Genomic DNA, 922,746 nt, shown 5'->3' on the forward strand with positions numbered 1-922,746 from the left:
GAGCGCTCTTTAATATCTCTAGATACTTGGCTGTAGTTTCTAGATACAGGCGCATCAATTCTGCTTGCTTTAGTCCAAGACTGGTCATCGAACTGACATAAATTTCACCCAAGTCCTTAAAAGACTCAGAGGTTGCCTGTAAATTCACCAGCTTCAGTTGGCTTTGAAATAGTTCATTAATACTATCAGTATAAACTTCCCCCAATTCTTTGGTCAAGCTTAGATAACCCTTGCTTAGTTCAGCGAAAGCACTGGGGTTAACAAAACTTGTTAACATGGCATCGATCGCGTTCACATTAGTGGCCGTAATATTCTTGAAGGACTCTATTGCCAACTTGTTCGAGTCAATCCACTGTTTAACTAGCTCGTTTTGCATGGTAGTTTCCTCGTAAACTGCTTAATGTATTTCTCTGTCTGTGCCAGCAAAAAGATTAAATTATTGAGGGCGCGGTTGGGCTAACCGTTCCAACATAGCGACAATTGCCCTCATCTGGGGAGACTCTCTAGTATAAAAGACAGGATTATCTGGATCTGCACTGGAATATCCCCAAAAATCCCAGCATCCCTGGGGATTGTAAGGGATTAATGCTGACGGTTCAACCTGGGGATATAAGACAATTATCCTGTTGGTATCAGCTATTTCATTGTAACCGGTTTTAGTGTAGTAAGTATCATCAATTTCCGTTGCCCCCTGTTTGCAACCATGAATAGCTACATGAACTTTGCAGCTTTCTTTTTTACAGGCTTCAGGCACATAAACATAAGCCTCCCGACTCATACTCGTCTTTTTACCCTCAATAAACTCACTCTGGTCAAACCGAATAATCTGGCCACTTAATCTATTAGAATCAACTGCTGGATTCAACTTGCCATAAATATGCCCTAAAATCCGATGGGATTGCATGAAATCGCAGTCGTTTATAAAGGGTGACTTAGTATCTGAACATGACACCCTAGACTCCTCGACAATTATGGCATGACCGGCATTGATATTCTTGTCGTATTTAATATTCTCTGAGGGCAAGCCGGCAGCTTGATAAAAATCTTCTACTTTGTCAACGACGACAGTTGTAACTACGCGATCACTTGAACCACTGAATAGATAGACTCGATCATCTTTTAAATTGTTGAGATCGGCAATTTTGTTAGCCTTGGCCAGTTCTTGAGCTTTTTTAAATAATCTTTTCCCATCCGGTCCTACTGCCTCAGTCAGAGGATTCATGCAAGTTGATGTCGCTTGCTCGAAAAATTGCTCTGGATCCGTCTCGTAAGAACCTACACAAAAAAAAGGACCGCCAGCAATTATACCTGCTCCCACCAGCCTATCTGAGTAGGCCACATGGAATTGAGCCGTCATGAAGGCCCCTGATGAAAGACCAGAAACAGATGTTTGGCTTAAATCTGCCTGATAACCAGATAGCTTGGGTGCTTCCTCGCCTAAGACCGCTCCATGGAAGATAAAAATACTAAAAATCAAAACAGCCAGTAGTTTTAATCCTGCCTTAATCATAAGACCTCTTGCAAAAATCGGAACCTATGATATTAAGATAAAGTAAAACAGATCGAATGATATTAAGATAAAGTAAAACACATCGAACTTTGAAAACCCACTTGCCACTTCCCACTTTCCCGTACTTTTTCAACAGGATTTGGTATAACATATCTGGCTAATCTCTGGCAAGAGTGCCTCTCTTAACTAGGAAATCACCATGGAACTTGATCAACGAATAGCCGATTTTTATGACTCCTCTAGTGGACTGTGGGAAAGGATTTGGGGCGAACATATGCACCATGGTTACTACGGTCGCGGTGGCAAGATTAAACTCGATCGCCGTCAGGCACAAATTGATTTAATAGAAGAATTATTAACTTGGGGAAATGTCACCAGTGCTAATCAGATTCTCGATGTCGGTTGTGGCATTGGTGGCAGTAGTCTTTATCTGGCCGAAAAATTTCACAGCCAAGCGGTGGGGATTACTCTATCCCCGGTACAAGCCGCTAGAGCCAGCCAAAGAGCGCAAGAGTTCAATTTAGAAGAAAAAGTCAGTTTTTGTGTAGCTGATGCCCTAAAAACCCCCTTTCCTGAGAATAATTTTGATCTGGTCTGGTCTTTGGAAAGTGGCGAACATATGCCCGATAAAAGGCAATTTCTGCGGGAATGTTATCGGGTTTTGCAGCCCGGGGGGACTTTTTTGATGGCTACTTGGTGTCATCGTCCCACCACTTCCCTGGCCGGTAATTTAACGGAAGGAGAGATTAAACTATTAAACGAGATTTATCAGGTTTATTGTCTGCCATATGTGATTTCTTTGCCAGAATACGCCGATATTGCCCGTGAAGTTGGCTTTCAAGACCTAAAAACCGATGATTGGTCCCTATCGGTGGCTGCTTTTTGGGATGTGGTGATTGATTCGGCCCTAACCACAGATGCGATCGCAGGTTTGTTAGCAAGCGGTTATACTACTATCCAAGGGGCCTTATCTTTAGGGTTAATGCGGCGCGGTTACGAGTCGGGTTTAATTCGTTTTGGTTTACTGCAAGGGAAAAAATAATCGGCGTTGTCAGATCAGAAGAGGAAAGATGGTGCGAAACGTTTAGGAATGAAATAAGGTTGAAATACCTGAAATAACCGCCTAGTAAAGTCTTCAGTCCCCTGACTGAATCTAATAGGTCAACCCTGACCAACCTTATAACTGTTTATATGTCCCGACGTTTAGTATCACATCGATACCAAACTAGGCAAGGGGACTCAAGGTCAATACACTTTGTAACAATTATCTACAATTGTAGGACTTACGCATTGACAAAAAGGCTCAAATTTGCATCCTCTAATTTTGGTAGCTAAGGATACAATTTATCGCCTGACCTCTTGACAAAACCCTCTCAGATTTGATTTCCTCATCGAAGAGAGTCTCTTCTGACAAGACAGCTCATGAGAACGATTACCAAGCCAAGTACCGCCAAGTGCAATCTCCAAATTTACACCTTATTTTTGCTCTGTGAGCCTAAATATATAAGCTGTGTTCGGTGAGCTTCGGATTTTGGAGGACTTGTCCCATGACAGCGTCAATCGTTTCTTGTGGCGGGAGAACTATACCTCCAAGGATTTGTTTGATGAAGTAGCTTCTCAAATCGAGCTTGAAGGGGGGACACTCAGTGTCGATGACATGGTAGTTGACAAGCTTTATAGTGACCCGAAGAAAGCTGAGTTAATCGATTATTTTTGGTCAGGCAAACCTAAAAAAACAGTCAAAGGAATTAACGTTGTTACCTTATATTATACTGACCTTAAGGGGGTGTCAGTTCCTGTCAATTACCGAATTGTTAATAAACAGGAAGGAAAGACAAAACATGAATATTTTTTAGAGATGTTGGCAGAAGTAAAAGCTTGGGGACTGAAGCCATCGATAGTTACTGGAGACAGTTGGTACGCTTCTAAAGAAAACCTGAATGTTCTTAAAGACAAGGAATTTGGGGGTCTATTTGCTCTGGAGGCGAATCGGTCAGTCTCGGTTGAACGAGGAGGAAAATATGTTCAAGTTCAAAGCTTAGATATTCCCACCGATGGATTAATTGTTTACCTGAAACAAGTGGGGCAAGTCAAGGTATTTAGAACGGTCTTCAAAAACGAATTTCGTTACTATACTATGTTCGTTCCGAACCTTCAGGAACTATCCTCAATCGATTGGTCAGAATTTAAAAAGATTCACGACCAACATGGGGGAATTGAGCAGTACCATCGAGCGTTAAAGCAAGTGTGTAATATTGAGCGCTTTCAAGTGAGAGAGAGTCAGGCCATAAGAACTCACATATTTTGTGCCATTCGGGGATTCGTACAATTAGAATTACTCCGATTTAAAGCGCAAATTGTCAATTGGTATTCTTTACAAAGGGAGTTATTTACTGAGGTCATCCGCTCTTTTATTGTTAATAATTTAGAGTCCAACTTCCTTGACCTCAATAATTTGGCAAGAATAGTCTGAAGTTCAAATGCATATTACGAAAATCCTGTCAATGCGTAAGTCCTAAATTGCTACAAAGGTGAGAGTAACGGCGATAGCCACCCCTAGATTCAGAAGTCACAACTCTGGGACTGAAGCGGGGAACGGAAGGCGAGAGATGTGTTACCTAACATCCATACCGAGACCACTGCCAACCATCCATGATTAGGCGTGAGCCAAATGTCCGACCTGAACCATCGTTATCATTGAGTAGTGAAATAGGTTGACACACTGCGTTCAAAAGAACAAGGGGAAAAGTAAGGGTTTTTGAATCCACACCCACACAGACCTTTAAAGTACCCCGGTGGATAGGACAAATCTAAAGATGGAATGCCCATATAAACGGAACGTAATAAACCCTTTTAGGCTCTGAGTATCGGTCGAAATACTCAGTAGTAATAAGTGTAAGCGCAAGCCTTCAAGGGTGTGAGATGTAACCAAAAGCCAACGCCTGACAGTAATAGTCAGAATATGCTAACAGGTTACGGTTTGATTGTAAGGATAGAGTCTAGTAGGAGTCTATATGACGAAAGCGAGAGAAAGTAAAGGGTTCGGGAAACCGAAAACCACTAAGACTACGAATGTATGGAAAGCTATCAATTGGGCGAAAGTCCAAAGATACGTTTTCAAGCTCCAAAAGAGGATATACCAAGCGGCTAAATCGGGACAGGGTGCAAAGGTTAGAAAGTTGCAACGTCTATTAGTGAAATCATACTACGCTCGTCTATTAGCAGTACGCAAAGTAACCCAAGACAATCAAGGAAAGAAAACAGCAGGAGTCGATGGAATGATAGCAGTATCCCCAGAACAAAGGCTAAATCTAACCGAAGAAATCAAAGGAACACTTAAAGCAAAACCGTTAAGAAGGGTATGGATTCCTAAACCCGGCAGGGATGAAAAACGTCCACTAGGAATACCAACCATCAAAGACAGAGCTAGACAAGCGTTAATTATACTTTAGACGTTCATAATCTGAGATTTATTAAACTTCTGAAATCGTAGAGTCAGCAAGGAATCCAGTTCTTTTTTATGTTTCAAATGGGCATCATTCAAACATTCATAAATGGCTGAAGAAAAGTCAGAAAAGTTTTCATAATATTTACCATATAAACATTTCTTTTTGACCAATTTCCACAGCCTTTCAATTAAATTTAGATTAGGTGAATAAGACGGCAGATAGAGCAGTTCTATTGACAAAGAAAGAGCCAATTCTTCAACAATTTTACATTTTTGATAGCGGGCATTATCTAAGACTAGAGTGATGGGAATCATTAGTCCTAAAGCAGCTATTTTTGACCGGAGTTCACAGACTTAATTTGCCGTAATATAAGTTTCATATGTTACCAGAATAACTTCATGAGTTATTGCATTTAATGCTCCTAAAACATTGAAGCGTTTACGCCCGCTCGGTGACTTAACAAAAAGTCTCTCAAAACACCAAACAAAACCGAGAAATGCTCCCATGACGAAGTGAGCGGCATCAACAAAAAAAACAGCCCTTTTTCCTTCTTTAGCCTCATTTAGTCTGGGTTCTAGCTTTTTTTCTTTGTAGTCCTCTTGTTCATCTGGGTCAGCTTTAGAAGGAAGAGAACCTACTTTTAAACATTTCATTCCCATTGATTTTAAAAATTTTCTCACTTGGGTAGGACTTCGTTTTATTCCCGTCAATTCTTCTATCCTATATACAGCTTCATTTATTGTGGCTGGTGGATTTTTCTCGAAGTATTTTTTGAGGGTTTCTTTTTGAGACTCTAATTCACTTTTAGGGCGATAGAAGTTGATTTCTTTTAATTTTTCTATTCCGCCCTCTTGCTCATCTCGAAGATAGGTTAATAAGGTATTTGGCGAGATTCCTGCTAACTGACAAATTTTTTGGTGCGGTATCTTTTGGCTTTTTAACCAGAGAACTTCCATCTTCAGTTGAACCCGGGGATGGGGATGATGAAATCTTTCATAATACAGTGAGTTCTTTTCTTCTTCCGTGAATTCTAGGTTAATCATGTTTTTAATGAGTGCTTTGCTTCTAATTATGACTCTTAAACTATATTATTGTCCTTGAGTAAAAAATGCAAGTTGTAGCCGTGCAAAGTATAAATCGGCACTCGAACCAGAATGGGAGTCAAAAATGGAAGGAACCAGCTACGGTTTCCGACCCGGAAGGTCTGCCCAGGACGCAATATCAAGGATATTCTCAACCATCAATAAAGGTAATTACTTTGTATTAGATGCTGATATTGCCAAATGTTTTGACCGAATTAATCACGACCTTTTACTGTCCAAAATTCATTGTCCAAGTTCCTTGAAAAGAGATATTAAACAATGGCTTAAAGCAGGAGTATTGGACAACGGCGTATTTGAAGAAACAGAAACAGGGACACCTCAAGGAGGGGTAATAAGTCCACTACTTGCCAACATCGCACTGGATGGAATGGCAAGATTAATTGAAATACTATTCCCTAAAAAGAGGGATAGAAATCAAGCTTTTTTAATAAGATATGCCGATGATTTTGTAGTGATTTCACCATCACTCGAAATCATTGAACAGTGCCAAACTGCCATTTCTGAATGGCTAAAGCCTATTGGATTAGAACTCAAACCAGAAAAAACCAGAGTGTGTCACACACTCAAACCCATTGAATATAATGGGCTCTTCGGTTTGTGTTATGCAATGGACGGGGGATATAAGGGATGGAACCCTTATGTAGAAAAGCATTTGGCCATTTTTGTCAATTGTTTTTGATCTAGAGCGAACTAATCAATTAAATCTCTTACCAGATAAGGATTTAGTCGATTTATGCCCCCATATCGAATCATACCAAGTAACGAAGAACCATATAATGGGAAAACGGAAGAACCCGGTTTTGACTTTCTAGGATTCAATATCAGACAATACCCAGCCGGAAAATACAAATCTGGGAAAATAACGAAAGGAATACCTAAAACATTCCTAACCCACATTAAACCTAGCCAAAAAGCAGTTAAAGCCCACACAGAAGCGATAAAAGGTGTAATCAAAAAACACAAAACAGCACCTCAATCAGCCCTGATTAGACACCTAAACCCAATCATTAGAGGTTGGGCTAACTACTACTCAGGAGTAGTAAGTACCTAGGCAAAATTAATTACATACTCGCCTCCAAAATTGTCCAGCACTTTTTTAACGTAAGCGAGGAGGCTCTTTCGGTCTTTATAGGCACTAAATTCAATCCATTCATATTTTAAAAATCTCCATAATATTTCAATTAAATTTAAATGAGGTGAATAAGTTGGCAACCAAAATATTTTCAAGTTTTTCTTTTCCCATTCCTCAAGTTTCTCCATAAATGCATCGCTGGTATGAATGGAAGCTTGGTCAATTATTATGACAGTTTTTTTGGCTCTTCGGTTTGTGTTATGCAATGGATGGGGGTTATAAGGGATGGAACCCTTATAGAGAAAGGCATTTAGCGATTTTTGTCAATTGTTTTTTATCTAGAGCGAACTAATCAATTAAGTCTCTTGCCAGATAAGGATTTAGTCGATTTATGCCCCCCTATCGAACCATAACAAGTAACGAAGAGCCGTTTTTTTCTGTATATTTTGGCAATATTTATCCAGAAAATTGATAACTATCTCGCTAGTAACTGTTCCCACCTGTGTCTCATAAAATAATTGATTATCTCGTTTCATTATTCCTAAAATATTTAGTCTTTTACCTTCAATTGGTGGTAACTTTATTGTGGTTTTTTCTTCTTGCCAAGCGTAAGGAATGCAAGGCTTTGAATCCCATCCCATTTCATCCAAATATCCTATCTCAATCTCTCCTCTTTTTTCCTGTTTTTTGAGTTCTTCTAAAATAGGTAATTTGACCTCAAGCTCCCACTCATCAGGGGTTTTGCCCACCCCTCTTCTCACCCTTTTCCACCTCATGTTGATTTTTTTTATCAGTCTTTTTATCGTGTCTTTGCTTACGGTTAATTTCCATTCTTCTACAATTTTGATCTGGATTTTTTTTAAGCTTTTTGGTTCTTCTTTTACCCAGTCAATAACTTGTTGGCTTTGTGCTTCTGTCAATTTAGGTTTTCTCCCTCTTCCTCGACGATTATAAAAACCAATTAGTTTTCTATCTTCCCAAGCCGTCAACCAATTATAGATGGTCTTTCTCGTAACTCCAAATATTCCGCTCAATTCTTCTATCGTGGTTCCCTGAAAACTTAAGAGTATACATTTCGCTCGCTCTCTTACTTGATGATGTTTACTAGCTCGATAAATTCTCTCTAGCATTTTCTGGCTCTCGGGGTTTAGGTCTCTAATAAATCTCATTGTATTTTCCTGCTACTTCGTTTCTTCATGTATTATACTTCTTAATTTTTTATTTGGGTAATTAATTTTGCATGACTACTTATCGTCAGATACCTTCAATAAATTAGACCATACAGTCTGGTTAATGTTAAGGGCATGGACAGTATCAAGATGCGGTAAAACGAACTACGAAAAGCTGAGAAAATATTTTAGACCGGGTACAGTTAAACTCAGCAATGGGAAAGAAAGACACGAATCTTGGTTATTCAAAACCAAAGACGGTTTCTATTTATGGAAACATAATTGGACACCAATTGTCAGACATACCTTAGTTCGCCCCGACGCTTCACCCTACGACGGAAATTGGACTTACTGGGCGACCAGAAGAGGACAAGCAATTGACACACCGACTAGAGTAGCCAAACTACTTAAGAAGCAACAAGGCAAGTGTAGCCGATGTGGGCAGTATTTTACCCCATCGGATTTAATTGAAGTTGACCACATTCACCCTCTCAGCTTAGGCGGGAAGGATGAATATAAAAACCTTCAATTACTACACCGCCACTGTCACGATGATAAATCGGCATCTGATGGAAGCCTAAAATCATCTAATTCGACATCACCCGATGTTAATGCAGATAATACAAGGTCAACAAAAAGATGTCAAGTTGTATCCTTAACAAGGGAACAGTCAAACTAGGAGCCGTGTGAGGTGAAAGTCTCATGCACGGTTCTGAATGGGAGGGGAGGTCGGTGACGACCTTCTCGACCCCTAATAGTATGACTCATAGCTGTTATAATTAGATCAATGTCCCAGCCAGGGGAAAAACTATGACAACTCTCGACATTTTACCAGAAGTCACCTGTCCCCCCACCGATTTATGGAGTGATGAACCACCCTTGGAAAGTGATTTACACCTGCAACAGATCATAATTCTCCTCAGTTGTCTAGAATTATTATGGCAAGAGAAAAACGATTACTACGCTTCCGGTAATCTGACTATCTACTATAACGAAGAACAACTGAAAAAGCGGGATTTCTGCGGTCCTGATTTTTTTGTGGTTTTAGATACAGAAAAACGTCCCCGCAAAAGTTGGGTGGTTTGGGGAGAACAGGGAAAATATCCCAATGTAATCGTCGAGATTCTCTCCGATTCTACGGCCAATATTGACCGCAATAAAAAGAAAATTCTCTACCAAAATACTTTTCGCACTCCTAATTATTTTTGGTTCGATCCTAATACCTTAGAATGGCAGGGATTTAGACTAATTGAGGGACAATATCAAGCTATTTCTGCCAATGAGCAGGGTTATCTATGGAGTGAACAGTTAGGATTATATTTAGGCATATTTGACGGGAAACTGCGTTATTTTACCGTCGATGGTCAACTGGTTCCCACTCCCCAAGAAGCTGAATTACAGCAAAGACAAGCAAAGGAACAGATTCTTTTAGAAAGGGAACAGGAACGACAGGCAAAAGAACAGGCTCTTTTAGAAAAAGAACAAGAACGACAGGCAAAGGAACAAGAACGACAAGCTAAGGAAAGATTAGCGGCAAAATTACGAGAATTAGGCATCAACCCCCAGACAATTTAGCCAGTTAAAATTCCCCATTCCTAATTCCTAATTCCTAATTGATAATTTCTCATAGCTGTTATAATTAGATCAATGTCCCAGCCAGGGGAAAAACTATGACAACTCTCGACATTTTACCAGAAGTCACCTGTCCCCCACCGATTTATGGAGTGATGAACCACCCTTGGAAAGTGATTTACACCTGCAACAGATCATAATTCTCCTCAGTTGTCTAGAATTGTTATGGCAAGAGAAAAACGATTACTACGCTTCCGGTAATCTGACTATCTACTATAACGAAGAACAACTGAAAAAGCCGGATTTCTGCGGTCCTGATTTTTTTGTGGTTTTAGATACAGAAAAACGTCCCCGCAAAAGTTGGGTGGTTTGGGGAGAACAGGGAAAATATCCCAATGTAATCGTCGAGATTCTTTCCGATTCTACGGCCAATATTGACCGCAATAAAAAGAAAATTCTCTACCAAAATACTTTTCGCACTCCTAATTATTTTTGGTTCGATCCTAATACCTTAGAATGGCAGGGATTTAGACTAATTGAGGGACAATATCAAGCTATTTCTGCCAATGAGCAGGGTTATCTATGGAGTGAACAGTTAGGATTATATTTAGGCATATTTGACGGGAAACTGCGTTATTTTACCGTCGATGGTCAACTGGTTCCCACTCCCCAAGAAGCTGAATTACAGCAAAGACAAGCAAAGGAACAGATTCTTTTAGAAAGGGAACAGGAACGACAGGCAAAAGAACAGGCTCTTTTAGAAAGGGAACAGGAACGACAGGCAAAGGAACAGATTCTTTTAGAAAAGGAACAGGAACGACAGGCAAAAGAACAGGCTCTTTTAGAAAAAGAACAAGAACGACAGGCAAAGGAACAAGAACGACAAGCTAAGGAAAGATTAGCGGCAAAATTACGAGAATTAGGCATCAACCCCCAGACAATTTAGCCAGTTAAAATTCCCCATTCCTAATTCCTAATTGATAATTTCTCATAGCTGTTATAATTAGATCAATGTCCCAGCCAGGGGAAAAACTATGACAACTCTCGACATTTTACCAGAAGTCACCTGTCCCCCCACCGATTTATGGAGTGATGAACCACCCTTGGAAAGTGATTTACACCTGCAACAGATCATAATTCTCCTCAGTTGTCTAGAATTATTATGGCAAGAGAAAAACGATTACTACGCTTCCGGTAATCTGACTATCTACTATAACGAAGAACAACTGAAAAAGCGGGATTTCTGCGGTCCTGATTTTTTTGTGGTTTTAGATACAGAAAAACGTCCCCGCAAAAGTTGGGTGGTTTGGGGAGAACAGGGAAAATATCCCAATGTAATCGTCGAGATTCTTTCCGATTCTACGGCCAATATTGACCGCAATAAAAAGAAAATTCTCTACCAAAATACTTTTCGCACTCCTAATTATTTTTGGTTCGATCCTAATACCTTAGAATGGCAGGGATTTAGACTAATTGAGGGACAATATCAAGCTATTTCTGCCAATGAGCAGGGTTATCTATGGAGTGAACAGTTAGGATTATATTTAGGCATATTTGACGGGAAACTGCGTTATTTTACCGTCGATGGTCAACTGGTTCCCACTCCCCAAGAAGCTGAATTACAGCAAAGACAAGCAAAGGAGCAGATTCTTTTAGAAAAGGAACAGATTCTTTCAGAAAAGGAACAGATTCTTCTAGAAAGGGAACAGGAAAGACAGGCAAAAGAACAGGCTCTTTTAGAAAAAGAACAAGAACGACAAGCTAAGGAAAGATTAGCGGCAAAATTACGAGAATTAGGCATCAACCCCCAGACAATTTAGCCGGTTAAAATCTGCAAACAGCGATCGATAACCCCTTGAGTTACAATTATCTTGATTTGACTGGACAGACCCGAATGCAACTAACTCCCGAACAATACAAAGAAAAAATGCAGCGCCGCAAGGTTATCCAAGAGGAACGTTTAGCCGAAAAAATTGCTGAAAAAGGTTTAATTATCGTTAATACTGGCGATGGTAAGGGAAAAACCACGGCAGCCCTCGGTATGGTTTTACGTTCCCTCGGTCATGGTTACAAAGTGGCGGTGGTACAATTTATCAAAGGTGCTTGGGAACCTGCCGAACAAAAGATTTTTAGTGTTTGGGGGGAACAAATCGAGTTTTATGCAATGGGGGAAGGTTTCACCTGGGAAACTCAAGATAGAGAAAGAGATATAGAGAAAGCCCAAGAAGCATGGCAAAAAGCCCTAACTTTTCTCGAAAATCCCCAATATAAATTAATTTTACTCGATGAGATCAATATCGCCCTTAAATTCGGCTATCTGGATATTCAGGAAGTTATCGCTGGTTTAGCCCGAAAACCCGCTAATTGTCACGTTATTCTCACTGGTAGAGGAGCTTTACCCGAATTAATCGAGATAGCGGATTTAGTCACGGAAATGAAGTTAATTAAACATCCCTTTCGTCAACAGGGAGTGAAAGCGCAACCCGGCATCGAATTTTAACTACTGCTTAAGCGTTGTACCGTCTCTCCCGACAATAATCGATGAGTTTCGGCGAGAAGATAGGGAATTTTATCAGCGTGGGGACTAGCGGCTAAACAGGCAGTTAAATCGAGTTTTTCCACCTCTTTTGCCTGTTGACCGGGGAACCAATGACCCCCATTCCCCAAGAGATTGTATCTGGCCTTGGCAAAGTCAATCATATCGTAGGCGATAGCGAGATTGCGTAACCAGAGGATAGAACGAATATTGATGTGATTGGGGGTATTTTCCCAGCTAGGTAAACCCAAAGACCAAGTTTTTACCCAATTATCGCCTAAACAGTTGATCATCTCTCCTTGCAATCTCTCGATAATTGCCGGTAAAATCTCCTCGGATCGATCGAGTAAGGGTAAAGTTTTCAGGTGTTCATCAAAATCTCTGGCTTGCGCAGTACCGATACTCAGGGTATGAACGGCCCGATGACTGAGACAGAATAGGTCATTAAAAACCATCGGACTGAGAGGAGAACAGAGCGCGACGAGCTTAGGGGGAGGATTGTAGAGATGGCCGCCCTTATCGGAGGGACTAATGATAAAAACGCCCATATCGTGCTGTTTTGCCGCTTCTATGGCTGGCCAGTTATTCTGAAAAATATAGTACCAGTGCAAATTGACGTAATCATAACAATTTGTTGCAATAGTCTTGACAATTACATCAGTTGGTGCATGGGTGGAGAAACCGATAAAACGAACTTTTCCCTGTTGCTGTAATTTTTTCGCCCCTTGCCAACAACCGCCCTCGGCCATAGTGTCATCGAGAATTTCAGCCGTGTTGATGCCATGGATACCCAACAAATCCACATAATCTAACCGTAAAAATTGCAGGGATTGCTCAAATTTACGGCGAAATTCCCGCACATCTTGACTAGGAGAAACTTTCGTCTGCACGATAATCTTTTCCCTCGGTAGTTGCGGCAAAATTTTGCCCAATTGCATCTCGGAAGTGCCGTAACCCCTAGCGGTTTCGATGTGATTAATCCCCACTTCCAGAGATTTATTAATGATTGCCTCTAAATTGCCTTGATTCTCGTCGGGAATTTGCGACATTGGCAAATCCTGCCACTGAAATTGATAGCGCATTCCCCCACAGGAAAACACCGGCATTTGTAGATTAGTGCGACCGAAACGACGATACTGCATATATTCAGTTATCAGTTATCAGTTATCAGTTATCAGTTATCAGTTATCAGTTATCAGTTATCAGTTATCAGTTATCAGTTATCAGTGGGGAGGTGGGTGACCACTTCGTGCGCGTTGCGGGGGGTTTTGGGGTATTAGTTGAAACTGGGAGCATCTCATTTATACAAGTGAGTAATTATACTTATCCATAAAACTGGTTTCTAGCAAGGCTTTCAAAATAGCTTGACATAAAAACCTGATTTAGGGGTTACAAAGGTGAGATGCTCCCGTTGAAACTTCCCTATTTCCCCATTCTCCCATTCCCTGTTTCCTGTTCCCTAAATTTAATCGGGTAAAGTGAGGATTTCGACACCAGTTTCGGTGACGGCGATGGTGTGTTCAAATTGGGCCGAAAGCTTACCATCTTTAGTAATAGCAGTCCAACCGTCTTTTAAGACAATATGTTGCCAGGTTCCCTCATTAATCATTGGTTCAATGGTGAATACCATGCCGGGGCGAATTGTTTTGCCTTTGCCGCGAATGCCGTAGTGGGGAACCTGCGGACCGGTGTGAAAAACATTACTGATACCATGACCGACAAAATCTCTAACCACTGAAAATCCCTCTCCTTCGGCGTATTCTTGGATAGCGGCGCCGATATCGCCGATTTTACCCCCCGGCTGCACCGCATCTATGCCTCTTTGCAGACATTCTCTAGTCACTTCCACTAACTTTTTGGCCAAGGGGGAGGGAGTACCGACAAAGAAAGTCTGGGAGGTATCGCCGTGATAACCTTCTAAAATCGGGGTGACATCAATGTTAATAATATCGCCGTCTTTGAGGATTTGATCGGCGCTGGGGATGCCGTGACAGATAACCTCGTTAATGCTAGTACATATGGACTTAGGAAAGCCATGGTATCCTAGGGGCGCACTTTTGGCTCCATGGGCGCAGGTCCAACGTTCTGCCTCGTCATTGATTTCTAGGGTACTTACCCCCGGTTTAACCATATCGGCCAGATGGTCTAACAGTTTAGCCGCTAATCGTCCGGCTCGACGCATTTTTTCAATTTCCCGGGGAGAGAGTAAGGTGATGGTATCGTTGCCCATGAATTATCCGACTGTTAAGAAAGATTCTTGTTACATTTCTTATCCTAGCAAAATCGGGCAGCGTTATGGTTTAGGGGGTTGGGTTATAGGAGCGGGAAGTGGGGAAGTAGGGTGTGGGGAAGTGGGGAAGTGGGGAAGTGGGGAGAACAAAGCTGCCTTTTGCCTTTTGCCTTTTGCCTTTTGCCTTTTGCCTTTTGCCTTTTGCCTTTTGCCTTTTGCCTTTTGCCTTTTGCCTTTTGCCTGTCCTGATATGTAGCGCATACTCAACGGATTTAGTATCAGACCCTACAGATAAACGTTTTTGTTGTCCTTTTGTCCATCAGTTTGATGTATTTTCGATAACATTCAACTTTAGAATTCTTAATTATATATATCAACTTTTTTTGAAATGATATTATGTAGTTATTGACTGATAACGGGGACAGAGACAATGAGTAAAAGCGACAAAAATTCTGTGAAAATGGTATTTTCTGCGTTAAGTATTTTGATAATTAGCCTACTGCCGGCCTGTGGCATAGGGGAATCTCCAGCTAATAAATCAATTAAAATTGATGGTTCTAGTACCGTATACCCGATTACCCAGGCCGTGGCCGAGAAATTCAAAAGCAGTCAACCGGGTACAGCAGAAGTGAGCGTAAAATTTTCGGGAACCTCAGGGGGATTTCGGGAATTCTGCGAAGGAAAAACTGATATTAGTAATGCCTCTCGACCGATTCAAGCCGATGAGATGTCCCTGTGTAATCGCTATGGCGTAAGATATATTGAATTACCCGTGGCTTTTGATGCCTTAACTGTAGTCGTTAATCAGGAAAATAACTGGATTGATAGCATTACCCTAGAAGAATTAAAGAAAATGTGGGAACCGGCTGCTGAGGGTAAAATTACCAATTGGAATCAAATCAGACCGGAATTCCCCAATAAACCCCTAAATCTCTTTGGTGCAGGCCAAGATTCCGGAACTTTTGACTATTTTACCGAAGCTGTGGTCGGTAAATCCGGTGCTAGTCGTAAGGATTATGTAGCCAGCGAGGATGATAACACTTTAGTCCAGGGAGTCAGTCAAGATCCGAATGCTCTTGGTTACTTTGGACTAGCTTATTATGAACAAAATCCCCAAAAATTGAAAGCTTTAGGCATTGATAGCGGTAAAGGGGCGATTGTACCCTCTAGAGAAACCGTAGTTAACTCCCAATATCAACCCCTTGCTCGACCTTTATTTATCTACGTCAATGCGGAGAAAGCGCAAAAAAGCCGAGCTTTACAGGAATTTGTGGAGTATTACCTCGATAATGCCGAGAGTATTGTTAAAGAAGTCGGTTATATCCCCCTAACGGATGAACATTACCATTTAGCCACAGTCACCTTCTTTAACGGTGAAGTGGGAACGGTTTTCGGAGGACAATCGCAATTTGATGTCACCCTAGCGGAATTATTGCGGCAAAAAGCCAAGTTTTAGAGGAGAGCGTTGGGGAGATAATTGCTTTCTCTCCCCAAACAATTGCGATTTTTTAACCAAATCGACCGCTAATATATTCTTTTGTTTTCTCGTGAGTTGGTTCTTGAAACATAATTTTAGTTTGTCCAAACTCCATCAGTTCACCCAAATACATAAAAGCTGTGTAATCAGAAATCCGGGCTGCCTGTTGCATACTGTGGGTGACGATTAAAATGGTAACTTTTTCCTCTAATTTACCAATTAGTTCTTCTATACTATTAGTGGCGATTGGATCGAGAGCGGAAGTGGGTTCATCAAAGAGGATAATTTCAGGATCTGTAACTAAAGCGCGGGCAATACAGAGACGTTGTTGTTGTCCCCCCGATAAATCGTAGGCACTGGTGTTGAGACGATCCTTGACTTCATCCCACAAAGCGGCACCGCGCAAAGCTTCTTCTACTTTATAATCGATAAACTCCCGTTTTTTTTCGCCCCTAACCCGCAAACCGTAGGCGACATTTTCGTAAACAGATTTCGGGAAAGGGTTCGGTTTTTGGAAAACCATACCAATCCGCATCCGCACCTCGATCGGATCGACCTTGTGATCTAAAATATTGACGGTATCGATATAAATACCCCCTTCGTAGCGATTAGCGGCATAAAGGTCGTGCATTCGATTAAAACAGCGCAAAAGCGTCGTTTTACCGCAGCCAGAGGGGCCAATTAGAGAGGTGACTTGTCTTTCGGGAATGGTGAGATTGATACTTCGCAAAGCGGGTTTATTGGTGCCAGCGTAGTAAAAGTCAAGGTTTCTCACCTCGGCTTTTGGTTGAAATTCTTTGATATTAGACATCATCGAGGGAAAAATAGAGTTTACCATTTGATACCTTTGCGGAAACGATAGCGGAGATAGATAGCTACAGCGTTCATCCCGAGAGTCATCACAATCAACACTGTACCAGCGGCGGCTGCATTGACTTCAAATTCTGGCTCTGGACGAGAAACCCAGTTAAACATCTGGATAGGCATAACTGTAAAGGGTGCTTTTAGCCAATTAAAGTTAATAAAGGGAAAATTTGCTTGTAAAGGAGCATCGGGTAGAAAGGCAATAAACGTGAGCGCACCAATAGTAATCACGGGAGCCGTTTCTCCAATCGCTCTGGAAAGTCCGATGATCACACCGGTTAGGATACTACCGAAGGAGTAGGGAAGAATATGATCGGCGACTACTTGCCATCTACTTGCTCCCACGGCATAGGCCGCTTCCCGGAGACTGTTGGGTATTGCCCGAATTGCCTCTCTGGTGGTGACAATAACCACAGGTAGGATCAGCAAAGCTAGGGTTAAACCGGCGGCAATAATACTTTGTCCGAGATTGAATTGATAGACAAATAAACCGAGGGCGAGTAAACCATAGATAATTGAGGGAACACCCGCTAAATTAGTGACGTTAATCTCAATAATTGCTGAAAGCCAATTTTTCTTACTATATTCTTCCAGATAAATTCCCGCCGCAATACCGAGAGGAATCGCAATCAAGGCTGTTACCAACATCACTAGCAAGGTTCCCACCCAAGCGGAAAGAATACCAGCTTCTTCAGGGTGACGACTAGGAAAAGAAGTAAAAAACTGGGGGGTAATGCGCGGCAACCCTGCCATCATCATCTGGGCAATCAGGATAAAGAGAATTAGGGTAGAAACAAAAATAATCAACAACCCTAAGCCAGAAAATACAGTGCTAATCAGCTTGCGCCTTTCAATATTAGCTCTTAAATTCGATAATTGTTCTTTTTCCATGATTAGTAAACCTCCCGATATTTTTTGGCGAGGAAATAACCGATAATATTAAAGATTAAAGTCAAAATGACTAGCATAATACCGGCGGCAAAAATTGATTGATACTCGATCGAACCGTGGGGTAAATCGCCTAAACTAACCTGAACAATATAAGCGGTAATGGTGGCCGCTTCACTAAAGGGATTGAAGGTTAAATTTGGCTGTAATCCTGCGGCGATCGCTACAATCATCGTTTCTCCCACGGCCCGGGAAACTCCTAAAATATAAGCGGCACTAATACCAGAAATAGCGGCAGGCAAAACCACATTTAAAGCAGTTTGTAAACGAGTTGCTCCGGTAGCGTAGGAACCTTCCCGGAGGGTCAAAGGTACGGCACGCATGGCATCTTCACTGATGGAACTAATCAGGGGAATAATCATTAATCCCATGACCAAACCAGCACTGAGCATATTAAATGAAGGCAAGTCAGGCAAAAAAGTTTGTAGGAAAGGTGTGACATTTAAAAAGGCAAAATAACCATAAACTACTGTCGGTATAGCCGCTAATAATTCTAGACAAGGTTTAACCACTTCTCGCAGACGCGGGGGGGCAAATTCACTGAGATAAATAGCGGCAATTGTTCCCAAAGGAACAGCGACAAACATCGCCACGATCGAAGTGGTTAAGGTTCCCGAAAGTAGCGGTATAATACCATAACGAGGATCGGCAAAAAGCGGACTCCAAACCGTATCGGTTAGGAATTGAATCAGGGGAACTTTCTCGAAAAAATGCACGGATTCTAGAATCAAAACCTCCATAATGCCGATAGTGGTGGCCACAGAGGAAAAAGCCGCCAAAAATAGAATAACTTCAATAATAGTCTCTTTGAGGTTGCGAATCTTTTTGGGAGTAGCTGCCTGAATCCAGACACTCTCTGATTTAATTGCTGGTTTAGTCATGCTTTAAATATCTAGTTGCTGGGTTTTTTAATTCAACTCCAAAAATGGGGAAGATAATCGCTTCCCCATTCCATTTATTGGCAGATAAGCAACTATTCTTTAGCTTCTAGCCGAACAATATCTTGGATGGTTAAACCCACCACATCTCGGCCAACGAATACACTCCCTGTTTTATTATTTCTAAAGTTTCTCATTACCGATTGATAGACATTAGCGGGTAAAGGAACATACTTAACTTCCCGGACTAATTTGGGAGCATTGTTGATGAAAAATTCGACAAAACTTTTTACCTCTGGACGTTTAGCCGCATTAGCATTAACGTAGATAAAAACAGGACGGGAGAGGGGATTATATTTGCCGTTGTTGACATTTTCTGCTGAGGGAGATATGGCTCCTTTGCCGTTATCAATGGCTAGGGCTTTCAGACGACCTTTATTTGCTTCATAATAGGCATAGCCAAAGTAACCTAAAGCGTTACGATCTCTGATAACTCCCTGCACTAGAACGTTATCATCTTCACTGGGGGTAAAGTCGGTGCGACTTTTCTTCGATTCACCGACAATTGCCTCGGTAAAGTAATCGAATGTTCCCGAATCAGCACCTGGTCCGAACAGTTTTAGGTTGGCATTAGGCCATTTAGAATTAACTTGATTCCACTTAGTGATCTTCCCTTGAGCAGCGGGTTCCCACATTTTTTTCAGTTCAGAAACCTTGATGCTATTAAGGGGATTTTGTTTATTGACTACCACTGTTAAAGCATCAAAAGCGATCGGCAATTCTAAGAATTTAACGCCATTTTTAGCGCACAATTGACGCTCAGAATCCTTAATTGGACGAGAAGCATTAGAAATATCCGTTTCACCAGCACAGAATTTTTTAAAACCGCCACCTGTTCCCGAAATACCGACAGTTACTTGTGTCTGACGATTTATCTTTTGAAATTCTTCCGCTACTGCTTCTGTAATTGGGTAAACGGTGCTAGAACCATCAATTTTGATAGTATTGCGGCTTTGGGAATTAACCGCCGGGATGGTGAGAGCTAGGGCTGCTCCTACTGCCGCTAAACCAGCGCTGATTGTCCATCGATTTAGTTTGAATTGGAAATTCTGCATACTCATTTCGCTAATTATTGCTGGTTCGGGAATCAAAAAATTAACTTTTAGGTTGGATTGTACATAAAACCCTAAAATTATGATCAATTATTTTAGTTAATTTAAGGTTAAGGTTAAGATTTGGTTTGGTTAAATTCAGTTTAAGCTTGGGTTAATTAAGCTTAACTTAAACAAATATCTCTCACATTTTTGGTTATTTAAATTAGTTGATGACCACCCTATTGCAAATTAAAGTCAGTCAAAACGCTCAATAATGTAGTTTTATTAGATAATAACAAGAAAAAATCAGAACAAGTTGATTAACTCATCCCGATAATTGATCTCAAAAAGACTAAAGTAATTAACCAAAACGACCGCTAACATAATCTCTAGTGGACTCTTGAGCAGGATTTTGAAAGATAACCTCGGTGCGATCATATTCCACTAAATAACCCACTTTACCGCCTTTTGGGGTCGGTTCAGCATTATAAAAAGCCGTTAAATCAGAAACCCGCGACGCTTGTTGCATATTGTGGGTGACAATAACTATAGTATATTGGGTTTTTAATTCGTGAATTAATTCCTCAATTTTTAGGGTAGAAATTGGATCGAGTGCCGCACAGGGTTCATCCATTAAAACAACTTCCGGTTTAACCGCAATAGCGCGGGCAATACATAACCTTTGTTGTTGTCCCCCCGATAAAGCTAAACCACTTTCTTTGAGTTTATCTTTAACATCATCCCAGAGAACGGCTTTTTTTAAAGATTCCTCTACTAATTGATCCATATCGCCGATGTAACCATTTAAGCGCGCCCCAAAAGCGATATTTTCATAGATAGATTTAGGGAAAGGATTCGGTTTCTGAAAAACCATACCAATACGACTGCGTAACCCGATAGGATTAACGGAATTACCATAAATATCTTGACCGCGAAAGGTAACTTTTCCCTCAATTTTGGCACTTTTAACCAGATCATTCATGCGATTAAAACAGCGCAAAACCGTACTTTTACCGCAGCCAGAAGGACCGATAAAAGCGACCGCTTTTTTCTCAGGAATATCAAGGTTAACATCACGAACAGCGAGATTAGAACCGTAGTAAACATTTAAGTTTTTGGTTCTCAAAACCGCATCGGTAACAACATCGGTACTATACATAATTTTCAAAGGAATAGGTGTTGGGTGTTTTTTTCAGTGACCAGTGAACAGTAAACAGTAATCAGTGAAAAGAAAACTCCAAACTTGCCACTTTATACTGATAACTGATAACTGATAACTGATAACTGATAACTGATTACTGATAACTGATAACTGATAACTGATAACTGATAACTGATAACTGATAACTGATAACTGATAACTGATAACTGATAACTGATAACTGATAACTGATAACTGATAACTGATAACTGATAACTGATAACTGATAACTGATAACTGATAACTGATAACTGATAACTGGATTTAGCCAAAACGTCCACTAACATAATCTTTAGTTGCTTGTTCTTGAGGATCACCGAAGATTTTGTTCGTATGATCAAACTCGACTAAATAACCAATTTTGCCACCTTTATCGGTGGGTTCAGCGTTATAAAAGGCCGTTAAATCTGCTACTCTAGTAGCTTGTTGCATATTGTGAGTAACAATAATAATTGTATAACGTTCTTTTAATTCGTGCATTAATTCCTCAACTTTTAAAGTTGAAATTGGATCAAGTGCTGAACAGGGTTCATCCATTAATAATACTTCTGGTTGAGCGGCAATAGTTCGAGCAATACATAATCTTTGTTGTTGTCCCCCCGATAGGGAAAAACCGCTTTCTTTCAGTTTATCTTTTACTTCTTCCCAGAGAGCTGCTCGACGCAAGGAAGTTTCTACTAATTCATCTAAATCGCCTTTATAACCATTTAATCGCGCTCCGTAAACCACATTATCATAGATGGATTTGGGAAAAGGATTAGGGCGCTGGAACACCATACCGATATATTTTCTGACTTCGACAGGATCCACCTCTTGAGAGTAAATATCCTGGTTATGGTAAAAAACTTTGCCGTCAATACGAAAACCGTGAATTAAATCATTGAGACGATTAAAACACCTGAGAATGGTACTTTTTCCGCAGCCAGAGGGTCCGATAAAAGCGGTGACTTTATTTTTGGGAATATCGATGGAAACGTCTCGTACTGCCCGATAATTACCATAGTAGATATCAGCCTTATCGACCTTTAAAACGGTTCCTGTAGAATGGGGGTTAGAGTTAGTTAGCATAAATTATTTCCCTTGAATTTGACTAATTGATGAATTGGAAAGATAGGTGGATTTTTACTTAAATATCCCTTTTTGCTTTTCACTTTTTCCCTGACTTAAGTAGAGAGGCACAATTATTTGTAGGATGGGTTAGCGGGAGCGTAAACTATGCGGGCGTTGGGTTTCATGCTTCAACCCAACCTACGTTCTTTTTCCTTGACTTAATAGGTTTTCTGGCGCGTGGCTAAACGGGATAAAATGTTAGTTAACAACACCAAAAGCACCAGAATTAAAGCACCTGCCCAAGCTAATTGCTGTTGAGGGGCAAAAGGGGCAGTAGCAAAGTTGAAAACTAAGACCGAAAGGGTGGCAATCGGTTCAAAGACACCCCGAGGCCAAAAGTTAGAGAATAATGCCGTAAAAATTAAGGAGGCGGTTTCCCCGGCAGCCCTAGCAATTGCTAAAGTCACACCGGTTAAAATAGCGGGAACTGCGGCAGGAAGGACGATTTTTAGGACGGTTTGGTAGTTATAGGCCCCTAAACCCATGGCTGCCCAGCGGATGTCTTGGGGAACGATTTTTAAAGCCTCATCGGTGGTTCTAATAATAGTCGGTAACATTAACACCGCTAAACCGATCGAACCAGCTAGGGCAGAAAAGCCTAAAAGGGCTGTTCCTTCGCCAAATAAGGGCGCAACTAACAAACCGAAGGCGAAAACCCCGACAATAATCGAAGGGACACCCGCTAAAACGTTGGTAGCAAAGCGCACACCCTGGGCAAGTTTGTTATCACCGCTAAATTCCGAGAGATAAACCGCCGCTAAAACGCCGATGGGAACTGCGATCGCTGTGGCTAGGGCAACGACGATAATTGTGCCTAAAATGGCGTTAGCGATGCCTCCTCCTCCTAACCCCGGCGGTGGCGGTAATTTAGTAAAGAGATTAGCGTTTAAACGACCCACCCCTTGCACAAAAACAAAGCCTAGGACGGCAAAGAGAGGAATCACAGTAACAGCTAAACATAAAGCCGAGAGAACGGTCATAATTGTCCCCAATAGCGATCGAGGACTACTCGGTTTCTTTTTGAGATTATTGCCTAAATTCGCACTATCCATATCAGTTATCAGTTATCAGTTATCAGTGAACAGTAATCAGTGAACAGTAATCAGTAATCAGTGAACAGTGATTAGTAAACAGTGAAAAGTGAAAAGACAGCAGTAAACTGCCATTTGATGATGAACACTTAATACAAACTGCTCACTTAATACTCAAAACTTAAAACTCAAAACTGATAACTGATAACTGACGACCGACGGCTTAATACTTAGCTTTGACGCGATTAACGATTAATTCTGCGAAGATATTGACTACTAGGGTCAAAACCAAGAGAACAAAACCCGCATACATTAAAGCTGATACTTGCATTCCCGATGCTTCGGCGAATTGGTTAGCCAATAAGGAAGCGATCGTGTTAGCAGGGGCGAGAATAGAGGGACTAATGCGGTTAGAATTGCCGATAATCATCGTTACTGCCATGGTTTCCCCTAAAGCGCGCCCTAAAGCTAACATAATCCCCCCGACAATCCCGGAAAAAGCGGCAGGAATTAAGACTCGAAAAATTGTTTCCCAACGGGTGGCCCCCAAACCTAGGGAAGCTTGCCGCAAATCCGGCGGTAAAGCGGCCAAAGAGTCACGAGAGATAGCGATAATAATCGGCAGGATCATAATTGCTAAAATAACCCCCGCCGGTAACATTCCAGGACCCCCTAAAGGAGTACTAAACAGAGGAATCCAACTAAAATTAGCATTTAACCAGTTACCAAGGGGTCTGAGGATAGGAATCAATACAAAGATACCCCATAATCCGTAAACAACACTGGGAATAGCGGCCAAAAGTTGTACGAGAAAAACCAAAATTGTTCGCGCATTTAAGGGAATAAAATCTTCGCTTAAAAAAATGGCTGAACCGATACCGAGGGGAACAGCAATCAGGAGGGCAATCAGAGAACTCACGAGAGTTCCGTAGATAACCGGCAGAACTCCGAATTCTTCCCGACCGCGCACGGGATTCCAAGCGCTACTGGTCAAAAATCCCAGACCAAAGGTTTGAATCGCTGGTAAGGCCCGAATAAAAATAACTAGGGCAATTAGGAGCAAAATTACCCCAATAGCGATGGCAAAGGCGGTGGTTAATCCAACAAAGCCTTTATCGAGGATTTTTTCCGATTCTGGACGTTCTTTGAAAGTTGAGTCGGGCGAAACTGTGGGCGCACTCATGATTAGGGTTAAAATCCAGCTAGTTTGCGGTAGCTAAGGTCGAAATTGGCCTTTCTACACTATTGTAACTTTGAATACATTTTTTCGGCGACTAATCCACCCTGATCGTGTAATCAGGATAGATGACATCGGCGGCGGCGGCTACTCGTTCCCGGACGTTTTTCGGTAGGGGAATATAACCAAGGGGAGCTGCTTGTTCTTGTCCTTGGTTAAGTCCAAATTCGATCATCGCCTCCATTGCTAAAGCTTTTTGGGGATCGTCGTATTTTTTATAAACTAACATCCAACTATAGGTGACAATGGGGTAGGAATTTTCCCCCGGCGGATCGACGATAAAAGCGCGTAAATTTTCAGGCAGTTCAACGTTAGCGAGGGTAGCAGCGGCGTTGGTTTCATCGGGGGCGACAAATTTACCCGCCTGGTTTTGTAGAGCGGCCATGGGCAGGTTATTATTTTTAGCGAAACCGTACTCAATATAGCCGATCGAGCCTTGATTTTGTTGAATTAGGGCAGTTACACCCTCATTGCCTCTACCGCCAAGAAATTTACCTTTTTTGGTCGGCCATTGTACGGCTTTTCCGTCACCGATGCTTTTCTTCCATTCGGGACTAACGGCGCTTAAAAACTTGGTAAAAACCCCCGTTGTTCCGCTACCGTCTGCCCGGTGAACTACGGTAATTTCTTGATCGGGTAGTTTTAAATCGGGGTTATCGGCGACAATTTTGGCATCGTTCCAACGGGTAATCGTGCCTAAAAAGATGCCTACATATGCTTCCCTACTTAGTTTCAGCCCTTCTACTCCGGGCAAATTATAAGCCATAACGATGCTTCCCGCCGTCATCGGTAGCAGTAAAACCCCGCGGCTAACTCTGGCCATATCTTCGTCAGTCATGGCTACGTCGGAAGCGCCAAAATCGATCGTACCTTGGATAAATTGTTCGACTCCCGCCCCGCTACCGGTAGATTGATAGTTAATTAGCAGTTTAGAAAATAGTTGATTGATGGTGACAAACCAGTTTTGATATAGGGGTGCAGGAAAAGAAGCGCCCGCACCATTGAGGGCGACCTCTCCTTGCAGAGGAACCTGGGCGATTCTATTGCTTCCCTCTCCGCTGGTTCCCGCCGTATCGCCGCCACCACAAGCGGTTAAAGTCGCTGTTAGAGTCGCTAGGGATAAGGATGTTAGTAAATGGGTTCTATTTTTGTTGAGCATAGGATTAATTTTGATCCGTAAACTGCCTTAAATCTTACGCTAGAATTTACCACTGCTTGGTAAAGAATAGGTTAAGAAGTGAATAAAAGAACGTAATGTATTGTCAATAAAAATTTTCTCGATAACTAGACAAAAATCTCCACTTCTTTTACCATTTGTTTTGACTAAACATTAGTTTTAAGTCGCGGGTAAAGCCACTAACTTTTCCTGTCTAGATAGGGGGTTTCTCTTTCCCTACCATTATAGTGACGTAAAAACAACAAAGAAAAGATTAAGGTTTTTATCCATCATCCCTCAGCTTTTTTCTTCCCACTTCCCTACTTCCCCAGTGATAACTGAAAAGTCTCCCCAATACCCGTTTTTACTTTCTCCTTTTGACACCTATGCTAGAAATCTTTACTCAGCTATCTCGTCCCACCAAAGTAGTGGCAACCATACTAGGAACTGCTCTACTTTTCCCCGCTTGTGCCAATATTAATCCTCAAGACCTAAAACCAATTAAAATCGATGGTTCGAGTACCGTAGCACCAATTACCGATAAAGTTCTCGAAGATTTTAAAGCCAATCCTCCCCACAAAGCTTTGGCTGATGTTAAAGTTGACGCTAATATTTCAGGAACCGGCGGCGGTTTTAGAAAATTTTGTGCGGGAGAAACCGATATTAATAATGCTTCTCGGCCGATTTCTGTGGAAGAATTAAAAAAATGTGATGCTAATAAGATAAGATTTATTGAACTACCGATCGCTTTTGATGCTTTAACCGTGGTAGTCAATCCCCAAAATAACTGGGTTGATGATATTTCCACCACAGAATTAAGAACTATTTGGGAACCAGCGGCCGAGAATAAAATCAAACGTTGGAATCAAATTAATCCCGCTTGGCCCGACCAACCGATTACCCTTCATGGGCCGGGTAAAGATTCCGGAACCTACGATTTTTTTAGTGAGGTAATTAACGGCAAAGATGCCAGTCGTGGGGACTTTAATTTTAGTGAAGATGACCAAGCTTTAGTTAATGCCGTCAGTCAAGATGCCAACGCTTTAGGCTATTTTGGCCATGCTTACTATGAACAAAATCGGGATAAATTAAAAGCTTTGAAAGTTAACGGTATTGAACCAACTCGCGGCAATGTCGAGGATAGTAAATATCAGCCTTTATCGCGTCCTTTGTTTATCTATGTTAATGCCCAAAAAGCCCAAGAGAATCCCGCTTTAGAGAAATTTGTTAAATATTATCTCGATCGAGTTCCCAATTTATTAGATAGTATTGGTTATATTCCCCTACCCGATGAGGCCTATCATTTGGCAAGGGTACAGTTGCAAAAATTTGAGGTAGGAACGGTTTTTGATGGCCGACCCCAACCCAATTTAACCATCGGGGAATTACTTCGTAAACAAGCTCAATTTGAAGCGAAGTAACGATTCCCATCTGATACTAAATCCGTTGACTATAGGCTACATATCAGGACAGGCACTCCTGCAAGGGGAGTGACTCTTAAATTATTACAGATGCGTCAGCAGCTGCGTGTAAGCATCCCACCGAAAAACTAATGCGCTCCGGGGTTTGGGGGCGGCACTTCGACAGGCTCAGTGACCGCGCCACGCCCCCAACGGGGGGTTTGGGTAGGGTTGATTCATGAATCAACCCTACATCGAGAAACTTGTTAATTAACCCTTCGGTGTCGCCCCAAATTGCTCGATGAGGATAGAAGTTAACACCGATTTTAGGTCTTCACAGGGAATCCCTTTTTGTACACAGCTTCCCAGGTGAGCATCTTTACCCACTTTACCCCCCATGTAGAGGTCAACTCCCTCCACGGTTTTGCCGTCTTTGCGCGCTTTTGTCCCCATCAAACCGATATCGGCCACTTGGGGTTGTCCGCAGGAGTTAGGGCAACCAGTCCAGTGCATACGCACACCCCGGGGGATATTTAATTCGGCATCTAACTGACTAATCAAGTCCACAGCCTTATTTTTGGTTTCAATCAGGGCAAAATTGCAGAATTGCGCCCCCGTGCAGGAAACGAGCGCTCGTTGTAAAGGAGTGGGATTGGGGGTAAACTTAGCCAGTAAAGGCTCGGTTAAAAGAGTCGCCATATTTTCAGCCGCTATATTGGGAATAATCACGTTTTGTTCCACGGTTAAACGCAATTCTCCGCTGCCATACACTTCGGCAATCCGGGCCAAATCGAACATATCATCGGCAAATAGACGACCAACGGGAACACAAAGACCGATATAGCTCAATCCCTCCTGTTTTTGCGGAAAAACTCCCAAATGATCCCGTTTTTCCCAGTCGATTGCGTCTTTTTCGGCGGCCGTTGCCAAGGCATAACCTAAGTGATTAGCCACCCGCGTGCGGAATTCCTCGATTCCCCACTCATCAATTAACCACATTAAACGGGATTTTTGACGATTGGCGCGCAATCCATTGTCGCGGTAAACTTCCAAAATTCCTCGGCATAAATCCACCACTTCCTGATTCGGTCTCACCCAAACATTCATAGGAATTGCCGCTTCACAGCGTTTAGCCGAGAAAAAGCCACCCACCACGACATTAAAGCCTAATTCTCCCTCTTTATAGCCAGGAACAAAGGCAATATCGTTAATTTCCGCATGAACCGAGTTATCCCGTCCCCCCTCGATGGCAATATTAAATTTGCGGGGCAGATTGCTAAATTGATAATTACCTTGACCGCAGTTGGTAATCATATCTTGGACTTTTTGGACTAATTCCCTGGTATCAATTAATTCATCCGCGTCTAGTCCTGCCATGGGTGAACCGGTAATATTTCTGACATTATCCATGCCCGATTGTACCGAAGTCATACTCACGGATTTTAGTCGTTGGAAAATATCAGGAAGATCTTCGATGCGAATACCGCGTAATTGTAGGTTCTGACGAGTAGTAATATCGGCATTACCATCATCGCCGTAACGCTGCACGATTTCCCCTAAAACGCGCATTTGCTCACTGCTAATAATGCCGTTAGGAACCCGCAAACGCATCATAAATTTGCCCGGGGTGACGGGACGATAAAAGACCCCCACCCATTTTAAGCGATATTCTAAATCGGTTTTATCCATCGCTTCCCAACCGATTTGGGCAAAATGGTCTAGTTCATCTTTAATGGCTAATCCGTCTTTTTCTGCTTTAAATTTCTCGAATTTATTGAGAGTTGTTCCATCTTTTTCAGGTGCTTGTACCACGAATCTATCTCCTTTTGGTTTGTGGGTGTAATTGTTCTAGTTGGTGCGGGTTAGAAATGAAGAAATCGGGATTTAACAATAAGTATTCTTTAAAATACCGTCGTCATTAGCAAAAATTTAGTAATTTACCTAGTCTCTATTTGTTATTTAATTATTTTTAACTTGGATAATTTTGTATTGTTTGTAACAGAAATCCGTTAACCATCGTGTTTAAGGATTTATATCATGCAGTAAGTGCATTGAGATGGGGTGTGGGGTGTGGGGTGTGGGGTGTGGGGTGTGGGGTGTGGGGTGTGGGTGTGGGGTGTGGGTGTGGGGTGTGGGGAGAATAAATAAAGGCAATCTCCCGACTCCTGAATACTGGCTCGGAGTCTCTTGCCCTTACCTAGCGGTTCAGGGGGTATTGTGTAAAAATAAGAAAAGATCGGTTTTTTTTTACTAAACCTATGGCCACTTCTTCCATTGCCGTTAGAGAATTACCTCTCTTTCCCCTACCCGAAGTTGTTTTATTCCCGGGTCGTCCTCTGCCCCTGCACATCTTCGAGTTTCGCTATCGGATTATGATGAATACGATATTGGAAGAAGATCGCCGTTTTGGGGTCTTAATGGTAGATCCAGCCACGGGAGAAATCGCTAAAGTCGGCAGTTGTGCGGAAGTTGTCCGTTGTCAACGTCTCCCGGATGATCGCTTAAAAATTCTCACCATCGGTCAACAGCGTTTCCGTGTCCTAGAATACGTCCGGGAAAAACCCTATCGTGTCGGTTTGGTGGAGTGGATTGAAGATGTCCCCACCATCCAAGATCTGCGACCTCTGGCCAAAGAAGTGGATCGACTGCTGCGGGATGTGGTCCATCTATCAGCCAAATTAACCGCTCAAAAAATTGAACTCCCCGACGATTTGCCTAGTCTTCCCCTGGAATTATCCTACTGGGTGGCGGGTAATCTCTACGGTGTGGCCGGGGAACAACAAGCTTTATTAGAAATGCTCGATACAGTCAGTCGTCTCCAACGAGAATCGGAAATTCTCACCTCAACCCGCAATCATCTGGCCGCTCGCACGGCTCTTAAAGATGCTTTAAATTAATAATCTGTAGGTTTTTCAGCTGCGGGAGAGGGAAATGGGGGACATGAGCAGAAAACGGGTTTCTCCGAGAAACCCGTTTTCTGTGCGTTACTCAACGGATTTAGTATTATTTCAGTGAACAGTGAACAGTAATCAGTGAACTGATAACTGACCCACTGATAACTGATAACTGATAAATGATAACTGTTAATCTGGGGATTACCTAATGTTTACCTTGATACCGTAGAGTGGGGTTAAAATTGTTAGCCCCTCACCTAGGAGAACTTTGATCATGTTGCTGACCTATAATCCCAACTCCTCACCCTTCCGAGAAGACTATAGCGAGAGTCGTCGGCTCCATTTTTATGATCGCGGGGAAAATATTCCTCTGGTGGTTGATGGAGTCTGGCAAGTTTATCGGGGTATGGCGCAACTAAGTCAAGTATCTGAGAGTGGGGAGGAAATTTTACTAGGCTGGGTTCATTCATCCCACTTTTTTGGCTTAAATTTGACCCATCTGGAATCCTATCACGCCAGAGCCTTGTCGGAACTGTACCTAAAGTGGTACACGATCGCCGAAGTGGAAAATTCGGCGGAATTAACCAGGATGATGTTAAATCAAATGATCCGTCGTCAACAACAAACGGAATCCCTACTTGCGATCGCAGGAATCAAACGAGTCGAGGAACGTCTCCAGCAGTTACTACAGCTATTAAAGCGGGAAATGGGAGAACCAATCGCCCAAGGCAGTCGTTTAAAGATCCGTTTAACCCATCAAAATCTCGCCAATGCTATCGGTACTACAAGGGTAACGGTGACGCGTTTATTAGGCGAATTTCAGCGTCAGGGAGCGGTGAGCAGCGATCACGATCGCCATTTAATCATTCACGATTAACTCAGTCCTGTTGACATCCTCGCCCCCCTAAAAGTGCGGCGATTCCTAAACCTCACGATTTAAGTTTCTGCTTCCACCACCGTCGCATACCACAGTTAAAAAACCATGTACTGTCTTACACAGAGTCCACAGACTTTCGCCCCATTTCAGAAGCCCGATTCCTTGTGTCCCACGGTACGTTGACCGCCTATAGCTTCTTGTACTTGTTGCGCGCGACTTTTTACCCGGCCAAGCTTTTCTGGTCGGAACCCCCTAAGTCTAGTTTTCAAGGTGCTGCGCCGTCCACTTGGTTTTCGAGACTGGCCTTTTAATTCTAACGTAAAGCCAACCTAGAACGGCGGGGTTTCAGACCCAAAATTTCCGATGAAAAAATTTTCACCCCCACAGATGAAAGAGGTTTCTTTCCCTACACCCCACACCCTACACCCCACACCCTCTTTCAAGTCAGACAATTTTAGTCAGATCCTGCCATAATAGAATCCCCGCGCAAGTCCACTAATTGCCAAGCTAATTTAGCAGCCCCCACCATGCCGGCGCCATTACCTAACTCGGCCGTTAATACCTCTAATCCTTCTCTGGAACTAGGTAAAACCCGTCTTTCGATTTCTGTGAGGAGAGAGGGAAAGAAAAACTTAGCACTGGCGCTAATACCGCCGCCGATAATTACCGCCTCTGGGGTGAGAACATAGAGTAAACTGGCGATACCAGCCCCCAGTAAACAACCGTAACCCTGCCAGAATTGTAAAGCCCCTTGATCGCCTTTTTCGGCCAATTCCGCCAATTGCTTCGGTTCTTTGCCGGTCATCCGGCGAATAGCTTGCAGGGAGACGTATTGTTCTAAGGAACCCTGATTACCGCTATTGCACAAGGGACCGTCAAAATTGAGGGTTATTAAGCCTAATTCGGCGGCCGTTCCCTTGCTGCCGACAAATAAGTTACCATCAAGGATAATTGCCCCTCCTACTCCCGTCCCCAAGGTCAACAGGATCAAGTTTTGAAACCGTTTGCCCGCTCCTAACCAAGCTTCCCCCAAACCGGCACAATTGGCATCATTGGCTAAAATTGTCGGCATTCCCGTACTTTCTTCTAACCAATCGGCGAGGGGAATATCCCGCCATCCTGCCAAATTAATCGCTATTTTGACAATTCTTCCCTGAGCATCCGCCGGACCTGGCGTTCCCACACCGAGCGCTTGACAACTTTTATCTAAATTTACTTGACAAATGCCTTGATGTATGGTATGGGCGACTTCTTTGGGTGTAGCGGGTTGGGGAGTGGGTAAGGTGAGAGATTCGAGACAATTGCCCTCTTGGTCAAATTTACCAATTTTAATAGCGGTTCCACCTAAATCGACACCTATGACTGTTTTCACCATCGGGCTTTCCTTGTTACTCTGGGAATAGCTAAGTAGGGAGGCATAATTATTTGTAGGATGGGTTAGCGGTAGCGTAACATAATCGTAGGTTGGGTTTCATGCTTCAACCCAACCTACGTTCATCTTATATTTAATTCCACCCACCCACTTAGGTTTATTATCACTCTTTTTGGCGGTTTTTTTCGCAGTTAGATGTGATCGAGAGGATAATTCGGCTAAACTGGCAAAACTAGCTGATTGATTAGCCCCAAATTTCTTCTATACTTTGGACACCGGCAGCTTAACTCCTGATTTTTCTCCATTTTTAAGTAGGTAGGCGTTAAAAATTATCAGATGCCCCCCTTATCAAGCTATCCATTAGTCGGATCTTTCTTAACAAAAAGAGAAGAAACTTAAAAAAAGGGGAAACGATTGATAGGTATAGTTTTGAAAGAAGGAATTAAGGTGGAGGTAAGCAAAAAAATGGAGAAATGGGCAGCCCAAGAATTACAATATGCAGACCTAGGGGACACCAGAAGAAAGAAAAGGTTAATCAGTATCGTAGAAAACTTGGCCAGCCAACCTAGTACAAGTGTGCCACAAGCTTCGGGAAATCTAGCCGCAGCGAGTGCCACCTACGACTTTTGGAATTCCCCCTATTTTCACCCATCAGATATAATTGCCGCCCAAGCCAAAAGTACAGTAGAAAGAATCAAAGAACATCCAATAGTTTTGGCAGTGCAAGACACAACAAGTTTAGACTTTACGACGCAAAAAGCCAAAAAAGGAATGGGTTATCTAGATTATAAAAAATCCTTTGGTCTCAAAGTTCATACCACATTAGGAGTGTCACCGCAAGGAATACCTTTAGGACTGATTAATCAATATGTCTGGGCAAGAGAAGAAAATAATTTAGGGATTGCCAAGCAAAGAAAAAAAAGAGAAACCGAAGAAAAAGAAAGTCAAAGATGGTTAGATTCTTTATCAGAAACACAACAACAAATACCCGAAGATATTCAAGTAGTAACAATCGGAGATTGTGAGGCAGACATATTTGATTTATTTGCCCAATCAAGAAGTCCTAACTCTCATTTATTAATCCGAGGAACTCATAACCGAAAAGTTAACTATCTCGAAGATAAGCAAAGGTCAGGGCATCCAGAGACTAAATATTTACATCAATCCATCAGAGAAATCAAAGCCTGTGGTAGCCTAGATGTGCAAGTAAAACGCAATCCTAATCACGAGGCTAGACTAGCTAAACTAACAGTTAGATTTGCCAGTTTTGAAATACAAGTACCTAAGCATCACTCGAAAGCGAACCCTCGTCAACCGGTCAAATTACAGGTAATTTTAGCTGAAGAAGAAAATCCGCGTCCCGGGGTTAATCCTATCAGTTGGCTCCTCTTAACTAGCCTAGACATTAGTAGCTTTGAATCAGCGATAAACTGCGTGCGCTGGTATAGTTATCGCTGGTTGATAGAACGCTATCATTTTGTTTTAAAAAGTGGTTGTGGACTAGAAAAACTGCAATTAGAAACGGGTCGGAGAATTGAGATGGCCTTAGCTACCTATTCAATTGTAGCTTGGAGATTACTTTGGTTAACCTATCAAGCACGCTTACACGGAGAGGAGAGTTGTGAAAGTTTTTTGGAAGAACATGAATGGCAATCTTTGTGTGCCACTATTCATAAAAAGAGTCCGCCCCCTGAAAAGCCGCCCTCCTTTAGGGAAGCGGTCAGAATGATTGCTTCTCTTGGGGGTTTTTTAGGTAGAAAAGGCGACGGTGAACCAGGTGTTAAAACTATTTGGTTGGGACTGCGAAGGTAACATGATATCAGCCAGACTTGGAAACTATCTCATCAAATTAGTCCCCCCATAGAACCTCCTTGAGCCATATTGCACACTTTTCTCTTTTTGTCAAATTTTATGTTAAGAAAGATGTGACTAATGGATAGCTTATTAAGGGGGGATTAAGGGGGGATCTATCTTCAATTTAATTATAACCAGCTACTTAACCGTATAAAACAATATCCCCGCGAGCAAAAATGAAAGATCAAGAAGTACAACCAACACATCTAAATCATTATTATCCTATGGGTGACTTATTATCCCTCAAAGGTTGGCTCGATTTAGCCATAAGTTTAGGAAGAAAAACTTTCCCTAAATTTCTCCGCCATTGGTTGTGGGAGAAAATTGGCAGACAATTGTATTATCATTCCTTAAAAAAAAACATCCACCAGCAAGAATATTATGGTAATCCTCTCAATATTGTTCAAGGGATTAATTGGATTAAATGGAGATTTCCTGAAATCACCACAAGCGATATTCAAGAGATAACTGAAAAACCAATTTTTATATTTTCTGCTGGTATGCGTTCTGGTTCAACTTGGATTCAGCGATTGATGATGAGTTCATCAGAAACTGTCATTTGGGGCGAACCCTACGCTCGTTCATTTATTATTCAGAATATGGCTAAACAAATCGAGCCATTTTCCCAAGATTTTCCAAAAAAAGACTTCATATATCGTCAAAAATTTGAAGATATTAGTAATCAATGGGTTGCTAATTTGTATCCAGATTTAAGTTTTTTTCAACAAGCTCATCGTCTTTTTTTTATTAATCTTTTTGCTATCCCTGCTAGGCAAAAAGGCGCAAAACGTTGGGGCATAAAAGAAGTCCGATTAACGGGAGACCATGCAGTTTACTTACAATGGCTGTTTCCTGAATCAAAATTTATTTTTTTAATAAGAAATCCCTATCATTCCTATCAATCTTATAAAATTTTTACCTATCTTGATCAACAACAGATGACTACTAAAAACTTTGGATATATTTGGAGAAACTTAAGCGAAAGCTATGTTTTGTATCATGAAAAACTGAATGCTAAACTCTTAAAATATGAAGATGTAGTTAAGGGAAATTTTGAGTTAAAAGAACTAGCATCTTATTTAGAAATCGACTTAAAAGATCCCAATCAATTAATAAAAATTGCTAATAAAGATGATTTACCTAAAATTGATCAATTTACAAAAATCACTCTAGATGAAATTAACATTCTTAAAAATATTGTTAATCCCCTAGCGGAACAACTGGGATATTATCCCGAAGATTAGTTCTAATTAGTAGCTAAACATGAAAAATCAAAATTTAGTTTCAGTCATAATTATTTTTTGGAACGAAGAAAAATTTATTACCGAAGCCATCGCTAGTGTTTTTGCTCAGAATTACGAACATTGGGAACTTTTATTAGTTGATGATGGCTCAACAGATAATAGTAGCGATATTGCCTTAAATTATGCTCGGAAAAATCCTCACAAAGTCTATTATATTGAACATCCCCATCATGAAAATTGCGGTATGAGTGCGTCTCGTAATTTAGGAATTGAACAGGCTAAGGGTGAGTTTATTGCTTTTTTAGATGCGGATGATATTTGGCTACCTCATAAATTAACAGAGCAACTTGCTATTTTTGCATCTTATCCAGAAGTAGCAATGGTTTATGGGTGGGTGCAATTTTGGCATAGTTGGACGGGAAAAATAGAAGATATAAATCGAGATTATTTTGTATCTTTAGGAATAGAATCAAATACTATTATTTACCCTCCTAATTTATTACCTATTTTATGGAAACAAGGAAAACAAAAACCTGTTCCCAGTAATGTTATGCTACGCCGTGAAGTATTAATTCAAGTAGGAAAATCTGCAGCACAGTTTCGGGGTTGGGCTGAAGATACGGTGCTTTTTACAAAAATTGGTTTAAATTTCCCAATTTATGTTTCTCAAAGTTGCTGGATTAAACATCGAGAAAAGCCAAGTGATGCTCATTTTATCGCTATAAAATATCATCAAAGATATTGGGAAAATCGAGCTTATTTGGACTGGACAGAACAATATTTTATTGCTCAAGGGATAAGTAATAGTCAGATTTGGAAAGAATTTAAAAAGGTCAGATTTTTGTATGATAATTATTTTTTACATTATTTATTTGAAGGGTATTTCAGAGATTTAGTTATGAATATCTGTAGAAAAACTTTACCTAAAGTGATTAGAGATTGGCTATGGATACACATAGGCAAAAACGCTAAGTAATATACCTATTTTTGTTCTGTACAGAATGACAACTAATAATTTTGGCTAAGGTTTTAGCCCCTTCTTTCCAAGTAGGAATATTTTGATGATTTTGATTAACAAAAGATTGACTTAAACCTGTTAAAATTCCTTGTCTAATACCTAATTCTGTTGGCTGAATATAGATAACATCAGAGCCACCTGCTTCCCTTAATTCAGGAATATCAGTTGTCACCACTTTGGTCCCACAAGCTCTCGCTTCTAATACAGGTATGCCAAATCCTTCATGAATAGAAGGAAAAACAAATAAATCAGCACCACTATAAAGGGCGGGTAATTGCTCATCTGGAACGTAACCAAGAACCATTATATCATTTTTTCCCTCATTAGCAATCAAGGTTTCTATCCCTTCATATTTCCACCCCTTTTTTCCGACTAAAACCAGTTTATGATCAGGAATTAAACCTTCTTTTTTCAGATTAATAAAAGTTTTAACTAATAATTCGACATTTTTTCTAGGTTCCCAAGTAGCTACATTCAAAAGATAGGGACTAGAAATTTGATAATTTTCTAATTCACTCTTGACTATATCCCTTGATAAAGGTTTAAATATCTCACTAACTCCGGGTTGAATAATAATAGAATTACGACCAGTATAATTGAATAGTTGCCTATCGGTTTCTTGAGAGTTTGTAATTATGGTATTGGCTCGTTTTACATCATTTTTAAGAAATAGGTAAAAACCTTGAGTATGAAACCAATCCATACCTGTGGGATCTATGTCAAACCAAAAATCATGAACAGTCAGAATTGTTTTAGTTGATTGATCAAGATAGGGTAGAAAAAAATAGGTTCCCCAGAAGATATCTAACTGATCTTTTCTACAAATCCAACTACCAATAATTTTTAACCACAATATTGGTGAGACTGCTAATATTTTTCCCTGAGTCCTTAGTTTCCATCGAGGAGAGATAACCGGCATTTCTATTGGTAATGGACTATAAACAAAGAAATTGGCATTAGGTAAATATTTGTCTAGTTCACGACAAAGCTCAAAAGAATAACGAGCATGACCCCGTTTCTGACCTGATAAAAAACTACCATCTATACCTATTTTAATTTGATAATTCTGGTTCATTTTTTTAGTTATAGCAATTTATAGAGCTAAATATTTTGCCTTTAAAAATCCCCAAATATTGGCTAATTGTGAGATTAATAACAAGCCAAAAAGAAATATTTTTGATCGTTGCTCACATTTTTTTGAAAATGGATAAGTTAGTAGTTGAAAGTAAAAGCTTAATGGCTCAAATTTTAGGGCTGTTTGATGGCGGTGAGAACGAATTTGATGAAAATAAAATGCAGCACAACCATAGTTAAAATGTTGTTGCCAAAATCTCCGTAAACTGAGATCATGACCATGGTAAATTATCGCTTGGGGAAGATAATGTAAAGAATATCCAGCAAATAGCCAGCGATCGCAAAACTCCCGATCTTCTCCGAAACGAAAATAAATATCCAATTGTCCTACCCTGTTAAACAATTCCCTCGAAAGAGCAAAATTATTAGTTGTAAAAAAACGAGTTTGAACAAAGTTACTATTGTAATAATCATAAAGATAATCAAACAGTACTTGACTAGCAGTGGAATAGGGATTATCTGGCAGGGCGTTGATCGTTTTTCCCCCTAAGAGGGCATTCGGTGTCTCTAAGAAGCCTTTTTCGAGGGATTGGAGCCATTTTGAGTCGAGGGTACAGTCATCATCGGTAAAGGCTAAATATTCACCTTTGGCCCTGTTAGCGCCGGTATTTCTGGCTTTGGCCGGTCCAGCATTTTCTTGGCGAATGAGAGTTAAATTTAATTGGTTTTGGTAGGGTTTAATCAGGGGATCAAGGGGTTGATTACTGCCATCATCGACGATAATAATTTCAAAGTTATCTGGGGGATAATCTAGATTTAGGAGAGAGTCTAGACAAGTTTTGAGTCTTTCGGGACGGTTATAGGTGGGAATAATAATGGAAAAAGTGATTAGTTTTTCTGTCATCATAAACCTGAAATAATTATGTTATTTATGGCTAGTTTTAGTAGATTCTCGTAAGAGACTAAACATCGTAAAAAGTTGTGAAAATAATCGAGGGAAAGCGAGGCGGAGGGTGGCAGTATAGATGATTATTCCCAAAAGGGAACAAATTATCAAACGACCTTGAGGTTCTAGCCAAAGGGTGAGCAATTGTTGACTGATGAAAATCGTTAAACCCATTATAACTGTGCCAGTGATGGCAGGGATAAATTGAGATAGATAGGTTTTCCAAGAAAGGGAAATTAATTGACTTAATAACCATTGTCCGAGGGGAAAAACTAGATAATCACTGAGGACATAAGCTCTAGCTACGGCCACAATTCCCCACTGGACAGCGATGAGGCAAGCGATAATATTTAAAGTAGCGTTGAGAAGACCTAATTTAAACTGTAACACGGGTTTACCGAGGGCGACAAACGTAGATCTTTGAAAGACAGTGATAGCCCGAAGTATTCCCACAAGGGGGATAATTTGGAGAATAGGAATAGCGTCAGTCCATTTTTGACCGAACAAAACAACTACTAATTCTGGACTAAGAATCATGAAGGCAAAGAAGACGGGAAAAGCAATTAAGCTAGTAAATTGAGTGACTCGATAAAATGCCTCGATCAATTTTTGAGAGTTGTCTTGTAAACGAGAAAAAGTGGGTAAAGCAACTTGATTTAAAGTTCCTATCAGTAATTGACTCATTACTTCTAAAATTCGATGGGAAATTGCATAATAGCCCAGGGCAGCTTCTCCTAGAAAATAACCGATGAGTAGATTATCGCTTCGCTGATTAAAAAATTCAACTAACTTATATCCTAAAACATTGATACTAAAATGCAGTACTGACCTTAAAACTGCTAGAGAAAATTCTAATTTTGGTCGCCAATTACTGGCTGTCCAGAGAACAACAACTCCCGTCAGTTCGTAGGTTAATTGTTGACCGACTAAACTCCAAACTCCGTATCCTAAAAGTGCCATTCCTACGCCCACAATACCAGCAATGAGAATCCCTAGTAAAGAGCGGATTGTCATGATTTTAAACTTAAAATCTCGCCTTAATAAAGCTACTTGAGTTTGACTTAAAGCATTAATAACAAAAACTAAGGAAAGAACTTGGAGAATAGGAATTAAAAATGATTGCCGAAAAATTTTAGATATGAGAATAGCAGAAGTAAAAGTGATAGTTGTTAAAAAAAAACCAGTAAACACCTGTGTCCAAAAAACTGTATTTATATCTCTCGATTTTAAGTCCTGTTTTTGAATCAATAATTGAGCAAAGCCTTGATTTAAGAAAATCTGCATGAAGTTAATTAATACATTAGATAATGCCACTAATCCAAAAGCTTCTGGAGTTAGTAAACGAGCGAGAATTAGAAATATTATCAATGAACCTGCTTGACTGCCCCAGTTTTGCAGTCCTGACCAAAAAACACCTTGAATAGTTTTATTTTTAATGCTCATTTTTTAATATTTTTTAATTTCAGCTTTCATTATAGATCAAAATTTTGCTATAATTAGAAAACAACCATCTCATCTATTAAAATTAAAAGACAATGGTTAGTTATCTTGATATTGACGAAGATCTTCTTTTCCCGGATAGCGATGGTCAAGCGATGGCAGATAATACCGAACAATACGAGTGGATTGTCAAAATTAAGGAGAATTTAGAGATTATCTTTGCGGATGACCCTAAGGTATTTATTGCGGGGGATTTACTCTGGTATCCTGTGCGTTCTACTTTAGTTTCACCCGTTGCTCCTGATGTTATGGTAGCTTTTGGCCGTCCCAAAGGACGGAGGGGTTCCTATCGTCAATGGAATGAAGAAAATATCTCTCCTCAAGTGGTTTTTGAAATTCTATCACCTAAGAATACAAAAGCAGAAATGAGTCGAAAATTAGAGTTTTATGACACATATAGTGTAGAAGAATACTATTTATATAACCCGATGCGCTGTCGTTTACAAGGATGGCAAAGACAGGGAGAAAATTTAGGAGAAATTATCCCCATAAATGATTGGATAAGTCCCCGTCTAGGAGTGCGTTTTATCTGGGATAAATCGAGTTTAGAATTGTATCGTCCTGATGGAGAGAAATTTTTAACAACTGTTGAGTTAGAGTCTCAAATGCGTCAAGAAAAACAGCGTGCCGACAAAGAAAAGAAACGTGCTGATAAAGAAAATAAACGCGCCGATAAAGAAAAGAAACGTGCGGATCGACTAGCGGAACGTTTACAGGCGTTAGGATTAAGTTTAGAAGAAGAATGAGTGATTAAAAAGGTGATTTTAGACCCTGGGATTAAGGCGATTACATCGTCTTTTTAATAGCTTTTTCATACTTTATATGAAGAAAGAATTAGCCTTTCAGAGAAGGATAGCTTGGCCGCTAAAATTTATTTAGAAAAAGAAGTTTCAAACGCCATCCAAGAAGTCAAAAGGAAACAAGAAAATGAATAAACTCAAATATACAATAATCATTCAATGGTCAGAAGAGGACAACTGCTATCTAGTAGGATTTCCAGACTTTATTGGTCAAAAATGGCGAACTCATGGCGATTCCTATGAAGAGGCTATTACCAATGGTGTAGAAGTATTAGAATTATCAATCGAAAATTATCCCAAAGTGTATCAGGATGAAGTTGCTTAAAGCTTACTTAAGTAATAAATTTGTGCTTAGGTTACAAAGGTGAGATGCTCCCTCAGATTTCGTCATAAATTCCTCATGGTAAGAACGCTCAGTATTGACTTTCCAGAGGTTATGATTCGCTCCCATAATATTCTCGACAGCCAGGATAGCCGATAACATGGAATGGTCTTGATTATTATAGCGGTGCATCCCATTTCTGCCCACAGATTGCAGATTTTCCAAACTATCGACATAGTTTTGCAGCACCAGTAAATGTTGTTGGTATTCGTCATCATAAACGGGGTAGGCTTTCTTTTGTCGAATCACCGTTCCGTCTTCCACTTTATTGATGTCATCGACTAACCCGAGATTAACTATTTCTTGACTAGCCAAACGAATCAAACTCTGATTATCCATTTCCCATAATTTATCACCCTCGCTACAAAAATACTCCATGCCTAAGCAAGTTTTCTTCGGGTCGGGAACCATTTTCGGACTCCAGTTTTTAAAATTCTGAATGCGTCCCACTTGAAATTCGGGACTGTGAATATAAATCCAGTTATCTGGAAATAGGTGTTCTTGGTTAACCACAATGGGAACAATCAAAAAATCCCGATATTTTAATCCTCTTGCCGCTTGTAACACTTTTTCAGGTGGTAAGGGGTCTAAACGGTGCATCAGGGCAGTAATTGGCATCGTGTTGATAAAATGATCCCCAGTAATCTCGGATATTTCCTCGCCTTTTTTGATGATAATACTGGTAATTTTTTGAACCTTTCTTTTGACTTTAATGACTTCCGTATCTAGCCACACAGGACAACCTTGTACTTCTAATTTTTCTTGAAAACGCTCCCACATCATCCCCGGTCCAAGCAGCGGATAATCAAACTCTTTGATTAAAGTTTTAGTGTCATTGTCACCAAAAACGGCGTTAATGACGGCTTTTTTTAAGGATAATCCTTGAATACGTTGTGCCGCCCAATCGGCACGAATTTGGGTGCAGGGAATACCCCAAACTTTTTCGGTATAACTTTTAAAAAAAGTTTCATACAACCGTTGACCAAAGCGATTAGTCACCCATTGTTCAAAATTTTCTTCTAGGGGTAAAGGATAAAATTTAACTTTGAAGTAACTATAAACAATTAATAGACTTTGGATAAACCCTAAATTACTAACAGCATTCATGGGTTCCAAGGGATAACTAAAAAATTTACCCTGATAGTAAATCCGTGATAAACGGGGAACTTTGATAAAATCATCCCCTAACACTTCCCGCCACAAATGTTGCACTTCGGGAACTTTGGTAAAAAAGCGATGACCACCGATATCGAAGCGATAATCCTTGTAGGTTTCGGTGCGGGAAATGCCCCCAACTCGATCGCCTTTTTCTAGTACAATTGAATGTAGTTCGTGTTTGGCTAGACAATAGGCGGCCGTTAATCCGGCCGGACCGCCACCAATGACGACGGTATGGGGAGAATTGAGTTGATTTACTGTTTTCATAGTTTATATGAATCAGGAATTTGTCGTTTATTTTGTCAAAATGCCTGTCAACTCAAGCCAGACGTTGCAGCCAATAGCGTCCCGTACCAAGGACGAAAGCCAGACCACTGTAGAGATAATATAACCAGTGCCAAGGCAAAGTTAGCATAGCAAAAGATAATCCTCGCTTTTGTCGAAAAAACTGATAAACAGGTAAGTTTAAGAGAATTAAGCCCAATGCTAACACAGCCACGCCCAAAAGCAAATAATAATACCATAAACTGGCCAGCAGTAAAAATAAAAGTGTATAAACCAATACCACACTCCAACGACTAGACCATTGTAAATTAAGGTCATTAACAAAATTTTGCTGACGGTGAATTAATTCTGTCCAGGGTAGGGCGCGATAGAAAAAATCGGCTCTCAACAGGGAAGAAACCGTCCAATGTTTGAGATGTTTAACGTAGATATCTTTACACAAACGAATCCGGCAGCCGTGAGCTTTGAGACGATAACCCAGTTCGATATCTTCAATAGAGGGATAAAGATAACTTTCCTCAAAACCGCCTATTTTCTCGAAAATATCCCGTTTAATCGCTCCACAAGCTCCCCAAAAAGTGGAAGCCTCCTCGCAACCAATTTGATGATTGTAATGATGAAAAAGGTTTTTATACTGGGAAAGAAAATTGACCGCCCCAGGTTGGTCATCGTAGGAACCAATCAGCGCCGCTAGGGTAGAATCTTGATGGAATACTTGGGCGATTTTTGCTAAAGTATCGGGATGAATAGTCACATCTGCATCCATAAAAAAGAGAATATCACCCCTAGCCATGGCCGCCCCTTGATTTCTTGCCACTGCTGGCCCTTGATTGCTTTCTAACTGTAAGACTTCTGCTCCAAAACTGACCGCAGTTTCATAGGATTGGGGGTCATTTCCATCAACCACGACAATAACCTCCCTGGGGGCGAGTAAACTGGTGGATAAGCTGGCTAAACAGTTATTAAAGGCTTCTCCGCCTCTATAGACTGGAATAATGATAGAAATTAAGGAATTATTAAAAAACTCATTCATCGTTTTTTGGTCAAGTTCAATGTATATTGAGGCTCAGATTTGCTATCTTGTCAAGGAGTTGCTGATTTTTGCGAAGTATGTTCCTGAATAAAGCCATGATTTTTGCCAAAAAACAGCCAATTTTATCGATTCTTACGCTTATTTTTGCTTGGCTGGCTGTTGCCTACTTAGCTAAAGGATTTTATACCCTAGCTTTTGATAGTAGTCCCTCTGGTGCCAGAGATTTATTAGAACGTTGGCAAGAACAACAGTATATTTATCTGGGAATTTATCCCTATCGCATGAATCCCGCCGATATTAATGCAGAATTGGGGAGAATTCGCTCCGGTGGCTATCCACCCTGGGCTTTTTTGACGGGATTTTTCATGTTTCCCCCTATTTCTTCGACTTTAACCCGTTTCTATCACGTTTTTTTAAATCTGATTTCTCTGGGCATTTTAAGCCGTTTTGCCTATCAATTAGGTTTGCCTTTTGGCCGAATGGCTGCCTATTTTTTTGTGTTTACTTCTCTGGCCATTAGTAGTAACTGTACCACCCTTAATAATGGGCAATATGGTTTAATTGTCAATGCTTTGTTAATAATTGTTTACTGGTTATTACAAGCCAATAAAAATTATCTAGCGGGGATATTTATGGGCATTGCTCTCGTTAAACCTAACATCTCGGCACCCTATCTTTTGAGTTTAGTAATTAAGAGAAAGTTTAAAACGGTAATTCTCGCTTTTGTCTATATTATCTCGGCTACTTTTGCTATCGCTCACACCACTAGATTAAACTTTGAGAAAGTAATCGGTAGCTTTTTAAATCAGATCAAATATGTGGCAGATGATGGTGTTTCAAGTATTAATATTATCATGAAATTCGGAATTAGTACAGAAATAACTCTTGTTTTATTAACCACAATTGGCCTAGTTCTAGGTATCGTGATTTTCCAAAAATTACAGCATACTTCTCTATTAACCCTGTTTGCCTGTGCTGCAGTTATTGGTCGGGTTTTCACCTATCATCGCCCCTACGACGATCTGATGTTAGTTTTTTTACTCTTGGCTTTACTAACCCTAGCTTTTAGTTACCCATCTCGCTTAAATATAATTATTGTGTCTTTAGTGGGATTAACTCTTTGGCTTCCCCTAAGTATTCAAAATTTAGCTAGTCCTTACTGGTCAATTTTTCAAAATACAATTTGGTTAATTGCCCTTGTTTATCTATTAGTTAATTCTTGGGAAAGGGAGAATAATGCCGATGATTGACTATTTCTGAGATAGGTTTGCCAGTTCGAGTCAGGGTTCATATTTGGGCGTTGCTGATTTTAAGTATAAATTATCCTCTAGGCAATTTTTAAAATCTAGAACTAAGCTATAGCAGTTATCTTAATATTGAGGTAGGAAGTTTTCGTTTTGGGAAGTCGATCATCTCCGAGTCAGGAGTCAGGAGTCAGGAGATAGGAGTCAGTTATCAGTTATCAGTTATCAGTTATCAGTTATCAGTTCACTGAGAAAACTCCCCACACCCCACACCCCAAACCCTAACACCCCACTCCCCTAAACTTCTAATAAATTTTCTAGGCGATCGAGAACTATATCGGTGATACACTTAATCCGGTATAAACAGGCTTTAGTATCTGTGGAGTTGAAAGTGCCATTTTCCCAATATTTGTTACTACCGGCACCACCCCCACAAACCCCAAAATAATCGCATTTTTGCCGACATAAATCGACTCCACCGCGCATATCAGCGTAAATTTGTTGAAATTTCTCGGTTTCACAGATAGATTCTAGGGAATCGGTCAAAACATTACCAAAGATAAAATCGCCGTAGGGTTGGGTTTTAATCGATAGTAATTCAGGATCAAAGGTGGAAAAATTACCTTGATTATCAAAATTGACAATCATAAAAGGTCGATTCATATCGGTATTTTCTAAGCGTTCATCGGCATAAATCAAACTACAGATCGATTCAAATTCCCGCAGCTTAAATTCTCCTTGTTTGGCCGTGACTAACTCCCAAAATCTGTCGATAAACTGGCGATAACGTTGTTCAATACCTAATTTATCTAAGGAAGATTGTGAATGAATACCCTCGGTTTCTTCCATATTAAAAGCCACATCGGTAAGGCCATGATCCCAAAAAAAGTTAAAAATTTCGTCGGGATAGTCGAGGGAATCTTCTGTTAAAACAGCGATGATACTGACATCAATTTCATGTTTTTGCAAGAAAGAAATCCCCCGCATTGTAGCAGCATGACTGCCAGTTCCCTTGCGGTTTTGCCGGTGGATGTCGTGAATAAAGGCCGGTCCATCAAGACTGACTCCCACATAAACATCATGCTTTTTAAATAATTGACACCAAGCATCGTTAATATAAGTGGCGTTAGTTTGTACTGAATGACGAAAACAGTAACCCTGCTGATTATATTTCTCGCTAACTTCCGCAATTTTGGCGAAAGCACTTTCATAAAAACTGATGGGAACTGCTAAGGGTTCGCCGGCGTGCCAGCAAATGGTAAAATCATCTTGGAGAAAACGACTACTAAAAACCCTCTGAAAAATCGGCTCGATTAAATCTAAGGATAAGGTATTTTTTAAGTGGCGATCGGGTAAATAACAGTAATCACAATTGAGATTACAAAAAGAAGTCGGCTGCACGACTACTAAAGTAATTGGACCACAATCCGACCAATCTATATTTATGGTTTTTTTCATGATTCTATTGTTTAAATTCTCCCTTAAGTGGGTGGGTGGAATTAAATATAAGATGAACGTAGGTTGGGTTGAAGCATGAAACCCAACGCCCGCATAGTTGACGCTACCGCTAACCCATCCTACAAATAATTGTGCCTCCCTACTTAACTATGATAACTGATTCTGGGAAGTCTATCTTAATTCTACCTATACTATGGCTCTTCTGGTTTCTTTGTGGAAACGAGGTCTATACCGATAGAATATCCGCAAAATAGTCCTAAAAGTTTTGCCCAATAAGCACTTCAGGGTTCCATAAGCAAAAATTATCACACAAAGTCGAGAAGAGCCATACTATTTCCTATTCCCTCAATAATAAATAATATAATTGACCCGGAGTATTAATTAAACCGGCTCTCTCGCCAGCATTTTTTCCTGTTCCCATAAAAATATCTACCCTCCCAGTACCTTTAATCGCGCTGCCAGTATCTTGATCGAGAACATAGCGACTAACTAATTTTTTATTAAGATTTCCCTGGGGAATTTCTGTCTCAATTACAGCTAAAGCACCGGGGGGAAAAATACTTTTATCTGTAGCGATCGATCTTTCTGGTAAAACTGGAACTCCAATACTACCAGTGGCAGCTGCGCCGTGGGTTTCTCGAAAGAAAATAAACCGATTATTGCGGGGAATATAATTCTTTAATTGCTCAGGATTACTTCTGAGAAAATCCAAAACCATTGGCAAGGTTAAACCCTCGGCAGGAAAAATACCATCAGCAATCATTTCTTTTCCCAGACTGGTGTAGGGATGCTCGGTATTGCCATCAAAACCAATGCTCATAATTTGACCATTAGGTAAACGTAATTTCGCCGAACCTTGCACATGAACTAAATAAGCTTCTAAGCGATCTTTTAACCAGACTAATTCGTATCCCGCTAGACGGCTATTTTCCCCCAGTAAACCATCTTTTCCCTCTAATTCTACCCTAGCTGGATGGGGTTTAGACCAGCGAGAAAAGTTAGCAGGTCGGCGATAGAGAGGATATTTATACTCGGCGGTTTTTTGCCGACTTGCTTGATAAATTGGCTCAAAATAACCAGTAAACTTAACATTTCCCTGACTATCATTACCCAAAGAACGATACCAAATAAATTCTTTTTTAACTGCCTTTTGTAGAGCTGCGGGAGTGGGAGAATTCTGCACTAATTGACGAAAACGTACTAAGGAACGCTGCACTCGCTGACGAGTTATTTCTGAAATAGTATAGTTTTGATAGGCGCGGATTGCTGCCGAGCTATTCAGATAACGTAAACTATGATCGATCGCTTGTAGTAGGGTTTTTTTGTCCGTTAGCAGTCGTTCATCGTATCCCGTAGATGTTCCTAATTGTGAGATTTCAAGGCGTTCTAGGGGCAAATTTGCGGGGGTGAGGGCAATTAATCCCAAGCTGAGGGGGATGAGTGTCAAAAGGTGTTTCATGGTGATAGGAGTGGGCAGCTATTGACGCGATTAACAATCAAGAAGGATCAATGAGAAAAGTTGTTTCTTATTTATATCATGAGGATAATTGTTGTCGATAAATTTTAATTTGTTCCAAGCGAGGGCCGACCTTAGAAATAATGGTAAATTCTAAATTTTGGTAATATAATTGTTCTCCCACCCTCGGTATTTTTTGCCAATGATGGAGGATAAAACCAGCTAGGGTTTGGTATTCATCGGCCAAGGGTAAGCTTAAATTTAATGCTTTGTTCACGTCCTCTAAATTCATTTGTGCTTGTACGAGAAAAGTTGATTCATCGAGGAGTTGGTATTCCAATGTTCCTGATTGATCACTAGGGGGAAAAGTTCCTAGAATCTCGCCGATTAAATCTTTGAGGGTTAATAAACCGGCTGTTCTGCCAAATTCATCCACAATGATAACCATCTTTAAGAATGATTCCTGCATCACTGTCAGTAATTCATTTAAAGGGGTAGTTTCGGGGAAAAAACGCACAGGTTTTAACCAAGGTTTAATCGGGGTTGTTAAATTTAACTGACCTTCGGCAAGGGGTAAAGCTAAATCTTTAAAATCGATCAGACCACGGATATCATCACCAGAATCTCCTGCCACAGGATAGCAAGAATAGCCACTGTTAACCACGTTGAGCAATAATTCCTGAAAAGTTGCGGTCGAGGGAATAGCTATTAAACGGTTATGGGGAACCATAATTTCTGAGGCAGTGATTTCGCCAAACTGGAAGACATTATTTAAAATTTTCCTTTCCGCTGCTTCTAATCCCGTTAATTCCCCTTCCATGCTGATAATTAATTGTAATTCCTCGCAAGTTACCCGATTAGAACGCTGTAGATCCACTTCGGGGATACGGGTTAAAACCAATAAAAAACGAGTTGATTGGTTCAGAATACCGATAAAAGGCTTAAAAATCTGGGAAATAACGCCAATAGGTGCTGCTAATAATCGCGCCATCGGTTCGGCATAAATTAAAGCTAGGGATTTGGGATAAAGTTCCCCAAAAACTATCTGGAGATAGGCAACAATTAAAAAAGCTAGACAAAGAGAGAAACCATGGGAGAGAAGATTTTGCCAGTTTAAAGAAAAGGGTAAAAAACTTAGTAATTTCCTCACAAAAACGGTCATGGTACTCTCCCCGATCCAACCTAAAGCTAAACTAGAAAGGGTGATGCCTAGTTGGGTAGTGGAAAGTAAGCGATCGAGACTTCTTTGTAGAGATTGTACCGTCTGCGCTGGCACATCTCCCGCGGCCACTAGCTGACTGATGCGGGTACGACGGACAGACACAAGCGAAAATTCCGCCGCTACGAAAAAAGCATTGAGGACGATTAGTAAAAAGACTAAAATTAAACGAGTCAATAAATCCTGATTATCCATAGCGAAAAGGCAAAATTCGCCTTTTTTAAAGCCTATCCTTTGGTTTCGTCCTTTGATTGCGGTTGGTTTTTCTGTTGTTGCATATAAACTCTCACTCTTTTAATTACTTCTTCTTCTTTCACGGGGATAAAAGTTTGATTGCGACCATAACTGGTGCGATCGTTGGTAAACTTTTTAGCGGGGTTGATATCCGGTTGACTGACTCCCTTCAGGGAGGCGATTCCCAATTGATAGGCTACCCAACCGCTACCGAAGCCGGCGGCTAACATGGCTACCATCAAAAGGAGACCTAACTGCAAGGAGGTGCTGATTGAAAAATTTTTCATCTTGGTGGGGCTGAATTTTCACGTTCAGAGTAATTACCGATCTATAATGAGTTAATAGTATAACCCAGGGTTGGCCGAGCGGTTGAGGCAACGAACTCATAATTCGTGCTAGGCAGGTTCAACTCCTGCACCCTGGATAGTTTTGATGGCTTCAGGCGATCAACTTTGACTGTACTAGAGCAAGTGCAGAGTGTAGGGTGCGTGTTTGCGGTTACTAATTTGGTCAAAAAACCAAAACTAACAAGCCGCCGTAACGCACCACTTGCTCAGAATTGCAAATCGTATCAATGATAACTTATCGAGAAATATTTAGAGTGTAGGGTGCGTGTTTGCGGTTACTAATTTGGTCAAAAAACCAAAACTAACAAGCCGCCGTAACGCACCACTTGCTCAGAATTGCAAATCGTATCAATGATAACTTATCGAGAAATATTTAGCCCGTGATTAGCAATAATGTCGATTTTAAATTTCCCATAATCGCTAAATCAAATCTCTTTCATAATTCATCATTCATAATTTATCTCAGATATCGAGTTCCGCCAAATGCGATGTTATTGACAACCCTGTTGACTGAGATAACGCAACAAATCTCGACGCTTCATGAGGCGATCAAAGTCGGTACAATTTGGACATGGGTTGATGCGGAAAAGATTAGATAAATTGGTTCTTCTAAATCCGCTTCTGGGTCTGTTAACAACTCATTAGGCAAGGGTAAAGATTCCCCCCTAGATAAATTAACTTCTGCCATGTCCACCAGCGCACTAGCTAAGGAACGGCGGACTGCTGCTAGATCATTTCCCCAGGAAATCACGCCAGGAAAATCCAAGACTTCTCCATGGACTCCCTGTTCCAGAAATTTATACATTGCTTTGTAGGTAAGCATCCAATTTATGCTCCTTTCTTTCACCGAATTTTTTGATTAATAGATTAAGAACTGAACAAATTGGGAAAAAGCCCATGAAGTCGTAGAGAAAGTACCCAATACTAATTTTTATCCCTGTATCTACCCAAGAAGAGCATTTTACCATATTTGTTTGTCTGTAATCATATTGACCTCATGTTAGATTTAAGTGGGTGGGTGGAATTAAATATAAGATGAACGTAGGTTGGGTTGAAGCATGAAACCCAACGGCCGATTATGTTACGCTACCGCTAACCCATCCTACTGGACTGTTTCCTGTTTACGGGAGCATCTCACTTACGCGATGAGTAATTATACTTAGCCTAAAAGCCACTCTTAATCGTGTCTTGGAACGAAATAGAGGCTTTTAAAGACCGCGTACATGGAGAATTAAAACAAGAATTACCCTCGAAAAGCCTATTTTTCTACTAAGTATTTATGCTCATTGCAAAGGTGAGATGCTCCCCCTGTTTAACTGTTTACTGTTTCAGCTAAAATAGGGCAATAGATTTCGGCTTAAAGTCTTAGATTATAGAATTTATAGCATTTTTCTAATACACCAAATTAACTGAAACAAACCACTACAAATAATTGTGCCTCCCTACTTAAGGTTAGTTTTATTAACCAGAATATCCCTTGCTGGGGGAACAGACATTGCAGCAGTTGGTGGCAGCAATTCCTAGCTTGGGGCAGCGGGCTGTTAGTCAGATTCCGCCAGTCCAGCAGTTGTTGGCAGCAGCAGGCTTGGCGGCTGGCGATCGCAGCTTGGGCGAGATTTTAGCTGAAAATCCCCTTGTCGGTAACTGGCAATTGAATGGGATTGACCTGTCTCAGTTCCCTATCAGCGCCATTCCGGGCATTTCTCAAGCCGCGATCGGCAATTTTGCTGATTGGGGCAGCAGTTTTGTGGCTGACATCCCCGGTTTGGGCAATGTACCCTTAAGACAGATGCCTAACCCCGCAACCCTAGCAGGGACGGCGGTAGTGCGGATTGATGGCATTTGGGGGGCGGCGGAGTCGTACCGCTATCAGACGGTGACGGGCAGCTATCAGGATGGTTTCAGCGTCCCCTGCGAGGAGAATTGTGCCTATCTGGAATTGGATGACTTGGAGAATGCTGGGAGGTGGATTAGTGGCAAGTACCAGCAGATGAATGGGGGTGAAGGTTGTTTGCGCTTCCTCAATGGGGGGAAGGAACCGACGGGGCGGCATCCTGGCTCTTCTCGACTTTGTGTGATAATTTTTGCTTATGGAATCGTGAAATGCTTATCGGGTAACACTTTTAGGACTATTTTGTCGAAGAAACTATCAGTATAGACCTCGTTTCCACACAGAAACCAGAAGAGCCGCATCCTTTTGGCAGCGGCTTTAAGGTGGTGATGATGGAACCGGATGAGGCGACTGATTTGGTTGATACTGCCCTCTATTTTCGGATTACATCTTTTTGTGGGAAAAGCCCCTATTTTATTAGTCCGTTTCCGTTTTTGGATTACCGCCGCAATGATTGGATTTTTCTGGGAGGGTAGGGATTCATGGGGAAAGGATAATATATAATGATGATCTATGACAGAGACTTCAAATACTGGTTGATAGGCAGGTGGACAAATTCAATTAGACACGAGGAGCATTGGAACCCACAACCTGTGGTGATGTAGAATCAAATTTATAATATTCACCTGCTTATAAATGGGCAAAAGGATAAGAATATACGAGGTTTTAATATGCCAACAATTAAACCACGTTCTCAGATTGGTAGAGATGGAATCTTACATTTAGATATACCGTCCGATTTTAAAGAAACTGAAGTAAATGTTACAGTAACCGTTGAAGCGGTTCAAGAAGTCAGTGAAGATTTAGCAAGTAGAAAAGAGGAAAGAAAACCTCGCTATAATGCTTGGGGCAACCCAGTAGTAGAGCAATCTATTACCCAAGCTATTTCAGGAATGCGCCACCTTCAAAAAACTGTAGCTTTACCTAAAAGTGAAATTCGTGCCATGCGAGAAGAAGGGAGACGGTTTTGATTGAGTTCGTTTTAGATTGTTCGGTAGCAATTAGCTGGTGTTTGGTCGATGAAGATAACGATTATGCTAACGCAGTATTAGACATAATGCCAAACGCCGAAGCATTTGTTCCCGAAATTTGGTCTTTAGAGATTGTCAATACTCTCCTAGTCGCAGAAAGAAGAAATCGGATGACGGTCGAGCAAACTCAAGCATCGATTAATTGGTTACAGTCTTTACTTATTACTATTTTTGGATTACCGCCGCGATGATTGGATTTTTCTGGGAGGTTAGGGATTCATGAGGAAAGGATGATATATAATGATAGTCTATGACAGAGAGAGACATTAAATACTGTTTGGTATTAGGAGAAAAGCTGTGCCACTGATTAAAATACCAAGGAATTATCTGATTGCTGAAGATGAAAATTTCATTACAGCAGATGTGCCAGATTCACTGCTTCAGCTTTGGCAAAAAGATTATCAAAAGGTGGTTAAAGCCAAAGGTATTCTTAAGGAGCAAAAGGCGGCAATGCTATCTCATGTGGAGTCTCTTCGTCGGGAGTGGGATGGATGAAATACGTCTATGATACCAATATTTTTATTTATTATTTAGCCGATGACGATCTAGTTACTTCTTTTTTCTCCCAAGCTTTTTTGAGTTTGCATCAGATTTTTATCTCACCAATTGTCAGAATTGAGTTACTCAGTTTTCCTACTTTATCTAAGGAAGAAGAGCAGATAATTGAAGATTTACTCTCACAGTTTGAATCAATTCCCATATTGAGAGAAATTGAAGATCTGACTATTCAACTGAAACGACAGTATAAAATCAAGATTCCCGATGCCATTATTGCCGCGACAACATTGAGCCAAAATGGATGTTTGGTCACTAGAAATGTTGATGATTTTAAGGGGATTTCCGGTTTAAATATTAAAAATCCGTTTATTGATCAGGGGTAAAGAATAGTAGAAGAGCGAGAATTAAAAGTTGACTTATCTGCAAAGTAGCTTACTACTGGAAATCGATAGCTTGATGACAGCAACCAGTGCCAGGTATTGAAGTAGGAAAAAGCCTATGTTTTCGTTCTAGAAATCTCCAAAACTAAGCTTGACAAATTGCCTCAAGTTGTTATATCCTACAGCTTACAAGTCTTTGCGCGAGAAAAGGCACACCACAAGCAGCAATACCCAGTAACACACTTTTCTCCCCGCCGAAAACCCCAGGTACGGGTAGGTGCCTCTTGGGGACTGCTGAATTAAAGACTGCTGAATTAAAAGTCAACTGTCGGCCTGTCAAGCACCTACCTCCTTGTCTCCAGCCGACGCTATCGGCGAACTTTTCCAATACTTCCACTTCCAGTTCACTATTATACTTTCTCGTGCCACCAAGACTCTCATAGATTTCTTTCTGGACGCTGAAGCCAAACTTACCGCTACTATAGTTTAGCCAAAGTTGGTTAATAGTTCGTAAATCTTCACAGGGGAAATTATCAATGTCCTCTTCTCTCAACCATCCTTCGCTTTCCCTTCCGGCGACCCGACACATCACTTCCCCTGTTTCTTTATCTGCTTCTTTCCAGTTTTCTGCTGCTAAGTAGTCATGCAAAATTAATTACCTGCCCGATCGAGCTAAAACCCTTACGGGGCAATGATCGTCATGTGTAAATAATTTTGCCTAGGTACTTAAGTAGGGAGGCACAATTATTTGTAGGATGGGTTAGCGGTAGCGTAACATAATCGGCCGTTGGGTTTCATGCTTCAACCCAACCTACGTTCATCTTATATTTAATTCCACCCACCTACTTAAGAGTTGCTGTAATTGAGAATAGTTAACCTCCCTAGCACTTTTAAGCACAATATTAGCAGCAACTTTAGGCGGTGGTGGTGTTTGAATAACGGGAGTTTTTGGTATTTATATAGAAGTTGCTGGTGATTGTCCCGTCAAATCTTGTAAAATCTCCCGCGCTGATTGATAACGCTTTCTTGTCCCAAATTCGATCATTTTATCAAGAATGCGTCCTAAATCATCCCGAACATTATTTTTGACTAAAAACTGTCGCCAAATCCATTCATGGTCACTGGTATCAAATAAATCAAAGGGTTAAATCTGAGTCAACAAATAAATACAAGTGACCCCTAAACTATACAAATCACTGGGATTATTCGCCTTACCGTTAGCTTGTTCTGGGGCGATATATTCCGCTGAACCGATTACCGTACCAGTAACAGAACGGTTAAGAGGTGTAACAACTTTAGACGCGCCAAAATCTACTAAAACCGCCTTCTTGTCTGAGTTACGTCGAATAATATTTTCTGGTTTAATGTCTCGGTGAACTACTCCCTGACTATGAATAAAATCTAAAACGGGCAAAATATCTGTTAATAAAGCTTTAATCTTGGCTTCATTAAATACCCCTTGACTTCTTAATTCTTGTTCTAAATTCTGTCCTTCAATATATTCTTGTACCAAATATTGACGGTCATCATCATGATTGAGATAAGCGAAAAGTTCAGGAATTTGGGGATGTTTTCCTAACTTCTCTAATTGGATTGCTTCTTTTTCAAACAATTCTGAGGCTTTCTCAATTGTATCAGTCCCTTGAACCGAAGGAAAAAACTGTTTAATCACACAATAAGGTCGAGAAGGCTTACTATAATCTACCGCTTTAAAAGTGCAACCAAATCCTCCTTGACCAATTAATTTAATTGCTTGATAACGCTCCTGTAAAAACAATTTAGAGCGGCATTTTTCACAGAATTTATTGCCATCTGGATTGGCGGCGGAACAATTAGGATTGAGACACAGACTCATGGTTTTTACTCCTTTAAGTAGTTGGGTTGACGTTAAAAAAGTAGCTGTTGGTTATGTTGGGTTTCCTGTCTTAGCTGTTGGTTGTGTTGGGTTTCCTGTCTTAGCTGTTGGTTATGTTGGGTTTCGTGCCTCAACCCAACCTACGGTACTTTAGACGCGCCAAAATCCACTAAAACCGCTTTCTTGTCTGAGTTACGTCTAATAATATTTTCTGGTTTAATATCTCGGTGAACTACTCCCCGACTATGAATAAAATCTAAAACTGGCAAAATATCCGTTAATAAAGCTTTAATCTTGGCTTCATTAAATACCCCCTGGCTTCTTAATTCTTGTTCTAAATTCTGTCCTTCAATATATTCTTGTACCAAATATTGACGGTCATCATCATGATTGAGATAGGCGAAAAGTTCAGGGATTTGGGGATGTTTTCCTAACTTCTCTAATTGGATTGCTTCTTTTTCAAATAATTCTGAGGCTTTCTCAATTGTATCAGTCCCTTGAGCCGAAGGAAAAAACTGTTTAATCACACAATAAGGTCGAGAAGGCTTACTATAATCTATCGCCTTAAAAGTGCGACCAAATCCTCCTTGACCAATTAATTTAATTGCTTGATAACGCTCCTGTAAAAACAATTTAGAGCGGCATTTTTCACAGAATTTATTGCCATCTGGATTGGCGGCGGAACAATTAGGATTGAGACACAGACTCATGGTTTTTACTCCTTTAAGTAGTTGGGTTGACGTTAAAAAAGTAGCTGTTGGTTATGTTGGGTTTCCTGTCTTAGCTGTTGGTTGTGTTGGGTTTCCTGTCTTAGCTGTTGGTTATGTTGGGTTTCGTGCCTCAACCCAACCTACGGTACTATTATTGATTCTACTGTGTTCGGTAATTCGATTTGTAATTTTCCTGCGCGAGAATGGGTATTTTTTAAAAAAGATCAAGTTGAACTTCAAAAAAAGGTTTTCTAATTATTAAAGGCGGATCACCGATTTCTCCAGAGAGTTTCAGCAAGCCATCATCAAAAGTATCTAAAACATCCACTCTGGCTTTAATTGCCGTCGCCACATGAGTTGCATCTTTAGGTTTTAGTGCCTGATATTGCCACATCAATTCTCTGGCTAGTTCACCAACTTTTCTGTCCACATCATAAATATAAATCCACTCATGTCGGAAAAAATCTCTGATTTTTTCCTCACTTTCTTTAGGTAATTTTGGCTGTCCTTTTTCTAATTTCACCACTTCAATAAAAGTAAGAGCAGAAGTCACGATTATTACCTGACCATTTTCAGCTGCTTTGAGAACAGAAATACAATCATTAATTTTATCCTTTTCATTTTTCAGGAAAGCTAAAAAAACACAAGAATCCCAGTAGTGTAGCTTTTTTGTTGGACAAATCAATTACTTTCTCCCAAAATTCCGATCATTTCCTCAATGCTAGGTAAATCTTTTTCCTGAGGAAAAAGATCAATTGACTCAACTTGAATCCCGATTTTTTCCCCATCTTCTCTAGAGGTAACTATCCCCGATACAGAGACTCTTTTTTCTAGATATTCTTTGATATTATCAAGTAAATTTGGTTCAAAGTAACATTTAACACTTTTATTAGTCAATAAATTGTAAACTCTAAAAATAGGTTGACGACTTACATCAATAGCTTTAAGCACACCTTCTACAGTACCAAAACTTTGATATTTTCCCCCGATAATTTCATCAACATTAGCAATCAAAGCTTGATTCAAGTCGATACACCTCGAATCAAAGCCCAATTGCACCAAAAACTCATCGGTTTTTGCCAAAAACTCATCGGTTTTTACCAATATTGCTAATGCTCGCACACTTTCTAAAGCTCGATCAGAAAAATACTTAGGGCGAATCGGATGTTCTAAAATTGTTACTATTCCCCTTTCTACAGTCTTAATAACTTCAGAAATTTGACTAGGTGTAATCTGATCTTGAGGCATTCCTTCTAAAGTAAGATGAATGCTGCCACTATGAACTTGAGAGATTCTCCAATTTATCAGGGGGCGATTTTTGTTAGCAAGGGTTTTATCTACTTCATGGAGTAGTATTGCTAATTGTTCTTGAGCCTTGATAAATTTATCAAAAGACAACAGTGAGCCTTCTATATCTAATGTTAGGCTCTTGATTGTTTCCTTCGATATAGGGCTTTCCCCTTTAGTCATGGCTCTAGGAATCGTGATAATTATCTCAAGTGTAAAGGTTTTGGCTAACTACTAAAGCTTCCTACTTTACATTTTTACATGAACTAAGCCTAAAGCCTAAACTATGTTGACCTATAATCACAAAAAAACCCGCTGGCGCGGGCTTTTTTCACAAAACCAAAGTTTTAATTAACCTAACAACGCTTTTGCCTTCGCTACCACGTTATCCACGGTAAAACCGAACTTCTCTGACATTCCTAGAGAAAATATCGTAATTTTGTTAAAATAATCTCAAAGAAAAGCCTCTAAAATCGAAGGTAATGTCCAAAATCGCTAAAAAACTTAGTAATTCTCCTTTTCGTTATCCTGGCGGTAAATTTTATGCCCGTAAGCTAATCTTAGCTTGTCTTCCCAGTCACCATAAGTATTGTGAACCTTTTGCGGGGGGAGCATCTATATTCTTTGCTAAGGAAAGTGTAGCAGAGAATATTCTCAATGACAAAGATGAAGAATTAATCAACTGTTATCGACATATCAAAGATTATCTTGATAGTCTAATTGAATTATTAAAAGATCTAAACGCTACCAAAGAACTACACAGTTATTATAAAAATGAATTTCAACCAGCCAATGACCTAGAAAGAGCCATGCGTTGGTATTATCTAAATAGAACTTCCTACTCAGGAATTATGAAACTTGAAAATTGTTATTGGGGCTATGGTGATAAGTATTCTATGCGTCCTGAAAACTGGCCTTCTCACCTAAAAACCACTTCGGAAAAACTGCAAAATGTCAATTTATCTTGTTTAGATTTTGAAGATTTAATCAATCAATTACCCGATGATTACTTTTTATTTGTCGATCCTCCTTACTTTCAAGCAGATCAAAATAAATTCTATTCCTGTTTCTTCAGTCTAGAAGATCATGAAAGGTTATGTAAGACGTTGAAAAAACATCAACATCGATTTAAATTTCTTTTGACTTATGATAATTGCTCCGAAATTAGAGAAATGTATGATTGGTGTATTTCTTTACAAGAGAATGAATGGAATTACACTATTAATCGAACTGATGATCAAAAAAATGGTTTAAAATTGGAACATGGTTATCAGAGTGAAAGACGCAAGGGCAAGGAGGTATTTATTGCTAATTATGATCTTCAGAAACCCGCAAGATTCACACCTCTACAATTAAGTTTATTCGATATATCTTGATTGCTAATTTTAATCAAGTGAATCCTCTATTTTTTCGATCGGGAGCCATGGTTGTAGAGGTTCAGCCGTATTAACATCAAAGAAAATTTTGGGATAATTAGGGATGAAATTACAGTTGTGATCCTGGCATTTCTGGCGAGAACACTTGATGTTATTGGTTTGATTTGCTGTTAAATCTTTACTCCTGGCAACGTACATTTTTAAAAGGGCTTCTTCTTGATTATTAATATTAATTTTGCTTAAAAATATTTGCTCTTTTGGTGTGGGCTTCCAAACAAATAGTCCTGTTTCTAAATTGGTCTGAAAAAAAGCATTGGCAAGAGATGTAATTACTAAATCAAAATCTGTTTCAATATATTGATCTTTGTGAATATTTAGGCTTGTTGAAGGTATTCCTATCAATTTAGACCTTTGTTCTGCCGCTTTGTCTCCTAATGTTCTTGATCTCATACATTTGACTTCAATAAAAGGTCTGATACCTCCCTGAAGACGGAAACTACCTTTTTGGGCTAACTTACATTCAGCAGAGTATTTTTTGGCGTTTTTTTGATTGATAATAGCTACGTCTATATCGTGAGAACCAGCTTGAGGATTTAAGCGAGGATTAGTAACTAAATAATTATTCGAGAGTATTTTTGACAGTTCATCTTGTACAGTGAACTCAAAAAACTTGCCACGAATCATAGGAATAACTTTTGGATCATTGAGAACTTCTGTAATATATTTGATATTCAAACTATAACTCTTACAAAAACTTTCTATTTTTTCAAACCATTCCCATTCAAGCTCGTTATCATGCAAAAACTGCTCAAGCAATTTAATCAAATCTTCTGACATCATTAGTATTTACATCGGAATTTATAGACATAGTGTTAAAAAGCTCCGAAAGACTTATGTTTAATGCTCTACATAAAGAAATCAAGCATAGTAAAGAAGGATTCCTTTTACCACGTTCAAGAAGACTGATGTAAGTTCTATCCAAATTGGCCGCTTCGGCCAACCTTTCTTGGGATAAACCCTTTTGAATACGAGCATTATGTAAACATCTGCCAAATTGAGCTAAATTGTCCTTTGCCATGCTTCGATTAAACTGCCTGACGTGACCCCTAGTCCACTGACTGACAGTCACAATAGAAAAACAAAAAAATGAGCCAGATTTTTCTGACTCATTACAGCTAAGATTTCAGGTAATTAACCTAACAACGCTTTTGCCTTCGCTACCACGTTATCCACGGTAAAACCAAACTTCTCTAGAATCACACCCCCCGGAGCAGAAGCGCCGAAGGTATCAACCCCCAACACATCCCCCTCATCGGTGATGTAACGATGCCAACCCATGGTTGAACCCGCTTCCACTGCGAGACGTTTTTTCACTGCTTTCGGCAATACCGATTCTTTGTATTCTGCCGATTGTTCCTCGAATAGCTCCCAACAGGGCATAGAAACGACGCGAGCTTTAATTCCTGCCTCTTTTAACACCGCAGCCGCTTTATCGCAGAGATACAACTCGCCCCCCGTACCGATGAGAATGACATCGGGAGTACCTTCACAATCGGTGATAACATAAGCACCTTTAGCCACACCCGCAAGGGAAGTTCCCGCTAAATTGGGCAGATTTTGACGGGAGAGAGCCAATAAAGTCGGGCGTTTCTTTTCGCTCACCGCTACTTTATAAGCACCGGAAGTTTCCGTACCATCTCCCGGACGCATGACTAACAGGTTAGGAATAGCGCGCAGAGAAGCAACGTGTTCCACGGGTTGGTGAGTCGGTCCATCTTCCCCTAAGGCAATGGAATCGTGAGTCATTACCCAGATGACGCGGGTTTCTGACAAGGCCGATAAACGGATAGAATTCCGCATATAGTCGGTGAAAATCAGGAAAGTCGCCCCGTAGGGAATCAATCCCGTGTTATGGAGAGCAATCCCGTTACAAATCGCCCCCATCGCGTGTTCTCGCACGCCAAAATGGACGTTACGCTCCTGATAACTGCCTTTTTGGAAATTACCAAAATGCTCTAATTCGGTGTAGTTAGAGTGGGTTAAATCCGCCGAACCACCGATTAAACCGGGTAAAACCCCCGCAAGGGCATTTAAGCAGATTTCCGAGTGTTTACGACTAGCCAGCGCCTTATCTTCGGGTTTATAAACCGGTAAAGCTTGCTCCCAACCTTCCGGCAGTTGACCGGTGGTTAACTGTTCAAATAAAGCCGCTTCTGCGGGATATTTAGCCTGATATTCGTTAAATAACTTATTCCAGTCCGTTTCTGCCGTCGTTCCCTTGTCCACTGCTTGCCGGAAACGATTTAACACCTCATCGGGAACCACAAACGGCTCGTATTGCCAACCCAGGGCCTTCCGGGTTAACTCGATTTCTGTTGCTCCTAAGGCTGCCCCGTGAACATCGGCGGTATTAGACTTATTGGGGGAACCATAACCGATGGTGGTGGTGATTTTAATCATCGAGGGTTTATCGGTGACAGCTTTGGCAGCCGCAATCGCATTGGCAATGGCATCTAAATCGGTGTTGCCATTCTCGACGTGCTGAACGTGCCAACCGTAGGCTTCAAAACGCTTGCTCACGTCTTCGGTAAAAGCGATATCGGTGGAACCATCGATCGAGATATGGTTATCATCATAGAGAGCGATTAACTTGCCTAAACCCCAGTGACCGGCTAAAGAACAAGCTTCCCCGGAAATACCCTCCATATTGCAACCATCACCCAAAATCACATAGGTGTAATGGTCGATAATTTTGGCATCCGGTTTGTTGAAACGGGCCGCTAAATGGGCTTCTGCTAGGGCCAAACCCACACCATTGGCAATCCCTTGACCCAGCGGACCGGTGGTCACTTCTACCCCTTCCGTGACGAAATTTTCGGGGTGGCCGGGGGTTTTCGATTTCCACTGCCGGAATTGTTTAATTTCCTCGAGGGGAACGCTATCGTATCCGGTCAGGTACATCAAAGCGTACTGCAGCATACAACCGTGACCGGCGGAGAGAACAAAACGATCGCGATTGACCCATTGGGGGTTTTTCGGGTTAAAACGCAGGAATTGATCCCAGAGGACAAAGGCCATGGGTGCGGCCCCCATCGGCAGTCCGGGGTGTCCCGATTTAGCTTTTTCCACGGCATCCACCGCTAAAAAACGCACGGCATTAATACAAAGTTCTTCGAGGGATTGGGAGGCGACAACCATAATGTTTTTTAGAATGAACTACAAAAATAAGACCCAGTTAAAGAGGGAGCCACTCACAGATTACTCTTTCAGGGGCATCGACTCAAGCATATTTTCTAAAAGCTAAGGTGACGTTATGGCCGCCAAATCCAAAAGAGTTGGAGAGGGCAGCGTTAACTATCTGCTGACGACTTTCGTAGGGGACGTAATCAAGATCACAATCGGGGTCAGGATTGTCAAGGTTGAGAGTCGGGGGAATCCGATCATTAGCGATCGCCATGACCGTGGCCACGGCTTCAATGCCGCCAGAACCGCCTAAAAGGTGGCCTGTCATCGATTTGGTGGAACTGACGGGGATTTGGTAGGCCGATTCTCCTAAAGCTTTTTTAATCGCCTTGGTTTCCGTGGGATCATTGGCCCCTGTACTGGTGCCGTGGGCGTTGATATAGCTAATTTCCGGCGGAGTTAAACCGGCATCTTTGATCGCTAATTCGATCGCTCTGGTGGCTCCACGACCATCGGGAACCGGTGCAGTCATGTGATAGGCATCGCAAGTCAGACCATAACCGATCATTTCGGCGTAAATCCGCGCCCCACGGGCTAAGGCCGTTTCTAATTCCTCTATAATCAAAATTCCTGCCCCTTCCCCCATGACAAAACCATCCCGGTCCTTGTCAAAGGGACGACTGGCCCGGGTGGGGTCATCGTTGCGGGTGGACAGGGCCTTAGCGGAGGCAAAACCAGCCAATCCTAGGGGGGTAACGGCGGCCTCCGTCCCACCGCAGATCATCCCTTTGGCCAAACCCCTTTGTACTAGACGAAAAGCATCGCCGATGGCATTGGAACCGGCGGCGCAAGCGGTCACGGTGCAGTTACTCGGTCCTTTGGCCCCCGTGTGGATAGCGGTTAAACCAGCGGCCATATTGGCAATCATCATCGGGATCATGAAAGGACTACACCGGCTCGGACCTTTTGTCAAGTAAATTTCCTGTTGATCCTCAAGCACTTTTATGCCACCTACGCCCGTACCAATTAGTACGCCTATATCATCGGCATTGAGAGCGTCGATAACTAATCGAGAATCTTGCAGCGCTTGCAAACTGGCGGCGACGGCAAATTGAGCGAAACGGTCCATGCGCTTTGCCTCTTTGCGATCCACATATTCGTGGGGGTCAAAACCCCGCACTTCCCCAGCAATGCGACAAGCGTGACGGGAGGCATCAAAGTGGGTAATTAAACCAATGCCACTTTTGCCGTTGATTAAGCCTGTCCAATAGTCTGCTAGATTATTGCCGAGGGGAGTGATCGCACCCATCCCCGTGATGACAACCCTTTTTAATGGCAATTCTGTCATGTTTGTTCAAAAATAAGGGCAGATTTTGCCCCAGATATTTAATCCTAATTGTCAATTTTCCCGCAATAATTAGGCGGTTGCTCCTACTTTCTCGCTAATATGGTCAACAGCTTTGCCTACAGTGTCAATTTGTTCGGCCGCTTCGTCGGGAATTTCAATATCAAATTCTTCCTCTAAAGCCATCACTAACTCGACCACATCGAGGGAATCAGCTTGCAGATCATTAGCAAAGCTTGCTTCGGGGGTAACTTTTTCCGGCTCTACTTCTAATTGTTCTACAACAACTTTTTTAACTCGATCGAAGATGTCTGCACTCATGGATGTCAATTTTTATCCGCTGGTTTACCGGACTCTAGCCTCTAGAGTCTGGGGAAATGGGGCGGTGTTACCATTTCCGACAATAAATTTCGGTTAGCTTTTTCACTGACCATTTTTCATCTTACTGGAAGTTGTTCCCCTCTTGATGAAGTTTTTTCGCGATCATCAGGGAAGTGAGGTGTGGGGTGTGGCAATTATGAATTATGAATTATGAATTGGGGAGGTGGGGAAGTGGGGAAGTGGGGTAGTTGGGTGTGGAGTAGTGGAGTAGTGGGGTGTGGGAATTATGAATTATGAATTATGAATTGGGGAGGTGGGGAAGTGGGGAAGTGGGGTAGTTGGGTGTGGAGTAGTGGAGTAGTGGAGTAGTGGGGTAGTGGGGTAGTGGAACATTTGGAGGAAATTTCCCTAAACCCCTAAATCCCTATCACCCCAAAACCCTATCACCCTGACTCCTATCTCCTGACGACCGAATAAAAAGCAAAAATATAACGGATAACTCCGAAATTCGGATAATAATCACCGGAAATTTTGGGTCTGAAACCCCGCCGTTCTAGGTTGGCTTTACGTTAGAATTAAAAGGCCAGTCTCGAAAACCAAGTGGACGGCGCAGCACCTTGAAAACTCGGCTTAGGGGGTTCCGACCAGAAAAGCTTGGCCGGGTAAAAAGTCGCGCGCAACAAGTACAAGAAGCTATAGGCGGTCAACGTACCGTGGGACACAGGGAATCGGGCTTCTGAAATGGGGCGAAAGTCTGTGGACTCTGTGTAAGACAGTACATGGTTTTTTAACTGTGGTATGCGACGGTGGTGGAAGCAGAAACTTAAATCGTGAGGTTTAGGAATCGCCGCACTTTTAGGGCGGCGAGGATGTCAAGGCTGACCATTACCCAAATTCTAGAATTTCCGTTTTTTTGGTTTTCTTGACTACTATTCGGCGGTAGCCAATCCAGTTTCGGTGCTGCCGGTGCTGCGACGACGGGTGAGAGTATTAAAGAGCATAATTCCGATCGCTTTGATCAGATTACCTTCCAACTCTTGGAACATTCTCATGTTCAGGCCAAAAGCGGCGTTAGCTTCGGCGACAATGCGATCGGCCATGGCTTGATCTACCGGTAACTGGTCGAGGGTTTGACGATAGTGGTTTTTATAGGCTTTTTCGTCGGGAATATCTTTGAAATCATAGAAAGCAGTGCCACCAGTTTCCAGATTCATCGCTTTTTCGGCGATTTTTTTCAAGATTTGCCCCCCAGACAGATCGCCGAGATAACGGGTATAGGAATGAGCAACTAATAATTCGGGTTCTGTTGTGGCGATTTCCCGAATCCGGTCAACGTAGGCCTGACCTGCGGGAGATAAAGCGATCTCGTTGCGCCAATTAGGACCATAATAAAAATATAAATCCTGTTCGAGCGCATTTTTGCGATTGAGTTCAGGAAAACAGATTTTAGAAACGACGGGATGACTGGAAAGTTTTTCCATCTCCTCCTCCATGGCCGAATAGACGAAGTAGAGGTTAGCCACCAGTTTGCGATAGGAAGTTTTTTCCACCACACCTTTGAGAAAACACTTGACAAAACCGACGTTTTCTGCCATGGTATGGGATTTTTTCGTGCCTTCTCGCAGTTGAGTTGATAAATTAACGCTCATATTATGATCACCTGTTGGGATGAGTAGAATGGATCGGGTTCGTTACAGATGCTTACTAAAACCGCCTATTTTGGTAGATTAAACTGAATCGATCGCTAATTTTATTAAGAATTTTTACAGTGCCGCCAGGGGAGCTTAGGGGGGAAAAGTTAGCTCTAGCAGGACTTGACCGCCAGTTGAAACCGGTATCCATCGAGATGGCGCAATTGTAAAGATTAGTGAAAAACTGCTCCCTAGTTGATCTTTGGGCAGGAGAGGGTACAATCTGGCACCAATATCAATTTTCGACCAACACTGTTTACACTTCTTAAAAACTCTTAACATTCAGGAGACTTATATAGGCAAAATTTCACAAATTGAAACCGAATTTAGCAATCATGCTTATAATCAGTACAGGATTCTTTATGTTGTGCTAAACTCAGGCCCTTGAGAGACAAAGCCATAGTTGCGATGTCAGCGAGAACACATTGAGCAACCCCCTACCCAAACCCTTAGTCATAACACTCTGGTAATGCCCCGAATACTTGTAATCGATGATGATCCTGCAATCGCGGAATTAGTCTCCATCAACTTGGAGATGGCGGGTTATGACGTTAACCCCGCAGAGGACGGGATTAAAGGCCAGGCCTTGGCCGTCCAGTTACAACCCGATTTAATCATGCTGGATTTAATGTTGCCCAAAGTGGATGGTTTTACCGTCTGTCAGCGTTTGCGACGAGATGAACGCACGTCCGACATCCCGATTTTGATGCTCACGGCCTTGGGGCAAACCCAAGATAAAGTGGAAGGTTTTAACGCCGGTGCCGATGATTACCTGACCAAACCTTTCGAGGTGGAGGAAATGTTAGCTAGGGTGCGCGCTCTCCTGAGACGCACTGATCGCATTCCCCAAGCCGCTAAACACTCAGAAATACTCAGTTTTGGACCTTTAACCCTGGTTCCCGAACGTTTTGAGGCGGTCTGGTTTGAAGGTGTGGTCAAGTTAACCCATCTAGAATTCGAGTTACTCCACTGTCTTCTCCAACGTCACGGTCAAACCGTTTCCCCTAGTGATATTCTCAAGGAAGTCTGGGGATATGATCCCGATGATGATATCGAGACTATTCGCGTTCATATTCGCCATTTGAGAACGAAACTAGAACCCGATCCCCGCCACCCTCGCTATATTAAAACCGTTTACGGTGCGGGTTATTGTCTGGAGTTACCCACCAATGAACAGGTGGTGCTTGATTCATCGGTGGCAACAGTTTAAACAGGGAGCGGATAGGCAATAGGGACAATTGTTTCCTCGCTCCTCCTCCTCTTCAGATTGAGAAGGTTTGACTCGCGGTTGGGTTTTGATGGCTATGGCTGAGGCCTCTTTTTGTCCCTGACGATAACGAGGGGAAAACACCCCCAGCAAGTCAGGACAATGGTGGGAGTAACTACTGGTTTACGGTAAATCCGTCGCCCCCATCAAAAAGCGATCGCATTCCCTGGCGGCCCCGCGGCCTTCATTAATCGCCCAAACCACCAAACTTTGACCACGACGACAATCCCCCGCTGCAAAGACTTTCGGTAAGCTAGTGGCAAATTGACCGTGTTCGGCCTTGATATTGCTGCGGGCATCCTTTTCTAAGCCTAAATCATCGAGTAAAGGCTGTTCTGGTCCCAAAAATCCCATGGCCAATAGAACTAATTGCGTCGGGATGACTTTTTCTGTTCCTGCCACTGGTTGGGGGATAAACTGTCCTTTTTCGTTGCGTTGCCATTCCACTTGTACCGTGTGAATCCCTGTGACGTTACCCTGGCTATCCCCCTCGAATTTGGTTGCTGTGGTGGTATAAACCCGGGGGTCATCGCCAAAACGGGCGGCCGCTTCCTCTTGTCCATAGTCCAGACGGTAGATTTTCGGCCATTCGGGCCAGGGATTATCGGCAGCCCGTTCTCGGGGCGGTTGCGGCATAATTTCTAATTGGGTGACGCTATGGCAGTTATGACGCAGGGAAGTCCCCACACAGTCGGTTCCCGTGTCGCCACCGCCGATAATTACCACGTCTTTACCCGCAGCCGAGATAAAATCTTCCCCGGGCTGTCCGTCTAATAGTGCTTTTGTATTAGCGGTGAGAAACTCCATGGCGAAGTGAATACCCTTTAATTGGCGACCTTCGATGTTTAAATCCCGGGGTTTGGTGGCTCCGGTACAGATAACCACGGCATCATATTCGTTTAATAGGTCTTGGCTGCTGATATCCTTGCCCACTTCTGTGTTACAGACCATTTTTACCCCTTCCTGTTCGAGCATCTGGAGACGACGCAGAACCACTTCTTCTTTATCTAACTTCATGTTGGGGATACCGTACATTAATAGACCCCCGGGACGGTCGGCCCGTTCGTAAACCGTCACCCAGTGACCGGCTTTATTTAACTGGTCGGCGGCCGCTAATCCAGCAGGTCCAGAACCGATCACGGCCACTTTTTTGCCGGTACGGATTGCGGGGGGATTGGCAGTAATCCAACCGGATTCCCAACCTTTGTCGATAATTGAACATTCAATATTTTTGATCGTAACGGGGGATTATGAATACCGAGAACACAGGAACCCTCACAGGGAGCGGGGCAGACTCTACCGGTAAATTCGGGGAAATTATTGGTTTTATGGAGGCGATCGAGGGCTTCTCTCCACAATCCTCGATAGATTAAATCATTCCATTCGGGAATCAGGTTATTAATCGGGCAACCACTGGCCATGCCACTAATTAGGGTTCCCGTGTGACAAAATGGTGTACCACAATCCATACAACGGGCAGCCTGATTGCGGAGTTTATCTTCTGGCATGGGAAGATGAAACTCATCCCAATTATGAAGGCGATCGAGAGGGGTAAGTTCGGAAGGAAGTTCACGCAGGAATTCGATAAAGCCAGTCGGTTTGCCCATAGTCTTTTTTATCTCTGTCGTTTATCCCCTATCTTCCTTCACAGTTCGATCGATCCCGCAACTTTACCGATTTCTTTAATCTTATCGGCAGCTCAGTGGACTAACAGGCGGTAATTTTGACAAATTGGGTAATTAACTATTGAGTTAAAAACAGGCGATTTCAAGAGGAAGGGGGCAATTCTAACGGGATAGCCCCGATTATTCCCTTACGAAAATCATTGAGTAACTGCATGGCTGCCCTTTCTTTATCTTCTTGATATTTGAGATCGGCCAATTTTTCGATAAAATCCTCCCCGGTCATGTCTAGGGTATTCAACCCGTAACGAGATAGTAAAAGTCCTTCATACTGTAATTCTCTTAATAAATCAACAAAAGCCGCCGCTATCCTTTGTTTATCATAACCAGCATCCCCAATATCCTCACAGATAGCTAATTTCACCGCATCCTTTTGATTATCTAAACGGGAAGGAATCACCCCCGGCGCGTCTAATAATTCTAAGGTGTCGGAAATTCGTACCCATTGTAATTGTCGCGTTACTCCAGCCCTGCGGGCGCTGGCGACGACTTTTCGCCCTAATAAACGGTTAATCAGGGCAGATTTGCCCACATTGGGAAACCCAATCACCACAGCCCGCACTGGACGCGGTAACATTCCTCTTAGTTGACGTTTTTGGTTAATTTCATCGCCAATTTTTTCCGCCGCTTTGATAATTGCTTTAACTCTTTCTCCCTGTTTAGCGTTAGTAAAATAGACGGTTTCTCCTTGACTTTTAAACCATGTTACCCATTGTTGATAGGCAGATTCGGGAATCATATCGAGACGATTTAAGATTAATAAGCGCGGTTTATTGCCAATCCAATCGTCCACCTGCGGATGATGGGAAGCTAAGGGGATGCGAGCATCGCGCACTTCTAGGATCACATCCACGAGTTTAAGATGTTCCTTAAGTTTTCTTTCCGCTTTGGCAATATGACCGGGATACCATTGAATTAACGACATGGGAGATGGGAGTATAAAATTAGATCTTATCAGGAATAGTCCCTAGATAGCTATAATTATCTGAGAAAGAGTTTAGTAATTTCACTGCAATTATAACAGGATTATCGATGACTAATTTAAAAAAATGGCAAATTGTTAAATCTGAGCTAGTTTTTCAGAATCGTTGGTGTCAAGTCCGTCAAGACGCGGTGAAGTTATCCTCTGGACAAGTTATCGATGATTATTTCGTTAATATTCGTCCTGAAATTGTTTTAGTTGTTCCAGTTACTGAGGATAATCAATTAGTTTTTGTCCGTCAATATCGTCACGGAGTTAAGGAAATTTTATTGGAATTTCCCGCTGGATCAGTGGATGCGGGTGAAGATAATATTACCACAGCAGCGCATCGGGAATTCGAGGAGGAAACTGGTTATCACAGTGATTCTCTAATGCCTCTAGCTGTTTTGTACGATAATCCTGTTAAAGATACTAACAGAATTCATATTTTTTTGGCTCTTAATGCTACCCCCACAGGTCAACAAAAGTTAGATGTTACCGAGGAAATCGAAGTTATTCTGCGACCTTTACAGGAAATTAATCCGCAGGAAATTACTGTCTCTGGTAGTTTAGCAGCTTTCTATCTGGCGAGGGATTTTTTAAAGCAAAATTAAGTAATTCTAGCGATTATATTAATAGAGAAGTAGGAAGTTTTCGTTTTTGGGAGCCAGTTGTCAGGATTCAGAAGATAGGGTGGTCACTGCGTGCGCGTTGCGGGGGGTGTTGGGGTGTTAGGGTGTTAGGGTTTTAGTTGAAATTCCCCCACTTCCCCACTTCCCCACTTCCCCACTTCCCCACTTCCCCACTTCCCCACTTCCCGCTCTCCTACCTCTGCGCTTTTCTCTACTGTTTGAACAGGATTTGTATTACTTTAAGTTTTATTTTTTTCACTTGTCTATGAGTAATTTTTTTATGATTGCTGGCTTTATTCTATCAGCTTATGCAATCGTTGCCAACGATTCCCTACAGACTTTAGGGACTTTTTTAAGTGCCAATGAAGAACGTCCCTGGTGGATTTTATGGCTGTATTCCAGTATAATCTTAGCCTCAATTTTTATCGCTGGTTGGTACATTAATCAGGGAGATGTGGCTTATAATCGACTAGAAATGATTCCCTTCCCAGAAAATTTTACTTGGATTTATATCGTTCCTCCCCTGGCAATTTTAATTCTCACCACTTGGGGAATACCTGTGAGTACAACCTTTTTGGTTTTAACAGTTTTTGCTCCCCAATCTCTAGATGAAATGTTAGTTAAATCCGCTTGGGGTTATGCTATTGCTGTTATAGTGGGGTTAGTAATCTATCGAATTATTTATCGATTAGAAAACTTTTTCCTAGAAACAGTTAATAAAGAACCTCAAAAAATCTGGGTAGTTTTACAGTGGTTATCCACCGGGTTTCTCTGGAGTCAATGGTTAATGCAAGATTTTGCAAATATTTTCGCCTATCTTCCCAGACAGTTAGCGGCAACATGGTTAGTTTTATCTCTAACAGTTATGCTACTCCTGCAAACCATCATTTTTATTAATCATGGTGGTCAAATCGAGAAAATTGTCACTAGCAAAACTAACGCCCATGATCCGCGTTCTGCAACAATTATTAACTTAATTTATGGCTTAATTTTACTCTTTTTTGTTGGCTATAATCATATTCCCATGAGTACCACTTGGGTATTTTTAGGTTTATTAGGAGGTCGAGAAATTTCTCTGACTTTAACCAGAGAAACCCCTAATTTAGCCGCCACGGGTAAATTGGTTTTAGGGGATGCCTTGAAAGCTTTTATCGGTATGATTGTTAGTGTTGCTATCGCTCTTGCTTTACCTCTAATCGCTCAAAAACTTAACTATCTATAGGAAATTATAAATTATAAATTATGAATTATAAATTATAAATTATGAATTATGAATTATGAATTGGGAAGCTTTTTTTAGTAATCAGTAATCAGTAAACAGTTAACCGAAAACTGATAACTGATAACTGATAACTGATAACTGATATTAGTGGTTGTACCGCATAAGATTAAGAAAAGGTCTATTGTCAAAACTTAAGAATAACAAGATTGGGGAGATAGGCGATCGATTGACGACCCGGAGTGATAAAGTTTTCTATTACTGATAATCTCGAAATTATCGTTCAACCAGATTAAAGATGCTTCTGTGACTAGACCTTCTTCAAGAGTGACTAGGGAAAAATTGCGAGATTTACCCCTATCAGAGTGGAGAATGCGAGGGACACTAGCAGCATTCAGATAAACAGTTCCCATCTCGGAAGTGACCACGGGATTGCGTAAACGGGAAGTAGTATGACGGAGACGGTGGTGCATATGACCGAAACTGACGAGAGGAACCTGTTTTCCTAATAGCTGTGCTTGTTCGATGGCCGCTGCTAAATCTGGGTCCCCGTGGTCCCCTCCCAAGGGTTGCCAATCGCGACCACAGATAGCTTCCGCTTCCTTTCCCAGTCCGGCTGGACCATTGTGACCTAAAAAAATCAGGTTATTATAGGCAGTATCTTGAATATTAGCGATAATTTTGGCAGTAGATTCGGCAAAACTGCTGATATTATAGCGTTCTTGAAAAAATTCTCCATTTTTCCACTCGGAACCTCCCCAAGTAAAGGGACGACCCCCAACAATCGAAAGCTGTAAACTGGGCAGGTCTAGTTTTGAGTAACCCACATGAGCAACCCCTAATAATTCTAACTGGGCGGTGACACGATCTTCTTGATTGCGATCGTAGGGACATTTTTTTCGTCCCCAGGAGGTGGCACTATACCAAGCGTCATGATTACCGAGAATAACGGCTTTTGGTAAGGACAAACTAGCAATCCGGCCGACAATTTCTAGGGATTCATTGCCAAAATCCCCCACAAATAGGGCTAAATCCACTTGTAAAGCTTCTAGAGCTAAATTATCTTCTATTTCCCATTGGTCGTGAACGTCACCGATGACGGCGATTTTATAGGTGCGAGGGAAAGAACTTACCATTACCAGTTATCAACTATCATTTACCAATAATGATCATAACTAGGATTGGCTGAAAAAGTACGGGCGAAGCATTCGGTTAGAAAATCTCCGGTTTCAGCGATAGGTTATTGCCCGAATGCTTCGCCCCTACAGGACGCGGGCCGATGAAGACGCAAGGTTTTGAACCACGATTCTCTCAAAATCTTGCATCTGTGGGAGCGAAACAGAACCCTAAAACCCTTACCTCGTCTATATTTCACATTTATTCAGCAAACCCTAACTAGGATTGGTAGTCGAAAACCGTGGGCAAGAAAGAGAGATTTTTTCTCAAATTACCAATGAAAAGGTAAAGATTTAAAACAAAGTTATCCACAGTCATCGGTTTGTTTGTAAATTTAGATACAGAATTATCAGGGTGATCTGTGTATGTCCTTACTACAATCTCGCACTACTGCTGTTGTTACCTGTCCCCAAGCAAATACATGGGTACGACTAAGAATGCTTCCCTCTCCATACAGCTTTGATGAAGCGCTACTACTCTGTGAACAGGATCAGGGCCGTTGGGTGGCATGGATCCCCGATTTTGGCGAAATTATCTTGATTGAAGGACAATTTGAGGCATAAACTAACTCTTGCTTACAATTAAAGCAGATAAACAGCGATCGATCACTTGTTTTAATACTAGAGCAGTCCAATCAATATCGGCTGCGCTGGTGTCCCTTCCCAGGGTTAAACGAATTCCCGCTAATGCTTCTCGATCGCTGTAGCCCATAGCTTTTAAAATTGGACTGGGGGAAAGTTTGCCACTATGACAGGCGGCTCCAGAACTAATACCGATTCCTGCTAAATTAAGCTGACGAACTAGCTGTTTTCCCGTGATGTGACTGTTATCGTCTGGACGGACAATAAAGCTGACGTGGTGGGGTAAACGATAGAATCGGTCTCCCGTGGGTAGCAGATAAGGATAATCAGCTAAGAGGTCAAATAATCGATCTCGCAAGGCCATTAAACGCATTTTTTCGCTAATTAAGTCTTTTTGGGCTAATTCGGCCGCTAAACCAAAAGATGCGATCGCTGGCACAGATTGGGTTCCCGATCGCAGACCTTTTTCCTGACCACCGCCCCGCAGTAATGGTAAAATATCGACACCCGCTCTGATGTATAAAGCTCCCGATCCTTGCATTCCATAAATTTTATGGCTAGAAAGAGATAATAAATCTACGGGCAGTTTCCGCACATCAATATCGCATCTTGCCGCCACCTGCACCGCATCGGTGTGAAAAAGAACACCCCTTTCTCTGGCAATGCTGCCCAATTCTTCAATCGGTTGTAGGGTTCCCACCTCACTTTGTCCGTAAATAATGGAAATTAAGACCGTATCGCTTTGAATTGCGGCTTTTAGGTCTAAAGGATTCACCCTACCTTGACGATTGACGGGAAGACGAGTAATTTGCCAACCTTGCTGCTCTAATTGTTTACAGGGTTCAGCGATCGCCGAATGTTCCACACTAGAAATAATTATATGACGGGGGCGGTTATACTGTTGAGCAACCCCGATAATCGCTAAATTATCGGCTTCTGTGCCGCCAGAAGTGAAGATAATCTGGTCTGGATTGGCATTAATTAACCCTGCTACCTGTTCTCTAGCCATTTCGATGACTGTCGCCGTATCCTGTCCCCAACTGTGTAAACTGGAGGGATTACCCCAATGATGCCGCAGAATAGTGGCAACCCGATCGATTACTTGGGGATGAGTGGGGGTAGTGGCACTATAGTCAAGATAAATTTGCATTATTTTACAATCTGAGAAATGAGAGCCAAGGACAAGCAGCTATTTTCAGTTTAGCGGCTTAGGTTTAACACTCGATCGATTGTCGGGGCAGTTAAATCTTCCCCTGTCAAAAAACAGAGATGCCGGTTAAAGCATCCCCACAGAGTCGATTTTACCTCTCTTGTGTCAATCTCGGCAGCAGACCAGCAAAAGTCATCCCAAAGACAGAGCAAATATCGTCAACAATCAAAGTCATAAAACCGTTCTAAAAGCCTAGTAAACCCGAAAGATAGTCAGGAACGGGGAAACTTTGAGCCATCTTAAAATGAAATGAAAACAGATAAAACGCTGTAGAATAATTGAAGGTTATTTAAGAGATTTTTTCGGCTCTTTCCTGAATCCCAGACAGCCAGTTTTTGATCAGAGTCTGGGATAGGTGCGACAGTAAGGATTAAAAGTATCGTGATCAAGACAAACGATCAAATAGGCACAGATGACTAACTCCCACTATTGACAATATCCCTAAGCATCTAATCAAGGGGAAACATCGATCGATAATAATATGCTTTTGCCCTTGGCAAGTTCCAAAGCATAACAGAGATTGTCTCAAGCTGGTCCCGTTGCTAATACTTGCGGCGATTTTTCAGTAATCGGTAAAGATTAACCGGTAATCAGTCAACGGCAAACTCAAATCTGATCCTAAATCCGTTGAGTATAGGCTAGTTATCAGGATAGGCAAGAGGCAAGGGGCAAGAGGCAAAAGGAGGAATAGATAATCAGTCTTTAATAACTGGATTTAGTATGATAACTGATTCAAGATAGCTAAAAAAAACCCATCGCTCTACCATGCGTTTCAGACAAATTTTTATGCTCTTATTACATGACTGACAATATTTTGTAACAATCTATACTATCTTTCCCGTTGAAGACTGTAAATTTAAGTTAATTGCTTCGGTGATAACCCTGAAATAAAGTGATCTTTCTAGCCCAGATGACTAAAAACCGCCCCTATCTATCGACTCCTCAAAACTGTTATGCTTCTAGAAAAAATCTCTTAGACAAAAACTACTGCTAAATCTCCCCAGATGGAGAAGCAAAAGCGATCGAGAGATAAAAATAGTTAAAGCCTCCTTACTGAATCAACAGTTACTTGCAAGAAATCTTCTCGGTTATCACCGCGGGGGAAATAATGAGAATTTTTCACCGTTTCATCACCTTTGTTTAGTTTCTAATCACGATTTTTTAGTCCATGAGTAAACTTTCCAGACGTAGATTTATCTTCACTGCCGGGGCAACTGCCGTAGGAACAGCAATTCTCCACGGTTGCGCCACTCCCAATAATACCGCGACCAGTCCCTCCCCGGCCGGCAGTCCTGCCGCTTCCCCCGTTGTCAGTGGAGAAACCCCCGAAGTCACCACCGCTAAACTAGGTTTTATTGCCCTCACCGACGCTGCCCCCTTAATTATCGCCAAAGAAAAAGGTTTATTCGCTAAACACGGGATGCCCGATGTACAGGTGATGAAACAAGCCTCTTGGGCTGCAACCCGGGATAACCTCGAATTAGGTTCGGCGGGTAACGGTATCGACGGGGCGCATATTTTATCCCCCATGCCCTACCTAATGACCTTGGGCAAAATCACCAAACAGCCAGTACCGATGTATATTCTGGCGCGTTTGAATACCAATGGTCAAGCGATTTCTGTGGCTAACGAATACATGGATCTAAAGGTTGCCCTCGATAGCGGTGTACTGAAAGAATCCTTCGCTAAAGCTAAATCTGCGGGCAAAGAAGTTAAAGCCGCCGTCACTTTCCCCGGTGGTACTCACGATCTCTGGATGCGCTATTGGTTAGCCGCCGGCGGCATCGATCCGAATAAAGATCTATCCCTAATTGTTGTTCCTCCGGCACAAATGGTGGCTAACATGAAAGTCGGCACGATGCAAGCTTTCTGTGTGGGGGAACCTTGGAACGCCCAATTGGTTAACAAAAAACTCGGTTATTCGGCCCTGATTACCGGGGAACTTTGGAAAGATCACCCCGAAAAAGCCCTAACTATGCGCGCCGATTGGGTGGATAAAAATCCCAAAGCGGCAAAAGCTTTAACCATGGCTGTTTTGGAAGCGCAGCAATGGTGCAATGATCCCGCTAATGTTAAGGAAATGTGCGAGATTATTTCAGGACGGGAATGGCTGAAAATTGACCCCGCCGATATCTTGGGAAGAATGCAGGGTAATATCGATTTCGGTGATGGTCGCAAAATCGAAAATAGCCCCGTAGCCATGAAATTCTGGGCTGATAACGCTTCCTATCCCTACAAGAGTCATGATACTTGGTTTGTGACTGAAGACATCCGTTGGGGCTATATTCCCGCCGATACGGACATCAAAGCTTTAGTTGATAAGGTTAACCGGGAAGATATCTGGAGAGAAGCCGCCACAGCCCTCAATGTTCCGGCTGATCAAATTCCCACCTCTACCTCTCGCGGTGTGGAAACTTTCTTTGATGGTGTTACTTTTGACCCTGAAAATCCCACCGCTTATCTGAAATCTCTCAAGATTAAAAAGGTTTAAATCAGTGTTCAGTGATCAGTAATCAGTTAAAGATGATTTTCTGATAGCTGATAACTGAACCACTGATAACTGAACCACTGAACCACTGACAACTCAACCACTGATAACTGATAACTGATAACTGATAACTGATTATGGCTGTTTCTATTTCTCGTCGTTCTCAAGGTCAGAAATGGGTAAAAGACCTGAAAAAAAAATTATCCAAACTAGCAACTTCGGCGATTGCTTTATTAATTTTCCTTCTCCTCTGGCAAATTCTCTGTTTTAGTCCCGATGCTCCCCTTCCTAGTCCCACCAAAGTGGTTAGCGAGACCTGGGAATTAATTATTAATCCCTTCTTCAATAATGGTGGCACGGATGTGGGGTTATTCTGGCAAATTTTAGCTAGTTTACAACGGGTGGCCGTCGGTTTCACCCTTGCCGCTATTGTTGGCATCGCTGCGGGTATTTTAATCGGTAGTAGCGCCCTAATTTATGATGCGATCGATCCGATTTTCCAAATCCTGCGTACCGTTCCCCCCCTAGCTTGGCTACCCATCTCCCTAGCGGCTTTTCGTAATAACGAACCTAGTGCCATATTTGTAATTTTTATTACAGCAATTTGGCCAATTATTATTAACACGGCCGTGGGAGTACAGCAGGTTCCCCAAGACTATAAAAACGTCTCTAGAGTGTTGAAATTATCCAAAGTTGAATACTTTTTCAATATTCTTTTTCCCGCCACCGTTCCCTACGTTTTCACCGGATTAAGAATCGGTATCGGTTTATCTTGGTTGGCGATTGTAGCGGCAGAAATGCTGATCGGTGGCGTGGGAATTGGCTTCTTTATCTGGGATGCTTGGAATAGTTCCATGATCAGTGAAATTATCCTCGCCCTGATTTATGTGGGTATTGTTGGTTTCTTACTCGATCGCCTCATGGCCTACATCGCTAAATTAGTTGTACCCGAAGAAAATAAATAGGGTTTGCGGCAAAAAGTTTTTCGGTGGGGGCAGGGTGTGGGGTGTGGGGAGCTTTTGGTTCTTCGTTACTTGGTATGATTCGATATGGGGGCATAAATCGACTAAATCCTTATCTGGTAAGAGATTTAATTGATTAGTTCGCTCTAGATCAAAAACAATTGACAAAAATGGCCAAATGCTTTTCTACATAAGGGTTCCATCCCTTATATCCCCCGTCCATTGCATAACACAAACCGAAGAGCCGAGCTTTTTAAGTAAACAGTAAACAGTAAACTAAAAACTCACATCTGATAACTGACAACTGATAACTGATAACTGATAACTGATAACTGAAAATGTCTGCATTTATTGAAGTCGATCACATTGATAAGGTTTTCCCTCTGCCCGATGGCCGTCAATATATCGCCCTAAAAAATATCGATCTCAGCGTTACTCAAGGGGAATTTATCTCTTTAATCGGTCATTCCGGTTGCGGGAAATCCACCCTCTTAAATATGGTCGCTGGACTCGATCGCCCGACGGTGGGAGGGGTGATTTTAGAGGGAAAAGAAATTAAAGGTCCCGGTCCCGATCGCATGGTGGTCTTCCAGAATTATTCTCTGCTGCCTTGGTTAACCGTCCGAGAAAATATCGCCCTAGGAGTTAACCGCGTGCTGCGTCATCTACCGGCTGCTGAACGCAAAAGTGTCATCGAACATAGTATCGATATGGTACACCTGCGCCATGCGGCCAACAAACGACCGGGAGAATTATCGGGAGGCATGAAACAAAGGGTAGCGATCGCCCGCGCTCTAGCCCTACGGCCGAAAGTCCTGCTACTCGATGAACCCTTTGGGGCGCTGGATGCGTTAACCAGAGGCAATTTACAGGAACGTTTGATGGAAATCGTCGAAGAAAGCCACGTTACCTGTATCATGGTCACGCACGATGTGGATGAGGCCCTATTACTATCCGATCGAGTGGTGATGTTAACCACCGGTCCGGAGGCCCATATCGGTCAGATTCTCGATGTTCCCATTCCCCGGCCCCGGCATCGTTTAGAAGTAGTTAACCATCCCAGTTACTACTCCCTCCGTAACGAGATCGTTTATTTCCTCAACCAACAGAAGCGATCGAAGAAAGTCGGTCAACCCACCGGACCGGTGACAGTGATCGGTCAAGCTACCAGACTGAAAACCAATCCCACCATCGGTTTTATCCCCCTCACCGATTGCGCTCCGATTATTATCGCCAAAGAGAAAGGTTTCTTCGCCGAGGAAGGATTAGAGGATGTTATCCTGCAACGAGAACCCAACTGGAAAGCACTCGCCCAAGGGGTGGCCACCGGTCGTCTCGATGCGGCCCAGATGGTGGCGGGAATGCCCCTCAGCATGACCATTGGCGCTGGCAATAAGCCCTCTGTCCCCGTCATTAGCGCTTTGGTACTCAGTCGCAACGGTAACGCCATCACCCTCAGCAATAAATACAGGGAATTGGGGGTAGAAAAACTGGAGGACTTAAAGGATGCCCTCCAGCAAAGTCCCGATAAAATCGCCACTTTCGGCATGGTTCACCCCGCTTCCATGCACAATCTGCTGTTACGCTACTGGTTAGCTAGTGGCGGCATCGATCCCGATAGTGATGTGAATTTAGCCGTAATTCCGCCGCCTCAGATGGTTTCCCTGCTAAAAGCGGGTAAGATCGACGGTTATTGTGTGGGGGAACCCTGGAACTCCTACGCCGTTCACGAAAAATTAGGCTACGTTATCGCCACCGATCTTGATATTTGGCCCGGACACCAAGAAAAAGTTCTCGGAGTCAAGGAAACTTGGGCAGCGAAACATCCCGAAACCCATATCGCCATGGTGAAAGCTTTAATTAAAGCCTGCGAATACTGCGATGATCAGCGTAATCGAGAAGAAATCGTCAATATTCTCAGTCAGCCCCAGTATGTGGGCGTGGATAGGACAATTATTCGGCCTGGTTTCCTCGATGGTTACGATCGCGGTTTAGGAACCGCCCCCGAACCCCTATTCCGATTTAACCAGTTTTACGTCGATCAAGCTAACTGTCCGGGCCGCAGTGAGGCGTTATGGACCCTAACTCAGCTTGCCCGTTGGGGTTACGCGCCTTTCCCCCGCAACTGGGTAGAAGTGATTGAACGCGTCCGTCGTCCCGATCTGTTTGGTGAAGCTTGCCGGTCCCTGGGCCTTCCCGATTTGGAACCCAATCGCCACAGTTTTGCCCTCTTCGATCATCTTATTTTCAATCCCGACGATCCGATCAGCTATCTGGAACGTTTCTCGATCCGTCGCGATTATCGCGTCTCAGAAGTTCTCCTCGATGATACCGTCGCTAATTAATGGTTGTGGTGGGCTTTGCCCACCTTAAAATAAATCTAGGACGAATTATGCAAACTTTTACCGATAAGACCGTGAATTCCACCACTACTACCCAGCCTTTTTTATTAGTTAGTAATGTTGCCAAAGAATACCCCTCCCCCGAAGGGGTTTACACCGTTTTAGATGGTGTGGAGCTGCAAGTTAATGAGGGGGAATTTGTCTGCATTATCGGTCACTCCGGCTGCGGTAAATCGACCCTTTTAAATATGGTGGCGGGGTTTTCTTCTCCTAGTCGTGGGCAAGTGCTGCTACAGGATAAAGAGGTTAAGGAACCAGGACCGGACCGGATGATGGTATTCCAAAATTATTCGCTTCTGCCCTGGAAAACTGCCTTTGAGAACGTTTATATCGGGGTTAGTTCGGTTTATCCCCAAAAATCTCACGCTGAGAAGGTGAAGATTGTGGAAGAAAATCTATCCTTAGTGGGATTGACAGAAGCAGCCCAGAAAAAACCCCCCCAATTATCGGGAGGCATGAAACAACGGGTTGCGATCGCCCGCGCCCTGGCCATTCGTCCCCAAGTCCTCATCCTCGATGAACCGTTTGGGGCCCTAGATGCGATCACTAAAGAAGAATTACAGGAAGAATTGCTGAAAATCTGGCAAGAACACCAGTTAACCGTGTTGATGATTACCCACGATATCGATGAGGCTTTGTTCTTGTGCGATCGCTTGGTGATGATGACCAACGGCCCAAGCGCTAAAATCGGGGAGGTGTTAAAGATGCCTTTTGCTCGTCCCCGGGTTCGTTCCCAAATTACCGAGGATCCCCGTTACTACGAACTTCGCAATGAAGCCCTCGATTTCCTCTACAATCGTTTTGCCCATTCGGAGGATCCCAACGAGGATGCCCCCGAACAACCCCGCACAGAAAATCTCGTGGGTAAAATTGTTACTGCTATTGGTGGCATAGCTTTACTCGCTTTTGTCGGTTTTAGTCTGATACAAATGTTCACTAGCAAGACTGCCAATACTGCTAATCCGGCTACCATCGAGGACTCCAGATAAGTAACAGTTATCAGTTATCAGTTATCAGTTATCAGATTTGAGTTTTAAGTGACAGTATTAAATATAAGTTTCTTACTATCTTTTCACTGATTACTGTTTACTGATTACTGACCAAGAATAAACCAGAAAGAGACAAAGAACAAAAAGCTGAAACCCGATCAGTTTAACTTATATAGTAGTGATCGATCTTTGTATCCTTTGTGTCTGGAGTGGTTCGTTCCACTCACTTGCCCGCAAGACTGTATCTTAGAATAGATTTTAATCTCTGGAGAGTTTATCAATGATTAAGATGTTCAAAGACCGATTTATCACCGATATCGTTGGGGAGAGGTTGGCTTAACTTTCTCAGAGCAAAGATAACGAATAAAGTCGCCCAGAGAATTAATAGCCCCTTTTCCCAATTTAAGGGCAATATCCCCAAAAGATGACCGAGTAAAAGGGTGGGAACTAGAGGGGTTAAAAACTTGGTTTCTAGACGATTAAAACAAAAAGCTTCTTTGAAATAAATCCCCGTGAGACTAGCAAAAATAAAGCCGACACCGAATAAGCTCACCGGGTGGTTATAGACAAATTCTAGGGGAGAAAGGTGAGAATAGAGGCTGAAAATTAGGGAAGTAATCGCCCCGATTAGCCAAAAAAATTGCAGGAGACGATGGAGGGGAATTAAATATATATGGATAGTCAATAAACTGATGCCTAACCCCAGACAAAAACCCATGTATAAAAGGTTAGTCAGGGGCAGTAATTGCGGTCGGGTGAGAACTATAATTGTAGCGACAGCGAAACTAAAAGCCGCTAAATTTAAACCCAGACGGTAGAGACGCACCCCTAGGCGATCACTATCCGTAATCGTAAACTCTCCGAATTGACCTTGATAAACTCGATCGACAGCAGGGGAAGTCATAATGCTCTAAAGAAAAAGGGAAGCTTAGAAAAGATCGACTACAAATTATCTTAAGCTTAAATTATGCCAGTAGCCTCACTTCTCCCTCCTCTCGGCTGACTAATTGCGATTTTAGTAGTCAATCAAGCTAAAAATTATGATTAATTGGGATAAAAAGACTATATATGTTATTTTACTACGTCTTTCTTGTTTTAACTTCTAATTGCTTGTCATTTCAGTAATTCTCTTTGGTGCCAGAGACTTTTATGAACTCAACTAGCGAAATTTTGATCGTGGGCGGTGGTATCATCGGATTAGCGATCGCCGTCGATTTACAATTGCGCGGGGCAAAAGTTACCCTCCTAGTTCGAGATATAGCTCAGGCCGCTAGTCGTGCGGCTGCGGGAATGTTGGCCCCCCATGCGGAGGGAATTCCCCCGGGTCCGTTTCTCGAGCTTTGCCTGCAATCGCGCTGGCTATATCCAGAATGGATCCGCAAAATCGAGGATTTAACGGGGATAAACACCGGTTACTATCCCTGTGGTATTCTTGCTCCCGTTTACGAGCTAGATCAGCCCGTTACTACCGAGGAAGTTAATAAAATTTGGTTAGACAGCAATGCAGTTCACCTCTACCAACCCGGATTAGGTAAAGATGTGGTCGGTGGTTGGTGGTATCCCGACGATGGACAAGTGGATAACCGGCAGCTAGTGACTGTCCTGCAACAAGCGGCCGAAAATTTAGGGGTAGAAATTCGCCAAGGGGTAGAAGTCCACGCCATACAACAAAAGCAGGGAAAAGTCAAGAGTATTTATACCTCAATTGGGGAATTAGAAGCAAAAATTTACATTTTAGCGGCGGGATCCTGGGCCAGTCAACTTTTACCCCTCCCTATCCATCCCGTCAAAGGCCAAATGGCAGCGGTAAAAATGCCCCCTAACCAGACCTTAGCGAGGGTTTTATTCGGTCCGCAAACCTATCTGGTTCCCCGTCGCAATGGTCGTTTAATTATCGGGGCCACTTCCGAAAAAGTCGCCTGGCAAACGGGCAATACACCCCAAGGACTACAAACCCTTTTTGCGCGTGCTACCCGTCTCTATCCCCCTTTAGCTGACTGGGAAATCGAGGAGATGTGGTGGGGATTCCGTCCGGGTACAGCGGATGAATTACCTATTTTAGGCCGCAGTAGCTGTGATAACCTGATTTTAGCCACCGGTCACTATCGTAATGGCATTTTACTCGCTCCTGTTACTGCTTCCTTGATTGCCGACCTGGTGATTAATGACAAAGTTAATCCCATTTTGACCCATTTTAGCTGCGATCGCTTTAATCAACCATCACCCGTTACTATTCCACCTATGTCCTTAACTATTATTGAGAATAAACCCCAAGCGCTTTTATCGCCCCAAAATGATCGCCTCACCATTGCTGGGAAAACCTTTCACTCCCGCTTGATGACTGGGACTGGCAAATATGCCAATCTGACGACTATGCAGGAAAGTATTAGTGCCAGTGAATGTCAGATTGTCACCGTTGCCGTTAGACGAGTACAAACGAACGCACCCGGTCATGAGGGATTAGCAGAGGCGATCGATTGGTCTAAAATTTGGATGTTACCCAACACTGCCGGTTGTCAAACGGCCGAAGAAGCGGTTCGGGTGGCCCGTTTAGGGCGAGAAATGGCCAAATTATTGGGACAGGAAGACAATAACTTTATTAAACTCGAAGTTATTCCCGATCCTAAATATTTATTACCCGATCCGATCGGAACTTTGCAAGCGGCGGAACAATTAGTTAAAGAAGGTTTTGCCGTACTGCCCTATATTAACGCCGATCCTCTCTTAGCCAAACGTTTAGAGGAGGCCGGCTGCGCCACGGTTATGCCCCTAGGATCGCCGATTGGGTCGGGACAGGGGCTGAAAAATGAGGCAAATATCGCGATTATCATCGAATCGTCCCAAATTCCCGTGGTGGTAGATGCCGGGATCGGTACACCCTCAGAAGCAGCCCGGGCCATGGAAATGGGGGCCGATGCTTTATTAATTAACAGTGCGATCGCTATGGCGGCCAATCCGGCTATGATGGCCCAGGCCATGGCAATGGCGGCAAAAGCGGGACGTTTAGCCTATTTAGCGGGAAGAATGCCGATTAAGTCCTATGCTAGTCCTAGTTCCCCCCTGACGGGAACGATCGCCTAACCGATTAAGCTAGGAATGGGCTGTTTTCAGCTATTAGAGCCAGCAAAAATCTCTATGACTACAGACAATCAAACTGAGTATGTTGCCGCTTTAACTGATTTACACCGTGGACTTGACCGTAAAGGGCCTGGCGACTCTGACTTCTCCCTAAAAATTTTGAGTAATCTCTCTATTTTGCCCCTCAAGCCACGAATTGCCGATCTAGGATGTGGAAGTGGTGCTAGTGCTTTACTGCTGGCACAATACTACCAAAGCCCTGTCATGGCAGTGGACTCCTCATCGGTTTTTATCGACGAACTCAAAACCCGAGCAAAACAGCTTGGTCTTGAGCATTTAATCATTCCAATTCATGGTGACATGGCTAAACTTGATTGGTCAGTGGGTTCAGTTGATCTACTTTGGTCTGAGGGGGCTGCTTATAATCTTGGGTTTGAGCAAGCTCTTAAAATCTGGCGACCGCTTGTTTCTAACAACGGGATCGCCGTCATCTCGGAGATGAGTTGGTTTACTGATGAGCTACCAGAGCCGGCTGTGGCCTATTGGCAAAACGCCTATCATACAATGGGTAATGAGTTTGAGAATATCGTTCGGGCTAATAGGTCTGGTTTTAAGGTACTTTCTACCCAGAGGCTGCCCAGTCAGGTTTGGTGGCTCAATTATTATCAACCTCTCCGTGAGCGAATCGGGCAGCTGGAAATCAGCCCCAGTAGCCCATCGGTTATTCGTGAAACTGAAGAAGAGATGAAACTTTTTGAGAAATTCAGCAACTTCTATGGTTATACCTTCTATGTTCTGCAAGCGGCCTAGAAAAAAAGCCGTCCAATTTATGATCAGCTTTGTTTCGCAGTAATTCCTATTGTTTTAATCATCTGCGTCCGCAGGTGCAAAAACTACAGGAAACTCCCACCCTGCAGCGATTGCGGGAACAACAGATTAGAATTATCCAAACTCGTTAAAATAGGGGAGATTTGGCTATCTCCCCCCACACCACACCGGGATAAATCCCACAATTAACGCACTTCAAACAAACGATTGTCTGGTAAATTACTAATCGCTCGCTGGAGACTATTTAAGGATTTATTGTAATCAACGATCGCCTGTAGATAACGACTTCTGGCATCGGTTAAATCCCGTTGGGAGTTGATCACGTCCGTTTGGGTTCCCACACCGGCCTGAAAGCGTAAACGGGCTAATCGCAGACTTTCCGTGGCGGATTCAATGCTTTTTTGCGAAGTTTTAATGTTTTCTTGGTTAGAAATCAAATTATAGTAGGATTCCTCCACCTGAAGGCGAATTTCATTGCGACGGAGGGAGAATTCCGTATCGGCGCGATCGATGTTTCTTTCCGCTTGACGGGCGCGAGCAAAAGCACGACCACCATCAAAGAAAGTCCAACGAATCCGGCCGCCGACGCTAAAACCATCGCCAAAACCGGCATCATCACTGAGATCGTTAAGAACATTATACTCGCCCAAAAGGTCCACTTGGGGAATCACCGCCGAAATGGCGATCGAGCGATCCTCTTCGCTAATTTCCCTCTGTAAGAGTTGTTGTTCTAATTCGGCGCGATTTTTGTAGGCCAAAACGATACTATCATCAAGACTTAAGCCCCAAGTTCCCGCCTCGCGAATCTCATCGGCAGCGGTTAACTCGATGTGCTGACCGACACTCAATATCTGTGCCAGTCGCCGTCGGGAAATACGCTGGGTAGAAATCGCCCGGGTTAAGTCTTGGTTAGCGTTAGCGAGGTCAACTTCCGCCTGTAGGACAGCAAATCGGGTTCCTAGTCCCGCTTGCTCCAATAATTGTGCATCCCGTAAACTTTGACTAGCATCTTCGATCGCAGCTTGGGAGATCGCTACCTGAGCATCACCCCTCTGCAATTCATAATAGGCATCGGTGGCATCAAAACGAGTTTGTTCCGAGACTCGTTCCACCTCTAATTCCCGTTGCCGGATCACTTTTTCGGCCCTTTTGATCTGGGCTGTCCGTTCACCCCCTGTATAAACCCCATAGACAATCCGAACACTACCCTGAAGGTTGGTACTATCTTCTGGTGTAACTGCTGGGATTCCCTGTTGACGAGCCAAATTATTCTGTCTTTGGGCCGCTGCCGATTGATCTTGAGTGAGACTGGTTTCCGCTTCGGCCGTGGGTAATAAGGCCGCCTGTTGTTCCTTTAATTGGGCGCGAGCGATTTCTAAATCGACCCGGGCTGTCTGTAAGGTCTGATTATTTTTTAAAGCTAATTCGATCGCTTGATTTAAGGTGATCGGTTGTACTACCCTAATTCCCACCTCATCTGGTTTGGTGGGAAAAATTAGGGGATTGCCACTAGGATTAAGATAATTGGGGGCTTTGGGATCCGCTTCCGTGGTTGCCGGTGCCGCCGATGGACCGGGTAATTGAGAAACTGGATTGGCAGTAGGTCGGGGTTTCTTCAATAAATCGGCAGCGGACTGAGTTTGTGCCTTAACCGAGGATTCAGCCAAGAAAATCAACCCAAGCACCGCACTCACGGTAATACCATAACGCAAGAGCAACATGAGTATCTCGAAAGTAAACAGTAAACGATAAGAAGTAAATAAGCTCACACCACTATGTTGGCCGATTACTAATTACCGATAGTAACACGGGAGCATGAAAGCCACCGTCTTTTAAGCACCGGCTAAAATGAGATTCGATTGATTTTGAACGGGACATCAAAACAGCATTAGATTTAGCCCAAGACTTATAGGAGGTTCTCTATGGCTACAATTCAGACTTATCCTTGGGATGCAGCAGATCACTTGAAAACAAAAGAAGATATCGCCGCTTATCTGGAAGCTGCCCTCGAAGATGGCGATCCTAGCTTAGTAGTGGCAGCATTAGGCGATATTGCTCGTTCTCAAGGGATGACTCGTATTGCTCGTGAGACGGGTTTGGGACGGGAGAGTCTCTTTGACATCCTCGCCGCCGTAAAACGGACGGCGATTCCTCACCACGCCACTTTTTTAGGGTGGTCGCGTCAATGGGGTTGACGCAGATAGCGAAAAACGCTTAATTGCTTAAGTCTGACTCTTTCGACCCGTCCGTTTTGAGTGTCCGGATGCCGGACGGCCACTTTGAACAAGTCGAAAAAATCTCATGTTCAACCTTATTTCCTAGAAAGTTTTACTCGTTCAAGGCCGAATTTGAATTCTTTTCTGAACAAAACCCCCTACTATCTGTTGTCAAGGTTCAGTTTTTAGCTTGGTTATCGCTTTTTCCGTTGTAGCTTAAAGCCGTCCTAAAAGGACGGGGTTTTAACCCAAATTTTCGATAAATCTTTGTCGAATCAGGGTAATCCAGAGTTTGCTAAAGTTCTTAAGGTTTTGCAAGCACTTGGGTTACGCCTGCAAGTTGTACCCATTATCTAAAAATCCCCCATCACTAAGCCTACTCCATCCCGACGCGGATCGCCCGTAGCGGTTAACTCCCCCCAATCATTCACTGCCACCCCATGCACACCCCCAAAAAACATATTTTGTTCTTGCCACCGGGATACTTGAGTATTTGCGGGTAAAACCAGATTTTCGAGCAGATTTTCCCGATCTTCTAGGGGTTCAATCCCTAATTGTTGATTTTCCCAATGTATGCGCGAGGCAGCGATCGCATAGGGTAGAGATTGCCGAAAATCGATTAAATTGCTAATAACCTGTAAAATAGCGGTGCGAATGCGATTGGAACCCCCAGAACCGAGAACAAATCGCGGCTTTTCTTCCTCTAAAATCATCGTCGGCGACATCATTGAGGATAAACGACGATCAACGGGCCAATTGTGAAAACCAAAGGGATTTAAGTCCGCTTCCCCGATCATATTATTGAGCATAATTCCCGTCCCCGGCACGGTATAAGCCGATCCTTCGCCGTTGGAAAAGGTGGCACTGGCGGCGTTACCTTCCCCATCGATAACACTAATATGGGTGGTACTGCCCCATTTATTGGGATATTTGCCTAAAAATTCCGGTGAGAGGAACTTATCTTCGATTCCCTCCTGATGGATAAAATTATCGTAGCCTTGGGCCCGAGCTTGATTGGTTAAGGCCATCACTTCGGTTAAAATTTGCAGATGTTTGGCTCCTAGATGCTCTAAAGCCGATAAATTGACTCTTTCCAGTAATTTTAGGGCAAAAGCCAGGAGAATTCCTCCAGAACTAGGAGGCGGATTAGTCAGGATTTCGTACCCGCGATATTGGGTTTTTAGGGGTTTTCTCTCAAGGACTTGGTAATGACTTAAATCCTCTAGGGTAAGATAACCGCCCTCCTGCATATCCTTGGCGATTTGGTGGGCGATTTCTCCCTCATAAAAGTCTTTTACGCCTTTTTTGCTTAATTCCTCTAAGGTGTTGGCAAAATCCCTCATCACACAGCGATCGCCTGTCTGGAGGAGTTGGCCCTGGGGAGCATAGACTTTGACACCCTCTCTATCTTTAAGCAGGATAGAAGATAGTAAGCGCAAGCAAAAGCCGTTATATTGGCTCAAAATGTAGCCTTGTCGAGCATATTCGATCGCTGGCTCCGCTACCACGGTAAAGGGTAATTTTCCTAGTTTTTTCTGCACTATTTCCAATCCCCGTAATGCTCCGGTCGTTGCGATCGCACCTCGGCCAATGTGAAAATCTTGACTAGCACCACCAAAATCGATCGCCACTGGGTAAAAGTCGATATTTGTCAAGGGTTTTTTATATTTTGGAGTTTGACAAAAAAAATCAAAAAGGGTATTGACTTTTTCTTTGGTATGTGCTAGTAAAAAACCGCCGCCCCCCGCCGAAGCGAGGGTGAATTCGACCACGCAAGCCGCTAAAATCGAGCCAACTATCGCATCGAAGGCATTTCCGCCCATTTCTAAGATTAATTGTCCAGCTTCGGCAGTTTTTGGATGTCCTGCGGCGATAGCGCCCTTGCTTTTGCGAGTCACTTTGATTCAGTTATCAGTTATCAGTTATCAGTTATCAGTTATCAGTTATCAGTTATCAGTTATCAGTTATCAGTTATCAGTTATCAGTTATCAGTTATCAGTTATCAGTTATCAGTTATCAGTTCAGTTATCAGTTATCAGTTATCAGTTATCAGTTATCAGTTATCAGTTATCAGTTATCAGTTATCAGTGGGGAGATGGGGAAGTGGGGAAGTGGGGAAGTGGGGAAGTGGGGAAGTGGGGAGAAGGGAGAATAAATAAAAATAATCTCCTGACTCCTGTCTCCTGACTCCTGAATAGGGCTATTTTTTTAATTGCTTAACCGCTTGATAGATTTCGGGTAAACGCTTGTAAGCGGCTGCTACCTTGAGGAATAGTTTATGCGGCATAGCGGGAGAGCCAGAAACCACTTCTCCTGCCCCGATATCGTTGTGAATGCCGGTTTGGGCTGTTGCGATCGCACCGTCCCCGATCACGGCTTGATTGGCAATGCCCACCTGTCCTGCTAAAATAACGCGATTGCCCAATTTTACGCCTCCTGCCATGCCCACCTGTCCTGCTAGGGCGCAAGCTTGGCCAATTTGGCAATTATGGGCAATATGGACGAGATTATCGATCTTAGTCTGGCTACCGATGCGGGTTTCTCCCACTGCCGGACGATCAACCGTGCTATTACAGCCAATTTCTACCCCATCTTCTAAGACCACGATACCCGATTGTTCCATCTTAAACCAGCCTTCGGGAACTGGCACAAAACCGAAGCCCTCCGCACCAATAACAGCGCCACTGTGGATAACGCAATCATTGCCGATTTGTACCCGTTCATGGATGGTACAGTTAGCGTGGAGAATTGTGCGATCACCAATATGCACTCCGGGGTAAATAACGGCGTTAGGATGAATGCACACCCCATCACCGAGGGTGACATTGGCTTCTACCACGGCATGGGCCCCGATGGCGACTTTATGGCCGATTTTAGCCGATGGATGCACCACGGCGGTGGCGTGAATGTAGGGTTGGGGCTGAAAGGGTTGATAGAATAATTTGATGGCGTGGGCGAATAAAAGTCGGGGATTGGCACTAGCTAACCAAGCGATGCCGCGTTCGTCGGCCTGTTGTTGTAAATTGGTATCCAGGGGCAGAATTAGGGCAGTAGCGTCAGTTTTGGCGACAAAGGCAGCAAATTTTCCCCCTTCGATATAGCTAATGGTATCGACTAGGGCGGTTTCGATGGGAGTTATGGCTTTAATTTGGGGATTTCTGTCGGGATAGGCGGTCAAACTCTGGGATTGTACTAAAGGACTTAATTTTTGGGCAATTTCACTAAATTTCATAAATATATATTGCGATCGAGATAGGGCTTATCCTAGGATAGTTTAAAACTATACTGATAATCTTGTCGTTATTATAGTCAAAAAAGTTGCCAGTTTTTTAGGGAATAATTCCTGTTTTCCATTTCAACAAAGCCGATGTCGATCTGGAGCGGTTTTGGGGATAATTTTGCTCTCTCCAAAACCGATTGGTTTTAGTTTTTACTACTCGATCGAGTTAATAAAACTGACCCGAACAGTATTAAGGCGATCAGAGTTGATGGTTCGGGAACTGTTTGAAAATCTAGGTTAAAAATTCCTGACTCTCCCCAAGAAAGGCTAAGATCTACCAGCTTAAAACTGGCTGAATATTTTCCCGGTCGAGAGGCAAGAAACTTCGGTAAAAAGGAGAAGTTATCACCAGTCCCGATCGCATAGATATCGCCAGCATTAGCTAAAATTGTCTGTCCTAAAGAGTTAGCTACGGTTAATCCATCACTAATCTCTAACAGTTGTAAGGATAGGTTGGCATTACCTAAAGACCGATTCCACCGTCCCCCAGAACTGTTAAAAAGAGCTTGTTCTCCCAAGTCAGAGGAATTATTAATAGTTGCCACTGATTGCATCAGTAGATTGCTATATTCCTCCCCAGTGGCACCACTAACAAAACTATTCTGAAAAATTCCTTTTCCTGCAATTAAGGAGAGAGGAGGCAATAGAGACCTGTAGAACCATGATTTCTCTCTTTAATTAGAACAATAATCATTATCATCTTAGCGGAAAACCCTTGTTCCGATTCACTTTTGCCAACAAAGTTAATTTAAGTTAACAGGAACAATGCTGTCTGAATAAGTTGCCCGCGCATCTAATATGGGTCTAGGTCGATAAGTACCTAGGCAAAATTATTTACACATGACGATCATTGCCCCGTAAGGGTTTTAGCTCGATCGGGCAGGTAATTAATTTTGCATGACTACTTAAAAGAACAGGCAACAAACAAAGCTGTAAGTAGGGAGGCACAATTATTTGTAGGATGGGTTAGCGGTAGCGTAACATAATCGGGCGTTGGGTTTCATGCCTGACAGGGGGACAAGCAAGCTGAAAAGCTTATGTAGCATGGAATACAGACACAGACTCCCAAAAAAGATAAGTCATATTTACCATATATGACCTAAATAACGAAAATGATAAGTGAACTATACCAGAAAGTGTTAGAAAATGAACTGGGGCGAGCCAGATATCTACTGTTGTTAATGGTAGTTGGAACCTTGCAAATATTGAAGCAAGCAAAGTTAGAGATATTAGCTGAAGCCTTACCAATACCAATCCTGTTTGAGAGTCGGAGAAAAAAACTAAAAAGATTTTTAAAGCTGGAAATTCTGAATATTGAAAAAATCTGGTTTCTCTGCTTAAAAGAGATGTTAAAACAGCAGGAGAGATTCACAATAAAAGGATTAGTATATATTGCCATAGACCGAAGGAGTTGGGGAGCAATTAATATCTTGATGGTGAGTCTAATTTATGACAAGAGAGCCATGCCAATCTATTGGGAGATATTGGATAAAAAAGGAAGTAGTAATCTCGAAGAACAGCAGCGAGTATTGGGGAAAATATTGACGGTGCTATTAGGTCATAAAATCCTGGTGTTAGGAGATAGAGAATTTTGCTCGGTCAGTCTAGGAAAGTGTCTTCAGAAGCAGAGTTTGTACTTTTGCTTAAGACAAAAACAAAGTACAAATGTGAAGACAAAAGAAGGAATTTATCAAGAAATGAGAGAGTTAGGTTTAAGTCCAGGAACTAAACTATTTTTGAATGATGTCAATATGACAAAAGAGCAGGGATTTGGCCAGTTTAACTTAGCTGGTAAGTGGAAAAAAAACTATCGGGGTTTTCAAACAAAAGAACCTTGGTATATTCTGACAAATTTTGGGGATTTAGAGACGGCAATAATTGCCGATCAAAAAAGATTTGATATTGAGGAAATGTTCCGAGATTTTAAGTCGGGAGGCTATAGCTTAGAAGGTTCTCAATTAGCACCGCAATACTTATCAAAGCTGATAATTGTTATAGCTATCGCCTATACAAGTGCCACAATGCAAGGTAAAAAAATTAAGGATATGGGAATCCAAAAATATGTCACAAGACCTGAAAAAAGATATAAAGGTCAACGCAGACACAGCAGTTTTTATGTGGGTCAACATCTCTATCATTGGCTACAGCTACATCAAATGTTCCCAAAAAATATAGAAGAGCTAATGCAAATTAGCCGCTATCGGTTGAAGGATTACATCAAAGGACAAAGAGCGATATCGCTTGCCCTATCTACCTTCTAGCTCGCTTGTCCCCCTCTCAGGTTTCATGCTTCAACCCAACCTACGTTCATCTTATATTTAATTCCACTCACCCACTTACTAGATTTTGCAGTGGGGAATCTGGGTTAAAATAGACCGAGAAAGTTAACCAAAAAATTGTCTCGCTCAAGTGGGCGAAAATCAGCTTATGACCCTTGCGGTGGCGATCGAAAAGTTAAAAAAATCCTACGGTCAGACAGCAGCGGTTAAAGATATCTCCTTTACCGTGGCAGCGGCAGAAATCTTCGGTTTACTCGGTCCCAATGGTGCGGGGAAAACCACCACGATTCGCTGTCTTTGCACCCTTGCTAAACCCGACGGCGGCAAAATCGAGGTGGGGGGTGTCGATGCCCTGAATAACCCCAAATCCGCCCGTAAACGCCTGGGTTACGTTGCCCAAGAAGTCGCCCTCGATAAAATGCTCACGGGCCGGGAACTGTTGCAACTACAAGCGGCTCTCTATCACATTCCCGCTCAAAAGTCAAGAGATCGAATTAAAGAATTAATAAATCTTTTAGGATTAGAGGAATACGCCGACAAAAAAACGGGGACCTATTCCGGCGGCATCAAAAAACGGCTGGATTTAGCAGCGGGATTACTGCATCAGCCGGAAGTTTTGGTACTGGATGAACCGACTGTGGGCCTCGATATCGAAAGTCGTTTGATTGTCTGGGATTTTCTGCGACAATTGCGGGCGGCCGGAACCAGTGTATTAATTACCAGCCATTATCTCGAAGAAATCGACGCTTTGGCCGATAACTTGGCAATTATCGACAATGGTATCGTCATCGCTCGCGGTACCCCCTCACAACTGAAGGAGCAACTGGGCGGCGATCGCATTACCCTAAAAGTGCGAGAATTTTCCCCCGAGGAAGAGGCCTTGAAAGCGAAAGAGTTATTATCCCGTCTGCCTTTTGTCGAGGAAGTGATCGTTAATACCGCCCAGGGTAACTCCCTTAATCTTATCGTCACGGCCAATAGCAATCCTTTAAGCAAAATTGAACAAACCCTAGCCGAATCAGGATTACCCGTGTTTAGCATGGCCCAATCCCGTCCTAGTCTCGATGATGTCTATCTGGCGGCCACCGGACGCACCCTGATGGATGCGGAAATTGCCGCCGCCAGCAGTCGCGACCTCAAGGCGGAGAAAAAACAAGCGATGAAGGAATCCTAGTCCGGCGAGAAAAGCTGTAATATTGCCCAATTGCCCGGTTAAATCATCTATCTCAATGGAGCGATCAATTATATATCAATCATTATGAAAGATAAACGGGTATTGCTGACCGGCGGTACGGGAGGACTGGGTTTAGGAGTCACTCCGGCGGTTTTACACCATGGCGGTCATCTAACCATGACCTATCGGGAGGAAAGGGAGGTAGGTCGTCTGAAATCTCGGCTGAGTGCGGCGGAATTTGAGCGTATTCGCTTTGTCAGGGTGGATTTAACCCAAGAAACTGCCGTGGCTAGATTAATTGATGATCTCGGTCGGGTCGATGTCTTAATTCATCTAGTCGGGGGTTTTACCATGGGGGCGACGGAGGAGTTTAGCTATGAAGATTGGCTAAAAATGTTCGATTTAAACCTCCATAGCACTTTTTTACTGTGTAAACACTGTTTACGCTCGATGAAACTTCATAATTATGGTCGTATCGTCACTATCGGTTCTCGTGGTGCCGTACAACCGGGGGCAAATTTGGCCGCCTATTGTGCCTCGAAAGCGGCGGTAGTGGCTTTAACCCAAGCGATCGCAGAAGAAACCAAACAGACTAATATTACCGCTAACGTGGTTTTGCCAAGTGTTATCGATACTCCGGGCAACCGGGAAGCGATGGGAGAGGCAAATGCCAAGGACTGGGTAAGTCCCCAATCTCTAGCCGAGGTGATCTGTTTTCTGGCAGGGGAAGGAGCTAAGGACTTGCGCGGGGCGGCAATTCCCGTCTATGGTTCCCTGTGAGTGGTTTTTGTCTTCAGGCTGATACACTGATAACGGCGCTCGCTCTTGCTAAAAATTGGGTTTAATTTATGCTTATTCCGATTCTTATCAGTGTTACTATCTTACTTTTATCCTATCTGCTCGGTTCAATTCCCACGGGTTATTTAATCGGTAAATACAGCAAAGGTATCGATATTCGTGACTATGGTTCCGGTTCCACTGGAGCCACCAATGTGCTAAGAACTCTGGGAAAAACTGCCGGGGCGACGGTGTTATTAATTGATATGTTAAAGGGAATGGTGGCGGTGGCCCTGGTACGAGGACTATATTTTATTGATGTCAATCCTCTCCCAGAAAGTTGGTATTATTGGTTAATTATCGGGGCAGCATTGGGGGCAATCATCGGTCATAGTAAATCGATTTTCTTGAATTTTAGCGGTGGTAAATCCGTCGCCACCAGTTTAGGGGTTTTATTGGTGATGAATCCCCTAGTGGCTTGCGGAACTTTGGCGAGTTTTTTAGTTATTCTGGCACTTTTCCGGATTGTTTCTTTAGGTTCGATTATCGGGGCGCTGGTGGTGAATATTTTAATGGTTGTTTTCGATCAACCTCTCCCCTATATTTTATTTAGTTTGATGGCAGGAATCTATGTGATTGTTCGTCATCAGGGTAATATTAAAAGATTGTTGGCAGGGACGGAACCGAAAATAGGTCAGAAAGTACAGCAATCATCGGAAGTAAGTTAATAACTTTCTCAAGTCAGAATAACCACTGTGAAATGAAGTTGACGGCTCATCAGTTCTTTTATGACTAAGCTAAGACGCATTTTAACCGCCTATCCTTAGATTAGCTAAATCTCCCCCCGACGTCGGGTAGGGTTGGGGGGGTGTTGCCTCTTTCCCCATCTCAACAAGCAATCTTGTCTTTGAGGTTTAATTAAGACTGTCTGCTGTGGTTTTTAACCAAAGGATAAAACTATTAATATCTTCTTGGACTTGTAGCCATGTATTATAATAGTTATTAACCAGATTTTCTAGTTTTTGTTTTTCCAATTCAAAACCGTAGATATTGCGAACAACGTGCCGAAAGCTTAGGTATTCATTAAGTTTATGCACGGTATCTTCTCGTAATACAGCAGGACGATAATCTTGAGGTTTGCTCATACGATTTAATAGCCTTCTATGCCAGTCATAACTAGATGGTAAGCCACCATTTAACTCAGAAGCGATAATTTGAAAAATTCGTTCACATCCTGTATAGAAGTTATGGAGTTTTAGGGCTAAACTTTCGGCACAAATATGGGCTAGTGCCGGGTTGGTTAGCATTTCCGCTTGAACTAAACGCATTTGGCTTTCTAGCCGATTTAATCTATTAACTTCAGTGGCAATATCAAGGGCGATTTCTTGTAATTCACTGGCACTCATCGGACGCATAAAGACATTCTCCTGTTTGCAAAACTCTGTTAAGAAAATGAGGTTCTAAGTCTTCTATAGGCTTTAAATCAATCCAGCGAGTGCTAATTAAATTAACTTTTCCTAAAGCTTGAAAAAAACTTTCTGGGGGTATGCCAGCCACTGCTAGATCAATATCAGAAGTTTCCTGAAATTTACCTTTAACTAGAGAACCAAACAGGATAATTTTTGTAATTGGGAAATTTTCTTTTAAATAATCAATAACTGGCGGAAGATTTTTCCTTGCCTCTTGAGCTAATTTTTGATTATATTCCTGCTGTTCTTTTTGGCGTTTTTGCCAGTATTCAAGATAGGGATTATTAACCGACATAATCATTATAATATCGAGGATTTAGCTTAACTTTCTGCCCATTGTTCAAAGAAAATTTGAATATCTTTTTCTAAGTTTCTGTAGATTTTTCTTGCCCTGTCTAAATTAACTTTCAATTGCTCATAATCAATATTTGTGCCGTAGGCATGACGAAAAAAGTGCCGAAATCCTCGCAAACTATTTAACAAAGCGGCGGTTTCTGAAGAAATAAAAGCAGGACGAATTCCGGGGATAGGGACAGTCATTCTGTTTAATAAGGCTGTATGCCATTGCCGAGTATCGGCAATATGATTTTCAAAACAGGTAGCCACTATTTTAAGTAAATCCTCAGTGGCACTGTATAAATTATGGATTTGATAGGCAATGCTTTCCAGGCGAATGACATCATCGGGATTAACACCTTCGGCTCTAACAGCTAGTTTACCATCGATCGCTTTGATTAACTGTAATTGAGCATTTATATCAGCTTTCAACAGGATTAGTTGTCGGTTGTCCATAAAATTCCTTCTTCCCGAATTCGGTGGGCAAAATGACAGTTTTTCAGCAGAATAATATCCACCTCTCTCCCCAGATAATAGGACAGAATACTAATAGCCTCAAAGTGCAGTGCGGGATTGATATTTTCGACGGCAATATCCACATCAGAACCGGGGTGAAATTTATAGGGACGAGTCACGGAGCCAAAGATATAAGCTCGATTAATTCCGTATTTTACAGCATTTTCATGAAGCCATTGTTGAGTTTTCGCCAGCAGGGTTTGTCTTTGCTGTTCTCTTTGAATATCTTTTTCTTTGAGGATTTTATCGAGTTCTGGGGTAGGAAAAGCGCTCATGGGCTTATTTTACCATTGAGTTTAAGTAAGTGGTTCTAATTAAATAGAAGATAGATTGTGCCTTCGATCCCCCCTAACCTTGATCAGGGGGGTGCCGAACTGTTTGGTACTTTATTGATGACGACAATGCCCAATTAGCAAAGGTTTGAGCTATTACCACTACCATAAAATCACTACCTATCTTGATTTAGAGGATTTTTTCTAAACCGTAGACGAGGGATTGCAGCTGAGTAACTTTGCGGATAGAGAGGAGAACCCCCGGCATATAACAGGAGCGATCGCTGGTATCATGACGAAGGGTATAGATTTCCCCGGGGGAACCGAAAATGACTTCCTGGTGGGCAATTAAACCGGGTAAACGCACGCTATGAATACGGATGTTCTCAGCAGTTAAACCGCCTCTAGCGCCGGGGATAGTTTCTTTTTCGGAAACTTGGGCAGCATTAAAGGTTTTACCTAATTCGGCCAGTAATTCGGCGGTTTTGAGGGCCGTTCCACTGGGTGCGTCTGCTTTTTGATTGTGATGCAGTTCGATAATTTCCAGATGATCAAAGTAGCGGGATGCTTGCAGGGCAGCCTGTTGTAGTAAAACCATGCCAATGGAAAAATTGGGGATAACTAAACAGCCGGTGCTGGCTTTTTCGGCAAATTCGGCTAAATCTTGTAGTTGTGCCGGCGATAATCCCGTAGTTCCCACCACGGGACGCACTCCATAGGCGATCGCACTGCGGGTATTGTCATAAACACCGTCGGGATGGGTAAAATCCACCATCACCCCTTGCACTTTTTCCTGAGTTGCCAGGACTAAAACACTCTGCAAATCCTCGAGAATCGGCACTTCTAGGGGTTCACAACCGGCCACTTCCCCCACATCTTGACCTCGAAAAGCTGGATTTCGATCCACTGCACCCACTAAGATCATATCGTCGGCACGAGCAACGGCTTTAATGACTTCCCGTCCCATTTTACCGGCTGCACCGTTGACAACTACAGGAATCGGTCCTCTATTTTCGGTCATGGTTAATTATTCTCCTTATATATAACCTGAGTTCGGGATAAGAAAAGGGAGAAGTGATCTGCTGAAAAACAGAAAACCATTCAGCCACCTTGCCCTAGAGTTAGTATAGATGCTTTATTCTGTCCTGTCGATGATTTTTGCCAATAATTTGCACCTCAATGCTCAAAAAGCTTACTTGCTTATGGACTGAAGACTCGACAACGAAAAATAAGCTTATGTCTGGGGGAAATTATGACGATTTTAATCGCTTTTCATACGGCGGATTCAGGCTCAGTCTGGTACATCTTCTCAGTGGAAAGGCTTATCCAATAATACTAAATCCGGTTATTAAAAACTGATTATTTATTCTCCCCTTTGCATGAGTGCCTCTTGCATGAGTGCCTCTCCTCATAACTAGCCGATACTCAACGGATTTAGTATAAGGAGTTGTCTGTGCCAGATGGATAGAGGAACCGCCGTAGTAATCATTACAGAAACTTCAAATCCTAATTATTGGGACTATGTAGCTGAATACTGGAGCGATGCTTGTGCCAATTTACCCAGTTATCAGCACTTTGTTGAGTGGATTCCTGTAACTTTGATTCCTTTTTGCCTCTATCTCAAACATTGCTGCTGATGCGTTTCAAATTTGAATTGGCGTACCAAGATTGGCCATCTCAAAACTTTGAAAACCGCGAAAGCCTTCAATTTTTTTTAGGGATTGTAACATGAGTGATTACCCCGGATTTTCAGTTATTAAATCTAGTTTATCTCAACCCCAGAAAACACCTCAATTAACGACAGAGCATCACGATGGCGATACCGATACCTAAACTTAAACCGACCAGCACTTGAAAAGGAGTATGACCAATTAATTCCTTTAAACGTTCCTCGTTAAATTCCTTGCCCCCCTGGAACATTTCATCGATAATTTGATTGAGAATCCGGGCCTGTTTTCCTGCTGCCTGACGCACTCCAGCCGCATCATACATAACAATAATCGCAAAAAGCGCAGCGATGGCAAATTCGGGACTAGACCAACCCATCTGTAATCCTACCCCAGTAGCCAAGGCCCCCACCAGCGCCGAGTGAGCGCTAGGCATTCCTCCCGACGAGACTAGATAGCGCAGACTCACCTTACCATCGCGGATTAACTCAATCAGCGCTTTTAGTCCCTGGGCAGTGAAACAAGCTAAAAGAGAGACTAGCAGTATTTGATTGTGTAACACCTGCTCGAAGTCCTGCATAATCTCATTCGTTTAATTTAATTTTTACGATTAACAATATACTCGGCGATGGCCCGTAAAGGTTCAGCGGCCTCATCGTAGCCACTCAATTCATTGATGGCACTATCTATTAACTGTTGAGCTTGCTGGCGAGACCCCTCTATCCCCAGAGACTGGGATAGGTGGCTTTTTGTGCCTGTAGATCCTTACCGGCGGTTTTGCCCAATTCCTCCTTTGTCGCCGTGATATCGAGAACATCATCGATAATTTGGAAAGCCAAGCCAATATTTTGAGCGTAACGGGCTAATTTAGCTATATCTTCCGCTTTTGCCCCCGCTAAAACTGCCCCCGACACCACAGAAGTCTCCAACAGGGCCCCCGTTTTCTGAGTATGGATAAAACCGAGAGTTTCTGCCGAAATATCCGGTTTTCCTTCGGATTCCAAGTCTAAAACCTGACCTCCCACCAAACCCGCTGCCCCGACCGTGCGACCTAAACGGGCAATTACCTCTAAAATCTGTACAGGAGGTACATTACGAGTCTGGGTAGCCACATACTCGAAAGCATAGGCCAGGAGACCATCCCCAGCTAAAATAGCGATATCTTCGCCAAAAACCTTATGATTGGTTAATTTCCCGCGTCGGTAATCATCGTTATCCATGGCGGGTAAATCGTCATGAATTAATGACATAGTGTGAATCATTTCTAGGGCGCAAGCGGTGGGTAAAGCCATTTCTAGGGAACCCCCCATCAATTCACAGGTAGCCAGACATAAAATCGGCCGCAGCCGTTTGCCACCGGCGAGGAGAGAATAGCGCATCGCCTCGTAGATTTTGGCGGGATTGCCGATAACTAAAGAGCTATCCAAAGCTGACTCGACAATTAACCGCTTTTCCTCCAGATAGGAAGCCAGAGAAAATCTCTCGTTTTTCCTCACTTCTACTCCTCGTTCGCCCCTAGTAACCATGTCTTTTTGTCTTGAACCGACTGCTTTTAAAACTATATCAGGAAACTCCCCCTCGATCGGAATTAAACTGACCGCTCCCTTGTCCCCTAAGCTGTTGACTGTCTAAATTACGCCTTCAGACTGCATGGGAGTGCCAGAATTGACATTCTGAACACTTGTACTATATTTTCCCAGACGGAGAGGGTCTAATTTTCTTTTCTGATGCCTATTTTCTCTTTTAACCTGAAAAAATACCTCCCTCAGCAGCCCAGTCTAGGGATTAGCGAAAAACGGGCGATACAATTGAATTTCGCCGCAGTTATCATCGGAGATGCTAAAGTTTTGATGATTCGGTCAAACTTCCGTTTTCTTAGCTTGCAGTTTAGAAATTTCTCGATTAGCCTAGAAGTAGGATTATCCTAGGAATATATTGTATGCTGCCAGGGCAAATTTTAGGCGATCGATACCAAATTCAAAGTCAGTTAGGTAAACAAACCGGAAGACGCACTTTTCTCGCCCAAGATCTAAAAACGGGCGCTACTGTTGTCGTCAAATTATTAATCTTCAGTACCGATTTTGAATGGACAGATTTAAAACTTTTTGAACGGGAGTCCGAAACTCTTAAACATCTAGATTGTCGCTCGATTCCCGAATATATCGACTATTTTGAAGTTCGCACCGATACCTATCAAGGTTTCGCCCTTGTTCAGAGTTATATCGAGGCTAAATCTCTCAAGGAACAGATAGAAAATGGTCGCAAATTTAGTGAATCAGACCTGCAAGAATTAGCTAAATCTATCCTAGGTATTTTAATTTATCTCCATGGACTTAACCCGCCAATTATCCACCGGGATTTGAAACCTAGTAATATTTTACTAAAAGATCGATCGGGCCATAGTATCGGCAATGTCTATTTAATTGATTTTGGTTCTGTCCAGACTGTTGCCCAACAGGAACAGGCCACTTTAACTATCGTCGGAACCTACGGTTATATGCCCCCCGAACAATTTGGTGGTCGCACTGTTGCCGCTTCTGATTTATACAGTTTAGGAGCCACTTTAATCTATCTAGCTACAGGCATTCATCCCGCAGATTTACCCCAAAAAGATGGCAAGATTCAATTAAATAATTTAGCCAATTTAAGCCCTGCTTTTGTTCATTGGTTAGGGCAGTTAATCGAACCTAGTCTCGAGAAAAGGTTTGTTTCAGCACAGGCGGCAAATCAAGCTTTAAATACTCTCCACGAAATTCAATTAACTTCCTCGAACCTTGAAAAACCCGCAGGGAGTCGGGTACAATTGCAAAAAAACGAGGAGAAAATTAAAATATTTTTACCCCCCGAAGGTTTTACCCCTAAATTAATTTATCTTGGAACCTTTGCCATCGCTTGGAACGCTTTTTTATTAGTATGGACAGGAGGAGCCATTTCTATTCCTCTGTGGATAAGTTGGTTTTTTCTGCTCTTTTCCTTGCCTTTTTGGTTTGTGGGTTTAGGAATGCTTTACCAGATTATTTATTGTCTCAAAGGGGAGGAAATTATCACTATTGATAGTCAAGAAATTGTTACCATTCAGCGAATTTGGTGTTTGACACTTCCGGGCAAAAAGAAAATGGCACGGGAATATATTAATAAACTGGTCAAAGCTGATAGTTATCATACCAAAGATGGCGATGGTGATCGAGTTTATGTACCGATGGCTTTAACTATTTGGGCGGGGACTAAAGAATATACTATTAGTAATAAGACAAAAGCCTATCTGAGTCAACCCGAAATTGAATGGTTAGCGGCGGAATTAAGTCAATGGTTAGGAATACCAATTACTAATAAGTAGCCGTGCAAAATTAATTTCCTGGTTAGGAAAGGCAAAAGGCAAGAGGCAGTTAGATATGTGTAATTAATTTTGCTTAGGTACTTAATAAGTAATCTTACAGCCATCAGCCTTGAATCAGTTATCAGGTGTCAGTTACCAGTGATCAGATTTTAGTTTTTAGTTCATTGATTACTGCTTACTGATAACTGAAAAATCTCCCCTCTCCCTCACTGATTACTGCTTACTGATAACTGAAAAATCTCCCCACTACCCCACTGATTACTGATTACTGATAACTGATAACTGAAAAATCTCCCCACTTCCCACTCCCTGATATGGACGAACTGTCTGTGATCAGTGTAAAATTTTATGAAGGGTCTGGGTTTTTTTCTCCCTTGTCCTGAGAAATGCCCCAGCGCCAGTGACTAAAATCAAAATTGTGCATCCCATCGATAATTAAGTTTATGAGCGCCACTATTACCGTAGAAAAACGCAAATTAGAAAAACCCCCTTTAGAACTGCATTATCTCGGCGATCGAGTCCTGCGTCAACCGGCCAAGCGGATTGCTAAAGTCGATGACAGCATCCGCCAATTAGCCAGAGAAATGCTGCAAACTATGTATAGTTCCAATGGTATCGGTTTAGCGGCTCCGCAAGTGGCAGTCAATAAACAATTGATTGTCATCGATTGTGAACACGATAAACCCGAAAATCCGCCCCTAATTCTGATTAATCCCCAAATTATCGGTTATAGTCGGGAATTGTGCAAAGCGGAAGAGGGTTGTTTGAGTATTCCCGATGTGTTTTTAGATGTCATCCGTCCCCAGGCGATCGAAGTGAGTTATAAAGATGAACAGGGGAAACCGCGAAAACTGCAAGCTAACGGTTTACTAGCGCGGGTAATTCAACACGAAATGGATCATCTTAATGGTGTCATGTTCGTGGACAGAGTAGATAACGATTTGGCACTCAATGAAGAATTAAAAAAACACGGTTTTTCCGTGCAAGCGGTGAAACCCGTCGAGAAAGTGACAAAATAAAGGCATTAGTTAATTGAGGTGAGGAGTGAAGATGACCCCAAAAAGCGGCGTTTTATTGTTATTATCCTGTATTGCAGCGATCGCTGGTGTGGGTTGTGTCTTTGAAATTAGTTCAGGAGAACCGGATTTAGGCAATACCACCACTGGCTTAATTCTAGCTGCAAGTGTGCCACTAACAGCCCTATTTTTTTGGGCGGCGGTTAAAGACACGAGAGCCAATTACAAATAGAATAAATTCCCCTCGGTTGCAGAAGAGAGAATTTATTTCTCTCTTTTGTTTGTTTTAACTACAGGACAAATTGCCAGAAAAAGTTACTACTTTTGAGGACTTTAAGTAGCTGGTTATAATTAAATTAAAAATAGTTTTTAGGTTCGATACCCCCTTAGTACTAGGGTTGATTCATAGTAGGGTTGATTCATGAATCAACCCTACCCTTAGTCCCCCGTTGATAAGGGTGGTGTCTGATAATTTTTAACGCCTACCTACTTATCATCTTTCATGACAATCAATTATCTGCCGATCGGTGAAAATCTGATTAGGTAAAGATTTCCCCCCTCTCTCCTCTATCCGCAATCTAGAATGATAAAATAGGTGAAGTTCAAAGCATCATTCATTAGCTATGACCACAACCTACAAAGTAGAAATTTCCCATTTAGGAACAACACAAACGATCGAAGTTAGGGAAGATCAAACTATACTAAAGGCAGCCTACGATGCGGGGATTGACTTACCCAGTTCTTGCAATGCGGGCGTATGTACTACCTGCGCCGCTCAACTTTCCCAGGGTAGCGTCGAACAAGGAGAGGGCATGGGATTATCCCCCGACCTGCAAAAAGAAGGCTATGCTTTGTTATGTGTGGCCTATCCTCGCTCGGATATTAAACTGGAATCTGGCAAGGAAGAAGTAGTTTATCAACGTCAATTCGGAAAACCCTAGGCCAAACTGGGGTTAAGATGACAAATTTTCGGGGGTTTCCCCCCAAAAAACCAGATTTTGAGCCAATAGAACCAGCAAACCCTAACTAATAGCTGAATGCTGACTACTCAGGGAAAACTTTTCCTCTCTACCCTTAAGGGCCGCTTTCATGAAACCAGAAAAGAGAGGATGAGCTTTATTGGGACGAGAGCGAAATTCGGGGTGAAATTGGGTAGCAATAAAGAAAGGATGTTTTGGTAGTTCGATAATTTCCACCAAACGACCATCGGGGGAAGTGCCACTCACCAGATAACCAGTCTCGAAAAAGAGACTACGATAGGCATTATTGAACTCGTAACGGTGACGATGGCGCTCATAGATAACCTCCTGACCGTAGAGGGAGAAAGCTAGACTATCGGGATTTAAACGACAGGGATAGAGACCTAAGCGCATTGTTCCCCCTAAATCCACCACATCTGCCTGTTCTGGCAGTAAATTAATCACCGGATTGGGTGTATCCTCTTCAAATTCGGAACTATTGGCCCTTTCTAATCGGGCCACATTGCGACCCCATTCGATAATCGAACACTGCATCCCTAAACAGAGACCCAAGAAAGGAATATTATTGACCCTAGCATACTCGATCGCCTTAATTTTGCCATCCACACCCCTAATACCAAAACCACCTGGTACCACAATACCGTCAACACCGCTTAAATGAGCTTCGGCCGAATCGTTATCCACATCTTCAGCACTTACCCAACGCAATTCTATCTCGCTATCAAGGGCAATAGCAGCGTGTTTAAGGGCCTCCACCACCGAGAGATAAGCATCACCCAACTGCACATATTTCCCGACGATAGCTATCTCTAATTTTTGACTGGGGGATTGCATCTGTCGGATGAGATTTTCCCACTCCTCCAGATGGGGGTATCGGGGACCCAGGTTTAATAATTCTAGGGTTTGTTGCGCTAATCCCTCTTTTTCCAGATTAAGAGGCACTTCGTAGATACTGCTGGCATCCTGAGCAGTAATCACCGATTCCACCGGCACATCACAGAAAGCTGAGAGTTTTTCTTTTAATCCCGGTTGTAGGGGTAGATGACAACGACAGACTAACACATCCGGTTGAATACCGATCGATCTTAATTCCTTGACCGAGTGTTGCGTCGGTTTAGTTTTCATCTCCTTCGCGGCCGGAATCCAAGGAATTAGGGTAACGTGCATATAAATCACGTTATTTCGACCCACATCCTTCCTAAATTGCCTAATTGCTTCTAAAAAAGGCAAGGATTCGATATCTCCCACCGTACCACCAATTTCTGTGATGACAATATCGGGGTTGGTATCTTTGGCCACCCGAAGAATCCTTTCCTTGATTTCGTTGGTAATATGGGGAATTACCTGCACAGTTCCCCCCATATAAGCACCACGGCGCTCTTTATTCAATACAGCTTGATAAATCGAGCCAGTAGTCACGCTATTGAGACGGGAGAGTTCCGTATCGGTAAAACGTTCGTAGTGGCCAAGGTCGAGGTCGGTTTCGGCCCCATCATCGGTGACAAATACCTCTCCGTGTTGAAAAGGACTCATTGTACCCGGATCCACGTTGATATAGGGGTCTAATTTCAGAATTGAGACGGAATAATCCCGACTTTTTAACAATCTTCCCAAACTAGCAGCGACAATTCCTTTCCCAATACTGGAGACGACTCCCCCGGTGACAAAGACAAATTTACTCATAAAATTTTTCCTGCGATCGATTATACCTAGCAAGGGGTGAGAGTTTTCGGGATGGGGCGGTGTCATTTTCCCAGATTTCATTATAACCGGAGGATCTATACCCCGATCCTCGTTTTAGCTCCCTCTCGAAAATCTATTAGACCACAGCCTTCAGTCACCTTCATCCCAATCATCTAAATTTTCCGCTACAATCGAGAGTACTAAGACTCAGGGATTTATAAACTACTATTCATGATAGATTTTAATACTCTCGCTGAATTTTCCCGCAACTATTGCGTCTCGATTTGTGCCTTTTTAGTCCCCGCTAACTTAGTAACCACCGTTTTAACCCTTCTTTTTCTCTATTTCGGTCGTCCTACCCGTCAAGTCTTCCCCATTGCTTCCCTAGCTTTGTTGTTCGCTGTCACTATGTTTCTCCACGTCGCCACCTGGTTAATGATTGGTGTGGTTATGGCCCCCACTTTTATCCTCTTTGGACTGGGTTTAACCTGTTTTGTGATCAATCTTCAAGCCATCAGCGATCGCCAAAGCTTGGAACAGTTATTACACACCGGGGTTAATCGTCTGGCCCGCTCTTTCAACTAAAAAAAGCACCGAGACTTCCTACCCCACCATTAAGATAACCGCCCTTATCTGGCTGAATTTTTTTCAGCCAAAGACTTGACAAACTCCAAAATTTCTGCTAACCTTGTAGTATAATGGGAATCCGTGTCAGCCTACGACCCCCCTCTTTAACTCTTTCTTAAGAATAAAAATTTTAACCCGAATTGCAGGTAGTAGCTAAACTAAGAGCAGTACCACGGGAAACGGTGATTATGGAAGTTATTTGTACGCGTCCCCACTGTCCGAAACCGCGTAATCAGTGCCTAGACCTAGACGATAGCAATCTTTTAACCTCGATCGAACAGAAATATTGTACTACTTGCGGGATGCCATTAATTTTAGGGGGACGTTATTTGCCAGAACGTCTATTGGGACAAGGAGGATTTGGGGCGGCATTTTTAGCGCTAGATCGTTATAGTCCCAAAAAAGCTAAATGTGTACTCAAACAATTTCAACCTTCCTGTAATTTAAGTCCGCAAGCTTTAGAAAAAGCGAAAAATTTATTTTTTCAAGAAGCGCGGGTTTTAGAAGATTTAGGACGAGAACATCCCCAAATCCCCGATCTCTATGCTTTTTTCCCTTTAACAGTCAAGAATCAATTAACGGGAGAAGAAGAGCAATTTTTCTATCTGGCCCAGGAATATATCGATGGTAAAAACTTAGAAGAAATTCTCCAACAGCAACAAAAACCCTTTCAAGAAAGTGAAGTTAAAAACATTCTCAAAGAACTACTTCTTATCCTCAAATTTATCCATGAAAATGGTTCCATTCACCGGGATATAAAACCATCTAACATCATGTTATCCAAAAATGGCCGCCTCTATTTACTCGATTTTGGGGCAGTAAAACAGGCGACTAATAACCCTAGTAATACACAACAGAAATCCACAACAATTTACTCAGCTGGATTTGCTCCTCCCGAACAACAATTAGGCAATCAGGTATCGGCATCCACAGATTTATATGCCCTAGCAGCTACCTGTGTTATACTCTTAACTAATCGCGATCCTGATGATCTATACGATCCGCAAAAACAGGTCTGGAATTGGCAAAATTATGCCCCTAATATCAGTGCAGATTTAGCCCAAGTATTCAATAAAATGTTACTAGCAAATCCCCTGGATAGATTTCAATCCTGTGGAGAAGTTTTAACCGCTTTAAATACACCTCCCCCATCTCCACCACCTTCTCCAATTCCTCCATCCCCTCCAGCTTCTCCAGTTTCTCCAGTGATTAGAAAACCTTCCCGCTTTTCTCTTGGGGAAACTTTCGCTAATGCTGCCTTTACAGGATTTGAGGGGACATTATTAGTAATTGCCTTAAATAGTTTAGTTCCCTCGGCAGGAATTGTCATTGCCTTTATGATCTTAGGTGGCTTAGTTTTGGCATTATTTAAAAAAGTGATTGAGGGGAAAGATTTACCGATTCTAGCAGCAATTACCCTCGTTTTCCTGTTAATTCCGCAGCTGCAAGGAACTCTAAGTTTTCCTGAAATTGCTATCATTGCCGTGATGGCAGCCATTGGAGCCATTGCTATTACTGCCTTTTTCCGGTTAATATATCAGATAATTTTGCGTTTATTTTAAAACCCTGAAAGTTGCCAAATTATCATCACTACCGCCGGTAATCGTGCCACCGAGGTCTAAAATAGTTTGCAGATAGTCGAGGACTTCCTGAGAAATTAACTCACCCGGCATCAAAACGGGAATACCGGGGGGATAGGGACAGATAACATCAGCACTAAGACGATCGAGGGCATTTTTCCGGGATACTATCTCTGTAGGGGCAAAAAAAGCCTTTCTAGGAGAAATAGCCAAATTTCCCGTGACTGGGGGAGGAGTCAGGGGTAAACTGGTAGAGGAAGGGGATTGAAGGGATTGAAAAGCAGTAATGAGGCGATTAATGTGTTCGCGATGATTGCCGATGGAGATGATAAAAGTAAGTTGACTGAAAGTCGGTAATTCTGCCGTGACAGCGTATTTTTCTCGCAAAATATCGTCTATTTCGTAACCGGTTAAGCCAAAATTTTTGACAATTACCGTTAAACGAGTGCGATCGAACCAGTGACAACCCGGGATAGAATGGGGAAAGTCCAAAACAGAGATATTAGGAATTTTATCGAGTTCTTTTCGGGCAGTAGCAGCTAAATCGAGGGTTTTGGTCAGTAAATCTAGGCCTTGCGTCGCCATTTGCTTTCTAGCACTATCAAGGGAAGCGAGAAGCAAATAACTAGGGCTAGTGGTTTGAACTAATTGTAAGGCTCGATCGACTTTTTCGGAACTAATGCGATCGCTTTTTAAGTGTAACATTGATGCTTGAGTTAAGGCCCCTAAAACCTTATGGGTGGACTGAATAGCCATATCAGCGCCGAGAGACAGGGCAGCCGGAGGTAAATCGGGATGAAAGGCAAAATGCGCCCCGTGAGCCTCATCGACGAGCAGCGGGATAGAATAATGATCGGTAATCTGGGCGATAGTTTCTAAGTCACAGCAAACCCCTTGATAGGTGGGAGAGACTACCATCACCGCTTTGGCGTCGGGATGAAGTTTCAGGGCATTTTCGAGGGATTGGGGGGTTATATTTAAATTTAGATCGATAGTGGGATTATATTCGGGATTGATAAAGATAGGCTGCGCCCCAGAGAGAATTAAGCCCGAAATTGCCGATTTATGAATATTTCTCGCCAAAATAATTTTATCTCCCTCGCCGCAAGTGGCTAAAATCGCCGCAATAATGCCACAACTGGAGCCATTGACTAAAAACCAGCTTTTATCTGCCCCAAATGTCTCGGCTGCTAAAATTTGCGCTTCTTTAATCACCCCCGTCGGGGCAAACAAATTATCAAGGTCGGGTAATTCGGGTAAATCGGCTTTAAAGACGCTTTTTCCCAGTAAATTACTTAAATCTTCCCCGATTCCTTCCCCCTGCTTATGCCCTGGTGCATAAAATGGTACATCTAAACTATTGACTTTTTTTTGCAGTTGTGATATCAACGGAGCGGATTCTGGCGAAGGCATTTTGGGAAGGGAGTGGGGGGTTTGTCATTAACTATCTGTGCCTAACATTTGCAGTTTATATAAACTAGCGTAGAGGCCGTCTTTAGTTAATAAATCTTCATGGGTTCCCGATTCGACTAATTCCCCGCGTTTAAGGACAAGAATTCGATCGACATCGCGAATAGTGGAGAGACGATGGGCGATAATAATAGCGGTACGATCGACTAAAATCTGTTCTAAAGCTTCTTGAATTAATACCTCTGTTCCCACGTCTAAACTAGCGGTAGCTTCATCTAAAACTAGAATTTCGGGGTTACGAATAGCGACTCTTGCAAAAGCGAGTAATTGTTTTTGTCCTCCCGATAAATTTGCGCCCCGTTCCCGTAAAAGAGTATGATAACCGTCGGGTAACTCCTCGATAAAGTGATCGATATTAGTTAATTTAGCCGCTGCCTTAACTTGCTCAAAATCATAATTTTCTCCTAAAGTAATATTGCGAGTAACATCTCCAGCAAAGAGAAAAGTTTCTTGGAGAATGACACCGATATAACGTCTTAATTCCGCTTGGGGAAGATAACGGATATCGATACCATCCACTAGAATTCTGCCCTTACTCGGTTCATAAAGACGACAGAGAAGACGAATAATCGAACTTTTTCCTGCACCAGTGGGACCGACTAAAGCGACTTTTTCCCCGGGATTAATGGTAAAATTAAGACCTTTAATAATATATTCATCAGGTTTATAACCAAACCAAACATTTTCAAAAATAATCTCGCCAGTTTGACGTTTTTCTGGGAAAGAAATCTCTTTATAATTGTTAGAATCTTTGATTTCAATGGGAATACTAATTAATTCCCCAATGCGCTCAATAGCAGTAAAACCCGATTGAAACATGGTAAATTTTTCGGCAAACTGACGCAGGGGATTAAAGAGACGTTGGGAGAATAAAATAAAAGCCGATAAAACCCCAAAATCAATGGTTTTCTGGAGAACCAAAATCCCGCCTAACCATAATACTCCTGCCACGGCAATTAATCCGATCCATTCCAACGTAGCTGAGACGGCCGAATCATAAAAAATTGTTTTATCTAGGGAGCGACGATACTGAGTATTGATAGTGCGAAACATTTCAGCGTTAAAGCGTTCGCGGCGAAATAATTGAACAATATTAACTCCGACTACATTTTCCTGTAATTGGGCATTAAGTTTTGATAATTGCTCGCGTACTTGATAGTTAGCGCTGCGATATTGTTTTTGAAAAAAGATAATTAAAGCAGTGACAGGAAATAACATCAACACCAACAATAGAGCTAATTGCCATTGCAGGGTAAACATGGTGAGGATAATAACTAAAATATTAACCAGATCACTGACAACTCCGATCGCCCCACTAGCAAAAACTTCTCCTAATGCTTCCACATCGCTGGTTAAACGGGTGACTAAACGTCCCACGGGAGAGCGATCAAAAAAACTAGAGGAAAGGGAGGTAACATGGCTAAATAAATCTTCCCGGACATTAGCAGTAATTGACTGACCGACTTTCTGTACTAGATAACCTTGTGTTGTCCCTAAAATCAGTCGTAAAATAATCGAAACCGACAGGATAATAATTAGGGTGTTAATGGCTGCTGTTAAGGGCATTTGAGCCAAAAAATCCCAAGTTTGTTCCTTTTGCAAAAGGGAGACCGCTTGACCGATAATTAAGGGTTGGACTGCCCCCGTGAGAGATAGGGGAAAAAGAAGTATTAATGACCAAAATAGCAGAGCTTTTTCCTTTTTTGCGTAGGGAAATAATCTTAATAATAAGCTCCAGTCATTTTCTTTGACCGGAGGGGACACAGGGGAGGATGATAGACTCATGAAGTGATTTCCCATGAAATTCTGGGCAGCTGGGGAGAAATTACGCCCCTATTGTTAACTTTTCTAACAGGCGATCAATCTGAAAATGTTCCCCCATTAATTCTCGAATACCAGCGACTTTTACCTGTTCCTGTAAGCGAATCTTCCCGAAGGCCTGATCGACGATTTCCACGGTACTGAGAGTATCTAAATTTACCGAGAGAATCGGTACTTCTAAATCCTCGGCCCGGCCCAAAATCAGGGGATCTGGAGAGATGGAACCGGTTAAAATTAAACAGGTGGTGGAAGTTTCTAGGGCAGCTAACTGGAGGTCTGTGCGATCGCCACCCGTAATCACGGCCATATTTTCCCCCTTGCGAAAATATTCTAAAGCGGCGTTGACATTCATCGCCCCGATCGCTAAACTTTCTACCATCCAATCTAAACGATCGGGCCGACATAATACTTTGGCCCCCAAAAGATGGACAATTTCCCGAACACTAATACTACGCAATAATTTACTAGCGGGTAACAGTCCTAAAACTTCCACGCCTTGGCCCGCGAGATAGGGTTTCAGGAGGGATTGTACTTCCTCCCAATCATCGGTGGGAATATCGCTAATTACTACCCCCAGCAGCTGATTATTTAATTCCCGTTGCGCTTTCAGCAGACTATCGGCAATCAGGGGAGAACTATAGCGGGCCACCAATAGGATCGGAGTCTGGAGAATTTTGGCCATTTCCCCCATCGATAGCTGAAAAATACTGCCTTCCCAGAGAGTCCCCGGCCCTTCGAGGAGGGTAATATCACTGTTAACTCGATCGAGATAACCAGTAAGAATATTGCCGTAGTCCTGTTGATCTGCACCTTGCAGACGTTTAGCAACGGAATCCACATCTGTATAGATCAGGGGTAAGCGCAGCTGTTCGGGGGATAATTCTAATAATTGCCGAATAAATTCTACATCCTCATCGACCAATTGCCCATCGACGTAGCCCGGACAATTGCCCACTGGTTTGCCGTAACTTATCTCTAGTCCTTTTTGCCGCAAGAGATGCGCTAAACCGACGATAGTTCCCGATTTACCACTGAGGGGTTCCAGGGAAGAGATAAGTATAGATTTGGCTGATTTCGCCACGATTTGCTCCTTTTTAACCCGTAAAATCCCGAATTTTATTCTTCAAATCGCAGCAGTTTCCGATAAAATCCCTGCGAAAAGTCGGCTGAACCTAGCTGCTTAAAGGTTTTAATCGCATCGATAAGATATTCGATCAACTCGGCGTTAATAATCGTCATCTCATAGCTTAGGTCGGCCTGTCCTTCAAATTGTAAACGACAACGGGTCAATTCCGAGGGCAATTTTGATACATACCAAGATGCCACAAAGGGAATCCCTTGACTGTTTTCTATGCGACGACGACCTTCTAAAGATCCGGCTTGATACAAAGCGATCGCATAGGGCAGGATACTATGTTTGTCCTTGGCATAGTAGGGCATATATACTACCACATCGGCCTTATCGGCGGGTTCTAATTGTTCGATAGTTGGCATAATTTACTTAATTCTCTGCTTCACGGCCAAGTTACCATTGACACTGATATTTTCCATATATTTTAACCGATCGCCCCAGGAATCTCCTGAGGGAGAAAATAGGCAGAATTGACCACCAGATCATCCTTCTATACTAAGATGTCTATCGGCTATAACCGGCATACTAACCCGAAAAACCGTGCCGGGGTAGGGGGAACTTGTTGGCTCGGGATTGGGACTGATAAATTCGATCGTCCCCCCATGCTGGTAATTAATTCTTTGGCGATCGCTAAACCTAATCCTGTACCCGGTATATCTCCCCCTGCTTGCACTCCCCGGTAGTGACGTTGAAAAATTCTTTCTTGATCGCTCGTCGGAATACCATAACCCGTGTCTTTAAAAACAATTTCTACACTATTCTTAACATTATGCACCTCGACGGTGACTTTTCCGCCAGCAGGAGTATATTTGAGGGCATTATCAATTAAATTACTGAATACTTCCCGCAAACCAGGGATATTGGCCCGAATAAGTGGTATATCTTCCCCGTGAATCGTTTCTAGACTGAGATTTCTCTCTTTGGCTACCGCTTGGGCCGAAAGGAGCAGCGGATCGAGAAGATCATGGAGATCGATCGGAGTTAGTTGGCCGCTGCCAGCAGGTAAGAGAAAGGCGGTGGGGGAAGATTGCGCTTGCAGGAGAGGAATATCGACGGTGGGGTAATTTTCGCTTTCTTGCTGAATTTGTGCCTCAAATTCGGCGATTAAGTCGCGAACTCGATCGCTTTCTCTCAGGATACCAGTAATGGCGGGATCGTTACCCTCTTCGGCTAAAAGCCTTTTGAGTAGAAGTTTACCAAAGGTTTTTAAAGCGGTGAGGGGATTGCGGATTTGATGGAGAAAGGTATCGAGGCGCTGTCGTTGCCATTGTCGATAATAACGTTCTTCTCCCAATTGGCGATCGAGTACACAGGCTAAAGCGAGGGTTTGGGTGATTTTTTCCATCTGGGTTAATTCCCAACTTTGCCAAGGTCGTTTTTCTCGGGTTGTCACCAATAATCCGATCATGCCCTCTTCATACATTAAGGGTAAAAACAAGCGATGACCGCTGACGCTCTCCTGATTACCCCAGAGGTGGGATAAATCTTCTAACTTAACCGCAGTTAACAAGTCGGCTGCTGGTTGCTCTGGTTGTAAGGAAAGCCGCTTTTTTTGGGGAGAAGGGGGGTTAAAAGGCGGATAAACAACGACTGGGATTAAATTACTCGATAAAGGTTCAGTTAAATAAACTGCACTTCTGTCCGTTTTCATTTGCTCCCGCAAAAGTTCCATCTGTGCCTGACACAGGGCAATAAAATCATCACTCAGGGGAGTCCGGGAGGGGGAGGAGAAGGACATACTAAGAAAGTAAAAAGTAAAAAATCAGAAAACCTTGATCAAGCTAGGGTTGCCAGTTTTATTTCCCAGTTGACAGGGGAGAGAATGTCCCTCCCCTTGGGTCGAGGGCAACCGGCAAAAAGCAGTTAGAACAAGGGTTTGGTCACTATTTTCGGGGTGGATCACGGTATATATTAAAAAAAGTTTAAAAATAATAAGTTTTGTATCGGGATTTGGGGCTGTGTTTTTGTCAGAAAAACTTAAACCTAGTCTCAGTCTAGCTTCTAGTCAAACTTGTCTGTAATTGGGTTTGTGAGAGACACTTGATTTCTTGGTCTAGAAGGGATATAATCGCTACGGCTTTTGTAACTATCATTACAACGATTAGCCAGAACAGGAGGTAATTGGGTTGGCCAGAAAACGGAAACGTAAGAGTCGCCGTCGTCAAGAAGGACGTAAGATACTTGAACTTGTACCCCAGTATAGTATTGAAAGTGGCGAGGATAAACCCGTAACTGCGGCGCGTAAGTATATTCAAGCTATAGGCATTAGCCCACCAGCTTTATTGATTGTTAAGCGTAACGAGCATACAACCGATCGCTATTTCTGGGCTGAAAAAGGACTGTTTGGAGCGCAATATGTGGAGGAAAACCACTTCCTTTTCCCAAGTTTGCGCGACCTGCAGCCCCAGCCCCAGCCCGTCAAAGCACCGGTAGCAGTTGCTAAATAACTCAAAGGACTATTGATCATATCATGGAAAGTAAACTCGTTTACGGAAAAGTAAACGAGTTTTTTTTGTGCATAAGTAGGGTTTGCGGCAAAAAGCTTTTCGGTGGGGGCAGGGTGTAGGGTGTAGGGTGTAGGGTGTAGGGTTTTAGCGATTTTGAGGGGGTCAATTACCTAATTTTCAGGGAAAAAGTCCCGGAATTTTCCCCCCGATCACTCCCAGATCTGGTACTTTTTGGAAACCAAAAAGTCTAAAAGTTTTACCCAACAAGGTTTTTAGATTTTTTCGGCAACCCCTAAATAATCAGTTTTTAATAACCAGATTTAGTATAAAAATAATCTCCTGACTCCTGACTCCTGACTCCTGACTCCTGACTCCTGACGAATGTTACGATTGTTACAACATCTTGACATTAATTCTGATACCCTGACAATGTGTCAATCTGTGCAGTAATGGGGCAGAAACTCAAGTGGTATCGATCCATATTTCTATTGTTGAGGGCAACCCGCACTTGCGATCGCTATTAGCTTGGCATCTGCAACAGGCCGGTTATTTGGTTAACCAATCGGCAACCCTGCAAAGTGCGCGTCAAGCTTTCCTTCATCGTCAACCAACCTTAGCAATTATCGATTCCGACTTGCCGGACGGGGATGGAATCGAACTCTGCCGTTGGCTTTATCAACAAAAACAGTCTTTAATACTGATTCTCTCGGCCCGCAATAGCGAAAAAGACGTGGTCAATGGTTTAAAAGCCGGGGCCGACGACTACCTGAAAAAGCCCTTTGGAATGCAAGAATTTATGGCTAGGGTAGAAGTGTTAACTCGTCGTTTAGGCAGTAGGGCTGCTCCCCTACACTTGGATTATGGGCAATTAAAAATAGATTTAGCCCAACGACGGGTACAATTTCGCGGGGAGTATATCGAATTAACGCCCCAAGAATTTAGCCTACTCTACGTTTTAGCCCAAGCGGAGGGAACACCCCTATCAAGAGCCGATTTACTGCGTCGCGCTTGGCCTGAGGAAATTGATAATCCCCGGACAATTGATACTCATGTTCTCTCTCTGCGGAAAAAAATCGAAACCGATCCCAGACAACCTAATTTAATTCAAACCGTCCGCAACGTTGGCTATCGTTTCAATCTAGAAATGTTGGCCGAGATGACTTCAGCTTTAGAAGCTAATATTATTGCCTCCACCAAAGGCAATCATAACGGCCATTCCATTAATAAAATTCCTGCTCACAACGTTAGTCGTTAATTCTGGCTTTGTCCGACTGATTAGCAGATTGTCTGCTGAAATCGTCTCCTAACCACTTAATCGAAGCGAGGAGACGAAGGGCAAATTAAACCGTAGTCACCATTGACCGATCCGCTTGTTGCTGAAATTCCGTCAATAAACGCCGGAATTCGTCGCCGTCAATGGTTTCCTGTTCAATCAGTATATCCACCAAGCGATCGATCGCCACACGATTGTCAAGGATAAGTTTTGTTGCTAAATCGTGGCATTGCTTGACAAGTTCCCGTACTTGTGCATCAATTTTCGCCATCATCGCGAAAGAATGGTCGGCATGATAACCAGCAGCAGCACCACCGAGATAGGAATTGCCCTCCTCCTCTAGAGCAATCAATCCCAATTCCGACATTCCCAGACGCGTTACCATCTGTCGGGCCAGATAGGTAATTTTTTCAATATCATTACCGGCCCCGGTGGTCACTTCATCCTCACCGAAGACACATTCCTCCGCCACTCGTCCCCCTAATAATCCCGCAATTCGGGCTAATAACTGGGAACGACTGGTTAAACCCTGTTCTTCATCGGGAGTGAACCAAGTTAACCCCAGCGCTTGCCCCCGGGGAATCAGGGTGACTTTTTCCACCTGGTCGTGGCCGGGACAGAGAGTACCGACAATCGCATGGCCGACTTCATGATAGGCGATCAAACGCTTGGCTTTACTATCCACTAAAGCACGCCCTTCCATACCGGCCACAATCCGATCGATCGCATCGTTGACCTCCTCCATGGTAATCGCCTCTTTCCGCCGTCTAGCAGTAAAAATCGCCGCTTCGTTGAGCATATTAGCCAAATCTGCCCCAGTAAAACCCGGTGTGCGCCGGGCGATCGCCTCCAGAGCCACATCAGCAGCCACCTTTTTATCGCGAGAATGGACCTCCAAAATGCCCAAACGTCCCTTAAAATCTGGATAATCCACCACTACCTGTCGATCGAAACGACCCGGACGCAGCAGGGCCGAATCCAAAACATCGGGGCGGTTGGTGGCGGCAATGACGATAATGCCGGTATTTCCCTCAAAACCGTCCATTTCCGTCAATAATTGGTTCAGGGTTTGCTCCCGTTCATCATTACCTCCCCCATAACCGACCCCTCGTTGACGACCAACGGCATCAATTTCATCGATAAAAACCAAACAAGGGGCATTTTCCTGGGCTTTTCGGAATAGATCTCGCACTCGCGACGCACCAACCCCGACAAACATCTCCACAAATTCCGACCCAGAGATGCTGAAAAAAGGCACTCCCGCCTCTCCTGCGATCGCTTTAGCCAGTAAAGTTTTCCCCGTCCCCGGTGGCCCGATTAACAGGACTCCTTTGGGGATTTTTGCGCCAATAGCCGTAAATTTTTCGGGTTGTTTGAGGAATGTCACCACTTCCTCTAGATCTTCCTTGGCCTCATCCACACCCGCCACATCATTAAATTCTATGCCAGTTTTCGCCTCCATCTGAAACCGCGCCCTTGATTTACCGAAGTTCATCGCTTGACCGGAAGCATTAGCAGAACGACGGATAATAAACACCAATAATCCCAAGACGAGAATAATCACTAACAGGTTAGTGAGAACATTGATCAAGGCCGAATTGTCAGTGCTGGGGAGAATGCCGTACTCAATTTTTTTAGCATCGAGTCTCTTGATTAATTCGGGATTTTGGTCAAATAAATTGACTTCCTTCGGGGGATCCTTGTCCGTTTGACCGACGAGGGTAACTGCTGCCTGCTGCAAAGAAGGATTGATTTCCACCTTTTTTACCTTGCCTTGCTCGATTTTCTCTAACAATTCACCGTAGGTGAGGGTATTGGGTTTTTTTTGACTCCAAGCAGGATTGACATGGCCAAAGGTTTGCAGAATCATCCAAGTGGCGACAATCCCTTTCCATACTGGCCGATGACCACGATTCTTAGCTGACTTGGCTCTAACTACGGTGAGCGGAGATTTTTGATCCATAATTGACTCTATATCTAGTTACCCTGTATTCATTGTGACAGATCGACTCGATCGTGACCACTGTTCTGTTTTCCCCCAAGCACGACCCTGAGGGCAAATAGTGATGACGGTTTTTTGCTATATTGTATTCAGCTAGGTAGTCTAACAACTGCCTATCCCAATCACTAACAGTTTAGGGAAGTGGGTTTCGCCCGCTTTTTTTATTGTCCAAATCATGACTCATCCGCTCATCCCCGACCTGCTGCACCTAGCCACCCCTATCGCTGAAAACTTGGGGCTAGAAGTGGTCGATATCGTTTTCCAAACCAATAAAAGGCCTCCCGTCCTGCGCGTCGATATTCGCAATCTTGCGGGAGATACTGGTTTAGAGGACTGTGAGCAGATGAGTCGGTCTTTAGAAACCGCCCTCGACAGTCAAGAAATCTTACCCGGGGCCTACGTTTTGGAAATATCTAGCCCCGGCATTTCTCGACAACTGAGCAGCGAACGCGAATTTCAGTCTTTTAAAGGTTTTCCCGTCATCGTTACCGGCCAGGATAGCCAGGGAAAACCAAAAGAATGGCGCGGAAAACTGCAAGGTAGAGATGAGCAATCTATTTATCTTAACCAAAAAGGTCGCTCCCTGACCATTGATCGCACTACCGTCATCAGCGTCCGTTTAGATGAGCAGCGCAGTAATCAGTGATCAGTAATCAGTAATCAGGGATAAAGATGAAGATAACTAACTAACTGATTAACTTAAAACTTACATCTGATAACTGATAACTGATAACTGATATAAGGCTAAAAAAATAATGACTCAAAAGTAAGGAGAAAAAATAATTATGGCTACTGTTAATTTGCCTGGTTTAAAAATAATGCTCGAAGAAATTAGCCAACGACATAATCTGCCCAAAAATGCCGTACAGGAAGCCTTGCGTGAAGCACTTCTCAAGGGGTATGAACGTTATCGACGCGCCCAAAGTTTAGAAAAAGCCGCTCAATTTCATGAAGATTATTTCAATAACTTTGATGTGGAATTAGACGTAGAAGAAGAAGGGTTTCGCATCCTTTCGACTAAAACTATTGTGGAAGAAGTGACCAATCCCGACCATCACATCGGTCTCAAAGAAGTGCAAGAAGTGGCCGATGAGGCCCAATTAGGGGATGAAGTAGTTCTTGATGTCACCCCCGACCAAAGAGAATTTGGTCGCATGGCGGCAATTCAAACTAAACAGGTTTTACTGCAAAAACTGCGGGATAACCAACGCAAAATGATTCAAGAGGAGTTCCAAGATCTGGAAGGAACGGTTTTACAGGCCCGAGTCGTCCGTTTTGAAAGACAGGCCGCTATTGTCATGGTACAAAGTACCTACGGTCAACCAGAAGTGGAAGCAGAACTACCCAAACGGGAACAGCTGCCCAACGATAACTATCGCGCCAACGCCACCTTTAAAGTTCTGCTCAAAAAAGTCCTAGAAGGTTCTCACCGCGGCCCGCAATTAATTGTTTCCAGAGCGGCGGCGGGCTTGGTAGTATATATGTTCGCCAACGAAGTTCCCGAAATCGAAGAGGAAATCGTGCGTATTGTCGCCGTCGCCCGGGAAGCCAATCCCCCCTCCCGTCACGTTGGTTCGCGGACAAAAATCGCCGTCGATACCTTAGAGAGAGACGTGGATCCGGTTGGGGCTTGTATTGGGGCTAGAGGTTCCCGGATTCAAGCCGTGGTTAACGAATTGCGGGGGGAAAAAATCGACGTGATTCGCTGGTCTCCAGATCCCGCCACCTACATCGCCAATGCCCTTAGTCCCGCCCGTATCGACCAAGTTTTGTTCACTAATGCCGAAGAAAGACAAGCATTGGTACTGGTGGCACAGGATCAATTAAGTTTAGCGATTGGCAAAGAAGGGCAGAACGTGCGTCTAGCCGCCCGTCTGACGGGCTGGAAAATCGATATTAAGGATATAGTCCTCTATAAAGGCGAACAAGAGGTAAAAACCGATGAAACCGACCCAGAAGCGCAGGATTTAGACCAAGAATGAACCCCTTCGTCAATTATCGACGCTGTATTAGCTGCCGTCTCTTCGCCCCGAAAGAATCCTTTTGGCGAATTGTCCGACTACACCCGTCCGGACAGATACAATTAGATCAAGGAATGGGAAGAGCTGCCTATATCTGTCCGCAACCTAACTGCCTGCAATTAGCCCGGCAAAAAAATCGTCTCGGACGGGCCCTAAAAGCCAATATTCCCGAAACGCTCTATGAATCCTTGCAAGAGCGCCTCGGGACTGCCAAGCAAGGTCGTTCAAATCAGGATTAAAATTGACGATCATAGCCACAAAATCGTTAGCATGGAAAGGGGGCAGTCCTGACAGGATCAAAAAATCAGCCAACTTATAGGATCACTAACACTTTAGCCGGGGGATAATGGATGAGTAACGCGAAAGTCAGAATTTACGATTTATCAAAAGAATTGAATCTAGACAACAAAGACATTTTGGACATCTGTGACCAGTTGAACATCGAGTACAAGAGCCACAGTAGCACGATCAGCGAAGAGGATGCCCAACGCATCAAAGCAATCGCTGCGAAGGGATTGGCCTCGAGTACCAGTAAAAATAGCACGGGTCAGCGAGAATCGGCTAGTCCTGCCGAAGAAAAAAAACAAAAGATTTTAGCCCTGCATAAACACAACCGCCCCGAAACTGGCGAAGAAGGGGAAATCTATCCCGGGCCTGCCGGGTCCTCAGCTAAACCGACTTTAATCAGTCCTCCCCGTCCCCCAGTTAAACCCCTCGTTGCTCCCCCAGGGCGCGACGGTGCGGCCGAAAAAACTCCCCCCACCGAGCAGAAAAATGGAGCTACCGCCACTGCTGCACAGATGCTATCTCAGTCCGCCAGTGTGAAAGAAACCCCGACCGAAACCCCGCTAGTGCCAGAAGCAGCCCCCACCTTAATCGCCCCACCTAATCGACCTTCCCTCACCCCGAAACCACGCCCGGGCAGCACCTCGGGCCGGCCAGAACCCCGATCTAAAAATGCCCCCGGCGGTAACGACAGGCCCCGGGGAGAAAAACGCGAGCGCGGCGAGAGCGAAAACGCCCCTAGCCCTGAGCGCAGGGCTGGCTTGGTTAAACCAGAAAAACCGACCCTCAACCGCAAACCCGACGGAAAAAGCCCGAAACTGGCGGAACCAACTAGAGAAGTGCGGGAGACGGTGGAATTGAAGCGCCCGGTTCGCCCTGGTATGCCCGCTAAAATCTCGGCTACTGGCGAGGAAGAAACCGACACCACCAAGAAATCTGGTGTTGATGGCACAGAAATCGATACAGATACCGGATTGCTCGGAGCAGACGGGCCCAAAAAACTCAAACGACCGACCATGCCCCCTCGCATGGCTAAAAAATCTAGCTGGGAAGAGGAAGAAGAAGAAGAGAAAAAAGCGGCCAAAACTGCCAAAACTGCTGGCAAAAACAAACGCCGCACCCAAGCTCTCTTTGAAGATGATGATGATCTAGAATCGGAACTATCCGGGTTAATCAATAGCCCCAGTTTTACCCTTTCCACTGCTCGTCCCCCCAAACCGCCCAGCGCTAAAGCTGCCACCCCTGGCACCCCAACAGCAGTCAAAGTTAAGCGGCCCAGTAAACCAACCGCCCACACCGGCAGTCCGAAAAGCGAGCGCCAAGAACCCCAAGAGGAAAAACGCCCAGAAAGCATCATCATCACCGGCAGTCTCACCGTGCGCGACCTCTCGGAATTGATGAAAGTCCCGGAAACCGAGATCATCAGAACCCTATTTTTTAAAGGGATGGCGGTGAATATCACCCAAACTCTCGACGTGGACACGATCGAAATGATCGCCAGGGACTTCGAGATGACCGTGGAAACCCCCAGCACCCAGTCGGCGGCGATCAAAACCACGGAGATGATCGATGTCTCCGACTGGGAAAGTCTCCAGCGTCGTCCCCCCGTCGTCACCATTATGGGTCACGTTGACCACGGCAAAACCACCCTCCTCGACTCGATCCGCAAAACCAAAGTCGCCCAGGGGGAAGCCGGCGGCATCACCCAGCACATCGGTGCTTACCACGTCGATGTGGAACATAACGGCAAACCGGAACAGATTGTCTTTTTGGATACCCCCGGTCACGAAGCTTTTACCGCCATGCGCGCCCGTGGGGCGAGAGTCACCGATATAGCGGTACTGGTGGTGGCCGCCGATGATGGTGTACAACCCCAAACGAAAGAGGCAATTAGTCACGCCAGGGCCGCCGAAGTCCCCATCGTGGTGGCGATTAACAAAGTCGATAAACCTTCTGCTAACCCCGACCGGATTAAACAGGAATTGACCGAACAGGGACTGGTGGCCGAAGATTGGGGCGGTGAGACGATCATGGTTCCCGTTAGCGCCCTGCGGGGTGAAAATCTCGATAATCTGCTGGAAATGATCCTCTTGGTGGCAGAAGTGGAGGAATTGGTCGCTAACCCCGACCGCTTGGCGAAGGGAACCGTCATCGAAGCTAACCTCGATCGCACCAAAGGCCCCGTGGCTACCCTGCTCGTCCAGAATGGCACTCTCCGCGTCGGTGATAGCATCGTCGCCGGTTCCGTTTTCGGCAAAATTCGGGCTATGATCGATGATCGCGGTCAAAAAGTCGAAGCGGCCACCCCCTCCTTCGCCGTGGAAATCCTCGGTCTCAGTGATGTGCCGGCCGCTGGCGATGAATTCGATGTCTATGAAAGTGAAAAAGAGGCCCGGGCGATTGCCGATCAACGGGCGATCGAACGACGCAACACCCGTTTACAACAGGCCCTCTCTTCTCGTCGCGTTAGCCTTAGCACCCTCTCTATCCAAGCTCAAGAAGGACAACTCAAGGAACTTAATCTCATCCTCAAGGCAGATGTGCAAGGTTCCGTCGAGGCCATCCTCGGTGCGCTCAAACAGTTACCCCAAAACGAAGTGCAGATTCGCGTTCTCCTCGCCTCTCCAGGGGAAATCACCGAAACCGATGTGGATCTGGCCGCCGCTAGTGGTGCGGTGGTGGTGGGCTTTAATACCACCCTTGCCAGTGGTGCGCGCGCATCCGCCGATCGGGAAGGGGTCGATATCCGCGATTACAATATCATCTACAAGCTTCTCGATGATATTCAAGGGGCGATGGAAGGTCTTCTCGACCCCGAAGAAGTGGAAGAACACCTCGGTTTTGCCGAAGTGCGTGCCGTCTTCACCGTCGGTCGTGGGGCCGTGGCGGGCTGTTATGTCCAATCAGGTAAACTGGTGCGGAATCGCTTCCTGCGGGTGCGTCGCGGCAAGGAAATTGTTTATCAGGGAGTTCTTGATTCCCTCAAACGGATGAAGGAAGATGCCCGGGAAGTAGCTACCGGTTTCGAGTGCGGTGTCGGTGTTTCTAAATTCAATGACTGGAAAGAAGGCGACATTATCGAAGCCTACGAAATGGTCATGAAACGTCGCACTTTATCCAGTTAATTAGACTTGAACCGTCGGGAGTCGGGAGTCAGTTATCAGTTATCAGTTATCAGTTATCAGTTATCAGTTATCAGTTATCAGTTATCAGTTATCAGTCATAATTCATAATTCCCCCACTCCCCCACTCCCCCACTCCCCTGCTCCCCCACTCCCCCATCTCCCCACTTCCCTCTATGAAATCAGAACCTTTTTTGTGGATTCATCTGGCGGGGTTAGCGGCCTTGCCAATCTTTTTACAAATCGCTTGGATTGGTTTAGCTGTGGGCGATCCCTTGCCTTTTCTTTGGCTAGAATGGCTATTTCTAGGAGCGATCGCTATCATACCCGTCTTTTGGATGCAGTGGACAAAACCTTTTGATATTTTTAGTCTTTTGTTGGTTGCTCTGAAACCGAGTCAACTCACCCCCGAACAGTTAAAAATTCTCTCTCTTTTTAAACGTCCTCGCCATCGTCTTCTTACTCTTTTGGGAGTCGTCCTCTTAATTCTCATCACTTGGCCAATCTACAATTTTGCCCCTCTAGCGGCTGCCGTGGCCGCCTATCTCCCCCAATGGCGGCTTTTAGGTTTAGTAATCGCTGCGATCGCTCTCCTCTTAAGTCACCTATTTCTACAGGTTCCTCTGAGTGTTCTGGGGGTTTTAGCCACTAAGGAAAGTGACTGGACAGCCACCGAAGCTTTAGTTATTGAGCGCATTCCTGAGTTATTTACCATTGTTGGTCTAAAAGTTAATAAAATTATCTAAATTAGCTAAAATGCCGCCAATTTATGCTAGGAATGTAGGATCGAGCGCCCGTTTAAGGGTTGAATATTCCTCGCATTACTCGGAAAAATCGCGACCAATTGTTGCAGTTGTTGGGGAGAAATTTCGATCGCATTTTGCCAGACTAACCAGAGAACATCCTCGCTACAGGGAGGAGTGGACAAAGACCCCCGATATTCATAGAAACCGCTATTTTCTGGCAGTAAAAGCCCAGCATTGACCCAAGTATCGGGGATAATCATTTCAGGAGAAGGTTCTTGGGGCAAATAAGCCCAAATCGTTTGTAAATAGGGATTAAAAGCGCCGATTTCGGCTAAGATACCCACAACTGCTAAATTTCCCTTCCCATTTCGATGCACTAAATGAATTTCTAGAGGGAAAGACTGACCTTTAATCTGATGTTCGCTGGGATGATGAAAATGAAACTGCAACAAATCCCAGTTTTCGCCGTGAAAACTCATGTTTCCACCTTTTTCGGTCTGAACTAAGATTGTACGACCGTTATGGCGAATTTTTAAGGGTACAGGACGATAATTAAAGGTGGGTTGGTATAGCTCTTTTTCAGTCACTATACTCAGATCGATCGGTGTTTGTTGCTTTCCCGTGGTGCAGAGACAATAATTCCTTGATAATTCGCCCCAATGGTCAATATTTTGATAATTCCAAGTAAATTCTGGATTAATAGCCCCAAAAAGAGCGTGAGAGCCAATAAATTGCAGTAATTCTCGTCTATACATGGTATTAAATCCAGCAATCATCAGATAATTAGGGTTTGCTGAAAAAGTTTTTCCTGGGGGCAGGGTGTAGGGTGTAGGGTGTAGGGTGTAGGGTGTGGGGTGTGGGGTGTGGGGTGTGGGGTGTAGGGTGTGGGGTGTGGGGTGTAGGGTGTAGGGAGAATAAATAAAATAATCTCCTATCTCCTGACTCCTGACTCCTGACTCCTCAAAACCTAAGACTCTGTACCTCACAACTATGGAAATTGCTATAATCGGCTCACATCAGACTTTAAACCTCTAGCTTGATGATGAGTTTTCTGATCAATATCTTTTTGTGGTTCGTGTCCGACTTACTCAAATATCAGTGTAACACAGAACAAAATCACCTCTGCGCCTGTATTGCCTTGTCCTAGTTGTGGTTCTCACCATACCATCAAGAATGGTTCTATTGATAAGGGGAAACCCAAACGTTAATGTTAAGAATGTGGTGGCCAGTTTGTCAGCAATCCCACTACTAAAACTTTATGAACACACCCGAATTAGCCATTGCTACCGTTGGTTTAACCAAACAATTTGACCGCCATGGGGCTGTTAATCAAGTGGATTTACAGATTGAAGCGGGGGAAGTTTACGGGTTAATCGGTCCAAATGGAGCGGGAAAAACCACTTTAATTAGGATGTTAGCGGCAGCGGAAGAACCGACAACGGGAGAAATATATCTGCACGGAGAACGTCTTTTAAGAGATGAGAGTAATCCCCGTCTGAAAAGAAATTTAGGTTATCTACCCGATAATTTTCCCCTCTACGATGACCTAAATGTCTGGAATTATCTGGATTATTTTGCCCGTCTTTATCATATCCCTCGCTCCCAACGTCATCGCCGCATTTATGAGGTTCTAGAACTGGTACAATTAACCAATAAAAGCCATAATTTGATCGCTACTTTGTCCCGGGGGATGAAACAACGTTTAAGTTTAGCCCGAACGATTATTCATGAACCTTTAATTTTACTTCTCGATGAACCAGTTTCTGGATTAGACCCGATCGCTCGCCTACAATTTCGTGAGATTATTAAAGTCTTACAATCGGCAGGTATGACTATTTTAATTTCTTCCCATGTCCTTAGTGATTTAGCGGAACTTTGTAGTTCTGTGGGTATAATGGAATTAGGTTATCTAGTGGAAAGTACCTCTTTAGAGGAATTAAATCAACGTCTAGCCGGTCAATACTTGCAGATTACGACTCTAGGCAATTTAGAAGCCTTAGAAACCGCTCTTAAGCAATGTGTTTTTGTGGAAAGTTGGCAAAGAATTATTAATACTAATACTCTCCGGGTTAAATTTACGGGAACCCTAGAAGATAGTGCCGAATTGTTGAAATCTTTAGTCGTTTCTGGTCTGAACTTAAGCGAGTTTTATACTTGCCGCGAAGATTTAGAAACTATTTTCCTAAAACTGGGACATCGACAGGCATCTTAAGGGGAAATAATAATTTTAAATCTGGGATAGTAACTTTTCGACTAATTTAATTTGCTCCTGACTAAAACCAGCTTCCTTCAGGTGTGCCAGAAACCATTTTTGTCGATAACGACTGTCTAAATTCCTAGCCTTTCTATAGGTATCCTGCGCTTTTTTACTATCACCTTTATCTAAATAAATCATTGCCAAAGCCACAAGAGGATGGGGATTATTTGGCTCTAATTTAACTGCTTTTTTAGCGTTATTAATAGCTGAATCAAAATCTTTGAGGCGATGATAGGCGAGGGATAAATTATAGTAGGCGATTTCATTATCGGGTTTTAAATTAGCGGCTTTAGTATGAGTGACTACGGCTTTTTCAAGATGACCACCGACAAGATAAACAATTCCTAAAGCATTATAAGCAGCCACATGATCGGGAGCAATTTTAATCGTTTCCTCTAGGGTTGTTTGTGCCGCTAAAGGTTGTTTAGCGAGGTGTTGTGTCCAACCTAAAATTACTCTCCCGTCTAGATGATTGGGGTTTAACTGTACCGATTTTTTTAAAGCCTCAATACTTTTGACAAAATCTCCCTGTTGACGATACTGTAATCCCAATTGACGATAACGATTAGCAGCTTTAATGTCTGATGCGGAAATAATCGGACTGGGAGAAGGAGAAATGATTATCTTAGCCGTCGGTTCTTTTTTAATAGGAGAGGGGGGACTACAGCCCCAAAAAACCGGGGAACTAAAGATGATCAAGATAGTCAGGATTCGATAACTATTCATGGGACAATTAATACCAGTCCAATTGTTAAGGGTGTCATCAAATTATGAATTATTCCCCTGAATCCGTGCAACGGCTGCTCGATTCCAATGATTATGGCGATCGCTTATCGGGAGTTAATCAACTGCGTTATTTAGCCCCAGAAATCGCCTTCGAGATGTTACAGCCTTTGATTAACGATAGTAACGCCAGGGTGCGTTATTCGGCGGTAAGTCAGTTAGATATCCTCGGTCGTCAGAATCCTGATCTGGCCTTAACTATTCTACGCGATCGTTTGTTGCATGATCCGGAAGCAGATGTGAAAGCGGCCGCGGCCGATGCGATCGGGGGGTTAAAATTAACGGCAGCCTACGATGATCTGGTGGCTGTCTATCAACAATCCTCCGACTGGTTAATTCAATTTAGCATTGTGGCCGCTTTGGGCGAATTGGGGGAACCCCGGGGCTTTGAACTGCTGGAAATCGCCCTTAACTCCGATAATGAATTGGTAAAAACGGCCGCCGTCAGTGCTTTTGGGGAACTAGGCGACCCTCGCGCCGTCTCTTTACTCGTTCCCTTGGCTAATGATGATGACTGGCAACTGCGCTATCGTCTCGCTCAAGCTTTAGGCCGCTTAGGGGGGCAAGATGCGATCGCTGTTTTGACCCAGTTAACCGGCGACAAGAGCGCCCAAGTCGCCCAAGAGGCCCGCAATAATCTCGTTCAAGGGTGATGCAGAATAGTTGATTTTTGTCAATACCATTTACAATAAATTTTAATTAAGAATCGTTAACAAAGGTAAAGCGATGAAACAATTTACCCGTTTAATCTTGCTCGTCGGTCTTCTCGCGGGGGGCTGTTTCTCTGCATCAATTGCGATCGCTGATAATCCGGCGGGGGCAATCGTGAGCAAGGATTCACAGGTTAACGAACTACTGCGTCAAGCGCGGCAATTGGTCAAAAATGGCAATTATGGGGAAGCTATAGCCATTTACGAGCGGGCGGCAGCCCTTGATGGCAATAATGCCAAAATTTTCTCTGGGATTGGCTTTTTACAAACGCGGCAAGGGGATTATAACGCCGCCGCCCAAGCATACCAAAAAGCTTTAAGTCTCGATCCGAGTAATCCCGACTTTTTCCATGCTCTCGGTTATAGTTTGGCTAATATCGGCGATTATGACAATGCAGCCACCGCTTACTACTACGCTATCCAAATAGAACCGAAAAACGTCCAACACTACCTCGGTTTAGGGGTGGTATTATTACGGCAAAAAAACTATGCAAAAGCGGGCGAAGTTTACCAATGGGTTTTAGCTCTCGACCCCAATAATCAGCAAGCCCACGAAATCATGGGTAAGGCTTTGATTGAACAGAATAAAACCAGCGAAGCCCTCGATTTTCTCCAAAAATCCCTGCAAAGATTCCCTAACAATAGTGAATTAAGATTGCAACTGGCCAGCCTTTTGCTTAAACAGGGCGATTTAAATGGCGGAACCCAAATTTTAAAAGAAATAGAGCGACAAAGTGCCGGAAATTTTTTAATTCAGCTAAAAATAGGGATTTTACTTGAAAAACAAGAGCGTTTTGACGAGGCTCTTCCCTTTTATCGTCGGGCTGTTTTCCTACAACCCCAATCGTTGGAAGCACAAGCGGGAATCGGTCGCATCCATCTGGCCAGAAAAGATTATCTTGCAGCAATTATCGCCTATCAAGATTTGGCCGAAATTGCCCCCAATAACGCCGATGTCTATCTTAATCTCGGTCGGGCCTACGCGGGCCGGGGACGAAAAAGAGAAGCGGAGGAAGCTTTTAAGCAAGCGCGAGCGGTTTATGTGCTGAAAAATAATCAATCCGGCCTGGAGGAAGTGGATGCCCTGCTGAAGAAGTTGCTTGAGTAAAACCAGATCAGTGATCAGTTTTCAGATTTGAGTTTTCAGATTTGAGTTTTCAGATTTGAGTTTTTAGTTCACTGATGCGATCACGGCAAAAAGCTCTTTTCTCCCAACTCTAGCCCAGTCTTAAGGAGTGATTTAGATAGTCAATAGTTTATTCCCAATCGATCGGCAGCCATTGATTATCTAAAACCTGTTCGAGATTAAAAATTATCTGACTGGGTAAACCGCCAGGGGATAAACCCATTTTTTTCCGGACGGCCTCTAAAGCTGTATGGTAGGATGGCTCAAAAATCTCCCGAAGATAGGGCTTTAAACTAGGGCTATCCTCCAGTAAATCTTGAATTTCTGCCCGAAAATTATTGATTTCTCCATTCCAATGATTGCCATTCCGGTCTCTTTCCGATTGCCAGTAAGTTAATTTTAGTAAATGTTCTAGGAGACGAGTTAAAAGACTTTTGAGCGCGTGTCTTTCACTTCTCCCCATCGATTCAATCTCCTCAATTAAGTTGTCTAAATCCACCTCGGCAAACTGGCCTTTTTTTAATTGTTCTGCCGTGGTTTTTAGCCAGAGATAAAAATCTTCTTCGTATAATGTTAGGGTCGCTGTTTCTGTCGCTCTAGTCATGACGGAACTGCCACAGATGAAAAGTAATCGGGATTCTATATTATACAATTTTCAGACTGGTGAGGTACAAAGTCTCTCAAGGCTGAGGACTGACGTTCAAAAAGATCGCACTGCATTGATTGAGTGCGATCGCTTTTAGTGATCGATTTTTAAGTAGCGAATTTCTGAGTCAGATTCCTACTTTAATAATTTGCGCGTCAAAGCCGAACCTGCACCCAAAACACCGATGGCAAGTAAGCCTAAGACGGAAGCTGGCTCAGGAACACGCCCTGTATCAGGACGCTGAAGGTAATCTACAGAAAGAGCCTCAATCAAGAAGGTGTCCCCTGGTGTCTTGGGAATCAAGTTGATAGTCGATTTCAGTGTCCCTAGTACCCCATCATAAACTCCAATTGATGAGTTATAGACATTTGAGACGTAAAAATCGGTACCATCGTAGGCAATACCAGTTGCAGCAGCTGGAGCAGTAATGAAAGCTGCTTGCAGGAGATTGCCATTAGTATCGTAAATATCATAGACACCGCAGGCATCGCAGCGGTTGCTAATTAGTTTGCCATTGAAGTACTCCAGACCATCCATATAGTCGGCGAGTAGTATGGGTAAACGTGGCACTATGCCATAGTCAATAATTTTTTCCGTGGTTGGCTGCAGTTGAATTTTGGCTAAACAATGAAACCAAATTTGACTAACTAAAACTATTAAGGCCCCCCATCCTATCCAGAGGACGGCCAAATAAAAGCCCGATAATTCTAAAACAATTGTACTAACTGTGACAATAAAAAAGCGATCGAGGCGAGGATCGCTGATTTTTTGCTGAAATTGGGCAATTTCTGCCAAGTCCACCGCCGCCATGCGTGCCTGTTCCATACACATCCCCAGGATACCTAGGGCAAGAATGGGAGCGGATAGGTTTTCCGGTGGGAAGATTTGGGAGATTATGCCTAAACTAGCCGGAAAAAACAGATGAACGTAGGTTGGGTTGAAGCATGAAACCCAACGCCCGCATGGGTTACGCTACCGCTAACCCATCCTACAAATAATTGTGCCTCCCTACTTAGGGCAAGAATAGCAGCGGATAGGTTTTCTGGTGAAAAGATTTGGGAGATTATGCCTAAACTAGCCGGAAAAAACCGTAAAAAAAGGATCGTTCGTCTCATCTATTCGGGGTGGGGTCAGATTAAGATAAGAAATGCTCTTGACTTGATCATTTCTGTAATGTCTTGTTTGCCTCCTTTTCAAAATGCTCTCCTTCTCACCCAAGCTTTAACCCATCGTTCCTATGTCAATGAACAGTCCCAATTGACGGAAAATAACGAGCGCCTAGAATTTTTGGGCGATGCGATTTTAGCTTTTTTGGTGGGCGAACTATTGTATCAAAAATATCCCGCCATGAACGAGGCCGAATTAACTCGTTTGCGGTCAAATTTGGTCAAAGAAGAACAATTAGCGCAATTGGGCATTGAAATCGGCCTGGGGGAGTTAATGCGTTTGGGTAAGGGGGCAATTAAAGATCGGGGGCGATCAAATCCTACCCTATTAGCGGACACTTTTGAAGCGATAATTGGGGCTTATTATCTAGATTCGGGGTTAAATGCGGTTAAAAACTATCTGCACGGGCTTTTTATCCCTGTAGCCTCTCATTTAGTCTCTCAACAATCGGAATCGCCATCTTTTATCGATGCCAAAAATCTCTTTCAACAGTGGGCGCTGGCTAATTTCGCCTCTAATCCAGAATATGCGATCATTGATGTTACAGGACCGCCCCACGCTAGGGAATTTACTGCTGAAGTGCGGGTTAATAACCTTCTCTACGGTACAGGTAAAGGTAAACGGAAACAGGATGCCACCAAAGCGGCTGCCGAAGATGCCTTAAAGCGCTGTCAATGGCAATAATAAATAGGGCCAAACCTACTTATCTTAGGGGCCACCAATTAACTTTATCTCTGGTGGCACTGTAAACTTCTTTTAAACCCTCGGCATCCAGTACCCGAATTAAATCCCCCGTCGATTCTGAGGCAATTAATCCCACGGTTTGCAATCCTTTTAATACCTGTTCGACGGTGCGTTGATTGAGTTGACAAGCGCGAGCAATCACATCGACGGATAAATCAAAAGTATAGATATTTTCGGCACTCGGTTGACTGCCTAATTCTCTTTCTTGATAGATTAAAGCTCTCAGTAAAGTGGCTACAGCTTGGGGTGGATAGCTACTGCAATTAAGCAGATGATACTCGAATTTTTGCTGTAATTCAAATAAAAAACAGTACCGTTGACGAAAACTTTCGTTATCGTTGTAAATCTTTTCTAGTGCCGATAAGGGAATTTTCAGGACGTGGGTAGTTTTATAGGATTCCACCAAACAGGGAAAAGCGCGACTGGCTAAACCATAACTAAAGGGTAAACTCCTCATACCAAAACAGCCACCGGGGTAGGTAATGGCAATAATCCGGTCGAGGGGAGTGCTGCGGACGACGATTACACCCTCATCCAAAATCACATACAAAACATCTAGAAATTCATCGGGTAGAAAAGCCGTATAGACGGGACGATTGGAAAATAGCGTCTCTAGCTTGAGATTGTCGGCATCGAGATACTGACTTAACCAAGCTTCCTCTAGTCCGCGAAAGAGAAAACTCTGGTTAATCAGTTGTTGTAGGAGGGTTGTTTTTTTGGCCTTGACGCTCTTGCCCATAGTCTCAAACCTAGATGTAGCACTGATTTTATCTTCTCACAGTTTCCCTTGTTATCGCCTTATTCCCAATTTGTTTTATAAATGTATTGAAATTTTATTTCCTGTGCTGTAAGATTAAAGCAGACCTGAAAACAGATACAACCTCAGAGTAAAGCTTAGGAGTGCCGCCGATGCAGTCATCCCAGTCTTGTTTATCCCTACTCATGGCAACTGTCTTGACGGGAGGAATGCTGGCATCTTGTACCTCATCCCCCACCAATAGCGGCAATGACAGCCAAAAACCCGTGACTGTGACGCTTGTTTCCTATGCTGTTACCCAAAGCGCCTACGAAAAAATCATTCCCAAATTTGTCGAGGAATGGCAACAAAAAACGGGGCAAAAAGTAACTTTTGAACAGAGTTATGGTGGTTCCGGTTCCCAAACTCGCGCCGTTATCGATGGTTTAGAAGCGGATGTGGTAGCGTTGGCTTTAGCTTTGGATACCAAGAAAATTGAGCAAGCGGGATTAATTCAACCCGGTTGGGAAAAAGAAGCTCCTAATGACTCTATTGTTCATAAATCTGTGGTGGCTTTTGTTCCTCGTGATGCCAATATTAAAATTAATCAATGGTCAGATTTAGCCAAGGATAATATTAAAGTTATTACCGCTAATCCCAAGACTTCCGGCGGAGCGCGCTGGAATTTTCTCGCTCTTTGGGGTTCGGTGACGCAAGCGGGAGGCAGTGAACAAGCGGCGGAAACTTTTGTCGAAAAAGTGTTTAAAAATGCGCCAGTTTTACCTAGAGATGCTCGCGAATCTAGTGATGTATTTTTTAAACAAGGTCAGGGAAATGTGCTAATTAATTACGAAAACGAGATGATTCTCGCTAACCAAAAAGGTGAGAAGTTAGCTTATACTGTTCCCACCGATTATAATATTTCTATTGATAATCCCGTGGCGGTTGTTGATGCCAATGTGGATAAAAAGGGTACGAGAAAAGTGGCCGAAGCTTTTGTGCAGTTTTTATTTACCCCAGAGGCACAAAGAGAATTTGCTAAAGTTGGTTTTCGTCCCGTTGAACCGACTATAGTTAAAGAGTTTGAGAGTAAATTTCCTCAGATAAAAAATCTCTTTACCGTGCAGGATTTAGGCGGTTGGGATCAGGTACAAAAGCAATTTTTTGATGATGGAGGCTTGTTCGATAAAATTCTGACTAAAGCTGGTAAATCTTAAAGGAGAAAAACCATGGATAATCAACCTCAATGGCAAACTATTAATCATCCCCAAAGTGACTTACATCTCGATCAATCAGGACTTGATCGCCCCACTTCCCGAAGAATAAAAATTCGGATTCCCAAACAATATGTTAACGAGCCGATTATAGCACGTTTGGGGTCTTTTCCTGGTCTAAAAGTGAATATATTTTCTGCTTTGTTAGCTGCCAATAATAATCAAGATGGCTGGTTCGATCTACAACTGCAAGGCAACTCTCAAGGGATAGAAAATGCCCTTTCCTATCTGGCAGATTTAGATGTAGAAGTTTGGTATGATTCAGCACAAGTTCTTGAAGAAGCGGACAATTGGTAATCTCTAGCAATAATTAACAATGGCTAACCCACAATTATCTTTATCTCCCAGTCAACCCCTGAAAAAAGTTTCTATTCCTTGGGTAATTACCATTAGTTATCTAGTGGTTTTGTTGGTTTTACCGGCGGCGGCACTATTTGCTAAATCCCTAACTCTTGGTTTTGCCGAATTTTGGCGCATTGCCACTTTACCGATTTCTTTATCCGCTTACCAAGTCACTTTTTTTACTTCCTTAATTGCCGGATTAATTGACGGAGTTTTTGGCACTATTATCGCTTGGGTGTTAGTGCGGTATCGATTCCCGGGTAAAAAAATTGTCGATGCTTGTGTAGATTTGCCCTTTGCTTTACCCACTTCTGTTGCCGGTTTAGTCCTAGCCACAGTTTACAGTGATAACGGTTGGCTCGGTCAATTTTTTGCCCCCTTTGGCATTAAGATATCCTTTACCATTTTAGGGGTTTTTGTGGCGATGTTATTTATCGCTTTACCCTTCATTGTCCGCACCTTACAGCCAGTTTTACAGGAAATGGAAAAAGAAGTAGAAGAAGCGGCTTTATCCCTCGGCGCTTCCTCTTGGCAAATCTTCTGGCGAGTTATTTTTCCCACAATACTACCCGCTATTTTAACAGGAGTTGCCCTCGGTTTTGCCAGAGCGATCGGTGAATATGGTTCTGTAGTTATTATCTCCTCTAATATCCCCTTTAAGGATTTAATTGCCCCAGTTTTAATCTTCCAAAGACTAGAGGAATATGATTACACAGGGGCGACAGTAATCGGCATGGTTTTATTACTGGTTTCTTTGTTCATGTTAGTAGTAATTAATTTCCTGCAACAATGGGGGCAAAAATACAGAGTTAAGTAAAGAGTAAAAAACCTTAGAGTATGACTGGAGACAGATCAAAAATGCAGAATCCAAAAGCCTTAACTAAAACGAAAGAATGGGATTACAAACCCCTACTGATTATCATTGCCCTTGTTTATCTTGCCTTCTTGCTTTTTATTCCAGCAGCGGCAGTATTTTACTATGCTTTTCGCAATGGATTCCAAGCTTTTTTAGAAGCGGCGGGAACTTCTGACTTTATCGAAGCGGTAAGATTAACAGTAATTATTGCCCTAATTACTGTACCCTTAAACACAATTTTTGGACTTTGTGCAGCCTGGGTAATTGCTCGCAATCAATTTCGTGGCAAAACGTTATTAATTAGTTTAATTGACTTACCTTTTGCCGTTTCTCCTGTGGTAGCGGGTTTAATGATTGTACTGCTCTATGGGCGCAATGGTTGGTTAGGTTCTTTCCTAGAATTTTTCGATATAAAAATACTTTTTGCTTTACCCGGAATGGTATTAGCAACTATATTTGTTACTATGCCTTTTGTCGCTAGAGAAGTTATCCCAGTCTTAGAAGAAATTGGCTTAGAACAAGAGGAAGCGGGGCGCACTTTAGGGGCAAGTGATTGGCAGATTTTCTGGCGCATCACTTTACCCAATATTCGTTGGGGATTGATGTACGGAGTGCTGTTAACTAATGCCCGGGCGATGGGAGAATTTGGGGCGGTTTCTGTGGTTTCTGGCAGTATTTTAGGGAGAACTGCTACCCTGCCAATTTTCGTAGAACAGGCCTATAAAAATTATCTCACTCCTGCTGCTTTTAGTGCGGCAGCTATCCTAGCTTTACTAGCGGGAGTTACTTTAATCATCAAAGAAATTCTTGAACGTAAAACCGCCCACAAAATTCACACTACATAACTACAAAAAACCTAAAAATTATGAGGGCGTTGGGTTTCATACTTCAACCCAACCTACGTTCGTCTTATATTTAATTCCACCCACCTACTTACTTAACTACAAAAAACCTAAAATATGAGTATTACCATCCAGCAAGTTTCTAAACGTTTCGGCAACTTTCAAGCTTTAGATAATATCAATTTAACCATTCCTGAAGGTAAATTAGTCGCCCTTCTTGGACCATCGGGATCGGGAAAATCCACCTTATTACGTTCAATTGCGGGATTAGAAACTCCCGACAGTGGTGCGATTATTATTAACGGACAAGATACCACCCATCTGGAGCCTAGACGGAGAAATATCGGCTTTGTTTTTCAACATTATGCCCTATTTAAACATTTAACTGTTCGTCAAAATATTGCTTTTGGTCTAGAAATTCGCCAGCAAAAATCGCCAGTAATTAAGAAAAAAGTTGAGGAATTATTAGAATTAATTCAATTACAAGGATTAGGCGATCGCTATCCCGCCCAATTATCGGGAGGACAACGGCAGCGAGTAGCTTTAGCCCGCGCTTTAGCCATTCAACCGAATGTATTATTATTAGATGAACCCTTTGGAGCTTTAGATGCAAAAGTTAGAAAAGAATTAAGGGTATGGCTGAGAAATTTACACGAAGAAGTTCACGTTACCAGTGTTTTTGTTACCCACGATCAAGAGGAAGCAATGGAAGTAGCCGATACGATTGTCGTGATGAATCATGGTAAAATTGAACAGGTGGGTTCTCCCGCCGAAATTTACGATCATCCTGCCACACCTTTTGTGATGCAATTTATTGGGGAAGTGAATATCTTACCCAGTTTAGCAGGATTAGGAAATGGACATCATCCGGGTGATAATTCCACCGTTTTTATCCGTCCCCACGACCTGGAAATTATGCCCGAACAAGATGGTTTGAATAGTTGGGCAGTGGTAAAAAGAGTTATTCATTTAGGCTGGGAAATACAAGTAGAATTAATGTTAGCCGATGGGGAAATGGTGGTGGCTTATCTCAATCGTGAGGAATACAAGCAATTACAGTTACAACCAGAACAAACGGTACATTTAAAACCAAGAAAAGCGACTTTACTCACTGATTTTGACAATAAAAGTGAGAAAGTTATCGATTACTCAATTTAAAAACTCCAGGTTTATTAAAGAGTTTTTCATAAAGCTATAAGTGACCTTCACCGCTGCCACTTTCTCAGCACTGATAGAGTTAGAGCAACTTCTTTACCTTTCTCCTCAATAAAATCTAGCAATTCCTTGGCGGTGCTTTTATCTTCATCTACTTTGGTGTTAAGATTGACAGCTTTGAGGTCAAAGTTTTTGGCTTCGATTTCTTCACGGGTGATTGTCCAACTCCTCTCACTATCTTCTCGGTTGGGTAATAGTTCTATAAACTCCTGAAAGTGATTCATCATCAGGGGTTTGCGCTTGGTAACTTTGACATCGGACAGGTCATAATACCAGATTTTTTCAGTGGGTTTGCCTTTAGTAAAAAAGAGGATGTTAGCTTTAACACCCCCACCGGCAGCCACAAAAGTCCCCGCGGGCAAACTAACGATACACCAGAGATTACAGTCGTTTAATAGTTTTCGTTTGCTCTGGACAAAAGCATTTTCATTGGTGCGAAATAACACCCCTTCATCTAGGACGATGCCGCAGCGTCCCCCCGGTTTCAAACTATCGATAACGTGCTGTAAAAATAGGACTTGAGTGGCACTGGTTTTATAGGCAAATTGTGCCTGTACGGTCCTGTGTTCTTTGCCGCCAAAGGGGGGGTTAGTGAGGATAATATCGAACTGGGGCGGAGCATCTTGGAACAGGTCGCCATAGATGACTTCTCGGTTTAAGGTGTTGCCGTGCCAGAGGTGGGGGTAATCGATGCCGTGTAGGACTAAATTAGCGAGGGCAATGGGGTAGATGAGGTTCTCTTTTTCCCTTCCGTAAAAGGTTTTTAGTTTGATGGTTTCTAGCTGTTCGGGGGTGATGTCATCTGCTAGGAAATCGCGGATGTATTCGTAGGATTGGGCCAGGAATCCGCCCGTACCGCAGCAGGGGTCATAGATGGTTTCTCCTACTTGGGGGGCGATGGCTTTGACCATTGCCCGGATGACTTCTCGGGGGGTAAAGAATTGACCGCCATCGTTGTTTTTTTCTCCCATTTTCAACAGCAATCCCTCGTAAACTTGGGAGATGGGGAAGATGTGGGTAGGGTCAATGTAGTCGATTTCGTGGATTTTATCGAGGATGTCTAACAGGTTGGTTTCGGTGTCGATGCGGACTCGTTCGACACTGGATATGACCTCACTGATAATTTTTTGGCGGGGGGTGGCTTGGGGTTTGTTTTTGAGGCTTTTGAGGTAGGGAATGACTTCTTCATTGACAAAGGGCAGAAATTGACCCATTTGCCCCATTTGCAGGTTAAGGCGGCGGTTGCCTTCAGGGTTGGCCCAATCTCGCCAACGGTAGGGTTCGGGGATGGAATCGGCAAAAGAGTCCCCCACGGCTTCCGCTTCTTCCGCTTCTCGCTGTTCGGTGTCGTCAAGGATTTTGAGGAACAGTAGCCAACTGAGTTCGGGGACGTACTGTAAAGCACCGGCACAGTTGGAACGCCGCATGATGTCGCAGATGCCTTTGATGTAGCTGTTAAGTCCCTGTTGGGTGGTGAAGGTTTTACCGTTGTCGTTGCTGTTTTTTTTAGCCATTGAGTTTACCTAATTTGTCTAACCTGCCAAGCGGAGATTGGCAATGAGGGGGAGTTGGAGTTCGTTTTTTTCTTGCAGTATTTGAGAAAAGAATAGGATTTCTAGGTTTTCGATTTCTTCGGTTTGGGGGTTGACTCTCACAATAATATCATCTCCTAATTCTTCTGATTCTTGTTCGGGATAGGGAGCGCATTTATTGATATAGAGAATGTCTCCCGTTGGGTCATATTTGATAATTAGGTTTTCTGTCATTTAGTAAAATAATAGCGATTTTCTTCTGATTCGGCACGAGGTATGAACAGTATTTGGTTTAAATCTGTCCATGCTTGCTGTGTTTTTTCTATGTCTATTGTTTGCATAACTATAATTCTCCCTTAAAGGCGCGGCGCAATAAGACGGCGGGGAGTTTATTAATGGTGTCGAGTTGCTCTTTTAAGTTCTGTTTCAGTCGTTCCACTTCTTGCATTTGTTCGGTTAGAGTTGAGGCGATTTGTTTTTGTTTTTCAACTGTTGGAAAAGGGCATTCAATATTTGAAATAACTCCTTTTTTAATGTTGGGATCTCTTCGGTTGCCGCTACTATAGTCCATCCATTTAGGTCTAAAATTTAATACCCATGCGTGTAGGAACTCAGGAATAAAAACATTATAGTTTGGCAAAATCGAACAAATTGCTTGATTAGTAACAGCAGGTAAGCCTAAGATTCCAGATTTTCCAATAGTTCCACCACCACCATACATGGCAATCATCACAGAGCCAACTGGCAGCATTTCCCCTCGAATTTCATCAAAAGCAGTTTCAGAAATATATTCTTCTGTTTCTTTAACAACCTCACAATTAAGATCTAAAGTTTTAACCCAAGCTATAGTGCCTTTGAAGCTTGAGGAATTGTTTCGTGAGGGTGTACCACCACTAATAAGACGAGCAATATCCCCTAACTTTCTCCTCTCCCAAGAATTAGCCTCCTCACTTTCAAAAACAGCCCGAAGATAGGCAGCAGGTAAAGCCTTGGCAGCTTCTAACTGTGCTTCTGTTGCTTTTCGTGCCTTTTCTACCGCTTCCATCTGTTCATTAAGAATGGCGGCTATTCGCTTTTGTTCGCTTAGGGGTGGGAGAGGGATTTTTAATGTTTTTAAACTCTCTTGATTAATGTTAGTAATCGTTCCTCTTGTAGATTTATTTACTAAAAAATTACGAATAGCTTCTGAACGGCAATAATAAACAAAATACTCAGGTGATATTTCTGGATTTAGAAATCTAGCACGGATAATAAATCCACAGAAAGTTACAGGCTCAGTATGTCCAGAAAAAAGAGTTGTCCATGCTACTCCTTCTTCTTTAACTGATGATCTAACAAATAAAATGTCATTTGTTTGTAACATATATTCGTTATTAGATTTAATGTCAACTCTATATAGATCATTGACTTCGAGATAAATACCGTTAGGGTACATATTCAAAACATCAACAGTCAATATTCCAGAGCCTTTCTGATTGCTAGTAAAATTAATGCCGTTTTTCAAATCAGCAACATCCCCCAACTTTACCCACTGCCAACCATCGGGCAACTGCCGATCATTTTCCTGACTCATAATAACTCCCTTGCCCAATCATAAACATTCAAATACCAATCCCCAATTAAAAACCCTAAGCGGCAAACAATCTTATCTTAGTTTCCTGTATGATCTCAGAGGGTTTACCTACTAACTTTAACGCCGACAAACCCCCAGCCTTAGTCACTTCCGGCACTTGAAAAATGAGCTTATTTTCTAATCCTTCCGTCCCCGTTAGCAAACTGAGAAGCGATCGCCCTAACTGTTGCCGCCGTTTCTTCTGGCATTTCGCGTAACCAATCCTCCTGTTTATAACTAAAAGCTTCCGCTCTTTCCAGACGAGTCAGACGGTGCAAACCATAACCCAACTCTCCCAAAACATCAAATAAATCGCAAGCTTCCAACTCATCTAGTGTCCTAATTATACTTGCCGATCGCCCCCCATCGGGCAGTATTTGTAATAACCTCCCCCGCTCCTCCGGCTGAACCCAAATTGAACGAAATAAGGTCAAATTAGTCACCTGATTAACCAAGGATTCCGCCAGCCTCTCTCGATACTCTTCTACCGTTATCGGCTTCGTTTCTCCGCCTACCGTCGTCAGAATATAGCGCCCCACCGGAGTAATATTTACCTCGAACCCCTCAACGGAGATAACCTGGCGTTGCTGCCTTTCCTTTGGTTCCGCCGCCGTCCCCTTTTTGGTGGCTAACTTATCGAGAAACTTCTCCCCAAATAAACGGGTAGCATTAGTGTAGTCATACACCCGAAACATTAACTTATTAGTGGGTAGATCCAACCGCGTCCCCCGCCCTACCATTTGATAAAAACTAATGGGAGAATTGACATATTTAAAAAAGACAATATTTCTCACATTGGGGACATCAACACCGGTGGTTAAAAGATCTACCGTCGTCGCGACAAAATGGGAACGGGAACTGCCCTTTAAATCCGGCAAATAGTCATTACCCGAAGATTTGGCCGTACACTTGAAGGCATAATAATCCTTCGGCTTTTCCCCCTTAGCGGCACACCAACGAGCATAGAGATTATTCATCTCAATGGCTACAGCATCAGCATGGCGGTCATTAACACAGAAGATAATCGTTTTCTGTTCCACTTCCCCCGTTGTTAACAAATGATTGAATAAATCCCCCGCCATCGCCATCACACGGTCAGGGAGCAAAATTAACCGCTCATAACTGGTTTTCTCGTACATTTCCCTAATTTCTGCCTCTGGGATGGGCTGTCCCGTGTTGGCATCAAGGGGATTTCTGCTGATGACCTCCTCCACTGTAATGCCCGTGTCATCGAGGTTGATGGCACTCCTAACAATTTCGCAGGCGGCAAGATAGCCATCCTCTATCCCTTGTCCGATGTCGTATTCATAGACGGGTTCGCCAAAATAGGCCATATTATCGGCGGTGATTTGTCTATCGGCTTCTGATTCGGGCGAGTCTTCTGTAAACTCCAATTCCCGGGGAGTTGCCGTCAATCCCACCTGTACCGCCTCACTGTTGCGGGTGAGAACTTGCGACCACTTACCCCATGCGGAACGGTGACACTCATCGATGATGATATGGCTGAAGTAATTTTCTGGGTAATGGGTGGTTAAAAAATTCCCCATGTCCTCTTCCTTGTCCACATTCAGGGTTTGATAGGTGGCAATTAAAACACGGGCATTCTTGTGGGGTTGGTTCTTTTCTACTTCCGCCGCATCGGAACCGAAGGCAATTTGCAAAGCCGCCGCCCCCTGGGTTCTCAACTCATCGCGATCGCAGACAAATAACGCCCGCCGCAACTGTCCGGCATCTGCTATTTTTCGCAGTAGGTTACAGGCAATAAAAGTCTTACCCGCGCCCGTTGCCAGGGTTAGAAGGACTCGCGCCGGGGAGCCTGTTTGCTGGCAGCGGGCAATTTTTTCCAAAGCGGCGCGGATGGCAGCATCTTGGTAGTAACGCCGTCCTCCTTCTCCCCCCTTATAAGGAGTCAGCAGGGGACGGGCGACCTCCTCTGCTAGGCTGAAGCCTAGATACTGCTCGTATCTCCCCCTCAGTTCGGCCGGGGTGGGAAATTGGCTGAGGGGTTGAGGGGGTGAAGTTATATCCGTCGTGCGATCATATTCGACAAAAAGATGACCGTTACAGGAGTACACAAACGGTACATTTAACCCTTTGGCATAGCGTTTAACCTGTTCTAAGCCTTCAGTGGGGGGCGCATCTTCCTTTTTTGCTTCTATTAGGGCGACGGCTAAGGGTTGGCTGTCGCTACTGACGGCCACTCGCAGGGTATAATCAATCCTTCCCTAGCGCGTTCGGCTTCCCCATCGATAATTTGAATGGCCCCCGGGGTTTCTTCTCGCTTGAGACAATCCTCGGTCCATCCTCTTTGATGCAGGACGGGGTCAATTAATTTGGCTCTTGTGTCTGTTTCTCCTAATCCCATGGTTCTCTCAAGACAGTAAACAGATAACTGATAAGTAGCTGGTTATAATTAAATTAAAAATGGATTTTAGGTTCGATCCCCCCTGCCCCCTTGATAAGGGGGGTGCCGGTAGGCGGGGGGATCCCCCCTTAATCCCCCCTTTGATAAGGGGGTGTCTGATAATTTTTAACGCCTACCGACTTAACTGATAACTGATAACTGATAACTGATAACTGATAACTCAGGTTAACTAACTATTTTTCGCCTCTAATTTGGTCAAACGACTTTTAAGTTCCTGATTTTCCTGTTTCATTTTTTCTAATTCCTCGCGAATTTCCTGAATTGCTTTCTCGGAACCCAATTTTTTCTGGACTTTTTGTACTGCTTCCTCGGCTACACGACGGACACGACCATCGGGAGTTCGATCGCTCAAAGCTTGTAAAATAGCGATAGCTTTGGCATTTTCTATCTGTCCTAAAGCGTTACACAGTGCCACCTGCGTCAAGAAAAAAGTTTCCTTGGCAATAGTTTCTAAACGTTCCAAAATTACGGTTAATTTATCCGTGGTTTGTCCCGAAGAAATCGCTCCCAGGGCGCGGATAGCTCCTAATCTCAGGGGTTGAGGCGTGCCTAAAGCCGTGTAGGTCAAAATTGACTCTAAAGCCGCTGGCGAGGTTTTTAACTGGCTTAAACCCCCAATTGCGCCCGCTCTTACTACCTCATTCCACCCCTTTCTTAACTGTAAAATATGATTGAGCAGGTCAATAATTTCCCCTTCTTGATCTTGCAATTGTCCCACGGCCATGGAGCCTAATCCTCGCGCCGCGGCCGCTTCCACATAATAACTAGCATCTCCGGCTTCTAGTAGGGATTTAAGCGCGTTATAACTATCTAAGGTTTTAATTTCACTTAATCCCTCGACCACTGCCCGACGTACTTGTGCTTTTTCATCGTTTAAACCTTTAATTAAAGCAGTAACCGCCTGATCTAAACCAAGAGTCGCTAACTGTTTGACCACCTCCACACGCACCCCCCAAAAAGGCTCATTTTCTAGGGATGTCCCTAAAGCTTCGATCGCTTCTAAACCGCCTTTTTTAGCAATGGCTATGGCTGCATAGATACGGGAAATCGGATCTGGATCCTGTTGTAATTGCGCTTTTAATTCACCGATGGGATACTCAAGAGTGACGGTTTTGAGGAAATTATTACCCCGATCGAACTTGACAAAATCGGGCTTTTGTGCTAGGGGAAAATAGAAAGTTTGTTCTTTTTGGTGAATCCGCAGATTGTAGGTAATATCCTCAGAGTTGAGATAGGCAAAAGCGACGGGAATTTTCAAGTCGAATAGTTCTTTTTTGTCCTGGGTTTGGGTGACAGTTAATTGGGCTAAATTATTCTGATTGTCCCAACTGTAGGCCACCTTATAATCGGGATGACCACCGCGATAAACGTACTGATCAAAGAGGAATAATAAATTGTACCCGGTCGCTTTTTCGATCGCCCGTAATAAGTCCACAGTTTCCACGGTTTTATGGGCATTATCCCGCACAAAAGTCTGAATCGCTTTTCCGAATAAATCTTCCCCTAAAATAGAGCGGATCATGTGATAAACACAAGCACCTTTTTCGTAGAGATGACGATCATAAAGTTCGATCGCTTCTCGATAAACATGAGTAACAATCGGACGACGATAGCGGGAAGTATCTTCTTCTAAATAACTTCTTGCTTCCCCTAATAAATAATAACTACCAGCAGCTTTTCCGTATTCCGATTCTGTCCATAAAACCTCAGAATAGGAGGCCATTCCCTCTTTAATCCAAGCGTGAGACCAGTGTTTAATTACCACTAAATCACCGAACCATTGATGAGCTAATTCATGGGCAACTAAGCTTTCTGTCCAAGTATGATCGATGCTGGCTCTTTGATCAATTAAACAGCGATCGGTTAAAATTGTGGTGGAGGTATTTTCCATCCCACCAAAAATAAAATCATCTACACAAACTTGCGCGTATTTGGGATAGGGATAGGGATAACCAAACTTTTGGCTAAAAAACTCGATCATGCGGGGAGTTTTACCCATACTTCTTTGGCCCTCTTCTTCCCGTCCTTTTTCCACATAATAAGTGACAGGAACACCATTCCATGAGTCGCATAATTCAGCAAAATCTCCCACCGCAAGAGTCATTAAATAGGTGGGATGAATTTGCTTTTGTGACCAGTGATAAATTCTGTCCTCACCAACGGTTGCCACCGAGATTAATTCCCCGTTAGAAATAGCGATATAGGGTTGGGGAATTTTCACCCGAATTTCGGAGGTAGTTAATTGGCCAGGGTAATCAAAACAGGGAAACCAAAAGCGAGAATCTTCATCTTCTCCCTGGGTCCAAACTTGCATCGGTTTATCGGGATAATATTCATCGGGGCCGATAAAATATAACCCCCGTTGTGGTTGCTTAACCTGATAGTTAATCGTCAGGATAATCGGTTTATCGGTGGTGGGTTGTAGCAGATGAATGGTCAGCAGAAAACGATCATAGTCAAAGGGTTGACTGATACCTTCAATGAACACAGAATCAATATTTATATCCACCGCATCCAGAGTTAAACTGCTAATTCCCCGACGAATGGGGGTGAGGGTAATCTGACAGCTGCCCTGAAAACTTTGTCGGGGAATATCAATAATTAAATCGAGAAAAATATGATTAACTTGTCCGGGTCGATCGGGGTTATAATGGGGTTTAGCCCCGGGTAACTCAAAGGGTTGACGCTGATTATTTTCTGTGTCGATGGTGAGATGAGACATATTAGCCCTAACTTGCTGATTTTTGTCCGGTAAACTTAAATTAACACGATCGGTCGTCCCTTTCCTTGCTAATAATAATCCCACCCCTATGAATCTCCCTTCCTTTCTCTGGTTATGGAAAATTGCCGCTTGGTCGATGGGATTTACCCTCTTTGCCTATTTTTTACTAGCGGTTTCGGGGGTAAACATGGGTTATCGACGACTTGCGGGCCAATCTCGACCAAAATGGTTAAGACCCTTTCATCTCCTCAGCGGCCTGATCATGGTTACTTTGGTCTTAATTCTGCTGGGAATCGGATTAGTGGGAACAATCGGTCATTATGGCAGTTTAGGTCACTCTTCCCACCTGATAGCGGGTTTATCGGTGGTTTTTCTGGTTTTTGTTTCGGCAATTAGCGGCCTGAACATTACAACTCATCCACCTCTAGCGCGGTCTCTCCACATCGGCACTAATCTTTTATTGTTTCTGGGTTTTCTTTTTGTTACCCTAACAGGATGGGATGTGGTCCAAAAATATCTACAATAAAAATAGTCGGCGATCGAGTGGAGACTGTTCGATCGAGAAAAACTAGCTAAGTAAGTGGATGTTAAAAATTGTCACATCCCCCCCCCTTATCAAGGGGGAATTAAGGGGGATCCCCCCGCCTATCGGCACCCCCCTTATCAAGGGGGGCAGGGGGGATCAAAGACAAAATCTATCTTCAATTTAATTGAAACCACTTACTTATCTCATCCCGAAAAATCGCTTTTTAGTGACAGAATACTCACCCCCAAATCATTATGCAAACCGTCGAATCACAAGCTATTAACACGATGTCAGTGCCAAAAAAAGGGCTACCGGTAACAATTATTACTGGGTTCCTTGGTAGTGGTAAGACTACTCTACTCAATCATATTCTCAGCAATCAACAGGGATTAAAAACTGCTGTTCTTGTCAATGAATTCGGTGAAATCGGTATCGATAATGAACTGATTATCAGCAGTGATGACAGCATGGTAGAATTAAATAATGGCTGTATTTGCTGCACGATTAACGAGGATTTAATTCAAGCAGTTTATAAAGTTCTCGAACGTCCCGAAAAAATCGATTATTTAGTCGTAGAAACCACAGGATTAGCCGATCCTTTACCAGTAGCTTTAACCTTTTTAGGAACGGAATTACGGGAAATGACTCGTTTAGATTCCATTGTCACTATGGTGGATTGTGCCAATTTTAGTCTCGATTTATTCAACTCGCAAGCGGCCTTAAGTCAAATCACCTACGGTGATATTATTGTTCTCAATAAAACCGATCTAGTGGATGAAGCGGATGTGGATTCTTTAGAAATAAGAATCCGGGACATGAAGCAAGGAGCGAGAATTCTTCGTACTAGCAAAAGTCAAGTCCCTTTACCCTTAATTCTCAGCGTCGGACTATTTGAATCGGATAAATATTTCGACACAGAGGAAGAACACCACGACCATCATCACCACGACCACGATCACGACCATTGCGATCATGATCACCACCACGATCACGATCATGATCATGATCATCACGACCATTCCAATCATTTAGAGGTGGATGGATTTACTTCTATTTCCTTTGCTAGTGACCAACCTTTTTCGATTCGGAAGTTCCAATATTTCCTCGATAATCAGTTACCAGAAAGCGTTTTCCGCGCTAAGGGTATTCTCTGGTTTGATGAAAGTCCTAAACGTCATATTTTTCACCTCAGTGGCAAACGTTTTACTCTCGAAGATGACGAATGGAAAGGTACTCCGAAAAATCAGCTAGTTCTTATCGGTCAAAATCTCGATCATGAAACCCTAAAAGAACAGATTAACAGTTGTCTCATTTTACCTGCTGTCAATCACGGTAAAGGATTTGGGAAATAGATAACCATCTCTTGCGGGGGTGTTAGCCTAGGGTAACACACCCCCATCACCTAAATTCCCCACTTCCCCACTTCACCTAATTATTTATTTTTATTCGGGTACTTTTCCCCCTAAAGATTCCACGATCGATCGAGTATTTTCTTTCAGCATTTTTACATAACTATCCCCCCTAGTACCCACCGCGCCGATCGAATCAGAATATAATTGTTGTGGTGCTAATTTCACCCCCGCTTCTTCGGCTACAGTGGTAATTAAAGCGGGATTAATAGTAGTCTCGGCAAAGATAGCAGGAACCTGGAAATTTTTAATAGCATCGGCTAAATTTTTCACCGTTTGGGCGCTAGGTTGTTCTTCGGTACTAATGCCAATTAAAGTTCCCGCAACTTTTAAACCGTAGGCATGAGCATAATACTGAAAAGCGTCATGAGTGGTGACTAATTGTCTTTGGGAAGGGGGGATAGTTTCAATAGCCGCAGTAATCCAGCGATCAAGATTTTCTAATTCTGCGATTAATTGGGCGGCATTTTGGGTAAAAATCTCTTTATCTTCGGGACTTAATTTAATCAGTTGATCTCGGATTTTTTCCACCATAATTATCCCATTTTTCGCCGAACCCCAAACGTGGGGATCGGGTACTTTCTGCCCCTCTTTTTCTAGTTGTAACGGCTTGATTGCTTCCCCCACGGCCACTTTTTTAGCTTTAATTCCCGTAGAATTGATCATTTTAATTAACCCCGGTTCGAGATTATAACCGTTATAGAGAATTAAATCGGCTTTTTCTAAAGCCACACTATCGGCGGGAACCGGTTCATAAACGTGGGGATCATCCCCTGGTTTTAAAATGTCTTGATGGTCAATTTCTTCACCGCCCACTCGTGCGGTTAAATCGGCGATAATTGTGCTGGTGGAGATTACCTTGGGTTTTTGGTTATCGGTGGTGTTAACTGAGGGATTACAAGCAACCAATCCCAAAAATAAACAGGATAAAATTAGTTGTTTCATCGAGAAATAGAGATGAGGGGTTAGAGGTTAGAGATGGGGGGAAATGGCATTGATATCTATCCTGATTTTTTTCCTGACTAAAGACTCCTTTTACCATTAAAATAGAGAATAGAGAAGGTGTAAATTGAAGAGATATGGATAACCAAGCCCCGATTAAACTACCGAAAACCAGCGAATCCGACCACCTCAAGCGCATTCGTCACACCACCTCCCATGTTATGGCCATGGCGGTGCAGAAATTATTCCCGCAAGCCCAAGTTACTATCGGGCCTTGGACTGAAACCGGATTTTACTACGATTTTGATGTGCCGGAACCTTTTACCGATAAGGATCTCAAGGACATCAAAAAAGAGATGGTCAAAATTATCAATAAAAAACTGCCGGTGATTCGCGAGCAAGTTTCTCGGGAAGAGGCGGAAAAGCGCATTAAAGCGATTAATGAACCCTATAAGCTGGAAATTCTGGCGGGAATTCAAGAACCCATCACCCTTTATCATCTTGGGGACGCTTGGTGGGATTTGTGCGCCGGTCCGCACCTAGATAATACAAGTGAACTAGACCCGAAAGCGATCGAATTAGAGACGGTAGCGGGTGCTTATTGGCGCGGGGATGAGAATAAAGCCCAATTACAGCGCATTTACGGCACGGCATGGGAAAATCCCCAACAATTAGCCGAATACAAGCGCCGTAAGGAAGAAGCACTCAAACGCGACCATCGGAAATTAGGCAAAGAATTAGGTTTATTTATTTTCTCTGATTCTGTCGGGCCGGGGTTGCCTTTATGGACACCGAAAGGAACTTTAATTCGTTCTTTGTTAGAAGATTTTCTGAAAAAAGAACAGTTAAAACGCGGTTATTTACCCGTAGTTACTCCCCATATTGCTCGCGTCGATTTGTTTAAAATTTCCGGTCACTGGCAAAAGTACAAAGAAGATATGTTTCCCATGATGGCAGACGATGAGGAATCTGCTAGTAAGGAAATAGGATTTGTCCTCAAACCGATGAACTGTCCTTTTCATATTCAAATCTATAAAAGTGATTTGAGATCCTATCGGGAATTGCCGATGCGTTTGGCGGAATTCGGGACAGTTTATCGTTACGAACAATCGGGAGAATTGGGCGGGTTAACTAGAGTTCGCGGTTTTACCGTCGATGATTCCCATTTGTTTGTCACTCCCGAACAATTAGACAAGGAATTTTTAAGCGTTGTTGATTTAATTTTGACGGTGTTTAAGAGTTTACAATTAAAGAATTTTAAGGCGCGATTGAGTTTTCGTGACCCCGAATCGGATAAGTATATCGGTTCCGATGACGCTTGGGAAAAGGCACAATCAGCGATTAGAAAAGCGGTGCAAACTTTGGGGATGGATTATTTTGAAGCCCCCGGAGAAGCGGCTTTTTATGGTCCCAAATTAGACTTTATTTTCCAAGATGCCCTCGAAAGAGAATGGCAGTTAGGAACGGTACAGGTAGATTATAATTTACCCGAACGTTTTGAATTAGAATACGTTGCCGAAGATGGTAATCGTAAACGTCCGGTAATGATTCATCGCGCCCCTTTTGGTTCTTTGGAACGTTTAATCGGTATTTTAATCGAAGAATATGCGGGGGATTTTCCTCTTTGGTTAGCCCCTGTCCAGATACGATTATTACCGGTTAGTGATACTCAATTGGATTACGCTAAAGAGGTGACAGTGAAAATGCAGTTGTTAGGAATTCGCGCCGAAACCGATACCAGTGGCGAACGTTTGGGTAAAATGATTCGCAATGCTGAAACCGCAAAAATACCCGTGATGGCAGTGGTGGGGGCAAAAGAAATGGAAAGTAATAGTTTAAGTATTCGCACCCGTGCCACGGGCGATTTAGGAGTAATTAGCGTCGAGGAAGTGGTGGCAAAATTAGAAACTGCCATCCAAAATCACGGTAATTTTTAAGCGTTTGCTCATCTAATTCTATGGGGCAGAAAATATTTCTGTCCCAGCATTTTTTTCCTTTAGGTATCATCATCTTTTTGAAAGGGATTTTCCCCAATGCCTAGGCCTTTTTTGCTCTGTTTTAAGTCTTTCCAGAGGGCTTTAATTTTTTGGTAGGCTTCTAGAGAACTGATTTTGCCCCCCGTTTCCAGATTACAAATAAAACTGACTTTTTGGGCAAATTCCTGTAAATTAGCGTTAAATAGCAAGTTTTCTGGCTTAAATTCCCCATAGTAGGGCGCGCGAGGATAGAGAAAATCCTCCTTGCGGCGATCGGGGAGATTCGGGTTATCATCGTTAGGAGGATTCTGATTCATAGGGCGACGGCGGGTAATTTTGCGGAATTTCTTTAGATTTTTCGGTAATGGTAATGGGAGATAATATCAACTGTTGGCTATGATTGAGGATTTAAGTAAAAACTTGACTGATTCGCCAAAAGTTGACCCCTGGTATCGTGACACTTTTTGGTTATAGGTTAAGGTTCGATCGTCAAATGTTGGCATTTATCTTTAAGCAGCAATTATACATTATTTTTTCTCAACGATCATCCCCCTGATGATGGAGATTTTTTGTCTAGGTTGATCGCCAAAATTTGCTGCTGCCACTATCTGATTAACCATCGATTTTCGTTTATCAATTGCCGAGGATGATAACTATGGAAAAACTCTATGAAGGTAAGGCCAAAATTCTCTATCAAACCGATGATCCCGATATTCTCCTCACTTATTACAAAGACGATGCCACCGCTTTTAATGCCCAAAAACGCGGGCAAATTGTCGGTAAAGGGGAAATTAACTGTACTGTCTCCACTGCCCTATTTCAATGGTTAGAATCCCTAGGAATACCTACCCATTATATCGATCGCCCTAGTTCTAGGGAAATGCGCGTCAAGGCGATTAAAATTATTCCTTTGGAGGTAGTAGTCAGAAATATCGCCGCCGGGAGTTTGTGCAAGCAAACGGGATTAAAGGAGGGGAAAGTTTTACCTTTTCCTCTTGTAGAATTTTACCTCAAGGATGATGCTTTAGGCGATCCTTTGTTAACGCCCGATCGCATAAAAGTGATTGATATTGCCAGCGAGGAGCAAGTCAATCAGTTACGAGATTTAGCCCTGCAAATCAATCAATATCTACAAGAATTTTTTGATAAGTGCCAGATTATTCTCGTCGATTTTAAGTTAGAATTTGGAGTTGATAAAACGGGCAAAATTTATCTAGGTGATGAAATTAGCCCCGATACCTGTCGTCTCTGGGATAAAACCCAAGAGGATGCCCAAGCGCGCATTCTCGATAAGGATCGTTTTCGTCGCGATTTAGGAGATGTGGAAACTGCCTATCAACAAGTACAAGCAAGAGTTTTACGACAGATAGAGAGTTTATAACTTTAGGGTGTGTTAGCGAGCGCGTAACGCACCTTAATTGAGATTAGCAATTTAATAATTTATGTCGAGAAGAATTATCGGGTTAACAGGGGGAATAGCCTGTGGTAAATCCACGGTTTCTCATTATTTGGAAAATATCTACAAAATTCCCGTCCTTGATGCGGATATTTATGCCCGGGAAGCAGTGGAAAAAGGTTCGGAAATTTTAGAGAGAATTTTTGTGCGTTATGGCAGAAAAGTTAAAACTGAGGATAATTCCCTTAATCGCCAACAGTTAGGAGAGATTATTTTTAATAATCCCCAGGAAAAAATCTGGTTAGAAAGTCAGATTCATCCCTACGTTAGAGAATGTTTCAAGCGGCATTTAGAGCAGTTAGAAGCCCCGATAGTTGTTTTTTCCATCCCTTTATTATTTGAAGCCAAATTAACCCATTTAGTCACAGAGATTTGGGTGGTTTCATGCGGTTTCGAGCAACAAATTCAACGCTTAACGACTAGAAATAACTTAACTAGAGAACAAGCGATCGCTCGGATTAATAATCAAATGCCTTTAGCCGAAAAAATTGCCTTAGCTGATATTGTTTTGGACAATTCCGGGGATTTAGAAGCTTTATATACTCAGATCGATCGAGCTATACAATAGGGATTGAGCTTAAAACAACCAGGCAAATTTTCCCACCCCGAATTTTACATAGAGAATGATTGCCAAAACCAATAAAAATAGAAAGCCAATAATTAATAAATAGTCTTTATTGGTTAAGATTGATTCCTGTAAAAATGTGCGATCGGGATCACCAGAGAAAGCTTTAGCTTGTAAAACTACCTCTAATTTTTGCGATTTAGCCATAGCGTTTAAAATTAAAGGTACAGCGATGGAAGCATAAATTTTTCCTTTTTGCAGCCAACCCATTTTTTCTATTGCTAATCCTCGTAATCTTTGAGCAGAAATAATCGAGCGAGATTCTTCTACTAGGAGAGGAAATAAACGCAGGGTAGAGGAAAAAATAAAGACTATTTTGTAGGGAATTCTGGCTTTAGTTAAACTCACCATCATCTGATTTATATCGGTGGTAAAAATAGCGAGGGGAATAATTAAAACCATCGTGAGAGTTTTAAAGATCACATTTAAACCGTAGAGGGTTCCCTCCACAGTCATTTTAGTAGAACCGACAGTTAATAAGGGAGTTAATTCAGTTTTTCCCGTTAAAGTTTTTACCTGTTCCACATTAAAAAATCCCATGGTAATTAATAAGAATAGATAAAAAGGAGCCATGAATTTTAAAATAGTGAGAAGATAAGACCATTTTACCCCCGCCCAGAGACAAGCTAAAGCGACAATAAGAGTTAGAAAACCGCCAGCGAGGGGACTTTCCCAAGTAAAAGCGATGAGAGTAACCACGATCATCATGGTTAATTTTGTCCGAAAATCTAGGCGAGTAAAAGGAGAATCTCGATCGACGGTTTGCCAGTTAAATGATTGCATAATTAGGAAAAAAGTTAGTAAGTAGCTAGGTGTTAAAAACTGTCAGATGCCCCCCTTATTAAGCTGTCCTTTAGTCACATCTTTCTTAACATTTCAAACCTTTGTAGCACAAGGCTTTCAAGACTCGGTTAACAATTTGTAATATTCCTTGTTGACACCCTTACTGACAAAGAAAAAACTGAAATCAAGTCAGGCTAAGGGTTGGAGTGCTTACTGCAAAAATTGTTAAGAAAGATCCCTATAAGGGATAGCTTATTAAGGGGGATCCCCCCGCCTATCGGCACCCCCCTTATCAAGGGGGGCAGGGGGGATCTATCTTCAATTTAATTATAACTTTAAGGGAATGAGTTAATCACCCATCCCCATTAATCAACTAGGAAGGGTTAGCAACTCTCTTCATTTGCTCTTGAATTTCGGGGTTATAAATCTGGAGATAATTCCAATAATTACCAAACACCGATTCTATATAACCCTTAGTTTCTCTAAAGGGAATATTCTCGACAAATTCATCGGGATCGCTAAAATCGAAACGCTGTCTCCATTTAGAAACTGCCCCCGGTCCAGCGTTATAACTAGCCACAGCAAAAAGTGAATTTCCAGCGAATTTGCCATGGGTATAATCGAGATACCATGTCCCCATCATAATGTTATCTTCGGGATTAGTTAAAGAATAACTTTTATTGCCAGTATTACCCGCGATATATTTACCGGTATCGGGCATAATTTGCATTAATCCCACTGCCCCCACAGGAGAACGAATTTCTTTTTCAAAGCGGGATTCTTGCCGGATTAAAGCCGTCACTAGCAGGGGATTTAATTGTCTATCTTTTGACCATTCCAGGATGCTATCGTAGTAGGGGAAAGGGAATAAAGCGTGCCAGTATTTATCATTTTGTCGCAGGACTTTCCATGCTTCCCTTTCCTCTGGGGTATCTCTTTCTCGCAAGCGCCAAATCAGGTTAATTCCTTCTAAATTTTGATTGCGAGAGAGTTTATAGACACCGAGGTTAAATTGTTCGTCAACGGTTAAATTCCAAGGATCGACAATTTCTGCCTGGAAGAGATTCCACGCGTCCGTATCTTCACCAATGCGATATAGTTCCTTGAAAGCTTCCGAGCCAGCGGGAGTATCGTTACGGGTGGCGGGTTTGACGGTGGTAGGATTATAGGAGCGGACAGTGGTAAAATCCCCCACGTCCCAACCTAATAAAACCGCCGAGCGCCAAGCATAATAGGAATGGGGATGACGAGAAATAGTGTAGGTAAAAGCTTGTTTTGCTTCTTGGTTTTTGCCCAGTTTTTGCGCCCATTTTCCCACCCAAAAGGCCGCTTTCGGGGCAATTTGACTATCGGGATTATTAACCGCAATTGGCTGCGCCCACTGCCACGCCTTGGCGTAATCGCCGGATTTAGCGGCTCTTTGGGCCATTAACCAGCGATAATCGGCGGCTTCGTCAGATTTTGGGTATTTATTTAACAGAGTCTGCCATGTTTGACTAGCGGCCTGGGCATTAGTTGAGTCCAGTAATTTGGCTTTCGCTTCCAAAGCTTCCGGAGCGCGATCGGGAAATTGCTTGACAATGCGATCGAGATATGCTATAGCATCGCGGTTAGGAGAAATTTGGGCGAGTCGCAGTAATCCTAACCCGGTTTCTGAGGCCTGGGGATAGGTTTTAATTAATTTTTGGTAAGCGCTGCGAGCTTCTGGCAGTTTTTTGGCAATTTGTAGCCCGCGGGCGTAACGATAGGCTTGTTCGGGGCTAGGAGTGGCTTTAGCATAGGCTTTATAGGCTTTTTCGTACAATCCCGACTGCCAATAACCTGCCCCAATCATTGCCCAATCCGCCGGAGTTAACTGCTCGGCGTAGTCTTTCACCAAACGATTGCGGGCCTGATTGAGGGTAGGATCAAAAGGATTAGCCTTGGCTAACTGTAACCATAAGGGAAATTGATCGGGATTTTCTTGAAGACGTTGGCGAATTAAAGCCAAAGTACGCGGGTGTCGGGGGTATTCCTTAAGCAATTTCTCATGATAACTGGGGTCGTATTTGCCCAAAGAGTAGTAAGCTTCCGCCACTACGGGCGATTGGGGATAGGTTTCCAGTAATTTTTGCCAAATTTCTTGCGCTTTTTCACTATCGTTGGTTAATTCGTGGGCGCGTCCCTGTTTGAGGAGAATCTGGGGAGCGAGGACAGGATATTGTTTTTCTAAGCCTTCTAATTGTTTTAAAGCCGGACCCCCTTCATATTTTCTCAATAAATCCATAGCCAAGAGATAGCGGGCGCGACTACGCTCTAAAGAGGGCGCATTGGCATCAGCAACATCTCTTAACTTGACATCTCGCTCGGTTTGTGGTAAGGAAGCGCTATCAACTACGGCAGAGGGTTGGTTAGGATCTTGGCTAGGAAGCGAAGCACTATTGCGATCGAGCCAAGCGAGGATTTTCGGGTGAAAGAGAAAGAGACTGGTGAGAGTAAAAAGCGCAACCCCAGAACCTAGTCCAAGAATGAGCGGGGTGTGAGGGGGGAATTTCTTAAACATTACCTTATTAAAGACAGCAACTCAACATACATTATCAATGATCGTGGTGACAGGTTGTTTGTTTCAATCAGGTTGGGGGTTGTTCAGTTATCAGTAAGCAGTTATAGTCATTTCAATTAAGATTGAGAATATCAATGCCAGAGTTCATAAGGGTTTAACCGGTCTAGAGTGTATCAGACTTATCTGAAATGACTATATCAGTAATCCGTGAACTGAAAACTCCCATCTGATCACTGGTAACTGGTAACTGATCACTGAGATATGGTACGCTAAACAGGATTTAAGTATTATTAATGATTGCTATGAAACAGCGCGGCGTGACGGTTTGGTTAACAGGATTGAGCGGTGCGGGGAAAAGCACGATTACCGAGGCATTACAGGCAAAATTAATCGCTGAAGGTTATTCCATTGAAGTTCTCGATGGCGATATAGTGCGGACGAACCTCACCAAAGGTTTAGGATTTAGTAAAGAGGATCGCGATGAAAATATCCGTCGCATTGGTTTTGTGTCTAATTTGCTCACCCGTCACGGTGTGATTGTCCTAGTTTCGGCTATTTCTCCCTATCGCGAGATTCGCGAGGAAGTACGGGGAAAAATCGGCAATTTTGTCGAAGTTTTTGTTAATGCTCCCTTAAACGTCTGTGAGGAGCGCGATGTGAAAGGATTATATAAAAGAGCGCGTGCTGGCGAAATCAAGTCTTTTACGGGAATTGATGATCCCTATGAACCACCTTTTAACCCAGAAGTGGAATGTCGCACTGATTTAGAGACTTTAGAGGAAAGTGTCGCCAAAGTCTGGAACAAATTGAGGGAATTAGGCTACATTAATCAAGCTGTGGCGGTTTAATCGCATAATAACTTTGTATTATTGGAAAACATCGTAGGGACGTGGACTAAAAACGTCTCTACACCCCGATTAACCCCTTAGGCAAATTTGTTAGTTAATCTCCTTTTCTTCAGTACCTAAGCAAGGTTAATTATACCTCTCAGTTAACCTCTGGCCAAAGTGCAAGAGTCCCTAAACAGTGATCAGTAAACAGTAAACAGTGAAAAGACAGTAGGAAACTTCTATTTAATACTGCTCACTTAAAACTTAAAACTTAAAACTTAAATCTGATAACTGATAACTGATAACTGATAACTGATAACTGATAACTGATAACTGTCTCGACTAGCAAATTAATTTTGCAGGAATACTTAATATTTAAAGGTGCTAAATTATTTTGAAATCTCGCTCTAGTTATTGGAACCTCATTCCCTATCTCCGTCCCCAAACCCAAACAATTATTTTGGCGTTCATCTGTACGATCGGATTTACGGTATTTTGGCCGATTTTAGCCTGGTTAGCTGGACAAATGGCCAGATATATCGGTGAGGGAAATGTGCAAGCATTGGCGACACTTTCGGGGGTGGGGGCAGTGGTTTTTTTACTGCGGGGAATGTCTCAGTATGGGCAAGATTCCCTGATGGCAAAAGCTTCTTTAAAAATTGCCCTCGAATTAAGAAAAAAAGTTTATGCACACCTGCAAACCCTCGGCTTAAATTACTTTGAAACGGCGAAAACTGGTGATTTATCCTATCGTTTAACGGAAGATATCGATCGCATTGGGGAAGTAATTAATAAATTTTTCCATGATTTTATTCCCTCAGCCTTACAGTTAATTGTCGTCTTTGCCTATATGTTTATTGTTAACTGGCAATTGACGATTGCTGTCATTATTATCGCTCCTTTGTTGGGAGTTTTGGTGGGATTTTTTGGTGAAAAATTATTACAGTATGCTCGTCGCGCCCAAGCGAAAATATCTAACCTTTCTGCGTTATTAACCGAAGTTTTTGGCGGTATTCGCGTGGTGCAAGCTTTCGCAGCTGAAGATTATCAAACCGAGCTTTTTGCCCAAGAAGCGGAGGAAAATCGCCGCGCTCAATACCTATCGGAATCCACCAAAGCTTTACAATACGTCGTGGTGGGATTTTTGCAAGCGATGGGAGTTATCTTTTTATTCTTCCTTGCGGGTTGGCAAATTTCCCAAAAGAATTTAACTGGTGTTGACTTTGTTAGTTATGTGGCGGCGGTGGCAATGTTAATCGATCCTATCGCCCATATTACCAGTAATTATAATCAATTTAAACAGGGTCAAGCCTCCATGGATCGGATTTTTGAATTGTTAGCTATTTTGCCAACAATTACCGAAAAACCGAAGGCGATCGAGTTGCCACCCCATAGCAAAGAAGTTGAATATTGTCAAGTAAATTTTTATTACAACCAGGACAGACAGGTTTTAAAAAATATTAATTTTACTGCACACGCTGGCGAAATGATTGCTTTAGTGGGAGCATCGGGAGCGGGAAAAACCACTTTAGTTAATCTTTTATTGCGTTTTTATGACCCCACTTCCGGCAAGATTTTAATCGATGGGGTGGATATTCGTGATGTGACTTTAAAAAGTCTCCGGCGACAAATTGGCGTAGTTTTGCAGGAAAATATTCTCTTTTCTGGCACTATAGCCCAAAATATCGCTTTTGGTCAGGGAGATTTTAATCTGCAAGAGGTGGAAAAAGCGGCAAAAATTGCCAACGCTCATCAATTTATCAGTGAACTTTCCCAGGGTTACTATACCTATGTGGGAGAAAGGGGTGTTAATTTATCGGGTGGACAAAGACAAAGAATCGCCATTGCGCGAGCAGTTTTATCTAATCCGAGGATTTTAATCTTAGATGAAGCAACTTCAGCGCTCGATTCGGAATCGGAAGCTTTAGTGCAGGAAGCTTTAGAAAGAATTATGACGGAGCGCACAGTATTTGTTATTGCTCACCGATTAGCAACTGTCAGAAAAGCTAACCGTATTTTAGTCTTAGAAAAGGGTGAAATTATCGAGGTGGGTAATCACGAGGAGTTATTAAATCTTAATGGTCGTTACGCTCAATTTCATGCTAGACAATTTCAAGATTAGTCCATTTGGCGTTAAGAGTTGGGCGTTATTTCTGATTTTATTACTCAAGCCAAGTTTTTGGGGGGTAGAACCCCCCAAACCCGTAGGGTTGATTCAAGGTAGGGTTGATTCAAGGTAGGGTTGATTCAAGGTAGGGTTGATTCAAGTAGGGTTGATTCATGAATCAACCCTACCCGTCGGGGATGAAGTGCCTCCCCCAAACCCCGGAGCGCATTAGTTTTTCGGTGGGATGCTTACACGCGGTTGTTTGTACGTTTGTACTAATTTAAGAATCACCGATATAGCAGTTATCTTAATGGTGAGGTAGGAAGTTTTCGTTTTGGGGAGTCAGTCGCGGAATTAGGTTAGACTTCATCTTTAGGGAAAACGCTGTAAGTATGATTACTGTTTACTGATAACTGAAAGGTTTCCTGTCTTCAGGTTAAGCTCCCAAAAAAAGGCTATTCTTTACCTTGATATCCCTCGGCGAAAATTTGATGACTTCCTTGTTGGTTCACACTTACCCTTCTCTTGTCAAGGGTATTTTAATTAAACGTTACAAACGCTTTTTTGCCGACATACAACTGGACAACGGAGAATTAATTACGGCCCATTGCGCTAATACCGGACCGATGACAGATGTATGCGTAGAGGGTCAACCGGTTTATCTTTCTCGTAGTGATAACCCGAAGCGAAAATTAGCTTATACCTGGGAGATGATTCAACTGGGGGAGACTTGGGTGGGAGTTAATACCAATCTTCCCAATCAGGTGGTGAAAAATGCCCTGTTGTCAGGAGTTTTTCCCGATTTGCTCAAAAATGACACCGAAGTGCGATCGGAAGTGGCCTACGGTCAAAATAACGGCAGTAGAATTGATTTTCTTTTGACCCATGGTGATAATTCCCTCACCTATATCGAGGTCAAAAATACCACTTGGAATCAGGGAGAAACGGCACTTTTTCCCGATACTGTCACCACGCGAGGACAGAAGCATTTACAGGAATTAATGGCTTTATTGCCGGCAGCGGAAGCGATTATGCTCTACTTTATCAATCGCGGTGATTGTGACCGATTTGCTCCGGGGGATAGTAAAGATGCTAAATACGGGCAGTTATTGCGTCAAGCAGTGGCTAAAGGAGTCAAGGTTTTACCCTGTCGCTTGCAAGTGACACCCACGGGAATTTATTATTTAGGTTTAGCAGAATTGCAACTGTGAAACCCGTGGTTTAGAGGGGCCAGCTTGTGACAAAATCCCCCAGACCGCAACTGACCTTGAAAAGCTTAGAGACACAGTTACCTGTGCCTCTAATGGGGATTTTTGTCGATACATATTTGGGGTAATTTGTCAAGGTTTTTGATAACTAATTCCGTGGCGCATTTTCTCTAATTTCTGTTGCACCTGAGCATCGAGAGAATGGAATAAAAAACGCCCTTTGGGACTTTGAGAAGAACTCTGGGATTTTCTCAGACGACGACCGGTTAAATCCACCTCGACTTCCAGACGTTGAGCGGAAATCCACTGGGCCCCATAACCCATAACGGTCATTTTTTGGGCATTATCAGAGGTAGCGACGATAATCCGTCCGATAGCTGGGGCGCGATCGTGCCAAAAATCAGCGCAGGTTTTCTCGATATAGGTGTCGGCGGTTTGAGCGTGAGCGGTAAAATAAACCGATAAATGGTTAGTGTAGCGTTCTTGGCTGCCGGGGGTATCTTGAAGGTAGGAATCGAAGACGATTTGGGTTTGATAACCCTGATGGTGGGTGTAACCGATTAGGGTTTCAATTAACTTGTCTCGCGCTGGTTCGAGACCTTGGCGATCGCTAATTTTTTTCAGGGACGGCCAAGCGCCGATGACGTTGTAGCCGTCAACCAGCAGAAGGGAACGATCAGAAGAATTAAGCATGGCTTTGAGAGTAATTCGTGTGGCATTAAGGGCAGTTCTAAAAAACAGCATCTTAATGATATTAACAAAAAATTTAGGATTCTCCCGCCGCACTGGCCAATAATCTCGCTTTTAATTCTAGGGGATTTCCCCGATCCGTTACCTTGCCCCCCTCTAATAAAAATGCTCCATCGCTGTAATCCAATTCATCAAGGCGGTGCGTCACCCAAAGGGCTGTAATCCCTCGGTTTTTGACCAATTTCTGCACTTGAGAGACTAATTCTAACTGAGTATCCCCATCCAAAAGGGCGGTGGGTTCATCAAAGAGCAAAACCCCGCAATGACGAGCTAAAGCACCTGCAATGGCGATTCTTTGCTTTTGTCCGCCACTGAGAGCATAGATCGGTCGTTTTTCCATTTCTAATAAATTCACCGCCCCTAGGGATTCCCGCACCCGGGCCCGAATTGCCGGCGTGGATAAACCCTCGGATACCAACCCAAAAGCCACATCTGCCCCCACTGTTGGCATAACTAACTGATGGTCGGGATTTTGGAAAACAAAACCGAGGGGGTTAGGTATCTCTATCTCCCCGCGACTAGGTTTTAATAATCCCGCTAAGAGCCGCAGCAGGGTTGATTTACCGCTGCCATTTGTCCCCAACAACATCCAAAATTCCCCTCTGGGAACTTGCAAAGAGCAGCCATTTAATACTGATTTCCCATTCGGCCAGCTAAAGCAGAGGTCTGTTACTTTTATAGTCATGAATTATCAGCCTTTTCAGTTATCAGTTATCAGTTATCAGTTATCAGTTATCAGTTATCAGTTATCAGTTATCAGTTATCAGTTATCAGTTATCAGTTATCAGTTATCAGTTATCAGTTATCAGTTATCAGATTTGAGTTTTTAAGTGTGCAGTATTAAATAGAAGTTTCCTACTGTCTTTTTACTGCTCACTGATTACTGTTTACTGTTTACTGCTCACTGCTCACTGATAACTGATTCAAGAACTATTCTGTGGCTAAGGTGACAAACCCCGGCACTCTGCCGGTGGAGGCAGCCCCAGATTTTTGTGACACAATCACCGCACTGATCTGATCGCTCAAAACCGCCACCTTTTTATCGGTTTGTTTTTCGCAGGTTAATTCTAATAATTCGGGATTCGGCGATCGCATAGCGTTAATAATTGTTTGATACAAAGCGTCTGCTGCTGCTTCTTCCTTGCGCTGCACGGAAATGGGGATGGGCGAGAGTTTCAGGGTAATATCGATCGAATACATAGTTTAGCGTTCCCTTCCAAAAAACAAGTCAAAAACCATTGTATAGCAGGGGTTGGGAAGTCAGAGATCAGATGTGAGTTTTCAGTTCACTGATTGCTGTTCACTATCACCGATTAACTCCGGGCAGTCGCTGTGCAGAGGCGTTGTTAGCTGGTAATCACTTGCTTCAATGAATGTGCATGGTGCGTTCGCCAAAATCTATCGGTGCAGCGGTAGGAGTTGCATCAGGGAACGCACCCTACAAGATCGGCGATCGCACTAGGAAAACATTGTTAATATTTTAGAAGTCAGGAGTCAGTCCTGATGAAAAAATTTTCACCCCCACAGATGAAAGAGGTTTCTTTCCCTACACCCCACACCCTACATCCTTTTTCTACAACAGCAGTAAATGTGTTCATAACCGATACATCGGCCCGCGTCCTGTAGGGGCGAAGCATTCGGGCAATAACCTATCGGTGAAACCGTAGATTTTCTATCCGAATGCTTCGCCCGTACTTTTTCAGCAAACCCTAATCAGGAGTTGTCTTGGGGAATGCAGCCTATACTTTGCACGGCTACAACTTGCATTTTTTACTCAAGGACAATAATATAGTTTAAGAGTCATAATTAGAAGCAAAGCACTCATTAAAAACATGATTAACCTAGAATTCACGGAAGAAGAAAAGAACTCACTGTATTATGAAAGATTTCATCATCCCCATCCCCGGGTTCAACTGAAGATGGAAGTTCTCTGGTTAAAAAGCCAAAAGATACCGCACCAAAAAATTTGTCAGTTAGCAGGAATCTCGCCAAATACCTTATTAACCTATCTTCGCGATTATCAAGAAGGCGGAATAGAAAAATTAAAAGAAATCAACTTCTATCGCCCTAAAAGTGAATTAGAGTTTCAAAAAGAAACCCTCAAAAAATACTTCGAGAAAAATCCACCAGCCACAATAAATGAAGCTGTATATAGGATAGAAGAATTGACGGGAATAAAACGAAGTCCTACCCAAGTGAGAAAATTTTTAAAATCAATGGGAATGAAATGTTTAAAAGTAGGTTCTCTTCCTTGTAAAGCTGACCCAGATGAACAAGAGGACTACAAAGAAAAAAAGCTAGAACCCAGACTAAATGAGGCAAAAGAAGGAAAAAGGGCTGTTTTTTTTGTTGATGCCGCTCACTTCGTCATGGGAGCATTTCTCGGTTTTGTTTGGTGTTTTGAGAGACTTTTTGTTAAGTCACCGAGCGGGCGTAAACGCTTCAATGTTTTAGGAGCATTAAATGCAATAACTCATGAAGTTATTCTGGTAACATATGAAACTTATATTACGGCAACTCAAGTCTGTGAACTCCGGTCAAAAATAGCTGCTTTAGGACTAATAATTCCCATCACTCTCGTCTTAGATAATGCCCGCTATCAGAAATGTAAAATTGTTGAAGAATTGGCTCTTTCTTTGTCAATAGAGCTGCTCTATCTGCCGTCTTATTCACCTAATCTAAATTTAATTGAAAGGCTGTGGAAATTGGTCAAAAAGAAATGTTTATATGGTAAATATTATGAGAACTTTTCTGACTTTTCTTCAGCTATTTATGAATGTCTGAATGATGCCCATCTGAAACATAAAAAAGAACTGGATTCCTTGCTGACTCTACGATTTCAGAAGTTTAATAAATCTCAGATTATGAACGTCTAAAGTATATAAGATCGGCGATCACACTACAGAATCAGCGATCGCAATAAAGTTAACAATGTTGACGCTCATCAGAGTTGTACATGGTTAAGTACAATTGTTATTATAGTTCTGTCCAAATCTGGTTTGCAAAACCCGAAAGCTTCGGGGAACGCACCCTCAAGCTGCGATCGCTTGCTCAAAGTCCATAATCTTGGTGCGTTCCCAGGAATTTATTGGCGGAGTAATTAGGAATTGCATCAGGGAACGCACCCTACAAGATCGGCGATCGCCCTCTTGACTACAGCGATAGCGATCAAACTTAGGCTGGGTTAGATTTGGTTAATGCACCCGACCATATCTGCGATCGCTCTAAAGTAACCACCCCCGCTCTAATCCTTGTTCTACCCCACCTTCCCAATCTTTTGTAAGGTGATTGCGGACAGTTTGATACAGATGCCATACGACATTGGGATCAATAGGTTTCTTGTGGTAACTGTCAGCAAATCGAAATTCCCTGTCTATGTTTTTCTGTTTCCGAAAAACGTATATTTGATCAACCTCATACTTGCGGAGATTGACAGCACTGGTAAGCTTAAGCCATTCCATGACAACTATGTACAAAGAATTAGGGTTACGAGCTTTCAATTGTTCAGCAGCACGCGATGACCCTTCAAGCATTGTCTTATCCAGATACGTTTTGCATTCAATAGCTACAGCAGCTATATCAAAGTAGTGTATTTCAGAGTTTTCTTGCCAACGCGCAGTATATTCGCCCGGTTCCTCTGCAATTCTCAATTGCCCATCCTTTTCATGGTCGCGATTTGTCTTCAAATCAAGGTTTGCCGATATGGTTACCCCAATTACAAAGTCATGATCTTTGATCTCAATGCGAGCATGAGCACGTTCCATCATGCCTTGATAATTAGGTGGGGCAAAAAATATGTCCTTGAAGGCATGGGATTTGCCGATAAGTGCGTTTTCCCCAAAGTCTGCTACTAAATCACGGAACAAGTAGTACAAAAATTCTTCCAGAACAGAGGAATGAAGATTAGAGCGAGAGTCAAACTTTTCTGCATAATGTTGTTGATCAAGAAAATCTTTATACTCTTCAAGCAGAACAACACGTTGTTGAACTATTTCTTGATCCTGATCTAGGCACTTCGCAGACGGCCCAATTAACTGGGCATTGGCTAGATGCCAAGCATTGTATTTTTCTCTAATCTCAGCGAGATATTGACGGCTCTCTGCGTCCAAGTATTTCGTCTGATGTGCTTCTTTTTGAAGCAGATTGGAACCGTGTACTAACATCAAACAACTCCTTGCGTAAATGAATTGCTATCGCTCTGGCTAACAAAGGTGGAACGGCATTGCCTATTTGGTTATATTGGCATAAATGGGCATCTTCCAACCGCCCTTCGCGTTTTAGTAATTTATGGGAAGGAGTTGTTTTCTTGCCCATAAATCTGTACCAATCAGGGAATGATTGAAGGCGTGCTCCTTCTCGTGCCGTAATATTTCTGTGCTGAAAAGGATGTATAAAGTTGGCATAGAAAGAAGCGGCAATGGTATGAGACGGTTTATAAGGATGTAACCTGCGATTGTTCTGGTCATAAGCCTGATGAGACAGATTGCCATTGCCGTTACGTGTGCGTGGCATGTGTTCTGGAGGGACATCTGCGCTTGATTCCCCCCATCCTATATGTTTGAATCTTTCGACCAGACGAGGTGAATGATTCATTGCTACATGATTGAACAGCGCATTAGAATTTTCTCTTGCCCATTCCTGATAAGAATTTGTCGGTCTATGCAAATATGCCTGCACCTCGCACCCTTCACTAGCTTGTAGATTTGGCAAGTCAGATATTGCGTCCCACAAAGTTATCGCGGGGACAAGAGAAAATTCTCCCTTTGGGAATGATGATAATTGTTCATTTTGTTCTGGATAACCTGTGATATCTAGATTATGGTTTATTTGGGGTTCCCCGATTTTATCTATACCTAAATTGTTTCCGACAATGAATATTCTTTCCCTAGTTTGAGGCACACCGAAATTGGCGGCATTCAATACCCAAAGTTCTACACTGTAACCAATATTTTCAAATGTGTTTTGGATAATGTCTATCACGCGCTCATGTGCCGCATTTTTTCGTGACAATAACCCTTTTACATTCTCCATTACAAAGGCTGTAGGTTGTAAATACTCAACCCATCGAGCAAAATCAACAAACAAGCTGTTTCGAGGATCCTTTGGATCTTTTTGCGCTGGACCAGCAATACTAAAGCCTTGACAAGGTGGCCCTCCAATGATTAAGTCAGGCTTAATAGAACAAACAGACTTGATTTCATCAGGTGCTTGGAAATCACGAATATCTTTCTCTACAACAACGTGCTGTTTATCATTCTCTCTTAAGGTATCACAAGCCCATTGATCAAATTCCAGCGAGCATAATAAATCATACCCAGCCAACTTAAACCCTAGACCAAACCCACCCGCACCCGCAAAAAGGTCGATCACCTTTAACTGCTTTACATCCATTCTCAATCCCTTTTCATTTTCACCTAAAACACAACCATAATTAGAACGTGTATTCTACCACTTAAGAAGGGATTGTGGGAAGACATGGCTGCGCTAACCATCAATTATACCGCCTCCTGCGATCGAGCAACCCCCTCCATCCTACTATCCCACTTCCATCGGTCTAAAACCCCCTAAATAAAACCTAAATACCGCACTGTGGGGTTTAATCACCTCAATTTGGGCATAATTACCGCACAGAGAGGTCTAGCATTCCACTCAAGACGTGAAGACGACAATACCAAGCAATTGAGGGGGAATATCTCCCCATCTCCCCAAATCCCCATCTCCCCCCGCAACGCCCAGCAACTGGTCTCCCGAAAAAATTTTAGATTTTTTTAAGATCGACCTAAAAAATCTTGGCCATTTTTCCCAATATAGTGTAAGTTAAGAAAAGTAAAGATTTCTCACAATTCTTCTACACATCTGCTGGCCTGCTCGGATAGATGGAGAAGAGAGCGCGGAATCTTAGCAATAATATACATTTTTCGGAGAAAACCCCCATGACCATTGCTGTCGGACGCGCCCCAGAAAGAGGGCTGTTTGATGCTCTCGATGACTGGCTCAAAAGAGACCGTTTCGTCTTCATCGGTTGGTCTGGTTTACTACTCTTCCCCTGCGCCTTCATGGCCCTAGGTGGATGGTTAACCGGCACCACCTTCGTCACCTCCTGGTACACCCACGGGTTAGCCAGTTCCTATCTGGAAGGCGGCAACTTCCTGACGGTTGCCGTCTCCACCCCCGCCGATGCCTTCGGTCACTCCATCCTCTTTCTCTGGGGACCAGAAGCCCAAGGTAACTTCACCCGTTGGTGTCAAATCGGCGGTTTATGGCCCTTTGTCGCTCTCCACGGTGCTTTCGGCTTGATTGGCTTCATGCTACGTCAGTTTGAAATCGCCCGTTTGGTCGGCATTCGTCCCTACAACGCCCTCGCCTTCTCTGGCCCGATTGCGGTGTTCGTCAGTGTCTTCCTGATGTACCCCCTCGGTCAGTCTAGCTGGTTCTTTGCCCCTAGCTTCGGCGTGGCTGGTATCTTCCGTTTCATTCTTTTCTTCCAAGGCTTCCACAACTGGACTCTCAACCCCTTCCACATGATGGGTGTAGCTGGTATCCTCGGTGGTGCGCTTCTCTGTGCTATTCACGGAGCGACGGTAGAAAATACCCTGTTTGAAGACGGTGAAGGTTCCAACACTTTCCGAGCTTTTGAACCCACCCAAGCGGAAGAAACCTACTCCATGGTCACTGCGAACCGTTTCTGGTCGCAAATCTTCGGCATCGCTTTCTCCAACAAACGTTGGTTACACTTCTTCATGCTCTTTGTCCCCGTGACTGGTTTATGGATGAGTGCTGTGGGTGTGGTTGGATTAGCGCTTAATCTACGGGCCTATGACTTCGTTTCTCAGGAATTGAGAGCGGCCGAAGACCCGGAATTTGAAACCTTCTACACTAAAAATATTCTGCTTAACGAAGGTCTGAGAGCTTGGATGGCTCCCCAAGACCAACCCCACGAAAACTTTATCTTCCCTGAAGAAGTATTACCTCGCGGTAACGCTCTCTAAAGATGGCAAGAAAATTTACCGAATAGGGGGAAGGGTGAAGTTAAATCACCCTTCTTTTTTGTTGATTAAGGCATTTCAGGCAACTACTACTCATTTTCTTGATACCCCTGTAAGATAAACTAGAGAATTTCTGGGAGATAAAGACAATGTTTCGCCAAATTTTATTATCTAGTCTCGGTTTATTGCTAATTTGTCCCTTGGGGAGCGAGCCAGCAGCGGCCAGAACCACGAGAATTAATTGTGAAAGTCAAAACGGTCGCACTACTCGCTGTCCCGTCAACGCTAGATGGGCCCAAATAAGATTAATCCGTACTCGCTCCGCTGCTCCCTGTGAGGGTAATTGGGATTTCCAAAACGGCAATATTGTGGTCAGAAATGGTTGTCGGGGCGAGTTTGAGGTACGCACCGACGACCATCACGGTAATGTTGGTGGCGGTTGGGAAGGTAATGTTTACGAAGAATTTCGCCTCCCCAATATCGGTCGTTTTGTCGTTGATCGCCGCAGTTATTATGATAGTGGCAGAATTAGAGAATTTGATGCGATTGTTAATGGCAGTCGCGAGCGTTGGTGGGCCAATTGTCGTGGTGGCGAACTCGGCAGCGGTAGTCGTCGCATCCGCTCATCCCGGGAAATCGATCGAGTAGTGGACTTTGTTTGTGAGGATCGGGGTTAAATATAGAAACCAAAACTCTATCTAAAACCTTTTAAAGTTATAGTCATTTCAATTAAGATTGAGAATATCAATCCCAGAGTTCATAAGGGTTTTGTCGGTCTAGACTGTATCAGACTTATCTGAAATGACTATACTCATTTATATAGCTAGATAGCTAAAATGAGTAACTTTTGCTGAAGATAGATGGCTCTTCTAGGTTCTGTGTGAGCATGGTATAATAGTAACACAGAACAGGAGGTGGGTTATGTGGATAAATTTTGATCAACTCCTCGATTTACCAAATGTAACAGTGGTCAATTATCAAAAAATTGCTCAGACAATTTTCCTAAAGCTTGCTCTTTTAAATGAAACAATTGAATGTCCGAATTGCCATCAAACCTTAGACAGAATCAATCAGACAGAGTATAATCTAGTCAGAGACTTGTCAATATTAGGTAATCCAGTATATTTAGAAGTACCACGCCGTCAGTTTCATTGTCAAAAGTGCCAAAAGTATATCAGCGAAAGACTGAGTTTTATGAGATTAAGACAGCATCATACAATTCGCTATGAATCGATGATTTATGAGAGAGTAAAAAATTGTAGCATCGAAGAAATAAGTCGAGAAGAAGGGTTAGGATGGTCAGAAGTTGAGTTAATATTTAATCACTGTGCTAAAGAACTAGAAAAGGAAGAGTGGGAAGCACCAGAACGAATAAGCTTAGATGAATTTAGTAACTTAAAAGGACATAAAGATTTCATCACAACGGTCGTAGATATGGACAAGAAAATTTTACTAGATGTGATTAAAGGACATAAGCAAGAAGAATTAATGGAAGCCTTAAAAGCACAGCCAGACGCAGTTCGGGAGAAAGTGAAAGAAGTGAGCGTCGATATGTGGTCAGGATTTACAGCAGTGATCAAGGAATTATTTCCCAATGCTAAAATCATCTATGACCGTTTTCATGTAATGGCTATCATCAATGACGAGCTTAATAAATTGAGAAAGTTAATGGGGGTGCATGAAAAAGGATTACCTCATTTATTATGGAAGAATAAAGAGGACTTAAAGGACGAGCAAAAACAACAACTAGAAGTTATTCTGAAAGAACATCCATGCTTAGGAATAGCCTGGGAAATGAAAGAAGAAATTAGACAAATTTATCAAAGTAGTAGAACGTTCAGAGGTGCTGAGAGAAAATTGGAAAAATGGATAAGAATAGGCGGGATATTATATGAAAGTAGTGCCAGGATGATCCAGAAGCATTTGCCAGGTATTTGTAATTACTTTGAAAATCAGACAACCAACGGATTAATTGAGGGAATGAATACCAAAATAAAGCTTATTAAAAGAATGAGTTATGGATTTACCAATTTTGAACATCTTCGACTTAAGCTGTTTGCTTGCTTTAATTCATAACAAAAATTAACACACGAAAACCAGAAGAGCCGATAGATTTTAAGAACGCTATCAGGTAAGCTAAGAGGCACTTTAACCGCCTATCCTCAGATTACCTGAATCTCTCCCAATCTCTTTAAGTACCTAGGCAAAATTATTTACACATGACGATCATTGCCCCGTAAGGGTTTTAGCTCGATCGGGCAGGTAATTAATTTTGCATGACTACTTACTTTCCTCGAACAGTAGCTTGAGAAAACTAAAATCCTGAAGATAACTGCTGTAAGAAACCCGTTTTCTTGATCTGCTGCTAGAATTCAAGTAGATTGGAGGAAAATATATGGAGCCGGCAAACACCTTAGATGCTCTAATGCTCAAAACCATCATCAAGGAAAGCGTCCGCGAAGTTATGCGGGAAGAATGGTTTAAATTCTTCGAGATGCTGATTCCCTATGTGGATGATATAGAACAAGCTGACATAGAAGCAACCTTTAATCCTGTTGATTACAAAGACGACAGCTTCGTTGATGTTACAGGCTGGTTTAATCGTGAAGATCAGGATCAGTAGATCAGCCAATAAATTTTTGGAGAAACTAGATGCTAATAGCCGAAAATCTGTTTTGACTAAAATTGGTATTCCCAAAACCTGCCTTGAAACTCAAAACGTTTATCCCCCTGAAGAACTTGATATCAAAAAACTTAAAGGTGAGTTAAAAGGATTCTCCAGAATTCCTGTTGGCAAAATGCGAGTTATTTTTGAAATCGGCAAGAAGACAGACGAAATCTTTATTTATGAGATTAACTTTAGAGGCAATATTTACGATTAATTAAGCGATTAGCAACGTTCGCATTTACCAATTATTTTCGATACTTCTTTCCGCAGCTATCTAACTTTCATAGGTTAATTTAGCCAATACTGCTTCTTCTTCGTCAGCAAAGTCTCCAGCTTCAACTTGGGCCACTGCTTTCTTAGTTTTCTCGCCAGCAGCCAGAATAATCAACCGATCTGGACGATTACTAGGCTTCTGGCATAATTGACTTTTGAGAGTTCAAAAATGGGAAAATAGGGATGAAGTTGCCTAAAATCTCTTTATGCTTAGTTCTCCTGACTACTGGCTCCTCTCTCTGAGGTTTACTGGTCACTGATCACTGATTACTGATTACTGATTACTGATTACTGATTACTGATTAGAGAATACCCGCGTTAGAAAGACCGAGAACCAGTCCCGCACCGAGAATATGGCCAAAACTCATGGTAGCCAATAATTCCGGCAGACCGAAGCTTTTTTTCGAGGCTAACTGCGGCAAGGGTAAAGCAGGACCTGCTCCGGTATTTTGGATGGCAAAATAACCGATAACGAACGCTACTAGGTTAGCTAACGTCATGGTAATGCCGACGGATAAATTCCAGGGAATGGTTTGAGCGGTGGCTAAAAGTAAGGTGGAAGGGATCATTGGCGCTCCAGTCTTGATAAAATTTTGTTAACCACAGGGCATTATAAAAAGCTCTTGACCCGAAACTGTTTTTTGTTTGAATACTTAACAGTTTTTGTAACGTTTTGCGAATAAGATTAAATGCGAATTAAAATTTGCGGCATTACCCAACCAGACCAAGGACAAGCGATCGCTAATTTAGGAGCTACGGCTTTAGGTTTTATACTCGTACCTAGTTCGCCTCGTTACGTCAAAATCGAGCAAATTAACGCTATTACCGCCGCAATACCCGACAAAATTGATTTTATCGGTGTTTTTGCCGACGAGCAACCGGAAATTATTCAGCAAATAATTGTTAAAACCCCCTTGACAAGTGTGCAGTTACATGGTAGGGAATCTCCCGAATATTGCCAAAGGCTGCGGCAATTATTACCCGACCGGGAAATTATCAAGGCTTTGCGGATCAAAGACAGAGAAAGTTGGGAAAAGTCGGCAATTTACTTCAATAGCGTCGATACTTTGCTTTTAGATGCCTACCATCCCCAATTACTCGGCGGTACGGGACATACCTTAGACTGGCAAGCCTTAGCCAGTTTTTCGCCCCCCTTGCCCTGGTTTCTGGCCGGAGGACTCAACCCCGATAATATTAGTGAAGCTTTAACCAGGCTGCACCCCCAGGGTATTGATGTGTCTAGCGGCGTTGAGCGATCGCCTGGTGATAAAGACCTCAAAAAAGTCGCCCTCTTGTTAGAGCGACTGCAAAAAATCAGTGATCAGTGATCAGTTAGAAGGTTTTGGGTGTTGGGGTTTTAGGGTTTTAGGGTGTTGGGGTGGTCACTGCGTGCGCGTTCTGGGGGGTTTTGGGGTTTTAGTTGAATTCCCCCATTTCCCCATTCCCCCATTTCCCCATTCCCCCATTTCCTCATTTCCCCATTCCCCCATTTCCCTGACTAGAAGAAATTAGGTTTATGACGGATCAGGTTAAGATACTCCTCGCGGGTTTTCTGCTCGTCTTGGAAGACTCCTAACATGGCACTGGTGACAGTCCAAGATCCCGGTTTCTGCACCCCGCGCATCACCATGCACATATGGGTTGCTTCCATGACTACCGCAACCCCTTGGGGGTCGAGAATTTCTTGAATCGCTTCGGCAATCTGACGGGTGAGGCGCTCTTGGACCTGTAAACGACGGGAATACATTTCCACAATGCGGGCCAATTTACTTAATCCGACCACCTTTTGGTTAGGAATATAGGCAACGTGGGCCCGCCCCATGAAGGGTAACATATGATGTTCACAGAGACTAAAGAAGTCAATATCGCGCACTAACACCATCTCATTATGACCTTCATCGAAGATCGCACCATTAACGAGGGTTTCTAGGGATTGTTGATAGCCTTGGGTGAGAAACTGCATCGCTTCGGCCACCCGTTTGGGGGTTTTTAATAAACCTTCTCTTTCGGGATCTTCTCCCACCGAGATCAGGATATTTCTGACCGCATCCATCATCTGTTCTTTGTTTTCGTCGGAAGTCGGATGAATTTGAGCGGTTTTGCCATTGTGGGTGTTGCGATCGGGGCGAGTGGTCACGCGTGCTTGAATAGCGTCGGTTAGATTACCGTTTAAACCGTTAGAAGAAGCTATGGTCATAATGAAGAGGCCTGTAGGCGAATTGATCGATAAATAGAAGTATTTTGGGTTATAATGCCCCCGCACTGGGCATAATGGTCATCGTTTCCACTACAGCCTGTTTGGGCAGTAACACCGCTTGCAGAATGGCCTGAGCGATGATATCTGGGGTTAACATGGCCGAGCGATCGAAATCTGCTTTGACGCTATCGCTGTCCCAGATGGGAGTATTGACAGCACCGGGGGTGATAATCGTGACGCGAATGGCGTTGACCCGCTCCTCGATCGCTAAAATGCGAGAAAATGCCACTAATGCCGCTTTGCTGACACTATAGGCCCCCCAATCAGGAAAAAAATTATCGGCGGCGATCGAGGAAACGTTAATAATCGTGCCTCCTCCCTGTTGACGCATGGCAGGTAAAATCCCCTGCACACACTGGTAAACACTGGTTAAATTCAGGTCGATCACCCGCTGCCAGTCTGACAAAGGTGTGTCAGCTAAGGGATTTGTGTAACCCATGCCAGCATTATTGATCAGGATATCGATCGGTCCGGATTCTTGGGCGATTTTAGCGATCCTAGAAGCTACTTCCGGTATATCTGCCAAATCTAAGGGGTAAGCTTGGGCTGATACGCCTAAATCTGCCGCCATTGCCGCCACGGCTGCCAATTTTTGCTGATTGCGACCGATTAAAACCAGATTAATTCCCGCCTTGGCGAAAGCGAGGGCGGTTTCTTTGCCGATGCCGCTACTGGCTCCAGTGATCAGCGCTCGCTGTTGACGAATAACAGAGTTCATGGTATAATCTGAAATCTCTTAATTCCGGGTAGTTAGGGCAAAATTTTGGCGGTTAGGGGAACCCTAGAAAGGTTTAAGGCAGTTGGGTTGGATCGGAGCAATTTTTCTCGCACCAAAATTGCCGCGTCCACCTGGGGCGGGGGGAAGCATTGACTATCGGGTAGGTTCAAGATTTAAGAATCGTTACAAAATTTTACCTAGCCAATTATAGCACTGTTAAGTCAGGGATCACTAATCTTTGTGTATATTCAGATATCTAACCAGCGAGGGGAAAAAGCGGACTGGTTGGCGAGAATTCTTGAGGCTGCCTTGAAACTCCCTCCTCCTGCGCTGAAAACTACTCACCGGAGGAGATGGCAGCGGTGGGTTGAGTGCGATTGACAATTACCACTCGATCGCCGACAACGGGACTTCTAGCGAGGAGAATTCCCTCGTTATCCTTCATTTCCAAGCGACGAAAATCAAGACTTTGGCAACGTTGAAAAACCGAATTAGCCAATTTATCCTGTTGTGATGCCTCCAGACTATACCAATTATCGCCCAAAATAACTACTAGACGACTAGCCAAAAAATCCGCTTCTACGGTAGAAATAATCCCGGCGGGATAACGAGTAGTTAAATCGGTAATTTCCGCTTGAATGGCTGCGACTAAACTTTGTTCGGGAGTTAATCGCGGTTTTGCTTTGGTAATCGGGACGGGAATCGGTGCCTCTGGTGCGATTAATTCTGGGGGAGTTTCGATAATTTCCCCGGCTGCCGGGGAAGGACTAGAGACAACTTCAGGCATATTTTCGGCAATTTCCGCCGGATTTTTCGGTAAACTGACCACAGCTACTAATAGGATAGTGACTAAACTTCCTGTTAACAAGCCGGTAATTAACCAATCGGGAATTTTTTCGCTAATTCCCCCAGGTAAAAGTCGGCGAATTTTGCTCAAAATCGTCGTCCACCACCCTTCCACCTGCTCGAAATCTGGTAAAATATCGTCGATTCCCTCCGCTGCTTCGATTGGAGAATCTGCGGTTAAACTTTGCTCAACTCCTGCGAATTCGTCTGGTTTTAAAGCAGCGGCTAACTGTTGCGTTGAGTTAAGAAGATTATCAACAGCAACTTTTGGGGGTAACACTATCCCCGTTCCCGTGTTAAGTTGGGAAACGATCGAATTTAACTGCTCGATCGCCTCTTGTAGCCGGATCACCGTTTCTGCTTGGCTGAAATTCTCTCGCTCATTTGGTTGAGTCATAATTAATTCTTCTTAACCCGCTGCCATTCTTTTTCAAAATATCATTCTATGCGCCGTTTTCTCGGTTTTTTAACCAGTATTTTCCTTGTCTTCCTGACTGCTTGTGGTAGTGTCACTCCCCCGCAAGAATTTGCCCCCGACGGAGAAATCGTCGCCAAAGCCCTTTTATTACAATTTCGTCACACATCCGATCGCCTTAGTCAATCTTTACATATCGATGATCCGCAGGTAAAAATTGCTAAAATTAATGTCACCAGTCTGGAACCGCTTTATGTGGGCAATTTGCCCGCTTATCACTTGCAGGGAGATTACGATCTAACTCTACAATTGCCCCATCAAAAAGATACCAAACAACACAACAATTTTGATCTTTATTTACAAAGACAGATCGAGGGTAAAACTTGGCGTTTACTGGAAGAAGTTGCCTCACAATGGCGCAGCTATTTAGTGAAATAACCGGAAAAAGCCCGGGGGTTTTGCTATAGTCTATGATCATCGAAAATTTTGGGTCTGAAACCCCGTCGTTCTAGGTTGGCTTTACTGTTAAGTAGTCGTGCAAAATTAATTTCCTAGTGAAGAAAGGCAAAAGGCAAAAGGCAAGAGGTGGTTAGATATGTGTAATTAATTTTGCTTAGGTACTTACCAGTAACAGATAAAGCCATTGGAATTGACTTAGGAATTAGTAGCCTCGTGATTACCAGCGATGGCGACAAAGTATCTAATCCTAAGCATTTTTAAAAGCATTATCGGAGACTGCGAAAAGACCCAAAAAGCCTTTCTAGGAAGAAAAAAGGCTCAAAGAATCGAGAAAAAGCGAGAATCAAAGTAGCCAGAATTCCCGCTCAAATCACCGATAGCAGAAAAGACCATTTACACAAGCTAACCACTCAATTAGTTCGGGAAAACCAAACTATTGTGGTTGAGAATTTAGCCGTCAAGAATCTGGTCAAAAACCCGAAATTATCTCAGGCAATATCTGATGTAAGCTGGGGAGAAATCACCCGACAATTAGCCTATAAATGCCGTTGGTATGGGAGAAACTACATCGAAATAGATAGGGTTTGCTGAATAAATCTAAAAACCTTGTTGGATAAGGCTTTTAGACTTTTTTGACCTCAAAAAGTCCCGACCCTTGCAGTGATTGAGGGGAAAATTTCGGGACTTTTTCCCTGAAAATTAGGTAATTGACCAGGTGAAAATGGGTAAAACCCCACACCCCACACCCCACACCCCACACCCTGCCACCAGGAAAAACTTTTTCAGCAGACCCTAGATAGATGGTTTCCTAGCTCTAAAAGGTGTAGTAATTGCGGGTATATTGCCCTTGAAAATGCCGTTAAATATTCGAGAGTGGGATTGTCCAGACTGTGGGACTCACCATGACCGAGATATTAACGCTAGTAAAAACATTTTGGCCGCAGGGCTTGCGGTGTCAGTCCGGGTCGCGACCTGATGACCAGAACAGAGTAAAACTGGGGCGGCAGGTGCGGAACCCCGCAAGGGAAAGAAGCAGAAACCCAAATCGTGAGGTTTGGGAATCGCCGTCCGTACCACGCCACTTTTTTAGGGTGGTCGCGTCAATGGGGTTGACGCAGATAGCGAAAAACGCTTAATTGCTTAAGTCTGACTCTTTCGACCCGTCCGTTTTGAGTGTCCGGATGCCGGACGGCCACTTTGAACAAGTCGAAAAAATCTCATGTTCAACCTTATTTCCTAGAAAGTTTTACTCGTTCAAGGCCGAATTTGAATTCTTTTCTGAACAAAACCCCCTACTATCTGTTGTCAAGGTTCAGTTTTTAGCTTGGTTATCGCTTTTTACATTGTAGCTTAAAGCCGTCCTAAAAGGACGGGGTTTTAACCCAAATTTTCGATAACCGAAGTAGATTGCATTGTTGCGGCTCTTCTCGACTTTGTGTGATAATTTTTGCTTATGTAAGGTTAAATGCTTACTGGGCAAGACTTTTAGGACTATTTTGAAAGAAGAAACTATCAGTATAGACCTCGTTTACACACAGAAACCAGAAGAGCCTTGTTGCGATTGCGTTATGCTTCTAGTAGTTGGGTAGGGTGCGTTAGGCAATCCCTTGTTTTTAGGGCAAAAATCAAGCTCTGAATATTGCCGTAACGCACCACAAAGAAAGGTTTTTGGTGAGTTACGCTAACGCACCCTACTGGGGAGCATCTCACTTTCTTTTCATCGGAAATTTTGGGTCTGGAACCCCGCCGTTCTAGGTTGGCTTTACGTTAGAATTAAAAGGCCAGTCTCGAAACCCAAGTGGACGGCGCAGCACCTTGAAAACTCGGCTTAGGGGGTTCCGACCAGAAAAGCTTGGCCGGGTAAAAAGTCGCGCGCAACAAGTACAAGAAGCTATAGGCGGTCAACGTACCGTGGGACACACGGAATCGGGCTTCTGAAATGGGGCGAAAGTCTGTGGACTCTGTGTAAGACAGTACATGGTTTTTTAACTGTGGTATGCGACGGTGGTGGAAGCAGAAACTTAAATCGTGAGGTTTAGGAATCGCCGCACTTTTAGGGCGGCGAGGATGTCAATAACTTGACATTTCATCTGGCCGAGGTTATAACTATACTAGAGTGCGTAGTGTACGTACTTTGCCCTAATAAAAAGTAACAAACCACTTAAAATGATCACCAACATCTCTAGACAACTAACCACTGGTGCTCTTGCCATCGCTGGCAGCGTTGCCGCTTTCGGCTTTGCCGGTGCTGCCCAAGCGCAAATTTCCGGTACTTTATCCATCACTGGGACTGCAGACATCGACGCGTGGGGAACTGCTAACCCAATGCTTAAACCCTTAAACGTCACCGCAATCAACGGTGCTACGGGTCAATTTGCGGGTGTGATGCTGGGGGACGTTTCTACTCCTGCTTCTTTTGCATTAACTGGCACTGGTAGTGGTGGGATGAGCAGTTTTGGTTCTCCTTCTTCTCTAGCTAATTTTATTAACATAGCTGTGACCCAGGGTCCTCCCGACGGTCCGGGTTCTGGTATTGTGATCGGTAATATCACTAGCAGCATGGCTATGGGTACATTTGCCGGTACTATTGGTGGTGACGGTACTACAACCTACACTGTAACTGGCACCATGACTTTTGATGAGCCTAATGGTTTTCCCGATCTTCTCGGAACTTTCAGCATCGGCTTCACCAGAAGCGTTACTGGTGGTCAGGTTTCCGAAAGCTATAATTTATCTCTCCAAAAAAGCTCTGTGACTGTAGATATTCCCGAACCCTCTGCTATCCTGGGTATCTTAGCCGTTGCCGGTGTTGGTGCTTTCGCTCGTCGCAAGAGCTAGTCGCTGCCATTAATTAAATCAAAGGCAAGCGTTAAGGTTAAGCTTAACGCCTTTTTTGTGGCTAGATAAGTTGGGTAGGGTGCGTTAGGCAATCCCTTGTTTTTGGGGAAAAAATCAAGCTCTGCATATTGCCTTGACATACTCCCACCGTCAAGCTACGCTGTGACGGGGGATTCTTTCCACATCGCTGTTAGAAATTCCTTGTTCAACGAGACAGCTTGGATTCTCAATGTCTCCACTGAAAATCCAGAGACTGGACTCTCCCAAGGCGTTTGGGTCGGTTTCTGTTTGCCCAACAGTACCGTTGAGATGATTTCCCAAATATTGTAACCCTTTTTTAAGAATATTTATTGCTGCATTATGATCCCTATCTAAGACTGTTTGACAATTAGGACATTGATGAGTTCTAGTGCTTAAGGTTTTTTGAACTCTCGTCCCACAAACTGAACAATCTTGAGAAGTCAAATGCGGTGGTACAGCAACACAGACAATCCGATAAATCTTAGCAAGATAATTCAACCATTCGGTGAATTGATACCAAGAAGCATCGGAAATTGACTTGGCAAGCTTACGGTTTTTGACTAAGTTTCTTACCTTTAAAGCTTCATAGACTACCAGATCATTAGACTGGACTAACGCCAAAGCGTCTTTAATTGCTTTGTCTTTACGTTGTCTTGATACTTTCAAGTGAAGTTTAGCTACTTTTATCCGTTGCTTGTGATAGTTTTTAGACTGTTTCTTTCCTTGACGAAATCGTTTTGATAATCTCCTTTGTGCTTTTTTAAGTCGTTTTTCTGACTTGCTTAAATAACGTGGATTCTCTACAGTATTACCTTGAGCATCGGTATAAAACTCCGGTGGTGATTCGGTAGTAGTGATGGCGGCTTAATCCTTTGCTTTGCTGTGCATTGTAGTCATGGATAAAATACCAAAGGGTTCCCCAACGTGATTCTCCATTTTTTTAGAGAAAGATAGACTCTCTCTCACCAGCCGAGAAATCCTTTGTCGAAAGGTATTATTTAATCTTTCAATAGGATTAGTTTGACCAGTTTCTTTTCCGACCGGTCGATGACGTTTACTAGGAATTACTGTCTTATAGGACTCCCAAAAGTCTGTGTAAGCAACCGCACATTGTCGGTAAACACCGGGTAAACTGGCCCCAAAGTTTTTTGGCTGATTGACGACTCCTATCTCCGCGCATAGCAACCAATAATTTCCCTTGTCTTTCTATCAATTAACCGCCAAATATAAACCTTTATTATCTTAGAAAAAACCAAAGACCACATCTCATCACATTCTCTAACCAATTTACCTTTTGGTTTGTCCGAAACCTTTATTTGACGGGGGACAGCTGCCAGTTTATTGTTGACATAGTTTTGTTACCATGACCAACTTACCCCTGTTACTCTGGCAATTCCTCGTCAGGAAATTCGTTCGAGTAAGAGTTTGTCAATTAATTGTTTGGTTTCGTCAGAGACGGTTTTATTAGTGGGATTGCTCACAAACTGACGACCACATTCTTTACCTTGACGTTTGGGTTTTCCATTATGAATAGAACCATTCTTGATCCTATGGTGAGAACCACAATTAGGACAGGGGAACGGAGGTGAAGGGGGTATTTTGTTCGGTGCTAGACTGATATTTGAGTAAGCCAGACAGGAGCCAGAAAAAGATATTTATCAGAAAAGTCATGAGCAAGCTAGAGGTTTAAAGACTGAGCGGGTTCCAATTATTTTTATTAATAAATATTTTACACAATTCATACCAGGTAAGCAAGAGAGCTACGCCACTACTACCGAATAATTACCCAGACTTTTTTGTTGTTTCATTAATTCTTTTAAATCTTCTACTGACTCAACAATATCAATTTTGGGTACGACTGGCATCGCTAATTTATCCACTTAATCATCTTTTCTATAAGTATGCCATAGTTTTTGAAATTTGGTATAAGTAGCTGGTTATAATTAAATTAAAAATAGATTTTAGGTTCGATTCCCCCTGTCCCCCTTGATAAGGGTAGGGCTGTTTCATTCTCCCATCAGAATATCAAAAGTAAAAGCGATCACTGTCTTTGTAAAATGAGAAGTGAACGCGAACTTTTGAAAGATATGTTGAGCTTAATAGAAAAACTAAAACAAGTCAAGGACTTTCGGAAAGATCAAGGAAAAAGACACCCTTTATGGATAGTATTAGTAGTAATAATACTGGGAACAATGCTAGGATACTCAGGTTAGAGAGAACTAGGAGAGTTTGCTAAAAATAATCGGCACAGGCTCAGTCAAGAATTTAACATAATTCCAGAAAGAGTCCCGTCCTATTCAACAATTAGAAGGGTAATGATGGGAGTTGACTGGCAGAGTTTGTTAAAAATGTTTAATGAATGGGCATTAGAAGAATATGGACAAAGAGATGACATAAATTGGCTAGGGATGGATGGAAAAAGTCTCAAAAACACCCTAAAGAATCCTAATAATGAACAACAAAATTTTATCATGTTTGTCTCATTGTTTAGTCAAGAAAGTGGCTTAGTATTACACTTAAAAAGAATCGAAAACAAAAAAGGGTCTGAAATCAACGAAGGTCAAGCTATAATTGAGGATTGCTCTCTCCAAAATAAAGTTTTTACCGGGGATGCTTTACACTGTCAGAAAAAAACAATCAGCTTAATAGCCAAGACTAAAAATGATTATGTTATCACCGTTAAAGGAAATCAGAAAAATCTTGATCAGCGAATACAAGACCTGAGTAATTCCTCAAAGCCAGAAAGTTGCTTTCTCGAACAAGATAATAGTCATGGACGAAAAATATCAAGAAAAATAGAAGTTTTTAAAGTGAGGAAAGATGAAAGACAGGGGTTTGAAAATCTGCGAAGAGTTATTAAAGTAGAAAGAAGGGGTAGTCGCAGGGATAAAACCTATGAAGAAACAGCTTACTATATCAGTAGCCTAACTGAATCCGCTCAAGTATTTGCTAAAATTATTCGAGGACATTGGAAAATAGAAAATCAGTTACATTGGGTAAAAGATGTAATTTTTGAGGAAGATAAAAGCGAGATAAGTGATTTTCAAGCGGCCAGCAATTGGTCAATTCTCACAACTATAGGATTGAATCTTTTCGGCTCTTCGGTAACTGTTATGCAAATAATTAACTTAAAATAAAATTCGATGAGACTGCCTACGCCTAAAAGTAGCTGAAACCCATACAGGGAAAAACTTAAGGTACAAACAGGTTAATGCCAAAAGATAGACAATTGAGTTAAGATTTGATATAATAGCCAAAAACCAGAGTATTTTACTTATGATACTTGACAAATTTTTGAACCTACAAGGAACGTCTATTCAAGGCTATCGACACCTAGAAAATATCGGTATAGTTTGACGAATCGAATCGAAAAATCAAAAAGCAACCTGTCCTCGTTGTGGGTTAGAGAGCGATAAACTACACCAAAATCATCGACATTTAGTCAAAGATTTACCAATTTCAGGACAACCAGTGTACCTACAAGTTAATCGTCGTCAATTTAAGTGCGATAATTGTCGAAAACCCTTTAGCGAAGAGTTAGATTTTGTCGCCAAGAAACGAACCTATACGAAAAGACTAGCCGAGAATATACTCGAACAATTAAAATCAGGAGATATTTTAAATTTTAGCCGAAGAAATGACGTAACGGAAGAAGAGATTCAAAGAATGATAGAGGACATAGCTGAAGAAATTACAGAGACAGACCTATCGAAATTAAAAAGGCTAGGAATTGACGAAATCGCTCTAGTCAAAGGACAAAAAAATTACTGTGCAGTTTTAGTAAATTTAGATACGGGAAAACTAATAGCTATTCTAGAGAAGCGAACACAAGAAGAATTGAGGGAAACGCTTACAGGGTGGGGAAAAGAGGTGTTAGAGCAAATTGAAGAAGTCAGCATAGACCTTTGGTTGCCCTATAAAAATTTGGTGAAAGAATTGATGCCATCGGCCGAGGTAGTCGCCGATAGATTTCATGTAATGAAACAAATTAATCAAGAGTTAGACGAACAGAGAAAAGCAGAAAAAAGAGCGGTAGAAGCGCAGAAAAATAAAAAACAGAAAGCGTAAAAAGAAGCAAAGCTAGAAGTTTTAAAGCGAAGTAAATATAGTCTGTTAAAAAATGAAGAAGATTTAACGGAAACTCAAAAAATCAAACTAGAAGCTATCAAAGAAAAATTCCCAAATTTGAAAAAGATGCAGGAATTAAAGGAAGAATTTAGAAAGATTTATGAAACCTCAGAGAATTCGACAGAGGGAATGCTATCTATCTCAGAATGGTTGGCAAAATCCTCCAGTGTTTTTACCAAGAGTTGTCAAACAATCCGAAACTGGTTTGGAGAAATAATTAGTTATTTCGAGCGAAGGACAACGAATGGGGTGGTCGAGGGAATCAACAATAAACTTAAACTAATAAAACGGAGAGCCTATGGCTTGAGAAACTTTCGTAATTTTTGGGTTAGAAGTATGTTATCTTGGCATCTTGTATGTTGATTTAGCATAAAGAGTAACGAAGAGCCATCTTTTCAGAGGTTTGGGTTTTCTCTCAATAACAGAGGGACAGAGGTGGTTAGCTGAACGTTGGGAAAAACTGATAGTTTTATCGACGTAAGAAGCAGAAAAATTAGCTAAGTTAACAGGATGTACTCTCGGACAATTTCAAGAGAGATAGGCTTTTAGTGGCTTGGGAACAAGCTTTATCAATTTATTCATAATAAATTTGGCAGAGGATTAAAGATTAGTTATTGTGACTAACTCTTTTGGTTAGAAAAAGATAAACTTGAGAATCTTCGGTCAAATTTATTGACTCAAAATCAGCTATACTTAATTTAAATGAAACAGCCCTACTTGATAAGGGGGGGTGCCGATCCCCCCTGCCCCCCTTGATAAGGGGGGTGCCGATAGGCGGGGGATCCCCCTTGATAAGGGGGGTGCCGATAGGCGGGGGGATCCCCCTTGATAAGGGGGGTGCCGATAGGCGGGGGGATCCCCCTTGATAAGGGGGGTGCCGATAGGCGGGGGGATCCCCCTTGATAAGGGGGTGCCGATAGGCGGGGGGATCCCCCTTGATAAGGGTAGGGTTGATTCATTTAAATTAAGTACAGCTAATTTTGAGTCAATAAATTTGACTGAAGATTCTCAAGTTTATCTTTTTCTAATCAAAATAGTTAGTCACAATAACTAATCTTTAATCCTCTGCCAAATTTATTATGAATAAATTGATAAAGCTTGTTCCCAAGCCACTAAAAGCCTATCTCTCTTCAAATTTTCTGAGAGTACATCCTGTTAATTTAGCTAATTTTTCTGCTTCTTACGTCGATAAAACTATCAGTTTTTCCCAACGTTCAGCTAACCACCTCTGTCCCTCTGTGATTGAGAGAAAACCCAAACCTCTGAAAAGATTCAATCCTATGGTTGTGAGAATTGACCAATTGCTGGCCGCTTGAAAATCACTAATTTCGCTTTTATCTTCCTCAAAAATTACATCTTTTACCCAATGTAACTGATTTTCTATTTTCCAGTGTCCTCGAATAATTTTAGCAAATACTTCGGCGGATTCGGTTAGGCTACTGATATAGTAAGCTGTTTCTTCATAGGTTTTATCCCCGCGACTACCCCTTCTTTCTACTTTAATAACTCTTCGCAGATTTTCAAACCCTTTTCTTTCATTTTTCCTCACTTTAAAAACTTCTATTTTTCTTGATATTTTTCGTCCATGACTATTATCTTGTTCAAGAAAAAAACTTTCTGGCTTTGAGGAATTACTCAGGTCTTGTATTCGCTGATAAAGATTTTTCTGATTTCCTTTAACGGTGATAACATAGTCATTTTTAGTCTTGGCTATTAAGCTGATTGTTTTCTTCTGACAGTGTAAAGCATCCCCAGTAAAAACTTTATTTTGGAGAGAGCAATCCTCAATTATAGCTTGCCCTTCGTCGATTTCAGACCCTTTTTTGTTTTCGATTCTTTTTAAGTGTAATACCAAGCCACTTTCTTGACTAAACAATGAGATAAACATGATAAAATTTTGTTGTTCATTGTTAGGATTCTTTAGGGTGTTTTTGAGACTTTTTCCATCTATGCCTAGCCAATTTATATCATCTCTTTGTCCATATTCTTGTAATGCCCATTCATTAAACATTTTTAACAAACTCTGCCAGTCAACTCCCATCATTACCCTTCTAATTGTTGAATAGGATGGGACTCTTTCTGGAATTATGTTAAATTCTTTACTCAGCCTGTGCCGATTATTTTTAGCAAACTCTCCTAGTTCTCTATAACCTGAGTATCCTAGCATTGTTCCTAGTATTATTACTACTAATACTATCCATAAAGGGTGTCTTTTTCCTTTATCTTTCCGAAAGTCCTTGACTTGTTTTAGTTTTTCTATTAAGCTCAACATATATTTAAAAAGTTGGCGGTCACTTCTCATTTTACCTGATAGTGATCGCTTTTACTTTTGATATTCTGATGGGAGAATGAAACAGCCCTACTTGATAAGGGGGGTGCCGATAGGCGGGGGGATCCCCCTTGATAAGGGGGGTGCCGATAGGCGGGGGGATCCCCCTTGATAAGGGGGGTGTCTGATAATTTTTAACGCCTACCTACTTAACTACCTCCTGCCTCCTACCTCCTGCCTCCTGCCTCCTGCCTCCGTTAACAGTTCCCATCTGTTGCCCCTAAGCTTTCTGTTCCTGTTTAGATTTATGTAGGGGATCCATATAAATCTCTAAGCGCTTAAATACCACAGAGGAAAGGGTAGTTAAAACCAAATAAACTAAAGCAACAGCGATATAAATCTCGAAAGCTTTATAGGTAGTGGCTACCATTAATTGACCTTGCCGGAATAATTCTTCAAAACCGATTACTGCCGCTAAACTGGTATCTTTAATTAGGGTAATAAATTCATTCCCCAAGGGTGGCAACATCCGGCGAAAAGCTTGGGGAAAAATCACCTCGCGCATGGTTTGCACTGGGGACATTCCTAAACTAGAACAAGCTTCCCATTGACCATTATCGATCGATTGAATACCGCCGCGCATAATTTCAGCTAAATAGGCCGCCACATTTAAACTTAGGGCAAATAGGGCCGCCGGTAAACGATCTAAGTCGATATTTAAGCCAATTTCTCGGAACAACCCGGGCAAACCAAAATAGATCAAGAATAATTGCACCAGCATCGGTGTTCCCCGAAAGAAATCCACATATATGCGGCAAATTATTTTTAACCATTTGTAGGGAGAAATCAGGGCAATAGCCACTAAAGTTCCACCGATTAACCCGAAAAGAAAAGACAGAACCGTTAACAGAATTGTCCAGGGAACCCCTTTCACAATCAGGTTATAGAATAATTCTCCCCAGTTAAACCTCGATTCCTGTAAATTCTTTAAAGCTGGGGCAACTAAGGGTAAGACCGGCGGTTTTTCTCCAAACCATTCCCGAAAAATAACATCGTACTGACCACTTTCTATAACTCGACCGAGAGCATCATTAATTAATTGGAGATAGGGGGAATTTTTGGGTAAAGCAATCCCGTAGAATTCCTCCGTTAATAATTCTCCGACTACTTTTACTCCCCGTAAACCCGCTTGTTTAATTGCATACAAAGTCACGGGTTTATCGTTAACTACCGCCTCAACTCGACCATTAATTAATTCCTGCAAAGCTAAAGCCGCCGAGTCAAATTGACTAACTGTTGCCCCCGGTATTTTTGTCGCTTCTAAGGCTCCCGTAGTGCCAATTTGGACGGCAATTTTTTTGCCTTTTAAGTCTTCAAAATTTCTAATCGTCTTATTATCTTCCCGAACAGCGATCGCTAAACCAGCCCTAAAATAAGGTCGAGAAAAAGAAATCGCTTGGGCGCGTTCGGCGGTGATTGTCATGCCACTAATAGCGGCTTCCACTGTTCTTGCTTGTAGGGCCGGAATAATACCATCAAAGGGTAAATTTCTAAAGTCAATGTTGAGATCAGCTTCCTTGCCAATTGCCCGCATTAAATCGATATCAAACCCGGTTAATTGTCCCCCTTGTTGAAATTCAAAGGGTGGAAAAGTCGCTTCTGTGGCGACTCGAAAAGGATTAGGAGGAGTCTGAGAAAAAGCGGGAATAACAGTTAATCCGAGCGCCAAGACTAATCCTAACAAGGCAAAGATGACTCTCTGCACCGCCCGCCCTCGCCAAAATTTAATCATTTTTTAATTGTTTCTCCTTGATTTTTTTACTCAATTAAGTTAAGGATTTGGTCTTACTCCTCACCTAAGACAGATGTAGAGAGACTATTTGAGTATTATGATTATTCCTCTTGATAAAATGTCGTCAAGGATACAATCTAGCAGAAACTAATCTCGATACCTTTATACAGAATGTAAAATTTTTTACGAGAGGACATCATGACCACTACCACCCCTGTGATTGTTAGTGAAGGTTTACGCAAAAGTTACGGCTCTTTAGAGGTACTTAAAGGAGTTACAGGCACTCTTTATCAAGGGGACGTGGTATCGGTAATCGGTCCCTCTGGCTGCGGCAAAAGTACCTTTTTACGCTGTCTCAATCGTTTGGAAACAATTAACGGTGGCCGCTTGGAGGTGATGGGAATTGACATCTCTTCCCCGAAGTTAAATCAATCAGTCCTCCGCAATTTACGCAGCCGGGTAAGTATGGTGTTTCAACACTTCAATCTTTTTCCCCATCTCACCGTTTTACAAAACTTGATGTTGGCCCCCAAGCAAGTGTTACACCACTCGGAAAATGAGGCTAAGGATACGGCAATTCATTATCTGGAAAAGGTGGGTTTGGCCCCAAAAGCCGATGTTTATCCCGACCAATTATCGGGAGGCCAAAAACAACGGGTGGCGATCGCTCGCAGTCTCTGCATGAAACCAGAGGTGATTTTATTTGATGAACCCACTTCGGCCCTGGATCCGGAATTAGTCGGGGAAGTGTTAAACGTTATGCGTCAATTGGCCGATGAGGGGATGACTATGGTAGTCGTCACCCACGAAATGCAGTTCGCTAAGGAGGTCTCTAACAAGGTTTTGTTCTTTAATCAAGGTGTCATCGAAGAAGCAGGTGATCCCGACACCTTCTTTAATAATCCCCACAGCGAGCGCTTACAAGCCTTTTTAAGTCGCATCAATAGTAATTAGGGTTTGCTCAATTCAGGAGATAGGAGACGGTCGATAGGAGACGGTCGACAGGAGACGGTCGACAGGAGACGGTCGACTATTTTTATTTATTCTCCCATCTCCCCTTCTCCCGTTACAGTAGAGCAGGAAGTCGCCTTCCCACCCCCCGCTTCAAAACCGGACTTACGACTTTCGCCGTATCCGGCTCCCAGCAATTCTCATTTTGAAATAAATAGGGTTTGCGGCAAAAAGTTTTTCGTGGGGGTAGGAGTCGGTCGTCAGTAGCCGGTCGTCGGTCGTTTCAGGCTTTGTTGCCCTCTTTTTTTGTACCAGTTTATATACTATAAGAAGGATAATGCAAGGTTTTTGGTAATGATTTGGTAGTAGTGCCGTAGCCCTCTTGCTTCCCTGGTATGAATTGTGTAAAATATTTATGAATAAAAATAATTGGAACCCGATCAGTCTTTAAACCTCTAGCTTGCTCATGACTTTTCTGATAAATATCTTTTTCTGGCTCCTGTCTGGCTTACTCAAATATCAGTCTAGCACCGAACAAAATACCCCCCCCTAGTTCACCTCTATTCCCCTGTCAAGCGTTGTGGTTCTCACCATACTATCAAGAATGATTCTATTCATAATGGAAAACCCAAACGTCAAGGTAAAGAATGTGGTCAACCGTTTGTGATCAATCCCACTAATAAAACTGTCTCTAACGAAACCAAACAATTAATTGATCAACTCTTGCTCGAACGAATTTCCTGACGAGGAATTGCTAGAGTAACAGGGGTAAATTGGTCATGGTAACAAAATTATGTCAACAATAAACTGGCGGCTGTCCCCCGTTAAATAAAGGTTTCGGACAAACCAAAAGGTAAATTGGTTATAGAATGTGATGAGATGTGGTTCTTTGTTTTTTCTAAGACGATAAAGGTTTATATTTGGCGGTTAATTGATAGAAAGACAAGGGAAATTATTGGTTGCTATTTATAGGCCTTCCTTAGAAAATACTTCGTCTTTAATGACTTCTAAATAAGCTTTTCCCCATTTTTGATCGGGTTCTAAATAATTGCCCTCTGCCCATTCATTCCAAGCTTTTATAAAAATAATTCTTTTTTCATGACTTTTAGAAGCAACTTGTTTTAAAGCATCTAAGAGATGAAGCCTAAATAATTCTGGCGTTGAATCAAGGAACACTCTACCATTCACTCCGCTTCTTGGCGAGTTATCCCAATTGGGAAATATGCAAGGATAATTTTCAAACTCTAAATTATTTTTAATGAAGGCACATTCGATAGCTTTTTCATAGGAAAATAGCGTAGGTAGCTTGGGATATTTTTGATCATGTAACTCTTTATTGAGTAATTTTAAAGCTTTCTTATATATTTTTTCAGGCAAAGTTCTTTTAAGACTTATTCTAATACTACGTTCACTAAAAAGATAATCTGGATTGGGAATGGTAGAAGCATCAAATCCATTGGCTTCAGGATTCCAGGAAGGATCTTTAGTCATCCCAACTATATATAGCCCTTTCAGCCCAGATTGAGCAGCTAAATCTCGCCAACAATCGGTGAATTCTCTTGGTATTGGCAAAGCAAGGGGAGAATAAACCACAAAGAGAGGTTTTCCCTCAACAGTAAGATAACGATGATCGCCAAAAGCCTCCAGAAGTGCATAGAAATGATTTTGATAATCTTCGATACCAGGATAGGTTTGACGAATCAGAACTTTATCCGGAGAACCATGCCAAATGCCACTCCAAGTTTGGTTAGCCCAAGCTAGACAGAAAGGGAAATTTGGTTCTTTATCCTGCAAAACTTCATTAAAAGGCTTTTCTAATAAACGGCGGCCACCACCAAACCAATAATGCCAATAACAAAATGCTTCAACTCCATATTTTTGAGCTAATTCTGCTTGAGCAATACGAGTTTCTTGAACACGCAAATCATAATAACCTAAATCAGCAGGAACACGAGGTTGATCGTGACCGGGAAATAAAGGTTTAGCCTTACCTACATTTGTCCATTCTGTAAAACCTTTACCCCACCACTGATCATTTTCTGGAATAGGGTGAAATTGAGGCAAGTAAAAAGCAATAAGTCTAGCTTTAATACTACAAGGTAAACTAGATTGACTGATACTCATAATTAAAAGTTTTTATTAGACTGTAGAAGGTTGAACCTTTTTGGTTAGATTCCCTGGACATTGGGGGGTAATAACAGTTGAAGTTTGCTCTGTTTGAATCGAGTTCCGGTTAATCAGCCGGGGATTGACGTTCTCGTTAATCCAGCTACAAGCCGACGCAAAATCCGAACAGGTATCGGACAACAATTGTTGCTGTTCGCTACCCACTTGAAGCTTTACTACTAGAGTCAGGACTTGTTCCACGGTTGCAGAAAACTCACCACGATGAAGCATAACATATTTAGCGTTGATGCGCTACGCACGTTTTATACTGGCCAACATTCCTCTCCGGCTAACCCTACGGGTCTAACGGGGGCATCCTGCCGACATCTAAGGTGAAAACCGCTATAGATACCAAGGTAACACCATATTGAATGAACTGTATAATTCTGAGGAGTTGGTCTAAAATTTGATGACTGACTTAGCCTTTGAATTGAACAAAGCTCCATAATTCCAGTTTTTTGACTACATCTCTCCAGCCCGTTCATTCTGGGAAACTATTGATTAATTATAAGCCTAACATCTACTTCACCTTTAAGTCAACCTCACGCCTCTGCTAGGATTTTTACCATGAAATTATCATCCATGCTGGCCAAGACTGCGTTTCATCTTCAGGCTCAATAAATTCACAATCTATACGGCGTAGCCGCCCCAAGTTTTCCGCCCCATAACCTCGGCGAACCCGACTAGCATCTTTATTAAAAGTCACATCCAGCACCTAGGGGCGACTATGAGTCAATCTGAAGGGATGACAACCTTAGTTTTCCCGTTAAGTCTGAAAACCATGGCTGGGTCGGGGGCTATCCATAAGTTCTGGCTCAACGGGTTTCTGATTTAGGCTATCAGATACCGCTTTTTTTCCTCGCTCACTACCTCAGATGTACCACGTCTAAAGCAGCAGGAAATGCCGTCACTCTAAGCATCTAGAGGACAGGACTAAGGTTATTACTAACCCGCACCTGTAGGGTTAACGCTCTTCTGGGACTTTCGGAAATCCCCGACGGAATCCAGATTCTGAAACCCTTGGTTGACAAGTGATCGCTAACTTTTTTTCTAATAAAAACTCAAATTTCGGCTCTTCTGGTTTCTGTGTGTAAACGAGGTCTATACTGATAGTTTCTTCTTTCAAAATAGTCCTAAAAGTCTTGCCCAGTAAGCATTTAACCTTACATAAGCAAAAATTATCACACAAAGTCGAGAAGAGCCAAATTTCGGGTTTCTGTTAGTTAGCGATAGCTTGAAGGCTTACCCCATAAGAGAGCTAGAGTTTAGAGACTGTAAGACTTTTGCCAGACTCCCTCCAAGAGCGATATAGCGGTTCTCGCATCTGTGCGGCACACTTAAACCTTTGCTGATTAAGCTGTTCAGGATCGCGAATGTACCTCTTGTGAATCAGAAACGCTATAAAGTTATCAAGGTACTACATTTACCAAGCGGCTAATCCTCTAAACGTCTTACTGTCTAGTTTCTAGCCAACGAATCGCACCACACCCCATCACCCCACACCCCATCACCCCAACAATTGTAAAGAAATATTACAATTATGCCGTTATAACAGCTTACCATCTTGACAGGAGAGAAAGACAGTGGTTATAGTAGAGACACATACCCGGGTAAACCAATTTAGTGATATGCAAGACAAGCAAAAAGTCACACTGTACCTTCCCCCTGGAGTCCATCGTCAACTAAAGATAAAAGCCGCGGTCGATGAAGAATCGATGTCAGGGCTGGTGGAAAAAGCGATCGCTTTTTACCTGAAATACCCCGAAAAGGTAGAAGAAATCGAAGCCGCCGCCTATGGCAAAACCTATCAGGTTCATGTCTGTCCCGAGTGTGATGCCGCGTTAGTGATGAAAGAAGATCGGCTAAGGTCGATCAAACGCCAGCCCGCAATAGTGGGCGACGAGTTCCCGCTCGAAGTTCCCGAACCCGTTGGCGCCCAAGGAACCACAGAGGGAGAAGCAGCCTTAGTTCCCTGCTAAACTCTCAGTAGCCGAACAAGGCAGCCACAGCCATCAGCCGCCCAAGGTCAAAACCGTTACCACAAATAGGGTCGATGTTATGAAAGAAGAGCTAGAAATTCTCGTCAAGGCTCAGTATCCCCTGATTTACCTCGTCACCTCCGAGGAGGAAAGGGCGGAAGAAGCCATCAGCAAAATAGCCCAACTAAATACACAACATCGACGGGTGTTTGTCTGGACTGTCACCCACGGCATGATCGAACTGGGTCAACCGCGCCAAACCAGTCAACATAATACCGTGTCGCCAGAAGCGGCGATCGAATGGGTAGTGCGTCAACGGGAAGCGGGCATCTACATCTTTAAAGACCTGCATCCGTTCATCACTTCTGCTCCGGTGACTCGCTGGTTAAGAGATGCGATCGCCAGCTTTAAAGGAACCGAAAAAATCATTATTTTAATGTCTCCCCTGCAAGAAGTCCCCATAGAACTAGAGAAAGATGTGGTAGTTCTGGATTTTCCCCTGCCCGACATGGGAGAGTTAGATACGGTTCTCTCGCAACACCTAAGCAAAAATCAAAATCGTCGTACCACCACAGAGGTCCGGGAAAAACTCCTGAAAGCGGCCTTAGGTTTAACCAAAGATGAAGCCGAAAAAGTTTACCGCAAAGCCCATGTAAAAGCGAACAGACTCACGGAAGACGAGGTGGAAATCGTCCTTTCCGAGAAAAAACAACTGATTCGCCGCAACGGAATCTTAGAATACATTGAAGAGGACGAGACCATCAATGCCGTCGGCGGTCTGGAAGAACTAAAAAAATGGTTAAAACAGCGCTCGAACGCCTTTACAGAAAGAGCCAGAGGTTACGGACTCCCCCAACCGAAAGGGATGCTAATTTTAGGAGTACCCGGCTGTGGTAAGTCCTTAATCGCTAAAACCACCTCGCGCCTCTGGAGTTTACCGCTCCTGCGCTTAGATATGGGACGGGTTTACGATGGTTCCATGGTGGGACGTTCCGAGGCTAACCTGCGTAATGCCCTAAAAACTGCCGAATCCATCTCTCCGGCCATTCTGTTCATCGATGAATTAGATAAAGCTTTTGCCGGTGGTACAGGATCCGCCGATTCCGATGGGGGAACCTCTAGCCGCATCTTCGGCTCCTTCCTGACTTGGATGCAGGAAAAAACCTCGCCCGTCTTCGTTATGGCCACAGCTAACCGGATTGAACGGCTACCGGGGGAATTTCTCCGCAAGGGGCGCTTCGATGAAATCTTCTTTGTCGATTTGCCCAATTCTGAAGAAAGACAAGATATCTTTAATATTCACCTGACTAAACGACGCTCCGACATTTCTCGCTTCGATTTGGAGCAGTTAGCCAAGGTATCCGATGGGTTTTCCGGTGCGGAAATAGAACAGGCGCTGATTGCCGCCATGTATGAGGCCTTCGCCCAAGATCGCGAATTCACGCAATTAGACATTATTGCGGCGATTAAGGCGACTCTGCCCCTATCTCGCACCATGACCGAACAGGTGACAGCCCTGCGTGATTGGGCCAGACAACGCGCCCGACCTGCTTCGGCCTCCGTCGCTGAGTACCAGCGATTGGAGTTCTAACAGACTTTCGCCCGCTCCCAACGGGATGAAAGGCTAGTTCTCAGGGACTAGCAATGCCTCGAAAAGCCGCTTGGCGGCACTCTTTAACTCTCAATCTGTTGTTGTTAATTCTTAATCTACAAAGAGGAAATTCCAATGTCTCATTTTAGCACTCTCCGGACCAAAATCACCGATGCCGAAATCCTCAAAGCTTCTCTCCGCGACCTCGGCATCAGCGTGAAAACCGAAGCCGATGTTCGTGGTTACAACGGTCAACGGGTTCGCTCCGACATCGTTGCTGTTCTCGATGGCGAATATGATCTCGGTTGGTCTCGCAATACCGACGGCAGTTTCGATTTAATCGCTGACCTCTGGGGTGTAGCCAAAAAACACAATCAAACCGAATTGATCAACTCGATCAACCAAAAATACGCTGTGAACAAAACCCTATCCGAAGTGAAACAGCGCGGTCTGCAAAACGCTAACGTTAAGCTAGTCGTTCAAAGCTAAGATTTACAGCGCGTTCCCAAGCCTAGGGGTTGACCAGTTCGGTTAACCCTTTTTTCTGTCTGTGGGGTATGTTAAGAATAGTAAAATTAACTTGACAAAAATGCTCCGACCCGAAGAAAGAACTAAACTCGATCCGACGAAAGACAGCGATTTTTATGCTTTTCCCCGCTTTGTCACCCACGTGGATGAGGGTTTTATCGATCGATTAACCGCTCTCTACCGAGAGATCTTATCGCCGAATACGCGCATTTTAGACCTGATGAGCAGCTGGGTGTCCCATTTACCGGAGGAGATGGAATTTGAGCATATCGAAGGTCACGGGATGAATGGGGAGGAGTTAGCCAAAAATCCCCGCTTGCATAGTTATTTTGTCCAAGACCTGAATGCACAGCCAAAATTGCCCCTAGAGGATAGTTCTTTTGATGCGGTGTTAATCACGGTGTCGGTGCAGTATTTGCAGTATCCAGAGGCGATTTTTGCGGAACTGTATCGCATTTTAAAGCCTAATGGTCTGGTGGTGGTTAGTTTTTCCAATCGGATGTTTTACCAAAAAGCGATCGCTGCTTGGCGCGATAATAGCGATTTAGGCCGGGTAGCGTTAGTGAAATCCTATTTTAAATCGGTGGCGGGATTTAGGGAAGTACAGGCGATCGTTCGTCCTGCTACTACCCCCAGTTTCCTGCAAATGTTAGGAATTATGGTTGCTGATCCCTTCTATGCAGTCATAGGAAAAAAAGAATCCTCTCTAGGATTATAGTCATCGTTAAGTAGGTTGACTATCTAAATTGCTCGTTAAGACTGTCTATGGGAAGGGAGCCTGGAGAGAGGAATTCTAAGCATTTGTAGTAATATTTCTAATATGCAGTTTAGATGCAGTACAGCTTAGAACCTTGCCAGGAGACAAATGGGAGAGGAGAAGCAATTTCATCCCAAAATAGTTGTGCTAGAATGGCGAAAAATTCTCGCCATTGATAATTATGTTAGCCGAATTAGCCGCCGCCGAAATCGCTAAAATCGCCTTTGAAGCTGTTATCGGTAAATTAACGGAAGGAGCAATGGATAAAGGTGTAGAATTGTGGCAAAAAATTAAGCAAAAGTTACAAAAGGAACCCTCCGCAGCACAGGTTTTAGCGGCAGCCGAACAAACCAAATCCGAGGCGATGATTGAACAGCAAGTGGTTCCTTTTTTACAGGTAGAAATGCTCAAAGACCCCAATTTTGCCCAAGAAATCCAAACCCTAGCACAACAAATTATGACAATTAATCAGAATCAAACAGAAACGAAAACTCAAATTGGTACACAAATAAACAAAGATATTAAACAACAATTGAACATTCAAGAAGTTAAGGGTGATTTAAATCTAGGAATCCCTCCTGAATGACTGGCGGATCTGCACGCAACAGCAGACGCAATAGAAAATAATCGCAGTAGTCAAAGGAGTATTTTCAAGGGAGGAAATGCTCGAAAAAGTCTCGTACATTGGCAGGGAAGGGAGGAGGAAATCACCCAAATTAAGCAGTTATTTAACTATCAAAATGTTGCGATGATTGGCATCAAAGGAGTTGGAGGAATTGGAAAATCTACCCTAGCTAGTAAAATTTTTGAAGAGAAAATTACCCTCGATCCTTCCCTAGGAGACGATGAAGATTTATTCCCAAAACGCTTTTGGTGGGAAGCGGGAAATCTGGGCGGATTTAGTGGTTTAGCTCGCCAATTCCTGACGGACTTTGGTTATCCTGTCCCCGAAAAAGAAATAGATTTACAGGAAGCTTTAATCAGACAACTGCAACGCCATCGCCACCTAATTATTATTGATAATCTAGAGAGTTTATTAGGGGAAGATGGTTCTTGGAATAATGAATTTTATCAGCAGTTTTTCACTGCTTGGATAGAAAAAGGTGACACTAGCAAAATTATAGTCACCACCAGAGAAAAGCCAAAAACTAGGGGTTTTAACCGTTGGATTGAGCTAAAAGGTTTGAAACCTCCTGAAGGGGCGCAATTGTTAGCGGAATCGCAAATAACAGGGGATCTAGAGAACTTTTCTCGACGGGTGGATGGTCATCCATTACTCCTGCGATTGGTGGCGGATTTAATCTTAGCAGAATTTCCGCAAAACCCCAGTTTAGAAAGGTTAGCGGATTTAGGATTAGGAAATTTATCGCAACTTTTGAGCGATCCGCAGGTGGTGGGGAGCCATCGTCAAGAGACAGTGGGAATTGCTTTAGTTTTAGATGCTAGTTTTCAGCGACTTAGCCAAAGACAGCAGGAATTATTCACTAAAACCAGCATTTATCGCCGAGAATTTGATTCTCTGGCAGCCAAAGCGGTGATGGATAATTACCCGGAGATCGCACTATCCGAGATCACGGCAGATTTGCGAGAATTGCAGCGACGATCATTATTAGAAGAAAAAGAGGAAAATCGCCAGCGAATTTTTAGTTTTCAGCCTTTAGTTTGGGAATATGCACAATACAAAGCCGGCGATCAAAGGGAATTACACCAAAAAGCGATCGCCTATTATCTTTCTATTGCTCAACCCGACTCCTGGGAAATCCTCAACGATGTGCAACCTTACCTAGAAATTTTCTATCATCGCTATCAGTTAACCGAGTACGACAATGCTTTTGATATTCTCCGTGCTATCGATGATTTTATCACCCGACGGGGTTATTATCAAACCCTAGCGGATTATTACCTTGAATTAGTCACTGTTTACCAACAACAGCAGGAGCAAACCAACTGGAAATATACCGCATCCCTCACCAGTTTAGGCATTGTTTACTATTTTCTAGGAGAATACCAAAAAGCGATCGAGTTTCATCAACAGTCCTTAGCAATCACACTGGAAATCGGTGATCGGGGGGGTGAAGCGAATTCCTACAATAATTTAGGCAGTGTTTACAAATCCCTAGGAGAATACCCAAAAGCGATCGAGTTTCATCAACAGTCCTTAGCAATCAAACGGGAAATCGGTGATCGGGGGGGTGAAGCGTATTCCTACGGTAATTTAGGCATTGTTTACGATTCCCTAGGAGAATACCAAAAAGCGATCGAGTTTCATCAACAGTCCTTAGCAATCACACGGGAAATCGGTGATCGGGGGGGTGAAGCGAAATCCTACAATAATTTAGGCATTGTTTACGATTCCCTAGGAGAATACCAAAAAGCGATCGAGTTTCATCAACAGTCCTTAGCAATCACACTGGAAATCGGTGATCGGGGGGGTGAAGCGTATTCCTACAATAATTTAGGCATTGTTTACAGATCCCTAGGAGAATACCAAAAAGCGATCGAGTTTTCTCAACAGTCCTTAGCAATCACACGCGAAATCGGTGATCGGGGGGGTGAAGCGTATTCCTACAATAATTTAGGCATTGTTTACAGATCCCTAGGAGAATACCAAAAAGCGATCGAGTTTTCTCAACAGTCCTTAGCAATCACACGCGAAATCGGTGATCGGGGGGGTGAAGCGTATTCCTACATGGGTTTAGGCAATGCTTACGGTTCCCTAGGAGAATACCAAAAAGCGATCGAGTTTTCTCAACAGTCCTTAGCAATCACACGCGAAATCGGTGATCGGGGGGGTGAAGCGAAAGCTTGGTTTAATCTGGGACTTACCTACTATAAACTCAAACGTATATCGGAAGCGGATGATGAAATTCGGCAATTAGAAACCCGAAAATATCCCTTAATCGTTGCTTTCTTTCTGGGGGTGATTAAGTTTCCTTTAGTTTTAATTGGGGGGATAATAGTGGCATTGTGGCGATTGTTAAAAAGATGGTTGAGGAAAGCATAATTAGGGGTAGGATGGGTTAGATATCCCTTATTTTTAACCTGAGTTTGACATCTGCTAATTTCCCCTTATAACTACCCTAAAGTGAGAAATTATAGTAATATTTCTAAGGATTACCAGAAAAGAAAGAGCGCCACGCTGCTGTGCCGATCGCTCCTCCTAAAAGAATAATTAACGTCCAAACTTGATTTTTTTGGGTTCCTTCCAGCTTTTCTAGTCTTCTATCCATCCCATCGACTTTCTCAGTTAGTTTTGCCTGTCCTACCTCTAGCTTAGTTAGCCGTTCGTCGATTTTGTCAAATTTCTGGTTAAAATCCTTCTGTAGGCTGTCAAATTTCTGGTTAACATCCTTTTGTAAGCTATCAAATTTCTGGTTAACATCTTGTTGCAAGGTATCAATTTTTTGGTTAACTTCCTTGATGCTGTCTTTGATTTCCTTGAGGACGGATTCAAGACTATAAGTAACGGTTTCGTTAGACATTTTGGTAACATCCTTGGGAGTAATGATAGTACAATAATTTTATTTTAATCCTAAATCTGGTTATTAAAGACTGATTACCTAGCATTTATTATTATGGTAATATTTCTAAGGATTACCAGAAAAGAAAGAGCGCCACGCTGCTGTGCCGATCGCTCCTCCTAAAAGAATAATTAACGTCCAAACTTGATTTTTTTGGGTTCCTTCCAGCTTTTCTAGTCTTCTATCCATCCCATCGACTTTCTCAGTTAGTTTTGCCTGTCCTACCTCTAGCTTAGTTAGCCGTTCGTCAATTTTCTCAAATTTCTGGTTAAGATCCTTCTGTAGGCTATCAAATTTCTGGTTAACATCCTGTTGGAAGGTATCGATTTTTTGGTTAACTTCCTTGATGCTGTCTTTGATTTCCTTGAGGACGGATTCAAGACTATAAGTAACGGTTTCGTTAGACATTTTGGTAACATCCCTGGGAGTAATGATAGTACAATAATTTTATTTTAATCCTAAATCTGGTTATTAAAGACTGATTATTTATTGCCTGTCCTGATAAGTAGGGAGGCACAATTATTTGTAGGATGGGTTAGCGGTAGCGTAACCCTTGCAGGTGTTGGGTTTCATGCTTCAACCCAACCTACGTTCTGATTATCTATTGCCTCTCCTGATATGTAGCCTATACTCAACGGATTTAGTATAACTATCTCTGCCATTAATTTTGAAAAATGCTATAAATTTCCTCGGCAATATTTCTGCTACCTCCGGACTCTCCCACTCTAATTTTGCCATTTTCTAAACATCTGTGTAAATAAGGAGAATCTGTCAAAATATCAATAATTTTAACCGCGGCATTTTTAAATAAATTTACCTCCGTGGGTTTCTGTCCAATAGTTATCACCGATTCCCCTAATAAGCGCATTTGTGCCTCGGCAAAAGGGTAGGTAAATTGGGGACCAAATCCGGGTATTTGTAGGACGGGTTTTCCTAATCCCACCGCTTGTTCTACTGCTGTCCCCGCCATGGCTAAACAAGCGTCACAATGGTGTAGAATATCGGCAAAAGCATCACGATAACAGCACAATAAAGCCCCATTTTTCTCTAATTTTCCCGCTCCTAAATAATGCCATCCCTCTTGTTTAGCTAAATTTTCTAAGTCGGTTTCTCTGATACTAGGAATGATAGCAGCCCGAAACTGCATCGGTTTAATTTTAACTATTTCCTCACAGACTTGTAACTGTAAAGCCAAATTACTCAAAGCTTCGGGTAAACGACTCCCCGCTAATAAAGCAATCATGGGAATTTGACTATCTAATTCTAAATCTTTACCCGTTGGTGTTAAGACATCCATAATCGGATAACCGGCAAAAATCGCTTTTTTAATACCCCGATTTTGTAGGTCTGTTGCTGTATATTTATCCCGGGTAAAAACTCTTAAACAATTCTTCGATCTTAAACATAATTCTGTCAGTAAAGGTAATTTAATTGTGCCTTCGTAATAACTGGAAGTAGAAACAATAAAAGCCACAAAGGGACGACCGGTTAAACGAGCGATCGCAATCGGCACGATATCCCCCACTGCTATCAATAAATCACAATCCTTGCTAACTTTAAAAGCTGCCTGAATTTGTTTAATAGTTAGACCGATTAATCCCGCACCAATATCCTTAATCCAATTCAAAGGATTGGTATAAATAATTCCCCCCGATGGCATAGTGGCAGTGGGGGCAATAATTGGTACTGACAATTTTTGATAAGCTTTTCCCTCTCCCACTAAAGGCAAAGCAGCTATAGATAATTGGGGCTGAATTTTTTGTAATTCCCCCAGAATTAAACTAGCATTTAAATCCTCACCATGACCATTACTAAGAAATAAAACCTGTTTAAGCATCGATTTGTTATCCTCTATATTCCCTTGCTGCCAAAGAAACCGCCACCGTCACCGATTTTGCTTCTATTTGCTTGCTGACTAGCAAAGTATCGCCCATTTTTAAAGCGGCAGCTTCAGCGACGCTAGGGGTTCCTTCTTTCTTGTGGACAATAGCTGAGGGATTGGGGACATTAATATCTCTCAACTCCTCAGCAGTAAAGGTTTTTAGTGGCAATCCTTGCTCTTGACAATAGGCAATTAAACCCCGTTCATTAGCTTTGATGTCAAGGGTGGCGATACCAGCAATAGCGGCTAAAGAGAGGTGATAACGCTTAAAAACATCCCTAATTGCCCTATCTATGATCGTTTTCTCCGTCCCACGGATGCAACCTATTCCTAGCCATAATACTCGTCCATGGTACTGCACTTTTGGCCCGGAAGGATCGGGGTAAAAACCAGGTTGGCTAAAACCAGTCCACAGGGGACCTATCCCAATTAAATCGATTGCGGGTGAGTGGAAAGCGGGGGAAGCGCTAGTCATACAAGACTACAATATTTTTACCGGTTGAAATTGTTCGCCTTCGTCCAGTTGCCAAGCTTGTAAATCGATCGCTCGTCCTGAAACGACGGAGACAATTAAATAAGTATATCCTGACCAGGCTAATTGGCGATCGATTTCCGAGGGAATGGCGGCATGATCGGGATGGGAATGATAGATACCAATAATTTCTAGCTGGTTTTCCCGCGCCGATTTTTGAGCTTGTAAAAGCACTTCTGGAGCAATACTAAAGCGGTTTTTCCTATTACCTGACCAGTTATTTTCTGTGGTTTGCACGGTGATCACTTGGGCTGCGGTTTCGGTAATTTTTCCCAAGAGTAACCCACAACATTCTTCGGGATAGGTGGATTCTGCGTGGGTGAAAATACGCTGGGAAATTTGGTCTGTAATCAGGATCATAAGGGAAAATTTTCAAAACCTATTGATGTTAGTTTGCTTTGGCTATAGGGAACTTGAAAACTGGGTGCATCTGAATTTGGTCGAAATATCTATAGGACATTTTGTCCGTACGCGATGCGCCCTTACCATTGGCGCAATAATATTATTGTAGGGACTAATTGCCTTCGCTCTCTTTTAGTAACTTCTGCATCGCTGACTTAGGAATAACTTATTCTTGGCCGGTTCCAGCCAATGTTAAATTTATCTTATTGTCCCCTAACCTTTGCACTGAACTGATAAATGTCGATCGATTTTCGCAATCTTAATACACTTTGGGGTTCTATTTTAGTCGAAACATTGGCCCGTTTGGGATTGAAGATAGGGGTGGTTTCTCCCGGATCGCGATCGACTCCTTTAACGATAGCCTTGGCAAGACATCCCCAGATTGAAGCTATTCCCATCTTAGACGAGCGCTCGGCCGCTTTTTTTGCCCTAGGATTAGCCAAACAATTGTATCAACCGGTGGTTTTAGTCTGCACTTCTGGCACTGCCACGGCTAATTTTTATCCCGCAGTCATTGAAGCAAAAGAAAGTCATGTCCCCTTATTAATTCTAACCGCCGATCGCCCCCCAGAATTGCGTCATGCTCACGCCGGTCAGACTATCGATCAAGTCAAACTCTACGGTAATTATCCAAATTGGCAAGCGGAAATTAGCTGTCCTAGTGCCAATATCGAGCGTTTACGCTATCTCCGTCAAACTATCATCCACGCGTGGTGGCGCTGTCTCGATCCTGTCCCCGGAGTGGTGCATCTGAACTTACCATTTCGGGATCCCCTCGCACCAACTCCCGATCTAGAAATTAACAATTTAGAGGCTAATTTTGACCAAGAGGCTTTTTTTAGCCATATATCTCGGCAAAATATGCCAATTAACCACTCAATTCTCGAAATTCCTTCTTTACCCCCCCAAGGAATTATCATCGCGGGATTAGCTTCCCCGCAAAACCCTGAAAGTTACTGTCAGGCGATCGCTGATTTAGCCCGATCGCAACAATATCCCGTCTTAGCGGAAGCTTTATCTCCTCTGCGAAACTATGCAGGGTTAAATCCCCATCTGATCACCACCTATGATTTATTATTGCGGAATCCTGCCATTAAAACCCAATTAACCCCCGATGTTGTCCTGCAAATTGGCGAATTACCCACCAGCAAAGAATTACGGACGTGGTTAGAAGAAATCGACTGTCCGCGCTGGATTATCGATCCCCATCCCGATAATTACGATCCTCTACAGGGAAAAACCGGACATCTCAGGGTAAATATCGAGCAATTAGGGGATTTATTCCCAGATAAAACCGATAATAACCAAGAATATCGGCAATTATGGCAAAAATTCGACCAGCAAGCTCGATTAACCATCGATCGCCTTTTGGCAGCAGAAACTAAACTGATTGAAGGTAAAATCCCCTGGCTGCTCTCCCAATACCTCCCCCCCCGCACCCCGATCTTTATCTCTAATAGTATGCCTGTTCGCTATGCCGAGTTTTTTAACCCGCCTAGCGATCGCCAAATTCGTCCCTATTTTAATCGCGGGGCCAATGGCATCGACGGCAACCTCTCCACTGCTATAGGAATAGCTTATAAAAATGTCCCTAGTCTGCTATTAACGGGAGATTTAGCCCTATTACACGACACAAATGGTTTTTTAATCAAAAAATATTTTGTTGGCTCCTTGACCATAATTTTAATCAATAACAAGGGGGGAGGTATTTTCCAGATGTTGCCGATCGCCAAATTTGACCCTCCCTTTGAAGAATTTTTTGCCACTCCCCAAAATATCGACTTTTGCCAACTCTGTCACACCTACGGTATCGATTACCATTTAATCAGTGATTGGACTGATTTTCAGGAAAAAATCGCAGTTTTACCAGAATCAGGTCTAAGATTACTAGAAATATCCTGCGATCGAGCTTTTAATACTCAATGGTTCCTCAGTAATTATGTGTAGGTTGTGGGGTGTGGGGTGTAGGGAGTGGGGTGTAGGGAAGTGGGGTGTGGGGAAGTGGGGAGAATAAAGCTGCCTATTGCCTATTGCAAGAGTGCCTATTGCCTATCCTGATAGGTAGCCTATGCTCAACGGATTTAGTATTAATTCCCTTTTTCGAGAAAGTGAATACAATGGGTGGAAAGCGCGTAAAAAAGGCCCGATGAATCGACAAAGACGGCAAAAATCCAGACAAATTTCTCTCCCTAGATATTCTATCTTTCCCCCGGAACAATGGCGATGGGGAGTGACTTCTTTGGTGATTAGTTTGGTCTTGTCCCTACTGATTTTAAAACTGAATAGCTCTAGTCTCTCCACTGCAACCATAGATATTTTTAATCCCTCCACTGTGGGGGAGAATTTAGCCGGTAAGAGTCTAGATGAGTTAGAAAAGCAGAAAATCGCCGAATTTTTGCAAATTGCCCCGCCAGAAACCGAATTAACCCTCGAACGCTCTCCCTTGTTTATTCTCCACGATACAGCTTGGAGTATGACTGCGGGTAACATCGAAGAACAGAAAAAATATGCTCGCGGTCCGATGAAATTGGGTCCGAATGTTTACATCCCCCGCAAACCGAATTCCAGGGATAGAGATATTTTAGACTCGATCGCCCGGCCTTTTTTTGAACGTCACCGTCCCACGGCCACTTTTTATGAACAAGCAGCCGAAATGCTGCCCGCAGACACCAGAGATCAATTAGTGCGTCAACTGTGGCAACTTACCCCAGAAACCATCCGCGTCAAGGGTTTTGCTCTTGCTTTAGAGGGTGTTCCCTTGAGTACGCGATCGGCCCCTGAGTTAGAAAAAAGGGCGAGAATTTGGTTAAATACGCCTTCAGAAGCCGTCTTTAAGCGTTTAGTCAAGCAATATCCCATAAATTACTTTGATGGGGCAAAAACTACCGCATTATGGGCAACAGAAGCGATTTGTCAGCAGCTATCCCACCCTAATTGCGATCGCTTGCGACCAATTTTTGCCGAAAGAAATCGTCGGGTTATCTCCAGCGTTAACATTGAACTGGTACAAGCGCCGGGATCCCACTGTTTGACCAAAGGACGCTTGCAACCCCTCCCCGGTTACAGCGATTTTCAATACCAACAAACGGCGAAATATTATCTCCTCGCAGCCTTACAAACGGGACAATTACCGCAAATTGTCAGCCATTTTGCCGTAGATAGTTTTCTGATTAATCAAGGAAAATATCCCCATTGTGACCCCCGGGGTTTTGATCTACAACGTCTCTACAATCTCATCAGTCAAGCTTTGGATTATGACCCCGGCACTGTTTATGGCATCGTTCCCCGTTACGGCACAAATATTCTAGCCGGTGATAATATTTGGTGGCATAATCGAGTTTTTGACCAAGCAAATTTACCCACAACTTTAAATTAGACCTGATCATTTAGAAATGTCCACTTCTCCCAAAGCTTCTAGATAAGTAATCGCCGCTTCTAAAGGAGAATCGTAGCTATATGAAAACTCCTCAAACCAGCGTCCTTCCTCCGATTTGGCATCTAATTTATCTAACCATTGCTTTGCCTTTCTAGTTAAAGCTTCTCGCTTACGCTGCTTTTTTAATGCCGCCGCTTTTTCTTTTTCCGCTGCCTCCTGTTGTTGCCTTGCTTGGTTTTCTAAGGCTAAAGCTTTTAAAAGCGCATCGGTAGCAGAATCGCTGGCATAATTAACCTTAAATTCGGCCGGGGAACGATCTTTTTCTTGGCGAGAAGAAGGGGACGGCATCGGTTTTTCCTGATCCCGTTTCTGGTATTCTGCCTTCATTTGTGCCAGTAAATCTTCTATTTCTCCCATAATGATCAAGTTAGAAAGTAAAAAGTTAAAAAGATAATTGCTCTGATTGCCTCTGCCTTAATAACTAAGTAACTGGTTATAATTAAATTGAAGATGGATCCCCCCTTAATCCCCCCTTGATAAGGGGGGTGTCTGACAGTTTTTAACACCTAACTACTGAATAACGGGTTTCCTTATTTTTCCAAACGGACCACATACCATTGTAGATAACCCTCCTCACCCAGGTCTAACTCGCAGTAATTATCGCGCAGATAGAGAGATTTTTCCTCAAAACTAGAGAATTTCGCCAATTGTCGGGGACAAATCTCTGGTTTTGCGGTGATTAAATCTTTTAACTTATCCCGCAACTGGTCGGGAGTCTGGAATTGTTCAGGTTGATCGGCCTCAAGGACAAGAAAATAGTCCCCTTGATACATAATAGAATCGGGCATCGCTGTTTGATAGTCTCAGTAGGAAAATTTTTTGGCTATCTTTATCACTTTATCGCCTCAACGCTCGATCGACACCACCACTATGACAGACCATCTCACCAATCCCTTTCTCAGTCTCCCTTACGAAAGCGCCATGCAGGACTTGGGGGACCAATACTATGATCAAGTTGCAGCCGCGGATTTTCCCAGTCATATCCTTCGTTTTCGCAATGATGCTTTATTACCTTTGGTGGGAATTCAGCCAGAATTAACCTTAGATGAGCATTTTATCGAGGCTTTTGGTAAATTTCAATCCCTGACCCCCTTTTTGGCCCTGCGTTACCACGGTTATCAATTTGGCGAGTATAATCCTTTCTTGGGAGATGGTCGCGGTTTTCTCTACGGTCAAGTTAGGGGTATTGATGGCAAATTATACGATTTTGGTACGAAAGGATCGGGACGGACTCCCTATTCCCGTCATGCGGACGGTAGGTTAACTCTCAAGGGTGGAGTCAGAGAAGTCTTAGCTGGGGAAGCTTTACGCGGTTTAGGGGTGAATACCTCTCGCTGTCTCAGTTTGGTGGAAACGGGGGAATCCCTCTGGCGCGGTGATGAACCTTCCCCGACGCGATCTTCGGTGATGATTCGAGTTAGTAATTCTCATATTCGTTTCGGGACTTTTGAGCGTTTATTTCATATTAAACGTAGCGATTTAATTAAAAGACTCCTCGATCATGTGATTATTTATTATTATCCTGAAATCAATCCCCAAGATAGCGATCGCTATTTAAAATTTTACGCCGCTTTAATCGAAAGAACCGCTAAATTAGCGGCCCAATGGATGGCCGCAGGTTTTTGTCATGGGGTTCTCAATACCGATAATATGTCAATTACCGGGGAAAGTTTCGATTATGGTCCCTACGCTTTTATTCCTTCCTATAACCCCCAATTTACGGCGGCCTATTTCGACTACGGTGGCCGTTATAGTTATGGCAATCAGCCTTTTATCTGTCGCTTAAATCTAGAGTTACTGCAATCTCCCCTGGCCATGGTCGTCTCCTTGTTAGAGTTAGATCTGGCTTTGGCTAACTATGACCAGCATTACAATTTTTATTATCAAAAAATGATGCTCAAAAAGTTAGGTTTTGAGGATATTTTTACTCCCGAATCTGCTTTACTGGTCAGCAAAACCCTGGAAGTTCTCCAAGAAACTGGCCTCGGTTATCACGACTTTTTCTATCAATTAAGTGAACAATTTAATTACGGTTGGCGAGAAAATAGTTCTCTAATTCTTGAAAATATGGATTTACCGAAAGCTGATTGGCAACGTTGGCGAGAATTATATAGTTTGGTCTTAAATCAATTACCCTCAGATTCTTTGGTTCAAATTGGGAACACCTTAACGCATTATAATCCTAAAACTGCTTTACTTAGACCGCTAATCGAATCGGTTTGGGAGGCAATTACCTATAAAGATGATTGGCAACCTTTCCAAGAATTAGTGATAAAATTACAAAATAAACAGTAATTAAGTAATAAGTAGTGGTGCAAAATTAATTTCTTGGTTAGGAGAGGCAACAGGTGATTAAATATGTGTAATTAATTATCTCTAGCTACTTATTCAGGTCATTTCCTGAAATGCGTTGGACAAAAATTGACCAGACTTGGCGATCAATGTTTCCGCTCCAACTATTAAAAGTGTCAAAATAATAGTGAAGTTTTGTGACAAAGTGCAGTCAGATCTAAGAATCTTTGCTAGAACTCTAGAAAGCTTCTGTGATAAGTCTCTTGAAAAGAGATTGTTTGCAGTAAGCTCTTCTGGCTAACACGCTTTTGGGTGTGATATGGGGAAAGTTTCTTGCAATTGCGCCTAAATCGAGTGATATACAGAAAGTTGACCCATATCGTTACTCTGGAGAGTGTTATGCAGAAAGTTGACCTGTAATATGTAGTTATGCGGCAAGTCCTCGGTTAGGACAGTGGCTTGAAGTTGCTTGCGGGGCATTCATTCACGATAAAAATTGCTTGGCATGGATAGCTGTAACGACAATTTATAACTACAATTGGTTATTGTAGCTGTCGTTCGGTTATGGAATATGAATGGGATGAAGCAAAACGTCTTGCTAATCTTCGTAAGCACGGAATAGATTTTACCGATGTTCCAGCCGTGTTTGATGGGGATATTGTAACGGTTGAGGACGATCGTTACGGTTATGGAGAGCAGCGTTTTGTCACATTCGGTTTGTTGCAAGGGCGAGTGATTGCCGTTGTCCATACAGAACGTGAGGATTGCACCCGTATTATTTCTGCAAGAAAAGCGACGAAATATGAACAACGAACCTACTTCGAGCAACTCTCAAACTGATTGGCAACGATTGGATGCGATGAGCGATGAAGATATTGATTTATCAGATTGTCCAGAGATTACGCCAGAAATGTTTGCTAAGGCGGTAGTGCGGCGGGGTTTACCTGCTACAAAAGCCAAGGCTCAAGTTACACTCCCCATTGATAGCGATGTATTAGAGTGGTTTAAGTCTCAAGGGCGTGGCTATCAAACACAGATCAATCAATTGCTACGAGCGTATATGGAGGCACATCAATAACAGGCAGATTCATATTTTTGTATTTGAAAACAAGGATTGCAGCGGCATAACAAGGGATTTACCATACCTTATTAGACTGAAAACCGCTATAACAAATCACCGCACCCGAAATAATAGTGAAATTTTGTGACAAAGTGCAGTCAGATCTAAGAATCTTTGCTAGAAGTCTAGAAAGCTTCTGTGATCAGTCTCCTTAAAAGAGATTGTTGGCAGTACCCTAGTAGATATCCGAACAAACGGTTAAGGGTTTTAATCATCAAGGTCGGGGATTATGAAAATCTATCAAATTTTATTCCAATCCCGACTTCTAATTCTTCCAGTTTGGTAATAAGTTGAAACTAGCTCAATATAATCTTTAAAATCATCATTTTCAACCACAATACGATTCACTGATTGCCAGTCAATTTCTGCCCTAGATTTTGCTGGTAAAAATATCTCACTTTCAGAAGGGTTTTCCGTATCTAGAATAATGACTCCAATTCCATGAAGTGCAGACAACATACGCAGTGCGATCGCCGATCTTGTAGGGTGCGTTCCCTAATGCAACTTCTACCGCTCCACCGATCGATTTTTGGGGAACGCACCATGCCCATGGATTGAAACTGTGAGTTTAGGTGCGATGCCGCTCTGGTCGGACCAGTTGAGGAATGTTAGCGAAGATTCCCAATGTTTGGTTAAAATAGAGGGGCAAAAGTCGCCACAGGGTCGCTTCAATGACAGTTCGACAACCCCGCTACAGTAAAGAAGAATTTGCTCGACGTGGTAATGAGATTTATCAATCTCAGGTACGTCCCCAAGTCGAGGAGGGTAATCAGGGGAAAATTGTGGCAATTGACATTGAAACAGGGGCTTTTGAAGTAGCGGATGATTTGGTAAGCGCAGCGAAGCAACTTTCTGCACGAGTGCCTGATACTCAGACATGGTTTGTTCGCATTGGGCATTCAGCCGTCGATCACTTTGGTGCACGGAGCCTGAGAACAAAGCCATGATGCAAGGTCGTGTAAATCAAGGCTGTGAGGCGACGTTAGCGATCGCAGTCAGAAACAATGAAACAACGCAGATAGTAGATGCTGTAATTGATACAGGATTTTCGGGTTTTCTCACCTTGCCGTCTGACATAATTGCTAGGTTAGGGTTTATTTGGGAGGGTCGAGATCTTGCGACGTTAGGCGATGGGACTTTCTGCACGTTTGAAGTTTACATCGGGCTTGTGATCTGGGACGGGCAATATCGTGAGATTTACATCAACGAATCAGAGACGGTTCCGTTGATTGGGATGCAGCTATTACGAGGATACGATTTGCGAATTCAGGCAATTGAGGGTGGTTTAGTTACGATCGAAGCGTTGAAGTAGAGTGCGATGCTGAAGGCACTGGGTAACAGTACGCCATCGCTGTAGCAACGTGAAAGCTAGAATATATTAAGCCCTATACGTTAGATGTTGTCTATGATACGGTGATTTGGTTCTGGGTTGGTTCCCATGCAGAGTACGATATGCTGCTGGAGCAATTGTAGTGCGATGCCGAAGGCACTGCGTAGTGCGATCTTGTAGGGTGCGTCCCCTAATCTGGCTCCCACTGCTCCACCGATCGATTTTTGGGAACGCACCATGCCCACTCAAAATCGGTAAAACCCTACACCCTACACCCCACACCCTGCCCCCACGAAAAACTTTTTGCCGCAAACCCTAATCAATTAACGCTCATTCTTAATTCTCCTGGCTACTGGCTCCTTACTCCTCACCTAAAGGAAGATTTTTGATTTTTGCAAGAGGTCTCTTGTTTGAGTATGGGACTGACTTCTTTGCTTCAGGATCAAATCCCGTCAGTACCGCTCGCTCAATCCTTGACGGGGTGAGCTTTTCCAACTCTTTGACCCCATCTTGCTCCCAAAAATGAGCGAAGGATGAGTCCCATTAGAGGAAACTTTGCCCTTACCAGTGCGTCTTTAGCCTCTAAGCAAACAAGTGTCACGCTTGCGATAGAATAGATCGGACTTAGCCTAAATGGGGTCAGGGAAAGAATGTGCGGAATTGTTGGCTATATCGGAACCCAAACAGCGATCGATATTCTCCTAGCTGGTTTGGAACGTTTAGAATATCGGGGTTATGATTCGGCAGGAATTGCCACAATTCTCGAAGGTGAATTACATCGAGTCCGCGCCCAGGGAAAACTCTACAATCTGCGGGAAAAATTAGAACAGGAAGTTAATCCCTCCCAAATTGGCATCGGTCACACCCGTTGGGCAACCCACGGCAAACCCATAGAAAGTAATGCCCATCCCCACACCGATAATAGTCAACGGGTGGCAGTGGTACAGAATGGCATTGTCGAAAATTTTCAGGTATTAAGAACAGAATTAAAGGAGAAAGGCTGTATATTTGACTCGGAAACCGACACAGAAGTTATTCCCCATCTAATCGCCAGTTATCTACCCAAACCTACCGATGAAGACTACTTGGGGGTGAGTCCTTTCCTCAAGGCAGTTTTAAGGGCAATTGAACGTTTAGAGGGGGCCTTTGCCCTAGGGGTGATTAGTCCCGATTATCCCGATGAATTGATTGTCGTGCGGCAACACGCCCCTTTAATCATCGGTTTTGGTCAAGGGGAGTTTTTCTGTGCCTCCGATGTTAGTGCTTTGGTTCCCCATACCCGGGCGGTGCTGTCCCTGGATAATGGCGAAATCGCTCGGTTAACACCCTTGGGAGTAGAAATTTATAATTTTGAGGGCAAAAGAGTCCGTAAAAGCCCCAGAGTCCTCGATTGGAGTCCGACGACCGTAGAAAAACAGGGTTATCGTCACTTCATGCTCAAGGAAATCTACGAACAACCCGGAGTGGTGCGCGACTGTTTAGGAACCTATCTGCATCCCCATTGGACAGCACAAAATGAGGATAATGTCAACCCAATAAATATTAATTTTTCTGAAGAAATTTACGATAATTTAGAACATATTCAGATTTTAGCCTGTGGAACCAGTTGGCACGCTAGTTTAGTCGGTAAATACTTGATCGAGCAGTTGGCAGGTATTCCCACCAGGGTACAGTACGCCTCGGAATTTCGCTATGCACCCACGCCCCTGATGCCCAATACTTTAACTATCGGGGTGACGCAATCGGGGGAAACAGCCGACACTTTAGCGGCTTTGGAAACGGAAAAACAGCGTCGTTTAGGATTAGAAAAAAAATATCAGGCCCGGATTATCGGTATTACTAATCGCCCCGAAAGTACCCTAGCACAAATGGTCGATCAGATTATTAATACCCAAGCAGGAATCGAGATCGGGGTGGCGGCAACTAAGAGTTTTACGGCACAATTATTGGGTTTTTATCTCTTAGCTTTGGATTTATCCTATCGTCGTCAAACTTTGTCTTTAGAGAGAATCGAGCAAATTATTAATAAAATGCGATCGCTGCCAAGATCGATCGAAACTGTCTTAGAAACACAGGAAAAAGCGATCGAAGAATTGGCCCATGAATTTAATGACACCCAGGACTTTATTTTCTTAGGACGGGGGATTAATTTCCCCATTGCCCTAGAAGGAGCCTTAAAACTCAAAGAAATCAGTTATATTCATGCGGAAGGCTATCCAGCCGGAGAAATGAAACACGGACCAATCGCGCTTTTAGATGCAAAAGTTCCCGTAGTAGCGATTGCTATGCCGGGGATAGTTTATGATAAGGTTCTCTCCAATGCACAGGAAGCAAAGGCAAGGGATGCGCGGTTATTGGGAGTAGTTGCCGACAGCGATACGGAAGCACCAAAAGTCTTTAATGATTTGTTGTATGTGCCGGAAATTGAGGAATTATTATCGCCAATTCTAACAGTAATTCCCCTACAATTGCTCTCCTATCATATCGCAGCCCGTCGCGGTCTAGACGTGGATCAGCCGCGCAATTTAGCCAAAAGTGTCACGGTGGAGTAAAGTTCCTTAGGTTGAAAGTGCAGTTCACAAGTATATCTAAATTGGAGCAAGAGGACTCCCGTTACACCGCGAAGCGGTTGATCGCGAGAGTATCATCCCTTCGGTAAAATCGAGGGTCTTCCCCTGACATTTATGGTAGAATCAAGAGGCCGACTGACATCTGAGAAGCGATAGCAACCATGACGGGTGTGGACTTACAGCAATTATTACTAGAAAAGTGGGGTCGTTCCTACGATATCCAGCTGCGACGCATCAAAGATAAGGTTCATGTCCAGGTAATGTGGAAATATCTCGAACAAGCGTCTTTTCCCCTCTCCGAGTCTGAATATCTGGAACATCTCAATGCGATCGCTAATTATCTCCACGAATGGGGTGGTTTTAGTCAATTTCAAGCTTTTATCCGCGAAACCCGCGAGCGTCCCCGTCTCGGTAAAGCGGTTAGTCTGGCCTTAGATTTAGGTGAAAGGGCCTCGGAATGGCTGATCAGTGATCAGTGATCAATTATCAGTAACCAGTGGGATTGTTAAGTGAACATTATACTGCATTTAAATTGCGTATTGGATATACAAATGCTCGAACTCCCCACTTCCCCACTCGCCCATCCCCTTCTCTAGACACAAAAAAATGCGTTAAGCTTAGCCTTAACGCTTGCTTTTGATTTAATGGCAGTGACTAGCCCTTGCGACGAGCGAAAGCACCAACACCAGCAACGGCTAAGATACCGAGGATAGCAGAAGGTTCGGGGGTTTTAACAATGCGTTTTTGTCTGAAATCGTTGGTGATACTGTTAAGTGATCCGTTAATACTAGAGACAGAGAAAGTGTCTCTGACGTAAAGTTTCTGGATATTCGGAGCAATTTGAACCGTTAGGCCAGGAGAGCCTATGCCACCAATATCCAGGCTTCTAGCCTCTGAGGTTCCGACCAAACTCGACCCGCCGAAAGCATCTGACCAAACCGTCTTGTTCAGAGAGACACCGGAGTCAGTCTGGCCAGTTGTGGTATAGCCAGCGCTGAATGCTTCGAACATCTTCGTCAAAAGTTCGTTGTCGGGAGTGTTGGGGTTATCAACGATCTCGATCGTGTAATCTATGACATAAGTACCAGATGAACTTAGCAGAGGGGTAGCTGGGGTGAAGGTGAAGGTGTGCAAATCGCCCAAGGGCAGCACGGTTTCCGTAATGGTCAGAAAATTGTTCGGGTCATTTATACCCATGCCAGATGAGTTGATGTGTGTAAACAACTTGTCCCCTTTTCGGCAAGGATTGGTCTTGAAATTGTTGAAACTTTGTGGTAAACAATCCACCTGCGCCTGGACGGGGGCAGTATTGGCAAAGCCGAAAGCGGCAACGCTGCCAGCGATAGCAAGAGCGCCAGTGGTTATACTTTGCACGGCTACAACTTGCATTTTTTACTCAAGGACAATAATATAGTTTAAGAGTCATAATTAGAAGCAAAGCACTCATTAAAAACATGATTAACCTAGAATTCACGGAAGAAGAAAAGAACTCACTGTATTATGAAAGATTTCATCATCCCCATCCCCGGGTTCAACTGAAGATGGAAGTTCTCTGGTTAAAAAGCCAAAAGATACCGCACCAAAAAATTTGTCAGTTAGCAGGGATCTCGCCAAATACCTTATTAACCTATCTTCGCGATTATCAAGAAGGCGGAATAGAAAAATTAAAAGAAATCAACTTCTATCGCCCTAAAAGTGAATTAGAGTTTCAAAAAGAAACCCTCAAAAAATACTTCGAGAAAAATCCACCAGCCACAATAAATGAAGCTGTATATAGGATAGAAGAATTGACGGGAATAAAACGAAGTCCTACCCAAGTGAGAAAATTTTTAAAATCAATGGGAATGAAATGTTTAAAAGTAGGTTCTCTTCCTTCTAAAGCTGACCCAGATGAACAAGAGGACTACAAAGAAAAAAAGCTAGAACCCAGACTAAATGAGGCAAAAGAAGGAAAAAGGGCTGTTTTTTTTGTTGATGCCGCTCACTTCGTCATGGGAGCATTTCTCGGTTTTGTTTGGTGTTTTGAGAGACTTTTTGTTAAGTCACCGAGCGGGCGTAAACGCTTCAATGTTTTAGGAGCATTAAATGCAATAACTCATGAAGTTATTCTGGTTACGAATGACACTTATATTACGGCAACTCAAGTCTGTGAACTCCGGTCAAAAATAGCTGCTTTAGGACTAATGATTCCCATCACTCTAGTCTTAGATAATGCCCGCTATCAAAAATGTAAAATTGTTGAAGAATTGGCTCTTTCTTTGTCAATAGAGCTGCTCTATCTGCCGTCTTATTCACCTAATCTAAATTTAATTGAAAGGCTGTGGAAATTGGTCAAAAAGAAATGTTTATATGGTAAATATTATGAGAACTTTTCTGACTTTTCTTCAGCTATTTATGAATGTCTGAATGATGCCCATCTGAAACATAAAAAAGAACTGGATTCCTTGCTGACTCTACGATTTCAGAAGTTTAATAAATCTCAGATTATGAACGTCTAAAGTATAGTTGTCTAGATATGTTGGTGATCATTTTAAGTTGTTTGTCAATTTATTAATTAGGGCAGTAATGCGGAGACATCCGTAGTCTAGAATAGTTATGACCTGGGAGCATCTACCCTTTGACATAAGTAGAAATGCTTAATGATCTCAATAAAAAAGTTAAAAAAGGCAACCATTTAGATAAGCACAGCGATGACGAAGGACTTGCGGTACATTACCAGATTCCCAACTTGCACCAGTCAAGTTAATGAAATGAAAAGAAAGTGAGATGCTCCCCAGTAGGGTGCGTTAGCGTAACTCACCAAAAACCTTTCTTTGTGGTGCGTTACGGCAATATTCAGAGCTTGATTTTTGCCCTAAAAACAAGGGATTGCCTAACGCACCCTACCCAACTTTAGATGGGTCTTAGCTTGTCAGTGACCAGTGGGATTGTTAAGTGAACAGTATACTGCATTTAAATTGCGTATTGGATATTTTAATACAAATGCTCGAACTCCCCACTTCCCACTTCCCCATCTCTAGACAATAAAAAATGCGTTAAGGTTAACCTTAACGCTTGTTTTTTCCATTATTTTTGCTCTGATGACAGTGACTAGCTCTTGCGACGAGCGAAAGCACCAGCACCAACAACGGCCAAGATACCCAGGATAGCAGAGGGCTCGGGAACTGCTAAACTGCTTTTTTCGAGAGATAAAGTATAAATCCATCCCGAACCAACGGACACGACGTTCAGGCTGAAAACTCCAGAATAATCGAGACCGGTAGTCGCATCAAAAAACGCTGTACCCATTACAGTGTAAACAGTAGTACTCATACCACCAGAAGTATTAAACGTACCCGAAGCCACTGTAGGAGTGATATTAACTGTCGTACCACCGCCAACATTTATCTGAGCAAAAGAATTCACGGTACCACCAGGAGTAAACATGGTGGACGCTCCCGAGCCAGTGCCAAAAATCTGAATAGGCTGAATAGCACTAACGTCCGTGTAGCTCAGACCGGCAAAGCCATCCGTAGGCGTCCCAGCCAATCCGGTGGGCGCTCCAGGAGTGAGGGTCGGGTTGAGGGTTCCCCACGAACTGGCCGTTGCACTCCCCGTTACGGCTATCATACTCGCTGCTTGGGCAGCACCAGCAAAGCTGAGAGCGGCAACACTGCCCGCGATAGCAAGAGCGCCAGTGTTTAGTTGTCTAGAGATGTTTGTGAGCATTTTTTTGGCTCTTCGGGAATTGTTATGCAAATAATTAACTTCAAATAAAATTCAATGAGAGTACCTAGTCTCAAAAATAGCTGAAATCTATACAGGAAGACACTTACGGCACAAACAGGTTAATACCAAAAGATAGACAATTGAGTTAAAATTTGATATAATGGCCAAAAACGAGATTATTTTACTTATGATACTTGACAAATTTTTGAACCTACAAGGAACCTGTATTCAAGGCTATCGACACCTAGAAAATATCGGTATAGTTTGACGAATCGAATCGAAAAATAAAAAAGCAGTCTGTCCTCGTTGTGGGTTAGAGAGCGATAAACTACACCAAAATCATCGACATTTAGTCAAAGATTTACCGCTCTCAGGTCAACCAGTGTACCTACAAGTTAATCGTCGTCAATTTAAGTGCGGTAATTGTCAGAAACCCTTTAGCGAAGAGTTAGATTTTGTCGCCAAGAAACGAACCTATACGAAAAGACTAGCCGAGAATATACTCGAACAATTAAAATCAGGAGATATTTTAAATGTTAGTCGAAGAAATGACGTAACGGAAGAAGAGATTCAAAGAATGATAGAGGACATCGCCGAAGAAATTACAGAGACAGACCTATCGAAATTAAAAAGACTAGGAATTGACGAAATCGCTCTAGTCAAAGGACAAAAAAATTACTGTGCAGTTTTAGTAAATTTAGATACGGGAAAACTAATAGCTATTCTAGAGAAGCGAACACAAGAAGAATTGAGGGAAACGCTTACAGGGTGGGGAAAAGAGGTGTTAGAGCAAATTGAAGAAGTCAGCATAGATCTTTGGTTGCCCTATAAAAATTTGGTGAAAGAATTGATGCCATCGGCCGAGGTAGTCGCCGATAGATTCCATGTAATGAAACAAATTAATCAAGAGTTAGACGAACAGAGAAAAGCAGAAAAAAGAGCGGTAGAAGCGCAGAAAAATAAAAAACAGAAAGCGGAAAAAGAAGCAAAGCTAGAAGTTTTAAAGCGAAGTAAATATAGCTTGTTAAAAAATGAAAAAGATTTAACGGAAACCCAAAAAATCAAACTAGAAGCTATCAAAGAAAATTGACCAAATTTGAAAAAGATGCACGAGTTAAAGGAAGAATTTAGAAAGATTTATGAAACCTCAGAGAATTCGACAGAGGGAATGCTATCCATCTCGGAATGGTTGGCAAAATCCTCCAGTGTTTTTACCCTGACTGACGGACACAAGTGGGTCAAAACCTGACAAGACAAGGGTTGCCAAAAAGAAAAATATCTGGGTAGATAGGGAAAAAGCAAGAATCCCTACAAGATGAAAACCGAGAACAGAATCTTCTCCCAAGTTTATTCCTATCTAGAACAAGGAAGCCGATTTGTGGATAAAAGACATTTAACCGTCCTCAGTTGGATGGTGACAGCCTGACTGACGGACACATTTTTCAATACAAAGACAAGTACTGTTATGTGAAAGCCTCAAACTCCTGAATAAAAGAAAAGGTAATTTTGCCATAATAATCCTGACGAGCTTTGCGAGAAGCAAAACAGGGAAAAGGGTCAACAGAAAATAAGTGGTCAAGTCGCAAGAAGGGACGCGCCTTATGAACAACTCCCGCCAGCCAACGTCAACCAATTTTCAAATAACTCAAACCACGCCGAAAATGAGCATCAACCTGACGGCGAGAGCCAGATTGTTGAACCGCCATGCCAGTTAAAGTAGCAAAGAGAATAGAAATGGCAACAATGAGATAGAGACGTTCTAAACAAGCAGCAGAGCGAACACGAGAATGTTCCCAGTCAAAAACGCCCGATTTACTGCCCTTGAAAGAGATGTTCAATGGGAAAACGAAGACCATACTGCCAGAAGGTGTCAAGGGTAGGAGGTTCATCGCTCAGAATTGCCCAATTATCCTTAACCCCTGGAACAGAGGCTAAAGCAAGATGAGCAGTGATTCTAGCCTCCTGCCAGACTTGAACGTTGCGATCAAAGCAGGCTTGCCGTTTGGGAGGATAGAGTTCTCTGACCTCATAGCCAAAACCCCGACGGCGAACACCGTAAATGAGGGTATCGCAAGGTAAGCGAAGACACCAATGCCAAGTATTTTTCCTGAGCCATTGAATTAATTGCTGATTGGCAAAGCCTCGGTCGGCTAACAGCATGACATTCTCAAAGCCCTGAAGATAGCCTTTGGCTCTGTCCAACAAGGGTTCGTATTTCTCAAAAGCTAGGCTGGCACTACCATGTTCTAATCCCATCCACATCAAGGGGACGGCTCTCCCCCCGCAGACCACCGCTAGATAGACAAAGCAGTATTGATTCCACAACAGAGTGGTATCTATTGCTAGATACAGTCTTTCCCCCTTCTCCTTCCAAGTCTCGATGGCTTTCAATATTAAGGGGATGTATATCTTTTCCACCGCTACTCTTCCATTCTGGCAAAAGCGATTCCACCGTCTCTGATAACTATTGGCTTGTTCGGCTCTGCTTTGTACAAAGGGTTCCCATCTGGCTTGATTGAGACTTTGACTACTGAGTAGGGCTGTCACCATCCAACTGAGGACGGTTAAATGTCTTTTATCCACAAATCGGCTTCCTTGTTCTAGATAGGAATAAACTTGGGAGAAGATTCTGTTCTCGGTTTTCATCTTGTAGGGATTCTTGCTTTTTCCCTATCTACCCAGATATTTTTGGCTCTTCGTTACTTGTTATGGTTCGATAGGGGGGCATAAATCGACTAAATCCTTATCTGGCAAGAGACTTAATTGATTAGTTCGCTCTAGATAAAAAACAATTGACAAAAATCGCTAAATGCCTTTCTCTATAAGGGTTCCATCCCTTATAACCCCCATCCATTGCATAACACAAACCGAAGAGCCATATTTTTCTTTTTGGCAACCCTTGTCTTGTCAGGTTTTGACCCACTTGTGTCCGTCAGTCAGGTGATGAGGATTTACCGAGCGAGGAAACTATTCGGGTTAAATTAAATAACTTAGGTTATCGTCTGAAAAGAGTCGCTAAAGTTTTACCTCAAAAAAAATTCCAGAAACCGAGGCAATCTTTGAGGAATTAGCTAACATTAATCGGGAAGCGGATGAAGACCCTACGATGTTACGTCTTAGTTTGGATGCCAAAGCCCGTGTTAATATTGGACTATTTGATCGAGGAGGTAAGAATAGAATAACTGTCGAAACAAACGATCATGATTTTAATCCGAAAACAACCCTAACCCCTTACGGAATATTTATTCCAGAATTTGATGAGTTGTTTTTGTATTTCACTGCCTCCACAGTCACCAGTGACTTTATTGTTGATATATTAGAAGATTTCTGGGAGTCGGAAAAATCTCGTTTTGAGAAAATTAAAACTTTGATAATTAATCAAGATAATGGACTAGAAAATAATTCGAGACGAACTCAGTTCATGAAACGTATAGTTGAGTTTTCCCAAAAATATCAAGTTAATATACGTTTAGCTTACTATCCCCCTTACCATAGTAAATATAATCCTATTGAACGAACCTGGGCTGTGTTAGAAAACCATTGGAATGGGAGTATTTTAGATGAAATCGAAACGGCTTTGAAATTCGCCCAAACTAAGTAGTCGTGCAAAATAAATTTCCTAGTGAAGAAAGGCAAAGGGCAAGAGGCAAGAGGCAAAGGGGTGGTTAGATATGTGTAATTAATTTTGCCTAGGTACTTATGACTTGGAAAGGAAAACACCCGATTGTTAAGTTGATTACTGAAACTTACGAAAAAGGAGTAAAGCTTACTAAAAAAGCCAGGGAAAAAATCGAAGAAAAAATCGAACGTCTCACAGAATCAACGAATCAAGACTTTCCCGATTTGGGGCAATGGTTTATTGATATTTATTATGATAAGACCTAGTTTGTAGTTAACTAAGATGGTTAGCTAAAAACTGTATTTGATTCTTTAACTTGTCCTTGTTATACTCGAAAAAGCTCGGAAGTATAAAAGTTTATGCTGCTATTTTTTTTCGGAAAAATAGGTTGTAATGGGAGACTCTTTGTTTTCCTAGACAAAAATAATTACTTTTTCAAAAAAACACTTTTCTATTTTTTTGTTGGGTATTTTATTCTCTGGAAGTCCCTAGACCGAGAGGGGAACCGAGGGGCGACCAGTGCAACTCTGGGGTACTTGGGCGGAAATACGCGGCGTAGTGGTCATGAATTGACTAATTTAGGGCTTTTAAAGAGTAAAAATGACCCACTGGACCGGTTCCGCGACCGATAGCGAGGGAATGCTCAAGGGCGTTAGTAACGTAATCCTTGGCTTTTTTCACCGCTATTTTCAGGTCATCACCCAAAGCGAGGTTAGCAGCGATCGCTGCCGATAGGGTACAACCAGTCCCGTGAGTGTTATTGGTTTCGACGCTTCTGGTCTTAAAAGTTTCCCATTCCTCCCCATCAAAGTAGATATCAACCCCACGCAGCCGGCCTTTCATACCTCCTCCTTTCACTAATACCGGTGTGGCCGACTTCTGGAAAATAATTTCGGCGGCCGCTTTCATCGTCTCAAAATCATTGATCTCGATGCCACTTAAAAGCTGTGCTTCGTAACGATTAGGGGTAACAATCGAAGCCAGAGGAATTAAACTATTAAAAAGACTATCTATAGCCCGATCATCAATTAATTTGGCTCCTACCCGCGAAACCATAACCGGATCCACCACTAAACTGATTAAACGCCAGCGCTCGATCGCCTCGGCCACTGCTTCGATAATCTCGCTGCTGAACAGCATTCCCGTCTTAACCGCTGACACAGACAGATCCCCGACCACGGCATCGATTTGGGCCGTTACCATTTCTGGACTTAGGGACTCGACGCGCTCAACCCCTAGGGTATTTTGGGCGGTAACGCAGGTAAGGGCGCTGGTGCCGTGAACTCGGTGGAAGGCGAAGGTTTTCAAATCAGCTTGAATTCCCGCGCCGCCACCACTATCGGAACCGGCGATGGTGAGGGCAATGGCAGTCATCGAAAAATTGGGTCTGAAACCCCGCCCTTTAGCGATAGCGGAGGGCGGCTTTACATAAGTCAGTGAGAAACAATTAAACCGTTAGAACGACGAATTAACTGAATCTTGCTAACGGCTATCTGTCCCAATCGTTGACCATTGGCATCGCTTACAGATAGCTGTTTTTCGGTATCTCCACTGACATAACCAATTCCTTTGGAAGAAGAAACCAAATCTCCTTTACGGAACCCATGTCTTGTGGTAGAGCCACCATATTTACGTCGTTTACCACCTTTGGAAAAAACCATCAGGTGAAGTTGACGACGACTAATAGGAGGACGTTTGATGACAGCAAAGGAAGCGTTTGTTACTTTAACAGAACCCTTCCAATCGTATCCATGTCCATTATAATTGTGAAATGGCAAATAATCTAAAAACTGAAAACAGGCAAGAGCAATGCCATCGTTAGCATGACTTTCTGGTGATTGTTCTGCTTTATTTTTGGACTTTTCTAAGCGCAAATATTTTCTAAGATTAGAGGTTTGCCAACCAAAGCGAGTATGGACTGTTGCCAATCAGCAATTCTCATTTTAAAAAGTAACAAGTGATACAGACAGAAACAAAGCTTTAAGCAAGCTACAAAATGCGCTCCCGCGAGTGCGACTGCATCGCAGAGAAGTGAGTATATAGAGTATTTATACTCAAAATATTTGAAAGATGGGAGAAATCTAGAACAAAAGTTCTCTACATCAGAAAGAGAACCAAATAAAAATTGATGATTGTTGTCTGTTGAGGTAAAATTATTAAGTTGGAAATATTAATTAATCAAACTGTTCTGCGATGACGAAAAAGGCTGTGACTTGAGAAATTCCTGAATTAAGACAATTTTTAGTTCAAGAATTACATGACTTACCCGATGACAGAAAACCAGGAAACAATACCAAATATCAGGTAGAAGATGCAGTTAAGGCGGCTTTTTCGGTTTTTTTTACTCAGTCACCTTCTTTTTTAGAGCATCAACGTTTGATGAAAAGTAGTAAGGGAAAAGATAATGCTTCAAGTTTATTTGGTATCAAAAAAATACCTGGTGATAATCAAATCAGAAACCTGTTAGCTCCTATCCCAGCTGCCACAATATTTGGCTCTTTTCAACAAGTCTATCAATGGTTAAAAAAACCGGGAGTTATTAAAAAATTTTTCTACTTAGATGAGGAAATTTTAATAGCTTTAGATGGTACGGAATATTTTTCTTCAAAGAAAATTAGTTGTCCCCATTGTAATTGCCGCAATCCTCGTAATGGAACGACAACTTATTTTCATGGTTGCGTCACGCCAATTGTGGTTTCTCCTGAGCAAAAACAAGTGATTAATTTAGAACCAGAATTTCTTAAAAAACAAGATGGGCAGCAAAAACAAGATTGTGAAAATGCGGCTGTTAAAAGATGGTTAGATAAGAATCATCAAAAGAAGTATGGTTATCCTGTAACCCTGTTAGGAGATGACTTATACTCTCGCCAACCTATCTGTGAGTTAGCTCTAAAACAAGGTTATAATTTTATTTTTGTTTGTCTTGAAACTTCTCATAAAACCTTATATGAATGGCGAGAATTTTTAGAAAAAAGTGGCGAAGTTAAAACCGGAGAAAAGAAACAATGGGATGGACGAAAGAATCTCATTTATCGTTATCGTTATGTTTCTAGAGTTCCTCTGAGAGAGGTCGAGTCAAGTCTCGAAGTTAATTGGTGTGAAGTCACGGTCATTAATGAAAAAACACAGAAAATTATCTATCAAAATAATTGGATTACCAATCATCAAATTACTGAAAATAATGTTGAAAAAATTGTCAAAGCTGGACGCAGCAGATGGAAAGTTGAGAATGAAGGAAATAACGTTCTTAAAAATCACGGTTATAATTTAGAACATAATTTTGGTCATGGTCAAAGTCATTTATGCGAGTTCTTGTTGTCTTTAAATTTACTAGCTTTTTTATTTCATACCGTTTGAGATTTAGTTAATCATACTTATCAAAAGATTCGTGAGTTATTAGTTACTCGCACCAGTTTTTTTAATGATATTCGTACTTTATTAAAATATTTTTGGTTTAAGAATTGGTCAGAGTTTTTCTTGTTTATTCTTACCGAATATGTCCCGCTCAAAAAAATAAATTCTCGTTAAAAATGTCAATTTTTCGAGAGAAGGAAAGATTATTTTATTCATTGAAAAAACCACAAATTAGGTCAGAATTTCAGCTAAATTTATGAGTTGAGATAAGTTTTTTATGGGCAGATATTTTAAAACTGTCTCTTGAAGCTAATTATGATGATTATCTTGAAAAAAAATGATAATTAGACAGAAGTTCTCTTGTTCACATAGAGAACTTTATCTTCTTTTGTTTTCAAAATGAGAATTGCTGGTTGCCAATTGAGACAGTTGCTCAATAGCCCATTTCTGTCCGACCATAACTGGCGAGAAACCTTTTCCAGACTTAGCTCCTTTTCTCCTGGAAGTTAGATCAACATCGGCTTTGATGTACTCAAAGTAAATATCGGTAATTGGATAGATTTTGGTGAGTTCAGAAACGACTCGAAGTTCAAGTTGACGATTAGCTCTGATTGAGGGAGCTAATTTTCCTTGTTTTCTATTTGAAAATCGTTTTTGTCGATGCGCTCTTAGATTAAAAGGAAGTTGACGGTTAATCCGTCTTCCTCTACGTCCTTTTCGCATTAACCGTCTATTGTCCATGCGCTCTCTTACTCGTTTAAAAGGAAGTTCTAAGTGAGCCTTCCAAAGAGTAAAAAGAGAGGATTGAACGCCAATTCCAGAGAATAATTTACCTGGGTCAATACCAATAGCAATCGGTTGGGTTTTACTATCGGAAGGTTCATCGATTAGCTGGACATAGAAAATACCTAAGTCGTTGAATTTGCCGATAGCTTTTCCTTCTTTAATCCACCGTCTAGCCCGACTGGGTTTGGTGGGCATTAACGGTTTTCCGTCTTTTGAAATAACAGGAACTCTTGCCATGGAGATAATCCTTAAGAGTAAAGTTAAAGTCCCTTACCGCAACACCATCAAGATGTCTTGTCTAACAACGCTTTACCAATAAAGCTGAGAGGGAATCCGAACTAGGGAAGTATTCGGAGGTCTGTACCAGATTGTGTCTCGATGCGGTAGTCTCTACTTGCGTCGCCTAAATTGGTTTAGGCAAGCTCCGTCCCTTTTAGGGCGGGGTTAGTGACAGGAGGTTAGCGATCAAAAGGACGACGACGTTGCAAGAATTCGGGGATATCTAACCCCGCGGGTTTTGGTGGTTCGGGAGTGGGTGCCGGACTGGGTGCGGGGGTATTGATCACCACCTTGCTACCGGTGGGACGAGAGGGGGAATCGCCGGAAAAACCGGTGGCAATGACGGTAATTCTGACTTCTCCCTGCATTTTCTCGTCAATTACTGCCCCAAAGATGATATTAGCGTTGGGATCCACCACTTCATAGATAATTTCGGCGGCGGCATTGACTTCGTGTAGGGTTAGATCTTGACCGCCGGTGATGTTAAAGACTACGCCTTTCGCCCCTTCGATCGAGGATTCCAGTAACGGTGAGGATATAGCCGCGATCGCGCCTTCCTTAGCCCGAGATTTTCCCGAACCGATGCCGATGCCCATTAGGGCCGAACCCGCATCGGCCATCACTGCCCGCACATCGGCGAAATCCACATTTACCAGACCGGGGATAGTGATAATATCCGAGATACCCTGTACCCCTTGCCGCAGCACATCATCAGCGACCCGAAAAGCCTCCTGTAGGGGAGTGTCGGCGGGTATCACCTGTAATAACTGGTTATTGGGGATAATAATCAGGGTATCGACCCGACTTTGTAAACCCCCCACCCCCTCATCGGCCTGATTAGTGCGACGACGACCCTCGAAGGTAAAGGGACGAGTCACAACTCCCACGGTCAAACAGCCGATTTCTTTGGCAATTTCGGCCACAATTGGAGCGGCCCCTGTTCCCGTGCCGCCGCCCATGCCGGCGGTAATAAAGACTAGATCGGTTCCTTCCAATGCTTGGGCTATTTCATCCCGAGATTCTTCCGCCGCTTTCTGTCCGATCGCCGGATTGCCCCCGCCCCTAGGCCGCGGGTTAATTTTGTCCCGATTTGTAACCTCTGGGGGGCGGAGGAGTGGGCCAGGGCTTGGGCGTCGGTGTTAATTGCCCAAAATTCGATTCCAGTCACGCCACTGGCGATCATGCGGTTAACGGCGTTACAGCCCCCACCGCCGACCCCGATCACCTTGATCTTGGCGACATTACTTGGCACGATGCGATTACTACGACTTTCTTCTCGGGGTGTCATCTGTGATTCATGGGGGCGAGTAAATAATACTCCAGCATTATTCTGAGAGTAATGATTATCTTCGCTCATAGCTGAACTGGCATAATCGTTACTGTTCAGATTGGGATAGGTGGGAACGATTTCATTAATCGATGTCATTGGAATTGGAACACTCTTAGTACAAGCTTCTGTTATTGGTTTGATGAATCAGAGATGCAATGTTAACACTATCACTAATATTATGTCGGTTCCAGTATCTACATTATCAGTTTCTGGTTCAGAAAATCATAATTTGGGGTTTTTGGCAATACCTAAAGGGAATAATTGCGGTTATTTGCTGATCAATTCCAGTTAATCCCTAGGAGTTGCCGTTACTTTGGCAACCATAGGGGCTGGCTGCGGTTTTAATTGTACAGTGGGAGCATCGGGATTACTCAGGTCAATGTAGAGAATTCGCGCTAGAGGTATCTTGGATGACAATGGCCGCGATTGTACGAGAGCGGTTAATTTTTCGGGCAATCTATCTTTATAAAAACCTAAATAGACCTGTCCCAGTTCGGTTTTTAGTACAAGATTACTAGGGTTGCGCCAATCGATGGCGGTAACTTGAATCGATAAGTTATCAATTAAGGGATAAATTTTTTGCCACTGTTGTTGATATTGTCGGTCGTAACCAAGCACTTCTAGGCTAGGTAATTGGTTTTTGGGCAGAGTTCGACCATAATAGCTTTGAGGAATTATCGTTCCGGTGGCATCTAAAAAGCCTTGCTGTTGATGGGAACGCCAACGGGCAACAGGTTTTCTTTCTTGAATAGAAACAATCACTTTCGGGGGTAATAATTGCCGCTCGATCTTAACGTCGGCAATAGCGGGAATAGCCGCTAATTTTTCTCGTAATTGATGGGTGGGTAATTCCCAGAGAGACAGGGGATAGCTTAATTTCAGCCAAGCGCGAATCGACTCGGGGGACATTAATTCCGTACCTGCGATTTCCACCTGTCCGGCCTTGGTAATTGTCCAATAGGGCGAAGTCATCCCCCAAGCTAATCCCGTCGCTAAACCACTAACCACCAGAAAGCGACCTAGGGCTTGCCACACCTTTGATCGCCTTTGGTGGCGCAGGTTTTGTCGTTTTTGTTCTAGGGAGAGGGAAGAAAGGATTTGATCGCTCATAGGGAAAATCCAGGACAGTTTTGCTGTTATCTTAGGTCGCGAGGTGGGCTGCTGGCAACCCGATCGCTACTCAAGTAATCAGTTTGACAAAGAAAGAGATAATAAATGTTATAACAGTAGTAGTCTACAGGCGTTCTTTTGTCTGTCTCCAGTAAACCTAAACGCTCCTTTTTGCCAAGATATTTCGACGGTCAGCCAGAAAGAGCGTTCCGGCAAGAACAGCCTAATTTATCCGAAAATTACCTATGGTTATCAACAAACGCGGACTTGTTCTCGGTGCTACAGCAGTGGTCCTGTCTACCGTCGCCGTCACGGGGGCGGGATTCCGTCTCTCCCAAAGTCAAGCTTTTTTTCAGGAAAGTCCCAAGGAAACCGTTGATGAGGTTTGGCAGATCATCAACCGCACTTATTTAGATGGCACTTTTAATCAATCGGACTGGAACGCCATCCGCAATCAGTATTTAAATCGTTCCTACAAAAATCAAGAGGAAGCATACACCGCTATCCGCGAGATGTTGAAAACTCTCAATGATCCCTATACCCGTTTTATGGATCCCAAAGAGTTTAACAATATGAAGATCGATACATCGGGAGAATTGACCGGGGTAGGGATTCAACTGACCAAAGATGAGAAAACTAAGCAGTTAGTCGTGGTTTCACCCATTGAAGACACTCCCGCTTCTAAAGCTGGTGTGCTGCCTAAAGATGTGATTATCGCTATCGATGGTAAATCTACCGAAGGTATGGAACTGGAGCAAGCGGTGAGCATGATCCGCGGCAAAGTGGGGACAAGCGTTAAGATCACGATTCAACGGGGTGAGGAGAAGAAAGAATTGACTCTTACCCGGGCCAAAATTGAAATTCACCCGGTGCGCGCCCACACGGAAAACACCCCGATCGGTAAAATCGGTTATATCCGTCTTAATCAATTTAGCGCCCAAGCTAGTGGCGATATGAGTCAAGCGATTCGCGAATTGGAAGCTGAAGAGGTGAAGGGTTATATTCTCGATCTGCGTTCTAACCCCGGCGGTTTACTCTACGCCAGCATCGAAATCGCTCGGATGTGGATACCCGATGGTTTAATTGTCTCTACGGTCGATCGCAAAGGGGTGACGGAACGTCAACGGGCCAACAATCAAGCTTTGACTAATAAACCGCTGGTTGTTCTCGTCGATGGTGGTTCCGCCAGTGCCAGTGAAATTCTCTCCGGAGCTTTACAGGATCATAATCGGGCGGTTATTGTCGGTACGAAAACCTTTGGTAAGGGATTAGTGCAATCGGTACGCAATCTCAGTGACGGTTCGGGATTAGCGGTGACAATTGCCAAGTATCTTACCCCCAAAGGACGCGACATCAATAAAGATGGTATTCATCCGGATGTGGAGTCGGAACTGAGCGAGGAAGATCGCAAAAATCTTCAACAGGAACGGGATCGTGTGGGAACCTTCCAGGATCCTCAATTCAAGAAGGGTTTTGAAATCTTGGAAAAAGAAATCACTGAAGGCAAGAAAACGCCCACCAATACCGCTAAACAATAGGTTGACATTTGCCCGCTCGAATTAAACCCACCCGACGGGCGATCGCTTCTCCCCGCTCGGCAAAAGGACCCCAGTATTGACCATTAACTGGGGTTTTTCCGTTTTCTAGGGCTATAATCTGACAAATTCCCGTATTTTCCTGGACAATGTACCAGTTTTGTTCGCTATTATCCATAGATTTTTCTCCTTATACCCCAAACCCTAGGGTTGATTCATCGTAGGGTTGATTCATGAATCAACCCTACCCCAAACCCCACACCCCAAACCCCACACCCGAAACCCCACGAAAAACTTTTTGCCGCAAACCCGAAGTAAAAAATTTTTATCAACTTCTTGACAAAACCGGGGAGATAAATGCTAATATTAAAAAGGTCTGTCCAATGGGGATTAGCCAAGCGGTAAGGCAGCGGGTTTTGGTCCCGCCATTTCCTAGGTTCGAATCCTAGATCCCCAGTTTAAGATTTTTTATTCCCAGTCCGCCAATGATTGAGAATATCCTCGATCAAAGCTTCCTTGAGCCAAATGCGAGCGATAAGCGTCAGGGGGACCGCCAGAAATAGCCCTAAAAAGCCAAAAATCGAGGCAAAAAACAACTGGGCCAACAGGGTAAAAGCGGGTAAGAGCTTGAGCGACCGCACTGTTAAAATGGGCAGCGGTGAATGATGGTCGAAATATTGAATGAACAGATAAATACTGCTGTAGAGTAGTAAAACCGCCCAGGGTTGCCAGGGAGCTTCCAGAAGGGCGATAGAAAAGGGTAAAATCGTGCTTAGAACCGGCCCGAGGTTGGGGATAAAGGTGAGAAATCCTGCCAGAATAGATTGGGAAAAAGCGAGGGGAATGCCAATCAGGGATAGACCCAAGCAACTGCCCAAGGTCATAATCAACATATGACAGAAAATCCCTTTCAGCCAAGCTTTTAAATCTCGATCGCACTGTTCTAGGATCGATCGTACTCTAGGACGGTAGAAAGCGGGAAATAAACGCAGAAAACAACGGTGGTAAGCGGCAGGATCGGCGAGAATCATCAAGCTCAGGGCAATAATTAGCAGTAAGCTGAGGATAATGCCGAAAGTACCGTAAAAAATGCTCAAACCCCGGCCGGCAATTTGGTTAATCAGGGGTTGTAATTGAGCCAGCAGGGTTTTAAAGTCTGGAAAGACACTGGCCAAACTAGGATCGAGATAATCCTCAAGACGATGCACTTGTCCCCAGAGTCTTTCTATAGCTTGGGGAAGTAAACTAAATAATTGGCGAAATTGTTTGACTAAAGCGGGTATAATTCCCACAAAAATACCGATAATACCAATAAAGAAGCTAAAAAGAGTGATAATTAGGGCGTGGGAACGCTTGAGGTGATGACGCTGCCACCAAGTCACGGCTAAATTTAAAATCTGCGCCAGAAGAATCGCCATCAATAATAATAAGAGAATCTGTCGAATCTGCCAGAGAATCAACAGACAAAAGACTAACAGGACTAAACCGAGGCTGCTGCCAAAAGTCATGATGAGTAAGGAGAAAAATTCCTAATCAGTTATTGTCCGTCTCCAGAGGGCAAAAACCGTGAGCAGAAAAGGAGTAAAAACCAGAATTAAAGTGTTAAGAGGACTGGGAGCGATCGATAATAAAGGGGCAAGATATTTAATTCCCAGGGAAATCAAAGCCGATATCAAGATTATTTTGATAATAAAGCCGCTCATAGATCAATGTTTAGATGGCATAAGCACTATCTTATCCCTGAAGAGGTTAAAAATTGCTCAAAATGTGGAAATCATACCCCATCAGTTTTATTAATACTAGGGCGAAGGGGCTAGATTTTCTGGGGGAGGTCGGTTCTGAGGGAACGGGAAAGTGTGAGACAATGGAAAGAAAAGGCTTAGTCAATTAACTAGAGATATTCATTGCTAAGTGGGTGGGTGGAATTAAATATAAGATGAACGTAGGTTGGGTTGAAGCATGAAACCCAACACCTGCATGGGTTACGCTACCGCTAACCCATCCTACAAACAATTTTGCCTCCCTACTTAGGACTTAAGACTTAATGGCAAGGATGAATCTTGACAGCAAATAAGATTTACCCTGTCCACCGTCCCTATCGTGCCGCCAATAGTCACCGTGATCACTTTAACTCTTTTACACCCCAGCCAGGCCACGCCCCTACAACATTGGCAATTTGACAATGATCAATCAACCATTCTCATCGGCAGGGCGCTGGATAATCATGTAGTTCTCTATAGTGCTGTGGTTTCGAGGCGGCACTTAGAAATCCGCCATAATAATGATCACGATGATTGGGAATTGGAAAATTTAGGGGCAAATGGGACGTTTCTCAATGGCAAACCGGTCGAGAAAACCGTCGTCGTTGATGGTATGGTGGTTCGTTTAGCCGCCTCCGGCCCGCAAATTCAAATTCGTCTCATCAATGAGGACGAGCAACCAAAATTAATCCTCAAACCCCTAGAGGCTCCTTTGGTGGGCGACCAAACCCAGCCGGAAAAGGATACTATAGCCAGCTAGAAAATATTAAATTTTTATAAAGTTTTTTCAATTTCCTTAACAAAATGTAAAAATAGATACAGAATAAGAAATAAAATCTTCTAACTTGTTGTCCCTAAATAGAGACGACAAGAGAGATTAAAGTCACTTTAAAGCATTGCAGGGAGTCGGTGATATGACGTTAGCCTATCGAGGAGTTAAGTACGAAAGGGATTCTCTCCCCTTGGAGATGAAGACCGGAGATATCGGGGGTAAATACCGAGGTCAAGACTGGAATCACCATTATCCTCGCCATATGCTCCAATTAGAACCGAAACTGCATCGTCAGTATCGTGGAGTTGCCTACAGCACCCGTCCTCATCTTACCGGGCAAGTCATCCCAAGCACTTGTCCGTTGCCTGTTGTCAAACCCCCTGTTGTTGTCCAAGAGGAAACCCTTTCTAGCATCCATCTGAACAATATTCGTCTTCGTCTGGAACGTCGTTTACAAATCGCTCAAGAGAATGGTGACGAAACCCTCGTTAATCTCTTGAAAAAAGAATCCCAAGACTTAGCCTTAAACTGCTAATCTAGCAGTTTTTTTGCCACTTTCCCCTCGGTTCTGCCGGGGGGAATATTTTTGGGACTAAAAATGACACCCAGAGAAATTATCACCCTGGTTAGGAGTTTACAGGCTTTTAATTATATTAGGTCGAGGTCTATTTTAGTTCGGGTTCGGATGGGGGCGTTGTATCATTTCCACAACATTTTTGATACCTTGGATAAAAGTTTGAAAACTACGGGATTTATTTTCAGTTAGGGAAAGATGGGGGGCAATCTGTTTAGAGTGGGTTCCTGCATAATACTCTTTCACTAGCTTTTTTAATTCTTGTTTGGCCGAGTTAAGCAGGTCTGGTTCTCTGTATTTACTTTTATTTTGTTTTTGGCCGAGACTATTTAAATTATACGCCTTGGCCACCGCTGCTAAATCTCCCAGAAACCAAGATTCTAATTCATGGCAAATAATCCGAATTAAGACTTGAGCATCACTGGCATTTTGACAAATTTTCCCTAGTTCTTTTTTGAGTTTTTGACAATCGTGGGAATCCTGATCATGGACAATAATAAATTTGGTATTGGGACTAGATTTCTTGAAAGCTTTGAGTTTTATAGGAATAGATTTGGCTAGGTCTTGTTTACCTTGATGACTAATACATATATAGCTTATTTCTGGGGGAATAAGTTTAGGCAAAAGTTCTTCTAACACATTTTTTATAGATGACTCTTCTAGCAAAAATACGATATCATAGTTCATTAGGGTTCTACTCCTTCAAACCAGCCTTGATTCCAAAGATAGCCGGGTAAATCGCCTTCCGCTACTAAGTTTTTGAGGATTTCGTTATCGGCAGCCCTATGGATTTGGGTGATACCTTGGGATTTAATTAGCCAGAAAATACTAGCTAGTGGAACCGCATTGAGAAAATCGGGAGAGTGGCTAGAAACAAATACCTGACCCCCCTGATCGCTATAGTGGGCGAATTCTTCGGCTAGTTCTTTTAATAAAGTAGGATAAAGTTGGTTTTCTGGTTCTTCGACACAGAGTAGGGGATGAGGATTGGGATCGAATAGTAATATTAAATAAGCGAACATTTTCATAGTCCCGTCAGAAACATAGCGATCAATAAAAGGGTCTTTAAAGGCCTGATCTTGAAAACGTAAAATCAAGCGACCGTCTTCGGTTTCTTTGGCTTCCACAGAAGAAATACCCGGAACTCGTTGTTTCATTTTTTCGAGAATTTGCTGAAAAATTTCGGGATATTGTTGATAAATATATTGAGCAACTGTAGCTATATTGTCGCCAGTGGTGGATAAGTGTTCAGCATAAGATATTTCTTTACTTCCTCTAGCTTCGCTAATATGAAAGTCAGAAACGTGCCAATTTTCAATCAGAGAACGAAAGGCTGTAGCGGCTTTAAAACGTTGAAATTGTCCTAATCCTTTGATTGCTAGTATATCGTTAGATTCTAGCTGTTGTTCTTCTCGATCGAGTTCTTTATCCGGTTTACTAAAATCTTCTTCGTTGGTGATAGCATATCCTTGACCAAGTTGAAAATCTAAAAAATGAAAAGGTTTACCGTGTTCACCCCGTTTATAGCGAAGTATTTCGCGTTTGATAACGGGGCGATTATTGTTTTGTCCAATTATGATTTGATAAGTAACCAGACGTTCTGTATCTAAGATTTTCATGCGAAATTGCAGCTCGATTTCAATATCTTCCTGTTCCTGACCTCTAGTGATAATTTCTCTATAACCGCCGCGAATTTGTAAGGCTTGGCGAATGTTGTTTTTGAGGGCATCTCGCAGAAAACCAAAAATATCAAATAGAGTAGATTTTCCCGTGCCGTTAGCTCCAATAATCACACAAAAAGGGGGAATATCTCTTATGTGTATGTTTTTAAACATACGATAGTTTTTTATTTTAATAGAAACAATTTTCATGATATAATCGAGTCATTATAGTTTTTTTGATTATACGATTGATCAGGTGAAGATAAGTAGGTAGGCGTTAAAAATTATCAGACACCCCCCTTATCAAGGGGGATCCCCCCGCCTATCGGCACCCCCCTTATCAAGGGGGATCCCCCCGCCTATCGGCACCCCCCTTATCAAGGGGGATCCCCCGCCTATCGGCACCCCCCTTATCAAGGGGGATCCCCCCGCCTATCGGCACCCCCCTTATCAAGGGGGGCAGGGGGGATCGAACCTAAAATCCATTTTTAATTTAATTATAACCAGCTACTTAATTGATCAATTAGCTAAAAAAGCCAGAGATTAGGCTCTCTGGGAAATTGGGGGATAAATCAGCTAGAAACTAGAGAGGCAAGCTCAACCGCCTGAGAAAGGGACAAGAAACCAGACTAAACATAAGTTGCCCAAAATAGCGTAAATTGTCTATAAATTTGTTCAACGACTTAAATTAATACAAATGTTCGACTGTATTATCATCGGTGCGGGACCAGCAGGAGCGACGGCGGGTTATCATCTAGCTAAAAAGGGACGAACGATCCTGATCCTCGATAAAGCGAAATTACCCCGTTATAAACCCTGTGGTGGGGGGGTATCCCCGGCAATTAAGCAGTGGTTTGATTTTGACTTTACCCCCGTGATCGAGAATACCGTCACGCAAGTACAGTTTACTTGGAAACAGGGGGATACCGTCACCACTAAGTTAAATATGCTAGAACCGATGTGGATGGTACAAAGGGATCGTTTCGATGATTTTTTAGGTCAACAGGCGATCGCAGTCGGGGCAACCATCCAAGATAACAGCGAAGTTACCCAGATCAAATTCGTCCAAGATCACTGGCAAGTTACCACATCCCAAGGAACATTTTCAGGCAAATATCTGATTGCTGCCGATGGTGTTAGGGGCAATACCAGTCGCTGGTTGGGATTACCAGCGAAAAACGAAGCGATCGGTGCTACTCTCGAAATTACTAACGCAGAAGCGACTATTCCACCCCAAAAAGCTTTTTTTGATTTTGGTTCCCTAAAAAATGGTTATATCTGGGCTTTTCCCAAGTCTAATGGTTACACAATTAGTGGTGCTTGTTTTAAGGGCAGCATCAAATCCGAGGATCTGAAAAAACAACTGTTAAATTATGCCCGTCAAAAGGGCTGGAATTTAGAGGATTATCGCTATGGTGAGTATGCTTTAGCCCTTTGGAACGGAAATCAACCGCTACACGCCCAAAATGCCCTAATTACAGGGGAAGCGGCGGGGATTCTCGATCCGCTCATCGGTGAGGGTATCCGTCCGGCAATTTTGACGGGAGTTAAGGCAGCCGAGGCGATCGATCGAGCTTTAGCCGGAGATAATCAGGCTTTAGCGGGCTATAGTCGGATAATTCGGGAAGAATGGGGTGAAGATATGGCTTTAGCGGCCAAATTGGCTGGTTTATTCTATCAATTTACCCAAATCGCCTATAATGTCGCCGTTAAACGTCCGATCGCCGGTCAACTGATGGGACGGATTCTCGTGGGAGATTTAAAATACCGGGATGTTACGGAACAAGCGATGCAACAATTGAAAAAGCTTTTACTGCCCGGATTCGGTTGGTGATAACACCTCCCGCACCAGGGTGGGGGTGACTCGATCGCTAATGGTGACTTGGCCGATTGCCGTTGGTAAAATAAATCTAACCTTGCCATCTTTAACCTTTTTATCGGCAGTAAGAGCATTAACCATCTCATCGGCATTTAAAGGCGGCATATGGGTTTCTAAGGCCGCTTTTTCGATTAAATCGGTTTGACGTTGATTTTCCCCGGCGGTCCACATTCCCAGTTTAACTGCGATCGCTCCTGCCGCCACCATCCCCAGGGCCACCGCTTCCCCGTGGTTAACGCTAGTATATCCCGTTAAACTTTCAATGCCGTGGGCGATCGTGTGACCATAGTTTAAGATCGCCCGCAAACCCGCTTCTTTTTCGTCTGTGCATACCACATCTGCTTTCGCTTGGCAAGACTTTGTAATAATTGTTTGCAATAGCTCGCCATCGATCTGAGAAAAACTAGCTAAATTGTCCGAGTCTTCTAACTGTTGAAATAACTCGGCATCCCAAATTACACCGTATTTAATCACTTCTGCCATTCCAGCCCGAAATTCTCGCACGGGTAGGCTTTTAAGCACGTTAGGATCGATCAGAACTAATTTCGGTTGATAAAACGCCCCGATCAGATTTTTGCCCTGGGGATGATTAACACCAGTTTTACCCCCGATGGAAGCATCTACCATGGCTAACAGGGTGGTGGGAACCTGGACAAAATTAATGCCCCGTAACCATGTGGCTGCCGCAAATCCCGTCATATCCCCGATCACACCACCACCGAGGGCAACCATAGTCGAGGAACGTTCCAAACGGTGAGCGAGGGCGCTATCATAAACTTCGGCGATCGAATCGAGGGTTTTATAATTTTCGCCGGCGGGGATCAGATGAGTAAAAACGACAAATCCCGCTTTTTCTAGGGAATTAACGGCTGTATGTCCGTAATAGTCAAAAATTTCGGGATTAGAAACCAATAAAACCTTTTTACCTAAGTTTAACTGGCTCATTTCTGCACCGAGATTAGCTAAACTGCCCTTCTCGATCAGAATATTATAGGAGCGATCGGGTAAATTAACGGGAATGCAAATAGCCATAGGGTGTGGGGTGATGTTTCAGTGATCAGTAATCAGTAAACAGTAATCAGTAAACAGTGATCAGTAAACAGTGATCAGTAAACAGTGATCAGTAAACAGTGATCAGTAAACAGTGAAAAGACAGTGGGAAACTGCCATTTAATGCTGCTCACTTAATACATACTGCTCACTGAAAACTTAAATCTGATAACTGATATACTTTAGACGTTCATAATCTGAGATTTATTAAACTTCTGAAATCGTAGAGTCAGCAAGGAATCCAGTTCTTTTTTATGTTTCAGATGGGCATCATTCAGACATTCATAAATAGCTGAAGAAAAGTCAGAAAAGTTCTCATAATATTTACCATATAAACATTTCTTTTTGACCAATTTCCACAGCCTTTCAATTAAATTTAGATTAGGTGAATAAGACGGCAGATAGAGCATCTCTATTGACAAAGAAAGAGCCAATTCTTCAACAATTTTACATTTTTGATAGCGGGCATTATCTAAGACTAGAGTGATGGGAATCATTAGTCCTAAAGCAGCTATTTTTGACCGGAGTTCACAGACTTGAGTTGCCGTAATATAAGTGTCATTCGTAACCAGAATAACTTCATGAGTTATTGCATTTAATGCTCCTAAAACATTGAAGCGTTTACGCCCGCTCGGTGACTTAACAAAAAGTCTCTCAAAACACCAAACAAAACCGAGAAATGCTCCCATGACGAAGTGAGCGGCATCAACAAAAAAAACAGCCCTTTTTCCTTCTTTTGCCTCATTTAGTCTGGGTTCTAGCTTTTTTTCTTTGTAGTCCTCTTGTTCATCTGGGTCAGCTTTACAAGGAAGAGAACCTACTTTTAAACATTTCATTCCCATTGATTTTAAAAATTTTCTCACTTGGGTAGGACTTCGTTTTATTCCCGTCAATTCTTCTATCCTATATACAGCTTCATTTATTGTGGCTGGTGGATTTTTCTCGAAGTATTTTTTGAGGGTTTCTTTTTGAAACTCTAATTCACTTTTAGGGCGATAGAAGTTGATTTCTTTTAATTTTTCTATTCCGCCTTCTTGATAATCGCGAAGATAGGTTAATAAGGTATTTGGCGAGATTCCTGCTAACTGACAAATTTTTTGGTGCGGTATCTTTTGGCTTTTTAACCAGAGAACTTCCATCTTCAGTTGAACCCGGGGATGGGGATGATGAAATCTTTCATAATACAGTGAGTTCTTTTCTTCTTCCGTGAATTCTAGGTTAATCATGTTTTTAATGAGTGCTTTGCTTCTAATTATGACTCTTAAACTATATTATTGTCCTTGAGTAAAAAATGCAAGTTGTAGCCGTGCAAAGTATAACTGATAACTGATAACTGATAACTGATAACTGATAACTGATAACTGATAACTGATAACTGAGTCGGTTATTGACGCAGCTTAGTCAACTCTAAGAGCAGACGACAGGATAAAAAACAGATAAAGCTCTCTCCCAGAAAGAGACTTAATTGCCAAGCGTCAGCGATCAAGTCTGTGGATAATTGTAGGGGAACTAGGCCGCGGACTAGGGCAAAAGCTGCCACTGTACCATCTTTGAGATGGGGATTATCATCGTTGCGGACGACATAACGATAGGTGACACCGAAGAGAAACCCGCTAATTATCGCCCCGGATATCTTGACAAAAGCGCCAATTAATGTGATCGATTCCCCTAAAAATAGTCGATCAACAGTTAAAAATAGCAGATAGGGAACCAGGAAAGCCAGCGCCGAGATACTCCCCACCTGTATGGATTCGATTCTTTCCTTGAGCGTAATTTGCACGATCGCCTCTCTAAAACGGAGTCACTGATGAAGTATTATAAGTTGAGTAGTTATCTTCTAAGTATTTCGTTTAACAAAGGCAATTATGGATATTTTGACACTTGGTTGGGTTAGCATTCTCGCCCTGTTCACTTGGTCGATCGCCATGGTGGTTTGGGGTCGTAACGGTTTCTAGGTAATCTATAGATACCATGGAAACATCTCTGATTCTCAACACTCTCTTTCTAGTCGCCTTAATTCTCCTCGTTATCGTCAGTGGTGGCATTCTCTACCTGACGACTACAGAATGGCGCGATCGCCGTCGTCAAGATGGCGATAAAAAATTAGGAAAATAATCCTGAACAGGTGTACTTAATTACGCCTGTTTTTCCTTTACTATGATTAAAATACTGCACTTATCGGATATTCACATGGGGAGCGGTTTTTCCCATGGACGTTTAAATCCAAAAACGGGATTAAATACTCGTTTAGAGGATTTTATGGGCAGTTTGAGCCTCTGTATCGATCGGGCTATTGCCACCCCTGTGGATCTAGTGCTTTTTGGGGGAGATGCCTTTCCCGATGCCACTCCTCCTCCTTTTGTTCACGAAGCTTTTGCCAGTCAATTCCGTCGTCTTGCCGATGCTAATATCCCAACAGTGTTATTAGTGGGTAATCACGATCAACATTCTCATGGTAATGGCGGTGTCAGTCTCTCCATCTATCGTACCTTAGCGGTGCCGGGGTTTATTGTTGGCGATCGCTTGACCACCCATCGCATCACCACCCGCAACGGCGATATCCAAGTAATTACTTTACCCTGGTTAACCCGCGCCACTCTCTTAACCCGTCCCGAAACCGAGGGTTTATCCTTGAGTGGGGTAAATGAATTGTTAATTAACCGTTTGGAACCGGTTTTAGAAGGAGAAATTCGCCAATTAGATACAAGTTTACCAACAGTTTTATTAGCCCATTTAATGGCCGATCGAGCTAGTTTAGGAGCAGAAAGATTTTTAGCGGTTGGTAAAGGTTTTACCGTACCTTTATCGCTGCTAAATCGTCCACAATTCGAGTACGTTGCCCTCGGTCATGTTCACAAACATCAAAATCTTAATCCTAGCAATGATCCGCCCATTGTCTATCCAGGGAGCATCGATCGAGTGGATTTTAGCGAGGAAAAAGAAGATAAGGGCTATGTTCTAATAGAAGTGGCTAAAGGAGAGGTTAAATGGGAATTTTGTCCTTTACCCGTGCGTCCTTTCCGTTCCATCGAAGTGGATGTTTCTGAGGCAGAAAACCCCCAAAAAGAATTGCTAAAAGCTCTCAAAAAACACGATATTCAGGAAGCAGTTATCCGCTTAGTTTATAAAATTCGCAGTGAACAATTAGAACTAATCAACACCAATCAGCTTGACGAAGCGTTAAAAACTGCCCATAGTTATAGTATTCGGGCTGAGTTAATTAGTCAATTAACCCGTCCCCGTTTACCGGAATTAGGGGTGGGTAATCAATTAGATCCGATGGAAGCGTTAAAAGCTTATATCGATAATAAGAAAGATTTGCGGGATATTGTTGATGATATGTTAGAGGCAGCCCAGCTTTTATTAAATCAACAGCCAGAAATTTGGCTAGAGGAAGAAACCTCGATTTAGTTATCAGTTATCAGTTATCAGTTATCAGTTATCAGTTATCAGTTATCAGTTATCAGTTATCAGTTATCAGTTATCAGTTATCAGTTATCAGTTATCAGTTATCAGTTATCAGTTATCAGTTATCAGTTATCAGTTATCAGTTATCAGTTATCAGTTATCAGTTATCAGTTATCAGTTATCAGTTATCAGTTATCAGTTATCAGTTATCAGTTATCAGTTATCAGTTATCAGTTATCAGTTATCAGTTATCAGTTATCAGTTATCAGTTATCAGTTATCAGTTATCAGTTATCAGTTATCAGTTATCAGTTATCAGTTATCAGTTATCAGTTATCAGTTATCAGTTATCAGTTATCAGTTATCAGTTATCAGTTATCAGTTCACTGAAACAGCTTCCCTATCCCTGTTTAAACCAGCCATGAGTTTATGTCTTAATCCCGATTGTCTATATAACAATGACCCTACAGATAAATTCTGTAAAAAATGTTGCTTTCAATTATTACTAAAAGATCGTTATCGTGCTATAAAATTAATTGGTCAAGGAGGTTTTGGTAAAACTTTTCAAGCAATTGATGAGGATAAACCTTCTAAACCTTATTGTGTGATTAAACAATTTTTTCCTAGCGCTCAAGGCAGTAATGCTCTCAAGAAAGCGGCGGAATTATTTAAAGAAGAAGCGATTAGTTTAGATAATCTCGGTCAACACCCACAAATTCCCTCCCTCTATGCCTATTTTACTGGCAATGATGGGCGACAATATCTTGTGCAAGAATATATTGAGGGAGAAAATCTAGAACAAGAATTACAAAGCGAGGGAGTTTTCAATGAAGAAAAGATCAAACATCTTTTATTAGAAATTTTGCCAATTCTTGATTTTATCCATGCTAAAAGAGTCATTCATCGAGATATTAAACCTGCTAATATAGTTAGGAGACGCAGCGATAATAAAATAATTTTAGTTGATTTCGGTGCCTCTAAATTTATGACCATTGCTAATCTTTCCCTAACAGGAACAGTGATCGGTTCGGCGGGATATATCTCCCCAGAACAAGGCAATGGCAAAGCAATTAATAGCAGTGATTTATATAGTTTGGGAGTCACTTGTATCTATTTATTAACGGGAATATCTCCCTTTGAATTATTCGATGTGAGTGAACATGAATGGGTATGGAGACAGCACCTGATTAATAATCCTGTTAGTGGTGGATTAGGTAAAATTTTAGATAAATTAATTGAATTTGGCACCAAAAAACGTTATCAATCAGCCGGGGAAGTCCTGCAAGAGTTAGCAGTCAAATTAGCCTTCGTGATTCCGCCAAAACCCCGATCACAGAATACAATTCAAGAAACGGTTTTGCCAGTTTTTCCAGCCGCCACCAGGGAGGAAATTAACCTCAAAAGTGCCAAGGAAATTGATTACACTAACCTACGGGATTTCTTAGCGCAAGAAAAATGGCAAGAGGCAGATCAAGAAACGGCTAATCTCTTCTTAAAAGTTGCCGATCGAACTAAAGAAAAATATCTTAAGATAGAAGACATAGATAACTTTCCCTGTGAAGATTTAGCCACTATCAATCAACTCTGGTTAAAATATAGCCAGGGAAAATTCGGTATATCTGTTCAGAAAAGAATCTATGAAAGTTTGGGAGGAAGCAGCAATTATGATCAACAAAAATGGAACGCTTTTGGAACAAAAGTCGGTTGGCGAGTTAATAACAAGTGGTTATACTACGATCAAATTACTTTCTCTCTCAAAGCACCCTGGGGACATCTCCCCACCCTTGTGTGGGGTGTGGGGGGTGGGATAATTCTTTTTTCTCGTCTGGAAACCTGTGCTATGGACAGAATTTCTAGCAAGGGATAAATTGGCTTAAAAACTTTTCTGGAGAATTAAACAATTTCTCCCTTCGCCAGTGCGGATATATTGTAAAGTATCAGTAAGAGAACGCATGAAAAGTAATCCTCGATCGCTTTCCATTTCCAAAGGTGCGAGGGGACGTTGTTGTAGAGAATCAAGTTTTGCTTGCAGATCAAAATATTGACCGTGATCCCATATTCTTATTTCTAGAGAATGGGAATTTAAAGTTAATTCTAGATCGATCGGTGTGGTTGGTGGTAAATGTTGGTGAGCGTAACGGACAGCATTAGTAAATCCTTCGGCTAAAGCCACCTTACACTGCCAAAGCACCGAGTCGGGTAGAAAAGAGCGGCCGTGAGATTCAAACCATTGTAGGACTGGGATTAAAGCTGCCAATTCCGTCCAGACTTGTAGATGGAATTGGAGGGGGAAAGAAGGGGAATTTAAGACTTCAGAAGGCACCACTGTTTTTTTGAAAGAGAATCAAAATTGTTTTAAAAATCAGTTGTAGATCGTAGCCTAAACTCCAATTTTCTTGATAGCGCAAATCTAGTTGAATTACCTCTTCAAAATTACGCACCTGAGAGCGACCATTCACCTGCCATTCTCCCGTCATACCGGGTTTTACATCTAAACGTTGCCATTGGGGAACATCGTAGCGTTCCACCTCATCGGGGGTGGGAGGACGAGTGCCGACAAGACTCATTTCACCGGTGATCACATTCCAAAACTGGGGCAATTCGTCTAAACTGGTGCGACGTAAAAATTTTCCTACCCGGGTAATCCGGGGATCATTTTTATTTTTAAAAAAAGCTCCCTGCGCTTGATTGGGGATTTTATCTTTGAGTGCTTCTGCATCCACACACATGGAACGAAACTTAAGAATCTTAAATTCCTTTCCCAACCAACCGCAGCGGGTTTGACTGAAAAAAATTGGACCGGGACTGTCTAACTTAATAGCGATAGCAATGGGGACAAAAATAACCCCCGTGATTAATAAACCCACGATGCCACCAAGAATGTCAAGACTGCGCTTTAACCAACTGCGAATCGAGGGATGGGTTTCCGGTAGATGGTTTTCAGTGGCAGTAAAGCCATTTTCTTGGGCTGCTAGGGGAGGGTTTGAAAGGTGAATAATTGATCTAGTCCCGTAATCGATAAAACCCCCATCACCGGGGGATGGACGTTAGCCAGCACTAACTCGATATTTTTTTCCCTAGCCGCTTTGAGATTATGCACTAAAGCACCCACACCACTACTATCCATAAATTGAGTGGCATTCAGATCAACAATGAGTTTTTCGGGAGTGGGTGTTTGGGCGATGAGATGGTGAAAGATATCCTTAAACTGTACTGCTTCCAGGACAGTCAAGCGATCCGGCATCCGCAAAACCGGATACTCCATCGGAATGATCAGAAAACGTGTTTCAGGGATTTGGGAAGTCATCGACACAAAGACGTGGTTTGATAGATGAGCAAGGCCTGATGACCTACTTAAATGTTTACTACACTTTTCCGCAAATACCAATGGGTAATGTCAAAGATTACCTGTAATTATCGGCTAACGAATCTCTCCTAGGGGCGGACGGCCTTGGGTTTGGGCTTTCGCTTTGGCTGCACTCTTTCTCAGGGCATCTAAACGGGTCTCATAACGCTTACGCAGACGACGGTTAGGTGTTTGTTCGATTAGGGTTTTAAAGGCACTGCCTAGGCTCTTGTAGGCGTTGGGGAGAGAGTAACCGAAACGAGTGGCCAAGGCGATCGCTTTTTCATCGGCTTCGATCGCTTCTTTGAGAATTTTATCACCGTTATTTTTGCGCCAGAGACGATAACCGGAAATCCCACATAATCCCATAGCCAAAAGCAATAATAACCCGTCCTGTACCCATAATTCCCCCACTGCACCACCTAAGCCAATAGCGAGGGCGGCCATTTCCCAGCCTTCCCGGGGAATACTATCATTTTGAATCCTGGCCACTTCATGCCAAAAGAGCAAATTACGCTGATCAATGGCTAAATTTTCCCATTTGGCTAAATCTATCTGAATTTCTACCTCATCTCTGCCAATTTCTTCACAACGGATCAGGGGGGATTAATCTCTGTGGAACCTTCTACCGTTACCCAACTTTGTAATTCTGGCGGTAGTAGGGTTTTTAGGCGCCGAAGTTCGCTCATTTCGGCTCGTGCAGAGGAGGCCGCATAAGATGTCATAGATTTTTTACCTATTCTCTACCAATGACGATGATTTCTATTTTCGATCATAGCGGTCTTTTTTGTGATCTTGGCAGCTTTGGGCAGTAGGAACTATTTTCAGTGATCAGTGATCAGTGATGGAAGTGGGAAGTGGGAAGTGGGAAGTGGGGAAGTGGGGAAGTGGGGAGAAACAATCCATAACTGGGTTTTTAAAGTTCGATTGGGAGTCAATCATACTAAGTAGGTGGGTGTTAAAAATTGTCAGATCCCCCCCCCTTATTAAGGGGGGATCAAAGACAAAATCTCTCTTCTATTTACTTATTAAATAGACCGTAACTTTTGCTGGCTAATGCTCAAATATATCTTTGTATTGCTGTAAATCTAAAGCGGTAAAAATGGGGATACAACTAAAGCATTTTTGGGCTAATTCCCATCTTTCTTCTCTTTGCAACATCACAATTAGTTTATCTCGCACTGACAGTAAATAGCGCACATCGTTAGCAGCATAACTCAGTTGTTTTGGAGTAAGATTAGCGGCATTTCCCCAATCAGAACTTTGAGCGGTTTTGTCTAATTCTATGCCTTCCAATTCCTGCACGAGACTTTTTAAACCGTGACTGCTGGTATAAGTCCGAGCGAGTTTACTGGCGATTTTGGTGCAGAAAATCGGTTGAGTGGCAATGGCAAAAGTATGGGACAGTTGAGCCACATCAAAACGGGCGAAATGAAAGACTTTTTCTATCCGCTCATCCTCCATGACCTTTTTGAGATTAGGAGCCTCTGTTTGCCCCCTAAAAACGCGAATAGCGGTGACAAAACCACTGGGATCACAGAGTTGAATTAAACACAGTCGATCGCGCCCCGGGATTAATCCCATAGTTTCTGTATCTACAGCGATCGAATTAACCCCTAGATAACGGGATAATAGGTCATCACTTAAATCTCGATCGCACACTTGAAAATTGTCTAAGTTCATATAGTTAGGAGTTAGGAGAGCTTTTTTCAGTTATCAGTTATCAGTTATCAGTTATCAGTAAAAAGACAGCACTGTTAATGCGATTTAATACTCCTTACTTAAGACTGTTCACTGAAAACTCAAATCTGATAACTGACAACTGAAAAGGCTGATAGTTAAAAACTGATAATTAAATTTAAATATTATCATGGTCATTTTGTCAACGCTTTTTAACAAAAAGTTGTGTAAAATAATATTCACCAGCATTATTTTTAGCGATACCGATACCAGTGAGATTATAATCACCAACCATATTTTTTTGATGGCCGGGGCTATTAATCCAACCCTTGACGGCAACGCTAACGGGGTCAGGATATCCCTTCATAAAAGCCAAATTTTCGCCCATTTTTTCTAAAGGGATCATCATTTGTACTGCCTTGACTCTTCCCTCAAAACCATGATGACTAAAAGGAGCCTGTTTATTGGCCATTTTTTGACTAAATAAGCGAGCTTCATGACTAACGCGAGCATCGAGACGTAGGGGCGGTAAATTTTGAGAAATTCGGTAGCGATTAACTTGATAATTAGTATTCTCTTCGAGGGTAATAAAAAAAGATTGATTCCCGATAAGATCGTAGCTAAGAGGATTAGTAGAAACGGGAGCGGATTGACGTTTTAGAAATATTTGAGTAAAGTATAATTTCCCTTGATTATCCGTCGCTACTCCAATCCCAGTACTATCAAAATCTCCCTCCATATTTTCCCGATGACCTTGACTTTTAATCCAGCCATCCACAGCCATCATTACTGGGTCATCATAACCTTGATTAACTGCCAGATTTTCCCCCACCGCTTGATAGGGAACCGAAACGCCAATAGTTTGCGCTCTTTTGTCAAAATCTTGATGACTAAAAGGAACTAAACCCGCAGCCATGCGTTGGCTATGTAATCTTGCCTGTTGAGAAATTGCTCGATTTAACAGTAGGGGAGATAAATTACGAGATTGACGATAGCGATTTACCTGTTGATAGATTTTATTCTCTAAAACAAGTAAAGTTGCCGCATCTAAAGGGGAAGGAGAGGGAGAAGGAGAGGGAGAGGGAGAGAAAGATGATAGGAGTTCCGCAAAAGAGCTATAGTTTAAGGCACTACAGGCCATTAAACTTGTCGAGACAAGCATCAAAATTCCTAACCGATAAGGTTTCTTAAAAAAACTTTTCATCAAAAAAATTGGGTCTGAAACCCCGCCGTTCTAGGTTGGATTTACTGTTAAATACTAGCGCATTTACAGGATATATGCCAGAACGTGAGACATAGAAAAGCTATCGCTACCGATTTTATCCAACACCAGAACAAGAGTCGCTATTGCGGCACACCTTGGACTGTGTAAGATTAGTTGACAATAAAGCTCTCCATGTCAGCACACAGAGAAATCACGGGGAAGGGGTTGGAGTTGGATTTCCCTATTTCCCCATTTTCCCAGTCCTGGTGGCGACCTGTTGACCAGAGGGGGTAAATCTGTTAAGGCAGCTGCGAAACTAGGCAAAGGACAGCAAGCAGAAACCCAAATCGTCAGGTTTGGAAATCACCGTCCGGCCCCAGCGGTGAGATAAGTACCTAAGCAAAATTAATTACACATCTAAGCCACTACTCCGTCAGACTTCTGGTGTGAGGAAACAGTGAACTGAAAACTCAAATCCGATCCCTAATAGCTGTCTCCCGTCTCCTGTCTCCTGTCTCGGAGTCTCCTGTCTCGACTAGGAAATTAATTTTGCACGACTACTTATCAACTTTTTGGTGCCAGGGTCAAGACTTGTTAAGATTGATCAAGCCGCTCGCTCAAATTTACCACTTCTGTGGCTCTCATTTATGGTAATCGACTTTCTGCCCTTCACTATCAATATTTCCCCGGCCTTTATTGCCGGTAGCTGTCTCTGGTCTTTAGCATTGTATCTGGGGTTAGCTGGGGTGCGAAATTGGTTTATAGAAATTTTCTATCGCTGGTTTAATTTTGCCGAGCGTTTCCTCTATACTTCCCTAGAGGAGTTTGAAAAAACTCGCATCGCCAGAGAATCACAAAATGCTTTTTATGCCTCTATCTTTAGTATTATTCCCTTTCTCATTCTCGGGGGTTTCTCCGATTGGTTAATCGAGATTAGTTTAGGAAAAAGTTGGCCGATTAGTGTCGGTATTCTCGCCTGTGTTGCCTCTGGTGTCTATGAATTAGGACGGCAGGATGGCAGCGGTAATCAGTAAACAACGGTCAATTAAGCTGTTAACTATCTCAATTACTCCTTCGGACTGCACCGGAGGGGCAAGTTAGTTGATTTTAACCCTTGACTAGCGCTTAATCTTTTCCTTCCAGACGATTTTTATGTTTATTAAGAGTCTTTTGTAGTAAATTCAAAACCTCATTAGCAATCTCAATAACTTCATGAGTTCCAAAACCAGCCTGAGTTAATTCTTTAAAAAAAGCCTTAGCGACAATTTTGGCTAATTTCGGGGGATAAGGATGGACCGCGATCGAATGTTCGGACTGAATTTCTGCTATTTCTCTAGTCACTGCCATCGCCACAAAACGAGATTTTAACATCCCTTGCAAATGAAAAATTTGCAGGGATTGGGCAGCCTGTTGAGCGAATAACTGCAAGATTTCTAAATCTAATGGTTCAAAATGTTTTTTGTCTAGGGGAAAACTGAGATTAATTACCCCGATTACCTGCTGATTGAGGATAATCGGTACGGAGATAAAACTATTATTATTTGATCTTTTGGGATAACGGGCTGCGCTGGCAAATGGCGATCGAGTGATATCCTTAATTAGTAAAGGTTTTACCGTAGTCGCTACAGTATCGGCAATAACTTGATCGAGTTTAATTATTTCTTGATCAGCTAAAGGTGATAGCTCATCATAATGGGCAAAAACTTCTAGATAATCGGTAATTTCCCCCTTTAATTGCTGTGGAGAGCTTAACATAATTGAACAGTGCTGCGCTCGCAATTGATGAGCGCTCATACTAGCTATTTTCCCAAAAATATCTTCGAGATTTTCCTCAACATTCAAGACAAGAGCCAGAGTAGCTATTTTGGGGTTAAAATTATCCATGTATTCAATCACTTATTCAGTCCGAGTTTAGGCTTTCAGGGTGAGGGTGACATTCCTCATCTCTGTGTTTGTCTGAGTCTATAGCTTGCCATAGCATCTGATCGAGGGGCTTTTTTACTCGCTAACTGATCTATTGTAGATGTGCTGAAAAACTTCTGTGTGTCTCTTGTTTTTTGTCTTCCCTCTAGATGAACGTAGGTTGGGTTGAAGCATGAAACCCAACGCCCGCTCATGTTACGCTACCGCTAACCCATCCTACAAATAATTGTGCCTCCCTACTTAGCATCTGATCGAGGGGCTTTTTTACTCGCTAACTGATCTATTGTAGATGCAGCCAAAACTTCTGTGTCTCTTGTTTTTTGTCTTCCCTCTAGATGAACGTAGGTTGGGTTGAAGCATGAAACCCAACGCCCGCTCATGTTACGCTACCGCTAACCCATCCTACAAATAATTGTGCCTCCCTACTTAGCATCTGATCGAGGGGCTTTTTTACTCGCTAACTGATCTATTGTAGATGTAGCCAAAACTTCTGTGTGTCTCTTGTTTTTTGTCTTCCCTCTAGCTACTCTGATCTAGTAGGTCAGAGGAGTTTAACCTGACTGGAGTGAAAGATGGTGCGTTTTCTCTGGGCAATTTTGGCCGGTGTGGGGATGGGGTTAACAGTGGCGCCAGTTTCTTGGTGGTTACTCGCTTGGATTTCTCTCGTCCCCCTGTGGATTATTGTGAGATTAGCGGAAAAATCCCTAAAAAAACAGCTTTTATACGGTTTTGGCTGGGGTTTTGCCTACCATGGCCTCGCTTTATTCTGGATCACGGGAATTCACCCGATGACGTGGATGGGTGTCCCCTGGTTAGCGAGTTTGTTAATTGCCCTATTTTGTTGGTTGTTTATCACTTTTTGGGGAACGGCGATCGTGCTAACTTGGACGTTAGTTATGTTTTATGTCAACAAAAGTGTTAATCAGTCATCTTTTCGGGATGCTCTCCTACGGGTTTTCATCGGCACTGCCCTCTGGTGTGGGTTAGAATCTCTCTGGAGTCAATCCCCTCTCTGGTGGACTACCCTTGCTTATAGTCAAAGTCCCCATAATTTATTGATTCTGCAATTGGGCAAATTATCGGGTTTTACGACGGTAACGGCGGCAATTGTGGCAGTTAACGGTTTAATCGCCGAAAGCTTGCTCCTAATCCGTCAATCGCGGCAAAATCTCGCTTTTCTCTCTTTACCCCTGCTTATTTGTTTTAGCCTCCATCTCTGGGGATGGAACCTATACCATAAACCGATCGAAAAGTCAAGGGATTTAGGGATAAAAATTGGCGTAATTCAGGGCAATATTCCCAACACGATTAAACTTTCGCCCCTAGGATTTCAAAGGGCGATCGAAGGTTACACCTCTGGTTATCAAATTCTCGCCGATCAAGGAGTAGATACCGTCTTAACTCCTGAAACCGCCTTACCCTACTATTGGGAGAACTTAGTCAATAATAGCTCGATTTATTCGGCAATTTTAGCCAAAAAAACGCCGATCTGGTTGGGTGCATTTGGCAAGGTGGACAAGGGTTATAACAATAGTCTCTTGACCATTGATGGCGAGGGACAGGTGATTAGTCGGTATGATAAAGTAATTCTCGTGCCTTTAGGCGAATACGTTCCTTTTCAGGAAATTTTGGGCGGAATTGTTGATCGCCTTTCTCCCTTGCAAGCGCACTTAATCCCGGGAGATGCCGCTCAAATTATTGACAGTCCTTTCGGTAAAATCATTGTGGGCATTTGTTACGAATCGGCTTTTTCCGAACATTTTCGCCGTCAAACTGCTAGAGGAGGCGAATTTATTATTACTGCTTCTAATAACGCCCATTATAGCCACGCCATGCCCGCTCAACACCATGCTCAGGATACCATGCGAGCGATCGAAACCGATCGATGGATGGCCCGGGCCACCAATACAGGTTATTCTGCTTTTGTCGATCCCCACGGTAATCAGCTTTGGCTATCGGATCTGGATAGATATCAAATCCATAGCGAAACAATTTATCGACGGGATACGAGAACTTTATATGTGCGCTGGGGAGATTGGTTAACTAAAGTTTTAATCATTACTGCCGGACTAGCTTGGCTCTGGAGAGCTTGGGATTAAGGTGACAGTGCTATACTTTTTCGTGAATAAACTGTATAAATAACCTAAGTTTTTGATGCAATGAAAGATCAATTTGTCAAGTGGTTGAATAGAATCTTAATATTTGATGTGTTTTTGGTAATAGCGGGTTTTCTCTGGTTTGCCGTGGCTGTTATCGGTGAATCCACAGGAATTCCCCTAGGATTTAAACTTTTTCAGCGTCTTTGGCTGCCCTTATTCAATCCTGCTATTAGTATTTTAATTGCGGGGGCGATTTTAAGCTGGGCAATTAATCAAATTCAAGAACGCTTGTCCCCTAAATAGTAGGGTTGATTCATGAATCAACCCTACCCTTGATAAGGGGGTATCTGATAATTTTGGCTCTTCGGTTTGTGTTATGCAATGGATGGGGGTTATAAGGAATGAAACCCTTATAGAGACAGACATTACCGCAATTTTTGTTAATTGTTTTTTTCTAGAGCGAACTAATCAATTAAATCTCTTGCCAGATAAGGATTTAGTCGATTTATGCCCCCATATCGAACCATACCAAGTCCCGAAGAGCCATAATTTTTAACGCCTACCTACTTAGGAAAAATAATCCCAATATTTTCATCCTTGGCGGTGCCAACTTTGGCATCGGGACTGACTTGAAAGAGGGTGTGGGGAGTGGGGTAGTGGGGAGAATAAATAAAATAATCTCGGCTCTTCGGTTTGTGTTATGCAATGGATGGGGGTTATAAGGAATGAAACCCTTATAGAGACAGACATTACCGCAATTTTTGTCAATTGTTTGCGATCTAGAGCGAACTAATCAATTAAGTCTCTTGCCAGATAAGGATTTAGTCGATTTATGCCCCCCTATCGAACCATACCAAGTAACGAAGAACCATAATCTCCTATCTCCTATCTCCTAACTCCTGTCTCCTGACGACCGACTCCTAACCCCACCAATAAACTTTTTGCCGCAAACCCTACTTAGATGATAAAAATCGGGGTTGAACATTTTTCAACCCCGAAAAAAAGCAATTTTTGAGCGGATTAACCCACTGGTTGTAACTGTAATTGCGAGAGAATATTGTTCTGCTCGGAGCGCTGATGACTAGAGACTGTCACCACGGTTTCAGCAGTTACATCTAATAGCGCATGGTCTCCAGAATTGACTTTTCCCGATAACATCGCCTCGGCTAAACTATCCTCTAAGCGTCGAGTTAAAGCACGACGTAAAGGCCGCGCACCGTAGCTAGGATCATAACCCTCATTGATGACCAAATCCTTAAAAGCGGCGGTAACTTCCACAGAAATGCCTTTTTCTGTCAATTGTTTGCCTAGATCCGCGATAAGAATATCAGCAATCTGGGTAACTTCTTCGCGAGTTAACTGTCGGAAAACGATAATTTCATCGAGACGGTTGAGAAATTCGGGACGGAAATATTGTTTTAACTCGTCTGTCACCCGACTAGAAATCTGTTGGTAACGCGATTGAGCAAAATCGTCAGCCATCTCGAATCCTAAGCTATTACCGCCTTTTTCGATGACTTTTGAGCCAATATTCGAGGTCATGATAATTAGGGTATTCTTAAAGTCCACCCGACGACCTTGGGAATCGGTCAAACGACCATCTTCTAACAGTTGCAGGAGAAGATTAAAAACATCGGGATGTGCTTTCTCGATTTCGTCAAACAAAACTACTTTATAGGGTTGACGACGCACAGCTTCCGTTAACTGACCACCTTCATTGTAACCGATGTATCCGGGAGGCGCACCAATTAACTTAGAAACCGTGTGGGATTCCATAAATTCCGACATATCTAGGCGAATCATACTGGATTCCGAGCCAAAGAGCAACTTAGCTAAGGCTTTCGTTAATTCAGTTTTACCCACTCCCGTGGGACCGGCAAAAATAAACGAGGCAATCGGACGATTAGGATTCTTTAAATTTACTCGCGCTCGACGAATAGCACGAGAAACGGCATTTACTGCCTCCTGTTGACCAATAATCCGCTCATGCAGTTGATATTCCAGATTTAAGAGCGATTCCGACTCAGTTTCAGTTAATTGGGTAACGGGAATACCTGTCCAAGCGGCGACAATTTGGGCGATTTCCTCCGCATCCACCACCGGAATTAAAGATTCGGGGTTAATTAGGGGTGATTCTTCGCTAACCTCCGCAGGACTTTTACTTTGCAGGGAATAGCGTAGATGGGTGCGGGATCCCGCTTCATCGAGAAGATCGATCGCTTTGTCCGGTAAAAAGCGATCATTGATATAGCGAGAGGATAGATTAACGGCAGCTTCGATCGCTTTTTGATCGTATTTTACCTGATGGAAATCCTCGTAGGTGGCTTTTAAACCGCGTAAAATCTCGATCGCTTGCTCTTTAGTCGGTTCTCCCACCATAACTGGCTGAAAACGTCTTTCTAGAGCCGCATCTCGCTCAATATGCTGTTTATACTCATCGAGAGTGGTGGCCCCTAAACACTGTAACTCGCCGCGAGCTAAAGCAGGTTTAAGCAAGTTAGAAGCATCCATGGCTCCTCCCATGCTACCAGCACCCACAAGAGTGTGAATTTCATCAATAAACAGGATAATACTGCCCGATTTGCGAACTTCCTCCACAATACCCTTTAAACGTTCCTCAAAATCGCCGCGAAAACGGGTTCCCGCCAGTAAAGACCCCATATCGAGGGCAATTACCTGTTTATCCCGCAAAAGTTCGGGAATATCGCCATTATAGATGCGTTGTGCTAACCCTTCAGCGATCGCAGTTTTGCCCACCCCCGGCGCACCGAGTAAAATCGGGTTATTCTTGCCGCGACGGCCTAAAATTTGGATAACTCGCTGGATTTCTGGCTCTCTACCGATTACAGGGTCAATTTTGCCATTTTTGACCTCTTGGCTTAAATTACGACTATATTGGGCTAAAATACCGCCTTGGGGAGCATTTTTCTGGTCTTCATAGTCACTGCTTGCCGTGAAGCGACCACTAGCGACTTTTTCCCCAGCATTTTTCAGTAAAAGGGCGCGAAGTTTGATCAAATCAACACCCTGCATAATTAAAATTTTAGCGGCTAGGGATTCGGGATCGGTGGTGATAGCGAGTAATAGATGTTCAGGTGCGATCGCCTGTTCCCCCAATTGTCGAGCTTCCTGAAATGCTTGCTCGAACATCTTTTTCGCTTTCGGGGTAAAAGGGATATTAACGGGACTGTAACCCGTGCCGCGGCCAGTCATTCCTTCAATCACGCGGCGACTTTCGTGCAGGGTGACTTTTAAATCCTTGAGAATTAAGGCTGCGGCGGCGGTGGCTTCTCCTATCAATCCTAACAGTAAATGCTCCGTACCGACGACACTGTGACCGGTACGACGGGCTTCTTCTTGGGCGAACATCACCGCTTTGATAGCTTTTTGGTTAAAGTATTCAAACATGATCGACGGCTTCCTGGCTACTGGGCTTTACCTGTTACTGTAACGTTTTCTTTACATTAGCCGGAAGGGGGATATCCGTATCAGCAGGGTGGGTTAGGAGATAGGAGTGGGGAGTAGGGGCAATTCATCGAAAATTTGGGTCTGAAACCCCGTCGTTCTACGACGGCTTTACTGTTAAATACTAGCGCATTTACACGATATATTCTAGAATGTGAGGTATGGAAAAAGCCTATTATTACCGATTTTACCCCACACCCGAACAAGAGTCGCTATTGCGGCGCACTTTGGGCTGTGTAAGATTGGTTGACAATAAAGCTCTCCATCTCAGAACACAAGCTTGGTACGAAAGACAAGAAAGAGTAGGATATACTGAAACTTCTTCAATGCTAACCGATTGGAAAAAACAAGAAGAATTAGAGTTTTTAAACGAAGTTAGCTGTGTACCTTTACAACAAGGGTTAAGACACCTACAAACAGCTTTTACCAATTTCTTTGCTGGTCGTACTAAGTATCCTAACTTTAAGAAAAAACATCAGGGAGGAAGTGCCGAATTTACTAAGTCTGCTTTTAAATTTAAAGACAAACAAATCTATTTAGCTAAATGCACAGAACCTTTACCTATTCGATGGTCAAGACAAATACCAGAAAGCTGTGAACCAAGTACAGTAACAGTCAGATTACATCCTTCTGGACGTTGGCATATCTCAATTAGATTTGATGACCCAACAATTAAGCCATTACCAGTAACAGATAAAGCCATCGGAATTGACTTAGGAATTAGTAGCCTTGTGATTACCAGCGATGGCGATAAAGTGTCTAATCCCAAGCATTTTAAAAACCATTATCGGAGACTGCGAAGAGCAGCGAAAAATCTTTCTAGAAAACAGAAAGGGTCAAAAAATCGGGAAAAGGCAAAAATCAAAGTAGCAAGGATTCACGCTCAAATCACCGATAGTAGAAAAGACCATTTACATAAGCTAACCACTCAATTAGTTCGTGAAAACCAAACGATTGTGGTTGAGAATTTAGCCGTTAAGAATATGGTCAAAAACCCGAAATTATCTCAGGCAATATCTGATGTAAGCTGGGGAGAAATCACCCGACAATTAGCCTATAAATGCCGTTGGTATGGGAGAAATTACATCGAAATAGATAGATGGTTTCCTAGCTCTAAAAGATGTAGTAATTGCGGGTATATTGCTGAAAAAATGCCGTTAAATATTCGAGAATGGGACTGTCCAGACTGTGGGACTCACCATGACCGAGATATTAACGCGAGTAAAAATATTTTGGCCGCAGGGCTTGCGGTGTCAGTCTGTAGAGCGACCATAAGACCAGAACAGAGTAAATCTGTTCAGGCAGGTGCGGAACCCCGCAAGGGAAAGAAGCAGAAACCTAAATCGTGAGGTTTGGGAATCACCGTCCGTTTACGGCGGTGAGGATGTCAAGAATTTATCACTCTGATAACACTAGAGGACAAAGACAACAGAAGGTGGGGAGTAGGGGCAATTCATGAATTGCCCCTACTGGCGGGCGCATCGCACGGGTCATCTTTTACATCAGCCGAGGGGCGGCTTCTGTGATAGGCCGCCAATTGCGAATCGAGTTGCTCTGATGAGCTTCTGGTATTGCATTATGAACTGGAGGCGGCGTGAATTCTGCTTAAGGGAAAACGCTATGGCTCAAGTAGCGGTTAGCGAAATTTTGAACCCTATTACCGAATCTGACACACCGCGCCACAATCCCTCACGGAAGGCGATAGGTCGCCTGAGAAGCAGTAAAACAGGGGAAAATACCTGAAACTCTTTCCCCTGTGAATCCCTAAGCTAGGGAGAAGAATATAAAGATTTATTAAATTGTAACTTTTGCTACAGTTGTGGGGGTAGTGTGTATGCTTCCGCTATCTCCCTTTGGTGTTGGGTTGGGGTGTTGCTTTACCTAGCTACGAAGAAGCGATCGCACTACCCGCAATTTCAACAATGGCATGGGCAAGGATGCGCGAGTCTATCTCGATTCGATAGAAACACTACTAAAAAGATTAATATTCATTATGGGTTGGAGAAATTCACTTTTACTAACATTGTTGATTTTGGTTGTTGTCATTGGTCTTGACAAGATTACAGGAATTTCTATCATGGGTGGAGTTGTCTTAGTGACAGCACTTTGGGCAGCAATTGATTCCCATAGAATAGAACTTCATAAGTATAAAATTACAGGATCATTCGTACCATCATTTGGTAATTCATGGTCAGTTTTTTTGTTTGTATTTCTACTTTGGGTGTATTGTTTTCCTGCCTATTTGATTATTAGAGGAAAGATTCTTAAAGGAATTATACCTTTAAGAAACGAAGACGAATAAGGCTACCAATGAATCCAGACTAACTCCCCTCTCCTGCTCCCAGAGGGGTTGGGGGAGAGGTCAAATCATCAAACCATTATCTATCAACGAGTTGCTCATCGCCAAGAAATTTATAAAATTTTCCCTTAGTGCGATAACATGATCTTGTATGGTATTTTCTTCAAACGCAAACTAAAACCTTCCCAATCTACCGAAAAAGAAACCACAAAAGCTGGCTAAATTGTTTCTAAAAATACCATAAATGCCCCTTCATTCAGTAAAACTCGTAGGTTGGGTTGACCCAAGGAAACCCAACAACTTCCTGGAATATTTTCACAATCTTGGTTGGGTTTCGCCTTTTGAGCCGATTGGTAATACCTGCTCAATAATAATAGCTCAACCCAACCTACGGCTGTAACGTTTTCTTTACATTAGCCGGAAGGGGGATATCCGTATCAGCAGGGTGGGTTAGGAGACAGGAGTAGGGACTGGGGAGTTTTTTGCTGTGAACAGTAAACAGTAATCAATTACCTGAAAACTAAAATCTGATCAGTGATCACTGATAACTGATCACTGATCACTGTAATTAGGAATCAACTTGACTAAGAGAGGAACGTCTTTTAAAAGGCATTAGTTTTTTGATTAATTCAGGTGTAATTAAGCCTTGGGGATAAAAAATAGTTCCCAAAACAATTAAAATTCCAAAAATAATCAAACGACCATCGCGCAAGAAATTACCTAACCAAATTGGTAAACCATTCACGCCACCGAGGGCGCGTAAAACTTCGGGCAAAGCAGTTAAAACAATGCCTCCCACCACCGGCCCGACAAAAGTTCTTGAACCACCAATTAAAACGAAAGCCAAGAAAATAATACTGGCATCAAAAGTTCCCTGACGAGAATTCCAAGTATTGAGAAAATGGGCGCTTACCGCTCCCACAACTGCCGCTAAAACCGCCCCGAAAGTGAAGGATAAAACTTTGTGATAGGTGGGATTAATTCCCATGGACGCAGCGGCCAATTCATCGGCACGAATGGCATTAAATGCCCGACCAATTTTGATGTTTTCTAACCGGTAGAGAAACAGCATAGTTAGGAATAAGAGGGGCAAAGCCAGCCAAAGGTAGGCTAATTGAGTGGTGAAAGGTTGGGGAATGGCAAAAATACCGACCGCACCGCCGGTTATCTCGAGATTAAGGGCAATAATTCTCAAAATTTCTACCCAAGCGATCGTGGCAATAGCTAAATAAATACCTCGCAAACGGAGAACAGGAATACCTAAAACTATGGCTAATATTCCCGCAATAATGCCAGCAATTAACATTTCTAAAAAGACCAAAGCCAGGGGATAATTGCTACCGGTATTAGTAAAAACTTTCGTGGAAAGAATGGCAGCCACATAACCACCTAAAGCGTAAAAACCGGGGGTTGCTAAGGATAATTGACCGGCCATTAAGGGCAGATAAACTGAAAGGCCTAAGCTGGCTCCAAATATCATTGAAACAATTAAAAAACCATAGGTGTTAAAAAAGTCAGCCATGTTTTCGGTGAGCGGTTATGGGGTGTTTAAGTTAGGGGAGTCAATTAGCTAATTTTATCACCGTTCTCTCCCACCTCATTCTCCGGTAATTCTCGAAATTATCATGATTTTTTACTTGGCACTTTTCCTATATGGTAGCGTTAGCCACCTTAAAAGCAGATGGGATGATCGATGATGGGAAAAAGGTATCTTCCTTAACTTTGTCTGGGAAAAAATTCGGGGGAATTTATGAAACAGCAGCATTGGTTGGTTAACTCCGAAAACCGGTTAGTCGGACTCCTACGGCTGAATTTCCTGATAAAATCGCAGTAGCGGGCGCAAAAGTCCTATAAGCTGAGGATATCATCAGTTTTACCCCAGAAGCGATCGATCAGGTGCAGGCGATCGGTGAGGAACCAGTAATATGCTTTTAAACGTTTTCAATTCGATCCTCTCACTAATTAAGTAGCTGGTTATAATTAAATTAAAAATGGATTTTAGGTTCGATCCCCCCTGCCCCCCTTGATAAGGGGGGTGCCGATAGGCGGGGGGATCTGACAACTTTTAACGCCTACCTACTTAGGTTAGAGAAATGATAGATAAATGAGAGGATCATGAGATAAATATGAAAGTTTTTTGGGGAAAAATTAGTTAAGATAAGGGGAAATTATAAGGATAAACAAATATAGATGTTTACTTCACTCGAACTTTTCACCATTTCCTTTGTAGCCGTGGGATTAGCCGCCGATGCCGTGGCCGTTTCTCTGACCAGTGGCCTGATGATTCGTCATATTCATGTTAATAAGGCTTTGAAAATTGCTTTGTTTTTTGGGGGATTTCAAGCGATTATGCCGATGATCGGTTGGGGTATTGGTCTAACTTGTCGCGATTTCCTCGCCTCTTTTGACCACTGGATCGCTTTTATTATTTTAGGGGCGATCGGCAGTAAAATGATCTACGAAGCTGTTCAAAATGATGACGAGGAAAAAAAATTTAATCCTCTAGATTCCTATACTTTAATCGGATTAGCGATCGCTACTAGCATCGATGCTTTAGTAGTTGGTTTGGGTTTATCGATGATTAAAACTCCCTTACTTTTAGCTTGCACTGTCATCGGTTCTATTACCTTTGCTTTATGTTTTATAGCTGTTTTTATCGGGCATAAATTCGGTAATTTATTTAGCCAAAAGGTGGAAATTCTCGGCGGTTTAGTTTTAATATTAATCGGCAGTAAAATCCTTATTGAACATTTAATTGCCTAGATTATCTCCATTTTTCACTATCCTCCCTATTTTCCCCGACTGTTTCAACAGGGGAGTGGCTAATTCGGGATAACCGGCCTCAATTAAAGCCTGATCTCTGATGCGACAGGAATCGCATAAACCGCAGGGTTCAACTTCTCCTTGATAACAAGACCAAGTATCAGCAATGGGAACCCCTAAACTAACGGCACGACGGACGATATCTACCTTACTATCCATCACCAAAGGGGCAATTAATTGGGGTGCTTTCCCTTCTAAACCCGCTTTCGATGATAAATTAGCTAAAGTTTGAAAGGCCTCTAAATACTGGGGACGACAATCGGGATAACCGGAATAATCCACCGCATTAATTCCTAAATATATCGCCTCCGCTTCCCTTGCTTCTGCTAAAGAAAGAGCGATCGAAATAAAAACTGTATTTCTCCCCGGCACATAGGTAATCGGGATAATATTCGGGTTAATTCCCTCTTGGGGAATAGCAATAGATTGATCCGTTAAAGCGGAACCTCCCCACAAAGATAGATTGACTTCGATCAGATGATGTTCTTTAATATCGAGGAAATTAGCAATTTTTTTCGCCGCTGCTAATTCCCGCTCGTGTCTTTGTCCATAACGAAAGGAAAGGGCGATTAATTGATAACCAGCAGCTAAAGCGATCGCTGCTGTTGTCGCTGAATCTAATCCCCCAGAAAGTAAAATAATCGCCTTTTTTGTCATTATCCTAATGTCACCTGTGTTTGTTGATAATTAGCTACTAAGATAAATTGTTTGAGCCACTGGGAACCTAACAAAATCTCCTGAATTGCCTCCCCTGCAAAGACGGGAATTTCGTATTCCTGACCATCAATTCTTACTCTGCCTAAATATATATCAAAAAATGCTTCTCCTTGGGCAGTGCGTAACTTATCTTGGTTTAAAAATGGCCATTCAAGACTGCGAGCATCTTGGTCATTCATAACACAAAACTCCGTGAAACCAGTATCTAGCATAGCTTCTACAGGTAACACCAGACCATTAGGGCTGACTAAATCGATATCAAAATAAATTTGACCATTTTCTCCAAATCTCCCTTCCATCATATTCTGCCACTAACTCCAGTTTCATTAATGCCAAAGATATGATGGATTTTGTCGGGATATTTTGCCCTTGCTTTTTTACTGGCCACTTCTTTGTCGGGATCGATAAAATAATCGCCGCTATCGGGTTCGATCGCAATGTACCAACCATAATAATGTTTCATTAACCGGGGCTGTAAACTCTGAAAAATCGGCCAACAACGATGATAAAATTCTAATTGTCGGGCGCGATGTTTGGCCTTTTCTTCCTCGGTAGATTGAATCTCCGGAAAAACTCGACCACGACGCACTACTCGTTCAGAATTGTTGTTAGACATAGTATTTAACCTCTTGTTAGTCAATTAGGGGTTGGGAATTATGAATTGGGGAGATGGGGAGACCACTTCGTGCGCGTTGCGGGGGGGAGTGGGGAGATGGGGGAGTGGGGAGACCACTTCGTGCGCGTTGCGGGGGGAGATGGGAGGAAGGAGAAAAAAGCTGATAACTGATAACTGATAACTGATAACTGATAACTGATAACTGATAACTGATAACTGACTAGCGGACTCCTAAAAACTTATGGGTTTGGAGACTGAGACGCCATTGGGGATGTCGGAGAACATAATTAAAGACTAACTCTTTGCTTTCTACTGTATTCCATTCGGGTTGTAGATATTTGATCACCCCTTCCGATAACTTACTTTCCTGCATAGCTGCCCAGTCTAAATCTTCTGGATTAGCCACGACAATTTTTAACTCATTTACCCGTGCATAAATACTAGGATCGGGCATTTTATAAGTTTTAGGAGAAAAAGTCACCCAATCAAAAACCCCAGTAAAAGGATGAGCGCCAGAAGTTTCTAAATGTACCCGTAAACCCTGATTTTTTAATTCCTTGGTCAAAGGATCAAGATTGTGCATTAAAGGTTCACCCCCGGTAATCACCACCATAGCGGGGTTAGCCCCTTTTGCCATCTCTACCAATTCCCCCAGGGATTGTTGGGGATAACGGTGGGCATTCCAAGACTCTTTTTGGTCGCACCAGGGACAATAGACATCGCAACCTCCTAAACGGAGGAAAAAAGCATTGCTTCCCGTCCAAAAGCCCTCGCCCTGGACGGAATGGAAAGTTTCGACCACAGGATAGGTACAATGGTTTATGCTAACCGTTTTCATAGAATCAGTATTATAGAAAATATGGACATTCCCCTAAACTTCGCCAAATACACCCAATGGTCTGGTATTGCCACGCTGGTTTTTTTGGTACTCACGATTATCGCTTTTCTCGTCGGTTGGGGAATCCGCTTTCGTCTCGTCGGTGTCACTAGCTTTATGGCTGTGTTGACGGTGGGGATTTTCGGTCTTGGGTTAGGATTATTTACCCGTACCGAAATTCCGGGAGCGGTGAGATTCTCCCTTGTCTATGATAACGGAGCAAATCAAGCTGTTATCTCCCTGCCCAATACTGTTACTCCCGAGCAGGTGGAAGCAACCCTAAAACAAGCCGCTAGTGACTTGTTTTCCTCCGGTCGCGCCGGTGCTGGCGGTAATAATCAATTTATCATTAGCGCTCGCACTCTCGTTCATCCTCAGCCCGGTTTATCTGCTCCTTTGTACCTGGGACAGATTAAAAAATCCTTCTCCGCCCCGGGGGATAATACTCCTGAACTACAGCTTTTTCCCGAAAGTTTCGCTAAAATTAGCCAATAATCCTTGAGGTTGTCAAAAAATGTCCAATGCTGTCGCTGTTTTGCCCCTGTTAATCGCCCCCGCACAAGTGATTCGGGGTGACAATGCCCTAGAAGAATCCACCGGCAAGTTAGGGGATTTGGGCAAGCGTCCCCTCGTGGTGGGCGGCGATCGCAATTTAGCTTTTTTGTCATCTCCCCTGAAAAATCTCACTCCTAGCTATCACAGTTACGCCCCCGATTGTTCGGAAAATTCCCTAGCATATTTAAAGGCATCTGTCAAGAGTCATGAGGCAGATTTTATCATCGGTGTGGGTGGCGGCAAAGCCCTCGATACGGCCAAATTACTCGCCCATCAGTGCCATTTGCCGATCGCCACGATTCCCACCTCCGCCGCTACCTGTGCCGCTTGGACAGCCCTATCTAACGTCTATTCCGACGCAGGGGCGTTTCTTTACGATCTGTCCCTAGCCCGTTGTCCGGATTTATTAATTCTCGATTACGGTATTATCCAAACTGCCCCGAAAAGAACCTTAATCGCTGGTATTGGCGATGCGATCGCTAAATGGTACGAAGCTTCCGTCAGTAGCGGTCATTCCACAGAAACCCTGATTATTGCTGCCGTCCAACAGGCCCGGGTTTTGCGGGATATTCTTTTCCAAAAATCCCCGCAGGCTCTGGAAAATATCGGCGGGGAGGACTGGAAACAGGTAGTGGATGCCGCCGTTTTATTAGCCGGAGTAATTGGTGGTTTAGGGGGCGCTAATTGTCGTACCGTGGCCGCCCATGCAATTCATAATGGTTTAACCCATATTCCCGCTTGCCATCATGCCCTGCACGGGGAAAAAGTCGCCTACGGCATTCTCGCCCAATTGCGTCTAGAAGAAATAGTTTTGGGCAATCAATTGGCAGTATCGGCCCGGGGGCAACTAATCCAGTTTTATGAACAAATTGGTTTACCGAAATCCCTAGAGGATTTAGGATTAAAAGATGTTTCCCTTGCCCAATTGCGCCATGCGGCCGCAATTGCCTGTCAGCCGAATTCGGACATTCATCGTTTACCTTTTACGGTTTCCCCCGAACAAGTTATGGCGGCCATGGTTTCTACTACCACTGCCGATACAGTCGGGCAGAAAGTTAAGGCTAATTAAGGGCAATATTTTCGGGACTTATGGCTTTATCTGCTGCGGGTGAGTAGTGATTTTATTGTAGTGGTGATAGCTCAAATCTTTGCTTTGTTGGTCGAAATCCAGCGTTGATGTTCCTATTGGGACTCTTAAAAATATATGGCGACAAGCTCAAATTGAGGAGGACAAAATATAATGCGATATGCAGTTGTTATTGAAAAAGGAGAAAATAGCTACGGTGCTTATGTTCCCGATCTTCCCGGATGTGTTGCGGTTGCAGAAACATTAGAAGAAGTTAAACAATTAATTGCTGAGGCAATAATTTTTCATTTGGAAGGCTTAAAAGAAGATGGATTAACTGTTCCTGAATCAGTGTCGATCTGTGAGTATGTAGATGTAGCTTAGGGGGTTCCAAGGTGGAAATAAGATTAGACTCATAGCGGCGATTCATTACAAGCGACAAAAAATTTATATTCGAGAAGTTTTAACTCATGCTGAATAGGACAAAAATAAATGGAAGGAGTAAAAAAATGCCGACGATAGATATAGAGAAAACACGGCAAGCTTGGACAAACTTAAAGCAAATACTCTTTATCCCTCGCAATGAATCAGAATATGAACAATTAGTAATTATGTTAGATAATTTGATAGATGAAATAGGAGAAAATGAAAATCATCCTCTTGCTTCTTTAATGGAAATTTTGGGAATATTAATAGAAAATTATGAACAGGAAAATGTTCCCGAATTATAAATTAAAACAGGCAGTCCACAATCAAATCCATGAATGGTAGGGGTGGTGCGTTCCCAAATATTGGTTAACCTTGAAATTGTGGCTCTTCGGTTTGTGTTATGCAATGAACGGGGGTTATAAGGGATGGAACCCCTATATAGAAAGGCATTTAGCGATTTTTGTCAATTATTTTCGATCTAGAGCGAACTAATCAATTAAATCCTTTGCCAGATAAGGATTTAGTCGATTTATGCCCCCCTATCGAACCATACCAAGTAACGAAGAGCCGAAATTGTCATGTTTTCAGGGAAACGCACCCTAGAAAGCGATGCGTGCGCCCCAAATCCTTATCCGGCAAAAGACTTAATTGATTAGTTCGTTCTAGTCGGGGGTTGGGTAAAATCGGTGCGATCGGCTTTCTCCATGGCTCAGGTTTTAGCATATATCGTGTAAATGCGCTAATATTCAAACTAAAGCCGTCCTCAAAAGACGGGGTTTGGAACTCAATTTTTCGATGACGACAATAATCGACGAGTTAAGGCAACAATGGCAAGATCGCCTCTCTCAAACAGAGGATTCCTTAACCGATCGCCAACGGGATACCATTATCAATTGGTTACTCGGTGAAGATAGCCAACGTTGGGAAAATTTAGATGAGAGAGATTTAGAAATCGCTAAACGGGGATTAGTCTATCTTTGGCAAATTTTACGGCAACGCTATCTCAAAGTTAGTCCCACCCGCGCCTATCGTAACCTGATCGATCGTCTCGGTGCTTGTGTCACTCTCCGGCAAAAAATTCGCACTTGGGTTTCCTTAAGTCGCGATCGTCGGCAAGCGGTGGCCGATGTCTTGCAAGAAATTATTCAAGAAATGTTAAATAGCGATCGCTATCTGCAATCCCAGTTAGCATGGATCGCTCGTTGTACCAACGATCAAGCTACTCGTGATCAGCTGCTGTTAGCCACCCTAGAGGAATACGCTCTGCGTCCGATCCGCAATCAACCCCTGTTAGCCTATCGTTTTGTTAATTATCTCCGTCGTCAATCGAGAAGCGGTATTACTAACGTGCCGCAGCAAGAAATGATCCGGATTCTCTCCGATGAAATTAGTGGCGATGAGGGGGAAAATAGCTTAAGTTTACTGGATCAAAATGCGATCGCTACCTACGAAGATCAACGCACTTCCCAAGAAGCGCAAATTCAACGGGTAAAGGTTCAAGAGAGTTTTGCCAAGTATCTAGAGGAAAATGTTAGTCGGGAGGCGGTGACTTGGTTTAACCTCTATCTAGGGGGCGAAAACCAAGATGCGATCGCAAAGGCGATGAATATTCCCGTCCAACGGATTTATCGTCTCCGGGAAAAAGTTGGCTATCATGCGATTAAGGTTTTTGCCCTCAATGAAGGGACAGAATTAATCGCTGAATGGTTACAAATCAGCCCGAAAGAGCATAATTTTGGCTTAACTCTCAGTCAATGGCAAAGTTTCTATGCCGGTCTTTCTCCCACGGGTAAAAGCGTTATCGATGGCTTAAAAGCGGGTAAAACCCTTGAGGAAATCGCTGGCGAATTAAACTGTAAACGCACACAAGTGGTCAAAGAATGGACGCAACTTTATCTAAGCGCTCAAAGTCTCAGGACAAAAACCTAATCAGTTATCAGTTATCAGTTATCAGTTATCAGTTATCAGTTATCAGTTATCAGTTATCAGTTATCAGTTATCAGTTATCAGTTATCAGTTATCAGTTATCAGTTATCAGTTATCAGTTATCAGTTATCACTTCACTGAGAAAACTCCCCACACCCCACACCCCACACCCCACACCCCACACCCCATCCCCTTTTTGATTTTTGACTTCAAGAAATATGTGGATTATTAGCAAAAAAGTCGGGGTATTTACCCATTATTTAACCCCTACGGGGACATTTACCCCCAGCATCGACAAAGCCAGTAAATTTTCTGCTCGGGAAATGGCGGATATTATGGCTAAAAAATACGGCGGAATAGTCGAGGCAATGAAATAATTATGACCATTGGCATTTGGATTTTAGGGGATCAATTATGGACAGGACAAGCGGCCTTAGCTAATCATCAAGCCTATTCACAGGAAACGCCGGTTATTTTAATTGAATCCCACAATCATATTCGACAAAGACCCTATCATCAGCAAAAATTAGTTTTAATCTGGTCGGCGATGCGTCATTTTGCCGAAGAATTAAAAACTTTAGGATGGTCTGTCACCTACGAAGTCGCTGAAGATTTTGAGCCGATTTTATCCGCTTGGATTAAGCAATTAGGCATTAAAGAATTACAAATCATGATGCCTAATGATTGCCCTTTTCTTAGATTAATTAAAAATCTCAATTTAGACTGTGCTATAACCCTAATTGATAATAATCACTTTCTCTGGACAAGGACAGATTTTAATAATTGGGCTAAATCTCGTAAAAGACTATTACTAGAGGATTTCTATCGAGAAAGTCGCAAAAAATGGCAGATTTTAATGGAGAATAATCAACCCATAGGAGGACAATGGAACTTTGATAAACAAAACCGCAAACCGCCCAAGGATGGATTAAAAACTGCTGCTCCTCTTTGGTTTGAACCCGATGAAATTACCCTTCAGGTTATCGCTGATGTGGAAGCTTTAGATATTCCTAAATATGGAAAAATCAAACCTTTTCGCTGGGCAGTAACCCGCAGACAAGCTTTACAGGTTTTGGAGCATTTTATTACTAATTGTCTGCCCAACTTTGGACCCTACCAAGATGCGATGATAACGGGAGAAGAAACCCTCTGGCATTCCCTATTATCTCCCTATCTTAATCTAGGATTACTAACGCCGTTGGAAGTGATTCAAGGGGCAGCAATTGCCTATAAAAAAGATAATTTAGCCCTAAATAGCATCGAAGGATTTATCCGTCAGGTGTTGGGATGGCGGGAATATATGCAGGGAATTTATCATTATCTGGGAGAAGATTACGCTAATCATAATTGGTTTGAGCATCAACAACCCTTACCGGCTTTCTTTTGGGATAGTAATCAAACCGAGATGAATTGCCTCAAACAAGTATTATCACAGGTGGAAAATACTGGTTATGCCCATCATATTCAAAGATTAATGATTTTGAGCAATTTTGCCTTAATTTTTGGTTGCTCTCCCCAAGAGATTGAAAACTGGTTTCATAGTGTTTTTATCGATGCCTACGATTGGGTAATGCAGACTAATGTACTGGGAATGGGACAATTTGCCGATGGGGGAATTCTCGCCTCCAAACCCTACGCTTCCTCTGCCAACTATATTGATAAAATGAGTGATTATTGTCGGGGTTGTCTGTATAAAAAAAATGAACGAGTCGGGGAGTTTGCCTGTCCTTTTAACTTTCTTTACTGGGATTTTTTGGCACGACATCGAGAAAAATTAAAGTCCCAAGGTCGAGTTAATATGATTTTAGGTCATCTCGATCGAATGTCGGCAGCTGAACTTAATCAAATGCGCTCCCAGTCCAACCAATTAAGAGCTATCAGTAGTCAGGATTTAGGAGTCAGGAGGAGATAGGGTGATAGGGTTTTGGGGTGATAGGGTGATAGGGTGATAGGGTGATAGGGTGATAGGGTGATAGGGTTTTGGGGTGATAGGGTGATGAGACAACTTCCCCATCTCCCCACTTCCCCACTTCCCCACTTCCCCACAACCAAAACCCACTATGATAATTGCTATATGAGTAAATCAAAGGAAAAAAAACGGATTGCCTATCAGGAATTTGGAGATAAAAGCAATTCTCAAGCTTTTGAGCGTTCCATTCCTGAATTACCCCCAAATCAGCAGAATTTGCGAGTACAAACCTCCCGATCTGGTCGGGCGGGAAAAACCGTTACCATAGTTACAGGTTTTCAATGCCAAACCGAAACTCTGACGAAATTATTAAAACAGTTAAAAACCGCTTGCGGAACGGGTGGTACAGTTAAAGAAAATGCCATTGAGATCCAAGGAGATCATCGCCAAAAAATTCTACAAATTCTCATTGAATCGGGTTACAAAGCCAAAATTAGCGGAGGATAGCTAAAAATGATGATTCCCTCTTGGTTGCTTATCGGTGTCGTCGGATTTTTGGTAGCGTTAGCTGGGGGATTACTCAATTCTCGCGATGTGCGTTGGTTTGCGCGATTGCGTCGTCCCGATTGGTTAACCTTTGAAAGATTAATCCCTCTTATCTGGACAATTATCTATATTTGTGGGGCAATTTCTGCTTATTTAGTCTGGGAAGCTCAACCGGCTAATCGCTGGTTTTTGATGGCTTTTTATCTGTTGGTGGAATTGACTATTACTGCCTATACTCCCGTCACCTGTAAACTACGCAGTCTCAAAGCGGGAACGATTATCGGAGGTACGGGTTTTTTCTTGGGTTGTCTTCTGGCACTATTGGTTTTCCCTGTTTCTTCTTGGGCGGCCATCCTACTCCTACCTTACCTGATCTGGAGTCCGATCGGTACCTATGTGACTTGGGAAATGAGCCATCTCAATCCTCGGGATGTCTAGACAGATAAAGTGGGATGGGTTAAAAATTAACACATCCCACAGGTCTTATTGCCATCTACCAACTTAAAAATCTAGACTGTTTTTTCCGCTCTAACTCGCTCTACCCTGCGAGGAATGGAGCAATCAAGGAAGTTAGGAACCTCCTGACGACAGTGAGGACAATACCAGTAGGCACGACTAGCCACAAGGTGACGAAGGGTAATTCCCGAACATATAGGGCAGCTGTGCATGGATTGTTAGACTAATTTTAAACGTTTTTAAAATTGCCCTACCTCCCACTGCCATTGTAAACAAAATCGCCGCTCTTTAAATCTAACTTTAGGTAGAAACCCAGTGTTTCTTTCGATAGATTTCCCAGAAAATACCTAGGTACGAGGACGGAAAAGATGGGAATGTTGCGGGTGATAAAGTTGCGATCGAGTTCCTGTAATCTGGTTTAAAGCGGGACTAATAAGATAAAGGGTAGTTCTAGTTAGATTTTCCCGATGGGTTAGTTGGGCCATCTCTGATAGGGGGACAACCCAGATTTTTTCGTCGGGCCAACCGAGACGGAAACAAACGGCCACCTGTTGCTCTGGTGAGTAGTATCGTAGGAGTTTTTCCTGGGCTTTGTCAATGTGACGGGCGGCTAAATATAGGCATAAACTGGCTTTATGAGCGGCTAAAGAGGCTAATTCTTCACTTTCTGGCATGGGAGAGGCTTTTCCTTCCACCCGGGTTAGAATAATTGTCTGGACTAATTCCGGAATCGTTAATTCTAGGGCCAATTTAGCCGCTAATCCTTGAAAGGCACTAATTCCAGGGATTAGCTGAAAGGGTATATCTGCTGCTGTCAAAAGCTCAATTTGTTCTTGGATGGCACTATAGAGACTTAAATCCCCCGATTGCAGTCGCACCACCGCTAAACCCCGACGCACGCGATCGATCATTAAAGGGATAATTTCTTCTAGGGTGATGCTACTGGTGGGAATTAACTCGGCATCTTGACGAGTATCCTCAAGAATCTGTTTGGGGACGAGGGAATCAGCAAAGACGATAACATCGGCTTTTTGGAGAATTTTATCGGCTTTTACCGTCAATAATTCCGGATCTCCGGGTCCTGCACCAATAAAGTAAACGGCCGGGGAGAGCGCAGAGGAGTCCATTAAAGTCATACTAAATCCTGTTTACAAGGGGTGTGGGGAAGTGGGGAAGTGGGGAAGTGGGGAAGTGGGGAAATTTCAACTAAAACCCCAAAACCCTAAAACCCCAAAACCCAACCCCGATCATTAACCTGAACATTTGTATTTAATTAGGGTCAATGACTATAATTAATGATAAAGCACAGTCAGCATTGACAATGATTAGCGATCAATCCCTCCCCCCCCAAAATATTGAAGCGGAAGAATCTATCTTAGGTGGTATTTTACTAGATCCAAAAGCGTTAGGTAGAATCAGTGATTTTTTAATTCCAGAAGCTTTCTATGTGAAAACCCATCAAGATATTTATCGTGCGGCACTTGCTTTACAAGGGAAGGGAAAACCGACGGATTTAATGACGGTTAGCAGTTGGTTACAGGATAATCATCTGCTGGAAGAAATCGGGGGAATGCCGCGATTGTTACAATTAATTGAGCGCACTGTCTCGGCTGCTAACATCGATCGCTATGCTGAATTAGTGATGGATAAATATATGCGTCGTCAGTTAATTTCCACCGGGGGAGAAATTATTGAGTTAGCCAGGGATACGACGCTAGAATTAGAAAATGTTTTCGATGAATCGGAACAAAAGATTTTTCGTCTCACCCAAAAACGACCCCAGGAGGGTTTAATTTTTCTGGGGGATACTTTAATCGAAACTTTTAACGAAATTGAGAAAATGCAGGAGACGACAACTCTACCCGGTATCGAAACTCAATTTTATGATCTCGATGCGATGACCAGTGGTTTACAACCCTCGGATTTAGTTATTATCGCCGGTAGGCCTTCCATGGGAAAAACTTCTTTTGCTCTTAATATTGCTTATAATATCGCTCAACAGAATTTACCTGTGGCGGTTTTTAGTTTGGAGATGTCTAAAGAACAATTAGCCCAACGTTTGTTATCGAATGAGGCTAAAATCGAAAGTAATCGGATTCGCTCGGGCCGTTTGGGACAAAATGATTTAGAGAAGGTTCTTGGGGGACTAGAAAAGTTATTAAATTTGCCCATATATATCGATGATAGTGCCAATTTAAGTGTAATTCAAATGCGTTCCCAAGTGCGGCGTTTACAGGCAGAAAAAAAGGGGCAAATGGGATTAGTTTTAATCGATTATCTGCAATTAATGGAAGGGGGAGGTGATAATCGTGTTCAGGAACTTTCTAAAATTACCCGCAGTCTTAAGGGTTTAGCGAGAGAAATTCATGCTCCGGTAATTGCTCTTTCTCAGTTAAGTCGCGCCGTGGAATCTCGCAATAATAAAAGACCGATGATGTCCGATTTACGCGAGTCGGGATGTTTAGCGGGTGATAGTTTAGTTGAGTTAGCCGCTCCTCGTGCTAAAGTGCCAATTTGTCAGTTAGTTAATTGCTCTAATTTTACGGTTTTTGCTCTTAATGAGGAAACAATGAAATTAGAAAAAGCACTGGTAACTAAGGTCTTTTCCACAGGATTTAAGCCAGTTTTTCGATTAACAACTCGTTTAGGTCGCACGATTAGAGCTACAGCCAATCATAAATTTTTGACTGTCCACGGTTGGCAAAGATTAGATGAATTAAATATCGGTAATTATATCGCTTTACCTCGCTCTCTGAGTAATTCAGACCTAAGGTTTAATTGGGATGAAGTTATGGCAATTCAAGCGGATGGAGAGACAGAAGTGTATGATTTAACAGTAGATAAATTGCATAATTTTATTGCCAATAATATCATCGTCCATAATAGTATCGAACAGGATGCGGATTTAATTATGATGTTATACCGAGATGAATATTATAACCCCGATAGTCCCGATCGAGGTGTGGCCGAAGTAATTATTACTAAACACCGTAACGGTCCCACCGGCACAATTAAGCTACTTTTTCAACCAGAATTTACCAAGTTTCTTAATCTTAAACAAAGTCGCTCTAATTATTAAAATGCAAGCAACTATTAATTATAAAACTCCCAATTGGCTCTTAATACTTTTGGCAATTATCCTAACTCTCGGTGTGGTTTTTCGTTTTGCAAATATCGATCAAAAAATCTATTGGCATGATGAATCCTACACCACCATTAGAACCACTGGTTATCAAGCAAAGGAAATCGCTGATACTATCTTTCAAAACCGTCTTTTATCTACCACAGAATTAGGAAAATTTCAACAACTGAAACCAGAAAGTAATGTTTTTGACACAATAAAATCTCTCGCTAAAGAAGACCCTCAGCACCCACCTTTATACTTTATTATCTCTCGCTATTGGGAAAAAATATTCGGTTTTTCTCCCGTTTCTTCCCGCAGTTTAGCGATTGTTTTTAGTCTTCTCTCTCTGCCATTTATTTACTATCTATCCCTAGAAATATTTACATCAAAGTTAACGGCAATTCTAGCAGTAATTTTATTAGCACTCTCTCCAGTTGATATAATATTTGCTCAAATGTCCCGTCAGTATAGTCTTTTAGTTTTGTTAACTATAATTAGTCAATTAATGCTGTTAAAATGCCTCAAAAAAAGAACTCTTGTTAATTGGTCTTTATACACCTTCTCTAATACTCTCGGACTCTACACCCATCTCTTTTTTATTCTTAACTTATTTGCTCAAGCAACCTTGATAATTTGGTATCTTGTTATGAAACCAGAGCGAAAAAATAACTTGATATTTTTCCTGTTATCTGGGTTAACAATGATAATTTTATATATACCCTGGTTACAGGTTTTTTTAACTAACTCTCAAAGGGCCTTTAATTCCACCAGTTGGGCTGCCGTTAACTATCTCGATTGGGGATTGTTCGGTAAATTATGGCTCTTAACTTTTACTTGTCCATTTAGCGATAGCGATTTTGGTTTTAATAACATCTTCACCTATATATATAGACTGATTTTTTTAATCTTAATTATCTATGCTTTTTATCGAGTTTATCGCTACAATCACCCCATAGCTTTTACTTTTCTGATTACCTCAACCCTAGTACCTTTCCTAGCTTTAGTCATTCCCGATCTAATTTTGACCACCACTAGATCGACTGTCACCCGTTATCTAATTGCGACTTTTCCCACTATCTATATAACTGTAGCTTTTTTCTTGTCACAATTGCTTAATCAAGGCAAAATTTTAGGTAAAATTATCTTGACTTTTTTGTTAACTGCTAGTATAATATCGAACTTCAATAATGCTCTTTCCGAAACCAGTTGGGCAAAAGTTCCTAGTTATTGGAATGGCGAAGTTGCCAGAAAAATTAATGCTGTACCTAAGGCCATTGTTATCAGCGACGAAGGTAATGACTGGACTAACTTAGGTGATTTGCTTTCCCTTAATTATCGTCTTAATGCTGATGTACAATACTTCCTGACTACCACTAACCCCGATACCGATAAGTTAAAAGAAGTCCTAGAAATTCCCCAGGCCAACTTATTTCTTTTTCGTCCTTCCAATCGGTTATTACTGACCCTAGATCAATTCGATATTCGTCTTGATGATTTCTATCCTCAAGGTCAATTGTGGCGAGGGAAGAAATAGGTAAATATATAAGTAGGTGGGTGGAATTAAATATAAAATGAACGTAGGTTGGGTTGAAGCATGAAACCCAACGCCCGCATGGGTTACGCTACCGCTAACCCATCCTACAAATAATTGTGCCTACCTACTTATTTTGGGTCAATCTAGCCTCAAAGAGTTGAGCAAAGCTGGTATTATAACCAGTTAAAACCGTTAATCTTCACCTTAAAGAAATGACTTTTCTAATTCCGACTAGCGTTTGGCGGCAAATTCTTAAAAAGTTCCCTATACTACTATTCTTAGTATCTTTTCTCATAGTCCTACTATTAGGCTATTTTTCTGCCGCTTTCTCTCAAAGTCGAGATCCTGATATCCGCGGTGTTTGGATCACCACCAACGATACTGCGATGCTGATGGACAGGGATAAACGACAACAGGCGATCGAGCAATTAGTTAATCTTAATTTTAATGCTATCTATCCCGTGGTCTGGAATTCCGGTTATGCTCTCTATCCCAGTGCGATCGCCCAACGGGAAGGAATACAGCCTTTTGTGCCTACGGGAGCGCAGGGACAAGATATCTTGGCAGAATTGGTGGAACAAACCCGTGGCAGGGGATTATTGGTCATTCCTTGGTTTGAATTCGGATTTATGGCCCCTCCCACCTCGGAATTAGCCTTAAAACATCAAGACTGGTTAACCCAAAAACGCGACGGGGGGACCACTTGGGTGGGGGCAGCCGGTGAGGTGGTGTGGTTGAACCCTTTCCGTCCCGAAGTGCAGAATTTTCTGCGGGAGTTAGTCTTGGAAGTGGTGAGACAATACGATATTAACGGCATCCAATTCGACGATCATCTGAGTTTACCCAACGAATTCGGCTATGATCCCTATACTATCGCCCTTTATCAACAGGAAACCGAAAAAACGCCCCCAGCTAACCCCCGGGATCCCGAATGGACAAAATGGCGGGCCGATAAAATCACCGCTTTTCTGGCTAATCTCAAAGAATCAATTCAGGCAGTTAAACCGAATATACTGCTTTCGATCGCCCCTAATCCCTACGAATTCGCCTATAATGGTCATTTACAGGATTGGCTCGGTTGGGTGCGGCAAGGATTAGTCGATGAGTTAATCGTACAGGTTTATCGTCCCGATCTGCCCAGTTTTCTCAAACAAATAGAGCGTCCCGAAATTCAGGAAACCCAGCAAACTATCCCCACCGGTGTGGGGGTTTTAACCGGTTTACGCAATCGACCGATTGCCCTACCCTTGATTGAAGAAAAGGTATTGGCTGCTCGTCAACGGGGTTTAGGGGTGATTTTCTTCTTTTATGAAAGTCTCTGGCAGCAAGCTTTGGAACCGCCAGAAACCAGAAAAGCGGCAATTCAAGCGATGTTTTCGCAACCCATCACTCCCCGTCTTCCCGTGCTGGAAAATATCCCCTTAGTTAGTACACCTGAACCTGTTGACCAGCCAGAACTAACCCCCACACCTCCCCCCTTAGCTCCGGACGGGATCGAAATTCCTGTAATTCCCCCTCCGGGTAGTTAATAGCAATTTTTGCCCATCAAAATTATACTAAATCCTGTTTAAAAGGTATAGGAGAGTGGCGGGATTTTTTTCAGTGTTGCCAAAGGCACGGCGTAGCCGTCCAGTAAACAGTAAACAGTGAAATGAAAACTCACATCTGATTAAATGCTGACGTCTAAAAAGCTTGTCAAGATTGCCGAGAAGCAGCATTTAAGTAGGGAGGCACAATTATTTGTAGGATGGGTTAGCGGTAGCGTAACCCATGCAGGCGTTGGGTTTCATGCTTCAACCCAACCTACGTTCTGATTAAATGCTGATGTCTAAAAAGCTTGTCAAGATTACAGAGAAGCAGCATTTATTCAGAGTAAATCTTCTAGTTTTATGGTCATATAATCTTGAGTTTGATTGGGATTTTGGATAAACCTAACGACGATTTTATCTCGTTCTTCTAATAGGGTTTCTAGGGTTAATAAATTTGATTCTGTAGATTGAGAGAGAATTTTATATAAGGTACTCTCGCTCAAATTATAGTCTGGCTCATTTTCTTTGGCAAGATCACTAATTTCGTTGCGATTATAAAAAATAATTCCTCTGAATTGCACAAATATTTGTGCATTTTGATAGTTTTTCTGGGGATTAGCATGATTATTGAGAGTCAGAAGCATATAGATTCTATTCATCCCGCTTTGAAATTTACCAGCAATCTGCTTTAATGTGCTTTCTTTGTCTTTTTTTGCCTGTAGGGATGCTTTAAGTTCAATTAAACAAATTTGCAGATGATAATTGAGAATTTTACCAGCATCATCGACTTTTCTCTGTAAAACTAATATAGCTTTTTCAGGGGTTTTGCCGGAAGCAGAGATACCGGGTAACTCTTTTTCTAAATTGATAACCCAGATTTTATCTACTTCTGTAGATATATTTTTGTCATTTTTAGACGATAACTTTAAGTGATTAATAACTACTTTCTTTAAATCGCTCTTATTTGTTTCTAGAATTTCAATATACTCATCCTGACTAGGGGAGATTTCTTCAATAAAACCCTGTTTTTCTAAAGCTTGATGAAACTCTTGTCTAAGGGAAAATATTTCTTTTTTTGAGTTAGACTTACTCATTCTCTGCTAAATAGATATGATTGGTTAAAATTTCGCCAGATTTCTGCACAGAGTTGATAACTTCTTTAAAGTTACGAAAATAAACACCATATTCACTGGTTCCATAATCAATAATTTTATCACCCGTGAAAAAGTAAACCCCTAAGTCTTCTTTAGCAATTGAAATTTCTGGATTTAAATTTTTTAATTGATTATCTTCAATAATTTTTGTGACATCAACATCATAACTTTTTAAGGTATGAAGATAAACATAATTGTTGAGAATATCGGTTAAAATTGGGCTATGGGTGGTGATCAAAACCCGATTATCATGCTCGGTGACAAATTGAACTAAAATATCCATTAAGCGAATTTGATTTTCGGGATGCAAATTAACTTCTGGTTCATCTATCATCAAAAAATTGTTTTTTTCCTTGGCCCAATATTTCAGGTAAAGATACAAGATAGTCAACTGATTGACTGAAGATGAAGCTAGATACATGGGTAAATCTTTGCTTTCATCGAATTTAAAAGAAAATTGAATAGGTGCGATCGATTCTAGACTAGAAATCGTGATTTCTCCTCCCATTAATCCGATCATCTTTTCAATCAGAGAATTATAAACTGAATTAATTTTTTTATTGGTATTGAGAGAATAAAGCGACTCAATCACTTTATTCATTGGTTCCGTATAAGACCTTTTGGGTAATTGTTCTTGAAGACGTTTGAATATATCCCGATTAGTATCAACATCATCATCAATATTTTCTATTAATTCTTGCAATCGACGATTATACTCACTTCTTTTATTTCTCTCTATCTCATAAATGTACTGGTAGAAAACAGGAAAAAAACTACGACTAGCGGGGATAAAAAAAGTATCTTCTGCATGAGACAAAAGCACTCTTATTATTGACGGAATAATTACTGATTCCTTGTATGGTTTAGCTCTCTCAAAAAAGTCTCTGGGTATTTGATCAAATACTTTTTCAGGTATATTAGGTTCTTTTATATTTATTGTTAGGCTACCTTTGCCCTTGCTAATCTGTAAATACTCCAGATCATTATTTCCTGCAACACGAACCAAAAAAGTTGTTTTAAATTTCGTCTCTTTAAATTCTTGGATATTTGCTTGAAAAATTAATTTATTGGAACCAATAATCGTTTCTTTAATACTGGCATCAAGATTATAAGTATTAACAACTTCTTTTTCAATAAACTGGCTAAATTTATTGAGAATCTCATCGATTAATTCTTGATTGATAGTAATTTTTTTAATAGGTTTTTCCGAGTCAATTACTAAAGAATCAATTTGGGTATTTTCGGAAAACTTTCTAATATTGTCATTATTAAAAATTGTCCATAAAAGCTGAGAAACTAGGGTTTTGCCACTATTATTGTAACCAATAAAAGTATAAAACTTCTTGGTTAAATCTATAGCTTGATTATTATTTCTAATTGATCCCAAATTCTTGATCAGTAGTTCCATATTATTTTTACCAATCACACCGAGAGGATAACTAATTTTTTAAAGGTGGACAAAATGCCCACCCTTAAAACTATTGTAAACTGCTAGTTAACTGACTTTTGGCCTTAGCTAAAGCTTCGCTTAACTTACTAGCATCCCGTCCCCCAGCTTGAGCTAAATTGGGACGACCACCACCACCACCGGCGCAGATTTTAGCGATCGCACCGATAAATTTACCCGCTTGTAAACCCTTATCTTTAATCACCCGGGGACTAAAAGCGGCCACTAAACTCACTTTATCAGCTGCGGGAGTCGAGGCCAAAATCACCGCCCCTTCCCCTAATTTTTGCTGTAGTCTTTCGGCTGCGGCCATCAAAGCATTAGCATCAATATCGCCCAAAGAAGCGACTAATAGCTTAAATTCGCCGATAGATTCAGCTTGAGATAGCAAAGCATCCGATTTATTTAGTGCCAACTCCTGTTTAACCGCTTCTAACTGCTTTTGTGTGCCTTTTAACTCCGATTGTAGGGCCGTAATGCGATCGGGAATTTCCAGAGGTTTGACCTTAAAGCGATCGCACAAATCCCGCACCACCTGATCCCGTTCATTCAGGTATGCTAACACGGCAGGGCCAGCCACCGCTTCGATGCGACGAATTCCCGCGGCGATTCCCGTCTCGGAGATGATTTTAAATAAACCGATCTCGGCGGTATTTTTAACGTGAGTTCCCCCGCATAATTCCATAGAAACGCTAGGAATATCAATAACTCGCACTTCTGAGCCGTATTTCTCGCCAAACATGGCAATAGCTCCCTTCTGCTTCGCTTCTTCCAATCCCATCACTGCTATCTGGGTGTCATGCGCTTCGGCAATCCAAGTGTTAATCTGTTCTTCCACCTGTTGCAATTCAGCGCTAGTCAGGGGACGAGGACAGTTAAAATCAAAACGGAGGCGCTCAAAACTAACGAGGGAACCTGCTTGGGAAATCCCAGCATCGACAAGCTTTTTCAATGCCGATTGTAGCAGATGGGTGGCGGTATGATTAGCTTGAGCGCGACGACGACAGGAACGGTCAATCTGTGCATTAATTGTATCGCCGGTGGTGACAATTCCCCGCTCAATCCGACCAAAATGGATAAAAATCCCCGATTCTTTCTGCACATCCTCAACGCGGATAAGCAGATTATCGCCGGTTAAATAACCCTTATCACCGATTTGTCCACCCGATTCGGCATAAAAAGGAGTTTGATCGAGAACTACCTGCACTTCAGTGCCTGCTGCGGCCGATTCCACCGTTTTCCCAGCGACTAAAACCGCCGTTACTGTTGCGGTTGCTTGCAAATCCGTATAACCGAGAAATTCCGTCGGGTGAATATGTTCCGCCAGCTTATCTAAACTACCCTGTACCGTCAAATCTATGGTTTCGTGGGCGGCTTTTGATCTTTGCTGCTGTTTTTTCATTTCCTGCTCGAAACCCGCCGTATCGACGCTTAAACCCTGCTCCTCAGCGATTTCTTGAGTGAGTTCGAGGGGGAAGCCATAGGTATCATAAAGGGTAAAGGCATCGACTCCCGAAATCTGGCTTTTTTCTTTTTCTAGAATCGATTCGAGCAGTTTCTCGCCTCTTTCTAGGGTTTCTAAAAATCTCGCTTCTTCTCGCTCTAATTCTGCCTTGATCACCGTTTCCCGTTCCCGAACATTGCCATAGACGGACTCAGAAAGAGCGATCGCCACTTCCGCCACTTTGGTGATAAATTGACCTTCAATACCGATCAAACGCCCGTGTCGTACTACTCTCCGAATCAGACGACGCAGGACGTAACCTCTGTCATTATTCGATGCTGAGATACCATCCGCTATCATATGTACTACCGAGCGCACATGATCACCGATGACTTTTAGGGAAACTTTCGTTTTTTCGTCCGCTTTCTGGTAGTCTATGGCTGCTAACCGGGCTGCTTCGGCGATAATCGGGAAAATTAGGTCAGTTTCGTAGTTATTGGCGACTTTTTGCAGGATTTGCGCCATCCGTTCCAAACCCATCCCCGTATCGATGTTTTTATTCGCTAGGGGTGTCAGATTGCCATCCGCGTCGCGGTTATACTGCATGAAGACGAGGTTATAAAACTCGATAAAACGGCTATCATCCTCTAAATCGATGGTTTTATCCCCTAATTCGGGGTGAAAATCGTAGTAAATTTCCGAACAGGGACCACAGGGACCCGTGGGACCCGATACCCAAAAGTTATCCTCTTCGCCCATTTTTTGGATACGATGGGCAGGAATACCGATTTTATCGCGCCAGATAGCGAAAGCTTCCTCATCCTCCCTAAAGACACTAACGACTAATCTTTCGGGGGGAAGGTTAAAAACTTCTGTGGACAATTCCCAGGCCCAAGCGATCGCTTGTTCTTTAAAATAATCACCAAAGCTAAAATTGCCCAACATCTCAAAAAAAGTATGGTGTCTAGCAGTCCGGCCGACATTTTCGATATCGTTGGTGCGAATACATTTTTGGGAAGTGGTAGCGCGGGGAAATTCTGGGGTCTTTTGCCCTAAGAAAATCGGTTTAAAAGGGAGCATTCCCGCAATAGTCAGCAAAACGGTGGGGTCTTCTGGGACTAGAGAGGCACTAGGGAGAATTTTATGGTTTCTGGCCGCAAAAAAGTCTAAAAATCGCTGGCGAATCTCGCTTCCGCTTAGGTGGTTACTCATAGAAGATGTCAGTTAGTCAGAAAATGCCTATTTTATCCATTGTGGCATTTTTGCGTTTTAACTCTCCACCTTTACTCTCGCGCCGCTTGTCGGACTTGTTCTAAGTTTAAATCCAAAGCTTGAGCGATTTGTTCCACACTTAAACCCAAAGCAAGCAAACGGGGAATAGATTCCAGTTTAGCCTCTAGTTTTCCTCGCTCTAGTCCTCGCTCTAGTCCGCGCTCTAGTCCTTGTTCTAGTCCTTGTTCGATTCCTTCCTGTTTAGTTGCTTCCTTCCATTCCTGATAGGTTTGAGATAAGGTCATAAACACCTCTCTATCTTCAGTTTCTAGGATGTTATTTATTTCCATAGTAACCCGCCAACTAATCAATAATTCCAGGACATTTTCCCGAAAAGCATTACCTTGAGGTAATTCTAACAATTCTCGCACCGCTTGGTTTTGAGTTTTTCCCCGTCCTAATAATCTTAACCAGAGAGTCTCAGCAGTCACAGGCAATTGATTAATAGCGATAATTGCCGTGCGATAAAGCGCGGGAAGAAAATAGACTCCTTCTGGCCAATCTGGGTCTAATTTTGCCCCAATACTCTCTAAAACAGTGATACCAACGGAAGGGGATAAAATCCACAAACGAGGGGCATTGTCTTCATTGTAACTCTGATTTTCCCGTTTAGCTTGTCTTTGCAGTTCGGCTAAAATCGTCAAAAGTTTCGCTAAACAATTACGAATCTCGCTCCGGTTGGGAGGATTGCGATAGGGTTCAATTAAGACAGTATTAAGGACAATTCTGCCTAATAATCCCAGATAATCGGGGTTGGGTTCGGGATTGGGGGAAAAAAATACATCTATCTGTCGAGTTTCATCGCTGACTTCTTTGCTGATTTCGACGATTCCCAGGGGAGAAAGTAATTGTTCAAGGTAGTTTTTGGCAAATTGGTCATGGGGTTTCATGGAGTTTCTTGAATAGCTTGTCGGACTTGTTCTAAGTCTAAATCCAAAGCTTGAGCGATTTGTTCCACACTTAAACCCAAAGCAAGCAAACGGGGAATAGATTCCAGTTTAGCCTCTAGTTTTCCGCGCTCTAGTCCGCGCTCTAGTCCGCGCTCTAGTCCGCGCTCTAGTCCTTGTTCTAGTCCTTGTTCGATTCCTTCCTGTTTAGTTGCTTCCTTCCATTCCTGATAGGTTTGAGATAAGGTCATAAACACCTCTCTATCCTCAGTTTCTAGGATGTTATTTATTTCCATAGTAACCCGCCAACTAATCAATAATTCCAGGACATTTTCCCGAAAAGCATTACCTTGAGGTAATTCTAACAATTCTCGCACCGCTTGGTTTTGAGTTTTTCCCCGTCCTAATAATCTTAACCAGAGAGTCTCAGCAGTCACAGGCAATTGATTAATAGCGATAATTGCCGTGCGATAAAGCGCGGGAAGAAAATAGACTCCTTCTGGCCAATCTGGGTCTAATTTTGCCCCAATACTCTCTAAAACAGTGATACCAACGGAAGGGGATAAAATCCACAAACGAGGGGCATTGTCTTCATTGTAACTCTGATTTTCCCGTTTAGCTTGTCTTTGCAGTTCAGCCAAAATCGTCAAAAGTTTCGCTAAACAATTACGAATCTCGCTCCGATTGGGAGGATTGCGATAGGGTTCAATTAAGACAGTATTAAGGACAATTCTGCCTAATAATCCCAGATAATCGGGTTTTGGTTCGGGATTGGGGGAAAAAAATAAATCTATCTGTCGGGTTTCGTCGCTGACTTCTTTGCTGATTTCGACGGTTCCCAGGGGAGAAAGTAATTGTTCAAGGTAATTTTTGGCAAATTGGTCATGGGGTTTCATGGAGTTTCTTGAATAGCTTGTCGGACCTGTTCTAAGTCTAAATCCAAAGCTTGAGCGATTTGTTCCACACTTAAACCCAAAGCCAGCAAACGGGGAATAGATTCCAGTTTAGCCTCTAGTTTTCCTTCCAGTTTTCCTTCTAGTTTTCCTTCTAGTTTTCCTTCTAGTTTTCCTTCTAGTTTTCCTTCCTGTTTAGTTGCTTCCTTCCATTCCTGATAGGTTTGAGATAAGGTCATAAACACCTCTCTATCCTCAGTTTCTAGGATGTTATTTATTTCCATAGTAACCCGCCAACTAATCAATAATTCCAGGACATTTTCCCGAAAAGCATTACCTTGAGGTAATTCTAACAATTCTCGCACCGCTTGGTTTTGAGTTTTTCCCCTTCCTAATAATCTTAACCAGAGAGTCTCAGCCGTCACAGGCAATTGATTAATAGCGATAATTGCCGTGCGATAAAGCAAGGGAAGAAAATAGACTCCTTCTGGCCAATCTGGCTCTAATTTTGCCCCAATACTCTCTAAAAGAGTCAGACTAGCGGAAGGGGATAAAATCCACAAACGAGGGGCATTGTCTTCATTGTAACTCTGATTTTCCCGTTTAGCTTGTCTTTGCAGTTCGGATAAAATCGCCAAAAGTTTCGCTAAACAATTGCGAATCTCGCTCCGGTTGGGAGGATTGCGATAGGGTTCAATTAAGACAGTATTAAGGACAATTCTGCCTAATAATCCCAGATAATCGGGGTTTGGTTCGGGATTGGGGGAAAAAAATAAATCTATCTGTCGGGTTTCGTCGCTGACTTCTTTGCTGATTTCGACGGTTCCCAGGGGAGAAAGTAATTGTTCAAGGTAATTTTTGGCAAATTGGTCATGGGGTTTCATGGACTGAACAGTTAATCGATAATTCTCAATTGTATAGCTATTAAAAAAGTGGGTTATTTAAACCCACTTCTCAAGTGATGATTGGTAGTTTTTAAGATGGGAATTTTCAAATTGTGCCAGAAACTATGAGCAACCATGGCAATTATTCTCCTTGTCAATAGTGAGCAATTGCAAGATTATACTACCTCTTCGAGAAAATCATAAATTTTGTCTAATTGTTCCAAGGTCACTAAACCGTACTGCCAGAGAATCATCGGTAAATGAATTTTATCAGATTGGATCGAGCGCTCGGCCATAGCGATCGATTCTTGGGGAAGGGACAATTCCTCTTGTAGAAATTGTCGGAATTGGGAATAGGCAATCGTGGACATGGGGGTACTTTTTCCTCAATAGTATATCTCGTAATTTCAATAAAACACCACCTGATCGGTTTCAAGGACAGTTAGTCCTGGGACCGTTTTTCTGTATCTAAGCTATCTCGATGATAGAGAGTGCTTTTCTAAAAATCGCTGGCTCTCTTACAAATAGTCCCGTTAGATCGAGCATAATTTTGTCTCTGTTTAATCTATAGCAAGGGTAAAGATTATTCAATCTATGACTTGATAGACTATAAAAATCTTAATCGATATGGTTATATCTTAAACAGTATAAATGCGTAATAGCTTCTAAAAGCCATACTTATATTTCCAGACAAGGGACACCTTCTATAAGAAAGTTAACACCATTTTCAAAAATCAAGGTCTTGAGATAGACTCAATCTTAATTTTATCTCCTTCTTTCACTCCTAATTCTTTCGCTCGGCCCCCGGCTAGTTCGATCACTTGATTAACCATGGTGTTTGGCCCATAGACAGGACAAGGATCCACAGCACAAGGGGGAACATTGAGCAAAACTGCCTTTACTATACCATCTTTTAGAAAAATCATGTCTAGAGGAATCGAGACATTTTTCATCCAAAACCGGGCCACCAGAGGTTGTGCAAAGGGAAATAGCATACCGCGATTTTTCTCCAAAGACGAGCGATACATTAAACCCTTGGCCTGTTGTTCGCTGGTTTGAGCCACTTCTAACTCAATCATCTCACCATTAATATCTGCTTTGGCCGTGATCGGTAATATTTGCCCTTGATTCTCAGTCGTAATCTGAGCCATTGAACTATTATTACCATTGAGATTAGTCGATTGACAACTCAGCAGCAACAAACCTAAAAATAGTATTAACTTGATCTTGAGCATAAATGATTTTTTACCAGTCATCACCAATAGTTATCAATACTTAATTTTTCTAGTATAAGTGGAGAATTAAGCAGATAAGACACTAACACAAAGTGGCGACAGCAAATATAAAGATAGTATTAAAAATATCTAGCATGGGGTTGAGCATCCTTCCTTGAGGAGAGGGGCAGGATTGCTAGAACGTATATACTAGGAAAATTCTCAAAGTTATTGGCCGATTTTCCCCCTCAATTTTGCCCTAGTCCGGCAGCAGTCGATCGCCTTCGTGGGTTAAAATACCACTTATCTATATGATCGATTATTGTAGGCTCAGGAGCAATCACCATGACCGCGGAAAGTATGTTATTTAATGGGCCGATCGTGGCGATCGTTCTCGTCCTCGTCGGATTAGCTTGGGGTTTTCTCCTCCTCAAAATCCAAGGTGGAGAAGCGGAATAGCTTGTTTTTCGGTTCATGGTTACTTTATTAGTAATCATGAACTACTTTTTCCCCATCAAAAGTAATTAAGAGAAAATCAATAACTAAAATTTTATAGCTATACCTATGACCACTCCCACGATCGAGTTTTTTGTCGGTTTATCAGAAGAATTAAGCGGTGTTAGTCTCCGCAAAAATAAAAGTACCGGGATTCGCAATGTCCTGATGACTTTTAAAACCCTGAAAGCGATCGAACGTTTCCAAAGTTTCACCACCCGTACCTACGGTGATCTCCGTCTCACCGATGAGGAAGGAGTGATTACAGTTATTCCCAACTCGACTAAGTTTATTTTTGGAGGAGATGAAGGGGATGAAATTCAACGGGTAGAATGTGGTTTTGAAATCACCGATGAACACTGGGAGCGTTTTATGCGCTTTATGAATCGTTACGCGGCAGCTAACGGGATGGGTTATCAGGATAAGTGAGAAGTGGGGTGATGGGGTGTAGGGTGTAGGGTGTAGGGTGTGGGGTGTGGGGTGTGGGGAGATAGGGGAATGGGGAAATTTCAACTAAAACCCTAAAACCCTAAAACCCTAAAACCCCAACTCTCAACTCCTGAATTCTGATAGTTAAAAACCAGCTAAAATAAGGATAAATTTAGTCAAGAAACCATGAAAATAGCGATTACTGGGGCGACGGGATTTGTGGGTAGTCGATTGGTGGTCAAACTCTATGATCGCGGCGATGACATCCTAATTTTGACTCGCAATCCCGATAAAGCCCTAAGAATGTACCCAAAGTCAATCTATCCTAAGATAGAGATTATTCCCTATATCGCCACAGAATCGGGGGATTGGCAAAAAGAGATTTCCGGATGTGACGCAGTGATTAATCTAGCGGGAGAACCGATTTCGGAACGCTGGACCGGTGAAGCAAAACGAGCAATCGTCGCTAGTCGGCAAATCGGCACCGAGAAAATTGTCGAGGCGATCTCGCGTAGCGAGCGCGTTGCGACCGCACTTGCCGCCCAGAAACCGAAAGTTTTAATTAACTCCTCGGCGATCGGTTACTATGGAACCAGTGAAACCGCTAGTTTTGACGAAAATAGCCCTCCCGGTGGCGATTTTCTAGCAGATGTCTGTAAAAAGTGGGAAACAGCCGCCCAAAAAGTTAAAGATTACGGCACTCGTTTAGTCATTCTTCGCACGGGTATTGTTTTAGGCAATGGGGGTGCTTTAGGGAAAATGATCCCACCCTTCAAACTTTTTGCCGGCGGTCCGATTGGCAGCGGTCGTCAGTGGTTTTCTTGGATTCATCGGGATGATTTAATTAATTTAATTATCTATTGTCTAGATCGCCCAGAAATTAACGGTACTTTCAACGCTACTGCACCCAATCCCGTCCGGATGAAAGAATTCTGTCAGATTTTAGGGGAAGTAATGAAGCGTCCTTCTTGGTTGCCAGTGCCGGATTTTGCCCTGGAAATTCTCTTGGGAGAAGGAGCAAAAATCGTCTTAGAAGGTCAAGAAGTGCTGCCAAAAGCCACTCAAGCGATCGGTTTTGACTATCGTTATCCTAATCTAGAAGCGGCCTTAGAGGAAATTGTCCCGAAAATGTAGAAAGATGATACCCTAGCCGGCCCCAGTGTTCTCAATCTATTTTTCACTCCAGACGGGATGGGAGAATAAAGAGGCGGCCACTCTCACCCCGCGCAGTTGATTTAACAGGGGTAAATGGCCCACGGGAGCGCTTAAATCCCAGATAAATTCCTGCGGGTATTTCGTCCAATTATTGCCATTTTTCCAGCCAATTTTCGGCCAGAGTTTCGGGAAATCTTGACCGACACCGAGCCATAATTTGCGCTGCACCGACCAACCGAATTTTCCTTCCGAATGAACTAACCAAAGATGATCAATAGTCTGAATGTCAACCTTGGGAAAAGCTTCCACTTCCGTAAAATAGACCCATTTCCTCTGTATTGCTCCTTCTCCTGCTAATTCACAGAGTTTTTGACGGGTGAGACTATCGGCAGTTTGAAAATCCTGTTTAGCCAATAATTCCTGTAAAAGTCGATAATCGATACCTTTAGCACTATCGAGGGGAACAATACCCGTGGGGAAATAATTAGCTAAAAATTCCTGGCTCTGAGCGCTATTATCTTGATAGAGCAATTGATAAGCCTTACCTGTCACCAGATTAACAGGAGTGGGGCGCTCGGCTAATAAAAAATCTCTCAATACGGTTAGGCCACCTTCTCCGGTTCCGGCTAATTGTGTCAGGATCTGTAATTGATTTTTCGGCGACTCGGTGGCTAATTGACTCATCTTACGGGTAATATCCTCGCTTTGTTCTTCTACTAACACGCCATTCTGGTCAGTCATATCATCACTTTTAAGACCACTCCTTCAATACTATTACCACTATTTCGGGGTGGCTGCTCGATTTTTTCCTGACAAAAAAGGGATTTTTAGCGGGTCGTTGATCGTACACTGAAAGAGAGAACTATTTTGGTTATCTAGATCACCGACGGTCAAAATTCCCTCAACTGAATCGGGGATGCGCGGAGATTGTAACAAAATTTATCGATTTATTGACAAAAAACACCGCTCATGCTATCAACTGAACCTAAAATCAACAATTCCGGACAAAAATATTTAGCCTATCAAGATTGTCTATCCCCGAATCAAACCCTGTTCCCCCTGACAGCCAAGGTTAATAACCGCGATTGTCTAGAAATCGGTGGTTGTGATGTGACCACCCTAGTGGAACTTTTCGGTTCACCCTTGTATATTGTCGATGAAGTCACCCTCCGCACTGCCTGTCGTCAATACCTGCAAGGTTTCCAGACTCATTATCCCGGAGAATCTAGGGTAATTTATGCCTCGAAAGCGTGGAATTGTCTGGCTGTATCGGCCGTGGTCGCTAGGGAGGGATTAGGTTTTGATGTGGTGTCGGCCGGAGAAATTCACACGGTGTTAACCGCTTTAGACCAGATCAATAAAACCGCTGTGCCGATATACTTTCATGGTAATAACAAATCGAGCGCCGAGTTAGAATATGCGCTCGAGCATAACTGCATTATTATCGTTGATAACTGGCTAGAGTTAGAAAATCTGGTTAAATTAGGCGAAAACCGTCCTGATACCCCTATTCCGATCCTCTTGCGCTTAACCCCCGGCATCGAGTGCCACACCCACGAATATATTCGCACGGGTCACTTAGACAGTAAATTTGGTTTTGACCCTCATCAAATCGAAGCGGTATTTGACTATGTTTTAGCTCATCCGCTGCTGAATTGTCTGGGTTTACACGCTCACATCGGTTCCCAGATTTTTGAACGTCAACCCCACCAAGACTTAGCCGCTGTCTTGGCAGATTGGTTTAAATTAGGTTTAGAACGGGGTTTACCCCTACAGCAATTAAACGTCGGGGGTGGTTTAGGAATTCGCTACCTCGAAAGTGATGACCCCCCAAGTATCGAGGAATGGGTGCAAGCGGTGTCCTTAGCAGTGGCCAAAGCTTGTCAGGAAAGAGGTATCGCTTATCCGCTGCTCATTGCCGAACCGGGACGTTCTCTGATTGCCACCGCTTGCGTAACGGCCTATACAGTGGGTAATCGCAAAGAAATCCCCGAAATCCGCACCTATATCGCCGTCGATGGCGGAATGTCCGACAATCCCCGACCGATTACCTATCAATCGGTTTACCGGGCCGTGGTCGCCAATAAAATGAGTCAAGAATGTCAGGAAGTGGTGACAATAGCTGGAAAACACTGTGAATCTGGCGATATTCTAATTAAGGATATTGCGCTACCGAAAACCAACCCGGGGGATATTTTAGTGGTTTTAGCCACGGGAGCCTATAACTACAGTATGGCTTCTAATTACAACCGCTTACCCCGTCCGGCGGCGGTAATTGTCCAAAATGGAGAAGCTAATCTGATCCTCGAACGGGAAAATCTGGCGGCTCTGCTGCGTCAAGACCGCCTACCCACTCGACTCTCCTTGATGTAAACCTCATCGCCATTGTCCCCCATGTCGGGTTTTTTTCTGGACCCTCGCCGGTTATTGTCCTGGATTCTCAGCCATGGTCTGTCATTGCTAGACTTTGGGTTAGTTCTCCTCCTTACCTATATGCTGCTGCTAATTATCGGCGAGCGGCGTACTTTTTGGATGGTGCGGGGACTAATCTATTTAATGCTGGCCTCGGTGATTAGCGATGCCCTAGGATTGCGCTTGCTGGGGTTAGTCCTAGAAAAATTGATTTTGGGGTCGGCCGTGGCCATCGCTGTGATTTTTCAGTCAGAATTCCGCCGTTTTTTAGAATTATTGGGCAAAGGTCAAGTGTGGGAATTATTTAAAAAAAGTTCCCCCACTCCCAAGACCGATAATGTCATTGATGAGTTAGTGGACGCGGTGAAGGATCTATCTCAAAATCGCACCGGCGCGCTGATGGTATTAGAAACCAGTGGCAATCTCGACACCAAGGTGTTTGTCAATCCGGGGGTGACGCTAAATGGCGAAGTATCTAAGGAATTAATTCAAACTATTTTTCAAACTAAAACTTTACTGCACGATGGGGCCGTCTTTATCCGCGGCGATCGAGTGGTGGCCGCTGGTGTTATTCTACCCCTATCGGAGCGCAGTACCTCTAGGCAATTAGGCACCCGTCATCGGGCAGCCATGGGCATTACCGAAAGGCTAGATAATTGTATCTGTATTGTGGTTTCTGAGGAAACTGGCTCGATTTCCCTCGCGTCGGGGGTAATTTGGATCGGCCTTTAACCAGTAGTAAACTAAAAGAGCTGCTCGAAGCGAAGTTTTCTCCGTCGGGAGAGGGGGAAGTGGTCGCACCGAGTTGGGGACGTTTAGGGCGTACAATTGGCTTAAAAGGTCGTCTAATCTTAGAAAAATTCTCCCGTTCGCCCAGCGCAACCCCGAAAGATAGAAAATGACTGTTAAACCGAGCTTATCACCAGAATTACCTACGGATTTAGATAAAAACCGTTTGCCTCAGCACGTCGCAGTGATTATGGATGGGAACGGTCGTTGGGCGAAAAATCGTGGTTTACCCCGGATTATGGGCCATCAACGGGGAGTAGATGCACTCAAAGACTTGCTGCGCTGTTGTCGCGACTGGGGGATTCCCGCTTTAACTGCTTATGCTTTTTCGACGGAAAATTGGGGTCGTCCCCTGGAGGAAGTAGAGTTTTTAATGACTCTATTCGAGCGGGTTTTGCGGCGGGAATTAGAAGAAATGATGCAGCAAAATGTCAAAATTCGCTTTATTGGTAATTTATCAGCCTTGCCAGAGTCTTTAAGACGGGAAATTGCTAAATCTCAAGCAGAAACTAGCAAAAATTCCGGTATTCAATTTACGGTGGCTACTAATTATGGTGGCCGAGAGGAGATCGTGCAAGCTTGTCAGGCGATCGCTCGTCAGGTGCAACAGGGTTTAGTCTCCCCAGAAGCGATCGATGAATCTCTCTTTGAACAGTATCTTTATACTGCTGGGATTCCTAACCCAGACCTGTTAATTCGCAGTAGTGGGGAAATGCGAATTAGTAATTTTTTACTATGGCAAATGGCCTACGCGGAAATCTATGTTACTGACACCCTCTGGCCCGATTTCGATCGAGTGCAATTTCACCGCGCTTTAAAAGATTATCAGGGTCGTCATCGTCGTTTTGGCAAATTATAGAGCCTGCAGCCCAAATTTAGCGAAATAGCCACTGTGGAGCAGTTAAAGGACAATTTTTGATTTTTCACTTTTAATCTTAAATTACTCCCTAGGGCAACGGTTAAACTGCGACGAGAGGTCGTTTGTGATCTGCTCGATTTCCCCAATACGGTAATCCGTAAACCGGCTGCAGCTAGACTTTTTCCCCGGCTAAAATAAAATAGGGGGGAGAATAACTATCGATGATAAGCAGTTTTAAGATTATGGGATTCTTTGACTCAGAAGTGGTTCAACAGGAAGCTAGACAGCTATTTGAGGATTACCAGTCTCTCACACAACTGGGCAGCGAGTACGGGAAATTCGATCGAGAGGGTAAAATCATCTTTATCGATAGGATGGAGGAGTTAATGGAACGCTACAAGATATTTATGAAGCGTTTTGAGTTATCTGAGGATTTTTCCGCCCAAATGACCGTAGAACAGCTAAAAACCCAATTAGGTCAATTTGGCATGACTCCGCAAATGATGTTCGACCAAATGCAGCAAACCCTTGAGCGGATGAAGGCAGAAATTCGCTAAAATTGCCGATATTTATCGGGTATTGGCTGTCTTTTGCCCGATAATGGCCTCTCCAGTTTACCGCTCAGAAATTTGGGGTTTCTGCGGTTTTTCGAGAACGATGATCTAATAATTTTAAGTAGGTTAGCTGATGAACTCCAGGCCAGATTCACAAGAGAATATTGAGCCACCTCAGTATAGTGAAAAAACTAACCGCATTCAGGCGATCAGTCAACTGATTAAGGCGATAACCCCGTTAATTTGGGCTATAGTTGTTCTAGTGGTTATCGTGCCTCTTTTAGGGAAAATTTGGCTAGGAACTGCCAGCAATGAACCATTAAAAACTAAGGTTGCTACCGAAACTAACCTAGAGATTCCCATCACTATACCCCAAAAATCTAACAGTCAAATCGATCGAGAAATTAGCCAAGCTTTACAGACAGCGAGAGCCAATTCTCAAAGCTTTGCCCTAGGAGAAATTGAGGGATGGGTGGAGGAGTTGATGACAAGAGTAGATCAGGGTTTTTTGCCTTGGTATTTTAACTATTTCAATCAAAAACAATTTGAGGGTAAGGCCTTTTTAAGCGGATTATACTCCTCGATCGCTCACTGGGTCAATACAGATAATCCACCCCCGGAACAGGTGGTGGCAGAAAATTTGACCAAAACTATTCAAACCGAGTTTACTAAACGGGTAATTCGTCCCCAAGAGGCCCAATTACGTCTAGAGAGAATTACTAGGGATGCCGTTAATTTATATGTCAGTAATTTAAGCAATGAATTAGAGAATATTCAGGCCAGTTATCAAATTCCCCAAGGCAAATGGGATCGTTATCTTGGTGATATAGCCATAACAATTCAAGATACCGAGGGCAATATTTCTAACACATCAATTAAACTTTTAGTCGGTGGTGCCACTGCTTTGGGAGTTAAATCTCTGATCCCAGTGATGAAAGTGGGCAGCACAGTTTATTTGTCCCTAGCGGGAAAAACGGGGGCGAAAATTGCCACTAAAACTGGTGGAGCAGTAGCGAGTAGTTTTGGGGCAGAATTAATAGATCCAATCGTGGGAATTGGTTTGATAATTTGGTATTTATGGGACTATCAGCACACGGTAAACATTGAAAAACCAATTCTGCGGGATGCCATTTTTAATTATTTACAAGAAGTCAAATATGATCTAGTCAATAATCATCAAGGTAGCGTCCTTTCCTCTATTTATCAAATTGAAGCCAGTGTCAATAAATCCTTAGTGAGAACCTATTAATGTATCTTTTCACTTTCCAAGGTTTATTAACACAAGTTTAGATACTTTAAAAATGAAACTTAGAGTAAGATTTGAATCTAGAAAAATTGACTCAGCTTTGAGGTGAATTTACCGATTGTGGAATCAATTTGAAAATGGGTTATTTCGTTTTTGTAAATATAATAGTCGAGACCTAAATTTTTTGATTTATTTATTAATAATTTTAATTTCTCTTCCCTTTCTTGTTGTTTTTTTATCTATTAGTGAGGACAAAGATTAAAAAGAGTATCACCCATTTCTTATGATCAAATGGCCTTAGCTCATCATAAAGGTCAAAGGTATTAAAGGTGTAAAGGTTACTGCCAACCACGCAAATTAAAATAACCCACACAAAAATCAGCCCCTTGGGCTGCTAATAAACTTTTCTGTAAAATTGGCAATAAATGGGACTCAATATTATCAAAAATGCGCGGCATATATATTTTTAATCCGTAGGGTGCGCTCTTCGATAGCGTAACGCACCGACAATTGTGGTGGGTGATTTTGGTTATGGTGGTGGGTTACGCGTTGCTAACCCACCCTACTGGTTTACTTAATCCAAACAGTTTTAACGTTGACAAATTCGCGAATACCTTCGACACTTAATTCCCGTCCAAAACCAGAACGTTTAATACCCCCAAAGGGCAAGCGAGGATCGGATTTAACCATACCGTTAATAAACACACAACCGGCCTCAATTTCGGTAATTAAACGCTCAATTTCTGCGGGGTTATTCGTCCAAGCACTAGAACCTAAACCAAAGGGACTATCATTAGCTAAAGCGATCGCTTCATCGATATTTTTGACTCGAAATAGTAAAGCCACCGGTCCAAAAAATTCCTCTTTTTCCCCCGGAGAACCGACAGGAATATCGGTTAAAATCGTTGGTAGATAAAAGTTACCTTTTCCCTCTAAACGTTGACCCCCCACAAGGACTTTACCACCCATAGCGACGGTTTTTTCGACTTGATGGGCAATTTCCGAGACGATCGATACCGTGGCCAAAGGACCGATATCAACAGTTTCATCGAGGGGATCACCCACTCTTAAAGCTTGGAATTTAGCCACTAATAACTGTTCAAATTGATCGGCGACAGTTTCCATGACAATAAACCGTTTAGCAGCGATACAAGTCTGACCATTATTTAACAATCGCGCCGTCACTGCCGTAGCCGCTGCCGCCTCGATATCGGCACTATCTAAAACGAGAAAAGGATCACTACCTCCCAACTCCAAAACCACTTTTTTGATCTGTTTTCCTGCGGCGGCTGCTAAACTCATCCCCGCCGGTTCACTACCGGTTAAAGTGGCGGCTTTTACCCGTTCATCGTTAATTAAATCACTAACGCGATCGGCCCCGATCAAGAGAGTTTGAAAAGCACCTTCGGGAAAACCGGCTTCTAATAAAATTCTTTCCACCGCTAAAGCTGATTGGGGGACATTAGAAGCGTGTTTGAGTAGGCCGACATTTCCCGCCATTAAAGCGGGGGCAGCAAAGCGAAATACTTGCCATAAAGGGAAATTCCAGGGCATAACCGCTAAAATCACCCCTAAAGGTTGATAACGGACAAAACTGCGACTAGCATCGGTGGTAATCAGCACATCTTCCAGATAACCGGCGGCATTATCGGCATAAAAACGACAAACCAAGGCACATTTGAGGACTTCTGCGATCGCTGATTTGATTGGTTTCCCCATTTCTAAAGTCATGGTTTTAGCCAATGCTACTTGATCCCGTTCCAAAATGTCCGCCGCTTGCCGTAACCACTGTCCCCGTTCACTGATGGCGGTGCGGCGATACTGCTGAAAAGTCGCCTCAGCTAGGGCCAATTTCGCCGCCAATTCCTCCGAGGTTAGAGGGGTAAAAGTCTTGAGAATTTCTCCCGTGGCAGGGTTAACTGAAGCGATACCCATATCCAATTGTCTCCTATCGAGGGCTATATCTCTAGTTTAGTTCTCCGGTTGTCCCGCTGCTGACATAATTCGATCGCTAATTGGATCGCCGCTTGCATACTCTGGGCCCTAGCGATGCCAAGACCGGCGATATCAAAAGCCGTCCCGTGGTCTGGAGAGGTGCGAACAAAAGGTAAACCGATGGTAGTATTAACAGCACAGTCAAAAGCCATTAATTTCACGGGAATTAGACCCTGATCGTGGTATAATGCCAGATATGCGTCGGCGGTTTGCCCTGCACCGCTAAACCAAGCGCGTCCGGGTTCCACCCAAAGGGTATCGGGGGGACAAGGCCGATTAATTGGGTTTGCGGGTATTTTTGTCCCATTGACTGCAACCAAGGCTGTAACCAGTCTTTTTCTTCCCTTCCCAGTTTTCCCGCTTCGCCACTGTGGGGATTAAGGCCGGATATGGCGATTTTGGGGCGATCGATGCCGAAATCTAGCTTTAAAGACTCGATCAATAGGTCTAATTTTCGGGTCATCAGATCGGGGTTAAGAGCATCAGGAACTTCTCGCAGGGGGATATGGGTAGTGGCGAGGAGAGTGCGTAAGTTATAGCCGGTTTGAGGCGATTTAGCGACGAATAGCATCCCATAACGGTTAATTCCCGCCATGGTAGCTAAAACCTCCGTTTGACCGGGGAAATCATAACCTGCCAACTGCCAACAGGATTTAGCGATCGGACCGGTGACAATACCATCAAATTCGCCCTTGAGGGTGCGTTTTATGGCTTCTTGCAGGTAAAGAAAGCTAATTTCACCACTATGGGCATCCCCACGCCCGCAAACGATTTTTTCTTGATTGTAGGGCAAATCGATCAGAGAAAAGCGATCGAGGAGATGGGGATCGTGATAGGCTTTTTCGAGAAGCGTTCTGGTGCCGATTAGAGTAATCTGACAAATAGACGAGATTAGGGAATCGGCGATCGCTTTTAACACCACTTCAGGGCCGATTCCGGCGGGATCACCGACGGGGATAACTAGACGGGGAATAAAATAGGCGGATTCCATAAATTTTGGCCGTCAATATTGCTAATTCTCCCGATTAATCTCATCGTTGACAATTATCAGGAGGGAATAAATCAGTAAACAATCTTCAGTTTACCTAAAATGTCGGATGAATGCCCCCGCTAAATTTTTCGACAAGACATCAACCTTTGCGGGGGATGAAATCCGACCAGGATATTGACTGCGAAGCACGATTTTAATTCTACCATTTGTAGGTAAACTGTGTTATAATTAAACGATCCAAGGGTCGAGGATTAATCAATGCTAGTCGTAGAAGCCAAGCTAAAAAACGGGACACCAGAACAATATCACCGGCTTGATGAAGCAATTAGGACATCTCAGTTTGTGCGTAACTCTTGTGTTCGTTATTGGATGGACAATAAGGGGACAACCCGGAATGATCTTCAAAAGCTTTGTGCGGTACTAGCTAACAATAAAGAGACACCATGGGTTAATAAATTAAACTCTCAAGCTCGTCAATCGGCTGCTGATAGAGCCTGGCAATCAATTAATAGGTTTTACCAGAATTGTCATGCTAAGATACCGGGGAAAAAGGGTTTTCCTCGGTTCAAAAAGCATAGCCGTTCGGTTGAGTATAAACTAACAGGCTACAAACTATCTGATGATAGACGTAAAATCAAGTTCACTGATGGTTTTAAAGCAGGAGAATTTGATTTATGGTGTAATCAAAAAACCTTAGTTTATTATTCAGAGCAACAGATTAAACGGGTAAGAGTTGTTAGACGTGCTGACGGTTATTATTGCCAGTTTTTGATTGACGTAGAACGGCAAGAATACCATAAACCAACGGGACAAATAACAGGAATTGACTTAGGGTTAAAGGAATTTTATACCGATGCTCAAGGGAATACTGTAGAGAATCTACGTTATTTAAGAAAGTCAGAAAAACGACTGAAAAAAGCACAAAGGAGATTATCAAAACGATTTCGTAAAGGAAAGAAACAGTCTAACAACTATCACAAGCAACGGATAAAAGTGGCTAGACTTCATCTTAAAGTATCAAGACAACGTAAAGACAAAGCAATTAAAGACGCTTTGGCGTTAGTCCAGTCTAATGATTTGGTAGTCTATGAAGCTTTAAAGGTAAGAAACTTAGTCAAAAACCGTAAACTTGCCAAGTCGATTAGTGATGCTTCTTGGTATCAATTCACTGAATGGTTGAATTATTTTGCCAAGATTTATCGGATTGTTTTTGTTGCTGTACCACCACATTTCACGACTCAAGATTGTTCAGTTTGTGGGACGAGAGTTCAAAAAACCTTAAGCACTAGAACTCATCAATGTCCTAATTGTCAAACAGTCTTAGATAGGGATCATAATGCAGCAATCAACATTCTTAAAAAAGGGTTACAATACTTGGGAAATTATCTCAACGGTACTGTTGGGCAAACAGAAACCGACCCAAACGCCTTGGGAGAGTCCGACCTCTGGGTTTTCAGTGGAGACATTGAAAATCTAAGTTGTCTCGTTGAACAAGGAATTTCTAACAGCGATGTGGAAAGAATCCCCCGTCACAGCGTAGCTTGACGGTGGGAGTATGTCAATGTAATCTCATGGCGATAGATAGTAACTTTAGGCAAATTAAATTTTTTAACTTTTCTGTTTTCTTATTGCCCAAATTAGCCAGATTGTTGTAAGCTTATGACCCAACTACAACCGGATATATTCGTTAACCACCGTCCCGATACCGATGGAGACGAGGAAGAAGACTACTTCGATTATTTTTATGATGAACCGGGTAGTGAACCAGGGACATTAATTATCGAACCGGATGCCAAACCCTCGCGGATTATTTTAATCGACTACGATGAAGATAACGCCATTCGCAAGGTGGATATTACTCCCAATGCTTGCGCCCCCTATATTGGCACAAATACCGTGTCTTGGATGGATATTCAAGGGTTAGGTAGTGAGACGGTTTTAAAACAGGTGGGAGAAATTTTTAATCTGCATCCTTTGTTATTAGAAGATGTGGTTAATGTGCCGCAGCGACCGAAGTTAGAGGACTATAACAATCAATTGTTAGTGATTTCTCAGATGGTGCGACTGAAAGAAGATGAAAGCGGTTTTGATACAGAACAAGTGAGTTTTGTCTTAGGAAAACGCTATCTTTTAAGTTTTCAAGAGGAGGAATTACAGGACTGTTTTGAGATAGTCAGAGATCGAATTCGCACTTCCCAGGGACGAGTACGGAAATCGGGGGCGGATTATTTAACCTATTTATTATTAGATACGATTATCGATGGTTATTTTCCCGTGGTAGAACACTACGAAGATCGGATTGAGGCTTTGGAAGATATGATCATTAGTAATCCCGATCGAGATACAATGCAGGAAATCTATGATGTCCGTCGGGAATTATTGGCACTGCGTCGCTTAATTTGGCCGATGCGAAATGTCCTACATTTACTGATGCGTGACCATCATGGTATAATCAGTGATGAAGTACAAATTTATTTTCGGGATTCCTACGACCACGTCATTCAAATTCTGGAAATTATCGAAGCTTATCGAGAATTAGCGGCGAGTTTGATGGATGTTTATATGTCCACTATGGGCAATAAATTAAACGAAATTATGAAGTTTTTAACCGTAATTTCGACGATTTTTATTCCCTTAACTTTTATCGTTGGTGTCTATGGCATGAACTTCGAGAATATGCCAGAATTGAAAGGAGAATGGAGTTATTTCCTTGTCTGGTTAGTCATGTTAGCCGTAGCGGGGGGCTTGATTTTTTACTTCTGGCGCAAAGGTTGGTTTAAACCAATTTATTCCCTGAAAGAGGAAGCAAAAAGTTAGTTAACGAAGGCAGGAGTCAGGAGTCAGGAGTCAGGAGGCAGGAGTCAGGAGTCAGGAGACAGGAGATTATTTTTATTTATTCTTCCCACACCCCACACCCCACACCCCACACCCCACACCCCATCTCCCCACACCCCACACCCCACACCCCACACCCCATCTCCCCACACCCCACACCCCACACCCCACACCCCACACCCGACGACAAACTTTTTCGACAAACCCTAATTATTCGACCACAAATGCGAGGATTTGGCCTTGGTGACTGCCGAAGCGAATCTGTAAACCGGACTCTAGGGGAACTTCTTGGTTATGAACCTGTTTCCAGTGGCCATCTTGATAGATAAAAGTACCAAAACGGGAGAAATCTGCGAGAAAGTATTGATAGTCTGGATAATCGGCATTTTTACGGCAAATTATCCGACAATGGTTTTTACTAACCCATTTTTCAGCAATCTGTAGATCATTTTCCATGTCCCGTCCTATATTCATGCCACCACCACGGATTGACCATTTTCTTTCGGGACGATCGAGATAGTATAAGAAAGCGGCGGGCATGGTTCCGGAGATATTGGGCATAACCGTCGGTGATTGAGTCTCATCAAGGGTTTGCAGCAATTGCCCGTCGAATTCTGGGTGCATATAGAGAATCGGCAAAGTCCAAGCGGGTTGATTGTACTTGTAGAGGGTTAATAATTGCTGCCTAGCGATACGAACGGCCTGATCGATAGGGACTCTTGGACTGGGAAACAACTTGGACATCTGCGCTTCTTTGTCTTTGAAACCGAGGAGGCTGCGGGTAAAAACTTCGATAAAACTCAAGGCCTCTCGATCGGCGATCGCATCTCGCATGGCCAAAACTGCGGGAACGCCGTGGTGAATCAAGACTTCCGCCAGACTGCTACGGGGAATCATCTCCTGACCTGATTTAGCGGGATAAGCGCCCCAACAGGCATTAAAAACCGCTAAAATAACTTGATTTCTCACCAAAGCTTGGGCTAACTCCGTCCCGTTTAGCTGTTCCCCCGGCCGCAGAAATAGGGAACCGCCATTGGGGGCGGCGATTCCGTGGCCGGCGTAGAAAAAAGCTTGATATTTACCCGTATCCAAGGCCCTGGTCAGTTCTTCGGCCTCCGGTCGAATTAAGGTATCGACTTTGACTTTCACTCCCCAATTCTGGAGGGAACTACTGCCCCCAGGGGAGATGGCCTGGATGAGATTGGTGGCCTCGGATTCCAGTGCCTGGTCGGGATTAGTTTCTCCACTGGTATTAATGGCGGTGAGGTTGAGGGAACTAGCGGCGGTTTTAATCTGTTTTTCGCCGATAACTAAGAGAATATTGAGACTATTAGTCGGTTTTATCGGTGGCAATGGTTCCACATCGCTGGTGGTGCGGCTAAAGAGTATATTCGGATGCAGAGATATGGCCTGTTTACCCGCTTGCTGCATAATTTCCCAGGGCAGCAGAATTAAATAGGGGTTGCGACATTCCAAGCGAATTCGCAGGGGCTGATTTTTGCCGAGAGCGATTCCCTGACTTTGGGCGAAACTTTGACCAATTGATGCTTGAAATAACCATTGCCAGAGACTAATACCTAGTTTCTGCATTAATCGACCGCCATAACTGCCGCCTTCTCCCGAAAGAGTCAGTTTAGGTCGATAATTTGCTTCTAATTGCTCTAACATCGGCAAGGTCGGCATTTTTTGCAGACAGAACATTTCCTGCCATGCCATCCATTCCGTGGTTAGACTCTCGGTCCATTCACAGTCATGATGCACATATCCCCCCGGTAGGGGTGCTTTCGTCACCCAACGGGCGAAATTATTACTCGTGGCTAAACTAGCGATGGCTAAATTTAGACTAGGGATGGCATCATCGGTCATTGTGGTTCTTGAGAAGTCTATAGAATCTTATTCTAGAGGATTTCTGAACAGTAAGGAAGGGTATTAAGTAGCTGGTTATAATTAAATCAAAAATAGATTTTAGGTTCGATCCCCCCTGCCCCCCTTGATAAGGGGGGTGCCGATAGGCGGGGGGATCTGAAAGTTTTTAATACCTACCTACTTAAGTCACCAATAAACAACAAAGTTCAATAATTTTTGTTTGCAAAGTTGCCAAAGGTTCTGCACCCCGCTTGAGACGATATTCTAATTCGAGAAGTATGGGCAAGGTGGCGAGAAGTTGCTTAGAAGAAAAGGATTGTATCTCTTTGCGAATGAAATACAGTCGTTTGGGGTTAGCAATTTCGGCGGCGGCGGCGATATTTTTCTCGTCTTTTTCTCCTTCTTCAATTTTTAATTTTACTATTGCCCAAGTGCGAAATTGACCCCCTAGGGTGGCAGTGATACCCAGGGGGTTCTCGTTGCGATTTAATAATTCATTGACTAATTCTAGGGCCTTGCCTGTCTCCCGTTTTAAAATAGCACTGGCTAACTGTAAGCTGCTTTGATTGCTGGCATTGACTAAGCTTAAAATGTCCTTTTTGTCAATAGTTCCCGCCGAATTATTTTTAAATAAACGCAGTTTTTCTAACTCCATCCACAGCAAGCGGCTGTTATTTCCCACTGATTCAGCTAAGAGTTCGATCGCATCGGGAGTTAATTTTACTCCCACTTCTTTGGCAATTTCCCTAACTCTTTGGGCAATTTCCTCGACTTTCCAAGGCGGAATTAGTTCAAATTCTTTAACCTCTGCCTGATTTTGGATAAACTTGCTCGATTTTAAGCGGGAGTCTGGTTTTTTGGTGCTGGTTAATAACAGATAGGAATTTTCGGGTAAATTGGGCAAAGTGCGCTGTAATTCCTTGAAAATATCCTCAGAACATTGTTGACAAATAACCGTATCGGCTAACCAAACTAAACGATTTCCCATGCCGAAAACTGGAGTCATCGCTTGATTGAGGGCCTCGATAATTGCCTCATTGCGATCACCATTAATTTTATCATAATTAAACTGTATCCAATTGGGATCGAGAAGTTTTACTTGCAGATTTTTCACCGCTTGGTTAATAGCAAATTCATCCTCTCCCCAATAAAATATTGTCGGCATAAGTTTCTAATTATAGCAGTTAAGTAGGTAGGTGTTAAAAGTTGTCAGACACCCCTCTGATCAAGGGGGGACTAAGGGGGAATCGGCACCCCCCTTATTAAGGGGGGCAGGGGGGATCAGAAGCGAAATTTATCTTCAATTTAATTATAACTACTTACTTATCTTGAGGTGTCACTATTGCCCATTTTGCCAAATTTTTACATTTTTGTCAGCACTACCAATAATTAAATATTTACCATCGGCACTAATTGCTAAAGATAACAGTTTGTCTGTGGGTTGATCAAGAGTTGCTAATTTTGCTTTGCTTGTTAAAGACCAAAACTTAATCATTTGATCCGAAAGCTTGTTTAATCTGATCAGCACAAGCAGCAGAGGATAAACCCAGAATTTCCTAATATTAACGCTGGCTATTCATAAACACAGGTAAAGACTATCTGACTCGATAATTTCCCAAATTAATCAAAAAATAGACTCGATCGACCCCAAATAACGCACAATAAAAAAGGAAATGTCAAAGGAGAATCGCAAATGTTGCCCTATATCCTAGCGGTCGTTGTGGGATTGAGTAGTCTGTACCTCCTCACCACCGCTTTTATCGCCCCCGATCGCCACCGTCAAGATGATTTTCTCTGGAGTGCGGTAGGATTATTCTATGCCCTTGTCCTCTGGTTGTGCGCGGGAAGGATTACAGGCGCTATCCTCCTCGGACAAGCTGCCGCGACCATATTATTTATTGCCTTCGCTTGGCAAACTCTCAAACTCAGACAAGCACTTTTTTATCCCGACAAACCGGTTAAATTATTTACTATTGTCGGTTGGTTAGGCAATCGTCTGGGGAAAGTTACTCCCTCCCAATCCCCTAAAACTAAAGCTAAAGCTGAGAAAGTAGCGGCAAAAGTTAAAGAAACGGTTAAAGAAACGGTGGACCCCGTTGTCGAAACAGCGGCAGCTATCGGGGAACCTATTACAGAATCAGTGACAGAAATTGAGGAAAAAGCTCAAGAAACGGTTGCCCCCGTTGCCGAAAAAGCCGCAGCTATCGGGGAACCTATTACAGAATCGGTGACAGAAATTGGGGAAAAAGCCGCAGAAATTATTGATGACGGGGAAACTTTCGATGATTTCGATGATTTCGATGATTTTGATTTGGCAACGGAAGAGATCAAACCCTCCGAAAATGCCCCAGAAATTCCCCCGACTGAACCTGTCGCAAATGTTGAAGTCGAAACTATTGCTGTTAGCGAAACGGTGATTATTGAAGTTACCGAGGAAGATTTGCCCCCAGAAGAAACTATCGGAGAAGATACTCCCCCAGAAACTCGATCGCAAAGGGAAGAAAATTCCCCCCAGAGGAAGATTTGCCCCCAGAAAAAACTATCGGAGAAGATACTCCCCCAGAAACTCGATCAAAAAGGGAAGAAAATCCCCCCCCATCGGATTAAAAGTTAAGATTATTTAGCGGGTGGGTTAGGTAAGTAGTCGTGCAAAATTAATTTCCTAGTGAAGATAGGCAAGAGGCAAGGGGCAAGAGGCAAGAGGTGGTTAGATATGTGTAATTAATTTTGCTTAGGTACTTAATAATTACCCAAGAAATGGTTCTTCGTTACTTGGTATGGTTTGATAGGGGGGCATAAATCAACTAAATCCTGATCTGGCAAGAGACTTAATTGATTAGTTCGTTCTAGATCGAAAACAATTGACAAAAATTGCTGTCTTTCTATATAAGGGTTACATTTATTATAACCCCCGTCCATTGCATAACACAAACCGAAGAACCATGATTCCCTGACTTTTCCACTGTTTATAATGCCAGAACATGGTGGAGTAGGGAGAGAAATCTTTCGGGAATTCCCGCCAATTACAGCCATTTTTGAGTTGATAGAAAATCCCATCTAAAATCTGTCGTTTTGTCCCTTTCGGGGGGGCCAGTCAATTTCTTCTTTGGCAATAGCGGTTCTGCGATAGACTACTCTTCATTCGTCATACTACTTGAGTAGATTTTAGCTTACTCCTCTATTGATTTTCGGGGACGACTAGACGGTGGCGCATTCACTGACGGGGTTCAGACCAAAGTATTGCCGTTAAACAGGCTACAGACTCTCTTCCCTGAAACCTATAATGGACAAGGTTTTCGCTTCACCTTTTCAGCCTAGCATCTACATTATAAAAGATACCAAATGGGTTCTATAATAGATTTGGTGGTTGGGAGATTAAAGCCTCAATATCAAACTGGGTAAGCATTCTTCCTTGATTTTTCCAATCGGGTCTAAAAAAATGATCATGCCTTCAAATCCTTTCACTATTGGTCAACGAGTTACTCCTGAAAATTTCATTGGAAGAAAGACATTAATCAGGAGAGCATTGCATCAGATTAGAAGCCGTAGTTCTCTAGCGGTTTGGGGGGGTCCGGGTATGGGCAAATCATCTTTTTTAAAACTGCTAACATATCCTATTATCTGGGAACAATGCGGGCAAGATTATAACCAAGCAGTTGTTGTATTCATTGACTGTCAAAGCCTGGAACCTTTTAAGATTTCTGATTTTTGGCGCAATATTTTAGTAACAATTAAGAATAATTTTTCTTTCTTAAAAACCAGTATTGATAGGCTCTTCGTTACCCTTTATGCTAAATCAACATACAAGATGCCAAGATAACATACTTCTAACCCAAAAATTCCGAAAGTTTCTAAAGCCATAGCCTCTCCGTTTTATTAGTTTAAGTTTATTGTTGATTCCCTCGACCACCCCATTCGTTGTCCTTCGCTCGAAATAACTAATTATTTCTCCAAACCAGTTTCGGATTGTTTGACAACTCTTGGTAAAAACACTGGAGGATTTTGCCAACCATTCCGAGATGGATAGCAGTCCTTCTGTCGGATTCTCTGAGGTTTCATAAATCTTTCTAAATTCTTCCTTTAACTCGTGCATCTTTTTCAAATTTGGTCAATTTTCTTTGATAGCTTCTAGTTTGATTTTTTGAGTTTCCGTTAAATCTTTTTCATTTTTTAACAAGCTATATTTACTTCGCTTTAAAACTTCTAGCTTCGCTTCTTTTTCCGCTTTCTGTTTTTTATTTTTCTGCGCTTCTACGGCTCTTTTTTCTGCTTTTCTTTGTTCGTCTAACTCTTGATTAATTTGTTTCATTACATGGAATCTATCGGCGACTACCTCGGCCGATGGCATCAATTCTTTCACCAAATTTTTATAGGGCAACCAAAGGTCTATGCTGACTTCTTCAATTTGCTCTAACACCTCTTTTCCCCACCCTGTAAGCGTTTCCCTCAATTCTTCTTGTGTTCGCTTCTCTAGAATAGCTATTAGTTTTCCCGTATCTAAATTTACTAAAACCGCACAGTAATTTTTTTGTCCTTTGACTAGAGCGATTTCGTCAATTCCTAGTCTTTTTAATTTCGATAGGTCTGTCTCTGTAATTTCTTCAGCTATGTCCTCTATCATTCTTTGAATCTCTTCTTCCGTTACGTCATTTCTTCGACTAACATTTAAAATATCTCCTTCTTTTAATTGTTCGAGTATATTCTCGGCTAGTCTTTTCGTATAGGTTCGTTTCTTGGCGACAAAATCTAACTCTTCGCTAAAGGGTTTCTGACAATTATCGCACTTAAATTGACGACGATTAACCTGTAGGTACACTGGTTGTCCTGAGATTGGTAAATCTTTGACTAAATGTCGATGATTTTGGTGGAGTTTATCGCTCTCTAACCCACAACGAGGACAGGTTGCTTTTTGATTTTTCGATTCGATTCGGCAAACTATACCGATATTTTCTAGGTGTAGATAGCCTTGAATACAGGTTCCTTTTAGGTTCAAAAATTTGTCAAGTATCATAAGTAAAATAATCTCGTTTTTGGCTATTATATCAAATCTTAACTCAATTGTCTATCTTTTGGTATTAACCTGTTTGTGCCTTAAGTCCTTCCCTGTATGGATTTCAGCTACTTTTGAGCGTAGGCGCTCTCATCGAATTTTATTTTAAGTTAATTATTTGCATAACAATTCCCGAAGAGCCTATTGATACTCTTTCAGAAAAACCAGAAGCCACGGTTAATGATTTGCTTATTATCTTGCGTTTACTTAAAGAACAGGGTAAATTTTTAGTTTTACTTATCGATAATTACGATGTAACCTTACGTCCCAATTCCCAATATACGAAAGCTGATATAGATACCTTCGTCAGTCAGTGTCGTACCCTGGCTCAATCCGAGGAGCAAAATATCTCGATAGTTGTGACTTCATCTCGTCGGTTGAGTCAAATTGGTCCAGAACTTACACCTGATAAATCACCTTGGTATAATGGTTATTTATTTGAAAATCTTAAGCCTTTTACTAATCAGGAAGTAAACCTTTTACTCGATAGAAGTGAGAGTCTATTGGGTTGGAAACAAGCTATCCGTAAAATTGCTGATGGTAATCCAGCTTTACTGCAAAATGCTTGTTTCTTATTATATGAAGAATTGGTTTCGGGAAATAACCTTAATGAGAAAAAATTTATTCAAGAATTTCAAACAAACACTTTACACTTATTTCAAGCTATTTGGCAACTGTCCACTGAAACAGAGCAAAATTTGTTAATGTTGCTGGCTTTATCCCAATTAGAAGGCAAATTAGGGAGGAATCGATACACTCTCGGCGGAATTGAAGCGATTTTCAGTCAAAAACAAATAGAATTAAATAATTTGGTTGAGCGAGGTATCTTAAAGAAGGTAGAGGGAGAAGAAAATACTACTTATTCTTTCTGCTCATCTATAATGGAGTGGTGGGTGATTAAGCAAATCGAGAATAGCCAGGAAGAGGAGTTGAAAAAACGACAAAGAGGATTCCTTAATTTAATGAGCCGCCAACAGACGACAAGAGTTAATACTGCTATTCGTTGGCTATGGCAAAATAAAGATAAGATAGCATCTATCATTGAGCAAGTAGGGGGGTTATTATCATGATGACAACACAAACAAGGCACATAAATCCCTATATTGTCGGTCGTCCCATTTATGACCGAGAGTCATTTTTTGGCCGAGGGAAACTTTTTAGATTTATTGAAGATAATCTCAAACAAAATACACAAGTTGTTTTGCTGCATGGTCAAAGACGTATTGGTAAATCTTCTGTACTCATGCAAATTCCTAATTTTGTGGGACTAGGTGAGTTCGTGTTTATCTATTTTGATTTGCATGATAAAACGCGACTACCACTTGACAGTATCTTACAAAATCTTGCTTCAACTATTGCTGATAAGTTGAATATTCCTCAATCAGAATCTTTGTCGTTGAATTATAAAACGGTTTTCTCTGATGAGTTTTTACCTCAAGTAATTGAGGTCTTAAAAGAGCAGAAACGAAAAATGGTTTGGTTATTAGACGAATTTGATGTTTTAAATGATCAAACACCTGATTCCCCAGTTGAATCTTTTTTCCCTTATCTGGAAACTCTTATCGGTCAATACAATAATTTATTTATCATTCCAGTAATAGGGAGAAGAGTAGAAGATTTAACCAACTTAAAAAGCTTATTTAGACAAGCTGTCAATCAAGAAATTGGCTTATTAGAAAAATCAGATGCTAAAGCATTAATTACTGAACCTGCTGCACGGTATTTAAAGTATGATTCTCAGGCTATCGATGTAATTTTAGAACTGACTTCAGGCCATCCTTATTTTACTCAAGTAATATGTAATGCTCTTTTTTTAGAAGCTGAAGAAGAGGGTAAGTCAGAAATTACCTGTGATGATGTTACTAAAATTGTCGATGATGCAATTGAAACCGCTGAAGGAGGACTAGCTTGGTTTCGAGATGGCTTACCCATTCCTGAAAGAGTTGTTTTTTCAGCAGTAGCGCAAGCGGAGAAAATGGCTGAGAAGACAACTAACTCAGTGACAGAAGAACCTTTAAAGCTACTCAGAGAATATGGAGTTATCATAACGGAAGCTTTAAATAAGGCTCCAGAAAATTTAGTTCAATGGGAATTTTTAGAGAGAGTAGAAAATTCAGAATTTCACTACAAAATTAAAGTTAAGCTAGTTCGTTATTGGTTGGTTAAACGCTATCCTTTAAGACAGGCTATCTGGGATTTAGAAAAAGTTGATTTAGATGCTTGCAGACTTTTTGAATTGGCCGAAGATATAGCTGAGAATCGTAATTTATCTACTTTTTATATCTATGAACAAATTTCACAAATAAATCCCAATTATTTTACGGTTTTATTTAAATTAGCTGAAGATTATCTTGACACTAAAAACTATCAACAAGCATTAGAAAAATATAACAGAGCATATAAAGTTGATCCTACACGCGCTTATGAAGGATATGAGCTAACGCGAGGAAAAAAATATAGAATTTGGTGGAATAAAAACCGATTAACATTAGCTTTATTATCTGTATTTTTACTAACAATAAGTGTTAGTATCAATCTGTTCCAACTGTCCCAAGTACAAACACACCTTAAACAAAAAAAAGCCAGACTTGACGAATTAGAAAAACTAAAGGAAGAAAATGCCAGACTTGCTAAACAAGTAAGAGTATTTGCTCCTACTCCTATACAATCCAAAAGCACTAATGCCACAATTGTAGGAAACCCAGGGAAGACAAATATTCGCAGTGGTCCTGGTTTAGAATATGCACCAAGACATATTGCCTATCCAGGCGATCGTGTTCAAGTTATCGAATCTGCTAGAAATAGTGATAACTTGCCCTGGTACAAAATTTATTTTCCCCAATCGGGGGCTGATGGATGGATTGCTGGTAATTTACTTTCTATTGACCCCATAACTAATGCTAAAGTTAGCGGCACTCCAGGAACTAAAAATATACGTTCTGGCGCTGGAACTGTTTATGGGGTGGTAGGAACTGTGCGTACAGGCGATCGTGTGCAAATTTTGGGTAGTAGCTATGATAAAAATGGTTATCAGTGGTATAAAGTCTATCATCCTCAGTCCGGTACGACAGGCTGGATTGCTGCTCAATTAATTAGTTCTGACTAGCTCTAGTATGACCATAATTAACTGCACACAATTACTACAACTAATATGAAATCTTTTATTTCAGCTTTTCAATATTTTATTATTCCTATAATTGTTGTAATGGGTGTATCGATTTATTTAGGGTTTAAACAGCCGACTGAACCGCCAACCACTGCGATAGTTTCTACCTCGCCTTCAGTTTCTTCTACTTCTCTAATTTCTCCTGCTCCTATCCCCAAAAATACTCTAACGCCTCCCTTACTCGGCTACTAACATTATTGTCCGTTGTCTTTTAACTCAGCGTCGGGTTTTGAAGGGTTGTCATCCGTTGTGATAATTGTACCAGAAGGCAATTGATAGCCTGTTAAATTCCCTTGTTTCCACCACCTCCAAGCCGTTCGATAACTTATTGCTGCTTTTTTTGCATAGTCTGATCGTCTCATGTCTATATATTACTATGCCTGACTATATCTGACTATATTTATATTGAAACTTTACAATACCTAGACTCTCTCGTTGACAAAAGGTCATTAGATAAAATTCTAGCGTTAAAACCAAAAATGTTGGGTTCTTCGTTACTTGGTATGATTCTATAGGGAGACATAAATCGACTAAATCCTGATCTGGCAAGAGATTTAATTGATTAGTTCGCTCCAGATCGCAAACAATTGACAAAAATCGCAGTAATGTCTGTTTCTATAAGGGTTTCATCCCTTATAAACCTGTCCGTTGCATAAGACAAACCGAAGAACCCAAGAAATTAACTAATTAATTTAACCTTCACCCCCCACCCAGTCAAACCAAGTTTAAAATGTGAATGGTTTTATTTTCTCAGTACACAGGGATAGTGCTTCTCGTTTTTCGGGACGAGTCCTGAGATAATCTTCTAACCAAAGACAACCTCGATCGAGCAATTTTTGTAAATAATTATATTCTGTTTCTAAGGGCCATCGATGCTTTTGACCATCCCTAGAAATAATCACAATTTCTTGACCATCAGGACTAAAAGTGATCCCATAGACGATATCCTCTTCTATTTTAAACTCGGAGCGCAAATTTCCGTCAATGTCCCAGCGTCTAGCTGTACCATCCCTTGAAATAGCGGCGATTTTTTCACCATCAGGACTAAAACTAACTCCATAAACGGGAAAAGAATCGGTTTTAATCTCCTTTAAAAGATTGCCCTGTAAATCCCAAATTTTAATCTTTCCCCGAGTAGCAGTAGCAATTTTTTGATGATCAGGAGAAAACACCAAATCATAGATAATACTATCATCAACTGTCCAAGACTTAATCAATTGAGGACGATGATTATTTAAGTGCCAGTATTGAACTTTTCCATCGCTTGTTCCCGTGATTATTGCTGTTCCCTCTCCATTAAAAGCAAGACTATAAATCGGTACTTGACTAGCGGTAAATTCTTGAAGCATTGTTCCTTTTTGACTCCAGATTTGGACTTTTCCATTTCTTCCTGTAATCGCCATCTGATTACTATCGGGATGAAAAGCAATACTATAGATTGAACGCATTTTTGTGGCAAATTCTCTAATTTTTTTTCCCTGGGAATCGAGTAAAGTAATCTGACCATCTTTATTAGCAATAGCGATAATATTGCCCTGGGAATTAATGCTAACACTGGTATTATCGGCCCTAGCTTGATTTAAATTGTTCAGCTGCCAAATTTTAGCCGTTTCATCACTCGATCCAGTTACCACCTCTTTTCCATCTTGACTAAATACAGCAGTAAAAACTGATTCTTGATGTCCTCTGAGAGTAGTTATTTCTTCTCCTTGCAGTCCCCAAATTTTAGCACTACCGTCACTAGATGCGGTAATTATAAACTGGCCATCAGGACTAAAATTAACACTGTTGACAAAATCTTGATGTCCCCGGAAAGTCGCTCTTAAATTTCCCTGTAAATCCCAGATTTTAGCAGTTTTATCGGCCGCTGCCCCGGCAATTTTTTGACCGTCAGGACTAAAATTAACACTATAAAAAGCCTCAATATTTTCTTGACCTAAACTCAAGATAATTTTACCTGATAAATCCCAGATTTTAATCGTACCATCCCGGGAAGCAGTGGCAATTTTTTGACCATCGGGACTAAAACTAGCTGCATCTATCGATCTTTTATGTCCCTTAAATACCTGTAAAGTTTCACCTGATAAATTCCATAATCTAGCGGTTTTATCCCTGGAAGTAGTCACAATTTTTTGACCATCGGGACTAAAACTAACACTATAAACTGATTCTTTATGGTCAGGATAGGTGACTAAATTTTGTCCTTGCAAGTTCCAAATTTTGGCGGTTTTATCTTCAGAAGCGGTGGCAATTTTTTGACCATCGGGACTAAAACTAACACTATAAACTGCTCCCTGATGACCTGTCAAAGTTTGAATATTCTCACTTTTTTGATTCCAAATTTTTACCGTCCCATCTTGAGAAGCAGTAGCTATTTTTTGACCATCGGGACTAATACTAACACTATAAATAGTTCCTCGGTGTCCTTGCAGTTGGTTTTTTTCTTGAATGCGATCTAAAATTTGTTGTAGGGTAATAATTGGACTGGTAGCAGGATATTTACTCAAGGTTTGGTCATCAGTAACGATATTTTTTAAACTATTTACTGCTTGCATGGCCGCAATTAAAGATTCTAATTGTTCAAATTGAAATTGTTGCCAATAACTATCACCCTTGCGCTGTAATTGAATGCCTAGTTGAGCGGTTTCCACTTGCTGCCACGCTTGTTTTACCTGAATAAAAGCTAAGAGAGAACCCAAGAGAGAAGCAATTAAAATTACCGAGCCAATTTGAATTCTTTTGGTAGCTTTTTGGTGAGCGATTGCTAGAATTTTATTAGCTTGTCTCTGAGTTTCTAGGCTAATTTCTGCCTCTCTTTTATCGAGATTTTGACTAGCAGTTAAAAACTGATAATCAAGATTACTTAGGCTTTTTCCCTGAGACCAATCAAGGGCATTATTTAAAGCTTTTCCGCGTAAAAGCCGTGATTCATCGGTATAATTAGACTGTTGCCACGCGGCGACCGCTTCTGAGTAGGGACGCAATTGCTCTAATTGTTTTTCCACCCAATTGAGATTAAATATTTCTCGATAAATAGGATTATAAACTACTAATTGATTATCCTTTTTTACCACTAACCCAGATAACCTTAATTCCCCTTGTTCTGGACTATCATCGCAGAGGATCGACCCCTTTTCTAAAATTTGTTGATAGATACCTAACAAACGACCCGCTTTGTCTTGATTTCTTAACAAGCGATCGGCAATAGTTCGCAGATGAACCGGTTCATCTTGAGATTCCCAATTATTAATAATTCTCTCTTTGATCAGCGTCTCAATATCTAAATTACTTTCCAGCAATAGCTGACAGATTTTCTGGGTTAAAAATGGCTGTCCTCCCGTCCAAAAAATAATTTTTTCTAAGCAGTCGGGTTGATAATTACTTTGACTGGATAATCCTGCGGCTAAAGGAGCAATTTCTGCCAGATTAAATCCCGTTAATTCGATCGCTTGGCCGATATTAAAAGATGTTTGGGTCTTTTCGCGAATTAAATCTGCCGGGGTAGCCACACCGAATAAAGCGAAAGTAATTCTTTCATACTGGGAATTTTCCGCTCTTTGGTTATAACAATAACGAATCAGGGAAAAAAAGTCATCTAGAGAAAACTGTAAACTGAGAATTTTATCAATCTCGTCGATAAAAATATATATTTTCTCTCCCCTACAATAAACTAATAAAACTTCCTCAATAAATTGTCCCAAACGCTGCACGGGGGGTAAATCCTCTCGCTCGCGCAACCAGGATTTAAGATTAATTTTTCCCGTCAGATTAAATCCTAAAAACAAACGGGTGATCACGCCGTTATACCATTGGGATAAATTATCATTACTGCCAAGACTGGTTATATCTACGGACGCGCAATCCATGCCCAATTGCTGTAAAATATGGGTCACTCGTACCCTTAAACTGGATTTACCCATCTGACGACAGTTGAAAACGTAGCAAAATTGACCATTTTTCAACGCCGTTAACAGTTCTCGGTCGGCATTTCTCTCGATATAGGTAGGATGGTTATAGGCAAGACTACCCCCGACACGATATTGATAATTCATTATCCTTAAACAAAATTATTTCAATGTCACCAACGGAAATAAAATAGACAATTGTGATTTATATATCTATAATGCAAGGATAATCGCTATTGACAACCTATCCCAAGGCAATTATGAAGAAAACTTTTTTCACCTCCATCGCCGTTAGTGCCACCCTCGTCAGTGGTATTGTTTTAGGTACTCTTGATGCTGGCAGTGCCTCTGCTTGTGCTTTCGCTAAAGCTAAAGGCATTTTTGGCAGCAATACCACCTTCCATCTGGATCCTAACAAACTTATTTTAGGGGTTGCCGCCGCTACAGGAGCAATCACCGTAGCTGGTGTTTTAAGCTACCGTCGTTTTCACCCTGGGCAGCCTCCCGAAGATGCCACCGCTAACCTGCCGTCGGTATTTCCTATCCCCATTCCCCCCGCAGCTTTAAATCAGGCAGTGGAAGTGGAAGAAGCGGCAGAAACCAGCAAAATCTCCTAAAAATCCGCTATATTTCCTCAAAAAAGGTGTTGGCATCCCCGCAGCTTTCCAGCTAGGCAACACCTTTTTCTGCCTAATTGTGTCCCAGTTATCAGAATTTCCAGCCATTTTTAAGTTATGTTAAAAGGTGCAACCGTACCACCAGAGGTAAAGATGGGCAACTCTACCACATTTTCTGACACCCCACTTCGCAAAGATCATCACACTTGGGAGCATTTAAAACAAGCCATCGCCGCTAGTTCCGGTTTTCGGCGTTGGCAGCAAGAACAACTAGAATCAGGTAAAAATAGAGACGATGCTGATGCTCGCATTTGTTCCTATCTACGGGAAACTTTAGAAACTTTAGCCTACTAGATTGATGCTCCCCAGCTATGACGGCATGGGGACTTTTTTGTCCGTTTAAGCTAATTTGCGGGCCTTATTTTCTGCGCGCCTCGTAACCCAACAACCAGACAAAAGCGACAATTAAAGGCAGGAAATAATAAATAGCTCGATAGGCGATTAAAGAGCCTAAAAGCTCGGCATTAGATACATATTCGGGGCGTAATCTCAGCATGATAAACTCAAAAACCCCTATTCCCCCCGGCACATTGCTTAATACCCCTGCCGTCATGGCAAATACATAGAGACCGAAAAATCCTAAAAACGAAGTATTGTAGCTGCCCGGGAGAAGAAGATAGAGAACTCTAGCGGCTAATATCCAATCAATAAAAGTCAACAAAATCAAAGCCAGGGAAAGAGTCCAAGAGGGTAAATAGATGTTTTCTTTGCCGATTTTTATTGGTTTTTTATAGGTGAGAGTCAAGAAAAAATATCCCGTAACCAAGAATAAAAAAATTACTCCTAAAGGTTTAGTAGTTAAAAAAGGTAATTTTAAAAGTTGAGGAATCCGTTGGGGATCGAGGAGGAAACTTATACCACCAATGCCTAACATTCCTAACCAAAAGCTTAAATGGGTAAAAGTGATAACTTTGGCAATATCCACCACCCCCACCCCCGCAGGAGTATAGAAACGATAACGGATAGCAGTCCCAGAAAATAAGGTTAAACCAATGGTATTACCAAGAGCATAACTGATAAAAGCAGTGCGGATAATAGTGCCTAAAGCTAAGGGATGCTTGATATAATAAAAACCTAGGCGATCATAACCCGTCATCGACAAATAACCCAAAGCCATGCAAAAAATAGCTTCTAGCTGACGACTTGTGGTAATATGATCCACACTAGCCAAGAGTTGGGCAAAAGTGTAGTGTTTAAATTCTTGACTAATTGCCCAGACCGCTAGAATAAATAAACTCAAAGACAGGATAATCGGAGCAAAACGCCGGATTTTTTTATACATCTTACTTTTTACGAATTACTTTTGACTCATTAAAATTTATGAAAAGATCAAAGTTAGATTTAGCTAAACGTTTAAATCGATCCCGAAAAAGGAAATATGATAAATTCCTGACTTCCTCCTTATATTTAACAATTATTCTGGGTTTATTTTATCTACTCTACCTCAATCTTCCTTGGTCTTTTCATCTTTTTGTGCATTGGGCGACTAAAGGGGGTGATTTAGACAAAATTCCTGCCAAATTTTATGCAGAACTTAATCAATTGTGTTTGAGAGCAGATAGTGCGGGGGAAGTAAAAACGAGAAACTATACAGAACATACAGAAATCGCCGAATCTCTTGGTACATTTAGATGTACTTTAGTTAATGGTGGTCAAGAATGGTTAATAGAAGATTATAAATCTTTTAATTCTGCCGATGAAGCGATTTTAGGCACTCAGTTAGCGGTTTTTATCGCCGAGATTTTGGGAACGGATTATAGTTATAACATTCGCGCTTATATTCCCAATACTAAGTATCAAATAGCTCCCAAAACCAAATCCTAGACTAGGGATGGGTTTCTCACCCATCCTTAGAAAAAAATTAGTTTTCCGATACGGGTTTTGGTCGGGAAGGCCGAGGGATAGGGGATTGTCCGGGGGTAAAAGGTCGTTTTTCTCCTTCCCCCGAGGGATGACGATTTTTATCAAAAGGCTTTTTAAAACCTCCCTTACCCATCGGTTTTTTCTTGCTGGCAAAACCGAGGTCTAAACCTTCCAAAATAGTTAAGGCATCTCCTTTAAGTTGTACCTGAAAATCCCAAAAACGACTGATCGGTTTACCAGATAAAGTACCGCGCAATTTTAGTTTAAAGAACTTGGGTTTGTCCGCTTCAGTTTTGGGCATTTGTCGGATTTTGACCACTACCGCTTGATTTTCCCGTTCGGTAAAGATGACTTCGCCTCGAATCGAGAAATAACCCGGGGTAGAAGCGAGGAGAGGCTCTATCTCTGGATCATCTTCCTTTTTCAGGGTTTCTGGTTCCCAAACACCGACAATCTGAACATGAAGGGCATCATTTTCCTGACGGGTGCGCGGATAAACCACCCAAAGATGGGGTTTTTCCAGATCGAGATGATTTTTGACCAAACTGATCACCCGACCGAGAATCACAGCATCGATCAGAGTACCATCGGCAGTTAAAATATTGCCTTTAGTTAATTGTTCCTCCGATCGCTGATAATGGCCATAGACGAGACCGATCGCCCGATACTGCCGCAGATGACTGGGAGGGGGATCGGTTGTTGACGTTTGACTTCTTCGGGGTGGCTGACTCTACGGCTAAATCAGCCTCGGTATGGGGGGATTCAAGGGGGACTTCCTGAATTTCCACTTCAGGGGTCGGGGGGTTTTCGGTGATTCGGTAAACCGATTCCCAGGACGATTCATATCACACTCCTAGCGGCGGAGACACATAGTAAATTAGTAATCAAGCAAGTCAAAAGCGCGATCTGGGGGGTTACAATAACCCTCTAGGGCGACTCTACTGGCATCTAATATATTAAGAACCATGATCTTTTGACTGTCAACCCAGTCAAAACCCTTTTGAGTCTTGACCGTTTGCCCATTGTACTTAATAAAGAGCGGCCAATTCGATCGATCCCCTGATCAAATCTCCAGATTTCCATAACATTTTCCTCTCTGTCCCCTCGCACCCCAGTCTATGAAAGCCTCTCTCTCTCACCGTCGTTGGCTGTCCATCGGTCTCGTCCTGATGTTATTTGCTTTGCTGTCTTTCTCGATCATGCCGCTATTGACTTCTATTCTCCAGAGTCAGCACTCCTCGGTACAGAGTCATCTGTCCGCAGTGGAACAAGAGAAATTGGCCAGTCAAGCACTAGGTTATCAGATGGTTTTAGAGCGTGAACCCGATAATCAGGCGGCTTTGCGGGGATTATTAGATACTCGCCTACAGCAGGGGGATTTAAGGCAAGCGATCGAACCTTTAGAAAAATTAGCGCAACTTAACCCCCAACAATCCGATTATCTGCTACTTTTGGCGGAAGCGAAACAGCAAATAGAGGACTATGCAGGAGCCACAGGCAGTTATCGCGCTCTTTTAGCCTCCCATCCCCAAGAGCTGCGGGCCTTAACTGGATTAACTAATTTATTTCTTAGCCAAAACCGCCCGATCGAGGCGATTAGTCTGGTCAAAGATACGCTCGATCGCGCTTTAAAAGCTGCTGCCGATCCCAATAATCCTGCTAGTTTAATCGATATCGTTTCCGTTCAGTTACTTTTAGGCAAAATCTATTTCGAGCAGCAAAATTATCCGGAAGCTTTAAACGCCTATAAACAAGCTCAACAGATGGATGTTAACGATTTCCGACCGATTTTGGCAGCGGCGATCGTACTGAAAGAACAGGGCAAAAATCAAGAGGCTCAACCCCTCTTTCAAGATGCTCTCAGTCGCGCTCCTTTTGCCTATAGACAGGAGATTCAGACCCTAGCCGACGAAAATAACAAAATTGAAGCCACAGCCCCTAATCAGTGAGCAGCTTTTTTTTCCTTTCTGCCCTATCCCCTTGAGACTTGACATTGGGGACAAAAATGAGAGGAGCGTCCACTTAATTTAATTCTGGCAATAGTTGCACCGCAAAGGCGACAATTTTCGCCAGTACGACCATAAACCCAGGCCATCGAGCCATAATTGCCATTAACTCCCGTAACGTGGAGAAAATCGCTAAAACTGGTGCCGCCTTCAGCGATCGCTGCTTCCAATACAGAAATAATGTTTTTTGTCAATAAGTCTATTTGCTCAATTTTTAAGAGATTGGCGGCAGTTTGGGGATGGATACCACTTTTAAAAAGAACTTCATCCGCGTAGATATTGCCAATTCCTGCCACCACATTTTGATCGAGGAGAAAAGTTTTAATCGGACGACGACTTTTTTGACAGTGACTATAGAGATAATCGGGGGTAAAATTGCGATCAAAGGGTTCCAGTCCCAGTTTTTTGAGACCAGTAATCACGCTTTCTGGGGTTTTATCGGCGGCAATCCACCAAATTTTCCCGAAAGTGCGGGTATCAACAAAGCGCAATTCTTGCTGATTGGCAAAAAAGAAGCGTAAGCGCGTATGAATCGGCAGGGGAGTGGTATCTTTTACCCAGAGCAATTGTCCGGTCATACGCAGATGAACCCCGATACTGCTACCATTATCTAAATTGGCGAGGAGATATTTGCCTCGGCGCTGCCAATTGGTAATCGTAGTCTGAGTAATTCCTTGCAGAAAAGTTGCCTCGCAATTAGGGTAGGCTAGGGTACGCTGTAATAATACTTCCCCACCGATAATTTTTTTGCCCTGGGTAACTTGATTTAACCCGCGACGCACCGTTTCTACTTCTGGCAATTCTGGCATATAAGTGATTGAACAAAATTAAGTTCTTGGTTAGGGTAGGCAAAAGGAAAAAGATAGATAAACAGAACTTTTTAAGTAAGTGATTCTAATTAAATATAAGATAGATTTTGCCTCTGATCCCCCCTGCCCCCCTTGATAAGGGGGGTGCCGATAGGTGGGGGGATCAGAAAATTTTTAACACCTACCTACTGATCGGCAAACGACACCAGATTAACGTCGATTCTACTTTAACTTTAACATTTCGATGGTATCAATTATTTCCCGTTCAAAACTGACTTGAGCGCGATTAGTTTTACCACCAATATAAAAGCGATCACCAGATTGTAAAGCCCAAATTTGGGAATGGGAAAAGTAACTCATTACCACTCCCATCATCAATAAAGCAAAACCTAAATAGACAATAGGCACTCCCGGATCTGCCTTAATTTGTAACCCGGTACTTCCCACTAATTCGACTATTTTTAGATTAACTCCATTGATGGGAATCGTCATTCCTTCTCGTACAGCAGAGGTTAAATCTCCCTGAGCATCATAGACAATTACCGTACCTTGTAGATCTCTGGTTAAAAGAGAAACTCCCTCACTAAGATCGGTTTTAGTCGGAATCCAAGTTCCCCAGATTTGTCCATTACCTTTGGTGTCTAAACTAGCCATCGGTAGCTGTAGGATCGGACTATTATTCACCTGTACTTTTACCCCAGCAATTCCCCAACTGGTTTGATAAAAAGTCACCCCTTTATGGTGCAAAGGTTGGTTAACTTGAATAGTTTTGCGATCGATCTCCTGTCCTTGATTATCGAGCACCGACAAATCAGAATAGAATTGTTCTACGTCACCTTTAGGACTATAATCAATCCAAAAACGATTAACTTTAATCCCCCAATCCTTGGGGAGAGAATTTTTAGATAAGGGTCCAGCTTCAATAATATTTTTAACCTGAAAACTATCGCCACTAGCTACCATTTCTTGAGCGAAAAACCCCGTTAACGCTCCCCAGATCGCTCCTGCTAAAATAATTAACATGGCTGCATGAACGATAATCGGACCGATTTTACCAATCAGACCTTTACGAGCATAAAGACTGTTATTTTCTAGAAAAACTTTGTAGCCTTTTTTTTCTAATAGGGGGGTGAGAGATTCTAGGGAACCAGTTTCTAATTCAGCACTTAAAGCTAGTTTTTGAAATTGGCGAGATTGTTGATAAAATTGCCAGTTTCTGGCCGCCTTTAAAGCGGGTAATTGTCGTCGAAAGGTGCAAGCAGTTAAACTGGAACCGAAGAGAATTAATAATGATAGATACCACCAAGTGCTATAAACATGATTTAATCCCAATAGTAATAAAAATTTCCAAGTCAGAAAGCCAAATAAAGCGGGTTTCTCAGGATAATTAGCTTGGTAAAAAGATAGAGATTGTCCCTGTTCGATTACCGTCCCAGAAATGCTAAAAATAGCGATTAAAAGTAAAAGGATAATTGCCAATCGTAGATCGGCAATAGTCTGGATAAATTTCCGTCCCCATTGAGGCGGTGTATTCTTTAAATTTGAGGAAGTTTCCGATATAGTCATAGTTAAAAGTTTTGCAATTCTAGCCAATTATCTATCATAACTCTCCACCATCACAGCAGACGGGATAATACAGAAAAAACTCCAAAACCGATTAATAAAACCCCACTGACGGGATTAATCCATCCGGACCATTGACGCAGGGAAAGAAAGCTTTTCAGCGAGGCAGTAAAAGAACCGACGATAATTAGGGGTAAAACATAGCCGGCAGTGTAGGATAACAATAATCCCCCTCCTAAGCTTAAATCTCCCGTATTTGCCACCCATGCCAATAAAGTTGCTAGAACAGGTGTACTACATGGAGAGGCGATTAAACCAAATGTTAAACCGAGAAGATAGGACCGCAAAATCGGAGGAAAATCCCCGGTAATCCAATCGGTAGCGCCAAGGGAGGGGAAGCGCAGGGGTAATAATTCCAAGAGGTTTAACCCCATCAAAATAGCGATCGCACTGACGATAATTGGTAAACCGATCCCCACCTGTCCATAGACTTTTCCTAAAGTAGCGGCAATTAGTCCCAATCCCGCTAAGGTGGTGGCTAATCCTAGGGAAAACCATGTGGACTGCCAAAAAGCCGCTAAACGACCTTTATTTTCGTAACCCCCGATATAAGCGACGGTAATCGGCAACATCGACAGCATACAGGGGGTAAGACTGGTGAGTAAACCGGCTAGAAAAATCACAGCAATACTGACAAAACTAAGGTGAGTTAGTTGGGAAGTTACTAAGCGATCGGCGTATTGTTCAAGGTGATAGAGTTGAGTCTGTAATTGGTCTAACATATTGGGGAATTTTTCAGGCTAAATTTGGCTCATTTCTAGGATATTACCATCGGGATCACTGACAAATAATGCCTTTCTACCCGAGGCGCTCATTTGAATTGTATAACCTTGACTTTCTAGATAGTTACCCATGGCTGTCACGTCATCAATAGCGAAGGCAAGATGAGGATTGCGTCCCCATTTTTCGGGATTGGGACGGTAATTTTGGTAATTGCTATCGACAATTAAATGAATTTGATAATCTCCCACTTGATACCAAACCCCATCGTATTGAAAAGGGCGATCGATTCTAGTCAATCCTAGAACATTTTCGTAAAAGTTAATGGCTTTTTCTAGCTCGGTGACTAAAATCGCCGTGTGTAAGGATTTTGTGATGTTCATAGTTAATATCTGACTCGCGGATCGAGCCAACTATAGGTTAAATCGGCAATTAAGTTAAAGATAACAATTAAAATCCCATAGATAAAGGTAATCGCCATCACTACGGGGGTATCACTGCGGGAAATAGAATCAATTAATAAAGCACCGATACCCGGTACACGAAACACTTGTTCTGTAACTAAAGCTCCAGTAAAAATGGAGGGAATATCGAGAGCAATCAGGGTGACAACGGGGATTAAAGCGTTACGAACTATATGCTTAGTTAGAACAGAAAAATTAGTTAGTCCCTTGGCTAAGGCAGTTTTAACGTACTCTTGGTGAATTTCTTCGGTTACGGAAGAACGCACGAAACGCATCAACATCGCTCCTTGATATAAGCTTAATACAGTTACAGGCATAATTGACTGTTTCACCTGCTCGATCAAACTATTAAAATCACTGATTTTTAGGGTACTGTTATAAAAAGATGGTAGCCAGTTTAACTGCACACTAAAGATAATAATTAATAATAATCCCGTTACAAAAGTGGGTAAAGAAAAGCCAAGTAGGGAAAAAGTAGAGATGATTTTGTCTAACCAAGAATAGCGCTTGACTGCCGAAATTACGCCCAAAGGAAAAGCAATTAAAACCCCAAAAATATAGGCAATACCGACAATCCAGAGGGTTGTGGGTAAACGCTGCCAAATGAGGGTAAAAACTGGGCTGCGACTGGTGAAAGAATAGCCCATATCTCCTTGAAGAAATGCTAACAACCACTTGACATAACGCACGGGAAGGGGTTGATCTAATCCGAGACTTTTGCGAATATTTTCTCGCACCGCTTCGGTGATAGCGGGATTAGCGGCAAATTCTCCCATCGGATCCCCCGGCGCTAGGGCTAAAATGCCAAAAACCACCATACTAATAGCTAAAAGAGTGGGAATCGAAAATAATAATCTTTTCAGAAAATATTTAAGCATTTATTTACTACGCTTCCAGTCTTTGATGTTCCAAGTATTTCTATCCCAGGGAGTTAATTCAAACCCCGACAAACTATTGCTAATTGCCACCACATCGGCACGATGAACTAGGGGAATAATCACAAAATTATTGATTAACATATCATTCATTTTAATCGCTATTTCTCGCCGTTTTTCTGGGTTTAATTCTTGACTAAAAGCTTGCCATAATTTATCGTATTCAGGATTACAATAACGAGCATAATTATCACCGGCCCAACCATCAGCTTTTTGGGGAATTTCGCTACAGGTAAAGGTTTTAAAATAGGCTTTCGGATCGGGACTATTATTACCAGTAGTGTACATTTGTAGGTCAGCATAAAACTTTTCTACCGTGTCATCGTTAGCAGGATCGCTAGAAAAGAAAATACTGGCATCAACAGTTTTTAATTCTACTCCTATCCCGATCGCTTGTAAACTTTGTTTGATAATTTCTTGGGTTTTCTGACGAAGAGGATTGACGGTAGTTTGAAAAACTAATTTCATTTCTACCCCATTTTTATCCCTAGTGCCATCACCATTACTATCTTTCCATCCCGCATCATCTAGTAATTTCTTAGCCTTTTCTAGATTAAATTCATAGCGAGTATTGGGAGAATTATATTCCGATGGCATCACGATAAAATTAGGAGTTGTTTTCCCAGTAATACCATAAAGTTGCGTGGCAATAGTATCTCTATCAACGGCCAAAGATAAAGCTTCTCTTACTTTTACATCACTCAAAAAAGGATGGGGAAACTTAATACTAGACCTCTCACCTTCAGGAGTAGCTTGATTAGGATCGCTCAGATTAAATAAAACTCGTTCAATCAAAGAACCGAAACTAGATATTAACTGACCCCGACCCGCTTTTTCTAAATCACTTAAAACCTTGGCCTCTACTTGCAAATTATAGGCATAATCCGCCTCCTGTGTCTGTAAAACCGCTCTTGCCGCAGAAGTTGCATCACCTCCTCCTTTTAATTCTATTCTTTGAAAACCTAATTTATCCGCTTCTCGAAAGAAAGAATTTGGTTCATAAACTGCCGTATCTCCCGGTTTAAATTCTACCACTTTATAGGGACCAGTTCCCACCGGTAATAAATTAGCAGGGGCCTGGCGTGCCGTTTCATTGCTATACTTTTCATAGAGATGAGCGGGTAAAATCATCCCTTCTGTCCCCACAAAAACTAATGACCAAGCGGGATTAACTTGCTTAAAAGTTATTTTAACCGTATGGGGATCGATCGCTTCCACACTTTTAACTATTTCATAATTGCCAGCGCTAGTAGAACCGGTTTTCGGATTGGTGATAAAATTATAGGTAGCGATGACATCTTTGGCAGTAAAAGGAGTACCATCTGACCATTTAATATCTTTTTTTAGCTTCCATGTCACCGATTTACCATCCCGGGCAACTCCCCCATTTTCAATAGTAGGAATTTCTGCCGCTAAAAAAGGAACTAATTCCCCTTTTTCATTAAAACTAGCCAAAGGTTCTAAGGTAATGCGACTCGCTTCTGAGTCTTTAAATCCCGTGGAGAGATGGGGATTTAAAATCGTCGGTGCTTGCCAATACAAAAGTTTTAAAGTTTCTGAATTATTATTGGTCGTTGCTGGGGGATTATTAGCTGTTTGTTGACGACAAGCACTAAAAAGCAGCGTACAACTAAGGGATAAAATTAACAGGGGCAAGAAAAGCGATCGCTTAAACATTTTTAGTGACAATCAATAATTCAACAGGGTGACTTAGGTGATTCCCTACCCCACCAATAACAAGTTATCAGACATTGAGTCTTGATCTCGATCGATTAATTGATTATTTGCCTTTATCCATTCCTAGTCAAGTTAAATCGATCATGCTATGGTAGCGATGCTGTACTAGACAATAAAATTCTAGGCACGGCGACGAAATGGGTTCTTTGGTTTGTGTTATGCAATGTACGGGGGTTATAAGGGATGGAACCCTTATAGAGAAAGACGTTTGGCGATTTTTGTCAATTGTTTTTGATCTAGAGCGAACTAATCAATTAAATCTCTTGCCAGATAAGGATTTAGTCGATTTATGCCACCCTATCGAACCATAACAAGTAACGAAGAGCCAGAAAATCTGTATTTGGGGTGTTGTATGGAAAAAATCCGTCTAGTATATAATTATTGTGATGGCCATCGCCGTAGGGTGCGTTCCCCAATGTGGCTCCTACTGCTCCACTAGCAGTAGGCTAATCTGGCTAACACGCTTTTGGGCGTGATATACGGAAAAGTTCTGGAGATCGCGCCTAAATGGGGTGATATGCCGAAAGTTGACCCATATCATTACTTTCAGGAGTGTTATACAGAAAATTTCCGTATAATCAATAGTTAGCCCGCAAGGTTATCTGTGAGGCAGTAGTTTAGGGGCTACCTGTCGGCGTTAAGCATCAAGCTACGGTAAAGTCATCGGCAAGTGCCTCTCACAACAGTTTTTGTTATCCTGTGCTAAGGATCGTTTTACCCAAAGAGTCTCAAAGATGGAACTAGCCTTGGTAATTTTCTCAGCCGTATCAGCAATCTCAACTGCAATTCTTGCATTTATTCTTTTGCAAATACAGAAAAGTCTAAACACTAACGCTAAGAAACGGACTGAATCTGATTCAGATATCTACAAACAGCTTGAACGTCTAATACAAAGAAATCAAGCTATAGAGCAAAAGTTAGTTGAACTAATTGATGCTCAAAGCAAATCTATCGACAAAGTATATGAACTTTTACGTGGGAGTGGAGACCTACAAATTGGGAGACTCCAGGCAATTATTGATACGCTTGAGATACTAAAGAAAAATATTTCTAGTTTATATGAACTCCTACGTGGAGGTGGGGATCTGCAAGTAGGGAAACTTCAAACGGTTGCAGATAAGCTTGAAGCGCTGAAAAACAGCTTGGAAGAATCAGTTAGATTTTAAAAATATGGATTCCAAACACTCAGAAGAATCATCCGAGGTAGTTCATGCGTACTTATCTTATCTTCAAGAAATGAGTCGCAAAATTAGCCTGCGTACTGGGATGGAAAACACTCTTTATGGAAAAACTAAGAAAAGCCCTCACTACTATCGACCCTTTGAAGATGCAGATGTAGATTCTCAGTATTTGCGTGATGTCAGAAATTATCTTGAAAAGGAAAGTGATCGCCAACTTTTCCTGGGAAATGGCTTGATCGCTGGTTCATTCAAGAAGAAGCAAGTCAAGAAGTATGTTGCCGCACCATTAATTTATTTCCTCGTCAAAACTGATCTAGATGAAAACGGCAGGTCATTGACTTATAGCATTGAATTGGATTCGGTGAGTCTAAATTATGACTTAATTACTCTGGTTTTAGAGCAAGATCTTGATGAAGAAGAAGATGAGGGAATGGGATTTCAGAGTGCAGGTGTTGATGCCAACAAGCTTGAAGTTCTAGAAGATATAGAAAATAGTTTAGAGGATATTCTCAGGCATGAGAGTGTAAAATTGACGACTAATTCATTAGCAGACCAAACTTTTCGACGAATCCATGAAAAAATCCCTGAGTTCAATCAAATACACCCTTCAACGGAAGACTTCACTCTTCAGAAGCTAGAGAAGCTAGGTACTGTAGAGTTGACCTTCTACAATCATCGATTTTTTTATGTTGCTAGCTCACCTGGGCAACTATCAACTTATACAGCACTACGAAAACTGATTTCAGAGGTTAGCTAAATGCCATTTCAAAATCAAGTTCTGAAAAAGCTATTTAAAGGAATTTTGCAGAATGAATCTGTTGAATTTAATAGCGATTTAACCGAATGTTTATCAATTGATAAGGCAGTTGCCTATTTGCCACTACCTCTTTCTGATCGCCAAAAGGATGCTCTATACAATGCTTGGCGGCGTGAAATTTCCTATATCCAGGGACCTCCTGGTACGGGGAAGTCTTACACTATCGTAGCAATAATGATTTCAGCCTTACTGCTAAACAAAAAAGTATTATTTGTTTCTCAAAAAAAGGCTGCTATTGATGTCGTTCGTAGAAAATTAGAAGATTTTTTGGGTAAAAACACCGTCATTTACGTAGGCTCTGAAAGCCAAGAACGTAAGCAGCTTCAAGCTTATATTGAAGCAAAATCTTCGGGAGTTAATGCACATAATTTACTTAGTCATATTTCTAAGCAGAAACAAGAACTTGATTCCTTGCATCAAGAAATTATAGATCTAGATCAAGGGCTTGCAAAGCACAGAGATCAATTGAAAAGAGCTTTAGATACAGAAAATGAATTCTATCGGGCGAACGATCTATATCTAAAAGAAAGAAATCATTTTGCTGATATCTTTGACCGAAACTACACAAAGCAACTTGATTTAAGAGAGGAAGAAATTCATGAATCAGGTAAAGATTGGTTCATAAAAAATATTGATAAACTTCAAAAAAAACTCTCATCAGGGAATCTTAAGCGTAAAGATTTTATTTATATAAGACGCTTCTACAAGCAGTGTGTTGATGGACTAAAAGCTGACAAGACTAGATTTTCAAGAAATGAACTCGGTCAAATTCCTCTATATCTAGAATTGCTCTTTAAAGTGAATAGTTCTTATACCGAATCTGTATCTATTCGACGTAGAATTAATCCTAGTTTAAGTCAAATAAGGAAAGTGATTCAGCAGCAAGAGCAAGTCTTGCTAGATAAAAAGAGACAATATATTAAGCAGCTAATTGAATATCAATTTACCAGAAACTTACAACAGAATCAAAATGTCACTGATGCATTTCGGAAGCTTCTAAGGTGGACAAATCAAACTAGAGTCTTGGAAGCCATGAGTAGGATTGACTACAACAGACTTACCAGTGTTTTCCCGCTTTGGGCTGGTGAAATTAAGGATATTGGTCAATTTCTACCTTTTCAAAATGAAATCTTTGATCTCGTCATTGTTGATGAGGCTTCTCAAGTCAATATTGCAGAAATAATACCTGCTTTTTATAGAGGTAGAAGCTTTTGTGTGGTAGGAGACGATAAGCAACTTGGCTTAAATGCAGCAGGTTTATTCTCACTGAATAGAAAGTTTGAAAGACTTATTTGGAACCATTGCTTTGCAGGATTGAATCAGGTTATTTCCTATGAAAAAGCAGAAGGAAAGGATCTAATTGTAAGCAAATCTTCAATTCTTGATTTTATTATAAATCAAGATAATTACTTTACCATTCCAAAAGTGACTCTCAATGAACACTTTCGTTCTATGCCTCAACTAGCTAGATTTACAAGCAAAACCTTTTACGACGATAGCCTATTAATTATGACAGAGGTAGGTAAAAACGTTAATAAGTCTTGCTTTGAGGCAGTTGAGGTTGGTGGTCAAAGAGAATTGACTACAAAATTTGTTCCTGAAGAAATTGAAGAACTCATCAACAAGCTCAGTGGCTTGATCCGTCAAAATAGCTACCTACAAGAACCATTGAGTCATCATGGCTTTACGATTAGAAATAAACCAACAATTGGGGTTTTGTCGTTCTTAACTCAGCAAAGAAATGCCATTAGAGAACGACTTCAAGAAAAATTTTCTGATGATGAATGGAAAGATTATCAATTGTTTGTTGGCACACCTGAAGAGTTTCAGGGAAATGAAAAGAACATAATAATTATAACTCTAGGGCTTGATGGAACTAACAATAGATGGGCAAAAGGTCACTATGAAAACCCTAATCGGTTTAATGTAGCAACCAGTCGCGCTGTAAATTATACCTATCTTATCTATGGCGGAATACCTAAAACTGCTCATTTACTAAAGGAGTATTTGCAGAATTTCGGTTATCCAGTTAATGAAGGTAGCTTGGTAGAACCCGTTCAACAACAAACAGTTTTAGACAACAGGCTCAGTTGGAGATTTGATGAATCAAAAGTTGAATCTGAATTTGAGTTTAAGGTACTAGAGTACCTCAAAGAATTTGTTCAGAGTCATGGCTCTGAATCATTGAAAATTTATAATCAGGTTGAGAGTTGTAGCAAACGACTGGATTTTGTTATCTTTAACTCTCTAAACGAGGAATGTTGTGCAATAGAAGTTGATGGTGTACATCACTTTGCTGAAGGTGGCTACACCTACTCCGAAAGTCATCTCTCACGGATTGATATCCTTCAACGGGCTGGTTGGAAGATTGTTCACGTTCCTTATCATAAGTGGTACAGCAAGGGTTGGCTGTGTGATAGAGATGAGCCTGATTTTCTCGATACAGTTTCAGATCTGTATCGGCAGCTTAAATCAGTTTTGGCGATCTAGATCTAGTCTGCCTCTAGACTCATCGCGTGGTGCCGAAAGCGGGCTAACAACGCGCTGGAGCGGACGGACGGGAGATATTGGGGGTGATGCCGAGGCTATCTGCCGCCGCTCAGATCAACCGTTAGACTGCTCCCACTGTCAGTATGATGGCCATCGCTGTAGGGTGCGTTCCCTAATGTGGCTCCTACTGCTCCACTAGCAGTAGGCTAATCTGGATAACACGCTTTTGGGCGTGATATACGGAAAGTTTCCGTGTAATTAATAGTCCAGTAGGGTGCGTTAGACGGCGACAATCTCTGCTCTTACTTAGGACTAGCAATCCGTCGTAACGCACTACCCACGAGATATATTAAAAATAGCCTCGTAGGTTGGGTTGAGCGAAACAATACTGAGGCGAAAATAGCTTAATTCGCTTGAAAAAGCGAAACCCAACCACCCCAAAGGTTACTCTTTGTTGGGTTTCCTTGCGTCAACCCAACCTACAATAATTGCTTACCCGGATTGGTACTTCATGAACTGGCAGGGCAACGTAAAGGAACCTGGACGGTGAGAGTATCTGGAAACTGGCGGATCACTTTCACCTTTGACGGTGTTGATGCTTGTGATGTCGATCTTGAGGACTACCACTGATGAAAATGCATAATCCACCACATCCTGGTGAAGTTCTTAAAGAACTTTGTCTCGAACCTTTGAATCTGACTGTGACTGAGGCTGCTGAAGCATTGGGTGTAAGTCGAAAAACCCTATCTGCCATCTTAAATGGTAGGGCAGGTATTAGCCCCGAAATGGCAATTCGCTTAGGGAAAGCTTTCGATACATCTCCTGAAAGTTGGCTCAATCAGCAAATGCAATACGATCTATGGCAAGCAGAGCAGACAATTGGCAATATCAAAGTCAAACGGCTATCAGTGCGATCGGCGATCGCGTAGGGTGCGTTAATTAAATGTAACGCACCACCCACGAGATATATTAAAAATAGTATGATCGCAATCTTGTAGGGTGCGTTCCCTAATGTGGCTCCTACTGCCCCACCAATAGATTTTGGGGAACGCACCATGCTAGAGGATTATAAAAATATCTGCCGTCGCACTCCAGCCCATCGCGGCTGAGTTCAACCGTTATCGAGAAAAATAATTAAATCCCGTCAAATTCCCCTAAAACTTTCACTTCTGGTTCTAACCAGAGAGACCAGCGATCGAACACTTGTTCCTGCACATGACGAATTAAACGCAGAATATCCGAGGCTTTTGCCGAACCAATATTCAGGATAAAATTAGCGTGTAATTCTGATACTTGCGCTCCACCAATTTGATAACCTTTTAATCCCATTTCCTCAATTAAAGCCCCGGCAAATTGCGGTTTAGGATTGCGGAAAACGCTACCACAACTGGGACGATCATAGGGTTGGGTACTTTTGCGATGGCGTAAATTATGGGTAGTAATTGCCATTATTTCCTCGCAATTATCGGTAGCTTCTAACTGAAATGTAGCTTCGATAACTAAACGTTGATCCCCTTGCAGAGAAGAACTGCGATAACTATAATTTAAATCTTCTTTGCTTACAGTTTCTAACTGACCATCGGGATTTAATACCAGCGCCCGCACTAATCGATCCGCCACACAGGAGGTGTGCGCCCCCGCATTCATGACCACAGCACCCCCCACCGTACCGGGGATACCCACCGCCCATTCTAGGCCCCTCCAGCCCCTTTTTGCCGCTCTCCAAGCTATTTTTGGCAGAGGTTCCCCCGCCGCTGCTGTAATCGTAGCAGTTTCGGCATCAAAACAACTCGATCGCAGATGGCGAGTATTGAGAACAAGTCCGGGTAAACCTCGATCGCTGATTAGTAAATTTGAACCAGCCCCCAAAACAGTCAAGGGCAACCCTTGCGATTGCCACCAAGCGAACACTTCTCTTAATTCCTCTAGATTAACTGGTTCGGCATACCATTGCGCTCTTCCCCCACCCGGTAGGAAGTGAAATCAGCTAGAGAAACAGAGGTTTTAATCATAGGGTTTTAGGGGTTGGAAGTTATAAATTATGAATTATAAATTATGAATTGGGGGTTGGGGAGCAGAACGTAACGTAGGTTGGGTTGAAGCATGAAACCCAACGATCATGTTACTTATTTAGGGTCTGCTGAAAAAGTACGGGCGAAGCATTCGGATAGAAAATCTGCGGTTTCACCGATAGGTTATTGCCCGAATGCTTCGCCCCTACAGGACGCGGGCCGATGAAGACGCAAGGTTTTGAACGACGATTCTCTCAAAATCTTACACCTGTTTCGCTCATACAGCCACAAAACCCCTACCTTGCCTACATTTCACATTTATTCAGCAAACCCTATTTAATACTGCTCACTTAAAAACTCAAATCTGATCACTGATCACTGATAACTGATAACTGATAACTGATAACTAACTTCTATACTCTAACTGCTAATTGTTCGCGGTAAAGAGAGAGCATTTCGGGGATAACTTGATTGAGATTGCCAGCACCGAGGAAGAGGGCTAGATCCCCTGGTTGGAGAATTTCTAGCAGGAATTGACCTAAAGAACTCAATTCGGGGTGATAGTAGGCGTTTTTATGGTGTTTTCTCACCTGTTCGACCACTTGCTGCCCAGTGACGTGATCGATATTCACTTCCCCGGCACTATAAATATCCGTTAAGACTACCACATCGGCGGAACTGAAAGCGGAGCCGAATTCCTCTAAAAAGGTAGTGGTGCGACTGTAGCGATGGGGTTGGAAAATAGCGATCGAACGTTGGTACTGTTTGCCTTCTACCTTCAATTTTGCCGCCGCTAACGTGGCTAACAATTCGCTAGGATGGTGGGCATAATCATCGATAAAAGTAATGCCGTTTGCCTCTCCCTTGTGTTCAAAACGGCGTTTTGCTCCGGCAAAAGTAGCGATCGCATCGGCAATAACAGCAAATTCTAAACCGAGATAACGTCCGATGGCAACCACTGCCAAAGCATTACTAATATTATGTTGCCCCGGGATTTTCACTTCCATTTGTCCCAGATAACTGCCTTTTTCCCAGACGGAAGCTTTCATCATTCCCTGTTCATAGATAATCTCGCTGACGGTGTAATCGGCACCTTTTTCGGGATCGAGACTATAACTAATCGTCGGACGGAAATGCTCGGCGATCGTGTCACAATCTAAACAAGCGACTAAAATCTGGCACTGATTGGCAAATTCACGGAAAGTATCGATAACTTCGCTTAAATTCTGGTAATGATCTGGGTGATCTAGCTCAATATTAGTGATTACGCCGATTTTTGGCGCGTGTTTGGTTAGGGAACCATCGGACTCATCGGCCTCTGCCACTAAAAAACGACCTTGACCAAGACGAGCGTTACCTTCCCAAGCGTCCACCTCACCACCGACAATGATCGTGGGGTCTAATCCCGCTTCTAACAAAACGTAACCGATTAAGCTGCTAGTGGTGGTTTTTCCGTGGGTTCCAGCAACGGCGATACTGTCGTAATCAGCGATTAAAGCCGCTAAAACGTCGCTACGGTGAAAAATTGGGTATCCTAAGTCTCTGGCCGCTCGATATTCCTTGTTATGGTCATTAATCGCCGTGGAGCAGATTACTTGCGGAACTGTTTGGCTACTGTTTTGAGGGCCGGGAGAATGAAATAAAGCTAAATTATTTGCCTCTTGACGGTGGAAAATCTGCGCTCCCGCTCCCTGTAGCCGTTGGGTGATATGAGTAGGACGTAAATCGGAGCCAGACACAGGTAAATTGCGCTTGGCTAAGATATAAGCGAGGGCTGACATCCCAATACCGCCAATACCGATAAAATGGAAAGGTTGGCCGTTAAAATTAACTTTTTTCACTTTTTTCACTCCTCAGACCCACAATTATATAAGTTTTAAACTCGATCGGTAGTAAAGTCAACCTCATGATAGGGGCATTTGAGCAGAATTCCCAAGTGTTGCCCAGTCACCTTGCAACATCCTTGACGCAGAATTAAAATTTTTTCTCCCAATTCCCTTTTTTTGGGGTGTGGGGTGTGGGTGTGGGGTGTGGGGTGTGGGGTGTGGGGAGGTGAGGAGAATAAATAAAAATAATCTCCTGTCCCCTGTCTCGGAGTCCCCTGTCTCGGAGTCTCCTGTCTCGGAGTCTCCTACTCTCCTGAATGGTGAGCTAATAAATTATTTTCGATCGGGATCGTAAAGTTCAACCTTTAAGGTATGATTGGGAACATTAATTATTTTTTTATGTATTGCACTAAAACGTAGAGGGCAAGCAGCAGTGATTAGAGTAGCGATCAATGGTTTCGGACGGATTGGACGTAATTTCCTAAGATGTTGGTTAGGACGGACTAATAGTGGCTTGGAGGTAGTGGGGATCAATGATACATCCGATCCCCGGAGTAACGCTCACCTGCTCAAATATGACTCGATGTTAGGCAAACTTAACGCTAATATCGATGCCGATGATAATTCTTTAATTGTTAACGGTAAAACCATTAAATGTTATTCCGATCGCAATCCCCTCAATCTGCCCTGGGCAGAATGGGGTGTAGATTTAGTGATCGAAGCTACCGGTGTTTTCGTCGATGAAGAGGGCGCTTCTAAGCATATTGTCGCAGGAGCTAAAAAAGTCCTCATTACCGCACCGGGTAAAGGTTCGGGAGTGGGAACCTATGTCGTTGGTGTCAACGCTCACGAATACGAACACGATAAATACAACGTCATCAGTAATGCCAGTTGTACCACCAACTGTCTTGCTCCTGTTGTCAAAGTGATTCACGAAAACTTCGGCATCATCAAAGGGACGATGACCACCACCCACAGTTACACTGGTGATCAACGGATTCTGGATGCTAGTCACCGGGATCTGCGTCGCGCTCGCGCCGCAGCCGTTAACATCGTTCCCACCTCCACCGGTGCCGCTAAAGCTGTAGCCTTAGTTATCCCCGACATGAAAGGGAAACTTAACGGTATCGCTCTGCGTGTACCCACTCCTAACGTTTCTGTGGTGGATTTAGTCGCGCAAGTGGAAAAAAGTACGATCGCGGAACAGGTAAACGAAGTCCTCAAAGAAGCTTCGGAAAATTCTTTGAAAGGAATTCTCGAATATAATGATTTACCCCTCGTTTCCTCTGATTATCGCGGTGTTGATGCCTCCTCGATCATTGATGCTAGTCTCACCATGGTGATGGGTGGCGATATGGTGAAAGTTATCGCTTGGTACGATAACGAATGGGGTTACTCCCAACGGGTGGTTGATCTCGCTGAAGTCGTCGCCAGCAAGTGGAAAGGCTAAATCAGTGATCAGTAAACAGTAATCAGTGAACAGTGGGCGTTAATTAGGAGTCAGGAGTGGTTAGTGATAACTGATAACTGATAACTGATAACTGTTAACTGAGCAGTGATAAATTCTCACCGAAAAAGCGCCGATAGATTCCCTCTGTCACCAATTGAGCGGTGATTAGGTTAGCTAGGGCAATCATAAACAGGATCAGTATCTGGTAGGAAGCGGCGTTTAAAGGTTCACTTCCTGCCAATACCTGTCCGGTGAACATTCCGGGTAAACTGACTAAACCCACCACCATCATCTGATTGAGGGTGGGTATTAAACTAGCTCGAATCGCTTCTTTTTGATAAGCTGCGATCGCTTGTTGAGGGGTTGCCCCTAAACAAAGATGGGTTTCGATTTCCAAACGGTGACTTTTAATGGCACTGCTTAATCTCTCCCCGGCTAAAGAGGCACTATTCATCGCTTGCCCTAACACCATCCCCGTCAAGGGAATTAAGTATTGGGGTGAGTACCATTGTTCTGGTTGAATAATTAAAGCGATCGCATAACCTAAAGTTAGACAGCTACTAATCAACAGAGAGCCAAAAACTAGGGGTAATAAGCCTTTATCTCGGCTATCAATGCGATTTTTAGCAACAATAGTCGCTATAGTCATCATTACTGCCAAAATCCCCAGCACAGCTAGAGGATTATCCAGGGAAAAAATAACGGCGATAACGTAGCCTACCACTAATAATTGCAGGATCGATCGACCGGTCGCTAATAATAATTGTCCCTCTAGGGCTAAATTTGACCAACGGGAGAGGATTAAACAAATACCCATCATCCCCAAAGCCCAACCCAAATCCACCAGATTTAGTTCTACTAATCCATCCATAAAAATAAAAGAAACAAATTAAAAGGATACTTCATCTATAAATAGCAAGTTTATCACAGATGTCGGGGTGAAGACCCTCGCTTTTAGGGAAGGGTCGGGCGGCTTTAAATAAATATGTATTGTCAACTTAAGGAATTTTGTGTTAAAATATTGATACTGGGTCGAGCAGTGTCAAAATGTTTGTACTAGAATACAAAGTTAAGCCAAAACCTAATCAGATAGAAGCCATTAATGAGGCAATACGGACAACTCAATTTGTTCGGAATAAAGTCCTGCGTTATTGGATGGATAATCCTGGTGTTGGCAAAACAGAGTTATTTCGGTACAACACAGCATTAAGGAAAGAGTTTAAATTTGTTGATGATTTAAACTCCCATGCTTGCCAGACTGCCGTAGAAAGAACCTTGCGGGCAATTACTCGGTTTTACGATAATTGCCAAAATAAAGTTAAAGGAAAGAAAGGCTACCCTAAGTTTAAAAAACATTCCCGTTCTGTTGAGTATAAAGTATCTGGATGGAAGCTATCAAAAGATAAACGTCATATTACCTTTACAGACAAAAAAGGTATTGGTACTCTTAAGTTGATTGGTTCTAGAGATATTAATTATTATCAACCAGACCAGATTAAACGGGTAAGAATCCTTAATCGTGCTGATGGTTATTATGTGCAGTTCTGCATTAAATTAGACCCCAGAGACACGGTTAAGCCTTTAACACCCTCCCAGAAAGCCACTGGAATTGATGTGGGATTAAAGTTTTTCTTAGTAGATAGCGAAGGCCATCAAATTGATTGTCCGAACTACTATCGAAAAGCTGAAAAACAACTAAACCGATTAAACAGGAAAAAGTCGAAGAAATACCGTAAGGGTAAAAAACAATCTCGTAATTATCACAAAGCTAGAAAGCGATATGCTCGGAAACATTTAAGAGTAAGTAGGCAACGAGAAGAGTTTGTCAAGAGTGTGGCACTCCGTTTAGTTAAGTCTAACGACTTAATCGCCTATGAAAACTTAAATATCAAAGGCATGGTTAAGAATCGTCATTTAGCTAAGTCGATAACTGATGCAGGATGGTCTGTTTTTAGGCAATGGCTAGAGTATTTTGGGGACAAATACTGCAAGTTAACTATCGCTGTCTCACCCCATAATACGTCTCAAAATTGTTCTAATTGTGGACAAAAAGTCCAAAAGTCGCTATCTACTCGAACCCATGTTTGTCCTCATTGTGGATATACAGATTGTCGAGATAGAAACGCCGCTTTAAACATCTTGCAAAAGGGATTAATTAGCGTGGGGCGCACGCAAACTTTAAACGCTTCGGGAGAGATTCCCTCTTGGTTGGTTGGAGAAATCCTGCTTGCTAACGGAGACTCAATGAACGAAGAATCCCCGTCTCTTTAGAGCGGGGAGCGTCAATAATTATTCCTTCTTTCCCCCAACAAATCCCGATTAGTCTCTAATTTGAGTGAAAGCGCGTGAGTACAATTCCCCCCGTCGATTTATCCCGTCAATACCAAGTCATCAGCGAAGAAGCTAACCATGCCGTTTTAGAAATCCTCCGTTCTGGGCGCTATATTGGCGGTGAAGCTGTGAGCGAATTAGAACGACAATTTGCCCTCTATCATGGTGTTAGCGATTGTGTTGCCTGTAATTCGGGAACCGATGCCCTTTATCTGGCACTGCGCTCCCTCGGTATTCAAGCGGGGGATGAAGTAATTACTTCCACTTTTTCGTTTATTGCCACCGCCGAAGCGATTAATTTAGTCGGGGCAGTGCCTGTTTTTGTCGATATCGATATTAATACTTTTAACCTCGATGTGGCACTGTTGGAAAAAGCGCTTACTCCCCAAACTAAAGCGATTATCCCAGTACACCTTTTTGGGCAATCTGTCAATATGTCTGAGGTAGTAAATTTTGCTCGTTCCCATAATTTATTTGTAATCGAGGATTGCGCTCAGGCAACGGGAGCAGAATGGCATGGGCAGAAAGTGGGGAGTATCGGCGATATTGGCTGTTTTAGCTTCTTTCCTACCAAAAATTTAGGCGGTTGTGGCGATGGTGGCGCAATTACCACCAATAAACCCGAGTTAGCGGCACAAATTCGCATGATTAAAGAACACGGCAGCAAGGTGCGTTATCTCCACGAGGTAATCGGGGTAAATAGCCGCTTAGATGCCATTCAAGCGGTTATTTTGCAAATTAAGCTAAAATATCTCGATTTTTGGAATAATCAACGGATCGAGATTGCCCAACGTTATCGAGAATTACTGCAACCTTTGCCTAATATCACTTTACCTACCGCTTTAGCCGGAGGTAAGCACGTTTGGAATCAGTACACAATCCTAACGGAAAATCGTGACCAAATTCGGGCAGCTTTGCAGGAAAAAGATGTCCTATCCATGGTTTATTATCCGATTCCCCTGCATTTACAGCCGGTTTATCAGTATTTAGGCTATAAAAAAGGTGATTTACCCATGGCTGAATTGGCCAGTGAAAAAGTGTTATCTTTGCCTATGTTCCCCGATTTAAGCTGCGAGGAACAACAACAGGTAGCCTATGCGCTGAAAGATTGTTTGCATAGTTTTTCAATTTATGATTTAGCCGAGGATTGAACTAATGAGTCAGATAAATGAGCGTTCAAAACCAGCCAAGTATTCACTATATAACTTAAGAAAAGTCAAGCGTGATTTAGTCTATGATGCCTGGGATTTCTGGCGTACTCTAACTCAAAAAGATCAACTAGAAAAAGTCATCAATCAAAGAGAAATTCGTTTTATCGGTTTGAAACGTAGTGGTAATCATGCGGTGTTAAATTGGATTAGAGCGCAAGAACAAGATTCTTATTTTCTGAATAATGTTAATGTTAGTAAGTACCTAGGCAAAATTATTTACACATGACGATCATTGCCCCGTAAGGGTTTTAGCTCGATCGGGCAGGTAATTAATTTTGCATGACTACTTATCAGTCCTTTTAGGCATTTTCATCTACACTTCCCCCACAAAGGTTTTCGAGAGGAAGCTTGGGGTAATTTCAAAACTAAGAACTGTTTTTTGTATAGCTATGAAGATCATAGTATTGCCAAAATAACTGAGCCAAAATATGAAAAAAAACATGATCTTTATGTAGGGAAAACCAGTCATAGGTATGATGTACTTTTACTCAGAGATCCGTTTAATCTGATTGCCAGTCGTTTGAAAAAGGGATTTTTATCTGTCAAGACAAAAGGAATGTCTCTGACTGATATGTGGATTGAATACGCCAAAGAATTCCTTGAAGAAACTAGCTATCTAAGTAATAACAAGGTTATTATTAATTACAATCTATGGTTTTCTGATATTAGTTATCGTCGAGAAATTTCCGCCGCTCTTAATCTAGAGTTTTCTGATGCTGGCTTAAATTATGTTAGTAGTTATGGTGGTGGCAGTTCCTTTGAAAAGCAGAACTTTACTGGCAATGCTCAACAGATGGATGTGACTAATCGCTGGAAACTATTTCTTGACAATGACGAGTTTTTGAAGTTAATCAAAAATGATGAGCTTTTACACTATTCCGAAAAAATCTTTGGTAAGCGTCCCGATACCGAGTTAATTTATCTTGGGGCTAATAGATGATAGTTATAATGGCTCTTCGGTTTGTGTTATGCAATGGATGGGGGTTATAAGGGATGGAACCGGGAGCATCTCACCTTTGCAATAAGCATAAATACTTAGTAGAAAAATAGGCTTTTCGAGGGTAATTCTTGTTTTAATTCTCCATGTACGCGGTCTTTAAAAGCCTCTATTTCGTTCCAAGACACGATTAAGAGTGGCTTTTAGGCTAAGTATAATTACTCATTGCGTAAGTGAGATGCTCCCGATGGAACCCTTATAGAGAAAGGCATTTAGCGATTTTTGTCAATTGTTTTTTATCTAGAGCGAACTAATCAATTAAGTCTCTTGCCAGATAAGGATTTAGTCGATTTATGCCCCCCTATCGAACCATAACAAGTAACGAAGAGCCGTTATAATAACTGAATAACTGATACAAAATCCTGTTTAAAAGGTATGGGAGAGTGGGAAGTGGGAATTATAAATTAGGAATTAGGAAGTGGGAATTATAAATTATAAATTATAAATTATGAATTAGGAAGTGGTAAGTGGGAATTAGGAAGTGGGAATTAGGAAGTGGTAAGAATAAATAAAAATAATCTCCTGACTCCTGAATACTGACTCCTAACTCCTGTCTCCTGAATACTGACAGCTTACTGCTATACTTAAGCAATTAAATCGATTAACTTTTGTTTTAAAGTTTCCAATCCTAGTCGACGAATAGCCGAGATAAAAACAGCTTGGGGATATTTTTCCTTAGCTATTTCCAAATCCTCGCTTTTTACCTGATCCAACTTATTAAACACCATTAACATCGGACCGGTTTGAATCGGCATCTCCGAGAGGATTTTTAACACCGAGGCAATCTGACTTTCCCAAGCTGGATGGGAGAGATCCACCAGATGGAGTAATGCGTCTGCTTCCGTTACTTCCTCTAAAGTTGCCCGAAAAGCATCCACCAGCGAGGGGGGTAATTCGTGGATAAAACCCACCGTATCGGTTAGTAACAGGGTGTGAGAGACTTGGGTGGGGGGATCGGTAATAGTTAAGCGTCGGGTGGTGGGATCGAGGGTAGCAAACAGTTGATCGGCGGTATAAACTTCGGCAGCGGTGAGAGCATTAATTAAAGTAGATTTTCCCGCATTGGTGTAGCCGACGATCGCCACACTGGCTACATCTTGTTTTTGCCGTTGTTTGCGTAAACGGGAACGATGAGCTTGCAGTTGATCCACCTCATCCTGGAGACGGGATAAACGACGTTGAATAGTTCGGCGTTCTGTTTCTAATTTTGTCTCCCCCGGTCCGCGAGTGCCAATTCCTCCCCCTAATCTCGACATGGCTAATCCGCGCCCGGTGAGACGGGGTAAAGTGTATTCTAATTGGGCTAATTCTACCTGTAGTTTACCCGCTTGCGATTGGGCCCGTTGGGCGAAAATATCCAGGATTACCTCGGTGCGATCGACCACTCTCACCCCGATTTGGTTCTCTAGATTGCGAATTTGGGCGGGAGAAAGGTCTCGATTGAATACAACTAAATTAGCCCCCGAAGTTTGCACCTGTAGGGCGATTTCTGCCACTTTTCCCGAACCGATCACTGTTTGAGGATGGGGATGATCCCGTTTTTGTCGGGTGACTTGCAAAACTTTACCCCCGGCGGTATCAACTAAACGCTCTAATTCCCTTAAACCGTCCTCAAACTGGCGATCGCTGATATCGTCGGTGATCAAACCAACCAATAGCACCCGATCTTCGGCTTTATCAACGGTTATAGCGGTAAATTCTCGCTGAAACTCCGCCTCTAGTCCTTCCACTAACTCTAAAAAGTCCTGTTTGCTTAAATCCTCTAGATTTAAGGGCGGGGAAACAGACCAGTATATATTACTATTGACATTTGTTTGACTTTGTGGTATGAGATGCGCCAGATAGACTTGCTCCACATAACCGGTCGCCCCACCACCGCGACGGATCATGCCTGTACCAGTTAATGTTAAGATCACCAGTGCGTCTAATCTTTGCAGAGCCATGGCGGTTAAACTGGATTCTTTTGGCGGTTCCTGCTTAAGTTCCGTGGCGATGCAACGAATTCCGCAAAGACGCTCGGAACCGTAGCGGGGTAGTTCCAAGAGAGAAAATTGGGTTTGTCGGGGGGTTCCCACTCCCACACGAATTACCTGGCCGCGACGGTTGATATAGGTGCAGAGGGGTTGATGGATATCGGTACTGATAGCCGCCAGTCTTTGGGCGAATTCTGGGGTGGTGAGAGTATCGATAGGCAAGCGTTCATGATACAGCCTTTGTAGCTGTTTCATCTGACTAGCTTTCAGTCCCTGGGTATTGCCGAAGATGGTATCGATAGGCTTTCCTCGCAATTAGGATTTTATCTATTATTTATTGTAGCGATTATGAGACTCGCTGCTCCTGGACAGCGTTTCTCATCAAGATGAAGTGTAACCTAATTTGCTGCTGATTCAGAAGTAGCGATGATGGCTTAACGCTTTACTTTCTTGGCCATTGTAGTCATGGATAAAATACCAAAGGGATACCCAAGCTGATTCTCCATTTTTTTAGAGAACGATAGACTCTCTCTCACTAACCGGAAAACCCGTTGTCGAAAAGTATTATTTAGGGTCTGCTGAAAAAGTTTTTTGGTGGGGGCAGGGTGTGGGGTGTGGGGTGTAGGGTTTTACCGATTTTGAGGTAGTCAGTTACCTAATTTTCAGGGAAAAAGTCCCGGAATTTTACCTCTGATCACTCCCAGTCCGGTACTTTTTGATTGACAAAAAGTCTAAAAGTCTTACCCAACAAGGTTTTTATATTTATTCAGCAAACCCTAGATAAAAACCAATAACTTCTCCAGTGTTTGTATCAATAGCCAATCAAATATATACCTTGACTTTTTGAGAGAATACGAAGGTTCATATCCCATCACCTTCCACCCTTATCTGACGGGGAACAGCCGCCAATTTATTATTGTTGACATAATTTTGTAACCATAGAAAACCCTACTTGACTATCTTGAGACGGATGATTCATTAGGGGTATTTCTAGACCATTTCTCTACTGTGAGAAGATAACTGGCGATCGCCGCTCTGGAATTAGCCAAGCAAATGCTGATCCTAAATCTGGTTATTAAAAACTGATTATTTATTCTCCCCTACCCCCCCCTTGCCCCTGACAGGTGTAGGTATTTTACAACTAAGAGGAAGGGGAGTAGTAAAAAGCATCAACGGGGGTGGGAGGGAAAGAACTCCAACGATGAAGGTGAATCGACAAACCTTTTAGTAAATCAGCAACTAGGGTAATAGAACCCAGAAGAAAACAAGAAATCCGACGTAAGGGTTTGAGGTTGAGAATTTTTCTAAAGGTAGTATGTTGGGGGGGAAGTTGCTCTAAATCGGGTTGAGGAGATTGATTTTCCGCTTCTCCACCCAGCATAACCATCTTTGAGGGTAGCTACAGCCATGGCTAACCAAAGGCGTTCGGCACGCTGTGGGTCAAGCAGACGAGTGTTTTGCCATTGCCAGCCGTCGGATTTGAGGTCGCGGTAAACACACTCTGTAGAAGGACGTAACCCATACCAAAGGGCATCAGCCATTTGGGGTTCCAAGTCAGTCAAAACCAACCAAGGCTCTTGATAGCCAGAATCCCAACGGGCAAGCAAGGTACAGGCCAAGGGATTAGTTTTAAAGCAAACCACCTGACCCGACCAAGATTGTCCTGGAGCTGAAACCAAAGCATCTAAGGGCTGCCATTGACCGTGAGGGGAAATTTTGACCAGTCCTTGATGGTTAATGCGTAAAAACGGATGCCAGCCGGCTTCGACAATCACTTGATAGAGCCAAGGCGCTTATAAGCCTCGGTCGGCAGGCACAATCACAGTCCAACCAGTAGGAACTGCTTCTTTGAGCTGTCTGATCAGTTTTTGCCAGTATGGTTGACCACTTCCTGGTTCATTGGCTTTGACGATACACCAAGCTATGGGAATCCCACAGCCCGCCAGCAAGACATTAATCGACAAAACTACGAATTTATTGCCAATAGTGGTGGCATCCAGTGCTAAGGCCATTTTTTCTATACTTACAGGCAATAAACTAATTACCCACATTAACAAAGGTGCAAAACAACTGCTTACCTCAAGAGTGCTGCGCTTTTCCCCTTTTTTCGCCTTCCCTTCCTCATACCATTCTTTCAGCCTCTGCCTGACCGTGTTAGGTTTTTCCTCGTTGACTGCGCCAATAAATCTCGACACCTGAGTCAAGCTGCTCGATTTGGTCATGACCATGCCAAAACTCCAAGTCGCCAATCCGATAGCTTGCGGTATTGACAAATGAGGTAGATGCTCTGAAACTATGCACGACCACTGCTTGAGATATTTGTTGTTTAGCATTGTCTTTCACGATGCTCCTCTGAATCTCTAGCTTGATTTTCTCACTCTTGTGTGTGACTACTCACCTCTTTGTAATAAACCTACACCTGTAAGCCCCCTTGCCCTAGGGCTGTTTCATTCTCCGAATCTAGGTGGTGATTCGGTAGTAGTGATGGCGGCTTAATCCTTTGCTTTGCTGTGCATTGTAGTCATGGATAAAATACCAAAGGGTTCCCCAACGTGATTCTCCATTTTTTTAGAGAAAGATAGACTCTCTCTCACCAGCCGAGAAATCCTTTGTCGAAAGGTATTATTTAATCTTTCAATATGATTAGTTTGACCAGTTTCTTGACCGACTGGTCGATGACGTTTACTGGGAATTACTGTCTTATATGACTCCCAAAAGTCTGTGTAAGCAACTGCACATTGTCGGTAAACGCCTGGTAAACTAGCCCAAAGTTTTTTGGCTGATTGACGACTCCTATCTCCGCGCATAGCAACCAATAATTTCTCTTGTATTTCTATCAATTAACCGCCAAATATAGACTTTTATCGTCTTAGAAAAAACCAAAGACCACATTTCATCACATTCTATAACCAATTTACCTTTTGGTTTGTCCGAAACCTTTATTTGACGGGGAACAGCCGCCAGTTTATTGTTGACATAATTTTGTTAACATGACCAACTTACCCCTGTTACTCTAGCAATTCCTCGTCAGGAAATTCGTTCGAGCAGGAGTTTATCAATTAATTGTTTGGTTTCGTCAGAGACGGTTTTATTAGTGGGATTGATCACAAACGGTTGACCGCAATCTTTACACTGACGTTTCGGCTTGCCATTATGTGTAGAACCATTTTTGATGGTATGATAAGAACCACATTTAGGACAACAAGATGTTGAAGTTTGTGAATCTTTTGTCAGAAGACAATGTTCTAAATCTTCATCGTAATTTAACCAAAGTTTAATTATCCAAGAGAAGATATTGATAAAAATAGCAATCATAAAAAGCAAATCCCCAACATTTATCAAGCAATTATTTTTATTAGTAAATATTCTACACGACTCAGTCCAGATAAGCAAGATGGCTTACCACTACTACCGAATCACTACCCAAAAGAACAAGGGGAAAAGTAAGGGTTTTTGAATCCACACCTACACAGACCTTTAAAAGTACCCCGGTGGATAGGACAAATCTAAAGATGGAATGCCCATATAAACGGAACGTGATAAACCCTTTTAGGCTCTGAGTATCGGTCGAAATACCCAGTAGTGATAAGTGTAAGCGCAAGCCTTCAAGGGTGTGAGATGTAACCAAAAGCCAACGCTTGACGGTAACAGTCAAGATATGCTAACAGGTTACGGTTTGATTGTAAGGATAGAGTCTAGTAGGAGTCTATATGACGAAATCGAGAGAAGGTAAAGGGTTCGGGAAACCGAAAACCACTAAGACTACGAATGTATGGAAAACTATCAACTGGGGTAAAATCCAAAGATACGTTTTCAAGCTCCAAAAGAGGATATACCAAGCGGCTAAATCGGGACAGGGTGCAAAGGTTAGAAAGTTGCAACGTCTATTAGTGAAATCATACTACGCTCGTCTATTAGCAGTACGCAAAGTAACCCAAGACAATCAAGGAAAGAAAACAGCAGGAGTCGATGGAATGATAGCAGTATCCCCAGAACAAAGGCTAAATCTAACCGAAGAAATCAAAGGAACACTGAAAGCAAAACCGTTAAGAAGGGTATGGATTCCTAAACCCGGCAGGGATGAAAAACGTCCACTAGGAATACCAACCATCAAAGACAGAGCTAGACAAGCGTTAATTAAATCGGCACTCGAACCAGAATGGGAGTCAAAAATGGAAGGAACCAGCTACGGTTTTCGACCCGGAAAGTCAGCCCAGGACGCAATATCAAGGATATTCTCAACCATCAATAAAGGTAATTACTTTGTATTAGATGCTGATATTGCCAAATGTTTTGACCGAATTAATCACGACCTTTTACTGTCCAAAATTCATTGTCCAAGTTCCTTGAAAAGAGATATTAAACAATGGCTTAAAGCAGGAGTATTGGACAACGGCGTATTTGAAGAAACAGAAACAGGGACACCTCAAGGAGGGGTAATAAGTCCACTACTTGCCAACATCGCACTGGAGGGAATGGCAAGATTAATTGAAACACTATTCCCCAAAAAGAATAATATAAATCAAGCTGTTTTAATAAGATATGCCGATGATTTTGTAGTAATTTCCCCATCACTCAAAATCATTGAACAGTGCAAAACTGCTATTTCTGAATGGTTAAAGCCGATAGGATTAGAACTCAAACCAGAAAAAACCAGAGTATGTCATACACTCAAACCCCTTGAATATAATGGGAAAACGGAAGAACCCGGCTTTGATTTTCTAGGATTCAATATTAGGCAATACCCAGCAGGAAAATATAAAGCAGGGAAAATAAATAAAGGAATACCCAAAACATTTCTAACACATATTAAACCTAGCCAAAAAGCAGTTAAAGCCCACACAGAAGCGATTAAAGGTGTAATCAAAAAACACAAGACAGCACCTCAATCAGCCTTGATTAGTCACTTAAACCCAATTATTAGAGGTTGGGCTAACTACTACTCAGGAGTAGTATCCACAGATACCTTCAATAAACTAGACTACACAATCTGGTCAATGTTAAGGGCATGGACAGAATCAAGATGCGGTAAAGCGGACTACGAAAAGCTGAGAAACTACTTTAAACCGGGTACAGTTAAACTTAGCAATGGGAAAGAAAGACAAGAATCTTGGCTATTTCAAACCAAAGACGGTCTCTATCTATGGAAACATAATTGGACACCAATTGTCAGACATACCCTAGTACGCCCCGACGCATCACCATTCGACGGAAATTGGACTTACTGGGCGACCAGAAGAGGACAAGCAATTGACACACCGACTAGAGTAGCTAAACTACTTAAGAAGCAACAAGGCAAGTGTAGCCGATGTGGGCAGTATTTTACCCCATCGGATTTAATTGAAGTTGACCACATTCACCCTCTCAGCTTAGGCGGAAAGGACGAATACAAGAACCTTCAATTGCTACACCGCCACTGTCACGATGATAAATCGGCATCAGATGGAAGCCAAGATGGCAACCAAAAGAAGTCAAGCTGTATCCTTAACAAGGGAGCAGTCAAACTAGGAGCCGTGTGAGGTGAAAGTCTCATGCACGGTTCTGAATGGGAGGGGAGGTCGGTGACGACCTTCTCGACCCCTAATAGTATGACAGCCTTTTTCTGATCAAGACGAAGTGTAACCTAATTGGCTATGGACGACCGACACCTCACACCCCACACCCTGCCCCCAGAAAAAATTTTTTCGGCAAACCCTATTTATCCGGTATTGACCTTGAATAGCCATCGTTGCCCCTTGTTTCCTGTCGAGCGGCGAATGATTAATAATTTCTTTGTAAATCGCAAAACAGATAAAAAATTTCTATGAAAAAACTGGCAAAAATTGGCAAGACCAAAAATGCTGATCAGCTTGGAACAACTGAGATAGAGCATCGTCAATCTGGACATTCAAAATGTCACCAACTTGCCGTGATCCCGATGCTAATAGTCAGAGGGAGACTTGCATAATTTCAAAATCTAAGTTAATCTCTCCTAAAAGTCACCTTTAGGTATTTTGACTAAAAAGAAAGTTGCCTAACTTCTACTCTAGCCTCAAGGCTAATGCTGAAAGCTAGAATCATCGGCTTCATCGACTGGCTCTAGCTAACTCTTTACACCACAGGAGGTCTGTTTGAAAGAGACTTTTATCCACAACCCCATGACATCCGCTACCCCAGAACAGAATAGCAATGCTGAGTCTAACCGAGTCCGTTGCTCGGCTGCCCTGCTGGGATTAGCACTCTCTCTGGGAGTACCTAGCCTTCTCAACTCCACCTCAGAATCAGCCCAGGCCGCCAATTCTGTACCTCCGGAATGGGAAGTGATCGACCTGTCCCAAAAAGCCAAAGCTGCGGGTAAAGAACTAAAAGAACCGCAAATAATCCAATCCCAAGCACTTGCTACCGTCAAATTCATCGCCACATCAGTAGTTGACCATCAGGTAAAACCGGGAGAATCCCTGTGGAGTTTAGCCGACACCTATCAAACCACCCCTTCAGCGATCGCTACCCGCAATAATCTTTCCCCCCAATCCGATCTGATTATCGGACAAACCTTAAAAATTCCCACTCCTGAGCAGTTGCCCCCGGCAGCCCCGGCAGCAACTCCTGAGCAGTTGGATAGTTCCTCTGCTAGTCTGCGTCAAACCCGTCAACGTCTCCAAGAAAGTTTGGCCGCCTTGCGAACCGAGGAAACCCCCCATCAGTCCAATTCTGGGGAAACAGTAATCGTTACTGAAACTACCGCTCTCGTTCCCGATAATTCGCCAACTAGCGTCGAGATTCCCGTTATTGCTCCCGAAGAATCCCCTCGACCAACCAGCCAGGTGATCCCGATTCCCGTTCCCACCCCTGAAAGCGATCGCACGATAGCAACAATTCCCCTTAATCCTCCCTTGACAAGCAGACCGGAAATTCCCAGCGTCGCCCTACGAAATCCGGCTCCTGTGACTGAAATTCCCGCCGTTCCCAATCCTCGGGTCATAATTCCCCCAGAAAATCAAGTTTATCGGGTTCGGCCAGGGGATACCTTAAACACGATCGCTCGCGCTCTCGGCATCACCCCCGCCGAATTAGCCAGGGAAAACGGCATTGACAACCCCAACCGGATTAAAGTTAATCAAACCCTAGTGATTCCCGACCGCTCTGCCAACGCTAGAGTTAATCAAAATCTTACCCCCTTGGTCGGCGATCGCCCTAGATTGTCCTTTAACCCCAGCAATCGACAAAATTTGCCCGCCGCCACCGCCACCACGGGGACGGAAGAATTCCCCGAAAATATCACCGGCAGCTATCGGGAAAGATTGCGCCAAGAGGTGGCTAATCTGCGGGAAACTAACCTTTCGGAAACCCAGAAAAGTATCGCTATTCCCGTCGATAATCCCGCAGAAACCCCCGATGATCGACAAATAAACCCTAATCCCCAATGGACTGCCCTTCGTTCTCGTTCTAACCAAAGCACCCCCCCCAGATTATCGGTTCGGCCCCTACCAATGTGGAAGAGTATAATGACCGCCTCCGAATTCCCGTCGGCGAAACCGTAGAACCTTCTCTTCCTCCCCTCACTAATCCCGATGAGCATTTACCTAATCCCGCCCCGATTTTTACCGGCTTTATCTGGCCCACCAGAGGTGTGTTAACCTCCGGTTTCGGTTGGCGCTGGGGCAGACCTCATCGCGGCATCGATATCGCCGGTCCAGTGGGTACACCAGTTGTGGCGGCGGCTGCCGGTGAAGTAATCTCCTCCGGCTGGAATTCTGGCGGTTATGGCAATCTGGTGAAACTGCGTCACCCCGATGGTAGCGTCACTCTCTATGCCCATAACAGCCGTCTGTTGGTGCGTCGCGGCGAAACTGTTCAGCAAGGCGAGCCAATTGCCCAGATGGGTAGCACCGGTTTTAGCACCGGCCCCCACCTACATTTCGAGGTTCACCCCTCCGGCCAGGGCGCAGTTAATCCCATCGCTTTCCTGCCAGGCAGACGTTAAAGATGCCCCCAAAGGGAAGATTTTTTCTTCCCTTTTTTGCTCTTGTGCAATTGGGTGATTATGTGTTATCATTGATAACTGTGTAAACAACGGCTTAGTAGCTCAGTTGGTCAGAGCAGGGGACTCATAAGCCCAAGGTCGGCAGTTCAAATCTGCCCTGAGCCATCGGACAAGATCCAAGAAAACCAGCAAGATTATGGTCAGGTGATATCTCTTTCCCTTTTACTTGGGGACGCTCCCTTCGGGTTCTACCTGATAACTTTTTACTGATAACAGCAGCAAGGGAATTCCAAAATTTATTAGCCCAATTGTACTATAACTTTTGCCGATACAGTCACTACCATAATATTCTGGTAGGAGTACCTAGTGGTCAGTGAGTTTATCGAACTGCGTGCGCCCAAAATGTCCTATAGATATTTCGACCAAATTGAGATGCAGCCACGGAAACGAAGCCAAGAGAATGAAAAAACCGGAATTTGAATTTGATCCTAATAAAAGCCAAGCTAACAAAAATAAACATGGTCTAGATTTTGTTGAAGCTCAAGTATTATGGTTAGATTCCCAAAAAGTCGAAATTCCAGCCCGAACAGAAAATGAACCACGATTTGTTGTTATTGGTATAATAGCAGGTAAGCATTGGTCAGCCGTAGTTACCTATCGTCAAACCAAAATCCGTATTATTTCAGTCCGACGCTCTAGACCTGAAGAGGTAGAAATTTATGAAAGCTGAAGATTTTGACCGCAAATTTGATGATGGAGAAAATATCATCGAATACTTGGATTTAACTAAAATTAAACGTTCTAATTCCGAGGAACAAACAATTGCGTTTGAGTTTCCCTCATGGATGGTAGAGGCTCTTGAGCAAGAAAGTCAGCGTCGTGATTTACCGTTACAAGCTATTGTCAAAGACTGGATTGGGGAAAAATTGGCGTTGTCAAATTGAAAGATGATCCGAATCAGCACCGGAACTCAAATTACTTTGATATACTTTAGACGTTCATAATCTGAGATTTATTAAACTTCTGAAATCGTAGAGTCAGCAAGGAATCCAGTTCTTTTTTATGTTTCAAATGGGCATCATTCAAACATTCATAAATGGCTGAAGAAAAGTCAGAAAAGTTTTCATAATATTTACCATATAAACATTTCTTTTTGACCAATTTCCACAGCCTTTCAATTAAATTTAGATTAGGTGAATAAGACGGCAGATAGAGCAGTTCTATTGACAAAGAAAAAGCTAATTCTTCAACAATTTTACATTTTTGATAGCGGGCATTATCTAAGACTAGAGTGATGGGAATCATTAGTCCTAAAGCAGCTATTTTTGACCGGAGTTCACAGACTTGAGTTGCCGTAATATAAGTGTCATATGTTACCAGAATAACTTCATGAGTTATTGCATTTAATGCTCCTAAAACATTGAAGCGTTTACGCCCGCTCGGTGACTTAACAAAAAGTCTCTCAAAACACCAAACAAAACCGAGAAATGCTCCCATGACGAAGTGAGCGGCATCAACAAAAAAAACAGCCCTTTTTCCTTCTTTTGCCTCATTTAGTCTGGGTTCTAGCTTTTTTTCTTTGTAGTCCTCTTGTTCATCTGGGTCAGCTTTAGAAGGAAGAGAACCTACTTTTAAACATTTCATTCCCATTGATTTTAAAAATTTTCTCACTTGGGTAGGACTTCGTTTTATTCCCGTCAATTCTTCTATCCTATATACAGCTTCATTTATTGTGGCTGGTGGATTTTTCTCGAAGTATTTTTTGAGGGTTTCTTTTTGAGACTCTAATTCACTTTTAGGGCGATAGAAGTTGATTTCTTTTAATTTTTCTATTCCGCCCTCTTGATAATCTCGAAGATAGGTTAATAAGGTATTTGGCGAGATTCCTGCTAACTGACAAATTTTTTGGTGCGGTATCTTTTGGCTTTTTAACCAGAGAACTTCCATCTTCAGTTGAACCCGGGGATGGGGATGATGAAATCTTTCATAATACAGTGAGTTCTTTTCTTCTTCCGTGAATTCTAGGTTAATCATGTTTTTAATGAGTGCTTTGCTTCTAATTATGACTCTTAAACTATATTATTGTCCTTGAGTAAAAAATGCAAGTTGTAGCCGTGCAAAGTATAAGTAGGGAGGCACAATTATTTGTAGGATGGGTTAGCGGTAGCCTAACATGAGCGGGCGTTGGGTTTCATGCTTCAACCCAACCTACGTTCATCTTATATTTAATTCCACCCAATTAGGGGTCGAGAAGGTCGTCACCGACCTCCCCTCCCATTCAGAACCGTGCATGAGACTTTCACCTCACACGGCTCCTAGTTTGACTGTTCCCTTGTTAAGGATACAGCTTGACTTCCTTTGGTTAACCTTGTATTATCTAGTTTGACTTCTGATTTTGTCAAACCAGATGGATTTAGGCTTCCATCGGTTGCCGATTTATCATCGTGACAGTGGCGGTGTAGTAATTGAAGGTTTTTATATTCATCCTTTCCGCCTAGGCTGAGAGGATGAATGTGGTCAACTTCAATTAAATCCGATGGGGTAAAATACTGCCCACATCGGCTACACTTGCCTTGTTGCTTCTTAAGTAGTTTGGCTACTCTTGTCGGTGTGTCGATTGCTTGTCCTCGTCTGGTCGCCCAGTAAGTCCAATTTCCGTCGAATGGTGATGCGTCGGGGCGTACTAGGGTATGTCTGACAATTGGTGTCCAATTATGTTTCCATAGATAGAGACCGTCTTTGGTTTGAAATAGCCAAGATTCTTGGGGAGCATCTCATTTACGCAATGAGTAATTATACTTAGCCTAAAAGCCACTCTTAATCGTGTCTTGGAACGAAATAGAGGCTTTTAAAGACTGCGTACATGGAGAATTAAAACAAGAATTACCCTCGAAAAGCCTATTTTTCCACTAAGTATTTATGCTCATTGCAAAGGTGAGATGCTCCCAGATTCTTGTCTTTCTTTCCCATTGCTAAGTTTAACTGTACCCGGTTTAAAGTAGTTTCTCAGCTTTTCGTAGTCCGCTTTACCGCATCTTGATTCTGTCCATGCCCTTAACATTGACCAGATTGTGTAGTCTAGTTTATTGAAGGTATCTGTGGATACTACTCCTGAGTAGTAGTTAGCCCAACCTCTAATAATTGGGTTTAAGTGACTAATCAAGGCTGATTGAGGTGCTGTTTTGTGTTTTTTGATTACACCTTTTATCGCTTCTGTGTGGGCTTTAACTGCTTTTTGGCTAGGTTTAATGTGGGTTAGGAATGTTTTAGGTATTCCTTTCGTTATTTTCCCAGATTTGTATTTTCCGGCTGGGTATTGTCTGATATTGAATCCTAGAAAGTCAAAACCGGGTTCTTCCGTTTTCCCATTATATTCAATGGGTTTGAGTGTGTGACACACTCTGGTTTTTTCTGGTTTGAGTTCTAATCCTATCGGCTTTAACCATTCAGAAATAGCAGTTTTGCACTGTTCAATGATTTTGAGTGATGGTGAAATCACTACAAAATCATCGGCATATCTTATTAAAACAGCGGCTCTTCTCGACTTTGTGTGATAATTTTTGCTTATGGAATCGTGAAATGTTTACTGGGAAAGACTTTTAGGACTATTTTGCGGATATTCTATCAGTATAGACCTAGTTTCCACACAGAAACCAGAAGAGCCAAACAGCTTGATTTATATTATTCTTTTTGGGGAATAGTGTTTCAATTAATCTTGCCATTCCCTCCAGTGCGATGTTGGCAAGTAGTGGACTTATTACCCCTCCTTGAGGTGTCCCTGTTTCTGTTTCTTCAAATACGCCGTTGTCCAATACTCCTGCTTTAAGCCATTGTTTAATATCTCTTTTCAAGGAACTTGGACAATGAATTTTGGACAGTAAAAGGTCGTGATTAATTCGGTCAAAACATTTGGCAATATCAGCATCTAATACAAAGTAATTACCTTTATTGATGGTTGAGAATATCCTTGATATTGCGTCCTGGGCAGACTTTCCGGGTCGAAAACCGTAGCTGGTTCCTTCCATTTTTGACTCCCATTCTGGTTCGAGTGCCGATTTAATTAACGCTTGTCTAGCTCTGTCTTTGATGGTTGGTATTCCTAGTGGACGTTTTTCATCCCTGCCGGGTTTAGGAATCCATACCCTTCTTAACGGTTTTGCTTTAAGTGTTCCTTTGATTTCTTCGGTTAGATTTAGCCTTTGTTCTGGGGATACTGCTATCATTCCATCGACTCCTGCTGTTTTCTTTCTGACTGACGGACACATTTTTCAATACAAAGACAAGTACTGTTATGTGAAAGCCTCAAACTCCTGAATAAAAGAAAAGGTAATTTTGCCATAATAATCCTGACGAGCTTTGCGAGAAGCAAAACAGGGAAAAGGGTCAACAGAAAATAAGTGGTCAAGTCGCAAGAAGGGACGCGCCTTATGAACAACTCCCGCCAGCCAACGTCAACCAATTTTCAAATAACTCAAACCACGCCGAAAATGAGCATCAACCTGACGGCGAGAGCCAGATTGTTGAACCGCCATGCCAGTTAAAGTAGCAAAGAGAATAGAAATGGCAACAATGAGATAGAGACGTTCTAAACAAGCAGCAGAGCGAACACGAGAATGTTCCCAGTCAAAAACGCCCGATTTACTGCCCTTGAAAGAGATGTTCAATGGGAAAACGAAGACCATACTGCCAGAAGGTGTCAAGGGTAGGAGGTTCATCGCTCAGAATTGCCCAATTATCCTTAACCCCTGGAACAGAGGCTAAAGCAAGATGAGCAGTGATTCTAGCCTCCTGCCAGACTTGAACGTTGCGATCAAAGCAGGCTTGCCGTTTGGGAGGATAGAGTTCTCTGACCTCATAGCCAAAACCCCGACGGCGAACACCGTAAATGAGGGTATCGCAAGGTAAGCGAAGACACCAATGCCAAGTATTTTTCCTGAGCCATTGAATTAATTGCTGATTGGCAAAGCCTCGGTCGGCTAACAGCATGACATTCTCAAAGCCCTGAAGATAGCCTTTGGCTCTGTCCAACAAGGGTTCGTATTTCTCAAAAGCTAGGCTGGCACTACCATGTTCTAATCCCATCCACATCAAGGGGACGGCTCTCCCCCCGCAGACCACCGCTAGATAGACAAAGCAGTATTGATTCCACAACAGAGTGGTATCTATTGCTAGATACAGTCTTTCCCCCTTCTCCTTCCAAGTCTCGATGGCTTTCAATATTAAGGGGATGTATATCTTTTCCACCGCTACTCTTCCATTCTGGCAAAAGCGATTCCACCGTCTCTGATAACTATTGGCTTGTTCGGCTCTGCTTTGTACAAAGGGTTCCCATCTGGCTTGATTGAGACTTTGACTACTGAGTAGGGCTGTCACCATCCAACTGAGGACGGTTAAATGTCTTTTATCCACAAATCGGCTTCCTTGTTCTAGATAGGAATAAACTTGGGAGAAGATTCTGTTCTCGGTTTTCATCTTGTAGGGATTCTTGCTTTTTCCCTATCTACCCAGATATTTTTCTTTTTGGCAACCCTTGTCTTGTCAGGTTTTGACCCACTTGTGTCCGTCAGTCAGGTTTTCTTTCCTTGATTGTCTTGGGTTACTTTGCGTACTGCTAATAGACGAGCGTAGTATGATTTCACTAATAGACGTTGCAACTTTCTAACCTTTGCACCCTGTCCCGATTTAGCCGCTTGGTATATCCTCTTTTGGAGCTTGAAAACGTATCTTTGGACTTTCGCCCAATTGATAGCTTTCCATACATTCGTAGTCTTAGTGGTTTTCGGTTTCCCGAACCCTTTACTTTCTCTCGCTTTCGTCATATAGACTCCTACTAGACTCTATCCTTACAATCAAACCGTAACCTGTTAGCATATTCTGACTGTTACCGTCAGGCGTTGGCTTTTGGTTACATCTCACACCCTTGAAGGCTTGCGCTTACACTTATCACTACTGGGTATTTCGACCAATACTCAGAGCCTAAAAGGGCTTATCACGTTCCGTTTATATGGGCATTCCATCTTTAGATTCGTCCTCTCCATCGGGGTACTTTTAAAGGTCTGTGTGAGTGAGAGTAAGATTTCCTCACTATTCCCCTTATTCTTTTGAACGCAGTGTGTCAACCTATTTCACTGCTTATTAATTACGATGGTTCAGGTCAGACATTCGGCTCACGCCTAATCATGGATGGTTGGCAGTGGTCTCGATTCTGGTGTTAGGTAACACCTCGGAGCCTTCCGTTCCCCGCTTCAGTCCCAGAATTGTGATTTCTGAATCTGGGGGTGGCTATCGCCGTTACTCTCACCTTGTAAAGATTTATTACAAGTGTATTGACCTTGAGTTCCCTTGCCTAGTTTGGTATCGGATGATACTAAACGTCGGGACATATAAACAGTTATAAGGTTGGTCTGTGTTGACCTCTTAGATTCAGTCGGGGGACTGAAGACCTTACTAGGCGGTTATTTCAGGCATTTCAGCCCTATTTCATGCCTAAACGTTTCGCACCTTAGATTTTAGTATAACTGGACTTCCCCGTTGACAAAAAGCCATAACCTGTGCTGTAGAAGGGATTAAGAAAATTTCCGCTGCCCCGTTACTGGGTACAAATCAGGGAAACTCCCAATAAATCTAACGCTTTTTGTTGCAGTTGGGTCGGTCGAGTTATCTTAGAAAAACGATAACTTCCCTCCCTAATCGTACATTCCACTGTATTCAAGCAAATTGTCCCCAGGTCTTCCAACAAAGTCCGAAAGCTATGCACAGGAAAATTCTCTTGATTCCGTTTTTTTCTCTCTTTAGATTGCACCGATTCACTGCGACTCGCCTTAATCACATTCAGAGAACCATCATCAATTTCTTCATCCTCAAATAACAAAGGAGCCAAGGACTGTTTTAAATGCCATTCCACATAATAAGCCAACATACATAAAAAGATATGGGCTTTAACTCTATCACCCTTATAATGATAGATAGGACGTACCTTTAAATCAATTGACTTATAACAGCGAAATGCCTCCTCCACTTGAGATAAACTTTTATAAGCTTTAACCGTCGTCGCTGCATCCATCAAGGTTGACTCCAGAGAAGTTCTTAACACATACACACCATCCAAGGCCGTTTCTTGAGCGATTAATTCCAGCTTACGCTGATAAGAAAAGCCTTCCTCTGTTATCTCTAGGTTATAGTATTTATTGACCTTAAACTGATTAAGAACCTTGCCCACTCTCAAAGCTATCTTATCTTGACCCTTTAAAGCTCTTTTCTCCCTTTGAGTCGCTTGAACAATCAAATCTAGTTCCTTCTCTACCGCTTCTAATAATGCCTCTCTTTGTAGTTGATTTTTCTGGGCAATGAAGGGATTACGACAAGCAATTAATCTTTCATCGGGATAATCTTCGCTCTCAAATTCCACCAAGTTTACCTGCTCAAATAATCCTAATTGAATCACTTCTACCTCAGCCAGTTTCCGAATTTGAGGCTTAGTTAAACCAGTAATATAGTCTAATCCTTCTATGGGTTTTACTAATTCCTTGATTTTCGAGTTAGTTAAAATTCCTCTATCACTTACCCAGACCACATTCTCAATCCCCCAACCCTTTCTGACTTTCTCAATTTGTCCGCTTAAAGTAGCACCGTCTGAGGTGTTTCCTTCAAATACTTCTACCGCTATCGGACAACCCTTAGCTGAACACAACAAACCAAAAACTATCTGAGTTTTCCCTTTCTTTTTATCTCGATTATCACCATATTTTCCCAGTTCACAACCATCTCCTTCTAGGTAAGTAGAAGTGACATCATACAAGACTAATGTTCCTGATTCCAAGTGTTTAAGTGCTAGGTGCTTCTCAATTTTCTCTTGTTTTTCTAATAACCAATCTAAGGCGTTATATAATTCGTCTTCATCGGCTTTCTCTAAGTCTAACAATTGTCCTAAACTCTGACTGCAAGTTTCGCTATTAAACCCTCTCGCTGTGGCTAATTTCGATTTAGGATTGATGATTCTTGCCACAATCATCGCCACCACTAAGTTTCTGATTCGTGAGGATTTTTCACTGATTATTTTATCTAAACCTAATTTTTTAATCGTCTCTAAAATAGCCATCACATGACCATGAGGAAGACTTCTAATCACTTCAAAATGATTGGGAATGCCTTCAGTCATGGACAGTGTTGCCCCTTTAAGAGCCAGTTTTATATTGTCGATAATATCATCGGGTAATTTTGAGAGATTGGCCAGGGTTCTTTTTTTGACTTGATCTCCTTCTCGGTAGGACTCCCGAAGAAGAACGGCGGGGGGAGAATTACGGTTAGGAACTTTTTCTATATACATGGCTATCATTTTAGCAAATGGAGAGAATTCTTGTTCATTAAGAAATGTTACAAATTACATGGGTACATTAAGAAAAGTTAAGGGGGTGCATCCATTGATGGATAAGGGTTTTCGGCTATTATGGTATATATGTATGGGGGAAGTTCAGATATTAGGACAGGCAAAAGGCAAAAGGGTGAATAAATAATCAGTTTTTAATAACCAGATTTAGTAGTAGTAGGGTGCGCCATTTGATAGCGTAACGCACCAAATAAATTAATGATAGATAGATAGGTGCGTTACGACGGATTGTTAGATTCAAGTTTAAGCAAAGATTGTCGCCGTCTAACGCACCCTACATTCTACTTTTTTAAAATCAAAAAGTGGCAGCCTTTGGAGGGATCGGGGGGGAGAATTAGGCACTTTTTCCCTGAAACTTAGGTAATTGACCACTTGAAAATGGGTAAAACCCCACACCCCCCTACCCTCACGAAAAACTTTTTGCCGCAAACCCTAAATAGGTTAGGTAAGTGACTTTCAGTTAATGATGCTAAAAATGAACAATAATCTAAAATCAAGCCGATAATGACTAAATGCAACCGACGGAAGCCCAACTTAGAAAACTCTATCACCTAATTTCAATAAAGTCCGAAAACTATGGACGGGTAGGTTCTCTATGGGAGGGGAGGTCGGCGACGACCTTCTCGACCCCTAACTATCAGTTAACGATGTTGAAAAGCTTCGATCGCCGCCGGCAAAGTATAGTAAATTCTCTCCTGGCTAATTTTATCTAACAAGCGAGAACGTTGCAATTGTAAGTACAGATCGTGTTTAACCCTAGCGAGGGCAAAAACTATACCCTGTCTTGATAATTCTGCCGCTAGTTCCTCAAGAATCTCCACGGCTGTACTATCCAATTCCCCGATCGCCTCCGTATTCAAGACAAACCATTCTACCGGTTTTGTCTCCCGGGCAATGGCACTGAGGGCGCGACGTTTAAAGTCGGCCGCATTAGCAAAAAATAAGGGGGCATCGTAACGATAGATAACTAACCCCGGTATTGTTTGCGCTTCCGGCCAATCCTGGAGCGCGTGTAAACCCATCACCCCCGGAACCGTACCCAAGACCGCGTCATCGGGCCGGGTAATGCGGGCCAATAAATCGATAACCGAGAGACCGATGGCGATGGCAACCCCGCTTAAAATCCCCGTGGTTAGCACCCCCACCATGGTCAGGACAGCGAGATTAAACTCACTATTGCGAAAGCTTTTTAGTCGTTTAGCGCCAGCAATATCCACCAGTTTACAGGCCGCATAAATCACCAGCGCACCCAAAGCGGCCTTGGGAAAGAGTGCCAGTAGCGGACCGAGGGAGAAAATGACCGCCACCACCACCACTGCCACCACCAGGGAGTAAATCTGACTTTTACTACCCACCGAATCGCCCACCGCGGTGCGACTGGCGCTGCTGCTGATGGGAAATCCCTGACAAAAACCCGCCGCCAGATTCCCCAGTCCCAGGGCTAAAAATTCTTGATTGGCATCGATTTCTTGGTTATGACGTGCGGCGAAGGCTCTGGCGGTCAAGACGTTATCGGAATAGCCCACCAGGGCAATGCCGACGGCTGCGGTTCCTAGGGGTAGTAATTGGGAAAAATCTAGGGTTGGTAAGCCAAAATTGGGCAAAGTATTGCTAATTTTACCCACTACTGCCACCCCTTCTCCATCAAGATGGAGGGTAGCGACGGCGAGGGTTCCCAGTAAAACTGCCAGCAAGGGACCTGGTGCTTTAGGAAAATATTTTTGGATGATAAATAGAAATAGTAGCAGCAATAGAGCTAGGCTAAGGGTTGGCCAGTGCCATTGGTTTATTCCCCAGAAAAAAGCGAAAATTTCTTTAAAAACCGTATTTTCACGGATTGACAAACCACTAATTTTACCCAGTTGTCCCGCAATCATGATCACCGCCACTCCCGCCATATAACCGATCAGGATCGGTTTGGAGAGTAAATTAGCTAGAAATCCCAAGCGGGCGATATAAGCGACAAAACAGATTAAACCGACCATTAATGCTAAAAAAGCCGCTAAACTGCCGTAATTTTCCCCTTGAAGGCTCACCAGAGGTGCGATCGCTGCCGCCGTCATCACTGCTGTGGTCGATTCTGGTCCGAGGGACAGTTGCGGTGAGGAGCCGAAAAGGGCATAAACTAAGGCCGCTGGCACGAGAGTCCACAATCCCACCACCGGCTCGACCCCGGCCAGATCGCCGTAGGCCATACACTGGGGAATAGCGTAGGCTGCCACGGTGACACCGGCGAGGATATCTCGGCCCAGCCACTGCCATTGATAGGAGCGCAGGTTTTTTGGCCCCGGTAAATCAGAAAAATCGACTCGTCGGGAGTTTTTACTCATATTTTCTCTGTCAACGGCGACTTAACCTAATCTTAACGGAAGAATTAGCTAGGAAAAGCCTTGAGGCTGAGACATTTTCTGTCAGCAGGATATTTATACCATGTTAACCGCAATTTTAGTTAAATTGGCTAAATATACTCGGAAATATCCTCTTGACAATCATCGGCTAAGTATGATAGGGCGCGGAAGCGTAAACCGACTAATTGTTCGTAGAGAGGATTTAACTTGCACAGAGGCGGAATATGGACTAACTTATGACCAAACAGCACGATATCGCGTTCAAAAGGACATTGAGGCGGAACCATTTTGCAGATAAACCGGGCCAAGCGCGGATCGTGCATTTCTACCCCATCTAACCAATCTTTGAGGGGATGCAGCAGATCTGGGTGGGGATGTTCGGCACTGATAAACTCGGATTTCTGCGCTTCCGTGGTAATTTCGGGAATTTCACAGATAGTATGTTCTAAAGCTGACAGGGCCTCGATTTCTAACCCGAAAGCATCCCGATAACTATGCAGTAATGCCGCTTCTGCGGGGGAATAAATGCCATCGGCGATTGCTACCATGACCGCCGTGCGGAGGAAGTTTTCTGATATTTTGGGGTCATGACCGAAACTTGCGGCCAATTCTTCGGGACTAATCGATTGATAGAGAACGTGGTCGTCATCTAATTCTAATTCGTGAGCGAAACGGGCGATCGATTCCTGTTCGCTGGTGCTATAATCCCCATCACACCAAGCAATTGTCAGTAATCCCCGTAACCAGTCCCTAACTTGTTCGTTAGTGTAGCGGTATTGAACAGAGCTAACCATAGGTATTGCTAAAACTGATTTCTAGTTTCTCAATTTAATTCTACCCATCGCCCCCGGATTCTAGTGGCCCCCGTTCACATCATGTAACCATTGCAACTATCCTTATGGTCAGCTAGGAAGTTTTCGTTTTTCATCTGGCATAATCGGGCAATTTTCGCCCCTAGGAGCAGGGGTAAGGGTTGGTGCTTTTTGCTCCTTCCCCACCCGCGTCAGTCCTGCTGAAAAGGCGGATTTCTGGGATTAACGTCCAATCCCGAGGTAACGGAAACCGGCTGCTGTCACCACAGCAGGATCGAGGAAATTGCGACCATCAATCAACACGGGTTCGCGCATGGTTTTAGCCATTTTGCCGTAGTCAAGACGGAGGAATTCTTGCCATTCCGTCACCACCACCAAAGCGTCACAACCATCAGCCAATCTTTCCGGATCCGATTCGATAATCACACCGCTTAGACCGTGACTTAAACCACTTTGGGAAACGATCGGATCATAGGCTTTTACCTTAGCACCTAAACGATTTAACTGTTCAATCATGGTTAAAGCCGGAGCATCGCGCATATCATCGGTATCGGGTTTAAAAGTTAATCCCAACAAACCGACGGTTTTACCCTTGAGGATTTTTAATTCCTGTTGCAGTTTTTCGATCGCAATTGTCCGTTGACGTTTGTTAACATTGATAGCGGCGTTAAGTAATTCCGTTTCGTAACCGTAGTCTTCCGCGGTATGTACCAAAGCCGACACATCTTTGGGGAAACAGGAACCCCCCCAACCGATCCCGGCCGAGAGGAACTTGCTGCCGATACGGGAATCTAAACCGATACCTTTAGCCACTTGGGTGACATCGGCTCCCACGCGATCGCAGATGTTAGCTACTTCGTTAATAAAGCTAATTTTGGTGGCTAGGAAGGCATTAGCGGCGTATTTAATCATTTCCGCCGAACTGAGATCCGTAACGACTACGGGAACGGGAGGCAAGGAGGTATCCTCAGCGAATTGGCGTTTAACCAAAGGCGCGTACAATTCCTTCATCATTTCGATGGCTTTCGGGTTATTACTGCCTAAAACAATGCGATCGGGGTTAAAAGTATCATAAACCGCTGAACCTTCCCGTAAAAATTCGGGATTACTGACCACATCGAATTCCGCTTCAATGCGTTCTAGTGTACTAATACCGCCACCAGCGGCCACGAGATTTTTTTGTCTCTCGGCCACTCCATCGAGGACGATCATCCGTACCCAATCCCCGGAACCGATGGGAACGGTAGATTTATTGACGATTACTTTATAACCACCGTTGAGATGGGCCCCAATACCCCGGGCCACCGCTTCCACATAACGGGTGTCACTTTCTCCAGTGGGTAGTGCTGGTGTACCAACAGCGATAAAGAGGATTTCGCCGTGTTTAACTCCCGCTTCTAGATCCGCGGAGAATTCCAGATTGCCGGAGGCTGCCGAAGACTGCATTAATTCCGATAACCCCGGTTCATAGATGGGGGATTGTCCCGATTTCATCAATTTGACTTTTTCTTCATTGTTGTCAATACAGATAACATGATGGCCGATATGTGCTAGGCAAACCCCAGTGACTAAACCCACATAACCCGTTCCGATAACACAAACACGCATGATAATCACTCCAGTGACAATTAGGTTAAATTTATTGATTAGGGATTAGCTTAGACGAGAACGGAAATCCTCGATCGTCATTTTTAAACCCTGACTTAGAGGAATAGTTGGACTCCAATCCAGATAAGTTTTAGCACGAGTGATATCCGGTTGTCGTTGCTTGGGATCATCTTCCGGCAGTGGTTGATAGACCAATTCGGCCTCGGGATTAATCATGCCTTGGATCACTTGCGCTAATTCCAGAATTGTGTATTCGTCGGGATTGCCGAGATTAACCGGCCCGATAAAGTCCCCATTCATCAAACGCATTAACCCTTCCACCAGGTCAGAAACATAGCAAAAACTGCGGGTTTGGGAACCTTGACCATAAACCGTCAGGGGTTCACCGCGCAAAGCTTGCACGACGAAATTACTCACCACTCGACCATCGTTTTCTAGCATTCGCGGGCCGTAGGTGTTGAAAATCCGGGCCACCCGGATATCGACTTTATGCTCCCGATAATACTCAAAAGCCAGGGTTTCCGCTACCCGTTTACCTTCGTCATAACAGGAACGCGGTCCGATGCAGTTGACATTACCTCGATATTCTTCCGTTTGCGGATGCACATCGGGATCGCCATAGACTTCTGAGGTAGAAGCGAGCAAAAATCGCGCTTTTACCCTTTTAGCTAGGCCTAGCATATACATAGTCCCTAAAACATTGGTTTTAATCGTTTTTACGGGGTTATATTGATAGTGAATTGGGGAAGCGGGACAGGCCAGGTGATAAATCTGATCGACTTCTAGACGGATCGGCTCGGTGATATCGTGACGAATTAGCTCAAAATAAGGATTTCCTAGCCATTTAACGATATTTCTGCGCGTCCCTGTGTAGAAGTTATCCAGACAGATCACTTCATGACCCTGTTCCATCAAGCGATCGATTAGATGGGAACCGATAAAACCCGCACCGCCTGTAACTAGGATTCTCATGTAATCGACAAGTAAACATATAAAATTATTCTTAAAATACCCTTACGCTGGCTTTTTGGCAAATATTTTTTGAGGAGGTGTTAAGTATCAGTTATCAGTTATCAGTTATCAGTTATCAGTTATCAGCGATCGCCGATGCCAGGCTAATGGCTGAATAATGGCTCGGTAATCCTTAAAATGGAAATAACACGCAAATTTGAGGCTAGATTATGACCAGTGCCGAGCAAAATAAGCTATTTATCCTGATTGATGGGCATTCTTTGGCTTTTCGTGCCTATTATGCCTTTGCTAAGTCTCGTTCTGGCCCTCTCCGTACTTCTACCGGCATTCCCACCAGTGTTTGTTTTGGGTTTTTAAACTCTCTGATGCAGTTACTAGAAACTCAAAAACCCACTTATTTAGCGGTCGCTTTTGATTTAGCAGTTCCTTCTTTTCGCCACGAAGCTGATGTCAATTATAAGGCTAATCGGCAAGAAACTCCCGAAGAATTTCCCCCCGATTTAACTAATCTGCAAAGTCTCTTGGCAGCGATGAATATTCCTATTGTGACTTCCCCGGGTTACGAAGCAGATGATGTTTTAGGAACTTTGGCAAAACAGGCTGGCGATAATGGTTATACAGTCAAGATTTTAACAGGCGATCGAGATTTATTTCAATTGGTAGATGAGGAGAAAAAAACCACGGTTCTCTATCTGGATATTAATGCAGTCAAAAGTACATCGGGACAGGGTTATACAGAATTTAATTCCCAAGCTGTCACGGAAAAGTTAGGGGTGACACCAAAACAGGTAGTAGATTTTAAGGCTCTTTGCGGTGATAAGTCTGATAATATCCCCGGGGTGCGCGGAATTGGCGAAAAAACAGCAATAGATTTATTAAAAAAATACAATAACTTAGAGGACATATATACCAATCTGGAATCGATCAAGGGAATGGTAAAAACTAAATTATTAGAGGGTAAAACCGCCGCCGAAAGTTCTCGCTATTTAGCCAAAATTGCCCTTGATGCCCCCGTTAGCCTCGATGAAGAGAAATTTCGTCTCCGAGGTTTTGATCGGCGTTTAGTTAAACCTTTATTGGAAAGATTGGAGTTAAAGAAAATTCTCCAGAAACTCGATCAAATTCAACAGCAGCTAGGTGGCACTCCTACCCTAGAATTAACTAGCGATGCTGATTCTAATCAATTGTCTCTGTTTGATTTACCCCCTATTTCTCCACCGGTTCTAATTACTCCCGACATTATTGATACTATTCCTAAGTTAGATGCTCTACTGGCCAAATTAACAACTTTTACTAATCGGCAATTTCCCGTCGCTTGGGACACCGAAACTACGGATTTAAATCCTCGTGTAGCCAAATTAGTCGGCATCGGTTGCTGTTGGGGAAAAGAATTAAATTCTCTGGCCTATATTCCTATCGGCCACCAGAACGGTGATAATTTAAATCTAGAGATAGTCCTCGAAAAATTACGCCCAATTTTAGCTGGTGATAATTATCCGAAAGTCTTCCAGAATGCGAAATTTGATATTGATGTTTTTTATCATCAAGGAATTACCGTTAAAGGTCTAGTTTTTGATACTATGGTGGCTAGTTATGTCCTCCATCCCGAACTAACTCATAATCTCGAAGATTTATGCGATCGCTATTTGGACGGTATCACTTCCCTTAGTTATAAAAGTCTCGGTATTCCTGGGGGAAAAACCATCGCTGATTTAGATATCTCCACCACTGCCAACTACTGTGGATTAGATGCCTACGCTACCTATTTACTTCGAGAAAAATTACAGGCAGAATTAACTAAAATTCCCTCTTTATATCAATTATTCTCAGAAGTAGAATCTCCCCTCGTCATGGTGCTGTGGCAGATGGAAAATTATGGTATAAAAATTAATGTCAATTATCTAAAAAACTTGTCCCAGCAACTAGAAAGAGACTTAGCAGACATAGAAAAAAAAGCCTATGAATCCATCGGAGAAACTTTTAATCTTGGCTCTCCTAAACAGTTAAGTGAAATCCTCTTTGATCGACTAGAACTCAATCGCAAAAAATCCAGAAAAACTAAAACAGGTTACTCTACCGATCAAAGTGTTTTAGAGAAACTACAAGGAGATCATCCCCTAATTGATTATATCCTTGAACATCGCACCTTATCCAAATTAAAATCCACCTATGTGGATGCTTTACCGAAATTAGCCGAACCAAAAACCGCACGATTACATACAGATTTTAATCAAACCATCACCAGCACCGGACGCTTATCATCTTCCAATCCTAACCTACAAAATATCCCCATTCGCAGTGAATTTTCCCGGCGAATTCGTCAAGCTTTTATTCCCGAAGATGGTTACTTATTAGTATCAGCGGACTACTCACAAATCGAGTTAAGAATTCTCGCTCATCTCAGTCAAGAACCAGTTTTATTAGAAGCCTATCGTAGTAATCAAGATGTTCATAAAGTCACCGCTCAATTGCTCTTTGATAAAGGGGAAATTACCCCAGAAGAACGCAGTTTAGGGAAAACCATTAACTTCGGAGTTATTTACGGCATGGGAGCGCAAAAATTCGCCCGTGAATCGAAATTAACCGTAGAACAGGGCAGAAAATTTATTGAAAAATATCATCAACGTTATGCCCAAGTATTTGAGTATTTAGAGAATAGCAAAAAACAAGCAATTGCTCAGGGATATGTGGAAACTATTTTGGGTAGAAGACGTTATTTTAACTTCGATAATCCTCTCTTAAAAAGACTGCGAGGACTGTCCTTACATGACATCGATTTAGATAGCCTCAAACTCAACAACGAGGAGGCACAATTATTAAGATCGGCTGCTAATGCGCCCATTCAGGGTTCCAGTGCTGATATTATTAAAGTAGCGATGGTAAAATTGGCCGAGGTACTGCAAAATTATCGAGCGAGATTACTGCTGCAAGTCCATGATGAATTAGTCTTGGAAGTACCGAGGGAAGAATGGCCATCCCTAGAGTCAAAAATCAAGACGACTATGGAAGAAGCTGTCTCCTTGACGATCCCTCTCTTGGTAGAAATAAAAGCCGGTGACAATTGGATGGAAACCAAATAAAACTATGATCGAAAACAGACAATTTTTAACCCCAGAAGAATCCGCAGATGTGGACGCTGCCCTCTTAACTTCTCCCGAAAAATTCCTGACTCGTTTAACGATTTCTTCCCTACGCTTACTAAAAATAATCGCCGAAGATACGGGAGTAACCCTAGAAGAACTGACCCATAAACAGGTCATTCAATGGCTAGAAAAAGATAGTAAACTGCGTCGGGAACAGGGGATCGAAGCGGCAGTGCTGAAATGGTAAATAAACTCTTAAAAAATCAGCTACCCCTGACAATTTATGCTAGTTTTTAGCTATAAAGTTACTGGAGTTACAACAATGACAATTACCCTAAAAGTGCCTAGTATTGCCTGTGAAGGTTGCGCTAATACCATTACTAAAGCGATTAATAATCAGCAACCAGCAGCCCAAATATCGGTGGATGTAGCCAATAAAATCGTCACGGTAGAAACCACCGCATCCCCCGCAGAAATTGCCCAATGGATCAGCGAAGTCGGCCATACTGTTGAGTCTGGGAGTGAGGGTTGACATCCTCCCCCGTTAAAAATAGACCTCTGGTAAAAATCAAAAATTGTCGTGATTATTGTTGAATGTCATCTCGAATACTGCTCGACTGAAACCTTCTACAAAGCTAAGTGCTTTATTTGCTGTGTCAATCATGAACATAACACACCTCTGCTGTTGCTAAAACACGCTCACGAATATGATGATTAAGAGATTTGATGGTAACGAGATCAATAGTACGTCCATCAAATAATTGAGATAATTCTTCTTGAATTTGATGAAGTTTGAAAAAACTAGGGGTAAAACCAAGTTCAAACTCAACGAGCATATAAATATCACTATCTGCGGTGAAATCATCTCGTAAAACTGAACCAAATAAGGAAAGTTTATGAATATGCCAATGTTGACAAAGTTGTGAGAGTTTTTCTTGAGAAATTTTCATATTTTCGTGTTGATCAGATTAGGTTTACCCCCAAGCTTTCTAGTTGTTGGTTTATCCAAGCGGTTGCCGTTTCTTCATCGGTTTCTATCGCTTAGGCGTTAAATTTTCCCCCCTTTTTAAGGGGGATTAAGGGGGATCGAAAGATTTAGCTGCTCACAAACCGCCTCAAAATTTCTTAATACCTGCGAATTCGTGAATCTAATAACTTTTAATCCATAGCTTTCTAATCGCGCAGTTCTCTCTTTATCATAGGCTTTTCCCTCATCCGTAAAGTGAGTATCTCCATCAATTTCAATCACAAGTTTGAGGCTAGGGCAATAAAAATCAACAATGAAATGATCAATGGGGCGTTGTCTTAGGACTTTGAATTTGAAATTTTTTAGATAGGAATACCACAGCTTTTTCTCTGCTAAGGTCATGTTCTTTCGCAGTTCTTTCGCTCTGGCTACTAGGGCAGTATTATAAGGTAGATGAAAGTCGCTGTTGTTTAGGTTCATTGATCCCCCCTATCCCCCTTAAAAAGGTTCATTGATCCCCCTACCCCCTTAAAAAGGGGGGAAATGTCTAAGGATTCTAGTTGTTGGTTTATCCAAGCGGTTGCCGTTTCTTCATCGGTTTCTATCGCTTTTTCTACTCCTATTTTAGCAATTTCTAAGAGTTGTTTGGATTTTGCTTTTAAAGCACTCTTAGAGTAAATGTGCGATCGCTTTCAAAAGTTCTGTTAATTTATTTTTCCATCAGTATAGCGCAAAATACGTCTGATAGCATTTACAATGAGGCATATATAATCTGTGCTGATTCTAAAATGTTTTTACATCTTAGCCAGTTATCACTCCGTTTGAGTGCTGCTTTCACAATTAAATCTACTTTTCGGTTGAAAATTGCTTGCAGTTCATCGCGCATTTGTAGGGTTTCGGTTAAACCTCGTTTAGCAGTTGGGGAAAAGGTAATTAAAATATCAATATCGCTATCTGAACGGAAATCTTCGCGTAAAACTGAACCAAATAATGCCAATTCGGTGACTTGCCACTTTTGACAAAATCCTTTAATTTGTTCCATTGGCAGATTTATTTTTGGGTTCATCAGATTAGTTTGACTCCCAAGCTTTCTAGTTGTTGGTTTATCCAAGCGGTTGCCGTTTCTTCATCGGTTTCTATCGCTTTTTCTACTCCTATTTTAGCAATTTCTAAGAGTTGTTTGGATTTCTGCTTTAATACAAAAGATAACTTGATTTTCTCAACGATTTTTTGCTGTTGTGATATTGGCAACATTGGAATTAGTAAATTAGCTAAATCTGGTTGAGAAATGCTGTAATAAGCTACGCCATGGACTCTACGTTCAACCTGTAAGTATCCGAATTTTGAATTTAAAAATAGACTCACATATTCTGGTAAGATTTCTTGTTTAAAAACTGATGTCAAACGCAAAAGCATAATTTCACTGCTAATAATTGCATTTAACTCTAGTTCGGTAACAACTGCGGAATTACCAAAGCTACCTTTGCGAGTAAACAGAATATCTCCAGTTTTCAGACCTACTGGTTTATCAATATCAGAGATTGTCATTGGAATTTTTACAGCACTTTCAAAATTAATTTGTCCATTTTTAACATCACCAACTCGAATGTAAGGTGTACCTTCTTCTGTGTACTCTCGATAGTCAAAACCGTTTTGAATTGGCTCAATCAAACTACCTAATCTTTGAGAATGAAAACTACAGCTTTGAATAGCTTCCTCTACTTGATAAAATTTCGGTTGATAATACTCAGCATCTAAGCGTCCAGAAGACAAAAAAGACTCAGAAAAACTCTTAACGGCGATGCTTTCTTCTGTGGGTTTCCAATCTTTTAAACCAAGTTCTGTTAATAGTAAATCTTCAGCTTGTTGGTAAATTTTTTTAGCTTTAATAAGATTATGATCAGAGAGATGTATTAAATGACTAATTGATAATTGAAAATTCAAAGTTACTAGAGGAACTAAAAAATTCTTAATAGCTGTATAATCAAGTGCAGGGCGAGTTACCCCAACAATATTTTTATCTGATTGAAGTTTTCCTTTATTAGAATTTAAGAAGGTTGAGATAAAATGTGGCAAAAAATATTTGGTGTTTAGAGTTATTTTAACCGAGTGTTGATTTATATTACATCCATCAAAGTCTTTGGTTACAACAGCAGATTTACCATAAGAAACACCTGTGATAGTCAGCAATACATCATCCTCTTTAAGTTTACTACGTTGCAGTTCAAGATCACTCGTTGCTGATATATAAACTAAGTCAGAGTCATCAATATAGTTTTGCATTATATTTTGTACTCTTAAAAACCTAATTCCTTTGTCTGGGTAATCAGCACCTAAAGGAGTAGCACCTCCCGTAATATTCTTGATTACTTCACCAAATTTCATATACCCTAGATCATAGGATTTAATTATTGCAATATTATTCAAGTAATTTTTCTGAAAATATTCACTATCAAATCTAGATGAATGATTATCATTCAAAACATCAGAGAGAGTTAACTCAACCGCTTCCAACCTATCCATTAACTGCTGATATTTAACCGCATCAAAAGCTCCCCCCTGTCCCCCTTATTAAGGGGGGTGGCGTTAGCCGGGGGGATCTCAAAAAAACTTAAATTCTCCTTTTTAGCAAACTCAATAAAGGCCTCAGCGATACCATCTTCCGTTAATCCATCATGATTAAAAAGATCATGATCCACAATCCAATGATTATGTTTATCTAAGAGAAAATCCCCCGAATCATCAGACACTTTAACATAAACTTTTTCCCCAGAATTATCCTTGCCTGACTTCTGCATCGTCGCAAAAAAGATATTATAATCATCCTGACGAGGACAAAGCGCGCCTATTTTGGGATCATCATTCCATTTTTGCACCAATAACACCGAGGTTTTTGTTCCCGTATGGGGTTTAAAAGTATGGCTCTTCGGGAATTGTTATGCAAATAATTAACTTAAAATAAAATTCGATGAGAGCGCCTACGCTCAAAAGTAGCTGAAATCCATACAGGGAAGGACTTAAGGCACAAACAGGTTAATACCAAAAGATAGACAATTGAGTTAAGATTTGATATAATAGCCAAAAACGAGATTATTTTACTTATGATACTTGACAAATTTTTGAACCTAAAAGGAACCTGTATTCAAGGCTATCTACACCTAGAAAATATCGGTATAGTTTGCCGAATCGAATCGAAAAATCAAAAAGCAACCTGTCCTCGTTGTGGGTTAGAGAGCGATAAACTCCACCAAAATCATCGACATTTAGTCAAAGATTTACCAATCTCAGGACAACCAGTGTACCTACAGGTTAATCGTCGTCAATTTAAGTGCGATAATTGTCAGAAACCCTTTAGCGAAGAGTTAGATTTTGTCGCCAAGAAACGAACCTATACGAAAAGACTAGCCGAGAATATACTCGAACAATTAAAATCAGGAGATATTTTAAATGTTAGTCGAAGAAATGACGTAACGGAAGAAGAGATTCAAAGAATGATAGAGGACATAGCTGAAGAAATTACAGAGACAGACCTATCGAAATTAAAAAGACTAGGAATTGACGAAATCGCTCTAGTCAAAGGACAAAAAAATTACTGTGCGGTTTTAGTAAATTTAGATACGGGAAAACTAATAGCTATTCTAGAGAAGCGAACACAAGAAGAATTGAGGGAAACGCTTACAGGGTGGGGAAAAGAGGTGTTAGAGCAAATTGAAGAAGTCAGCATAGACCTTTGGTTGCCCTATAAAAATTTGGTGAAAGAATTGATGCCATCGGCCGAGGTAGTCGCCGATAGATTCCATGTAATGAAACAAATTAATCAAGAGTTAGACGAACAAAGAAAAGCAGAAAAAAGAGCCGTAGAAGCGCAGAAAAATAAAAAACAGAAAGCGGAAAAAGAAGCGAAGCTAGAAGTTTTAAAGCGAAGTAAATATAGCTTGTTAAAAAATGAAAAAGATTTAACGGAAACTCAAAAAATCAAACTAGAAGCTATCAAAGAAAATTTCCCAAATTTGAAAAAGATGCACGAGTTAAAGGAAGAATTTAGAAAGATTTATGAAACCTCAGAGAATCCGACAGAAGGACTGCTATCCATCTCGGAATGGTTGGCAAAATCCTCCAGTGTTTTTACCAAGAGTTGTCAAACAATCCGAAACTGGTTTGGAGAAATAATTAGTTATTTCGAGCGAAGGACAACGAATGGGGTGGTCGAGGGAATCAACAATAAACTTAAACTAATAAAACGGAGAGGCTATGGCTTTAGAAACTTTCGGAATTTTTGGGTTAGAAGTATGTTATCTTGGCATCTTGTATGTTGATTTAGCATAAAGGGTAACGAAGAGCCAAAAGTATTACCATGTAATCCCACCACTGCCAAAATTCGACATCTTTCGGCAATAAAATCCCGAATATTCTTATCAGAGGAATTATTAAAGCGTCCTTGGGGTAAAACTATCGCCATTCTTCCCCCCGGTTTCAAAAAGTCTAGATTGCGCTCAATAAATAAAATATCGCGTCCTACCTTAGTTTCCCATTTACCGTTAGGCTTTTTTGCTAAGTCATAACGAGCAATCATGCGCGGTTCTTTGATGTCACCCGCAAAAGGTGGATTTGCCATCAAAATATCGAATTGAAACTCCCTATAGTCTGGACTTCCCTTTGGACGCAGTTTTTTCAAGCGTCTGAAACCTTCATGATAAACATCATCCCATTCTTCCTGTTGCGTCACCTCATCCCATAATTCATAATCTAGAGTGTTTAAATGTAGTACGTTTGTTTGTCCATCTCCAGCAATCAGATTGAGGGTTCGTGCTACTCTCACCGCTTTTTCATCAAAATCAATAGCAAACACCTTTTCTTCCACATATTCCTTACAACGGGGTGGCTTTTCTTCCAATGAAAATAAATGACTTACTTCTAATCCCTCATCCTCTAGAATCTGCCGCCAAACATGAAAGATTGTATGTACTGGAAAACCCGATGAACCGGCTGCAGTATCAATCATATATTCATCTTCTTGGGGGTTAAGCATTTTCACACACATATCAATCACATAACGAGGGGTGAAAAACTGTCCTTTTTCCCCTTTACTGCTTTGATTGATTAAATACTCAAATGCTTCATCAATTACATCCAAATTGGAGTTAAATAGCTTCACATTTTCTAAGGATGACACACAAACCGATAAGTGAGAAGGTGTGAGACTAATCTTGGCATCCTCACTAAATACCCCTGGCCATTTTTTCTTAGCTTTGTCAAAAAGATCCTGAATTTTCGTTTTTAATGCGCTTTCTGTTTGTCCTGTATTACGAAACTCCAGAGAACGAGTAGAACGTCGATTCCCCTGTCCAGAATACCATTCATCATAGAGCTTGGCAAAAATCAGTTTAAATAATTCCTCAAAGACATCTACCCCCGCATTTGCTAATACCTCATCTTCCATTTCTTCGATTAGCGTTTTCAGAGATTTATTTTCTTTGACTAACTTATCATTGGCGATTAAATCATCTAAAGTGAACTTAATCTGGAGAATATCTGCTAGGGTTTGATTAGAGTTAGGGATATCTGGAATATCTTCAAAATAATTGGGATCTTTGCGTTGATAATAGGAAATCTGATCGCCGTTCGTCCAGACAGCCATCGGCGAACCTGTGGCATTACAATAGGAACGTAGTTGTGCTTTTCCATCCTTCCACTTCGGACTCTTTACCTCTACCAAAATATAAACTGTGTTCAGGCGATCTTTGTCCATCACCGCAATATCTGCTCGTTTTACCTCTCTGCCAAAATTCACCCCATACTCCACCTGAATGCGACTGAGAGGATAATGTAAGCGATCGCTTAAAACCCTTAAATATAATTGTCTAATCGCTTCTTCTGGGGTAAGTTTAATCTCTTTTTTCCGTACTAAGCAAATTGTATAGGGAGCTTCCCCATTTTTCGTCTTTTTCAGCGTAATTGTCTGCTCTAATTGCTCAATTTCCGCCGGCGTAAACTGGGACAACTTATAACTTGAGTCTTTGAGAATATCAGCTAATTTCATGGGTTAAAGATGATAGAGATAATTAAAAATTTTTATACCAAGCCTTGAAAGTAATCCCAGCCTTGACAAATTGAGTTAGGTAATCTACTGATGCGAGAATTTTCCCTGTACAAGCCGGTAGGTATGACTTGAAATCATTGTATTCTTGGCTACTTAACTTAAGTTAAAGGTATATGGGGACTTAACTTTTCCATTGGATCGAATTTTTTAAGATTCTTTCGATGTTTGCGGTTTCTCATCTCGGCAAAAGCGAGCAAACAGCGATCGCATTTGGGGCAGCTTTGCTGTGGCAATTGTCCGTGACTCAATATCTGTAATAATCTAATACAGCCCTTGTAAACCTTCTTTAAGCTCTGGGTTTTCGTCTTGATCGAGATGCACAAAATCGCCCTTAGATGAGAATTAGTTTACAAAAATTTACATTTGGAGATAAGGAGCAATGAGTCAAGTTTCCGGTACAGATGTTCCCGATTTGGGTCGTCGTCAATTTATGAACCTGTTGACCTTTGGTACAATTACCGGAGTAGCGGCGGGTGCTTTGTATCCGATTGTTAAGTATTTTATTCCCCCTCGGCCGGTGGTACGGGGGGCGGTGTCACCGCTAAAGATGCCCTAGGCAATGATGTGATTGTCAGTCAATTTCTGGGAAGCCATAACCCTGGCGATCGCACCTTAGCCCAAGGTTTAAAAGGCGACCCCACCTATTTAGTCGTCCAAGAAGACAAAACCCTGGCCAACTATGGAATTAACGCCGTCTGCACCCACTTAGGTTGTGTGGTGCCTTGGAATGCCAGTGAAGAAAAATTCATGTGTCCTTGCCACGGTTCCCAGTACAATGCCGAAGGAAAAGTAGTTCGCGGTCCAGCGCCTCTATCCTTAGCCCTCGCCCATGCCAACGTCACCGATAATGATAAAGTCGTCTTCTCCACTTGGACGGAAACCGACTTCCGCACTGGTGAAGAACCCTGGTGGTCCTAGATTATTCAATGTGACGAGATTTGGAATTATTCAACCGATAGAGATGAGAACATTCAACTTTTTAAGTTTCCCGCAAGTCCACAGACAAGCCCTAGTGAAAGCTGTCCTCGTGGCGATCGCTACCGTTTCCCTACTCCTAACCAGCGATGTCATTAACCCCCAATCTGCCCAAGCATATCCTTTTTGGGCGCAACAAACCGCCCCGGAAACCCCCAGAGAAGCGACCGGTCGGATTGTCTGCGCGAACTGCCATTTAGCCCAAAAACCCGCCGAAATTGAAATCCCCCACTCGGTATTACCCGATAGCGTCTTTGAAGCAGTGGTAAAAATCCCCTACGATCCCACCAGTCAACAGGTGTTAGGAGACGGATCGAAGGGGGGTTTAAACGTCGGTGCAGTCTTAATGCTACCGGATGGTTTTAAAATCGCACCCCCCGATCGCATTCCCGAAGAAATGCAGGAAAAACTCGGTGGAGTCTATTTCCAATCCTACAAAGAAGGTCAAGATAACGTGGTTATCGTCGGCCCCTTACCCGGTGATCAATACAAAGAAATCGTTTTCCCCGTCCTGGCCCCCGATCCTAGCCAAAATAAAGGTATTCACTTCGGTAAATATGCTGTGCATTTAGGGGCCAATCGCGGTCGCGGTCAAGTGTACCCCACCGGTGAACCCAGCAATAATAACGCCTTCAAAGCTTCTACCGCAGGTACAATTAGCCAGATCAGCAAAACCGAAGCTGGTGGTTATGAAGTGACCATCACTTCCGAAGCTGGCCCCGTGGTGGAAAATATCCCCGCAGGTCCTGAGTTAATCGTCTCGGAAGGCCAAGCGATCGAAGTGGGACAATTTTTAACCAGTAACCCCAATGTCGGCGGTTTTGGTCAAAAAGAGACGGAAGTTGTCCTGCAAAATCCCGGCCGGATCAAAGGATTAGTTTTATTCCTCGGTGGTATTATGCTCTGCCAAATCCTCTTAGTTATTAAGAAAAAACAAGTGGAAACAGTACAAGCAGCCGAAATGAATTTCTAATCGCAATATTTCGGTTATTTTTGCTAGAAAGCGGGTTATTTGCCCGCTTTTTAGCTTTGGGTCAGGAAAACGCTCACTGCCGTCTGATACAATCGGTTCAACTTAACCGATAAGTGTCAATTTTTATGAATCAGTCGCTTGTTCCAGTCATTCTCGCCGGGGGTAAAGGGGAACGTTTTTGGCCCCTCAGTCGTCTAGCGCGTCCGAAACAGTTCCTCTGTCTTGATGGTAGTGGTCGCAGTCTTTTACAAGCAACGGCCGATCGTCTATTATCTTTAGGGGCAGGTTGGGAAAATCTCTGGGTAATTACCGCTAGTGCGATCGCTGATGGTGTCCGCGAACAACTGCCCGATTTACCGGAGAGTAACCTATTAGTGGAACCGGTGGGCAAGGATACGGCCCCGGCTGTGACTTGGGCTACTTTAGAAGTGATAAAACGTTATGGTAAAGAAGTGGCGATCGGTTTTTTTCCTGCCGATCATTATATTGGTAATCAAGAGGCTTATATTAACACTTTAAAAGCGGCCGTAGAAGTGGCCGTCAGCCAAAAAGCGATCGTTACTTTAGGGATTAAACCCGATTATCCCTCCACCGGTTACGGTTATATCGAACAGGGAGAAAATCAGGGCGAATTTAATGGTTTACCCGTGTATAAAGTGAGTCGTTTTACGGAAAAACCTGATCGCAGCACGGCCGAAAAATTCCTAGAAACGGGACTTTTTAGCTGGAATAGCGGAATGTTTATCTTTCAGGGACAAGTGGTTTTAGAGGAGCTAAAAACCCACGCTAATAATATTTTACAACCTCTGAGCGATCGGGGCATCGCTGCCTATGAGGATTTAGAGAAAAAAAGTATTGATTATGCTTTGATGGAAAAAACCCAACTCGCTTACGTTTTACCCGCTAATTTCGGTTGGGATGATCTGGGAGATTGGAATTCTCTGGAAAGATTACTGGAAGCAAAGGGCAAAAATATTGAACTGGCCAATCATGTCGGTTTGGACACGGAAGGGGCTATTATCTATGCTAGTGATCGGGAAGAAGTGATCGTTACTATTGGTTTAAAAGATCTGGTAATTGTTCGCGACGGTAAAGCGACTCTCGTTGTCCACAAAGATCGTACCCAAGATATTAAACAGGTTCTCAAACAATTACAAACCGATCCCAAATTAGAGAAATTGTTATAGGATCGATAAGTACCTAAGTAGGGTTTGCTGAAAAAGGTTTTCGTGGGGGCAGGGTGTGGGGTGTGGGGTGTGGGGTGTAGGGTTTTACCGATTTTGAGGTAGTCAGTTACCTAATTTTCAGGGAAAAAGTCCAGGAATTTTACCCCCGATCACTCCAATGGTCAGCACTTTTTGAGGAAAAAAAAGTCTAAAAGCCTTTTTTTCAGTAATCAGTGATCAGTAAACAGTAACCAGTAACCAGTGAAAAGACAGTAGGAAACTTCTATTTAATACTGCTCACTTAAAACTCAAATCTGATCACTGATAACTGATAACTGATAACTGAAAGGGGTACATCTCATTTTTGTAAATCTACTAAGTTGGGATTTTTTAAGGGAAACTTCCTACTAAAATCGGGCGTTACTTTCGGTTTTATCGCTCAATCCAAGCTTTTGGGGGGTTCTACCCCCCAAACCCCCCGTTGGGGGCGTGGCGCCGCCCCCAAACCCCCCGCGCATTAGTTTTTCGGTGGGATGCTTACAGGCAGCTGCTGATATATCTGTAATAATTTAAAAGTCACTGATAATTGCTGATTATCGGTGTTCCTGCAAATGTGGGATGCACCCATCGATAAGTACCTAACTTACCCACTGATAAACTGATAACTGATAACTGATAACTGATAACTGATAACTGATAACTGATAACTGATAACTGATAACTGATAATACTGTGTTCTCACTCCCCCAAACCAGTCAAAGACAAAAAGAAATCCTTGAGATAGTTCTCGGCAACGGTTGGGACTATATGCGCGGGGTTTTAACCCTAGGAAAAACAGAAAATCCCCAGATTCCTACCCCAGAAGTTCTCAAAAAAATCCTCGTGGAATTGGGGCCTTTTTATGTCAAATTGGGACAGTTACTTAGTACCCGTCCCGATCTGCTACCTGCTAATTATATCGAGGCTTTAACTGCCCTACAAGCGCAAGTTCCTCCCGTTGCTTGGACGGATATAGAAATAGTCATCACCGAACAGTTAGCCAAACCGATCGAAGAGGTATTTAAGTATATTAATCCCCAACCGATCGCCGCAGGATCAATCGGGCAAATTCATCGGGCAACTTTATTATCTGGGGAGGAAGTAGCGATTAAAGTCTTGCGTCCTGGAATCGAAAAAATTGTCGCCCAAGATAGTGCCTTAATTAAGGGAATTGCTGATTTAGTTGCCCTAACAGAATTTGGTCAAAGTTATGACGTTGTTAACTTAGCAGAGGAGTTTATTAAAGCAGTCAATGCGGAATTAGATTTCACCCAAGAAGGTCATTATACTGACCAATTACGCTATAATTTAACCCAGAGTCGGTGGTCAGAACCCAAGCAGTTAGTTATTCCTAAAATTTATTGGCACTTAACTAATTCCAAGCTATTAGTGTTAGAATGGTTAGAAGGAAAACAAATTTTAGAGGCTGATGTTTCTAGACCGCCAACTGAGCAAGCAATTTCCCAAAGAAAAAGCGAAATAACTAGGATTTTGTTTCGGTCATTTTTTCAACAAATTTATATTGATGGCTTCTTTCATGCCGATCCTCACCCGGGTAATATTTTCTATCTTGATGATGGTAGAGTGGCTTTAATTGACTGTGGTATGGTGGGCAGATTAGACCCGCAAACTCAACAAATTTTAACAGAATTGTTATTGGCAATTGTTGACTTAGATGCCAAAAGATGCAGTCAACTAACTATTAAACTATCCGAGTCAGTCGTGCCGATTACTTTAGTACAATTAGAGGTGGATTATGAGCGGATGTTGCGAAAATATTATAACCTCAATTTAAATCAAATTAACTTTAGTGAGGTGGTTTATGAACTTTTGCAAATTGCCCGTCGCAATAGAATTAAACTTCCGGGTAATTTAGGTTTATTTGCCAAAAGTCTCGCTAATCTAGAAGGAACTGCCCGAAAATTTAATCCTGATATTAATATCCTGGAGGAAGTCAAACCGCTATTAACTAATATTCTTGAACAACAGTTAATCGGTAGCACTCCCCTACAAACTGCCCTAAGAACAGTTTTAGACTTGAAATCTTTTTCCCTGAAATCTCCCCGTCAAATCGAAGTTTTACTAGATGGTTTAACCTCGGAAACTTTAAATGTTAATCTGAAAATTCGCGACTTAGATAATCTCCGTCGCAGTTTAGATAATTCCGCCAATCGACTAGCTTTTAGTGTGATTATTGGTTCCTTAATTATCGGGGCTGCTATTGTTACGGCCAGCACCCAATCTCGGCAATTAACTATTATTAGTACCGTATTATTTGCTACAGCTAGTTTTATCGGTTTATGGTTAGTTGTCGGTATCCTGCGATCAGGAAGATTGCGCTAGAAATTATCGCCATTAAATTAAGATTTGTTGTTGTAAAAATTTCGCCCACCGACTGGCTAATTCAACTTCAGTAAAGGGAATTCTTTCAGGCGATCGCTCCTTAAAGATAAATTCTAGGCAAGGGGAACCCTGCGGGGGAAGAGCATCTAAATCCACCACTTGATTATTAACTAACAGACGGATTTCTTTGACCTCCTCTAGGGAAAAAGTTTGTAAATTAATCACTCCCTTACGAGTTGGCTTTCCCCAAGTGATAATTTTATCTTTTTGACCTAAGACAGAATATATATCATACTTAGCTCGCTCGAAGTTTTCCGCCCATTGTCGATAGATTTCCACTTTTTGGTATTCATTCCAACCACTCCAAGCCAACCAAATAAATAGAATTAATAAAGGTGTCCACAATAACCCGCGTTCCATAAACTATCGCCCCAAAATACCAGTCAATTAATCGTATTTTATGCTAAGTGGGTGGGTGGAATTAAATATAAGATGAACGGAGGTTGGGTTGAAGCATGAAACCCAACGCCCGCATGGGTTACGCTACCGCTAACCCATCCTACAAATAATTGTGCCTCCCTACTTAATTGGCAGCAAGGGATTATACTAGGGTTTGCGGCAAAAAGTTTTTCGGTGGTGGCAGGGTGTGGGGAAGGAAACCTCTTTCATCTGCGGTGGTGAAAATTTTTTCATCGGGACTGACTTGCTGATGCGGAAAAAAGGGCAGACAAAAGCCTACCCTAGGATTAATAATTAATCAATCAAACCTTAGACATCGTAGTAGAGAGAGAACTCGTAGGGGTGAGGACGTAAGCGCATCGGGTTAACTTCGTTATCGAGTTTGTAGGTGATCCAGTTTTGGATAAAGTCTTCGGTAAAGACACCAGAATCGGTCAAGAAAGCGTGATCTTTTTCGAGACTTTCCAGAGCTGCTTCTAGAGAACCAGGGGTAGAGGGTATTTTTGACAATTCTTCGGGGCTGAGTTCGTAGATATCCACATCGAGAGGTTCCCCTGGTTCGATTTGATTTTTAATTCCATCGATACCCGCACAGAGCATAGCTGCAAAAGCGAGGTAGGGGTTAGAAGTCGCGTCAGGACAACGGAATTCTAAACGTTTAGCTTTTGGGTTGCTTCCCGATAAAGGAATCCGAATCGAAGCGGAGCGATTACCTTGGGAGTAAGCCAGGTTTACAGGGGCCTCAAAACCGGGGACGAGACGCTTGTAAGAGTTGGTGGTGGGGTTAGTTAAAGCTAAGAGTGCGGGAGCGTGTCTAAGCAAACCACCGATGTAGTGCAGTGCCATTTGGCTAAGTCCGGCGTATTTATCCCCAGCGAACAGGGGTTGACCATCTTTCCAGATAGACTGGTGAACGTGCATCCCGGAACCGTTATCACCAAAGATGGGTTTAGGCATAAAGGTGACGGTTTTACCGTATTTCTTCGCCACGTTCTTAATGCAGTATTTGTAGGTCATCAAGTAGTCAGCGGCCCGTACTAGGGTAGAGAATTTAATCCCTAACTCGTTTTGACCACCAGTAGCGACTTCATGGTGATGTTTTTCGATGGGAACTCCGCAGTCGGCCATGGTTAAGAGCATTTCCGTGCGAATATCTTGAGAGGTGTCGGTGGGACTAACGGGGAAATAACCCTGTTTGTAGGCGGGTTTATAGGCAAGATTTCCCTCTTTTTCGTCCTTACCGCTATTCCAACGACCTTCGACACTATCCATATAGTAATAGCCTGCGTTGGCGGTTTGGTCGAAACGAGCGCTATCAAAGAGGAAAAATTCCGCTTCCGGTCCAAAATATACGGTATCACCTAAACCGGTACTGCTAAGATAATCGATCGCTTTCTGAGCAATAGAGCGAGGATCGCGGCTATACCATTCACCAGTTCTCGGTTCTTTGATGCTACAGATCATGCTTAGGGTAGGTTCCTTGTAGAAGGGATCGATCCAAGCAGTGGTAGGATCGGGAACCATGGCCATATCGGATTCGTTAATTGCTTTCCAACCGCGAATACTGGAACCATCGAAGGCAACACCATCGCTGAAAGAGCTTTCATCGATTTGATCGTAGTAGAACGAGCAATGTTGCCAGATACCTGGCATATCAATAAATTTCAGGTCGATAATCTTAATATTGTTGTCCTGAATCATTTTCAAGACTTCTTGTGGCGTTTCGGGCATGGAAAACTCCTTTGACGTATGAATCGGTTCTTAAGCTTCTCAAAAAATCCATCCTAAACAGTCACTTTGACCAGTTTTGTATTTTTCGATACAAAATCTTTGATCCTAGCTTGAAAAAATCTGTAATTTCCTTGTTCAGGTCGGTAATTGCTCCGAATGGCGATTTGCCCATCAGCTTCTACTGCCCCTTGCCCTACTTAGGGTTTGCGGCAAAAAGTTTTTCGTGGGGGTAGGGTGTGGGGTGTGGGGTGTGGGGTGTGGGGTTTTACCGATTTTCAGGTGGTCAATTAGCTAATTTTCAGGGAAAAAGTCCAGGAATTTTCCCCCAATCACTCCAATGGTCGGCACTTTTTGAGGGGAAAAAAGTCTAAAAACCTTGTTGGATAAGGTTTTTAGATTTATTCAGCAAACCCTACTTAGGGTCTGCGGCAAAAAGTTTGTTGGTGGGGTTAGGAGTCAGTAGCCGGTCGTCAGTAGCCGGTCGTTTCAGGCTTTGTTGCCCTTCTTTTTTGTACCAGTTTATCTACTAAGAGAAGGATAATGCAAGTTTTTTGAATGTCCTAATCCTATATTCTGGCACTAACATCGGATTTTAACAGGTCAAAAGCCTTATTTTAAAAGGGTTTTACCATTATTCAGCCAGCCCTAATTAGGGTTTGCTGAATAAATCTTGTTCGAGCTGCCCGGTCATCACCGTCCGGCCCTGGCCGTGAGGATGTCAAACACTTAACCAGACATTTTGTCCTTAAATTCTGAAATATAACGTCTGCTTAACCCGGAACGATCAAAGCGTTAGATTAGAAAGAGTCCTTTTTTGAGAGATATTTAAACCTGATGGTCTGGCCTTTTAAACCGAAAACCCACAAACAAATCGCTCGAATAGAAATTACAGGTGCAATTGCCTCCGATACCCGCAAAAGAGTCTTAAAAGCCCTAGAAATCGTCAAAGAAAGGCAATATCCCGCCCTACTTCTCCGCATTGACTCCCCCGGGGGAACCGTGGGGGATTCCCAAGAAATTTATGAAGCATTGAAGCGGTTACAAAAAAACACGAAAATAATCGCTAGTTTTGGCAATATTTCCGCCTCTGGCGGCGTTTATATCGGTATGGGAGCTAATTATATTATGGCTAACCCCGGCACGATTACTGGCTCGATCGGTGTTATCCTCAGAGGGAACAATCTGGAAAGATTGTTGGATAAGGTGGGAGTTTCGTTTAAAGTGATTAAATCTGGCCCCTATAAAGATATTCTCTCCTTCGATCGAGAATTAACTGATGAAGAAGAAAGAATTCTCCAGGATATGATCGATACCAGTTATCAGCAATTTCTGCAAACCGTCGCCGGAGCGAGAAATTTAGATGTCAATCAGGTGAAAAGTTTTGCCGATGGGCGCATTTTTACCGGCCAACAGGCGTTAGAATTAGGAGTGGTTGATCGCTTGGGAACCGAGGAAGATGCCCGACTTTGGGCGCTAGAATTGGCAGGATTACCCCCAGATAAAACTAAATGTCAGACTATCGAAGAACCGAAACCCCTCCTCAGTCGTCTGACGGGCAATCGTTCCCCAATACCCCTAGGATTACAAAAAACCCTACAGCGCCTAGAATTTGAATTGGAAGTTAACGGACAACTATTGTGGTTATACCGACCCTGATGGCCAGATTAAAGTCGAGAAAAAGGGCGCGTTAACCCCTAAAATTGACTCATCAGGATTAGCGGAGGATGACAATCGTGCAGTGGAAGGTTCGAGCCATTCGGGGAGCAACGACAGTAACGGCTAATACTATTGAAGCTATACGAGAAGCAGTAACAGAACTCCTCGAAGCGATCGAAATCCACAATAGTCTCGATCCCGATGATATTGTTAGTATTATCTTTACGGCAACTCAGGATTTAGACGCGATTTTCCCCGCCGCTATCGCTCGCGAACGTCCCCATTGGCAAAATGTCCCCCTCCTCGATGTGCAACAGATGCACGTCGTTGGTAGTCTGGACAAGTGTATTCGCGTAATTCTCCACGTTAATACTCCCAAACTGCAAAGCGAAATGCAGCACGTCTATCTGCAAGGGGCGAAAAATCTTCGCCCCGATTGGCAGATTTCTCCAGTAACTATTAATCGCTAAAATCTTCGATAACTGACTAAATCCCCATTTCCGACAGCCAACTCAAAATTAATTGATTAACTTTTTCGGGATGTTCATCGTGGGGACAGTGACCAGCTTTGGCAATCGGATAAAATTGGGTATTATTTCCCATTTTAGCTCTTTCTTGGTAAATTACCGAACCGGCGATCGGTGTCCAAGGGTCATCCTCTCCCCAGAGTACCAATAAAGGGCGATCGATTTGCGGTAATAATTCCAGGGGAGAAGGTCCGGGGGGTGCCGTCAACACCGATGCGAACACTCCCCACGCACCCGCATCACAGGAGGGTTGATAGAGAATTTCGACTAATTCCTCGGTAATCGCGGTATGATCCCGATAAACCTGTTTTAAGGTGTTACGGATGCGATTTTTCTGCCTTACCTGTCCAAAAATAAACTTTCCTGTCACGGGAGAACTAACTAAACCGGTAAAGGCAGCCATGATTAAACGCAGCGGCAAATTTAATTCTTCGGGACGATGGTTTAATCCTCCGGCACAGTTAATAATTACTCCTCCAGCAGTGATTTCGGGAGATTCTGCCATCAGCATTAAGGTAATCAGTCCCCCGATGGAATTACCGATAAATACCGCCGGTTTTGCCATTTTTTCTCGCCAAAAGTCTTGTATTTGCCGCAGCCAAAGGTCGAGACTATAATCTAAAGCGGGCTTATCTGTACCCCCAAATCCCAAAAGATCTAGGGCATAGACTTGATAGCCATTTTCCGCTAAAACGGGGATATTTTTGCGCCAATGACCGATAGATGCCCCAAAACCGTGAATTAATACTAGGGGTTGTCCTTCTCCCCGCACAGTGTAGGGGATGGTGTGACCTTGCCATGTCCAAGACAATTGTTCTAAGCTAGTCCCAGTGAGCGGAGATTGTCGTGCCATTGTATGAAGTTTTATTAAGTGATAGGTAAATTATAGAGTAAAAATCAGTCGAGAATTTATGCCACAACGCCAGACTTTTACCAATAACTCGATGGAAATTTCCTATTTACAATGGAGCGATCGAGGTATGCCTCTATTATTATTGCACGGCATGGCGGATCATGCTTTGGTTTGGTCAAGCTTGGGCGATTATTTAAGCTCAAATTATCAAGTTATTGCCCCAGATTTGCGGGGACATGGGGAAAGCGGTAAACCGGCAACCGGTTATCACTTTCAGGATTATATCGGCGATTTAAGGGCTTTAATTAATCATTTAGGTTGGACGCAAGCACATATTTTAGGTCATTCTTGGAGTGCTAAAATAGCGGCAATTTGGGCAACTCAACAGCCGGAAGTATTTAAGAGTTTAATTTTAGTCGATCCCTTTTTTATCGATAAAATGCCTAGTTGGATTAGGATAACTTTTCCAATTCTCTATCAAGTTTTGCCCTTTTTAAAGATTACTCGCTCCTTTGATAGTTATCAGAGCATAGAGGCGATCGCTCGTCAATTAAAACAATATAAAGGTTGGTCAAATCTACAGCAAGAGGTGTTTAAAAATGCCATCGAACAAAAAGCTGATGGCAGTTGGAGCGGTAAATTCACTTTATCGGCACGGGGGGAAATTTTTGAGGATGTCATGGGGTTTGCCGGATTAACTAAAACTTTAGATATTCCCAGTTTATTAATCCTTCCCCAACAGGGATTAAATCGCACTGCTTGGCAAATTCAATCCTACAAAAAGTATTTAACTTCTCTAGAGATTAAAAAAATACCGGGTAATCATTGGGCATTTTTAGGGGAACCTGAAACTTTTAATCAAGCGGTGGCCGAGTTTTTATCCTTTCGGGAAATTGTATGATTAGCGGAGAGAACGAATCTGCAATTGGTAATAATCCCCGTCTAAACCTTGATTCTGCTTGTTATTAACCGAATTAAGCTGTTTTTGCAGTGCCAAAATCCGATCGCCGGTAGCAGGATGGGTGCTGAGAATTGTCGGGGTAGAACCGCCTTGTTGTGCTAATTTTCCCATAAAGGAGATCATGGCCTTGGCTGCATAACCGGCCTCAGCTAGATTGTTTAAACCCAGTCGGTCCGCTTCTAATTCATCCTTGCGACTATTGGGCAGATTATAGGCGAGATTGACTCCCAATTGTACCCAAGTTTTTGTGTCTAATCCCGCCGCGCTCAGAAGTCCTTGGGCGAGGGCAGTATTGCGTAATTGGGTGATAGAATGACGACCGACGATATGGCCGATTTCATGGGCAATCACGCTGGCTAATTCCGCCTCATTATCAGCAGTTTTAATCAATCCCGTGTGTAAATAGACAAATCCGCCCATAGTAGCGAAGGCGTTAATGCTATTGTCGCGCACCACTTGAAAAGTGTAGGGAAGGTCAGGGCGATCGCTAGTTGCCGCTAATCGCTGTCCGATTTCTTGGACATATTGGTTAATTCTGGCATCTTTGGAGAGTTTTACCTTACCTGATTCTAATAAACCCTGATTAATCTGCCTACCGAGGGCGACTTCCTGCTGAGGAGAAATAGTGGCAAGTTGAATAACCTGCACACCGCGAAAAAGTAAATCCATCCACGAGCGCCCGAAACTGGGTTGGGGATTGATCATCCCGATACTCAGGGTGAGCAGCAGCGTAATCAGGGTTAATAGCCAAAAACGGCAGAAAATAGGGCGCATAGACGATTCGATCCCATAAAAACCTCATTCCCATTCTAGACAGTCAATATCACCCTTTGCCTGTTACTGTCCCCGATTGGTTTGATAGACGTAAAAGTTAAATAAATCGAATAAACTGCCAACAAAAGCAAAGGTGACAGCGATGGTTAACATTCCTTGTAGGGGATAACCGTCGCCGAAAATGGTTAAAAATTGCAGTATTTGGCTAAAACCGGTCTGAGAAACCCAAGTAAAGCCAGGGACATGACTGGTGGCCAATAAAGCAGCTAAAATAGAACCTACCAAGAGGACGGGGGCAACAAAACTTAATAGGGTGGAAAATAGCAGCGAACGGAGCAAAGTAAGCATGGGTGCTGATCTCCAGAGAATTAGCGGGCGATCGAACGGGAATAGGAATCTACACTCGCTCCCCTATAGAATATACGTTCATCTCGGCTAGGGGCGGTTTGTTAAAAAATCTTAAAATATCATTAAGATTCTTGGTTAAGAACGATTAAGTGGTAGACAAAAGTCAACCCGATAATTGCTGGGGCAGCCTTTTTCAGTGATCAGTGAGGGGTGGGGAAGTGGGGAAGTGGGGAAGTGGGGAAGTGGAGGAATTTAAACACCCCAAAACCCCAAAACCCCAAAACTCCCCGCAACGCGCACGCAGTGACCACCCTATTTCCTGACTCGGAGACTCGGAGACTCGGAGACTCGGAGACTCGGAGACTCGGAGACTCGGAGACTCCTGATAACTGATAACTGATAACTGGTAACTGATAACTGGTAACTGATAACTGGAACTACCTGAAGCATTGATCCCCGTGGTGTGGTACTGTCAATTCAGTGTATTTATCGGCACTGGCTTAAGATTTGTCGCTATTGTCCTCCCCTTCTCCTGTCGCTGTTTTTGAGGCTTTCTATGACCGACATTCCCTTCACCCTAGACCAACTGAGAATTCTCAAAGCGATCGCTGCCGAAGGAAGCTTTAAACGGGCGGCAGATACCCTGTATGTATCTCAACCGGCGGTCAGTCTTCAGGTACAAAACCTCGAAAAACAGCTAAATGTGCCGTTATTTGACCGGGGCGGTCGGAAAGCCCAATTAACAGAAGCGGGACACCTACTCTTAAGCTACGGCGAAAAAATTATCACTCTCTGTCAAGAAACCTGTCGGGCGATCGAAGATCTACAAAATCTGCAAGGGGAACCCTAATCATCGGTGCTTCCCAAACCACAGGAACCTATCTTCTTCCCCGCATGATCGGGATTTTTCGGCAAAAATACCCAGAAGTATCCGTACAGCTACAAGTTCATTCCACCCGTCGCACCTCTTGGAGCGTTGCTAACGGTCAAGTGGATTTAGCCATTATCGGGGGAGAAGTTCCCGCCGAATTACAAGAAACCCTGCGGATTATCCCCTACGCAGACGATGAACTGGCTTTAGTCCTGCCTATTTTTCATCCTCTGTCTAAGGTAGAAATGATTCAAAAAGAGGATTTATATCGACTAAAATTTATCACCCTCGATTCCCAATCGACGATTCGCAAAGTCATCGACAAGGTTTTAACCCGTTGCGAGATCGATACCAAACGCTTAAAAGTGGAGATGGAACTTAACTCGATCGAGGCGATTAAAAATGCCGTACAATCCGGTTTAGGGGCGGCTTTTGTCTCGGTGACAGCGATCGAAAAAGAACTACAAATGGGAGTTATCCACGCTACCCGAATTAAAGATGTGGAAGTACGACGCACTTTGTCGGTAATTATTAACCCGAATCGCTATCGCTCGAAAGCTGCCGAAGCTTTTACCCTAGAAATACTACCCCAATTCTCCACCTATCCGGAATATCTGGCTGACGACCACAACTTTGAACCGATTCCTAACTCGCAACCCGCCGAAATTATGAGTAAATAGGGTTTGCTGAAAAAGTCGCTCAAAGAATTATGCTATTGAGTGCCAATAATTTGTCGCCCAAGTGATAAGTTTTACTTGAGTAAAATCACTTTTAACATAATTTTTATTAAAGCGTTGGCGGCATCTTAGTTCATGTGTTCGCCGAAAAAGCCCGAAAGACAAAAAAAGCCCAAAAAACTGCCGAAGCAGTCGGGAAAGATTGACAACCAAAAAGGTAAGAGCAATGGACGTTTCTGAAGTTTCAGGTAGTTTTGTCATGCACAGATTTAAACCAAATCTTCTCTTAGCTTGTCCGAATTTCCCTTCTATTGCATTGCGAAAACTCTCGTCCTCTTGAGCTTGTTTTTTTAGTTCAGCGCTTCGATTCTTCGGTGGTCTTCCCAATGGTAATCCACTTAATCTTATTCCTCTTGCTTGGTGCGCGTTCCCTGACGCCGTGCGACGGCGCGGGGGTCGCATCCGCTTCCTTACACCATGCCAAGTTTTCTCTGGTTCGATAAATTTTATCGACATGAACGGATTGCTGGCTAACAACCATAAGTCTCTTTAAAGTTTTCTACTTGCGCTTTCAAATCTTGAGATTCATTAAAGTTTTCCCAAGACAAACGGTGTAAAAATACATAATTATCGACACAAGACACCGAGAGCTTTGCGCCAAATTCCATCGGTTTTCCAGCTTTGCCTCTGACAATAGGACGTACATGAGGTTGACTTAAACTGACAATTCTCTGGTCAACCCTTGTTTTTTTCTCTGACCACATCTCCCGTTGTTGACGAGAGACTTCTTCAATGACTAATAGCAGTTTATATTGTCTTTTACTTAAACAAGTTAAGGAGGCTCCTAATTCAATTAGTTGGTCTATATAACCTAAGTTTCTTTGAATATATCCCAGTTGTTGACCAATGGCTTTCCGTCTTTCTTTTTGAGAGGGACGACGTTTTTTAGCGACTTTTAAATAGTTCTTTCTCGCTATTTTTCGGGAAGTTCTTGGTTTCTTAGTTAACTTTTCTTTGACTTCCCGGTAGAGACAATCTAGGATTTTTTCCGTTCCTTGACGAGCTTGATTGGCTCTTCTGGTTTCTGTGTGGAAACGAGGTCTATACCGATAGAATATCCGCAAAATAGTCCTAAAAGTTTTGCCCAATAAGCACTTCAGGGTTCCATAAGCAAAAATTATCACACAAAGTCGAGAAGAACCCTTGATTTAATAGATCTAAATCTGTGGGATACTTAGGGCTGGCTGAATAAATGTGAAATGTAGGCATGGTAAGGGTTTTGTGGCTTTTCTTGCGAAACAGGTGCAAGATTTTGAGAGAATCGTGCTTCAAAAGCTTGCGTCTTCATCGGCCCGCGTCCTGTAGGGGCGAAGCATTCGGATAGAAAATCTACGGTTTCACCGATAGGTTATTGCCCGAATGCTTCGCCCCTACTTTTTCAGCAGACCCTACTTAATATCAGCGGGCGCACAAGTCGCATCTAATATTAATTTTCCTGCATTGGGCCGCTCACTTTCTTCTCCTCGCTCTTCTGTTCTGGCATCAGATTCTTTGTCATCGAGAATTTCTCGGCCTTTTTTCACCATTTCTTGGTTAATTTTGTTAAGGAGATTTAACTTAATTATTTTCCGAAAATATACCATCATTGAGGCATCAAATGGGGCTTGGGGTTTGATAGTTTGTTAGCCCAAGAAAGTATTTTAGGTAAGGGTTTTCCCTAATTTGTTCGACGGTTTCTCTATCACTTATTCCTAATCTTTCTTGAATAATTAATGCTGCCAATGCTACCCTAAATGGTAAGGCGGGCGCACCCTTGTTTTCGCAGAAGCTTTTTGCGTACTCTTCTTCAAATTTTTCCCAGGGAATTAAGTTGGCCATAATAACCCAACGGTTTTCATCTGATAGTTTTCCGCTCCTCGGGCAGTTCAAATGATTCGGGTTCTGATGGAGTTGCAGTCGAGATACTATACATCTGTACTGAATAAAAAAAAGTGCTTGGCTTTTAGGGTATTTTACCTTTTTTTGTGCCTTTTTTCTCGACTTGATTGAGTCGAAACCTTTTTCCTATCGGCATTTCAGGCTTTTTCAGCAAGCCCTAAATACAGAGAACCAGACCTGCTTAACTCGGCTAAACAAGAATTAACAAAGCTAGTGAAAGAGTATTATGAAGGAACCCACTCTAAACAGATTGCCCCCCATCTTTTCCTAACTGAAAATAAATCCCTTTGACCACTGCTGTTATTGTATGTCTTGAATCCGCAAAAGTCCCTATAATTTAGCCAATAACATTATTTTTCTTTTTCTTCAATTAATCCCGATTCAGTTTTTTTCAGTAAATCTGAGGCAAATCTTTCACTAAATCCCACTAAAAAAGCACAGGAAAAGATAAATAAATCCTGACGGGCTTTGTTGGTTATTAAACTAGAAGAATTTTGATCCTGGGTAATCATAAAATCAATTTTAATCAACGTATTTGAGCTAATTAAACTAAAGATAAAAATACCGAAAATTAGACCAATTAAGGGTCTAAACAAACCAATAAAAAGAGGAATGAGGGGGTCGTCATATTTTTTGTCTGTAAAGTCGATAATTCTGAGTAAAATACTCGCAACACTTCCCAACACTCCTGCTGTTGCCGCATAAACTAAACCATAAAATATATGCCGATTAGGATTTATCGTATCACTCGATGATTTTAACTGTTCTGAATAACTACTAGAAGGAATGGGGGCTGGGGAGTTTGCTTGAGGTAATGGTTTTGAAATAAGTGCCTCCTCTTGAGAGTGTTTCTGGTGTAAATTATCATCAAATATGTAAATTTCTTGAGCAGAAAATTTGAGGGCAATCATAGATAAAAAAGTTGTAATAGATAAACCTAAAAATATTTTGAATGGGACTGATCTTGTAGAATAGATAGAACTAAATCCATTCAAAATATGTCCCCATAAAAAATAGCGACTATTATTAATTTCCTTTTCTAGATTAATTCTGAATTCTCGAATAGCATCAACTCCGACTTTATTAGTTTTTGCCATGAGCAATATATATTTAATTTCCTCTAATAACAAAATCAATTTAGTTGGATCATTGTTAAAAATAAACCAACCAATTTTCCAGCTATTACTTTTTTTATAAATCAAATAATTCAGGTGATGAATCTGTTGAACTAAGTTAGCGATTTCTAGTTGTAATTCAGGCGAAATTATCGGCAAAACCTCTAATAAAACTTCCCTAATATCCGCATTTAAGGCGTTAACATCGTCATTTTTTTTTACTGGAGTGGAAGTTATCATATTTTTTGGGACTTTTTAGATTGATTAATAGAATGAAAAGGCTATCTCTCCAGCTTCCCCTTACTCATCGTCAACCCGTTGCAGGACTTTCTCTAGGATAGGGCGGGTTTTCTAGATTACTAAAATTATAACATCAAGTTCCCCTAGAAGGAGGAGGTTTTAAACCCAGTTTTTTGATAAAATGTTTGACCCTGGATAATTGTGATATATTTGTTACATTTCGTTACTTAAAATAAAATTATCTTTGGTTTGAGTTTTTAAATTTACCTCAAAATCCTCTACTCTTAAACAGCTATCTAATTGCTGCTGTAATATATTTGTATTTATTGCCTCCGTGCTAATTAATACCAATTGGGTAAAGGGTGGATTATTACCCCATTCCTCGCCTATTTCTAAGGTAATTCTCAGCCCCACTTGTTGCAAAATTACTCTTCTATTGGGATGTTCAACAGTAGATAAAATACCCTTGGCTCGCAATACAGTTACGGGTAATTTCCCTAATATTTTTCCTAGGGTTAATAACTGAAAAGGGCGAACACTTTCATAACTCCAAGTATGAAAGTTATCAGAGTGATTAGATTTTAATTGACTAGATACAGAACGAACGGGAAATGAGTCCCTAAATCCTAATAATAAATCTAGGGAAACATCCCCATAACTCCCTTTTAACAAACGCACCCAAGGTGCTATTTTTTGGATAATTTGACTAGCATTAATTTGTGCTTTTTCATCAATCAAATCAATTTTATTGAGAACCACAATATCAGCAGCCGAAATTTGATCAATTAGCAAATCTTGATAGTTAATTTTTCCAGATGGTTCACAAATTTGGGGTAGATAGGTCGCATCAACTAGGGTAATAATGCTTTCCAAGCGAATTATTCTACTTAAAACTGGACGCTTTAGGGTTTGTAACAGGGTATAAGGGTTAGCAATTCCACTGGCTTCAATTAAGATCTGATCTGGACGGAGAGATAGGATTTTGGGAAGGGAATTAACCAGATTATTTTGTAAACTACAACAAACACAACCTCCCTCAAGAGTGATTAGATCATCGTCTCTATTTTTAATTAACATCTGATCAATATTAAGACTGCCAAAATCATTGACCAGTATGCCGAAACGGCGATCACTTTTACCCTTAAGAATGCAGTTAAGTAAAGTAGTTTTACCCGCACCTAAAAAACCCGTCAGCAGTGTTACTGGTGTCTTCCAGAGATTTGATGACAAAACCATTATACTTGTCCTCCCGATGGTTGTTTATAGATGACTCCCCGTTTCATGACAAAATCAACTTTACCAGTAACATTAATATCCTCAAAAGGATTACCCGGCATAGCGATAATATCAGCAAATTTCCCCACCGCTAACGCACCAATATTCGGCTGCATTAATAATTCAGCCGCTACAGTAGTTGCTGCTTTTAAAGCGCGTAAAGGAGTAATACCATTTTGAACCATCGCTGGAAACTCTTTCCAGTTATCTATATGAGGAAAAGTTCCCGCATCAGTACCAAAAGCAATCTTAACGTTACTTTTAGCTAAATTATCAGCACAAGCAATCAGTTGAGAGGCATATTTTTGATATTTAGCGTGTTGCCAAGGAGAACGACTTTTCCAATATTCAGGATTATTGGCATTGCGAGCTTTTTCTAAAACAGTGTATTGAGTTGGTACCAGATAAACTCCTTTCTCTTCCATCAATTGCAAAGTCTCGGAACTCGCAAGATTACCATGTTCAATGGAACGTACCCCCGCGTTAACAGCACGTTGAACCCCTTCCCCTCCATAAGCGTGGGGACAAGCAGAAATACCGAAATCTTTGGCGGTACTAACCAGAATATTCATCTCCTCTTGGGAATAAGTGGTTTGACTCGGATCATCCGTAGGAGAGCTAAAACCCCCTGTAGCACAGAATTTAATCCAATCTGCTCCTGAGCGAATTTCTTCTCGTACTATGCGGATAATTTCTGCTGTTCCGTCTGCTACTTCAAATTTTTCTGGTCTGAACTGAAAAGCAACTAAAGAGGTAAAATCACCATGTCCTCCTTGGGCTGAAATCAGGTGAGGTGCTACCAATAGATCTGGTCCAATAATCCAGCCATTGGCGATCGCTTTTTTGAGATCGACGGTAATAAATTCTGGATCGGGACAACCCACTTCCCTTACAGTAGTAAAACCGTTCATTAACAGTGTTTTCAGAGGATTTAAGCTATAAAGGGTCATTAATGGCACTGTCACCATATAAGGATTTTCTGGAATTGTAGGATCCCCTTCACAGAAGGTGATATGAACATGACAATCAATGAAACCAGGGGTAACGGTGTGTCCTTTTAGTTCAATAATTTGAGCGTTGCTGTGATCAACTGTTGTAGCGATCGCAGTGATATTCCCATTTTCGATGCGAATTTCCGTGGCACCAAGGGGATTATCAGCCAAACCATCCCAATATTGATCGGTTACGATTACATAATTTGGGCTAGTGGAATTAGTACCAGTCATCGTTGTTTCTCCTGTTGTTAATTTTTTCAGCGTTTTTATTAGTCTTGAGCTAGGCGATCGCTTAATATCTCGACTTCCACTGGTTGACATCCTCGCCGCCGTAAACGGACGGTGATTCCCAAACCTCACGATTTAGGTTTCTGCTTCTTTCCCGAAGGATTTTTCGCACCTGCCTTAACAGATTTACTCTGTTCTGGTCTTATGGTCGCTCTACAGACTGACACCGCAAGCCCTGCGGCCAAAATATTTTTACTAGCGTTAACATCTCGGTCATGGTGAGTCCCACAGTCTGGACAATCCCACTCTCGAACATTTAACGGCATTTTCTCAGCAATATAGCCGCAATTACTACACCGCTTAGAGCTAGGAAACCATCTATCTATTTCGATGTAGTTTCTCCCATACCAACGGCATTTGTAGGCTAATTGTCTAGTGATTTCTCCCCAACTAACGTCAGATATTGCCTGAGATAATTTCGGGTTTTTGACCATATTCTTGACGGCTAAATTCTCAACCACAATCGTTTTGTTTTCACGAACTAATTGAGTGGTTAGCTTATGTAAATGGTCTTTTCTGCTATCGTTGATTTGAGCGTGAATTCTGGCTACTTTGATTCTTGCTTTTTCCCGATTTTTTGACCCCTTCTGTTTTCTAGAAAGATTTTTCGCTGCTCTTCGCAACCTCTGATAATGTTTCTTAAAATGCTTGGGATTAGACACTTTATCGCCATCGCTGGTAATCACGAGGCTACTAATTCCTAAGTCAATTCCGATGGCTTTATCTGTTACTGGTAATGGCTTAATTGTTGGGTCATCAAATCTAATTGAAATATGCCAACGTCCAGAAGGATGTAATCTGACTGTTACTGTGCTTGGTTCACAGCTTTCTGGGATTTGTCTTGACCATCGAATAGGTAAAGGTTCTGTGCATTTAGCTAAATAGATTTGTTTGTCTTTAAATTTAAAGGCTGATTTGGTAAATTCGGCACTTCCTCCCTGATGTTTTTTCTTAAAGTTAGGATACTTAGTACGACCAGCAAAGAAATTAGTAAAAGCTGTTTGTAAATGTCTTAACCCTTGTTGTAAAGGTACACAGCTAACTTCGTTTAAAAAGTCTAATTCTTCTTGCTTTTTCCAATCGGTCAACATTGAAGAAGTTTGAGCGTAGCCTACTCTTTCTTGCTTTTCGTACCAAGCTTGTGTTCGTTCGTGGAGAGCTTTGTTGTAAACTAATCTTACACAGCCCAAAGTGCGCCGCAATAGCGACTCTTGTTCGGGTGTTGGGTAAAATCGAAACGAATAGGCTTTTTCCATGTCTCATATTTTAGCATATATTTCGTAAACGATGCTCATATTTAACAGTAAAGCCGTCGTAGAACGACGGGGTTTCAGACACAAATTTTCGATGAATAAGCCAATTCAAGTTGATAGTTAGCGAATCCGCTTTAATGGTTAGTCTTGATAGACATTCATAGTATGTAGCCAAATGGTATCCGTATCCGCGTTTTCTTGTGTACTACCTAACAAAATTTCAAAATAGGAACGACTATCATAGACATGACGAAGGATGTTACAACGTTCGCTGTCTTCAATTACATCAAAACCCGCCGTTTTATTGGGGATTAAAGTAATCGACTGCATCCCATTATCAGCGGCAAAGCAGAGACGAATATCTAAGGGACTTCCCAACCAAGAGGGATCATCAAAACCAAAGACAGAAAATAATCTAGCATTGGCAACCACTAGAGGTATATTGTAGGGTTTAAACTCAAAAGGAATAGCTCCCATATCGGCTTCACCCCGTCTGTCTCCGACAAAATCGCAGGGAAAGTTATTAAAATTCCATAAAAAAGATCCATCCTCATTTTTGACGGTGATAATATAAGTTTCTTGGCATCGGTATAGAACCATAGATTGATAACATCCTTGAATATTTAATTAAGTTTTGTTGATGAAAGAGCTTGTTAGGTTGATTGAGGAAAGTTTGGTTTTTTTCCTCACACCAACCAACTGGTACTATAGCGTCCTATTCGCTTAATAACCCGTTTTGGAATCGATTGCCCCAGCATCAATACCTGCAACTGCCCAACCGACAGCGACGGGATCCTCTGTCACCACGCCAAAAACCAACGCGGCGGCGGAAACAAGATCACTGATCCAGGTATGCCCAACACCGCTAGTCACCTGATTTGGTACTAACATTCCATTCTCAGGAATATTTGATTCTGGATTATAAGCTGCCAAGGTACTCAGAAAAACACCACATGAACCAGTTGCACACATATAAGTCAGATTGGCATCGGCAATGATCGCCCAAGGAGACCCTGAGATGGTTGCATCCTGTTGGGCGGCATTGCCCGCCGTATTACTCTTGACATCAACAACCCAGATACTGCCCATAGAGGAATTAGAGGGGTTGGACGGAGCCGTGGCAATAAAGATTGCTCCCTCTGGATAATTTCCCGGATCTGCATTACCGGCGTTTGGTGAGTAGGCCAAAGATAAAATGACCTGTCCACTGGGTACTGTCCAAATAGGACTTAACGAGGCATTGAAACCACTATAGGGCTGATAGTGTAAACCGCCAGCCGGGGTTGCCCAGTAAATGCCATTTGGTCCTTTACAAACGTCAGTTGCAGTACATCCGCCGTGATAACCGTAAAGGATAGGAGTTGAAGATGGGTTCTGAGCATTGAAGATAACCCCCGTAGCTTCTTTCACACCGCCGAGTAACAGACAATCGTAATTAGTTAGCGTGTTCGCAGGGAAAAAGGTCAGAGATACGGACGCTCCAGACGCTCCATCTTCGTTATAAGATGTGTTTGAACCCACATAAGACAAGCTCGGCACGCCGTTAGACCAAGTGACTGAATACCAGTAGAGGTTGCCATTAGACGCTGCCACGTAAAGAAGGCTTTCGGGGAAATAATAGAAAAGTCCGGCAATTGGCGCATCGGGTTGTTTTTCCGAAGCGATCTGAGTCGTGACATTACTACTTGTGAAGTGGCTGCCTCCAGTAGCGGGATTAATGCTATTAAGCCAAATATTCTCGTCTTCAGATCCGTAAACAAAATAGTAAGGTGGTGAATAGTCAGTGTTGCTGTAATCAAGCAGAAACTCAATAGCAGTGGTACTGGCACCATTATTATCAAGATTACTCACCCCCCCTAAAGTATAACTTGGTGGGGTTGGATTCGGTGAAAATTGCCCAACCGAGATCCCACTTTGGTAAGCAGCGACGACAAAAGTATAGTTCTTATATTCACCAGCAGGAATAGTGATTGCCGAAATACATTGAGTGTAGGGAAAAGACATGATTATCTCCTTTTGAGTTGAAGTTAAAGAGAATTACTTGAGAGGTCAGAAGTAAATAATTTAATTATTTTCCCTTTCTTTCCCTCCCCATTTAGAGTCGTGCCGATTCCCACTGCCGACTGTATCAGAGATTTAGGATAACTAGGCTCAATTAGTGGCGATCGCCTATCTAATGGCAGTTACCATAGGGGTAAGTTATTTGCCCGTCGATACCCTTTTAAAATGTTTAAAGGGACTCCATTAATGAGAGCAGAAAAATTATTGACAGTGGTTTCTAGTTGTCCAGTGCTAGTATTGACACGATTCCACCAATCAGTGGCAATAATGTTAGATTTGATCCCATTTAAACCAGCAAAAAAGCTAGAGAGTTCTTTAGGCACATTAGCTGGTACTCCATAAGCACCTTCATAATTATACTGAGCCATTAATGACCAGAGAAAATTATTAGGTTGGTTGATAGCGTCAATTTGTTGTTGTAAATAACTCTGCACGTCTGACCAAACAGTTACACTTGTACCACACCAATATTGTTTAATAGAACTGCTCCAAAAGGGTGTATTTTGTGCTAACCAATCAGACATACTATCAGGAAATTCGAGAGAACCAACTACAACTCGGCCAGTAGTTTGCCAAAGGTCTTTTAAGGGTTGAGAAATACCAGAGGGCGGAATTAATTTATCTTGTCCAATAGTGTTGATAATCAGATTAGATAAATCTTGATAGGTTTGGCTTGTCCAATTTCCCTCAAAATCATGTAAGTCAAGAATAACAAATTCTTGGGGATTATCAGCTAAAAATTGCGTTACTTGATTGAGAAAATCTACTAAAGTCAGGGGGAGAGCAAAACTCCCGTGACACATAACAAATTGATTATCCCCTGAGCCACTACTAAGCATTAATCTGAGATCAAGGGCACGAATACCTTGACTAAGTTGCTGATTGATGTTTTGGTATTGAGTTTGTACCCACGTTTGACTAATACTACCAGCGCAATAAGTTGAAGCATCGTGAGTGCCTGGCAGGGTTAACTCATTGAGACAAAGGTTTTGAATACAAGGGGCAAATAATTCCATCCAATTATTAGCCCAGTGTAATACGGAAGGACGTAACACACTTTGATCATCTGCTAATCCGCCACTGCCATAATTAGGGGTTGGATAGGAACTAATTGGGTTTTGGGTATTACTAGGGAAATAACCAAGGGCGATCGTTACTACTCCATCATGAATCCATCCTACAGCAGATGTATTAGTAGTATCTGGAGTAGGATAAACAAAAAGACCATTGGGAATATTTTGCCATTCAACTAAAACCCCATAACCTGCTTCTGAGGGGACAGGCGTTGATAGTCCGTGAACTCCACTCTTTTTAGCACTAATTGTAAAGTTAAAGTTACTTACCCCCTCAAGGGTGTAGTTAGCATCACCCGCATCATCTATACTGTCATGACCTACTGTTTCTTTAAACTCAGCATAAAATTGAGTAAAGGAATTAGGACTAATCTGAGAAGATGGATCCCACTCCATCTGGTAACTATGGGATTTTACTTGATTGATGTTATATGGCGTAGCGTTGACAATTTGTATGTGAAATCCAGCACCCATAATAATTTTCTCCTTGATGAAGATGAGTATTGTTGACTTTTTAAAGTCGTTAATTGAGTTACAGTTAAAGAGAATTACTTGAGAGGTCAGAAGTGAATAATTTAAATATTAGCCCTTTCTGTACCTCAATATTTACAGTCGTGCCGATTCCCACTGCCGACTGTTTAGAGAAATAATTAGCTTAACTTAGTGGCAATATCATCTAAATCTTGCTCTGTTAGCGTCAGAGAATCAGCCACATTTTCCGTCAGCGGCCAGTCAATTTCCAGAAGATTGAAATAAGCTTGGATATGCTGAAAATAGGCTTCTTGAAGAAATTGCTTCAGGGGGTTTGGTTGCGGTTGAGAAAAAACGCCACATTTACCTTTCATGGCAAAAGTGCTGGGATTTAACGCCAGATAATTACAGTTTTTCACTTTTTGAATTTGACTATTAACTAATAGTGCAATTCTCGAAGATTTAGGAATATTACAAGATTGATACAGGGTAGGAATCTGCTGTAATTGCTGAATATTCCAAGCATGGGGAACAATATCCAAACTATTCCAGAGGCGGCTGCTTTGATTGAGACCTGGCTGCGTATTTCCGTAGTAATCAGAGAAGGTTTGATCCCCTGGGGTTGCTCCCGCAGAAAATTGGGTATTGACGGTGATTTGTTTACCAGTCGGGTTCCAAGTTGCTTGATTTTCGTACAGCCATAATGCCATTACTGGAGATAATGCTCCGCCTAAACTATGGCCGGTGGTAATGATTTCAATAGGTTGATCAGATTGGCTGGGAATTTCCTGGGTCAAAAATTCTAACAGAGAACGGTTAGAGGTATCTTTCAGGTTTTGCAGAATAGTAATTCCGGTATTTGTTCCTTCCGAAATTTTTCCGCGTTCGGGGAATTGCGTTGACCAGGAAACCATGTTATGGGTAGCAGCATCCTCCTGTAACCAATCAAAAACTGATTGGGGATTCGTAGCGGCGATCGCAACTACCTATTGAGGGTTATTGGTTTCGGCATTTTCTCCCTTTGCCACATACATAATATTATCCCAGTTCTGATTTTTAGGATCATGATAATAAATAACAGGACCCCAAAGAATTGTCCATTGACCAATTTTTCCTTGCACCGTAGGATTGGCTAAATCTGTAATAACTTTCTCGCTATTACTGATATTAGCGAACATGGAAAGACAGAAAAGCGTTTGTTGTTGATCGTAAGTAGGCATTGAAATTTTCTCCCTCCGATTGTGAATTGATTAGGCGTATCTTAGACAAATCCAGGTAATTGAGTCACCAGAAAATTGTTAATGGTTTGGTCACAAAACAAATTTCACAAAAAAGGGATGACCGCTCTTTTTAACTTGATTAAGTTGACCCCAATTTACCCTATCATTAGAGGTGTAAAAATTAGCACCAGAACAGCTATTGGCGGAAAATGTAGGACAAGCATTGCTAAACAGGAAAAACTTTGATCGCTTTTTCGTAGTAAGCTTGACGATCAGCTAGTCCGTTAAGACCACCATTGACTCGTCGGGTGATTTCTTCCACCGTTGCACCGCGATCACAAAGAGCATTCATGTTATTGTTATGCCACCAAAAACCGCCACTGGTAAAAGGATAGGTGGTACTAACATAGTCAACTCCATCCATCACTTTCGGATCATGAATATAATTCGCAAAAGCTTGATAGTTACTGCGTCCCGTTAGTTGAATAACGCCCGCTCCCTTATATTTGGGACCATCTCCTGGATAAATATTTCCTAGGTCTTTCCGTCCGTTATACTCCTCACCGCTACCCAGTTCTTTCATCCATTTCAAGCCTCCACTTTCATGGGCAGTTTGGCTTAAGAAATGACACATTCGGGGGTGAGTGTTAATGTCAAAGCGATTTAAGCAAGAATTGAGGTCTGCTAATTGTCCATCGCTAATGACATTACCATAGATAAATTCGGCTTGAGTTTTGGAGATCAAATTATTACCCCCTGGTAATTCTTTAAGTTCTAGTAAAAATTTCGCCGAAGATGATCCCAAGGTATCCAATTCGCCTTCTTTGATTTTTTGTTTGAATTCTTCAAAGGCTTGTTTTGTTTGGGATCCATAAATACCATCAACCCCATTAGCAGGAAGTAATCCGAAAACTTGTAAACGGGTCTGAACTTCTCGGCAAAGTTCCGAGTCTCCTGCTAAGGAATCAATGGGTTTAACAAGGTTTTGTTGAATGATGTCTTCTAATTTCATGGTGTTTATTTCCTGGTATTGAGTCCTGGCTCTGTCGTTTCATAGTAATTAGCAAAGTCTTGATCGCCAGGGGTTGCACCGGCAGAAAATTGCGTATAAACCTTGACTTGTTTGCCTTTTGGATTCCAGCTTGTCTGATTCTCATAATTAGATAGAGGATTGTCGGGAGGAGCAACTTTATGAGATGCTTAAGTTCTGCAGCTAAAAGTTATTCCTATGTCAGCCCCCCCCCCATCCTCAACCATTTGAGTAACTAAGTCAATGGATTAAGCCCAGAAACGTTGAATCTCGTCATAAAAATTTACATTCAAGAGTATACTAAATCTAGACTTTAGACGGTCATAATCTGAGATTTATTAAACTTATGAAATCGGAGAGTGAGATCGGTCAAAATCATCCCCAATCTGGTAATTATGCCACCCTAGATAGCCATCTCTGGGCCGATGTCACTTATCCCCTCGGGGCGCATTATCGGGGCGATAGTGTCACCTTTGCCGTCTATTCTAAAAATGCCAGTCAGATTCTTCTGGAAATCTACGAGCGCCCGACGGGAGAAAACGCTAAGTATGATTACTGGTTGACAAAAAACCCAAATGATGATATATGGCGGGCAAAAATCGCCGGTATTGGCCACGGCAGTTACTACGCTTTTCGCTGTTGGGGTCCCAATTGGCAATTTGATCAAAAATGGCAAAGAGGCCACAGTAACGCCGGTTTTCGGGCAGATGTGGACGATTTTGGCCATCGTTTTAACCCCAATAAAGTCCTCTTCGATCCCTACGCGCGAGAACTTTCCCACGACTTTGAAACCCTGGCCATGATCGCAGCCGGAGAAAATGCGGGAATCTATGCCACGGGAGAAGGGGACTACAAAGGAGTGATCCGGCGGCAATACGATACGGGTAAATGGTCGCCCAAAGGCATTGTGATCGCGCCGGATGGGACTTCTACCGGGATTCGTCCCCGTCTGGGGGCCGAAAAAGCGATCATTTACGAGGCCCATGTGCGCGGTTTAAGTCATCACCCCTCCGCTAGTCGTTTGGAAGATATTCTCAAGGGAATTACAGGTTTTGAGGAAGTGGCCAACGTTCCCGACCAGTACAGAGGAACTTATGCGGGGGCCGGCTATATGGCCAAATACCTAAAAGCGCTGGGATTTACCACGATCGAACTCTTACCGGTCCAAGAAACCGCTAACGATAATAACCCCGACGATCGCCCCGGCGGTAACTATTGGGGTTACATGACCTTTGGTTATTTCGCTCCCGATCGCCGTTATGCTTATGATCGCTCCCCCGGGGGACCCACCAGAGAGTTTAAGGCCATGGTCAAAGCTTTCCACGACCAAGGTATGGAAGTTTATCTCGATGTGGTCTATAATCACACCGGAGAAGGGGGCAATTGGGGCAGCAACGATGTCACCGGATTTGTTAGTTTTGGTGGTTTTGATGTGGTGGAATACTATCAACTCACCGACGAACATTATCTAGTCGATGGGGCCACTGGCTGCGGAAATCAATTAAACTTTTCCCATATTGTCACCTGTAATCTGGTTCTTGATTCCCTCATCTATTGGTTAGAAACCATGGGAGTTGATGGTTTTCGTTTTGATCTGGCCCCCGTCCTCGGTCGAACTCCTTCTAGTCATGAACGAGAAGATTGGCACAAGCAAAAACAATTCTTTCCTAAACATCCTTTGTTAGAAAAGATCGAGCAATTAGGCAAGAAATATGATGCCGAAATGATCGCCGAAGCTTGGGATATCTGGGGTTACGAAGTAGGTAATTTCCCAACGGGTTGGGGCGAGTGGAATGGCCGTTATCGCGATGCAATCCGGCGTTTTTGCAAGGGAGATGGTAATACTTTTAAATTCATCGAACAGGTGAACGGAGATTATCACAATTTTCATGACCAAGGCGGACCACACAAATCGATCAGTTTTATTGTTGCCCACGATGGTTTTACCCTGATGGATTTGGTCAGTTATAACAATAAAAATAACCTCAATCCCTGGCCTTTTGGTCCTTCCGATGGCGGCAATAATAATAACGATTCTTGGGATTCTGGCGGTAATCAGGCCTTACGTCGCCAAAGATTACGCAACTTTTGGACGATTCAATTTTTATCTCGCGGTGTTCCCATGACTGTCTGGGGTGATGAATTTGGCCGCACTCAAAATGGTAATAATAATCCCTACAATATTGATAGTCTGGCCACTTGGAATAATTATGATATGATTGCCACCCGTTCACCCCATCTACTGCCCACCGGTTATCGGGAAGCTTATCACAATAATTTTGGCAGGGGAACTAATCAAGAAGAACGCAATCCTTTATTTATTTTTGCCGCTTATATTGCTCACTTAAGAAACAATCATATAGCACTCAAACAGCGCCGCTATGGCGATATGGTTCTCAATGCGGGCAATAGTGTCACCTATTTATTTAAAAAACCCGATGGGGTTAGCGATTTAACTGCCCATGCTCGCTCTATTTGGTTTTTAATTGATGGTAGTGCCGTCGGTGATCACGATTTTTTGGTGTTAATTAATATGTATCATCTGCCGGTGGATTTTCGTCTTCCCTCCCCAGGCAATAATTATCGTTGGGTAAGACTTATTGACACGGCAGCTTGGGCAGAAACCAATTATAATTGTTGGTCTGTGGAGCAAGGAGCAGTAATTGCCGATAACTACAAAGTCAATGGTTTTTCGATCGTGGTTCTCGAGGAGATTAACTGAATTTTTGGCAATAGGGAAATATAAACCCCTATTGCATCTTATGTTTTATAACCCGCACTTAGCCCAAAATTACCGTTAAATGTCTAAAACTAAAAGTAGTGTTATTATCCTAACCATAATTTGTATTATCGCCACAGCGATGGGAGTTTATCTAATCGGTGGTATCGACTCCCAACAATTACAGATATGGTTAAAACAAATGGGAATTATGGCCCCCATTTTGTATATTATTGTCTATACGATCGGGACAATTTTAATCCTACCTTCTACCCCCTTAAACCTCAGTGGTGGCGCGATCTTTGGGGTAGTTATGGGAACAGTTTGGACAACGATCGCCGCTTTGGTGGCCGCTATAGTTGCCTTTGCTTTTACCCGTACTATTGGCCGGGAATATACCGCCAAAAAATTTCAGGGAAAATGGCAAGCGATCGATGCAGAAATGCAGCAAGGCGGCCTATTTTATATGTTTGCTATCCGTCTATTACCGATTATTCCCTACGGTATCGTTAACTTTGTTGCGGGATTAACTTCTATCCGTTTTCGCGATTATTTCATCGGTACTTTATTAGGCACTGTCCCCGGAATTTTACCCTTTGTCATGATGGGTGCGGGTTTAAAATCTTTGGGAAAAGGCGATATATTGCCCCTAATGGTGGCTTTTACCCTCATTGCTCTGTTAGTAGGTGTGGGAACTTGGTATCGTCGTCGTCGGCAATTTCCCTTTCAGTGATCAGCGATAAAATTAAGTTAGATTAGGAATATTCCGACTGAATCCCCATTGCTAAGGAGATAGCGTATCGATGCCTGCCGCAGATTATAAAGATTATTATGCCGTTCTGGGAGTAGGTAAAACTGCCAGCGCTGAAGAAATTAAAAAAGCTTTTCGCAAATTAGCTGTCAAATATCACCCCGATCGCAATCCTAACAATAAAAGCGCCGAAGAACGTTTTAAAGAAATTAGCGAAGCTTACGAAGTCCTCTCCGATAGCGAAAAACGCCAAAAATACGATCAATTTGGACAATATTGGCAACAGGCCGAGCGATCGAATTGGCCAGGTGGTAATGGGGGGGTTGACTTTGGTTCCGACGGTTTTGACTTTAGCCAGTACAGCACCTTTGATGATTTTATCAATGAACTGCTCGGTCGCATGGGGCGCTCCGGCGGTACTCGCCCCAGTTCCCATTCCTACGGGACTCCGGGGAGAGGATTTGGCGATTTTAGCAATTTTAACGACTTTGCCGGCGCTCGTACTCCACCGCAATCCGTCACTTCTGGTGTCTCCACCGCTAAACTGCGTCTGAGTTTTGGGGAAGCTTTACGAGGAGTACAAAAACGGGTTAATTTAGCCGGAGAAATGATCGATATCAAAATCCCCCCAGGAACCAAAACCGGTAATCGTCTCCGGGTACGGGGTAAAGGACTAATCGATCCCTTGAGTAAACAACGGGGAGATCTATTTCTCGATGTGGAATTAGAACCCCATCCTTTCTTTACTTTTGAAGGCGATAATTTAACCTGTGAAGTGCCGATTACTCCCGATGAGGCAGTTTTAGGCACAGCGATTGAAGTTCCTACCCCCGATGGCCTGGTGACGGTAAAAGTTCCCGCCGGTATTCGTTCCGGTCAATCCCTGCGCTTACGCGGCAAAGGTTGGATCGATAATAAAGGACAACGCGGCGATCAATTAGTCAAAATTGTCATCGATACTCCCAAAGAATTAACCGCGATCGAACGGGAATTATACGAGAAAATTAAATCTCAGCGTACCACCGATCCCCGTCGTCATCTCAGACAGGTGCAAATTTAAGTCCCTAGCTAGGGTTTGCCAAAACAGTTTTTCTTGGTCCTGATTACTGTCTCTGGGGTTTATAAGTGGTTAGGTGTTAATTCGTCAGTTCCCCCCCTTATCAAGGGGGGATTAAGGGGGGATCGGCACCCCCCTTATCAAGGGGGGATTAAGGGGGGATCGGCACCCCCCTTATCAAGGGGGGATTAAGGGGGGATCGGCACCCCCCTTATCAAGGGGGATTAAGGGGGATCGGCACCCCCCTTATCAAGGGGGGATTAAGGGGGGATCGGCACCCCCCTTATCAAGGGGGGATTAAGGGGGGATCGATCTAGAATTTAACCTTACTAGCCAACCAATTAGTAATTAATTTGGGGCTATTTTTCTTCACCCAATAGAGAGCATAAATTCTGAATATAGGCTTAGAAAAACGAGCGATCGCTTTCATAATAAAATTTAAGTAACGACGATGAAACTTTTTATTAATTAAATTTAACGAACCCACATCGTAAAGACAGTCGATGATAATTCTAAAAGTCGTTTCCTCTCTTTGGAATAAACTATCTATTAACAATAGCACTTCCTGAATCCGTTGCTGTTTAAGCTGTTCCTCTTCGGAAACAGCCGAGAGAATCTGCTGCTGCTTAGATAATTTACTATCCGATGGGGTTAACATGATATGGTAGGGAAAAAATTAACTTGTTTTGATTTTATCCCTATTTGCCGATTTTGCAAGACCAACCCCCCCATCTATCCCCATTTTTACGATAACACGGATCTTTCCTCTCCCATGCCGTCTTGACTGTGATTGCTGTGATTGTGTCATGGACTGTGATTGATTAAGAAAAATAGGGCAGAATAAAATTATGAAAGCTAAAATGAGGACTAAATCATGAATGCTCCCTTAACCACAAGTTTACTTTAGCAGTACAGGAATTTACCACTGAAGCAATCTCTAAAATCCCTATATTGTGGCAAAAAATCAAAACCCAATAATATAATAAAGTTAACCCTCATCACCCCGATTTTATCTATGGAACCGATAACAGTGGCGACAATTGTTGCTTTGGTATTTCAGACTACTGTAGAAAAATTTACCGAAGCTGCTCTAGAAAAAATTAATACTTTGCGGCAAATCATCTGGAATAAACTTAAAGCTAATCCTAATGCTGAAAAAGCTTTACAAGCTGCTGAAAAAGGGTCAAAAACTGATCTAGAAAAAGTAGCAGATTATTTAAAGGTTGCCATGAATGATGAAGCAGATTTTGCCGAAAAAGTCAAGGGTTTAGCAACAGAAATTCAATCCTTGAAAATTCAGGATAATAGTAGTATGAATCAAGCTAATTCTGGAGGTCAAAATTTACAGAATCAGGGTCAGGTTAGTGAAGTTTATCAAGCAGCAACTATAAACATTAATAAAACCTGACTGCAGCCGCCTGTTCAGGAACAGGTTAAACAACATCCTCACAATTTATCTAATAGTAATATCCCTAAGTTTGTTGGTAGGGATCAGGAATTAATTGACTTAAAAAAGCAATTACAACAATCCCAAAAGCTTGCTATATCTACCTTAACGGGAATGGGAGGCATAGGTAAAACCGAACTAGCCAGACAGTTTGGCTGGCAAGAATGGCGGGAAAAAGCCTATCCGGGGGGTATATGTTGGTTAAATGTGGCAGAAAGTGACGGCGGTTTTATCGGTACTTCTATTCTAGATTTTGCGCGGGTACATCTCAAATTAACTTTACCAGATGAGGGAGAATTAGACGTAAAAATTCGTTATTGTTGGCAAAACTGGTTAACGGGAAATGTCTTAATTATCTTTGATGATGTGCGGGATTATCAGCAAATTAGGGATTATTTACCACCGCAAGAAGAGAAACGCTTTCAGGTTTTAATTACCACTCGCAAAGAATATTTATCAGCGACAATTGCGACTTTTCGGGTAGAAGTATTAAAAGAAAAAGATGCACTTGATTTATTGCGTTCCTACCTTGAAGACAACAGAATTGACACACAAATCGAGGCAGCTAAATTATTATGTCAGGATTTAGGTTATTTACCCTTAGGGTTAGAATTGGTGGCAAGGTTACTGGTACGACGACAGGATTGGAAAATCAGCAAAATACGGCAGAAATTAGCCGAAAAAGGCTTAGATGAGCCAAGTTTAGCCAAAAATCCCAAGTTTCATGGGGAAATGACTGCGGAAAGAGGGTTAAAAGCTGCCTTTAATCTCAGTTGGGAGGAGTTGGATAGCGAACCAGAAGCGCAAATTTTGGCACTTTACCTCAGTTTATTCGCTCTTGCGCCCTTTCCCAAGGGGATGATTCTGGATTTATTTCCCGATGAGGATGGGGATACAGTGGAGGAATGGTTAACCGATAGTTTAGTTCACCTGAGTTTAGTTCAGGATAATCGTGATGGTTGGTATGAAATTCATCCCCTGTTGCGTCGCTACTTTCGGGATAAGTTAGAAGCATCACCCCACGCAGAACCCGCAAAACGCCGTTATTGTGAGATTATGGCCAAAAAATCGGCAGAAATGCCACAGAATCCCACTGTAGAAATCGTTGAAGAATTTAAACCTTTCCTTCTCCATCTGCAAGCATCTGTCGGGGAATATCCCCAATATATCGCTGATGAGGATTTATTTTGGTCCTATACGGGTTTAGCTCGTTATTATGAAGGACAAGGATTGTATGCTGCTGCAGAACCCTACTATCAAGATTGTTTAACCGCAACTCGAACCCACTTAGGAGACAATCATCCCGATGTGGCAACTTCCCTCAACAATTTAGCAGGATTGTACGAATCCCAAGGTAGATACTCAGAAGCGGAACCTCTCTATCGAGAAGCATTAGATTTGAGAAAACGACTCTTAGGAGACAATCATCCCCATGTGGCACTTTCCCTCAACAATTTAGCATACTTGTACCGCTCCCAAGGCAGGTACACAGAAGCGGAACCTCTCTTTCTAGAAGCATTAGATTTGTGTAAACGACTCTTAGGAGACAATCATCCCGATGTGCCACTTTCCCTCAACAATTTATACTTTGCACGGCTACAACTTGCATTTTTTACTCAAGGACAATAATATAGTTTAAGAGTCATAATTAGAAGCAAAGCACTCATTAAAAACATGATTAACCTAGAATTCACGGAAGAAGAAAAGAACTCACTGTATTATGAAAGATTTCATCATCCCCATCCCCGGGTTCAACTGAAGATGGAAGTTCTCTGGTTAAAAAGCCAAAAGATACCGCACCAAAAAATTTGTCAGTTAGCAGGAATCTCGCCAAATACCTTATTAACCTATCTTCGCGATTATCAAGAAGGCGGAATAGAAAAATTAAAAGAAATCAACTTCTATCGCCCTAAAAGTGAATTAGAGTTTCAAAAAGAAACCCTCAAAAAATACTTCGAGAAAAATCCACCAGCCACAATAAATGAAGCTGTATATAGGATAGAAGAATTGACGGGAATAAAACGAAGTCCTACCCAAGTGAGAAAATTTTTAAAATCAATGGGAATGAAATGTTTAAAAGTAGGTTCTCTTCCTTCTAAAGCTGACCCAGATGAACAAGAGGACTACAAAGAAAAAAAGCTAGAACCCAGACTAAATGAGGCAAAAGAAGGAAAAAGGGCTGTTTTTTTTGTTGATGCCGCTCACTTCGTCATGGGAGCATTTCTCGGTTTTGTTTGGTGTTTTGAGAGACTTTTTGTTAAGTCACCGAGCGGGCGTAAACGCTTCAATGTTTTAGGAGCATTAAATGCAATAACTCATGAAGTTATTCTGGTTACGAATGACACTTATATTACGGCAACTCAAGTCTGTGAACTCCTTGAAAAAATAGCTGCTTTAGGACTAATGATTCCCATCACTCTAGTCTTAGATAATGCCCGCTATCAAAAATGTAAAATTGTTGAAGAATTGGCTCTTTCTTTGTCAATAGAGCTGCTCTATCTGCCGTCTTATTCACCTAATCTAAATTTAATTGAAAGGCTGTGGAAATTGGTCAAAAAGAAATGTTTATATGGTAAATATTATGAGAACTTTTCTGACTTTTCTTCAGCTATTTATGAATGTCTGAATGATGCCCATCTGAAACATAAAAAAGAACTGGATTCCTTGCTGACTCTACGATTTCAGAAGTTTAATAAATCTCAGATTATGAACGTCTAAAGTATAGCAGCATTGTACGAATCCCAAGGCAGATACACAGAAGCGGAACCTCTCTTTCTAGAAGCATTAGATTTGTGTAAACGACTCTTAGGAGACAATCATCCCCATGTGGCACTTTCCCTCAACAATTTAGCACTATTGTACTATTCTCAAGGCAGGTACACAGAAGCGGAACCTCTCTTTCTAGAAGCATTAGATTTGTGTAAACGACTCTTAGGAGACAATCATCCCCATGTGGCACTTTCCCTCAACAATTTAGCATACTTGTACCGCTCCCAAGGCAGGTACACAGAAGCGGAACCTCTCTATCTAGAAGCTTTAGATTTGAGAAAACGACTCTTAGGAGACAATCATCCCCATGTGGCAACTTCCCTCAACAATTTAGCAGCATTGTACGAATCCCAAGGCAGATACACAGAAGCGGAACCTCTCTTTCTAGAAGCATTAGATTTGTGTAAACGACTCTTAGGAGACAATCATCCCCATGTGGCACTTTCCCTCAACAATTTAGCATACTTGTACCAATCCCAAGGCAGATACACAGAAGCGGAACCTCTCTATCTAGAAGCTTTAGATTTGTATAAACGACTCTTAGGAGACAATCATCCCGATGTGGCACTTTCCCTCAACAATTTAGCATACTTGTACCAATCCCAAGGCAGATACACAGAAGCAGAACCTCGCTATCTAGAAGCGATTAATATTTTCAGGGAAAGATTAGGGGAAAATCATCCCAATACCCAAACCGTTTATCGGAATTATCTGAGGATGTTATCCCAATTACCCGAAGCAGAATTAAGACAACGGTTTCCCGATGAGGTGGTGGAGATGTTGAAACCAAAACCCCCTCATCCCTGAAAACAGTCTTAACTGTGATTGGAATGTTGAATGATGAACTATGACTAGGAACCTAGTTAAGAGTGGATTAGAGATGAAGATTGATTGAATGAACTAATCATAGTTAAGACCATTGGAAAAGAGGGTCTGTAGGCGCACGGATTTTCCATTATGAATATAATATCCTGTCAAGTCGCCTTTGTCAAGAGAAATTTTGACAACATCCAGACAAACGTTATTGTAGGGGTAATTCATGAATTACCCCTACACCTATTACCTAGTCCAGTAACCCACCACCATCGACAGTGGTTGATGTAATCATCTGATGAACTATGACTAGGGAGCTAGTTAAGAGTGGATTAGAGATGAAGATTGATTGAATGAACTAATCATAGTTAAGACCATTGGAAAAGAGGGTCTGTAGGCGCACGGATTTTCCATTATGAATATAATATCCTGTCAAGTCGCCTTTGTCAAGAGAAAATTTGACAACATCCAGACAAACGTTATTGTAGGGGTAATTCATGAATTACCCCTACACCTATTACCTAGTCCAGTAACCCACCACCATTGACAGTGATTGGAATGATTGGAATGATGAACTATGACTAGGGAGCTAGTTAAGAGTGAATTAAAGATGAAGATTGATTGAATGAACCAATCATAGTTAAGACTGTTGGAAAAGAGGGTCTGTAGGCGCACGGATTTTCCATTATGAATATAGTATCCTGTCAAGTCGCCTTTGTCAAGAGAAAATTTGACAACATCCAGACAAACGTTATTGTAGGGGTAATTCATGAATTACCCCTACACCTATTACCTAGTCCAGTAACCCACCACCATTGACAGTGATTGGAATGATTGGAATGATGAACTATGACTAGGGAGCTAGTTAAGAGTGAATTAAAGATGAAGATTGATTGAATGAACCAATCATAGTTAAGACTGTTGGAAAAGGGGGTTTGTAGGCGCACGGATTTTCCATTATGAATATAGTATCCTGTCAAGTCGCCTTTGTCAAGAGAAAATTTGACAACATCCAGACAAACGTTATTGTAGGGGTAATTCATGAATTACCCCTACACCTATTACCTAGTCCAGTAACCCACCACCATTGACTATGATTGAATTAATCACTGATTACTGATTAGTGATCACTGATAATAACCCTTGACCGCCAAAACGGACAACATCGGTACAAAATAACCCCGTTTCCTCCTGCACAGTTTCTATAGCTTTAACTGCCGCCTCCGGACTAAGATGAAAAGTATTTAAACTAATCCCCTTTACCTTCACCTCCCCGAAACTTCCCCCAGCGCTGCCAGTCATTTCGTAGAGTTTAATCACTTCCGTTAGGGGAGGGATGAGAATATCGGGTAAATCTTTGATATGAATTTGTCCAGCACGATGGACGAGAATTAACCCCGTTGGTTGACTGCCACGCATTAAGGGCAAGGTAGCAGTGGATCCAGGGTGTAATAGCGAACCTTGACCCTCAATAAACAGAATATCATTATTTTCCGCCGATTCTAACACCAAAGCCTCGATCGCACCAGCAGCATAATCGACGCGCACCGCATCCAAGGGTACACCTTTTCCCGCGATCATAATTCCCCCCTGTCCAGTGGCTAAAAATTGCGATTTTAGCCCTTTTTCTTGGGCAACTCGGTGTAATTCGATGCTAGTGGACATTTTGCCCACACTCATATCCGTCCCTACCGTTAAAATACGCTGACAGGTTAAATTTTTCGCCCGCGCTTGCCCAATTTTTAAGCCTTGGGGTTCCAGACGGATATCCCAAATCCATTGATCCGGTTTAAGCTGAGAAAAAAGGGGTTTTAGGGGTGTATGGAGTCCATTAACGAGGGATAACCCTGCCCTTACCCCCTCTTTGATTTCTTCTAGCCAATGGGGTGGTAAAATGCCTCCTGAGGGTGCGATGCCAATTAACAGGGTATCGGGATGATAGGTTAGAGCTTCCCTAACAGTAGCAACAATCGGCAAGGGGCGATCGATTCCGGCCACTTCTTTTAAGGCGCTGCCGGCGCTTTCTGCGTCAATAATCGCCACTACCTGCGCTTTTCCGTAACGCAGATAACTTAACCCAGTTTTGCCGCGAGTTCCTTTGATTCCTTCGTGGAGAAGAATCGCTACTTTCTTGTCAGGAGTCAAATAATTAGTCATCTTCTGTCCGTAAACTAACACCCAAACCGGGCAAATTATTTGGTTGTAAACGTCCCTTTTCTAAGCTTAAACCCGTAAAGGGATCATCGCGTAAATTTAAATGACTATCTAGGTCAAGATAGTTGACAAGCGGGCCAAGATGTGCTAGGGCAGTATTGGCTAAACTGCTATCAGAGTAACATCCGAACATAATTTGCAGTCGGCAAGCTTGGGCAATATGAATCATTCTCTGTACTTCGGCTAATCCACCAGCTTTCATTAGTTTAATATTAATGCCGTGGACTCGATCGGCCAGTTTCGGGATATCTTGACTAGAAAAACAGCTTTCATCGACGAAGATAGGTAGGGGCGATTTTTGGTATAAATCAATTAAATCTCGTTCTTGTCCCACGGATAGGGGTTGTTCCACATAAATAACGCCTTTTTCCTCTAACCATTGGCACATTTTCACCGCATCGCTCAATTTCCAACCACCATTAGCATCGACAGTTAGGGGCAAATGGGGGACAATTTCTTTAATAGCCAGAATTATAGCTCGATCGGCTTCTATACCGTCCGGTGAGCCTAATTTGACCTTTAATAAGCTAAAATCGCCGATTTCTAGCCAATCTAACACCCTCTTCCCCACATTTTCTGGAGAATTTAAACCGATAGTAACAGAAACTGGCGGAATTAAAGAGCGATCGAGTCCAAAAATTTGCCAGAGAGGTAAATTAGCTTTTTTGCCTAACCAGTCGTGCAGCGCCGTGTCAATAGCGGCACGAGTAGCCGAAGATATCTGATTTTGCCATAAAATTTTCTCAATTTCTTGGCGTTGACAGGGGTGAAAAGATTGTAAAAGAGGAGCGATCGAGTTTAATTCTTGCAGGATTTTATCGGGGTTTTTCTCCTCGCTGGTAATATCAAAAGGGGATGCCTCTCCCCAACCTTCGATATTTTCCTCGCTAATTTGCAGCCAGATATTAGTATTTTTGCTGGTAGTGCCGCGACTAATCGTTAAAGGTACTCGTTTATGAATAGTAAAAGTTTGCCAGTTTAGCAGCATAATTCACCTAGGGATGATCGGGGAATAGGAACAGAAAAATTATCTACACTTACCCAAATCCTTACTTCTGTCCACTCTCCCCGCAATCATACAACTTCTGGCGGTGTTTTTCGTCAAAGACAAAATATGATAGGCTAACCGAAGGTATAGGCAAGACGGCTGCGGGTTAGGAAATGGGATGAAAGAGGAGTGAGTTAACCAAAATCAATGATTAAGAAAAAGATTTCTTGCTGGGTAAATGGAGGTATTGCCCTCATTGATCGCTATCTGATCAGCCAACTACTACCCCCATTTTTATTTAGTGTTGGTTTATTTGCCTCTTTGGGAGTAGCGATCAGCAATCTTTCCGATTTAGCTAATCAGGTAGTTGATGCTAATCTACCCCTTGCCTCGGCCCTAGAAATTCTCCTGTTAAAAGTGCCAGAATTTGTCACTTATTCCCTGCCAGTTTCTCTTTTGCTGGCCACTTTAATCACCTACGGACGTTTAAGTAGTGATAGCGAAACCGTTGCCCTGCAAAGCTGTGGAGTCACTCTTTACCGTCTTTTTATACCGACTTTTTGCCTGAGTTTAATAGTTACAGTGGTGACATTTTTATTAAACGAATATGTGGTTCCTAATGCTAATTATCGAGCTACAGAAATTTTAGTACAGAAAATTAATAAAGAAGCAAACTTTTGGAAAAATAAAGACTTTTACTATCCCGATTATGAAATAAAAACCCTAGAAAATGGTACGATTAATCGCAATTTAAGAAGTTTATTTTATGCCGAACAATTTGACGGGGAAAAGATGAAAACCGTCACCGTTATCCGTTGGCTAAAACAAGAATTAAATCAAATTATTATCGCCGATTCTGCCCGTTGGAATGCCGTCGATAACGTCTGGGACTTTTTTAACGGCATTATCTATGAATTAACCCCCCCTAACGCCTCCTATAGCCAAGTTATCCCCTTTAAAGCCGAAAAAATCGCTTTATCTCGCTCTGCTTTCGATTTTGCTCGTCAAAGCCGCGATCCCTACGAGATGAACATACCACAGGCGATCGAATATGTGCAACTGCTCAAACTCAGTGGCGATGAGAAAAGAGTCAGGTTTTTTCAAGTGCGAATCCAGCAAAAAATCGCCTTTCCCTTTGTCTGTATCGTCTTTGCTACCATTGGCTGTGCCTTGGGTTCTCTACCGCAAAGAATTAGTCGGGGAACCAGTTTCGGTCTCAGTGTCGCCATTGTTTTCCTCTATTATCTTTTAAACTTCTTAGTGGGCAGCTTGGGACTAACCGCCACCCTCTCCCCCTTCCTAGCTGCCTGGCTGCCTAACTTTTTCGGTTTTGGGTTAGGTCTGTGGTTATTATGGCGACTTAACGGTTAGACTTTTTTGAAAATTTTCGTCAAGATAGGAGACGTAGAGTTATAGCAGGCCCCTTAGTCTATGTTTCCCTTCTTCTTTAACACTTGTGGCAGCACTTCCCGTCAAGAATGTCAAGAGCGTAAATTAACATTCCTCAAATGGATGCGCGACGACCTCGAAACCCGTCTAGCGGGATTAAATGCCGCTATCGAAACTATCGAGCGTCAAATCAGTCGGGAAGGTCAATAAACCCTGAAAATAGGCGAGTTTTCCCCTCGCCTTCTCCCCACAATTAGCTAAGAGAGATAACTTGACAGTTGTATTCGCCAAGAGGGATAATAGGAGTTTGTGTGAACTTTAGCTAGACTAAAATACCTTGGCTAACGTTATTGTAATCGGCGCTCAGTGGGGCGACGAAGGAAAAGGAAAAATCACGGATCTGCTGAGTCGATCGGCGGATGTGGTGGTGCGTTCTCAAGGTGGCGTAAATGCGGGTCATACCGTCGTCGTCGAGGGTCAAACGTTCAAACTCCATCTAATTCCCTCTGGGATTCTCTACCCGGATACGGAATGTATAATCGGCTCAGGAACAGTCATAGATCCCTCGGTGTTACTCAAAGAGATGGCGCAATTACACGCCCTCAATGTTACCACCGACAATCTCTATATCTCGCAAACGGCTCATGTCACTATGCCCTATCATCGGCTGCTCGATCAAGCATCCGAGGAAAAACGGGGTAAATATAAAATCGGCACCACGGGAAGGGGTATCGGCCCCACCTATGCCGACAAGTCCGAGCGCATCGGTATTCGAGTCATCGACTTGATCAATACCGAGAATCTGCGGCAAAAACTAGAATGGACGATCAATTATAAAAACGTCATTTTAGAAAAGTTATATAACTTACCGCCTTTAGATCCGAAGACGGTGATCGAGGAATATCTAGAATATGCCGAGAAACTGCGTCCCCATGTGGTCGATAGTTCCCTAAAAATCTACGAAGCAATCCGCAAGCGTAAGAATATTCTTTTTGAAGGGGCCCAAGGCACCCTACTCGACCTCGATCACGGAACCTATCCCTACGTTACCTCCTCCAATCCGATCGCCGGGGGTGCTTGTGTCGGTTCTGGCATTGGTCCAACGGTAATCGATCGAGTGATCGGTGTGGCCAAAGCTTACACCACTAGGGTAGGGGAAGGTCCATTTCCCACGGAATTAGAGGGGGAGATCGAGCAGTTATTATGCGATCGTGGGGCGGAATTCGGGACTACCACCGGCCGTCGTCGTCGCTGCGGTTGGTTTGATGCGGTGATCGGTCGTTACGCGGTACGAATCAATGGTTTAGACTGTCTAGCGATCACCAAGTTAGATGTTCTCGATACCCTAGAGGAAATCAAAGTCTGTGTCGCCTACCAATTGGACGGCAAAACCTGTCGCCATTTACCCAGTAGTGCGGTGGAATTCGCCCGTTGTCAACCTATTTATCGAACGATGCCGGGGTGGCAACAACCCACCAGCGATTGTCGCAGTCTGGAAGACCTGCCCAAACAGGCCCTCGATTATCTAAAATTCCTGGGGGCGATCATGGAAGTACCGATCGCTATTATCTCCCTAGGAGCTAGTCGCGACCAAACTATTATCGTTGAAGACCCCATTCACGGACCAAAACGCGCTCTTTTGGACGAAAATGGCTCACCTTGGGATAATCACGAATTTTAAATCATTGCTAAAGAGGATTAGTCAACTATGCAAGTTAGCGTTGAATGTCAAAAAAGACCGGAGAATATTAACCCCAGGGCCCTACGTCGTCAGGGTTTGATCCCGGCGGTTCTCTATGGCCACAACGGCACGGAATCGGTTTCTCTGGTGGTGGGAGAAAAAGCGGCCTTAACCCTGCTTAAAAAGGCTTCGGTAAATAATACCCTGGTGGATGTGAATGTTCCCGAAATGCCCTGGACGGGAAAAGCTTTGATCCAAGAGGTACAATCTCATCCCTGGAAAAGAAATCTCTATCACCTCAGTTTCTTCTCGGTATCTGCCCACGGTAAGCTCGATATCGTTGTTCCCATTAAGGCCATTGGAGAAGCGATCGGAACCAAACAGGGCGGTTTAATCGAACAGTTCGTTAACGAAGTTAATGTCTCCTGTATTGCTGATAATATCCCAGAAGTGATCGAATTTGATGTGTCGGGGATCGGTGTGGGGCAATCCCTGCTCGTGGGTGATTTAAAAATGCCGGAAGGGGTGACTTTAAAAGATGATCCCCATACCACCGTTTTTGCCATTGTTGCCGCTAAACGGTAAATTCAGTGATCAGTGATCAGTAACCAGTCATCAGTGAGCGGCCAATCATATTTCATTGTTGACTGTTGACTGTTGACTGTTGACTGGTTACTGCTCTGGCGCTCCCATCTACTGGGGGGTTATATCGTGAAAACGCTCAAATAGCTCCTCGCGGGTGGATTCGATTAATAAACGGCTAGATTCGCTGGGGGATAAGGATAACAATCCCTCAATCACGGGATTAAAAGAATCATCTAACTTTCCAAAGCGCACTTGTAGTAAATTTTCGATCATCCCCCGACGCGCCTCTTGAAGACCTGCTTGAAGACCTGCTTGAAGACCTGCTTGACGACCTTCTTCAAGAGCTTCTTCTCTAGCTTGACGACCTTCTTCAAGAGCTTCTTCTCTAGCTTGTCGTCTCACTCCTTCTTTCCATTCCAGATAAGTTTGCGATAACGTCATAAACACCTCTCGATCCTCTTCTTCTAAAATATTTTGTATTTCCACGCTCACCCGCCAACTAAGTAATAGTTCTATGACATTTTGACGGTAGTTGTTCCCTATTGGTAATTCTAGCAACTCTCGCACGGCTTGATTCTGAGTTTTGCCCTTACCCAATAACCTTAACCAGAGGGTGTGAAAATTAACAGGAAGTTGATTGATCACAATAATAGCCGTGCGCTGTAAAGGAGGCAAGAAATAGACCCCTTCGGGCCAATTCCGGTCTAAGGCCGCCCCAAAACCGTTTAATATAGTCTCACTAACCAGAGGAGCAAGAATCCATAAACGGGGCAAATTTTCCTCATTGTAGGGGCTATTTTCTCGTTTGGCTTGTCGCTGTAGTTCAGCAAAAACGGCGGTTAATTTCGAGAGACAATTACGCACATCGGCACGAGTGGGAGAATTACGATAGGGTTCTAGGAGAGCGCTATTTAGGGCAATTTGACCTAATAATCCTAGATTATCGACAGTTATCTGCCGATCTGGATGAGGCGAAAAAAATAGATCAATTTGTCGGGTTTCGTCGGTAATTTCTTTGCTAATTTCTACCCGGCCTAGGGGCGATAATAATTCTTCCAGATAGTTTTTAGCAAATTGGTCATGAGGTTTCATCGATCGAGGCGAAGAAAAAAACGGTAAGATTAGTTAAAGAAAATGATACAAATATACATTGATTAGACAAAAAAAGCTATAAGTAAAAGAAAAGTTAATCTTCCTAAGTCCCATGACCAGAAAAGAACGGCCTTACTCGTGGTTCTCAAGAAAACCCTTGACCTGGCAACAATCGCGGGCCATGTGGCGCGATTTATGGTTAGAAGCGTCCCTCGATTTTCCCTATCTAGCTTTGATTGTTAGTTCTTGTGCGATCGCTACCTTTGGTTTAGTTGCCAATAGTGCAGCCGTGATTATTGGAGCGATGATTATTGCCCCTTTGATGTTGCCGATTCGTAGTCTGGCTTTTGGTGGTTTAATTGGCAGTTGGCGATTAATTCGTAAGTCAGCATTGGCGATTTTAGTCGGTACGATTATCGCTTTAGCGATAGCTTGGTTTCTAGGATTATTGATCGGAATTTCTGAATTTGGTAGTGAAATTCAAGCCCGTTCTCAACCGAATCTTTTAGATTTAGGAGTGGCAGTTACCGCGGGAGCAATCAGTGGTTATGCCAAAATAGAACCGAAAATTTCAGGTACTTTAGCGGGAACAGCGATTGCCGTGGCTTTAATGCCGCCAGTTTGCACGATTGGTTTAGGATTATCCCAAGGCAATTGGATCCTAAGTTTGGGAGCCACTCTGTTATATATTACCAATTTATTAGGCATTGCTCTCGCCTGTTTGTTGGTCTTTTTACTGGCAGGTTATTCTAGTTTTCATCGGGCGCGTAACGCTCTAATTTTGACTTCTATCCTGACAGCAGTGCTGCTAATTCCCTTAGGAATAAGTTTTGCAACTCTGGCTAATCAAGCTCGCTTAGAAAGGCTGATCAAAAAAGCTTTATTACAACGAACAGTTACTTTTCAACGGACAGAATTATTGGAGTCTTCGATTAATTGGCTCAATCAACCTCCCCAGGTGAGATTAGTCGTAAGAACCGCCGAAAGCATTACCCCCAGACAGGTAGAATTGTTGCAAGAATTCATTACCAAGGAAATGGGGCGACCTTTTCAATTAAATGTCTTGGTTTCTAAGGTTAATGAGGTCACTTCCCCGGAATAGCGTCGAGAAAATTAGCTCAAGTAATGACAAACAAGGATTAATTCGCTATCTTAATGTTTGATATTTAATCTATAGGTAGGGTTCAGGTGAGTGGCGGCAATCGACCAGAAAGCACGGCTTATGTGCGGATAATTAAGCAATCTTGGCAAACGGGGAAATTAGAGGGAGAAGTGCGGACGGAACAATATCAATGGCGTTTTCAGTGGCATTTTCTTCAAGGCAAGTTATTAGTACAACCTTCCCTAGGTAGGGCTTTGATTTTTGAACCCTTGAATCGGTTTTTAGAACGCTACGATTATCAATTAGAACCGGGAGGAGATTATGAATTTACGGTGCGCTCAAAATTTTAAATATGGGGGATTGAATTACAGCCTTTCTCCTAAGGATGAAGTTTAACTTAATTTGGCATCATAAAAGGAAAACCTTGTACCTCATCATTAAGATAACTGCCTATTGATCAAAAGAAATTGACGGTTTATGGACAACCCGGCCGAGATACTAGGTTTTTAAAGGAAGTTTTTTGATTTAAATCCTGCCGGTTAGGCTAAAATTCAGCCATACTAAAGCGTTATATTAACGATAAGAATTTTTAGGAATAAGGGAAATGACGCAAGAACAGAAGGTTTCAGTGGGTATTGTCGGCGCTTCCGGATATGGTGGCGTACAGTTGGTACGTTTGCTCAAAGAACATCCCTTCGTAGAATTAGCCTATCTGGGGGGCGATAGTAGCGCCGGAAAACCCTACAGTGATTTATATCCCCATCTCGGTCATAGCATTAATCTTAATGTGGAGGCGATCGATTTAGAGATAATTGCCTCCCGTTGTCAAGTGGTTTTCTTGGGTTTACCCAATGGTTTAGCCTGTGATTTAGCCCCTCCTTTGCTCGCTAAAGGGTGTAAAGTTTTGGATCTGTCGGCAGATTATCGTTTTACTAGCCTAGAAACCTATAGTAAATGGTATGGCAAGGAACGTCAGGATCAAGCGATCGCATCTACGGCTGTGTACGGTTTGCCGGAACTTTATCGGGAAGAGATTAAAAATGCCTCTTTGATCGGTTGCCCCGGATGTTATCCTACTGCTAGTTTAATGGCGATTTCTCCCCTGTTAAAACAGGGTTTAATTCTCCCGGAAACCACGATTATTGATGCCAAATCGGGAACTTCGGGAGGGGGAAGACAAGCTAAGATTAATATGTTATTGGCAGAAGCAGACAGTTCGATTGGGGCCTATAATGTAGCGGGAAAACACCGTCATACTCCCGAAATTGAGCAGATTTGCAGCGATTTAGCCGGTCATGAGGTGCGCGTCCAGTTCACCCCCCATTTAATGCCCATGGTTCGGGGTATCCTGTCCACAGTCTATGCAACTTTGCGGGATCCCAATCTGGTGCGGGATGATTTAATCACTATCTACAATGCTTTTTATCGCACTTCTCCCTTTGTCAAAATCTTACCGGGGGGAGTCTATCCACAAACTAAATGGGCCTGTGGTACTAATTTATGTTATCTCGGTATTGAAGTGGATCCGAGAACCGATCGAGTGATAGTGATGTCAGCGATCGATAATTTAGTTAAGGGACAATCGGGACAAGCGGTACAATGTCTCAATCTCATGATGGGTTGGGAAGAATCCCTTGGTTTACCGCAAATGTGTTTTTATCCCTAAAAATTTCTGGATGCGTTTAACCGGGTACATCTCATTTTTGTAAATCTACTGAGTTGGGATTTTTAAAGGGAAACTATCTTCTAAAATTGGTGATCACTTCCGATTTTACCACTCAATCCAAGCCTTTGGGGGGTTCTACCCCCCAAACCCCCCGTTGGGGGCGTGGCGCCGCCCCCAAACCCCGGAGCGCATTAGTTTTTTGGTGGGATGCTTACACGCAGCTGCTGATACATTTGTAATTATTTGGCTCTTCTGGTTTCTGTGTGGAAACTAGGTCTATACTGATAGTTTATTCCGCAAAATAGTCCTAAAAGTTTTGCCCAATAAGCACTTCAGGATTCCATAAGCCAAAATTATCACACAAAGTCGAGAAGAGCCATTATTTTAAGAGTGACTGATAATTGCTGATTGTCGGTATTTCTGCAAATGTGAGATGCACCTCGTTTAACCACACATCCTTTAATCAATTTCAGGAAAAACTGGCAAAATTTTGTCACTATGATTGAGATGCGATGTTTACCGATTGGCAGCAAAGACAAGGAGAAAATGGCAGAAAAGTAGTCAGTTTATCGACAAAAGCGAATATAAAACCTTCCTAAATTTCCTCACCACCCAACTAAATTTGATTGTCAAGTTGATATCAATCCCTTAGAAACCTTGACTTATTCGACTGGGATCACCTAGAAAGGCCCTTGCAGGAATCGATCCTTTAGTCGCTTCTGGGAGAATTTGCCAGTGTTGATCTAAAGCTTGTAACACCCGATCCTGCTGATTTCTGAATCCCTCGATATTGCTACTACCAGCATTCATAATCACAAACCAAACTTTACCCCTTTCTTGGGTGGGAATTTCTCCAGCTAAGGCACTAACTTGGGCTAAAGTTCCAGTTTTAATCATCACTCCTTTAGGAATGGCCCGCCACTGCATAGTTCCTTTGGTATCGCGTCCCCCCACCGGAAATAAATCGGCGACTTTGATCGGTTGATTGGCTAATTTGCGATCCAATGCTTGAAGAATCTCAATAACTGCCCGGGGAGACAAGCGATTTTCTACCCCCAATCCCGAACCATTAATTAATTGAATTTCCTCCGCTCCTACCCCAGTAATTTTAGTATTAATTGCGTCCACTGCCGCCGGACCACCGAGCAGTTCGGCTAACATTTCTGACATGACGTTATTACTATAAATATTCATCTGACGCAACAGTTCCGTTAAAGTCAAGGACTGATGACGCAACAATAATCGGGCATTTTCGGGGCGAATTTGACTGGCTCGAACCATGCCCAAAATCTTCACCTGTGGGGCTTTTGTGCCGCTAGGAAGGCTCTGAAAAGCTTTTTGGGTTTCTTTTGACCATTTCGATTGATTAAGCCCAATTTTCAGCAATTCTCCCGCTTTGAGGGGATCGGTTTGAAAATTCATGGCGAATTGACCGGTAATGATCAGATCGCCTTTGACCTGACGGATGCCTAATTGATCGAGGCCATTGCCCACTGCGATCGCTTCTTCCCAGACAAAAAGCGGATCCCCTTCCCCTTCAATAATTAAATCTCCCTCTAACACCCCGTTTTTTACCTCTCCCGTGCTGTAAAAACGAGTAGCAAAACGATGATCGAGGGGCCAGGTTTCCACGGCGGCGAGAGTAGTGGCGATTTTAGTTAAAGAAGCCCCCGAAGCGGGCAGATTACCCTGATGATCAGCTAAATAAGCCCATTCCGTCTCAATTAACACCCGTTGTTGACTAGAGTTTAAACCTTTTTTCGTCAACTCTTGCAGATAATCGGCCACGATCGCCGCCACCCGGGGATCGGGAGCGGTGGGAAGGTCAAAAATAGGCTGATTTTGCCAAGAAATTAGGGGAATATTGGCGATCGGTTGGGATTGCCCCCCCAGCCAACCCAAGAGAAAGCCGAAAACTGCCAAATTAAAAACTGAGAACATCTTTTCCTTAATCGCAATGATGCCTTATTGTATAGAAATGATTGGTAATTTTTAACAATTGCTCGATCAGAAAACACTAATCCTCGATCGGCCAGCTTTTGTCAAGAGCTGCCGCTCAACTTATTAAAGATTTCTATCCCACTGACTCAATGGCAGAAACGGCATTAAATCGGGCAAGAATCGCGGTAGATGCGATGGGAGGTGACTACGCTCCCAACGAGATTATCGCGGGATCGATGCGAGCTTCCGAAGAATTAGATGTAGAAGTATTATTAGTCGGCGATTCTGAACGGATTGAGGCTTATTTCCAGCATCATCCCCGTCCCAAGAATCTCACGATCGTCCACGCGGAGGAAGTGGTGGCCATGGACGAAGAGCCGATCACCGCTATCCGTCGCAAACCAGCGGCCTCGATTAATGTGGCCATGGATTTAGTCAAACAAAATCGCGCCGATGCGGTGGTGGCCGCCGGTCACTCCGGGGCAGCCATGGCGGCGGCGTTACTGCGTTTAGGTCGTTTAAAAGGAATCGATCGCCCGGCGATCGGTGCAGTGCTGCCGACGATGTTGGCGGGTAAATCGGTGATTATCCTCGATGTCGGGGCGAATGTGGACTGTAAACCCAAATATTTAGAGCAGTTTGCCCTAATGGGAACAATTTACAGTAAATACGTTATGGGGGTTGAAGATCCGAAAGTCGGTTTACTCAATATCGGTGAAGAACCTAGCAAAGGTAACGATCTCGCCCTAAAAACCTACGAATTATTGGAAAATAACCAGCAAATTCCCTTTATCGGCAATGCTGAGGGCCGGGATGTGCTATCGGGACAATTTGATGTGATTGTCTGCGATGGTTTTGTCGGTAATGTCCTGTTAAAATTTGCCGAAGCGGTGGGAGGAGTTATCCTACAAATTCTCAAAGAGGAATTACCTAGGGGGATACAGGGTAAAGTCGGGACGGCTTTAATTAAACCCAATCTTAAACAGATTAAACAACGCATGGATCACGCGGAACACGGCGGTGCGCTGTTATTTGGAGTCGATGGGGTCTGTGTGATCAGTCACGGCAGTTCCCAAGCGCCTTCGATTTTTAACGCCATCCGACAGGCGAAAAATGCCGTCGATAATCGCGTTTCTGAGCGCATTCAAGCCTACAATGACCACCATCATCAATTAAAAAAGTTGTCGGTGAACAGTGAAGATTAAGCTGTGAACCATCTTGAAGCGGTCGGGAGACTCCGAGACAGGAGACTATTTTTATTTATTCTTCCCACTGATAACTGACCCACTTCCCACTGATAACTGACCCACTTCCCACTGATAACTGACCCACTTCCCACTGATAACTGATAACTGATAACTGATAACTGATAACTGAAAAAGGGGGAATATTTTGAACGGATTCGGGGCAGCAGTCGTCATTACTGGTTGTGGATCGGCCACACCAGGGCAATTTCTTAGTAATGAAGAACTCAGCCAAATTGTCGAGACTTCCGATGAATGGATTAAAAGTCGTACCGGCATCGGTCAACGCCATTTAGCGGATCAATCGGTGTCTTTGAGCCAATTAGCAGCCCAAGCGGCGATTAAGGCTCTAGAAATGGCTCAGGTGTCGCCTAGGGACATCGATCTGATTCTCTTGGCTACTTCTACCCCCGATGATCTGTTCGGTAGTGCCGCCCAAGTTCAAAGTCAGATCGGGGCCAATCGGGCGATCGCTTTTGATCTCACCGCCGCCTGTTCGGGTTTTCTGGTGGCATTAGTCACCGCCACCCAGTTTATCCGTACTGGTACTTACCGCAATGTCTTGGTTATCGGGGCCGATGTTCTCTCCCGTTGGGTGGATTGGAACGATCGCGCTACCTGTGTCCTCTTTGGTGATGGGGCAGGGGCGGTTCTTTGTCAAGCAAATGATACAAAAGATAACATTCTCGGTTTTGAACTCCATAGCGACGGCAGCCAGAATGGTTCTCTCAATCTCGCCTATCAGGGGGAAGAATTGCCCCTTAAAGAGGGGGTAAGGGTTCAAAAAGGGACCTATAAGCCTCTAACGATGAACGGACGGGAAGTCTATCGTTTTGCCGTGGCGAAAGTGCCAGAGGTCATCGAAAAAGCTCTCTATCGGGCTAATTTAACCACCAGTGACATCGATTGGTTAGTTCTGCACCAAGCTAATCAAAGAATTATAGACGCGGTGAGCGAGCGCCTGAAACTGCCTCCCGAAAAAGTGATCAGCAATCTCAGCGAGTATGGCAACACTTCCGCTGCCTCGATTCCTCTAGCCCTCGATGAAGCTGTCAGGAGTGGTAAGGTCAAAAAAGGTGATATTATTGCTTCTTCTGGCTTTGGTGCCGGTTTAACTTGGGGTGGGATTATCTTCCGTTGGGGAGATTAATTCAGTGATCAGTAAACAGTAACCAGTAACCAGTGAACAGTAAACAGTAAACAGTAAACTAAAAACTCACATCTGATAACTGATAACTGATAACTGATAACTGATAACTGATAACTGATAACTGATAACTGACCCAAACACATCTATCTATCTATTTTAAGAACTTATGAAAACAGCGTGGATATTCCCGGGACAAGGATCGCAAGCGTTAGGAATGATTGGAGATTTAGCGGAAAGTGCGCTTGGCCAAGAGAGATTAAAAATAGCATCAAAAATCCTCGGTTGGTCAGTCCTGGAAAAATGTCAAGGGGATGAAGAAACCCTATCTCGTACTCTTTATACTCAACCTTGTTTATTTGTGGTGGAGAGTATTTTAGCGGATTTGTTGCAAGAAAAAGGTCATTTTCCCGATCTAGTCGCTGGTCATAGTCTCGGTGAATATTCCGCTTTGTATGCGGCCAGGGTGTTTAATTTTGAGACAGGATTAAATCTAGTTCAAAACCGTTCCCGTTTGATGGATGCGGCCGAAGGTGGTAAAATGGCCGCCTTAATGAAATTTGATCGCACCAGTCTAGAGACAGTGATTAATCAGACGGAAAATGTAGTTATTGCTAATGATAATAGTGCTGAACAAGTGGTAATTTCTGGGACTCCTGAAGCGGTGGATTTGGTATTAGGTCAAGTGAAAGTTAAGCGGGTTATGCAGTTAAAAGTATCCGGCGCTTTTCACTCTCCCTTGATGGAAAATGCTGCCATTCAATTTCAGCAAATTTTAGAATTAGTTAATTTTCGGGCTGCAAAAGTTCCTGTGATTTCTAATGTCGATCCGAGCAATCCTACCCAGGACGGGGAAGAATTAAAAAAATATCTGATCTGGCAGATGACTAGCTCGGTTCGCTGGCGAGAAATTATGTTAAAATTGCCAGATGTGGGTGCGGAAAAAGCGATCGAAGTGGGTCCGGGTAAAGTTTTAACTGGTTTAATTAAACGAACTGTTCCTGCAATTGAGTTAGAAAATATCAGTCAATTAGCCGATATATCCAAGGGTAGCGACGATGTTATATTCCGGGGTTCATTAATTGGTGTTGGTTAAATTATCTAGCAACATTTTCGACAAAGGAAGTAAATTGATGGATACCTAGCCAAAAATTTGGTTAGGTATTTTTTTAGGAAACTATCATAGGGTTTGCGGCAAAAACTTTTTCAGCAGACCCTAGTTATTCTCCCATCTTCCCCCCGCAACGCGCACGAAGTGGTCTCCCCACTCCCCACGGTTATAGAAACCTCGGCAGAAAAGTCTCTACAACCAGGTTTTTCTAGGAATATTAGGAAAGGAGATTACCGCGACTACCGTTAGGAAGAATAGTTTCTTCGAGGGAAGCAGAAAGAAGATTATTTTCGGTTAAAATCGCCCCAATTAAGTTAGCTTGTTTGAGATTAGCTCGTTTAAGATTGCTTCCCACTAAATAACTCAAGAGTAATCCCGCTTGGTGTAGATTAGCACCAGAAAGGTTAGCGGAGGCTAAATTAGCACCGAGCAGATTACAACCGGTTAGGTTAGCCTGGCGAAAATTGGCTTTATTAGCGTCAGTTTTACTTAAATCGGCTCCAGTTAAGTTAGCTCCCTCAAAATCGCTACAATTGAGGTTAGCTCCCGTCAGATTAGCACCTTCGAGGTTAGCATAACGTAAATCCGCCCCCCGTAAATCCGCCCCGCGCAAATCGGCATAGCTGAGGTCGGCGTATTGAAGATGGCAGTTTTCCAGATTAGCTTGATAGAGATAGGCTCGAATTAGGTTAGCCTCTTTTAAGTTAGCATAGCTAAGATTGGCAGAGCTAAGAATAGCACGAGTGAGAATAGCCCGTTTTAGGTTAGCTTTCCCCGCCATGGCATGGGTTAAAGTGGCTGAGGTGAGATTAGCGGCTTCGAGATTCGCTTTGAACAGTTGAGCAAAAAGTAAGCTACTGTGAATTAAACAGGCAGAACTTAAATCAGCCTTTTTCAGAACAGTATTACTCAAAATTGCGCCGCTTAGTTGACTTTGGTGCAAATTTGCCCCGGAAAGGTCGGCTTTAGTCAGGTTAGCATCGATAAGACAAGCTTTGCTTAAATTAACTTCTTCGAGGGAAGCGTCCTTGAAATTAGCGTTAATTAAACTAGCTTCGGCTAAATTGGCTCGTTTTAAGTAACTATGACTGAGGTTAATCTGGTTTAAACACTGTCTCTTTAAATTAACTCCGCTAAGTCTGACTTCCGCAAAGTTGCGTTCACCTCGATTATACAGTTCGATTAGATGTTCACGATTGGTTAAGGCATTGCTACTCATAAAATAACTAAATTGTTCTGGAAGGTGATTTCCAGAGAATTGGTTGGGGAAAATTACTGATCATGAAGTCGATCTCTAGGATTAGTACAGGGAGCGACTGGGAATTTTTGCGAATAAATAGAAATTTTCAACCAATTACGGGCTTAAAATCCCTATTGGCAATCACTAAAACCGGTAAAGAACGAAAAGAATCGGGGTTCAATACCAAAAACAGTCTCTACCTAAACCCGCCACTTGTTGCCAGCCAGGTCTAGGCATTAAATTAGAGAAGTCTTGTGCGTCAGTTTTTCTGACTGAATCTACTGCCTCGCCGATGTCTTGACTCGGTATCATACAGTTGAATTTGTTAGGTCTGCTTAGTCAGTCCGGTAGCCAAGAGGCTAAAACTCTTCATCACCAGATTTCGGGGACTCTCCAGTTGAGCAAGCATAAAACTCTGTAAAAGTCAATCCCTCTTAGGGGTGAACTGCCCAATTCTATTCCCTGAAGTCTTGGTTTATTCAGTTTATCAGGTTGTGGTCTGTTTTGGCAAGAGCGGTTAATGGCTTTTTAATCAATTCGCCAAAAGGCTTGATTTTCCGTAGGAGATAATTGTACAGACTGGTTATCTAAATATTGTCTGAGACTGGGGGAAGGATTGAGGAGATAAATATCAGTAAATTGATTTTTTAAGGAGGGGATGGAAACTCTAAGATCCGACTGAATAAATAAATACTTTGTCTTAGCATCAGTGGTATGAATAAGGGGCAAGGTATCTAACCAATGTTCTGAAATAATTAGAGGTTTTTGACTGCGATTAATCATTGTATAAGCGTTGGGAATATTGCTACCATAGCCCACATATCTAGTTGCTGGCGGTGGATAGGGAATTTTGGCAATTAATCCGAAAACTAGCAATAATATTAAGAGAATTTTTGCCCAGCCTTGGCGCTGCTGTAATCCGTTGCTTAGTAAAAAGGTAACTGCCAGCAGCATACCGAGAAAACTTGGTAAGTAAAATCTGCCCACAGCTGTGTAGCGAAATCCTCTGATTAGATCCCATGCTAAAAGAGAGAAAAAGGGGATAATTGTCAGGAGAATAATCAGGGTAAAAACTTTTTTATCGGCTTTTTTGCCCAGATAAATAAAGGAGATGATGACGAGGATAATTAGGCAGTATTCAATAATAGGGGTGATGGTGGAATTGGTTAAACTAAAATTATAAAATAAACGAGCGATCATTCTTACCCATCTTTGCCAAAGGATCTCTAGGGGTAAACTGCCTTTTGACCATCCAAAGACAGTAAATCGACTGGTAAAAATCCGGGTTAACCAAATTGAATAAATACCTAGGGAAGCAAGTAAGCTGATGCTATAGTATTTTTTGGTTAAAGAGTTAAAAGAATTCAGCTGCAACAGAAAATATAGGCTATGAACTACTAGAACAAAGATAAAGAAAACATGGGTATATAAACCAGCGATTAGGGATAAACTATAGAAAAACCAATCTTTTTTCGGTTGCGAGGAATCAATAGCTTTGAGAAATAACCAGCTAGAAAGTATCGAAAATAAAACATATAGTCCGTATTCCCAAATTCCCAGAGCATAACCAGTAAAACGCGGGGAAAAGAAGATAAGTGTAGCGGCAATTAAAGCGGCGTTTTTATTTTTAAATAAAGTCAAAGCTAAATGGTAAAAACTCCCTAAAATACCAAACCAAATAATTACCGAAAATCCTCTTAAGACTAAATCAGAATTGCCCAATAATCTTGCCAAAAACCAGAGGAAACTGTAATAGAGAGGTAGATCGTAATTCGAGCTAGTATAAAGAGAGGCTAAGGTATCAGGAAAACCTTTCACGGAATTAACCCCTTGAAATTGCCAGAGTTGTTCTGTAGATTTAATTTGTCCATCGAACAGATAGTTAATTAACTGTTCGGGTCTGTTACCAGAAAGATGCAGTAAGACCAAAGATTCATCGTGCCAAACATAGCTATAGTAGGCGAGATGGACAAAATAGAAAATATTGAAAATAATCAATAAACCTAAAGCAAATCTAACCCCAGATTGACGAGTAAACATAATTATCTTGATCCTGTTAAAAAATCACTGATTACTGTTGACTAACTCCGGCTTAATTAATCTAGAATTTTGATGGGCAAGGGGTAAGGTAAACCAAAACTGTGAGCCAACCTGTGGGGTACTTTTTACACCAATTCTCCCAGAGTGAGCCTCGATTATTTGCCGACATTGGTAGGAACCTAAACCGATTCCCGTTAGGTGTTGATTATGAAGATTTCTTACATATAAATGGAAAAGATGTTGACATTGTTCCTCATCCATGCCAATGCCATTATCGCTTAAAGTGCAGTAGATCATGTCTTGGTCAACACGAGCATCTAAAGCTAATTGAATCGGTGAAGGATTATGTTTTAAGGCATTATTTAATAATTGTTCAAAAACACTTCTTAGCTGACAAGGATCGGCATCAATAGCGGGTAAGTTATCGGGGAGAAGATTAATAAACGTAGCTTGATATAAATCAAAATCTTTTTGCCAATCTTTCAGCCAAATTTCCACCTGTTTTTTTAGAGATAGAGGTTGACGATGCAAGATTAAAGGCCGTTCTTCAGCAAAATGATTTTCTGATAAAGCATTAATTAAAGTTAATTGTCTATCACAACTACGCACCACCTGATCGAGCATTGCTCGCGAGATAGTTACTTTTTCTGTTTGCCGACACTGGAAATTTTTTAATAACATCACTAATCCCATAATCGAGGTGCGAAGATCGTGGGATACTGCCTGTAAAAAAACCGTTTTCATTTCGTATAAACGCTGAATTTCCCAGACTTTTTCCCGCAGTTCTAGGGTTCTTGTTTCTACTTCCCGTTCTAAATTATTATTCAATCTTTGCACCCTCTGATATAGCTGCGCTTGGCCGATAGCGATACAAACTTGGGTGGCTAACTGTTCTAATAATTTGACCTCGCTTTTTTGCCAATGACGGGGATGGGAATATTGATGGACTACTAAAGCGCCTAAATGTTGATTATTAACCGTTAGAGGTAAAACTAAAGAGGATTTAACTTGCAGGTATTCGTAATAACCCTTGAGAGTGGGCAGCGTTTGCACCTTAGCGGTATTATCAGCAATAATTAACTTATCTAAAGAAAATAATTGTCCTAATTCTTCCAGTAATTCTGGTTCGGGAAACCAACCCATGAGCGGGGGAATCTGGGGACGACGGGACTCGGCGATTACCTTGGCCCAACCCCCCTCTTGACAGTGACCGATATAGACTTGATCGGCATCGAGAAAATTTCTGATTTCCTCAACAATGGTATTTAAAACCTGATCTATATCTAAAGATTGATGGACTTTTAAAGCCACTTGTGTTAGCAAATGTTCTCGTTCTAAAGTTTCATTTAAAGCTCGATCGATCTGTTGTCTTTCGGTAATCGCCGCCGATAAAAACAGAGAAGTTGACATGACAATGACTAAAAAGATTTGTAAGATCAGGACACCTCTGGTATAATCAGGGGCCTGTAGGATAAAAGGGCTGACTCCTCCGACCAATCCCATCAAAGCTAAAATAGATACTAAAAAATTGGCTATTACCGCTCCCCAGGTCTGAAAACGCATAGCAGCCCAAACCACAAAGGGAAAAGGGAGATATTCGAGGTACTGCACCATACTCCAATCGGGGTTAAGAAAATTCTGTTGACCACCAAAAACCACGGAAGTCACCACCGTTAGCAAACTCAGACAAAGTAAGGCCTCGCCAAGGCGTTGGGGTTGCCGTGCTTCCCGCAGGGAGTGACGCTGGAAGCAAAAACGCAACAGCAGCGGCGTGGTCATTAAGATCCCCGTACTATCTCCGAGCCAGATAATGCCCCAAGACTGTCCAAATTGCCGCCAATCCCAAGTATTTAGCCAACTACGGGCAAAAGTATCGATGGTGGCATTGACTGCCGAGGCCAATAAGGCCGCCAAAAATACCAGTAAAAGGATATCGCGAATACGCTGTAAAGTGGCGGAAAATCTCAGATAATGCAGGAATTGCGCCCCTAACAGGGCCGATAAACTGCTGCCGAGTGCCGAAAATAGAGCTATAGGCCCACTGGCCCCTAAAAGGAAGGTAAGAAGCAAATCCCCGATAAAAACGCCTAAAACTAGCCTTTTTCCCCCTAAAAAAACAGCAGTTAAGCCAATACCAGCACTCATCCAAATTGGGGCAGGTCGCGACCCTAAATTTAAGCAGAGATAGCCTAGCCAACCAACACCCAGATAAACCAGGGCAACAAGCACAATTTTAGAGCGATCTGATGAAATCCGTAGCATTTTCAGTTATCAGTTATCAGTTATCAGTTATCAGTTATCAGTTATCAGTTATCAGTTATCAGTTATCAGTTATCAGTTATCAGTTATCAGTTATCAGGTTTAAGTTTTAAGTTTTAAGTTTTAAGTTTTAAGTTTTAAGTTATTAGGTTTAAGTTAAGTAGTCATGCAAAATAAATTTCCTAGTGAAGACAGGCAAGAGGCAATAGGCAAGAGGCAAAAGCTTTATCGAAATGTGTAATTAATTTTGCTTAGGTACTTATTAGGTTTAAGTTTTCAATTTTCAATAAATTTAGTATCTTTCACTGGTCACTGGTCACTGGTCACTGATCACTGGTCACTGATCGCTGGTCACTGATCGCTGGTCACTGATCGCTGATCACTGTTAATCTCTCTCCAGATTGCCTAAACTAGGAGTAGTTCTGCTTCATGCAGATGGGTGAAAACCGTACATTTTCCTTTTAGGAATCAAAGATCATGCGGATTTTAATTGTTGAAGACGATCCTTTAATGCAGTTAGGTTTAGAACAAGCGCTCGGTGAACAACCAGATTTTGAGATTGTCGGTCAAGCGAGTGATGGTCTGGCGGGGGTACAATTAGCCCTATCCCTACGGCCAGATTTAGTGGTCATGGACATCGGTTTACCCCGTCTTGATGGCATTGCGGCAACTAAACAGATTAAGGAGGGTTTAGCTAATGTTCATGTGGTCATGCTCACTTCCCACACTCTCCAACAGGAAGTGATCGCAGCTCTGGCTAGTGGTGCTGATGCCTATTGTATCAAGGGAGCCAGTCTCGATCGCCTTTTGTCCGCTATTGAAGCAGCTAAGGATGGGGCCACCTATTTAGACCCTCAAATTGCCCGTTTAGTCATGGATAATCTCAAAGCACCGGCAGTGCAACCTAATCCCAATCTAGCACTTTTATCGGAGCGAGAAATGGAGGTTTTAAAGTTAATTGTCGAGGGCAAAAGTAATGCTGAAATCGCCGAAAAGCTCTATTTAAGCACCAATACGATTAAAACCCATGTGCGGGGAATTATGAATAAATTGGCCGTGGACGACCGAGTACAAGCGGCCGTAATTGCCCTGCGTTCCGGTATTGTTTAAGGAGAAAATGGCGATTTACCCACAGGAATATTCTACCTCAATTGCTATTGCTACAATTGCTCAAAAAATCCCTTCAATCATTTATAATAAGTTATCGACCTATCTCTGTTGGATAAACCATGACTATCGCTCAAAGCTTACCCCTAGTCGAGTCTCATGTCAACCCTGAGATAATCTTCCCAGAAGGCGAATTTTGGAGTGATGAACCACCCTTGGAAAGTAACTTACATCTACAACAAATTATTTTATTAATTCAGTGTTTAGAATGGTGGTGGCGCGAGCGAGAAGATTATTTTGCCACTGGCAATTTAACTATCTATTACAGTCCCAACCAGAAAAAGTCAGAATTCTTTCGTGGTCCTGATTTTTTCGTCGTTTTGGGGACAAATCCCAATCCTAACCGCAGAAGTTGGGTAGTTTGGCGAGAAGAGGGCAAATATCCCAATTTAATTATCGAAATTCTCTCCGATAGTACCGCCAAAGTTGACCGAGAGGAGAAAAAACAAATTTATCAAGATATATTTCGCACTCCCGATTATTTTTGGTTTGACCCAGAAAGCCGAGAATTTCAAGGATTTACCCTAATTAGCGGTCAATATCAACCGATTGCCCCCAATCCCCAGGGATGGCTCTGGAGTCAACAATTAGGCTTATATTTGGGTTTATCCGCCAATAAATTGCGCTATTTTACCCCCGAAGGGGAATTAGTACCCACTCCCGCAGAAGCGGCACAACAGGCAGAAAATCAGGTTTTAGAGGCAGAAAACCGGGTTTTAGAGGCAGAAAATCGGGCTGTAGAGGCAGAAAACCAAGTACAGCAAGAAAAGCAAAAAGCGGCGAAATTAGCAGCTAAACTGCGGGAATTAGGCATAGATACCGAGGAAAATCTCTAATCTTCATTTTCGGGGAGGGGTGAGGGTATTTGGTGTCATTTAGAGGCTGAATAGTTGATTAATCGCAGAAAGCTCCGCGCAAGCGTAAATTTTCCCGCAATTCCTCGGTCATCCCCACGTTATCGGCAAACTTTGCCCCCTGCACTTTTGCCCCACTCAAATTCGCTTGAGTGATGTTGACTTCAACCAAATTAGCTCCTGCTAAATTGGAGCCAATTAAATTAGCTAAAGCCAAACTAGAACGGTAAAAATCAGCATAACTTAAATCGGCATTAGCTAATAAGGCTCCGCTTAAATCTGCTCCCTTAAAACTAGCATGACTGCCGTTAATTTCACTTAAATCAGCATCGGTTAAATTTGCCCCCCGCAGATTTGCTTGATAGAGATTGGCCATGCCTAAAGATATACCACTTAATTCCGCTGCTAGGAGATTTGCCCCAGTAAAATCCGTTAGGGGATTAAGTTCAGCTAATTGGGCTAATTCCAGAAAATCATCACTAACAGCAGCATAAATTCCCTCGATTTGTGTCTGCAATTTCTCTAAATTTTCTGATGCTGCTGGTTTCGGTTCCACTAGAACATTATCTAATTCCACCTGCGATGAACCCAAAGAAATACGACTCAAAAAAGCATCAAATTGATTTTCCATCAGGAAAAATGCTAACTTTCGCTCTAAAATACTATGTTTATTGGGACTTAGATCGTGTTTCCATAATCCCGATGTTTCCGTGATACAGATATCGGCAGCTGTCAGCGAAAATTGCACAGTTAGATGATAAGGTTCTTCCTCGACACTGACGGTTCCTAGGTTAATCCTTTCGAGCGCTCCTGTAAATATTGACTGAACACTTTTGAACGATAACCGCCATTGATAATTATTAATACGATTTATGTATAACTCTTGACTAGAAAGAGGATTTGGTGTTAGGTGACAATTAACTAAAACAAAATCTAATTTTCCTCCTTTCAGTCCCCATTTAATTTCCCCGCCGAGGAGAGATTGAATTTGAGCTTGTAGGTGTAAAGTTAAATATAAATCAAATTTTTGCGAGTCGGTGGCTACTGGTTCTAGGGTTAAAGATACACTATCGGGATAGCGATCAAAGGCAGCTAAAAGACGCATAATCCAAAAGAGAAAAGCCAAAATAAACAGTAAAAAAGTGGTGTTTCTCTGGCCCCAAAGCCGAGAACTCACCCCTATTTAAAACAATAGCCGATTTTCTCGATCCTCGATGAACATTTCTTCGGCGATCGCTGAACGATTGCCCCTGAAAATCAAGGTTAAATTAGTTGACTTTCTCTTTTTTGCCGATATTGCCGTCCGCATTAAAAAACATCGGTAAAAAGCGTTCCATAAACATTTGTGGATCACGATTCCAGGCTTTTTGAGCCGCTTCTACCCGGAATAATTGTAATTTCGGGTCGAGAAGGGATTGGGGTAAACGTTCCATCAGATATTGAGGACGTTCCCAAAGCGGCATAGTGGCGGCGATTTCCATTAAATGACCGACGCGGCGCAATTCTGCCCCCAGGGTGATATCCATACCCGATTCATAGGCGGCCTGTTCGATCGCTGAGTATTTGGCCTTCGCTTTTTCGACTTTTTGCCGATGTTCGGGGCTTTTTTGGGCAATTTTGGCTAACCAACGATTGCCCCAACGCACATGGCCCGCTTCTTCAGGAAAAATTTTGGCGATCGTTTCCCGAATTTTCAGATTTTCTGGGGTTTGTTCCCCTTCCTTGAGGGCATAGATATGGGCGGCAAAGTATTCGCATCCCCGTTTTTCCGTGACGTTAATTGCCGCTAGGGCTGCAATCAGTCCATCTTCCCTTTGTTCTTCGCCTTGGAATTGGTCTTGATCGAGAAGACGTTCAAATTCGTCGATATAGGACAACCCCGGCGGTTTCCCCACATCAGCCCCCAATTCGATCAATAAATCGGTTAACCAGTAAGCATGACGCGCCTCATCGGCGACGTGGTGGGAAAGGTCCTGGATCAGTTCTTTTGGTTGTCCGTCTAAGGTTTCGATCAGTTCGGTCAGGTCTTTACAGCTACGTTGTTCGTTGTAGCGGTAACGGTTGAGGGTGACAAGATGAATTTCGCGATCGCTAATGACACGCTTCATGATGTCGCGAGCGCTCATCGTCTTCTTGAATTTACGAGGGTAAGCAACGGTCATGAGTTTGTATCGTTTTGTAAACGGCTTTCCGTATTCTAACGGAGTTTTTTCCCGATCTGGCCAGCTTTTTTCAGTGATCAGTCAACAGTCATCAGTGAACTGAAAACTTAGATCTGATAACCGATCGCTGATGCAAGTGGGAAACAAATTTAAAGATTTTTTTGGCAATTATTTTGACTCATTGTTCGCTTAATTTTTTAGGGGAAGGGTTTTAAAATTACTGTTACCTTTATCCTATATGCTTTTTAGCGAATAAGGTGAGCAGAATAGGTTCAAGAGTGCGATCGCCAATTGGCTCGCTCAAACCCTCATCAATTCCTTAACCTCAAAATGGTCTTTTTGTACTAATAAATATTCCAGTAGAACGCTCAATGGGTTTGCTAAACTGCATTTGAGACAACTTATCAAATTTTCGGTTCGAGAAATGAGCGAACGGTGAGTTTTGATGGGGAAATATTTTACACTTCAAGGGGTGACAGAGCGACTAAAAGGCTCGCTGGATAAAGCGCATAGCCGTTAGACCTCTAGAAAAATCTTGGTGTTTTCCAGCAGCAATTCTCATTTTGAAATAAATGATGAATTAACCCCTATTGCGAACCTCAAAGTTTAGTATAAAAGAATTATGTCGTCAGCTATAGGGTGCTCACCAAAAATAAAAATTGACCCGATTTATTATCAAAATAAAAATTTATAATTGTTGTCCGTTAAGATAAAATTAATAGGTTGAACTCTATTAGTTAGTCAAATTTCCTCAAGATGGCAAAAAAGGAAGCGACCGTGTTGGGTTTCGCTCTCCCCTAGAATTGAGAGGTTTTCTTTAACCTGTTGATTCGCTCAACCCAAGCTACGGACTATAGTAATCATAACAATTACTGTAGGTTGGGTTGACGTAAGGAAACCCAACAAAAAGCAATGGGAAGAGGGAAATAGCGAGCGCTCATTCAGACAGATTTAGGTGTTGGGTGTTGGGTTTCGCTCTCCCCTAGAATTGAGAGGTTTTCTTTAACCTGTTGATTCGCTCAACCCAAGCTACGGACTATAGTAATCATAACAATTACTGTAGGTTGGGTTGACGTAAGGAAACCCAACAAAAAGCAATGGGAAGAGGGAAATAGCGAGCGCTCATTCAGACAGATTTAGGTGTTGGGTGTTGGGTTTCGCTCTCCCCTAGAATTGAGAGGTTTTCTTTAACCTGTTGATTCGCTCAACCCAAGCTACGGACTATAGTAATCATAACAATTACTGTAGGTTGGGTTGACGTAAGGAAACCCAACAAAAAGCAATGGGAAGAGGGAAATAGCGAGCGCTCATTCAGACAGATTTAGGTGTTGGGTGTTGGGTTTCGTTCTCCCCTAGAATTGAGAGGTTTTCTTTAACCTGTTGATTCGCTCAACCCAAGCTACGGACTATAGTAATCATAACAATTACTGTAGGTTGGGTTGACGTAAGGAAACCCAACAAAAAGCAATGGGAAGAGGGAAATAGCGAGCGCTCATTCAGACAGATTTAGGTGTTGGGTGTTGGGTTTCGCTCCGAGGTTCCAATCTACAAAACGATGCGCTCGCCTTGAAGTTCTTTCCCAATCATCGTCGTCTATTTCGTATTTCTCCCTTAAGTGCTTCTCATCCATAGCATTTGATGCTATCATACCTTTACCCTCCTGAACGGTTACGCTTTAGGAGTTAGTATATGCTAGGATCACTGTAAACTCAGTCTAAATAAGAGTAAGTAAATAAACATGAGGCTCTTCTGGTACTGATAGAATATCCGCAAAATAGCCCTAAAAGTCTTGCCCGATAAGCATTTCACGATTCTATAAGCAAAAATTATCACACAAAGTCGAGAGGAGCCGACATATGAGTTTAAAACCTCAATCTCTAAGAACAAAAAAACATTTTAGCATAAATGTATTACTAATCATCCTCATTCTTTCACTAAGTATTTTTTTTAGGTTTTTTGAATTATCCCAAAAACCCTACACAACAGACGAGGTAAGAACGCTGCTTAGATCCTCGCGATATACCAGTCAAGAGCTTATCTCTCAATCTTTTAATGGACAAATTCTTACTGTTAAAGACCTAAACAAGTCGCTGCCTTTTTTGCCATCTTGAGGAAATTTGACGGCTCTTCTGGTTTCTGTGTGGAAACGAGGTCTATACCGATAGAATATCCGCAAAATAGTCCTAAAAGTTTTGCCCAATAAGCACTTCAGGGTTCCATAAGCAAAAATTATCACACAAAGTCGAGAAGAGCCATTTGACTAACTAATAGAGTTCAAACTATTAATTTTATCTTAACAGACAACAATTATAAATTTTTATTTTGATAATAAATCAGTTTATTACAATCTATGTCAAAATGGGATATACTTATCGCAAAAAGGAAAATTTCTGCTATCGATGGGAATGTTAATGATCATCAGATTTGAGTTAAGGGTTTCTGCTTCAGTAATCACTAAAAAAAGCTGGTCAACCTTCAGCTAATTTCTCTACTTTGTTATTCCTGAAAACTTAATTATTTCCCAATTTAATTGCCATGTATGAGAGTCTATGAACACATTTACTCCCCATCAAATTGTTAGTTTATTCTGCAAAAATCGAACTTTATACGGAGAAGTAATTCAAGTGATCGAAAGTCGTTCGGCTCTTTGGGTGCGTCCTCTTTGGTTAATTGTAGCCGATAATTTTGAGACCATTGATGTGCGGGAAGGGTCTGATTTAATCCTGCCGATCGAGTTATTTAACCCCGCCTTAGATACAGAAGTTTTACCCCTATTCTCCCAAGTAGTTAAAGATAATTATATCGCCAATATTTCCTATCCTCTCCAGGACTTTGTGGAGAAAGTTTGTCAAAATTATCCCGAATATTTTCAGAAAAATCTATGATTGATGAAGGCTATGTTAAATACGATTGTACTTGGATTCCTGACCGTCCCTTAATAAGCTTAGAGATTGCAGAATTAAATTATTGGCGCAATCGCCTCTATCGACTGGGATTAATCGGTCAATACGATAACGGAATCGGTTTTGGGAATGTGAGTCAACGAGGAAAAATAGACAAAGAAATCATTATTTCTGGCACTAACACTGGGGGAATTCCAGTATTAAATGAATCCCATTACACCACAGTTATAGACTACGATTGGAAAGAAAATAGTGTCACTTGTCGGGGAACAATTGCCGCTTCTTCAGAAACTCTCACCCATGCAGCGATTTATGAAGCGAATCCCCAGATTAATGGGGTGATTCATATTCATCATCGCCCCCTGTGGCAAAATTTGATGTATCGAGTGCCGACCACCCAAGAAAATATCGCCTATGGAACCCCAGAAATGGCCGCAGAAATTATCCGTTTATGTCAAGAAGATCGTCTAGAGGAGCAACAAATTTTAGTGATGAGTGGTCATGAAGAAGGAATTATCGCCTTTGGGCAAGATTTAGCAAAAGCGGGTAATTTACTATTAGCCTATTACCAGCAATCTCAATCATCTTGAAAGTGACCTCCCCTCCAACTCAGCACCAGGGAGACAAAAGTGGTTTTAATTTAGTCGTTTTCATGTTAACTTGTTCTGTAGATTTTCGTTTTTGAGGAATGCCATCGTGATCGACATCTTCCATCATCTATCTGTCTCGATCGACTTTTCGCCTCTCACCAATGTCTTGATGACTATTTCGGAGCAAGACGTGGATATCATCGGGAATGTCCAGAAATCCTTCTCAAATTTCGTCAAAACTGGGCAAGCATGGGCCCTATTAATCGGTTTGATTGTCGGTTATATGTTTCGAGGTTTTACTTCTTATTAGCTTTTCGCCTATCAGCCTTCAGCCAGAGCGAGCAATTCTTGCTATTCTTATGTTTGTAGAGTTGGAGATTTTTCTAACCTGAAGCGGTAATGCTATCAGCGCCGGATTATCCCTAAAAATTGTTCAGCATATTTTAGTTAACTTTATCCACAATCATCTAACGAAAACAGTGACAGCAAAGAAAACTTGGAGCGATCGCTTTGAAGGTAGTCTCCATCCTACGATCGTAGAATTTAACGCCAGTATTGGCTTTGATATCGAATTAATCGAGTATGATCTCACCGGATCGATCGCTCACGCTAAAATGCTCGCCTATACGGGTATTATCAGCCCCGAAGAAGCAGATAGTCTCGTCTCTGGATTGGAACAAATTCGTCAAGAATATCGCACCGGCAACTTTAACCCCGGCATCGATCAAGAGGACGTGCATTTTGCCGTGGAACGTCGTTTAACCGAGATTGTGGGAGATGTGGGCAAAAAACTGCACACGGCCCGTTCGCGGAATGATCAGGTAGGAACGGATATTCGTCTGTATCTTAGACAACAAATCGATGATATTAGGCAAGAAATTCGCAATTTTCAGCAAGCTTTAGTCAATCACGCTGAAAACCATCTAGAAACCCTGATCCCCGGTTATACCCACCTACAGCGCGCCCAACCGATTAGTTTAGCCCATCATCTCCTAGCTTATTTTCAAATGGCCGAACGGGATCACCAAAGATTAGGGGAAATTCGCGCCAGGACTAATATTTCGCCCCTAGGATGCGGGGCCTTAGCGGGGACGACTTTTCCCATCGATCGTCATTACAGCGCCAATTTACTCGATTTTGAGCAGGTGTATAACAATAGTCTCGATGGAGTTAGCGATCGAGATTTTGCCATTGAATTTATGACGGCCGCTAGTCTGATTATGGTCCACCTGAGCCGTTTGAGCGAAGAAATAATTCTCTGGTCTTCCCAAGAATTTAGTTTTATCACTCTCACCGATAGTTGTGCCACGGGATCTAGCATTATGCCCCAGAAAAAAAATCCCGATGTTCCCGAATTAGTGCGCGGCAAAACAGGGCGGGTTTTTGGGCATTTACAGGCGTTATTGACCTTAATGAAGGGTTTACCCCTGGCCTATAACAAAGACTTGCAGGAGGACAAGGAAGCGTTATTTGATGGCGTTAAAACCGTGCGGATTTGTTTGCAAGCGATGACGGTACTTTTAGCCACCGGAATTCAATTTAAAACCGACCGATTAGCTAACGCGGTGGCGGAAGATTTTTCTAATGCGACGGATGTGGCGGATTATTTAGCCAGTAAGGGGATTCCCTTCCGAGAAGCTTATAATTTAGTCGGGAAAGTGGTTAAAAGCAGTTTGGCAGCCGGTAAGTTATTGAAAGATTTAACCCTGACGGAATGGCAAGAATTACATCCAGCTTTTCAGGCCGATATCTATGACGCGATCGCTCCTCGTCAGGTGGTGGCGGCCCGTAATAGCTATGGTGGCACAGGTTTTGAACAAGTGCGATCGGCTTTAATTCAAGCTAAAGCCATTCTCGATCATGATTGATATTGTTAGGGGTTTTGGGGTTTTGGGGTATTAGTTAAAATTTCCCTATCTCCCTATCTCCCTATCTCCCTATCTCCTAATTCCTATGGATCGTGTTTGGCATTTTATTAAAAGTGTGATGGGAATTATCTTTCGTCATCCTGTAACTGGGGTGACAATAATTCCGCTGCTTGCTGATGGTACAATTGTTTTAATCCGACGCAGAGACACCGGCAAATGGGCCCTACCGGGGGGAATGATCGATTGGGGGGAAGATATTTTTAATACTGCTCAAAGGGAATTAAAAGAGGAAACAGGATTAAATTTAGTCAGTTTAGGGCGTTTAGTCGGGGTTTATTCCTCTTTTGAGCGTGATCCGCGCATTCACTCTATTTCATTGTTAATTGAAGTGACAGCGGCGGGGAATTTTCAGATCAAAGATACATTAGAAGTTAGTGAGGTGAGAGCTTTTAGCGTCGAAACTTTACCTCTAGGCAATCTCAGTCACGATAACGATCGCCAACTAGAAGATTATCTCAGGGGTGCCACTGTAGTGGCTTGATGTCGAGGGAAAGATAGTGGAGTTAGAAAGTTTGGTTAAAGGCAAGTGAGATAATATTTGGGGGAAATCAACACAATGAAATTTGATTTTGATGTGGTAAAAGTAAATGCCAAAGGTCAGGAAGTCGAACGAAAAAAGGCAGAAGCCTCATATTTCGCCCAAGATTTGGGCAACGGCATCACCTTAGAAATGGTCGCCATCCCGGGGGGAACTTTCACGATGGGAACGGAAGACGAGGAAATCGAAAGACTGGTAAAAATATTTAATATCGAAAAACTGCTTAAAAAATTTGATGCGGAATGGGAGATCAAAAGACTGGAATGGGAGTACGCCTGTCGTGGTAGGAATAATATCCCAGCCAGACAGTCGCTCTGTAGAAGAATCAGACGAGCCATAATTACATTATCAGAGCGCAAGTCCGTAACTGTCCCACCCTTCTTTATGGGTAAATATCCTATCACCCAGGCTCAGTGGAAAGCGATCGCCTCTCGCACGGATTTAAAAGTTAAACAAGACCTTTATTTCAACCCAGCCTATTTTAAAGACCGTCCCGATAGCGATCGCCGTCCCGTGGAACAAGTCAAATGGTACGAGGCGATCGAGTTCTGTGCGAGATTATCAAAACTAACGGTTCGGGAATACCGATTACCGAGTGAAGCGGAATGGGAATACGCTTGTCGTGCCGGGACGACCACCCCATTTTACTTTGGGGAAACCATTACGGGGGAATTGGCTAACTACAATGCCGGCTATACCTACGCCGATGAACCCAAAGGAGAATATCGAGAAGAAACGACTCCTGTGGGACAATTTCCCCCAAACGCCTTTGGACTGTACGATATGCACGGCAATGTCTGGGAGTGGTGCGCCGATACTTGGCACTATAACTATGACGGTGCGCCGAGTGATGGCAGTGCTTGGATAGAAAATGGTGATGATAATTATGGTGATGATTATTGTTCTCCTCTGCGGGGCGGTTGTTGGTACAGCGATCCGGATGAATGCCGTTCCGCTTACCGCAGACGCGCTTCCCGCGGCTCCATGCTCCGCCGCTACTTCGACTTCAACCTCGACGGCGGTTTTCGGGTGGTGTGCGGTGCTGGGAGGACTTTGTAACCCTTTTTCTCTTTTTTCCCTTTTTACCCTCATTCCCTATTTTTTCTCTTTCCTTTTCTTTCCCGCCCTTAGGCGGGTCGATTTTTTTGAGAAAATGGCGTTAATGTTAAATTTTATTAAGGCAATGAAAGAATTATCGGTTATCAGTTGGGAAGGTGGTGTTATATTATGGGTAGTAAAGTTGCTCAAAAAGCCAGCTACAACCATGAGCGCTCTTGTCAAACCCTCTGGCCTGATTCCCAAAGGATTGCGGGTGCAACAGATTAATAATCTCACCCTATTCAAATTTACAGATGAACTGGGCGATCGGATGCAGACGCTTCTTGACAAGAAAAAAGCTGATGATCTCACCCCGGAGGAAGTCCTTGAGCTAGAAGCGATTGGCGAACTCGACCAAATTTTCAGCTACATCAACGCTGTCATTGCCGCCAGAGTAAATGGTCATTCCTAAATCGCTCTACCATATTGTTCGACAACGCGCTAGGTTCCGGTGTGAATACTGTCACTATCCCGAACTCCTCAGTTCCGCCCCTCTTTCGATCGACCATATTCAACCCTTTATCCAGAATGCCCGACGGCAATGGATAGCGGGCCAACTCCATCCACCCAAGGATGACCCACGACAAGAAATTAGTGAGACTTAAGGCGTGGTTTAAAAAAGGTTGATTGGGAGTAACAAAAGCTTAATCCTGATTATTTATTCCCCCTTTTGTCGTTTGCATAAGTAGAAAACGGGTTTCTCCGAGAAACCCGTTTTCTGTGGGTTACTCAACGGATTTAAAAATTAGGTAAAACCCTACACTCGGCCCCCAGGAAAAACTTTTTGCCGCATACCCTAAATAGGGTCTGCGGCAAAAAGTACGGGCGAAGCATTCGGATAGAAAATCTACGGTTTCACCGATAGGTTATTGCCCGAATGCTTCGCCCCTACAGGACACGGGCCGATGAAGACGCAAGGTTTTGAACGACGATTCTCTCAAAATCTTGCACCTGTGAGAGCAAAACAGAACCCTAAAACCCTTACCTCGTCTATATTTCACATTTATTCAGCATACCCTAAATATTGGCTTTCTCTCTTTAACGGCTGATTGTGCGAAGTTGCTGCAGAAGTTGATCAAGAATGTCTTCCATCTCTTCCGGGCTTCTGCCCATCCTGACCGGTCCGCGCAGAAACTCTTTAACCGTTATCTTTTTATCGCGGAAGTCACGGACAAAATTATAGATTTTTTCGGTGGATTGAACTTGTAATTTCATCTCCTCTAGCATTTGCTCAATCGGGTCGATGCCATCCTTCTCACAAGCGCGACTGGCCCTCACCATCTCGCCTTCCGGGGTATTTCGCACCGAGCGCAGTTCTCTTTTCAGGTTCTCGTATTGCTTTTTAAGTAGTTCGTTATTGGTTTCAACCCTCTCGCACTGTCGTTGGAGGTCGCTTTCCGATGAGCCTTCAACCGCGAAAGAGTCCCCCATTTGATACTGTCGTTCGATTTCGAGCAGTTTAGCAATATCTCCCTCCTTATAGGCACGGTTGACCTCCTTCATGATCTCATTGTGACGCATCCGAGTTTCGGGATCCGTAACCTTGTCGGGGTGAAAAATCTCGGCCATTCTCAGGAAAGTGCGGCGTATTTGTCTAGATTCAGGAGATTTAGGCGAGCTTTCAGGTGATAGCTCTGTTCCATCATCGTGACGGCCATAGGAGTCTTCCCCAGAGAAGAAATCCTGCGCGGATTGCTCCGATGCTCCTTCTGGTTCTTCGTCTCCGAAAAGTTCGTCAAGTTCTTCATCTCCATCGTCAAATTTTGGGCTAATCACCCCCGTTAACTGAAGTGTCTCGTAAATTCCGAGAATCCTTTTTTTTGTCTGCTGCCCCATTTTTCTAGCAGTGAGGATTTCGTCAAAAAGGGCGTGTATTTCGCGGTCGAGGTCGCTAAGTTTTTGATAGAGGGGTTGCCCTCTCTGGAAAATCTCCGTGGCCAGGGAACGCATCTGGTCGAGGAATTTCTTCAGTTCGTTGCGTTTTCTGCCAATCTGCTTAAGGAGCCACTGATGCTCCTCCTCTAAAGCTTGGAGACGAAAATGTAGGGAAGACAGAGCCAAGGAAGGAGAGGTAGGCGAATCAGAGGAGTTCGGTGATTTCGGCTTTTTAGATCTGGTCATTACTTTGGGGTGAAAGCATATTGTCTATTCTACCAAGCCGGAAGGAACCGCATTCCCAAAACTTACCCTTGGCTCATTTTGTTGTTTCTCCCCACCTCCCTGCTCCCCACTTCCCCAACCTCCCCACTTCCCCACTCCCCCACCTCCCCACTTCATAATTCATAATTCCCCACTTCCCCAACCTCCCCACTTCCCCACTTCCCCACTTCCCCAATTCCCCAATTCCCCACCTCCCCACTTCCCCACTTCCCCACCTCCCCACTTCCCCAATTCCCCACTTTCCCACTTCCATCACCCCATCACCCCTGCTCCAGCGCCCTACGGAAACCTTTTTAAGTGGCTAGAAGCTAGATATATCAATGGTCTTAATTAATTCTTATCAATCGAATTAAATTTTTGTACATAAAATTCTCGCTCAGATTAATTATTTTTTCCAAATTCCGCTAGACTTATTTATTAAGTTCAATCAAGACTCAATATTCCATAGCTAAATTTCTATAGCACGGGCTAGAAGGAAAGTTTAGCGAGGGATTCCTTTACCCATAATTCAGCACACATATTTGCTTTAGCAAGCAGGTAGGAGATTCTATGTCAAATTTTTCGAGACGGAAATTTTTAACCACGGCGGCAGTTTCAGCGGCAGGGGCTGTTGTCCTCAAAGGTTGTGTGGGTAATCCCCCCGACAGTACGGGTGGAACCAGCACCACCGCGCCCGCTTCCCCGGTTGCTTCTCCCGTTGCGGTGGCTCCCGGAGAGGCCCCCGAAACCACCAAAATTAAATTAGGTTATATTCCTATCGTTGAGGCCGCACCTTTAATTATTGCCAAGGAAAAAGGCTTTTTTGCTAAACACGGGATGCCCGATGTGGAAGTCTCCAAACAAGCAAACTGGGGATCCGCTAGAGATAACGTCGAAATTGGGGCAGATGCGGGCGGAATTGACGGGGGACAGTGGCAAATGCCCATGCCTTACCTAATTTCCGAGGGACTAATCACCAAAAATAACGTTAAAGTCCCCATGTATGTGTTAGCGCAGTTAAACACCCAGGGTAACGGAATTGCGATCGCAGGTAAACACGAAGGCAAAAATATCGGTTTAGACCTAAAACCCGCCAAAGATTACATCCTCGCCATGAAAACGACGGGAACTCCCTTCAAAGCCGCCTATACTTTCCCGAAAGCTAATCAAGACTTCTGGATTCGTTACTGGTTAGCCGCCGGTGGTATTAACCCCGATACGGATATTAACCTAATTGCCGTACCCGCAGCCCAAACCGTGGCCAACATGAAAACGGGAACCATGGATGCGTTTAGTACCGGCGATCCTTGGCCAGCGAGAATTGTGGCTGATAATATCGGTTTTATGTCAGCTTTAACCGCAGAAATCTGGCCCTATCACCCAGAAGAATACCTCGCTATCCGCGCCGATTGGGTGGATAAAAACCCGAAAGCTACTAAGGCACTATTAAAAGGAGTTATGGAAGCGCAGCAATGGCTCGATCAAGAGGCAAATCGGGCAGAAGCGGCGGCAATTCTCGCTAAACCGGCTTATTTCAACCTCAAAGAAGAAATTATCGCCGGTCCCCTCAAAGGGATGCAGAAAATGGGTGACGGTAAACCGGAAATCACCGACAAAAATAAAGGGGTTTTCTACTGGAAAGATCCCGCCGGTAGCGTTTCCTATCCCTATAAGAGTCATGATCTCTGGTTTTTAACCGAAAGTGTTCGTTGGGGTTTCTTGCCGAAAGAAACTTTAACCACTGCCTCAACATTAATCGACAAAGTTAACCGCGAGGATCTTTGGAAAGCGGCAGCCACAGAGTTAGGGGTTCCCGCAGCTGATATTCCTACCAGTACCTCCCGCGGTGTGGAGAAATTCTTTGATGGCAAAACTTTTGACCCCGCTAATCCCCAAGCTTATCTCGATAGTTTGGCGATTAAAAAATAGGGAGTTTTTCCCGATAGGCTAGGTGCATAAAATATCTAGTCTATTAATCCCAAAAGTGTTTTCTTCTCTTTCCAATCAAGTAACTTTATCTTCAACAAAGGAAAACGGCAAAATGGCAACTAGCGTCAGCAGAACAAGCAAGGGTGGTTTCAACTTTAGTAAATTCTGGAAAAAGCATTCTGGGGATATTCTTCCTCCGATTGTGGGTATTTTATTTTTCCTGATTTTATGGCAGTTAATGTCTATGGTGGGATTAATTAAATTACCGCCGCCATCGGACATTATTACTAATGAGCGTACCCGCACCTATTTAATGTATCCTTTCTTTGATCGTGGAGGTATTGATAAGGGACTATTCTGGCAAACTCTCGAAAGTCTAAAACGGGTATTAATCGGTTATTCTTTTGCCGCAGTGGTGGGTATTGGAGTTGGAATTATGGTTGGGGTTAATCCCTTCTTAAATAAGGCACTCGATCCCCTTTTTCAATTCCTGAGAACAGTTCCTCCTCTTGCTTGGGTTCCCCTATCTTTGGCCGCTTTACAACAAAACCAACCTGCTGCTTTATTCGTTATTTTTATCACCGCAGTTTGGCCAATTTTGATTAATACCACTGTCGGTGTCCAACAAATTCCCCAAGACTATATCAACGTTAAACAAGTCTTGCAATTGTCCAACCAAAAATTCTTTTTCAAGATATTAATTCCCTCGGCACTTCCCTACATCTTCACTGGTTTGAGAATTGCGATCGGTTTAGCTTGGTTAGCGATTATTGCGGCAGAAATCGTTATGTCGGGTATTGTCGGTATCGGTTTCTTTATCTGGGATGCCTACCAAAATAACTACATCAGTGATATTATTCTCGCTCTGTTTTATATCGGTGGTGTGGGTTTATTACTCGATCGCTTTATGGCTTGGTTACAAAATCAAATCGTTCGTCAATAGGGAATAAATGGGGAAACTTTCCCCATTTTCAAACAACTGAAACTTGAGTCAATTTAAGGAGAAAAAACTATGAGTTTGTTTGTTGCTGTCGATAACATTGATAAAGTATTCCCCCTTAGTAGTGGCGGTGAATATGTGGCCTTAAAAGGGATCGATTTACAGATAAAAAAAGGGGAATTTATCTCCCTTATCGGTCACTCTGGTTGCGGAAAATCCACCCTCTTAAACATGATCGCTGGTTTAGATTTGCCCACGGAAGGAGTGGTTACTTTGCAAGGTCAAAGCATTAAAAAACCGGGGCCTGATCGCATGGTAGTCTTCCAAAACTATTCCCTTTTACCCTGGTTAACCGTCAAAGAAAATATCACTCTAGCCGTCGATCAAGTTCTCGCCCAACTATCAGAAGACGAAAGAAAAGCTGAAGTCGAAAAATATATCGATCTGGTCAATCTTCGTCATGCAGTGGATAAACGTCCCAACGAATTATCGGGGGGGATGAAACAACGGGTAGCGATCGCTCGCGCCCTAGCCATCCGTCCGAAAGTCCTACTTTTAGATGAACCCTTTGGGGCGTTAGATGCCCTGACTAGAGGTAATCTACAGGAACAGTTAATGCAGCTGTGCGAAGAATACGAAATGACCTCGGTAATGGTGACGCACGATGTGGATGAAGCGGTGCTATTATCCGATCGCATCGTCATGCTTACCAACGGTCCTGGCTCAAAAATTGGCGGTATTTTGGAAGTAGATATCCCCCGTCCCCGCAAACGCATGGAAGTGGTGGAACACCCCAGTTACTACAGTCTCCGGAGCGAAATTATCTATTTCCTCAACCAACAAAAACGGATCAAAAAACTACGCGCTCGCAAAGTCGAAGTTATTGCTCGTCACGGTTTAGAAAAAGTCAATCTAGAGATCGGTTTTGTTCCCCTCACCGCTTGCGCGCCCCTAGCAGTGGCCAAAGAAAAGGGATTCTTCACTAAACATGGTCTAGATGAGGTGAATTTAGTCCGGGAAACCAGTTGGCGAGGGGTTGTGGATGGGATCGCAGGGGGATTCCTCGACGGGGCGCAAATGCCTTCAGGAATGCCCACCTGGTTAACCGTCGGTGGTTATCAAGATCAACCTTTGCCGATTGTCAGCGCCCTGACTATGACTCGTAACGGTAACGGTGTCACCCTCGCTAAACGCTTCTATGACGAGGGGGTGATTGACGGTAACGCCTTAAGACAGATGCTATTGGAATCGAAGGAGCAGCGCCATATTTTTGGCATTGTTCACCCCTCCTCGATGCACAATTTGCTCCTACGTTACTGGTTAGCGGCAGCGGGAATTGACCCCGATAAAGACGTTCACCTCGAAACTATTCCCCCAGCCCAAATGGTAGCCGACCTGAAAACCGGTAGTATTGACGGTTACTGTGTGGGTGAACCCTGGAATCTCAGGGCTGCCATGGAGGGTATCGGTTACACTGTCGCTACCGACTTAGAAATTTGGCAGGGCCACCCGGGTAAGGCCCTGGGAGTCCGGGAAGATTGGGCCAATAAATACCCTAATACCCATGTCGCTTTAGTCAAAGCACTGCTGGAAGGTTGTCGCTACTGTGCCGAGGAAGGGAATCAGGAAGAAATTCGTCAAATCCTCGCCAGTCGTCAGTATCTTAGTACCAATATTGATTATATCCAACTGGGTGATCCCAACTCCTACGCGTGCAGTATTGATCAACCGATGAAAGAATATGCACACCATCTGTTCTATGGAGATGGGGTAAATCGTCCCAGTCGCACGGAACACCTCTGGATGATGACCCAAATGGCACGCTGGGGCCACATTCCTTTCCCCCGTAACTGGGTAGAAATTCTCGAACGCGTCTGTCGGGTGGGTGTCTTCAGTACCGCGGCCCGGGAATTGGGTCTAGGGGATATTAAATATCGTCGCACACCGATCCTTTTATTCGATGGTATCGAGTTTGATGCCGAGGATCCGATCGGTTATCTCAATAGTTTAGAGATCAAACAAAACGTCACCATGGCCGAAGTGGCTATTGATGCTCGTCCTAGTGCCAGTGAATCTCGCAAAATTGCCTAAAAATCGACTAAGGGGATAATTATTAGCCAATTATCTCCAGTCATTGCCCCTATTAACTAATTTCCCCCAAAGACTAATCATGTACACCACCACTGACACAGTTAACCGGGCAACCCAGGCCCCCAGTAAAGAAGCTTTTGTGACCATTGAAGGAGTTTCTAAGGTTTATCCCACTGCTAGAGGCCCCTACACCGTCCTTAAGGATGTTAATCTCAGCATCAATGAAGGTGAATTTATCTGTGTGATCGGTCACTCCGGTTGCGGTAAATCGACCCTATTAAATATGGTGTCGGGTTTTTCTTCTCCCACCGATGGCATCGTTAAAGTTAACGGTAAGAAAATTACTAAACCCGGGCCCGATCGCATGGTAGTGTTTCAAAACTATGCTTTGTTGCCTTGGTTAAGCGTTTTTGAAAATGTCTATCTTGCGGTAGATGCGGTGTCTCCCAATGCTCCAGAAGCGCAAAAACGCTCGATCGTGCGGGAACATTTAGCTATGGTGGGTTTAACCGAAGCTATGGACAAAACCCCTCCCCAAATCTCCGGGGGGATGAAACAACGGGTTTCGATCGCCCGGGCCCTTTCTATCCGTCCGGAAGTATTAATTCTTGATGAACCTTTTGGTGCGTTGGATGCGATTACTAAAGAGGAATTACAGGAAGAATTGCTGAAAATCTGGCAAGATAAACGCTGTACGGTGTTGATGATTACCCACGATATCGATGAGGCTCTTTTCCTCGCTGATAAGCTGGTAATGATGACCAATGGACCAGAAGCGAAAATCGGCGAAGTGATGAATATTCATTTCCCCCGTCCCCGCGATCGGGAAAGAATTATGGAGGATCCGGAATATTATCGTCTGCGTAACTATGCCCTCGACTTCCTCTATAATCGTTTCGCTCACGATGATGTCAGCTAAATGTGAGCATTTGTATTAGTTTGGGGTGCGGTTGACTTAATAGCGATCGCACCTAGATTGTTTTTCTAGGGAAGCCTTCTTCAAGTAAAATTATTTCTAAGTAAGTAAGTGGGTGGGTGGAATTTAATATAACGATGAACGTAGGTTGGGTTGAAGCATGAAACCCAACGACGGCATAGTTTACGCTACCGCTAACCCATCCTACAAATAATTGTGCCTCCCTACTTAGATGTTAAAAATTGTCAGATACCCCCCTTATCAAGGGGGATCAAGGGGGGATCAGCACCCCCCTTATCAAGGGGAGATCAAGGGGGATCAGCTTACTTGTTAACTAAATAGAACAATTAGCAGTCAAATACAATAATAATTTTTACTTTTTACTTAATCGATCATGCTCAAACAGATACGGAAACTACTTATCAATTTTGGTCAACAATGGCGCGATGAAAATTTCATGAGGTCGATTCATGTCATTGAAAACTTAGTTTCTAAGGTTTTATCCGTAGCCTTAATTGTTGTTATTATTGTTTCTCTTTATGATCTAGTAGTTATTCTAATCCAAGATTTATTTACTACGGAACCCGTCGGTTTTTTTAGCAAAACTTTAATTGAAATCTTCGGATTATTTCTCAATATTTTGATTGCCTTAGAGTTATTAGAAAACGTCACTGCTTACTTAAGAAAACACATCGTACAGGTTGAATTAGTCGTAGTTACGGCTTTAATTGCCATCTCTCGAAAAATTATTATTTTCGATCCCAACAAATACAGTAAAGATGATTTAATTGCCCTCACCGTGGGAACCTTAGCTTTAGCAGCAAGTTATTGGTTAATTAGAAAAGTTAATCGCGATAATCGTTCTTGAAGTAGTGATTAAGTACCCAGACAGAATTAATCATACCAAATTCGATTATTAAAGACTGATTATCTAATGCAAGAGTGCCTATTGCATTAGTAGAAAACGGGTTTCTCCGAGAAACCCGTTTTCTGTGCGTTACTCAACGGATTTAGTATTAACTTTGTCCAATTACTGATTAAGGAAAGGGGTAGATTTAGAAAACCTAACCCTTCTAAATATTTACTGGACTCTAGAAATATTACCCGCTTTAATCCAACCTTCGCGACCATCGGACAGACGCACGCGCTGCCATTGGCCATCGCTGCTAGTTCCCACCACACTGACTTTAGTATTGTAGTCGAGACCGCCGAGACGAGTCGATTCACTGGTAGGTTGAGAGCGCAGACTTAAACCGCTTTGCCATGTCACCCGCGCTTGATAACCCTCGGATGTGGTTTCTTTTTTTCTTGCTTCGGGACTGGGTTTCGGGGCAGCTTTTGGTGCTGGTGCAGCTGTGGGAGACTCTTTCACCTCAGCTTGGGGTTGTTCTTGGACGGGAGTAGTAGGGATGGGTTTAGCAGCTTTTTCCTCCTTAGTTTCCTCTTTTTTCTCCTCGGTAAAGACGGGTTTAGGAGGATTAGAATTCATACCGGAGAGAAGCATATAGGCGACAGCAGTAGCCCCACCGACTAAAATCGCCACTCCCATGACAAAACCGACCATAAATTGCAATAAACCAGATAAACGCTTCATATTGGTGCTAAATTAACTGTTAGGATTAACATTAAAACGATCATCGCGAGAGGCTAAACGAGCTTTACCGGACTTAGCCCAATCCTGTAGAAATTGGATTTGTTCTTGAGCAGTGCGAGCCAGGGGTATAATCTGACTAGCGGCCTCAAGCACATCATCGGTGCTAAAGTCGCGATTTTGACTAAAACCGATGTGCATCGCTTCCACGATGGTTTGTTCGATTTCTGCCCCCGAAAAATCGGGAGTTTCGTAGGCTAGTCGCTTTATATCATAACTTTTCAGATTATGGGGCCGGACTTTCCCTAAATGAACGCTAAAAATCTCCTCGCGGGACTTTTGGCTAGGTAGTCCGACAAAAAATATCTCATCGAAGCGTCCTTTTCGCAACATTTCCGGGGGCAAAGATTGGATGTTATTAGCTGTAGCGACGACAAAAACTGGCGATTGTTTCTCGGCTAACCAAGTGATAAAAGTCCCGAAAACCCGCCCGGTGGTTCCCCCGTCGCCTTTTCCCTCCGCTCCGGCGAAAGCTTTATCGATTTCGTCTATCCACAGCACACAGGGAGCTAAAGCTTCGGCGAGATTAATCATCTGACGGGTACGCGATTCCGATTCTCCCACCAATCCGCCAAATAAACGCCCCACGTCTAGACGCAGCAGCGGTAAGTGCCAATGATGGGAAATAGCTTTCGCTGTCAGGGATTTACCCGTCCCTTGAATTCCCACCAATAGTAAACCCCGGGGATTGGGTAAACCGTAGGCGCGGGCGCGTTCACTAAAAGCACCACCGCGACGAATCAGCCAATCTTTGAGATTATCTAGTCCCCCGATGTCAGAAATCTGCTCTGTGGCGGGATAAAAGTCCAATATCTGGGTTTGACGAATCGATTGGCGTTTTTCTGCCAAAATTAATTCCACGTCCTCTGGCTCAATTTTGCCGTGACTGGCTAAACATTTGGCTAAAACCCGACGAATTCTCTCTAGGGATAATCCTTGGGCAGAAAGCACTAATTCATCCAGGAGTGGTTCTTTGACGGGTTGTCCGGTGGCAGCGATTAATCGCTGGATTTCCTGTTTGATTTCTTCGCCACTGGGGAGGGGAAAATCGACGACGGTGATTACTTCGGTTAGATCCGAGGGGATGGACAGTTCGGGAGCGACGATAATTAGGTTTTTGGGCTGAGATTTCAGAGAACGGGCCAGATTTCGCAATTTTCTGGCGATGGCAATATCTTCTAGAAAGCGCTGGAAATCGCGTAAAATTATGATCGCAGCGATGTTAGTCGGCAGCTTTTCGACGAATTCAAGAGCTTGGAGGGGATTACGCCGAGCCAAGTTCTCATTATTGGGATTATCTTGATAACCATCCACGAAATCCCAGACATAGACAGCACGGTTATTGCTCTGTTTGGCAATATCGGCGATCGCTTTTTCGAGACGTTCTTCTTCTAGGGTGGTAATATAGATGAGAGGGTAACGGGCCCGCAGCAGTAATTGAAATTCTTCACCAAAGCTCATAGCTATTCGTCTATAGTTTTTGCTATTTATATCGTCATCAGAAAATATAGCAGTTAGCCGTCTATTAGATATTTTAGTACAAATGCTCGGACTTGTGTTCTAAATGTTCCACAAGTGCTTCGCCATCGTTCCGCTTATCTTCATGAGACCCCTGTTTAATCCTATTTTTTTACCCTTTAAGTATTTCTACTTATTTCTAAAGTTAGATGCTCTTGTGTTTTCTTAAATGTATGGTAGAGGCATCTTGCCTTAGTCGGGATTAACCTTCTGTTAACTAAATTAACATCGTGTTAATTAGATTAAGCTTTAGCTAATTAAATTAAATGGGCCTACCAAGAATGACAAAAGTTGGTCACTGGTTGGCTGCTTCTTTGCTGTCAATTAATTTCAGCCTTTCTCACAGCCATTCCCTAGGGGGGTTAAATTCATGTTTAAACTAGCTTCAGACTTCTTGTCTTTAGATTTTCTCCGCCAACAAAATCAGAAAAATAAGCCAGAAAGCCAACCCAACCCTTTGCCAATTTCTCAAATCATGAAAGAGGGAAAAGTTTTAGCGATAATTCTCCGACGAGAGTTTAACCAAGAGGGGATTCATTTCCTAACTCCCGATGATTTTTCCCAACAGTTGGCCTATATGAGACACCCGACGGGAAAAAGTATTATGCCCCACGTTCATAACAAAGTACAACGGGAAGTATTTTTTACCCAGGAAGTCTTAATTATCAAAAGAGGAAAACTGCGGGTAGATTTCTATGATGACGACCAACAATATCTAGAAAGTCATATCTTGAGAGATGGAGATGTGGTTTTATTGATCCAAGGTGGCCATGGTTTCCAAGTCTTAGAAGAAGTAGAAATGATTGAAGTAAAACAGGGTCCCTACGTTGGTAATCAGGATAAAACTCGCTTTGCGGGGATTGAGGAAACCGTGGTTAAAATGGCGGGAGCAGAGATAGCATGAGTAGCTTTATTCCCGTCAATGAGCCACTACTTGCGGGCAAGGAAAAACAGTATCTTAACGAATGTATTGATAGCGGTTGGATTTCTTCGGAAGGTCCCTTCGTTCAGAAGTTTGAAGAAAATTTTGCCCTCGCTGTTGGGCGAAAGTATGCCGTTTCCGTGTGCAATGGTTCTATGGCCTTAGAAGCGGCCATCGTCGCTTTAGGAATTGGTTCGGGGGATGAGGTGATTCTCCCCACTTTTACCATCATTTCCTGCGGAGCTGCCATTGTCAAAGCCGGGGCGATTCCCGTGGTGGTGGACTGCGAAGCGCAGACTTGGAACATGGATATCGCTCAGATAGAGGCAAAAATCACGCCCCGCACTAAAGCGATAATGGTGGTTCATATCTACGGATTACCGGTGGCAATGACTCCAGTTTTAGAATTAGCTCAAAAATACGGTTTAAAAATTATTGAAGATGCGGCGGAAATGCACGGTCAAACCTATCAAGGTAAACCCTGCGGCAGTTTCGGTGATATCAGCATCTTTAGTTTCTATTCCAACAAACATATTACCACTGGGGAAGGGGCATGATTGTCACCAACCAAGAGGATATTTTTGAGCGTTGTCATTCCCTGAGAAATTTATATTTTCAGCCCCAACGACGTTTTATTCACGAAGAACTGGGCTGGAATCTGAGGATGACTAATCTGCAAGCGGCAGTGGGTTTAGCACAATTAGAACAGCTAGAAACTTTTGTCCAGCGCAAGAGAAAAATGGGCAGACGCTACAGGGAATTATTGCAAAATATCCCCTCTCTAGAATTGCCCCTACCTCAAACCGATTATGCCGAAAATATTTATTGGGTTTATGGTGTTGTTCTCAAAGATGAGGTTAACTTTGATGCTACGGAAGCGATGAAACGCCTCAAAGAACATCAGATTGGTACGCGTCCTTTTTTCTGGTGTATGCACGAACAACCGGTATTTCACAAAATGGGATTATTGCAAAATATTTCCTGTCCCGTGGCTGAAAGACTGGCGCGCAGGGGTTTTTATCTGCCTAGCGGTTTAGCTCTCACGGACGAGCAAATTGAGCGAGTGGCCCAAGCAGTTCAGCAAGTTTTTGCTGAGGCTGAGTAGGGATGAAAAATTGATGAAAATTTTTTGAATAAAAACCGACTTTTATGATAATTGGCACGGAATTTTTATCTTGGGTAGTAATTGCCTCTGGTTGCTTTTATTCCCTATATCTATGTATTTCAGTTCCCAAGGATGTTTTTTTTAATGGCGATGGGGCGCTGAAAGCTTTACTAGCTCGTCAGCTAAGTAATGGTCCGTGGCGATTTGACTTAGTTGAGCGCGCAGAAGCTTGGGTTACTCGTCTTTGGCAAGAGGGTTTATACAGTTATCGCCCCCCTTTTGTCTACTACTTAAATCAACGTTATTATATCTCTTTTCCTTTTCCATTCTCTTTGCTAACTTCCCTTTTTTATAAACTTTGGGGTTATCGGGGGTTTTACTTGATTCCCCTCCTATCAATTTGGGTATTGTGGCTCAGTTTTTCAAGAGCAATTCCCGCTTTTTCCCTAGACAGTTGGGGGGGGCTTTTGGGATTAGTTATTTTGATTTTTGCTTCTCCCTTAACTCTATACAGTGCCATATATTGTGAACATACCCTCGCTGTTACTTTAGGATTTTTGGGAATTGTTATCGCTTTTTTTCTACCCGATACAGCTAATAGTGGCTGGCTGCCCAATTTATTAGGCGGATTTCTAGTGGGTTTATCGGTATGGTTCCGCTCCGAATGTCTGGCCCTAGTGGCAACTTTAACTTTATTAGTTTTCTTGGGGTTAACTCCAGAACAAACCTCAGTTTTTGCTTGGTATTCAACCGAGCAAAATCTTAATTTTTCTGAATTTCTGCTAACTAATCGAATAGCTTTTAGTTTTGTGCTAGGCATGATTGTTAGTGTGTTTTTACTGTGGTTGTGCAATAAGTTAATTTATAATCGTTTTCTAGGAGTTCACGCTCTGTTAGTCCTTGAGGAGTTTTCTTGGAAAAAACGTATTCAAGAAGCCCTGACCAGTTTTTATCAGTTAAATAGCTCTTTTTTTGTCCATTTTCCTATCTGTATAATTCCCTTAGCTTACTTGCTAACTTGGAGCGGTCAACAATTGAATTTTGCCAAGGATATTCCCGTAACTTTAATTAGTGTAACGGCGATTATCATCTTAGCTGTTCTCGTCAATCTTCGCTGGCAAGGAATGGTTAAAACCAAGGCGTTAGTCAAGGACAATATAATTTACTTCCTGATACTTTTAGCTAGTTGTTATCTATTTGACATCGGCAATATATCTCTAGATAAACAAATGCTTTTTGTCTATGCTCTCTATTTTATCTACACAGTAGGGGTGTCTTGTTTGGTCGATATTGCCCCGGGAGAAGTCATGGTGGGAGGTAAACAATGGGGACCGAGATATTTATTGCCTCTTATCCCCTTTGTTACCTTATTAACGCTGGAACAAGTAAAAATTATAGGAGCGAACCAAGAAGTTTTTGTAGTCAAGGGAAGTTGGGTTTTACTGTTAATCTTACTGGCAATAGGTGTCTATAAAAACATTTATCAAGGTGGAGAATTTTTCTATAAAACCCATCAGGGGATAGCACCAGCCATCAAAAGCATAGAAGAGGATACTAATTCTATTGTTGCCTTCTCTCATCAATATGCGGCACAAGTTTTGGGTTTTGGTCTGGAGAAACAAAAAACTTTCTTCCGTGTGGAAAATAGTCAAGCCATGGTTAAACTATGCCAAGAATTACTCAGTCAAGGATTGTTTAGTTTTCCCTACGTTTGCTATCCCTATCGCCCTTGTCAACTCTTAGAATCCCCACCGGAAGAACTGGAATTTAGCCAAGATGGACAAAAGTTTCAAATTGGCATAAATCGCTCTGGAATCATTGGTAAGTATCCTTTCTATGAAATAGTTATATCTGCTTCTGAGACAGGTTTACTAGCCCAAAAATCCGAGGATAAGCCCACAATTACTCCAGCAGCTAATGATTTAGTCTGTACGATTTTACCCACTTATAACGAGCGAGATAACATTAGTCAATTAATTGAACGTTTACTAGCTAGTGTTCCTAGTCCTTATTTAGTGCTAGTGGTGGATGATAATTCTCCCGATGAAACTTGGCAGATAGTAGAAGATTTCGCCAAACAATATCCCACTCCTCCCCAAGATTCGCAATTCCAATCGGGGGTAATTTTGTGTCGCAGAATCGACGAGAAAGGGTTAACTTCGGCTCTACAGAGAGGTATTGACGATGCGATTAATCTGTATGGGGCTAAAATTATTACTTGGATGGATTGTGATTTGTCTATGCCTCCAGAAGATGTGCCGCAATTAATCACACCGATTCGAGCTAAAAAAGCTGATATGGCCGTAGGTTCTCGTTGGATTCCGGGGGGTGATGATGTTGCCCACGGACTGATGGCCCGGATGTTAAGCTGGATTATTAATCGCATGGCCATCGTGATGCTAGGCAATCAAGTTCACGACTATACCAGTGGTTTTATTGCCGTTCGTTCTCAGGTTTTAGAAAAAATTACCTTAAATGGAGATTATGGAGAATATTGCATTGATTTATTAACCCGTGCCAATCGTTTAGGTTATAAGTTAGTGGAAGTTCCTTATCTTTGCGTTCCCCGCATTTATGGTGAGAGTAAAACCGGAATTAATCTCTGGGATTATTTGTCAAAAGGACGGAAATATGTGGCGACTATTTGGCAATTATGGCAAGAAAGATAAGATAATTATATCTTTTTTGAACTAGAATTAGTGATTCTGTAGTTATCCTCTGGTTCTTCAACTCTAGGAGCTAAACTTATGAAGAAAATGTTGACTTTTTGGCCTTGGTTAGCTACCGTTGGTGTGGCTTGGTCTTTGGGTTTTTTTTATAACGTACACTACGGTGGTGAATTAAAGTGGCTCCTACAAATGTACGAACAAAAAGTATCTTTTGCCACGCAGATAGATGCACCGAGACGAATAATTTTTGCGGGGGGGTCGGGGTAAATTATAGTATTAACTCTCAATTCCTAGAACAGGAGCTAAAAATCCCAGTTTTTAACTTTGGTTTACAGGGAGATTTGGGATTAAATGTCATTTGCCCAATTATTTTAGAGCAGGTACGTCCGGGGGATATAGTGGTTCTTATTCCTGAATATTTAATGTTACTGGATGATGATGGTATTGGTTATGGTGATGGTTTATTTGGTTCGGTTCCCTTTAGTGTTGCTATTGGAAAACCGGGTTTAGGAAATATACCCTTAGAACAATTAGTTTCCGAGACTTGGTTAATGGGAGTTCCTAGTTTACGCACTATAGTAAAAACTGCTGTTGATGTTATACAAACAGGAAAAGCTAGGGGTTATTTATCAGATCCAATCACAGAAAAAGGAGATCCTACCGTAGTCAAACATCGTACAGGTAAATGGTGGGCTAGAACATTTGATCGACCTGTTTCGCAACACTCCCTCAAACGCATCGCTCAATTTCAAGAGGAGTTAAAAGCTAAAGGTGCTGATTTAGTAGTTTCTCTCTCTTGGGTTTATGCTAAGACCGATGAAACCACTGTCAAAAATGTTAAAAAAACTATTGAAGAATTGTCTAATATAGTACCTTTAATCTACAATCCAAAAACTCTTAATCTGCAAACAGATTCTAGTTTATTTGGCGATACCCATGAGCATTTATTACCAGAAGCAAGAATAATACGCTCTAAGGAACTGGTGCAACAACTACGTCCTATAATTCAGGAAAAAACTCCTCAAAATCATTGAAATTATTTCTATTCTCAATCGATAATTTAAAAGTTGATCGACTTTTTGTACTAGCAGTAATTTGGGATGGAGATAGCAGGGAATTGATTTAACCGGCAAAATTACCGTAAATTTCCCTGAATTTATTCAATTTTAATTTTTGGAATTGTTCTTCCTTCAATAAAGGTTCTTTTCCTCTCGGATGTTCCTGACTCTTTTTCTTGATATTTTTAACTCCTTCTTCTCCTAATTGATTAGATATTGATAATCTAATCCGACAGCTACTGTCGCCTTTTTGATTGTCCATCCTCAAAATATTTTACCTAACCAGTGCCATCTTCTTGTTGCCACTGAGTCTTGACTGGTTCTGTATTTATCTTTCGGTTCCTCTGAACTTAGATGTTCGGATAAGTACGCTTTCTTGGGCATTTTATCTCCTCGTCCTTACTCGTCTTACTATAGGATTTGCTATTACCCCTCGCTCAAATTTGTGCTACTATGGAAGGCAATATCGAGGATTTAATTTCTTTGTCTTCTAGCGCTGGTCATTGGAAAATCCTTGATAATTACTACAAAAAGTTATGAAGATAAGCTGAAGGATTCCTCGTTTATAATTATTAGGTATGAATAATGTTATTGACCATGATCGTTTATTTAAGGAATTAATTGCGACTTTTTTTGTTGAATTTATTCAGTTGTTTTTTCCTGAGATTATCAATTATTTAGAGCCTAATCAGATTACATTTTTAGACAAAGAAGTCTTTACCGATGTCACGGAAGGAGAAAAGTATGAAAGTGATTTAGTCGCCCAAGTTCAATTTCGAGGACAATCATCATTTTTCTTAATTCATCTAGAAGCACAGTCTAGCTCTCAACCGGAATTTAATCGGCGAATGTTTACTTATTTCGCTCGTCTGCATCAAAAATTTGCCTTACCAGTTTATCCCATTGTCATATTCTCCTATGATCGTCCACAAAAAGAAGCAATTCGTCAATATAAAATTGAGTTTCCTGACTTAAAAGTGTTAGAATTTAACTATCAAGTTGTCCAGTTAAATCGCTTGAATTGGCGAGATTTTCTCAATCAAGCTAATCCCGTCGCCGCCGCTTTGATGGCCAAGATGAAAATTGCCCCTCGCGATAGAGCAAAAGTTAAGGCACAATGTCTAAGATTATTGGTAACATTAAGATTAGATGCCGCTAGAATGCAATTGATTTCAGGCTTTGTCGATACCTATCTCAATCTCAACTCGTCCGAGGAGATAGAATTTCAACAGGAGATTAGCACATTTATTCAACCCGAACAGGAGGGAGTTATGCAGATTACCACCAGTTGGATGCGCCGCGGTTTAGAACAGGGTTTAGAACAGGGTTTAGAACAGGGTTTAGAACGGGGTTTAGAACAGGGTTTAGAACAGGGTTTAGAACAGGGTTTAGAACAGGGTTTAGAACAGGGTTTAGCAAGAGAAAGAAATCTAATTATTCGTCTGATTAAACGTAAGTTAGGAGCTATTGATGTGGCTCTAGAGAGTCGGATTATGACCTTGACTATTGACGATCTAGAACGAGTGGGGGAAGCTTTATTGGATTTTTCGACAGTGGAGGATTTAACTAATTGGTTAAATGCTTTAGATGCTTAGTATTTTTCTCTTAAACTTTACAGAAGGCTATTGATGTTATGGGTATAACTTTTGAAAATGCTATCCAACAAACTCAAGATTTACTAAGTCAAATTGAGTTTTTAGATATCAAGACAATCACTGAGAAACTTACTGATGTCGCTCAGGATAGAGCAAAAGTTATAGAATTTCAACAGGAGATTAGCACATTTATTCAACCCGAACAGGAGGGAGTTATGCAGATTACCACCAGTTGGATGCGCCGCGGTTTAGAACAGGGTTTAGAACAGGGTTTAGAACAGGGTTTAGAACAGGGTTTAGAACAGGGTTTAGAACAGGGTTTAGCAAGAGAAAGAAATCTAATTATTCGTCTGATTAAACGTAAGTTAGGAGCTATTGATGTGGCTCTAGAGAGTCGGATTATGACCTTGAATATTGATGATCTAGAACGAGTGGGAGAAGCTTTATTTGATTTTTCAACAGGGGAGGATTTAACTAATTGGTTAAATGCTTTAGATGCTTAGTATTTTTCTCTTAAACTTTACAGAAGGCTAGGTATGGATATGAGTATAACTTTTGAAAATGCCATCCAACAAACTCAAGATTTACTAAGTCAAATTGAGTTTTTAGATACCGATACAATAACTCAGAAAATTACTGAGTTATTCTCCACAGAAAATGGAGCTAGAGGATTTTTTGTTACTTATTTAACCAGCGATTTACCCTATACGGAACATCCTAGTTTAGAAGTAATCACTGCTTTAAAAACTTCCCCGATATTAGTGAATGAATTATTAGTCAAAAATCTGGCTATGTCCACGGCAATGGTCATCTATCATCGCAGTCAAGGAGACGAAGAAAACGCCCAAGGTTCTGAGAAAGTCCAAGAAAAAACTGGTCAACTAATTAAGCAGTTATTATCGCAGTCCTTGGGGGAAAAATTACAACAATTAGCCACCAGTTTAAACACAGGACAAGGAGAATATCAAGCCTTTCTGGAACGCTGGGGATATGACGATTGCCAACGTCAAGCGATCGCAAAAATCATTCAACCTTTTCTTTAGTAACTAGCTGATTTTTTCCCAAAGATTTCGCCCAAAATAGGGAGCGATCGGTTAGAGGAATTAACTCTTTTACCTCTTGTTGGCTGCTAAAATGGCTTATTGAAGTAAATCGGCTCTCTTACTCTTGGTGTGATAAGTTTAACTTATATAAGACCGATCAATCTTTGTGTCCTTTGTGTCTTTGTGGTTCGTTCCATTCGCTCGCCAGTGGGAATGTATCTGAGAATAGATTTTACCCACCAAACCCAAGAGAGCCGCAAATCCCCAGCAAAGGCATTAGGGGGTTTTGCCATAGCCGCCACAAAACCAACGCATTTAACCACTGTACCAGTATTTCTTAGTCAACTTCCGGGAGGTAAAACCCCAAGCCGATGATGGGATTTGAACCCACGACCAATTGATTACGAATCAACTACTCTACCACTGAGCTACATCGGCACATTGCCAGTTCCCGATTATATCACGGACAATAGATACAGAGCTAGAAAAATTTTTTTATGAGCAAATCCCCTCGACTTGATCCCCAAAAATACGCGCGCTTGAAAGAGGAAGCGGCTAATCCCTACCGAGGTCTGCGGCAGTTTATCTATCTCGGTTTAGGTGCTTCCGGTTTTATTGGTGCGGTGGTTTTTCTGGCCCAATTAGCGGCAGGCAGGGACGTAGCCACCGCTTTACCCAATTTTGCCCTACAAATCGGTGTGGTGGCCCTGATGATTTGGTTATTTCGTCGGGAGAAAAAAGCTGGCGGTTGAGGGAGTAGCCACCGATAGCCAAAACGGTCTCTTTCCCTAGAGAATAAAAGTTAACATTAACTCCAATCTTTCTATGTTATGATCAGGGGGAGAGTCAAGATTAGTGTTCAAGTTCGTTTTCAGTATTAATTCGGTAAGTCTTTTACTTTAGTATTGTTCGGCTTCTCCCTGAATTTTGTGTCTCCACACCGTTTCGAGTATTGTTCGAGGATTCAAGTATTATGTCTATTTTTGTTGGTAATCTCTCTTACGAGATTTCCCAAGAGGATCTGGTCGATGTCTTTAGAGAGTACGGCGACGTTAAAAGGGTTCATATTCCCGTTGACAAAGAGACACAGCGCAAACGCGGTTTCGCCTTCGTGGAAATGGAAAGTAAAGCCCAGGAAGCCGCCGCAATTGAGGCACTAGATGGTGCTGACTGGATGGGGCGATCAATTAAAGTTAACGAGGCCCGCGATCGTGAAGAGCGCGCGCCCTTCAATGGTGGTGGTGGTGACAGAAAAAAACGCTATTAAGCTTTTTTTGTGAATAATTGTGGGAGGGTGGACAGGGTTCACCCTTTTTTGTCGGCAATTGCGATCGCTGCTCCTCTCAAAACCAATAGAAATCTAAATGTCTGAGTCTCTCCAAAAGGTAACAAGTAGGGTTTGCGGCAAAAAGTTTTTCGTGGGGGTAGGGTGTGGGGTGTGGGGTGTGGGGTGTAGGGTTTTACCCATTTTCAAGTGGTCAGTTACCTAATTTTCAGGGAAAAAGTCCCGGAATTTTACCCCCGATCACTCCAATGGTCAGCACTTTTTGAGGGAAAAAAAATCTAAAAACCTTATCTAACAAGGTTTTTAGATTTATTCCTGGACTTCCCCCGTATAAAAATACTAGCTATGGCTAAAAGTCTTACAGAGCCTGAGTTCAAGCCATACAATACCAATGAACTACTGGACACAAAATCCTGAAGTTCTTACGCAGATAGGGTTTGAGGCAAAAATTTTCAAATTTGACCTTTAGACCATTATAGCTTGTTTCGGGGCAGAAAACCAGCAAAAACATGGCTACAGAGCGAATCCCTTACTCTAGAGATTAATGACACTATCTGTTAAAATCAGGTTAGCGATCACTATACAGCCAACTCTACGGAATCGCTCTACTCCAGATACAGTCAACGGTACAGTCATTTTCAAGTGAAAAATGTACCCAGTAGCCTCTTTTCAATTTTTTCTTAGAAGCGACCTGCAGTAAGGGTTTTGTTAATTTTCTAGTATTTATGTATGGGGGAAGTCCAGTTATTCAGCAAACCCCAAGTAAACTATGGCTCTTCGGTTTGTGTTATGCAATGGATGGGGGTTATAAGGAATGAAACCCTTATAGAGACAGACATTACCGCGATTTTTGTCAATTGTTTGCGATCTAGAGCGAACTAATCAATTAAATCTCTTGCCAGATAAGGATTTAGTCGATTTATGCCCCCATATCGAACCATACCAAGTCCCGAAGAGCCTAAACTATAAGGGATATCGCCATCAGATTCTGATCGGCGATCAACTCTTTCTGTGTTATGATCGAGGCGAGAGTCAAGATTGGTGTTCAAGTTCGTTTCCAGTATTAATCCGGTAAGTTTTTTACTTTAGTATTGTTCGGCTTCTCCCTGAATTTTGTGTCTCCACACCGTTTCGAGTATTGTTCGAGGATTCAAGTATTATGTCTATTTTTGTTGGTAATCTCTCTTACGAGATTTCCCAAGAAGCTCTGGTCGATGTCTTTAGAGAGTACGGCGAGGTTAAAAGGGTTCATATTCCCGTGGATCGGGAGACAGGCCGCAAACGCGGTTTTGCCTTCGTGGAAATGGAAAATAAAGGCCAGGAAGGCGCCGCAATTGCCGCCCTGGATGGTGCTGAATGGATGGGGCGATCAATTAAAGTTAACGAGGCCCGCGATCGTGAAGAGCGCGCGCCCTTCAATGGTGGTGGTGGTGGTGACAGAAAAAAACGCTATTAAGCTTTTTTTGTGAATAATTGTGGGAGGGTGGACAGGGTTCACCCTTTTTTGTCGGCAATTGCGATCGCTGCTCCTCTCAAAACCAATAGAAATCTAAATGTCTGAGTCTCTCCAAAAGGTAACAAGTAAACTATAAAGGATATCGTCATCAGGTCTGATCGGCGATCGACTCCCGAATATATGGACAACAAAAACCCATGGAGACAACCTATACCCTAGCTGATGGGCCTGAAGCACTTCAATGCCCCACTTTAATTGAAGATGATCGCACGGGCATGAGTCCCGAAACCCTAAAACGGGCTTTTCTGGACAATCTATTTTATTTGCAAGGGGTTAACCGCACCGATGCCAGTCCCTACAATTACTATGTCGCCCTTGCCTACACCGTTCGCGATCGCCTCCTGCGTCGTTTTCTGAAATCCACCGACACCTACAAACAAGAAAAAGTTAAACTCGTCTGCTATTTCTCCGCCGAATTCCTCATGGGGCGGTATTTAGGCAATAATCTCGCTAATTTGGGTATTTACGACCTAATCAAAGAGATGATCGAGGAATTAGGTCTTGATTTTGAGGAAATTATCGAACAGGAACCGGATCCCGGCCTCGGAAACGGCGGTTTAGGGCGTTTAGCGGCTTGTTTCCTCGATTCCCTCGCTTCCCTAGAAATTCCCGCCATCGGTTACGGTATCCGCTACGAATTTGGCATTTTCCATCAAATGATCCAAAACGGTTGGCAGGTGGAAATCCCCGATAACTGGCTACGCTTCGGCAATCCTTGGGAATTACCCCGTCCCGATGAAAGTGTGGAAGTAAAACTGGGAGGCCGGACGGAAATCTATCACGATGATAAGGGACAGGAACGGGTCCAATGGCTGCCGGAACGTCGGGTTTTAGCCATTCCCCACGATACCCCCGTCCCGGGTTACAAAACCAACACGGTGAACGCTTTGCGTCTCTGGAAAGCAGAAGCGAGTGAATCGTTTAATTTTGAGGCTTTTAACGCCGGGTTATACGATCAATCCGTGGCTGAAAAAATGGACGCGGAAACCATTTCTAAAGTCCTTTATCCCAACGATAACACCCCCGCCGGTCGCGAATTACGTCTGGCCCAACAATACTTTTTTGTGGCCGCTTCCCTGCAAGATTTAATTCGCATTCACCTAAAAAGCCACAAAAATCTGCAAAATTTCCACGAAACCGCCGCTATTCAACTGAACGACACTCACCCCGCCATTGCGATCGCTGAGTTAATGCGTTTGTTAGTGGATGAAAACGGCTTAGAATGGTCAAAAGCTTGGACAATTACCCAAAAAACCTTCGCTTATACCAATCATACCCTATTGCCGGAAGCCCTAGAACGTTGGTCGGCGGATCTGCTCGGGAAATTGCTGCCCCGACATCTAGAAATTATCTACCTGATCAATCACTTTTTCCTCGACGATGTGCGGACTTGGTTTCCCGATAACGAGGAATTATTGGGCAAATTGTCGATAGTTGAAGAAGCTGGTTGGGGTAATAAACAAATTCGCATGGCTAATTTAGCCTGTGTGGGTAGTCACTCGATTAACGGAGTTGCGGCTTTACACACCGAGTTACTGCAAAAAGACACCCTGAAAGAGTTTGCCATGCTCTGGCCAGAAAAATTCTACAATAAAACCAATGGTGTCACCCCGCGCCGGTGGATTTTATTGAGCAACCCCCAATTATCGGCACTATTTACCGAAAAAATCGGCGATAATTGGTTAAAAGACCTGAAGGAATTGCGAAAACTGGAACAATACCTTGATGATCCTGAATTTCGTCAGCGTTGGTATGAAATTAAACAGGCGAATAAGGCCGATTTAGCGGCTTATATGCTGAAAACCCGCAATATTGAGGTGGATGTTAATTCGATTTTCGATGTGCAGGTAAAACGGATTCACGAATACAAACGCCAACATCTGGCAGTTCTGCACATTATCGCCCTTTATAATCGCATTAAACAGAACCCTCAGATCGATATCGTGCCGCGCACTTTTATCTTTGGTGGTAAGGCAGCCCCCGGTTACTTTATGGCTAAGTTAATTATTAAGTTAACTAATGCTGTAGCTGAAATTGTTAATAAGGATCCTGATGTCAGAGGTCGTTTAAAATTGGTTTTCCTGCCTAACTTTAACGTTTCTTTGGGTCAACGCATCTATCCGGCGGCGGATCTGTCCGAACAGATTTCTACGGCGGGTAAGGAAGCTTCCGGAACTGGTAACATGAAGTTTGCCATGAATGGCTCCCTCACCATTGGGACTCTGGACGGCGCTAATATCGAAATTCGCGAGGAAGCAGGGGCAGAAAATTTCTTCCTTTTTGGCTTGACAGCAGAAGAAGTTTATGCTAAAAAGGCCCACGGTTATGAACCGATGAGCTATTACAAAAATAATCGCGAATTGAAGGGAGTGATCGATCGAATTAAGAGTGGTTATTTTAGCCATGGTGACCCAGAATTATTCAGGCCGATCGTTGATTCTCTCCTCTACGATGACCAGTATATGCTTTTAGCTGATTATCAATCCTACGCTGATTGTCAGGAACAGGTAAGTGAAGCTTATCGCGATCGGGACAAGTGGACGCGGATGTCGATTCTCAACTCGGTTCGTATGGCCAAATTCTCTAGCGATCGCACAATCTGGGAATATTGTCAAGAGATTTGGAAAGTTAATCCGGTCAAGATTAGTTTAGAGGATTAAAAAACTCGGTCAAGTTCGGGTTTAGTCTTTGACTGGCCCGAATTTTGGAACCGTAGCCCCCAAAAATGCTTGATGAAAACGATGAAATTTATTATTCTTTGCTATCCAAGAACTGGTTCAACACTTCTGATTACAGCTCTAGGAGCTCATCCGCATCTGCGTCAAGGAATGGAATTATTTAATCCAGAACTAGAGGGAGATGATCCTTGGGTTCATTGGCGCCAAGAGACTTTTAATCAGCTTTACGGTGAACAGGAAACCTACCTCAACCCTCAGAAGAATCTCGATGGTGAGCGATTTGATTTAAGTTTGTTATCGAGGGAATTTTTTCGAGTTTTTGACGGTACTAAAATTATGTACGATCAACTTGAGCGACAGTCTCCCGTCTGGGATCATTTAAGATCGATGCGGGATTTAAGAATCATTATTTTAAGGAGAAATATTGTCGAGGCGGCTGTGAGTTTTCGGATTGCCATGGCAACTAATATCTGGTTTGTTCCCAATGAAAAATCCTATATTTGGTACGTCCCTGGCCAAGAAACTAAGCCACCTTCCCTCTCTTTAGAATATCCCCTCTGGTACTTCGACTGGTTTTACAATTATTATTGCGCTGCGGAAGAATTTTTTGTCAATCTATTTCAGGATCAGGCCAAGATGGTGGTTAATTACGAGGAGATGATAGCCAATTGGGAGCAAACTATCCAAAACTTGCAAGTTCATCTGGGGGTCGAGCCGCTCGCTATTCCCATGATGTTCGACAAGAGAACCAATGGTACAATCAAAGAACTTATTTCTAACTATGATGAGATCAGAACGTACTATGACCATCATCCAGTTTTAGCCGCTCATTTTCAAGCAGTTTCATCATGAGCGTAACCGGTTGAGAAAATAAAAATTATTAAATTTTAAAAATATTCTCTTGTTTGGGCTGCCAATTTACTTTAGATTTTAAGTACAGCGTTTCTCCTCAAGATCAGGTGCGACCTAATTGGGTATCGACGACCGACTCCCCAAAAGAAAAACTTTGTACCTCACCATTAAGATAACTACTATATGCTCCCCAAAACATTTTGTATTCTACCTTTCTGCCAAGCCATGATTACTAACGATGGCAAGGTGAAATTATGCAGTCTGAATCATGGAACTAATCTGGTATCAGAAGGACGAATTCTCTCCTTGCATCAGTCTTCTTTAGAAGATATTTGGAATTCCGAGTATTTTCGTCAGCTGCGGCGGCAAATGCTAGCAGGAGAGAAGATAGCCAGCTGTGCCAAATGTTATGCCCTTGAAGCTGAAGGCAGTACAAGCATTCGTCAAGTGATGAACCGTTACCCTAGTCAGAGGATTCCGGTTGCCGGGGAGGAGCAGATAATGGAATGGGCAGCGGCGATCGTTGATGAGCGTGGGGGGCAAGCACCACCTCCCTCAGCCTTACATCTGTGGCTGGGCAATCTTTGCAATTTAAAATGTCGGATGTGTTCGCCGATGTTTAGTTCCCAGATCGCTGGCGATCCCGTACAAGCGCAATGGTTTGATGATCGTCCGCGCTCAGAAACGCTGCTGCCAGTCTACCTCAAGGGCGTAGAATACACTGGTTTCGGTGAACTGAACAAGCAGGGTGAAAAGTTGACCCGACCAGTAATCTCACAAAAAGTGACGATTTCCCTGACCGCTAAGGGAGAACCAGTGGATTTTATCGAAATCTCTGGTCAGAAACAGAGCAAGCAACTGTATCACTTATTGGTCATGACAGAAGACCAACTGTTGGGCCAACAATTATTAGCTGGAAGTGGTGAATGGCGAGTGGTCGTCAAACCCGATCTGGTCTGGAATCCTAGTTCTCGCCTTGAATTCTCCCTGCATTTTCTGCCCGTATTTTACCTTCCGCCCTTAACCAGCACTCGCACAGCGAAACTAAATATCTATCGTTGGGGTTCTCCGCTGGGTATTGATATCGATAACTTGAGGATTGTCAGCAAACCACAGAGCGGAAAGAGACAACCAAAGGAATTTTTAAGCCGTATTCCTGAAAATCCCCATTGGTCTTCCAATGAAAAGCTGGTTTTTGAGGAAATCTTAGCCCATCCAGAAAGCCTCCAGCATATCAACTTTACGGGAGGAGAGCCGTTTATCCAGCCCGCTTTTGCCACTATTCTCAAGAAATTGATAGAAACCGATCACGCCCAACACATCTCGCTATACATCAACACGAACGGCACTGTCTATAATCGTCGTCTTTCGGAAATGCTGCGTCAGTTTTTATCCGTAGAACTGGCTTTTAGTGTGGAGGGAGTCGGTCAGTTACAGGAATATATCCGAACGCCTTCTCGGTGGGAAATGATCTCGCGTAATATATTATCCTTCCAGAAAGACCATATTCCCTTATCTGTTCGTCCCACTGCCCAAGCTTATAATATCTTCGGCATTTTAGAGCTGGTGCGTTGGTGTCAAGAACAGGGTCTGAGATACATCTTAAACAATCTCATTTGGGAGCCAAGGTTTTTATCCCTAGATATGCTGCCGCAACTGGTCATTGATGAAGCTCGACAGGATTGGCAGCAATACTTAGAGCAAGAGTGTGATGAAGATAATCGATGGCACATAGAAACAATAATCGCCGCTTTACAACGACCACGCCCCGAACCGAGGGAATTAGCCGTTTTACAAGACGCATTTATTCGCTATACCAACGATATCGATCGATCAAGAGGACAATCCCTCGCCGTCGCCTGTCCTAGACTTTATGATCGTCTCATCGCTGCCGGTTGCGACTTTGGCTCTAAGTACCGTTTCAGCCAACCAAAGATGACTGATGCCAGTATCGTTATTACCACCTGTGAAGTCAATCAACACCATGGTACAGGTGCATTAGTCAAAAAAATAGTTGCTGACACTGCCAATATTCTGTCGATTCGTTCTGTGGATTTGTATGGGGGAGAACAGGACTTGGGGGCAATCGCTCTTTGTCTATCTAATCCTGGTTTGTCAAGACCAGAAGCAGTGAAAAACACTGTCCATGCCGTCAGAATTTTCCATGAATATAAGGTGACGCGCCTTCTTTGTGTTCCTTACCTGGCCGAGGATTTAATCACAGCGATCGTACTGCAAGACTTGTATCAAGTTCCCTTGGCCGCTTACATTATGGACGATCAAAATATTTGCGTGAATAATATTCCCGATCAATTGATGGGGGAATTTTTAGGTAAATGTTCCCTACGGCTAGTCACCCATCCCGAATTGCGAGCAGCCTACGAAGCCAAATATCAATTGGAGTTTTCGTTACTGCCCGCATTGGTATCGGAGCAGTTAATTTCCCCGACTCCCCAATTAGCCAATCTTAACTCCCGGTCGGCCAATGTAGGAGCTTTGATTGGCAGTATTTCCAGTCAGCAATGCTTTGATTTATTATGTAACACGATCAAGGCAGCGGGAATCGAACTCGATTGGTACAATGGCACGGTAGATTGGTATCAAGACAATCAATACCGTCAGCAAGAGGAGCATTCAGAACTAATTAAAAATCGAGGCATTCATCTCTGTGGTCTGTTGCCAGAAGAAAAACTGGTACAGATATTAAGAAACTATGCCTATTTAGTGCTGCCGACGGGTGCCTTAGCAGAAGGCGATCATAACCCTCGATTGTGGCGAATGATTTTTGCGGTGGCTACGGCGAATATCCCGATAATTGTTTTGGGCCAGGAAACCACATCGGCAGCTCAATTTATCCGACGATTTCATCTAGGAGTTGTCTGTGATTATCAAGGGGAAAGTTTAAGACAGGCTCTAGAGCAGCTAAGAGACCCGAAAAATTGCCAACAGATGCGCCAAAATGCGGCGGCCATAGCCTCAAAATTATCAGCCAAAGGGATTAACCAATGGCTATGGGAATCGATCGATCAGGGCAAACCGCGGGATGGACGTTTTGAGGAACTGTTCGCAGACAATCTGGAACAGGAAGAAATAAATAGTCAAGAGTCGCCCCTCTGCCAAGAACCGATGACCAGTGAGGAAATTTTAGCTCACTGTTTTCCCCAACGTCTTGCCCACGGTTATGACGGGCATCTGGTAGATATTAATAACATTGATTACATCGATATGGTGTCTGGTTGGGGTTCCAATATTCTTGGTCATGGCTACCAACGGGTAGCGCGGGCTGTGGCCGAACAGATGTTCAAATACTCTAACCTTGGTATGGTCGGTCCGGAATGGCAAAACCTCTACGAGCTGCTGACTCGCTTGATCCCCTGTGCCGAAACCATGCACTTAGTTAAAAATGGCTCCGATGCAACGGCAGCGGCCGTTCGACTAGCTCGTTCGGTGACGGGACGGGTTAAAGTGCTGCATCGAGGTTATCATGGTGTTCAGGATTGGTACATGGCCTCGATTCAATGTCCGGGGGTGCCGAGTAGCCATTACGGGCAAATTATTAGTCTTGATGTGTTAGAGGTGGAGGGCGTTCAACGGGCTTTTGTCGAGCATCCTGGGGAGATTGCCTGCCTGATTATCGATCCGATGGCTTGGCCAATTCCCGATCGAGAAACTATGTTAACTATTCAAGCAATCGTTCAAAAAGAAGGGGCGCTGTTGATTTTTGATGAAGTGGTCTCTGGTTTCCGGGTGGCCATTGGTGGAGCCCAAGAGTTTTGGGGGATTGTACCCGATCTGGCCTGTTATGGCAAGGCGATCGCTAATGGTCTACCTCTCTCGGTGTTAGTAGGTCGTGAGCAGTGGCTACAACAAATGTCATCGATTAACTACGGTCTGACTTTTAGCCTAGAAGCGGTTTCAATCGTGGCGGCGATCAAAACGATTAATGAGATTAGCGATCGTCAAGTCTGTCAAGACTTAGCAGCAAAAGGTCGTATTTTAAAAACCGCCTATGGCGAAATTTGTCGAACCCGTGGAATCGAGTCCGCCTTAGTGGGACATGATTGTCGCCCAGAGCTAAAATTTTGGGAAATTAACGGCTTTTCTGGCGATTATTGTCGTAATCTGATGAATTATGAACTGGCACGCCAAAAAGTATGCACCTATGGCACTTTTAACCTCTGCTATCGCCACACCCAGGACGATATACAAATGGTCATCTGCGCCCTAGAAAAAGCCCTCGCTCGCGTCGCCTTGACCCTCAAGGGCTAGAATCAGTAATCAGTAATCAGTGATCACTCCCGACTCGAAAAATTCCCCACTCCTTTTCCGATGCTACCAAAAACCTTTTGTATCCTCCCTTTCTCCCAGATGACCATTGTTAATGATGGGAAAGCGCAATTGTGTTGTCGCACCGATCTCAATCCGATGTCAGAGGGGCGTTGTCTGTCGTTACACTGGGCTACCTGCGAGCAGATTTGGAATTCCGACTATCTGCGCTCGGTGCGAAGCCAAATGCTGGCTGGGGAAAAAATCCCCGACTGTAGCCAATGTTATAGCACGGAAGCCGATGGTGGGACTAGCCTTCGCCAGATTATGAATACCCAAGCTGAACAACTGTGGCGGGTTTCAGGAGAAGAGGGCATCTTGGACAAGGCGACGGCGATTGTTCGTGAGGGGGGCAAAGCACCACCGCCCTCGGCCTTGCACCTGTGGCTAGGTAATCTTTGTAATTTAAAATGTCGAATGTGTTCGCCGATGTTTAGCTCCCAGATTGCGGCCGATCCCATACAAGCACAATGGTTTGGCGATCGAATCCGTGCGGAGATACTTTTACCCGTTTACCTCGATGAAGTCAAATATACAGGTTTGGGCGAACTAACTCGGCGTGGCGAAAAGTTAACCCGTCCAGTAAAAAGGGGAAAAGTCACCATTTCCTTACCCGCCAACGGAGCGGCCATCGATTTAATTGAAATTTCTGGCTGGAAAAATTGTCATCAACCCTGTTATTTATCAGTAATGGCAGGAAAACGAGCAATAGCCCGACAATTATTATCAGACGGTCAGTGGCAAATAGCGATCGAACTCGCTCCCACTGAGGAAGCCATCTCTAGCTTAGAATTATCCCTACATTTTCTGCACCTATTGCAGCCGCAATCCTTACTCAGCAATTATCAAGGAGAACAAATCTGTAGTTGGGGTTTACAACCCTGTATCGATATCGATAACTTGCGGATTGTCAGCCAGAAAAAGAGCGATAAGGGACAAGAGAGAGAGATTTTAAGCCGTATACCCGAAAATACCCAGTGGTCTTCCAATGAAAAGCTGGTTTTTGAGGAAATATTGGCTCATCCGGAGAGTTTGAATTTGCTTCTATTTGCTGGGGGTGAACCATTAATCCATCCCATGTTTCCAGCTATTCTCAAAAAACTAATCGACACTGATCACGCAGGACACATCTCGCTTTACATCAGCACCAATGGCACTGTCTATAATCGTCGTCTTTCGGAAATGCTCAAACAGTTTTTATCGGTGGAACTGGCTTTTAGCGTGGAAGGGATCGGTCAACTACAAGAATATATTCGTTATCCCTCTAGATGGGAGAGGATCGCTCGTAATATCCCACATTCCGCACCCTCAACTGTCACATAAGCTGTCCCCCTCCAGAGACTTGAGTAAAAATACTTATCTGGTGAAGGTTTTCTCGGTGGCCGTTAGGGGGATATTGAGACCCCTAATTATGAAAAAATAGGAATTGTTGGAAAACTTAGGCAGTGGGCTGTTCGACCATGAATCAATCAACAGAAATTGAAGTCAAAAATCTAGACCATCTGGGATTAGTAGCCGGAATTATCGATGAAATAGGAATCGTTGAAATTATCAACGAACAAGTCTCAATTGAGCGAGGAGAAATTGTCACAGCGGGGCAAGTCGTGAAAGCAATTATCCTGAACGGATTGGGATTTGTCTCCCGGGCCTTGTATTTATTTCCTCAATTTTTTGAAGATAAAGCAACCGAACATCTGCTGGGAGAAGGCATCGAAGCAAAACACCTGAATGATGATAAAATTGGTCGAGTGATGGACAAACTTTATCAACTGGATGTTTCGGGGATTTTCCTACTCATTAGTTTAGCAGCCGTGAAAAAATTTGGTGTAGCAACCGAGAACTCCCATTTAGATTCGACTTCTCTAAGTAGTCATGCAAAATTAATTACCTGCCCGATCGAGCTAAAACCCTTACGGGGCAATGATCGTCATGTGTAAATAATTTTGCCTAGGTACTTATCAGTAGAAGGAGAATATAACAAGGAATACCCAACAGTAGAAATCCTGAAATCAGGAGCAGTGGGAGAAGAAATTGAAACCAGACAACAGCCAATAAAAATTACCCACGGATACTCCCGCGACCGACGACCTGACTTAAAACAATTTATGATTGACTTAATCGTAAGTGGGGATGGAGATGTACCTTTATTGCTGAAAGTAGGGGACGGAAATGAAGCAGACAAAGCGGTTTTTGGTCAAATCGCCCGAGAATTTCAAAAACAAGTTGACTTTGACAGTTTAATAGTCGGCGATAGCGCCCTCTATAGCAAAGAGAATTTAAAACTAATGAAAGAAATGCGTTGGTTGTCTCGAGTCCCCTTCAGCATTAAAGAGGCTCAAGAGTTAGTCGATAGCATCTCAGAAAAAGAGTTAACCGATGCAGAAATACCGGGTTATTCCTGGCGGGAAACAAGCTCTAACTATGGGGGAATAGAACAAAGATGGTTGCTAGTTGAAAGTCAAGCTAGACAAGAATCAGACTTGAAAAAATTAGAGAAAAAAATCGAGCAGGAAAAGAATTCTGCCCAAGAAAAAATCCGGCAACTATCCCGAAGAGAATTTGAGAATAGAGCGGTGGCGTTGGCGATAGCCAAAGGATTATCTGACTCCTTAAAATATCATCAGTTAACGGAGATTAAAGTCAATCTCATTCCGCCTGAGACGAGAGCAGTCAAAACTCAAATCAAAAGACGATTTACCCTCTCAAAGCTATCAAGTTCAAGCCGAATTAGAGTTGAATTTGCCAGCGATTGAGAGGCTAAAGAAACGAGCAGGACGATTCATTTTAGCAACTAACGATTTGGAGAAAAAACGATTAAGCAGTGAGGATATACTCAAAAAATATAAGGGGCAACAAGCTCCAGAAAGAGGATTTTCTTTTCTCAAAGACCCCGGCTTTTTTGCCCACAGTGTCTTTCTCAAATCTCCCCATAGAATCGAGGTCATGGCCCTGCTCACGTTGCTCGTGCCTGTTGGTTTATACTATTGGCCAAAGACAACTTCGCCTGAATTTAAAACAGCAGGAGACGGGACTGAAAAATCAGTTGGGTAAGTTAACTGACCGACCAACATTACGCTGGATATTTCAGAACTTTCAAGGGATTCATCTCCTACGTATTCAAGACAATCAAAAGATTAGCAACTTAACGGATGAGAGGCGCAACATTTTGAGATTTTTTCCCAAACCTTGCCAGGAATATTATCTCTTATCTTGACCAGATGGATTGACTTCCAGGGGTGACAAAACAAAGCGAGCAACTGGAACATCTCCCCCTAGATGTTAAGTCTGATTGCCTAGTCATTCTCAATAAGCACTGTTTATTGCGAATGACTGGGGGAACCCTGGAATTTTCGGCTTAGTTGCCGGCAGCTTGCCGCCAACTCACTCCTCTAGATAAGTATTTTGACTCAGGCATCTTCCTCTTTTGAGACGTTGTGACACTTAGGGTGCGGAATGTGGGTTGGTGTCAAGAAAATGGGCTGCGATTCTGTTTAGATAGCATTGTCTGGTCGCCGAAATTTTTATCCCTTGATATGTTGCCGCAAGTCCTCATCGATGAAGCTTTCCAGGATTGGCAGCAATTTTTGGCCAGTGAATGTGATCAAGATAATCGATGGCATCTAGAGACGGTGATTGCCGCTTTACAACGTCCTCGCCCCGATTCTGAAGAATTAATGACTTTGCAAGGGGATTTTATCGAGTTTACTAATGATATTGATCGCTCAAGAGGACAATCCCTAGCTTTAGCTTGTCCCCGACTTTATAATCGTCTCGTCGCTAACGGTTTTGACTTTAGCGATAAGTATCGCTTCTTTTAGCTTTTTTATTGGCTGAGATTTTTGTCTCTCAGCAATTCTAAATTTGCCCTGTAGCAAGGCTTTTGGGAGTTAGTTCGCATAATACGGGGTAAAATTCAATGGGATGGCGAATTTCATTTGACGAGTCTTCGGGCTTTTGACGTGATAGTACACCAAAAGTTGCTCCAAAAATCCCCCTTTAAAATGTTCTTTAAATCCCTAAAAGGCTTGCTGTGTCTAAAACTGAGAATTGCTGTTTGTCTCTACTTTGACTTGACAGCAGAAGCAGTTTATGCTAGGAAAGCACAGGGTTATGAACCGATGAGCTATTACAAAAATAATCGCGAATTGAAGGGAGTGATCGATCGAATCAAGAGTGGTTATTTTAGCCATGGTGACACGGAATTATTCAGGCCGATCGTTGATTCTCTCCTCTACGATGACCAGTATATGCTTTTAGCTGATTATCAATCCTACGCTGATTGTCAGGAACAGGTAAGTGAAGCTTATCGCGATCGGGACAAGTGGACGCGGATGTCGATTCTCAACTCGGTTCGTATGGCCAAATTCTCTAGCGATCGCACAATCTGGGAATATTGTCAAGAGATTTGGAAAGTTAATCCGGTCAAGATTAGTTTAGAGGATTAAAAAACTCGGTCAAGTTCGGGTTTAGTCTTTGACTAGCCCGAATTTTGGAACCGTAGCCCCAAAAATGCTTGGTGAAAACGATAAAATTTAAGTAGTTAGGTGTTAAAAACTATCAGTTTCCCCCCTTATCAAGGGGGGACTAAGGGGGGATCGGCACCCCCCTTATCAAGGGGGGATTAAGGGGGGATCGAACCCAAAATCTATCTTCAATTTAATTCTAACCAGCTACTTATTATTCTTTGCTATCCAAAAACTGGCTCAACAATTTTGAGTTTTAGGGTGAATGATGCGGGGAGCTTTTTGATTAAGTACCTAGGCAAAATTATTTACACATGACGATCATTGCCCCGTAAGGGTTTTAGCTCGATCGGGCAGGTAATTAATTTTGCATGACTACTTATGAGGAAAAATACAAATGTCAGTAATAATTGAACAAAACCTAGGGGAAATTTTAGCCCAAATTAATCACAAATTAGAGAATTTACAAAAAGATGTTACAGACATCAAAATTGAGTTAACAGAAGCTAAGGGGGAAAGACAGGTATTAAAGGTAGAAATCGATAACCTGAAGCAAGATGTTAATGCGATTAAAAGTTCACAACAGGCTCAGATTTGGACATTGATCGGTATTTTAATTACGGCGGTAGGAGGGTTTTTAGTGGCAGTGGGTAGGTTTGTTATTTCGGGTAATCCTTAATTGCAATACCGTCTAAACTATGATTGAGAATGCTTGAATGATCGACTATGATTAGATTGTCTTTGACAATCATGGGTGTTTATTATACTTTGCACGGCTACAACTTGTATTTTTTACTCAAGGACAATAATATAGTTTAAGAGTCATAATTAGAAGCAAAGCACTCATTAAAAACATGATTAACCTAGAATTCACGGAAGAAGAAAAGAACTCACTGTATTATGAAAGATTTCATCATCCCCATCCCCGGGTTCAACTGAAGATGGAAGTTCTCTGGTTAAAAAGCCAAAAGATACCGCACCAAAAAATTTGTCAGTTAGCAGGAATCTCGCCAAATACCTTATTAACCTATCTTCGAGATTATCAAGAGGGCGGAATAGAAAAATTAAAAGAAATCAACTTCTATCGCCCTAAAAGTGAATTAGAGTCTCAAAAAGAAACCCTCAAAAAATACTTCGAGAAAAATCCACCAGCCACAATAAATGAAGCTGTATATAGGATAGAAGAATTGACGGGAATAAAACGAAGTCCTACCCAAGTGAGAAAATTTTTAAAATCAATGGGAATGAAATGTTTAAAAGTAGGTTCTCTTCCTTCTAAAGCTGACCCAGATGAACAAGAAGAATACAAAGAAAAAAAGCTAGAACCCAGACTAAATGAGGCTAAAGAAGGAAAAAGGGCTGTTTTTTTTGTTGATGCCGCTCACTTCGTCATGGGAGCATTTCTCGGTTTTGTTTGGTGTTTTGAGAGACTTTTTGTTAAGTCACCGAGCGGGCGTAAACGCTTCAATGTTTTAGGAGCATTAAATGCAATAAATCATGAAGTTATTCTGGTAACATATGACAATTATATTACGGCAACTCAAGTCTGTGAACTCCGGTCAAAAATAGCTGCTTTAGGACTAATGATTCCCATCACTCTCGTCTTAGATAATGCCCGCTATCAAAAATGTAAAATTGTTGAAGAATTAGCTCTTTCTTTGTCAATAGAACTGCTCTATATGCCGTCTTATTCACCTAATCTAAATTTAATTGAAAGGCTGTGGAAATTGGTCAAAAAGAAATGTTTATATGGTAAATATTATGAAAACTTTTCTGACTTTTCTTCAGCCATTTATGAATGTTTGAATGATGCCCATTTGAAACATAAAAAAGAACTGGATTCCTTGCTGACTCTACGATTTCAGAAGTTTAATAAATCTCAGATTATGAACTTCTAAAGTATATATTATACGGTCGCTCTCTCAAAAAAAATCACAGTTCATCACATAATCACATCAATCACAGTACAGACGATGAATGAACAACGCGCCCAAGCTTATGTTAATTTAATTGAACAGTTGCTTGCTTGTACTGATGATGAGGAACCCAATTAAAATTAGGGAAAATAGCGATAAAAATCCCGTCGATGTAGAACACGCATCATTTCTACCTTATTTCCTTGTACTTCTATTCCGATACGATAGTCACCAACACGAATACGATAACGATTAGGATAACCCTTCATCGCCTTAATATTACTTAAAACCTCCAAATTGATAGCTAAGGGGAGTCTTTCAAAAGCAATATCGACGATTTGATCATATATAGGTTGTTTTTTCAACTTCTTTAAATCTTTTAAAAATAATTGGCGATACTCAACTTCCAAATTATTCCTCCAGATATTGTAATGCTGTTTGACGGTCTAATAAAGGGGTTGACATCGCTTCATCCATTGCTTGACTTAGACAATAATCTTCTAATCTATCCGATAACTCATCTAAGGCAATTTCCGCTTCAGGAAAGATTTGTTTCCACACTTTAATAGGGATAACAACCCCTGTTAGTTCACCATTTGTATCTCTCAGGTACTCAATTTCTAACATTTAACGCTTCGGATTATCATTAGTTTTATATCTCCCGGCATTTTGTGGGAAACTATACAATAATATACCAAATAATAACAAGTAGCGCCATAAATTCTGATGTATAATGACTTTTAAGGGTAGTTTGGGGTTGAAGGGTACGGTTATGGATGAAGCCAAATTACAAACTTATGTTAATTTAATTGAACAGGCGATCACCGTCATTTCGATGGTGTGGAGTCTCTTTATGCTTTCTCTTCGCCAGACCAATTGATGGCCGACTTCAACTCTGACATTTTGAGGTGAAATTATGAACACGGTCGTTCTTGAAGTTCGCTCCTTGACTGACACCCTTGCCGATGCCGTTCAAGCGATGAAAACGGGTCGAGCAGAAAAAGAAGTTCGTATCAGTTTTGCTACCCCCGAACTTCTCTGGAAAGTTCTGACTGCCAAGCGGTGGGAACTCCTCAAAGCTATGTGCGGTGCTGGCCCCATTTCTATCCGTGAGGCGGCGAGGCGAGTACATCGGGATGTTAAAGCAGTACATGGAGATATTACGGCACTTTTAAATGTCGGTATTCTGAGTCGTGTAGCAGATGGGAGTGTAGAGTTCCCGTTTGAAGCGATCAAGGTTGAATTCATGTTGCAAGCCGTTTGATCGCCAGATTAGCAGCGATCGCCAATAAAGAGGATACCTGAAGCAAAAGTATTATCATTCTCTCGAAATTATTAAGGATATCCTAAGAATAGATTTTGAAAAGTATGGGTATCCTGCCAGCGATAGATTGAAAAATCGCGGCGATCTGACGTTAAAATTTTCCCATGCCCTAAGTTTTCAGCTAATACTACTAATGAAGCATCAGCTAGATCCATTGGTATATCTTCATAACGTTTCATAAGTTGTTGCATTCGTCTAACATGATTTGATTGTAACTCAAATACTTCAAAACCACCTGCTAAGAAATTTTGGATAAATAGCAATTGAGCATGATTACCGAGACAAGTTAGCAAAAGGTAACAAGTTTCGGTGACAACACACCAGGTTGTTATTAGGGGTTCTCGCAATCTTTGAATTACAAGCTGTGCTTGCTGATGATGATTATCTTGCTCATTGGCGAGAGCCAACCAGAAGCCTGTATCAACTATAATCATGTTTGGCTGACCATTCTTCCTTCAGAATAGTTTTATAATTAGTAGAAAGATCGGGCGAACCTTGTCCACACCCAATAAAACCGCTTTCTTTCAGCACTTTAAGGGGATCTGAGTTACGCGGGTGTAGTTTGGTATATTGTTGCTCAATAACTTGATTGAGCAGGGTAGTGATATCCTGATCGCTATGTTGTTGGATGTAGGCGAGTTTTTCCCTTTGTTCTTGGCTAAGATGAATGGTGATGTCCATAGTCTTTCTCCTTAATAATGTCTAAACTATGATTAGAATGATTGAATGATAAACTATGATTAGGTTATCTTTGACAATCATGAGTGTTTATTATATTATACGGTCGCTCTCTCAAAAAAAATCACAGTCCATCACATAATCACATCAATCACAGTACAGACAATGAACGAACAACGCGCCCAAGCTTATGTTAATTTAATAGAACAGTTGCTCGCTTGTACTAATGATGAGGAACTCAATAATATTCTGCAAGCAAATCAGGAATTTATTGATCCCGATTTTTTGCAGGTGATGGAAAACTATGCAACAGGGTTAAAATAATAAGGATACAATAACCATGCAGATTTATTTAACACAAAACTTTGGGCAATATCTCAACCCTCAAGCGAGAAATATAGAAGAATATGAGGTGTTTTTAACTGTTGGGGACATTGACAACAGGCTAAGGTGTTGTTAGTATGTCCAACATGAAGGCTACCGCGATCATTTGTCGTCGCGTCATCTTGGCCCCAGACGCATTCGCAGAAGTCACTGTCTGGCCTGTTCCCCAACCAGTTCTGCCATTGGAGCATCCTTACGTTATATACTTAAAAGTAGGATAAGAAATTGTTTAGAGAGTGATCCAAAACTTTAAAGATAAAGAAGCTCAAAAAGTTTTTGAACGTAAACATTCGCGTAAATTGCCATTAGATATCCAACAAGTGGCATTGCGAAAATTGCGGATGCTTAATCGTGCGGAAACCCTGCAAGATCTTCGTGTCCCACCAGCAAATCGATTGGAACGTCTGGTTGGTGACAGGGAAGGTCAATATAGCATTCGGGTTAACGATCAATGGCGAATTTGCTTTGTCTGGCAAAACGGTGATGCTCTAGACGTAGAAATCGTTGATTATCATTGAGGTAAAATAATGAATGAAGATAAACTAATGCCAATTCATCCCGGTGAGGTTCTTTTAGAGGAATTTATCAAGCCAATGAACCTTAGTCAGAATCAAATAGCTCTGGCTCTTGGAGTTCCCGAACAATGTATTAACGAAATCGTTCACGGAAAGCAGCCTATCACAGCGGATATAGCTCTTCGGTTAGCTCGTTATTTTGATATGTCACCGCGATTTTGGCTGGGATTACAAATGGATTACGATCTGGACGTTGTTGAAGATGAAATAGGAGATCAATTGGACAAAGAAGTTGCTGTAATGACAGTTATTTGTGCAGAAAAGTAATTTGTTTGATATGTTCTAAGGCAGAAACTTGGAATATATCAAACAAATTTGGCAGCAATCGCCCTTGACAATCACGAATATTCATTGTATCCAATTATATTATATGGTGATTCTCTAGAAAAAATCACAGTCCATCACATAATCACAAAAATCATAGTTAAGACAATGATGGTTTTCTGAAAACACAAATAACCTTGACGGAGGAATCAATGCTAGAAATCAGCAAAAACTATGTATTAGACAACAATCAAAAAACGATTGCCGTTCAGATTCCCATTGCTGAATTTGAAAAAATCGAAGAAATTCTTGAAGATTATGGACTTGCAAAATTGATTGAAGAAGTTGAAAATGATCCAACTCTTTCCAAAGAAGAAGCCTTAAAATACCTAGCATCAATCAACAATAACAATGTGGAAAGTTGAATATACAAAAAGATTTTTAAAAGAATTAGCTTCTTTACCTCAAGATATACAATCTAGTATTAGATTAATTGTTTTTCAGGAATTAGAAGTTGATAATCCTTATGAATTAGGGTATTTAAAGAAAATGAAAGGCTACAAAGATAAGTACAAAATTAGAATAGGAGATTATAGGGTTGGCTTAACCCTTGACAAAAAAAATCAAAAGATTATCTGTCAAAGAGTTGCCCATCGTCGAGAAATTTACAAAACCTTTCCTTAAGCAGTTCAGTATTTTTTGTCATAATTAGTAGAAAGATCGGGCGCACCTTGTCCACACCCAATAAAACCGCTTTCTTTCAGCACTTTAAGTAAGGGGATCTGAGTTACGCGGGTGTAGTTTGGTATATTGTTGCTCAATAACTTGATTGAGCAGGGTAGTGATATCCTGATTGCTATGTTGTTGGATGTAGGCGAGTTTTTCCCTTTGTTCTTGGCTAAGATGAATGGTGATGTCCATAGTCTTTCTCCTTAATAATGTCTAAACTATGATTAGAATGATTGAATGATAGACTATGATTAGGTTATCTTTGACAATCATGAGTGTTTATTATATTATATTATACGGTTGGTATATCGAAAAAAAATCACAGTCCATCACATAATCACATCAATCACAGTACAGACAATGAATGAACAACGCGCCCAGGCTTATGTTAATTTAATAGAACAGTTGCTCACTTCTACTGATGATGAGGAACTCAATAATATTCTGCGAGCTAATCAGGAATTGATTGACCCCCAATTCTTGCAGGAGATGGAAAACTATGCAACAGGGTTAGAAGAACAAGGCAATAATAATCATGCTGCTTTGTTACGCGATATAGCGCAATGGTTGGGGCAATTTCTCACCCCTCAACCTCAAGTTTATGTTCTTCTCTACAACGCAGGAACAGACAATGAGGGAATTCATACAATAAGTCATCAAGGAAGACATACTATATTAATGTTTAAATCTTCATCAGATGCAACTAATTTTGCACGACAATTAAGAGAACATAATTTTCCTGTACCTAGCGTTGAAAGTATATTAATCCAAGAAATTATTGCTTTTTGTGAGGAAGTGGGTTATGACTGGGAAGTTGTGCCAGAGGGAGCAAATAAAATTCCGCCAGTTGAAAGCAGAGAATCTGGAAATGCACATCAAGAATATTTAAATTTTTTGATGAAGGCATTAAACAAGGTTTATGAAAACCCTGATCCCAAGTATATTTATCCTTTTTTTGAACATAATCTTGATAAATTAGATGAAAATTTAATAATTATTCTAGATAATTGGGTAAAAAATCAATTAGCATCCGTTGAAACAGAGCAGGTTATATATATCGCTGGTAATCTCTGTAATTTTAGTACCTTGATCCAACAATTCCCTCTAGGTAATATTGCCACTAATTTAGAAATTGCGATCGCAGGTTATCAAGTTGTTTTAACTGGGTTTAATTTTGATGATTTTCCTGAAATTTGGGCAGATACGCAAGATAATCTTGGTAGTGCTTACCAAAACAGAATCAGAGGAGATATAGCGGAGAATTTAGAACTATCAATCGCTGCTTATACTGAAGCATTGAAAGTGAGATCTTTCGATAATTTTCCTAAAGATTGGGCAGATACACAAAATAACCTAGCTAATACCTATACTAAAAGAATTAGAGGAGATAAAGCCGAGAATTTAGAACTTGCGATTGCTGCTTATAATGAAGCATTAAAAGCCAGAACTTTTGAAAAATTCCCTCAAGATTGGGCGATGACTCAACATAATTTAGCTATGGCTTATGGGAAGAGAATTAAAGGTAATAAAGCTGACAATTTAGAACTGGAGATTACGGCTTGTAACGAAGCATTGAAAGTAAGAACTATTGACAAAATTCCTCAAGATTGGGCAAATACAAAAAACACTCTAGCTAATGCTTATGCGAATAGAATTAAAGGTGATAAAGCTGAGAATTTAGAACTAGCGATCAAATTTTTCAACGAAGTATTGCAAGTGAGAACTTATGATAAATTTCCCTGGGGTTGGGCTGGTACACGATGTGATCTAGCCAGTGCTTATGCGGATAGAATTAGAGGAGATAAAGAAGAAAATTTTGAGAAGTCTATCAATTTTATTCAAGAAGCTCTAAGAGTTTATAATCGTGATGCTTTTCCTTATGAATGGGCATTAACACAAAATCATTTAGGGACTGTTTATGGTGATCGCATTAGAGGGGAAAGGGCAGATAATCTAGAGTTAGCTATTGCAGCTTATAACCTATCATTAGAAATATATACTCCGACGGCTTTTCCTATAAACTGTTTAAGAACAGGACGAAACTTAGGAAATACTGCTAACTTTATCGAAGACTGGGAAACCGCCATCAAAGGCTACAACTTAGCCATCGAAGCAGTAGAAAATACCCGACTCGAAGCCTTAAACCCCCAACGACAACAAGAAATTCTCTCCGATGCAATGGATGTTTATCATGGCATAGTTCAATCCTATCTCAACCTCAATCAACCAGATCGCGCCTTAGAATACGTTGAACGCAGCAAAACCCGCTATCTAGTCCAATTGCTTACCGATCGAGATATCTATCCTAAAGGTAATATCCCCCAAACTATTATTACGGAATTAGATCGCCTCCGTCGTGCCATTATTGGGGAAGAACAACAGTTAGCCATCCAAGAACAAACCCGCAATCGGGGAGAAATTTTAACCCTAGATCAACAAAGACAACCCATCTTAAATGACTATACTCACCTCAATCAGTTAAAACAAGAATTAAATCAACTCATTGACCGTGAAATAACTCCCATAGACCCCACTTTTAGCTTAACTCAAAAGGTTGAAAGCATTCCTCTAAGTGAGATTCAATCCTTAATTGATCAAGATACTGCTATTTTAGAATGGTATATTGCAGGGATAGTATTATGGCGTTTATTGTTACTAATGAGGGTTTGATCCCCCCTAACCACCCTTCAAAAGGTTTGATCCCCCCTAACCCCCCTTTAAAAGGTTTGATCCCCCCTAACCCCCCTTCAAAAGGGGGGATTTTGAGGTAAAAGGGGTTAAAGTTTGGCAATCTTCAGCAGAAGATCGAGGAAAATTGATTGATTTTATTAAAAATTATCGTGATGCTTATGAAAATAATAAAACCGAGTGGATCAATAATCTTAATGATTGTTTAAATCAACTCTCAGAAATTCTCCCCATTGATGAACTTTTAGAACTGATTCCTAAATCCTGCTCTCGTCTCATCCTAATTCCCCATTGGTTTTTACATATTATTCCCCTTCATTGTTTACCCCTAAAAAATGGACAATTTCTCTATCAACGCTTTTATAATGGTGTGGGATACGTTCCCAGTTGCCAACTTTTAAAACTGGTAAAATTATCACAGAGAGAAAACTTTACTCGTCTTTTTGCTATTAAAAATCCCACCAGAAAAGACCTAAAACCTCTCTTAGGAGCAAATCTAGAAATCGAGAGAATTAGTAAAGGATTTGCTACTGAAAAAACCATTATTATTGGGGAATTAGAAGCATCAGAACAAACCCTAGAAAACCGTTGTCAAGAATTACAAGAATCTCATTGTATTCATTTTTCCTGTCATGGTAAATTTAATAATGAATCCCCTAGAGATTCCGCTTTAATGTTGGCAGATCCAGACGGTAACTTAGGAGAATTAGCTAACCTAACCCTAGCAGAAGTATTTGAAAAATTTGACTTAAGAGAATGTCGTTTAGTCACTTTTTCTGCTTGTGAAAGTGGTATAATCGAAAGTAAAGCTGATAGTATTAGTGATGAATATGTCGGTTTACCCAGTAGTTTTCTATTTGCAGGTAGTTCTAGTGTTGTTAGCACCCTTTGGACAGTAGATCCCCTAGCAACTACGTTATTTATGACTAAATTTTATCACGATCTTAAACGAATTTCTATCCGAGATGAAGGAAGTATCGCTATTGTTTTAAATCATACTCAAACTTGGTTAATAACATTGAACAGTAAAAAATTAGCCAGAATTAAAAATAGTCAAAAATTCCAACAATTACTCGATCGAGTTTTTGAGAATAAACGGGATAGAAGAAAATTCCAAGACTTATTAGAAGCTGCGGTTAAACGTGAACCCTATCCCTTTGCTAATCCCTATTATTGGACTGCATTTATCGCTACAGGGATTTAATCTATTGTTCCTTGAGAATACAATTAAGTTGAGGTATTTCCCCCCCTTTTTAAGGTGCGTTGGGGGGGATAACCTTGATTTAAGAATCGGAAGAAGTTTGACAAAATTTATCCATTCCTTCCTCTGAAATATAAATAGCAACTGGAGTCGATAAAAGTCCTGCTACTCCAGGCGGACACATAAAACATCCTGCTATAATATCTGTTAAAGGGGTAATAAGTGCGGGTAAATATTTTTCTCGCAAAGTTTCATACTTCGGTTGACAAATAGAATCACGACATTTATTAAGAATAATAACAAACCAACGAAAATCAGCATTATCTTCTACCCCTTCAATCCCGTTACGAGTGGCAATAGACTCAGCAGCATCTGCTAAATCTCCCTCCCATTCCTCAATAACATCAAGTGCAATTAAAGCGTTCTCATTGTCCGCAAATTCAATACGGTACTGAGCAATTTTTTCCGGTGTTAACTGCGTTGCGTCTGACATAATACCATCCTTAAAGCTAAAACCAATTTTTTCCCATTATCTCACCTTATAATCGTCTCGTCGCTAAAGTTTTTGACTTTACCGATGGCAAGTTAATCCGGTCAAGATTAGCTTAGAAGACTAAGAAGAAGCGAATTTTTGGGGGTGATAATTTACTTTTGTCAAAAATTATTACATATTCGCAACAAAATAAACTTTTTTGAGCAAATTAATATACCATACTTAGACAAGGCGATCGATTATTTTGGCCGCCGAGATTTTTAATCATTATAAGATTGTTTCCCTAATCGCCAAATTAACAATTACATACCGAAAAACAATGACAGCAGAATTTAAGTTTATTCCCCTGCAATTTCACTGGGTTGCTATCAATCCTAAACCGATTGGGGTTGTCTATTTTATCGGTGGTGCTTTCTTCGGCACTTTTCCCAATCTGTTCTATCGTTATCTACTCAAACAAGTCTTTGAGCGGGGCTATACTATTATTGCTATTCCCTATCGTTTTACTTTTCGCCATTGGAATGTTTCCATAGAAATGGTCAAAGATTTGATTGGATTGAGAAAGGCTATTTATGAAGAAGCTAAGTTTTTAGGCTATGAAGATAACCTTGATTTGTATTTAGAGGATCCGACTGCTGGTAATCCTAATTATTTTTGGATGGGCCATAGTTTAGGGTGTAAATATATCTCCCTTTTAGAAGTTTTAAGTGATGTGGAAAACACAGAACTAGAACAGGTTTTGAGGGGTTGTGTCGGCAAAAATCAAGCCGAAGATATCCAAAAATCGCTGAATAATACCGATATCCATGCCGTATCTCTGAAAAATCAACCCTCACTTTTACTGGCTCCTGTAATTGCCGGCATAGATAGCGCAATTCCCATAGCTGCCCTAGCTAAATTAGTGCAGAGTTTGGGTTTAGATGTACAGCCAAATGTGCAGGAAACCCGTTGTTTAATTAGCAATAGTAACCTATTTCGACTCTTGGAAATTATCGCATTTGCTAAGGATCTACAGGCTAAAGATACGGTAGCCTGGTTCATTAAAGAACTAAGTCAACAACTCTTAAAACCAGTAGTTCCCTTAGCCAATCGCGGCCATCTAGCACCCCTTGGCTGGCGCAATGGCGACCAAGAATTAGCCGATAATGTGATTAAATCAATTCAGGAATTACGCGCTAAACTCATCTCCTGTTATCCCCAAAGTCAGGAAAAAGAGGAAGTCTTAATGAAAATGATTTCTGAACATTAATCAATTGAGGATAGGGAGAGGTTACTAACAGTCAATATTGCCACCTGAATCGCTTTTTTTATGGCTTGTTGTTTGCTTTCTAAACTAATCCCTTCCTCTTTGCTTCTTTCGGCAATCACAGCACAAATACAAGCGGCAGTAAATCCATAAACCCCCGCCATTTTCAATAAAGTTCCCGCTTCCATTTCATAATTGAGAATATTTAAACGTCGATATTCTTCCGTAATTCCCTCTAAATGACGCTGAAGATAAGGATTAGCAGAAGACACAATTCTTTCCTGTCCTTCATAAAAACTATCCACAGAAGCGGTAATACCGACATGATAATTTACTCCCAAAAATTGAGCCGATTTGACTAGAGCAACTGTCAAAAAAGGATCCGCCACTGCGGGATATTCCGGAGGAGCAATATCATTAGCTGCACCTTGCCTACATAAAGCCGCTTGCGAGATAATAATATCACCAATTTTTATTCTATTTTGAATTGCGCCACAAGTACCGATACGAATAATAGTTTTAATTCCCACCTGTATTAATTCATTAACCACAATACTCAAAGATGGCGCACCCATGCCACTGGTAGCCAGAAGAATTGGGGTAGAATTATCTAGGTAGCCAAGATAACTATTTAATCCGCGATAATCCGATAGTAAACGTGCATTTTGTAAATAAGTTTCAGCAATATAGCGCGAGCGTTCTGGTTCCCCCGATAATAGGGTGATAGTCGGTTTTGCCGTGCCTAAATCCTCACTGCTAAAGTTGAGATGATAGGGTTTTTGGTGAGATAAGTTATTGGACATTTAAATCAAATTAAGAGCAGTTACTTTGGTTAAATAGGCTTTTAGTTATTATAACAACTTTAGGTTTTAATTAAAATTAAATATTTAATTATTGACAAAAGAGAATCAAGCTTAAGGACGACTATTGATGTTAAGTTCTTGCACTAATTCCTGTACTGTGGTTGAGGGATTGGCATCAAAAGGATGTTTTTTGGCTTCATCTCTATCTTGAATAAGTTTTGCTGCATTAGTGATTGCTGTTGTCTGGTATGGCTTTAATTTTTCGTACATATCCTCTCGATTTTTTGCATATTGTTCTTTTTCGTTTAATAATTTACACTTTTTCATCTGAGTATTTAAAATTTTTGGGTATTCACTTCGGGATGTGGCAATATCCAGATATTGAAAGTGTAAAATAAACCAAATTTCAAAAGCTTCATTAGAATAGGCAATCTTGACATTATTTTCTTTAGCCAGTCTTTCTGCTTGATTAAATTGCTCTTTAGAACAGTTATCTTTATCAAAAACACACCAGATTTGATCAAATGAGTCATCTTTTTTTAGATTATCTATAATCTGAATAGCTTTGTTGACTAAACTCAAGCTATTTTTACCTTCACCTCGCACCGTAACTTCAATTGTCTTAGGAACATCAAAAGCCTTAAAATAGTTAACTTCAGTTTTTTCTCCCTCGCAAACAATTAAAAATCTTTTTCTTGTTTCTCTAGTCTTAGTTTGGCGACGCAAATAATCAGAAGTATTCCTGTTGTTACTCATACTAATTACCAATAATTGTACTTAAATCACCAATAAAAGGTATTGCGCCATAACGACCTTGAATATAATCTTTTTCAAAGGTATTATTATTAATATCAGCAAATTCCACCAAAGAATATAAATCTGTTGCTCCTTGATGATTTTTTTCGGTAAACCAAATTTGATCCCTCCTTAAAAATTTATGACTAAGTAAATTAATATCGTGAGTAGTAAAAATAAGTTGAGCATTTTTGGGATTAGTTTTCTGAGAATTAAATAATTCGATTATACTTCTAGTCATTGAAGGATGAAGTCTGGCATCCAATTCATCAATTACTAAAACTTCCCCTCTTTGCAAAGTGTCTAAAATCGGTGCTGACAGAGCCAAAATCTTTTTAGTTCCATCAGATTCATGTTTGTCCATATCAAAAATTTCTAACTCAATCATTTTACCTGTTGAGTCATACTTTGGATGATAGGTTTTTATGGTAGCGGACTTTATTTCACCGCTAGAGTGACTGATGATATTTCTGACAACATCCGGTAAATCTTGCGGGAGACTATCTAAGGAAATTTTTCTGGTTTCTGTTTCTAGGTTGAGATTGTCAATACTTAAATCTAATTGTTTAATTAACTTAGTCACATCATCAATCAAATCTTGTCTATTAGAAAGATGCTCAAGCGTAATCTCTTTTAAGAATTCCACATCTAACCCAAACACAACACCTAAGTGACTAAACCAAGAGACAATTTCCACCGCTAGAGAATTATTAAATTGAGCCGCTAGTGATAAAAACAGAGTATTTTTTTTTGTCAATCCTCTTAGTATATTACCTTGTTCAATATTTTTGCTATATTCTATTTTATCGTCTTGCCGATTAAAGATTTTAGTTTCACGACTTCTTGGCGTACAAAATAACCATTCGGAAACTACTCGCTTTTGAGTTACTTCAAATCCATATCTATAAGTTTTATTTTTTAGCTGAAAAACTATTTCAAAAAAGGATGGTTTATCAACAGTTTCGGTACTTAATCTAAACGGTTCCACATCTATTTTGTCAGTGATTTGTAATTTTGCAGAATTCATGACAAACCATCGCATAAAATTGAATGCCAGAATTAAATTACTCTTACCACTGGCATTTGCTCCATAAATAGCGGCACTTTTAAGTAAACTAAATTGTTGATTAACCTTAAAAACATTATTTTTATCAAGCTCATCATTACCACAGGCATCCTCCGCAGCTACCATGCTGAGAGTGACTACATCTTTAAAAGAGCGATAATTGCCGACACTAAATCCGATGAGCATTGCATATTAACCCTAACAGTCTCTAAGGAATAAAGGAGACGATACTTTTATTTTATGCACTTGTTGAGCATTTGAACAAGAATTGTCCTCAGAATCAGCAAACAATCACTGGAAAAAAGGCAAGGAAAATCAATTCCTTACCTGATGACTGTACACTTTTGACAACAAAATTACACTTTTGCTGACTCTTTAACTAACTTGTCCCAACCCAATTCCTTGAGGTTATTGTTGCGACGCAGGGGACGAGTAGCTAATTCTAAAATATCTCGCGCATTGGTAAAACCATGAATTTGAGCAAAAGTAAATTCTACCGACCATTTAGTGTTAATTCCCCGCGCTTCTAAGGGATTTGCATGGGCCATTCCTGTAATCACTAAATCGGGTTTTAACTCGTAAATGCGCTGAATCTGATTGTAGTTATCAGGTTTTTCGATAATTTTCGGGATGGGAACACCCATATCATTACAGGTTTTTTCTAGTAATGCTAATTCGGCCGCTTGGTAGCGTTTATCCATGTAGGGAATACCGATTTCATCGCAAGTCATCCCGCAACGAATTAGGAAACGCGCCAGAGAAATTTCTAGTAAATTATCCCCCATAAAGAAGACCGATTTACCGCGCACAAGTTGCAGATAATCCTCTAAACTTTCCCAAATTTTTGCCTCTCTTTCTTCTAATCCCTGCGGTTGTACTCCCAAAACCGAACAGATTTTTTCTATCCAAGCGCGGGTTCCATCCGGACCGATGGGAAAGGGTGCGCCAATTAATTTACACTTACGACGACGCATTAAAGTGGTGGCAGTTCGTGATAGAAAAGGATTGACACCAGCGACATAATAACCTTCTTCAATTACTGGTAATTCAGTAAAGCGTTTGGCCGGCAACCAACCATCTATTTTAACTCCTTGTTTTTTCAATTCTAGGGTTAAATTAGTCACAATTGGGTCGGGAACGGAACCAAATAAAACTAAAGGATGATGGTCTTTATATTCCGATTCTTCCTGTTTAATATCTTCTTTTTTACGTCCAAAAGTTAAGAGTTTCTGGATGGCATTCCGTTCTTCTTTTTCATCTTCGTGCTTAACTTTTTCGGGACATTTATGCACCATGGAAGCGAGGACGGTATCTTCTCCTTGGGTAAAGGCATAATCTAAACCATTAGCGCGTGCTGTCACGATAGGAATACCGATTTCTGACTCTAGTTTCGGTGCTAATCCTTCTAAGTCCATTTTGATGATTTCGGTGGTACAAGTACCAATAAAAACGATAACGCTAGGGTTTCTATCTCGTTTAATTTGTAAGCAGAGGCGTTTTAGTTCTTCGTAGTCTTTTAGTTGAGCGGAAATATCCCCTTCTTCTAATTCAGCCATAGCATAACGCGGTTCGGCGAAAATCATCACCCCCATAGCATTTTGCAGGAAGTAACCACAGGTTTTTGTGCCGATAACAAGGAAGAAACTATCTTCGATTTTTTGGTATAACCAAGCAACACAGCTAATCGGACAAAAGGTGTGATAGTTGCCAGTTTCACAATCAAATTGTAAAGCGCTCGGTTCTTGAGTGGCGGTCATGTTTTTTGGTTCTCCTTTAACTTGGTTTATTTAGGTTTTCTCGTTTTATCTGTTCTCTAATCTTTTGTAGTTTACTATCTTCTGATGGATTAAAAATTTCTAGTTTCTTCTTCTGACGGATCAAAATTCAATCCTCAGACTTCTACCAGTTTGTCCCCATCGGAATTAAGCTGACAAAAGAAATACATACATACTGATAACTTAAGTTCTAAAGCTGCATCGAGTTGGGTGGTGGGCCCGTGGGTAGGGTGGGTTAGGCGACGATAAGTTAGGCTATTAACTAATAAGTTAATTATTCGCCGTAACCCACCCAGAAAAAGAGTTTATTGGTGGGTTTTGGTGGGTTACGCTGTCCCTAACCCACCCGACAAAATAATCTAAACCATCATTAGATCTAATTCCGCCTCGGCGTTAACTTTGGGTTTATCGGCATTAAGATAGAAATCTGATAATAAAGTGAATAACTCCCGGTCGGCAGATTCTTTGGGAATAACCCCTTCTGGTTTGGCTAAAATCTGATCGGCAATATTGAGATAATAGTCACAAACGTAACTTAACATCGGGTCTTTGTCGGCCATTTCAAAGAGAGTTTGACCTTTAACTCTGGAGACGCGAATATCTTCAATTAAGGGTAAAACTTCTAACACTGGCATGGGAACATGATCTACATATTTATTAATTAAATCGCGTTTTGAGGTGCGATTACCAATTAATCCGGCTAGTCGCAGGGGATGGGTGCGCGCTTTTTCGCGGACGGAAGCGGCGATGCGATTGGCGGCAAAAAGAGCATCAAAGCCGTTATCTGTGACAATTATGCAGTAATCGGCGTAATTTAAGGGTGCGGCAAATCCTCCACAAACCACATCCCCCAAAACATCGAACAAAATCACGTCAAATTCATCAAAAGCGTTCAATTCTTTTAATAATTTCACCGTTTCCCCGACGACGTAACCGCCACAACCGGCACCGGCCGGAGGCCCCCCCGCTTCCACGCATTTGACACCACCGTAACCGTCATAGATAACGTCTTCGGGCCAGATGTCTTCGTAGTGAAAATCTTTTTCTTGCAGGGTATCGATGATTGTGGGAATCAGAAAGCCTGTCAGGGTGAAGGTGCTATCATGCTTGGGGTCACAGCCTATTTGTAGGACTTTTTTGCCTCTTTTGGCTAAAGCGGCCGAAATATTACAGCTTGTTGTCGATTTACCGATGCCACCTTTTCCGTAGACTGCGAGTGTTAAAGGCATGGAAGTTCTCCTAAATGTGCGCTTGAATGGTGAGTTTGTTTATCAGTGCTTTGATCCCAATTATTGACCATCTCCCCACCCCTTGGAAAGAGGCTCAATTTTTATCTGCTATAGCTAGAGTGAGATTGAACGCTTAAAAATTAGATAAATAATCTTTTAAAGCTTATAAAGTTTTTTAAAGTCATAAAAACTTATAAAAACAGTTTTATGTATATATTTACTTTAAATAAAAACAATAAACAAAAAACGCCAAAGCTTGACAAAAACTCGATAAACAGGGTTTTACCGTGCCAAACCCAGACAAAAAAGGCCAAGGTAGAGCCAGTCTAGAGACTGATGTCAGATTTTCGTGAATAATCATTACAATTTTCCCCGTCAGCAGATTAAATAAATCGATCCTGAGAAGGATGCCGAAAAAATCTGTAGTACAATTAGAACAAAGTACCTCTAGGGTTTCCCATGCGAGTTAAGCAAAAAACGCTGACTACACTCTTATTAGAGAATAAAGCTCCTAAATATCGTCCTTTTCTGGCGTTTTTTCTGGCTGGGTTTCCTTTGCTGTTTTTAGCATATTTGGTTTCTTTCCAGCGCGCTTATCTCAACTGCATGAGGTTAGGCACAAAAAGAATAGATTGTCAATATGTCCAAGAGTATAATTTTCCTGTTTCTAGTCGGGAAAATTTTTCTTTAACTCACATTAAAGCTACGGCTGTCTATCAGGAAGTTTTTATCAGTGTTGAGCAGGAAAAAACTGTTAATAACACGGTTTTATTGGTCGGAAGAAATAACCATCTCTACATCGAGAATTTTCGGGATGTGCAGTCAGCTAGTGATTTTAAAACCCGATTTGAGAGTTTTGTGAATATACATCAAACTCAGAAAATTATTGCCAAAAGTCCCTTAGATACCTTGTCAGCACTGCTAGAACACCACCATAATTATCCCTATTATCTCTGGGGTATGTTATGCTTATTCTCTGGTCTATTGTTACCTAAAATGTCGGATGAATGCCCCCGCTAAATTTTTCGACAAGATACTCACCTTTGCGGTGGATAAAATCAGACCAGAATATCAATGACCCTGAGCGAAGTCGAAAGGTCAGCAACGGAGCATCGATTTAATACTACCATCTATGGGTAAACTGTGTTATAATTAAACTATCCAATGGTCGAGAATTGTTAGATGCTAGTCGTAGAAGCAAAGCTAAAAAACGGAACACCAGAGCAATATCACCGGCTCGATGAAGCTATTAGAACTTCTCAGTTTGTGCGTAACTCTTGTGTTCGTCATTGGATAGAAAATAAAGGAACAACCCGCAATGATCTCCAAAAGCTTTGTGCGGTACTAGCTAACAATAAAGAGACACCTTGGGTTAATAAATTAAACTCTCAAGCTCGTCAATCGGCTGCTGATAGAGCCTGGCAATCAATTAATCGGTTTTACCAGAATTGTCATGCCAAGATACCGGGAAAAAAGGGGTTTCCTCGGTTCAAAAAGCATAGCCGTTCGGTTGAATATAAACTAACAGGATACAAACTATCTGATGATCGACGTAAAATTAGATTTACTGATGGCTTTAAAGCAGGAGAATTTGATTTATGGTGTAGTCAAAAGACGTTAGTTTATTATTCAGAGCAACAGATTAAACGGGTAAGAGTTGTTAGACGTGCTGACGGTTATTATTGCCAGTTTCTGATTGACGTAGAACGGCAAGAATACCATAAACCGACGGGACAAATAACAGGAATTGACTTAGGGTTAAAGGAATTTTATACCAATGCCCAAGGTAATACTGTAGAGAATCCACGTTATTTAAGAAAGTCAGAAAAACGACTGAAAAAAGCACAAAGGAGATTATCAAAACGATTTTGTCAAGGAAACAAACAGTCTAAAAACTATCACAAGCAACGGATAAAAGTAGCTAGGCTTCATCTTAAAGTATCAAGACAACGTAAAGACAAAGCAATTAAAGACGCTTTGGCGTTAGTCCAGTCTAATGATCTGGTAGTTTATGAAGCTTTAAAGGTAAGAAACTTAGTCAAAAACCGTAAGCTTGCCAAGTCTATTTCTGATGCTTCTTGGTATCAATTCACCGAATGGTTGAATTATTTTGCCAAGATTTATCGGATTGTCTGTGTTGCTGTTCCTCCCCATTTTACTAGCCAAGATTGTTCAGTTTGCGGTACGAGAGTTCAGAAATCATTAAGCACTAGAACTCATCAATGCCCTAATTGTCAAACAGTCTTAGATAGGGATCATAATGCAGCAATAAATATTCTTAAAAAAGGGTTACAATATTTGGGAAATCATCTCAACGGTACTGTTGGGCAAACAGAAACCGACCCAAACGCCTTGGGAGAGTCCGGCCTCTGGATTTTCAGTGGAGACATTGAGAATCTAAGTTGTCTCGTTGAACAAGGAATTTCTAACAGCAATGTGGAAAGAATCCCCCGTCACAGCGTAGCTTGACGGTGGGAGTATGTCAATGGAATCTATCAGTAACGGAAAAAGGGAAGAAAAAATCCTGGCAATGATTGCCGAAAAGTTAAACTTAACTCAAGAGGAAGTGTTAATCTAAGTAAATGCGCTCAAATTCTAGCTATTTAAAGTCTCTTTTTCTCGGTTTCCTATTAGTGACCGTGTTAGTTTATATATTGCGCGGCATGGGAATATTATCTTTTTTACCCGGGGGATTAATTTTGTTATTAATTCTGTCCTCCGTGGTGACGGGAATCCTCTACGGAATCGATAAAACCCGCCGTTTTTAGGAAAATATTGGCTCTTCCTTCCAGACAGAAACGAGAAGAGTCGAACGGTTCTAACGTCAATGTCAAGATTGCGGTCGTTAGTTTCTGAGCAATCCCACTGAGAAAAATATCGGCTGCATCTCCTATTTGCGATATGAGATGCAGCCATTGCCAAAAGCTAACACACCTAGGCTAATTAACTGGGGACTAAAGAAGATTTGAGCGCAAAAATTTTCTCGATTACCTCTTCTACCACCTTATCGGGAGTGGAAGCACCAGAAGTCACTCCGACGATAATTTTTCCCTCATTTAACCAGTTATCGGTGATGATTAAATCGCCACCTAAAGGTTTATGTTCGATGCGATTACCGGGGAGAATGCGCTCGGCACTATCGATATGATAGGAGGGAATGGCACGCTCGATCGCTATTTCCTGTAGGTGAGTGGTATTAGAGGAATTATAACCGCCAATTACCACCATTAAAGAAAGCGGTTCTTTCACCAGTTCAAACATGGCATCTTGACGCTCTTGAGTGGCATCACAGATGGTATTAAAACTCATGAAATGATCTTTAAAATCGATCGGTCCGTACTTTCTCAACATAGTATGCTCGAAGAGTTTGCCAATTGCCTCCGTTTCACTTTTCAGCATCGTGGTTTGATTGGCAATACCAATATAATCTAGATCGCGATCGGGATCGAAACCCTGGGAATGAGCATTTTTAAACTTCTCTAAAAACTCGTTTTTATCGCCACCGTGGAGAATATAATTAGCGACATAATTAGCTTGAGCCAAATTTAAAACGATTAGATAAGTGCCAGCAAAAGAGCTAGTGGCGATCGTTTCTTCGTGATTATATTTCCCGTGAATAATCGAAGTGTGGTCGCTTTTTTTGTGTTTTTCCACGGAATTCCACACCTTAGAAACCCAGGGACAAGTTGTATCCACAATCATGCAACCCTTATCGTTAAGTATTTGCATTTCCGAGACACTGGCCCCAAAAGCAGGTAAAATCACCACATCCCCCGATTCCACCACAGTAAAGTCTTTTTGGCCATTTTCGACCGGAATAAAACCCACGGCCATGGAGCGCAGACGCTGATTAACCGAGGGATTGTGAATAATTTCGTTAGTAATCCAGATACGTTCCTGGGGAAAATGTTGACGAGTTTCGTAGGCCATAGCAACAGCGCGTTCTACCCCCCAACAAAAACCAAAAGCTTGAGCGAGATAGATCGTCACGTCACCCCGTTGTAAACGATAATTATTTTCGCGAATTTTTTGGATCAGGTCGCTTTGATACTCATTGGTCATCGCATCCATTACTTCCTCTTTGTGACCGAATCCCTTGCGGTTATAGTTATCCGACTGCTGTAGGGTGCGTTTAAAGGATTTTGTATCCATGATTCTCTGATAGGGGTATTGGTGGCGCTAAATTGGGCGAGACAGTAGCTTGCCATATATTAAAAATACCTTATCTAGTCAGCGCAGGAAGCTTTTAGAGACGAGAGAGAAATTCCTCGTCGATATCGTAACCAAACTGTTGAGCGAAAAATTTTAAGCGAGATAAAGCAGGAATTTGCTGACTTTTCAGCCAATCAGACAAAATAAAGAGTTTTTGCATCACAAAAATCTCTAAAGCTTCGGGGTTATATTGAATTCCTTCCCCGCGATGGAATTGATGCGGGACCAACATAGCAGCATAGCGGGCGATTTCTCCCTGTTTTGGGTCAAGAATAAAGATTAGCCAGGGATAAACCGCATCTAAACGCAAAAACCACAGCCTGACTTCCGGTATCTCCGATAATTCCCGCATATCACCCTCAGCACGAGGATAATCTATCTCTAATTGTAGAGCTTGTTCCAGTTTGGCGATCGCTGATCGGGACTGATAATCTTGAATAATATTCTCTAAGGATGAGAGATCGAGATTTTGAATCTGATTGGGGTTAAGAGCGATTTTGACAGTCATAGGGGCAAATAAAAGGTTATATCGGGCAAAATTACGGTTTTTTATCCCTAGATCACAATGATCTATCTCAGAAAGTACCCTCGATCGGGACAAAAAAACTAAGTATGACTATTCTCTCACTCCAGAGCGAGAGAGGGAAACCAGACAAAAATCCTCATCATTGGATTTCTCCCACAATTTAACCTCCCCTGCACACCGGGGTTTTTTAGTCGGCAAAATCGGCAACTCAGGTTATTGATAACTATTAGCTTGACGAGTAAACATAAGGTGATATTGTCCTCGTTTGCTCATCAGTTCTGTGTGGGTTCCTACTTCGCTAATTTTACCCTTTTCGAGAACAACAATGCGATCTGCCAGTTTACAAAGAGCTAATCGATGACTAATTACTATGGTCATTTTATCGGTGGCTAGAGTGCGAAACATTTGATAGATTTCGTATTCTGCATTAGCATCAAGGGAGGCAGTCGGTTCGTCAAAAATGAGTAATTCTGCCGTTGGTAATCGTAATAAAGCCCTAGCGATCGCTATTCTTTGCCATTGTCCCCCCGATAATTCTATTCCTCCTTCTAATTCTCTACCTAGGGGTGTTTCTAATCCTTGAAAATTTTCCTCAATAAGGTCGATCATCTTCACTCTTTTTAGGGCTGCTTGTATCGCTGGATAGTTTCTTAATAAGGGTGAGTAACCAAAGCCAATATTCTCGCGAATTGTAGCGGGAAATCGGGCATAATCTTGCATAACTACGGCGATTTTGGCGCGTAATTCCTTTAAATCAAATGCCCGTAAATCTTTTCCATTCCAGAGAATTTGCCCGGCTGAGGGATCGTAAAATCGACAGAGAAGATTGATTAAAGTGGTCTTTCCCGCCCCATTTTCCCCGACTAAAGCGATAATTTCCCTAGGTTGAATCGTCAGGTTAAGATCATCGAGGATTAATTCTTCACTGTCGGGATAGGAGAAGGATAAATTTTGCATCTCGATCCCCGTTAAGTTTTCTTGTTCTTGCCAAGGAGGAGTTAATTGCTGCAGATTGGATTTTAAATCTAATAACTGAAAAATGGGAGTTGTCCCTAAAACCACGTCGTAAAAGTCCGAACCATTATTAATCAGCAAAAATAAACTCTGACGTACTTGCAAAATTAAACCGGCGTAGAGTGCTAGGTCTCCTAATGTATATTTTTTTTGCAAAGTTCCCAAAACAATATAAAGATATGGTAGGGCAGTACCAACACCGCTCAAAATTGACCAGAAGACAATCACACTGGTTCCTCTTTGACGGACTTTTGCCATGGATTTGAGTAATTTACTTAAAAGTTCTTGCCAGCGAGATAATAAAAGTGTTTGTAAAGAAAATAGTCGAATTTCTTTGGCGTATAATTCACCGGTCAAAACGTTTTTATATAAATCCATCTGACGAGCGATACCCGCCTGGGTTTCTTCAGTGCGCCAGCTTTGTTTGCGATATTTTAAATCAAAATAAACGGAAGGAGCGGCAGAAGTAAATAAAATTAGAGGAATCCACCGAGCGATCGAAGTAGATAGTAAAACGGCAGGAACAAAGATAAAAAAACCGTTGAGAGTGGTAATCAGGATAAAGGATAATTCTTCTAAACGATTGATCCCTTTTTCCGTTAACTTAATTAAGTTCAATAAATCGGGATTATCAAAGAGAGTAATATCGGGAAAATTAGCGACTTTATCAATTACTTTACCCCCGACAAATCCTCGCACTCGATCGCGCAAAGAAGCAAAGAGTAAACTGGTGATCGTGGTGAGGGCATCGGTCAACAAGCTAAGGAAAATTAATCCGCTCACACTGGCGACTAAAATGGGGTTGTGCCAGAGAAGATCACCCGGAACTTCGAGATGAGATTTAGTTAAGAGGAGGGAGACTTGATCGATAATTACCTTATTCAGAAATAAAACAATTGCCGGGGTAGTTCCGCTAATTAAAGTCAGTAAAGTCAGGATTCGTAACTCAGATGGTGCGGCTTGGATTACCATACTGATACTACGTCCCAGCGAGCGATAGAGACTGTAGGATAAGGGTTGCATTTAAAACAAACAACGGTTAAGTCTTCTCTGACGAATGATACACATTATTACAGTCCCCGGCACTCGAACTGGGGATAAAGGTACAATAGAACTGTAGAGATCTGGAGGGTTGCTATGTCCACACACAACTTAGATGACAAAAAACTGTCCCTCGATCGAGAAGGGAAAACACCACAAAAACTCACCTATCGTCAACCAAGTATTTACTCCCTCGGTTCTTTAGAACAGATTCAGGCGGATAACTATGGCAATCGGTTCGACGGGCCGGATAGAGTGTTCTTTTACAATGCCAGAGCGAATGGTTAGGGGGCAAATCTTTGCCATTAGACTCCTCTGGGATCGGGAATCCTCTTTTGACATATCGGGGTTTCAGTGTCATTTCTGGAGGTGTCTACAGGTGTCTCTCTTTTGTCAGTTTAGGAAATTTCCACGAGATTATATCATTTTTCAAAATTAATGACAGACTTAGTTGATCATTCCAAAGCGCAATTCCTCTCTCAGAGCGGAATTGCGCTTTCATACTAAATCTGGTTGTTAAAGACTGATTATTTATTCCCCCTTTTGCCTCTTGCCTCTTGCATGAGTGCCTGTCCTGATATGTAGCCTACACTCAACGGATTTGGTATCAGATGTTAGTCACGACTATTGAAAATTGGTATTACGCCGTTTTAGCCAACGAGAAATCAAGGTCTTATCCCACTTTGACAAAAGAGAGGTATAGTCACTTCAAGCAAGTCCGATGCACTCTGGACTAATGAAACCCTTATTCCATCCAGCATTCATATCCTCAATCTTAATTGAAATGACTACATTTCTACCCATAACCCACCCATAAAGTCAGGTAGTGATTGATATACTTACTGTTTTTTGACAAAACACTTATACATTTTTCCATTGGCTAAGGTTGTGTTGCAGAGAGTGGCCTGCTTGAGTTTTTCATCTTGATTTCCAATTCCTTTGGCTCCCGTGAGGTTAGCTCCCGTGAGGTTAGCCCCCGTGAGGTTAGCCCCCGTGAGGTCAGCCCCCATGAGGTTAGCCTTGACAAATTTAACTTTTGTTAGAGTCGCATTTGTAAAGTTTGCTTCACTAAGATTAGCACCACTAAAATCAACCTCACTAAGTCTTGAACGTGTCAAATTAACTCCACTCAGATCGACACTTCGGAAAAATTCAGGCGTGGGTAGTTGTTCTTTTGTAAGTTCAGGTTGTACAAGAATCACACCTTGTTTTTCCCAGAATTCCTTCAAAGAAACGAGATTATTTCCAGTACAGACCTTATCATGGTCAATACTATCCTCCTGATTATCTGTAATACAGACCTTATATGACTTTATATCTTCTTCCCCCTTGTAGAAAGCATCTTCGAACTTGGTTTCCTGGTTAATTATAGAACGATCGAGCTTGACGTTGATTAAATTAGCACCCCTTAAATCAGCACCTCTTAAATCTGCCTCTATTAGCCAAGCTCCTCTTAGATTGGCGTTTACCAAATTTGCTCGAGTGAGCCGGCTACGACTCAAATTAGCACTAGAAAGATTGGTTCTATTTAAGCTGGCGAAAGCGAGATTGGACTTAGACAAATCGGCTCTGGTTAAGTTTGCATCGTGTAACGGAGCGGACTGGAGATCCATCTCGTTTAATCTGATTCCTTGTAAGATCGGGTTTATAGTTCTTGGGCTTCCTGTGTCGCTAGGAGTTCCTAGTAAGCTTGATTCTCTCAGGAAACCGAATAAAACCCCTTGACGGTGAGGATCTCCTTTTAGTAAGCCTAATGTGACATTGGTTTTTGCTTGTACTAGGCTTTGACGCAACTTCATGTCGATATCCTTCTTTTGCAGGAGATCGGGAAGATTTTCTATATAGCTGGCAAGTGCCTTTTGTTGGTCGGCTTCCTTTGCCGCCGTTTGTTCTCTAATGGTTGCTTGTTGATTGAACCAAGAGCTTAAACCCCACAAAACAAGGGGAATAATTACAAGTTGCAACAAATCCCAAAGTTTTTTTTCTCCAAACCCAGTCCATCTCCAGATTTGCCATAGAAACAGTCTCCACCTTTGCGATGGTCTAAAGGGGGTAATCAGTTCTTGACGTTTCCGATGTTGCTCGCGTTCATCTAATGGCATTTGAGGAGTATCTTCCAATTTTTTGTTAACCATCACTTACCCCCTTCCTGTCTCTGACAAGAAACAAAAACACTCAACAACAGATATTACTCTTCTGACAATATTCAGAACCAACAAAATATGATATAATCACGAAAGGATAAAGATAAACCCTGACTGCCTGACCCGTACAATGTCCAGTATAAAATAAAGTCATAACTAATTGGCTCTTGCTTTTACAAAATTAAACAATAGATGGTGCAGTAACTGATGAAAACTAGAGAAACTTATACACCACCACTCCGCCCAAGCGAGCATAACAAAGGAAGTTATTACCTAAACCGAGATGTGTATCTATTTAAGCATGAGAACGTCATCAATATTCTTGACTTTCGCCGGGGACAGTTTTATGGATTAGATGAGATCGGCTCTAGAATGGTCGATCTAATCCTCGAAAAAAGTTATCAGGAAACTATCACCGAGATTAGCCAACTCTACGAGGTTCCAGAAGCAAAAATCTGCGGGGATTTAAGCGAATTGTTAAATTCGTTAATCGAGAAAAAAATCTTAGTTACATCTCCTCCCCCGAACAAATTCACTGAGGGGAATCTTTGGCCAACTATCTTGATCGCAATTTTTAAAAAACTCGGTTTGATCGGGCGAAAATTACTCAATCCTCAACCCGATCCTAATGCCTACACCGTCGAAATCTTATTAACTCTCAGTTGGATTAGCTTGCGAGTTTTGGGATGGAGTCGCAGCATCGCTATTTGGCAAAAATGGCACAAGTCTCACCAGAAAGAGATCGACAAAGAAACTATCGAAAATCTCGATCGCTTGCTGCGAGAAACTGCATCGGGAAAACTATTTTTACCGATAGTTTGTAAAGAACGCGCCCTCGTTGCCTATCATCTGCTGCGTACTTTTTATGGTTGTCCCGCTACCTTGATGGTTGGTATTAATAATTATCCTTTCCAAATTCACGCTTGGGTAGAATGCCAGCAATTAACCCTAACAGATGAACTAGCCCATTGTGAACAGTTTACTCCCGTAATTAGCTATTCTTAGTCAAAAAAAAATGAGCAGATCATTTGAAATTAGTTTATCCCCAGCCAGTACCCCAGAGCTTAATATCTCTAATTTAACCAGTAATCTGATTACCTATGCCAGAGATGAGCTAACTAAAAACCTAGTTATCTTCATCGGTAAAATCTATTACCAAGATGAATTAAAAACCATTTACCCAGAAGCTTTTAGAGAAAAAACTAATCCTGAAGCCTCGATCGCCCTGGCAATTTATCAACAGAAAGGAATTAAAGGACTGCAAGATTTAGAAGGAGAATTTGCCCTCGTTATTTTTGATCGTCAAAAATCCTCTTTGATCGCCCTGCGCGACCCGATCGGCAGTTATCCCTTATACTGGACTTTTGACAAGCATACCATTAGAATTAGCAGCGATTTACAACACCTAGCCAGACAAAAAAAGGCAAAGATTAACCGAGACTTTCTCGCTTCTTTTCTCATGTTTCCCTTCGCTTTCGTGGAACTGCCCAGGGAAGAGACCGCTTTTGAGGGAATCCAGCGTCTATCCCCCGGCAGCTGCGGGGAATTTTACCCGCCTAATTTAGTACAAAAACACTGGACTTGGAACTGGGAAGAAAAAATTGCACCGATTAGTGATCTCACCCTAGCAGCGGCAGCCCAGCAGTTTCGCCAGATTTTCCAGCACTCGATTAGGGAACGCTGCCGGGAGGGAAAAGTGGCATCGCACCTATCGGGGGGAATGGACAGTTCCTCGATCGTCTGTTTGGCCAGGGACTCGATCGGGGAGAGAAAGCTTCTTACCCTGTCTCTGGTCTATCAAATGCCCAGTTTAGTCAAAGAAACCGACTATATTAACCTTATTCTCCAGCAAAAAGCAGCGATCGAGCCGTATTTTCTCGATGGTGATCAGCTTTTAGATTTCGATTGGTTCTCCGATCGCATTCCCCCCCACGATGAACCCTATCCCGGTTTATTTCATCTAGCCATGGAAAAAATCCTAGTCGATCGAGCGGCCGAATTGGGAGTAAACACCATTCTCAGTGGTGGTGGGGCAGAATTAGTCTTGGAAAGCAATCGCTACCATCTTGCGGATCTATTACATCAAGGACAATGGCAAGAAACCCTACAGCTTGCCCGTTGGTGGGCAAAGACCAAAAATGAAAGTCTCTGGTCAATTTTGGCGGAATTAGCGATTTTTCCCCTGTCACCTGCCTTCCTCAAACCAGGTATTGCTACTTTCTGGCGACGAGGTTACGGAACCTGGCCGAAACTGTCAGAATTTGCGATTCCACCCTGGATAAAAGCCGATTTTGCCCAAGAATACCAAGTGTATCCGAAAACACTGGCAACTCTGGGTCAAATCTACCGCTATCCCGTCGAACTATCCTTTAACCGTTTAGGACTGCAAACCGCGATCGGCAATTGGGCAAATTGGTATCTTGCTAATCCTGCTGGGATGAGGATTAGTCAACCCTTCCTCGATCCCCGGGTCATTTGCTACTGTCTGGGACTACCTAGGCAATTCCGAGAAGTACCGGGGATGGTTAAACCGCTACTCCAATCGGCCCTGCAAGGAATTCTCCCGGAAGCAATTCGCACAAGACGTTTTAAAGCGAACTTTAACGCAGTCTATTGGCAAGGATTATCTCGACGCTTAACCCAGTTAGAAACAATGGTAGAGGAATCGGCGATCGAAGACTTGGGCATCTTCGATAAAACCCGATTAATTGAAGTCCTGCGGCAACATTCCCTAGGCATTGGTGATGTCAAAAGTGGCAGTCGCATCAGCAGTTCCCTCGCTGTGATCGCTTGGTTCGATCGGCTGTCACAAACCTGAATGTTTGCCACCAACCCACTGAGGTAAGCTGTTGACTGTCTAAATTACTCGTTAAGACTGCAAGGGAGTTGGGAGCAGGGAGAGGAAGTTCGAGCATTTGTACTAAAATTTCCCCTACGCAGTTTAAATTCAGTACAGCTTAAGGATAATTCTTCTGGAGAATTTAACCTTTTTTGTGGACTTAAGTAGCTGGTTATAATTAAATTGAAGATAGATTTTAGGTTCGATCCCCCCTGCCCCCCTTGATAAGGGGGGTGCCGATAGGCGGGGGGATCTGACAGTTTTTAACACCTAACTACTTAATTAAGTTTAATAAATTGTGATTTTTAAAGAGACTAATATCAAGAAAATTAGCTAGTTTATCAATTACTTTCCCCCAGAAAAATCCTCGAACTTGATCGCACAAAGAAGCAAAGAGTAAACCGGTAATCGTGCTGAGGGAATCGGTCAACAAGCTCAGAAAAATTAATCCGCTTACACTTGCGACTACCTTTAAAACAAACAACGGTTGAGTCTTCTCTGACGAACAATACACATTATTACATTCTCCCGCACTCGAACCAAGAATAAAGGTACAATAGAACTGTAGATATCTGGAGGGTTGCTATGTTTACACACAACTTAGATGACAGAAAACTGCCCCTCGATCGAGAAGGGAAAACTCTGCAAAAACTCACCTATCGTTCACCAAAAATCTACCACCTCGATCGCCCCAGCAATTTGTCAACGGTAGGGAATTCAAGGATTGTGGGATTTAGAAGGAAAATTTGCCCTCGTTATTCTTGATGGAAATCCTGCGGCAACATTTCCTAGGCATTGCTGATGTCAAAAGTGGCAGTCGCATCGGCAGTTCCCTAGCTGTGATCCCATGGTTGCCACCAAGCAACTGAAATAGGACGGGGATATCATCCCAGAGCGGGAAGGGAAACTGGACTAAAATCGCCAAGGTTTGGATTTCTCCTACAATTTAACCTCCCCTGCACACCGGGGGTTTTTTAGTCAGCAAACCCTAACTAGGGACAAGAATAAATTAGTCAATTTATGGGAAAATAAGCTCGTCTTCTCCGCTTTTATCCCATGCAAGCCGACTTTTTTACTAATATCCTCTTACCCGTTGGCCTAGGCGTTTTAATGTTAGGCATGGGATTGGGATTAATTCTCGCCGATTTTCAGCGTATCACCCGTTATCCCAAGGCAGTCCTGATCGGTTTAGTCAATCAAATTATTATTCTACCGATCATCGGTTTTATTATTGCTTCTCTTTTGCCTCTCCGGCCAGAAATTGCCGTCGGTTTAATGATTGTCGCCATTTGCCCCGGCGGTCCCTCCTCCAATGTTTTAACCTATTTAGCTAAGGGAGATGTAGCCCTTTCTGTTACTTTAACTGCTTTTAGCAGCATCATCACCATTTTCACAATACCTTTTTTAGCTAGTTTCACTCTCCAGCATTTTATGGGGGAAAGTGCCGCCATCTCCCTACCCATTGGTTCCACTATGGCGCAGATATTTTTGATTATAGTTTTACCCCTGGTTATGGGTATGACTATCCGCCATTACTTCCCTTTACTGGCCAAAAGTCTGGAACCGATAACTAATCGTTTGGCCGTGATTTTTCTAGCGGTTATTATCTTCTTATTAATCCTGAGAGAATGGCAACGTTTACCTTTATTTATCGCTCAAACTGGCCTCGCAGTGATCATTTTAAATACGATTGCTTCCCTAATTGGTTTTTTCAGTGGTCGTTTATTTCAATTAACTATTCCCCAAAGAATTTGTATCGCCATTGAAGTGGGTATTCAAAGCGGCACTTTAGCTATTGCTATCACTGCCGGTTTATTAAAGAATCCCGATCTAACCATTCCAGCAATTGTCTATAGTTTATGGATGTATGTCAGCGCTTTTATCGCTGTTTATTATGGTCGCAAAAAAGCAGCTTTGGCAAAATAGCTAAATCGGGTGATAGGATATAGCTAAAAACTGATAACTGATTATGTTAATTGGTAAATATTTAACCCTAGAAGAATTCTGTACCTGTTCCCAAACCTATCAAAAGTACGCAGCACAAATCGACCCCTATCCAAAAAATCCTGCAACGATAACCGCTTGGCAAAATCTCGCTCACTTTATTATCGATCCAATTATTGATAATTTTGGTCGAGAAAAATTCCAATTAACCTACGGATTTTGTTCCAATGATCTGAGAAAATTTCTCCAAAAAAAAGACCCAATCACCGGCTTAAAAAACGGTAGAATCGATCCCAGTCGTGATCAACATTGCGCCCACGAAATTAATCAAAAAGGTCAATATTATTGTCAGCGATTGGGGGCAGCCTGTGATTTTCGGATTATCGATTTAACGAGCGATCGCCTGATAGATTGGATTTTAACCCAAAAATTACCCTTTGATTCTCTCTATTTTTACGGAATTAATCGCCCAATTCATATCAGCTACGGACCCCAACATAAACGAGATCTATGGACTTTTACTACTAAAGGAACACCGACTAAAAAAGGGTTACAATCATGGTTAGAAGCCGCTAAATCTATCGATTCTGAAACAAAAAAATCCCCCGAAACTGGGGGATAACCAAGACCTCAAACCCTCTTCTTTTAGATTTCTGGTTCCAGATCGTCCTCCTCGTCCTCATCGGCCGGTTCCGTGGGGAAAGGAACCGAACCCATGTCTAATTTATCCCGCAATAACTTCTCAATTTCCGCCGCTACTTCTGGCTTTTCTTCGAGATATTTAACGGCATTATCGCGACCCTGGGCAATATTTTCGCCATTATAGCTATACCATGCCCCTTTACGAGTAACTACGTTAGTTTGTTCGGCGATATCGAGCATACAACCCACCTGGGAAATGCCTTTACCGAAGATAATATCAAATTCAGCAATCCGGAAAGGAGGCGCGACTTTATTTTTAGCCACCTTAACTTTAGCCCGAATTCCGTATTCCCCTTCCGTGCCTTTTTTCAAAGTTTGAATGCGACGGATATCTAAACGCACCGAGGCATAAAATTTTAAGGCCGTTCCTCCGGTGGTCACTTCAGGATTACCGTAGGTGACACCGATTTTTTGCCGCAGTTGGTTGAGGAAAATCACCACACAACCGGATTTACCAATATTACCGGCAATTTTTCGCAGGGCTTTACTCATCAAACGGGCCTGCAAACCCACCTGATTATCCCCCATTTCCCCCTCAATTTCCGCCCGCGGCACTAAAGCGGCCACCGAGTCGATGACGACGATATCCACGGCCGAAGAACGCACTAACTGGTCAACTATTTCTAAGGCTGCCTCCCCCGTGTCCGGTTGTGCCACCAGTAAATTATTGATATCTACCCCTAAAACATCCGAATAGGTGGGATCTAAAGCGTGTTCCGCATCGACAAAGGCCGCCACTCCCCCAGCTTTCTGCACTTCTGCGATCGCATGGAGGGCTAAGGTGGTTTTTCCAGAACTTTCCGGCCCGTAAATTTCGACGATGCGGCCTTTCGGTAAACCGCCACCCAACGCCATATCTAGGGTTAAAGCACCACTAGGCACGGTTTCTACCCGCATCCGGGTGGCGTCTCCCAAACGCATAATCGAACCTTTGCCAAAGTTGCGCTCGATTTGAGTTAAGACTAAGCCTAAGGCTTTATCTCGATCGGAATTATTTGTCATTGTCGCCATTAATTTTCTCCCCAGTTTTCTTAAGTAGTACAGCAGTATGCAAAGATTGTAGCCTGTTTTAATCTTGATCACCAAAAAGTTAGAGACTTTTTCCAGAATGGTGATCAAAAATCAAAAGTTTTGATTTTTACAGCCAAGGCCGGCTCATCTGTTCTAATTGCGTCACCTCTCGCGCTTCTAAACTCCATCCTAACGCCCCGGCATTTTCCCTCGCTTGGGCCGCAGTTTTGGCCCCCGGAATGGGAATTACATCCCCTTGGGCGATTAACCAATTGAGGGCGACTTGTGCGGGGGTTTTTTGGTATTTTTCGCCCAATTCTTGCAGTACCCTTAAAATTGGGGCTATTTTCTCCAAACCTTCTTTTTTGAACCGCGAGTCAACTTTTCTGGCTCCATCGGGCAAATTCTGGCTTTCTGGGCTATATTTACCCGTCAGTAGTCCTTGAGCGAGGGGGCTGTAGGCGAGGATGGTGACACCTAATTCCTTGGCCGTGGCTAAAATTCCCTTAGTTTCTATTTTGCGATACAAAAGCGAATACTGCACCTGATTGACCGCTAAGGGAACCTCTTTTTTCGCCAAAATCTGGCTTGCTTGACGCATTTGCTCGGCGGAATAATTACTTACACCCACGGAACCAATCCGGCCGCGTTTTACTTCTTCCCCTAGGGCATTCATTAGGGTTTCTTGGCTAATTAGGAAGGTGAAGGGCCAATGTACTTGGTAAAGGGTAATTTTATCGGTTTTTAGACGGTTTAAGCTCTCGCTAATGGCATTATGAACCGCATTCGCCCCAAATCGCCACGGTACGGGGGCAAATTTGCTGGCAATATCGATGGGAATATCAGTCTCTTGCGTAAATTTTCCTAAGAGTCGTTCCGATTCCCCCAGTCCATAGACTTCGGCAGTGTCAAAAAAGGTGATTCCTGCCTCTACTGCCGCTTGAAAGGCCTCCTCTACCTGACTAGCTCCGTATTCCTTGCCATAGTTCCAGAATAGTTTATCTCCCCATGCCCAAGTCCCGATTCCCAAGGCACTGACGGCAATTCCTGTTTGTCCGAGATTAGCGGTTTGTCTAGTCATATTCCCTACAAAGAATGACAGCGTTTCTCATTTAAAGTTGAAGTGTAACCTATATTTGGTCTGACTCCCCACTAAACCCCTTTTTTGATTCCTGGAAATTCCCACCCATAAGTAATGGGAAAGGACTTGACTTTGCCGGCGACTTGCGCTATGCTTTTTTTATAATGGAAATCTGTCCAAAAATTTTTTAGACGCAGAGATTTCCATTATGAATAAAATCTTTTAAAAATATTATCGCAAAATCTGCCGACAAAAGCAAGCAAAATTTTGCCGATAATTGTTAAGTTTTGTTAAGTAGTCGTGCAAAATTAATTTCCTAGTCGAGACGGGAGACGGGAGACGGGAGACGGGAGAGAGCTATTAGGGATCGGATTTGAGTTTTCAGTTCACTGTTTCCTCACACCAGAAGTCTGACGGAGTAGTGGCTTAGATGTGTAATTAATTTTGCTTAGGTACTTAACAAAAAAATACAGAAAGGTAAAAAAATCGAAATCTCTTGCTGATCTTGCTTGTCGCCTAAGCTATGATTAGGTTAGGCGAATTTTGCGCTTTGACTAATTGTTAGTGCTAACTTCCGTGGTTTCAACAATTGCCGTCGGTTGGCAGGGAGTAGGTGGAAATTTCTCTGGAAAAGAGAAGCCTAAAAATGATGCGATCGCAAATATGGTGCTGATAATTTTGGCAAGACTAACAACGTCTTCTCTGTACTTTAACCAATATTTATACATAATCATCAATCCTTTTACTTAGGAGGTGAACTATCTTTAGATTAAAAAAATTCTGATTATTTGTCGTTACTCAAAAGTCATGAAAATGGTACTTTTTTTAGGTACTCTCAAGTAACCTGACAAGGTACTGAAAAGTAATCTTAAGTCCTGCAACCATTAAAAAATGATGATAAATGAACTAAAAATGACTGAAATTAAAACCCTTTCATGGACTGAATTAGAAATGCTGGTTAATGATCTGAAAAAAGAGCATACAAACAAGGGATTAACGGACGTGGAGACAAAAATATTAAAAGGTATTTTTGATGATAAAACATATCGTGATCTAGCGGAAGAAATTAGGCAAGAAGAACAGTCAATCAAGAATGCGGCTTATAAGTTATGGAAAATCTTGTCAGAGCAAATGGGTGAAAAGATTGACAGTAACAATCTGATTACTGCTTTGGCAAGGTATAGAGATAATTCTCAGACATTTGATCATAATAATAAACCTCAAACTCAGCAATCAAATAAAGTTCTTGAATTAGTTATTGAGGTAGGGATAGACGACCTGACACCAGAGAAAATTGATAAGATTAACAACCTTATTCAAAAAATCGCCAGAGACAACACGATCAAGCCTATTATGAAACTTAAAGGCAGTATTCGGCTATTTTTAGAAGGTTCAGAAGATGGACTCCAGCGCCTAGCAGATTTACATCAATCGGGGGAATTGCAAGCCCTTCTCAATGAACTTAAATCAGACGATATACCCGAAATTGTCGTCACAAAAGCAGAGTTCACTACAGATGCAAAAGTTATTGAAAAAGCCGAATTAATTAAGGCAATTCGAGAGGGAACAATCGATGAGACAACTCTACGATTTGTTGATTTAAGTGGGGCTATCCTGATTGAGGCTGACCTGAGTTGGGCTAACCTGAGTGAGGCTGACCTGAGTGGGGCTAACCTGAGTGAGGCTATTCTGAGTGAGGCTGACCTGAGTGAGGCTATCCTGTGGACGGCTAAGCTGAGTTGGGCTCACCTGTGGGGGGCTGACCTGAGTGGGGCTAATCTGAGTGAGGCTGACCTGAGTGAGGCTGACCTAAGTGAGGCTGACCTGAGTGAGGCTATTCTGAGAGGGGCTAACCTGAGTGAGGCTGATCTGAGTTGGGCTAACCTGAGAGGGGCTAACCTGATTCAGGCTAACCTGAGAGGGGCTAACCTGAGTAACGCTATCCTGTGGACGGCTAAGCTGAGTTGGGCTTACCTGTGGGGGGCTAACCTGAGTGGGGCTAACCTCAGTGAGGCTGACCTGAGTGGGGCTAATCTGAGTGAGGCTGACCTGAGTGGGGCTAACCTGAGAGGAGCTAACCTGAGTGGGGCTGACCTGTGGAGGGCTAACCTGATTGAGGCTGACCTGAGAGGGGCTTTCCTGAGTGAGGCTAACCTGAGTGAGGCTAACCTGAGTGGGGCGAAAGTTGAAAACGCTATCTTTATCGATGCAACGGGGATCACCCCCGAACAAAAACAGGATTTGATTCGACGAGGGGCAATTTTTGGGGATAATTCTAACGATCGCAGTAAAGTATTAGTTTAAAACAGCCTTTGATCTCCACCTTCAGCAGAGATTTAGGTAGGGTTGGCTGAATAAATGTGAAATATAGACGAGATAAGGGGTTTGGCAGCCTGTTTGACCAAGCAGCTTCATAGTGGCTCAAAAACCTTGTATCTTAACCGGCGATCGCCCTTACTTTTTCAGCCAACCCATAATTAATGGGAAAGGACTTGACTTTGCCGGCGACTTGCGCTATGCTTTTCTTATAATGGGAATCTGTGCAAAATTTTTCCAGACGCAAGGATTTCTATTATGAATAAAATCTTTTAAAAATATTATCCCAAAATCTCCCGATAAAAGCAAGCAAAATTTTGCCGATAATTGTTAAGTTTTGTTAACAAAAAAATACAGAGATCAGCAAGGTAAAAAAATCGAAGTCTCTTGCTGATCTTGATTGTCGCTTAACCTTATGATTAGGTTAGGCGAATTTGGCGCTTTGACTAATTGTTAGTGCTAACTTCCGTGGTTTCAACAATTGCCGTCGGTTGGCAGGGAGTAGGTTGAAATTTCTCTGGAAAAGAGAAGCCTAAAAATGATGCGATCGCAAACATGGTGCTGATAATTTTGGCAAGACTAACAAGGTCTTCTCTGTACTTTAACCAATATTTATACATAATCATCAATCCTTTTACTTAGGAGGTGAACTATCTCTAGAGTAAAAAAAATCTGATTATTTGTCGTTACTCAAAAGTCCTAAAAATGGTACTTTTTTTAGGTACTCTCAAGTAACCTGACAAGGTACTGAAAAGTAATCTTAAGTCCTGCAACCCTTAAACAATGATGATGAATGAACTAAAAATGACTGAAACTAAAACCATTTCATGGACTGAATTAGAAATGCTGGTTAATTATCTGAAAAAAAAGCATACAAAAAAGCGATTAACGGACGTGGAGACAAAAATATTAAAAGGTATTTTTGAGAATAAAACATATCGTGATCTAGCAAAAGAAATTGAAATTAGGACAGAAGAACAGTCAATCAAGAATGCGGCTTCTAGTTTATTTAAAATATTGTCAGATCAAACAGGTGAAAAGATTGGAAAGACTAATCTGATTACTGCTTTGACAAGGTATAGAGATAATTCTCAGATATTTGATCATAACAATAAACCGCAACCTCAGCAATCAAATAAAGTTCTTGAATTAGTTATGGAGGTAGGGATAGACGACCTGACACCAGAGAAAATTGATAAAATTATCAGCTTTCTTCAAGAAACTGCCAGAGACAACACGATCAAGCCTATTATGAAACTTAAAGGCAGTATTCGGCTATTTTTAGAAGGTTCAGAAGAGGGCTTAAAGCACCTAGCAGATTTACATCAATCGGGGGAATTGCAAGCCCTTCTCAATGAACTTAAATCAGACGATATACCCGAAATTATCGTCAAAAAAGCAGAGTTCACTACAGATGCAAAAGTTATTGAAAAAGCCGAATTAATTAAGGCAATTCGAGAGGGAACAATCGATAAGAAAACTCTATATAAAGTTGATTTGAGTGGGGCTATTCTGAGTGGGGCTATTCTAAGTGGGGCTGACCTGAGTGGGGCTAACCTGAGAAGGGCTAACCTGAGTTGGGCTTTCCTGAGTTGGGCTGACCTGATTGAGGCTGACCTGAGTTGGGCTTTCTTGAGAAGGGCTGACCTGATTGATGCTGACCTGAGTGGGGCTAAACTGAGCGGGGCTAACCTGAATAAGGCTAACCTGAGTAAGGCTAACCTGAGTTGGGCTAAACTGAGTAAGGCTAAACTGAGCGGGGCTAACCTGAGAAGGGCTAACCTGAGTAAGGCTAACCTGAGTTGGGCTTTCATGAGTGGGGCTAACCTGATTGGTGCTATCCTGAGTAAGGCTAACCTGAGAGGGGCTATTCTGTGGGGGGCTAACCTGAGTGGGGCTAACCTGAGTGGGGCTAACCTGAGTGGGGCTAGACTGAGTAAGGCTGACCTGAGTGGGGCGAAAGTTGAAAACGCTATCTTTATCGATGCAACGGGGATCACCCCCGAACAAAAACAGGATTTGATTCGACGAGGGGCAATTTTTGGGGATAATTCTAACGATCGCAGTAAAGCATTAGTTTAAAACAGCCTTTGATCTCCACCTTCAGCAGAGATTTAGGTAGGGTTGGCTGAATAAATGTGAAATATAGACGAGATAAGGGGTTTGGCGGCCTGTTTGACCAAGCAGCTTCATAGTGGCTCAAAAACCTTGTATCTTAACCGGCGATCGCACTTACTTTTTCAGCCAACCCATAATTAATGGGAAAGGACTTGACTTTGCCGGCGACTTGCGCTATGCTTTTTTTATAATGGGAATCTGTGCAAAATTTTTTTAGACGCACAGATTCCCATTATGAATAAAATCTTTTAAAAATATTATCCCAAAATCTCCCGACAAAAGCAAGCAAAATTTTGCCGATAATTGTTAAGTTTTGTTAACAAAAAAATACAGAAAGGTAAAAAAATCGAAATCTCTTGCTGATCTTGTTTGTCGCTTAACCTATGATTAGGTTAGGCGAATTTGGCGCTTTGACTAATTGTTAGTGCTAACTTCTGTGGTTTCAACAATTGCCGTCGGACAGACATTGCTGGGATTTTTGTCAATTGTTTTCGATAATCTTTCTAAAATTTTCTCCTGTTGAGCCTATTTTAAGTAGCTGGTTATAATTAAATTTAAAATGGATTTTAGGTTCGATCCCCCTGCCCCCCTTGATAAGGGGGGTGCCGATAGGCGGGGGGATCCCCCTTGATAAGGGGGGTGCCGATAGGCGGGGGCTCCCCCTTGATAAGGGGGGTGTCTGATAATTTTTAACGCCTACCTACTTATGACAATAATGTTGTCAACTTTCTCGGATTAAGATTAACCCACCGCAAACCCTGTATATTCTCTGACTAGGGGTTCATGAAAGGCTAAAACAATATCTTCTTTAGGAACACCTAAATTAACTAATTCATTGGCAATTCCCACCTCAGTGCCATCATGTTGTATCCAGATTTTACCCTTTTTAATATCGAGATGCAAAACACAACCATGATATCTTCGTCTATTTTTCCAGCCAACATACATCAATTGATAGTGATCGCCAACAGTATCAAAAATCAATTGTTGTTCAATCGGATCTTTAGATGAACCGATCTGAGAATATTCAGTAATGACTTGCTTGACATAGTGACGATATTGTGCTAATTTTTCCATTCGACAATTACCTCCCCAATCGGATCATAAATAATCAGGTAAATTTGAAATCGTTTAACGACAGTTTGAATAAATCGCAATTCAAAAAAACTATAATAAATATCTAAGGGAACAGCTAAATATAACTGTCTTTTAGGTTCTTTTTCTTCTAAAGCAACCCGATAATTAAAGAATTGTCCAATGGCAGTATGAAATTCTGAAATACTGGATTTACCGATAAAACTTTTAATTTCAACGGCTATCTTTTCATTGTCTTTTTCTGCGGCTATCAGTTGCTCTGCTCCTAAATCGACATACATTTCTACATCACCCACTTCAATCCTTAAAGGGTCATCCGTAATGATCCAACCCTCTTTTTCTAATCCTTTTCTCACTGCACCATGAAAACGATCTTTAGCAGACATGAATCTTGAAGTTAGCAGGCATAATAATTATTAATTATAACATTTCGTTATGATGATCGATCTGGGGTGAGAACATCCCAAACCCTATTGACAATTGACCAATTTTGTGATCCGCGTGGGCATTTCAACTGATAAGCTAAGACGTATTTAAACCGCTTATTCTGAGATTAGCCCCTCAACCCCCCACCCCCCCTGCCCCCCCGACATCGGGGGGGTATTGCCTCTTGCTTGATCTCCACCAGCAATTTGAATGACGAACAGCTTAACTAGCTGACATCCATCGTGATAAAATCGGCCTTGTCTTTCTTCTGCCCGCGCGAAGCCGAGCGGCGGTATGTTGAGCTTATTTCCCCTTTTACTTTTTACTTGGTATAACTCGTGCAGGTTTTCATTTATCATACTCCCGAACTTACCCCCGTCCATACTCTACCCGATTGCGCCGTCGTTATCGATGTTTTAAGAGCGACAACCACGATCGCCACTGCCCTCAATGCCGGTGCAGAAGCAGTGCAAACCTTCAGCGATCTGAAAACCCTGATGCAGGTGAGTGATACCTGGCAACCAGAAAAACGTCTCCGAGCAGGAGAAAGAGGTGGCGCGAAAGTAGAAGGCTGCGATCTGGGCAATTCTCCCCTCGATTGTACCCCTGATTTAATGAAAGGTCGTCGTCTGTTTATCAGTACCACTAACGGCACTCGCGCTCTGCAAAGAGTGGAAGAATCCCCAATCGTGATCACTGCGGCTATGATCAATCGGCAAGCTGCCGTTAATTACTTATTGGATAGGCAGCCCGACACCGTCTGGATTGTTGGCTCTGGTTGGGAAGGTGGTTATTCTCTGGAAGATACGGCCTGTGCTGGAGCGATCGCCAATGCGCTACAAGAACAATCGGGGCAAATGGCGATCGGTAATGATGAGGTGATCGCCTCGATCGCTCTTTATCGTCAATGGCAAAATGATCTTTTAGGAATGTTCCACAGTTGTAGTCACGGTCAGCGCCTCTTGCGTCTCCACTGTCAAGAAGATTTAAAATACTGCGCTAATATTGACTCTCTTGATGTTTTACCGATCCAAAAAGAACCGAGCATTTTAGTCAAACTTTAGACATTGCCACCCACAGAAAGGGTTATCCGTGCCGGTAGGAGCATCAATCCTACCCGGATTCCTTTATTTATAGTTTGCCAACCATGACTATCGATTCTTTACTGCAATCTTTTCAGCGTTTTGGGGTTAATCTCGGTTTAGAAAGAATAAAAAATCTGCTGGAGATTTTAGGCAATCCCCAAGATCAAATTCCGATTATTCATGTCACGGGAACTAATGGCAAAGGTTCGGTTTGTGCCTATCTATCCTCTATTCTCAGCACTGCCGGTTACAAAGTCGGACGTTATATTTCTCCCCATTTAATTGATTGGACGGAAAGAATCTCTATTAATGGCGAAAATATTGAAACCGCGACTTTAGAAAACCTGCTTAAAGATATAGAATCGCTTATCGATCCCCAGCAGGAAAGTCCTACTCAATTTGAGGTAATTACTGCCGCTGCTTGGCTGTATTTTGCCAGAGAAAAGGTGGATATTGCCGTGATGGAAGTGGGTTTAGGAGGAAGATTAGATGCGACTAATGTTTGCGCTCAACCTTTAGTTACTGTCATCACTTCTATTAGTCGGGAACATTGGCAAAATTTAGGGCCGACGGTTGCCGATATTGCTGGCGAAAAAGCGGGGATATTAAAAGCGAATTGTCCCGCAGTTATCGGACAATTACCGGAATCAGCGCAGGGGGTAGTTAGGGAGAGAATCAAGCTGTTAAATTGTCCGACGGTATGGGTAGAAGCTGCCGAAAAAATTGCCGATAATCGGGCCAAATATCAAGGGTTAGAATATCCTTTATCCTTAGCGGGAGATTTTCAATTAACTAATTCCGCTATAGCGATCGCTGTTGTTAATATTTTGCGTCAGCAAGGTTGGCAAATTAGCGATGAAGTCGTGCAGGAAGGAATGGCAAAAACTCGCTGGTTAGGACGTTTACAAACCGTTAATTGGTGTCAGCGAGAAGTTTTAATAGATGGCGCTCATAATCCTGCTGCTGCTATTGGTTTAAGGCAGTATGTAGATAGTTTAAAAGCTCCAAAAATTATCTGGGTGATGGGAATTTTATCGACTAAAGATCATCGAGAAATATTCCAAGCTTTGTTAAGAAAAGGCGATAGTTTATATTTAGTTCCCGTCCCCGATCATAGCAGTGCCAATCCTGAAACCTTAGCGGAATTAGCGACCTCAATTTGTCCAGAATTATCTCACCTAGAGACTTGTTCCGATGTATTTCTAGGACTAAAAAAAGCCATCCAAGAATCTGCCGATAGTCAGATAATTCTCTGTGGATCGCTTTATTTAGTCGGTTACTTTTTAGGGAGTTTGCTTCAGGGAAAATAAAACATCAATTTTACTGGTGGTTTTATCAGGCATAGTGGCAGTAATTCCGATCCCGCGTACCGATTCTAAAAAGGCCTTTGCTTCCGGGGTTAATTCCCCGGCAGGAAGATTATTAATTCCCCCTGCTTTAGCGATAATTTGCTCCACATCGATGAAAAAATAACCGAGATTATTTTTAGGCAAATTTGCGATCGATGCTTGGAAATTCTCACTTTTGCTAATCGGTTGATTCGGTTGCGGTTGATAGGGAATTCCGACGGTCATTTTTAGGGTATCATTATTAGGCCAAGCATAGGTTAAAATAGCTTGTTCTTCCGCTTTCCATTCAGTCACATCTTGGCCAGAAATTTGACTGTTTTTTATGGTGATAAAGGGAACAGTTTTCACCAATTCATTTAACTTATCGAGGGTAGTTTTTGCCGCTTTATGATCGCCGGTTTGCCAGATCATCATTCCCCCAAAACCTAACCCTCCCACCGCTTGCTGGTTGGGGATAATTCCAAAGGCAAATTCTCGATCCATCCAGTTAAAAACTTCTTTATCCGCGTCAAGGGTTGCCATCTGAAAATTCTCACGGATCTGACGCAGAAAAACTTGTAATTCTGGGTTAGTTTGGGACTGTTTTTCTGCTTCTTCCCATCCCTGTTTAAGATTATTACCGCTCCAGAGTGCGATGGTATCTCCGGGTAAATAATTTAAAACTTGATTTCTGCTAGGGGAAGGTAGGTTAGAAATAGTTTCAGGAGCAAGTTTAGCCACCATTTGTAACTGTAATCCCGTATCGGTGACACCCACTCCTGCGACAATATCCTGAATTTTTGCTAATTCTTGCCGACTTTGGGGAGATAAATTAGCATCTGCTCCCAAGATTTTGGCATAATCATCGATATAAATTGTTGCTAGGGTATTGGGTAGGTTGAGGGATTGGGAAAGCAGTTTTCTCACTTCCGGTTTACTGCTAAAAGATGGCTGTCCTTGATAGGTATCGATCGCCGCTTCTAACACCTTTTTATCGTAGGATATCAACAAAAAATCGCCAGTAACGGCAGTATAAATGGTGGTATTATCCTGCCAATCTATAGCAGTAATTGTAATACCTTTGTAGTCACTGGTGCTAGTTTTGCGATTAACTTTTTGTCCTAGTTGTTTCTGGAATTCTGACGCTTTAATTTTATCTTTGATGCCGATAACCGTTAATAATTCCGATTGTCCGGGGGTAGCTGCGGGAAGGAAAGCAAAGCTAATACTACCGATCCAAGGTTCAACATCCCTTCGATAATCAATCTTATCGGTGAAGATATTTTTTTGTAACTCTTCTAGTCCTTGACTAACCGCAGTTCGCGATTCTGGTGTACCATATTTAGCTAAGACTGACCAAGCTTTTGCATCCGTGGAGACAAAACTACTAGCAAAGGCAGTTTCTGGGATAACTTTTGCCGATTGCAAGGGGGTGAATCTTTGCCAAGGTAGTTGTCCTCGTAGATAAAGATAGACACCTCCTGCGGTTACTGCTGTTAGTCCTAAGACGACTAAACAACCGGGTAAAAATGATTTTTTTGACATACAATTGTGGTTTGGTTAAAAAGTTCCATACTTGGCGATCGATTTGTCTCTGGTTGTAGTCTCTAGATTAGTCCTATTGTAGTTATCCTAATTATCTTATCTTATCCCCCAAGGGAACGGGTAATATTTTAGCTAATTTTTCCGAAATTATTGCTAATTACCAGAGAAAATTGGCTCATTCTTGGTTAGCTTGCCAACCCACCGCTTGATTAATATTAGTCAACCCATTAGCCTCTAATTTTTCTGTTAATCCTTGTAAAATATTTAATACTAGCCAGGGTCCTCGATATAACCAACCGGTATAAATCTGTAATAAACTCGCACCGGCGGTAATTTTTTCCCAAGCATCATCGAGGGAAAAAATGCCTCCCACTCCAATTATTGGTAAATTGCCTTGGGTTTGCTGATAGATAAAACGGATCACTTCCGTGGAACGTTCCCGCAAAGGTTGCCCACTAATTCCCCCTGCTTCTTCAGTGATTGGTTTACCAGTTTCGGGCAGAATTGTGGTTTTTAATCCCGTGCGTTTAGTGGTGGTATTAGTAGCGACAATTCCAGCTAACTGATAGGAGAAAGCTAACTCAATAATTGTTCTTATATCTTCCCATTCTAAATCAGGAGAAATTTTCACTAATAGGGGTTTTCTGCCTTGATTTTCTGTTTGTAAAATGTCGAGAATTTTATCGAGTTGTTCCCCACTTTGCAGGGAACGCAAACCGGGAGTATTGGGAGAACTAACATTAACGACAAAATAATCGGCATGGGGGAATAAATAGCGAAAACTGCCTAAATAGTCCTCTGGAGCCTTTTCTAGGGGCGTATTTTTCGATTTACAGAGGTTAATACCGATGGGAATCTGTCGGGGTTGTCGTTGCCAAGATTGTTGGAGAGTTGCCGCTAGAACCGGCGCACCGAGGTTATTTGCCCCCATACGGTTTAATCCGGCCAAATCTTCCGGTAAACGAAATAATCTCGGTTTTGGGTTGCCCGGTTGCCCTTCTAGGGTGACAGCACCCACCTCGGCAAAACCAAAGCCGAAATTATGCCAAAGTCCTGCCCCTAAACCGTCTTTATCGAATCCTGCCGCCAATCCGACGGGATTGGGGAAATTTAACCCCCAGAGGCTTTGAGATAGGCGAGAATCGCTAAAACTAAGGGATTCTGATAATTGTGAGATTAACCATTGTCCCCAAAATCCCTGTCGCGAGCGATCGATTTTTTGCAGAGTATTTAATAATTGTTTTTGTGTTCCCTCTAAATTGCCCCGAATAGCCTTAAAAGCTAGAGGATAAAAAGGTTTAATTGTATCAATTATATTTATCATAAAAAGACAGGAATTAAGGGTATTTTTCAGTTATCAGTTATCAGTTATCAGTGGGGAGACTACTTCGTGTGCGACGTTCGGCGATGCTCAGTCGAGCCATTGCGGGGGAGCAGGGAGAAAAAGCTGTCTTCTGAATACTAACTACTGAATACTGAATACTGATAACTGACTTCTGATCAATAAAAAATAGACCGTAACCCACCTAGCATAATCTTTATAAACCTTGACGAGGGTTAAAAGTTTCGATCGCTCGTATTTTTTGATAAAGTTCCAATTCTTCTGGGCTAGGATTGGGAGGATTAACTAAGATAATTTCCACTAATTGATCGCCCCTTTCTCCTTGGGAAGTGGGATAACCTTTATTAGCTAAACGTAATCTTTGACCGCTTTTAACTCCTTTGGGAATCATCATTTTAACTAACCCGTCAATGGTGGGAATTTCCACAAAACCGCCCACAATTGCCTCGCTGGGAGTAATCGGTACTTGACAGACAATATCAGAACCTTGAATCCTAAAAAAAGGATGCCTAGCGATAGTTATTTTTAAATATAAATCACCCCCTTCAATACCCTGACCTTTGAGACGAATTTTCTGCCCATCGATCATGGCTGCCGGCATATCAACCTCGATCGATCGGCCATCTTCCAGACGAATTCTTTGTCTGCCACCTTGATAGGCTTTCTCTAAAGGTAAAGTCAATTTTGCCTCCACATCTCGACGAGTTAAACGGGGAGAGGAGGCAATTTTAGCGCGCTTAGTATTAAGGTTATTAAAATCTCTAAACTTCCATAAATCCTGTTCTGTACGGGGGATTTTTCCATTACCGTTACTATTCGCTTTTTCCCCTGGACGTATCCCGCGGCGCTTAATACCCGTCAAGGAACGATTATACTCAACCCGTTTTTCTTCATCGGAGAGAACATCGTAAGCTTCATTAATATCTTTAAACTTTTCTTCGGCCGATTTATCCCCCGGATTAACATCGGGATGATATTGGCGCGCCAGTCGTCGAAAAGCCTTTTTGATCTCGTCACTGGTAGCCGTGCGAGATACTCCTAAAACATCATAATAATTAACTAATTGTGGCATATATTCAGTTATCAGTTATCAGTTATCAGTTATCAGTTATCAGTTATCGGTTATCAGTGATCAGATTTGAGTTCTAAGTGAGCAGTATGTATTAAGCGAGCAGTATTAAATAGTAGTTTCCCACTGTCTTTTTACTGATTACTGTTTACTGATTACTGTTTACTGTTTACTGATCACTGTTTACTGATCACTGATTAAAACCAATCATCATCGTCATCATCCCAGTTATTTTGGGGGGGAATATTGCGGGAACGATTGCCGCTGCTGCGGTTACTTTTACTATTGTTATAACTTTTTTCCTCCGAAAGGGGGGGACTTTGCCAATCGCTATCGCGGCCATTGTAGTAATTGTCCTGATTGCGGGGGCGATAACTATCTTGATTAGCCGAATAATTGGGTCGATAATCACTTTGATAACCCGGTGTAGTGGGACGATAATCCTGACGATAACGATCGCGACGCGGTTCATAGGGAAGCTCATCTTCCTTATCCCCGGTAAAAGTCTTGCGAATAGCGCTAAAAAAGCCCTCGTCTTCCTCGTCGTATTGTAGCCGTACCTCGCGATTTAATTCATAGATAACATCCTGTAGGTCTGCCTGGGCGCGATCAATGCGACGGTCATCATTTTTCTCCAAAGCGTCGATAATTTCCGTACTCAAAGACTCAATTTGACGACGATAGGAACGGGTAAACTCATTACCAAAATCGAGAGTAACATCTTTTAAGCGTCGTTGGGCTTGATCCACCAGAGAGCGGGCGCGATTGCGTTTATCGACCTTTTCGCGACGGGTACGATCTGCTTCGGCAAATCGGGCAGCATCGCCGATCATGCGGTTAATTTCCCCTTCGCTGAGGGTAGAAGCGCCTTGAATGGTGACACTTTGCTCCCGTCCGGTCATTTTATCCCTAGCGGTGACTTGTAGAATACCGTTAGCATCGATATCGAGGGACACCTGCACTTGGGGAATACCCCGGGGTGCGGGGGGGATACCGGTTAATTTAAAACGTCCCAAGGATTTATTATCGCTGGCCATTTCCCTTTCCCCCTGCAAAACGTGGATTTCCACCACAGTTTGATTATTTTCGGAAGTGGAAAAAAGGTCAGCTCTGCGGACGGGAATAGTGGTATTGCGGGGGATTAACTTTTTCATCACACCGCCGATGGTTTCTAAACCCAAGGATAAAGGGGTCACATCGAGGAGCAGCACGTCTTTGACCTCGCCGCCCAAAATTCCCGCTTGAATAGCCGCCCCGACCGCTACAACCTCATCAGGGTTAACATTTTGATTGGGTTCCCTATCGATAAAACTCCGCACTAAATCCTTCACCACCGGCATCCGCGTGCCGCCGCCCACCAGTACCACTTCGTCTAGTTGGACGGGGGACAAACCGGCATCAGAAAGGGCGCGTTTGAGAGGACGACGGAGACGACTGATTAAATCGCCGCATAATTCCTCAAATTGGGCCCGACTCAGGCGAGTTTCGATGTGTTTGGGTCCGTCTTCCGTGGCGATAATAAAGGGTAGATTAATATCGGTGACGCTGACCCCAGACAGTTCAATTTTGGCTTTTTCTGCCGCTTCTGTGAGTCTTTGTAGGGCTTGCCGGTCTTGGCGCAGCTCCACGCCTTCCTGTTCCAAAAATTGATTGGCTAACCAATCGACGATTCTTTTATCGAAATCATTACCCCCTAATTGGGTGTCGCCACTGGTGGCTTTCACCTCGAAAACGCCGTCCCCCACTTCTAGGATAGAAACATCAAAAGTACCGCCTCCCAGGTCAAAAACGAGGATTTTCTTGCTTTCCTGTTCATCGAGACCGTAGGCTAGGGCAGCGGCGGTGGGTTCGTTGAGAATCCGCAGCACTTCTAACCCCGCAATTCGGCCGGCATCCCGGGTGGCTTGACGTTGGGAGTCATTAAAATAGGCGGGGACAGTGATTACGGCCCCGGTCACTTCTTCCCCTAGATAACGGCTGGCTTCTTCGGCTAATCGGCGTAAAATTAGGGCGGAAATTTCTTCGGGGGCAAATTCTTTTTGCAGACGGGGACATTTAATTTTGATATTGCCCATCTCATCCCGGCGGATGGTGTAGGGGACGCGCTTCGATTCGGGGTTTAATTCCGAGTAGCGACGACCTATGTAGCGTTTGACTCCATAGTAGGTGTTTTGGGGATTGAGTACCCCTTGTCGCCGGGCCATTTGACCGACTACTAACTCCCCATCTTTATTAAAACCGACCACAGAAGGGGTGGTTCTCATGCCCTCCGAGTTGGCGATGACCACTGGCTTTCCGCCTTCCATCACGGCGACGACGGAGTTAGTTGTCCCTAGATCAATGCCTACTACTCTACCCATGCTTGTTTTTGTCTCCCCCTAGATTTCGATAACTTCGGGACTTTTACCTTCGATCGATAGTTTAAATCGCTTAATGCTTGTTGACAATATTGTATCGAATTGTCTTAGTTTCTCGCTCTCGCTTCGGGGCAATTGAGGGTGGGATTACCGAAGTGGTCTTTTAGTGACTCTGGCGATCAAGCTTGGGGGGGTTGTAAATAGGGTCTGCTGAAAAAGTTTTTCCTGGGGGCAGGGTGTCGGGTGTCGGGTGTCGGGTGTCGGGTGTCGGGTGTCGGGTGTCGGGTGTGGGGTGTGAGGTGTCGGGTGTCGGGTGTGGGGAGTTTTCTCAGTGAACTGATAACTGATAACTGATAACTAATTCCGGCGGCGCTGGACAACAAATAGAGATTCTTTCCCCTGTACTGGGGTGATTGAAAAGGATTTGATTGGCATGGAGATAATAACCACAATCTCCCGGGACTGCATCCGGTCGCGGTAATCCCCCCAGACCATACAAGGGATCACCGATTAAGGGATAGCCAAAAAAGGCCAGATGAATGCGAATTTGATGGGGTCTGCCCGTAAAAATTTCTACTTCTAATAGGGTACTATCGGAATGTTTTTTTAAGACTCGACCATCACTGCGGGCCGATAACCCATCTGCGAGCGCACCGTAAACGTAGCCTAAAATGGGATGGGCGATTTTCCCGATCGCTTGATTAATAGTAAAATTATCTGGTATGTCGCCCTGAACCACTAAAGCTCGATATATTTTAGTAATTTTCCCCTCTCGCATCTGTTGACTCAATTTAGCTCTAGCGGGCTTTGATTTCGCCATTAAGACTATGCCGGAAGTGCCGCGACCAAGACGATGAATCGGATAGGGAGTGACCTCCGCATAATGCTGATGTACCAAATGGATAAGAGTATGTTCGAGAAATCCACCCCCCGCTAACACGGGTAATCCCGAAGGTTTCGCCACCACTAACACCTCGGCATCCTCGTAGAGTACCTCAAAAAAGAGCGGCACATCCGGTTCTGTCCAGGGCGGGCGCTGATAGCTCAATTGCTGCCCGATTTCTAAGACTGTATCGGGACTAGCGGGACGACCGTTGACGAGAATTGCTGCTGATAAAATGCGATCGAGCCATTCTTCTGGACTAGAATGGGGATATTTGCCCGCATAGTAGGCTAATAAGCTTAATCCTGCCTGATTTTTGCTAATTTTATCTCGATAAATCCAACCTTGATTGGCCATTGGGGAAGTGGGGTGTAGGGTGTGGGGTGTTGGGTGTGGGGTGTGGGGTGTGGGGAGAAGCTTTTTTCAGTGTTGCCAAAGGCACGGCGTAGCCGTCCAGTAAACAGTAAACAGTAATCAGTGAACTGATAACTGATAACTGATAACTGATAACTGATAACTGATAACTGATAACTGATAACTGATAACTGATAACTGATAACTGATAACTGATAACTGATAAGTACCTAGGCAAAATTATTTACACATGACGATCATTGCCCCGTAAGGGTTTTAGCTCGATCGGGCAGGTAATTAATTTTGCATGACTACTTAACTGATAACTGATAACTGATAACTGATAACTGATAACTGATAACTGATAACTGATAACTGATAACTGATAACTGATAACTGATAACTGATAACTGATAACTGATAACTGATCACTGATAACTGATAACTGATAACTGATCACTGACTCCTGACTCAATGTTCGACAAAGATAAGCAAAAATTATTCATTGACTCCAAAAACTTGAGAATATTTAAATTAACATTTCGCAATATTTACAAATTCTTAAGAATTAATTGAGAAAGATTTTTATTTAACAACGATGTTACAGTGGTAACAGCGATTTTACTGAATTTCATAATGGGTTATCTTGTGCTTTTTTGGACAGCAAAGGTTGAAACCCTTGCCACACCTAGAAGGTGATCCCAATTAAGACGGTTAAATCAGTCAATTTCACCCACAACGATGATCTTTTTTTTGTGTAGTTTTATTGCAAAGAAAAAGTTTTTTTGACAAAAAGCAGAAAGTATGTAGGAGTAGTTATGGCAGAGTGGGGAAGTGGGGTGTGGGGTGTGGGGTGTGGGGGGACGGAGTAGGGGAGCAGGGAGAAAAAACTGATGACTGATGACTGATAACTGATAACTGATTACTGATTACTGACCCCTCATAGATTTTTACTTAACTTTATGTCTTTGGTAATTTGTACGGGTTTTCATGATTCTAGATTGACCGAGGATTTTTTAGGACATCTGGGGAGCAAATCGGTCAAATTAAGTCCCTATATTATTATTTCGCCTTTTTCTTGCTTAAATGAAGCTTTATCACTGGGAGAAGCTCTAACCTTGATTGGGTTTAGTGCGGGGGTGGTAAATGCGATCGCTTTAGCTCATTATTGGCAAGCTCAAGGGGCGACAATTCGAGCTTTAATAGCTCTAGACGGGTGGGGAGTGCCATTAATCGGTAATTTTCCCATTTATCGCCTGAGTCACGATTATTTTACCCATTGGAGTTCCTGTTTACTGGGTAGCGGTGGAGAAAATTTTTATGCGGATCCGCCTGTGGATCATCTTAGCCTTTGGTCGTCCCCCGATCGAGTGACCGGTTGGTCTATCAATGGTAATTTTGTCCAACGCACCACAGCGTTAACTTTTTTATCTCAAATCGGTCGGGCGAGAATCAATTAACTATAATTAGGTAGTCCCCTCCCTATCTTTCCTATTTCTTTACCGCTGCTGATTTATGAGTACATCCGTTCCGAGTTCTTCAATTCTCTTGGTGGGAATTGAGGAGAATATCGCTAAACTAGCTAGTGCGGACTTGAAAGAAGCAGGTTATCGTCCCCTGATCGTGCCTAGCATTGATATCGCTTTCCCAGAAGTGAAAAGTTGGCAGCCAGCGATGATTATACTCGATCGCTTCCTCGCAGCGGAGGCCGGTGTGAATTTTTGTAGTCGTTTACGTTCCCAGGGAAGTCGCGTTTATATTATTTTGTTAGTATCTCAAGAAACCCTAGAAGAACGTCTCGCCTGTTTGGAAGCGGGAGCCGACGATTATTTTCTCAAACCCTATAATTCGCAATCTTTTCTCAAATTAATCCGTTTTTACCTGCAACCTCTGGAAATTATCCCCGAACAATTGCGTTTCGGTGACTTAGTATTAGATTTAGCCAGTCGTAGTCTCTCCTATAAAAACAAAAATATTGAGTTGACGATGAAGGAATTTGAACTGCTGCGCTACCTCATGACTCACCCCAAAGAAGTATTATCGAGGGATCAAATTCTCGAAAATGTCTGGGGAGACGAATTTCAAGGAGAATCAAACGTTATTGAGGTATATATTCGCTATTTACGCCTGAAGATGGAAGCTGGTGGTCAAAAACGCCTCATTCATACCGTGCGCGGTGTCGGCTACGTTTTAGGGGAATCTTAACAGTAATCAGTGATCAGTGATCAGTAATCAGTAGATTGCTTTTATTTATTCTCCCTGCTCCCCAGTCCCTAATTCCTAATTCCCGCTCCCTGCTCCCCAGTCCCTAATTCCTAATTCATATCACTGATTACTGTTTACTGATCACTGAAAAGCCCCACCACCCTAGTCAAGGGCTGCTATTCAATCTGGATGGAGTTGGGGGAATCGATAGGAGGGGTGGAACTTCCCGGAGTGATAGTTTGACGGTATTGACTATAAAGACGGTCGCGCCAGGCAAAAAAGCCCTCGTAGGCGCTATTATCGGCTAACCCTGGGATCCCCTTGCCTTGCAATTCCCTGGGTAAGTTGAGATAGGAACCCTGGGGAAACTGAAGCAGTACACTTAATCCCGCCACGGCTAAATCGGCTAAACTGGGCTGATCCCCGACTAAATAGGGACGATTGGCTAAAATGAGGTTCAAAGCTTCTAAATCCTGTTGTAGCCCTTTTTTCGCCGTATTGATAGCATCTTTTCCCAGACCTACACCCGCCCCCAAAATATCAATTAATTCCCCTGGCATAGAACCCAGCAACAAGCGCATAAAATCGGGAGTTTCCCGGGGTAAAAAGGCGGTACGAAAGTTTTGATTTTGGGCAAAAGCGCCGAGAAAAGCGGTTCTTCCTTTTAATCCCAGGGATTCATCGGCCCATTCTTCGATTAATAAACATTGACCCCGTTGGAGGGGATCTGTGGGGATAATTGGTTTTTCAGGATACTTGCGATCGAGATAAAAAGCAATCTCGGTCGAGTCAGCGATATAAGTATCACCATCCTTGAGGACCGGGACCTGGCGCTGTCCGGAAAGACGGAATAATTCCAATTGTCCCACCCCTGGCACCACGTCCCTTTTTTTATAGGCAAGACCTTTATAGTCGAGGATGAGACGGACTTTCTCACAATAGGCAGATAATTCAAATTGGTAGAGTTCTAGCATAGGATGATATGGCCTCTCGATAAATCAGTTTCTCCCTGATTACTCTAACCCTATCGGGCATCAATCGCCTAAACCTAAAGACTTTACTCCGATTTTACTCAAACATTTGTACTAAAAACGAGAAAGGCGAAAAAATAATCTTTTGCTATACTTTAGACGTTCATAATCTGAGATTTATTAAACTTCTGAAATCGTAGAGTCAGCAAGGAATCCAGTTCTTTTTTATGTTTCAAATGGGCATCATTCAAACATTCATAAATGGCTGAAGAAAAGTCAGAAAAGTTTTCATAATATTTACCATATAAACATTTCTTTTTGACCAATTTCCACAGCCTTTCAATTAAATTTAGATTAGGTGAATAAGACGGCAGATAGAGCAGTTCTATTGACAAAGAAAGAGCTAATTCTTCAACAATTTTACATTTTTGATAGCGGGCATTATCTAAGACTAGAGTGATGGGAATCATTAGTCCTAAAGCAGCTATTTTTGACCGGAGTTCACAGACTTGAGTTGCCGTAATATAATTGTCATTCGTAACCAGAATAACTTCATGAGTTATTGCATTTAATGCTCCTAAAACATTGAAGCGTTTACGCCCGCTCGGTGACTTAACAAAAAGTCTCTCAAAACACCAAACAAAACCGAGAAATGCTCCCATGACGAAGTGAGCGGCATCAACAAAAAAAACAGCCCTTTTTCCTTCTTTTGCCTCATTTAGTCTGGGTTCTAGCTTTTTTTCTTTGTATTCTTCTTGTTCATCTGGGTCAGCTTTAGAAGGAAGAGAACCTATTTTTAAACATTTCATTCCCAAGGATTTTAGGCTCTTCGGTTTGTGTTATGCAATGGACGGGGGTTATAAGGGATGGAACCCTTATAGAGAAAGGCATGGCTGCGATTTTTGTCAATTGTTTTTGCTCTAGAGCGAACTAATCAATTAAGTCTCTTGCCAGATAAGGATTTAGTCGATTTATGCCCCCCTATCGAACCATACCAAGTAACGAAGAACCGGATTTTAAGAATTTTCTTACTTGGGTAGGACTTCGTTTTATTCCTGTCAATTCTTCTCTTCTATATACAGCTTCATTTATTGTGGCTGGTGGATTTTTCTCGAAATATTTTTTGAGCGTTTCTCTTTGAGACTCTAATTCACTTTTAGGGCGATAGAAGTTGATTTCTTTTAATTTTTCTATTCCGCCCTCTTGCTCATCTCGAAGATAGGTTAATAAGGTATTTGGCGAGATTCCTGCTAACTGACAAATTTTTTGGTGCGGTATCTTTTGGCTTTTTAACCAGAGAACTTCCATCTTCAGTTGAACCCGGGGATGGGGATGATGAAATCTTTCATAATACAGTGAGTTCTTTTCTTCTTCCGTGAATTCTAGGTTAATCATGTTTTTAATGAGTGCTTTGCTTCTAATTATGACTCTTAAACTATATTATTGTCCTTGAGTAAAAAATGCAAGTTGTAGCCGTGCAAAGTATAATTTTAGGGACCAGATCCAGCAAACCCAACTGAATAGCTCCACGCTTTTAGGCTAGAATATCTTCGAGCGCCAGAAGAGCCGGAATAACTTATATAGGGTCTGCTGAAAAAGTTTTTCGTGGGGGTAGGGTGTGGGGTGTAGGGTGTAGGGTGTAGGGTTTTACCGATTTTCAGGTGGTCAACTACCTAATTTTCAGGGAAAAAGCACCTGAATTTTCCCCCCGATCCCCGCAATGGCTGGCACTTTTTGAGGGGAAAAAAGTCTAAAAGTCCTATCCAACAAGGTTTTTAGATTTATTCAGCAGACCCTATATATTCTGGCAAGCTGACTTGCGAGAGGCCAATAGCATACCGCTATAGTAGAGGAGGCGTGCGAGAGCTGGCTCCTTTCTCGGATCAGAGGTTACTATGCAATTATCCATCGAAGTTTTTAATGACGTAGTTCGCTATCTCGACAGCCACGAAGAAAAATTACGGATCAAAAAATTAATCTTTTGTATCTGTAAAAAATCTTGGGAAAATGATCCTAATATTTTGAACAGTGTGGCTATGGAAGACTTGGTGAAGGAGTTAGTGGAACTTAAAACAAGTAAAGAACAATTAACTTTTTCTGTTTATAAATTAGTTAAAACCCTCAATCGTCCTAAAGTTTATCTGGGAGTAGCAACGGTTATTATCGAGCAAATCAGTCAATTATATAGTAATATTGCTGCCGCCTACGACAATCAATTATTACCAGTGGAACCGGAAGTTAACCCTAGCTTCACCAACGTTAATAATGATGTCAACAACGAGGAAGATAATTTATTAAGACAGGTGGTTAGTAGCCTAGAAAATCATCGAGAGACGGCGAGAATTCAAAAATTAATGTTTGCCGCTTGTAAAAATCGTTGGGAAAACGATCAAGCGGTGATTAATAATTATGGCTTAAAAAATATTGTTTTAGAACTTCAGCGAAACAATCCCAATTTCCTAAGCTTGCGACAAACTCTCAAGCAAGTTGCCAAAAATATTAATAAAAAAGCTCTCTACCTAGCCCTAGCCGATATTATTCTTACCCAGCTAGAGCCTCTCTACGATACTGATAACGATGACGAAGAAGAGGATAATGAGTCAAAAAGTCAAATCTTGAACACTCAAATAGTTCATCTAAAGAATGATTCTGATTCTGCAGCTAAAACCACATCTTTCTCCCCCTCTAGAAGTGAACCTGTGGATTTTTCCTCTTCGATCATCAATCTAAATGAACCACAATTAGTCATGGAATTGCCCTTTGCCGAGCCGGCTTCCTCAAATAACAACCCCAGTAATTCCCCACAAATTCCCGCCTACGACCCCTTTGAAATTCGTTTAGAAATTTTCCAGTATGCTAATCCTTTACGCGCCAAAATATTGATTTTCTCGCTCCTATTTCATCCTTGGGATCGGAGCGGTCAAGATTGGTCAACTCTGCGAAGTTATACCCTAGAAGATTTACTACAACAACTCATCGAAAGTGGGAAATCTCTCAAGGATATCGAAATTCAACTATACAATATTGCTCAAACCCAAATGGATACGGATGCTAACGTTCAAACCGCCAGTATTCTGGTGCAAACTTTACAAAAAATTCTTTAATTTTTTATCCAAATTTATCTGGACATTCTACCTATGAAACCCAACGAATTAATTGAACGTTATGCCGCAGGAGAAACTCAATTTAGTGGCTTAAAATTACCCGGAGTTAATTTAGTTGGTGCTGACTTAATTGGCATTGTTTTAAATGAAGCAGATCTGCACGGAGCCAATCTTCTCTTTACCTATCTTAACCGGGCTAATCTCGCTCAAGCTAATCTTGTGACAGCTAATTTAAGCGGTGCTAGTCTCAACCAAGCTGACTTAAATGGGGCAGATTTACGCAGTGCCAATTTACACGGAGCGATGCTACAAGGTGCTAATCTTCGTGATACCGATATAACCCTAGCGACGTTACTTGATGCTAACTTAATCGGGGCGGATTTACGGGGGGCTGATTTAAGTGGTGCTAACCTCACTGGTGCTTGTTTGCGGGGAACAAATATGCGTCAGGAAAAGAAAAATCATAACACTAATTTACAAAGTGCTAATCTCTATCGCGCCGACCTGCAAGGGGCTAATATGAAAGGGGTTGATCTGGTGCGTGCAAATCTAGTAGGAGCCAATTTAAAGGAGGCTAATTTGTGCAATGTTGACCTCAGAAAAGCGGATTTAACTAATGCTAATCTCCAAGATGCTTTACTTACTGATGCTAATTTAATCGGGGCGCATTTAGTGGGGGCAAATCTAGCGGGAGCCAATTTAGTGCGTTCAAAAATGACCGATACGGAAGCAATGCAGGCAAATTTTCATAGTGCAATTATGACTCAAATAAAATTTGATCGAGCTAATCTTAGTCAAGCTAATTTTCAAGCAGCAAGAATGAATCATGCTGACTTAAGAAGGGCTAATCTTTCAGGAGTTAATTTCAGCGAAGCTGACTTAATCGATGCTTTCTTTGCTAGAGCAAATCTCACCGGTGCCGATTTAAGTAATGCTAATCTAACTCGTGCCGAGTTAATGAGTGCTAATCTGATGGGAGTTAACTTCCGCGGTGCAATTATGCCCGATGGCCGGATTAATAATTAAAATTGTTGTTAGCAGTTATTCTGGTATAATTTAGGGGTACAATTGAGGGTAATATGATGGTTAATCCAGCAATTATTGCAGAAGATATGGGCAAAATTTACACCAGCATTACAGTGATCAATCGCGCGGATCAAATTCTAGCAGCGGCGGCTGTAATTTCTCCCGATCAAATTCGCTCTCTTACCCTAGAAAATGTCTTGGTTGATACGGGAGCAACTACTGTTTGTCTGGTGCCGGAAGTAATCTCCCGCTTGGGTTTACAGCTTTTAAAAGAAGTAGATGTGGCTACGGCTAAAGGGATAGGAAAAGCGAGAATTTTTCGCGATGCTACCTTGATTATTGCGGGACGGGAAGGGACTTTTGAATGTTTGGAATTACCTGGAGGTCAAAACAACTTATTAGGAGTAATTCCTTTAGAAGCTTTGGGATTAGAACCAGATCTTCGCAGCCAAAAACTACGAGTTTTACCCACGGAATCTAACGAGACTTATTTAACAATTTTATCGAACAAAATAGCTCTATAAAATTACTTTTTGTCTGACTGTTCCGGCTCTTTCAGCTATAGCGATAATCTCGATTTCTTGACCAGAAACACCTTTAATCACCCATTCCACCGTACAGCGATAATCTAAACCATGAGCGAGGCTACTATATACTTTATTTGATCGCCCTTCTAAGTGACCGATTTCCTGCTCTAATTTTCCCACTATTAAACTCACCTCATCGGCTAAATTTAACTTGACTTGAATGGGACGAACGATCTTTCTTTCCAGTGCCTTTTTACTGGTATAAGTGGGTAAGAATCCCTGATTTTCCAACTGTAAAACCAGATGATAAATACCATTTCCCTCCGACTTAAGATCAAGACGAGAGATAGCTAAAAGAGGTGACATTAAAGCATGGGCAATAGTAAACTGACATTGTTTCTCACATAAATCCGGTAAATACTTTTCTGGGGCATTTTGCCAGACATTTTTAAAGTCCCAACCGCCAATTTCCACCTCTCCCAATTGGGGGTGATCAAAACTTTGCCAATTAATAAAACCCTTTCCCGCCAAATTCTCATCATTCCAACGCTGTAACTTCAATTCATCTTCCAAAGGATGCCAGCGAAACCATTGAATATAATCATCTTTTTTCACTCCCGCTTGGGTGGGTGCATCCCATAACTCCACCGTAAAACCATACCAACCAAAATGATCGTAACCGTAATCATCCATGGCACCGTTAGTCACTTCTTTGGGATGATAACGAAAATCGTGATAGACAGAAACGCATTCATAACCAGTCATTGCTTTTCCCTTGTCAGCAATATATTTATACATTTCTAAGTCTTCCACGGGGAAATATTCATCGGGATGGGTGCTATAGGGACGCAACATGACTGCTGAATAGGTATGATAGGTAACGAAGCCATTAATATTAGTGTTATTTGCCCAAAATTCCGCTTCTGCACGGGTTTCTGGCTCCGAAAAAGGAAAATCTCCGGCCCCCTGTTGTTCCCCTTCAGGAACCCAATAAACGGGATAATTGCGGTTAAAATCCAGACCCTCTAGGGTGGGGGCAGTGGTAAAATTATAGCCATCGTAATCGCGGATTAAACCTTCGGTGAGCAAAGTGTAAAAAGTTCCCTCAAATTCCTCCGGTTCGCGACGCGCCATAATGCGAGGATCTTGTTCAGAAATTTTCCAAGCGCCACAGGTATCTTTTTGGCGCATTTGTAGGATTAAACCATCGCCGTTAATATCTTCAGGATATAGCCCCGGTTTCTCATCCGTGTGGGGATAGGGGCGAATACTCGATCGTAACAGATAGGGAGTAGTGAGATATTTTTCCGCTCCATCCACGGCCAATCGCGGCAAAATATAGACAGTGTAATGGTCAAGAAGTCTGGTAATTGGGGAATTATGACCGTATTGGCGCAAAAGATGGGAGATAGTGTAGAGAGCGACGGCAGAGCCTGTTACTTCCCCCGCATGGGTGTTAGCATCGATCCAATAGGCAGGTTTTTCTAAATAATGGCCTGTGGCTTGATTTGTGAGGGTAGTTAACCAGATATCTCGATTTTCGTAGCTTTTACCGATCGAGGTGAGGCTAATTAAATTAGGATAGGATGAGGCTAGGTTTTTGAGGAAAGAAACTAATTCGGCGTAGGGGTAATAGTGGCTAAAATCAAACATAATCTTCTGCAACTAAAAAAAGGAGTCTCGGCTTAATTTGACAAAATATAGGACAATAACAGTAAAAACTATGGATAGTCAAGATATTGCTCGCTATATTGAAGAAACTAACGGTATTTCTAAGCCTTGGCTGTTGGTGCAATTACGTCTCAAAAAACTGCAAGAACGTCGCGCCAGTCTTTCCCAAGAGGAATATATTCAAGAATTGGATGATATTCAGCAAGACTTAATGAAATTGGGCGAATGGTGGCGAGGGATTGAGTCAGAAGTCTTTAACCCCTAAGCGGTGGCGATAATCTGTAATACTCGCGGTAAATCCTCAAATTCGCCGATGATGCGTTTCACCGGTTGCGGCCAAACCCGGACTAAAGTGGGAATAGCAGAGACATGATTAGATTCCGCTTGTTCTGGATGCTTAGAGATATCGATCACTTTTAGAGTATAGGGATGGTGTAATTCTCGCTCTAGAAGCTGATGGATCGATTCTAGGGTGTGTTTAGTATTGGCATTATTACCGGAGACAAATAACCGCAAAACATAACCCTTGGGACTAGGATTAGTATAGTCAGAGTCAGCAGTAATCCCTGAAGTGGTTGGGGGGCGCTCCTGATAACGGAGAATCAGATCGTGGGATTGCCAAAGTTGGGGAAACTGCTGACGATAGGTTTCTAAGATAGTGGGATTAGAGGATTGTTCCTGCCAAGGTACAGTAAACCAAGCTCGATCATCCGTGGCGAAAATAGCATTTAATAAAGGCTGATAGCGACGGACCAGGGGATAGACTTCGGCTCTAGTATGAATACGGTGACTGTAGGGATCTCGCCAGCGATCGATGGTAGCAGTAAAACTAGGAACTAAAAAATGGGGGGGTTCTGGCAACCCTAAAGCGGACTGGAGAGCAGCACAGAGATTCAGATGCCAATGAGTTTGTTTATCAGGATCGATACAGTAAATCAGGTCGCCCCCGGGGGTAAACAGGGCGATGCCTTTAAAAATATCGGGCAACACAATCGCGGAAGTGGTCACTTGAGGGGTTCCCCTAGGGAATCAATAGGAGCTTCTATTTTTCTAGACTACTCAACTCTTGACCCCTCAAGGATTTCCTTCAGGGTTTTTCTAGATTCTACCCCGCAACATCATCGCCATTTCATTGGGAACCGGGGACATTTCCAGGGCGACCTCATCGCTAATCCGTCCCTCTTGATAGAGGTTAAACAGAGATTGATTAGTGGTAATCATGCCATGGTATTCGCCATCTTTCATTAATTCGAGAATTTCGTCATTTTTGCCGCTGCAAATGTAATCTTTGACGGTTTCTGTGTTGACGAGAATATCGTGAAAAGCGGTCCGTTTACTGTCGGTGGTACGACATAAACCCTGGGAAATAATACAAACCAGGGATTCTGCGATCGCCACTTGCATCGATTCCCGTTCCTCGGCGGTATAAAGAGTTAAAATCCGCTCCAGAGTTTTAACGGCACTGTTGGTGTGCAGGGTTCCCATGACTAAGTGACCGGTTTGGGCAGCTTTCAGGGCCGTATTAACGGTGGATTTGTCCCGCATCTCCCCCACCAGAATAATATCTGGGTCTTCCCGCAAAGAGGCTTTTAGGGCATTATCGAACTCATGGGTGTGTATTCCCACTTCCCGTTGTTTGATCAAACTGCGACGACTTTGATGGACAAATTCGATCGGGTCTTCGATGGTGATAATATGTTTGGCGTGTTCTTTATTGATGTAATCGATCATGGCTGCGAGGGTGGTGGTTTTCCCTGAACCCGTCGGACCGGTGATTAAAATCAATCCCTTCTGCACATCGCACACATTCCGTAACACAGCCGGTAAGCCCAATTGTTCTATAGTGAGGATTTTCATGGGAATTAGACGCAAAACCATCCCAGGACCGCGCAGACTTTCAAAGATATTAATCCGCACCCTAGCGAATTCGTACTGAGTTGCACCGTCAAATTCTAGGTCTTTTTTAAAGCGAAGGATTTCTTCTTCCCCTAGGATTTCCCGTAACCAACTATAAAAAGTGTTGATGTCAATTTCAGGATAGTTGAGAATAATCATTTCACCACGATCCCGCATCCGGGGTTTTTCTCCAACTCCTAGGTGAACGTCCGAATAACCCCGATCAAAGGCCATCCGGAGCAAATGTTCTAAGGTGGGTTGATTGGGAGCGCGACCCGGCCGGGGTGGCGTTTGGGGAGAAGCAGCCTGACTGGGAGCGCGATTTTGGGGAGGACGTGGGGCGGAAATTTGACCATTTTGCGGCATATTCGGCACGTTTTTGGTCGGTGTCGCCACTTGTTGCGTCATTTCTTCAGTTATCCCCATGCTGATTTCCGTGATTAACTCTGAGGGAGGTATCGGCATGGAGGGAACCGGCAGCGGCTGCAGTGGTCGCGAGGAAGAATTGGGATTTTGACTCATGAGCAATAGGGGTTTTTTCTTTTACTATTCCCCGATTGTACTAACATCTCATCCCCAATTTCTCAATTCCTCACAGACGCTAGATTGAGGAGTACGGAGTCAGTAGTCTCCGAGTCAGGAGACAGGAGACAGGAGACAGGAGACAGGAGACAGGAGATTATTTTTATTTATTCTTCCCACTTCCCCACTTCCCCACTTCCCCACTTCCCCACTTCATAATTTATAATTCCCCCTCTCCTATACCTTTTAAACAGGATTTAGACCCCAAAATTGTTACAATGGACGTTTAGGGCTGATGATTTTGGCTACTCATTTCTGTTTGATCGTCAGTCTTAGGAGAGGTAAGTACGATGAATAGTCTGCAAACTTTGGTCGAACGGGAAAATTTAGGACAATTTTTGTTAGAAAATCTGCAAGATATTACAGATAAACTCAATCAGATTGTCACCGATTCTGATCGAATCATCCTGGATAATTTACTAAGTAGTCATGCAAAATTAATTACCTGCCCGATCGAGCTAAAACCCTTACGGGGCAATGATCGTCATGTGTAAATAATTTTGCCTAGGTACTTACAAGAAACTAAAATTTTAGTTGAGCAAGTTAAGGATCACTCTAAAACTTATCAAGCAAGAGCCGATATATTTGGGCGAATTAATCAACTATGGTTTCAGGTATGGGAACAATATAAGAATGAGGGTTCGGCAATAAATTTGATTGAGATTATCAATGAATTTACCGATAGAGTAACTGCCTATGCTAAATTATTTATCGGCCTTGCTCAGATCAATGAGGGAAAGACTGGTGAGGAAAAAGCCGATTTAATCAGAGTGGTGGAAGGTTTACACCTTCTCTCGGAAACGATAGATGTGTTTATTGATATGTTTGCCGATTCAGAACTAGAGCAAATTTACCAGGGAGCTAAAAATACTCTCTCAATTTCTAATCGTACTATAACCGAATATTTCCAAGATACTGACAAATCTTTAGTCACCCAATTGAGAGCTTATAGTAGTTTAATAATTTTCAGAATTCAAGAGCGATTTAATCCTAAGAATGTATCCTCAGAAACTACTTCTCATTCCCTAGCAGATAATTTCAATGATATTGATGCCTCTACACAAAATTTAACAGGTTTGGTCGATTTGGAAACTGAAAAATCTTCGTCTGAAAACTGGTTAGATAATCTTTCTGGATCAATTTCTGATCAGGAGGATTTTGAGAAAGCATTAGAATATGGGCGTGTTTTTCGTCAGAATGTATCCTCAGAAACTACTTCTCATTCCCTAACAGATGATTTAAGCGATCTTGATCCTTGGACAAGAGACTTAGTGGGGGTTGTCGATTTAGAACCAGAAGACCCAAAAGAATCGTATATTGATTATTTAGTGGAGAAGTATCGGTGAAACGAGTCTTATTCGACAGTGATGTATTGCTAGATGTTTTGGGTAAGCGTGAACCACATTTTCCAGCATCTGTACAAGCATTAAATACAGTTAAAACAGGTAAAACTCAAGGATATATTTCTGGTCATGCCGTCACTAATATTTATTATATTTTGTCTAGATAAAATGGAAGAGAAAGCTCAAGAAAGTTGGTGATAAGTCTTCTAGAGAACGTAGGTTGGGTTGAAGCATGAAACCCAACACCCGCTCATGTTACCCTACCACTAACCCATCCTACAAACTTTTTGGCGCAAACCCTAACTAATGCTTCGGTAAACGTAAACCATCCGATCGCATGGGGATTAAAATCTGAGTTAAACTGCGTAATTGTTCGGCCGTTCCCATACAAATTAACAGATCTCCGGCCATTAATTCCGTATCGCCAGTCGGTCCCCCGATTAGCGTACCATCAGCGCGACGTATAGCCAAAACTAACGCCCCCGATCGAGATCTTAAATGTGCTTGACTAAGACTTAAACCCACACAGGGACAAGTCCTCGGATCGATTAAAAATTCTTCCATATAAAACGATCGATCGGTTCCGGTTAAAATACCATCGACAAAATCCATCACCTGGGGTCGTAGGGCTGCGGCCGCTAATCTTCTACCGCCGGTAATATAGGGAGATACTACCGCATCGGCCCCGGCCCGTTGTAATTTTTGTACTGCTTCCTCGGTACTGGCCCTAGCAATGGCGCGGATTTTCGGATTAAGAGTTTTAGCAGACAACACTGTATATAAATTCTCCGCATCGGAAGTTAAAGCGGCCACAATACAAATAGCGCGTTCAATTCCTGCCATTTGTAAAGATTTATCTAAGGTGGCATCTCCTTGAACAACAATATAATTTAATTCTTTGGCCCGATTTACCTGTAGGGGGTCTGTATCAATAACTACAAAAGGAATATTTTCCGCGTAAAATTCGATCGCTACCTGTCTGCCTGTGCGACCCAAACCACAGATGATATAGTGTTCTGATAGTCGATCGATCACGCGTTTCTCCTGTCTCTGTTTGAGTCCCTCTTGAAAATAGCCTTGAATTAAAGCTTCGGTCAAGCGATTAACAATATAACCGATCGTGATTACTCCCATCACGATCAAAACCATTGTAAACAGTCGTCCCCGTTCACCTAGGGGATTAATTTCGCCAAAACCGACGGTAGCGAGGGTACTAATCGTCATATAGGCCGAATCTAGCAAACTCCAACCCTCGATCAGATGATACCAAAGCGTACCGAGCAAAAACACCACGATCAGGGCAAAAATTCCCCCGATTAATTCCTGACGCAGACGACGATATTTATCTTCACTGATAGACAAGCAAAATTCACCCCTAAGACTGTCTAGTAAATTACAATGAAATCAGTTTTTAATCTAAATAACCCGTCCTTCTCAGACGGATTTGATTATAATTTCCCCTATGTCTAATCGCGCAGGAGTTCCCCAGTGAGTCCAGAAACCCTTTTAGAACCAACCCTAGTTGATCCCACTCCCAATTTAAACCCGAATCAACCCTTCGATCGAGATAGTTTTAACAGCTATGTGATGAATACTTATGGTCGTTTTCCCATTGCGATCGCCAAAGGGTTAGGCTGTCTTCTCTGGGATACTTCCAGTAAACAATACCTTGATTTTGTTGCGGGAATTGCCACCTGTACCCTCGGTCACGCACACCCCGCTTTAATTGAAGTGGTTAGCCAGCAAATCCAAAAACTCCATCATGTCTCGAATTTATACTATATTCCCGAACAAGGGGAACTAGCTAAATGGATTGTCGATCATTCCTGCGCTGATAAAGTCTTTTTCTGTAATTCTGGTGCGGAAGCGAACGAAGCGGCGATTAAATTAGTACGAAAATATGCCCATACGGTGCTAGATTTCCTCGAACAGCCGGTTATTTTAACCGCTCACGCTAGTTTTCACGGTCGGACTTTAGCTACCATCACCGCAACCGGTCAACCGAAGTACCAAAAAGACTTTGAACCCCTGATGCCGGGGTTTGCCTATATTCCCTATAATGATATCGAAGCGGTGGAAAATGCGATCGCTGATCTCGATGAGGGTAATCGTCGGGTGGCTGCGATTATGTTGGAACCCTTGCAGGGTGAAGGGGGAGTTCGTCCGGGAGATATCGAATATTTCCAACGTTTACGGCAAATTTGCGACGAAAATAACATTTTGCTTGTCTTTGATGAAGTACAGGTGGGAGTCGGAAGAACTGGTAAACTCTGGGTTATGAGAATTTAGGAGTGGAACCAGATATCTTCACATCTGCTAAGGGTTTAGCGGGGGTATTCCCATCGGTGCGATGATGTGCAGAAAATTCTGTGATGTGTTTGAACCGGGTAGTCATGCGAGTACCTTTGGGGGTAATCCGTTCGCTTGTGCCTCAGCTTTAACAGTATTACAAACCATTGAACGGGATCACATTCTCGAAAATGTCCAGCAGCGAGGGGAACAATTACGCAGCCGTTTACGGGTGATTGCTTCTCAATATCCCCATCTATTTGTCGATGTGCGCGGTTGGGGTTTAATTAATGGTCTGGAAATTAATTCAGAAAGTGAGTTGGTTTCATCTACTATTGTTAATGCAGCCTTGGCCGAGGGTTTATTAATTGCTCCCGCAGGTCCGAAAGTCCTCCGTTTTGTACCTCCTTTAATTGTCTCGGAAACAGAAGTAGATGAGGCTATGGATAAGCTAGAAGCAGCTATCGCTAAAGTGGTTTAATGGGGGTCAGATGCGTTAGGCAATCACTGATTTTTTGGCAACAAAAATTATCTTTCTATTGTCCTAATGCATCAGTTTGTCGTAGGATAAGAAGGCTGATGTAGAAACAGGATAAAAATATGAATGAGGAAATCAAGTATCATCTCAGAAACTTAGTCACTTTAAGAACGTTTGCTCCAAGATTTTCTGACAACCTGTTTTTTATTTTTGGCTGTCAAAGAAGTGGAACAACTTTACTACTATCTATTCTCAACGCTCATCCCCAGATTCACAGTATAGATGAATCAGAATTTCCCAGTCCCTATCCTTTTCCCTCAGCTCAACGATTGATGTTAGCTAAGTTAAAGAAAGAGTACCTTTGCTTGAAAATGTTGGAGCATTCTAATAAACTAGACTTTTTGAAAAAGTTTTATCCTAAAGCAAAAATAGTTTGGCCTGTGAGAAATCCCTATAGCGCAATTGCCTCAATGCTTGATCTGGTTAATTCTCGTTCACGAACTAATTGGATTGAAAGATGTGCCAAAACAGAAATTGAGCGCCTCAAACCGTTTTATCCTGAAACTTTAGGACAGTACGATCTCGATAAACTATCAACAATTGAATTAGGAGCAATTTACTGGTCTTATAAAAATAGCTATCCTAAGTTTATGGAAGATAGTGGCTTTAGTGTTTTTAAGTTGTCCTATGAAAATTTAATAACCAATCCTCGGGAAACTTTAGAAGATATAGTTAACTTTCTAGAGATTGAGTGGCATGATAATTTGCTTAATTTTCATGAGGTAAATCCTAGTAAATCTTTAGCCGGTGGGACAAGAACTGATCGACCGATCAATCCTACAAAAACCAATAGCTTAAAAGGTTTAAATGAACAAGATGTCGAGACAATTAATCAAATTTGTCAATCAGTGATGCAAGATTATAACTACCCAATACTTGACAAATTATCAAGTAATTAAATAAATCCTATCATCCCTCACTTAATTTTTTTGTAAGTAATGCACTAAGATTAAATATTTTCAAGGTGTGTTACAATACGTTAACACACCCTACGGGGATAAATCTACTGTTGTTCGGGGCAAATAAAATGATCACTTCTGAACCTATTTATTCCCTCCCTAAAACCCCTCCTTTAGAAAATGGTGATCAACTAAGTCGCCAGGAATTTGAGCGTCGTTATCAGAACCTTTCTGAAATAAAAAAAGCCGAATTAATTGAAGGAATAGTTTATATGTCTTCTCCTGTACGAGTGCAGAGTCATGGAGAACCTCATTCTGATATTTTAACTTGGTTAGGGGTCTATAAAGCTGCCACAATTGGGGTAATGTCTGCGGATAATACTACAGTGCGTCTGGACGCAGATAATGAAGTACAACCAGATGCTTTACTAAGAATTAAAATTGCTGGACAATCAACTATTAGTGACGATGATTATATCGAAGGTGCGCCGGAATTAATCGTAGAAATTGCCGCTTCTACTGCTTCCTATGATCTCCACAATAAATGGCGAGTTTATCGTCGTAATCAAGTGCAAGAATATCTTGTTTGGCGAGTTTATGAACGTCAATTAGATTGGTTCCGATTAAATGCTGGAGAATATATTAAACTTGAACCCGATAGTCGAGGGATAATTTACTCGCAGGTTTTCCCCAGTCTTTGGTTAGATGTTAATGCTTTATTAGCGGGTAACTTGGGACAGGTTTTGACAGTTTTACAGCAAGGTTTAGCCAGTCAAGAACATCAAGATTTTCTGAAAATATTATCTCAAAAAACTGATAACTGATTTATGTGGCATCCTGACGCTTATCAAGCTTTAATTGCCGAAGATTATCCTCAAGTTGCGGCAATCTACGAGGAAATAATCGATAACAATTCCGAAAATATTTCTGACTATTGGTACTTGGGAGTTGCCTATCTTCTGCAAAATTTAGAAGCAGAAGCGCAGGTAATGTGGCAAAGTATTTTAAGCGAAGGCAATCCAGAACAAGTTAAGCAATGGCAAGCAGAATTAGAAGCGGTTTTAGACGCAGAAGCGCGACGACAACAAACAAAAGGTGATCTGGCAGCTGTAGAATATTTTCGCTATCATCTACAGGAAATTATTCCCAAGTCAATTAATAATTTATTAGCTTTATTCGACTTAGCTTTAGATTTAGAAATATTCGATCCAGAAGAACTACTTAATTATCCTATTCAAGACAATCTCAGATATAATCCCGATCGAGAATTGCTTTTAAATGTAGTTCTCAAAAGTCTTTTATATCCCCACGAATTAACTTTAGATTTAGCTCAAGTAAGTTTACCCTATCTGGAGGAATTAGCCGATAGTTTTATCCCGCAAGCTTTTCAGATAGCAGCACGAGTCACCAACGAGCAACAAAGTCCCACTTTTGGAGTGGAAATTATTAAACTTTGTCTGCAATTAAGACCAAATGATCTGAGTCTTTTGGAACAATTGGTTAACCTCTATATTTTAGCAGAAGACTTTGATAATTCTTTAATAACTGCCTATCAATTGCGAGAAATTTGTCTAACCCCAACCCTAAAGTTATACAGTAATTATCTAATTTTGTTAATACTTTTGCGCTGGGGAGTTTGGCAAGAAATTGATCATATTTATCAAGAATATCATGATTTATTACAGGAATTAACCCGTCAGAAAAATATCACTTTAGAACCGATTATTAAAACTAGCTTTCTCAATGTTTCTAGTCCCCTACCCTACCTAGGAGATCGAGCCTTAGCCAATCGACAATTAACTAATCGCATCGCCGAAATTTTTCTTGATAATAATAGTTTTAAAACTCCTTTAATTACAAACGAAAAAGCTTCAGAAAAACTAACTATTGGTTATCTTGCCAGTACCTTTAAACATCATTCTGTCGGTTGGTTAAGTCGTTGGTTAATTCACCATCACGATCGAGAAAAATTGCAAATAGCCATCTATACTATTAACCAAGAAGAAGATGAAATTACCCGTCAATGGTTCCGGGATAGCCGAGATATTATCCGTCATTTTCCCTACGCTGAAAATCCCCTAGAAGTTGCCCAACAAATTCAACAGGATCAGATAGATATTCTAGTAGATTTAGACAGTTTAACCCATAATATTACCAATCAGATCATGGCACTGAAACCCGCAGCAAAACAAGTGACTTGGTTAGGTTGGGATGCTTCTGGATTAGCAACTATTGATTATTATATCGCCGATCCCTACGTTTTACCCCAGCAAGCGGAGGAATATTATCGAGAAAAAATCTATCGTTTACCAGAGACATATTTAGCAGTGGATGGTTTTGAAATCGGTACTCCTAATCTACGTCGAGAAGATTTAGAAATTCCCCCCGATGCTACCATCTATTTTTCCGTACAAAGTGGCATGAAACGTCATCCTGATACTATTAAACTTCAGATGAAAATTCTCGCACAAGTCCCTAATAGTTATTTTCTGATTAAGGGAGTCGGTAAGACTGAAAAAATTCAAGAATTATTTACTGAAATAGCGATTCTGGAGGGAGTTAATCCCCAAAGATTGCGGTTTTTACCGAGAGATATAGATGAATATACCCATCGCGCTAATTTACAGATTGCTGATGTGGTGTTAGATACCTATCCCTACAATGGTGCTACCACCACCTTAGAAGTTTTATGGCAAGGAATCCCTTTAGTTACATTAGTAGGAGAACAATTTTCCGCCCGCAATAGTTATACTTTTATGATTAATGCCGGTATTGAAGCCGGAATTGGCTGGAATGAGGCAGAATATATCGACTGGGGAGTAAAATTAGGACTCGAGCGCTCCCTTCGTCAAGACATCAGCCATCAACTGTTAGGAAATCGTGACACAGCCCCCCTCTGGCAAGGGAAAAAATTCGCTGAAAATATGGAAAATGCCTATTTAAAAATCTGGGAGGGAAGTTGATATTGACATCCTCGCCGCCCTAAAAGTGCGGCGATTCCTAAACCTCACGATTTAAGTTTCTGCTTCCACCACCGTCGCATACCACAGTTAAAAAACCATGTACTGTCTTACACAGAGTCCACAGACTTTCGCCCCATTTCAGAAGCCCGATTCCGTGTGTCCCACGGTACGTTGACCGCCTATAGCTTCTTGTACTTGTTGCGCGCGACTTTTTACCCGGCCAAGCTTTTCTGGTCGGAACCCCCTAAGCCGAGTTTTCAAGGTGCTGCGCCGTCCACTTGGTTTTCGAGACTGGCCTTTTAATTCTAACGTAAAGCCAACCTAGAACGGCGGGGTTTCAGACCCAAAATTTCCGATGAGAAAGTTATCCGCAATCAATAAAGTATCGAATCGGGGCAAGAAAAATTCAACTAAGAGGAGTTTAACTGATGACAGCCGCCACTGAAAAAGATTTAAAAAGATTGGAGGATTTAATTATCGGCATTGCCAACGGACAAAAAGCGATCGAAAACCGACTAACCACGATGGAAAACCGACTAACCACCATAGAAAACGGACAGAAGAATTTAGAGTTAGGGCAGTCGGAAATTAAAGGCGATATCCGAACCCTAGACGCGAAGATAGAGGGTTTAAGCGATCGAGTTAAAGTTATAGAGAACGCGGCGGGAAAAACCACCGATCTCGCCGAAAAAGTCGGAGAATTGAAAAACTGGAAACAGATCGGAGTAGTGGTGATCACGGCTTGGCTCAGTTCGATCCTCAGTGGTGTTACGGGTGGGGTAATCGGTTGGCTAATCCGAGCGGCGAAAGTTAACCCCTAATGGCGTTGCTGAATCAAGATATGAAGACTGATTTTGCACCTGTCCACCAGAACGTAGGTTGGGTTGAAGCATGAAACCCAACGCCCGCATAGTTTACGCTACCGCTAACCCATCCTACAAATAATTGTGCCTCCCTACTTATGAATGCTGATTTTGCACCTGTCCACCAGTCAACCTAGTTCTAGGTTTTAAAACTTACCCAAGAAGACAGGTAATAATTATCCCCAAAATACTCTGGGGAGTAACCTAAATAACCAACCTTAAAAAAACTCGCTGCTACACTTGAGTTAGTAGATGCACCCTGATGAAAAAGGAGAGTCAAAGAAAGCTCTCCTTTTTTTTTGTTGAGAAAGCAATCCGGGGGATTTAGCCGCGGTTAGCAGGTAGTTTCGCCTTGCGTGCCATGTCTTTGAAACCATTCAAGCTCGGACCAGGGCGACGGCGAGACATACTAGGAGTAATCAAGTATTTTGTCGCAAATTCTACTTCTTGCGGCTCTACTTTACCGTTAGTAGCGGCTACGGGTGCCGGTGCGCTCACAGGAGCAGCTGGAGTTTCTTTTACTTGCTTTTCTTTCTTAATAGAAGTTTTTTGGGCTTTTTTCTCGGCTACAGGGGCAGCAGCAGATTCCACAACAGGTGCGGGCGCTTCCACCACAGGTGCGACTACAGCCGTGGTTGCTGTTGCTTGTTGTTCACCATCGGTTTCTTTTAGTTCTAGGTAAAAGTCAGATTTTTTGCCACCAAAGAGATTTTTTAACATCGGGGATCACTCCGAGAGTTGGGAAAATGTAAAAGACTAGGTATTTAAAAATTTATCATTGACCGGGATCAGGCAGCAAACAAGATTATTCTCTTGACAATTTCTCTCCTTCATCTATTTTTCTCTGGATAATCTTTACCAGACAAAGTGTTTTAAAACAAGTTAAATTTACAAAAATTTACAAAAATTAAGAACGAGAAACCCCGACGCAAACAAGGGTAAAAACTGCTGGAGACGTTGCTGACAACGTCTCCAGATTATTTATTGGGGATTTGGTCGGATTTAGCCAGCTGCGGGTACACGGCTGCCGCTAACTCCGGGTACAGGACCACGACGAATGTTGGTTTCCGTTTCGATGGGAACGAATTCAATATGATTAAGGAGGGTAGTAACGAAAGCAAAGAGTAAAAAAGGCAAAGAGAGGACGACGACTAACCCCACGGTAGCGAGGGCGAAAATTTGTCTAGTGCTACTCCAAAGAGCTAGAGTGGAAGCCAGAGTAAGAAAAATAACGATTAACCAGACGATTATTTGTCCGTAAATATCTCCGAAGGTGAGGGTGCAAACCATGCGATAGTTACGAAAATCCTTATCCATAACAGTAAACCCGTAGATAGTCAGTTATTGTTTTAGGGTAAGTCTAGAATCGTTAGCTTGGTCAATATTTAAAGGTTTTTATAAACACTTGTTGATAAATCTTTACAATTCCGCCCCGAGCGGGTAGCCAAATCTAGAGATAAGTAGGGAGGCACAATTATTTGTAGGATGGGTTAGCGGTAGCGTAACCCATCGGGGCGTTGGGTTTCATGCTTCAACCCAACCTACGTTCATCTTATATTTAATTCCACCCACCTACTTAAGAGCGGTATTGTTTGGTTGCTCTCCTCAGAATTGATAAGAATTGCTAAGAATTACCAAAAAACTGGCCATAATTTTGGCGAACGCTCTTTACAATTAAATTATAAAGGCAAGGAGGAGCAAGCCTAATGAAAACTTTTGTTGAGCGTTATTGGTCTTGGTTTAATTGGACAACCTTAGCGATGGTTGTTCTCGGTTTCTGGTTAAGTGCCAGTTTCGTCATCGATTTAATCATTCTCCCCAGCTTATCCGTAGCTGGCATGATGACACAAAATGGCTTTGCCAGTGCTGGTTACTTGCTATTTGGCATTTTTAACCATCTGGAATTAGTTTGTGCGGCGATTGTGCTGTGTAGCTTTGTTGTCTTCCACCGCTATCATACCTTAATCCATCTCCCCGAACATCGATCGCTTCTATTCGCTGGTGTTCTCTTAGTAATCACCCTAATTTACACCTATTTTCTCACTCCCAATCTGAGTGCTATGGGTTTACTGGCTCCCGTTGCCGCGTCGGGAATGTCGGGAGAAATGATGTCTTTGCAGATTGGTTACTGGTGTCTAGAAGTGGTTAAGGGTTTAATAGCTTTCACCCTGTTGCGCTGGTGTTGGCGAGATGCCTTTAAGTTAGCTTAGTTGTTGATTAAAAGCGGGGTTCAACCCGCTTTTTTTAGTTCTAGCAATATAATCCGCCTATTTGATTTCTGAACAGAGACGCAGCGCATCCAGCAAAGCCAAGAATACAAGTCATAAGTAGTCATGCAAAATTAATTACCTGCCCGATCGAGCTAAAACCCTTACGGGGCAATGATCGTCATGTGTAAATAATTTTGCCTAGGTACTTAAATATTTTAAACTTCATTTAGGTGCCCTAGGGGATTCCATGATTGATAACGGACAAGTTTAATAATTTGCTATCTAAGAATAAATCAGAACGTAGGTTGGGTTGAAGCATGAAACCCAACGCCCGCTCATGTTACGCTACCGCTAACCCATCCTACAAATAATTGTGCCTCCCTACTTATCTAAGAATAAATCTAGGGGATTCCATGATTGATAACGGACAACTTTAATAACTTGCTATCTAAAAATAAATCAGTTACAATCTTTACAAATTAACTTCGTCTGTGAGGAAAGCTGGAAGTGTTGTTAAAAAAAGCCAAAAGAAACAGCCAGATGAGACACATATTTTCCGGAGGAATTTTCATTGCCTCCTGTGTGGGTACAGCCATACTTTGCGATGGGGTGAAGGCCCTTCCTTCTCCCTTAGACATTGAGGATGCTTCTATTCGGGTATCCCGGGAAAAAATTATCATTAATTCCCCCGTGGAATTAGAGAGGACAGACAGAATTCTGACCGCCAATTCCTTCTCGACAACCGAGGGATTAGCCAATAGTAATCTGCCCTCATCCTTAGAAAATAAGTCAGAGAAATCTTCCCGCGATACTTTAGCAACAGAAAAGACCAGGACAATTTCAACCCTAGAAGAATGGAAGGCGAATCTAGGGACAATGCAAGCGAGTCAGCTTTTACCGGCAGGGAATAATAACGCTCCAGAAGTCGAAAAATGGCAAGCGCAAGCATCCACCCCCGTTGATACCAATGTTTCCCCCGAATTACAGCGTTTACGTCAAGAGTTTCTGATTGAGGAACCGAAAACCCTTTCTGTGAAACTGGCAGAATTTGTGGTTGCCCCTAGTGGCAGTATCTCTACTCCCATCGGTTTTGGAGCCAATTTTGGGCAGATTTTCGGTGGTTTCGCTTTCCAGTCGAGAACCCGTTTTACCAATCAAGCAGATGGCGGGTTAGCCCTAGGAGTCGGTTTAGGAGAACGCCAGAAAATTGTCGGTTTAGATGTAACTCTGGCGATTTTGAGCCTTTTTGGTGATAACGCTGGACGGGGCAGTTTTAGCTTTAAAATTCACCGTTCTCTGCCAGAAGGTTTTGCTGTGGCCCTAGGATTTGAAAATGCTATTAACTGGGGTGGGACAGATGCCGGTAGCAGTATCTACGGGGTGGTGAGCAAATTTTTTCAGTTCACAGAAACAACGGCAGAACCCTTTAGTCAATTGACGCTCTCTTTGGGTGTTGGTGGTGGTCGTTTTCGCTCGGAAGGAGCCATCGAAGATGGGGTAAATTCCCTCGGTGTCTTTGCTAGTGCGGGTTTACGAATTGTTGAACCGGTCTCGGCCATTGTCGAATGGTCGGGTCAAGATTTAAACGCAGGTATTTCCCTGATTCCTTTCCCGAAAGTCCCCTTGACGGTTAACCTTGCCGGTGCTGATTTAACGGGCAATGCTGGGGACGGCGCTCGCTTCGTCATGAGTATCGGCTACAATTACTTTTTCCCCCGTTAGTCAGTTTTTACACTATTAATTTAGCTTTTTGAATGAGGATAAAGACCATGTTGATGAAATGGTTGACTAATTGGCAAGTTTCCCTAGTGGCGGCGGTTTTGCTGACCAATGCCCTAGTCTCTCCCGTTATGGCGCAAACCGGCAACCAATCCGATGCCACTGGCCCAATTCTTTCCACCGGTGATTTTGCCGGTCAAACTTTCCCCAGCACCACGACGGTAACGGGATTTCAGGGGGGAGAACCGGCTCAAATCGCTGTTAATCAGGCGGCTGCTTCTCTGAATACTCTTTTAGCCAGTAATAATTTAACCTCCCCCACGGGTACCCCGATTCCCGCAGCCGTTCAGCAATCGCTACTGAGCATCTTAACAGGGGATGCACAGGCGGGTAATAATATCAATGCTGTCATTGCTGCTCTTTACTCAGCCCCCGGCGCAGCGCCTTTAAATGTTATTGAAGACTTATTGGCCAGCTTAGAGAGACTGCTCAAAGATAAGAAGGTAGTTCCAGCTAAATTGCTGGCGGCGGTGCGGGCCTATAATGCGATGATTTTAGCCAGTAACGAAGAGTTTCTCCGCAATCCTCCCGCAGAACTACGAGCAATTCAAGCATTCTTAGCTAAATTGGTGCAACCCACTATTAGCTAACCGCATTTTCCCTACTGACTTGAAAGAGGGTGTGGGGTGTGGGGTGTGGGGTGTAGGGAAGGAAACCTCTTTCATCTGTGGGGGTGAAAATTTTTTCATCGGGACTGACTTCACCATAGTCTCCTTGGATTAGAGGGCTGTGGTGAAGGCTCCACGGTGGGCGCGGTGGTTGGCTGTGAGGGGGTTAGAGAAGGGGTATTTCCTCCCCCTAAAGATTCTTGGAGCTTGTCTCGCAGTTTTTTGGCGGTATCGGACTTAGGATTAATTTTGAGAGCTTGTTCGTAGGCGGCCAGCGCCTCTTGGGAGCGTTTCCAGTAGGTCAAGACCAGACCTTTCCCATACCAAGCTTGATAGAGTTGAGCATCGAGTTGCAAGGCTTTTTCATAGGCGGCATAGGCGAGGGATAATTGTCCTAACCGCCACATTGTATTGCCTTGATTGAGCCAGTTTAGGGGATTAGTATCGTTATTATTGGGAACTTGAAAAGCCTTGTATAATTCATCCCCAATTTCTTGCAAAGATAAGGCATTGGGAGGCGAATTTTCGACATTTATCTGCCCTTGAATGCCAGACCGGGGTGCTAATTTCAAAAAAGTAGTGATGGGAATAGCGAGACTAAAGCCAATTGGCACGGGAACCTTTTCGATTTTTTCGGCTTCATTTTGTCCGTGAACCGCAATGACTCGTCCATTGAGATCCAACACTGGACCGCCACTCATGCCCCCATAGGTGACACTGGTATAAACTATCTCATACCCCAACTCTGGGGGAAATATTTTCAGCAAGGGTGTAATGGCCTTGGGTAGCACTTTCCCCACATTGAACAATCGTTTCCGCTGGCCGATAAATTTCGGGTCCGGCCATCCAGAAGCAAAAATAAATTGTTCGTCAGCTACTTGATAGTTAGCCAAGGTCGCTAATTGATAATTTTGGTCGCTCTGAAACTGTACGAGAGCTAGATCTACTCCGGGTAATTTTTTGATGCTATTGTAATCGAGCGGATATTGCTTGCCATCCCAGGTAATAATTTTTAGTTGATCGTAATAGAACTTGCAGGCATCTCTAGCATCTTTACAGATTACATGACTAGCAGTAAGAACAGTATAAACTTTTCCTTCTTTGGCAATAATCGATCCAGAGCCATTAGCAGTAATTTTCCCATTCGCCCCCTCTTCTTCTGAGGGGATTAAAACGGTAATCTTTTCAGCAATTTTTTCTATCTGCTCAGTTGTTGATGCCTTAGCAATCTGAGGAGAAACCACAAACACCGCTAGACCAACTAGGGCGGCGGAAATTTTCAAGAAATTGTTGCTCATTCTGGTTTAAAAATACAGTTGAGTGGAATTTACCAGAGTGGTGTGGGAGCGGGATTCTTTTCTCTTGGGGTTGACGAGGGTGGAGAAGGAAAATCTTCCGAGAAAGTTGGTTCTCTATGGGTGGGAACCGATGGGGGTGAAACTGCGGGCCGTTGCCGACTGGAAGCAGATGGAGAAGATGACCCCGATTGCAAAAAAGTCCCGATAGGAATCGCCCAACTTAATCGACTCATTTGTTCCCACAGTGCTGGTGAAGTCACTGTTCCATCAGCAAAAACGTAGGATTTACCCCAGAGAGGATAAGCATGAATGCCGTTAATACCAATAACTTTACCTTGCCGATTCAGCAGCGGTCCGCCACTCATGCCATTTTTAATCTTATTGGTGTAGCCGATTTGGTAGCCTCCCGAAAAGGATTTATCACTGAAAAGCGACAGTTTACCCACGGTGAAGGTAAATCCTTGTTCTGTCGGGCGATCGCCATCGAAGGGAAAGCCAGCGGCGAAAACTTCATCTCCGATAGCGAGATCATCGACATTAGCCAAATCAGCAATAGAATAAACTTGGCTACTGCGAAAAGAAACTAAGCCTAAATCATAATCATTCAAGCGAACTGTTCTGACCAACTCACCCCGATGTATCTTGCCGTCAGGGGTTTGTATTTGCCAACCCCGATAGCGATACCGCCCTAAAACATGGTCATTCGTGAGGACTTTGTAGGAACCACCCTGCTTTTCAACTAAAATGCCCGAACCCCAGCCTTGCCCTGATAACACCTTAACGGTAATTGCTCTGGCTAACTGACGCAGCTGTTGTTCTGAAAGTTGCTGAGAGCTATGGGCATTGGCCTGGTTAGGTTCCAGAGCAGGAGCATAGCTTTGGACAGCAAGCAAAGGTGTGGACAGTCCCAATAATAAACTGCCCGCACCAGCCAAAATTCTTTTTATAGGCCGACTCACTTGATTACTATGCTCCTATCTATAGAACTAGAAAAGTTTACCAAACAGCGGGCGTTGGGTTTCCTTGCGTCAACCCAACCTACCTTATCTATAGAACTAGAAAAGTTTACCAAACAGAACCGCCTGATGGTTTTTGGGGGGGTTGTTCGGGAGAAGTCTCCGGCAGTGGAGAGGGGGACGAACCGGTGGCAGGATTTGTTTCCACGGGAGCATTTTCTAGGAATTTATTGAAATAGACAATGACAGAATCCGATGAGCTTTCAAACAAAGGCTCGATGGCGCCTGTCTCCCGGAGGTCGAATAGCTGTTGGATTTTCTCGGTTGCGTCTTCCCCTTTCTTGAGGGTAAATAATAGGTTACTGCTATTTGCCCGTTCTCGTCCATGACTAGGGGAATAGATGACCGGCAGACCATTGAGATAGCCAGTGGTAATAATATCAATTCCTCTAGGTCGAGCGTCAAGGGTATTGAATCGTTTAGTTACTTCTAGACACCGTTGCCGGGGAGTGTAACCGGAACCGCTAGAATAACCAGAAACCCAACGAATCACAGGTTTGCGTTCATTAGAGCCGACTTTGACATAGGTTGTGGGAACTCCCACATGGGGGCCTGTCACTGGTAAAAGACACTCGAATCTGGCTTGAGCTTGGCTCGGTGATTGTAAGGTCAAGGCAGCTCCTACACCAATCAGAGCAATAGTCAGAGTTTTTGTCAAAGTTTGTAATGTCATTGTCCTTATCCTAATCCTGCAAAGGGACTCTACTATACACTTCAAAGGTAGCTATTATCTCTCCGCAAAACCAACAAAAGCAAGGCCTTTGCAACAATTCTTATTTTTTTGGATTAGCTTTTCTTCAAACTCCTTTAAGAGAGCAATCAGATGAGTTCGTTTACCCCAAAGCAGACCAAACTTCTAACTTACTGACCACACGACGAATCACCTCATCGGTAAACTCACTCATGGTCATTTGGCCCCCTAAATCGGGGGTTTTTTTGCCCTCGTGAATAGTTTCAAAGACACTTTCATAAATTGCCCGAGAAGCTTTGCGCGCTTCGCTAGTTTCGATATAACCTAACAAAGCTGCCGAGGCTAAAATCATCGCCATGGGATTAGCGATATTTTTGCCCTCTAAAGCCGGGGCCGTGCCGTGGGGAGCTTCTGCCATAATGGTTTTAACCGCTAAGGTCTCCTCATCAAATCCCAAAACTAAACTTTCGGCCCCGGCAATACTGCCATAGAGTTGCAAGACAAAATCAGATAATAAATCGCCATCGCGATTAAGTGCTGGAATCACCAAAGCTTCGCCGTCGGTTTGTAAAAGTAGGGCAAAAGTTGCATCAATTAACAGGGGTTGATAACGCACTTCCGGATGTCTTTGGGCCGCCGCGTCTAATTCCTCTTTAAACATCCCTTCGTAGGTGGCACTAACGGTGAATTTTGGGCCGCCAAATACCCGCGCCCCGGTTTTTTTGGCCTGTTGAAAGGTAAACTCGGCCACAGCGCGACTGGTAGCCCTAGAAATGCGCGAGGTGCGATAGGCAATTTCATCGCCGGTGGCAGTGGTTTCTCGCCATTCTTTGGCCCCGTAGGCATCGTCAACGGCCATGCGGACAATGGCAATGGGAGAATAAACGCCCCCAATCGGACGAATACCGGGGATACGGCGACCGATGCGGAGAATTACCTGAGAATTCATTGCTTCTCTTAAAATAGCGTTGGGACTGCCCACATCTCCTTTGATTTCTGGGGTGATAGTAGCAGCTTTCAGGGCTAATCCGGTTTTTAGAGTCGCTTCAGCGGCCTCGTGAACCACTTGATTGTTACTCTGGCGACGCTGGGCTAAACTAAGATCAAAATCGGCAAAGTTAAGGGGTTGACGAATTATCGAGGGTTGTAATAGTCTCAGGGCTTCTAGTAATAGTTCTTCTCCAGTTTGGTCGCCGTGCATGACCACAATGGTGGGGATATTTTCCGTCATAATTTTTGAGTTTTAATAAAAATTGTCAAGTATATCTTAATGCTTAATTGACCGTTTAATCGGCTAAAAAAGATACTTTTTACCTTAATTAATTCTGTAATTTTATCAATCTTGTAAGTAGCTGGTTATAATTAAATTGAAGATAGATTTTGGGTTTGATCCCCCCTGCCCCCCTTGATAAGGGGGGTGCCGGTAGGCGGGGGATCTACCCTTGATAAGGGGGGTTCGATCCCCCTGCCCCCCTTGATAAGGGGGGTGCCGGTAGGCGGGGGATCTACCCTTAATAAGGGTGGTTTCTGAAAGTTTTTAACACCTAGCCACTTAGAAAAAAATATATAATTAATATTATGCCCGATCGCTAATTAAATTAACAATCGGGCGCTAGTGAGAATTAATTAACCCAAGATTTAGAAAGCTTGTTCAACTTCGGCAATGTCTGGAATCATTTCCCGGAGACGGCGTTCGATGCCCATTTTTAGGGTCATGGTGGAACTGGGACAGGAACCGCAAGCGCCTTGAAGACGCAGTTTGACGACTGGCCCGTCGATTTCGACTAATTCCACGTTACCACCATCCGCCATCAGGTAGGGGCGCATTTCATCTAAAACTTGTTCGACGTTATCAGGAGTCAGTGTTAAAGACATAATCAGCTTCTGGTCAGAGATTTATTACAGTGTAAGTAAGTGGTTTCAATTAAATTGAAGATAGATCTTGTCTTTGATCCCCCCTGCCCCCCTTGATAAGGGGGGTGCCGATAGGCGGGGGGATCTACCCTTGATAAGGGGGGATCCCCCCTTAATCCCCCCCTTATTAAGGGGGTGCCGATAGGCGGGGGGATCTACCCTTGATAAGGGGGGTGCCGATAGGCGGGGGGATCTACCCTTAATAAGGGGGGCGCCGATAGGCGGGGGATCTACCCTTGATAAGGGGGGTTTGATCCCCCCTGCCCCCCTTGATAAGGGGGGTGCCGATAGGCGGGGGGATCCGACAATTTTTAACACCCACCTACTTAGTTACTTCAATCCTAACGCTTTTTGGGCGGGGATAACCCTTAAGATTCTAAAAGCTGTAGATTGATAAAAGTAAATTCTGTGGTGGATTTTTCGCCCCCCGCGTCGATTGCGTTAATCACTTGACAGGAGGGTAAATAATAATTACCGATTTTTTCGTAGGTTTCCTTAAAGTCACGTTTTCCCTTTAATTCATCGGTTTTAGCATTGCGGAAAATGGCATTATAGCGAATAGAAATATAACCTTCTCCCGTATCGAGACTTTCCTCGGTATTAATAGTAAAAGCCATCGGTCCCATGACTCGACTGACTTGACAGATTTCCTGGCCGCGCACTTTATAATTAGACCCCATCGCATCGCCGGTGACAAGAATTTCTACCGCACCGGTGGGATCATCTTGCCCGAAATTAAACTGGTTTTTGCCGTGGGAGGCATCAAAATTGCCTCTTTTGCGGTGAGTAACGATGTCGCGCATTTGATTATAGATACTTTCTTGCACTTTCTCGTCATCAATGCCCGTTACTTCCACACTATAATCGGCATTAACTTGAATTTTGCCTGTATGGACTTCCTCTCCTTGGGTGAGGATAATATCAGCAGTGTAACCGGGGAATCCTTCATCCCAAGTGTAACGGTTTTCGTAGGCGGAGCGGAAAATATCTCGGGCGTTCGTCGTGGCTACAGTCATAATCGCTTTACTTGTGTTGATAACTCCATTTATATCATTGTCGCTGATTTTTTCGCCTCTGGCCGAGATTTCTAGAAAACTAGATGAATTCCACAGCTTAGGGAAAAGTCAGTTAGAATCGATCAATGACCCGTACCTTGCTCGATTGCCATAAATCTAAATAAGCAAAAAATAAACATGAGCAATTATGACAAAATTAAGTCCAAAAGTTACCGCAATTATTCGTTCTGGTGAACAACAAGGATATGTAGGTGAATGCGTGGAAATTTCGATTGTCACCCAGGGAAATACCTTAGATGAGGTGGTTAATAATCTCCAAGAAGCCATTTTACTGCATTTAGAGGGAGAAGACCCCAGGGAGTTCGGTCTAGTTGCCAAACCTTCTCTACAGATTATATTTGAGTTACAGCCAGTAATTTGTAGGATGGGTTAGCGGTAGCGTAACCCATGCGGGTGTTGGGTTTCATGCTTCAACCCAACCTACATTCTATCCGGCAAAGACATTATGCTGTTCTTAATTTAAATTGCTTGTTGAGAAGAGGCAAGAGGCAAGACCCCCAAACCCCCGACATCGGGGTAGGGTTGATTCATGAATCAACCCTACGATGAATCTATCCTACTATGAATCTACCCTACCGACATCGGGGGGGGTTTAAGGATAGGCGGTTAAGATACGTCTTAGCTGATCAAAAAATCGGGCTAAAATAGAAAAAACTCACCCTCAGCGACCAAGGCGATGGCAGAAGAAACGGCGAAAATCAAGCTTTATCGGAAAACCTATCAACTTCCCCAACTAAATCGCCCCGATTTATTAATTTTGCAGGATCAGATTCAAGAAAGACAGCAACTGATTAAAACCGGAAAACGGGTCCGCAATACATGGTTAGGATTGAGGAAAAAAGAAGAACCCCTCAATTTCGAGGAAACTTTTCAAGAATTAGAAAGATTAGTCAAGGACTATAACCAGTTAATCAGATTTCTCACCGACCATAAGGATGAATACCGGCGGTTTTTCCAGTCACTGACCGAGGAAATCAAGGAGGCAGTGGCGGTTAAATGCCAGAAATTGGCAGAAACAGAGCGAAAACGCCAATCTTTGGAGAATAGCATCGGCTCGGCCGAACTGCGAGATACCCTGAGACTACAGAAACAGCAGATTTTCCGCACCGTGATTCTTGTTGGTCGCGCCAGCTTGCTCATGCTCAAGAAAATCGACCTAATCAGCGAAAGTATCCAGAAATTAGCTGAAGATCAGGATACACAAAAACAGGTTTTCTCGAAAATGATCGGCGAGTTGAACGGGTACAAACAAGTGTATCAGTTGCAGCTGGAGTTAGATAGTCTGGAAAAAGAAGCGATCGAAATGGCCAAAGTAGCCATTAATCTAGAACAATACCTAAAACCAATTATCGGGCAGTTTCAAGGCTTAATCGATCGAGTAGTGACCATTGACGGGGAACTTTCCCGCAGTGTCAGCGAAGTGGAATCCCTCGTCCAGAACATTCTTAGTTCCGAATCGGCCGTATCTTTCCGCAAAAACGAGAATCTATCGGCTAGTTTGCTCAATTTCCTCGTCACCAGCGAAGAAAAGCGCGGCCGTTTAGCGATCGCATTAGAGCGAGCCGAGCAGGAAGGATGGCAATGGACAGACGTGGAAATCCCCGACGAGGAAATCGAACTCGAAACCGCCATTCAACGCATCAACGACCATGTAATCGAGAGAGTCGGGAATTTTAGCACCTCCGTCGTCGGTGACTCTCCTATTCCTCAAACTTCATTTACCGAAAACCTACCCAACGGAGTAACACTGAAGATGGTGAGCTTACCAGCAGGTCAATTTCTCATGGGATCTCCTGACAGTGATCCCGATGCTCGCGATAATGAAAAGCCTCAACACCAAGTTCAAGTCAACAGTTTTGCTATTGGGAAATATCCTGTCACTCAGGCACAATATGAAGCAGTAATGGGAACCAATCCCTCTTATTTTAAAAACAATCCCCAAAATCCGGTAGAAAAGGTTAGTTGGAATGATGCTCAAGCCTTTTGTCAGAAATTGAGTCGAATAACAGGGAAAACCTATCGCCTCCCCACAGAAGCGGAATGGGAATATGCCTGTCGTGGGGGACAACCACTCGCTATTATTTCGGTGATGATGCTAATCAGTTAGGAGATTACGCTTGGTATAACGGAAATTCTCAGCAGACAATTCATCCTGTGGGTCAGAAAAAGCCCAATGCTTGGGGACTCCATGACATGATTGGCAATGTTTGGGAGTGGTGCGAAGACGATTGGCATAGTACCTATGAGAATGCGCCAAAGGATGGCAGTGCTTGGATAACAAATTATCAAAGAGCCAATCCTTTCAAAATAGTGCGCGGCGGCTCTTGGGAGACTTCATCAAGGTACTGCCGTTCCGCTAACCGCCACGACGATTACACCCGCATAATAGGCCATTTCGGTTACGGTTTTCGGGTTGCGTGTGTCTCCCCAGGACTTTAACCCTTTGTTCTTTTGCTCTTTTGCCCTTTGTCTCCCGCCTAAGGGCGGGTCGATTTTTTTTGAGATTTTTAATGGCTTCCATTACTGTTAATATCTCAGATGAACAGTTGAAGACTTAATTAGGGTTTGCATAGAAGATTCGATTTTCAATTTCTGTCGATGGCGTTTGGAACAAGGGGTTAAGGCTTGTGTTCGATGCCATCAAATCATTACAGATATGCCAATAATCCCAGATGATAGAGAATAGATATTTCCGAAAATTAAATATGCGTAACCTGAAACCCTTGGTAGGGACAATTCATGAATTGTCCCTACGTTTTCGGAGTAAAATTCATGAATTGTCCCTACGTTTTCGGAGATGTCTAATGATGACACAGCTAGTCTCTCTGCTATAGTACAAAAGTCGTTTAGCATGATACGCTATCTAACCTTATTGCGATCGCGTTGAACTTTTCCTATTCCCCTTGAGTTGCTTGTTTAACCTGTTCGATTTCTAATTCTAAAGCCTGTGCTATCTGTTCAAAGTTTAATCCTAAGGCCAATAAACGAGGAATAGAGGCTAATTTTGCCGCTAATTCGCCTTCTTGTCGGCCTTCTTCTCTACCTTCCTCTCTACCTTCTTCTAAAGCTTCCTGATACACTTTAGTTTGTTTTAAATCACTTAAACTAAACATCGCTTCTATCTCCTTTCTACTGACTTGGGGTAACTTATAAACCAAGATTGTCTCTATCAATTCTAAAAGTTCTTGCTGTTGTTTGACCTTAGGGAATGCTTGTCTAATCCGTGGAATTAATTGTTTTCCCTGCTCGATCGCTCTGGCGGTTGGTGCTATAATTAATTGTAACATCGATATTCCCAGGGATTCCACTTCCCTTAATTCCTCGAGATAAAAACGTAAAATCCTGCCGGAGTTGATTAACTCCCCATAACGAGCCGTCTCTACGCTTTCCACTGAACGCCGAGGATAAATAACTACTCCCTGCCAGTTGTTGCTTAAGTCCGTTTGGTGGAGATAGAGGAAGATTTCACTGAAGAAACGGGAATAAAACCTATTATCTTTCTGAAATTGTACTTCTAGGAAATAGATAGGCTGATTGGGTGTATCAGGCAAAAAGACTCCATCGAGACGAAAGGACAATTGTTTAACTTCCACCGAGGAGAATTGATAAGAATTGGCGGTTTCGGGGGGAAGGTTCAACAAATCAAAGAAACAAGCGGGAAATCTTTGTAATAGTTGATAGAAAATACTGTCAGTTTTCACGCAATTAAACTCAAAAAGAGGCCTCTAGTTTAGCAGAAGTTTTTTATTGTGTTCTTCAGTAAGCTCCTGTTTTTGAGCAATTGGGATGACGAAGTAAAAGCTTTTTCGGCAAATTGTCCCCAATTAAGAGAAAGGTTGCGGGATTTTCAGTGTTGCCGATTTTTACTTGATGGCTACCGGCAATTGTATCAATTTGTCAAAGTTTGAACTTTTCCTATTCCCCTTGAGTTGCTTGTCTAACCTGTTCGATCTCTAATTCTAAAGCCTGTGCTATCTGTTCAAAGTTTAATCCTAAGGCCAATAAACGAGGAATAGAGGCTAATTTTGCCGCTAATTCGCCTTCTTGTCGGCCTTCTTGTCGGCCTTCTTGTCGGCCTTCTTGTCGGCCTTCTTGTCGGCCTTCTTGTCGGCCTTCCTCTCTACCTTCCTCTCTACCTTCTTCTCTACCTTCTTCTAAAGCTTCCTGATACACTTTAGTTTGTTTTAAATCGCTTAAACTAAACATCGCTTCTATCTCCTTTCTACTGACTTGGGGTAACTTATAAACCAAAATTGTCTCTATCAATTCTAAAAGTTCTTGCTGTTGTTTGACCTTAGGGAATTCTTGTCTAATCCGTGGAATTAATTGTTTTCCCTGCTCGATCGCTCTGGCGGTTGGTGCTATAATTAACTGTAACATTGATATTCCCAGGGATTCCCCTTCCCTTAATTCCTCGAGATAAAAACGTAAAATTCTGCCTGAGTTGATTAACTCCCCATAACGAGCCGTCTCTACGCTTTCCACTGAACGCCGAGGATAAATAACTACTCCCTGCCAATTGTTGCTTAAGTCCGTTTGGTGGAGATAGAGGAAGATTTCACTGAAGAAACGGGAATAAAACCTATTATCTTTCTGAAATTGTACTTCTAGAAAATAAATAGGCTGATTGGGTGTATCAGGCAAAAAGACTCCATCGAGACGAAAGGACAATTGTTTAACTTCCACCGAGGAGAATTGATAAGAATTGGCGGTTTCGGGGGGAAGGTTCAACAAATCAAAGAAACAAGCGGGAAATCTTTGTAAGAGTTGATAGAAAATACTGTCAGTTTTCACGCAATTAAACTCAAAAAGATGCCTCTAGTTTAGATGACGAAGTAAAAGCTTTTTCGGTAACTTGTCCCCAATTAAAAGAAAGCTGGCGGGATTTTCAGTGTTGCCGATTTTTACTTGATGGCTACCGGCAATTGTATCAATTTGTCAAAGTTTGAACTTTTCCTATTCCCCTTGAGTTGCTTGTCTAACCTGTTCGATTTCTAATTCTAAAGCTTGTGCTATCTGTTCAAAGTTTAATCCTAAGACCAATAAACGAGGAATAGAGGCTAATTTTGCCGCTAATTCGCCTTCTTGTCGGCCTTCTTCTAAAGCTTCCTGATACACTTTAGTTTGTTTTAAATCACTTAAACTAAACATCGCTTCTATCTCCTTTCTACTGACTTGGGGTAACTTATAAACCAAGATTGTCTCTATCAATTCTAAAAGTTCTTGCTGTTGTTTGACCTTAGGGAATGCTTGTCTAATCCGTGGAATTAATTGTTTTCCCTGCTCGATCGCTCTGGCGGTGGGTGCTATAATTAATTGTAACATTGATATTCCCAGGGATTCCCCTTCCCTTAATTCCTCGAGATAAAAACGTAAAATCCTGCCGGAGTTGATTAATTCCCCATAACGAGCCGTCTCTACGCTTTCCACTGAACGCCGAGGATAAATAACTACTCCCTGCCAGTTGTTGCTTAAGTCCGTTTGGTGGAGATAGAGGAAGATTTCACTGAAGAAACGGGAATAAAACCTATTATCTTTCTGAAATTGTACTTCTAGGAAATAAATAGGCTGATTGGGTGTATCAGGCAAAAAGACTCCATCGAGACGAAAGGACAATTGTTTAACTTCCACCGAGGAGAATTGATAAGAATTGGCGGTTTCGGGGGGAAGGTTCAACAAATCAAAGAAACAAGCGGGAAATCTTTGTAAGAGTTGATAGAAAATACTGTCAGTTTTCACGCAATTAAACTCAAAAAGAGGCCTCTAGTTTAGATGACGAAGTAAAAGCTTTTTCGGTAACTTGTCCCCAATTAAAAGAAAGCTGGCGGGATTTTCAGTGTTGCCGATTTTTACTTGATGGCTACCGGCAATTGTATCAATTTGTCAAAGTTTGAACTTTTCCTATTCCCCTTGAGTTGCTTGTCTAACCTGTTCGATTTCTAATTCTAAAGCTTGTGCTATCTGTTCAAAGTTTAATCCTAAGACCAATAAACGAGGAATAGAGGCTAATTTTGCCGCTAATTCGCCTTCTTGTCGGCCTTCTTCTAAAGCTTCCTGATACACTTTAGTTTGTTTTAAATCACTTAAACTAAACATCGCTTCTATCTCCTTTCTACTGACTTGGGGTAACTTATAAACCAAGATTGTCTCTATCAATTCTAAAAGTTCTTGCTGTTGTTTGACCTTAGGGAATGCTTGTCTAATCCGTGGAATTAATTGTTTTCCCTGCTCGATCGCTCTGGCGGTGGGTGCTATAATTAATTGTAACATTGATATTCCCAGGGATTCCCCTTCCCTTAATTCCTCGAGATAAAAACGTAAAATCCTGCCTGAGTTGATTAATTCCCCATAACGAGCCGTCTCTAAGCTTTCCACTGAACGCCGAGGATAAATAACTACTCCCTGCCAGTTGTTGCTTAAGTCCGTTTGGTGGAGATAGAGGAAGATTTCACTGAAGAAACGGGAATAAAACCTATTATCTTTCTGAAATTGTACTTCTAGGAAATAAATAGGCTGATTGGTTGTATCAGGCAAAAAGACTCCATCGAGACGAAAGGACAATTGTTTAACTTCCACCGAGGAGAATTGATAAGAATTGGCGGTTTCGGGGGGAAGGTTCAACAAATCAAAGAAACAAGCGGGAAATCTTTGTAAGAGTTGATAGAAAATACTGTCAGTTTTCACGCAATTAAACTCAAAAAGAGGCCTCTAGTTTAGATGACGAAGTAAAAGCTTTTTCGGTAACTTGTCCCCAATTAAAAGAAAGCTGGCGGGATTTTCAGTGTTGCCGATTTTTACTTGATGGCTACCGGCAATTGTATCAATTTGTCAAAGTTTGAACTTTTCCTATTCCCCTTGAGTTGCTTGTCTAACCTGTTCGATTTCTAATTCTAAAGCTTGTGCTATCTGTTCAAAGTTTAATCCTAAGGCCAATAAACGAGGAATAGAAGCTAATTTTGCCGCTAATTCGCCTTCTTGTCGGCCTTCCTCTCTACCTTCCTCTCTACCTTCTTCTCTACCTTCCTCTAAAGCTTCCTGATACACTTTAGTTTGTTTTAAATCACTTAAACTAAACATCGCTTCTATCTCCTTTCTACTGACTTGGGGTAACTTATAAACCAAGATTGTCTCTATCAATTCTAAAAGTTCTTGCTGTTGTTTGACCTTAGGGAATGCTTGTCTAATCCGTGGAATTAATTGTTTTCCCTGCTCGATCGCTCTGGCGGTTGGTGCTATAATTAATTGTAACATCGATATTCCCAGGGATTCCACTTCCCTTAATTCCTCGAGATAAAAACGTAAAATCCTGCCTGAGTTGATTAACTCCCCATAACGAGCCGTCTCTACGCTTTCCACTGAACGCCGAGGATAAATAACTACTCCCTGCCAGTTGTTGCTTAAGTCCGTTTGGTGGAGATAGAGGAAGATTTCACTGAAGAAACGGGAATAAAACCTATTATCTTTCTGAAATTGTACTTCGAGGAAATAGATAGGCTGATTGGTTGTATCAGGCAAAAAGACTCCATCGAGACGAAAGGACAATTGTTTAACTTCCACCGAGGAGAATTGATAAGAATTGGCGGTTTCGGGGGGAAGGTTCAACAAATCAAAGAAACAAGCGGGAAATCTTTGTAAGAGTTGATAAAAAATACTGTCAGTTTTCACGCAATTAAACTCAAAAAGAGGCCTCTAGTTTAGCAGAAGTTTTTTATTGTATTCTTCAGGAAGCTCCTGTTTTTGAGCAATTGGGATGACGACTGTTACCCAACACCATCGGAACCAAGATTAAATAGGGTATGATGGAGGTTGGATAGATTTTCTCCTATACTTTCTCCCCAAGTATGACAATCGGGGAAAGCTGGAACGGTGGCACACCATAAATCATCCTCTTGCCAAACAATAACTTTAATATTCATCTTTAACTTTTTTTGTCCTTATACGTCGAAGTAATGATCGATATCAATTGGGAACCATTCCCCATCTAATACCTGTTCGAGGGAGAAAGGAGGCTCTAGAGGAATCGCGTCGCGAGTGACTGCTTTCGCTTGTATTAAAGTTTTCCGAGCGTTCGAGTAGGCTTTTTGAAAATAATCCCGCGCGTGGTTGGTGAGAGTAGTAGTTTCTAGCCACTCTCCTAGTTGAGTTCGGAAACTGGCGATTTCTCCTATCCAGTGACAGACGTTTCGTTCTCGCTCCCGTTCCGATTTGTGATAAGCTAACTTAAACAGGTGTTCGATAAGCTGGGTTAATAAACTCTCTACAGCCCGTCTGTCACTTTTCCCCATGCACTCCACTTCCTCGATCAGATTTTCCCAGTCCACGTCATCAAACTTTTTTAGCTTTAAAAGTTCGGCGGTTTTTGAAGCCCAGAGAACAAAATCCTGATCGTATAAGGCTTTCATTGATAAAGCTGTTTCTACTGCCATAGTTTCGTTCCAACTGATGATAAAACTATGTCTTTAGCTTAACTTTACTAGCGCAAACCTTTTTAACTTTTTTGTCTTTCACTAAGCAGTATAACTCGATCTCATCAGACGTTATACAATAAATCTTGTCCCTCGATCGCATTGTCCCATGACTACCCCCTTCACTGCCGCAGAAATTGCCTCAGAAGGCATCAAACCCGAAGAATACGAAGAAATAGTCAAAAGACTGGGAAGACACCCCAACAAAGCCGAATTAGGGATGTTTGGCGTGATGTGGTCGGAACACTGCTGTTATAAAAACTCCCGGCCGCTGCTCAAACAATTCCCCACCACCGGCGAAAAAGTTCTCGTCGGACCAGGAGAAAATGCCGGAGTAGTGGATTTAGGCGATGGATTGCGATTAGCCTTTAAAATCGAGTCCCATAATCATCCTTCTGCGGTGGAACCCTTCCAAGGTGCCGCTACCGGAGTCGGAGGCATCCTGCGGGATATTTTTACCATGGGGGCCCGGCCCATTGCTATCCTCAACTCCCTTCGTTTTGGTAACTTGCAAGATGCCCGCAATCGGCGCATTTTTGCCGGAGTCGTGGAAGGAATAAGTCATTATGGCAATAGTGTCGGTGTTCCCACGGTGGGCGGTGAGATATACTTTGATAATGCCTACAATGGCAATCCCCTTGTTAATGCCATGGCTTTAGGGCTAATGGAAACCGAGGAAATCGTTAAATCTGGGGCAAAAGGCCTAGGAAACCCGGTTTTATACGTTGGTTCTACCACCGGCCGGGACGGTATGGGAGGGGCAAGTTTTGCCAGCGCTGAATTAACCGATAAATCTATGGATGACCGGCCCGCAGTGCAAGTGGGCGACCCTTTTCTGGAAAAATCCCTGATAGAAGCTTGTTTAGAGGCATTTAAGACCGGCGCGGTGGTGGCGGCCCAGGATATGGGGGCCGCGGGGATCACCTGTTCTACCTCCGAGATGGCGGCCAAGGGAGGGGTGGGAATTGAATTAGATTTGGATAAAATCCCCGTCCGGGAAACCGGGATGGTTCCCTACGAATATCTGCTGTCGGAATCCCAAGAAAGAATGTTATTTGTGGCAGCATCGGGACGAGAAGGCGAATTAATCGAGATTTTCCATCGTTGGGGACTTCAGGCTGTGGTCGCTGGCCAGGTAATTGCAGAACCGATCGTCCGTATATTATTTAAAGGGGAAATTGCCGCCGAAATTCCTGCCACGGCCCTAGCGGATAATACTCCGATTTATCATCGGGAATTACTAACAGAACCGCCAGAATACGCCCAAAAAGCTCAATTATGGCAAGATAGCACGATTCCTATTCCCGAATCCTATAACGAGATTTTATTAAAACTGCTGGATAGTCCCTCGATTGCCTCAAAACGCTGGGTTTATCGTCAATATGATCATCAAGTCCAGAATAACACCGTTATTCTCCCCGGGGGAGCCGATGCGGCCGTGATTCGCGTGCGTCCTCTGGGTGCTAATCCCGCAAATTCTCGGCGAGGTGTAGCGGCGACTACAGATTGTAATCCGCGATACGTTTATCTTGATCCCTATAACGGAGCTAAGTTGGCCGTGGCGGAAGCGGCCAGAAACCTTAGTTGTGTTGGTGCCGACCCCATTGCTGTCACGGATAATCTCAATTTCGGAAGTCCAGAGAATTCAATCGGTTATTGGCAATTAGCCACTGCTTGTCAGGGTATTGCTGAAGCTTGTCGGGAAATGAATACACCGGTGACTGGGGGTAATGTCTCTTTGTACAACGAAACCGTTGATGCAGCTGGCAGCCCCCAGTCTATTTATCCGACTCCCGTGATTGGGATGGTGGGATTAGTGCCGGATATCGGGCAAATTTGCGGCCAAGGTTGGCAAAAAGCGGGGGATTTAATCTATATTTTGGGTTTTTCCTTGCCAACTATCGGCGCTTCCGAATATTTAGCCGTTATTCACGGTTTGGTGACGGGAAAACCGCCGGTAATTGATTTTGAGTTAGAAAGAAAGGTACAAGCGGCCTGTCGTCGGGGAATTCGCGCCGGTTGGCTGAAATCTGCCCACGATTGCGCGGAGGGAGGTTTAGCCACTGCTCTGGCAGAATGCTGTATTAGTGGCCAATTAGGGGCAGAAATTGACCTTTCTTGGCAGCATCAAGGCCGTTTTGACGCGGTGTTATTCGGGGAATTAGCTAGTTGCATTATTGTCTCCGTTTCCCCCGAAAATCGGCAAGATTGGGAAGAATATCTAAAGACACAATTGGGAGACTATTGGCAAATAACCGGCAAAGTTAGCGAAAAAAGCGATAATCTTTTAATTCTTGACCGGAATAAACAACCGGCGATCGATGTTAGTCTAGAAACTATACAGCAAGTTTGGTCAAAAGCGATCGAAAGAAGACTTTAGGGAAGGAAACAGGAGTCGGTCGTCGGGAGTGAGGAAATGGGGAAATGGGGAAATGGGGAAATGGGGAAATGGGGAAATGGGGAAATGGGGAAATGGGGAAATGGGGAAATGGGGAAATTCAGCTAAAACCCTAACACCCCAAAACCCTAACACCCCAAAACCCTAACACCCCAAAACCCTAACACCCAAACCCAAAACCCTAACACCCTAAAACCCCAAAACCCCAAAATCCAACACCTGATAACTGTTCTCAAATCACCATAGAGGAAAGTGTTAAAAAGAGATTAAGATAAGTTAAGATTTCGTATCAAAAGTAGCCCCAAACCCCAGTCCTCTCATGTCTAGCCATCCCGACTCATCCCTATTCTTGAACCGCGTCGATAAGCCTGAAGAAGCCTGTGGAGTTTTTGGACTCTATGCCCCCGAGGAAGAAGTAGCAAAACTGACCTATTTCGGACTCTATGCCCTGCAACACCGAGGACAGGAATCGGCAGGTATTGCCACCTACGACGGGGAAACGGTGCATTGTTACAAAGAAATGGGCTTAGTTTCCCAAGTTTTTAACGAAACTGTCCTTAAAACCTTGCCGGGTACTCACGCCGTCGGTCATACTCGTTACTCTACCACCGGTTCTAGCCGTCGGGCCAATGCCCAACCTGCTGTGATCGAAACCCGTTTGGGTAAACTTTCCCTAGCACATAACGGCAATTTAGTCAATACTTTTGAGTTAAGAAATGTATTAGAAAAGCGCGGTTGTGATCTCGTCACCACCACCGACTCGGAAATGATCGCCGTCGCTATCGGCCAGGAAGTGGATAGTGGCAAGGATTGGATAGAAGCGGCGATCGATGCCTTTAGCTATTGTAGCGGGGCTTACAGCCTTGTTATCGGCACACCGACGGGAATTATCGGGGCGCGGGACCCCAATGGTGTCAGACCGTTAGTAATTGGGGTTTTGCAAGAAGAAGGCAATCCCCCCGTTATGTTTTGGCTTCGGAAACCTGCGGATTAGATATTATCGGGGCCGATTATCTGCGGGATGTGCAGCCGGGGGAATTAGTTTGGATTAGTGAAGATGGCTTATCTTCGGTGGATTGGGCCATAAAACCGGAGAAAAAATTATGCGTTTTTGAGATGATTTATTTTGCCCGTCCCGATAGTATTGTTCACGAGGAATCTTTATATACTTATCGGGTACGTTTGGGGGAACAATTAGCTAAAGAGTCTCCGGTAGAAGCAGATATGGTGATGGGAGTTCCCGATTCAGGTATTCCAGCGGCGATCGGATTTTCGCGCATTTCTGATATTCCCTACGCGGAAGGATTGATTAAAAATCGTTATGTGGGACGGACTTTTATTCAACCAACCCAACACATGAGAGAGTCGGGAATTAAGATGAAATTGAATCCTTTAAAGGATGTTTTACAGGGAAAAAGAGTTATTATTGTTGATGATTCGATCGTGCGGGGAACCACTAGCCGGAAATTAGTTAAAGCTTTACGGGATGCCGGAGCAAGAGAAGTTCACATGAGAATATCTTCACCTCCGGTGACTCATCCTTGTTTTTATGGCATTGATACGGATAACCAAGAGCAATTAATTGCGGCAACTAAATCGGTGGCGGAAATTCAGGCACAAATCGGGGTGGATAGTTTAGCTTATCTCAGTCACGATGGAATGTTAACAGCAACGAAGGAAGATCCGAAAACCTTCTGTACTGCTTGTTTTAATGGCGATTATCCGATTCCTGTACCTGATAATGTTAAGCGATCGAAGTTGATTTTAGAAACAGTTAAATAAATAGCCTCAAGGCTAAATCCTCTGAAAACAATCGGCAATTTCTTGGGGAGTTAAAAGGGAATTAGGATAACCGGAAAGTTGTCCTAATTTTTGTGCTAATAAAACTGCTTGGGGTGGAGTTAGATAGGTTTTGGCCAAGAGATCGGTTTGATGATAAGCTTGCTGGATTGGGGCATCTAAAAGGATAGTTCCTTGACCCATAATAATTACTCTTTCGGCGTATTCTGGCATCAAATAGAGGTGATGGGTGATCACAATCACCGTTTTGCCCATTTGGTGTAATTGACGACTCACCTCTAAAATTGCCTTAGCCCCTTGGTAATCTTGGCCAGTGGTGGGTTCATCAAAAACAACTATACGCGGTTCCATGGCTAAAATTGCCGCAATCACTACCCGCGCTCGATCGCCCTTCGGTAAGGAGAGAGGATGATAGGAGCGATATTCTAGCAATCCCATGGCTTCTAGACTTGCTTCTGTGCGTTGGTTGACGATTTCTGGAGAATAACCGAGATTAGTCAGGGCAAATGATACTTCTTTCTCGACAGTGGTGTTAAAAATCTGATTATCGGGATTTTGGGCTACATAACCGATCGAACGAGCTAAATCACTGACAGAAAAGCTACTGGTCGAACGTCCGTCAATCATAACTTGACCGGTGGTTGCCGAGAGAAGATTGAGAAAATGCTTGACTAAAGTGCTTTTTCCGGCGCCATTTTGACCGATAATCAGCAGATATTCCCCTTCGGCAATATCGAGGGACACATCCCGCAGGGCGGTAGTACCATCGGGGTAGGTATGGCAGAGATTTTTTACCCTCAGTATGGGGTTTAAGGGGTCAGAAACCGACGATAAGGGAAGGGTTGTGGTGATTTGATGATAAAAGGATTTAATCTCGTTTAAACGGGCAAAACCACGGTCTAGGGTGACAGGAATCGACTCGACCGCCCCGATTTTCTGCTCGATCAAAGCAAAAGTAGTGGCCACTTGCGGGGGACGCAGGGCATTTTCCTGTAAACGCTGTACTTGGGAGTAGATCTCTGCCGGGGTTCCCATGGCTTCGATCGCACCCTCCCTTAATAGTACCAGGCGATCGGCATATTCGGCCATTTCCTCGGCCGCGTGGGAGACCATCACAATGGTGACACCGAGATGGCGATTTAATTCCTTAATGGTGGCGAAAACTTCTTGGGCTCCCACCGGATCAAGTTGGGAGGTGGGTTCATCGAGAATTAACAAAGCGGGCTGAACTGCAAGGGCAGCGGCGATCGCTAATCGTTGTTTTTGTCCTCCCGATAGTTCCCCCGGCGATTTTTTTTCCATTCCCTCTAACCGGACTGCCGCTAAAACTTTGGGAATGCGCGCTTTAATTTCCTCTCGCGGTAGCCGTAAATTTTCTAAGGTAAAAGCGATTTCATTTTCTATCGAAGTAGCTAAAAGTTGCGTTTCGGGATCTTCAAATACTGCCCCCACATAGCGGGCCAAGGTGCTAACGGGATGGGTTAAAGTGTCTAAACCGGCTACTGTTGCATAACCAAAAAAACGCCCTCCGTAGAATTGGGGGACAATACCGTTAAGAGTTAAACAGAGAGTAGTTTTTCCCGCACCTGTGGGCCCGATAATACCTAAAAATTCGCCTCGATGAATTGCTAAAGAGATATTTTTAAGCACTAGATTGGAGGATTCGGGATAAATATAGGAAACTTTCTCTAATTGGGCGATGATTTCCATTATCGGTGGGGAATAGAAGACGGGAGTGGGGTAGATAGGGAGATATTTTTCAGGGAAATGCGAGTTAGGGACGCTTCTATTTTTCGCTACCTCGATCGATGAACTCGATTATCACACAGGTGGCCTACTACTCTGTGATTTATCCCGCAATTATACCAGTTACCCCTCGCCCGTTCGCAGAAAAACTTAATATTTCTACTCTTGACAAATTTGCTTTAAGGTAGTAAAGAAATCGGGGTAGGAAATGCCAGCTGCTTCAGCGCGATGGATAGTGGTGGGTTGACGGGAATTGAGGGCAGCGATCGCTAGACTCATGGCAATGCGATGATCGGTAAAACTGTCCACTTCCGTGCCGAATAGGCCCGTACCGCCGGTAATCTCTAAACCATCGGGTAATTCCCTTACTTTTGCTCCTAGGCGATCGAGTTGGGTGGCCATCACCGTCAGGCGATCGCTTTCCTTCACCCGTAATTCCTCAGCATCCTTGATAATTGTCGTTCCTTGGGCAAAAACCGCCGCTACTGCCAAAATCGGAATTTCATCGATCAGACGGGGTATAATCTCACCGGCGATCGTGGTTGCCTGTAGTTGACTGGATTTCACCCGCAGATCCGCCACCGGTTCCCCCGTCACCACCCGTTGATTTTCGAGGGTGATATCTGCTCCCATTGCCTGTAAAACCTGTAAAACTCCAGTTCTAGTCGGGTTTATTCCCACATTTTCGATTAATAACTCGGAATTAGGCACGATTGCCCCCGCTACCAACCAAAAAGCTGCCGAACTGATATCCCCTGGGACGATCACCGTTTGTCCGGTTAAAGTGGGATAACCCGTCACCGTGACGCTATTAGTCTCCCCATCCACCTCAATATTTGCCCCAAAAGCACGCAGCATCCGTTCACTGTGATCGCGAGATAAAGCGGGTTCCGTGATCGTGGTTTTCCCCTCGGTTAACAGTCCTGCGAGAAGAAGACAGGATTTCACCTGTGCAGAAGCAACGGGAGAATAGTAGTGGATCGGTTGCAGATATTCCCCAGAAACGGCTAAAGGAGCCAAAGAATGGGCTTTTCTGCCCCAAATTTGCGCCCCCATTTCTTTGAGGGGTTTCACCACCCGGGACATGGGACGCGATCGCAGGGAAGCATCACCAGTAACGACAAAAAAACGATCCTGATGACCAGCCAATAATCCTAACATTAAGCGGATCGTCGTGCCGGAATTGCCCGCATCAAGGATTTCTAAGGGTTCCTCAAGATTGCCTAAACCCCTACCTTTGACGATCACTTTCTCGCTGTTGAGTTGGGAAATTTCCACACCCATGGCACGAAAACAACTAGCGGTACTGCGGGGATCTTCGCCCAATAATAACCCATGAATAACGGTTTCTCCTTCGGCGATCGCTCCTAACATCAGGGAACGATGGGATATGGATTTATCGCCGGGGATAGTGATTTTTCCCCGTAATCCCGTGATTTTGGCTGGATCGATGACTAAATCTTGATGGGATTGAAGGGGGTTAAGGGTGACAATAGACATGATCGTTAGGCAGATGAAGACAAGCTCGATCTATTTTCCCCCTTTACCTCGCCCTTTCCTTGTCAAGTTATGTAAAGAATATTAAGCTAGAACCATTCGGTCATCAGTTTTTTGTCATCGGAAATTTTGGGTCTGAAACCCCGCCGTTCTAGGTTGGCTTTACGTTAGAATTAAAAGGCCAGTCTCGAAAACCAAGTGGACGGCGCAGCACCTTGAAAACTCGGCTTAGGGGGTTCCGACCAGAAAAGCTTGGCCGGGTAAAAAGTCGCGCGCAACAAGTACAAGAAGCTATAGGCGGTCAACGTACCGTGGGACACAGGGAATCGGGCTTCTGAAATGGGGCGAAAGTCTGTGGACTCTGTGTAAGACAGTACATGGTTTTTTAACTGTGGTATGCGACGGTGGTGGAAGCAGAAACTTAAATCGTGAGGTTTAGGAATCGCCGCCCTAAAAGTGCGGCGAGGATGTCAACTGGGGAACGTTTACGATTGGCCACAATCATTCTCAATGAACTTGTCGGACAACAACAACAACCATCGCTAGATCAGAGTGATACCTGGACTGAGGAGGATGAGATCGATCTTGTCAATTTTTCCCTAAACTATGCGGCCAAAACTTTCTCTGATGTGGAGGGGGGTTAATTGGTGACGTTTTCCACTGGAGATGTGGTGACAGTTGATTTTCCCGGTGTGACAGGAATTAAGCGCCGTCCGGCTGTGGTTTTGTCATCAGAGACTTACCACTCTCTTCGACCTGATGTAATAGTTGGACTGATCACAACTCAGTCAAAAGTGCTAGGAATTACTGATTATGCGCTTCAGGATTGGGTCTGGGCAGGGTTACGGGTCGCTTCGATATTTCGTTGTTTTATCGTAACTTTGCCACCATCTGCAAATTTAGCTGTGATTGGACATTGATCAGCAGCAATTCCAAATTCAAACGGTAGTGTAGGATACAGAATTGATTTCGCTTCTGTCCCTCAAAATAGAGTGAACGAGTTGCCCATTGGGTTTTGCAGGAATGGAAGTCCAAGATTTGAGTTTTATAGGGATGCTGAGCTACTTCCACAGGGCTATCGCTGGCATGGTTGACCCGCGCAGTGCTAGCAATGCTACTCGCTACAGTCTAAAAGACGCGGTCTTGGGGGCATTTGCTAGCTTCTTTATGCAAAATGAATCCTTTCTAGAATATCAGCGTCAATTGAATAGTCGTTGTGGACGAGATAATGCTCAAAGTCTGTTTGGTCTGGTTAATATCCCGACCATAGAACAGATAAAGAATATTCTCGATAGAATAGCAGCAAAGCCTCTTTTTTCACCGTTCAAATGGATTTATCAAGGTCTGAGAGAACAAGGCTATTTGAGGCTGTTTACAGCCTTGGATGGCAACTTACTCGTCGCCCTAGATGGGACTCAGTACTATGATTCAGAGAAAATTAGTTGTCCTTGTTGCTCAACCCGCACCTCGAAACAGGGGAAGGTAACTTATCACCATCAAGCTATTTTGCCTGTAATTGTCTCTCCTGACCAAAAATAGGTCATTTCCTTGCCACCAGAATTTATCACTCCTCAAGATGGCAGTGAGAAACAAGACTGTGAGCAAAACGCGGCAAAACGCTGGATAGCGAGCCATGCGTCCTGGTTTGAAGGCCAGCCCATCACCCTCTTAGGCGACGACCTCTATAGTCGCCAACCGATGGCTGAATATTGTTTGGAACACCATTTCAACTTTATCTTTGTCTGTTTACCGTCCTCCCATCCGACTCTCTATGAGTGGGTTTCTTTCCTGGAGGCTAATCAAGAAGTCAAAACCACTCAACAGCGACGTTGGAATGGGCGATACTTTGAAATTTGGGACTATCGTTATCTCAATCAAGTCCCCCTGCGCGAACAACAACCCGCCTTACTGGTCAATTGGTGTGAGGTGACCGTTAAGCGCGAGTCGGATGGTCAACTTCTCTATCGCAATAGCTGGATTACTAACCACGACCTGACTCCCCAACGGGTCATTCTGGTCTGCGCTGCTGGACGGAGCCGTTGGCGAACCGAAAATGAGAATCACAATGTGCTCAAAACTCGGGGCTATCATTTGGAGCATAATTTTGGACATGGTCAGCAACATTTGTCCTCTTTTCTGTTGACCCTCAATCTCCTGGCTTTCTTATTTCATACTGTTCTGCATCTAGTCGATGAACGCTATCAACGGGCTCGGATGCAAAGGGGGACTCGCAGAGGCTTTTTTAACGATGTTCTTTGCTTAACCAAGTATCTGCTGTTTGAAGGCTGGCACCACCTTTTAGACTTTATGCTCGATGAGGCCATCCCTGTTACTCGCGTTAATTCTTCTTGATTTTGGATGGGGAGCTACAGGGCAAAAGCGTTTTGTATTCTGTATTCCTTGCTACATTCTGAATTTGGAATTGCTGATTGATCAGAGCGTGACTGGCAAGGAATCAAGGCTTGTGTTAGAATTTCCCTCACAAGTTTGGAGGAAACAAAACCCTAGTCGATTACCTAATCTTCTTTTTTTATAGGAGGAGAGAAGATTTTGAAAAAATTAGTCAATGTTACTCACTAATTGGGATAATAAGTTATGAATGGATTAGGAACAAATTCTCAAGCTGGTTGGTTAAATATAGAGCAGGAATTAGTCTTACTTTTAACGGCAACAATTAATGTTAAAGGTATGCCGAATGCCTATCCAAATGTTCCTGAACAAAGACAGGAAGATTACTACAATTCCCTGAAGTATTATATTAATTTTCATCCTCGTATCAAAAAAATACTATTTGTGGAAAATTCTGGTTGGCCTCTTGAGCGACTGCAAGAAACGACTCAAGAAAATCCCCATAACAAACAAATTGAGTTTATTTCACTAGATGCCAATGATTTTCCTCGTGATTTTGGCAAAGGTTACGGCGAAACCTTATTAATAGAGGAGGGAATTTTAAAATCAGCACTAATAAAAGAGTCTTCTTATATTGCCAAGATAACTGGGAGAATTTATCTGCTTAATATGACCGATATTTTAGAGGCGATTAAACATCAATTTGAATGTTTGTGTGATTTTAAGTGGCCAATTTTGCAACAATTACGGAACAAACAAAATAATCCTTCTTATGCAGATACTCGTTTCCTTGTCTTTAGCAAATACTTCTATGAAAGATACCTGCAGCCGATGCACAAAAATCATCAGCAGGGTTGTTTTTATAGTGAACATCGATATTATCAAGCTATTAATTTAGCATCACAATCGGCTAATGTTTGTAAAAGGTTTCCGGTTGAACCGAAATTTTCTGGTATTGCGGGACATTTTGAAGGAAAAGACTATAATAGTCGTTCCGAACAGTTGAAATACGCAATTCGTGTCTTGACTCGTCAAACTATGCCTTGGCTATATCTGTAAAGGGTCGTGCTTAGTGGTGTATCAAAGTCAGTGGAGCCTCAACCACGGAAAAGGTAGCGTTTGACCCCGTTGTGAAGCAGTGAAATTTTTGTGGCAATAAGGCAGTAAAAGCTGTAAAATAAGCGCACAGGATGCTGGATTTTCAGAATTTTATCTTTTCGCTTCCCGTACCCTGTGAACTAGGAAAGCCTTACTTTGCAAAGGTTTTACACCAATTGTGGATGCAAAATTCCCTTGCGCATTTCACTACATGGAAAAAACTACCAAAAGCTGATAACTGATAACTGATAACTGATTATGTCTCGTCGTCAACTGTTGAGTTTTTTAATTGCAGTAATTCTGGCATTTTTTGCCTTTATTCCCGATGCTAACGCCTTAGGAGGCCCCCAACCCCCTTTAAATCAACCGGCACCCGATTTTACCCTACCGACTAACACGGGAGAAGGAAATATTTCCCTATCGGACTATCGGGGTAAGTGGGTAGTTTTGTATTTTTATCCCAAGGATTTTACCCCTGGCTGTACCCTAGAAGCGCGGCGTTTTCAGCAGGATTTGCCGAAATATATGGCTAAAAATACGCAGATTTTAGGGGTAAGTGCCGATGATGTCGATTCTCATGCGGAATTTTGTGACTCGGAGGGTTTAAAATTTCCTTTGCTGGCAGATACTACCGGAGATGTTAGTAAAGCTTATGGTTCTTGGATGGGTTATGTTTCCCTGCGTCATACCTATCTTATCGATCCCGATGGGATTTTAAAAGAGATTTATTTAGGGGTAAATCCTGCCATTCACAGTGCCGAAGTTTTAGCACGTTTAGAGGAATTACAGGCGATTTCATAAAAAAAATCCCGACCACGATTTTTTCATCGGTGGGGGATACACAGTAATAACCTTAACCGAGATAATCAGTACTAATTGCAATTATCGTCCTTATCACCCTTACAGTCACGGTTTTGTAAACTTAGCGGCCAAGAGGAATGGTCAAAATGGTTATCTTGACTATTAACCGCTAAAGTGTGAGGAATTGAACCTAACAGCAAGGAGGCCACAACAAACAAGGTTAACGAGATTTTCATGGTTTTACTCCCTTAGACACCATCAGGTAATTGACCTATTTTTACCATAGAGCGTTTTCTCTCGGATGTCAGTCCCATTGCCAAGAGGGAAAAAGGGGTTAACATGGAAAAAAAGGGAATATAAGTAGAATAAAGTAGAACGGGATGAAACCACAGGGATGGGACGAGTTTCTCAAACATCTAGCTAGAGAATACGGTGTTCAAGGCAAATTAAAGGAAATTTTTTTGGTTCGTTTTGCCTACGAAAATTGGCGCAAACCGGATGAGGAAATTTGGGAAATGGCCGAGGCTGCCAGCCATGAAACCTATAAAAAACAGATGACTAAAATCTATAGCTATTTCTCGGCAGATAAAGATAATGGCTGTCCCGAACTCGAATTAGGTAGTAAAGGGCCGGGTAAGTTCCAAATCCTCCGAGAATGGTTCAAAGATATCAAATATCCTGAATGGAAAAATCACCCCACCCCGATACTAGCAGAAAAATCAGTTATAGATACTTATATTAGCCGCCCTCCCGTCGAAAGCGACTGTTATCAAGAAATTAATCGTCCAGGGTCACTTATTCGCATTAAATCCCCCGAAAAGACTGGTAAAACTTCTCTCCTGAAACATCTGCTCGCTCAGGCAGATAGTTGGGGACATAGCACAGTTTATATTAATTGTCAAGTGGCAGAAAAGGCGATGTTTGCCAGTTTAGACCGATTTTGTCGTTGGTTTTCGGCAAATGTCAGCCGAGAATTGGGTTTAAAGCCTCAATTAGATGAATATTGGGACGAGGAACTATTTGGCAGTTTAATCAGTTGTCAAACCTATTTTCAGTCCTATCTTTTGGAACAGATTAACGGGCCTGTTTTTTTGGCCCTAGATAATTTAGACAGAATTTTCGAGTATCCCGACATCGCTAGGGATTTTCTGCCGCTTTTGCGCTGTTGGCACGAAGAAGCTAATAATTTAGAAATCTGGCAGAATTTGCGGTTAGCGATTGCTAATTCCACGGAAATCTATATTCAATTGGACGCTAATCAATCTCCCTTTAATGTCGGCCGTGCGATTAAATTACCCGGTTTTAGCCTCGAACAACTGGAAAACTTGGCTAGTAGCTACGGATTGCCTAAAAATGAAGATAATCAGCGTTTTATCCAGGATTTAATCGCTCTAGTTGCTGGTCATCCCTATCTTAGCCGTTTGGCCCTGGAAGCGCGGGTGCGCGGGGAAAAAAATATTCTCCCTAATGCTGCTACCCAAGGGGGAATTTATGCGGCACACCTGCGTCATCACTGGGATAGTCTGCAAAAACAGCCGGAATTATTGACAGGGATGGGGGAAGTGGTTAATTCTTCCGATAAGGGAGCGCGATTAGAACCGATTACTGCCTATAAACTGGAAAGTATGGGTTTAATTCAGTTAAAAGGCGATCTAGCCCAGCCTAGCTGTCAATTATATCAGCTTTACTTCCGAGAGGAACAAACCGGCAGCGATCTCTAGTAGATAATTATACTAAATCCGTTGAGTACAGGCCAGTTATGAGGAGAGGCACTCATGCAAAGGGGAATAAATAATCAGTTTTTAATAACCGGATTTAGTATCACATTTGCAGAAATATCGACAATCAGCAATTATTAGTGACTCTTAAATTATTACAAATATATCAGCAGCTGCGTGTAAGCATCCCACCGAAAAGCTCATGCGCTCCGGGGTTCGGGTAGGGTTGATTCATGAATCAACCCTACGATGAATCAACCCTACGATGAATCAACCCTACGATGAATCAACCCTACGATGAATCAACCCTAGGGGTTTGGGGGGTAGAACTCCCCAAGAGTCGGGATTGAGTAATAAAATCGGAAGTAACGATCAATTTTGGCAGATAGTTTGCCTTTAAAAATCCCAACTTAGTAGATTTACAAAAATGAGATGCACCCGCTCAAAGATTGTTCAACTTGCTAAAGATTGGAGTTCGGAAGTGCCATAAACTCTAACGATTTTATCTTGGCAGGCCGTGGCGATATAATTACCGTCGGGACTAAAACAAACGGAATAGATTTTTTGGGGATGGGGAATAGAAATAATGGCTTTTCCTGCTTTTAAATCCCATAATTTTAATCTTTTATCATCACTACCACTGGCTAATAGTTGATTATTAGGACTAACACTAACTGAATTGATATGATCACTATGTTCGCTGAGAGTTTTTACCTCTGTACCTCTTTTAATATCCCAGATTTTAATAGTTTTGTCTTTGCTGCCACTGGCTAAAAATTTGTTATTACTGCCGAAATCTACCGATAAAATACCTCCAAACCAATCGGAATGACCTTTTAAGGTAATACTGCTTTTTTCTGCCAGATTCCAGATAATTACCGTTTTGTCATTTTCGCCGCTACCACTGGCTAAAAATTGACCATTTTGACTAAATTTAACTGTTAGGACTTTATCGCTATGACCTTGTAAAGTAGAAAGAATTTCTCCAGTTTTTACTGACCATATTTTCACCGTTTTATCTTCACTACCACTAGCAATAATTTCCCCATCGGGATGAACAGCTACTGCTGTAACTTTATCTTGGTGTCCCGTTAAGGTAGAGATTAATTCTTTAGTTTCCAGTGACCAAATTCTTACAGTTTGATCATCTCCTCCACTAACCAAAAATCCTTGACAGGGACTAAAAGCAACAGAGTTGATTCCTGAGAGGGGGACAAGCGAGCTAGAAGGTAGATAGGGCAAGCGATATCGCTCTTTGTCCTTTGATGTAATCCTTCAACCGATAGCGGCTAATTTGCATTAACTCTTCTATATTTTTTTGGAACATTTGATGTAGCTGGAGCCAATGATAGAGATGTTGACCCACATAAAAACTACTGTGTCTGCGTTGACCTTTATATCTTTTTTCAGGTCTTGTGACATATTTTTGGATTCCCATATCCTTAATTTTTTTACCTTGCAGTGTGGCACTTGTATAGGCGATAGCTATAACAATTATCAGCTTTGATAAGTATTGCGGTGCTAATTGAGAACCTTCTAAGCTATAGCCTCCCGACTTAAAATCTCGGAACATCTCCTCAATATCAAATCTTTTTTGATAGGCAATTATTGCCGTCTCTAAATCCCCAAAATTTGTCAGAATATACCAAGGTTCTTTTGTTTGAAAACCCCGATAGGTTTTTTTCCACTTACCAGCTAAGTTAAACTGTCCAAATCCCTGCTCTTTTGTAATATTGACATCATTCAAAAATAGTTGAGTTCCTGGACTTAAACCTAACTCTCTCATTTCTTGATAAATTCCTTCTTTTGTCTTGACATTTGTACTTTTTTTTTGTCTTAAACAAAAGTATAAACTCTGCTCCCAAAGCCACTTTCCAAGACTGACTGAGCAAAATTCTCTATCTCCTAACACCACGATTTTATGACCTGATAGCACCTTCAATATTTTCCCCAATACTCGCTGCTGTTCTTCGAGATTACTACTTCCTTTTTTATCCAATATCTCCCAATAGATTGGGATGGCTCTCTTGTCATAAATTAGACTCACCATCAAGATATTAATTGCTCCCCAACTCGTTCGGTCTATGGCAATATATACTAATCCTTTTATTGTGAATCTCTCCTGCTGTTTTAACATCTCTTTTAAGCAGAGAAACCAGATTTTTTCAATATTCAGAATTTCCAGCTTTAAAAATCTTTTTAGTTTTTTTCTCCGACTCTCAAACAGGATTGGTATTGGTAAGGCTTCAGCTAATATCTCTAACTTTGCTTGCTTCAATATTTGCAAGGTTCCAACTACCATTAACAACAGTAGATATCTGGCTCGCCCCAGTTCATTTTCTAACACTTTCTGGTATAGTTCACTTATCATTTTCGTTATTTAGGTCATATATGGTAAATATGACTTATCTTTTTTTGGAGTCTGTGTCTGTATTCCATGCTACATAAGCTTTTCAGCTGGCTTGTCCCCCTGTCAGAGTTGATTCCCTTATCCCACCAACCGGCTTTTTCATGTCCTTGTAAACTAAATTTTTGATTCTTTTGCCAATCCCAAACAATAACAGTTAACTCGTTATCTCCACTAGCTAAAAATTGACCATCTTGGGAAAAAGTTAGACATTTAACCTCACCTTCATGGCCTTCTAAAGATTTAAAAGATACTAAGGGATTAAACATAGTAAAGACATTAGTTAATCAAGATTTTTCGGCATTACCCGATGTTAGTGGTTCTGTAGGGGACTACTTCATCCCTGAGATAACTTTTTCCGCTCACCACAAGTACGGAGAAGCTATTGTTCCCTGATTATAACTAATTACAGTGTTTCTCGTCAAGGAGATGCAGCTAATCTAAGGATAGCCTATTAAAATAGGTCTTAGCTTATAAGTACCCGTTGACAATCATAGTAATAGGGTAGGTGAGGGGACAATAATCGAAAAAATTGCCCGATAAATTAAGTATTCCCTGTAACCTAGCCCAAAAAAGCTGCTATTTAGGGACGTTATAGGGTAAGATTAACTATTAGGGTGGAGTTTATTGCCGATTTTAATCTTGTCCTAAGCGAGCAAAATTGACAATTGAATCTGTAATTTTAAAAATATCTATCCCGTCAATCTTATCTAACCGCAAATGCTTAAAATTTTAGTTGATGGTACACCGATAAGACAGAATCCTAGTGGAATTGGATTATATGCTTATCACCTGATTGCCGAATTAGCTAAATTACAAAACCAAGAAAACTTTTCCCTGTCCCTCTGTTTTCAACCATCGGTAAAAAACTGGCTGCGGGGTAATCTTTCTATTCCTGAAAAACTACAATCCTATCCAGAGGTTAAATGTTTACCAATTCCCGTCAGTCTTAGCAATATCTTAACCCGATTTCCTAATCCTCTAATTCCCTATCTAGAAAACTTTCTTGATTCTCCCGATATTCTCCACGGATTGGATCATGTGGTGTATCCTTGTCGTCAGAGTCGCAAAGTTATGACTATTCATGATGTTACTTTTATTAAATATCCTGAGTTTGTCACGGGGATTGTCAAAACCTACACCCAACGGATTAAACAATCTCTACAATGGACAGATTTAGTTATTGCTAACTCCGCAAGTACCAAACGAGATATTATCGAATATTTAGATGTGAACCCAGAGAAAATTTTTGTTACTCCCCTCGCAAGTCGTTATTCTTCTCTCCCCAATCCTCCCTCATCCCGAACTATCACTAAACCCTATTTACTCTTTGTTAGTACCCTAGAACCACGAAAAAATATTATTAATCTCATCACCGCTTTTAACTATCTCAAGGACAGGTATAAATTAGACCATAATCTGATTCTGATTGGCAAAAAAGGATGGAAGTATCAACCAATTTTCGATAAAATATCTCAGTCTCCCTTCCGAGATAGTATCCAACATCTTGATTATCTTGCTGATGACTTAGTTGCGGATTATTATCAAAAAGCTGATGTTTTTGTCTATCCTTCCTTTTATGAAGGTTTTGGATTACCAGTTTTAGAAGCGATGACTTTAGGTTGTCCTGTGGTAACTGCTAATACTGCATCCTTACCCGAAGTCACCGGAGACTCGGCAATATTAATTAATCCCGATAATCCCCTAGAAATTGCCGCAGCAATCTATCAGGTGATTAGTGATACCTCTCTCCGTCAAGAATTAATCACTAAAGGAAAAAAACAAGCAGTAAAATTCTCTTGGCAAAAAACCGCACAAGCTACCATAAAAGCTTATCGTTCTCTTTTATAATAAGTAAGTAGTTATAATTAAATTGAAGATGGATCCCCCCTTAATCCCCCCTTGATAAGGGGGGTGCTGATACCCCCTTAATCCCCCCTTGATAAGGGGGTGCTGATACCCCCTTAATCCCCCCTTGATAAGGGGGGTGCAGATACCCCCTTAATCCCCCCTTGATAAGGGGGGTGCAGATACCCCCTTAATCCCCCCTTGATAAGGGGGGTGTCTGACAACTTTTAACACCTACCTACTTAACTAGCTAATATCTATGAATAGGAATCATCAATTATTAATCAATCTCGCTTTTCTCGGTACTAAATATACTGGATTGACTACCTATACTAAAAATACAATTCCCCAATTAGCTAACTTAAATCCTACCCTAATCACTTCTAATAGTTACCCAGATTTTAACACCTATCCTGTGTCGGCAAACCTCACCCAAGAGCAGGGAACCAAAGGCAATATTAGGCGCTTAATTTGGACAGAAACCCAACTCTATCAAACCTATCAACAATTGAAGTCTTCCCTGCTATTTACCCCCATTCCCGAAGCACCTATTTATGAAAATTGTCGCTATATTGTCACAGTTCATGATTTAATTCCCCTGCGATTTCCAAAATTTTCTCCCCTAACTTTTTATAATAAATACTATTTACCCCAAGTCCTGAAAAAAGCCACACATATTATCGCTGTTTCCCAAGCAACTGCCGCCGATATTAATAAGTTTTTTAACATACCTATTGACAAAATAACCGTGATTCTTTCTGGATATGATTCTGATAATTTTCGTCCTCTAAATCTGGCGACTCGTCCCTATTTTCTCTATCTTGGTCGTTATGATCCTCATAAAAATCTCGGTCGTTTAATTACTGCTTTTTCCCAAATCTATCCCGAATATCAATTATTAATTGTCGGTCAATTTGACCCCCGTTTTACCCCGGCTCTACAGCAACAGGTAGAAGCATTATCAATCTCTCAACGAGTGCAATTTTTAAACTATGTTTCCTATGAAGAATTGCCGCAACTTTTAAACCAAGCAACTGCTTTAGTTTATCCCTCCCTTTGGGAAGGTTTCGGATTACCTGTACTAGAAGCGATCGCCTGTGGAACTCCTGTGATTACTTCTAATCTTTCCTCTCTCCCAGAAGTCACAGGAGAGGCGGCAATTTTAATTAATCCCTATAGTATCGATGAGATGAGAGAGGCAATGCAGCAAATCGCTACTGATGAACAATTACGCGTAAAATTAAAATTCTTGAGTCGCCAACGCGCCGAGCTTTTTAGTTGGGAAAAAACTGGTCAAGAAACCGCCACAATTCTGCAAAGTTTTCTCTAAAAATGGTGACAAAAAAACTTATCAATCATTGTCAGATGAGTTATACTAAATCCGTTGAGTAACGCACAGAAAACGGGTTTCTCGGAGAAACCCGTTTTCTACTCATGCAAAAGGCAACAGGGGGAATAAATAATCAGTTTTTAATAACCAGATTTAGCATCAACTCATAGTAGATGGATTCATGAATCCATCTACCTGGGGGGGAGATTCAGTGTTACTTCCTATATATTATTGTGCCATTCTTCGGGAATTTGAGCAACTTTTTCCTTACCATTAGGCTGATGAATAGGTTTTCCTAAAGGACGAATTTTGAGATTTCCTTGCCAATAATCGGTGATTCTTTCCCTAGCAATTTTCACATATTCTGCTTCTTTTTCACTCCCCATCACTCGACGATTGTGCATAATACTAGCAATCAGAGAAGTTCCGACTCCAGCAAAGGGATCAAAAACCCAATCCCCCTCATTTGTCAAGGCTAAAACACATCTTTCTACTAATTCGATTGGATATTGACAAGGATGAATAGTTTTCTCTGGATGATTAGATTTAACGTTAGGAATATCCCAAAGTAACTCATCCCATTCTTGTGCTAAAAACTCCCAAACATCGCTGGGATTTTTCCCTAAAGGATTACCAGAGGGTTTACCGATATTTTTACCTTTAAAATGACGCTTACCGGGATATTTAGCGGGGATTCTCACTGGATCAAGATTAAAGGTGTATTTATCGGTTTTTGTCAACCATAAAATAGTTTCATATCTGCCAGAAAATCTTTTAGAGGTATGTAATCCATGACCAAAATGCCAGACAATTCTATTTCTTAAAAAGAAACCCATTTGTTTAAATAGCTGATAATAAAAAATATCTAAAGGATAAACTTCTCCCTCTTGAACGAAATTTCCCACCTGCCAGCAAATACTGCCATTATCTTGCAAGATTCTAGAGAATTCTCGCATAATTTTGGTTTGGGTTTCCAGATAAGTATCCAAAGAGATTTTTTTTTCGTAGTCTTTTCCTAAATTGTAGGGAGGAGAAGTAATAATCAAGCTCACAGAATTATCTGGTATAGTCTTGATAAAATTATTGCTATCTCCTTGATAAAGAATTATTTCGGCATCAGGTTGATAAAAGTCTCGCACTGATTTGGATTGAGAAAATAAGGGCAACTGATTCATAGACAATTTAGCAGAGAAGAGCCACTTTTAATTAGGGTTTGCGGCAAAAAGTTTTTCCTAGGGGTAGGGTGTGGGGTGTGGGGTTTTACCCATTTTACATCCAATATTCAAGAGAGCCAGTTTTTTCAAACAATTAATGTCATCTGTAGCAGGCAAAGATAAGTAGCTGGTTATAATTAAATTAGAAATGGATTTTAGGTTCGATCCCCCCTGCCCCCCTTGATAAGGGGGGTGCCGATAGGCGGGGGGATCTGAAAGTTTTTAATACCTATCTACTTATAACAAAAATTCTACTTTTTTAGATAAAAATCGGGAAGAAAGTTTTAACTTTTTTCTATTCTTCCCTTAACTCAGATTAGCTCAAACCCGGAACGCACTCGCCTAATTCCACCGTAAAAGGTTGCCAAGGACGAGGATCAATTACCTTTGTCGGCAAGTCATGGGATGTTAATAATTCTTGAAAGGATTCGGGACTACCCCCAGCACTTAACACCGCCATCAATAATCCTTTAAACTCGATATCACCACCGGCAGCCGTAGAAATAATATATTCGGGCTGCAAGCGTTGACAAACTGCTAAGGCACTTTCTTGTCCTTTGATTACCGGTCCGAGGAAAGGTATTTTTAAGTCAATCAAAGGAGTAATAATCACGGAGATTTTACCAAGAGAATCGAGGCTAGGAGAATGATAACCGTGGGGTTCGTAGTAGATACTCTGATTTGTCGCTAATTCCTTGATAACATAACCATTTTCCACTAGAGTCGGCCCGATTGGAGAACCGGGGACAGCAGTAATTTCGATCGCATTGTCAAAGATATAACTAGAGCCGTGGGTTAAAGGGATGCGATGGGTATAATTAAGCGCTCGAACCACTTTTTCGGCATTAGGAGAAGCCACCACGGGAATTTGGCGATCAAGTACCTGTAAAGTAGGAGGATGGGCGTGATCTTCCAAACCTTGGGAGAGAAGAATCAGATCGATATGTTCGGGAATGGCATGATTAGCGGTTTTTTTGCCCTCAAATAGCCAAGTTAAATTACCAAAAGTCAAGGAACCTACCAACCAAGGATCGAGAAGCAGGCGTTTTCCCCCGATTTCGATTAACCAAGAATTACTATCAAGCCAAGTTAACTGCATATAACAAGAATGAGGATTTTCTTAATTTAATTTAACATTAGCATTAATTTTTCTGCGCTTGGGGGTTTTTCAGTCATCAGTGAATGCCATTTATAGCAGTTATCTTAATGGTGAGGTAGGAAGTCTCTGGTTTTAGGGAACGGGCAACAGTAGCCAGTCGTCTGGGGATGATACCAAATTAAGTAGCTGGTTATAATTAAATTAAAAATGGATTTTAGGTTCGATCCCCCCTGCCCCCCTTGATAAGGGGGGTGCCGATAGGCGGGGGGATCTGAAAGTTTTTAATACCTATCTACTTGGATTACACTTCATCTTGAGGAGAAACGCTGTAACACTCCTCACTTAATGCTGTTCACTGAAAACCCAAATCTGATCACTGATTACTGATTACTGATCACTGATCACTGATTAGTCAAGGCTTAAGAAATAGGGAAAGTTTAGCTATCTTAGGGAAAGTAGGCGCTAAAAGGGGAAGAAGAACGCATCAGCCGAGACTGAATTTCTATGACTAAACGTACCTTCGGTGTTATCGGACTAGCTGTCATGGGAGAAAATCTCGCTCTCAATGTGGAGAGTCGGGGTTTTCCCATCGCTGTTTACAATCGCACCGCCAGCAAAACTAAAGAATTTATGGAAACTCGCGCCGTCGGCAAAGATGTCAAGGCGGCCTATAGTTTAGAAGAATTCGTCCAAATTTTAGAGCGTCCCCGCAAAATTCTGGTCATGGTAAAAGCTGGCCCGCCGGTGGATGCCGTGATCGAACAATTAAAACCCCTTCTCGAAGAAGGAGATATGATTATCGATGGCGGTAACTCCCTCTACGAGGACACGGAAAGACGCACCCGCGACCTAGAATCGACCACTAAACTGGGTTTTGTCGGCATGGGAGTCAGTGGTGGCGAAGAAGGCGCTCTGCACGGTCCTTCCCTGATGCCGGGGGGTACAGAGTTCGCCTATCGGGAATTAGAGCCGATTTTAATTAAAATTGCCGCCCAAGTCGATGATGGTCCCTGTGTCACCTATGTGGGATCTGGTGGTGCGGGCCATTATGTGAAAATGGTTCACAATGGCATCGAGTACGGCGATATGCAGTTAATTGCGGAAGCCTACGATGTACTGAAAAATGGTCTAGGATTAAGCAATCAGCAGTTACAGGAAACTTTCGCCGAGTGGAACCGCACCGATGAGCTTAATTCTTATTTAATTGAAATTACCGCCGATATCTTTAAGTATGTTGACCCGGAAACTGGTCATCATCTGATAGATTTAATCTTGGATTCGGCGGGACAAAAGGGAACAGGACGCTGGACTGTATTAAGTTCCTTGGAGTTGGGGGTGCCAATTCCGACCATTTATGCTGCGGTTAATGCTCGCGTGATGTCCGCTTATAAGGATGAACGGGTGGCAGCCGCCAAAGAGTTACCCGGACCTGGGGAAACCTATCCGGGGGATGCGGCACTATTTGTGGATAAGGTGCGTGATGCTCTTTACTGCTCGAAAATGTGTTCCTATGCCCAGGGTATGGCTTTAATCGCTAAAGCTTCTCAGGAGTTTAACTATAATATCAGTCTGCCGGAATCGGCCCGGATTTGGAAGGGCGGCTGTATTATTCGGGCCGGTTTCTTGGATAAAATTCGCAAGGCTTTTGCGGAAAATCCGGGCCTGCCGAATTTGTTGTTAGCGCCGGAATTTAAGCAAAGTATCCTCGATCGCCAAGAAGCTTGGCGTGAGGTGTTAGTCTTAGCTAATAAGTTGGGAATTCCCGTCCCGGCTTTTAGTTCTTCTTTGGACTATTTTGATAGTTATCGTCGGGCCAATTTACCGCAAAATCTCACCCAAGCACAACGGGATTATTTTGGCGCTCATACCTATGAACGTACCGATAAACCCAGAGGTGAGTTTTTCCATACGGAATGGATGGCCGGACTGTAAGGCTATCTAATATCTTCTCCCCTTTTGATTTCTGGTAAAAAGGGGGGGATTTTTTGGCTATCGGTCAAGAATTTTCGATAACCCTTGGGCAAATTGTTCGGCAGTCATGGCCTCAACCTCGGTTGACAGGGACTAAAAGAGAGCCGGTGCTGAGAAGTAAGTCCATAGTTGCCAATCGCTTCTAGGTGTTGAGCAGTGCCATAACCCTTGTGACGAGGGAGTCCATAATCGGGATAGCGTCTGTGCCAACGAGTAATTAAGTCATCGCGCCAGACTTTGGCCACGATACTAGCCGCCGCAATTACCGGGGATTGTCGATCTCCCTGAATTACCGCCTTTTGGGGGATTGACAAATCTTTAATAATGTGCTTGCCATCGACCCAGCAGAGACTGGGAGAAAGGGGTAATTTCTGCATAGCTCTGCTCATCGCCAGTAGGGAGGCATGAAAAATATTCAAGCGATCGATCTCTTTCACCGTAGCATAACCGATGCGACAAACAAAATCCCGTTGTATTTGCTGGCTCAACTTTTGCCGTTTTTGGGGGCTAAGTTGCTTACTATCCTTCACCCCCAACTCCCACAGCCGCGCAAAACCAGAGGGGACAGTGACCACTACCGCCGCCACCACGGGGCCAAATAAAGCCCCGCGCCCCACCTCATCGACACCGGCAATTAAGGGTTCTGCGCTCATGACTCATCGACAGTGGCGGAGGAACGACGACGACGACGACGCAGCACCGCGGTTTCAGCCTCTAGTTGTGGCTCCTCTGTCACCTCGGCGCTCACCGGGGTCTCTAAAGGAATGACTTCGCCCAGAAAAACTGGAGTTTCGGTCGTAATCGGTTCGGGCGTAAAAGTCACTGGTGGACTAGCTTCTTGGTTGATTTCCTGACTAACTTCGCTAGTGGTGGAACGACGACGACGGCGCACCAAGGAACGATTTTCGGCTTCCTCGCCGGTTTCCATCCCTTCGACTGGTGCGACCTCAGCTTCTGGGGTAGGAATCAAGGATATTTCAGGAGTGGCAGCAGGCATTTCTGGGTTTTCCGCTTCTCTTTCCCCTGGCAGTTTCACGGAAACAATCACCGATTTCGGGTCTTTAAACTCCTTATCCACCAGAATCAGGGGAGAAATGCCCATTAAAGAATAAACTTCCTGTTCTACCGGGGTCATTTCCACGGAAACCCGCTCCCGTTCGCTGACGGGGATATTTTTGGCGGCGCTGGCATCTTCTCCCCGTTTCGAGAGACGGGCGGGGCGTTCTCGTTTTTCCTCAAAGCGTTGGGGTTCCGATTCCGGCTCGATTTCGTTGTTAACACCGTTAGTAGAGGCTTTTTCGCTCCGTTCCTCTTTTAGTAACAGTTCCGAGGGACGACGGCGACGGCGACGGCGAGAATTATTAACCTGTTCTTGGTAGTTGGGATGGAAGGAAAGATCTATCTCTTGGGCGTTTTCTTCGGCCTCAAATTCGGAGAAAACTTCTAGATAGGGTTCGGCCGCCGCAACGCTAGGAGCGCTCTTATCGGGTAGAACTTTTGTATTAGTCGGAGCAACGACAAAGGTTTCTTTTTCCGCGCGGCTAACGGTGGGGGTTTCTAGGGCGATGGCGTTGCCTTCTCCGGGTAGATGGGCTAAATGGCCCAGTCCGCCGCAATGGTTACAGGTTTTGCCGAATAATTCATAAATGTTTTTCCCCTGACGCTTACGAGTTAATTCCACTAACCCCAATTCCGATAATTGGGCAATCTGGGGCCGGGCCTTATCGCTTTTCAGGGCCTTATTAAACAATTCCAGCAGTTTCAACTGGTCGCGACGGGAATCCATATCGATGAAGTCCACCACCACCACACCGCCGATATTTCTCAAGCGCAGTTGTCGGGCGATTTCTGTGGCGGCCTCGCTATTAGTCCAGAGTACGGTTTCCCGGGCCGTGGCCGAACGGGTAAAGGAACCGGAGTTAACATCAATTACCGTTAAAGCTTCCGTCGGTTCGATGATAATGTAGCCGCCGGAGGGTAAATCAACCCGGGGTTTCAGGGCCTCGCGAATGGCGGCGTTAACCCGGAAATAGTCGAGAATTGGCTGGGTTTCCCGATGGGAGTCGATATAAACCCCTTCGAGAGCTTTGCCGCCGCCCCAGTTCGTCAATTGCTGTTTCACTCGTTTTACCGCCATCGGGTTATCCACAACAATGCGATTGACATCGGCACTGTACATATCCCGCAAAACCCTTTGAATAAAGTCATCATCGCGGTTCAGCAGGGCCGGGGCCCGGGTGCTGACGGCCATCTGTTGGATATTCTCCCACTGTTTTTGCAGAAATTCCAAATCCTCGATAATCGCCTCTTCCGCTTTGCCTTCGGCCTCGGTGCGTACCAGCAACCCCATCCCCGCCGGTTTGACCAAAATCCCTAAAGCTCGTAAACGGGAGCGCTCGTCTTCACTGCGGATGCGACGGGAAAGATTCACCCCGCGACCATTGGGCATCAATACCAGATAACGACCGGGGAGAGTGACATTTCCCGTTAGCCGCGGTCCCTTGTTGCCGGTGGGTTCTTTCATTACCTGTACCAGCACTTTTTGCTGGGGGGCCAGTAATTCCGTGATAGCACCGGCGGTTTTTTTCAGTCTTAAGGGGCCCAGGTCGGTGACATGGATAAAGCCATTGCGTTCCGCGTCGCCAATATTGACGAAGGCTGCATCTATCCCGGGGATGACATTTTCCACTAATCCTAGATAGATGTCGGCCACCTGCTGATTACCTGTGGCTACAACTAATTCCTGAATTTGATCTTCCCAAAAAACAGCCGCTATATGGTGTTGTTCGGCTATGATTATTTGTTTTGGCATTCAATTTCCTCAATCTTTCGGTTTCAAAAGCGACGGACCATGGGCTATTTGTCTATGCTTTGAGGCTACTTCTGGAAATCTGGTCTTGTTAAGAAAGTTCTAAGAAGATGAGTCCGCATCGTTAAAGCCTCATCTTGATGTTCATCTGCCCCTCAGACGTGGGAACTGAGTCTTGGTTTCAGTTGTTAAGTCTGTTTGGCAACTGCCGGCTTGACCCACAATTAGGTAAGCACAGCCAGGAGACGAGATTTTCAATTAATCCCTGAGTATTGCTCGATAACAGCATTTTTTATCCGTTTCCGCCGGTTCTGTCTATCAGAATCTAGGAAAAAAGGAGTTTTTGAGTTACTCCCCTCGGCAACAGGTTTCTGTGGAAGGGAAAATAGCGCACTTTTCGATTTTCCAAAAACCACGATTCTTTTAAGAAATGCTTTAATCGAGTCTTATAGACGACTATAACTCACTCGGTCACTCTCTGACAAGACGTTGACATCCTCGCCGCCGTAAACGGACGGTGATTCCCAAACCTCACGATTTAGGTTTCTGCTTCTTTCCCGAAGGATTTTTCGCACCTGCCTTAACAGATTTACTCTGTTCTGGTCTTATGGTCGCTCTACAGACTGACACCGCAAGCCCTGCGGCCAAAATATTTTTACTTGCGTTAATATCTCGGTCATGGTGAGTCCCACAGTCTGGACAATCCCATTCTCGAACATTTAACGGCATTTTCAAGGGCAATATACCCACAATTACTACACCTTTTAGAGCTAGGAAACCATCTATCTATTTCGATGTAATTTTTCCCGTACCAACGGCATTTATAGGCTAATTGTCGGGTGATTTCTCCCCAGCTTACATCAGATATTGCCTGAGATAATTTCGGGTTTTTGACCATATTCTTAACGGCTAAATTCTCAACCACAATCGTTTGGTTTTCACGAACTAATTGAGTGGTTAGCTTATGTAAATGGTCTTTTCTACTATCGGTGATTTGAGCGTGAATCTTGGCTACTTTGATTCTTGCTTTTTCCCGATTTTTTGACCCTTTCTGTTTTCTAGAAAGATTTTTCGCTGCTCTTCGCAGTCTCCGATAATGGTTTTTAAAATGCTTGGGATTAGACACTTTATCGCCATCGCTGGTAATCACAAGGCTACTAATTCCTAAGTCAATTCCGATGGCTTTATCTGTTACTGGTAGAGGCTTAATCGTTGGGTCATCAAATCTTATTGAAATATGCCAACGTCCTGAGGGATGTAATCTGACTGTTACTGTACTTGGGTCACAGCTTTCTGGGATTTGTCTTGACCATCGAATAGGTAAAGGTTCTGTGCATTTGGCTAAATAGATTTGTTTGTCTTTAAATTTAAAGGCTGATTTGGTAAATTCGGCACTTCCTCCCTGATGTTTTTTCTTAAAGTTAGGATACTTAGTACGACCAGCAAAGAAATTAGTAAAAGCTGTTTGTAAATGTCTTAACCCTTGTTGTAAAGGTACACAGCTAACTTCGTTTAAAAACTCTAATTCTTCTTGTTTTTTCCAATCAGTTAGCATTGAAGAAGTTTCAGTATATCCTACTCTTTCTTGTCTTTCGTACCAAGCTTGTGTTCTGAGATGGAGTGCCTTATTGTCAACCAATCTTACACAGCCCAATGTGCGCCGCAATAGCGACTCTTGTTCGGGTGTGGGGTAAAATCGGAACGAGTAGGCTTTTTCCATGTCTCACATTCTAGCATATATTTCGTAAACGATGCTCATATTTAACAGTAAAGCCGTCGTAGAACGACGGGGTTTCAGACCCAAATTTTCGATGATCCCCTGACCAAGATAATCACTCATAATCTAGTATGACCTGCACCCATTTGGGTGGACGAGAAATCGGATTACCGAGGCGATCGAGAACTAATAAGGCCACTAAATGTACGGCAAATAAGTATAATAAACTATTGACAAATATGCCCACAACTGCCACCGATTGCACTTGCAGCAGCGTCGGTTTAGCGAGAATCCCTAACCAGGTGAAAATCCAATCAATAAAATTAGTCGCTTGGGTAATCACATATAACCAGAGATTTTCGCCTAAAAGAATTGAAAACAGCCAAAAACGAAAGAATAAACCAAAAGCCCCCAACAGTCCCCCAGTCAAGATAGAAAATTCCCAGCGCGCACCCCGGCGCCAGCATAGCCCCAATTGTACCCCCATCAAGCCGTGGGGAATCAAAAAGACAATACTGCGAGTCGGTCCCATTAACACCGACAAAAGTAAACTAGAAACTAATGCTGTCATCCAAGCACAACGAGCGCCCCAACGTAAATAGGCCAAAGCGATAGGAATCGGGAAGAAAACCCTTAATAACGGTCCGAGGGGAAAATAATAGTCAATTAACCAGATTAAACTGGTAGCACTGGCCAAAAAAGCCGTCTCCACCGTGATCAGGGTAGCGATAGACTTGAGGGGAGATGGTTGGATAGGTTTGGGGGTGGGTTTATCTAGGGGTTTCCCTTCTTCCCCCATGTCCACCCAATTGGTTTCATCTATTGTCTCTTCTGAGGATTGAGCGGGAGAATTAGCGTTAGAATCATTCATTCTATCAGTTATCCGGTGGTCGGGACAGGTTGGCCAGCTAAGTAGCTGGTTATAATTAAATTGAAGATGGATTTTGGGTTCGACCCCCCCTGCCCCCCTTGATAAGGGGGGTGCCGATAGGCGGGGGGATCCCCCTTAATAAGGGGGGTGCCGATAGGCGGGGGGATCCCCCTTAATAAGGGGGGTGCCGATAGGCGGGGGGATCCCCCTTGATAAGGGGGGTGCCGATAGGCGGGGGGATCCCCCTTGATCCCCCCTTAATAAGGGGGGCATCTGAAAGTTTTTAACACCTACCTACTTATTCTTAGCTTAGACTTGTGACTCCCAGTCAGGCAAGAGGCAAAAAATACTAAGCTGTTGACTATCTAAATGGCTCTTCTGGTTTCTGTGTGGAAACGAGGTCTATACCGATAGAATATCCGCAAAATAGTCCTAAAAGTTTTGCCCAATAAGCACTTCAGGGTTCCATAAGCAAAAATTATCACACAAAGTCGAGAAGAGCCTCTAAATGGGAGAGGGGTAGGGTAATTACAGGAAAATAGATATATTTTCACTGAAAAAAACTGGCTTTAAATACCTTCTAAATCGGCTCCTAACTCGCGTAAACGAGATTTTAATTTTTCTATTTGTTGTAAAGCTAAAACCTTCTCTTGACGTTCCTGTTTAGCCACTTCTGCGGGGGTAGGAATTAATTCCCCCTCCCTATTAAAATAGCGTAATTGTTGTTGATAAATACCCAGAAATAAGCCTAAGCGATCGCTCCACAACCAACCTCTGTCTGTCGGTTCAATTGCTTGATATTGCCCTTCCATTAGCCTAAATCCTTGAAATTCTAAGGTTTCAGGATCGAACCAAAAATAATCGGGAGTGCGAAAAATATCTTGATAAATTTGTTTTTTCTGGCCGCGATCTACTTTGGCGGTACTAGGAGAGAGAATTTCCACGATAACATCGGGATATTTGCCCCCTTCTCCCCAAACCACCCAACTTTTTCGATCCAAGCGTCTTTCTGTTCCCAAAACGACAAAAAAATCTGGGCCGCGAAAATCCTCAGATTTTTTCTGATTAGGACTATAATAAATGCTCAAATTAGCGGCAGCAAAATAATCATTGCGATCTTGCCATAACCATTCTAAACATTGAAGTAAAATCAGAATTTGTTGTAAATGAGCGTAGCTTTCCAAGGGGGGTTCCTCACTCCAGATATCCCTGGGGGGAAATTTTACCTCATCCGCACAGAACTCGTTATTGTCGATGATGGGAAAAGTGGTCATCTTTTTTGAGGTTGGGTGTCGTCCATCTCATTATATCAAAAAAGGTGGGCTATAAACCCACCAGAAAAGTAAGCAAAAAACCTCAACGATAATTAGGACTTTGGATATCTCTAAGACGTGCTTCGGGGCGTTTAAATCTGTCCATTTGTGCCTCAAAGAATTGACGATTTTTCAGTAAATGTTTGGGATTAGGATCATCGAGGGGATAGAGTAAAGCAGTGCGTAGAGCTTGAATAACTGCCGAAGTCACATTATACATCGATCGCTGGAAACTAATGCCCAATTGAATCAAAATATCATCTTGCCCCCGGCATTGTTGCTGATAGTAATCGATCAGATATTGGGGTAAAAAATGATACATATCATCCATTAACAACGTGGGGGGAATTCCCGCAGTACCCACGGGGAAAACATCCGCATAAAGAATGCCATAGTGAAAGTCTTTTTGTTCGTCGGGAACCTGTTTTGCTTGGGCATTATAGGACTTTGTACCCCGGAAGGGAGCAGTACGATAAAAGACCGCTTCCACATAGGGTAAAGCCGCTTCATAAAGCCAAGTAAAAGCCTTTGATTTGGGGATAATTTCGTAGCATTGACCATCAATATAAACGTGATGGTAAATTGGCCGGCCAGCGATGGCAAAAATGCCATTGACGAGGAAATTCATAGCATCGGGAACACCTTTAAACCCGCCTTCATCGTAGATATCAGACATCTCGAAAAATACCGGGGCCATCACTTCCCAGAATAGTCCTAAATTAGAGTAATAGGACATCATCCGCACCTGTTCCAAAAACATATCGGGGAACAGGTCATAAAGTTTCATCATCACGGGGTTTTTCTTGAAATAGGCCTTAATAGCGCGGTCGGCATTTTGGCGATATTCTTCTGAATCAAGATAGGCATCAAATAAACCCCAACCCATATCACGGCCATGCCATAACATGGCTTGCATACAAGCTTCGGCAAATTCCATATTAATACGGTCATGCCAGAGATGATGGATTAATCTGGGCATTTTTCGGGTTTTACCTTTATCCATGAATTCTAACAATTCAGGGTGAGCGGAACCCGTACCGCGCCAGATGCGTAAATCGGCATTATCGCCAGCGTAATGATTTTGTAGGTCTAGGTATTCTTGGGGCAGAAAATATTTAAAAAAGGGCAAAGGATCGAGGAAAACTCGTTCGGCAATATAGAGCAGATCTCGCCAATAAAAATCCATCGGTACGGCATAAGCTTTATAAATGCCGATAATTTGCATCAGGTTTTCGGGAGTATCCGGCAACATGGATCCACCCGCTTCTAAACGATGGATAATGTCGGCAAATTCGTGAGTAGAAGGGGGAATTTTGGCTTTGATTAATGTCCCAGTCATAGTTTTAGGTAAAGTAATTAGCAACGGTTACAATAATTCGGAAACAGCGAGGGATAACTAACTATTACTCAAAAATTTACCCCGATTTAACCAGTTGGTTTTTGAGGACTTTTGCGAAGATTTTTTGAAGACAAAACTAGGTTTTGCTTCCCCCGATAAGCTGGCAACCATCGAGTTAGTGGTGGGTTCAATCCAACGGACTAAATAATTGGGTTGAATACCTAAAAAGACGATTAATACCATTAGGACAAAAGCGGGGATAGTTTCCGATTTCAGGACTTTGGGATAGTAGGCAAGTTGATTATCCAATTTACCAAAACAGGTGCGATTAAGCAGGATAACAAAGTAAACCGCCGTTAAACCGGAAGCGATGATACAGAGAACCGTCTGCACGGGAAAACGGGAGAAACTACCCTGAAAAACGATAAATTCCGCCACAAATCCCACTAATCCGGGGATCCCAGCACTGGCCATACCGGCGAGAATTAACAGGGCGCTAACCAAGGGTAAACCGCGAATTGGGTTCATTAAACCGTTTAAAACGTCTAAATCTCTAGTTCCGGCTTTGCGTTCGACGATGCCCACCAGATAGAATAAGAGGGCGAGAATGAGACCGTGGCTAATCATCTGCGCGACGGCACCAAGGACGCTTAAACCCGTGCCGGCGGCGGCTGCTACCAGTATATAGCCCATGTGACCGATCGAACTGTAGGCCACCATGCGTTTAATGTCTTTTTGGGCAATAGCGCTCAAGGCCCCGTAAATAACGCTAATAACGCCGATAATTGCCAGTCCGGGGGCGATTAAAGACCAAGTTTCCGGGAATAATTGCAGACCAAAGCGAACTAAGCCATAAGTACCGAGTTTAGCGAGGATACCACCTAATAAAATTGCTGTAGCGGGGGAAGCTTCCGTATAGGCATCCGGTAGCCAAGTATGGAGAGGTACGAGGGGGATTTTGATGCCAAATCCCACTAACAGCAGAGTTAAGAGCAGTAACTGGGTTTTTGGGGAAAAATCGGCGGTGGAGAGGGAGGAATAGTCAAAAGTACCACCGTTGAGGAAACCTATGCCTAAAAATGCCGCTAGGACTAATAACCCAGAGACAGCAGTGTAGAGAAGAAATTTAATCGAAGCATAGCCACGTTTTTCGCCTCCCCAGATAGCAATCATCAGATAAAAGGGGATTAATTCTAGTTCATAGAAAACGATGAACAGCAGCAGGTTTTTGGCCATTAATGCTCCAGAAACCCCGGCGTTAATCAGGAGGATTAGGATGTAATAAAGTCGGGGACGCTCTAGTTTTTCTTCGGTACTATAGATAGCTATTCCTGTCAAGAAACAGTTTAAAATAATTAACGGTAAGGACAAACCATCGACTCCGAGGTTATAACTTAAACCGATTGGTTTTGCCCATTCGCGGTATTCAGAAAATTGAAAGCCACTGCTGGTTAAGTTATATTGAGTCAGCAGATATAAAGACCACAAGAAGACGGCGGCAACAAAAAAGACAGTTATTTGACGTAATTTTGCTGGCGCAAATTTATCGGGGAAAAGACCGACGATAATTGCTCCAATTATTGGCAACCAAAGCAGGGTACTGAGCATATTGGTATCGATCAAATTTATAATGACTGGGATGAGAAAAGGATTAGCCAACCAACACGATGACTAATCTGGAATTGACTAAATTAAATTCACTTTGCCAGTATCGAGATCGTAGTAGGCTCCAACAATTTTTAATTGTTTTTTATCTACTAAATCACCCATGACTGGGGATTTGCCCAATTTCTCTACTTGATAGATAACATTGGATTTAATCGCTCGCTCAAGTTTGTTAGAACCGGGTTGTTTTTCTGCCCGATCAACTCCCACCTGTAATCCATCGATTAAACGACCGATTTGTCCGGGGAAACGACCGCCTTCAATGGTGGCTTTTACCGCTCCACAACGAGAATGACCAAGGACAACAATTACCTTGGCTCCTAACACCAACGTACCGAATTCAAGGCTACCAATTTCTTCGGAAGTGGCTAAATTTCCCGCTACCCGACAAACAAATAGATCTCCTAATCCTTGATCAAAAACGATTTCTGCCGGCACGCGAGAATCGGCACAGCCCAAAATTGCCGCAAAAGGGGCTTGACTTTCGGCCACTTCTGTGAGTCGAGCTTGATCGCGGTTAGGACTTTTTTTTCTTCGTTCCCAGAAACGTTGATTGCCTTCCATGAGCATAGTTAAGGCCTGGTCTGGGTTCAATCCTTGATTTTGAGCCGTTAGCCATGGCTGGGAATTAACGGCGGTTTGGGCGTTAGTTTTGGACAACTGAGAACCCAAAACAGAGGCGGCTAGACTGGTTCCCAAAAAACCACCCCCATAACGGATTAATTGGCGACGAGAGGTGTTGAACATAGGTAATTGTTTCCATTAATCAGGACAAATCCTATTGTCAGGGCCGGGGATGCTAAAGAAAAGCCTAAGTTATCAAATCTTTAACTGAAAACTAGAGAAATTTGTGATAGTAGGGGCCAGCAGATGATAATACCAATCAAAGCCACCCCCAAAATAATCGACAGAAAGTAAAATTGGGTCTGGCCCGAGACGTTATATTTCAAACTCTGACCACCAAAAACCGTGGCTAATCCCACCAGATTAACGATGCCATCCACCAGAAAGGTATCAATCCAGTTAATAATTTGCGAGATTAATCCGACGACAAAAACAATGGTGACTTTATACAATTGGGCGGTATAAAGGTCGTTGGCGAAGAAATCTTGAACGGCTTTGGGTTGAAAAACGATCGGTTTGGGGATATTTTCATTTAGATAAATATAGGCTGCCGGAATTACGCCGGCAGCAGTGGCAAGTACCAAGAGAAAAGCCACTCCCAGATTTAAGTCACTGGGTAATAAATGCCATTGTGCCAATAAAATCGGCACATGAATGGCGAAACCCATGGTCACAGTCATGGGGATAACTAAGGGCCAAAGAGCTTCCGGAGAGCGCAGGGTCATTGGTTTGATTTTACCGCCAAAGAAAACGCAAAATTCTCTAGTGACACTAAAGGCAGTTAAGGCATTGACCAACAATAGCACTAATAACAGTAAACCACTGACTTCTGCGAGGCGATCGCCCATGCGGGCCAATGACCAAAAACCACCAAAGGGAGGCAGTGCGACTAAACTAGCGGCACCGACGAGATAACAAATGCCAGAAACGGGACGACGGGACCATAAACCGCCGTATTGGCTTAAATCTTGGCTGATATTATTCCAAATGATGTTACCCACCACCATGACTAACAGGGACATAGCGATCGCGTATGTAAAGAGTAACACTAAAGCGGTTTCCGTTTGTCCGGTGGCCACAGCGATAAAAATCAGTCCCATGTAGGCACTGACGGAATAGGAAAGGGAGCGCTTGACATCGATCTGGGCGATCGCAATTAAACCCGCACCGAGGGCAGTGACAGAGCCAACAACGATCATTACTTGTAGGGTTAGGGGCGATAATTGTAGCACCGGCTCTAATTTCACCAATAACCAAGCGCCAGTGGAAACGACGACGGTATTCCGCAGAATTGTCGCCGGCATCGGTCCTTCCATGGCCTCATCTAGCCATAAATGCAGGGGAAATTGAGCGCATTTGCCCATCGGACCTGCAATCAATGCCAAACAGAGTAAATTAGCCACATTGGGGTTTAAATTGGCTGTAGCCGCCCATTCTGCTAATTCGTCAAAGTTCCAGGTTCCCGCCAGGGGTAAAAGGGCCACCACTCCCATCAACAGGATTAAATCGCCAATCCGTTTAGTCAGAAAAGCATCCCGCGCCCCCGTTACCACCAGAGATTGATTGAACCAGAAACCAATCAGTAGATAAGTGCCGAGGGTGAGAACTTCTAGCACACAATAGCTGAAAAATAGCGAATTACAGATAACGAGGGCGCACATACCCCCTTCAAAGAGGGCGACGAGAGAATAAAACCTTGCCCAACCCCAATCCATTTCTAGATAGCCGATCGCATATACCTGCGCAGCGAGGTTTAAGCCGGTAATTAGCAATAAAGCCCCGATATTAACGACCGAAATCTGCACATCTAAAGATATGCTTAAATCTGCGGCATTTAGCCAATTAAATGCTATAGATTGCGGCGGACGACCCCAAACGGCGATCAAAGCAAAAAGGCTATGTAAAAAGGCCCAGCAGGTCATGATCAAGTTCAGATAACCGGCCGGTCGCGGGCCAGTTTGCCGGATAATACCGGGAGACCAGGGTAGAGCGAGAAGTGCGCCCGCAAGGGCATAAAGAGGTACCAACCAGATAGTCTGGCTGAAGGACTCGAACATATAACCACCTCAAGAAGAAAAATGATCCTGAATTAAAGTTTAAGGTTTAATGGCTCACGAATAAGCTGTGACCATTTTTTAACGGGGCATGAATGGGGATGGTTTGACTAGCTTCCAGCAGGTATTTTAAAAAGGCATCGGCAATCACGGAAAGCTGTTTTCCGGCCAGATAACAAACGTACCAATTGCGCTGAATCGGAAACTGTTCCACGTCGAGGATGGCTAATTCTCCGTTTTCCCCTTCCGAGATGAGAGTATGCTTAGATAGTACCGATAGTCCCAAACCGCCAGAAATAGCCTGTTTAATCGCCTCGTTACTGCCTAATTCCAAGCGCACCTTAACTTTAATATCGTGGAGATTAAATAATTTTTGTACGGCTTGGCGGGTTCCAGATCCCGATTCGCGCATAATAAAAGGTTGATGGTTGAGGCACTCAAGGGGGAGATTTTTCTGACCCACCAATGGATGATCTCGTCGCGCCACCACCACTAGGGGATTTTCCAGAAAAGACTGAGAACAAAGTTCCACTTCTTCCGGCGGTTGACTGAGAATATAGAGGTCATCCTCGTTGTTTAACATTCGCTCTTGCAGTTTCTGGTGATTAGTCACCTGTAGAGCGATGTCGATACCGGGATACTGTTGACAGAATGCCCCCAGTAATCGCGGCACAAAGTATTTAGCGGTAGTAATCACGCCTAAAGTCAGTTTTCCCTGTCTAGTTCCCTTAATATCGGCCACTTTCATCTGAAAGTTGTCCAATTTATCAAAAATCTCTTGACAGGTGAACAGTAATTCCTCACCCGCTTCGGTTAAAAATAAACGTTTGCCAATTTGCTCGAATAGCGGTAAACCCACGGCTTTTGTGAGTTGTTTGACTTGGGTTGAGACGGTGGGTTGAGTGATAAATAACTCCTCGGCCGCCTTGGTGAAGCTACTGTGTCGAGCGGTAGCCTCAAAAACCCTTAACTGGTGCAGGGTTGCCTGTATCAAGTTCCTATGCCCTCCTCAATAACAACTATTTGTTACAATAAATCCTAACGTTTTTATAGATTCTAGTCAATTAACTTTTTGATAAATATAGACTTTAATAGATATAACCGCCGCTTAAGACCTTTTGTAGCTATCAGCTTTTTTCCCAGTCTCCTTTTTCAGCTTCTTGTCACCCCTTGAGGTTGTCGCCAGCATTTACTCGGGGTGAGGTGATGGGCAGGATCAATGATCGCGGCGGCAAGATAAACTAGGGGATAACCAGACCCTAACCAGCGATCGCGAAATTGCCGAGCTTCTCCAACGGCGAGGGCGAAGAAAACGTCAAATTGTCGGACTTTGTGGAATAATTATTGGAAGTGAACAATTGGACTTTTTGGCAGCAATGATTATAGTAATCGTAGAGATAATCGAGATTAAGCAGCGAGTCTAAACAGGTTTTGAATCTTTTGGGACGGTTATAGGTGGGGATAATAATTGAAAAGTTTGTCAGAGTTTTTCTGGAGTTTTGAATCGGACTTTTTTAGTAAGCTTTAAGCATTTCTTTTATGCTTTAATAATAAAAAAACTTGGCAAACTTAATCCATAATTGATGACGAACGAACTTCGGTAAAATCCGTTTACCTAAGCTAATACTAACCTCGGCAAAATTACGGCGAAGTTTAGCAAAGATAGCTCTTTTTTTATGAGTATGATACTGTCCTTTTAGATTTCTATCTCCATCATATTCAATAAAATCTAACAGGGCATTTCTGCTATTCACCTCATTGAGAGATTCTGTCTGAAAACAACAGATATTTTGAGGATATTTTTCAATTAACTTTTCAATTTTTTCATAGTACATATCCCAATATAATCCCACAGCTTTAGCCTTATCAGACTCGTTAAATTTAGGAAAAGAAGCATCCCAAACTTCATTTTTTTTCCAGGTTTTTCCATTATGTTCATACCAGGGATTATGGTCTTGAGTCCATTGCAAATAACTGTGAATTACCGCTTCTCTTTCTCGTTTCAGGCAAATAAATTTGCTGCGAGGAAATTTTTCAATTAAGAAAGCAACATAGGGAAGAAAATACATCCCAATGTCGCCAAAATATTGGTTTGAATCTGAAAGTTTATCTAGATTTTCTATCCATTTCCAAACATTTTCATGATCATTATACCATTTCAAGGGATGGGCTTGGTAATTAATTGCTCCTTCATGGAGAACTTTAATTCCAGGTTGATTATTTAAAAAATAAGATAAAGAAAGCGATCCACATCTCCCCGTTCCTAAACCAATAATTAATGTTTTACTCATTTTTATTAATCCTTTTTACTTCTGGCTCTGGTGGTTGTTGCTGATATATTTTACAATAAATATCTGCCAAGAATTGACAAGATGACGCAAATATCGCCAAATTTCTCGGTTAAATCTTCCTGTAATATGGAAAAATCCCAGAGGATTTTCTATCATAGTAATCATTGATTTACCCAGATAGATCACAGTTGAATCATAAGCTTGTAATCGCCAAGATAGTTTGATAACATCATAATAGGTATAAAATTTATTTGTTTGGTAATGTTTAGCCAATAACCTAGTAGGTAATTTTTGCCTAACAGCCGGATCCGTAAAAATAATTTCTCTAGCTTTGTCCCAATTTTTCACCAGTTCAGAAATTGGTATTTTTGTTTTATTAGTCTGATGACGACGAATTTCAATAATGGGATCTTCGCCGATAAATACAAAAAGACCTTTAGTAGCTAACCGACACCAGAATAACCAATCTTCGCCAATGGTTAAATGAGTTAAAAAGTCTTCTGAAGTTAAAAAACTTCGTCTAATACAAACTGCTCCCATAGAAAATATACCTCGTTCAATAATGCGAGTAAACAGATCAATTGGAGTTAGTTCCTCCACAAGGGAATTAGGTTGAAATATCCTATTATTATTTAGATCAACTTCGACAATATTTCCATAGGAAGCAACAGCTTCTGTCCATGATTCTAAAGCTAAGTATAATCTTTCTAAGGCATTAGTTTTAGGGCGATCATCTGCATCTAAAAAATAAATATATTTTCCTTGAGAATGTATAAATCCTCTGTGTCTTGCTAATGCAGAACCACTATTTTCTTGCACGATCAATTTAATTCTGTTATCTTTTAGTATCAATTCTTCAATGATAGCTTGAGTATTATCGGTTGAACCATCATTGACAATAATCATTTCCCAGCGACTAAAGGATTGTTTTAGAATGCTATTAATCGCCTCTTCAATGTATAGTTCGCTATTATAAGCTGGAATAATTACAGAGACTTCTTTTTCTTGCATAAAAATTACCAATCATAATTATAAAACAATGGTGATTTAGATAAATCACCAAATATGATACCATTATAAGTAGGTAGATGTTAAAAACTTTCAGATACCCCCCTTATTAAGCTATCCATTAGTCGGATCTTTCTTAACAAAAAGAGAAGAAACTTAAAAAAAGGGGAAACGATTGATAGGTATAGTTTTGAAAGAAGGAATTAAGGTGGAGGTAAGCAAAAAAATGGAGAAATGGGCAGCCCAAGAATTACAATATGCAGACCTAGGGGACACCAGAAGAAAGAAAAGGTTAATCAGTATCGTAGAAAACTTGGCCAGCCAACCTAGTACAAGTGTGCCACAAGCTTCGGGAAATCTAGCCGCAGCGAGTGCCACCTACGACTTTTGGAATTCCCCCTATTTTCACCCATCAGATATAATTGCCGCCCAAGCCAAAAGTACAGTAGAAAGAATCAAAGAACATCCAATAGTTTTGGCAGTGCAAGACACAACAAGTTTAGACTTTACGACGCAAAAAGCCAAAAAAGGAATGGGTTATCTAGATTATAAAAAATCCTTTGGTCTCAAAGTTCATACCACATTAGGAGTGTCACCGCAAGGAATACCTTTAGGACTAATTAATCAATATGTCTGGGCAAGAGAAGAAAATAATTTAGGGATTGCCAAGCAAAGAAAAAAAAGAGAAACCGAAGAAAAAGAAAGTCAAAGATGGTTAGATTCTTTATCAGAAACACAACAACAAATACCCGAAGATATTCAAGTAGTAACAATCGGAGATTGTGAGGCAGACATATTTGATTTATTTGCCCAATCAAGAAGTCCTAACTCTCATTTATTAATCCGAGGAACTCATAACCGAAAAGTTAACTATCTCGAAGACAAGCAAAAGTCAGGGCATCCAGAGCCTAAATATTTACATCAATCCATCAGAGAAGTTAAAGCCTGTGGTAGCCTAGATGTGCAAGTAAAACGCAATCCTAATCACGAGGCTAGACTAGCTAAACTAACAGTTAGATTTGCCAGTTTTGAAATACAAGTACCTAAGCATCACTCAAAAGCGAACCCTCGTCAACCGGTCAAATTACAGGTAATTTTAGCTGAAGAAGAAAATCCGCGTCCCGGAGTTAATCCTATCAGTTGGCTCCTCTTAACTAGCCTAGACATTAGTAGCTTTGAATCGGCGATAACCTGTGTGCGCTGGTATAGTTATCGCTGGTTAATAGAACGCTATCATTTTGTTTTTAAAAGTGGTTGTGGATTAGAAAAACTGCAATTAGAAACGGGTCGGAGAATTGAGATGGCTTTAGCTACCTATTCAATTGTAGCCTGGAGATTACTCTGGTTAACCTATCAAGCACGCTTACACGGAGAGGAGAGTTGTGAAAGTTTTTTGGAAGAACATGAATGGCAATCTTTGTGTGCCACTATTCATAAAAAGAGTCCGCCACCTGAAAAGCCGCCCTCCTTGGCCAGAAGCGGTCAGAATGATTGCTTCTCTTGGGGGTTTTTTAGGTAGAAAAGGCGACGGTGAACCAGGTGTTAAAACTATTTGGTTGGGACTGCGAAGGTAACATGATATCAGCCAGACTTGGAAACTATCTCATCAAATTAGTCCCCCTATAGAACCCCCTTGAGCCATATTGCACACTTTTCTCTTTTTGTCAAATTTTATGTTAAGAAAGATGTGACTAATGGATAGCTTATTAAGGGGGGCAGGGGGGATCGAACCTAAAATCCATTTTTAATTTAATTATAACCAGCTACTTAAAATGATGAATATTACTATTTTAAATCTCTACGATAGCGATTATCAACTTTGGTTAGAAAACACTATCAACCAATTGCGTCGGGGGGATTTTCAAGCGGTAGATTGGCAGAATTTATTAGAGGAGTTGGCAGATTTGGGAAAAAGTGAACGACGAGCATTAGAAAGTTTATTAACTCGACTCCTAGAACATTTACTGAAGTTAACTTACTGGCAATCCCAACGGGATTATAATCAAGCTGGATGGAAAAAAGAAATTCGCAATTTTCGGATTCAGATCAAAAAAATTCTCAAAGATAGTCCCAGTTTAAAGTCCTATTTAAGGGAAATTTTGCAGGAATGTTATCTCGATGCTCGCAATCTGCTTATTGACGAAACCGAATTAGATGCCAGTATTTTCCCTCTGGAAGTGTTAGCTAATCTCGAGGAGATTCTCGATCAAAATTGGCTGCCGGATTGGGAAGCTATCAGCAAGGATTCTGAACAGTGCAATTAAGGAGTAAAAAATGATGAATATTACCAGGCCAAATCTCTACGATAGCGATTATCAACTTTGGTTAGAAAACACTATCAACCAATTGCGTCGGGGGGATTTTCAAGCGGTAGATTGGCAGAATTTATTAGAGGAGTTAGCAGATTTGGGGAAAAATAATCGACGAGCGCTTAAGAGTCTCTTAACTCGACTCCTAGAACATTTACTGAAGTTAACCTACTGGCAATCCCAACGAGATTACAACCAAGCAGCATGGAAAAAAGAAATCAGGAATTTTCGCCTACAAATTGCTGATCTTTTAGAAGATAGTCCCAGCTTAAAGTCCTATTTAAGGGAAATTTTAGCCAAATGTTATCTCGATGCTCGCAATCTGATGATTGACGAAACCAGATTAGATGCCAGTATTTTCCCCGTGGAAGTATTAGCTAGTCTGGAGGAGATTCTCGCTGAAAATTGGCTGCCGGATTGGGAAGATATAAACAGCGATAAATCTTCCCAAGCGAACTAAAGATTAGCTTCACCTACCCGGTTTACAAACATTATAATCTTCGTGAGAGATAACCGCTTCTGGGACGAGGAGATTGCCGTGGTCGCGACAGATGAGGCGATAATTGCGGGTAACGGGGATACTGATAATAAAGCGATCGTGTCGCAATCGTTTACCGTGGAAATCTCGATAATTGCGGTGATTTTGTAATCCTTGCAGGATTTCCCTAGCTTTAAGTACCACATTTTTCGGTAATTCCCGCAGATCGATCGGATCTTGGGAAAAAGTGGCTTCCCAGGCATTTTTTTGACGTTTTCTTTCTTCCCAAGCGGCATCTAGTTGAGCGCAATGATGGCAGACTTGGCCATAACCCTTGTGACCACAGGGAAACTTCTTCTTTCTTCTGGACATAATACCATCTGTCTGTAAGGCTGTGAGAGACTATTCAAGAGCGGTAAAGCTTGCTTCACTTTTGGCAGATGGAGAAGAAAGTCTTTACCTAGTGATTATCTATACTTACCAGCATACAGGGATCGATACCTCGTTTGGCCATTGACCGGCAAGAAAGTTGATCTTGGTTAGTTAGGGCCTGCTGTCACCAACAGGATTAAGGCTGCTTAGAATAATTCCCATTCTTGGGTTCTTAAACGTTTGAGAATGGCCAAACGGCTACTAAAATAATTAGCACAGAGACGACTATAATCGGTTAAACGCAGGTTATTTAAGCTAATTGACCAAGACCAAATATAGGCCGCTTGGGTGAGATACTGAAGACAAGATAATTCACCATCGGTTAAAGGCACTGTTTGATCGTAACCTTGAATAAAACTGTGGCGAACCTGGCGATTTAAACCAGATTGTAGGGAAACTTGCAGAAATTTAGCGATATCAAAAACTCGCCAACCATAACCGCACTGATCGAAATCAAATAGGGTCATCTGATTATCAGGGGTGATATGCACATTACCACTATGAGGATCGCCCCAACAAATGCTCCAATAGGGAGATTCTGTCGGTAATTTAGCGGTTTCTTCCTCTATTTCCCCAATGGTTTCTAAGACACAGTCTAGGTCGCTCGGTCGTTGGTGCAGAAAAGGTGCAATAATTTGCAGGGAATCCTCGAGAAGATATTTGAGGTTGAGGGGATGACGATAGGCTAGGGTTTGAAAATCTGCCGTCACCTGATGTAAATTAGCCACGATCGCCCCTAAATGATAGGCTTGCTCTATATCTATATCCCCAATGGCAATTCCCCCCGGAGCATAGGGAAAAAGGACGGCGTAACGTTTCCCTTCCGGAGCATTAATTTCTAGGGATAAATCACCGTTTTTGCTGCGAATTGGCGCGGCGACGGGAACCTGAGAGCGATCGAGATAATCTAATAATTCTAACTCGAAGTCGATTTCCATTTTGCTGCGCCAATGGCAGTGAGACACTCGCAAAATGTAAGGAGTTGTCATGGTTTCGAGGAGATACACATCACTTAAACCCCGATGCCAAAATTGACAATTTTTCGGTACATCAATCTCGTAACGAGAAAAAACTAAATCTGCTAGGGCAGCGGGAGCCAGAGTGGAGTAGAGTGTGGGAAAAGTCCATTCTCCAGGCCGAAAATTGGCAGCGGCAGAACTAGAAGGCAGTAAATTGAGCGAAGCCAGAAAAGTCGTCACGGTTCCCTCCCGATGCAAGTGTGGACAACGCTCGCATCATCCTATTTTATAGGCCACATATATTACAAATTGGTTCGATCGCTCCGTATATTTCGCTACATTCCTCTGACTTGAAAGAGGGTGTGGGGTGTGGGGTGTAGGGAAAGAAACCTCTTTCATCTGTGGGGGTGAAAATTTTTTCATCGGGACTGACTCCTTACCCCACAGTTAACTTTACTTTTTTCCAACTACTTATCAGTACCCCAAAAATTAATATAGGAGCTGCTGAAAAAGTTTGTTGGTGGAGGCAGGGTGTGGGGTGTGGGGTGTGGGGTGTGGGGTGTAGGGTTTTACCGATTTTGAGATAGTCAGTTATCTAATTTTCAGGGAAAAAGTCCAGGAATTTTACCCCCGATCACTCCAATGGTCAGCACTTTTTGAGGGGAAAAAAGTCTAAAAGCCTTATCCAAAAAGGTTTTTAGATTTATTCAGCAAACCCTAGTTATTAACCGCTGATTCTAACATAGTAATTGTTCCCCGATTAGCATCAAATTCTACCTCAATACCGATGGGAATAGTTTCAATAATCTGCAAATGTCCGATCATTAAACCTAAACAAGCGGGAATTTTTAAGGGTTGAATATATTCTCGGATCACTTCTTCTAAAGTCAGGGAACCATAGTCACTATCGGCGCTACAGTTGCTACATTGACCGAAGATAAACCCAGATAAATTATCGAAAATTCCCGCTAATTTTAATTGATTTAACAGGCGGTCAATTTCATAAACATCTTCACCAATATCTTCTAAAAATAGTATAGCTCCGTTAAAATTAGGTAGATAGGGAGAGCCAACTATTGAGGCTAAAGTGGTTAAATTACCACCGATTAATTTACCTTTTGCTTGACCTTTAGTAATAGTTTGAATGCGATTTTTTACCTGCATTAAACGATTAGCATCATCGGGATCGGGAAGATTTCTAAAAGTCAACTTTTCCCCAGAAAATAAAACCCGTCGAAAGCTTTCAGTTTGAGCGCTGCGCCAACTAGAAAAGCCATTAGGAGCATGGAAAGTAACTAAACCAGTTTTGGCATAAATAGCCAACAATAAAGAGGTTATATCACTAAAACCACAGATAATTTTCGGATGACGACGAATTAAATCGTAGTCGAGATAAGGCAATAAACGAGAGCTTCCCCAACCGCCGCGAATTGGTAAAATTAAGGCAATATTATCATCGGCAAAAAATCGATTTATATCCGAGGCTCGCTCCCTATCTTTACCAGCTAGATAACCATAACGATCTAAAGCGTATTGACCAACTTTTGGGACTAATTTTAAAGCTTTAACTGCTTCGATAACTATATTTAAATCATCTTCTTTAAAAGTTGCCCCCGCCGGACTAATAATACCCACTCCGTCCCCCGGTTGTAGATGTGGCGGTTTAATTAGAGGAAAATTATTACTAACAACTTTTCTAGGAATTAGGGAAAAACTAACAGCAGTTAGGGCGGAATTAATGAAAAATTGACGGCGCTTCATTCTGATAGTTTTTAGAGAAATTGCCAGGGAAATAAGAATTTAAGTAGGTAGGCGTTAAAAATTATCAGATGCCCCCTTATTAAGGGGGGATCGAGGGAAAAAAAAGTTTTCACAATTGCCCCAGCTAAGAGGACAATTAATGCCCAAACCTGATATTTTTGGTTTCCTTCTAATGAGTTTAGTCGATTTTCTATTCCCTCAACTTTTCCCGTTAACACCGCTTGTCCTACCTTTAAATCCGTCACATCTTTTTGTAACGAATCGATTTTTCCCTCCATCCGCATCAAGATAGTTTCTAGGGAATAAGTAACCGTTTCCTGAGATTGATTCATTTGTTCAAGACCTTTTAGTTAATTTTTGCCCTAGAAAAGCCATTATGCTTCCGATTTTGCCATATCGCGAATGATATCGCCGCGGGTGATAATACCAATTACTTTGTGGGTTTCTTCCTCAATCACCGGTAAACGACGCACATGACGATCATACATTAACGAGGCCGCTTCTTTCAAAGGGCGATCAGCCGTGATACTAATAGGTTTATCGGTCATTACTTCCCCCACGGTTTGACCGAGAGCTTTATGGAGTAATTTCTCGTGACGGCTAGGATTTTGTAGATAGATGACGCTATCGAGGAGCATAATGTAAGGAGGAGCTTCTACTCCCGTTTCCTGCCACATAAGGTCAGTTTCGGAGATAACCCCAATCAGTCGCATATTGTCATCCACCACGGGTAAACCGCTAAACCGCTTTTCGGCCAAAATCTTCACTGCTTCGGACAGAGAAGTGTTAGCGGTGACGGTGATGGGATTGGGAGTCATGATATCGGCAACTGTTTTCGTCATCTTAGCGACCTGCGACAATAATGCTTTCTCTCTCCATCTTATCATTAGGGTAATCAGTCGCCGCTTAATTATGACTATTCTTCAATCTTTGGCTGAGAAAATGGTATAACATAAAAAGGAAATGGGATATTAATTTAGTTAGTTGACAAGGAAAAAGAAAAATGATCGCTCAACCTCAATACCCAGAAAGAATGACCCCGGAAGAGTATCTAGAATGGGAAGCTACACAGGAATTGCGCCATGAATACATTGATGGGGAAATTATCGCCATGACTGGGGGTAGTCTGCCCCATAATGATATTACCTTGAATTTTTACACTGCTTTAAGATTTCATCTCCGTCCGCGAGGCTGTCGAGTCAATGTATCTGATGCGAAAGTACAAGCTAATAATAGTCGTTATTTTTATCCCGATTTGGTGATTAGTTGCGATTTTAGGGATAGACAATCTCGTAATTTTATTCAACATCCACAAGTGATTATTGAAGTGCTTTCCCCCAGCACAGGAAACTATGATCGCACTAAAAAGTTACAATATTATCGTCAGATTCCTAGTTTACAAGAATACGTTTTAGTCGATCCTGAATCGATCAGTGTTGAGGTTTATCGTCGCGGTGAAGATAAAATTTGGTTTTACTGCGCTTATAGTCAAGGGGAAGAAATTATTCTATCTAGTCTCGATTTTCACTGTGCGATCGAGTTAATCTATGAAGGGATAAGTTTCGATTAAAGAAAGTTTACAAAAATGTCAAACATTCCTAGACTTAAAATAAATACGTCCCGATTGTTTCGATAAATTCTATGTTACCGCCCCTATTAGTTCTTGATCCCTTGTTAGAAAACTGGTTACGAGAAGATCTCGGTAGAGGCGATCGCACCACCCAAGCAATTTTCTTCGGTCATGCTAAAATCGGTCAAGCTAGTTGGATTGCCAAGGAAGCGGGAGTTATTGCTGGTTTACCCGTAGCTGAAAGAGTTTTTCAACTACTTAACCCCACTATTCACTTTACCCCCACCGTTGCCGAGGGGGAATTCTGCCCCAAGTCTAAAGTTATTGCCGAGATAGAAGGTTCCTTCGATGCGTTGTTAATCGGGGAAAGAGTCGCTTTAAATCTTGCCATGCGCTTGAGTGGGATTGCTAGTGAAACTCGCAAATATGTGGAGAAAATTGCCGATTTATCGACAAGATTGGTGGATACTCGCAAAACTACCCCCGGATTGCGAATTTTAGAAAAATATGCCTCCGGTATCGGTGGCGCTATTAACCATCGTTTGGGGTTAGATGATGCAATTATGATTAAAGATAATCATATTCAAGCAGCCGGCAGCATCGAGGAAGCAGTGCTTCGTGTACGGCAAAATATGCCCTATCCTCTCACAATTGAGGTAGAAACCAGTCAATTAGAAGAAGTGAATCAAGCTCTGCAGCAGCAGGTAGAGATCATTATGTTAGATAATATGGATTTAGAGATGATGCAAACTGCTGTGGAGATGATCCGCAATTTTAATAGTAAAACCAAAATAGAAGCATCGGGAAATATTACCCTCGATCGCATTCGCAACGTTGCCGAAACAGGAGTAGATTATATTTCTACTAGCGCCCCGATTACCCGTTCTACTTGGTTAGATATCAGTATGAGAATTGATTAAAAGGCTATATCAGTTATCAGTTATCAGTTATCAGTTATCAGTTATCAGTTATCAGTGAACTTAAAACGGTTCTTCGGTTTGTGTTATGCAATAGACGGGGGTTATAAGGGATGAAACCCTTATAGAGAAACATCTTAGGCAATTTTTGTCAATTGTTTTTGATCTAGAACGAACTAATCAATTAAGTCTCTTGCCAGATAAGGATTTAGTGGATTTATGCCACCCGATCAAACTATATCAAGTAACTAAGAACCCTTAAAACTCAAATCTGATCGGTGATCACTGATAACTGATCACTGATCACTGATCACTGACTCCTATCTATTCTAACCTCGATCGCATCGCCAATATTTAGGTGTAATTGCTTTTGGGCGCTCCCACTATTGACGGCAATTTCTAACCCCCCGTGACTACCGATAAAAGCGACTATTTCCCCCCAAGGAACATCACTGTAGGTGTTTTTTGTGGGGATAATTTTTTGTCCTAACTGCACTGACCAATTTTTTCCTTCTAGGAGATAATCGGGAATATTGCTGATTAAATTGCCGAAAATGTCAATATATTGAATTTGACCCCTGATTTTATCTTCCTCGATTTGCGGAACAGCGATCGCTAATTGTTGCAAGCTATCGGGATCAATCATCTCACCTAACATTTCTAGGGGTACTCCCCGGGCCAAATAAGCGGCCACAGCAGCAAAAATATCCCGACCGTGAAAAGTCGTGCTAGGGTTAGGGGTGCGCCAATAGGAAGAATTATTGAGATTAACGGCAGATATAGCGGGAGATTGGCTTAAAATACCACTAAATAAACCATTATCTGGCCCGACTAAATAACCACCGGCAAAACGAATCCCTACCCCGCGTCTTTTGCTTCCCACCCCTGGATCTATAACTGCCAGATGAATAGTGCCTTGGGGAAAATATTGATAGGCATTCAGGAGGACAAAACGACCAGCGTAAAGGTCTTGGGGCGAAATTTGATGATTCAGATCGATCGTGCGAGCATGGGGGGCAATTCCCGCGATTACTCCCTTGATAATGCCCACATAACCGTCCTGTAGTCCAAAATCGCTAGTAAGGGTTATTAGTGCCTGTTCCGTCATTGACTTGTCCCTAGGGTTGCCAACACCGTTAATAAATCTTAACGCCAAATTCAGTAGCTAAAGATACAGTTTACCAAGGAGAATGTTATGATTTAGATATAAGGTAAGTTAAGTCGCTCAAAAGTCTGTCCATCATGAACAAAAATCGTCAGCAAGTCCTAACACAAGCCGCCGTCGCTCATAGGGAAACACTCCGCAGAAATTTACAACACCGACTGGAAGTGGCTAGAGCGCAGGGAAATGAAGCTTTAGTGCGTCAATTGGAAGCAGAGGCGGCCTATTTGCACCTTCGTTAGATTTAATCGGTGTTTAGTCATCGGAAATTTTGGGTCTGAAACCCCGCCGTTCTAGGTTGGCTTTACGTTAGAATTAAAAGGCCAGTCTCGAAAACCAAGTGGACGGCGCAGCACCTTGAAAACTCGGCTTAGGGGGTTCCGACCAGAAAAGCTTGGCCGGGTAAAAAGTCGCGCGCAACAAGTACAAGAAGCTATAGGCGGTCAACGTACCGTGGGACACACGGAATCGGGCTTCTGAAATGGGGCGAAAGTCTGTGGACTCTGTGTAAGACAGTACATGGTTTTTTAACTGTGGTATGCGACGGTGGTGGAAGCAGAAACTTAAATCGTGAGGTTTAGGAATCGCCGCCCTAAAAGTGCGGCGAGGATGTCAAAGTCTAGTTGTCGGTTTCTAGTGATCGGTATGCCGATCACTTTTTTTTGGGTGAATTTTTTTTTAATTGCTGATATCTTAACTGGCAATCCCTAAAATAGAAGGAACAGCAGTGTAGAGATCAAATAATTATGGCTTTTTTTCGGCAATATATCGCCCCGCTCCTGACTATCTTAGTGTTTTTAGTTGCTCTGGTTGCCACCGGCATCCGGATTTTTTTACCGGCAGATTTAGCGGCACCAGCTCCGATCGAGCCATCCCTGGGCATAATTTTCTTTTATCCTTGGCATGGCTAACCTTCCCGAAGATTATCGGCTGCGACTGGGCAAAATGGGCGATCGCTATCTACTCATTAATTTTCTCACCCGCACCTATGAAGAATTTTTTCCCGAACAAAAAAACCTCTCCCATCTAGCTGATACAGTCAGACAGTTTTTTGGCCTCGATACTCCCCTGTGGATCGTCGAAGGACAACAAACGGCGATCGCTTGTCTCTGGATGGGGAGCGCCGTCGATCAGGTGACAGGCGATCGCTATGGTCATATTTTCCTGATTTACGTCGATCCCCAGCATCGTCGCCAAGGTATCGCCACCGCACTAATCGATCGAGCTAAGGATTGGGCAAAAAGTCGCGGACAAACCCGCATCGGTTTACAAGTCTTCATCAATAACGACAATGCTCTCAATCTCTACCAAAATCTCGGCTTTCAAACTCGCTCTTTGCTGATGTGGAAAAATATTTAGAAACTGTTAGGAGTCAGGAGATAGGAGTCAGTTATCAGTTATCAGTTATCAGTTCACTGTTTACTGATCACTGAAAAGCTCCCCACTTCCCCACTTCCCCACTTCCCCACTTCCCCACTTCCCCACACCCCACACCCCACACCCCACACCCCAGACATACCTATAGAGATGGCACTGTCAGCATTAATTATTCTCGATCGAGCGACAAAGGTTAAAATTTGGGAAACACTGGAATACACTGGCAGTCATCGTGGATAAAAACACGCTATTTTATTAACCTATACTAACCGCGCTTTAGGAGTCAGCAGTTTTCATGGATTCCGTGACAACCCTCCAATGTCAAAACCTAACCTGTCTATCCCCGAACGCTCTCACTAATAGATTCTGTGAAAAATGCGGTACTCCTTTAGTTAAGCGCTATTTATGGATGATGGGTGATTGGGTGAGAACCTATTATCATGTTGGCGAGCTAATTGATAATCGTTATTTGGTCAAACAACCACAAATTGTTCTTGATACTAAACCCGCTCAAGCACCCCAAGCACCGGAAGAACCTCCTAGCTGGCTCTCCCTCTACCTAAAATTGTTACCCTTCCATCTCCACATTCCCCAAGTCTATGGCTATATTCCCAGTCCCGATGAACGCTTGAATATGGACATCTGGCTGTTGGAATACGGCACTATTCCCCTCGATCAAACGGGAGAATTAATATATCCGGAACTATTGCCCACTCTAGCCGAGGTTTGGTCGCAAGCTTCCGATTTAAGACAAATTCACTGGTTATGGCAAATGGCCAAACTCTGGCATCCCCTTCAGAGAAAGGCTGTAGTCTCTAGTCTGCTCAACCCTTCGCTGACGAGAGTGAATAATCAGCTGCTGCAATTGCTAGAATTAAGCAAAGATGAGGCCACCGCTCCCAATTTAAAAGATTTAGGAGCTTTCTGGACCGGTCTGATCCCGACGGCAGCCGCTAATATTCAAGATTTTCTCGTATCCCTGACCCAAGAGCTAGAATCCGGTGATCTCGATCGCCCGGAATCCCTGATCGCTATCCTCGATTATGCACTACAGCACTACGGTGGAGGTCAAGAACGCAGCTATGAGATTTTTACCTGCACTGATACCGGTCTGATGCGGGAACACAACGAGGATGCCTGTTATCCCCCGACTAATCAGGCCATAACCCTCGCTCATGGTCAAAATCCCCTGGCGATTGTCTGTGATGGCATCGGCGGTCAGGAAGGGGGCGAAATCGCTGCTCAATTAGCGATCGAAACCCTGTCTAGGGAAATTAATCCCAGTCCCACCACTAATATTGAAGTCTATCCCGATAGTTACAGTCTTGTCCTCGAACAGGCGATTCGTGTCACCAATGATCTGATCAGTCAACGCAATGATCAGGAGTCAAGACAAGATCGTCAGCGCATGGGTACGACTCTAGTTATGGCTTTTGCCCAGGCCCAGGAAATGTACGCGGCCCATGTGGGGGATTCCCGCATCTATTGGATTACTGCCCACAGTTGTCATCAAGTGACGGTGGATGACGATCTCGCTTCCAGGGAAGTGAAATTAGGCTATCTCCTCTATCGTGATGCCATACAGTATCCCAACGCGGGGGCCTTGGTGCAAGCTTTGGGCATGAGTAGCGCCAATAATCTCCATCCCACCGTTCAGAGGTTGATTATTGATCAAGATTGTGTTTTTCTCCTCTGTTCCGATGGTTTAAGTGATTACGATCGGGTAGAACAATACTGGGACAGTGAAATTGTGCCTCTTTTGCGAGGAGAGAAAAATGTAACCGCCGTGGGGGAAAGTTTATTACAACTAGCTAACCAGAAAAACGGTCACGATAACTCCACCATCGCCCTAGTTTATTGTCGGGTAGTTCCTGCGGCTGAACCTGTCACGCCTTTAGTTTATGCTGAGGCCAAAGAACGGATTATTCCCGATCTTAATGACCAAGATTTTGATCACAGCGGGGACACCTACCCCGGAGAAGAAGTGGTGACAGCAATACCCACTCCCCCCCCTGCATCTTCTTCGGTTTCTAGTCGTACTTCTCCCCCCGCGCTCACTAGGGTTTCACCCCTAGTCGTAGTAGTGATCGCTGTCGGTGTTCTCGGTTTGCTGGCTGCGATCGCTTGGCAATTCTTGAGTCATAATCCCCCTTCCAATCCACCGATTTCTCCCGCACCCGTCACCGGTCCGAGTCCCACGACCGGGACGACACCTCCCGCACCCGTCACCGATACCAATCCAGGGACGACACCTCCCGCACCCGTCACCGATACCAATCCAGGGACGACACCTTCCCCACCTGTCACCGGTCCGAGTCCCACGATCGGGACGACACCTTCCGCACCCGTCACCGGTCCGAGTCCCCCCAATGCTTCCCCTAACTAGGGTTTGCAGCAAAAAGTTTTTCGTGGGGACAGGGTGTGGGGTGTGGGGTTTTACCTGACGATTAATCGGCTTGTCGGGGGTTGCCTGAGCGAGTTAAGATAAAATGCCCGATTAACTGCCGAGTCTATCCTATGGTTGATGCTGCGACGTTCTCCTCCGACACCTCCGCGATCATTGATGCCTTTGAAACGCCTCTAGAGTTTAACTTTCAACTGCCGGATCCCGAAGATGAAACCATCCAAGATCATGACTTTCAGCAGCAACTGGATTCTTTTTGGCAAGTCTGCGATCGCTTTGATTTGCAAACGGAAATCTGGCGGGGGCGAATTTTACGAGCTATTCGCGACCGGGAGAAGCAAGGCGGTGATAGTCGCGGTACAGGCTTTTTAAACTGGTTAAAACAGCGAGAAATCACTAAAAGTCAAGCTTATGCTCTGATTCAATTGGCTAATAGTGCCGATACTCTCCTGGCAGAAGGACAACTGGATCCCGATAGTATCAATAAGTTCAGTAAACGCGCCTTCGTAGAAACGGCCAAATCTGCCCCCGAAATTCAAAAATTAGTCAGTGATGCGGCCCGACAAGGGGAGAGAATTACCCGTCGGGAAGTGAAGCAATTGGCCGATGAATGGACGGCGATGAGTTCAGACTTACTACCCGATGAGGTGAAGGAAAAAGCCGGCGATGGCAGTTTACCGGCGCGTCATCTCGCTCCTCTAGTCAAAGAATTAGAAAAGTTACCCGATACTCATATCGAAACTCTCCGTCAAGAAATCGCCGCTAATCCCGATGTAGATACGGTAAAACTAATCACCTCGGAAGCACGCAGTTTAGCCAAATATCTCGACGCGGCGGCCCAAGTACAAACTCTCCGACGGGGTAATTTAGATATTGAAATGGCTCTAGAAGAAGCTTTGCGCGTCGATTGTCTAAATACGGCGGCGGATCTGGTTAAACAAGCCACACAATTAGAGCAGGCCGTGGCTAAACTTTATACTACTTGGAAACGTTTGGGTAGTTTGTCCGATCGCCTTTATGTGGATACGGGAGCAAGTAATCCCCATCTGCGATCGATGTTAACCTGTTTGGAAAGTTTAACCAGTGAAGTGATCGAAGTAGAACTGGATGAGGGTGGGCAAAAAATGGTACGTTTACGCATTATCAGCGATGGGGGAAGTTAGATGCTTTGTTGGTGGTTGGGGTGTTAGGGTGTTAGGGTGTTAGGGTGTTAGGGTTTTAGGGTGTTAGGGTTTTAGGGTTTTAGGGTTTTAGCTGAAATTCCCCATTTCCCCACTTCCCCATTTCCCCATTTCCCCATTTCCCCACCTCCCCACTTCCCCACTTCCCCACTTCCCCACTTCCTAACCCCTAACGGCTTGCTGCTATAATCTCTGAATATCGTCAACTTTTATGAAAACTTATTAACAGATACTTGACTTTATGCTAAAAATCAAGGAAAAAAAACCAATAATTAGCATCGGTTCTATAACTGCGGCGATCTTGCTCAGTTTAACCCTAATTCCTGCCGCTATGGCCAAGGATGTGCTTCTGAGAGTGGGCATTGTCCAACGTTTTGGCGATGAAGCCAAGGAAAAATTAACCCTGAGCAGTACCAGTGGTGATAATCTCACCCTCCGCATGGTGGGAGAAGATGGCCAATCCCAAACCCTGCAAACCAATCGCCTACAATTAGAAGTTATTCCCCGTCCCCTCGCTTCTCCCATCCTCCAAGAAAAAGTCATTTTAAGCGACCACGCCACCTTTGAAACCGCCGAAAATAGTGCCAAAAATTGGGCAAAAATGGGCATTAAAGTGGAAATTACCCAACCCGGACGCTGGCAGGTTTGGGCAAAGCGAGAAGTTTATGAAAATCCCCTAGTGCGACGTTGGTTGCTGACCAGTTTGCAAACCAAAGGCCACAATCAACCCTATATTAATAGTGTTTTACTCAAAGAAAAGCCGCAAGTTTCTTTCCAGATCAACGGGGTGCGCTATTTTCCCAAAGAATTAGAAATCGAGAGCCAAAAAAACCTGATTCAAGTCACCCATAGCCCCGATCAGGTACGTTTGTACGGGGGAACTATGCGCCTACAGCCCAACGCCTACGGCACTTTTACCCTAGTTAATAACGTTCCCCTCGAAACCTACCTGCGCGGGGTTGTACCCCACGAAATCGGTCATGATGCCCCAGAAAGTGCCACCCAGGCGCAAACTATTATCGCCCGCACCTACGCCCTCCGCAATCTCCGCCGTTTTCAAGCCGATAATTACGAACTCTGTGCCGATACCCATTGTCAAGTTTATTATGGATTGACGGGAACTAATCCCCGGGCTGATCAAGCGATCGCAGCCACGCGAGGCCTGGTTTTAACCTACCAAAATGAGTTAGTGGATGCCCTTTATTCCTCCACCACCGGCGGGGTAACTGCCCTCTTTAGTGATGTGTGGGATGGGGAAGAAAGACCTTATCTCCGGGCAGTGGTAGACTCCCCTAATCGAGTTTGGGATCTGTCGAAACAATCTCTCGCTAATGAGACAACTTTTCGCCAGTTTATTAATCTTAAAGATGGTTTTAATGAGACGGGGCGACGGGTTTTTCGCTGGCAAAAACAAGCTTCTTTAGCTGATTTGAGTCAAGACCTAGAAACCTATCTAAAACGCAGAAAACATCCCCTCGCCCACTTCCAGAAAATCCAATGGATGGAAGTGACTAAGCGCTCTCCTTCTGGTCGGATTCTGACTATGACCATTCAAACCGATAAGGGGATTTTGGAACTCTATAAAAATGAGGTGCGTAGCGCTTTTGGACCGCCTCGCAGTACCCTATTCTACATCGATCCTATCTACGATACCAATCGACAGATCCAGGGTTATAACTTTATTGGTGGCGGTTTCGGCCACGGGGTAGGATTAAGTCAATTTGGTTCCTATAATTTAGCCCGTTTGGGTTGGTCTCCCGAACAAATTCTCGCTTTCTATTATCCCGGCACCACCATCCAACCTCTCAATAATTCGATTATCTTTTGGCGAGGAAATTAATCAGTTATCAGTTATCAGTTTCTGAAGGCAATAGGCAATAGGCAATAGGCAAGAGAAAGGCTCTGACAATTCTCCTACCTAAAAAGAGGATTAGAAACTAAGTAAATCAAATGTTTGACTAAAATTTACCGAAATTTTGGGTTAAAGCCCCGTCCTTTTAGGACGGCTTTTTAAACTATAGCTTGTTAACTTAACTTTTATTGTGCTATACTGATTTTATCTAAGTAACCCGTGCGTAAAATGTTTGTCTTAGAGTTTAAAGTTAAAGCTAAAACTCAACAGTATCAAGCCATAGACGATGCTATTCGTACTGCTCAATTCATCCGTAACAAATGTGTAAGGTTATGGATGGATACAAAAGGTACGGGTAAGAACGATTTATACCGATATTCTAAAGAATTAGCTCAGGACTTTAAATTTGCCGATGAACTTAATTCAACTGCTAGACAGGCAAGTGCTGAACGTGCTTGGAGTTCAATTAGTCGTTTTTACGACAACTGTAAACGTAAAGTATCAGGCAAAAAGGGGTATCCTCAATTTAAAAAATCTCGCTCTGTTGAATACAAACAATCAGGATGGAAGCTTCTTAGCCCTAAAACTGTTAAGTTCACTGACAAGAAAAACATTGGTGTTCTTAAGTTGGTAGGAACTTGGGATTTAGGGTACTTTCAAGAATCCGATATTAAACGGGTTAGGTTGATTCGGAGAGCGGACGGTTATTATTGTCAATTTGTCCTTTCTTGTGACGTTAAAGAAGATGTTAAACCATCAGGTAAGTGTATTGGTTTAGATGTAGGTTTGGCTTCTTTCTATACAGATCACAATGGCAACAAGGTTGATAATCCTCAATTCTTGAGAAAGTCTGAGAAACGATTAAAACGACTTCAAAGGCGATTATCTAAAAAGAAAAAGGGAAGTAAAAATCGTCAAAAAGCTAGACAAAGATTAGCTAAAGCTCACCTTAAAGTAAGTAGGCAACGTAAAGACTTTGCTGTGAAATTAGCAAGGTGCGTAGTTCGCTTCTTAGATGTGATAGCCTACGAGGATTTAAGAGTTAAGAACTTAGTCAAGAATCATTGTCTAGCTAAATCGATAAATGATGCGGCCTGGTATCAGTTTCGGGAATGGATAGAGTATTTTGGGGTTAAATTCGGCAAGATAACGATTGCTGTCTCACCGAATTATACAAGCCAAAACTGTTCAAACTGTGGTGAAACTGTCAAAAAATCTTTATCGACTAGAACCCATCAGTGCAAATGTGGATGTGTTTTGGATAGGGATGAAAACGCCGCTATAAAGTGCGATTCGTTCAGTCGAAACCTAGAAATAGGGGGATGACTGGCCTCTGTTGAGTAACCCTAACTGGGTTGAGTACGCACTTTAATCCTCAGCAGATGACAACTTCATAACCTTGTAAGTGAGGGCTAGTATCCTAGAAACCCCAAGTCTTACCTTCCAGACGCAGGAATGAAAGCAAACGCCCTTACGGTAGCGACTAGCCATCAATCCGTAAAGCAGGGAATCGAGCGGAAAAAGCGACTTATAGCCTAAATAAGTCAACCGTAAGCAAGTTCCTATGGATAACGAAAGTTAAGTCATCGTCCGAATTACCGTTACGGCGAAGCAGTGAAATAAGGCTGACACACTGCCAGTACCAAAAGGTCAATAGTATAGGGTGGTATAAGGATTTGTATCGATATACCAAGCGTTACCCAAAAACTCGGTAAAAAGATGACATCCTAAAGGGAACAAACCAAAGGTTATGAGGAACGAAGTAACCCTATTATTACTCTTTAGTAAAGGTCGAAAACTAAGAGCAGTCAGCTAAGACGAAAACTCTGCAATACAGCAGGTAATAGTAGGGAAAGATTGAGTCAAAAGCCAACGCCTATTTGTAACGAATAGGATATGCAGACGGACTCACGATTACATGGAATGAAAAGTTGTAAGTAGTAATGTAAAAGTTATGACCACTGTTCAACAGATGGATAAATGGAAGACTTGGCAAGACATCAATTGGAAAAAGGTTGAACGTCAGGTTTTTAAGTTACAAAAACGAATTTTCAGAGCGTCTAGTTGTGGAGATGTCAAGAAGGTTCACAGACTCCAAAAATTATTGTTAAAGTCCTACAGTGCTAAAGCGTTAGCGGTGCGTAGAGCAACCCAAGACAATCAAGGAAAGAAAACCGCAGGTGTGGATGGAGTTAAATCTCTAACCCCAAAACAACGGTTAACCCTAATGACTAGAACTCTTGCAAATTAATTATATGTTATAATGATGGGTTAACTAATTTTCCCCAAAAAATCAGTTAACCAGTACATTCGTTCTGAATGAAAACTTGAAGTTTAACTTTTAACTCAAAACTCTTTAGATATGCTTTAATTTGGTTATCAAAACCTCTTTATTTAAGCGGCACAAACTATCTCAATTATAAAAATTGAGAATAAATTCTCCTTGACTTGATTAATCTTTAGGCAACTTTTAAGAAGCTGCTATACCTATCCCTAACTCACAGTTATAAATAGCCGCCAACAAGTTAACTCTTAAACTATATCTTCGACGACGATTCCGATATTTACAGGATAAGATTTTAAAGGTTTTGAGTTTCCTATTTATATGTTCAATGATAATCCTTTCTTTGGCTAAAGCCTTGTTATACTCTTTTTCTAACTCTGTTAATTTTCTATTTTTCGATTTCTTTTTCGGTGTATAACTATTACTATGGTATGCAGCTATTCCCTGATAACCACTGTCTTCTATGCTGGTAGTTAAAGGATGAAAACGAACTCGACTTTTTTTAAATAAACTAAAATCATGACCTCTACCTTTCCCACAAAAGACACAGATAATTTCCTCGGTATTTTGATCAGCTACTAATTGGGATTTTAAAGTATGATAACCTCTTTTACCTCCCAAAAAATCTTTCTGTTTCTTTTGGGGGCGTTCAATGGGAGTTTCCGTTACATCCATTACCGTTATGACCGGTATCTCTGCTTGATTGAGTAAAGCTTTTTTTCCTTTTAAACGGAAGTTTCCCGATTGTAAAAGCATTTTTTCCGTCTTATTTACAATCCGACATATAGTTGATTCTGATAGTTCCCAGCTTGTACCAATGTGAAAATATGTTCTATATTCTCGCCAATATTCTAACGTTACTAAAACTTGTTCTTCTATAGATAGTTTAGGTTTCGGTCCCCTTTTAGATGGTGAATTAGAGTCGGCTTCAACACTTTTTACTGATTCTACCATCTTTCTATATGTTGGTTTATACACACCGAAACGGCGTTTGAATTGTTCATCTGATAAGTTTTGATAATCCATAATTTTGCTAATAAACATAGCAAAATTATAGATGATTTCCTCACCTAAGATCACATTTTATTCTTTTTTCCACTTCAATCTAAGAATTGAGAAAAAAGCAAAACCTTATATTATACCATAAAAAAATTATGCAAGAGGTCTACTGAACTAAACTTGGGAACAAAGGTCAAACCCACACGCCGAGTATGGATTCCCAAACCCAACGGCGAAAAACGACCTTTAGGAATACCTACCATGAAAGACCGTGCCTTACAAGCACTAGCTAAACTGGTACTAGAACCAGAGTGGGAAGCCAAATTCGAGCCTAACAGCTATGGATTTAGAGTAGGACGCTCTTGTCACGATGCTATAGCAGGGATATTCCAAGCCATTAACAAAAAGGCAAAGTATGTTCTGGGAGCATCTCACTTACGCGATGAGTAATTATACTTAGCCTAAAAGCCACTCTTAATCGTGTCTTGGAACGAAATAGAGGCTTTTAAAGACCGCGTACATGGAGAATTAAAACAAGAATTACCCTCGAAAAGCCTATTTTTCTACTAAGTATTTATGCTCATTGCAAAGGTGAGATGCTCCCTATGTTCTTGATGCAGATATAGCTAAATGCTTTGACCGCATTGACCATCAAAAACTGTTAGAAAAACTTAACACCTACCCAACCATGAGGAAACAAATCAAATCATGGTTAAAAGCAGGAGTCATAGACGACAAACAGTTATTCCCAACCTCAGAAGGTACACCGCAAGGCGGAGTGTTATCGCCATTATTGGCAAATATAGCACTTCATGGGTTAGAGGAATTGGTTATGAATCTAGCACCCTCATTTGACATGAAACGCAAAGACGGGACACAAATGAGTGTTAGAGACAAAATAAAATCAGTGACCTTAATCCGATATGCAGACGATTTTGTGGTACTACATGAAAACCTAGGGGTTATTCTCCTAATCAAAAAGGAAATAGAGGGATGGTTACAAAACATCGGACTTGAGTTAAAACCAAGTAAAACAAGAATAGCCCACACACTGAGAGAAGATGAAAGCGAACAAGCTGGATTCGACTTTCTAGGGTTTAATATAAGACAATTTCCCGTCGGTAAATACACCTCGGGAAAAGTCAGAGGTAATCTGCTTGGTTTCAAAACAATAATAACCCCTAACAAAGAGAGTCAAATAAGACACTATAGAGAACTTAAACGCATCATAAACACCAGCAAGGGAATCAACCAAGCTGAACTCATTAAAAGGTTAAACCCTGTAATAAGAGGATGGTGCAATTACTTCTCAACAGTGGTTAGTCAGAAAATCTTTGAAAGATTAACCCACATCCTAGGGCATAAACTCATCAAATGGGGGATAAAACGCCATCGAAACAAAGGAAGAAAGTGGATTTCTAAAAGACACTTTCACACAATAGGTGGCAATAACTGGGCTTTCACAACCAGAGAAGAAAATAATCCTCTAAGGTTGTACGAACATAGAGAAACGGAAATCCGACGCTATGTGAAGGTCAAAGGGAACGCCTCACCCTACGATGGAAACCTAGTTTATTGGAGTTCAAGAATGGGGACTCATCCCGAAATGCCAACAGAAATTTCAAAACTGTTGAAAAAGCAAAAAGGGAAATGTACTCACTGTGGACACTTCTTAAGAGATGGGGATTTAATGGAGATAGACCACATCACCCCTAAATCACTAGGGGGGAATAACAGTTACAATAACCTCCAACTTCTTCATCGACATTGCCATGATGAAAAGACAGCCAATGATGGCAGTCTAGGCAACAAATCTGACTGCAATAGTGTCAAGCCAGAACCGCCCATACCAGATAATTACATCTGGGTAAAGGATATGTTGGTAATGACGTAGGAATGACAAACCCCGTGTAGTTGAGGAGCGGAATGACGAGAAATTGTCACGTTCCGTTTTGTAGAGCAGTAGGAGAGGCGACTCTCTTACTGACTTTAATCATCCTTAAAAGGGGACTAAGTACGGTAGGGCATACCGGAACCTTTGGGCTCGATCCAATAAACGCTTGGGGAGAGAATACCTCTACTTTTTCAGAAGCAATTCTGTCTAAGCAAGTAATCTCTGTGAACCAAGAATCCCCGTCTCTTTAGAGCGGGGAGTGTCAAATCGGTAAACGCTGAATATCTCGGTTAGAACCAATCACCACCATTGCTAAATCCTTGTGTAATCTTTCTTGGGGATTGGGGTTAATCTTGAATTTTTCCGCATTACCGACAGCGACAATATTTAACCCATAACGATTACGAATTTCTAACTCTGCTAGGGTTTTACCGTGAAAAGCTTCCGGGACTTTTAACTCGACAATACTATGTTCGGGATCGAGATCAAATCGTTCTAAAATTGATGGTCTAGTTAAACGGTGCGCTAACTCACAACCAGCATCGTATTCGGGAAAAACTACTAAATCTGCACCAACTTTTTTGAGTAATTTTCCATGGATTTCTGTGGAGGCTTTAGCGGCGACAAAATTAACCCCCGCTTCCTTACAATTGAGAGTAGTAATGATACTTTCTTCCACGTATTTACCAATAGCGACAATCACCGTATCGGTTTCAAAAATTCCCGCTTCTCGCAGAGCGTTAGGTTTGGTAGAATCAAGCTCGATCGCATTATCTACTATCCGATCAGATAACGCTTGCGCTACTAATCCTTCGTCAATATCTGTCCCTACCACCTGATAACCTTGTTTGCGTAGGGTTTCACAGACGGCGCGCCCAAATCTGCCTAATCCGATGACGGCAAATTGACGATTTTGGGGACGCATACTACTAAAAAATTTAATTGATTGCATAATTTTAATTGAAGCTGTTACGCATTTAAAATGCTAGTATCAATGAGTGAGGAGACAGGAGAAACTGATAACTGATAACTGATAACTGATAACTGATATTAATTATCCCACTAAAAGGTTTTCTTCGGGGTAATTAATAACTGTTGGTTTCGGATCGCCGATAATAGCCGCTATTAAAAGTATAACTCCTACCCGTCCCAGATACATCATAAAAACAATAATTAACTTAGAAATCGGTGATAAAGCGGCGGTTATTCCCATAGATAAGCCGACAGTTCCAAAGGCAGAAACTACCTCAAAAAATAGTTGAATCATTTTAAAATCTGTCTCCACAAATGAGATAGCTAGGGTGGAGATAATAATCGCTATAACCGAACCAAAAACCACCGCCATTGACTTTAAAATTAACGGCATGGGAATGCGTCTTTGATAAAGAGTCACTTCTTCATGTCCCCGTAAAACCGAGCGGGTACAGTTATATAAAATCCTAAAAGTTGTGGTTTTAATACCTCCCCCTGTACCACTAGGACTGGCTCCTATAAACATCAAAGCCATGGTAATTAACAAACCTTCTACGGAAATTTTACCAATATCAATGGTATTAAATCCTGCTGTTCTCGATGTTACCGATTGGAACCAAGCGGCCAGGAATTTATCTTTAAGTGATAAATTAGCTAAAGTGTCACCATTTCCCTGTTCAGTAAGTAGAAAAGCTAATGTTCCTATCACTAATAAAAATATGGTTGTGCTGATAGCAACTTTGTAGTTAAGCGAAAAAACAAAGCCTTTTCGTTTATATTGAAAGCGGTAAATAAACCAAGTGTAAAACTCGATAATTACCTGATAACCGATACCTCCAAAAATGATTAATCCTGTGATAGATAAGTTAATAATAATTGAAGAATGATAGGAAATTAAGTTATCTTTAAACAAGCCAAAACCCGCATTATTCCAAGCACTAATACTATGAAATAAAGATAACCATACCGCATATCTAAAATCATACTTTTGGGCGAAGACAGTTAACATAACAAAAGTTGCTGTTAACTCAAAAACTAAAGTAGTAGCAATCACTGATTTCATTAAACTTTGACTACCTTGTAGGAAAGGTCGATCAAAGGATTCTTGAATTGCTAACTTCTGTCTCAGGTCAAATTTTCGCCCAATTAATAACATTAAAAAAGTGGTAGTGGTCATATATCCCAGTCCACCCACTTGAATTAATAAAGCAATAAATAATTGACCCCAAAAAGAAAAATAAGTACCCGTATCTACCACTGCTAAACCCGTGACACAGACAGCAGAAGTGGAGGTAAAGAGGGCAACAATTGGGTCATTCCAAGTGCCGCTAGTGGTAGAAACAGGCAACATCAACAGGGAAGTTCCCGCTAAAATTACCGCAATAAATCCCAAGCAAATTGTCCGGGCAATCGTCATATAAATTCCTTAGTGAAAGTAGCTAAGAGAAGATTGTTTTTGGGCTAACACTTCTTGATAAACTAACTGTAAGCGATCAATATTTTTGCTAAGAGTGTAAGAGTCTAAAACTCTTTGACGGGCTTTTTGACCTAAAATTGTGGTTAATTCGGGATGATCTCGTAATACAGGCAAGAGAGTTTTTAATTGGGTAATTAGTCCTTTAGTATCTAGAACTATTCCCGCACCTTTTAACACTTCCCCATCGGCACCCACATCCGTAGCCAGACAAGCAACACCGCAGGCCATCGCTTCCAAGAGGGAAATCGATAAACCCTCCACTAAAGAGGGTAAAATAAAGCCGTCAACCCCGCGCAAAATTTCAATTCGTTTATTTTCATCGCCGATAAAACCTAACCAGATAATACCATCTTCTTCCCCATAAAAAGGTTTAAGGGAAGGAGTTAACGGACCATCGCCAACAATGAGCAGTTTGCATCTATCCCCTAAATTGGTTTTTTTCCAAGCTTTCAATAAAGATTCTACATTTTTCTCCGGCATGATCCGACCGAGATAAACAAATAAACAATCAGCATTATATTGCGCTTTAATATTCGATGGTCCTGGAGAATACTTATTAACATCAACCCCATTGGGAATAATTGCTAATTTTTCTTCGGGAACTCCCAATTTAACTAAAAAATCCCGTTGAGAGGTGGAAAAAATAATTACCTTATCGTAATTAGCTAAAAAAGGGGCGTGTAGTTGGTAGGTTAATAATTGGGTACTGGAGATGATATTGCGAATTTTACTATCAAAAGCCGGGTGAAAAGTCGCCACCAGAGGCAAATCTAAAGACTCACAAATTTCTGGTAGCAGAAAATCGAGGGGAGACAGGGGTAAGGACGCATGAACTAGATCGGGTTTCAGTTCCCTGAGTTTATCCTGTAGAACCCGACTCGATTTCAGGGTGGGAATAGTATAGACTTGGGAACTATAGAGACGTGGCAGGGTGATTTCGTCGTAAAAGTCAGGCCAATCGCTTACGGTGGGTTTTTCGGAAGAAAAATGTAGAAAACTGACTTGATAATCTCGATCGAGCAGGGAATTAGTCACTTCTCGCCCATAGGTAACGTTACCGCAAAAAGGAGATTTTTTTCCTAACCAAGCAATGTGCATTCAGATTCTCTTAAGAAAAAGTTAATTTAGCCAAGTATCAGCTTACTAAATTAGTCGTAAAATTAAAAGCTAATAGAGTACCTAAGCAAAATTAATTACCCATCTAAGTCCTCAGCTAAAAATTGCCTTTTGCAAGAGTGCCTATTTGATAGTTAAAATTCTCGGCTTTTTACTGATTGGCCGAGGACTTGCGACGACGACAGCGTTCTGAACAGTATTTGACCTCATGCCAACAGTTTTGCCACTTTTTGCGCCAAGTAAAGGATAAACCGCAAACGGGACAAGTTTTACTGGGAAGATCGGACTTCGAGGGCTGACGTGCCATGATTAAAATTAAAAAGTCAAAAACTGCGCCTTATCTATGAGTGTAGATGAAAATAATCAGAGTTCCCCACTCGATCGCCTGAGAATTATTTTAGTTGAACCAGCCGGAGCCTTAAATGTGGGTTCCACTGCCAGAATTATGCGGAATATGGGCTTAAGTCGCTTAATTATCGTCAATCCCGTCTGTGATATCCTTGCAGAAGAAGCGCGACGCATGGCAGTACACGGGATTGAAGTCCTAGAAAACTGTTCACAGGTAGCCACCCTTGGGGAAGCTTTGCAGGGTTGTCATCGCATCATTGCCACCACCTCGAAACCCCGTCACCTGAATACTCCCCTTGAAACACCCCGGACCGCCTTACCCTGGTTACTCACCCCTAACCTAGAATCGGCCCTAATTTTCGGGCCAGAAGACCGGGGTTTAAGTAACAGCGAACTGAACCACGCCCAGCGTTTTGTCGGTATTCCCGCTAATCCTCAATATTCCTCCCTCAATCTCGCCCAAGCGGTGGCGGTTTGCTCCTACGAACTGTACCAAATGACCAGGGAAAATAGGCTCGAAACCCCGGTAGAAACGCTCCCTAATGCCACTTTTGAAGCTCTAGAAGGCTATTATCAGCACTTAGAGAGCTTTTTGCTCAAAATTGGCTATCTTTACCCCCACACCGCCGCCGCTAGGATGGAGAAATTCCGGCAATTTTATCATCGGGCCCGGCCCACGGTGGAGGAATTAGCCCTGCTGCGGGGTATTATCGGTCATATTGAAAGTATCGGGCAACTTTTTCTCGGTCTTGATAGTCTCAAGGGCAAGAAAAAAAATTCTCCTAGCGATTGATAATAAATCTGGATACCCTTGAGGAAAACCGTGACTCGTCAAGTAACTCGTCGTCCTACTAAAGTCCAATCTAGCCCTGGGTCCCCTAGGTCCCTGGACTCAAATAATAAAAAAAAGCCTGTAGCCGTTAAAAGGGCAAAAAAACAGCGTAAACCTAACCTAATCGCTTCTTTTCTCCTTCAGGTTCTTCGCTTCTCTATCCTTGGTGTCGGTTTAGGTGCGATCGCTGGTACGGTTTTAACGGTGGTGGATCCCAGCAAATTACCCCTACACCCAAAACCCACCGCTACTAATTCCCCGACTCCCAAACCCGTCACCCCAAAACCGACCACCTTAGTTTTAAACGAAAATCTCAGCAGCCTTAACCAGAAATTACAGGCTTTAGCGGTCAAATATCCGAAATTACAGGCTGGAGCTTTATTTATTGACCTTGATAACGGTGCTTACGCTAATTTTCGAGAAGATACTATTTTTGCTGCCGCTAGTACGATTAAAATCCCGATTCTGGTGGCCTTTTTTGAGGATGTGGACGCGGGGAAAATTCGTCTCGATGAAACCCTTGTGGCCAGTAAGGATGTCCTGGCCAGTGGGTCTGGGGATATGCAGTATCTAGGAGTGAATAAAACCTATACTGCCCTAGAAACCGCCACTAAAATGAACGTAATTAGCGATAATACCGCTACTAATATGTTAATTAAGCGCATGGGCGGCAAAAAGGCTCTTAATCAGCGTTTTCAAGCTTGGGGTTTGACCAGTACGGTAATTAATAACCCTTTACCAGACTTGGAAGGAACCAATACCACAAGTCCGAGAGATTTGGTGACAATCTTAGGAAAAGTTAATCAAGGGGAATTACTCAGTTTACGTTCCCGCGATCGTCTATTAAATATTATGCAGGAAACGCGCACTCGCACCCTGCTGCCCCAAGGTATCGAGAAATCCGCCGATATTGCCCATAAAACCGGTGATATTGGCTCGATGTTAGCGGATGCGGGGATTATTGATATGCCCAACGGGAAACGCTATCTAGGAGCAGTGATGGTCAAACGTCCCCACAATGATAGTAACGCTAGGACTCTGATTCAACAAATATCGCGCACGGCCTACCAACACTTTAAATGGTATCAAACTCAACCGGCAGCCAAACCGCAACCAGTCGCCCAGTCTTCTCCCTCTCCTAGTCCAGTCGTTAGTCCTAGTCCGGGTAATTAGCCCCTAGGTTAAATTATTGGCTAAAAGACGGGCCAATTGTTCGGCATTTGCCCGGGGGGAAAGACGAGGAAGGATTTTTTCCCCCGTGGCCAGTTTTTGACAGAGGACGGGGATTTCGTACTGATAAGCGTTAAACCAATCCTCTCGACTGGTAATGTCCCTAATTTCTAACTGCCAGTCCGGTTGACGGATTTTTTCTAGTTTCTCTAGCAACCCTTCGCAAAGATGACAGTCCGGTTTACTGTATAAAATTAGTTCTATGGTAGTCATAAATATTTATGTTCATTACCTCCACGATTAGTCTCTCATCAACAATTCTACAAACTCCCACACCCACAACGACTTTAAATAATAATTTAGTTAATTCAGGTTCTCAAGATCTAGTCTATATCGGTGTGTTTCTTCTGGCAATTACCCTGGTCATGGTTATTGGTATTATCAATAAGAAAATTGAATACGCTCTCATTTTTGCCGCCACTCTCACTGTGATTTTAATTGCTTTCCTCTGGTTTTTATAAGTCCTTCAACCAAGGGGATTGAAGGCAAATCCCCCTTAATAAAGATTAACGGCTCTCGTTGATTCACCTTCACCGAATTGTTAAGTAATTCGAGTTCAGACTTGACAAAAATCTCCCTAGGACCGAGCGGAAGATTAAGGAGTGCATCTCACATTTGCAGAAATACCGACAATTAGCAATTATCAGTGACTCTTAAATTAGTACAAAAATATGAACAATCGCGTGTAAGCATCCCACCGAAAAACTAATGCGCTCCGGGGTTTGGGTCCCAACGGGGGGTTTGGGTAGGGTTGATTCATGAATCAACCCTACTATGAATCAACCCTACCCAAAAGCTTGGATTGAGTGATAAAACCGAAAGTAACGCCCAATTTTAGGAGAAAGTTTCCCCTTAAAAATCCCAAATTAGTAGATTTACAAAAATGAGATGCACCCCAAGCAAAACGATCGGACTTATAATATAATTGTATTGATTGTCCCTTGTTGCTAGAATCACCCCAAATTGACTCAATGGGTTTATAAACGATGACAACCCTAGATATTGCTACCGATATTGTCTGTCCTCCCACCGATTTATGGAGTGATGAACCACCCGTGGAAAGTGATCTGCATTTACAACAAATTATTTTATTATTATCTTGTCTTGATTGGCTCTGGCAAGATAGAAACGATTACTATGCCTCGGGCAATTTGACTATTTATTATAACGAAAGACAACTGAAACAGCGAGATTTTTGTGGACCAGATTTTTTCGTGGTTTTAGATACAGAGAAACGTCCCAGGAAAAGTTGGGTCGTCTGGGGAGAAGGGGGTAAATATCCCAATGTAATCATCGAAATTCTCTCCAATTCCACCGCTAATGTGGACAGAAAAGCCAAAAAGGAACTATATCAGCATACTTTCCGGACTCCTGAGTATTTTTGGTTTGATCCTAATACCTTAGAATGGCAAGGATTCACTTTAATCGAGGGACAATACCAACCGATTACCCCCAATGAAAACGGTTATTTATGGAGTAAGCAACTAGGATTATATTTAGGGATTTTTGCCAATAAATTGCGCTATTTCACCGAATCGGGTGAATTAGTCCCCACCCCTCAAGAGTCGGCCCAACAGGAAAGATTAGCCAAAGAACGGGAAAGATTAGCCAAAGAAAGAGAACAACAACGGGCGGAAAAATTAGCCCAAAAGCTGCGAGAATTGGGCATTAATCCCGATGAAATTGCTTAAATATCCAGTTGGGGGTTTTAGGGTGGAAACCATGGCGCAATTTTTCCTTAATTGCTAGGCATTAAGACGAGGAATCCGAAAGTCTGATTATAGCCTAGAAATCATGGCAAAATCTCCACACTGATGTTATGATAACGACCAAGGGTAACAATCTTCAAATATAATTAATGCCATGGTGCAAAAAATAGCTTTTTTTAATCATAAAGGTGGAGTGAGCAAAACTACAACCACTTTTAACCTTGGTTGGATGCTTGCTGAGAAGGGCAAAAGGCTCTTCTGGTTTTCGTGTGTTAATTTTTGTTATGAATTAAAGCAAGCAAACAGCTTAAGTCGAAGATGTTCAAAATTGGTAAATCCATAACTCATTCTTTTAATAAGCTTTATTTTGGTATTCATTCCCTCAATTAATCCGTTGGTTGTCTGATTTTCAAAGTAATTACAAATACCTGGCAAATGCTTCTGGATCATCCTGGCACTACTTTCATATAATATCCCGCCTATTCTTATCCATTTTTCCAATTTTCTCTCAGCACCTCTGAACGTTCTACTACTTTGATAAATTTGTCTAATTTCTTCTTTCATTTCCCAGGCTATTCCTAAGCATGGATGTTCTTTCAGAATAACTTCTAGTTGTTGTTTTTGCTCGTCCTTTAAGTCCTCTTTATTCTTCCATAATAAATGAGGTAATCCTTTTTCATGCACCCCCATTAACTTTCTCAATTTATTAAGCTCGTCATTGATGATAGCCATTACATGAAAACGGTCATAGATGATTTTAGCATTGGGAAATAATTCCTTGATCACTGCTGTAAATCCTGACCACATATCGACGCTCACTTCTTTCACTTTCTCCCGAACTGCGTCTGGCTGTGCTTTTAAGGCTTCCATTAATTCTTCTTGCTTATGTCCTTTAATCACATCTAGTAAAATTTTCTTGTCCATATCTACGACCGTTGTGATGAAATCTTTATGTCCTTTTAAGTTACTAAATTCATCTAAGCTTATTCGTTCTGGTGCTTCCCACTCTTCCTTTTCTAGTTCTTTAGCACAGTGATTAAATATTAACTCAACTTCTGACCATCCTAACCCTTCTTCTCGACTTATTTCTTCGATGCTACAATTTTTTACTCTCTCATAAATCATCGATTCATAGCGAATTGTATGATGCTGTCTTAATCTCATAAAACTCAGTCTTTCGCTGATATACTTTTGGCACTTTTGACAATGAAACTGACGGCGTGGTACTTCTAAATATACTGGATTACCTAATATTGACAAGTCTCTGACTAGATTATACTCTGTCTGATTGATTCTGTCTAAGGTTTGATGGCAATTCGGACATTCAATTGTTTCATTTAAAAGAGCAAGCTTTAGGAAAATTGTCTGAGCAATTTTTTGATAATTGACCACTGTTACATTTGGTAAATCGAGGAGTTGATCAAAATTTATCCACATAACCCACCTCCTGTTCTGTGTTACTATTATACCATGCTCACACAGAACCTAGAAGAGCCGGCAAAAGAGTAATTATTGTCGATACCGATCCCCAATGTAACTTAACTGGTATGGCTTTGACTAATGAAAGTGAAGATAGGGAGGAAAGACTACAAGCAATCTAAGTAGGGAGGCGCAATTATTTGTAGGATGGGTTAGCGGTAGCGTAACATAATCGGGCGTTGGGTTTCATGCTTCAACCCAACCTACGTTCATCTTATATTTAATTCCACCCACCTACTTACAATACTTGCTCTAATATTAAAACAGCTTTAGCACCTGCTTTTGAGTCTCAACCGAGATTAATTGAAGCTGTGGAATGTATTCCTATTGATGGTCGTGATAACTTATTTTTACTGCCCAGTCATGTGGGGTTGGCTGAATGTGAAGTTACCCTAGGTCTTGCTCAAGAACTTAGTGGGACAATTCAGACTTTAAAAAATCTCCCTGGTGCGATTACATATTTATGGCTCTTCGGTAATTGTGGCTCTTCGTTACTTGTTATGGTTCGATAGGGGGGCATAAATCGACTAAATCCTTATCTGGCAAGAGACTTAATTGATTAGTTCGCTCTAAATTGACAAAAATCGCTAAATGCCTTTCTATATAACCCACATTCCGCACCCTAAGCTGTCACAGAGAGAAATTACGGAGAGAAAAAATCAAAGTGAGCATAAAAATAAACATAAGGAGCGAAAAAAGGCATTTGAGAAACAGTAAAGCACCAAAAATGGCATCAAAACCTATTCTCAATAAGGAGCAATAAGAATTAACACCACCTAGAGGAGTCAACAGATAAATAAAAGAAGAAATCCAAGAGATAAATCATAATTTAGAATAATCAATTAAAGTAAAAAACTAAATTATAGACATAGTAAAATGGAGCTATAAATCAAAGATATTAGCTCATGTTCACTCATAGAAATTAAATTGATAGAGATAATAATTAGGGTTCTTCGTTACTTGGTATGGTTCAATAGGGGGGCATAAATCGACTAAATCCTTATCTGGCAAGAGTTCTATTGATTAGTTCGTTCTAGAGCAAAAACAATTGACAAAAATCGCATCAATGTCCTTACGGATTTAGTATCAGTTCACTGTTTACCGAACAATGAAAAAAGCCCCCCGATTATCGCCGATGATACCAACGGGTAAATAATTTTTCTAACTCCACCCAAACGAATAACAAGGTACTAAATCCCAAACAGATTAATAATTCTTCTTTAGTTAAAAATTGAGTACCGAAAAAATCTCGCAGAGCAGGAACATAGATTAACATCAGTTGAAAAATTGTCGTCAGGGTTACTGCTACCCAGAGATAGGGATTAGTCAAAGGATTCATTTCTATGGTAAGATGATCGCTCGATCGCACAGAAATGGCATGACCCATTTGAGCTAAACAGAGAGTAGTAAAAACCATAGTTTTCCATGAACCAGTATTACCAAAAAGCGGATCCAAGCGCACAGCGATAACCATTTGAGTGATATTAATAATCGAAAAAATAATCCCAATTCTCACGATATAAGTTCCCAAACCGCGAGCAAAAATACTTTCTTGGGGACTAAAAGGAGGGCGACGCATAATATTAGAAGAAGCGGGTTCCACTGCCAAAGCTAAAGCAGGTAAACCATCGGTAACTAAATTCATCCAGAGAATTTGTAGGGGAGTTAGGGGAGTAACTAAACCCAAAAGAGGCGAAGCAGCGATAGTAATTACTTCCCCGATATTACTGCCGAGAATATATTTAATAAAACTGCGAATATTGTTATAAACCACTCGCCCTTCTTCCGTAGCGGCGACGATGGTGGCAAAATTATCATCAAGGAGAATCATATCACTAGCCTCTTTGGTAACATCGGTGCCGGCGATTCCCATGGCAATGCCGATATCTGCTTGTTTCAAGGCCGGAGCATCATTCACCCCATCTCCAGTCATAGCAACAAATTTACCCTTTTTTTGCAAGGCGCGGACAATGGTTAATTTATGTTCGGGGGAGACACGGGCATAGATGTTAGTTTTGTCAATAAGGTTTTCTAGCTGAATTGGTGATAATTTATCTAATTCTTGCCCTGAGATGACTAAAGCTCCCGCTTGGGCAATACCAAGACTTTTAGCCACCGCTAGAGCAGTTAATTGATGATCGCCGGTGATCATAATCGGACGGATTCCCGCTTCTCGACACCTAGTCACGGCGATTTGTACCTCTGGTCGCGCTGCGTCGAGCATACCGACCATTCCTAGCCAAATTAGCTCATCTTCGCTGATTTCAGTTAATTCTGGTGGATAAAGCAGGTTTTTGTATGCCAATCCTAAGACTCGCAAACCCCTGTTAGCCATAGCATTGTTAGCGACTAAGACTTTTTCTTTTTCCCTATCCCCAAAAGGAAGACTTTCTAATCCCGATTGATAGGAGAGACATTGTTCAAGGATTAATTCTGGGGAACCTTTGGTAAATAGTACGGGATTGACTCCTTGACAAATGACCGACATTCGCTTTCTTTGGGAAGAAAAGGGGATTTCAGCGATTCTAGGGAACTCTTGCTTGGTTAGGGATAAATTTAAGCCCGCTTTCGCCCCTAAAACTAATAAGGCTCCTTCTGTGGGATCGCCTAAAATGCTATCGTGACCATTATCGAGGTATAAACTGGCATCGTTGCAGAGGACACTGGCAATTAAGAGATGATGTAATTCTAGATCGGTTTTGGGATCGATCGCCCGTTGCTCGGAGTCTAAAAATTGTCCTTTTGGGCTATATCCTTCCCCAGTAACTGAAAAATTACGATTAATTGTCTCTATCTCGCGTACAATCATTTTATTTTCCGTTAGCGTCCCAGTTTTGTCGGAACAGATCACATTAACGGAACCGAGGGTTTCTACTGCCGGCAGTTTACGAATCAAGGCCTGACGTTTAACCATGCGTTGAGTACCTAGGGCGAGCGTTAGGGTGATAACTGCGGGTAATCCTTCGGGAACGACGGCTACTGCCATACTAAGGGAAACTTCCACTAATTCCTCTAGGGCCGACCAACCGGCATTGATCAGGCCGATGGTAATAGTCAGGGCAACTAAAATGAGAGAACCAGCAACAAGGACATTACCCAAGTGAGTCATTCTTTTTTGGAGAGGAGTGGGTTCATTGCCGACTGTTGCTAACATTTGAGCGATTTTGCCTAATTCCGTTGTCATCCCCGTATTGGTAACGATGACCTTGGCCCGGCCTTGCAGTACCTCTGTTCCGGTAAAGACAAAATTTAAGCGATCGCCGAGGGGAGTATCTCTGTCTAAGGGGTCAATGGAGGCGGATTTATTAACACTATTTGCCTCTCCTGTCAAGGCCGATTCGCGAATTTGCAGGTTAAAAGCTTCGATAATTTGGCCGTCGGCACTGATTTGGGTTCCCGCTTCAATCAGCATGATGTCCCCGGGGACGAGATTAACCGCGTCTATTTCTCTGCGTTGACCCTCGCGGATAACATTAACTTGGGGAGAGGAGAGTTTTTTTAAAGCGGCCAGAGCTTTTTCGGCGCGACTTTCTTGCAGATAGCCGAGGATACCATTGAGGATGACAATTGTTAAGATAGCGATCGTATCTTTGAAGGGAACACCAATTTTAGCCAGATGACCGCGCTGTAATGCCAGTAAATCCAGTCCCCCGGAAATTATGGCCACGGCAATTAAGAGGAGGAGCATAATATTGGTAAACTGATCTAGGAGAATTTGCCAATTACTGCGCCCTGGACGTTCTTTTAGTTCATTTTTGCCATAATATTTAATTCTTTGGGCGATTTGCTCCCTATTGAGGCCATTAACAGCCGAACTACCGAGGATAGATAGGGTGGTTTCCACCGGATAGGTATGCCAAGCTTGTTGCAAGTTAAGGCTAGAATGGGCAGAATAGTCGGCATTAGCGGCCATGGCAAGTGAAGATAGTTGATCTAAATAGATCTTAGCCCTTTCTTTCCGGGGTCACAGGAAAAAAACAAATGCTTAAACTGGCTCTTCCCTGCTCATAGACAGTCTTAAGGAGTAGTGTAGATAAGTAGCTGGTTATAATTAAATTAAAAATGGATTTTAGGTTCGATCCCCCCTGCCCCCCTTGATAAGGGGGGTGCCGATAGGCGGGGGGATCTGATAATTTTTAACGCCTACCTACTTAAGTAGCTGGTTATAATTAAATTGAAGATAGATCCCCCCTTAATCCCCCCTTGATAAGGGGGGTGTCTGAAAGTTTTTAACATCTACCTACTTAGTCAACAGCTTAGTAGGGTAAAGTAAACCAAAATTGTGAACCTTTTTCGTCATTATTCATAATGCCAATTTCACCTCCGTGAGCATGGATAATTTGACGACATAGATATAAACCTAGTCCTAAACTAATCTGATTATTATTGTTGCCTCGTTGATAGCGATCAAATAATTGTTTTCTCTGGGTTTCGCTAATTCCCACCCCATTATCGGCAATGCTGCACCAGAGATAATTGCCCTCTAGTCTAGCGGATAAAGTGATAATTATTCCTTGGGGATTGTGTTTAAGGGCATTGGCTAATAAATTCTCAAAAACTCGCCAGAGATGGTGAGCATCGGCATTAACTAAGGGTAAATCGGGGGAAAAATTATTAATTAAAGTTGCTTGATTTTCCTTTAATCTTAACTCCCATTCCTGACTGATCTGTTGACCGATTTCGTAGAGAGATAAAGGCTTTAGTTCTAGGGAAACTCCCCAAAGATCATTTTGTCGGGTTTCGACGAGAGAATCAATTAAAGTTAATTGTCGATCGCAACTGTCGGCCATCTGTTGTAAAATCTTCCGGGATACTTCTTTAGTTTCTCCCTGAGAATTTTTAATTAAATTATTTAATATCATTGACATCCCGATCACGGGATTGCGGAGATCATGAGAGACAGCATGAAGATAAATTTCTAAGGTTTCCTCAGTTTTTTGACGTTCTTGAATTTCGTTTTGTAGTTGTTTTTTTTGACGGCAAATAGTTAATTGATTTTCGATGCGGGCCATCACTTCTTCCCCTTGGAAAGGTTTAGAAATATAATCGACACCTCCCACTTGAAAAGCTTTGACTTTATCTAAGACATCATCAAGAGCGCTAATAAAAATCACGGGAATTTCTCTGGTTTTTTCATCAGCTTTTAACTGTTCACAAACTTGATAACCATTGAGATCGGGCATATTAATATCAAGGAGGATCAGGTCGGGAATTAGCGATCGCACTGTATTCAGGGCCATCTGTCCATTAATCGCTTTGCGTACCTGATAACCCTTCTCGGTGAGCATAATCGACAATAGCCTCACATTATTGGGCAAATCATCGACAATTAAGACACTAGAGCGCAGTGTGGGTTGAGTCATGCCGGTTATTTTATAACTCAAACTGTTTAAATAAAGTGTATAAAAAAACAGGGGCTTGCCGAAAAAGTTTTTCCCGGGGGCAGGGTATCGGGTGGTACAAGCGAGAAAGTCTCGTTACTCTACAGCGAGCGACTAGGGATTGTTGCCCATAAAAAAAGCACGGAACCCCACAGCAATCAAGGAACCACTCAAAAGAGTTATTAATGTCCAAATTTGGTTACTTTGGGTTCCTTCCACCTTGATCAGTCGATTATCCATACTATCGACTTTCTCTGTTAAAGTTGCTAGTCCTATCTTGACATCGGTGACATTTTTCTGTAGGGTTTCTAGCTTTTGCTCGACATTTTTCTGTAAAGTTTCTAGCTTTTGCTCAAACCTTTTTTCGAGATTATCTAGCTTTTGATCGAAACTTTTTTCGAGATTGTCTAGCTTTTGCTCAAACCTTTTTTCGAGATTATCTAGCTTTTGATCGAAACTTTTTTCGAGATTGTCTAGCTTTTGCTCAAACCTTTTTTCGAGATTGTCTAGCTTTTGCTCAACATCTTTCTGGAAGGTGTCTAGCTTTCGATCAACACCTTTAATACTATCTTTAATTTCCTTAAGGACAGATTCCAGGGAATAGGTAACGGTTTCTGCTGTCATTGCGGTTAACTCCTATCAGTCGAGAGATAATGTAATTATCGATAAAAATCCTCTTAATTCTCCACTTGATTTTTTTGGGAAAATCTCGCATCATCTTCCAATTTGTCGCTGATTTCCGGCAGTTTTAGCAATATTCCAGCGAATAACCAATAGTAAACAGAAACAGGCTCGACGGAGAGAGGATAATAGTAGGGATTATAGCTAATAAAAAGTAGGAAAATCCAGATACAGAGACCCCAATGCTTTAAAGCGGCATTTTTTACTTTTAAATAGGCTTTAAAGGTGAGAATACAGAGAATTGTCACCAGTGCCATAAAAGCGATAAAACCGACGATACCGATTTCGTAGAGGAGTTTAGCGTAGTAGGTTTCAATTAGTCTTATCCCTTCTTCTCCCGCTAGATGACGAGCGCCACTGCTGGCTGTGCCTAAACCAAAACCAAAAAGCTGTACATAATTGAACATCCACTGCATTTGATTGCCTACAAAGTCAATTGGAGACGAATAGAGCCAGCGATCGAGAAAATTTAGCCCTCTTTCCTGAATAAAGGGAATTAACGTCACCGCGAGCAGGGAAATCAGTCCCAAGATTCCCAATTTTAATGGTAACTTTCGTTTACTTTTGCTAGTAACAATAAAAAGAACCAAGTAAAACAAAGGTACTAGCAAAAAAGGTAATCTTTGTCCAGAAACCAGAGTCGCAAGCAAGACTAAAACCATGGCCACCCAACCAGCGACGCGCCATCTTTTTTGCGGATCACTAAAACTGGCCGCGTAACTGATGACGCTACTAGATACTAAAAACCAACCCCATTGCCAAGGATCGGAAAATGTGCCGGGGAGACGAATTAAGCCTCGATCGGGATTATACAACAATGAACCGCCGACAAAACATTGAGCTTTCAAGGTGGCTTTTTCGGTAATATTCGGATAAAATTCGGTGTCGGATTTCGGGACAAGAACTTCCAGTTGATTGAGGAATTCATTATCAGGACAGATACCTTGGACGAGTAAGAAGTATTGAATTAGAGCTAAAACACAACAGACTAAGATAATCACGATTAAAAGCCGATTAACCACGAATAAATCCCGTTTTTGCTCGATTAGATAGTAGCCACAGAGAACTAGGGGAATATAACTTAGGAGGATTTTTAATCCCACAATTCCCACAGCAATTGATCCTTGGGGCAGATTGACAAAAAGAAAAGTTATCAGGCTGCTGGCAAGTAAAATCAAAGTTATGATGATAAAAGGCTTGATTTGGGGGCGTAATTGCTTAAAAGTTTTGGTTTTAATTAAAATTGCCGCTAAAGCGGGGAAATAAAAGGCATCCTTGGCGATTTTGTAGAGAAGATGGGATTGATCGTAGCGAACTAGGTTGCCCAATACCTGAAAAACTCTCACCACGGCAAAAGTGACGGTACTACTGAGGGGAAGATAGATGATTAGGGCTAATAATCCCAGACGGGGATGGATAAAAGAAGCGACCATGGCAGGAACTGCCAAAATTCCTAATAAGGCTGCTTTTTTGTCAAATACAATCCCTAAAACTAGACTAATTAGTATAGTGGCGATCGCTAATATAATTAGTAACAGAGAGTTCCTCTCTTTCATTTCGTGCAGCTTGAACAGGTTTACCAGAAAGTGTACCGGATTTTTGCCGAGATTCTCATTCTCAATGGCCGAGAGTTTCCTGTTGCTTCTTACCTGTTGCTATACTTATGTAAAATTTTATTTATCTCGATCTTGACTCCGTGGCCGAAAATCCTTCTTTTCAAGACCTTTATCAAGCTGGAATCAGTGCCTTTGAGCGTGGACAATATCGTCTTAGTATCCAGCAATTAAATGCGGCTTTATCCTTAATTTCCTTAGGATCCCGAGCAGGGGGCGAGATCCAAATTTGGTTAATTTCTGCCCATCAGGGGTTAGGAGAGGGGGAAAAAGCTAGTGAAATCTGTAGGCAACTTATTACCCATCCTATCTATCAAATTCGCGAACAGGCCAAGCGTCTGCTTTATATTATCGAAGCTCCCCGTCTCAAACGTCCAGATGAGTGGATGACGAAGATTCCCGATTTAGAGAAACTTCCCGATAGCGCACCGCAATTTAAAAAGGGAACAAATAAACAGAAAAAAGAAGAACCCCCCGCACCCATGCAGTTAGAGCAGCATAAAAATACTGTTTTTAGCGGATTGGCAATCGCTATTGTTCTATTGATGCTCTGGTTTTTTGCTAAAAATAGCTAAATTAGTTGACAATAAACTTCTAATATGCTAATGCAGTTAGCTATGGCTCCTAAATGGGCGATTTCATAACCGTGGGTGTTTTGGGTGGGAAAACCTAAGCAAGCGGCCTTAGCTATATGACCGAATTTCATGGCAATGGAGGCATCGCTACCAAAACCACTAATAATGGCTAATTGCAGCGGTATTCCCGCCTTTTCGGCCGCGGTTCGTAATTCTTGATTTAATTGCTCATCATAGATACCGTAACCATCCTGAGACAATAACACAGGATTGCTGCCATCCTTAATCGGATATTCAGGAGCGAGGGGACAGATTTCTAGGGCAATTAAAGCATCTAAGCGGTTATTTGCCGTGAAAAATAAGGCTCCTAAGGCTCCTACCTCCTCCTTAGCTGAGGCAACCAGATATATATCCACTGCGGGGTTAATTATTCTGGCTGCTAATGCCAAAAGAATCGCCACGGAAGCTTTATTATCAAGGGTATAACTGGCAATGTAGTCTTTTAGTCGAAAGGGTTGTTTTCGGTGTTTTCCCACCACGACTCGACTACCGACGCGCACCCCGCAAGCGTCTAATTCTTCCGGAGTCAATTTCGTCTCTATCCATGCGGATTCCCAGGTGACGGGAGTGTTTTCCTGCTGGACTTTTTGCGGGGATTGATGGGAAATATGACGGGAACCAAAGGAGAGAATCCCCGAGCTGGTTTCCCTATCACCGATAATATCCACCACTCCCTCTCCGTAAATCCAAGGAAAAGCTCCCCCAAGTTGGCGAATTTGCAGAGTACCATCGGGATTAATTGCTTTGATAATAGCGCCAATTTCGTCTTTATGACCAGTAATAGCAATTTTTTTGGTCGAATCTTGTCCTTTAATCTTGCCGATGACATTTCCCGCTTGATCTTGCCATGTTTCTAATCCTAACTCTTGAAAGCGTTCTAGTAAAAAGCGATCGATTTCCGTTTCCATTCCACTAGGAGAATGATGGAGGACAAGAGTGGCAATAGTATCAAAGAGGTGATCAAAATCCATATTTGTCTTGATTTGTGGGTCGAGAGAGAATTATTATCGAAACAGGAAATCGAGAAGGTTTTACGGGAACAATATTAGCGCAATCATGGCTCTTGAGTGATTGCCAGTTAGCATTTAATGATTAATCAAAGGTGCAGAATTAGCCAGAAAACCCGCAACTTTTAGAGACTCTAGCACCGAATTGTCATCTTCTACCCAATAGTTTTGTCCTAAACGCACAAATTGACGCTGAGTTCCCGCACCGATGGTGGCAATAACGGGAACTTTTGCCTTTTGTTTGTCTCCCGATTGCAGAATACTTTTAAGAAGATTTTGACGATTTTGGTTGACGACATCTTGCATCGATAAATTAACCATCACCATTTTAATGGTTTCGATCGGTTCCGCATCTTCGATAATTAATTGTCCCCGATCATCTCGGCGATCAACTTTTCCCCACACCATTAAAGTGGCTTCCTCCACTAATAATTTTTGCAGACGTTCGTAGGTATCGGAAAAAACCACCGCTTCCGACTGTCCCGAGGCATCTTCTAGGGTTAAAAAGGCCATGGGAGTCCCTTTTTTGGTCATAATTTTCTTGACAGCATTTAATAGGACAATGGCACTGACTTTTTTTCTGGTTTTGTGTTCTTCCAAGTCAGCTAAATTGATAGGAGATAGGACTTGAGCGGCTCTTTGTAAAGCTTTTAAAGGATGTTCGGAAACATAAAACCCCAAATGTTCTTTTTCCAGTTTTAACTTTTCCTGTAGGGAAAAATCTTCTACTGCGGTTGCACTGGGAGACTGTTCAAACTCGGATTCTTGTTTATTTTCTGTGCTACCCCCTAGCATATCAAAAATATTCATTTGACCACTTTCTTTCTCTTTGGTGCGTTTTTGCGCCCAAGCAACTACTAATTCTAAATCTTCAATTAATTGATGGCGATTCGGTTGAATTTTATCAAAAGCACCACAATAAATTAGCGTTTCTAAAGCTCTTTTGTTGATCACTCGCAAATCAACACGCTCGCAAAAATCCCCTAAGGAAGTAAACTTTCCTGCTGTTGCTTCCCGGGCTTTTAAAATAGCCTCGATCGCATTTTCGCCCAGGTTTCTAACTGCGGACAAACCAAAGAGAATTTTGCGCCCAATCGGGGTAAAATGTTTTTGCGATCGATTGATGTCGGGAGGTTCAACATCGATATTCATTTTCTGACAGTTTTCTCGATACTTTTCCACCTTATCCTGATTATCGCTACTAGCAGTTAGTAACGCTGTCATATATTCCACAGGATAATTAGCTTTTAAATAAGCAGTTTGATAGGTAACGTAAGCGTAGGCAGTGGAGTGAGATTTATTAAAACAATTGGAGGCAATTAACCCGTTGCCCAGCAAAAAATTATGATCTTTCTCCACACCAATATCGTAAACGGGTTTTCTTCCCAAGCATTGACGACCGATAATTTTAACCATATTAGTAACTCAACTTTCCAGAGATTTTGGCAACGGTGCTAATAGAAATATAGCATTTCTTTGCTCAATCAGGCTCCCCAGGACAAAAAAATTACCAGATTAATAACTAAAGTGTATATTTTACCTACAATAGGTTAGGATCAAATTAAACAACATCATCGAAAATTTTGGGCTGAAACCCCGCCATTTCAGGTTGGCTTTAATTTAAATACTAGCGCATTTACACGATATGTTCTAGAGTGGTACTGCCAGTAAAAATATTTTGGCCGCAGAGCTTGCGGTGTCAGTCTGTAGAGCCACTATGCAAACCTAGACAAAATGCAGCAGTTAAGATAGCCAAGAAACCTTGCCACTGAAGGCAAGGGCCTAGATCGTAACTTGACGAGAGGTCAGCGCTCGGTAGTGCGCGGATTGTGTTATGATTCTGGGCAAGCCATCAAGGGATTTGAAAAGGAGTAACACCATGAGTCTATCTTCAGAAGCCTATCGCCAAGCCCTCGTGCGGGATGGAGAACGGCGCTATCAGGAATGGCACCAAAATTATCACAACCACTGCCGTCAATCAAGGGCTGAATACCAAGCTCGTTCTGCCCAACAACGTCCAACAAAGCCTTGGATTTCCTCGGAAGCCTACCGCCAACTTTTGGTCAAAGATGGGGAGCGTCGTTTTGCGGAATGGCATGGCCAGTTTTTAGACTATCAAAGACAATTTCTGGCTAGTCAATCCACCTAAACGGACCTCAACCAATCCGCATTACAGCAATCTCTGAAAATAGTGGCTAGAGTCCCCGAAAAAATAGCTAATACCAATTTTCAATAGTCGTGACTAACATCTGAAAGTGCAATTCCTTTCTCCCAGAGGGATTGCGCTTTGAAATCATCAACTAAGTCTGTCATTACTTTTGAAAAATGATATAAAGATGAATAAGTCCAGAATGCAAGACCTATCACGAATGCAGCCAAGAATTTAAGATCAGAAGGAATAAGAATCCTGTCAACAAATGCTGATGGGCAGTCAGGAGTTTAAGCTTGTGGAGAGACTGTAAGACTCGTTGGGACTCTCTCAAAAAGCAGGTTTCTGTGAAGCAAGAATTTCCCATCACACATCTTCGCATTGTGATGGCTAGATTGTCAAGTCTGTCCACCCCTGGTCCCCGCAAATAACACCTAAGATAGCGAACGTTAAAACTAAAATTTCAATACATTCGTGCCTTAAGCACCTAAAAGCCTTGCTTTGCAAGGCTTTTACTATTAGTTTATTTGTCCTGTGTCCATCAAAACAGGCTCCAGCTACCCTTCTGAGTCGATTGTAGCTAGTCAAAGGTAGTCGAACAATCGCCAAGACTAGCTTGGGGTAAGGGTTTGATTATTTTTCTTGGGGGGGGGTAAGTCCAGTTATCCCCGCAAGGTTCTTGTATTTGTTTTGTTTTTAGGTGCGCTCGCCCTGCTCTCCCAATGGGCAGTTTTGCTTAGAAAAAAAGGTAGCAGCAACGACCTTGACCCGCCTTTTCTGAGAATTGACTACATTTATTAAGCACAAAACTGAGAATTAATTATATTTCTTAACGAAAAAATCGAGATTAGGTATTGACACCGACAAAAAAAGGGTGTTATTGTTCAAATGCTGAAGTGATGAAGGCAGAAAAACGAAATGGATTTCTGAACCCTTGATGATTTCGGCACTGTACACTCTCTATGAAAACAACAAAAAGGTCTATTACCATGGCAGTCGAAAAAACCAACTCTTCCTCTAGCTTGGCTGAAGTTATTGATCGTATCCTTGACAAAGGTATCGTTATTGATGCCTGGGCTCGCGTATCTCTGGTGGGCATCGAATTATTAGCGATTGAAGCTCGTGTAGTTATCGCTTCGGTTGAAACCTACCTCAAATATGCTGAAGCCGTTGGTCTGACTCAATCTGCGGCGGTTCCTGCTTAAGGATTGCTCCCAGATTCTCCCATCTGCTCAGTGAAAACCCTACAGGGTTTTGCAGATTCTTAGCTTTTCTTTGATCCCTATTGAGTTTAGTTACCCCTCTCTTGGGGCGCAATAGTCTATAAATGATCAGGTTGACACGGCAACGGGTAGCGAAAACAAAGCTAGACCCATACAAATTATTTTTGTAAACGTGATTTTGTCCTTTGTAGCTAGGTTTACCCCCTATCACCAGATTATGAGACTCACTATTTTTCGGAATAGAAAGTCATTTTTGGAGTGGAAGCTGCGCCCCTGAGATGCGGTAGCTCGATAGATAAATTTTGGGATCAGCACTGTACACTTTCTATACAACTAACAAAAAGGTCTATTACCATGGCAGTCGAAAAAACCAACTCTTCCTCTAGCTTAGCTGAAGTTATTGATCGCATCCTTGACAAAGGTATCGTTATTGATGCCTGGGCTCGCGTATCTCTGGTGGGCATCGAATTATTAGCGATTGAAGCTCGTGTAGTCATCGCTTCGGTTGAAACCTACCTCAAATATGCTGAAGCAGTTGGTCTGACCCAATCTGCGGCGGTTCCTGCTTAAGGATTGCTCCCAGATTCTCCCATCTGCTCAGTTAAAACCCGACCGGGTGTTGCAGGTTCTTGGGTTTTCTTTAATCTCTATTGAGTTCAGTTACCCCTCTCTTGGGGCGCAATAGTCTATGTTAATAGGGTTGGCACGGCAACGGATAGCTAGAACAAAGCTAGACTCAGACAAATTATTTTTGTGACCGTGATTTTGACCCTTGTAGCTAGGTTTACCGCCTATCGCCAGAATGTGAGCCTCTCTATTTTTCGCAATAGCGCAATGGAAGGCCATTCTTTAGGTAGTGAGGCCACGCCCCTTGAGATGAGGTAGCTCCCTATCTCAACTTTGGGATCAGCACTGTACACTCTCTATACAACTAACAAAAAGGTCTATTACCATGGCAGTCGAAAAAACCAACTCTTCCTCTAGCTTAGCTGAAGTTATTGATCGCATCCTTGACAAAGGTATCGTTATTGATGCCTGGGCTCGCGTCTCTTTGGTAGGAATCGAATTATTAGCGATTGAAGCTCGTGTAGTCATCGCTTCGGTTGAAACCTACCTCAAATATGCTGAAGCCGTTGGTCTGACTCAATCTGCGGCGGTTCCTGCTTAAGGATTGCTCACAGATTCTCCTATCTGCTCAGTTAAAACCTTACCAGGTTTTCTAGATTCTCGGCTTTTCTTTAATCCCTATTGAGTTTAGTTACCCCTCTCTTGGGGCGCAATAGTCTATAATTGATAGGGTAGTTCGCTATCTCGACTTTGGGATGATCAGAAAAGTCGGAATCTACTGTCTCTCCCCCCAGTCCCCGTCAAGGTTTTTCTAACGGGTGATTGGGTCTAATCCATTCCATAGTATTTAGTAATTGAGGACAACCCCATGCCTGCTCTCATGGAAAAGTTCCGCCAGGAGCGTTTATCGATTGCTGGAGAAGTAGCTAAACTCTCGCAAGAAGTCCAAGCTTTTTTGTTGGATGTCAAAACTGAAAGACAAAAACAAGCGCAAGAACAGGCAACTGCTTTGCGCCAATCTTTCCAAAAAGTTCAACAAGAAAGCCTTGCGTTTTTAACAGCTACCCAAAAACAGCGTTTAGCTCAGGCGGAAAAGCAAAAAGAGGATTTACGTCAATTTCAAGAACAACGTTTAGCTGAAGCGAAACGGCTAGAGAACGACTTACGTCAACAGCGTCTAGATCGAGCCAAACAGCTGAGAGATGATTTAAGTCAATTCCAAGAACAACGTTTAGCGGCAGCGAAGCAGCTAGAGGACGAATTACGTCAACTTCATCTAGATCGAGCCAAACAGGTGAAAGATGATTTAAGTCAATTCCAAGAACGACGTTTAGCGGAAGCGAAACAGCTAAAAGACGATTTGCGTCAATTTCGTCAAGAGTTGTCTATCTACGTTTTTGGCAAATAAATCTCTAGGTTAATTCCAACCCACTTAAGCCTAGGGCTAGAGTAAAAACCCTCTAGTCCCTTTTCCTGACTAAACTAGAGGACTATCTGAAGGTACAACAATAAGCCTTTGGTTTTAAACCTACCATGCTGATCCTGCTTTTCTAGGTTTCTAGACTTAACGTAGGGGTGGTGAGTTCCTGTAGGGGCGACCCTAGGGTTCTGGTAGATTAAGAAGTGTTATAAAACTTCACTTACTTTATAGTTAATGTTGTCATTAGTAGTCTTTTGTTGACAAAGGAGGTAAGGGAAAAGGACTGCATCTGGGCTTGTCATTGTTCAAGTCTGGAAAAGTAGTCTAGACAAGAATTTTAGCTCCTTAGCCCCTTGACTAATGAATATCCTAAAAATACCTTCAGAATCAAGGTTCTAGAGCTAATTGATGACAGTTCCTACTCTTTTGGGATATTATAGAGGTGGGCCTTAAAAGCCAAAGACGATTAACCCTGCCGTCAAATTCGGGCAACACAAGCGTCCTTGCCTACTCGGTTATGAAGGGAAACCTGAACGGGCAATTGTTAGCTCAAGAATACCCGTCCGCTTTTGGTGAAGCGTCAACCCCATTGACGCGACCATCCTAAAAAGGTGGCGTGGTGAGGAATCACCGTCCGTTTACGGCGGTGAGGATGTCAACAATGGTATTTACTAGATTTCAACTATGACATTTACTGAAACTCAAACAAGAAGATCCGTCCTCTGCCTTCGCCCTGGTCAATTTGTTGTTACGCCTTCGATTGATCAAGTTGCCACTCGCGCCTTACGTTATCTAAACGCTGGTTTTTCCATCCATCTATGTGGTCCAGCAGGAACGGGAAAAACCACCTTGGCAATGCACTTGGCCAATTGTTTAGCCAGACCTGTGATGCTAATCTTTGGCGATGATGACTTTACCAGTTCCGATTTAATTGGTAGCCAGTCTGGTTATACCCATAAAAAACTGATGGATAACTATATCCACAGCGTTCTCAAAGTTGAAGACGAGCTAAAACACAATTGGGTGGATTCTCGGTTAACAATGGCCTGTCGCGAGGGGTTTACCCTAGTTTATGATGAGTTCAATCGTTCTCGGCCTGAGGTCAACAACGTTTTACTCTCTGCCTTGGAAGAAAAAATTCTCACCCTGCCGCCCACTAGCCATCAACCCGATTACCTACAAGTCAATTCTCAATTTCGGGCAATTTTCACCTCCAACCCAGAAGAATACTGTGGGGTTCATGCCACCCAAGATGCTTTAATGGATCGGTTGGTAACTATAAATATGCCTGAACCAGACCAACTGACTCAGACTGAAATTCTGGCTCAAAAAACGGGGATTGGTCGAGAAGATGCTTTATTTATTGTCAACCTCGTCAAAACCTTTCGTGTGAAAACTGCGACTGAAAAAACGTCGGGTTTGCGCTCTTGTTTAATGATTGCTAAAGTCTGCGCCTCTCACGATATTGCGGCCAACTCCGCTGATTCGGACTTCCGTGATATCTGCGCCGATGTTCTTTTGTCCCGCACCAATTTATCTGTTGATAAGTCAAGAGCGATTTTATGGGAAATCCTCGAGGACAATCCGTTAGAATCCTTATCCTTTGTAGAGGAGACGGAGCCTTCCGATGCCCAAGCGTCAACTTCTGAGCCTTCGACAGGAAATCAATCGTTAAAAGCCATTCAATCTTTACTGCGAGGCAACTTGCCCCAGCGAAAAGACTAATTTTATACTCTTATTGAGTGAAACCAACCGTGACTTCTTCCACTTTTGCTGGCTCGCTCAAAAACCAGTCAAGCAACTCCCTAAAAACAGCAACTCAAGGTTCGAGTTTAGCGGATATACTCGAACGAGTTTTAGATAAAGGAATTGTGATTGCCGGCGATATTTCCGTTTCGATTGCCTCCACTGAACTGATCAATATCCGCATTCGTTTGTTAATTGCCTCTGTTGATAAAGCCAGGGAAATGGGAATCAACTGGTGGGAAGGAGACCCCTACCTCCATAGCCAATCCCAAGCTTTACTAGCAGAAAATCGGGAACTTTCACTCCGACTGCAAACCCTAGAAACTGAGCTTGAAACCTTAAAATCCTTAACCCAATTGACTGCAATAGAGAGCCATGATACCAGTCCGAACGATGAAGCACATCCCTCAGATGCGTGAAATTCCTCACTTGAATCCTCAAAGGTTAGGAAATTTACACGAGACGATTGCCCCCCTTGATAAAGCAAGGGAAACGGCGATTAACGGCTTGCCAGGTTATCCCTACCTCCCTAGCCAATGCCAAGCTTTATTCGCAGAAAACCTGGAACTTTCACGGCGACTTCAAGCCTTAAAATCCTTAGCCAAATTAAGTGCAATCGAGAGCCGTGATCCCAGTCCGAACGATCAGTCACATTCTTTATATACATTGAAATTCCTCAATTGAATCCTCAAACGGTAAAGAAGTTTACCGAAAAATTGGGTTTAAAGCCTCGCCCTTTTAGGGCGACTTGATCTGATGTATGATATTAAGAATAGGGATCTGGGTAAGCAACCGCTTAAAAAACCCAGTCATCGCCGGATAAACGCACCTTGAAAACTAGAGTTATGGGGTTCTATAGGGGAATGCTCCTATAGGTAAAAGCTCTCAGCGTCAAGTACCAGAGAAACCAATTATTTTAGAGGTTTTGAACTGTATCGTAGGGTCCCCCGAGAACAGGCTTCTGTAAGGTCGCAAAAGTCTGAGGAGAGAACCACCTCTGGGTTGGATTTCGCCAAGAATCTAATTCAAGTGGACTCGTTAAGCCAGAAATTCTCAGCAGTGATGCTACAAGAATCCACTTCCGTTTACGGCGTGGGGTATGTCAAATCATTATTTTCCCTCAGATAAAATTTCTTGGCCAAGCTCCCCACTAGAGACTCACCGTCAAAAACTGCTCATTTACCAATTCCAACCATGACACTTGCTTGCACACCTTACGATTCTGATAATCAAGCCTTGCTGACCCGTCCAGAAAGTAATAGCCAAGCTGGTTTAGCCCCTTTACTGTTAACTGTCGTGGAACTGGTACGCCAATTGCTCGAAGCCCAAATCATTCGCCGGATGGAAAAAGGGGTTCTCAGTGAGTCTGATTTAGATAGAGCCGCAGAAAGTATCCAAAAATTGCAAGAACAAATTCTCTATTTGTGTGAAATTTTTGAGGTTGAGCCAGAAGAGTTAAATGTCCACCTAGGAGAGTTTGGAACTCTTTTACCGGAAGCAGGGAGTTATTACCCGGGAGAGGAGGGTATTAAGCCTTCTGTGTTAGAATTAGTGGATAGACTCCTCAATACAGGGGTTGTTGTGGAAGGAAATGTTGATCTGGGTTTAGCTCAACTAGATTTAATTCATCTAAAGCTTCGTTTGGTTTTAACTTCTCAGCCGGTTTAATTTGGGAGAATACTGATGACAGTGGGTCTTTATTTATATGGAATATTTCCCGAACCAGTTCCTGACGGACTCGTTTTGCAAGGGATTGATAATGAGCCAGTTCACAGTGAGATGATTGAGGGTTTTAGTTTTCTCTACTCCGCTGCTCATAAAGAGAAGTATTTGGCATCCCGTCGCTATTTAATTTGCCATGAAAAAGTATTAGAAACTGTCATGGAAGCAGGGTTTACAACGTTGTTGCCCCTGCGGTTTGGCTTGGTTATCAAAACCTGGGAATCCGTCACCGAACAACTAATTACTCCCTATAAAACCCAACTGAAAGAATTATTTGCTAAACTGTCAGGACAACGAGAGGTTAGCATTAAGATTTTTTGGGATAATCAGTGGGAATTACAAGCGGCTTTGGAGTCTAATCCGAAGTTAAAGCAAGAACGGGATGCGATGATGGGGAAAAACTTAAATATGGAAGAAATTATTCATATAGGTCAACTCATTGAAGCCACTGTATTGCAACGGAAACAAGACATTATTCAAGTCTTTAGAGACCAATTAAATCATCGCGCCCAAGAGGTGATTGAAAGCGATCCGATGACGGATGACATGATTTACAATGCAGCTTATTTAATTCCCTGGGAGCAAGAGCCGGAATTTAGCCAAAACGTTGAAGCGATCGATCAGCAGTTTGGTGATCGCCTAAGAATTCGCTATAACAATTTAACCGCACCCTATACCTTTGCCCAACTTGTCTAAGGAGAGTATTAGTTATGTTTCTCGATCTTTTATTTCTTCCTGTTACCGGTCCTATTGGGGGTCTGATCTGGATTGGGGAGAAAATTCAAGAGCGTGCAGATATAGAATATGATGAGGCGGAAAATTTGCACAAATTGTTATTATCCTTACAACTATCTTACGATATGGGCAACATTTCTGAGGAGGAGTTTGAAATTCAGGAAGAAGAACTTTTATTAAAAATTCAAACCTTAGAAGAAGAAGAGGCAGAAAACGAATCTGAATCTTCTCTCTAAACTTGCAATCTTTCCCACCACATAGATCATGAACAAAATCACAAATTGTAAGCTTAGTAAGGGCGGATTTGACAAGCTCAAGAACTCGTTGAAGCTTGGTCAGAACTAGCCCTTGGTTAAGCCTTAATATTCTAGGTAAAAAGTTTGGAAATTACTGGAATTATTAGAGGAGTGAGCAACAGTTTTGGGGGAATCAGGTTTTTTAGCTACACTAGGAGGGTTGGCTGTACGCAAATTTTGAATACTTTGTTCTGTAGTCTCAATTTGCTCTGTCACAAACGTGAGACGATTTTTTAATTGCTGAATCTGCCGCTCCATCATTTCTAATTTTTCTTGGATACGTTGTTTTTCAGTAATTAACTTATAAAGCTCAAGTTGGTGATCTGCTTCAGATTGTTTCCGAGGCATGGTGCTAATTTTAGATCTAATTGGTCTGGGTGGACGAGTGGTTGTCATAACAATCCCTGAATAACTTAGAATATTCTAGCATATCAACGCCCCAATATAAAAACTTGTAAAAAATCGTCAATTTTCTTTTGGTAAACCCTATGAAATTGTACAATCTATATACTTACGCTTTTTTGAAAACCCCCATAGAAAGCCTAAAATTACCCGTTGGAATGGCTAACCCATTGTTACTGATAACTGGTGGAGAGCTATCGGCCGTAGTCGAACCCGAAGTTGGTTTAGACACTTTACAAAATGATGATGAACGCTTGATTCAATCGGTTTTATGTCATGATCGAGTCATCTGTGAATTATTTCAACAAACCACTATTTTACCCTTACGTTTTGGCACATCTTTTTTAGAGACAGAAAATTTACTGACTCATCTTTGTTCTCATGGCCAAGAATATCAAGAAAAAATTGAAGAACTTGAGGGAAAAGGAGAATATCTTTTAAAATGTATTCCCCGTAAGCCAGAGGAGCCTGTACTCTCTTCTGAAAGCAAGGGCAGACAATATTTTTTAGCCAAAAAACAGCTTTATGAAGCCCAACAAGATTTTTATACTTTGCAAGGTTCAGAATGGCAAAATCTCGTGAATTTAATCACCCAAAGCTATCCATCAACGAGGATTATTACTGCTCCGGGGACAGAATCACGAATTTATCTTTTAGTTAATCTTCAAGAAGAACCTTTACTAATCGAGCAAGTCTTGCATTGGCAGAAAGCCTGCCCCCGTTGGGAATTACAATTAGGACAAGTTTCTCCCCCCTATCACTTTACTTAACTTGATTTCTCTATGACTAACTTTAACTTGGTAAATAACTCTCTAAGTCGTTATGACACTCGACATTTAGTTATGTTTAGTGGCAAAGGAGGAGTGGGAAAAACCACCCTTTCCTGTGGATTTGCTCGCCGTTGGGCTAAATTATTTCCCGAGGAACAAATCCTGTTAATCTCAACCGATCCTGCTCATTCTTTAGGGGATGTATTGCAAACAGAAGTTAGCGATCAAGCATCACCTGTAAAAGACTTACCCAACTTAAAAGTTAGGGCATTAGATGCGGAAAAATTGCTCTTAGAATTTAAAGAAAAATACGGAAAATTTTTAGAACTTTTAGTAGAACGGGGCAGTTTTGTTGAAGGAGAAGATTTAACTCCTGTTTGGGATTTAGACTGGCCAGGTTTAGATGAAATTATGGGTCTATTAGAAATTCAACGATTACTTATTGACAATGTTGTAGATCGAATTGTTGTTGATATGGCTCCCTCTGGTCATACCTTGAATTTATTGGGGATTAAAGACTTTTTAGAGATTATTTTAAATTCTTTAGAGTTGTTTCAAGAAAAACATCGTGTTATTTCGCAAACTTTTTCAAAAACCTACAATGCCGATGATGTGGATGACTTTTTAGTCAAAACACAAGCAGAATTAACCGAAGGCAAACGAATCCTACAAGATCGGGATTTTACCCTTTGTTTAATTGTGGCAATTGCCGAACCGATGAGTTTATTAGAAACCGAACGATTACTCAATAGTTTGCATCACTTAAATATTCCCTGCGGCAGCTTATTTATTAATCGCATTCTAACGGATCCTAATCAAAATTTAGATCGCTATAGTGAGCAACAGCAACTCCTGGATAAATTCCTAAAAATTCCAGGTCAAGAGACAATTTTCACCCTGCCCCAACAATCAAAAGAACCCCTAGGAGGTGAAGCATTAGATCAGATCATGAGTCAAATTAAAATCATCGAAAAAGTAGAATTTACTCCCCCGCCTCCTATTCAATGGCCGCAAAAAATTCTGCCGAGTTTTAGTGATTTTATTGACGACAAACGCCAACTCATTATCATTGGTGGCAAGGGGGGGGTGGGAAAAACCACCGTTGCTGCGGCTATTGGTTGGGCGTTAGCTAATCGTCATCCCGATCAAAAAATTAGAATTATTTCTATTGATCCAGCGCATTCTTTGGGAGATGCCTTTGGGACAAAGTTAGGACATCAATCCACACAATTAACTGCTAATTTAAGTGGTCAAGAAGTTGATGCTAATATCATTTTAGAAAAATTTCGGGATGATTATTTATGGGAACTGGCAGAAATGATTAGTGGTGAAGGTAGCGAAGAAGGAAACATCAAACTAGCTTATACTCCGGAAGCTTGGCGACAAATTGTAGCTCAATCTCTGCCTGGAATTGATGAAATGTTGTCCCTAGTAAAAGTAATGGAGTTATTAGACCAGAAACAACAAGATTTGATTATTTTAGATACAGCCCCTACCGGTCATCTCCTGCGATTTTTGGAAATGCCAACGGCTTTAGGAGATTGGTTAAGTTGGATTTTTAAGCTTTGGATGAAGTATCAAAATGTCTTAGGGCGTGTAGATTTAATGGGACGATTACGAACCTTAAGACAACAAGTGATGTCTGCCCAGAAAAAACTAAAAGACCCCCAACATACAGAATTTATTGGAGTTTTGCAAGCCCAAGATGCTATCGTTGCCGAACAACTGCGATTGACAGCATCTTTGAAAAAAATGGGAGTCTATCAACGTTATGTCGTGCAGAATCGTTATCATGCTAATGAGGAAATTGATCGGGATTTATTCCCAGATCAAACTTTGATCCGCTTACCCAGTTTACCCCGGTCAGTAGAACCTCTAGCCCGGGTAAAAGGCGCGGCAGATCTGTTATTTTAAAGGTAATTAGTCTGATCAAGTCGGACTTCTTAACCCCATCTATCACCCAGTCCCCATCTTTCACTTGACTCAGGAGAAATTTTATGGCAGAATTATTCAAAGGCTTCGAGCAATTAGTCGAACTGGCTAAAATCTTGGAAGAGAAACTGGAAAAAGGGGAAATTAAAACCGAAATGCAATTTAATTCCCGTCCCTTGAGTAATATTCCCCGTTCTGGCGGTATTCCCCGTTCAGGGGGAGTTTCTCGTCAGAGCAATTCTGCTGGGGATGATTTTGAGGTCAATCGCAATCGCTCATCCCCCACCGATTCAGGGGTTGAAGACACTGTGACACCGCCCGAAGGACCGACCACGTCTTCCCTGAAAGATGTTGGTGGCTTGACGGAAGTGATTAAAGAACTCAAGGAACTAATTGCCATTCCCCTGAAACGCCCTGACTTGTTGGCCAAGTTAGGACTTGAACCCACTCGCGGCGTTCTCTTAGTCGGACCCCCTGGAACCGGTAAAACCCTGACCGCCCGTGCTTTGGCCGAAGAACTCGGTGTTAACTATATTGCCTTAGTCGGACCAGAGGTGATCAGCAAATATTATGGGGAGGCTGAACAAAAACTGCGGGGAATTTTTGAGAAAGCCGGTAAGAATGCGCCTTGTATCGTTTTTATTGACGAAATTGATAGCATGGCACCCGATCGCAGTAAAGTTGAAGGGGAAGTAGAAAAAAGACTGGTGGCCCAATTGCTGGGTTTAATGGATGGCTTTGCCCAAAGCCGAGGGGTGATTGTTCTAGCGGCGACAAACCGTCCCGACCATCTTGACCCTGCCCTCCGTCGCCCTGGACGGTTTGACCGAGAAGTCCTCTTTCGGGTGCCTGACCGCAAAGGCCGTTTAGAAATCCTGCAAATTCTCACCCGTTCCATGCCCCTAGATGAATCAGTTTCCTTAGCTCTGATTGCCGATAATGCGGTGGGATTTGTCGGGTCAGATTTAAAAGCCGTTTGCCAGAAAGCGGCCTATAGTGCTTTGCGGCGCCAGGTTCCTACGATTGACTCGCAAATTCCGGAAACAATGACGGTGGTCCAAGCCGACTTTTTGCAAGCCCTTAAAGAAGTTAAACCGGCGGTATTGCGGTCTGTGGAAGTGGAATCTCCCCATGTGGCTTGGGACAATATTGGCGGACTTGAACAGATTAAACAAACCCTACAGGAGTCCGTGGAAGGGGCATTACTCCATCCGCAATTATATACGCAAACCAAAGCCCAAGCTCCCAAAGGTATTTTACTTTGGGGTCCTCCCGGAACGGGAAAAACCTTATTGGCCAAAGCGGTTGCATCTCAGGCGCGAGCTAATTTTATTAGTATTAATGGACCTGAGCTTTTGAGTAAATGGGTGGGTGCGAGTGAACAGGCGGTGCGTGAGTTGTTTGCCAAAGCTCGTCAGGCAGCCCCTTGTGTGGTTTTTATTGATGAAATTGATACTTTAGCACCAGCAAGAGGTCGTTATAGTGGGGATTCAGGAGTGAGTGACCGGGTTGTGGGACAAATCCTCACGGAGTTAGATGGATTGCAAACGGGGGCAACGATTTTAGTGATTGGAGCCACTAATCGCCCAGATGCGTTAGATCCAGCCTTATTGCGAGCGGGACGGTTGGATTTACAGTTAAAAGTTGATTTACCGAATGCCTCTAGTCGTTTAGCAATTCTCGGGGTTCATAATGATGAACGTCCTTTACAGGATGTGGATTTAGGCTATTGGGCCGAGGCAACCGAAGGCTGGAATGGCGCAGATTTAGCGTTATTATGTAACCAAGCGGCACTGATGGCAATTCGTCGTTATCGCCATCAGGGAATGACTGACCCGGCTGAGATTCGCATTACAACGGCTGATTTTAATCATGCTTACCAACTGTTGGTTGAACAGCGTGCCAATTGATTTTTTTTCCCCCTTGCTTTAGTAGGGGGGAGAATCTCAATTCAGGAAAACCATCCTAAAAAGTAAAATTTTCAAAAATGTCTGCAATCATGGGTCTAATACTAAATCCGGTTATTAAAAACTGATTATTTATTTCCCCTTTTGCATGAGTGCCTGTCCTGATATGTAGCCTATACTCAACGGATTTAGTATAACTTTGTCTTGATAATTTACAAAACGATTGGAACCTGAAGAAGAAAAATTATTACGGGGTTTAACTGACAGTGTTTCTCAAAAAACTGATGTTTACTTTTCCTCTTGTCTTCTTGTTGCTAATTGGTCTAAAATTTCGGCGTGAACTTGGCGAGTAATTGGATAAAAATAGGCAAGAATTAAGCTAATGATCAGAAAAAATGCCGGTAAAGGAGCAATTGCTAGGCGAATTGCTATTAAAGCACTATCTGGCTGCAGGGGAATTGCTTCTCCTGGGATTCTCGGTTTAAAACCCGATGTTTCTAGAGCAATACCGACAAGAAATAACCCCAAAGCTAAACCAATTTTTTGCAAAAGTACCATGAAAGCATAAAAAATACCTTCTCGACGTTTTCCTGTTTCTAATTCGTCTAATTCAATCACATCGGGAACCATTGACCAAGGAATTAAATAGGCCACAGATACGCCAAATCCTGCCAAAACTGCCAAAGCATACATTAAAGTTATTTGTCCGGGTTGGAGCAAAAATAAACCAATTTGGGCAATAATCCAGAATGTCATCCCTAAAAAATAGACTATCTTTTTGTCTAATTTCTGACTAACTGCTTGCCAGAAAAATAACATCACTAAAGCTGTTCCCTGTACTGCCAAAGCGACTAAACCCGATTCTGCTTCCGATAGTCTCATGTAGCTGACGACGTAGTAAACCAAAATCGAGGCGGTTAATTGTACTCCTAACCAAGCACAAAGATAGATGCCAATAACGTATAAAAAGGGACGATTACCAAAAACTATTTTTAATTGTTCTTTCAGGGGAATAGTTTCGGTATTATTATCCGCTTCTCTCTGTTTAATTGCCGCGCTATCCTTGAGATGATTTTCAGTTTTGCCATAGTAAAGGGTTAACCCCGAAACTATCCCTTCTATTCCTAATAAAATTGTGGAAATAGCGATAAAGTCTCTGGGATTCACCCCAATTTTTCCTAGTCCATAGACCAAGGAAAGCGCACCGATAACTATAAAAGCAATTGCCAAAACTTTTTTCTGGGGAGAATTGAGAATCGCTTTTGCTCCTCGTTCTTGTAAAGCTAAAGCGCACAAAATAACTGCTATAATCGACATTAAAGCACAAACTACACCTAACAATAAAAAAGCTTGATGGAGATCGTTGGCATAGGACGATGAGACGATAATATAGAGAATTAATGAGAGAATGCTGCCCCCGATGGAAAAGGCAAAACGAAAACTATTTAAGCGGGTTCTCTCATTATAATCATAAGTTAATTCAGGGGTGAGTGCCTGGTAGGGAAGATTGACTACTGTATAGGTTAAATTAAAGATAATACCAATAAAAATATAATATAAAAATAGCCATAATTGGTTATTAGTCGGGATTAACCACAGTAAAAAATAGCTAATTCCGAAGGGAATCGACCCCAATAACATCCATGGTAAGCGACGACCCCAGATAGTACGAGTTCGATCGCTCCACATGCCAATGATCGGATCGTTAATAGCGTCGAAAATTCTCACCACCATCAGCACACTACCAGCTAATCCTGCCGATAATCCTGCCACATCAGTGAGGAAAAATAGCAGGTAAAATACCGAGATATTGGCAGTGATAGCCGGTCCCAAATCCCCCGCACCATAGGCGATTTTTGTGGTTAAATTGAGTCTTTCAGAAGTCAAATGAGCCATAAAAGCAATTACAGAGATTAAAATAAGCTTAACCGTTCTGGGAGCAGTTGAGGAACTTTAATTTTTTTTGTCTCTAGTAATTCCTGAAAATATCTAGCGTTAAAAGGGAAGATTCCCCGATGACACAAGGGACAAAGAAATAGCTTGATCTTTGGCATCCAGGAAAATTCTGACTATTTCCCCGTCCTTCACTTTTTATCTATCGCCCTGGCAGCATCATCAGCTAAACTGACTAATATCAGTTATTTTAGCTATCAGCATCGGAATTCCCCTTATTCTGGCAGTTAAGTAGGTGGGTGGAATTAAATATAAGATGAACGTAGGTTGGGTTGAAGCATGAAACCCAACTCCCGCATGGGTTACGCTACCGCTAACCCATCCTACAAATAATTGTGCCTCCCTACTTACAAGCGAGAAGATCGCCCAGATTGTTCTTTTTCGGACTGTTAGCGGTTAGGAGCTATTACTGGGGAGACGATCGAAATAGATCAAGAAAGTGTGATAGTACAGATAAGAGATCGGGGAAAATTTTTTCGCCAAACCTAAAACTTTTTGACGCTGACGTTCTATGATGCCTCATATCTTCCTATTTTTAGAGATTTTTTCCCAAGAAGGCGGTATTCAATCCTATATCAAGGATGTCCTGCAAGCTTATCTCACTTTGCCCGATTGCGAGGCGGCCGAGGTTTTTTTACTGCGGGATGCCCCTGATTGTCCTAATCCTTTCAAAAATCAAGGTATTACCTTTCATTACCTGAAAAATAACTCAGCAACTCTCGGACGCATTCAATTAGCCCTTAAGTTTCTAGTTTCTCTCCTCCGGAAACGTCCCCAACGGGTTTTTTGTGGTCATATAAATTTAGCTCCTCTCACCCGTCTTTACTGTCAAGCTTTAGGCATACCCTACACCGTCCTCACCTACGGCAATGAAGTCTGGGAACCTTTACCAAATTCCCAAAAACAAGCCCTGCAAGCGGCCGCATCGATCTGGACAATTAGCCGTTACACTCGCGATCTTATGTGTAAGGCTAACGCTATCGATCCCAAAAAAGTAGCAATTCTCCCCTGTGTGGTGGATGAGGAAAAGTTTAATTTAGGTGAAAAGTCCTTGACATTAATCAAAAAATATGATATGGAAAATGCCAAAGTTTTATTAACAGTGGCCCGGTTGTGGTCGGGGGATATCCATAAAGGGGTAGATGTTACCATTCGGGCCCTGCCGACAATTCTAGAGACTTATCCCGAAGTAAAATATCTAGTCATTGGACGTGGGGACGATCGCCCCAGGTTAGAAGCTTTAACCAAGCAGTTAGGAGTGGATAAACAGGTAATTTTCGCGGGTTTTGTCCCGACGGAGGAATTAGCCGACCATTATCGTTTAGCCGATGCTTACGTTATGCCCTCCCGGGAAGGATTCGGGATTGTTTACCTAGAGGCCATGGCCTGTGGTATTCCCGTGATTTCTGGAGATGAGGACGGTTCAGCAGAACCGCTGCAGGATGGTTTGGTGGGGTGGCGCGTTCCCTATCGAGATGCCGAAAAGGTGGCTCAAGCTTGTTTAGAAATTTTGCCAGGTCAGGATCAACGTTGTCACCCGCAATGGTTGCGTCAACAAACTGTAACTAAATTCGGCAAAAAGACTTTACAGGCAAAATTACGGCAGTTAATCTAATTATAACTTCATTGGGCATCGTCTCCTCAATACCGGCCACTGACTAGCCAAAACCACAACTTTGTCACTCATTATTAAGATAACTGCTATACTCCTCTATGGCTTCCCCAAAAGATTTTATTAGTCCGGTCAATTCTGGTCAAAAGTTGGTCTATCCTTTTCGCAACTATCTTAACTATCTTCACGACAAATACTCTGATTTACAGACGGGTAAGATCGCCGATTATATTCCGGAATTAGCCCTAGCAGCTCCACAATGGTTTGGTATTTCGGTAATTACCACTGACGGTCAGATTTTTGAGGTGGGAGACTGTCGGCAAACCTTTACAGTACAATCGATTTCTAAAGCTTTTGTCTTTGGATTAGCTCTAGAAGATCACGGAAGGGAATACGTTAACAGTAAAGTCGGTGTTGAACCCACGGGGGAAGCTTTTAACTCGATTATTCTCGATGAAAAAACCAATCGTCCCTATAATCCTATGGTTAATGCTGGTGCGATCGCTACTACGGATTTAATCACCGGACAGAATGCCACGGAAAGGCTAAAACGTATTTTGGAAATGTTTAAACGCTATACGGGTAGGGATCACGAGATTAATGTCCCCGTTTTTCTCTCGGAAAAATCCACCGGCAATCGTAATCGGGCCATGGCCTATCTGATGCTAAATTTTGGCATGGTTAGCGATAAAATTGAAGAAACCCTCGACCTTTACTGTCAACAATGCGCCATCCTCGTCCATGCTCACGATTTAGCCCTGATGGCCGCTACCTTGGCTAATGGGGGTGTCAACCCAATCACAGGAATACGGGCGATCGATGAACACTACGTTCAAGATGTGATCAGTGTTATGCTTACCTGTGGAATGTACGACGCTTCGGGAGAATGGGCCTATCGAGTAGGATTACCAGCAAAAAGCGGTGTCGGGGGCGGAATTACGGCAGTAGTCCCCCATCAGTTGGGAATTGGCACTTTTTCGCCCCTTTTAGATGAAAAAGGCAACAGCATCAGAGGAGTGAAAATTTGTCAAGATATTTCAGAGGATTTTGGTTTACATTTATTCAATGTGGCCAAACCAGAACGAGATTTAAAAACATGGCTTGAAGGCAATAGTTGATACCACCCCCTACTTCCCTCTCCCCACTCTGCCATAGCTTTTAAACAGGATTTAGTCTGATAAGTAGGGAGGTACAATTATTTGTAGGATGGGTTAGCGGTAGCGTAACATAATCGGGCGTTGGGTTTCATGCTTCAACCCAACCTACGTTCTTCTTACCCCACAGTTAACTTTACTTTTGTCCTGAAAATCGATAAAACCCCACACCCCACCTGCCCCCAGGAAAAACTTTTTGCCGCAAACCCTACTTAACTGTCCCCAGCAAGAGCGCCTACCGGCCATAGAAAATTAATTTGGCCAGAGGTCTGTGGAAAAAATTTCGTAAACCTCTTGACAAAAGCAGCGGATTGTGTGTAATATCTGAACTTCCCCCATACATATATACCATAATAGCCGAAAACCCTTATCCATCAATGGATGCACCCCCTTAACTTTCCTTAATGTACCCATGTAATTTGTAACATTTCTTAATGGACAAAAATTCTCTCCATTTGCTAGAATGATAGCCATGTATATAGAAAAAGTTCCTAACCGTAATTCTCCCCCCGCTGTTCTTCTTCGGGAGTCCTACCGAGAAGGAGATCAAGTCAAAAAAAGAACCCTGGCCAATCTCTCAAAATTACCCGATGATATTATCGACAATCTGAAACTGGCTCTTAAAGGGGCAACACTGTCCATGAATGAAGGCATTCCCAATCATTTTGAAGTGATTAGAAGTCTTCCTCATGGTCATGTGATGGCTATTTTAGAGACGATTAAAAAATTAGGTTTAGATAAAATAATCAGTGAAAAATCCTCACGAATCAGAAACGTAGTGGTGGCAATGATTGTGGCAAGAATCATCAATCCTAAATCGAAATTAGCCACAGCGAGAGGGTTTAATAGCGAAACTTGCAGTCAGAGTTTAGGACAATTGTTAGACTTAGAGAAAGCCGATGAAGACGAATTATATAACGCCTTAGATTGGTTATTAGAAAAACAAGAGAAAATTGAGAAGCACCTAGCACTTAAACACTTGGAATCAGGAACATTAGTCTTGTATGATGTCACTTCTACTTACCTAGAAGGAGATGGTTGTGAACTGGGAAAATATGGTGATAATCGAGATAAAAAGAAAGGGAAAACTCAGATAGTTTTTGGTCTGCTCTGTTCAGCTAAGGGTTGTCCGATAGCGGTAGAAGTATTTGAAGGAAACACCTCAGACGGTGCTACTTTAAGCGGACAAATTGAGAAAGTCAGAAAGGGTTGGGGGATTGAGAATGTGGTCTGGGTAAGCGATAGAGGAATTTTCACCAACTCGAAAATCAAGGAATTAGTAAAACCCATAGAAGGATTAGACTATATTACTGGTTTAACTAAGCCTCAAATTCGGAAACTGGCTGAGGTAGAAGTGATTCAATTAGGATTATTTGATCAGGTAAACTTGGTGGAATTTGAGAGTGAAGATTATCCCGATGAAAGATTAATTGCTTGTCGTAATCCCTTCATTGCCCAGAAAAATCAACTACAAAGAGAGGCATTATTAGAAGCGGTAGAGAAGGAACTAGATTTGATTGTTCAGGCGACTCAAAGGGAGAAAAGAGCTTTAAAGGGTCAAGATAAGATAGCTTTGAGAGTGGGCAAGATTCTTAATCAGTTTAAAGTCAATAAATACTATAACCTAGAGATAACAGAGGAAGGCTTTTCTTATCAGCGTAAGCTGGAATTAATCGCTCAAGAAACGGCCTTGGATGGTGTGTATGTGTTAAGAACTTCTCTGGAGTCAACCTTGATGGATGCAGCGACGACGGTTAAAGCTTATAAAAGTTTATCTCAAGTGGAGGAGGCATTTCGCTGTTATAAGTCAATTGATTTAAAGGTACGTCCTATCTATCATTATAAGGGTGATAGAGTTAAAGCCCATATCTTTTTATGTATGTTGGCTTATTATGTGGAATGGCATTTAAAACAGTCCTTGGCTCCTTTGTTATTTGAGGATGAAGAAATTGATGATGGTTCTCTGAATGTGATTAAGGCGAGTCGCAGTGAATCCGCTCAATCTAAAGAGAGAAAAAAACGGAATCAAGAGAATTTTCCTGTGCATAGCTTTCGGACTTTGTTGGAAGATCTGGGGACAATTTGCTTGAATACAGTGGAATGTACGATTAGGGAGGGAAGTTATCGTTTTTCTAAGATAACTCGACCGACCCAACTGCAACAAAAAGCGTTAGATTTATTGGGAGTTTCCCTGATTTGTACCCAGTAACGGGGCAGCGGAAATTTTCTTAATCCCTTCTACAGCACAGGTTATGGCTTTTTGTCAACGGGGAAGTCCAGTAATATAAATATCGTGTGAGGAGTATAAGTTCAGTATAAGAAGAACCTTTGGGGTCGAAACACGGCAAGACTCCCAGAGGTTCTTCTTTTTCACTCCCTTATTGGCTCAAAGTCAGCCATAAAATCAGGTTTTCCCCGATCGCTAGTTTTTTCTCAAGTTATCCCTTCTAGGTCTGTTTTTGCTTGCCAAGAGCAACAGGTCAAAATTTTTGCCGAAGAAACTGCACAAGAGCAGTGTAATTGCTCGTAAAATTGGGAATTAAGTACAGGGGCAATCCTATGGCAGATAAAAATAACGGTAACGGTGGCTTATTCGTCGTCGGGGTTTTAGTGGGCAGTGCGATCGGGGCAGTGGCGGGTTTATTAGTAGCGCCGAGATCTGGAAAAGAAACCCGTCGAATTCTGCAAAAATCCGCCCGGGCTTTGCCTGAATTAGCCGAAGATCTGACCACGACGATGCAATTACAGGCCGATCGCCTATCGGAATCGGCCCGGCGTAATTGGGATGATACTTTAATGAGATTAAAAGAGGCGGTGACAGCCGGAATCGAAGCTAGTCAAAGTCTAGCCACGGACAATCCTTTCCCCGACTCAGAAGACTCCCCCCAAGGCGATAATCATCACTCGAATGACCATTAAATGACCGAACCTATTTTCTGGCTAGGATGTTCTTTACTGCTAGTCGCCGTTAGTTTAACGGCGGTTTTCATCGCTGCTTTACCTGCCCTGCAAGAGTTAGCCCGGGCAGCCCGCAGTGCCGAAAAATTATTCGATACCCTCCATCGGGAATTTCCCCCGACTCTAGAAGCAATTCGCCTAACAGGGGCGGAAATCAGCGAATTAACCGAAAATATCGATGAAGGGGTCAAAAGTACCCGCCAAGTTGTCCAAGGAGTCGATCGCAGTCTCGGTAGTGCTAAAGCTGGTCTCAGCAAGCTCGATCGTGGCAGCCGTCGCCTCTTGATCGGTTTGAAAGTCGCTTGGAATACTTGGAAACGCAGTTAAGCAGATGGGGAAGTGGGGTGTGGGGTGTGGGGTGTGGGGTGTGGGGAGTTTTCTCAGTGAACTGATAACTGATAACTGATAACTGATAACTGATAACTGATAACTGATAACTGATAACTGATAACTGACTCCACCAACAAACTTTTTGCCGCAAACCCTACTTAGGCAGAGGAGAATATAAGTTATTATGGGTGATTTTCCGGCTTTAACGGCGTTAATTCTGGCTGGTGGTCAAAGTTCCCGTATGGGACGAGATAAAGCATTGTTATCTTTTCAGGGTCTCTCTTTTCTAGAGAATACTTGTTTAATTGCCCAAGATTGTGCGGTGCAAGTGTCTGTGATTACGCCTTGGCCAGAACGTTATGAACTGATCATTCCCCAATACTGCCGGATAATTAAGGAACCGCTTCCCACTAGGGGGCCTTTATTGGCCTTTGCCTTGGCATTAACTTTTGTATCAACCGATTGGGTTTTATTACTCCCTTGCGATTTACCTTTACTAACGCCTCCAATTATTCAAGAATGGTCAAGATTATTAGCCACTGTACCAGAAAATGCCATGGCTTTGGTTCCTCGGTGCGGCAATCGTTGGGAGCCTCTCTGTGCTTTTTATCATCGTCGTTGTTTAGAATCTTTGCAGACTTATATTCAGCAAGGGGGAACTGCTTTTCAAAAATGGTTAAATGTCGCTGTGGTGGAGGAATTGATTATCGATAATTCCGAGATTTTATTTAACTGTAATACTCCAGAAGATTTAGAGATAATAATAAACTCCCCAGATATTAACCGTAAGAAAACCTAGCACAAAAGGGAGTAAAAGTAAAGAGATCGGCGAAGAAATATTGGATAAATGGCGATAACCATAGTAGAGCATTCCGGTTAGATAACCGCCCGTTACACCGATAATTGCGCCAATAATATCGCCATTTATGGATAAATAGGAAGTGAGCAAAATGACGAGGGAAAAGGGCAAAACTATTAGGCCAGCTAAAAATATATCGCCAGTAAAACTACCATATTTATTACTTAATTTTCTGCCAAACCAACTAGATAAAGTCAGAATAATAAAAGGAAATACTGCCCAGCCTAATAACAGCAAAAACTCAGATTTAACTGTCCAGTTTTGCCAAGTAAAAGCGATAAAAAAACTGCTGATTATTGCTGCTAATGCACCCGTAGCCAAAGCCTGATTACGGTTAAGCTTTAAAAAAGACTGTGCTAGACCGGTCTTAGGTTTGAGCAAAGATGAGCCAGAGATTTTCAGCAAATTAAAAACAATAAAAAGAGTTTTTGACCACTTGATTGATTGCTGTTGTCGATAACTTTTATGAGCATCTCTTAACTTATTGGCAATGGCATGATAGCGGCGAAAATTTCCCTGTTGCTTAAATTTCTTGGCTGCTATTTGAAAATCTTTTCGTGCTGCTGGCAGTTCCGAGAGTTCCTCTAGAGCTAATCCTCTGTGATAATAGAATTGGGGGTTATTGGGGTCAATGGCGATTGCTTTGCCATAAGCTTCTAGGGAGGATTGGGTGTAACCGAGTCGTTGACGGGATAAACCGAGGTAATAGTAAGCTTGGGAACAATCGGGTTTTAACTGCAAAACTTGCCGACAATCGCTTAAAACTTGCCGATCCTGCTGATTATGGTAGTAAACTTCCGCCCGTTGCAGATAGGCCTGCCAAAATTGCGGATTAATTGTGATCGCTTGCTGGTAAAATGCGATCGCTAGTTGATAATTTTTCTCTTGAGCGTAGTGCCATCCCTGTTGATAAAAATCCTCGGCACTGCGGTTAAAAGTGGGTATTTCCGGGGATAAACTGCGATCATACTCTTTTCTTTTGTCTTTATCGCTCAAAACCCGATAAGCTTGTTCAATTTCCCGAAATTTTGCCACTGCTTCTGGATCATTGGGATTATAATCGGGGTGATATTGCCGGGCCAGACGACGAAAAGCGGCTTTTATCTGATTATTACTGGCATTACGGGGAATTTGCAGGATTTCATAGTAATTTTTCATACTCGAATGCGGGGGGAATTTTCAACTACTTAAAATTGTTGCCAATGGCTCGCCGAAACGACTATCATTGTCAATTAAATAGCTTTTATTGAGAGTTGATCGCTTATGTCTGCCTACACTGCTTCCTCCCTGAAAGCGGAACTCAACGCGCGGGGGTGGCGCTTAACTCCCCAGCGAGAGAAAATTCTGCACGTTTTCCAGAATTTACCGAAAGGCAATCATCTCAGTGCCGAAGAATTGCAGGAATTGCTGGACAAAAGGGGGAAGGAATTAGTTTATCGACAATTTACCGCAGTGTTAAACTGATGTCGCGGATGGGAATTTTGCGGGAGTTGGAATTGGCCGAGGGTCATAAACACTACGAACTCAATCAACCCTATCCCCACCACCATCATCATTTGGTCTGTATTCAGTGTAATAAAACCATCGAATTTAACAATGATTCCATTCTCAAACACAGTCTCAAACAGTGTGAGAAAGAGGGTTTTCAGTTAATTGACTGTCAGTTAACCGTGATGGCCATCTGTCCAGAAGCTTTGCGGATGGGTTGGCCGTCGGGAATACCGAGTAATTGGGGTTGTACCCGTTCGCTGGTGGATACTCGTTTCCAAAACTGCGAGATTCCCGAATCAAAGGAACCGGAACCAGAAAACTAGACATCTAAGCGGACATTCCCAACTGAAAACCGAGAGCTTTTTTCTGCATTAATTGGAAAATATTATAAAATCCGTTGGCGCGGGAAGGGGTAAGACTGACTTTTAAACCGGTTTCTTCGATAAAATCCGGGGTGACTTGCAGGATTTCTGTGGGAGTCAGTCCATTTAACCCCTCGATTAACAAAGCAACTAAACCTTTGACTAATTGTGCGTCGGAATCCCCTTTGTACCAAACTTGGCCATTTTCGATGTCGGCAGTGATATAAACTTGGGATACACAGCCATGAACTTTATTAGCGGGTATTTTGGCAGATTCTGGTATTGGTTCTAGTTTTTTAGCAAAAGCTAGTAATTGTTCGTATTTTTGCTTAGGATCGGTACGACGTTTGAGGCGTTCGACGATGCGATCGAGATTAGACGGGAGCATATTGCGAGTTAAAATAGGAAAAAATTAGCCAATAGCTTTTTTATATTAGCATTCTCGCGGAAGTTGAGCGCTGTGGTTATCGCTGCCAGGACTGCCTTGGTCAGAGGGTCTGGAGGCTATCTGCTAGAATTGGCATCAATCAAACGCCACGCTTGCAGGAGCTATGGATAAACGCCCTACCAAAAATATAAAATCTCCTTACAATCCTAGGCAATATCGGACTGCCGTTTCAATTTCTTGCATTTTTTCTTCGGATAGTTTCCCAACTGGTGCGGAGGGGAAGCGATTTTTATCAATTGAACGAATTTGAAAACCAAGAAAGACTGTTTCTAAAGGAAGCCCACTTTCATCAGTCGAAACGCGAACATTAGTCGGATAATCTTGGCGAATATTTTCTCCTTTCGTCCCCACCACTACCATCACCACTAAGGGTAACTGATTGATCACATCAATAGATAATAAGTAGTCATGCAAAATTAATTACCTGCCCGATCGAGCTAAAACCCTTACGGGGCAATGATCGTCATGTGTAAATAATTTTGCCTAGGTACTTACTAAAACTGGTCTAGTTCCTGCTTGCTCTTTTCCTTGAATCGGGTTAAGATTAACGAAATAAATTTCACCTCTTGCGATAGTCATTTTCTACAAACCGTCCATTTCAGAGACCATAAACTCCTGATTAATGGTAGCGATTTCTCCTAAAATATCCTGATCATCTGCCATTATTTGCAATTGCTCTTCATCAATTAATTGAGTTTCTATTGTCAATTTTACTTTAGTATTCGGCTTAAGATTAAAGGTTTCAGTAGGATAAAAAGCTTCTCCATTGAAAATAGCAGTAATTTTTTGATTCATCATTTCTGTACCAACATAAATCAAGCTTCTCTTACTTGATGATACCAAATAAGTACCTAGGCAAAATTATTTACACATGACGATCATTGCCCCGTAAGGGTTTTAGCTCGATCGGGCAGGTAATTAATTTTGCATGACTACTTAAAGTATCGAAAACCTCCGCTTCGAGAGAGGAAACCCTCGCCTCCTCTCCCTTGTAGGTATTACTTCCGCGCTTTGCGGACGGTACCCCCTAGCATTAATCCGCCCAAGGTGATAAAACCGAGAAGGCTAGAAGGTTCTGGAGTGGTCGCAGTCGGGGTGGGAACCGTCAGCACCGAAGAGATTCCGTACAAAGGGCGGAATGCTACCGGACCGTTAAACCCTGGACCAAAATCGCTCCCATAACGAATCCAAGTTACGTTCGTTCCATAGCTCGATCCGATAGTTACTGGTACCGACCCAAGTGGACCTAAATTAGGTTCCGACCAAGCAACTCCCGAAGATAAAGTCCCCGTCCACACATCACCGAATAAATAATGACCAGATTGCGACATCGAAATACCACCATCATGACAAATGATGCCAGCCGCCGGTATATGGGGACAGATATCGCCATCCCACAGGTCGGAGTTACCGAAGGCGATCAGTTTGCCATCTAGACCATAGATAGGGACACTCGTGTCAACTGTATTGGTTGAGGTATTGTCGATCGCATTCACACTAGCTGTCGAACCGATCACCTTCCAAGTAATACTAGCAGGGTCGATTCCTACATTCGTAAAAGCGTCATTTAATATTGTTGAGGTGTGCGCCTCATTGTCAACAAAGGTATTGTAGGTATTTATGTCAGTGCTTGTTGCTTGAATCGTGCCATCCGTAACAAATACCAAGCGATACTGATTACCAGGACTAAGACCAGAAGGAATCAGTTGAAAAGCTTCTGCAATGCCAGAGATGCCTAGAGTCGCAAGGGCAACTCCTGATAGGATGCCGATAATGGGTAGTTTCACGTAAAATTGTTGTAAGGATTATGTAAGTTTTGGAACAAAATCAAAAATTCATAAGGAAACCTTACCCCCCCGCACATTTGTCAAGTCTTTTAAATAATTCTTAATATTTCTTGCCGTTTTGCTCTCTGGCTCTTGTCCAGCTTTTCGACGGAATCGCTAAAATGATCAGGGGTATTTTAGAGGCAAGTCTATGAGTGAACCGGTAACTCTTGCGGATATTTACCAGCTATTCCGCACTTCCGCCGAGGAATATGATCGCCGGGCTGAGGAATATAATCGCCGGGCTGCCCAATCCAAGGCGGAATATGATCGCCTGGTTGCCGAATCCAAGGCGGAATATGATCGCCTGGTTGCCGAATCCAAGGCGGAATATGATCGCCATAGAGTCGAAATAGAGAGCCTCCTGGCCGAATCTAAACTAGAAAGCGATCGCTCCATGGCAGAACTGAAACGGACGGTTGAACGAACCAGCAAAGCGGTAGATAGTCTCACCACTCGCTGGGGTCGATTTGTGGAAGAATTGGTAGAACCGGCGGTTTTACGGCTTTTTCAGGAAAAAGGCATTGATATTAAGGAAGTTTATCCCCGTGCCAGAGTCAAGCGTCAAGGTATCGCCATGGAAATTGATATCCTAGGGGTGGATGATACCGATCTTGTGGTGGTGGAATGTAAATCTCGATTATCTCAAGATGATGTAGATGAATTTATTGAAAAATTGACTCGTTTTAAAATCGCTTTTCCCCATTATCAAAACTATCGAGCCTACGGTGCAGTGGCAGGAATTGAAATCAACGAGGGAATCGATCGCTATGCTTATAAAAAAGGTCTATTTGTGATTAAACCCTCCGGAGATACGGTGGCTATTATTAATGATGCCGACTTTCAACCGAATACTTGGTAATTTCCCTAGTCAAAACAATCGCTATGGTTAACCTTTCCTACAATAAAAATCGCCTTCTTCCCACTGCTGAAGAATTACCCTGTTCTGACGAAACACCCGTGGATAACCAGTTACAGAACGACATTCCCAATCTATTACTTAGTTTATTAGCATTTATTTGGATGGGGCGGGATGATTGGTATTTTGGTGTCGATATGGGAGTTTATTACAATCCCGACGAACCGGCGATCATACCCGATGGATTTTTAGCCATTGGAGTCAAACACGATACCGGCGAAAGGGGAAGATTAAGCTATGTTCTCTGGGAAGAAGCTTATATTATGCCGATATTGGCCCTGGAAGTGATTTCTGAGAAATATAATGGGGAATATGAGGGAAAGTTAGCGGATTATCAAACCCTAGGCATTCTCTATTACGCCATTTACAATCCCTTGAGCGGTAGAAGGGGAAGGTTTAAAAATAGAGAGAGATTAGAGGTTTATAAGCTTATAGCGGGGAAATACGAGCTTTTAGAGCCTGAAAATAATCGGGTATGGTTGCCAGAAATCGGGTTAGCCTTGGGATATGAGCAGGGAGAACATATCGCTTGGGTGCGAGAATGGCTTTATTGGTATGATCAATCGGGAAATCGCTATTTAACCGCAGAGGAAAGGGCAAGGGCAGCGGCGGCCATCGCCGCTCAAGAACGTTTGAATGCCCAACAAGAACGTTTGAATGCCCAACAAGAACGTTTGGCTAAACAGGCAGCCGAAGCGATCGCCGAGCAAGAACGTTTCGCCAAACAGCAAGCGGAACAAAAAGCCCAACGACTAGCGGAAAGACTAAGATCACTGGGTATCAACCCCGATGAAATGTAGGGGTGGGTTTCCTCGGCAATTTTAGGGGATTAATCGCGTAATAATTCCGGTTCGGTTAATTCGTCAGTCATTTCCATCAGGGCCCGTTGGACGGGTTTAATCATCGGGTCGTCGATATTTTCTACGGTATCGTAGCGGACGCGTTTGGCCCGTCTAGCGACTTGCACGACGATCGAGTAACGATTGCTGGCCGCATTCATCAGTTTATCGGTGAGATAAATCATCTCGGAGGAGTCGAATTTAAACCGTTTGGACATAGTTATATTTAGCCTTCTCTGGCGAATTTGGCACTTGTCACTGATAATAGGTTAGTGATCAGTTTTATTACTCAATCCACCTTACCACATTTTGTCCACCCTAAGGATAGGGTTATCCTTGATCTCGATCGGATTTTGTCAAGTACTTTTTACAAAACTTAAATCAATTTTATACAAGTTTAAAAATATACAAATAAAGAGTTGACATCCTCACCGCCAGGGCCGGACGGTGATGACCGGCAGATCAAACAAGCTTAATTGAATGATCTTCGGCTGGGTTGACGCTTCACAGGACGCTGCTTCTTTAACAGAAGTCTTATGCTGTCCGACCCGTCCGTTTTTTAAGGTCTCCGATTGCCCACCGGCGACCTTGATAATTAAAGTCAGTAAGAGAGTCGCCTCTCCTACTGCTCTACAAAACGGAACGTGACAATTTCTCGTCATTCCGCTCCTCAACTACACGGGGTTTGTCATTCCTACGTCATTACCAACATATCCTTTACCCAGATGTAATTATCTGGTATGGGCGGTTCTGGCTTGACACTATTGCAGTCAGATTTGTTGCCTAGACTGCCATCATTGGCTGTCTTTTCATCATGGCAATGTCGATGAAGAAGTTGGAGGTTATTGTAACTGTTATTCCCCCTAGTGATTTAGGGGTGATGTGGTCTATCTCCATTAAATCCCCATCTCTTAAGAAGTGTCCACAGTGAGTACATTTCCCTTTTTGCTTTTTCAACAGTTTTGAAATTTCTGTTGGCATTTCGGGATGAGTCCCCATTCTTGAACTCCAATAAACTAGGTTTCCATCGTAGGGTGAGGCGTTCCCTTTGACCTTCACATAGCGTCGGATTTCCGTTTCTCTATGTTCGTACAACCTTAGAGGATTATTTTCTTCTCTGGTTGTGAAAGCCCAGTTATTGCCACCTATTGTGTGAAAGTGTCTTTTAGAAATCCACTTTCTTCCTTTGTTTCGATGGCGTTTTATCCCCCATTTGATGAGTTTATGCCCTAGGATGTGGGTTAATCTTTCAAAGATTTTCTGACTAACCACTGTTGAGAAGTAATTGCACCATCCTCTTATTACAGGGTTTAACCTTTTAATGAGTTCAGCTTGGTTGATTCCCTTGCTGGTGTTTATGATGCGTTTAAGTTCTCTATAGTGTCTTATTTGACTCTCTTTGTTAGGGGTTATTATTGTTTTGAAACCAAGCAGATTACCTCTGACTTTTCCCGAGGTGTATTTACCGACGGGAAATTGTCTTATATTAAACCCTAGAAAGTCGAATCCAGCTTGTTCGCTTTCATGTTCTCTCAGTGTGTGGGCTATTCTTGTTTTACTTGGTTTTAACTCAAGTCCGATGTTTTGTAACCATCCCTCTATTTCCTTTTTGATTAGGAGAATAACCCCTAGGTTTTCATGTAGTACCACAAAATCGTCTGCATATCGGATTAAGGTCACTGATTTTATTTTGTCTCTAACACTCATTTGTGTCCCGTCTTTGCGTTTCATGTCAAATGAGGGTGCTAGATTCATAACCAATTCCTCTAACCCATGAAGTGCTATATTTGCCAATAATGGCGATAACACTCCGCCTTGCGGTGTACCTTCTGAGGTTGGGAATAACTGTTTGTCGTCTATGACTCCTGCTTTTAACCATGATTTGATTTGTTTCCTCATGGTTGGGTAGGTGTTAAGTTTTTCTAACAGTTTTTGATGGTCAATGCGGTCAAAGCATTTAGCTATATCTGCATCAAGAACATACTTTGCCTTTTTGTTAATGGCTTGGAATATCCCTGCTATAGCATCGTGACAAGAGCGTCCTACTCTAAATCCATAGCTGTTAGGCTCGAATTTGGCTTCCCACTCTGGTTCTAGTACCAGTTTAGCTAGTGCTTGTAAGGCACGGTCTTTCATGGTAGGTATTCCTAAAGGTCGTTTTTCGCCGTTGGGTTTGGGAATCCATACTCGGCGTGTGGGTTTGACCTTTGTTCCCAAGTTTAGTTCAGTCATTAGGGTTAACCGTTGTTTTGGGGTTAGAGATTTAACTCCATCCACACCTGCGGTTTTCTTTCCTTGATTGTCTTGGGTTACTCTACGCACCGCTAACGCTTTAGCACTGTAGGACTTTAACAATAATTTTTGGAGTCTGTGAACCTTCTTGACATCTCCACAACTAGACGCTCTGAAAATTCGTTTTTGTAACTTAAAAACCTGACGTTCAACCTTTTTCCAATTGATGTCTTGCCAAGTCTTCCATTTATCCATCTGTTGAACAGTGGTCATAACTTTTACATTACTACTTACAACTTTTCATTCCATGTAATCGTGAGTCCGTCTGCATATCCTATTCGTTACAAATAGGCGTTGGCTTTTGACTCAATCTTTCCCTACTATTACCTGCTGTATTGCAGAGTTTTCGTCTTAGCTGACTGCTCTTAGTTTTCGACCTTTACTAAAGAGTAATAATAGGGTTACTTCGTTCCTCTTAACCTTTGGTTTGTTCCCTTTAGGATGTCATCTTTTTACCGAGTTTTTGGGTAACGCTTGGTATATCGATACAAATCCTTATACCACCCTATACTATTGACCTTTTGGTACTGGCAGTGTGTCAGCCTTATTTCACTGCTTCGCCGTAACGGTAATTCGGACGATGACTTAACTTTCGTTATCCATAGGAACTTGCTTACGGTTGACTTATTTAGGCTATAAGTCGCTTTTTCCGCTCGATTCCCTGCTTTACGGATTGATGGCTAGTCGCTACCGTAAGGGCGTTTGCTTTCATTCCTGCGTCTGGAAGGTAAGACTTGGGGTTTCTAGGATACTAGCCCTCACTTACAAGGTTATGAAGTTGTCATCTGCTGAGGATTAAAGTGCGTACTCAACCCAGTTAGGGTTACTCAACAGAGGCCAGTCATCCCCCTATTTCTAGGTTTCGACTGAACGAATCGCACTTAATTGCGGCGTTCACGTCTCGATCATGGAAAGTCCCACAGAAAAGACATTCCCACTCACGGATATTTAATGCTTTCTTACCGCCGATATTCCCACAACAGGAACATCGCTGAGACGTTGGCTCCCATCGAGAAATTATCCGAAAATCACGCCCATATTTATCAGATTTTGCCGATAGCATATCTCGGAAAGAACGCCATCCTAAGTCTGATATGGCACGGGATAACTTGCGATTCTTAAGCATTCCCGATGTGTTTAAATCCTCTAAAACTATCGTTTGATTTTCACGAACGATTCTAGTGGATAGTTTCTGCAAGAAATCAGTGCGAGCGTCTTTAATCTTTGCGTGGATTTTAGCTACTCGTTTCCTAGTTTTTTCCCGTCGTTTACTTCCTTTCTGTTTTCTAGAAAGGTTTTTCTGTGCCTTTCTTAGCCGTTTTAATTGTTTCTTTAACGGTTTCGGTGCGTCTATCTTTTCCCCTGTTGAGAGAGTCGCAAAAGTAGCAATCCCTAGATCGATTCCCACGGACTCCCCGTTATTAGGAAGTATTTCGGACTGAATCTCGACAACAAAGCTGAGAAAATAGCGATCTGCTGCATCTTTAATCACGGTGACGCTAGAAGGTTTAGAAGGTAATGGACGACTCCAAACTATTCTTAGATCGCCGATTTTCGCTAAAGTAACGCAGTGCTGGTTAACGGTAAAACCATTGTCAGTAAATCTTGCTGATTGCTTAGATTTACGCTTCTTAAATTTAGGAGGTTTGACTTTTCTTCCTTTTCTCTCTCCCTTGCAAGATGCAAAGAAGTTAGAGTAAGCAGTCTCTAAGTCTCTCAAAGACTGTTGTAAAGGAATAGAAGAAACTTCAGTTAACCACTGTTTTTCTTTGGTTTTTTTAATCTGAGTGATTCTTTTAGACAACTCGGTATATTTTGGCTTTTTTTATCCTTGTTGATAGAGTTCTTGGCAGTAAGCTAAGGTATCGTTCCAGACGACACGCACGCACCCGAACAACTGAGACAAAAGCTTTTTTTGTTGGTCTGTTGGGTAAAGGCGATATTGATACCTTGCTTTCATTGTTGGTTTAAAATGTGTGTGTCTGTACTCTATTTTAACTAGGTCTGTCAATAATGTCAATTCGGTCAGTAATCAGTAATCAGTAATCAGTAAAAAGACAGTAAGTACCTAGGCAAAATTATTTACACATGACGATCATTGCCCCGTAAGGGTTTTAGCTCGATCGGGCAGGTAATTAATTTTGCATGACTACTTAAGAAACCTCTATTTAATACTGCACACTTAAAAACTCACATCTGATAACTGATAACCGTCTCTATATAGGTTGGTTCGGTGTCATCCTGATCCCGACGATCTTAACCGCTACCATCTGCTAACGCTCTTCTGGAACTTTCGGAAATCCCCGACGGAATCCAGATTCTGAAACCCTTGGTTGACAAGTGATCGCTAACTTTTTTTCTAATAAAAACTCAAATTTCGGGTTTCTGTTAGTTAGCGATAGCTTGAAGGCTTACCCCATAAGAGAGCTAGAGTTTAGAGACTGTAAGACTTTTGCCAGACTCCCTCCAAGAGCGTTATATTATCGTCTTTATTGCCGTTCCTCCCGTGGATATCGACGGTATTCGCGAGCCGGTTTCTGGCTCCTTACTCTACGCTCATAACTTCCCCCTCGATTTAGCTTCTGGTGATGCTATCCCCATGGCCTTGACAGTGCCGGCGATCGATGGTTAAAAATAAACAGATGCTGGATCCCCATCCAACATCCGCGTTCTAACTCTGCACACATTTTGCTAAGTCCTCATGATAAGTTAAAAAACGCTTCCTTTTTGGGGGCGTTTTTATTTATTCGATTGAAAAAACCGATGACAATCATTACTAAAGCTGATAAGAAAGTGGGGTGTGGGGTGTGGGGTGTAGGGCTGACTGACGGACACATTTTTCAATACAAAGACAAGTACTGTTATGTGAAAGCCTCAAACTCCTGAATAAAAGAAAAGGTAATTTTGCCATAATAATCCTGACGAGCTTTGCGAGAAGAGCCAACAGGGAAAAGGGTCAACAGAAAATAAGTGGTCAAGTCGCAAGAAGGGACGCGCCTTATGAACAACTCCCGCCAGCCAACGTCAACCAATTTTCAAATAACTCAAACCACGCCGAAAATGAGCATCAACCTGACGGCGAGAGCCAGATTGTTGAACCGCCATGCCAGTTAAAGTAGCAAAGAGAATAGAAATGGCAACAATGAGATAGAGACGTTCTAAACAAGCAGCAGAGCGAACACGAGAATGTTCCCAGTCAAAAACGCCCGATTTACTGCCCTTGAAAGAGATGTTCAATGGGAAAACGAAGACCATACTGCCAGAAGGTGTCAAGGGTAGGAGGTTCATCGCTCAGAATTGCCCAATTATCCTTAACCCCTGGAACAGAGGCTAAAGCAAGATGAGCAGTGATTCTAGCCTCCTGCCAGACTTGAACGTTGCGATCAAAGCAGGCTTGCCGTTTGGGAGGATAGAGTTCTCTGACCTCATAGCCAAAACCCCGACGGCGAACACCGTAAATGAGGGTATCGCAAGGTAAGCGAAGACACCAATGCCAAGTATTTTTCCTGAGCCATTGAATTAATTGCTGATTGGCAAAGCCTCGGTCGGCTAACAGCATGACATTCTCAAAGCCCTGAAGATAGCCTTTGGCTCTGTCCAACAAGGGTTCGTATTTCTCAAAAGCTAGGCTGGCACTACCATGTTCTAATCCCATCCACATCAAGGGGACGGCTCTCCCCCCGCAGACCACCGCTAGATAGACAAAGCAGTATTGATTCCACAACAGAGTGGTATCTATTGCTAGATACAGTCTTTCCCCCTTCTCCTTCCAAGTCTCGATGGCTTTCAATATTAAGGGGATGTATATCTTTTCCACCGCTACTCTTCCATTCTGGCAAAAGCGATTCCACCGTCTCTGATAACTATTGGCTTGTTCGGCTCTGCTTTGTACAAAGGGTTCCCATCTGGCTTGATTGAGACTTTGACTACTGAGTAGGGCTGTCACCATCCAACTGAGGACGGTTAAATGTCTTTTATCCACAAATCGGCTTCCTTGTTCTAGATAGGAATAAACTTGGGAGAAGATTCTGTTCTCGGTTTTCATCTTGTAGGGATTCTTGCTTTTTCCCTATCTACCCAGATATTTTTCTTTTTGGCAACCCTTGTCTTGTCAGGTTTTGACCCACTTGTGTCCGTCAGTCAGGGTGTAGGGTGTGGTGCGATTCGTTGGCTAGAAACTAGACAGTAAGACGTTTAGAGGATTAGCCGCTTGGTAAATGTAGTACCTTGATAACTTTATAACCATACAGGTGCGGGTTAGTAATAACCTTAGTCCTGTCCTCTAGATGCCTAGAGTGACGGCATTTCCTGCTGCTTTAGACTTGGTACATCTGAGGTAGTGAGCGAGGAAAAAAAGCGGTATCTGATAGCCTAAATCAGAAACCCGTTGAGCCAGAACCTATGGATAGCCCTGGGGCGAAGATACGAATTAACCATCGTCAACACCCACGAGCCAAAAGGCTGACAGGCTCGAAACAAAAGTTAACAGAGTTGGGGCTGATAGCTCATACCACTATCAGTAAGGCATTCCCGTTACTCTGTTGTGGACAGTATCATCCTAATGGTTCAACCAATGGTTATAGGGAACGAAGTAACCCTGATTGACTCTGCCCGTTTGGGGCAGTAGGAAACCATCCGCAAGTCAATAGAGGGAGAGGATGTCCTTAAAAGCCAAGGCTTTGAGTAATATCAAAGATATGCTGACAAAGGACGGGTAACTAGGAAGTCTAAGCAACAATCAACGGTCATATACGCCCTAAAACCAACAATCTTGTCTGGTGGGGATACAGCCAAGAGGGTTGAATAGACAAGGAAATAATAATTCCCATTATTATTCTACTAATGACAGTAGCCTAGTTACTCAGGAGCCGGATACGGCGAAAGTCGTAAGTCCGGTTTTGAAGCAGGGGGTGGGAAGGCGACTTCCTGCTCTACTGTAACGGGTGTGGGGTGTAGGGTGTAGGGTGTGGGGAGAATAAATAAAATAATCTCCCGACTCCTGACTCCTATCTCCTGACTACTGACTACTGACTCCTATCTCCCGACTCCCGACTCCTGACTACTGACTACTGACTCCTATCTCCCGACTCCTATCTGCTGACTCCTGACTCCTGACTCCTGACTTCTAACCCAATTTTGGACAAAGATAAGTAAAAATTATTTATTGACCGTAAAAACTTGAGAATATTTAAATTAACATTCCGCAATATTTATAAATTCTTAAGAATTAATTGAGAAATATTTTTATTTAACAACGATGTTATGCTGGTTACAGCGATTTGATAGAATTTCATAATGGGTTGTTTTGTGCTTTTTTGGCCAGCAATGGTTGAAACCCTTGTCAAACCTAGAAGGTGATCCTAATTAAAACGGGTAAATCAGTCAATTTCACCCACAACGATGATCTTTTTTTTATGTAGTTTTGTTGCAAAAAAAAAGTTTTTTTGACAAAAAGCACAAAGTATGATATGCACCAAAGGTGTTTCTGGTTGCGAGTAATTATTGTAGAGGGGGGAGATGGGAGAATAAATAAAAGCAATCTCCTGACGACCGACTACTGATAACTGATAACTGATAACTGATAACTGATGAAAAGATTAGCTTGGTTCGATCGCTTAGTGTTAGCGACTATTTTGGCTTTAATTGCGGCGATATCGTCGATTTTGATCCAGGGAAATCAAGTCCCGACCCGAGGGGAGAATTTTAGCTGGCAAGGGCGAAAAATCGGCGTTAGGGACAATTATTTTACTTTAAGTTTTAATCGGCCGATTGACCGTTCAGACATAGAAACCAGCTTGGTGATCAATCCTCCCTTACCGGGTAAAATTAGCTGGGCCGGAGATCGCTTGACCTATACTTTGACAGAATTGCCCATCTACGGCAAAAAATATCAAGTAAAGTTACCTATTGCTCAAGGTGAGGACTTTATCGGCGAATTTTACAGCCACGATCGAGCTTTTGCCTATATTGGGGTCAACCAAGAGGAAAGAGGCCGTTTAATCGTCTGTAATATCATTCAGGGGCCAAATAACGTCACAGAACTGAAAAAAACCATCCTTACCCCTGGGGATCTGGTGGTCACGGATTTTCAAATCTATCCGAGGGGGGATAGAATTTTATTCTCGGCCTTCGATCGCTCTGACTTAGGACGAGATACCCCAAAACAGCAACTTTACACAATTACCACGGGTTTAAATCATGACGAAAATAGTCAAAATTTGCCCAGTGGTCGTATAGAAAGGTTTTTAGATGCGAAAACCTATCAAAATCTGCGTTTTAATCTCTCAGATAACGGCAAAACCCTAATCGTGCAGAGAATTAATCATGGGAATCCGGGGGATGCCAGTTTATGGGTAATCAGCGATGATCGACAATCGCGACCGTTAGGAATGCAAGGGGATAATTTTTTACTATCTCCCGACGGTAAAAAAGCGGTTGTCAGTCAAACGGGAGGGGTAGCGGTGATTCCTTTGGATGTACAAGGGGGAAAACCGCAATTTTTGCCCACCTATGACAAAATCCTCGCTTTTTCCCGGGATGGTCGCCAAAAATTAATGGTGAAATCAGAACCGGATAATCAGCGATCGCTATTTCTGCTCAACGATCGGGGAGAGTCAAGACTACTATTAAGAACAGCTAATCCGATTATTAGCTGTGAATTTGAACCGCGACAAGAAAAAACCCTTTACTGTCTGAAAAGCGATCTGGTTATGGGCAGCGATGGCAAGGTGAAAGAAGAACCATTTTTAGCGATTATTGAGCTAAAAACGGGTAAAATGATCCCCCTGCTCGCCTTACCTAATTATCGTGACGTGCAGATGAGTATGTCTCCCGATGGCGTGGCTTTATTATTTGATCAGTTAGCAACCATACCCTTTGGAGTCGGAAATGATTTAGTCACTGGGGAGGGGTCGAGCATTGCCGATGGTCGTCTCTGGTTATTACCGCTTCCTGATCAATTCAGTCCCAATAGCATCCCGAAAATTTTACCTCAAGAACTCAACGCTGGTTTTAAACCCCGTTGGCTGCCCTAATACAGCAGAATTAAGGAGTTAGGAGTCAGGAGACAGGAGAGAAATCTTTCCCTAATCAGGTGACTCGGAGAATGCTGACTCCCGAAAACGAAAACCTCATACCTCACCATTAAGATAAGTGCTATATGCTACTTCAGCGATTTGCTTTTTTATTGCGTCCTAGTGGCGATATCGAGATCGAGCGGGGGATTCGGACTTTATTAGCCATCACAGTGCCGATTATTATTGGTGATATTTTAGATCGGTCAGAAGTGGGGTTAATGGTCGGTTTAGCGGCTCAAACCTTGATTTTAGCTGATGTGGGGGGACTTTACTGCCTGAGAGCGAAAACCCTAGTCGCTACGACTATCGGGATGGCTCTAGCTTTGATTATCGGCACATTAGCCAGTGCTTGGCTAGGATTGACCGTAGTGATAGTTTTTTGTGGGTTGTTTCTAGCGGGTTATTTGACGGTTTACGGGGAAAATGGGGCGTTAGCTGGGGTAGTAATCAGTTTATTGCTGCTTTTGGCCGTTTCTTTGCCATCGGGAGATATGGTCGTCGCTTTACAACGGGCCGGAATCGCTGTTTTGGGAGGGGGATGGACAATTTTTTTGGCCCTGTTTATCTGGCCTTTTCGTCCTAATCAGCCTTTACGTCAGGTAACGGCGGAAAATTTTCAGGGTATCGCCACCTATCTCCGTTCTTTGCCTTTACACTCTCGTTCTAATGCTCATGAGGAGCCATATTTTGACCAAATTCGCCAACTGTTGCTCCGTTCGAGGAAAACTGTCACCTTGACGCGTCGGGGACGTTGGGGAAAGAATGAGCTGCGGGAATTGTTAATCGTCTTGATTGAAGATAGCGATCGCATTAATACCAGCTTAATTGCGCTGCGAGAATTGCTTCATCTTCATCCCTTGCCACAACTGACCACGGTGGGTATTTTATTAGAAGATATTCTCGTGCAAGTGGCGGAAATTAGCGAAGATATTGCTGGGTTAATTTTGGGTAGAAATAAACAACCAGATTGTGAGCGCTTGCAGCTATTACTCAAGGCGATCGAGCAACAAAAAAACCTGCAAGCTAAAGTTTTAGAAAATGCTCAGGACGATTATAGCAGTTATGTGGCAATTTCCCAATTAAATAATCGTTTAAAAAAATTATTTAAACAGCTAAAAATAGCCAGTGAAACAGCGCAACATTTGCGGCAAAGCGAGGAATTTTCAGATAAAAAGAATCCCTGGCAGCGGAACTTTGAAGGGATAGAAAAAGAGTACGGTCAAGAAAAAGCTTGGTGGGAACCATTAAAATCTAATTTTAATCTAGAATCGCCCCTATTTCGTCATGGTTTACGCTTGGGTTTGGGAAGTGCGCTAGGAGTTTTGATTTACAATAAGCTAGGAATTACCCATAGTTTTTGGATTGGTTTAACCTTAGTTATTGTGTTAAAACCAGATTTTAGCTTGACTTTTCAACGCTTTTTTAATCGGGTGTTTGGCACGATTTTAGGCTCGTTTTTTGTTTTGGCACTGTTGCGAATTATAGATAATCCGCTCTGGTTAGAAGTTATTGGGGTTATTTCTATAGCGATCGCTTTAACTTTGGTGCGGTTTCACTATAGTTTAGCCGTATTTTTTATCACAATTTTTGCTTTAATTATCAGTCGTCTCGATACCAGCAATGACGGGATTAATTTAGAGTATATCAGAATAGTTTATACTTTAATCGGTAGTGCTTTAGCTTTTGCACTTTCCTTCGGTTTTTTACGGTTTAATGAAGATGAACGTTTTTCCAGAGCTGCCATTAAAGCATTAGAAGCTAATCAAGTATATTTTCAGTCAGTTATGGCAGTTTATTTAGGAGAATCATCCTATCAAACTGCAATTTTATCTTCCCATCGCAATAAAGCTCGACGAGCAAATACAACTATGCAAACGGCCCTACAAAGATTAATTGATGATCCTAGCACGCCTTTTCCACAAATGGAACCAGCAATAACTTTAAGTAATTATATTCCTCGTTTTGGTCGCGGAGTGACAGTTTTATTGACGGAATTGGAACAATATCGCGGTAGTCCTCCCCATCCTAATCTAAGTCTGTTTACGCAACAAATAACCCAAGCTTTGACGCAATTAACCCAAGCTTTGCAAGCAAATAATCCTCCTTCTCCCTTACCTTCCCTCGAAGATACTTTAGAAAATATCCTCGATCATTTGCAAGAATTGCGAGAGGAAAGGTTAGTGGAAATTGGCCATCAAAAAGAGGGAACTAATCTCCAAAAATATTTAGGGGATTATAATATTGTCACCACGGAACTTGTGGAATTATCCAATCGTGTTGGGGTAATGAACACAGCAATTGATCGTTTTATTAGAAGTTAAAATTTAGTTATTATAACCAGGGTGTATCTGATTTTTGTAAATCTACTGAGTTGGGTATTTTTAAAGGGAAACTGTCTTCTAAAATTGGTCATTACTTCCGATTTTATCACTCAATCCAAGCTTTTGGTGGGTTCTACCTCCCAAACCCCTAGGGTTGATTCAGAGTAGGGTTGATTCATGAATCAACCCTACCCAAACCCCGGAGCGCATTAGTTTTTCGGTGAGATGCTTACACGCGATTGTTCATATTTTTGTACCAATTTAAGAGTCACTGATAATTGCTGGTTGTCTGTATTTGTGCAAAGGTGAGATGCACCGATTTAGCAGTCAGGAGGGAAATCGATTAACTTCGATAATTTCCGTATATTCAAAATTATTAGGACTGCGTTTCACCAGAGAATAATTAACACCATGAAGATTAATTAAATCCTCTTGACAATCTGCTTTCGGAGAATTATAAACTAACACATATTCTTTACCAATATAGGGAGAAATCTCGGTTTCTACTTCTCCTCTCCATTGAGTTTTTGTCACTAAAACAACTAACTGATTGGCTAATTTAGGAATAGCGATCGCAACTTGCCGACGATAGATATGATCAAGACTACCAAAAGGGGAATCCATCACCAGAGGAAAAGTGCTGCTATCAATTCCCATCAAAGTATTTTTCTGACTCCATTCGCGCACTCGATCGATAATTCCCCCGATAAAAGATAAACTGAGAATCTGATTTTCTCCGGTGGAAGCTGCCACGGGAATCGCGAATCCTGTGGTATTTTCTAATAATCTTACCTCGTAATCGGGACTAATACGGGGAATATAGGGAGTAAAAGAAATTGAGCTAAAGATTTCCTGTACCCGTTTTTCTAAGGACAAACGAAACTGATTTTCTAATCTCTGTCTTACCTCACTAATGCGATTAATTGCCTCTTGAGTCGCTAAAATACGTCGTTGTCCTAAATTATATTTTTGCTCTTTTTGTTGCTGTTTCTGTACCTGTTTTTGCAGGGATTCTAACTCTTTTTCATAGATATCTAGTTGATTTTTATTGCTGCCCTGTTCCAAGCGTAAATCTTTTAGGGAATCCTCGATCGCATCTAAGCGAGATTGCAGATTTTTAATATCTTCATCGGGATAATGGCGAAATTTATCCCGCACTTCATCTAATTCTGATTCTACTAAAGATAATTCTAAGCGCCATTGGTGAATATTAGCTTGATAATTATCCACTTCTTGCCAAAAATCTAAGACTTTTTTATCCATTTCTTTGACTGTGGAAGATAAGCGAATGGCCGCTTCTTCTACATCGGCCATTCCTGCTTTATTCATCCAATCTTGTACCTGTAAATAAGCTTGGCTATTTTCCTGTAATTCCTGACCACAAATACATTTTTTCCGATCTAATAATTGTTGGACAAATTGCTGTTTGATACCACTGGGTAATTCCCCTTGTTGTCGTAGGCGATCGATTAATTGCTGAAAATTTTGATTAATTCCTTTTAAAAAGACTTGATAAGCTTGCTGAGAAATTAATTTCTTTAACTTATCCTTAGTTCTGACTAAATCTTGCCGCAGATTTCTTTCCTGTTGTTCTAATTTTTCTTTTAACTGTTTTAATTCCTCGGCACCACTTAACTCTAGTAAGCGATTAGTCACGGCTTTTTTTAATTCTTCTTGCTGGGATAACTGGCTAATAATATCTTGCTGACGCTGTTTTAATTTCTCGAAATCCTGCTCAATTTTACTTTCCTGTTTTAATAACTTTTTTAAATCCGATTCCCCTAAATCTTTAAGCTCATCTTGTAAAGATTTCTTAGCTTTTTTTAAATGCTCGATCGCTCGATCTAATACTTTAACTCCCAATAATTCTTTTGTATCTTCGGCGATTTTACCTTGACTACTACTGCGGAATTGATGATCAATATATTCCCCATCAAAAAAGAAATAACGGTGTAAACTTTCCGGTAAAATTTGATTAATAATATCCTCCGCTGGTTGATTGGGTGTGTACCAATTGCCATCATCACCAGCGTAGAGCATATATAAACTATTTGAACCGTATTTAATTTTACTATTTACATCTTGATAGGCGAAAAATTTTCGTTTTACCTGATAGCGTTTATTTTCATGTTCAAAGTTTACTTCTGCGGAACATTCTATGGAAGTTCCCGTACTTACTTCCGTAATTGCCCGTTTATTAACTAATAACTCTGGTTCGGCAAAAGCTGCTGTAAATTTTTCATAAAGAACCCAAGTACAAGCATTTAAAATGGTTGTTTTTCCCGCCCCATTATTGCCATAAATTACCGTTGTATTGCGAGAACTTGCCGCTAAATGTATCTCAGGAGTCTTACCATAAAATTGTCGAAAATTACATAACTTTATTGATAGTAGTTTCATATTTATATAAAGGGGATGATGGGGAAGTGGGGGAGTGGGAAGTGGGGAAGTGGGGAAGTGGGGAAGTGGGGGGATGGGGAAGTGGGAAGTGGAGCATTTGGATGAAATTTCCCTAAACCCCTAAATCCCTATCACCCTATCACCCCAAAACCCTATCACCCTATCTCCTGACTCCTGATAGCTAAAAGCTAATTATTGGATTACTTCTTTAATAATCGTTAAAACATCATCATTGATATTGCGAGGATTGCGCTGGTATAACTTATCTCTTTCCAATTTTAAAACTCGATCGATGATTTTTCGCACATCTTCGGGAGCGTTTAAAATCGGTTCTTGGATATTTTGGAGATTATTATCAGGATTAGTCATAGGGCAGATTTTTTAATATTTACAGCCGCGGCATTTCCAACAAAATCCCTGCCAGGGTACGTTAATCTACTACTAACGCACCCTCACCCTAGATTGTTTCTCTAAACGAAACTTAAATAGGGTAACTTTTGTGCGGTAGATTCAATCAGATCGAGATTTTGTAAAAGCTGTCCGCAGGTATCCCAACCCCCTTCTATTAACATCTGTCGGGAACCTTCATTCATAGAGACGGTAGCGACAAAATCCCCCCATTCTACTGTCATGGTTGTCAAGGAAAGATCGACGGGAATTTCGGGATTAGCTGCAATTAAATCCTGTAAATGGGTGATGGTTTTTGCCTCAGCAGTGACACAGGGAACCCCATTAGCGATACAATTGCCAAAAAATATTTCGGCGAAACTTTCCCCGATAATTGCTTGAATTCCCCAACGTAAAATCGCTTGCGGTGCGTGTTCCCGAGAAGAGCCACAACCAAAATTACCATTAACTACCAAAATTTTCGCCCCTTGGTACTGGGGTAGATCGAAAGGATGACTCCCCTGTAAAGCGGCTCGATCATCGGCGAACACTTGTTCTCCTAAACCTTCAAAGGTGATACAACGCAAAAAACGAGCCGGAATAATGCGATCGGTGTCAATATCGTTGCCTCGCAAGGGTAAAGCTCGTCCGGAGATGGTTTTAACTTGACTCATGATCTTTTTCTAACTTTTACTAGCAGTGACAAAAAAAGTGGTTGCATCTTGCCATACTCCCTGATCGGTGGCATTTTTCTCGATTTCTCGGCGATAATCGTTGCTCATCTTCTCTGCTGCCCAATTATCGACAAAGACTGACCCAATTGACTTAAATTAAGAGCATGGCCGCCGGTAACTAGATAAACTGCGTCTGCTATTGTGCCAATTCTACGACAGAGATCGCCTAAACGATCGCGAAACAGACGACCGAGGGGATAAGCGGGAACCACACCCCAACCGGTTTCTTCCGCTACCAGAATAACATCAACCGCCGCATTTTTGAGGGAATACAAGAATCGATCGCTGATTTCTAACCATTCAGCTGCCGACATTTCTAAACAATTGGCTACCCAAGTACCGAGAGAATCGATCAATAAACAGTGAGAAAATGGGCTATTATCAATAGTTTCGCTTAATTGTCGGGGAATTTCTTGGGTTTGCCATTGGGGGGAACGTCGCTGCCGGTGTCTTTCAATGCGATCGCACCATTCTTGATCTTTTTCATCCACCGAGGAGGTGGCGATATAAATAACGGGTTTTTGGCTGATTTTGGCTAAATATTCGGCCCATTCACTTTTTCCAGAACGGGCAGCCCCTGTAACTAGGATAATTTTTTCATCCACGATCGAGATTTTGGCAAATAACTAAAGTATATAGGGGAGAAAACTGTCCTATTCTGCATCATCCAAACGGTGAATATCATCATCTCCTAAATATTCGCCATTTTGTACCTCGATCATCACCAGAGGAATAGAACCGGGGTTTTCCACCCGATGACGGGTATTCATGGGAACGTATGTAGATTCTTTTTGTTTGAGGAGAGTTTCTTTTTCATCACAGATTACCCGCGCTGTGCCGGAGACGACAATCCAGTGTTCACTGCGATGGTAGTGCATTTGGGTACTCATGTGATGGCCGGGTTTAATGACAATGCGATTGATGCGATACCGGGGACCTTCCTCCAATACCGTCACTGTTCCCCAGGGGGAGTCCGCGTCATTTCTATGTCTTGGGGATAAGGGGAGGGATCATTAATTAAGTCATCCATGGTGGTGGTCTCCAAACTTGATTAACATTCTAGTGGACAATAATCAGTAATCAGTTATCAGTGAACAGTAATCAGTGAACAGTGAACAGTAATCAGTTATCAGTGAACAGTAATCAGTTATCAGTGAACAGTGAACAGTAATCAGTGATCAGTGAACAGTAATCAGTTATCAGTGAACAGTAATCAGTGATCAGTGAACAGTAATCAGTTAAGTAGTCATGCAAAATTAATTACCTGCCCGATCGAGCTAAAACCCTTACGGGGCAATGATCGTCATGTGTAAATAATTTTGCCTAGGTACTTATCAGTGAACAGTAATCAGTTATCAGTGAACAGTGAACAGTAATCAGTGAACAGTAATCAGTGAACAGTAAAAAGACAGCAGTAAACTGCCATTTGATGATGATCACTTAATACACACTGCTCACTTAAAACTTAAAACTCAAAACTGATAACTGATCACTGATCACTGATCACTGAACTCTTGACAGATGGCTCGGTTTGTGCTAGGCGATTAGCCATTTGTACCAGATCGACTCCAGTAGCTTGACGCAATTGTTCAGCAAAGGCAGTCATTTTGGGGACAAGATTACTATCACCACCGTCCACTACCGTCACCGTTTGTACCTGCAATTCTGGTACACTGGCGGCCATTAATTTCAGCAATAACTCCAATTTTTGGTATAAAAAGATGTTTTTAGCGTTATTTCCCGCTCCTTGCCAAGAGGCCGCTAATTTTTTGGTTCCTTCCGCTTGCGCTTTCCCCTGTTCGATAATTTTGGCTGCTTCCCCCCGGGCTTTTGCGATCGCTTGTTGACATTCCGCTGCCGCCGGGGCGATCACATCTGCTTGTAATTGCTGTTTCACCTGCTTAATTCGGGCAGTTTGTACCGCCACTTCTGCCTGTACTTTAGCTAAATCGGACATAACCACCGATTCTACCTCGGCAATCATGGCGCCGCGCTTAGTTTGAGTGTCGCGCACCCGTTTTTCTGCGTCAGCTTTGGCTATTTCTAAATCTTTTTGGATACGACGCAAAGCGGTTAGGCGTAGATTCTCGGAATCCTTGATAATCGATGTTTTTCGGGCTTTTGCTTCTGCTATCCGGGCATCTCTCTGTAATTCGGCTTTTTGCTTCCGTCCGATCGAATCCAGATAACGCACCTCATCGGAAATATTCTGGATCTGCAAACTATCCAAAACTAAACCCAATTTTTCCAGATCCTGTTCCGCTTCTTCTAGGAGACTTTTAGCGAAAGCAATCTGATCGGAGTTCGCTTGTTCTGGGGTTAAATTCGCCAAGACACCGCGCAAATTGCCCTCTAGGGTTTCTTTAGCCAATTGTTCAATTTCCTTGCGTTTCTTGCCCAATAAACGCTCGATCGCATTATGAATAATCGGTTCTTCCCCGGCAATTTTAATATTCGCCACCCCAGTGACGATCAACGGCACACCGCCCTTAGAATAGGCATTAACCACCCTGAGATCGATGATCATGTTGGTCAGGTCCATTCGATACACTTGTTCTAGCATAGGTAAACGAATACTGCTGCCCCCTTTTACCAAACGATAACCGATGGTTTTGCCCGTGGCCGTGGGACGACGACTGCCGGCAAAAATTAAGACTTCACTCGGTTGACAGATGTGGTAATAGTTACGGATGACTAATAAACCCGCACCTGTCCCTAAACCGAAAACTCCCAGTAAAACAGCGATAATTTCCATAGATTTTATTACGGTCGATGCTCGGATCAAATTAACTAAATTGTATCCGTCAATTTCCAACTTTGACAGACCAGTAGTCTAGTAGGGTGTAGGTACATCGAAAATTAAAATAAGCAATGATAGAGTAAAATCCCCTAGTTTTATCTTGACTTCAATCAAATTGCTTCTAAAATCTACACATAACTTTATTCGTAGAGCAAATTATTCGATGTATGAATAATCTCAAAAAATCTCTCGGCATTTGTTCACCGTCGCTTCTTCTGCTGTGGGTGTCCCCGAACCCACGGGTGTTCTTGGTTATATCACACTGGGCGGTTTAATGCTACTAGGGGGTGCTGTCCGCAAAGCGAGAAAATAATGTCCCAGAGAGAGGAGGCGCGGGTTTCCTCTCTCTTTTTTGGGGGGGTTTTAGCTTCAGGTTTCAGGATCTATCCCTAATTCCCGCAATCGTGCCGCTAGTTGTTCTGCTCGTTGTTTAGCCGCAGAAGCCTCTTGTTTAGCCGCAGAAGCCTCTTGTTTAGCCGCAGAAGCCTCTTGTTTAGCCGCAATTAACTCCTCATCGGCAAGGGGAATCAACTCTCCCTCCAGCGTCAACCAGCGTAACCATAGCCGCTCAATTCCCCGATAGGAACCTTGCCACAAACCTAAGCTCAATTCTAGTGGAGGAATCGGTAAGCGTCCCTCCACTAAAGTCACGGGTTGGTAATGACCATCTACCAGTTCAAACGCTTGAAGTTGGTTAGTATAGCGGCTAAAAACTACATAGTAGGGAACCTGCAAAATCTGTTCATAAACTGTCCACTTAGTTGGCGGTTCTTCTGGTTGGCGTAGTTCTTCTCCTAAATCTTGATTTTCCGTACCTGGAGACAATAATTCCACCACAATCGCAGGGGAAACCCCTTCCTGCCAAATCACATAACTTAAGCGCAGGTCATGGCCATCGTAGAGGCGAGGAACACCAACCACCCCAAACCAATCGGGACGCTTGTACCATTGGGGGTGTCTGACATTGTAGTAAAGGTTGAGGTCAGCGGCACTAAAAACTAGGTCTGGTTCCCAGTTGGGAGGCTGGAAAGTCAGCAGTAATAACTGAGGTTGTAATAGGTGAAATTCGTCAGGCAAACCGGGTTCCAGTGGATTGTCACTAGGTAAATCGTACATCGTCGGCAAGGATTGCCGGGAGGAAAGGGGAGGGTCAGATTGGGGAATGGTGAAGCTAGGTGTAGTCATTTCAGTTATCAGTTATCAGTTATCAGTTACCACTCAGACCTCTCAAACATTGTAACTGTGATTACTGTAGAAACCCAACACCCAATCGCCAAATCTGTCTGAATCGGTGATCGCTATTTTGACTCTCTCGTTACTCTTTGTTGGGTTTCCTTGCGTCAACCCAACCTACAATAAACTGCTAATTCTAACGGAAAATTACGGTTTTATATTTCGTTGTTTTTCTGCAATTTCTAAAAGCACTTCCTCAAGACTTGGCTCAAGGCTTTCTTTGATGTCATCAACCTCGTGTTTATGATGGGGGAAAGTGGCAATCTCAACATGATGGGGTGCATTAAGCTTAGACGCATTTAAGTTTCCTACTCGTATCCCTATCTACAAGGCGTTCCAGGATATTAAAGTGCAATGTAAGTGCGTCTAAGCTTATCATAACGGAAGATCATAGTTTGAGATTCGTTCATGTAATGATAGCGATATTTGATCTTTGGTTTTGTGTCAGTATTTTTTACTTCAATAAAGTCTAAGCGATGATTATTCTCAAAAATAATTGAACCATTAATATAACCTTGACTTGCGTTATAAATTTTCTTGGTCAGTGATAAATATCTCACATTTGGAAATTCTCGAATGGTTTGTTCGATTTGCAAGAAATAGGCCTCAATCATTTTAATTCTTGGAGATTAGCCTCGTTTTGAAGAAGCATTTCATATAGTCCAGACCAAACTATAAAATCCGATTCATCTCCTAAAATACCGCAAGAAAATTGCTGATAAAATTCTGCGGATGTCATTTGATATTGTTTTTCCAGAGCTGCTAAATCTAATTTTAGATTCAAATTGCTTTTTTGTAATTCGGCAATCTGATAATCAATAATGCTTTGGGCAAATTTTTCTTGATCTTTGATAGAGTTTAAAATCTTTTTAAGGCGTTTTTCCGTTTCAGGCTGAACAGATAGATGAAAATCTAACATAAACTGTCTCATTACCACAAATCAAGCGGGATTTCATTCTAGCAAGCGTCAGCCCTGGGGGAGAGGAATGTAAATATTTATTAAATTGTAGCTTTTAATACAATGTGGGGGGGGAAGTGTGTATCCTCTTGACTGTTAGGTTCGCTGGTCATTGTTTTGGGTTGCCCTATCCCTTAACCCAAATCTAAATGTCAGGCACTCAAATCATCTACCATTAACCCTTTTTGATGAAATTACAACTCGGAATTGTCTCTGGAGTTGCCCTGGCGACTCTGGTAACGGCTAGTGCAGCACAAGCTGCTTTGGTGGTCGTCCCCCCATCTCTGGCTCCCGGCGCTCAGTATCGTTTGGTGTTTTTGACTGACAGCACACGGAATGCAACAAGCACCGACATCAACGACTACAATACCTTTGTTACTAATGATGTAACACCAACATCAGCTCTCGCAATTGCTCTGAATGCTGCTGGACTGACGACCACTTGGAAGGCGATCGGTTCGACCGCGTCAGTTGATGCCCGTGATAATACGGGTACTAATCCATCTACGGGTACGGGTGTTCCCATCTACGCCATTGATGGCAACCTGATCGCCAACAATAATGCAGATCTGTGGGATGGTCAGATCAACTTACCAATCTATACAACACCTAATGATTTATCGAGCATTAGTGATGTTTGGACTGGCTCCCTATCCGATGGTTCAGGGGCAGTAAGTACCTAGGCAAAATTATTTACACATGACGATCATTGCCCCGTAAGGGTTTTAGCTCGATCGGGCAGGTAATTAATTTTGCATGACTACTTATTGCAGTCTTCCCCCTTGGGTGGGGTTTCCCCGTTCTACCCTAATAGTAATTATGGAAATAGTGGTGCTACTTATGGCAATTGGATAAATGCTGGGGATGGGGATTATTCTCAAGTGTTCCGAATGTATGGTCTCTCCAGCATCTTGACTGTACCGACCCCGCCCGCGCCCGTTTCGGTCCCCGAACCCACGAGCCTTCTTGGTTATATCACACTGGGCGGTTTAATGCTAGGAGGTGCTGTCCGCAAAGCGAGGAAATAATGCCTACAAGGGAGAGGAGACGCGGGTTTCCTCTCTCTTTTTTAGGGGTTTTTGATACCTGGCACGAAGTAGTCGTCCCTGATGACAGAGGTGGTGCGTTACGGCGAATTTTAATTTTGTTTTTTTGACCAAATTGATAGCCGCAAACACGCACCCTACGCTCTAGCAACTTGGGTTAAGTATTAAATTGCTCAATCCAACCTACAAACTACCCTGTAATCTTGATTGAACTAACAGCGTCATTTTCATGATTTATTTCTGGCATTTTTGGAGCGATCATTATCGTTAATTTCAATCCTAAAGCTTGAAGCCAGGAGGTTAGTTGATTCATGGCTTCAGGTGCAGGTTTTTGCATTAGTTCTTCCAATTGCTGCGCCTGAATTTTGATTTGTTCTGGTGTTAGATTTTGAGGGCCAAGGACTTCTAGGACGTGATTGAACGCGAGTCTGAGTAATTCTGATTCAAATTCATATTCATCTCCCTCGAGATGAGTTTCCAGATAAACTGCTGCATAATGGGAATCTTTAAGAGATTCGATCAGGGAATCATGATAACTATCACTGACTGGCATTTTCTCGGCTCCTATAGTCTTGCCAATATTTTTGGGCTATTTCAATGTCTTTAGCTTGCGTTTTTTTATCTCCTCCACACAGGAGTAAGATAATCGTTGTTCCGATTTGTCCAAAGTAAACGCGATAACCAGAACCATAGTCTATTCGTAGTTCATAAACTCCTGCTCAAAGCTGATTTATAATCCCCTAAGTTACCTAAATTAACCCGGTTTAGGCGTTGAGCAATTTTAGTTTTAGCCTTAATATCCCGCAAAGAATCGAGCCATTGGGCCAAGGGAACTTTGCCGTCACTGGTAACATAACGTCGAATTTCTCTGGGTTGAGCCGCTATGGGATAATTATAGCAGTTATACTATTTTTCTAAAGTAATGGCAGATATGGTTAATTACCCTCACCCCCAACCCCCCACCCCCCTTATCAAGGGTAGGGTTGATTCATGAATCAACCCTACCCGACATCGTAGAGCAGGGGGGTGGGAGAGGGGAGTATTTAGAAAACGGGTTTCTTTCAGAAACCCGTTTTCTAGGGGTGGGAGTATGTCAAACTAAAAAGTAAAGCTTAGACAGCCCATCTTTATCATGCCAGATCAGCCAATCTCGATCGCCCAATACTACCACGAGCGGACCAAATACGACCCCCAGACGATCGCCTCAAAAAGTAAAGGTCTTGATTGGAGTCAACAACCCTATCCCTTCAAAGAATACAAAATCGGTCAGACTTTCGATCTCAAACCCTACCTCTCCCGTCAAGCAGTTCCCCAAAAAGGAGACTTTTGGCGACGTATATCGCGAATTTTGGGCTGTAGCTATGGTTTAACTGCCAAAATCGCCACTATGGGTAGTCCCTTGTACCTGCGTTCCGCACCCTCTGCTGGTGGATTATACCCCGCCGAGGTTTATCTGATCTCCCGTGGTACGGAATTTTTACCCGCCGGTCTCTACAGTTATCAAGGTCAAAGTCACTCGCTGCTTTTATTCTGGGAAAGTGATGTCTGGACGAACCTGCAATCTGCTTGTTTCTGGAATCCTGTTTTAGAAAATACCGATATCGCTTTAGTTACCAGTGCCATTTTTTATCGATCCGCTTGGCGCTACGAAGATCGAGCTTATCGGCGTATTTTCCTAGATACAGGGCATTTATTGGGCAATATTGAGCTATCAGCCTCGATTAATGACTATCGCGCTCATTTAATCGGTGGTTTTAACGATAGTCAGATGAATGAATTGCTTTATCTTGATTCCGAGAAAGAAAGTGTCATGACGGTGATTCCTTTGGCAGATCTGCTCAATATCCGACAAAATCTCCCCCCTAGTACCACGGCACTCCCTTCGGCAACCACGACTCTTTATCCCAAAATTGCCGAGGGGGAATTATTAAACTCTCTACACCGAGCGACTATCATAGCCACAGATGAGAAGATAGAAGCAAATATTACCCCCTCTAATTGGGAAGATAAATATAATTTTCCTTTTTGTCTAAAAGTTTCCGTGACATCCCGTCCCGTCAATTGGGGGGAAGATTTAATCGATCTGGAAAGTACGATGCTTAAACGCAGATCTACCCGCGCTTATAGTGGTGCTAGTCTCAGTTTAGACGAATTGCGAGCGCTGCTGCATTTTACCTATCAACCCCAAGATTATGCCGACCAAAATCTCGATCCCAATCCCGATTATTTTGATCTAGACTTATTGGAAACTTTTATCGCTGTTTCGGCAGTAACTGGATTAGAGGAAGGCTGTTATTATTATGCTCCTAAAGCTCAAGAATTGCGGCAAATTCGCTTTAAAAATTTCCGGCAAGAGTTACATTATCTCTGTTTAGGTCAGGATTTGGGACGGGATGCGGCTGCTGTGGTTTTTCATACGGCGGATCTGTCAAAAGCAGTGGCTAAATACGGCGATCGAGTCTATCGTTATCTTCATGCAGATGCGGGTCATTTGGGACAGAGATTAAATTTAGCAGCTATTCATCTGGGGTTAGGGGTTAGTGGTATCGGTGGTTTTTTTGATGATCAAGTTAATGAAGTGTTAGGAATTCCCTCCGATGAAGCGGTTATCTATATCACTACTTTAGGCCGACCAAAAGTTTTTTAAGGTGAGTTTGAACCACTGAAGGGGTGACAAGGAGGTTGAGGTCATAGTAATCTGTACCTTGACAGATGCACTTTCTCGCTGGGACGTATTTTGTTTAAAGGTTAATCCAACTACGCACCATTTGTCGAGGTTTTCCTGAATTTTTAAAAGCGGTTCTATTGTGGCATAAAAAGCGATTATTAACGTAAAATACATCACCTTTTTTCATTTTGAAGCGGACTGTATTTTCCGGTTCTGAAAAAAAGTTGTCGATTATGTCAAGTGTTTTTGTGATAGCTTCCGGTTGCGCTATTTCTAGTTTGGAGTAAGCAACTTCAATCCAGTACCGCATATAACGAAAAACCAGACCCCGAGAATCTGTTGAGAATAAGGGGAAATTATTCTTTTGAATAGCTTCTTGAGAATTAATCTCTCCCGGTGTAATCACATCCCTCGCCAAAGGTTCGTAGAGACAGGAAACTAGGTCTGTATGGTTTTGCCAGAAATATTGATACAAATTGGCGGCGTTTACTACTAGGGAATCTCCTCCCTCATCCGCAGCAGCAAGACAGAGTAAGCCAACAATATCAGGGAAGTAGTTTTTGTCTGTACTATCGGTATGATAGCCAGTTTCTGCATTCGTCATCGAAACGGGTATAGCTTCTTTAGTGTAATCCATTCCTCGATCGATTACATCAAAAAAATAGCCATAGCGGTGGTTTAGCAGTCCAAAAATGCGAGAAATAAAAGCATAAATTAACCGCATTTCTGTTTCTGTTAATGCTGAATCTAATCGAAAAATAATTATTCCTGGTTCCTGGAGCAATTTCTCACGAAACGGTAGGAAAAAATCAAGATTTTTATTGACTGTTTCCCGTCCTATTTCGTTGGGTTTGTCAAGCCATCTCTGATTGCTTCTTTTTAGTAAATCCAAGACTAATGATTTGGGTAAATGAAAAAATAGTTGAGAAGGATCGGGCAATTTTTTCCAAATCAGTAATGAAATATTAGGATCGGAAATTGGTATAATCATTTTTGAATCTTGAAGGCAACGTGAAGGGGAAGGTCAATAAGCGGAGTAAAAAATTCTGGGTCTAGTTCTAAATGTTTCTGATTAATTTTTAGTTCATAAACTTCTGGCATTTTTGTGAAGGCTGCTAAACGAAGAGATGTGAAGTAATCTTCCATAGTTTTATGAACACATTGCACGGCGACGGCTTTTCTATCTCTGCGCCAAATCTCACCGGGGAATAATTGATTGCGTCCGGAAAAATAGCCAGCTTTCGGTTTAAAATAAAAGGGAAACTTATCTTTTTTCAGAAAAGGTAAAGAGGGATGGGGGACGGCGAACAGGAAATAGCCACCGAATTTCAAAAGTTGGTAGGCTTTCTGCAGCGTGCTAATAGTTTCTGAAACATTTAAGTAGTTGAACAGAAACATAGCCAGAACTAAATCGTATTGTTCGGACTCAGTGACCGCAAAATCACGAATATCACCAGCTTCATAGGAAGCATTAGTAATCTGATGCTCGTTTTTTTGAATCAAGGCCTGCTCGATCATTTGCGATGAAATATCAATCCCATGAACAGATTGAGCGCCTCGGTTAATTAACTCTCTTCCTACATAACCTTCCCCACAGCCTAGATCTAATATATTCTTGTTGACAATCGGTTCACATAAATCAATGACAAAGGGACGTGCGGAGTAATCAGAAAGCAAAATCGGTTCTACTCGTTTCCAGTCTCCTGCGCTTTCGTCGTAAAGTTTTTTGGTTTCTTGTGTTGCTTTCATACCTATCTAACGGGATAAAATTTGCACTAATTTTGTTTTAGTCTAGCACTGTGTAAGTAATTACCCATAAAACTTTTGCCAGTTAATCCGAAATCAGCTATCGCCAGAAAAATTAGCTCTTCTTCTCCTAAGTTCACAGATTGATGCACACACCAACGGGGAATAACAGCAAAAGTACCCGGTTCGACTTCGTTTTCGTATTGATCAACAATAACTTTTCCTTGACCCTGAAGAAATACAAATACGGTTTCATGTGCGTGTTTGTGCATTTCATTCGCCTTTCCTGGCTTGACTATAACTGGGCGTGCATCTAAAACTTCTAGAGCAAATGGCAGGCGAAATACGTTAAAATCAATATTGAGTTTATCGACCTTATTGTTGTATAAAGCTTCTAAGTTGCTGGCGCTGATTGTTGAAATAAGCTCTTTACCTTCTTGGACATAAGTTAAGCTTTTTTGTTCATTAATTTTTTCGGTCAATGCTCCCAGTCGCAGCGTTTGAAAATCATGGTAAAGTTGTGATGCAAGCCTTAATATTGTTGGAGAGCATTGGCATTCACCAGATGGATTTTCAAGCCAATTTAACAAGTTCAGAACTTCTTCCTTGTGCTTTTCCGTTTGCATCCCGTATAGCAAAAGTGAACTCAATCCGGGTAGTAGTTTTTCCACTGGAACAGTAGATAAGTCTTCCGTCAATCCAATACGCACATCATTGATTTGATGCAATAAAAGTTCCTGTTCCTGATTAGACAGCTTTTTGCCTTTAATCATTTTAGTGAAAAGCGTAACAATCTTGAGTTGGTCTGATGATGTCAAAGATTTATCTAGCGCCAACGCACGTTCATACATATTGTCCCAGTAAGCAGCACGTAGATTTAAGGCTTTTAACATTCCTTTCCGTAATTCCAGAACAGCCTGTTCGCTTTCGCTGGCTAATTCCTTAGCAATCTCAACTAAAGTCAAGCTGTGTTCATCCTCCACTTCTGTATGTAAAGGAAAAAATACATATTGCTCCAAGGATAATGATGTATGGTTTTTAATCGCTTCGATAATGTGTTTGTAGATAAATTTAACCACAGATTCAGTCCCTAAACCTATGGCTCCAATAGCTTCGAGTGAACTTCCATTCTGGAGCAGCGATAGGAATGATTCACGCCAGATTTCCACTTCAACACAAGGCGTTTGCGTGCTATCTACTCCCATCGCTTCTTGAAAACGCTTGAATAACTGTGGGTGAGGAATTTCCTGTACCCACTCGTCCTTAATACCTAATTTACGGATTGCTTCGAGATCTTCATCGTGTAGATGTCCGTTTTCTTCAGCTAAGTTCTTCAGCAGGTGATTTCGATGAGTGGGATTTTCTAGCTTTGATATTACTGCTGTTAAATAACGGGAAAACCAGTCACTATAAGCTCCGTATTGACTGGCAAAGTCTGTCAGAACTTCATCAATATGTTGAAATTCTCCTTTTTCTAAAGCCAGTAAATACGGATGATTAATCGCTCGATGGCTTAGTGCTTCCTCGATTAAATTTTCCATTTTTTCTCATCCCCCGATAGCCGCCCTCTTTTAAATATAGCGCTTTTCACGTTACTGAGGTATCGACAAGTTTTGCCAACAAGGGGCTTAAGCCCCTTGCCCATGCCTCATCCTGAGGAAAACTGCTATACCATCACAAAATTGGCCAATTGTCAATAGCGTTTGAGATGCGCTCCCCCTGAAAACAGATCATTCTTGATTAAGATTCTCTGAGACTTTCTCTCTCTAATTCGATTAAATTATCGATTTTCTTTAGCTTGGCATCCCCGGCAAGATAACCGATCCCGCGATGTAAATGTAAGCGAAATTGTTGAGTTAGAGTTTCTTTATCGGTTCCTAATCCGTCTTGATGACAACGTTGTTTGAGGGCAATTAAGAAAATATCGGCCATTTCTCCCCCGAATACTTTCCAAGATAATTCTACATTGCTATCGGCAGGAATGGGAACGGGAGAGGGGAGACTCGGTTCAGCAAGGGAACGACAAAAAGCCCAACGACAGAGGATATTCCATTGGTCAATTTTGGTGTAGCGTTTTAATTTTATTAGGCTATCTTTGGCGGTTTGAGATAGTCGAAAACGTTCGATCGGTGATTCCATAATCTATAATTTTACCTCGCTCTGACCGATGAGAAAATAGTTAGTCATTCTCAATCCTGTTTAATAGGATAGTGGAAAGTGGGGAGCTTTTTTTCAGTGTTCAGTAAACAGTAATCAGTGAACTGATAACTCGCATCTGATAAATGATAACTGATGAGTCCATCTCACATTTGCAGAAATACCGGCAATCGGCAATTATCAGTGACTCTTAAATTATTACAGATATATCAGCGGCTGTCTGTAAGCATCCCACCGAAAAACTAATGCGCTCCGGGGTTTGGGGGCGGCGCCACGACCCCAACGGTAGGTTTGGGGGGTAGAACCCCCAAAGGCTTGGATTGAGCGATAAAATCGGAAGTGATGACCAATTTTAGAAGATAGTTTCCCTTTAAAAATACCAACTCAGTAGATTTACAAAAATGAGATGCACCCAATTTTACCCCCGATCACTCCCATATCTGGTACTTTTTGATTGACAAAAGGTCTAAAAGTCTTACCCAACAAGGTTTTTAGATTTATTCAGCAAACCCTATCTGTTTTGACTTTGTGTTCTTTGTGTCTCTGTGGTTGGCGTTGTCAGATGTAAAGATGAATCAAGCAAAAGTGTAGGGAACTGGAACATCCTTAAACTTAAGGTAATGAATTAGAAGCGGTAGGGAATTTTCTAACATTTTGACACATTTTGAATAGCAGAGAGTCTGACGATGAAGACGGGCTAAGTAATGACGTAATCTTGTATTTTCTCCCTCTACCCTTGTCCTATAAGTTTTGCTAACAATCTGATCCCCATCAGGGATAAATATTGGATACACTGGATGGTTCTTCGGTTTGTGTTATGCAATGGACGGGAGTTATAAGGGATGAAACCCTTATATAGAAAGACATTGCTTCGATTTTTGCCAATTGTTTTCAATCTAGAACGAGCTAATCAATTAAGTCTCTTGCCAGATAAGGATTTAGCCTATTTATGCCCCCTGAGCGAACCATACCAAGTAACGAAGAACCCACTGGATTTCCATCACTTACCCAAAAATAACATTGCCAAAATGAGATAGCTTGCCATAAACGTTGAAATGTCTCTGCACTATGTTGCCGAAGGCACTCGCCTTGCGAGACCACCAATTACCCATCCAAGAATTCCATCTCGAAAGTGGTCAACAGCCGTCCAGAGCCAGATTTTGTTCTTTTTTTTACCAACAAAGGTCTCTAATTCATCTAGTTCTCCCACTTCTGGAATCGTTTCTGGATTATAGGAATCAGGCAGCAGTTTTCCCACTTGTTTGACCCAATCTATAATGGTTGTTCGTGAGACTCCCGTCACTCTCTCAATGCCTCGAAATCCCATGCCATTTACCTACATTTTCAGACAGGTGCGCTTAACATCATCGCTATAGCCCTTGGTTTCATAGCTATCGATGAACTGGCGACCACAGTTTACACATATACTTTGCACGGCTACAACTTGCATTTTTTACTCAAGGACAATAATATAGTTTAAGAGTCATAATTAGAAGCAAAGCACTCATTAAAAACATGATTAACCTAGAATTCACGGAAGAAGAAAAGAACTCACTGTATTATGAAAGATTTCATCATCCCCATCCCCGGGTTCAACTGAAGATGGAAGTTCTCTGGTTAAAAAGCCAAAAGATACCGCACCAAAAAATTTGTCAGTTAGCAGGAATCTCGCCAAATACCTTATTAACCTATCTTCGAGATGAGCAAGAAGGCGGAATAGAAAAATTAAAAGAAATCAACTTCTATCGCCCTAAAAGTCAATTAGAGTTTCAAAAAGAAACCCTCAAAAAATACTTCGAGAAAAATCCACCAGCCACAATAAATGAAGCTGTATATAGGATAGAAGAATTGACGGGAATAAAACGAAGTCCTACCCAAGTGAGAAAATTTTTAAAATCAATGGGAATGAAATGTTTAAAAGTAGGTTCTCTTCCTTCTAAAGCTGACCCAGATGAACAAGAGGACTACAAAGAAAAAAAGCTAGAACCCAGACTAAATGAGGCAAAAGAAGGAAAAAGGGCTGTTTTTTTTGTTGATGCCGCTCACTTCGTCATGGGAGCATTTCTCGGTTTTGTTTGGTGTTTTGAGAGACTTTTTGTTAAGTCACCGAGCGGGCGTAAACGCTTCAATGTTTTAGGAGCATTAAATGCAATAACTCATGAAGTTATTCTGGTTACGAATGACACTTATATTACGGCAACTCAAGTCTGTGAACTCCGGTCAAAAATAGCTGCTTTAGGACTAATGATTCCCATCACTCTAGTCTTAGATAATGCCCGCTATCAAAAATGTAAAATTGTTGAAGAATTGGCTCTTTCTTTGTCAATAGAGCTGCTCTATCTGCCGTCTTATTCACCTAATCTAAATTTAATTGAAAGGCTGTGGAAATTGGTCAAAAAGAAATGTTTATATGGTAAATATTATGAGAACTTTTCTGACTTTTCTTCAGCTATTTATGAATGTCTGAATGATGCCCATCTGAAACATAAAAAAGAACTGGATTCCTTGCTGACTCTACGATTTCAGAAGTTTAATAAATCTCAGATTATGAACGTCTAAAGTATATATAGTTTTGTTTTTGACCACGATGACCATTTTTATTGATGTGGTCACTTTTACATTCTGGACATTTCATCGTTTTTTTTCCTTCATTGAGTTTCTATCTATTTTGCCTTCTCATCTCTTTATCTGACAACGCCCCCACTGATAACTGATAACTGATAACGGCTCTTCGGTTTGTGTTATGCAATGGACGGGGGTTATAAGGGATGGAACCCTTATAGAGAAAGGCATTTAGCGATTTTTGTCAATTGTTTTTATCTAGAGCGAACTAATCAATTAAGTCTCTTGCCAGATAAGGATTTAGTCGATTTATGCCCCCCTATCGAACCATAACAAGTAACGAAGAGCCTAAATTTTTAATTCCTGTAACTAATCCCTCGATACTATCGGGTTCAACTAAAAAACCAGTTTTTCCATCTTCGATAATTTCTACCGGACCACCGCGACGATAGGCAACTACGGGAACACCACAGGCTAAAGCTTCAATAGCCCCGTTACCAAAAGCCTCAACCCAGCGCGGGGTCATCAACAGGCCAAAACAGTCGCCTAACTCTTTTTGAAGGCTCTCGGTGGGCAAAAAACCGCGATAATCGACTAAATCGAAATTATAGTTATCCTGTAAATTTTGCCAGTAGAGAAGATCGGAAATATGACCGAAAACCCGTAAAGGTAAGCTAAAACGCACTTAAACCACCTAAAATAGAAATAGTAATTTTAGAAAAATCCTACTTATGCCAGCTAAAGATTTCCTAGATTTAGAAGAAAAGAAAAACTTACAAAAAGCTCTTAAAGAAGAAGAAAGAGCAGAAGTTAGGGAAAGAATTTTAATGTTTCTCTTGCTGAACGACGGAAAAACTCAACGAGAAATAGCTGAGTTTATTGGTTGTTCACTCAAAACAGTCGCCCCTTGGTGTGTTCATGGCGATCCTAACAATTTAGAAAGTCTAGAAGATGGGAGAAAAAATGGAAATCATAAAAAAGCCACAGAGGAATATATTAATTTACTATTGAAAATAGTTGATGAAGACCCGAAGGAATTGGGATATGAATTCGGGAGATGGACAGCGGCAAGATTAGCCATCTAGAAAAGGAAACAGTAATTAGGGTCTGCTGAAAAAGTTTTTCCTGGGGGTAGGAGTCAGTAGCCGGTCGTCAGGAGTCGGTCGTTTCAGGCTTTGTTGCCCTTGTTTTTTGTACCAAGCGATGTACCACAAGAAGGATAATGCAAGGTTTTTGAAAGTCCCAATCCTATTTTCGCAGCATGAACATCGGACTTTAACAGGTCAAAAGCCTTATTTTAAAAGGGTTTTACCATTATTCAGCAAGCCCTAATTAAGCTGAGTGGCTCGCAAGTGAGAAGAATATTGAGAAGAAAAAAGTATGTGTATATCTGGGCGAAATATAGTCTAGAAGATAAGCAAGATAAGAAATTAAGAAAAGCATTTAAAGAAAAATTAGATGAATATTTAAAGTTGGCTAAAGAGAAGCCAGAGTCAATCCAGGCATGGTTTTGGGACGGGGCTTTCAAGGTGGCGACGCAGGTTCGCCACACAACCCCTCATGAATGTGGATTTAGTTTGAGAGTAATAAGAAGGAGAGCTTGGACAAAAAAAGGAAAGCGAAAAAAAGTGAACGGGCAAAGAAAAAGAGGAAGGGTGAATGTGATGGGAGCCTTAAGATATAATGACAAAAAACGAGTCTGTTTTATGATCAAAAAAGGAAATTCAGAAACTTTCCATGAACAATTAAAGAAACTTCATGAAGAAATTCGTCAAGAATGGATAAACTTGGGAAATCTGCCCGAAGATTTTCCAGAAAAAGGACCGAAGATGATCATTATATTAGACAATGCTAGTTATCACAAAAAGAAAGATGTTATTGAGCAAGTGGAAAAAGAGTTGCCCAATATTAGGCTAGAGTTTTTACCAGCTTATAGTCCAGATTACAACCTAATAGAATTAGTGTGGCATTCCGCTAAAGAATACATAGCTAATCGAGAATTTGAAAATAAAGAAGAACTGGAAAAAGTAGTCAATCAGCTTTTAAATGAAGGGGGATTGATTATTAAATGGAGTAGAAAACTGAAAAATAAGGGTAATGCTGTCAATGTAACTTAAATGCGTAAAAGCTTACGCCCAACTGTTGACAAGCGGCGATCGCATCTTCTCAAGCTTTTTCCGGGGCAATCCGTCCCACCCAGGCTAGACAGGGGGAAGGAGCGGACCGAAACTAATACAAAGATACGTCTAAACCATTAGCCAAACAGCGATAGGGGGGAGATATTGAGAAAGTTTCTGCTTGGGCGACGGTGTGAAAAGCGAGTAAATGGGGAAAACTGCGGTAGGTTTTTTGAATAATATGATCCATCGCCAAAGAAACGGAAGCCATGCTGACTAAATGGGCGACGGGAGTGGCAAAAAAAGGAGTGAGATAAAAAGGCAGCCAATCCTAGGCAAAATTAACAATTAAATCGTACTGATGTTGTACTTGTTGAGCGTAGTGCCACATATTGGCCAAAACGGCATTTTCGGGCATGAAAATCGGGGCTTGCCGGCCTTGACTTTGGGCGGAAATCTGGGCATTTCCTGCTATAGTGATTAAGGGAATATCATGCAATTGCGAGGCTTCTGGAGCCACTACCCGCACCGCATACCCTTGCTTATTCAGAGTGCGAGCGAGATTATAAAGAGTTAATTCTAGGCCACCGCCGTCCCCCGATCCCAAAAATCCCACGGGGGTGGAGAGAAATAACAGTTTTCCACTCAATTTTGCACCTCAGTGGATGTGGTTTCAGTGAAGGAAGTATCCTGTACGTCATCATCTTCCGGTTCACCAGTGGTTTCCAGGGGAGCAATATCTAAGCGGGGCGGTAATTGCAGATTTAACTGTCTGATTGCCCAGCGTGCTGTTTCTTGCACTTCCTCATCGGAATCATCGAGGGCATGACAAATTAATTGACTGATCTGAGACATGATATCGTAGAGTCTGGTTAAATCCCGGATAGCATTTTTCCGCACTTGGGGATTTTTATCCTGGAGAGAGATAGCCAAAGCTTGGTTCATCGGTCGCAGGGAGCGGGTACAGATTTGAGCGAGAGCTTCTAGGGTTAAACTGCGTTCGTAGGAATCCCCATCCACCATACTATCGACTAAAGGCTGCATTGCCCTAGAATCGGACATCTGTGCCAGCTTCCAAACCGCCCGTCTACGGGTACGGGGATCGTTATCACGAAGACTTTCAATTAAACGCAGGATTAAATCTACGTTCGGGATGCGGGAGGTAGCTTGTACGGGCAAAGAAGGCTCGAAATCCTCGTCACCACTGCCATTAATGTCACTGCCCGTTTTGGGGTCCGCGTCGAAGGAATTGCCATTGCCCCTAGAAAAGTTGTTGAGTGGGTTTTTAGGATTGACGTAAGTTGTCTTTTTGCGCCGTTTTGAGGCTTTGCCCTTGGGACGATATTGGAAGAAAAGCGATAGTAAAACTCCCAATAAAGCGATGGATAACAAGGCCGAGCCAGCAATTAACGGTATTGGTGAAGTCTCGTTTTTGGCGGCGGCGTTGGCGGCCGTGGCGGTTTGACCTAGATACTTCTGGATATTAGCGATCGCATTTTGAGCAAATGTATCGTTCGGACGTTGTGCCAGAGCTTGTTGAAATTTTCCTAGGGCGAGTTGGTAATTTCTTTGGGCTGTAGCTTCGTAACCAGCTTTCATCAACTGATCGTAAGTGGCGACAGTCTGGGGTTGCTCTAACCTAGGGGGAGTTTGAGCGTTAGCCTTGGGTAAAGCCTGAAAATGATGACCCCAACTGCTCACACCGATAGCTAACAAAAATAGGAAATTGGGTTTGATCATAGAATTAATGCAACTGTTTAGGGGGGGGAGGGTAAAAGTATGATAGCCTAAAAGCCGTAAATGAAAAGCACTTAACTCCAGAGATAGGTCATGGACTACGGTGGTGATTGGGAAAGGCCTCCGGTGAGCGTGGGGCGAATAGTACGGCTCCTAGTAGCGAGGATAGAGTCCACTGTTTAGAGCTTAGGGATTATCTGTGAAAAACTGGCTTAATTAAGCTTGCACAGGCGTTTTACGCCACGTTCGACCTTGAATAGTCGTGTGGAATTGCCAATTAGCTACGGTTTCTGGATAATCGCCCCGATAGTGACCGCCTCGGCTTTCTGCTCGCAATAAGGCACTTTCCAGAATTAAGTCAGCGATAGCTAGAAGATTTAATGTCTCGATCGCTATTCTTATTTCTAACTGCACCGAGGGACACAAAAATAATTGTCCTTTGTCGGGGAGAAGATTCTGGAGAAATTGGCCCATCTTTAAGGATTCTAACTGTTGTTTCCACTGTTGCACCCGTAGGATAGCAGTTTCTAACTCATTTTGAAATCGGCAAATTCCCGCATTTTCCCACATTAAAATCGGTAATTCTCTGCGTACTTTTTGCCAGTATTCCTGTTCTTCTTGCCAATTTTCTGCGATTTCTAAGGGTTTTTCTGGTCTTTCCCCACGAAAGTTTTCTGGCTCTAGACCTATTTCAACTAAATTTGCCGCAAAGACAATACATTCCAAGAGAGAATTACTAGCTAAACGATTAGCCCCGTGAACACCTGTACTAGCGGCTTCGCCGATCGCATACAAACCGGTTAGAGACGTGCGGGCGTTTAAATCTGTGGCCACTCCTCCCATCCAATAGTGAGCGGCGGGGGCGACGGGAATCAGCTCCTCAAGCACATTAATGCCCCATTTTTGACAGATGCGGATAATATTGGGAAAACGATAACGCAGACGCTCCGGTTCGATTGGTCTTAAATCTAGATATACTTTGGCATGGGCGGGATCGTCGGAGGTTTTCTGCAAATGGCTAAAAATTGCCCGACTCACCACATCCCGGGGAGCCAATTCTCCGGCCGGATGATAATCGAAGGCAAAACGCCGCCCCTGGGCATCAATTAAATGCGCTCCTTCGCCGCGCACCGCCTCACTAATTAAAAACCGCGGCGCCCCCGGCACAGTCAAAGCGGTGGGGTGAAACTGAAAAAATTCCGGGTCGCGAATCACTGCCCCAGCACGCCAAGCGAGGGCGACTCCATCCCCCGTGCTAACGGCGGGATTGGTAGTTTGGGCATAGACTTGACCGCCGCCTCCCGTAGCCAGAATGACTGCTTGCGCTCGTAGCCAACAGAGATGATCTTGATGGAGTAAACAAATACCTTGACAGCGTTGCCCTTCCGAATCAAGCCACAGTTTCAGCGCAATCGCTTGGGGAATAATGGTAATATTGGGGCGTTCGACCACTTTTTCCATCAGGGTACTGATGATCGCTCTCCCCGTGCGATCGGCCGCGTGCAGTACCCTGGCCTGGGAGTGGGCAGCCTCAAGAGTGCGGGCTAAGTCGTCTCCGGAGCGATCAAAACTAACCCCTAACCGCAGCAAATCAGCGATCGCTTGGGGGGCCTTCTCGACTAAAAACTGCACAGCAGAGCGCTCGCATAAGCCCGCTCCAGCTTTCAGGGTATCTTCCAAATGGAAAACGGGGGAATCTGCCGGGGACGTGGCTGCCGCAATTCCTCCCTGCGCCCAATCACTAGCCCCAGTTTTTAAATCTTCTTTGGTAATTAAACCCACCTTTAAGTTAGGGGGTAAACACAGCGCGGCATACAATCCCGCCGCTCCCGATCCCACCACTAAAACATCTTGATAACTCGGCAGTTGCGAGGAAACGACCATGTAGGAGTTAATTGATAAATTCTATTTATTCTAGCACTTCATTTCTCTATAGCTCTGGCAAAAATCGCCAGTTTTTACCTTGGGTCAGTATATGGTCGCCAGTCGTCAACTTTTGACTGAAAACTCCAATCTGATCCCTAGACCTCTTATAAAAATCAAAAATTGTTGTTAGATTTAGGAGTCAGTATTCTCCGAGTCAGTAGAATTAAAAATGAATAATAATCAATTAAATAATCTATTTACCTATTTTATGCAATTTAATCCCTATTTTTGCCGTTTTTAAACCCTGAAAAATTAATTATGCCAGAGCTTGACTGAATAACTGATCACTGATCACTGAAAAAGGTGAGCGATCGCTCACCTAGGAATTTTTTTAAAACCGTAATTAACTGGATTTAGTAAACTCCGGGGTTAAAACGGTCATCACCCTCGATAAATTCTTTAGAAGGCTCAGTAACGGTGAATTTCTCTAGATTAGCCTGTAAACGCTCTTTTTGAGTGGTCGAGAGTCCGGGGATATTGAGGACATCTTCCACTTCTTGGTAGGGGGCGTTTTTGATGATTTTACCGGCTAAATTGGGATAGAACCCTCTCAAGTCCCGGAAATCGCGAATATCACTGTTATTAAGGTCGATTTTCGCCCCAAATTCTGTGGTTAGTTTAGCATCAGCCGCATTTAAGACCGCCACAGGATGAGAAGGAAGGGCGATCGAGGTAAGATTGAGAGCTTGAGCGGGAACTTTGCCCCAAAAACTCCCGATAATCAAGGCAATTACCGCCAGCAGACGAACAAGATTCTTCATTGCAGTTGTGGTCTCCTAAAACCAAGGCAAATTAACGATCAGGACAAGAAGTTAAGCCGTCAGCTTTCCGACTAGGCATAGGGTGGGGAATTGGGATTTGCCACCGCAGCCTAGCTATTAGCTGAACGCTGATAGCTAGTTAAAAAAGTTATATCATGCCATTAGACCAGATCTTGACACTCTCCGCACTTTTCGGGCGGAGATTCTTGGGCTGAATCTTGCCTCTACTAGCAAAGCTAATTTTGGTCTTACAGTTTCATGTCTAGTCAGACTACACCTATAAGGCAAGCACTCTCAAAGACTACTCCCCAAGCGTAAATTTCTGTGTGTCCCACAGTATTTAATTGTTTGGCGTTCTGACAGTTTGGACTTAATTAAACACCATTGACTGTTAGAAATTTTGAGATGACGGAGTAGGACATCTAACTTGTTTCCTCACGTTCTCACGGTCAGCAACCTACGAGCATTCTAGCACAAAGTCGTCCTAAAAGGACGGGGTTTTCAACCCAAATTTCCGATAACCCATTTGGCCGTACTAGGGGAAGGATTTTGGGGGTTGGGTGATGGGGGAGCCGGGAGATCAGTGAACTGATAACTCAAATCTGATCCCTGATCCCTGAAAAGGCTGATGGCTAATGCAATTATTACAAATCCCTAAAATTATCAATGAAGAACAGCACTCCTATGGCATCATAGACTGTTGCTTGTCTTGAAATATATAATAAGGAAGACACAATTATGGCTCTCCAATTGGGTGATATCGTTCCAGATTTTACACAAGATTCTAGTGCAGGTCCGATTTCTTTTCACCAGTGGGTAGGAGATAGCTGGGTGGTGCTGTTCTCGCACCCGGCTGATTATACCCCCGTTTGTACCACGGAATTAGGTACGGTGGCTAGTCTTAAGTCAGAATTTGAGCGACGTAATGTGAAAGTGATCGCTTTGAGTGTCGATAGTGCCGAATCCCATCGGGGTTGGATTAATGACATCAACGAAACTCAAAACACTACCGTTAACTATCCGATTATCGCCGATGGCGATCGCAAAGTGTCGGATCTCTACGGCATGATTCACCCCAATTCCCTCAATAATCTGACGGTACGTTCGGTGTTTATCATCGATCCCAACAAAAAATTACGTTTAACTATTACCTATCCTGCCAGCACGGGACGCAATTTTAACGAAATCCTGCGGGTAATCGACTCCCTGCAGCTCACCGATAACTATCAAGTGGCTACCCCGGCTAACTGGACCGACGGCGGCGATTGTGTGGTGGTTCCCTCTATTCCCACTGAAGAAGCTCGCAGCAAATTCCCCAAAGGAGTTGAAGAAATCAAACCCTATCTACGCATGACTCCCCAACCTAATAAGTAATTAGTGACCGGTAATCAGTGAACCAGATCCTGGAAAACTGACAATCCGAAAACCAAGAAATCGTCAGGGAGGGTTAGCCATCCGTTTTAACGGATGCTACCCCTGGCAACAGGGGATTTATCCCCCTATATCATTTATTGGTTTGATTGTCAATAGATTTTTTCCTAGTTTCCCTAGATGTGTTACCGGCAGTAGTGCCGAAAAGCAATTTCTTGGCTGGGTTAAAGACAATTCATCGACATCTATCTTAACCATAAGTTAAATTAATATTTAATAAAAATCGGCTCAAGACGAAAAAAACGATTAGCATCATGGCTCCAAATGCTTAGTAGTGGTTAGTTTAGCTAGATTGTAGAGGGATGAAATTATCTAGAGATCGAGCAAGTATCCTCAAGAATTCTGGGTTAGATATATAAGTAAATTTTATTTTAAGTTTATTTAAGACTGTCATTACTAATGCAAGGCTGAGTCGGGGAGATTTTCCCGTAGTATCAAAAATGAAACTCGTTCGCATTGTTCAATCTGACGACGAGCGAGAGGCAATTGTAGAGACTGCCGCTTTCACTGGCATTTAATTAAGAGGAACAACCGATGGCAACCTATAAAGTCACCCTGATCACACCCGATGGCAAGCATGAAATTGATGTTCCCGATGATGAGTACATTCTCGATATAGCTGAAGAGAAAGGACTGGACTTACCCTATTCCTGCCGCGCCGGAGCTTGCTCCACCTGTGCCGGTAAACTTGTATCTGGTACAATCGATCAATCCGAGCAATCCTTCCTTGATGACGATCAAATTGCAGCGGGTTATGTCCTCACCTGTGTCACCTATCCCAAATCTGACTGTGTGATCGAAACTCACCAAGAAGAAGGTATAGCCTAATCTCTCTCGAGATTATCAGAAAACTCCCGTTAAGTGCTATCTATAGCCTAATCTCTCTCGAGATTATCAGAAAACTCCTGTTAAGTGCTATCTATGGTGCTTAACGGGAGTTATTTTATGGCTCAAAAATTTTTTTCCCTAAACACTTGTGGGTTTTAGCTAAGGGTGCTATGATTGATAATCGTGGAATTAATGGGTCGGTGCCCGAGTGGTTAATGGGGGCGGACTGTAAATCCGTTGGCTACGCCTACGCTGGTTCGAATCCGGCCCGGCCCACCACGATCAATGCCCGTGTAGCTCAGTGGTAGAGCACACCCTTGGTAAGGGTGAGGTCATGAGTTCAATCCTCATCACGGGCTTTTTCTTCCCTGCTCATTCTCAATCAGCCGTTGGCGGATGAGATTAAGTCGGGCTTGCTGAATAAATCTAAAAACCTTGTTGGATAATATTTTTAGGCTTTTTTGAAATCAAAAAGTACTGGCCATTGGAGGGATCGGGGGGGAAATTTAGGGACTTTTTCCCTGAAAATTAGGTAATTGACCCCCTGAAAATGGGTAAAACCCTACACCCTACACCCTACACCCCACACCCTACCCCCACCGAAAAACTTTTTGCCGCAAACCCTAAGTAAGTCTTCAGCACTATTGCGTTAACACAAGTTCTCCCCCAGGGCAATTAGTCCTCGATCGCTTAAAATAATCAAAATTAACTTATTTGTTGGCTCATGTCTCCCCTCGACAACATCGCTAAACTGTCTCACCTCACCCGCACAGATGTTCAGAAAAATTGGTTGATCGCTACAGCAGCGGGAAACCCAATTCAACCCGTCACCCTCAATGAAAAACAATACATTATTTGGCCAGCCGGCAGACAAATTCAATATCTAACTCAAAAAATTATTGTCCCCGAACATTTAGCCGGTTATCCTTTAGAGGGAATGGAACTGAGATTAATCCTAACTTGGTGGGCCGAAGATGTCAAAATTTATATTAATAATCAATTTATCCAAGCGGGAGATCTCTTTGATTCTTCCACGCGCATTTTACTTTCCAACTCTGTCTCTACTGGTCAAGAAATTCTTGTTACTCTCCGTTTAGTCAGTCCCAATCATGATATTGGTGGTTTGATGAAATCCCAGTTAATCTATGAATATAGCCAAGCGATCGATCCTAGTTTTGTTGCTGATGAATTGACCATTCTCCATAATTATCTACAGACTTTTTATCCTGAAAACTTAGCAGCTTTTACCGATACTCTCGATAATATTGACTGGGATAATGTCACCAACAAAGATAAATTTAATCGCTCCCTAGAATCAATTCGTCAATCCCTACAACCCCTCGCTAAACCTCTCAAAGAACGCAGTTTTCATCTTCTCGGTCACGCACATTTAGATCTGGCTTGGTTGTGGCCGTTGGCAGAAACTTGGCAAGTGGCACAAAACACTTTTATCTCGGTTTTAAACCTGCAAAAAGATTTTCCCGCCCTCATATTTGGTCATTCTAGCCCCCTAATTTACGAATGGATAGAAAAACATCATCCTGACCTGTTTCAAGCAATTCTAGAGGCATATAAAGGGCAATCCTGGGAACTTTTGGGCGGAATGTGGGTAGAACCAGAAGTCAATTTAATCTCTGGGGAATCCCTATTTCGACAGCTGCTTTATGGACAACAATATTTTCAAGAAAAATTCGGACAAATCACTAAAACCGCTTGGCTGCCGGATACCTTTGGGTTTCCCTACCAATTGCCGCAAATTCTTAAATCCTTTGGCATCAAATACTTTGTAACCGGGAAACTACATTGGAATGATACGACTAAATTTACCCACGGTTTTTTCTGGTGGCAATCTCCCGATGGTAGTAAAATTCTTTCCCTCATGTCTCCTCCCAATGTTGCCGGAGTTATGGATACTAACCCAATTATTATGACCGATCATGCTCTCAATTGGGAACAGCAAACCGGATTAAAAGAGATTTTTTGGTTGCCCGGTGTTGGCGATCATGGTGGCGGTCCGACTCGTGATATGTTAGAAGTAGCACAACGTTGGCAAAAATCTCCTTTTTTCCCCCAGTTAAAATTTAGCCAAGCAACAACTTATCTGGATAGTCTGGAGACAAGTAATCTTCCTATCTGGGATGATGAATTATATCTAGAATTCCATCGGGGTTGTTATACCACTCACTCTGATCAAAAAGCCTATAATCGTTACTGTGAAATACTCTTGTATCAAGGGGAATTATGGTCTTCTCTGGCTAATATTTTACTAGAGATTCCCTATCCGAAAGTCGAGATAGAATCCGCCTGGAAAAAGGTTTTATTAAATCAGTTTCATGATATACTTCCCGGGACTTCGATCCCGGAAGTGTTTAGGGATGCCAATCAGTTATGGCGGCAAGTTATCAGCACAGGTGAAGCACTTTTACATCAAGCTTTACAGGCAATTGCTAATCAAATTAATTTACCTAATCCCCCCATCCCCAAGCGAAACCTTTTCTAGTTTTTAATTCTCTTAACTGGGAAAGATCTCAGGTTATCTCTTTAGCTGTAGAATCTGCCAATTGTTCGGTTTATGACTTAAATAATTGTCTCTGTCCTTCGCAATTATCCCACGACAATCAGCTATTATTTATCGCTGAAAATATTCCTTCTGTGGGTTATAAGTTATTTTGGTTAGTTCCCAATCAGCAAGCAGCCGAGCAAAATTTAATTAACTGGCAATTTATTTTAGATAATGGCTTACTTAAAGTTACTATTAACTCAGAAACGGGGGATATAGATAGTATATTTGATATAATTAATCAAAAAGAAATCCTGCAAGCTGCGGGGAACCAATTACAGGGATTTAAAGATCAAGGACAATATTGGGACGCTTGGAATATCGATCCGAATTATCAACAATATCCCTTACCTAAAACAGTATTAAAATCGATCGAATGCTTAGAATGTGGTGCCTTGCGCTGGCAGATTCGCGTGATCAGAAGTTTAGCTGATTCGGAATTTTGTCAAGATTATATCTTAGAAAAAGATTCTCCTATTCTCCAGATTAAAACTATTGTTAATTGGCAACAGGAACATACTTTAGTAAAAACCGCTTTTCCTCTTACGCTAAACAGCGATTTTACCACCAATGAAATTGCCTGTGGTGCGATCAAGCGTTACCACGAACCAGAATCACCAAAATGGGAAGTTTACGCGCATAAATGGGCAGATTTAACCGATACAGAGGCAAACTACGGGGTGAGTCTTTTAAATAATAATAAATATGGCTATGATGCTACTAACCAGCAACTGCGATTAACTCTGTTGAGAAGTCCCCGATGGCCCGATCCCGAGGCGGATCTGGGTAAACAAGAATTTACCTATGCAATATATCCCCATCAAGGTAACTGGAAACCGGCGAAAACTGTCCATCACGCTTGGCAGTTAAACTCACCTGTCAACGTTATTTTTATTAATAATTCTTCTCGATCAACCCAGTTGCCACCCGTGGCACAATGGTTAAAATTCTCAGCCGATAACTTAATTTTAATGAGTTTCAAACAAAGTGAAACAGCCTATCGGGGTTGGGTAATGCGCGTTTATGAATGTCAGGGAGAAAACGCTGTTATTGATTGGCAAAATCAATTAAAATTAACAATAAAAGAATCGATCGACGGTTTAGAAAGAGCGATCGATCCCGTCGAGCAACTTTTTCCTTGGCAGATAGCTACATGGTTATTAAAGAATTAATCTTCGTGATCTTCAAAAGGATCGCTTAATTCTGCAGCTGGCGGACCAAAAGCGGTATAAAGAGCTAAAACGGTAATCCCCACCAAAGCGGCAGCGATCGAAATCCCCAAAATTGTTGCAGTTTCCATAGAATAAAATTTGCTTAGATACAGTCTGTATCTTATCTTAACAAGATATAACCAATCTCGCCGCCGATAGCGATCGCTAATCGGTCCAGTTGAGGGTAAGTGCATCTTAACAATCCTTGACAAAATGAACTTTAGACCTCTTGCATAAATCCGAAAACAAACGATAGAAACAATAATGGGAGGGACTTTCAGTTAATTATTTATTAGTAGTTGATAATCTTCAAAAATGTTGCTGTACAAGGATCGACTTAAGACTTTTGCAAGAGGTCTTTTATGTGAGTTGCCTACCCACGATTCAGGCATATTTGAGGAGAATTTGCCATCTCAATTAAATAGGGTAACTATTCTGATGGACTGGTAAGCTGCCCGCGCATTTAAATTGCTTGTTGAAATAAGGCACTCTTGCAACATGAAAATGCGTCTTAGCTGATCATTTGAAATGCCTACAGGGCAAACAGATCACAAAATTGGCCAATTGTCAATAGCGTTTGAGATGCGCTTGCCCTGATCTCATGCCCGACAATGTTCTAAAAGGATCAACTAGAATAGCGATCGAACTAAACCAGAAGAATTATTATGAAGAAACTCCTACAGGGACTAGAAAGGTTTCAGAGTGGTTATTTTGATGAACATCGGCAATTATTTGAGGCTCTTCGTTACTTGTTATGGTTCGATAGGGGGGCATAAATCGACTAAATCCTTATCTGGCAAGAGACTTAATTGATTAGTTCGCTCTAGATAAAAAACAATTGACAAAAATCGCTAAATGCCTTTCTCTATAAGGGTTCCATCCCTTATAACCCCCATCCATTGCATAACACAAACCGAAGAGCCTTATTTGAGCAACTTTCCCACGGACAAAAACCGAGAATCCTGTTTATCACCTGTTCCGATTCCCGTATCGATCCTAACCTAATTACCCAAGCGGAGGTGGGAGAATTATTCGTAATTCGTAATGCGGGAAATATAATTCCTCCCTACGGAGCAACTAATGGCGGTGAGGCTGCATCTATAGAATATGCTATCAACGCTCTCGGCATCGAGCAAGTGATTATCTGCGGTCACTCCCATTGTGGAGCGATGAAAGGTTTATTAAAATTGCAGAGTCTGGCCGATGAAATGCCTTTAGTTTACAATTGGTTAAAGCAAGCAGAAGCTACTCGACGTTTAGTTAAGGATAATTACAAGGAACTAGAAGGAGAAGAACTGATCGAGGTGACAGTAGCAGAAAATGTTCTCAATCAGTTAAGTAATTTGCAAACCTATCCAATTATTCGTTCCCGATTACATCAAGGTAAATTGTCCCTACACGGTTGGATTTTTCGCATTGAAACTGGCGAAGTTTTCGCCTACGATCCCATCCTACACGATTTTGTCCCTCCCCAGCGATCGATCCCGTTGAGCAACTTTTTCCTTGGCAGATAGCCCCATGGTTATGAAAGAATTAATCTTCGTGATCTTCAAAAGGATCGCTTAATTCTGCAGCTGGCGGTCCAAAAGCGGTATCAAGAGCTAAAACGGTAATCCCCACCACAGCGGCAGCGATCAAAATCCCCAAAATTGTTGCAGTTTCCATAGAATAAAATTTGCTTAGATAAGCTGTACTGAATTTAAACTGCGTATTGAAAATTTTAGTACAAATGCTAAAACTGCTTCTCCCTGCTCCGCAGCTCCAGCGCTCCCCTGCAATCTTAACGAGTAATTTAGATAGTCAACAGCTTACAGTCTGTATCCTATCTTAACAAGATATAACCAATCTCGCCGCCGATAGCGATCGCTAATCTAGCCCGTTGCATTGCTGTTATCTCATGCGCGATAATGCTGAAAGGATCGACTAAATAGGGTCTGCTGAAAAAGTTTTTCGGTGGGGGCAGGGTGTGGGGTGTGGGGTGTGGGGTGTGGGATTTTACCGGTTTTGAGGTGGTCAATTACCTAATTTTCAGGGAAAAAGTACCTGAATTTTCCCCCTGATCACTCCCATACCTGGTACTTTTTGATTGACAAAAAGTCTAAAAGTCTTACCCAACAAGGTTTTTAGATTTATTCAGCAAACCCTAAATAGCGATCAAACTAAACTAGAAAAATTATTATGAAGAAACTCCTACAGGGACTAGAAAAGTTTCAGAGTGGTTATTTTGATGAACATCGGCAATTATTTGAGCAACTCTCCCACGGACAAAAACCGAGAATCCTGTTTATCACCTGTTCCGATTCCCGTATCGATCCTAACCTAATTACCCAAGCGGAGGTGGGAGAATTATTCGTAATTCGTAATGCGGGAAATATAATTCCTCCCTACGGAGCAACCAATGGTGGTGAAGGTGCATCTATAGAATATGCTATCAACGCTCTCGGCATCGAGCAAGTGATTATCTGCGGTCACTCCCATTGTGGAGCGATGAAAGGTTTATTAAAATTGCAGAGTCTGGCCGATGAAATGCCTTTAGTTTACAATTGGTTAAAACAAGCAGAAGCTACTCGACGTTTAGTTAAGGATAATTACAAGGAACTAGAAGGAGAAGAACTGATCGAGGTGACAGTAGCAGAAAATGTTCTCAATCAGTTAAGTAATTTGCAAAGCTATCCAATTATTCGTTCCCGATTACATCAGGGTAAATTATCTCTACACGGTTGGATTTTTCGGATTGAAACCGGCGAAATTTTAGCCTACGATCCCATCCTACACGATTTTGTTGCTCCCCATAGTAAAATTACCCATCCCGAACCAGAAGACAATTTACCCCCCAGTCGTCACCTTCCCAATAGTCATCCCTTCAAGATTTCTGAGGATTATATCAGGACTCATGCCGAAGCAAAAAAAGCGACTCCTGCGGTTAATACTGTGGCCAAAAAGAATGGCTCCTCGACCCAAAAACCGGGCTATACTTATTTAGAACCCTCCCAAGCCGATCGCATTTATCGCGGTTCGAGAAGTTAATTAGGGATTAGAGAAATTCTCTAGAGATGTACTTATTACCGTCTCTAGAGTGGCAGTTAATGGCAAGAGCCTTCGCAGTTGATAATGACCGTAATCCGGGACAATCAGCCTGACATCTGGTGACAGCATCGGCAAGTCAGCAACGCTCAGTGTTAGGAAAGCTAATAGCTATTGCTTTTTACTCAAAAAATATGGTATGATAGAGAATTGTCAGTTTTACGGAAGCCGATGAAAACGGAAGAGATTATCAAATCAATCGAAGCCGAGTATCTCAAGAGCGATCTGCCCATTATCCATGTCGGTGACACGATCCGGGTAGGGGTGCGAATCGTCGAAGGAGATAAAGAGCGGATTCAGCCCTACGAGGGTATTGTCATCGCCAAACGCCATGGCGGTATCAACGAAACGATTACAGTACGCAAAGTCTTCCAGGGTGTGGGGGTAGAAAGAGTCTTCCTGCTCCACTCGCCGCGGGTTGCCAGTATCAAGATCATCCGTCGTGGTAAAGTACGCCGGGCGAAACTCTACTATCTGCGCGATCGGGTTGGCAAAGCCACCAGGGTACAAGAACGTTTCGATCGCCCTCTCTAAAAAATTTCCGGCGACAGCCTAACCAAGAAAGTTGCACAATCGCCAACAACTACGCTATAATAAATAAAGGCCTTAAAAAAGCCAAATCGTTTAGCGAATGGGCGCTCTTAGTTCAGTTGGTAGAACGCAGGTCTCCAAAACCTGATGTCGGGGGTTCAAGTCCTCCAGGGCGCGTTTGGTAATCACCAAGCCGATAACTGCAAAGGACATAATCTAAATGTCTGGGGGTTAGTGTGGGTTGTCCGGTGAAAATGATAAGTTAAGGATAGCTTGAGTATCATTTTAAGGAGTAGCGATCGTGGCCAAAAAAGAAACCCTAGAAAAAGACACGAGCGACAAGAAAGAGGGAAGCTCCTTTCAGGTCAAGGAATTCGTCAATGAAACCAAAGAAGAACTCGCCAAAGTCGTCTGGCCTTCCCGTCAGCAACTTTTGAGTGAATCGGCGGCCGTGATGTTAATGGTCACTTTGGTAGCCACTCTCATCTATCTGATTGATAAATTTTTTGCCTGGGGTGCGGGGAAGGTGTTCCCATGAATCTAGAAGAAGAGCAGTTTCCCGAAGAAGTCAATCTCAGCGGCCTACCGAAAAAACCCCGTTGGTATGCCGTGCAGGTGGCTTCCGGTTGTGAGAAACGGGTCAAAGCCAATTTGGAACAGCGCATCCACACCCTCGATGTGGCTGATCGCATTCTACAAGTCCAGATTCCCCAAGCGGCCACCGTCAAAGTCCGCAAGGATGGTTCACGGCAACACGGTGAGGAAAAAGTCTTCCCCGGTTATGTCCTGATCAGAATGATCATGGATGATGACGCTTGGCAGGTGGTGAAAAACACCCCCCACGTGATCAACTTTGTCGGGGCCGAACAAAAACGCCACTATGGACGCGGCCGCGGTCACGTCACCCCGCTACCCTTGAGTATGTCAGAAGTCGATCGCATCTTCAAACAAGCTCAGATTCAAGAACCCGTCGTCAAAATCAATATGGAAGTTGGCGATCAAATCTTGGTTCTATCCGGTCCATTTAAGGACTTTGAAGGGGAAGTGATCGAAGTTAGTCCCGAGCGCGGCAAACTCAAGGCCCTGCTCTCCATTTTTGGTCGGGATACCCCGGTCGAATTGGAATTTAATCAAGTCGAAAAACAAAACTAAATCATGGCTAAAAAAGTCGTCGCAATTATTAAACTAGCTTTACCTGCTGGTAAGGCTAACCCTGCTCCTCCGGTCGGTCCTGCTTTGGGTCAACACGGGGTGAATATTATGGCGTTTTGTAAAGATTACAACGCTAAAACCGCCGATCAGGCTGGGATGATCATCCCTGTGGAAATCTCCGTTTTTGAGGATCGTAGTTTTACCTTTGTCCTCAAAACTCCCCCCGCTTCCGTTCTCATCCGCAAAGCGGCCGGTGTGGAAAGAGGTTCCAACGAACCTAACAAGAAATTTGTCGCCACCATTACCCGCGACCAATTACGGGAAATCGCCCAAACTAAACTGCCCGATCTTAACGCTAACGACATCGAAGCGGCCATGAATATTGTGGCGGGAACGGCCAGAAATATGGGTGTCAAGATCTCAGACTAAATCTTATTTCGGGGAGAAGTTAAGCTTCGTTATTACCCAAGGAGCAACAAATCAGATGGTAAAAAAAGTTTCACGACGTTTGCGAGATGCCCAGGCTAAGGTAGAAAATAAAGCCTACGAGCCATTAGAGGCACTGACATTATTAAAGGAATTAGCGACGGCGAAATTCGACGAAACCGCCGAAGCTCATATTCGTTTAGGTATCGATCCTAAATATACCGACCAACAACTGCGGACAACGGTAAGTTTACCCAAAGGAACCGGACGCACGGTGCGAGTAGCGGTGATTACTCGCGGGGAACAGGTGCAGGAAGCGAACAACGCCGGGGCCGATATCGTTGGTTCAGAAGAATTAATCGAAGAAATCGCCAAGGGGATGATGGATTTCGAGGTGTTAATCGCCACCCCCGATATGATGCCGAAAGTGGCTAAATTAGGTCGTCAACTCGGTCCACGGGGTTTAATGCCTTCACCGAAAGGGGGAACCGTAACCACGGATTTAACGGGAGCAATCTCTGAGTTTAAAGCGGGTAAATTGGAATTCCGGGCCGATCGCACCGGGATCGTTCACGTTCAATTTGGCAAAGCTTCTTTTAGCGCCGAGGATTTGTTAATCAATTTGAAAGCTTTACAGGAAACGGTGGACAGAAACCGTCCTTCCGGAGCCAAAGGTCGTTACTGGCGTACAGTTTATGTTTCTTCCTCCATGGGGCCATCGATTCAAGTGGATATTAGCACCCTGCGGGATCTGAAATTAGCAGAAGGTTAATGACAGTTATTTTTCTTTGAAAAAGCCTCCAAGGGATTGGGGGCTTTTTTTGGGATTTTATCGAAAATTTGGGTCTAAAACCCCGTCCTTTAGCGTAGCGACAGCAATTCCAAATTCAGAATGTAGCAAGGAATACAGAATACAAAACGCTTTTGCCCTGTAGCTCCCCATCCAAAATCAAGAAGAATTAACGCGAGTAACAGGGATGGCCTCATCGAGCATAAAGTCTAAAAGGTGGTGCCAGCCTTCAAACAGCAGATACTTGGTTAAGCAAAGAACATCGTTAAAAAAGCCTCTGCGAGTCCCCCTTTGCATCCGAGCCCGTTGATAGCGTTCATCGACTAGATGCAGAACAGTATGAAATAAGAAAGCCAGGAGATTGAGGGTCAACAGAAAAGAGGACAAATGTTGCTGACCATGTCCAAAATTATGCTCCAAATGATAGCCCCGAGTTTTGAGCACATTGTGATTCTCATTTTCGGTTCGCCAACGGCTCCGTCCAGCAGCGCAGACCAGAATGACCCGTTGGGGAGTCAGGTCGTGGTTAGTAATCCAGCTATTGCGATAGAGAAGTTGACCATCCGACTCGCGCTTAACGGTCACCTCACACCAATTGACCAGTAAGGCGGGTTGTTGTTCGCGCAGGGGGACTTGATTGAGATAACGATAGTCCCAAATTTCAAAGTATCGCCCATTCCAACGTCGCTGTTGAGTGGTTTTGACTTCTTGATTAGCCTCCAGGAAAGAAACCCACTCATAGAGAGTCGGATGGGAGGACGGTAAACAGACAAAGATAAAGTTGAAATGGTGTTCCAAACAATATTCAGCCATCGGTTGGCGACTATAGAGGTCGTCGCCTAAGAGGGTGATGGGCTGGCCTTCAAACCAGGACGCATGGCTCGCTATCCAGCGTTTTGCCGCGTTTTGCTCACAGTCTTGTTTCTCACTGCCATCTTGAGGAGTGATAAATTCTGGTGGCAAGGAAATGACCGATTTTTGGTCAGGAGAGACAATTACAGGCAAAATAGCTTGATGGTGATAAGTTACCTTCCCCTGTTTCGAGGTGCGGGTTGAGCAACAAGGACAACTAATTTTCTCTGAATCATAGTACTGAGTCCCATCTAGGGCGACGAGTAAGTTGCCATCCAAGGCTGTAAACAGCCTCAAATAGCCTTGTTCTCTCAGACCTTGATAAATCCATTTGAACGGTGAAAAAAGAGGCTTTGCGGCTATTCTATCGAGAATATTCTTTATCTGTTCTATGGTCGGGATATTAACCAGACCAAACAGACTTTGAGCATTATCTCGTCCACAACGACTATTCAATTGACGCTGATATTCTAGAAAGGATTCATTTTGCATAAAGAAGCTAGCAAATGCCCCCAAGACCGCGTCTTTTAGACTGTAGCGAGTAGCATTGCTAGCACTGCGCGGGTCAACCATGCCAGCGATAGCCCTGTGGAAGTAGCTCAGCATCCCTATAAAACTCAAATCTTGGACTTCCATTCCTGCAAAACCCAATGGGCAACTCGTTCACTCTATTTTGAGGGACAGAAGCGAAATCAATTCTGTATCCTACACTACCGTTTGAATTTGGAATTGCTGGCGTAGCGAAGGACGGCTTGACATTGTTGCTCACATAGCTTACCATAGTAAATGTAGTTTGGTAAGCAAAATGCTAAAAGCGTTCAAGTACAGAATCTATCGTGCGACTCGTTCCTACCAAAAGTCTAACAGACGTGGGTAGGACAAGGTTGAGAACCTTGATAACTCAATAACCGTGAAGGTGAAAGTCCTTCCCTCCAGATGATGGAGTGACAGCATAACCCCTTCCTGTGGAGAACGGTCATCAAAAGGGGAAAAGCGGGGTTAAATGGCAGTAAAGATGAATCTGACATCAAAACCTGTCTAGCATCTAACTATGTGTATGAATAAGAACTTCCGTCAGAAGTATCGTCACTGAAACCTAGCCTACACAGATTATTGGCTGGCAACAAAATGTTAACAAGCTAACGTACTGGGAAAAGATAGAGTTCAACCAGAATCATCTACACAGCTTCGGTATAGAGGAAGACACTAAAGTTAGGAATACGGTTGTTGGGAACGAAGTAATCCTTATGAATCTCTTAGATAGGTCGAAATCTAAGTAGTAACCAGCGTAAGACTCATGGGACTTCCAAAAAATAAACTATTCATCCTCAAGAATAATAATCATTCTCGGAGTGTGGGAGGTAGGGATCGATGGTTGCCCCCTCCTTCCAATTTTGTAGTAGAATTAATCCTGTACATTATTAATCAAGTTTTTCTTTTTAAGAATATATGGAATTAACTGATTCCCTCAAGAAATTGCTCAGTGAAACTGCACTTCAATTAAAAGGTGCAGCTAAAAGAAGATTCATGGCGCAAACAGTCTTAGAATTAGGCTATGGGGGACAAACCCTTGCTGCACAGGAGTTAGGCTGGAATCGAACTACTATTCGTCAAGGAATTAAAGAACTAAAAAGAGGCATTATTTGTGTTGATAATCATTCAGCTAAGGGGCGGAAAAAAGCAGAAGAACATTTACCTTTTCTATTGGAAAACATCAAAAATTTAGTGGATTCTCAAAGCCAAACTGACCCAAGTTTTAAAAGCCAAAGGCTTTATGTGAGACTGAGTGCGGCCGAAGTCCGAAAGCAATTAATCTCTAAATATGGGTACAGTGATGAGGATTTACCGAGCGAGGAAACTATTCGGGTTAAATTAAATAACTTAGGTTATCGTCTGAAAAGAATCGCTAAAGTTTTACCTCAAAAAAAATTCCAGAAACCGAGGCAATCTTTGAGGAATTAGCTAACATTAATCGGGAAGCGGATGAAGACCCTACGATGTTACGTCTTAGTTTAGATGCCAAAGCCCGTGTTAATATTGGACTGTTTGATCGAGGAGGTAAAAATAGAATAACTGTCGAAACAAACGATCATGATTTTAATCCGAAAACAACCCTAACCCCTTACGGAATATTTATTCCAGAATTTGATGAGTTGTTTTTGTATTTCACTACCTCCACAGTCACCAGTGACTTTATTGTTGATATATTAGAGGATTTCTGGGAATCTGAAAAATCTCGTTTTGAGAAAATTAAAACTTTGATAATTAATCAAGATAATGGCTCAGAAAATAATTCGAGACGAACTCAGTTTATGAAACGTATAGTTGAGTTTTCCCAAAAATATCAAGTTAATATACGTTTAGCTTACTATCCCCCCTACCATAGTAAATATGGCTCTTCGGTTTGTGTTATGCAATGGATGGGGGTTATAAGGGATGGAACCCTTATAGAGAAAGGCATTTAGCGATTTTTGTCAATTGTTTTTTATCTAGAGCGAACTAATCAATTAAGTCTCTTGCCAGATAAGGATTTAGTCGATTTATGCCCCCCTATCGAACCATAACAAGTAACGAAGAGCCGTAAATATAATCCTATTGAACGAACCTGGGCTGTGTTAGAAAACCATTGGAATGGGAGTATTTTAGATGAAATCGAAACCGCTTTGAAATTCGCCCAAACTATGACTTGGAAAGGAAAACACCCGATTGTTAAGTTGATTACTGAAACTTACGAAAAAGGAGTAAAGCTTACTAAAAAAGCCAGGGAAAAAATCGAAGAAAAAATCGAACGTCTCACAGAATCAACGAATCAAGACTTTCCCGATTTGGGGCAATGGTTTATTGATATTTATTATGATAAGACCTAGTTTGTAGTTAACTAAGATGGTTAGCTAAAAACTGTATTTGATTCTTTAACTTGTCCTTGTTATACTCGAAAAAGCTCGGAAGTATAAAAGTTTATGCTGCTATTTTTTTTCGGAAAAATAGGTTGTAATGGGAGACTCTTTGTTTTCCTAGACAAAAATAATTACTTTTTCAAAAAAACACTTTTCTATTTTTTTGTTGGGTATTTTATTCTCTGGAAGTCCCCATATAGGAAAGGATTGTGTAAGAAGCCAACGCCTATCTGTAATAGATAAGGATATGCTGACGTACACACTGTTCAATGGAATGAATGGTCTTAAGTAGTAAGTAGCCCACATTCCGCACCCTCAACTGTCACATAAGCTGTCCCCCTCCAGAGACTTGAGTAAAAATACTTATCTGGTGAAGGTTTTCTCGGTGGCCGTTAGGGGGATATTGAGACCCCTAATTATGAAAAAATAGGAATTGTTGGAAAACTTAGGCAGTGGGCTGTTCGACCATGAATCAATCAACAGAAATTGAAGTCAAAAATCTAGACCATCTGGGATTAGTAGCCGGAATTATCGATGAAATAGGAATCGTTGAAATTATCAACGAACAAGTCTCAATTGAGCGAGGAGAAATTGTCACAGCGGGGCAAGTCGTGAAAGCAATTATCCTGAACGGATTGGGATTTGTCTCCCGGGCCTTGTATTTATTTCCTCAATTTTTTGAAGATAAAGCAACCGAACATCTGCTGGGAGAAGGCATCGAAGCAAAACACCTGAATGATGATAAAATTGGTCGAGTGATGGACAAACTTTATCAACTGGATGTTTCGGGGATTTTCCTACTCATTAGTTTAGCAGCCGTGAAAAAATTTGGTGTAGCAACCGAGAACTCCCATTTAGATTCGACTTCTCTATCAGTAGAAGGAGAATATAACAAGGAATACCCAACAGTAGAAATCCTGAAATCAGGAGCAGTGGGAGAAGAAATTGAAACCAGACAACAGCCAATAAAAATTACCCACGGATACTCCCGCGACCGACGACCTGACTTAAAACAATTTATGATTGACTTAATCGTAAGTGGGGATGGAGATGTACCTTTATTGCTGAAAGTAGGGGACGGAAATGAAGCAGACAAAGCGGTTTTTGGTCAAATCGCCCGAGAATTTCAAAAACAAGTTGACTTTGACAGTTTAATAGTCGGCGATAGCGCCCTCTATAGCAAAGAGAATTTAAAACTAATGAAAGAAATGCGTTGGTTGTCTCGAGTCCCCTTCAGCATTAAAGAGGCTCAAGAGTTAGTCGATAGCATCTCAGAAAAAGAGTTAACCGATGCAGAAATACCGGGTTATTCCTGGCGGGAAACAAGCTCTAACTATGGGGGAATAGAACAAAGATGGTTGCTAGTTGAAAGTCAAGCTAGACAAGAATCAGACTTGAAAAAATTAGAGAAAAAAATCGAGCAGGAAAAGAATTCTGCCCAAGAAAAAATCCGGCAACTATCCCGAAGAGAATTTGAGAATAGAGCGGTGGCGTTGGCGATAGCCAAAGGATTATCTGACTCCTTAAAATATCATCAGTTAACGGAGATTAAAGTCAATCTCATTCCGCCTGAGACGAGAGCAGTCAAAACTCAAATCAAAAGACGATTTACCCTCTCAAAGCTATCAAGTTCAAGCCGAATTAGAGTTGAATTTGCCAGCGATTGAGAGGCTAAAGAAACGAGCAGGACGATTCATTTTAGCAACTAACGATTTGGAGAAAAAACGATTAAGCAGTGAGGATATACTCAAAAAATATAAGGGGCAACAAGCTCCAGAAAGAGGATTTTCTTTTCTCAAAGACCCCGGCTTTTTTGCCCACAGTGTCTTTCTCAAATCTCCCCATAGAATCGAGGTCATGGCCCTGCTCACGTTGCTCGTGCCTGTTGGTTTATACTATTGGCCAAAGACAACTTCGCCTGAATTTAAAACAGCAGGAGACGGGACTGAAAAATCAGTTGGGTAAGTTAACTGACCGACCAACATTACGCTGGATATTTCAGAACTTTCAAGGGATTCATCTCCTACGTATTCAAGACAATCAAAAGATTAGCAACTTAACGGATGAGAGGCGCAACATTTTGAGATTTTTTCCCAAACCTTGCCAGGAATATTATCTCTTATCTTGACCAGATGGATTGACTTCCAGGGGTGACAAAACAAAGCGAGCAACTGGAACATCTCCCCCTAGATGTTAAGTCTGATTGCCTAGTCATTCTCAATAAGCACTGTTTATTGCGAATGACTGGGGGAACCCTGGAATTTTCGGCTTAGTTGCCGGCAGCTTGCCGCCAACTCACTCCTCTAGATAAGTATTTTGACTCAGGCATCTTCCTCTTTTGAGACGTTGTGACACTTAGGGTGCGGAATGTGGGTTAAAAGCCTCTATTTCGTTCCAAGACACGATTAAGAGTGGCTTTTAGGCTAAGTATAATTACTCATCGCGTAAGTGAGATGCTCCCGATTACACCTCCCTGTGGTGTGCCTTCATTGGTAGGGAATAGGTTTTTTCCATCCATGACTCCACTCTTTAGCCATGCTTTGATTTGTTGTCTTAGCTTGGGGTAAGTTTGAAGTTTTGTCAGTAGTTTCTGGTGGTTTATTTGATCAAAGCATTTACGGCTCTTCGGGAATTGTTATGCAAATAATTAACTTAAAATAAAATTCGATGAGAGTACCTAGTCTCAAAAATAGCTGACATCCATACAGGGAGACACTTACGGCACAAACAGGTTAATACCAAAAGATAGACAATTGAGTTAAGATTTGATATAATAGCCAAAAACGAGATTATTTTACTTATGATACTTGACAAATTTTTGAACCTACAAGGAACCTGTATTCAAGGCTATCGACACCTAGAAAATATCGGTATAGTTTTCCAAATCGAATCGAAAAATAAAAAAGCAGTCTGTCCTCGTTGTGGGTTAGAGAGCGATAAACTACACCAAAATCATCGACATTTAGTCAAAGATTTACCGCTCTCAGGTCAACCAGTGTACCTACAAGTTAATCGTCGTCAATTTAAGTGCGGTAATTGTCAGAAACCCTTTAGCGAAGAGTTAGATTTTGTCGCCAAGAAACGAACCTATACGAAAAGACTAGCCGAGAATATACTCGAACAATTAAAATCAGGAGATATTTTAAATTTTAGCCGAAGAAATGACGTAACGGAAGAAGAGATTCAAAGAATGATAGAGGACATAGCTGAAGAAATTACAGAGACAGACCTATCGAAATTAAAAAGACTAGGAATTGACGAAATCGCTCTAGTCAAAGGACAAAAAAATTACTGTGCAGTTTTAGTAAATTTAGATACGGGAAAACTAATAGCTATTCTAGAGAAGCGAACACAAGAAGAATTGAGGGAAACGCTTACAGGGTGGGGAAAAGAGGTGTTAGAGCAAATTGAAGAAGTCAGCATAGACCTTTGGTTGCCCTATAAAAATTTAGTGAAAGAATTGATGCCATCGGCCGAGGTAGTCGCCGATAGATTCCATGTAATGAAACAAATTAATCAAGAGTTAGACGAACAGAGAAAAGCAGAAAAAAGAGCGGTAGAAGCGCAGAAAAATAAAAAACAGAAAGCGGAAAAAGAAGCGAAGCTAGAAGTTTTAAAGCGAAGTAAATATAGTCTGTTAAAAAATGAAGAAGATTTAACGGAAACTCAAAAAATCAAACTAGAAGCTATCAAAGAAAAATTCCCAAATTTGAAAAAGATGCACGAGTTAAAGGAAGAATTTAGAAAGATTTATGAAACCTCAGAGAATTCGACAGAGGGAATGCTATCCATCTCGGAATGGTTGGCAAAATCCGCCAGTGTTTTTACCAAGAGTTGTCAAACAATCCGAAACTGGTTTGGAGAAATAATTAGTTATTTCGAGCGAAGGACAACGAATGGGGTGGTCGAGGGAATCAACAATAAACTGAAACTAATAAAACGGAGAGCCTATGGCTTGAGAAACTTTCGTAATTTTTGGGTTAGAAGTATGTTATCTTGGCATCTTGTATGTTGATTTAGCATAAAGGGTAACGAAGAGCCGCATTTACTTATGTCCGCATCTAGCACATATTTGGGCTTTTTGTTGATGCTTATGTAGATTGCTCCGATTGCGTCATGGGCTGAACGTGCTGGTCTAAATCCATAACTGTTAGGTTCAAATTTTGCTTCCCATTCGGGTTCTAATGCCAGTTTTACTAAGGCTTGTAATGCCCGTTCGTACATGGTGGGAATCCCTAGAGGTCGCTTTTCATCCGTATTGGGTTTTGGTATCCATACTCTACGAGTTGGTTTTGATTTATTGCCAAGTTTTAGATGATTGACAAGTGCCATTCTTTGTTTGGGTGTTAAGGATTTTATCCCATCTACCCCGGCGGTTTTCTTGCCTTGATTATCTTGGCTAACCCGTCTGACGGCTATCAGTTTGGCGTACCAGCTTTTTAGGAGTAGCCTTTGTAATTTGTGGACTAATTTGACATCACCCCGTTGACTGGCTTTGAATATTCTTTTTGATAACTTAAAAACACATCTTTCAGCTTTTCGCCAGTTGATGTCCTTCCATTCATACATCGGTTTTGTTGCCGTGTTCATAACTTTTTCATTAAGTACCTAGGCAAAATTATTTACACATGACGATCATTGCCCCGTAAGGGTTTTAGCTCGATCGGGCAGGTAATTAATTTTGCATGACTACTTCCCACATTCCGCACCCTAAGTGTCACAACGTCTCAAAAGAGGAAGATGCCTGAGTCAAAATACTTATCTAGAGGAGTGAGTTGGCGGCAAGCTGCCGGCAACTAAGCCGAAAATTCCAGGGTTCCCCCAGTCATTCGCAATAAACAGTGCTTATTGAGAATGACTAGGCAATCAGACTTAACATCTAGGGGGAGATGTTCGGCTCTTCTCGACTTTGTGTGATAATTTTTGCTTATGGAATCGTGAAATGCTTATCGGGCAACACTTTTAGGACTATTTTGTCGAAGAAACTATCAGTATAGACCTCGTTTCCACACAGAAACCAGAAGAGCCGATGTTCCAGTTGCTCGCTTTGTTTTGTCACCCCTGGAAGTCAATCCATCTGGTCAAGATAAGAGATAATATTCCTGGCAAGGTTTGGGAAAAAATCTCAAAATGTTGCGCCTCTCATCCGTTAAGTTGCTAATCTTTTGATTGTCTTGAATACGTAGGAGATGAATCCCTTGAAAGTTCTGAAATATCCAGCGTAATGTTGGTCGGTCAGTTAACTTACCCAACTGATTTTTCAGTCCCGTCTCCTGCTGTTTTAAATTCAGGCGAAGTTGTCTTTGGCCAATAGTATAAACCAACAGGCACGAGCAACGTGAGCAGGGCCATGACCTCGATTCTATGGGGAGATTTGAGAAAGACACTGTGGGCAAAAAAGCCGGGGTCTTTGAGAAAAGAAAATCCTCTTTCTGGAGCTTGTTGCCCCTTATATTTTTTGAGTATATCCTCACTGCTTAATCGTTTTTTCTCCAAATCGTTAGTTGCTAAAATGAATCGTCCTGCTCGTTTCTTTAGCCTCTCAATCGCTGGCAAATTCAACTCTAATTCGGCTTGAACTTGATAGCTTTGAGAGGGTAAATCGTCTTTTGATTTGAGTTTTGACTGCTCTCGTCTCAGGCGGAATGAGATTGACTTTAATCTCCGTTAACTGATGATATTTTAAGGAGTCAGATAATCCTTTGGCTATCGCCAACGCCACCGCTCTATTCTCAAATTCTCTTCGGGATAGTTGCCGGATTTTTTCTTGGGCAGAATTCTTTTCCTGCTCGATTTTTTTCTCTAATTTTTTCAAGTCTGATTCTTGTCTAGCTTGACTTTCAACTAGCAACCATCTTTGTTCTATTCCCCCATAGTTAGAGCTTGTTTCCCGCCAGGAATAACCCGGTATTTCTGCATCGGTTAACTCTTTTTCTGAGATGCTATCGACTAACTCTTGAGCCTCTTTAATGCTGAAGGGGACTCGAGACAACCAACGCATTTCTTTCATTAGTTTTAAATTCTCTTTGCTATAGAGGGCGCTATCGCCGACTATTAAACTGTCAAAGTCAACTTGTTTTTGAAATTCTCGGGCGATTTGACCAAAAACCGCTTTGTCTGCTTCATTTCCGTCCCCTACTTTCAGCAATAAAGGTACATCTCCATCCCCACTTACGATTAAGTCAATCATAAATTGTTTTAAGTCAGGTCGTCGGTCGCGGGAGTATCCGTGGGTAATTTTTATTGGCTGTTGTCTGGTTTCAATTTCTTCTCCCACTGCTCCTGATTTCAGGATTTCTACTGTTGGGTATTCCTTGTTATATTCTCCTTCTACTGATAGAGAAGTCGAATCTAAATGGGAGTTCTCGGTTGCTACACCAAATTTTTTCACGGCTGCTAAACTAATGAGTAGGAAAATCCCCGAAACATCCAGTTGATAAAGTTTGTCCATCACTCGACCAATTTTATCATCATTCAGGTGTTTTGCTTCGATGCCTTCTCCCAGCAGATGTTCGGTTGCTTTATCTTCAAAAAATTGAGGAAATAAATACAAGGCCCGGGAGACAAATCCCAATCCGTTCAGGATAATTGCTTTCACGACTTGCCCCGCTGTGACAATTTCTCCTCGCTCAATTGAGACTTGTTCGTTGATAATTTCAACGATTCCTATTTCATCGATAATTCCGGCTACTAATCCCAGATGGTCTAGATTTTTGACTTCAATTTCTGTTGATTGATTCATGGTCGAACAGCCCACTGCCTAAGTTTTCCAACAATTCCTATTTTTTCATAATTAGGGGTCTCAATATCCCCCTAACGGCCACCGAGAAAACCTTCACCAGATAAGTATTTTTACTCAAGTCTCTGGAGGGGGACAGCTTATGTGACAGTTGAGGGTGCGGAATGTGGGCTTTAAGTAGTCATGCAAAATTAATTACCTGCCCGATCGAGCTAAAACCCTTACGGGGCAATGATCGTCATGTGTAAATAATTTTGCCTAGGTACTTACTAGCTAACATAGCCTTACACGGCATGGAAGAAAGAGTTAAGCAATATGCAAGAACTCTGAAAGGCAATAAATCCAAAAATGAACAAGCCTTAACCCTAATCAGATATGCAGATGATTTTGTTATCCTGCACGAAGATTGGCTCTTCTGGTTTCTGTGTGGAAACGAGGTCTATACCGATAGAATATCCGCAAAATAGTCCTAAAAGTTTTGCCCAATAAGCACTTCAGGGTTCCATAAGCAAAAATTATCACACAAAGTCGAGAAGAGCCGAAGATTTAAAGGTAATAAAGGAATGTCAGGAAATCATTGAACAATGGTTAGCAGAAATGGGGCTAGAACTGAAGCCTAGTAAAACAAGAATATCCCATACTCTTGAAACTTATGATGATTACGTTGGACTTGATTTTCTCGGATTCAACATCAGGCAACACCAAGTCGGAAAACATCACGGGGCAAAAAGTAGTAAAGGAGTCAAACTAGGTTTTAAAAACCTAATCAAGCCTAGTGCTGAAAAAGTCAAGTCCCATCTAAAGAAATTGGGAGAAGTAGTAAATAGTCAGAAGTCATCCCCACAGGATGCCTTAATCAAACGACTCAATCCAATCATTAGAGGATGGAGCAATTACTATTCATCAGTAGTAAGCTCAAAAACATTCACAGATTGTGATTACCACTTCTTTGAAAAACTCAAAAGATGGGCATACAGACGACACCCAATGAAAAACAAAACTTGGATAATGCGTAAATATTGGCATACTGAGGGAAAAGATAATTGGGTATTCAGCACAAGAGAAGGTAAAAACCCCTTCAAACTGGCAAGACACCTAGATACAAAAATCGTAAGATACGTCAAGGTGAAAGGGGATAAAAGTCCCTATGATGGGGATTTAATATATTGGAGTAGTCGAATGGGTAAACACCCAGAAATGCCACCAGAAAAAGCTGTATTACTCAAAAGACAGCAAGGACGCTGTGCATATTGTGGACTATATTTCCAAGATGGAGACATACTCGAAACCGACCACATTATCCCTAAATCAAAAGGGGGTAAAAACAATCGAGATAATAAACAGTTACTCCATCGACATTGCCACGATTCTAAAACTGCATTAGATAAAACTGGTACTCATGACAAAGAGCCATTGGAGAGAGGAGCGGTGTGAGGTGAAAGTCTCACGCACCGTTTTGAAGCCGAGCCAGAATGGTGACATATCTGGCTTAGGGCAACCGACCAGTGAGCAATCCGTTTTGCTTGCCAAGTCGTTTGGCTGTGCTAGATGGTTTTACAATTACGCTCTCAACTTAACATCCGAAACTTACAAGCAAACTGGAAAAGGATTAAGCAGAAACGAAATAATTAAGCTGCTGCCTTCCTTAAAAAAAGAGTATGAGTGGTTAAGCGAAGTACCATCGCAGGTATTACAGCAAGCCGCTTTAAATCTTTCTAGTGCTTTCCTTAACTTTTTTGAAGGTAGAGCTAAATATCCTAACTTCAAGAAAAAGGCTCTTCGTTACCCTTTATGCTAAATCAACATACAAGATGCCAAGATAACATACTTCTAACCCAAAAATTCCGAAAGTTTCTAAAGCCATAGCCTCTCCGTTTTATTAGTTTAAGTTTATTGTTGATTCCCTCGACCACCCCATTCGTTGTCCTTCGCTCGAAATAACTAATTATTTCTCCAAACCAGTTTCGGATTGTTTGACAACTCTTGGTAAAAACACTGGAGGATTTTGCCAACCATTCCGAGATGGATAGCAGTCCTTCTGTCGGATTCTCTGAGGTTTCATAAATCTTTCTAAATTCTTCCTTTAACTCGTGCATCTTTTTCAAATTTGGGAAATTTTCTTTGATAGCTTCTAGTTTGATTTTTTGAGTTTCCGTTAAATCTTTTTCATTTTTTAACAAGCTATATTTACTTCGCTTTAAAACTTCTAGCTTCGCTTCTTTTTCCGCTTTCTGTTTTTTATTTTTCTGCGCTTCTACGGCTCTTTTTTCTGCTTTTCTTTGTTCGTCTAACTCTTGATTAATTTGTTTCATTACATGGAATCTATCGGCGACTACCTCGGCCGATGGCATCAATTCTTTCACCAAATTTTTATAGGGCAACCAAAGGTCTATGCTGACTTCTTCAATTTGCTCTAACACCTCTTTTCCCCACCCTGTAAGCGTTTCCCTCAATTCTTCTTGTGTTCGCTTCTCTAGAATAGCTATTAGTTTTCCCGTATCTAAATTTACTAAAACCGCACAGTAATTTTTTTGTCCTTTGACTAGAGCGATTTCGTCAATTCCTAGTCTTTTTAATTTCGATAGGTCTGTCTCTGTAATTTCTTCAGCTATGTCCTCTATCATTCTTTGAATCTCTTCTTCCGTTACGTCATTTCTTCGACTAACATTTAAAATATCTCCTTCTTTTAATTGTTCGAGTATATTCTCGGCTAGTCTTTTCGTATAGGTTCGTTTCTTGGCGACAAAATCTAACTCTTCGCTAAAGGGTTTCTGACAATTATCGCACTTAAATTGACGACGATTAACCTGTAGGTACACTGGTTGTCCTGAGATTGGTAAATCTTTGACTAAATGTCGATGATTTTGGTGGAGTTTATCGCTCTCTAACCCACAACGAGGACAGGTTGCTTTTTGATTTTTCGATTCGATTCGGCAAACTATACCGATATTTTCTAGGTGTAGATAGCCTTGAATACAGGTTCCTTTTAGGTTCAAAAATTTGTCAAGTATCATAAGTAAAATAATCTCGTTTTTGGCTATTATATCAAATCTTAACTCAATTGTCTATCTTTTGGTATTAACCTGTTTGTGCCTTAAGTCCTTCCCTGTATGGATTTCAGCTACTTTTGAGCGTAGGCGCTCTCATCGAATTTTATTTTAAGTTAATTATTTGCATAACAATTCCCGAAGAGCCAAGAAAAAGCAAAATAAACAGTCGATTAGATTTCCTCAGCACTGTAAGTTAAAAGATGATGTTCTGGTATTGCCTAAAATTGGTGAAGTTCATTGCCAAGTCTCACGGCAACCAGAGGGAACCTTAAAGTCTGTTACGGTTTCAGTTAATCCATCGGGAGAATATTTCGCATCTTGTCTTTATGATGATGGTCAGGATTTACCCCAAAAATCATCAGAAGGAAAAGCTGTTGGGATAGACGTTGGACTAACCCATTTTGCTATTACATCAGATGGGACTAAACACGGGAATCCTAAATACTATCGTAAGTACGAACAAAGATTAGCGAGGAGACAAAAGAAACTAAGCCGCAAACAAAAAGGCTCTAACAACCGAAATAAAGCTAGAATTAAAGTTGCTAAAGTTCACTCTAAAATTGTTCGTTGTCGTGAAGATTTTCTACATAAGCTAAGTCGTAAATTAGTTGACGAAAACCAAGTCATAGTGGTAGAAAATCTGGCAGTTAGAAACATGGTCAAAAACCCAAAACTAGCAAAGTCACTCAGTGATGCTGGTTGGGGGCAATTCTGCACTATGTTGAAGTACAAGGCTGAATGGGATGGAAAAACCTACATCGAAGTAGATAGATTCTTTCCTAGTTCCAAGACCTGTAGTAACTGCTTAAACCGTGTTGATAGTTTGAGCTTAGATATTCGTAGCTGGCAATGCCCTAAATGGGTCGAAAACCACGATAGGGACATCAACGCCGCTAAGAAGTGCGATTCGTTCAGTCGAAACCTAGAAATAGGGGGATGACTGGCCTCTGTTGAGTAACCCTAACTGGGTTGAGTACGCACTTTAATCCTCAGCAGATGACAACTTCATAACCTTGTAAGTGAGGGCTAGTATCCTAGAAACCCCAAGTCTTACCTTCCAGACGCAGGAATGAAAGCAAACGCCCTTACGGTAGCGACTAGCCATCAATCCGTAAAGCAGGGAATCGAGCGGAAAAAGCGACTTATAGCCTAAATAAGTCAACCGTAAGCAAGTTCCTATGGATAACGAAAGTTAAGTCATCGTCCGAATTACCGTTACGGCGAAGCAGTGAAATAAGGCTGACACACTGCCAGTAAGTACCTAGGCAAAATTATTTACACATGACGATCATTGCCCCGTAAGGGTTTTAGCTCGATCGGGCAGGTAATTAATTTTGCATGACTACTTACCAAAAGGTCAATAGTATAGGGTGGTATAAGGATTTGTATCGATATACCAAGCGTTACCCAAAAACTCGGTAAAGAGATGACATCCTAAAGGGAACAAACCAAAGGTTATGAGGAACGAAGTAACCCTATTATTACTCTTTAGTAAAGGTCGAAAACTAAGAGCAGTCAGCTAAGACGAAAACTCTGCAATACAGCAGGTAATAGTAGGGAAAGATTGAGTCAAAAGCCAACGCCTATTTGTAACGAATAGGATATGCAGACGGACTCACGATTACATGGAATGAAAAGTTGTAAGTAGTAATGTAAAAGTTATGACCACTGTTCAACAGATGGATAAATGGAAGACTTGGCAAGACATCAATTGGAAAAAGGTTGAACGTCAGGTTTTTAAGTTACAAAAACGAATTTTCAGAGCGTCTAGTTGTGGAGATGTCAAGAAGGTTCACAGACTCCAAAATTATTGTTAAAGTCCTACAGTGCTAAAGCGTTAGCGGTGCGTAGAGTAACCCAAGACAATCAAGGAAAGAAAACCGCAGGTGTGGATGGAGTTAAATCTCTAACCCCAAAACAACGGTTAACCCTAATGACTGAACTAAACTTGGGAACAAAGGTCAAACCCACACGCCGAGTATGGATTCCCAAACCCAACGGCGAAAAACGACCTTTAGGAATACCTACCATGAAAGACCGTGCCTTACAAGCACTAGCTAAACTGGTACTAGAACCAGAGTGGGAAGCCAAATTCGAGCCTAACAGCTATGGATTTAGAGTAGGACGCTCTTGTCACGATGCTATAGCAGGGATATTCCAAGCCATTAACAAAAAGGCAAAGTATGTTCTTGATGCAGATATAGCTAAATGCTTTGACCGCATTGACCATCAAAAACTGTTAGAAAAACTTAACACCTACCCAACCATGAGGAAACAAATCAAATCATGGTTAAAAGCAGGAGTCATAGACGACAAACAGTTATTCCCAACCTCAGAAGGTACACCGCAAGGCGGAGTGTTATCGCCATTATTGGCAAATATAGCACTTCATGGGTTAGAGGAATTGGTTATGAATCTAGCACCCTCATTTGACATGAAACGCAAAGACGGGACACAAATGAGTGTTAGAGACAAAATAAAATCAGTGACCTTAATCCGATATGCAGACGATTTTGTGGTACTACATGAAAACCTAGGGGTTATTCTCCTAATCAAAAAGGAAATAGAGGGATGGTTACAAAACATCGGACTTGAGTTAAAACCAAGTAAAACAAGAATAGCCCACACACTGAGAGAAGATGAAAGCGAACAAGCTGGATTCGACTTTCTAGGGTTTAATATAAGACAATTTCCCGTCGGTAAATACACCTCGGGAAAAGTCAGAGGTAATCTGCTTGGTTTCAAAACAATAATAACCCCTAACAAAGAGAGTCAAATAAGACACTATAGAGAACTTAAGTAGTCATGCAAAATTAATTACCCAAATAAAAAATTAAGAAGTATAATACATAAAAAAACGAAGCAGCAGGAAAATACAATGAGATTGATTAGAGACCTAAACCCCGAGAGCCAGAAAATGCTAGAGAGAATTTATCGAGCTAGTAAACATCATCAAGTAAGAGAGCGAGCGAAATGTATACTCTTAAGTTTTCAGGGAACCACGATAGAAGAATTGAGCGGAATATTTGGAGTTACGAGAAAGACCATCTATAATTGGTTGACGGCCTGGGAAGATAGAAAACTAATTGGTTTTTATAATCGTCGAGGAAGAGGGAGAAAACCTAAATTGACAGAAGCACAAGGTCAACAAGTTATTGACTGGGTAAAAGAAGAACCGAAAAGCTTAAAAAAAATCCAGATAAAAATTGTAGAAGAATGGAAATTAACCGTAAGCAAAGACACGATAAAAAGACTCATAAAAAAAATCAACATGAGGTGGAAAAGGGTGAGAAGAGGGGTCGCCAAAACCCCTGATGAGTGGGAGCTTGAGGTCAAACTACCTATTTTAGAAGAACTAAAAAAACAGGAAAAAAGAGGAGAGATTGAGATAGGATATTTGGATGAAATGGGATGGGATTCAAAGCCTTGTATTCCTTACGCTTGGCAAGAAGAAAAAACCACGATAAAGTTACCACCAATTGAAGGTAAAAGACTAAATATTTTAGGAATAATGAAACGAGATAATCAATTATTTTATGAGACACAGGTCGGAACGGTTACTAGCGAGATAGTTATTAATTTTCTGGATAAATATTGCCAAAATATACAGAAAAAAACCGTCATAATAATTGACCAAGCTTCCATTCATACCAGCGAGGCATTTATGGAGAAACTTGAGGAATGGGAAAAGAAAAACTTGAAAATATTTTGGTTGCCCACTTATTCACCTCATTTAAATTTAATTGAAATATTATGGAGATTTTTAAAATATGAATGGATTGAATTTAGCGCCTATAAAGACCGAAAGAGCCTCCTCGCTTACGTTAAAAAAGTGCTGGACAATTTTGGAGGCGAGTATGTAATTAATTTTGCCTAGGTACTTAGGGTTTGCTGAATAACTGTGAAATACTTATGATATAAGGATTACAGCCATATTAAATTCCCAAAAAGTCAAGAAAAAGGGACAGAAAACGGCTAAAATTGCTAAAATACCCTTGCACTTATCCGACAAGAACATATGTACCGAAAAACGAACGAGTCTTCAATTGCCCCAGAAAACTTTGAGTTGCCTTTTGAGGGAAAATTATCAGCAGATAATCGCTGGATAATAATGGCAGAGTTAATTCCCTGGGAAGAATTTGAAGAAGAATATGCCCAAAATTTTGACGAAGAAATGGGTGCGCCAGCCAAACCATTTAGGATGGCATTAGGAGCATTAATTATTAAGGAAAAATTAAAAACAAGCGACAGGGAAACCATAGAGCAAATCAAGGAAAACCCCTATTTACAGTATTTTCTAGGGATGTCAGCCTATAGTAATGAAGCTCTATTTGATGCGACAATGTTCGTTAATTTTCGTAAAAGAATCAGTAAGAATTTAATCAATAAAATTAATAAAAGAATGGTGATGAGAGAGAGAAAAAAGAAGGAAATTGAAGAAAAAAGTGAAAGAAAAGAAGAAGAAAAAGAGAGTCAAATAAAAAATAAAGGAAAATTAATATTAGATGCAAGTTGCGCACCTGCTGATCTAAGTTATCCCCAGGATTTAGGGATATTAAATCAAGCAAGAAAGAAAACAGAAAACATTCTAGATTGTCTCTATCAAAGTTTGAGAATCAAGCTGAAGAAAAAGCCAAGAACTTATAGAAAAAGAGCGAGAAAAGATTATTTAAAAGTAGCCAAAAAACGTCGTTGTTCTCAAAAAGAAAGACGAGAAGCTATCAAGAAGCAACTGCAATATATCAAAAGAAATCTATCTCAAATAGAGAAATTAATCGAGGGGGGATCAGAGTTAAGTAGTCTCAGCAAAAGAAACTACAAAATGTTGTTAGTGGTGACAGAAGTTTATCGTCAACAATTGTGGATGTGGGAAAATAAATCATCGAGAATTGATGATAGAATTGTGAGTATAACCCAACCACACATCCGCCCTATCGTTAGAGGAAAAGCAGGAAAACCAGTTGAATTTGGAGCAAAAATCTCAGTAAGCTGTTTTGAGAGTTATGTATTTTTAGACCATTTAAGTTGGGATAATTTTAATGAATCTGGGGACTTACAAGCGCAAGTAGAAGAGTATAAAGAATTCACAGGATATTATCCAGAATCAGTTCATGTTGATAAAATTTATCGAACTAGAAAAAATCTAGCTTGGTGTAAAGAAAGAGGAATTAGAATCAGTGGAGTTCCTCTAGGAAGACCACCTAAAAATATTAGTAAAGAAACTAAAAAACAAGCTCTTGAGGATGAAGGAATTCGGAATGCAATTGAAGGTAAATTTGGTCAAGCAAAAAGAAGATATAGTCTTGATTGTATCATGACAAAACTTGATAAAACTTCAGAAACTTCCATTGCCATTACTTTTTTAGTCATCAATCTTTCTAACCTGCTTAGACAGGTTAACTGTCTTTTTTTGTCCCTATTTCTTTATACATCTAAATTTAGCTTTATTCATCCCTCTTTGATTAGAAAAGATGATAAAAAAGCTGATTTCTCAACAGAAAAACTTATCTTAAATTCGGGCTGATTTTTGAGAGTTTTTGTTTTTTACTTTTTCAGCAAACCCTACTTAAACGCATCATAAACACCAGCAAGGGAATCAACCAAGCTGAACTCATTAAAAGGTTAAACCCTGTAATAAGAGGATGGTGCAATTACTTCTCAACAGTGGTTAGTCAGAAAATCTTTGAAAGATTAACCCACATCCTAGGGCATAAACTCATCAAATGGGGGATAAAACGCCATCGAAACAAAGGAAGAAAGTGGATTTCTAAAAGACACTTTCACACAATAGGTGGCAATAACTGGGCTTTCACAACCAGAGAAGAAAATAATCCTCTAAGGTTGTACGAACATAGAGAAACGGAAATCCGACGCTATGTGAAGGTCAAAGGGAACGCCTCACCCTACGATGGAAACCTAGTTTATTGGAGTTCAAGAATGGGGACTCATCCCGAAATGCCAACAGAAATTTCAAAACTGTTGAAAAAGCAAAAAGGGAAATGTACTCACTGTGGACACTTCTTAAGAGATGGGGATTTAATGGAGATAGACCACATCACCCCTAAATCACTAGGGGGGAATAACAGTTACAATAACCTCCAACTTCTTCATCGACATTGCCATGATGAAAAGACAGCCAATGATGGCAGTCTAGGCAACAAATCTGACTGCAATAGTGTCAAGCCAGAACCGCCCATACCAGATAATTACATCTGGGTAAAGGATATGTTGGTAATGACGTAGGAATGACAAACCCCGTGTAGTTGAGGAGCGGAATGACGAGAAATTGTCACGTTCCGTTTTGTAGAGCAGTAGGAGAGGCGACTCTCTTACTGACTTTAATTATTCGACCCCGGAAGGTTTACGGGGAGCATCTCACCTTTGCAATGAGCATAAATACTTAGTAGAAAAATAGGCTTTTCGAGGGTAATTCTTGTTTTAATTCTCCATGTACGCGGTCTTTAAAAGCCTCTATTTCGTTCCAAGACACGATTAAGAGTGGCTTTTAGGCTAAGTATAATTACTCATCGCGTAAGTGAGATGCTCCCGGTTTACGAATATTGGCGGTAGGGCATACCGCTACTGCTTTGCTGAGGGAGAGTAAGACCGAGTAAAAGCACTGCTTTTGCAAGGCATCTCCCCGTGAATGAAGAATCCCCACGCCTTTAGGCAACGGGAGTGTCAACTATTCTAAGATCATTGATTTTCATTTTTGGGTTCTTCTATAATTAATACAGCCTGATATTGTCCTTCTTTTAAATTTGAAGGAACTTGTACGGTTAATTGACCTTCATTGTTAACGAATGCTTCAACTTCAATGGTTTTCATGTTAACATATCTCTCTTCATTTTCTGCTATAATCTTAATGGTAGAAGCATCCTTATCTCCTAAAGAACAAGCATACTTTCCTCTCACTGCATTTTTTAAATGAGACTCCGTTAAAAACTGAGAATAATCATCTAACATTTCGTCATCTTTGATGGGATCATTGATTACTTTGTTCATAGATTTTTCTTTCATGTTTAGTTACTCTCCTAGCAGTAATGATTCTGATGTTTCCTTGTTTTTGACTATGAACAACTAAAAGCAAGCGGTTTTGACTAGAATAACCAATTGTCAAAAAACGATCTTCTAAGATTGAATGAGTGGGATCATCTAAAGTCAAAGAATAGGTATCTTCAAAGACAGTTTTAGCCTCATTAAAAGAAATATCATGTTTTCTCAGATTTGTCTTAGCTTTGTCTTCATCCCATTCAAAATTAGCCGTCATTATCTTAATTATAGACAATAAATAAAATAAGGTGGGAAAAAAATCCCCCACCTTACTATGGTAAACCTTATCCTTTCGGGATCGCTCTATGATTAGCAACAGGATTAGAACAAAAGAAACAAAAACAATATCCTTAAGTAGGTAGGCGTTAAAAATTATCAGACACCCCCCTTATCAAGGGTAGGGTTGATTCATGAATCAACCCTACCTTATCAAGGGGGTAGGGGGGATCGAACCTAAAATCAATTTTTAATTTAATTATAACCAGCTACTTATGCTTGATTCAGATTGGGAAACCACAAAAGCAGCAAGAACAACCACAGACGACCAAAACAAGAACGAACTGAACAATTAATGAATGCTTGTTTCCCTCATCTTTCTGGTGCAATTGATTGGGAATGCCGGGCCGATCGCACCGGGATCGTTCACGTTCAACTTGCTAAAACTTCCAAAGGCCTCCAAGTTATTGGGGGCTTTTTTTTAGCTTGATCGCCCGATTGATATAGAATCAAAAGGCTACACTCAAGATTAATCGCTTGAATTATTCTCTTGTATCTGTTCTTAGAGCCAGCGTGTGGATTGTAGATTCTCCTAATACCCGTATTTTAGCCCCTAGTGCGATCGCACTAGGTAACTTTGATGGTTTGCACCTAGGTCATCAAACCGTCCTACAGCCAATTTTTCGGGATGAACCCGCTTATCCCACCGTTGTTAGTTTTACTCCCCACCCGCGGGAATTTTTTACGGGAGAAAAATGGCAGTTATTAACTCCTCTAGGGGAAAAGGTGGAGGTTTTAGAGAATTTAGGCGTTAAACAATTAGTTTTACTGCCTTTCTCTGCTAAATTAGCTTCCCTGACACCCTTGGCTTTTGTCGAACAGATTTTAGTAGCAAAATTACAGGCTAAATCGATCAGTGTTGGTCAAGATTTCCGCTTCGGTTATCGTCGTCAAGGTACAGCCGAAGATTTATTACAGATCGCCTCTCAATTTAATATTAAAGTCGAGATTGTTGGTTTAAAAAACTGTGGGACGGGTCGAATTAGTAGTTCCCTAATTCGTCAAGCTTTGGCATCGGGAAATGTTGAGCAAGCCGGACAAATGTTAGGTCGTCCCTACAGTTTAACTGGTCGTGTGGTCATCGGGCAACAGCTGGGCAGACAATTAGGTTTTCATACCGCTAATCTACAGGTTCCCCCCGATAAATTATTGCCGCGACTGGGGGTTTATTGCGGTTGGGTGCATCTCGATGGTTCTCGCTTACCAGCAGTTATGAACATCGGTTATCGTCCCACGATCGAGGGAAAAACTATCAGTGTGGAAATCCATTTATTGGATTGGTCGGGCAATGTATATGATCGCATTTTAACGATGGATTTAGTGCAATTCCTGCGACCAGAACAGAAATTTAATTCTCTCGATCGATTAAAAAATCAGATCGAGATAGACTGCGATCGCTCTCGGTTAATTCTAACTTCTGTCACCGACAACTCCTAATATTTTTGGTATTCTCTTTCCACTTTACCCACCGCTTTCAATAAAGGAGAATCAAGGGAATCGATCCAATCAGCTACTTCTCGCGCTAATCCTAGGGTAACAATGCCTTGAGACGGTGGTAATTGACCAGCTAAAGCCTGACTTTTGATGGTTTTCAGGACAGAAATTAAACCCTCAATCCGAGTCGATCTTTCTGTTTTCCGCATCTGTTCGGCCACGGTAATAGCTTGGTCAATTGATTGAATTAATTCCCTCATGTTCGTTTCCATAATATTCTAGCGACAGGAAAGAGATGTAACCGTTATTGCTCGCCCCTCTCCCCATTGTATATTGGCATCTCGCGAGTCTTTAATAAAAGTTTGCTGACCACCACCGGGATAACAATCAGCCGGATTCTGGGGGGCGACAATTCCTTGATAAACCGTTGTTCCCGCAGGTAAAGTCACCGATACTACTTTGGTCGCTTGATTGGGAGGATTCCACTTTTGATCGAGGGCTAAATTTCTGATCACCTCCACATTGGTGGTATATTGATCCGTGGTCAGAAAACGACCTTTTTTGTAATTTTCGTCACTATAATAACGGAAAAAAGTCTGGGGTTTTTCTAGGGTAACTGCCTGACATTCACTATTGCGAAAAGTGATAGCAATATCTGGAGGGAGGGGACAGGAAGGTGCCTGATCTTGAGCCAATATTTTCCGAGAATTGAAAGTTAAATTTTCGGGTAAACTATTGGTTAATGTACTGGCAGCGATTCCTAAAACAAGACTAAAAACGAGCGAACTGGCTTTCATCTTCACTGATTAGGAGAAATTCTCCTTGATTTTATCAGACTGAACCGACTGAAAATCTTGATTTCGCTCACTGGCAACAATTCTTAACTAATTTTCTCCCTGCTCGCCACCCTAACCCCGATTAGCTCCCTAGCAGAAAATTTCCCGCCATTGTCTGTCAACTTTCCTCGCTAGTGTGGGCAAATTGGGAAAAGAATCGTTAAGATCAAGAAAACTTAACATTAATCTTCTTGACAAAATCCCCCATTTGTGTTATGAGAGACGCTATTGATATTTTGATGGAAAATTTGAGCCAGAGCATCGTCGGCCAAACCGAATCGATTCGCATTGTGCTGGTGGCTTTACTCAGTGGTGGCCACGCTCTCCTCGAAGATGTCCCCGGAGTCGGCAAAACCCTCTTAGCTAAATCCTTAGCGCGTTCAATTAACGGTCGTTTCCAACGGGTACAATGCACCCCCGACCTCCTCCCCAGTGATATCACGGGAACCACGATTTGGAACCCCAACAGTCGCGAATTTGAATTTATCCCCGGCCCCGCTTTTGCTAACGTCCTGTTGGCCGATGAAATCAACCGGGCCACCCCGCGCACTCAATCGGCACTTCTAGAAGTCATGGAAGAAAAACAAGTTACCGTCGATGGAGAAGCGCGGCCGGTCCCCCAACCCTTCTTTGTGATCGCCACCCAAAATCCGATCGAATATCAAGGCACTTTTCCGCTTCCAGAAGCGCAAATGGACCGTTTTGCCGTTTGCCTGAGTTTGGGTTATCCCAGCGCCACAGAAGAATTAACAATGTTACAGAGACAGCATTCTCAAGAGACGGTTAAATCCCTAGAAGCTTGTATTTCCCTAGAACAGGTGGGAGAATTGCAAAGATTAGTCAGTCTGGTCCAGGTAGCTCCCACTTTACAGCAATATATCGTCGATTTAGTCCGGGCTACCCGTGATCACGAAGATATTAGTTTAGGAGTCAGTCCCCGGGGTTGTGTGGTTTTGCAAAAAGCAGTTCAAGCTTACGCTTTCCTCGAAGGTCGCGATTATGCTATCCCCGATGATGTTAAGTTAATTACTCCCTACGTCTTCTGCCATCGTCTGATTCCTAGTCACGGTCGTCAAGCTAAAGCGATCGTGGAAAGACTTCTGCAATCGGTGGCGATCGAGGATCGCATCTGTGCTTAAGTAGGGAGGCACAATTATTTGTAGGATGGGTTAGCGGTAGCGTAACCCATGCGGGCGTTGGGTTTCATGCTTCAACCCAACCTACGTTCATCTTATATTTAATTCCACCCACCTACTATTGAATAGTTACACAAGAATCTTCCTCTCCGATCCCTCCTAACTACTGCAAAACCACCAACGCCGCCGCCGGAACAGTAATCAAAAGCGACTTTCCATTGCGCGCTTCCACCGTTACCGACTGACCCACCCACACCGCATTTGGCGATCGCTAATTAGCTCGATTCCGCTCACATACAGAATAAGGTTTACAGCGAATTTTAAAAAGCTTCCCCTAAAAAATTCAACAAACGGTGAGTTTTCCCAGCGTCCCCCCTATTCTGAAAAAACTCACCAGAAGCCTTTATCTCGCCCCTCACACCTTATCGAATTGGTCTCCTATCCGAACTGTCCCGTATCGACCCACTCACTCTTGATTAGCGACCACCAATCAGTTGCCAGACCATCGAGGACGTACTTGTAGGGCAGCCAGCCGTAGCCAGCGCTTCCCCAGGCAGTCCCCCAGGAGTTGCGAATCAGCAAGGCACCGGTGGTTTCAATGCCACCGGCATTGGTGTTCTTGATCTTGAGGTTGTCGTCGTAACCAACTGCATCGATCGCGTGACCGCCTTCAACCCGTTCGCCCCGAGTCGGGTAAGGAATCTTGCCGGTCGTGTTGCCCTGACTGATAGAACTGTAAACAGTAAAGCCAAACATCGAGGGCAGACCTTTCGACAATTCGGTTTTAATCCGAGCTAACAGTGCGTCTCTTGCCGTCCCGGGCGGATCGAGGCGGTAGTAGGAAATCGCCTGATAGCTTTGGGCAAAAGCGTAGCAGAATGCCGACGGCTCTTTGTCCAAATCAGCGATATTGTAGGGATAGTATTCTTCTGGTGGTACGCCAAACAAGGTGAGGGCGTACATTGTTGAGCGCAAGAATGCCCCCGTATCTCCCGTCCATTTGAGCAAGTTGCGCGTCACTTTGTAAAGAAAGAGGCGCGAGGCATCTATGTGTTTGCCAAAAGCTCGCCGCTCAAAATACTCCACCAGTCCGACCCCGGCGTGGGCCGTACAAGAACCGATAGTTTTTTGATCCTCCATGGGGGAACACCACGGCCTCAAGTCCACGCTGGCTGGTAGCGCTGCTGGGGCAGATGTCGTTGCTCCCACTTTGGCCAGCATTTGCTTGACAGATGGCTGTCCCAAAGCTTGCAGTTTGGACGGTACGCGTTCAGATTGAAAAGTAACATCACGAATATCGGGATAGTCGGGCAACCATCCCATTGCAGGAATTACAAATGTTTCACTCATTTTTCCTTTCCTCCTAAGTCGTTACTCACTGGCCCTTGGCTATCTGAGAAGCCTTTACTCTCGGACTTGGAGCGTGACAGTAAATCGTTCGACAATTGACGGTTCTCCTTGCCACTCTCGCCAAAGCTTAAGCCTTAGTTGGTCTATCCCAGCCCGTTGCGCTTTAAAGGTCAGGATTCTCTGACCGCCCCCGCCGACTCTCGACTCTATGGCAGGTACATACTCAGAGGCCTGCAGCTTCACTAAATCGCTCCCGACACCACCGACCGCCCACTGAAAGCCAGTGGTGGGATTCTCGTCGAGGGACAGTAGCAGCAGGTCGTTGACCTGCATGGTGATGGATTTGCCGTTGTCAGTGCGAGTAAGGGTTAGCATTGTATCTTGACCGTTCCCTCCTTTCGGGTTCCACTCTGTCGCCCCACAGCCCTGGGAAAAGACCGGGGAAAGCACGAGGATTAGAGTTATGACAATCGCCACGGCCCACTTAAGAGAACGATCCATTATTTTCCTCCCTCGTCTCTATAACGGCCACAGGGATTTACTCTCGTTATTGCAGTTAGGAAATCGCGCCAAGCGCAGAACAAACTGGGAAACGATCTAATTTAATTATCTCTTGCTTTGGCCACCGAGAGATGGTAGGATGGAAGATTTGTGATTTTTCTTAATAATCCCCCTCGCCTACGCCTACACGAGATTCAAATACCCTTCAGAGCAGCCCTATCCGTAATTTGAAATAACTCCTCAATGCTCCCCCATTTCGCCCCCCTAGAGGAGAGAATTGCCACGATCAAAACCTCTAGCAGGGGAATAACAACGACTAGCAATTAAACCCAAAACTAACCACCAGAGGGTACTAACTTGGGGACGATACCAAACTGTATCAAAGAAACCGTGGGCAAGAATTCCGGCCATAGCGGCAATTGCCCCGATTAACCAAAAGCCTTGACTGTCCATTTTATCGCGTAAAAGTTTAATTTGATGGATGCCTTGGCCGATAGTTGTAACTAATAACCAGAGGAAACAGGTAAAACCAATGATTCCCGTTTCTACCATGATTTCTAATACCACAGAATAGGCACTTAAAGCCGTGTATTTTGGCTTCATGAATAGGGGGTAAATTTTCTTAAAAGCATCATTACCCGGTCCGATGCCCAAAAGCGGATAAGTTTGAATCATGCGAATAACTGCATCCCAAACATTAATCCGAAAGTTATTACTACTATCTCCTCGGCCGGCGAAAATACTCATCACCCGAATTCGCATCGGCTCCACCAATAAAATCGCCCCTAAAACCACCACGGCTAAACCCCCTAAAATTAAGGGTAAAAGCCAGGTTTGCCAAAATAACGGTAGATAATTTTTGAACCAATAAAATAATAGCAATAAGAAGACAATTCCTAAGACCATCAAACCAATCCAACCGCCACGACTCTCGGTAAAAAATAAACAAGCGGCATTGGCTAAAGTTAGTAAAGCCGCTAAAATTTTCGGTAGCCATCCCTGCCACACAAATAATGCCGCACCGCTAAAAGCAATACCGGGGAATAAATAACTAGCTAATAAATTAGGATTACCGAGATAACTATAAACCCTAGTATCCCCCGCTAATTCTGAAGTAGGATCGTTCCAAGTTGCTAACTGTTCCGCGCCAAAAATTTGCTGACGAATGCCGTAAACGCTCACTGCTAAAGCGGTTAAAACTAAAGTAGTCAGAATCCAATTTGTTAGGCGTGGCGAGCGCATAATTCGGGCAGTAAAGGCAAAAAAGATGAGATTGAGAGTTAATTTAATTAATCCTTCCAAAGCTGCGGTTTTAACGGGAGAAAAAGCCGTGGAAACCGTGGCAATTCCCCAGTATAAAAGCACTAAAAGGTGAATCGGTGTCACCCCGATTTTGCCTTCATCCACAAGGGTTAAGAGTAGCCAATAACCCGCTATTGCTAACAGCAAAAAACCGATTTGACTGGTGGAGAAAAACGGCGCAGTGGCGATAAGGAGAGAGATTAACAGCGCACCCATCAGTTCTGTCCACTCCACAAACCAGCTACCCTGTCGCCATTGACTAAAAAGTCCGACTAAACGATGCAGATAGCTATATTTTGACCAAGAAGCAGGGGAAAAGTTCAGTAGAGTGATTTGTTTCCAAAAAGCATTCATAGGGTTTTTAGTTGCGGTTGTCACCGGCAAACTTTGATTAAGATACCGATTGTATCTTAATTGTTGACTCTTGGGAGCGAAAAGAGTTTCAGTCTGGTGTCTTAGGGCAGCTCCACACAGTCAAAACCTAATAGCATAACCAGTCTAGGCATGGGGTGAACGTAAAGCTTGACCTAAACGAGTTAAGCCTTGGGAACAGTCAAAACGATCGAGATGTACTTCAATAAATGATAGGCGATCGATGTTACCCTGGGCAATCGATAAAGCCTTTTCTAATTCCCCTTCTGTCCTGACTTGACAACTCCAACTTTCCCCGTTAAATACTGCTGGTAATTGATGATATTTCCACGGTTGTAGATCATTATAAATATTATCCTGAATTACCCGCTCGATCGTGTAACCATCGTTATTAATTAAAAAGATAATTGGATTGAGATGGTGACGGATAATTGTCGAAAGTTCTTGGGCAGTCATTTGAAAAGCACCATCACCCACAAAGACGATAGGACGAGTATTTGGTGCGGCAAAAGCTACTCCTAAACAGGCGGGAATTGAATAACCAATAGAGAGATAAAATGCTTGACCGATAAAGTCGGTTTTTTGAGGCATTAATAAATCAATTGTGGCAATAATTGCATCCCCCGTATCGGAAATAACAAAAGATTCTTGAGCGATAAAATGATTCATTCGCTCATAAAAACGAGCATTAGTTAATTTTTGCTCTGGCACGGCGATGAATTCTAAATTCTTCAATTCGGCCGCAGGTTTAATCTCTAGTGTAGCCGCTTCTTTGTGACTTAGCTTATTAATTAAACCCTCGATAAAATCCCCTAGGAATACTGGTTGATAGAAGTGATGTTTAATCTTGATCTTCTCGGAATTGGCATTAATCAAATTATTGGGATTTAAATTAGCCGTAAATCCGCCTAAATTCATATCGGACATGATCGCCCCTAAACAGAGGACACAATCGGCATTTTCCACCCGTTGACTAACGTATTCGCGACTTAATGCCCCCACATAAGTGCCGATAAATTGCGGCTGCATTTCCGAAATTGACGACTTACCTAAAATAGTGGTGGCTAAGGGATAACCCGTTACTTCTAAAAGTTTCAGCAACTTATCCTGGAGTTTAAACCGATGGAATTCTACCCCCGCTAAAATAATTGGTTTTTCCGCTTTTTCTAATAAAAAAACCGCTTCTTCAATGGCTTCTTCTAAAGCGGCGGTATCCGTAAGATTATCGGTTAAATAAATTGGATTTTCTGAGGGGATACAGGGACGATAGACCAGATCCCGGGGAATTTCGATATACACGGGACGTTTGTGATGCAAACAAGCTGCTAAAGTTTGATCGATTTGACTGGCAGCTTGGGTGGAATTAGTGAGAATAACCGAGGCAACCGTGGCTTTTTCCATGATCGAAAATTGCAGATTATAATCGCCCGTGGTGTGGTGTAATAATAAATTATCCCGGCGAATCGAGCGATCGGAAGCCCCACTAATCACCACCAAGGGAACTCTTTCAGCGTAAGCACCGACCACAGCATTAACGAGGCTAAATCCCCCGACTCCGTAGGTGACACAGACAGCGCCCATACCTTTGACTCGCGCGTAGGCATCGGCGGCATAACCTGCGTTAAGCTCATTACAGGTGCAAACTAATTCGATCGGACTTTTCAGCAAAACATCCATCAAATCGAGGACATAATCCCCTGGCACCCCAAAAATATGATTAACCCCTAAATTATGGAGACGCTGGCATAAATATTCGCCGATGGTGATCATAGCAATTTTCTCCTGGTGTGTTGGCACTTTCACGCCGATCATAACGATTTTTTCAAAAAATAGGCTCATGCCCAGTAATGAACTAGAAAGTAAAAATCAGCAGACTTTAATTAAGTAGCTGTTTGCAATTAAATAGAAGATAGGTTTTGCACTCGATCCCCCCTGCCCCCCTTAATAAGGGGGGTGCCGACAGGCGGGGGGATCTTAGAGTTTTTTCCGCAGACCCTAATTATATCTAGCGCTGGTGATCAATGCTATAGTATAAAATCTGGGGTTTTTCTCTTGGGTGTAAAAAAATATCTGCGGCACTTTTTCAGGTATAATTTTTACAGGAGATTCCCTAAAACTTTCGACTTAAATAAGGCTGACTGTTAATGATTTTTACTGAATTAGTTTTGCAAAATTTCGGTCCCTACGCCGGTCGTCAAGTGATTAATTTACGTCCCGAAAAAGACAACAATCCCTGTCCGATTATCCTTTTGGGAGGCATGAATGGGGGCGGTAAAACTACTTTAATGGATGCGATTCGTTTGGCTTTGTACGGTGCGCGGGCCAAGTGTTCTACTCGCAATAATTTAAGTTATGCCGAGTTTCTCAGTCAAGCAGTTAATAATCAAGCTTCCCTCATCGATCAAGCTAGAATTGAACTGGCTTTTGAACATCTAGTTAATGAACAATGGCGACAATATCGTATCGTTAGATACTGGACAAAACAGCCCAAAGATGGTAAGGATACCCTCGGTATTTTAGATGAGGATTGGCCCGATCCTGCCTTAGCTAATACTTGGGATGAATATATTGAAACTTTATTACCTTTGGGTATTTCTAACCTCTTTTTATTTGATGGGGAACAGGTAAAAGAATTGGCAGAACAGGATGTACCTCCTGACAGCGTTAAGGATTCGATGCAGACTTTATTAGGGTTAGAATTAGCGGAAAGATTAGCCGTTGATCTCGATATTTTAGCTAGTCGCAAGCGCCGGTTACTAGCAGCAGAAAATGAACTGGCAACTATTGAAGCGATCGAGAAAAAATTAGCCCAGTACCAAGAAGATTTAGAATTGGCTAGGCAAGAGATGGAAACTCAACAAAAAAATTTAGATGTGGTTAGAAATGATTTTGATGCAGTCTCGGATAAATTTCGCATTGATGGCGGCAAAATTGCCGCCGAAAGAAGTCAATTAGAGATCAGAAAAAAGGAGGTAGATAAAAAGTTAGATAACCAGAGGGAATACTTAGGTCAATTAGCGGGAGAATTATTACCATTAAAGTTAATTTTTCCTCTCCTAGAAGCGGCTAAAATTCAGGGAGAAAAAGAGCTACAATTTCAATCAGCTAAGGTCGCTCAATCGGTTTTAGAATCCAGAGATAAAAAGTTACTTGCTTATTTAGAACAACTGAATTTAACTTTAGAACAATTAGAGAATATTAGAGAATTTTTAGAGCAAGAAAATCAGTTTTTAGCTGAGGATAGCGATTCTTTGATTACTCCTTACTTAGATCTAGACGAGGAGGCGATCGAGTTATTAAATCGAGTCTTAACCCATCAATTACCGGCACAAATTAACCTCGCTCATCAAGCAATAGAACAATTAAGAAATCTGGAAGCTGACTTAGATAATTTAGAGCGAGAATTAGCAGTAGCAGCCTCTCCCGAAGAATACGAAACCCTGAGTAATAACTTAAAAACCGCTCAGAAAAAGTATCTAAATGCTCAAGCGGAATACGAGCAAAGCCACAAAAATTATGAGGAAATCAAAAAGAAAATTGAGAAAACTAAAAAAGAATTATTTGCCTACAGTGAGAAAGCTTTAGAATCGCAAAGTAACGAACATATCGTCAACGCTATTGTCAAAGCACAGCAAACTTTAAAAGTATTTAAAGAACGCTTAACTTTAAAAAAATTAAATAGATTAGAGGGAGAAGTGGCGGAATGTTTTCGTTATTTATTGCATAAGTCCGATCTGGTGCAGAAAATAGCGATCGATGCTGATACTTTTGGTCTATCTCTCTTTGGTCCCGATGGACAAAATGTGCCTAAACACCGTCTTTCTGCCGGAGAAAAACAACTATTAGCGATCGCTTTTTTGTGGGGATTAGCGCGAGTCTCCGGACGAGATTTACCCATCGCTATCGATACACCCCTCGGACGTTTAGATTCTTCCCATCGCCATAATTTAGTTGAACGTTATTTTCCCGCCGCTTCCTCTCAAGTCATCCTCCTCTCTACCGATACAGAAATTGGAGAAAATGAGCTACTCTTATTAGAAGAACAGGAAGTAATCGCCAGAAAATACCTGCTAGAATACAATTCCCAACAACGTCAAACCACTATTCACCCCGACCGCTACTTTTGGTAAGATTATGACTGAGATAAATTCCCACGAAATCCTCGCCCAATTAACTTGAGACATCGGGTATTACTTCCAATTTTATCACTCAATCCAAGCCTTTGGGGGGGGGGAGAGTCGGGTCTCTGGGTTCTTAATGGAGACATTGAGAATCTAAGCCGTCTCGTCGAAGCAAGGAATTTCTAACAGCAATGTGGAAAGAATCCCCCGTCACAGCCTAGCTTGACGGTGGGAGTATGTCAACTGACTTGACAGTCAAACAACCCCACTCGCTTTTTGTTGCTCTACTTTGGGGTAGGATTCAAGAGCGCTGTTTAGGGATAAATGACTGTTCCTCGGCGCTATTGTCTAGCTTTTGAGCGTTTTTTCCAGCTGGGCTACCCTTGCTTTCTGTTGCTTCAAATCGGCTAGTTGTTTTAGTAATTGTTCTCTGACTTCATAGCGATAGGCAAAAAAATGCTCACCTATCCCTAGGGTCGCTAGATACTCTTCTAGCAGACGGGGCTTGACCCAGGCAATCACCGCCAGTTGCCACCAGAAACGGAAGCGCGTCGGTCGGACAATCCCCTGCCGCCAGAGCAAGGAACGGAACAATTGCCACTGTTGCCAATCTAATTTACGGTTCGATTTGCCGCGCCATCCCCCCATGATCATAAAATGGTTGAAGGTTCGTTTCAGGTAGTTAACAGGATCGTAGATTTCCCAGAAAGCGTCGATGTATTCTTCGGTAATCTCTTCCACAGGGCGAGTTGGCTCAAAGTTCATCATCGCTCCCTGATGGAAAGTACCCATACCATCCACCAGACGACCTTCCTGTTGCAGGCGATTCCACAGGGCAGTATTTTGCAGTGCCTGGAGCAGGCTAAACTGACCCTGGGGAATACTCGCCTCCATAATAAACTCTTTGATCCGCTCCCCTGCGCCAGGTTTCTCATTGTCAAAACCGATAATGAAGCCAGACATAATCTGCAGCCCCATGCGGGTAATTTTGTGACAGGATTCGATCAGGGATTGGCGGGTGTTTTGAACCTTGTTAATGCCCATTAAGCTATCGGTATCTGGTGTCTCAATCCCCATAAACACCAGCATAAAGCCGGCCTTGACCATTAACTCGATCAGTTCGCTGTCTTCGGCCAGATTAAGGGAAGCTTCCGTAATCAGTTTAAAGGGATACTGGTGTTGTTCCATCCAGGGGATCAACTCCCGCAGAAACACCTTGGCATTCCGCTTATTGCCAATAAAATTGTCATCGACAACAAAAATGTAGCGCCTCCACCCCAGTTGATATAACGTCTCCAACTCAGCCAACATTTGTTCTGGGGTTTTGGTGCGCGGTTTGCGGCCATAGAGGTTGATGATGTCACAAAATTCGCATTGAAAGGGGCAACCGCGAGAAAACTGCACGGTAATCGCCAGATAGGCATCCAGATCTAGTAGATCATAGCGGGCGATCGGTGTCATGGTGACATCGGGTTTCTCACTGGCTCTAAAGACACCACTCGGTTCACCCCGCTCCAGGGCCGCCAGGAACGGCGGGATTGTCAGTTCTCCTTCATCGAGAATCAGGTAATCTGCCCCAGCTTTTTGGGCAACTTCTGGATAGGAGGTGGGGTAAGGCCCGCCCACAGCCACTTTTTTACCCAACTGCAACCCTTTGGCAATCAATTCTTGAAAGTCCTTTTTCTGAATGATCATGGCGGAGATGATTACCAAATCGCACCACTCCCAATCCGAAGCCGTTTCTAATCGGACATTGCGATCAACAAACCGGATTTCCCAATCCGATGGTAACAGGGCTGCCACCGTAATTAAACCCAGGGGCGGATTGGTTGCTCTTAAACCGGCTAGATCTAAAGTCTCTTGATAGGACCAAAAGGAGTTGGGCATCAGCGGCCACAGTAATAGGGCTTTCATTCAGGTGTCTCCAATGAAGAAGCTAGATGCTTTACATACTAGCCACAAAGCCCAAGTCGATCAAGACTTTTTTTTACTCATAAATTAGTTCTAAATAAATTGTGAAAAAATAGCTATTTTTTGGAGATTAGCACAATTAAATGAATGATGCTTGCTAAAAACTCGTGTTTTCCCATTTTTATCAACGCAATCTAGAGGCTGTTTGCCTCTTTTGGGTATTTTTGGGTAGGTTTCCTAAAAAATGCTGATTCTGAAAAACGGCTCTTCTGGTTTCTGTGTGGAAACGAGGTCTATACCGATAGAATATCCGCAAAATAGTCCTAAAAGTTTTGCCCAATAAGCACTTCAGGGTTCCATAAGCAAAAATTATCACACAAAGTCGAGAAGAGCCGAAAAACCCTCTTGAAATTAGCAAGTACCGAATAGTAAGGGTTTCGTTTCAGTCTCTAGGAAGTCTATTTGATCGGTAAAACACCAGTTACTAGACATCTCGACAATGACTATTTCTGGTCAGATAAATATAAGCGTAATTACACTATTTTATACCGAACCATCATGACTCAACTACCAGAAAATATAGTTTCTGTCTTTTGAATTTTGGATGATATAGCGGTTCTCACACCTGTGTGGCACACTTAAACCTTTGCTAATTAAGCTTTTCAATATCGATAATGTACCTCTTGCGAACAGGAAACGCTATAAATAAATTAAATAACTGGTAATTATAGTCAAATTTATGACCAAGATCAATTATAGTCAGCTAATTGACCCGATTAATTCTCCTCCCTTAGCAGAGGAACAATCTCGCAGATAGACAGTCAATCATCCTTGGGTGCGATTGTCTGGTTTTAACTAACTGCGGTAAAATTAACCTAAATTCTCTATCGGCAAATTCGATGACTTCCTTCACTACTTCCCTGGCTCTTTTAAGTCAATTTAAATTGGGAGATTTAAACCTAGAAAATCGTCTTGTGCTTGCCCCCATGACGCGAGCGCGAGCCGGAGAAAAACGTCTTGCTAATGAGATAATGGCCGAGTATTACCGGCAAAGGGCCAGCGCCGGATTAATGATTACAGAAGCGACGGTAATTTCTCCCCAAGCTAACGGTTGGCAAAATACCCCCGGTATCTACACCGATGAACAAGTGCAAGCATGGCAAATGGTGACAAAAATCGCCCAAAGAAAAGGAACACCAATGTTTTGTCAATTGTGGCACTGTGGTCGCGCTTCTCATTCTAGTTTTCAGGAAAATGGCGCTTTACCCGTTGCCCCTTCGGCAATTAAGATTAAGGGGGAGTTGCATACACCCATCGGCAAACAGCCCTACGAGACCCCTAGAGCCTTAGAAACTGAGGAAATCCCCACAATTGTCGACGATTACCGCCAAGCCGCTCAGAGGGCAAAATTAGCGGGGTTTGATGGCATAGAAATTCACGGAGCTAATGGTTATTTAATCGATACTTTTCTACAATCGGCCACTAATCAGCGTCAGGATAAGTACGGTGGCAGTTTGGAAAATCGCTATCGTTTTTTACAGGAAGTAGTCGAGGCAATTTTAACTGTTTTTCCCAGTCATCGGGTGGGGGTGCGTCTGTCTCCCAATGGAGTTTATAATGACATGGGTTCCGAGGATTTTCGAGAAACTTTTCTCTATATTGCCCAAAGATTAAATGAGTACAATTTAGCTTATTTGCATCTGCTAGATGGCTTGGCTTTTGGTTTTCATGAAAAGGGTCAACCGATGCTTTTATCCGAGTTTAGGGCTGTTTTTAATAGTGCATTAATCGGCAATTGTGGTTATACAAAAGAAAATGCTGAAGCCGCTATTCAGTTGGGAGATGCGGATTTAATTGCTTTCGGTCGCCCCTATATCAGTAATCCCGATTTGGTGGAAAGATTCGCCAATAATTGGCCCCTTAATCCCGATGCTGAGATGAAGGATTGGTATTCTTTTGACAAGGAAGGTTATATCGATTTTCCCAGTTATAAACCCTAGTTAAGTAGCTGGTTATAATTAAATTAAAAATGGATTTTAGGTTCGATCCCCCCGCCCCCCTTGATAAGGGGGGTGCCGATAGGCGGGGGTATCTACCCTTATTAAGGGGGGTGCCGATAGGCGGGGGTATCTGACAGTTTTTAATACCTACCTACTTAGGGTTTGCTGAATAAATGTGAAATGTAGGCAAAGTAAGGGTTTTGGGGCTTTTCTTCCGAAACAGGTGCAAGATTTTGAGAGAATCGTCGTTCAAAACCTTGCGTCTTCATCGGCCCGCGTCCTGTAGGGGCGAAGCATTCGGGCAATAACCTATCGGTGAAACCGTAGATTTTCTATCCGAATGCTTCGCCCGTACTTTTTCAGCAGACCCTACTTAGTATTAGATATGTGTAATTAATTGTGTCTAGCTACTTATCCATTATGTGCCAAAATTCAATAAGCGAGAGCGCCTTTTTCCCTAACCAAAAAGGAAGGCTTTTAAACCTTCCTTACCATAGAATTGGTCATTTATTTATTGACGTTTGCGAGCCAATACACCCAGAGAACCCACCGCTAATAAACCTAAAAGGGTGCCTGGTTCTGGGGTTGTCTGTGTCTGGGCAGGTTGAATGGTCCAGTTAGCAGCAACGATATTACCTTCTACATTGGTCAATTGGACCTCGTTGCTGAAACCATTAGTATAGTAAACGCCATTGAACCCATTCACGAACCAGTTGGTGGGTGTTTGTGTAGAATTGGTTGAGACGACATTGACATCATTCAAATCCGACCAGCTAGTAGGAACAGCCGTTAATGTTCCTAAGGCATTGGTGACAAAACTTCCTGTAGAAGTACTCAACCCATCACCCCCATTAGGATTAAAGGTGGTAACGTGGGCCCCATTACCAAAGTTGAAGGTGACACTCACAATGTTGCTGTCGTTCCATGTTTGGTTGAACAGGGAAGTTCCCCCATTGTCAAGCTGAAAGGTAATAACCGCAGTATCACCGGCAGTAACGTTATCGACAAGGGGTAAGAAGTCGACTGCTGCAACAGTATCCGTATAGGTAGCGGTAAAAATGGCGGCATGGGCGGGAATGGCACTGAAAACGGCACAAGTCACCGCCGGAAGGCAAAGGGCTTTTAGCAGTTGATTAGTCATTTTTGATTAATTGACAAGTTAGTTTCATGGCTAAGAATGGGGAAAAATTGTTATTTATACCCCATAAATCATTGCTTAACAGCAATAAGCAGCCTCATTCTACCCCCCCCGAATTTGTCAAGTATTCTCCGTTTTTTATTGATGAATCTGGAAAAAAGCCCATCAGGGAGAGAGTGGAAGGGTTCGCCAAGGAAACATCTTAAATTAATCGGTAATGATTAAGATTGCGCTATTTTAGGGGTTAGGGGGAGCAAAACGTCCTAATCTTAGCGGGTACTGCTATAAAATAAAAGCATGAAAACTGACACGATTTTTTATCAACTCTTTCAATCTTTCCCCTCTATCTTCTTTGAATTAATTCAACTCCCTATCACCGAAGCCAAGGCATGAGCAGAAAACGGGTTTCTCGGAGAAACCCGTTTTCTGTGCGTTACTCAACGGATTTAGTATGAGGTACAATTTCAAGAAGATGAGGCTTTTTATCAGCGCTTTTTCACTGAAATATTCTTATATCTCAGTAAAACCGACTTAACCAATGATTGGCGGGGTGTGATTGTCTATCCTAACCCTCAAGTAGAAACCGATAAAGTTCAACGCTATCGGGAACTCCTCAACTCCGAGCGAGTGAGACGGATTTATCTGAATGAATTAGAAAACACTCCTCAAACTTCGATTGGTTTAGCTACAGTCCAATTAATCACCCTATCTAAGGCAAAAGCGATTGATAGCACCCGAAAATTAATCCAAAGAGTGCGGGAAGAATTAACCCCCGACCAAAAACCGCAAGAACTCTTACAATTAATAGAGACGATTCTTGTTTATAAGTTACCGCTTCTCAATCGTCGGGAGATAGAAACTATGTTTAGTTTAGATGAATTAAAACAGACTCAGTATTTTCAAGATGTGCGCGAGGAAGCGCGTCAGGAAGGTCGTCAGGAAGGCAGACTAAACAAAGCATTAGAGGCGGTCCCTCGTTTGTTAGCCTTAGGGTTAAGCGTTGAGCAAGTCGCATCCGCCTTAGAGTTAGAGGTTAAACAGGTTAGAGCTATACAAAACGGGACATAAAAAATGCGATCGCATTGTAAAATAAAAGCATGAAAACTGACACTATTTTTTATCAACTCTTTCAATCATTCCCCTCTATCTTCTTTGAATTAATTCAACTCCCTATCAGCGAAGCGAATAACTACCGCTTTGACTCAGTGGAAGTCAAACAACTTTCCTTTCGTCTTGATGGAGTCTTTCTGCCTCAAAATAATAACCTGAGATTTCATCGTCAAACCGGGGTTGGGACGAGGATAAAGTTTATCGCCTCACCCAACCTTACCTTACCAACGATTTAAGAAACTGCCACCATTACCCCAGCGCGGTCGGGAATTAAAGAAACCGCCACCGTCAGACCAACCATTGCGCCAGGGCCGCGCATTAACGAAACTACCACCGCGACCATCTCCCCAACCGCCGGCACGACTATTCACCCAACCGCGACCGCGACCATCTCCCCAGCCTAAAGCTTGTAAACTAGGATCGGCAGTATCTTCCGGCAGTTGGTTAACTCGTTCGCGTACAGCGCTGGACAGACGACTTAAACGCGCTTCAATGGGGTTAGCCTCGTCCGAGGCGGCCTGAGCGGTGCTAGTCAGACCGAAAGCAGATAAAGCGAGAAGAAAGCCGACTAAACCAGTTTTATTGCTGATATTCACCTGAATTTATGCTCCTATTTGGCTTCTTGGGGATTAATTTGGGCGTGTTCGATAACTTTGAAGGCAAAAAACCCCTTTAATAATTCTGGGGGGATGGGAACCATGCCTTGACTACCGAACCAGCGATCGATTTGACTAACGGTAGCCGTATCATTGGTGATGTAATCCTGCATCATTTTAACAATGGCATAGTTGACATCATCCAAAAAAGTAGAGTTATTTTCGGGAACCATGCAAGCAATCCCAAAATTAGCTAGAGCTTCTTCGGGGACGATTTCGTAGATTTTAGGGTTATCTCTGAGAATTGTTCCCGCTAAAGAAATGCTATCCCCCGCTATTGCGTCGATTTTACCGGTTTTTAAAGCTTCGATCGCTTCTTCTACGGTGCTGTAGGTAGTAACAATCGTCGCTTGCGGTTGTACTAATTTAATCACATCCACGGCCGCAGAACTGGGAACCAAGGCGATGCGTTTACCGATTAGGGATTGAGGAGTGGAGAGATTGCTTCCTTTTTTGGCTAAAATCCTAATCCCAGAAATGCTGTAACTGATGGAAAAATCGACCACTTTCGCCCTTTCCCAAGTAAAAGCCGTACTACAAGCGATATCGATGTCCCCGCTACGAATGAGATTAATTTTCTCTCCGGGTTGGTTAGCTTCCACCATTTGCAGGGTGACGGGACGACCGAGACGAGTTTCCAGTCGTTTTCTAATTCGTTCCAACACATCCATAGAATAGCCGACTAATTCCCCCTTCTCATTGACGTAGGAGTAGGGAATCGCATCAAAACGGGTTCCTACGGTCAAAAATCCCGTGCGAGCCACTTTTTCCACCACTGTTTCCGCTAAACCTGCGCTGGCGAGGAACATAGGCAATATGCAACCTAGTCCCACTAACTGTAAAATTTTCTTCATAAATCGAGTGCTTACTCCCGTACAAACATAACTATACTAGAAGTCGCTAAAAAATCTTCAAGGTTTCCATAATAATTTCTGTGAACTTTTACAAATTAGATGGCGGTTCAAGGCGAATTAATTGACCGTTACCTTCATCGGTGAGCAGGTATAAAAATCCGTCGGGACTTTGACGCACATCCCGCACCCTCTGACCGATGGGAATCGCTTCTTGATTGATAATTTCACCCGATTTATCCATTTCCAGACGGCGAATATCCCTGGAAACTAAACCACCGGCGAATAAATTTCCCTGCCAATTAGGAAAGCGATTACCAGTATAAAAGACCAATCCCGAAGGAGCGATCGCTGGTGTCCAAATTGTTTTCGGATCGATCAGACCGGGGCGATATCTTTCGCCGGAAACTGGGTTATTAGTGCCGTACTCTTGACTAGCAGAAACCACTGGCCAACCATAATTTTTACCTTTTTCAATTAAATTTAATTCATCCCCTCCTTTTGCTCCGTGTTCGGTTGCCCAGACTCTTTTAGTCATTGGATCAAAGCTGATTCCTTGAATATTCCGATGACCGTAACTCCAAATTTTAGAACCCGCAAAAGGATTATCTTTAGGTAGAGAACCATCGTCATTGATGCGGATAATTTTACCTAAATGACTTTGCAGATTTTGGGACTGTTTTCTAATTAAATCTCCCGCTAATTGTAGGGGAGGATTACCCCCGTCCCCAATCGCTACCAATAAAGTGCCATCCGGTAGCCATAATAACCGCGAACCGAAGTGTTGAGAGCCGGTTTTTGCCTGGGAAACTTCAAAAATAACCCGCACATCTCGCAAACTTGCACCATCATAAACCGCACGAGCGACGCGGGTACGATTAGCCTCCCGGTCTCCGTGAGCATAAGTTAGATAAATCCAGCGATTTTGGGCAAATTGGGGATGAATTGCCACATCGAGCAGTCCTCCTTGTCCGACGGCAAAAACTTCGGGAACTCCAGCGATGGCTTTTGGGTCTAACTTACCCTCTCTAACCACTCTTAAACGACCGGGGCGCTCTGTGATGAGGATTTCCCCGTTAGGTAGCCAAACCATAGCCCAAGGATGCTCTAAACCCTCGATTACGGTCACTTTTTGCCATTGATTGGTCTGGGAATTATTTGCCGAAGTTAATATTTTTGTACCTTGACAACTGGAGATAATTATGGTAAGCAAAACGCTAGATACTAAAGGCGAGAAAATGCGATTGAGAGAATTAAGCATGAGTTGGTAACTTCCCAGGTTTGCCATGGCATAGACATCATTAAGGTGGGTTCGGGTTAATTGCTCGTACAAACTATTTGGCAATACCTCTAATTTTCGCTTTTACTTTTTCAATGAATGAAGAAGAATTCACATCGTGGAGATGTTGTTTCCTCGCTTTACTTAGGATTGATGCCACTAAACCAAAGGAGGACTGAGAAGAAAAAATCAAATCATTACAACTGGCTAACAAATACATATCCATTAATGCTTCTATGCCATTTTGAACGCGATCGGGACATTGATCCCAGTTCTGGTGCATTCTTTCTCCCGATGGTGGAAACCATTTTGGTGTGGTGATAATATTTGGGAATTCCTGTTGAAATTTTTCAACAACTTCTTGAGAATCTGTGGATAAGAAAATGCTGTTAAATTTATTGTTTTTGTTGATTTTTTTAGTAGTACTAATTAGCTTATCTAAAGGAATCTTCATGTCTGTATATCTGACATGAACGCCTAGGGTGTTCACTCCAAAGTGAGATGATTTGAAATCTTCGATAGACTGAACAATTTCAGGTTTCAGGCTTAGATGAGAGTTTAATACCTGTTTGATAATAGTACGATCATCCATTTTTGCCAAGTAATCGAACTTCCCATGAAAAAGTTGTCTCATCTGGTTGATTTTATGAGTATAGGCACAGAAAACCAGAATCTCACTCTCATAATTTGTTCTAGATAATTCAACCGACATAGATTGATCCGAAATCCTTAAATCTTTTCTTAGTCCACCAAAAGATTGATCTAACTTATCAATCCATATCTCAGGATAGACAGACTTGGTATCAGGTATAGATTCTACTGAAACGGTCTTTGGACAGTTAAAAAATAGAGGGAAGGAGTTGATATCGTCATGACAATAAGTATTATCCCGCCAATCAATAACTAACTGGCGATTACTAATTTCACTATAGATTATTGCACCGCAGGCGGCCAGAATTCGGTTTCCCATGCCAGAGGAACCTTTACAAATCAGAAACTTTCTAGAGCTATTCATATTTTTTATTGAGTATCTACTAAACTATAAACCTAGACGACGGCGAGTTCTTTTGAAACTAAGGGGGGAGTGAGCTATAAATAGCTTCACAAATTCTAGGCGACTTTGAAGGTCACGATATTTTTTTAGGTAGCAAAATAGTGCTTCTAAATTAATATAAATACCCTTTCGATACAGGTAATGCGCTAATTCTACCCCACTAATCTCATTTTTTAATAGGTCAATTAACTCAAGACTGGTAGGTAAGCTATTGGGGCGGAATGAGGAACTATAGGCAGAGTTTACCCATGATGCTTCTTTCCCTTTATAGGTTTTAGATTCTGGGTGTCCAAAACCAATATTATAGATCAAAGAAGTTTTGGGAATGAGATGAACCCGATTTTGATACAAAGATGCAAGAGTAAGAGTAATAACCCAGTCAGTTTGCTCATTTCTCTCTAGCCAGAACTGGTTTATTATAGTCATTTTTGTTTGCACGGTGGCGGGTATATTATAGAATTTTCCAAAAGGATTATATTGTTTTGGCTGATTGATGAGAGCGATATCATTCCAGCGATCGGCCCAGATACCGAATCCCCAAGAAAAAACTCTATGAGAGAGAGCAAAATCCTCTTCGATCAAATGATATGCTTGTTCTGGAAAGGCTGCATATCCGCTAATCGAAAAGATTTTTTTATGTTCACGGTATGCCTCTAATAGACGGCACATACTATCATAAAAATATGGATTGGGAAAGTTATCATCTTCCAAGTAAACAACAGATTCATAAGTGGATAGTACTTCTGTCAAGGACAAAATGACATTTTGATCACAGCCCAAATTTTGTGGTCTTAACCTTATATCTACTGGAATTTTACTAGAGAACTCTTGCAGTAAAGCAATTGTTTGATCGATCAGGGGTAGATCCCGTTCACTTCTTGCCCCATCCACATAGGCAATGATCTGACGAGGAAATAGAGTCTGTTGGGTTAAACCCTTTAAAACTTCCTTGAGTAGATCGGGACGAGTAAAAACTATTAAAATAACTGGCGGCAAAGAACTAGGTAAAGGCACCTCATCAAGAGACATTGGTAAATTTGTTAAATTCATAGACTACCGCAAAACAAAATTTTTAACATCTGTACAAATCACGCCCTATATATTAACACCTTAATTTGAGTTTGTCAAGCTTAATTACACTTCGATAACTCCCAGCTAGAATTGTTTGACCTTAACTTGAGAGAAAACTTTTATTATAATGTTCGGATATACTGTCTCCTTTGCCTGACCACTTATTAACCATAACTTCCTAGTTGGTAACTCTCCAAGTTTTCAGCAGATCAATATAATTATATTGACTCCATTTTGAGGAGTTGTTTTAGAAAATTTAAGAGATTTTGTAGTGATGGTATTTGCGTTAAAGTTTGCTCGCTAATCCACCGATCATCAGAAATAGTTGCGGTGTTGGTTTTTCCCGGTTTAAGAATACTAGCAATGGCGGCAATAGTGGCTTTTTCTTTATCAAAAGGTTTCCAGCCAATTTGACTAATTTCCTCCTCAGAAAACTGTTGAATATATGCTTTTGCCCTCTTCATATATTCAGGATAGGCGATTTTTCCACAATCACAAAGTAGGGTATCTAAGACACCTTGATCAACATTATTAGGCAGTATGTATAATCCGACTCTTGGTTTATTTTCTTGAATAGTTCCCGTGGCAGCTACTACCCTGGGAAAGTCGGGAAAATATTCCCGAAAACCCTGATGATATTTACGAGCAACTTCTGCCGGGTTATCTTTATCCGCATCGGCAATAACGGCAAAAGCTGATAATTCATTGTTATAATCCATATCGGCAAGTTTATTGGTTAAATTTTTAATTAATTCACTGCCACCCCCGGCATAAATTGCCACGGATAAAGTCTCAGTATAAAGAATAGATGGCATATCGAGTCTGATGTAAAGTTTTCCAGTTTTAAGAGGAGGATATTTCGGAATAAATTTTTTCCAAATTGGCTCTAGATTTGAGAGTTCTTCACATTTAGAAAACCCCAGCAGTTTACACATAACTTTCACCAGAAAAGCTTGATCATGATTACCCTCCACTCCAATCAATATATGTTCTCGACTCACCAACGAACCTCCTGTCCTAAGTCTTCTCGTAAGCTTTTTAATCGAGTCCAATCATGTCTAACTACTCTAGTATAATTTTCCTTTGGTTCGAGACGATAAAGCACCAAATCTGATTCTCGTTCAGTAACTTCTAACAGAGCATCAACAGCTTCTAGACTGTGGGTAGTAGCAAACAGTTGTACATTCATTTTTTGACACCATTTAACTAACCAATTAAAAGAACTTTGCAGTGCCTCTGTATGAATAGCTGATTCTAATTCATCAATGAATAAAATTCCACCTTTAACACTGGCAAGTTTGAGGGCAATATGAAGTAAGCGACGCACCCCGTCACCAAAGGTACTAACGGGTACAAGTCCCAATTTTTCGTGTTGAATATAAATGTTAAATCTGGAAGATAAAGAATGAGGAGGTAAGAGAATTTCTAAATCAGAAATATTACTGTCCATTTGACGTAGTAAATCGATAACATCTGTTTTAAAATTGGCAAATCTCACTTCTGAAAGTAACCGAAATTGACCAATATCAGAACGATGAGAAGCGGGACTAACCAGAGAAGTTAGTAAGCTAGGTTCTTTTTTTCCCGATAGTCTAGAGAGAGGGCTATTTTCCCAAAGTTGATAGTTTTCTTTCAGGGGATTTTGGGGATAATTAATTAAACTTATTAATTGTTCTTGAGCCAGAAATACTGTTATCGATAAATTTATACCTTTTCTTGTTTCCCATAAATCTTCATTATTATCGATTAAATCTTCGTTTTCTTCGCTAATTATCTCATTAGGATGAAGCTTGTCTTCGGGATTGTCAATTAAAATAATTCCTTCGAGTTCTTCATAAATTGCCTCAATTTTCTGAACTTTAAAGGAGCCATTTCCTGTGATTGATATAACCCCGTGATTAAGTTTTTCTTGCTCAATCATTGCATCGTGGGTAAATAACCACTGTAGGGAATCTAGATAAGGAGTCCGAGAAACTCTGTACTCTTGTTCTCTTTGTCTAGCAGTATTTAGCCAAACTTTTAGATCTAAGGGATGACAGTAAATAGATAACGCTTCGAGAACGCTGGTTTTTCCCGAATTATTAATTCCCACAAGCAGGTTAATCTGTCCGAGATTCTTTAGCTCAAGCTCTCGCAGTCCTCTAAACTGGTGAATGGTAATGTTTTCTAGGCTTTTAGTCATAAACTTAGTTTAGCTGAAAAGGGTGACAAAAAACTAAGTTATCTCCTCAAATGTATTGAAGTTTTAATTTAATCAACTTCTGGTTCTTCGTTACTTAGTATGGTTCGATAGGGGGGCATAAATCGACTAAATCCTTATCTGGCAAGAGACTTAATTGATTAGTTCGCTCTAGATCAAAAATAATTGACAAAAATCGCCAAATGCCTTTCTATATAAGGGTTCCATCCCTTATAACCCCCGTCCATTGCATAACAAAAACCGAAGAACCCAACTTCTTCGGGTACAGTCAGGATTATTGCCTCAATCAATTCAGGTGTTTATTCGGTGTAAATATGAATAAATTCGATAAAATCAGTTAATTATGCGGAAATATCTCCGTTTAAAACTAAATAAAAAATATTTACACTAATCAACCGCATCTTTTATGCTATCATTTCTAGGAACGGGTTATTTTTAATAATGTCCCCATTTGATCAAAGACAATGCTTGCTTTAGAACAGCTTTATGAACGGGAGTATGATCGCTGGTTAAGCGAGACGATCGAGTTATTAAAAAATCGTCAGTTAGATCAGTTAGATTACGAACATTTGATCGAGGAGTTGGCAACTTTAGGACGGAGCGAAAAAACTGCTGTTAAAAGTTTAAGTTTGCAAATAATAATCCAGCTGCTACTCTATCAATTTTGGACAACAGAAAGAGAAAGAAATAGTAATCATTGGACGGCAGAGATGATCACTTTTCGAGTACAATTAGAAGATAAGCTCACCACCAATTTAAGCAAATTTCTAGAACTAGAGTTAGACAATATCTATGAAAACGCTCGCTTAATTGCCGAAAAAAAGACAGGATTAAAAAATTTACCGATAATTTGTCCCTACTCTCTGAGACAAATTCTTGAGAAACAGTGGTTTCCCGATACAGATAATGAATAAACTCTCAAAATATGGACTCTCACAACAGTGAACCGATTATAATTGCCGAAGCTGTGGAAAAATGGTACGATAACCGCTTTCATGCTTTGCGGGGAGTCAATCTCACCGTTAATAAACAGGAAGTTGTCGTGATTATGGGGCCGTCCGGTTCGGGAAAATCCACCTTTATCCGCACTTTTAACGGGTTAGAATCTTATCAAAAAGGCCGCATTATTATTGACGGAATAACTGTGTCCCACAACCTGAAAAATATCGAGGCAATCCGTCAGGAAGTCGGCATGGTTTTTCAACAATTTAACCTCTTTCCCCATCTGACGGTATTAGATAATGTCACCCTCGGGCCGATGTGGGTGCGCGGTTGGAAAAAAGCGCAAGCGGAGGAAATAGCGAGAAAACTCCTCGAAAAAGTTGGTATTCTCGAACAAGCACTTAAATATCCCCCTCAGTTATCGGGAGGACAACAGCAGCGGGTGGCAATCGTTCGCGCTTTGGCCATGCAGCCGAAGGTGATGTTATTCGATGAACCCACCTCAGCTTTAGACCCAGAAATGGTGCGAGAAGTCTTGGAAACGATGCAGAGTTTAGCCAAATCGGGGATGACCATGGTTTGTGTCACCCACGAGGTAGGATTTGCGCGAGAAGTGGCCGATCGAGTGGTATTTATGGATCAGGGTTTAATTTTGGAAATTGCCCCCCCAGCAGAATTTTTTAATCATCCCCAATCCGATCGAACTCAGCAATTTTTAGCAAAAATTCTTTGATTTTCCATGACTTGATCATTAAACCATCTCTTTTTCTTCTTCTACCTCCACTAAAAGGGGAACGAGATTTTCATTTAAACGACCGGCTCGAATTAATTCTGCGTAGGTATTAGCTTCGATATCGAGTAAAGTATCTTGAAATTGTTCGGCCACCACATCTTTTAATTGTGGATGTTCCTGTAGTAATTTTTGCAACTGATCCCGCAAGGACTTTAATTGTCCTTCCACCAGAGTTTTTTTGTGGCGATAAAATTCGGGATCGATATCGGGAAAACGTTCTGGTTGTTGCAGATAATTAGACACCCTAGTTAAGGCAATCTGACGAGCAATTAAGGCCGAATATTCGCTCCGAATCGGTTGATCACCGATAAGATTGAGGGCATTTAACAGCCATTGTATAGATAATCCTTGCACCAATAAAGTAAATAAAACCACCCCAAAAACCACGTCAATAATTTCTTGACGGTAGGGGATAGACGTAGGAACACTTAACGCTAGGGCGATCGAAACCGAACCGCGCAATCCTCCCCACCATAACACCGTTCTTTCCTTAAAACTGATCCTATTGCCCGTAATTAGGTTACTAATTCCCCTAGTCCAAAAATGGACAGCAAACGGGAAACCACCATAGCGGCGATCGCTATTAAAATACCGGTTAAGTGACTACCAAGACTCTCAAAACGAGTTTGATCGCCGATCAGTAAAAAGATGATAGAATTGACAAAAAAGGCGATAAATTCCCAAAATTCGCTAACTACCAGGCGCGTGCGGGGACTCATACCAATGCGCGAACCGAGATTACCGAGAATAATCCCGACAATTACCACCCCAATCACACCGGATCCGCCTAATTTTTCCGTGACGAGATAGGTTCCGTATGCAGAAACTAGAGTCAGAGACTGTTCCACAAAAGGCAGATCAAAGCGTTGGGTAAGGTAGGAAATGCCGAAACCGATCACGCAACCGACACCGATCCCAATCCCCACAAAGGTGCAGAAACGAGCGATCGTCACCGGGACGGAAAAGGTATCGACTCCCAAGGGAATACCCACCAAGAGGACGAAAGCGACCACAGCGACCCCATCATTAAAGAGACTTTCCCCTTCCATCAGGATCGTTAGTTTTTTACTAGCCCCCAATTCTTTAAATAGGGCAATCACAGAGACGGGATCGGTGGCAGCTAGGGCAGCACCCAACAGAAAAGCGATCGATAGGGGTAAATTAGCAAAGATATGTAGGGGATAGGCGACTCCCAAAACGGAGATAATTACCCCGATAACGGCAAAAAGGACGATAGTAACCCAATATTCCTTTAATTTAGCCCAAGGAATATTCCAAGCGGCTTCAAAAAGGAGGGGAGGCAGAAAAATTTCCAGAATTAATTCCGGGGAAAGATTAACTAGACGCAAATCTAAAAAAGCTAAACCCATACCGACAATAACTAACAGCAGGGTGTAGGGAATTTTGCGGAGGAAGGCAACGGTTCTCGATAAAGTGGCGACACTCAAGGAAATGGTCAAAACTAGCAGGAATTGCTCTAAATTATGAGCGATCGCTTCGTTAGCAGTAGATTCTAGACTCATTATTTTCAGTTATCAGAGATGGGGTGTGGGGTGTGGGGTGTGGGGTGTGGGGAAGTGGGGGGGTGGGGAAGTGGGGAGGTGGGGGAATTTCAACTAATACCCTAAAACCCCAAAACCCTAAAACCCTAAAACCCTAAAACCTAACACCCTAGTCATTCGGGGACTGAGGAGAGATTTTCAAAGAGGAAATGGCCCCTTCTTCTATCGGGGTTTCTGATGTATTCCTTTCCCCATCGAGAGAAGGGGTTTTTTTGCCGCCAGAATCGCCACCTTTGGGGGGTTTCGAGGAGAGGAATCGGGCCTCGAACTGTTTGATCAGCACATACAACACCGGGACGAGAAATAAACTCAACACCGTGGAAATCAGATAACCGCCTAGGATTGCAGTTCCCAGGGACCAACGACTCATCGCTCCGGCACCGGAAGCGATAACCAAGGGCAAGAAACCGACTAAACCGGAAATAGCCGTCATCAGAATCGGTCTTAAGCGTTCCGTCGAGGCCCGGGCTGCCGCATCGGGAATACTTAAACCCAAAGTACGGGACTGGTTAGCGAATTCCACGATCAAGATGGCATTTTTAGCCGCTAAACCGATCAACATGACCAAAGCCACCTGAGCATAGATATTATTATTCACCGCCGGGAAGAGACTACCCACTTGTAGGAAATTCGCCCGCAACAGTAAGGCCCCCATGGCACCTAGGATCGCTAGGGGAACCGTAATCATGATGATAATCGGGTCAATGTAGCTTTCGTACTGGGCCGCAAGGACGAGGAAAACCACGATAAAGGCTAATCCGAAGATAACTGGGGCAGCCCCGGCGGAAGTTTTTTCTTGGAAAGCTGTACCCGTCCAAGCGTAACCGAAACCGGGCTGCAGGACTTTCCGACAAACATCTTCCATCACTGCGATCGCCTGTCCCGTACTAAAACCGGGGGCGGGACTACCCTGAACGTTAATCGAGGGATAGAGGTTAAAGTTAGTGATAATCGGTGGATAGGTGAAGCGTTTGACGCTAACCAAACCCGATAGGGGAATATTGGCCCCGGTACGGGAACGGACGTAAAGACGGTTAATATCTTCAGGATTAGAGCGATAATCCGCTTCTGCTTGGGCAAAGACTCGATACAAGCGATCGCCTAAGACGAATTGGTTGACGAAGTTGGAACCGAGATAGGTTTGCAGGGTACCGAAAACGGCCTGCATATCGACGTTTTGCGCCTGTAGCTGGTTGCGATTGATGGAAAGTTCCAGCATCGGCGTGTCGGTGGTAAATTGGGTGAAAATTCCCGATAATTCCGGTCTTGTTCGGGCCTCGGCCATGACGTTATTAGCGTTGGCAATCAAAGCGTCCATGGGGAAAGAAGCGCGGTTTTGGATAAATAACTCGAAACCGCCGGTAGAACTTAATCCATCCACGGGGGGCGCATTAACGGCGAAAGCGCGAGCATCTGGGACTTTAGTGGCTAATTGTTGGTTAATTTTCCGCAGAACCCCGAAAACCGACTTATCTTCGCCGGGCCGTTCCGACCATTCTTTTAACTTGACAAAAAATAGCCCTTGGTTGCTACCACTTCCAGCAAAACTAAAGCCCGCCATACCGACAAAGTGTTCGATTTCTTCGATACCGTCGAGAATTTCTTCGTTAATCTGACGGATAACCTGGTCGGTGTAGCGCAGGGAAACCCCGGGGGGTGCTTGCACCAAAACGAAGGCATAACCTTGGTCTTCTTCGGGGATAAAACCCTGGGGAGTGGTGCTATAACTCCAAGCTGTGAGAAAGAGGGCGGCGATAAAGAAGGGTAACACTAAAAAACGGATGCGGATCAGAAATTCGATCGAGCGTCGATAGCCCTCTTTAACTGCGTTGAAACCCCGATTAAAGCCCTCGAAAAACAGTCCCAAGGGGCCGCGGGTGCCTTGGGGCGGTTTCATGATAATCGCCGACATGGTGGGGGAAAAACTGAGGGCGTTAAAGGTGGAGATGATAATTGAAGCGGAGATGATGACGGCAAATTGTCGATAAACGATCCCCACCGTACCGGGGAAGAAGGTGACGGGAATAAAAACTGCCAGCAGTACAAGAGAACTGGCGATCACCGCCGAGGTTAACTCACCCATGGCATCGAGGGCAGCTTGAAATGGCCGCATTCCCTGCCGTAATTTTTCCGATACCGCTTCTACGATCACGATGCCGTCGTCCACCACTAAACCGGTGGCTAGAATGACGGCAAACAAGGAGAGGTTATTGAGAGAATAGCCTAAAGCCAGGGCGACGGCCATGGTTCCGATCAAAGATACGGGAATAGCGATCGCCGGAATGATCGTGGTGCGCCAATCCTGAAGGAAGATAAAAATGACGAGAATAACCAGTAAAATCGCCTCCACCAGAGTGCCAAAGGCTTCTTCTAGGGAAGCGGCGACAAAGGCGGTATTATCGAGGGTAATGGCGATATTTAACCCCGGGGGGAAACTTGGTTCTAGTTCCGCCATTTTTTCTTTTACCAGTTTGGCAGTATTCCAAGCGTTGGAACCGGGTAACTGATAGACGATATAGACAACGGCGGGGGATTTGTCGAAATAGGCGGCGGTACTGTAGCTTTCGGCTCCGATTTCTGCGCGTCCTACGTCTTTAATTCGGATTAAATCGCCATTTTCCCCGACTTTGACGACAATATTTTCCGCTTCCTCCCCGGTGGCCACCCTACCAACGGCGCGAATGGCGATCTGGAATTGCTGCTCTTCGGGACTAGGATCACCGCCAATTGTCCCCGCACCCACCTGAATATTCTGTTCTCGGATCGCCTGTACTACTTGTTCCGCCGATACACCCCTAGCGGCTAAAGCATCGGGATTAAGCCAAAAACGTAGGGCGTATTCCCTCTCCCCGATGATTGTTGTACTACCAACCCCCTCGATCCGGCGAATCTCGGCATCGATGACCCGATCGACAAAGTTACTTAAAAAGACCGTATCGTAGGGATAATTGCCCTTTTCATCCGGTTTGGCGGAAATCCCGTAGGCAAGGGTAACGCTGGGGGATTGGGTATTGGTTGTCACCCCCTGCCGGTTCACTTCTTCCGGTAAACTAGCGGCCGCAGTACTGACACGGTTTTGTACCAAGACTTGGGCAATGTTACGATCCATTTCCACCGGGAAAAAAACATTCACCGTACTTTGTCCGGTGTTGGTACTCTGGGACTGCATATAAACAATCTGTTCTGTCCCGTTAATCTGGCGATCGAGTACCGTGGTAACGTTATCCTGTACGGTTTTGGCATCGGTTCCCAAATAGTTGGCATTTACCGCTACCTGAATAAATGCCAACTGGGGCAGTTTTTCTAGGGGTAAAAAGGGAACAGCGATCGCTCCGATCAAAACGATTAAAATCGAGCAAACTGTGGTCAGAACGGGTCTTTTAATGAAGGTATCGGCAATACTAAGGATCATAGGGCGTTACTGGTTCATCTTTTCTAGGATAGTTGCGGCAGTGGGAGATTTACGAGTCAGATAATTAAATATTAATAGTTTAAAGATGGTATCTAGGATAACGGGAACCGTGGCCACAAACAAGCTAATAAATGTAATATTCTCGCGCCAACCAAAGTGCCGGAACAAAGTTTCTAAGATTACCGTCCAACCCTCCGCCGAGTGAAACCCGACAAATATATCGGTAAAGAGAATAAAGATAAAGGCTTTGGTGATATCATTTAAGCTGAGAAAATAACGACTAACATAAGCTCGCATAATTGCCAATTGTTGACGACCAAAAATTAAGATCGCAATAAAGGCTATTAATCCAGTTATATCGGAGAGTAAGTTTTTCCAACCATCTTGACTTTCATAACCCGCTTCTTTAAATAATTCCTCGACCTGTTCCCGAAAAGTTTCTTCTGATTCATGCCCTGCTTTTGCTACTCCTAAAACCTGCTTGATTTCTTTAATTTCTTGAAGTCTAGCAAATTCCCTGAGATATTTTTCGCCAATTTCCTGAGAAATATAAACTTCTGATATTTTCGCTCTATCCACACCCAAATAGTTTAAAATAGGGCTAAAAATAAAGTTTCTACTAATAACCTGCACCAAGAGAGGAACTAAAATAATAATCAGGATAAAACGAATAGCAATACGTTGCTGTTGTCGCAGGGTACGGAGTTGTTTAATAACGGTTTGTTCGTATTCGGGGGTTAATTCTTGCTGGAAGTTAAAAAATTTATTACCGGTTGCAGGAGAAATTGCCTGGTTATTTTTATCTCTGGAGGTATCACTGGTGAGATTGGTATTAGGCAGATTTGGGGTTTGATTATTCGGTAATGGGGGCAGCAATTCCCCTAAATCTAGGCGATATTTACCGATAATATCCTCGATCGCCTTTAAAGTCTCTAAGATGTTATTATTTTCTGGGTTAGTTTGCGGATTGATAAAATTACCCAGACGCACTTGAGTTAAATCGAAACGTATCTGTAATAATTCTCGCTCTAGGGTACTTTGAAAGTAATCATAAACACTTTTTCCTCCCACGGCAGCCGGGGAAATTTTTTGTCCCCCAAAATGTTTATCTTCGATCGCTTTAATTTTGAGCGCTCTCTGATAAGCTGATTCTAAGGCCCCTAAAGAGCGTTTTTCTACCCATTGATTAACTCGATTCCAAGGCACGGCTATAATCCTCGCTTTTCTGTCATCACAAGCACCACGGTAAGCTATCAGCGTTGGCTAGATAGCTACTTTCGAGAAATATCCATGATATTACATTTTGGGCGCATTGACTGCATCCTCACCATTGGTGAAATACAGAGTTTCTCATCAAGAGGAAGTGTAACCTAATTTGTTATCAACTACCAATGACTGACTCCCTAAAACGAAAACCTCCTAGCTCTCCCTTAAGATAACTGCTCTAATTAAAGTTAGCAATAATTTTTAGAGATTGAATGTTCCTCTATAAACAAACTGTAAGCATTTCTAAAAACCTCTGGAGTAAATCTATTAGCCTGTTGCCGACAATCTTCCGGATCAATTTTATCACCGTGATCGACAAAATATTTAACTGCTTCTACCAAAGATTGGGGATTTTGTTCCCCAAAAAGTAATCCTGTTCCCTGGGGAGAATTTTCCCGCAGCTCCCGCACGGTTTCTAAAGCACCTCCGGCGGCAAATGCAATCACGGGAGTGCCACAAGCTTGCGCTTCCACTAAAGCAATACCAAAATCCTCACAGGCAGCATAAATAAACGCTTTTGCTTTCGACATATATTCTGCTACCATTTGATCGGACACTGCCCCTAAAATCTGAATATTATCCCTTGCTAACTGACGAATTAAAGCCATCTGTGGACCATCTCCAATAACTATTAAGGGTAATCCCAATCGATTAAATGCTTCCACAATTAAAGGGACTTTTTTATAACTAACCAAACGAGAAACTACTAAATAAAAATCTTCTTTTTTCTCTTGGTAGGGAAAACGCTCGATTTGTACAGGGGGATAAATAACTTTTGCCTCCCGTCGATAACAGCGCCAAATTCGTCTAGCGGTGTGGTGGGAATTAGCCAAAAAATAGTCCACACGATTAGCAGAAATCACATCCCACTGACGCAAACCATGCAAAAGATAACGGGTGAAAATACCGGGTAATCCCTGTCCTAACTTACTATTAGCCAGATAGTCAAAAGTTAAATCCCAAGCATAACGCATCGGAGTGTGACAATAACAAATGTGAACCTGATCCGGTCGAATTAAAACCCCTTTAGCCACACAATGGGAGGAGGATAAAATTACATCATAATCCTCTAAATTTAACTGCTCGATCGCCAAGGGAAGAAAAGGTAAGTATTTTTGTACGCCATTTCTCGCTTTCGGGAAATTTTGCAGAAAAGTTGTCCCGATCGAGCGACCATAGAGATAACTATCGGGATTAGTGGACTCAAAATCGATCAAAGCGTATAAATCCGCCTCTAGACATTGTAAAATCTCCCTAACCACTAATTCCGATCCCCCCGTCGCTTTTGGGGTTAACCACTCGTGAACCAGAGCATACTTCATAGGATAATCAATAATCTCAGCCGTAATTATAGCAGTAAGGGATCAGCAGTTTAAGAGTTCACTTTCCGGCTTTCTCTTCGCCAAAATTACCGACACATATCAGATCACGGTAAAAAACCCTAGGAAGAAATTATTAAATTTTTCAAGAAAAATTGCAAAGTTTAGTAAAAATTACTAGCCAGATCAGATGATCGAGTTCATAATGGGGATCAAGGAAAAAATAGACTTAAACCGATTGGGATCAAGAAAAACTAGCTTTACATACAAAAGATAACTAATTAATGAGGTTTGCTATGATCACCCTGCAACAAGTGCGCTGTCCTAATTGTGGAAATTTTGCCGAAAGACAGCATATTTTAGAACACCATCTCGTTAGCACCGCCTGTTCTCACTGTGATTATCTGTTAGTTAGTTGCAGTCTCACAGGAAATGTACTAGAGTGCTATGCACCCGGTATTGGTTTAAGAAATTAACACTGCCCCCTAGCCAGATCGAAAATGTCTTGTCAAAATTAGAGTGAGAAGACAAAATCAAGGAGCTAAGTAGCTATGGGGGGTAATTTCTTCAAGGGAGCGATCGCCCTGGGGGTAATAGCGGGGATTATGGGATTTACCAATCCCCCCCAAGAACTTTACAGCGAATACGCCGCCGAAAAACTCCTCGCTCATGCCGACAAAATCGCTTGCGAGAAAATCAGTCTCTGTGGCTCGATCGATTCTTTGCCGGTGGCAGCCAGAAATGTGATCAAAAATCAAATCTTAAAACCAGCGATCGAAACCTCTAGTCAACGGCAAAATCTAGGTGTGTTCAGTATTTACACCACAGAAGTACCGGGGGTAGCTAAAATTAGAACTCTTGGCGCTTTTGGGCATTTCTTGACTTTCTCGGAGACTTAGGTGAGATTACTGCCAGCTTAAATAATAGACCTCTTGTAAAAATCAAAAATTGTTGTTAGGGTTAGGAGTCAGTAGTCAGGAGAATTAAGAAGGAATAATAATCAGTTAAATGGTCTATTTAGGGCTGGCTGAATAAATCTTAAAACCTTGTTGGGTAAGACTTTTAGACCTTTTGTCAATCAAAAAGTACTGGATATAGGAGTGATCGGGGGAAAATCCCTGGACTTTTTCCCTGAAAATTAGGTACTTGGCCCCCTCAAAACTGGTAAAACCCCACACCCCACACCCCACACCCTACACCCCACACCCTACACCCCACACCCTACACCCCACACCCCACACCCGTTACAGTAGAGCAGGAAGTCGCCTTCCCACCCCCTGCTTCAAAACCGGACTTACGACTTTCGCCGTATCCGGCTCCTGAGTAACTAGGCTACTGTCATTAGTAGAATAATAATGGGAATTATTATTTCCTTGTCTATTCAACCCTCTTGGCTGTATCCCCACCAGACAAGATTGTTGGTTTTAGGGCGTATATGACCGTTGATTGTTGCTTAGACTTCCTAGTTACCCGTCCTTTGTCAGCATATCTTTGATATTACTCAAAGCCTTGGCTTTTAAGGACATCCTCTCCCTCTATTGACTTGCGGATGGTTTCCTACTGCCCCAAACGGGCAGAGTCAATCAGGGTTACTTCGTTCCCTATAACCATTGGTTGAACCATTAGGATGATACTGTCCACAACAGAGTAACGGGAATGCCTTACTGATAGTGGTATGAGCTATCAGCCCCAACTCTGTTAACTTTTGTTTCGAGCCTGTCAGCCTTTTGGCTCGTGGGTGTTGACGATGGTTAATTCGTATCTTCGCCCCAGGGCTATCCATAGGTTCTGGCTCAACGGGTTTCTGATTTAGGCTATCAGATACCGCTTTTTTTCCTCGCTCACTACCTCAGATGTACCAAGTCTAAAGCAGCAGGAAATGCCGTCACTCTAGGCATCTAGAGGACAGGACTAAGGTTATTACTAACCCGCACCTGTAGGGTTATCAAGTTATCAAGGTACTACATTTACCAAGCGGCTAATCCTCTAAACGTCTTACTGTCTAGTTTCTAGCCAACGAATCGCACCACACCCCACACCCTGTCCCCACGAAAAACTTTTTCAGCAGACCCTAATTATGCAAGAGGTTTAATGAGTTAAGTTGACATCCTCGCCGCCCTAAAAGTGCGGCGATTCCTAAACCTCACGATTTAAGTTTCTGCTTCCACCACCGTCGCATACCACAGTTAAAAAACCATGTACTGTCTTACACAGAGTCCACAGACTTTCGCCCCATTTCAGAAGCCCGATTCCCTGTGTCCCACGGTACGTTGACCGCCTATAGCTTCTTGTACTTGTTGCGCGCGACTTTTTACCCGGCCAAGCTTTTCTGGTCGGAACCCCCTAAGCCGAGTTTTCAAGGTGCTGCGCCGTCCACTTGGTTTTCGAGACTGGCCTTTTAATTCTAACGTAAAGCCAACCTAGAACGGCGGGGTTTCAGACCCAAAATTTCCGATGATCGTGCTAACCCGCGATTTGAGCGATAGAGTAGTCAAGAATACAGATTAATCCTGCCTAACCGTGTCTAATTTTCTGCCTAGTCTCCGAGAAGCGATCGCCCGTTGGTGGTCCGAATTCACCCTCCAAACTAAATTAATGGCTGCGGCTACTTTAGCCGTTTCTTTGTTGATGAGTGGTTTAACCTTTTGGGCGGTTAACACGATCCAGCAGGATGTCCGTCTCAATGATACCCGTTTTGGCCGGGATTTAGGGCTGTTATTAGCCGCTAATGTCTCCCCTCTGATTGCTGAGGACAATTTAACCGATTTAGCCCGTTTTTCAGCCCGTTTTTATAGTAGTACCTCCAGTGTTCGTTATTTGATCTACGCTAACGAGGAGGGTCAAATATTTTTCGGCATTCCCTATTCTACCGCCGAAGTTAAAAATTCCCTGACGATCGAGCGTCGCATTCAATTACCGGAAAATTATGGCGAAAATGGGGAAACTCCCCTCGTCCGTCAGCATAAAACCCCCGACGGTGAAGTAACCGATGTCTTTGTTCCCTTGAATCATGAGGGCAAATATTTGGGAGTATTGGCGATCGGGATCAATCCTAACGCTATTGTGGTGGCTTCTTCTAATCTAACCCGTGATGTTACTATTGCCGTTTTTGTCTCGATTTGGGCCATGGTGATTCTTGGGGCAGTTTTTAATGCTTTAACTATCACCAAACCGATCAAGGAGTTATTAGTCGGGGTCAAAAATATTGCAGCGGGAAATTTTAAGCAGCGCGTTGATTTACCCCTGGGAGGAGAGTTAGGGGAATTAATTCTCAGTTTTAATGAAATGGCGGAAAAGTTAGAACGATACGAAGAACAAAATATCGAAGAAATGACCGCCGAAAAAGCCAAACTAGATACGTTAATGTCCACTATTGCTGATGGAGCAATTCTCTTAGATACTAACTTTCAATTATTATTAATTAATCCAGCAGCTCGGGAAATATTTGGCTGGGAAGATCAGGAAATTATCGGTAAAAATGTTCTACATCTTTTTCCTTCGGAGTTAACGGTTAAACTAACTAAACCTCTCTATCAAATTGCGGCAGGAGAAACCCTCCAACCAGAAGAATCCGCTAATCAAAATCAGAAAAATGCTGTTATTGATCAGGAAAATAATAACTATTCCCCGGCGGAATTTAGATTATCTTTAACTCACCCGAAACCCTGCACAATTCGCATTTTGTTAACCCAGGTATTCGATCAGTATCGGGAGAATGTCCGGGGAATTGCTATGACGCTACAGGATATCACCAGAGAAACAGAATTAAATGAGGCAAAAAGTCAATTTATCAGCAATGTTTCCCATGAGTTAAGAACCCCTTTATTCAACATCAAATCTTTTATTGAAACCCTGACAGAATTTGGAGAGGATCTCAGCGATACAGAAAAAAGAGAGTTTTTAGAAACCGCCAATCATGAAACCGATCGCTTAACTCGTTTAGTTAATGATGTTCTCGATCTTTCTCGGTTAGAATCCTCCCGTAACTATAACTTAGATGCGCTCGATATCGGACAATTAATCGAACAAACCCTGAGGACTTATCAACTCAATGCTAGGGATAAAGGACTAGAATTAAGCTCGGAAATTGAAGCCAATTTATTACCAATTTTAGGTCATTATGATCTACTCTTACAGGTATTAACTAATCTAGTCGGTAACTCCCTAAAATTTACTCCTGCTGGCGGTAAAGTGGTGATTCGTGCCTATAAAATAAGCAAAGATAATCCCAAGAAACTCTCAAAATTCGCGTGGAAGTATCCGATACTGGTATTGGCATCGATGCCGAGGATCAAAGTGCCATATTTGATCGCTTCTATCGTGTAGAAAATCGCGTTCATACCCTAGAAGGGACGGGATTAGGATTATCGATCGTCAAAAATATTATTGAAAAGCACTATAGTCAAATTAATTTGATTAGTGAAGTGGGAATTGGCACAACTTTCTGGTTCGATCTAGATTTATATCAAGGCTCGATCGCCAGCAAAAAAATTAACGACGTGAGTTTATAAAAGCCAGAGCAATACTGCCCAAAATCAGGGTTAATAATAGCAATAATCCCTTATTCCTGAGACACCAATTTTTAAAAACCCTAGGGAGAGGGAGAGGGGGAATTTTGGTGGTGATTCGGTAGTAGTGATGGCGGCTTAATCCGGTTCTTCGTTACTTAGTATGGTTCGATAGGGGGGCATAAATCGACTAAATCCTTATCTGGCAAGAGACTTAATTGATTAGTTCGCTCTAGATCAAAAATAATTGACAAAAATCGCCAAATGCCTTTCTATATAAGGGTTCCATCCCTTATAACCCCCGTCTATTGCATAACACCAACCGAAGAACCCTTAATCCTTTGCTTTGCTGTGCATTGTAGTCATGGATAAAATACCAAAGGGTTCCCCAACGTGATTCTCCATTTTTTTAGAGAACGATAGACTCTCTCTCACCAACCGAGAAATCCTTTGTCGAAAGGTATTATTTAATCTTTCAATAGGATTGGTTTGACCAGTTTCTTTTCCGACCGGTCGATGACGTTTACTAGGAATTACTGTCTTATAGGACTCCCAAAAGTCTGTGTAGGCAACCGCGCATTGTCGGTAAACACCGGGTAAACTGTCCAAAAGTTTTTTGGCTGATTGACGACTCCTATCTCCGCGCATAGCAACCAATAATTTCCCTTGTATTTCTATCAGTTAACCGCCAAATATAGACCTTTATCGTCTTAGAAAAAACAAAAGACCACATTTCATCACATTCTATAACCAATTTGCCTTTTGGTTTGTCCGAAACCTTTATTTGACGGGGGACAGCCGCCAGTTTATTGTTGACATAGTTTTGTTACCATGACCAACTTACCCCTGTTACTCTAGCAATTCCTCGCAAGGAAATTCGTTCGAGCAGGAGTTTATCAATTAATTGTTTGGTTTCGTCAGATACGGTTTTATTAGTGGGATTGATCACAAACGGTTGACCGCAATCTTTACACTGACGTTTCGGCTTGCCATTATGTGTAGAACCATTTTTGATGGTATGATAAGAACCACATTTAGGACAACAAGATGTAGAAGTTTGTGAATCTTTTGTCAGAAGACAATGTTCTAAATCTTCATCGTAATTTAACCAAAGTTTAATTATCCAAGAGAAGATAAGTAGTCATGCAAAATTAATTACCTGCCCGATCGAGCTAAAACCCTTACGGGGCAATGATCGTCATGTGTAAATAATTTTGCCTAGGTACTTATTGATAAAAATAGCAATCATAAAAAGCAAATCCCCAACATTTATCAAGCAATTATTTTTATTAGTAAATATTCTACACGACTCAGTCCAGATAAGCAAGATGGCTTACCACTACTACCGAATCACTACCCCCTTTTCCTTAGTTCCCCACTTTCCCATACCTTTGAGACAGGATTTAGTATTACCGGTGACAGCAGCTACCCAATTTTTTTTGGTATTGTAAAGTTTTGTAAAAAATATATGCAAATGACTGCAAACAACTGCTAATATGGTTAGTACAAGTTTACGTTGCAGTTCACATGAAACTATCAGATTATGCTAAGAAAAAAGGGATCAGTTATGACACTGCTTGGAGAATGTGGAATCGAGGGCAGTTACAAGGAGAACGTCTTCCTACAGGAACAATTATTATTTTTGAAGATGACCGTTCTTGCGGTGAAAATAAAGTAGCTATTTATGCGCGAGTTTCTAGTTCAGAAAATCAATCTAACTTAGAGACTCAGGCAAAAAGATTGGAAGCTTATTGTAGGGCGAAAGGCTATCAAATTGTTCGAGTAGTTAAAGAAGTAGGAAGTGGAGTCAATGAGCATCGAAAGCTATTATTAAAACTTCTAGAACAAACTGATTATAATTTGATTGTCGTAGAACATAAAGATCGTTTAAGCAGAGTAGGGTTTAATTATCTGAAAGTTCTTTTAACTCAAACAAATAGAGATCTAGAGGTCGTTAATCTAGCAGAAGAAAGAAAAGACGATTTAAGGCAAGACTTCCTGAGCATAATTACCTCATTTTGCGCTCGATTATACTCATTAAGACGACGAAATAGAAAGACAGAATGTTTAATTAAATGCCTTGAGGAGAATGATGAAATTAGTTCAAAAACATCTAATTAAATTTAATCACAAAAATTATTCAGTAATTGATAAATTAGGATTTTTATCGAAGAATCTGTATAATTGTGCTGTTTATTTAAACCGTCAAGTTTTCTTTTCACATCAACCATTTTTAACAATGACTGAGTTACATCATGCCTTAAAAATGAGTCCAGATTATCAAGCCTTACCCGCCAAAGTAAGTCAGTTAGTATTAAAGCAAGTAGAAAAAACCTTTAAATCTTACCAAAAAGCGAAAGAACAATACAAAAAATCGCCAGATAAATTTACAGGAGAGCCTAAGTTGCCAAGATACAAAGACAAGGAAAAAGGTAGAAACGTTTTAACTTATAACTATCAAGCCATTTCTAAAAAAGCGTTGAAGCAAGGTTTAATCAAGCTATCAGGGACTAATTTAGAATTTAAAACTAATTTAAAGAAAGTCTTAGAGGTCAGGATTATTCCTAAATTGGGTGCTTATTGTTTAGAGATTGTCTATGAACAACCATCCTCATCAAGTCAAGAGGGAGAAAGATATGCTTTTATCGATTTAGGCTTAAATAACCTAGCTGCTGTTACCTCTAATATTCCCGAATTTCAGCCAACTTTAGTATGTGGAAAAGCCTTAAAATCCTGCAATCAAAAGTACAACAAGACACTAGCTAAACTCAAATCGGAATTACCCAGTCTCCAGAAGACCAGTAAAAGAATACAAGGTTTAACTTTAAAGCGTAATTGCCAGGTGGATTATTACCTCCACACCGCTAGTAAATATATTATTGATAAATTACTAGCTCATCAAATTAACCTTTTAGTTATTGGTCATAATCAAGGCTGGAAACAAAACCTTAATATTGGAGATAGAAATAACCAGTCATTCGTAAATATTCCTCATTCAAGGTTTATCGAACAACTTACCTATAAAGCAAATTTAGTAGGAATAGAGGTCAAAACAACTAATGAAAGCTATACCTCTAAATGTAGTTTCTTGGACTTAGAGTCTATTCAAAAGCAAAAAAGCTATTTAGGCAAGAGAATTAAAAGAGGACTATTCAGAAGCTCGTCGGGTTATTTCTAGGGAGCAGATATTAATGGTTCCTTAAATATTGGAAGAAAGGTAGTCGGAGAGGCCGCCTTTAGCGGGAATCCGATAGAGAGGTTCGTAGTTAACCCAGTACGGGTCAAAGCGTACAAAGCTAATTCTAGATGCAATATTTGCGTACAGAATTAGTAACTATTTGTTATGCTGATTGTTAACAATTTGTAATCTTTGGGAAAGTTCCTCAATACTGCATGGTCGTTTCTGCTACAATTCCACCCCTAGCTCAAGATACCCTCGCCCTGAAAGCGGTGTGGGCAAATGTCGGCTATGATAGTTGTCCCTACCATTACAATTTCCATCTTCATACCCATTGCTCCGATGGTCAAATGAGTCCCCAAGACTTGATGAGACAAGCGTTAGACATCGGACTAAAAGGATTAGCAATTACCGATCATCACTCGATCGAAGGTTATCGACAAGCCCAAATTTGGCTAGAAAATCGGCATTTAAAGGGTTCTCTACCCCATCTCTGGACAGGGGTAGAAATTACGGCGAATCTCTTAGACGCAGAAGTGCATATTCTTGGCTATGGTTTCGATCCTACTCATACCGTTTTGACTCCCTATCTGCAAAGAGCCAAACCAGAAGGAGATTTAGCTTTGGCCTCTAGAGTCATTAACAGTTTACGGCAAGCAGGGGCCCTAGTGGTTCTAGCCCATCCCTTTCGTTACCATCGCCCCGCGGCCGATTTAGTAGCGGCGGCGGTAGAATTGGGTATTGATGGTATTGAGGCTTTTTATGCCTATGGCAATCCCAAACCATGGCTACCCAGTCAACGGGAAACCGAACAAGCTCTCGCTCTTAGTCGTCAATATCAATTATTTGCCACCTGTAGCACCGATTCCCACGGTAAATCTTTATTACAGCGCATTTAGCCTGATCGCGGGATTAACTGTAAAATACTTAAATTGACTAAACTCGATCCTTTCTCGATCGAGTGTTAGTTTTTTATGGCCGTCAGCTTTTTCAGTGATCAGTAACCAGTAACCAGTGATCAGTAACCCGTAACCAGTAATCAGTAACCCGTAACCAGTGAAAGAGCCTAAATTTGTTGAAAATTGAAAACTTAAACCTGATAACTTAAAACTTAAAACTTAAACCTGATCACTGATAACTGATAACTTAAACCTGATCAGTGATCAGTGATCACTGATCACTGATCACTGATAACTGATAACTGATAACTGATAACCCCCTGAATGAAAGATTTATTCCTTGACACTTGCTGGTTAATTCCCATTTATGGCTTAATTGGTTCGATTTTAACCCTACCTTGGTCTTTAGGCATTATTAGTCGCACCGGTCCGCGGCCGGCCGCTTATATTAACCTATTGATGACCGTCTTAGGATTAATACACGGATCGATCGCTTTTAATCAAATTTGGCATCGAGAGACGATTAAACTGGCTTTTGAATGGGTAAGAGTGGCCGATCTTAGTTTATCCCTTTCGATCGAACTTTCTCCCGTCAGTTTGGGGACGCTGGAACTGATTACCCTCATCAGTCTCCTGGCCCAAATCTATGCCCTTGGCTACATGGAAAAGGACTGGTCTTTGGCAAGATTTTATGGCTTAATGGGCTTTTTTGAGGCAGCTTTGGGGGGAATTGCCCTCAGTGACTCCCTACTATTCAGTTACGCTTTCCTAGAGATGTTAACGGTCTCTACCTATCTCCTCGTCGGTTTTTGGTATGCTCAACCTTTGGTAGTAACCGCGGCGCGAGATGCCTTTTTAACCAAGCGCGTCGGCGATATTATTTTATTGATGGGTTTGGTGGCTCTGTCCAGTTACGGAGAAGGATTGAGTTTTTCTCAGCTAGAAAATTGGGCAGTAAATAACCCTGTGCCACCTCTGACGGCGACTTTGTTAGGATTAGCCCTTATTGCTGGTCCAACGGGTAAATGCGCCCAATTTCCCCTGAATTTGTGGCTAGATGAGGCGATGGAGGGACCAAATCCAGCCGGAATCATGCGGAATTCGATCGTGGTTTCGGCGGGGGCCTATGTTTTAATTAAGCTGCAGCCAGTGTTTACCCTATCTCCGATCGCGGCCAATGTTTTAATAGTGTTGGGGACAATGACGGCAATCGGTACTTCTCTGATGGCCCTATCCCAAATTGATATTAAACGGGTTTTATGCCACTCCACCAGTGCCTATCTCGGTTTGGTCTTTATTGCGGTGGGATTAGGTCATGTGGATATCGCTTTGCTAATTTTATTCTCCCATGCGGTCGCAAAAGCTTTATTGTTTATGAGCGCAGGAGCATTAATTCTCACTACCAGTAACCAAAATATCACGGAAATGGGGGGAATTTGGGCAAGAATGCCCGCTACAACCATGGCTTTTTTAGGGGGTTCCGCGGGGATGACGGTTTTAATGCCCCTGGGGATGTTTTGGACGTTAAAACGGTGGTTAAGTGGTGAATGGGCGATTCCTTGGTGGTTATTAGCGGTTTTAATCTTTGTTAATTGTCTTAGCATCGTCAATCTCACCCGGGTATTTCGTTTAGTCTTTTTGGGACAAACCCAAAGTAAAACCCATCGCACCCCGGAAGTGGCTTGGCCGATGGCTTTGCCCATGGTATCATTGATTTTAATCGCTTTATTGGCCCCGATTATTCCCCTACGTTGGGATTTTTGGCTATCTTTCACCAATCCTCTCCTTAATAACCAGAGTTTTACTATTGTCTGGGGTTTTCCCTTACTGATGGCCTCTGGAGTAATTGGCCTAGTTATCGGGTTAACGGTAGAGTTAAGACGAGCTTGGGCAAGACCGACTGGGTTAATCCTGCGATTCCTGCAAGATTTGTTCGCTTATGACTTCTATCTTGATCGCATCTATCAGTTTACCGTGGTTTTAGCGGTGGGGAGCTTGTCCAAAATTACCGCTTGGCTCGATCGTTATATTATTGATGGTCTGGTTAATTTGGTCAGTTTAGCGACGATTTTTAGCGGCAGTGCCTTAAAGTATAATGTTTCTGGTCAATCACAGTTTTATGTCTTGACTATTCTTTTGGGAATAGGGGGATTAATCTGGCTCTTATTAAACGGTCAATGGTCACTGATAACTAATTATTGGTCATCCCTGTTGACTCATTGAACCTCTATGTATCGCTCCCTAGTCTTCCGGTCGCGGACTAGGGAGGGAAAGCAGCGGGATGAACATGATCAACAAGGACAGACGGTTAAAATCGGTCTTAGCTTAAAACCCCACACCCTGCCCGCGGGAAAAACTTTTTCAGCAAGCCCTATTTGTGTTATAATGGGTTGGTCAAAAATGCTGGTGTAGCTCAGTGGTAGAGCAGCTGATTTGTAATCAGCCGGTCGCGGGTTCAAATCCCATCACCAGCTTCAATCTCTCACTCCCAATCGAACTTTAAAAAACCTGCTCCCCACTTCCCTCTTTCAAACCGAAGACCCCTAAACCGAAATTTAAACCGGACAAAACCATCCTAGGGACTGGGGTTCGCAACTGTGGCACACTAGAGAGTATAACTGAATTGACGGTAAGCCCTTGACTAATCAAATTACCCCTTTCGACCCCCTTCACAACCACGACGAGACGGGCCATGACCACGAGTCAAAAGGGACTCCCCACGTCCATAGCGAAGCTTCCCTGAAGCAAATTATTAACCGTCTTTCGCGTATCGAAGGACATATTCGCGGCATCAAGACGATGGTATCGGAAAATCGTCCCTGTCCCGAAGTTTTGATGCAAATTGCCGCTATTCGCGGGGCGATTGATCGCGTTGCCAGAATTATTCTCGACGAACATCTGAGCGAATGTATTGCCCGGGCTGCCCAGGAAGGTAGTATCGAGACAGAAATTGAAGAATTAAAGGCCGCCTTGGATCGCTTTTTATCCTAGATTGTGCTATAATGAGAAGTTGGCATTTTTTAGGCAGAGAGCAATTACAGGAGGTGAATCAGGTTAATGACCCAAGTGGTAGTTGGTCAGAACGAGGCGATCGAATCAGCCCTGCGTCGTTTTAAGCGACAGGTAGCGAAAGCGGGAATTTATGCGGATATCAAAAAGCATCAATTTTTTGAAACCCCTCAAGAAAAGAGAAAGCGTAAAGCAGTAGCCCGGAGACGACAAAGAACCCGTCGTCGTTAAAATTAGCCAAGTCAGAAGTCGCTCGCAAGCTTCTGACTTGCTTTTATTTTAACCTCTGTTTTGGGGGTTGGGAAGCGGGAAGTGGGGAGTGGGAAGTGGGGAGAAAAAAGCTGATAAGATAAAGTTTAGCCCTCGATCGAGTTCTAGTGTTTTCATGGTTTTACAACTGCGCGTCTATGTTCCCGAACATCCTCTGGTTAAGCATTGGTTAGCGATCGCGCGCGATCAAAATACCCCCTCGGTACTGTTTAAAACAGCGATGACGGAACTAGGGCGCTGGTTAACCTACGAAGCAGCCCGGCAATGGTTGCCGACCCTGGAAACTAGCGTTAAAACCCCTCTAGCGGAATGTCCCGCTACTTTTATCGATCCTAGCGTACCGATGGCCGTAGTCCCGATTTTACGGGCAGGATTAGCCCTGTTGGAAGGGGCGCAAAGTCTTTTACCCCTAGCTAGTACCTATCATCTCGGTTTAGCCAGAAATGAGGAAACCCTAGAGGCGAGTTGTTATTTAAATAAATTACCGGCCAGTTTTGATCCGGCCACAAGAGTCTTAATTCTTGAACCGATGTTAGCCACGGGGGGATCAATTTCAACAGCAATGGCAGAAATTACCAGCAGAGGCGTTGATCCTGCCCTGATTCGCCTGATTTCCGTGGTGGCTGCCCCGCCGGCTTTACAGAAATTGAGTCAAAATTATCCCAGCTTGAACATCTATACGGCTATTATCGATGAAGGATTAAATAGCGGCGGTTACATCGTGCCGGGGTTGGGCGATGCCGGCGATCGAGCTTTTGGAACCTATTAGGAGAAAAGGGGATTATGAGTCAGCGAGATGGGTTTACGGGCGGTTTTTTAGCCGGTGCGATTGTCGGTGGTTTAGTGGGCGGTGTTTTGGGGACAGTGTTGGCTAATCGCAGCCGTCGCGGTTTAGGAGATGGGGATAATCAAGCTTTTTTAGAGGAGATCCGCAATGGGCGCTTGACTCCAGAGGAAGGCATGGAAGTGGCCCGCCGCAGTTTAGAAGATAAAATTGCCCAGTTAAATCTAGCGATCGATGATGTGCGTCAACAGTTAGGATCGGTACAGGAAAACGGCAGCGATCATTAAAATAGGGCTGGCCGAATAAATCTAAAAACCTTGTTAGACCTCGACCTAATTTAATTAGGGTCTGCTGAAAAAGTCATTGAAACCCACATTCCGCACCCTAAGTGTCACAACGTCTCAAAAGAGGAAGGGGCGTGAGTCAAAATACTTATCTAGAGGAGTGAGTTGGCGGCAAGCTGCCGGCAACTAAGCCGAAAATTTCAGAGTTCCCCCGGTCATTCTCAATAAACAGTGCTTGTTGAGAATGGCTGGGCAATCAGACTTAACATCTAGCGTCGAGATGTTCGAGTAGTGCTTAAGTTTTGTCACCCCTTGAGGGACTTCCAAAAAATAAACTATTCATCCTCAAGAATAATAATCATTCTCGGAGTGTGGGAGGTAGGGATCGATGGTTGCCCCCTCCTTCCAATTTTGTAGTAGAATTAATCCTGTACATTATTAATCAAGTTTTTCTTTTTAAGAATATATGGAATTAACTGATTCCCTCAAGAAATTGCTCAGTGAAACTGCACTTCAATTAAAAGGTGCAGCTAAAAGAAGATTCATGGCGCAAACAGTCTTAGAATTAGGCTATGGGGGACAAACCCTTGCTGCACAGGAGTTAGGCTGGAATCGAACTACTATTCGTCAAGGAATTAAAGAACTAAAAAGAGGCATTATTTGTGTTGATAATCATTCAGCTAAGGGGCGGAAAAAAGCAGAAGAACATTTACCTTTTCTATTGGAAAACATCAAAAATTTAGCAGGGTAATCGCGCGTCGTTTTGTATAGATGGTAACAGACAAAAATCCCTAACTGTTAATTTGGTGACGACGAACTGGCCTGAGTTAATCTGAGAGGAAGTGAAAAATCCTGTATTTTAGTGGTTGAGTATGGCAGAAGGATTTGGTCCCCTAGTCTTGAACCCCAAGCAAGAGCGAGAGGCAAAACTTTTAAGAAAGAGTGTCTTGAAACATTTTCAGCACCTATACTTTAGACGTTCATAATCTGAGATTTATTAAACTTCTGAAATCGTAGAGTCAGCAAGGAATCCAGTTCTTTTTTATGTTTCAGATGGGCATCATTCAAACATTCATAAATGGCTGAAGAAAAGTCAGAAAAGTTTTCATAATATTTACCATATAAACATTTCTTTTTGACCAATTTCCACAGCCTTTCAATTAAATTTAGATTAGGTGAATAAGACGGCAGATAGAGCAGTTCTATTGACAAAGAAAGAGCCAATTCTTCAACAATTTTACATTTTTGATAGCGGGCATTATCTAAGACTAGAGTGATGGGAATCATTAGTCCTAAAGCAGCTATTTTTTCAAGGAGTTCACAGACTTGAGTTGCCGTAATATAAGTGTCATTCGTAACCAGAATAACTTCATGAGTTATTGCATTTAATGCTCCTAAAACATTGAAGCGTTTACGCCCGCTCGGTGACTTAACAAAAAGTCTCTCAAAACACCAAACAAAACCGAGAAATGCTCCCATGACGAAGTGAGCGGCATCAACAAAAAAAACAGCCCTTTTTCCTTCTTTTGCCTCATTTAGTCTGGGTTCTAGCTTTTTTTCTTTGTAGTCCTCTTGTTCATCTGGGTCAGCTTTAGAAGGAAGAGAACCTACTTTTAAACATTTCATTCCCATTGATTTTAAAAATTTTCTCACTTGGGTAGGACTTCGTTTTATTCCCGTCAATTCTTCTATCCTATATACAGCTTCATCTATTGTGGCTGGTGGATTTTTCTCGAAGTATTTTTTGAGGGTTTCTTTTTGAGACTCTAATTCACTTTTAGGGCGATAGAAGTTGATTTCTTTTAATTTTTCTATTCCGCCCTCTTGCTCATCTCGAAGATAGGTTAATAAGGTATTTGGCGAGATTCCTGCTAACTGACAAATTTTTTGGTGCGGTATCTTTTGGCTTTTTAACCAGAGAACTTCCATCTTCAGTTGAACCCGGGGATGGGGATGATGAAATCTTTCATAATACAGTGAGTTCTTTTCTTCTTCCGTGAATTCTAGGTTAATCATGTTTTTAATGAGTGCTTTGCTTCTAATTATGGCTCTTAAACTATATTATTGTCCTTGAGTAAAAAATGCAAGTTGTAGCCGTGCAAAGTATAGAAGACCCCAGAGCGGACAGGGGACGCAATCACAGCCTGGTATCCCTAATTGCCCTAGCCATTTTGGCGGTCTTAGCGGGTGCCGACGGGTTTGTCGCCATAGAAGCCTACGGAAAAGCCAAACAATCCTGGTTGAAAACCTTTTTGGAATTACCCAATGGGATACCTTCCCACGACACCTTGGGTCGAGTCTTAGGAATGCTAGAACCCGAGCAATTAAGGTCGGGATTCCTAGGGTGGATCGGGGAAATCACCGAAAAATTGGGTGGTGATTCGGTAGTAGTGATGGCGGCTTAATCCTTTGCTTTGCTGTGCATTGTAGTCATGGATAAAATACCAAACAGCCCCAACGTGATTCTCCATTTTTTTAGAGAAAGATAGACTCTCTCTCACCAGCCGAGAAATCCTTTGTCGAAAGGTATTATTTAATCTTTCAATATGATTAGTTTGACCAGTTTCTTGACCAACTGGTCGATGACGTTTACTGGGAATTACTGTCTTATATGACTCCCAAAAGTCTGTGTAAGCAACTGCACATTGTCGGTAAACGCCTGGTAAACTAGCCCAAAGTTTTTTGGCTGATTGACGACTCCTATCTCCGCGCATAGCAACCAATAATTTCTCTTGTATTTCTATCAATTGCCAGCCAAATATAGACTTTTATCGTCTTAGAAAAAACCAAAGACCACATTTCATCACATTCTATAACCAATTTACCTTTTGGTTTGTCCGAAACCTTTATTTGACGGGGAACAGCCGCCAGTTTATTGTTGACATAATTTTGTTACCATGACCAACTTACCCCTGTTACTCTAGCAATTCCTCGTCAGGAAATTCGTTCGAGCAGGAGTTTATCAATTAATTGTTTGGTTTCGTCAGAGACGGTTTTATTAGTGGGATTGATCACAAACGGTTGACCGCAATCTTTACACTGACGTTTCGGCTTGCCATTATGTGTAGAACCATTTTTGATGGTATGATAAGAACCACATTTAGGACAACAAGATGTAGAAGTTTGTGAATCTTTTGTCAGAAGACAATGTTCTAAATCTTCATCGTAATTTAACCAAAGTTTAATTATCCAAGAGAAGATATTGATAAAAATAGCAATCATAAAAAGCAAATCCCCAACATTTATCAAGCAATTATTTTTATTAGTAAATATTCTACACGACTCAGTCCAGATAAGCAAGATGGCTTACCACTACTACCGAATCACTACCAAAAATTGAACCTAGAACTAATCCACATAGATGGGAAAACCGCCAAGGGTTCCTATGACCGTGAAAAGAAACTGGCTCTTCTCGACTTTGTGTGATAATTTTTGCTTATGAAATCGTGAAATGTTTACTGGGAAAGACTTTTAGGACTATTTGGTTAAATAAACCATCAGTATAGACCTCGTTTCCACACAGAAACCAGAAGAGCCAGAAACTAAAGGCTTTGCACACAGTAAGTGCTTGGAGTAGCGAACATGGGTTAGTCTTAGCCCAAGAAAAAGTGGACAGTAAATCCAATGAAATTACCGCCGTGCCGCTCAGAAGTGCAATTGCTCAATCTCAAGGGAGCGATAGTCACTTTGGATGCCATGGGAACCCAGACGGAAATTGCCCAACAAATCAAGTCTGGGGGCGGAGATGACGTCTTAGCCCTCAAAGGCAATCAGGGCAAGCTCTTTCAACAAGTAGAAGGCTGGTTTGACCAAGCTATAGCCGGGGATTGGCAAGGGATTGAATACAGCTACCACGAAAAGGTGGAGTCGGGGCATCACCGGATCGAAACCCGTCAAATTTGGGTGGTGCCGGTGTCCCAATTACCGCCCCTGCATCGGCAGAGTCTGTGGCCTGGCCTAACCACCGTAGTCATGGTTCGCAGTGTCCGCCAATTATGGAATAAAACTACGACAGAAATTCGCTTCTTCATCAGTAGTTTAGCAGCGGATGCCCAAAAACACGCCGAGGTGATTCGCGGACATTGGAGTATTGAAAATAGTCTCCATTGGGTACTCGATGTTACCTTTAATGAAGATGCCAGTCGGGTTCGTCTGGGGCATGGAGCGGAAAACCTAGGTCTGTTGCGCCGTTTAAGTGTGAATTTGTTGAAGCAGGAGCCCTCGAAAATGAGTCTGAAAATGAAACGTTATAGGGCGAGCATGGATGATAATTTCATGGTAAAAATCTTGGAGGCCAGTGCGGTTGACTGAAAAAGGAGGTGTCAATTAGACTTGTGAGCGTTCTCGCGCAGCGAGCGCGTTGCGACCAATCCAGTCTGGAATGAAAGAACCCAGTAGATAAAGTTCCTTCTGAGTTCATCGGTTTTCGAGGATTAGAAACCCCCTAAATTTCGGAAAATTACTCGGATAGAATCGGAACAAACGCCAAAATTTAGACTAACTTCTCGGAATTCAAGGGCTCGGTCAACGCGCGATTACCCTGTACTTTTAGCAGGAATAGCAACAGCTTTCCTCAAGTCTCTTTTAAGAATTTCATTGTTCCGACATTTGGGTAAAAATTTTTCAATTGCTTGGCTATTTTCGAGCCTGCGATCCTCTAACAACAGGGCCAATATTTTTAATAAATGGGACTTACCAGAGCCAAAAAATCCCGATATCCAAACCCCATTAACTCCTGTATAATTGTTAAGTACCTAGGCAAAATTAATTACATACTCGCCTCCAAAATTGTCCAGCACTTTTTTAACGTAAGCGAGGAGGCTCTTTCGGTCTTTATAGGCGCTAAATTCAATCCATTCATATTTTAAAAATCTCCATAATATTTCAATTAAATTTAAATGAGGTGAATAAGTGGGCAACCAAAATATTTTCAAGTTTTTCTTTTCCCATTCCTCAAGTTTCTCCATAAATGCCTCGCTGGTATGAATGGAAGCTTGGTCAATTATTATGACGGTTTTTTTCTGTATATTTTGGCAATATTTATCCAGAAAATTAATAACTATCTCGCTAGTAACCGTTCCGACCTGTGTCTCATAAAATAATTGATTATCTCGTTTCATTATTCCTAAAATATTTAGTCTTTTACCTTCAATTGGTGGTAACTTTATCGTGGTTTTTTCTTCTTGCCAAGCGTAAGGAATACAAGGCTTTGAATCCCATCCCATTTCATCCAAATATCCTATCTCAATCTCTCCTCTTTTTTCCTGTTTTTTTAGTTCTTCTAAAATAGGTAGTTTGACCTCAAGCTCCCACTCATCAGGGGTTTTGGCGACCCCTCTTCTCACCCTTTTCCACCTCATGTTGATTTTTTTTATGAGTCTTTTTATCGTGTCTTTGCTTACGGTTAATTTCCATTCTTCTACAATTTTTATCTGGATTTTTTTTAAGCTTTTCGGTTCTTCTTTTACCCAGTCAATAACTTGTTGACCTTGTGCTTCTGTCAATTTAGGTTTTCTCCCTCTTCCTCGACGATTATAAAAACCAATTAGTTTTCTATCTTCCCAGGCCGTCAACCAATTATAGATGGTCTTTCTCGTAACTCCAAATATTCCGCTCAATTCTTCTATCGTGGTTCCCTGAAAACTTAAGAGTATACATTTCGCTCGCTCTCTTACTTGATGATGTTTACTAGCTCGATAAATTCTCTCTAGCATTTTCTGGCTCTCGGGGTTTAGGTCTCTAATCAATCTCATTGTATTTTCCTGCTGCTTCGTTTTTTTATGTATTATACTTCTTAATTTTTTATTTGGGTAATTAATTTTGCATGACTACTTATAAGCTGACAAAAACTCCTCTAGGCGTTTTTCAACCTCGCCGGTAAGCACATATTCTTCTAGTTCAACGTGCAGACCTGAGTGCCTGACACATCTTGTGTCAGGGGTAGCAGGTCAAGGACGACAGAGCAAAGAGTGAACACGGGAAAACCATATTGGCTCTTCTGGTTTCTGTGTGGAAACGAGGTCTATACTGATAGAATATCCGCAAAATAGCCCTAAAAGTCTTGCCCGATAAGCATTTCACGACTCCATAAGCAAAAATTATCACACAAAGTCGAGAAGAGCCCCATATTCGGTCATAGTAATCGGAGAGAGCGTTCTTAGAAGAGAAACAGGGTTCTGGGTCAGAGTGGAACAAAGGGATAGGAGAAAGCAAAGAGCGGCCCTTGTGGACAACGCCCTGGAGCCAACGAAGACCAATTTTGAGATAGCTGAGACCCCGCGTCCAATGGGGGTCAACCTGAGAGCGAAGACCATTGAGTTGAACGGCCATACCGTGAGTAGTGGCATAAAGAAGAGCAAGGGCTGCGACCAAATACAGACGGGTCAAAGCAGGAGCAGAACGGATAGCGGAGTCTTCAAGTTGAAAAGCACCGGATTTTGAATCTAAAAATAACTCCTCGACCCGAAAGCGCAAGGCGTACTGCCATAAAGTGTTCAGAGAGGGGGTTTCGTCAGTAATGACAGCCCAAGGTTCTTTGACTCCCGTGACCCTTGCCAGAACAAGATTGCATCGATAGATGCCGTCTGTCCACAGACCGACCTGATCGTAAAGAATGGCTTCTCCTTTGGCAGGCCAGAGATATTTGACTTCGATAGGATGTCGCCGAACCTTCAAGGGGTGACAGAGGGGCTACAAGCTAGATAGAGCGGGGGGTCTAGCCAAACGACCCCCTAAAGAAATAGAGTGGTTAGGACAACCACTCAAAATTTTAAAATGTTACCTTCATTCTATCAGGCTTGTTTACAGGCGAACCTTAGCGAGGCGAGCTATTTGACCTTACAGCTCCTAATCCTGCTCTTACAAAGTCATCGGATAGTCCAACTAGAGAAACTGGCCGCTCTTTTCCCGCAACCGATAACCTTTGAAAGTAGAAGACGGAATTTGCAGAGATTTCTTAAGCTCCCGCAACTAAACGTGAAACTCTTGTGGTTTCCTTTGATCAAACAGATCGTCAAGCTAGAATTTAGCGGAAAAAATAAAAATCGAGAGCCAAGAAGAAGGCTCAAAAAACTGAAACACGCGGGAAGATTATTAGTCGTCATAGATAGAACCGATTGGAAGGGTAGAAATTTATTCGTCGCCAGTGTGATTTGTGGTCGGAGAGCTTTGCCCGTATATTGGGTGTTACTGAATAAAAAAGGAAGTAGCGCTCTCGGGGAACCGAAAAAATTCCTCAAGCCAGTCTTAGGGTTGTTGAAACCCTATCCGCTCGTCGTAATGGGAGACCGTGAATTTCAGTCAGCGCAATTAGGGAAGTGGCTTGACGACAGAGGTGTAGCTTTTATCTTCCGTCAAAAGAAAAGTACCTACACGCGATTGAAAGATGGAGAAAACTATCAAGCCCTTTCCGAGTTAGAACCGAACCGGGGCGAGCGAAACTTCTTTCGGGGAGTGACCCACACGAAAAGCCATGAGATCGAGGGGTTCAACCTAGCAACTTATGGGAAAAGAGGTTATCGAACTAAAGGGTCTAAAGAGCCTTGGTATTTATTGACCAACCTAGAATCTTTAGAGATAACTCTCAAGTTATATAAATCTCGATTCGGGATTGAAGCGATGTTCAAAGATTGTCAAACGGGAGGATATAATCTTGAAAAAACGAAAGTGAGCGAGCCTCGCTTTCTCGCCTTAATTTTATTAATCGCTATCGCTTACTCTTTGAATAGAACTCTTGCAAATTAATTATATGTTATAATGATGGGTTAACTAATTTTCCCCAAAAAATTAGTTAACCAGTACATTAGTCCTGAATGAAAACTTGAAGTTTAACTTTTAACTCAAAACTCTTTAGATATGCTTTAATTTGGTTATCAAAACCTCTTTATTTAAGCAGCACAAACTATCTCAATTTTTATAATTGAGAATAAATTCTCCTTGACTTGATTAATCTTTAGGCAACTTTTAAGAAGCTGCTATACCTATCCCTAACTCACAGTTATAAATAGCCGCCAACAAGTTAACTCTTAAACTATATCTTCGACGACGATTCCGATATTTACAGGATAAGATTTTAAAGATTTTGAGTTTCCTATTTATAGGTTCAATGATAATCCTTTCTTTGGCTAAAGCCTTGTTATACTCTTTTTCTAACTCTGTTAATTTTCTATTTTTCGATTTCTTTTTCGGTGTATAACTATTACTATGGTATGCAGCTATTCCCTGATAACCACTGTCTTCTATGCTGGTAGTTAAAGGATGAAAACGAACTCGACTTTTTTTAAATAAACTAAAATCATGACCTCTACCTTTCCCACAAAAGACACAGATAATTTCCTCGGTATTTTGATCAGCTACTAATTGGGATTTTAAAGTATGATAACCTCTTTTACCCCCCAAAAAATCTTTCTGTTTCTTTTTGGGGCGTTCAATGGGAGTTTCCGTTACATCCATTACCGTTACGACCGGTATCTCTGCTTGATTGAGTAAAGCTTTTTTTCCTTTTAAACGGAAGTTTCCCGATTGTAAAAGCATTTTTTCCGTCTTATTTACAATCCGACATATAGTTGATTCTGATAGTTCCCAGCTTGTACCAATGTGAAAATATGTTCTATATTCTCGCCAATATTCTAACGTTACTAAAACTTGTTCTTCTATAGATAGTTTAGGTTTCGGTCCCCTTTTAGATGGTGAATTAGAGTCGGCTTCAACACTTTTTACTGATTCTACCATCTTTCTATATGTTGGTTTATACACACCGAAACGGCGTTTGAATTGTTCATCTGATAAGTTTTGATAATCCATAATTTTGCTAATAAACATAGCAAAATTATAGATGATTTCCTGACCTAAGATCACATTTTATTCTTTTTTCCACTTCAATCTAAGAATTGAGAAAAAAGCAAAGCCTTATATTATACCATAAAAAAATTATGCAAGAGGTCTAATACAACCCGTGGTCAAAATCTCAAGAAATCGGGAACTCGCGATTATATTTGTCGCTCCAAAGAAGCGAAACGCGGTCCGGAAAGACATAGCGATTTTTGGATAGGTACTTATGGGAGCTTCTGGATCGAGTCGATGGACGCGTACTCGGAACTCGCCTTTTCTTTGATCCGCCTCAAGCCAGGAAAACACCCCGATTTTTCTAGGGGTCTAACGGCTATGCGCCTTATCCAGCAAGCCTTTTAGTCGCCTTGTCACCCCTTGAACGCCGAACCCCATGGACCAGAACGTCGCCAGGTAAACGTAAGCAGTAATGCCATCCACTGACTTGCAGCCAACTGAGCAAACCATGATTGGCAAACCCTCGGTCGGCTAAGAGCATGACATCGGGATAATCCTTCAACAATCGCTGAGCATCGCGCAGCATCGGTTTGTAGGTGTTCACTGCGACGGTGGCACTCGGATGGTCTAGCACTCGCCATAACAGGGGGACTGCACGACCGCAACAGACTATCGACAGATGAATCATACAATAGCGATTCCACAATACAGTTGTATCTAATGCCAAGTAAAGTCGATGGCCTTTCCAGCTACTGATGGCGGCTAGCACCAGAGGAATATACAGGGATTTGACCCGAATTCGATGATTGCCCATAAATCTCTGCCATCTGCGTTCGGTGCTTTGTGCCTGTGTTGCACGACTAGGGACGTAGGACTCCCACATTGGCAGGCTTAATTTCCCGCTAGAGATTACTGCTGTGACCATCCAGGCTAATGCCTTGAGGTGTCGCAGGTCTCGCCATTGGCTGTGTTGACACAGTAAAGAAAGTAGTTGAGCATAGAGACTGGTAGTGGTTGACATGGGAGGTTCGCTGATGTTCTGTTAATCTCAGCATTCCATATCCTGCTACCTTTTTCTCTTTCCACGCTATTTCAAGGGTTTCCGACACTTGTGTCAGGCACTCAGCGTGCAGACTCGCCTCATCATTGGCATCCGCTTTGATTACCCCTTCCATAGGACGACTAACTTGTTTCTCAAAAATTCTACTTAACTGCATAATTAGTTCTCCCTTAAACTTGGTACTCGTAAATGTTAAAAGCTCGATAATATTTGTCATCTCGTAAGAGTCCAAATAAATTGAGAGAGGCTCCCGACTCTAGGGAATAGGTGTAGGCCCCCGGAAAAAACATTACCGTCGGTTGGTTGTTGTTCGTGGTTTGGAGGTTATTAAGAACATTATGGGAACGAATATAGGGAAAAATTTGACCAACACCCCATAAAAACAAGACATCAAACGGATTTTCGGCAATTTTTTCGCCTAGGGCTGGAATTAAATGACTCTCCGAATCTAACACATTTTGTAAAAGCTCTTTCAGTTCCCCTTTAGATATGGAGGATTCTATATCGAGAATTTGCTCAAATATCTGCCGTTCCCTCAATAATTCAAGACAGAGATCATAAAGATTGATCTCTAATATGCGAATCCCTTTTTGATGCAACTGACTAACCAGTTGCTTTTGCAGACGTTCCATTTCAACACTGTCTTGAGGTGGGTAAGGACAGATAAAAAAAGGAACTTCATTGCCAATTCCCTGTTTTTTGGCTCTTCTGGTTTCTGTGTGTAAACGAGGTCTATACTGATAGTTTCTTCTTTCAAAATAGTCCTAAAAGTCTTGCCCAGTAAGCATTTAACCTTACATAAGCAAAAATTATCACACAAAGTCGAGAAGAGCCGTTTTTTGAGAAATCGCTCTGCTGACAGGACCGATAATAAATATTCAAATCTTTGGTTGATTGCTATTGTTTCAAGAGAAGACATCCAAATTTCGCCCATCTTGTCAATAATATTAGTATGCCCATTTTATCTGAATAAGAGTCAAAATCGGCTCTCTTATTCTTTGTGTGATCTCGCGTAGCGAGCGCGTTGCGACCAGTTTAACTTACTATAGAAGCGATCAATCTTTGTGTCCTCTGTGTCTGGAGTGGTTCCTTCCACCCCCTCGCTAGGAGGAATGTATCTTAGAATAAATTTTACCCACCAAATCCAAGAGAACCAAAATGCTGGCTTGCTGCCTACAATTTCAGGTGATTCAGGGCTAAATTCCGTTGTTGGAGAGCTAATTGATGGCTAGGCTCTAGTTGTAGGGTTTGGTTAAAGGAAACCACTGCTTCCGAGAAACATTTTAACTTGTAGAGACAACAACCCCGTTGATACCATGCCTCAGCCTTTTGGGGTTGTAACTGTAAAGCCTTATTATAAGCTGCGACCGCTTCACTGAGTCGTTCTAATTCCCGTAAAGCTTCGCCTTTGCTAAACCAAACATTAGCATCGGATTTAATGGCCAGGGCCTGATTATAAGCCGCTAGACCTTCCGCATAATGTTGCATCCGACAGAAAATCATGCCCTTGTAATGCCATGCTTCCAGATAATCTGGCTGCAGTTGAATCGCCTTATCCCAAGATGCGATCGCATCACTGATTTGTCGTAAATTAGCTAAAGCGATGCCGCGATAAAACCAAGCCCGAGCATTATTAGTCTCTAATTGAATTACCTGATTAAAAGACCCTAAAGCTTCGGGAAAACGCCCCAATCGTTGCAAGGCCAGACCGCGATTATACCAAGCATTGACAAAATTGGGCTTTTTCCGCAGGGACTGCTGATACAATTGAACTGCTTCGCGATTCTCCCCCAAATCGAGGTGGGCATTACCGCGATAAAACCAATCCTCTGCTGAAATTTCCCGCACTAAAGCTTGTTGTTGACGCAATTGCCTTAAATCTTTTATGGCATCTAAAACTTCTACTGCCGAGGGAAAGCGTTGACGCCAGTCATAACGGGTCATTTTATCGATAATAACTGCTAGATCGTCTCTAACATCGGCATGATTGCGCCAAGCGATTTCTCCGGTTTCGGCATCTTCGGGAAATTGCATCGGTTTGAGACCGGTTAAGGCTTGAATAGCGATGATTCCCACGGCATAGACATCGCTAGACAATCGCGGTTTATTTTGCGCCTGTTCACTAGGCATATAACCAGGGGTGCCAATCCCAATGGACACACTGCTCTGTTTTGCTTTTAGCCATTGAGTCCCCACTTGTTTGACTCCGCCAAAGTCGATTAAAACTAGCTTGCCCTCTTGGCGACGGATAATATTATCGGGTTTAATATCTCGGTGAATAATGTTATTTTGATGGACAAAAGCGAGAACTTCCAAGATATCCTTTAATAACTGAATTACCTGACTCTCTTCTAAACGCTTACCCTTAGAGATTTCCTGACTAAGATCGTGACCATCGATAAATTCTTGAACGAGATAAAAAGACTTCTTTTCCTGAAAACTGGCGAAAAATTGCGGTATTTGAGGATGATGGCCGAGTTTTTCTAAAGCTCTGGCCTCACTCTCAAATAATCCTATAGTAATTTCGTTAACCACTTGGGGGATTAACTGTTTGACCACACATTGAGGACGGCCGGGGCGATAGTTATCTTGGGCTAAAAAAGTTTGACCGAAAGCCCCTTGACTTAGAGGTTTAATAACTTGGTAACGTCCCCCGATAATTAGTTTCATGGTAGCGATAGCATTATCTTTGCCCTAGAGCAGCTTGATGGGACGGTTAACAGCCAAAGGGGTTAACTTGACCAAGCCCATCTTGCCAGTTAATTGATATATTACCAAAAAATTGGGTTTAAAGCCTCGCCCTTTTAGGGCGACTTGATCTGATGTATGATACTAAGAATAGGGGGCCGGGTAAGCAACCGCTTAAAAAACCCAGTCATCAACCGATGAACGCACCTGGAAAACTAGAGTTATGGGGTTCTATAGGGGAATGCTCCTATAGGTAAAAATTCTCAGCACCAAGTACCAAAGAAACCAATTATTTTAGAGGTTTTGAACTGTATCGTAGGGCATACGAAAACAGGCTTCTGTAAGGGAGCGAAAGTCTGAGGAGAGAACCACCTCTGGGTAGGATTTCGCCAGGAATCTAATTCAAGTGGACTCGTTGAGCCATAAATTCACAGCAGTGATGCTAGAAGAATCCACGTCCGTTTACGGCGTGGGGTATGTCAAATCAATTGTCGTCAGAAGCGGGTAACGCGACTCGAACGCGCGACATTCACCTTGGGAAGGTGACGTTCTACCACTGAACTATACCCGCAAAAGTCTCCCTAATCATAGCATTGACCCCCCAGCCAGAGCAACTGCCCTAGGCTATTTTCCATCACCGCGCTGGTTTGTCCAGAAACGCTAAACTGTAAAGCTTCCCGATAGACTCGCCCCGCCGGATGATCAATAATATTCGCCGCCCCACCGGAGGCAATCACTGCCCCTTGAGCGCATTGTAGAGCCAAATTAATCGCCCGACCGCGCCAGTGCAATTTCTCGGCAAAACTGGCCTGGTGGGAATTTAACATTTTTTCTTGACAGGACAGTAGGGCCTTTTCTAGCTGTTGATGGGCATTTTTTAGGCTTTCTAGCCCTTTTTGTCGATAAACCGCAAAAATAACATCTAAGCCCGCCCAAGCACAGCCAAGGGCATGAAAACCATGATGGAGAACATTTTTTTGATCGCTGGCCTCGATCGCCGCCGCTGGTTGTAAACTAACAATAAAATCCCTTGACAAAAAGTAGTCTTGTATGGTAAGGCTCACCGTATTAGTCCCACTCATCGATAATAATTTCATCGGGGGACTGCATTGCAGACCGGGGAGAGCTTGCAGCGGTAAAAGACCGTACAGCGATCGCCCGTCCAGGAGGGTCGCCCCGATGATAAAATCTTCAAAAAAGCCCCATCCCGTCACCCAGGGGACCTGTCCACAGAGTTGATAGCCGCCGGTCACGGGAAACGCTTTCATCATTGGTTCCCCCGGACGACGTAGTTGCGAAAACCCCACCCCCACTAGCTTTTCGCCCCGGGCCATTTTGGGGAGATAAAGCTTTTTCAGGTCTTGGTTGCTGCTGGTGGCTAATTGATTAGCGGCGCTTTGGTGTTGGGTTTGCAGAAAAGTTAAAGCGCCGGAATAACGAGCGCCGAGGATTTGGAATTGTTGATAGGTGCGTTCCTCCCATCCCGCCCCCCCCCATTCTTTGGGAACACGCAAAGCTAACAAACAGCGCTCGCCCATACCCTGTAAAGCTGATTGTAGGGCGATCGGGTTGTGATCAATCCGGGCCGCTTGCGGGGCGATCCTATTCTGAAAATAATCCCTAGCCATCTCCAGTAAACCATCGCTCATAGCTGACTAGCGCAGGAAACTGCCCCCATTAGTCCCACTTGGGCATTAAGGACGATATGAACGGGAATATTGCTTAATAGCTCCCTCATCCGACCTTTAGCCCGAAAAGCCTTCATAAAGCTACCCTCAGTCATTAGAGGAAGATTTTTGGCCGCAATCCCTCCCGCTATGTATAATCCTCCGTAGGGAAGCAACTTGAGGGCTAAATTGCCCGCTTCCGCACCGTAGGCCTCGACAAAGATTTTCATGGTTTGATAACAGAGATCATCCAAGTCATCTTGGGCAAAACTGGCAATTTTAGCCGCTAAATCGACGGTTTTTTGCGGTTTACCCATTTCTTCTAACCAAGTGCGGTAAATTTCCGCCATGGCTGGTGATGACTGACTATAGTTACTATCGTGGAGAAATCGATAGATAGAAGTGATTCCAGGACCAGAAACCACTCGCTCCACCGAAAGGCGCTCGATATTATAGAGATCCAAGAGATAATTTAATAGTTGATATTCTAAACTCGAGCGAGGGGCAAAATCGGCGTGGGAACCCTCACTAGCAAACACCCGATATTTACCCTTCGACACAGGAATCAAAAAACCCTCTCCTAACCCCGTTCCCGCACCAATAACCGCAATCGGGGCCTCTGGTACTGCGGGGGCCGACTGTAGATTGTGCAGCTCCTCTGGGGCTAATCCTAACACCCCATAACCGATCGCCGCAAAATCATTAATTAATTTTACTCGCTCAATCTGCAGCTCCTGGCTTAGGCGATCGCCAGTGAGAGACCAACTTAAATTAGTCAATTCGGAACTATTGTTAACCACAGGACCGGCAATACCGAAACAAGCTTTTTCCACCGGGGGAATAGTGGTTTGTCGGGCCAAAAACTGCTGGACGATCGGCACCAGATCGGGGTATTGTTCACTAGGATAAATTTCTTGATCGAGAGTAGTTAGCAGGGGTTGGGGACTATCTGGTGAGTTTTGGCAATCCACTAAACGCAGGATTGTTTTAGTTCCCCCGATATCTCCCCCTAAAAGAATCGTCATGCTGGTTGTCCCTGAGTTTGTCCCCATAATTATAGTTTTTTTACCGCTTCTCCCCAGCAAATTTAAGGGCAGTCAATTCTATACTATAGTGAAAGATGGTAATGCCTAAGCCCTAATTAAGGATTGATTAATCATCGCTCCGGGGTTGCAATGGGGATTTGCTAGAGGACAGAAAGAGGGAGAAATTAGCTTGGGTGTAGAACTTCGCAGTTACGTTTATCTTGACAATCTACAGCTTCAACACGCTGCTTACATCGGTACAGTCGCCCAAGGATTTTTACCCTTACCCGGGGATGCTTCCCTCTGGATTGAAATTTCCCCCGGTATCGAGATTAATCGCATCACCGATATTGCCCTCAAATCCGCCGTGGTTCGTCCGGGGGTTCTATTCGTAGAACGACTCTATGGACTGCTAGAACTCCATTCTAGCAGTCAGGGAGAGGTGAGGGCGGCCGGTCAGGCAATTTTGCAGTATTTAGGCGTTAGTCAGCGCGATTGTCTGAAACCGCAAATTGTTTCTAGCCAAATTATTCGCAACATTGACGCTTACCAAGCCCAATTAATTAACCGGAGTTCTCGGGGTATGATGTTAATGGCGGGACAGACTTTGTACGTTTTAGAAGTGCAACCGGCTGCCTACGCTTCCCTAGCCGCTAATCAGGCCGAAAAAGCTGCTTTAATTAATATCCTACACGTTACTTCCGTGGGCAGTTTTGGCCGCTTATATTTAGGGGGAGAAGAACGAGATATTATGGCCGGTTCCAGGGCGGCAGTTTCAGCTTTAGAAAATATTCAAGGTCGAGCTTTTCCCGGTAGCGACAAAAAAGAATAAGCTAACAAAGGCCGGAGGCAAAAGGCAAGAGGTGGTTAGATATGTATAATGGCTCTTCGGTTTGTGTTATGCAATGGACGGGGGTTATAAGGGATGGAACCCTTATAGAGAAAGGCATTTAGCGATTTTTGTCAATTGTTTTTGCTCTAGAGCGAACTAATCAATTAAGTCTCTTGCCAGATAAGGATTTAGTCGATTTATGCCCCCCTATCGAACCATAACAAGTAACGAAGAGCCTGTATAATTAGGGCTTGCTGAATAAATGTGAAATGTAGGCAAGGTAAGGGTTTTATGGCTTTTCTCGCGAAACAGGTGCAAGATTTTGAGAGAATCGTCGTTAAAAACCTTGCGTCTTCATCAGCCCGAGTCCTGTAGGGGCGAAGCATTCGGGCAATAACCTATCGGTGAAACCGGAGATTTTCTATCCGAATGCTTCGCCCGTACTTTTTGCCGCAAACCCTAATTAATTGTGTCTAGCTACTTACTAAATCCCGTTTAAAAGGTATAGGATAGTGGGGAGTGGGAAGAAGGGAGAGGAAGTTTGAGCATTTGTACTAAATAGCTAAAAAAGGAATTTCGCCCTGAGAGGGGGACAAGCGAGCTAGAAGGTAGATAGGGCAAGCGATATCGCTCTTTGTCCTTTGATGTAATCCTTCAACCGATAGCGGCTAATTTGCATTAGCTCTTCTATATTTTTTGGGAACATTTGATGTAGCTGGAGCCAATGATAGAGATGTTGACCCACATAAAAACTACTGTGTCTGCGTTGACCTTTATATCTTTTTTCAGGTCTTGTGACATATTTTTGGATTCCCATATCCTTAATTTTTTTACCTTGCATTGTGGCACTTGTATAGGCGATAGCTATAACAATTATCAGCTTTGATAGGTATTGCGGTGCTAATTGAGAACCTTCTAAGCTATAGCCTCCCGACTTAAAATCTCGAAACATCTCTTCAATATCAAATCTTTTTTGATCGGCAATTATTGCCGTCTCTAAATCCCCAAAATTTGTCAGAATATACCAAGGTTCTTTTGTGCGAAAACCTCGGTAAGTTTTTTTCCATTTACCAGCTACGTTAAACGAGCCAAATCCCTGCTCTTTTGTAAGATTAACATCATTTAAAAATAGTTGAGTTCCTGGACTTAAACCTAACTCTCTCATTTCTTGATAAATTCCTTCTTTTGTCTTGACATTTGTACTTTTTTTTTGTCTTAAACAAAAGTACAAACTCTGCTTCTGAAGCCACTTTCCAAGACTGACCGAGCAAAATTCTCTATCTCCTAACACCAGGATTTTATGACCTAATAGCACCGTCAATATTTTCCCCAATACTCGCTGCTGTTCTTCGAGATTACTACTTCCTTTTTTATCCAATATCTCCCAATAGATTGGGATGGCTCTCTTGTCATAAATTAGACTCACCATCAAGATATTAATTGCTCCCCAACTCCTTCGGTCTATGGCAATATATACTAATCCTTTTATTGTGAATCTCTCCTGCTGTTTTAACATCTCTTTTAAGCAGAGAAACCAGATTTTTTCAATATTCAGAATTTCCAGCTTTAAAAATCTTTTTAGTTTTTTTCTCCGACTCTCAAACAGGATTGGTATTGGTAAGGCTTCAGCTAATATCTCTAACTTTGCTTGCTTCAATATTTGCAAGGTTCCAACTACCATTAACAACAGTAGATATCTGGCTCGCCCCAGTTCATTTTCTAACACTTTCTGGTATAGTTCACTTATCATTTTCGTTATTTAGGTCATATATGGTAAATATGACTTATCTTTTTTGGGAGTCTGTGTCTGTATTCCATGCTACATAAGCTTTTCAGCTGGCTTGTCCCCCTGTCAGAATTTCGCCCTATTGGGGAGATTCAAAAATTAGTTCGCCATTATTCATTTTTTCAACGACTAAATGGCGATAGAGTGTCACTTGCCGGAAGATTTGGTCGGGATTATTTTTCTTATTAGAAAACATGATCGTTTTAATCGATTCAAATTCTATTCTTGTGATCACACCATCTTTGATCGCTCGTTCAATTTTAACTCGTAAATATTCTAATTCTTGGCTTTCCTCTGGGGTAATTTCCAGACTGTTAGGATGTTCTATTTTCATGATCGATTGTTCTTACCGGCTAACTGATAACTAGATAATCACGGCTATTTTTTTCACACTTTCACAATCGGTGGAGAGAGAGTTTCCGTCTGGTTAGAAACGGCGAGATTATTATTATTTTGGCTGTTATTTTGCGGCAATTGTCCCGAGGCTAAATTTTGCCCCTCTCCCGTAATCAAACGAGCGCCACGACCGCGGGTAAAATAATTCCAACCCCATTGCACCATCACCACTAATTTATTATCAAATTCGATCAGATAGTAAATATGGGCCCAAACCCAGACTAACCAAGCGATGAACCCAGAAAACTTGACAAATCCCAAATCAACCACGGCCGCATTTTGGCCGATCACTGCCAGACTACCTCGATCGATATAATGAAAAGGTTGAATAGTTTGCCCTTTTAGGCGAGAAATTAATAAATTCGCCAGATATTCGCCCTCCTGCATGGCCACGGGGGCAATTCCGGCTAAAGGTTTATCTCCCTGATGGGCAAAATTAGCCAGATCCCCGATCACAAAAATATTGGCATAACCAGCGATACTTAAATCAGGTTCGACGATTACCCGGCCGACGCGATCGAGATTTACCCCAGTTCTTTCGGCCAAAATTCGCCCCATTCTCGATGCTTTTACCCCCGCTGCCCATAAAATTGTCTCGGCAGCGATTTCTGTGGTTTTTTCTCCCTGACGGACGGTGACACAACCTTCAACAATATTGGTAACGATGCTGTTAGTTTGCACTGTCACCCCTAATTTTGTGAGAGAAGCGGCAGCTTTAGCGGATAAATCGGGTGAATATGGGGGTAATACTCGATCCATCCCTTCTAAGAGCAAAATTTTCGCTTCTGTGGGGTTAATCTGGTGGAAATCAGACCTAAGCGCACCGTGGGCAATTTCTGCGATCGCTCCTGCTAATTCTACCCCCGTCGGTCCGCCACCGACAATAACAAAAGTTAATAAAGCTTGCCGTTTTTCGGCATCAATTTCTTTCTCGGCCTTCTCGAAAGCGAGATAGATGCGACGACGCATTTCTACTGCGTCTTCAATGGTTTTTAACCCTGGAGCGTAGGGCTGCCATTGATCATTGCCAAAATAGTGATGACTGACTCCCGTGGCAATAACTAATTGATCGTAGGCGATCGGTGGGTGATCTTCCAAGATCACTTCTCCCTTGACCGGATCTATATCTATGGCATGATCGAGGAGAATATCTGTATTGTCATGACCCCGTAGGATTAAGCGCAAAGGTGAGGAGATATCGGCCGGAGACAGCGCCCCAGTAGCGACTTGATAGAGGAGGGGCTGAAAAAGATGGAAATTTCGCTTATCGATGAGGGTAACATGAACGGGGGCGTTTTTTAGGGCTTTGGCCGTGTATAAACCCGCAAATCCGCCGCCGATGATAACAACTCTTGGCTGTTTTTCAGTCATTGCTTAACAATAATTCATAAATTTTTCCCTAGTGTAGTCCGGATTGTCACAATTTAGCGGTGACGAGCGTTACCGAAAACAGCAGTCTTTAACCTAGAAAAAAATATAGATAAGCTGCCCGCGCATTTAAATTGCTTGTTGAGATGAGGCACTCTTGCACTCTTGCAAGAGTCAACAGAACGTAGCGATTGTCTTAAAAGTCAAGGGGAATAAAGAAAATCTTTTGTACCCCAAATAGGCAAGACAAAGTAACGGCACCAGTCATCCGTTTTGTCAGCGATGAAATTGTTCGGAAAACTGGACTAAGCGGGTGCTTGCCAGCATTTATTATCACGAATCATGGCATTGAGGATAACCAGCAATTTCCTCATACAGGCAACTAAGGCCACCTTTTTCAACTTGCCATTGGTCAACAACCGTTCGTAGAACTTCCGAATCACCGGGTTATGACGAATGGCTACCAATGTGGCCATGTACAAGCCACAGCGAACCGAGGTGCGTCCCCCCGAAATCATGCGTTTACCCTTGTGCTGGCCACTATCGTGGTTGATAGGAGCGACCCCGACCAGCCGGGCAATCTGTTTTTCGCCAGAGTGTTCCCATCTCGGGTAATTCCGCCAAACATAGGGCAGATGAAACTTTGCCGATCCCTTTAACGGATTGTAAGATTTCATTTTTGCCTTGCCAATCGGCTTGCTGTTGGGCGAGGGACTGAATCTGCTCGTTGAGGCTTTCAATACGCTGTTGGATTTCCTCAATATGGGCTTTGATATCTAGTTGCACCGTCTCAGACGCACGACTGAGGCGGTTTTTCTCCGCCACCTGCATCTCCACCAACTGCTGTCGTCGTCGTACTAGGTCGCTCAATTGTTGGGCTTGGGGGGCAACCACGGGTTGGGGTTGGGGTTGCACGGCTCGTGCGAATTGAGCGATTACCTGTGCGTCCAATTTGTCCGTTTTTGCTTTCCCCAATGCCGTCGCAAACCCTTTGACCTTGCGGGGGTTGGCGATCGCTACCGGTATGGTGGCGGCTTGTAAGCCCGATACGAGTGCGCGCTCTAATCCACCCGTCGATTCCACCACCACCAAACTCGGTGAGAGAGGATGTAATTGTTCAATCAGCGATTGAACGCCAACGTCGCTGTTGGGTTGTTGCAAGGTCAGACCTTGCGGCAACACGTAGATATCTAGAACCTCTTTACTGACATCGATCCCTACCCATGTTTTTTCTTCTGTCATCGTTTATGCTGGGGTTAAGTTATTTTGTCCCTTTGGTAACTCGTCCTTGCGAAGACGAGGTTAATCCTAAGGGCGATTGTTCGAGCTTGTCTCCTCGGGATGACGGCGTGGCTCCGGTGGCTACCCAACGGTGTCAAGCACCTCGGTTGAACTGGATGTCCACGCCCTTTTTCAGAATATAGGCACCCAAGCTACAAAGCGGTATTTTTTACCTAGGTTGGGACGGGTTGCCTACTTCTCAAGATACAAGGTTGGGTTGAGGAACGAAACCCAATGCCCGCATGGGTTACGCTACCGCTATACTTTGCACGGCTACAACTTGCATTTTTTACTCAAGGACAATAATATAGTTTAAGAGTCATAATTAGAAGCAAAGCACTCATTAAAAACATGATTAACCTAGAATTCACGGAAGAAGAAAAGAACTCACTGTATTATGAAAGATTTCATCATCCCCATCCCCGGGTTCAACTGAAGATGGAAGTTCTCTGGTTAAAAAGCCAAAAGATACCGCACCAAAAAATTTGTCAGTTAGCAGGAATCTCGCCAAATACCTTATTAACCTATCTTCGAGATGAGCAAGAGGGCGGAATAGAAAAATTAAAAGAAATCAACTTCTATCGCCCTAAAAGTGAATTAGAGTCTCAAAAAGAAACCCTCAAAAAATACTTCGAGAAAAATCCACCAGCCACAATAAATGAAGCTGTATATAGGATAGAAGAATTGACGGGAATAAAACGAAGTCCTACCCAAGTGAGAAAATTTTTAAAATCAATGGGAATGAAATGTTTAAAAGTAGGTTCTCTTCCTTCTAAAGCTGACCCAGATGAACAAGAGGACTACAAAGAAAAAAAGCTAGAACCCAGACTAAATGAGGCAAAAGAAGGAAAAAGGGCTGTTTTTTTTGTTGATGCCGCTCACTTCGTCATGGGAGCATTTCTCGGTTTTGTTTGGTGTTTTGAGAGACTTTTTGTTAAGTCACCGAGCGGGCGTAAACGCTTCAATGTTTTAGGAGCATTAAATGCAATAACTCATGAAGTTATTCTGGTAACATATGACACTTATATTACGGCAACTCAAGTCTGTGAACTCCGGTCAAAAATAGCTGCTTTAGGACTAATGATTCCCATCACTCTAGTCTTAGATAATGCCCGCTATCAAAAATGTAAAATTGTTGAAGAATTGGCTCTTTCTTTGTCAATAGAGCTGCTCTATCTGCCGTCTTATTCACCTAATCTAAATTTAATTGAAAGGCTGTGGAAATTGGTCAAAAAGAAATGTTTATATGGTAAATATTATGAAAACTTTTCTGACTTTTCTTCAGCCATTTATGAATGTTTGAATGATGCCCATTTGAAACATAAAAAAGAACTGGATTCCTTGCTGACTCTACGATTTCAGAAGTTTAATAAATCTCAGATTATGAACGTCTAAAGTATAACCCATCCTACAAATAATTTGCCTCCCTACTTAAGCTGTTGACTATCTAAATTACTCGTTAAGATTGCAGGGGAGCAGGGAGAGGCAGTTTGAGCATTTGTACTAAAATTTCCAATACGGAGTTTAAATTCAGTACAGCTTACAGTGCTTATGCCCAGAATTTGACCTATATATGCTCGAAAAACTTGAAAAGACCGCTACGCCGTTTTACCTAAGTTTATGACCTGGGTTAACCAGGTGGGAACTTATATTACGCGTTTCTGTTTCCGAGTACAAGCTCGGTTTACTACCACACGAATTGGTTATTTGCTCCCTTATCACAATCAAGCATAGATCAAAAAACTTGAAAGGCAGTCACCAACGTAGAAGCCCGATTTGTTTTCATCATAGCATTTTTTTTTCTCAGAGGCAAGAGGGGAGATTCAGTGATCAGTGATCAGTTATCAGTGATCAGATTTGAGTTTTCAGTTTACTTTTTACCGATCACAGCCAAAAAGCCTGCCAAAACCCAGCAATTCCCAGTAGATCCGTATGGGGGAAGTTCAGCTAAAAGAAGTTTGAAACGCTTGCTTGGCAATGCTTTGAAAATTTCATGGCTATTTGGGCAACCCGAATGTCCTGCTAAGAATAAGTTTCGGCTTTTGTGTCAATCTGCGCGATCATGGGGCGATCGCCCAAAGAGGCAGCCTCTCCCGCCACTGCCATCTGCACCATATTTTGAAACAGGTCTGTCAATGAAATTCCAGCAGCCTGAGCCATCATTGGAATGACGCTTTTCTGAGCAAACGAACAATACAAACCTGCTTCTAAAAACCACGGCTGTCCGTGTGGATCGATCCGAAAATCAAACAAACTGTAATGCCGACAGCCCAAAGCAACGTGACATTGTTTTGCGAGCGCCCAAACTCGCTGAGTCACTGGATCCCTAGGATCAACAATCCACGCCTTGGTTTTCTCCTTAGCAGCACAATCCAAACTACCATCTTCATTTTGCTTGAGTTTATCTGCATAAGTCCGAATCGGATGAGTTTCGGGATTCACGGCGTACTCTTCTAGCGGCAAGCAAACTAACTCGCCCGCTTGCACAATCACCCCACAGCGAACTTCTCGACCCAGTTCGATAAACTCCTCAACTAAGACTTCATCTGCATACTCAAAGGCAGTTGCTAAAGCAGCATCTCCATCGGTTGTCTCGGTAACTAAACTCAAACCCAATGAATTATCGGAATGGTTCGGCTTAATAATCGACGGACGGGATACAGATAAGCAATCGCCTCGATGCAGAACCTTGCCAGCGGGCACGGTCACCCCGGCTGCGGAGACAACCGCTTTCGTCTTTGCCTTATCTGCGGCTAACGCCATTAGCTCAGCCGAATTTCCCACATAGGGAATTTTGAGCAGATCGAATAGCGCACGGTACTGAGTCATTCCGGGCAGGCAGAACATTTGGGGTACCATCACATCGATCTGAAGTTGAATTAAAACCGCGACCGCTTCAGGGACTGAAACTGAGGGAGTCTGGGCGATCTCGGCATTGTCTAAAGATTTGGGAAACCGCCACCTCAAATCTGGCGACACGTAGGCAATGTGGAACTCATAGAGGTCTGGATTCGCCGTATTTTGTAGACAATCTTGGGCATAGAGTCGCGACAACTCACAGTAAAAATCGCTCACAGCAGAGCCAACTAGATGCAAAATCTGCAATTTTTCCATGCTCTAGTCTCCTCCCAGTTCAACAAGCTTGCCAATGTTGAAGTCAATCCGAATCCATTCACTGCCGCGCCGAAAACTTCCCAGCAGTAATAGCGGAATCTGCCAATGATGCACCATTAAAAAAGGGAGGGGATCGTCCCACTCAAAGATGGCATCTTTGCCGTTGACGAGAATCTGTAATCGTTGCCTGAGCATCTTTGGAGAAAGTAGCTGGGTTAGCAATCTCCAAACTTCGTGATAAGTCCAATAGGTTGGGCGGCTAGAGGCAAGTGGCTGAGCCATCTGGGGGAGTGGATGTAGATTTAGATAAGCCTGTGCTACATCAGGATGGTTGTAGAACATCGTGATGGCAGAGTGTGTGCGCGGATTGCATTCGATCGCATAAACCTGTCCATCATCTGCTGCCTGAATGAAGTCGAAAGACACTTGTCCCGTAAGGTTCAGCCCCTTGACAAAGGCGAGAATCCACCGTTCAATCTCAGAATGATCAACGTGTTCGTAGTTGACCTGAAACGCTGAAGACTTGCAGCAGCAGTGAAGCTGCACGTGTCCTTGACGAACAGTACTATGGGTACAATATTCTTGCCCTGGAATATACTCCTGCATAATCCAGGGATTTGCTTCAGAAATGGGCAGCGATCGCACAAAAGTCGCCGTTTCCTCAGCGGTCGGACGGGGCAACTGCGTCAGATCCAATCGCCGCACTGAATCGTAAGGAATGCTTTTGAGGATATAGGGACGCTTTGCCTTACTAAAATCAAAGTCAATCACCTGCTGAGGATGGGTGATGCGATGGGATTTTGGCACGCTTAACCCTAGGGTTCCTGCGGCGATCGCAAAGGCGTACTTATCATCCAGTTGCTTGAGCCTCTCCACATCCACATGCATGACGGTGCAATGGGGCGCAAGCATTTCGGCAATGAGCGCATCATAATAACTGGCAACGGGGCTACAAACGGGAACGTAAACAGTAACGTTTTCTTTTTGCACAATCTCCAGTAATGCCTGAGCATACTGGGACGATTGCGGTTTGGGTATGGTGTAGAACCGATCAACGCACCGAGAAAAGCGGTGTCCGGTTAACCAGTACTTGTGCATCTCCACTAGGATGACTCGGTGCCCTGCTTTGTGAAATGATCGCGCAAGCTGCAAGGCTTTAGTCATCTTGCCGCCGCTAATGAGAACCGTTTGCGGATTTACCGTGGTTGAACGCAAAGCGCTCGCTACGCGAGATCGCGCCGGGCGAAGAACTAGCGATCTCAGCAAAGCAATCGACACGAGGGTAACGTTGAACGGCAATGCCAGCAGCAGCAAAGTAAGAGTGGCAAGGGTTTTTAAGCGCGATCTCACCCCGATGCTGCCCGCACTGACCGCTGGCTCAGAGAGAAGCTTAACGGGAGCGGTTTTTATCATAGGTTTAAGTGGGCGGATTAATGGACTACATACGCCGAATCAAGGTCAAGCCGTCTCGCAGAGGTAGCAGGACTTGCTCAACTCGTGGATCGTGGCTCAGGGTTTGGTTGAACTGTGCGATCGCCTTGCCATTGGGCGTAGGCGTTTCCGAGAGATAGGGCTGCCCCTGCATCAAAGTATTGTCCGCACAGATTAACCCGTTTGGAGCTAACAGCGAGGTAGTCAAGAGCAGATTGAGGTAGTCGATGTAACCTGCTTTATCGGCATCAATAAAGACTAGATCGAACACCTCTCCTGCCTCTGCAAGCTGCTTCAGGGTTTCAAGAGCAGGCGCCACCTTGACTACGATTTTGTGTCCGGCCGTCGACTCGTTAAAACACTGCCGCGCAAATTCAGCCACATAAGCATCAACTTCACAAGCCACGACCTGTCCATCGCTGGGCAATGCCTCTGCCATCGCTAGAGCCGAATAGCCCGTAAACATGCCAATCTCTAGCACCCGTTGCGCTTGCGTCAAATGCACCAGAAATTTGAGCATTTGACCTTCCACATGCCCCGATAGCATTTCCTGCTCTAGCTGGCGCACTGTTTCACCATCCGTAAATCGCTTGCTCCAGTCCTCCGCTTGAGTCCGTTGCACCAAGGCAGCCAAGGCAGGCGATTCGGGTGTCGTACAAACATCCAAATACGGGTCGAGTCCGCAAGCTAGGGCACAGACTTGCTGCAATTCAGCTTTGAAAACCGGATCAAGCCCATCGATCGACTCGGCGCGACCGACCAAGGCTGCTAACTTCGCTGAGATAATTCCAACGGGCGTAACGGGTCTCATACGCCTGCTCCCTCTAAGGCTGGCTCGAGGCGCACGTACATATCCTCACCATTGCCCTGACGAGGATAGTTTTGAGCGATCGCTCGGTGAACCGCTAAGGCCTTGTCCAACTCAGATCGCGTTAGGTCGTTCATAAACACGCATTGCCCAATCGGGCGGGGAGCCGCTGCTCGCTGCAAACCATCGCGAGTCCGCGTAATTGCTTCGGTCGCTTTCCACAGGAGTTCTGGGGTGAGATAGGGGCTATCGATCGCCAGCCCCAATCGGCTCATTAAGCCTAAAATGCGATTGCGGTCTTCAACCGAAATATAGCCGCGCAACTGGGCGATTGTCGCCGTAAATGCCATATCAATGTTGACGCTATGACCGTGCAACATCGGGGGTTCTGGCGTTAATTCTAGCGTCGGACTCCAGGTATGACCGTAAGCAATCACTCGATCCAAATCTAGCTCATGCAGGTTGGGCACCTCTAGCTCTAACATGGCTTGAATTGCCTTGTAAGTCAGACGGTGCCCTACAGCTTGCAACTCAGGGGTGCCATTCAGATAGCCAAAACGGCTGTGCAGCAATGCCGCACCATGTTCTTCTAGCAGCTCAAAGATTTCTTGATTGCCCACAACTGCAATCTTGATTAACTCTGCCATTCCGTTGCGAATTTGATCGATCGGCAAAGTTCCCAAAAATGAGAAATCAAGAATCACCTTTTGAGAGGCATGATACGCACCAAGACGATTCTTTAGTTTGCCGTGATTGACAGCAACCTTAATCGCCACGCTAGCATCAATCAAGCCAATCAAGCTTGTGGGCACGCGAATGTAGTTGGTTTTGCGACGATAGGCAGAACAAGCGAACCCAGCAACATCGGTCGTGAGTCCGCCACCCACAACCAAAACAGGCTCCTTACGCACCAGTCCAAAGTCGGCAAACGCATCGACAATCTTCTCGAAAGTTCTCAGAGTCTTTTCAGGCTCTTTGATACTGACTTGAAAAACAGTCAAATCGATTTGATAGTGAGCGAAGTACTGATCGATCTGCTGGCGATACAAACCGTAAACAGTTTGATCAATCACCATCAAGCAGCGTCTGAATGGTGCATAACTTTCGGCAATTTCGGGATTCCCAATTTTGAAAGCACCGTTTACATAGAGCAAACTGAAATCAATCTTTTCGTAGCCTTGAATATGAAAGGCACAATCTGTGGACGTAAAAGTAGCCTTGATGCCTGCCATAAGGTTTCATTCTGAGATTCTGTTACAAAGGTAACAGAATCTCAGAATTTATTCAACATCTTCTGCCAAAACCCAGCAATTCCCAATTCAAACGGTAGCACAGAATACAGAACCAGTCTTACTCTTGCCTTTCAAAATGGAGTGAAGGGTTTGAACAGTGGGTTTCGGGGGAATGGAAGTCAAACAACTGGGTTTTATGGGGATGCTGAGCTATTTCCAGCTAGTTATCCCTGGGATAACTGAGCCTCGAAGTGCCAGCAATGCTACCCGCTACAGTCTGAAAGACGCAATATTAGGGGCATTCGCCGCCTTTTTTCGCCAGAATGAATCATTTCTAGAAGATCAGCGTCAACTTAATAGTTATTGTGGACGAGATAATGCTCAAAGTCTGTTTGGTTTGGTCAATATCCCGACAGTAGAGCAGACGCGGAACATCCTCGATGGAATAGCCGCAAAGCATCTTTTTCCCCTGTTCAGATGGATTGATCAAGGGCTGAAAGACCAAGGCTATTTGAGGGGGTTTGAGGCGTTGGATGGCAACTTACTCGTCGCCCTAGATGCTACTCAGTACTATAGTTCAGAGAAAATTAGTTGTCCTTATTGCTCAAGCCGCACCTCAAAACAGGGAAAGATAACCTATCAAATCAGGAGAAAGGTAAAATTGGCTAAAGATTTAGTTTATCAAGCAGCCAAAAATGCTTTGATCAAAGATAATTGGTTAATTACTCATGACCCTTATACGATAAGTTTTGGAGGGGTGAATATGGCTGTTGATTTAGGCGCAGAAAAGCTGATTGCTGCGACTAAAGATCATCAAAAGATTGCCGTAGAAATTAAAAGTTTTTTAGAGGGGTCTTCAGCGATCTCAGAATTTCATACTGCTCTAGGACAATTTATTAATTATCGGGCGGTTTTAAAGAGAAAAGATCCAGATAGAGTCTTGTTTTTAGCTATTCCTAGTTTTACTTACGACACTTTTTTCTCTTTAGATTTTACCCAATTGATGATGAGAGAAAACCATTTAAAATTAATTATTTTTTCGCCAAGTCAGGAGGTAATTTTAAGATGGATAAATTAGCAAAATATCGTCAATTAGTCAAAAATATTCTCTCAGAATATACTCAATATAAACCCACTGGTAATGATTTAGAGATTCAAGCTATTTTTGATGAACAAAAAGAACATTATCAGGTCGTTACTTTTGGGTGGGAAGGCGAAAAGTATGTACATTATTGTCTTATTCATATTGACCTCAAGTCTGATAAAATTTGGATTCAATGGAATATGACAGAACAAGATATTGCTGAAGATTTAGTTAAACTAGGTGTTCCTAAAAAAGATATTGTCATTGGCTTTCATCCTCCTATACTTCGTCAATTGACCGATTATGCAGTAGGATAAATTAGTTTATCCTACTGCAATTAATCCCAGTTAGTTGTCTGGTTCTTGGGGGTTATCTGTGGGTGATTTTGCTTTTTTTGATAGGATACCTTTTACTTTTATTGCGGCTAAACCTAGTCCGAGTAATCCTAGACCAAAGACATTAGAAGCCTCAGGAACACTCTTTGGAGGCTGAGAAGCGATAGATCCATACTGCAAATGATCTATACTGATACCTACACTTATTAAAGTTTGGGAAATAAATGGATATCTTTGAAATTCCTTCTGGATTTATAACTCCGAAGAAACGATCGTCACCCGTGGTTCCATCAAATCTTCCATAAAATCAGGATTACCAATTAAAACGGGTAATCCACTGGCACTAGAGGCTGTTACACCCGGAGTATTTAGAAGACCATCTTCAAAGTTTTCAAGATAGAAATAGTTAAAATTTACACTCTTAAAGGGGCTATCATTAAAGCTTAAGTAGGGAGTCGGTCCCAAGATAATAGGAACCGCATTGGCAACCTGACTTTCTAAAGTTATGAAACCTAGAGATATCGTAGCAGTTACGACAACCATTTTAGATACGATGATCATTGCATTTTGACGATTCATGATGAATTTTCTCCTTGATTTGATTACTTCAAAACTTTGACAATCGAACTCAACCCTAATTAAATTTGAGACCTTAATTGTGGAGGACTGATTTTCTCCAGATATGCTGGCAAATCATCCAGAGAAAGCAATGTCAAAAAACTTAACTTAGTTTTATTGATTTTCTCCAAAAAACCTAACACCTTACCCTCAGACATCTCAGCATTAATCTCCACAAAAACATAACCAACTCTGTCCGTTGACACTCCCATCGCGCTCATGCGAAGGATTCTTGGTTCATAGAGTTTCCTTAATCTGGCAGGACGTATCCAGCCAAACCAGAGGGAATCTCTCCCCAAGCGTATTAGTTTCGGTGTGTCCCACCGTACTTAGTCCCTTTTTGAGAATGATTAAAGTCAGTAAGAGAGTCGCCTCTCCTACTGCTCTACAAAACGGAACGTGACAATTTCTCGTCATTCCGCTCCTCAACTACACGGGGTTTGTCATTCCTACGTCATTACCAACATATCCTTTACCCAGATGTAATTATCTGGTATGGGCGGTTCTGGCTTGACACTATTGCAGTCAGATTTGTTGCCTAGACTGCCATCATTGGCTGTCTTTTCATCATGGCAATGTCGATGAAGAAGTTGGAGGTTATTGTAACTGTTATTCCCCCCTAGTGATTTAGGGGTGATGTGGTCTATCTCCATTAAATCCCCATCTCTTAAGAAGTGTCCACAGTGAGTACATTTCCCTTTTTGCTTTTTCAACAGTTTTGAAATTTCTGTTGGCATTTCGGGATGAGTCCCCATTCTTGAACTCCAATAAACTAGGTTTCCATCGTAGGGTGAGGCGTTCCCTTTGACCTTCACATAGCGTCGGATTTCCGTTTCTCTATGTTCGTACAACCTTAGAGGATTATTTTCTTCTCTGGTTGTGAAAGCCCAGTTATTGCCACCTATTGTGTGAAAGTGTCTTTTAGAAATCCACTTTCTTCCTTTGTTTCGATGGCGTTTTATCCCCCATTTGATGAGTTTATGCCCTAGGATGTGGGTTAATCTTTCAAAGATTTTCTGACTAACCACTGTTGAGAAGTAATTGCACCATCCTCTTATTACAGGGTTTAACCTTTTAATGAGTTCAGCTTGGTTGATTCCCTTGCTGGTGTTTATGATGCGTTTAAGTTCTCTATAGTGTCTTATTTGACTCTCTTTGTTAGGGGTTATTATTGTTTTGAAACCAAGCAGATTACCTCTGACTTTTCCCGAGGTGTATTTACCGACGGGAAATTGTCTTATATTAAACCCTAGAAAGTCGAATCCAGCTTGTTCGCTTTCATCTTCTCTCAGTGTGTGGGCTATTCTTGTTTTACTTGGTTTTAACTCAAGTCCGATGTTTTGTAACCATCCCTCTATTTCCTTTTTGATTAGGAGAATAACCCCTAGGTTTTCATGTAGTACCACAAAATCGTCTGCATATCGGATTAAGGTCACTGATTTTATTTTGTCTCTAACACTCATTTGTGTCCCGTCTTTGCGTTTCATGTCAAATGAGGGTGCTAGATTCATAACCAATTCCTCTAACCCATGAAGTGCTATATTTGCCAATAATGGCGATAACACTCCGCCTTGCGGTGTACCTTCTGAGGTTGGGAATAACTGTTTGTCGTCTATGACTCCTGCTTTTAACCATGATTTGATTTGTTTCCTCATGGTTGGGTAGGTGTTAAGTTTTTCTAACAGTTTTTGATGGTCAATGCGGTCAAAGCATTTAGCTATATCTGCATCAAGAACATACTTTGCCTTTTTGTTAATGGCTTGGAATATCCCTGCTATAGCATCGTGACAAGAGCGTCCTACTCTAAATCCATAGCTGTTAGGCTCGAATTTGGCTTCCCACTCTGGTTCTAGTACCAGTTTAGCTAGTGCTTGTAAGGCACGGTCTTTCATGGTAGGTATTCCTAAAGGTCGTTTTTCGCCGTTGGGTTTGGGAATCCATACTCGGCGTGTGGGTTTGACCTTTGTTCCCAAGTTTAGTTCAGTCATTAGGGTTAACCGTTGTTTTGGGGTTAGAGATTTAACTCCATCCACACCTGCGGTTTTCTTTCCTTGATTGTCTTGGGTTACTCTACGCACCGCTAACGCTTTAGCACTGTAGGACTTTAACAATAATTTTTGGAGTCTGTGAACCTTCTTGACATCTCCACAACTAGACGCTCTGAAAATTCGTTTTTGTAACTTAAAAACCTGACGTTCAACCTTTTTCCAATTGATGTCTTGCCAAGTCTTCCATTTATCCATCTGTTGAACAGTGGTCATAACTTTTACATTACTACTTACAACTTTTCATTCCATGTAATCGTGAGTCCGTCTGCATATCCTATTCGTTACAAATAGGCGTTGGCTTTTGACTCAATCTTTCCCTACTATTACCTGCTGTATTGCAGAGTTTTCGTCTTAGCTGACTGCTCTTAGTTTTCGACCTTTACTAAAGAGTAATAATAGGGTTACTTCGTTCCTCTTAACCTTTGGTTTGTTCCCTTTAGGATGTCATCTTTTTACCGAGTTTTTGGGTAACGCTTGGTATATCGATACAAATCCTTATACCACCCTATACTATTGACCTTTTGGTACTGGCAGTGTGTCAGCCTTATTTCACTGCTTCGCCGTAACGGTAATTCGGACGATGACTTAACTTTCGTTATCCATAGGAACTTGCTTACGGTTGACTTATTTAGGCTATAAGTCGCTTTTTCCGCTCGATTCCCTGCTTTACGGATTGATGGCTAGTCGCTACCGTAAGGGCGTTTGCTTTCATTCCTGCGTCTGGAAGGTAAGACTTGGGGTTTCTAGGATACTAGCCCTCACTTACAAGGTTATGAAGTTGTCATCTGCTGAGGATTAAAGTGCGTACTCAACCCAGTTAGGGTTACTCAACAGAGGCCAGTCATCCCCCTATTTCTAGGTTTCGACTGAACGAATCGCACTTGATAGCGGCGTTAATGTCTCTATCTTCTACATAACCACAATGGGGACAAGTATGGGTTCTCGTAGATAGAGATTTAGGGACTTTTTGACCACAATTAGAACAATTTTGACTCGTGTTATGGGGTGGTACTGCTACCGTAGCCTTACCATATTTAAACCCAAAATATTCTAACCATTGTCGAAAAATAGACCAAGCCACATCATTAATAGATTTAGCTAGTTTAGAGTTTTTTACCATGCCTTGAATATTTAAGTTGACCTGAGCGATAAAATCGTTAGATTTAATGACGCGCAATGCCTCTTTTTCGACAAAGCCTTTACGTTGCCTACTTACTCTTAAATGCTTTCTAGCATACCTCTTTCTAGCCTTTTGGTAGTTGTTTGATTGGGGTTGACCTTTTCTAAATTTTTTAGATTTCTTCCGATTTAGACGGTTTAATCTTTTTTCTGCTTGGCGATAGTATTGCGGTATTTCTACTGTTTCCCCATCACTGTTAGCGTAGAAAACTTTTAAACCTACATCCAATCCTACACATCTTTTTGTTGGTTCTAGCGGTTTAGCATATTCCCGAATATCAACGCTAAGACAGAATTGGACATAATAACCATCCGCTCGTTTAACAATCCTAACTCGTTTAATTTGGTCAATAGGGTAAAAGTTTAAGTCTCTGGTTCCTTTCAGTTTAACCGTGCCAATGTTTTTCTTATCTGTGAAAGTTATTTTCTTTCTATCCTCCGATAGTTTCCACCCAGAGTTTTTATATTCCACAGAACGATTATTTTTCTGAAACTTGGGATAACCTTTTTTACCTTTAACCTTTTTCTTACAATTGTCATAGAAACGGGCGGCTCTTCTGGTTTTCGTGTGTTAATTTTTGTTATGAATTAAAGCAAGCAAACAGCTTAAGTCGAAGATGTTCAAAATTGGTAAATCCATAACTCATTCTTTTAATAAGCTTTATTTTGGTATTCATTCCCTCAATTAATCCGTTGGTTGTCTGATTTTCAAAGTAATTACAAATACCTGGCAAATGCTTCTGGATCATCCTGGCACTACTTTCATATAATATCCCGCCTATTCTTATCCATTTTTCCAATTTTCTCTCAGCACCTCTGAACGTTCTACTACTTTGATAAATTTGTCTAATTTCTTCTTTCATTTCCCCGGCTATTCCTAAGCATGGATGTTCTTTCAGAATAACTTCTAGTTGTTGTTTTTGCTCGTCCTTTAAGTCCTCTTTATTCTTCCATAATAAATGAGGTAATCCTTTTTCATGCACCCCCATTAACTTTCTCAATTTATTAAGCTCGTCATTGATGATAGCCATTACATGAAAACGGTCATAGATGATTTTAGCATTGGGAAATAATTCCTTGATCACTGCTGTAAATCCTGACCACATATCGACGCTCACTTCTTTCACTTTCTCCCGAACTGCGTCTGGCTGTGCTTTTAAGGCTTCCATTAATTCTTCTTGCTTATGTCCTTTAATCACATCTAGTAAAATTTTCTTGTCCATATCTACGACCGTTGTGATGAAATCTTTATGTCCTTTTAAGTTACTAAATTCATCTAAGCTTATTCGTTCTGGTGCTTCCCACTCTTCCTTTTCTAGTTCTTTAGCACAGTGATTAAATATTAACTCAACTTCTGACCATCCTAACCCTTCTTCTCGACTTATTTCTTCGATGCTACAATTTTTTACTCTCTCATAAATCATCGATTCATAGCGAATTGTATGATGCTGTCTTAATCTCATAAAACTCAGTCTTTCGCTGATATACTTTTGGCACTTTTGACAATGAAACTGACGGCGTGGTACTTCTAAATATACTGGATTACCTAATATTGACAAGTCTCTGACTAGATTATACTCTGTCTGATTGATTCTGTCTAAGGTTTGATGGCAATTCGGACATTCAATTGTTTCATTTAAAAGAGCAAGCTTTAGGAAAATTGTCTGAGCAATTTTTTGATAATTGACCACTGTTACATTTGGTAAATCGAGGAGTTGATCAAAATTTATCCACATAACCCACCTCCTGTTCTGTGTTACTATTATACCATGCTCACACAGAACCTAGAAGAGCCAACGGGCAATAGCTGACCAAGCTCGTTCGGCCGATGCTTGTCTAGCAGTAGAATTTAGAGTATCGACAAAATTGAACTGAATGGCCGCGAACTGCACAATATTTATTGAGAGAATATTGATCAATTTTGTCTTCTCTCTTGGCATCCATCCAAAGCCTTAAAGCCTTATTACGGATGAATTGTACTGTACGAATAGCTTCATCAATGGCAGAACACTGACTTGGTTTGATCACGGCTTTCATTTCTAAGACAATCATTGTTTATCGACCTTGTTTATCGACCTCAAACAACTTATTTTAAGTTAACCTGTATAGCATCGGATTGTCAAGATTTTGTAAACACTGAGCTTTTACATTGAAGCCCCTCGAAATGTCGTGCTTCGCTGTTTTATACTGGTCGGGGTTTCATCCCGTCGCTTGAGCGCGAGGGTCTTCACCCCGACATTCAAGATAAAACCTCCTCTACCGAATCACCACCAAAACCTGATTTAGGGGTTACAAAGGTGAGATGCTCCCCTTTTAGACTTTATGCTCGATGATGCCATCCCTAGGGCTCTTGTTAATTCTTCTTGATGTTGGATTGGGATGTACCAGGCAGAAGGGTTTGATGTTCCGTATCATTTGCTACATTCTGAATTTGGAATTGCTGGCCAACACCTGATCTTGTTGGCTCTGTGAAAGTCTGGGACTACAATAGAGAAAAGTGACAATTTTTGCCAGAGTGATTACCGAGGACTAATAAAGAATGACGGCTATCCTAGGGAAACCTGCCACGCTCAACACTCCGATTCTGCACCGTCTTGCCAATGGTTTGACGATTATTGCCGAAAGTCAACCGGTAGAAGCGGTTAATCTCAATGTTTGGCTGCAGGTCGGCTCGGCCTTAGAATCGGATCAGATCAATGGGATGGCTCATTTTCTCGAACACATGGTTTTTAAGGGAACCCCTAACTTAGACAGTGGCGAATTTGAACGGGCGATCGAATCGAGGGGAGCGGTGACTAATGCCGCTACTAGCCAAGAATACACCCATTATTACATTACCACTGCCCCGCAGGACTTCGCCCATCTGGCCCCGCTGCAGCTAGAAGTGGTTTTAGACGCTTTAATCCCTGATGAAGCTTTTGAGCGGGAAAGACAGGTGATTTTAGAAGAAATTCGTCGTTCTCAGGATAATCCCCGTCGGCGCACTTTTTATCGCACCATGGAGACTTGTTTTCAAGTTTTACCCTATCGTCGTCCGGTGTTGGGTCCGATGGCAGTGATTGAAAATCTTACTGCTCAACAAATGCGCGATTTTCATCGGACTTGGTATCGTCCCGAATGGATGACGGTGGCGGTGGTGGGTAATTTGCCTGTAGATGATTTAATGGCTATTGTGAGGGATTCTTTAGATACTTTAGGCAGTAAGGGCAATTCTGGGCTTATTTCTCATCCTATCGCTAATCTACAGCCCGAAGCTCCCTTTAACGAGATTATCCGTCAAGAATACGAGGATGAAAATTTGCAGCAGGCCCGCTTAATCCTATTTTGGAAAGTGCCGGGGTTGAGAGACTTAGAAAAAACCTATCCTCTCGATGTTTTAGCGGCTATTCTGGGTCAGGGCAAGGTATCGCGATTATTTCAGTCTCTGCGCCAAGAAAAGGGCTTAGTTTCCCAAATAACTGCCAGTAATATGTCCCAAGCAGTGCAAGGGGTGTTTTCCGTGTCGGCCCAATTAGCCTCGGAAAATATCGAGCAAGTGGAGAGAGAGGTGGTAGCACAGATTGGACAAATTCAACAGGAAGCTGTGACAGTTTCTGAACTGGAACGAGTTAAAACTCAAGTGGCCAATCGGTTTATTTTTAGCAATGAAAGACCGAGCGATCGGGCTAACCTTTACGGTTATTATCATACTCAGATCGGTGATTTACAACCGGCTTTTTGTTATCCCCAACACATTGAAGCTCTCACTTTAGAGGATATTCAAAATGCCTGTCAAGAGTATTTAAATCCTAACGCTTACGGTGTGGTGGTGGTAAGACCAATTCAGTGAACAGTAATCAGTAATCAGTAATAATGTAGGGTGCGTTTTTGCGGCAATAACCTTGAATAAAAAAACCAAATTAGCAATCCGCGCCCCACGCACCAGTTAAGTAAGTAATCTCAATTAATTGCTAGACCGCTAAAGTTTTTGGATTGAATCACGGTAGTTTAGATTCATTACTGGAGGGCATATTAGGTTGGCTCAAGCTCTGAAATTCCTTGTTCTATGACGCACGATTTTGTCTGCCGCTTTACCCGTTGCTCTGCCAGCACTTACGCTATTCGCTACTCTCAGTCATCGAAAATTTGGGTCTGAAACCCCGTCGTTCTACGACGGCTTTACTGTTAAATATGAGCATCGTTTACGAAATATATGCTAAAATATGAGACATGGAAAAAGCCTATTCGTTTCGATTTTACCCAACACCCGAACAAGAGTCGCTATTGCGGCGCACTTTGGGCTGTGTAAGATTAGTTTACAACAAAGCTCTCCACGAACGAACACAAGCTTGGTACGAAAAGCAAGAAAGAGTAGGCTACGCTCAAACTTCTTCAATGTTGACCGATTGGAAAAAGCAAGAAGAATTAGACTTTTTAAACGAAGTTAGCTGTGTACCTTTACAACAAGGGTTAAGACATTTACAAACAGCTTTTACTAATTTCTTTGCTGGTCGTACTAAGTATCCTAACTTTAAGAAAAAACATCAGGGAGGAAGTGCCGAATTTACCAAATCAGCCTTTAAATTTAAAGACAAACAAATCTATTTAGCTAAATGCACAGAACCTTTACCTATTCGATGGTCAAGACAAATCCCAGAAAGCTGTGAACCAAGCACAGTAACAGTCAGATTACATCCTTCTGGACGTTGGCATATTTCAATTAGATTTGATGACCCAACAATTAAGCCATTACCAGTAACAGATAAAGCCATCGGAATTGACTTAGGAATTAGTAGCCTCGTGATTACCAGCGATGGCGATAAAGTGTCTAATCCCAAGCATTTTAAGAAACATTATCAGAGGTTGCGAAGAGCAGCGAAAAATCTTTCTAGAAAACAGAAGGGGTCAAAAAATCGGGAAAAAGCAAGAATCAAAGTAGCCAGAATTCACGCTCAAATCAACGATAGCAGAAAAGACCATTTACATAAGCTAACCACTCAATTAGTTCGTGAAAACAAAACGATTGTGGTTGAGAATTTAGCCGTCAAGAATATGGTCAAAAACCCGAAATTATCTCAGGCAATATCTGATGTTAGTTGGGGAGAAATAACCCGACAATTAGCCTATAAATGCCGTTGGTATGGGAGAAACTACATCGAAATAGATAGATGGTTTCCTAGCTCTAAAAGATGTAGTAATTGCGGGTATATTGCTGAAAAAATGCCGTTAAATGTTCGAGAATGGGACTGTCCAGACTGTGGGACTCACCATGACCGAGATGTTAACGCTAGTAAAAATATTTTGGCCGCAGGGCTTGCGGTGTCAGTCTGTAGAGCGACCATAAGACCAGAACAGAGTGAATCTGTTAAGGCAGGTGCGGAACCCCGCAAGGGACAGAAGCAGAAACCTAAATCGTGAGGTTTGGGAATCACCGTCCGTTCACGGCGGTGAGGATGTCAAGCTATGCCACCATGCCAATAACCTGTTTTCCAGCCTCCTCAAGTAGAGCAATAACCTGTTCTCTAGTTACAGTCGGAAATCCGTCCAAAAAATCATCTATGGATTCTCCCGCCTTGAGATAGTCCAGAAGCGTTTGAACAGGAACTCTAGTACCGGTAAAGACTGGAGTGCCACCCATAATCTCTGGAGATGCGCTAATGATTGAGGAGTCCCTAAGCATAAGTCTTTGACCTCTGGGTTCTATATTGATAGTCTATCAATTCTTTCTGCCCACAGTAGTTCCAAGTCAGGTAAACGGCGCGGTCTAACGTTAGATAGTGGGACAGGCTTCTGGTTCTTTGTATTTTATCTTTAATCGTAACCGGCTACTTAGCTAAAATAACTATTGCAAGAGTGCCTTTGTGCCTTTGGGAGCATCTCATTTATGCAAGTGAGTAATTATACTTATCCCTAAAACTGGTTTCCAGCAAGGCTTTCAAAATAGCTTGACATAAAAACCTGATTTAGGGGTTACAAAGGTGAGATGCTCCCAGTGCCTTTTGCCTGTTGTCTCTTGCCTTTTGCCTTCTAACTGATAACTGATAACCTATACTGAATTTAAACTGCGTATGGGAAATTTTAGTACAAATGCTCAAACTGCCTCTCCCTGATCCCCGCTCCCCGCTCCCCTGCAATCTTAACGAGTAATTTAGATAGTCAACAGCTTAACTGATAACTGATAACTGATAACTGATCACTGATCACTGATAACTGATAACTGATAACTGATAAACCATGTGGACTCAAATTGCCCGACATATTACCCAAACCACGGAAAAACCTTTTGAAATTGAGAAAAGTCATCCCGTTAGTGGTGGCTGCATCAATCAGGGTTATGCGGTCAGTGGCAATGGTTTAATTTATTTCGTTAAGATTAACCAAGCGAACCAAGAGGCCATGTTTGCCGCCGAAGCTTTAGGATTAAAGCAAATTCACGCTACCAAGACTATCAGGGTTCCGGAGCCAATTTGTTGGGGAATTGCCGAGAAATCTAGTTATTTAGTGCTAGAGTGGTTAGAATTCGGCGGTGGCAATAGCCAAAGCTGGGAAAAAATGGGGCAAAATTTAGCTCGTTTACATCAAGTTTCCCTGTCCGATCGCTTTGGTTGGCAGTGTAATAATACCATTGGTTCTACTCCCCAGATCAATACCGTTAGTAACAATTGGGCGGATTTTTTCGCTCATCAGCGTATTGGCTATCAATTAAGACTTGCGAAGGAGCGCGGCGGCAATTTTCCCGACGAGGATCAAGTTATTCCCGCTATTAGCGAGATTTTGAGTCAGCATCAACCCCATCCCTCCCTCGTCCACGGTGATTTGTGGTCGGGAAATGCGGCAATTACCGTCGATGGGGAACCGGTAATTTTAGACCCTGCCACCTATTGGGGAGACCGGGAGGTAGATTTAGCCATGACGGAACTTTTTGGCGGTTTTCCGGCGGCTTTTTATCGGGGTTATAACGATGTTTTCCCCCTCGATGCTGGTTATCAAAAGCGCAAAACTCTTTACAATCTCTACCATATTCTCAACCACTTTAATTTATTTGGTGGTGGTTACGCTTCCCAGGCCAATCGGATGTTGCAGGAAATTCTTTAAGGGTTTTACTTGTGAATATTTACCGAGGATAAATTATGTCTATTCGAGAAACTACTGTGATGAAAACTCCAGAGACAAAAGTATGGACTGATGCAGAGTTTATGGCGTTACCTGACGATGGTAATCGTTACGAATTGGTCAAGGGAGAGTTAATTAATCTGGGTAATTCTGGGGCTTTACACGGTTATATTGCCATTATTTTAAGTGCTGCTTTATTCGCTTTAGTAACATCTCGAAAACTAGGGGTATTATTGGACTCCAGCACTGCTTTTACTATGAAAAATGGCAATAAACGTTCTCCCGATATAGCTTTTTTTGCCAAGGAACGTCTGCAAGAATTGGAAGAATTGCCGACGGGTTTTTTAGAAGGTGGGCCCGATTTAGTGGTAGAAATTCTCTCTCCAGGGAATACAGTGGCAGAAATCGAGGACAAAATTGCCGAATATTTTGCCAATGGGACTCGTTTGCTCTGGGTTATCAGTCCAGGTCAACACTATGTCTTAGTTTATCGTTGCGGGTACGAACCGCGGGGATTATTAACATCAGGAGATTTTCTGGAGGGGGAAGATGTGGTTCCGGGGTTCACTTTTCCCGTGGCTGATTTGTTTCAAAAACTATCTTTTTGACTCTTTCTTCTCAACAAATCGGCTAATAAATCGGCACTATCACTAATGGCTAGATGAGAAGCTTGTTGGGCCATGGCGGACAATTTTTCGGGATTAGACCATAAATCCAGGACTAATTCGCCTAAAAACTGAGCAGTTAACTCATTTTGACGATAAAGATAAGCGGCTTGAGCTTCAGCGAAAACTTTGGCATTATAGAACTGATGGTCTTCGGCAGCAAAAGGATAGGGAATTAAAATCGAAGGCGTACAAGTGATCGCTAATTCTGTTAAAGTGCTGGCTCCGGAGCGACTGATAGCCAGATTAGCTCTTTGCCATAATCCCGCCATATTGTCGTAAAAAGGCCGGGAAAAATAGTTAGAATGGCGCAAACTATCCGCTTCGGGGTCGTTTTCTCCCGTGAGATGCACGATATAAATACCTTTTTCTAACCATTGGGGAGCGCTTTGTCGGACAATTTGATTAAGAGCCACGGCCCCTTGAGAACCACCGGCAACGACAATTAAAAAAGCAGTCTCTGGAATCGGTAAATCCAGGGACTGGGGAATGAGAAACTGCTCTCGTACAGGCGTACTAGCCCAAGTGGTGCGAGTGCCGGGTAAATAGCTGGCGGTTCCCTGAAAACCGAGGGCAACCGTATCGCACCAGCGACCGAGAACTTTCGTGACTTTGCCCGGTATGTAGTTAGATTCGTGTAGGATGACGGGAATATTGGCTAAACGAGCCGCTAAAATGGTCGGGCCCGCGATATAACCCCGGTGGTAAAAACTGCCGCTATCTGACGTTTTTTGATTAAACTACGCACTTGCCAAATGGCCCGCAGTTGACCGAACAGAATCTTGAGAGTTTTTAACCCCAAACGGGTTTGAAACCCCTCAATCGGGATAGTGTGCAGGGGGTAGGTTTTTGGAACTAAGGACTGTTCCAGACGGTCTGGAACTCCTAACCATTCAATCTCGTAATCCGGCAAGCGCTCGGCCAGGGCCAAAGCGGGAAATAAATGACCACCAGTACCACTAGCGGCAATCAAGAGACGGGTTGGAGTGCGTGCCATAATTCGAGAGAGGGTAAATTCAGTCCTAGAATGAAATAATCTACCATAGTTATCGATCCTTACACAAACTATCACTAATGCGTAACTTGAACACAATCCCCGATAAATTTTTTCGTCAATCCCTCAATTTTTCTCTATCGTTGCTGTTAGGTTTGGGGTTAACTTTTACCCTTGCCACCGGTCTGCGGGCCGAAAAGCCAGAAACTGCTCCAGCTAATTTAAAAACCCTTATCTCCAAAATTGAAACGGCGGCTAATGAGCGGGATATCAAGCAATTAATGGAGTTTTATAGTCCAAAATTTACTAATTCCGATGGCTTGACCTACGAAAAAACTAAAAAGGCTTTAACTCATTTTTGGGAACGTTATAACAATCTACAATACACCACGACTCTCGAATCTTGGAGTCGTTCCGGGGACAAGTTAACGGCCAATACAATTACTAAAATTACCGGGACAGGAAAGGTGCAGGGAAGAGTGGTGGGAATGAATGCTACGATTCGTTCTCGTCAACAATTTCAAGGGAATAAACTGGTTTATCAGGAGATTTTAAGCGAGAGAGTCGAGTTAAGCACCGGCAAAAATCCCCCCAGTATTCAAGTGAGAATTCCGGAAAGGGTGAAAGTGGGTCAAGAATTTGATTTTGATGTGATTGTTCGCCAACCTTTAGGGGATGATTTATTGGCCGGAGCGGCGATCGATGAGAAAGTAGATATTGAGCGTTATATTAATACAAAGCCTCTAGAATTGGAATTATTACAGTCCGGCGGTTTATTTAAGCGGGTAAAAGCGCCGGCAACACCAGAAAATCGTTGGTTATCGGCGATTTTAATTCAAGGAGATGGGATTGTTGTCGTTACTCAACGGGTTAAGGTAGAAAAGTAATTGTTATCTGGGTTTTGCGGCAAAAAGCTTGTTGGTGGGGTGTGGGTATGATTCCCCGGGGTGAGGTGGGTCTAGTTTTTGCCTGGATTGGCTCGGCCAGCGGAATTTTGGATAAGCCTTTGGAGGTGTCGATTATTATTATGGTAATCTTGACGACTTTCCTGGCCCCTCCCTTCCTCAGAATTGCTTTTGGTAAGACGGAATCTGTTGCCGAAACCCTAGAAAGCAAGGATTCGGCTAATCCTATTCCTTAATTTTGCGGGTAAAATCTGATTTTTTAGACGAGGCTGAAGCATTTTCAGCCTTTTTACAAATCTATGCTAAGGATCACCGGAGCGATCGAGGTAAGATTTGAGAGTATCTAATCTTTTTCCTATGTTCGAGCAGACATTTAAGAATATCGACGATATTCTCCGAAAAGAGGCGGGATGCGCAACGGAGTTAGATTACGCGGAACAGATCTCCTAGATTCTCTTTTTGAAGCAAATTTTGTAGAAATACAACTATCGTGGGGCGGACGAAAAGTAACGCGCAGGCGTAAGAACCACCTCTGTTTTGGATAACGCAAGGAATCTAAAGTAAGTGGACTTGTTGAACCAAGAATCCCGAAGCGCTTAGCGCGATGGGAGCGTCAAAGAGGTTATCGTCCATGGTCAGATTTTAGCGGTGCGATCGCCTCGGCGCACCTGACTCAAAATCAACCCTCCCAAGCCAAAAAACAGCAACAGGGAGATCACCGCCAATCTTTGATTACCGGTCACTGTACTAATTACCCCGAACAACAATGGACCGAAAATGGAGGACATCCGACCTGCCAAAGCATTAAACCCGAATAACTCCGTTGCTTGGTTCGCCTGAATCATCGGAAATTTTGGGTCTGAAACCCCGCCGTTCTAGGTTGGCTTTACGTTAGAATTAAAAGGCCAGTCTCGAAAACCAAGTGGACGGCGCAGCACCTTGAAAACTCGGCTTAGGGGGTTCCGACCAGAAAAGCTTGGCCGGGTAAAAAGTCGCGCGCAACAAGTACAAGAAGCTATAGGCGGTCAACGTACCGTGGGACACAGGGAATCGGGCTTCTGAAATGGGGCGAAAGTCTGTGGACTCTGTGTAAGACAGTACATGGTTTTTAACTGTGGTATGCGACGGTGGTGGAAGCAGAAACTTAAATCGTGAGGTTTAGGAATCGCCGCACTTTTAGGGCGGCGAGGATGTCAATTGGGCGAACCACCCCCGACAGAGGGATTGAGTCGAACCGAAGACTAATCCCATTAAAATCGCTAGGACAAGCGGTGTAGCGGGATGGGTGCTGAGGAGCATCAAGGAGATAATAACCGTCCAGATTCCGACTAAAAGGCATAAAATTGACCGTAATGACCAGTGGTTACTCAATAAACCGAACAGGATCGTCGAGGGAATGGAGATTAGGTTAAATAAAAGTCCTGAATGCAAGATTTGAGCGACGCTTAACCCGAACTCCTGATTGAGATAGATGCCTAAAAAGTTATTCAGGGTCACAATTCCATCGGAAATCAAATAAAATCCGACTAAGAATTTAAAAATCTCTTGGTTTTGCCTGAAATGGCAGAGGGTGTGCCAGACCTGATGGTAGGATTGGCGAATTAAGCGAGAAAGAGGAATGGTGGGCGGTTGCGACTGGTGGGGCAACCAAGCTAGAGCCGGGAGAGAAAGAAAGAGCAGCCATAACCCGACGATCGCAAAAGCCAGTCGATACTCTAGCAATTGATCGGAGCGATGGCTGGATTGCACTAGCCAAAACAACAGATAACAGGCAATTCCTCCCAGATAGCCCAACCCCCACCCCCAACTTGACAGCCGCCCGATCGCCCCCGGTGGCACCAGAGAGGGTAAATAGGCATCGTAAAGACTGGTAGCCAGCAGATAGCCGGTTTGGGCTAACAAAAAGACGATTCCGCCCCAGACGATCGCCCCCGGTTGGACAGTGCCTAAAGCCAGGGTTGCCCCACCACAGAGTAATGTCGTCACCACGAACAACCGATGGCGCAAGGCTCCTATATCGGCGATCGCCCCTAACAAGGGAGCTAATCCCCCCGCGACAATCAGCGAGAGAGAAACCCAAAATGCCCATTTTCCATCGCAGATTGCCGCGCCTCCACAGACGATCTGGCGGAAAAAAACCGCGTAGGTAACGCCCGGAATCATCATAATATAGCCAGAACTGGCGATATCGTAGAGAATCCAGCCCGCGATGGGTTTATTCAACCGGAAACGAGAAAAGGAGGAGGTCATCGCGCGATCGTCTCCGAGGGAAGTTGTCCGAATAGTTGCCGATAGTATTGGCTAAATCTTCCCAAGTGCCAAAAGCCAAATTGGCGCGCCACGTCTGAGATTTTTGTGGTGGGTTCAGCGACTTTTAGCGCCCTGTGAACGGCGTGAAGTCGCAATAGTTTGAGATAGGTCATTGGACTCATCGTAAAAACCTCTTGAAAGGCGTAGTTAAGGGGAGTTTTACTGCTACGAAGAATCTCGCAAAGGTCTTTTAAGGTGATCGGTCGATCGAGATGAGCCAACATATATTCTTCCGCTTTTTGTGCCAGTTGCCATTGTCGAAAAAATCGCTCTGGATTTCGGTATTTGCCCCGCTTATGGGGTACGCTTTCTATCAGTAAAGGTAGATAATCTTCTAGGATCAACCGGCTAATTTGAGGTTGTTCGAGAAATCTGTCCTGTCGTCGCACTAAACCATATAATTCTCTTAGATAATCCTGCACCGAACTAAAGCTACCCATACTCTGGATATAATTATTTGCTAAAAAGTGATCATCAAGATCACTTCGTTCCATAACTTGTAAACAATCCTCGAAGATTTCTCGGTTAATAATTAACGTTCCCATAAGCAGGTTAGGGCGTTGCATAATAGAGATATGAATGGAGGAAATCAAAATGCAATGCCCTGAATGTAAATCTACCCATATCCGTAAAAATGGCATCAATAAACAAGGTAAACAAAATCATATTTGTGTAACCTGTGGCCGTCAATTTATTGATAACTATGAAAAACAGAAAGGCTATGACGAAAAAACGAAGCGAGAATGCCTAACTGCCTATGTTAATGGGATGGGATTTAGAGGAATAGAAAGGCTAAAGGGAGTTCATCATACGACCGTAATTAATTGGGTAAAATCTGTGGGAGAATTATTGCCAGTCGCCTATGACCCAGAAACAATTCCTGAAGTAGGGGAACTGGATGAATTGGAAACCTTTGTTGGCTCAAAAAAAACAAAATCTGGGTGTGGACAGCCGTTGACCACTTTAAAAAAGGAATTTTAGGTTGGGTAATCGGAGATCATAGTAGCGAAACGTTTCGCCCATTATGGGAATTAGTTAAGTCTTGGGGATGCTATTTTTATGTGAGTGATGGATGGTCAGTTTATCCATGTTTTATAGCAGAGGGCGACCATATAATTAGTAAGACTTATATGACCAGAGTAGAGGGTGAGAACACACGTTTAAGACATTATCTAGCCCGATTGCATCGCAAAACACTCTGCTATTCTAAGTCTACAGAAATGTTAGGATACTCTATTCGTTTATTAATTCATTATCTGAAGTTTCAAGAAGTGCCTATTCCTTACTGATTCATAGCTTAATTCAGCAACGCCCAGGTTAGCTGGGAGAACTAAATCGATACTGCGATCGTTATCAAAACCGTAGAGGGTATCTTGTGTTATTTTGAATCCATGAGAAATATAGGGGCCGAGAACGGGAGAGAGGATAAATTCAAAGACTAAATTATTGTTTTTTTTATTTCCGCGGACGCGAAGAGGAGCATGGAGATATCTAAATTCAAAAATCGCTCTATCTAACTGTAACTGCCACATATCCAAGCGCATCGGCCCCTCGGCTAACTGCATCACCCGGAATTCTTGTTTTGGATCTACCACTGCCTCCAATTCCTCAGAACTTTGAAAGTTATAGAAAACAAGATTAGAATTCTCCACCTCTGACATCACTCAATACCCGATATAATCCCGATTAATTCCCAAAAACGATCGCTTTAATAGACACTTAATTTTACCACTGACCACTGCGCTTACACCAGATACAGGGGTTAAGAGAGAAAAATTTCTGAGTGCCACCCTCCCCAACGAAGTTTTTGATAAGTTCTGCTGGTATTACCGGGTTATTCTCCTCACAGGGAGAAAATTGATAGATTTCTGGTTAGTGTATCACAAGCTCAAGAAAAGGATAGCCAAATGCTTGCAGCTACCCTGTGCTGAGAGCATGGACTGGAGAATTAGTTCTCTTGTACTTAATTTATTTGGCAATTTTCTAGCCATTGTTCTAAATCTTGTAGTGACTGAAAATCTAACAAAGCTTCGCCTAAGTTTTCTAACTGTTCTAGGGAAAGACTGCGTATCTTCGGGGATAATTCCGGTGAAATGCCACCTATACGGCGATTTAATTGACGTAAAACGAGGTTAGCTTCTCCCTCTTGTAAACCTTCCGACCAGATTTCTTGATAGATAACAGATTCTTTCATGATGTCTTTCCTCAATAATCGTTGAATGATGTCTTTGTTTAATACTAACCCGGCTAGAATGGCGGTAGATGCGGCCAGATTGCTTTGTTCTCGACTATCGCTGATTTGCTCGATTTCTTGGGCAATTTGCCCCAGTAAGTTTTCTGGTTTCTCAGCTTGAGCGAGTATAGCGAAGGGAAATAGCCCTGGCGCTTGTAATAAGGTTTCTGAGGGTTGTTCCCAGAGTCTAATCACTTCAAATTGATGATAGGTTTTCCCTTGTTGATAGTCATTTTGTCGGACTTGGGGGGAGTTACTTTTCCTCAGATAAATCACCACTTGATGGATGGGTTTATGGGGATAGCGTCGATAGAGTCTGGTGGCATAATCGAGCATTCTATAGGGAATGTCTTCTTTAGGGTCAGTTTGGAACTCGATATGTAAGATTAATTCTTCTGACTCCAAAAAGATTAACGTATCGGCTCTAATCGGTTCTAGGGATAATTCTGAGGGTTTAATTTCCGTTAAGTCTAAGGGTTTTCCTAGTAACCAAGTGGCTAAGTCTCTGGAATATTCAAGGGCGATAAATTTACAGGTGGAATCATACATTTTCAATTCAAATACAGGTCAAGCCTGACCTGTATTTTAACAAAATTAAACCCCTATCCCCAAAAATAACCAAAGGAGGGGTTTTACCCCTCCTAAAGACCAAGATATACTCAAAACTATCCTCAATGGGGATTTTATGCTTGGCGCTTACGAGAAGCAGCACCTAACCCCCAAAGATGATCGCTTCAAAAATCTCGTAGCGTTCCTTGCCGATGCGAATAATATAGATATCGTCTTGTTTCGAGGCGCTAAACGCTCCAGGAGCTGCCTGACTGGTATCTGCACCGATCGCTTTTCCCTTTTCAAAGAAAATGATACGCTTGCGACCATCGGGTTTGGTAACAGTGACATCCGCGCTACCGTTGCCCCGACGAGTGACACCAAAGGGACAAGATCCCGCCGGTTTTCCATCGCCCATCGAACAGGTAACATTACCCGTAGCATGGTAATTTGTCCCCGGTACTTTGGCATCGCTTTGGTTGTAATTATTGGAAATAAAGATTTTTAGGCGATAATTAGCCACTTCATTATTCCGGGCCGAGTTGCGAGTCAAACCCACTTGGATCGTATAATCGCCGTCCGCCGGTAGGATTCCCTCGTGGGCATTACCGACATTGTTCCCGATAACCATCGCCGCGTCTTTGCCCGGGACTTTTCCCGGTGCGAAAATATTGAAAGAAGCGCCCCCGTTATCACTCAAGAGGCTAACCGACATATTTTGTCCAGCATTGGCGCGAATTAGGTATTGAACGACTTGTTCTCCCTTGATTTTGCCTTGAATAGTGGTTCCTTCGGTTCCGGCTTTGAATTGCACTCGTTCTTTACGGATTTCGCTGAAAGCGGGGGAAGGCAGAATAACCGGGGTGGTGATTAAGGTGGCCAGTAAAAAAGCGGAAAAGAGTTTACGCATGATTTAAGTTTTTTCCCAAGTTAATTAGATGTTTTACAGCGATCGCTAGATTTGTTGACAATTGTACTATAACGTCCGTCTAGTTTTTTTCCGAACGGGCCGATTTCGCTTTTTCTAGGGTGTCTTGACAGTTGATTTTGGCGAATTCTTCGATTTGTTCTGGTTTCAAATTAAAATCTGAACCCGCTCTTGCTTTAATTTGTTTTAAGAGTTGATCGGTTTCCGATTGGGTTAGTAAACCCGCTTGTTTTCCCGTTTCCGTGGCGACACAAACACCGTAGGTTACACCACCTGTGAATCCGAGGGTTCCCAAGAATTTCCCTCCTAGAAACAATCCGATACCCGCACCGATAACACCCGTAGTAATAGCAATTAACAACACATAAACGGGTTTCATGCTTTTTTGATCTCCTCCAATGAAGACTAAGTGAGCGTGTTATTACATAGCGCCTTCGTCCACTTTGGAATAGGGTAGGTTTTTGATAAATTTGACGATCTGGTTGCCGTTGCGGTTAAAGGAACATTGGAAGGTATTGACCATTTTATCCGTCTCGTAAGTGCCATTCACTGCGTGAGTGCCGTCGGTGCGTTGTCCTTCGTATTTGACAACGATATTACCCGGCGAGGTTTTATAAGCATTAGCGGCGCGAGATTTGCAGGCCGACAACATGGTAGCAGTATTCGCGGCATAAACTGGTAAAGTAGCGACGAGGGCGATTCCGGTGGCGATGGCGCTGAATTTTATAGACTCGAACATGATTGATTTTCTTACAGAGTAAGAGGGGCGATAATCTCTAGGATGCGTTCAAGATTTTTCGATAACTACCTAATCGTTACCGAGAAGGTGAAAGGAACGGTATGATTGCCGTCTTTCGCTTCTCCCATGAGATAGACACGAATGGTATAGTCGCCATCTTTGGGGAGTTTAATTTTAGCCATGGCGTTGGGTCCTTGGGCAGAACTGTTATAAATCGCTACATTATTACTACCCGGCGGCAGGATATTAAAAAATACACTATGCTTGTCTTCTGGGTTGCCTGTCCCATCATCAGCAAGAGAAACCATCAGGGTTTGACCTTTTCTCGCTCTTAAGACAAAATCTCGGTATTCACGCCCTGTAATTGTCCCGTTGAGGGCGGCCATATCACTGCCCCGTTCAAAGTTCACTCTACCGCTTAACTGCGCTTGTAGAGGGGCGGTTAAACCCAAACCAAGGGATAAAGCGATCGCTACGGAAGCTAAAACGTTTCGAGGGGAAATAAGCGGAAAATGTTTCATGTTTATTTTTTGGGAAAGAGACTAGGGAGTAAAAATAATTTCGTCTCCCTAGTCGGGTAAATTGTCAAGGGGTTACGGAATTTTTAGCGGCGGAAAATCCTTTTATCCCTTGCGCTTGCGAGCTAATGCCCCTAAAGCACCCACTGTTACTAAACCTAAGATAGTACCCGGTTCAGGAACGGAAGTAGCGCGAGTAAATGTCAGTGTTGAATTATTTGAGTCTAAAACTCCACTTGAAGCATCAGCAACCCCGTTTGTACCGAATAGAGTTCCGAGAGGAGAATTTAATCCAAATGCATTTGCATTTGGAGAACCCGTTACAACAAATTGACTACGAGCGAATTGAGTACCAGACAGAATGATATTACCACCCACAACATTAAAAGCATTAGGACCCAGTGATGGGAATGTACCAATAACCGGTAGCGTGTATCCTAAAGCGGCAGGAGCGGAGGTGACGGAAAGAGCGGTAGCCGCGTATATCCCATCCGTGGTTAGTGCCGCGTCCGGCAACTCTATTGTCCCAGAAACTGTACCACTAACCGGGCCATCCACATTCGAGAAAGAAAAGCCAAAAGTAGCGGCGCTCGCACCAGATACAGGAGCGAGTAAAGATAGACCGATAAGGGCGACCCGACCACCGATCGATTTTTTGATAAGTGTTGATAATGTCATAGGTTTAAACTCCTCACAGAAAGGAATAAAGATAAACAGTCGTCAATATAGGGGAGTTTACGGAAAAGGTGATATCCGAAAATTCCTTATTTTTTTTGACCCCTTCCCGTTTTCTTAATACTTTTTTAAGAATTGGCTGAAGGCATTACCCTGAGAGGCTTGGAAAAATAGGAGTTCGGGCGATTCAGTTGAAGGGGCGCACCGCTACGCCGCTCCCTGCGGGATCCCCCCTAAGCGTACAGGAGAGCGAAGATGAATGTTTCAGTGAATTAACACCTGTCCCAAAAATGACTGGTAATTTGGTAGTACAATTATAGTAATCAGTAAAATAAGGAGGATTAAAGTAAATAACTATGTCTCAACCGATTACCATCGAAGATATCTATAAACTTTTCGAGAAAACTAACGAAAAGTTTGAACAATCACGCCAAGAATACGATCGCCGGGCGGCCGAAGCCAAGGCCGAAGCCGATCGCCGGGCGGCCGAAGCTGATCGCCGGGCGGCCGAAGCCAAGGCCGAATACGATCGCCGGGCGGCCGAAGCCAAGGCCGAATATGATCGCCAAGCGGCCGAATACGATCGCCGGGCAGCCGAAGCCAAGGCTGAAGCCGATCGCCGTTTAGCACAGCTAGAGAAAACAGTGGCAAATACCAGTCGTGCGGTGGATAGTTTAACCACTCGCTGGGGAAGATTTGTCGAGGAATTAGTGGAACCTGTGGTTATTCGCCTATTTCGTGCGAAGGGTATCGATGTCAAAGAAACCTACAGTCGCGCTAGGGTAAAACGCCAAGGAATCGCCATGGAGATTGATATTTTAGCCGTCGATGAAACCGAGGTAGTTTTAGTCGAATGTAAGTCTCGTTTATCGAAAGATGATGTTAATGAATTTCTAGAAAAATTAAGTCGATTTAAAGAAGCATTTCCCCACTATAAGAACTATCAAGCTTATGGTGCAGTGGCAGGAATAGAAATAGATGAAGGAGTAGATCGTTATGCCTATAAACAAGGTTTATTTGTGATTAAACCATCGGGAGAAACAGTAGAAATAATTAATGATTCTGGCTTTGAGCCTAAGTTATGGTAAAAGAATGATGCTCCCATCATAATTTTTTTCCCCCCTTCCCGTTTTCTTAATACTTTCTTTAAGGATTGGCTGAAAGCATTGCCCTGAAAGGCTTTGAGAAACAGAGGAGCGGGCGATTCGGTTGAAGGGGCGCACCGCTACGCCGCTCCCTGCGGGCTCTCGCCTAAGCGTACAGGAGAGCGAAGATGAATGTTTCAGTGAATTAACACCTGTCCCAAAAATGACTGGTAATTTGGTAGTACAATTATAGTAATCAGTAAAATAAGGAGGATTAAAGTAAATAACTATGTCTCAACCGATTACCATCGAAGATATCTATAAACTTTTCGAGAAAACTAACGAAAAGTTTGAACAATCACGCCAAGAATACGATCGCCGGGCGGCCGAAGCTGATCGCCGGGCGGCCGAAGCCAAGGCCGAATATGATCGCCAAGCGGCCGAATACGATCGCCGGGCAGCCGAAGCCAAGGCTGAAGCCGATCGCCGTTTAGCACAGCTAGAGAAAACAGTGGCAAATACCAGTCGTGCGGTGGATAGTTTAACCACTCGCTGGGGGAGATTTGTCGAGGAATTAGTGGAACCTGCGGTTATTCGCCTATTTCGTGCGAAGGGTATCGATGTCAAAGAAACCTACAGTCGCGCTAGGGTAAAACGCCAAGGAATCGCCATGGAGATTGATATTTTAGCCGTCGATGAAACCGAGGTAGTTTTAGTCGAATGTAAGTCTCGTTTATCGAAAGATGATGTTAATGAATTTCTAGAAAAATTAAGTCGATTTAAAGAAGCATTTCCCCACTATAAGAACTATCAAGCTTATGGTGCAGTGGCAGGAATAGAAATAGATGAAGGAGTAGATCGTTATGCCTATAAACAAGGTTTATTTGTGATTAAACCATCGGGAGAAACAGTAGAAATAATTAATGATTCTGGCTTTGAGCCTAAGTTATGGTAAAAGAATGATGCTCCCATCATAATTTTTTTCCCCCCTTCCCGTTTTCTTAATACTTTCTTTAAGGATTGGCTGAAAGCATTGCCCTGAAAGGCTTTGAGAAACAGAGGAGCGGGCGATCAGTTGAAGGGGCGCACCGCTACGCCGCTCCCTGCGGGCTCTCGCCTAAGCGTACAGGAGAGCGAAGATGAATGTTTCAGTGAATTAACACCTGTCCCAAAAATGACTGGTAATTTGGTAGTACAATTATAGTAATCAGTAAAATAAGGAGGATTAAAGTAAATAACTATGTCTCAACCGATTACCATCGAAGATATCTATAAACTTTTCGAGAAAACTAACGAAAAGTTTGAACAATCACGCCAAGAATACGATCGCCGGGCGGCCGAAGCCGATCGCCGGGCGGCCGAAGCCAAGGCCGAAGCCGATCGCCGTTTAGCACAGCTAGAGAAAACAGTGGCAAATACCAGTCGTGCGGTGGATAGTTTAACCACTCGCTGGGGAAGATTTGTCGAGGAATTAGTGGAACCTGCGGTTATTCGCCTATTTCGTGCGAAGGGTATCGATGTCAAAGAAACCTACAGTCGCGCTAGGGTAAAACGCCAAGGAATCGCCATGGAGATTGATATTTTAGCCGTCGATGAAACCGAGGTAGTTTTAGTCGAATGTAAGTCTCGTTTATCGAAAGATGATGTTAATGAATTTCTAGAAAAATTAAGTCGATTTAAAGAAGCATTTCCCCACTATAAGAACTATCAAGCTTATGGTGCAGTGGCAGGAATAGAAATAGATGAAGGAGTAGATCGTTATGCCTATAAACAAGGTTTATTTGTGATTAAACCATCGGGAGAAACAGTAGAAATAATTAATGATTCTGGCTTTGAGCCTAAGTTATGGTAAAAGAATGATGCTCCCATCATAATTTTTTTCCCCCCTTCCCGTTTTCTTAATACTTTCTTTAAGGATTGGCTGAAAGCATTGCCCTGAAAGGCTTTGAGAAACAGAGGATCGGGCGATTCGGTTGAAGGAGCGATCGCTCAAAGGGATAAATTACTATGTCATACTGGGAAAAAACGAAATAATCAATCAAAGAAAGCTATGATCCAAGAATATCTTAATAAAGCGATGGAAACAGCCCATTATGAACTTTTAGCTGAAAGCATTACCCTGACAGGCTTAGAGAAATAGAGATTCGGGCGATTCGGTTGAAGGGGCGACTTGGTAAAATTGCAAGCATAGAGTACATCTACACCCCTGTATGTAGCTACGCACCTGCTCAAATCCCTTCTTGCGCTCAAATAGGCTTCGATACTTAGATTCGATACTTAGAGAGGAATTGGTTCACTATTGGCAATATTATCGATAAGAGCAGCATTATGCCCACTCTTTCTCGCTTTTCCTCTATTTTACACCCTTATTCCCTTTTTGAGGAAAATTTGCCAAGTCGTGTATTAGAGATTTACTCAATTTTTGTACCCAGTAAGGGGGCAGAGCAGACAGCACAGGTTATGGCCTCTTGTCAACGGGAAAGTCTAGTAAAAAGCGAGTGAAATCTAAAATTTTTTCTTGCTTTTCCTTGGGTAATTTATCAATTAAAGCTGTTAGCTTTTCTGTTAAAGATAACCACGTTTTGCTCTTAGCTTTCCAGAGGATAATAAATTGCTGTATTGGGAGAGGACAAAGGGCTATAGTTTCCCCTCGATCATTACTAAATTCAATTTCGTAACAACCATCATTGTAGTCTTCAACGATTGTCCCTTGTTCTCCCATTCTTAAGTTATATTCAGGCAAGTCAACTAATAATTCAACAAGGTCAAATAATTCGGGTTTAATCATGGTCTTTTTCTTACATATAAAGTTACTAATCTAGCTGTAAGTATCTAAGCACAATTAATTACACATCTAAGCCACTACTCCGTCAGACTTCTGCTGTGATCAGTAAACAGTGAACTGAAAACTCAAATCCGATCCCTAATAGCTGTATCCCGTCTCCCGTCTCCCGTCTCCTCTCTCCTGTCTCCCGTCTCCTCTCTCCTGTCTCGACTAGGAAATTAATTTTGCACGACTACTTACTCTGATTAAGCATAAAGGTGGGAAACATCGATCGTCCATACTTTAAATTTTGTTAAATTTACTTGACCAAAAGAAGTTGTTAGGGCAGCATCAACGGCATCTAAGCCGCGAGTCATTAAAATTCGCCCGATTCTGGGGGTGTTATGACGAGCATCAAAAGTGTACCATTGATGGTCTAAATAGACTTCAAACCAAGCACTAAAATCCATCGGTAGAGGTTGGGGAGAAATACCGATATCTCCGAGATAGCCGGAGGCATAACGAGCGGGAATATTTAGGCAACGGCAAAAAGTCAAAGCTAGGTGATTAAAATCGCGACAAACCCCCGTTCTTTCCCGATAGACATCATAGGCGGTTTTCGTCACCCGCGCGTATTCGTAACCAAAACGAATGTGACTATGAACCCAATCACAAACCGCTTGTACCCTTGCCCAACCGGGGGGAGTTTGTCCGAAAAGTTCCCAGGCAATTTCCGAAAGCAAATCCACTTCACAATAACGGCTACTCATTAGGTAGGGAAAAACTTGGGTTGGTAACTCTGCTAGAGGAATTTCTTGGGCATTCCCATTAACTATATCCGGTTTCCATTCATTCTCGATAACTGCTTCATTGTGAATGCGAATCTGTCCGGCGGGTAAAATTAGACGACTGGTTCGATTACCGAAGCTATCTAAAAATTCTTCTATTTTTGTTGCCGGTTCCACCCGCAAGTTTTCCGATTGTCTCACTTGATCTAAAATTGAGGGGTGTAGATAAAGTTTTAACAACATGACCACGGGTAAGGGTGTATCAAAGCCAAATTCATAACCAACATGGATTAACATTAGTCCTCCTATCTAGATGAAATTTTGTCAGGATTGGTAGAGATGAAACGCCAATAATCGCCAGACTGAAAAAAGTTAGGCCTGACTACTTGGTTAAAAGTTTGAGGAGAAAGTAATAGCCAAGCTGAAAACCGATAAGCTTTGTACGGATTTTTTTTATTGTAAACTGCTTCAAATAAAAGCTTTGTAACTTTGAACACAAGCCATCGGCAGGATTAGAGCTATCGAAAAGAGTCCGGGGTGGATGGTTCCTCTAATAGACGAATTTCAATGGGGATGTAGGCCAGTTTAGCAAAAATCTTTTGTTGATGACTGACGGGCCACCATTCGTAAAGAAAAATTTCTAAAGGTCGCCAGAGAGCCACCCAACCACTAATTAATAGTCCTTCTTCTAAGAAGTGAATAAATGTATCGCTGCCAAAACGACCAATTAATTCGCTGAGACTCAAACAAACAAAAAGAAAGGAGAGACCAATTATCAAAGATATGCGTCCCTGTCGCCAAATTGTGCGTAATTTTCTTTGTTCTCCCTGTTGGCGATAGTCAAAATAATTATGTAAAGCTGAGGGTAACAGATGTCGGGCGGTGTTTTGTTCTGTACTGGGAAGATAAAAGACTAATTTAAGGGGGGTATTTAGGGGAAATTCATCCACAGAGTTAATAATATAATTTTCGGCATTATCGTCTAAATCTCTATCTAAAAATGGCGAAGGATCGAGAGAATTAAAGACTTGCTGTAACTGATTAAGTTTAATTTCAATTAAGTAAGTTCCTTCCTCCTCTCGATAATAGGATTGTAATTGATTCACCAGTCTAGACATTAGTTATTAAGGTTAAGCAAATGGGGTGAACTGATACAACTAAAATCTACTAAGTAGGTAGGCACAATTATTTGTAGGGCGTTGGGTTTCATGCTTCAACCCAACCTACGTTCATCTTATATTTAATTCCAACCACCCACTTAGAAGTTACTTCATCTTGCTCATTCAGGCTGAAGATTGAACTATCTGTGGGAATATTTTAGCTGTATCAGTCCCAGAACATTAATTTAATTTAGCGACCAAAACCAGCGTACCAAAAATAGGTGACCATGGGAATTACTGTGGCTAAAACCAGTAAAACTATCACCCAAATCGTGGCATTTTTATCGTCAGTTTCTTCTGCGGTAGTAAAGGTACTTTCGATATTAATTGTCGCTACTTCTGGGGGTCCGGGATCCGCTTCTCCAGAAAGTACCGCCGTTAGACGACGACTAGCATCGAGTAAAGCTTGATTATATTTTCCCCCATCTTTGAGGGGAACTGCCATAGTTTCCGAGAGGATACTATCAGCAATAGCATCGGTTAATAGGGGTTTTGCTTCCTCGGCAACCCGAATCGCAGTTTTATTGGTTAAAGTATCAAGGACGATGATAGTTTGATTGGCACGATCTTCGGAGTTAGGATACCATTCTCTCAGGATATCATCGGCTAAATTGTCAATTTTTTGACCGTAATCCAAGCGTCGGACTACCACCATTCTCACTTCTTGGCCAGTTTTTTCGGCGAGATTTTTCAGGTCTTTATTTAATTTTCCCTCGTTAGCGGCACTAATGGCCGAAACAGGATCGACTACATAAGTGGGCGCTCCAGAGCTTAAAATGGGGAGGTCATAGACTCCCATGGCAGCAGCCGGTGACAGGGAAACAGCCAAGGCTACACAGCAGGAGAGAAGGAGAGAAGCTAATAATTTGAGCATATTGATTCGGTAAAATTCCTATAGAACATGATAGGGGAAAAGTTTACTGTTTTTTGAGTCGGGAGACAGAAGACAGCAGATGGGAAGCTTTTTTCAGTGAAACTGATAACTGATAACTGATAACTGATAACTGATAACTGATAACTGATAACTGATAACTGATAACTGATAACTGATAACTGATAACTGATAACTGATTATGAGTGATTTTGAGGAACTAGAGTCTAAAAAACGGGAAAAAGCCCTAGAAATGCAGGCCCATCGCGATAATTTGCTCTCACGGGTGACAAGATTACTAATTTCTCAAGATATCCACTTGGCGATCGATCATACCCTAGAACTGCTCTGTCAATTTACCCAGAGCGCTCACTGTTACATTATTCAATATTCCACCTGTCGTCAGCAGTGGAGTATGGTTTATGAATACTGTCACCCCGACTATCCGCAAGTTATCCCGATTCGGGAACAATCACAAAATCTCTCGACGGAAACCTTTCCTTGGTTTTCGGAACAATTATTAAACGGTATTCCAGTTAAACTGAACTCTTTAGACGATTTACCCGCTACTGCTATCCCTGAAAGAACTATTCTCGCTCATAGTCCTACTCCCTGTCTCTTAATCGTTCCCATGTGGGATAGTTATGGGGTAACGGTGGGTTATCTGGGATTGGATGCAAGTGCAGAAAAGCAATGGACAAAGGAAGATGTCACCTTTGTGCGTTTGCTGGGAGAATTAATTGCGATCGCACAAAGTAGATATGAAGCGGAAAAAGAATTAAAAGAAGCTAAGGAAGCGGCAGTTAAGGCAAATAAAGCTAAAAGTGAGTTTCTAGCTAACATGAGCCATGAATTACGCACTCCGCTTAATGCTATCTTGGGTTTTACTCGCTTAATATCCCGGGATAGCAGCATCAGCAGTGAATATCGCCAATATTTGGAAATTGTCAATCGTAGCGGGGAACATTTATTAGAGTTAATCAACGATATTCTAGAAATGTCGAAGATAGAAGCAGGAAGAACGGTTTTTAACCCTAGTAATTTCGATTTATACGCTCTTTTAGATAATATTGCCGAAATGCTCCGTCCACAAGCGCAGGCAAAAGCTTTAAGCTTAATTTTTGATCGCAGCTCCGATCTGCCCCAATATATATGTACTGATGAAAGTAAATTGCGACAGGTGTTCATCAATCTCTTGAGTAACGGATTGAAGTTTACCGAGTCGGGAGGGGTGACTCTCCGGGTAAAATTAGGGGAGAAAAGAGAAGATTATCAGCGATTGCTCTGGGAAATTGAAGATACAGGACTAGGAATCGCTCCAGAGGAGATTTATAAGCTATTTCAACCCTTTAACCAAACGGAAACGGGACGAAAATCCCAACAGGGGACAGGATTGGGTTTACCTATCAGTAAAAAATTTGTTGAGTTGATGGGGGGTGCGATCGGAGTTAGTAGTATTCTGGGTCAAGGAAGTATTTTTAGTTTTGATATTCAGGTGGGTTTAGTGGGGGAAAATGAGATTAAAACCGAAACCAATAGGGCAAAAGTTATCGCTTTAGCGGAAAATCAGCCTAAATATCGCATATTAGTCGTCGATGATCGACCGGAAAGCCGTTTACTGTTGCTGAAACTCCTGACTACCCTAGGATTGTCCGTGCAAGAGGCGGCTAATGGTCAAGAAGCGATCGCAATTTGGCAAGCATGGCAACCTCATCTTATCTGGATGGACATGAGAATGCCAGTTAAAGACGGTTACGAAGCAACTAGGGAAATTCGGCGGTTAGAGGCTGATAATCGCGGAAAAACGGTAATAATTGCCCTAACTGCCAGTGCTTTTGAAGAGGATCGCGCCTTGGTTATTGCCGCTGGTTGTGATGATTTCGTGCGTAAACCTTTCCGAGAAGAAGTTATTTGGCAAAAAATGGGCGAATATTTAGGATTAAAATATATTTATGCCGATAACGAGCCAAATCAGCCCAATTATTCGCCAGTTTTCCTCGATTCCCTGCAATCCCTATTAAAATTAATCAGTCCCGTCTGGATTGGACAATTGCAACAAGCGGCGCGAGAATGTGATGATGAAAAAATTATCGCCCTAACCGCAGAAATTCCCCCCGATTATGCTACCCTTGCCCAAGGTTTACAACAGTTAGCCGGAGAATTTTCCTTTGATGCGATCGAAACCATAATTAAAGATTTAAACATATCTTAAGAGAGTATTTTATCTATATCTCAAAAACGTGATATTCTAAAGGCATAAATCCCTAAATATGGCAATTTTAAAGGATGAAACTGTTAAAAATGCTCATCGGTACTTTCTTAATACTACCGATTTTTTCCGTTCATGCTCAAGTCCCCTCGCTGCCCCCAATCAAGCAAAATTCCCCCAATCTTGGTGATCTACCGAATGATCCCACCCAGCAGAAAAATTGGGTTTGTAATCGAGGGGATCAACGCATTGCCGTGGCTGCTAAAGAAGAGAAAGGTTGGAAAGAATTAATTGAAAAACAAGGTTGGCAATGTCGTGAGGGAAATACCGACATACCCGATAAAACTCTCGGCTTTTCCTGTGAACCAGAACAAACCCTCGGCCTCTTGACAGTTTACTGGTTAAATGGTAGTAATGGTCAACAACAATTAAGCCAATGGCGAGATAAATTAGCGGAACAACAGGGGATGGTTTGTACCATTAATAACGTGCAGTTATTCGATACTCAAGAAAATATACCCAATCCATTACAACCATGATTAAATTAGCAGTTTTGCCTCAATCTATCCTCCTGGGTATCAGTTTACTATTAAACAATTCTCTGCCCTTACTTGCCCAATCTACACCCCTGAGCGTGGATAATTTAAGAAATACCGTCTATAACATTCCCAATCGGGGTTCCGTAATTGTCAGCGATGGTATTTTTCAATCTAACGAGGGACAAATTTTAGGAGTACAAGTCAGTCGAGAAGCTTTGATGGGGGACTATAATAATGATCAAAGGACTGATGGTATTGTCGTATTAAGAGTGATTACCAGAGATCAACAGCAATTACATTATTTAGCCCTAGTGATCGATAATAACGGTACTGCCACTAACACTGATACTGTCCTGTTAGCCGATCGAGTAGTTGTCGATAATCTTAGTGCTAAAGATGGTACGATCACCGTCAACATGAGAAGATTTCTCCCCCGGGATCCTTCCTGTTGTCCGTCGGGAGTTATCACCCAACAATTTGCGATTAATCCTAGTATTAATCAATTGACTTTACTGAGTACCAATGAAAGTCAACCCACCACCCCCAATGTGCAGGTAGTACCCGCTTCCCCCCTGAGAATTAATAATAGTAATCTCCCCTTTCAACCTGCTGCTGGGGCCATCCAAATCCGCTTTTAAACCTGTTTTTGGTGCGTTACGCTGTGCTAACGCACCCTACCTTTTTACTTAACAAAAAATGCCCTATAAATATCCCATCCAACGCTGGTATATTGCCGCAACTAATCCCGAAAAAATTGAGGGGTTAGCGCGGGAAATGGGATTATCATCCTTATTAGCAACTATCTTAATTAATCGCGGTATTGATACCCCCGAATTAGCTAAAACTTATATAGATCCTGAAGCGGATATCCTACCCTCTCCCCTGGGAGAATTTCCCGACTTAGAAAAAAGTGTCAATTTATTAGTAAAAGCGATCGCCTCCGGCGATAAAATTGCTATCTGTGGGGACTACGATGCCGATGGCATGACCAGTACATCTTTACTGCTAAGAGCCTTGAGACATCTCGGCGCTAGGGTAAATCATGCCATACCCAGTCGCATGAAAGAGGGATACGGAATTAATCAGCGCATTGTCGAAGAATTTGCCGAATCGGGAGTCGGATTGATTCTCACCGTTGATAATGGCATTTCCGCTCACGAACCGATCGCCCTAGCGATAGAATTAGGATTAAAAGTTATTATCACCGATCATCACGATCTGCCGCCAATTTTACCAAATGCCTCCGCTATTCTCAACCCGAAATTATTAACCCCTAACTCTCCCTATCAGGGATTAGCGGGGGTGGGAGTCGCCTATATTTTAGCGGTGACAACTGCCCAAAAAATGGGTAAATTACAGGGATTAACCGAGTCATTATTAGCATTATTTACCCTAGGCACTATAGCAGATTTAGCTCCATTAATTGGGGTAAATCGTCGCTGGTTAAAACGGGGTTTAAGAAAATTACCCAAATCCCAATTAGTCGGGATTCAATCCCTGATGCAAATAGCGGGAATTAGCGAGGAACAAAAGCAATTACAACCGGATGATATTGGCTTTAAATTGGGGCCGAGAATTAATGCCATTGGCAGAATTGGTGATCCCCAGATAGTTATTGAATTATTAACCACCGATGAGGCGGGAATTGCCTTAGAAAGAGCGATGCAGTGCGAACAAATTAATCGTACCCGTCAAGAATTGTGCGAAAAAATTGAAGAAGAAGCGATTAAATTAGTGGAAGAAACGCCGATTCTTTGGCAAAAAGATCGAGTTTTAGTCTTAGTCGAAAAAGATTGGCATCATGGGGTAATTGGTATTGTAGCTTCCCGTTTAGTGGAACGCTACGGAGTGCCAGTTTTTATCGGTACTTACGAGGAAGAAGATGCGGGTAAAATTCGCGGATCTGCCAGAGGAATTGAAGAATTTCACGTTTTTGAAGCTCTGCAATTTTGCCAAGATTTACTAGGAAAATTTGGCGGTCATAAAATGGCGGGGGTTTTAGTTTACCCACAGCTAATTTACTAGCATTTAAACAAAGATTAAGTCAATTTTCTCACAAAATTTTACAAATAGAACAATTAAAACCTTTAATTAAAATTGATACTATCATTGATTTTAAACAAATCACCCTGCAACTTTTTCAACAAATTGATAGTTTACAACCCTGGGGAATTGGCAATGAATTACCAGTTTTTTGGACTCCTAACGTGCGAGTAGTGGAACAGAAAACTATCGGAAAAAATCATTTAAAATTATTGCTGGCTCAAAGGGATGATACCAGAATTAAAGCCCTAGCATGGCGTTGGGGCGAATATTGTCCTTTACCAACTCGTTTAGATATTGCCTATAAACTCAAAGAAAATACTTGGAATGGTAATACAACCATAGAGATTGAATTAGTGGGAGTGCGATTACCCCAAGAAAATAATAATATTAAAAAAGCAATTTTTATGCACGCCGATAAAATGTATCAATGTAGTTTTTGGGGTGATTTAAACGAGATTCGCATCAAAAATGAACAGGGCGATATTTTAGTCGTGCAGAAAGGGCAGCGCATTGGTTTATTAGGCAAAAATCGGCAACAAGCTAGAGAAGTCAACGTGACTGAACCCCGTTTTTATACTTTAATTAAAGTTGCCATCAAAGCTTTGGCTATCTAGCAACACCTCCCCAAAAGCACCTTGACGATGAACCAAACCATAGTGATCAAAATCGGTACTTCCAGTTTGACCGATAATGAAACCGGCCAATTATCCCTATCCACGATCGCCGCTTTAGTGGAAGTCCTCACCCGGTTGCGTGCCGCCGGTCATCGGGTGGTATTAGTATCATCTGGGGCCGTGGGGGTGGGCTGCCGTCGTCTGGGAATACAGGAAAGACCGAAAAAAATCGCCCTCAAACAAGCGATCGCCGCCGTCGGTCAAGGTCGTCTGATGCGGATCTATGATGACCTCTTTACCAGTCTTGGTCAACCGATCGCCCAAATTTTGCTGACCCGTCCCGAATTGATGGAACGCACCTGTTATGTCAACGCCTATAATACCTTTCAGGCTTTGTTTGAATTAGGGGTAATTGCCATTGTCAACGAAAATGACACGGTGGCGATCGATGAGTTAAAATTCGGCGATAATGACACTTTATCAGCCCTTGTAGCCAGTTTAATCGAGGCTGACTGGTTATTTATCCTCACCGATGTGGATCGCCTCTACAGTGCCGATCCGCGGCTATTTCCCGAAGCGGCGGCTATTGCCCGGGTTACTCCTGCGGAATTAGCGCAACTATCGATCGATGCCGGTAGTAGTGGCAGTCAGTGGGGGACCGGGGGTATGGCGACGAAATTGGCAGCGGCCCGGATTGCCACCAGCGCCGGGGTAGAAATGGCGATTACTAGGGGACGGCAGCCCGGTAATATCTTAAAAATTATGGCAGGAGAGGCGATCGGAACCCGTTTTGAGGCCCAAAAACGCAGTGATAACGCCCGCAAACGCTGGATCGCCTACGGACTACTGCCTATGGGTAAAATCTATCTCGATGCTGGGGCGATTCAAGCCATTTGTCAGGGGGGAAAATCTCTCCTTGCGGCCGGGATTACCAAAGTGGCAGGGGAATTTAGCGCCTCCGAATCGGTGCAATTGTGCGATCAAGAAGGCCGGGAATTGGCCCGGGGAATTGTTAATTATAGTAGTGAGGAGATCGATCGAGTGAAAGGTCAACATTCCGAGCGTATTGCCAGTTTATTAGGTTATATAGCCGCAGAAACCATCATTCATCGGGATAATCTCGTCATTTTGAGTGCCTCGTCCACCACCTCGACTAATAAGGGATAATTCCGCCACCCAGCGCCGGTCCAGCCAATGCCTTAAATGTAAAGAAATGTCTCAAAAAAACAACAAATTGTTAGACAAGCAAGAGAGTTAGACTAGGGATGTCCCCCGAAGTTCAACCCTGTGAGATTATAAATAAAGCGAAACTCAAAAATGTCTTTATTGCTGTTGGGAGAAACTTAATAATGCGAGACGCGGTAACTAGCCTGATTAGAAAATACGATGTCACCGGACGTTATCTCGATCGAGATGCGATCGATAATCTTAAACAATATTTTGCCTCGGGAACTGCCCGTCTAGCTGCCGCCGCCCTCATTAACGCTAATTCGGCGGCGCTCGTGCGTGGGGCGGCGATTCGTCTATTTGAAGAAGTTCCCGAATTGATCCGCGCCGGGGGTAATGCCTACACCACCCGTCGTTATTCTGCCTGTCTGCGGGATATGGATTACTATCTCCGCTATGCCAGTTATGCGCTGGTGGCTGCCGATACTAATGTTCTAGATGAACGGGTACTGCAAGGACTGCGGGAAACCTATAATTCCCTCGGGGTTCCCATCGGTCCGACGGTGCGCGGTATCCAAATCATGAGCGAAATGATTCAAACCATGGCTAGTGAGGCGGGTATTGCCGACACCTCTTTGATCGCTGAACCCTTTGATCATCTCACTCGCGAATTAAGCGAAGTGTCTATCTAAATTCAGTTGTCAGTTATCGCTTATCGGTTTTGTCCGTTCAATTTTTGATGGAACTAACCCGCATCAGTACCCACTCTCAGCCTAGGGGAGTGGGGAAGGTGCAGCAAGGGGAACAGTTGATTAAAACATTGTCCAGCTTTCTTTGACCCATGACTCTCCCCTCGGATTTTCCCCTAGAACCACCGGCTACCAATAAAGATCCCCATCGTGATTATCGCGGACTCGATCGCGATAAACTCACCCCCATGTATCAGCATTATGTGGAGGTAAAAGAAACCTATCCCAATGCTCTTTTACTCTATCGTGTGGGCGATTTTTTCGAGTGTTTCTTTCAGGATGCGGTGATTATCTCCAGAGAATTAGAATTAGTTCTCACCAGCAAGGAAGGAGGTAAAGGGATTGGGAGAGTCGCCATGACCGGGGTTCCCCACCACGCCCTAGAGCGCTATAGTCGTTTATTGGTGGAAAAAGGCTATGCGGTGGCGATTTGTGACCAAGTAGAGGATTCGACGGAAGCAGCCGCCGAAAAACGGCTAGTAGAACGCGCTATCACCAAACTGCTCACCCCCGGAACCCTCACCGATGAGGGAATGTTAAACGCAAAAAAGAATAATTTTCTGGCTGCAGTGGTGATCACCGGAGAAAATTGGGGATTAGCCTATGCAGATATCTCCACCGGAGAATTCTACACCACCCAAGCCAGCGATTTAACGGCTTTAAGCCTAGAATTAAGCCGTTTACAGCCCTCAGAAATCCTTTTTCCCATCAATGCCCCCGATTTAAACCGTATTTTGCGCCCCGGGGAAAAATCCGACCATCTCCCCCCCTGTTTACCCGATAGTTTTTGTTATTCTCTCCGTCCCCAAACTATCTTTACTCTCACAGAAGCGAAAAATCGTCTCCTAATCACCTATAAAATGCGTTCCCTAGAGGGGATGGGCTGCGAACATTTACCCCTTGCTATTCGCGCCGCCGGAGGCCTATTAGAATACATTGAAGATACCCAAAAAGCCAATCAAGTCCCCCTACAACCTTTAAAAACCTACTCTATCTCCGAATTTTTGATTTTAGATGGGCAAACCCGTCGTAACCTTGAAATTACCCAAACGGTGCGCGATGGTAGCTTCTATGGTTCTCTATTATGGGCGATCGATCGTACTTGTACGGCCATGGGTAGTCGCGCCTTACGTCGTTGGTTACTGCAACCGCTCTTAGATTCTCGCGGTATTCGCGCCCGTCAAGATACTATCCAAGAGTTAAAGGATAATCCCGCCCTGCGCCAAGATATTCGGCAAAAATTAAGGGAAATCTACGATATAGAACGTTTAAGCGGTCGTGTTGGCGCAGGAACGGCTAACGCCCGCGATTTACTTTCCCTAGCGGCATCTTTAGTCAAATTAGCCGATTTAGCGGCTTTGGTTGCTTCGGGAAATTCGCCCTATTTGAAAGCTTTACAGCAAATTCCCGCCGATTTGGAAAAATTAGGCCAGCAGGTGATCGCGCATCTGGTGGAATCTCCTCCGCTGCATCTGAAGGAAGGGGGGGTGATTCGCGAGGGAATTGATGCCCAATTGGATGCCCTCCGGCGCGACTATCAGGAAGTAATCGATTGGTTTAAGAATCTGGAGACGACAGAGAAAGAAAGAACGGGGATTAGCAATCTTAAGGTTAATTATAACAAAACTTTCGGTTATTATATTAGTTTACCCCGCAGTAAAGCCGATTTCGCCCCAAAAGATTATGTGCGTAAGCAAACTTTAGTCAATGAGGAACGTTATATCACCACCGAGTTAAAGGAGAAAGAAAATATAATTCTGACGGCAGTAGATGAATTAAATAAATTAGAATACGAGATTTTTAGCGATTTACGCCGTCAAGTAGCCGAATTTTCCCCAGAAATCCGGGAAGTGGCCACAAAAGTCGCCGCTTTGGATGTGTTGGCAGCATTGGCAGAAATCGCCGTTTATCAGGGATATTGTCGCCCAGAAATCGCGGATGGTCGTCTTATCGATATTAAAGATGGTCGTCATCCCGTGGTGGAACAATCCCTTGGGGCTGGCTTTTTTGTGCCGAATTCGATTAATTTGGGCAATCAGGAGGGTTTAGAATACCCTGACTTGATTATTCTCACTGGTCCCAATGCTAGTGGCAAAAGTTGTTATCTGCGACAGGTGGGATTAATTCAATTGTTAGCCCAAACCGGCAGTTTTGTCCCAGCAAAGTCGGCCAAAATCTCCATCTGCGATCGCATTTTCACCCGGGTGGGGCTGTGGATGACCTCGCTACTGGCCAATCCACCTTTATGGTGGAAATGAACGAAACTGCCAATATTCTCAATCACGCCACAGACAGATCATTAGTATTATTAGACGAAATTGGCCGGGGTACAGCCACTTTTGACGGTTTATCCATAGCTTGGGCTGTGGCGGAGTATTTAGCCACGGTACTGCAATCGCGGACGATTTTCGCCACTCACTACCACGAACTGAACGAATTAGCTTCAATTTTAGAGAATGTGGCTAATTATCAGGTAACAGTCAAAGAATTACCCCATGAGATAGTATTTTTGCACCAAGTACGACCGGGAGGCGCGGATAAATCCTATGGTATCGAAGCGGGAAGATTAGCCGGTTTACCAGCTTCTGTGATCGATCGTGCCATGCAGGTGATGGGTCAAATCGAAAAACATAGTAAAATTGCGATCGGTTTGCGTCAGGGAATTAAGAAAATTAAACCGGTTAAGTCGGATAATTCCCCCTCTCTGCAGCAGTTAGACATTTTTGATGACAGTAAGTAGGTATGTGTTAAAAATTATCAGACACCCCCCTTATCAAGGGGGGCAGGGGGGATCGAACCTAAAATTCATGTTTAATTTAATTATAACCAGCTACTTATCTTCAATAGCTCCGTAACCGTTGATCTATTTATGATGATCCAGTTAGTGACCAACGTACCATGATTTTTCTCCTTTAGCCCCTAAACACATAAACATCATAACCTTTACATTGAGCCTGTCGAAATGTAAGGTAAAGTAGAATCCAACCCGCGCGATTTCTTGGGTACTACCTTCTTCGGGTGGATGAGGTGATTGTATTCACTGAAACTCGGTTTTAACTTCCGTATCGAGAATCGTCCCTTTGACGTTAGCATCTGTAAAATTAGCCCCTTCAAGATTTGCCCCTTCAAGATTTGCCCCTTCAAGATTTGCCCATCTAAGATTTGCCCCTTCAAGATTTGCCCCTTCAAGATTTGCCCCTTCAAGATTTGCCCCTTCAAGATTTGCCCCGTAAAGATTTGCCACTCTAAGATTTGCCTTTGCAAGAAATGCCACTCTAAGATTTGCCTTTGTAAAATTAGCCCCTTCAAGATTTGCCCCTTCAAGATTTGCCCCTCTAAGATTTGCCTTTGTAAAATTAGCCCATTCAAGATTTGCCCATTCAAGATTTGCCCCTTCAAGATTTGCCCATCTAAGATTTGCCCCTTCAAGATTTGCCCCTTCAAGATTTGCCCCTTCAAGATTTGCCCATTCAAGATTTGCCCCTTCAAGATTTGCCACTCTAAGATTTGCCTTTGCAAGAAATGCCCCTCTAAGATTTGCCCCTCTAAGATTTGCCCCTACAAGATTTGCCCCTACAAGATTTGCCTTTGCAAGATTTGCCCCTACAAGATTTGCCTTTGCAAGATTTGCCCCTACAAGATTTGCCTCTGCAAGAATTGCCACTCTAAGATTTGCCCTTTCAAGATTTGCCCTTTCAAGATTTGCCTTGTAAAGATCTCGACATATCAACAGACAGTTTTGTAAATCAAGAAAACTGAGGCAATCTAACACCAACATAAACTCTAAATCTATTCTTTGTCCCTGAAGACTGGCCAACCAATTGCCGAAAGCTTCAGGAGAAGGCCATTGAATGGGAAAAATTTCTTCGGTGACTCGCCCACAGGCATTAAATACCGCTAATAAAGCTTCCTCGGCATTGCGTGCCTGTCGCATTTCCTCCTGAAAATTGGGGCGGTTTTTTAAACCCTCCATCGGCATTCCTTTGACCAAAAGATATTCAATTAAATGACCCAGAGTTTTCTGCCACTGTTTCACTTCATCAGGGGACTGTAATTGCATTTGATTGACAATAAAACGAAAAAGATATTCATCTATTGCCGTCGGTCCGCATAAAGTCGCCCAGGCGATTAAAGCTTGTCTGGGATCATAGTCATTGTCATAATCATTTTCACTGTCTTGTAATTTCTTATGAATTTGCTTAACTCGGTCAACAATTCTGCGGGCAGTTAAATATTCACCAAAACTTTTATGGGTAAATTCAAAGGTTTTTTCGCTGCCTCGTAAATCGCCACTTTCTCGAAAATAAAAGGCTGTTAAAAGACGGGTAATACTCCCTTGGGAATCGCTTTGAAAACTATCTTGGAAATTTTTTAGGAGATTTTTTAAGCCATTATTTTCACAATGTTCTTCAATCTCTCTCACGGTGGTGGTTCTACCGTTACCATGCCAACAGGAAAGGGCAATTTCCATTAAAATTAGCACAAAATCTTTTTCTGTAATCCCTTCTATAGCCCGGTGGCCTGGACTATTTTTTCATAACCTCGCTCATAGACTGCCTTGAGCAAATTTTCATAAATATTATTGAGGTTAGTTTCTTGGGAAAATTGAACCTCGCCTCGTTCAAAAGTGAGAGCAATAAGATAATTTAATAGCGGTTGAGCGGTAATTTCTTGTAAATTTTTCCCCGATAATTCTGGCGGTAATTGTGCATAGTTTTTCCCTTTAGCTTGCCCATACTGTTGCCACCATTGATGACGTTGATCGACTTTTAATAAGTTATCAACATCGCTAAAATCATCGCTTTTATCAACCCAATAGGGTAAAATAGTGATAATTTGCTGAGGTTTTTGAAATTATTTTTATTGGATTGTACCACCACATCACGCCCGCTAATCAACACTTGTAAACGGGTTTTATTTTGATTAAAACTTTTGACCTGTTCTCGTACTTCATTAATAAAATTTTGGGCGACTTCTTGGGCGATTTTTCCCTGCATAGATAGCTCATCTAAGCCATCAAAGATAATTAGTAATTGTAAATCTTGATCGCTCGGTTCTAGGGGATTTTCTGGTAAAAAACCGTCATGTTGAACAAAAGTTTTAACTGCTGTTACTAAATCGGTGGAGAAACTCAAGCGATGCAAGGGAATATATAAAACTTGTTTTTCTAAGCGAGCTTGTTGGGCAGCAAATACTTTACAAAAGGACGATTTTCCACTACCCGGCCCACCGGTCAATAAACGGATAGCATCATCGGATTTTGCCGCTTCTAACCATGTTTCTAACTGCTCTTGGAGTTTGATAACAATGCGTTTAAATGATGGCTCTCGATGGTAATCTGTGTCTGGGGTGGCTTTTATTTCTTCTTCTTCATAAAATCCCCGTAGAGGTACATAAATTTGCTTTAAACTAAAGGTTTCCCAAAAATAGGTTCATCGATCTGTTTTTGCAACCAAGCTCGATAATGTAACCAGCTGCTTTCTCGTTTCCAAGCATTGTTAAAAGGAGTGTCGATTTCATCTAAAAGCAGACTGTATTCATCTCGTTTATCTTTCCATTGTTCCTGCAACGCTGAGACAAAATAAGCTGGTAAACGGTTACTTAGGCTCTGTGCTTCCTGGGAATTAGTGATTAAATTATTTGTTGTTAACCACCGTAAAAAAGCTGCTTGGATTGGTGCGACTATAGGTAATCTTTCGGGATGCTCAAAAAAATCTCGATCGAGAATTAATTCCTGCTCTTGTAAAGAGTCGGTAATCTCAGTGTAAAGTTCTTTTAAAGCCAGCTTTTCAACTTCTTGGGGCAGTAAATCAGCATTACTTTTAAGTAATCCTTTCATCGCTTTCATTAGCGATTGACTTATTAATAAACCCGCTAATTCCCCCGGAGTCCGACTTAAACCAAGAGCATCTAAAACTTCTACTCCATTTTCGGCCAGATCATCCCACTGCAAAAATGCCCCGTTAAGAGCGGCTTTTCCCAGGGTACTAAAGAGACTTCTCAGATTGACTTTAACTTGTCGTTTCCAGATATTTTGGGGTTTGGAAACAGAAATTCCAGCAGCTGATTCGGACATAGAACAAAGCGATCAATTCATGTAGGATTAATATTATTATATTACACTTAAGTTGGCAGGAACAACACTGTATTGAATCTTCTTTTTGGTATTGGCAGTGTTATTTTTTGTTAATTAAAACTGTAAAAACTTTTTAATTTGTGTCCAAAGATTGCCAAAAGACTCTTTCATTTCCTCCTTAATTTTCCAGCGTTTAAATGCCTCTTCGTAGGCAATTCCTTGATTTTGAAAAGTTTTCCAAGCCGAGAGAGAAAGAGGTAAACCCATCAGCAAAAAGATATAAATTGCCCAAGAAATTGTTCCAGCACTAATTAAATTAATGGTAAGAAAAAAACTATTAATAATCAGATAGCGAACGGTTTTATTTTTTAGCTCCTCGCGACGAAAGCGATCGAATTCTTGCCGTTTATAACTGACCATTTTTGACTCTTGCCAGTCCTTTTCCGCCGCTTCTAAGTCTTTAACTTCAATAGCTAAATCGTCGGCAATTTCTAACAACTGTTGACGGGTAATTTCTCCCTTATCCCCTTGACGGGAGATAGCCAAATAGAGAATTTCCTGCACATCCTCTTGACTGTAGGATTGGGGAGGGAAAAAATCGGGGTTTGGCATAGCGATAGAGAAAGAAATAGGTTCCTTCTCTATTATGGGCGATCGATTAGCGATTGACAGTTAGACGAGACAGGGAGTTTTTAACTGATTCATCCATGCTTCTAAATCCTGCAAAGATCGATCGGCATATTGACCGTAACGTTCCCGTTTATTGCGGATTTTTCTGGTAAAATTCGGCAAAATGCCAAAATTTGGCGGCATCGGTTGAAAATGTTTCGGTTCGGCACTGCTGATAAACTCAAATAATGACCCCATCATCGTTGTGGTTGGCAATGTCACCGTTTCTAATCCTAAAGCTAAACGAGCGGCATTAGTTCCCGCTAACCATCCCCCAGCAGCCGCAGCCGTATAGCCTTCCGTGCCGATTAACTGTCCTGCCGCTAACAGCGTCGGTCGCGATTTAAACTGGAGACTGGAGGATAATAACTGGGGAGAATTGATAAAGGTGTTTTTGTGCATCACCCCCATGCGGACAAATTCGGCCTTTTCTAACCCCGGAATCAGACGGAAAACCCGTGTTTGTTCACCCCATTTTAAATTAGTTTGAAATCCCACCATATTCCACAATTGCCCCGCTTTATCTTCCATTCGCAACTGTATAACTGCGTAGGGACGTTGATCCGGATATCTGGGATCCGCTAATCCCACCGGTTTCAGGGGACCAAAACGCATGGTGTCTTCTCCCCGACTGGCTAATTCTTCGATTGGCAGACAAGCCTCGAAAAATTTGGCATTTTCTCGCTCAAAATCCTTTAATTCTGCCTGTTCTGCCTGTTTTAGTTCTTGCCAGAAGTGCAGGTATTGTTCCCGATCCATAGGACAATTGAGATAGGCGGCCTCACCTTTATCGTAACGGGAGGCCAGAAAAGCGATCGATTGATCAATAGATTCCCCTAGAATAATCGGACTAGCGGCATCAAAAAAGCTCAGATAGTCCAGTCCGGCAAAATTTTGCAGATCTGCGGCTAAAGCAGCACTGGTTAACGGTCCGGTGGTTAAAACGACGATACCATCCCGGGGAATTTCCGTGATCTCCTGACGTTTTAAGGTGACTAGAGGGTGGTTGGCCAAGATTTCCGTCAAATTTCGACTAAAGACCCCTCGATCGACCGCTAAAGCCCCTCCTGCGGGGACACTATGCTGATCGGCCTGGGCAATAACTAGAGAATTTAAGCGTCGTAATTCTTCATGGAGTAACCCGGTGGCGCGATCCACCGCCATGGCACCAAAGGAGTTACTACAGACTAATTCAGCTAAAAATTGGCTATGGTGGGCGGGACTAGAGCGAATTGGGCGCATTTCGTACAGGATCACGGGAATACCTGCTTGGGCTATCTGCCACGCCGCCTCAGTCCCCGCTAATCCTCCACCAATTACATGAATAGGGCGATCGATCATAGTTGGGAGAAAATGGCTAGAGTAGGACTATTTTAGCGTTAAGTAAGGAGGCAAAATTATTTGTAGGATGGGTTAGCGGTAGCGTAACCCATGCGGGTGTTGGGTTTCATGCTTCAACCCAACCTACGTTCATCTTATATTTAATTCCACCCACCTACTTAGTTCCCAGTCACCAAAAAATAGGCTGGGCTGACGGCGATCGCATAAAGATTGGGGCTGATCGCAAACTCAGGTTATAATCAAGGAAGGGATAGAATATTATATTTTATCTCGGCGCGATTTTTGCTTTCGAGAAGGTGGCAACACCGCCCCACTTTCTCACCATCTCCTTCCAGATGGGTTAGTTAGCGGTTTGACTTCTATGAACACCAATTATCTTGAAGAATACCAAAAATACCTAGCCGAATGGCAGAAACTGCTTCTGTCCGCTTGGGGTAATGGTGTTCCCTCGACTACATCAGTGTTTGAGTTTCCGGAAACTTTGGTTAAATCCCTCGAATATCAACAAGAATGGGTGAAATCCTACCTAACCGCCCAAGAAACCGCCACCAAAGTTGCCCTCGATAGTCAGAAACAATTCTGGGATAGTTATTTCGGTTTTGCTCGTCAGTCCATGGCTGTAATCAATAAACCGGCCTAATTTAGATATAAATTGGCTAGATGGTTCGGTTAGTGACTTAACTTCCCTTAAAAAATGAAAAGCCTCAAATACAATCCCCTCTGGCCCTGTATTTGAGGCTTTTTTGGTTTTTTTTCCCTTTAGGCAATCAGGGAATTTTGGGGTTTAGCAAAAATCATCCGTCCGGCAGAGGTTTGCAGTGCAGATGTCACCACTACCCGCAATTCTCCCCCTAGATAATCTTTCCCTTCTTCTACCACCACCATCGTGCCATCTTCTAGATAACCGATGCCTTGGGTGGGTTCCTTTCCTGCTTTGAGAATTTTTAGGTCTAAAGTATCCCCGGGCAAGTAGATCGGGCGTACTGCTTGGGCGAGATCGTTGACATTCAAGATGGTGACTTTTTGCAGATTGGCCACTTTACTGAGATTATAATCGTTAGTGAGCAAGGTGGCGTTAATCTCTTGGGCAAGATGGACTAATTTAGCATCTACGGTGCTAATATCCTCATAATCGGCTGGATGAATGATAATGCGCTCGGGAAATTCTTGCTGCATCCGGTTTAAGATATCTAATCCGCGTCTTCCTCTGACTCGTTTTTGGTCATTACTGCCATCCGCTAACTGTTGCAATTCCTGAAGAATAAATTGGGGAATGAGTATCTGTCCCTCGATAAATCCTGTGTCTAACAATTGTTCGATACGACCATCGATAATACAACTGGTGTCCACAACTTTGGTGGCGGCCGCTTGCAGGGTTCCTTCTGCCACTAAAATTGATTCCATACTATTGGGGTTAATCAGACGCAAAAAAGTGCGACCGTGGGTATCAGCTAAACTAACCCCCAGATAGGAAAACATAATGCTGCCCAAAATGGCGATTATCGGCTTGATAAACGAGAATTCTCCCGGAATCGGTAGGAAGAAAATCGGAGCTAGGATCAGATTAGCAATCAACAAACCAATAACTAGACCGACCGAACGGGTTAAAATAACTTCGATCGGAGTTTGTCGTACTTGGGTTTCTAGACGACGATAGGTAGTTTGGGCAACTAAACCAATAGCTAAACCAATAATTGAGGCAAAACCCGCCGATAACCAGCGTAAAGCTTCAATATTGCTGATTTGCGACTGGACAGCAACCGGGAGCAAGTCAACACCACTATAACCAATACTGGCAACAGCGAAGACGAATAGTAAAATTATGACAGCATCAAGCATGGGGATAATACCAGAGAGGATAGGGGGGAATGATGGTAGAAAAATAATGAGTATGGATGCTTTTATATTATATCTGTGGGTTTCTCCTAATTTGTGTCGGGAAAGTTGCCTCCATTCTAGGAGATGTTCTCCCCAGCCATAATACATCTTAACGAAGATCAACGAAATTATAGCCGTCAGCCTTGAATCAGTTATCAGTCATCAGATGCGAGTTACAGCGTTTCTCAGATAGATGAGGTTCGTTCTTGCATCTAAAATACTTGATTAGCAAGGGTTAGTCTGTGCTTCACCTTGACGAGAAAGGCTGTAGGATATTAAATCCAGTTATTAAAAACTGATTATTTATTCTCCGTTTTGCCTTTTGCATGAGTAGAAAACGGGTTTCTCGGAGAAACCCGTTTTCTGTGCGTTACTCAACGGATTTAGTATGAGTTCACTGATTACTGATTACTGTTCACTGATAACTGCTTTAATGTCCTATTTTGACCCCGTAACCTCGGTTTATATTCATATTCCCTTCTGTCGTCGGCGCTGTTTTTACTGTGATTTCCCGATTTTTGTCCTTGGTAATCGCACCAATCCGGCGACTTTTCCCCCTGTGGTGGAGTATGTGGAAATATTACAAGAAGAAATTAGCCTTAGTCAGGGGACGGGGAAACCCCTAGAAACAATTTTTTTTGGGGGGGGACTCCTTCCCTGTTACCGGTGGAATTATTAGGGGCAATTCTGGATACTTTAGCCAAAAAGTTTGATTTTGCGGCCGATATAGAGATTTCTATGGAGATTGATCCGGCTACCTTTAGTTTAGAACAATTACAGGGTTATCTTAGCGCAGGAGTCAATCGGGTTAGTTTAGGAGTACAGGCTTTTCAAGAACCATTATTACAGGTTTCCGGTCGATCGCATACTGTTAAGGATATCTATCAGGCAGTGGAATTAATTCAGGGATTGGGAATAGTTAACTATAGTTTGGATTTGATTTCAGGATTGCCACAACAAACCCTGACAGATTGGGAAAATTCCCTAGAAAAAGCGATCAAACTGCAACCGGCCCATCTTTCCTGTTACGATTTGGTCTTAGAGGCGGTTACTCCTTTCGGTAAACAGTATCAACCGGGGAAAAAACCCTTACCCGATGATGAAACCACGGCAAAAATGTATGTTTTAGCCGGTGAAAAACTAGCTTTAGCCGGTTATCAACATTACGAGATTTCTAACTATGCCAAACCGGGTTATCAATGCCGACATAATCGAGTTTACTGGGAAAATCGTCCCTATTACGGTTTTGGTATGGGGGCTGCTAGTTATCTTCATCAACAACGTTTTACCCGTCCGCGCAAAAGTCGCGACTATTTCGCTTGGGTAAAAGAAGGCTGTCAGATTGAGGTGGAGAAAAATAGCTTGATTGATGATCTTCTCGAAACCTTGATGCTAGGGTTAAGGTTAGCAGAAGGTGTGAGTTTGCCCGCAATTGAAGCTAATTTTGGCTCGGAAATCAAAAAAGCAATTTTAGAGGTCTTAGAGCCGCATAAACAGCGTAATTTAGTAATAATTGAGGGGGATAGCAGGGTAAGATTAAGCGACCCCGAAGGTTTTTTGTTTTCTAATATCGTTTTAACCGATTTATTTGATCGCTGGCAATAGTCAGAAACTATATTTTAAGTAGCTGGTTATAATTAAATTAAAAATAGATTTTAGCTTCGATCCCCCTTAATCCCCCTTGATAAGGGGTGTTTCTGACAACTTTTAACACCTACCTACTTACTAGCGATAATAGATAGCTAACCAAATACAAGGAGGATTATTGCTAGTAAATTCGATGCGATGTTTTTGGTGAGGAGGAATCAGGAGATAATCCCCCGCTTGCAGATTAACTTGGCTGCCATCCTCATAACTAATCTCAGCGAATCCCTGTAATAAAATCACCCATTCAAAGTCAGATTGATCGTACCATTGACCGATGGGAGTGGTTTGACCGGTGGAAATAATTCTTTCCAGACGAATAGCTTGACTTTGAGCTAAAATTTCCAGAATTTCTCGGTCAGGAATTAGTTCAGGTAAATCAAAAATTGAAGCTGCTGTCATTAGTTATTATTCCTTTCTGGATGAAAATCTTTAATCACCGTCGGTATTGCTGTTAAAATTTTCTCAACGATATCAGCAGGTGTATCTAGGTCAGAAACAACAATCCGAAGATCTGCTTCTGCATAAAGTCCTCGTCTTTGTTCTAATAATAATTCTAGTTTACTTTCTAAATCAGTGGACTCAAGCAGGGGACGAGAGGTATCTTGTTTTAAACGTTTAACCAAAACTTCTAGGGGAACATCTAACCAAATCATTAAACCGTGACGAAGATAACTCCAATTTATCGGTTTTAAAACCATCCCTCCCCCGGTGGCAATCACAGTTTTAGTCAGAGAGGATAATTCGGCTAAAACTTGGGTTTCTAACTCCCGAAAAGTCGCTTCTCCCTCGTCGGCAAAAATTTCCCTGATTTTCTTTCCCGCGACCCTTTCTATTAATATATCTGTATCAAAAAAACGATATTGTAACCGTCGGGAAAGCAACTCTCCCAGGGTGGATTTGCCAGATCCCATCATTCCTAGCAAAAAAACACTTAATCCCCGTAAGGAGTTAAAATCCGTTGAATTGTCCATATGTAGTCCTCGCTACTCAGGGATGATTTTTTGATAAGCATTTAGGAGTAAAAACCCGCAGATGGAATCAGAAAATCTTCTCAGAACTCCCATTGACACCGACATCGTGTCAGAATGCTGGATAACCATGATACCATCTTGGTAGTTAATGGACGAAATCAGCTTGATTAATCTAATCAAGTGGTGTGAGGAGTGTGAACACAGGAGTCTAAAATTCATGTCCAATCAACCAGCAAACTTTCCGGGTAACAGAAATCAACTCAAACCGATTAAAGTCGGGGTTATCGGGGTCGGTAACATGGGACAACACCATAGTCGCATCCTGAGTTTATTAAAAGACGTGGAATTCGTCGGGGTGGCCGATGTCAACGTCGAAAAGGGACTGGAAACTGCCAGTAAATACCGAGTCCGTTTTTTTGAAAATTATTTAGATCTCTTACCTAGGGTAGATGCGGTTTGTATCGCTGTCCCCACGCGGTTACACCATCGAGTCGGGATGGACTGTCTGCAAGGGGGAGTACATACCTTGATCGAGAAACCGATCGCCGCTAGTATTAGTGAAGCGGAATCTTTAGTCAATGCGGCAGCCGATCATGATTGTATTCTGCAAGTGGGTCATATCGAGCGTTTTAATCCCGCTTTCCAAGAGTTATCGAAGGTCTTGAAAACCGAGGAAATTTTAGCGATTGAATCCCATCGCATGAGTCCCTATTCCCAACGCGCTAATGATGTGTCGGTGGTGTTAGATTTAATGATCCACGATATAGATTTAATTTTAGAATTAGTCTCCGCTCCCGTGGTGAAATTAACCGCTAGTGGTAGTCGCGCTGCCACTGATTCCGGTTATCTCGATTATGTCACTGCAACCCTTGGTTTTAGTAATGGAGTAGTGGCTAATTTAACCGCTAGTAAGGTGACTCATCGCAAGATTCGCCGTTTAGCGGCCCACTGCAAAAATTCTCTCACGGAAGCGGATTTTCTCAACAATGAAATCCTCATTCACCGGCAAACCACCGCTAACTATAGCACCGATTACGGTCAAGTTCTCTACCGTCAAGATGGTTTAATTGAAAAAGTTTATACCAGCAATATTGAACCCCTACACGCGGAATTAGAACATTTTGTTCATTGTGTGCGCGGTGGGGACCAACCTTCTGTCGGTGGGGAACAAGCTTTAAAAGCTTTACGATTAGCTAGTTTAATCGAACAAATTGCCCTTGATGGTCGCGTTTGGCAACAATCGGACTGGAATTATCAATATCTTAATTCTCCCGTGATTACTGCTTCTTAATTGTTTTCACCCCGATTCTTTAAATGAGAGAATTGGGGTGAGGAAACAAAATTAGTTATCTGGAGAACTTTTTAAACATTTTTCTGAGGATTTTTTTCCACACCATTGACTTTCACAGGGAACTCCATCACCGTCTCCATTCATTTTGACATTGGGGCAATTTCTCAAGAAAAAAGTCGCTTCTGGACAGGAGGTCATCTGGGAACAGTGAGTTCTACCATCGCACCGAAACTGTGGAGAAGGACTAGGTTTTTTCTGGGGAGTGGGACGATTATTGTTGTTAGCTACGGCTAAATTATTGAGGGTTTGATTGCCAGAAATTGGTGATTTTATTGATATTTGTTCGCTCAGAAAAGCCAGAATTAAAATAACAATTACTTTTTTCATAAAATGCTTGCCTGATTCTCTGCTCTTATCATATTACCAGATAGGAGACAGGATAATAAATTAGAGTTGTTCCCTGTTTCCTATTCCCTGTATTTAGAGTAAAATTTCCCTGTGTTGAATTGCTAATTTATGGGCGGGAAAACCCTCGTACTCGGCTAAAGTTTTCGTGGTTTCTTTTAACTTTTCAAAGCCTTCGGAGGTGACATAAGCCAAAGTAGAGCGCTTGAGAAAATCATACACCGAAACCGCCGAATAGGAACGGGCAAAACTTCCCGTCGGCAGCACAGCATTTACCCCGATGGCGTAGGTAGCCATAGAGGAAGGAGTATGATTGCCCAGGAGAATTTCCCCAGCATTTTTAATCTTGCCCAGAATGGCAAAAGGATTACTAACTAAAACCTCTAGATGTTCCGGGGCGTACTCATTGACAAAATCGAGGGATTGCTGCAGACTATCGGTTAAAATTATGCCCCCATAGGCGGCTAAACCCGCCTCACAGAATTCCCGTCGCCAATCCGGGAGTTTTTGCAGGTATTCCTGTGCATATTCACTAGCAGCGATCGCCACCTGTTCACAGTGGGTGACTAATAAAGCCGCCGAATCCGCCCCGTGTTCCGCTTCAATTAATAAATCCAAGGCCGCTAAACGGGCATCGGTGGACTCATCGGCCAAAACTATCGACTCACTTGGACCGGCCGGCAAACCCACATCCACAGTGCCGAACAGTAACCGTTTGGCCGCCGCCCCATAGACGCTGCACGGACCGGTAATTTTGTCAACCCTTTTGATATTTTTTGTTCCCAAAGCTAAAGCGGCGATCGCTTGTACGCCCCCTAATTTATAAATTTCTCTGACTCCAGCCATCTGCGCCGCCACCAGAGAAACGGGTTCCACGTTGCCCTGTTTATCGGGGGGAGTGCAAACGACAACTCTTTCCACTCCTGCCACCATTGCCGGGATGGCTAACATTAACATCATCGAGGGAAAAGCACCGCGGCCCCGGGGAACGTATAAACCCACATTGGGGATAGGAGAGATTTTTTCGCCGGCAAAGACACCGGTTTCAATTTCTGCCAGTTGCATTTCTTCCGGCATTTGGCGACGGTGTACCTCTTGAATATTCCGGAAAGCCTGTTCAATGGCAGTTTTTACTTCCGGTTCAATTAACTGAAAAGCCTGCTCAAATTCTGCCTCGCTGACTTTGATATTTTCTACCGTCGCACCCTCGTAGTCAAAACGCCGCACATAGTCCACAACGCCAGCATCCCCCCGCTCGCGGATGGTTTCTATCACCGTTTGAGCGACTTTGAGGGCGTTATCAATATCTAACTCGGCTCTTTTCTGAAGTTTTGCCCGTTCCGCGCCACTTAATTGCGAAAGTTTTAATATTCTGACCACTATGGCTGCTCCTACTGCCCCTTCCTCTCAAGAATTAACGGGGAATCTGATCTTTTTTGATTATAATGCAGATCATGTTTAAGCTCTCTTGCTGTTCTGTAAATGCGATCGCTCTTGGTTTATTATGGGGGGCGATTGGTCCGGTGTGGGCAGAAACGGAGTTAGACCTAGACCCGAAAATTCGGCAAGAAAGCCCTGTTTTAGAGCGTTGGTTAGAAAAAATACCCGATATCGCCGAAGATATTCGCCGCGATCCTAGTTTTCGCACTCGTATCCGTTTAGGATATGCAGAGTTTCCTTCTACCGATAATTCCAGTGGCGTGATTTTGGGGGTAGAAGATGTGTTTTTCGGTCAAACCAGTTTAACCCTAAGCGGCGATTATCAGACGGCTTTTAACGGCAAAAGGACGGCAATAGGAGCAAATTTACAATACTATCTCCTCCCTTTGGGTGATTATGTCAATCTGGCTCCCATGGTGGGCTATCGTTACATTCAAACGGGAAATTACAGCACCGATGGGCTTAACTTAGGATTAAAGCTCAAATTAGCCCTTTCTCGCACAGGAGCGGCAGATATCACCGTCAGTCAGAGTTTTATCTCTCCCGGTGGTGCTAACGAGGTGGGATTAACTACTCTTTCGGTTGGTTATGCGATTACCTCTAATTTACGTTTAGCCGCCGATATTCAAGCCCAAAATTCCCGCACCCGTAAAGATAGCTCCCTGGGAATTTTACTGGAATGGCTGCCCTAATTAGGGTTTGCGGCAAAAAGTTTTTCGTGGGGGTAGGGTGTGGGGTGTAGGGTGTAGGGTGTGGGGTGTAGGGTGTGGGGTGTGGGGTGTAGGGTGTGGGGTTTTACCGATAAAAACTCACACCTGATAACTGATAACTGCTCACTGATAACTGATAACTGATAACTGCTCACTGATAACTGATAACTGATAACTGATAACTGATTAGGTACTAAAGTATTTAGCGGTGGGGTGATAGGTGATAATGGCGGTGGTGGATTGTTCTGGGTACAATTGTTCGCTTTCGTCCATAGACATCCCAATGCGATCGCATCCTAACAGATCTAGTTGCTTGTATTGGTCCTGAATATTGGGACAAGCGGGATAGCCGAAACTATAGCGAGAACCCCGGTAACGCTGTTGCAGTATATCGCGGATATTATCGGGATCGAACTCTGCGAAACCTAACTCGCGACGGATGCGGGTGTGGGTCCATTCGGCCATGGCTTCGGCGGTTTGCACAGCCATGCCGTGATAATAGAGGTATTCGGTATATTCGTTGGCATCAAAGAGAGATTTAGCGTATTCCGTGGCGATTTCCCCCACTGTCACCGCTTGCATCGGGAAAACGTCGATAATCCCGGATTCCTGCGGGGCGAAAAAGTCAGCAATACAGAGACGACGACCAGATTTCTGGCGAGGAAACTCAAAAATGGCACTCGGTTGCAGATTTTCGGGTTTTTCGCCCGCTTGTATCGATTCGGGATCGTAAATTAAGAGGGAATTACCGGACGACTGACAGGGAAAATAACCATAAATTAATGTGGGGTTTAGTAAATTTTCCTTGACAATTTTCTCTTTCCATGCTGTTAGAATTGGATGAACTTTTTCCTGTAAAAACTGGTCGTATTCTTGCTTGGATTGGCTTTGTGGTTTGCGAAATTGCCATTGACCGACAAATAAAGCTTGTAGGTCTAAATACCAGAAAACCTCCTCGATGGGAATTTCTGCTGCTGTTAATATTTTAGTACCCCAGAAGGGCGGTGTTGGTCGGGGAATATCAACTGCCACCGCTTCGGACCGACGGGTATCAATAACTAATTCTTTGTCCACGCTGCCATCGGTAAAAATAGTATCGGGATTAACCTTTAATTCTTCGGCAACAACCGGGCTTTTTTCTGCCTCGGCAAACTCCGCTAAAAAGCCTTTACTATCATCCCATTGACCCCCAGCTTTAGCGGGCATTAATTTATCCATAAAATGCAGGTCAGAGAAGGCATCTTTACCATAGATAACCTGTCCCTTGTAGGTTTTTTGACAGTCATCATGGACAAATTTGGGAGTTAAAGCTGCCCCGCCAAGGATAACAGGAACGGTGATTCCTTTTTCGTTAAAAACCTCCAGATTTTCCTTCATAAAAGCCGTCGATTTCACCAATAAACCGCTCATAGCGATACAATCGGCTTTATGTTCTTTGTAGGCTTCGATGATATTTTCTACGGGTTGTTTAATGCCCAAATTAATCACCTTATAGCCGTTATTTGTCAAGATAATATCAACTAAATTTTTACCAATATCGTGAACATCCCCTTTAACCGTTGCGATAATAAAAGTCCCTTTGGCATTATTATCCCCCTCTTTTTTCTCCATAAATGGTTCTAAAAAAGCAACAGCTGCTTTCATAGTTTGGGCAGATTGGAGAACAAAAGGTAACTGCATTTGTCCTGAACCAAATAACTCACCCACTACCTTCATCCCATCCAAGAGGAAAATATTAATAATATCTAGGGGTGGATAGTCCTGTAAAGCTTGATTCAAAGCGTCTTCCAGTCCCAATCTTTCCCCATCAATAATATGCTGTTTTAAGCGTTCCTCCACGGGTAAATTAGCATTACTAGAGGGGTCTTTTTTAGTGGTTTTTCCCGCAAATAATTCGGTTAATTTGGTCAGGGGATCATAAACACATATATCGCCATCAAAACGACGATTATCATAGATTAAATCCCGACAAATTTGCTGATATTCTGGTTCAATTTTTGCCAAAGGAAGAATCTTATTAGCGCTGACAATTGCCCCATCCATTCCCACCTGCATCGCTTCGTGGAGGAAGACGGAATTTAATACCTGACGCGCTGCCGGATTCAACCCAAAAGAGATATTAGACACACCTAAAAGAATGTGACATTCGGGCAGTTCTTGGCGAATTCGGCGCATTGCTTCGATAGTAGCCTTGCCATTTTCTCGGTCTTCTTCGATACCAGTAGAAATCGGTAAAGCTAGAGGATCAAAAAAGATTTCGTAGGGAGGAATTCCGTATTCTATCGCCCCATAATAGGCCCGTTTAGCTATCTGGAATTTTTTCTCGGCAGTGCGTCCCATTCCTTCTTCATCAATGGTTCCAATTACTACCCCTGCGCCGTATTTTTTCGCTAAATCCAAGACTTGATAAAAACGCGGTTCCCCGTCTTCGTAGTTAGTAGAGTTGAGGATACATTTACCCCCCGCTACTTTTAACCCCGCTTCCATTTTTTCCCATTCGGTGGAATCTAACATTAAAGGTAGGGTGACATTATTAACTAAACGAGAGGCTAATTGGTGCATATCGCGCACCCCATCCCGGCCCACATAATCGACGTTGACATCGAGAATATGCGCCCCTTCTTTTACCTGCGCTTTCGCCATCGATACTAAACTATCCCAGTCTTCAGCATTGAGCAGTTCCCGACATTTTTTAGAACCACTGGCGTTTAATTTTTCCCCGACAATGAGGAAAGAATTATCTTGAATATAGGGTTGGGTACTATAAATAGAGGCGGCGGAGGGTTCATAATGATAATGACGAGATTTCGGAGTTAAACCCTGACTTAGTTCCGCTAAAGCTTGAATATGGTCGGGACGAGTACCACAACAACCGCCAATAATTTGTACTCCCAAATCTTCGATAAAGTGCATTAAAGCCATTTTTAATTCTACGGGAGTGAGGCGATAATGCGCTTGACCGCCGACATTTTCCGGTAAACCAGCGTTAGGAATACAAGAAACAATAAAAGGGGAATTTTCCGAGAGATATTTAATATGGGGTTTCATTAAATCTGGACCAGTGGCGCAGTTAAGTCCCAAAATATCAATTTTATAGGGTTGTAAAATAGAGACAACGGCGTTAATTTCCGTTCCTACTAACATCGTTCCCATGGTTTCCATCGTCACCGAAACCATGAGGGGCAATCGTTGACCTTTTTTCTGAAATACTTCTTCAATAGCATTTAAAGCCGCTTTAATTTGCAGGACATCCTGACAGGTTTCTACTAATAATAAATCTGCTCCGCCATCATACAGACCCTCTACCTGTTCCACATAGGCATTTTTGAGCGTATCAAAGTCAATATGACCCAAAGTGGGCAGTTTTGTCCCCGGCCCCATCGAACCCGCCACAAAACGGGGTTTTTCGGGGGTAGAGTATTTATTCGCGCAAGCTTTGGCCAGTTCGGCGGCGGTTTTGTTGAGATAATAGGCTTGGTCGGCTAAATCGTACTCGGCTAAAACTATCGAGGTTCCCCCGAAGGTGTCGGTTTCAATCACATCCGCACCCACGGCTAAAAAAGCTTCGTGGACTTTCGCTACGGCGCTAGGTTTAGTATGGACAAGATACTCGTTACACCCTTCGTATTCTGCCCCACCAAAGTCCTCGGCCGTCAGATTTTGGCTTTGTAGGGAAGTTCCCATCGCTCCATCAAAGACGAGGACGGGATGCTTGGGACCGTTGAGGTAGTCAAGAAAGGGGCTATTCATAGAGAGATTTACTGCTATAGCATTTTGAAAGTTTATTGTAATACGGTTACTAGAAATCTGCCATTCGGCATTTCAGTGATCAGTTATCAGTGATCAGATTTGAGTTTTCAGTCGAGAAAGCCAATCAATCTAATTTTGTAGAACTAGACGAGCTAAACCAACTCCGGGATAATAATTACCGAGAATTTGTTGATAATCTAGGCCTTTTTCCGCTAATTTATAAGCTCCAGTTTGACTCATACCGCGACCACCGTGGGCCCAAGCGACAATTTCATCCGTGGCGGCATAAAGAGACTCGACTACACCCCCTTTATAGCTGAGAATCTGCCCAGCAGTGGCATTAACCGCCTGGTGAGTCGATTGATACTCCGAGCGAATGCCTTTATATACCTGCCAGCGTTGGGTATTGCCCAGATGAAACCAAGCATTAGCGGGGCGGATCATGTGTACTAGGGCGTAGGAACGAGCGGCGATCGCCTGTGCCTTTAAAGCGTGCATTGGCGCAGTGGAGTGCATTTCACTACCCACTACACTATAGAGATAGGCCTCTAAATTAACATGATTGACCACTAACAAGCGATCGCCTTGGGCAACAAGCAGCACTTTGCCCCGATACCAACCATCATCCACATAAACTAAACCATCGGCACTGGTGGGCTGCACAAAAATCACCTCTGGCAGCGATAAATCGCCCATTTTTAAGCCATTGGCACTGGCAATCACCGGTAAACCCTCGTTAGTGGCAATCGTTTTTAAACCACGACCTTGACGGTCGGTGATCACCGCCGGCCCGTTAACTCCAATCAAAACACTGGCCACATCCCTTTTAATCGCTACGCGAATTTCTAGGACCGGCGGCGTATAATTAGCGGGAACCGCTAAAGGTTGTCTAGTTACCGGTTTGGCCGCGGCAGCGGGGGAAGTATTAGGAGAAGACTGAGGAAAGGGTGCTAATTTTTTCGGTGCGGAGAGGGAAGACTGGGGAGAGGGTGCTGATTTTGGAGTCGCAGAAGATTGGGGAGAGGGGGATAGTTTCGGTGATGGCGCGGTTAAGGGGGCGATCGGAGATGGGATAATAGGAGCAGGGGAGGCAGCAGTCTCTAGATTTGCCTGCGCTTGCGGGGTTTCTGGTTTTTCCTTGGCTAAATAAGTTAAGAGAATTGGCGTAAAAGTGGCGATCGACAACAAAGGAACGGCACAATGACGCAGCAGGGAAAAATAGGTACTAGCAGCAAATTTCACTTTAATCACACCATCTTTAATTTTCTTATTTAACTTTACCATTCCCCTCTCAGGCCGGGCAATTCTAGACAAAAACTCTCGTATTCTTGAGCTTGTTAGGACAAATAAGGCTGAAATAGTCAAGAAAAGCCGAAAAAATCCTGATAATTTTTATTTATGCTTACTGATTTGTTCCTTGCAGAGCCAATTATACAACAGAGGGAAATAGGAGAGTAATGATTTTGTAGGTACTGATTAAGTAGGTAGGCGTTAAAAATCATCAGATACCCCCCTTATCAAGGGGGGATTAAGGGGGGATCGAACCTAAAATCCATTTTTAATTTAATTGTAACCAGCTACTTATCTTGATACTCAAATTAGTTGACAGAGATGTTTAAGGATTTTGAGAACTTCATATAAATCCCCCGGATTTCTCATGGCAAATAAACGAGAGGTTCCGTATAAAGGTTTACCGTCCCATAATAATTTAACAAATAAAAACTCGGAACCATTGGTCAACATTCCATAATTAGGACGGTTGGGATGAGGATTGACCATTAAATAAGCTAATAATTGCGGTAAACCTGCTTCAACGGAATAAATAACGGCTCTTCGGTTTGTGTTATGCAATGGACGGGGGTTATAAGGGATGGAACCCTTATATAGAAAGGGATTTAGCGATTTTTGTCAATTGTTTTTTATCTAGAGCGAACTAATCAATTAAGTCTCTTGCCAGATAAGGATTTAGTCGATTTATGCCCCCCTATCGAACCATAACAAGTAACGAAGAGCCTAAATAACCCGTTTTGATTCAATAATCATTACCCATAATTGCTCTTTTAGAATTAAAGTATCTAACCTTCCCTTAATTATTAAATCTTGATCTTCTGTAATAATTTCAACGGAATCTTCTGCTTTAATCTGAAAGGGAAATAGATAAAAGTTACCAATAAATAATAATGGATCTAAAACCGTCATCCTCACCGAAGTTTCCAAAAAGGGAGGATAATTCAATAAGTTAAAATAACCTGTTTTGATTTTATCTAACAATTCTTTTTCTTGGTCAGAGATTGCTTCTAGGTTTTCTTGCCATTCCCCAAAAAAATGCTCATCTTCTATAAACTCTAGTTGAAAATGATTAATTAAATCTCTGAGGGTGACTTCTTTTGCTTGTAAAATTTGAACCATATTTACCTCCTTAATTAAGATTTACGTTAATGGTAATTTGCTATTTTTAATTTAACCAAGCAAAATATCCGTTACTGACAGGGTTAACTGCTCTAAATCAGAGAGAACAGTTAAGGATATGGTCTTGTTTTGTTTACCTGCACATCGCTTTGGTTAGCATCGTTCAGGTTTTTATCAGCTGCTTTCCCTCTTCCTACATCATCCAGATTAGCCATCGTCTTCTCCTTAATTTAGAGTACATGAAAGGTTCACTTTGCTATGATTTATCCAAGAGATTTATTTAGATGTAAGTAGTTAGGTGTTAAAAACTTTATTCCCCCCTTATTTCCCAGGGAAGGAGGGTTAGGTCATTCGGGCGATTTTTAATGTTGGCAAGGTCATATTCTGGTTTCATGGTTTTATTATTGATAATGTTTACTTTCGTTTTTATCCGTAAAAGTCCTCATTTAGAATCTGTTCAGGTGTGAAAGGACAAGCGAGGGGATACTCACTTTCTTGGGGAATACGAATACCAAATTGAGCGCGTTTACCCTGTTTGATGGCGACTTTACGAGCGCTGGAATAGGCTTGTGTGATGGAGATTAAGAGATAAGATTTAAGAGAGGGAATCTTAAGTAAATCATCTTGAACGCGCTGACGATGCTCATCTACTGAATTATACCAACTTGCTTTCATTGTCTCAGGAGCATCATGCTGTATCTTTAATTTGAGTAAGTGAATCAACAGGACCATTAAGTTGCTCTCTAAGGCGCGTTTCTCTGACTTACCCAAATCTTTTAACTCCTCAATTAAGTTTTCTATATCCAGTTGTTCAAACTGTCGATTCTGTAATTGATGAATAGTTTGCTCAATCCACAACTGAAGATCTTGTTCGTAAAGTGTTGTGGGATTTTCTTGAATGTCCGATTGTTTTAATAAGGTCATTTGGATTTCATTAAGTTAACGGTAAATGTACAATTCGGTCTTCATATTCATTGTCAAAAGAACCTTTGGCAATTACAATTAATTCTAACAAGTTATCACCAATACTTAAATCTTGATTGAGAATAAAAATTCCAGGAATGTGACGGTTTTGGTTGAAGTGTTCTCTTAAATGTACTGGCATAGAAGCACGATTATTTGTCACTAAAATAAATCCCATCACCTCACACCAAATCAAGATTTCTGGATCTAATGTACCTAATTTTGGTGTATCTGGTTCACCAACTACTCGAATAATGATTTCTGGTTCTCGGCGACGCAATTGTTGAGGATACACCGAATTAACATTTTCATCAATTAAATATTTCAGTGTCATTAGCTTTCTGCTTGGCTGTTATTTCAGCTTTCAATTTTCTCAGTCGTTCAACCACAGGCGGAGGATTTTTTCGCTGTTCTTCTCGCATTTTTCGCCCCCATTCTAGCCAGTCGGCGATGTATTGGCTCACTTTTTCTTTATCATGAAGATAATAAAGAATCGTCGCATATACCTGTTCGAGGGTTAAAGATGGATAAGTATTAGCAATTTCTTCGGGAGTTTTGGCTTGGTAAATGAAATCGTGTAAAATGGTTTCAATACCGACGCGGGTTCCTTTTAGCCGAATATCGTTAGGAGCAAGAAAATTAAAATAGTCTTCGAGTTGCATGATTTATACCAATTGAAGATTCAAACTTAACTTTATTCTTTAAGTAACATTGTTATCTTAATTATACTTGATCGTTGCCGAATAGTGCGATCGCATTGGATTCTTAATTATTGACCTCTCCCCTGAACCCTATCCTACAAGGAAAGGGGAGAGAATTTAGCGAAGGGAGTGCAACTACAAACTGGGTTTGTTGTCAAGGCTCTAGCCCGAACAAGTTTAACCTGTTTTCTTTAGGTAGTGAGAAGCTAAATGGACATAACCCTATTGCCCAAATTGGGTAACTTATCTAGAATAAGTATATGAAGAGAGGAGGAGACGTGATGGAGTATCAGAATTTTTCGCTCATTAAAGAAGATATTCAGGCTGACGCTCGAGGGCGGATTAGCCTTGGGACTCAATGTAGCAACCGTCACTATCGGATACTGATGAATACAAGCGGGGAACTCCTCCTGGTTCCCATAATTGCGATTCCAGAGCAAGAGCTATGGGTATTTCAGAATCCTAGTGTCCGCGAGTCGCTCAAACGGGGGCTCGCGGAAGCCAGCACGGGAAATTTAGCTGAAGAACCCGTCGATTTAGACGCTATGCTTGAGTTTGCTGAATCTATTCCTGAAGAAGTCGAGGAGTAGGTGAGTTTTTCTTTACGACAGACACAGGAAGCTCGAAATAGTTACTAATTCTGTACGCAAATATTGCATCTAGAATTAGCTTTGTACGCTTTGACCCGTACTGGGTTAACTACGAACCTCTCTATCGGATTCCCGCTAAAGGCGGCCTCTCCGACTACCTTTCTTCCAATATTTAAGGAACCATTAATATCTGCTCCATAGAAATAACCCGACGAGCTTCTGAATAGTCCTCTTTTAATTCTCTTGCCTAAATAGCTTTTTTGCTTTTGAATAGACTCTAAGTCTAAGAAACTACATTTAGCGGTATAGCTTTCATTAGTTGTTTTGACCTCTATTCCTACTAAATTTGCTTTATAGGTAAGTTGTTCGATAAACCTTGAATGAGGAATATTTACGAATGACTGGTTATTTCTATCTCCAATATTAATGTTTTGTTTCCAGCCTTGATTATGACCAATAACTAAAAGGTTAATTTGATGAGCTAGTAATTTATCAATAATATATTTACTAGCGGTGTGGAGGTAATAATCCACCTGGCAATTACGCTTTAAAGTTAAACCTTGTATTCTTTTACTGGTCTTCTGAAGACTGGGTAATTCCGATTTGAGTTTAGCTAGTGTCTTGTTGTACTTTTGATTGCAAGATTTTAAGGCTTTTCCACATACTAAAGTTGGCTGAAATTCGGGAATATTAGAGGTAACAGCAGCTAGGTTATTTAAGCCTAAATCGATAAAAGCATATCTTTCTCCCTCTTGACTTGATGAGGATGGTTGTTCATAGACAATCTCTAAACAATAAGCACCCAATTTAGGAATAATCCTGACCTCTAAGACTCTCTTTAAATTAGTTTTAAATTCTAAATTAGTCCCTGATAGCTTGATTAAACCTTGCTTCAACGCTTTTTTAGAAATGGCTTGATAGTTATAAGTTAAAACGTTTCTACCTTTTTCCTTGTCTTTGTATCTTGGCAACTTAGGCTCTCCTGTAAATTTATCTGGCGATTTTTTGTATTGTTCTTTCGCTTTTTGGTAGGATTTAAAGGTTTTTTCTACTTGCTTTAATACTAACTGACTTACTTTGGCGGGTAAGGCTTGATAATCTGGACTCATTTTTAAGGCATGATGTAACTCAGTCATTGTTAAAAATGGTTGATGTGAAAAGAAAACTTGACGGTTTAAATAAATAGCACAATTATACAGATTCTTCGATAAAAATCCTAATTTATCAATTACTGAATAATTTTTGTGATTAAATTTAATTAGATGTTTTTGAACTAATTTCATCATTCTCCTCAAGGCATTTAATTAAACATTCTATCTTTCTATTTCGTTGTCTTAATGAGTATAATCGAGCGCAAAATGAGGTAATTATGCTCACGAAGTCTTGCCTTAAATCGTCTTTTCTTTCTTCTGCTAGATTAACCACCTCTAGATCTCTATTTGTTTGAGTTAAAAGAACTTTCAGATAATTAAACCCTACTCTGCTTAAACGATCTTTATGTTCTACGACAATCAAATTATAATCAGTTTGTTCTAGAAGTTTTAATAATAGCTTTCGATGATCATTGACTCCACTTCCTACTTCTTTAACTACTCGAACAATTTGATAGCCTTTCGCAATACAATAAGCTTCCAATCTTTTTGCCTGAGTCTCTAAGTCAGATTTATTTTCTGAACTAGAAACTCGCGCATAAATAGCTACTTTATTTTCACCGCAAGAACGGTCATCTTCAAAAATAATAATTGTTCCTGTAGGAAGACGTTCTCCTTGTAACTGCCCTCGATTCCACATTCTCCAAGCAGTGTCATAACTGATCCCTTTTTTCTTAGCATAATCTGATAGTTTCATGTGAACTGCAATGTAAACTTGCACTAACCATATTAGCAGTTGTTTGCAGTCATTTGCATATACTTTTTACAAAACTTTACAATACTCTATCTGAATTGCGAGCAGAAGCGGAACAGGCTCAAAAGACTCGCCTGGCTCAAGGTAGGACAAAAGCATCGAAACAAGAGGGTCTCTACAAACAGGTAACAAAAGCCCTCAAGCTCCTCAGTACAAACCCAAGACATCCAGGACTAAAAACCCACGAATTTAATTCCCTCGACAACCCTTATGATTCAACACAGAAGGTTTTTGAAGCCTACGCCCAACAGAATACACCGGGAGCCTATCGAATTTTCTGGTGCTATGGACCTCATTCGGGGGAAATCACCATTCTCGCTATTACACCTCATCCGTAGATCACAACATTGTAGGGGCGAAGCATTCGGGCGATAACCTATCGCTGAAACCGTAGATTTCCTATCCGAATGCTTCGCCCTTACTTTTTCAGCAAGCCCGAAATAGTTAGCGCTGAAGCGCAACAACAAGCCAGGTTCGTGAGGGAGTGAGGGAGGATCATCACCCCATCACCCCATCACCTCATCACCCTCTCTTTTTAAAGCCGGATTTAGTATTAGGGGGGAGTTAGACCAAACCCCGCACCTCCTCAACCCCAACCCCGAAAACAGAAGCAATACCGACAAAAATCTCCTCATCTTGCGTTTGCTGATAAAGAGCAACAAGACGAGGCAAAGAATAGGTTTGTATGGTGTAATTATCGTTAAATTCTGCCAAAATTTGTAAGGCTTGCAGGTAATAACTTTTGGCTTGGCTCAATTCCCTCAATGCTTGCGCTACCATTCCCAACTCGTTCAGGGGGTTGGCTTGCCCGTAGCGATCCCCATATTCAATGAGGATCTCAAGAGCTTGCTGGTAGTAGCTTCGGGCTTGCTCCCATTCCCTCAATTCTTGCGCTAGGTTTCCCAAGTGGTGCAGGGTGCTGGCTTGGGAGTGGCGATCCCCATATTCAATCTTGATCTCAATAGCTTGCAGGTAGTAGCTTCGGGCTTGCTCCCATTCCCTCAATTCTTGCGCTACGATTCCCAACTGGTGCAGGGGTATGGCTTGGGAAAAGCGATCCCCATATTCAATCTTGATTTCAATAGCTTGCTGGTAGTAGCTTCGGGCTTGCTCCCATTCCCTCAATTCTTGCGCTACGATTCCCAACTGGTGCAGGGTGCTGGCTTGGGAGTAGCGATCCCCATATTCAATGCAGATCTCAATAGCTTGCTGGTAGTAGCTTCGGGCTTGCTCCCATTCCCTCAATTCTGCCGCTACGGCTCCCAAATTGTGCAGGGTGCTGGCTTGGGAGAAGCGATCCCCATATTCAATGCAGATCTCAATAGCTTGCTGGTAGTAGCTTCGGGCTTGCTCCCATTCCCTCAATTCTTGCGCTACGATTCCCAACTGGTGCAGGGTGCTGGCTTGGGAGTAGCGATCCCCATATTCAATGCAGATCTCAATAGCTTGCTGGTAGTAGCTTCGGGCTTGCTCCCATTCCCTCAATTCTTGCGCTACTATTCCCAAATTGTGATAGATATATCCCAATATTGAGGCTTTTTGTTGCTCGTCCACCCCTTGGAGATTTTGAGTTAATTCAATAACTTTTAGATTAGTCTGTTTCGCCTGTTCATAGTTTTTTGTATATTTATAGGCGATGGCGAGATTGCCCAAAGCACTGATAATATTGCCACCGATTATCCCAGTTTTAATCTGTTCAGGATAAGCTTGACAAGCTTGACAAACACTCTCGCATAGTTTCAGTCTGCTACTAACATCATTGGTAACAAAAAAATAATTAAGTAAGCAAAAGAAGATCTCAATACTTTCCTGCTTCTCCAAACAAATCTGCAACGCATTGAACAGATTTTCATACTCCCAGCGACATAACAATATCCCCCACTGCTTATTTTGCGGATTTTTGGAATTTAGTAAGTTATTATAAGAACCTGCCAAGTCTCGGTAATGATTCTTAAAACCCTCCCAAATTGCTGCTTGTGTCTCTGGTGCTAATTCCTTTAACTTCGTCTTCAGGAAGTAGGGAAAAATGGGTTGAATCGTCAGAAAATCTGGCAATTCTTCACTCATCGGCGAAAGCAAACCCCAATGAATCGCTTCTTCAATCGCTGCATCAAATTGGTCAAACTGATAGCCTTGTAAAGGTTCTAATTGCTGTAGTTTTTGGCTATAATTAGGAATAACACCCCTGGGAATAAACCCACTAAAAGGCGCTAAACAGAGTAACAACTTCTGCGCCTCCTCCGACAAATTACTGTGGGAATATTCCACACATTTGATGATATTATTAGTCTTATCCTCATCCCCCACATCAGCTAATTCCGCCAACTGTAACCCTTGCCAAATCTCCTCCGGTGACTGTCGCTTCAGATTCGCTAATACCACTTCCATCGCCAACGGATATCCCGCCAACAATTTCATCAAGCGCTTAAAATAATCATCCTTTTTAATCGCATTTTTCCGACTCTTCGCCTGACGTTCTAAAATTCTCTCCGCTAATTCAGTTCTCGACTCTTGGTCTAATCCTTGTAAGTGATAGATATTCTCCTTAAAAGTCCTGCGTTGCAGCCAAGTTTCCTCACTGCGAGAACCCAAAATCACCTTCGTTTTTCCCCCGACCAAATTCTTGAGAAATTCGGCGATTTCTTCCCTCTCATTCTCCGGTAAAGTATTCTGAATTGCTAACGGTTGTCCCGTCACCGACTCCAGATTATCTAAAATGAGAATATACGCCTCACTGCGGAGTTTTTGTTCTAGTTTCTTTACCCGCGCTTTCAGGTTCATCGCTTGGAAACTCGCCTGTTCAAAACGATTATAAATTCCCTGACCGATTTCATGGACAATCTGTTCTAACGTCCAAGCTTTTCTATCATAACCAAAATAGAAAATATGGGTCGCCCAGTTGGTTTTCTGCCACCATTCTCGTAGATAATTGAGTAAAGTAGTTTTTCCTGTCCCTCCCATTCCTTTGAGTAAAAGGATATTATGTTTCAGCAGCGCCTTTTCCATCTTGAGAATTTCTAAATCCCTTCCCACAAAGCCGTATTCTGGTAAAGGAAAGACATATTGATTGCCGATATGTTCCCAGTATTTTTCCTCCTCTTCTGGAGTAAATGGACGCAAATTGAGATTAATTTTACCGCGACAATAAATCACCGGTAATAACCAATCTTCTAAATCTATTCTCGTGTTATAATAGGCGCGGCGTTGCTTATTATTGAATAACTCTAACCGTCCTTTTCGCATCGCTTCCGTTAGGTCTTTTCCGTTCAATAATTGCTGATAAATTGGTTTCATCATCAACTTAGCTGCAGAAACCGTCACCGAATATCCCATCGCCACCACTGCTTGCATTCCCGCAGTCATCAAACGACTTCCTAAACTGGTTTCCCGATAGTCTTCTGATTCCTGGGAAATTTGCTTTGCTGACTGACAAGCATTGAGAATACAAATAGGGATATTTTTCCCAGTGAGTAAATTCGCTAATTCCGTCGCTTCTACCGGAGTCGCTTGACCTTTTTCTTCTCCTTCCAGAAACAGAAAAGCTTTTACTCCCTCATATTCTGCTAAATCCTCCAGTCCCCATCCCCTTTGATAGCGCCAAGAATCCCCGTGAACCTGTCTTTGGTACTGTTCATATTCCATTAATCCGCCATGAACATCGAAATGAATAACATGATAGTATCCTTCTCCCTTCTCATCCAGATGTCTGGTTAGTGATTCATAAGTTCCGGGACGCAAAATATCAATTTTTACCGGTATTTCACTACTATTTACCAGTTCTACCAAAGGACGGGAAATCGTGCGATAGTTAACATCAGATTCCTCATTAGGACGCGCAATCACCACCAGAAGATTGATAGTAGGATAAGTGGCCATTTGCACTGGGACAACTGTAGCCCCTCGACGCTGGCGGGAGATGATACAATCTATAGAAAAGGGACGCGGTAAATCAGGATCTTTCAGCGCTTCCCAATGTAAAGCTTGAAATTCTGGCGACTGACTTTCGATGATAATTTGCAGTTGACTTAACTGTTTTCGCAAGTCTCGATATTCCCCATAAGCATTTAAATTACTCTGGAAAACCTGTTTAAATAGGTTTTCGCCATAGTTTTGGACGCTGTTGGCGGCTTTTTGCGCCTTATCCGTGTCTAGCGTCGGAAATACTAACCATTCCTCAAAGTACCATTCTAGGTCTTTTTCTTCTTGGTTAGTAAAGGGGTCAGTAACCGTAATTGGGTAGCTGTTACCGCTATCAAAATTGAGAGTAGCAGTAAAGCCACCATCGTTAATTCCTTCTTCGCGGATGGTGAGGACTAACATAGAGATAAGTTGAGAATTGTTCTATTACAACTCTTCAGCAGTTTAACGGTATTATACTGGAAAAAACCTATTGCTTTGAGCCTATGGATGTTCGAGCGGCAGTTGCCCTAGAAGCGGGAAAACCCCTAACTATTGAAACGGTAAAATTAGCCGCACCGCAAGCGGGGGAAGTGTTAGTAGAAATCAAAGCCACGGGAGTTTGTCACACCGATGCCTATACTCTCTCTGGGGCCGATCCTGAAGGCTTATTTCCCTCAATTTTAGGCCATGAAGGGGCAGGAATCGTGGTAGAAGTGGGAGAAGGTGTCACTAGCCTAAAAGTGGGGGATCATGTTATTCCCCTATACATTCCCGAATGTCGTCAGTGCGAATACTGTCTCAGCTTTAAAACCAATCTCTGTCAAGCGATTCGTCTTACCCAAGGTCGGGGAGTAATGCCGGATGGAACCAGTCGTTTTTCCCTCGATGGTCAGCCTCTTTATCACTACATGGGAACCTCGACTTTTTCTAACTATACCGTGCTGCCGGAGATTTCCCTAGCCAAGATTCGCCCCGATGCTCCCTTTGAAAAAGTCTGTTATATCGGCTGCGGAGTCACTACAGGTATCGGTGCGGTGATTAATACCGCTAAAGTGGAACCGGGGGCAAAAGTGGTGGTTTTTGGTCTGGGAGGTATCGGTTTAAATGTTATTCAAGGGGCCCGTTTGGTGGGGGCCGATATGATTGTCGGGGTCGATATCAATCCCCAGAAACAAGCTTTAGCGACCAAATTCGGGATGACTCATTTTGTTAATCCCCAAGAAATCGAGGGGGATTTAGTGGCCTATCTGGTGGATTTAACTAAGGGTGGGGCCGATTATAGTTTTGAGTGTATCGGCAATGTCCAGATTATGCGTCAAGCTTTGGAATGTTGCCATAAGGGTTGGGGTGTTGCCACTATTATCGGTGTAGCTGGGGCCGGCCAAGAAATTAGTACCCGTCCTTTTCAATTAGTCACCGGACGGGTCTGGAAAGGTACGGCTTTTGGTGGAGCGAGAGGTCGTACAGATGTACCAAAAATAGTCGATTGGTACATGGAGGGCAAGATTAACATTGATGATTTAATCACCCACGTTCTACCTCTGGCAAGGATTAACGAGGCCTTTGACCTGATGCGCCAAGGGGATTCTATCCGCAGTGTGATTACCTTTTGAGCATAGTTAAGAAATACTTGACAAACTCTTAACTGTATGTGTGCGCCAGTTTTCTGGCTCTCTTTAACTTACTATAGAAGCGATCAATCTTTGTGTCCTCTGTGTCTGGAGTGGTTCCTTCCACTCCCAGTATTTACACTTATTTTGTTAAGATATATTGTGGATACCCTGAACTTTAGTCAAGAGAGGAGCTAAATCACCTAGTATTGCGTCTTTTTCAGTGAACAGTAAACAGTGAAAAGACATCAGGAAAGTGCTATTTAAAACTACTCACTTAGAACTCAAATCTGATACGGGACTTGCGCTTTGATAATGTACCTTTTGGGCGAACGCAGTTCGCCCCTACATTGTGGACAAAATCCGTTACTGTAGGGGCGCAAAGCTTGCGCCCTCCGATCGATCAGGTTTGCTGATCACCCTAAGTAGGGCGAGAGCCTTCGAGATGTTAGGGACTTGCGCTTTGATAATGTGCCATCTGGCTGGTCTAATTCTTCTACAGAGCGATTTTCTGGCTGGGATATTATTCCCACGCAAGTCCCTAACTGATGACTAATAACTTTTAAATTTTTAACTTTAAGCAAATGCGTAATAGCGGACTCCTCTCAAAAACCAAAGTCAAACTGAAACGGAAAAAAACGCTCACCTCGCCGACGCGGCCAGCGCCGAATAAATTACAGAATAAAATCAAAGATAAGGAGCGTCTAGTCGGTCGTCAGCGTCAGTCATGGCTAATTATGGGATTAATTAGCCTTGTCCTGCTAGGAGGAGTCGGCTCGCGCTTGGCCTATTTACAACTGCAGCAAGGACAAATTAACCGAGAAAGGGCAGAAAATAACCGGATTCGCATTCTTCCTAAACCTCCGGTCCGGGGCAACTTATTCGATCGCAATGGCAAAGTTTTGGCCACGGCCCGCTTAACCCATGCGGCCTATATTTGGCCCAAATCCCAGCGTAATCCCGCCCAAAAACTCAATCTTGACCGTTTAGCCAGTATTTTAGGCATTCCCAGAAGCGACCTAGAAAAACGCATTAACGAAGCGGACGAAAACCCCTCCACCCTGATCCGGATTGCTAGGGGTTTAACTCCGTCCCAAATTATCGCCCTAGAGGAATACAAAGACGAATTAACCGGCATTGAAGTGGACGTGGAATCAGTGCGCTACTATCCCAATGGTAAAATCGGGGCGCATATTCTCGGTTATACTGGGGAACTAACCCCAGAGGAATATCAAGCCAAAAGACCCCAGGGCTACCGATTGGGAGATGTCGTCGGTAAAATGGGTGTAGAAGCCGCCTACGAGTCAAAATTGCGGGGAGAATGGGGGGGAATGCAGTTAGAGGTCAACGGATCGGGACAAGTAATCCAAATTCTCGGCCAAAAAATTGCTAAACCGGGGCAAGATGTCACCCTGACACTAGATTTAAAACTCCAAAAAGCCGCCGAGGCCGCTTTAGGAAAACGCAAAGGTGCGATCGTGGCGATCGATCCCCGGGATGGTTCTGTGCGGGCCATGGTCAGTTATCCTAGTTTTGATCCTAATGTTTTCTCGGCCCCAATTACCACCGCCACTTGGAAAAAACTACAAGCGGAGGGCAACCCGTTTGTTAACCGCGCTCTCCAAGGATTCCCCCCCGCTTCTACCTTTAAAGTCGTCACTGCCACTGCTGGCATGGAATCGGGTAAATTTCCCCCCAATACGGTCTTAAATACCTTTGCTGCCCTCTATGTGGGGGGGACAGCTTTCGGGGAATGGAATCGCGCTGGTTTTGGTCCGATGGGTTTTGTCCGGGCCATGGCCATGAGTAGTAACACTTTTCACGGTCAAATAGGTCGCGGGGTGGGGGGACCGACTTTAATTGCCATAGCCCGGCGCTACGGTTTCGGTCAGAAAACCGGGATAGAATTAGCGGAAGAAACTCCGGGGTTAATTGCCGATCGCGATTGGAAACTGCGTAATTTTAAAAACTGGGATTGGTCCGTAGGCGATACGATTAATATGTCGATCGGTCAAGGATTTACCCTCGCGACTCCCCTACAGGTAGCTGTGATGTTTGCCGTCCCCGCTAACGGGGGTTTTTTGGTGAAACCCCACCTTTTACAGGATGCCCGCAATGTTAAGGAATGGCGCAAGTCTTTGAACATGAAACCTAGCACCCTAGACACCCTGAGAAAGTCCCTGAGAGCCGTGGTAGCGGAAGGAACGGGGCGGTCCCTATCGGACCCCGCTTTACCGCCTGTAGCGGGCAAAAGCGGCACGGCAGAAGCACCTCCGGGCAAGTCCCACGCTTGGTTTGGAGCTTTCGCCCCCTTCGACAAGCCCGAAATTGTTGTGGTCGCCTTTGCGGAACATTCCGGCGGTGGTGGTGGTAAAGTGGCCGCACCTATGGTACGTCAGGTAATGGAGGCTTATTTTAATGTGAAGCCGAAAGAAGAAAAACCCCGGCCGAAGCCTTAGAGACCTGTGGCGGTAAGTGGCACACAGCGTACGGTAATTCCCGTGGCCGTGGCCATTTTTTGCGCCCAAATTGCCAATATTTCAGCGTTTACGGGTTTGAGAATTTGCATTCCGTCGGCAGCGGTGAGGGGATTATTACCGCGGGTTTCTAATTGTCTTTGTCTGGCCCGGGGACGGGTCGGGGTGTTAAGCTGAATTTCATCCGGTTGTAGCTGTTGCATCAAATCGATATACTGGTCTTGCTCTTGGGGCGACCAAGAGGACAGCACCATGGTTTGAATTGCTAGTTTTCCCGACCATTCTTGGCGAAATTGTCTTAATCCCGACCAACAACTCTGCCAATCCAGGCCGGGGACTGGACGGTTAACCCGTCGCCATTGGGACTCGGAAACAGCATCGATTTTAGCGGCGACGATATCAGCTTTGCTCAAGTCTTGACGCACTTGGGCATCTCCCAAGAGGGTACTATTGGTTAAGACTGCCACCGGCCGCCTGGTCATTTCCTTGACGGTGGCCAGTATTTCCCCTAAATTGAGGGCGAGGGTGGGTTCCCCGCTACCACTGAGAGTGACTATATCCACGTCCCAAGGGGCAAAAGTGCTTAAATCCCTGCTAATTTGTTCGCTAGTGATAAAAATTCTTCGATGCTCGGTTTTTTGCTCAATTTCTCCTAACTGACAGTAGGCACAGTTAAAGGAACAGGTGGAAACTAAACCAATCGGATCAATGCCCAGAGAGCTGCCGAAGCGCCAAGAGGCAACCGGACCATATACGGAGCAGAAATAATCCTGGCGAGCAGTCATCGAACCTACCCAAAAAATACGGAGAGGGAGGGATTCGAACCCTCGGTACGGTCTTACGATTCGTACAACAGATTAGCAATCTGCCGCATTCGACCACTCTGCCACCTCTCCAAGATGACATCATTTTAATTTAACATGAAAGGCCGATTTTTGGCAAGTAATTTTTGGGCAGTTAATCCCCTAAACGACCATCCTCCATATTGACAATGCGATCGGCGATGTCGAGAATCCGGTTATCGTGGGTGACAAGTAAAATCGTGCAACCTTGTTCTTTGGCCAATTTCTGCATGATTTCCACCACATCGCGCCCGGATTGTTTATCTAAGGCCGCGGTCGGTTCATCAGCGAGGACTAATTTGGGATGACTGACGAGGGCGCGAGCGATCGCAACCCGTTGTTTTTGTCCCCCTGATAGATCATGGGGATAGTAATCAACGCGGTTGCCTAAACCGACTGACTCCAGAATTGCCGCCGCTTTTTGATCGAGATCTTGTTCTAAAAACTCCTCGTGCAGTTCCAAAGACATCCTAACGTTTTGTTTCGCTGTGAGGAATTTTAGTAAATTATGTGCTTGAAAAATATAGCCAATTTGTCGGCGAATTTTCAGCATTTTGCCCTTACCAATTCCTAACATTTCTTGGCCGAGAATTTTTAAACTGCCCGCTTGTGTCGATCGCAAACCTCCCATTAAACTTAATAAAGTAGTTTTCCCCGATCCCGAAGGACCGGTCATAATTACTACTTCCCCCGCTTTAATTTCCAGATCGATATCGTATAAAACCTGTTTTCTTAATTCCCCCGTGCCAAAATAGTGATTTAAGCCTTTAATGGCAATTACGGGTTCATTAGGGCTAAAATAGACTAATTCTCGCTCTTTTTGAAAAATCCGCATTATTTCACCCTTGATAGTTTAAAAAATATCGGCTGGATCTGCTGTCCTTAATTTGCCCATGGCGACAATTCCAGAGGCAATACACATAATAATTGTCAGGATTAAAACTTCGATCGCCCTAGCGGTAGTCATCACTATGGGTAAAAGTGTAGCGGAGGAAGCGAGATTATAAACACCGAGAGAGACGATAAACCCGGGTATATACCCCAAAACCGCTAGTAATAAGGCTTCTTGCATCAAAACCCCGACTAAATACCAATCACCGTAACCCATAGCTTTTAGGGTAGCGTATTCGGGTAAGTGATCGGTGACATCGGAATAGAGAATTTGATAGACAATGACGATACCGACGATAAAACCCACTACTGTACCTAAACCAAAGATAAAACCAATGGCTGTACTATTAGCCCAATAGGTTTTTTCCCTTTCAGCAAATTCTTCTAAAGTAAGGACTATTACTTCATTTTTAGGGAAAAGTGCCTGTAAATTGCCCTTAACTGCTTCGATATTTGCCCCTGGTTGCAGTTTCACCAGTCCTATATCGATTTCGTGGGGTTGACGTTCGGGAAAGAGCCTTAAAAAGGTAGAATCACTGCTAATGACGTTACTATCGGCAGCAAAGGAGGCACCAAGGGTAAAAATTCCCGCTACCTGTACCTCTTTTTTATTTAACTGAACTGTCAAATCGGGGTTTTTCTGGAGTAAATCGGCAATTGGACCGAATTCTGGTCTTCCTGCCTGATCGTACAAGACGCGATTTAACATCTTCAGATCACTGGATTTTTGATTAACTTCCGGGAGGGTAAAAACCCGTTGACTGGGATCAAAACCAAAGACTAAAGTAGTTCTTTCTAGGGCAGTTTCGGGATTGCGCCACTGGGCCGAAGCAATATAAACTGAGGCTAAAGATTGAATGCCCTCGACTCTTTGAGCTTGGTACAAGCGATCGCGTGAAAAACTTTTCACGGCAAAGAGGGTATCGAATTGGGGATTAATCAGGACTAAATCCGCATTGAGGACATAATGGGGTTTAACGGAAGCATCAAATAAGGCATCCCGAAACCCCAACTGTGTGAAAATTAGGAAGTCAGCAAAAGCAATCCCGGCAATAGCCACAATCAAACGGGTTTTCTCTCGCGTCACCTGTAACCAAGATAGGGGCGTTTTTTTGAATAGATGGGTTAGTTTCATTGGGTGTTGGGGTTTTGGGGTTTTGGGGTGTTGGGGTGTTGGGGTGTTGGGGTGTTGGGGTGTTGGGGTTTTAGTTGAAATTCCCCACTTCCCCACTTCCCCACTTCCCCACTTCCCCACTTCCCGTAAAACCTACTCATTGATAGTTACAGTTACTTGGGAATTGGTTAAACCTGCCACTTTTTGACTGTTTTTGCGATCTAAGGCAATGCGGACAGAGATAACTTTGCGATCAAAGTTTTCTCCCGGTTGATTGCTGAAGATATTTTGTTGGTCAACTTTTAAAGCAATTAAGCGCACTTTTCCGCTAACTTCGCCCTTAAACGCCGATCCAGTAATCGTGGCAGTTTGTCCCTTGCGAATTTTCCCGATATCGCTTTGATAGATTTCGGCAATTACCTCCATGCGATCGGTTTCAGCGAGGTCAACAATTCCTTGATCGCTGATTTGTTCCCCGATACGGGTATTGACTTTAATCACTTTGCCGGTAATTGGCGATCGAATATAAGCCTGATTTAACTCGGTTTGGGCTTTTTTAACGGCAACTAGGGCAGCATTTACATCCGCTTCGGCTGCCTGCACATCGACTCCCCGCACTTCTGAGACTTGATTTAAAGTGGATCTGGCCTCTTTGATCTGCTGTTGACCGGTGGATTCAATCCGGGCTAGGGTAGTCTTGGCTTCTTGTATCTGTTGTTTACCGGTGCTTTCAATTCTCTCTAGGGTAACTTTTGCTTCTGTTAATTGTTGATTACTGGTTTCTAAATTCAGTCTTTTACTATCAAAACTAGAGGCGGAAATTGCCCCTTCTTGATAGAGTTTTTCGTAGCGATCGAATTCAGCTTTGGCATTGCGATATTCTGCTTCTAATTTAGCAATTGTCGCTTTTTGGGCAGCCCTATCCCCTTCTAATTGCGCTGTTAATCTTTGGATAGTTGTCCGTTGGGTTGCTTGATCCCCTACCCATTGTGCCTGGATTTTCCGCACGTTAGCGGCATTAGCATCGATTTCTCCGACTTTTGCCCCAGCTTTCACCTGTTCTAGTTTGGCTGCGGCTACTTTCACCTGTTCTTGTGCCTGTCGCAGGTTATCCTCTAATCTTTCCTGACTTTCGAGAATGGCGATTATTTGTCCCTTTTTGACGCTATCGCCTTCATCCACTAATAATTGCATGACTCGATCGGAATCAAGCAACATCGGGGCAGATATGCTGATAATTTCTGTCCTCGGTTCAATTCTGCCTAAAGCGGTGATTTTTTGCGGTGTGGGAGAGGCAATTACAGGGGTTTTGGTTTCGGGTTTGGGGGCGACTTGGGAAAGACTATAAAAGGTGGTTATTCCTAATAATCCTGTGCCTAATACTATTAACCCGATCATTAACTTTTGATTGGGTTTCACAAAAGTTTTACCTTTCATAATTTTTTAGTTAATAAGTGATTTTTGGGGATTAACAGTTTTTCTGCAAATAAGTAGTAAGAATTTTACCTAATAATTCCATTTGTTCATCGATCACAATCTGTTCATTGCACCACAGGCGCTCTAATATCAGTCCATTAATAACGCTGACAACTAACCAAGCTACACTCGGATCGCTAATACCTAAAATCTCGATTACTGCCTTATGATAGCGGCGATCAACGCGCTCAAAAAGTTGACTACGACTCAGTTCTTCTCGTCCTTGGTATTGAGAATAATCAATCCATAAGAATAATTGTTTGATACAGGAATCCTCGCGATTAGTCATAAATTTTCCGAGAATTTTTAGCTTTTCTATCAGGGTTTTTCCTCGATCGATCTCGACTTTAGCTAATAAAACATCCTCTCGGCACATCTCCTCGACTAATTGCTCGAAAAGTGCCGCTTTACTGGGAAAGTAGTGGTACAGCGTTCCCGTGGACACTCCCAATCCTTGCGCTAATTCTCTCGTCGTCATGTCAGCGTAGCCTTTCTCGGCAAAGAGTTCGGCACTTTTTAAGAGGAGTTCTTTTCGGTATTGTTCTACATCCACTATCTTAGGCATAAGTTTAATATCGAACGTTCGTTATATTTTAGCTTAACATTACTATGAATGGGGAAATCGGCTGTCCCTTTGCCTGTATGCTAGAAAGAGGAGCTAATTCGTTATTGAGCGAGCTTTTTCGCAAGGATTGACAGTATGGGTAATATTCACGAGCAGTTATTAGAGGAATTAGCCGAAGTGGAGTGGAGTGACTTGATCCCCCATGCTCAAAGGGATGCGCTGATCGTGGTTTCGGATTCCCTCAATTTAATCGAAGTGGCAGAAGCGATCGCTGGTGATCGGGTTGCTCAAGTGCAGAATTGGATCGGGGAAAAACTACTAGAAAAACCGACACAAGAGCAATTAAGCGATTGGAATTCCCATCCCGATAACCTTTTTAATACACTAATCGTGCAACCTTTTGTGTTAATTCAGGCCATAGCTTAGATAAAACCAAACCCCCCAATCTTGTCGGATTGAGGGGTAGGAAAGAATAATCCTGGCATCGAGCTATTGTCCCGGTCGGCAACCCGACAAGTATCTTGGCCACGGCGAAGTTTCACAACCGAGTTCGGGATGGAATCGGAGTGGTGCCATCACGTTAAAGACACCAGGAAGGGTAGAACCCTCAAGACTGCAAAAGCTAGGGAAAAAGTGGTGAAAGAAGAATGAGGTCAAGCCCTCGGTCGGTTAGTACTCCTCGACTGCACTCGTTACCGAGCTTCCATCTAGAGCCTATCAACGGGTAGTCTACCCGAGACCTTACTGGCTTAATGCCATGAGAGCAATCATCTGGAGGTGGGCTTCCCACTTAGATGCTTTCAGCGGTTATCCGCTCCGCACATGGCTACCCTGCGTTTACCGTTGGCACGATAACAGGTACACCAGCGGTGCGTCCTTCCCGGTCCTCTCGTACTAAGGAAGGCTCCTCGCAATGCTCTTACGCCTACACCGGATATGGACCGAACTGTCTCACGACGTTCTGAACCCAGCTCACGTACCGCTTTAATGGGCGAACAGCCCAACCCTTGGGACCGACTTCAGCCCCAGGTTGCGATGAGCCGACATCGAGGTGCCAAACCTCCCCGTCGATGTGAACTCTTGGGGGAGATCAGCCTGTTATCCCTAGAGTAACTTTTATCCGTTGAGCGACGGCCCTTCCACGCGGTGCCGTCGGATCACTAAAGCCGACTTTCGTCCCTGTTCGACTTGTGGGTCTCACAGTCAAGCTCCCTTCTGCTTTTGCACTCTATCGTCCCATTTCCAACGGGACCGAGGGAACCTTTGCGCGCCTCCGTTACCTTTTAGGAGGCGACCGCCCCAGTCAAACTGCCCACCTGAAACTGTCTCCCGCCCCGATTAGGGGTCAGGGTTAGAATTCTAGCCTCGCCAGAGTGGTATCTCACCGTTAGCTCCACTCTCCCCACGAGGAGAGTTTCAAAGCTTCCCACCTATCCTGCGCAAGCGAAGCCCGAAGCCAATTCCAGGCTACAGTAAAGCTTCATAGGGTCTTTCTGTCCAGGTGCAGGTAGTCCGTATCTTCACAGACAATCCTATTTCGCCGAGTCTCTCTCCGAGACAGTGCCCAGATCGTTACGCCTTTCGTGCGGGTCGGAACTTACCCGACAAGGAATTTCGCTACCTTAGGACCGTTATAGTTACGGCCGCCGTTCACCGGGGCTTCGGTCGTCAGCTTCAGATTACTCCTGACCAACTTCCTTAACCTTCCGGCACTGGGCAGGCGTCAGCCTCCATACTGCGTCTTACGACTTGGCGGAGACCTGTGTTTTTGGTAAACAGTCGCCTGGGCCTATTCACTGCGACCCTCTTGCGAGGGTACCCCTTCTCCCGAAGTTACGGGGTCATTTTGCCGAGTTCCTTAGAGAGAGTTATCTCGCGCCCCTTAGTATTCTCTACTTCCCCACCTGTGTCGGTTTCGGGTACAGGCAATTAATGATTAACGTGGTTCGGGCTTTTCTAGGAAGCTTGATCAGCGCCACTTCCCTCCCGTGGGAGGTGGGACTCGCGTCTTAGCTCCTGGTGTTTTCACCACCTCTCATCGCCTCGACTGCTTGCACTGGTAACCAACATCCAGCTGACGTTGACCTTCTCCGTTCTCCGGCACAATCATTAATCGGTACGGGAATGTTAACCCGTTGTCCATCGACTACGCTTTTCAGCCTCGCCTTAGGTCCTGACTGACCCTCCGCGGACGAGCCTTGCGGAGGAAACCTTGGGGTTTCGGGGTGTGGGATTCTCACCCACATTTTCGCTACTTAAGCCGACATTCTCACTTCTATAGAGTCCACAGCTGCTTGCCGCTACTGCTTCACCCCCTATAGAACGCTCCCCTACCACTACAATGTAGTCCACAGCTTCGGTAGATAACTTAGCCCCGTTCATTTTCGGCGCAGGAGCGCTTGACCAGTGAGCTATTACGCACTCTTTTAAGGATTGCTGCTTCTAGGCAAACCTCCTGGTTGTCAATGCACTCCCACCTCCTTTCTCACTTAGTTATCATTTGGGGACCTTAGCTGGTGGTCTGGGCTGTTTCCCTCTTGACGATGAAGCTTATCCCCCACCGTCTCACTGGTAGTTTTTTTAGCCGTATTCAGAGTTTGCCTCGCCTTGGTACCGGTCTCCCAGCCCGCGGCGAAACAGTGCTTTACCCCGACTAAACTTCCACTACCGCTGCGCCTCAACACATTTCGGGGAGAACCAGCTAGCTCCGAGTTCGATTGGCATTTCACCCCTAACCACAGCTCATCCGCTAATTTTTCAACATTAGTCGGTTCGGACCTCCACTTGGTTTTACCCAAGCTTCATCCTGGCCATGGTTAGATCACCCGGGTTCGGGTCTACAAATTATGACTTTTCGCCCTGTTCAGACTCGCTTTCGCTGGGGCTGTGGGGTCTTCCCCCTTCACCTGCCATAACCTGTAAGTCGCCGGCTCATTCTTCAACAGGCACACGGTCAGACGTTCAATCGTCCTCCCATTGCTTGTAGGCTAACGGTTTCATGTTCTATTTCACTCCCCTTCCGGGGTTCTTTTCACCTTTCCCTCGCGGTACTGTTTCTCTATCGGTCACACGGGAATATTTAGCCTTACCTCGTGGTCGAGGCAGATTCACACGGGATTTCACGTGCCCCATGCTACTCGGGATGCAGTTAAGCTGGTTCCTTTTTCGACTACAGGACTTTCACCTTCTCTGGTGCGGTTTTCAGCCGCTTCGTCTAAATTTCCCAGTCTTTTGTTACTGTCCCACGACCCCAAGTTCCGAAGAACTTGGTTTAGGCTGTTCCCTTTTCGCTCGCCGCTACTGGGGGAATCGCTGTTGCTTTCTTTTCCTCTGGCTACTAAGATGTTTCAGTTCACCAGGTTGGCTCGCTCCACCCTATGTATTCAGGTGGTCGTGTTTAGGGTTGCCCCATTCGGATATCTTCGGATCAATGCTTGCTTCCCGCTCCCCGAAGCGTTTCGTCGGTAACTACGTCCTTCTTCGCTTCCGTGTGCCTAGGTATCCACCGTTAGCCCTTATTAGCTTGACCTTGCGGTCTTCTTTTTTGGCTTTTTCACCTAGCTCTATGCAGTTTTCAAGGTTCCTCTGGACTCTGAACTCAGAGCCAGCATTCTCTCTTACTGTATAAGTAAGATAAGGTGCTGATTCGGAGCTTTTTTTCTTTGTTTTTGCCACCTGTGCAGGTGGGCCATCCTGGACTCGAACCAGGGACCTCACCCTTATCAGGGGTGCGCTCTAACCACCTGAGCTAATAGCCCTTGTTCCTGATTCAGGTCTTGTGTGAACCCAGAACCTAGTTTGAAAGCCAATTTCGCCTCGCTCCGACCTTTTGGGATTGATTCTTGGTTGGGACTACTTTTTTTTCGTCTCCCACCGGAATTAGGTCTCCCTTTAAGGAGGTGATCCAGCCACACCTTCCGGTACGGCTACCTTGTTACGACTTCACCCCAGTCACTAGCCCTGCCTTAGGCATCCCCCTCCTTGCGGTTGAGGTAATGACTTCGGGCGTGACCAGCTTCCATGGTGTGACGGGCGGTGTGTACAAGGCCCGGGAACGAATTCACCGCCGTATGCTGACCGGCGATTACTAGCGATTCCTCCTTCATGCAGGCGAGTTGCAGCCTGCAATCTGAACTGAGGCCGGGTTTGCTGGGATTCGCTGGCTCTCGCGAGTTCGCTGCCCTTTGTCCCGACCATTGTAGTACGTGTGTCGCCCAAGACGTAAGGGGCATGCTGACTTGACGTCATCCCCACCTTCCTCCGGTTTGTCACCGGCAGTCTCCTTAGAGTCCCCAACTTAATGCTGGCAACTAAGAACGAGGGTTGCGCTCGTTGCGGGACTTAACCCAACATCTCACGACACGAGCTGACGACAGCCATGCACCACCTGTGTTCGCGCTCCCGAAGGCACCCCCAGCTTTCACCAGGGTTCGCGACATGTCAAGTCTTGGTAAGGTTCTTCGCGTTGCATCGAATTAAACCACATACTCCACCGCTTGTGCGGGCCCCCGTCAATTCCTTTGAGTTTCACACTTGCGTGCGTACTCCCCAGGCGGGATACTTAACGCGTTAGCTTCGGCACGGCTCGGGTCGATACAAGCCACGCCTAGTATCCATCGTTTACGGCTAGGACTACAGGGGTATCTAATCCCTTTCGCTCCCCTAGCTTTCGTCCCTGAGTGTCAGATACAGCCCAGTAGCACGCTTTCGCCACCGATGTTCTTCCCAATCTCTACGCATTTCACCGCTACACTGGGAATTCCTGCTACCCCTACTGCTCTCTAGTCTGCCAGTTTCCACCGCCTTTAGGTCGTTAAGCAACCTGATTTGACGGCAGACTTGGCTGACCACCTGCGGACGCTTTACGCCCAATAATTCCGGATAACGCTTGCCTCCCCCGTATTACCGCGGCTGCTGGCACGGAGTTAGCCGAGGCTGATTCCTCAAGTACCGTCAGAACTTCTTCCTTGAGAAAAGAGGTTTACAATCCAAAGACCTTCCTCCCTCACGCGGCGTTGCTCCGTCAGGCTTTCGCCCATTGCGGAAAATTCCCCACTGCTGCCTCCCGTAGGAGTCTGGGCCGTGTCTCAGTCCCAGTGTGGCTGCTCATCCTCTCAGACCAGCTACTGATCGTCGCCTTGGTAGGCTCTTACCCCACCAACTAGCTAATCAGACGCAAGCTCTTCTCCAGGCCAATTAGGTTTCACCTTGCGGCACATCGGGTATTAGCAGTCGTTTCCAACTGTTGTCCCCGTCCTGAAGTTAGATTCTTACGCGTTACTCACCCGTCCGCCACTAGAATCCGAAGATTCCCGTTCGACTTGCATGTGTTAGGCACGCCGCCAGCGTTCATCCTGAGCCAGGATCAAACTCTCCATGATGAATCGTTTGATTCTTTTGACTTTTTTTCGTCTCCCCCTTGCGGGTTTGACTTTTTTGTTATAGAATTGCTTCTAAACGAGGCTTTTTTTGCTTGGCTTTCAAACTATTGTTTTGTCTAGGTTCCAGCGTCGTTTGTTTCGCTTCGCTTTCGCTTCGCTTCAACCGCGCATTTACCAATGTATCTAACTTCCCTAAGTTTGTCAACCCCTTTTGGCAAAATTTTTTGATCTTTTTTCTATCCCTTGCTCCGTAAGCCTTTCAGCCTTTAGGGGTTTTTGGTAGTCCCTTGCTCAGAACTGTCGGTGCAGCTAATTTAGTTTACTTGTACTAAATATTCCCTCAGCTTAATTTTTTCTCGATCGCTGGGTCGATTTTGGGGTATGGTTCCTTGAGAATCTATTTTCTGATCGGAAAGCCCTCATGTCTCGCCGCGCTGCTTTACAATCCTATTTACTGGTGCGTTTACTCCTAGCTCCCTTGATGTTATGGACGATCGTGACGGTGGTTTTTCTACTGATGCGTGTGGCCCCTGGTGATCCCACGGATGCGATTTTAGGCAACCGCGCTCCCGAAAGTGCCAAAAATGCCCTAAGAGAACAGTTAGGACTGAATAAACCCCTATTTTTCCAGTACCTAGACTATATTTTTCACCTAATGCGTCTCAACTTAGGAGACTCTTTAACCAGTAAGGGGGTGACGGTATGGGAGATTATCGCTAAACATTTTCCAGCGACGGTGGAACTAACTTTTTATGGAATGCTAATTGCGGTGATAGTGGGAGTCGGATTGGGAATTATCACCGCTTCCCGTCCGAATACTCCCTTAGATGCGGGGGGACGTTTATTTGGACTGATAACCTATTCCTTGCCGATTTTTTGGGTGGGAATGCTCTTACAGCTAATTTTTGCGGTACAGTTGCGCTGGTTTCCCTTGGGGACTCGTTTTCCTTTGAGTGAGACTCCACCCCAGACAATTACAGGTTTATACACCCTTGATAGTCTGATGACTCTACAACTAGATAAGTTGCCCACAGCTTTGTATTATCTAGCCTTACCTAGTTTTACTCTCGGCATTCTCTTGAGTGGGATTTTTGAACGGATGGTGCGAGTTAATCTGAAACAAACTTTGCAAGCGGACTATGTAGATGCGGCCAAAGCGAGAGGAATACCAGAAAAAACGATTATGATCGCCCATGCGCTGAAAAATGCCCTAATTCCCGTAATTACTGTCTTAGGATTAACTTTTGCGGCTCTTTTAGGGGGTGCAGTCTTGACGGAAGTTACTTTTTCTTGGCCGGGTTTGGGAAATCAGTTATATCGAGCGATTTCTCTGCGGGATTACCCAACAGTGCAGGGATTAATGGCTTTTTTTGCGACAATAGTGGTTTTTGCCAGTATTTTTATCGATCTAATCAATGCTTACATTGATCCTCGCATCCGTTATTAATCAGGGAGAGGGAATTATGAATTATACTTTAGACGTTCATAATCTGAGATTTATTAAACTTCTGAAATCGTAGAGTCAGCAAGGAATCCAGTTCTTTTTTATGTTTCAAATGGGCATCATTCAGACATTCATAAATAGCTGAATAAAAGTCAGAAAAGTTCTCATAATATTTACCATATAAACATTTCTTTTTGACCAATTTCCACAGCCTTTCAATTAAATTTAGATTAGGTGAATAAGACGGCAGATAGAGCAGCTCTATTGACAAAGAAAGAGCCAATTCTTCAACAATTTTACATTTTTGATAGCGGGCATTATCTAAGACTAGAGTGATGGGAATCATTAGTCCTAAAGCAGCTATTTTTGACCGGAGTTCACAGACTTGAGTTGCCGTAATATAAGTTTCATATGTTACCAGAATAACTTCATGAGTTATTGCATTTAATGCTCCTAAAACATTGAAGCGTTTACGCCCGCTCGGTGACTTAACAAAAAGTCTCTCAAAACACCAAACAAAACCGAGAAATGCTCCCATGACGAAGTGAGCGGCATCAACAAAAAAAACAGCCCTTTTTCCTTCTTTTGCCTCATTTAGTCTGGGTTCTAGCTTTTTTTCTTTGTAGTCCTCTTGTTCATCTGGGTCAGCTTTAGAAGGAAGAGAACCTACTTTTAAACATTTCATTCCCATTGATTTTAAAAATTTTCTCACTTGGGTAGGACTTCGTTTTATTCCCGTCAATTCTTCTATCCTATATACAGCTTCATTTATTGTGGCTGGTGGATTTTTCTCGAAATATTTTTTGAGGGTTTCTTTTTGAGACTCTAATTCACTTTTAGGGCGATAGAAGTTGATTTATTTTAATTTTTCTATTCCGCCTTCTTCATAATCTCGAAGATAGGTTGATAAGGTATTTGGCGAGATTCCTGCTAACTGACAAATTTTTTGGTGCGGTATCTTTTGGCTTTTTAACCAGAGAACTTCCATCTTCAGTTGAACCTGGGGATGAGGATGATGAAATCTTTCATAATACAGTGAGTTCTTTTCTTCTTCCGTGAATTCTAGGTTAATCATGTTTTTAATGAGTGCTTTGCTTCTAATTATGACTCTTAAACTATATTATTGTCCTTGAGTAAAAAATGCAAGTTGTAGCCGTGCAAAGTATAGTCAACAACTCAGTTTCCTCTTATCAAGAATAATTTCTAGTCAGCTTGCTCCCATCCCCGATTCTTTTCTTAGCTTTTTGCCTGCCGTTGTATCGATCTATTTTAAGCAAGAGAAGCTGAGAACCCTTGTGGGCAGGCTTTTGAACTTAGCTTGTGTCCGTCTGGGCCAGTTTTCCTAGCCATTGCCCCATAACTGATATATTTCCTGAAAAACCAGCAATTCCAAATTCAGAATGTAGCAAGGAATACAGAATACAAAACGCTTTTGCCCTGTAGCTCCCCATCCAAAATCAAGAAGAATTAACGCGAGTAACAGGGATGGCCTCATCGAGCATAAAGTCTAAAAGGTGGTGCCAGCCTTCAAACAGCAGATACTTGGTTAAGCAAAGAACATCGTTAAAAAAGCCTCTGCGAGTCCCCCTTTGCATCCGAGCCCGTTGATAGCGTTCATCGACTAGATGCAGAACAGTATGAAATAAGAAAGCCAGGAGATTGAGGGTCAACAGAAAAGAGGACAAATGTTGCTGACCATGTCCAAAATTATGCTCCAAATGATAGCCCCGAGTTTTGAGCACATTGTGATTCTCATTTTCGGTTCGCCAACGGCTCCGTCCAGCAGCGCAGACCAGAATGACCCGTTGGGGAGTCAGGTCGTGGTTAGTAATCCAGCTATTGCGATAGAGAAGTTGACCATCCGACTCGCGCTTAACGGTCACCTCACACCAATTGACCAGTAAGGCGGGTTGTTGTTCGCGCAGGGGGACTTGATTGAGATAACGATAGTCCCAAATTTCAAAGTATCGCCCATTCCAACGTCGCTGTTGAGTGGTTTTGACTTCTTGATTAGCCTCCAGGAAAGAAACCCACTCATAGAGAGTCGGATGGGAGGACGGTAAACAGACAAAGATAAAGTTGAAATGGTGTTCCAAACAATATTCAGCCATCGGTTGGCGACTATAGAGGTCGTCGCCTAAGAGGGTGATGGGCTGGCCTTCAAACCAGGACGCATGGCTCGCTATCCAGCGTTTTGCCGCGTTTTGCTCACAGTCTTGTTTCTCACTGCCATCTTGAGGAGTGATAAATTCTGGTGGCAAGGAAATGACCGATTTTTGGTCAGGAGAGACAATTACAGGCAAAATAGCTTGATGGTGATAAGTTACCTTCCCCTGTTTCGAGGTGCGGGTTGAGCAACAAGGACAACTAATTTTCTCTGAATCATAGTACTGAGTCCCATCTAGGGCGACGAGTAAGTTGCCATCCAAGGCTGTAAACAGCCTCAAATAGCCTTGTTCTCTCAGACCTTGATAAATCCATTTGAACGGTGAAAAAAGAGGCTTTGCGGCTATTCTATCGAGAATATTCTTTATCTGTTCTATGGTCGGGATATTAACCAGACCAAACAGACTTTGAGCATTATCTCGTCCACAACGACTATTCAATTGACGCTGATATTCTAGAAAGGATTCATTTTGCATAAAGAAGCTAGCAAATGCCCCCAAGACCGCGTCTTTTAGACTGTAGCGAGTAGCATTGCTAGCACTGCGCGGGTCAACCATGCCAGCGATAGCCCTGTGGAAGTAGCTCAGCATCCCTATAAAACTCAAATCTTGGACTTCCATTCCTGCAAAACCCAATGGGCAACTCGTTCACTCTATTTTGAGGGACAGAAGCGAAATCAATTCTGTATCCTACACTACCGTTTGAATTTGGAATTGCTGCTGAAAAACTGGGCAATCTAGGACTAGACAGCATCGTGATAAGGGGGATAAGACCTTGGACTCCGCTAACGCTCAGAAAATTCTCGGCTATTTCATCGAAGAAGCCAAAGAACACCTGGAAACTTTGGAACAGGGGATTTTAGACTTAGGCAATCTCGTGAACAATACTGAACAGATGAACGAGATGTTTCGTGCCGCCCATTCCATTAAGGGGGGAGCGGCCATGTTAGGTTATGGCAGTATCCAAAAAACTGCTCACCGTCTTGAGGATGCTTTTAAAATACTGAAAGAAAATCCCATACAAGTGGATAAAAAATTAGAATCTTTGTTCCTCAAGGGTTATGATCTGCTTCAGATATTGATCGATAAGCTGTCCGGTCCATTAGGTTTGCAAGCCGAGGAAGCTAACGCTATCCTTAAAAAAGGTGAACCAACTTTTGCCGAATTACAGGCCCATCTTAACTATCTTCTCGACCCCCAAAAATTTACCCCAGCTGTTGCGACAGCGTCTTCTATCTCCATCCGCGTCAGAGATATCCTCAAACAGATGTTACAACTGTTCAAACAGGAAGAAACCAGTGCTTCCCGTCAGCAATTACAAAAGTTAACTTTATCTCTGTCTCAATTGGCTTCAGAACAGCAAAAGTGGCAATATTTAGTTGAAAATGCCGAATCAGCCCTGGCTAACCCCAAACATTCCTACCGCACTCTCGCCCCGGTTATTATTAAAGAATTAAAACAAGCCGGTGATTTACTAGAATGGGGTCGAGGGGAAGAAATCACCGTCAGTCAGGAATTGCAATTATTAGCCGCCGCCAAATTACCACAAATCCTAATTACCCTAGAACCGGAATTAGTAGCTAGTACCCTGCTGCAAATGTTCAATCGCCAACAGGTCTCGCAACTGGTACAGTTATTAAAAACGAGACGTTGACATCTGCCCGGATGTAAAAAGCTGGGGGATTCCCACAAGAATAAACTTAATTGTTTTTAATTTTGGTGAGTTAGGAAGATATGTATTTAATTGTGCGCCAACCGAGTTGGCAATAATCCCAGAGGGTGAATTGGAATAGAGCCAAACCAGAAAAAGCTAAGATATGGCAAGATAAAAACTTAATGCTGACGGCTGACCCATATCAGACCTGATGCAGTATCTCTTGAGTCACCGGTCAAGCTGGGATTTACTGAGAGTAAGCAATCTGCTAGAGTTTTAACGTTCGTTAAATTTCTCGGGCAGAGAAAACAAAAAAACCATAATGGTGTTACTGGGTGTGTGGAAGTGCTTAAAAATCTCAATTTTTCGGGGCGATATTCCTCGCTGGCTCTGCTGCTGGCTATTTTCGGATTATTTCACGGGACGGTAATGGCCGAAGAAGAACCGCAAGAAATGGTTTTTCCCCGCATCGAGCAGATAGTACAGTCGCCTCCTGCGACGGGAGAAACTACGCCACCCGTGGCAGCACCGACGGAAACCCCGACGGAAACCCCAAGCCCTGCAGAAACTCCCACAACAGCCCCACCGGTGCCGGCGGAGGAGTCGCGAGTTTTGGTGTCCGAAGTGGTAGTACAGGGGTCCGATCGAGAATTAGAAAATCTAGTTTATAATACCATTCGCACCCGACCAGGACGAAGCACGACTCGATCGCAATTACAAGAAGATATTAACGCCGTTTTTGCCACGGGCTTTTTTGCCGATGTGCGGGCAGTTCCCCAAGATACGCCCCTAGGGGTGCGAGTCACCTTTGAGGTGCAACCTAACCCCGTTTTTCAGGGTGTACAGATTCAAATTGCCCCGGAAACCATGGACAAATCGATTTTACCTGCCGGGGTGGTCGAGGAAATTTTCGCTAGTCAATACGGCAAAACCCTGAATTTACGGGAATTACAGGCGGGGGTAAAAAAAATCAATGACTGGTACAGTAAAAACGGCTATGATCTGGCCCAGGTAATCGGTGCGCCGCAAGTCACTCCCGATGGTAGGGTGATTTTGGTCATTTCCGAAGGTTTAATCGAAAAAATTCAAGTACGCTACTTTAACGTCGAACAGGAACCAGTCAAGGGTAAAACCAGAGAATTTATCATTACTAGGGAAATGCGCCTAAAAGCGGGGGATATTTTCAACCGCAATACCGCCCAACAGGATTTACAGCGTGTTTTCGGTCTCGGTTTATTCGAGGATGTGCGTCTGTCTTTTTCCCCCGGCAGCGACCCAAGGGAGGTGATTGTTAACGTCGATGTGGTGGAAGGTAATACTGGTTCCCTGGCTGCTGGGGGTGGTATTAGCTCGAATGCGGGCTTATTCGGCACTGTAAGCTATCAACAGCGCAATTTTGGCGGTAATAATCAAACTTTAGGGGCAGAAGTCCAGTTAGGGGAACGGGAATTTTTATTTGATCTGAGTTTTTCCGATCCTTGGATTGCCAAGGATAATTTCCGCACTTCCTACACGGTGAACGTTTTCCGGCGACAGTCGATTTCTCTGGTTTATGATGGGGAGAATTCCTCGATTCGGACGCTTAACGATAATGATAGTCCCCGTATCGTCCGGACGGGTGGTGGTATTACTTTTGTCCGTCCTTTGGCCCCCGATGTGTTTACGAAACCAAAATGGGTGGTTTCCCTAGGCTTTAACTATCAACAGGTACAGGTGCAAAATGCCAATGGTGACATCTCCCCCCTGTCTGCACCTCTCAATGGTTTTGGCAGTCAACAACTGGCTTTTAGTTCCTCTGGGATCGATGATCTACTTTCCCTAAATATTGGCGCTATTCGAGATTTTCGCGACAATCCCCTGCAGCCCACCAGTGGCTCTTTCCTGCGTCTAGGTTTAGAACAAACTATTCCGGTCGGTTCTGGCAGTATTTTCGGCACTCGTGTTCGGGGTAGTTATAGTTACTTTATCCCCGTTCGGTTTATTAATTCCTTTAATCTCTTTGAAACCGATATTTTTAAAGGTCAGCAATCCCTCGCTTTTAATGTGCAAGCAGGGACAGTATTAGGCGATTTACCCCCCTACGATGCTTTTATTGTGGGGGGTAGTAACTCTGTACGGGGTTACGCCGAGGGAGAAGTGGGTAGCGGTCGCAGTTATTTCCAAGCGACGGCCGAATATCGTTTTCCCATTGTCGCAATTATCGGGGGGGCGTTATTTGTCGATTTCGGCACTACTATTGGTTCCCAAGGCGATGTCCCCGGTCAACCCGGGATTGTTCGGGATTTACCCGGTATCGGTCTCGGTTACGGTTTGGGTGTTCGGGTACAATCTCCCGTCGGCCAAATTCGGGTTGACTTCGGTTTTAATGTCGATGGTGGTTCTCGTCTCCATTTCGGTATCGGGGAACGATTCTAATCAGTTATCAGTTATCAGTTATCAGTTATCGATAAATTTAGTTATTTTTGCTGTTCACGGATCAAAGCTTTATTACTTAATAATTATGGTTTCTACTATCGCTAAACAATTTGAATTATCGGGAATTGGACTGCATTCGGGGGAGATAACAAGGGTGCGCGTCTGTGGGGCAAATCCGGGGGAAGGACGTTATTTTGTCCGCAGAGATTTAGCCAATCAACCGATTATTCCCGCTCTAGTTTCTTCGGTTTACCAAACAACTTTATCAACGGAATTGAGACGAGGAGAAGCAAAGGTTAGAACCGTTGAGCATTTATTGGCAGCCTTAACCGCTTTGGGGGTAGAGGATGCTCGCATTGAGGTGGATGGTGCGGAAATTCCCCTCCTTGATGGTTCGGCCAAAATCTGGGTAGAAGCGATCGAAAATGCTGGTTTAGATAACTCTTTTTCTCCATCAGATTTAACTATTTCTCAACCGATTTGGTTGTACGAAGGAGATGCTTTTGTGGCGGCGATTCCTTCCCCTGAATTACGTTTTACCTACGGCATCGATTTTACCTATAAACCGATCGGTAATCAATGGTATAGTTGGAGTCCTGATCGGGAAAGTTTTAGTCAAGCGATCGCATCAGCCCGGACTTTCGGTTTTGCCGATCAAATTGAATATTTACAAAAGGCTGGTTTAATTAAAGGAGGCAGTTTAGAAAATGCTTTAGTCTGCGATCAAAATCAATGGTTAAATCCTCCTTTACGCTTTGATAATGAGCCAGCAAGACATAAATTATTGGACTTAATTGGTGATTTGAGTTTACTGGGAACTATTCCCACCGCTCATTACATGGCTTTTAAAGCCAGTCATAAACTTCACGTTCAATTAGCGATCGCAATCACAAAATACAAGAATGAATGTTCTACCTTAAGTTGATGCAACAACACTCAAATTTTAGATCATCAAACTAAGTGGTCTGTCAAGATGTTATTGACGGATACAATCTTTTTACCCACATTCCGCACCCTAAAGTGTCACATTGAAAATTTTATCTAAATCGTCAAAACGATTGCCGGCTCTGAATTACAGGCTAATTTGTTTGCCCAGCAGATGCACAATTAGCCCTAAAAATCTGATAGCTCTGATACCAAATTATTGAGATAAACTCTCATTAAGCTGGCGATCGCTGACTAGAGTGTGACACTTCATAATTCTTAGTAATCGCTAAAAGTCTTACTATACCTGAACTTCCCCCATACATATATACCATAATAGCTGAAAACCCTTATCCATCAATGGATGCACCCCCTTAACTTTTCTTAATGTACCCATGTAATTTGTAACATTTCTTAATGGACAAGAATTCTCTCCATTTGCTAAAATAGTGGTCATGTATATAGAAAAAGTTCCGGCTCTTCGTTACTTGTTATGGTTCGATAGGGGGGCATAAATCGACTAAATCCTTATCTGGCAAGAGACTTAATTGATTAGTTCGCTCTAGATCAAAAATAATTGACAAAAATCGCCAAATGCCTTTCTATATAAGGGTTCCATCCCTTATAACCCCCGTCCATTGCATAACAAAAACCGAAGAACCAAAGTTCCTAACCGTAATTCTCCCCCCGCTGTTCTTCTTCGAGAATCCTACCGAGAAGGAGATCAAGTCAAAAAAAGAACCCTGGCCAATCTCTCAAAATTACCCGATGATATTATCGACAATCTGAAACTGGCTCTTAAAGGGGCAACACTGTCCATGAATGAAGGCATTCCCAATCATTTTGAAGTGATTAGAAGTCTTCCTCATGGTCATGTGATGGCTATTTTAGAGACGATTAAAAAATTAGGTTTAGATAAAATAATCAGTGAAAAATCCTCACGAATCAGAAACGTAGTGGTGGCAATGATTGTGGCAAGAATCATCAATCCTAAATCGAAATTAGCCACAGCGAGAGGGTTTAATAGCGAAACTTGCAGTCAGAGTTTAGGACAATTGTTAGACTTAGAGAAAGCCGATGAAGACGAATTATATAACGCCTTAGATTGGTTATTAGAAAAACAAGAGAAAATTGAGAAGCACCTAGCAATTAAACACTTAGAATCAGGAACATTAGTCTTGTATGATGTCACTTCTACCTACCTAGAAGGAAATGGTTGTGAACTGGGAAAATATGGTTATAACCAGGGTAATCGCGCGTCGTTTTGTATAGATGGTAACAGACAAAAATCCCTAACTGTTAATTTGGTGACGACGAACTGGCCTGAGTTAATCTGAGAGGAAGTGAAAAATCCTGTATTTTAGTGGTTGAGTATGGCAGAAGGATTTGGTCCCCTAGTCTTGAACCCCAAGCAAGAGCGAGAGGCAAAACTTTTAAGAAAGAGTGTCTTGAAACATTTTCAGCACCTAGAAGACCCCAGAGCGGACAGGGGACGCAATCACAGCCTGGTATCCCTAATTGCCCTAGCCATTTTGGCGGTCTTAGCGGGTGCCGACGGGTTTGTCGCCATAGAAGCCTACGGAAAAGCCAAACAATCCTGGTTGAAAACCTTTTTGGAATTACCCAATGGGATACCTTCCCACGACACCTTGGGTCGAGTCTTAGGAATGCTAGAACCCGAGCAATTAAGGTCGGGATTCCTAGGGTGGATCGGGGAAATCACCGAAAAATTGAACCTAGAACTAATCCACATAGATGGGAAAACCGCCAAGGGTTCCTATGACCGTGAAAAGAAACTAAAGGCTTTGCACACAGTAAGTGCTTGGAGTAGCGAACATGGGTTAGTCTTAGCCCAAGAAAAAGTGGACAGTAAATCCAATGAAATTACCGCCGTGCCGCTCAGAAGTGCAATTGCTCAATCTCAAGGGAGCGATAGTCACTTTGGATGCCATGGGAACCCAGACGGAAATTGCCCAACAAATCAAGTCTGGGGGCGGAGATGACGTCTTAGCCCTCAAAGGCAATCAGGGCAAGCTCTTTCAACAAGTAGAAGGCTGGTTTGACCAAGCTATAGCCGGGGATTGGCAAGGGATTGAATACAGCTACCACGAAAAGGTGGAGTCGGGGCATCACCGGATCGAAACCCGTCAAATTTGGGTGGTGCCGGTGTCCCAATTACCGCCCCTGCATCGGCAGAGTCTGTGGCCTGGCCTAACCACCGTAGTCATGGTTCGCAGTGTCCGCCAATTATGGAATAAAACTACTACAGAAATTCGCTTCTTCATCAGTAGTTTAGCAGCGGATGCCCAAAAACACGCCGAGGTGATTCGCGGACATTGGAGTATTGAAAATAGTCTCCATTGGGTACTCGATGTTACCTTTAATGAAGATGCCAGTCGGGTTCGTCTGGGGCATGGAGCGGAAAACCTAGGTCTGTTGCGCCGTTTAAGTGTGAATTTGTTGAAGCAGGAGCCCTCGAAAATGAGTCTGAAAATGAAACGTTATAGGGCGAGCATGGATGATAATTTCATGGTAAAAATCTTGGAGGCCAGTGCGGTTGACTGAAAAAGGAGGTGTCAATTAGACTTGTGAGCGTTCTCGCGCAGCGAGCGCGTTGCGACCAATCCAGGCTCTTCTGGTTTTCGTGTGTTAATTTTTGTTATGAATTAAAGCAAGCAAACAGCTTAAGTCGAAGATGTTCAAAATTGGTAAATCCATAACTCATTCTTTTAATAAGCTTTATTTTGGTATTCATTCCCTCAATTAATCCGTTGGTTGTCTGATTTTCAAAGTAATTACAAATACCTGGCAAATGCTTCTGGATCATCCTGGCACTACTTTCATATAATATCCCGCCTATTCTTATCCATTTTTCCAATTTTCTCTCAGCACCTCTGAACGTTCTACTACTTTGATAAATTTGTCTAATTTCTTCTTTCATTTCCCAGGCTATTCCTAAGCATGGATGTTCTTTCAGAATAACTTCTAGTTGTTGTTTTTGCTCGTCCTTTAAGTCCTCTTTATTCTTCCATAATAAATGAGGTAATCCTTTTTCATGCACCCCCATTAACTTTCTCAATTTATTAAGCTCGTCATTGATGATAGCCATTACATGAAAACGGTCATAGATGATTTTAGCATTGGGAAATAATTCCTTGATCACTGCTGTAAATCCTGACCACATATCGACGCTCACTTCTTTCACTTTCTCCCGAACTGCGTCTGGCTGTGCTTTTAAGGCTTCCATTAATTCTTCTTGCTTATGTCCTTTAATCACATCTAGTAAAATTTTCTTGTCCATATCTACGACCGTTGTGATGAAATCTTTATGTCCTTTTAAGTTACTAAATTCATCTAAGCTTATTCGTTCTGGTGCTTCCCACTCTTCCTTTTCTAGTTCTTTAGCACAGTGATTAAATATTAACTCAACTTCTGACCATCCTAACCCTTCTTCTCGACTTATTTCTTCGATGCTACAATTTTTTACTCTCTCATAAATCATCGATTCATAGCGAATTGTATGATGCTGTCTTAATCTCATAAAACTCAGTCTTTCGCTGATATACTTTTGGCACTTTTGACAATGAAACTGACGGCGTGGTACTTCTAAATATACTGGATTACCTAATATTGACAAGTCTCTGACTAGATTATACTCTGTCTGATTGATTCTGTCTAAGGTTTGATGGCAATTCGGACATTCAATTGTTTCATTTAAAAGAGCAAGCTTTAGGAAAATTGTCTGAGCAATTTTTTGATAATTGACCACTGTTACATTTGGTAAATCGAGGAGTTGATCAAAATTTATCCACATAACCCACCTCCTGTTCTGTGTTACTATTATACCATGCTCACACAGAACCTAGAAGAGCCAAATTAATTTTGAGTGGTTGTCCTAACCACTCTATTTCTTTAGGGGGTCGTTTGGCTAGACCCCCCGCTCTATCTAGCTTGTAGCCCCTCTGTCACCCCTTGAACTTTTTTTATTTAGTTTTGTAACAATTTAGCAACAAAAAAGGCACAGGCAACAAAGACTAAATCGCTCTTAAAATAAGCGATTTACTGTTAAGAACATCAATCGGGGACTTATTGAAAACTCTAATTTTTGACCAAGAGAAATCAAAGATAATCCCCGACCTTTTAATAGACCTCGGCTCTTCTCGACTTTGTGTGATAATTTTTGCTTATGGAACCCTGAAGTGCTTATTGGGCAAAACTTTTAGGACTATTTTGCGGAAGAAACTATCGGTATAGCTGACTGACGGACACAAGTGGGTCAAAACCTGACAAGACAAGGGTTGCCAAAAAGAAAAATATCTGGGTAGATAGGGAAAAAGCAAGAATCCCTACAAGATGAAAACCGAGAACAGAATCTTCTCCCAAGTTTATTCCTATCTAGAACAAGGAAGCCGATTTGTGGATAAAAGACATTTAACCGTCCTCAGTTGGATGGTGACAGCCCTACTCAGTAGTCAAAGTCTCAATCAAGCCAGATGGGAACCCTTTGTACAAAGCAGAGCCGAACAAGCCAATAGTTATCAGAGACGGTGGAATCGCTTTTGCCAGAATGGAAGAGTAGCGGTGGAAAAGATATACATCCCCTTAATATTGAAAGCCATCGAGACTTGGAAGGAGAAGGGGGAAAGACTGTATCTAGCAATAGATACCACTCTGTTGTGGAATCAATACTGCTTTGTCTATCTAGCGGTGGTCTGCGGGGGGAGAGCCGTCCCCTTGATGTGGATGGGATTAGAACATGGTAGTGCCAGCCTAGCTTTTGAGAAATACGAACCCTTGTTGGACAGAGCCAAAGGCTATCTTCAGGGCTTTGAGAATGTCATGCTGTTAGCCGACCGAGGCTTTGCCAATCAGCAATTAATTCAATGGCTCAGGAAAAATACTTGGCATTGGTGTCTTCGCTTACCTTGCGATACCCTCATTTACGGTGTTCGCCGTCGGGGTTTTGGCTATGAGGTCAGAGAACTCTATCCTCCCAAACGGCAAGCCTGCTTTGATCGCAACGTTCAAGTCTGGCAGGAGGCTAGAATCACTGCTCATCTTGCTTTAGCCTCTGTTCCAGGGGTTAAGGATAATTGGGCAATTCTGAGCGATGAACCTCCTACCCTTGACACCTTCTGGCAGTATGGTCTTCGTTTTCCCATTGAACATCTCTTTCAAGGGCAGTAAATCGGGCGTTTTTGACTGGGAACATTCTCGTGTTCGCTCTGCTGCTTGTTTAGAACGTCTCTATCTCATTGTTGCCATTTCTATTCTCTTTGCTACTTTAACTGGCATGGCGGTTCAACAATCTGGCTCTCGCCGTCAGGTTGATGCTCATTTTCGGCGTGGTTTGAGTTATTTGAAAATTGGTTGACGTTGGCTGGCGGGAGTTGTTCATAAGGCGCGTGGCTCTTCTGGTTTCTGTGTGGAAACGAGGTCTATACCGATCTGACTGACGGACACATTTTTCAATACAAAGACAAGTACTGTTATGTGAAAGCCTCAAACTCCTGAATAAAAGAAAAGGTATACTTTGCACGGCTACAACTTGCATTTTTTACTCAAGGACAATAATATAGTTTAAGAGTCATAATTAGAAGCAAAGCACTCATTAAAAACATGATTAACCTAGAATTCACGGAAGAAGAAAAGAACTCACTATATTATGAAAGATTTCATCATCCCCATCCCCGGGTTCAACTGAAGATGGAAGTTCTCTGGTTAAAAAGCCAAAAGATACCGCACCAAAAAATTTGTCAGTTAGCAGGAATCTCGCCAAATACCTTATTAACCTATCTTCGCGATTATCAAGAAGGCGGAATAGAAAAATTAAAAGAAATCAACTTCTATCGCCCTAAAAGTGAATTAGAGTTTCAAAAAGAAACCCTCAAAAAATACTTCGAGAAAAATCCACCAGCCACAATAAATGAAGCTGTATATTAGGATAGAAGAATTGACGGGAATAAAACGAAGTCCTACCCAAGTGAGAAAATTTTTAAAATCAATGGGAATGAAATGTTTAAAAGTAGGTTCTCTTCCTTCTAAAGCTGACCCAGATGAACAAGAGGACTACAAAGAAAAAAAGCTAGAACCCAGACTAAATGAGGCTAAAGAAGGAAAAAGGGCTGTTTTTTTTGTTGATGCCGCTCACTTCGTCATGGGAGCATTTCTCGGTTTTGTTTGGTGTTTTGAGAGACTTTTTGTTAAGTCACCGAGCGGGCGTAAACGCTTCAATGTTTTAGGAGCATTAAATGCAATAACTCATGAAGTTATTCTGGTTACGAATGACACTTATATTACGGCAACTCAAGTCTGTGAACTCCGGTCAAAAATAGCTGCTTTAGGACTAATAATTCCCATCACTCTCGTCTTAGATAATGCCCGCTATCAGAAATGTAAAATTGTTGAAGAATTGGCTCTTTCTTTGTCAATAGAGCTGCTCTATCTGCCGTCTTATTCACCTAATCTAAATTTAATTGAAAGGCTGTGGAAATTGGTCAAAAAGAAATGTTTATATGGTAAATATTATGAGAACTTTTCTGACTTTTCTTCAGCTATTTATGAATGTCTGAATGATGCCCATCTGAAACATAAAAAAGAACTGGATCTGACTGACGGACACAAGTGGGTCAAAACCTGACAAGACAAGGGTTGCCAAAAAGAAAAATATCTGGGTAGATAGGGAAAAAGCAAGAATCCCTACAAGATGAAAACCGAGAACAGAATCTTCTCCCAAGTTTATTCCTATCTAGAACAAGGAAGCCGATTTGTGGATAAAAGACATTTAACCGTCCTCAGTTGGATGGTGACAGCCCTACTCAGTAGTCAAAGTCTCAATCAAGCCAGATGGGAACCCTTTGTACAAAGCAGAGCCGAACAAGCCAATAGTTATCAGAGACGGTGGAATCGCTTTTGCCAGAATGGAAGAGTAGCGGTGGAAAAGATATACATCCCCTTAATATTGAAAGCCATCGAGACTTGGAAGGAGGGAGCATCTCACTTATGCAATGAGTATTAATACTTATAGCAGTCAAAAACTAGAAAATCTTCAACTTGATCACAAAGAGAAATGAGATTATAATAGTTATAACTTACAATTCAGAATAGCTCTCGATGGGAGGAATAATTCAATGTTATCAGAAAATGAAAAAAGAATTAAAGAGTTATGTCAAGAGTTAGGGCAATGTCTCTATGAGCAATCCCAAATTAAGAAATTTAATAACTTGGGAGAGATAGAGGAGACAGTCAGAGATTTAATGATTCATTATGTTAACCCAGAAATCGGTATTTTTTTGTCAAAACAAGCACAGAAGAAACTGCCGGTCGGACGAGAAAAGTGAAAAGTATTTTGGGGGAATTACCAATTACAGAAAAACAAGCGAAAAAATTAGAAATAAAGTCTCGGACTCAGATGAGTCCAATGTTAGAGAAGAACTGTTTGCTATTAAGTGGCGATGAATCCTACGAAAAATCGGCGCAGAAAATCAAATCATTGACAGGGATTGCTGTTTCTCACAGTACCCAACAACGCCTCGTACATCGATATGCTTTTGAAGAATTACCGTCTAACCCAGAAGTGGAAGTGGAAGAAATGAGCCTAGATGGCGGTAAGGTACGACTAAGAACTGCCAAGGGAAAAGCCTTAATTTGGCGTGATTATAAAGCAGTGAGTTTTCATCAACTGGGGGTAGCGGCTTTTTTTCAAGATAACTCAGCTTTATTAGATTTGGTTAATTCTCAAGTTTTGGCCAAGCCTTTAATTTGTTTAGGAGATGGACATGATGGTATCTGGAATTTATTTCGTGAGCTCGGAGAGAAACAGGAAAGAATTGAAATATTGGATTGGTATCATTTAATTGAAAACCTCTATAAAGTTGGCGGGTCATTCCAGCGAATTGAGGAGGTAAAATGTTTTCTTGAGGAAGGGGGACGTGGACGCCGCTATCTCTTGTTGTGAAGGATGGTCAGAGCCGCAAGTTGAGAATTTTATTACTTATTTAAACAAGCATAAACATCGAATTGTCAATTATGGTTATTTGCAGGCAGAGGGGATTTCCATTGGCTCTGGCTCCGTCGAATCAAAAATTAAACAAATTGCTCATCGTCTTAAAATTACTGGTGCAAGTTGGCAATCTTGTAATGTACCGCAAGTCCTTCGTCATCGCTGTGCTTATCTAAATGGTTGCCTTTTTTAACTTTTTTATTGATCTCATTAAGCATTTCTACTTATTGCAAAGGTGAGATGCTCCCTGGAAGGAGAAGGGGGAAAGACTGTATCTAGCAATAGATACCACTCTGTTGTGGAATCAATACTGCTTTGTCTATCTAGCCCACATTCCGCACCCTAAGTGTCACAACGTCTCAAAAGAGGAAGATGCCTGAGTCAAAATACTTATCTAGAGGAGTGAGTTGGCGGCAAGCTGCCGGCAACTAAGCCGAAAATTCCAGGGTTCCCCCAGTCATTCGCAATAAACAGTGCTTATTGAGAATGACTAGGCAATCAGACTTAACATCTAGGGGGAGATGTTCCAGTTGCTCGCTTTGTTTTGTCACCCCTGGAAGTCAATCCATCTGGTCAAGATAAGAGATAATATTCCTGGATTCCACCACCACCAAACTCGGTGAGAGAGGATGTAATTGTTCAATCAGCGATTGAACGCCAACGTCGCTGTTGGGTTGTTGCAAGGTCAGACCTTGCGGCAACACGTAGATATCTAGAACCTCTTTACTGACATCGATCCCTACCCATGTTTTTTCTTCTGTCATCGTTTATGCTGGGGTTAAGTTATTTTGTCCCTTTGGTAACTCGTCCTTGCGAAGACGAGGTTAATCCTAAGGGCGATTGTTCGAGCTTGTCTCCTCGGGATGACGGCGTGGCTCCGGTGGCTACCCAACGGTGTCAAGCACCTCGGTTGAACTGGATGTCCACGCCCTTTTTCAGAATATAGGCACCCAAGCTACAAAGCGGTATTTTTTACCTAGGTTGGGACGGGTTGCCTACTTCTCAAGATACAAGGTTGGGTTGACCCAAGGAAACCCAACTTCCATATTCATATTAAAATAAGAGGTGCGAAACGTTTAGGCATGAAATAGGGCTGAAATGCCTGAAATAACCGCCTAGTAAGGTCTTCAGTCCCCCGACTGAATCTAAGAGGTCAACACAGACCAACCTTATAACTGTTTATATGTCCCGACGTTTAGTATCATCCGATACCAAACTAGGCAAGGGAACTCAAGGTCAATACACTTGTAATAAATCTTTACAAGGTGAGAGTAACGGCGATAGCCACCCCCAGATTCAGAAATCACAATTCTGGGACTGAAGCGGGGAACGGAAGGCTCCGAGGTGTTACCTAACACCAGAATCGAGACCACTGCCAACCATCCATGATTAGGCGTGAGCCGAATGTCTGACCTGAACCATCGTAATTAATAAGCAGTGAAATAGGTTGACACACTGCGTTCAAAAGAATAAGGGGAATAGTGAGGAAATCTTACTCTCACTCACACAGACCTTTAAAAGTACCCCGGTGGATAGGACAAATCTAAAGATGGAATGCCCATATAAACGGAACGTGATAAACCCTTTTAGGCTCTGAGTATCGGTCGAAATACTCAGTAGTAATAAGTGTAAGCGCAAGCCTTCAAGGGTGTGAGATGTAACCAAAAGCCAACGCTTGACGGTAACAGTCAAGATATGCTAACAGGTTACGGTTTGATTGTAAGGATAGAGTCTAGTAGGAGTCTATATGACGAAATCGAGAGAAGGTAAAGGGTTCGGGAAACCGAAAACCACTAAGACTACGAATGTATGGAAAACTATCAACTGGGGTAAAATCCAAAGATATGTTTTCAAGCTCCAAAAGAGGATATACCAAGCGGCTAAATCGGGACAGGGTGCAAAGGTTAGAAAGTTGCAACGTCTATTAGTGAAATCATACTACGCTCGTCTATTAGCAGTACGCAAAGTAACCCAAGACAATCAAGGAAAGAAAACAGCAGGAGTCGATGGAATGATAGCAGTATCCCCAGAACAAAGGCTAAATCTAACCGAAGAAATCAAAGGAACACTGAAAGCAAAACCGTTAAGAAGGGTATGGATTCCTAAACCCGGCAGGGATGAAAAACGTCCATTAGGAATACCAACTATCAAAGACAGAGCTAGACAAGCGTTGATTAAATCGGCTCTTGAACCAGAATGGGAGTCAAGAATGGAAGGAACCAGCTATGGTTTCCGACCGGGAAGGTCAGCCCAGGACGCAATATCAAGGATATTCTCAACCATCAATAAAGGTAATTACTTTGTATTAGATGCTGATATTGCCAAATGTTTTGACCGAATTAATCACGACCTTTTACTGTCCAAAATTCATTGTCCAAGTTCCTTGAAAAGAGATATTAAACAATGGCTTAAAGCAGGAGTATTGGACAACGGCGTATTTGAAGAAACAGAAACAGGGACACCTCAAGGAGGGGTAATAAGTCCACTACTTGCCAACATCGCACTGGATGGAATGGCAAGATTGATTGAAACACTATTCCCCAAAAAGAGTGATAAAAGAAATCAAGCTGTTTTAATAAGATACGCCGATGATTTTGTAGTAATTTCCCCATCACTCAAAATCATTGAACAGTGCCAAACTGCTATTTCTGAATGGTTAAAGCCGATAGGATTAGAACTCAAACCAGAAAAAACCAGAGTGTGTCATACACTTAACCCCATTGAATACAATGGGAAAACGGAGGAACCCGGCTTTGATTTTCTAGGATTCAATATTAGGCAATACCCAGCAGGAAAATATAAAGCAGGGAAAATAAATAAAGGAATACCCAAAACATTTCTAACACATATTAAACCTAGCCAAAAAGCAGTTAAAGCCCACACAGAAGCGATTAAAGGTGTAATCAAAAAACACAAGACAGCACCTCAATCAGCCTTGATTAGTCACTTAAACCCAATTATTAGAGGTTGGGCTAACTACTACTCAGGAGTAGTATCCACAGATACCTTCAATAAACTAGACTACACAATCTGGTCAATGTTAAGGGCATGGACAGAATCAAGATGCGGTAAAGCGGACTACGAAAAGCTGAGAAACTACTTTAAACCGGGTACAGTTAAACTTAGCAATGGGAAAGAAAGACAAGAATCTTGGCTATTTCAAACCAAAGACGGTCTCTATCTATGGAAACATAATTGGACACCAATTGTCAGACATACCCTAGTACGCCCCGACGCATCACCATTCGACGGAAATTGGACTTACTGGGCGACCAGACGAGGACAAGCAATCGACACACCGACAAGAGTAGCCAAACTACTTAAGAAGCAACAAGGCAAGTGTAGCCGATGTGGGCAGTATTTTACCCCATCGGATTTAATTGAAGTTGACCACATTCATCCTCTCAGCCTAGGCGGAAAGGATGAATATAAAAACCTTCAATTACTACACCGCCACTGTCACGATGATAAATCGGCAACCGATGGAAGCCTAAATCCATCTGGTTTGACAAAATCAGAAGTCAAACTAGATAATACAAGGTTAACCAAAGGAAGTCAAGCTGTATCCTTAACAAGGGAACAGTCAAACTAGGAGCCGTGTGAGGTGAAAGTCTCATGCACGGTTCTGAATGGGAGGGGAGGTCGGTGACGACCTTCTCGACCCCTAATATAAGTTTTCAAAAATTCTGAACCTGATGAAAATCAAAGCTATTATTCATCCAGCCGAAGAAGGCGGTTACTGGGCTGAAGTTCCCGCTCTGCCCGGTTGTATAACAGAAGGAGATAGTATGGACGAAGTTGTCGATAACCTCCAAGATGCCATACAAGGCTGGTTAGAAGTTGCCAATGAAAGCAAACAACCTGAATCTAGGTCAGAAGTGATTGAAATTGCTGTATGAAATCAATATCAGGGAAAAAACTCTGTAAAATTGTCGAAAAAAAAGGTTGGATACTCAAAAAAATTACCAGTAGTCACCATATTTATGAAAAGGAGGATGAAGATAAAATTCTATCTATTCCTGTACACCGCAATCAGGACTTAAAAATTGGAACTTTAAAATCAATTATGAAAATAGCTCGATTATCGGAAGATGACTTATAAGCTTTCGTAGGGTGCGTTAACGCGCGTGTAACGCACCATCAATTTTTTAATATGCGGTGGGTTACGCTGTCGCTAACCCACCCTACAGTGCTACTGTGAAGAGACAAGCTGATGTCCGAGGTTATAATGGTCAAAGAGTTAAAAAAGAAATTAATCTAATCAATATCCACAATGAAGGTACAGCTAAATGAGTCAAGTCTTAACCCTAGAATTGAGCGATGAAGTTTATGCCACCTTGCAACAGCAGGCTAAAATATTAGTAATAAAGCTTTCTTTCCCACATGGGTCAGATCATCACCAGCAAATTATCTCATCGCCGCCAATTTTCTACGATTAATCCCTGAACTCTCAGCATATCTGAGTCGTCAGAAACGATAATGAGATTATAGCTAATAGCTGTTGCTGCAATGAGAATATCAGTCATTTGTATGGGGGTTCCCTTAAGCCTTAAATCAGCAGAAATTGCTGCGGCTTGATGAACAATCTCCATTGTATCTAACAACAATACTCTCAAATCAGTGCGACACAAATTCTGAAATCTTGCTAACTTCTTCGTTGCCTTAATTGCTAATAGTCCAGCTTCAGTTTCTAAATAAGTAATACCTGGACTTCCCCCGTATAAAAATACTAGCTATGGCTAAAAGTCTTACAGAGCCTGAGTTCAAGCCATACAATACCAATGAACTACTGGACACAAAATCCTGAAGTTCTTACGCAGATAGGGTTTGAGGCAAAAATTTTCAAATTTGACCTTTAGACCATTATAGCTTGTTTCGGGGCAGAAAACCAGCAAAAACATGGCTACAGAGCGAATCCCTTACTCTAGAGATTAATGACACTATCTGTTAAAATCAGGTTAGCGATCACTATACAGCCAACTCTACGGAATCGCTCTACTCCAGATACAGTCAACGGTACAGTCATTTTCAAGTGAAAAATGTACCCAGTAGCCTCTTTTCAATTTTTTCTTAGAAGCGACCTGCAGTAAGGGTTTTGTTAATTTTCTAGTATTTATGTATGGGGGAAGTCCAGTAATACAGCTTATGAAAACATCCTTTCCTTCTAGCCTTACTGCACTCAATCTCTCAACGACTACTTGGTTGTCTTTGAGAATAGCTGTGACGATGTTAGTATCGAGTAGATAACCCACGACTATTTACTATTTCTATCTAAAACTTGCCATCACTGCTTCAAACTCTGCCATTTGTTCTGGAGTTAAATCCTTCAGCAGTCCCGCCATTGCTTGCACTCCTAAGACTCGCCTGATTTTGCGACCTAGACTTTCATCGGGCATTGTTTCTAATTCTGAAGAGGAAAATTTTTCGGTCAGTAAATTCACAAAATACTTAACCATTTCATCTCTATTTAAATCTTCCAATAAGCTCTCATTCTTGATAAAATCATCAATAATTGACGCGATACGAATAACGAGCCTGCACTGAATTTTATCCTCGACCAAATCTGATTGAATAGAGACTTGAGACATCCTTTCCTCCTTGAGACTGGTGTGGCGAATTTTTTCTGATTTTTAGGGAGCATCCCGTTTCGGCAAATCGTTTCCTTTCGTAGGAAGAGAGCAGATAACTCCCCAATCCAAAATCAGAGCCGAATAAGTTAATTTTAACCTAACCTGCTTCAAGTTCGCCTGCTGAAAAAAATTCCCAGCCCTGTCTTCCCGACAAGGCTGAAAAAGCCGTAATTTGTAACAGCACCCGTAATAAAGCTTCCTTTTCCGCATGGGTGTTGAAAGCAGGCTGGACGAATCAAGTGCGCCACGATGCTGCTTATATTAAAATTACCAACCGACAGTGCGATCGCAATCGCCATAGGGTGCGAAAACGCGCGTGTAACGCACCATCAATTTTCTAATATGCGGTGGGTTACGCTGTCACTAACCCACCCTACAGTGCTACTGTGAAGAGACAAGCTGATGTCCGAGGTTATAATGGTCAAAGAGTTAAAAAAGAAATTAATCTAATCAATAGCCACAATGAAGGTACAGCCAAATGAGTCAAGTCTTAACCCTAGAATTGAGCGATGAAGTCTATGCCGCCTTGCAACAGCAAGCTAAAATATTAGGTATCGACCTGTCAGAATTAGTAACAACTTCCCTTGAGCGACAGTATCGCTTGAACAAAAATAAAGACCAACGCACGGAAGCGGAAAAAGAAGCAGCACGTCAACGCTTTCGAGCGCACGCTGGCTCAATTAGCGGCTATCCGACAGGAGCAGATAATGAAAGCATTGATGCTGACTTAGGGAGAGAGTATGGAGATACTCATGAGGAGACATGAAATCGGTGATAAGCTTTTACGCATTTAAGTTACATTGACAGCATTACCCTTATTTTTAAGTTTTCTACTCCATTTAATAATCAATCCCCCTTCATTTAAAAGCTGATTGACTACTTTTTCCAGTTCTTCTTTATTTTCAAATTCTCGATTAGCTATGTACTCTTTAGCGGAATGCCACAATAATTCTATTAGGTTGTAATCTGGACTATAAGCTGGTAAAAACTCTAGCCTAATATTGGGCAACTCTTTTTCCACCTGCTCAATAACATCTTTCTTTTTGTGATAACTAGCATTGTCTAATATGATGATAATTTTCGGTCCTTTTTCTCGAAAATCTTCGGGCAGATTTCCCAAGTTTATCCATTCTTGACGAATCTCTTCATGAAGTTTCTTTAATTGTTCATGGAAAGTTTCTGAATTTCCTTTTTTGATCATAAAACAGACTCGTTTTTTGTCATTATATCTTAAGGCTCCCATCACATTCACCCTTCCTCTTTTTCTTTGTCCATTCACTTTTTTTCGCTTTCCTTTTTTTGTCCAAGCTCTCCTTCTTATTACTCTCAAACTAAATCCACACTCATAAGGGGCTGTGTGGCGAACCTGCGTCGCCACACAGCCCCGTCCCAAAACCATACCTGGATTGACTCTGGCTTTTCTTTAGCCAACCTTAAATATTCATCTAATTTTTCTTTAAATGCTTTTCTTAATTTCTTGTCTTGCTTATCTTCTAGACTATATTTCGCCCAGATATACACATACTTTTTTCTTCTCAATATTCTTCTCACTTGCGAGCCACTCAGTTTAATTCCTGTTTCCTTTTCTAGATGCTCTGCTAATCTTGCCGCTGTCCATCTCCCGAATTCATATCCAAATTCCTTCGGGTCTTCATCAACTATTTTCAATAGTAAATTAATATATTCCTCTGTGGCTTTTTTATGATTTCCATTTTTTCTCCCATCTTCTAGACTTTCTAAATTGTTAGGATCGCCGTGAACACACCAAGGGGCGACCGTTTTGAGTGAACAGCCAATAAACTCAGCTATTTCTCGTTGAGTTTTTCCGTCGTTTAGCAAGAGAAACATTAAAATTCTTTCCCTAACCTCTGCTCTTTCTTCTTCTTTAAGAGCTTTTTGTAAGTTTTTCTTTTCTTCTAAGTCTAGGAAATCTTTGGCTGGCATAAGTAGGATTTTTCTCAAGTTACTATTTCTATTTTAGGTGGTTTAAGTGCGTTTTAGCTTACTCCTCGATACCTGACTGACGGACACATTTTTCAATACAAAGACAAGTACTGTTATGTGAAAGCCTCAAACTCCTGAATAAAAGAAAAGGTAATTTTGCCATAATAATCCTGACGGCTCTTCTGGTTTTCGTGTGTTAATTTTTGTTATGAATTAAAGCAAGCAAACAGCTTAAGTCGAAGATGTTCAAAATTGGTAAATCCATAACTCATTCTTTTAATAAGCTTTATTTTGGTATTCATTCCCTCAATTAATCCGTTGGTTGTCTGATTTTCAAAGTAATTACAAATACCTGGCAAATGCTTCTGGATCATCCTGGCACTACTTTCATATAATATCCCGCCTATTCTTATCCATTTTTCCAATTTTCTCTCAGCACCTCTGAACGTTCTACTACTTTGATAAATTTGTCTAATTTCTTCTTTCATTTCCCCGGCTATTCCTAAGCATGGATGTTCTTTCAGAATAACTTCTAGTTGTTGTTTTTGCTCGTCCTTTAAGTCCTCTTTATTCTTCCATAATAAATGAGGTAATCCTTTTTCATGCACCCCCATTAACTTTCTCAATTTATTAAGCTCGTCATTGATGATAGCCATTACATGAAAACGGTCATAGATGATTTTAGCATTGGGAAATAATTCCTTGATCACTGCTGTAAATCCTGACCACATATCGACGCTCACTTCTTTCACTTTCTCCCGAACTGCGTCTGGCTGTGCTTTTAAGGCTTCCATTAATTCTTCTTGCTTATGTCCTTTAATCACATCTAGTAAAATTTTCTTGTCCATATCTACGACCGTTGTGATGAAATCTTTATGTCCTTTTAAGTTACTAAATTCATCTAAGCTTATTCGTTCTGGTGCTTCCCACTCTTCCTTTTCTAGTTCTTTAGCACAGTGATTAAATATTAACTCAACTTCTGACCATCCTAACCCTTCTTCTCGACTTATTTCTTCGATGCTACAATTTTTTACTCTCTCATAAATCATCGATTCATAGCGAATTGTATGATGCTGTCTTAATCTCATAAAACTCAGTCTTTCGCTGATATACTTTTGGCACTTTTGACAATGAAACTGACGGCGTGGTACTTCTAAATATACTGGATTACCTAATATTGACAAGTCTCTGACTAGATTATACTCTGTCTGATTGATTCTGTCTAAGGTTTGATGGCAATTCGGACATTCAATTGTTTCATTTAAAAGAGCAAGCTTTAGGAAAATTGTCTGAGCAATTTTTTGATAATTGACCACTGTTACATTTGGTAAATCGAGGAGTTGATCAAAATTTATCCACATAACCCACCTCCTGTTCTGTGTTACTATTATACCATGCTCACACAGAACCTAGAAGAGCCTCCTGACGAGCTTTGCGAGAAGCAAAACAGGGAAAAGGGTCAACAGAAAATAAGTGGTCAAGTCGCAAGAAGGGACGCGCCTTATGAACAACTCCCGCCAGCCAACGTCAACCAATTTTCAAATAACTCAAACCACGCCGAAAATGAGCATCAACCTGACGGCGAGAGCCAGATTGTTGAACCGCCATGCCAGTTAAAGTAGCAAAGAGAATAGAAATGGCAACAATGAGATAGAGACGTTCTAAACAAGCAGCAGAGCGAACACGAGAATGTTCCCAGTCAAAAACGCCCGATTTACTGCCCTTGAAAGAGATGTTCAATGGGAAAACGAAGACCATACTGCCAGAAGGTGTCAAGGGTAGGAGGTTCATCGCTCAGAATTGCCCAATTATCCTTAACCCCTGGAACAGAGGCTAAAGCAAGATGAGCAGTGATTCTAGCCTCCTGCCAGACTTGAACGTTGCGATCAAAGCAGGCTTGCCGTTTGGGAGGATAGAGTTCTCTGACCTCATAGCCAAAACCCCGACGGCGAACACCGTAAATGAGGGTATCGCAAGGTAAGCGAAGACACCAATGCCAAGTATTTTTCCTGAGCCATTGAATTAATTGCTGATTGGCAAAGCCTCGGTCGGCTAACAGCATGACATTCTCAAAGCC

779 protein-coding genes, 11 tRNA genes, 3 rRNA genes, 1 other RNA gene and 125 pseudogenes (2 of these 919 cut by a window edge) are annotated in these 922,746 nt (G+C 42.5%); 455 read left to right on the forward strand and 464 right to left on the reverse strand.

The annotated features are described in order from the left end of the window. A protein-coding gene (locus VL20_RS16645; protein ID WP_052277152.1) for a phasin family protein crosses the window boundary here: on the reverse strand, window positions 1-376 show its 5' portion. 167 nt of this gene lie to the left of the window's left edge; the window shows 376 of its 543 coding nt (coding positions 1-376); it begins with the start codon at window positions 374-376; its stop codon lies off the left edge, out of view. A gap of 60 nt (window positions 377-436) precedes the next feature. After that, window positions 437-1,510, reverse strand: a complete 1,074-nt coding sequence (locus VL20_RS16650; protein ID WP_052277153.1) for an extracellular catalytic domain type 2 short-chain-length polyhydroxyalkanoate depolymerase — start codon at window positions 1,508-1,510, stop codon at window positions 437-439. Between the two features lie 199 nt (window positions 1,511-1,709). Between VL20_RS16650 and VL20_RS16655 the strand changes: the two genes are divergently transcribed. The 3 genes and pseudogenes from VL20_RS16655 to VL20_RS16665 all read left to right on the forward strand — a co-directional run. After that, window positions 1,710-2,552, forward strand: coding sequence for a methyltransferase domain-containing protein (locus tag VL20_RS16655; protein WP_052277154.1), 843 nt, complete (start codon window positions 1,710-1,712; stop codon window positions 2,550-2,552). A gap of 380 nt (window positions 2,553-2,932) precedes the next feature. Continuing rightward, window positions 2,933-3,983 (forward strand): annotated as a pseudogene (locus tag VL20_RS16660) (IS701 family transposase). Between the two features lie 541 nt (window positions 3,984-4,524). Then, a pseudogene (locus tag VL20_RS16665) lies at window positions 4,525-4,953 on the forward strand (reverse transcriptase N-terminal domain-containing protein); the annotation flags it as partial. A gap of 5 nt (window positions 4,954-4,958) precedes the next feature. Here VL20_RS16665 and VL20_RS29145 read toward each other — a convergent pair. After that, window positions 4,959-6,002 (reverse strand): annotated as a pseudogene (locus tag VL20_RS29145) (IS630 family transposase). A gap of 124 nt (window positions 6,003-6,126) precedes the next feature. On the opposite strand from VL20_RS29145, the gene VL20_RS16675 reads away from it, so the two are divergent. Continuing rightward, the gene (locus VL20_RS16675) at window positions 6,127-6,741 is read left to right on the forward strand and encodes a reverse transcriptase domain-containing protein (protein WP_369800409.1); all 615 of its coding nucleotides are present in this window, start codon (window positions 6,127-6,129) and stop codon (window positions 6,739-6,741) included. A 270-nt stretch (window positions 6,742-7,011) separates the two neighbouring features. After that, window positions 7,012-7,113 (forward strand): group II intron maturase-specific domain-containing protein, encoded by a 102-nt coding sequence (locus VL20_RS33805; RefSeq protein ID WP_369800477.1) that lies wholly within the window; start codon window positions 7,012-7,014, stop codon window positions 7,111-7,113. On the opposite strand, the pseudogene VL20_RS33810 reads toward VL20_RS33805, so the two are convergent. Then, a pseudogene (locus tag VL20_RS33810) lies at window positions 7,110-8,303 on the reverse strand (IS630 family transposase). The gene VL20_RS33805 and the pseudogene VL20_RS33810 sit on opposite strands and share 4 nt — an antisense overlap. A gap of 79 nt (window positions 8,304-8,382) precedes the next feature. Between VL20_RS33810 and VL20_RS16695 the strand changes: the two are divergent. From VL20_RS16695 to cobO, 5 genes and pseudogenes are all read left to right on the forward strand, one after another. Beyond that, window positions 8,383-8,982, forward strand: a pseudogene (locus tag VL20_RS16695) (HNH endonuclease); the annotation flags it as partial. 131 nt (window positions 8,983-9,113) lie between these two features. Next, window positions 9,114-9,878, forward strand: coding sequence for a Uma2 family endonuclease (locus VL20_RS16700; protein ID WP_052277157.1), 765 nt, complete (start codon window positions 9,114-9,116; stop codon window positions 9,876-9,878). Window positions 9,879-9,973: 95 nt separating this feature from the next. Further along, a pseudogene (locus VL20_RS16705) lies at window positions 9,974-10,821 on the forward strand (Uma2 family endonuclease). Window positions 10,822-10,909: 88 nt separating this feature from the next. Then, the gene (locus tag VL20_RS16710) at window positions 10,910-11,695 is read left to right on the forward strand and encodes a Uma2 family endonuclease (RefSeq protein WP_052277158.1); all 786 of its coding nucleotides are present in this window, start codon (window positions 10,910-10,912) and stop codon (window positions 11,693-11,695) included. Between the two features lie 74 nt (window positions 11,696-11,769). Next, complete coding sequence (cobO, locus tag VL20_RS16715; protein ID WP_002789509.1) at window positions 11,770-12,375, forward strand: cob(I)yrinic acid a,c-diamide adenosyltransferase; 606 nt, start codon at window positions 11,770-11,772, stop codon at window positions 12,373-12,375. Here cobO and VL20_RS16720 read toward each other — a convergent pair. Further along, the gene (locus tag VL20_RS16720) at window positions 12,372-13,553 is read right to left on the reverse strand and encodes an aldo/keto reductase (RefSeq protein WP_052277159.1); all 1,182 of its coding nucleotides are present in this window, start codon (window positions 13,551-13,553) and stop codon (window positions 12,372-12,374) included. The genes cobO and VL20_RS16720 overlap by 4 nt on opposite strands. Between VL20_RS16720 and VL20_RS32905 the strand changes: the two genes are divergently transcribed. Continuing rightward, a complete protein-coding gene (locus VL20_RS32905) occupies window positions 13,528-13,653 on the forward strand; it encodes a hypothetical protein (protein ID WP_284525832.1) in 126 nt (41 codons plus the stop codon). The two genes, VL20_RS16720 and VL20_RS32905, sit on opposite strands and share 26 nt — an antisense overlap. A gap of 223 nt (window positions 13,654-13,876) precedes the next feature. On the opposite strand, the gene map is transcribed toward VL20_RS32905, so the two are convergent. Further along, the gene (gene map / locus VL20_RS16725; protein WP_052277160.1) at window positions 13,877-14,641 is read right to left on the reverse strand and encodes a type I methionyl aminopeptidase; all 765 of its coding nucleotides are present in this window, start codon (window positions 14,639-14,641) and stop codon (window positions 13,877-13,879) included. Between map and VL20_RS29155 the strand changes: the two genes are divergently transcribed. Together VL20_RS29155 and VL20_RS16735 are read left to right on the forward strand one after the other, a co-directional pair. After that, window positions 14,640-14,897: a hypothetical protein gene (locus tag VL20_RS29155; protein ID WP_128575242.1), complete on the forward strand. Its 258-nt coding sequence runs from the start codon at window positions 14,640-14,642 to the stop codon at window positions 14,895-14,897. The genes map and VL20_RS29155 overlap by 2 nt on opposite strands. 174 nt (window positions 14,898-15,071) lie before the next feature. After that, on the forward strand, window positions 15,072-16,097 hold the full coding sequence (locus tag VL20_RS16735) for a PstS family phosphate ABC transporter substrate-binding protein (RefSeq protein WP_052277162.1): 1,026 nt from the start codon (window positions 15,072-15,074) through the stop codon (window positions 16,095-16,097). Between the two features lie 52 nt (window positions 16,098-16,149). Here the strand turns inward: VL20_RS16735 and pstB (VL20_RS16740) are convergent, their stop codons facing one another. From pstB (VL20_RS16740) to pstS, 10 genes are all read right to left on the reverse strand, one after another. Continuing rightward, window positions 16,150-16,956 carry a phosphate ABC transporter ATP-binding protein PstB gene (gene pstB / locus VL20_RS16740; RefSeq protein ID WP_072926451.1) on the reverse strand — a complete coding sequence of 269 codons (807 nt, stop codon included), beginning with the start codon at window positions 16,954-16,956 and terminating at the stop codon, window positions 16,150-16,152. Further along, window positions 16,950-17,873, reverse strand: a complete 924-nt coding sequence (gene pstA, locus VL20_RS16745; protein ID WP_002745947.1) for a phosphate ABC transporter permease PstA — start codon at window positions 17,871-17,873, stop codon at window positions 16,950-16,952. Before pstA (VL20_RS16745) ends, pstB (VL20_RS16740) begins: the two co-directional genes overlap by 7 nt. A 2-nt stretch (window positions 17,874-17,875) precedes the next feature. After that, window positions 17,876-18,811 (reverse strand): phosphate ABC transporter permease subunit PstC, encoded by a 936-nt coding sequence (gene pstC / locus VL20_RS16750; RefSeq protein WP_002745948.1) that lies wholly within the window; start codon window positions 18,809-18,811, stop codon window positions 17,876-17,878. Window positions 18,812-18,903: 92 nt separating this feature from the next. Then, on the reverse strand, window positions 18,904-19,929 hold the full coding sequence (locus tag VL20_RS16755; protein ID WP_081417876.1) for a PstS family phosphate ABC transporter substrate-binding protein: 1,026 nt from the start codon (window positions 19,927-19,929) through the stop codon (window positions 18,904-18,906). 334 nt (window positions 19,930-20,263) lie between these two features. Beyond that, window positions 20,264-21,061, reverse strand: coding sequence for a phosphate ABC transporter ATP-binding protein PstB (gene pstB, locus VL20_RS16760; protein ID WP_012265133.1), 798 nt, complete (start codon window positions 21,059-21,061; stop codon window positions 20,264-20,266). Between the two features lie 92 nt (window positions 21,062-21,153). Next, on the reverse strand, window positions 21,154-21,390 hold the full coding sequence (locus VL20_RS16765; protein ID WP_052277163.1) for a hypothetical protein: 237 nt from the start codon (window positions 21,388-21,390) through the stop codon (window positions 21,154-21,156). Next, the gene (pstB, locus tag VL20_RS16770) at window positions 21,368-22,171 is read right to left on the reverse strand and encodes a phosphate ABC transporter ATP-binding protein PstB (protein WP_052277164.1); all 804 of its coding nucleotides are present in this window, start codon (window positions 22,169-22,171) and stop codon (window positions 21,368-21,370) included. Before pstB (VL20_RS16770) ends, VL20_RS16765 begins: the two co-directional genes overlap by 23 nt. 200 nt (window positions 22,172-22,371) lie before the next feature. After that, the gene (gene pstA / locus VL20_RS16775) at window positions 22,372-23,265 is read right to left on the reverse strand and encodes a phosphate ABC transporter permease PstA (RefSeq protein ID WP_052277165.1); all 894 of its coding nucleotides are present in this window, start codon (window positions 23,263-23,265) and stop codon (window positions 22,372-22,374) included. 202 nt (window positions 23,266-23,467) lie between these two features. After that, complete coding sequence (pstC, locus tag VL20_RS16780; RefSeq protein ID WP_052277166.1) at window positions 23,468-24,427, reverse strand: phosphate ABC transporter permease subunit PstC; 960 nt, start codon at window positions 24,425-24,427, stop codon at window positions 23,468-23,470. Between the two features lie 91 nt (window positions 24,428-24,518). Further along, window positions 24,519-25,640 carry a phosphate ABC transporter substrate-binding protein PstS gene (gene pstS / locus VL20_RS16785; protein ID WP_052277167.1) on the reverse strand — a complete coding sequence of 374 codons (1,122 nt, stop codon included), beginning with the start codon at window positions 25,638-25,640 and terminating at the stop codon, window positions 24,519-24,521. 383 nt (window positions 25,641-26,023) lie between these two features. Between pstS and VL20_RS16790 the strand changes: the two genes are divergently transcribed. Then, window positions 26,024-27,058, forward strand: a complete 1,035-nt coding sequence (locus tag VL20_RS16790) for a PstS family phosphate ABC transporter substrate-binding protein (protein WP_052277168.1) — start codon at window positions 26,024-26,026, stop codon at window positions 27,056-27,058. A 249-nt stretch (window positions 27,059-27,307) separates the two neighbouring features. Here VL20_RS16790 and VL20_RS16795 read toward each other — a convergent pair whose 3' ends face one another. Further along, entirely contained in the window at window positions 27,308-28,849 is a 1,542-nt protein-coding gene (locus VL20_RS16795) for a ferredoxin--nitrite reductase (RefSeq protein WP_052277169.1), read from the reverse strand. Between the two features lie 446 nt (window positions 28,850-29,295). Here VL20_RS16795 and VL20_RS16800 point away from each other — a divergent pair, with 446 nt between their 5' ends. Beyond that, complete coding sequence (locus tag VL20_RS16800; protein ID WP_002765437.1) at window positions 29,296-29,934, forward strand: LON peptidase substrate-binding domain-containing protein; 639 nt, start codon at window positions 29,296-29,298, stop codon at window positions 29,932-29,934. A 271-nt stretch (window positions 29,935-30,205) separates the two neighbouring features. Continuing rightward, on the forward strand, window positions 30,206-30,808 hold the full coding sequence (locus VL20_RS16805) for a Crp/Fnr family transcriptional regulator (RefSeq protein WP_052277170.1): 603 nt from the start codon (window positions 30,206-30,208) through the stop codon (window positions 30,806-30,808). Between the two features lie 454 nt (window positions 30,809-31,262). Here the strand turns inward: VL20_RS16805 and VL20_RS16810 are convergent, their stop codons facing one another. After that, window positions 31,263-32,183 carry an ROK family protein gene (locus tag VL20_RS16810; RefSeq protein ID WP_052277171.1) on the reverse strand — a complete coding sequence of 307 codons (921 nt, stop codon included), beginning with the start codon at window positions 32,181-32,183 and terminating at the stop codon, window positions 31,263-31,265. Between the two features lie 462 nt (window positions 32,184-32,645). Here VL20_RS16810 and VL20_RS16815 point away from each other — a divergent pair. The 3 genes and pseudogenes from VL20_RS16815 (at window position 32,646) to VL20_RS16825 (ending at window position 36,254) form a co-directional block, all read left to right on the forward strand. Then, window positions 32,646-34,055: pseudogene (locus VL20_RS16815) on the forward strand (IS4-like element ISMae7 family transposase). Window positions 34,056-34,210: 155 nt separating this feature from the next. Beyond that, the gene (locus VL20_RS16820; protein WP_052277172.1) at window positions 34,211-35,278 is read left to right on the forward strand and encodes a sulfotransferase; all 1,068 of its coding nucleotides are present in this window, start codon (window positions 34,211-34,213) and stop codon (window positions 35,276-35,278) included. A 19-nt stretch (window positions 35,279-35,297) separates the two neighbouring features. Continuing rightward, entirely contained in the window at window positions 35,298-36,254 is a 957-nt protein-coding gene (locus VL20_RS16825) for a glycosyltransferase family 2 protein (RefSeq protein WP_052277173.1), read from the forward strand. Here VL20_RS16825 and VL20_RS16830 read toward each other — a convergent pair. From VL20_RS16830 to VL20_RS16840, 3 genes are read right to left on the reverse strand one after another with little or no spacing between them, the layout of a single operon-like run. Further along, window positions 36,247-37,371, reverse strand: coding sequence for a glycosyltransferase family 4 protein (locus VL20_RS16830; protein ID WP_052277174.1), 1,125 nt, complete (start codon window positions 37,369-37,371; stop codon window positions 36,247-36,249). The genes VL20_RS16825 and VL20_RS16830 overlap by 8 nt on opposite strands. An 18-nt stretch (window positions 37,372-37,389) precedes the next feature. Beyond that, the gene (locus VL20_RS16835) at window positions 37,390-38,277 is read right to left on the reverse strand and encodes a glycosyltransferase family 2 protein (protein ID WP_081417859.1); all 888 of its coding nucleotides are present in this window, start codon (window positions 38,275-38,277) and stop codon (window positions 37,390-37,392) included. A gap of 18 nt (window positions 38,278-38,295) precedes the next feature. Then, a complete protein-coding gene (locus VL20_RS16840; RefSeq protein WP_052277176.1) occupies window positions 38,296-39,759 on the reverse strand; it encodes a lipopolysaccharide biosynthesis protein in 1,464 nt (487 codons plus the stop codon). Between the two features lie 92 nt (window positions 39,760-39,851). On the opposite strand from VL20_RS16840, the gene VL20_RS16845 reads away from it, so the two are divergent. Together VL20_RS16845 and VL20_RS16850 are read left to right on the forward strand one after the other, a co-directional pair. Next, entirely contained in the window at window positions 39,852-40,562 is a 711-nt protein-coding gene (locus VL20_RS16845) for a Uma2 family endonuclease (protein WP_052277177.1), read from the forward strand. A 181-nt stretch (window positions 40,563-40,743) separates the two neighbouring features. Then, window positions 40,744-40,941 (forward strand): type II toxin-antitoxin system HicB family antitoxin, encoded by a 198-nt coding sequence (locus VL20_RS16850; protein WP_002740518.1) that lies wholly within the window; start codon window positions 40,744-40,746, stop codon window positions 40,939-40,941. Window positions 40,942-40,944: 3 nt separating this feature from the next. Here VL20_RS16850 and VL20_RS16855 read toward each other — a convergent pair whose 3' ends face one another. Both VL20_RS16855 and VL20_RS16860 read right to left on the reverse strand, forming a co-directional pair. Further along, complete coding sequence (locus tag VL20_RS16855) at window positions 40,945-42,423, reverse strand: NAD(P)/FAD-dependent oxidoreductase (RefSeq protein ID WP_052277178.1); 1,479 nt, start codon at window positions 42,421-42,423, stop codon at window positions 40,945-40,947. 52 nt (window positions 42,424-42,475) lie between these two features. Beyond that, on the reverse strand, window positions 42,476-43,474 hold the full coding sequence (locus VL20_RS16860; RefSeq protein WP_002740515.1) for a glycosyltransferase family 2 protein: 999 nt from the start codon (window positions 43,472-43,474) through the stop codon (window positions 42,476-42,478). A 95-nt stretch (window positions 43,475-43,569) separates the two neighbouring features. On the opposite strand from VL20_RS16860, the gene VL20_RS16865 reads away from it, so the two are divergent. Beyond that, window positions 43,570-44,724 (forward strand): glycosyltransferase 87 family protein, encoded by a 1,155-nt coding sequence (locus tag VL20_RS16865; RefSeq protein WP_284525833.1) that lies wholly within the window; start codon window positions 43,570-43,572, stop codon window positions 44,722-44,724. 291 nt (window positions 44,725-45,015) lie between these two features. Here VL20_RS16865 and grrM read toward each other — a convergent pair whose 3' ends face one another. From grrM to VL20_RS16885, 4 genes are all read right to left on the reverse strand, one after another. Continuing rightward, a complete protein-coding gene (grrM, locus tag VL20_RS16870; protein WP_052277180.1) occupies window positions 45,016-46,176 on the reverse strand; it encodes a cyclophane-forming radical SAM/SPASM peptide maturase GrrM/OscB in 1,161 nt (386 codons plus the stop codon). Between the two features lie 337 nt (window positions 46,177-46,513). Continuing rightward, window positions 46,514-47,635: a murein transglycosylase A gene (gene mltA / locus VL20_RS16875; RefSeq protein WP_052277182.1), complete on the reverse strand. Its 1,122-nt coding sequence runs from the start codon at window positions 47,633-47,635 to the stop codon at window positions 46,514-46,516. A 76-nt stretch (window positions 47,636-47,711) separates the two neighbouring features. Next, entirely contained in the window at window positions 47,712-49,046 is a 1,335-nt protein-coding gene (locus VL20_RS16880; RefSeq protein ID WP_052277183.1) for a hemolysin family protein, read from the reverse strand. A 32-nt stretch (window positions 49,047-49,078) separates the two neighbouring features. After that, window positions 49,079-49,372: a hypothetical protein gene (locus VL20_RS16885; protein ID WP_052277185.1), complete on the reverse strand. Its 294-nt coding sequence runs from the start codon at window positions 49,370-49,372 to the stop codon at window positions 49,079-49,081. A 64-nt stretch (window positions 49,373-49,436) separates the two neighbouring features. Between VL20_RS16885 and VL20_RS16890 the strand changes: the two genes are divergently transcribed. After that, window positions 49,437-49,509 (forward strand) — tRNA-Ile (locus VL20_RS16890). A 461-nt stretch (window positions 49,510-49,970) separates the two neighbouring features. Here the strand turns inward: VL20_RS16890 and VL20_RS16895 are convergent. After that, entirely contained in the window at window positions 49,971-50,255 is a 285-nt protein-coding gene (locus VL20_RS16895; protein ID WP_052277186.1) for a type II toxin-antitoxin system HicB family antitoxin, read from the reverse strand. 654 nt (window positions 50,256-50,909) lie between these two features. On the opposite strand from VL20_RS16895, the gene VL20_RS31240 reads away from it, so the two are divergent. The 5 genes from VL20_RS31240 to VL20_RS16920 all read left to right on the forward strand — a co-directional run bounded on the left by VL20_RS31240 (window position 50,910) and on the right by VL20_RS16920 (window position 53,235). Further along, window positions 50,910-51,590 (forward strand): hypothetical protein, encoded by a 681-nt coding sequence (locus VL20_RS31240; RefSeq protein WP_158499360.1) that lies wholly within the window; start codon window positions 50,910-50,912, stop codon window positions 51,588-51,590. Between the two features lie 404 nt (window positions 51,591-51,994). Next, a complete protein-coding gene (locus tag VL20_RS16905) occupies window positions 51,995-52,294 on the forward strand; it encodes a hypothetical protein (protein WP_052277190.1) in 300 nt (99 codons plus the stop codon). Next, window positions 52,291-52,545: a type II toxin-antitoxin system VapC family toxin gene (locus VL20_RS16910; protein WP_072925922.1), complete on the forward strand. Its 255-nt coding sequence runs from the start codon at window positions 52,291-52,293 to the stop codon at window positions 52,543-52,545. The genes VL20_RS16905 and VL20_RS16910 overlap by 4 nt, the downstream gene beginning before the upstream one ends. Window positions 52,546-52,651: 106 nt before the next feature. Then, on the forward strand, window positions 52,652-52,849 hold the full coding sequence (locus tag VL20_RS16915) for a hypothetical protein (RefSeq protein WP_052277192.1): 198 nt from the start codon (window positions 52,652-52,654) through the stop codon (window positions 52,847-52,849). Next, on the forward strand, window positions 52,846-53,235 hold the full coding sequence (locus VL20_RS16920; protein WP_052277193.1) for a type II toxin-antitoxin system VapC family toxin: 390 nt from the start codon (window positions 52,846-52,848) through the stop codon (window positions 53,233-53,235). Before VL20_RS16915 ends, VL20_RS16920 begins: the two co-directional genes overlap by 4 nt. Before the next feature lie 169 nt (window positions 53,236-53,404). Here the strand turns inward: VL20_RS16920 and VL20_RS16925 are convergent, their stop codons facing one another. The 5 genes and pseudogenes from VL20_RS16925 to VL20_RS16945 all read right to left on the reverse strand — a co-directional run bounded on the left by VL20_RS16925 (window position 53,405) and on the right by VL20_RS16945 (window position 57,267). Next, a complete protein-coding gene (locus tag VL20_RS16925) occupies window positions 53,405-53,881 on the reverse strand; it encodes a GUN4 domain-containing protein (protein WP_072925920.1) in 477 nt (158 codons plus the stop codon). Between the two features lie 183 nt (window positions 53,882-54,064). Further along, window positions 54,065-55,087, reverse strand: a pseudogene (locus tag VL20_RS16930) (protein kinase domain-containing protein); the annotation flags it as partial. Between the two features lie 149 nt (window positions 55,088-55,236). Further along, window positions 55,237-55,797: pseudogene (locus VL20_RS16935) on the reverse strand (protein kinase domain-containing protein); the annotation flags it as partial. A gap of 214 nt (window positions 55,798-56,011) precedes the next feature. Continuing rightward, window positions 56,012-56,482, reverse strand: coding sequence for a type II toxin-antitoxin system VapC family toxin (locus tag VL20_RS16940; RefSeq protein ID WP_052277196.1), 471 nt, complete (start codon window positions 56,480-56,482; stop codon window positions 56,012-56,014). Next, window positions 56,479-57,267: a hypothetical protein gene (locus VL20_RS16945; protein ID WP_052277197.1), complete on the reverse strand. Its 789-nt coding sequence runs from the start codon at window positions 57,265-57,267 to the stop codon at window positions 56,479-56,481. The genes VL20_RS16940 and VL20_RS16945 overlap by 4 nt, the downstream gene beginning before the upstream one ends. 299 nt (window positions 57,268-57,566) lie before the next feature. Between VL20_RS16945 and VL20_RS16950 the strand changes: the two genes are divergently transcribed. Continuing rightward, complete coding sequence (locus VL20_RS16950; RefSeq protein WP_052277199.1) at window positions 57,567-58,460, forward strand: DNA adenine methylase; 894 nt, start codon at window positions 57,567-57,569, stop codon at window positions 58,458-58,460. A 9-nt stretch (window positions 58,461-58,469) separates the two neighbouring features. On the opposite strand, the gene VL20_RS16955 is transcribed toward VL20_RS16950, so the two are convergent. From VL20_RS16955 to VL20_RS16975, 6 genes are all read right to left on the reverse strand, one after another. Continuing rightward, window positions 58,470-59,300, reverse strand: a complete 831-nt coding sequence (locus VL20_RS16955; protein ID WP_052277201.1) for a hypothetical protein — start codon at window positions 59,298-59,300, stop codon at window positions 58,470-58,472. Beyond that, entirely contained in the window at window positions 59,278-59,538 is a 261-nt protein-coding gene (locus tag VL20_RS29180) for a helix-turn-helix domain-containing protein (RefSeq protein WP_128575243.1), read from the reverse strand. The genes VL20_RS16955 and VL20_RS29180 overlap by 23 nt, the downstream gene beginning before the upstream one ends. Before the next feature lie 113 nt (window positions 59,539-59,651). Continuing rightward, entirely contained in the window at window positions 59,652-61,658 is a 2,007-nt protein-coding gene (tkt, locus tag VL20_RS16960; RefSeq protein ID WP_052277202.1) for a transketolase, read from the reverse strand. 82 nt (window positions 61,659-61,740) lie between these two features. Then, window positions 61,741-62,991 (reverse strand): beta-ketoacyl-ACP synthase II, encoded by a 1,251-nt coding sequence (gene fabF / locus VL20_RS16965; RefSeq protein ID WP_052277204.1) that lies wholly within the window; start codon window positions 62,989-62,991, stop codon window positions 61,741-61,743. Between the two features lie 69 nt (window positions 62,992-63,060). Next, entirely contained in the window at window positions 63,061-63,309 is a 249-nt protein-coding gene (locus VL20_RS16970; RefSeq protein ID WP_002768498.1) for an acyl carrier protein, read from the reverse strand. A 929-nt stretch (window positions 63,310-64,238) separates the two neighbouring features. Next, window positions 64,239-64,958, reverse strand: coding sequence for a biliverdin-producing heme oxygenase (locus tag VL20_RS16975; RefSeq protein ID WP_052277206.1), 720 nt, complete (start codon window positions 64,956-64,958; stop codon window positions 64,239-64,241). Window positions 64,959-65,469: 511 nt separating this feature from the next. Here VL20_RS16975 and VL20_RS16980 point away from each other — a divergent pair. Then, window positions 65,470-66,210: a response regulator transcription factor gene (locus VL20_RS16980; RefSeq protein ID WP_052278494.1), complete on the forward strand. Its 741-nt coding sequence runs from the start codon at window positions 65,470-65,472 to the stop codon at window positions 66,208-66,210. A 180-nt stretch (window positions 66,211-66,390) separates the two neighbouring features. Here VL20_RS16980 and VL20_RS16985 read toward each other — a convergent pair. After that, window positions 66,391-67,874: pseudogene (locus tag VL20_RS16985) on the reverse strand (glutamate synthase subunit beta). 160 nt (window positions 67,875-68,034) lie between these two features. After that, a complete protein-coding gene (gene ylqF / locus VL20_RS16990; RefSeq protein WP_052277208.1) occupies window positions 68,035-68,874 on the reverse strand; it encodes a ribosome biogenesis GTPase YlqF in 840 nt (279 codons plus the stop codon). A 107-nt stretch (window positions 68,875-68,981) separates the two neighbouring features. Here ylqF and VL20_RS16995 point away from each other — a divergent pair, with 107 nt between their 5' ends. Next, window positions 68,982-69,524 (forward strand): NUDIX hydrolase, encoded by a 543-nt coding sequence (locus VL20_RS16995; protein WP_052277210.1) that lies wholly within the window; start codon window positions 68,982-68,984, stop codon window positions 69,522-69,524. 298 nt (window positions 69,525-69,822) lie between these two features. After that, a complete protein-coding gene (locus VL20_RS17000) occupies window positions 69,823-70,764 on the forward strand; it encodes a hypothetical protein (protein ID WP_043995994.1) in 942 nt (313 codons plus the stop codon). A gap of 191 nt (window positions 70,765-70,955) precedes the next feature. On the opposite strand, the gene VL20_RS17005 is transcribed toward VL20_RS17000, so the two are convergent. Beyond that, window positions 70,956-71,897 carry a TIGR04168 family protein gene (locus VL20_RS17005; protein ID WP_052277212.1) on the reverse strand — a complete coding sequence of 314 codons (942 nt, stop codon included), beginning with the start codon at window positions 71,895-71,897 and terminating at the stop codon, window positions 70,956-70,958. 405 nt (window positions 71,898-72,302) lie between these two features. Between VL20_RS17005 and VL20_RS17010 the strand changes: the two genes are divergently transcribed. Beyond that, on the forward strand, window positions 72,303-72,500 hold the full coding sequence (locus VL20_RS17010) for a hypothetical protein (RefSeq protein WP_052277213.1): 198 nt from the start codon (window positions 72,303-72,305) through the stop codon (window positions 72,498-72,500). Window position 72,501: 1 nt separating this feature from the next. Here VL20_RS17010 and VL20_RS17015 read toward each other — a convergent pair whose 3' ends face one another. Then, window positions 72,502-73,668, reverse strand: coding sequence for a cysteine desulfurase family protein (locus VL20_RS17015; RefSeq protein WP_052277214.1), 1,167 nt, complete (start codon window positions 73,666-73,668; stop codon window positions 72,502-72,504). Between the two features lie 1,228 nt (window positions 73,669-74,896). Between VL20_RS17015 and VL20_RS17020 the strand changes: the two genes are divergently transcribed. Together VL20_RS17020 and ntrB (VL20_RS17025) are read left to right on the forward strand one after the other, a co-directional pair. Continuing rightward, window positions 74,897-76,219: a CmpA/NrtA family ABC transporter substrate-binding protein gene (locus VL20_RS17020; protein ID WP_052277215.1), complete on the forward strand. Its 1,323-nt coding sequence runs from the start codon at window positions 74,897-74,899 to the stop codon at window positions 76,217-76,219. 134 nt (window positions 76,220-76,353) lie between these two features. Then, the gene (ntrB, locus tag VL20_RS17025; protein ID WP_002798614.1) at window positions 76,354-77,181 is read left to right on the forward strand and encodes a nitrate ABC transporter permease; all 828 of its coding nucleotides are present in this window, start codon (window positions 76,354-76,356) and stop codon (window positions 77,179-77,181) included. On the opposite strand, the gene VL20_RS32910 is transcribed toward ntrB (VL20_RS17025), so the two are convergent. Next, window positions 77,155-77,358: a hypothetical protein gene (locus VL20_RS32910; RefSeq protein ID WP_284526177.1), complete on the reverse strand. Its 204-nt coding sequence runs from the start codon at window positions 77,356-77,358 to the stop codon at window positions 77,155-77,157. The two genes, ntrB (VL20_RS17025) and VL20_RS32910, sit on opposite strands and share 27 nt — an antisense overlap. Window positions 77,359-77,516: 158 nt before the next feature. Here VL20_RS32910 and VL20_RS17030 point away from each other — a divergent pair, with 158 nt between their 5' ends. Continuing rightward, the gene (locus VL20_RS17030; RefSeq protein WP_052277216.1) at window positions 77,517-79,523 is read left to right on the forward strand and encodes an ABC transporter ATP-binding/substrate-binding protein; all 2,007 of its coding nucleotides are present in this window, start codon (window positions 77,517-77,519) and stop codon (window positions 79,521-79,523) included. Between the two features lie 47 nt (window positions 79,524-79,570). Further along, the gene (locus tag VL20_RS17035) at window positions 79,571-80,569 is read left to right on the forward strand and encodes a nitrate ABC transporter ATP-binding protein (RefSeq protein ID WP_052278495.1); all 999 of its coding nucleotides are present in this window, start codon (window positions 79,571-79,573) and stop codon (window positions 80,567-80,569) included. Window positions 80,570-80,846: 277 nt separating this feature from the next. On the opposite strand, the gene VL20_RS17040 is transcribed toward VL20_RS17035, so the two are convergent. Further along, window positions 80,847-81,473 (reverse strand): DUF2301 domain-containing membrane protein, encoded by a 627-nt coding sequence (locus tag VL20_RS17040; protein ID WP_004159461.1) that lies wholly within the window; start codon window positions 81,471-81,473, stop codon window positions 80,847-80,849. A gap of 245 nt (window positions 81,474-81,718) precedes the next feature. On the opposite strand from VL20_RS17040, the gene thiO reads away from it, so the two are divergent. Beyond that, a complete protein-coding gene (gene thiO, locus VL20_RS17045; RefSeq protein WP_052277217.1) occupies window positions 81,719-83,650 on the forward strand; it encodes a glycine oxidase ThiO in 1,932 nt (643 codons plus the stop codon). A gap of 54 nt (window positions 83,651-83,704) precedes the next feature. Further along, complete coding sequence (locus VL20_RS17050; protein WP_249264885.1) at window positions 83,705-84,457, forward strand: SAM-dependent methyltransferase; 753 nt, start codon at window positions 83,705-83,707, stop codon at window positions 84,455-84,457. A 203-nt stretch (window positions 84,458-84,660) separates the two neighbouring features. Here the strand turns inward: VL20_RS17050 and VL20_RS17055 are convergent, their stop codons facing one another. Continuing rightward, the gene (locus VL20_RS17055) at window positions 84,661-86,196 is read right to left on the reverse strand and encodes a TolC family protein (protein ID WP_052277219.1); all 1,536 of its coding nucleotides are present in this window, start codon (window positions 86,194-86,196) and stop codon (window positions 84,661-84,663) included. Window positions 86,197-86,397: 201 nt separating this feature from the next. Between VL20_RS17055 and VL20_RS17060 the strand changes: the two genes are divergently transcribed. Continuing rightward, window positions 86,398-86,670 carry an addiction module antidote protein gene (locus VL20_RS17060; protein WP_081417858.1) on the forward strand — a complete coding sequence of 91 codons (273 nt, stop codon included), beginning with the start codon at window positions 86,398-86,400 and terminating at the stop codon, window positions 86,668-86,670. Between the two features lie 374 nt (window positions 86,671-87,044). Here VL20_RS17060 and ggt read toward each other — a convergent pair whose 3' ends face one another. After that, window positions 87,045-88,589 carry a gamma-glutamyltransferase gene (ggt, locus tag VL20_RS17065; RefSeq protein WP_052277220.1) on the reverse strand — a complete coding sequence of 515 codons (1,545 nt, stop codon included), beginning with the start codon at window positions 88,587-88,589 and terminating at the stop codon, window positions 87,045-87,047. On the opposite strand from ggt, the gene VL20_RS17070 reads away from it, so the two are divergent. After that, window positions 88,579-88,878 (forward strand): hypothetical protein, encoded by a 300-nt coding sequence (locus tag VL20_RS17070; RefSeq protein ID WP_158499361.1) that lies wholly within the window; start codon window positions 88,579-88,581, stop codon window positions 88,876-88,878. The genes ggt and VL20_RS17070 overlap by 11 nt on opposite strands. 13 nt (window positions 88,879-88,891) lie before the next feature. Here the strand turns inward: VL20_RS17070 and lpxD are convergent, their stop codons facing one another. Then, complete coding sequence (gene lpxD, locus VL20_RS17075; RefSeq protein ID WP_052277221.1) at window positions 88,892-89,923, reverse strand: UDP-3-O-(3-hydroxymyristoyl)glucosamine N-acyltransferase; 1,032 nt, start codon at window positions 89,921-89,923, stop codon at window positions 88,892-88,894. A gap of 191 nt (window positions 89,924-90,114) precedes the next feature. Continuing rightward, entirely contained in the window at window positions 90,115-90,615 is a 501-nt protein-coding gene (locus tag VL20_RS17080) for an all3515 family Zur-repressed PEP-CTERM protein (RefSeq protein ID WP_249265001.1), read from the reverse strand. Between the two features lie 468 nt (window positions 90,616-91,083). Between VL20_RS17080 and VL20_RS17085 the strand changes: the two genes are divergently transcribed. The 4 genes from VL20_RS17085 (at window position 91,084) to plsY (ending at window position 94,929) form a co-directional block, all read left to right on the forward strand. Next, window positions 91,084-92,232 (forward strand): IS4 family transposase, encoded by a 1,149-nt coding sequence (locus tag VL20_RS17085; RefSeq protein WP_052277222.1) that lies wholly within the window; start codon window positions 91,084-91,086, stop codon window positions 92,230-92,232. A gap of 166 nt (window positions 92,233-92,398) precedes the next feature. Further along, window positions 92,399-93,424 carry an ABC transporter ATP-binding protein gene (locus VL20_RS17090; RefSeq protein WP_002789414.1) on the forward strand — a complete coding sequence of 342 codons (1,026 nt, stop codon included), beginning with the start codon at window positions 92,399-92,401 and terminating at the stop codon, window positions 93,422-93,424. Window positions 93,425-93,508: 84 nt separating this feature from the next. Further along, window positions 93,509-94,204 carry a 3-oxoacyl-ACP reductase FabG gene (gene fabG / locus VL20_RS17095; RefSeq protein ID WP_002799931.1) on the forward strand — a complete coding sequence of 232 codons (696 nt, stop codon included), beginning with the start codon at window positions 93,509-93,511 and terminating at the stop codon, window positions 94,202-94,204. Between the two features lie 68 nt (window positions 94,205-94,272). Further along, the gene (plsY, locus tag VL20_RS17100) at window positions 94,273-94,929 is read left to right on the forward strand and encodes a glycerol-3-phosphate 1-O-acyltransferase PlsY (RefSeq protein WP_052277223.1); all 657 of its coding nucleotides are present in this window, start codon (window positions 94,273-94,275) and stop codon (window positions 94,927-94,929) included. A 186-nt stretch (window positions 94,930-95,115) separates the two neighbouring features. Here the strand turns inward: plsY and VL20_RS17105 are convergent, their stop codons facing one another. The 5 genes from VL20_RS17105 to dapB form a co-directional block, all read right to left on the reverse strand. After that, window positions 95,116-95,616 (reverse strand): ribonuclease toxin HepT-like protein, encoded by a 501-nt coding sequence (locus tag VL20_RS17105; RefSeq protein ID WP_004159482.1) that lies wholly within the window; start codon window positions 95,614-95,616, stop codon window positions 95,116-95,118. Then, on the reverse strand, window positions 95,594-95,965 hold the full coding sequence (locus VL20_RS17110) for a nucleotidyltransferase family protein (RefSeq protein ID WP_052277224.1): 372 nt from the start codon (window positions 95,963-95,965) through the stop codon (window positions 95,594-95,596). The genes VL20_RS17105 and VL20_RS17110 overlap by 23 nt, the downstream gene beginning before the upstream one ends. Before the next feature lie 26 nt (window positions 95,966-95,991). Further along, window positions 95,992-96,462, reverse strand: a complete 471-nt coding sequence (locus VL20_RS17115; protein WP_004159484.1) for a ribonuclease toxin HepT-like protein — start codon at window positions 96,460-96,462, stop codon at window positions 95,992-95,994. After that, window positions 96,444-96,797 carry a nucleotidyltransferase family protein gene (locus VL20_RS17120; RefSeq protein WP_004159488.1) on the reverse strand — a complete coding sequence of 118 codons (354 nt, stop codon included), beginning with the start codon at window positions 96,795-96,797 and terminating at the stop codon, window positions 96,444-96,446. Before VL20_RS17120 ends, VL20_RS17115 begins: the two co-directional genes overlap by 19 nt. Before the next feature lie 187 nt (window positions 96,798-96,984). Further along, window positions 96,985-97,815: a 4-hydroxy-tetrahydrodipicolinate reductase gene (gene dapB / locus VL20_RS17125; RefSeq protein WP_052277225.1), complete on the reverse strand. Its 831-nt coding sequence runs from the start codon at window positions 97,813-97,815 to the stop codon at window positions 96,985-96,987. Window positions 97,816-98,277: 462 nt separating this feature from the next. Between dapB and VL20_RS32915 the strand changes: the two are divergent. Next, a pseudogene (locus tag VL20_RS32915) lies at window positions 98,278-98,425 on the forward strand (IS982 family transposase); the annotation flags it as partial. 163 nt (window positions 98,426-98,588) lie between these two features. Here the strand turns inward: VL20_RS32915 and VL20_RS17130 are convergent. Continuing rightward, complete coding sequence (locus tag VL20_RS17130; RefSeq protein ID WP_052277226.1) at window positions 98,589-99,041, reverse strand: divergent PAP2 family protein; 453 nt, start codon at window positions 99,039-99,041, stop codon at window positions 98,589-98,591. 17 nt (window positions 99,042-99,058) lie between these two features. Next, window positions 99,059-99,987 (reverse strand): annotated as a pseudogene (gene crtE / locus VL20_RS17135) (geranylgeranyl diphosphate synthase CrtE). A gap of 201 nt (window positions 99,988-100,188) precedes the next feature. On the opposite strand from crtE, the gene VL20_RS17140 reads away from it, so the two are divergent. From VL20_RS17140 to VL20_RS17160, 5 genes are all read left to right on the forward strand, one after another. After that, window positions 100,189-100,389, forward strand: a complete 201-nt coding sequence (locus tag VL20_RS17140; protein WP_043999278.1) for a hypothetical protein — start codon at window positions 100,189-100,191, stop codon at window positions 100,387-100,389. Window positions 100,390-100,400: 11 nt separating this feature from the next. Continuing rightward, window positions 100,401-101,798, forward strand: a complete 1,398-nt coding sequence (locus VL20_RS17145; RefSeq protein WP_052277227.1) for a serine/threonine protein kinase — start codon at window positions 100,401-100,403, stop codon at window positions 101,796-101,798. A gap of 443 nt (window positions 101,799-102,241) precedes the next feature. Continuing rightward, on the forward strand, window positions 102,242-102,817 hold the full coding sequence (gene def / locus VL20_RS17150; RefSeq protein WP_002748816.1) for a peptide deformylase: 576 nt from the start codon (window positions 102,242-102,244) through the stop codon (window positions 102,815-102,817). A 31-nt stretch (window positions 102,818-102,848) separates the two neighbouring features. Then, window positions 102,849-103,046: a hypothetical protein gene (locus VL20_RS17155; RefSeq protein ID WP_002731987.1), complete on the forward strand. Its 198-nt coding sequence runs from the start codon at window positions 102,849-102,851 to the stop codon at window positions 103,044-103,046. A 391-nt stretch (window positions 103,047-103,437) separates the two neighbouring features. Then, entirely contained in the window at window positions 103,438-103,755 is a 318-nt protein-coding gene (locus VL20_RS17160) for a 2Fe-2S iron-sulfur cluster-binding protein (RefSeq protein WP_004159498.1), read from the forward strand. 81 nt (window positions 103,756-103,836) lie between these two features. On the opposite strand, the gene pyrG is transcribed toward VL20_RS17160, so the two are convergent. Further along, window positions 103,837-105,477: a glutamine hydrolyzing CTP synthase gene (gene pyrG, locus VL20_RS17165; RefSeq protein ID WP_052278497.1), complete on the reverse strand. Its 1,641-nt coding sequence runs from the start codon at window positions 105,475-105,477 to the stop codon at window positions 103,837-103,839. Between the two features lie 231 nt (window positions 105,478-105,708). Here pyrG and VL20_RS17170 point away from each other — a divergent pair, with 231 nt between their 5' ends. Both VL20_RS17170 and VL20_RS17175 read left to right on the forward strand, forming a co-directional pair. After that, complete coding sequence (locus VL20_RS17170) at window positions 105,709-106,062, forward strand: hypothetical protein (protein WP_002800484.1); 354 nt, start codon at window positions 105,709-105,711, stop codon at window positions 106,060-106,062. Between the two features lie 230 nt (window positions 106,063-106,292). Further along, window positions 106,293-107,666 (forward strand): serine/threonine-protein kinase, encoded by a 1,374-nt coding sequence (locus VL20_RS17175; protein WP_052277228.1) that lies wholly within the window; start codon window positions 106,293-106,295, stop codon window positions 107,664-107,666. Here VL20_RS17175 and VL20_RS17180 read toward each other — a convergent pair. The 5 genes and pseudogenes from VL20_RS17180 to VL20_RS17200 all read right to left on the reverse strand — a co-directional run bounded on the left by VL20_RS17180 (window position 107,658) and on the right by VL20_RS17200 (window position 113,845). After that, on the reverse strand, window positions 107,658-109,097 hold the full coding sequence (locus VL20_RS17180) for an aminotransferase class I/II-fold pyridoxal phosphate-dependent enzyme (protein ID WP_052277229.1): 1,440 nt from the start codon (window positions 109,095-109,097) through the stop codon (window positions 107,658-107,660). The genes VL20_RS17175 and VL20_RS17180 overlap by 9 nt on opposite strands. Before the next feature lie 27 nt (window positions 109,098-109,124). Beyond that, window positions 109,125-110,939, reverse strand: a complete 1,815-nt coding sequence (locus tag VL20_RS17185) for an ABC transporter ATP-binding protein (protein WP_052277230.1) — start codon at window positions 110,937-110,939, stop codon at window positions 109,125-109,127. Window positions 110,940-110,979: 40 nt separating this feature from the next. Further along, window positions 110,980-112,056: a phosphotransacetylase family protein gene (locus VL20_RS17190; protein WP_052277231.1), complete on the reverse strand. Its 1,077-nt coding sequence runs from the start codon at window positions 112,054-112,056 to the stop codon at window positions 110,980-110,982. 35 nt (window positions 112,057-112,091) lie between these two features. Continuing rightward, window positions 112,092-112,469: a type IV pilus biogenesis protein EbsA gene (gene ebsA / locus VL20_RS17195; protein WP_052277232.1), complete on the reverse strand. Its 378-nt coding sequence runs from the start codon at window positions 112,467-112,469 to the stop codon at window positions 112,092-112,094. A gap of 120 nt (window positions 112,470-112,589) precedes the next feature. Then, window positions 112,590-113,845 (reverse strand): annotated as a pseudogene (locus tag VL20_RS17200) (GAF domain-containing sensor histidine kinase). A 388-nt stretch (window positions 113,846-114,233) separates the two neighbouring features. Between VL20_RS17200 and VL20_RS17205 the strand changes: the two are divergent. Further along, window positions 114,234-114,554, forward strand: a complete 321-nt coding sequence (locus VL20_RS17205; protein ID WP_002768353.1) for a DUF3155 domain-containing protein — start codon at window positions 114,234-114,236, stop codon at window positions 114,552-114,554. 466 nt (window positions 114,555-115,020) lie between these two features. Next, window positions 115,021-115,809: a response regulator transcription factor gene (locus VL20_RS17210; protein WP_004159539.1), complete on the forward strand. Its 789-nt coding sequence runs from the start codon at window positions 115,021-115,023 to the stop codon at window positions 115,807-115,809. Window positions 115,810-115,894: 85 nt separating this feature from the next. Here the strand turns inward: VL20_RS17210 and ftsH are convergent, their stop codons facing one another. Next, on the reverse strand, window positions 115,895-117,790 hold the full coding sequence (gene ftsH, locus VL20_RS17215; protein ID WP_052277233.1) for an ATP-dependent zinc metalloprotease FtsH: 1,896 nt from the start codon (window positions 117,788-117,790) through the stop codon (window positions 115,895-115,897). Between the two features lie 214 nt (window positions 117,791-118,004). Between ftsH and rimP the strand changes: the two genes are divergently transcribed. The 5 genes from rimP (at window position 118,005) to VL20_RS17240 (ending at window position 124,003) form a co-directional block, all read left to right on the forward strand. Beyond that, window positions 118,005-118,475 carry a ribosome maturation factor RimP gene (rimP, locus tag VL20_RS17220; protein WP_002789389.1) on the forward strand — a complete coding sequence of 157 codons (471 nt, stop codon included), beginning with the start codon at window positions 118,005-118,007 and terminating at the stop codon, window positions 118,473-118,475. Window positions 118,476-118,614: 139 nt separating this feature from the next. Then, the gene (gene nusA, locus VL20_RS17225) at window positions 118,615-119,811 is read left to right on the forward strand and encodes a transcription termination factor NusA (RefSeq protein WP_052277234.1); all 1,197 of its coding nucleotides are present in this window, start codon (window positions 118,615-118,617) and stop codon (window positions 119,809-119,811) included. Continuing rightward, complete coding sequence (locus tag VL20_RS17230; protein WP_002768359.1) at window positions 119,808-120,089, forward strand: YlxR family protein; 282 nt, start codon at window positions 119,808-119,810, stop codon at window positions 120,087-120,089. The genes nusA and VL20_RS17230 overlap by 4 nt, the downstream gene beginning before the upstream one ends. 111 nt (window positions 120,090-120,200) lie before the next feature. Then, window positions 120,201-123,260, forward strand: a complete 3,060-nt coding sequence (gene infB / locus VL20_RS17235; protein ID WP_052277235.1) for a translation initiation factor IF-2 — start codon at window positions 120,201-120,203, stop codon at window positions 123,258-123,260. A 173-nt stretch (window positions 123,261-123,433) separates the two neighbouring features. After that, window positions 123,434-124,003, forward strand: a complete 570-nt coding sequence (locus tag VL20_RS17240) for a low-complexity tail membrane protein (protein WP_004159551.1) — start codon at window positions 123,434-123,436, stop codon at window positions 124,001-124,003. A 26-nt stretch (window positions 124,004-124,029) separates the two neighbouring features. On the opposite strand, the gene VL20_RS17245 is transcribed toward VL20_RS17240, so the two are convergent. Then, complete coding sequence (locus tag VL20_RS17245) at window positions 124,030-124,758, reverse strand: carbonic anhydrase (RefSeq protein ID WP_052278498.1); 729 nt, start codon at window positions 124,756-124,758, stop codon at window positions 124,030-124,032. Window positions 124,759-125,045: 287 nt separating this feature from the next. Between VL20_RS17245 and VL20_RS29210 the strand changes: the two are divergent. Next, window positions 125,046-125,208, forward strand: a pseudogene (locus VL20_RS29210) (ISNCY family transposase); the annotation flags it as partial. 53 nt (window positions 125,209-125,261) lie between these two features. Then, window positions 125,262-126,215, forward strand: a complete 954-nt coding sequence (locus tag VL20_RS17250; protein ID WP_052277236.1) for an ABC transporter ATP-binding protein — start codon at window positions 125,262-125,264, stop codon at window positions 126,213-126,215. Between the two features lie 15 nt (window positions 126,216-126,230). On the opposite strand, the gene VL20_RS17255 is transcribed toward VL20_RS17250, so the two are convergent. Further along, complete coding sequence (locus VL20_RS17255; protein WP_052277237.1) at window positions 126,231-126,986, reverse strand: tetratricopeptide repeat protein; 756 nt, start codon at window positions 126,984-126,986, stop codon at window positions 126,231-126,233. 44 nt (window positions 126,987-127,030) lie between these two features. Here VL20_RS17255 and nblB point away from each other — a divergent pair, with 44 nt between their 5' ends. After that, window positions 127,031-127,696: a phycobilisome degradation protein NblB gene (gene nblB / locus VL20_RS17260; protein ID WP_052277238.1), complete on the forward strand. Its 666-nt coding sequence runs from the start codon at window positions 127,031-127,033 to the stop codon at window positions 127,694-127,696. Between the two features lie 73 nt (window positions 127,697-127,769). Continuing rightward, window positions 127,770-128,861 (forward strand): tetratricopeptide repeat protein, encoded by a 1,092-nt coding sequence (locus VL20_RS17265; protein ID WP_052277239.1) that lies wholly within the window; start codon window positions 127,770-127,772, stop codon window positions 128,859-128,861. A gap of 148 nt (window positions 128,862-129,009) precedes the next feature. Here the strand turns inward: VL20_RS17265 and VL20_RS17270 are convergent, their stop codons facing one another. Beyond that, entirely contained in the window at window positions 129,010-129,483 is a 474-nt protein-coding gene (locus VL20_RS17270) for a DUF29 domain-containing protein (RefSeq protein ID WP_043999281.1), read from the reverse strand. A 582-nt stretch (window positions 129,484-130,065) separates the two neighbouring features. Beyond that, window positions 130,066-130,356: pseudogene (locus tag VL20_RS33815) on the reverse strand (PEP-CTERM sorting domain-containing protein); the annotation flags it as partial. A 342-nt stretch (window positions 130,357-130,698) separates the two neighbouring features. Here VL20_RS33815 and rnc point away from each other — a divergent pair. Then, the gene (gene rnc / locus VL20_RS17280; protein WP_052278499.1) at window positions 130,699-131,376 is read left to right on the forward strand and encodes a ribonuclease III; all 678 of its coding nucleotides are present in this window, start codon (window positions 130,699-130,701) and stop codon (window positions 131,374-131,376) included. 19 nt (window positions 131,377-131,395) lie between these two features. On the opposite strand, the gene VL20_RS17285 is transcribed toward rnc, so the two are convergent. Beyond that, window positions 131,396-132,175, reverse strand: coding sequence for a Crp/Fnr family transcriptional regulator (locus tag VL20_RS17285; protein ID WP_002789377.1), 780 nt, complete (start codon window positions 132,173-132,175; stop codon window positions 131,396-131,398). Window positions 132,176-132,345: 170 nt separating this feature from the next. Here VL20_RS17285 and VL20_RS17290 point away from each other — a divergent pair, with 170 nt between their 5' ends. The 5 genes from VL20_RS17290 to VL20_RS17310 all read left to right on the forward strand — a co-directional run bounded on the left by VL20_RS17290 (window position 132,346) and on the right by VL20_RS17310 (window position 136,644). Further along, the gene (locus VL20_RS17290) at window positions 132,346-133,389 is read left to right on the forward strand and encodes a sulfate ABC transporter substrate-binding protein (protein ID WP_052277240.1); all 1,044 of its coding nucleotides are present in this window, start codon (window positions 132,346-132,348) and stop codon (window positions 133,387-133,389) included. A gap of 12 nt (window positions 133,390-133,401) precedes the next feature. Further along, entirely contained in the window at window positions 133,402-133,743 is a 342-nt protein-coding gene (locus VL20_RS17295; protein WP_052277241.1) for an NIL domain-containing protein, read from the forward strand. Between the two features lie 19 nt (window positions 133,744-133,762). Next, window positions 133,763-134,605 (forward strand): sulfate ABC transporter permease subunit CysT, encoded by an 843-nt coding sequence (cysT, locus tag VL20_RS17300; protein ID WP_004159580.1) that lies wholly within the window; start codon window positions 133,763-133,765, stop codon window positions 134,603-134,605. Window positions 134,606-134,646: 41 nt separating this feature from the next. Beyond that, entirely contained in the window at window positions 134,647-135,489 is an 843-nt protein-coding gene (cysW, locus tag VL20_RS17305; protein WP_052277242.1) for a sulfate ABC transporter permease subunit CysW, read from the forward strand. 114 nt (window positions 135,490-135,603) lie between these two features. Beyond that, window positions 135,604-136,644 (forward strand): sulfate/molybdate ABC transporter ATP-binding protein, encoded by a 1,041-nt coding sequence (locus VL20_RS17310; protein ID WP_052277243.1) that lies wholly within the window; start codon window positions 135,604-135,606, stop codon window positions 136,642-136,644. Window positions 136,645-136,691: 47 nt separating this feature from the next. On the opposite strand, the gene VL20_RS17315 is transcribed toward VL20_RS17310, so the two are convergent. The 6 genes from VL20_RS17315 to VL20_RS17340 form a co-directional block, all read right to left on the reverse strand. Then, the gene (locus VL20_RS17315) at window positions 136,692-138,215 is read right to left on the reverse strand and encodes a class I SAM-dependent DNA methyltransferase (RefSeq protein WP_052277244.1); all 1,524 of its coding nucleotides are present in this window, start codon (window positions 138,213-138,215) and stop codon (window positions 136,692-136,694) included. A gap of 18 nt (window positions 138,216-138,233) precedes the next feature. Continuing rightward, window positions 138,234-138,467, reverse strand: coding sequence for a DUF2283 domain-containing protein (locus tag VL20_RS17320; RefSeq protein ID WP_052277245.1), 234 nt, complete (start codon window positions 138,465-138,467; stop codon window positions 138,234-138,236). A gap of 109 nt (window positions 138,468-138,576) precedes the next feature. Further along, the gene (locus VL20_RS17325) at window positions 138,577-139,806 is read right to left on the reverse strand and encodes a restriction endonuclease subunit S (protein ID WP_052277246.1); all 1,230 of its coding nucleotides are present in this window, start codon (window positions 139,804-139,806) and stop codon (window positions 138,577-138,579) included. Window positions 139,807-139,976: 170 nt separating this feature from the next. Next, window positions 139,977-142,046, reverse strand: coding sequence for a DEAD/DEAH box helicase family protein (locus tag VL20_RS17330; RefSeq protein ID WP_052277247.1), 2,070 nt, complete (start codon window positions 142,044-142,046; stop codon window positions 139,977-139,979). Continuing rightward, on the reverse strand, window positions 142,016-142,210 hold the full coding sequence (locus tag VL20_RS17335; RefSeq protein ID WP_052277248.1) for a hypothetical protein: 195 nt from the start codon (window positions 142,208-142,210) through the stop codon (window positions 142,016-142,018). The genes VL20_RS17330 and VL20_RS17335 overlap by 31 nt, the downstream gene beginning before the upstream one ends. Before the next feature lie 229 nt (window positions 142,211-142,439). Next, window positions 142,440-145,076: a M1 family metallopeptidase gene (locus VL20_RS17340; protein ID WP_128575244.1), complete on the reverse strand. Its 2,637-nt coding sequence runs from the start codon at window positions 145,074-145,076 to the stop codon at window positions 142,440-142,442. A gap of 4 nt (window positions 145,077-145,080) precedes the next feature. Here VL20_RS17340 and VL20_RS17345 point away from each other — a divergent pair, with 4 nt between their 5' ends. Next, on the forward strand, window positions 145,081-145,518 hold the full coding sequence (locus VL20_RS17345; protein WP_052277249.1) for a DUF4079 domain-containing protein: 438 nt from the start codon (window positions 145,081-145,083) through the stop codon (window positions 145,516-145,518). Window positions 145,519-145,772: 254 nt separating this feature from the next. Beyond that, window positions 145,773-146,870, forward strand: a complete 1,098-nt coding sequence (locus VL20_RS17350; RefSeq protein ID WP_052277250.1) for a CobW family GTP-binding protein — start codon at window positions 145,773-145,775, stop codon at window positions 146,868-146,870. Window positions 146,871-146,960: 90 nt separating this feature from the next. On the opposite strand, the gene VL20_RS17355 is transcribed toward VL20_RS17350, so the two are convergent. Next, window positions 146,961-147,872, reverse strand: a complete 912-nt coding sequence (locus VL20_RS17355; protein ID WP_052277251.1) for a metal ABC transporter solute-binding protein, Zn/Mn family — start codon at window positions 147,870-147,872, stop codon at window positions 146,961-146,963. Window positions 147,873-148,006: 134 nt separating this feature from the next. On the opposite strand from VL20_RS17355, the gene thrS reads away from it, so the two are divergent. Beyond that, a complete protein-coding gene (thrS, locus tag VL20_RS17360) occupies window positions 148,007-149,806 on the forward strand; it encodes a threonine--tRNA ligase (protein WP_052277252.1) in 1,800 nt (599 codons plus the stop codon). A 59-nt stretch (window positions 149,807-149,865) separates the two neighbouring features. Here the strand turns inward: thrS and VL20_RS17365 are convergent, their stop codons facing one another. Further along, entirely contained in the window at window positions 149,866-150,162 is a 297-nt protein-coding gene (locus VL20_RS17365; RefSeq protein ID WP_002743720.1) for a DUF7219 family protein, read from the reverse strand. A 338-nt stretch (window positions 150,163-150,500) separates the two neighbouring features. On the opposite strand from VL20_RS17365, the gene purC reads away from it, so the two are divergent. Together purC and coaE are read left to right on the forward strand one after the other, a co-directional pair. Continuing rightward, the gene (gene purC / locus VL20_RS17370) at window positions 150,501-151,226 is read left to right on the forward strand and encodes a phosphoribosylaminoimidazolesuccinocarboxamide synthase (RefSeq protein WP_081417854.1); all 726 of its coding nucleotides are present in this window, start codon (window positions 150,501-150,503) and stop codon (window positions 151,224-151,226) included. 61 nt (window positions 151,227-151,287) lie between these two features. Further along, window positions 151,288-151,869, forward strand: a complete 582-nt coding sequence (gene coaE, locus VL20_RS17375) for a dephospho-CoA kinase (protein ID WP_052277254.1) — start codon at window positions 151,288-151,290, stop codon at window positions 151,867-151,869. 9 nt (window positions 151,870-151,878) lie between these two features. Here the strand turns inward: coaE and VL20_RS17380 are convergent, their stop codons facing one another. Continuing rightward, window positions 151,879-152,709: an energy-coupling factor transporter transmembrane component T family protein gene (locus tag VL20_RS17380; RefSeq protein ID WP_002789359.1), complete on the reverse strand. Its 831-nt coding sequence runs from the start codon at window positions 152,707-152,709 to the stop codon at window positions 151,879-151,881. A 373-nt stretch (window positions 152,710-153,082) separates the two neighbouring features. After that, entirely contained in the window at window positions 153,083-155,251 is a 2,169-nt protein-coding gene (locus VL20_RS17385) for a lytic transglycosylase domain-containing protein (RefSeq protein ID WP_052277255.1), read from the reverse strand. A 302-nt stretch (window positions 155,252-155,553) separates the two neighbouring features. On the opposite strand from VL20_RS17385, the gene cysC reads away from it, so the two are divergent. The 3 genes from cysC to sfsA all read left to right on the forward strand — a co-directional run bounded on the left by cysC (window position 155,554) and on the right by sfsA (window position 159,399). Then, window positions 155,554-156,099: an adenylyl-sulfate kinase gene (gene cysC, locus VL20_RS17390; protein ID WP_043996040.1), complete on the forward strand. Its 546-nt coding sequence runs from the start codon at window positions 155,554-155,556 to the stop codon at window positions 156,097-156,099. 376 nt (window positions 156,100-156,475) lie between these two features. After that, the gene (locus tag VL20_RS17395; protein ID WP_052277256.1) at window positions 156,476-158,203 is read left to right on the forward strand and encodes an ABC transporter ATP-binding protein; all 1,728 of its coding nucleotides are present in this window, start codon (window positions 156,476-156,478) and stop codon (window positions 158,201-158,203) included. A gap of 476 nt (window positions 158,204-158,679) precedes the next feature. Next, window positions 158,680-159,399 carry a DNA/RNA nuclease SfsA gene (gene sfsA, locus VL20_RS17400; RefSeq protein WP_052277257.1) on the forward strand — a complete coding sequence of 240 codons (720 nt, stop codon included), beginning with the start codon at window positions 158,680-158,682 and terminating at the stop codon, window positions 159,397-159,399. A 129-nt stretch (window positions 159,400-159,528) separates the two neighbouring features. On the opposite strand, the gene VL20_RS17405 is transcribed toward sfsA, so the two are convergent. Beyond that, window positions 159,529-160,089 (reverse strand): NYN domain-containing protein, encoded by a 561-nt coding sequence (locus VL20_RS17405; protein WP_167341551.1) that lies wholly within the window; start codon window positions 160,087-160,089, stop codon window positions 159,529-159,531. Window positions 160,090-160,162: 73 nt separating this feature from the next. Beyond that, on the reverse strand, window positions 160,163-160,831 hold the full coding sequence (locus tag VL20_RS17410) for an energy-coupling factor ABC transporter ATP-binding protein (protein WP_052277259.1): 669 nt from the start codon (window positions 160,829-160,831) through the stop codon (window positions 160,163-160,165). Between VL20_RS17410 and VL20_RS31795 the strand changes: the two genes are divergently transcribed. Then, window positions 160,830-160,976: a hypothetical protein gene (locus tag VL20_RS31795; RefSeq protein WP_167341552.1), complete on the forward strand. Its 147-nt coding sequence runs from the start codon at window positions 160,830-160,832 to the stop codon at window positions 160,974-160,976. The genes VL20_RS17410 and VL20_RS31795 overlap by 2 nt on opposite strands. 100 nt (window positions 160,977-161,076) lie before the next feature. On the opposite strand, the gene VL20_RS17415 is transcribed toward VL20_RS31795, so the two are convergent. After that, window positions 161,077-161,346 carry a UPF0367 protein family gene (locus tag VL20_RS17415; RefSeq protein WP_002735841.1) on the reverse strand — a complete coding sequence of 90 codons (270 nt, stop codon included), beginning with the start codon at window positions 161,344-161,346 and terminating at the stop codon, window positions 161,077-161,079. 632 nt (window positions 161,347-161,978) lie between these two features. On the opposite strand from VL20_RS17415, the gene VL20_RS17420 reads away from it, so the two are divergent. Beyond that, window positions 161,979-163,022, forward strand: coding sequence for an IS630 family transposase (locus VL20_RS17420; RefSeq protein ID WP_052277260.1), 1,044 nt, complete (start codon window positions 161,979-161,981; stop codon window positions 163,020-163,022). 348 nt (window positions 163,023-163,370) lie between these two features. On the opposite strand, the gene VL20_RS17425 is transcribed toward VL20_RS17420, so the two are convergent. After that, window positions 163,371-164,255, reverse strand: a complete 885-nt coding sequence (locus VL20_RS17425; RefSeq protein ID WP_284525834.1) for a Bpu10I family restriction endonuclease — start codon at window positions 164,253-164,255, stop codon at window positions 163,371-163,373. Beyond that, window positions 164,224-165,537, reverse strand: coding sequence for a DNA cytosine methyltransferase (locus VL20_RS17430; RefSeq protein WP_249264989.1), 1,314 nt, complete (start codon window positions 165,535-165,537; stop codon window positions 164,224-164,226). The genes VL20_RS17425 and VL20_RS17430 overlap by 32 nt, the downstream gene beginning before the upstream one ends. 542 nt (window positions 165,538-166,079) lie before the next feature. Here VL20_RS17430 and psbD point away from each other — a divergent pair. The 5 genes from psbD (at window position 166,080) to VL20_RS17455 (ending at window position 170,014) form a co-directional block, all read left to right on the forward strand. Beyond that, window positions 166,080-167,135 (forward strand): photosystem II D2 protein (photosystem q(a) protein), encoded by a 1,056-nt coding sequence (gene psbD / locus VL20_RS17435; protein WP_002737445.1) that lies wholly within the window; start codon window positions 166,080-166,082, stop codon window positions 167,133-167,135. A gap of 146 nt (window positions 167,136-167,281) precedes the next feature. Further along, window positions 167,282-167,809: a DUF3011 domain-containing protein gene (locus VL20_RS17440; protein WP_052277262.1), complete on the forward strand. Its 528-nt coding sequence runs from the start codon at window positions 167,282-167,284 to the stop codon at window positions 167,807-167,809. Window positions 167,810-168,053: 244 nt separating this feature from the next. After that, window positions 168,054-169,208, forward strand: a complete 1,155-nt coding sequence (locus VL20_RS17445; RefSeq protein WP_052275466.1) for an ISL3 family transposase — start codon at window positions 168,054-168,056, stop codon at window positions 169,206-169,208. Between the two features lie 319 nt (window positions 169,209-169,527). Then, complete coding sequence (locus VL20_RS17450) at window positions 169,528-169,755, forward strand: hypothetical protein (RefSeq protein WP_052277263.1); 228 nt, start codon at window positions 169,528-169,530, stop codon at window positions 169,753-169,755. Continuing rightward, a complete protein-coding gene (locus tag VL20_RS17455) occupies window positions 169,715-170,014 on the forward strand; it encodes a type II toxin-antitoxin system RelE family toxin (protein WP_052277264.1) in 300 nt (99 codons plus the stop codon). Before VL20_RS17450 ends, VL20_RS17455 begins: the two co-directional genes overlap by 41 nt. Window positions 170,015-170,074: 60 nt before the next feature. On the opposite strand, the gene VL20_RS17460 is transcribed toward VL20_RS17455, so the two are convergent. Both VL20_RS17460 and psaK read right to left on the reverse strand, forming a co-directional pair. Then, complete coding sequence (locus VL20_RS17460) at window positions 170,075-170,188, reverse strand: hypothetical protein (protein WP_052277265.1); 114 nt, start codon at window positions 170,186-170,188, stop codon at window positions 170,075-170,077. A gap of 187 nt (window positions 170,189-170,375) precedes the next feature. Then, on the reverse strand, window positions 170,376-170,642 hold the full coding sequence (gene psaK, locus VL20_RS17465) for a photosystem I reaction center subunit PsaK (RefSeq protein ID WP_002736399.1): 267 nt from the start codon (window positions 170,640-170,642) through the stop codon (window positions 170,376-170,378). Between the two features lie 120 nt (window positions 170,643-170,762). Between psaK and VL20_RS17470 the strand changes: the two genes are divergently transcribed. Then, window positions 170,763-171,401: a phosphoribosylanthranilate isomerase gene (locus VL20_RS17470; RefSeq protein ID WP_052277266.1), complete on the forward strand. Its 639-nt coding sequence runs from the start codon at window positions 170,763-170,765 to the stop codon at window positions 171,399-171,401. A 170-nt stretch (window positions 171,402-171,571) separates the two neighbouring features. Here VL20_RS17470 and folE read toward each other — a convergent pair whose 3' ends face one another. From folE to VL20_RS17485, 3 genes are all read right to left on the reverse strand, one after another. After that, entirely contained in the window at window positions 171,572-172,270 is a 699-nt protein-coding gene (gene folE / locus VL20_RS17475) for a GTP cyclohydrolase I FolE (RefSeq protein ID WP_002738197.1), read from the reverse strand. Window positions 172,271-172,319: 49 nt separating this feature from the next. Further along, the gene (locus VL20_RS17480; protein ID WP_052277267.1) at window positions 172,320-173,048 is read right to left on the reverse strand and encodes an SDR family oxidoreductase; all 729 of its coding nucleotides are present in this window, start codon (window positions 173,046-173,048) and stop codon (window positions 172,320-172,322) included. A gap of 337 nt (window positions 173,049-173,385) precedes the next feature. Next, the gene (locus VL20_RS17485) at window positions 173,386-174,291 is read right to left on the reverse strand and encodes a hypothetical protein (protein ID WP_052277268.1); all 906 of its coding nucleotides are present in this window, start codon (window positions 174,289-174,291) and stop codon (window positions 173,386-173,388) included. 48 nt (window positions 174,292-174,339) lie between these two features. Here VL20_RS17485 and VL20_RS17490 point away from each other — a divergent pair, with 48 nt between their 5' ends. Then, entirely contained in the window at window positions 174,340-174,747 is a 408-nt protein-coding gene (locus VL20_RS17490) for a hypothetical protein (RefSeq protein ID WP_002756869.1), read from the forward strand. Between the two features lie 174 nt (window positions 174,748-174,921). After that, window positions 174,922-175,350 (forward strand): annotated as a pseudogene (locus tag VL20_RS29230) (RNA-guided endonuclease TnpB family protein); the annotation flags it as partial. A 40-nt stretch (window positions 175,351-175,390) separates the two neighbouring features. Here VL20_RS29230 and VL20_RS32925 read toward each other — a convergent pair. After that, window positions 175,391-175,570, reverse strand: a complete 180-nt coding sequence (locus VL20_RS32925) for a hypothetical protein (RefSeq protein WP_072927484.1) — start codon at window positions 175,568-175,570, stop codon at window positions 175,391-175,393. A gap of 51 nt (window positions 175,571-175,621) precedes the next feature. Between VL20_RS32925 and VL20_RS33820 the strand changes: the two genes are divergently transcribed. Together VL20_RS33820 and VL20_RS17495 are read left to right on the forward strand one after the other, a co-directional pair. Then, complete coding sequence (locus tag VL20_RS33820; protein WP_369800412.1) at window positions 175,622-175,744, forward strand: zinc ribbon domain-containing protein; 123 nt, start codon at window positions 175,622-175,624, stop codon at window positions 175,742-175,744. 1,190 nt (window positions 175,745-176,934) lie between these two features. Continuing rightward, window positions 176,935-177,606: a PEP-CTERM sorting domain-containing protein gene (locus VL20_RS17495; RefSeq protein ID WP_052277269.1), complete on the forward strand. Its 672-nt coding sequence runs from the start codon at window positions 176,935-176,937 to the stop codon at window positions 177,604-177,606. Window positions 177,607-177,756: 150 nt separating this feature from the next. Here the strand turns inward: VL20_RS17495 and VL20_RS17500 are convergent. Both VL20_RS17500 and VL20_RS29250 read right to left on the reverse strand, forming a co-directional pair. Continuing rightward, window positions 177,757-178,461 (reverse strand): annotated as a pseudogene (locus VL20_RS17500) (RNA-guided endonuclease InsQ/TnpB family protein); the annotation flags it as partial. After that, window positions 178,436-179,225: pseudogene (locus VL20_RS29250) on the reverse strand (IS1 family transposase). The pseudogenes VL20_RS17500 and VL20_RS29250, both read right to left, overlap by 26 nt. A gap of 489 nt (window positions 179,226-179,714) precedes the next feature. On the opposite strand from VL20_RS29250, the pseudogene VL20_RS17515 reads away from it, so the two are divergent. Further along, window positions 179,715-180,722 (forward strand): annotated as a pseudogene (locus VL20_RS17515) (ISAs1 family transposase); the annotation flags it as partial. Window positions 180,723-180,903: 181 nt separating this feature from the next. Continuing rightward, window positions 180,904-182,118, forward strand: a pseudogene (locus tag VL20_RS17520) (ISL3 family transposase). A gap of 817 nt (window positions 182,119-182,935) precedes the next feature. Here VL20_RS17520 and VL20_RS17525 read toward each other — a convergent pair. Then, the gene (locus VL20_RS17525; protein WP_128575398.1) at window positions 182,936-184,027 is read right to left on the reverse strand and encodes an ISAs1 family transposase; all 1,092 of its coding nucleotides are present in this window, start codon (window positions 184,025-184,027) and stop codon (window positions 182,936-182,938) included. 277 nt (window positions 184,028-184,304) lie between these two features. Beyond that, a complete protein-coding gene (locus VL20_RS17530) occupies window positions 184,305-185,816 on the reverse strand; it encodes an ABC transporter permease subunit (protein WP_052277271.1) in 1,512 nt (503 codons plus the stop codon). Between the two features lie 198 nt (window positions 185,817-186,014). On the opposite strand from VL20_RS17530, the gene VL20_RS17535 reads away from it, so the two are divergent. Continuing rightward, entirely contained in the window at window positions 186,015-186,770 is a 756-nt protein-coding gene (locus VL20_RS17535) for an amino acid ABC transporter ATP-binding protein (RefSeq protein ID WP_052277272.1), read from the forward strand. Window positions 186,771-187,233: 463 nt separating this feature from the next. Continuing rightward, a pseudogene (locus VL20_RS29260) lies at window positions 187,234-187,736 on the forward strand (ISNCY family transposase); the annotation flags it as partial. Here the strand turns inward: VL20_RS29260 and VL20_RS17540 are convergent. From VL20_RS17540 to VL20_RS31250, 3 genes are all read right to left on the reverse strand, one after another. Further along, on the reverse strand, window positions 187,734-188,891 hold the full coding sequence (locus tag VL20_RS17540) for a glycosyltransferase WbsX family protein (RefSeq protein WP_052277273.1): 1,158 nt from the start codon (window positions 188,889-188,891) through the stop codon (window positions 187,734-187,736). The pseudogene VL20_RS29260 and the gene VL20_RS17540 overlap by 3 nt on opposite strands. A gap of 15 nt (window positions 188,892-188,906) precedes the next feature. Next, complete coding sequence (locus tag VL20_RS17545; RefSeq protein ID WP_052277274.1) at window positions 188,907-189,164, reverse strand: hypothetical protein; 258 nt, start codon at window positions 189,162-189,164, stop codon at window positions 188,907-188,909. Window positions 189,165-189,897: 733 nt separating this feature from the next. After that, entirely contained in the window at window positions 189,898-190,059 is a 162-nt protein-coding gene (locus tag VL20_RS31250; protein ID WP_158499363.1) for a hypothetical protein, read from the reverse strand. A 502-nt stretch (window positions 190,060-190,561) separates the two neighbouring features. On the opposite strand from VL20_RS31250, the gene VL20_RS17550 reads away from it, so the two are divergent. The 6 genes from VL20_RS17550 (at window position 190,562) to VL20_RS17575 (ending at window position 196,792) form a co-directional block, all read left to right on the forward strand. Next, window positions 190,562-190,912, forward strand: a complete 351-nt coding sequence (locus tag VL20_RS17550; protein ID WP_052277275.1) for a slr0373 family blue light stress response protein — start codon at window positions 190,562-190,564, stop codon at window positions 190,910-190,912. A 79-nt stretch (window positions 190,913-190,991) separates the two neighbouring features. After that, on the forward strand, window positions 190,992-192,503 hold the full coding sequence (gene ycf46, locus VL20_RS17555) for a stress-responsive protein Ycf46 (protein ID WP_052277276.1): 1,512 nt from the start codon (window positions 190,992-190,994) through the stop codon (window positions 192,501-192,503). 135 nt (window positions 192,504-192,638) lie between these two features. After that, on the forward strand, window positions 192,639-192,992 hold the full coding sequence (locus VL20_RS17560; RefSeq protein WP_002731874.1) for a DUF1257 domain-containing protein: 354 nt from the start codon (window positions 192,639-192,641) through the stop codon (window positions 192,990-192,992). 100 nt (window positions 192,993-193,092) lie between these two features. Then, complete coding sequence (locus VL20_RS17565) at window positions 193,093-193,749, forward strand: class I SAM-dependent methyltransferase (RefSeq protein WP_052277277.1); 657 nt, start codon at window positions 193,093-193,095, stop codon at window positions 193,747-193,749. Between the two features lie 220 nt (window positions 193,750-193,969). Next, a complete protein-coding gene (locus VL20_RS17570) occupies window positions 193,970-194,374 on the forward strand; it encodes a hypothetical protein (protein ID WP_052277278.1) in 405 nt (134 codons plus the stop codon). A 162-nt stretch (window positions 194,375-194,536) separates the two neighbouring features. Continuing rightward, on the forward strand, window positions 194,537-196,792 hold the full coding sequence (locus VL20_RS17575) for a tetratricopeptide repeat protein (RefSeq protein ID WP_052277279.1): 2,256 nt from the start codon (window positions 194,537-194,539) through the stop codon (window positions 196,790-196,792). 103 nt (window positions 196,793-196,895) lie between these two features. Here VL20_RS17575 and VL20_RS17580 read toward each other — a convergent pair whose 3' ends face one another. From VL20_RS17580 to VL20_RS17600, 5 genes are all read right to left on the reverse strand, one after another. Next, on the reverse strand, window positions 196,896-197,270 hold the full coding sequence (locus VL20_RS17580; protein ID WP_052277280.1) for a DUF4164 family protein: 375 nt from the start codon (window positions 197,268-197,270) through the stop codon (window positions 196,896-196,898). A gap of 105 nt (window positions 197,271-197,375) precedes the next feature. Then, window positions 197,376-197,717, reverse strand: a complete 342-nt coding sequence (locus VL20_RS17585; RefSeq protein WP_052277281.1) for a DUF4164 family protein — start codon at window positions 197,715-197,717, stop codon at window positions 197,376-197,378. 253 nt (window positions 197,718-197,970) lie between these two features. Continuing rightward, window positions 197,971-199,146, reverse strand: a complete 1,176-nt coding sequence (locus VL20_RS17590; RefSeq protein WP_052277282.1) for a lipid-A-disaccharide synthase-related protein — start codon at window positions 199,144-199,146, stop codon at window positions 197,971-197,973. A 7-nt stretch (window positions 199,147-199,153) separates the two neighbouring features. Next, the gene (locus VL20_RS17595) at window positions 199,154-199,666 is read right to left on the reverse strand and encodes a cobalamin biosynthesis protein (RefSeq protein ID WP_052277283.1); all 513 of its coding nucleotides are present in this window, start codon (window positions 199,664-199,666) and stop codon (window positions 199,154-199,156) included. A 6-nt stretch (window positions 199,667-199,672) separates the two neighbouring features. Beyond that, window positions 199,673-200,083 (reverse strand): M67 family metallopeptidase, encoded by a 411-nt coding sequence (locus tag VL20_RS17600; protein WP_004162447.1) that lies wholly within the window; start codon window positions 200,081-200,083, stop codon window positions 199,673-199,675. 279 nt (window positions 200,084-200,362) lie between these two features. On the opposite strand from VL20_RS17600, the gene menD reads away from it, so the two are divergent. Next, on the forward strand, window positions 200,363-202,072 hold the full coding sequence (gene menD / locus VL20_RS17605) for a 2-succinyl-5-enolpyruvyl-6-hydroxy-3-cyclohexene-1-carboxylic-acid synthase (RefSeq protein WP_052277284.1): 1,710 nt from the start codon (window positions 200,363-200,365) through the stop codon (window positions 202,070-202,072). 199 nt (window positions 202,073-202,271) lie between these two features. Continuing rightward, on the forward strand, window positions 202,272-203,501 hold the full coding sequence (locus tag VL20_RS17610; protein WP_052278501.1) for a hypothetical protein: 1,230 nt from the start codon (window positions 202,272-202,274) through the stop codon (window positions 203,499-203,501). A gap of 6 nt (window positions 203,502-203,507) precedes the next feature. On the opposite strand, the gene VL20_RS17615 is transcribed toward VL20_RS17610, so the two are convergent. Further along, window positions 203,508-203,918 carry a salt stress protein, Slr1339 family gene (locus VL20_RS17615; RefSeq protein WP_002756893.1) on the reverse strand — a complete coding sequence of 137 codons (411 nt, stop codon included), beginning with the start codon at window positions 203,916-203,918 and terminating at the stop codon, window positions 203,508-203,510. Between the two features lie 173 nt (window positions 203,919-204,091). Next, a complete protein-coding gene (locus tag VL20_RS17620) occupies window positions 204,092-204,349 on the reverse strand; it encodes a CRR7 family NDH-1 assembly protein (RefSeq protein WP_002756891.1) in 258 nt (85 codons plus the stop codon). Between the two features lie 31 nt (window positions 204,350-204,380). Here VL20_RS17620 and VL20_RS17625 point away from each other — a divergent pair, with 31 nt between their 5' ends. The 3 genes from VL20_RS17625 to VL20_RS17635 all read left to right on the forward strand — a co-directional run bounded on the left by VL20_RS17625 (window position 204,381) and on the right by VL20_RS17635 (window position 206,931). Then, the gene (locus VL20_RS17625) at window positions 204,381-205,856 is read left to right on the forward strand and encodes a protein adenylyltransferase SelO (RefSeq protein WP_284525837.1); all 1,476 of its coding nucleotides are present in this window, start codon (window positions 204,381-204,383) and stop codon (window positions 205,854-205,856) included. Window positions 205,857-206,417: 561 nt separating this feature from the next. Continuing rightward, the gene (locus tag VL20_RS17630) at window positions 206,418-206,693 is read left to right on the forward strand and encodes a BrnT family toxin (RefSeq protein ID WP_002785632.1); all 276 of its coding nucleotides are present in this window, start codon (window positions 206,418-206,420) and stop codon (window positions 206,691-206,693) included. 19 nt (window positions 206,694-206,712) lie between these two features. Next, entirely contained in the window at window positions 206,713-206,931 is a 219-nt protein-coding gene (locus tag VL20_RS17635) for a BrnA antitoxin family protein (protein ID WP_228020977.1), read from the forward strand. 282 nt (window positions 206,932-207,213) lie between these two features. Here the strand turns inward: VL20_RS17635 and VL20_RS17640 are convergent, their stop codons facing one another. Continuing rightward, window positions 207,214-207,432, reverse strand: coding sequence for a hypothetical protein (locus tag VL20_RS17640; protein ID WP_002756882.1), 219 nt, complete (start codon window positions 207,430-207,432; stop codon window positions 207,214-207,216). 212 nt (window positions 207,433-207,644) lie between these two features. On the opposite strand from VL20_RS17640, the gene VL20_RS17645 reads away from it, so the two are divergent. Beyond that, complete coding sequence (locus VL20_RS17645; RefSeq protein WP_002756880.1) at window positions 207,645-207,920, forward strand: hypothetical protein; 276 nt, start codon at window positions 207,645-207,647, stop codon at window positions 207,918-207,920. Further along, on the forward strand, window positions 207,917-208,285 hold the full coding sequence (locus VL20_RS17650) for an aspartyl protease (protein WP_043998808.1): 369 nt from the start codon (window positions 207,917-207,919) through the stop codon (window positions 208,283-208,285). Before VL20_RS17645 ends, VL20_RS17650 begins: the two co-directional genes overlap by 4 nt. Before the next feature lie 80 nt (window positions 208,286-208,365). Here the strand turns inward: VL20_RS17650 and VL20_RS31255 are convergent, their stop codons facing one another. Further along, the gene (locus tag VL20_RS31255; protein ID WP_158499364.1) at window positions 208,366-208,542 is read right to left on the reverse strand and encodes a hypothetical protein; all 177 of its coding nucleotides are present in this window, start codon (window positions 208,540-208,542) and stop codon (window positions 208,366-208,368) included. Window positions 208,543-208,953: 411 nt separating this feature from the next. Between VL20_RS31255 and glmS the strand changes: the two genes are divergently transcribed. Together glmS and VL20_RS17660 are read left to right on the forward strand one after the other, a co-directional pair. After that, the gene (gene glmS / locus VL20_RS17655) at window positions 208,954-210,855 is read left to right on the forward strand and encodes a glutamine--fructose-6-phosphate transaminase (isomerizing) (protein ID WP_052277285.1); all 1,902 of its coding nucleotides are present in this window, start codon (window positions 208,954-208,956) and stop codon (window positions 210,853-210,855) included. A gap of 179 nt (window positions 210,856-211,034) precedes the next feature. After that, window positions 211,035-211,352, forward strand: a complete 318-nt coding sequence (locus tag VL20_RS17660; RefSeq protein WP_002756874.1) for a DUF3067 family protein — start codon at window positions 211,035-211,037, stop codon at window positions 211,350-211,352. 175 nt (window positions 211,353-211,527) lie between these two features. Here the strand turns inward: VL20_RS17660 and VL20_RS17665 are convergent, their stop codons facing one another. Further along, the gene (locus VL20_RS17665) at window positions 211,528-212,262 is read right to left on the reverse strand and encodes a PEP-CTERM sorting domain-containing protein (protein ID WP_052277286.1); all 735 of its coding nucleotides are present in this window, start codon (window positions 212,260-212,262) and stop codon (window positions 211,528-211,530) included. Between the two features lie 65 nt (window positions 212,263-212,327). Here VL20_RS17665 and VL20_RS17670 point away from each other — a divergent pair, with 65 nt between their 5' ends. Then, window positions 212,328-213,371, forward strand: a complete 1,044-nt coding sequence (locus VL20_RS17670) for an IS630 family transposase (RefSeq protein ID WP_052277287.1) — start codon at window positions 212,328-212,330, stop codon at window positions 213,369-213,371. Window positions 213,372-213,963: 592 nt separating this feature from the next. Here VL20_RS17670 and VL20_RS17675 read toward each other — a convergent pair. After that, a complete protein-coding gene (locus tag VL20_RS17675) occupies window positions 213,964-214,611 on the reverse strand; it encodes a PEP-CTERM sorting domain-containing protein (RefSeq protein WP_284525838.1) in 648 nt (215 codons plus the stop codon). 157 nt (window positions 214,612-214,768) lie between these two features. Here VL20_RS17675 and VL20_RS17680 point away from each other — a divergent pair. Further along, a pseudogene (locus VL20_RS17680) lies at window positions 214,769-215,797 on the forward strand (ISL3 family transposase); the annotation flags it as partial. 409 nt (window positions 215,798-216,206) lie between these two features. Here VL20_RS17680 and VL20_RS32930 read toward each other — a convergent pair. Together VL20_RS32930 and VL20_RS17685 are read right to left on the reverse strand one after the other, a co-directional pair. Then, window positions 216,207-216,419, reverse strand: a complete 213-nt coding sequence (locus VL20_RS32930) for a hypothetical protein (protein WP_052275239.1) — start codon at window positions 216,417-216,419, stop codon at window positions 216,207-216,209. Next, entirely contained in the window at window positions 216,394-217,227 is an 834-nt protein-coding gene (locus VL20_RS17685) for a transposase (RefSeq protein ID WP_284525807.1), read from the reverse strand. The genes VL20_RS32930 and VL20_RS17685 overlap by 26 nt, the downstream gene beginning before the upstream one ends. A 296-nt stretch (window positions 217,228-217,523) precedes the next feature. Between VL20_RS17685 and VL20_RS17690 the strand changes: the two are divergent. Then, window positions 217,524-218,176, forward strand: a pseudogene (locus VL20_RS17690) (ISAzo13-like element ISMae28 family transposase); the annotation flags it as partial. A gap of 104 nt (window positions 218,177-218,280) precedes the next feature. Then, a pseudogene (locus VL20_RS17695) lies at window positions 218,281-218,466 on the forward strand (ISAzo13-like element ISMae28 family transposase); the annotation flags it as partial. 307 nt (window positions 218,467-218,773) lie between these two features. On the opposite strand, the gene thiD reads toward VL20_RS17695, so the two are convergent. Both thiD and VL20_RS17705 read right to left on the reverse strand, forming a co-directional pair. Then, a complete protein-coding gene (gene thiD / locus VL20_RS17700; protein WP_052277291.1) occupies window positions 218,774-219,574 on the reverse strand; it encodes a bifunctional hydroxymethylpyrimidine kinase/phosphomethylpyrimidine kinase in 801 nt (266 codons plus the stop codon). 59 nt (window positions 219,575-219,633) lie between these two features. Beyond that, complete coding sequence (locus VL20_RS17705; protein WP_052277292.1) at window positions 219,634-220,128, reverse strand: hypothetical protein; 495 nt, start codon at window positions 220,126-220,128, stop codon at window positions 219,634-219,636. A gap of 292 nt (window positions 220,129-220,420) precedes the next feature. Between VL20_RS17705 and VL20_RS17710 the strand changes: the two are divergent. After that, window positions 220,421-221,642 (forward strand): annotated as a pseudogene (locus tag VL20_RS17710) (ISNCY family transposase). A gap of 308 nt (window positions 221,643-221,950) precedes the next feature. Here the strand turns inward: VL20_RS17710 and VL20_RS17715 are convergent. From VL20_RS17715 to VL20_RS17725, 3 genes and pseudogenes are all read right to left on the reverse strand, one after another. After that, window positions 221,951-222,577 (reverse strand): annotated as a pseudogene (locus VL20_RS17715) (RRXRR domain-containing protein); the annotation flags it as partial. A gap of 221 nt (window positions 222,578-222,798) precedes the next feature. Beyond that, a pseudogene (gene ftsZ / locus VL20_RS17720) lies at window positions 222,799-224,045 on the reverse strand (cell division protein FtsZ). Between the two features lie 192 nt (window positions 224,046-224,237). Continuing rightward, window positions 224,238-225,059: a cell division protein FtsQ/DivIB gene (locus VL20_RS17725; protein WP_052277293.1), complete on the reverse strand. Its 822-nt coding sequence runs from the start codon at window positions 225,057-225,059 to the stop codon at window positions 224,238-224,240. Between the two features lie 245 nt (window positions 225,060-225,304). On the opposite strand from VL20_RS17725, the gene ctpC reads away from it, so the two are divergent. Continuing rightward, a complete protein-coding gene (gene ctpC / locus VL20_RS17730) occupies window positions 225,305-226,597 on the forward strand; it encodes a carboxyl-terminal processing protease CtpC (protein WP_052277294.1) in 1,293 nt (430 codons plus the stop codon). On the opposite strand, the gene VL20_RS17735 is transcribed toward ctpC, so the two are convergent. After that, entirely contained in the window at window positions 226,587-226,772 is a 186-nt protein-coding gene (locus tag VL20_RS17735) for a hypothetical protein (protein ID WP_002789307.1), read from the reverse strand. The two genes, ctpC and VL20_RS17735, sit on opposite strands and share 11 nt — an antisense overlap. Before the next feature lie 206 nt (window positions 226,773-226,978). Here VL20_RS17735 and VL20_RS17740 point away from each other — a divergent pair. Continuing rightward, window positions 226,979-227,051, forward strand: a tRNA-Gln gene (locus VL20_RS17740). Window position 227,052: 1 nt separating this feature from the next. On the opposite strand, the gene VL20_RS17745 is transcribed toward VL20_RS17740, so the two are convergent. Together VL20_RS17745 and VL20_RS31800 are read right to left on the reverse strand one after the other, a co-directional pair. Continuing rightward, a complete protein-coding gene (locus VL20_RS17745; RefSeq protein WP_052277295.1) occupies window positions 227,053-228,102 on the reverse strand; it encodes an AI-2E family transporter in 1,050 nt (349 codons plus the stop codon). 21 nt (window positions 228,103-228,123) lie between these two features. Further along, window positions 228,124-228,297, reverse strand: coding sequence for a hypothetical protein (locus VL20_RS31800; protein WP_167341553.1), 174 nt, complete (start codon window positions 228,295-228,297; stop codon window positions 228,124-228,126). Window positions 228,298-228,712: 415 nt separating this feature from the next. Between VL20_RS31800 and VL20_RS17755 the strand changes: the two genes are divergently transcribed. Together VL20_RS17755 and VL20_RS17760 are read left to right on the forward strand one after the other, a co-directional pair. Then, window positions 228,713-229,114, forward strand: a complete 402-nt coding sequence (locus VL20_RS17755) for an FHA domain-containing protein (protein WP_052278503.1) — start codon at window positions 228,713-228,715, stop codon at window positions 229,112-229,114. A gap of 154 nt (window positions 229,115-229,268) precedes the next feature. Beyond that, window positions 229,269-229,661: a DUF4278 domain-containing protein gene (locus tag VL20_RS17760; RefSeq protein WP_002765208.1), complete on the forward strand. Its 393-nt coding sequence runs from the start codon at window positions 229,269-229,271 to the stop codon at window positions 229,659-229,661. A gap of 135 nt (window positions 229,662-229,796) precedes the next feature. Here VL20_RS17760 and VL20_RS17765 read toward each other — a convergent pair whose 3' ends face one another. Together VL20_RS17765 and VL20_RS17770 are read right to left on the reverse strand one after the other, a co-directional pair. Continuing rightward, on the reverse strand, window positions 229,797-230,387 hold the full coding sequence (locus VL20_RS17765; RefSeq protein WP_052277296.1) for a DUF4276 family protein: 591 nt from the start codon (window positions 230,385-230,387) through the stop codon (window positions 229,797-229,799). Further along, a complete protein-coding gene (locus VL20_RS17770) occupies window positions 230,387-231,571 on the reverse strand; it encodes an AAA family ATPase (RefSeq protein WP_052277297.1) in 1,185 nt (394 codons plus the stop codon). The genes VL20_RS17765 and VL20_RS17770 overlap by 1 nt, the downstream gene beginning before the upstream one ends. 487 nt (window positions 231,572-232,058) lie before the next feature. Here VL20_RS17770 and VL20_RS17775 point away from each other — a divergent pair, with 487 nt between their 5' ends. Then, entirely contained in the window at window positions 232,059-233,195 is a 1,137-nt protein-coding gene (locus VL20_RS17775) for a geranylgeranyl reductase family protein (RefSeq protein ID WP_052277298.1), read from the forward strand. On the opposite strand, the gene aroB is transcribed toward VL20_RS17775, so the two are convergent. The 3 genes from aroB to VL20_RS17790 form a co-directional block, all read right to left on the reverse strand. Then, a complete protein-coding gene (gene aroB / locus VL20_RS17780; RefSeq protein WP_052277299.1) occupies window positions 233,172-234,272 on the reverse strand; it encodes a 3-dehydroquinate synthase in 1,101 nt (366 codons plus the stop codon). The genes VL20_RS17775 and aroB overlap by 24 nt on opposite strands. 200 nt (window positions 234,273-234,472) lie before the next feature. After that, window positions 234,473-235,516 carry an IS630 family transposase gene (locus VL20_RS17785; RefSeq protein WP_128575248.1) on the reverse strand — a complete coding sequence of 348 codons (1,044 nt, stop codon included), beginning with the start codon at window positions 235,514-235,516 and terminating at the stop codon, window positions 234,473-234,475. A 158-nt stretch (window positions 235,517-235,674) separates the two neighbouring features. Then, complete coding sequence (locus tag VL20_RS17790) at window positions 235,675-236,070, reverse strand: hypothetical protein (RefSeq protein WP_052277300.1); 396 nt, start codon at window positions 236,068-236,070, stop codon at window positions 235,675-235,677. 85 nt (window positions 236,071-236,155) lie between these two features. On the opposite strand from VL20_RS17790, the gene petN reads away from it, so the two are divergent. Genes petN through VL20_RS17805 form a run of 5 tightly spaced genes read left to right on the forward strand, consistent with a single transcriptional unit; the run spans window position 236,156 to window position 239,564 of the window. Further along, window positions 236,156-236,245, forward strand: a complete 90-nt coding sequence (gene petN, locus VL20_RS29270; RefSeq protein ID WP_012265708.1) for a cytochrome b6-f complex subunit PetN — start codon at window positions 236,156-236,158, stop codon at window positions 236,243-236,245. Between the two features lie 16 nt (window positions 236,246-236,261). After that, a complete protein-coding gene (locus tag VL20_RS31805; protein ID WP_002736416.1) occupies window positions 236,262-236,405 on the forward strand; it encodes a hypothetical protein in 144 nt (47 codons plus the stop codon). Window positions 236,406-236,447: 42 nt separating this feature from the next. Then, on the forward strand, window positions 236,448-237,701 hold the full coding sequence (gene sbcD, locus VL20_RS17795) for an exonuclease subunit SbcD (RefSeq protein WP_052277301.1): 1,254 nt from the start codon (window positions 236,448-236,450) through the stop codon (window positions 237,699-237,701). After that, complete coding sequence (locus VL20_RS32935; RefSeq protein ID WP_284525840.1) at window positions 237,674-238,087, forward strand: hypothetical protein; 414 nt, start codon at window positions 237,674-237,676, stop codon at window positions 238,085-238,087. Before sbcD ends, VL20_RS32935 begins: the two co-directional genes overlap by 28 nt. Before the next feature lie 31 nt (window positions 238,088-238,118). Beyond that, window positions 238,119-239,564: a serine/threonine-protein kinase gene (locus VL20_RS17805; RefSeq protein WP_052277302.1), complete on the forward strand. Its 1,446-nt coding sequence runs from the start codon at window positions 238,119-238,121 to the stop codon at window positions 239,562-239,564. A 6-nt stretch (window positions 239,565-239,570) separates the two neighbouring features. Here VL20_RS17805 and VL20_RS17810 read toward each other — a convergent pair whose 3' ends face one another. The 5 genes and pseudogenes from VL20_RS17810 to VL20_RS17835 form a co-directional block, all read right to left on the reverse strand. Then, entirely contained in the window at window positions 239,571-240,023 is a 453-nt protein-coding gene (locus tag VL20_RS17810) for an ATP-binding protein (RefSeq protein WP_002789296.1), read from the reverse strand. Further along, window positions 240,010-241,004: pseudogene (locus tag VL20_RS17815) on the reverse strand (anti-sigma factor antagonist). The gene VL20_RS17810 and the pseudogene VL20_RS17815 overlap by 14 nt, the downstream one beginning before the upstream one ends. A gap of 114 nt (window positions 241,005-241,118) precedes the next feature. Beyond that, window positions 241,119-241,768 (reverse strand): annotated as a pseudogene (locus VL20_RS17820) (DUF3318 domain-containing protein). Window positions 241,769-242,096: 328 nt separating this feature from the next. Next, entirely contained in the window at window positions 242,097-242,726 is a 630-nt protein-coding gene (locus tag VL20_RS17830) for a ribonuclease D (RefSeq protein WP_004159945.1), read from the reverse strand. A gap of 199 nt (window positions 242,727-242,925) precedes the next feature. Beyond that, window positions 242,926-243,927: a CAP domain-containing protein gene (locus VL20_RS17835; RefSeq protein WP_052277304.1), complete on the reverse strand. Its 1,002-nt coding sequence runs from the start codon at window positions 243,925-243,927 to the stop codon at window positions 242,926-242,928. Between the two features lie 143 nt (window positions 243,928-244,070). Here VL20_RS17835 and VL20_RS33825 point away from each other — a divergent pair. Then, window positions 244,071-244,166 (forward strand): annotated as a pseudogene (locus VL20_RS33825) (helix-turn-helix domain-containing protein); the annotation flags it as partial. A gap of 408 nt (window positions 244,167-244,574) precedes the next feature. After that, window positions 244,575-244,961, forward strand: a complete 387-nt coding sequence (locus VL20_RS17840) for a hypothetical protein (RefSeq protein ID WP_002756975.1) — start codon at window positions 244,575-244,577, stop codon at window positions 244,959-244,961. Between the two features lie 91 nt (window positions 244,962-245,052). Here VL20_RS17840 and VL20_RS17845 read toward each other — a convergent pair whose 3' ends face one another. Next, window positions 245,053-245,811 carry a GAF domain-containing protein gene (locus VL20_RS17845; protein WP_052277305.1) on the reverse strand — a complete coding sequence of 253 codons (759 nt, stop codon included), beginning with the start codon at window positions 245,809-245,811 and terminating at the stop codon, window positions 245,053-245,055. A 611-nt stretch (window positions 245,812-246,422) separates the two neighbouring features. On the opposite strand from VL20_RS17845, the gene lnt reads away from it, so the two are divergent. The 3 genes and pseudogenes from lnt (at window position 246,423) to VL20_RS32945 (ending at window position 248,845) form a co-directional block, all read left to right on the forward strand. Beyond that, window positions 246,423-247,949: an apolipoprotein N-acyltransferase gene (gene lnt / locus VL20_RS17850; protein WP_052277306.1), complete on the forward strand. Its 1,527-nt coding sequence runs from the start codon at window positions 246,423-246,425 to the stop codon at window positions 247,947-247,949. A 60-nt stretch (window positions 247,950-248,009) separates the two neighbouring features. Then, on the forward strand, window positions 248,010-248,252 hold the full coding sequence (locus VL20_RS17855) for a hypothetical protein (protein WP_052277307.1): 243 nt from the start codon (window positions 248,010-248,012) through the stop codon (window positions 248,250-248,252). A gap of 397 nt (window positions 248,253-248,649) precedes the next feature. Next, window positions 248,650-248,845 (forward strand): annotated as a pseudogene (locus tag VL20_RS32945) (hypothetical protein). 124 nt (window positions 248,846-248,969) lie between these two features. Here the strand turns inward: VL20_RS32945 and VL20_RS17860 are convergent. Further along, the gene (locus tag VL20_RS17860) at window positions 248,970-251,357 is read right to left on the reverse strand and encodes an ATP-dependent Clp protease ATP-binding subunit (RefSeq protein ID WP_052277308.1); all 2,388 of its coding nucleotides are present in this window, start codon (window positions 251,355-251,357) and stop codon (window positions 248,970-248,972) included. A 218-nt stretch (window positions 251,358-251,575) separates the two neighbouring features. On the opposite strand from VL20_RS17860, the gene VL20_RS17865 reads away from it, so the two are divergent. Further along, window positions 251,576-252,763 carry an RNA-guided endonuclease InsQ/TnpB family protein gene (locus tag VL20_RS17865; RefSeq protein WP_052277309.1) on the forward strand — a complete coding sequence of 396 codons (1,188 nt, stop codon included), beginning with the start codon at window positions 251,576-251,578 and terminating at the stop codon, window positions 252,761-252,763. 644 nt (window positions 252,764-253,407) lie between these two features. Further along, window positions 253,408-253,716 (forward strand): hypothetical protein, encoded by a 309-nt coding sequence (locus VL20_RS17870; RefSeq protein WP_249264871.1) that lies wholly within the window; start codon window positions 253,408-253,410, stop codon window positions 253,714-253,716. 565 nt (window positions 253,717-254,281) lie between these two features. On the opposite strand, the gene VL20_RS17875 is transcribed toward VL20_RS17870, so the two are convergent. After that, complete coding sequence (locus tag VL20_RS17875) at window positions 254,282-255,235, reverse strand: branched-chain amino acid ABC transporter permease (RefSeq protein WP_052277311.1); 954 nt, start codon at window positions 255,233-255,235, stop codon at window positions 254,282-254,284. A gap of 668 nt (window positions 255,236-255,903) precedes the next feature. Between VL20_RS17875 and VL20_RS17880 the strand changes: the two genes are divergently transcribed. Continuing rightward, window positions 255,904-256,476 carry a manganese efflux pump MntP gene (locus VL20_RS17880; RefSeq protein ID WP_052277312.1) on the forward strand — a complete coding sequence of 191 codons (573 nt, stop codon included), beginning with the start codon at window positions 255,904-255,906 and terminating at the stop codon, window positions 256,474-256,476. Here the strand turns inward: VL20_RS17880 and queC are convergent. The 4 genes from queC to VL20_RS17900 form a co-directional block, all read right to left on the reverse strand. Then, window positions 256,465-257,193, reverse strand: coding sequence for a 7-cyano-7-deazaguanine synthase QueC (queC, locus tag VL20_RS17885; RefSeq protein WP_052277313.1), 729 nt, complete (start codon window positions 257,191-257,193; stop codon window positions 256,465-256,467). The genes VL20_RS17880 and queC overlap by 12 nt on opposite strands. Continuing rightward, window positions 257,193-257,555 (reverse strand): aspartyl protease, encoded by a 363-nt coding sequence (locus tag VL20_RS17890; protein ID WP_052277314.1) that lies wholly within the window; start codon window positions 257,553-257,555, stop codon window positions 257,193-257,195. The genes queC and VL20_RS17890 overlap by 1 nt, the downstream gene beginning before the upstream one ends. Further along, the gene (locus VL20_RS17895; RefSeq protein ID WP_046661710.1) at window positions 257,552-257,869 is read right to left on the reverse strand and encodes a hypothetical protein; all 318 of its coding nucleotides are present in this window, start codon (window positions 257,867-257,869) and stop codon (window positions 257,552-257,554) included. Before VL20_RS17895 ends, VL20_RS17890 begins: the two co-directional genes overlap by 4 nt. A gap of 220 nt (window positions 257,870-258,089) precedes the next feature. Next, window positions 258,090-258,707 (reverse strand): 7-carboxy-7-deazaguanine synthase QueE, encoded by a 618-nt coding sequence (locus VL20_RS17900; RefSeq protein WP_052277315.1) that lies wholly within the window; start codon window positions 258,705-258,707, stop codon window positions 258,090-258,092. Here VL20_RS17900 and VL20_RS17905 point away from each other — a divergent pair. The 11 genes from VL20_RS17905 to VL20_RS17940 all read left to right on the forward strand — a co-directional run bounded on the left by VL20_RS17905 (window position 258,684) and on the right by VL20_RS17940 (window position 265,615). After that, window positions 258,684-259,241: a Ycf51 family protein gene (locus VL20_RS17905; protein WP_002781770.1), complete on the forward strand. Its 558-nt coding sequence runs from the start codon at window positions 258,684-258,686 to the stop codon at window positions 259,239-259,241. The two genes, VL20_RS17900 and VL20_RS17905, sit on opposite strands and share 24 nt — an antisense overlap. A gap of 19 nt (window positions 259,242-259,260) precedes the next feature. Beyond that, on the forward strand, window positions 259,261-260,370 hold the full coding sequence (locus VL20_RS17910; protein ID WP_052277316.1) for an iron-containing alcohol dehydrogenase family protein: 1,110 nt from the start codon (window positions 259,261-259,263) through the stop codon (window positions 260,368-260,370). A 171-nt stretch (window positions 260,371-260,541) separates the two neighbouring features. Further along, window positions 260,542-260,751: a type II toxin-antitoxin system HicB family antitoxin gene (locus VL20_RS17915; RefSeq protein WP_002750184.1), complete on the forward strand. Its 210-nt coding sequence runs from the start codon at window positions 260,542-260,544 to the stop codon at window positions 260,749-260,751. A 40-nt stretch (window positions 260,752-260,791) separates the two neighbouring features. Further along, window positions 260,792-260,848 (forward strand): type II toxin-antitoxin system HigB family toxin, encoded by a 57-nt coding sequence (locus tag VL20_RS29305; RefSeq protein WP_230401238.1) that lies wholly within the window; start codon window positions 260,792-260,794, stop codon window positions 260,846-260,848. A 28-nt stretch (window positions 260,849-260,876) separates the two neighbouring features. Further along, a complete protein-coding gene (locus VL20_RS17920; RefSeq protein WP_002743699.1) occupies window positions 260,877-261,098 on the forward strand; it encodes a hypothetical protein in 222 nt (73 codons plus the stop codon). Window positions 261,099-261,591: 493 nt separating this feature from the next. Continuing rightward, a complete protein-coding gene (locus tag VL20_RS17925) occupies window positions 261,592-262,725 on the forward strand; it encodes a HetZ-related protein 2 (protein WP_052277317.1) in 1,134 nt (377 codons plus the stop codon). Beyond that, window positions 262,677-262,922 (forward strand): hypothetical protein, encoded by a 246-nt coding sequence (locus VL20_RS29310; protein WP_128575249.1) that lies wholly within the window; start codon window positions 262,677-262,679, stop codon window positions 262,920-262,922. The genes VL20_RS17925 and VL20_RS29310 overlap by 49 nt, the downstream gene beginning before the upstream one ends. An 18-nt stretch (window positions 262,923-262,940) precedes the next feature. Beyond that, entirely contained in the window at window positions 262,941-263,099 is a 159-nt protein-coding gene (locus tag VL20_RS31810; protein ID WP_002776561.1) for a hypothetical protein, read from the forward strand. A 2-nt stretch (window positions 263,100-263,101) separates the two neighbouring features. Further along, the gene (locus tag VL20_RS17930; RefSeq protein ID WP_052277318.1) at window positions 263,102-264,634 is read left to right on the forward strand and encodes a cryptochrome/photolyase family protein; all 1,533 of its coding nucleotides are present in this window, start codon (window positions 263,102-263,104) and stop codon (window positions 264,632-264,634) included. A 162-nt stretch (window positions 264,635-264,796) separates the two neighbouring features. After that, on the forward strand, window positions 264,797-265,138 hold the full coding sequence (locus VL20_RS17935) for a translation initiation factor (RefSeq protein ID WP_052278505.1): 342 nt from the start codon (window positions 264,797-264,799) through the stop codon (window positions 265,136-265,138). 9 nt (window positions 265,139-265,147) lie between these two features. Beyond that, window positions 265,148-265,615, forward strand: a complete 468-nt coding sequence (locus tag VL20_RS17940) for a TspO/MBR family protein (protein ID WP_052277319.1) — start codon at window positions 265,148-265,150, stop codon at window positions 265,613-265,615. A 365-nt stretch (window positions 265,616-265,980) separates the two neighbouring features. Here VL20_RS17940 and cobM read toward each other — a convergent pair whose 3' ends face one another. Then, window positions 265,981-266,769, reverse strand: a complete 789-nt coding sequence (gene cobM, locus VL20_RS17945; RefSeq protein ID WP_052277320.1) for a precorrin-4 C(11)-methyltransferase — start codon at window positions 266,767-266,769, stop codon at window positions 265,981-265,983. A gap of 185 nt (window positions 266,770-266,954) precedes the next feature. On the opposite strand from cobM, the gene dnaB reads away from it, so the two are divergent. The 3 genes from dnaB (at window position 266,955) to VL20_RS17960 (ending at window position 271,820) form a co-directional block, all read left to right on the forward strand. After that, the gene (gene dnaB / locus VL20_RS17950; RefSeq protein WP_052277321.1) at window positions 266,955-268,712 is read left to right on the forward strand and encodes a replicative DNA helicase; all 1,758 of its coding nucleotides are present in this window, start codon (window positions 266,955-266,957) and stop codon (window positions 268,710-268,712) included. Window position 268,713: 1 nt separating this feature from the next. Then, complete coding sequence (locus tag VL20_RS17955; RefSeq protein ID WP_052277322.1) at window positions 268,714-270,291, forward strand: glycosyltransferase family 39 protein; 1,578 nt, start codon at window positions 268,714-268,716, stop codon at window positions 270,289-270,291. A 212-nt stretch (window positions 270,292-270,503) separates the two neighbouring features. Beyond that, window positions 270,504-271,820 carry a family 10 glycosylhydrolase gene (locus VL20_RS17960; RefSeq protein ID WP_052277323.1) on the forward strand — a complete coding sequence of 439 codons (1,317 nt, stop codon included), beginning with the start codon at window positions 270,504-270,506 and terminating at the stop codon, window positions 271,818-271,820. A gap of 338 nt (window positions 271,821-272,158) precedes the next feature. On the opposite strand, the gene VL20_RS17965 is transcribed toward VL20_RS17960, so the two are convergent. The 8 genes from VL20_RS17965 to VL20_RS18000 form a co-directional block, all read right to left on the reverse strand. Continuing rightward, on the reverse strand, window positions 272,159-272,914 hold the full coding sequence (locus VL20_RS17965; protein ID WP_052277324.1) for a carbohydrate kinase family protein: 756 nt from the start codon (window positions 272,912-272,914) through the stop codon (window positions 272,159-272,161). Beyond that, window positions 272,907-274,382, reverse strand: a complete 1,476-nt coding sequence (locus VL20_RS17970; RefSeq protein WP_052277325.1) for an AAA family ATPase — start codon at window positions 274,380-274,382, stop codon at window positions 272,907-272,909. The genes VL20_RS17965 and VL20_RS17970 overlap by 8 nt, the downstream gene beginning before the upstream one ends. Window positions 274,383-274,452: 70 nt before the next feature. Next, window positions 274,453-277,077 carry an alanine--tRNA ligase gene (gene alaS, locus VL20_RS17975; protein ID WP_052277326.1) on the reverse strand — a complete coding sequence of 875 codons (2,625 nt, stop codon included), beginning with the start codon at window positions 277,075-277,077 and terminating at the stop codon, window positions 274,453-274,455. A gap of 71 nt (window positions 277,078-277,148) precedes the next feature. Next, the gene (locus tag VL20_RS17980; RefSeq protein ID WP_052277327.1) at window positions 277,149-278,027 is read right to left on the reverse strand and encodes an RpnC/YadD family protein; all 879 of its coding nucleotides are present in this window, start codon (window positions 278,025-278,027) and stop codon (window positions 277,149-277,151) included. After that, window positions 278,024-278,920, reverse strand: a complete 897-nt coding sequence (locus VL20_RS17985) for an RpnC/YadD family protein (RefSeq protein WP_052277328.1) — start codon at window positions 278,918-278,920, stop codon at window positions 278,024-278,026. The genes VL20_RS17980 and VL20_RS17985 overlap by 4 nt, the downstream gene beginning before the upstream one ends. Further along, on the reverse strand, window positions 278,917-279,801 hold the full coding sequence (locus tag VL20_RS17990; protein WP_052277329.1) for an RpnC/YadD family protein: 885 nt from the start codon (window positions 279,799-279,801) through the stop codon (window positions 278,917-278,919). The genes VL20_RS17985 and VL20_RS17990 overlap by 4 nt, the downstream gene beginning before the upstream one ends. A 176-nt stretch (window positions 279,802-279,977) precedes the next feature. Then, on the reverse strand, window positions 279,978-280,172 hold the full coding sequence (locus VL20_RS17995) for a DUF2949 domain-containing protein (RefSeq protein WP_002732568.1): 195 nt from the start codon (window positions 280,170-280,172) through the stop codon (window positions 279,978-279,980). A gap of 363 nt (window positions 280,173-280,535) precedes the next feature. Next, complete coding sequence (locus VL20_RS18000; protein WP_128575475.1) at window positions 280,536-281,057, reverse strand: DUF192 domain-containing protein; 522 nt, start codon at window positions 281,055-281,057, stop codon at window positions 280,536-280,538. Window positions 281,058-281,360: 303 nt separating this feature from the next. Between VL20_RS18000 and petM the strand changes: the two genes are divergently transcribed. The 3 genes from petM (at window position 281,361) to thyD (ending at window position 283,073) form a co-directional block, all read left to right on the forward strand. Then, complete coding sequence (petM, locus tag VL20_RS18005; RefSeq protein ID WP_002731506.1) at window positions 281,361-281,474, forward strand: cytochrome b6-f complex subunit PetM; 114 nt, start codon at window positions 281,361-281,363, stop codon at window positions 281,472-281,474. Between the two features lie 105 nt (window positions 281,475-281,579). Then, on the forward strand, window positions 281,580-281,939 hold the full coding sequence (gene psb28, locus VL20_RS18010) for a photosystem II reaction center protein Psb28 (protein ID WP_002789257.1): 360 nt from the start codon (window positions 281,580-281,582) through the stop codon (window positions 281,937-281,939). A gap of 186 nt (window positions 281,940-282,125) precedes the next feature. Beyond that, window positions 282,126-283,073 (forward strand): thylakoid membrane protein ThyD, encoded by a 948-nt coding sequence (thyD, locus tag VL20_RS18015; RefSeq protein WP_002767243.1) that lies wholly within the window; start codon window positions 282,126-282,128, stop codon window positions 283,071-283,073. Between the two features lie 36 nt (window positions 283,074-283,109). Here the strand turns inward: thyD and VL20_RS18020 are convergent, their stop codons facing one another. Further along, window positions 283,110-283,835, reverse strand: coding sequence for a GUN4 domain-containing protein (locus tag VL20_RS18020; RefSeq protein WP_052277331.1), 726 nt, complete (start codon window positions 283,833-283,835; stop codon window positions 283,110-283,112). A gap of 39 nt (window positions 283,836-283,874) precedes the next feature. Continuing rightward, window positions 283,875-284,030: a hypothetical protein gene (locus tag VL20_RS31265; RefSeq protein WP_158499366.1), complete on the reverse strand. Its 156-nt coding sequence runs from the start codon at window positions 284,028-284,030 to the stop codon at window positions 283,875-283,877. Between the two features lie 33 nt (window positions 284,031-284,063). Here VL20_RS31265 and lysA point away from each other — a divergent pair, with 33 nt between their 5' ends. The 5 genes and pseudogenes from lysA (at window position 284,064) to VL20_RS18045 (ending at window position 288,957) form a co-directional block, all read left to right on the forward strand. Continuing rightward, entirely contained in the window at window positions 284,064-285,467 is a 1,404-nt protein-coding gene (gene lysA, locus VL20_RS18025; protein WP_052277332.1) for a diaminopimelate decarboxylase, read from the forward strand. A gap of 21 nt (window positions 285,468-285,488) precedes the next feature. Beyond that, window positions 285,489-286,408 (forward strand): annotated as a pseudogene (gene cdaA, locus VL20_RS18030) (diadenylate cyclase CdaA). Then, window positions 286,405-287,154, forward strand: coding sequence for a polyprenyl diphosphate synthase (gene uppS, locus VL20_RS18035; RefSeq protein ID WP_002757028.1), 750 nt, complete (start codon window positions 286,405-286,407; stop codon window positions 287,152-287,154). Before cdaA ends, uppS begins: the two are co-directional and overlap by 4 nt. A gap of 242 nt (window positions 287,155-287,396) precedes the next feature. Further along, complete coding sequence (locus VL20_RS18040) at window positions 287,397-287,711, forward strand: DUF1825 family protein (protein WP_002738222.1); 315 nt, start codon at window positions 287,397-287,399, stop codon at window positions 287,709-287,711. A gap of 130 nt (window positions 287,712-287,841) precedes the next feature. Continuing rightward, window positions 287,842-288,957 carry a hypothetical protein gene (locus tag VL20_RS18045; protein ID WP_052277333.1) on the forward strand — a complete coding sequence of 372 codons (1,116 nt, stop codon included), beginning with the start codon at window positions 287,842-287,844 and terminating at the stop codon, window positions 288,955-288,957. Window positions 288,958-289,524: 567 nt separating this feature from the next. Here the strand turns inward: VL20_RS18045 and VL20_RS18055 are convergent. Continuing rightward, complete coding sequence (locus VL20_RS18055; protein WP_052277334.1) at window positions 289,525-290,889, reverse strand: NAD-dependent succinate-semialdehyde dehydrogenase; 1,365 nt, start codon at window positions 290,887-290,889, stop codon at window positions 289,525-289,527. A 23-nt stretch (window positions 290,890-290,912) separates the two neighbouring features. Then, window positions 290,913-291,940: pseudogene (gene pdxA / locus VL20_RS18060) on the reverse strand (4-hydroxythreonine-4-phosphate dehydrogenase PdxA). Window positions 291,941-292,198: 258 nt separating this feature from the next. On the opposite strand from pdxA, the gene VL20_RS18065 reads away from it, so the two are divergent. Both VL20_RS18065 and corA read left to right on the forward strand, forming a co-directional pair. Further along, complete coding sequence (locus VL20_RS18065; RefSeq protein WP_052277335.1) at window positions 292,199-293,485, forward strand: RNA-guided endonuclease InsQ/TnpB family protein; 1,287 nt, start codon at window positions 292,199-292,201, stop codon at window positions 293,483-293,485. 114 nt (window positions 293,486-293,599) lie between these two features. Further along, window positions 293,600-294,757 carry a magnesium/cobalt transporter CorA gene (gene corA, locus VL20_RS18070; RefSeq protein WP_052277336.1) on the forward strand — a complete coding sequence of 386 codons (1,158 nt, stop codon included), beginning with the start codon at window positions 293,600-293,602 and terminating at the stop codon, window positions 294,755-294,757. A gap of 228 nt (window positions 294,758-294,985) precedes the next feature. On the opposite strand, the gene VL20_RS18075 is transcribed toward corA, so the two are convergent. From VL20_RS18075 to VL20_RS18085, 3 genes are all read right to left on the reverse strand, one after another. After that, complete coding sequence (locus tag VL20_RS18075) at window positions 294,986-296,641, reverse strand: CHAT domain-containing protein (protein WP_052277337.1); 1,656 nt, start codon at window positions 296,639-296,641, stop codon at window positions 294,986-294,988. 181 nt (window positions 296,642-296,822) lie between these two features. Then, window positions 296,823-297,806 (reverse strand): DNA polymerase III subunit delta, encoded by a 984-nt coding sequence (gene holA / locus VL20_RS18080; protein WP_052277338.1) that lies wholly within the window; start codon window positions 297,804-297,806, stop codon window positions 296,823-296,825. Between the two features lie 174 nt (window positions 297,807-297,980). After that, on the reverse strand, window positions 297,981-298,136 hold the full coding sequence (locus tag VL20_RS18085; RefSeq protein WP_221634911.1) for a WD40 repeat domain-containing protein: 156 nt from the start codon (window positions 298,134-298,136) through the stop codon (window positions 297,981-297,983). 198 nt (window positions 298,137-298,334) lie between these two features. Between VL20_RS18085 and VL20_RS18090 the strand changes: the two are divergent. Continuing rightward, window positions 298,335-299,248: pseudogene (locus VL20_RS18090) on the forward strand (Ycf66 family protein). Window positions 299,249-299,543: 295 nt separating this feature from the next. Here VL20_RS18090 and VL20_RS33830 read toward each other — a convergent pair. Continuing rightward, window positions 299,544-299,735 carry a transposase gene (locus VL20_RS33830; RefSeq protein ID WP_103111750.1) on the reverse strand — a complete coding sequence of 64 codons (192 nt, stop codon included), beginning with the start codon at window positions 299,733-299,735 and terminating at the stop codon, window positions 299,544-299,546. Window positions 299,736-300,086: 351 nt separating this feature from the next. Between VL20_RS33830 and VL20_RS18095 the strand changes: the two genes are divergently transcribed. After that, on the forward strand, window positions 300,087-300,461 hold the full coding sequence (locus tag VL20_RS18095) for a hypothetical protein (protein WP_284525842.1): 375 nt from the start codon (window positions 300,087-300,089) through the stop codon (window positions 300,459-300,461). On the opposite strand, the pseudogene VL20_RS18100 reads toward VL20_RS18095, so the two are convergent. Then, a pseudogene (locus VL20_RS18100) lies at window positions 300,438-301,652 on the reverse strand (ISL3 family transposase). The gene VL20_RS18095 and the pseudogene VL20_RS18100 overlap by 24 nt on opposite strands. Before the next feature lie 113 nt (window positions 301,653-301,765). Between VL20_RS18100 and VL20_RS18105 the strand changes: the two are divergent. Next, a complete protein-coding gene (locus tag VL20_RS18105) occupies window positions 301,766-302,761 on the forward strand; it encodes an ATP-binding protein (RefSeq protein ID WP_128575250.1) in 996 nt (331 codons plus the stop codon). Then, complete coding sequence (locus tag VL20_RS18110; protein WP_128575251.1) at window positions 302,758-304,797, forward strand: SH3 domain-containing protein; 2,040 nt, start codon at window positions 302,758-302,760, stop codon at window positions 304,795-304,797. Before VL20_RS18105 ends, VL20_RS18110 begins: the two co-directional genes overlap by 4 nt. A 254-nt stretch (window positions 304,798-305,051) precedes the next feature. Here the strand turns inward: VL20_RS18110 and VL20_RS29330 are convergent, their stop codons facing one another. Next, complete coding sequence (locus VL20_RS29330; RefSeq protein ID WP_284525843.1) at window positions 305,052-305,219, reverse strand: hypothetical protein; 168 nt, start codon at window positions 305,217-305,219, stop codon at window positions 305,052-305,054. A gap of 363 nt (window positions 305,220-305,582) precedes the next feature. Continuing rightward, a complete protein-coding gene (locus VL20_RS18115; RefSeq protein ID WP_052277341.1) occupies window positions 305,583-308,909 on the reverse strand; it encodes an AAA-like domain-containing protein in 3,327 nt (1,108 codons plus the stop codon). A 113-nt stretch (window positions 308,910-309,022) separates the two neighbouring features. Here VL20_RS18115 and VL20_RS18120 point away from each other — a divergent pair, with 113 nt between their 5' ends. Both VL20_RS18120 and VL20_RS18125 read left to right on the forward strand, forming a co-directional pair. Next, window positions 309,023-309,379 (forward strand): hypothetical protein, encoded by a 357-nt coding sequence (locus VL20_RS18120; protein ID WP_052277342.1) that lies wholly within the window; start codon window positions 309,023-309,025, stop codon window positions 309,377-309,379. Between the two features lie 117 nt (window positions 309,380-309,496). After that, the gene (locus VL20_RS18125) at window positions 309,497-309,733 is read left to right on the forward strand and encodes a hypothetical protein (protein WP_072924299.1); all 237 of its coding nucleotides are present in this window, start codon (window positions 309,497-309,499) and stop codon (window positions 309,731-309,733) included. A gap of 64 nt (window positions 309,734-309,797) precedes the next feature. Here VL20_RS18125 and VL20_RS18130 read toward each other — a convergent pair whose 3' ends face one another. Continuing rightward, window positions 309,798-310,721, reverse strand: coding sequence for a lysylphosphatidylglycerol synthase domain-containing protein (locus VL20_RS18130; protein WP_052277343.1), 924 nt, complete (start codon window positions 310,719-310,721; stop codon window positions 309,798-309,800). Between the two features lie 38 nt (window positions 310,722-310,759). Between VL20_RS18130 and VL20_RS18135 the strand changes: the two genes are divergently transcribed. Next, a complete protein-coding gene (locus tag VL20_RS18135) occupies window positions 310,760-311,263 on the forward strand; it encodes a hypothetical protein (protein ID WP_052277344.1) in 504 nt (167 codons plus the stop codon). 37 nt (window positions 311,264-311,300) lie between these two features. Here the strand turns inward: VL20_RS18135 and VL20_RS18140 are convergent. Further along, window positions 311,301-312,146, reverse strand: a pseudogene (locus VL20_RS18140) (hypothetical protein). Between the two features lie 274 nt (window positions 312,147-312,420). Between VL20_RS18140 and VL20_RS18145 the strand changes: the two are divergent. Further along, entirely contained in the window at window positions 312,421-313,251 is an 831-nt protein-coding gene (locus VL20_RS18145; protein ID WP_052277346.1) for a tetratricopeptide repeat protein, read from the forward strand. A 23-nt stretch (window positions 313,252-313,274) separates the two neighbouring features. Here VL20_RS18145 and VL20_RS18150 read toward each other — a convergent pair whose 3' ends face one another. From VL20_RS18150 to VL20_RS18175, 6 genes are all read right to left on the reverse strand, one after another. Beyond that, entirely contained in the window at window positions 313,275-314,117 is an 843-nt protein-coding gene (locus VL20_RS18150; protein WP_052277347.1) for a DNA-formamidopyrimidine glycosylase, read from the reverse strand. Window positions 314,118-314,339: 222 nt separating this feature from the next. Beyond that, entirely contained in the window at window positions 314,340-315,683 is a 1,344-nt protein-coding gene (locus VL20_RS18155) for a cytochrome c biogenesis protein (RefSeq protein WP_052277348.1), read from the reverse strand. Window positions 315,684-315,733: 50 nt separating this feature from the next. Beyond that, window positions 315,734-316,462: a cytochrome c biogenesis protein CcdA gene (locus tag VL20_RS18160; protein WP_052277349.1), complete on the reverse strand. Its 729-nt coding sequence runs from the start codon at window positions 316,460-316,462 to the stop codon at window positions 315,734-315,736. Between the two features lie 18 nt (window positions 316,463-316,480). Beyond that, window positions 316,481-316,843, reverse strand: coding sequence for a VOC family protein (locus tag VL20_RS18165; RefSeq protein ID WP_052277350.1), 363 nt, complete (start codon window positions 316,841-316,843; stop codon window positions 316,481-316,483). A 2-nt stretch (window positions 316,844-316,845) separates the two neighbouring features. Next, on the reverse strand, window positions 316,846-317,802 hold the full coding sequence (locus VL20_RS18170) for an ABC transporter permease (protein WP_052277351.1): 957 nt from the start codon (window positions 317,800-317,802) through the stop codon (window positions 316,846-316,848). Beyond that, on the reverse strand, window positions 317,803-319,536 hold the full coding sequence (locus VL20_RS18175; RefSeq protein ID WP_052277352.1) for a peptide ABC transporter substrate-binding protein: 1,734 nt from the start codon (window positions 319,534-319,536) through the stop codon (window positions 317,803-317,805). 794 nt (window positions 319,537-320,330) lie between these two features. Between VL20_RS18175 and VL20_RS18180 the strand changes: the two genes are divergently transcribed. From VL20_RS18180 to VL20_RS18195, 4 genes are all read left to right on the forward strand, one after another. Then, window positions 320,331-320,762, forward strand: coding sequence for a hypothetical protein (locus VL20_RS18180; RefSeq protein WP_002757072.1), 432 nt, complete (start codon window positions 320,331-320,333; stop codon window positions 320,760-320,762). A 4-nt stretch (window positions 320,763-320,766) separates the two neighbouring features. Then, window positions 320,767-321,534: a hypothetical protein gene (locus tag VL20_RS18185; protein WP_002757074.1), complete on the forward strand. Its 768-nt coding sequence runs from the start codon at window positions 320,767-320,769 to the stop codon at window positions 321,532-321,534. Continuing rightward, the gene (locus tag VL20_RS18190; RefSeq protein ID WP_002757076.1) at window positions 321,535-324,084 is read left to right on the forward strand and encodes an AAA domain-containing protein; all 2,550 of its coding nucleotides are present in this window, start codon (window positions 321,535-321,537) and stop codon (window positions 324,082-324,084) included. A 635-nt stretch (window positions 324,085-324,719) separates the two neighbouring features. Further along, window positions 324,720-325,013, forward strand: a complete 294-nt coding sequence (locus VL20_RS18195) for a HigA family addiction module antitoxin (RefSeq protein ID WP_253852090.1) — start codon at window positions 324,720-324,722, stop codon at window positions 325,011-325,013. Window positions 325,014-325,218: 205 nt separating this feature from the next. Here VL20_RS18195 and murB read toward each other — a convergent pair. After that, window positions 325,219-326,096 (reverse strand): annotated as a pseudogene (murB, locus tag VL20_RS18200) (UDP-N-acetylmuramate dehydrogenase). A 413-nt stretch (window positions 326,097-326,509) separates the two neighbouring features. Next, window positions 326,510-327,937, reverse strand: a complete 1,428-nt coding sequence (murC, locus tag VL20_RS18205; RefSeq protein WP_052278506.1) for a UDP-N-acetylmuramate--L-alanine ligase — start codon at window positions 327,935-327,937, stop codon at window positions 326,510-326,512. A 418-nt stretch (window positions 327,938-328,355) separates the two neighbouring features. Here murC and VL20_RS18210 point away from each other — a divergent pair, with 418 nt between their 5' ends. Beyond that, the gene (locus tag VL20_RS18210) at window positions 328,356-329,372 is read left to right on the forward strand and encodes a type I glyceraldehyde-3-phosphate dehydrogenase (protein WP_002731954.1); all 1,017 of its coding nucleotides are present in this window, start codon (window positions 328,356-328,358) and stop codon (window positions 329,370-329,372) included. 94 nt (window positions 329,373-329,466) lie between these two features. Here the strand turns inward: VL20_RS18210 and VL20_RS18215 are convergent, their stop codons facing one another. Further along, window positions 329,467-330,243 carry an ABC transporter permease gene (locus VL20_RS18215; RefSeq protein WP_052277353.1) on the reverse strand — a complete coding sequence of 259 codons (777 nt, stop codon included), beginning with the start codon at window positions 330,241-330,243 and terminating at the stop codon, window positions 329,467-329,469. Between the two features lie 176 nt (window positions 330,244-330,419). Between VL20_RS18215 and VL20_RS18220 the strand changes: the two genes are divergently transcribed. The 4 genes from VL20_RS18220 (at window position 330,420) to VL20_RS18235 (ending at window position 333,854) form a co-directional block, all read left to right on the forward strand. Beyond that, on the forward strand, window positions 330,420-331,643 hold the full coding sequence (locus VL20_RS18220) for an RNA-guided endonuclease InsQ/TnpB family protein (RefSeq protein ID WP_052277354.1): 1,224 nt from the start codon (window positions 330,420-330,422) through the stop codon (window positions 331,641-331,643). 74 nt (window positions 331,644-331,717) lie between these two features. Then, the gene (locus VL20_RS18225; protein WP_052277355.1) at window positions 331,718-332,854 is read left to right on the forward strand and encodes a DegT/DnrJ/EryC1/StrS family aminotransferase; all 1,137 of its coding nucleotides are present in this window, start codon (window positions 331,718-331,720) and stop codon (window positions 332,852-332,854) included. Window positions 332,855-332,858: 4 nt separating this feature from the next. Beyond that, window positions 332,859-333,140, forward strand: coding sequence for a hypothetical protein (locus VL20_RS18230; protein WP_052277356.1), 282 nt, complete (start codon window positions 332,859-332,861; stop codon window positions 333,138-333,140). A gap of 153 nt (window positions 333,141-333,293) precedes the next feature. Beyond that, window positions 333,294-333,854 carry a hypothetical protein gene (locus VL20_RS18235; protein WP_052277357.1) on the forward strand — a complete coding sequence of 187 codons (561 nt, stop codon included), beginning with the start codon at window positions 333,294-333,296 and terminating at the stop codon, window positions 333,852-333,854. Between the two features lie 641 nt (window positions 333,855-334,495). Here VL20_RS18235 and hflX read toward each other — a convergent pair. From hflX to VL20_RS29365, 4 genes and pseudogenes are all read right to left on the reverse strand, one after another. Next, complete coding sequence (hflX, locus tag VL20_RS18240; protein ID WP_002789215.1) at window positions 334,496-336,199, reverse strand: GTPase HflX; 1,704 nt, start codon at window positions 336,197-336,199, stop codon at window positions 334,496-334,498. A 989-nt stretch (window positions 336,200-337,188) separates the two neighbouring features. Continuing rightward, a complete protein-coding gene (locus tag VL20_RS32950; protein WP_052276825.1) occupies window positions 337,189-337,659 on the reverse strand; it encodes a hypothetical protein in 471 nt (156 codons plus the stop codon). A gap of 18 nt (window positions 337,660-337,677) precedes the next feature. Next, window positions 337,678-338,217, reverse strand: coding sequence for a hypothetical protein (locus VL20_RS32955; protein ID WP_284525844.1), 540 nt, complete (start codon window positions 338,215-338,217; stop codon window positions 337,678-337,680). Window positions 338,218-338,344: 127 nt separating this feature from the next. After that, a pseudogene (locus VL20_RS29365) lies at window positions 338,345-339,118 on the reverse strand (IS1 family transposase). A 476-nt stretch (window positions 339,119-339,594) separates the two neighbouring features. Between VL20_RS29365 and ltrA (VL20_RS18260) the strand changes: the two are divergent. From ltrA (VL20_RS18260) to brnA, 5 genes and pseudogenes are all read left to right on the forward strand, one after another. Further along, a pseudogene (gene ltrA / locus VL20_RS18260) lies at window positions 339,595-341,392 on the forward strand (group II intron reverse transcriptase/maturase). A gap of 629 nt (window positions 341,393-342,021) precedes the next feature. After that, window positions 342,022-343,847 (forward strand): annotated as a pseudogene (locus VL20_RS18265) (peptidoglycan DD-metalloendopeptidase family protein). Between the two features lie 91 nt (window positions 343,848-343,938). Next, a tRNA-Met gene (locus VL20_RS18270) sits at window positions 343,939-344,012 on the forward strand. A 295-nt stretch (window positions 344,013-344,307) separates the two neighbouring features. After that, on the forward strand, window positions 344,308-344,577 hold the full coding sequence (locus VL20_RS18275; protein ID WP_002759054.1) for a BrnT family toxin: 270 nt from the start codon (window positions 344,308-344,310) through the stop codon (window positions 344,575-344,577). Continuing rightward, window positions 344,567-344,791, forward strand: a complete 225-nt coding sequence (brnA, locus tag VL20_RS18280) for a type II toxin-antitoxin system BrnA family antitoxin (protein WP_002759052.1) — start codon at window positions 344,567-344,569, stop codon at window positions 344,789-344,791. The genes VL20_RS18275 and brnA overlap by 11 nt, the downstream gene beginning before the upstream one ends. A gap of 46 nt (window positions 344,792-344,837) precedes the next feature. On the opposite strand, the gene VL20_RS18285 is transcribed toward brnA, so the two are convergent. The 11 genes and pseudogenes from VL20_RS18285 to VL20_RS18335 form a co-directional block, all read right to left on the reverse strand. Beyond that, complete coding sequence (locus tag VL20_RS18285; protein ID WP_052277358.1) at window positions 344,838-345,881, reverse strand: IS630 family transposase; 1,044 nt, start codon at window positions 345,879-345,881, stop codon at window positions 344,838-344,840. A gap of 281 nt (window positions 345,882-346,162) precedes the next feature. Then, window positions 346,163-346,612 (reverse strand): annotated as a pseudogene (locus tag VL20_RS29375) (HNH endonuclease); the annotation flags it as partial. Window positions 346,613-346,803: 191 nt separating this feature from the next. After that, window positions 346,804-348,112 (reverse strand): annotated as a pseudogene (gene ltrA / locus VL20_RS33835) (group II intron reverse transcriptase/maturase); the annotation flags it as partial. Between the two features lie 186 nt (window positions 348,113-348,298). Further along, window positions 348,299-348,511 carry a hypothetical protein gene (locus tag VL20_RS32960; RefSeq protein WP_052275239.1) on the reverse strand — a complete coding sequence of 71 codons (213 nt, stop codon included), beginning with the start codon at window positions 348,509-348,511 and terminating at the stop codon, window positions 348,299-348,301. After that, window positions 348,486-349,319, reverse strand: coding sequence for a transposase (locus tag VL20_RS18300; RefSeq protein ID WP_284525807.1), 834 nt, complete (start codon window positions 349,317-349,319; stop codon window positions 348,486-348,488). The genes VL20_RS32960 and VL20_RS18300 overlap by 26 nt, the downstream gene beginning before the upstream one ends. A gap of 98 nt (window positions 349,320-349,417) precedes the next feature. Then, window positions 349,418-349,666 (reverse strand): annotated as a pseudogene (locus tag VL20_RS18305) (reverse transcriptase N-terminal domain-containing protein); the annotation flags it as partial. Between the two features lie 770 nt (window positions 349,667-350,436). Next, window positions 350,437-352,173, reverse strand: a complete 1,737-nt coding sequence (locus VL20_RS18310; RefSeq protein WP_052277361.1) for an IS1634 family transposase — start codon at window positions 352,171-352,173, stop codon at window positions 350,437-350,439. Between the two features lie 701 nt (window positions 352,174-352,874). Continuing rightward, complete coding sequence (locus VL20_RS18320) at window positions 352,875-354,563, reverse strand: SulP family inorganic anion transporter (protein ID WP_052277363.1); 1,689 nt, start codon at window positions 354,561-354,563, stop codon at window positions 352,875-352,877. Window positions 354,564-354,691: 128 nt separating this feature from the next. Then, window positions 354,692-355,375, reverse strand: a complete 684-nt coding sequence (locus VL20_RS18325) for a Mo-dependent nitrogenase C-terminal domain-containing protein (RefSeq protein WP_002765367.1) — start codon at window positions 355,373-355,375, stop codon at window positions 354,692-354,694. A gap of 240 nt (window positions 355,376-355,615) precedes the next feature. Then, on the reverse strand, window positions 355,616-357,001 hold the full coding sequence (locus VL20_RS18330) for a UDP-glucose dehydrogenase family protein (RefSeq protein WP_002759997.1): 1,386 nt from the start codon (window positions 356,999-357,001) through the stop codon (window positions 355,616-355,618). Window positions 357,002-357,046: 45 nt separating this feature from the next. Next, a complete protein-coding gene (locus tag VL20_RS18335; RefSeq protein ID WP_052277364.1) occupies window positions 357,047-357,973 on the reverse strand; it encodes a UDP-glucuronic acid decarboxylase family protein in 927 nt (308 codons plus the stop codon). Window positions 357,974-358,182: 209 nt separating this feature from the next. On the opposite strand from VL20_RS18335, the gene polA reads away from it, so the two are divergent. From polA to VL20_RS18350, 3 genes are read left to right on the forward strand one after another with little or no spacing between them, the layout of a single operon-like run. Further along, window positions 358,183-361,053: a DNA polymerase I gene (gene polA, locus VL20_RS18340; protein ID WP_052277365.1), complete on the forward strand. Its 2,871-nt coding sequence runs from the start codon at window positions 358,183-358,185 to the stop codon at window positions 361,051-361,053. 4 nt (window positions 361,054-361,057) lie between these two features. Beyond that, complete coding sequence (locus VL20_RS18345) at window positions 361,058-361,303, forward strand: hypothetical protein (protein WP_002736270.1); 246 nt, start codon at window positions 361,058-361,060, stop codon at window positions 361,301-361,303. Between the two features lie 36 nt (window positions 361,304-361,339). Continuing rightward, window positions 361,340-361,588, forward strand: coding sequence for a heavy-metal-associated domain-containing protein (locus tag VL20_RS18350; protein WP_002765377.1), 249 nt, complete (start codon window positions 361,340-361,342; stop codon window positions 361,586-361,588). 124 nt (window positions 361,589-361,712) lie between these two features. Here VL20_RS18350 and VL20_RS18355 read toward each other — a convergent pair whose 3' ends face one another. After that, entirely contained in the window at window positions 361,713-362,006 is a 294-nt protein-coding gene (locus VL20_RS18355) for a nucleotidyltransferase family protein (protein WP_052277366.1), read from the reverse strand. Between the two features lie 116 nt (window positions 362,007-362,122). Then, a complete protein-coding gene (locus tag VL20_RS18360) occupies window positions 362,123-362,503 on the reverse strand; it encodes an endonuclease domain-containing protein (protein WP_052277367.1) in 381 nt (126 codons plus the stop codon). 63 nt (window positions 362,504-362,566) lie between these two features. Between VL20_RS18360 and VL20_RS32965 the strand changes: the two genes are divergently transcribed. Beyond that, the gene (locus VL20_RS32965; protein ID WP_284525845.1) at window positions 362,567-362,701 is read left to right on the forward strand and encodes a hypothetical protein; all 135 of its coding nucleotides are present in this window, start codon (window positions 362,567-362,569) and stop codon (window positions 362,699-362,701) included. A gap of 73 nt (window positions 362,702-362,774) precedes the next feature. On the opposite strand, the gene VL20_RS18365 is transcribed toward VL20_RS32965, so the two are convergent. The 3 genes from VL20_RS18365 to VL20_RS18375 are packed head-to-tail and all read right to left on the reverse strand — an operon-like array spanning window position 362,775 to window position 364,908. Beyond that, the gene (locus VL20_RS18365) at window positions 362,775-363,065 is read right to left on the reverse strand and encodes a nucleotidyltransferase family protein (RefSeq protein WP_052277368.1); all 291 of its coding nucleotides are present in this window, start codon (window positions 363,063-363,065) and stop codon (window positions 362,775-362,777) included. Between the two features lie 23 nt (window positions 363,066-363,088). Further along, entirely contained in the window at window positions 363,089-364,546 is a 1,458-nt protein-coding gene (locus VL20_RS18370; RefSeq protein ID WP_052277369.1) for a restriction endonuclease subunit S, read from the reverse strand. Continuing rightward, window positions 364,546-364,908, reverse strand: coding sequence for a hypothetical protein (locus VL20_RS18375; protein ID WP_052277370.1), 363 nt, complete (start codon window positions 364,906-364,908; stop codon window positions 364,546-364,548). Before VL20_RS18375 ends, VL20_RS18370 begins: the two co-directional genes overlap by 1 nt. Window positions 364,909-365,124: 216 nt before the next feature. On the opposite strand from VL20_RS18375, the gene VL20_RS18380 reads away from it, so the two are divergent. After that, window positions 365,125-366,339, forward strand: a complete 1,215-nt coding sequence (locus tag VL20_RS18380; protein WP_052275257.1) for an ISL3 family transposase — start codon at window positions 365,125-365,127, stop codon at window positions 366,337-366,339. On the opposite strand, the gene VL20_RS18385 is transcribed toward VL20_RS18380, so the two are convergent. Beyond that, window positions 366,273-368,063, reverse strand: a complete 1,791-nt coding sequence (locus tag VL20_RS18385; RefSeq protein WP_284525848.1) for a type I restriction-modification system subunit M — start codon at window positions 368,061-368,063, stop codon at window positions 366,273-366,275. The two genes, VL20_RS18380 and VL20_RS18385, sit on opposite strands and share 67 nt — an antisense overlap. Before the next feature lie 439 nt (window positions 368,064-368,502). Here VL20_RS18385 and petC point away from each other — a divergent pair. From petC to VL20_RS18405, 4 genes and pseudogenes are all read left to right on the forward strand, one after another. Then, window positions 368,503-369,041, forward strand: a pseudogene (gene petC / locus VL20_RS18390) (cytochrome b6-f complex iron-sulfur subunit). 43 nt (window positions 369,042-369,084) lie between these two features. Then, on the forward strand, window positions 369,085-370,071 hold the full coding sequence (petA, locus tag VL20_RS18395) for a cytochrome f (RefSeq protein ID WP_052277371.1): 987 nt from the start codon (window positions 369,085-369,087) through the stop codon (window positions 370,069-370,071). A gap of 125 nt (window positions 370,072-370,196) precedes the next feature. Then, complete coding sequence (locus VL20_RS18400; RefSeq protein WP_052277372.1) at window positions 370,197-371,258, forward strand: mannose-1-phosphate guanylyltransferase; 1,062 nt, start codon at window positions 370,197-370,199, stop codon at window positions 371,256-371,258. A gap of 711 nt (window positions 371,259-371,969) precedes the next feature. Beyond that, complete coding sequence (locus VL20_RS18405) at window positions 371,970-373,619, forward strand: ABC1 kinase family protein (protein WP_052277373.1); 1,650 nt, start codon at window positions 371,970-371,972, stop codon at window positions 373,617-373,619. Between the two features lie 12 nt (window positions 373,620-373,631). Here VL20_RS18405 and VL20_RS18410 read toward each other — a convergent pair whose 3' ends face one another. Next, a complete protein-coding gene (locus tag VL20_RS18410) occupies window positions 373,632-374,039 on the reverse strand; it encodes a hypothetical protein (RefSeq protein ID WP_052277374.1) in 408 nt (135 codons plus the stop codon). A gap of 348 nt (window positions 374,040-374,387) precedes the next feature. Then, window positions 374,388-375,809: a type I glutamate--ammonia ligase gene (glnA, locus tag VL20_RS18415; protein WP_052277375.1), complete on the reverse strand. Its 1,422-nt coding sequence runs from the start codon at window positions 375,807-375,809 to the stop codon at window positions 374,388-374,390. Window positions 375,810-376,643: 834 nt separating this feature from the next. Between glnA and sppA the strand changes: the two genes are divergently transcribed. Continuing rightward, complete coding sequence (gene sppA / locus VL20_RS18420; protein WP_002768456.1) at window positions 376,644-377,465, forward strand: signal peptide peptidase SppA; 822 nt, start codon at window positions 376,644-376,646, stop codon at window positions 377,463-377,465. A gap of 68 nt (window positions 377,466-377,533) precedes the next feature. Then, window positions 377,534-377,935, forward strand: coding sequence for a chorismate mutase (gene aroH / locus VL20_RS18425; RefSeq protein WP_002759969.1), 402 nt, complete (start codon window positions 377,534-377,536; stop codon window positions 377,933-377,935). A 16-nt stretch (window positions 377,936-377,951) separates the two neighbouring features. Here the strand turns inward: aroH and VL20_RS18430 are convergent, their stop codons facing one another. Beyond that, window positions 377,952-378,845 (reverse strand): alpha/beta fold hydrolase, encoded by an 894-nt coding sequence (locus VL20_RS18430; protein ID WP_002759967.1) that lies wholly within the window; start codon window positions 378,843-378,845, stop codon window positions 377,952-377,954. 58 nt (window positions 378,846-378,903) lie between these two features. Between VL20_RS18430 and VL20_RS18435 the strand changes: the two genes are divergently transcribed. Further along, window positions 378,904-379,746 carry an alpha/beta fold hydrolase gene (locus tag VL20_RS18435; protein WP_052277376.1) on the forward strand — a complete coding sequence of 281 codons (843 nt, stop codon included), beginning with the start codon at window positions 378,904-378,906 and terminating at the stop codon, window positions 379,744-379,746. Here VL20_RS18435 and VL20_RS18440 read toward each other — a convergent pair whose 3' ends face one another. From VL20_RS18440 to VL20_RS31275, 3 genes are all read right to left on the reverse strand, one after another. Next, a complete protein-coding gene (locus VL20_RS18440; RefSeq protein ID WP_052277377.1) occupies window positions 379,747-380,580 on the reverse strand; it encodes a M48 family metallopeptidase in 834 nt (277 codons plus the stop codon). A gap of 63 nt (window positions 380,581-380,643) precedes the next feature. Then, window positions 380,644-380,928, reverse strand: coding sequence for a hypothetical protein (locus tag VL20_RS18445; RefSeq protein ID WP_052277378.1), 285 nt, complete (start codon window positions 380,926-380,928; stop codon window positions 380,644-380,646). A 312-nt stretch (window positions 380,929-381,240) separates the two neighbouring features. Next, window positions 381,241-381,378 carry a hypothetical protein gene (locus VL20_RS31275; RefSeq protein ID WP_158499367.1) on the reverse strand — a complete coding sequence of 46 codons (138 nt, stop codon included), beginning with the start codon at window positions 381,376-381,378 and terminating at the stop codon, window positions 381,241-381,243. 106 nt (window positions 381,379-381,484) lie between these two features. Between VL20_RS31275 and VL20_RS18450 the strand changes: the two are divergent. Further along, window positions 381,485-382,479, forward strand: a pseudogene (locus tag VL20_RS18450) (LysR family transcriptional regulator). 27 nt (window positions 382,480-382,506) lie between these two features. Here VL20_RS18450 and VL20_RS18455 read toward each other — a convergent pair. After that, window positions 382,507-383,573: pseudogene (locus tag VL20_RS18455) on the reverse strand (transposase); the annotation flags it as partial. A gap of 479 nt (window positions 383,574-384,052) precedes the next feature. Continuing rightward, a pseudogene (locus VL20_RS32970) lies at window positions 384,053-384,444 on the reverse strand (transposase); the annotation flags it as partial. A gap of 129 nt (window positions 384,445-384,573) precedes the next feature. On the opposite strand from VL20_RS32970, the pseudogene VL20_RS34095 reads away from it, so the two are divergent. After that, a pseudogene (locus VL20_RS34095) lies at window positions 384,574-384,705 on the forward strand (DUF4276 family protein); the annotation flags it as partial. A gap of 59 nt (window positions 384,706-384,764) precedes the next feature. Here the strand turns inward: VL20_RS34095 and VL20_RS18465 are convergent. From VL20_RS18465 to VL20_RS18510, 10 genes are all read right to left on the reverse strand, one after another. Beyond that, window positions 384,765-385,769 carry a hypothetical protein gene (locus VL20_RS18465; RefSeq protein WP_052277379.1) on the reverse strand — a complete coding sequence of 335 codons (1,005 nt, stop codon included), beginning with the start codon at window positions 385,767-385,769 and terminating at the stop codon, window positions 384,765-384,767. A gap of 213 nt (window positions 385,770-385,982) precedes the next feature. Then, the gene (locus VL20_RS18470) at window positions 385,983-387,005 is read right to left on the reverse strand and encodes a CobW family GTP-binding protein (protein WP_052277380.1); all 1,023 of its coding nucleotides are present in this window, start codon (window positions 387,003-387,005) and stop codon (window positions 385,983-385,985) included. Beyond that, window positions 387,005-388,360, reverse strand: coding sequence for a metal-dependent hydrolase family protein (locus VL20_RS18475; RefSeq protein WP_284525849.1), 1,356 nt, complete (start codon window positions 388,358-388,360; stop codon window positions 387,005-387,007). Before VL20_RS18475 ends, VL20_RS18470 begins: the two co-directional genes overlap by 1 nt. Before the next feature lie 35 nt (window positions 388,361-388,395). After that, window positions 388,396-389,583 carry an RNA-guided endonuclease InsQ/TnpB family protein gene (locus VL20_RS18480; protein ID WP_052277382.1) on the reverse strand — a complete coding sequence of 396 codons (1,188 nt, stop codon included), beginning with the start codon at window positions 389,581-389,583 and terminating at the stop codon, window positions 388,396-388,398. A gap of 138 nt (window positions 389,584-389,721) precedes the next feature. Continuing rightward, complete coding sequence (locus VL20_RS18485; protein WP_052277383.1) at window positions 389,722-390,180, reverse strand: hypothetical protein; 459 nt, start codon at window positions 390,178-390,180, stop codon at window positions 389,722-389,724. Between the two features lie 123 nt (window positions 390,181-390,303). Continuing rightward, the gene (locus VL20_RS18490) at window positions 390,304-391,584 is read right to left on the reverse strand and encodes a hypothetical protein (protein ID WP_052277384.1); all 1,281 of its coding nucleotides are present in this window, start codon (window positions 391,582-391,584) and stop codon (window positions 390,304-390,306) included. 179 nt (window positions 391,585-391,763) lie between these two features. Then, window positions 391,764-393,188, reverse strand: a complete 1,425-nt coding sequence (locus VL20_RS18495; protein ID WP_052277385.1) for a phosphatidylinositol-specific phospholipase C domain-containing protein — start codon at window positions 393,186-393,188, stop codon at window positions 391,764-391,766. A 176-nt stretch (window positions 393,189-393,364) separates the two neighbouring features. Next, the gene (locus tag VL20_RS18500; protein WP_305140328.1) at window positions 393,365-394,162 is read right to left on the reverse strand and encodes a lipase family protein; all 798 of its coding nucleotides are present in this window, start codon (window positions 394,160-394,162) and stop codon (window positions 393,365-393,367) included. 9 nt (window positions 394,163-394,171) lie between these two features. Then, window positions 394,172-394,405 (reverse strand): lipase, encoded by a 234-nt coding sequence (locus tag VL20_RS29405; RefSeq protein ID WP_125730241.1) that lies wholly within the window; start codon window positions 394,403-394,405, stop codon window positions 394,172-394,174. A gap of 226 nt (window positions 394,406-394,631) precedes the next feature. Then, window positions 394,632-395,417: a chitinase gene (locus VL20_RS18510; protein ID WP_052277386.1), complete on the reverse strand. Its 786-nt coding sequence runs from the start codon at window positions 395,415-395,417 to the stop codon at window positions 394,632-394,634. A 364-nt stretch (window positions 395,418-395,781) separates the two neighbouring features. Between VL20_RS18510 and VL20_RS18515 the strand changes: the two genes are divergently transcribed. The 3 genes from VL20_RS18515 to VL20_RS18525 all read left to right on the forward strand — a co-directional run bounded on the left by VL20_RS18515 (window position 395,782) and on the right by VL20_RS18525 (window position 399,965). Continuing rightward, window positions 395,782-398,157, forward strand: coding sequence for a glycogen debranching protein (locus VL20_RS18515; protein ID WP_052277387.1), 2,376 nt, complete (start codon window positions 395,782-395,784; stop codon window positions 398,155-398,157). A 79-nt stretch (window positions 398,158-398,236) separates the two neighbouring features. Beyond that, the gene (locus VL20_RS18520; RefSeq protein WP_002747821.1) at window positions 398,237-398,887 is read left to right on the forward strand and encodes a TVP38/TMEM64 family protein; all 651 of its coding nucleotides are present in this window, start codon (window positions 398,237-398,239) and stop codon (window positions 398,885-398,887) included. A gap of 70 nt (window positions 398,888-398,957) precedes the next feature. Next, window positions 398,958-399,965 (forward strand): DnaJ C-terminal domain-containing protein, encoded by a 1,008-nt coding sequence (locus VL20_RS18525; RefSeq protein ID WP_052277388.1) that lies wholly within the window; start codon window positions 398,958-398,960, stop codon window positions 399,963-399,965. Window positions 399,966-400,275: 310 nt separating this feature from the next. On the opposite strand, the gene VL20_RS18530 is transcribed toward VL20_RS18525, so the two are convergent. Then, window positions 400,276-400,620, reverse strand: coding sequence for a hypothetical protein (locus VL20_RS18530; protein ID WP_002781516.1), 345 nt, complete (start codon window positions 400,618-400,620; stop codon window positions 400,276-400,278). A gap of 357 nt (window positions 400,621-400,977) precedes the next feature. Here VL20_RS18530 and VL20_RS18535 point away from each other — a divergent pair, with 357 nt between their 5' ends. The 8 genes and pseudogenes from VL20_RS18535 (at window position 400,978) to VL20_RS32985 (ending at window position 406,082) form a co-directional block, all read left to right on the forward strand. Further along, complete coding sequence (locus VL20_RS18535) at window positions 400,978-401,370, forward strand: hypothetical protein (protein WP_052277389.1); 393 nt, start codon at window positions 400,978-400,980, stop codon at window positions 401,368-401,370. A 135-nt stretch (window positions 401,371-401,505) separates the two neighbouring features. After that, window positions 401,506-403,038, forward strand: coding sequence for a tetratricopeptide repeat protein (locus tag VL20_RS18540; RefSeq protein WP_284526181.1), 1,533 nt, complete (start codon window positions 401,506-401,508; stop codon window positions 403,036-403,038). Window positions 403,039-403,083: 45 nt separating this feature from the next. Next, window positions 403,084-404,127: an IS630 family transposase gene (locus VL20_RS18545; RefSeq protein ID WP_052277390.1), complete on the forward strand. Its 1,044-nt coding sequence runs from the start codon at window positions 403,084-403,086 to the stop codon at window positions 404,125-404,127. Next, window positions 404,128-404,985: pseudogene (locus VL20_RS18550) on the forward strand (tetratricopeptide repeat protein); the annotation flags it as partial. It abuts the gene before it with no gap. Between the two features lie 150 nt (window positions 404,986-405,135). Next, window positions 405,136-405,282: a hypothetical protein gene (locus VL20_RS31285; RefSeq protein WP_158499368.1), complete on the forward strand. Its 147-nt coding sequence runs from the start codon at window positions 405,136-405,138 to the stop codon at window positions 405,280-405,282. Between the two features lie 124 nt (window positions 405,283-405,406). Next, on the forward strand, window positions 405,407-405,538 hold the full coding sequence (locus VL20_RS32975) for a hypothetical protein (RefSeq protein WP_284525852.1): 132 nt from the start codon (window positions 405,407-405,409) through the stop codon (window positions 405,536-405,538). Between the two features lie 140 nt (window positions 405,539-405,678). Further along, complete coding sequence (locus tag VL20_RS32980; RefSeq protein WP_284525853.1) at window positions 405,679-405,810, forward strand: hypothetical protein; 132 nt, start codon at window positions 405,679-405,681, stop codon at window positions 405,808-405,810. 140 nt (window positions 405,811-405,950) lie between these two features. Next, a complete protein-coding gene (locus VL20_RS32985) occupies window positions 405,951-406,082 on the forward strand; it encodes a hypothetical protein (RefSeq protein ID WP_284525853.1) in 132 nt (43 codons plus the stop codon). Between the two features lie 22 nt (window positions 406,083-406,104). Here the strand turns inward: VL20_RS32985 and VL20_RS18555 are convergent, their stop codons facing one another. Continuing rightward, the gene (locus VL20_RS18555) at window positions 406,105-407,148 is read right to left on the reverse strand and encodes an N-acetyltransferase DgcN family protein (protein ID WP_052277391.1); all 1,044 of its coding nucleotides are present in this window, start codon (window positions 407,146-407,148) and stop codon (window positions 406,105-406,107) included. After that, window positions 407,141-408,193: a dipeptide epimerase gene (locus VL20_RS18560; RefSeq protein WP_052277392.1), complete on the reverse strand. Its 1,053-nt coding sequence runs from the start codon at window positions 408,191-408,193 to the stop codon at window positions 407,141-407,143. Before VL20_RS18560 ends, VL20_RS18555 begins: the two co-directional genes overlap by 8 nt. 207 nt (window positions 408,194-408,400) lie before the next feature. Between VL20_RS18560 and VL20_RS18565 the strand changes: the two genes are divergently transcribed. The 4 genes from VL20_RS18565 to VL20_RS18575 all read left to right on the forward strand — a co-directional run bounded on the left by VL20_RS18565 (window position 408,401) and on the right by VL20_RS18575 (window position 411,848). Then, window positions 408,401-409,564 carry an LptF/LptG family permease gene (locus VL20_RS18565; RefSeq protein ID WP_052277393.1) on the forward strand — a complete coding sequence of 388 codons (1,164 nt, stop codon included), beginning with the start codon at window positions 408,401-408,403 and terminating at the stop codon, window positions 409,562-409,564. A gap of 60 nt (window positions 409,565-409,624) precedes the next feature. Next, window positions 409,625-409,792, forward strand: coding sequence for a hypothetical protein (locus VL20_RS31830; RefSeq protein WP_002759244.1), 168 nt, complete (start codon window positions 409,625-409,627; stop codon window positions 409,790-409,792). 127 nt (window positions 409,793-409,919) lie between these two features. Continuing rightward, entirely contained in the window at window positions 409,920-411,263 is a 1,344-nt protein-coding gene (locus VL20_RS18570; RefSeq protein WP_052277394.1) for an adenylosuccinate synthase, read from the forward strand. A gap of 27 nt (window positions 411,264-411,290) precedes the next feature. Continuing rightward, a complete protein-coding gene (locus VL20_RS18575) occupies window positions 411,291-411,848 on the forward strand; it encodes a 50S ribosomal protein L25/general stress protein Ctc (RefSeq protein WP_002781534.1) in 558 nt (185 codons plus the stop codon). A gap of 108 nt (window positions 411,849-411,956) precedes the next feature. Here VL20_RS18575 and VL20_RS18580 read toward each other — a convergent pair whose 3' ends face one another. Beyond that, window positions 411,957-412,940, reverse strand: coding sequence for a FliH/SctL family protein (locus VL20_RS18580; RefSeq protein ID WP_052277395.1), 984 nt, complete (start codon window positions 412,938-412,940; stop codon window positions 411,957-411,959). Between the two features lie 112 nt (window positions 412,941-413,052). Here VL20_RS18580 and VL20_RS18585 point away from each other — a divergent pair, with 112 nt between their 5' ends. From VL20_RS18585 to argC, 3 genes are all read left to right on the forward strand, one after another. Further along, on the forward strand, window positions 413,053-414,042 hold the full coding sequence (locus VL20_RS18585) for a DUF389 domain-containing protein (protein ID WP_052277396.1): 990 nt from the start codon (window positions 413,053-413,055) through the stop codon (window positions 414,040-414,042). An 86-nt stretch (window positions 414,043-414,128) separates the two neighbouring features. Next, entirely contained in the window at window positions 414,129-414,392 is a 264-nt protein-coding gene (locus VL20_RS18590) for a DUF3146 family protein (protein WP_002733391.1), read from the forward strand. Between the two features lie 254 nt (window positions 414,393-414,646). After that, complete coding sequence (gene argC / locus VL20_RS18595) at window positions 414,647-415,708, forward strand: N-acetyl-gamma-glutamyl-phosphate reductase (RefSeq protein WP_052277397.1); 1,062 nt, start codon at window positions 414,647-414,649, stop codon at window positions 415,706-415,708. A gap of 648 nt (window positions 415,709-416,356) precedes the next feature. Here the strand turns inward: argC and VL20_RS18605 are convergent. Then, a complete protein-coding gene (locus VL20_RS18605; protein ID WP_052277399.1) occupies window positions 416,357-417,649 on the reverse strand; it encodes a D-alanyl-D-alanine carboxypeptidase in 1,293 nt (430 codons plus the stop codon). Window positions 417,650-417,798: 149 nt separating this feature from the next. Here VL20_RS18605 and plsX point away from each other — a divergent pair, with 149 nt between their 5' ends. Then, the gene (gene plsX / locus VL20_RS18610; protein WP_004268976.1) at window positions 417,799-418,854 is read left to right on the forward strand and encodes a phosphate acyltransferase PlsX; all 1,056 of its coding nucleotides are present in this window, start codon (window positions 417,799-417,801) and stop codon (window positions 418,852-418,854) included. A 51-nt stretch (window positions 418,855-418,905) separates the two neighbouring features. Here the strand turns inward: plsX and VL20_RS29425 are convergent, their stop codons facing one another. Next, the gene (locus VL20_RS29425) at window positions 418,906-419,070 is read right to left on the reverse strand and encodes a hypothetical protein (RefSeq protein ID WP_249264882.1); all 165 of its coding nucleotides are present in this window, start codon (window positions 419,068-419,070) and stop codon (window positions 418,906-418,908) included. On the opposite strand from VL20_RS29425, the gene VL20_RS18615 reads away from it, so the two are divergent. Continuing rightward, window positions 419,042-420,043, forward strand: a complete 1,002-nt coding sequence (locus VL20_RS18615) for a beta-ketoacyl-ACP synthase 3 (protein WP_052277400.1) — start codon at window positions 419,042-419,044, stop codon at window positions 420,041-420,043. The genes VL20_RS29425 and VL20_RS18615 overlap by 29 nt on opposite strands. Window positions 420,044-420,051: 8 nt before the next feature. Here the strand turns inward: VL20_RS18615 and VL20_RS32990 are convergent, their stop codons facing one another. After that, a complete protein-coding gene (locus VL20_RS32990; protein ID WP_284525854.1) occupies window positions 420,052-420,186 on the reverse strand; it encodes a hypothetical protein in 135 nt (44 codons plus the stop codon). Between the two features lie 23 nt (window positions 420,187-420,209). Between VL20_RS32990 and fabD the strand changes: the two genes are divergently transcribed. Then, window positions 420,210-421,136 (forward strand): ACP S-malonyltransferase, encoded by a 927-nt coding sequence (gene fabD / locus VL20_RS18620; RefSeq protein WP_052277401.1) that lies wholly within the window; start codon window positions 420,210-420,212, stop codon window positions 421,134-421,136. A 232-nt stretch (window positions 421,137-421,368) separates the two neighbouring features. Here fabD and VL20_RS18625 read toward each other — a convergent pair whose 3' ends face one another. The 4 genes from VL20_RS18625 to VL20_RS18640 all read right to left on the reverse strand — a co-directional run bounded on the left by VL20_RS18625 (window position 421,369) and on the right by VL20_RS18640 (window position 426,693). Next, window positions 421,369-422,370: a pentapeptide repeat-containing protein gene (locus VL20_RS18625; RefSeq protein ID WP_052277402.1), complete on the reverse strand. Its 1,002-nt coding sequence runs from the start codon at window positions 422,368-422,370 to the stop codon at window positions 421,369-421,371. Between the two features lie 198 nt (window positions 422,371-422,568). Next, window positions 422,569-422,703 (reverse strand): hypothetical protein, encoded by a 135-nt coding sequence (locus VL20_RS32995; RefSeq protein WP_255520608.1) that lies wholly within the window; start codon window positions 422,701-422,703, stop codon window positions 422,569-422,571. A 216-nt stretch (window positions 422,704-422,919) separates the two neighbouring features. Next, on the reverse strand, window positions 422,920-424,431 hold the full coding sequence (locus tag VL20_RS18635; protein ID WP_052277403.1) for a glycosyltransferase family 39 protein: 1,512 nt from the start codon (window positions 424,429-424,431) through the stop codon (window positions 422,920-422,922). A gap of 24 nt (window positions 424,432-424,455) precedes the next feature. After that, window positions 424,456-426,693 carry a sensor histidine kinase gene (locus VL20_RS18640; RefSeq protein WP_052277404.1) on the reverse strand — a complete coding sequence of 746 codons (2,238 nt, stop codon included), beginning with the start codon at window positions 426,691-426,693 and terminating at the stop codon, window positions 424,456-424,458. Here VL20_RS18640 and VL20_RS33000 point away from each other — a divergent pair. The 3 genes from VL20_RS33000 to VL20_RS18650 all read left to right on the forward strand — a co-directional run bounded on the left by VL20_RS33000 (window position 426,678) and on the right by VL20_RS18650 (window position 428,693). Further along, window positions 426,678-426,803: a hypothetical protein gene (locus VL20_RS33000; protein WP_284525855.1), complete on the forward strand. Its 126-nt coding sequence runs from the start codon at window positions 426,678-426,680 to the stop codon at window positions 426,801-426,803. The two genes, VL20_RS18640 and VL20_RS33000, sit on opposite strands and share 16 nt — an antisense overlap. A 364-nt stretch (window positions 426,804-427,167) precedes the next feature. After that, entirely contained in the window at window positions 427,168-427,800 is a 633-nt protein-coding gene (locus VL20_RS18645; RefSeq protein ID WP_052277405.1) for a response regulator, read from the forward strand. A 119-nt stretch (window positions 427,801-427,919) separates the two neighbouring features. Next, on the forward strand, window positions 427,920-428,693 hold the full coding sequence (locus VL20_RS18650; protein WP_052277406.1) for a Uma2 family endonuclease: 774 nt from the start codon (window positions 427,920-427,922) through the stop codon (window positions 428,691-428,693). A gap of 58 nt (window positions 428,694-428,751) precedes the next feature. Here the strand turns inward: VL20_RS18650 and VL20_RS18655 are convergent, their stop codons facing one another. From VL20_RS18655 to VL20_RS31290, 3 genes are all read right to left on the reverse strand, one after another. Further along, window positions 428,752-429,816 carry a pentapeptide repeat-containing protein gene (locus VL20_RS18655; protein ID WP_052278508.1) on the reverse strand — a complete coding sequence of 355 codons (1,065 nt, stop codon included), beginning with the start codon at window positions 429,814-429,816 and terminating at the stop codon, window positions 428,752-428,754. 163 nt (window positions 429,817-429,979) lie between these two features. Further along, window positions 429,980-430,873, reverse strand: a complete 894-nt coding sequence (locus VL20_RS18660; RefSeq protein WP_052277407.1) for a ferritin-like domain-containing protein — start codon at window positions 430,871-430,873, stop codon at window positions 429,980-429,982. A gap of 1,492 nt (window positions 430,874-432,365) precedes the next feature. Next, window positions 432,366-432,521, reverse strand: coding sequence for a hypothetical protein (locus VL20_RS31290; protein ID WP_158499369.1), 156 nt, complete (start codon window positions 432,519-432,521; stop codon window positions 432,366-432,368). A 901-nt stretch (window positions 432,522-433,422) separates the two neighbouring features. Between VL20_RS31290 and VL20_RS18665 the strand changes: the two genes are divergently transcribed. The 8 genes and pseudogenes from VL20_RS18665 to VL20_RS29440 all read left to right on the forward strand — a co-directional run bounded on the left by VL20_RS18665 (window position 433,423) and on the right by VL20_RS29440 (window position 438,535). Beyond that, window positions 433,423-433,758 (forward strand): hypothetical protein, encoded by a 336-nt coding sequence (locus VL20_RS18665; RefSeq protein ID WP_052277408.1) that lies wholly within the window; start codon window positions 433,423-433,425, stop codon window positions 433,756-433,758. Further along, the gene (locus VL20_RS18670; protein WP_052277409.1) at window positions 433,755-434,366 is read left to right on the forward strand and encodes a class II aldolase/adducin family protein; all 612 of its coding nucleotides are present in this window, start codon (window positions 433,755-433,757) and stop codon (window positions 434,364-434,366) included. Before VL20_RS18665 ends, VL20_RS18670 begins: the two co-directional genes overlap by 4 nt. 106 nt (window positions 434,367-434,472) lie before the next feature. Beyond that, complete coding sequence (locus VL20_RS18675) at window positions 434,473-434,676, forward strand: hypothetical protein (RefSeq protein WP_052277410.1); 204 nt, start codon at window positions 434,473-434,475, stop codon at window positions 434,674-434,676. Window positions 434,677-434,845: 169 nt separating this feature from the next. Next, entirely contained in the window at window positions 434,846-436,234 is a 1,389-nt protein-coding gene (gene argH / locus VL20_RS18680) for an argininosuccinate lyase (RefSeq protein WP_052277411.1), read from the forward strand. An 85-nt stretch (window positions 436,235-436,319) separates the two neighbouring features. Further along, complete coding sequence (locus VL20_RS18685; protein ID WP_052277412.1) at window positions 436,320-436,775, forward strand: NUDIX hydrolase; 456 nt, start codon at window positions 436,320-436,322, stop codon at window positions 436,773-436,775. Between the two features lie 81 nt (window positions 436,776-436,856). After that, a pseudogene (locus VL20_RS18690) lies at window positions 436,857-437,891 on the forward strand (formylglycine-generating enzyme family protein); the annotation flags it as partial. A gap of 103 nt (window positions 437,892-437,994) precedes the next feature. Next, window positions 437,995-438,342: a hypothetical protein gene (locus VL20_RS18695; protein WP_284525856.1), complete on the forward strand. Its 348-nt coding sequence runs from the start codon at window positions 437,995-437,997 to the stop codon at window positions 438,340-438,342. Further along, window positions 438,329-438,535 carry an HNH endonuclease gene (locus tag VL20_RS29440; RefSeq protein WP_081330836.1) on the forward strand — a complete coding sequence of 69 codons (207 nt, stop codon included), beginning with the start codon at window positions 438,329-438,331 and terminating at the stop codon, window positions 438,533-438,535. The genes VL20_RS18695 and VL20_RS29440 overlap by 14 nt, the downstream gene beginning before the upstream one ends. A 433-nt stretch (window positions 438,536-438,968) precedes the next feature. Here VL20_RS29440 and VL20_RS18700 read toward each other — a convergent pair whose 3' ends face one another. Continuing rightward, window positions 438,969-440,051, reverse strand: a complete 1,083-nt coding sequence (locus tag VL20_RS18700; RefSeq protein ID WP_052277414.1) for a molecular chaperone DnaJ — start codon at window positions 440,049-440,051, stop codon at window positions 438,969-438,971. 73 nt (window positions 440,052-440,124) lie between these two features. Then, window positions 440,125-440,343, reverse strand: a complete 219-nt coding sequence (locus tag VL20_RS31295) for a hypothetical protein (protein WP_052277415.1) — start codon at window positions 440,341-440,343, stop codon at window positions 440,125-440,127. A gap of 296 nt (window positions 440,344-440,639) precedes the next feature. Between VL20_RS31295 and VL20_RS18710 the strand changes: the two genes are divergently transcribed. The 5 genes from VL20_RS18710 to VL20_RS18730 all read left to right on the forward strand — a co-directional run bounded on the left by VL20_RS18710 (window position 440,640) and on the right by VL20_RS18730 (window position 446,813). Then, on the forward strand, window positions 440,640-441,998 hold the full coding sequence (locus VL20_RS18710; RefSeq protein ID WP_052277416.1) for a CmpA/NrtA family ABC transporter substrate-binding protein: 1,359 nt from the start codon (window positions 440,640-440,642) through the stop codon (window positions 441,996-441,998). Window positions 441,999-442,110: 112 nt separating this feature from the next. Beyond that, window positions 442,111-442,941 carry a nitrate ABC transporter permease gene (gene ntrB, locus VL20_RS18715; protein WP_043996475.1) on the forward strand — a complete coding sequence of 277 codons (831 nt, stop codon included), beginning with the start codon at window positions 442,111-442,113 and terminating at the stop codon, window positions 442,939-442,941. Window positions 442,942-443,010: 69 nt separating this feature from the next. Then, window positions 443,011-445,029, forward strand: a complete 2,019-nt coding sequence (locus VL20_RS18720) for an ABC transporter ATP-binding/substrate-binding protein (RefSeq protein ID WP_052277417.1) — start codon at window positions 443,011-443,013, stop codon at window positions 445,027-445,029. Window positions 445,030-445,108: 79 nt separating this feature from the next. Continuing rightward, complete coding sequence (locus VL20_RS18725; RefSeq protein ID WP_052277418.1) at window positions 445,109-445,948, forward strand: nitrate ABC transporter ATP-binding protein; 840 nt, start codon at window positions 445,109-445,111, stop codon at window positions 445,946-445,948. Between the two features lie 391 nt (window positions 445,949-446,339). Further along, the gene (locus VL20_RS18730) at window positions 446,340-446,813 is read left to right on the forward strand and encodes a phosphate-starvation-inducible PsiE family protein (RefSeq protein WP_052277419.1); all 474 of its coding nucleotides are present in this window, start codon (window positions 446,340-446,342) and stop codon (window positions 446,811-446,813) included. A gap of 213 nt (window positions 446,814-447,026) precedes the next feature. Here the strand turns inward: VL20_RS18730 and VL20_RS18735 are convergent, their stop codons facing one another. Together VL20_RS18735 and VL20_RS18740 are read right to left on the reverse strand one after the other, a co-directional pair. Beyond that, on the reverse strand, window positions 447,027-447,539 hold the full coding sequence (locus VL20_RS18735; protein WP_052277420.1) for an SH3 domain-containing protein: 513 nt from the start codon (window positions 447,537-447,539) through the stop codon (window positions 447,027-447,029). Between the two features lie 12 nt (window positions 447,540-447,551). After that, on the reverse strand, window positions 447,552-449,057 hold the full coding sequence (locus VL20_RS18740; protein ID WP_052277421.1) for an AAA family ATPase: 1,506 nt from the start codon (window positions 449,055-449,057) through the stop codon (window positions 447,552-447,554). A 427-nt stretch (window positions 449,058-449,484) separates the two neighbouring features. Here VL20_RS18740 and VL20_RS18745 point away from each other — a divergent pair, with 427 nt between their 5' ends. The 4 genes and pseudogenes from VL20_RS18745 (at window position 449,485) to VL20_RS18760 (ending at window position 454,869) form a co-directional block, all read left to right on the forward strand. Further along, on the forward strand, window positions 449,485-450,018 hold the full coding sequence (locus VL20_RS18745) for a cupin domain-containing protein (protein WP_081417882.1): 534 nt from the start codon (window positions 449,485-449,487) through the stop codon (window positions 450,016-450,018). Further along, window positions 450,015-451,141, forward strand: a pseudogene (locus VL20_RS18750) (DegT/DnrJ/EryC1/StrS family aminotransferase). Before VL20_RS18745 ends, VL20_RS18750 begins: the two are co-directional and overlap by 4 nt. A 44-nt stretch (window positions 451,142-451,185) precedes the next feature. Then, window positions 451,186-453,810 (forward strand): polyprenol monophosphomannose synthase, encoded by a 2,625-nt coding sequence (locus tag VL20_RS33010; RefSeq protein WP_128575256.1) that lies wholly within the window; start codon window positions 451,186-451,188, stop codon window positions 453,808-453,810. Window positions 453,811-453,888: 78 nt separating this feature from the next. Then, a pseudogene (locus tag VL20_RS18760) lies at window positions 453,889-454,869 on the forward strand (hypothetical protein). Window positions 454,870-454,932: 63 nt separating this feature from the next. On the opposite strand, the gene VL20_RS33020 reads toward VL20_RS18760, so the two are convergent. Beyond that, complete coding sequence (locus tag VL20_RS33020) at window positions 454,933-455,130, reverse strand: hypothetical protein (protein WP_249264922.1); 198 nt, start codon at window positions 455,128-455,130, stop codon at window positions 454,933-454,935. Between the two features lie 316 nt (window positions 455,131-455,446). Between VL20_RS33020 and VL20_RS18770 the strand changes: the two genes are divergently transcribed. The 3 genes and pseudogenes from VL20_RS18770 to VL20_RS18780 all read left to right on the forward strand — a co-directional run bounded on the left by VL20_RS18770 (window position 455,447) and on the right by VL20_RS18780 (window position 457,506). Further along, window positions 455,447-456,463: a DUF4351 domain-containing protein gene (locus tag VL20_RS18770; protein WP_052277422.1), complete on the forward strand. Its 1,017-nt coding sequence runs from the start codon at window positions 455,447-455,449 to the stop codon at window positions 456,461-456,463. A 161-nt stretch (window positions 456,464-456,624) separates the two neighbouring features. Next, window positions 456,625-456,966, forward strand: a pseudogene (locus VL20_RS18775) (DUF4351 domain-containing protein); the annotation flags it as partial. Window positions 456,967-457,005: 39 nt separating this feature from the next. Continuing rightward, window positions 457,006-457,506, forward strand: a complete 501-nt coding sequence (locus VL20_RS18780) for a hypothetical protein (protein WP_052278512.1) — start codon at window positions 457,006-457,008, stop codon at window positions 457,504-457,506. Between the two features lie 366 nt (window positions 457,507-457,872). On the opposite strand, the gene VL20_RS18785 is transcribed toward VL20_RS18780, so the two are convergent. Then, window positions 457,873-457,944, reverse strand: a tRNA-Thr gene (locus tag VL20_RS18785). 59 nt (window positions 457,945-458,003) lie between these two features. Between VL20_RS18785 and VL20_RS18790 the strand changes: the two genes are divergently transcribed. From VL20_RS18790 to VL20_RS18845, 12 genes and pseudogenes are all read left to right on the forward strand, one after another. After that, a complete protein-coding gene (locus VL20_RS18790) occupies window positions 458,004-458,258 on the forward strand; it encodes a DUF3493 domain-containing protein (protein WP_002751490.1) in 255 nt (84 codons plus the stop codon). A gap of 221 nt (window positions 458,259-458,479) precedes the next feature. Then, on the forward strand, window positions 458,480-458,773 hold the full coding sequence (locus tag VL20_RS18795) for an RNA recognition motif domain-containing protein (protein ID WP_052277424.1): 294 nt from the start codon (window positions 458,480-458,482) through the stop codon (window positions 458,771-458,773). 1,177 nt (window positions 458,774-459,950) lie between these two features. Further along, window positions 459,951-460,247 (forward strand): RNA recognition motif domain-containing protein, encoded by a 297-nt coding sequence (locus VL20_RS18800; protein WP_002759177.1) that lies wholly within the window; start codon window positions 459,951-459,953, stop codon window positions 460,245-460,247. Between the two features lie 197 nt (window positions 460,248-460,444). Continuing rightward, a complete protein-coding gene (locus tag VL20_RS18805) occupies window positions 460,445-462,967 on the forward strand; it encodes a glycogen/starch/alpha-glucan phosphorylase (RefSeq protein ID WP_052277425.1) in 2,523 nt (840 codons plus the stop codon). Between the two features lie 81 nt (window positions 462,968-463,048). Further along, complete coding sequence (locus tag VL20_RS18810) at window positions 463,049-463,837, forward strand: sulfotransferase (protein ID WP_052277426.1); 789 nt, start codon at window positions 463,049-463,051, stop codon at window positions 463,835-463,837. A gap of 183 nt (window positions 463,838-464,020) precedes the next feature. Beyond that, window positions 464,021-468,106, forward strand: coding sequence for a twitch domain-containing radical SAM protein (locus VL20_RS18815; RefSeq protein WP_052277427.1), 4,086 nt, complete (start codon window positions 464,021-464,023; stop codon window positions 468,104-468,106). A gap of 60 nt (window positions 468,107-468,166) precedes the next feature. Next, window positions 468,167-469,486 (forward strand): radical SAM protein, encoded by a 1,320-nt coding sequence (locus tag VL20_RS18820; RefSeq protein ID WP_249264968.1) that lies wholly within the window; start codon window positions 468,167-468,169, stop codon window positions 469,484-469,486. A gap of 137 nt (window positions 469,487-469,623) precedes the next feature. After that, window positions 469,624-471,377: pseudogene (locus VL20_RS18825) on the forward strand (IS1634 family transposase). A 220-nt stretch (window positions 471,378-471,597) separates the two neighbouring features. Next, complete coding sequence (locus VL20_RS18830) at window positions 471,598-471,981, forward strand: hypothetical protein (protein WP_249265006.1); 384 nt, start codon at window positions 471,598-471,600, stop codon at window positions 471,979-471,981. Window positions 471,982-472,227: 246 nt separating this feature from the next. Further along, a pseudogene (locus tag VL20_RS18835) lies at window positions 472,228-472,608 on the forward strand (glycogen/starch/alpha-glucan phosphorylase); the annotation flags it as partial. Between the two features lie 415 nt (window positions 472,609-473,023). Next, window positions 473,024-473,305, forward strand: coding sequence for a hemolysin XhlA family protein (locus VL20_RS18840; RefSeq protein WP_002786273.1), 282 nt, complete (start codon window positions 473,024-473,026; stop codon window positions 473,303-473,305). Window positions 473,306-473,480: 175 nt separating this feature from the next. Continuing rightward, window positions 473,481-474,524 carry an IS630 family transposase gene (locus tag VL20_RS18845; protein ID WP_052277429.1) on the forward strand — a complete coding sequence of 348 codons (1,044 nt, stop codon included), beginning with the start codon at window positions 473,481-473,483 and terminating at the stop codon, window positions 474,522-474,524. 158 nt (window positions 474,525-474,682) lie between these two features. Here the strand turns inward: VL20_RS18845 and VL20_RS18850 are convergent, their stop codons facing one another. Then, window positions 474,683-474,907 (reverse strand): type II toxin-antitoxin system RelE family toxin, encoded by a 225-nt coding sequence (locus VL20_RS18850; protein ID WP_239698044.1) that lies wholly within the window; start codon window positions 474,905-474,907, stop codon window positions 474,683-474,685. A gap of 46 nt (window positions 474,908-474,953) precedes the next feature. Continuing rightward, a complete protein-coding gene (locus VL20_RS18855; RefSeq protein ID WP_002786275.1) occupies window positions 474,954-475,169 on the reverse strand; it encodes a hypothetical protein in 216 nt (71 codons plus the stop codon). Between the two features lie 289 nt (window positions 475,170-475,458). Between VL20_RS18855 and VL20_RS18860 the strand changes: the two genes are divergently transcribed. Continuing rightward, the gene (locus VL20_RS18860; RefSeq protein ID WP_002751511.1) at window positions 475,459-475,806 is read left to right on the forward strand and encodes an HVO_A0114 family putative DNA-binding protein; all 348 of its coding nucleotides are present in this window, start codon (window positions 475,459-475,461) and stop codon (window positions 475,804-475,806) included. A gap of 71 nt (window positions 475,807-475,877) precedes the next feature. On the opposite strand, the gene VL20_RS18865 is transcribed toward VL20_RS18860, so the two are convergent. Next, window positions 475,878-476,300 (reverse strand): type II toxin-antitoxin system VapC family toxin, encoded by a 423-nt coding sequence (locus VL20_RS18865; RefSeq protein ID WP_052277431.1) that lies wholly within the window; start codon window positions 476,298-476,300, stop codon window positions 475,878-475,880. Next, the gene (locus VL20_RS18870) at window positions 476,287-476,547 is read right to left on the reverse strand and encodes a hypothetical protein (protein ID WP_002737535.1); all 261 of its coding nucleotides are present in this window, start codon (window positions 476,545-476,547) and stop codon (window positions 476,287-476,289) included. The genes VL20_RS18865 and VL20_RS18870 overlap by 14 nt, the downstream gene beginning before the upstream one ends. 162 nt (window positions 476,548-476,709) lie before the next feature. On the opposite strand from VL20_RS18870, the gene VL20_RS31845 reads away from it, so the two are divergent. From VL20_RS31845 to VL20_RS18890, 5 genes are all read left to right on the forward strand, one after another. Further along, the gene (locus VL20_RS31845; RefSeq protein ID WP_167341555.1) at window positions 476,710-476,868 is read left to right on the forward strand and encodes a hypothetical protein; all 159 of its coding nucleotides are present in this window, start codon (window positions 476,710-476,712) and stop codon (window positions 476,866-476,868) included. A 296-nt stretch (window positions 476,869-477,164) separates the two neighbouring features. Beyond that, a complete protein-coding gene (locus VL20_RS18875; protein WP_002740810.1) occupies window positions 477,165-477,446 on the forward strand; it encodes a type II toxin-antitoxin system RelE/ParE family toxin in 282 nt (93 codons plus the stop codon). Window positions 477,447-477,455: 9 nt separating this feature from the next. Further along, window positions 477,456-477,770 (forward strand): HigA family addiction module antitoxin, encoded by a 315-nt coding sequence (locus tag VL20_RS18880; protein ID WP_036399402.1) that lies wholly within the window; start codon window positions 477,456-477,458, stop codon window positions 477,768-477,770. 209 nt (window positions 477,771-477,979) lie between these two features. Continuing rightward, on the forward strand, window positions 477,980-478,192 hold the full coding sequence (locus tag VL20_RS18885; RefSeq protein WP_002786278.1) for a hypothetical protein: 213 nt from the start codon (window positions 477,980-477,982) through the stop codon (window positions 478,190-478,192). After that, window positions 478,179-478,451, forward strand: a complete 273-nt coding sequence (locus VL20_RS18890) for a type II toxin-antitoxin system RelE family toxin (protein WP_052277432.1) — start codon at window positions 478,179-478,181, stop codon at window positions 478,449-478,451. Before VL20_RS18885 ends, VL20_RS18890 begins: the two co-directional genes overlap by 14 nt. 84 nt (window positions 478,452-478,535) lie before the next feature. Here the strand turns inward: VL20_RS18890 and VL20_RS18895 are convergent, their stop codons facing one another. Continuing rightward, entirely contained in the window at window positions 478,536-478,688 is a 153-nt protein-coding gene (locus tag VL20_RS18895) for a hypothetical protein (RefSeq protein WP_284525859.1), read from the reverse strand. Window positions 478,689-478,856: 168 nt separating this feature from the next. On the opposite strand from VL20_RS18895, the gene VL20_RS29475 reads away from it, so the two are divergent. Both VL20_RS29475 and VL20_RS29480 read left to right on the forward strand, forming a co-directional pair. After that, entirely contained in the window at window positions 478,857-481,166 is a 2,310-nt protein-coding gene (locus VL20_RS29475; protein ID WP_284525860.1) for a DUF3110 domain-containing protein, read from the forward strand. A 145-nt stretch (window positions 481,167-481,311) separates the two neighbouring features. Next, window positions 481,312-482,388: a CHAT domain-containing protein gene (locus VL20_RS29480; protein WP_128575258.1), complete on the forward strand. Its 1,077-nt coding sequence runs from the start codon at window positions 481,312-481,314 to the stop codon at window positions 482,386-482,388. A 79-nt stretch (window positions 482,389-482,467) separates the two neighbouring features. On the opposite strand, the gene VL20_RS18905 is transcribed toward VL20_RS29480, so the two are convergent. Next, window positions 482,468-482,878 (reverse strand): hypothetical protein, encoded by a 411-nt coding sequence (locus VL20_RS18905; RefSeq protein ID WP_052277433.1) that lies wholly within the window; start codon window positions 482,876-482,878, stop codon window positions 482,468-482,470. A gap of 319 nt (window positions 482,879-483,197) precedes the next feature. Between VL20_RS18905 and VL20_RS18910 the strand changes: the two genes are divergently transcribed. Continuing rightward, window positions 483,198-484,127 (forward strand): DUF1350 family protein, encoded by a 930-nt coding sequence (locus VL20_RS18910; protein WP_052278514.1) that lies wholly within the window; start codon window positions 483,198-483,200, stop codon window positions 484,125-484,127. Here VL20_RS18910 and VL20_RS18915 read toward each other — a convergent pair. From VL20_RS18915 to bchL, 5 genes are all read right to left on the reverse strand, one after another. Then, on the reverse strand, window positions 484,124-484,927 hold the full coding sequence (locus VL20_RS18915) for a nucleoside phosphorylase (protein ID WP_052277434.1): 804 nt from the start codon (window positions 484,925-484,927) through the stop codon (window positions 484,124-484,126). The two genes, VL20_RS18910 and VL20_RS18915, sit on opposite strands and share 4 nt — an antisense overlap. A 111-nt stretch (window positions 484,928-485,038) precedes the next feature. After that, complete coding sequence (locus tag VL20_RS18920; protein ID WP_052277435.1) at window positions 485,039-485,683, reverse strand: RloB family protein; 645 nt, start codon at window positions 485,681-485,683, stop codon at window positions 485,039-485,041. A gap of 1 nt (window position 485,684) precedes the next feature. Further along, entirely contained in the window at window positions 485,685-486,974 is a 1,290-nt protein-coding gene (locus VL20_RS18925; RefSeq protein WP_052277436.1) for an AAA family ATPase, read from the reverse strand. Between the two features lie 170 nt (window positions 486,975-487,144). Then, a complete protein-coding gene (locus VL20_RS18930) occupies window positions 487,145-488,545 on the reverse strand; it encodes a ferredoxin:protochlorophyllide reductase (ATP-dependent) subunit N (RefSeq protein WP_052277437.1) in 1,401 nt (466 codons plus the stop codon). Window positions 488,546-488,922: 377 nt separating this feature from the next. After that, complete coding sequence (bchL, locus tag VL20_RS18935) at window positions 488,923-489,792, reverse strand: ferredoxin:protochlorophyllide reductase (ATP-dependent) iron-sulfur ATP-binding protein (RefSeq protein WP_002773281.1); 870 nt, start codon at window positions 489,790-489,792, stop codon at window positions 488,923-488,925. A gap of 459 nt (window positions 489,793-490,251) precedes the next feature. Between bchL and VL20_RS18940 the strand changes: the two are divergent. The 3 genes and pseudogenes from VL20_RS18940 to VL20_RS18950 all read left to right on the forward strand — a co-directional run. After that, window positions 490,252-490,782 (forward strand): annotated as a pseudogene (locus VL20_RS18940) (hypothetical protein); the annotation flags it as partial. A 192-nt stretch (window positions 490,783-490,974) separates the two neighbouring features. After that, window positions 490,975-492,261 carry an RNA-guided endonuclease InsQ/TnpB family protein gene (locus tag VL20_RS18945; RefSeq protein ID WP_052277439.1) on the forward strand — a complete coding sequence of 429 codons (1,287 nt, stop codon included), beginning with the start codon at window positions 490,975-490,977 and terminating at the stop codon, window positions 492,259-492,261. Between the two features lie 113 nt (window positions 492,262-492,374). Then, window positions 492,375-492,560: a hypothetical protein gene (locus VL20_RS18950; protein ID WP_052277440.1), complete on the forward strand. Its 186-nt coding sequence runs from the start codon at window positions 492,375-492,377 to the stop codon at window positions 492,558-492,560. 175 nt (window positions 492,561-492,735) lie between these two features. On the opposite strand, the gene VL20_RS18955 is transcribed toward VL20_RS18950, so the two are convergent. From VL20_RS18955 to VL20_RS18965, 3 genes are all read right to left on the reverse strand, one after another. After that, on the reverse strand, window positions 492,736-493,944 hold the full coding sequence (locus VL20_RS18955) for a 4-hydroxy-3-methylbut-2-enyl diphosphate reductase (RefSeq protein ID WP_052277441.1): 1,209 nt from the start codon (window positions 493,942-493,944) through the stop codon (window positions 492,736-492,738). A gap of 94 nt (window positions 493,945-494,038) precedes the next feature. Next, window positions 494,039-494,512 carry a CRR6 family NdhI maturation factor gene (locus VL20_RS18960; RefSeq protein WP_052277442.1) on the reverse strand — a complete coding sequence of 158 codons (474 nt, stop codon included), beginning with the start codon at window positions 494,510-494,512 and terminating at the stop codon, window positions 494,039-494,041. A 231-nt stretch (window positions 494,513-494,743) separates the two neighbouring features. Further along, the gene (locus tag VL20_RS18965; RefSeq protein ID WP_052277443.1) at window positions 494,744-496,567 is read right to left on the reverse strand and encodes an ABC transporter ATP-binding protein; all 1,824 of its coding nucleotides are present in this window, start codon (window positions 496,565-496,567) and stop codon (window positions 494,744-494,746) included. A gap of 114 nt (window positions 496,568-496,681) precedes the next feature. Between VL20_RS18965 and VL20_RS18970 the strand changes: the two genes are divergently transcribed. Continuing rightward, a complete protein-coding gene (locus VL20_RS18970; RefSeq protein WP_052277444.1) occupies window positions 496,682-496,873 on the forward strand; it encodes a hypothetical protein in 192 nt (63 codons plus the stop codon). Between the two features lie 551 nt (window positions 496,874-497,424). Here VL20_RS18970 and VL20_RS18975 read toward each other — a convergent pair. Beyond that, the gene (locus VL20_RS18975) at window positions 497,425-498,720 is read right to left on the reverse strand and encodes a pentapeptide repeat-containing protein (protein WP_052277445.1); all 1,296 of its coding nucleotides are present in this window, start codon (window positions 498,718-498,720) and stop codon (window positions 497,425-497,427) included. Window positions 498,721-498,936: 216 nt separating this feature from the next. On the opposite strand from VL20_RS18975, the gene VL20_RS18980 reads away from it, so the two are divergent. Next, window positions 498,937-499,734, forward strand: a complete 798-nt coding sequence (locus VL20_RS18980) for a lasso peptide biosynthesis B2 protein (protein ID WP_128575259.1) — start codon at window positions 498,937-498,939, stop codon at window positions 499,732-499,734. 10 nt (window positions 499,735-499,744) lie between these two features. Then, window positions 499,745-501,547: an asparagine synthase-related protein gene (locus tag VL20_RS18985; RefSeq protein WP_052277447.1), complete on the forward strand. Its 1,803-nt coding sequence runs from the start codon at window positions 499,745-499,747 to the stop codon at window positions 501,545-501,547. A gap of 295 nt (window positions 501,548-501,842) precedes the next feature. Here the strand turns inward: VL20_RS18985 and VL20_RS18990 are convergent, their stop codons facing one another. Beyond that, entirely contained in the window at window positions 501,843-502,052 is a 210-nt protein-coding gene (locus tag VL20_RS18990) for a hypothetical protein (RefSeq protein ID WP_199328722.1), read from the reverse strand. A gap of 101 nt (window positions 502,053-502,153) precedes the next feature. On the opposite strand from VL20_RS18990, the gene VL20_RS31300 reads away from it, so the two are divergent. The 3 genes from VL20_RS31300 to VL20_RS19000 all read left to right on the forward strand — a co-directional run bounded on the left by VL20_RS31300 (window position 502,154) and on the right by VL20_RS19000 (window position 504,134). Continuing rightward, window positions 502,154-502,333 carry a hypothetical protein gene (locus tag VL20_RS31300; RefSeq protein ID WP_158499371.1) on the forward strand — a complete coding sequence of 60 codons (180 nt, stop codon included), beginning with the start codon at window positions 502,154-502,156 and terminating at the stop codon, window positions 502,331-502,333. A gap of 291 nt (window positions 502,334-502,624) precedes the next feature. Then, window positions 502,625-503,494, forward strand: coding sequence for a bile acid:sodium symporter family protein (locus VL20_RS18995; RefSeq protein WP_052277449.1), 870 nt, complete (start codon window positions 502,625-502,627; stop codon window positions 503,492-503,494). A 43-nt stretch (window positions 503,495-503,537) separates the two neighbouring features. Continuing rightward, window positions 503,538-504,134 (forward strand): hypothetical protein, encoded by a 597-nt coding sequence (locus VL20_RS19000; protein ID WP_052277450.1) that lies wholly within the window; start codon window positions 503,538-503,540, stop codon window positions 504,132-504,134. A 23-nt stretch (window positions 504,135-504,157) separates the two neighbouring features. Here the strand turns inward: VL20_RS19000 and recA are convergent, their stop codons facing one another. The 3 genes from recA to VL20_RS31850 form a co-directional block, all read right to left on the reverse strand. Continuing rightward, window positions 504,158-505,225, reverse strand: coding sequence for a recombinase RecA (gene recA / locus VL20_RS19005; protein WP_052277451.1), 1,068 nt, complete (start codon window positions 505,223-505,225; stop codon window positions 504,158-504,160). Window positions 505,226-505,352: 127 nt separating this feature from the next. After that, a complete protein-coding gene (locus tag VL20_RS19010; protein WP_052277452.1) occupies window positions 505,353-506,306 on the reverse strand; it encodes an aldo/keto reductase in 954 nt (317 codons plus the stop codon). A gap of 554 nt (window positions 506,307-506,860) precedes the next feature. Next, window positions 506,861-507,034: a hypothetical protein gene (locus tag VL20_RS31850; RefSeq protein ID WP_167341556.1), complete on the reverse strand. Its 174-nt coding sequence runs from the start codon at window positions 507,032-507,034 to the stop codon at window positions 506,861-506,863. Between the two features lie 163 nt (window positions 507,035-507,197). Between VL20_RS31850 and VL20_RS19015 the strand changes: the two genes are divergently transcribed. Beyond that, window positions 507,198-508,610 carry a pentapeptide repeat-containing protein gene (locus VL20_RS19015; protein ID WP_052277453.1) on the forward strand — a complete coding sequence of 471 codons (1,413 nt, stop codon included), beginning with the start codon at window positions 507,198-507,200 and terminating at the stop codon, window positions 508,608-508,610. A 458-nt stretch (window positions 508,611-509,068) separates the two neighbouring features. Here the strand turns inward: VL20_RS19015 and VL20_RS31855 are convergent, their stop codons facing one another. Beyond that, window positions 509,069-509,242 carry a hypothetical protein gene (locus VL20_RS31855; RefSeq protein ID WP_167341557.1) on the reverse strand — a complete coding sequence of 58 codons (174 nt, stop codon included), beginning with the start codon at window positions 509,240-509,242 and terminating at the stop codon, window positions 509,069-509,071. Window positions 509,243-509,405: 163 nt separating this feature from the next. Between VL20_RS31855 and VL20_RS19020 the strand changes: the two genes are divergently transcribed. Then, a complete protein-coding gene (locus VL20_RS19020) occupies window positions 509,406-510,704 on the forward strand; it encodes a pentapeptide repeat-containing protein (protein ID WP_052277454.1) in 1,299 nt (432 codons plus the stop codon). Between the two features lie 777 nt (window positions 510,705-511,481). Here the strand turns inward: VL20_RS19020 and VL20_RS19025 are convergent. Further along, window positions 511,482-511,817, reverse strand: coding sequence for a XisI protein (locus VL20_RS19025; RefSeq protein WP_002798710.1), 336 nt, complete (start codon window positions 511,815-511,817; stop codon window positions 511,482-511,484). Next, on the reverse strand, window positions 511,805-512,221 hold the full coding sequence (locus VL20_RS19030) for a XisH family protein (RefSeq protein WP_002751648.1): 417 nt from the start codon (window positions 512,219-512,221) through the stop codon (window positions 511,805-511,807). The genes VL20_RS19025 and VL20_RS19030 overlap by 13 nt, the downstream gene beginning before the upstream one ends. 378 nt (window positions 512,222-512,599) lie before the next feature. On the opposite strand from VL20_RS19030, the gene VL20_RS19035 reads away from it, so the two are divergent. Continuing rightward, entirely contained in the window at window positions 512,600-513,325 is a 726-nt protein-coding gene (locus VL20_RS19035) for a 2-phosphosulfolactate phosphatase family protein (RefSeq protein ID WP_002748299.1), read from the forward strand. An 83-nt stretch (window positions 513,326-513,408) separates the two neighbouring features. Continuing rightward, the gene (locus VL20_RS19040; RefSeq protein WP_052277455.1) at window positions 513,409-514,656 is read left to right on the forward strand and encodes a bifunctional folylpolyglutamate synthase/dihydrofolate synthase; all 1,248 of its coding nucleotides are present in this window, start codon (window positions 513,409-513,411) and stop codon (window positions 514,654-514,656) included. Here VL20_RS19040 and VL20_RS19045 read toward each other — a convergent pair. The 7 genes from VL20_RS19045 to VL20_RS19070 all read right to left on the reverse strand — a co-directional run bounded on the left by VL20_RS19045 (window position 514,630) and on the right by VL20_RS19070 (window position 522,699). Continuing rightward, window positions 514,630-516,219 (reverse strand): DUF3352 domain-containing protein, encoded by a 1,590-nt coding sequence (locus VL20_RS19045; RefSeq protein ID WP_052277456.1) that lies wholly within the window; start codon window positions 516,217-516,219, stop codon window positions 514,630-514,632. The genes VL20_RS19040 and VL20_RS19045 overlap by 27 nt on opposite strands. A gap of 175 nt (window positions 516,220-516,394) precedes the next feature. Continuing rightward, window positions 516,395-517,543 (reverse strand): quinone-dependent dihydroorotate dehydrogenase, encoded by a 1,149-nt coding sequence (locus VL20_RS19050; RefSeq protein WP_052277457.1) that lies wholly within the window; start codon window positions 517,541-517,543, stop codon window positions 516,395-516,397. A gap of 214 nt (window positions 517,544-517,757) precedes the next feature. Beyond that, complete coding sequence (locus tag VL20_RS19055; protein ID WP_052277458.1) at window positions 517,758-518,633, reverse strand: J domain-containing protein; 876 nt, start codon at window positions 518,631-518,633, stop codon at window positions 517,758-517,760. Window positions 518,634-518,827: 194 nt separating this feature from the next. Then, complete coding sequence (gene dnaK, locus VL20_RS19060; protein ID WP_052277459.1) at window positions 518,828-520,990, reverse strand: molecular chaperone DnaK; 2,163 nt, start codon at window positions 520,988-520,990, stop codon at window positions 518,828-518,830. Window positions 520,991-521,315: 325 nt separating this feature from the next. Further along, window positions 521,316-522,227: an RluA family pseudouridine synthase gene (locus VL20_RS19065; protein ID WP_052277460.1), complete on the reverse strand. Its 912-nt coding sequence runs from the start codon at window positions 522,225-522,227 to the stop codon at window positions 521,316-521,318. Continuing rightward, entirely contained in the window at window positions 522,196-522,462 is a 267-nt protein-coding gene (locus tag VL20_RS29490; protein WP_128575260.1) for a hypothetical protein, read from the reverse strand. Before VL20_RS29490 ends, VL20_RS19065 begins: the two co-directional genes overlap by 32 nt. A 6-nt stretch (window positions 522,463-522,468) precedes the next feature. After that, on the reverse strand, window positions 522,469-522,699 hold the full coding sequence (locus VL20_RS19070; RefSeq protein ID WP_128575261.1) for a hypothetical protein: 231 nt from the start codon (window positions 522,697-522,699) through the stop codon (window positions 522,469-522,471). A 487-nt stretch (window positions 522,700-523,186) separates the two neighbouring features. Between VL20_RS19070 and VL20_RS19075 the strand changes: the two genes are divergently transcribed. Together VL20_RS19075 and nblR are read left to right on the forward strand one after the other, a co-directional pair. Then, window positions 523,187-523,684: a hypothetical protein gene (locus VL20_RS19075; protein WP_052277461.1), complete on the forward strand. Its 498-nt coding sequence runs from the start codon at window positions 523,187-523,189 to the stop codon at window positions 523,682-523,684. 55 nt (window positions 523,685-523,739) lie between these two features. Continuing rightward, the gene (nblR, locus tag VL20_RS19080) at window positions 523,740-524,429 is read left to right on the forward strand and encodes a response regulator transcription factor NblR (RefSeq protein WP_052277462.1); all 690 of its coding nucleotides are present in this window, start codon (window positions 523,740-523,742) and stop codon (window positions 524,427-524,429) included. Window positions 524,430-524,605: 176 nt separating this feature from the next. Here the strand turns inward: nblR and VL20_RS19085 are convergent, their stop codons facing one another. After that, window positions 524,606-525,403, reverse strand: a complete 798-nt coding sequence (locus VL20_RS19085; RefSeq protein ID WP_002766343.1) for a glutathione S-transferase — start codon at window positions 525,401-525,403, stop codon at window positions 524,606-524,608. A gap of 152 nt (window positions 525,404-525,555) precedes the next feature. Further along, a pseudogene (locus tag VL20_RS19090) lies at window positions 525,556-526,224 on the reverse strand (IS630-like element ISMae22 family transposase); the annotation flags it as partial. A gap of 17 nt (window positions 526,225-526,241) precedes the next feature. On the opposite strand from VL20_RS19090, the pseudogene VL20_RS33025 reads away from it, so the two are divergent. Next, window positions 526,242-526,440, forward strand: a pseudogene (locus VL20_RS33025) (hypothetical protein). Here the strand turns inward: VL20_RS33025 and VL20_RS19095 are convergent. Beyond that, window positions 526,421-526,795: pseudogene (locus tag VL20_RS19095) on the reverse strand (IS630 family transposase); the annotation flags it as partial. The pseudogenes VL20_RS33025 and VL20_RS19095 sit on opposite strands and share 20 nt — an antisense overlap. 500 nt (window positions 526,796-527,295) lie before the next feature. Between VL20_RS19095 and VL20_RS19100 the strand changes: the two are divergent. From VL20_RS19100 to VL20_RS19110, 3 genes are read left to right on the forward strand one after another with little or no spacing between them, the layout of a single operon-like run. Then, window positions 527,296-528,504 (forward strand): hypothetical protein, encoded by a 1,209-nt coding sequence (locus tag VL20_RS19100; RefSeq protein ID WP_052277464.1) that lies wholly within the window; start codon window positions 527,296-527,298, stop codon window positions 528,502-528,504. Window positions 528,505-528,537: 33 nt separating this feature from the next. Further along, the gene (locus VL20_RS19105; protein WP_052277465.1) at window positions 528,538-529,530 is read left to right on the forward strand and encodes a pentapeptide repeat-containing protein; all 993 of its coding nucleotides are present in this window, start codon (window positions 528,538-528,540) and stop codon (window positions 529,528-529,530) included. A 56-nt stretch (window positions 529,531-529,586) separates the two neighbouring features. Beyond that, window positions 529,587-530,054: a retroviral-like aspartic protease family protein gene (locus tag VL20_RS19110; protein ID WP_043995544.1), complete on the forward strand. Its 468-nt coding sequence runs from the start codon at window positions 529,587-529,589 to the stop codon at window positions 530,052-530,054. On the opposite strand, the gene VL20_RS19115 is transcribed toward VL20_RS19110, so the two are convergent. Then, window positions 530,049-531,710, reverse strand: coding sequence for a M14 family metallopeptidase (locus VL20_RS19115; RefSeq protein ID WP_002786354.1), 1,662 nt, complete (start codon window positions 531,708-531,710; stop codon window positions 530,049-530,051). The genes VL20_RS19110 and VL20_RS19115 overlap by 6 nt on opposite strands. A gap of 70 nt (window positions 531,711-531,780) precedes the next feature. Between VL20_RS19115 and VL20_RS19120 the strand changes: the two genes are divergently transcribed. After that, window positions 531,781-531,993, forward strand: a complete 213-nt coding sequence (locus VL20_RS19120) for a hypothetical protein (protein WP_002766333.1) — start codon at window positions 531,781-531,783, stop codon at window positions 531,991-531,993. Here the strand turns inward: VL20_RS19120 and VL20_RS19125 are convergent. Together VL20_RS19125 and VL20_RS19130 are read right to left on the reverse strand one after the other, a co-directional pair. Then, window positions 531,990-532,736, reverse strand: a complete 747-nt coding sequence (locus VL20_RS19125; protein ID WP_002786357.1) for a circadian clock KaiB family protein — start codon at window positions 532,734-532,736, stop codon at window positions 531,990-531,992. The genes VL20_RS19120 and VL20_RS19125 overlap by 4 nt on opposite strands. 90 nt (window positions 532,737-532,826) lie before the next feature. Next, entirely contained in the window at window positions 532,827-534,146 is a 1,320-nt protein-coding gene (locus VL20_RS19130) for a type IV pilus twitching motility protein PilT (RefSeq protein WP_052277466.1), read from the reverse strand. 350 nt (window positions 534,147-534,496) lie between these two features. Between VL20_RS19130 and VL20_RS33030 the strand changes: the two genes are divergently transcribed. Genes VL20_RS33030 through VL20_RS29500 form a run of 3 tightly spaced genes read left to right on the forward strand, consistent with a single transcriptional unit; the run spans window position 534,497 to window position 535,716 of the window. Beyond that, complete coding sequence (locus tag VL20_RS33030; RefSeq protein ID WP_260441205.1) at window positions 534,497-534,700, forward strand: hypothetical protein; 204 nt, start codon at window positions 534,497-534,499, stop codon at window positions 534,698-534,700. Window positions 534,701-534,706: 6 nt separating this feature from the next. Beyond that, the gene (locus tag VL20_RS19135; RefSeq protein ID WP_260441206.1) at window positions 534,707-535,552 is read left to right on the forward strand and encodes a hypothetical protein; all 846 of its coding nucleotides are present in this window, start codon (window positions 534,707-534,709) and stop codon (window positions 535,550-535,552) included. Continuing rightward, the gene (locus VL20_RS29500; RefSeq protein WP_249264917.1) at window positions 535,549-535,716 is read left to right on the forward strand and encodes a PIN domain-containing protein; all 168 of its coding nucleotides are present in this window, start codon (window positions 535,549-535,551) and stop codon (window positions 535,714-535,716) included. The genes VL20_RS19135 and VL20_RS29500 overlap by 4 nt, the downstream gene beginning before the upstream one ends. Window positions 535,717-535,852: 136 nt before the next feature. Here the strand turns inward: VL20_RS29500 and VL20_RS19140 are convergent, their stop codons facing one another. Next, a complete protein-coding gene (locus VL20_RS19140; RefSeq protein ID WP_052277467.1) occupies window positions 535,853-536,911 on the reverse strand; it encodes a potassium channel family protein in 1,059 nt (352 codons plus the stop codon). A gap of 126 nt (window positions 536,912-537,037) precedes the next feature. Here VL20_RS19140 and VL20_RS19145 point away from each other — a divergent pair. The 5 genes and pseudogenes from VL20_RS19145 to VL20_RS19165 all read left to right on the forward strand — a co-directional run bounded on the left by VL20_RS19145 (window position 537,038) and on the right by VL20_RS19165 (window position 543,059). Continuing rightward, window positions 537,038-538,319 (forward strand): annotated as a pseudogene (locus VL20_RS19145) (aspartate aminotransferase family protein). A gap of 119 nt (window positions 538,320-538,438) precedes the next feature. Then, window positions 538,439-539,275 carry a sulfotransferase family protein gene (locus VL20_RS19150; protein ID WP_052277468.1) on the forward strand — a complete coding sequence of 279 codons (837 nt, stop codon included), beginning with the start codon at window positions 538,439-538,441 and terminating at the stop codon, window positions 539,273-539,275. Between the two features lie 128 nt (window positions 539,276-539,403). Next, window positions 539,404-540,099 (forward strand): Uma2 family endonuclease, encoded by a 696-nt coding sequence (locus tag VL20_RS19155; protein ID WP_052277469.1) that lies wholly within the window; start codon window positions 539,404-539,406, stop codon window positions 540,097-540,099. A gap of 3 nt (window positions 540,100-540,102) precedes the next feature. After that, on the forward strand, window positions 540,103-542,238 hold the full coding sequence (locus VL20_RS19160) for an O-linked N-acetylglucosamine transferase, SPINDLY family protein (RefSeq protein WP_052277470.1): 2,136 nt from the start codon (window positions 540,103-540,105) through the stop codon (window positions 542,236-542,238). A gap of 428 nt (window positions 542,239-542,666) precedes the next feature. Next, window positions 542,667-543,059, forward strand: coding sequence for a hypothetical protein (locus tag VL20_RS19165; protein ID WP_052277471.1), 393 nt, complete (start codon window positions 542,667-542,669; stop codon window positions 543,057-543,059). Window positions 543,060-543,425: 366 nt separating this feature from the next. Here the strand turns inward: VL20_RS19165 and VL20_RS19170 are convergent, their stop codons facing one another. Both VL20_RS19170 and VL20_RS19175 read right to left on the reverse strand, forming a co-directional pair. Then, entirely contained in the window at window positions 543,426-543,821 is a 396-nt protein-coding gene (locus VL20_RS19170; RefSeq protein WP_052277472.1) for a hypothetical protein, read from the reverse strand. A gap of 282 nt (window positions 543,822-544,103) precedes the next feature. After that, window positions 544,104-544,418 carry a hypothetical protein gene (locus VL20_RS19175; protein ID WP_002758945.1) on the reverse strand — a complete coding sequence of 105 codons (315 nt, stop codon included), beginning with the start codon at window positions 544,416-544,418 and terminating at the stop codon, window positions 544,104-544,106. A 389-nt stretch (window positions 544,419-544,807) separates the two neighbouring features. On the opposite strand from VL20_RS19175, the gene VL20_RS19180 reads away from it, so the two are divergent. The 3 genes from VL20_RS19180 (at window position 544,808) to VL20_RS19190 (ending at window position 547,680) form a co-directional block, all read left to right on the forward strand. Next, window positions 544,808-545,311 carry a hypothetical protein gene (locus tag VL20_RS19180; RefSeq protein WP_002758944.1) on the forward strand — a complete coding sequence of 168 codons (504 nt, stop codon included), beginning with the start codon at window positions 544,808-544,810 and terminating at the stop codon, window positions 545,309-545,311. 507 nt (window positions 545,312-545,818) lie between these two features. After that, complete coding sequence (locus VL20_RS19185) at window positions 545,819-547,033, forward strand: hypothetical protein (RefSeq protein ID WP_052277473.1); 1,215 nt, start codon at window positions 545,819-545,821, stop codon at window positions 547,031-547,033. 47 nt (window positions 547,034-547,080) lie between these two features. Further along, window positions 547,081-547,680: a hypothetical protein gene (locus tag VL20_RS19190; protein WP_052277474.1), complete on the forward strand. Its 600-nt coding sequence runs from the start codon at window positions 547,081-547,083 to the stop codon at window positions 547,678-547,680. A 110-nt stretch (window positions 547,681-547,790) separates the two neighbouring features. Here VL20_RS19190 and VL20_RS19195 read toward each other — a convergent pair whose 3' ends face one another. The 6 genes from VL20_RS19195 to VL20_RS19225 form a co-directional block, all read right to left on the reverse strand. Beyond that, window positions 547,791-548,996, reverse strand: coding sequence for a tetratricopeptide repeat-containing S1 family peptidase (locus VL20_RS19195; RefSeq protein ID WP_052277475.1), 1,206 nt, complete (start codon window positions 548,994-548,996; stop codon window positions 547,791-547,793). A gap of 29 nt (window positions 548,997-549,025) precedes the next feature. Further along, entirely contained in the window at window positions 549,026-549,955 is a 930-nt protein-coding gene (locus VL20_RS19200; RefSeq protein WP_052277476.1) for a S1 family peptidase, read from the reverse strand. Window positions 549,956-550,061: 106 nt separating this feature from the next. After that, window positions 550,062-550,685 (reverse strand): COP23 domain-containing protein, encoded by a 624-nt coding sequence (locus VL20_RS19205; RefSeq protein ID WP_052277477.1) that lies wholly within the window; start codon window positions 550,683-550,685, stop codon window positions 550,062-550,064. A gap of 160 nt (window positions 550,686-550,845) precedes the next feature. Next, on the reverse strand, window positions 550,846-551,934 hold the full coding sequence (locus tag VL20_RS19210; RefSeq protein ID WP_052277478.1) for an isocitrate/isopropylmalate family dehydrogenase: 1,089 nt from the start codon (window positions 551,932-551,934) through the stop codon (window positions 550,846-550,848). A gap of 407 nt (window positions 551,935-552,341) precedes the next feature. Further along, entirely contained in the window at window positions 552,342-552,578 is a 237-nt protein-coding gene (locus VL20_RS19215; protein WP_052277479.1) for a NifU family protein, read from the reverse strand. Window positions 552,579-552,985: 407 nt separating this feature from the next. Then, a complete protein-coding gene (locus VL20_RS19225; RefSeq protein ID WP_004268696.1) occupies window positions 552,986-553,633 on the reverse strand; it encodes a DUF3386 domain-containing protein in 648 nt (215 codons plus the stop codon). A gap of 187 nt (window positions 553,634-553,820) precedes the next feature. Between VL20_RS19225 and VL20_RS19230 the strand changes: the two genes are divergently transcribed. Together VL20_RS19230 and VL20_RS19235 are read left to right on the forward strand one after the other, a co-directional pair. Next, window positions 553,821-554,066 (forward strand): type II toxin-antitoxin system HicB family antitoxin, encoded by a 246-nt coding sequence (locus VL20_RS19230; protein ID WP_002749457.1) that lies wholly within the window; start codon window positions 553,821-553,823, stop codon window positions 554,064-554,066. A gap of 303 nt (window positions 554,067-554,369) precedes the next feature. Next, window positions 554,370-556,132, forward strand: a pseudogene (locus VL20_RS19235) (SUMF1/EgtB/PvdO family nonheme iron enzyme). 455 nt (window positions 556,133-556,587) lie between these two features. On the opposite strand, the gene VL20_RS19240 reads toward VL20_RS19235, so the two are convergent. From VL20_RS19240 to VL20_RS19265, 7 genes are all read right to left on the reverse strand, one after another. Further along, entirely contained in the window at window positions 556,588-557,394 is an 807-nt protein-coding gene (locus tag VL20_RS19240) for an Rpn family recombination-promoting nuclease/putative transposase (protein ID WP_052277481.1), read from the reverse strand. A 214-nt stretch (window positions 557,395-557,608) separates the two neighbouring features. Next, window positions 557,609-558,487 (reverse strand): Rpn family recombination-promoting nuclease/putative transposase, encoded by an 879-nt coding sequence (locus VL20_RS19245; protein ID WP_052277482.1) that lies wholly within the window; start codon window positions 558,485-558,487, stop codon window positions 557,609-557,611. Window positions 558,488-558,649: 162 nt separating this feature from the next. Then, complete coding sequence (locus VL20_RS19250; protein ID WP_052277483.1) at window positions 558,650-559,432, reverse strand: Rpn family recombination-promoting nuclease/putative transposase; 783 nt, start codon at window positions 559,430-559,432, stop codon at window positions 558,650-558,652. Window positions 559,433-559,594: 162 nt separating this feature from the next. Further along, window positions 559,595-560,377, reverse strand: coding sequence for an Rpn family recombination-promoting nuclease/putative transposase (locus tag VL20_RS19255; RefSeq protein WP_052277484.1), 783 nt, complete (start codon window positions 560,375-560,377; stop codon window positions 559,595-559,597). Window positions 560,378-560,539: 162 nt separating this feature from the next. Further along, on the reverse strand, window positions 560,540-561,358 hold the full coding sequence (locus VL20_RS19260) for an Rpn family recombination-promoting nuclease/putative transposase (RefSeq protein WP_052277485.1): 819 nt from the start codon (window positions 561,356-561,358) through the stop codon (window positions 560,540-560,542). A gap of 95 nt (window positions 561,359-561,453) precedes the next feature. Beyond that, on the reverse strand, window positions 561,454-561,609 hold the full coding sequence (locus VL20_RS33840; protein ID WP_369800415.1) for a type II toxin-antitoxin system HicB family antitoxin: 156 nt from the start codon (window positions 561,607-561,609) through the stop codon (window positions 561,454-561,456). Between the two features lie 18 nt (window positions 561,610-561,627). Further along, window positions 561,628-562,119 (reverse strand): DUF29 domain-containing protein, encoded by a 492-nt coding sequence (locus tag VL20_RS19265; protein WP_081417907.1) that lies wholly within the window; start codon window positions 562,117-562,119, stop codon window positions 561,628-561,630. 148 nt (window positions 562,120-562,267) lie between these two features. Between VL20_RS19265 and purL the strand changes: the two genes are divergently transcribed. Both purL and purF read left to right on the forward strand, forming a co-directional pair. Then, window positions 562,268-564,538 (forward strand): phosphoribosylformylglycinamidine synthase subunit PurL, encoded by a 2,271-nt coding sequence (purL, locus tag VL20_RS19270; protein WP_052277486.1) that lies wholly within the window; start codon window positions 562,268-562,270, stop codon window positions 564,536-564,538. A 337-nt stretch (window positions 564,539-564,875) separates the two neighbouring features. Next, window positions 564,876-566,338, forward strand: a pseudogene (gene purF, locus VL20_RS19275) (amidophosphoribosyltransferase). Between the two features lie 12 nt (window positions 566,339-566,350). Here the strand turns inward: purF and VL20_RS19280 are convergent. Together VL20_RS19280 and aroA are read right to left on the reverse strand one after the other, a co-directional pair. Beyond that, a complete protein-coding gene (locus tag VL20_RS19280) occupies window positions 566,351-568,066 on the reverse strand; it encodes an ABC transporter ATP-binding protein (RefSeq protein ID WP_052277487.1) in 1,716 nt (571 codons plus the stop codon). Between the two features lie 195 nt (window positions 568,067-568,261). After that, complete coding sequence (gene aroA, locus VL20_RS19285; RefSeq protein ID WP_002766276.1) at window positions 568,262-569,602, reverse strand: 3-phosphoshikimate 1-carboxyvinyltransferase; 1,341 nt, start codon at window positions 569,600-569,602, stop codon at window positions 568,262-568,264. 464 nt (window positions 569,603-570,066) lie between these two features. On the opposite strand from aroA, the gene VL20_RS31860 reads away from it, so the two are divergent. The 5 genes and pseudogenes from VL20_RS31860 (at window position 570,067) to VL20_RS19300 (ending at window position 573,847) form a co-directional block, all read left to right on the forward strand. Further along, window positions 570,067-570,243: a hypothetical protein gene (locus VL20_RS31860; protein ID WP_167341558.1), complete on the forward strand. Its 177-nt coding sequence runs from the start codon at window positions 570,067-570,069 to the stop codon at window positions 570,241-570,243. 3 nt (window positions 570,244-570,246) lie between these two features. Next, complete coding sequence (locus VL20_RS29525; protein WP_071822799.1) at window positions 570,247-570,519, forward strand: type II toxin-antitoxin system PemK/MazF family toxin; 273 nt, start codon at window positions 570,247-570,249, stop codon at window positions 570,517-570,519. A 103-nt stretch (window positions 570,520-570,622) separates the two neighbouring features. Next, a pseudogene (locus VL20_RS33845) lies at window positions 570,623-571,951 on the forward strand (ISNCY family transposase). 243 nt (window positions 571,952-572,194) lie between these two features. Beyond that, the gene (locus VL20_RS19295) at window positions 572,195-573,007 is read left to right on the forward strand and encodes a hypothetical protein (RefSeq protein WP_052277488.1); all 813 of its coding nucleotides are present in this window, start codon (window positions 572,195-572,197) and stop codon (window positions 573,005-573,007) included. A 297-nt stretch (window positions 573,008-573,304) separates the two neighbouring features. Next, window positions 573,305-573,847, forward strand: coding sequence for a peroxiredoxin (locus VL20_RS19300; protein ID WP_002786420.1), 543 nt, complete (start codon window positions 573,305-573,307; stop codon window positions 573,845-573,847). 71 nt (window positions 573,848-573,918) lie between these two features. On the opposite strand, the gene VL20_RS31865 is transcribed toward VL20_RS19300, so the two are convergent. Then, window positions 573,919-574,083, reverse strand: a complete 165-nt coding sequence (locus tag VL20_RS31865; protein WP_002786421.1) for a hypothetical protein — start codon at window positions 574,081-574,083, stop codon at window positions 573,919-573,921. A gap of 144 nt (window positions 574,084-574,227) precedes the next feature. Between VL20_RS31865 and VL20_RS19305 the strand changes: the two genes are divergently transcribed. Further along, window positions 574,228-575,568 carry an AAA-like domain-containing protein gene (locus VL20_RS19305; RefSeq protein ID WP_052277489.1) on the forward strand — a complete coding sequence of 447 codons (1,341 nt, stop codon included), beginning with the start codon at window positions 574,228-574,230 and terminating at the stop codon, window positions 575,566-575,568. Window positions 575,569-576,018: 450 nt separating this feature from the next. On the opposite strand, the pseudogene VL20_RS19310 reads toward VL20_RS19305, so the two are convergent. The 3 genes and pseudogenes from VL20_RS19310 to VL20_RS19320 all read right to left on the reverse strand — a co-directional run. Beyond that, window positions 576,019-576,768 (reverse strand): annotated as a pseudogene (locus VL20_RS19310) (WD40 repeat domain-containing protein); the annotation flags it as partial. A gap of 19 nt (window positions 576,769-576,787) precedes the next feature. Next, on the reverse strand, window positions 576,788-577,936 hold the full coding sequence (locus VL20_RS19315) for an IS4 family transposase (RefSeq protein WP_052276387.1): 1,149 nt from the start codon (window positions 577,934-577,936) through the stop codon (window positions 576,788-576,790). Window positions 577,937-577,950: 14 nt separating this feature from the next. Beyond that, window positions 577,951-578,241: a WD40 repeat domain-containing protein gene (locus tag VL20_RS19320; protein WP_052277490.1), complete on the reverse strand. Its 291-nt coding sequence runs from the start codon at window positions 578,239-578,241 to the stop codon at window positions 577,951-577,953. Window positions 578,242-578,692: 451 nt separating this feature from the next. On the opposite strand from VL20_RS19320, the gene VL20_RS19325 reads away from it, so the two are divergent. Both VL20_RS19325 and VL20_RS19330 read left to right on the forward strand, forming a co-directional pair. Next, a complete protein-coding gene (locus VL20_RS19325) occupies window positions 578,693-579,823 on the forward strand; it encodes a glycosyltransferase family 4 protein (RefSeq protein WP_052277491.1) in 1,131 nt (376 codons plus the stop codon). Window positions 579,824-580,079: 256 nt separating this feature from the next. Continuing rightward, a complete protein-coding gene (locus VL20_RS19330; RefSeq protein WP_052277492.1) occupies window positions 580,080-581,150 on the forward strand; it encodes a glycosyltransferase family 4 protein in 1,071 nt (356 codons plus the stop codon). Between the two features lie 221 nt (window positions 581,151-581,371). On the opposite strand, the gene VL20_RS19335 is transcribed toward VL20_RS19330, so the two are convergent. Both VL20_RS19335 and VL20_RS19340 read right to left on the reverse strand, forming a co-directional pair. Then, window positions 581,372-582,325, reverse strand: a complete 954-nt coding sequence (locus VL20_RS19335; RefSeq protein WP_052277493.1) for a DNA-methyltransferase — start codon at window positions 582,323-582,325, stop codon at window positions 581,372-581,374. 355 nt (window positions 582,326-582,680) lie between these two features. After that, window positions 582,681-583,463, reverse strand: a complete 783-nt coding sequence (locus tag VL20_RS19340) for an MBL fold metallo-hydrolase (protein WP_052277494.1) — start codon at window positions 583,461-583,463, stop codon at window positions 582,681-582,683. A gap of 504 nt (window positions 583,464-583,967) precedes the next feature. Here VL20_RS19340 and gnd point away from each other — a divergent pair. Then, a complete protein-coding gene (gene gnd / locus VL20_RS19345) occupies window positions 583,968-585,395 on the forward strand; it encodes a decarboxylating NADP(+)-dependent phosphogluconate dehydrogenase (protein WP_052277495.1) in 1,428 nt (475 codons plus the stop codon). Window positions 585,396-585,499: 104 nt separating this feature from the next. Here the strand turns inward: gnd and VL20_RS19350 are convergent, their stop codons facing one another. From VL20_RS19350 to VL20_RS19405, 12 genes and pseudogenes are all read right to left on the reverse strand, one after another. Then, entirely contained in the window at window positions 585,500-586,087 is a 588-nt protein-coding gene (locus VL20_RS19350; protein ID WP_052277496.1) for a ribonuclease HII, read from the reverse strand. Continuing rightward, on the reverse strand, window positions 586,084-588,246 hold the full coding sequence (locus VL20_RS19355; RefSeq protein ID WP_052277497.1) for a ribonuclease E: 2,163 nt from the start codon (window positions 588,244-588,246) through the stop codon (window positions 586,084-586,086). Before VL20_RS19355 ends, VL20_RS19350 begins: the two co-directional genes overlap by 4 nt. Window positions 588,247-588,774: 528 nt before the next feature. Continuing rightward, window positions 588,775-589,963 (reverse strand): annotated as a pseudogene (locus VL20_RS19360) (RNA-guided endonuclease InsQ/TnpB family protein). Between the two features lie 112 nt (window positions 589,964-590,075). Continuing rightward, window positions 590,076-590,831, reverse strand: coding sequence for a DUF2232 domain-containing protein (locus VL20_RS19365; protein WP_128575262.1), 756 nt, complete (start codon window positions 590,829-590,831; stop codon window positions 590,076-590,078). Between the two features lie 569 nt (window positions 590,832-591,400). Continuing rightward, a complete protein-coding gene (locus VL20_RS19370; RefSeq protein ID WP_002786439.1) occupies window positions 591,401-592,105 on the reverse strand; it encodes a Uma2 family endonuclease in 705 nt (234 codons plus the stop codon). A gap of 82 nt (window positions 592,106-592,187) precedes the next feature. After that, complete coding sequence (locus VL20_RS19375; protein WP_012264895.1) at window positions 592,188-593,483, reverse strand: CO2 hydration protein; 1,296 nt, start codon at window positions 593,481-593,483, stop codon at window positions 592,188-592,190. A 57-nt stretch (window positions 593,484-593,540) separates the two neighbouring features. Next, window positions 593,541-595,091, reverse strand: a complete 1,551-nt coding sequence (locus VL20_RS19380; RefSeq protein ID WP_052277498.1) for an NADH-quinone oxidoreductase subunit M — start codon at window positions 595,089-595,091, stop codon at window positions 593,541-593,543. Window positions 595,092-595,169: 78 nt separating this feature from the next. After that, window positions 595,170-595,895 (reverse strand): carbonic anhydrase, encoded by a 726-nt coding sequence (locus tag VL20_RS19385; protein ID WP_052277499.1) that lies wholly within the window; start codon window positions 595,893-595,895, stop codon window positions 595,170-595,172. A gap of 80 nt (window positions 595,896-595,975) precedes the next feature. Then, window positions 595,976-597,829, reverse strand: a complete 1,854-nt coding sequence (locus VL20_RS19390) for an NAD(P)H-quinone oxidoreductase subunit F (protein ID WP_052277500.1) — start codon at window positions 597,827-597,829, stop codon at window positions 595,976-595,978. A gap of 46 nt (window positions 597,830-597,875) precedes the next feature. Beyond that, window positions 597,876-598,820, reverse strand: coding sequence for a LysR family transcriptional regulator (locus VL20_RS19395; RefSeq protein ID WP_052277501.1), 945 nt, complete (start codon window positions 598,818-598,820; stop codon window positions 597,876-597,878). Window positions 598,821-599,370: 550 nt separating this feature from the next. Further along, window positions 599,371-600,117 (reverse strand): sulfotransferase, encoded by a 747-nt coding sequence (locus VL20_RS19400; RefSeq protein WP_002743515.1) that lies wholly within the window; start codon window positions 600,115-600,117, stop codon window positions 599,371-599,373. 15 nt (window positions 600,118-600,132) lie between these two features. Continuing rightward, window positions 600,133-601,128: a glycosyltransferase family 2 protein gene (locus VL20_RS19405; protein ID WP_052277502.1), complete on the reverse strand. Its 996-nt coding sequence runs from the start codon at window positions 601,126-601,128 to the stop codon at window positions 600,133-600,135. A 223-nt stretch (window positions 601,129-601,351) separates the two neighbouring features. Between VL20_RS19405 and VL20_RS19410 the strand changes: the two are divergent. From VL20_RS19410 to VL20_RS19420, 3 genes and pseudogenes are all read left to right on the forward strand, one after another. Continuing rightward, window positions 601,352-602,762 (forward strand): annotated as a pseudogene (locus VL20_RS19410) (IS4-like element ISMae7 family transposase). Window positions 602,763-602,897: 135 nt separating this feature from the next. Beyond that, window positions 602,898-603,389, forward strand: a complete 492-nt coding sequence (locus VL20_RS19415) for a DUF29 domain-containing protein (protein ID WP_052277503.1) — start codon at window positions 602,898-602,900, stop codon at window positions 603,387-603,389. Window positions 603,390-603,399: 10 nt separating this feature from the next. Next, window positions 603,400-603,894, forward strand: a complete 495-nt coding sequence (locus VL20_RS19420; protein WP_052277504.1) for a DUF29 domain-containing protein — start codon at window positions 603,400-603,402, stop codon at window positions 603,892-603,894. A gap of 9 nt (window positions 603,895-603,903) precedes the next feature. Here VL20_RS19420 and VL20_RS19425 read toward each other — a convergent pair whose 3' ends face one another. The 5 genes and pseudogenes from VL20_RS19425 to VL20_RS19445 all read right to left on the reverse strand — a co-directional run bounded on the left by VL20_RS19425 (window position 603,904) and on the right by VL20_RS19445 (window position 607,906). Then, the gene (locus VL20_RS19425) at window positions 603,904-604,284 is read right to left on the reverse strand and encodes a DUF7682 family zinc-binding protein (RefSeq protein ID WP_002747647.1); all 381 of its coding nucleotides are present in this window, start codon (window positions 604,282-604,284) and stop codon (window positions 603,904-603,906) included. 206 nt (window positions 604,285-604,490) lie between these two features. After that, the gene (locus VL20_RS19430) at window positions 604,491-605,543 is read right to left on the reverse strand and encodes a phosphotransferase enzyme family protein (RefSeq protein WP_043995549.1); all 1,053 of its coding nucleotides are present in this window, start codon (window positions 605,541-605,543) and stop codon (window positions 604,491-604,493) included. 477 nt (window positions 605,544-606,020) lie between these two features. Next, entirely contained in the window at window positions 606,021-607,064 is a 1,044-nt protein-coding gene (locus VL20_RS19435) for a S66 peptidase family protein (RefSeq protein WP_052277505.1), read from the reverse strand. Between the two features lie 83 nt (window positions 607,065-607,147). Next, window positions 607,148-607,396, reverse strand: a pseudogene (locus tag VL20_RS19440) (hemolysin XhlA family protein); the annotation flags it as partial. A 42-nt stretch (window positions 607,397-607,438) separates the two neighbouring features. After that, on the reverse strand, window positions 607,439-607,906 hold the full coding sequence (locus VL20_RS19445; protein WP_012265148.1) for a CBS domain-containing protein: 468 nt from the start codon (window positions 607,904-607,906) through the stop codon (window positions 607,439-607,441). Between the two features lie 161 nt (window positions 607,907-608,067). Here VL20_RS19445 and VL20_RS19450 point away from each other — a divergent pair, with 161 nt between their 5' ends. Further along, window positions 608,068-608,634 (forward strand): Uma2 family endonuclease, encoded by a 567-nt coding sequence (locus tag VL20_RS19450; protein WP_004162239.1) that lies wholly within the window; start codon window positions 608,068-608,070, stop codon window positions 608,632-608,634. Between the two features lie 71 nt (window positions 608,635-608,705). After that, the gene (nadC, locus tag VL20_RS19455; RefSeq protein WP_052277507.1) at window positions 608,706-609,554 is read left to right on the forward strand and encodes a carboxylating nicotinate-nucleotide diphosphorylase; all 849 of its coding nucleotides are present in this window, start codon (window positions 608,706-608,708) and stop codon (window positions 609,552-609,554) included. A 307-nt stretch (window positions 609,555-609,861) separates the two neighbouring features. Here the strand turns inward: nadC and VL20_RS19460 are convergent, their stop codons facing one another. Next, window positions 609,862-610,659, reverse strand: a complete 798-nt coding sequence (locus tag VL20_RS19460; protein ID WP_052277508.1) for an SAM hydrolase/SAM-dependent halogenase family protein — start codon at window positions 610,657-610,659, stop codon at window positions 609,862-609,864. A 134-nt stretch (window positions 610,660-610,793) separates the two neighbouring features. On the opposite strand from VL20_RS19460, the gene pirA reads away from it, so the two are divergent. The 3 genes from pirA (at window position 610,794) to VL20_RS19465 (ending at window position 612,072) form a co-directional block, all read left to right on the forward strand. Beyond that, a complete protein-coding gene (pirA, locus tag VL20_RS31870; RefSeq protein WP_002765458.1) occupies window positions 610,794-610,955 on the forward strand; it encodes an arginine synthesis PII-interacting regulator PirA in 162 nt (53 codons plus the stop codon). Window positions 610,956-611,459: 504 nt separating this feature from the next. Next, window positions 611,460-611,624 (forward strand): hypothetical protein, encoded by a 165-nt coding sequence (locus VL20_RS31875; protein WP_167341559.1) that lies wholly within the window; start codon window positions 611,460-611,462, stop codon window positions 611,622-611,624. After that, window positions 611,617-612,072, forward strand: coding sequence for a GNAT family N-acetyltransferase (locus tag VL20_RS19465; RefSeq protein ID WP_043996362.1), 456 nt, complete (start codon window positions 611,617-611,619; stop codon window positions 612,070-612,072). The genes VL20_RS31875 and VL20_RS19465 overlap by 8 nt, the downstream gene beginning before the upstream one ends. 53 nt (window positions 612,073-612,125) lie before the next feature. Here the strand turns inward: VL20_RS19465 and VL20_RS29535 are convergent, their stop codons facing one another. After that, the gene (locus tag VL20_RS29535; protein ID WP_128575263.1) at window positions 612,126-612,311 is read right to left on the reverse strand and encodes a hypothetical protein; all 186 of its coding nucleotides are present in this window, start codon (window positions 612,309-612,311) and stop codon (window positions 612,126-612,128) included. A gap of 74 nt (window positions 612,312-612,385) precedes the next feature. Here VL20_RS29535 and VL20_RS19470 point away from each other — a divergent pair, with 74 nt between their 5' ends. Together VL20_RS19470 and VL20_RS19475 are read left to right on the forward strand one after the other, a co-directional pair. Then, window positions 612,386-614,476, forward strand: coding sequence for a PP2C family protein-serine/threonine phosphatase (locus VL20_RS19470; protein ID WP_052277509.1), 2,091 nt, complete (start codon window positions 612,386-612,388; stop codon window positions 614,474-614,476). A 131-nt stretch (window positions 614,477-614,607) separates the two neighbouring features. Then, a complete protein-coding gene (locus VL20_RS19475; protein ID WP_052277510.1) occupies window positions 614,608-615,657 on the forward strand; it encodes a hypothetical protein in 1,050 nt (349 codons plus the stop codon). A 71-nt stretch (window positions 615,658-615,728) separates the two neighbouring features. Here VL20_RS19475 and VL20_RS31305 read toward each other — a convergent pair whose 3' ends face one another. Continuing rightward, window positions 615,729-615,881 carry a hypothetical protein gene (locus VL20_RS31305; RefSeq protein ID WP_158499372.1) on the reverse strand — a complete coding sequence of 51 codons (153 nt, stop codon included), beginning with the start codon at window positions 615,879-615,881 and terminating at the stop codon, window positions 615,729-615,731. Between the two features lie 35 nt (window positions 615,882-615,916). Here VL20_RS31305 and VL20_RS19480 point away from each other — a divergent pair, with 35 nt between their 5' ends. From VL20_RS19480 to VL20_RS19490, 3 genes and pseudogenes are all read left to right on the forward strand, one after another. After that, complete coding sequence (locus VL20_RS19480) at window positions 615,917-617,515, forward strand: SpoIID/LytB domain-containing protein (RefSeq protein WP_052277511.1); 1,599 nt, start codon at window positions 615,917-615,919, stop codon at window positions 617,513-617,515. Window positions 617,516-617,755: 240 nt separating this feature from the next. After that, a complete protein-coding gene (locus VL20_RS19485) occupies window positions 617,756-618,853 on the forward strand; it encodes an RNA-guided endonuclease InsQ/TnpB family protein (protein ID WP_052277512.1) in 1,098 nt (365 codons plus the stop codon). 628 nt (window positions 618,854-619,481) lie between these two features. Continuing rightward, window positions 619,482-619,763, forward strand: a pseudogene (locus VL20_RS19490) (reverse transcriptase N-terminal domain-containing protein); the annotation flags it as partial. A gap of 234 nt (window positions 619,764-619,997) precedes the next feature. Here VL20_RS19490 and VL20_RS19495 read toward each other — a convergent pair. Continuing rightward, window positions 619,998-620,855: an IS5-like element ISMae4 family transposase gene (locus VL20_RS19495; RefSeq protein ID WP_052278519.1), complete on the reverse strand. Its 858-nt coding sequence runs from the start codon at window positions 620,853-620,855 to the stop codon at window positions 619,998-620,000. A gap of 135 nt (window positions 620,856-620,990) precedes the next feature. Between VL20_RS19495 and VL20_RS19500 the strand changes: the two genes are divergently transcribed. The 4 genes and pseudogenes from VL20_RS19500 to VL20_RS33050 form a co-directional block, all read left to right on the forward strand. Continuing rightward, entirely contained in the window at window positions 620,991-621,260 is a 270-nt protein-coding gene (locus VL20_RS19500; protein WP_369800416.1) for a reverse transcriptase domain-containing protein, read from the forward strand. A gap of 166 nt (window positions 621,261-621,426) precedes the next feature. Then, window positions 621,427-622,230, forward strand: a pseudogene (locus VL20_RS33040) (reverse transcriptase domain-containing protein); the annotation flags it as partial. Window positions 622,231-622,416: 186 nt separating this feature from the next. Further along, window positions 622,417-622,704 carry an HNH endonuclease gene (locus VL20_RS33045; protein ID WP_284526183.1) on the forward strand — a complete coding sequence of 96 codons (288 nt, stop codon included), beginning with the start codon at window positions 622,417-622,419 and terminating at the stop codon, window positions 622,702-622,704. A 98-nt stretch (window positions 622,705-622,802) separates the two neighbouring features. Beyond that, window positions 622,803-622,955, forward strand: a pseudogene (locus tag VL20_RS33050) (RNA-guided endonuclease TnpB family protein); the annotation flags it as partial. A gap of 11 nt (window positions 622,956-622,966) precedes the next feature. Here VL20_RS33050 and VL20_RS19510 read toward each other — a convergent pair. The 4 genes from VL20_RS19510 to VL20_RS29545 all read right to left on the reverse strand — a co-directional run bounded on the left by VL20_RS19510 (window position 622,967) and on the right by VL20_RS29545 (window position 626,576). After that, window positions 622,967-623,656, reverse strand: coding sequence for a potassium channel family protein (locus VL20_RS19510; RefSeq protein ID WP_002750520.1), 690 nt, complete (start codon window positions 623,654-623,656; stop codon window positions 622,967-622,969). Window positions 623,657-623,758: 102 nt separating this feature from the next. Beyond that, window positions 623,759-625,093, reverse strand: a complete 1,335-nt coding sequence (locus VL20_RS19515) for a TrkH family potassium uptake protein (protein WP_052277515.1) — start codon at window positions 625,091-625,093, stop codon at window positions 623,759-623,761. A gap of 9 nt (window positions 625,094-625,102) precedes the next feature. Beyond that, window positions 625,103-626,251: a glycosyltransferase family 4 protein gene (locus tag VL20_RS19520; RefSeq protein ID WP_052277516.1), complete on the reverse strand. Its 1,149-nt coding sequence runs from the start codon at window positions 626,249-626,251 to the stop codon at window positions 625,103-625,105. A 169-nt stretch (window positions 626,252-626,420) separates the two neighbouring features. Next, window positions 626,421-626,576: a DUF2256 domain-containing protein gene (locus VL20_RS29545; RefSeq protein ID WP_072927368.1), complete on the reverse strand. Its 156-nt coding sequence runs from the start codon at window positions 626,574-626,576 to the stop codon at window positions 626,421-626,423. A gap of 36 nt (window positions 626,577-626,612) precedes the next feature. Here VL20_RS29545 and VL20_RS19525 point away from each other — a divergent pair, with 36 nt between their 5' ends. After that, the gene (locus VL20_RS19525) at window positions 626,613-627,410 is read left to right on the forward strand and encodes an RNA methyltransferase (protein ID WP_052277517.1); all 798 of its coding nucleotides are present in this window, start codon (window positions 626,613-626,615) and stop codon (window positions 627,408-627,410) included. Between the two features lie 30 nt (window positions 627,411-627,440). Continuing rightward, a complete protein-coding gene (locus tag VL20_RS19530) occupies window positions 627,441-628,622 on the forward strand; it encodes a serine hydrolase (RefSeq protein ID WP_052277518.1) in 1,182 nt (393 codons plus the stop codon). Window positions 628,623-628,625: 3 nt separating this feature from the next. On the opposite strand, the gene VL20_RS19535 is transcribed toward VL20_RS19530, so the two are convergent. After that, window positions 628,626-628,892 carry a glutaredoxin family protein gene (locus VL20_RS19535; RefSeq protein ID WP_008204472.1) on the reverse strand — a complete coding sequence of 89 codons (267 nt, stop codon included), beginning with the start codon at window positions 628,890-628,892 and terminating at the stop codon, window positions 628,626-628,628. Window positions 628,893-628,900: 8 nt separating this feature from the next. Here VL20_RS19535 and VL20_RS19540 point away from each other — a divergent pair, with 8 nt between their 5' ends. From VL20_RS19540 to VL20_RS33850, 3 genes and pseudogenes are all read left to right on the forward strand, one after another. Then, window positions 628,901-629,140 carry a hypothetical protein gene (locus tag VL20_RS19540; protein ID WP_052277519.1) on the forward strand — a complete coding sequence of 80 codons (240 nt, stop codon included), beginning with the start codon at window positions 628,901-628,903 and terminating at the stop codon, window positions 629,138-629,140. 525 nt (window positions 629,141-629,665) lie between these two features. Continuing rightward, window positions 629,666-630,370 (forward strand): Uma2 family endonuclease, encoded by a 705-nt coding sequence (locus VL20_RS19545; protein WP_052277520.1) that lies wholly within the window; start codon window positions 629,666-629,668, stop codon window positions 630,368-630,370. A 172-nt stretch (window positions 630,371-630,542) separates the two neighbouring features. Next, a pseudogene (locus VL20_RS33850) lies at window positions 630,543-630,644 on the forward strand (ParA family protein); the annotation flags it as partial. A 26-nt stretch (window positions 630,645-630,670) separates the two neighbouring features. On the opposite strand, the gene VL20_RS19550 reads toward VL20_RS33850, so the two are convergent. After that, window positions 630,671-631,825: an ISL3 family transposase gene (locus VL20_RS19550; protein ID WP_052275466.1), complete on the reverse strand. Its 1,155-nt coding sequence runs from the start codon at window positions 631,823-631,825 to the stop codon at window positions 630,671-630,673. 17 nt (window positions 631,826-631,842) lie between these two features. Here VL20_RS19550 and VL20_RS30885 point away from each other — a divergent pair, with 17 nt between their 5' ends. After that, a complete protein-coding gene (locus tag VL20_RS30885; protein WP_158499373.1) occupies window positions 631,843-631,989 on the forward strand; it encodes a hypothetical protein in 147 nt (48 codons plus the stop codon). A 117-nt stretch (window positions 631,990-632,106) separates the two neighbouring features. Beyond that, window positions 632,107-632,331, forward strand: a pseudogene (locus VL20_RS29555) (hypothetical protein); the annotation flags it as partial. A gap of 662 nt (window positions 632,332-632,993) precedes the next feature. Here the strand turns inward: VL20_RS29555 and VL20_RS19555 are convergent. From VL20_RS19555 to VL20_RS19570, 4 genes are all read right to left on the reverse strand, one after another. Then, window positions 632,994-635,780, reverse strand: coding sequence for a cation-translocating P-type ATPase (locus VL20_RS19555; protein WP_052277521.1), 2,787 nt, complete (start codon window positions 635,778-635,780; stop codon window positions 632,994-632,996). Between the two features lie 343 nt (window positions 635,781-636,123). Further along, window positions 636,124-637,230: a hybrid sensor histidine kinase/response regulator gene (locus tag VL20_RS19560; protein ID WP_052277522.1), complete on the reverse strand. Its 1,107-nt coding sequence runs from the start codon at window positions 637,228-637,230 to the stop codon at window positions 636,124-636,126. A gap of 132 nt (window positions 637,231-637,362) precedes the next feature. After that, a complete protein-coding gene (locus VL20_RS19565; protein ID WP_052277523.1) occupies window positions 637,363-637,872 on the reverse strand; it encodes a DUF4164 family protein in 510 nt (169 codons plus the stop codon). A gap of 53 nt (window positions 637,873-637,925) precedes the next feature. Continuing rightward, the gene (locus tag VL20_RS19570) at window positions 637,926-639,485 is read right to left on the reverse strand and encodes a hypothetical protein (RefSeq protein ID WP_052277524.1); all 1,560 of its coding nucleotides are present in this window, start codon (window positions 639,483-639,485) and stop codon (window positions 637,926-637,928) included. A gap of 140 nt (window positions 639,486-639,625) precedes the next feature. On the opposite strand from VL20_RS19570, the gene VL20_RS19575 reads away from it, so the two are divergent. Continuing rightward, window positions 639,626-640,117 carry a hypothetical protein gene (locus tag VL20_RS19575; protein ID WP_052277525.1) on the forward strand — a complete coding sequence of 164 codons (492 nt, stop codon included), beginning with the start codon at window positions 639,626-639,628 and terminating at the stop codon, window positions 640,115-640,117. On the opposite strand, the gene VL20_RS19580 is transcribed toward VL20_RS19575, so the two are convergent. Both VL20_RS19580 and VL20_RS19585 read right to left on the reverse strand, forming a co-directional pair. Next, window positions 640,114-641,148, reverse strand: coding sequence for a M42 family metallopeptidase (locus VL20_RS19580; RefSeq protein WP_052277526.1), 1,035 nt, complete (start codon window positions 641,146-641,148; stop codon window positions 640,114-640,116). The genes VL20_RS19575 and VL20_RS19580 overlap by 4 nt on opposite strands. A gap of 114 nt (window positions 641,149-641,262) precedes the next feature. Beyond that, a complete protein-coding gene (locus tag VL20_RS19585) occupies window positions 641,263-642,600 on the reverse strand; it encodes a helix-hairpin-helix domain-containing protein (RefSeq protein ID WP_052277527.1) in 1,338 nt (445 codons plus the stop codon). Window positions 642,601-643,063: 463 nt separating this feature from the next. Here VL20_RS19585 and VL20_RS19590 point away from each other — a divergent pair, with 463 nt between their 5' ends. The 11 genes from VL20_RS19590 (at window position 643,064) to VL20_RS19640 (ending at window position 650,982) form a co-directional block, all read left to right on the forward strand. Continuing rightward, on the forward strand, window positions 643,064-643,333 hold the full coding sequence (locus VL20_RS19590; protein ID WP_052277528.1) for a hypothetical protein: 270 nt from the start codon (window positions 643,064-643,066) through the stop codon (window positions 643,331-643,333). 962 nt (window positions 643,334-644,295) lie between these two features. Then, window positions 644,296-644,538 (forward strand): gas vesicle structural protein GvpA, encoded by a 243-nt coding sequence (gvpA, locus tag VL20_RS19595; RefSeq protein WP_425311603.1) that lies wholly within the window; start codon window positions 644,296-644,298, stop codon window positions 644,536-644,538. 372 nt (window positions 644,539-644,910) lie between these two features. Further along, window positions 644,911-645,126 (forward strand): gas vesicle structural protein GvpA, encoded by a 216-nt coding sequence (gvpA, locus tag VL20_RS19600; protein ID WP_002735503.1) that lies wholly within the window; start codon window positions 644,911-644,913, stop codon window positions 645,124-645,126. 382 nt (window positions 645,127-645,508) lie between these two features. Beyond that, a complete protein-coding gene (gvpA, locus tag VL20_RS19605) occupies window positions 645,509-645,724 on the forward strand; it encodes a gas vesicle structural protein GvpA (RefSeq protein WP_002735503.1) in 216 nt (71 codons plus the stop codon). 267 nt (window positions 645,725-645,991) lie between these two features. After that, entirely contained in the window at window positions 645,992-646,531 is a 540-nt protein-coding gene (gene gvpC / locus VL20_RS19610; protein WP_052277529.1) for a gas vesicle protein GvpC, read from the forward strand. A gap of 696 nt (window positions 646,532-647,227) precedes the next feature. After that, the gene (gvpN, locus tag VL20_RS19615; protein ID WP_052277530.1) at window positions 647,228-648,268 is read left to right on the forward strand and encodes a gas vesicle protein GvpN; all 1,041 of its coding nucleotides are present in this window, start codon (window positions 647,228-647,230) and stop codon (window positions 648,266-648,268) included. Between the two features lie 29 nt (window positions 648,269-648,297). Then, a complete protein-coding gene (locus VL20_RS19620) occupies window positions 648,298-648,708 on the forward strand; it encodes a gas vesicle protein (RefSeq protein ID WP_052278520.1) in 411 nt (136 codons plus the stop codon). Further along, window positions 648,665-648,973 carry a hypothetical protein gene (locus VL20_RS19625; RefSeq protein ID WP_052277531.1) on the forward strand — a complete coding sequence of 103 codons (309 nt, stop codon included), beginning with the start codon at window positions 648,665-648,667 and terminating at the stop codon, window positions 648,971-648,973. Before VL20_RS19620 ends, VL20_RS19625 begins: the two co-directional genes overlap by 44 nt. A 510-nt stretch (window positions 648,974-649,483) precedes the next feature. Next, complete coding sequence (locus VL20_RS19630; protein ID WP_002758523.1) at window positions 649,484-649,957, forward strand: gas vesicle protein K; 474 nt, start codon at window positions 649,484-649,486, stop codon at window positions 649,955-649,957. Window positions 649,958-649,972: 15 nt separating this feature from the next. Further along, complete coding sequence (locus VL20_RS19635) at window positions 649,973-650,707, forward strand: gas vesicle protein GvpF (RefSeq protein ID WP_002758522.1); 735 nt, start codon at window positions 649,973-649,975, stop codon at window positions 650,705-650,707. 14 nt (window positions 650,708-650,721) lie between these two features. Continuing rightward, window positions 650,722-650,982, forward strand: coding sequence for a gas vesicle protein GvpG (locus tag VL20_RS19640; protein ID WP_002758521.1), 261 nt, complete (start codon window positions 650,722-650,724; stop codon window positions 650,980-650,982). A gap of 123 nt (window positions 650,983-651,105) precedes the next feature. Here VL20_RS19640 and VL20_RS19645 read toward each other — a convergent pair whose 3' ends face one another. Next, window positions 651,106-651,438, reverse strand: coding sequence for a gas vesicle protein (locus VL20_RS19645; RefSeq protein WP_002758520.1), 333 nt, complete (start codon window positions 651,436-651,438; stop codon window positions 651,106-651,108). A gap of 92 nt (window positions 651,439-651,530) precedes the next feature. On the opposite strand from VL20_RS19645, the gene VL20_RS19650 reads away from it, so the two are divergent. From VL20_RS19650 to VL20_RS19660, 3 genes are all read left to right on the forward strand, one after another. Continuing rightward, window positions 651,531-652,214: a GvpL/GvpF family gas vesicle protein gene (locus VL20_RS19650; RefSeq protein ID WP_002758519.1), complete on the forward strand. Its 684-nt coding sequence runs from the start codon at window positions 651,531-651,533 to the stop codon at window positions 652,212-652,214. Window positions 652,215-652,226: 12 nt separating this feature from the next. After that, complete coding sequence (locus VL20_RS19655) at window positions 652,227-654,128, forward strand: ArsA family ATPase (RefSeq protein ID WP_081417846.1); 1,902 nt, start codon at window positions 652,227-652,229, stop codon at window positions 654,126-654,128. Between the two features lie 83 nt (window positions 654,129-654,211). Next, window positions 654,212-656,056: an AAA family ATPase gene (locus VL20_RS19660; protein ID WP_052277533.1), complete on the forward strand. Its 1,845-nt coding sequence runs from the start codon at window positions 654,212-654,214 to the stop codon at window positions 656,054-656,056. A 285-nt stretch (window positions 656,057-656,341) separates the two neighbouring features. Here the strand turns inward: VL20_RS19660 and VL20_RS19665 are convergent, their stop codons facing one another. Further along, window positions 656,342-657,949, reverse strand: coding sequence for an MFS transporter (locus VL20_RS19665; protein ID WP_052277534.1), 1,608 nt, complete (start codon window positions 657,947-657,949; stop codon window positions 656,342-656,344). Between the two features lie 568 nt (window positions 657,950-658,517). Here VL20_RS19665 and VL20_RS19670 point away from each other — a divergent pair. The 6 genes from VL20_RS19670 to VL20_RS19700 all read left to right on the forward strand — a co-directional run bounded on the left by VL20_RS19670 (window position 658,518) and on the right by VL20_RS19700 (window position 664,859). Next, window positions 658,518-659,621, forward strand: a complete 1,104-nt coding sequence (locus VL20_RS19670; RefSeq protein ID WP_052277535.1) for a glycosyltransferase family 4 protein — start codon at window positions 658,518-658,520, stop codon at window positions 659,619-659,621. Between the two features lie 98 nt (window positions 659,622-659,719). Beyond that, entirely contained in the window at window positions 659,720-660,736 is a 1,017-nt protein-coding gene (gene glsA / locus VL20_RS19675) for a glutaminase A (RefSeq protein WP_052277536.1), read from the forward strand. A 508-nt stretch (window positions 660,737-661,244) separates the two neighbouring features. Then, the gene (locus tag VL20_RS19685) at window positions 661,245-662,981 is read left to right on the forward strand and encodes an IS1634 family transposase (RefSeq protein WP_052277538.1); all 1,737 of its coding nucleotides are present in this window, start codon (window positions 661,245-661,247) and stop codon (window positions 662,979-662,981) included. A 350-nt stretch (window positions 662,982-663,331) separates the two neighbouring features. Next, window positions 663,332-663,691, forward strand: coding sequence for a YtxH domain-containing protein (locus VL20_RS19690; RefSeq protein ID WP_002790189.1), 360 nt, complete (start codon window positions 663,332-663,334; stop codon window positions 663,689-663,691). Continuing rightward, on the forward strand, window positions 663,692-664,057 hold the full coding sequence (locus VL20_RS19695) for a hypothetical protein (protein WP_002766050.1): 366 nt from the start codon (window positions 663,692-663,694) through the stop codon (window positions 664,055-664,057). Between the two features lie 187 nt (window positions 664,058-664,244). Continuing rightward, window positions 664,245-664,859, forward strand: coding sequence for a molybdenum cofactor guanylyltransferase (locus VL20_RS19700; protein WP_052277539.1), 615 nt, complete (start codon window positions 664,245-664,247; stop codon window positions 664,857-664,859). Here VL20_RS19700 and VL20_RS19705 read toward each other — a convergent pair. Next, entirely contained in the window at window positions 664,812-666,077 is a 1,266-nt protein-coding gene (locus VL20_RS19705; protein ID WP_052277540.1) for a DnaJ domain-containing protein, read from the reverse strand. The genes VL20_RS19700 and VL20_RS19705 overlap by 48 nt on opposite strands. A gap of 105 nt (window positions 666,078-666,182) precedes the next feature. On the opposite strand from VL20_RS19705, the pseudogene VL20_RS19710 reads away from it, so the two are divergent. Continuing rightward, window positions 666,183-666,733 (forward strand): annotated as a pseudogene (locus VL20_RS19710) (transcriptional repressor). Between the two features lie 4 nt (window positions 666,734-666,737). On the opposite strand, the gene VL20_RS19715 reads toward VL20_RS19710, so the two are convergent. The 4 genes and pseudogenes from VL20_RS19715 to VL20_RS19730 all read right to left on the reverse strand — a co-directional run bounded on the left by VL20_RS19715 (window position 666,738) and on the right by VL20_RS19730 (window position 669,007). Beyond that, window positions 666,738-667,160, reverse strand: a complete 423-nt coding sequence (locus tag VL20_RS19715; protein ID WP_052277541.1) for a SufE family protein — start codon at window positions 667,158-667,160, stop codon at window positions 666,738-666,740. A gap of 198 nt (window positions 667,161-667,358) precedes the next feature. Continuing rightward, a pseudogene (locus tag VL20_RS19720) lies at window positions 667,359-667,799 on the reverse strand (type II toxin-antitoxin system PemK/MazF family toxin). 3 nt (window positions 667,800-667,802) lie between these two features. Continuing rightward, window positions 667,803-668,018, reverse strand: coding sequence for a hypothetical protein (locus VL20_RS19725; RefSeq protein ID WP_002790182.1), 216 nt, complete (start codon window positions 668,016-668,018; stop codon window positions 667,803-667,805). 200 nt (window positions 668,019-668,218) lie between these two features. After that, window positions 668,219-669,007 (reverse strand): PEP-CTERM sorting domain-containing protein, encoded by a 789-nt coding sequence (locus VL20_RS19730; protein ID WP_002790181.1) that lies wholly within the window; start codon window positions 669,005-669,007, stop codon window positions 668,219-668,221. A gap of 190 nt (window positions 669,008-669,197) precedes the next feature. Between VL20_RS19730 and VL20_RS19735 the strand changes: the two genes are divergently transcribed. Both VL20_RS19735 and VL20_RS19740 read left to right on the forward strand, forming a co-directional pair. Beyond that, window positions 669,198-669,908, forward strand: a complete 711-nt coding sequence (locus tag VL20_RS19735; protein ID WP_052277542.1) for a hypothetical protein — start codon at window positions 669,198-669,200, stop codon at window positions 669,906-669,908. A 23-nt stretch (window positions 669,909-669,931) separates the two neighbouring features. Continuing rightward, window positions 669,932-670,765 (forward strand): Uma2 family endonuclease, encoded by an 834-nt coding sequence (locus tag VL20_RS19740; RefSeq protein ID WP_052278521.1) that lies wholly within the window; start codon window positions 669,932-669,934, stop codon window positions 670,763-670,765. Between the two features lie 29 nt (window positions 670,766-670,794). Here the strand turns inward: VL20_RS19740 and VL20_RS19745 are convergent, their stop codons facing one another. The 3 genes and pseudogenes from VL20_RS19745 to VL20_RS19760 form a co-directional block, all read right to left on the reverse strand. After that, a complete protein-coding gene (locus tag VL20_RS19745) occupies window positions 670,795-671,022 on the reverse strand; it encodes a DNA-directed RNA polymerase subunit omega (RefSeq protein ID WP_002761217.1) in 228 nt (75 codons plus the stop codon). Between the two features lie 476 nt (window positions 671,023-671,498). Continuing rightward, a pseudogene (gene ltrA / locus VL20_RS19755) lies at window positions 671,499-673,309 on the reverse strand (group II intron reverse transcriptase/maturase). A 628-nt stretch (window positions 673,310-673,937) separates the two neighbouring features. Next, window positions 673,938-675,056 (reverse strand): annotated as a pseudogene (locus VL20_RS19760) (RNA-guided endonuclease InsQ/TnpB family protein). Between the two features lie 516 nt (window positions 675,057-675,572). On the opposite strand from VL20_RS19760, the pseudogene VL20_RS19765 reads away from it, so the two are divergent. Then, window positions 675,573-675,695 (forward strand): annotated as a pseudogene (locus VL20_RS19765) (photosystem II q(b) protein); the annotation flags it as partial. A 425-nt stretch (window positions 675,696-676,120) separates the two neighbouring features. Here the strand turns inward: VL20_RS19765 and VL20_RS33060 are convergent. Further along, window positions 676,121-676,333 carry a hypothetical protein gene (locus VL20_RS33060; protein WP_052275239.1) on the reverse strand — a complete coding sequence of 71 codons (213 nt, stop codon included), beginning with the start codon at window positions 676,331-676,333 and terminating at the stop codon, window positions 676,121-676,123. Then, window positions 676,308-677,141: a transposase gene (locus VL20_RS31880; RefSeq protein WP_284525807.1), complete on the reverse strand. Its 834-nt coding sequence runs from the start codon at window positions 677,139-677,141 to the stop codon at window positions 676,308-676,310. The genes VL20_RS33060 and VL20_RS31880 overlap by 26 nt, the downstream gene beginning before the upstream one ends. Window positions 677,142-678,684: 1,543 nt before the next feature. Between VL20_RS31880 and VL20_RS19775 the strand changes: the two genes are divergently transcribed. Together VL20_RS19775 and VL20_RS19780 are read left to right on the forward strand one after the other, a co-directional pair. Beyond that, entirely contained in the window at window positions 678,685-680,130 is a 1,446-nt protein-coding gene (locus tag VL20_RS19775; RefSeq protein ID WP_052277545.1) for an Ig-like domain-containing domain, read from the forward strand. Between the two features lie 125 nt (window positions 680,131-680,255). Continuing rightward, a complete protein-coding gene (locus VL20_RS19780; RefSeq protein WP_052277546.1) occupies window positions 680,256-682,493 on the forward strand; it encodes an FUSC family protein in 2,238 nt (745 codons plus the stop codon). Window positions 682,494-682,820: 327 nt separating this feature from the next. Here the strand turns inward: VL20_RS19780 and VL20_RS19785 are convergent, their stop codons facing one another. Then, complete coding sequence (locus VL20_RS19785) at window positions 682,821-684,893, reverse strand: AAA family ATPase (RefSeq protein WP_052277547.1); 2,073 nt, start codon at window positions 684,891-684,893, stop codon at window positions 682,821-682,823. Between VL20_RS19785 and VL20_RS33065 the strand changes: the two genes are divergently transcribed. Beyond that, window positions 684,878-685,009: a hypothetical protein gene (locus tag VL20_RS33065; RefSeq protein WP_260441297.1), complete on the forward strand. Its 132-nt coding sequence runs from the start codon at window positions 684,878-684,880 to the stop codon at window positions 685,007-685,009. The genes VL20_RS19785 and VL20_RS33065 overlap by 16 nt on opposite strands. A 76-nt stretch (window positions 685,010-685,085) precedes the next feature. Here the strand turns inward: VL20_RS33065 and VL20_RS31885 are convergent, their stop codons facing one another. From VL20_RS31885 to VL20_RS19805, 5 genes and pseudogenes are all read right to left on the reverse strand, one after another. Further along, window positions 685,086-685,262, reverse strand: coding sequence for a hypothetical protein (locus VL20_RS31885; protein ID WP_002737666.1), 177 nt, complete (start codon window positions 685,260-685,262; stop codon window positions 685,086-685,088). Between the two features lie 101 nt (window positions 685,263-685,363). After that, entirely contained in the window at window positions 685,364-685,954 is a 591-nt protein-coding gene (gene leuD / locus VL20_RS19790) for a 3-isopropylmalate dehydratase small subunit (protein WP_052277548.1), read from the reverse strand. Between the two features lie 104 nt (window positions 685,955-686,058). Further along, complete coding sequence (gene cobU / locus VL20_RS19795) at window positions 686,059-686,619, reverse strand: bifunctional adenosylcobinamide kinase/adenosylcobinamide-phosphate guanylyltransferase (protein WP_052277549.1); 561 nt, start codon at window positions 686,617-686,619, stop codon at window positions 686,059-686,061. A 48-nt stretch (window positions 686,620-686,667) separates the two neighbouring features. After that, window positions 686,668-687,044, reverse strand: a pseudogene (locus VL20_RS19800) (phosphomannose isomerase type II C-terminal cupin domain). A 459-nt stretch (window positions 687,045-687,503) separates the two neighbouring features. Then, window positions 687,504-688,769: a flotillin family protein gene (locus VL20_RS19805; RefSeq protein WP_052277551.1), complete on the reverse strand. Its 1,266-nt coding sequence runs from the start codon at window positions 688,767-688,769 to the stop codon at window positions 687,504-687,506. Window positions 688,770-689,034: 265 nt separating this feature from the next. On the opposite strand from VL20_RS19805, the pseudogene VL20_RS29610 reads away from it, so the two are divergent. Continuing rightward, window positions 689,035-689,127 (forward strand): annotated as a pseudogene (locus VL20_RS29610) (PEP-CTERM sorting domain-containing protein); the annotation flags it as partial. 56 nt (window positions 689,128-689,183) lie between these two features. Here the strand turns inward: VL20_RS29610 and VL20_RS19810 are convergent. From VL20_RS19810 to VL20_RS19820, 4 genes are all read right to left on the reverse strand, one after another. Then, window positions 689,184-689,999, reverse strand: coding sequence for a Uma2 family endonuclease (locus VL20_RS19810; protein ID WP_052277552.1), 816 nt, complete (start codon window positions 689,997-689,999; stop codon window positions 689,184-689,186). Between the two features lie 195 nt (window positions 690,000-690,194). Next, window positions 690,195-690,371 carry a toxin-antitoxin system TumE family protein gene (locus tag VL20_RS33070; protein ID WP_369800478.1) on the reverse strand — a complete coding sequence of 59 codons (177 nt, stop codon included), beginning with the start codon at window positions 690,369-690,371 and terminating at the stop codon, window positions 690,195-690,197. Window positions 690,372-690,391: 20 nt separating this feature from the next. Further along, a complete protein-coding gene (locus VL20_RS33075; protein WP_249264819.1) occupies window positions 690,392-690,661 on the reverse strand; it encodes a toxin-antitoxin system TumE family protein in 270 nt (89 codons plus the stop codon). Beyond that, a complete protein-coding gene (locus VL20_RS19820; RefSeq protein WP_052277553.1) occupies window positions 690,658-690,966 on the reverse strand; it encodes a hypothetical protein in 309 nt (102 codons plus the stop codon). The genes VL20_RS33075 and VL20_RS19820 overlap by 4 nt, the downstream gene beginning before the upstream one ends. 227 nt (window positions 690,967-691,193) lie before the next feature. On the opposite strand from VL20_RS19820, the pseudogene VL20_RS19825 reads away from it, so the two are divergent. Then, window positions 691,194-692,033, forward strand: a pseudogene (locus VL20_RS19825) (PEP-CTERM sorting domain-containing protein). A 208-nt stretch (window positions 692,034-692,241) separates the two neighbouring features. On the opposite strand, the gene VL20_RS19830 reads toward VL20_RS19825, so the two are convergent. Both VL20_RS19830 and VL20_RS33855 read right to left on the reverse strand, forming a co-directional pair. After that, on the reverse strand, window positions 692,242-692,604 hold the full coding sequence (locus VL20_RS19830) for a hypothetical protein (protein WP_052277554.1): 363 nt from the start codon (window positions 692,602-692,604) through the stop codon (window positions 692,242-692,244). Next, a pseudogene (locus tag VL20_RS33855) lies at window positions 692,591-692,936 on the reverse strand (type II toxin-antitoxin system RelE/ParE family toxin). Before VL20_RS33855 ends, VL20_RS19830 begins: the two are co-directional and overlap by 14 nt. Window positions 692,937-693,183: 247 nt before the next feature. Between VL20_RS33855 and VL20_RS19840 the strand changes: the two are divergent. Next, complete coding sequence (locus VL20_RS19840) at window positions 693,184-694,698, forward strand: SagB/ThcOx family dehydrogenase (RefSeq protein ID WP_052277556.1); 1,515 nt, start codon at window positions 693,184-693,186, stop codon at window positions 694,696-694,698. A gap of 94 nt (window positions 694,699-694,792) precedes the next feature. Here VL20_RS19840 and VL20_RS19845 read toward each other — a convergent pair whose 3' ends face one another. The 6 genes and pseudogenes from VL20_RS19845 to VL20_RS29630 all read right to left on the reverse strand — a co-directional run. Beyond that, window positions 694,793-695,710, reverse strand: coding sequence for a TauD/TfdA family dioxygenase (locus VL20_RS19845; RefSeq protein ID WP_052277557.1), 918 nt, complete (start codon window positions 695,708-695,710; stop codon window positions 694,793-694,795). Further along, window positions 695,707-696,468 (reverse strand): class I SAM-dependent methyltransferase, encoded by a 762-nt coding sequence (locus VL20_RS19850; protein WP_052277558.1) that lies wholly within the window; start codon window positions 696,466-696,468, stop codon window positions 695,707-695,709. Before VL20_RS19850 ends, VL20_RS19845 begins: the two co-directional genes overlap by 4 nt. A gap of 26 nt (window positions 696,469-696,494) precedes the next feature. Beyond that, entirely contained in the window at window positions 696,495-698,006 is a 1,512-nt protein-coding gene (locus VL20_RS19855; RefSeq protein WP_052277559.1) for a cupin domain-containing protein, read from the reverse strand. 199 nt (window positions 698,007-698,205) lie between these two features. Further along, window positions 698,206-698,604: a DNA sulfur modification protein DndE gene (gene dndE / locus VL20_RS19860; RefSeq protein WP_052277560.1), complete on the reverse strand. Its 399-nt coding sequence runs from the start codon at window positions 698,602-698,604 to the stop codon at window positions 698,206-698,208. Between the two features lie 593 nt (window positions 698,605-699,197). Next, window positions 699,198-699,416, reverse strand: a pseudogene (locus VL20_RS29620) (IS1 family transposase); the annotation flags it as partial. Between the two features lie 127 nt (window positions 699,417-699,543). Next, window positions 699,544-700,048, reverse strand: a pseudogene (locus tag VL20_RS29630) (IS1 family transposase); the annotation flags it as partial. Between the two features lie 89 nt (window positions 700,049-700,137). Between VL20_RS29630 and VL20_RS19875 the strand changes: the two are divergent. Further along, window positions 700,138-701,181 (forward strand): IS630 family transposase, encoded by a 1,044-nt coding sequence (locus VL20_RS19875; protein ID WP_128575265.1) that lies wholly within the window; start codon window positions 700,138-700,140, stop codon window positions 701,179-701,181. Here the strand turns inward: VL20_RS19875 and VL20_RS34100 are convergent. Then, entirely contained in the window at window positions 701,168-701,257 is a 90-nt protein-coding gene (locus VL20_RS34100) for a transposase-like zinc-binding domain-containing protein (protein ID WP_441293343.1), read from the reverse strand. The two genes, VL20_RS19875 and VL20_RS34100, sit on opposite strands and share 14 nt — an antisense overlap. 276 nt (window positions 701,258-701,533) lie before the next feature. After that, window positions 701,534-701,866, reverse strand: a pseudogene (locus VL20_RS19880) (glycosyltransferase); the annotation flags it as partial. A gap of 49 nt (window positions 701,867-701,915) precedes the next feature. Between VL20_RS19880 and VL20_RS19885 the strand changes: the two are divergent. Further along, window positions 701,916-702,289, forward strand: a pseudogene (locus VL20_RS19885) (helix-turn-helix domain-containing protein); the annotation flags it as partial. Window positions 702,290-702,515: 226 nt separating this feature from the next. Then, a pseudogene (locus tag VL20_RS19890) lies at window positions 702,516-703,301 on the forward strand (IS630-like element ISMae23 family transposase); the annotation flags it as partial. A gap of 52 nt (window positions 703,302-703,353) precedes the next feature. Here VL20_RS19890 and VL20_RS33860 read toward each other — a convergent pair. From VL20_RS33860 to psbU, 4 genes and pseudogenes are all read right to left on the reverse strand, one after another. Further along, window positions 703,354-703,950, reverse strand: a pseudogene (locus tag VL20_RS33860) (glycosyltransferase); the annotation flags it as partial. Further along, window positions 703,947-705,041 carry a HEAT repeat domain-containing protein gene (locus VL20_RS19900; RefSeq protein ID WP_002761164.1) on the reverse strand — a complete coding sequence of 365 codons (1,095 nt, stop codon included), beginning with the start codon at window positions 705,039-705,041 and terminating at the stop codon, window positions 703,947-703,949. The gene VL20_RS19900 and the pseudogene VL20_RS33860, both read right to left, overlap by 4 nt. 213 nt (window positions 705,042-705,254) lie before the next feature. Continuing rightward, window positions 705,255-706,922, reverse strand: coding sequence for an L-aspartate oxidase (nadB, locus tag VL20_RS19905; protein WP_052277563.1), 1,668 nt, complete (start codon window positions 706,920-706,922; stop codon window positions 705,255-705,257). 395 nt (window positions 706,923-707,317) lie between these two features. Beyond that, window positions 707,318-707,725 (reverse strand): photosystem II complex extrinsic protein PsbU, encoded by a 408-nt coding sequence (gene psbU, locus VL20_RS19910; RefSeq protein ID WP_052277564.1) that lies wholly within the window; start codon window positions 707,723-707,725, stop codon window positions 707,318-707,320. A gap of 738 nt (window positions 707,726-708,463) precedes the next feature. On the opposite strand from psbU, the gene VL20_RS19915 reads away from it, so the two are divergent. The 5 genes and pseudogenes from VL20_RS19915 to VL20_RS19935 all read left to right on the forward strand — a co-directional run bounded on the left by VL20_RS19915 (window position 708,464) and on the right by VL20_RS19935 (window position 713,716). Next, window positions 708,464-709,099, forward strand: a complete 636-nt coding sequence (locus VL20_RS19915) for a peroxiredoxin (RefSeq protein ID WP_002735346.1) — start codon at window positions 708,464-708,466, stop codon at window positions 709,097-709,099. 591 nt (window positions 709,100-709,690) lie between these two features. After that, window positions 709,691-709,984, forward strand: coding sequence for a ferredoxin (locus VL20_RS19920; protein WP_002790144.1), 294 nt, complete (start codon window positions 709,691-709,693; stop codon window positions 709,982-709,984). Window positions 709,985-710,178: 194 nt separating this feature from the next. Next, window positions 710,179-710,263, forward strand: a tRNA-Tyr gene (locus VL20_RS19925). Between the two features lie 8 nt (window positions 710,264-710,271). After that, window positions 710,272-710,343, forward strand: a tRNA-Thr gene (locus tag VL20_RS19930). Window positions 710,344-710,708: 365 nt separating this feature from the next. After that, window positions 710,709-713,716, forward strand: a pseudogene (locus tag VL20_RS19935) (alpha-mannosidase). Here the strand turns inward: VL20_RS19935 and psbN (VL20_RS19940) are convergent. Beyond that, the gene (gene psbN, locus VL20_RS19940) at window positions 713,713-713,844 is read right to left on the reverse strand and encodes a photosystem II reaction center protein PsbN (protein WP_012266479.1); all 132 of its coding nucleotides are present in this window, start codon (window positions 713,842-713,844) and stop codon (window positions 713,713-713,715) included. The pseudogene VL20_RS19935 and the gene psbN (VL20_RS19940) sit on opposite strands and share 4 nt — an antisense overlap. A 789-nt stretch (window positions 713,845-714,633) precedes the next feature. On the opposite strand from psbN (VL20_RS19940), the pseudogene VL20_RS19945 reads away from it, so the two are divergent. Continuing rightward, window positions 714,634-715,239, forward strand: a pseudogene (locus tag VL20_RS19945) (carbonic anhydrase); the annotation flags it as partial. 49 nt (window positions 715,240-715,288) lie between these two features. Here the strand turns inward: VL20_RS19945 and psbN (VL20_RS19950) are convergent. Together psbN (VL20_RS19950) and VL20_RS19955 are read right to left on the reverse strand one after the other, a co-directional pair. Next, window positions 715,289-715,420: a photosystem II protein N gene (gene psbN, locus VL20_RS19950; RefSeq protein WP_002799553.1), complete on the reverse strand. Its 132-nt coding sequence runs from the start codon at window positions 715,418-715,420 to the stop codon at window positions 715,289-715,291. Window positions 715,421-715,577: 157 nt separating this feature from the next. Further along, the gene (locus VL20_RS19955; RefSeq protein ID WP_052277566.1) at window positions 715,578-715,772 is read right to left on the reverse strand and encodes a hypothetical protein; all 195 of its coding nucleotides are present in this window, start codon (window positions 715,770-715,772) and stop codon (window positions 715,578-715,580) included. Window positions 715,773-715,933: 161 nt separating this feature from the next. Here VL20_RS19955 and VL20_RS19960 point away from each other — a divergent pair, with 161 nt between their 5' ends. From VL20_RS19960 to rplA, 7 genes are all read left to right on the forward strand, one after another. Next, a complete protein-coding gene (locus tag VL20_RS19960; protein ID WP_002790139.1) occupies window positions 715,934-716,782 on the forward strand; it encodes a carbonic anhydrase in 849 nt (282 codons plus the stop codon). Between the two features lie 228 nt (window positions 716,783-717,010). Next, window positions 717,011-717,373, forward strand: a complete 363-nt coding sequence (gene rplS, locus VL20_RS19965; protein ID WP_002738040.1) for a 50S ribosomal protein L19 — start codon at window positions 717,011-717,013, stop codon at window positions 717,371-717,373. Window positions 717,374-717,474: 101 nt separating this feature from the next. Then, window positions 717,475-717,547: transfer RNA gene (locus VL20_RS19970), tRNA-Trp, on the forward strand. 124 nt (window positions 717,548-717,671) lie between these two features. Then, the gene (gene secE, locus VL20_RS19975; RefSeq protein WP_002765998.1) at window positions 717,672-717,908 is read left to right on the forward strand and encodes a preprotein translocase subunit SecE; all 237 of its coding nucleotides are present in this window, start codon (window positions 717,672-717,674) and stop codon (window positions 717,906-717,908) included. Beyond that, window positions 717,905-718,522, forward strand: a complete 618-nt coding sequence (nusG, locus tag VL20_RS19980) for a transcription termination/antitermination protein NusG (RefSeq protein WP_002765996.1) — start codon at window positions 717,905-717,907, stop codon at window positions 718,520-718,522. Before secE ends, nusG begins: the two co-directional genes overlap by 4 nt. A 3-nt stretch (window positions 718,523-718,525) precedes the next feature. After that, window positions 718,526-718,951, forward strand: a complete 426-nt coding sequence (gene rplK / locus VL20_RS19985) for a 50S ribosomal protein L11 (protein ID WP_002761138.1) — start codon at window positions 718,526-718,528, stop codon at window positions 718,949-718,951. Between the two features lie 55 nt (window positions 718,952-719,006). Further along, a complete protein-coding gene (gene rplA, locus VL20_RS19990) occupies window positions 719,007-719,720 on the forward strand; it encodes a 50S ribosomal protein L1 (RefSeq protein ID WP_052277567.1) in 714 nt (237 codons plus the stop codon). Window positions 719,721-719,897: 177 nt separating this feature from the next. Here the strand turns inward: rplA and VL20_RS19995 are convergent, their stop codons facing one another. After that, window positions 719,898-721,226 (reverse strand): hypothetical protein, encoded by a 1,329-nt coding sequence (locus VL20_RS19995; RefSeq protein WP_052275264.1) that lies wholly within the window; start codon window positions 721,224-721,226, stop codon window positions 719,898-719,900. A gap of 813 nt (window positions 721,227-722,039) precedes the next feature. Between VL20_RS19995 and VL20_RS29650 the strand changes: the two are divergent. From VL20_RS29650 to VL20_RS20015, 3 pseudogenes are all read left to right on the forward strand, one after another. Next, window positions 722,040-722,977, forward strand: a pseudogene (locus VL20_RS29650) (ISAzo13-like element ISMae28 family transposase); the annotation flags it as partial. A gap of 195 nt (window positions 722,978-723,172) precedes the next feature. Beyond that, window positions 723,173-723,457, forward strand: a pseudogene (locus tag VL20_RS20010) (ISAzo13-like element transposase-related protein); the annotation flags it as partial. A gap of 497 nt (window positions 723,458-723,954) precedes the next feature. After that, a pseudogene (locus tag VL20_RS20015) lies at window positions 723,955-725,615 on the forward strand (IS1634 family transposase). 324 nt (window positions 725,616-725,939) lie between these two features. Here the strand turns inward: VL20_RS20015 and VL20_RS29660 are convergent. Beyond that, a pseudogene (locus tag VL20_RS29660) lies at window positions 725,940-726,104 on the reverse strand (hypothetical protein); the annotation flags it as partial. A 183-nt stretch (window positions 726,105-726,287) separates the two neighbouring features. Between VL20_RS29660 and VL20_RS20020 the strand changes: the two are divergent. Further along, window positions 726,288-727,502 (forward strand): ISL3 family transposase, encoded by a 1,215-nt coding sequence (locus tag VL20_RS20020; protein ID WP_052277569.1) that lies wholly within the window; start codon window positions 726,288-726,290, stop codon window positions 727,500-727,502. A 25-nt stretch (window positions 727,503-727,527) separates the two neighbouring features. On the opposite strand, the pseudogene VL20_RS20025 reads toward VL20_RS20020, so the two are convergent. Then, window positions 727,528-728,077: pseudogene (locus VL20_RS20025) on the reverse strand (reverse transcriptase N-terminal domain-containing protein); the annotation flags it as partial. Window positions 728,078-728,568: 491 nt separating this feature from the next. Then, window positions 728,569-730,229: pseudogene (locus VL20_RS20030) on the reverse strand (IS1634 family transposase). A gap of 263 nt (window positions 730,230-730,492) precedes the next feature. On the opposite strand from VL20_RS20030, the pseudogene VL20_RS33865 reads away from it, so the two are divergent. The 3 genes and pseudogenes from VL20_RS33865 to VL20_RS20040 form a co-directional block, all read left to right on the forward strand. Further along, window positions 730,493-730,627 (forward strand): annotated as a pseudogene (locus tag VL20_RS33865) (RNA-directed DNA polymerase); the annotation flags it as partial. 196 nt (window positions 730,628-730,823) lie between these two features. Next, the gene (locus tag VL20_RS20035; protein WP_284525867.1) at window positions 730,824-731,660 is read left to right on the forward strand and encodes a group II intron reverse transcriptase; all 837 of its coding nucleotides are present in this window, start codon (window positions 730,824-730,826) and stop codon (window positions 731,658-731,660) included. A 46-nt stretch (window positions 731,661-731,706) separates the two neighbouring features. Continuing rightward, window positions 731,707-732,015: pseudogene (locus tag VL20_RS20040) on the forward strand (RNA-guided endonuclease InsQ/TnpB family protein); the annotation flags it as partial. A 10-nt stretch (window positions 732,016-732,025) separates the two neighbouring features. Here the strand turns inward: VL20_RS20040 and VL20_RS20045 are convergent. Continuing rightward, window positions 732,026-733,240, reverse strand: a complete 1,215-nt coding sequence (locus VL20_RS20045) for an ISL3 family transposase (RefSeq protein ID WP_052276573.1) — start codon at window positions 733,238-733,240, stop codon at window positions 732,026-732,028. 181 nt (window positions 733,241-733,421) lie between these two features. Between VL20_RS20045 and VL20_RS20050 the strand changes: the two are divergent. The 5 genes and pseudogenes from VL20_RS20050 to VL20_RS20070 all read left to right on the forward strand — a co-directional run. After that, window positions 733,422-734,210 (forward strand): annotated as a pseudogene (locus VL20_RS20050) (RNA-guided endonuclease TnpB family protein); the annotation flags it as partial. Window positions 734,211-734,937: 727 nt separating this feature from the next. Beyond that, a pseudogene (locus VL20_RS20055) lies at window positions 734,938-736,073 on the forward strand (reverse transcriptase domain-containing protein); the annotation flags it as partial. Between the two features lie 81 nt (window positions 736,074-736,154). Further along, window positions 736,155-737,153, forward strand: coding sequence for an IS630-like element ISMae24 family transposase (locus VL20_RS20060; protein ID WP_052275630.1), 999 nt, complete (start codon window positions 736,155-736,157; stop codon window positions 737,151-737,153). Window positions 737,154-737,294: 141 nt separating this feature from the next. Then, the gene (locus VL20_RS20065; RefSeq protein WP_052275229.1) at window positions 737,295-738,800 is read left to right on the forward strand and encodes an IS5 family transposase; all 1,506 of its coding nucleotides are present in this window, start codon (window positions 737,295-737,297) and stop codon (window positions 738,798-738,800) included. Window positions 738,801-738,889: 89 nt separating this feature from the next. After that, complete coding sequence (locus VL20_RS20070) at window positions 738,890-739,519, forward strand: group II intron maturase-specific domain-containing protein (protein WP_284526185.1); 630 nt, start codon at window positions 738,890-738,892, stop codon at window positions 739,517-739,519. A 453-nt stretch (window positions 739,520-739,972) separates the two neighbouring features. Here the strand turns inward: VL20_RS20070 and VL20_RS20075 are convergent, their stop codons facing one another. Together VL20_RS20075 and VL20_RS20080 are read right to left on the reverse strand one after the other, a co-directional pair. Then, complete coding sequence (locus tag VL20_RS20075; RefSeq protein WP_052277571.1) at window positions 739,973-740,296, reverse strand: hypothetical protein; 324 nt, start codon at window positions 740,294-740,296, stop codon at window positions 739,973-739,975. Then, a complete protein-coding gene (locus VL20_RS20080) occupies window positions 740,262-740,546 on the reverse strand; it encodes a BrnT family toxin (RefSeq protein ID WP_052278524.1) in 285 nt (94 codons plus the stop codon). The genes VL20_RS20075 and VL20_RS20080 overlap by 35 nt, the downstream gene beginning before the upstream one ends. 572 nt (window positions 740,547-741,118) lie before the next feature. Between VL20_RS20080 and VL20_RS20090 the strand changes: the two genes are divergently transcribed. Continuing rightward, entirely contained in the window at window positions 741,119-742,042 is a 924-nt protein-coding gene (locus VL20_RS20090; protein WP_052277573.1) for a bifunctional riboflavin kinase/FAD synthetase, read from the forward strand. Here VL20_RS20090 and VL20_RS20095 read toward each other — a convergent pair. Next, the gene (locus VL20_RS20095; protein ID WP_002761130.1) at window positions 742,039-742,311 is read right to left on the reverse strand and encodes a hypothetical protein; all 273 of its coding nucleotides are present in this window, start codon (window positions 742,309-742,311) and stop codon (window positions 742,039-742,041) included. The genes VL20_RS20090 and VL20_RS20095 overlap by 4 nt on opposite strands. Before the next feature lie 6 nt (window positions 742,312-742,317). Continuing rightward, window positions 742,318-742,836 carry a hypothetical protein gene (locus tag VL20_RS20100; RefSeq protein WP_052277574.1) on the reverse strand — a complete coding sequence of 173 codons (519 nt, stop codon included), beginning with the start codon at window positions 742,834-742,836 and terminating at the stop codon, window positions 742,318-742,320. Window positions 742,837-743,090: 254 nt separating this feature from the next. Here VL20_RS20100 and VL20_RS20105 point away from each other — a divergent pair, with 254 nt between their 5' ends. After that, a complete protein-coding gene (locus tag VL20_RS20105) occupies window positions 743,091-744,014 on the forward strand; it encodes an AAA family ATPase (protein WP_052277575.1) in 924 nt (307 codons plus the stop codon). A 435-nt stretch (window positions 744,015-744,449) separates the two neighbouring features. On the opposite strand, the gene VL20_RS20110 is transcribed toward VL20_RS20105, so the two are convergent. From VL20_RS20110 to VL20_RS20125, 4 genes are all read right to left on the reverse strand, one after another. Further along, window positions 744,450-745,361, reverse strand: a complete 912-nt coding sequence (locus VL20_RS20110; protein ID WP_052277576.1) for a C1 family peptidase — start codon at window positions 745,359-745,361, stop codon at window positions 744,450-744,452. 54 nt (window positions 745,362-745,415) lie between these two features. Then, window positions 745,416-745,862 carry a protease inhibitor I42 family protein gene (locus tag VL20_RS20115; protein ID WP_052277577.1) on the reverse strand — a complete coding sequence of 149 codons (447 nt, stop codon included), beginning with the start codon at window positions 745,860-745,862 and terminating at the stop codon, window positions 745,416-745,418. A gap of 264 nt (window positions 745,863-746,126) precedes the next feature. Continuing rightward, a complete protein-coding gene (locus tag VL20_RS20120) occupies window positions 746,127-747,518 on the reverse strand; it encodes an IctB family putative bicarbonate transporter (RefSeq protein WP_052277578.1) in 1,392 nt (463 codons plus the stop codon). A 144-nt stretch (window positions 747,519-747,662) separates the two neighbouring features. Then, window positions 747,663-749,306 carry an alpha-keto acid decarboxylase family protein gene (locus VL20_RS20125; RefSeq protein WP_052277579.1) on the reverse strand — a complete coding sequence of 548 codons (1,644 nt, stop codon included), beginning with the start codon at window positions 749,304-749,306 and terminating at the stop codon, window positions 747,663-747,665. Window positions 749,307-749,680: 374 nt separating this feature from the next. Between VL20_RS20125 and dndD the strand changes: the two genes are divergently transcribed. Continuing rightward, window positions 749,681-751,666, forward strand: coding sequence for a DNA sulfur modification protein DndD (gene dndD / locus VL20_RS20130; RefSeq protein ID WP_052277580.1), 1,986 nt, complete (start codon window positions 749,681-749,683; stop codon window positions 751,664-751,666). A 102-nt stretch (window positions 751,667-751,768) separates the two neighbouring features. Further along, window positions 751,769-751,883: pseudogene (locus VL20_RS33870) on the forward strand (RNA-guided endonuclease InsQ/TnpB family protein); the annotation flags it as partial. A 122-nt stretch (window positions 751,884-752,005) separates the two neighbouring features. Here VL20_RS33870 and VL20_RS20135 read toward each other — a convergent pair. Beyond that, the gene (locus VL20_RS20135; RefSeq protein ID WP_052277581.1) at window positions 752,006-753,571 is read right to left on the reverse strand and encodes a B12-binding domain-containing radical SAM protein; all 1,566 of its coding nucleotides are present in this window, start codon (window positions 753,569-753,571) and stop codon (window positions 752,006-752,008) included. An 896-nt stretch (window positions 753,572-754,467) separates the two neighbouring features. On the opposite strand from VL20_RS20135, the gene VL20_RS20140 reads away from it, so the two are divergent. After that, a complete protein-coding gene (locus tag VL20_RS20140; protein WP_052277582.1) occupies window positions 754,468-755,568 on the forward strand; it encodes an alkene reductase in 1,101 nt (366 codons plus the stop codon). Window positions 755,569-756,079: 511 nt separating this feature from the next. Here VL20_RS20140 and VL20_RS20145 read toward each other — a convergent pair. Continuing rightward, entirely contained in the window at window positions 756,080-756,709 is a 630-nt protein-coding gene (locus VL20_RS20145) for a PEP-CTERM sorting domain-containing protein (protein WP_052277583.1), read from the reverse strand. A 294-nt stretch (window positions 756,710-757,003) separates the two neighbouring features. Here VL20_RS20145 and VL20_RS20150 point away from each other — a divergent pair. Next, window positions 757,004-757,774: pseudogene (locus VL20_RS20150) on the forward strand (Rpn family recombination-promoting nuclease/putative transposase). 29 nt (window positions 757,775-757,803) lie between these two features. Next, window positions 757,804-758,052 carry a DUF2887 domain-containing protein gene (locus tag VL20_RS20155; protein ID WP_052277584.1) on the forward strand — a complete coding sequence of 83 codons (249 nt, stop codon included), beginning with the start codon at window positions 757,804-757,806 and terminating at the stop codon, window positions 758,050-758,052. Here the strand turns inward: VL20_RS20155 and grrA are convergent. From grrA to VL20_RS20190, 7 genes are all read right to left on the reverse strand, one after another. Further along, window positions 758,038-758,412: a GrrA/OscA1 family cyclophane-containing rSAM-modified RiPP gene (grrA, locus tag VL20_RS20160; protein ID WP_052277585.1), complete on the reverse strand. Its 375-nt coding sequence runs from the start codon at window positions 758,410-758,412 to the stop codon at window positions 758,038-758,040. The two genes, VL20_RS20155 and grrA, sit on opposite strands and share 15 nt — an antisense overlap. Window positions 758,413-758,426: 14 nt before the next feature. Further along, entirely contained in the window at window positions 758,427-759,326 is a 900-nt protein-coding gene (gene grrP, locus VL20_RS20165; protein ID WP_052277586.1) for an extracellular substrate binding-like orphan protein GrrP, read from the reverse strand. Between the two features lie 88 nt (window positions 759,327-759,414). Continuing rightward, entirely contained in the window at window positions 759,415-760,584 is a 1,170-nt protein-coding gene (locus VL20_RS20170; RefSeq protein ID WP_052278525.1) for a PQQ-dependent sugar dehydrogenase, read from the reverse strand. 73 nt (window positions 760,585-760,657) lie between these two features. Next, a complete protein-coding gene (locus tag VL20_RS20175; RefSeq protein WP_052277587.1) occupies window positions 760,658-761,617 on the reverse strand; it encodes a NodZ family protein in 960 nt (319 codons plus the stop codon). Window positions 761,618-761,641: 24 nt separating this feature from the next. Continuing rightward, window positions 761,642-762,706: a glycosyltransferase family protein gene (locus tag VL20_RS20180; RefSeq protein WP_052277588.1), complete on the reverse strand. Its 1,065-nt coding sequence runs from the start codon at window positions 762,704-762,706 to the stop codon at window positions 761,642-761,644. A 239-nt stretch (window positions 762,707-762,945) separates the two neighbouring features. Then, complete coding sequence (locus VL20_RS20185; RefSeq protein ID WP_052277589.1) at window positions 762,946-763,728, reverse strand: DUF3226 domain-containing protein; 783 nt, start codon at window positions 763,726-763,728, stop codon at window positions 762,946-762,948. Further along, entirely contained in the window at window positions 763,725-764,909 is a 1,185-nt protein-coding gene (locus VL20_RS20190) for an AAA family ATPase (protein WP_002762438.1), read from the reverse strand. Before VL20_RS20190 ends, VL20_RS20185 begins: the two co-directional genes overlap by 4 nt. A 482-nt stretch (window positions 764,910-765,391) precedes the next feature. On the opposite strand from VL20_RS20190, the gene VL20_RS20195 reads away from it, so the two are divergent. Both VL20_RS20195 and VL20_RS20200 read left to right on the forward strand, forming a co-directional pair. Continuing rightward, window positions 765,392-765,841, forward strand: a complete 450-nt coding sequence (locus VL20_RS20195; RefSeq protein WP_052277590.1) for a DUF29 domain-containing protein — start codon at window positions 765,392-765,394, stop codon at window positions 765,839-765,841. 11 nt (window positions 765,842-765,852) lie between these two features. Continuing rightward, a complete protein-coding gene (locus VL20_RS20200; RefSeq protein ID WP_002762440.1) occupies window positions 765,853-766,602 on the forward strand; it encodes an amino acid ABC transporter ATP-binding protein in 750 nt (249 codons plus the stop codon). Between the two features lie 18 nt (window positions 766,603-766,620). Here the strand turns inward: VL20_RS20200 and VL20_RS20205 are convergent. The 4 genes and pseudogenes from VL20_RS20205 to VL20_RS20220 form a co-directional block, all read right to left on the reverse strand. Continuing rightward, window positions 766,621-768,185: pseudogene (locus VL20_RS20205) on the reverse strand (cation:proton antiporter). A gap of 148 nt (window positions 768,186-768,333) precedes the next feature. Further along, window positions 768,334-771,636: an efflux RND transporter permease subunit gene (locus VL20_RS20210; RefSeq protein ID WP_052277591.1), complete on the reverse strand. Its 3,303-nt coding sequence runs from the start codon at window positions 771,634-771,636 to the stop codon at window positions 768,334-768,336. Window positions 771,637-771,642: 6 nt separating this feature from the next. Then, window positions 771,643-772,842: a hypothetical protein gene (locus tag VL20_RS20215; protein ID WP_052277592.1), complete on the reverse strand. Its 1,200-nt coding sequence runs from the start codon at window positions 772,840-772,842 to the stop codon at window positions 771,643-771,645. 248 nt (window positions 772,843-773,090) lie between these two features. After that, window positions 773,091-774,224 (reverse strand): glycosyltransferase, encoded by a 1,134-nt coding sequence (locus tag VL20_RS20220; RefSeq protein WP_052277593.1) that lies wholly within the window; start codon window positions 774,222-774,224, stop codon window positions 773,091-773,093. Window positions 774,225-774,517: 293 nt separating this feature from the next. Between VL20_RS20220 and VL20_RS20225 the strand changes: the two genes are divergently transcribed. The 3 genes and pseudogenes from VL20_RS20225 (at window position 774,518) to nblS (ending at window position 778,732) form a co-directional block, all read left to right on the forward strand. Further along, entirely contained in the window at window positions 774,518-774,697 is a 180-nt protein-coding gene (locus tag VL20_RS20225) for a hypothetical protein (protein WP_002738058.1), read from the forward strand. 75 nt (window positions 774,698-774,772) lie between these two features. Then, the gene (locus VL20_RS20230) at window positions 774,773-775,120 is read left to right on the forward strand and encodes a DUF4359 domain-containing protein (RefSeq protein ID WP_002762448.1); all 348 of its coding nucleotides are present in this window, start codon (window positions 774,773-774,775) and stop codon (window positions 775,118-775,120) included. Window positions 775,121-776,741: 1,621 nt separating this feature from the next. Then, a pseudogene (gene nblS, locus VL20_RS20235) lies at window positions 776,742-778,732 on the forward strand (two-component system sensor histidine kinase NblS). A gap of 289 nt (window positions 778,733-779,021) precedes the next feature. On the opposite strand, the pseudogene VL20_RS29695 reads toward nblS, so the two are convergent. Further along, a pseudogene (locus VL20_RS29695) lies at window positions 779,022-779,804 on the reverse strand (IS1 family transposase). Between the two features lie 452 nt (window positions 779,805-780,256). On the opposite strand from VL20_RS29695, the gene VL20_RS20245 reads away from it, so the two are divergent. The 10 genes and pseudogenes from VL20_RS20245 to VL20_RS20290 form a co-directional block, all read left to right on the forward strand. Then, window positions 780,257-780,850, forward strand: a complete 594-nt coding sequence (locus VL20_RS20245) for an IS607 family transposase (RefSeq protein ID WP_052277595.1) — start codon at window positions 780,257-780,259, stop codon at window positions 780,848-780,850. Next, window positions 780,822-782,060: pseudogene (locus tag VL20_RS20250) on the forward strand (RNA-guided endonuclease InsQ/TnpB family protein). Before VL20_RS20245 ends, VL20_RS20250 begins: the two are co-directional and overlap by 29 nt. A gap of 62 nt (window positions 782,061-782,122) precedes the next feature. Next, complete coding sequence (locus VL20_RS20255; RefSeq protein WP_002790088.1) at window positions 782,123-782,806, forward strand: PHP domain-containing protein; 684 nt, start codon at window positions 782,123-782,125, stop codon at window positions 782,804-782,806. Window positions 782,807-783,130: 324 nt separating this feature from the next. Further along, window positions 783,131-785,029 (forward strand): NAD(P)H-quinone oxidoreductase subunit F, encoded by a 1,899-nt coding sequence (locus VL20_RS20260; protein ID WP_002790087.1) that lies wholly within the window; start codon window positions 783,131-783,133, stop codon window positions 785,027-785,029. A gap of 179 nt (window positions 785,030-785,208) precedes the next feature. After that, window positions 785,209-785,280, forward strand: a tRNA-Thr gene (locus VL20_RS20265). Between the two features lie 163 nt (window positions 785,281-785,443). After that, a complete protein-coding gene (locus VL20_RS20270) occupies window positions 785,444-785,797 on the forward strand; it encodes a metal-sensing transcriptional repressor (protein WP_128575267.1) in 354 nt (117 codons plus the stop codon). Window positions 785,798-785,863: 66 nt separating this feature from the next. Continuing rightward, window positions 785,864-786,046: a 30S ribosomal protein S21 gene (gene rpsU, locus VL20_RS20275; protein ID WP_002738938.1), complete on the forward strand. Its 183-nt coding sequence runs from the start codon at window positions 785,864-785,866 to the stop codon at window positions 786,044-786,046. Between the two features lie 154 nt (window positions 786,047-786,200). After that, window positions 786,201-786,854, forward strand: coding sequence for a uracil phosphoribosyltransferase (gene upp, locus VL20_RS20280; RefSeq protein WP_002790085.1), 654 nt, complete (start codon window positions 786,201-786,203; stop codon window positions 786,852-786,854). A gap of 14 nt (window positions 786,855-786,868) precedes the next feature. Continuing rightward, window positions 786,869-787,156, forward strand: a complete 288-nt coding sequence (locus VL20_RS20285) for a ssl2009 family thylakoid membrane protein (protein ID WP_002790084.1) — start codon at window positions 786,869-786,871, stop codon at window positions 787,154-787,156. Window positions 787,157-787,619: 463 nt separating this feature from the next. Continuing rightward, window positions 787,620-787,895, forward strand: a pseudogene (locus VL20_RS20290) (ISAzo13-like element ISMae28 family transposase); the annotation flags it as partial. A gap of 230 nt (window positions 787,896-788,125) precedes the next feature. Here VL20_RS20290 and VL20_RS20295 read toward each other — a convergent pair. Next, entirely contained in the window at window positions 788,126-789,169 is a 1,044-nt protein-coding gene (locus VL20_RS20295; RefSeq protein ID WP_052277597.1) for an IS630 family transposase, read from the reverse strand. Window positions 789,170-789,234: 65 nt separating this feature from the next. Here VL20_RS20295 and VL20_RS20300 point away from each other — a divergent pair, with 65 nt between their 5' ends. Beyond that, a complete protein-coding gene (locus VL20_RS20300) occupies window positions 789,235-789,558 on the forward strand; it encodes an ISAs1 family transposase (RefSeq protein ID WP_052277598.1) in 324 nt (107 codons plus the stop codon). Here the strand turns inward: VL20_RS20300 and VL20_RS29710 are convergent. Beyond that, window positions 789,493-790,294 (reverse strand): annotated as a pseudogene (locus VL20_RS29710) (IS1 family transposase). The gene VL20_RS20300 and the pseudogene VL20_RS29710 sit on opposite strands and share 66 nt — an antisense overlap. Before the next feature lie 483 nt (window positions 790,295-790,777). Between VL20_RS29710 and VL20_RS20310 the strand changes: the two are divergent. Further along, the gene (locus VL20_RS20310) at window positions 790,778-791,464 is read left to right on the forward strand and encodes an ISAs1 family transposase (RefSeq protein WP_052275253.1); all 687 of its coding nucleotides are present in this window, start codon (window positions 790,778-790,780) and stop codon (window positions 791,462-791,464) included. A gap of 443 nt (window positions 791,465-791,907) precedes the next feature. On the opposite strand, the gene VL20_RS20315 is transcribed toward VL20_RS20310, so the two are convergent. Both VL20_RS20315 and VL20_RS33095 read right to left on the reverse strand, forming a co-directional pair. Continuing rightward, window positions 791,908-792,906 (reverse strand): IS630-like element ISMae24 family transposase, encoded by a 999-nt coding sequence (locus tag VL20_RS20315; protein ID WP_052275630.1) that lies wholly within the window; start codon window positions 792,904-792,906, stop codon window positions 791,908-791,910. 181 nt (window positions 792,907-793,087) lie between these two features. Continuing rightward, window positions 793,088-793,828: a hypothetical protein gene (locus tag VL20_RS33095; RefSeq protein ID WP_284525869.1), complete on the reverse strand. Its 741-nt coding sequence runs from the start codon at window positions 793,826-793,828 to the stop codon at window positions 793,088-793,090. Window positions 793,829-793,927: 99 nt separating this feature from the next. On the opposite strand from VL20_RS33095, the gene VL20_RS20325 reads away from it, so the two are divergent. After that, window positions 793,928-794,896: an IS4 family transposase gene (locus VL20_RS20325; RefSeq protein WP_284525870.1), complete on the forward strand. Its 969-nt coding sequence runs from the start codon at window positions 793,928-793,930 to the stop codon at window positions 794,894-794,896. A 219-nt stretch (window positions 794,897-795,115) separates the two neighbouring features. Here VL20_RS20325 and VL20_RS20330 read toward each other — a convergent pair whose 3' ends face one another. From VL20_RS20330 to VL20_RS20365, 7 genes are all read right to left on the reverse strand, one after another. Next, window positions 795,116-795,973, reverse strand: coding sequence for an IS5 family transposase (locus VL20_RS20330; protein WP_052278013.1), 858 nt, complete (start codon window positions 795,971-795,973; stop codon window positions 795,116-795,118). 349 nt (window positions 795,974-796,322) lie between these two features. Further along, window positions 796,323-796,958: a transposase gene (locus VL20_RS20335; RefSeq protein ID WP_284525871.1), complete on the reverse strand. Its 636-nt coding sequence runs from the start codon at window positions 796,956-796,958 to the stop codon at window positions 796,323-796,325. A 209-nt stretch (window positions 796,959-797,167) separates the two neighbouring features. Beyond that, a complete protein-coding gene (locus VL20_RS20345) occupies window positions 797,168-797,629 on the reverse strand; it encodes a DUF1788 domain-containing protein (protein WP_260441355.1) in 462 nt (153 codons plus the stop codon). Between the two features lie 541 nt (window positions 797,630-798,170). Then, entirely contained in the window at window positions 798,171-799,667 is a 1,497-nt protein-coding gene (locus tag VL20_RS20350) for a tetratricopeptide repeat protein (protein WP_052277602.1), read from the reverse strand. Window positions 799,668-800,184: 517 nt separating this feature from the next. Beyond that, window positions 800,185-800,256 (reverse strand) — tRNA-Gly (locus VL20_RS20355). A gap of 10 nt (window positions 800,257-800,266) precedes the next feature. Next, window positions 800,267-801,334: an acyl-CoA dehydrogenase family protein gene (locus VL20_RS20360; RefSeq protein ID WP_002790056.1), complete on the reverse strand. Its 1,068-nt coding sequence runs from the start codon at window positions 801,332-801,334 to the stop codon at window positions 800,267-800,269. Continuing rightward, window positions 801,331-802,377, reverse strand: a complete 1,047-nt coding sequence (locus VL20_RS20365; RefSeq protein WP_052277603.1) for a glucokinase — start codon at window positions 802,375-802,377, stop codon at window positions 801,331-801,333. Before VL20_RS20365 ends, VL20_RS20360 begins: the two co-directional genes overlap by 4 nt. Before the next feature lie 190 nt (window positions 802,378-802,567). On the opposite strand from VL20_RS20365, the gene VL20_RS20370 reads away from it, so the two are divergent. Continuing rightward, entirely contained in the window at window positions 802,568-803,209 is a 642-nt protein-coding gene (locus VL20_RS20370) for a beta-carboxysome protein CcmP (RefSeq protein WP_002734433.1), read from the forward strand. Between the two features lie 601 nt (window positions 803,210-803,810). On the opposite strand, the gene VL20_RS20375 is transcribed toward VL20_RS20370, so the two are convergent. The 4 genes and pseudogenes from VL20_RS20375 to VL20_RS20395 form a co-directional block, all read right to left on the reverse strand. Beyond that, window positions 803,811-804,959 carry an IS4 family transposase gene (locus VL20_RS20375; protein ID WP_052277604.1) on the reverse strand — a complete coding sequence of 383 codons (1,149 nt, stop codon included), beginning with the start codon at window positions 804,957-804,959 and terminating at the stop codon, window positions 803,811-803,813. Window positions 804,960-805,074: 115 nt separating this feature from the next. Continuing rightward, window positions 805,075-805,329 (reverse strand): hypothetical protein, encoded by a 255-nt coding sequence (locus tag VL20_RS20380; protein WP_002790062.1) that lies wholly within the window; start codon window positions 805,327-805,329, stop codon window positions 805,075-805,077. Between the two features lie 53 nt (window positions 805,330-805,382). Next, window positions 805,383-806,762: an NAD(P)/FAD-dependent oxidoreductase gene (locus VL20_RS20385; protein ID WP_052277605.1), complete on the reverse strand. Its 1,380-nt coding sequence runs from the start codon at window positions 806,760-806,762 to the stop codon at window positions 805,383-805,385. Window positions 806,763-807,064: 302 nt separating this feature from the next. Then, window positions 807,065-808,001: pseudogene (locus VL20_RS20395) on the reverse strand (IS110-like element ISMae40 family transposase). Between the two features lie 390 nt (window positions 808,002-808,391). Here VL20_RS20395 and VL20_RS20400 point away from each other — a divergent pair. Further along, window positions 808,392-809,435, forward strand: coding sequence for an IS630 family transposase (locus VL20_RS20400; RefSeq protein ID WP_052277606.1), 1,044 nt, complete (start codon window positions 808,392-808,394; stop codon window positions 809,433-809,435). Window positions 809,436-809,628: 193 nt separating this feature from the next. Here the strand turns inward: VL20_RS20400 and ssrS are convergent. The 5 genes from ssrS to VL20_RS20420 all read right to left on the reverse strand — a co-directional run bounded on the left by ssrS (window position 809,629) and on the right by VL20_RS20420 (window position 814,625). Beyond that, a non-coding RNA gene (ssrS, locus tag VL20_RS29750) (6S RNA) lies at window positions 809,629-809,816 on the reverse strand. Window positions 809,817-810,062: 246 nt separating this feature from the next. Further along, window positions 810,063-811,154 carry a D-alanine--D-alanine ligase family protein gene (locus VL20_RS20405; RefSeq protein WP_052277607.1) on the reverse strand — a complete coding sequence of 364 codons (1,092 nt, stop codon included), beginning with the start codon at window positions 811,152-811,154 and terminating at the stop codon, window positions 810,063-810,065. A gap of 3 nt (window positions 811,155-811,157) precedes the next feature. After that, window positions 811,158-812,567, reverse strand: a complete 1,410-nt coding sequence (locus tag VL20_RS20410) for an ATP-grasp domain-containing protein (protein WP_002794104.1) — start codon at window positions 812,565-812,567, stop codon at window positions 811,158-811,160. Window positions 812,568-812,592: 25 nt separating this feature from the next. Continuing rightward, window positions 812,593-813,396, reverse strand: coding sequence for an O-methyltransferase (locus VL20_RS20415; protein ID WP_002794105.1), 804 nt, complete (start codon window positions 813,394-813,396; stop codon window positions 812,593-812,595). Further along, window positions 813,393-814,625, reverse strand: coding sequence for a sedoheptulose 7-phosphate cyclase (locus VL20_RS20420; protein WP_002790069.1), 1,233 nt, complete (start codon window positions 814,623-814,625; stop codon window positions 813,393-813,395). Before VL20_RS20420 ends, VL20_RS20415 begins: the two co-directional genes overlap by 4 nt. Window positions 814,626-814,797: 172 nt before the next feature. Between VL20_RS20420 and VL20_RS33875 the strand changes: the two genes are divergently transcribed. Both VL20_RS33875 and VL20_RS20430 read left to right on the forward strand, forming a co-directional pair. Then, on the forward strand, window positions 814,798-815,703 hold the full coding sequence (locus VL20_RS33875) for an element excision factor XisH family protein (RefSeq protein ID WP_334311333.1): 906 nt from the start codon (window positions 814,798-814,800) through the stop codon (window positions 815,701-815,703). Beyond that, on the forward strand, window positions 815,691-816,026 hold the full coding sequence (locus VL20_RS20430; RefSeq protein ID WP_002790072.1) for a XisI protein: 336 nt from the start codon (window positions 815,691-815,693) through the stop codon (window positions 816,024-816,026). Before VL20_RS33875 ends, VL20_RS20430 begins: the two co-directional genes overlap by 13 nt. A gap of 270 nt (window positions 816,027-816,296) precedes the next feature. On the opposite strand, the gene VL20_RS20435 is transcribed toward VL20_RS20430, so the two are convergent. From VL20_RS20435 to VL20_RS20460, 6 genes and pseudogenes are all read right to left on the reverse strand, one after another. Then, on the reverse strand, window positions 816,297-816,623 hold the full coding sequence (locus tag VL20_RS20435) for a hypothetical protein (protein ID WP_052277608.1): 327 nt from the start codon (window positions 816,621-816,623) through the stop codon (window positions 816,297-816,299). Between the two features lie 59 nt (window positions 816,624-816,682). Continuing rightward, window positions 816,683-816,883, reverse strand: a complete 201-nt coding sequence (locus VL20_RS20440; protein ID WP_002790520.1) for a hypothetical protein — start codon at window positions 816,881-816,883, stop codon at window positions 816,683-816,685. 228 nt (window positions 816,884-817,111) lie between these two features. Then, on the reverse strand, window positions 817,112-818,923 hold the full coding sequence (gene ltrA / locus VL20_RS20445) for a group II intron reverse transcriptase/maturase (protein WP_052275675.1): 1,812 nt from the start codon (window positions 818,921-818,923) through the stop codon (window positions 817,112-817,114). Between the two features lie 670 nt (window positions 818,924-819,593). Further along, window positions 819,594-820,439: pseudogene (locus tag VL20_RS20450) on the reverse strand (RNA-guided endonuclease InsQ/TnpB family protein); the annotation flags it as partial. 31 nt (window positions 820,440-820,470) lie between these two features. Next, the gene (locus VL20_RS20455) at window positions 820,471-821,625 is read right to left on the reverse strand and encodes an ISL3 family transposase (RefSeq protein WP_052275591.1); all 1,155 of its coding nucleotides are present in this window, start codon (window positions 821,623-821,625) and stop codon (window positions 820,471-820,473) included. Between the two features lie 57 nt (window positions 821,626-821,682). Continuing rightward, window positions 821,683-821,941: pseudogene (locus tag VL20_RS20460) on the reverse strand (RNA-guided endonuclease TnpB family protein); the annotation flags it as partial. A 487-nt stretch (window positions 821,942-822,428) separates the two neighbouring features. Here VL20_RS20460 and VL20_RS20465 point away from each other — a divergent pair. Both VL20_RS20465 and VL20_RS20470 read left to right on the forward strand, forming a co-directional pair. Beyond that, a complete protein-coding gene (locus VL20_RS20465; protein ID WP_052277610.1) occupies window positions 822,429-823,718 on the forward strand; it encodes a M16 family metallopeptidase in 1,290 nt (429 codons plus the stop codon). Window positions 823,719-824,098: 380 nt separating this feature from the next. Continuing rightward, window positions 824,099-825,286: an RNA-guided endonuclease InsQ/TnpB family protein gene (locus VL20_RS20470; RefSeq protein ID WP_052277611.1), complete on the forward strand. Its 1,188-nt coding sequence runs from the start codon at window positions 824,099-824,101 to the stop codon at window positions 825,284-825,286. Between the two features lie 43 nt (window positions 825,287-825,329). Here VL20_RS20470 and VL20_RS20475 read toward each other — a convergent pair whose 3' ends face one another. Further along, window positions 825,330-825,548 (reverse strand): DUF433 domain-containing protein, encoded by a 219-nt coding sequence (locus VL20_RS20475; RefSeq protein ID WP_052277612.1) that lies wholly within the window; start codon window positions 825,546-825,548, stop codon window positions 825,330-825,332. A 554-nt stretch (window positions 825,549-826,102) separates the two neighbouring features. Here VL20_RS20475 and VL20_RS20480 point away from each other — a divergent pair. Beyond that, a complete protein-coding gene (locus VL20_RS20480) occupies window positions 826,103-826,963 on the forward strand; it encodes a fructosamine kinase family protein (protein WP_052277613.1) in 861 nt (286 codons plus the stop codon). 35 nt (window positions 826,964-826,998) lie between these two features. Then, window positions 826,999-827,589: a Uma2 family endonuclease gene (locus VL20_RS20485; RefSeq protein WP_052277614.1), complete on the forward strand. Its 591-nt coding sequence runs from the start codon at window positions 826,999-827,001 to the stop codon at window positions 827,587-827,589. On the opposite strand, the pseudogene murG reads toward VL20_RS20485, so the two are convergent. Next, a pseudogene (gene murG / locus VL20_RS20490) lies at window positions 827,571-828,643 on the reverse strand (undecaprenyldiphospho-muramoylpentapeptide beta-N-acetylglucosaminyltransferase). The gene VL20_RS20485 and the pseudogene murG sit on opposite strands and share 19 nt — an antisense overlap. Before the next feature lie 77 nt (window positions 828,644-828,720). On the opposite strand from murG, the gene VL20_RS20495 reads away from it, so the two are divergent. Together VL20_RS20495 and VL20_RS20500 are read left to right on the forward strand one after the other, a co-directional pair. Beyond that, a complete protein-coding gene (locus VL20_RS20495; RefSeq protein WP_052277615.1) occupies window positions 828,721-829,527 on the forward strand; it encodes a hypothetical protein in 807 nt (268 codons plus the stop codon). Between the two features lie 38 nt (window positions 829,528-829,565). After that, a pseudogene (locus tag VL20_RS20500) lies at window positions 829,566-829,781 on the forward strand (cation:proton antiporter domain-containing protein); the annotation flags it as partial. Between the two features lie 399 nt (window positions 829,782-830,180). Here VL20_RS20500 and VL20_RS20505 read toward each other — a convergent pair. From VL20_RS20505 to VL20_RS20515, 3 genes are all read right to left on the reverse strand, one after another. Continuing rightward, window positions 830,181-830,390, reverse strand: a complete 210-nt coding sequence (locus VL20_RS20505; protein WP_043996232.1) for an MFS transporter — start codon at window positions 830,388-830,390, stop codon at window positions 830,181-830,183. A 331-nt stretch (window positions 830,391-830,721) separates the two neighbouring features. Beyond that, the gene (locus VL20_RS20510; RefSeq protein WP_052277616.1) at window positions 830,722-831,795 is read right to left on the reverse strand and encodes an MFS transporter; all 1,074 of its coding nucleotides are present in this window, start codon (window positions 831,793-831,795) and stop codon (window positions 830,722-830,724) included. Beyond that, complete coding sequence (locus VL20_RS20515) at window positions 831,792-832,400, reverse strand: helix-turn-helix domain-containing protein (protein ID WP_158499374.1); 609 nt, start codon at window positions 832,398-832,400, stop codon at window positions 831,792-831,794. The genes VL20_RS20510 and VL20_RS20515 overlap by 4 nt, the downstream gene beginning before the upstream one ends. 49 nt (window positions 832,401-832,449) lie before the next feature. Between VL20_RS20515 and VL20_RS29770 the strand changes: the two genes are divergently transcribed. Beyond that, window positions 832,450-833,144 (forward strand): IS1 family transposase gene (locus VL20_RS29770; RefSeq protein WP_128575271.1). Its coding sequence is split into 2 segments (ribosomal slippage): window positions 832,450-832,792 and window positions 832,792-833,144, totalling 696 coding nucleotides; the frame shifts between segments, so codons are not numbered across the junction. On the opposite strand, the gene VL20_RS20525 is transcribed toward VL20_RS29770, so the two are convergent. The 7 genes from VL20_RS20525 to VL20_RS20555 form a co-directional block, all read right to left on the reverse strand. Further along, on the reverse strand, window positions 833,100-833,516 hold the full coding sequence (locus VL20_RS20525) for a hypothetical protein (RefSeq protein WP_052277618.1): 417 nt from the start codon (window positions 833,514-833,516) through the stop codon (window positions 833,100-833,102). The two genes, VL20_RS29770 and VL20_RS20525, sit on opposite strands and share 45 nt — an antisense overlap. A 302-nt stretch (window positions 833,517-833,818) precedes the next feature. Then, the gene (locus VL20_RS20530) at window positions 833,819-834,637 is read right to left on the reverse strand and encodes a DUF4351 domain-containing protein (RefSeq protein ID WP_052277619.1); all 819 of its coding nucleotides are present in this window, start codon (window positions 834,635-834,637) and stop codon (window positions 833,819-833,821) included. Window positions 834,638-834,800: 163 nt separating this feature from the next. Beyond that, window positions 834,801-835,547: a hypothetical protein gene (locus tag VL20_RS20535; protein WP_052277620.1), complete on the reverse strand. Its 747-nt coding sequence runs from the start codon at window positions 835,545-835,547 to the stop codon at window positions 834,801-834,803. A 79-nt stretch (window positions 835,548-835,626) separates the two neighbouring features. Next, window positions 835,627-835,944 (reverse strand): hypothetical protein, encoded by a 318-nt coding sequence (locus VL20_RS20540; RefSeq protein WP_052277621.1) that lies wholly within the window; start codon window positions 835,942-835,944, stop codon window positions 835,627-835,629. A 42-nt stretch (window positions 835,945-835,986) separates the two neighbouring features. Then, the gene (locus VL20_RS20545; protein ID WP_002757707.1) at window positions 835,987-836,304 is read right to left on the reverse strand and encodes a hypothetical protein; all 318 of its coding nucleotides are present in this window, start codon (window positions 836,302-836,304) and stop codon (window positions 835,987-835,989) included. 65 nt (window positions 836,305-836,369) lie between these two features. Then, on the reverse strand, window positions 836,370-836,825 hold the full coding sequence (locus VL20_RS20550; RefSeq protein ID WP_052277622.1) for a hypothetical protein: 456 nt from the start codon (window positions 836,823-836,825) through the stop codon (window positions 836,370-836,372). Between the two features lie 102 nt (window positions 836,826-836,927). Beyond that, window positions 836,928-837,500, reverse strand: a complete 573-nt coding sequence (locus tag VL20_RS20555; protein ID WP_260441382.1) for a PEP-CTERM sorting domain-containing protein — start codon at window positions 837,498-837,500, stop codon at window positions 836,928-836,930. Between the two features lie 353 nt (window positions 837,501-837,853). On the opposite strand from VL20_RS20555, the gene VL20_RS20560 reads away from it, so the two are divergent. From VL20_RS20560 to VL20_RS20575, 4 genes are all read left to right on the forward strand, one after another. Next, a complete protein-coding gene (locus VL20_RS20560) occupies window positions 837,854-838,585 on the forward strand; it encodes a hypothetical protein (RefSeq protein ID WP_052277623.1) in 732 nt (243 codons plus the stop codon). Between the two features lie 286 nt (window positions 838,586-838,871). Further along, window positions 838,872-839,537, forward strand: a complete 666-nt coding sequence (locus VL20_RS20565; RefSeq protein WP_052277624.1) for a DUF3782 domain-containing protein — start codon at window positions 838,872-838,874, stop codon at window positions 839,535-839,537. Between the two features lie 285 nt (window positions 839,538-839,822). Then, on the forward strand, window positions 839,823-840,434 hold the full coding sequence (locus VL20_RS20570) for a hypothetical protein (protein WP_052277625.1): 612 nt from the start codon (window positions 839,823-839,825) through the stop codon (window positions 840,432-840,434). Between the two features lie 93 nt (window positions 840,435-840,527). Next, window positions 840,528-840,722: a hypothetical protein gene (locus VL20_RS20575; protein ID WP_052277626.1), complete on the forward strand. Its 195-nt coding sequence runs from the start codon at window positions 840,528-840,530 to the stop codon at window positions 840,720-840,722. Between the two features lie 318 nt (window positions 840,723-841,040). Here the strand turns inward: VL20_RS20575 and VL20_RS20580 are convergent, their stop codons facing one another. The 4 genes from VL20_RS20580 to psb32 form a co-directional block, all read right to left on the reverse strand. Further along, a complete protein-coding gene (locus VL20_RS20580; RefSeq protein WP_002787544.1) occupies window positions 841,041-841,370 on the reverse strand; it encodes a DUF4926 domain-containing protein in 330 nt (109 codons plus the stop codon). Between the two features lie 242 nt (window positions 841,371-841,612). Then, window positions 841,613-842,431, reverse strand: a complete 819-nt coding sequence (locus VL20_RS20585; RefSeq protein WP_052277627.1) for a transglutaminase-like domain-containing protein — start codon at window positions 842,429-842,431, stop codon at window positions 841,613-841,615. Between the two features lie 221 nt (window positions 842,432-842,652). After that, a complete protein-coding gene (locus VL20_RS20590) occupies window positions 842,653-843,252 on the reverse strand; it encodes a hypothetical protein (RefSeq protein ID WP_052277628.1) in 600 nt (199 codons plus the stop codon). Window positions 843,253-843,484: 232 nt separating this feature from the next. Beyond that, on the reverse strand, window positions 843,485-844,168 hold the full coding sequence (psb32, locus tag VL20_RS20595) for a photosystem II repair protein Psb32 (RefSeq protein ID WP_052277629.1): 684 nt from the start codon (window positions 844,166-844,168) through the stop codon (window positions 843,485-843,487). A gap of 199 nt (window positions 844,169-844,367) precedes the next feature. Between psb32 and VL20_RS20600 the strand changes: the two genes are divergently transcribed. The 7 genes and pseudogenes from VL20_RS20600 (at window position 844,368) to mutS (ending at window position 854,229) form a co-directional block, all read left to right on the forward strand. Continuing rightward, window positions 844,368-846,377, forward strand: a complete 2,010-nt coding sequence (locus tag VL20_RS20600) for a GAF domain-containing hybrid sensor histidine kinase/response regulator (RefSeq protein WP_052277630.1) — start codon at window positions 844,368-844,370, stop codon at window positions 846,375-846,377. Between the two features lie 74 nt (window positions 846,378-846,451). Beyond that, a complete protein-coding gene (locus VL20_RS20605) occupies window positions 846,452-846,913 on the forward strand; it encodes a hypothetical protein (protein ID WP_052277631.1) in 462 nt (153 codons plus the stop codon). Then, complete coding sequence (locus VL20_RS20610; RefSeq protein ID WP_052277632.1) at window positions 846,910-847,551, forward strand: LppP/LprE family lipoprotein; 642 nt, start codon at window positions 846,910-846,912, stop codon at window positions 847,549-847,551. The genes VL20_RS20605 and VL20_RS20610 overlap by 4 nt, the downstream gene beginning before the upstream one ends. Window positions 847,552-847,609: 58 nt before the next feature. Next, a pseudogene (gene recJ, locus VL20_RS20615) lies at window positions 847,610-849,573 on the forward strand (single-stranded-DNA-specific exonuclease RecJ). Between the two features lie 27 nt (window positions 849,574-849,600). Then, window positions 849,601-850,740 carry a glutamate 5-kinase gene (gene proB / locus VL20_RS20620; protein ID WP_052277633.1) on the forward strand — a complete coding sequence of 380 codons (1,140 nt, stop codon included), beginning with the start codon at window positions 849,601-849,603 and terminating at the stop codon, window positions 850,738-850,740. Between the two features lie 98 nt (window positions 850,741-850,838). Next, window positions 850,839-851,432 (forward strand): allophycocyanin subunit beta, encoded by a 594-nt coding sequence (gene apcB / locus VL20_RS20625; protein ID WP_211571626.1) that lies wholly within the window; start codon window positions 850,839-850,841, stop codon window positions 851,430-851,432. A 245-nt stretch (window positions 851,433-851,677) separates the two neighbouring features. Beyond that, window positions 851,678-854,229, forward strand: a pseudogene (gene mutS, locus VL20_RS20630) (DNA mismatch repair protein MutS). A 297-nt stretch (window positions 854,230-854,526) separates the two neighbouring features. Here the strand turns inward: mutS and VL20_RS33880 are convergent. The 3 genes and pseudogenes from VL20_RS33880 to trmFO all read right to left on the reverse strand — a co-directional run bounded on the left by VL20_RS33880 (window position 854,527) and on the right by trmFO (window position 859,575). Then, window positions 854,527-857,565 (reverse strand): annotated as a pseudogene (locus VL20_RS33880) (pentapeptide repeat-containing protein). Between the two features lie 114 nt (window positions 857,566-857,679). Next, window positions 857,680-858,177, reverse strand: coding sequence for a 2TM domain-containing protein (locus VL20_RS20640; RefSeq protein ID WP_052277634.1), 498 nt, complete (start codon window positions 858,175-858,177; stop codon window positions 857,680-857,682). A 60-nt stretch (window positions 858,178-858,237) separates the two neighbouring features. Beyond that, window positions 858,238-859,575: an FADH(2)-oxidizing methylenetetrahydrofolate--tRNA-(uracil(54)-C(5))-methyltransferase TrmFO gene (trmFO, locus tag VL20_RS20645; RefSeq protein ID WP_052277635.1), complete on the reverse strand. Its 1,338-nt coding sequence runs from the start codon at window positions 859,573-859,575 to the stop codon at window positions 858,238-858,240. Between the two features lie 361 nt (window positions 859,576-859,936). Here trmFO and VL20_RS20650 point away from each other — a divergent pair, with 361 nt between their 5' ends. Next, on the forward strand, window positions 859,937-860,215 hold the full coding sequence (locus VL20_RS20650) for a hypothetical protein (RefSeq protein ID WP_004266820.1): 279 nt from the start codon (window positions 859,937-859,939) through the stop codon (window positions 860,213-860,215). A 119-nt stretch (window positions 860,216-860,334) separates the two neighbouring features. Here VL20_RS20650 and VL20_RS20655 read toward each other — a convergent pair whose 3' ends face one another. Further along, window positions 860,335-861,414: a PIN/TRAM domain-containing protein gene (locus VL20_RS20655; RefSeq protein WP_052278529.1), complete on the reverse strand. Its 1,080-nt coding sequence runs from the start codon at window positions 861,412-861,414 to the stop codon at window positions 860,335-860,337. Window positions 861,415-861,886: 472 nt separating this feature from the next. Here VL20_RS20655 and hemW point away from each other — a divergent pair. Continuing rightward, a pseudogene (hemW, locus tag VL20_RS20660) lies at window positions 861,887-863,058 on the forward strand (radical SAM family heme chaperone HemW). A 120-nt stretch (window positions 863,059-863,178) separates the two neighbouring features. On the opposite strand, the gene VL20_RS20665 reads toward hemW, so the two are convergent. Beyond that, on the reverse strand, window positions 863,179-863,499 hold the full coding sequence (locus tag VL20_RS20665; RefSeq protein WP_052277636.1) for a cupin domain-containing protein: 321 nt from the start codon (window positions 863,497-863,499) through the stop codon (window positions 863,179-863,181). Then, window positions 863,499-864,071 carry a shikimate kinase gene (locus tag VL20_RS20670; RefSeq protein WP_002787567.1) on the reverse strand — a complete coding sequence of 191 codons (573 nt, stop codon included), beginning with the start codon at window positions 864,069-864,071 and terminating at the stop codon, window positions 863,499-863,501. Before VL20_RS20670 ends, VL20_RS20665 begins: the two co-directional genes overlap by 1 nt. A gap of 217 nt (window positions 864,072-864,288) precedes the next feature. Here VL20_RS20670 and VL20_RS20675 point away from each other — a divergent pair, with 217 nt between their 5' ends. Then, on the forward strand, window positions 864,289-865,362 hold the full coding sequence (locus VL20_RS20675; protein ID WP_052277637.1) for a Gfo/Idh/MocA family protein: 1,074 nt from the start codon (window positions 864,289-864,291) through the stop codon (window positions 865,360-865,362). A gap of 51 nt (window positions 865,363-865,413) precedes the next feature. On the opposite strand, the gene VL20_RS20680 is transcribed toward VL20_RS20675, so the two are convergent. Continuing rightward, the gene (locus VL20_RS20680) at window positions 865,414-865,749 is read right to left on the reverse strand and encodes an excalibur calcium-binding domain-containing protein (RefSeq protein WP_052277638.1); all 336 of its coding nucleotides are present in this window, start codon (window positions 865,747-865,749) and stop codon (window positions 865,414-865,416) included. Between the two features lie 93 nt (window positions 865,750-865,842). Then, window positions 865,843-867,147 carry a histidinol dehydrogenase gene (gene hisD / locus VL20_RS20685; protein WP_052277639.1) on the reverse strand — a complete coding sequence of 435 codons (1,305 nt, stop codon included), beginning with the start codon at window positions 867,145-867,147 and terminating at the stop codon, window positions 865,843-865,845. A gap of 65 nt (window positions 867,148-867,212) precedes the next feature. On the opposite strand from hisD, the gene VL20_RS20690 reads away from it, so the two are divergent. Continuing rightward, complete coding sequence (locus tag VL20_RS20690) at window positions 867,213-867,899, forward strand: hypothetical protein (RefSeq protein WP_052277640.1); 687 nt, start codon at window positions 867,213-867,215, stop codon at window positions 867,897-867,899. Here the strand turns inward: VL20_RS20690 and VL20_RS31310 are convergent. The 8 genes and pseudogenes from VL20_RS31310 to VL20_RS20725 form a co-directional block, all read right to left on the reverse strand. Further along, a complete protein-coding gene (locus VL20_RS31310; protein ID WP_158499375.1) occupies window positions 867,896-868,201 on the reverse strand; it encodes a hypothetical protein in 306 nt (101 codons plus the stop codon). The genes VL20_RS20690 and VL20_RS31310 overlap by 4 nt on opposite strands. Continuing rightward, complete coding sequence (gene metH / locus VL20_RS20695; protein ID WP_052277641.1) at window positions 868,104-871,667, reverse strand: methionine synthase; 3,564 nt, start codon at window positions 871,665-871,667, stop codon at window positions 868,104-868,106. Before metH ends, VL20_RS31310 begins: the two co-directional genes overlap by 98 nt. Before the next feature lie 129 nt (window positions 871,668-871,796). Beyond that, a complete protein-coding gene (locus tag VL20_RS20700) occupies window positions 871,797-872,951 on the reverse strand; it encodes a SpoIID/LytB domain-containing protein (RefSeq protein ID WP_052277642.1) in 1,155 nt (384 codons plus the stop codon). A 309-nt stretch (window positions 872,952-873,260) separates the two neighbouring features. Then, window positions 873,261-873,494, reverse strand: a pseudogene (locus tag VL20_RS20705) (restriction endonuclease subunit R); the annotation flags it as partial. 195 nt (window positions 873,495-873,689) lie between these two features. Next, window positions 873,690-874,076, reverse strand: a pseudogene (locus VL20_RS20710) (restriction endonuclease subunit R); the annotation flags it as partial. A 426-nt stretch (window positions 874,077-874,502) separates the two neighbouring features. Continuing rightward, window positions 874,503-875,000: a DUF29 domain-containing protein gene (locus VL20_RS20715; protein WP_052277643.1), complete on the reverse strand. Its 498-nt coding sequence runs from the start codon at window positions 874,998-875,000 to the stop codon at window positions 874,503-874,505. A gap of 10 nt (window positions 875,001-875,010) precedes the next feature. Further along, window positions 875,011-875,373 (reverse strand): DUF5615 family PIN-like protein, encoded by a 363-nt coding sequence (locus VL20_RS20720; protein WP_002737135.1) that lies wholly within the window; start codon window positions 875,371-875,373, stop codon window positions 875,011-875,013. Beyond that, window positions 875,351-875,701 (reverse strand): DUF433 domain-containing protein, encoded by a 351-nt coding sequence (locus VL20_RS20725; RefSeq protein WP_002737461.1) that lies wholly within the window; start codon window positions 875,699-875,701, stop codon window positions 875,351-875,353. The genes VL20_RS20720 and VL20_RS20725 overlap by 23 nt, the downstream gene beginning before the upstream one ends. Before the next feature lie 320 nt (window positions 875,702-876,021). Between VL20_RS20725 and VL20_RS20730 the strand changes: the two genes are divergently transcribed. After that, window positions 876,022-876,330, forward strand: a complete 309-nt coding sequence (locus VL20_RS20730; protein ID WP_052278530.1) for a hypothetical protein — start codon at window positions 876,022-876,024, stop codon at window positions 876,328-876,330. Between the two features lie 44 nt (window positions 876,331-876,374). Here VL20_RS20730 and VL20_RS20735 read toward each other — a convergent pair whose 3' ends face one another. After that, window positions 876,375-877,613, reverse strand: coding sequence for an RNA-guided endonuclease InsQ/TnpB family protein (locus VL20_RS20735; RefSeq protein WP_052277644.1), 1,239 nt, complete (start codon window positions 877,611-877,613; stop codon window positions 876,375-876,377). Continuing rightward, window positions 877,585-878,178 carry an IS607 family transposase gene (locus VL20_RS20740; protein WP_052277645.1) on the reverse strand — a complete coding sequence of 198 codons (594 nt, stop codon included), beginning with the start codon at window positions 878,176-878,178 and terminating at the stop codon, window positions 877,585-877,587. Before VL20_RS20740 ends, VL20_RS20735 begins: the two co-directional genes overlap by 29 nt. 95 nt (window positions 878,179-878,273) lie before the next feature. Between VL20_RS20740 and VL20_RS20745 the strand changes: the two genes are divergently transcribed. Then, complete coding sequence (locus tag VL20_RS20745) at window positions 878,274-878,573, forward strand: hypothetical protein (RefSeq protein ID WP_159293245.1); 300 nt, start codon at window positions 878,274-878,276, stop codon at window positions 878,571-878,573. A 226-nt stretch (window positions 878,574-878,799) separates the two neighbouring features. Here VL20_RS20745 and VL20_RS20750 read toward each other — a convergent pair whose 3' ends face one another. Continuing rightward, on the reverse strand, window positions 878,800-882,555 hold the full coding sequence (locus VL20_RS20750) for a tetratricopeptide repeat protein (protein WP_052277647.1): 3,756 nt from the start codon (window positions 882,553-882,555) through the stop codon (window positions 878,800-878,802). Between the two features lie 83 nt (window positions 882,556-882,638). On the opposite strand from VL20_RS20750, the gene VL20_RS20755 reads away from it, so the two are divergent. Both VL20_RS20755 and mrdA read left to right on the forward strand, forming a co-directional pair. Next, window positions 882,639-883,748, forward strand: coding sequence for an S-(hydroxymethyl)glutathione dehydrogenase/class III alcohol dehydrogenase (locus VL20_RS20755; RefSeq protein WP_052277648.1), 1,110 nt, complete (start codon window positions 882,639-882,641; stop codon window positions 883,746-883,748). Between the two features lie 581 nt (window positions 883,749-884,329). Then, entirely contained in the window at window positions 884,330-886,204 is a 1,875-nt protein-coding gene (gene mrdA / locus VL20_RS20760; protein WP_052277649.1) for a penicillin-binding protein 2, read from the forward strand. Here the strand turns inward: mrdA and VL20_RS20765 are convergent. From VL20_RS20765 to VL20_RS20790, 7 genes are all read right to left on the reverse strand, one after another. Continuing rightward, window positions 886,201-887,007, reverse strand: coding sequence for a radical SAM protein (locus VL20_RS20765; RefSeq protein ID WP_052278531.1), 807 nt, complete (start codon window positions 887,005-887,007; stop codon window positions 886,201-886,203). The genes mrdA and VL20_RS20765 overlap by 4 nt on opposite strands. A 19-nt stretch (window positions 887,008-887,026) precedes the next feature. Further along, window positions 887,027-887,118, reverse strand: a tRNA-Ser gene (locus VL20_RS20770). A gap of 61 nt (window positions 887,119-887,179) precedes the next feature. Then, complete coding sequence (locus tag VL20_RS20775) at window positions 887,180-887,899, reverse strand: DevA family ABC transporter ATP-binding protein (RefSeq protein WP_052277650.1); 720 nt, start codon at window positions 887,897-887,899, stop codon at window positions 887,180-887,182. Window positions 887,900-887,917: 18 nt separating this feature from the next. After that, entirely contained in the window at window positions 887,918-889,090 is a 1,173-nt protein-coding gene (devC, locus tag VL20_RS20780; protein ID WP_052278532.1) for an ABC transporter permease DevC, read from the reverse strand. Then, entirely contained in the window at window positions 889,087-889,230 is a 144-nt protein-coding gene (locus VL20_RS31890; protein ID WP_167341560.1) for a hypothetical protein, read from the reverse strand. Before VL20_RS31890 ends, devC begins: the two co-directional genes overlap by 4 nt. Next, the gene (locus VL20_RS20785) at window positions 889,223-890,506 is read right to left on the reverse strand and encodes an HlyD family efflux transporter periplasmic adaptor subunit (RefSeq protein ID WP_052277651.1); all 1,284 of its coding nucleotides are present in this window, start codon (window positions 890,504-890,506) and stop codon (window positions 889,223-889,225) included. The genes VL20_RS31890 and VL20_RS20785 overlap by 8 nt, the downstream gene beginning before the upstream one ends. A gap of 31 nt (window positions 890,507-890,537) precedes the next feature. After that, window positions 890,538-891,110, reverse strand: coding sequence for a TetR/AcrR family transcriptional regulator (locus tag VL20_RS20790; protein WP_052277652.1), 573 nt, complete (start codon window positions 891,108-891,110; stop codon window positions 890,538-890,540). Between the two features lie 135 nt (window positions 891,111-891,245). Between VL20_RS20790 and VL20_RS20795 the strand changes: the two genes are divergently transcribed. Continuing rightward, complete coding sequence (locus VL20_RS20795) at window positions 891,246-891,536, forward strand: DUF2288 domain-containing protein (protein ID WP_052277653.1); 291 nt, start codon at window positions 891,246-891,248, stop codon at window positions 891,534-891,536. Window positions 891,537-891,586: 50 nt separating this feature from the next. Here VL20_RS20795 and rrf read toward each other — a convergent pair. From rrf to VL20_RS20815, 4 genes are all read right to left on the reverse strand, one after another. Further along, window positions 891,587-891,704, reverse strand: a 5S ribosomal RNA gene (gene rrf / locus VL20_RS20800). A 55-nt stretch (window positions 891,705-891,759) separates the two neighbouring features. Then, window positions 891,760-894,639: ribosomal RNA gene (locus tag VL20_RS20805) — 23S ribosomal RNA — on the reverse strand. Between the two features lie 155 nt (window positions 894,640-894,794). After that, window positions 894,795-894,868, reverse strand: a tRNA-Ile gene (locus VL20_RS20810). 134 nt (window positions 894,869-895,002) lie between these two features. Further along, window positions 895,003-896,491: ribosomal RNA gene (locus tag VL20_RS20815) — 16S ribosomal RNA — on the reverse strand. The 16S, 23S and 5S rRNA genes sit together here with 1 tRNA gene alongside, the layout of an rRNA operon. 421 nt (window positions 896,492-896,912) lie before the next feature. On the opposite strand from VL20_RS20815, the gene VL20_RS20820 reads away from it, so the two are divergent. Next, on the forward strand, window positions 896,913-897,938 hold the full coding sequence (locus VL20_RS20820; protein ID WP_052277654.1) for an ABC transporter permease: 1,026 nt from the start codon (window positions 896,913-896,915) through the stop codon (window positions 897,936-897,938). Between the two features lie 28 nt (window positions 897,939-897,966). Here VL20_RS20820 and VL20_RS29780 read toward each other — a convergent pair. Both VL20_RS29780 and VL20_RS20835 read right to left on the reverse strand, forming a co-directional pair. Next, a pseudogene (locus tag VL20_RS29780) lies at window positions 897,967-899,010 on the reverse strand (IS630 family transposase). Between the two features lie 382 nt (window positions 899,011-899,392). Next, entirely contained in the window at window positions 899,393-900,721 is a 1,329-nt protein-coding gene (locus VL20_RS20835; protein ID WP_052275264.1) for a hypothetical protein, read from the reverse strand. Between the two features lie 154 nt (window positions 900,722-900,875). On the opposite strand from VL20_RS20835, the gene VL20_RS20840 reads away from it, so the two are divergent. From VL20_RS20840 to VL20_RS20860, 5 genes and pseudogenes are all read left to right on the forward strand, one after another. Next, window positions 900,876-901,754, forward strand: coding sequence for an Hpt domain-containing protein (locus VL20_RS20840; RefSeq protein WP_002787402.1), 879 nt, complete (start codon window positions 900,876-900,878; stop codon window positions 901,752-901,754). Between the two features lie 429 nt (window positions 901,755-902,183). After that, entirely contained in the window at window positions 902,184-904,169 is a 1,986-nt protein-coding gene (locus VL20_RS20845; protein WP_221634923.1) for a BamA/TamA family outer membrane protein, read from the forward strand. A gap of 85 nt (window positions 904,170-904,254) precedes the next feature. Beyond that, window positions 904,255-905,094: a UDP-3-O-acyl-N-acetylglucosamine deacetylase gene (lpxC, locus tag VL20_RS20850; RefSeq protein WP_043995723.1), complete on the forward strand. Its 840-nt coding sequence runs from the start codon at window positions 904,255-904,257 to the stop codon at window positions 905,092-905,094. 637 nt (window positions 905,095-905,731) lie between these two features. Next, window positions 905,732-906,349: pseudogene (locus VL20_RS20855) on the forward strand (IS1634 family transposase); the annotation flags it as partial. A 144-nt stretch (window positions 906,350-906,493) separates the two neighbouring features. After that, window positions 906,494-907,658 (forward strand): annotated as a pseudogene (locus tag VL20_RS20860) (ISAs1 family transposase). A gap of 94 nt (window positions 907,659-907,752) precedes the next feature. Here VL20_RS20860 and VL20_RS20865 read toward each other — a convergent pair. Continuing rightward, a complete protein-coding gene (locus VL20_RS20865; protein ID WP_052275466.1) occupies window positions 907,753-908,907 on the reverse strand; it encodes an ISL3 family transposase in 1,155 nt (384 codons plus the stop codon). A 539-nt stretch (window positions 908,908-909,446) separates the two neighbouring features. Here VL20_RS20865 and VL20_RS33115 point away from each other — a divergent pair. From VL20_RS33115 to VL20_RS20900, 5 genes and pseudogenes are all read left to right on the forward strand, one after another. Continuing rightward, the gene (locus VL20_RS33115) at window positions 909,447-910,280 is read left to right on the forward strand and encodes a transposase (protein WP_284525807.1); all 834 of its coding nucleotides are present in this window, start codon (window positions 909,447-909,449) and stop codon (window positions 910,278-910,280) included. After that, complete coding sequence (locus VL20_RS20875; RefSeq protein ID WP_052275239.1) at window positions 910,255-910,467, forward strand: hypothetical protein; 213 nt, start codon at window positions 910,255-910,257, stop codon at window positions 910,465-910,467. The genes VL20_RS33115 and VL20_RS20875 overlap by 26 nt, the downstream gene beginning before the upstream one ends. A 245-nt stretch (window positions 910,468-910,712) precedes the next feature. Continuing rightward, window positions 910,713-911,733, forward strand: a pseudogene (locus tag VL20_RS29795) (IS630 family transposase). A gap of 66 nt (window positions 911,734-911,799) precedes the next feature. Beyond that, window positions 911,800-912,111: a hypothetical protein gene (locus tag VL20_RS20890; protein WP_052277658.1), complete on the forward strand. Its 312-nt coding sequence runs from the start codon at window positions 911,800-911,802 to the stop codon at window positions 912,109-912,111. A gap of 112 nt (window positions 912,112-912,223) precedes the next feature. Next, window positions 912,224-913,288 (forward strand): annotated as a pseudogene (locus VL20_RS20900) (ISKra4 family transposase). Window positions 913,289-913,691: 403 nt separating this feature from the next. Here VL20_RS20900 and VL20_RS20905 read toward each other — a convergent pair. Then, window positions 913,692-913,859, reverse strand: a pseudogene (locus VL20_RS20905) (IS110-like element ISMae40 family transposase); the annotation flags it as partial. A 983-nt stretch (window positions 913,860-914,842) separates the two neighbouring features. Here VL20_RS20905 and ltrA (VL20_RS20910) point away from each other — a divergent pair. The 3 genes from ltrA (VL20_RS20910) to VL20_RS20920 all read left to right on the forward strand — a co-directional run bounded on the left by ltrA (VL20_RS20910) (window position 914,843) and on the right by VL20_RS20920 (window position 917,197). Continuing rightward, window positions 914,843-916,687: a group II intron reverse transcriptase/maturase gene (ltrA, locus tag VL20_RS20910; protein WP_052276107.1), complete on the forward strand. Its 1,845-nt coding sequence runs from the start codon at window positions 914,843-914,845 to the stop codon at window positions 916,685-916,687. A gap of 103 nt (window positions 916,688-916,790) precedes the next feature. Beyond that, window positions 916,791-916,994: a type II toxin-antitoxin system HicB family antitoxin gene (locus VL20_RS20915; RefSeq protein WP_002734086.1), complete on the forward strand. Its 204-nt coding sequence runs from the start codon at window positions 916,791-916,793 to the stop codon at window positions 916,992-916,994. Beyond that, a complete protein-coding gene (locus VL20_RS20920; RefSeq protein WP_002741035.1) occupies window positions 916,991-917,197 on the forward strand; it encodes a type II toxin-antitoxin system HicA family toxin in 207 nt (68 codons plus the stop codon). Before VL20_RS20915 ends, VL20_RS20920 begins: the two co-directional genes overlap by 4 nt. Window positions 917,198-917,507: 310 nt before the next feature. Here the strand turns inward: VL20_RS20920 and VL20_RS20925 are convergent, their stop codons facing one another. Together VL20_RS20925 and VL20_RS20935 are read right to left on the reverse strand one after the other, a co-directional pair. Continuing rightward, on the reverse strand, window positions 917,508-917,798 hold the full coding sequence (locus tag VL20_RS20925) for a PIN domain-containing protein (RefSeq protein WP_081417930.1): 291 nt from the start codon (window positions 917,796-917,798) through the stop codon (window positions 917,508-917,510). A gap of 564 nt (window positions 917,799-918,362) precedes the next feature. Next, window positions 918,363-918,683: a hypothetical protein gene (locus tag VL20_RS20935; RefSeq protein ID WP_002790031.1), complete on the reverse strand. Its 321-nt coding sequence runs from the start codon at window positions 918,681-918,683 to the stop codon at window positions 918,363-918,365. Window positions 918,684-919,203: 520 nt separating this feature from the next. Between VL20_RS20935 and VL20_RS20940 the strand changes: the two genes are divergently transcribed. After that, complete coding sequence (locus tag VL20_RS20940; protein ID WP_002790029.1) at window positions 919,204-919,491, forward strand: hypothetical protein; 288 nt, start codon at window positions 919,204-919,206, stop codon at window positions 919,489-919,491. A gap of 24 nt (window positions 919,492-919,515) precedes the next feature. Here VL20_RS20940 and VL20_RS29820 read toward each other — a convergent pair. The 4 genes and pseudogenes from VL20_RS29820 to VL20_RS20965 form a co-directional block, all read right to left on the reverse strand. Further along, a pseudogene (locus tag VL20_RS29820) lies at window positions 919,516-920,669 on the reverse strand (IS630-like element ISMae23 family transposase). A gap of 206 nt (window positions 920,670-920,875) precedes the next feature. Next, window positions 920,876-922,030 carry an ISL3 family transposase gene (locus VL20_RS29825; RefSeq protein WP_052275591.1) on the reverse strand — a complete coding sequence of 385 codons (1,155 nt, stop codon included), beginning with the start codon at window positions 922,028-922,030 and terminating at the stop codon, window positions 920,876-920,878. Window positions 922,031-922,196: 166 nt separating this feature from the next. Continuing rightward, on the reverse strand, window positions 922,197-922,409 hold the full coding sequence (locus VL20_RS33120) for a hypothetical protein (protein ID WP_052275239.1): 213 nt from the start codon (window positions 922,407-922,409) through the stop codon (window positions 922,197-922,199). Further along, window positions 922,384-922,746 carry the end of a transposase gene (locus VL20_RS20965; RefSeq protein ID WP_284525807.1) on the reverse strand. The gene runs 471 nt beyond the window's last position, so 363 of the gene's 834 nt are visible here — the last part of the coding sequence; the start codon falls outside the window, past its right edge — the gene reads right to left on this strand; it ends in the stop codon at window positions 922,384-922,386. Before VL20_RS20965 ends, VL20_RS33120 begins: the two co-directional genes overlap by 26 nt.

It is taken from the genome of Microcystis panniformis FACHB-1757 (assembly GCF_001264245.1).
Lineage (GTDB): Bacteria > Cyanobacteriota > Cyanobacteriia > Cyanobacteriales > Microcystaceae > Microcystis > Microcystis panniformis.

Bases quoted from the DNA above. Each gene is read 5' to 3' on its own strand.
- VL20_RS20545 (WP_002757707.1), bottom strand. From the start codon at position 836,304: ATGTTCGAGTCTATAAAATTCAGCGCCATCGCCACCGGAATCGCCCTC.
- VL20_RS19725 (WP_002790182.1), bottom strand. From the start codon at position 668,018: ATGATGAATCAAAAAATTACTGCTATTTTCAATGGAGAAGCTTTTTAT.
- VL20_RS18530 (WP_002781516.1), bottom strand. From the start codon at position 400,620: ATGTTAACCCCATCGGATAGTAAATTATCTAAGCAGCAGCAGATTCTC.
- VL20_RS17060 (WP_081417858.1), top strand. From the start codon at position 86,398: ATGGCTACAATTCAGACTTATCCTTGGGATGCAGCAGATCACTTGAAA.
- VL20_RS20585 (WP_052277627.1), bottom strand. From the start codon at position 842,431: ATGTTAATCCATGTTGGTTATGAATTTGGCTTTGATACACCCTTACCC.
- petM (WP_002731506.1), top strand. From the start codon at position 281,361: ATGACCGCGGAAAGTATGTTATTTAATGGGCCGATCGTGGCGATCGTT.
- VL20_RS16860 (WP_002740515.1), bottom strand. From the start codon at position 43,474: ATGAATGAGTTTTTTAATAATTCCTTAATTTCTATCATTATTCCAGTC.
- VL20_RS18735 (WP_052277420.1), bottom strand. From the start codon at position 447,539: ATGAAGCGTTTATCTGGTTTATTGCAATTTATGGTCGGTTTTGTCATG.
- petA (WP_052277371.1), top strand. From the start codon at position 369,085: ATGAGAACATTCAACTTTTTAAGTTTCCCGCAAGTCCACAGACAAGCC.
- devC (WP_052278532.1), bottom strand. From the start codon at position 889,090: ATGAAACTAACCCATCTATTCAAAAAAACGCCCCTATCTTGGTTACAG.
- VL20_RS20170 (WP_052278525.1), bottom strand. From the start codon at position 760,584: ATGCTTAATTCTCTCAATCGCATTTTCTCGCCTTTAGTATCTAGCGTT.
- nblR (WP_052277462.1), top strand. From the start codon at position 523,740: ATGAGTACATCCGTTCCGAGTTCTTCAATTCTCTTGGTGGGAATTGAG.
- VL20_RS18095 (WP_284525842.1), top strand. From the start codon at position 300,087: ATGCCTTCAAATCCTTTCACTATTGGTCAACGAGTTACTCCTGAAAAT.
- VL20_RS18565 (WP_052277393.1), top strand. From the start codon at position 408,401: ATGATTAAGAAAAAGATTTCTTGCTGGGTAAATGGAGGTATTGCCCTC.
- VL20_RS19840 (WP_052277556.1), top strand. From the start codon at position 693,184: ATGCCAGATCAGCCAATCTCGATCGCCCAATACTACCACGAGCGGACC.
- VL20_RS18840 (WP_002786273.1), top strand. From the start codon at position 473,024: ATGTCAGTAATAATTGAACAAAACCTAGGGGAAATTTTAGCCCAAATT.
- VL20_RS17980 (WP_052277327.1), bottom strand. From the start codon at position 278,027: ATGAAACCCCATGACCAATTTGCCAAAAACTACCTTGAACAATTACTT.
- VL20_RS18795 (WP_052277424.1), top strand. From the start codon at position 458,480: ATGTCTATTTTTGTTGGTAATCTCTCTTACGAGATTTCCCAAGAGGAT.
- VL20_RS18185 (WP_002757074.1), top strand. From the start codon at position 320,767: ATGGATTCCAAACACTCAGAAGAATCATCCGAGGTAGTTCATGCGTAC.
- VL20_RS18040 (WP_002738222.1), top strand. From the start codon at position 287,397: ATGGGATTCTTTGACTCAGAAGTGGTTCAACAGGAAGCTAGACAGCTA.
- psb28 (WP_002789257.1), top strand. From the start codon at position 281,580: ATGACCACTCCCACGATCGAGTTTTTTGTCGGTTTATCAGAAGAATTA.
- VL20_RS19435 (WP_052277505.1), bottom strand. From the start codon at position 607,064: ATGAAGCGCCGTCAATTTTTCATTAATTCCGCCCTAACTGCTGTTAGT.
- VL20_RS18190 (WP_002757076.1), top strand. From the start codon at position 321,535: ATGCCATTTCAAAATCAAGTTCTGAAAAAGCTATTTAAAGGAATTTTG.
- VL20_RS19420 (WP_052277504.1), top strand. From the start codon at position 603,400: ATGATGAATATTACCAGGCCAAATCTCTACGATAGCGATTATCAACTT.
- plsY (WP_052277223.1), top strand. From the start codon at position 94,273: ATGCTTATTCCGATTCTTATCAGTGTTACTATCTTACTTTTATCCTAT.
- VL20_RS18625 (WP_052277402.1), bottom strand. From the start codon at position 422,370: ATGAGTAGCAATGCCTTAACCAATCGTGAACATCTAATCGAACTGTAT.
- VL20_RS20310 (WP_052275253.1), top strand. From the start codon at position 790,778: ATGAAATTACCGCCGTGCCGCTCAGAAGTGCAATTGCTCAATCTCAAG.
- VL20_RS20865 (WP_052275466.1), bottom strand. From the start codon at position 908,907: ATGTGGATAAATTTTGATCAACTCCTCGATTTACCAAATGTAACAGTG.
- VL20_RS19640 (WP_002758521.1), top strand. From the start codon at position 650,722: ATGTTTCTCGATCTTTTATTTCTTCCTGTTACCGGTCCTATTGGGGGT.
- menD (WP_052277284.1), top strand. From the start codon at position 200,363: ATGTCGATCGATTTTCGCAATCTTAATACACTTTGGGGTTCTATTTTA.
- VL20_RS18475 (WP_284525849.1), bottom strand. From the start codon at position 388,360: ATGTCAACCAGTGGAAGTCGAGATATTAAGCGATCGCCTAGCTCAAGA.
- VL20_RS16955 (WP_052277201.1), bottom strand. From the start codon at position 59,300: ATGATGTCAGAAGATTTGATTAAATTGCTTGAGCAGTTTTTGCATGAT.
- VL20_RS20420 (WP_002790069.1), bottom strand. From the start codon at position 814,625: ATGGCAGGCATCAAGGCTACTTTTACGTCCACAGATTGTGCCTTTCAT.
- VL20_RS18440 (WP_052277377.1), bottom strand. From the start codon at position 380,580: ATGCGCCCTATTTTCTGCCGTTTTTGGCTATTAACCCTGATTACGCTG.
- VL20_RS20045 (WP_052276573.1), bottom strand. From the start codon at position 733,240: ATGATACTTGACAAATTTTTGAACCTAAAAGGAACCTGTATTCAAGGC.
- VL20_RS16885 (WP_052277185.1), bottom strand. From the start codon at position 49,372: ATGAAAAATTTTTCAATCAGCACCTCCTTGCAGTTAGGTCTCCTTTTG.
- VL20_RS19120 (WP_002766333.1), top strand. From the start codon at position 531,781: ATGGATAGTCAAGATATTGCTCGCTATATTGAAGAAACTAACGGTATT.
- gvpN (WP_052277530.1), top strand. From the start codon at position 647,228: ATGACATTTACTGAAACTCAAACAAGAAGATCCGTCCTCTGCCTTCGC.
- VL20_RS19365 (WP_128575262.1), bottom strand. From the start codon at position 590,831: ATGAATGATTCTAACGCTAATTCTCCCGCTCAATCCTCAGAAGAGACA.
- VL20_RS31855 (WP_167341557.1), bottom strand. From the start codon at position 509,242: ATGTATAAATATTGGTTAAAGTACAGAGAAGACCTTGTTAGTCTTGCC.
- VL20_RS19525 (WP_052277517.1), top strand. From the start codon at position 626,613: ATGAGTGTAGATGAAAATAATCAGAGTTCCCCACTCGATCGCCTGAGA.
- VL20_RS31890 (WP_167341560.1), bottom strand. From the start codon at position 889,230: ATGAGTAGGTTTTACGGGAAGTGGGGAAGTGGGGAAGTGGGGAAGTGG.
- VL20_RS31295 (WP_052277415.1), bottom strand. From the start codon at position 440,343: ATGGAAGTGGGAAAGTGGGGAATTGGGGAAGTGGGGAGGTGGGGAAGT.
- VL20_RS17805 (WP_052277302.1), top strand. From the start codon at position 238,119: ATGAGTTTATGTCTTAATCCCGATTGTCTATATAACAATGACCCTACA.
- VL20_RS18725 (WP_052277418.1), top strand. From the start codon at position 445,109: ATGTACACCACCACTGACACAGTTAACCGGGCAACCCAGGCCCCCAGT.
- VL20_RS17385 (WP_052277255.1), bottom strand. From the start codon at position 155,251: ATGTTTAAGAAATTCCCCCCTCACACCCCGCTCATTCTTGGACTAGGT.
- lpxC (WP_043995723.1), top strand. From the start codon at position 904,255: ATGGTTTCTACTATCGCTAAACAATTTGAATTATCGGGAATTGGACTG.
- VL20_RS29425 (WP_249264882.1), bottom strand. From the start codon at position 419,070: ATGACGACTGCTGCCCCGAATCCGTTCAAAATATTCCCCCTTTTTCAG.
- VL20_RS33020 (WP_249264922.1), bottom strand. From the start codon at position 455,130: ATGGACAATCAAAAAGGCGACAGTAGCTGTCGGATTAGATTATCAATA.
- VL20_RS19205 (WP_052277477.1), bottom strand. From the start codon at position 550,685: ATGACATTACAAACTTTGACAAAAACTCTGACTATTGCTCTGATTGGT.
- VL20_RS17295 (WP_052277241.1), top strand. From the start codon at position 133,402: ATGGATAATCAACCTCAATGGCAAACTATTAATCATCCCCAAAGTGAC.
- VL20_RS19830 (WP_052277554.1), bottom strand. From the start codon at position 692,604: ATGCCAGTCAGTGATAGTTATCATGATTCCCTGATCGAATCTCTTAAA.
- VL20_RS17995 (WP_002732568.1), bottom strand. From the start codon at position 280,172: ATGTCCACGATTGCCTATTCCCAATTCCGACAATTTCTACAAGAGGAA.
- VL20_RS19370 (WP_002786439.1), bottom strand. From the start codon at position 592,105: ATGACCACTTTTCCCATCATCGACAATAACGAGTTCTGTGCGGATGAG.
- VL20_RS19180 (WP_002758944.1), top strand. From the start codon at position 544,808: ATGAAAACTTTTGTTGAGCGTTATTGGTCTTGGTTTAATTGGACAACC.
- VL20_RS17440 (WP_052277262.1), top strand. From the start codon at position 167,282: ATGTTTCGCCAAATTTTATTATCTAGTCTCGGTTTATTGCTAATTTGT.
- VL20_RS20890 (WP_052277658.1), top strand. From the start codon at position 911,800: ATGAAAACCGAGAACAGAATCTTCTCCCAAGTTTATTCCTATCTAGAA.
- VL20_RS19075 (WP_052277461.1), top strand. From the start codon at position 523,187: ATGTCTTTGGTAATTTGTACGGGTTTTCATGATTCTAGATTGACCGAG.
- coaE (WP_052277254.1), top strand. From the start codon at position 151,288: ATGTCGAGAAGAATTATCGGGTTAACAGGGGGAATAGCCTGTGGTAAA.
- VL20_RS20335 (WP_284525871.1), bottom strand. From the start codon at position 796,958: ATGTCAACCACTACCAGTCTCTATGCTCAACTACTTTCTTTACTGTGT.
- VL20_RS17090 (WP_002789414.1), top strand. From the start codon at position 92,399: ATGACCCTTGCGGTGGCGATCGAAAAGTTAAAAAAATCCTACGGTCAG.
- VL20_RS29330 (WP_284525843.1), bottom strand. From the start codon at position 305,219: ATGAGACGATCAGACTATGCAAAAAAAGCAGCAATAAGTTATCGAACG.
- VL20_RS19510 (WP_002750520.1), bottom strand. From the start codon at position 623,656: ATGCAATCAATTAAATTTTTTAGTAGTATGCGTCCCCAAAATCGTCAA.
- VL20_RS18780 (WP_052278512.1), top strand. From the start codon at position 457,006: ATGAGTATAACTTTTGAAAATGCCATCCAACAAACTCAAGATTTACTA.
- VL20_RS18285 (WP_052277358.1), bottom strand. From the start codon at position 345,881: ATGATTAACCTAGAATTCACGGAAGAAGAAAAGAACTCACTGTATTAT.
- VL20_RS20300 (WP_052277598.1), top strand. From the start codon at position 789,235: ATGCAAGTTGTAGCCGTGCAAAGTATAGAAGACCCCAGAGCGGACAGG.
- VL20_RS17590 (WP_052277282.1), bottom strand. From the start codon at position 199,146: ATGCTTAAACAGGTTTTATTTCTTAGTAATGGTCATGGTGAGGATTTA.
- VL20_RS17925 (WP_052277317.1), top strand. From the start codon at position 261,592: ATGACGACAATAATCGACGAGTTAAGGCAACAATGGCAAGATCGCCTC.
- VL20_RS16880 (WP_052277183.1), bottom strand. From the start codon at position 49,046: ATGGATAATCAGGATTTATTGACTCGTTTAATTTTAGTCTTTTTACTA.
- VL20_RS18130 (WP_052277343.1), bottom strand. From the start codon at position 310,721: ATGTATAAAAAAATCCGGCGTTTTGCTCCGATTATCCTGTCTTTGAGT.
- VL20_RS18545 (WP_052277390.1), top strand. From the start codon at position 403,084: ATGATTAACCTAGAATTCACGGAAGAAGAAAAGAACTCACTGTATTAT.
- VL20_RS20315 (WP_052275630.1), bottom strand. From the start codon at position 792,906: ATGAGATTGATTAGAGACCTAAACCCCGAGAGCCAGAAAATGCTAGAG.
- VL20_RS18085 (WP_221634911.1), bottom strand. From the start codon at position 298,136: ATGATTAAGTTTTGGTCTTTAACAAGCAAAGCAAAATTAGCAACTCTT.
- VL20_RS17940 (WP_052277319.1), top strand. From the start codon at position 265,148: ATGATTCCCTCTTGGTTGCTTATCGGTGTCGTCGGATTTTTGGTAGCG.
- sfsA (WP_052277257.1), top strand. From the start codon at position 158,680: ATGACTTCCTTGTTGGTTCACACTTACCCTTCTCTTGTCAAGGGTATT.
- cysW (WP_052277242.1), top strand. From the start codon at position 134,647: ATGCAGAATCCAAAAGCCTTAACTAAAACGAAAGAATGGGATTACAAA.
- VL20_RS18350 (WP_002765377.1), top strand. From the start codon at position 361,340: ATGCTAGTTTTTAGCTATAAAGTTACTGGAGTTACAACAATGACAATT.
- VL20_RS20675 (WP_052277637.1), top strand. From the start codon at position 864,289: ATGTCCAATCAACCAGCAAACTTTCCGGGTAACAGAAATCAACTCAAA.
- VL20_RS20375 (WP_052277604.1), bottom strand. From the start codon at position 804,959: ATGATAAGTGAACTATACCAGAAAGTGTTAGAAAATGAACTGGGGCGA.
- VL20_RS18920 (WP_052277435.1), bottom strand. From the start codon at position 485,683: ATGAGTAACAACAGGAATACTTCTGATTATTTGCGTCGCCAAACTAAG.
- def (WP_002748816.1), top strand. From the start codon at position 102,242: ATGAGCGCCACTATTACCGTAGAAAAACGCAAATTAGAAAAACCCCCT.
- VL20_RS17450 (WP_052277263.1), top strand. From the start codon at position 169,528: ATGGAGCCGGCAAACACCTTAGATGCTCTAATGCTCAAAACCATCATC.
- ycf46 (WP_052277276.1), top strand. From the start codon at position 190,992: ATGAAAGAAGAGCTAGAAATTCTCGTCAAGGCTCAGTATCCCCTGATT.
- VL20_RS20700 (WP_052277642.1), bottom strand. From the start codon at position 872,951: ATGGTAAAGTTAAATAAGAAAATTAAAGATGGTGTGATTAAAGTGAAA.
- VL20_RS16855 (WP_052277178.1), bottom strand. From the start codon at position 42,423: ATGAAAACAGTAAATCAACTCAATTCTCCCCATACCGTCGTCATTGGT.
- VL20_RS16970 (WP_002768498.1), bottom strand. From the start codon at position 63,309: ATGAGTGCAGACATCTTCGATCGAGTTAAAAAAGTTGTTGTAGAACAA.
- VL20_RS17855 (WP_052277307.1), top strand. From the start codon at position 248,010: ATGAAAGATCAATTTGTCAAGTGGTTGAATAGAATCTTAATATTTGAT.
- VL20_RS18125 (WP_072924299.1), top strand. From the start codon at position 309,497: ATGTTAAAAGGTGCAACCGTACCACCAGAGGTAAAGATGGGCAACTCT.
- VL20_RS19020 (WP_052277454.1), top strand. From the start codon at position 509,406: ATGATGATGAATGAACTAAAAATGACTGAAACTAAAACCATTTCATGG.
- VL20_RS17290 (WP_052277240.1), top strand. From the start codon at position 132,346: ATGCAGTCATCCCAGTCTTGTTTATCCCTACTCATGGCAACTGTCTTG.
- VL20_RS29310 (WP_128575249.1), top strand. From the start codon at position 262,677: ATGGACGCAACTTTATCTAAGCGCTCAAAGTCTCAGGACAAAAACCTA.
- VL20_RS19375 (WP_012264895.1), bottom strand. From the start codon at position 593,483: ATGACTGGGACATTAATCAAAGCCAAAATTCCCCCTTCTACTCACGAA.
- ltrA (WP_052276107.1), top strand. From the start codon at position 914,843: ATGACGAAATCGAGAGAAGGTAAAGGGTTCGGGAAACCGAAAACCACT.
- petN (WP_012265708.1), top strand. From the start codon at position 236,156: ATGGATATTTTGACACTTGGTTGGGTTAGCATTCTCGCCCTGTTCACT.
- VL20_RS18975 (WP_052277445.1), bottom strand. From the start codon at position 498,720: ATGGTTAACAAAAAATTGGAAGATACTCCTCAAATGCCATTAGATGAA.
- VL20_RS18320 (WP_052277363.1), bottom strand. From the start codon at position 354,563: ATGAGTAAAAACTCCCGACGAGTCGATTTTTCTGATTTACCGGGGCCA.
- metH (WP_052277641.1), bottom strand. From the start codon at position 871,667: ATGAATAGCCCCTTTCTTGACTACCTCAACGGTCCCAAGCATCCCGTC.
- VL20_RS19385 (WP_052277499.1), bottom strand. From the start codon at position 595,895: ATGTTCAACACCTCTCGTCGCCAATTAATCCGTTATGGGGGTGGTTTT.
- VL20_RS19390 (WP_052277500.1), bottom strand. From the start codon at position 597,829: ATGTTCGAGTCCTTCAGCCAGACTATCTGGTTGGTACCTCTTTATGCC.
- VL20_RS20080 (WP_052278524.1), bottom strand. From the start codon at position 740,546: ATGACGGCTAATTTTGAATGGGATGAAGACAAAGCTAAGACAAATCTG.
- VL20_RS16895 (WP_052277186.1), bottom strand. From the start codon at position 50,255: ATGCTTACCTACAAAGCAATGTATAAATTTCTGGAACAGGGAGTCCAT.
- recA (WP_052277451.1), bottom strand. From the start codon at position 505,225: ATGGCGACAATGACAAATAATTCCGATCGAGATAAAGCCTTAGGCTTA.
- ftsH (WP_052277233.1), bottom strand. From the start codon at position 117,790: ATGGATCAAAAATCTCCGCTCACCGTAGTTAGAGCCAAGTCAGCTAAG.
- VL20_RS20145 (WP_052277583.1), bottom strand. From the start codon at position 756,709: ATGACTAATCAACTGCTAAAAGCCCTTTGCCTTCCGGCGGTGACTTGT.
- VL20_RS18045 (WP_052277333.1), top strand. From the start codon at position 287,842: ATGAACTCCAGGCCAGATTCACAAGAGAATATTGAGCCACCTCAGTAT.
- dndE (WP_052277560.1), bottom strand. From the start codon at position 698,604: ATGGAATCACCGATCGAACGTTTTCGACTATCTCAAACCGCCAAAGAT.
- VL20_RS19470 (WP_052277509.1), top strand. From the start codon at position 612,386: ATGGATTCCGTGACAACCCTCCAATGTCAAAACCTAACCTGTCTATCC.
- VL20_RS17890 (WP_052277314.1), bottom strand. From the start codon at position 257,555: ATGATGGAAGGGAGATTTGGAGAAAATGGTCAAATTTATTTTGATATC.
- VL20_RS16950 (WP_052277199.1), top strand. From the start codon at position 57,567: ATGTCCAAAATCGCTAAAAAACTTAGTAATTCTCCTTTTCGTTATCCT.
- dnaB (WP_052277321.1), top strand. From the start codon at position 266,955: ATGATTAGCGATCAATCCCTCCCCCCCCAAAATATTGAAGCGGAAGAA.
- VL20_RS19295 (WP_052277488.1), top strand. From the start codon at position 572,195: ATGAATGGATTAGGAACAAATTCTCAAGCTGGTTGGTTAAATATAGAG.
- psb32 (WP_052277629.1), bottom strand. From the start codon at position 844,168: ATGCTCAAATTATTAGCTTCTCTCCTTCTCTCCTGCTGTGTAGCCTTG.
- VL20_RS17880 (WP_052277312.1), top strand. From the start codon at position 255,904: ATGTTTACTTCACTCGAACTTTTCACCATTTCCTTTGTAGCCGTGGGA.
- VL20_RS17580 (WP_052277280.1), bottom strand. From the start codon at position 197,270: ATGTCTAACGAAACCGTTACTTATAGTCTTGAATCCGTCCTCAAGGAA.
- VL20_RS32955 (WP_284525844.1), bottom strand. From the start codon at position 338,217: ATGCTAAACAACAAATATCTCAAGCAGTGGTCGTGCATAGTTTCAGAG.
- VL20_RS31830 (WP_002759244.1), top strand. From the start codon at position 409,625: ATGTTTCCCTTCTTCTTTAACACTTGTGGCAGCACTTCCCGTCAAGAA.
- VL20_RS18895 (WP_284525859.1), bottom strand. From the start codon at position 478,688: ATGGACATCACCATTCATCTTAGCCAAGAACAAAGGGAAAAACTCGCC.
- VL20_RS20820 (WP_052277654.1), top strand. From the start codon at position 896,913: ATGTCTCGCCGCGCTGCTTTACAATCCTATTTACTGGTGCGTTTACTC.
- psaK (WP_002736399.1), bottom strand. From the start codon at position 170,642: ATGATCCCTTCCACCTTACTTTTAGCCACCGCTCAAACCATTCCCTGG.
- VL20_RS20400 (WP_052277606.1), top strand. From the start codon at position 808,392: ATGATTAACCTAGAATTCACGGAAGAAGAAAAGAACTCACTGTATTAT.
- VL20_RS20125 (WP_052277579.1), bottom strand. From the start codon at position 749,306: ATGATCACCATCGGCGAATATTTATGCCAGCGTCTCCATAATTTAGGG.
- dnaK (WP_052277459.1), bottom strand. From the start codon at position 520,990: ATGGGTAGAGTAGTAGGCATTGATCTAGGGACAACTAACTCCGTCGTC.
- VL20_RS20175 (WP_052277587.1), bottom strand. From the start codon at position 761,617: ATGAATAGCTCTAGAAAGTTTCTGATTTGTAAAGGTTCCTCTGGCATG.
- VL20_RS17955 (WP_052277322.1), top strand. From the start codon at position 268,714: ATGCAAGCAACTATTAATTATAAAACTCCCAATTGGCTCTTAATACTT.
- VL20_RS20480 (WP_052277613.1), top strand. From the start codon at position 826,103: ATGTGGACTCAAATTGCCCGACATATTACCCAAACCACGGAAAAACCT.
- VL20_RS29180 (WP_128575243.1), bottom strand. From the start codon at position 59,538: ATGGCAAAGGACAATTTAGCTCAATTTGGCAGATGTTTACATAATGCT.
- VL20_RS19160 (WP_052277470.1), top strand. From the start codon at position 540,103: ATGTGGCATCCTGACGCTTATCAAGCTTTAATTGCCGAAGATTATCCT.
- VL20_RS20465 (WP_052277610.1), top strand. From the start codon at position 822,429: ATGACGGCTATCCTAGGGAAACCTGCCACGCTCAACACTCCGATTCTG.
- VL20_RS17875 (WP_052277311.1), bottom strand. From the start codon at position 255,235: ATGGCTGACTTTTTTAACACCTATGGTTTTTTAATTGTTTCAATGATA.
- VL20_RS17005 (WP_052277212.1), bottom strand. From the start codon at position 71,897: ATGGTAAGTTCTTTCCCTCGCACCTATAAAATCGCCGTCATCGGTGAC.
- VL20_RS17000 (WP_043995994.1), top strand. From the start codon at position 69,823: ATGATTGCTGGCTTTATTCTATCAGCTTATGCAATCGTTGCCAACGAT.
- VL20_RS20035 (WP_284525867.1), top strand. From the start codon at position 730,824: ATGGGGCTAGAACTGAAGCCTAGTAAAACAAGAATATCCCATACTCTT.
- VL20_RS18865 (WP_052277431.1), bottom strand. From the start codon at position 476,300: ATGATTATAGTTGATACAGGCTTCTGGTTGGCTCTCGCCAATGAGCAA.
- VL20_RS19015 (WP_052277453.1), top strand. From the start codon at position 507,198: ATGATGATAAATGAACTAAAAATGACTGAAATTAAAACCCTTTCATGG.
- VL20_RS19100 (WP_052277464.1), top strand. From the start codon at position 527,296: ATGCAATTATCCATCGAAGTTTTTAATGACGTAGTTCGCTATCTCGAC.
- leuD (WP_052277548.1), bottom strand. From the start codon at position 685,954: ATGAGTCAAGTTAAAACCATCTCCGGACGAGCTTTACCCTTGCGAGGC.
- nadB (WP_052277563.1), bottom strand. From the start codon at position 706,922: ATGGTCGTTTCCTCGCAACTGCCGAGTTATCAAGATGTTTTAGTGGTG.
- VL20_RS33875 (WP_334311333.1), top strand. From the start codon at position 814,798: ATGGAAGTCAAACAACTGGGTTTTATGGGGATGCTGAGCTATTTCCAG.
- VL20_RS17930 (WP_052277318.1), top strand. From the start codon at position 263,102: ATGACCATTGGCATTTGGATTTTAGGGGATCAATTATGGACAGGACAA.
- VL20_RS18555 (WP_052277391.1), bottom strand. From the start codon at position 407,148: ATGACTAATTATTTGACTCCTGACAAGAAAGTAGCGATTCTTCTCCAC.
- VL20_RS18655 (WP_052278508.1), bottom strand. From the start codon at position 429,816: ATGCGTCTTTTAGCTGCCTTTGATCGCTATCCCGATAGTGTATCTTTA.
- VL20_RS19845 (WP_052277557.1), bottom strand. From the start codon at position 695,710: ATGATTATACCAATTTCCGATCCTAATATTTCATTACTGATTTGGAAA.
- VL20_RS19225 (WP_004268696.1), bottom strand. From the start codon at position 553,633: ATGACTGTAGCCACGACGAACGCCCGAGATATTTTCCGCTCCGCCTAC.
- VL20_RS31875 (WP_167341559.1), top strand. From the start codon at position 611,460: ATGGCTTTTTTTCGGCAATATATCGCCCCGCTCCTGACTATCTTAGTG.
- VL20_RS20560 (WP_052277623.1), top strand. From the start codon at position 837,854: ATGTCTCAACCGATTACCATCGAAGATATCTATAAACTTTTCGAGAAA.
- VL20_RS19545 (WP_052277520.1), top strand. From the start codon at position 629,666: ATGACAACCCTAGATATTGCTACCGATATTGTCTGTCCTCCCACCGAT.
- VL20_RS18915 (WP_052277434.1), bottom strand. From the start codon at position 484,927: ATGTCCAATAACTTATCTCACCAAAAACCCTATCATCTCAACTTTAGC.
- VL20_RS19115 (WP_002786354.1), bottom strand. From the start codon at position 531,710: ATGTTTGATTTTAGCCACTATTACCCCTACGCCGAATTAGTTTCTTTC.
- VL20_RS18805 (WP_052277425.1), top strand. From the start codon at position 460,445: ATGGAGACAACCTATACCCTAGCTGATGGGCCTGAAGCACTTCAATGC.
- VL20_RS18495 (WP_052277385.1), bottom strand. From the start codon at position 393,188: ATGGGTGCTGGATTTCACATACAAATTGTCAACGCTACGCCATATAAC.
- VL20_RS18355 (WP_052277366.1), bottom strand. From the start codon at position 362,006: ATGAAAATTTCTCAAGAAAAACTCTCACAACTTTGTCAACATTGGCAT.
- VL20_RS19820 (WP_052277553.1), bottom strand. From the start codon at position 690,966: ATGTTAGATTTTCATCTATCTGTTCAGCCTGAAACGGAAAAACGCCTT.
- VL20_RS19320 (WP_052277490.1), bottom strand. From the start codon at position 578,241: ATGTTTAATCCCTTAGTATCTTTTAAATCTTTAGAAGGCCATGAAGGT.
- VL20_RS19960 (WP_002790139.1), top strand. From the start codon at position 715,934: ATGAAGAAACTCCTACAGGGACTAGAAAAGTTTCAGAGTGGTTATTTT.
- VL20_RS17315 (WP_052277244.1), bottom strand. From the start codon at position 138,215: ATGGCTAAAAAAAACAGCAACGACAACGGTAAAACCTTCACCACCCAA.
- VL20_RS18640 (WP_052277404.1), bottom strand. From the start codon at position 426,693: ATGCTACGGATTTCATCAGATCGCTCTAAAATTGTGCTTGTTGCCCTG.
- VL20_RS17550 (WP_052277275.1), top strand. From the start codon at position 190,562: ATGCAAGACAAGCAAAAAGTCACACTGTACCTTCCCCCTGGAGTCCAT.
- VL20_RS16805 (WP_052277170.1), top strand. From the start codon at position 30,206: ATGTTGCTGACCTATAATCCCAACTCCTCACCCTTCCGAGAAGACTAT.
- VL20_RS19590 (WP_052277528.1), top strand. From the start codon at position 643,064: ATGAGTCTATCTTCAGAAGCCTATCGCCAAGCCCTCGTGCGGGATGGA.
- VL20_RS18880 (WP_036399402.1), top strand. From the start codon at position 477,456: ATGAATGAAGATAAACTAATGCCAATTCATCCCGGTGAGGTTCTTTTA.
- VL20_RS17775 (WP_052277298.1), top strand. From the start codon at position 232,059: ATGTTCGACTGTATTATCATCGGTGCGGGACCAGCAGGAGCGACGGCG.
- VL20_RS19230 (WP_002749457.1), top strand. From the start codon at position 553,821: ATGACAAAATTAAGTCCAAAAGTTACCGCAATTATTCGTTCTGGTGAA.
- VL20_RS18695 (WP_284525856.1), top strand. From the start codon at position 437,995: ATGTTAAATTTTATTAAGGCAATGAAAGAATTATCGGTTATCAGTTGG.
- VL20_RS18860 (WP_002751511.1), top strand. From the start codon at position 475,459: ATGAACACGGTCGTTCTTGAAGTTCGCTCCTTGACTGACACCCTTGCC.
- psbN (WP_002799553.1), bottom strand. From the start codon at position 715,420: ATGGAAACTGCAACAATTTTGGGGATTTTGATCGCTGCCGCTGTGGTG.
- VL20_RS18470 (WP_052277380.1), bottom strand. From the start codon at position 387,005: ATGGTTTTGTCATCAAATCTCTGGAAGACACCAGTAACACTGCTGACG.
- VL20_RS18970 (WP_052277444.1), top strand. From the start codon at position 496,682: ATGTCCACACACAACTTAGATGACAAAAAACTGTCCCTCGATCGAGAA.
- VL20_RS20610 (WP_052277632.1), top strand. From the start codon at position 846,910: ATGATTAAATTAGCAGTTTTGCCTCAATCTATCCTCCTGGGTATCAGT.
- VL20_RS19325 (WP_052277491.1), top strand. From the start codon at position 578,693: ATGCTTAAAATTTTAGTTGATGGTACACCGATAAGACAGAATCCTAGT.
- VL20_RS17495 (WP_052277269.1), top strand. From the start codon at position 176,935: ATGATCACCAACATCTCTAGACAACTAACCACTGGTGCTCTTGCCATC.
- pstB (WP_072926451.1), bottom strand. From the start codon at position 16,956: ATGGTAAACTCTATTTTTCCCTCGATGATGTCTAATATCAAAGAATTT.
- VL20_RS18905 (WP_052277433.1), bottom strand. From the start codon at position 482,878: ATGTCAGACGCAACGCAGTTAACACCGGAAAAAATTGCTCAGTACCGT.
- VL20_RS17765 (WP_052277296.1), bottom strand. From the start codon at position 230,387: ATGAACTATGATATCGTATTTTTGCTAGAAGAGTCATCTATAAAAAAT.
- VL20_RS17250 (WP_052277236.1), top strand. From the start codon at position 125,262: ATGAACACACCCGAATTAGCCATTGCTACCGTTGGTTTAACCAAACAA.
- VL20_RS17130 (WP_052277226.1), bottom strand. From the start codon at position 99,041: ATGCAGGACTTCGAGCAGGTGTTACACAATCAAATACTGCTAGTCTCT.
- VL20_RS17915 (WP_002750184.1), top strand. From the start codon at position 260,542: ATGCGATATGCAGTTGTTATTGAAAAAGGAGAAAATAGCTACGGTGCT.
- VL20_RS18430 (WP_002759967.1), bottom strand. From the start codon at position 378,845: ATGGCACGACAATCTCCGCTCACTGGGACTAGCTTAGAACAATTGTCT.
- VL20_RS19995 (WP_052275264.1), bottom strand. From the start codon at position 721,226: ATGGAAGTCCAAGATTTGAGTTTTATAGGGATGCTGAGCTACTTCCAC.
- VL20_RS19040 (WP_052277455.1), top strand. From the start codon at position 513,409: ATGACTATCGATTCTTTACTGCAATCTTTTCAGCGTTTTGGGGTTAAT.
- VL20_RS18445 (WP_052277378.1), bottom strand. From the start codon at position 380,928: ATGCTTACTTTGCTCCGTTCGCTGCTATTTTCCACCCTATTAAGTTTT.
- grrP (WP_052277586.1), bottom strand. From the start codon at position 759,326: ATGAAGAAAATTTTACAGTTAGTGGGACTAGGTTGCATATTGCCTATG.
- psbD (WP_002737445.1), top strand. From the start codon at position 166,080: ATGACCATTGCTGTCGGACGCGCCCCAGAAAGAGGGCTGTTTGATGCT.
- rplS (WP_002738040.1), top strand. From the start codon at position 717,011: ATGAAAACGGAAGAGATTATCAAATCAATCGAAGCCGAGTATCTCAAG.
- VL20_RS19920 (WP_002790144.1), top strand. From the start codon at position 709,691: ATGGCAACCTATAAAGTCACCCTGATCACACCCGATGGCAAGCATGAA.
- VL20_RS20430 (WP_002790072.1), top strand. From the start codon at position 815,691: ATGGATAAATTAGCAAAATATCGTCAATTAGTCAAAAATATTCTCTCA.
- psbU (WP_052277564.1), bottom strand. From the start codon at position 707,725: ATGAAGAATCTTGTTCGTCTGCTGGCGGTAATTGCCTTGATTATCGGG.
- VL20_RS20485 (WP_052277614.1), top strand. From the start codon at position 826,999: ATGTCTATTCGAGAAACTACTGTGATGAAAACTCCAGAGACAAAAGTA.
- VL20_RS18770 (WP_052277422.1), top strand. From the start codon at position 455,447: ATGAATAATGTTATTGACCATGATCGTTTATTTAAGGAATTAATTGCG.
- VL20_RS19065 (WP_052277460.1), bottom strand. From the start codon at position 522,227: ATGGCCAATCAAGGTTGGATTTATCGAGATAAAATTAGCAAAAATCAG.
- fabG (WP_002799931.1), top strand. From the start codon at position 93,509: ATGAAAGATAAACGGGTATTGCTGACCGGCGGTACGGGAGGACTGGGT.
- VL20_RS16735 (WP_052277162.1), top strand. From the start codon at position 15,072: ATGAGTAAAAGCGACAAAAATTCTGTGAAAATGGTATTTTCTGCGTTA.
- VL20_RS19175 (WP_002758945.1), bottom strand. From the start codon at position 544,418: ATGGATAAGGATTTTCGTAACTATCGCATGGTTTGCACCCTCACCTTC.
- VL20_RS31810 (WP_002776561.1), top strand. From the start codon at position 262,941: ATGTGGATTATTAGCAAAAAAGTCGGGGTATTTACCCATTATTTAACC.
- VL20_RS20155 (WP_052277584.1), top strand. From the start codon at position 757,804: ATGAAAACTGACACTATTTTTTATCAACTCTTTCAATCATTCCCCTCT.
- VL20_RS16765 (WP_052277163.1), bottom strand. From the start codon at position 21,390: ATGTTAGTGGACGTTTTGGCTAAATCCAGTTATCAGTTATCAGTTATC.
- VL20_RS18580 (WP_052277395.1), bottom strand. From the start codon at position 412,940: ATGAAACCTCATGACCAATTTGCTAAAAACTATCTGGAAGAATTATTA.
- VL20_RS32980 (WP_284525853.1), top strand. From the start codon at position 405,679: ATGAATATAGTATCCTGTCAAGTCGCCTTTGTCAAGAGAAAATTTGAC.
- VL20_RS18575 (WP_002781534.1), top strand. From the start codon at position 411,291: ATGCAAGTTAGCGTTGAATGTCAAAAAAGACCGGAGAATATTAACCCC.
- map (WP_052277160.1), bottom strand. From the start codon at position 14,641: ATGGGCAACGATACCATCACCTTACTCTCTCCCCGGGAAATTGAAAAA.
- VL20_RS19570 (WP_052277524.1), bottom strand. From the start codon at position 639,485: ATGAAAGAGAGGAACTCTCTGTTACTAATTATATTAGCGATCGCCACT.
- VL20_RS19635 (WP_002758522.1), top strand. From the start codon at position 649,973: ATGACAGTGGGTCTTTATTTATATGGAATATTTCCCGAACCAGTTCCT.
- VL20_RS17035 (WP_052278495.1), top strand. From the start codon at position 79,571: ATGCAAACTTTTACCGATAAGACCGTGAATTCCACCACTACTACCCAG.
- VL20_RS20755 (WP_052277648.1), top strand. From the start codon at position 882,639: ATGGATGTTCGAGCGGCAGTTGCCCTAGAAGCGGGAAAACCCCTAACT.
- VL20_RS18930 (WP_052277437.1), bottom strand. From the start codon at position 488,545: ATGACCGCCACTCAAGAACCGAGCGCTTTACAATTTGATTGTGAAACT.
- VL20_RS18300 (WP_284525807.1), bottom strand. From the start codon at position 349,319: ATGAAAACCGAGAACAGAATCTTCTCCCAAGTTTATTCCTATCTAGAA.
- VL20_RS19515 (WP_052277515.1), bottom strand. From the start codon at position 625,093: ATGACGATTGCCCGGACAATTTGCTTGGGATTTATTGCGGTAATTTTA.
- VL20_RS18810 (WP_052277426.1), top strand. From the start codon at position 463,049: ATGAAATTTATTATTCTTTGCTATCCAAGAACTGGTTCAACACTTCTG.
- VL20_RS19210 (WP_052277478.1), bottom strand. From the start codon at position 551,934: ATGACGGAAAATATCCCCACCATTGTGGTCATGCACGGCGACCAAACT.
- VL20_RS18960 (WP_052277442.1), bottom strand. From the start codon at position 494,512: ATGACTGTCAAAATCGCTCTTAACCCCAATCAGATTCAAAATCTCGAT.
- VL20_RS19560 (WP_052277522.1), bottom strand. From the start codon at position 637,230: ATGACTCAACCCACACTGCGCTCTAGTGTCTTAATTGTCGATGATTTG.
- VL20_RS17785 (WP_128575248.1), bottom strand. From the start codon at position 235,516: ATGATTAACCTAGAATTCACGGAAGAAGAAAAGAACTCACTGTATTAT.
- VL20_RS17830 (WP_004159945.1), bottom strand. From the start codon at position 242,726: ATGAACTTAGACAATTTTCAAGTGTGCGATCGAGATTTAAGTGATGAC.
- VL20_RS18220 (WP_052277354.1), top strand. From the start codon at position 330,420: ATGTTTGTACTAGAATACAAAGTTAAGCCAAAACCTAATCAGATAGAA.
- VL20_RS18525 (WP_052277388.1), top strand. From the start codon at position 398,958: ATGCCTGCCGCAGATTATAAAGATTATTATGCCGTTCTGGGAGTAGGT.
- VL20_RS33075 (WP_249264819.1), bottom strand. From the start codon at position 690,661: ATGATTGAGGCCTATTTCTTGCAAATCGAACAAACCATTCGAGAATTT.
- VL20_RS18215 (WP_052277353.1), bottom strand. From the start codon at position 330,243: ATGGATGGATTAGTAGAACTAAATCTGGTGGATTTGGGTTGGGCTTTG.
- VL20_RS20225 (WP_002738058.1), top strand. From the start codon at position 774,518: ATGATCACCCTGCAACAAGTGCGCTGTCCTAATTGTGGAAATTTTGCC.
- VL20_RS18465 (WP_052277379.1), bottom strand. From the start codon at position 385,769: ATGATAACTTCCACTCCAGTAAAAAAAAATGACGATGTTAACGCCTTA.
- VL20_RS18965 (WP_052277443.1), bottom strand. From the start codon at position 496,567: ATGCAACCCTTATCCTACAGTCTCTATCGCTCGCTGGGACGTAGTATC.
- VL20_RS17595 (WP_052277283.1), bottom strand. From the start codon at position 199,666: ATGACTAGCGCTTCCCCCGCTTTCCACTCACCCGCAATCGATTTAATT.
- VL20_RS20435 (WP_052277608.1), bottom strand. From the start codon at position 816,623: ATGAATCGTCAAAATGCAATGATCATCGTATCTAAAATGGTTGTCGTA.
- VL20_RS20555 (WP_260441382.1), bottom strand. From the start codon at position 837,500: ATGACATTATCAACACTTATCAAAAAATCGATCGGTGGTCGGGTCGCC.
- VL20_RS19415 (WP_052277503.1), top strand. From the start codon at position 602,898: ATGATGAATATTACTATTTTAAATCTCTACGATAGCGATTATCAACTT.
- VL20_RS17985 (WP_052277328.1), bottom strand. From the start codon at position 278,920: ATGAAACCCCATGACCAATTTGCCAAAAATTACCTTGAACAATTACTT.
- VL20_RS17685 (WP_284525807.1), bottom strand. From the start codon at position 217,227: ATGAAAACCGAGAACAGAATCTTCTCCCAAGTTTATTCCTATCTAGAA.
- VL20_RS19150 (WP_052277468.1), top strand. From the start codon at position 538,439: ATGAATGAGGAAATCAAGTATCATCTCAGAAACTTAGTCACTTTAAGA.
- VL20_RS19645 (WP_002758520.1), bottom strand. From the start codon at position 651,438: ATGACAACCACTCGTCCACCCAGACCAATTAGATCTAAAATTAGCACC.
- VL20_RS16820 (WP_052277172.1), top strand. From the start codon at position 34,211: ATGAAAGATCAAGAAGTACAACCAACACATCTAAATCATTATTATCCT.
- VL20_RS16800 (WP_002765437.1), top strand. From the start codon at position 29,296: ATGGCCACTTCTTCCATTGCCGTTAGAGAATTACCTCTCTTTCCCCTA.
- VL20_RS20935 (WP_002790031.1), bottom strand. From the start codon at position 918,683: ATGTCTCAAGTCTCTATTCAATCAGATTTGGTCGAGGATAAAATTCAG.
- VL20_RS17420 (WP_052277260.1), top strand. From the start codon at position 161,979: ATGATTAACCTAGAATTCACGGAAGAAGAAAAGAACTCACTGTATTAT.
- VL20_RS17445 (WP_052275466.1), top strand. From the start codon at position 168,054: ATGTGGATAAATTTTGATCAACTCCTCGATTTACCAAATGTAACAGTG.
- VL20_RS19305 (WP_052277489.1), top strand. From the start codon at position 574,228: ATGAAACCACAGGGATGGGACGAGTTTCTCAAACATCTAGCTAGAGAA.
- aroH (WP_002759969.1), top strand. From the start codon at position 377,534: ATGACAATCGTGCAGTGGAAGGTTCGAGCCATTCGGGGAGCAACGACA.
- VL20_RS18150 (WP_052277347.1), bottom strand. From the start codon at position 314,117: ATGCCAGAATTGCCAGAAGTAGAAACGGTGCGTCGCGGGTTAAATCAA.
- VL20_RS18845 (WP_052277429.1), top strand. From the start codon at position 473,481: ATGATTAACCTAGAATTCACGGAAGAAGAAAAGAACTCACTGTATTAT.
- VL20_RS19050 (WP_052277457.1), bottom strand. From the start codon at position 517,543: ATGATAAATATAATTGATACAATTAAACCTTTTTATCCTCTAGCTTTT.
- ntrB (WP_002798614.1), top strand. From the start codon at position 76,354: ATGGCTGTTTCTATTTCTCGTCGTTCTCAAGGTCAGAAATGGGTAAAA.
- lnt (WP_052277306.1), top strand. From the start codon at position 246,423: ATGGTGCGTTTTCTCTGGGCAATTTTGGCCGGTGTGGGGATGGGGTTA.
- VL20_RS19650 (WP_002758519.1), top strand. From the start codon at position 651,531: ATGAAATTGTACAATCTATATACTTACGCTTTTTTGAAAACCCCCATA.
- VL20_RS18670 (WP_052277409.1), top strand. From the start codon at position 433,755: ATGATTGATGAAGGCTATGTTAAATACGATTGTACTTGGATTCCTGAC.
- VL20_RS17665 (WP_052277286.1), bottom strand. From the start codon at position 212,262: ATGCAAGTTGTAGCCGTGCAAAGTATAACCACTGGCGCTCTTGCTATC.
- VL20_RS19190 (WP_052277474.1), top strand. From the start codon at position 547,081: ATGTTGATGAAATGGTTGACTAATTGGCAAGTTTCCCTAGTGGCGGCG.
- VL20_RS16710 (WP_052277158.1), top strand. From the start codon at position 10,910: ATGACAACTCTCGACATTTTACCAGAAGTCACCTGTCCCCCCACCGAT.
- VL20_RS19700 (WP_052277539.1), top strand. From the start codon at position 664,245: ATGGGTGATTTTCCGGCTTTAACGGCGTTAATTCTGGCTGGTGGTCAA.
- VL20_RS20580 (WP_002787544.1), bottom strand. From the start codon at position 841,370: ATGATTAAACCCGAATTATTTGACCTTGTTGAATTATTAGTTGACTTG.
- VL20_RS19735 (WP_052277542.1), top strand. From the start codon at position 669,198: ATGAGTGAACCGGTAACTCTTGCGGATATTTACCAGCTATTCCGCACT.
- VL20_RS18985 (WP_052277447.1), top strand. From the start codon at position 499,745: ATGAGCAGATCATTTGAAATTAGTTTATCCCCAGCCAGTACCCCAGAG.
- VL20_RS17610 (WP_052278501.1), top strand. From the start codon at position 202,272: ATGAATCGACAAAGACGGCAAAAATCCAGACAAATTTCTCTCCCTAGA.
- VL20_RS19855 (WP_052277559.1), bottom strand. From the start codon at position 698,006: ATGGAAAATTTAATCGAGGAAGCACTAAGCCATCGAGCGATTAATCAT.
- VL20_RS17540 (WP_052277273.1), bottom strand. From the start codon at position 188,891: ATGAGTATCAGTCAATCTAGTTTACCTTGTAGTATTAAAGCTAGACTT.
- VL20_RS17270 (WP_043999281.1), bottom strand. From the start codon at position 129,483: ATGACTAGAGCGACAGAAACAGCGACCCTAACATTATACGAAGAAGAT.
- VL20_RS17560 (WP_002731874.1), top strand. From the start codon at position 192,639: ATGTCTCATTTTAGCACTCTCCGGACCAAAATCACCGATGCCGAAATC.
- VL20_RS17745 (WP_052277295.1), bottom strand. From the start codon at position 228,102: ATGACTTTTGGCAGCAGCCTCGGTTTAGTCCTGTTAGTCTTTTGTCTG.
- VL20_RS18055 (WP_052277334.1), bottom strand. From the start codon at position 290,889: ATGGGTATCGCTTCAGTTAACCCTGCCACGGGAGAAATTCTCAAGACT.
- VL20_RS19215 (WP_052277479.1), bottom strand. From the start codon at position 552,578: ATGTCTTTAACACTGACTCCTGATAACGTCGAACAAGTTTTAGATGAA.
- VL20_RS19130 (WP_052277466.1), bottom strand. From the start codon at position 534,146: ATGAGTCAAAATCCCAATTCTTCCTCGCGACCACTGCAGCCGCTGCCG.
- VL20_RS18480 (WP_052277382.1), bottom strand. From the start codon at position 389,583: ATGGAAAAAGCCTATTCGTTTCGATTTTACCCAACACCCGAACAAGAG.
- VL20_RS17415 (WP_002735841.1), bottom strand. From the start codon at position 161,346: ATGTATTCGATCGATATTACCCTGAAACTCTCGCCCATCCCCATTTCC.
- VL20_RS20440 (WP_002790520.1), bottom strand. From the start codon at position 816,883: ATGAGCGCGATGGGAGTGTCAACGGACAGAGTTGGTTATGTTTTTGTG.
- VL20_RS19335 (WP_052277493.1), bottom strand. From the start codon at position 582,325: ATGAATCAGTTGCCCTTATTTTCTCAATCCAAATCAGTGCGAGACTTT.
- VL20_RS19330 (WP_052277492.1), top strand. From the start codon at position 580,080: ATGAATAGGAATCATCAATTATTAATCAATCTCGCTTTTCTCGGTACT.
- VL20_RS17895 (WP_046661710.1), bottom strand. From the start codon at position 257,869: ATGTCTAACAACAATTCTGAACGAGTAGTGCGTCGTGGTCGAGTTTTT.
- VL20_RS19155 (WP_052277469.1), top strand. From the start codon at position 539,404: ATGATCACTTCTGAACCTATTTATTCCCTCCCTAAAACCCCTCCTTTA.
- VL20_RS16975 (WP_052277206.1), bottom strand. From the start codon at position 64,958: ATGAGCGTTAATTTATCAACTCAACTGCGAGAAGGCACGAAAAAATCC.
- dndD (WP_052277580.1), top strand. From the start codon at position 749,681: ATGATTTTTACTGAATTAGTTTTGCAAAATTTCGGTCCCTACGCCGGT.
- VL20_RS34100 (WP_441293343.1), bottom strand. From the start codon at position 701,257: ATGAAATGTCCAGAATGTAAAAGTGACCACATCAATAAAAATGGTCAT.
- VL20_RS17535 (WP_052277272.1), top strand. From the start codon at position 186,015: ATGACCACTACCACCCCTGTGATTGTTAGTGAAGGTTTACGCAAAAGT.
- VL20_RS20325 (WP_284525870.1), top strand. From the start codon at position 793,928: ATGTTACCTTCATTCTATCAGGCTTGTTTACAGGCGAACCTTAGCGAG.
- VL20_RS20530 (WP_052277619.1), bottom strand. From the start codon at position 834,637: ATGTATGATTCCACCTGTAAATTTATCGCCCTTGAATATTCCAGAGAC.
- VL20_RS18685 (WP_052277412.1), top strand. From the start codon at position 436,320: ATGGATCGTGTTTGGCATTTTATTAAAAGTGTGATGGGAATTATCTTT.
- VL20_RS20140 (WP_052277582.1), top strand. From the start codon at position 754,468: ATGACTTCCTTCACTACTTCCCTGGCTCTTTTAAGTCAATTTAAATTG.
- polA (WP_052277365.1), top strand. From the start codon at position 358,183: ATGACCAGTGCCGAGCAAAATAAGCTATTTATCCTGATTGATGGGCAT.
- VL20_RS20135 (WP_052277581.1), bottom strand. From the start codon at position 753,571: ATGAAAGCCCTATTACTGTGGCCGCTGATGCCCAACTCCTTTTGGTCC.
- VL20_RS17525 (WP_128575398.1), bottom strand. From the start codon at position 184,027: ATGTTGAGCTTAATAGAAAAACTAAAACAAGTCAAGGACTTTCGGAAA.
- VL20_RS19480 (WP_052277511.1), top strand. From the start codon at position 615,917: ATGCTAAAAATCAAGGAAAAAAAACCAATAATTAGCATCGGTTCTATA.
- VL20_RS20210 (WP_052277591.1), bottom strand. From the start codon at position 771,636: ATGATCCTTAGTATTGCCGATACCTTCATTAAAAGACCCGTTCTGACC.
- VL20_RS20220 (WP_052277593.1), bottom strand. From the start codon at position 774,224: ATGAAGTATGCTCTGGTTCACGAGTGGTTAACCCCAAAAGCGACGGGG.
- lpxD (WP_052277221.1), bottom strand. From the start codon at position 89,923: ATGAAATTTAGTGAAATTGCCCAAAAATTAAGTCCTTTAGTACAATCC.
- aroA (WP_002766276.1), bottom strand. From the start codon at position 569,602: ATGTCTATTGTCACCCTTAACCCCCTTCAATCCCATCAAGATTTAGTC.
- ctpC (WP_052277294.1), top strand. From the start codon at position 225,305: ATGGTTATCAACAAACGCGGACTTGTTCTCGGTGCTACAGCAGTGGTC.
- VL20_RS31845 (WP_167341555.1), top strand. From the start codon at position 476,710: ATGAACGAACAACGCGCCCAAGCTTATGTTAATTTAATAGAACAGTTG.
- VL20_RS19475 (WP_052277510.1), top strand. From the start codon at position 614,608: ATGGTTGATGCTGCGACGTTCTCCTCCGACACCTCCGCGATCATTGAT.
- VL20_RS19445 (WP_012265148.1), bottom strand. From the start codon at position 607,906: ATGACGAAAACAGTTGCCGATATCATGACTCCCAATCCCATCACCGTC.
- VL20_RS20775 (WP_052277650.1), bottom strand. From the start codon at position 887,899: ATGCGGATTTTTCAAAAAGAGCGAGAATTAGTCTATTTTAGCCCTAAT.
- VL20_RS18510 (WP_052277386.1), bottom strand. From the start codon at position 395,417: ATGAAATTAGAAGACATCATTCAACAAAACCTTGTTAAACCCATTGAT.
- VL20_RS17285 (WP_002789377.1), bottom strand. From the start codon at position 132,175: ATGGGCAAGAGCGTCAAGGCCAAAAAAACAACCCTCCTACAACAACTG.
- VL20_RS17485 (WP_052277268.1), bottom strand. From the start codon at position 174,291: ATGACTCAACCAAATGAGCGAGAGAATTTCAGCCAAGCAGAAACGGTG.
- VL20_RS19785 (WP_052277547.1), bottom strand. From the start codon at position 684,893: ATGAAACTACTATCAATAAAGTTATGTAATTTTCGACAATTTTATGGT.
- VL20_RS31275 (WP_158499367.1), bottom strand. From the start codon at position 381,378: ATGCTTCAGGTAGTTCCAGTTATCAGTTACCAGTTATCAGTTACCAGT.
- VL20_RS16920 (WP_052277193.1), top strand. From the start codon at position 52,846: ATGAAATACGTCTATGATACCAATATTTTTATTTATTATTTAGCCGAT.
- thyD (WP_002767243.1), top strand. From the start codon at position 282,126: ATGAAAATAGCGATTACTGGGGCGACGGGATTTGTGGGTAGTCGATTG.
- VL20_RS19045 (WP_052277456.1), bottom strand. From the start codon at position 516,219: ATGTCAAAAAAATCATTTTTACCCGGTTGTTTAGTCGTCTTAGGACTA.
- VL20_RS20075 (WP_052277571.1), bottom strand. From the start codon at position 740,296: ATGAAAGAAAAATCTATGAACAAAGTAATCAATGATCCCATCAAAGAT.
- pstA (WP_002745947.1), bottom strand. From the start codon at position 17,873: ATGGAAAAAGAACAATTATCGAATTTAAGAGCTAATATTGAAAGGCGC.
- VL20_RS18110 (WP_128575251.1), top strand. From the start codon at position 302,758: ATGATGACAACACAAACAAGGCACATAAATCCCTATATTGTCGGTCGT.
- VL20_RS17870 (WP_249264871.1), top strand. From the start codon at position 253,408: ATGGGTTGGAGAAATTCACTTTTACTAACATTGTTGATTTTGGTTGTT.
- VL20_RS19485 (WP_052277512.1), top strand. From the start codon at position 617,756: ATGTTTGTCTTAGAGTTTAAAGTTAAAGCTAAAACTCAACAGTATCAA.
- VL20_RS19695 (WP_002766050.1), top strand. From the start codon at position 663,692: ATGACCGAACCTATTTTCTGGCTAGGATGTTCTTTACTGCTAGTCGCC.
- dapB (WP_052277225.1), bottom strand. From the start codon at position 97,815: ATGACCGAAAATAGAGGACCGATTCCTGTAGTTGTCAACGGTGCAGCC.
- VL20_RS16650 (WP_052277153.1), bottom strand. From the start codon at position 1,510: ATGATTAAGGCAGGATTAAAACTACTGGCTGTTTTGATTTTTAGTATT.
- VL20_RS20360 (WP_002790056.1), bottom strand. From the start codon at position 801,334: ATGAGCGATGGTTTACTGGAGATGGCTAGGGATTATTTTCAGAATAGG.
- VL20_RS18650 (WP_052277406.1), top strand. From the start codon at position 427,920: ATGACTATCGCTCAAAGCTTACCCCTAGTCGAGTCTCATGTCAACCCT.
- VL20_RS19540 (WP_052277519.1), top strand. From the start codon at position 628,901: ATGTTCATTACCTCCACGATTAGTCTCTCATCAACAATTCTACAAACT.
- VL20_RS17335 (WP_052277248.1), bottom strand. From the start codon at position 142,210: ATGGGATTAGGAGAAACAGACACAAGAGCCAAATTAATTGACCCCGTC.
- VL20_RS16845 (WP_052277177.1), top strand. From the start codon at position 39,852: ATGGTTAGTTATCTTGATATTGACGAAGATCTTCTTTTCCCGGATAGC.
- VL20_RS17910 (WP_052277316.1), top strand. From the start codon at position 259,261: ATGTCCAATGCTGTCGCTGTTTTGCCCCTGTTAATCGCCCCCGCACAA.
- rnc (WP_052278499.1), top strand. From the start codon at position 130,699: ATGTCTTGTTTGCCTCCTTTTCAAAATGCTCTCCTTCTCACCCAAGCT.
- nadC (WP_052277507.1), top strand. From the start codon at position 608,706: ATGTTACCGCCCCTATTAGTTCTTGATCCCTTGTTAGAAAACTGGTTA.
- nblB (WP_052277238.1), top strand. From the start codon at position 127,031: ATGAATTATTCCCCTGAATCCGTGCAACGGCTGCTCGATTCCAATGAT.
- VL20_RS17240 (WP_004159551.1), top strand. From the start codon at position 123,434: ATGAAATCAGAACCTTTTTTGTGGATTCATCTGGCGGGGTTAGCGGCC.
- VL20_RS19670 (WP_052277535.1), top strand. From the start codon at position 658,518: ATGATGCCTCATATCTTCCTATTTTTAGAGATTTTTTCCCAAGAAGGC.
- VL20_RS17325 (WP_052277246.1), bottom strand. From the start codon at position 139,806: ATGAGTCAGGAAAATGATCGGCAGTTGCCCGATGGTTGGCAGTGGGTA.
- VL20_RS17600 (WP_004162447.1), bottom strand. From the start codon at position 200,083: ATGATCCTGATTACAGACCAAATTTCCCAGCGTATTTTCACCCACGCA.
- VL20_RS17960 (WP_052277323.1), top strand. From the start codon at position 270,504: ATGACTTTTCTAATTCCGACTAGCGTTTGGCGGCAAATTCTTAAAAAG.
- VL20_RS33030 (WP_260441205.1), top strand. From the start codon at position 534,497: ATGAATAGTCTGCAAACTTTGGTCGAACGGGAAAATTTAGGACAATTT.
- VL20_RS18925 (WP_052277436.1), bottom strand. From the start codon at position 486,974: ATGCTCATCGGATTTAGTGTCGGCAATTATCGCTCTTTTAAAGATGTA.
- VL20_RS20285 (WP_002790084.1), top strand. From the start codon at position 786,869: ATGAGTCAGCGAGATGGGTTTACGGGCGGTTTTTTAGCCGGTGCGATT.
- VL20_RS17010 (WP_052277213.1), top strand. From the start codon at position 72,303: ATGTCCTTACTACAATCTCGCACTACTGCTGTTGTTACCTGTCCCCAA.
- VL20_RS20730 (WP_052278530.1), top strand. From the start codon at position 876,022: ATGGAGTATCAGAATTTTTCGCTCATTAAAGAAGATATTCAGGCTGAC.
- VL20_RS17545 (WP_052277274.1), bottom strand. From the start codon at position 189,164: ATGCTTCATCGTGGTGAGTTTTCTGCAACCGTGGAACAAGTCCTGACT.
- VL20_RS17230 (WP_002768359.1), top strand. From the start codon at position 119,808: ATGAACCCCTTCGTCAATTATCGACGCTGTATTAGCTGCCGTCTCTTC.
- VL20_RS17920 (WP_002743699.1), top strand. From the start codon at position 260,877: ATGCCGACGATAGATATAGAGAAAACACGGCAAGCTTGGACAAACTTA.
- glmS (WP_052277285.1), top strand. From the start codon at position 208,954: ATGTGCGGAATTGTTGGCTATATCGGAACCCAAACAGCGATCGATATT.
- thrS (WP_052277252.1), top strand. From the start codon at position 148,007: ATGGATAACCAAGCCCCGATTAAACTACCGAAAACCAGCGAATCCGAC.
- VL20_RS17110 (WP_052277224.1), bottom strand. From the start codon at position 95,965: ATGTCGGTTAATAATCCCTATCTTGAATACTGGCAAAAACGCCAAAAA.
- VL20_RS18820 (WP_249264968.1), top strand. From the start codon at position 468,167: ATGCTACCAAAAACCTTTTGTATCCTCCCTTTCTCCCAGATGACCATT.
- VL20_RS19660 (WP_052277533.1), top strand. From the start codon at position 654,212: ATGGCAGAATTATTCAAAGGCTTCGAGCAATTAGTCGAACTGGCTAAA.
- VL20_RS19425 (WP_002747647.1), bottom strand. From the start codon at position 604,284: ATGTCCAGAAGAAAGAAGAAGTTTCCCTGTGGTCACAAGGGTTATGGC.
- VL20_RS20295 (WP_052277597.1), bottom strand. From the start codon at position 789,169: ATGATTAACCTAGAATTCACGGAAGAAGAAAAGAACTCACTGTATTAT.
- VL20_RS17660 (WP_002756874.1), top strand. From the start codon at position 211,035: ATGACGGGTGTGGACTTACAGCAATTATTACTAGAAAAGTGGGGTCGT.
- VL20_RS18490 (WP_052277384.1), bottom strand. From the start codon at position 391,584: ATGTCTTTTCCCTACACTCAATGTATTTCGGCAATCACTATTCCTGCT.
- VL20_RS17615 (WP_002756893.1), bottom strand. From the start codon at position 203,918: ATGGGAGAAATAGAAGATTTACTGGCACAAATGAAGGCAGAATACCAG.
- VL20_RS29475 (WP_284525860.1), top strand. From the start codon at position 478,857: ATGAATGAACAACGCGCCCAGGCTTATGTTAATTTAATAGAACAGTTG.
- VL20_RS20725 (WP_002737461.1), bottom strand. From the start codon at position 875,701: ATGCAACTCGAAGACTATTTTAATTTTCTTGCTCCTAACGATATTCGG.
- VL20_RS17490 (WP_002756869.1), top strand. From the start codon at position 174,340: ATGCGCCGTTTTCTCGGTTTTTTAACCAGTATTTTCCTTGTCTTCCTG.
- VL20_RS20510 (WP_052277616.1), bottom strand. From the start codon at position 831,795: ATGACCTCCTCCTTTTCTCGTTTCCGGTTGAATAAACCCATCGCGGGC.
- VL20_RS19495 (WP_052278519.1), bottom strand. From the start codon at position 620,855: ATGTTTATTAGCAAAATTATGGATTATCAAAACTTATCAGATGAACAA.
- VL20_RS18020 (WP_052277331.1), bottom strand. From the start codon at position 283,835: ATGACTGACCAGAATGGCGTGTTAGTAGAAGAACAAAGCGAGGATATT.
- VL20_RS18745 (WP_081417882.1), top strand. From the start codon at position 449,485: ATGTTTAAACTAGCTTCAGACTTCTTGTCTTTAGATTTTCTCCGCCAA.
- VL20_RS20835 (WP_052275264.1), bottom strand. From the start codon at position 900,721: ATGGAAGTCCAAGATTTGAGTTTTATAGGGATGCTGAGCTACTTCCAC.
- VL20_RS17380 (WP_002789359.1), bottom strand. From the start codon at position 152,709: ATGCAATCATTTAACTGGCAAACCGTCGATCGAGATTCTCCTTTTACT.
- VL20_RS20670 (WP_002787567.1), bottom strand. From the start codon at position 864,071: ATGGACAATTCAACGGATTTTAACTCCTTACGGGGATTAAGTGTTTTT.
- VL20_RS19055 (WP_052277458.1), bottom strand. From the start codon at position 518,633: ATGCCACAATTAGTTAATTATTATGATGTTTTAGGAGTATCTCGCACG.
- VL20_RS31885 (WP_002737666.1), bottom strand. From the start codon at position 685,262: ATGACTAATCCTGATAATAATCTCCAAAATATCCAAGAACCGATTTTA.
- VL20_RS16700 (WP_052277157.1), top strand. From the start codon at position 9,114: ATGACAACTCTCGACATTTTACCAGAAGTCACCTGTCCCCCCACCGAT.
- VL20_RS17155 (WP_002731987.1), top strand. From the start codon at position 102,849: ATGACCCCAAAAAGCGGCGTTTTATTGTTATTATCCTGTATTGCAGCG.
- gvpA (WP_425311603.1), top strand. From the start codon at position 644,296: ATGAAAACAACAAAAAGGTCTATTACCATGGCAGTCGAAAAAACCAAC.
- ltrA (WP_052275675.1), bottom strand. From the start codon at position 818,923: ATGACCACTGTTCAACAGATGGATAAATGGAAGACTTGGCAAGACATC.
- VL20_RS20845 (WP_221634923.1), top strand. From the start codon at position 902,184: ATGGCCGAAGAAGAACCGCAAGAAATGGTTTTTCCCCGCATCGAGCAG.
- VL20_RS18700 (WP_052277414.1), bottom strand. From the start codon at position 440,051: ATGACCAGATCTAAAAAGCCGAAATCACCGAACTCCTCTGATTCGCCT.
- VL20_RS18135 (WP_052277344.1), top strand. From the start codon at position 310,760: ATGAAAAGATCAAAGTTAGATTTAGCTAAACGTTTAAATCGATCCCGA.
- VL20_RS18740 (WP_052277421.1), bottom strand. From the start codon at position 449,057: ATGAGCTTTGGTGAAGAATTTCAATTACTGCTGCGGGCCCGTTACCCT.
- VL20_RS20600 (WP_052277630.1), top strand. From the start codon at position 844,368: ATGAGTGATTTTGAGGAACTAGAGTCTAAAAAACGGGAAAAAGCCCTA.
- VL20_RS18560 (WP_052277392.1), bottom strand. From the start codon at position 408,193: ATGCTGCTAAACTGGCAAACTTTTACTATTCATAAACGAGTACCTTTA.
- purC (WP_081417854.1), top strand. From the start codon at position 150,501: ATGGAAAAACTCTATGAAGGTAAGGCCAAAATTCTCTATCAAACCGAT.
- VL20_RS32995 (WP_255520608.1), bottom strand. From the start codon at position 422,703: ATGATACCGAGTCAAGACATCGGCGAGGCAGTAGATTCAGTCAGAAAA.
- VL20_RS19810 (WP_052277552.1), bottom strand. From the start codon at position 689,999: ATGACTACACCTAGCTTCACCATTCCCCAATCTGACCCTCCCCTTTCC.
- VL20_RS20790 (WP_052277652.1), bottom strand. From the start codon at position 891,110: ATGCCTAAGATAGTGGATGTAGAACAATACCGAAAAGAACTCCTCTTA.
- mrdA (WP_052277649.1), top strand. From the start codon at position 884,330: ATGCGTAATAGCGGACTCCTCTCAAAAACCAAAGTCAAACTGAAACGG.
- VL20_RS20405 (WP_052277607.1), bottom strand. From the start codon at position 811,154: ATGGAAAAATTGCAGATTTTGCATCTAGTTGGCTCTGCTGTGAGCGAT.
- VL20_RS19195 (WP_052277475.1), bottom strand. From the start codon at position 548,996: ATGAGCAACAATTTCTTGAAAATTTCCGCCGCCCTAGTTGGTCTAGCG.
- VL20_RS17835 (WP_052277304.1), bottom strand. From the start codon at position 243,927: ATGAAAAGTTTTTTTAAGAAACCTTATCGGTTAGGAATTTTGATGCTT.
- VL20_RS20060 (WP_052275630.1), top strand. From the start codon at position 736,155: ATGAGATTGATTAGAGACCTAAACCCCGAGAGCCAGAAAATGCTAGAG.
- VL20_RS18800 (WP_002759177.1), top strand. From the start codon at position 459,951: ATGTCTATTTTTGTTGGTAATCTCTCTTACGAGATTTCCCAAGAAGCT.
- VL20_RS19350 (WP_052277496.1), bottom strand. From the start codon at position 586,087: ATGAGCGCAGAACCCTTAATTGCCGGTGTCGATGAGGTGGGGCGCGGG.
- VL20_RS20785 (WP_052277651.1), bottom strand. From the start codon at position 890,506: ATGAAAGGTAAAACTTTTGTGAAACCCAATCAAAAGTTAATGATCGGG.
- VL20_RS17320 (WP_052277245.1), bottom strand. From the start codon at position 138,467: ATGACAGAAAACCTAATTATCAAATATGACCCAACGGGAGACATTCTC.
- VL20_RS19315 (WP_052276387.1), bottom strand. From the start codon at position 577,936: ATGATAAGTGAACTATACCAGAAAGTGTTAGAAAATGAACTGGGGCGA.
- VL20_RS19875 (WP_128575265.1), top strand. From the start codon at position 700,138: ATGATTAACCTAGAATTCACGGAAGAAGAAAAGAACTCACTGTATTAT.
- VL20_RS16655 (WP_052277154.1), top strand. From the start codon at position 1,710: ATGGAACTTGATCAACGAATAGCCGATTTTTATGACTCCTCTAGTGGA.
- VL20_RS16945 (WP_052277197.1), bottom strand. From the start codon at position 57,267: ATGACTAAAGGGGAAAGCCCTATATCGAAGGAAACAATCAAGAGCCTA.
- queC (WP_052277313.1), bottom strand. From the start codon at position 257,193: ATGACAAAAAAGGCGATTATTTTACTTTCTGGGGGATTAGATTCAGCG.
- VL20_RS16850 (WP_002740518.1), top strand. From the start codon at position 40,744: ATGAATAAACTCAAATATACAATAATCATTCAATGGTCAGAAGAGGAC.
- VL20_RS19165 (WP_052277471.1), top strand. From the start codon at position 542,667: ATGACAGCCGCCACTGAAAAAGATTTAAAAAGATTGGAGGATTTAATT.
- VL20_RS18335 (WP_052277364.1), bottom strand. From the start codon at position 357,973: ATGAGAATCCTAGTTACAGGCGGTGCGGGTTTTATCGGTTCCCATCTA.
- VL20_RS18410 (WP_052277374.1), bottom strand. From the start codon at position 374,039: ATGGAACGCGGGTTATTGTGGACACCTTTATTAATTCTATTTATTTGG.
- VL20_RS18120 (WP_052277342.1), top strand. From the start codon at position 309,023: ATGAAGAAAACTTTTTTCACCTCCATCGCCGTTAGTGCCACCCTCGTC.
- VL20_RS19025 (WP_002798710.1), bottom strand. From the start codon at position 511,817: ATGGAAAAATTAGCACAATATCGTCACTATGTCAAGCAAGTCATTACT.
- nusG (WP_002765996.1), top strand. From the start codon at position 717,905: ATGAATCTAGAAGAAGAGCAGTTTCCCGAAGAAGTCAATCTCAGCGGC.
- VL20_RS18890 (WP_052277432.1), top strand. From the start codon at position 478,179: ATGTGGAAAGTTGAATATACAAAAAGATTTTTAAAAGAATTAGCTTCT.
- VL20_RS18535 (WP_052277389.1), top strand. From the start codon at position 400,978: ATGGAACCGATAACAGTGGCGACAATTGTTGCTTTGGTATTTCAGACT.
- VL20_RS19465 (WP_043996362.1), top strand. From the start codon at position 611,617: ATGGCTAACCTTCCCGAAGATTATCGGCTGCGACTGGGCAAAATGGGC.
- VL20_RS20915 (WP_002734086.1), top strand. From the start codon at position 916,791: ATGAAAATCAAAGCTATTATTCATCCAGCCGAAGAAGGCGGTTACTGG.
- VL20_RS18790 (WP_002751490.1), top strand. From the start codon at position 458,004: ATGAGCAAATCCCCTCGACTTGATCCCCAAAAATACGCGCGCTTGAAA.
- VL20_RS17965 (WP_052277324.1), bottom strand. From the start codon at position 272,914: ATGAGTAAGTCTAACTCAAAAAAAGAAATATTTTCCCTTAGACAAGAG.
- VL20_RS20380 (WP_002790062.1), bottom strand. From the start codon at position 805,329: ATGAAAATAGAACATCCTAACAGTCTGGAAATTACCCCAGAGGAAAGC.
- VL20_RS17530 (WP_052277271.1), bottom strand. From the start codon at position 185,816: ATGATTAAATTTTGGCGAGGGCGGGCGGTGCAGAGAGTCATCTTTGCC.
- VL20_RS17900 (WP_052277315.1), bottom strand. From the start codon at position 258,707: ATGAAAACGGTTAGCATAAACCATTGTACCTATCCTGTGGTCGAAACT.
- VL20_RS19105 (WP_052277465.1), top strand. From the start codon at position 528,538: ATGAAACCCAACGAATTAATTGAACGTTATGCCGCAGGAGAAACTCAA.
- VL20_RS18345 (WP_002736270.1), top strand. From the start codon at position 361,058: ATGATCGAAAACAGACAATTTTTAACCCCAGAAGAATCCGCAGATGTG.
- VL20_RS20350 (WP_052277602.1), bottom strand. From the start codon at position 799,667: ATGAAACTAATTATCGGGGGACGTTACCAAGTTATTAAACCTCTAAGT.
- VL20_RS17575 (WP_052277279.1), top strand. From the start codon at position 194,537: ATGATTGGCATCAAAGGAGTTGGAGGAATTGGAAAATCTACCCTAGCT.
- VL20_RS18065 (WP_052277335.1), top strand. From the start codon at position 292,199: ATGCTAGTCGTAGAAGCCAAGCTAAAAAACGGGACACCAGAACAATAT.
- cobO (WP_002789509.1), top strand. From the start codon at position 11,770: ATGCAACTAACTCCCGAACAATACAAAGAAAAAATGCAGCGCCGCAAG.
- VL20_RS31805 (WP_002736416.1), top strand. From the start codon at position 236,262: ATGGAAACATCTCTGATTCTCAACACTCTCTTTCTAGTCGCCTTAATT.
- VL20_RS18645 (WP_052277405.1), top strand. From the start codon at position 427,168: ATGCGGATTTTAATTGTTGAAGACGATCCTTTAATGCAGTTAGGTTTA.
- ylqF (WP_052277208.1), bottom strand. From the start codon at position 68,874: ATGTCGTTAATTCAATGGTATCCCGGTCATATTGCCAAAGCGGAAAGA.
- VL20_RS19900 (WP_002761164.1), bottom strand. From the start codon at position 705,041: ATGATCAAACCCAATTTCCTATTTTTGTTAGCTATCGGTGTGAGCAGT.
- VL20_RS32965 (WP_284525845.1), top strand. From the start codon at position 362,567: ATGTCTAAGGATTCTAGTTGTTGGTTTATCCAAGCGGTTGCCGTTTCT.
- VL20_RS19740 (WP_052278521.1), top strand. From the start codon at position 669,932: ATGGTTAACCTTTCCTACAATAAAAATCGCCTTCTTCCCACTGCTGAA.
- VL20_RS17020 (WP_052277215.1), top strand. From the start codon at position 74,897: ATGAGTAAACTTTCCAGACGTAGATTTATCTTCACTGCCGGGGCAACT.
- VL20_RS17030 (WP_052277216.1), top strand. From the start codon at position 77,517: ATGTCTGCATTTATTGAAGTCGATCACATTGATAAGGTTTTCCCTCTG.
- VL20_RS17310 (WP_052277243.1), top strand. From the start codon at position 135,604: ATGAGTATTACCATCCAGCAAGTTTCTAAACGTTTCGGCAACTTTCAA.
- VL20_RS18730 (WP_052277419.1), top strand. From the start codon at position 446,340: ATGCTCAAACAGATACGGAAACTACTTATCAATTTTGGTCAACAATGG.
- VL20_RS18980 (WP_128575259.1), top strand. From the start codon at position 498,937: ATGAAAACTAGAGAAACTTATACACCACCACTCCGCCCAAGCGAGCAT.
- VL20_RS17860 (WP_052277308.1), bottom strand. From the start codon at position 251,357: ATGTTTGAATACTTTAACCAAAAAGCTATCAAAGCGGTGATGTTCGCC.
- VL20_RS19915 (WP_002735346.1), top strand. From the start codon at position 708,464: ATGGCTCTCCAATTGGGTGATATCGTTCCAGATTTTACACAAGATTCT.
- ebsA (WP_052277232.1), bottom strand. From the start codon at position 112,469: ATGCCAACTATCGAACAATTAGAACCCGCCGATAAGGCCGATGTGGTA.
- rplA (WP_052277567.1), top strand. From the start codon at position 719,007: ATGGTAAAAAAAGTTTCACGACGTTTGCGAGATGCCCAGGCTAAGGTA.
- pstC (WP_052277166.1), bottom strand. From the start codon at position 24,427: ATGAGTGCGCCCACAGTTTCGCCCGACTCAACTTTCAAAGAACGTCCA.
- grrM (WP_052277180.1), bottom strand. From the start codon at position 46,176: ATGAAAAAAACCATAAATATAGATTGGTCGGATTGTGGTCCAATTACT.
- VL20_RS16905 (WP_052277190.1), top strand. From the start codon at position 51,995: ATGCCAACAATTAAACCACGTTCTCAGATTGGTAGAGATGGAATCTTA.
- VL20_RS17640 (WP_002756882.1), bottom strand. From the start codon at position 207,432: ATGTTGTCTGCACTTCATGGAATTGGAGTCATTATTCTAGATACGGAA.
- argC (WP_052277397.1), top strand. From the start codon at position 414,647: ATGACGCAAGAACAGAAGGTTTCAGTGGGTATTGTCGGCGCTTCCGGA.
- VL20_RS17140 (WP_043999278.1), top strand. From the start codon at position 100,189: ATGCCTATTTTCTCTTTTAACCTGAAAAAATACCTCCCTCAGCAGCCC.
- VL20_RS33010 (WP_128575256.1), top strand. From the start codon at position 451,186: ATGATAATTGGCACGGAATTTTTATCTTGGGTAGTAATTGCCTCTGGT.
- VL20_RS18195 (WP_253852090.1), top strand. From the start codon at position 324,720: ATGCATAATCCACCACATCCTGGTGAAGTTCTTAAAGAACTTTGTCTC.
- VL20_RS19300 (WP_002786420.1), top strand. From the start codon at position 573,305: ATGTCTCGTCGTCAACTGTTGAGTTTTTTAATTGCAGTAATTCTGGCA.
- rplK (WP_002761138.1), top strand. From the start codon at position 718,526: ATGGCTAAAAAAGTCGTCGCAATTATTAAACTAGCTTTACCTGCTGGT.
- tkt (WP_052277202.1), bottom strand. From the start codon at position 61,658: ATGGTTGTCGCCTCCCAATCCCTCGAAGAACTTTGTATTAATGCCGTG.
- VL20_RS16720 (WP_052277159.1), bottom strand. From the start codon at position 13,553: ATGCAGTATCGTCGTTTCGGTCGCACTAATCTACAAATGCCGGTGTTT.
- VL20_RS20385 (WP_052277605.1), bottom strand. From the start codon at position 806,762: ATGACTGAAAAACAGCCAAGAGTTGTTATCATCGGCGGCGGATTTGCG.
- VL20_RS20550 (WP_052277622.1), bottom strand. From the start codon at position 836,825: ATGAAACATTTTCCGCTTATTTCCCCTCGAAACGTTTTAGCTTCCGTA.
- VL20_RS20540 (WP_052277621.1), bottom strand. From the start codon at position 835,944: ATGAAACCCGTTTATGTGTTGTTAATTGCTATTACTACGGGTGTTATC.
- VL20_RS18485 (WP_052277383.1), bottom strand. From the start codon at position 390,180: ATGGTTCTATACCGATGCCAAGAAACTTATATTATCACCGTCAAAAAT.
- fabF (WP_052277204.1), bottom strand. From the start codon at position 62,991: ATGACAGAATTGCCATTAAAAAGGGTTGTCATCACGGGGATGGGTGCG.
- VL20_RS20735 (WP_052277644.1), bottom strand. From the start codon at position 877,613: ATGAAATTAGTTCAAAAACATCTAATTAAATTTAATCACAAAAATTAT.
- VL20_RS20115 (WP_052277577.1), bottom strand. From the start codon at position 745,862: ATGGATCGTTCTCTTAAGTGGGCCGTGGCGATTGTCATAACTCTAATC.
- VL20_RS18155 (WP_052277348.1), bottom strand. From the start codon at position 315,683: ATGACTATATCGGAAACTTCCTCAAATTTAAAGAATACACCGCCTCAA.
- mltA (WP_052277182.1), bottom strand. From the start codon at position 47,635: ATGAAACACCTTTTGACACTCATCCCCCTCAGCTTGGGATTAATTGCC.
- VL20_RS20095 (WP_002761130.1), bottom strand. From the start codon at position 742,311: ATGGAAACGAACATGAGGGAATTAATTCAATCAATTGACCAAGCTATT.
- VL20_RS33115 (WP_284525807.1), top strand. From the start codon at position 909,447: ATGAAAACCGAGAACAGAATCTTCTCCCAAGTTTATTCCTATCTAGAA.
- VL20_RS18115 (WP_052277341.1), bottom strand. From the start codon at position 308,909: ATGAATTATCAATATCGTGTCGGGGGTAGTCTTGCCTATAACCATCCT.
- VL20_RS17345 (WP_052277249.1), top strand. From the start codon at position 145,081: ATGAATCTCCCTTCCTTTCTCTGGTTATGGAAAATTGCCGCTTGGTCG.
- VL20_RS17015 (WP_052277214.1), bottom strand. From the start codon at position 73,668: ATGCAAATTTATCTTGACTATAGTGCCACTACCCCCACTCATCCCCAA.
- lysA (WP_052277332.1), top strand. From the start codon at position 284,064: ATGCTATCAACTGAACCTAAAATCAACAATTCCGGACAAAAATATTTA.
- VL20_RS20515 (WP_158499374.1), bottom strand. From the start codon at position 832,400: ATGGGAACGTTAATTATTAACCGAGAAATCTTCGAGGATTGTTTACAA.
- gvpA (WP_002735503.1), top strand. From the start codon at position 644,911: ATGGCAGTCGAAAAAACCAACTCTTCCTCTAGCTTAGCTGAAGTTATT.
- VL20_RS31290 (WP_158499369.1), bottom strand. From the start codon at position 432,521: ATGATAGCATCAAATGCTATGGATGAGAAGCACTTAAGGGAGAAATAC.
- VL20_RS20365 (WP_052277603.1), bottom strand. From the start codon at position 802,377: ATGACGATTCTTTTAGGGGGAGATATCGGGGGAACTAAAACAATCCTG.
- VL20_RS20570 (WP_052277625.1), top strand. From the start codon at position 839,823: ATGTCTCAACCGATTACCATCGAAGATATCTATAAACTTTTCGAGAAA.
- VL20_RS17990 (WP_052277329.1), bottom strand. From the start codon at position 279,801: ATGAAACCCCATGACCAATTTGCCAAAAATTACCTTGAACAATTACTT.
- VL20_RS17845 (WP_052277305.1), bottom strand. From the start codon at position 245,811: ATGGATAATTTTAACCCCAAAATAGCTACTCTGGCTCTTGTCTTGAAT.
- VL20_RS19625 (WP_052277531.1), top strand. From the start codon at position 648,665: ATGATACCAGTCCGAACGATGAAGCACATCCCTCAGATGCGTGAAATT.
- VL20_RS19010 (WP_052277452.1), bottom strand. From the start codon at position 506,306: ATGACTAGACAAACCGCTAATCTCGGACAAACAGGAATTGCCGTCAGT.
- VL20_RS18365 (WP_052277368.1), bottom strand. From the start codon at position 363,065: ATGGAACAAATTAAAGGATTTTGTCAAAAGTGGCAAGTCACCGAATTG.
- VL20_RS20330 (WP_052278013.1), bottom strand. From the start codon at position 795,973: ATGTTTATTAGCAAAATTATGGATTATCAAAACTTATCAGATGAACAA.
- VL20_RS18230 (WP_052277356.1), top strand. From the start codon at position 332,859: ATGAGTCAGATAAATGAGCGTTCAAAACCAGCCAAGTATTCACTATAT.
- pyrG (WP_052278497.1), bottom strand. From the start codon at position 105,477: ATGAGTAAATTTGTCTTTGTCACCGGGGGAGTCGTCTCCAGTATTGGG.
- VL20_RS19265 (WP_081417907.1), bottom strand. From the start codon at position 562,119: ATGGCAGTAGAAACAGCTTTATCAATGAAAGCCTTATACGATCAGGAT.
- VL20_RS19805 (WP_052277551.1), bottom strand. From the start codon at position 688,769: ATGGAAATTATCGCTGTTTTACTGGGAGTTTTCGGTTTAGGGACAGGT.
- VL20_RS20260 (WP_002790087.1), top strand. From the start codon at position 783,131: ATGAAAGATTTATTCCTTGACACTTGCTGGTTAATTCCCATTTATGGC.
- VL20_RS20245 (WP_052277595.1), top strand. From the start codon at position 780,257: ATGAAACTATCAGATTATGCTAAGAAAAAAGGGATCAGTTATGACACT.
- VL20_RS17040 (WP_004159461.1), bottom strand. From the start codon at position 81,473: ATGACTTCCCCTGCTGTCGATCGAGTTTATCAAGGTCAATTCGGAGAG.
- VL20_RS19450 (WP_004162239.1), top strand. From the start codon at position 608,068: ATGATCGCTCAACCTCAATACCCAGAAAGAATGACCCCGGAAGAGTAT.
- VL20_RS18370 (WP_052277369.1), bottom strand. From the start codon at position 364,546: ATGGATAGGTTGGAAGCGGTTGAGTTAACTCTCTCTGATGTTTTGAAT.
- VL20_RS17160 (WP_004159498.1), top strand. From the start codon at position 103,438: ATGACCACAACCTACAAAGTAGAAATTTCCCATTTAGGAACAACACAA.
- VL20_RS16840 (WP_052277176.1), bottom strand. From the start codon at position 39,759: ATGAGCATTAAAAATAAAACTATTCAAGGTGTTTTTTGGTCAGGACTG.
- VL20_RS18515 (WP_052277387.1), top strand. From the start codon at position 395,782: ATGAAATCGGAGAGTGAGATCGGTCAAAATCATCCCCAATCTGGTAAT.
- VL20_RS17115 (WP_004159484.1), bottom strand. From the start codon at position 96,462: ATGGACAACCGACAACTAATCCTGTTGAAAGCTGATATAAATGCTCAA.
- VL20_RS20065 (WP_052275229.1), top strand. From the start codon at position 737,295: ATGTACCGAAAAACGAACGAGTCTTCAATTGCCCCAGAAAACTTTGAG.
- VL20_RS17970 (WP_052277325.1), bottom strand. From the start codon at position 274,382: ATGGAACTACTGATCAAGAATTTGGGATCAATTAGAAATAATAATCAA.
- VL20_RS19170 (WP_052277472.1), bottom strand. From the start codon at position 543,821: ATGTTAAAAAATCTCTTTGGTGGCAAAAAATCTGACTTTTACCTAGAA.
- brnA (WP_002759052.1), top strand. From the start codon at position 344,567: ATGAAAGCTGAAGATTTTGACCGCAAATTTGATGATGGAGAAAATATC.
- VL20_RS17350 (WP_052277250.1), top strand. From the start codon at position 145,773: ATGCAAACCGTCGAATCACAAGCTATTAACACGATGTCAGTGCCAAAA.
- glnA (WP_052277375.1), bottom strand. From the start codon at position 375,809: ATGCCCGAAACGCCACAAGAAGTCTTGAAAATGATTCAGGACAACAAT.
- VL20_RS19685 (WP_052277538.1), top strand. From the start codon at position 661,245: ATGTATATAGAAAAAGTTCCTAACCGTAATTCTCCCCCCGCTGTTCTT.
- VL20_RS19555 (WP_052277521.1), bottom strand. From the start codon at position 635,780: ATGGCCGCTAATGCCGACTATTCTGCCCATTCTAGCCTTAACTTGCAA.
- VL20_RS29405 (WP_125730241.1), bottom strand. From the start codon at position 394,405: ATGCCTACTTACGATCAACAACAAACGCTTTTCTGTCTTTCCATGTTC.
- VL20_RS20750 (WP_052277647.1), bottom strand. From the start codon at position 882,555: ATGTTAGTCCTCACCATCCGCGAAGAAGGAATTAACGATGGTGGCTTT.
- trmFO (WP_052277635.1), bottom strand. From the start codon at position 859,575: ATGATCGATCGCCCTATTCATGTAATTGGTGGAGGATTAGCGGGGACT.
- VL20_RS19775 (WP_052277545.1), top strand. From the start codon at position 678,685: ATGAAAAGATTAGCTTGGTTCGATCGCTTAGTGTTAGCGACTATTTTG.
- VL20_RS19550 (WP_052275466.1), bottom strand. From the start codon at position 631,825: ATGTGGATAAATTTTGATCAACTCCTCGATTTACCAAATGTAACAGTG.
- apcB (WP_211571626.1), top strand. From the start codon at position 850,839: ATGTCCCCCGAAGTTCAACCCTGTGAGATTATAAATAAAGCGAAACTC.
- VL20_RS20605 (WP_052277631.1), top strand. From the start codon at position 846,452: ATGAAACTGTTAAAAATGCTCATCGGTACTTTCTTAATACTACCGATT.
- VL20_RS18275 (WP_002759054.1), top strand. From the start codon at position 344,308: ATGAAAAAACCGGAATTTGAATTTGATCCTAATAAAAGCCAAGCTAAC.
- VL20_RS18000 (WP_128575475.1), bottom strand. From the start codon at position 281,057: ATGACTGGTAAAAAATCATTTATGCTCAAGATCAAGTTAATACTATTT.
- VL20_RS17180 (WP_052277229.1), bottom strand. From the start codon at position 109,097: ATGCCTTCGCCAGAATCCGCTCCGTTGATATCACAACTGCAAAAAAAA.
- sppA (WP_002768456.1), top strand. From the start codon at position 376,644: ATGGTCTGGCCTTTTAAACCGAAAACCCACAAACAAATCGCTCGAATA.
- VL20_RS19665 (WP_052277534.1), bottom strand. From the start codon at position 657,949: ATGGCTCATTTGACTTCTGAAAGACTCAATTTAACCACAAAAATCGCC.
- VL20_RS19000 (WP_052277450.1), top strand. From the start codon at position 503,538: ATGTTAATTGGTAAATATTTAACCCTAGAAGAATTCTGTACCTGTTCC.
- VL20_RS18950 (WP_052277440.1), top strand. From the start codon at position 492,375: ATGCGCTCAAATTCTAGCTATTTAAAGTCTCTTTTTCTCGGTTTCCTA.
- VL20_RS17175 (WP_052277228.1), top strand. From the start codon at position 106,293: ATGGAAGTTATTTGTACGCGTCCCCACTGTCCGAAACCGCGTAATCAG.
- gvpC (WP_052277529.1), top strand. From the start codon at position 645,992: ATGCCTGCTCTCATGGAAAAGTTCCGCCAGGAGCGTTTATCGATTGCT.
- VL20_RS31800 (WP_167341553.1), bottom strand. From the start codon at position 228,297: ATGAGCGGCTTTATTATCAAAATAATCTTGATATCGGCTTTGATTTCC.
- VL20_RS20505 (WP_043996232.1), bottom strand. From the start codon at position 830,390: ATGATTCAGGCGAACCAAGCAACGGAGTTATTCGGGTTTAATGCTTTG.
- VL20_RS19355 (WP_052277497.1), bottom strand. From the start codon at position 588,246: ATGCCAAAACAAATAATCATAGCCGAACAACACCATATAGCGGCTGTT.
- VL20_RS17085 (WP_052277222.1), top strand. From the start codon at position 91,084: ATGATAAGTGAACTATACCAGAAAGTGTTAGAAAATGAACTGGGGCGA.
- VL20_RS18145 (WP_052277346.1), top strand. From the start codon at position 312,421: ATGAAAGCCTCTCTCTCTCACCGTCGTTGGCTGTCCATCGGTCTCGTC.
- VL20_RS19850 (WP_052277558.1), bottom strand. From the start codon at position 696,468: ATGAAAGCAACACAAGAAACCAAAAAACTTTACGACGAAAGCGCAGGA.
- VL20_RS18635 (WP_052277403.1), bottom strand. From the start codon at position 424,431: ATGTTTACTCGTCAATCTGGGGTTAGATTTGCTTTAGGTTTATTGATT.
- VL20_RS16675 (WP_369800409.1), top strand. From the start codon at position 6,127: ATGGAAGGAACCAGCTACGGTTTCCGACCCGGAAGGTCTGCCCAGGAC.
- VL20_RS20180 (WP_052277588.1), bottom strand. From the start codon at position 762,706: ATGAATTTAACAAATTTACCAATGTCTCTTGATGAGGTGCCTTTACCT.
- VL20_RS17365 (WP_002743720.1), bottom strand. From the start codon at position 150,162: ATGAATCAGAATCCTCCTAACGATGATAACCCGAATCTCCCCGATCGC.
- ntrB (WP_043996475.1), top strand. From the start codon at position 442,111: ATGGCAACTAGCGTCAGCAGAACAAGCAAGGGTGGTTTCAACTTTAGT.
- VL20_RS20565 (WP_052277624.1), top strand. From the start codon at position 838,872: ATGTCTCAACCGATTACCATCGAAGATATCTATAAACTTTTCGAGAAA.
- folE (WP_002738197.1), bottom strand. From the start codon at position 172,270: ATGACCATAGCTTCTTCTAACGGTTTAAACGGTAATCTAACCGACGCT.
- VL20_RS19630 (WP_002758523.1), top strand. From the start codon at position 649,484: ATGACACTTGCTTGCACACCTTACGATTCTGATAATCAAGCCTTGCTG.
- VL20_RS17760 (WP_002765208.1), top strand. From the start codon at position 229,269: ATGACGTTAGCCTATCGAGGAGTTAAGTACGAAAGGGATTCTCTCCCC.
- VL20_RS20195 (WP_052277590.1), top strand. From the start codon at position 765,392: ATGCTTGCTTTAGAACAGCTTTATGAACGGGAGTATGATCGCTGGTTA.
- VL20_RS19110 (WP_043995544.1), top strand. From the start codon at position 529,587: ATGGTTAATCCAGCAATTATTGCAGAAGATATGGGCAAAATTTACACC.
- pstB (WP_012265133.1), bottom strand. From the start codon at position 21,061: ATGTATAGTACCGATGTTGTTACCGATGCGGTTTTGAGAACCAAAAAC.
- VL20_RS18720 (WP_052277417.1), top strand. From the start codon at position 443,011: ATGAGTTTGTTTGTTGCTGTCGATAACATTGATAAAGTATTCCCCCTT.
- aroB (WP_052277299.1), bottom strand. From the start codon at position 234,272: ATGGCTATTTGCATTCCCGTTAATTTACCCGATCGCTCCTATAATATT.
- VL20_RS17470 (WP_052277266.1), top strand. From the start codon at position 170,763: ATGCGAATTAAAATTTGCGGCATTACCCAACCAGACCAAGGACAAGCG.
- VL20_RS29545 (WP_072927368.1), bottom strand. From the start codon at position 626,576: ATGGCACGTCAGCCCTCGAAGTCCGATCTTCCCAGTAAAACTTGTCCC.
- bchL (WP_002773281.1), bottom strand. From the start codon at position 489,792: ATGCCTTTAACACTCGCAGTCTACGGAAAAGGTGGCATCGGTAAATCG.
- VL20_RS18330 (WP_002759997.1), bottom strand. From the start codon at position 357,001: ATGCGTGTTTGTGTTATCGGAACGGGTTATGTGGGTTTAGTCACTGGG.
- VL20_RS18945 (WP_052277439.1), top strand. From the start codon at position 490,975: ATGCTAGTCGTAGAAGCAAAGCTAAAAAACGGAACACCAGAGCAATAT.
- VL20_RS17185 (WP_052277230.1), bottom strand. From the start codon at position 110,939: ATGAGTCTATCATCCTCCCCTGTGTCCCCTCCGGTCAAAGAAAATGAC.
- VL20_RS20690 (WP_052277640.1), top strand. From the start codon at position 867,213: ATGCAGATCATGTTTAAGCTCTCTTGCTGTTCTGTAAATGCGATCGCT.
- VL20_RS32975 (WP_284525852.1), top strand. From the start codon at position 405,407: ATGAATATAATATCCTGTCAAGTCGCCTTTGTCAAGAGAAAATTTGAC.
- VL20_RS31860 (WP_167341558.1), top strand. From the start codon at position 570,067: ATGTCAACTGGGGAACGTTTACGATTGGCCACAATCATTCTCAATGAA.
- corA (WP_052277336.1), top strand. From the start codon at position 293,600: ATGACCCAACTACAACCGGATATATTCGTTAACCACCGTCCCGATACC.
- VL20_RS18310 (WP_052277361.1), bottom strand. From the start codon at position 352,173: ATGTATATAGAAAAAGTTCCTAACCGTAATTCTCCCCCCGCCGTTCTT.
- VL20_RS18325 (WP_002765367.1), bottom strand. From the start codon at position 355,375: ATGGTTAGCTCTGTTCAATACCGCTACACTAACGAACAAGTTAGGGAC.
- VL20_RS20410 (WP_002794104.1), bottom strand. From the start codon at position 812,567: ATGATAAAAACCGCTCCCGTTAAGCTTCTCTCTGAGCCAGCGGTCAGT.
- VL20_RS17770 (WP_052277297.1), bottom strand. From the start codon at position 231,571: ATGAAAATTGTTTCTATTAAAATAAAAAACTATCGTATGTTTAAAAAC.
- VL20_RS20640 (WP_052277634.1), bottom strand. From the start codon at position 858,177: ATGCCAAACCCCGATTTTTTCCCTCCCCAATCCTACAGTCAAGAGGAT.
- VL20_RS20470 (WP_052277611.1), top strand. From the start codon at position 824,099: ATGGAAAAAGCCTATTCGTTTCGATTTTACCCAACACCCGAACAAGAG.
- pirA (WP_002765458.1), top strand. From the start codon at position 610,794: ATGAACAAAAATCGTCAGCAAGTCCTAACACAAGCCGCCGTCGCTCAT.
- VL20_RS20650 (WP_004266820.1), top strand. From the start codon at position 859,937: ATGAACACCAATTATCTTGAAGAATACCAAAAATACCTAGCCGAATGG.
- VL20_RS20795 (WP_052277653.1), top strand. From the start codon at position 891,246: ATGGGTAATATTCACGAGCAGTTATTAGAGGAATTAGCCGAAGTGGAG.
- VL20_RS18870 (WP_002737535.1), bottom strand. From the start codon at position 476,547: ATGGACATCACCATTCATCTTAGCCAAGAACAAAGGGAAAAACTCGCC.
- VL20_RS32985 (WP_284525853.1), top strand. From the start codon at position 405,951: ATGAATATAGTATCCTGTCAAGTCGCCTTTGTCAAGAGAAAATTTGAC.
- VL20_RS20715 (WP_052277643.1), bottom strand. From the start codon at position 875,000: ATGACCTTATTAAAACAATCGGACATTCAAGAAAATCCCACAACACTT.
- VL20_RS17670 (WP_052277287.1), top strand. From the start codon at position 212,328: ATGATTAACCTAGAATTCACGGAAGAAGAAAAGAACTCACTGTATTAT.
- VL20_RS16830 (WP_052277174.1), bottom strand. From the start codon at position 37,371: ATGAACCAGAATTATCAAATTAAAATAGGTATAGATGGTAGTTTTTTA.
- VL20_RS19085 (WP_002766343.1), bottom strand. From the start codon at position 525,403: ATGCTAGAACTCTACCAATTTGAATTATCTGCCTATTGTGAGAAAGTC.
- cysT (WP_004159580.1), top strand. From the start codon at position 133,763: ATGGCTAACCCACAATTATCTTTATCTCCCAGTCAACCCCTGAAAAAA.
- VL20_RS19580 (WP_052277526.1), bottom strand. From the start codon at position 641,148: ATGGATTTTGATCACCTCTTTGATACTATTGCCACTCTTGTCCTCCAT.
- VL20_RS17455 (WP_052277264.1), top strand. From the start codon at position 169,715: ATGTTACAGGCTGGTTTAATCGTGAAGATCAGGATCAGTAGATCAGCC.
- glsA (WP_052277536.1), top strand. From the start codon at position 659,720: ATGGCTTCCCCAAAAGATTTTATTAGTCCGGTCAATTCTGGTCAAAAG.
- VL20_RS20105 (WP_052277575.1), top strand. From the start codon at position 743,091: ATGAGAGACGCTATTGATATTTTGATGGAAAATTTGAGCCAGAGCATC.
- cobM (WP_052277320.1), bottom strand. From the start codon at position 266,769: ATGACTTTAATGGACTCCTCTGCGCTCTCCCCGGCCGTTTACTTTATT.
- pstS (WP_052277167.1), bottom strand. From the start codon at position 25,640: ATGCTCAACAAAAATAGAACCCATTTACTAACATCCTTATCCCTAGCG.
- VL20_RS18520 (WP_002747821.1), top strand. From the start codon at position 398,237: ATGTCTAAAACTAAAAGTAGTGTTATTATCCTAACCATAATTTGTATT.
- VL20_RS19655 (WP_081417846.1), top strand. From the start codon at position 652,227: ATGACTAACTTTAACTTGGTAAATAACTCTCTAAGTCGTTATGACACT.
- VL20_RS20655 (WP_052278529.1), bottom strand. From the start codon at position 861,414: ATGCTTGATGCTGTCATAATTTTACTATTCGTCTTCGCTGTTGCCAGT.
- VL20_RS18165 (WP_052277350.1), bottom strand. From the start codon at position 316,843: ATGAACATCACAAAATCCTTACACACGGCGATTTTAGTCACCGAGCTA.
- VL20_RS17055 (WP_052277219.1), bottom strand. From the start codon at position 86,196: ATGTTGCTCTTGCGTTATGGTATTACCGTGAGTGCGGTGCTTGGGTTG.
- thiO (WP_052277217.1), top strand. From the start codon at position 81,719: ATGAACTCAACTAGCGAAATTTTGATCGTGGGCGGTGGTATCATCGGA.
- VL20_RS17120 (WP_004159488.1), bottom strand. From the start codon at position 96,797: ATGAGCGCTTTTCCTACCCCAGAACTCGATAAAATCCTCAAAGAAAAA.
- VL20_RS19690 (WP_002790189.1), top strand. From the start codon at position 663,332: ATGGCAGATAAAAATAACGGTAACGGTGGCTTATTCGTCGTCGGGGTT.
- VL20_RS20665 (WP_052277636.1), bottom strand. From the start codon at position 863,499: ATGACAGCAGCTTCAATTTTTGATTTACCTGAACTAATTCCTGACCGA.
- VL20_RS19520 (WP_052277516.1), bottom strand. From the start codon at position 626,251: ATGCACATTGCTTGGTTAGGAAAAAAATCTCCTTTTTGCGGTAACGTT.
- VL20_RS16755 (WP_081417876.1), bottom strand. From the start codon at position 19,929: ATGAGTATGCAGAATTTCCAATTCAAACTAAATCGATGGACAATCAGC.
- VL20_RS16835 (WP_081417859.1), bottom strand. From the start codon at position 38,277: ATGATGACAGAAAAACTAATCACTTTTTCCATTATTATTCCCACCTAT.
- VL20_RS17585 (WP_052277281.1), bottom strand. From the start codon at position 197,717: ATGTCTAACGAAACCGTTACTTATAGTCTTGAATCCGTCCTCAAGGAA.
- holA (WP_052277338.1), bottom strand. From the start codon at position 297,806: ATGCCGACAATATTTTATTGGGGAGAGGATGAATTTGCTATTAACCAA.
- VL20_RS20495 (WP_052277615.1), top strand. From the start codon at position 828,721: ATGCGTAACTTGAACACAATCCCCGATAAATTTTTTCGTCAATCCCTC.
- VL20_RS17735 (WP_002789307.1), bottom strand. From the start codon at position 226,772: ATGGATAATAGCGAACAAAACTGGTACATTGTCCAGGAAAATACGGGA.
- VL20_RS19340 (WP_052277494.1), bottom strand. From the start codon at position 583,463: ATGCAGTTAACTTGGCTTGATAGTAATTCTTGGTTAATCGAAATCGGG.
- VL20_RS17355 (WP_052277251.1), bottom strand. From the start codon at position 147,872: ATGAAACAACTAATTTTATCCTGTTTATTTTTGGGATTGGTTGCTTGT.
- VL20_RS19705 (WP_052277540.1), bottom strand. From the start codon at position 666,077: ATGAAAAATTACTATGAAATCCTGCAAATTCCCCGTAATGCCAGTAAT.
- VL20_RS16995 (WP_052277210.1), top strand. From the start codon at position 68,982: ATGACTAATTTAAAAAAATGGCAAATTGTTAAATCTGAGCTAGTTTTT.
- VL20_RS17050 (WP_249264885.1), top strand. From the start codon at position 83,705: ATGACTACAGACAATCAAACTGAGTATGTTGCCGCTTTAACTGATTTA.
- VL20_RS17105 (WP_004159482.1), bottom strand. From the start codon at position 95,616: ATGCGTCCGATGAGTGCCAGTGAATTACAAGAAATCGCCCTTGATATT.
- VL20_RS18885 (WP_002786278.1), top strand. From the start codon at position 477,980: ATGCTAGAAATCAGCAAAAACTATGTATTAGACAACAATCAAAAAACG.
- fabD (WP_052277401.1), top strand. From the start codon at position 420,210: ATGAAAACAGCGTGGATATTCCCGGGACAAGGATCGCAAGCGTTAGGA.
- VL20_RS20120 (WP_052277578.1), bottom strand. From the start codon at position 747,518: ATGAATGCTTTTTGGAAACAAATCACTCTACTGAACTTTTCCCCTGCT.
- VL20_RS33820 (WP_369800412.1), top strand. From the start codon at position 175,622: ATGCCGTTAAATATTCGAGAGTGGGATTGTCCAGACTGTGGGACTCAC.
- VL20_RS20345 (WP_260441355.1), bottom strand. From the start codon at position 797,629: ATGGAACGTCTGCAAAAGCAACTGGTTAGTCAGTTGCATCAAAAAGGG.
- VL20_RS20200 (WP_002762440.1), top strand. From the start codon at position 765,853: ATGGACTCTCACAACAGTGAACCGATTATAATTGCCGAAGCTGTGGAA.
- VL20_RS31865 (WP_002786421.1), bottom strand. From the start codon at position 574,083: ATGAAAATCTCGTTAACCTTGTTTGTTGTGGCCTCCTTGCTGTTAGGT.
- cysC (WP_043996040.1), top strand. From the start codon at position 155,554: ATGAAACAGCGCGGCGTGACGGTTTGGTTAACAGGATTGAGCGGTGCG.
- VL20_RS18400 (WP_052277372.1), top strand. From the start codon at position 370,197: ATGAATCAGTCGCTTGTTCCAGTCATTCTCGCCGGGGGTAAAGGGGAA.
- VL20_RS17620 (WP_002756891.1), bottom strand. From the start codon at position 204,349: ATGCCCGATTCTATTATGTATCAAGGGGACTATTTTCTTGTCCTTGAG.
- VL20_RS29440 (WP_081330836.1), top strand. From the start codon at position 438,329: ATGGTCATTCCTAAATCGCTCTACCATATTGTTCGACAACGCGCTAGG.
- VL20_RS16825 (WP_052277173.1), top strand. From the start codon at position 35,298: ATGAAAAATCAAAATTTAGTTTCAGTCATAATTATTTTTTGGAACGAA.
- VL20_RS20475 (WP_052277612.1), bottom strand. From the start codon at position 825,548: ATGCTTAGGGACTCCTCAATCATTAGCGCATCTCCAGAGATTATGGGT.
- VL20_RS31795 (WP_167341552.1), top strand. From the start codon at position 160,830: ATGAATTATCAGCCTTTTCAGTTATCAGTTATCAGTTATCAGTTATCA.
- plsX (WP_004268976.1), top strand. From the start codon at position 417,799: ATGGCAGAAACGGCATTAAATCGGGCAAGAATCGCGGTAGATGCGATG.
- VL20_RS19280 (WP_052277487.1), bottom strand. From the start codon at position 568,066: ATGGAAATCATCGCCCAATTAGAGAAAGTTTCCTATATTTATCCCGAA.
- pstB (WP_052277164.1), bottom strand. From the start codon at position 22,171: ATGCTAACTAACTCTAACCCCCATTCTACAGGAACCGTTTTAAAGGTC.
- VL20_RS19405 (WP_052277502.1), bottom strand. From the start codon at position 601,128: ATGCAAGAAAAAGAAGTCTCTGTAATTATTCCAGCTTATAATAGCGAA.
- VL20_RS18605 (WP_052277399.1), bottom strand. From the start codon at position 417,649: ATGTTCTCAGTTTTTAATTTGGCAGTTTTCGGCTTTCTCTTGGGTTGG.
- VL20_RS20740 (WP_052277645.1), bottom strand. From the start codon at position 878,178: ATGAAACTATCAGATTATGCTAAGAAAAAAGGGATCAGTTATGACACT.
- proB (WP_052277633.1), top strand. From the start codon at position 849,601: ATGAACCAAACCATAGTGATCAAAATCGGTACTTCCAGTTTGACCGAT.
- VL20_RS17840 (WP_002756975.1), top strand. From the start codon at position 244,575: ATGGTAATCGACTTTCTGCCCTTCACTATCAATATTTCCCCGGCCTTT.
- VL20_RS33000 (WP_284525855.1), top strand. From the start codon at position 426,678: ATGAAATCCGTAGCATTTTCAGTTATCAGTTATCAGTTATCAGTTATC.
- VL20_RS18955 (WP_052277441.1), bottom strand. From the start codon at position 493,944: ATGGATACAAAATCCTTTAAACGCACCCTACAGCAGTCGGATAACTAT.
- VL20_RS29155 (WP_128575242.1), top strand. From the start codon at position 14,640: ATGAATTATCCGACTGTTAAGAAAGATTCTTGTTACATTTCTTATCCT.
- VL20_RS20765 (WP_052278531.1), bottom strand. From the start codon at position 887,007: ATGACTGCTCGCCAGGATTATTTCTGCTCCGTATATGGTCCGGTTGCC.
- nusA (WP_052277234.1), top strand. From the start codon at position 118,615: ATGGCTACTGTTAATTTGCCTGGTTTAAAAATAATGCTCGAAGAAATT.
- VL20_RS20230 (WP_002762448.1), top strand. From the start codon at position 774,773: ATGGGGGGTAATTTCTTCAAGGGAGCGATCGCCCTGGGGGTAATAGCG.
- VL20_RS20525 (WP_052277618.1), bottom strand. From the start codon at position 833,516: ATGTCAGAGGTGGAGAATTCTAATCTTGTTTTCTATAACTTTCAAAGT.
- VL20_RS16790 (WP_052277168.1), top strand. From the start codon at position 26,024: ATGCTAGAAATCTTTACTCAGCTATCTCGTCCCACCAAAGTAGTGGCA.
- VL20_RS17570 (WP_052277278.1), top strand. From the start codon at position 193,970: ATGTTAGCCGAATTAGCCGCCGCCGAAATCGCTAAAATCGCCTTTGAA.
- VL20_RS20940 (WP_002790029.1), top strand. From the start codon at position 919,204: ATGAGTCAAGTCTTAACCCTAGAATTGAGCGATGAAGTCTATGCCGCC.
- VL20_RS33045 (WP_284526183.1), top strand. From the start codon at position 622,417: ATGCCAACAGAAATTTCAAAACTGTTGAAAAAGCAAAAAGGGAAATGT.
- VL20_RS17725 (WP_052277293.1), bottom strand. From the start codon at position 225,059: ATGAGCGATCAAATCCTTTCTTCCCTCTCCCTAGAACAAAAACGACAA.
- VL20_RS18180 (WP_002757072.1), top strand. From the start codon at position 320,331: ATGGAACTAGCCTTGGTAATTTTCTCAGCCGTATCAGCAATCTCAACT.
- VL20_RS19380 (WP_052277498.1), bottom strand. From the start codon at position 595,091: ATGCTCAGTACCCTGCTTTGGTTGCCAATAATTGGAGCAATTATCGTC.
- VL20_RS20680 (WP_052277638.1), bottom strand. From the start codon at position 865,749: ATGAAAAAAGTAATTGTTATTTTAATTCTGGCTTTTCTGAGCGAACAA.
- VL20_RS31300 (WP_158499371.1), top strand. From the start codon at position 502,154: ATGTTTACACACAACTTAGATGACAGAAAACTGCCCCTCGATCGAGAA.
- VL20_RS17650 (WP_043998808.1), top strand. From the start codon at position 207,917: ATGATGCAAGGTCGTGTAAATCAAGGCTGTGAGGCGACGTTAGCGATC.
- alaS (WP_052277326.1), bottom strand. From the start codon at position 277,077: ATGAGTAACCACCTAAGCGGAAGCGAGATTCGCCAGCGATTTTTAGAC.
- VL20_RS17645 (WP_002756880.1), top strand. From the start codon at position 207,645: ATGACAGTTCGACAACCCCGCTACAGTAAAGAAGAATTTGCTCGACGT.
- gnd (WP_052277495.1), top strand. From the start codon at position 583,968: ATGACTAAACGTACCTTCGGTGTTATCGGACTAGCTGTCATGGGAGAA.
- VL20_RS18160 (WP_052277349.1), bottom strand. From the start codon at position 316,462: ATGTTAGACCAATTACAGACTCAACTCTATCACCTTGAACAATACGCC.
- VL20_RS18075 (WP_052277337.1), bottom strand. From the start codon at position 296,641: ATGACCGATGATGCCATCCCTAGTCTAAATTTAGCCATCGCTAGTTTA.
- VL20_RS18170 (WP_052277351.1), bottom strand. From the start codon at position 317,802: ATGCTTAAATATTTTCTGAAAAGATTATTATTTTCGATTCCCACTCTT.
- rpsU (WP_002738938.1), top strand. From the start codon at position 785,864: ATGACCCAAGTGGTAGTTGGTCAGAACGAGGCGATCGAATCAGCCCTG.
- VL20_RS19400 (WP_002743515.1), bottom strand. From the start codon at position 600,117: ATGAGTAAAACATTAATTATTGGTTTAGGAACGGGGAGATGTGGATCG.
- VL20_RS17410 (WP_052277259.1), bottom strand. From the start codon at position 160,831: ATGACTATAAAAGTAACAGACCTCTGCTTTAGCTGGCCGAATGGGAAA.
- psbN (WP_012266479.1), bottom strand. From the start codon at position 713,844: ATGGAAACTGCAACAATTTTGGGGATTTCGATCGCTGCCGCTTTGGTG.
- VL20_RS17635 (WP_228020977.1), top strand. From the start codon at position 206,713: ATGAGCGATGAAGATATTGATTTATCAGATTGTCCAGAGATTACGCCA.
- VL20_RS32990 (WP_284525854.1), bottom strand. From the start codon at position 420,186: ATGTGTTTGGGTCAGTTATCAGTTATCAGTTATCAGTTATCAGTTATC.
- VL20_RS20415 (WP_002794105.1), bottom strand. From the start codon at position 813,396: ATGAGACCCGTTACGCCCGTTGGAATTATCTCAGCGAAGTTAGCAGCC.
- VL20_RS19565 (WP_052277523.1), bottom strand. From the start codon at position 637,872: ATGACAGCAGAAACCGTTACCTATTCCCTGGAATCTGTCCTTAAGGAA.
- VL20_RS18910 (WP_052278514.1), top strand. From the start codon at position 483,198: ATGACAGCAGAATTTAAGTTTATTCCCCTGCAATTTCACTGGGTTGCT.
- VL20_RS31880 (WP_284525807.1), bottom strand. From the start codon at position 677,141: ATGAAAACCGAGAACAGAATCTTCTCCCAAGTTTATTCCTATCTAGAA.
- VL20_RS17630 (WP_002785632.1), top strand. From the start codon at position 206,418: ATGGAATATGAATGGGATGAAGCAAAACGTCTTGCTAATCTTCGTAAG.
- VL20_RS20455 (WP_052275591.1), bottom strand. From the start codon at position 821,625: ATGTGGATAAATTTTGATCAACTCCTCGATTTACCAAATGTAACAGTG.
- VL20_RS18855 (WP_002786275.1), bottom strand. From the start codon at position 475,169: ATGTTAGAAATTGAGTACCTGAGAGATACAAATGGTGAACTAACAGGG.
- VL20_RS16980 (WP_052278494.1), top strand. From the start codon at position 65,470: ATGCCCCGAATACTTGTAATCGATGATGATCCTGCAATCGCGGAATTA.
- VL20_RS17145 (WP_052277227.1), top strand. From the start codon at position 100,401: ATGCTGCCAGGGCAAATTTTAGGCGATCGATACCAAATTCAAAGTCAG.
- VL20_RS17480 (WP_052277267.1), bottom strand. From the start codon at position 173,048: ATGAACTCTGTTATTCGTCAACAGCGAGCGCTGATCACTGGAGCCAGT.
- VL20_RS17255 (WP_052277237.1), bottom strand. From the start codon at position 126,986: ATGAATAGTTATCGAATCCTGACTATCTTGATCATCTTTAGTTCCCCG.
- VL20_RS17245 (WP_052278498.1), bottom strand. From the start codon at position 124,758: ATGTATAGACGAGAATTACTGCAATTTATTGGCTCTCACGCTCTTTTT.
- pstA (WP_052277165.1), bottom strand. From the start codon at position 23,265: ATGGATAGTGCGAATTTAGGCAATAATCTCAAAAAGAAACCGAGTAGT.
- VL20_RS20920 (WP_002741035.1), top strand. From the start codon at position 916,991: ATGAAATCAATATCAGGGAAAAAACTCTGTAAAATTGTCGAAAAAAAA.
- VL20_RS20020 (WP_052277569.1), top strand. From the start codon at position 726,288: ATGATACTTGACAAATTTTTGAACCTACAAGGAACCTGTATTCAAGGC.
- VL20_RS31285 (WP_158499368.1), top strand. From the start codon at position 405,136: ATGAATATAATATCCTGTCAAGTCGCCTTTGTCAAGAGAAATTTTGAC.
- upp (WP_002790085.1), top strand. From the start codon at position 786,201: ATGGTTTTACAACTGCGCGTCTATGTTCCCGAACATCCTCTGGTTAAG.
- purL (WP_052277486.1), top strand. From the start codon at position 562,268: ATGACTACCCCCTTCACTGCCGCAGAAATTGCCTCAGAAGGCATCAAA.
- VL20_RS18995 (WP_052277449.1), top strand. From the start codon at position 502,625: ATGCAAGCCGACTTTTTTACTAATATCCTCTTACCCGTTGGCCTAGGC.
- thiD (WP_052277291.1), bottom strand. From the start codon at position 219,574: ATGACTGCCATTGCCCTCACCATCGCCGGTTCCGATAGTGGTGGCGGC.
- VL20_RS33840 (WP_369800415.1), bottom strand. From the start codon at position 561,609: ATGAATATTAAAGTTATTGTTTGGCAAGAGGATGATTTATGGTGTGCC.
- VL20_RS18660 (WP_052277407.1), bottom strand. From the start codon at position 430,873: ATGACCGTTGCTTACCCTCGTAAATTCAAGAAGACGATGAGCGCTCGC.
- VL20_RS18380 (WP_052275257.1), top strand. From the start codon at position 365,125: ATGATACTTGACAAATTTTTGAACCTAAAAGGAACCTGTATTCAAGGC.
- VL20_RS18435 (WP_052277376.1), top strand. From the start codon at position 378,904: ATGCCACAACGCCAGACTTTTACCAATAACTCGATGGAAATTTCCTAT.
- sbcD (WP_052277301.1), top strand. From the start codon at position 236,448: ATGATTAAAATACTGCACTTATCGGATATTCACATGGGGAGCGGTTTT.
- rimP (WP_002789389.1), top strand. From the start codon at position 118,005: ATGACTCATCCGCTCATCCCCGACCTGCTGCACCTAGCCACCCCTATC.
- VL20_RS18175 (WP_052277352.1), bottom strand. From the start codon at position 319,536: ATGTTTAAGCGATCGCTTTTCTTGCCCCTGTTAATTTTATCCCTTAGT.
- uppS (WP_002757028.1), top strand. From the start codon at position 286,405: ATGACTGTTAAACCGAGCTTATCACCAGAATTACCTACGGATTTAGAT.
- VL20_RS20190 (WP_002762438.1), bottom strand. From the start codon at position 764,909: ATGACTAAAAGCCTAGAAAACATTACCATTCACCAGTTTAGAGGACTG.
- VL20_RS16865 (WP_284525833.1), top strand. From the start codon at position 43,570: ATGATTTTTGCCAAAAAACAGCCAATTTTATCGATTCTTACGCTTATT.
- VL20_RS31255 (WP_158499364.1), bottom strand. From the start codon at position 208,542: ATGGTGCGTTCCCAAAAATCGATCGGTGGAGCAGTGGGAGCCAGATTA.
- VL20_RS19715 (WP_052277541.1), bottom strand. From the start codon at position 667,160: ATGCTCCCGTCTAATCTCGATCGCATCGTCGAACGCCTCAAACGTCGT.
- VL20_RS17935 (WP_052278505.1), top strand. From the start codon at position 264,797: ATGAGTAAATCAAAGGAAAAAAAACGGATTGCCTATCAGGAATTTGGA.
- VL20_RS18585 (WP_052277396.1), top strand. From the start codon at position 413,053: ATGACCAGAAAAGAACGGCCTTACTCGTGGTTCTCAAGAAAACCCTTG.
- VL20_RS17170 (WP_002800484.1), top strand. From the start codon at position 105,709: ATGATAGATTTTAATACTCTCGCTGAATTTTCCCGCAACTATTGCGTC.
- VL20_RS17905 (WP_002781770.1), top strand. From the start codon at position 258,684: ATGGTTTATGCTAACCGTTTTCATAGAATCAGTATTATAGAAAATATG.
- VL20_RS19460 (WP_052277508.1), bottom strand. From the start codon at position 610,659: ATGACGGAACAGGCACTAATAACCCTTACTAGCGATTTTGGACTACAG.
- VL20_RS19745 (WP_002761217.1), bottom strand. From the start codon at position 671,022: ATGTCCAAACGGTTTAAATTCGACTCCTCCGAGATGATTTATCTCACC.
- VL20_RS17405 (WP_167341551.1), bottom strand. From the start codon at position 160,089: ATGCTTAATTCTTCTGATCGTTCCCTTCTGCTGGTTGACGGCTACAAC.
- VL20_RS18710 (WP_052277416.1), top strand. From the start codon at position 440,640: ATGTCAAATTTTTCGAGACGGAAATTTTTAACCACGGCGGCAGTTTCA.
- VL20_RS19535 (WP_008204472.1), bottom strand. From the start codon at position 628,892: ATGACTACCATAGAACTAATTTTATACAGTAAACCGGACTGTCATCTT.
- VL20_RS19780 (WP_052277546.1), top strand. From the start codon at position 680,256: ATGCTACTTCAGCGATTTGCTTTTTTATTGCGTCCTAGTGGCGATATC.
- VL20_RS20100 (WP_052277574.1), bottom strand. From the start codon at position 742,836: ATGAAAGCCAGTTCGCTCGTTTTTAGTCTTGTTTTAGGAATCGCTGCC.
- VL20_RS20255 (WP_002790088.1), top strand. From the start codon at position 782,123: ATGGTCGTTTCTGCTACAATTCCACCCCTAGCTCAAGATACCCTCGCC.
- VL20_RS18665 (WP_052277408.1), top strand. From the start codon at position 433,423: ATGAACACATTTACTCCCCATCAAATTGTTAGTTTATTCTGCAAAAAT.
- VL20_RS31850 (WP_167341556.1), bottom strand. From the start codon at position 507,034: ATGTATAAATATTGGTTAAAGTACAGAGAAGACGTTGTTAGTCTTGCC.
- pstC (WP_002745948.1), bottom strand. From the start codon at position 18,811: ATGACTAAACCAGCAATTAAATCAGAGAGTGTCTGGATTCAGGCAGCT.
- gvpA (WP_002735503.1), top strand. From the start codon at position 645,509: ATGGCAGTCGAAAAAACCAACTCTTCCTCTAGCTTAGCTGAAGTTATT.
- VL20_RS20720 (WP_002737135.1), bottom strand. From the start codon at position 875,373: ATGACACTGAAATATTTAATTGATGAAAATGTTAATTCGGTGTATCCT.
- VL20_RS18385 (WP_284525848.1), bottom strand. From the start codon at position 368,063: ATGAAATTAGCTGATATTCTCAAAGACTCAAGTTATAAGTTGTCCCAG.
- VL20_RS17565 (WP_052277277.1), top strand. From the start codon at position 193,093: ATGCTCCGACCCGAAGAAAGAACTAAACTCGATCCGACGAAAGACAGC.
- infB (WP_052277235.1), top strand. From the start codon at position 120,201: ATGAGTAACGCGAAAGTCAGAATTTACGATTTATCAAAAGAATTGAAT.
- VL20_RS20590 (WP_052277628.1), bottom strand. From the start codon at position 843,252: ATGTCTAGACTGGTGAATCAATTACAATCCTATTATCGAGAGGAGGAA.
- VL20_RS19030 (WP_002751648.1), bottom strand. From the start codon at position 512,221: ATGTCTGCTAAAGATCGTTTTCATGGTGCAGTGAGAAAAGGATTAGAA.
- VL20_RS17430 (WP_249264989.1), bottom strand. From the start codon at position 165,537: ATGGATGTAAAGCAGTTAAAGGTGATCGACCTTTTTGCGGGTGCGGGT.
- VL20_RS17265 (WP_052277239.1), top strand. From the start codon at position 127,770: ATGAAACAATTTACCCGTTTAATCTTGCTCGTCGGTCTTCTCGCGGGG.
- VL20_RS20110 (WP_052277576.1), bottom strand. From the start codon at position 745,361: ATGAGTGAAACATTTGTAATTCCTGCAATGGGATGGTTGCCCGACTAT.
- VL20_RS29825 (WP_052275591.1), bottom strand. From the start codon at position 922,030: ATGTGGATAAATTTTGATCAACTCCTCGATTTACCAAATGTAACAGTG.
- VL20_RS18815 (WP_052277427.1), top strand. From the start codon at position 464,021: ATGCTCCCCAAAACATTTTGTATTCTACCTTTCTGCCAAGCCATGATT.
- VL20_RS20535 (WP_052277620.1), bottom strand. From the start codon at position 835,547: ATGCGTAAACTCTTTTCCGCTTTTTTACTGGCCACCTTAATCACCACC.
- VL20_RS16810 (WP_052277171.1), bottom strand. From the start codon at position 32,183: ATGGTGAAAACAGTCATAGGTGTCGATTTAGGTGGAACCGCTATTAAA.
- VL20_RS18360 (WP_052277367.1), bottom strand. From the start codon at position 362,503: ATGAACCTAAACAACAGCGACTTTCATCTACCTTATAATACTGCCCTA.
- VL20_RS19585 (WP_052277527.1), bottom strand. From the start codon at position 642,600: ATGGTTAAAATTATCGGTCGTCAATGCTTGGGAAGAAAACCCGTTTAC.
- VL20_RS17865 (WP_052277309.1), top strand. From the start codon at position 251,576: ATGGAAAAAGCCTATTATTACCGATTTTACCCCACACCCGAACAAGAG.